This is a genomic window from Rhodanobacter sp. KK11 (assembly GCF_033345435.1).
Taxonomy (GTDB): domain Bacteria; phylum Pseudomonadota; class Gammaproteobacteria; order Xanthomonadales; family Rhodanobacteraceae; genus Rhodanobacter.
Genome location: NZ_JAWPMI010000001.1, coordinates 747,797 through 1,443,425, shown reverse-complemented (window position 1 = coordinate 1,443,425; position 695,629 = coordinate 747,797). Strand labels below are relative to the sequence as shown.

The 695,629-nt window shown below is 67.7% G+C and carries 635 protein-coding genes, 12 tRNA genes, 1 other RNA gene and 4 pseudogenes (1 of these 652 only partly in view); 247 read left to right on the top strand and 405 right to left on the bottom strand.

Going from position 1 to position 695,629, the window contains the following annotated elements; all coding sequences use genetic code 11:
• From R5H19_RS06450 to pilH, 5 genes are all read left to right on the top strand, one after another.
• The coding region (locus R5H19_RS06450) for a 2-oxo acid dehydrogenase subunit E2 (protein WP_318158118.1) at nt 1-528 on the top strand (528 nt) is incomplete at its 5' end.
• A gap of 142 nt (nt 529-670) precedes the next feature.
• Nucleotides 671-2,095 carry a dihydrolipoyl dehydrogenase gene (gene lpdA, locus R5H19_RS06445; protein WP_318158117.1) on the top strand — a complete coding sequence of 475 codons (1,425 nt, stop codon included), beginning with the start codon at nt 671-673 and terminating at the stop codon, nt 2,093-2,095.
• Between the two features lie 159 nt (nt 2,096-2,254).
• Nucleotides 2,255-2,851 (top strand): TIGR00730 family Rossman fold protein, encoded by a 597-nt coding sequence (locus R5H19_RS06440; RefSeq protein WP_318158116.1) that lies wholly within the window; start codon nt 2,255-2,257, stop codon nt 2,849-2,851.
• A gap of 17 nt (nt 2,852-2,868) precedes the next feature.
• Complete coding sequence (locus R5H19_RS06435) at nt 2,869-3,867, top strand: YhdH/YhfP family quinone oxidoreductase (RefSeq protein WP_318158115.1); 999 nt, start codon at nt 2,869-2,871, stop codon at nt 3,865-3,867.
• A gap of 69 nt (nt 3,868-3,936) precedes the next feature.
• Nucleotides 3,937-4,302 (top strand): twitching motility response regulator PilH, encoded by a 366-nt coding sequence (gene pilH / locus R5H19_RS06430; protein WP_318158114.1) that lies wholly within the window; start codon nt 3,937-3,939, stop codon nt 4,300-4,302.
• 69 nt (nt 4,303-4,371) lie between these two features.
• Here pilH and R5H19_RS06425 read toward each other — a convergent pair whose 3' ends face one another.
• Entirely contained in the window at nt 4,372-5,265 is an 894-nt protein-coding gene (locus tag R5H19_RS06425) for a DnaJ C-terminal domain-containing protein (protein WP_318158113.1), read from the bottom strand.
• Nucleotides 5,266-5,361: 96 nt separating this feature from the next.
• Nucleotides 5,362-5,820, bottom strand: a complete 459-nt coding sequence (locus R5H19_RS06420; protein ID WP_318158112.1) for an Hsp20/alpha crystallin family protein — start codon at nt 5,818-5,820, stop codon at nt 5,362-5,364.
• A gap of 143 nt (nt 5,821-5,963) precedes the next feature.
• On the opposite strand from R5H19_RS06420, the gene R5H19_RS06415 reads away from it, so the two are divergent.
• Nucleotides 5,964-6,446, top strand: a complete 483-nt coding sequence (locus R5H19_RS06415; protein WP_318158111.1) for a peroxiredoxin — start codon at nt 5,964-5,966, stop codon at nt 6,444-6,446.
• Between the two features lie 70 nt (nt 6,447-6,516).
• Here R5H19_RS06415 and gyrA read toward each other — a convergent pair whose 3' ends face one another.
• From gyrA to R5H19_RS06210, 41 genes are all read right to left on the bottom strand, one after another.
• Complete coding sequence (gene gyrA / locus R5H19_RS06410) at nt 6,517-9,132, bottom strand: DNA gyrase subunit A (protein WP_318158110.1); 2,616 nt, start codon at nt 9,130-9,132, stop codon at nt 6,517-6,519.
• Between the two features lie 268 nt (nt 9,133-9,400).
• Nucleotides 9,401-10,414, bottom strand: coding sequence for an S-methyl-5-thioribose-1-phosphate isomerase (gene mtnA / locus R5H19_RS06405; protein ID WP_318158109.1), 1,014 nt, complete (start codon nt 10,412-10,414; stop codon nt 9,401-9,403).
• A gap of 54 nt (nt 10,415-10,468) precedes the next feature.
• Nucleotides 10,469-11,536 carry a class III poly(R)-hydroxyalkanoic acid synthase subunit PhaC gene (locus tag R5H19_RS06400; RefSeq protein ID WP_318158108.1) on the bottom strand — a complete coding sequence of 356 codons (1,068 nt, stop codon included), beginning with the start codon at nt 11,534-11,536 and terminating at the stop codon, nt 10,469-10,471.
• A 13-nt stretch (nt 11,537-11,549) separates the two neighbouring features.
• Nucleotides 11,550-12,560 carry a poly(R)-hydroxyalkanoic acid synthase subunit PhaE gene (locus R5H19_RS06395; RefSeq protein ID WP_318158107.1) on the bottom strand — a complete coding sequence of 337 codons (1,011 nt, stop codon included), beginning with the start codon at nt 12,558-12,560 and terminating at the stop codon, nt 11,550-11,552.
• A 121-nt stretch (nt 12,561-12,681) separates the two neighbouring features.
• Nucleotides 12,682-14,787, bottom strand: coding sequence for a polyribonucleotide nucleotidyltransferase (pnp, locus tag R5H19_RS06390; RefSeq protein ID WP_318158106.1), 2,106 nt, complete (start codon nt 14,785-14,787; stop codon nt 12,682-12,684).
• Between the two features lie 25 nt (nt 14,788-14,812).
• The gene (gene rpsO / locus R5H19_RS06385) at nt 14,813-15,082 is read right to left on the bottom strand and encodes a 30S ribosomal protein S15 (RefSeq protein ID WP_318158105.1); all 270 of its coding nucleotides are present in this window, start codon (nt 15,080-15,082) and stop codon (nt 14,813-14,815) included.
• A 166-nt stretch (nt 15,083-15,248) separates the two neighbouring features.
• Nucleotides 15,249-16,175: a tRNA pseudouridine(55) synthase TruB gene (gene truB / locus R5H19_RS06380; protein WP_318158104.1), complete on the bottom strand. Its 927-nt coding sequence runs from the start codon at nt 16,173-16,175 to the stop codon at nt 15,249-15,251.
• 29 nt (nt 16,176-16,204) lie between these two features.
• On the bottom strand, nt 16,205-16,588 hold the full coding sequence (rbfA, locus tag R5H19_RS06375; protein WP_318158103.1) for a 30S ribosome-binding factor RbfA: 384 nt from the start codon (nt 16,586-16,588) through the stop codon (nt 16,205-16,207).
• Between the two features lie 93 nt (nt 16,589-16,681).
• Entirely contained in the window at nt 16,682-19,501 is a 2,820-nt protein-coding gene (infB, locus tag R5H19_RS06370) for a translation initiation factor IF-2 (RefSeq protein WP_318158102.1), read from the bottom strand.
• Nucleotides 19,502-19,631: 130 nt separating this feature from the next.
• Nucleotides 19,632-21,137, bottom strand: a complete 1,506-nt coding sequence (nusA, locus tag R5H19_RS06365; RefSeq protein ID WP_318158101.1) for a transcription termination factor NusA — start codon at nt 21,135-21,137, stop codon at nt 19,632-19,634.
• A 103-nt stretch (nt 21,138-21,240) separates the two neighbouring features.
• Nucleotides 21,241-21,774, bottom strand: coding sequence for a ribosome maturation factor RimP (rimP, locus tag R5H19_RS06360; RefSeq protein ID WP_318158100.1), 534 nt, complete (start codon nt 21,772-21,774; stop codon nt 21,241-21,243).
• Between the two features lie 198 nt (nt 21,775-21,972).
• Nucleotides 21,973-22,049: transfer RNA gene (locus R5H19_RS06355), tRNA-Met, on the bottom strand.
• A gap of 77 nt (nt 22,050-22,126) precedes the next feature.
• The gene (gene nuoN, locus R5H19_RS06350) at nt 22,127-23,581 is read right to left on the bottom strand and encodes an NADH-quinone oxidoreductase subunit NuoN (protein ID WP_318158099.1); all 1,455 of its coding nucleotides are present in this window, start codon (nt 23,579-23,581) and stop codon (nt 22,127-22,129) included.
• 12 nt (nt 23,582-23,593) lie between these two features.
• The gene (locus R5H19_RS06345; protein WP_318158098.1) at nt 23,594-25,102 is read right to left on the bottom strand and encodes an NADH-quinone oxidoreductase subunit M; all 1,509 of its coding nucleotides are present in this window, start codon (nt 25,100-25,102) and stop codon (nt 23,594-23,596) included.
• Between the two features lie 14 nt (nt 25,103-25,116).
• Nucleotides 25,117-27,144 (bottom strand): NADH-quinone oxidoreductase subunit L, encoded by a 2,028-nt coding sequence (gene nuoL, locus R5H19_RS06340; protein WP_318158097.1) that lies wholly within the window; start codon nt 27,142-27,144, stop codon nt 25,117-25,119.
• Between the two features lie 4 nt (nt 27,145-27,148).
• The gene (gene nuoK / locus R5H19_RS06335) at nt 27,149-27,454 is read right to left on the bottom strand and encodes an NADH-quinone oxidoreductase subunit NuoK (protein WP_318158096.1); all 306 of its coding nucleotides are present in this window, start codon (nt 27,452-27,454) and stop codon (nt 27,149-27,151) included.
• On the bottom strand, nt 27,451-28,095 hold the full coding sequence (locus tag R5H19_RS06330) for an NADH-quinone oxidoreductase subunit J (RefSeq protein ID WP_318158095.1): 645 nt from the start codon (nt 28,093-28,095) through the stop codon (nt 27,451-27,453). The genes nuoK and R5H19_RS06330 overlap by 4 nt, the downstream gene beginning before the upstream one ends.
• Nucleotides 28,096-28,104: 9 nt before the next feature.
• Nucleotides 28,105-28,596, bottom strand: coding sequence for an NADH-quinone oxidoreductase subunit NuoI (gene nuoI / locus R5H19_RS06325; protein WP_318158094.1), 492 nt, complete (start codon nt 28,594-28,596; stop codon nt 28,105-28,107).
• Between the two features lie 8 nt (nt 28,597-28,604).
• Nucleotides 28,605-29,633: an NADH-quinone oxidoreductase subunit NuoH gene (gene nuoH, locus R5H19_RS06320; protein WP_318158093.1), complete on the bottom strand. Its 1,029-nt coding sequence runs from the start codon at nt 29,631-29,633 to the stop codon at nt 28,605-28,607.
• 5 nt (nt 29,634-29,638) lie between these two features.
• Nucleotides 29,639-31,963: an NADH-quinone oxidoreductase subunit NuoG gene (nuoG, locus tag R5H19_RS06315; RefSeq protein ID WP_318158092.1), complete on the bottom strand. Its 2,325-nt coding sequence runs from the start codon at nt 31,961-31,963 to the stop codon at nt 29,639-29,641.
• Entirely contained in the window at nt 31,960-33,270 is a 1,311-nt protein-coding gene (gene nuoF / locus R5H19_RS06310) for an NADH-quinone oxidoreductase subunit NuoF (RefSeq protein WP_318158091.1), read from the bottom strand. Before nuoF ends, nuoG begins: the two co-directional genes overlap by 4 nt.
• Nucleotides 33,270-33,839, bottom strand: coding sequence for an NADH-quinone oxidoreductase subunit NuoE (gene nuoE / locus R5H19_RS06305; RefSeq protein WP_318158090.1), 570 nt, complete (start codon nt 33,837-33,839; stop codon nt 33,270-33,272). Before nuoE ends, nuoF begins: the two co-directional genes overlap by 1 nt.
• Nucleotides 33,840-33,860: 21 nt before the next feature.
• Nucleotides 33,861-35,090, bottom strand: a complete 1,230-nt coding sequence (locus R5H19_RS06300) for an NADH-quinone oxidoreductase subunit D (protein WP_318158167.1) — start codon at nt 35,088-35,090, stop codon at nt 33,861-33,863.
• A gap of 26 nt (nt 35,091-35,116) precedes the next feature.
• Nucleotides 35,117-35,851: an NADH-quinone oxidoreductase subunit C gene (locus tag R5H19_RS06295; protein WP_318158089.1), complete on the bottom strand. Its 735-nt coding sequence runs from the start codon at nt 35,849-35,851 to the stop codon at nt 35,117-35,119.
• 25 nt (nt 35,852-35,876) lie between these two features.
• The gene (locus R5H19_RS06290) at nt 35,877-36,434 is read right to left on the bottom strand and encodes an NADH-quinone oxidoreductase subunit B (protein WP_108471354.1); all 558 of its coding nucleotides are present in this window, start codon (nt 36,432-36,434) and stop codon (nt 35,877-35,879) included.
• Entirely contained in the window at nt 36,425-36,781 is a 357-nt protein-coding gene (locus R5H19_RS06285; RefSeq protein WP_318158088.1) for an NADH-quinone oxidoreductase subunit A, read from the bottom strand. The genes R5H19_RS06290 and R5H19_RS06285 overlap by 10 nt, the downstream gene beginning before the upstream one ends.
• 270 nt (nt 36,782-37,051) lie before the next feature.
• A complete protein-coding gene (locus tag R5H19_RS06280; protein WP_318158087.1) occupies nt 37,052-37,405 on the bottom strand; it encodes a PilZ domain-containing protein in 354 nt (117 codons plus the stop codon).
• Nucleotides 37,406-37,514: 109 nt separating this feature from the next.
• Nucleotides 37,515-40,322, bottom strand: a complete 2,808-nt coding sequence (locus R5H19_RS06275) for an EAL domain-containing protein (RefSeq protein ID WP_318158086.1) — start codon at nt 40,320-40,322, stop codon at nt 37,515-37,517.
• Between the two features lie 170 nt (nt 40,323-40,492).
• Nucleotides 40,493-41,461, bottom strand: coding sequence for a PIG-L family deacetylase (locus R5H19_RS06270; protein WP_318158085.1), 969 nt, complete (start codon nt 41,459-41,461; stop codon nt 40,493-40,495).
• The gene (gene holB / locus R5H19_RS06265; protein ID WP_318158166.1) at nt 41,458-42,393 is read right to left on the bottom strand and encodes a DNA polymerase III subunit delta'; all 936 of its coding nucleotides are present in this window, start codon (nt 42,391-42,393) and stop codon (nt 41,458-41,460) included. Before holB ends, R5H19_RS06270 begins: the two co-directional genes overlap by 4 nt.
• On the bottom strand, nt 42,393-43,034 hold the full coding sequence (gene tmk, locus R5H19_RS06260; RefSeq protein WP_318158084.1) for a dTMP kinase: 642 nt from the start codon (nt 43,032-43,034) through the stop codon (nt 42,393-42,395). Before tmk ends, holB begins: the two co-directional genes overlap by 1 nt.
• Nucleotides 43,031-44,068, bottom strand: a complete 1,038-nt coding sequence (gene mltG, locus R5H19_RS06255) for an endolytic transglycosylase MltG (RefSeq protein WP_318158083.1) — start codon at nt 44,066-44,068, stop codon at nt 43,031-43,033. The genes tmk and mltG overlap by 4 nt, the downstream gene beginning before the upstream one ends.
• Nucleotides 44,065-44,892, bottom strand: a complete 828-nt coding sequence (gene pabC / locus R5H19_RS06250; RefSeq protein WP_318158082.1) for an aminodeoxychorismate lyase — start codon at nt 44,890-44,892, stop codon at nt 44,065-44,067. Before pabC ends, mltG begins: the two co-directional genes overlap by 4 nt.
• The gene (locus R5H19_RS06245) at nt 44,889-46,238 is read right to left on the bottom strand and encodes an aminodeoxychorismate synthase component I (protein WP_318158081.1); all 1,350 of its coding nucleotides are present in this window, start codon (nt 46,236-46,238) and stop codon (nt 44,889-44,891) included. Before R5H19_RS06245 ends, pabC begins: the two co-directional genes overlap by 4 nt.
• A gap of 2 nt (nt 46,239-46,240) precedes the next feature.
• A complete protein-coding gene (gene fabF / locus R5H19_RS06240) occupies nt 46,241-47,479 on the bottom strand; it encodes a beta-ketoacyl-ACP synthase II (RefSeq protein ID WP_318158080.1) in 1,239 nt (412 codons plus the stop codon).
• Nucleotides 47,480-47,720: 241 nt separating this feature from the next.
• Complete coding sequence (gene acpP / locus R5H19_RS06235; RefSeq protein WP_007513179.1) at nt 47,721-47,960, bottom strand: acyl carrier protein; 240 nt, start codon at nt 47,958-47,960, stop codon at nt 47,721-47,723.
• Between the two features lie 216 nt (nt 47,961-48,176).
• Nucleotides 48,177-48,920 carry a 3-oxoacyl-ACP reductase FabG gene (fabG, locus tag R5H19_RS06230; protein WP_318158079.1) on the bottom strand — a complete coding sequence of 248 codons (744 nt, stop codon included), beginning with the start codon at nt 48,918-48,920 and terminating at the stop codon, nt 48,177-48,179.
• Nucleotides 48,921-48,983: 63 nt separating this feature from the next.
• Nucleotides 48,984-49,931, bottom strand: a complete 948-nt coding sequence (gene fabD / locus R5H19_RS06225; protein ID WP_318158078.1) for an ACP S-malonyltransferase — start codon at nt 49,929-49,931, stop codon at nt 48,984-48,986.
• A 144-nt stretch (nt 49,932-50,075) separates the two neighbouring features.
• Nucleotides 50,076-51,050 carry a beta-ketoacyl-ACP synthase III gene (locus R5H19_RS06220; protein WP_318158077.1) on the bottom strand — a complete coding sequence of 325 codons (975 nt, stop codon included), beginning with the start codon at nt 51,048-51,050 and terminating at the stop codon, nt 50,076-50,078.
• Between the two features lie 161 nt (nt 51,051-51,211).
• A complete protein-coding gene (rpmF, locus tag R5H19_RS06215) occupies nt 51,212-51,406 on the bottom strand; it encodes a 50S ribosomal protein L32 (protein ID WP_149365336.1) in 195 nt (64 codons plus the stop codon).
• Nucleotides 51,407-51,489: 83 nt separating this feature from the next.
• On the bottom strand, nt 51,490-51,966 hold the full coding sequence (locus R5H19_RS06210) for a YceD family protein (protein WP_318158165.1): 477 nt from the start codon (nt 51,964-51,966) through the stop codon (nt 51,490-51,492).
• A gap of 184 nt (nt 51,967-52,150) precedes the next feature.
• Between R5H19_RS06210 and R5H19_RS06205 the strand changes: the two genes are divergently transcribed.
• The 6 genes from R5H19_RS06205 to R5H19_RS06180 are packed head-to-tail and all read left to right on the top strand — an operon-like array spanning nt 52,151 to nt 57,748.
• Nucleotides 52,151-52,606, top strand: coding sequence for a hypothetical protein (locus R5H19_RS06205; RefSeq protein WP_318158076.1), 456 nt, complete (start codon nt 52,151-52,153; stop codon nt 52,604-52,606).
• Nucleotides 52,603-53,199 carry a Maf family nucleotide pyrophosphatase gene (locus R5H19_RS06200; protein WP_318158075.1) on the top strand — a complete coding sequence of 199 codons (597 nt, stop codon included), beginning with the start codon at nt 52,603-52,605 and terminating at the stop codon, nt 53,197-53,199. The genes R5H19_RS06205 and R5H19_RS06200 overlap by 4 nt, the downstream gene beginning before the upstream one ends.
• 39 nt (nt 53,200-53,238) lie before the next feature.
• A complete protein-coding gene (locus R5H19_RS06195; RefSeq protein WP_318158074.1) occupies nt 53,239-54,180 on the top strand; it encodes a MoxR family ATPase in 942 nt (313 codons plus the stop codon).
• Nucleotides 54,180-55,133, top strand: coding sequence for a DUF58 domain-containing protein (locus R5H19_RS06190; protein WP_318158073.1), 954 nt, complete (start codon nt 54,180-54,182; stop codon nt 55,131-55,133). The genes R5H19_RS06195 and R5H19_RS06190 overlap by 1 nt, the downstream gene beginning before the upstream one ends.
• Nucleotides 55,130-57,112, top strand: a complete 1,983-nt coding sequence (locus R5H19_RS06185) for a DUF3488 and transglutaminase-like domain-containing protein (protein WP_318158072.1) — start codon at nt 55,130-55,132, stop codon at nt 57,110-57,112. Before R5H19_RS06190 ends, R5H19_RS06185 begins: the two co-directional genes overlap by 4 nt.
• A gap of 48 nt (nt 57,113-57,160) precedes the next feature.
• Nucleotides 57,161-57,748 carry a Slp family lipoprotein gene (locus R5H19_RS06180; RefSeq protein WP_318158071.1) on the top strand — a complete coding sequence of 196 codons (588 nt, stop codon included), beginning with the start codon at nt 57,161-57,163 and terminating at the stop codon, nt 57,746-57,748.
• A 63-nt stretch (nt 57,749-57,811) separates the two neighbouring features.
• Here R5H19_RS06180 and R5H19_RS06175 read toward each other — a convergent pair whose 3' ends face one another.
• From R5H19_RS06175 to R5H19_RS06135, 9 genes are all read right to left on the bottom strand, one after another.
• Nucleotides 57,812-58,156: a histidine triad nucleotide-binding protein gene (locus R5H19_RS06175; protein ID WP_318158070.1), complete on the bottom strand. Its 345-nt coding sequence runs from the start codon at nt 58,154-58,156 to the stop codon at nt 57,812-57,814.
• 24 nt (nt 58,157-58,180) lie between these two features.
• A complete protein-coding gene (gene recR, locus R5H19_RS06170; protein ID WP_318158068.1) occupies nt 58,181-58,780 on the bottom strand; it encodes a recombination mediator RecR in 600 nt (199 codons plus the stop codon).
• A gap of 107 nt (nt 58,781-58,887) precedes the next feature.
• A complete protein-coding gene (locus R5H19_RS06165; protein ID WP_318158067.1) occupies nt 58,888-59,211 on the bottom strand; it encodes a YbaB/EbfC family nucleoid-associated protein in 324 nt (107 codons plus the stop codon).
• A complete protein-coding gene (gene dnaX / locus R5H19_RS06160; protein ID WP_318158066.1) occupies nt 59,211-60,890 on the bottom strand; it encodes a DNA polymerase III subunit gamma/tau in 1,680 nt (559 codons plus the stop codon). Before dnaX ends, R5H19_RS06165 begins: the two co-directional genes overlap by 1 nt.
• 82 nt (nt 60,891-60,972) lie before the next feature.
• Nucleotides 60,973-61,069: signal recognition particle sRNA small type (ffs, locus tag R5H19_RS06155), an RNA gene on the bottom strand.
• 88 nt (nt 61,070-61,157) lie between these two features.
• Nucleotides 61,158-61,250: transfer RNA gene (locus R5H19_RS06150), tRNA-Ser, on the bottom strand.
• Between the two features lie 81 nt (nt 61,251-61,331).
• Nucleotides 61,332-61,443, bottom strand: a tRNA-Ser gene (locus R5H19_RS06145).
• A gap of 291 nt (nt 61,444-61,734) precedes the next feature.
• Nucleotides 61,735-62,493, bottom strand: coding sequence for an MBL fold metallo-hydrolase (locus tag R5H19_RS06140; protein ID WP_318158065.1), 759 nt, complete (start codon nt 62,491-62,493; stop codon nt 61,735-61,737).
• Entirely contained in the window at nt 62,490-63,221 is a 732-nt protein-coding gene (locus tag R5H19_RS06135) for a 3-deoxy-D-manno-octulosonic acid kinase (RefSeq protein ID WP_318158064.1), read from the bottom strand. Before R5H19_RS06135 ends, R5H19_RS06140 begins: the two co-directional genes overlap by 4 nt.
• Before the next feature lie 34 nt (nt 63,222-63,255).
• Between R5H19_RS06135 and R5H19_RS06130 the strand changes: the two genes are divergently transcribed.
• Nucleotides 63,256-64,314: a glycosyltransferase family 9 protein gene (locus tag R5H19_RS06130; protein ID WP_318158063.1), complete on the top strand. Its 1,059-nt coding sequence runs from the start codon at nt 63,256-63,258 to the stop codon at nt 64,312-64,314.
• Nucleotides 64,315-64,393: 79 nt separating this feature from the next.
• On the opposite strand, the gene R5H19_RS06125 is transcribed toward R5H19_RS06130, so the two are convergent.
• The 3 genes from R5H19_RS06125 to hisS form a co-directional block, all read right to left on the bottom strand.
• Nucleotides 64,394-64,792, bottom strand: a complete 399-nt coding sequence (locus tag R5H19_RS06125; protein ID WP_318158062.1) for a DUF6165 family protein — start codon at nt 64,790-64,792, stop codon at nt 64,394-64,396.
• Between the two features lie 29 nt (nt 64,793-64,821).
• Complete coding sequence (locus tag R5H19_RS06120; RefSeq protein WP_318158061.1) at nt 64,822-66,723, bottom strand: aromatic amino acid ammonia-lyase; 1,902 nt, start codon at nt 66,721-66,723, stop codon at nt 64,822-64,824.
• 63 nt (nt 66,724-66,786) lie between these two features.
• Complete coding sequence (gene hisS / locus R5H19_RS06115) at nt 66,787-68,160, bottom strand: histidine--tRNA ligase (RefSeq protein ID WP_318158060.1); 1,374 nt, start codon at nt 68,158-68,160, stop codon at nt 66,787-66,789.
• 164 nt (nt 68,161-68,324) lie between these two features.
• Here hisS and R5H19_RS06110 point away from each other — a divergent pair.
• Nucleotides 68,325-68,401: transfer RNA gene (locus tag R5H19_RS06110), tRNA-Pro, on the top strand.
• 120 nt (nt 68,402-68,521) lie between these two features.
• Here R5H19_RS06110 and R5H19_RS06105 read toward each other — a convergent pair.
• The 8 genes from R5H19_RS06105 to R5H19_RS06070 all read right to left on the bottom strand — a co-directional run bounded on the left by R5H19_RS06105 (nt 68,522) and on the right by R5H19_RS06070 (nt 77,270).
• Nucleotides 68,522-69,331, bottom strand: a complete 810-nt coding sequence (locus tag R5H19_RS06105; protein ID WP_318158059.1) for a ferritin-like domain-containing protein — start codon at nt 69,329-69,331, stop codon at nt 68,522-68,524.
• Nucleotides 69,332-69,373: 42 nt separating this feature from the next.
• On the bottom strand, nt 69,374-70,849 hold the full coding sequence (gene purF, locus R5H19_RS06100; RefSeq protein WP_318158058.1) for an amidophosphoribosyltransferase: 1,476 nt from the start codon (nt 70,847-70,849) through the stop codon (nt 69,374-69,376).
• Nucleotides 70,850-70,877: 28 nt separating this feature from the next.
• Nucleotides 70,878-71,507 carry a CvpA family protein gene (locus tag R5H19_RS06095; RefSeq protein WP_318158057.1) on the bottom strand — a complete coding sequence of 210 codons (630 nt, stop codon included), beginning with the start codon at nt 71,505-71,507 and terminating at the stop codon, nt 70,878-70,880.
• Between the two features lie 36 nt (nt 71,508-71,543).
• Nucleotides 71,544-72,572, bottom strand: a complete 1,029-nt coding sequence (locus R5H19_RS06090) for an SPOR domain-containing protein (RefSeq protein ID WP_318158056.1) — start codon at nt 72,570-72,572, stop codon at nt 71,544-71,546.
• A 77-nt stretch (nt 72,573-72,649) separates the two neighbouring features.
• Nucleotides 72,650-73,924, bottom strand: coding sequence for a bifunctional tetrahydrofolate synthase/dihydrofolate synthase (folC, locus tag R5H19_RS06085; protein ID WP_318158055.1), 1,275 nt, complete (start codon nt 73,922-73,924; stop codon nt 72,650-72,652).
• A gap of 78 nt (nt 73,925-74,002) precedes the next feature.
• Nucleotides 74,003-74,167: a hypothetical protein gene (locus R5H19_RS06080; RefSeq protein WP_318158054.1), complete on the bottom strand. Its 165-nt coding sequence runs from the start codon at nt 74,165-74,167 to the stop codon at nt 74,003-74,005.
• A 92-nt stretch (nt 74,168-74,259) separates the two neighbouring features.
• Nucleotides 74,260-76,848 (bottom strand): heavy metal translocating P-type ATPase, encoded by a 2,589-nt coding sequence (locus R5H19_RS06075; protein WP_318158053.1) that lies wholly within the window; start codon nt 76,846-76,848, stop codon nt 74,260-74,262.
• Complete coding sequence (locus R5H19_RS06070; protein ID WP_318158052.1) at nt 76,845-77,270, bottom strand: heavy metal-responsive transcriptional regulator; 426 nt, start codon at nt 77,268-77,270, stop codon at nt 76,845-76,847. Before R5H19_RS06070 ends, R5H19_RS06075 begins: the two co-directional genes overlap by 4 nt.
• A gap of 333 nt (nt 77,271-77,603) precedes the next feature.
• On the opposite strand from R5H19_RS06070, the gene R5H19_RS06065 reads away from it, so the two are divergent.
• The 3 genes from R5H19_RS06065 to R5H19_RS06055 are packed head-to-tail and all read left to right on the top strand — an operon-like array spanning nt 77,604 to nt 82,467.
• Complete coding sequence (locus tag R5H19_RS06065; RefSeq protein WP_318158051.1) at nt 77,604-79,064, top strand: PAS domain S-box protein; 1,461 nt, start codon at nt 77,604-77,606, stop codon at nt 79,062-79,064.
• Nucleotides 79,061-79,441 (top strand): response regulator, encoded by a 381-nt coding sequence (locus tag R5H19_RS06060; protein WP_318158050.1) that lies wholly within the window; start codon nt 79,061-79,063, stop codon nt 79,439-79,441. The genes R5H19_RS06065 and R5H19_RS06060 overlap by 4 nt, the downstream gene beginning before the upstream one ends.
• Nucleotides 79,438-82,467 carry an EAL domain-containing protein gene (locus R5H19_RS06055; protein WP_318158049.1) on the top strand — a complete coding sequence of 1,010 codons (3,030 nt, stop codon included), beginning with the start codon at nt 79,438-79,440 and terminating at the stop codon, nt 82,465-82,467. The genes R5H19_RS06060 and R5H19_RS06055 overlap by 4 nt, the downstream gene beginning before the upstream one ends.
• A gap of 18 nt (nt 82,468-82,485) precedes the next feature.
• Here the strand turns inward: R5H19_RS06055 and R5H19_RS06050 are convergent, their stop codons facing one another.
• Entirely contained in the window at nt 82,486-83,958 is a 1,473-nt protein-coding gene (locus R5H19_RS06050) for a PLP-dependent aminotransferase family protein (protein ID WP_318158048.1), read from the bottom strand.
• Between the two features lie 89 nt (nt 83,959-84,047).
• Here R5H19_RS06050 and R5H19_RS06045 point away from each other — a divergent pair, with 89 nt between their 5' ends.
• Together R5H19_RS06045 and R5H19_RS06040 are read left to right on the top strand one after the other, a co-directional pair.
• On the top strand, nt 84,048-84,845 hold the full coding sequence (locus tag R5H19_RS06045) for an MBL fold metallo-hydrolase (protein ID WP_318158047.1): 798 nt from the start codon (nt 84,048-84,050) through the stop codon (nt 84,843-84,845).
• 9 nt (nt 84,846-84,854) lie between these two features.
• On the top strand, nt 84,855-85,325 hold the full coding sequence (locus R5H19_RS06040; protein ID WP_318158046.1) for a cupin domain-containing protein: 471 nt from the start codon (nt 84,855-84,857) through the stop codon (nt 85,323-85,325).
• A 7-nt stretch (nt 85,326-85,332) separates the two neighbouring features.
• Here R5H19_RS06040 and R5H19_RS06035 read toward each other — a convergent pair whose 3' ends face one another.
• The 3 genes from R5H19_RS06035 to R5H19_RS06025 are packed head-to-tail and all read right to left on the bottom strand — an operon-like array spanning nt 85,333 to nt 87,294.
• Nucleotides 85,333-85,701, bottom strand: coding sequence for a metalloregulator ArsR/SmtB family transcription factor (locus tag R5H19_RS06035; protein ID WP_318158045.1), 369 nt, complete (start codon nt 85,699-85,701; stop codon nt 85,333-85,335).
• A gap of 4 nt (nt 85,702-85,705) precedes the next feature.
• A complete protein-coding gene (arsB, locus tag R5H19_RS06030) occupies nt 85,706-86,791 on the bottom strand; it encodes an ACR3 family arsenite efflux transporter (RefSeq protein WP_318158044.1) in 1,086 nt (361 codons plus the stop codon).
• The gene (locus R5H19_RS06025) at nt 86,788-87,294 is read right to left on the bottom strand and encodes an arsenate reductase ArsC (RefSeq protein WP_318158043.1); all 507 of its coding nucleotides are present in this window, start codon (nt 87,292-87,294) and stop codon (nt 86,788-86,790) included. Before R5H19_RS06025 ends, arsB begins: the two co-directional genes overlap by 4 nt.
• 75 nt (nt 87,295-87,369) lie before the next feature.
• On the opposite strand from R5H19_RS06025, the gene arsH reads away from it, so the two are divergent.
• Nucleotides 87,370-88,173 (top strand): arsenical resistance protein ArsH, encoded by an 804-nt coding sequence (arsH, locus tag R5H19_RS06020; RefSeq protein WP_318158164.1) that lies wholly within the window; start codon nt 87,370-87,372, stop codon nt 88,171-88,173.
• A 23-nt stretch (nt 88,174-88,196) separates the two neighbouring features.
• On the opposite strand, the gene R5H19_RS06015 is transcribed toward arsH, so the two are convergent.
• Together R5H19_RS06015 and R5H19_RS06010 are read right to left on the bottom strand one after the other, a co-directional pair.
• Nucleotides 88,197-88,751 carry a YdeI/OmpD-associated family protein gene (locus R5H19_RS06015; protein ID WP_318158042.1) on the bottom strand — a complete coding sequence of 185 codons (555 nt, stop codon included), beginning with the start codon at nt 88,749-88,751 and terminating at the stop codon, nt 88,197-88,199.
• Nucleotides 88,752-88,786: 35 nt separating this feature from the next.
• Nucleotides 88,787-90,640, bottom strand: a complete 1,854-nt coding sequence (locus tag R5H19_RS06010; protein ID WP_318158163.1) for an ABC transporter ATP-binding protein — start codon at nt 90,638-90,640, stop codon at nt 88,787-88,789.
• A 102-nt stretch (nt 90,641-90,742) separates the two neighbouring features.
• On the opposite strand from R5H19_RS06010, the gene R5H19_RS06005 reads away from it, so the two are divergent.
• The 3 genes from R5H19_RS06005 to R5H19_RS05995 all read left to right on the top strand — a co-directional run bounded on the left by R5H19_RS06005 (nt 90,743) and on the right by R5H19_RS05995 (nt 94,272).
• Complete coding sequence (locus R5H19_RS06005; RefSeq protein ID WP_318158041.1) at nt 90,743-91,231, top strand: GFA family protein; 489 nt, start codon at nt 90,743-90,745, stop codon at nt 91,229-91,231.
• A 104-nt stretch (nt 91,232-91,335) separates the two neighbouring features.
• The gene (locus R5H19_RS06000; protein WP_318158040.1) at nt 91,336-93,744 is read left to right on the top strand and encodes a DUF3772 domain-containing protein; all 2,409 of its coding nucleotides are present in this window, start codon (nt 91,336-91,338) and stop codon (nt 93,742-93,744) included.
• Between the two features lie 99 nt (nt 93,745-93,843).
• Nucleotides 93,844-94,272 (top strand): VOC family protein, encoded by a 429-nt coding sequence (locus tag R5H19_RS05995; RefSeq protein ID WP_318158039.1) that lies wholly within the window; start codon nt 93,844-93,846, stop codon nt 94,270-94,272.
• Between the two features lie 87 nt (nt 94,273-94,359).
• On the opposite strand, the gene R5H19_RS05990 is transcribed toward R5H19_RS05995, so the two are convergent.
• From R5H19_RS05990 to R5H19_RS05975, 4 genes are all read right to left on the bottom strand, one after another.
• The gene (locus tag R5H19_RS05990) at nt 94,360-97,440 is read right to left on the bottom strand and encodes a TonB-dependent receptor (RefSeq protein WP_318158038.1); all 3,081 of its coding nucleotides are present in this window, start codon (nt 97,438-97,440) and stop codon (nt 94,360-94,362) included.
• A gap of 492 nt (nt 97,441-97,932) precedes the next feature.
• Entirely contained in the window at nt 97,933-98,220 is a 288-nt protein-coding gene (locus R5H19_RS05985) for a hypothetical protein (protein WP_318158037.1), read from the bottom strand.
• Nucleotides 98,221-98,388: 168 nt separating this feature from the next.
• Nucleotides 98,389-100,020, bottom strand: coding sequence for an alpha/beta hydrolase-fold protein (locus R5H19_RS05980; protein ID WP_318158036.1), 1,632 nt, complete (start codon nt 100,018-100,020; stop codon nt 98,389-98,391).
• A 61-nt stretch (nt 100,021-100,081) separates the two neighbouring features.
• Complete coding sequence (locus tag R5H19_RS05975) at nt 100,082-101,761, bottom strand: serine hydrolase (protein ID WP_318158035.1); 1,680 nt, start codon at nt 101,759-101,761, stop codon at nt 100,082-100,084.
• 149 nt (nt 101,762-101,910) lie between these two features.
• Here R5H19_RS05975 and R5H19_RS05970 point away from each other — a divergent pair, with 149 nt between their 5' ends.
• A complete protein-coding gene (locus R5H19_RS05970; protein WP_318158034.1) occupies nt 101,911-102,705 on the top strand; it encodes a phosphatase PAP2 family protein in 795 nt (264 codons plus the stop codon).
• Nucleotides 102,702-103,535, top strand: a complete 834-nt coding sequence (locus tag R5H19_RS05965) for a DUF72 domain-containing protein (protein WP_318158033.1) — start codon at nt 102,702-102,704, stop codon at nt 103,533-103,535. Before R5H19_RS05970 ends, R5H19_RS05965 begins: the two co-directional genes overlap by 4 nt.
• A 33-nt stretch (nt 103,536-103,568) precedes the next feature.
• Here R5H19_RS05965 and R5H19_RS05960 read toward each other — a convergent pair whose 3' ends face one another.
• Nucleotides 103,569-105,122 carry an oligopeptide:H+ symporter gene (locus tag R5H19_RS05960; protein WP_318158032.1) on the bottom strand — a complete coding sequence of 518 codons (1,554 nt, stop codon included), beginning with the start codon at nt 105,120-105,122 and terminating at the stop codon, nt 103,569-103,571.
• Nucleotides 105,123-105,287: 165 nt separating this feature from the next.
• On the opposite strand from R5H19_RS05960, the gene R5H19_RS05955 reads away from it, so the two are divergent.
• Genes R5H19_RS05955 through R5H19_RS05945 form a run of 3 tightly spaced genes read left to right on the top strand, consistent with a single transcriptional unit; the run spans nt 105,288 to nt 106,429 of the window.
• The gene (locus tag R5H19_RS05955; RefSeq protein WP_318158031.1) at nt 105,288-105,722 is read left to right on the top strand and encodes a ribonuclease domain-containing protein; all 435 of its coding nucleotides are present in this window, start codon (nt 105,288-105,290) and stop codon (nt 105,720-105,722) included.
• Nucleotides 105,719-106,156 (top strand): barstar family protein, encoded by a 438-nt coding sequence (locus R5H19_RS05950; RefSeq protein WP_318158030.1) that lies wholly within the window; start codon nt 105,719-105,721, stop codon nt 106,154-106,156. The genes R5H19_RS05955 and R5H19_RS05950 overlap by 4 nt, the downstream gene beginning before the upstream one ends.
• A 27-nt stretch (nt 106,157-106,183) precedes the next feature.
• Nucleotides 106,184-106,429, top strand: a complete 246-nt coding sequence (locus tag R5H19_RS05945) for an RNA-binding S4 domain-containing protein (protein ID WP_318158029.1) — start codon at nt 106,184-106,186, stop codon at nt 106,427-106,429.
• Between the two features lie 99 nt (nt 106,430-106,528).
• Here R5H19_RS05945 and R5H19_RS05940 read toward each other — a convergent pair whose 3' ends face one another.
• A complete protein-coding gene (locus tag R5H19_RS05940; protein ID WP_318158028.1) occupies nt 106,529-107,341 on the bottom strand; it encodes an arylamine N-acetyltransferase in 813 nt (270 codons plus the stop codon).
• Nucleotides 107,342-107,469: 128 nt separating this feature from the next.
• Between R5H19_RS05940 and msrA the strand changes: the two genes are divergently transcribed.
• From msrA to R5H19_RS05920, 4 genes are all read left to right on the top strand, one after another.
• Complete coding sequence (msrA, locus tag R5H19_RS05935; protein ID WP_318158027.1) at nt 107,470-108,174, top strand: peptide-methionine (S)-S-oxide reductase MsrA; 705 nt, start codon at nt 107,470-107,472, stop codon at nt 108,172-108,174.
• 101 nt (nt 108,175-108,275) lie between these two features.
• Complete coding sequence (locus R5H19_RS05930) at nt 108,276-110,123, top strand: ABC transporter ATP-binding protein (protein WP_318158026.1); 1,848 nt, start codon at nt 108,276-108,278, stop codon at nt 110,121-110,123.
• Nucleotides 110,124-110,197: 74 nt separating this feature from the next.
• On the top strand, nt 110,198-112,087 hold the full coding sequence (gene parE, locus R5H19_RS05925; RefSeq protein ID WP_318158025.1) for a DNA topoisomerase IV subunit B: 1,890 nt from the start codon (nt 110,198-110,200) through the stop codon (nt 112,085-112,087).
• A 46-nt stretch (nt 112,088-112,133) separates the two neighbouring features.
• Complete coding sequence (locus R5H19_RS05920; protein ID WP_318158024.1) at nt 112,134-112,658, top strand: 3-hydroxyanthranilate 3,4-dioxygenase; 525 nt, start codon at nt 112,134-112,136, stop codon at nt 112,656-112,658.
• Nucleotides 112,659-112,717: 59 nt separating this feature from the next.
• Here the strand turns inward: R5H19_RS05920 and R5H19_RS05915 are convergent, their stop codons facing one another.
• Nucleotides 112,718-113,269 (bottom strand): NUDIX hydrolase, encoded by a 552-nt coding sequence (locus R5H19_RS05915; protein WP_318158023.1) that lies wholly within the window; start codon nt 113,267-113,269, stop codon nt 112,718-112,720.
• A 167-nt stretch (nt 113,270-113,436) separates the two neighbouring features.
• On the opposite strand from R5H19_RS05915, the gene R5H19_RS05910 reads away from it, so the two are divergent.
• Complete coding sequence (locus tag R5H19_RS05910) at nt 113,437-114,966, top strand: amino acid permease (RefSeq protein WP_318158022.1); 1,530 nt, start codon at nt 113,437-113,439, stop codon at nt 114,964-114,966.
• Nucleotides 114,967-115,058: 92 nt separating this feature from the next.
• Nucleotides 115,059-116,540 (top strand): amino acid permease, encoded by a 1,482-nt coding sequence (locus tag R5H19_RS05905; protein ID WP_318158021.1) that lies wholly within the window; start codon nt 115,059-115,061, stop codon nt 116,538-116,540.
• Between the two features lie 383 nt (nt 116,541-116,923).
• Here the strand turns inward: R5H19_RS05905 and R5H19_RS05900 are convergent, their stop codons facing one another.
• Complete coding sequence (locus tag R5H19_RS05900) at nt 116,924-117,256, bottom strand: high-potential iron-sulfur protein (protein ID WP_318158020.1); 333 nt, start codon at nt 117,254-117,256, stop codon at nt 116,924-116,926.
• A gap of 165 nt (nt 117,257-117,421) precedes the next feature.
• On the opposite strand from R5H19_RS05900, the gene R5H19_RS05895 reads away from it, so the two are divergent.
• From R5H19_RS05895 to R5H19_RS05880, 4 genes are read left to right on the top strand one after another with little or no spacing between them, the layout of a single operon-like run.
• Nucleotides 117,422-118,072 (top strand): methylthioribulose 1-phosphate dehydratase, encoded by a 651-nt coding sequence (locus R5H19_RS05895; RefSeq protein ID WP_318158019.1) that lies wholly within the window; start codon nt 117,422-117,424, stop codon nt 118,070-118,072.
• A complete protein-coding gene (locus R5H19_RS05890; RefSeq protein ID WP_318158018.1) occupies nt 118,069-118,632 on the top strand; it encodes an acireductone dioxygenase in 564 nt (187 codons plus the stop codon). The genes R5H19_RS05895 and R5H19_RS05890 overlap by 4 nt, the downstream gene beginning before the upstream one ends.
• 56 nt (nt 118,633-118,688) lie before the next feature.
• A complete protein-coding gene (gene mtnC / locus R5H19_RS05885; RefSeq protein WP_318158017.1) occupies nt 118,689-119,375 on the top strand; it encodes an acireductone synthase in 687 nt (228 codons plus the stop codon).
• Between the two features lie 21 nt (nt 119,376-119,396).
• On the top strand, nt 119,397-120,404 hold the full coding sequence (locus R5H19_RS05880; RefSeq protein ID WP_318158016.1) for a C13 family peptidase: 1,008 nt from the start codon (nt 119,397-119,399) through the stop codon (nt 120,402-120,404).
• A 6-nt stretch (nt 120,405-120,410) separates the two neighbouring features.
• On the opposite strand, the gene hisIE is transcribed toward R5H19_RS05880, so the two are convergent.
• The 16 genes from hisIE to R5H19_RS05800 all read right to left on the bottom strand — a co-directional run bounded on the left by hisIE (nt 120,411) and on the right by R5H19_RS05800 (nt 132,626).
• Nucleotides 120,411-121,034: a bifunctional phosphoribosyl-AMP cyclohydrolase/phosphoribosyl-ATP diphosphatase HisIE gene (gene hisIE, locus R5H19_RS05875; protein WP_318158015.1), complete on the bottom strand. Its 624-nt coding sequence runs from the start codon at nt 121,032-121,034 to the stop codon at nt 120,411-120,413.
• Nucleotides 121,035-121,053: 19 nt separating this feature from the next.
• Nucleotides 121,054-121,824, bottom strand: a complete 771-nt coding sequence (hisF, locus tag R5H19_RS05870) for an imidazole glycerol phosphate synthase subunit HisF (protein WP_318158014.1) — start codon at nt 121,822-121,824, stop codon at nt 121,054-121,056.
• Nucleotides 121,818-122,546, bottom strand: a complete 729-nt coding sequence (hisA, locus tag R5H19_RS05865; RefSeq protein WP_318158013.1) for a 1-(5-phosphoribosyl)-5-[(5-phosphoribosylamino)methylideneamino]imidazole-4-carboxamide isomerase — start codon at nt 122,544-122,546, stop codon at nt 121,818-121,820. The genes hisF and hisA overlap by 7 nt, the downstream gene beginning before the upstream one ends.
• A complete protein-coding gene (gene hisH / locus R5H19_RS05860; RefSeq protein WP_318158012.1) occupies nt 122,543-123,133 on the bottom strand; it encodes an imidazole glycerol phosphate synthase subunit HisH in 591 nt (196 codons plus the stop codon). Before hisH ends, hisA begins: the two co-directional genes overlap by 4 nt.
• A gap of 127 nt (nt 123,134-123,260) precedes the next feature.
• Nucleotides 123,261-124,325 carry a bifunctional histidinol-phosphatase/imidazoleglycerol-phosphate dehydratase HisB gene (gene hisB, locus R5H19_RS05855; protein WP_318158011.1) on the bottom strand — a complete coding sequence of 355 codons (1,065 nt, stop codon included), beginning with the start codon at nt 124,323-124,325 and terminating at the stop codon, nt 123,261-123,263.
• Nucleotides 124,322-125,383 carry a histidinol-phosphate transaminase gene (gene hisC / locus R5H19_RS05850; RefSeq protein WP_318158010.1) on the bottom strand — a complete coding sequence of 354 codons (1,062 nt, stop codon included), beginning with the start codon at nt 125,381-125,383 and terminating at the stop codon, nt 124,322-124,324. Before hisC ends, hisB begins: the two co-directional genes overlap by 4 nt.
• Complete coding sequence (gene hisD / locus R5H19_RS05845) at nt 125,380-126,678, bottom strand: histidinol dehydrogenase (RefSeq protein ID WP_318158009.1); 1,299 nt, start codon at nt 126,676-126,678, stop codon at nt 125,380-125,382. The genes hisC and hisD overlap by 4 nt, the downstream gene beginning before the upstream one ends.
• 13 nt (nt 126,679-126,691) lie before the next feature.
• A complete protein-coding gene (hisG, locus tag R5H19_RS05840; RefSeq protein ID WP_318158008.1) occupies nt 126,692-127,585 on the bottom strand; it encodes an ATP phosphoribosyltransferase in 894 nt (297 codons plus the stop codon).
• Entirely contained in the window at nt 127,582-127,917 is a 336-nt protein-coding gene (locus R5H19_RS05835) for a YerC/YecD family TrpR-related protein (RefSeq protein WP_318158007.1), read from the bottom strand. Before R5H19_RS05835 ends, hisG begins: the two co-directional genes overlap by 4 nt.
• 191 nt (nt 127,918-128,108) lie before the next feature.
• Entirely contained in the window at nt 128,109-128,270 is a 162-nt protein-coding gene (locus R5H19_RS05830; RefSeq protein WP_318158006.1) for a 30S ribosomal protein THX, read from the bottom strand.
• 69 nt (nt 128,271-128,339) lie between these two features.
• Complete coding sequence (locus R5H19_RS05825; RefSeq protein WP_318158005.1) at nt 128,340-129,278, bottom strand: cation diffusion facilitator family transporter; 939 nt, start codon at nt 129,276-129,278, stop codon at nt 128,340-128,342.
• A gap of 58 nt (nt 129,279-129,336) precedes the next feature.
• Nucleotides 129,337-129,771 carry a MerC domain-containing protein gene (locus R5H19_RS05820; RefSeq protein WP_318158162.1) on the bottom strand — a complete coding sequence of 145 codons (435 nt, stop codon included), beginning with the start codon at nt 129,769-129,771 and terminating at the stop codon, nt 129,337-129,339.
• Nucleotides 129,772-129,867: 96 nt separating this feature from the next.
• The gene (locus R5H19_RS05815; protein ID WP_318158003.1) at nt 129,868-130,377 is read right to left on the bottom strand and encodes a transcriptional repressor; all 510 of its coding nucleotides are present in this window, start codon (nt 130,375-130,377) and stop codon (nt 129,868-129,870) included.
• 31 nt (nt 130,378-130,408) lie between these two features.
• Complete coding sequence (locus R5H19_RS05810; protein ID WP_318158002.1) at nt 130,409-130,681, bottom strand: hypothetical protein; 273 nt, start codon at nt 130,679-130,681, stop codon at nt 130,409-130,411.
• Nucleotides 130,682-130,716: 35 nt separating this feature from the next.
• Nucleotides 130,717-132,117, bottom strand: coding sequence for a glutamate--tRNA ligase (gltX, locus tag R5H19_RS05805; RefSeq protein ID WP_318158001.1), 1,401 nt, complete (start codon nt 132,115-132,117; stop codon nt 130,717-130,719).
• Nucleotides 132,118-132,188: 71 nt separating this feature from the next.
• On the bottom strand, nt 132,189-132,626 hold the full coding sequence (locus tag R5H19_RS05800) for a DUF4399 domain-containing protein (RefSeq protein WP_318158000.1): 438 nt from the start codon (nt 132,624-132,626) through the stop codon (nt 132,189-132,191).
• A gap of 114 nt (nt 132,627-132,740) precedes the next feature.
• Between R5H19_RS05800 and R5H19_RS05795 the strand changes: the two genes are divergently transcribed.
• Nucleotides 132,741-133,901 carry a glycosyltransferase family 1 protein gene (locus R5H19_RS05795; RefSeq protein ID WP_318157999.1) on the top strand — a complete coding sequence of 387 codons (1,161 nt, stop codon included), beginning with the start codon at nt 132,741-132,743 and terminating at the stop codon, nt 133,899-133,901.
• Complete coding sequence (locus R5H19_RS05790; RefSeq protein ID WP_318157998.1) at nt 133,870-134,427, top strand: phosphatase PAP2 family protein; 558 nt, start codon at nt 133,870-133,872, stop codon at nt 134,425-134,427. The genes R5H19_RS05795 and R5H19_RS05790 overlap by 32 nt, the downstream gene beginning before the upstream one ends.
• Nucleotides 134,428-134,680: 253 nt before the next feature.
• Here the strand turns inward: R5H19_RS05790 and accD are convergent, their stop codons facing one another.
• The 13 genes from accD to prmB form a co-directional block, all read right to left on the bottom strand.
• On the bottom strand, nt 134,681-135,550 hold the full coding sequence (gene accD, locus R5H19_RS05785; RefSeq protein ID WP_318157997.1) for an acetyl-CoA carboxylase, carboxyltransferase subunit beta: 870 nt from the start codon (nt 135,548-135,550) through the stop codon (nt 134,681-134,683).
• Nucleotides 135,551-135,601: 51 nt separating this feature from the next.
• The gene (gene trpA / locus R5H19_RS05780) at nt 135,602-136,402 is read right to left on the bottom strand and encodes a tryptophan synthase subunit alpha (protein ID WP_318157996.1); all 801 of its coding nucleotides are present in this window, start codon (nt 136,400-136,402) and stop codon (nt 135,602-135,604) included.
• Nucleotides 136,399-137,610: a tryptophan synthase subunit beta gene (gene trpB / locus R5H19_RS05775; protein ID WP_318157995.1), complete on the bottom strand. Its 1,212-nt coding sequence runs from the start codon at nt 137,608-137,610 to the stop codon at nt 136,399-136,401. The genes trpA and trpB overlap by 4 nt, the downstream gene beginning before the upstream one ends.
• Before the next feature lie 135 nt (nt 137,611-137,745).
• Nucleotides 137,746-138,756, bottom strand: coding sequence for a cupin-like domain-containing protein (locus R5H19_RS05770; protein WP_318157994.1), 1,011 nt, complete (start codon nt 138,754-138,756; stop codon nt 137,746-137,748).
• Entirely contained in the window at nt 138,753-139,376 is a 624-nt protein-coding gene (locus R5H19_RS05765; protein WP_318157993.1) for a phosphoribosylanthranilate isomerase, read from the bottom strand. Before R5H19_RS05765 ends, R5H19_RS05770 begins: the two co-directional genes overlap by 4 nt.
• On the bottom strand, nt 139,373-140,140 hold the full coding sequence (gene truA / locus R5H19_RS05760; RefSeq protein WP_318157992.1) for a tRNA pseudouridine(38-40) synthase TruA: 768 nt from the start codon (nt 140,138-140,140) through the stop codon (nt 139,373-139,375). The genes R5H19_RS05765 and truA overlap by 4 nt, the downstream gene beginning before the upstream one ends.
• 105 nt (nt 140,141-140,245) lie before the next feature.
• Nucleotides 140,246-142,579, bottom strand: a complete 2,334-nt coding sequence (locus R5H19_RS05755) for a FimV/HubP family polar landmark protein (protein ID WP_318157991.1) — start codon at nt 142,577-142,579, stop codon at nt 140,246-140,248.
• 173 nt (nt 142,580-142,752) lie between these two features.
• Nucleotides 142,753-143,007: a hypothetical protein gene (locus tag R5H19_RS05750; RefSeq protein WP_318157990.1), complete on the bottom strand. Its 255-nt coding sequence runs from the start codon at nt 143,005-143,007 to the stop codon at nt 142,753-142,755.
• Nucleotides 143,008-143,049: 42 nt separating this feature from the next.
• A complete protein-coding gene (locus tag R5H19_RS05745; protein ID WP_318157989.1) occupies nt 143,050-144,081 on the bottom strand; it encodes an aspartate-semialdehyde dehydrogenase in 1,032 nt (343 codons plus the stop codon).
• A 43-nt stretch (nt 144,082-144,124) separates the two neighbouring features.
• A complete protein-coding gene (locus tag R5H19_RS05740) occupies nt 144,125-145,117 on the bottom strand; it encodes a D-glycerate dehydrogenase (protein WP_318157988.1) in 993 nt (330 codons plus the stop codon).
• Between the two features lie 31 nt (nt 145,118-145,148).
• Complete coding sequence (aroC, locus tag R5H19_RS05735; protein WP_318157987.1) at nt 145,149-146,237, bottom strand: chorismate synthase; 1,089 nt, start codon at nt 146,235-146,237, stop codon at nt 145,149-145,151.
• Nucleotides 146,238-146,271: 34 nt separating this feature from the next.
• Nucleotides 146,272-146,817, bottom strand: a complete 546-nt coding sequence (locus tag R5H19_RS05730) for a GNAT family protein (RefSeq protein ID WP_318157986.1) — start codon at nt 146,815-146,817, stop codon at nt 146,272-146,274.
• 2 nt (nt 146,818-146,819) lie between these two features.
• On the bottom strand, nt 146,820-147,746 hold the full coding sequence (prmB, locus tag R5H19_RS05725; RefSeq protein ID WP_318157985.1) for a 50S ribosomal protein L3 N(5)-glutamine methyltransferase: 927 nt from the start codon (nt 147,744-147,746) through the stop codon (nt 146,820-146,822).
• Between the two features lie 74 nt (nt 147,747-147,820).
• Here prmB and asd point away from each other — a divergent pair, with 74 nt between their 5' ends.
• Together asd and R5H19_RS05715 are read left to right on the top strand one after the other, a co-directional pair.
• Nucleotides 147,821-148,669, top strand: coding sequence for an archaetidylserine decarboxylase (asd, locus tag R5H19_RS05720; RefSeq protein WP_318157984.1), 849 nt, complete (start codon nt 147,821-147,823; stop codon nt 148,667-148,669).
• A 113-nt stretch (nt 148,670-148,782) separates the two neighbouring features.
• On the top strand, nt 148,783-149,220 hold the full coding sequence (locus R5H19_RS05715; RefSeq protein ID WP_318157983.1) for a hypothetical protein: 438 nt from the start codon (nt 148,783-148,785) through the stop codon (nt 149,218-149,220).
• 23 nt (nt 149,221-149,243) lie between these two features.
• Here the strand turns inward: R5H19_RS05715 and R5H19_RS05710 are convergent, their stop codons facing one another.
• On the bottom strand, nt 149,244-150,722 hold the full coding sequence (locus R5H19_RS05710; protein WP_318157982.1) for a transglycosylase SLT domain-containing protein: 1,479 nt from the start codon (nt 150,720-150,722) through the stop codon (nt 149,244-149,246).
• A gap of 117 nt (nt 150,723-150,839) precedes the next feature.
• On the opposite strand from R5H19_RS05710, the gene R5H19_RS05705 reads away from it, so the two are divergent.
• The 3 genes from R5H19_RS05705 to greB are packed head-to-tail and all read left to right on the top strand — an operon-like array spanning nt 150,840 to nt 154,109.
• Nucleotides 150,840-152,351, top strand: a complete 1,512-nt coding sequence (locus R5H19_RS05705) for a helicase HerA-like domain-containing protein (protein WP_318157981.1) — start codon at nt 150,840-150,842, stop codon at nt 152,349-152,351.
• Nucleotides 152,352-152,361: 10 nt separating this feature from the next.
• The gene (locus R5H19_RS05700) at nt 152,362-153,612 is read left to right on the top strand and encodes a hypothetical protein (protein WP_318157980.1); all 1,251 of its coding nucleotides are present in this window, start codon (nt 152,362-152,364) and stop codon (nt 153,610-153,612) included.
• On the top strand, nt 153,609-154,109 hold the full coding sequence (gene greB / locus R5H19_RS05695; protein ID WP_318157979.1) for a transcription elongation factor GreB: 501 nt from the start codon (nt 153,609-153,611) through the stop codon (nt 154,107-154,109). Before R5H19_RS05700 ends, greB begins: the two co-directional genes overlap by 4 nt.
• Before the next feature lie 1,145 nt (nt 154,110-155,254).
• Here greB and phnD read toward each other — a convergent pair.
• The 3 genes from phnD to rimO all read right to left on the bottom strand — a co-directional run bounded on the left by phnD (nt 155,255) and on the right by rimO (nt 158,822).
• Nucleotides 155,255-156,268: a phosphate/phosphite/phosphonate ABC transporter substrate-binding protein gene (gene phnD / locus R5H19_RS05690; protein WP_318157978.1), complete on the bottom strand. Its 1,014-nt coding sequence runs from the start codon at nt 156,266-156,268 to the stop codon at nt 155,255-155,257.
• A 270-nt stretch (nt 156,269-156,538) separates the two neighbouring features.
• Complete coding sequence (locus tag R5H19_RS05685) at nt 156,539-157,390, bottom strand: DUF3025 domain-containing protein (RefSeq protein ID WP_318157977.1); 852 nt, start codon at nt 157,388-157,390, stop codon at nt 156,539-156,541.
• Between the two features lie 94 nt (nt 157,391-157,484).
• Entirely contained in the window at nt 157,485-158,822 is a 1,338-nt protein-coding gene (gene rimO, locus R5H19_RS05680; protein WP_318157976.1) for a 30S ribosomal protein S12 methylthiotransferase RimO, read from the bottom strand.
• Nucleotides 158,823-158,927: 105 nt separating this feature from the next.
• Between rimO and R5H19_RS05675 the strand changes: the two genes are divergently transcribed.
• Both R5H19_RS05675 and R5H19_RS05670 read left to right on the top strand, forming a co-directional pair.
• A complete protein-coding gene (locus R5H19_RS05675) occupies nt 158,928-159,596 on the top strand; it encodes a dienelactone hydrolase family protein (protein WP_318157975.1) in 669 nt (222 codons plus the stop codon).
• Entirely contained in the window at nt 159,593-160,009 is a 417-nt protein-coding gene (locus R5H19_RS05670; RefSeq protein WP_318157974.1) for an HIT family protein, read from the top strand. The genes R5H19_RS05675 and R5H19_RS05670 overlap by 4 nt, the downstream gene beginning before the upstream one ends.
• Before the next feature lie 63 nt (nt 160,010-160,072).
• Here R5H19_RS05670 and R5H19_RS05665 read toward each other — a convergent pair whose 3' ends face one another.
• The 4 genes from R5H19_RS05665 to apbC all read right to left on the bottom strand — a co-directional run bounded on the left by R5H19_RS05665 (nt 160,073) and on the right by apbC (nt 162,960).
• On the bottom strand, nt 160,073-160,567 hold the full coding sequence (locus tag R5H19_RS05665; RefSeq protein ID WP_318157973.1) for a hypothetical protein: 495 nt from the start codon (nt 160,565-160,567) through the stop codon (nt 160,073-160,075).
• A gap of 95 nt (nt 160,568-160,662) precedes the next feature.
• Entirely contained in the window at nt 160,663-161,232 is a 570-nt protein-coding gene (dcd, locus tag R5H19_RS05660) for a dCTP deaminase (RefSeq protein WP_318157972.1), read from the bottom strand.
• Nucleotides 161,233-161,323: 91 nt separating this feature from the next.
• On the bottom strand, nt 161,324-161,869 hold the full coding sequence (locus R5H19_RS05655) for an NADPH-dependent FMN reductase (protein ID WP_318157971.1): 546 nt from the start codon (nt 161,867-161,869) through the stop codon (nt 161,324-161,326).
• Complete coding sequence (apbC, locus tag R5H19_RS05650) at nt 161,866-162,960, bottom strand: iron-sulfur cluster carrier protein ApbC (protein WP_318158161.1); 1,095 nt, start codon at nt 162,958-162,960, stop codon at nt 161,866-161,868. The genes R5H19_RS05655 and apbC overlap by 4 nt, the downstream gene beginning before the upstream one ends.
• Nucleotides 162,961-163,122: 162 nt before the next feature.
• On the opposite strand from apbC, the gene R5H19_RS05645 reads away from it, so the two are divergent.
• The 4 genes from R5H19_RS05645 to nth all read left to right on the top strand — a co-directional run bounded on the left by R5H19_RS05645 (nt 163,123) and on the right by nth (nt 167,159).
• Nucleotides 163,123-163,587, top strand: a complete 465-nt coding sequence (locus tag R5H19_RS05645) for a DUF2147 domain-containing protein (protein ID WP_318157970.1) — start codon at nt 163,123-163,125, stop codon at nt 163,585-163,587.
• Between the two features lie 218 nt (nt 163,588-163,805).
• Nucleotides 163,806-165,911, top strand: coding sequence for a methionine--tRNA ligase (gene metG, locus R5H19_RS05640; RefSeq protein ID WP_318157969.1), 2,106 nt, complete (start codon nt 163,806-163,808; stop codon nt 165,909-165,911).
• Nucleotides 165,912-165,921: 10 nt separating this feature from the next.
• Nucleotides 165,922-166,527, top strand: a complete 606-nt coding sequence (locus R5H19_RS05635; RefSeq protein WP_318157968.1) for an RnfABCDGE type electron transport complex subunit B — start codon at nt 165,922-165,924, stop codon at nt 166,525-166,527.
• Nucleotides 166,524-167,159, top strand: coding sequence for an endonuclease III (gene nth, locus R5H19_RS05630; RefSeq protein ID WP_318157967.1), 636 nt, complete (start codon nt 166,524-166,526; stop codon nt 167,157-167,159). The genes R5H19_RS05635 and nth overlap by 4 nt, the downstream gene beginning before the upstream one ends.
• A 140-nt stretch (nt 167,160-167,299) precedes the next feature.
• Here the strand turns inward: nth and R5H19_RS05625 are convergent, their stop codons facing one another.
• Genes R5H19_RS05625 through R5H19_RS05615 form a run of 3 tightly spaced genes read right to left on the bottom strand, consistent with a single transcriptional unit; the run spans nt 167,300 to nt 169,235 of the window.
• Nucleotides 167,300-167,908, bottom strand: a complete 609-nt coding sequence (locus R5H19_RS05625) for a class I SAM-dependent methyltransferase (RefSeq protein ID WP_318157966.1) — start codon at nt 167,906-167,908, stop codon at nt 167,300-167,302.
• 41 nt (nt 167,909-167,949) lie between these two features.
• A complete protein-coding gene (locus R5H19_RS05620; protein ID WP_318157965.1) occupies nt 167,950-168,873 on the bottom strand; it encodes a sensor domain-containing protein in 924 nt (307 codons plus the stop codon).
• A complete protein-coding gene (locus tag R5H19_RS05615; protein WP_027489825.1) occupies nt 168,873-169,235 on the bottom strand; it encodes a PadR family transcriptional regulator in 363 nt (120 codons plus the stop codon). Before R5H19_RS05615 ends, R5H19_RS05620 begins: the two co-directional genes overlap by 1 nt.
• Before the next feature lie 147 nt (nt 169,236-169,382).
• Between R5H19_RS05615 and R5H19_RS05610 the strand changes: the two genes are divergently transcribed.
• From R5H19_RS05610 to R5H19_RS05595, 4 genes are all read left to right on the top strand, one after another.
• On the top strand, nt 169,383-170,318 hold the full coding sequence (locus R5H19_RS05610; protein WP_318157964.1) for a peptidylprolyl isomerase: 936 nt from the start codon (nt 169,383-169,385) through the stop codon (nt 170,316-170,318).
• Nucleotides 170,319-170,386: 68 nt separating this feature from the next.
• Entirely contained in the window at nt 170,387-170,980 is a 594-nt protein-coding gene (locus R5H19_RS05605; RefSeq protein ID WP_318157963.1) for a phospholipid methyltransferase, read from the top strand.
• A gap of 177 nt (nt 170,981-171,157) precedes the next feature.
• Nucleotides 171,158-173,293 (top strand): AsmA family protein, encoded by a 2,136-nt coding sequence (locus R5H19_RS05600; protein WP_318157962.1) that lies wholly within the window; start codon nt 171,158-171,160, stop codon nt 173,291-173,293.
• 177 nt (nt 173,294-173,470) lie between these two features.
• Nucleotides 173,471-174,400, top strand: a complete 930-nt coding sequence (locus tag R5H19_RS05595; RefSeq protein ID WP_318157961.1) for a DMT family transporter — start codon at nt 173,471-173,473, stop codon at nt 174,398-174,400.
• Nucleotides 174,401-174,410: 10 nt separating this feature from the next.
• Here the strand turns inward: R5H19_RS05595 and R5H19_RS05590 are convergent, their stop codons facing one another.
• The 6 genes from R5H19_RS05590 to R5H19_RS05565 all read right to left on the bottom strand — a co-directional run bounded on the left by R5H19_RS05590 (nt 174,411) and on the right by R5H19_RS05565 (nt 179,373).
• Nucleotides 174,411-174,863, bottom strand: coding sequence for a DUF411 domain-containing protein (locus tag R5H19_RS05590; RefSeq protein WP_318157960.1), 453 nt, complete (start codon nt 174,861-174,863; stop codon nt 174,411-174,413).
• Between the two features lie 76 nt (nt 174,864-174,939).
• Nucleotides 174,940-175,515 carry a c-type cytochrome gene (locus R5H19_RS05585; RefSeq protein ID WP_318157959.1) on the bottom strand — a complete coding sequence of 192 codons (576 nt, stop codon included), beginning with the start codon at nt 175,513-175,515 and terminating at the stop codon, nt 174,940-174,942.
• A gap of 9 nt (nt 175,516-175,524) precedes the next feature.
• Nucleotides 175,525-176,685, bottom strand: a complete 1,161-nt coding sequence (locus tag R5H19_RS05580) for a copper resistance protein B (RefSeq protein WP_318157958.1) — start codon at nt 176,683-176,685, stop codon at nt 175,525-175,527.
• Complete coding sequence (locus R5H19_RS05575; protein WP_318157957.1) at nt 176,682-178,442, bottom strand: copper resistance system multicopper oxidase; 1,761 nt, start codon at nt 178,440-178,442, stop codon at nt 176,682-176,684. The genes R5H19_RS05580 and R5H19_RS05575 overlap by 4 nt, the downstream gene beginning before the upstream one ends.
• Before the next feature lie 102 nt (nt 178,443-178,544).
• The gene (locus tag R5H19_RS05570; protein WP_318157956.1) at nt 178,545-178,940 is read right to left on the bottom strand and encodes a hypothetical protein; all 396 of its coding nucleotides are present in this window, start codon (nt 178,938-178,940) and stop codon (nt 178,545-178,547) included.
• Between the two features lie 94 nt (nt 178,941-179,034).
• Nucleotides 179,035-179,373: a hypothetical protein gene (locus R5H19_RS05565; protein WP_318157955.1), complete on the bottom strand. Its 339-nt coding sequence runs from the start codon at nt 179,371-179,373 to the stop codon at nt 179,035-179,037.
• A gap of 161 nt (nt 179,374-179,534) precedes the next feature.
• Between R5H19_RS05565 and rlmJ the strand changes: the two genes are divergently transcribed.
• Entirely contained in the window at nt 179,535-180,449 is a 915-nt protein-coding gene (gene rlmJ, locus R5H19_RS05560) for a 23S rRNA (adenine(2030)-N(6))-methyltransferase RlmJ (RefSeq protein ID WP_318157954.1), read from the top strand.
• 40 nt (nt 180,450-180,489) lie between these two features.
• Nucleotides 180,490-181,005, top strand: a complete 516-nt coding sequence (locus tag R5H19_RS05555; protein ID WP_318157953.1) for a Slp family lipoprotein — start codon at nt 180,490-180,492, stop codon at nt 181,003-181,005.
• Nucleotides 181,006-181,047: 42 nt separating this feature from the next.
• Here R5H19_RS05555 and R5H19_RS05550 read toward each other — a convergent pair whose 3' ends face one another.
• Nucleotides 181,048-181,443: a VOC family protein gene (locus R5H19_RS05550; RefSeq protein ID WP_318157952.1), complete on the bottom strand. Its 396-nt coding sequence runs from the start codon at nt 181,441-181,443 to the stop codon at nt 181,048-181,050.
• A gap of 68 nt (nt 181,444-181,511) precedes the next feature.
• Entirely contained in the window at nt 181,512-182,243 is a 732-nt protein-coding gene (locus tag R5H19_RS05545; RefSeq protein ID WP_318157951.1) for an AraC family transcriptional regulator, read from the bottom strand.
• An 87-nt stretch (nt 182,244-182,330) separates the two neighbouring features.
• Between R5H19_RS05545 and R5H19_RS05540 the strand changes: the two genes are divergently transcribed.
• Complete coding sequence (locus R5H19_RS05540; RefSeq protein ID WP_318157950.1) at nt 182,331-183,233, top strand: cation diffusion facilitator family transporter; 903 nt, start codon at nt 182,331-182,333, stop codon at nt 183,231-183,233.
• 50 nt (nt 183,234-183,283) lie between these two features.
• Nucleotides 183,284-183,823, top strand: coding sequence for a DUF2058 domain-containing protein (locus tag R5H19_RS05535; RefSeq protein WP_318157949.1), 540 nt, complete (start codon nt 183,284-183,286; stop codon nt 183,821-183,823).
• Between the two features lie 4 nt (nt 183,824-183,827).
• Here R5H19_RS05535 and R5H19_RS05530 read toward each other — a convergent pair whose 3' ends face one another.
• Together R5H19_RS05530 and R5H19_RS05525 are read right to left on the bottom strand one after the other, a co-directional pair.
• On the bottom strand, nt 183,828-184,220 hold the full coding sequence (locus tag R5H19_RS05530) for a VOC family protein (protein WP_318157948.1): 393 nt from the start codon (nt 184,218-184,220) through the stop codon (nt 183,828-183,830).
• The gene (locus R5H19_RS05525; RefSeq protein ID WP_318157947.1) at nt 184,217-184,615 is read right to left on the bottom strand and encodes an MmcQ/YjbR family DNA-binding protein; all 399 of its coding nucleotides are present in this window, start codon (nt 184,613-184,615) and stop codon (nt 184,217-184,219) included. Before R5H19_RS05525 ends, R5H19_RS05530 begins: the two co-directional genes overlap by 4 nt.
• Nucleotides 184,616-184,813: 198 nt before the next feature.
• On the opposite strand from R5H19_RS05525, the gene R5H19_RS05520 reads away from it, so the two are divergent.
• From R5H19_RS05520 to R5H19_RS05510, 3 genes are all read left to right on the top strand, one after another.
• Nucleotides 184,814-185,419 (top strand): GNAT family N-acetyltransferase, encoded by a 606-nt coding sequence (locus R5H19_RS05520; RefSeq protein WP_318157946.1) that lies wholly within the window; start codon nt 184,814-184,816, stop codon nt 185,417-185,419.
• Nucleotides 185,420-185,581: 162 nt separating this feature from the next.
• Nucleotides 185,582-189,124, top strand: coding sequence for a transcription-repair coupling factor (mfd, locus tag R5H19_RS05515; protein WP_318157945.1), 3,543 nt, complete (start codon nt 185,582-185,584; stop codon nt 189,122-189,124).
• Between the two features lie 340 nt (nt 189,125-189,464).
• Complete coding sequence (locus tag R5H19_RS05510; protein ID WP_318157944.1) at nt 189,465-191,207, top strand: diguanylate cyclase; 1,743 nt, start codon at nt 189,465-189,467, stop codon at nt 191,205-191,207.
• Nucleotides 191,208-191,243: 36 nt separating this feature from the next.
• On the opposite strand, the gene R5H19_RS05505 is transcribed toward R5H19_RS05510, so the two are convergent.
• The 5 genes from R5H19_RS05505 to R5H19_RS05485 all read right to left on the bottom strand — a co-directional run bounded on the left by R5H19_RS05505 (nt 191,244) and on the right by R5H19_RS05485 (nt 196,439).
• Nucleotides 191,244-193,523, bottom strand: coding sequence for a thiamine pyrophosphate-dependent enzyme (locus R5H19_RS05505; RefSeq protein WP_318157943.1), 2,280 nt, complete (start codon nt 193,521-193,523; stop codon nt 191,244-191,246).
• A gap of 78 nt (nt 193,524-193,601) precedes the next feature.
• Nucleotides 193,602-194,213: a glutathione S-transferase family protein gene (locus R5H19_RS05500; protein WP_318157942.1), complete on the bottom strand. Its 612-nt coding sequence runs from the start codon at nt 194,211-194,213 to the stop codon at nt 193,602-193,604.
• Nucleotides 194,210-194,707 carry a hypothetical protein gene (locus tag R5H19_RS05495; RefSeq protein ID WP_318157941.1) on the bottom strand — a complete coding sequence of 166 codons (498 nt, stop codon included), beginning with the start codon at nt 194,705-194,707 and terminating at the stop codon, nt 194,210-194,212. Before R5H19_RS05495 ends, R5H19_RS05500 begins: the two co-directional genes overlap by 4 nt.
• On the bottom strand, nt 194,704-195,252 hold the full coding sequence (locus tag R5H19_RS05490; protein ID WP_318157940.1) for a GNAT family N-acetyltransferase: 549 nt from the start codon (nt 195,250-195,252) through the stop codon (nt 194,704-194,706). Before R5H19_RS05490 ends, R5H19_RS05495 begins: the two co-directional genes overlap by 4 nt.
• A 17-nt stretch (nt 195,253-195,269) precedes the next feature.
• Nucleotides 195,270-196,439: an acyl-CoA dehydrogenase family protein gene (locus tag R5H19_RS05485; RefSeq protein WP_318157939.1), complete on the bottom strand. Its 1,170-nt coding sequence runs from the start codon at nt 196,437-196,439 to the stop codon at nt 195,270-195,272.
• Between the two features lie 155 nt (nt 196,440-196,594).
• Here R5H19_RS05485 and R5H19_RS05480 point away from each other — a divergent pair, with 155 nt between their 5' ends.
• Both R5H19_RS05480 and R5H19_RS05475 read left to right on the top strand, forming a co-directional pair.
• Nucleotides 196,595-197,470, top strand: coding sequence for a DMT family transporter (locus tag R5H19_RS05480; protein WP_318157938.1), 876 nt, complete (start codon nt 196,595-196,597; stop codon nt 197,468-197,470).
• A gap of 70 nt (nt 197,471-197,540) precedes the next feature.
• Nucleotides 197,541-198,635: a diguanylate cyclase gene (locus R5H19_RS05475; RefSeq protein ID WP_318157937.1), complete on the top strand. Its 1,095-nt coding sequence runs from the start codon at nt 197,541-197,543 to the stop codon at nt 198,633-198,635.
• A 299-nt stretch (nt 198,636-198,934) separates the two neighbouring features.
• Here the strand turns inward: R5H19_RS05475 and R5H19_RS05470 are convergent, their stop codons facing one another.
• The 4 genes from R5H19_RS05470 to R5H19_RS05455 all read right to left on the bottom strand — a co-directional run bounded on the left by R5H19_RS05470 (nt 198,935) and on the right by R5H19_RS05455 (nt 206,166).
• Nucleotides 198,935-199,858, bottom strand: coding sequence for a 5'-nucleotidase (locus tag R5H19_RS05470; RefSeq protein ID WP_318157936.1), 924 nt, complete (start codon nt 199,856-199,858; stop codon nt 198,935-198,937).
• 118 nt (nt 199,859-199,976) lie between these two features.
• The gene (locus tag R5H19_RS05465; protein WP_318157935.1) at nt 199,977-200,738 is read right to left on the bottom strand and encodes an NAD kinase; all 762 of its coding nucleotides are present in this window, start codon (nt 200,736-200,738) and stop codon (nt 199,977-199,979) included.
• Nucleotides 200,739-200,968: 230 nt separating this feature from the next.
• On the bottom strand, nt 200,969-205,732 hold the full coding sequence (locus tag R5H19_RS05460; RefSeq protein WP_343230724.1) for an NAD-glutamate dehydrogenase: 4,764 nt from the start codon (nt 205,730-205,732) through the stop codon (nt 200,969-200,971).
• A gap of 158 nt (nt 205,733-205,890) precedes the next feature.
• Nucleotides 205,891-206,166: a hypothetical protein gene (locus tag R5H19_RS05455; RefSeq protein WP_318157933.1), complete on the bottom strand. Its 276-nt coding sequence runs from the start codon at nt 206,164-206,166 to the stop codon at nt 205,891-205,893.
• Between the two features lie 245 nt (nt 206,167-206,411).
• On the opposite strand from R5H19_RS05455, the gene R5H19_RS05450 reads away from it, so the two are divergent.
• Entirely contained in the window at nt 206,412-207,602 is a 1,191-nt protein-coding gene (locus tag R5H19_RS05450) for an efflux RND transporter periplasmic adaptor subunit (protein ID WP_318157932.1), read from the top strand.
• A gap of 13 nt (nt 207,603-207,615) precedes the next feature.
• A complete protein-coding gene (locus R5H19_RS05445; protein WP_318157931.1) occupies nt 207,616-210,783 on the top strand; it encodes a multidrug efflux RND transporter permease subunit in 3,168 nt (1,055 codons plus the stop codon).
• A 186-nt stretch (nt 210,784-210,969) separates the two neighbouring features.
• Here the strand turns inward: R5H19_RS05445 and R5H19_RS05440 are convergent, their stop codons facing one another.
• Complete coding sequence (locus R5H19_RS05440) at nt 210,970-212,130, bottom strand: acyl-CoA dehydrogenase family protein (RefSeq protein WP_318157930.1); 1,161 nt, start codon at nt 212,128-212,130, stop codon at nt 210,970-210,972.
• A 132-nt stretch (nt 212,131-212,262) separates the two neighbouring features.
• Between R5H19_RS05440 and R5H19_RS05435 the strand changes: the two genes are divergently transcribed.
• The 3 genes from R5H19_RS05435 to metH are packed head-to-tail and all read left to right on the top strand — an operon-like array spanning nt 212,263 to nt 217,001.
• Complete coding sequence (locus R5H19_RS05435) at nt 212,263-213,192, top strand: metalloregulator ArsR/SmtB family transcription factor (protein ID WP_318157929.1); 930 nt, start codon at nt 212,263-212,265, stop codon at nt 213,190-213,192.
• Nucleotides 213,193-213,225: 33 nt separating this feature from the next.
• Nucleotides 213,226-214,305 carry a homocysteine S-methyltransferase family protein gene (locus R5H19_RS05430; RefSeq protein WP_318157928.1) on the top strand — a complete coding sequence of 360 codons (1,080 nt, stop codon included), beginning with the start codon at nt 213,226-213,228 and terminating at the stop codon, nt 214,303-214,305.
• Complete coding sequence (gene metH / locus R5H19_RS05425; protein ID WP_318157927.1) at nt 214,302-217,001, top strand: methionine synthase; 2,700 nt, start codon at nt 214,302-214,304, stop codon at nt 216,999-217,001. The genes R5H19_RS05430 and metH overlap by 4 nt, the downstream gene beginning before the upstream one ends.
• Nucleotides 217,002-217,059: 58 nt before the next feature.
• Here the strand turns inward: metH and R5H19_RS05420 are convergent, their stop codons facing one another.
• Nucleotides 217,060-217,401, bottom strand: a complete 342-nt coding sequence (locus tag R5H19_RS05420) for a lipid-A-disaccharide synthase N-terminal domain-containing protein (protein WP_318157926.1) — start codon at nt 217,399-217,401, stop codon at nt 217,060-217,062.
• 126 nt (nt 217,402-217,527) lie between these two features.
• Between R5H19_RS05420 and R5H19_RS05415 the strand changes: the two genes are divergently transcribed.
• Nucleotides 217,528-217,602: transfer RNA gene (locus R5H19_RS05415), tRNA-Val, on the top strand.
• Between the two features lie 961 nt (nt 217,603-218,563).
• Nucleotides 218,564-220,027, top strand: a complete 1,464-nt coding sequence (locus R5H19_RS05410) for a serine hydrolase (protein ID WP_318157925.1) — start codon at nt 218,564-218,566, stop codon at nt 220,025-220,027.
• A 155-nt stretch (nt 220,028-220,182) separates the two neighbouring features.
• Here the strand turns inward: R5H19_RS05410 and R5H19_RS05405 are convergent, their stop codons facing one another.
• From R5H19_RS05405 to R5H19_RS05395, 3 genes are read right to left on the bottom strand one after another with little or no spacing between them, the layout of a single operon-like run.
• A complete protein-coding gene (locus tag R5H19_RS05405; protein ID WP_318157924.1) occupies nt 220,183-221,505 on the bottom strand; it encodes a dicarboxylate/amino acid:cation symporter in 1,323 nt (440 codons plus the stop codon).
• A 60-nt stretch (nt 221,506-221,565) separates the two neighbouring features.
• Complete coding sequence (gene dgcA / locus R5H19_RS05400) at nt 221,566-222,549, bottom strand: N-acetyl-D-Glu racemase DgcA (protein WP_318157923.1); 984 nt, start codon at nt 222,547-222,549, stop codon at nt 221,566-221,568.
• A 10-nt stretch (nt 222,550-222,559) separates the two neighbouring features.
• Nucleotides 222,560-223,582, bottom strand: a complete 1,023-nt coding sequence (locus R5H19_RS05395) for a DUF1611 domain-containing protein (RefSeq protein WP_318157922.1) — start codon at nt 223,580-223,582, stop codon at nt 222,560-222,562.
• A gap of 147 nt (nt 223,583-223,729) precedes the next feature.
• Here R5H19_RS05395 and R5H19_RS05390 point away from each other — a divergent pair, with 147 nt between their 5' ends.
• Nucleotides 223,730-224,815, top strand: a complete 1,086-nt coding sequence (locus tag R5H19_RS05390; RefSeq protein WP_318157921.1) for a LuxR C-terminal-related transcriptional regulator — start codon at nt 223,730-223,732, stop codon at nt 224,813-224,815.
• A gap of 15 nt (nt 224,816-224,830) precedes the next feature.
• On the opposite strand, the gene bla is transcribed toward R5H19_RS05390, so the two are convergent.
• The 8 genes and pseudogenes from bla to R5H19_RS05350 all read right to left on the bottom strand — a co-directional run bounded on the left by bla (nt 224,831) and on the right by R5H19_RS05350 (nt 236,996).
• Nucleotides 224,831-225,835: a class A beta-lactamase gene (gene bla, locus R5H19_RS05385; protein WP_318157920.1), complete on the bottom strand. Its 1,005-nt coding sequence runs from the start codon at nt 225,833-225,835 to the stop codon at nt 224,831-224,833.
• A 94-nt stretch (nt 225,836-225,929) separates the two neighbouring features.
• Complete coding sequence (locus tag R5H19_RS05380) at nt 225,930-227,099, bottom strand: P1 family peptidase (RefSeq protein ID WP_318157919.1); 1,170 nt, start codon at nt 227,097-227,099, stop codon at nt 225,930-225,932.
• Between the two features lie 94 nt (nt 227,100-227,193).
• The gene (locus R5H19_RS05375; RefSeq protein ID WP_318157918.1) at nt 227,194-230,097 is read right to left on the bottom strand and encodes a TonB-dependent receptor; all 2,904 of its coding nucleotides are present in this window, start codon (nt 230,095-230,097) and stop codon (nt 227,194-227,196) included.
• 486 nt (nt 230,098-230,583) lie between these two features.
• Nucleotides 230,584-230,733: pseudogene (locus R5H19_RS05370) on the bottom strand (RNA polymerase subunit sigma-24); the annotation flags it as partial.
• 126 nt (nt 230,734-230,859) lie between these two features.
• Nucleotides 230,860-234,591, bottom strand: coding sequence for an EAL domain-containing protein (locus tag R5H19_RS05365; protein ID WP_318157917.1), 3,732 nt, complete (start codon nt 234,589-234,591; stop codon nt 230,860-230,862).
• 116 nt (nt 234,592-234,707) lie between these two features.
• The gene (locus R5H19_RS05360; RefSeq protein WP_318157916.1) at nt 234,708-235,985 is read right to left on the bottom strand and encodes an RNA polymerase sigma factor; all 1,278 of its coding nucleotides are present in this window, start codon (nt 235,983-235,985) and stop codon (nt 234,708-234,710) included.
• 89 nt (nt 235,986-236,074) lie between these two features.
• On the bottom strand, nt 236,075-236,527 hold the full coding sequence (locus R5H19_RS05355) for a YciI family protein (protein WP_318157915.1): 453 nt from the start codon (nt 236,525-236,527) through the stop codon (nt 236,075-236,077).
• A gap of 49 nt (nt 236,528-236,576) precedes the next feature.
• Complete coding sequence (locus R5H19_RS05350; RefSeq protein WP_318157914.1) at nt 236,577-236,996, bottom strand: YciI family protein; 420 nt, start codon at nt 236,994-236,996, stop codon at nt 236,577-236,579.
• Nucleotides 236,997-237,293: 297 nt separating this feature from the next.
• On the opposite strand from R5H19_RS05350, the gene recC reads away from it, so the two are divergent.
• From recC to recD, 3 genes are all read left to right on the top strand, one after another.
• Nucleotides 237,294-240,746, top strand: coding sequence for an exodeoxyribonuclease V subunit gamma (recC, locus tag R5H19_RS05345; protein WP_318157913.1), 3,453 nt, complete (start codon nt 237,294-237,296; stop codon nt 240,744-240,746).
• A 96-nt stretch (nt 240,747-240,842) separates the two neighbouring features.
• On the top strand, nt 240,843-244,430 hold the full coding sequence (locus R5H19_RS05340) for a UvrD-helicase domain-containing protein (RefSeq protein ID WP_318157912.1): 3,588 nt from the start codon (nt 240,843-240,845) through the stop codon (nt 244,428-244,430).
• A complete protein-coding gene (gene recD / locus R5H19_RS05335) occupies nt 244,427-246,256 on the top strand; it encodes an exodeoxyribonuclease V subunit alpha (protein ID WP_318157911.1) in 1,830 nt (609 codons plus the stop codon). The genes R5H19_RS05340 and recD overlap by 4 nt, the downstream gene beginning before the upstream one ends.
• Nucleotides 246,257-246,323: 67 nt before the next feature.
• Here the strand turns inward: recD and R5H19_RS05330 are convergent, their stop codons facing one another.
• Together R5H19_RS05330 and R5H19_RS05325 are read right to left on the bottom strand one after the other, a co-directional pair.
• Entirely contained in the window at nt 246,324-246,836 is a 513-nt protein-coding gene (locus R5H19_RS05330) for a type IV pilin protein (protein WP_318157910.1), read from the bottom strand.
• Nucleotides 246,837-246,848: 12 nt separating this feature from the next.
• Entirely contained in the window at nt 246,849-250,493 is a 3,645-nt protein-coding gene (locus tag R5H19_RS05325) for a PilC/PilY family type IV pilus protein (RefSeq protein WP_318157909.1), read from the bottom strand.
• Nucleotides 250,494-250,524: 31 nt separating this feature from the next.
• Here R5H19_RS05325 and R5H19_RS05320 point away from each other — a divergent pair, with 31 nt between their 5' ends.
• Nucleotides 250,525-250,752, top strand: coding sequence for a hypothetical protein (locus tag R5H19_RS05320; RefSeq protein ID WP_318157908.1), 228 nt, complete (start codon nt 250,525-250,527; stop codon nt 250,750-250,752).
• Here the strand turns inward: R5H19_RS05320 and R5H19_RS05315 are convergent.
• The 5 genes from R5H19_RS05315 to R5H19_RS05295 form a co-directional block, all read right to left on the bottom strand.
• On the bottom strand, nt 250,739-251,362 hold the full coding sequence (locus R5H19_RS05315; RefSeq protein ID WP_318157907.1) for a PilX N-terminal domain-containing pilus assembly protein: 624 nt from the start codon (nt 251,360-251,362) through the stop codon (nt 250,739-250,741). The genes R5H19_RS05320 and R5H19_RS05315 overlap by 14 nt on opposite strands.
• Nucleotide 251,363: 1 nt before the next feature.
• Complete coding sequence (locus R5H19_RS05310) at nt 251,364-252,401, bottom strand: prepilin-type N-terminal cleavage/methylation domain-containing protein (RefSeq protein WP_318157906.1); 1,038 nt, start codon at nt 252,399-252,401, stop codon at nt 251,364-251,366.
• Nucleotides 252,398-252,898, bottom strand: a complete 501-nt coding sequence (pilV, locus tag R5H19_RS05305) for a type IV pilus modification protein PilV (RefSeq protein WP_318157905.1) — start codon at nt 252,896-252,898, stop codon at nt 252,398-252,400. The genes R5H19_RS05310 and pilV overlap by 4 nt, the downstream gene beginning before the upstream one ends.
• 20 nt (nt 252,899-252,918) lie before the next feature.
• A complete protein-coding gene (locus R5H19_RS05300; RefSeq protein WP_318157903.1) occupies nt 252,919-253,515 on the bottom strand; it encodes a GspH/FimT family pseudopilin in 597 nt (198 codons plus the stop codon).
• 212 nt (nt 253,516-253,727) lie between these two features.
• Entirely contained in the window at nt 253,728-255,629 is a 1,902-nt protein-coding gene (locus R5H19_RS05295; RefSeq protein ID WP_318157902.1) for a diguanylate cyclase, read from the bottom strand.
• Nucleotides 255,630-255,863: 234 nt separating this feature from the next.
• Here R5H19_RS05295 and R5H19_RS05290 point away from each other — a divergent pair.
• Nucleotides 255,864-255,939: transfer RNA gene (locus R5H19_RS05290), tRNA-Thr, on the top strand.
• Nucleotides 255,940-256,054: 115 nt separating this feature from the next.
• Here R5H19_RS05290 and ispH read toward each other — a convergent pair.
• The 5 genes from ispH to murJ all read right to left on the bottom strand — a co-directional run bounded on the left by ispH (nt 256,055) and on the right by murJ (nt 263,377).
• A complete protein-coding gene (gene ispH, locus R5H19_RS05285; RefSeq protein WP_318157901.1) occupies nt 256,055-257,017 on the bottom strand; it encodes a 4-hydroxy-3-methylbut-2-enyl diphosphate reductase in 963 nt (320 codons plus the stop codon).
• A gap of 109 nt (nt 257,018-257,126) precedes the next feature.
• Entirely contained in the window at nt 257,127-257,627 is a 501-nt protein-coding gene (gene lspA, locus R5H19_RS05280; protein ID WP_318157900.1) for a signal peptidase II, read from the bottom strand.
• Between the two features lie 196 nt (nt 257,628-257,823).
• A complete protein-coding gene (ileS, locus tag R5H19_RS05275) occupies nt 257,824-260,685 on the bottom strand; it encodes an isoleucine--tRNA ligase (protein ID WP_318157899.1) in 2,862 nt (953 codons plus the stop codon).
• A 97-nt stretch (nt 260,686-260,782) separates the two neighbouring features.
• A complete protein-coding gene (locus R5H19_RS05270; protein ID WP_318157898.1) occupies nt 260,783-261,736 on the bottom strand; it encodes a bifunctional riboflavin kinase/FAD synthetase in 954 nt (317 codons plus the stop codon).
• 30 nt (nt 261,737-261,766) lie between these two features.
• Nucleotides 261,767-263,377: a murein biosynthesis integral membrane protein MurJ gene (gene murJ, locus R5H19_RS05265; protein WP_318157897.1), complete on the bottom strand. Its 1,611-nt coding sequence runs from the start codon at nt 263,375-263,377 to the stop codon at nt 261,767-261,769.
• 221 nt (nt 263,378-263,598) lie between these two features.
• Between murJ and rpsT the strand changes: the two genes are divergently transcribed.
• Nucleotides 263,599-263,862, top strand: a complete 264-nt coding sequence (gene rpsT / locus R5H19_RS05260) for a 30S ribosomal protein S20 (protein WP_008435251.1) — start codon at nt 263,599-263,601, stop codon at nt 263,860-263,862.
• A 175-nt stretch (nt 263,863-264,037) separates the two neighbouring features.
• Here the strand turns inward: rpsT and R5H19_RS05255 are convergent, their stop codons facing one another.
• From R5H19_RS05255 to R5H19_RS05245, 3 genes are read right to left on the bottom strand one after another with little or no spacing between them, the layout of a single operon-like run.
• Complete coding sequence (locus R5H19_RS05255) at nt 264,038-264,340, bottom strand: DUF6587 family protein (RefSeq protein WP_318157896.1); 303 nt, start codon at nt 264,338-264,340, stop codon at nt 264,038-264,040.
• A 10-nt stretch (nt 264,341-264,350) separates the two neighbouring features.
• Nucleotides 264,351-266,186 (bottom strand): ferrous iron transporter B, encoded by a 1,836-nt coding sequence (locus R5H19_RS05250; protein ID WP_318157895.1) that lies wholly within the window; start codon nt 266,184-266,186, stop codon nt 264,351-264,353.
• A complete protein-coding gene (locus tag R5H19_RS05245) occupies nt 266,183-266,428 on the bottom strand; it encodes a FeoA family protein (RefSeq protein WP_318157893.1) in 246 nt (81 codons plus the stop codon). The genes R5H19_RS05250 and R5H19_RS05245 overlap by 4 nt, the downstream gene beginning before the upstream one ends.
• Nucleotides 266,429-266,549: 121 nt before the next feature.
• Between R5H19_RS05245 and R5H19_RS05240 the strand changes: the two genes are divergently transcribed.
• The 7 genes from R5H19_RS05240 to R5H19_RS05210 all read left to right on the top strand — a co-directional run bounded on the left by R5H19_RS05240 (nt 266,550) and on the right by R5H19_RS05210 (nt 273,626).
• Nucleotides 266,550-267,344 carry an enoyl-CoA hydratase-related protein gene (locus R5H19_RS05240; RefSeq protein ID WP_318157892.1) on the top strand — a complete coding sequence of 265 codons (795 nt, stop codon included), beginning with the start codon at nt 266,550-266,552 and terminating at the stop codon, nt 267,342-267,344.
• A 132-nt stretch (nt 267,345-267,476) separates the two neighbouring features.
• Nucleotides 267,477-269,465 carry an acetyl/propionyl/methylcrotonyl-CoA carboxylase subunit alpha gene (locus R5H19_RS05235; RefSeq protein ID WP_318157891.1) on the top strand — a complete coding sequence of 663 codons (1,989 nt, stop codon included), beginning with the start codon at nt 267,477-267,479 and terminating at the stop codon, nt 269,463-269,465.
• A 176-nt stretch (nt 269,466-269,641) separates the two neighbouring features.
• On the top strand, nt 269,642-270,544 hold the full coding sequence (locus tag R5H19_RS05230) for a hydroxymethylglutaryl-CoA lyase (protein ID WP_318157890.1): 903 nt from the start codon (nt 269,642-269,644) through the stop codon (nt 270,542-270,544).
• 64 nt (nt 270,545-270,608) lie between these two features.
• Nucleotides 270,609-271,937, top strand: a complete 1,329-nt coding sequence (locus R5H19_RS05225; RefSeq protein ID WP_318158160.1) for an amidohydrolase family protein — start codon at nt 270,609-270,611, stop codon at nt 271,935-271,937.
• Entirely contained in the window at nt 271,934-272,422 is a 489-nt protein-coding gene (locus tag R5H19_RS05220) for a GNAT family N-acetyltransferase (RefSeq protein ID WP_318157889.1), read from the top strand. The genes R5H19_RS05225 and R5H19_RS05220 overlap by 4 nt, the downstream gene beginning before the upstream one ends.
• Before the next feature lie 9 nt (nt 272,423-272,431).
• Nucleotides 272,432-273,034: a YdeI/OmpD-associated family protein gene (locus R5H19_RS05215; RefSeq protein WP_318157888.1), complete on the top strand. Its 603-nt coding sequence runs from the start codon at nt 272,432-272,434 to the stop codon at nt 273,032-273,034.
• Nucleotides 273,035-273,044: 10 nt separating this feature from the next.
• On the top strand, nt 273,045-273,626 hold the full coding sequence (locus R5H19_RS05210; RefSeq protein ID WP_318157887.1) for a GNAT family N-acetyltransferase: 582 nt from the start codon (nt 273,045-273,047) through the stop codon (nt 273,624-273,626).
• 46 nt (nt 273,627-273,672) lie between these two features.
• On the opposite strand, the gene R5H19_RS05205 is transcribed toward R5H19_RS05210, so the two are convergent.
• On the bottom strand, nt 273,673-274,143 hold the full coding sequence (locus tag R5H19_RS05205; protein WP_318157886.1) for an RcnB family protein: 471 nt from the start codon (nt 274,141-274,143) through the stop codon (nt 273,673-273,675).
• A 208-nt stretch (nt 274,144-274,351) separates the two neighbouring features.
• On the opposite strand from R5H19_RS05205, the gene R5H19_RS05200 reads away from it, so the two are divergent.
• From R5H19_RS05200 to R5H19_RS05160, 9 genes are all read left to right on the top strand, one after another.
• The gene (locus R5H19_RS05200) at nt 274,352-275,119 is read left to right on the top strand and encodes an SDR family NAD(P)-dependent oxidoreductase (RefSeq protein WP_318157885.1); all 768 of its coding nucleotides are present in this window, start codon (nt 274,352-274,354) and stop codon (nt 275,117-275,119) included.
• A gap of 147 nt (nt 275,120-275,266) precedes the next feature.
• A complete protein-coding gene (gene yeiP, locus R5H19_RS05195) occupies nt 275,267-275,830 on the top strand; it encodes an elongation factor P-like protein YeiP (protein ID WP_318157884.1) in 564 nt (187 codons plus the stop codon).
• A 106-nt stretch (nt 275,831-275,936) separates the two neighbouring features.
• On the top strand, nt 275,937-278,027 hold the full coding sequence (locus tag R5H19_RS05190) for an FUSC family protein (protein WP_318157883.1): 2,091 nt from the start codon (nt 275,937-275,939) through the stop codon (nt 278,025-278,027).
• Nucleotides 278,028-278,146: 119 nt separating this feature from the next.
• Nucleotides 278,147-279,091 carry an AraC family transcriptional regulator gene (locus tag R5H19_RS05185; protein WP_318157882.1) on the top strand — a complete coding sequence of 315 codons (945 nt, stop codon included), beginning with the start codon at nt 278,147-278,149 and terminating at the stop codon, nt 279,089-279,091.
• 343 nt (nt 279,092-279,434) lie between these two features.
• Nucleotides 279,435-285,362, top strand: a complete 5,928-nt coding sequence (locus R5H19_RS05180; RefSeq protein WP_318157881.1) for an autotransporter-associated beta strand repeat-containing protein — start codon at nt 279,435-279,437, stop codon at nt 285,360-285,362.
• Nucleotides 285,363-285,453: 91 nt separating this feature from the next.
• Nucleotides 285,454-286,488 carry an amidohydrolase family protein gene (locus R5H19_RS05175; protein ID WP_318157880.1) on the top strand — a complete coding sequence of 345 codons (1,035 nt, stop codon included), beginning with the start codon at nt 285,454-285,456 and terminating at the stop codon, nt 286,486-286,488.
• Nucleotides 286,485-287,003, top strand: coding sequence for a hypothetical protein (locus R5H19_RS05170; RefSeq protein WP_318157879.1), 519 nt, complete (start codon nt 286,485-286,487; stop codon nt 287,001-287,003). The genes R5H19_RS05175 and R5H19_RS05170 overlap by 4 nt, the downstream gene beginning before the upstream one ends.
• Nucleotides 287,004-287,120: 117 nt before the next feature.
• Nucleotides 287,121-288,416: a kynureninase gene (gene kynU / locus R5H19_RS05165; protein WP_318157878.1), complete on the top strand. Its 1,296-nt coding sequence runs from the start codon at nt 287,121-287,123 to the stop codon at nt 288,414-288,416.
• Nucleotides 288,417-288,488: 72 nt separating this feature from the next.
• Nucleotides 288,489-289,520, top strand: a complete 1,032-nt coding sequence (locus R5H19_RS05160) for an alpha/beta hydrolase (RefSeq protein ID WP_318157877.1) — start codon at nt 288,489-288,491, stop codon at nt 289,518-289,520.
• Between the two features lie 25 nt (nt 289,521-289,545).
• On the opposite strand, the pseudogene R5H19_RS05155 reads toward R5H19_RS05160, so the two are convergent.
• The 14 genes and pseudogenes from R5H19_RS05155 to R5H19_RS05090 form a co-directional block, all read right to left on the bottom strand.
• Nucleotides 289,546-289,828: pseudogene (locus R5H19_RS05155) on the bottom strand (gamma-glutamyl-phosphate reductase); the annotation flags it as partial.
• A gap of 96 nt (nt 289,829-289,924) precedes the next feature.
• Nucleotides 289,925-290,428: a GNAT family N-acetyltransferase gene (locus tag R5H19_RS05150; RefSeq protein WP_318157876.1), complete on the bottom strand. Its 504-nt coding sequence runs from the start codon at nt 290,426-290,428 to the stop codon at nt 289,925-289,927.
• A 3-nt stretch (nt 290,429-290,431) separates the two neighbouring features.
• Nucleotides 290,432-290,695, bottom strand: a complete 264-nt coding sequence (locus tag R5H19_RS05145; protein WP_318157875.1) for a DUF1778 domain-containing protein — start codon at nt 290,693-290,695, stop codon at nt 290,432-290,434.
• Nucleotides 290,696-290,827: 132 nt separating this feature from the next.
• Nucleotides 290,828-292,090: a glutamate-5-semialdehyde dehydrogenase gene (locus R5H19_RS05140; protein ID WP_318157874.1), complete on the bottom strand. Its 1,263-nt coding sequence runs from the start codon at nt 292,088-292,090 to the stop codon at nt 290,828-290,830.
• A complete protein-coding gene (proB, locus tag R5H19_RS05135) occupies nt 292,087-293,271 on the bottom strand; it encodes a glutamate 5-kinase (protein ID WP_318158159.1) in 1,185 nt (394 codons plus the stop codon). The genes R5H19_RS05140 and proB overlap by 4 nt, the downstream gene beginning before the upstream one ends.
• Before the next feature lie 13 nt (nt 293,272-293,284).
• Nucleotides 293,285-294,580, bottom strand: a complete 1,296-nt coding sequence (gene argH, locus R5H19_RS05130) for an argininosuccinate lyase (protein ID WP_318157873.1) — start codon at nt 294,578-294,580, stop codon at nt 293,285-293,287.
• A 73-nt stretch (nt 294,581-294,653) separates the two neighbouring features.
• The gene (gene argC / locus R5H19_RS05125; RefSeq protein ID WP_318157872.1) at nt 294,654-295,613 is read right to left on the bottom strand and encodes an N-acetyl-gamma-glutamyl-phosphate reductase; all 960 of its coding nucleotides are present in this window, start codon (nt 295,611-295,613) and stop codon (nt 294,654-294,656) included.
• A gap of 103 nt (nt 295,614-295,716) precedes the next feature.
• Nucleotides 295,717-297,039, bottom strand: a complete 1,323-nt coding sequence (locus tag R5H19_RS05120; protein ID WP_318157871.1) for an acetylglutamate kinase — start codon at nt 297,037-297,039, stop codon at nt 295,717-295,719.
• Nucleotides 297,026-298,126 (bottom strand): acetylornithine deacetylase, encoded by a 1,101-nt coding sequence (locus R5H19_RS05115; RefSeq protein WP_318157870.1) that lies wholly within the window; start codon nt 298,124-298,126, stop codon nt 297,026-297,028. The genes R5H19_RS05120 and R5H19_RS05115 overlap by 14 nt, the downstream gene beginning before the upstream one ends.
• Entirely contained in the window at nt 298,123-299,316 is a 1,194-nt protein-coding gene (locus tag R5H19_RS05110) for an argininosuccinate synthase (RefSeq protein WP_318157869.1), read from the bottom strand. The genes R5H19_RS05115 and R5H19_RS05110 overlap by 4 nt, the downstream gene beginning before the upstream one ends.
• A gap of 28 nt (nt 299,317-299,344) precedes the next feature.
• On the bottom strand, nt 299,345-299,818 hold the full coding sequence (locus R5H19_RS05105; protein ID WP_318157868.1) for an OsmC family protein: 474 nt from the start codon (nt 299,816-299,818) through the stop codon (nt 299,345-299,347).
• Entirely contained in the window at nt 299,815-300,435 is a 621-nt protein-coding gene (locus tag R5H19_RS05100) for an FMN-binding negative transcriptional regulator (RefSeq protein ID WP_318157867.1), read from the bottom strand. The genes R5H19_RS05105 and R5H19_RS05100 overlap by 4 nt, the downstream gene beginning before the upstream one ends.
• A gap of 6 nt (nt 300,436-300,441) precedes the next feature.
• Nucleotides 300,442-301,449: an N-acetylornithine carbamoyltransferase gene (locus R5H19_RS05095; protein WP_318157866.1), complete on the bottom strand. Its 1,008-nt coding sequence runs from the start codon at nt 301,447-301,449 to the stop codon at nt 300,442-300,444.
• Nucleotides 301,450-301,826: 377 nt separating this feature from the next.
• A complete protein-coding gene (locus R5H19_RS05090) occupies nt 301,827-302,351 on the bottom strand; it encodes a glycine zipper 2TM domain-containing protein (protein ID WP_318157865.1) in 525 nt (174 codons plus the stop codon).
• A gap of 191 nt (nt 302,352-302,542) precedes the next feature.
• Here R5H19_RS05090 and cysS point away from each other — a divergent pair, with 191 nt between their 5' ends.
• Both cysS and R5H19_RS05080 read left to right on the top strand, forming a co-directional pair.
• Complete coding sequence (gene cysS / locus R5H19_RS05085; protein ID WP_318157864.1) at nt 302,543-303,913, top strand: cysteine--tRNA ligase; 1,371 nt, start codon at nt 302,543-302,545, stop codon at nt 303,911-303,913.
• A gap of 41 nt (nt 303,914-303,954) precedes the next feature.
• The gene (locus R5H19_RS05080) at nt 303,955-304,386 is read left to right on the top strand and encodes a SufE family protein (RefSeq protein ID WP_318157863.1); all 432 of its coding nucleotides are present in this window, start codon (nt 303,955-303,957) and stop codon (nt 304,384-304,386) included.
• Nucleotides 304,387-304,500: 114 nt separating this feature from the next.
• Here R5H19_RS05080 and dksA read toward each other — a convergent pair whose 3' ends face one another.
• Complete coding sequence (dksA, locus tag R5H19_RS05075) at nt 304,501-304,989, bottom strand: RNA polymerase-binding protein DksA (protein WP_318157862.1); 489 nt, start codon at nt 304,987-304,989, stop codon at nt 304,501-304,503.
• 835 nt (nt 304,990-305,824) lie between these two features.
• Here dksA and yidD point away from each other — a divergent pair.
• Nucleotides 305,825-306,070 (top strand): membrane protein insertion efficiency factor YidD, encoded by a 246-nt coding sequence (yidD, locus tag R5H19_RS05070; RefSeq protein WP_318158158.1) that lies wholly within the window; start codon nt 305,825-305,827, stop codon nt 306,068-306,070.
• A gap of 100 nt (nt 306,071-306,170) precedes the next feature.
• Here yidD and folE2 read toward each other — a convergent pair whose 3' ends face one another.
• The 7 genes from folE2 to efp form a co-directional block, all read right to left on the bottom strand.
• Complete coding sequence (gene folE2 / locus R5H19_RS05065) at nt 306,171-307,118, bottom strand: GTP cyclohydrolase FolE2 (RefSeq protein ID WP_318157861.1); 948 nt, start codon at nt 307,116-307,118, stop codon at nt 306,171-306,173.
• A 108-nt stretch (nt 307,119-307,226) separates the two neighbouring features.
• Nucleotides 307,227-308,081: a phytoene synthase gene (locus tag R5H19_RS05060; RefSeq protein WP_318157860.1), complete on the bottom strand. Its 855-nt coding sequence runs from the start codon at nt 308,079-308,081 to the stop codon at nt 307,227-307,229.
• A complete protein-coding gene (gene gph, locus R5H19_RS05055; RefSeq protein ID WP_318157859.1) occupies nt 308,078-308,761 on the bottom strand; it encodes a phosphoglycolate phosphatase in 684 nt (227 codons plus the stop codon). Before gph ends, R5H19_RS05060 begins: the two co-directional genes overlap by 4 nt.
• Nucleotides 308,758-309,486, bottom strand: coding sequence for a bifunctional 2-polyprenyl-6-hydroxyphenol methylase/3-demethylubiquinol 3-O-methyltransferase UbiG (gene ubiG / locus R5H19_RS05050; RefSeq protein ID WP_318157858.1), 729 nt, complete (start codon nt 309,484-309,486; stop codon nt 308,758-308,760). Before ubiG ends, gph begins: the two co-directional genes overlap by 4 nt.
• A gap of 126 nt (nt 309,487-309,612) precedes the next feature.
• Nucleotides 309,613-309,864 (bottom strand): YciI family protein, encoded by a 252-nt coding sequence (locus tag R5H19_RS05045; RefSeq protein WP_318157857.1) that lies wholly within the window; start codon nt 309,862-309,864, stop codon nt 309,613-309,615.
• 14 nt (nt 309,865-309,878) lie between these two features.
• Nucleotides 309,879-311,210 (bottom strand): TRZ/ATZ family hydrolase, encoded by a 1,332-nt coding sequence (locus R5H19_RS05040; protein WP_318157856.1) that lies wholly within the window; start codon nt 311,208-311,210, stop codon nt 309,879-309,881.
• A gap of 102 nt (nt 311,211-311,312) precedes the next feature.
• Complete coding sequence (gene efp / locus R5H19_RS05035) at nt 311,313-311,879, bottom strand: elongation factor P (RefSeq protein WP_318157855.1); 567 nt, start codon at nt 311,877-311,879, stop codon at nt 311,313-311,315.
• A gap of 117 nt (nt 311,880-311,996) precedes the next feature.
• Here efp and epmB point away from each other — a divergent pair, with 117 nt between their 5' ends.
• On the top strand, nt 311,997-313,013 hold the full coding sequence (epmB, locus tag R5H19_RS05030; RefSeq protein ID WP_318157854.1) for an EF-P beta-lysylation protein EpmB: 1,017 nt from the start codon (nt 311,997-311,999) through the stop codon (nt 313,011-313,013).
• A 134-nt stretch (nt 313,014-313,147) separates the two neighbouring features.
• The gene (locus tag R5H19_RS05025; RefSeq protein ID WP_318157853.1) at nt 313,148-315,190 is read left to right on the top strand and encodes an EAL domain-containing protein; all 2,043 of its coding nucleotides are present in this window, start codon (nt 313,148-313,150) and stop codon (nt 315,188-315,190) included.
• A gap of 96 nt (nt 315,191-315,286) precedes the next feature.
• On the opposite strand, the gene rplS is transcribed toward R5H19_RS05025, so the two are convergent.
• The 5 genes from rplS to ffh form a co-directional block, all read right to left on the bottom strand.
• A complete protein-coding gene (gene rplS / locus R5H19_RS05020) occupies nt 315,287-315,679 on the bottom strand; it encodes a 50S ribosomal protein L19 (RefSeq protein WP_318157852.1) in 393 nt (130 codons plus the stop codon).
• 44 nt (nt 315,680-315,723) lie between these two features.
• A complete protein-coding gene (gene trmD / locus R5H19_RS05015) occupies nt 315,724-316,497 on the bottom strand; it encodes a tRNA (guanosine(37)-N1)-methyltransferase TrmD (protein WP_318157851.1) in 774 nt (257 codons plus the stop codon).
• A 33-nt stretch (nt 316,498-316,530) separates the two neighbouring features.
• On the bottom strand, nt 316,531-317,046 hold the full coding sequence (rimM, locus tag R5H19_RS05010) for a ribosome maturation factor RimM (protein ID WP_318157850.1): 516 nt from the start codon (nt 317,044-317,046) through the stop codon (nt 316,531-316,533).
• Nucleotides 317,047-317,048: 2 nt separating this feature from the next.
• The gene (gene rpsP / locus R5H19_RS05005) at nt 317,049-317,303 is read right to left on the bottom strand and encodes a 30S ribosomal protein S16 (protein WP_108472511.1); all 255 of its coding nucleotides are present in this window, start codon (nt 317,301-317,303) and stop codon (nt 317,049-317,051) included.
• A 158-nt stretch (nt 317,304-317,461) separates the two neighbouring features.
• Nucleotides 317,462-318,841: a signal recognition particle protein gene (gene ffh / locus R5H19_RS05000; protein ID WP_318157849.1), complete on the bottom strand. Its 1,380-nt coding sequence runs from the start codon at nt 318,839-318,841 to the stop codon at nt 317,462-317,464.
• 96 nt (nt 318,842-318,937) lie between these two features.
• On the opposite strand from ffh, the gene ccsA reads away from it, so the two are divergent.
• Entirely contained in the window at nt 318,938-319,735 is a 798-nt protein-coding gene (gene ccsA / locus R5H19_RS04995) for a cytochrome c biogenesis protein CcsA (protein WP_318157848.1), read from the top strand.
• An 8-nt stretch (nt 319,736-319,743) separates the two neighbouring features.
• Here ccsA and radA read toward each other — a convergent pair whose 3' ends face one another.
• The 6 genes from radA to R5H19_RS04965 all read right to left on the bottom strand — a co-directional run bounded on the left by radA (nt 319,744) and on the right by R5H19_RS04965 (nt 324,624).
• Nucleotides 319,744-321,129, bottom strand: a complete 1,386-nt coding sequence (gene radA, locus R5H19_RS04990) for a DNA repair protein RadA (protein WP_318157847.1) — start codon at nt 321,127-321,129, stop codon at nt 319,744-319,746.
• Nucleotides 321,130-321,241: 112 nt separating this feature from the next.
• Nucleotides 321,242-322,636: a replicative DNA helicase gene (locus tag R5H19_RS04985; RefSeq protein WP_318157846.1), complete on the bottom strand. Its 1,395-nt coding sequence runs from the start codon at nt 322,634-322,636 to the stop codon at nt 321,242-321,244.
• A gap of 224 nt (nt 322,637-322,860) precedes the next feature.
• Nucleotides 322,861-323,310: a 50S ribosomal protein L9 gene (rplI, locus tag R5H19_RS04980; RefSeq protein ID WP_318157845.1), complete on the bottom strand. Its 450-nt coding sequence runs from the start codon at nt 323,308-323,310 to the stop codon at nt 322,861-322,863.
• Nucleotides 323,311-323,445: 135 nt separating this feature from the next.
• Nucleotides 323,446-323,676: a 30S ribosomal protein S18 gene (gene rpsR / locus R5H19_RS04975; protein ID WP_291193821.1), complete on the bottom strand. Its 231-nt coding sequence runs from the start codon at nt 323,674-323,676 to the stop codon at nt 323,446-323,448.
• Between the two features lie 14 nt (nt 323,677-323,690).
• The gene (gene rpsF, locus R5H19_RS04970; RefSeq protein WP_318157844.1) at nt 323,691-324,113 is read right to left on the bottom strand and encodes a 30S ribosomal protein S6; all 423 of its coding nucleotides are present in this window, start codon (nt 324,111-324,113) and stop codon (nt 323,691-323,693) included.
• A 184-nt stretch (nt 324,114-324,297) separates the two neighbouring features.
• Nucleotides 324,298-324,624 carry an iron-sulfur cluster assembly accessory protein gene (locus R5H19_RS04965; protein ID WP_318157843.1) on the bottom strand — a complete coding sequence of 109 codons (327 nt, stop codon included), beginning with the start codon at nt 324,622-324,624 and terminating at the stop codon, nt 324,298-324,300.
• Nucleotides 324,625-324,778: 154 nt separating this feature from the next.
• On the opposite strand from R5H19_RS04965, the gene asnS reads away from it, so the two are divergent.
• The 7 genes from asnS (at nt 324,779) to R5H19_RS04930 (ending at nt 330,832) form a co-directional block, all read left to right on the top strand.
• Entirely contained in the window at nt 324,779-326,179 is a 1,401-nt protein-coding gene (asnS, locus tag R5H19_RS04960) for an asparagine--tRNA ligase (protein WP_318157842.1), read from the top strand.
• 14 nt (nt 326,180-326,193) lie between these two features.
• Nucleotides 326,194-327,021 (top strand): MalM family protein, encoded by an 828-nt coding sequence (locus R5H19_RS04955; protein WP_318157841.1) that lies wholly within the window; start codon nt 326,194-326,196, stop codon nt 327,019-327,021.
• The gene (locus tag R5H19_RS04950; protein WP_318157840.1) at nt 327,018-327,332 is read left to right on the top strand and encodes a hypothetical protein; all 315 of its coding nucleotides are present in this window, start codon (nt 327,018-327,020) and stop codon (nt 327,330-327,332) included. Before R5H19_RS04955 ends, R5H19_RS04950 begins: the two co-directional genes overlap by 4 nt.
• Before the next feature lie 11 nt (nt 327,333-327,343).
• Nucleotides 327,344-328,135: an SDR family NAD(P)-dependent oxidoreductase gene (locus tag R5H19_RS04945; protein WP_318157839.1), complete on the top strand. Its 792-nt coding sequence runs from the start codon at nt 327,344-327,346 to the stop codon at nt 328,133-328,135.
• 87 nt (nt 328,136-328,222) lie between these two features.
• Nucleotides 328,223-329,701, top strand: coding sequence for an aldehyde dehydrogenase (locus tag R5H19_RS04940; protein WP_318157838.1), 1,479 nt, complete (start codon nt 328,223-328,225; stop codon nt 329,699-329,701).
• A 37-nt stretch (nt 329,702-329,738) separates the two neighbouring features.
• Nucleotides 329,739-330,404 carry a carbonate dehydratase gene (gene can / locus R5H19_RS04935; RefSeq protein WP_318157837.1) on the top strand — a complete coding sequence of 222 codons (666 nt, stop codon included), beginning with the start codon at nt 329,739-329,741 and terminating at the stop codon, nt 330,402-330,404.
• Nucleotides 330,401-330,832, top strand: a complete 432-nt coding sequence (locus tag R5H19_RS04930) for a Rid family hydrolase (protein WP_318157836.1) — start codon at nt 330,401-330,403, stop codon at nt 330,830-330,832. The genes can and R5H19_RS04930 overlap by 4 nt, the downstream gene beginning before the upstream one ends.
• 88 nt (nt 330,833-330,920) lie before the next feature.
• On the opposite strand, the gene R5H19_RS04925 is transcribed toward R5H19_RS04930, so the two are convergent.
• Both R5H19_RS04925 and hutG read right to left on the bottom strand, forming a co-directional pair.
• A complete protein-coding gene (locus R5H19_RS04925) occupies nt 330,921-331,181 on the bottom strand; it encodes a hypothetical protein (RefSeq protein ID WP_318157835.1) in 261 nt (86 codons plus the stop codon).
• A gap of 189 nt (nt 331,182-331,370) precedes the next feature.
• Nucleotides 331,371-332,150, bottom strand: a complete 780-nt coding sequence (hutG, locus tag R5H19_RS04920; protein ID WP_318157834.1) for an N-formylglutamate deformylase — start codon at nt 332,148-332,150, stop codon at nt 331,371-331,373.
• Between the two features lie 137 nt (nt 332,151-332,287).
• On the opposite strand from hutG, the gene R5H19_RS04915 reads away from it, so the two are divergent.
• From R5H19_RS04915 to R5H19_RS04900, 4 genes are all read left to right on the top strand, one after another.
• The gene (locus tag R5H19_RS04915) at nt 332,288-333,592 is read left to right on the top strand and encodes a hypothetical protein (protein WP_318157833.1); all 1,305 of its coding nucleotides are present in this window, start codon (nt 332,288-332,290) and stop codon (nt 333,590-333,592) included.
• A gap of 325 nt (nt 333,593-333,917) precedes the next feature.
• Entirely contained in the window at nt 333,918-334,304 is a 387-nt protein-coding gene (locus R5H19_RS04910; protein ID WP_318157832.1) for a BlaI/MecI/CopY family transcriptional regulator, read from the top strand.
• A 16-nt stretch (nt 334,305-334,320) separates the two neighbouring features.
• A complete protein-coding gene (locus R5H19_RS04905) occupies nt 334,321-335,529 on the top strand; it encodes a TonB family protein (protein WP_318157831.1) in 1,209 nt (402 codons plus the stop codon).
• Nucleotides 335,530-335,687: 158 nt separating this feature from the next.
• The gene (locus R5H19_RS04900; protein ID WP_318157830.1) at nt 335,688-336,200 is read left to right on the top strand and encodes a C40 family peptidase; all 513 of its coding nucleotides are present in this window, start codon (nt 335,688-335,690) and stop codon (nt 336,198-336,200) included.
• Between the two features lie 163 nt (nt 336,201-336,363).
• Here R5H19_RS04900 and R5H19_RS04895 read toward each other — a convergent pair whose 3' ends face one another.
• Both R5H19_RS04895 and R5H19_RS04890 read right to left on the bottom strand, forming a co-directional pair.
• Nucleotides 336,364-336,849 (bottom strand): peptidylprolyl isomerase, encoded by a 486-nt coding sequence (locus R5H19_RS04895; RefSeq protein ID WP_318157829.1) that lies wholly within the window; start codon nt 336,847-336,849, stop codon nt 336,364-336,366.
• A gap of 53 nt (nt 336,850-336,902) precedes the next feature.
• Nucleotides 336,903-338,135, bottom strand: coding sequence for an MFS transporter (locus tag R5H19_RS04890; protein WP_318157828.1), 1,233 nt, complete (start codon nt 338,133-338,135; stop codon nt 336,903-336,905).
• A gap of 130 nt (nt 338,136-338,265) precedes the next feature.
• Here R5H19_RS04890 and R5H19_RS04885 point away from each other — a divergent pair, with 130 nt between their 5' ends.
• The 4 genes from R5H19_RS04885 to R5H19_RS04870 all read left to right on the top strand — a co-directional run bounded on the left by R5H19_RS04885 (nt 338,266) and on the right by R5H19_RS04870 (nt 344,106).
• On the top strand, nt 338,266-338,922 hold the full coding sequence (locus tag R5H19_RS04885; protein WP_318157827.1) for a class I SAM-dependent methyltransferase: 657 nt from the start codon (nt 338,266-338,268) through the stop codon (nt 338,920-338,922).
• 171 nt (nt 338,923-339,093) lie between these two features.
• The gene (locus R5H19_RS04880; protein WP_318157826.1) at nt 339,094-340,419 is read left to right on the top strand and encodes a DEAD/DEAH box helicase; all 1,326 of its coding nucleotides are present in this window, start codon (nt 339,094-339,096) and stop codon (nt 340,417-340,419) included.
• 192 nt (nt 340,420-340,611) lie between these two features.
• Complete coding sequence (locus tag R5H19_RS04875) at nt 340,612-342,423, top strand: DEAD/DEAH box helicase (RefSeq protein ID WP_318157825.1); 1,812 nt, start codon at nt 340,612-340,614, stop codon at nt 342,421-342,423.
• A gap of 69 nt (nt 342,424-342,492) precedes the next feature.
• Nucleotides 342,493-344,106, top strand: a complete 1,614-nt coding sequence (locus R5H19_RS04870; protein ID WP_318157824.1) for a sulfotransferase — start codon at nt 342,493-342,495, stop codon at nt 344,104-344,106.
• 86 nt (nt 344,107-344,192) lie between these two features.
• Here the strand turns inward: R5H19_RS04870 and R5H19_RS04865 are convergent, their stop codons facing one another.
• Nucleotides 344,193-344,579: a YkgJ family cysteine cluster protein gene (locus R5H19_RS04865; RefSeq protein ID WP_318157823.1), complete on the bottom strand. Its 387-nt coding sequence runs from the start codon at nt 344,577-344,579 to the stop codon at nt 344,193-344,195.
• A gap of 166 nt (nt 344,580-344,745) precedes the next feature.
• Nucleotides 344,746-345,609, bottom strand: a complete 864-nt coding sequence (locus R5H19_RS04860; RefSeq protein ID WP_318157822.1) for a neutral zinc metallopeptidase — start codon at nt 345,607-345,609, stop codon at nt 344,746-344,748.
• 124 nt (nt 345,610-345,733) lie between these two features.
• On the opposite strand from R5H19_RS04860, the gene R5H19_RS04855 reads away from it, so the two are divergent.
• Complete coding sequence (locus tag R5H19_RS04855; RefSeq protein ID WP_318157821.1) at nt 345,734-346,126, top strand: MAPEG family protein; 393 nt, start codon at nt 345,734-345,736, stop codon at nt 346,124-346,126.
• A gap of 4 nt (nt 346,127-346,130) precedes the next feature.
• Here R5H19_RS04855 and R5H19_RS04850 read toward each other — a convergent pair whose 3' ends face one another.
• On the bottom strand, nt 346,131-346,907 hold the full coding sequence (locus tag R5H19_RS04850) for a class I SAM-dependent methyltransferase (RefSeq protein ID WP_318157820.1): 777 nt from the start codon (nt 346,905-346,907) through the stop codon (nt 346,131-346,133).
• Between the two features lie 157 nt (nt 346,908-347,064).
• Between R5H19_RS04850 and R5H19_RS04845 the strand changes: the two genes are divergently transcribed.
• Nucleotides 347,065-347,889: a CPBP family intramembrane glutamic endopeptidase gene (locus R5H19_RS04845; protein ID WP_318157819.1), complete on the top strand. Its 825-nt coding sequence runs from the start codon at nt 347,065-347,067 to the stop codon at nt 347,887-347,889.
• On the opposite strand, the gene R5H19_RS04840 is transcribed toward R5H19_RS04845, so the two are convergent.
• From R5H19_RS04840 to R5H19_RS04805, 8 genes are all read right to left on the bottom strand, one after another.
• A complete protein-coding gene (locus R5H19_RS04840; RefSeq protein ID WP_318157818.1) occupies nt 347,873-348,457 on the bottom strand; it encodes a Maf family protein in 585 nt (194 codons plus the stop codon). The two genes, R5H19_RS04845 and R5H19_RS04840, sit on opposite strands and share 17 nt — an antisense overlap.
• The gene (locus tag R5H19_RS04835; RefSeq protein ID WP_318157817.1) at nt 348,454-348,903 is read right to left on the bottom strand and encodes a GNAT family N-acetyltransferase; all 450 of its coding nucleotides are present in this window, start codon (nt 348,901-348,903) and stop codon (nt 348,454-348,456) included. The genes R5H19_RS04840 and R5H19_RS04835 overlap by 4 nt, the downstream gene beginning before the upstream one ends.
• A 21-nt stretch (nt 348,904-348,924) precedes the next feature.
• Nucleotides 348,925-349,395: a 23S rRNA (pseudouridine(1915)-N(3))-methyltransferase RlmH gene (rlmH, locus tag R5H19_RS04830; RefSeq protein ID WP_318157816.1), complete on the bottom strand. Its 471-nt coding sequence runs from the start codon at nt 349,393-349,395 to the stop codon at nt 348,925-348,927.
• Nucleotides 349,396-349,409: 14 nt separating this feature from the next.
• Nucleotides 349,410-349,796: a ribosome silencing factor gene (gene rsfS, locus R5H19_RS04825; RefSeq protein WP_318157815.1), complete on the bottom strand. Its 387-nt coding sequence runs from the start codon at nt 349,794-349,796 to the stop codon at nt 349,410-349,412.
• 107 nt (nt 349,797-349,903) lie between these two features.
• Nucleotides 349,904-350,971, bottom strand: coding sequence for a nitronate monooxygenase (locus tag R5H19_RS04820; RefSeq protein ID WP_318157814.1), 1,068 nt, complete (start codon nt 350,969-350,971; stop codon nt 349,904-349,906).
• Nucleotides 350,972-351,064: 93 nt separating this feature from the next.
• Nucleotides 351,065-351,340, bottom strand: a complete 276-nt coding sequence (locus R5H19_RS04815) for a pentapeptide MXKDX repeat protein (RefSeq protein WP_318157813.1) — start codon at nt 351,338-351,340, stop codon at nt 351,065-351,067.
• 89 nt (nt 351,341-351,429) lie between these two features.
• Complete coding sequence (locus R5H19_RS04810) at nt 351,430-352,122, bottom strand: DUF1345 domain-containing protein (RefSeq protein WP_318157812.1); 693 nt, start codon at nt 352,120-352,122, stop codon at nt 351,430-351,432.
• A 13-nt stretch (nt 352,123-352,135) separates the two neighbouring features.
• Nucleotides 352,136-352,414 (bottom strand): GNAT family N-acetyltransferase, encoded by a 279-nt coding sequence (locus R5H19_RS04805; protein ID WP_318157811.1) that lies wholly within the window; start codon nt 352,412-352,414, stop codon nt 352,136-352,138.
• 148 nt (nt 352,415-352,562) lie between these two features.
• Here R5H19_RS04805 and R5H19_RS04800 point away from each other — a divergent pair, with 148 nt between their 5' ends.
• Nucleotides 352,563-352,988, top strand: a complete 426-nt coding sequence (locus R5H19_RS04800) for an OsmC family protein (RefSeq protein ID WP_318157810.1) — start codon at nt 352,563-352,565, stop codon at nt 352,986-352,988.
• A gap of 1 nt (nt 352,989) precedes the next feature.
• On the opposite strand, the gene R5H19_RS04795 is transcribed toward R5H19_RS04800, so the two are convergent.
• Together R5H19_RS04795 and R5H19_RS04790 are read right to left on the bottom strand one after the other, a co-directional pair.
• Entirely contained in the window at nt 352,990-354,075 is a 1,086-nt protein-coding gene (locus R5H19_RS04795) for a 3-deoxy-7-phosphoheptulonate synthase (protein ID WP_318157809.1), read from the bottom strand.
• 83 nt (nt 354,076-354,158) lie between these two features.
• Entirely contained in the window at nt 354,159-354,311 is a 153-nt protein-coding gene (locus R5H19_RS04790; RefSeq protein ID WP_318157808.1) for a hypothetical protein, read from the bottom strand.
• Between R5H19_RS04790 and R5H19_RS04785 the strand changes: the two genes are divergently transcribed.
• From R5H19_RS04785 to R5H19_RS04775, 3 genes and pseudogenes are all read left to right on the top strand, one after another.
• Nucleotides 354,310-355,257: an oxygenase MpaB family protein gene (locus tag R5H19_RS04785; RefSeq protein WP_318157807.1), complete on the top strand. Its 948-nt coding sequence runs from the start codon at nt 354,310-354,312 to the stop codon at nt 355,255-355,257. The two genes, R5H19_RS04790 and R5H19_RS04785, sit on opposite strands and share 2 nt — an antisense overlap.
• Nucleotides 355,258-355,351: 94 nt before the next feature.
• Nucleotides 355,352-357,184 (top strand): 3'-5' exonuclease, encoded by a 1,833-nt coding sequence (locus R5H19_RS04780; RefSeq protein WP_318158157.1) that lies wholly within the window; start codon nt 355,352-355,354, stop codon nt 357,182-357,184.
• Between the two features lie 88 nt (nt 357,185-357,272).
• A pseudogene (locus tag R5H19_RS04775) lies at nt 357,273-357,492 on the top strand (peptide-methionine (R)-S-oxide reductase); the annotation flags it as partial.
• 87 nt (nt 357,493-357,579) lie between these two features.
• Here the strand turns inward: R5H19_RS04775 and R5H19_RS04770 are convergent.
• The 10 genes from R5H19_RS04770 to R5H19_RS04725 all read right to left on the bottom strand — a co-directional run bounded on the left by R5H19_RS04770 (nt 357,580) and on the right by R5H19_RS04725 (nt 367,896).
• Entirely contained in the window at nt 357,580-358,158 is a 579-nt protein-coding gene (locus R5H19_RS04770) for a hypothetical protein (RefSeq protein WP_318157806.1), read from the bottom strand.
• On the bottom strand, nt 358,155-359,042 hold the full coding sequence (locus tag R5H19_RS04765) for an RHS repeat-associated core domain-containing protein (RefSeq protein WP_318157805.1): 888 nt from the start codon (nt 359,040-359,042) through the stop codon (nt 358,155-358,157). Before R5H19_RS04765 ends, R5H19_RS04770 begins: the two co-directional genes overlap by 4 nt.
• Nucleotides 359,043-359,240: 198 nt before the next feature.
• Nucleotides 359,241-359,888: a nicotinate-nucleotide adenylyltransferase gene (gene nadD, locus R5H19_RS04760; protein WP_318157804.1), complete on the bottom strand. Its 648-nt coding sequence runs from the start codon at nt 359,886-359,888 to the stop codon at nt 359,241-359,243.
• Between the two features lie 47 nt (nt 359,889-359,935).
• Nucleotides 359,936-360,946 carry a DNA polymerase III subunit delta gene (gene holA, locus R5H19_RS04755; RefSeq protein ID WP_318157803.1) on the bottom strand — a complete coding sequence of 337 codons (1,011 nt, stop codon included), beginning with the start codon at nt 360,944-360,946 and terminating at the stop codon, nt 359,936-359,938.
• Nucleotides 360,946-361,494: an LPS assembly lipoprotein LptE gene (gene lptE, locus R5H19_RS04750; protein WP_318157802.1), complete on the bottom strand. Its 549-nt coding sequence runs from the start codon at nt 361,492-361,494 to the stop codon at nt 360,946-360,948. The genes holA and lptE overlap by 1 nt, the downstream gene beginning before the upstream one ends.
• A 5-nt stretch (nt 361,495-361,499) precedes the next feature.
• A complete protein-coding gene (gene leuS / locus R5H19_RS04745; RefSeq protein ID WP_318157801.1) occupies nt 361,500-364,229 on the bottom strand; it encodes a leucine--tRNA ligase in 2,730 nt (909 codons plus the stop codon).
• A gap of 98 nt (nt 364,230-364,327) precedes the next feature.
• Complete coding sequence (locus tag R5H19_RS04740; RefSeq protein WP_318157800.1) at nt 364,328-364,939, bottom strand: PqiC family protein; 612 nt, start codon at nt 364,937-364,939, stop codon at nt 364,328-364,330.
• Complete coding sequence (locus R5H19_RS04735) at nt 364,936-366,636, bottom strand: MlaD family protein (RefSeq protein ID WP_318157799.1); 1,701 nt, start codon at nt 366,634-366,636, stop codon at nt 364,936-364,938. The genes R5H19_RS04740 and R5H19_RS04735 overlap by 4 nt, the downstream gene beginning before the upstream one ends.
• Nucleotides 366,629-367,282 (bottom strand): paraquat-inducible protein A, encoded by a 654-nt coding sequence (locus tag R5H19_RS04730; RefSeq protein ID WP_318157798.1) that lies wholly within the window; start codon nt 367,280-367,282, stop codon nt 366,629-366,631. The genes R5H19_RS04735 and R5H19_RS04730 overlap by 8 nt, the downstream gene beginning before the upstream one ends.
• Nucleotides 367,279-367,896 (bottom strand): paraquat-inducible protein A, encoded by a 618-nt coding sequence (locus R5H19_RS04725; RefSeq protein WP_318157797.1) that lies wholly within the window; start codon nt 367,894-367,896, stop codon nt 367,279-367,281. The genes R5H19_RS04730 and R5H19_RS04725 overlap by 4 nt, the downstream gene beginning before the upstream one ends.
• Before the next feature lie 124 nt (nt 367,897-368,020).
• Here R5H19_RS04725 and trxA point away from each other — a divergent pair, with 124 nt between their 5' ends.
• Both trxA and R5H19_RS04715 read left to right on the top strand, forming a co-directional pair.
• On the top strand, nt 368,021-368,881 hold the full coding sequence (trxA, locus tag R5H19_RS04720; protein WP_318157796.1) for a thioredoxin: 861 nt from the start codon (nt 368,021-368,023) through the stop codon (nt 368,879-368,881).
• Between the two features lie 166 nt (nt 368,882-369,047).
• Nucleotides 369,048-369,509, top strand: a complete 462-nt coding sequence (locus R5H19_RS04715) for a DUF4442 domain-containing protein (protein ID WP_318157795.1) — start codon at nt 369,048-369,050, stop codon at nt 369,507-369,509.
• Between the two features lie 69 nt (nt 369,510-369,578).
• On the opposite strand, the gene R5H19_RS04710 is transcribed toward R5H19_RS04715, so the two are convergent.
• From R5H19_RS04710 to R5H19_RS04700, 3 genes are all read right to left on the bottom strand, one after another.
• Nucleotides 369,579-370,244, bottom strand: coding sequence for a hypothetical protein (locus R5H19_RS04710; RefSeq protein WP_318157794.1), 666 nt, complete (start codon nt 370,242-370,244; stop codon nt 369,579-369,581).
• 2 nt (nt 370,245-370,246) lie between these two features.
• On the bottom strand, nt 370,247-370,768 hold the full coding sequence (locus tag R5H19_RS04705; protein ID WP_318157793.1) for a sigma-70 family RNA polymerase sigma factor: 522 nt from the start codon (nt 370,766-370,768) through the stop codon (nt 370,247-370,249).
• Between the two features lie 448 nt (nt 370,769-371,216).
• Complete coding sequence (locus R5H19_RS04700; RefSeq protein WP_318157792.1) at nt 371,217-371,702, bottom strand: hypothetical protein; 486 nt, start codon at nt 371,700-371,702, stop codon at nt 371,217-371,219.
• A gap of 622 nt (nt 371,703-372,324) precedes the next feature.
• Here R5H19_RS04700 and R5H19_RS04695 point away from each other — a divergent pair.
• The 9 genes from R5H19_RS04695 to rapA all read left to right on the top strand — a co-directional run bounded on the left by R5H19_RS04695 (nt 372,325) and on the right by rapA (nt 393,243).
• Nucleotides 372,325-373,764 carry an IS1182 family transposase gene (locus R5H19_RS04695; protein ID WP_318157052.1) on the top strand — a complete coding sequence of 480 codons (1,440 nt, stop codon included), beginning with the start codon at nt 372,325-372,327 and terminating at the stop codon, nt 373,762-373,764.
• Between the two features lie 336 nt (nt 373,765-374,100).
• On the top strand, nt 374,101-379,329 hold the full coding sequence (locus tag R5H19_RS04690; RefSeq protein WP_318157791.1) for an ATP-binding protein: 5,229 nt from the start codon (nt 374,101-374,103) through the stop codon (nt 379,327-379,329).
• A gap of 183 nt (nt 379,330-379,512) precedes the next feature.
• Nucleotides 379,513-380,952, top strand: coding sequence for an IS1182 family transposase (locus R5H19_RS04685; RefSeq protein WP_318157052.1), 1,440 nt, complete (start codon nt 379,513-379,515; stop codon nt 380,950-380,952).
• A gap of 1,123 nt (nt 380,953-382,075) precedes the next feature.
• Nucleotides 382,076-382,738 carry a DUF502 domain-containing protein gene (locus R5H19_RS04680; RefSeq protein WP_318157790.1) on the top strand — a complete coding sequence of 221 codons (663 nt, stop codon included), beginning with the start codon at nt 382,076-382,078 and terminating at the stop codon, nt 382,736-382,738.
• A gap of 88 nt (nt 382,739-382,826) precedes the next feature.
• Nucleotides 382,827-384,638: a M14 family metallopeptidase gene (locus tag R5H19_RS04675; protein WP_318157789.1), complete on the top strand. Its 1,812-nt coding sequence runs from the start codon at nt 382,827-382,829 to the stop codon at nt 384,636-384,638.
• Between the two features lie 118 nt (nt 384,639-384,756).
• Nucleotides 384,757-386,877, top strand: coding sequence for a M13 family metallopeptidase (locus R5H19_RS04670; protein ID WP_318157788.1), 2,121 nt, complete (start codon nt 384,757-384,759; stop codon nt 386,875-386,877).
• Between the two features lie 375 nt (nt 386,878-387,252).
• The gene (locus R5H19_RS04665; RefSeq protein ID WP_318157787.1) at nt 387,253-389,592 is read left to right on the top strand and encodes a catecholate siderophore receptor Fiu; all 2,340 of its coding nucleotides are present in this window, start codon (nt 387,253-387,255) and stop codon (nt 389,590-389,592) included.
• Between the two features lie 53 nt (nt 389,593-389,645).
• Nucleotides 389,646-390,323, top strand: a complete 678-nt coding sequence (locus R5H19_RS04660) for a Fe2+-dependent dioxygenase (RefSeq protein ID WP_318157786.1) — start codon at nt 389,646-389,648, stop codon at nt 390,321-390,323.
• Between the two features lie 79 nt (nt 390,324-390,402).
• Complete coding sequence (gene rapA, locus R5H19_RS04655; protein WP_318157785.1) at nt 390,403-393,243, top strand: RNA polymerase-associated protein RapA; 2,841 nt, start codon at nt 390,403-390,405, stop codon at nt 393,241-393,243.
• A 45-nt stretch (nt 393,244-393,288) separates the two neighbouring features.
• Here rapA and fghA read toward each other — a convergent pair whose 3' ends face one another.
• The 8 genes from fghA to R5H19_RS04615 form a co-directional block, all read right to left on the bottom strand.
• Nucleotides 393,289-394,119 (bottom strand): S-formylglutathione hydrolase, encoded by an 831-nt coding sequence (fghA, locus tag R5H19_RS04650; protein ID WP_318157784.1) that lies wholly within the window; start codon nt 394,117-394,119, stop codon nt 393,289-393,291.
• Between the two features lie 8 nt (nt 394,120-394,127).
• The gene (locus R5H19_RS04645; RefSeq protein ID WP_318157783.1) at nt 394,128-395,237 is read right to left on the bottom strand and encodes an S-(hydroxymethyl)glutathione dehydrogenase/class III alcohol dehydrogenase; all 1,110 of its coding nucleotides are present in this window, start codon (nt 395,235-395,237) and stop codon (nt 394,128-394,130) included.
• Between the two features lie 62 nt (nt 395,238-395,299).
• Entirely contained in the window at nt 395,300-395,572 is a 273-nt protein-coding gene (locus R5H19_RS04640; RefSeq protein ID WP_318157782.1) for a metal/formaldehyde-sensitive transcriptional repressor, read from the bottom strand.
• 184 nt (nt 395,573-395,756) lie between these two features.
• A complete protein-coding gene (locus R5H19_RS04635; protein WP_318157781.1) occupies nt 395,757-397,112 on the bottom strand; it encodes an amino acid permease in 1,356 nt (451 codons plus the stop codon).
• Nucleotides 397,113-397,138: 26 nt separating this feature from the next.
• Complete coding sequence (locus tag R5H19_RS04630) at nt 397,139-397,756, bottom strand: rhomboid family intramembrane serine protease (RefSeq protein WP_318157780.1); 618 nt, start codon at nt 397,754-397,756, stop codon at nt 397,139-397,141.
• 138 nt (nt 397,757-397,894) lie between these two features.
• The gene (locus R5H19_RS04625; RefSeq protein WP_318157779.1) at nt 397,895-398,605 is read right to left on the bottom strand and encodes a C40 family peptidase; all 711 of its coding nucleotides are present in this window, start codon (nt 398,603-398,605) and stop codon (nt 397,895-397,897) included.
• Between the two features lie 182 nt (nt 398,606-398,787).
• The gene (locus R5H19_RS04620; RefSeq protein ID WP_318157778.1) at nt 398,788-399,525 is read right to left on the bottom strand and encodes a YggS family pyridoxal phosphate-dependent enzyme; all 738 of its coding nucleotides are present in this window, start codon (nt 399,523-399,525) and stop codon (nt 398,788-398,790) included.
• A gap of 16 nt (nt 399,526-399,541) precedes the next feature.
• Nucleotides 399,542-400,966 carry a M20 family metallopeptidase gene (locus R5H19_RS04615; protein WP_318157777.1) on the bottom strand — a complete coding sequence of 475 codons (1,425 nt, stop codon included), beginning with the start codon at nt 400,964-400,966 and terminating at the stop codon, nt 399,542-399,544.
• Nucleotides 400,967-401,173: 207 nt separating this feature from the next.
• Here R5H19_RS04615 and R5H19_RS04610 point away from each other — a divergent pair, with 207 nt between their 5' ends.
• The 3 genes from R5H19_RS04610 to R5H19_RS04600 all read left to right on the top strand — a co-directional run bounded on the left by R5H19_RS04610 (nt 401,174) and on the right by R5H19_RS04600 (nt 402,652).
• A complete protein-coding gene (locus R5H19_RS04610; protein ID WP_318157776.1) occupies nt 401,174-401,536 on the top strand; it encodes a helix-hairpin-helix domain-containing protein in 363 nt (120 codons plus the stop codon).
• A gap of 100 nt (nt 401,537-401,636) precedes the next feature.
• Entirely contained in the window at nt 401,637-402,107 is a 471-nt protein-coding gene (locus R5H19_RS04605; protein ID WP_318157775.1) for an SET domain-containing protein, read from the top strand.
• A 5-nt stretch (nt 402,108-402,112) separates the two neighbouring features.
• Nucleotides 402,113-402,652, top strand: a complete 540-nt coding sequence (locus R5H19_RS04600; RefSeq protein WP_318157774.1) for a GNAT family N-acetyltransferase — start codon at nt 402,113-402,115, stop codon at nt 402,650-402,652.
• A 39-nt stretch (nt 402,653-402,691) separates the two neighbouring features.
• On the opposite strand, the gene R5H19_RS04595 is transcribed toward R5H19_RS04600, so the two are convergent.
• The 3 genes from R5H19_RS04595 to R5H19_RS04585 form a co-directional block, all read right to left on the bottom strand.
• On the bottom strand, nt 402,692-403,612 hold the full coding sequence (locus R5H19_RS04595) for a hypothetical protein (protein ID WP_318157773.1): 921 nt from the start codon (nt 403,610-403,612) through the stop codon (nt 402,692-402,694).
• Nucleotides 403,612-405,834: a M1 family metallopeptidase gene (locus tag R5H19_RS04590; RefSeq protein ID WP_318157772.1), complete on the bottom strand. Its 2,223-nt coding sequence runs from the start codon at nt 405,832-405,834 to the stop codon at nt 403,612-403,614. Before R5H19_RS04590 ends, R5H19_RS04595 begins: the two co-directional genes overlap by 1 nt.
• Nucleotides 405,835-405,919: 85 nt before the next feature.
• Nucleotides 405,920-407,497 (bottom strand): sulfite reductase flavoprotein subunit alpha, encoded by a 1,578-nt coding sequence (locus R5H19_RS04585; protein WP_318157771.1) that lies wholly within the window; start codon nt 407,495-407,497, stop codon nt 405,920-405,922.
• 314 nt (nt 407,498-407,811) lie between these two features.
• Here R5H19_RS04585 and R5H19_RS04580 point away from each other — a divergent pair, with 314 nt between their 5' ends.
• From R5H19_RS04580 to R5H19_RS04530, 11 genes are all read left to right on the top strand, one after another.
• Nucleotides 407,812-408,501 carry a response regulator gene (locus R5H19_RS04580; RefSeq protein WP_318157770.1) on the top strand — a complete coding sequence of 230 codons (690 nt, stop codon included), beginning with the start codon at nt 407,812-407,814 and terminating at the stop codon, nt 408,499-408,501.
• The gene (locus R5H19_RS04575) at nt 408,498-409,913 is read left to right on the top strand and encodes an ATP-binding protein (RefSeq protein WP_318157769.1); all 1,416 of its coding nucleotides are present in this window, start codon (nt 408,498-408,500) and stop codon (nt 409,911-409,913) included. The genes R5H19_RS04580 and R5H19_RS04575 overlap by 4 nt, the downstream gene beginning before the upstream one ends.
• A gap of 162 nt (nt 409,914-410,075) precedes the next feature.
• Entirely contained in the window at nt 410,076-411,533 is a 1,458-nt protein-coding gene (locus R5H19_RS04570) for a TolC family protein (RefSeq protein ID WP_318157768.1), read from the top strand.
• A complete protein-coding gene (locus R5H19_RS04565; protein ID WP_318157767.1) occupies nt 411,533-412,663 on the top strand; it encodes an ABC transporter permease in 1,131 nt (376 codons plus the stop codon). Before R5H19_RS04570 ends, R5H19_RS04565 begins: the two co-directional genes overlap by 1 nt.
• A gap of 5 nt (nt 412,664-412,668) precedes the next feature.
• A complete protein-coding gene (locus R5H19_RS04560; protein ID WP_318157766.1) occupies nt 412,669-413,421 on the top strand; it encodes an ABC transporter ATP-binding protein in 753 nt (250 codons plus the stop codon).
• Nucleotides 413,418-414,389 carry a biotin/lipoyl-binding protein gene (locus R5H19_RS04555; protein ID WP_318157765.1) on the top strand — a complete coding sequence of 324 codons (972 nt, stop codon included), beginning with the start codon at nt 413,418-413,420 and terminating at the stop codon, nt 414,387-414,389. Before R5H19_RS04560 ends, R5H19_RS04555 begins: the two co-directional genes overlap by 4 nt.
• 66 nt (nt 414,390-414,455) lie before the next feature.
• Entirely contained in the window at nt 414,456-415,280 is an 825-nt protein-coding gene (locus R5H19_RS04550; protein WP_318157764.1) for an alpha/beta fold hydrolase, read from the top strand.
• On the top strand, nt 415,280-415,660 hold the full coding sequence (locus tag R5H19_RS04545; protein WP_318157763.1) for an EamA family transporter: 381 nt from the start codon (nt 415,280-415,282) through the stop codon (nt 415,658-415,660). The genes R5H19_RS04550 and R5H19_RS04545 overlap by 1 nt, the downstream gene beginning before the upstream one ends.
• Nucleotides 415,657-416,049: an EamA family transporter gene (locus R5H19_RS04540; protein ID WP_318157762.1), complete on the top strand. Its 393-nt coding sequence runs from the start codon at nt 415,657-415,659 to the stop codon at nt 416,047-416,049. The genes R5H19_RS04545 and R5H19_RS04540 overlap by 4 nt, the downstream gene beginning before the upstream one ends.
• A gap of 20 nt (nt 416,050-416,069) precedes the next feature.
• Nucleotides 416,070-417,275, top strand: a complete 1,206-nt coding sequence (locus R5H19_RS04535) for a DegT/DnrJ/EryC1/StrS family aminotransferase (protein WP_318157761.1) — start codon at nt 416,070-416,072, stop codon at nt 417,273-417,275.
• A 135-nt stretch (nt 417,276-417,410) separates the two neighbouring features.
• The gene (locus tag R5H19_RS04530) at nt 417,411-419,003 is read left to right on the top strand and encodes a glycosyltransferase family 39 protein (protein ID WP_318157760.1); all 1,593 of its coding nucleotides are present in this window, start codon (nt 417,411-417,413) and stop codon (nt 419,001-419,003) included.
• Here the strand turns inward: R5H19_RS04530 and R5H19_RS04525 are convergent.
• Both R5H19_RS04525 and R5H19_RS04520 read right to left on the bottom strand, forming a co-directional pair.
• Entirely contained in the window at nt 419,000-419,890 is an 891-nt protein-coding gene (locus R5H19_RS04525) for a hypothetical protein (protein ID WP_318157759.1), read from the bottom strand. The genes R5H19_RS04530 and R5H19_RS04525 overlap by 4 nt on opposite strands.
• Nucleotides 419,883-420,950 carry a GNAT family N-acetyltransferase gene (locus R5H19_RS04520; RefSeq protein ID WP_318157758.1) on the bottom strand — a complete coding sequence of 356 codons (1,068 nt, stop codon included), beginning with the start codon at nt 420,948-420,950 and terminating at the stop codon, nt 419,883-419,885. The genes R5H19_RS04525 and R5H19_RS04520 overlap by 8 nt, the downstream gene beginning before the upstream one ends.
• A 95-nt stretch (nt 420,951-421,045) precedes the next feature.
• Here R5H19_RS04520 and R5H19_RS04515 point away from each other — a divergent pair, with 95 nt between their 5' ends.
• Nucleotides 421,046-421,318 (top strand): phosphopantetheine-binding protein, encoded by a 273-nt coding sequence (locus R5H19_RS04515; protein WP_318157757.1) that lies wholly within the window; start codon nt 421,046-421,048, stop codon nt 421,316-421,318.
• Complete coding sequence (locus R5H19_RS04510; RefSeq protein ID WP_318157756.1) at nt 421,318-422,550, top strand: beta-ketoacyl-[acyl-carrier-protein] synthase family protein; 1,233 nt, start codon at nt 421,318-421,320, stop codon at nt 422,548-422,550. The genes R5H19_RS04515 and R5H19_RS04510 overlap by 1 nt, the downstream gene beginning before the upstream one ends.
• Before the next feature lie 339 nt (nt 422,551-422,889).
• Here the strand turns inward: R5H19_RS04510 and R5H19_RS04505 are convergent, their stop codons facing one another.
• The 13 genes from R5H19_RS04505 to R5H19_RS04445 all read right to left on the bottom strand — a co-directional run bounded on the left by R5H19_RS04505 (nt 422,890) and on the right by R5H19_RS04445 (nt 442,215).
• Nucleotides 422,890-424,929, bottom strand: a complete 2,040-nt coding sequence (locus R5H19_RS04505; RefSeq protein WP_318157755.1) for a M3 family metallopeptidase — start codon at nt 424,927-424,929, stop codon at nt 422,890-422,892.
• 117 nt (nt 424,930-425,046) lie between these two features.
• The gene (locus R5H19_RS04500; protein ID WP_318157754.1) at nt 425,047-427,779 is read right to left on the bottom strand and encodes a pitrilysin family protein; all 2,733 of its coding nucleotides are present in this window, start codon (nt 427,777-427,779) and stop codon (nt 425,047-425,049) included.
• 184 nt (nt 427,780-427,963) lie between these two features.
• Entirely contained in the window at nt 427,964-429,763 is a 1,800-nt protein-coding gene (locus R5H19_RS04495) for an ATP-binding protein (protein ID WP_318157753.1), read from the bottom strand.
• Complete coding sequence (locus R5H19_RS04490) at nt 429,717-432,350, bottom strand: TonB-dependent siderophore receptor (RefSeq protein ID WP_318157752.1); 2,634 nt, start codon at nt 432,348-432,350, stop codon at nt 429,717-429,719. Before R5H19_RS04490 ends, R5H19_RS04495 begins: the two co-directional genes overlap by 47 nt.
• A gap of 553 nt (nt 432,351-432,903) precedes the next feature.
• Nucleotides 432,904-433,872, bottom strand: coding sequence for a FecR family protein (locus tag R5H19_RS04485; RefSeq protein ID WP_318158156.1), 969 nt, complete (start codon nt 433,870-433,872; stop codon nt 432,904-432,906).
• 47 nt (nt 433,873-433,919) lie between these two features.
• Nucleotides 433,920-434,513 (bottom strand): RNA polymerase sigma factor, encoded by a 594-nt coding sequence (locus R5H19_RS04480; RefSeq protein ID WP_318157751.1) that lies wholly within the window; start codon nt 434,511-434,513, stop codon nt 433,920-433,922.
• Nucleotides 434,510-435,304, bottom strand: coding sequence for a TonB family protein (locus R5H19_RS04475; protein WP_318157750.1), 795 nt, complete (start codon nt 435,302-435,304; stop codon nt 434,510-434,512). The genes R5H19_RS04480 and R5H19_RS04475 overlap by 4 nt, the downstream gene beginning before the upstream one ends.
• Before the next feature lie 3 nt (nt 435,305-435,307).
• Nucleotides 435,308-435,730, bottom strand: coding sequence for a TonB system transport protein ExbD (exbD, locus tag R5H19_RS04470; protein ID WP_318157749.1), 423 nt, complete (start codon nt 435,728-435,730; stop codon nt 435,308-435,310).
• On the bottom strand, nt 435,720-436,496 hold the full coding sequence (gene exbB / locus R5H19_RS04465) for a tonB-system energizer ExbB (protein WP_318157748.1): 777 nt from the start codon (nt 436,494-436,496) through the stop codon (nt 435,720-435,722). The genes exbD and exbB overlap by 11 nt, the downstream gene beginning before the upstream one ends.
• 193 nt (nt 436,497-436,689) lie before the next feature.
• Nucleotides 436,690-438,483 carry an ATP-binding cassette domain-containing protein gene (locus R5H19_RS04460; RefSeq protein WP_318157747.1) on the bottom strand — a complete coding sequence of 598 codons (1,794 nt, stop codon included), beginning with the start codon at nt 438,481-438,483 and terminating at the stop codon, nt 436,690-436,692.
• 161 nt (nt 438,484-438,644) lie between these two features.
• The gene (locus R5H19_RS04455) at nt 438,645-439,277 is read right to left on the bottom strand and encodes a hypothetical protein (protein ID WP_318157746.1); all 633 of its coding nucleotides are present in this window, start codon (nt 439,275-439,277) and stop codon (nt 438,645-438,647) included.
• Between the two features lie 785 nt (nt 439,278-440,062).
• Nucleotides 440,063-441,466, bottom strand: coding sequence for an aspartate aminotransferase family protein (locus R5H19_RS04450; protein WP_318157745.1), 1,404 nt, complete (start codon nt 441,464-441,466; stop codon nt 440,063-440,065).
• A 47-nt stretch (nt 441,467-441,513) separates the two neighbouring features.
• Nucleotides 441,514-442,215 (bottom strand): MtnX-like HAD-IB family phosphatase, encoded by a 702-nt coding sequence (locus R5H19_RS04445; RefSeq protein ID WP_318158155.1) that lies wholly within the window; start codon nt 442,213-442,215, stop codon nt 441,514-441,516.
• A 158-nt stretch (nt 442,216-442,373) separates the two neighbouring features.
• On the opposite strand from R5H19_RS04445, the gene R5H19_RS04440 reads away from it, so the two are divergent.
• Entirely contained in the window at nt 442,374-443,138 is a 765-nt protein-coding gene (locus R5H19_RS04440; RefSeq protein ID WP_318157744.1) for a MipA/OmpV family protein, read from the top strand.
• Here the strand turns inward: R5H19_RS04440 and R5H19_RS04435 are convergent.
• From R5H19_RS04435 to R5H19_RS04390, 10 genes are all read right to left on the bottom strand, one after another.
• Nucleotides 443,112-443,885: a type II CAAX endopeptidase family protein gene (locus tag R5H19_RS04435; RefSeq protein WP_318157743.1), complete on the bottom strand. Its 774-nt coding sequence runs from the start codon at nt 443,883-443,885 to the stop codon at nt 443,112-443,114. The two genes, R5H19_RS04440 and R5H19_RS04435, sit on opposite strands and share 27 nt — an antisense overlap.
• A 54-nt stretch (nt 443,886-443,939) precedes the next feature.
• On the bottom strand, nt 443,940-444,254 hold the full coding sequence (locus R5H19_RS04430) for a non-heme iron oxygenase ferredoxin subunit (RefSeq protein ID WP_318157742.1): 315 nt from the start codon (nt 444,252-444,254) through the stop codon (nt 443,940-443,942).
• Nucleotides 444,251-444,799 (bottom strand): GNAT family N-acetyltransferase, encoded by a 549-nt coding sequence (locus R5H19_RS04425; protein ID WP_318157741.1) that lies wholly within the window; start codon nt 444,797-444,799, stop codon nt 444,251-444,253. Before R5H19_RS04425 ends, R5H19_RS04430 begins: the two co-directional genes overlap by 4 nt.
• A 235-nt stretch (nt 444,800-445,034) precedes the next feature.
• A complete protein-coding gene (panE, locus tag R5H19_RS04420) occupies nt 445,035-445,967 on the bottom strand; it encodes a 2-dehydropantoate 2-reductase (RefSeq protein ID WP_318157740.1) in 933 nt (310 codons plus the stop codon).
• Nucleotide 445,968: 1 nt separating this feature from the next.
• A complete protein-coding gene (locus tag R5H19_RS04415; protein WP_318157739.1) occupies nt 445,969-446,880 on the bottom strand; it encodes an acyltransferase in 912 nt (303 codons plus the stop codon).
• Between the two features lie 75 nt (nt 446,881-446,955).
• On the bottom strand, nt 446,956-448,200 hold the full coding sequence (locus R5H19_RS04410; RefSeq protein WP_318157738.1) for a cysteine desulfurase: 1,245 nt from the start codon (nt 448,198-448,200) through the stop codon (nt 446,956-446,958).
• 156 nt (nt 448,201-448,356) lie between these two features.
• On the bottom strand, nt 448,357-449,661 hold the full coding sequence (sufD, locus tag R5H19_RS04405) for a Fe-S cluster assembly protein SufD (RefSeq protein ID WP_318157737.1): 1,305 nt from the start codon (nt 449,659-449,661) through the stop codon (nt 448,357-448,359).
• Nucleotides 449,658-450,410, bottom strand: coding sequence for a Fe-S cluster assembly ATPase SufC (gene sufC, locus R5H19_RS04400; protein WP_318157736.1), 753 nt, complete (start codon nt 450,408-450,410; stop codon nt 449,658-449,660). Before sufC ends, sufD begins: the two co-directional genes overlap by 4 nt.
• 69 nt (nt 450,411-450,479) lie before the next feature.
• The gene (gene sufB / locus R5H19_RS04395) at nt 450,480-451,946 is read right to left on the bottom strand and encodes a Fe-S cluster assembly protein SufB (protein ID WP_318157735.1); all 1,467 of its coding nucleotides are present in this window, start codon (nt 451,944-451,946) and stop codon (nt 450,480-450,482) included.
• An 8-nt stretch (nt 451,947-451,954) separates the two neighbouring features.
• Nucleotides 451,955-452,440, bottom strand: coding sequence for an SUF system Fe-S cluster assembly regulator (locus R5H19_RS04390; RefSeq protein WP_318157734.1), 486 nt, complete (start codon nt 452,438-452,440; stop codon nt 451,955-451,957).
• Nucleotides 452,441-452,582: 142 nt separating this feature from the next.
• Here R5H19_RS04390 and R5H19_RS04385 point away from each other — a divergent pair, with 142 nt between their 5' ends.
• A complete protein-coding gene (locus R5H19_RS04385; RefSeq protein WP_318158154.1) occupies nt 452,583-453,593 on the top strand; it encodes a phosphotransferase in 1,011 nt (336 codons plus the stop codon).
• Entirely contained in the window at nt 453,590-454,294 is a 705-nt protein-coding gene (gene murU / locus R5H19_RS04380; protein ID WP_318157733.1) for an N-acetylmuramate alpha-1-phosphate uridylyltransferase MurU, read from the top strand. Before R5H19_RS04385 ends, murU begins: the two co-directional genes overlap by 4 nt.
• A 143-nt stretch (nt 454,295-454,437) precedes the next feature.
• Here murU and secF read toward each other — a convergent pair whose 3' ends face one another.
• The 9 genes from secF to R5H19_RS04335 form a co-directional block, all read right to left on the bottom strand.
• Nucleotides 454,438-455,400: a protein translocase subunit SecF gene (gene secF / locus R5H19_RS04375; protein WP_318157732.1), complete on the bottom strand. Its 963-nt coding sequence runs from the start codon at nt 455,398-455,400 to the stop codon at nt 454,438-454,440.
• Between the two features lie 13 nt (nt 455,401-455,413).
• Nucleotides 455,414-457,297 carry a protein translocase subunit SecD gene (secD, locus tag R5H19_RS04370; RefSeq protein WP_318157731.1) on the bottom strand — a complete coding sequence of 628 codons (1,884 nt, stop codon included), beginning with the start codon at nt 457,295-457,297 and terminating at the stop codon, nt 455,414-455,416.
• A 158-nt stretch (nt 457,298-457,455) separates the two neighbouring features.
• Complete coding sequence (gene yajC, locus R5H19_RS04365; protein ID WP_318157730.1) at nt 457,456-457,788, bottom strand: preprotein translocase subunit YajC; 333 nt, start codon at nt 457,786-457,788, stop codon at nt 457,456-457,458.
• Between the two features lie 157 nt (nt 457,789-457,945).
• Nucleotides 457,946-459,073: a tRNA guanosine(34) transglycosylase Tgt gene (gene tgt, locus R5H19_RS04360; RefSeq protein ID WP_318157729.1), complete on the bottom strand. Its 1,128-nt coding sequence runs from the start codon at nt 459,071-459,073 to the stop codon at nt 457,946-457,948.
• A gap of 60 nt (nt 459,074-459,133) precedes the next feature.
• Complete coding sequence (gene queA / locus R5H19_RS04355; RefSeq protein ID WP_318157728.1) at nt 459,134-460,198, bottom strand: tRNA preQ1(34) S-adenosylmethionine ribosyltransferase-isomerase QueA; 1,065 nt, start codon at nt 460,196-460,198, stop codon at nt 459,134-459,136.
• Between the two features lie 33 nt (nt 460,199-460,231).
• Entirely contained in the window at nt 460,232-460,834 is a 603-nt protein-coding gene (locus R5H19_RS04350) for a response regulator transcription factor (protein WP_318157727.1), read from the bottom strand.
• Between the two features lie 73 nt (nt 460,835-460,907).
• Entirely contained in the window at nt 460,908-462,137 is a 1,230-nt protein-coding gene (locus R5H19_RS04345) for a sensor histidine kinase (RefSeq protein WP_318157726.1), read from the bottom strand.
• 44 nt (nt 462,138-462,181) lie between these two features.
• Nucleotides 462,182-462,973: an ABC transporter permease gene (locus tag R5H19_RS04340; RefSeq protein ID WP_318157725.1), complete on the bottom strand. Its 792-nt coding sequence runs from the start codon at nt 462,971-462,973 to the stop codon at nt 462,182-462,184.
• A 1-nt stretch (nt 462,974) separates the two neighbouring features.
• Nucleotides 462,975-463,904 carry an ABC transporter ATP-binding protein gene (locus tag R5H19_RS04335; RefSeq protein ID WP_318157724.1) on the bottom strand — a complete coding sequence of 310 codons (930 nt, stop codon included), beginning with the start codon at nt 463,902-463,904 and terminating at the stop codon, nt 462,975-462,977.
• A 289-nt stretch (nt 463,905-464,193) separates the two neighbouring features.
• Between R5H19_RS04335 and R5H19_RS04330 the strand changes: the two genes are divergently transcribed.
• The 3 genes from R5H19_RS04330 to upp all read left to right on the top strand — a co-directional run bounded on the left by R5H19_RS04330 (nt 464,194) and on the right by upp (nt 467,005).
• Nucleotides 464,194-465,690, top strand: coding sequence for an aminotransferase class III-fold pyridoxal phosphate-dependent enzyme (locus R5H19_RS04330; protein ID WP_318157723.1), 1,497 nt, complete (start codon nt 464,194-464,196; stop codon nt 465,688-465,690).
• A gap of 154 nt (nt 465,691-465,844) precedes the next feature.
• Nucleotides 465,845-466,237, top strand: a complete 393-nt coding sequence (locus R5H19_RS04325) for a PsiF family protein (RefSeq protein ID WP_318157722.1) — start codon at nt 465,845-465,847, stop codon at nt 466,235-466,237.
• Between the two features lie 123 nt (nt 466,238-466,360).
• Entirely contained in the window at nt 466,361-467,005 is a 645-nt protein-coding gene (upp, locus tag R5H19_RS04320; RefSeq protein ID WP_318157721.1) for a uracil phosphoribosyltransferase, read from the top strand.
• A gap of 25 nt (nt 467,006-467,030) precedes the next feature.
• Here the strand turns inward: upp and pip are convergent, their stop codons facing one another.
• Nucleotides 467,031-467,990 (bottom strand): prolyl aminopeptidase, encoded by a 960-nt coding sequence (gene pip / locus R5H19_RS04315; RefSeq protein WP_318157720.1) that lies wholly within the window; start codon nt 467,988-467,990, stop codon nt 467,031-467,033.
• A gap of 62 nt (nt 467,991-468,052) precedes the next feature.
• Entirely contained in the window at nt 468,053-469,444 is a 1,392-nt protein-coding gene (locus R5H19_RS04310; RefSeq protein WP_318157719.1) for an FAD-binding oxidoreductase, read from the bottom strand.
• Between the two features lie 123 nt (nt 469,445-469,567).
• Between R5H19_RS04310 and serA the strand changes: the two genes are divergently transcribed.
• The gene (serA, locus tag R5H19_RS04305; RefSeq protein WP_318157718.1) at nt 469,568-470,800 is read left to right on the top strand and encodes a phosphoglycerate dehydrogenase; all 1,233 of its coding nucleotides are present in this window, start codon (nt 469,568-469,570) and stop codon (nt 470,798-470,800) included.
• 56 nt (nt 470,801-470,856) lie between these two features.
• On the opposite strand, the gene R5H19_RS04300 is transcribed toward serA, so the two are convergent.
• The 9 genes from R5H19_RS04300 to thrS form a co-directional block, all read right to left on the bottom strand.
• Nucleotides 470,857-470,933: transfer RNA gene (locus tag R5H19_RS04300), tRNA-Pro, on the bottom strand.
• Between the two features lie 52 nt (nt 470,934-470,985).
• Nucleotides 470,986-471,342, bottom strand: a complete 357-nt coding sequence (locus tag R5H19_RS04295) for a MerR family transcriptional regulator (RefSeq protein WP_007512073.1) — start codon at nt 471,340-471,342, stop codon at nt 470,986-470,988.
• Nucleotides 471,323-471,622 carry an integration host factor subunit alpha gene (ihfA, locus tag R5H19_RS04290; RefSeq protein WP_318157717.1) on the bottom strand — a complete coding sequence of 100 codons (300 nt, stop codon included), beginning with the start codon at nt 471,620-471,622 and terminating at the stop codon, nt 471,323-471,325. The genes R5H19_RS04295 and ihfA overlap by 20 nt, the downstream gene beginning before the upstream one ends.
• 1 nt (nt 471,623) lies before the next feature.
• Complete coding sequence (gene pheT / locus R5H19_RS04285; RefSeq protein WP_318157716.1) at nt 471,624-474,002, bottom strand: phenylalanine--tRNA ligase subunit beta; 2,379 nt, start codon at nt 474,000-474,002, stop codon at nt 471,624-471,626.
• A 22-nt stretch (nt 474,003-474,024) separates the two neighbouring features.
• Nucleotides 474,025-475,020 carry a phenylalanine--tRNA ligase subunit alpha gene (pheS, locus tag R5H19_RS04280; protein ID WP_318158153.1) on the bottom strand — a complete coding sequence of 332 codons (996 nt, stop codon included), beginning with the start codon at nt 475,018-475,020 and terminating at the stop codon, nt 474,025-474,027.
• Nucleotides 475,021-475,130: 110 nt separating this feature from the next.
• Entirely contained in the window at nt 475,131-475,490 is a 360-nt protein-coding gene (gene rplT / locus R5H19_RS04275) for a 50S ribosomal protein L20 (RefSeq protein WP_318157715.1), read from the bottom strand.
• Nucleotides 475,491-475,501: 11 nt separating this feature from the next.
• The gene (rpmI, locus tag R5H19_RS04270) at nt 475,502-475,699 is read right to left on the bottom strand and encodes a 50S ribosomal protein L35 (protein ID WP_007512063.1); all 198 of its coding nucleotides are present in this window, start codon (nt 475,697-475,699) and stop codon (nt 475,502-475,504) included.
• A 274-nt stretch (nt 475,700-475,973) separates the two neighbouring features.
• Nucleotides 475,974-476,498 carry a translation initiation factor IF-3 gene (gene infC / locus R5H19_RS04265; RefSeq protein ID WP_318158152.1) on the bottom strand — a complete coding sequence of 175 codons (525 nt, stop codon included), beginning with the start codon at nt 476,496-476,498 and terminating at the stop codon, nt 475,974-475,976.
• 44 nt (nt 476,499-476,542) lie between these two features.
• The gene (gene thrS, locus R5H19_RS04260) at nt 476,543-478,444 is read right to left on the bottom strand and encodes a threonine--tRNA ligase (RefSeq protein ID WP_318157714.1); all 1,902 of its coding nucleotides are present in this window, start codon (nt 478,442-478,444) and stop codon (nt 476,543-476,545) included.
• A 260-nt stretch (nt 478,445-478,704) separates the two neighbouring features.
• Between thrS and R5H19_RS04255 the strand changes: the two genes are divergently transcribed.
• The gene (locus R5H19_RS04255) at nt 478,705-479,712 is read left to right on the top strand and encodes an NAD-dependent epimerase (RefSeq protein WP_318157713.1); all 1,008 of its coding nucleotides are present in this window, start codon (nt 478,705-478,707) and stop codon (nt 479,710-479,712) included.
• Nucleotides 479,713-479,793: 81 nt separating this feature from the next.
• Here the strand turns inward: R5H19_RS04255 and R5H19_RS04250 are convergent, their stop codons facing one another.
• The 3 genes from R5H19_RS04250 to map all read right to left on the bottom strand — a co-directional run bounded on the left by R5H19_RS04250 (nt 479,794) and on the right by map (nt 483,838).
• Nucleotides 479,794-480,243, bottom strand: a complete 450-nt coding sequence (locus R5H19_RS04250; protein ID WP_318157712.1) for a CopD family protein — start codon at nt 480,241-480,243, stop codon at nt 479,794-479,796.
• A gap of 61 nt (nt 480,244-480,304) precedes the next feature.
• Nucleotides 480,305-482,947, bottom strand: coding sequence for a [protein-PII] uridylyltransferase (glnD, locus tag R5H19_RS04245; protein WP_318157711.1), 2,643 nt, complete (start codon nt 482,945-482,947; stop codon nt 480,305-480,307).
• 126 nt (nt 482,948-483,073) lie between these two features.
• Nucleotides 483,074-483,838, bottom strand: a complete 765-nt coding sequence (gene map, locus R5H19_RS04240; RefSeq protein ID WP_318157710.1) for a type I methionyl aminopeptidase — start codon at nt 483,836-483,838, stop codon at nt 483,074-483,076.
• 314 nt (nt 483,839-484,152) lie between these two features.
• On the opposite strand from map, the gene rpsB reads away from it, so the two are divergent.
• The 16 genes from rpsB to dnaE all read left to right on the top strand — a co-directional run bounded on the left by rpsB (nt 484,153) and on the right by dnaE (nt 502,740).
• Complete coding sequence (gene rpsB, locus R5H19_RS04235; protein ID WP_318157709.1) at nt 484,153-485,007, top strand: 30S ribosomal protein S2; 855 nt, start codon at nt 484,153-484,155, stop codon at nt 485,005-485,007.
• A gap of 93 nt (nt 485,008-485,100) precedes the next feature.
• Nucleotides 485,101-485,982 carry a translation elongation factor Ts gene (gene tsf, locus R5H19_RS04230; RefSeq protein ID WP_318157708.1) on the top strand — a complete coding sequence of 294 codons (882 nt, stop codon included), beginning with the start codon at nt 485,101-485,103 and terminating at the stop codon, nt 485,980-485,982.
• A 217-nt stretch (nt 485,983-486,199) separates the two neighbouring features.
• Nucleotides 486,200-486,922: a UMP kinase gene (gene pyrH, locus R5H19_RS04225; RefSeq protein WP_318157707.1), complete on the top strand. Its 723-nt coding sequence runs from the start codon at nt 486,200-486,202 to the stop codon at nt 486,920-486,922.
• Nucleotides 486,923-486,994: 72 nt separating this feature from the next.
• On the top strand, nt 486,995-487,552 hold the full coding sequence (gene frr, locus R5H19_RS04220; protein WP_318157706.1) for a ribosome recycling factor: 558 nt from the start codon (nt 486,995-486,997) through the stop codon (nt 487,550-487,552).
• Nucleotides 487,553-487,577: 25 nt separating this feature from the next.
• Nucleotides 487,578-488,318, top strand: a complete 741-nt coding sequence (gene uppS / locus R5H19_RS04215) for a polyprenyl diphosphate synthase (RefSeq protein WP_318157705.1) — start codon at nt 487,578-487,580, stop codon at nt 488,316-488,318.
• A gap of 9 nt (nt 488,319-488,327) precedes the next feature.
• Nucleotides 488,328-489,146: a phosphatidate cytidylyltransferase gene (locus tag R5H19_RS04210; RefSeq protein WP_318157704.1), complete on the top strand. Its 819-nt coding sequence runs from the start codon at nt 488,328-488,330 to the stop codon at nt 489,144-489,146.
• 2 nt (nt 489,147-489,148) lie between these two features.
• A complete protein-coding gene (locus R5H19_RS04205; protein ID WP_318157703.1) occupies nt 489,149-490,324 on the top strand; it encodes a 1-deoxy-D-xylulose-5-phosphate reductoisomerase in 1,176 nt (391 codons plus the stop codon).
• Between the two features lie 36 nt (nt 490,325-490,360).
• Nucleotides 490,361-491,707 carry an RIP metalloprotease RseP gene (gene rseP, locus R5H19_RS04200; RefSeq protein WP_318157702.1) on the top strand — a complete coding sequence of 449 codons (1,347 nt, stop codon included), beginning with the start codon at nt 490,361-490,363 and terminating at the stop codon, nt 491,705-491,707.
• Between the two features lie 198 nt (nt 491,708-491,905).
• Entirely contained in the window at nt 491,906-494,326 is a 2,421-nt protein-coding gene (bamA, locus tag R5H19_RS04195) for an outer membrane protein assembly factor BamA (RefSeq protein WP_318157701.1), read from the top strand.
• A gap of 132 nt (nt 494,327-494,458) precedes the next feature.
• The gene (lpxD, locus tag R5H19_RS04190; protein WP_318157700.1) at nt 494,459-495,487 is read left to right on the top strand and encodes a UDP-3-O-(3-hydroxymyristoyl)glucosamine N-acyltransferase; all 1,029 of its coding nucleotides are present in this window, start codon (nt 494,459-494,461) and stop codon (nt 495,485-495,487) included.
• Nucleotides 495,480-495,953 carry a 3-hydroxyacyl-ACP dehydratase FabZ gene (gene fabZ / locus R5H19_RS04185; protein ID WP_318157699.1) on the top strand — a complete coding sequence of 158 codons (474 nt, stop codon included), beginning with the start codon at nt 495,480-495,482 and terminating at the stop codon, nt 495,951-495,953. Before lpxD ends, fabZ begins: the two co-directional genes overlap by 8 nt.
• Nucleotides 495,950-496,723 carry an acyl-ACP--UDP-N-acetylglucosamine O-acyltransferase gene (gene lpxA / locus R5H19_RS04180; protein WP_318157698.1) on the top strand — a complete coding sequence of 258 codons (774 nt, stop codon included), beginning with the start codon at nt 495,950-495,952 and terminating at the stop codon, nt 496,721-496,723. Before fabZ ends, lpxA begins: the two co-directional genes overlap by 4 nt.
• A gap of 51 nt (nt 496,724-496,774) precedes the next feature.
• The gene (gene lpxB / locus R5H19_RS04175; protein WP_318157697.1) at nt 496,775-497,983 is read left to right on the top strand and encodes a lipid-A-disaccharide synthase; all 1,209 of its coding nucleotides are present in this window, start codon (nt 496,775-496,777) and stop codon (nt 497,981-497,983) included.
• A complete protein-coding gene (gene rnhB, locus R5H19_RS04170; RefSeq protein WP_318157696.1) occupies nt 497,976-498,635 on the top strand; it encodes a ribonuclease HII in 660 nt (219 codons plus the stop codon). The genes lpxB and rnhB overlap by 8 nt, the downstream gene beginning before the upstream one ends.
• Before the next feature lie 199 nt (nt 498,636-498,834).
• Nucleotides 498,835-499,032 (top strand): hypothetical protein, encoded by a 198-nt coding sequence (locus R5H19_RS04165; RefSeq protein ID WP_318157695.1) that lies wholly within the window; start codon nt 498,835-498,837, stop codon nt 499,030-499,032.
• A gap of 168 nt (nt 499,033-499,200) precedes the next feature.
• Nucleotides 499,201-502,740: a DNA polymerase III subunit alpha gene (gene dnaE, locus R5H19_RS04160; protein ID WP_318157694.1), complete on the top strand. Its 3,540-nt coding sequence runs from the start codon at nt 499,201-499,203 to the stop codon at nt 502,738-502,740.
• Between the two features lie 225 nt (nt 502,741-502,965).
• Here the strand turns inward: dnaE and R5H19_RS04155 are convergent, their stop codons facing one another.
• Nucleotides 502,966-503,340, bottom strand: coding sequence for a YajD family HNH nuclease (locus R5H19_RS04155; protein WP_318157693.1), 375 nt, complete (start codon nt 503,338-503,340; stop codon nt 502,966-502,968).
• A gap of 160 nt (nt 503,341-503,500) precedes the next feature.
• On the opposite strand from R5H19_RS04155, the gene R5H19_RS04150 reads away from it, so the two are divergent.
• From R5H19_RS04150 to R5H19_RS04130, 5 genes are all read left to right on the top strand, one after another.
• Nucleotides 503,501-504,457: an acetyl-CoA carboxylase carboxyltransferase subunit alpha gene (locus R5H19_RS04150; protein WP_318157692.1), complete on the top strand. Its 957-nt coding sequence runs from the start codon at nt 503,501-503,503 to the stop codon at nt 504,455-504,457.
• Between the two features lie 166 nt (nt 504,458-504,623).
• Nucleotides 504,624-505,361, top strand: a complete 738-nt coding sequence (locus tag R5H19_RS04145; RefSeq protein WP_318157691.1) for an NYN domain-containing protein — start codon at nt 504,624-504,626, stop codon at nt 505,359-505,361.
• On the top strand, nt 505,358-506,656 hold the full coding sequence (gene tilS / locus R5H19_RS04140; RefSeq protein WP_318157690.1) for a tRNA lysidine(34) synthetase TilS: 1,299 nt from the start codon (nt 505,358-505,360) through the stop codon (nt 506,654-506,656). The genes R5H19_RS04145 and tilS overlap by 4 nt, the downstream gene beginning before the upstream one ends.
• A gap of 75 nt (nt 506,657-506,731) precedes the next feature.
• Nucleotides 506,732-506,989: an exodeoxyribonuclease VII small subunit gene (locus R5H19_RS04135; protein ID WP_318157689.1), complete on the top strand. Its 258-nt coding sequence runs from the start codon at nt 506,732-506,734 to the stop codon at nt 506,987-506,989.
• Nucleotides 506,973-507,872 (top strand): farnesyl diphosphate synthase, encoded by a 900-nt coding sequence (locus R5H19_RS04130; protein ID WP_318157688.1) that lies wholly within the window; start codon nt 506,973-506,975, stop codon nt 507,870-507,872. Before R5H19_RS04135 ends, R5H19_RS04130 begins: the two co-directional genes overlap by 17 nt.
• A gap of 66 nt (nt 507,873-507,938) precedes the next feature.
• On the opposite strand, the gene R5H19_RS04125 is transcribed toward R5H19_RS04130, so the two are convergent.
• Both R5H19_RS04125 and pmbA read right to left on the bottom strand, forming a co-directional pair.
• On the bottom strand, nt 507,939-508,340 hold the full coding sequence (locus R5H19_RS04125; RefSeq protein WP_318157687.1) for a DUF4870 domain-containing protein: 402 nt from the start codon (nt 508,338-508,340) through the stop codon (nt 507,939-507,941).
• Nucleotides 508,341-508,563: 223 nt separating this feature from the next.
• Complete coding sequence (pmbA, locus tag R5H19_RS04120; protein ID WP_318157686.1) at nt 508,564-509,931, bottom strand: metalloprotease PmbA; 1,368 nt, start codon at nt 509,929-509,931, stop codon at nt 508,564-508,566.
• A 104-nt stretch (nt 509,932-510,035) separates the two neighbouring features.
• Between pmbA and R5H19_RS04115 the strand changes: the two genes are divergently transcribed.
• Both R5H19_RS04115 and yjgA read left to right on the top strand, forming a co-directional pair.
• Complete coding sequence (locus tag R5H19_RS04115; protein ID WP_318157685.1) at nt 510,036-510,287, top strand: DUF1653 domain-containing protein; 252 nt, start codon at nt 510,036-510,038, stop codon at nt 510,285-510,287.
• A 26-nt stretch (nt 510,288-510,313) separates the two neighbouring features.
• A complete protein-coding gene (yjgA, locus tag R5H19_RS04110; RefSeq protein ID WP_318157684.1) occupies nt 510,314-510,871 on the top strand; it encodes a ribosome biogenesis factor YjgA in 558 nt (185 codons plus the stop codon).
• A 103-nt stretch (nt 510,872-510,974) separates the two neighbouring features.
• Here the strand turns inward: yjgA and R5H19_RS04105 are convergent, their stop codons facing one another.
• The 4 genes from R5H19_RS04105 to R5H19_RS04090 all read right to left on the bottom strand — a co-directional run bounded on the left by R5H19_RS04105 (nt 510,975) and on the right by R5H19_RS04090 (nt 516,663).
• Nucleotides 510,975-512,363, bottom strand: a complete 1,389-nt coding sequence (locus R5H19_RS04105) for a cytochrome C (RefSeq protein WP_318157683.1) — start codon at nt 512,361-512,363, stop codon at nt 510,975-510,977.
• Between the two features lie 203 nt (nt 512,364-512,566).
• On the bottom strand, nt 512,567-514,006 hold the full coding sequence (gene tldD, locus R5H19_RS04100; protein ID WP_318157682.1) for a metalloprotease TldD: 1,440 nt from the start codon (nt 514,004-514,006) through the stop codon (nt 512,567-512,569).
• 159 nt (nt 514,007-514,165) lie between these two features.
• Nucleotides 514,166-514,399, bottom strand: coding sequence for a hypothetical protein (locus tag R5H19_RS04095; RefSeq protein WP_318157681.1), 234 nt, complete (start codon nt 514,397-514,399; stop codon nt 514,166-514,168).
• A gap of 2 nt (nt 514,400-514,401) precedes the next feature.
• Nucleotides 514,402-516,663, bottom strand: a complete 2,262-nt coding sequence (locus R5H19_RS04090; RefSeq protein WP_318157680.1) for a tetratricopeptide repeat protein — start codon at nt 516,661-516,663, stop codon at nt 514,402-514,404.
• 142 nt (nt 516,664-516,805) lie between these two features.
• Between R5H19_RS04090 and R5H19_RS04085 the strand changes: the two genes are divergently transcribed.
• Nucleotides 516,806-517,456, top strand: a complete 651-nt coding sequence (locus R5H19_RS04085) for a hypothetical protein (RefSeq protein ID WP_318157679.1) — start codon at nt 516,806-516,808, stop codon at nt 517,454-517,456.
• Nucleotides 517,457-517,571: 115 nt separating this feature from the next.
• Here the strand turns inward: R5H19_RS04085 and R5H19_RS04080 are convergent, their stop codons facing one another.
• Together R5H19_RS04080 and rng are read right to left on the bottom strand one after the other, a co-directional pair.
• Entirely contained in the window at nt 517,572-521,510 is a 3,939-nt protein-coding gene (locus R5H19_RS04080) for a YhdP family protein (RefSeq protein ID WP_318157678.1), read from the bottom strand.
• Nucleotides 521,511-521,546: 36 nt separating this feature from the next.
• The gene (gene rng, locus R5H19_RS04075) at nt 521,547-523,025 is read right to left on the bottom strand and encodes a ribonuclease G (protein WP_318157677.1); all 1,479 of its coding nucleotides are present in this window, start codon (nt 523,023-523,025) and stop codon (nt 521,547-521,549) included.
• A gap of 143 nt (nt 523,026-523,168) precedes the next feature.
• Between rng and R5H19_RS04070 the strand changes: the two genes are divergently transcribed.
• Together R5H19_RS04070 and R5H19_RS04065 are read left to right on the top strand one after the other, a co-directional pair.
• On the top strand, nt 523,169-523,873 hold the full coding sequence (locus R5H19_RS04070; protein WP_318157676.1) for an ATP-binding protein: 705 nt from the start codon (nt 523,169-523,171) through the stop codon (nt 523,871-523,873).
• Nucleotides 523,857-524,378, top strand: a complete 522-nt coding sequence (locus R5H19_RS04065) for a mismatch-specific DNA-glycosylase (protein ID WP_318157675.1) — start codon at nt 523,857-523,859, stop codon at nt 524,376-524,378. The genes R5H19_RS04070 and R5H19_RS04065 overlap by 17 nt, the downstream gene beginning before the upstream one ends.
• 38 nt (nt 524,379-524,416) lie before the next feature.
• Here the strand turns inward: R5H19_RS04065 and R5H19_RS04060 are convergent, their stop codons facing one another.
• Both R5H19_RS04060 and R5H19_RS04055 read right to left on the bottom strand, forming a co-directional pair.
• Nucleotides 524,417-525,709 carry a cytochrome c gene (locus R5H19_RS04060; RefSeq protein ID WP_318157674.1) on the bottom strand — a complete coding sequence of 431 codons (1,293 nt, stop codon included), beginning with the start codon at nt 525,707-525,709 and terminating at the stop codon, nt 524,417-524,419.
• Nucleotides 525,706-526,467: a c-type cytochrome gene (locus tag R5H19_RS04055; protein ID WP_318157673.1), complete on the bottom strand. Its 762-nt coding sequence runs from the start codon at nt 526,465-526,467 to the stop codon at nt 525,706-525,708. Before R5H19_RS04055 ends, R5H19_RS04060 begins: the two co-directional genes overlap by 4 nt.
• Nucleotides 526,468-526,566: 99 nt before the next feature.
• On the opposite strand from R5H19_RS04055, the gene R5H19_RS04050 reads away from it, so the two are divergent.
• The gene (locus R5H19_RS04050; protein ID WP_318157672.1) at nt 526,567-528,174 is read left to right on the top strand and encodes an amidase; all 1,608 of its coding nucleotides are present in this window, start codon (nt 526,567-526,569) and stop codon (nt 528,172-528,174) included.
• 59 nt (nt 528,175-528,233) lie between these two features.
• On the opposite strand, the gene R5H19_RS04045 is transcribed toward R5H19_RS04050, so the two are convergent.
• The 3 genes from R5H19_RS04045 to rplQ all read right to left on the bottom strand — a co-directional run bounded on the left by R5H19_RS04045 (nt 528,234) and on the right by rplQ (nt 530,709).
• On the bottom strand, nt 528,234-529,604 hold the full coding sequence (locus R5H19_RS04045) for a 3-deoxy-7-phosphoheptulonate synthase class II (protein WP_318157671.1): 1,371 nt from the start codon (nt 529,602-529,604) through the stop codon (nt 528,234-528,236).
• A gap of 29 nt (nt 529,605-529,633) precedes the next feature.
• Nucleotides 529,634-530,137 (bottom strand): disulfide bond formation protein B, encoded by a 504-nt coding sequence (locus R5H19_RS04040; protein ID WP_318157670.1) that lies wholly within the window; start codon nt 530,135-530,137, stop codon nt 529,634-529,636.
• A gap of 188 nt (nt 530,138-530,325) precedes the next feature.
• Nucleotides 530,326-530,709 carry a 50S ribosomal protein L17 gene (rplQ, locus tag R5H19_RS04035; RefSeq protein ID WP_108473269.1) on the bottom strand — a complete coding sequence of 128 codons (384 nt, stop codon included), beginning with the start codon at nt 530,707-530,709 and terminating at the stop codon, nt 530,326-530,328.
• Between rplQ and R5H19_RS04030 the strand changes: the two genes are divergently transcribed.
• Nucleotides 530,708-530,944 carry a hypothetical protein gene (locus R5H19_RS04030; RefSeq protein ID WP_318157669.1) on the top strand — a complete coding sequence of 79 codons (237 nt, stop codon included), beginning with the start codon at nt 530,708-530,710 and terminating at the stop codon, nt 530,942-530,944. The genes rplQ and R5H19_RS04030 overlap by 2 nt on opposite strands.
• A gap of 80 nt (nt 530,945-531,024) precedes the next feature.
• Here R5H19_RS04030 and rpoA read toward each other — a convergent pair whose 3' ends face one another.
• From rpoA to R5H19_RS03810, 44 genes are all read right to left on the bottom strand, one after another.
• Nucleotides 531,025-532,023: a DNA-directed RNA polymerase subunit alpha gene (gene rpoA / locus R5H19_RS04025; protein WP_007513388.1), complete on the bottom strand. Its 999-nt coding sequence runs from the start codon at nt 532,021-532,023 to the stop codon at nt 531,025-531,027.
• 17 nt (nt 532,024-532,040) lie between these two features.
• Nucleotides 532,041-532,667 carry a 30S ribosomal protein S4 gene (gene rpsD / locus R5H19_RS04020; protein ID WP_318157668.1) on the bottom strand — a complete coding sequence of 209 codons (627 nt, stop codon included), beginning with the start codon at nt 532,665-532,667 and terminating at the stop codon, nt 532,041-532,043.
• Nucleotides 532,668-532,744: 77 nt separating this feature from the next.
• Nucleotides 532,745-533,131: a 30S ribosomal protein S11 gene (rpsK, locus tag R5H19_RS04015; protein WP_007513384.1), complete on the bottom strand. Its 387-nt coding sequence runs from the start codon at nt 533,129-533,131 to the stop codon at nt 532,745-532,747.
• A 16-nt stretch (nt 533,132-533,147) separates the two neighbouring features.
• Nucleotides 533,148-533,504: a 30S ribosomal protein S13 gene (gene rpsM, locus R5H19_RS04010; RefSeq protein ID WP_008435464.1), complete on the bottom strand. Its 357-nt coding sequence runs from the start codon at nt 533,502-533,504 to the stop codon at nt 533,148-533,150.
• A 134-nt stretch (nt 533,505-533,638) separates the two neighbouring features.
• Complete coding sequence (gene secY / locus R5H19_RS04005; protein ID WP_318157667.1) at nt 533,639-534,961, bottom strand: preprotein translocase subunit SecY; 1,323 nt, start codon at nt 534,959-534,961, stop codon at nt 533,639-533,641.
• Nucleotides 534,962-534,965: 4 nt separating this feature from the next.
• The gene (gene rplO, locus R5H19_RS04000) at nt 534,966-535,397 is read right to left on the bottom strand and encodes a 50S ribosomal protein L15 (protein WP_318157666.1); all 432 of its coding nucleotides are present in this window, start codon (nt 535,395-535,397) and stop codon (nt 534,966-534,968) included.
• Between the two features lie 5 nt (nt 535,398-535,402).
• Entirely contained in the window at nt 535,403-535,600 is a 198-nt protein-coding gene (gene rpmD, locus R5H19_RS03995; RefSeq protein WP_114341274.1) for a 50S ribosomal protein L30, read from the bottom strand.
• A complete protein-coding gene (gene rpsE / locus R5H19_RS03990; RefSeq protein ID WP_056387080.1) occupies nt 535,593-536,102 on the bottom strand; it encodes a 30S ribosomal protein S5 in 510 nt (169 codons plus the stop codon). Before rpsE ends, rpmD begins: the two co-directional genes overlap by 8 nt.
• A gap of 106 nt (nt 536,103-536,208) precedes the next feature.
• Nucleotides 536,209-536,568, bottom strand: a complete 360-nt coding sequence (gene rplR / locus R5H19_RS03985; RefSeq protein WP_318157665.1) for a 50S ribosomal protein L18 — start codon at nt 536,566-536,568, stop codon at nt 536,209-536,211.
• A 97-nt stretch (nt 536,569-536,665) separates the two neighbouring features.
• Nucleotides 536,666-537,193: a 50S ribosomal protein L6 gene (gene rplF, locus R5H19_RS03980; RefSeq protein ID WP_318157664.1), complete on the bottom strand. Its 528-nt coding sequence runs from the start codon at nt 537,191-537,193 to the stop codon at nt 536,666-536,668.
• 11 nt (nt 537,194-537,204) lie between these two features.
• Nucleotides 537,205-537,600 carry a 30S ribosomal protein S8 gene (gene rpsH / locus R5H19_RS03975; protein ID WP_318157663.1) on the bottom strand — a complete coding sequence of 132 codons (396 nt, stop codon included), beginning with the start codon at nt 537,598-537,600 and terminating at the stop codon, nt 537,205-537,207.
• 220 nt (nt 537,601-537,820) lie between these two features.
• Entirely contained in the window at nt 537,821-538,126 is a 306-nt protein-coding gene (gene rpsN, locus R5H19_RS03970; RefSeq protein WP_318157662.1) for a 30S ribosomal protein S14, read from the bottom strand.
• 18 nt (nt 538,127-538,144) lie between these two features.
• Nucleotides 538,145-538,684: a 50S ribosomal protein L5 gene (rplE, locus tag R5H19_RS03965; RefSeq protein WP_318157661.1), complete on the bottom strand. Its 540-nt coding sequence runs from the start codon at nt 538,682-538,684 to the stop codon at nt 538,145-538,147.
• Between the two features lie 12 nt (nt 538,685-538,696).
• Nucleotides 538,697-539,011 carry a 50S ribosomal protein L24 gene (rplX, locus tag R5H19_RS03960; protein WP_318157660.1) on the bottom strand — a complete coding sequence of 105 codons (315 nt, stop codon included), beginning with the start codon at nt 539,009-539,011 and terminating at the stop codon, nt 538,697-538,699.
• A 14-nt stretch (nt 539,012-539,025) separates the two neighbouring features.
• The gene (gene rplN / locus R5H19_RS03955; protein ID WP_007513359.1) at nt 539,026-539,394 is read right to left on the bottom strand and encodes a 50S ribosomal protein L14; all 369 of its coding nucleotides are present in this window, start codon (nt 539,392-539,394) and stop codon (nt 539,026-539,028) included.
• Between the two features lie 14 nt (nt 539,395-539,408).
• Complete coding sequence (rpsQ, locus tag R5H19_RS03950) at nt 539,409-539,669, bottom strand: 30S ribosomal protein S17 (protein ID WP_318157659.1); 261 nt, start codon at nt 539,667-539,669, stop codon at nt 539,409-539,411.
• Between the two features lie 12 nt (nt 539,670-539,681).
• Nucleotides 539,682-539,867 carry a 50S ribosomal protein L29 gene (gene rpmC / locus R5H19_RS03945; RefSeq protein ID WP_318157658.1) on the bottom strand — a complete coding sequence of 62 codons (186 nt, stop codon included), beginning with the start codon at nt 539,865-539,867 and terminating at the stop codon, nt 539,682-539,684.
• Complete coding sequence (gene rplP, locus R5H19_RS03940; protein ID WP_108473258.1) at nt 539,867-540,280, bottom strand: 50S ribosomal protein L16; 414 nt, start codon at nt 540,278-540,280, stop codon at nt 539,867-539,869. The genes rpmC and rplP overlap by 1 nt, the downstream gene beginning before the upstream one ends.
• 11 nt (nt 540,281-540,291) lie before the next feature.
• Nucleotides 540,292-541,047 carry a 30S ribosomal protein S3 gene (gene rpsC, locus R5H19_RS03935; protein WP_318157657.1) on the bottom strand — a complete coding sequence of 252 codons (756 nt, stop codon included), beginning with the start codon at nt 541,045-541,047 and terminating at the stop codon, nt 540,292-540,294.
• A gap of 15 nt (nt 541,048-541,062) precedes the next feature.
• Nucleotides 541,063-541,398: a 50S ribosomal protein L22 gene (gene rplV, locus R5H19_RS03930; RefSeq protein WP_007082179.1), complete on the bottom strand. Its 336-nt coding sequence runs from the start codon at nt 541,396-541,398 to the stop codon at nt 541,063-541,065.
• Nucleotides 541,398-541,670, bottom strand: a complete 273-nt coding sequence (gene rpsS, locus R5H19_RS03925; protein ID WP_007513347.1) for a 30S ribosomal protein S19 — start codon at nt 541,668-541,670, stop codon at nt 541,398-541,400. Before rpsS ends, rplV begins: the two co-directional genes overlap by 1 nt.
• Before the next feature lie 12 nt (nt 541,671-541,682).
• Nucleotides 541,683-542,507, bottom strand: a complete 825-nt coding sequence (gene rplB, locus R5H19_RS03920; RefSeq protein ID WP_114341282.1) for a 50S ribosomal protein L2 — start codon at nt 542,505-542,507, stop codon at nt 541,683-541,685.
• 17 nt (nt 542,508-542,524) lie between these two features.
• Nucleotides 542,525-542,818: a 50S ribosomal protein L23 gene (gene rplW, locus R5H19_RS03915; protein ID WP_318157656.1), complete on the bottom strand. Its 294-nt coding sequence runs from the start codon at nt 542,816-542,818 to the stop codon at nt 542,525-542,527.
• Nucleotides 542,815-543,417, bottom strand: coding sequence for a 50S ribosomal protein L4 (rplD, locus tag R5H19_RS03910; RefSeq protein ID WP_318157655.1), 603 nt, complete (start codon nt 543,415-543,417; stop codon nt 542,815-542,817). The genes rplW and rplD overlap by 4 nt, the downstream gene beginning before the upstream one ends.
• A gap of 11 nt (nt 543,418-543,428) precedes the next feature.
• The gene (gene rplC / locus R5H19_RS03905; RefSeq protein ID WP_318158151.1) at nt 543,429-544,070 is read right to left on the bottom strand and encodes a 50S ribosomal protein L3; all 642 of its coding nucleotides are present in this window, start codon (nt 544,068-544,070) and stop codon (nt 543,429-543,431) included.
• A gap of 20 nt (nt 544,071-544,090) precedes the next feature.
• Entirely contained in the window at nt 544,091-544,402 is a 312-nt protein-coding gene (gene rpsJ, locus R5H19_RS03900; protein WP_318157654.1) for a 30S ribosomal protein S10, read from the bottom strand.
• Between the two features lie 451 nt (nt 544,403-544,853).
• On the bottom strand, nt 544,854-546,044 hold the full coding sequence (tuf, locus tag R5H19_RS03895; protein ID WP_318157645.1) for an elongation factor Tu: 1,191 nt from the start codon (nt 546,042-546,044) through the stop codon (nt 544,854-544,856).
• 122 nt (nt 546,045-546,166) lie between these two features.
• Nucleotides 546,167-548,296 carry an elongation factor G gene (fusA, locus tag R5H19_RS03890; protein ID WP_318157653.1) on the bottom strand — a complete coding sequence of 710 codons (2,130 nt, stop codon included), beginning with the start codon at nt 548,294-548,296 and terminating at the stop codon, nt 546,167-546,169.
• 181 nt (nt 548,297-548,477) lie between these two features.
• Nucleotides 548,478-548,945 (bottom strand): 30S ribosomal protein S7, encoded by a 468-nt coding sequence (rpsG, locus tag R5H19_RS03885; protein WP_007514548.1) that lies wholly within the window; start codon nt 548,943-548,945, stop codon nt 548,478-548,480.
• Between the two features lie 69 nt (nt 548,946-549,014).
• On the bottom strand, nt 549,015-549,389 hold the full coding sequence (gene rpsL / locus R5H19_RS03880; protein ID WP_007083021.1) for a 30S ribosomal protein S12: 375 nt from the start codon (nt 549,387-549,389) through the stop codon (nt 549,015-549,017).
• 177 nt (nt 549,390-549,566) lie between these two features.
• The gene (rpoC, locus tag R5H19_RS03875) at nt 549,567-553,781 is read right to left on the bottom strand and encodes a DNA-directed RNA polymerase subunit beta' (protein ID WP_318157652.1); all 4,215 of its coding nucleotides are present in this window, start codon (nt 553,779-553,781) and stop codon (nt 549,567-549,569) included.
• 130 nt (nt 553,782-553,911) lie between these two features.
• The gene (rpoB, locus tag R5H19_RS03870) at nt 553,912-558,075 is read right to left on the bottom strand and encodes a DNA-directed RNA polymerase subunit beta (RefSeq protein ID WP_318158150.1); all 4,164 of its coding nucleotides are present in this window, start codon (nt 558,073-558,075) and stop codon (nt 553,912-553,914) included.
• 236 nt (nt 558,076-558,311) lie between these two features.
• Complete coding sequence (gene rplL / locus R5H19_RS03865) at nt 558,312-558,683, bottom strand: 50S ribosomal protein L7/L12 (RefSeq protein WP_318157651.1); 372 nt, start codon at nt 558,681-558,683, stop codon at nt 558,312-558,314.
• Between the two features lie 48 nt (nt 558,684-558,731).
• Nucleotides 558,732-559,265, bottom strand: a complete 534-nt coding sequence (rplJ, locus tag R5H19_RS03860) for a 50S ribosomal protein L10 (protein ID WP_318157650.1) — start codon at nt 559,263-559,265, stop codon at nt 558,732-558,734.
• Nucleotides 559,266-559,619: 354 nt separating this feature from the next.
• Nucleotides 559,620-560,327 carry a 50S ribosomal protein L1 gene (rplA, locus tag R5H19_RS03855; protein WP_318157649.1) on the bottom strand — a complete coding sequence of 236 codons (708 nt, stop codon included), beginning with the start codon at nt 560,325-560,327 and terminating at the stop codon, nt 559,620-559,622.
• A 3-nt stretch (nt 560,328-560,330) separates the two neighbouring features.
• Nucleotides 560,331-560,759, bottom strand: coding sequence for a 50S ribosomal protein L11 (gene rplK / locus R5H19_RS03850; protein ID WP_318157648.1), 429 nt, complete (start codon nt 560,757-560,759; stop codon nt 560,331-560,333).
• Between the two features lie 289 nt (nt 560,760-561,048).
• Nucleotides 561,049-561,609, bottom strand: coding sequence for a transcription termination/antitermination protein NusG (gene nusG / locus R5H19_RS03845; protein WP_318157647.1), 561 nt, complete (start codon nt 561,607-561,609; stop codon nt 561,049-561,051).
• Nucleotides 561,610-561,616: 7 nt separating this feature from the next.
• Nucleotides 561,617-562,012, bottom strand: coding sequence for a preprotein translocase subunit SecE (gene secE, locus R5H19_RS03840; protein ID WP_318157646.1), 396 nt, complete (start codon nt 562,010-562,012; stop codon nt 561,617-561,619).
• 81 nt (nt 562,013-562,093) lie between these two features.
• A tRNA-Trp gene (locus R5H19_RS03835) sits at nt 562,094-562,169 on the bottom strand.
• Between the two features lie 190 nt (nt 562,170-562,359).
• Nucleotides 562,360-563,550, bottom strand: coding sequence for an elongation factor Tu (tuf, locus tag R5H19_RS03830; protein ID WP_318157645.1), 1,191 nt, complete (start codon nt 563,548-563,550; stop codon nt 562,360-562,362).
• Nucleotides 563,551-563,624: 74 nt separating this feature from the next.
• Nucleotides 563,625-563,700, bottom strand: a tRNA-Thr gene (locus tag R5H19_RS03825).
• 84 nt (nt 563,701-563,784) lie between these two features.
• Nucleotides 563,785-563,858, bottom strand: a tRNA-Gly gene (locus R5H19_RS03820).
• Between the two features lie 18 nt (nt 563,859-563,876).
• Nucleotides 563,877-563,962: transfer RNA gene (locus tag R5H19_RS03815), tRNA-Tyr, on the bottom strand.
• A 93-nt stretch (nt 563,963-564,055) separates the two neighbouring features.
• Nucleotides 564,056-564,544: an acyl-CoA thioesterase gene (locus tag R5H19_RS03810; protein ID WP_318157644.1), complete on the bottom strand. Its 489-nt coding sequence runs from the start codon at nt 564,542-564,544 to the stop codon at nt 564,056-564,058.
• Nucleotides 564,545-564,714: 170 nt separating this feature from the next.
• On the opposite strand from R5H19_RS03810, the gene R5H19_RS03805 reads away from it, so the two are divergent.
• Both R5H19_RS03805 and R5H19_RS03800 read left to right on the top strand, forming a co-directional pair.
• Nucleotides 564,715-567,003, top strand: a complete 2,289-nt coding sequence (locus R5H19_RS03805; protein WP_318157643.1) for a SpoIIE family protein phosphatase — start codon at nt 564,715-564,717, stop codon at nt 567,001-567,003.
• Nucleotides 567,000-567,389 (top strand): STAS domain-containing protein, encoded by a 390-nt coding sequence (locus tag R5H19_RS03800; RefSeq protein ID WP_318157642.1) that lies wholly within the window; start codon nt 567,000-567,002, stop codon nt 567,387-567,389. Before R5H19_RS03805 ends, R5H19_RS03800 begins: the two co-directional genes overlap by 4 nt.
• Before the next feature lie 15 nt (nt 567,390-567,404).
• On the opposite strand, the gene R5H19_RS03795 is transcribed toward R5H19_RS03800, so the two are convergent.
• Together R5H19_RS03795 and R5H19_RS03790 are read right to left on the bottom strand one after the other, a co-directional pair.
• Nucleotides 567,405-568,367, bottom strand: coding sequence for an isoaspartyl peptidase/L-asparaginase (locus tag R5H19_RS03795; protein ID WP_318158149.1), 963 nt, complete (start codon nt 568,365-568,367; stop codon nt 567,405-567,407).
• A 228-nt stretch (nt 568,368-568,595) separates the two neighbouring features.
• Nucleotides 568,596-569,204 (bottom strand): annotated as a pseudogene (locus tag R5H19_RS03790) (cyanophycinase); the annotation flags it as partial.
• A gap of 387 nt (nt 569,205-569,591) precedes the next feature.
• On the opposite strand from R5H19_RS03790, the gene R5H19_RS03785 reads away from it, so the two are divergent.
• The 3 genes from R5H19_RS03785 (at nt 569,592) to R5H19_RS03775 (ending at nt 574,349) form a co-directional block, all read left to right on the top strand.
• Entirely contained in the window at nt 569,592-570,119 is a 528-nt protein-coding gene (locus R5H19_RS03785; protein ID WP_318157641.1) for a sigma-70 family RNA polymerase sigma factor, read from the top strand.
• A complete protein-coding gene (locus tag R5H19_RS03780; protein ID WP_318157640.1) occupies nt 570,097-571,182 on the top strand; it encodes a FecR domain-containing protein in 1,086 nt (361 codons plus the stop codon). The genes R5H19_RS03785 and R5H19_RS03780 overlap by 23 nt, the downstream gene beginning before the upstream one ends.
• Nucleotides 571,183-571,280: 98 nt before the next feature.
• Nucleotides 571,281-574,349, top strand: a complete 3,069-nt coding sequence (locus R5H19_RS03775) for a TonB-dependent receptor (RefSeq protein WP_318157639.1) — start codon at nt 571,281-571,283, stop codon at nt 574,347-574,349.
• A 102-nt stretch (nt 574,350-574,451) separates the two neighbouring features.
• On the opposite strand, the gene ychF is transcribed toward R5H19_RS03775, so the two are convergent.
• The 8 genes from ychF to R5H19_RS03735 form a co-directional block, all read right to left on the bottom strand.
• The gene (gene ychF, locus R5H19_RS03770; RefSeq protein ID WP_318157638.1) at nt 574,452-575,540 is read right to left on the bottom strand and encodes a redox-regulated ATPase YchF; all 1,089 of its coding nucleotides are present in this window, start codon (nt 575,538-575,540) and stop codon (nt 574,452-574,454) included.
• A gap of 83 nt (nt 575,541-575,623) precedes the next feature.
• A complete protein-coding gene (gene pth / locus R5H19_RS03765) occupies nt 575,624-576,226 on the bottom strand; it encodes an aminoacyl-tRNA hydrolase (RefSeq protein ID WP_318157637.1) in 603 nt (200 codons plus the stop codon).
• Between the two features lie 54 nt (nt 576,227-576,280).
• Nucleotides 576,281-576,949, bottom strand: coding sequence for a 50S ribosomal protein L25/general stress protein Ctc (locus tag R5H19_RS03760; RefSeq protein ID WP_318157636.1), 669 nt, complete (start codon nt 576,947-576,949; stop codon nt 576,281-576,283).
• A gap of 113 nt (nt 576,950-577,062) precedes the next feature.
• Entirely contained in the window at nt 577,063-578,004 is a 942-nt protein-coding gene (locus tag R5H19_RS03755) for a ribose-phosphate diphosphokinase (protein ID WP_318158148.1), read from the bottom strand.
• A gap of 51 nt (nt 578,005-578,055) precedes the next feature.
• Nucleotides 578,056-578,132 (bottom strand) — tRNA-Gln (locus R5H19_RS03750).
• A gap of 49 nt (nt 578,133-578,181) precedes the next feature.
• Nucleotides 578,182-579,564, bottom strand: a complete 1,383-nt coding sequence (gene ispE / locus R5H19_RS03745; protein ID WP_318157635.1) for a 4-(cytidine 5'-diphospho)-2-C-methyl-D-erythritol kinase — start codon at nt 579,562-579,564, stop codon at nt 578,182-578,184.
• Nucleotides 579,565-579,613: 49 nt separating this feature from the next.
• Entirely contained in the window at nt 579,614-580,222 is a 609-nt protein-coding gene (gene lolB / locus R5H19_RS03740; RefSeq protein WP_318157634.1) for a lipoprotein insertase outer membrane protein LolB, read from the bottom strand.
• On the bottom strand, nt 580,219-581,976 hold the full coding sequence (locus R5H19_RS03735; RefSeq protein ID WP_318158147.1) for a tetratricopeptide repeat protein: 1,758 nt from the start codon (nt 581,974-581,976) through the stop codon (nt 580,219-580,221). The genes lolB and R5H19_RS03735 overlap by 4 nt, the downstream gene beginning before the upstream one ends.
• An 84-nt stretch (nt 581,977-582,060) precedes the next feature.
• Here R5H19_RS03735 and hemA point away from each other — a divergent pair, with 84 nt between their 5' ends.
• The 3 genes from hemA (at nt 582,061) to ppk2 (ending at nt 585,648) form a co-directional block, all read left to right on the top strand.
• Complete coding sequence (gene hemA, locus R5H19_RS03730; RefSeq protein WP_318157633.1) at nt 582,061-583,338, top strand: glutamyl-tRNA reductase; 1,278 nt, start codon at nt 582,061-582,063, stop codon at nt 583,336-583,338.
• An 88-nt stretch (nt 583,339-583,426) separates the two neighbouring features.
• Nucleotides 583,427-584,506, top strand: coding sequence for a peptide chain release factor 1 (prfA, locus tag R5H19_RS03725; RefSeq protein WP_318157632.1), 1,080 nt, complete (start codon nt 583,427-583,429; stop codon nt 584,504-584,506).
• A 377-nt stretch (nt 584,507-584,883) separates the two neighbouring features.
• A complete protein-coding gene (gene ppk2 / locus R5H19_RS03720) occupies nt 584,884-585,648 on the top strand; it encodes a polyphosphate kinase 2 (RefSeq protein ID WP_318157631.1) in 765 nt (254 codons plus the stop codon).
• Here the strand turns inward: ppk2 and R5H19_RS03715 are convergent.
• The 3 genes from R5H19_RS03715 to R5H19_RS03705 are packed head-to-tail and all read right to left on the bottom strand — an operon-like array spanning nt 585,645 to nt 587,670.
• Nucleotides 585,645-585,911 (bottom strand): acylphosphatase, encoded by a 267-nt coding sequence (locus tag R5H19_RS03715; protein ID WP_318157630.1) that lies wholly within the window; start codon nt 585,909-585,911, stop codon nt 585,645-585,647. The two genes, ppk2 and R5H19_RS03715, sit on opposite strands and share 4 nt — an antisense overlap.
• Nucleotides 585,911-586,396, bottom strand: a complete 486-nt coding sequence (locus tag R5H19_RS03710; RefSeq protein ID WP_318157629.1) for a TlpA disulfide reductase family protein — start codon at nt 586,394-586,396, stop codon at nt 585,911-585,913. The genes R5H19_RS03715 and R5H19_RS03710 overlap by 1 nt, the downstream gene beginning before the upstream one ends.
• On the bottom strand, nt 586,393-587,670 hold the full coding sequence (locus tag R5H19_RS03705) for a YihY family inner membrane protein (protein WP_318157628.1): 1,278 nt from the start codon (nt 587,668-587,670) through the stop codon (nt 586,393-586,395). The genes R5H19_RS03710 and R5H19_RS03705 overlap by 4 nt, the downstream gene beginning before the upstream one ends.
• 106 nt (nt 587,671-587,776) lie before the next feature.
• On the opposite strand from R5H19_RS03705, the gene wrbA reads away from it, so the two are divergent.
• Nucleotides 587,777-588,379 (top strand): NAD(P)H:quinone oxidoreductase, encoded by a 603-nt coding sequence (gene wrbA / locus R5H19_RS03700; RefSeq protein ID WP_318157627.1) that lies wholly within the window; start codon nt 587,777-587,779, stop codon nt 588,377-588,379.
• Nucleotides 588,376-588,747, top strand: coding sequence for a DUF2069 domain-containing protein (locus tag R5H19_RS03695; protein ID WP_318157626.1), 372 nt, complete (start codon nt 588,376-588,378; stop codon nt 588,745-588,747). The genes wrbA and R5H19_RS03695 overlap by 4 nt, the downstream gene beginning before the upstream one ends.
• A 41-nt stretch (nt 588,748-588,788) precedes the next feature.
• Here R5H19_RS03695 and R5H19_RS03690 read toward each other — a convergent pair whose 3' ends face one another.
• Nucleotides 588,789-589,523: a hypothetical protein gene (locus R5H19_RS03690; protein WP_318157625.1), complete on the bottom strand. Its 735-nt coding sequence runs from the start codon at nt 589,521-589,523 to the stop codon at nt 588,789-588,791.
• 970 nt (nt 589,524-590,493) lie between these two features.
• On the bottom strand, nt 590,494-591,279 hold the full coding sequence (locus R5H19_RS03685; protein ID WP_318157624.1) for a thioesterase family protein: 786 nt from the start codon (nt 591,277-591,279) through the stop codon (nt 590,494-590,496).
• A gap of 102 nt (nt 591,280-591,381) precedes the next feature.
• Here R5H19_RS03685 and R5H19_RS03680 point away from each other — a divergent pair, with 102 nt between their 5' ends.
• Together R5H19_RS03680 and R5H19_RS03675 are read left to right on the top strand one after the other, a co-directional pair.
• Nucleotides 591,382-593,025, top strand: coding sequence for an acyl-CoA dehydrogenase family protein (locus R5H19_RS03680; RefSeq protein WP_318157623.1), 1,644 nt, complete (start codon nt 591,382-591,384; stop codon nt 593,023-593,025).
• A 223-nt stretch (nt 593,026-593,248) separates the two neighbouring features.
• Nucleotides 593,249-593,740, top strand: a complete 492-nt coding sequence (locus R5H19_RS03675) for an asparaginase domain-containing protein (RefSeq protein WP_007514349.1) — start codon at nt 593,249-593,251, stop codon at nt 593,738-593,740.
• Between the two features lie 101 nt (nt 593,741-593,841).
• Here the strand turns inward: R5H19_RS03675 and R5H19_RS03670 are convergent, their stop codons facing one another.
• Together R5H19_RS03670 and sufT are read right to left on the bottom strand one after the other, a co-directional pair.
• Nucleotides 593,842-595,989 (bottom strand): pre-peptidase C-terminal domain-containing protein, encoded by a 2,148-nt coding sequence (locus tag R5H19_RS03670; protein WP_318157622.1) that lies wholly within the window; start codon nt 595,987-595,989, stop codon nt 593,842-593,844.
• A 533-nt stretch (nt 595,990-596,522) separates the two neighbouring features.
• Nucleotides 596,523-597,080, bottom strand: coding sequence for a putative Fe-S cluster assembly protein SufT (gene sufT / locus R5H19_RS03665; protein ID WP_318157621.1), 558 nt, complete (start codon nt 597,078-597,080; stop codon nt 596,523-596,525).
• 208 nt (nt 597,081-597,288) lie between these two features.
• On the opposite strand from sufT, the gene R5H19_RS03660 reads away from it, so the two are divergent.
• On the top strand, nt 597,289-597,720 hold the full coding sequence (locus R5H19_RS03660; RefSeq protein ID WP_318157620.1) for a hypothetical protein: 432 nt from the start codon (nt 597,289-597,291) through the stop codon (nt 597,718-597,720).
• Between the two features lie 32 nt (nt 597,721-597,752).
• Here the strand turns inward: R5H19_RS03660 and R5H19_RS03655 are convergent, their stop codons facing one another.
• Together R5H19_RS03655 and R5H19_RS03650 are read right to left on the bottom strand one after the other, a co-directional pair.
• Nucleotides 597,753-599,210 (bottom strand): NAD(P)(+) transhydrogenase (Re/Si-specific) subunit beta, encoded by a 1,458-nt coding sequence (locus R5H19_RS03655; RefSeq protein WP_318157619.1) that lies wholly within the window; start codon nt 599,208-599,210, stop codon nt 597,753-597,755.
• Nucleotides 599,210-599,515 carry an NAD(P) transhydrogenase subunit alpha gene (locus tag R5H19_RS03650; protein ID WP_318157618.1) on the bottom strand — a complete coding sequence of 102 codons (306 nt, stop codon included), beginning with the start codon at nt 599,513-599,515 and terminating at the stop codon, nt 599,210-599,212. The genes R5H19_RS03655 and R5H19_RS03650 overlap by 1 nt, the downstream gene beginning before the upstream one ends.
• Nucleotides 599,516-599,665: 150 nt before the next feature.
• Here R5H19_RS03650 and R5H19_RS03645 point away from each other — a divergent pair, with 150 nt between their 5' ends.
• The 3 genes from R5H19_RS03645 to R5H19_RS03635 are packed head-to-tail and all read left to right on the top strand — an operon-like array spanning nt 599,666 to nt 601,194.
• Nucleotides 599,666-600,250: an RNA polymerase sigma factor gene (locus R5H19_RS03645; RefSeq protein ID WP_318157617.1), complete on the top strand. Its 585-nt coding sequence runs from the start codon at nt 599,666-599,668 to the stop codon at nt 600,248-600,250.
• Nucleotides 600,247-600,645: a hypothetical protein gene (locus tag R5H19_RS03640; RefSeq protein WP_318157616.1), complete on the top strand. Its 399-nt coding sequence runs from the start codon at nt 600,247-600,249 to the stop codon at nt 600,643-600,645. Before R5H19_RS03645 ends, R5H19_RS03640 begins: the two co-directional genes overlap by 4 nt.
• Nucleotides 600,646-600,648: 3 nt before the next feature.
• On the top strand, nt 600,649-601,194 hold the full coding sequence (locus tag R5H19_RS03635; protein WP_318157615.1) for a DUF3106 domain-containing protein: 546 nt from the start codon (nt 600,649-600,651) through the stop codon (nt 601,192-601,194).
• Nucleotides 601,195-601,307: 113 nt separating this feature from the next.
• On the opposite strand, the gene R5H19_RS03630 is transcribed toward R5H19_RS03635, so the two are convergent.
• Complete coding sequence (locus tag R5H19_RS03630) at nt 601,308-602,408, bottom strand: NAD(P) transhydrogenase subunit alpha (RefSeq protein ID WP_318157614.1); 1,101 nt, start codon at nt 602,406-602,408, stop codon at nt 601,308-601,310.
• A gap of 133 nt (nt 602,409-602,541) precedes the next feature.
• Between R5H19_RS03630 and cdd the strand changes: the two genes are divergently transcribed.
• The 3 genes from cdd (at nt 602,542) to R5H19_RS03615 (ending at nt 604,491) form a co-directional block, all read left to right on the top strand.
• Nucleotides 602,542-602,958: a cytidine deaminase gene (cdd, locus tag R5H19_RS03625; RefSeq protein WP_318157613.1), complete on the top strand. Its 417-nt coding sequence runs from the start codon at nt 602,542-602,544 to the stop codon at nt 602,956-602,958.
• Between the two features lie 61 nt (nt 602,959-603,019).
• A complete protein-coding gene (locus R5H19_RS03620; protein ID WP_318157612.1) occupies nt 603,020-603,589 on the top strand; it encodes a nitroreductase in 570 nt (189 codons plus the stop codon).
• Nucleotides 603,577-604,491, top strand: a complete 915-nt coding sequence (locus tag R5H19_RS03615) for a 5'-3' exonuclease H3TH domain-containing protein (protein WP_318157611.1) — start codon at nt 603,577-603,579, stop codon at nt 604,489-604,491. Before R5H19_RS03620 ends, R5H19_RS03615 begins: the two co-directional genes overlap by 13 nt.
• 881 nt (nt 604,492-605,372) lie before the next feature.
• Here R5H19_RS03615 and R5H19_RS03610 read toward each other — a convergent pair.
• Nucleotides 605,373-607,502 (bottom strand): S9 family peptidase, encoded by a 2,130-nt coding sequence (locus tag R5H19_RS03610; protein ID WP_318157610.1) that lies wholly within the window; start codon nt 607,500-607,502, stop codon nt 605,373-605,375.
• A gap of 202 nt (nt 607,503-607,704) precedes the next feature.
• On the opposite strand from R5H19_RS03610, the gene R5H19_RS03605 reads away from it, so the two are divergent.
• From R5H19_RS03605 to R5H19_RS03535, 15 genes are all read left to right on the top strand, one after another.
• Nucleotides 607,705-608,145 carry a pilin gene (locus R5H19_RS03605; RefSeq protein ID WP_318157609.1) on the top strand — a complete coding sequence of 147 codons (441 nt, stop codon included), beginning with the start codon at nt 607,705-607,707 and terminating at the stop codon, nt 608,143-608,145.
• Nucleotides 608,146-608,491: 346 nt separating this feature from the next.
• Nucleotides 608,492-608,935 (top strand): pilin, encoded by a 444-nt coding sequence (locus tag R5H19_RS03600; RefSeq protein ID WP_318157608.1) that lies wholly within the window; start codon nt 608,492-608,494, stop codon nt 608,933-608,935.
• 71 nt (nt 608,936-609,006) lie between these two features.
• Complete coding sequence (locus R5H19_RS03595; RefSeq protein ID WP_318157607.1) at nt 609,007-611,022, top strand: tetratricopeptide repeat protein; 2,016 nt, start codon at nt 609,007-609,009, stop codon at nt 611,020-611,022.
• Complete coding sequence (locus tag R5H19_RS03590) at nt 611,019-613,013, top strand: hypothetical protein (protein WP_318157606.1); 1,995 nt, start codon at nt 611,019-611,021, stop codon at nt 613,011-613,013. The genes R5H19_RS03595 and R5H19_RS03590 overlap by 4 nt, the downstream gene beginning before the upstream one ends.
• 78 nt (nt 613,014-613,091) lie before the next feature.
• Nucleotides 613,092-614,201: a GDP-mannose 4,6-dehydratase gene (gene gmd / locus R5H19_RS03585; RefSeq protein WP_318157605.1), complete on the top strand. Its 1,110-nt coding sequence runs from the start codon at nt 613,092-613,094 to the stop codon at nt 614,199-614,201.
• Nucleotides 614,202-614,206: 5 nt separating this feature from the next.
• The gene (locus tag R5H19_RS03580; protein WP_318158146.1) at nt 614,207-615,136 is read left to right on the top strand and encodes a GDP-L-fucose synthase; all 930 of its coding nucleotides are present in this window, start codon (nt 614,207-614,209) and stop codon (nt 615,134-615,136) included.
• The gene (locus R5H19_RS03575) at nt 615,120-616,469 is read left to right on the top strand and encodes a flippase (RefSeq protein WP_318157604.1); all 1,350 of its coding nucleotides are present in this window, start codon (nt 615,120-615,122) and stop codon (nt 616,467-616,469) included. Before R5H19_RS03580 ends, R5H19_RS03575 begins: the two co-directional genes overlap by 17 nt.
• The gene (locus tag R5H19_RS03570) at nt 616,469-617,344 is read left to right on the top strand and encodes a methyltransferase, TIGR04325 family (RefSeq protein ID WP_318157603.1); all 876 of its coding nucleotides are present in this window, start codon (nt 616,469-616,471) and stop codon (nt 617,342-617,344) included. The genes R5H19_RS03575 and R5H19_RS03570 overlap by 1 nt, the downstream gene beginning before the upstream one ends.
• Nucleotides 617,325-618,011, top strand: a complete 687-nt coding sequence (locus R5H19_RS03565) for a class I SAM-dependent methyltransferase (protein ID WP_318157602.1) — start codon at nt 617,325-617,327, stop codon at nt 618,009-618,011. The genes R5H19_RS03570 and R5H19_RS03565 overlap by 20 nt, the downstream gene beginning before the upstream one ends.
• Nucleotides 618,008-618,781 carry a hypothetical protein gene (locus R5H19_RS03560; RefSeq protein WP_318157601.1) on the top strand — a complete coding sequence of 258 codons (774 nt, stop codon included), beginning with the start codon at nt 618,008-618,010 and terminating at the stop codon, nt 618,779-618,781. The genes R5H19_RS03565 and R5H19_RS03560 overlap by 4 nt, the downstream gene beginning before the upstream one ends.
• Nucleotides 618,778-619,215, top strand: a complete 438-nt coding sequence (locus R5H19_RS03555) for a hypothetical protein (RefSeq protein WP_318157600.1) — start codon at nt 618,778-618,780, stop codon at nt 619,213-619,215. The genes R5H19_RS03560 and R5H19_RS03555 overlap by 4 nt, the downstream gene beginning before the upstream one ends.
• On the top strand, nt 619,216-620,325 hold the full coding sequence (locus R5H19_RS03550; RefSeq protein WP_318157599.1) for a DegT/DnrJ/EryC1/StrS family aminotransferase: 1,110 nt from the start codon (nt 619,216-619,218) through the stop codon (nt 620,323-620,325). It begins immediately after the preceding gene.
• Entirely contained in the window at nt 620,322-621,083 is a 762-nt protein-coding gene (locus R5H19_RS03545) for a methyltransferase domain-containing protein (protein ID WP_318157598.1), read from the top strand. The genes R5H19_RS03550 and R5H19_RS03545 overlap by 4 nt, the downstream gene beginning before the upstream one ends.
• A gap of 146 nt (nt 621,084-621,229) precedes the next feature.
• Nucleotides 621,230-622,405 (top strand): glycosyltransferase family 1 protein, encoded by a 1,176-nt coding sequence (locus R5H19_RS03540; RefSeq protein ID WP_318157597.1) that lies wholly within the window; start codon nt 621,230-621,232, stop codon nt 622,403-622,405.
• Nucleotides 622,402-623,487, top strand: a complete 1,086-nt coding sequence (locus R5H19_RS03535; RefSeq protein ID WP_318157596.1) for a glycosyltransferase — start codon at nt 622,402-622,404, stop codon at nt 623,485-623,487. Before R5H19_RS03540 ends, R5H19_RS03535 begins: the two co-directional genes overlap by 4 nt.
• On the opposite strand, the gene R5H19_RS03530 is transcribed toward R5H19_RS03535, so the two are convergent.
• The 3 genes from R5H19_RS03530 to R5H19_RS03520 are packed head-to-tail and all read right to left on the bottom strand — an operon-like array spanning nt 623,451 to nt 626,236.
• Nucleotides 623,451-624,236, bottom strand: coding sequence for a class I SAM-dependent methyltransferase (locus tag R5H19_RS03530; protein WP_318157595.1), 786 nt, complete (start codon nt 624,234-624,236; stop codon nt 623,451-623,453). The two genes, R5H19_RS03535 and R5H19_RS03530, sit on opposite strands and share 37 nt — an antisense overlap.
• Entirely contained in the window at nt 624,229-625,389 is a 1,161-nt protein-coding gene (locus R5H19_RS03525; RefSeq protein WP_318157594.1) for a glycosyltransferase family 4 protein, read from the bottom strand. The genes R5H19_RS03530 and R5H19_RS03525 overlap by 8 nt, the downstream gene beginning before the upstream one ends.
• On the bottom strand, nt 625,382-626,236 hold the full coding sequence (locus R5H19_RS03520) for a glycosyltransferase family 2 protein (RefSeq protein WP_318157593.1): 855 nt from the start codon (nt 626,234-626,236) through the stop codon (nt 625,382-625,384). Before R5H19_RS03520 ends, R5H19_RS03525 begins: the two co-directional genes overlap by 8 nt.
• A 553-nt stretch (nt 626,237-626,789) precedes the next feature.
• On the opposite strand from R5H19_RS03520, the gene pilB reads away from it, so the two are divergent.
• The 5 genes from pilB (at nt 626,790) to R5H19_RS03495 (ending at nt 632,291) form a co-directional block, all read left to right on the top strand.
• On the top strand, nt 626,790-628,514 hold the full coding sequence (pilB, locus tag R5H19_RS03515; protein ID WP_318157592.1) for a type IV-A pilus assembly ATPase PilB: 1,725 nt from the start codon (nt 626,790-626,792) through the stop codon (nt 628,512-628,514).
• Between the two features lie 144 nt (nt 628,515-628,658).
• Nucleotides 628,659-629,930: a type II secretion system F family protein gene (locus R5H19_RS03510; RefSeq protein ID WP_318157591.1), complete on the top strand. Its 1,272-nt coding sequence runs from the start codon at nt 628,659-628,661 to the stop codon at nt 629,928-629,930.
• Nucleotides 629,931-630,091: 161 nt separating this feature from the next.
• Nucleotides 630,092-630,949, top strand: coding sequence for an A24 family peptidase (locus R5H19_RS03505; protein WP_318157590.1), 858 nt, complete (start codon nt 630,092-630,094; stop codon nt 630,947-630,949).
• Entirely contained in the window at nt 630,946-631,569 is a 624-nt protein-coding gene (coaE, locus tag R5H19_RS03500; protein ID WP_318157589.1) for a dephospho-CoA kinase, read from the top strand. The genes R5H19_RS03505 and coaE overlap by 4 nt, the downstream gene beginning before the upstream one ends.
• Before the next feature lie 194 nt (nt 631,570-631,763).
• Nucleotides 631,764-632,291: a transposase gene (locus R5H19_RS03495; RefSeq protein WP_318157588.1), complete on the top strand. Its 528-nt coding sequence runs from the start codon at nt 631,764-631,766 to the stop codon at nt 632,289-632,291.
• Nucleotides 632,292-632,351: 60 nt separating this feature from the next.
• Here the strand turns inward: R5H19_RS03495 and R5H19_RS03490 are convergent, their stop codons facing one another.
• From R5H19_RS03490 to R5H19_RS03480, 3 genes are all read right to left on the bottom strand, one after another.
• Nucleotides 632,352-633,314: a Nudix family hydrolase gene (locus R5H19_RS03490; RefSeq protein WP_318157587.1), complete on the bottom strand. Its 963-nt coding sequence runs from the start codon at nt 633,312-633,314 to the stop codon at nt 632,352-632,354.
• Nucleotides 633,314-633,802: a dihydrofolate reductase gene (locus R5H19_RS03485; RefSeq protein WP_318157586.1), complete on the bottom strand. Its 489-nt coding sequence runs from the start codon at nt 633,800-633,802 to the stop codon at nt 633,314-633,316. Before R5H19_RS03485 ends, R5H19_RS03490 begins: the two co-directional genes overlap by 1 nt.
• A 126-nt stretch (nt 633,803-633,928) precedes the next feature.
• Complete coding sequence (locus R5H19_RS03480) at nt 633,929-634,723, bottom strand: thymidylate synthase (RefSeq protein WP_318157585.1); 795 nt, start codon at nt 634,721-634,723, stop codon at nt 633,929-633,931.
• 121 nt (nt 634,724-634,844) lie between these two features.
• Between R5H19_RS03480 and R5H19_RS03475 the strand changes: the two genes are divergently transcribed.
• The gene (locus R5H19_RS03475) at nt 634,845-635,855 is read left to right on the top strand and encodes a TIGR00266 family protein (RefSeq protein WP_318157584.1); all 1,011 of its coding nucleotides are present in this window, start codon (nt 634,845-634,847) and stop codon (nt 635,853-635,855) included.
• Between the two features lie 99 nt (nt 635,856-635,954).
• On the opposite strand, the gene lgt is transcribed toward R5H19_RS03475, so the two are convergent.
• Nucleotides 635,955-636,773, bottom strand: coding sequence for a prolipoprotein diacylglyceryl transferase (gene lgt, locus R5H19_RS03470; RefSeq protein ID WP_318157582.1), 819 nt, complete (start codon nt 636,771-636,773; stop codon nt 635,955-635,957).
• Between the two features lie 233 nt (nt 636,774-637,006).
• Here lgt and R5H19_RS03465 point away from each other — a divergent pair, with 233 nt between their 5' ends.
• The gene (locus tag R5H19_RS03465) at nt 637,007-638,962 is read left to right on the top strand and encodes a S9 family peptidase (RefSeq protein ID WP_318157581.1); all 1,956 of its coding nucleotides are present in this window, start codon (nt 637,007-637,009) and stop codon (nt 638,960-638,962) included.
• Nucleotides 638,963-639,024: 62 nt separating this feature from the next.
• Here R5H19_RS03465 and R5H19_RS03460 read toward each other — a convergent pair whose 3' ends face one another.
• The 4 genes from R5H19_RS03460 to R5H19_RS03445 form a co-directional block, all read right to left on the bottom strand.
• Nucleotides 639,025-639,525, bottom strand: a complete 501-nt coding sequence (locus tag R5H19_RS03460; RefSeq protein WP_318157580.1) for a TPM domain-containing protein — start codon at nt 639,523-639,525, stop codon at nt 639,025-639,027.
• Nucleotides 639,525-640,400, bottom strand: coding sequence for a TPM domain-containing protein (locus R5H19_RS03455; protein WP_318157578.1), 876 nt, complete (start codon nt 640,398-640,400; stop codon nt 639,525-639,527). The genes R5H19_RS03460 and R5H19_RS03455 overlap by 1 nt, the downstream gene beginning before the upstream one ends.
• Nucleotides 640,400-641,017 (bottom strand): LemA family protein, encoded by a 618-nt coding sequence (locus R5H19_RS03450; RefSeq protein ID WP_318157577.1) that lies wholly within the window; start codon nt 641,015-641,017, stop codon nt 640,400-640,402. The genes R5H19_RS03455 and R5H19_RS03450 overlap by 1 nt, the downstream gene beginning before the upstream one ends.
• 84 nt (nt 641,018-641,101) lie before the next feature.
• On the bottom strand, nt 641,102-641,476 hold the full coding sequence (locus R5H19_RS03445) for a diacylglycerol kinase (protein WP_318157576.1): 375 nt from the start codon (nt 641,474-641,476) through the stop codon (nt 641,102-641,104).
• A 272-nt stretch (nt 641,477-641,748) separates the two neighbouring features.
• Between R5H19_RS03445 and R5H19_RS03440 the strand changes: the two genes are divergently transcribed.
• From R5H19_RS03440 to R5H19_RS03415, 6 genes are all read left to right on the top strand, one after another.
• Nucleotides 641,749-643,299 (top strand): oligopeptide:H+ symporter, encoded by a 1,551-nt coding sequence (locus R5H19_RS03440; protein ID WP_318157575.1) that lies wholly within the window; start codon nt 641,749-641,751, stop codon nt 643,297-643,299.
• A 65-nt stretch (nt 643,300-643,364) separates the two neighbouring features.
• Entirely contained in the window at nt 643,365-644,639 is a 1,275-nt protein-coding gene (locus R5H19_RS03435; RefSeq protein ID WP_318157574.1) for an ATP-binding protein, read from the top strand.
• A 72-nt stretch (nt 644,640-644,711) separates the two neighbouring features.
• The gene (locus tag R5H19_RS03430; protein WP_318157573.1) at nt 644,712-645,296 is read left to right on the top strand and encodes a response regulator transcription factor; all 585 of its coding nucleotides are present in this window, start codon (nt 644,712-644,714) and stop codon (nt 645,294-645,296) included.
• A 216-nt stretch (nt 645,297-645,512) separates the two neighbouring features.
• Nucleotides 645,513-647,771 carry a TonB-dependent receptor gene (locus R5H19_RS03425; protein WP_318157572.1) on the top strand — a complete coding sequence of 753 codons (2,259 nt, stop codon included), beginning with the start codon at nt 645,513-645,515 and terminating at the stop codon, nt 647,769-647,771.
• Nucleotides 647,772-647,912: 141 nt separating this feature from the next.
• Entirely contained in the window at nt 647,913-649,079 is a 1,167-nt protein-coding gene (locus R5H19_RS03420; protein WP_318157571.1) for a sialidase family protein, read from the top strand.
• Nucleotides 649,076-649,534 (top strand): hypothetical protein, encoded by a 459-nt coding sequence (locus tag R5H19_RS03415; protein WP_318157570.1) that lies wholly within the window; start codon nt 649,076-649,078, stop codon nt 649,532-649,534. Before R5H19_RS03420 ends, R5H19_RS03415 begins: the two co-directional genes overlap by 4 nt.
• Nucleotides 649,535-649,612: 78 nt before the next feature.
• On the opposite strand, the gene R5H19_RS03410 is transcribed toward R5H19_RS03415, so the two are convergent.
• From R5H19_RS03410 to R5H19_RS03400, 3 genes are all read right to left on the bottom strand, one after another.
• A complete protein-coding gene (locus R5H19_RS03410) occupies nt 649,613-650,608 on the bottom strand; it encodes an isoaspartyl peptidase/L-asparaginase (protein ID WP_318158145.1) in 996 nt (331 codons plus the stop codon).
• A gap of 98 nt (nt 650,609-650,706) precedes the next feature.
• The gene (locus R5H19_RS03405; protein WP_318157569.1) at nt 650,707-652,287 is read right to left on the bottom strand and encodes a M56 family metallopeptidase; all 1,581 of its coding nucleotides are present in this window, start codon (nt 652,285-652,287) and stop codon (nt 650,707-650,709) included.
• A complete protein-coding gene (locus tag R5H19_RS03400) occupies nt 652,274-652,645 on the bottom strand; it encodes a BlaI/MecI/CopY family transcriptional regulator (RefSeq protein ID WP_318157568.1) in 372 nt (123 codons plus the stop codon). The genes R5H19_RS03405 and R5H19_RS03400 overlap by 14 nt, the downstream gene beginning before the upstream one ends.
• A gap of 224 nt (nt 652,646-652,869) precedes the next feature.
• Between R5H19_RS03400 and R5H19_RS03395 the strand changes: the two genes are divergently transcribed.
• The gene (locus R5H19_RS03395) at nt 652,870-654,225 is read left to right on the top strand and encodes a 3-oxoacid CoA-transferase (protein ID WP_318157567.1); all 1,356 of its coding nucleotides are present in this window, start codon (nt 652,870-652,872) and stop codon (nt 654,223-654,225) included.
• Between the two features lie 3 nt (nt 654,226-654,228).
• Here the strand turns inward: R5H19_RS03395 and R5H19_RS03390 are convergent, their stop codons facing one another.
• From R5H19_RS03390 to R5H19_RS03380, 3 genes are all read right to left on the bottom strand, one after another.
• Complete coding sequence (locus R5H19_RS03390; protein WP_318157566.1) at nt 654,229-655,251, bottom strand: HAMP domain-containing sensor histidine kinase; 1,023 nt, start codon at nt 655,249-655,251, stop codon at nt 654,229-654,231.
• A gap of 37 nt (nt 655,252-655,288) precedes the next feature.
• A complete protein-coding gene (locus R5H19_RS03385; protein WP_318157564.1) occupies nt 655,289-656,020 on the bottom strand; it encodes a response regulator transcription factor in 732 nt (243 codons plus the stop codon).
• A 98-nt stretch (nt 656,021-656,118) separates the two neighbouring features.
• On the bottom strand, nt 656,119-656,730 hold the full coding sequence (locus R5H19_RS03380) for an arylesterase (protein ID WP_318157562.1): 612 nt from the start codon (nt 656,728-656,730) through the stop codon (nt 656,119-656,121).
• Here R5H19_RS03380 and R5H19_RS03375 point away from each other — a divergent pair.
• The 3 genes from R5H19_RS03375 to R5H19_RS03365 are packed head-to-tail and all read left to right on the top strand — an operon-like array spanning nt 656,729 to nt 661,087.
• Nucleotides 656,729-657,430 carry an ATP-binding cassette domain-containing protein gene (locus R5H19_RS03375; RefSeq protein WP_318157561.1) on the top strand — a complete coding sequence of 234 codons (702 nt, stop codon included), beginning with the start codon at nt 656,729-656,731 and terminating at the stop codon, nt 657,428-657,430. The two genes, R5H19_RS03380 and R5H19_RS03375, sit on opposite strands and share 2 nt — an antisense overlap.
• Entirely contained in the window at nt 657,427-659,910 is a 2,484-nt protein-coding gene (locus tag R5H19_RS03370) for an FtsX-like permease family protein (protein ID WP_318157560.1), read from the top strand. The genes R5H19_RS03375 and R5H19_RS03370 overlap by 4 nt, the downstream gene beginning before the upstream one ends.
• Before the next feature lie 55 nt (nt 659,911-659,965).
• Nucleotides 659,966-661,087, top strand: coding sequence for an SLC13 family permease (locus R5H19_RS03365; RefSeq protein WP_318157559.1), 1,122 nt, complete (start codon nt 659,966-659,968; stop codon nt 661,085-661,087).
• An 81-nt stretch (nt 661,088-661,168) separates the two neighbouring features.
• On the opposite strand, the gene R5H19_RS03360 is transcribed toward R5H19_RS03365, so the two are convergent.
• A complete protein-coding gene (locus tag R5H19_RS03360; protein ID WP_318157558.1) occupies nt 661,169-661,945 on the bottom strand; it encodes a DUF4097 family beta strand repeat-containing protein in 777 nt (258 codons plus the stop codon).
• A 140-nt stretch (nt 661,946-662,085) separates the two neighbouring features.
• Here R5H19_RS03360 and R5H19_RS03355 point away from each other — a divergent pair, with 140 nt between their 5' ends.
• Nucleotides 662,086-662,577 (top strand): hypothetical protein, encoded by a 492-nt coding sequence (locus R5H19_RS03355; RefSeq protein ID WP_318157557.1) that lies wholly within the window; start codon nt 662,086-662,088, stop codon nt 662,575-662,577.
• A gap of 3 nt (nt 662,578-662,580) precedes the next feature.
• Here the strand turns inward: R5H19_RS03355 and mazG are convergent, their stop codons facing one another.
• Genes mazG through R5H19_RS03330 form a run of 5 tightly spaced genes read right to left on the bottom strand, consistent with a single transcriptional unit; the run spans nt 662,581 to nt 666,418 of the window.
• Nucleotides 662,581-663,444: a nucleoside triphosphate pyrophosphohydrolase gene (mazG, locus tag R5H19_RS03350; protein ID WP_318157556.1), complete on the bottom strand. Its 864-nt coding sequence runs from the start codon at nt 663,442-663,444 to the stop codon at nt 662,581-662,583.
• Nucleotides 663,441-664,256: a 3'(2'),5'-bisphosphate nucleotidase CysQ gene (gene cysQ / locus R5H19_RS03345; RefSeq protein ID WP_318157555.1), complete on the bottom strand. Its 816-nt coding sequence runs from the start codon at nt 664,254-664,256 to the stop codon at nt 663,441-663,443. The genes mazG and cysQ overlap by 4 nt, the downstream gene beginning before the upstream one ends.
• 2 nt (nt 664,257-664,258) lie before the next feature.
• Nucleotides 664,259-664,816 (bottom strand): ADP compounds hydrolase NudE, encoded by a 558-nt coding sequence (nudE, locus tag R5H19_RS03340; RefSeq protein WP_318157554.1) that lies wholly within the window; start codon nt 664,814-664,816, stop codon nt 664,259-664,261.
• A gap of 23 nt (nt 664,817-664,839) precedes the next feature.
• Nucleotides 664,840-665,616: an inositol monophosphatase family protein gene (locus tag R5H19_RS03335; RefSeq protein WP_318157553.1), complete on the bottom strand. Its 777-nt coding sequence runs from the start codon at nt 665,614-665,616 to the stop codon at nt 664,840-664,842.
• Nucleotides 665,617-665,632: 16 nt separating this feature from the next.
• A complete protein-coding gene (locus R5H19_RS03330) occupies nt 665,633-666,418 on the bottom strand; it encodes a type II secretion system protein N (protein WP_318157552.1) in 786 nt (261 codons plus the stop codon).
• A 67-nt stretch (nt 666,419-666,485) separates the two neighbouring features.
• Between R5H19_RS03330 and R5H19_RS03325 the strand changes: the two genes are divergently transcribed.
• Entirely contained in the window at nt 666,486-667,850 is a 1,365-nt protein-coding gene (locus tag R5H19_RS03325; protein WP_318157551.1) for an adenosylmethionine--8-amino-7-oxononanoate transaminase, read from the top strand.
• A gap of 12 nt (nt 667,851-667,862) precedes the next feature.
• Here R5H19_RS03325 and R5H19_RS03320 read toward each other — a convergent pair whose 3' ends face one another.
• Nucleotides 667,863-668,177 carry a hypothetical protein gene (locus tag R5H19_RS03320; protein WP_318157550.1) on the bottom strand — a complete coding sequence of 105 codons (315 nt, stop codon included), beginning with the start codon at nt 668,175-668,177 and terminating at the stop codon, nt 667,863-667,865.
• A 170-nt stretch (nt 668,178-668,347) separates the two neighbouring features.
• Here R5H19_RS03320 and R5H19_RS03315 point away from each other — a divergent pair, with 170 nt between their 5' ends.
• Complete coding sequence (locus tag R5H19_RS03315; protein WP_318157549.1) at nt 668,348-669,082, top strand: 16S rRNA (uracil(1498)-N(3))-methyltransferase; 735 nt, start codon at nt 668,348-668,350, stop codon at nt 669,080-669,082.
• A gap of 23 nt (nt 669,083-669,105) precedes the next feature.
• Here R5H19_RS03315 and R5H19_RS03310 read toward each other — a convergent pair whose 3' ends face one another.
• The 7 genes from R5H19_RS03310 to R5H19_RS03280 all read right to left on the bottom strand — a co-directional run bounded on the left by R5H19_RS03310 (nt 669,106) and on the right by R5H19_RS03280 (nt 680,933).
• On the bottom strand, nt 669,106-669,624 hold the full coding sequence (locus R5H19_RS03310; RefSeq protein ID WP_318157548.1) for a chemotaxis protein CheW: 519 nt from the start codon (nt 669,622-669,624) through the stop codon (nt 669,106-669,108).
• Nucleotides 669,621-671,300, bottom strand: coding sequence for a chemotaxis protein CheB (locus R5H19_RS03305; protein ID WP_318157547.1), 1,680 nt, complete (start codon nt 671,298-671,300; stop codon nt 669,621-669,623). Before R5H19_RS03305 ends, R5H19_RS03310 begins: the two co-directional genes overlap by 4 nt.
• Complete coding sequence (locus R5H19_RS03300; RefSeq protein WP_318157546.1) at nt 671,293-677,331, bottom strand: Hpt domain-containing protein; 6,039 nt, start codon at nt 677,329-677,331, stop codon at nt 671,293-671,295. Before R5H19_RS03300 ends, R5H19_RS03305 begins: the two co-directional genes overlap by 8 nt.
• A 103-nt stretch (nt 677,332-677,434) precedes the next feature.
• Nucleotides 677,435-679,465, bottom strand: a complete 2,031-nt coding sequence (locus R5H19_RS03295) for a methyl-accepting chemotaxis protein (RefSeq protein ID WP_318157545.1) — start codon at nt 679,463-679,465, stop codon at nt 677,435-677,437.
• Between the two features lie 127 nt (nt 679,466-679,592).
• Nucleotides 679,593-680,132 (bottom strand): chemotaxis protein CheW, encoded by a 540-nt coding sequence (locus R5H19_RS03290; protein WP_318157544.1) that lies wholly within the window; start codon nt 680,130-680,132, stop codon nt 679,593-679,595.
• Nucleotides 680,129-680,500: a response regulator gene (locus tag R5H19_RS03285; protein ID WP_318157542.1), complete on the bottom strand. Its 372-nt coding sequence runs from the start codon at nt 680,498-680,500 to the stop codon at nt 680,129-680,131. The genes R5H19_RS03290 and R5H19_RS03285 overlap by 4 nt, the downstream gene beginning before the upstream one ends.
• A gap of 22 nt (nt 680,501-680,522) precedes the next feature.
• Nucleotides 680,523-680,933 carry a response regulator gene (locus tag R5H19_RS03280; protein WP_274378359.1) on the bottom strand — a complete coding sequence of 137 codons (411 nt, stop codon included), beginning with the start codon at nt 680,931-680,933 and terminating at the stop codon, nt 680,523-680,525.
• A gap of 362 nt (nt 680,934-681,295) precedes the next feature.
• On the opposite strand from R5H19_RS03280, the gene gshB reads away from it, so the two are divergent.
• From gshB to R5H19_RS03250, 6 genes are read left to right on the top strand one after another with little or no spacing between them, the layout of a single operon-like run.
• Nucleotides 681,296-682,273 carry a glutathione synthase gene (gshB, locus tag R5H19_RS03275; RefSeq protein WP_318158144.1) on the top strand — a complete coding sequence of 326 codons (978 nt, stop codon included), beginning with the start codon at nt 681,296-681,298 and terminating at the stop codon, nt 682,271-682,273.
• Complete coding sequence (locus tag R5H19_RS03270; protein ID WP_318157540.1) at nt 682,270-683,139, top strand: energy transducer TonB; 870 nt, start codon at nt 682,270-682,272, stop codon at nt 683,137-683,139. Before gshB ends, R5H19_RS03270 begins: the two co-directional genes overlap by 4 nt.
• Before the next feature lie 52 nt (nt 683,140-683,191).
• On the top strand, nt 683,192-683,761 hold the full coding sequence (locus R5H19_RS03265; protein ID WP_318157539.1) for a YqgE/AlgH family protein: 570 nt from the start codon (nt 683,192-683,194) through the stop codon (nt 683,759-683,761).
• A complete protein-coding gene (gene ruvX, locus R5H19_RS03260) occupies nt 683,758-684,210 on the top strand; it encodes a Holliday junction resolvase RuvX (protein WP_318157537.1) in 453 nt (150 codons plus the stop codon). Before R5H19_RS03265 ends, ruvX begins: the two co-directional genes overlap by 4 nt.
• Nucleotides 684,211-684,245: 35 nt before the next feature.
• Nucleotides 684,246-685,172, top strand: a complete 927-nt coding sequence (locus R5H19_RS03255) for an aspartate carbamoyltransferase catalytic subunit (protein WP_318157536.1) — start codon at nt 684,246-684,248, stop codon at nt 685,170-685,172.
• A gap of 50 nt (nt 685,173-685,222) precedes the next feature.
• Nucleotides 685,223-687,007, top strand: a complete 1,785-nt coding sequence (locus tag R5H19_RS03250) for a hypothetical protein (RefSeq protein ID WP_318157535.1) — start codon at nt 685,223-685,225, stop codon at nt 687,005-687,007.
• 76 nt (nt 687,008-687,083) lie between these two features.
• On the opposite strand, the gene R5H19_RS03245 is transcribed toward R5H19_RS03250, so the two are convergent.
• Together R5H19_RS03245 and R5H19_RS03240 are read right to left on the bottom strand one after the other, a co-directional pair.
• The gene (locus R5H19_RS03245; RefSeq protein ID WP_318157534.1) at nt 687,084-688,250 is read right to left on the bottom strand and encodes a PilT/PilU family type 4a pilus ATPase; all 1,167 of its coding nucleotides are present in this window, start codon (nt 688,248-688,250) and stop codon (nt 687,084-687,086) included.
• A gap of 157 nt (nt 688,251-688,407) precedes the next feature.
• The gene (locus R5H19_RS03240; protein WP_318157533.1) at nt 688,408-689,445 is read right to left on the bottom strand and encodes a type IV pilus twitching motility protein PilT; all 1,038 of its coding nucleotides are present in this window, start codon (nt 689,443-689,445) and stop codon (nt 688,408-688,410) included.
• 357 nt (nt 689,446-689,802) lie between these two features.
• Here R5H19_RS03240 and proC point away from each other — a divergent pair, with 357 nt between their 5' ends.
• Together proC and R5H19_RS03230 are read left to right on the top strand one after the other, a co-directional pair.
• The gene (gene proC / locus R5H19_RS03235) at nt 689,803-690,627 is read left to right on the top strand and encodes a pyrroline-5-carboxylate reductase (RefSeq protein ID WP_318157532.1); all 825 of its coding nucleotides are present in this window, start codon (nt 689,803-689,805) and stop codon (nt 690,625-690,627) included.
• A complete protein-coding gene (locus R5H19_RS03230; RefSeq protein WP_318157531.1) occupies nt 690,624-691,199 on the top strand; it encodes a YggT family protein in 576 nt (191 codons plus the stop codon). The genes proC and R5H19_RS03230 overlap by 4 nt, the downstream gene beginning before the upstream one ends.
• Before the next feature lie 230 nt (nt 691,200-691,429).
• On the opposite strand, the gene R5H19_RS03225 is transcribed toward R5H19_RS03230, so the two are convergent.
• From R5H19_RS03225 to pdxH, 3 genes are read right to left on the bottom strand one after another with little or no spacing between them, the layout of a single operon-like run.
• Nucleotides 691,430-692,257: a cobalamin-binding protein gene (locus R5H19_RS03225; RefSeq protein ID WP_318157530.1), complete on the bottom strand. Its 828-nt coding sequence runs from the start codon at nt 692,255-692,257 to the stop codon at nt 691,430-691,432.
• A gap of 3 nt (nt 692,258-692,260) precedes the next feature.
• Entirely contained in the window at nt 692,261-692,701 is a 441-nt protein-coding gene (locus tag R5H19_RS03220; RefSeq protein ID WP_318157529.1) for a secondary thiamine-phosphate synthase enzyme YjbQ, read from the bottom strand.
• Nucleotides 692,698-693,285, bottom strand: a complete 588-nt coding sequence (gene pdxH, locus R5H19_RS03215; protein ID WP_318157528.1) for a pyridoxamine 5'-phosphate oxidase — start codon at nt 693,283-693,285, stop codon at nt 692,698-692,700. Before pdxH ends, R5H19_RS03220 begins: the two co-directional genes overlap by 4 nt.
• A 233-nt stretch (nt 693,286-693,518) precedes the next feature.
• On the opposite strand from pdxH, the gene R5H19_RS03210 reads away from it, so the two are divergent.
• Nucleotides 693,519-694,349, top strand: coding sequence for a kinase (locus R5H19_RS03210; protein ID WP_318157527.1), 831 nt, complete (start codon nt 693,519-693,521; stop codon nt 694,347-694,349).
• 51 nt (nt 694,350-694,400) lie between these two features.
• Here the strand turns inward: R5H19_RS03210 and R5H19_RS03205 are convergent, their stop codons facing one another.
• The 3 genes from R5H19_RS03205 to R5H19_RS03195 all read right to left on the bottom strand — a co-directional run.
• Nucleotides 694,401-694,604, bottom strand: coding sequence for a dodecin family protein (locus R5H19_RS03205; protein WP_318157526.1), 204 nt, complete (start codon nt 694,602-694,604; stop codon nt 694,401-694,403).
• A 110-nt stretch (nt 694,605-694,714) separates the two neighbouring features.
• On the bottom strand, nt 694,715-695,041 hold the full coding sequence (locus R5H19_RS03200; RefSeq protein ID WP_318157525.1) for a YbjQ family protein: 327 nt from the start codon (nt 695,039-695,041) through the stop codon (nt 694,715-694,717).
• Nucleotides 695,042-695,065: 24 nt separating this feature from the next.
• Nucleotides 695,066-695,629 carry the 3' portion of an SDR family oxidoreductase gene (locus tag R5H19_RS03195; protein WP_318157524.1) on the bottom strand. 270 nt of this gene lie beyond the right edge of the window, so 564 of the gene's 834 nt are visible here — the last part of the coding sequence; its start codon lies beyond the right edge, outside the window; the stop codon is at nt 695,066-695,068.

The following is a 695,629-nucleotide window of genomic DNA, read 5'->3' as shown; positions in this document are numbered from 1 at the left end:
AAGCTCGGCTTCATGAGTTTCTTCGTCAAGGCCGCCGCCGAGGCGTTGAAGCGCTACCCGTTCGTCAATGCCTCGGTCGACGGCAACGACGTGATCTACCACGGCTACCAGGACATCTCGATCGCGGTGGCCACCGACAAGGGCCTGGTCACGCCGGTGCTGCGCGACGTGCAGGACATGAGCTTCGCCGACGTCGAGAAAGGCATCGCCGACTACGCCATCAAGGCGCGCGCCAACAAGCTGTCGCTGGACGACCTGCAGGGTGGCACGTTCACCATCACCAACGGCGGCACCTTCGGCTCGCTGCTGTCCACCCCGATCGTCAACCCGCCGCAGAGCGCGATCCTGGGCATGCACACGATCAAGGAGCGTCCGATCGTCGAGAACGGCCAGATCGTCGCCGCGCCGATGATGTACATCGCGCTCAGCTACGACCATCGCATCATCGACGGCAAGGACGCGGTGCTGTTCCTGGTCGACATCAAGAACCAGCTGGAGAATCCGCACAAGATGCTGCTGGGCCTGTAACCGCCTGAGCCCCTCTCCCGCAAGGAGAGGGGCTGGGGTGAGGGTTCGGTGATACCGCAACGCCTCGCTCCGTCCGCACCCTCATCCGGCGCTTCGCGCCACCTTCTCCCGGTGGGAGAGGGAAAGAGCAAAGAGGAAAACCATGAGCGACAAATTCGACGTCATCGTCATCGGCGGCGGCCCGGCCGGTTATCACGCCGCGATCCGCGCCGCGCAGCTCGGCCTGAAGACAGCCTGCATCGACGCCTGGGCCGGCAAGGACGGCAAGCAGGCGCTCGGCGGCACTTGCCTCAACGTGGGCTGCATCCCGTCGAAGGCGCTGCTCGATTCGTCCAAGCAGTTCCACAACCTTGCACACAACCTCCCGGTGCACGGAATCACGGTCGAGAACGCCAAGGTCGACCTCAAGACCTTCATCGGGCGCAAGGAAAAGATCGTCAAGCAGTTCACCGGTGGCGTGGCCCAGCTGTTCAAGGCCAACAAGATCACCAGCTTCTTCGGCACCGGCAAGCTGCTGAAGGGCAACCAGGTCGAGATCACCGGCAACGACGGCAGCAAACAGACCATCGCCGCCACCAACGTGATTCTGGCTTCCGGTTCGGTGCCGATCGAGTTGCCGTTCGCGAAGTTCGACGGCAAGAACATCATCGACAACGCCGGCGCACTGGAGCTCGACGCCGTGCCGAAGCGCCTTGGCGTGATCGGCGCCGGCGTGATCGGCCTGGAGCTGGGCAGCGTATGGCGCCGCCTCGGCGCCGAGGTCACGGTGATCGAGGCACTGCCGGAGTTTCTCGCCGCCGCCGACGCGGACATCGCCAAGGTGGCGGCAAGGGAATTCGCCAAGCAGGGCCTGGACATCAAGCTCAACGCCAAACTCGGCAAGGCCGAAGTGAAGAAGGACGGCGTACACCTGGTTTATACCGACAAGGATGGCGAACAGAAGCTCGTCGTCGACAAGCTGCTGGTCGCCGTGGGCCGCCGCGCCTATACCGCCGGGCTGCTGGCCGACGACACCGGCGTGAGACTGGACGAGCGCGGCCGCATCATCGTCGACGAGCATTGCCACACCGGCGTGGACGGCGTGTGGGCCGTGGGTGACGCGGTACGCGGCCCGATGCTTGCGCACAAGGGTTTCGAGGAAGGCATGGCGGTCGCCGAGTGGATCGCCGGCAAGGCCGGGCATGTCAGTTACGACACCATCCCGTGGGTGATCTACACCGAGCCGGAAATCGCCTGGGCCGGCAAGACCGAGAAACAGCTGAAGGACGAAGGCGTGCCTTACAAGGTCGGCAGCTTCCCGTTCGCCGCCATCGGCCGCGCCGTCGCGATGAACGAGGCCGTCGGCCAGGTGAAGATGATCGCCCATGCCGAAACCGACCGCATCCTCGGCGTGCACATGGTCGGCCCGGGCGTGTCCGAGCTGATCGCCGAGTGCGTGGTGGCGATGGAGTTCAAGGGCTCCTCCGAGGATCTGGCCCGCATCGTCCACGCCCACCCGACGCTGTCCGAGGCCGTGCACGAGGCGGCGCTGTCGGTCGACAAGCGCGCCATCCACAAGGGCAACTGATCGCCCACGCAAGGCCAACGCGGCCCGCTCGTGGCGACATGGGCGGGCCGTTTCTTCTGCCGTAGGAGCCCACTTGCGGGCGATGCTTTTGGTCGAGATCAGAGCAGAAGCATCGCCCGCGAGCGGGCTCCTGCAAAAACACGTTTCAACGGAATACGCATGCCCCAACCCACCGCCATCTGCGTCTACTGCGGCTCCAGCAGCGGCAGGCACCCCGAGTACGCCGAGCAGGCGCATGCCTTCGGTACGGAAATGGCCCGGCGCGGCATCGCGCTGGTCTACGGCGGCGGCAAGGTAGGCCTGATGGGCGTGGTGGCCGACGCGGTGCTCGCCGGCGGCGGCAAGGTGATCGGAGTGATCCCGCGCCAGTTGGTGGAACTGGAAGTAGCCCATCCGGGCCTGAGCGAACTGGTGATCGTCGAGACCATGCACCAGCGCAAGACGCGCATGTACGAGCTGTCCGACGCCTTCGTCGCCCTGCCCGGCGGCTTCGGCACGATGGACGAGATGTTCGAGATGCTGACCTGGGCGCAGCTCGGCCTGCATCGCTATCCCTGTGCTTTCCTCGACGTGCGCGGCTATTACCGCGACCTGCGCACGATGATGGAGCACATGGTCGACGAATCCTTCGTGAAGGCGGCGCAGCGCGACAGCATCTGGTTCGGCGACGACATCGCCGCATTGTTCGACTGGATGCGGGAGTACGAAGGCAGCTACACGCCCAAGTGGATTTCCTCCCGCAGCGTCGACGCCTGATTCCACAGGAGGTCGAGATGCCCCATTTCCGCGCTTTCCGCATCCACAACGACGACACCGGCTACCGCGCCGGCATCGAGACCATGGAAACCGGCGCACTGTCGCCCGGTGAAGTGCTGGTCAAAGTCGCGTATTCCTCGGTCAACTACAAGGACGCGCTGGCCGGCACGGGCAAGGGCCGGATCCTGCGCACCTACCCGCTCAACGGCGGCATCGACGTGGCCGGCCACGTGGTCGCCTCGACCGATCCCGCGCTCAGGGAAGGCGATGCGGTGCTGTGCACTGGCAGCGGCCTGTCCGAGACGCGCGACGGCGGCTACGGTGAATACGCGCGCCTCGACGCGCGCTGGACGATCCCGCTGCCGGCCGGCTTGAGCCTGCGCGAAAGCATGATCATCGGCACCGCCGGCTTCACTGCGGCACTGGCCCTGCTGCGCATGCAGGACAACCGGCAGTCGCCGGCGCTGGGGCCGATCGCGGTGACCGGCGCCAGCGGCGGCGTCGGCATGCTGGCGATCGACATCTTCAGCCGCGCCGGCTACGAGGTGCATGCGATCAGCGGCAAGGCCGACCACTTCGACTTCCTGCGCGAGCTCGGTGCCAGCGAATGCATCGACCGCCACCAGCTCGCCTTCAGCGGCAAGCCGATGGACTCCGCCCGCTTCGGTGGCGCGCTGGACAACGTCGGCGGCGGCATGCTCGGCGGCCTGCTGCCGCTCATCGCGCCGTACGGCAACGTGGCGATCTGCGGCAATGCCGGCGGCATCGCCTTCGACAGTACGGTGATGCCGTTCATCATCCGCGGCGCCAGCCTGCTCGGCATCGCCTCGGCCGGCACCGCCCGCGATCTGCGCGACGCGGTCTGGCAGCACCTCGCCAACGACTGGAAACCGCAGCACCTGGAACGCATCGTCACTCGCGAGACGAGCCTCGACGAACTGCCCGACGTGTTTGCGCGCATGCTCGCAGGCGACTCGTTCGGGCGCACCCTGGTACGCATCGAAGGCACGGTTTGACGAAGCCGCGCTTGGAAGTACCATCGCCACGGCTTAGAATCAACGAAACTCGCAGGGGATTATCACCTTATGGCACGCATCCTGATCGTCGACGACTCCCCCTCGCAATTGCTGGGCATCAAGCGGATCGTCGAGAAGCTCGGGCATGAAACCCTGTCGGCCGAAGACGGCGCCGCGGGCGTGGAAGTGGCCAAGCAGGAAATGCCCGACCTGATCCTGATGGACGTGGTGATGCCCAACCTCAACGGTTTCCAGGCCACCCGCACGATCAGCAAGAACGCCGCAACCGCGCACATTCCGATCATCCTGGTGACCACCAAGGACCAGGAAACCGACCGGGTCTGGGGCATGCGCCAAGGCGCCAAGGCCTATGTGACGAAACCGATCAAGGAAGAGGAACTGGTCAAGGCGCTGCAGGAATTCCTGCCGGGCTGATCTGCGGCGCAACGATTCCACGAAAAACGGCGCACCAGGCGCCGTTTTCGTTCACGCCGACTGCATGGCTCAACGCCGCGGGTCGAAATTCCCGAACTCCCCGTGCAACGCCTCGTAGGCGGCCCGCTGCCTGTCGTTCTCCGCCGCCGGCGTGCGGATCGACAGCTCGACCAGCTGGTCGCCCGGATTCGCGCCGGGCATGCCGCGTCCCTTCAGGCGCAGCTTGCGCCCTGACTGCGAGCCGGCCGGGATGCGCAGGTCGACCGTGCCGGCCAGCGTCGGCACCGGCACGGTGGCGCCCAGTGCCGCCTCCCACGGCGCGATCGGCAGCACATGCACCACGTTGCGGCCGTCCAGGCGGAAGCGCGCATCCTCGCGGATGCCCACTTCCAGCAGCAGGTCGCCGTTCGGCCCGCCGGCCACGCCACTCTGGCCCTGGCCGGCCAGACGGATCACCTGGCCCGGCTGGATGCCGGCCGGGATCTTCACTTCCAGCACGCGTTCGCCGCCGGCGGGGTCATGCATCGACAACCGCGTGCGGCCGCCGTCGAACGCGGTCTGCAGGTCGATCTGCACCGATGCCTGCACGTCGCGACCGCGACGTGGGCGCGGTTGGCCACGATGGCCGCCAGCCGCGCCGCGGCCGAACAGGCTCTCGAAGAAATCGCTGAAGTCACCGTCGTCGCCGCCGAAACCCTGCTGACCCTGCCAGCCCGGCGGCGGACGGAACGGCTCGCCCTGCCGATAGCCGCCGGCGCGCAACTGGTCGTAGGAGCGCCGCTTCTCGGCATCCTTGAGCACTTCGTTGGCCTCGTTGACCGCCTTGAACTTCTCCTCGGCGCCGGCTTCCTTGTTCTTGTCCGGGTGATACTTGCGCGCCAGCTTGCGATATGCAGCCTTGATTTCGGCCTCGCTCGCATCGGGCTTCACGCCCAGGATCTCGTAATAGTCTTTGAATTCCACGCAGGCACTCCGCCGATTCGATCTCTTCAACACGCGACGACCTGCCGCGGATCATCATCCGCAGCAGGTCGTCTCCGCAATACTCGCGGAATGGCTTCAGCTGCCGGTATTGATGGTGATGCGGCGCGGTGTGGTCTCCGCCTTCTTCGGAATGACGATTTCCAGCACGCCATGCTTGCCATGCGCGGTGATGCCCTCGGCATCAGCGCTGTCGGGCAGTGCAAAGCGGCGGTGGAACAGGCCGTGCGAGCGCTCCAGCCGGGTGAACTTGCCGTTCTGTTCGCGGTTCTCCACGGTGCGTTCGCCCTTGATGGTGAGGATGCCCTTCTCCATGCTCACCTCGATCTCCCCGGGGTCCACCCCCGGAACATCGGCATAGATCACGAAGCGCTTGTCCTCTTCCTTGATGTCCACGCGCGGCGCCCACTGGCTGGTCACCACGTTGGACTGGTCCGCTTCGGCCGGGCTGCCGAGCAGGCGATCGAAGGCCTCGCGGATGTCACCGATGTTGGCCATGCCGGTCGGGTTCCACGGAAAATTGCGACTCAGATTCATGTTCGTCCCTCCTCGTCGATAGGAATTGCGGCCCGATGCCGCTTGTCCGGGAAGTGGGTTTGGGTGGCTCCCGATTCAAGGCGACAAGCCTGATCCGGCGGCGCTAGCATGGCGGGAGTCGCCAACGAAAGGAGCCTCCAACCATGGCCATCCAGATCGGCCAGTCGCTGCCGGACGTCGAACTGTCGGTGGTCGGCGAGGACATTCGCCCCTGCCGGACCGGCGAGCTGTTTGCCGGCAGCCGCGTCGTGCTGTTCGCCGTCCCTGGCGCCTTCACACCGACCTGCTCGAGCCGGCATCTCCCCGGCTACGTGCAGCATTACGCCGACTTCCAAAAAGCCGGGGTGAAGGTGATGTGCCTGGCCGTCAACGACGCCTATGTGATGCAGGCCTGGGCTCTCGCCCAGCGGGTGCCCCCAGGCTTGCTGATGCTGGCCGACGGCAACGCCGGCTTCACCCGCGCCCTGGGCCTGGAACTGGACGGCAGCGCTTTCGGCATGGGCCTGCGCGCGCGCCGCTTTGCGCTGTATGCGGAGGACGGCGTGGTGCGCCTGCTGCGGGTGGAAGCCCCCGGCGAACTGCGTATCTCAAGCGCCGAGGCAATGCTGGCCGCGATCCCCCGCTGACCAGTACACGGCTCCTGCCACGAAAAACCCCGGCATGGCCGGGGCTTTTCGTGGCAGGCCGGTCGCGGACTCACTCGTCGGCGGCGGCCGATCCGGTACCAGCGGCATCGCCACCGCCGGCCGGCGCATCGGCATCGACGATCTCGGCATCCTCGCCGTTGTCCTCGTCCGCCTCCAGCCGTACCACGCTGACCAGGGTCTCGTCGGCGGGCAAGCGGATCAGGGTGACGCCCTGGGTGTTGCGGCTGAGCTGCGAGACTTCCGCCACGCGGGTGCGCACCAGGGTGCCCTGGTCGGAGATCAGCATCAGCTCGTGCGCCTCGCCGGCCTGTACCGCGGCGACCAGTGCGCCATTGCGTTCGGAACACTGGATGCCGATCACGCCCTGGGTGCCGCGGCCCTTCTTCGGGAATTCGTCAAGCCGCGTGCGCTTGCCGTAGCCGCGCGCAGTCGCGGTGAGGATGTCGCCTTCCGCCGCCACGATCAGCGAGACCACTTCAGCCCCGTCCGCCAGCTTCATGCCGCGCACGCCGGTGGCGGTGCGGCCCATCGAGCGTACGGTGTTCTCGTCGAAGCGATTGACCTTGCCGTTGGAGGCGAACAGCAGGATGTCGCTGTTGCCGTCGGTGAGCTCCACGTTGACCAGCGCGTCGCCCTCGTCGAGCTTGATCGCCTGCTTGCCCTTCTGCAGCTGGTAGGCGAACTCGGTCAACGGCGTCTTCTTGACCGTGCCGTGACGGGTCGCGAAGAACACATAACGGTCGTCGCTGTACTCGCGCACCGGCAGCACCGCCTGCACTTTCTCGTCCTCGCCCAGCGGCAGCAGGTTGATGATCGGCTTGCCGCGCGCGCCCGGGCCCGCTTCCGGAATCTGGTAGACCTTGAGCCAGTAGACGCGACCGGTACTGGTGAAGGTGAGCAAGGTGTCGTGCGTGTTGACCACCCACAGCTGCTCGACGACGTCCTCGTCCTTCAGCGCCGAAGCCGAACGGCCCTTGCCGCCGCGTCGCTGCGCACGGTACGTGCTGGCCGGCTGGCGCTTGATGTAGCCGGTGTGCGACAGCGTGACCACCATGTCTTCCGGCGCGATCAAGTCGAGTACGTCGAGGTCCTCCTGCGAATGCTGGATTTCGGTGCGACGCGCGTCGCCGAACTCGGCCTTGATCACCTGCAGCTCCTCGCGGATCACTTCCAGCAGGCGGTTCGGATTCTCCAGGATCTCGATCAGGCCGCGGATGGTCTCCAGGATCTGCCGGTATTCGTCGGAAAGCTTTTCCTGCTCCAACCCGGTGAGGCGATGCAGGCGCATCGCCAGGATTTCCAGCGCCTGCGCCTCGGACAGCTGGTAGCCGTCGGCCTTCAGGCCGTCGCGCGGGTCCATGTCTTCCGGGCGCGACGCATCGGCACCGGTCGCCGACAACAGCGCGCGCACCAGGCCCGCTTCCCAGCGCCGCGCCACCATGCGCTCGCGCGCCTCGGCCGGCGACGCCGAGGTCTTGATCAACTCGATCATCTCGTCGATGTTGGCCAGCGCCACGGTCAGGCCTTCGAGGATATGCGCGCGGGCGCGCGCCTTGCGCAGCTCGAAGATGGTGCGGCGGGTGACCACTTCGCGACGGTGGCGGATGAACGCCTCGAGGATGTCCTTGAGGTTGAGCAGCTTCGGCTGACCGTTCAGCAGGGCCACCATGTTGATGCCGAAGGTGACCTGCAGCTGGGTCTGCTGGAACAGGTTGTTCAGCACCACGTCGCCCATCGCATCCTTGCGCACCTCGATGACGATGCGCATGCCATCCTTGTCGGACTCGTCGCGCAGCTCGCTGATGCCCTCGAGCTTCTTCTCCTTGACCAGTTCGGCGATCTTCTCGATCAGCCGCGCCTTGTTCACCTGGTACGGCAGTTCGTGGACGATGATCGTCTCGCGGCCGTTCGACTCGATCTCGATCTCGGCCTTCGCTCGTACCAGGATGCGGCCGCGGCCGGTGCGGTAGGCCTCGACGATGCCGGACGAACCGTTGATGATGCCGTGGGTCGGGAAGTCCGGACCCGGGATGTAATGCATCAGCTCGTCGATCGAGAGCCCGGGTTCGTCGATCAGCGCGATCGTCGCCGCGATCACCTCATTGAGGTTGTGCGGCGGGATGTTGGTGGCCATGCCGACCGCGATGCCGGCCGAACCGTTCACCAGCAGGTTCGGCACGCGCGTGGGCAGCACCAGCGGCTCGTGCTCGCTCTCGTCGTAGTTCGGACCGAAGTCGACGGTTTCCTTGTCGATGTCGGCCAGCAGCTCGTGGCTGAGCCGCGACATGCGCACCTCGGTATAGCGCATCGCGGCGGCGCTGTCGCCGTCGACCGAGCCGAAGTTGCCCTGGCCGTCGACCAGCATGTAGCGCAGCGAAAACGGCTGCGCCAGGCGCACGATCGCATCGTAGACCGACTGGTCGCCGTGCGGATGGTATTTGCCGATGACGTCACCGACCACGCGGGCCGATTTCTTGTACGGCTTGTTCCACACGTTGCCCAGTTCGTTCATCGCGTACAGCACGCGGCGATGCACGGGTTTCAGGCCGTCGCGGACGTCCGGAAGTGCGCGGCCCACGATCACGCTCATGGCGTAGTCGAGGTAGCTCTGGCGCATCTCGTCTTCGATGTTGACGCGAATAACTTCTTTGGCGAGCTCTGCCATCAATCGGCTTCCCTGATAACGAAAAAAGGGCGCTGGCGCCGCGCCTCAAGCGCATGCGCATGCGACCCGAAATCAACCTTGAAAGTGTAGCACGAACGACATCGAAAAGACAGGATTTAGCCTTTGCCAATCAACAACTTGCAACACACTGTCAAAGGACGGGAAAAGCCTCGCGCAGGCTGCCGAAAAAATGACCCGTGTGGCGAGCGGCGACTGCCGGAGCAACCCGTCCGACGAGCGCAAACCGTGGGTTGCGAGCGAGGCGCTTTCAGCGCCCGAACATCGCCTGCATCGCCATGCCGTTCGGCCGCTCGATCACGCCACGCTCGGTAACGAGCGCATCGATCAGCTCCGCCGGCGCCACGTCGAACACCGGGTTCCATGCCTGCGCACCCTCGACCACGGTGCGGCAGCCGTTGGTGCCGAGCAACTCGGCCGGATCGCGTAGCTCGATCTCGATTTCCTCGCCGCTACCGGTGGCCATGTCCACGGTGGAGGACGGCGCCACCACCATGAACTTCACGCCGTGGTACTTCGCCGCGATGGCCAATTGGTAGGTGCCTATCTTGTTCGCAGTGTCGCCGTTGGCGGCAATCCGGTCGGCGCCCACGATCACCCATTGCACGGCGCCGGATTTCATCAGGTGCGCCGCTGCCGAATCGGCGATCAGCTGCGCCGGAATGCCGTCGCGCACCAGCTCCCACATGGTCAGCCGGGCCCCCTGCTGCCATGGCCGGGTTTCGCCGGCATATACCCGCGCGATGCGGCCCGCCGCCACGCCGGCGCGGATCACGCCCAGCGCGGTGCCGTAGCCGGCAGTGGCCAGCGAGCCGGTATTGCAATGGGTCAGCACACCCGAGCCAGGTGCGATCAATGAAGCACCCAGCTCACCCATGTGGCGATTGGCGGCCAGATCCTCGTCCTGGATCGCCTGCGCCTCGCGCAGCAGCGCGTCCGTGCCGCTGGCAATGCGTTGCTTCATCCGGTCCAGTGCCCACATCAGGTTCACCGCGGTGGGTCGCGCCGCACGCAGCATCGCCAGCACCGGTTCCAATGCGGCACCCTGCTGCGCCGCCATCGCCACGCCCCACGCGGCGGCAATGCCGATCGCCGGTGCGCCGCGCACGGCCAGGTCGCGGATCGCCTGGGTCACCTGCGCCGCATCGCGACAGTCGATCCAGCGTTCCTCGCCGGGCAACAAGCGCTGGTCGAGCAGGCGCAGGTGATCGCCCTGCCACTGCACGGCGCGGATGGAATCGTGGATTTCGGCGGTGGTGGTCATCCAGCCATTATCGCCTGTCGTGCACGCATTGCGCACGACAGGCGGGAAGGCGACTCACGCTCGCTGGCGCAACCACTGGTGGATCGCCGGCGGCACTTCGCGCTGGGCGCGGCCGGAGACATAGATGCCGATGTGGCCGCCCTTGAACGCGAGTTGGGTGTAGTCGGTGGTGCCGACGTGCTTGCCCAGCGCACGCGAGGCATCCGGCGGCACCAGGTGGTCCTGCTCGGCGAAGATGTTCAGCACCGGCTGGGTGATCATGCCGAGATCCACCGTGCGGCCACCGATCTGCAGCGTGCCCTTGACCAGTTTGTTGTCCTGGTAGAAATCCTTGATGAACTGGCGGAACGCCTCGCCGGCCTGGTCCGGTGAGTCGAAGATCCAGCGCTCCATGCGCAGGAAGTTTTCCAGCTCGGCCGGGTTGTCGAGGATGTCGACCATGCCGATGTACTTCTGCTGGTTCAGCCGCAGCGGCTTCAGCGTGAGGTAAACGTAGTTCATCAACCCGGCGGGTATGTTGCCCATGGTGTCGACGAACAGGTCCACGTCCATGCGGCGGCACCAGTGCGACAGCATGTTGTCGGGCGTGTGGAAATCCACCGGCGTGACCATGGTGATCAGATTCTTCACCTTGTCCGGGTGCAGCGCGGTGTAGCACAGCGAGAACGCGCCGCCCTGGCAGATGCCGAGCAGGTTGATCGCGTCGAGATCGTGGCGCTGGCGTACCACGTCGACACAGCGATCGAGATAACCGTTGATGTAGTCGTCCAAAGTCAGCCAGCGGTCGGCGCCGTCGGGGTAACCCCAATCGATCAGGTAGACGTCCTCGCCCTGCTCCAGCAGGTTGCGCACCATCGAGCGGTCGGCCTGCAGGTCGGTCATCCACACCGTGTTGACCAGCGCATAGACGATCAGCAACGGTGTCTTCGACGTCGTCTTGCCGTGGCCGGTAAAATGCCACACCTTCAGCTTGTCCTCGCTGTAGACCAGCTCGCGCGGGGTGTTGGCGTATTCGGGCTCGCGCATCTCGCGCAGATGGCCCATGCCGGCGGCGAGCTTGCGCTGGAAGGTGGCGATGTCGGCGAGCGCCTGGATCGGATCGATGCGGATGGGCGTTTGCATGGCAGCTCTCTCCCTACTTGCGCTGGCGCGGGCTGGCGCCGGATTTGGACGCGGCCGCCGGTTTGCGCGCCACCTTCGGCGTCTTCTCCGTCGCAACCTTCTTCGGCACGGACGCCGCCCCCGAGGCGCTGGCCAGTTGGCGCTTCAACGCCGCCACTTCACGGCGCAACGCCATGATCTCGTCGGCATGATCGGAAGACGCGCCGGCCTGGCTGGCGCGGAATTCGCGACGCAGGGCCTGCAGCCGTTCGCCGAGGCTCGATACCTCACTGCGCGTCGGCACGCCAAGCTGCTGGCAAAGCTGTTCGGTCTGCTGTTGCTGCAGCTTGCGCACGCGCATCTGCGCGTTGACCATTTCGCCGTAGGCTTCGCGGAACTCGTCGGACAAGGCGATCTCGGCATAGGCCTCTTCCGCGGCATCCACCCACAGGTCGTACAAGCCTTTCAGCGAATCGACTTGGCGGCCCGGTTCGGCCAGCTTGCCCTGCAGGCGTTGCATGCCCTGTGTGTTGGCGCGCTGGATCAGCTCCTGGTAACGGGCCGTGGCTTGCATCGACGCCATCAACGCCGTAGCCAGCGCCTGCTGCTGCATCTGCTGCTCGCGGTTCAGGCCGAACGCCGGCGTCGGCCCCTGCGTTCCGGCCAGGTCGGCGAAGCCGCCGGGCCGGGCCGCCTGCAGCCAGGACTGCCATTGCCGCGCGAAGCCCTCGGCGCCGACGCTGTCGATGCCACCGAACGCCTGCGCAAACGGCTGGCCGGCGCCGCCGAACATCTGCTGCAACTGCTGGCGCCAGTCCGTCGCCGGCTGGGCGGCACCGCCGCTGGCGGCTGCCTGCATCCAGTCGAAATACCCTTTCAGGCCGGCCAGCGTGCGTTCCAGCGCATCGTTGCCGGCCGCGGGTGCCGCCGGCGGCGCGAACGGATTGGCCGCAGGCGGCTGCTGGAACTGGCGCGTCCAGGCATCCCACGACTGCTGCGCCAGCGTCTGGTAATCCCTGATGAAATCGTTCGCCGGGTCAGCCATCGATGCGTCCTCGTGCAAGGTTCATCCATCCTAGCAAAAGCACGTTGCACAAGATCGCCGGCGCCTGAACGCACAAGGCCCGGCAAACGCCGGGCCTTGCGGGGTCGTCTGAGGGAGAACCTCAGACGCTGGCGCGCTCTTCTTCCGTCACGGCCTTCATCGACAGCCGGATGCGGCCCTGCTTGTCGACTTCCAGCACCTTGACCTTGACGATGTCGCCTTCCTTCAGCTTGTCGGAGACCTTCTCCACGCGCTCGTCGGAGATCTGCGATACGTGCACCAGGCCGTCCTTGCCCGGCATGATCGTGACGAACGCGCCGAAGTCCATCAGCTTGGCGACCTTGCCCTCGTAGATGCGGCCCGGCTCGACGTCGGAAACGATCTGCTCGATGCGTTTCTTCGCCGCCTCGCCCGCCTCGCGATTGACCGAGCCGATGACGATGGTGCCGTCGTCGCTGATGTCGATCGTGGTACCGGTCTCTTCGGTGATCGAGCGGATGGTGGCGCCGCCCTTGCCGATCACTTCGCGGATCTTGTCCGGGTGGATCTTGATGGTGATCAGGCGCGGGGCGTACTCGCTCATTTCCGCACGGGCAGTGCTGATCGCCTTGGCCATCTCGCCAAGGATGTGCAGGCGCCCGCGCTTGGCCTGCTCCAGCGCCACCCGCATGATTTCCTCGGTGATGCCGTCGATCTTGATGTCCATCTGCAACGCGGAAATGCCCTCGGCACTGCCGGCCACCTTGAAATCCATGTCGCCGAGGTGGTCCTCGTCGCCCAGGATGTCGGACAGCACGACGAAGTCGCTGCCTTCCTTGACCAGGCCCATCGCGATGCCGGCCACCGGCGCTTTCAGCGGTACGCCGGCATCCATCATGGCCAGCGAGGAGCCGCACACCGAGGCCATCGACGAGGAACCGTTGGACTCGGTGATTTCCGAGACCACGCGCACCACGTACGGGAACTCCTCGATGCTCGGCTTGACCGCCTGCACGCCGCGCTTGGCGAGGCGGCCGTGGCCGATCTCGCGACGCTTCGGCGCGCCGAAGCGGCCGGCCTCACCTACCGAGAACGGCGGGAAGTTGTAGTGGAACAGGAACGGGTCCTTCGACTCGCCGGCCGGCGCGTCGATGATCTGCGCATCGCGCGTGGTGCCCAGCGTGACGACGACCAGCGCCTGCGTCTCGCCGCGGGTGAACAGCGCCGAACCGTGGGTCCGCGGCAGCACGCCGACGCGGGCGGTGATTGCACGCACGTCGTCCAGCTGGCGGCCATCGATGCGCACCTTGGTCTTCAGCACGCTGTCGCGCAGGGTGTGGTACTCGAGCTCGCCGAATTCCTTGGCCAGCTCGCCAGACGACCAGGCATTCGCTTCGGCCTGCGCCTTCAGCGATTCCATCACGTCGGCCTTGATCGCGGCGATCGCGTCGCGGCGCTGCAGCTTGTCGCGCACCTGGAACGCTTCCGCCAGCTTGTTGCCCACGGCGCCCTTGAGCGCGGCGACCAGCGATTCGTTGCGGGCCGGCGCCTGCCAGTCCAGCGACGGACGGCTGGCCTCGGTGGCCAGCTCGGCGATCGCACGGATTGCCGCCTGCATCTGCTGGTGGCCGAACATCACCGCGCCGAGCATCACGTCCTCGGACAGCAGCTGCGCTTCGGATTCCACCATCAGCACGGCACCGGCAGTGCCGGCGACGACCAGGTCCAGCTGGGAAGTCTTCAACTCGGTGGCCGACGGGTTCAGCAGGTATTTGCCGTCGGCGTAGCCGACGCGGGCGGCACCGATCGGGCCCTTGAACGGGATACCGGCAAGGCTCAGCGCAGCGGAGGCACCGATCAGGGCCGGAATGTCGCCGTCGATCTCGGGGTTGAGCGAGACGACCTGGGCGATGACCTGCACCTCGTTCTTGAAATCGTCCGGGAACAGCGGGCGTACCGGGCGATCGATCAGGCGCGAGGTCAGCGTCTCTTTCTCGGTCGGACGGCCTTCACGCTTGAAGAAGCCGCCCGGGATGCGACCGGCGGAGTAGAACTTCTCCACGTAATCGACGGTGAGCGGGAAGAAGTCCTGGCCTTCCTTCGCCTTCGCAGCAGCCACGGCGGTGACCAGCACCACCGTACCGCCCATGCTGACCATCACCGCGCCGGACGCCTGGCGGGCAATTTCGCCCGTCTCCAGCGTGACTTCGTGATTACCGTACTGGAATGACTTGGTTACTTTTGCCACGTTGATCTTCTCCTCGACCTGTGGATTAACGGCGCAGGCCGAGGCGTTCGATCAGGGTCTGATAGCGTGCCAGATCGCGATCCTTCAGGTAGCTGAGCAGGCGCTTGCGCTGGTTGACCAGCTTCAGCAGGCCGCGACGGGAATGGTGATCCTGCTTGTGTTCCTTGAAGTGGCCGGTGAGATGGTCGATGCGGGCGGACAGCAGCGCCACCTGGACTTCGGTCGAGCCAGTGTCGTTCGGCGCACGGCCGAAATCAGCGATGATCTTGCCGGTCTGTTCTGCGGTAAGAGACATGGTTGTACGTTTCCTTGAAAGGCGATGCGAAGCTTGCGCTTGCATCATCGGGATGACGCAAGCGCAAGCTTCGCCTAGTTGGGTGAAAGCGTTGAAATAAGTTGTCTATTCTACTGATGGGAGCGGTGTTTCAACAAGAGCGCGACGGTTCATCGAAGCAAATCAGTCAGTCCGGCGGCAGGTTGAAGCCGCGCAGGATGCGCGCGCGCCCAGCGGCATCGGCTTCCAGCAACGCCAGCAGCGCGCCATCGCTGGCGTACGCCACGCAGCGCCCGGTCTCGGGCAGGCCCGGCAGGACGATCTGCTGACCACGCGAAATGGCCATCCCCTGCGCCTCGTCGAGTCGCAGCACCGGCAAGTCGGCCAACCCGGCAGAGACAGGCAGCAACCATGCCAGCAAGGCGGCGTCGCCCTGCTCCGCCGCCTGCTCCAGCTGTGCCAGGGTCACCATCCGCGGCTCACGGAACGGCTCGACCCAGATCCTCCGCAGCGCGGTCAGATGGGCGCCGCAGCCAAGGTCCTCGCCCAGATCCGCCACCAGCGAACGGACGTAGGTACCCGAGCCGCATTCCACCAGCAACTGCAACGTATCCCCGCTGCGCGCCAGCAGCTCCAGCCGGTACACCTCCACTTCACGCGGTGGCACCGCGACGGTTTCGCCGCGACGCGCCTTCACGTACAGCCGCTCGCCGCCCTGCTTCAGCGCGGAATACATCGGCGGCACCTGCAGGATGCGGCCGCGCAGCTTGGCCAGTGCCGTCTCGATCGCGGCGGCATCGAGTTGCGGTACCGGGCGTTGCCGAATGACCTCGCCTTCACTGTCGGCGGTATCCGTGGTGACGCCGAGCCGGCACTCGGCCAGGTAGGCCTTGCGCGCGCCCAGCAGGCTGCCGGCCAGCTTGGTCGCCTCGCCGAAGCACAGCGGCAGCAGACCGGTGGCCAGTGGATCGAGCGCCCCGGTATGGCCACCCTTGGCCGCGCGCAGCAGCCGGCGCACGGCCTGCAGCGCCTGATTGGAACTCAGGCCCAGCGGCTTGTCGAGCAGCACGATGCCGTGCAGGTCACGGAACTGGATGCGCGGCGGACGACTCATCGGCTCGGCAGTGCCTCCGTATGGGCCGCTCAATCCTGCTTGTCGCCGCCCGGCGGCGCCAGGTCGCGCGCCTGCTGGCGCAGCAGCGATTCGATGCGCTCACCCTTGTCGACCGAATCGTCGTACTTGAACTTCAACTCCGGCACCCGCCGCATGCGGATGCCGCTGTGCGCCAGCGCATGGCGGATTTCGTGGCTCATCTCGTTGAGCGCCTTCACCGCCGGCAGCCCCTGCTCCGGCAGCATGGTGGTCACCCACACCGTGGCCCAATCCAGGTCACGGGTGATTTCCACGTCGCACACGCTGGTCGACGGCAAGCCGTGGTCACGCACGGCCGCGTGCACCAGCAAGCCCAGCTCGCGGCGCAGTTCGGCACCAATGCGGTCGGTACGTTTGAAGTCGCGGGAGGGCATGAAAAAACCTGAGTGGTGGGTGAAGAGGGATGGGAAACGAGAGAGCGCGCTTGCGCTTCTCTCGTTTCTCGTTCCCGCACGCTCGTTTCTGTTTTAAAGCGTGCGCGCCACTTCGGTGCGCTCGAAGCACTCGATCTGGTCGCCCGGCTTGACGTCGTTGTACTGCTTCACGGCGATGCCGCATTCCATGCCGGCGCGCACCTCGTCGACCAGGTCCTTGAAGCGGCGCAGCGATTCCAGCTCGCCCTCGAAGATCACCACGTGGTCGCGCAGCACGCGGATCGGCTTGTTGCGCTTGACCGAACCCTCGGTGACCATGCAGCCGGCCACCGCGCCGAACTTGGAGCTGCGGAACACGTCGCGGACCTCCGCGGTGCCGATGATGTCCTCGCGCACTTCCATGCCGAGCAGGCCGGTGGCCGCCTGGGTCACTTGGTCGATCACATCGTAGATGATCGAGAAGTAGCGCACGTCCAGGCCGTTGGTCTCGATCACCTTGCGCGCCGAGGCGTCGGCGCGCACGTTGAAACCGATCACCAGTGCCTTCGAGGCCGCCGCCAGGGTGGCATCCGATTCGGTGATGCCGCCGACGCCGGAAGCCACCACGTTGACCCGCACTCGGTCATTGCCGATCTGGGTCAGCGACTCGCGCAAGGCTTCGACCGAACCCTGCACGTCGCCCTTGACCAGAATGTTGAGCGTCTGCTGCTCCTCGCCCTGGCCCATCTTGGCGATGATGTCCTCGAGCCGGTTGCTCTTGCTGACCATCCGCGTCTCGCGCCGCTTGAGCTGGCGCTCCTCGGCCACCTCGCGGGCAAGGCGCTCGTCCTCGACCGCGACGAAGTCGTCACCGGTTTCCGGCACGCCGGACAGACCCAGCACCTGCACCGGGATCGACGGGCCGGCCTCGGTCACCTGCTTGCCGGTTTCGTCGATCAGTGCACGCATGCGGCCGTATTCGACGCCACAGACCACGAAATCGCCCTTGCGCAGCGTGCCCTGCTGCACCAGCACGGTGGCTACCGGGCCGCGGCCGCGGTCCAGGCTGGACTCGATCACCACGCCGGAGGCGCGACCGTCGACGACCGCCTTCAACTCCATCACCTCGGCCTGCACCGAGATCGCGTCGAGCAGATCCTCGACGCCCATGCCGGTCTTGGCCGACACCGGCACGAACTGCACGTCGCCGCCCCAGTCCTCCGGCACCACTTCCTGCGCGACCAGGCCCTGCTTGACGTTGTCCGGGTTCGCGCTGTCCTTGTCCATCTTGTTGACGGCCACGATCAGCGGCACCTTGGCCGCGCGGGCATGCTTCACCGCCTCGATCGTCTGCGGCTTCACGCCGTCGTCGGCGGCCACCACCAGCACCACGATGTCGGTCGACTGCGCGCCGCGGGCGCGCATCGAGGTGAACGCGGCATGGCCGGGGGTATCCAGGAACGTGATCACGCCCTTCGACGTCTGCACGTGGTACGCGCCGATGTGCTGGGTGATGCCGCCGGCCTCGCCCGAAGCGACCTTGGTGCGGCGGATGTAGTCGAGCAACGAGGTCTTGCCGTGGTCGACGTGGCCCATGATCGTCACCACCGGCGGACGCGTGACCTTCTCGCCCTCCAGTTCGATGTTCTGGGTGTGCGCCGCCAGCGTCTCCTCGGCGTTGTTCTGGTTGTCCGCCACCGGGGTGTGGCCGAGTTCCTCGACCACCAGCACTGCGGTGTCGTGGTCGATGGTCTGGTTGATGGTCGCCATCACGCCCATCTTGAACAGCGCCTTGACCACCTCGGAGCCCTTGACCGCCATCTTCTGGGCCAGCTCGGCGACGATGTTGGTGTCGCCCACGACCACTTCGCGCACCACCGGCGCAGTGGGTCGCGAGAATCCATGTTGACCGGCCGGGGCACTGCTGCTGCCGCGCAGCAACTCGCGGCCGCCGCTGCGGCCCGGCTTGGCGCGCTTGCTGCTGGAAGAACGGCGGGCCCGATCGGCCTCGCTCAGATGCATCTGCCCGCCGGCAAAGCGCTTGCCGCTGCTCTCGCGCTCTTCCTTGCCATCGACGTTGTCGCTGCGCTCGCGCGAATGCCTGGGCTTGCCGCGGGCGGCATCGCCGGCGGTGGCCGCCGGAGCAGCCGCGCCGGCGGCCGCCGCAGCGGTCGCCGGGGTGGCGGCTGCGGCCGGCTTGCTCAGCTTCTCGCGTTTGCGCGGTTCGTGGATGCGCGGCAGGATCATGCCCAGATCGCGCTGGTCGATGCGCTGGACGGTCGACCCTGCTTCATCGCCGGCAGCCGCAGGCGCCGCTTTGGCCGCCGGTTCCGGCGCCGTTTCGTCGTGCTCCGCCACCGCGGGTTCGGCAACGCCGACCGGCTCCGCCTCACGCCGTTCCTTTTCGGCCTTCCGGTGCTGCTCGTCCAGGGCACGCTGCTGCACCTCCGCCTGACGACGCTGCTGCGCCTCCGCCTGACGACGCTGCTCGGCCTCGATCCGCTCGCGTTCTTCCTGCTCGCGCTGCTGCTGCGACTCCTGCAACTTGCGGACTGCCTCTTCGCGCTCGGGCTCGGCGTTGGCTTCCTCGGCAATCACGCTGCGCTTGACGTAGGTACGCTTGGCGCGCACTTCGACGTTGACCGTCTTGGCTGCACCCGCAGCACCGCGGCCGCCTGGCGCCGCCACCTTCAGCTCACCGACCGTGCGGCGCTTCAGGGTGATCTGACGCGGTGCGCTGTCGTCGGCCTCGGCGCTGGCTTCGCCCCTGCCGTGCGTGCGGCGCAGGAAGCCGAGCAGCTTCACCTTTTCAGTGCTGCTGATGACTTGCTCCTGGTCGGAGAATTTCATGCCCGCTTCGCCAAGCTGCGTCAGCAGCCTGTCGACCGGCATGCCCAGTACCTGGGCGAGTTGTTTGATCGTGACGTCCGACATCGTGTTCTCTGCTCCGCCGTTCCCGCGCCTATCGTCTGTGCGGCATCATCTGCGCCGCCACCTCCATCCGTGGTGAAAGGCTTCCCGGAAGCCTTTCCCGGCACCCCCTCCGGAGTGCCGCTGCCCGCGGTCAGCCACCCTTCTCCAGTCGCGCAATCATTGGCGCACGGGCGGCCATGATCAGCGCCGCGGCCCGCTCCTCGTCCATGCCCTCGATGTCGATCAGGTCGTCCACCGCCAGATCGGCCAGGTCGTCGACCGTGGTCACCGCGCGGGCGGCCAGCGCAAAGGCGGTCTCCTCGTCCATGCCTTCCAGCGCCAGCAGTTCTTCGGAAGGCTGATGTTCGTCGACGCCTTCCTCCACCGCCAGTGCCTCGGTCAGCAGGGCGTCGCGGGCGCGGGCGCGCAGTTCCTCGACGATGTCCTCGTCGAAGCCCTCCACCGCCAGCAGCTCGGCGCTGGGCACGTAGGCGATTTCCTCGATGCTGGAGAAGCCTTCCTGCACGAGGATCACGGCAATCTCCTGGTCCACTTCGAGCTTGTCCATGAACAGCTGGCGTGCAGCCTCCTGCTCAGCCTCGCTCTTGGCGGTGACCTGGTCCTGGGTCATCACGTTGAGCTGCCAGCCGGTCAGCTTGCTGGCGAGGCGCACGTTCTGGCCGCCGCGACCGATCGCCTGGGACAGCTTGTCCTCGGCCACGGCGATGTCCATCGAGTGCTTTTCCTCGTCCATGATGATGGACTGCACTTCCGCCGGCGCCATCGCGTTGATGACGTACTGCGCCTGGTTCTCGTGCCACAGGATGATGTCGACGCGCTCGCCGTTGAGGTCGTTGGAGACCGCCTGCACGCGCGAGCCGCGCATGCCGATGCAGGCGCCGATCGGATCGGTGCGACTGTCGTGGGCCAGCACGGCGATCTTGGCGCGGTCGCCCGGATCGCGCGCGCAGCCCTTGATCTCGACCAGGCCCTGGCCGACTTCCGGTACTTCCAGCTTGAACAGTTCGATCATGAATTCCGGCGCCGCACGCGACACGAAAAGCTGCGGACCGCGAGCCTCGGAGCGCACTTCGTACAGGTAGCCGCGCACGCGGTCGCCGACCCGGACCGATTCGCGCGGAATGGTCTTGTCGCGCGGGATGAACGCCTCGGCGTTGCTGCCCAGGTCGAGGTAGACGTTGCCGCGCTCGACGCGCTTGACGATGCCGGTGACCAGCTCGCCCACGCGATCGGCGAAGGCGTCGACCACCTGCTGGCGCTCGGCTTCGCGCACGCGCTGCACGATCACCTGCTTGGCGGCCTGCGCGGCGATGCGACCGAACTCGGCGTTCTCGATCTGCTGCTCGATGTACTCGCCCACCTTGGCGTCGGCGCGCTCGTCCAGCGCGTCCATCAGACGCAGCTGGTACGACGGCGATTCCATCTCACCGTCGTCGGCGATGATTTCCCAGCGGCGGAACGTCTCGTATTCGCCGGTGTTGTGGTTGATCGATACGCGAATGTCGGGCTCCTCGTCCGGATAGCGTTTCTTCGCGGCCGAGGCCAGCGCGGCCTCCATCGCCTCGAAAATCACTTCCAGCGGCACGCCCTTTTCATTGGCGACAGCATCGACGACCAGCAAAAGTTCTTTGCTCATTGCTGCAACTCCGTAGGCATCCGGTCCGGATGCCGGTGGTTGAATTGTTGTGTTCATCCAGGAACACAGAATATGGAACGCGGCCCTGGACGGCCGCACTGGATCATTTCTTGCCGGGCGCCTTGCCGCCGCGCTTGGGCTGCGGCGCATAACCCAGCGCCACCCAGTCCGGCACCACACGCGCACTGTCCACCAGCGCATGCTCGAACTCGAACGTCTTGCCTTCGGCTTCCAGCACGACGTGTCCACCCTCTGCCGAAACCAGCTTGCCACGCAGGCGACGGCGGCCTTCCAGCGGCGCCCTCAACAGCACTTTCACTTCCTGCCCGCTGGCCCGCGCAAACTGTGCGGCGGTAAACAGCGGCCGATCCAGGCCCGGCGAGGAGACCTCCAGCACGTAGTGCCCGGGGATCGGGTCCTCCACGTCGAGCAGGGCGGACAGCTCGCGACTGGCGGCCTCGCAATCCTCGATGCCGACCTCGCGACGTTCGCCTTCGCCCGCATCCTTGTCCAGCAGGTCCAGGTAGACGCGCAGCGTACTCTGCCCGTGTGACGGGGTGAACTCCACGCCGAGGCACTCCAGGCCCAGATCGGCCAGGACGCCGGTGAAACGTTGTGCCAGTGCCTGTGTGTCCATGGGTCATCTTCCCGGATCGCCTGTTCAGAACGGCAGAAACAAAAAATGGGCTCCAACGGCCCATTTCCCTATCTCGCCGATGTTCCACCTCACGCAGCTCTTCCCGGCGCTCCAGGCTGCCGGAGCAACCGGGCACGACGCATCCGTGCGCCCAACAAAAAAGCCTCACGAGGAGGCTTTCTTGCATCAAGAAAGATCTGGTAGCGGGGGCAGGATTCGAACCTGCGACCTTCGGGTTATGAGCCCGACGAGCTGCCAGACTGCTCCACCCCGCATCAGAGTCCGAAGAGTTTACCGGGGTGGCCGGTTTCTTGCAAGCCTCAAATTGCCGGCATCCGACACCCGACGCGCCTTACAGGCCGAACGCGCGCCGGCACCAGGCCAGCAGCGGGCCCCAATACATGCCCAGCACCAGCAGCGAGAGTGCGTTCAGCGACAGCACCACGCGCAACGGCCGATCCGGCTGCGCCTGCAGCGCGCCACCCTCCTGCGGCTTGTCGAAGTACATCACCTTGACCACGTACAGGTAGTAGTAAAGACCGATGATGGCGAACACGATGCCGACGATGGCCAGCCACAGCATGTTCGCGTGGATCGCCGCCTCCAGCACCAGCACCTTGGCCCAGAAACCGAACAGCGGCGGCACACCGGCCAGCGAGAACATCGCCAGCAGCATCAGGAACGCCATCCACGGCGACCTCTGGTTGAGTCCCTTGAGGTCGGCGATTTCCTCGCACTCGAAACCGGCCCGGGTCATCGCCAGCATCACGCCGAATGCGGCCACGCCCATCAACGCATAGCAGATCGCGTAGAACATTGCCGCGGCATAGCCTTCCGGGCCGGCGGCGGCAAGGCCGAGCAGCAGGTAGCCCATGTGCGAGATGGTCGAGTACGCCAGCATGCGCTTGAGATTGGTCTGCACGATCGCGACCAGGTTGCCGATGGCCAGCGAAGCCACGGCCAGTACCGCCAGCATCAGTTGCCAGTGCTGCGACAGGTCGCCCATGCCGGCATCGAGCAGGCGGTAGGCCATGCCGAACGCAGCCAGCTTCGAACCAGAGGCGATGAAAGTGGTGACCGGGGTGGGCGCACCCTGGTAGACGTCGGGGATCCACATGTGGAACGGCGCGGCGCCCAGCTTGAAGCCGATGCCAACCACCATGAAGACCAAGCCGAACAGCAACAGGGTCGGCGCCGTGGTGTAGCTCATCACGTTGTGCAATTGCGCCAGGTCCAGGGTCGGCGTGCCGCCCATGCCGGAAGCGCCGTAGACCATCGACATGCCGTACAGCAGCATGCCCGAGGCCAGCGCGCCCAGCACGAAGTACTTGATCGCCGCCTCCGGCGGCAATTTCGCGTCGCGGTTCAACGCCACCAGTGCGTACGACGACAGCGACAGCAGCTCCAGCCCGAGATACACGGTGACCAGGCTGCCCGCCGACACCAGCAGCATGATGCCGAGCACGGCGAAGATCATCAGCGTGTAGAACTCGCCGCCGAGCAGCTTGCGATCGAGCAGGTACGGGCGGGCATAGACGAACACCAGCGCGGTGGTGCCCAGCGCAAACACCTTGAGGATCTCGGCCACGTCGTCGCGCACGAACATGCTGCCGAACGCCGTCACCGCCTGCGGCGGCTGGCCGGCAACCACCAGGTAGATCGCCACCAGCAGCACCGCGACCGAGGTCCAGTGCAGCAGCGGGCGCTGCGCGGGCTTCATGAAGGCGTCCAGCAGCAACAGCAGGCACGCCGCCGCCACCAGGTAGAGCTCCGGCAGCAGGATCAGGATGTCATTCAGGGTTGGCATGTCGGGTCCCGATCAAATCTTGTGAATGGCGAGCTGCTGCACCAGCTGCGACACCGAGTTGTCCATCAGGTGGACCAGCGGCTGCGGCCAGATGCCCAGCGCCAGCACGGCGGCGGCGAAGGCGGCCAGCACGAACGTCTCGCGCCCGTTGATCTCCTTCATTTCCGCCACGTGCGGGTTGGTAATCGGACCCCACAGCACGCGCTTGACCAGCCACAGCGTGTAACCCGCGCCGATGATCAGGGTGAACGCGGCGAACAGCGCGATCCACGGGTTGGCCCTGAAACTGGCCAGCACCACCATGAACTCGCCCACGAAGCCGCTGGTACCCGGCAGGCCGCAGTTCGCCATCGCGAACAGCACGTAGAAGAAGCCGAACCATGGCATCACGTTGATCACGCCGCCGTAATCCTTGATCTGGCGCGTGTGCAGGCGGTCGTACATCACGCCGATGCAGGTGAACATCGCGCCGGAAACGAAGCCGTGCGAGATCATCTGGATCATCGCGCCCTGCATGCCGAGCATCGCCACGTCGGTGTTGCCGGCGTCGCGCACCAGCATGAAGGCAATGAAGATGCCCAGCGTGACGAAGCCCATGTGCGCCACGGACGAATACGCCACCAGCTTCTTCATGTCCTCCTGCACCAGCGCCACGTAACCGATGTAGACGATGGCGATCAGGCTGAGCACGATCACCAGCCAGGCGAAATGCGCGCCGGCATCGGGCACGATCGGCAGGATGAAGCGCAGCATGCCGTAGGTGCCGACCTTCAGCATCACCGCCGCCAGCACCACCGAGCCGCCGGTCGGCGCCTCGACGTGGGCGTCCGGCAGCCAGGTGTGCACCGGCACCATCGGCACCTTGATCGCGAACGCGATCAGGAACGCGAAGAAGACCCAGGCCTGCTCCTTGAACGTCAGCGGCAACGCCGCCAGCGTGGCCAGGTCGAACGTGTGCGCCTTCTGGTACAGGTACAGCAGCGCGATCAGCATGAAGACCGAGCCGAAGAACGTGTAGATGAAGAACTTCAGCGTGGCGTACACGCGGCGCGGGCCGCCCCAGATGCCGATCAGGATGAACATCGGGATCAGGATCGCCTCGAACAGCGCGTAGAACAGCAGTGCGTCGGTGGCGCAGAACACGCCGATCAGCAGGCCTTCGAGGATCAGCATCGCGGCCATGTACTGGTGCGGCTTGTCCTGGATGACCTCCCACGCACCGGCGACCACCAGGATGCCGACGAAGGTGGTCATCACGATCAGCGCCACCGAGATGCCGTCGACCGCCAGGCCGTAGTGGACACCCCAGGAAGCGATCCACAGGTGGCTCTCGACCAGCTGCATCGCGGCGCCGGACGGGTCGTACTGCCCCAGCAGGAACAGGCTGACCACGAAGGTGAGCACCGCCACCAGCAGCGACAGCCAGCGCGCGAGATTGGGCCGGGCCGAGCCGGCAAGCAGCACCGGGATGGCGCCGGCGACGGGTAGCCAGATCAGCAGGCTGAGCAAGTGATTGAACATGGATCCCGTTTCCCTTAGTGCCCGGCCAGCCCGGACCCGATCAGCCAGTACCCGCCAAGCAGCAGGATCAGGCCGAGAATCATCGCGAAGGCATAGTGATAGAGGTAGCCCGACTGCAGGCGGCGCATGGCGGCGGCGACGCGATGCACCAGGCTCACCGAGCCGTTGACCATCGCGTCGTCGATCACCGCCTTCTCGCTGGCCTTCCAGAAGGCGCGGCCGAGCAGCACGCTGCCGCGGGCGAACAGCGCGTAATACACGTCGTCGACCCAGTACTTGCGGTCAAGCACCGTCCACAACGGCTTCAGCGCGGACTTGATGCGGTCGGCCAGTGCCGGGTTGAACAGGTAGATGTAGGTGCAGACCACAAACGCGATCACCACCAGCAGGAACGGCAACTGGGTGAGCCCGTGCAGCGCCATCGCCGCCGCGCCGTGGAAATCCTGGCCCAGCTCGGCCAGCACGTCGTTGGCCTCGTTCACGTGGACCGCAGCGCCGAACCAGTTGCCGAATAGCGTGGGGCCGACGGTGAAGAAGCCGACCAGCAGCGACGGGATCGCCAGCAGCACCAGCGGCAGCGTCACCACCCACGGCGATTCCTTCGGCGCATGTGCCAGCACGCCTGGCTCGTGATGGCCGTGACCGTCGTGGCCATGTGAAGCGACCACGGTGAAGCGCTCCTTGCCGTGGAAGGTCAGGTACATCTGGCGGAACGTGTACAGGCCCGTCACCAACGCGCCGACCATCACGCAGAAATAGGCGTAATGCGCACCCCAACGGTGCGACAGGCCGACCGCCTCGATGATCGCGTCCTTCGAGTAGAAACCTGAGGTGAACGGCACCGCCACCAGCGCCAGCGAGCCGATCCACATGGTGATCCAGGTGACCGGCATGTACTTGCGCAGGCCACCCATGTAGCGCATGTCCTGCTCGTGGTGCATCGCGATGATCACCGAGCCGGCACCGAGGAACAGCAGCGCCTTGAAGAACGCATGGGTCATCAGGTGGAACACCGCGCCGGAGTACATCGACACGCCCAGCGCCACCGTCATGTAGCCCAACTGCGACAGCGTGGAGTACGCGATCACCCGCTTGATGTCGTTCTGCACGATGCCGATCAGGCCGGTGAACAGCGCGGTGGTCGCGCCCATCACCAGCACGAAGCTCAATGCGGTGGAGGACATCTCGAACAGCGGCGACATGCGCGCCACCATGAAGATGCCTGCGGTCACCATCGTGGCCGCGTGGATCAGCGCGGAGATCGGCGTCGGGCCTTCCATCGAGTCGGGCAGCCACACGTGCAGCGGCACCTGTGCCGACTTGCCCATGGCACCGACGAACAACAGGATGCAGATCACGGTGGCCGCGTCCCACTGCGTGTTCGCGGTGATCTGCAGGTGCTGTCCGGCCAGGCCGGACGCGCCATTGAACGCGGTGGCGTAGTCCAGCGTGCCGAGGAAGTACAGCACCGCCGCGATGCCGAGCAGGAAGCCGAAGTCGCCCACGCGGTTGACCAGGAACGCCTTCAGATTCGCGAAGATCGCCGTCGGCCGCTTGTACCAGAAGCCGATCAGCAGGTACGACACCAGGCCCACCGCCTCCCAGCCGAAGAACAGCTGCAGGAAGTTGTTGCTCATGACCAGCATGAACATGGAGAAGGTGAACAGCGAGATGTAGCTGAAGAAGCGCGTGTAGCCGTCGTCGTCGGCCATGTAGCCGATGGTGTAGACGTGCACCAGCAGCGACACGAAGCTCACCACCACCAGCATCAGCGCGGTCAGGCGGTCGACCATGAAGCCGATGCTGGCGTTGAACGGACCGATCTGGAACCAGGTGTAGATGTTCTGGTTGTACTCGGGCATGCCGCCCGCAGTGAGCTGGTACAGCACGAGGAACGACAGCGCGCACGACACGGCCACGCCGAGGATGGTGACGCTGTGCGAACCGACGCGGCCCAGGAACTTGCCCAGGAAACCGGCCAGCACACAGCCCGCCAGCGGCGCCAGCACTATCGTCAGCAGGATGGAGGTGGAGAGACCCATGTGATCAGCCCTTCATGCTGTCGATGTCGGCGATGTTGATCGTGCTGCGCGTGCGGAACAGCAGCACCAGGATCGCCAGGCCGATGGCGGCTTCCGCCGCGGCCACGGTGAGGATGAAGAACACGAACACCTGCCCCGAAACGTCGCCGAGGAAACGCGAGAACGCCACGAAATTCATGTTCACGGCGAGCAGCATCAACTCGAGCGACATCAGCAGCACGATCACGTTCTTGCGGTTGATGAACAGGCCGGCGACGGCGATGCAGAACAGCACCGCACCGAGCACGATGTAGTGCGCGAGCGAGATCATGGCTGCGGCTCCTGTGGGGCGGTCGGCTCATCGGGACGGACGGCGGCCATCTTCACGACGCGGACACGGTTGCGCGGATCGACCTTGACCTGCCGGCTGGCCGGCTCGTAGCGATTGGCACGGCGCTCGCGCAGGGTCAGCGCCACCGCCGCCACGATGCCCACGGTAAGGATCAGCGCGGCGATCTCGAACGGCAGCAGGAACGTCGTGTACAGCGCGTGTCCGAGCCACTCGATGTTGGACATGCCTGCAGCGATGGCAGGATCGGCACCCATCACCTGCGCCTGCATCGCACGCACGCCGATCAGGCCGAGCATTTCCACCAGCATCACCGCGGCCACGATCAGGCCGACCGGCAGGAACTTCACGAAGCCCTCGCGCATTTTCTCCTGGTCAATGTCGAGCATCATCACCACGAACAGGAACAGCACCATCACAGCGCCGACGTAGACCACCACCAGCGCCAGCGCCAGGAACTCGGCTTCGAGCAGCATCCACAGGCAGGCCGCGCTGAAGAAGGTGAGCACCAGCGCCAGCACCGCGTGCACGGTGTTCTTCAGCGTGATCACCGACAGCGCTGCGGCCACGGTGACGAAGCTGAAGGCGTAGAAACAGATGAGTTGAAACAGTTGGGGATTCATCGAAAGGTCTCAGCGGTACGCCGCATCCTGCGCACGGTCGGCGGCGATCTGCTGTTCGAAGCGGTCACCGATGGCCAGCAGCTGCTGCTTGTTCACCACGTTCTCGCCGCGATGTTCGAAGTGGTATTCGTGGATCGAGGTCTCGACGATCGAATCGACCGGGCAGCTCTCTTCGCAGAAGCCGCAGAAGATGCATTTGAACAGGTCGATCTCGTAGCGCGTGGTGCGGCGCTGGCCGTCGCTCTCGCGCGGCGCCGAGTCGATGGTGATCGCCAGCGCCGGGCACACCGCCTCGCACAGCTTGCAGGCGATGCAGCGCTCCTCGCCGTTGGCATAGCGGCGCAGCGCGTGCAGGCCGCGGAAGCGGTTCGACTTCGGAATGTGCTCCATCGGGTAGCGCATCGTGTACTTCGGCTTGAACAGGTAGCGCAGGGTCACGCCCATGCCCTGGACCAGCTCGATCAGCAGCAGACTCTTGAAATAGGCGGTAATGCGATTCATCGGATGCCTCAAGCCCCCGTGCCAATGCTGACCACGCCGTAGTACTTCAGCAGGCCAGCCACGAAAACCCATGCGATGGCGATGGGAATGAACACTTTCCAGCCCAGTCGCATGATCTGGTCATAGCGATAACGCGGGAAGGTGGCGCGGAACCACAGGAACAGGAACGAGAACAGGAAGGCCTTGATCAGCAGCCAGGGGAAACCGCCCTGGCCGACGAAGCCCCACGAGGCCGGGAACGGCGACAGCCAGCCACCCATGAACAGCACCGCGGCGAGGAAACTGATCAGGATCATGTTCGCGTATTCGGCCAGGAAGAACAGCGCGAACGCCGAGCCTGAATACTCCACGTGGAAGCCGGCCACGATCTCCGACTCGCCCTCGGCCATGTCGAACGGCGCACGGTTGGTCTCGGCCACACCGGAAATGAAATAGATCACGAACACCGGCAGCAGCGGCAGCCAGAACCAGTCGAGGATGCCCTTGCTGCCGGCCTGGGCGTTGACGATCTCGGTGAGGTTCAGCGAACCGGCCAGCACCAGCACGCAGACCAGGCACAGACCCATCGCCAGCTCGTAGGAGATCACCTGCGCCGCCGAGCGCATCGCGCCGAGCAGCGCATAGCGCGAGTTGGACGCCCAGCCGGCGATGATGATGCCGTACACGCCCATCGAGGTCATCGCCAGCAGGTACAGCACGCCGGCATTGGCGTTCGACAGCACCATCGTGCTGCTGAACGGCACCACCGCCCACACCGCCAGCGCGGGGATCAGTGCGATCATCGGCGCCAGGTAGTACAGGAAGCGGTTCGCCTTGGTCGGCAGGATCACTTCCTTGACCAGCAACTTGACCACGTCGGCGAAGGCCTGCAGCAGACCCCACGGGCCGATCTTGTTCGGTCCCATGCGCACGTGCATCCAGCCCAGGACCTTGCGCTCCCAGTACACGAACATCGCCACCGCCAGCACCAGCGGCAACACGATCGCCAGGATGTAGAGGACCGGCACGACGAGCTGATGGATGAGTTGATCAAGCATCTGCTTTAAGCCTTGCTCAGGGTGATGGACGCGCCATACGGCGGCAGCGTGGCGGTAAGATCCTGCGCGGCCTCGATCCACGCCGTACCGACAGGCACCGCCGCATCGATCACCAGCGGCAGCAGCGTGTCGGCGACGCGTACCTGGCCAGCGGGGGCAAGGCCGAGCCGCTGCGCCTCTTCCGCGTTCAGACGCACCGCCGGGGCGCGATTGAGCGGATGTGCGTTGAGTGCCGTGGCACGACGCAACACCGCGTCGGCACGATAGATCGGCCAGGTAGCCAATCGGGTCAGGCCGGCGGCGGCACGTGCGGCCAGGCCGCTGCGCGGCGTCACCGCGCGCTCGACGATGCCTTCGCGCAGACCGGCGAGGTCGTCGAATTCGAAGCCGGCCAGTTGCAGGGCGCCGCCCAGTGCACGCAGGACCTTCCAGCCCGGCCGAGCCTGACCCGTCGCCTTCGCGCCGGCCGCCACGCCCTGGGCCAGTCCATCGACGTTGACCAGGGTCGCGTCGATCTCCGGCAGCAACGCGATCGGCAGGATCACGTCGGCCACTTCGCGCAACGCGGCGCTGGCGTAGGCGCTGAACGCCACCACCTGGTCCGCGCCGCGCAGCGCCTTCAGCGCCGCACCGCCGTCGGCGAAATCGTGTGGCGGTTCGACGCCATACAGCAGGTAGCTCTTGCGCGGTTGCGCCAGCATCGCCTGCGCATCCAGCCCGCCGTTGCCCGGCACCAGGCCGAGTTGCGCCAGGCCCACGGCATTCGCGCCGACCGGCAGCTCGTCGCAACCGGCGCCGGTGGCTTCGGCAATGAAGCGGGCGAGCGCGCGCAGCCAGGACGCCTGCGGATGGGTCACTGCGGCCTCGCCGAGGATCACCACCGCCTTGCCCGACTTCAACGCGGCGATCGCATCACGGTCGCCCTGGTCGTGACGTGCCGCCGCGATCGCCTCGGCCAACGCCGCCGGTGCGCTCGCGCCGGCGGCCACGGCGGCCCCGGCCAGCGCCAGCAGGGCATCGACCATGGCCTGCGGCGCCACGACCGCCTCACCGGCCAGCTTGTAGTTGAAATCGAAATGCGCGGGATTGACCGCGTAGACCTTCGCGCCCTTCTTGGTCGCCTGGTGCAGGCGATGATTCAGCAGCGGCACCTCGTGACGCAGGTCGGAGCCGACCAGCAAGGCCGCCCTGACCTGCTCGACCTCCGCCACCGGCAAGCCGAACGGCTGCGCCACGGCGTTGTCGGCGAAATCGAGCTGGCGCAGGCGATGGTCGACGTGCGCGCTGCCCAGGCCACGGGCCAGCCGCATCAGCAGATCGCCCTCCTCGTTCGAGGTGGCCGGATGTACCAGGATGCCGAGCTCGCTGCCGGGCGACTTCTTCAGGGCCGCGCCGGCGTATTCCAGGGCGTCCTCCCAGGTGGTCGCCTGCCACTGGCCGTTGCGCTTCACTTCCGGCACGCCGATGCGGTCGGCGGCGTACATGCCCTGGTGGCTGTAGCGGTCACGGTCGGACAGCCAGCACTCGTTGACCGCCTCGTTGTCGCGCGGCACCGTGCGCAGCACCTCGCCGCGGCGGGTATGCAGCCACAGGTTCGAGCCCAGCGCGTCGTGGTAGGCGATCGACGGCCTGGCGACCAGCTCCCAGGCGCGCGCCTTGAACTGGAACGGCTTGTTGGTAAGCGCGCCCACCGGACAGACGTCGATGATGTTGCCGGACAGCTCGCTTTCGACGTTCTTGCCGATGTACGTGCCGATCACGTGGCGGTCGCCGCGATCCATGCTGCCGAATTCGTAGGTGCCGGCAATCTCGCTGATGAAGCGCACGCAACGCGTGCAGTGGATGCAACGCGTCATCTCGGTGGCCACCAGCGGGCCGATGTCCTCGTCGGCAACGGTGCGCTTGCGCTCGGTGAAGCGCGACACGCTGCGGCCGTAGCCCAGCGCCATGTCCTGCAGTTCGCACTCGCCGCCCTGGTCGCAGATCGGGCAGTCCAGCGGGTGGTTGATGAGCAGGAACTCCATCACGTTGCGCTGCGCGTGCAACGCCTTGTCCGAACGGGTGAGCACCTTCATGCCTTCGGCCACCGGCGTGGCGCAGGCCGGCTGCGGCTTGGGCATCGGGCGGCCGCCCATCTCCACCTCGACCAGGCACTGCCGGCAGCTCGCCGCGACCGGCAGCTTGCGGTGGTAGCAGAAACGCGGAATCGGAATGCCGGCCTTGTCGGTGGCCTCGATGATCATCGAGCCCTTGGGCACCTGGATCGGCTTGCCGTCGACCTCGATGTTGACGAGGTTCGGTGCGGTGTTCTGGGTTGGCTGCGCGCTCATGCGGCGGCTCCAAGCTTGTCGTCGACCATGGAGCGGCCGTGCTCGACGAAGTATTCGAATTCGTTCCAGTAGTGGCGCAGGAAACCCTGCACGGGCCACGCCGCGGCCTCGCCGAAGGCGCAGATGGTATGGCCCTCGATCTGGCCGGCCACCGTCTTCAGCCGATGCAGGTCGTCGGGCACGCCCTTGCCGGCGACGATGCGGGTGAGCACGCGGTGCATCCAGCCGGTGCCTTCACGGCACGGCGTGCACTGGCCGCAGGATTCCATGTGATAGAACTGGCTGATGCGCTCGCAGGCGCGCACCATGCAGGTGGTCTCGTCCATCACGATCACCGCGCCCGAACCCAGGCCCGAACCAGCCTTCTGGATCGCGTCGTAATCCATGGAGAGGCCCATCATCACCTCGCCCGGCAGCACCGGCATCGAGGAGCCGCCCGGGATCACCGCCTTGATCCTGTGCCCGTTGCGCACGCCACCGGCCATCTCCAGCAGTTCCGCGAACGGCGTGCCCAGGCGGATCTCGTAGTTGCCGGGGCGGTTGACGTGGCCGGACACCGAGAAGATCTTCGGGCCGCCGTTGTTGGGCTTGCCCAGGTTCAGGAACCAGTCGGCGCCGTTGCGCAGGATCGCCGGCACCGAGGCGTAGGTCTCGGTGTTGTTGATCGTGGTCGGCTTGCCGTACAGGCCGAAGTTGGCCGGGAACGGCGGCTTGAAACGTGGCCAGCCCTTCTTGCCTTCCAGCGACTCCATCAGCGCGGTTTCCTCGCCGCAGATGTAGGCGCCGGCGCCGAGCGCGGCGTAGATGTCCACGTCGATGCCGCTGCCGCCGATGTCCTTGCCCAGCAGGCCCGCCGCGTAGGCTTCCTTCAGCGCGGACTCGAAATGCTCGAACGGCTCGTGGTGGAACTCGCCGCGCAGGTAGTTGTAGGCCACGGTGGAACCGGTGCAGTAGCACGCGATGGCCAGGCCCTCGATCACCGAGTGCGGGTTGTAGCGCAGGATGTCGCGGTCCTTGGACGTGCCCGGCTCGGACTCGTCCGAGTTGCACAGGATGTACTTCTGCATGTCGCCCTTCGGCATGAAGGACCACTTCAGGCCGGTGGGAAAGCCCGCGCCGCCGCGACCGCGCAGACTGCTCTTCTTGATCTCGTCGATCAGCGAGGCCGGATCGGGCTTCTCGGCGAGAATCTTCCTCCACGCCTTGTAACCATCGACCTTCTCGTAGCTGTCCATCGACCACGGCGTGTCGAAATGCAGCGTGGTGTAGACGACCTGGTGTTCCTGCGGGGCGGGTCCGACGGCCATCAGTGCTTCCCCTCGGCGTCATGGGAGTGGTCCGGGCCGTCCATGCTCAGGCCGTCGAGGATCTCGTCGAGCTTCTCGATAGTCAGGCGTTCGTGATAGTGGCCGTTGACCGTCATCGCCGGCGCGTAGACGCAGGCCGCGATGCACTCCTCTTCCTTCTTCAGGTAGACGCGACCGTCCGGCGTGCTCTCGCCAAGCTTGATGCCCAGCTTCTTCTCGCAGTGCCGCACCAGGCCGTCGGCGCCGTTGAGCCAGCAGGAGATGTTGGTGCAGATCGCCACGTTGTTGCGGCCGACCGGCTTGGTCTCCAGCATCGAGTAGAAACTGGCCACCTCGTAGGCCCAGATCGCCGGCAGCTCGAGGTACTTCGCCACGGCGGCGATCAGCTCGTCGGTAAGGAAGCCCTTGTTCTGTTCCTGCGCGCCGAACAGCGCCTGGATCAGCGCCGAGCGCTTGCGGTCGGGCGGAAACTTGGCCACCCAGTGGTCGATGTGCTGGCGGGTGCGCTCGGTGAGTACGACGAGGGGATCGACGTTCCTGACCTGCTCGTAATGTCCAGTGGCTTTCATGCGTTTCTCCGTCGTGCCGGCTCAGCGGTCCACTTCGCCGAACACGAGGTCGTAGGTACCGATCATGGCCACCACGTCGGCGAGCATGTGGCCGCGCACGATGGTGTCCATGGATGACAGGTGGGCAAAACCCGGCGCACGCAGGTGCACCCGGAACGGCTTGTTGGCGCCGTCGGAAACCAGGTAGCAACCGAACTCGCCCTTCGGCGCCTCGACCGCGCAGTAGGTTTCGCCGGCCGGCACGCAGTAGCCCTCGGTGAACAGCTTGAAGTGGTGGATGAGCGCTTCCATGTCCTGCTTCATCTCGACCCGCGACGGCGGCGCCACCTTGAAGTTCTTCACCATCACCGGGCCCGGATTGGCACGCAGCCATTCCACGCACTGCCGGATGATGCGGTTCGACTGGCGCATCTCTTCCACGCGCACCAGGTAGCGGTCGTAGCAGTCGCCGTTGACGCCGACCGGAATGTCGAAATCCATCTCGGCGTACTTCGCGTACGGCTGCTTCTTGCGCAGGTCCCACTCGACGCCCGAGCCACGCAGCATCGCGCCGGTCATGCCCCAGGCCTGGGCCTGCTCGGGCGAGACCACGCCGATGCCGACGGTACGTTGCTTCCAGATGCGGTTGGTGGTGAGCAGTTCTTCGTACTCGTCCACCTTGGTCGGGAAATCGGTGGTGAATGCGTCGAGGTAGTCGAGCATCGAGCCTTCGCGCCAGCTGTTCAGACGCTTCAGGTCGTTGCCCTTGTGCCACGGCGACTCGCGGTACTTCGACATCTGCGCCGGCAGGTCGCGGTAGACGCCGCCCGGGCGGTAGTACGTGGCGTGCATGCGCGCACCCGACACCGCCTCGTAGACGTCCATCAGTTCCTCGCGCTCGCGGAACGCGTACAGGATCACCGCCATCGCGCCCAAGTCGAGCGCGTTCGAGCCGATCCACATCAGGTGGTTCAGGATGCGGGTGATCTCGTCGAACATGGTGCGGATGTACTGCGCCCGCTCCGGTGCCTCGATCCCCAGCAGGGTCTCGATCGCGCGCACGTAGGCGTGCTCGTTGCACATCATCGACACGTAGTCGAGCCGGTCCATGTAGCCGATCGACTGGTTGAACGGCTTGGACTCGGCCAGCTTCTCGGTGCCGCGATGCAGCAGGCCCACGTGCGGATCGGCGCGGACGATGGTCTCGCCATCCATTTCCAGCACCAGGCGAAGCACGCCGTGCGCGGCCGGATGCTGCGGGCCGAAATTCATCGTGTAGTTGCGGATCTCTTGCACGCTCAGTTCCTCTGCCAGTCGTCGGCGGCTTCGGCCTTGGCCTGCATCAGGTCGGCGTCGTCGCGGATGGTGCGCGGCACCAGCACGCGCGGCTCGATCGACACCGGTTCATAGATGACCCGCTTCTGCTCGGGGTCGTAACGCACCTCGACGTTGCCGATCAGCGGGAAATCCTTGCGGAACGGATGGCCGACGAAACCGTAGTCGGTGAGGATGCGGCGCAAGTCAGGGTGGCCATCGAAGATGATGCCGTACAGGTCGAATGCCTCGCGCTCGAACCAGTTCACGCCGGGCCACACCGCGGTCAGCGACGGTATCAGCGGCAGGCTGTCGTCCTCGCAGAACACGCGCAGGCGCAGGCGGCGGTTGTGTTCGATCGAGAGCAGCTGGATCACCGCAGCGAACCGGCGCGGCCGGTTCTCGCCGTTGCCGCGCGGGCGACCGGCCCAGTCGAAGCGCCCCTGCGCCTGCCCTTCCACGCCGCGCGAGAAGCCGGTGCTGGAAACGGTCTCGGTGTCCCACTCGATCTGGCCGTAGCCGAGATAGTCGATGCCGCACAGGTCGATCAGCTCGCTGAAACGGAACGCCGGCTCGTCGCGCAGCGCGGTGGCCACCGCGACCAGGTCGGCGGCGGCCAGCTCGGCAACGGTCTCGTTGCGTACCGTGGTGATGGCCAGCATGTCGCCGAATCGCGCAGCGAGCTGCCCGGCCAGCGAGGTCTTTTGGATGTCGGTCATGGACTGCGCCTTCAGAATGTGCCGTTCAAGAACGCGCGATGGTGCTGGTGCGGCGGATCTTCTTCTGCAACTGCAGGATGCCGTGGATCAGCGCCTCGGCCGTGGGCGGGCAGCCCGGCACGTAGATGTCCACCGGCACGATGCGATCGCAGCCGCGCACCACGGAGTAGGAATAGTGGTAGTAGCCGCCGCCGTTGGCGCAGCTGCCCATCGAGATCACCCACTTCGGCTCGGGCATCTGGTCGTACACCTTGCGCAGCGCCGGGGCCATCTTGTTGACCAGGGTGCCGGCCACGATCATCACGTCGGACTGGCGCGGGCTGGGACGGAAGATCACGCCGTAGCGGTCCAGGTCCAGGCGCGACATGCCGGCGTGCATCATCTCCACCGCGCAGCAGGCCAGGCCGAAGGTCATCGGCCACATCGAGCCGGTGCGCGCCCAGTTCATCAACGCGTCGATGCTGGTGGTGGCGAAACCGCGCTGCACCACCGGGTTGTCGCCGGCCGGCCGCAGGATGTCGTCGACCAGGTTCAGCGGCTCCGGGTTGTGCATCACCCGGCTGACGGAATCGATCACTCCCATTCGAGTGCTCCCTTCTTCCACACGTAGGCAAAGCCGATGACCAGCAGCAGCAGGAACAGCCCCATCTCGATCAGCGCAATCATGCCGATCTGCTGGAACACCACCGCCCACGGGAAAAGGAAGGCGATTTCCAGGTCGAAGATGATGAACAGGATGGCGAGCAGGTAGTAGCGCACGTCGAAGCGCATGCGGGCATCTTCGAACGCCTCGAAACCGCACTCGTAGGGCGAGAGCTTTTCGGCCTCGGGGCGGCGCGGGCCGGCCAGCAGGCCGATGGCCAGCAGCACCAGGCCAAGCCCGGAGGCGACGCCGATGAACAACAGGACGGGCCAGTATTCGGCAAGCACGATGCAACTTACCTCCGCGCCAAGGGGCGCATCAGTGACCGTGAGAGGGGGAGCTCGGCAACCCACGGTCCGGCGACTTCGATTCGGCAGGCCGGTGTGGCCATGGGCTGGCAGCCCCGCCCGCAGGCCATGCAGCCGCGCGCGTCCGACATTTCGCGAGGGGAATTCGCGAATCTCTCCATTGTATCAGTGCGCAGGGGTACAACAAGCCTTGACGACCGGCCGCGTGCGGACTATCGCCATGGATTCGTGACGCCGCGCGGCATCGCGTCACATGGTGTGCGTGGGGCGCTCGGAGTTCAGCGTGCCGGCCAGGATGTTCTCGATCCGGTTGCGGGCGGCCTCGGCTTCGCCCGATTCGTTGAAATGGATGCCGATGCCGGCGGTACGGTTGCCCTGCGCGCCGACCGGGCTGATCCACACCACCTTGCCGACCACCGACAGGCGCTCGGTCTCCTCGGCCAGGGTCACCAGCAGCACGACCTCGTCGCCCAGCGCGTAGGGCTGCGCCGTCGCCGCGAACAGGCCGCCATGCTTGAGGAACGGCATGTAGGCGTTGTACAGCGAGGTCGCATCCTTGATCTTCAGCGAAATGATGCCCTGACGAGCGGCCATGGGTTTCATGCTTGGCTCCTGCCGGACGTTCGAACCGCCCGGTCGATGACCCGGATCTTAGAGCCTGCGCGACGTCTTCGCCTAGCCCGCGCCGCCTGACGCGCCCCACGGCGGGGCTTCATCCACTGCCGGCCAGCAGCGACTGACGCTCGTTGACGAGACTGCCCCATGACGCCGGCGGAACCCAGCCGGCTACCCACCCCGGCACCGCCTCGGCCGGCATCGGCCGTGAGATCGAGAAACCCTGCAATTGGTGGCACCCCAGCGAAGCCAGCAGGTCGCCCTGCTCCGCCGTCTCGACGCCTTCGGCGATCACCGTCTTGGCCAGCATGCGCGCGGTGGTGATCACCCCCGCCGCGATCGCCATGTTGCGCTCGTCGTCGAGGATGTCGCGCACGAAGCTCTGGTCGAGCTTGATGTGTTCGATGTCGAGCTTCTGGATGTGGCTCAGCGAGGCGCTGCCGGTGCCGAAGTCGTCCAGGCCCACGCGGATGCCGCGCCGGCGGCACTCCTCGATGACGACCTTGGCGCGGGCGTGGTCCATCGACGGGCCGGTTTCGGTCACCTCGATGCCGAAGCCGACGTCCATCACGCCCGGGTAATTCTCCAGCACCGCGTCGATGTCGATGAAGAACGCCGGGTGCAGCAGATGGCGGGTACTGATGTTGATCGAGACCGGAATCGAGATGCCCGAGCGCATCCACGACTGGCAGCAGCGCAGCGCCTCGTCCAGCACGTAGCGGCCGATCGGCCGGGCCAGTTGGGGGTCGTCCAGCACGTGCATGAACTTCGCCGGCTCGATCAGCTCGTCGGTGTCGCCCAGACGCAGCAACGCCTCCATGCCGGCCACGCCGTGCAGGCCCGGCAGGCCATCGATGTAGACGATCGGCTGGAACAGCAGTTGCAGGTGCGAGCGCTGCAGCGCCTGCGCGATCCGCTCGCGCATCGCCTGCAGCCGCAGTTGCTCCAGTTCCATCACCGGTTCGTACAGCGAGCCGCGGTCCTTGCCTTCCTCCTTGGCCGCGTACATCGCCAGGTCGGCATGCCGCACCAGGCCTTCCGCGTCCGACTCGTCCAGCGGGAACAGGGTCCAGCCCACGCTGGCGGACAGGTACAGCTGCTCGCCCATCAGGCCGAACGGCGCCCGCAGCGCCTGCAGGATGCAGCGGCTGATCACGTCGAGCTGCTCGCGGCTATCCAGACCGGCGATCACCAGAGCGAATTCGTCGCCGCCGAAACGGGCCAGCACGTCGGCCTCGCGCAGCATGCCCAGGATCCGCGCCGAGGCCTCCGCCAGCACGCAATCGCCGCCGCCGTGGCCGACCGTGTCGTTGACGCTCTTGAAACGGTCCAGGTCGAGCACGCCGACCGCCAGCAGCGTGCCTTGCTCGGCAGCCCGCGCGCGTGCCTGTTCCAGCAGCTCGAACAGCAGCCGCCGGTTCGGCAGGCCGGTGACCACATCGTAGAAGGCCAGCCGTTCGACCCGCGCCTCGTGCATCTTCTGTCCGGTGATGTCGCGCTGATGCCAAAGCCGCCCCTGCGGCACGCCGTCGATCCGGATCGGGATGAAATCGCGCAGGAAGGTGCGCCCGTCCTTCATGGCCACCTCGTCGCCCTTGACCGGCTCGTTCCGGGCCAGGATCTGCTCGATCCTGCGCGACTCGTACCCGGGATCCTCGTAAGCCTGCTGCAAGCGCGCGTAGAACGTTTCCGCCGGCTGGCCTTCCAGTTCCGCCGGCATCTCGGGCAGGCCGAACAGCGCACAGAACGCCTCGTTGATGAAACTCACCCGCCGGTCTTCGGATATCACCACGATGCCGGCGTGCTGCTGGGACAGGATGGTGCGGAAATACTGCAGGCTGAAGCGCAGGTCCCGCTCTGCCGCCAGTCGGGATGCCTGCGCGCGCTGCATCTGGATGCCAAGGCCCAGCTCGACCGCCATTTCGGCAAAAACACGGGTTTCGACGGCACCGAACGCATCGGCCCGGTCGGCGCCAATGACGAAGCAGCCCGCGACCGCCCCGCCCACCCGCAACGGCAACGCCAGCAGCGAACGTACGCCGGGCGTCTCCGTCGGCAGGCCCACCTGGACCTCGCCAGTCGACAGCGCACGCGCCACCGCATCGCCGGCAAGCGCGGCGCCGGCAGGCATGACCAGGGAATCCGCCGCATCGTCGGCCAGACCCTCCTGTGCCCGCAGCTGCAGGACCGCGGGAGCGCCTTCCTCGAACAGGCCGACCCAGGCCGCCCGATAGCCGCCGATGCTTCGCGCCACGCGGCAGGCGTCGGCCAGCAGCGTCGACTCGTCGGCGCTGTGGGTCACCAGTTTCACCATCTCGCTGAGCAACCTCAGCGTGCGGCGTTGGCGCGCCTCGTCCTGCACCGACTGCAGCAGCCGCACGCGCTGTGCGTGCGCCTCCAGCCCCAGGCCGATGTTGGCCGCCGCCTGCTGCAGCAGCTCGACCATCCGTGCCGAGAAAAAACCGGCCTGCGCGGCACGTATCACCAGCGCCGCGCACACCTCGCCGAACTTCAGCACCGGCACGGCGACCACGGCGTGCACGCCATGCCGCGCATAGGCGGGGCGGAGCATCTCCAGGCCCGCGACATGGCGCACGTCGGCTTCCAGCTGCGGCTCGCCCCGCCAGAACGCCGGTTTGGCCACGGAGAATGGGATCTGCTCGGGGTAGATGTCGGCCATGCCGGGCGCCACCCGCGCCGGCGCGATGCGCCGCCACTGCCCGCTGTCGTGGTCCAGCTCCCCCACCATCACCAGCCGCGCCCCGATCCGCCGCTCGAGCACCTCAATCACCGCCTCGTACAGCAGCGGTGGCTCCAGCGAACACATCAGGAGCTGGCCGATCTCGGACAACGCGGCATAGAAACTCTCGCCGGACGCCGGCGTCGCCCCAACATCGACCTGCATCGAGTTCTGATCCGGTGTGTGCATTCCCGTGGCCAGACAGATGGACGGACTCGGTCGCTATTGCCCTGATTCAGACAAACAGTGGATCAGCGAGGGCAGCCGGACGCTACCGACCGAAACGCGATGACAGGCCATGCCGCAGCCATTCCCCTGGCGCGAAACTAGCCCTGTCAAACGGCCCGCGCAAGAGCCGGGCCAGGGTTGCCGGCAAGGCCGGACAATTCGCACCAGCCCCAGTGGTCGAAGATCCATGGCGAGCGCAAAGTCAGCGCCAAGTGCACGAAACATGGTTCTCCACCGGCCTCGGCCGGCACCGCCAGATGGAACCGGCCGGCCCGGTCGCGTTGCAGCGGCGCATCACGCCAGCGCCAACTGCGGGCGCCCGCCGGGCCGACCACGCTGAGCCGCAGCCATGGCTGCAGCCAGAAGGGCGGCAGCCACGGCAACGCGGTCAGCGGCGGCGGCAGCCCGGCATGGCGCTCGGGCCGGTCGGCCAGGCGCAGCATGCGCCTGCTGCTCAACGCCATCTGGCTGCGATGGGCGGCAAGCGCAGCACGCTTGCATGCCAGCTGCCTCGCCGTGCCGCGCACCTCGCCGGCAGCGTCATCTTCGCCGTGGCCATGCACCAGGTAATTCAGCAGCAACGGCGGATCGCCCCGCGCCGTCAGCGCCAGGCGCACCAGCACGTGTGCCGCGGCGTGATCGGGGTGGCAGTCGGCCAGGGCCGGGGCCACCACCAGGCTGGGATTGAACTCATCGATCGCCGCGGCCAACGCCGACACCGAAGCGTGGCCCGCCCGCAGCAGCGCGTCGGTAACACCGAGATCGGGCCAGCCCAGCGGCTGCAGCGCTTGCGCCGGCACGCCCAGGCACGCCAGCGCCTGCGCCATCTCCGCGCGGCGACGCAGCCCCCAGCGCCGCCGGTCGGCGGCGCGGATGCTCAGCCGCCGTTCCAGCCAGCGTTGCGGCCACGGGTTGTTGTCACCTTCGGTCAGCAACAGGATCCGTACCTCGCCGCCGGCCGCCCGCACCTGCTGGATCAACAGGCCGGTCGCGATGGTTTCGTCATCCGGATGCGGCGCCACCACCAGCAAGCGGGTCAGCGCGGAAAACGCCGGCAACCCGTCCGCCGTGCTCATCGCCACTGCGCCAGCAGTTCCAGCAACAGCAGGTCGGCGCGCAGCGGGCCGCGCAGGCTCTCGCGAGTCCGGTTGGCCGCGTCGTACCAGTGGCCCAGCGCCTCGACGTCCATCGCGCTGGCCAGCGGCCCGTGAGCAGCGGTCAAGCGCGCCTTGATCTCGTCGGCACTGGCCTGCGCGGCAAACCACAGCCGCTGCGCCGGCTCGCTGTCCAGCCAGCGTTTGACCACTTCGGTCGGCTGGCCACGGCCAGCCGCCAGCGCGGCCAGGTCCTTGCGCACTTCCTGCCGGCGTTCCAGTGCCCCCTCTCCGGCCCAGGCCCTGGCCAGGCCGGGATTGCCGCCAGCCGCGGCGAGCGCAGCCGCCGCATCGCGCACGCCTTCGGCCTGCAGCCAGGCCAGGGCGTCGTCGCTGGCGGGCAGCTGGAACTCGATCCGCTGGCAGCGGCTGCGGATGGTCTGCGGCAGGCGCCACGGCGCATCGGCCAGCAGGATCAGCATGGTCTGCGCGGCCGGTTCCTCCAGCGTCTTCAGCAGCGCATTGGCGGCGGCGGGATTCATCGCGTCGGCCGGGTCGATGCTGGCAACCTGCCAGCCGCCGAACTGGCTCGCCATGGCCAGCCGCGCCGACAGTTCGCGGATCTGGTCGACCACGATCTCGCTGCGCTGCACGCCGTCCTTGCGCAAGCCGAAGCCCAGCGTGACCACATCCGGGTGCGAGCCGGCGGCGAGCAGCAGGCAACTGCGGCAATGCCCGCAGGCATCGCCGTCCACCGGCTCGGCGCATAGCAGGCCTCGCACGAAGCGCTGCGCGAACGCGCGCTTGCCCAGGCCGGCGGCTCCGCACAGCAGCAGGGCGTGCGGCAACGCATCGCGCTGCCGGCGCGCCTGCAGCCGTGCCCAGTGTTGGGCATGCCAGGGCAGTTCGCGCATCATGCCGGCGTTTCTCCAAGCCATGCCGCCAGCGCCTGCGTCGCGGCCTGCAGGACGGCGGCAGGCGGCTGGCTGGCGTCGATCACCCGGAAACGCTGCGGTTCGGCCGCGGCGCGTTCGCGATAGCCGGCGCGTACCCGCTCGAAGAACGCATCCGCCTCGACTTCGATGCGGTCGGCATCGCCACGACCGGCGGCGCGGGCCCGACCGGTCGCCACCGGCAGGTCGAGCAGCAGGGTCAGGTCAGGTTTCACGCCGGCACAGGCCCAGCGCTCCAATTCCGCGATGCGCGCCGCCGGCTGGCCGCGGCCGCTGCCCTGGTAGGCGTAACTGGCGTCGGCGAAACGGTCGCACAGTACCCATTGCCCGGCGGCCAGCGCCGGCTCGATCACCTCGCGCACCAGTTGCGCGCGCGAGGCGAACATCAGCAGCAGTTCGGTCTCGGCAGCCAGCCCGCGCTGGGCCGGATCCAGCACGATGGCGCGCACTGCCTCGCCCACGACGGTGCCGCCGGGTTCGCGCGTCTGCACCAGCGCGATGCCGCGTTGCCCGATGTACTCGCGCAAGCCGGCCAGCAGAGTGCTCTTGCCGGCGCCCTCGCCGCCCTCGAGGCTGATGAACTTTCCGCGCCGGGTCGTCATCGGCAACGCTTCCGCTGGTAGCAGTCGACGTTGCGATTGTGTTCCTCCAGCGTGCGCGAGAACACGTGGCCGCCGTCGCCGCGCGCCACGAAGTACAGCGTGTCGCCGTCGGCCGGATGCAGCGCCGCCGTCAGCGCCGGCTTGCCGGGCAGCGCGATCGGCGTCGGCGGCAGGCCGGGGCGGGTATAGGTGTTGTACGGCGTGTCGGTGGTGAGGTCGCTCTTGCGGATGTTGCCGGCATAGTTCGCGCCCATGCCGTAGATCACGCTGGGGTCGGTCTGCAGCAGCATGTGGCTTTCGAGGCGCCGCACGAACACGCCGGCAATCTGTGCGCGTTCCGCCGGAATGCCGGTTTCCTTCTCCACGATCGAAGCCAGGATCAGCGCCTCGTACGGCGTGGCCAGCGGCAGGTCCGGCGCGCGCGCCGCCCACAGTTCGTCGAGCGTCTTCACCATCGCGGCGTGCGCGCGCCGGAGGATGTCCAGATCGCTGTCGCCCTTCACGTAGGCATAGGTCTCGGGCAGGAAGCGGCCTTCCGGTGCTTCGCCGCCGGCGCCGATCCTCTGCATGATCGCGGCATCGTCCAGTGCCTGGGTGGCGTGTTCGAGCTTGTCGGCACGGTTCAGCGCCTGGCGCAGCTCGGCGAAGGTCCAGCCGTCGACGATGGTGAAATTGCGCTGCAGCACCCGGCCGGCGGCCATGTTCGCCAGCAGTCGGCGCGGCGTGATGCCGGGCTCGAGCGCGTATTCGCCGGCATGCAGCTTGCCTGCCACATGCATCTGCTCGGCCAGCAGCCGCCAGTACCACGGATTGGCGGTGCTGAATCCGCGCTGGCGCAATTCGCCGACGATGCCCTTGAAACTGCTGCCGCGACCGACGTCGATGCTGTCGCCCTGCGCCGCCACGTGCAGCGGCGCGTTGCCGAAGCGGACGTAGTCGTTCCAGCCGTAGACCAGCGCGCCCGCCGTCGCCAGCAGCACGATCAGCACCAGCAGCCGTGGCCATGCGCGCCTGCGCGTCGGTTTGTCGCTCATCCGCCCTGCTCCATCGAAAAACCCAGCTCCCGCCAATGCTGCTGCATGTGTCGGCTCATCGCGCCCGGCGCATAGTCGCAGTCATCCAGCGAGCGTACCGGCACAATGCCGCGCACGCTCGAACTGAGGAACACCTCGTCGGCGCCGCGCAGCTCGGCCAGTGTCAGCTCGCCGACCCGCATCTGCGGGCAGGCCGCCAGCACTTCGGCGCGGGCCACGCCGGCCACGCCGCAGCGATCCAGCGCCGGCGTCAGCCATGTGCCCTCGACCAATGCAAACAGATTGGCCATGGTCGCCGAAATCACCCGCCCGTGGCTATCGAGCAGCACGCCTTCGGCAACCGCCGGATCGCTCCATTCGGCGCGCGCGAGCACTTGCTCCAGCCGATTCAGGTGCTTGATGCCGGCCAGCAGTGGCTGCTCCGCCAGGCGGATGTTGCACACACGCATGCGCACGCCTTGCGCATAGACCTCGCCAGCAACCGATGGCGGCACGAACGCGGCCACCACCCGCGTCGGCCGCGGCGAAGCCGGCAAACCATAGCCGCGCTCACCCAGGCCGCGGGTGATGGTGATGCGTAGCACCGATGCCGCCATGCCGCGGCTGACTTCCAGCGCCTCGCGCCACAGCTGTGCCGGGTCGGGTGCCGGTATCCGCAGGCGCGCGCAACCATCAAGCAGCCGTTGCATGTGCCGTGGCCACAACGGCGCGGTGGCGCCGACGAAGCGGATGCTCTCGAACAGGCCGTCGCCGTAGGCCAGGCCACGGTCCAGTGCCGACACCTGCGCCGCCGGCGCGCCGTCGACCAGCAGGCGCCCGGTCATCCCTCCGGCACTCCCAGCGCGCGCAGCAGGCCGCGCGCCTTGGCGCGGGTCTCGTCCAGTTCGCTGGCCGCGACCGAGTCGGCCACGATGCCGGCGCCCGCGCGCAGGCTCACTTCATTGCCGACCAGGGTCAGGGTGCGGATCAGGATGTTCAGGTCGAGCTCGCCGCTGCGATCGAGATAGCCAAGCGCACCGGTGTACGCGCCGCGCGGCGCGTGTTCCAGTGCGGCGATGATTTCCATGCAGCGCACCTTCGGGCAGCCGGTGATGGTGCCGCCCGGGAAGGTGGCGGCGATCACCTCGCCGGGCGTCGCCCCGGCACGCAGGCGCCCGCGTACATTGGAGACGATGTGGTGAACGTGGGCGTAACTCTCCACCGCCATCAGTTCATCGACCTCGACCGTACCCGGCACGCAGATGCGGCCGAGATCGTTGCGCTCCAGGTCGATCAGCATCACGTGCTCGGCGCGTTCCTTCGGGTGTGCGCCCAGCTCGCGGATGCGCGCCGCGTCATCGTCGCCGGGCAGGCGCGGGCGCGTTCCGGCGATCGGCCGGGTCTGTGCCACGCCGCCGCGCACTTCGACCAGCCGCTCCGGCGAGGAGCTCGCCACCGCCCAGCCCGGCTGCTGCAGCAAGCCGGCAAACGGCGCCGGATTGGCCCGGCGCAACGCCGCGTACAGCGCTGCCGGCGCTGGCGGCTGCGCATAACGCGCGCGCCAGGCGCGCGACAGGTTCACCTGGAAGATGTCGCCGGCATGCAGGTGCTCGTGGATGCGCGCCACGCCATCGAGGAATTGTCGTGGCGCGTCCTCTTCCCACGCGATCGGGGCGGCCAGCGACGGAAGCGGCGGCATGGCCGCGAGATCGGCTTCCAGGATATCGAGCAGATGTTCGCAGCCGGTCTCGGCGACCAGGATCGTGCAGCCGCGCACGTGGTCGACGATCGCCGCGGCCGGGCAGCGCACGGCCAGCGCCAGCGGCAGCGTCGCCGGCGGCCGCAGCCTTAGCGTCGGCTCGATTTCGCCGGCCAGTTCGTAGGCCAGCAGCAGCACCCAGCCGCCGTGGAACGGCAGCCCGTCGTCCTGCGCTGGTACGCGTTCGGTCCGCCAGGCGGCGTCCAGCGCATCGAGGAAACGCCCTTCGTGCGCGACGCCCGTGTCATCGTGCAGGCGGCCATCGGCGTGCAGGGCCAGCCGTCCGCGCGGGAAGGCGAACAGGATGTCGTAGCGCGACTGCGCGGTGCCGTGCACCACGCTTTCGAGCAGGCAGGGATAACGCTGCGCAAAGGACGCGGCCGGCGCGAGCAGATCGCGCCGACCGCCCAGGATGCGGCGATGGCAGTTCACGCTCAGGCGCGACGGAAGACCAGCGTGCCGTTGGTGCCGCCGAAGCCGAACGAGTTGGAGATCGCCACGTCGAGCTTGGCCTCGCGCGCGGTATGCGGCACGAAATCCAGGTCGCAGCCTTCGCCCGGCTCGTCCAGGTTGATCGTCGGCGGCAGCACCTGGTCGCGCAGCGCCAGGATGCTGAAGATCGCCTCGACGCCGCCGGCTGCACCCAGCAAATGCCCGGTGGTGGACTTGGTCGAGCTCATCGCCAGCTTGTAGGCGTGATCGCCGAACACCTTCTTCGCCGCCATCACTTCGCCGAGATCGCCCAGCGGGGTGGAGGTGCCGTGCGCGTTGACGTACTGCACCTCGGAGGGATTGAGCCCCGCATCGTTCAGCGCAGTCTGCATGCAGCGCGCCGCGCCTTCGCCGCCCTCGCTCGGCGCGGTCATGTGGAACGCGTCGCCGCTCATGCCGAAACCGACCAGCTCGGCGTAGATGCGCGCGCCGCGGGCCTTGGCGTGTTCGTACTCTTCCAGCATCAGCACGCCGGCGCCGTCGGACAGCACGAAGCCGTCACGGTCCTTGTCCCACGGGCGGCTGGCCCGGGTCGGCTCGTCGTTGCGGGTGGACATCGCCTTGGCCGAGCAGAAGCCGGCCATCGCGGTGCCGGTGGTGGCGAACTCGGCGCCGCCGGCGACCATCGCGTCGGCATCGCCATACTGGATCATCCGCGCGGCCAGGCCGATGTTGTGCGCACCGGTGGTGCAGGCGGTGACGCAGGCGATGTTCGGGCCCTTCAGGCCGAACATGATCGATAGCTGCCCCGAGACCATGTTGATGATCGAACTGGGCACGTAGAACGGCGAGACTCGGCGCGGGCCTTTCGCGGCCAGCTCCAGCGTGGTCGCCTCGATCGTGTACAGGCCGCCGATGCCGGCGCCCACTGCCACGCCGATGCGCGGCGCGTTCGCCTCGGTCACTTCCAGCCCGGAGTCGCGCAAGGCCTGGGTGCCCGCCGCCACGCCGTAATGGATGAACGGGTCCATCTTCTTGACGTCCTTGAGCGGCATCCACTCGGCCGGATCGAAGCCGCCGACCTGGCCGGCGATACGGGTGGAATAAGCGGAGGTATCGAAGTGGGTGACCGGGCCGATGCCGCTGACGCCCTTGACGACACGATCCCAGGCGCTGGCGATGTCGTTGCCGACCGGCGAGATGATGCCCATGCCGGTCACTACCACACGTCGCTTGCTCATGCTGATGTTCCTTACGTGATTGCGTGGATCTGCCGCTGCCGGCAGCCGTCCCGCGCGGGTCGCGGGAACGTCGCCCGGTGATGCCCGGCAGGCATCCTGCCCACCATACGGGGTCGGACGTTACAAATTGCAGAAACGAAAACTGCGCCAAGATGGCGCAGCGTTCGGTATCGCCGCAGGGGGCCGGACTGGCCTGCAGACGCGTGCCAGTCCAGATGCGTGGCGATCAATCCCGGATCAATCAATCCTTGGAGTGGGCCTTGATGTAATCGACGGCCTGCTGCACGGTGGTGATCTTCTCGGCGTCCTCGTCGGGAATCTCGGTCTCGAACTCTTCCTCGAGCGCCATCACCAGTTCCACCGTGTCCAGCGAATCTGCGCCCAGATCGTCCACGAACGAAGCGTTCGCCGTGACTTCATCTTCCTTCACGCCGAGCTGCTCGACGACGATTTTCTTGACGCGCTCTTCGATGGTGCTCATGTTGCCCATACCTCTCAAGGGAGTAATTGATTGTCTGTGCCGGCGCGAGGCCCGCGAAAGGCCGGCGCATTGTAGTGGCTAAACCGCGTGGCCGCCACGCTTGGCCGGTGCCGAGGAGGCGCTGACCCCCATGACCGGCGCGAAAGCGCGATTGTCGCCCAAAATGGAGCCGCTGGCGACAACCGCGTATGAGGGCCTGATCACAGGCCCCCGGTCCTACGGCATGTACATGCCGCCATTGACATGCAGGGTTTCCCCCGTGATGTAGGCCGCTGCCGGCGACGCCAGGAAGCCCACCGCCCTGGCAATATCGGTCGCCTCGCCAAGGCGGCCCAGCGCGATCTGGCCGAGCAGCGCCTGCTTCGACTCCTCCGGCAACGCGCGGGTCATGTCGGTGTCGATGAAACCCGGGGCCACCACGTTGACGGTGATGCCGCGACTGCCGATCTCGCGCGCCAGCGACTTGGAGAACGCGATGATGCCGGCCTTCGCCGCCGCGTAATTGGATTGGCCCGGATTGCCGGTGAGCCCGATCACCGAGGCGATCGAGATGATGCGGCCCTTCCTTGCCTTCATCATGCCGCGCAACACCGCCTTGGAGGTGCGGTAGACCGAAGTGAGGTTGGTGTCGATGATCGCCTGCCAGTCCTCGTCCTTCATGCGCAACAGCAGTTGGTCACGGGTGATCCCTGCATTGTTGACCAGGATCGAAACTGCGCCGAACTCCTTCGCGATGCCGTCGATCAACCCCTCGACCGCGGCACCATCGGTGACGTTCAGTACGCGGCCGTGGCCGCCGTGCGCGGCCAGCCGTTCGCCGATCGCGGCCGCACCGCTTTCGCTGGTGGCGGTGCCGATCACGGTGGCGCCCATCGCCGCCAGTTCGTCCGCGATCGCTGCGCCGATGCCGCGGCTGGCGCCGGTGACCAGCGCGATTTCACCTTGCAGTGGATTGCTCATGGGTTCGGGTTCCTTGGTGAATCGGGAAAGGCTTAAAGCCCGGAGCGCAAAGGCGAGGCCGGCTCAAGCCCATTCGGTGCGGGCGGCATCCAGTTCGGCGGGAGCTCCGATCGCGCGTGCCTCGATGCTCTTGTCGATGCGCTTGACCAGGCCGGCCAGCACTTTGCCCGGGCCGCACTCGGCGATGCGCGTGGCGCCGCCGGCGGCCAGCGCCTGCACGCATTCGGTCCAGCGCACCGGCAGGTACAACTGGCGCTGCAGCGCGCCGCGAATTTCGTCGACGCTGCCGTAGCTGCGCGCCTCGGCATTCTGGATCACCGGGATCGACGGCAGACTCCAGTCGACCGCGGCCATCCGTTCGCCCAGACTGTCGGCCGCCCCCCGCATCAGCGCGCAATGCGACGGCACCGACACGGCCAGCCTGATGGCCTTCTTCACGCCCAGCTCGGCGAGTTTCGCCAGCGCACGGTCGACCGCTTCGGCGTTGCCGGCGATCACCAACTGCCCCGGCGAATTGAAGTTGGCCGGCGCCACCACCTGGCCTTGCGCCACTTCCTCGCACACCTGCGCGATCTGCGCGTCGTCGCCGCCGAGAATCGCCGCCATCGCGCCGGTGCCGGCCGGCACCGCCGCCTGCATCAGGCGCCCGCGCTCGGCCACCAGCGCCGCCGCGTCATGCAGCGACAGCGCGCCGGCGCAAACCAGCGCGCTGTACTCGCCCAAGCTGTGACCGGACAACTGCGCCGGCTGCGCGCCGCCCAATTTCCGCCATACGCGCCACACGGCGACGCTGGCGGCGAGCAGCGCCGGCTGGGTGTGCTCGGTGCGGTTGAGCTGATCTTCCGGCCCCTGCGCGCTCAACTGCCACAAGTCGGCGCCGGCGCCCTGCGAGGCCTCTTCGAACGTGGCCTGCACCTCGGCATGCGCAGCCGCCAGTTCGCCCAACATGCCGACCGACTGCGAACCCTGGCCGGGGAAAACGAAAGCAAGCGAAGCGGAAGTGGAACTCATGGATGGACGGATCCCGGCGACGAAAACCACCATGGTGCCAGCATCGCCGTCCATACGCAGCTGTATTTCGGCATGTCCCGGGACACAAGGCACGATGCCGCCCGGCGGGCGGCATCGCGGGACACCATCTGCCGGATCGGCAACTCAGTAGCGCAGCAGCGCCGAGGCCCAGGTAAAGCCGCCGCCGAACGCCTCCAGCAGCAGGTTCTGGCCGCGCTGCACCTTGCCCGAGCGCACAGCGTAATCCAGTGCCAGTGGCACCGAGCCGGACGAGGTGTTGGCATGCTGGTCGACGGTGACGATCACGCGCTCCATCGACATGGAGAGCCGCTTCGCGGTCGCCTCGATGATGCGCAGGTTGGCCTGGTGCGGGATCAGCCAGTCGATCTCCGTGGCCTGCATGCCGGCGGCCTGCAGTGTTTCGTCCACCAGCGCGTCCAGCGTCTTCACCGCGACCTTGAACACCTCGCGGCCGGCCATCTTGATGCGCACGCCGTGGTTGGGCTCGTCCTTGAAGCCGGCCGACACGCCGACCGGGTTCCACAGCAGTTCCTTGTAGCCGCCATCGGCATGCAGACAGGTGGCGTGGATACCCGGCTCGTTCGAGGCCTCCAGCACCACGGCGCCGGCGCCATCGCCGAACAGCACGCAGGTCTCGCGCTCGTGCCAGTCGATCATGCGGGTCAGTGTTTCGGCACCGATCACCAGCGCCTTCTTCGCCTGCCCGCTGCGGATGAACTTGTCGGCGATGCCCAGCGCGTACATGAAGCCCGAGCAGGCGGCGTTGACGTCGAACGCCGCGCAGCCGTTCGCGCCGAGGCGGTGCTGCACCAGGCAGGCGGTGGACGGAAAGATGATGTCGGGCGTGGTGGTGCCCAGCACGATCAGGTCAAGCTCGGCCGCCCTGACGCCGGCCGCCTCCAGCGCGTGCTGCGCGGCTCGGAACGCCAGGTCGCCGGTCGTCTCGCCATCGGCCGCGATGTGCCGCTGGCGGATGCCGGTGCGAGTGCGGATCCACTCGTCGCTGGTGTCGACGATCTTTTCCAGGTCGGCGTTGGTTACCACGCGCTCCGGCAGCGCGCTGCCGGTGGCGATGATGCGGGAATAGATCTGGGCCATTCAGCTGTCCATCAACGTAAACAGGGGATTGAACGCCCTGGGCAGTGCCAGCGCAACCGTCCGGAGCGACATTCGGGGTGTCCATCAACGCAAAACGGCGCGTTGCCGCGCCGTCCCGCCTGATCGAAGTCCGGAAACCCCGCAGGGTTCCGCGGCACCGATCAATCCTCGACCGACACCGCGCCCTTGGTCTCGATCACTTTCTTGCCGCGATAGTAGCCGTCCTTGGTGACGTGGTGGCGCAGATGCACCTCGCCGCTGGTCGGGTCGGTGGACAGCTGCACGGTCTTCAACGCATCGTGCGCACGACGCATGCCGCGGGTGGACGGGGTACGGCGGCTCTTGGCAACTGCCATGGTAGTTCTCCAGCTGAAACTCGATAGATTGAAACAGGATGATCTGTTGCGTCATGGCCCGGATCGGATCACCCGGGCCGGCATTACTTCTTCTTCAGTTCGCGCAACACCGCGAACGGACTTTCGGAGTGCCCCTCGCCGGCAGAATCCGGCTCGTGGCCCGTCACTTCGTCGGGCAGGCTGCTGTCCGGATTGACCGGCACCAGCGGCAGCGCCAACAGCAATTCGTCTTCTATCACATCCGTCGGATTCAGTCGGCCATCCTCGGCCACCAGCAGCGGTTCGCAATCCGGCGGCAGTCCGGCCTCGTCGCGTTCCTGCCGGATCAGGCCGAGCCGGGTGTCCACCGCGACCGGCAGCACGAACGGCTCCAGCGTGCGTTGACAGACCAGCGCAAGCGATGCCCGGGCACGAACGTCGACGTAGCTGATGCCCAGTTCGTCACGCCCGAAATCCAGCTCGAACTGCAGCAACCCATCGGTACTCGCCAACACCTCGCACAGGCGGGGCATGGTCGCGATGGGGAGCGTCCCTTCGAACGAACGCCGCGCCGAGACCATGCGCCAAGCGTCCACGGACTCGGGCAGTGTCACGGACATAATCGCGAAATGGTAGGTTCGGAGTCGCTCGAAGTCAACCGACATGAGGTCAGCAGGCATCGCCCCCGTCCCGGCAACCGCTTATTTTGCCTGATCCAGTCCTGATGGGGCAGACTGAATCTCCCTGTTGCCCGAGCCATTGCCCTTGAACTTCTATCTGACGCTCGGCACCGCCGTGTTGCTGGCGCTGCTGATTGCCCTGGTGGCCGTGGCCCTGTTGCTGCGCCGGCGCCAGGCATTGCGCGGCAGCCGCCTGCAGACCCTGCTCGACCTGGCCGACCGGTTGGAAATCGACCTGAAGACCTGCCGCAGCGGCCTGCAGCAGGCTCACGCGGTGATGTCGCTCAATCCCGACCTTCCCGCGGCCAGCGAACAGGACGCGCAGCACGCGATCGATGCCGGCCTGCGTGCGCTGCTGCAGCAACGCCTGTGGATCCGCGACCGCTCGCCGCACGCCAGCCAGCATGAACTGGACGAGGCCGCCGCCGCCATGCGCGGCACCCGCGACCGCCTGCAACCGCTGCTGAAGGCCCTCGACCAGGCCCAGACCGACTTGAACAGCGCGATGCGCGAACACCTCCGGCGCGAATCGGATACATGATCCCGCCCCGCCAACCGCCACGCATCGTGCTGGGTTCGACCTCGCGTTACCGCGCCGAGCTGCTGCAGCGGCTGCTCCCGGACTTCGAGCAGACTGCGCCCGGCACCGATGAGACCCCGTTACCGGACGAAGAACCCGCAGCACGCGCCCTGCGCCTGGCGATCGCCAAAGCCGAAGCCGTCGCGCGAAACCGCCGGGATGCGCTGGTCATCGGCTCCGACCAGGTCGCCGAGCTTGACGGTCTGATCCTCGACAAGCCCGGCACCGTCGAACGCGCCCGCGCCCAGCTCGCCGCCAGTTCCGGCCGCGAGGTGCACTTCCACACCGCGCTGTGCCTGCTCGATGCGCGCGACGGCCGGCGGCATACCCATGTCGACCACACCCGCGTGCGCTTCCGCGCGCTGGGCGCCGCGGAGATCGCCCGTTACATCGAGCGCGAACAACCGCTGGACTGCGCCGGCAGCTTCAAGTGCGAAGGCCTCGGCATCAGCCTGTTCGAAGCGATCGAAAGCCGCGACCCCAGCGCACTGGTCGGCCTGCCGCTGATCGCGCTGGCGCGGCTGCTGCGCATGGCCGGTATCGAACTGCCCTGAGGCTAAACTGCAGGCACCATCATCGGAAGACCAAGTTGCATGTCCGCACTGACCCAGCCCCACGACGAATCCCTGCAGCAGCAACTGGATGCCGCGATGGCCCAGGTCAACCGCGTGCTGCTGGGCAAGCCGCGCCAGGTGAAGCTCGCCTTCACCTGCCTGGTCGCCGGCGGCCACCTGCTGCTGGAAGACGTGCCCGGCGTGGGCAAGACCACTCTGGCGCACGCGCTGGCGGCCACCTTCGCGCTGGAGTTCCAGCGCGTGCAGTTCACCAGCGACCTGCTGCCGTCGGACATCGTCGGGGTCAGCGTGTACGAACGCGAGACCGGCCAGTTCCGCTTCCACCCCGGCCCGATCTTCACCGGCCTGCTGCTGGCCGACGAGATCAACCGCGCCAGCCCGAAGACGCAGAGCGCACTGCTGGAAGCGATGGCCGAAGGCCAGGTCACCGTGGACGGCCAGACGCATGCGCTGGCGCAGCCGTTCTTCGTGGTCGCCACGCAGAATCCGCTGGACCTCAACGGCACCTTCCCGCTGCCCGACTCGCAACTCGACCGCTTCATGCTGCGGCTGTCGCTGGATTACCCGGATGCCGCGGCCGAACGCGCCCTGCTCACCGGCAGCGACCGCCGCGACCTGCTGGCCCAGCTGATGCCGCAGCTGGACGGCGCGGCACTGCTCGCGCTGCGCCGGCAGGCGCAGGCGATCACCGCGAGCGCCGCCCTGCTCGACTACCTGCAGGCCCTGCTCGCCGCCAGCCGCCGGCACGCCGAGATCCGCGTGGGCTTGTCGCCGCGCGCCGGCCTGGCGCTGCTCGGCGCCGCGCGTGCGTGGGCCCTGCTCAGCGGTCGCGGTCACGTGTTGCCGGAGGACATCCAGGCGCTGTTCGTGCCGCTGGCCGCACACCGCCTGCTGCCGGCGCGCGGCGCCAACGGCGACACCCTGGCCCGGCAAGTGCTGGCCGAGGTGGCGGTGGACTGATGCGCGACCTGCTGCAGCGGCTGCTGCGACGGGCCGAACAGCGGCTGCCCGCGCTCACCCGCTATCGCCGCCCCGAGAGCCTGCCGATCGAATTGCATCGGCGGCGCATCTACATCGTGCCGACCGGCTTCGGCCTCGGCTTTTCCGTCTTGCTGCTGGTGATGCTGGTCGGCGCGCTGAACTACGCCAACAACGCCGGTCTGCTGCTCACCTGCCTGCTCGGTGCGGCCAGCGCCGCAAGCATGCTGGTGGCGTTCCGCAGCCTCGACGGCCTGCGCCTGGGCCACATCCGCGCCGGTCACGCGGTCGCCGGCCAGCCGCTCGAGCTCACTCTGGCCTTCGACTCCCGGCGTCCGCGCAACGCCATCCGCGTCGATCTCGGCGACAGCACCGTGGCCTTCGCACTCGACGGCCACGCCAGTACGTTGGTGAAACTGGCCCTGCCCACCGAGCGACGCGGCTGGCAAGCGCTGCCGCGGCTGCGGATATGGAGCAGCTGGCCGCTGGGCCTGTTCCGCGCCTGGAGCTGGCTGCACCCGGAGCAGTCCGTGCTGGTGTGGCCACGCGCCGAAGCGGCCGGACCACCGCCACAGGCCCACGCCGACGACGCCCGCCAGCTGCGCCTGCATCGCGGCGACGAACTCGCCGCGCTGCGCGACTACCGCGCCGGCGACCCGCAGCGGCACATCGCCTGGAAGGCCAGCGCCCGCCATGAGAACCTGCTGGTGAAGGATTTCGAGCAGCCGCAAAGCCATCCGCAGTGGCAACTGGACTGGCGCCAGCTGGGCGGGCTGGACCACGAGGCGCGCATCGCGCGGCTGGCGCGCTGGCTGAACGAGGCGCAGGCCCGGCGCCGCCACTACAGCCTGTGGCTGCCCGGCAACGAGATTCCCAGCGGCAGCGGGCCGCTCCACTACGCGCGCTGCATGAACGCGCTGGCGCAGCTGCCATGACGCCACGCCGACCCCGACCGCCGGGCGGGCGGCCGATCGACACCCGCGCGTTCGACCTGCTCAGCCTGACCATGGCGCTGGTGCTCGGGTTGCATTCGCCGCACCTGCCGGGGTGGCTCACCGTCGCGCTGGCGCTGATCCTCGGCTGGCGATGGTGGCAGCGGCGGCATCAGGCCGGCCGGGTGCCGCGCTGGCTCAAGCTGCCGCTGCTGGCCCTGCTGACGCTGGCGGTGATCGTGCAGTACGGCAACATCTTCGGCCGCGAGCCGGGCACGGCGCTGGCGGTCGGCCTGCTGATCCTCAAGCTGCTGGAAACCGAGGTCGCGCGCGACGTGCGCGTGGGCATCAGCTTCGCCTGCTTTGCCCTGATGGCCGCGCTGCTGTTTGACCAGGGGCTGGTCGCCACCGTGGTGGTCGCGCTGGGCCTGCTGCCGGCGCTGGCCACGTTGCGTGCGCTGGAACCCGGGCAACTGCCGGCACCCAGCCTGCCGCGTGCCCTGCTGCCGGCGCTGGCGCTGACCGCGGCGGCACTGCCGCTGGCCCTGCTGGCCTTCCTGCTGGTGCCGCGGCTGAGCTCGCCGCTGTGGGGCGCACCCACGCCGGAGCAGGCGCGCACCGGCCTCGGCGACAGCATGACGCCGGGCAATTTCACCGACCTGCTGATCGACGACCATCCCGCGATGCGGGTCAGTTTCGACGGCGCGCCGCCGGCGCCGGATCAGCGCTACTTCCGCGCCTACGTGATGTGGCATTTCGACGGCCGCAGCTGGCGCCGGCTCGATCCGCGCATCGCCCCGCCGCGGCCACCGGCCCCCATCGACGTCGCCAGCTCGGTGGGGTACCGCATCAGCCTGCAGCCGACCCGGCGCCGCGTGCTGCCGATGCTGGACGTGCCGCTGCAGGCGCCGGCGCAGGCCACCCTGCAAGCCGACCGCGAAGTGATGGCCGACAAGCCGGTCAACGATCCGCTCGACTACGCTGCGCGCTCGGCGCTGCGCTACCAGTTGCAGCCTGACCTGGACGAGCGCTCGCGCCGCCTCGGCCTGCGCCTGCCGGCGGATTTCAACCCGCGCACGCACGCGCTGGCCGCGCAATGGCGGCAGCGCTACGGCAGCGACGACGCCGCCATCGTGCGGACCGCGCTGACCCTGTTCCGCGACGGCGGCTTCCGCTACACGCTGGCGCCGGCGCCGCTGGGGCGCAACTCGGTAGACGACTTCCTGTTCGACACCCGCGAAGGCTTCTGCGAACACTATGCGTCGGCCTTCACCGTGCTGATGCGCGCCGCCGGCATCCCGGCGCGGGTGGTCACCGGCTACCAGGGCGGCTACTGGAACAAGCTCGGTGACTACCTGCTGGTGCGCTATTCCGACGCGCACGCCTGGAGCGAGGTGTGGCTGGCCGGGCACGGCTGGGTACGCGTGGACCCCACCGGCGCAGTGCGCCCGGAGCGCGTTTCACTCGGTGCGGCGGCCGCCGCCGGCGACCAGTTGGCCTGGTACCGCAACGACTGGCTGCAGGGCCTGCGCAATCGCTGGGACATCGTCAACCGCTGGTGGGACCAAGGCGTTATCGGCTTCGACGCACTGCGCCAGCGCGGACTGCTGACGCCGTTCGGCATCCGCGATGCCGACACGGCGACGCTCGGTGTGCTGCTGGCGATCAGCAGCGTGCTGTTCATCGCGGCCGGGCTGGCGTGGGCCTTGCTGCGGCGGCAGCCGCGCGATCCGCTGCGCGGCGCGTTGCGCAGGCTGGAACGGAAGCTGGCCCGCCATGGCGTGGTGCGCCGCCGCGCCGAAGGTCCGCAGCACTACCTGAGCCGCGCGGCCCGTGCGCTGCCCGGCCAACGCGAGGAACTGGCAAACCTGATGAGGAGTTACCTGGAACTGCGCTATGCCCACGACGAACCGCCGACTGAACCACTTCGCGCATTCCAGCGCGCCGTGCGGGATTTCCGCATCGTCGACGTGGTCAAATAAGAGCCGACACGACGGCGCAGGCCGTCGCCCATGTATGGAGAGATCCCCATGTCCCTGTACCGCCCACTAACCCTCGTCGCCGCCCTCGCCCTGCTGGCCGGTTGCGCGACGATTCCGAAGCCGCTGGAAGGCACCTATACCGACGTCTCCACCGCCAGCGCCCAGCAAGGCGGTGCGGGTGGTACCCGCGTGCGCTGGGGCGGCGAGATCATCAAGACCGAACCGGGTCCACAGCAGACCTGCTTCTATCTGCTGTCGCGCCCGCTGGACAGCCAGGCGCGCCCGAAAGCCGGCAATACCGGCGAGAACCTGGGTCGCTTCGTCGCCTGCCGCGACGGTTTCTACGATCCGGAAGTGTTCGTCCGCGGCCGCGAACTGACCGTCACCGGCACGTTGCACGGCACGGTGTCGCAGAAGGTGGGCGAGTTCGACTACGCCTACCCGCGGATCGAGGCCGACGTGGTCTACTTGTGGCCGAAGCGCCCGGTCGTGGTCAACTACCCGCCGGGTTTCTACGACCCGTTCTGGGGTCCGGGCTTCGGCCCTTACTGGGGCGGCTACCCCTACTACGGCTACTACCCCCGCCGGGTGATCGTGGTGCGGCCGCCGCCTCCGCTGCCCGCGCCGAAGAAGTAAGCCCACATGAAAACGCCGGCCCGGAGCCGGCGTTTTCATGTGCGGGATGCGGCACCGTGGCGCTCAGCCCGGCGGCCAGTGCATGCGCCGCCCGGCCAGCAGGTGCACGTGCAGGTGGTACACCGTCTGCCCGCCGTCCTCGTTGCAGTTGATCACCGTGCGGTAGCCCCGCTCGGCAAGGCCCTCCTGCCTCGCGTACGCCGCCGCGGCCAGCAGCAACTTGCCGAGCAGCTCGGCGTCACCCGCCGTCGCGTCGTCGAGCGTGGCCAGCGGCCGCTTCGGAATGAACAGCACGTGCACCGGCGCCTGCGGGTTCAGGTCGCGGAACGCCAGCACCTCGTCATCCTCGTAGACGATGTCGGCCGGAATCTCGCGGCGGACAATCTTGCTGAAAATCGTGTCGCTCATGGTCGGTTTCCTGAAAGTGATGACTCAGTCGAGCAACTGGCGGCCGCCGAATGCATGCGCCAGCGTGCTGCGGTCGACGTATTCCAGTTCGCCGCCCAGCGGTACGCCGTGCGCCAGCCGGGTCGGCCGCACGCCGCCGGCGCGGGCCAGCTGGGCCAGGTAGTGCGCGGTGGCTTCGCCCTCGACGGTGGGATTGGTGGCGATGATCAGTTCCTCGATCTCGCCCTCGCCCAGGCGCTGGGCCAGCTGCGCCAGTCCGAGTTCCTCCGGGCCCAGCCCGTCCAGCGGCGACAGCCTGCCCATCAGCACGAAGTACTGGCCGCGGTAGCCGGTGGCCTGTTCGATCGCTGCCAGATCGGTCGGTGATTCCACCACGCACAGCACCTGGCGGTCGCGGCTGGGGCTGGCGCACAGCGTACACAGCGGCTCCTCGCTGAAGTTGCGGCAGCGCTCGCAGTGGCCGATGCGCCGCATCGCCTGCTCCATCACCGCGGCCAGCTTCAGCCCGCGCTCGCGCTCGCGCTCCAGCAGATGGAAGGCCATCCGCTGCGCGCTCTTGCCACCCACGCCGGGCAGGCAGCGCAGCGCTTCGATCAGGTCGGCGAGGAGGGGGGAACCACTCATGCTTGCCTCAATCTAACGAAGGAACCCGCTTGCGGGCGATGCTCCTTCTGGAGCTTCGGAGCAGAAGCATCGCCCGCAAGCGGGCTCCTACGACGAACCCGGATTCCTCAGAACGGCAACTTGAAGCCGGCCGGCAGGTTCATCCCGGCGGTGACGCCGCCGAGCTTGTCCTTGCTGGCCTGGGCGACCTTGTTCACCGCGTCGTTGATCGCGGCGGCGACCAGGTCCTCGGCCATCTCGGGATCGTCGGCGAAGGTCTGCCGGTCGATCTGTACCTTGCGCACCTCGTGCGCGCCGGTCATCACCACGCTGACCAGGCCGCCGCCGGCGCTGCCGGTAACCTCGAGTTTCGCGATTTCCTCCTGCGCACGCTTCATGTCTTCCTGCATGCGCTGGGCCTGCTGCATCAGCTGGCCGATCTGTCCTCTCATCACACGGCTCCGGATTCGTTGTCAAAGGGTTTGATGGATTGCGGCAGCACGCGTGCGCCGAACTCGCGCTTCAGCGACTGCACCAGCGGGTCGCCTTCGATCGCCTGCTCGGCGGCGGCCTGGGCCGCGTCGTGCGCCTGCGCCGCGCGCGCCGCCGGGGTCTGCGCAGCGGCGGCCTGGCTGGCGTTGACGAAGCGCAGGCGGACGCGCTCGCCCAGTGCCTGGCCGATGCGCTCTTCCATCTGGCTCACCATCGGCTCCACCGCCAGGCTCATGTGCGCCGGCTGCAGCGCCAGCACCAGGGTCTGCCCGTCGCGCTCGCGCAACACCGCATTCTGCGCCAGCAGGCCGAACGGCCCGCGCAGGCCGGCACGCTCGATCAGGGTTTCCCAGTCCGGCAGACCGTTGGCGTCGCGCGCCACCGGAGTGACGGCGGCAGATGGCGCAGCGATGGCAGCGGGCGCAGTTGCCGCACGCGACGGCGCGGCTTCATGGCGCGGTTCCGGTGCGGCAGCGGACCGCGCCGGTGCCGCGGGGCGCGTCGGCGCCGGGCTGGCCGCCGGACGTTCCGCATGCGCAGCCGGTGCACCATCGCCGGGGCGGAACGCCAGCATGCGCAGCAGCGCCATCTCGAAGCCGGTGCGCGCGTCCGGCGCCAACGCCAGATCGCGGCGGCCCACGGTGGCGATCTGGTAGTACAACTGCACGTCTTCCGGCGCGATCCGCCCGGCCAGCGCCGCCAGCGCGCCGTCCTCGTCGCTGTCTTCCTCCGGCCGGTAGCCGGGTATCAACTGGATCAGCTGCAGTCGGTGCAGCACGCTGGCGATGTCGTCCAGCACGCCGCCGAAGTCGGGCGAGTACGAGGCGATCTGCGTGCACTCGGCCAGCAGCCGCTCGCCGTCGCCGGCAGCCAGCGCGTCCAGCACGCCGAGCACCTGGCCGCGCGCCACACTGCCCAGCATGTTGCGCACGTCCTCGGCGTGCAGCACGCCGCCGCCGTAGGCGATCGCCTGGTCCAGCAGCGACAGGCCGTCGCGCAGCGATCCATCCGCGGCGCGGGCCAACTCGCCGATCGCGCCGTCGTCGTAGGCGATGTTCTCGGCGCCCAGGATGTGCCGCATCTGGCCGGAGATCTGTTCCGGCAGCAGCCGCTTCAGGTTGAACTTCAGGCAGCGCGACAGCACCGTCACCGGCAGCTTCTGCGGGTCGGTGGTGGCAAGCAGGAACTTCACGTGCGGCGGCGGCTCCTCCAGCGTCTTCAAGAGCGCGTTGAACGCGTTCTTCGACAGCATGTGCACCTCGTCCACCAGGTACACCTTGAAGCGGCCGCGCGACGGCGCGTACTGCGCGTTCTCGATCACCTCGCGCACGTCGTCCACACCGGTGTTGCTGGCCGCGTCGATCTCCAGCAGGTCGACGAAGCGGCCTTCGTCCACCGCCGTGCACACCGCGCACTCGCCGCAGGGGTCGGCCGACTGCCCGCGCTCGCAGTTCAGCGACTTGGCGAAGATGCGCGCGATGGTGGTCTTGCCCACGCCGCGGGTGCCGGTGAACAGGTAGGCATGGTGCATGCGCCCGGTGTCCAGCGCATTGGTGAGCGCGCGCACCACGTGTTCCTGCCCCACCAGTTCGGCGAACTTGCGCGGGCGCCACTTGCGGGCGAGTACCTGATAAGACATGCCTGACTACCTTGGGGCGAAAGGTGATTGTGCCAAGTCAGGCGGGGTAAGTCAGTAAACGACGACCCCGAAATGGCGGCGGCCCCGCCAGCCACACCCCGGCACCCGAATCATCCACTACCGTTGCTTCCTTCCGGACCTGGCGGGGTTTGCGGACTATCGTCGCGGGGGGACCGACGGGGCCACCATGGACGTCAAACGATTACGCTTGCTGCTCTTGCTGTTGCTGTTGCGCCAGCCTCACGCTGTCGCACCTTGTTCAGAAACTGGCGGAGAGGGCGGGATTCGAACCCGCGATACGGGGATAAGCCGTATACACACTTTCCAGGCGTGCTCCTTCAACCACTCGGACACCTCTCCGCAAAATCTTTGTCGCACCATCTCGCAGCGGGCGGGATTGTTCGGCTCATCCTGAGCCTCACCCCTCACTGGCGTTCGGGGCCAGCCTGGCGGCTGTCCAAATTCGTTCCGGACGAATTTGTCGAACCCGCGATACGGGGATAAGCCGTATACACACTTTCCAGGCGTGCTCCTTCAACCACTCGGACACCTCTCCGCAAAATCTTTGTCGCACCATCTCGCAGCGGGCGGGATTGTTCGGCTCATCCTGAGCCTCACCCCTCACTGGCGTTCGGGGCCAGCCTGGCGGCTGTCCAAATTCGTTCCGGACGAATTTGTCGAAACCGCGATACGGGGATAAGCCGTATACACACTTTCCAGGCGTGCTCCTTCAACCACTCGGACACCTCTCCGCACGAAACTCCCTTTGCCGGCGATCCCGTCCTTCAAAGAGTCGGTAAGGATAGCGGGAGGCCCCCATCCAGGCAAGCAAGCGGACGCCGATTCAGCCGGCGTCGGCCCTGGGTTCCGACGGGGCGGGCAAGGCGGCCCGTTCGCCGCGAACCGCGATGCGGTAGCCGAGGGAGATCAACGCGGTGCCGTCCGCCTCGCTGCCGTAGTGATACAGCAGCAACCGGGCACGCAACGCCTCCGGATACTCGCGTTCGACGTCGTCGATGCCGGTGTGCGAGGGGTTGCCGACCAGACCGCAGTCGTGGGCGATGAGTTCGCTGCCACCCGCACGGCTGGCCAGCACCTCGGGGATCGGCCGGGTGTCGCCGGTGTAGACGAAGCTGCCGTCCAGCGCCAGGCCGTACGAGGTGCCCGGCACGTGATGGCGGGTGGCGAACACGTCGAACCACAGGCCGTCCAGCCAGAAACCGCGCGTGCACGGGATCAAGCGGAACGCTTCCCAGAAATTGACGCCGCCTTCGGCCAGCGTGCCGGGGTAGTCGGCCACACGTGCCTGCAGCCACGGCAACAGCCCGGCATGGATGAAAACCCGGGTCGTGCCGCGCAGGTGTTCGTCGAACCACAACTTGAAGAACAACCGCTCCAGCCCGCCCACGTGGTCCATGTGGGTATGCGTGATGAAGATGGCCGGCGGCAGTGCGTCGTACGCCGCCAGGTAGCGGTCGAGCGTGTCGGGGCCACAGTCGATCAGCAACAACGGCACGCCGGCGCGCTCCAGCACCGCGGCCGACGAACCCAGTTCCACCGCGTGCGCGGCGCCCACGCCGAGAAAGTGCAGATGCCAGTTCATGGGTTCAGCGTACGCCCGTAGCGGTACAACAGGGGCTGCCAGACGTGCTCCTCGAATGCCGCCTCGCCGGCGTCGGCCGCGCCGAGCTTGAGCAATGAGCGACGCAGGCGCAGCAGGTTCGCCTGCTGCCAGGCACTGGCCGGAGTGCGCAGACGGCCGCGATCGAAATCGATCAGGTGCAGCGCACCCTGCGTCACCAGCACGTTGTGCGCATTCAGGTCGGCATGCCAGACGCCAGCGCGATGGAAACGCGCCACCAGCGCGCCGACCTCCTCCGCCAGTTCGCCATCCAGTCGCCCTGCCGCCAGGCATTCGGCCAGCGTCCGCGCATCGGCGATGCGGCGGGTGATCAGGTCGGCAGCGTAGAACAGGCCACGCCGGCGATAACGCGCCGCCACCACGGTCGGCCCGGGCAATTCCAGTCGGGCGATCTCGGCGAGCAGGCGGAATTCCGCGAACGGACGGGTGCGGTCGGCGCCGGTCCACAGATACCGGTCGCCCATCAGCGCAGCCATCAGGCCGCCACGGCGGTAGTGCCGCAGCACGCATTCGCCCACCGGCGTGGCCACGATCGCCACGCCGCCACGGCCACCGGCCTGGGTGCGCAACGCGTCGCGTCCTCGCCAGTAATCGGGTGCGAACCAGTCATGCCCGACTTGTGGCGACACCCCGGCGTCGAACAGAATCGCGCCTTCGGCATCGCGGTGGATTCGTTCCTGCATCATCATGCCCGGTGATTGTCCTCGATTCTAACCCAGGCCCATGGCTCCGAACCCGCCCACTGCCGCTGCCTCGATCTGCCTGCTGCGCACCTCCGCCATCGGCGACGTCACCCACGTGGTGCCGCTGGTACGCACCATGCAGCAGGCGTGGCCGCAAACCTCGCTGACCTGGATCGTCGGCAGGCTGGAACGCAAGCTGGTCGGCGACCTGCCCGACGTGGAGTTCGTCACCTTCGACAAGGCCGCCGGCTGGGCCGGTATGCGCGCGGTACACGCGGCGTTGCGCGGCCGGCGTTTCGACGCGCTGCTGCACATGCAGGTCGCCATGCGCTCGAACCTGCTGAGCCTGGGCATCAAGGCGGATCGCCGCATCGGCTACGACCGCGCCCGCGCGAAGGATCTGCACGGCCTGGTGATCAACGAACGCATCCCGGCGCGCAGCGGCGAGCACGTGCTGGACGCGATCGGCAGCTTCTGCGAACCGCTGGGACTGAAGCAGACCTCCGTGCGCTGGGACATCCCGATTCCCGACGAGGCGCACGCCTGGGCCGCCGAACAGCTGCCCGGCGACACGCCCACCCTGCTGGTCAGCCCCACCTCCAGCCATGCACTGCGCAACTGGCGACCGGAGCGCTACGCCGCCGTGATGGATCACGTCGCCGCCCGCGGCTGGCGGGTCGCGCTGGTCGGGGGTCCGTCCGCCTTCGAGCGCGCAATGGCCGACGCCGTGCTGGCGGCATGCCAGTCGCCGCCGCTCGACCTCACCGGCAAGGACACGCTGAAAAAACTGCTGGCCCTGCTCGAGCGCGCGCAGCTGCTGCTGACCCCCGACTCCGGCCCGATGCACATGGCCAACGCCGTGGGCACCCGCGTGCTCGGCCTGCATGCGGCCAGCAACCCGCACCGCTCCGGCCCGTACTCCGACCGCCGCTGGTGCGTGGACAAGTACGACGAGGCCGCGCGCCGGTTCCTGGGCAAGCCGGCCGGCGAATTGGCCTGGGGCACGAAGATCGAGAAGCTCGGGGTGATGGACCTGATCGGCGTGGACGACGTGGTCGAGCGCTACGAAGCCGCCGCACACGACATGCGGTTGTTGTAGGAGCGCGCCCTGTGCGCGATGGCTCTTCGTTACGTGACGGAAAAGCTTCGCGCACAGGGTGCGCTCCTGCACGCCGGCATCAGACCGCGCGGTAATCCTGGTACGACTTTTCCTCGACCAGCTGCGAACCGAGCTTCAGGTTGATCTCGCGCTTGAAAGCGGCGCGTTCGTCGTTGCGGAAATACACCGAACGGGCGAGCTCGATGAACTCGGCATCGAACGCCTGCGCTTTTTCTTTCAGGCGGATGCGGTCCTCGATGTCCCACAGCAGTTCGTTCACCGCCAGCAGGCGGGCACGTTCGGCAGAGATGTCGGTGTGCGAGGCGGGATGGGCGGCCCAGGTGGTGTTGAGCAGGTCCAGCTCGCTGCGCACGTTGGCCAGCTTGGCAGCGTCGGTGATGCGGCGCGACTTGATCTCCAGGATGGTGATCTTGTCGATCAGTTCGCCGTAGGACACCGGGGTCTGGATCAGGCTCATGGTCTTGGCTTCCGTCAAAAAAGGATGAGTCACGCCGCCGGGCGCAGCGCGCCCTGCTGCACCAGCGCGCAGACCGTGCGCACGTCACCGTCCATCGCGCGGTCGCGATGCATGAAGCCGATGTGCCGGCGCAGGATCGCGTGCGCGTCGCGCACGGCGGTGCCGGCGTGGAAATCGCCGGCATGCGCCAGCGCCGCGGCGAGCTGCTGCACCTCGGCGACGAACTGTTCGTGGTGCGGCTGGCCTTCGCGCGGCGCATTGGCGATCTTCGCCGCCAGCGCCTGCCAACCGCCCCGGGTCGCCAGCCGGCGCGCCGCGTTCAGCATCTCCTGGCGGTAGTCCAGCGCCTGCGCGGCGGTGTACAGCTCCAGCGCCAGCACGTGGCCGAGGTCCTCCATCATGTCCAGCACGTGGCGCGCCTCGTTGGCGCCCATCGAGACGTGGTCCTCGGCATTCGCACTGGTCGGCACCGAGTACACGCTGGCCGGATGCGCGCGCGTGGCCAGGTCGTTGACCAGTGCCGCGGCGGTGTACTGCACGATCATGAAGCCGGAGTCGGTGCCGTCCTCGTTGCCGGTGAGGAAGGCCGGCAGGCCGTCGTTGGTGGCCGGGTCGACCAGCTTGTTGAGGCGCCGCTCGGAGATCGAGGCGAGCACCGGGATGGCCGCCTTCACGTAGCTCATCGCCAGCGCCAGCGGCATGCCGTGGAAGTGGCCGGCCGAGATCACCTGCTCCTCGATGAATTCCGCGTCGGCGTTGTCCGGGAAGATCAGCGGATTGTCGGTAACCGCGTTCAGCTCGATGTCGATCACCCGGCAGGCCTGCGCCCAGGCGTCGCGCACGGCGCCGTGCACCTGCGGCATGCAGCGCAGGCTGTAGGCATCCTGCGGCTGGTGTTTCTTGCCGCCCTTGAACGGCAGGAAGCGTGCGTAGAACGCCTCACGGCCGTGGCGCTGGTTGGCCGGCACCCAGTCCCAGCCGATGTCGAAGCTGAGCGCCTGGTCGTCCGGCTCGCTCCACGCCTCGGCATTCCACGGCTTGAAGCGCGGCACCAGATGGTACGGAATGTCGAGCAGGGTGGAGTCGGCCAGCAATTCGCGTACGTGCGCGGCGGTTTCCACCTGGCCCGGATGCGGACGCAGCGCGTGGACATCCGCGCGCAGCGCGCCGCTGCGGCCGGCGAACGCGTCCAGCGTCATCGCCGCAGCGAGGTCGGCGGTATCCAGCAGCCGCTCCAGCGCGTCCAGCGCCAGCGTGGCGGTGGCCAGCATCTGCGCAGTGCCGTTGTTGAGCGCCAGGCCTTCCTTGAACGAGAGCCGGATCGGCGCGAGGCCGGCGCGCTGCAGCGCCTCGGCGCCGGGCAGACGCTCGCCCCGGTAGAACGCCTCTCCACCGCCGAGCAGCACGATCGCCAGGTGCGACAGCGGCGCCAGGTCGCCGCTGGCGCCGACCGAGCCCTTCTCCGGCACCACCGGCACCACGCCGGCGTTGAGCATCGCCGCCAATGCTTCGAGCGTGCTCACCCGGATGCCCGAGTGGCCGCGCATCAGCGTGTTGATGCGGATCAGCAACATCGCCCGCACCACGTCTTCGCCGAACGGTCTGCCCACGCAGACCGCGTGGGTGATGATCAGGTTGTGCTGCAGTTCTTCCAGCAGCGTGCCTTCCGGCGCGTGCGGATTGCCTCCGGGCAACTCGTCGCGCACGCGATGCGCGCCGAGCAGCTTGTCGGCGTTGCTGCCGAAGCCGGTGGTGACGCCGTAGGTCGGTTCGCCGCAGCTGACCTTGTCGGCGAGGAAATCGGCGGCGCGCTGCACGCGCGCGAGCCCGGCCGGAGCCAGCGAGACCCTGCTGCCGTGGCGCGCCACCGCCACCAGCTGGGCACGGGTAAGGCTGTGGCCGTCGAGGACGATGGTTTCGGTTGTGCTCACTGCTGCCTCATGGATGGTTTGCGTGGTCTGCGATGGATCGGCCCGGTGCCGGCAAACGGGTACTCAGCCCATCGCGGCGGCCTGCTCCAGCTCCACCCGCAGCGTTTTGACCAGCTCGGCGCGCGCCACTTCGAACTGGTCGCCGCGACGCAGGTCCTTCACCGTGACCACGCCCTTGGCCAACTCGTCCTCGCCCAACACCACGGCAAAGCGGATGCCGGCGCGGTCGGCATACTTGAACTGCCTGCCCAGCTTGCCGCCTTCCAGCACCACCTCGGTGGCGATGCCGGCAGCGCGCAGCTCGCCGGCCAGCGTGAGGTAGGTCGGCAGCTGCGCCTCGTCCATCTGGGTCACCAGTACGTCCACCGTGCTTCGCGCGGTATGCACCAGGCCGGCCTCGCGCAGCTGCCAGTACAGGCGGCTGAGGCCGATCGAGATGCCCACGCCGGGCAGATGCGACCTGGTGTACTGGCCGGCGAGGTTCTCGTAGCGGCCGCCCGAGCAGATCGAACCGATCTGCGGGTGCTCGTCGAGCGTGGTCTCGTAGACGGTACCGGTGTAGTAGTCGAGGCCGCGCGCGATGGACAGGTTCAGCGCGAAATGCGTCTCCGGCACGCCGAAGTCGCGGATCAGGCCCAGCACCTCCTTCAGTTCGGCGCGGCCCTGCTCCAGCGCTTCGGGGCCGGCACCCAGCGCATCGAGCCGGTCGAAGGCGTCCTGCAACGAAGTGGAGCGTACCTGCACGAAGGCGAGTATCTTCGCCGCCGCCTCGGCGCTCAGGCCGAACGCCTCGCCGGTCAGCATGTCGCGCACGTAGTCGGCGCCGCGCTTGTCCAGCTTGTCCACTTCGCGCAACACCAGCATCTGCCGCTCGCCGTCGACGATGCCGAGGCTTTCGAAGTAGCCACGCATCAGCTTGCGGTTGTTGAGCTGGATGGTGAACGGACCAATGGCCAGTTCGCGGAACACGCTGTAGATCACCGCCGGCAGTTCGGCGTCATAACGGATCGACAGGCGGTCCTTGCCGATCACGTCGATGTCGCACTGGTAGAACTCGCGGAAACGCCCGCGCTGCGCGCGTTCGCCGCGGTACACCCGCTGCATCTGGTAGCGGCGGAACGGGAAACTGAGGTCGCGCTCGTGCTCGGCCACGTAGCGCGCCAGCGGCACGGTGAGGTCGAAACGCAACGCCAGGTCCGGCTTCTCGCCCTGCTCAAGCGCGCCGGTGGACTGCACGAAATACACCTGCCGCTCGGTTTCGCCGCCGGATTTGGTGAGCAGTACGTCGGCATACTCGATCGCCGGCGTCTCCACCGGCAGGAAGCCGAAACGCTCGTAGTTGCGGCGGATCACGTCGAGCATGCGCTGGAACGCGATCTGGTCGAGCGGCAGCAGCTCGAGCACGCCGGGCGTGGTGCGGGCCGGGGTAAGCGCCATGGAATCCTCTGTCGACGGTGGATCGTCGCCGCGCGGCAGGCGCGGCAACTGCAGCCGCCAAGATTAACAGAACGCCGCCGCCCTTCCCTGCACCATGCTGTGCCGCGCGCGCACGAAACCTGTTGCCAAGTCCGCGGACGGACACTAAGATACGCGGCTTCCCACGGGGTGTAGCTCAGCCTGGTAGAGCGCTACGTTCGGGACGTAGAAGTCGCAGGTTCGAATCCTGTCACCCCGACCAAATTCGATGAAAAAGCCGGCCTTGCGCCGGCTTTTTCATGTCCGTCCACATGATGGCGAACTCGTCGGACACGGCCTGGCGGTCCCGCGGGACCGCGGTTTGTGGTTCGACGCGGACTCGTCAACCGGCCACGGCCAGCGCCGCCAGCCGGTCGAGCTCTTCCTCGACGAAGCCGGCCTGCAGCCGCGCCGGACGGTTGAACGGGCCGCGCAGGTTCACGCCCATGTAGTCGCGCACCAGGGTGAAGAACGTCTCGACCGGATCGACGCCATCGCGTTCGCAGCACCAGCGATACCAGCGGGTGCCGGCGGCGACGTGGGCCACTTCCTCGCGCAGGATCACCTCCAGGATCGCCGCGGTGTGCTCGTCGCCGAGTCCGCGCAGCCGCTCGATCATGCCGGGAGTCACGTCCAGCCCGCGCGCCTCCAGCACGCGCGGCACCAGCGCCATGCGGGCGGTGTCGTGGCCAGCGGTTTTCTCGGCCATTTCCCACAAGCCGTTGTGCGCGTCGAAATCGCCGTAGGCGTGGCCCTGCTCGGCCAGCCGGCCGGACAGCAGCGCGAAGTGGCGCGCCTCGTCGTGGGCGCAGCTGGCCCAGTCGCGGTAGTACGCATCCGGCTTGCCGCGGTAGCGGTAGACCGCGTCCCAGGCCAGGTTGATCGCGTTGAACTCGATGTGCGCCACCGCGTGCACCAGGGCGGCACGACCTTCGTCGCTGCCCAGTCCGCGCTGCGGCAGTTGACGCGCGTTGACCAGCCGCGGCTTCGCCGGACGACCGGGCGGGCCGATCGGCTCGGGCGGCGGTGCTGCCGGGTCAGCGTACAGATCACCGGCCAGGAAGGCGTGCCACGTCTCGCGAGTGAGGCGCAGCTTCTCGGCCGGTTCGGTGGCGTCCAGGCAGCGTCTGGCGGCGGCGTGCAGATCATTCATGCGGCAAGACCGGGGCGAGCTGTTGCCCCTCGCCTCTGGCTCTCACACCACCCGCCGCGCGGCCTTGGCGTCGTCCGAGCGCAGCATCTCGATCTGCGCCAGGTAGTTCTGGTCGAGGCCGGTGACGTACTCGCCGGAGAAGCACGAGGTATCGAATCGCGTCAGTTCCTCGTTGCCGTCCTGCACCGCCCAGATCAGGTCCTTCAGGTCCTGGTAGATCAGCCAGTCGGCGCCGATCGTCCGCTCGACTTCCTGCTCGGTGCGCCCGGCGGCGACCAGTTCCGAAGTCGACGGCATGTCGATGCCGTACACGTTGGGATAGCGCACCGGTGGCGCGGCAGAGGCGAAGTAGACGTTCTTCGCGCCGGCGTCGCGGGCCATCTGGATGATCTGTTTCGAGGTGGTGCCGCGCACGATCGAGTCGTCGACCAGCAGCACGTTCTTCTTGCGGAACTCCAGGTCGATCGCGTTGAGCTTGCGGCGCACCGACTTCACCCGCTCGCCCTGCCCCGGCATGATGAAGGTGCGGCCGATGTAGCGGTTCTTGACGAAGCCCTCGCGGAACGGCACGCCGAGCGCGCCGGCCAGCGCGCTGGCGGCGGTGCGCGCGGTGTCGGGGATCGGGATCACCGCGTCGATGCCGTGGTCGGGCCGCTCGCGCAGGATCTTCGCGGCCAGCTTCTCGCCCATGCGCAGGCGCGCCTTGTACACCGAGACGTCCTCGATCATCGAGTCGGGCCGCGCCAGGTAGACGTACTCGAAGATGCACGGCGTATGCGGCGCGCCCTCGGCGCAGCGACGGGTGTGCAACTGGCCGTCGTCGGTGATGATCACCGCCTCGCCCGGCGCCACGTCGCGGATGCGCTTGAAGCCGAGGATGTCCAGCGCCACCGATTCCGACGCCACCGCGTATTCGCGGCCCTCGCCGTTGACCCGCTCGCCCAGCACCAGCGGGCGGATGCCGTTGGGATCGCGGAACGCGATCAGGCCGTAGCCCAGCAGCAGCGCGAGGCAGGCGTAGCCGCCGCGCGCGCGCGCATGCACGCCGGCCACCGCCTTGAAGATGTGGTCGGGGGTCAGCTCCATGCGGTCCTGGATCTGCAGCTCGTGCGCCAGCACGTTCAGCAGCACCTCGGAATCGGAATCGGTGTTGATGTGGCGGCGGTCGTCCTGGAACATCTCGCGGCGCAGCGCGTCGGTGTTGACCAGGTTGCCGTTGTGCGCGAACGCGATGCCGTACGGCGAATTGACGTAGAACGGCTGCGCCTCGGCCGAGCCTTCCGAACCGGCAGTCGGGTAACGGCAGTGGCCGATGCCGATGCGCCCGCGCAGGCCGCTCATCGCCCCCTGGGTGAACACGTCGCGCACCAGCCCGTTGCCCTTGTGCAGGCGCAGCCGCGCGCCGTCCACGGTGGCGATGCCGGCCGCGTCCTGACCACGGTGCTGCAGCACCGTCAGGCCGTCATAAAGCGCCGATGCCACTTCGGTGGTACCGACGATGCCGATGATTCCGCACATGGTTTGTTGCCTGCTTGAGAGGGTTTGTTCAGGGAGACCGGGACGCACCGGCGGTGCCAGCCGCCGCCGGCAACGCCGGACGCAGCACGCTCGTTGCCGGTGCTGGCGCCTTGCCCGAGATGGGGTCTGGCCATGCCGCCGGCAAGCGGGACAGCTGGCCGAGCGCCGCCGGCGGATGGAAGTATTCGCGCACGCCGGGCGGCACCTGCTGGCCCAGCCAGGACGCCACGTGCTGGAAGTGCGGCAACAGCACCGACTGCCGCCACCACGGATCACGCGTGAACGCGGTGAAACCGACCAGAAACACCAGCAAGGCCACCAGCAGCACGCCGCGCGCGAAACCGAACAGCATGCCCAGCAACCGGTCGGTGCCGGATAGCCCGGTGCTCTCGATCAACTTGCCGATCACGAAGCGCAGCAGCGCGCCGAGGATCAGCACGGCGACGAAACACAGCCCGTAGCCCACGATGATCCGCGCCGACGGCAGCTCGATCACGTGCTCCAGCCGTGCGGCCGCGGCGGGGCCGAGCATCCACGCCACCCAGAACGCGGCGATCCAGATCGCCAGCGCCATCACCTCGGAGACCAGGCCGCGCCACAGCCCGACGAAGACCGACAGGGCCAGTACGCCAAGGATGAGGTAGTCGGTCCAGTTCACCGGTGTCTGCCTGTCAGTGCGCCCGCAGCGGCGTGCTCAGGGTACCGGCACGACGTTGCCGTCGATGCCCAGCTTCGCCTTGATCTGCTCGTGCAGCCGCTGCGCGTCGGCGCGCTGGGTCTGCGGGCCGGCGCGCACCCGCCACAACTGCCTGCCGCCGGACTGCACCGAATCGACGAAGCCGTCGAAACCGTTCGCGCGCAGCTTGTCGCGCAGCGCGCTCGCGTCGGCCTGGTTGCTCATCGCCGCCAGCTGCACGGCCCAGCCGCCGGCCCGCGCAGTGGCCGTGGCCATCGGCGTTGCGGCGCTTTCACGGCTGGCGTCCTGTTCGAGCCGTGCAGGCACGCCGGGGATCGACTGGGTGATCTTCAGCCGCGCCGCTTCGGCCGCGGCCCGCGTCTCGAATGGTCCGGCAATGACCAGGGTGCGCTGGCTGCCGCCCTGGCTGATGGCACGGCCGGTGACCGGGTAACCCAGTTCGCGCACACGGCGCTCCAGGTTGGCGGCACCGGCGGCGCTGGCGTAGGCGCTGAGGTTGAGCGTGTAGCTGCCGCGCCCGGCGACGGGCGCGACCGGCGCGGCCACAGGCGTCACCGCAGGAGTCGGCCGCGGCGGCGCGGCGACCGTCGGCTGCGACTTGCCTGCCGATGGCGTGGCGCTGTTCGCCGTGGCCTGCGATGGAATGGTCTGCTGCGGGATCACCGGCTGGCTCGGCGACGTGCCGGCGCCGGTGGTCACCGTGGTCGGCTGCGGCGGCTTGCCGGCTTCGGGATCGGTTTCCACGTCGCGCGGACGCCTGGAACCGATCTCCACCGTGGCCAGCCTGTCGCTCGACGTTGGCGCCACCGACTCGGTCGGCAGGCTGGCGGCCGTCGATCCGCTGGCGGCGGCATCCGGCGCCAGGCTCATGGTGCGGGTCTGCAGATCGCGGTCCGGCGCCGGCGGGATCGCCAGGCTGACGGCCTGGTCGCCACCCGGGGCCGGAGGCGTGCTGGAAAAGAACATCGGCACGAACAGAACCGCCAGCGCAATCAGGACGGCGGCTCCCAGCAGGCGTGTTTTCAAGTTTTCGCTCCAGGGCGGCAAACGCGGTGCGCAACGGCGCGATTATACCTGCCCGCGCCGGACGCCACGCGTCGCCCTCAGACGCCGCGTTCAGCGAGCACCGCACTGGCCACGAAGAACGAGCCGAACGCGAGGATGCGCTCGCCCGGTCGCGCCGCCGCACGCGCCGCCGCCAGCGCGGCGCCCACGTCGGCATGCAGGTCGCACGAAGCCTGCGGCAGAACCTGGCGCAGGGTCGCGGCCAGCGCCGCCACCGTCATGCCGCGCGGGGTGGCCCGGTCCAGCCCGGCCAGGTGCCAGTGGTCGATGCGCGTGCCGAGCGCGCCGATCACCCCGGCCACGTCCTTGTCCGCCAGCGCGCCATACACCGCATGCACCCGCGCCGGCGGCTGCGCATCCAGCCATTCGGCCAGCACGCGCGCGGCCTGCGGGTTGTGGCCCACGTCCACGATCACCGGCGGCTCGCCGCCGATCGACTGCAGCCGCGCCGGCACCCGCACCTCGTGCAGGCCGGTGCTGATCGCGGCGAAGAAGGCGCTGGGCGTGAGCATCTCCAGGCCGAGCGCATGCAGCGCGGCGATCGCCGCTGCCGCGTTCGCGTACTGCACCGGCGCCGCCAGCGCGGGAGCGGGCAGCTCCATCGCGCTGCCGTCGCGGTGGCGCCAGCGCCAGCCGTCCTGGTGGCGCTCGACGCTGAAGTCGATGCCGGCCCGCTCGACCCGCGCACCGCGCTCGACCAGCGCATCGAGCAGGCCGGCCGGCGGGTCCAGCTCACCCACGATCGCTGGCCGGCCGGCGCGGGCGATGCCGGCCTTCTCGCGGCCGATGCTGTCGCGGTCCGGGCCCAGCCACTCCATGTGGTCCAGGTCCACCGTGGTGATCACCGCCACGTCGGCATCGATGATGTTGACCGCATCCAGCCGGCCGCCCAGCCCCACTTCCAGCAGGGCCACGTCGAGGCGGGCACGGGCGAACAGGTCCAGCGCGGCCAGCGCGCCGAACTCGAAATAGGTCAGCGGAACCTCGCCGCGCGCCGCCTCGATCCGCTCGAACGAGTCGATCAGCGCGGCGCTGCCGGCGTTCACGCCGTCGATGCGCACGCGTTCGTTGTATTCCAGCAGGTGCGGCGAGGTGAACGCGCCCACGCGCAGGACGGCGGCACGCAGCATCGCCTCCAGCAAGGCCACGGTGGAGCCCTTGCCGTTGGTGCCGCCCACGGTAATCACCCGCCGGGCCGGCGCCGGCGCGCCCATCCGCCGCCACACTTCGCGTACCCGGTCGAGCCCCAGCTCGATGCTGTGGACGTTGACGCGTTCCTGATACGCCAGCCATTCGGCGAGAGTGCGGCTCATGTGGTGACTTCGTTCCGGGTGATCGGAGGGCATCCGCGCCGACGCGCGGACGGGAGGCACGAAGTCTAAGGCACGGGCTCAGCCGAACGGATGCATGCCGCTGTAATGCAGCGCCATGTACACGCCGAACAGGCCCCACAGGGTTTTCCTCAACGCCTTGCCGACCAGCAGCGCGACCAGCAGGCCGAGCAGCATCGGAAGGTATTTGTCGAGGGCGTTGCGCGTGTCGGAGCTGACGTTCATGGATGTTCTCCCGCACCACCACGGTGCGGAAACATGCTCGCCCGGCGGCGGCGACCACAGAGGCAACCGTCAACCGTCGCTGCTGACGATCGTCATGGCGATGCGCGGCGCAGCCGCAGCGCGTTGCTCACCACCGACACCGAGCTCAGGCTCATCGCCAGCGCGGCGATCATCGGCGACAGCGTGATGCCGAACCACGGATACAGCACGCCGGCCGCCAGCGGCACGCCGACCGCGTTGTAGACGAAGGCGAAGAACAGGTTCTGGTGGATGTTGCGCACGGTGGCTTGCGACAGCCGGCGCGCGCGCACGATCGCGCCCAGTTCGCCCTTGACCAGGGTCACCGAGGCGCTCTCCATCGCCACGTCGGTGCCGCTGCCCATGGCGATGCCGACGTCGGCCGCGGCCAGCGCAGGCGCATCGTTGATGCCGTCGCCGGCCATCGCCACGCGACGGCCCTCGGCACGCAGCGCATTCACCGCCGCCGCCTTGTCGGCCGGCGACACGTCGGCGTGCACTTCGTCGATGCCCAGCTCGCCCGCCACCGCCTGCGCGGTAGTGGCGTTGTCGCCGGTGAGCATCACGATGCGCAGACCGGCCGCGTGCAGTGCCGCGATCGCCGCCGGCGTGTCCGGCTTGATCCGGTCGGCCACCGCGAGCAGGGCGGCGAGCACGCCGTCGACGGCCAGGAACATCACCGTGGCGCCCTGCCCGCGCAACTGCTCGGCGCGGGCGCCAGCGGCGGCGGCGATCGCGATGCGCGACTCGGCCATCAGCTTCGCGTTGCCCAGCGCCACCTCGCTACCGTCCACCGTCGCGCTGACGCCACGGCCGGTCAGCGAACGGAACTCCGTCGCCGCCAGCATCGGCACGTCTTCGGCGTCCGCCGCCGTCACGACCGCCCGCGCCAGCGGATGTTCGCTCGGCCGTTCCAGCGCGGCGGCCAGCGCCAGCAGGCGTTCGCGCGACTGGCCGTCCACGATCACCAGCTCGCTCAGCGTCGGCTTGCCGAGAGTCAGCGTGCCGGTCTTGTCCACCACCAGGGTATCGATGTCGCGCATGCGCTCGATCGCACCGGCGTCCTTGAACAGCACCCCGTGCTGTGCGCCGCGGCCGCTGGCCACCATGATCGAGATCGGCGTGGCCAGGCCAAGCGCGCACGGACAGGCGATGATCAGCACCGACACCGCGGCGATCAGCGCATGCGTGAGGCGCGGCTCCGGCCCGGCCAGCGCCCATGCCGCGAACGCCGCCACGGCCACCACCACCACCGCCGGCACGAACCACGCCGCCACCCTGTCGGCCACGCGCTGCAGCGGCGCCTTGCTGCGCTGCGCGGCCGCCACCAGCGCCACGATCTGCGCCAGCATGGTCTCGCCGCCGACCTTCTGCGCGCGCATGGTCAGGCCACCGTCCTGGTTCACCGTGCCACCGGTCAGCGCGTCGCCCACGGCCTTGGCCACCGGCATCGGTTCGCCGGTGAGCATCGACTCGTCGACGTGGCTCGCGCCATCCAGCACCACGCCGTCCACCGGCACCTTCTCGCCAGGACGCACGCGCAGCACGTCGCCAGCACCCACCTCGTCCAGCGCCACGTCGGCTTCGCTGCCGTCGGCGGCGATCCGCCGCGCCGTCTTCGGCACCAGGCCCAGCAGCAACCTCAGTGCCGCGCCGGTGCGCCGGCGCGCGCGCAGCTCCAGGAAATCGCCCAGCATGACCAGGGTGACGATCACCGCCGCCGATTCGAAGTACACCGCGACGCGGCCGTGCACGTCGCGGAAGCCGTCCGGGAAGATGCCCGGCAGCAGGAACGCCACCGCGCTGTACAGCCACGCCACGCCGGTGCCCAGCGCGATCAGCGTGTACATGTTCGGGCGCCAGGGTTTCAGCGAGCGCCAGCCGCGCGCGAAGAACGGCGCGCCGCCCCACAGCACCACCACGCTGGCCAGCAACGCCTCGGTCCAGGCCGCCACGCCGTCCCACGGCGCGGGCAGGTGCCAGCCGAACAGGTGCGGCCCCATCGCCAGCGCGAACACCGGCAAGGTCAACGCCACCAGCCACCAGAAGCGCCGCGTCATCGACGCCAGCTCGCCGCCGTCGTCCGCGTCCAGCGTCGGCATCATCGGTTCCAGCGCCATGCCGCAGATCGGGCAATCGCCAGGGCCGACCTGCCGGATCTCGGGATGCATCGGACAGGTGTAGATCGTGCCGGGCGGCACCGCCGGCGGTGCCGGGCGATCCTCCAGCCAGGCCAGTGGACCGGCCACGAATTTCTCCCGGCAGCGCGCGGAGCAGAAGTGATACGCGTGGCCGTCATGCTCGGCGCGATGCTTCGCGGTGAGCGGATCGACGTCCATGCCGCAGACCGGGTCCTTCACCGTGCGGGCGTACGCGTGGCCGTGGTGATCGTGAAGGAGGTGGCCGTGAGGTTCGCGGGCGGCAGGCGGCGGCGCCGGTTGCGCCGCACAGCAGTCGCCCGCCCCGCCGTGGCTGCCCCCCGCGTAGGCGGACGGCGCGGCGTCGAACTTCGCCTTGCAGCCGCCGCAGCAGAAATGGAACGTCCGCCCGTCATGCGTGGATTGATGCGTCGAGGTGGCGGGATCCACCGACATGCCGCAGACCGGATCGGTCGTCACTGGCGATATCCCGTCGCCACCGTGGCAGCACGCATGGGCATTCATGCCGACACCCCGTCGTCGCTGAGCGCGCGCAGGATCGGGCACTGCTCCGGCTTGCCATGCCCCGGGCACGACGCCACCAGCTGCGCCAGCCCGTCGCGCACGCGCTGCAGCTCGGCAATACGCTGTTCGATCGCCGCCAGCCGCTGCTGCGCCCGCCGCTTCACCGCCTTCACCCCGCGCTGGCGATCCGCCGACAAGGCCAGCAGCTCGCGGATCTCCTCCAGCGTGAAGCCGAGATCCTTGGCGCGGCGGATGAAGCGCAACTGCGCCACCGCACTGTCGCCGTAACTGCGATAGCCCGACGCGCGCCGCTGCGGCTCGGGCAGCAGGCCCTCGCGCTCGTAGTAACGGATGGTGTCGATCGCCACGCCGGCGCGCTTGGCGACGGCACCGATGGTCAGGGGATGAGTTTGCGTGTTCATGGCAGATAGTCTAGACCTATGATCCAGGTCTAGAGTCAAGCCCTGCCTCCGTATCGACTCGCGCCGGTCCGGGTGGTGGCCCGCCGTCTCCGCCCGGTCTATAGTCCCTTGCGGCAGGCGGAGAGCGGCGTTGCCAGGGGTACGCGATGGCGGATACCGCCTTCAGGCACCCGGGAGCGCTCGACTCGGGTAACGACCATCCCGCACTGGGGAGCGATCCCGCATGCCATGCGGGTCCAACGGACCGGATCCGCTCCAATGGAAGACCCCGGCATCGCACTGCAGCTTCGGCGCCGGGCTGGCGTTCAGTTCGTGGCCCATGGGAGACAAGCCATGTTCGACCTTGCCGGGCAGTTGCGTGACCTGCTGGAAGCGATGCCGGACGCCATCGTCATGGTCGATGCCGACGGAAAGATCGTGTTCGCCAATTCCCAGGCCGGGAGTGTCTTCCGCTACTCCACCGCCGAGCTGATCGGGCAATCGCTGCAGATGCTGTTGCCCGAGCGCTACCGCGAGGCGCACGTGCACCACCGCGGCAAGTTCTTTGCGCAGCCGCGCGCCCGTCCGATGGGGGCCAACCTCGAACTGCGCGGCCGCCGCCGCGACGGCGAGGAATTCCCGGTCGAGATCAGCCTCAGCCCGATCGTGATGGACGGGGTCACGATGGTCATGAGCGCGGTGCGGGACATCACGGTACGCAAGCGCGCCGAGGAAAAATTCCGGGACTTGCTGGAATCGGCGCCCGACGCGATGGTGATCGTCAACCGCGAGGGCCTGATCGTGCTGGCCAACTCCCAGGCGGTGCGCCTGTTCGGCTGGAAGCGCGAGGAACTGCTCGGCCAGGCGATCGAGATGCTGGTACCGGCCCGCTTCCGCCACCGGCACCCGGAACACCGCGCCAGCTTCTTCGTGCAACCGCGGGCACGCAACATGGGCGCGGGCCTGGAGCTCTACGGCCTGCGCAAGGACGGCACCGAATTCCCGGTGGAGATCAGCCTGAGCCCGATGCAGACCGAGGACGGACCGCTGGTGTCCAGCGCCATCCGCGACGTCACCGAACGCAAGCAGGTCGAAGCTTCGCTGCAGCAGGCGAACCGGTTGAAGAGCCAGTTCCTGGCGAACATGTCGCACGAGCTGCGCACGCCGTTGAACGGCATCATCGGCTTCTCGCAGCTGCTGGTCGACGGCAAGGTCGGGCCGCTGCAGGACCGCCAGAGGGAATTCCTCGGCGACATCCTCAACAGCAGCCGCCACCTGCTGCAGTTGGTGAACGACCTGCTCGACATCGCCAAGATCGAGGCCGGCCGCATGGAGCTGCAGGTGGAGGACTTCGCGCTGCCGCCGGCCATCGACGAGGTCCGCGCGGTGCTTTCGCCGCAGGCGGACGAGAAGCACGTGGCGGTGACCGCGACCATCGCTCCCGGGCTGGGCCACGTCAGGCTCGACCGCCACAAGTTCAAGCAGATCCTGCTGAACCTGCTCTCCAACGCGGTCAAGTTCACCGACTCCGGCGGGCAGGTACGCATCGACGCCGCGAACACGCCCGACGGCCAGCTGCAGCTGCGTGTCATCGACACCGGCATCGGCATCGCGGCCGACGACCTCGCCTGCCTGTTCGTCGAGTTCCAGCGCATCGAGCGCGGCGCGGCGAGGCGCTTCCAGGGCACCGGGCTCGGGCTTGCGCTGACCCGCAAGCTGGTCGAAATCCAGCACGGCACGATCACGGTGGAAAGCGAACCGGGCCGCGGCACCGCCATCACCGTGCTGCTGCCGTTGCAGGCGGAGGCGCCGTGACGCAACGCATCCTGGTGGTCGACGACAACCCCACCAACCTCAAGTTGGCGATGTGCGTGCTCGAGCTGGAGGGCTACCTGGTGGACCACGCGGTCGACGCCGAGCAGGCACTGGTCCTGCTGCACGACATCGTTCCCGACCTGATCCTCATGGACATCTCGCTGCCCGGCATGGACGGACTGACCCTCGCACGCAGGCTCAAGACCCAGGAGCGCTTCAAAAACGTGCCCATCGTCGCACTCACGGCCTTCGCCATGAAGGGCGACGAGGAGCGCGCCCGCGAAGCCGGCTGCGACGGCTACATCGCCAAACCGATCGATACCCGCGCGTTCCCCGGGCAGGTCGCGGCCTACCTTCGCGGAGCCGGCCGCCCATGAAGATCCTGATAGTCGACGACCAGCCCATCAATCTCAAACTGCTGCGGGCCCAGCTGGAAGCCGAGGGCCACGTCGTTTTCGACGCGGCCAACGGCATCGAAGCGCTGGCGGCACTCGAGCGCGAGGCGGTCGACGGCGTGGTGTCCGACATCCTGATGCCGCGCATGGACGGCTATCGCCTGTGCCTGGAGGTGAGGAAGCTCGCACGCTTCAGCCACTTGCCGCTGGTGCTCTATACCAGCACCTACAACTCGCCCACCGACCGTGAACTGGCCCGCAGCGCCGGCGCCGATGCGTACATCTCCAAACCGGCGCCCACCGCGGTCATCATGGCGGCCCTGCACGCGGCAGCCGCCGGGCCGCGCAGCAGGGACCCGGCGCCGGCGCCGCAGGAAATCGAGTCCCCCGTGCTGCGCCAGTACAGCGAAACGCTGGTGCGCAAGCTGGAGGACAAGAGCGCCGAACTCGAGCGCGCATGCGAAGGGCTGGCGCAGACCGAGGCACGCCTGTCCGGTCTGGTCGAATCGGCGCTCGACGCCATCGTCGCCTTCGACGACAAGGGGAGGATCGTCCTCTTCAACGCCGCCGCCGAGGCGATGTTCGGGTGCTCCCGGGCGAAGGCCTTGCGCAGTCCCGTGGCCGGTTTCTTCCCCGCAAGCTTCCAGCAGGCCTGGCAGGCGGAGCTGTCGCATCAGGCGGCGCCGCGCCTGCTGCGCGCATTGCGGCGCGACGGCAGCGAATTTCCGATCGAGGCATCGATCTCGTGGCTGGATACCTCGCAAGGCCGCCTCTACACGATGTTCATTCGCGACATTACCGAGCGCGAACGCGTCGAACGCGCGTTGCACGAAAGCGAGGAGCGCTTCCGCAGCATCGTCGAGGCAAGCCAGGACTGGATCTGGGAAGTCGATCGCGAAGGGGGCCTGGTCTATACCAACAGCGCCGTGCAGCGGATGCTCGGCTACGGCGCCAGGGAACTGCTGGGCCGCAACGTGATGACGCTGATTCACCCGGCGGATCGTGCCCTGGTCATGCAACGCATCCCTTCCTTTCTCGAGCGACCGCGGCCGTGGCGCAGGCAGTCCCTGCGCTGGTGCCATCGCGACGGCAGCGTGCACACCCTGGAAAGCACCGCGAATCCCGTGCTGGACGCCTCCGGCCGGACCATCGGCTATCGCGGCGTCCATCACGACAACACCGAGCGACTGGCCCAGGAAGCGCGGATCCGCCGGCTCGCCCGCATCCATGCCGTACTCAGCGCCATCGGCAACATCGTCGTGCGGACGTCCAACCGCAACGAGCTGCTGCACGACGCCTGCCGGGTCGCCGTCGACCAGGGCGGCTTCAGGGCTGCCAGCATCGGCGAGGGCGTTGCCGACGGCACGCTGCGCGTCGTCGCCAGCTACGGTGACGCGACCACGCTGCATTTCGCGGCGCCCAGCGAGCCGATGATCGTGAAGCTGCCCGGCCCTCACTACCAGCACCCCGGTGTGCAGGCCTTCCGCGAAAAGCACAGGGTGGTCATCGGCGATTTCACCCATGCGGACGTTCCCCTCACGCTGCGCAGGGAAATGGCGCAGGCCGGCGTCATGTCGGAAGTGGCACTCCCGCTGGGGGCCGAGCCCTGGGGTGTCCTGACCCTATTCTCGGAATCGGCACGCGACTACGACGAGGAAGAAATCGGCCTGATCGAACGGCTGGCGGACGAAATCGACCGCGCCGCGGACTTCATCACCAAGAGCGAACGGCTCGAATACCTGGCCTATCACAATCCCGTCACCGGCCTGCCCAGCCGCAACGCATTCCGCAAGCAGGTACAGACGATGCAGGCCTGCGGGCCGATGATCGTCTGCGTGCTCGACATACGGCGTTTTGCCTACATCAACGATTCGCGCGGCCGCGCATTCGGCGACCAGTGTCTGCGGCACATCGGCAAGCGGCTGCGCCGCGTCTTCCCCGCCCCGGGGTTCGTGGCGCACCCGGAAGGCTGCACGTTCCTGCTCGCCTATCCGGTCACCGATACGCTCAATGCGGAAATGGAGCGGCTGCAGGCACAACTGAAAAGGTTCGAGGATCAGGTCTTCACGATCGACGACGAGGAGATCTTCATCAACCTGCAGGGCGGCGTGGCGATCGCCCCGCAACACGGCGTCGACGGCGAGATGCTCGAACGCAACGGCATGTCGGCGCTGGCCGAGGCGGAGCGCCGCGACGAGCTCCTGCACGTGTTCAGCGAAGCGCTGCAGGGACGTGCCGCACGCCGTCTGAAACTGGAACGCGACCTGCGCCGCGCCCTGGCCCAGCGCGAATTCGAACTGCTCTACCAGCCCAAGTTCAGCACCATCGGCAACCGCCTGATCGGCGCCGAGGCCTTGCTGCGATGGCACAGCCCGGTACGCGGCATGGTCCCGCCCGCCGAGTTCATACCCGTGCTGGAAGAAACCGGGCTGATCGTTCCCGTGGGCGAACACGTGATGCGCGAGGCGCTGATCCAGGCCACGGCATGGCGCGCCCGCTACCAGCCGGAGCTGCGCATCGCGGTCAACGTGTCCGCACGCGAGTTGCGCTACAGCGGCTTCCTCAGCCAGTGCCACGCGATCCTCGAATCCAGCCGCGCCAACCAGGGCATCGACGTCGAGATCACCGAAAGCCTGCTGATGGACGACATCGACCACAACATCCCGTTGCTCGAACAGCTGCGCAGGATGGGTTGCCGCATTTCCATCGACGACTTCGGCACCGGCTATTCGTCGCTCAACTACCTGGCGCGCCTGCCTGCGGACGAGATCAAGATCGACCAGTCGTTCATCGCCACGCTGACGCAGAGCCCGGAAACCATGGGCCTGATCACCAACCTCATCAACCTCGCCCACTCACTCTCGCTCCAGGTGGTTGCGGAGGGTGTGGAGAACGAAGAACAGGTCAAGCTGCTGCGCCTGCTGCGCTGCGATGTCCTGCAGGGCTATTTTCTCGGACAACCGATGCCGGCGGCGAAATTCGAGGAGTTGCTGGCGCAGCTGGCGTAGACGCCGCTCCGGTTCGAGTCACCCTCCGGTCCGTCCGGCTCGCGTCCGCTTGTCCAGTGCACGGCGGAGATCGAACAACGTGGCTGTGATCTCATCCGCATCGATCACGCCGTAACCGAACGCCACTGCCGGCGCGATGTCGCGCGTCATGGCGTAATCCGCGGTCGATTCCGCACCGGCGGCGAAGCGCAGCACGGTCGGCACGATCTGCGGCGCCAGCGCCGGGTCACGGATGCGTGCAGCGAGGTGCAGACCGGCCTCGGACGGGATCGGCTGCAACCACGGCCCGAGTTCGCGGCGCAGGCCGTCGAGCAGCGCCCCGCGGCGCCCGGCGTAGATCGACCGCATGCGGCGCACGTGGCGCGCCAGGTGGCCGTCGCGGATGAAGGCGGCCAGTGCGGACTGGGTGACGGCGTCGCAGTGGGAGTCGGCGCAATGCTTGACGGCGACCAGCCCGTCGCGCGCCCATGCCGGCGCCACCACGAAGCCCTTGCGCAGCGAGGGGAACATGCTCTTGGAAAACGTACCGACGTAGAACACCGCGGCGTCGCGATCCAGCGTCTGCAGCGCATCCAGCGGACGGCCGCCGAAACGGAATTCGCCGTCGTAGTCGTCCTCGACGACCACCGCGCGGTGACGGCGTGCAAATTCGAGCAGGGCACTGCGCCGGCGCAGCGACATGGCCACGCCGGTGGGCGACTGGTGCGAGGGCGTGACGCTGACGATGCGCACGTCGTCGGGCAGCCGATCCACGCACAGCCCCTCGTCGTCCACCGGCAGCGGCACCAGCAACGCGCCGGCAGCGGCGAACGCGGCGCGCACCGGCGGGTAGCCGGGTTCCTCCACCGCCACCTTCGTCTGCCCCGGCGTGACCAGCAGGCGGGCGATCAGGTCGAACGCCTGCTGCGCGCCGGAGGTGACGATCACGTCGTCGGCGGTGCAGGCCACCGCGCGGGCGAACGCCGCGTGCTGCGCGATCGCCTCGCGCAAGGCGGGAACGCCCTGCGACGGCGCATAAGCGAAGGGCTCGCGTGAACTCCTGCGCAGCGCTTGCGCCATCAAGCGGCGCCAGATGTCGTGCGGAAAATGGCGATGATCGGGAATGCCAAGGCGGAAATTGCGCTCGGGCAGCACCCGTGCGGGCGACGGCGCCATGAACGGCGTACGCCAAACCGACGCGAAACGCGGCTCGTCGATGCCGACGCTGGCCTGGGGCGGTTTCGACGTCCGGCGTCGGGCGAATTCGGCGACTTGCGGCTTCGCGCCCTTGCGCGGAATCAGGTAGCCCTCGGCGACCAGAAGATCGTAGACAGTGACTACCGTATTGCGCGCCACGCCCAATGCCTCGGCGACTTTCCTGGTCGCGGGCAAGAGCGAACGGGCCGGCAAGCGGCCGTCGAGAATGGCCGCGCGCAACTGCTGGTGCAGTTCGTAGGCAAGCTTGCCGCGGCTGCGCGGCAGGCTCACGGGAAACGGGAAAACTGGCCCCATCGGATATCTCTCAAATGGATCAATCAAGGAACCAGATTACTCCTAGAGTGCACCTCGAAACGAGGTTCGATTCCAAGGGAGACCAAGCCATGACGATGTCGATCTGCGGAACCTGCGGCACCCAGTACCCGGATACGCCCAGCCACTGTCCCGTATGCGAGGACGAGCGCCAGTACGTCGGCGCGAACGGCCAGACCTGGACGACCCACGAGGCGTTGAAAGCCGCACACACCCTGCGCCTGGACGACGAGGCTGGCGTGCTCGGCATCGGGCTGGCGCCGGATTTCGCGATCAACCAGCGCGCGCTGTACCTGCCCACCGACGCGGGCAACATCCTGTGGGAAGCCTTGAGCCTGGTCACCGACGAGGCGGTCGCCGCGCTGCGGGCGCGCGGCGGCGTGGACCTGATCGCGATCTCGCACCCGCATTTCTATGCGTCGATGCTGGAGTGGAGCGAAGCGCTCGGCAACGTGCCGGTCCTGCTGCACGAGGCGGACCGCGACTGGGTGCGCCGGCCGTCGCCGAACGTGCAGTTCTGGCGCGGCGAGGCATACCGCCTGTCCGACACGGTGACCCTCATCAACACTGGCGGCCATTTCCCCGGCAGCACGGTGCTGCACTGGAAGGACGGCCCGCGGCCCGGCGGCGCGCTGTTCTCCGGCGACGCGCCGCACGTGGTGAGCAACCGCCGCCACGTCTCGTTCATGCGCAGCTACCCCAACTTCACGCCGATGCCGCCCGACGCGGTGCGCGGCATGCAGATGCGCCTGGCCGGCTACGCGTTCGAGGACGTCTACGGCTTCACCTGGGGCCGCAACATCATTGGCGGCGGCCGTGCCGCGGTCGACGCCTCGTTCGAGCTCTACCTGTCCGCCATCGCCGCCTGAGTCACGCCCATGACCACGCCTTCCGCCCGGCTGCACAACTACCTGCCCGCCCGCTTCAGCACCGCAGCCGCGCGCCACTGGGTGCCCTCCTCCACCCCCGGCAAGTCGTCCAGTCCGCTGCGCTTCTTCGCCGACGATCGCGGCTTCGTCGAGCTGCTGCGGATGGAACCCGGCACGGTGATGCCGCTGCATCGCCATACCGGCGAGATCCACGCGTACAACCTCACCGGCACGCGCAAGCTGTGCACCGGCGAGCTGATCGGTCCCGGCGACTACGTCTACGAACCGCCGGGCAACGTCGACTGGTGGAAGATCGTCGGCGACGAGCCGATGCTGGCGCTGGTGATCGTGATGGGCACGGTCGAGTTCCTCGGCCCCGGCGGCGTGGTCACTGCCCGCGCCTCGGCGGGCAGCCAGCTGGCGGAATACCAGCGCCATTGCCGCGAGCATGGCCTGGTTGCGCTGGATCTGCTGGACTGATCTGCGCTCAGGCGGAGGTCGACCGGCGCCGTGCGGTGGACTTCCGCTTGCCCGGAGCGCACCTGGCAGCGGCGGTCGCGCACGTGCCAGCGGACTGGCTGCAGCAGTGATCGGTCAGGTAGCCGACCAGCTCGTCCATCGTCTCGATCACCGGCGCGTAGTAGATGAAGCGCCCGCTCTGCCGGCTGCTGACCAGGCCCGCGTGCGACAGCTCCTTCAGGTGGAAGGACAGCGTAGCGTTGGGCAGGCCCAGCTTCTCCGCGATCGCGCTGGCCGCCAGTCCTTCCGGCGCATGCTCGATCAGCAGCCGATAGACCGCCAGCCGCGACTCCTGGGCGAGCGCGGCGAGTATCGTGATGGCTTGCCTGTTCTGCATGGCGCTACTCCTGGGCGGCTTCATACCAGCGCTTGCTGCGGTTGACGATGCGCACCACCGACAGCATCACCGGCACCTCGATCAGCACGCCCACCACGGTCGCCAGCGCCGCGCCGGAATGCACGCCGAACAGGCCCACCGCGGTGGCCACCGCCAGCTCAAAGAAATTGCTGGCGCCGATCAGCGCCGAGGGGCCGGCCACGCAGTGCGGCACGCCGAAACGGCGATTGAGCCAGTACGCCAGGCCGGCGTTGAAATACACCTGGATCAGGATCGGCACCGCCAGCAGCGCGATGATCGCCGGCTGCGCAATGATCTGCCGCCCCTGGAAACCGAACAGCAGCACGAGGGTGGCCAGCAGCGCGAACAGGGATATCGGCCCCAACCGCTGCAGCAATTTCCGCAACCGCGCCTCGCCACCGCTGGCAAGCACCCGGCGCCGCAGCAGCACGCTGAGCACTACCGGCACCACGATGTACAGCAGCACCGACAGCAACAGCGTGTTCCACGGCACCGTGATCGAGGAGATGCCCAGCAGCAGCGCCACGATCGGCGCGAACGCTACCACCATGATGGCGTCGTTCAGGGCGACCTGACTCAACGTGAACGCCGGCTCGCCGTGGCACAGGTTGCTCCACACGAACACCATCGCGGTGCACGGCGCGGCGGCCAGCAGGATCAGGCCGGCGATATAGGAGTCGAGCTGTGCGGCCGGCAGCTGGCCGGCGAAGACGTGGCGAATGAAGATCCATCCCAGCAGCGCCATCGAGAACGGCTTCACCGCCCAGTTGATGAAGAGCGTGACGCCGATGCCCTTCCATTGGCGACGCACCCCGCCAAGCGCGCCGAAGTCGATCTTCAACAGCATCGGGATGATCATCAGCCAGATCAGCACGGCCACCGGCAGGTTCACCTGAGCCAGCTGCATGCCGCCCAGCGCCGCGAAACTGCCGGGCAGCAGATGGCCCAGCAGCGTGCCGGCGACGATGCACAGCAGTACCCAGAGGCTGAGCCAGCGCTCGAAGAAGCCGATGTGGGCGCCCTCCGTGGGGACCGGACAGGCGATCAGTTCCGCTGACGTCTGGTTCATGCGTCCGCTTCCTCGTCGGTGATGCTGCCGATGTGATCGAGCGCCTGCTTCAGCTCGTCGCGCCCCATCGTTTCCACCGGCAGCTTCAGCAGCGCCGCGATTCGGTACAGGATCAGCGTGTGCGCGCGCCGGAACGCCGCGACCGCGGCATCCGCCCCCTGGGCGACGGCCGGATCCGGCAGGCCCCAGTGACTTTTCACGAAATCGCCGAACAGCACCGGGCAGGTCTCGTTCGCGGCGTTGTCGCAAACCGTGATCACGATATCCAGCGGCGGCGCACCGGCTTCGGCGAAGCGGTCCCACGACTTGCTGGCAAGTCCCTCGGTGGCGATGCCCAGGGCCTTGAGCTCCCCGATCGCGTAGGGGTTGACGCGCCCGGTCGGCTGGCTGCCGGCGCTGAACGCCTCGAAGCGCCCCTTGCCCAGATGGTTGAGGGTGGCCTCGGACAGGATGCTGCGGGCCGAGTTGCCGGTGCAGATGAACAGGACGCGACACGGATGCATGGAGAGTGATCCCGGATTGACTTCCACATTTCGATAATGATGGAATTATAAAACCAAAGCAACGGAAACATGCCCGTGCCGATCCAGGATCTGCCCCATATCGCCGCCGGGATACTGGACACTCCCAGCCTGGCGAAGCTGGCCTTGCCGGCCGACGCCCATCACCATCCGCCGCGCATCCTGCTCCTGTACGGCTCGCTGCGCCCGCAGTCGTTCAGCCGCAAGCTGGCGCTGGAAGCCGAGCGCATCCTGCGCCACTTCGGCGCCGAGACACGGGTGTTCGACCCGCACGAACTGCCCCTGCTGGACAGCGTGCCGGCCAGCCATCCCAAGGTGCAGGAGCTGCGCGCGCTGTCGCTGTGGTCCGAGGGCCAGGTGTGGGTCAGTCCCGAACGGCACGGGGCGGTGACCGGCGTGTTCAAGAACCAGATCGACTGGCTTCCGCTGGAAGACGGCAGCGTGCGGCCCACGCAGGGACGCACGCTCGCGGTGATGCAGGTCTGCGGCGGCTCGCAGTCGTTCAACGTGGTCAACACCCTGCGCGTACTGGGCCGCTGGATGCGCATGCTGACCATCCCGAACCAGTCGTCGGTGGCCAAGGCCTGGCAGGAGTTCGACGACGACGGCCGGATGAAGCCGTCGCCGTTCTACGACCGCGTGGTCGACGTGATGGAGGAACTGTTCAAGTTCACCCTGCTGGTGCGCGGCCGCCGCGACTACCTGGTCGATCGCTACAGCGAGCGCAAGGGCGCCGCCGCGGCGCGTGCCATCACGGTCGCGGCCGACGTGACCGAGGGCGTGCCGGCAACGGCCGCGGCAAGGGACCCCGCGAGCACCCCCGCCGCCAAACCCGGCTGCTGCGCCGGCGCGGCGTGTTGAGGCGCGGCCGTCGCCCCACCCGCTTACGATCCGTCCGCCACTACCGGCGCCCCGAACGCCTTGCTGTAGTAGCCGGACGGGTCGAAGCAGCAAACCCGGCGCTTGCCTGACGCCAGCATGTCGCGGGCATCGGCAATCCGCTTGGCGCGCGTGGTCGCCTGTCTGGCGGACGTGATCCAGTGGATCCAGTCCACGCGGGCCAGGGTCGTGGTGCTTTCCCAGGCCGCGCGAGCCTCGGGTGCGCCGTCCAGCGCCTGGCGCCAGTCCGGCGGAAGCTCCGGCTCCGGTTCCCTGGCCACCGGCGCCAGTTCGAGTGCGACCACGTCGCCGACCGCGGCGCCGGCAGCTTCGCGCAGCGCCTTGTCCACCTTGAGCCAATGGCTCAGCCGGCCATCCGGCTCGAGCGTGGCCCGGAACGCCTGGCCGTCGAGCGTGCCCTGCACCGTCGTCCTGCCCCGCCGCGGCAGCCGGGCGCTGACTTCCGCGGGCAGGACCACGAACGCCCATGACGCATCAGGGGGCTCCGCCGGACGCAGCAGCTTCGCCTCGAATCGGGATGTGACGTTCTTCTTGACCATTGCGGATCGTCCACGGCCAGCCGAAGGGTACAAGGTCAACCGGGCAGCTGGACCGGCGCGTCCTCCGCCGCGACGAAGCCGCCAGTCTGCCGCCGCCACAGCCGCGCGTACAAACCCTCGTGCGCGATCAGCTCGGCGTGCGTGCCAGTCTCGACGATCTGCCCCTTGTCCAGCACCACCAGCCGGTCCATCCGCGCGATGGTGGACAGGCGGTGCGCGATCGCGATCACCGTCTTGCCCTGCATCAGGATGTCCAGGCTGTCCTGGATCGCCGCTTCCGCTTCGGAGTCGAGCGCCGAGGTGGCCTCGTCCAGCACCAGGATCGGCGCGTCCTTCAGCAGCACGCGGGCGATCGCAATGCGCTGGCGCTGACCGCCGCTGAGCTTCACGCCGCGCTCGCCGACCAGCGCGTCGTAGCCGCGACGGCCTTCGCCGTCGCTGAGGTTCGGAATGAATTCGTCGGCGCGCGCCTTGCGCACGGCTTCCATGATCTGCGCTTCGCTGGCATCGGGACGCCCATACAACAGGTTGTCGCGGATCGAGCGATGCAGCAGCGAGGTGTCCTGGGTGACCACGCCGATCTGCGAACGCAGGCTTTCCTGGGTGACGTGGGCGATGTCCTGGCCGTCGATCAGGATGCGGCCGGCCTCGAGGTCGTACAGCCGCAGCAGCACGTTGACCAGGGTGGACTTGCCGGCGCCGGACGGCCCGACCAGGCCGATCTTCTCGCCGGCGCGCACGGCGAGGTCGAGCCCGGCGATCACCCCGCCCTGCTTGCCGTAGTGGAAGTGGATGTGCTCGAAATGCACGCCGCCGTTGGTCACCTCCAGCGGCATCGCGCCCTCGCGGTCCTGCACCGCGCGCGGCCGCGAGATCGTGGTGATGCCGTCCTGCACCGTGCCGACGTTTTCGAAGATGCCGTTGACCACCCACATGATCCAGCCGGACATGTTGTTGATGCGGATCACCAGCCCGGTCGACAGCGCGATCGCGCCCACCGTCACCCGGCCCTCGCTCCACAGCCACAGCGCCAGCGCCGAGGTGCCCACGATCAGGAAGCCGTTGAGCGTGGTGATGCTGGCGTCCAGCGCGGTGGTGACGCGGGTCATCCGTCGCAGCTTGTCGGTCTGCTCGGCCATCGCGTCGGCGACGTAGGCTTCCTCGCGCCGCGTATGCGCGAACAGCTTCAGCGTGAGCACGTTGCTGTAGCCGTCGACGATGCGCCCCATCAGCTTCGAGCGGGCCTCCGAGGCCAGCCACGAACGCTGCTTGATGCGCGGGATGAAGAACGCCAGCAGCCCGACATAGGCGAACACCCACACGAACAGCGGCACGGCCAGCCACAGGTCTGCCTGCGCAAACAGCACGATCGCGCTGCCGGTGTAGATGGTGACGTACCAGATCGCGTCGACGATCTGCACCGCCGACTCGCGCAACGCGCCACCGGTCTGCATGATGCGGTTGGCGATGCGCCCGGCGTAGTCGTTCTGGAAGAAGCCCAGGCTCTGGCGGATCACGTAGCGATGGTTCTGCCAGCGGATGCGGTTGGTCAGGCTGGGCACGATCGCCTGGTTCACCAGCAGGTCGTGCACGCCGATCGCCAGCGGCCGCACGATCAGCGCCACGAAACCCATCCACAACAACTCGTTGCCGTGCTGCCGGAAGAAACCTGCCGCCGGCACGCCCTTGGTCATGTCGACGATGCTGCCGATGAAGCCGAACAGCGACACCTCGACGATCGCCACCACGAAACCCACCGCGATCGCCACGGCGAACACCGGCCACACCTGGCGCAGGTAGAACGCGTAGAAGCGCCACACCGACGTCGGCGGCATGCCGTCGACCGGTTCCTTGAACGCATCGATGAGGGATTCGAACCAGCGGAAGATCATGGGTATTCCGGACCTGCGGGAGCCCTCTATTGTGCTTGAAGCTCGAACGATGCGGTGTGACGATGCGGCTTCTCTGTCGTGACACACGGGATCAGCAGCATGACCACCGAAACCTTCGAAGGCGCCTGCACCTGCGGCGCGATCCGCTATCGACTGACCAGCGCGCCGATGATCGTGCACTGCTGCCACTGCAGCTGGTGCCAGCGCGAGACCGGCAGCGCGTTCGCAGTGAACGCGATGATCGAGACCGACCGGCTGCAACTGCTGCAAGGCGAGCCGATCATGGTGGACACCCCGTCGGAGAGCGGCAAGGGCCAGCGGATCGCGCGCTGCGCACAATGTCATGTGGCGCTGTGGAGCCACTACCCCGGCGGCGGCAAGGCGATCGCCTTCGTGCGCGTGGGCACGCTGGCCGAACCGTGGCGGTTGCCGCCGGACGTCCATATCTACACCTCGACCAAACAGCCGTGGGTGGCGCTGCCACCGGGCGTGCCTGCGGTGGCGGAGTTCTACGACATCGAGCAGGTGTGGCCGGCGGCCAGCCTGAAACGGCGCGCTGCGCTGCGGACGGCGCAACGCCCGGGGTGAATCGCGCCGGCGCATTTCGCCAAGTCTGAACGCCAGCCACGGAGGCCGGCGCTCATTCGCCCGACGCGATTGACCGCCCGCGGCAGCACTCCGATCATGGACGGATGCCTACCGTACTTCGCTACCTGCTGCTCCTGCTGCTGGCTGTCGGCAGCGCCGCGTCGTTCGCCCAGGAAGGCGGCCAGCCGCCGCCCCCCGCGCCGGCGGCGACACCCGCACAAACACTGGACCAGTTGGGCAGCCAACTCGACACCGTCAAGGCCGCACTGAAGGACAAGAAATCCGAGGTGCCGCTGGCCGACCTGCGCACCACCGCGCTCGGCGTGCAGGACCAGGCGCGCCAGCTGGCCGCCAGCCTCGCGCCGCAGATGACCGCCTTGCAGGCGCAACTTGCCGTGCTGGGCCCGGCACCGGCGAAGGGCGCACCGGCCGAAGCGCCGGAAGTCGCCACGCAGCGCCGCAAGCTGGACAAGGCGCAGGCCGACCTGGACGCGCAGATCAAGCAGGCGCAATTGCTCGGCCAGAATGCGACGCAGCTGGCAGCGCAGATCAGCGGCCTGCGCAACGACGAGTTCCAGGCGCGGCTGGCCTCGCGCACGGCCACGCCATTCAGCCGCACATTCTGGGCCGATCCGGTCCGCACGTTTCCCGACGATATGCTGCGGCTCAAGCGGCTCGGCGCGCGCTTCGCCGATGCCGTGGCGCAGGCATGGCAGCCGCCAAACCGGCAACCGCTGGCCTGGTGCCTGGTCGCCGCCGCGCTGCTGCTGGGCGGCGGCCGCCAGGTACTGGAACGACTGTTGCTGACGCTGGCCACGCGCCGCGTACCGGACGGCCACCTGCGGCGCAGCGCAATGGCCACCGCGGTGGCGCTGACCGCGGTGCTCACCACCGGGCTGGCGGCGCAACTGGTTTATCTGGGACTGAACTGGAACGACATCCTCGACGACGACCTCGCCGCGCTGGGCGCCAGCGCGGTCAGGCTGGTGTGCTTCGCCGCATTCGTGACCGGGCTGGGCCGCGCGCTGCTGTCGGTACGGCGACCTTCGTGGCGGCTGCCGGCGCTGGCGGACCTGGCGGCGCAGCGACTGCGCCTGTTTCCCTGGCTGCTGGCCGCCGCGGCACTGTTGTTCGGCCTGCTCGATCGCGTCAGCCGCGCGATCGGCACCAGCCTGCCGGCCACGGTGGCCACCCGCGGCCTGTTCGCCCTGGTCATCAGCGGCCTGATCGGCCTGGCCCTGCTGCGCCTGCGCCGTGCCCGCCAGCAAGCTGACGCCGACGGCGCCGGACCGGCACACCGGCCGGTGTGGGTCGGCCTGCTCGGCGCCGCCGCCGCGTTCGGCGTGGCAGTCAGCTGGCTGGGCGTGGCCAGCGGCTTCATCGCGCTGGCCTTCTTCGTCGCCGTGCAGATGCTGTGGGTCGGCGTGATCGTGGCCACGGTGTACCTGCTGATCCACCTGCTCGCCGACCTGATCGACACCTTGCTGTCGCCGCACGGACGCAGCGGCCAGCGGCTGCAGGCCACTTTCGAGATTGCGCCGCACACGCTGGAGCAGACCGCCATCCTGCTCGCCGGCGTCTGTCGCGTGGGGCTGGTGCTGCTGGCGCTGGCGACCGTGCTGACTCCGTTCGGCGCCGGCCCGAAGGACCTGCTGGCAAGCGCCGAGCAGACCCTGGGCAGCTTCAAGCTCGGTGAACTGGCGATCAACCCGGGCACCATCTTCGGCGGGGTGCTGGTGCTGGTCGCCGGGCTGTTCGTGCTGCGCATGCTCAAACGCTGGCTGGCCGAGCAACTGCTGCCGAAGTCCACGATGGAAAAAGGCATGCAGGACTCCATCGTCACTCTGCTCGGCTATGTCGGCGGCCTGCTGGTGGTGGTGCTGACGCTGGCGGCGCTGCACGTGGACCTGAAGAGCATCACCTGGATCGTCAGCGCGCTGTCGGTGGGCATCGGCTTCGGCCTGCAGGCGATCGTGCAGAACTTCATTTCCGGCCTGATCCTGCTGGTCGAGCGGCCGGTGAAGGTGGGCGACTGGGTCAGCCTGTCGAGCGACGTCGAGGGCGACATCCGCCGCATCAACGTGCGCGCCACCGAGATCCAGATGTGGGATCGCTCCACCGTGATCGTGCCGAACTCGCAGCTGATCACCCAGAACGTGCGCAACGTCACCCTGGCCAACGCGCAGGGCCGCGTGCAGATCAAGCTGCCGATGCCGCTGGACACCGACGCCGGCAAGGTGCGCGAACTGGTGCTGGGCATCCTGCGCGCGCACCACGGCACGCTGGCCGCGCCGGCGCCGTACGTCCAACTGGAAAGCGTCGCCAGCGGCGTGATGACCTTCAACTGCGTCGCCTACGTCGGCAGCCCGCGCGAGGTCGGCGGCGTGAAGAGCGAGCTGCTGTTCGAAATCCTCGAACGCCTGCGCAGCGAGCGGCTGCCGATGACCAGTCCGCAAAGCATGCTGGTGCGCACGCTGCCACCGCTCGACGAGAGCATCGACGAACAGGGGTGAGTGGGCGACATCGCAGGCGTCGGTGAGCGCCGGCCCGGGCAGCACAAAGGCCCGCGATGCGGTTAGCCTGAGTGCACCGTTCGCAATGGAGCCGGCATCATGACCTCGTCCCATCCCCACGGCAGCACCATCATCCCCTGTCTGCGCTACCGCGACGCGCACGCCGCGATCGAGTGGCTGTGCAAGGCGTTCGGCTTCGAGAAGCACGCCGTCTACGAGAACGAAGGCGGCGGCGTGGAACACGCCCAGCTCATCTTCGGCAGCGGCATGGTCATGCTCGGCGAAGTGCGCGACAACGAGTTCGGCCGGCACGTCGCCCAGCCCGACGAGATCGGCGGCCGCGAGACGCAATGCGCCTGCGTGATCGTGGCCGACTGCAAGGCGCACTACCAGCAGGCGAAAGCCGCCGGCGCGGTGATCGTCGACGACTACGCCGAGCAGGACTACGGCGGCGCCGGCTACAGCTGCCACGACCCGGAAGGCCACCTGTGGTACTTCGGCAGCTACGACCCGTGGCAGCCCGGATAGGCTGCGGCCGTCAAAAAAAAATGGCCGCCGGCAAGCGGCGGCCAAGATCTGGGGGGTGTTGCCTGACTTCTGGTTATGGCTGCCCTGTCACAGAGTGAAGTTGTAACGGGCACCCAGGCGGATGTATCGCGGATCCTGGAAAGAACGTGCGATCAGGAAGTCCGGGTGAGTGGTGCCGTTGGCAAGCTCGCCATTCTCATACACCTGCGTCACCCGCTGCTTGCCGAGGAGATTGAAGATATCGACAGACAGCGTCAGCTTGTGGTCGAGGAAGGCGGGCTTCCATGCCGCACTCAGGTCGACCGTGTAGGTCCACGGCGTGCGCCCCACTGAGCCGCGTGGCGCAGGCTGGCCGTTGCACCAGAAGTAGTTGTTGCCGTAACCGTACGGGTCGCCGCCGGCCGACAGCGGGCGCGTGCCAAGGCAGCTGATCGGATAGCCGGACGCAATCCGGGTCACCGTGGAGAGCGACCACTCGGGCGTCGGGGTCCAGGTACCAACCACGCGCAACTGGTGCCGTTGATCGCTGGCCAACGGTCCGTTGGTGTTCTCCATGATCTGCGGGAAGTCCCAGCTTTCGGTGGTCGAGACATCGGCTTGCACGATGTCGGAATCGAGCTGGCCCTCGGAATTGCCATAGCTGTGCGAGAGGGTGTATTCGACCTTGCCGTACCAGTCGTCACTGAATTGATGTTGCGCGTACAGATCCAGCATCCAGTACGAGCGCTTGGGCTTCGGCTCGCCGATGTCGGCTGCGGTCAGCGGTACGCTGAGGTACTGCCCCGGAGCCGGCGACAGCGTGAAGGTATTGGCGCGACCGGGGTTGTACAGCCAGCAGCCGGTACTGGCAGCGATGCCGGCGGCAACTTCCGCACTGAGGCCGTTCCTGTCTCCCCAGGCCTGCAGCGGCGCCGAGTCGCAGGTATCGTCGATCAGGCTGCGCAGCTTGCGGTACATCGCCTTCGCGCCGACGGTCCAGTCAGTGTTCAACTGCTTGTCGAAGCCCAGGATATATTCGTCCTGGTAGTAGGAATGCAGCTTCTGCGCAGCCACGGTCTTGCCGTCCGGCGGCACGCCGTTCTCGTTGTTGAGGTAGTACAAGCCCGAGGCAGACGTGTTGATCAGGCCGGTCGGCACGCCAGTGACCGGATCGATGCCGGTGAAGCCAAAGTACTGTGAGGGAAACCTTGAGGGGCCGGCGCCGCGGATCGCCACGCTGGTCGGCAATCCGAGGTGGTAGCGCGCCGCGTTGGCATAGACTTTCAGGGTGCTGTCGCCGTAGACGTCCCAGGTCAGGCCCAGACGCGGATCCAGCTGATGGCGCGAGCTGGCATAGGGCACGCCAACGCCGTTGTAATTGGTAAATTGCTCGTTCCGCAAACCGGCATAGGCAAGCCAGCGGTCGTTGATCTGCCAATGATCTTCAATGTATTCACCGCGCTGATTGGTGCGCGCCGAAGTACCAGTGGTAAGACCGGTCGACTCCACGTACCAGCCGTTCGGGAACTGCGACGGGTCGTACAGCGCGGGGTCCAGGCCCAGGTTGATCAGGCGCTGCTTTATCACCGATCCGTCGCCCACATCGCTGTAGATGTAGCCGGTGCCGCCGACTGGTGCATTGCCCCACGTGGCGCGCAGCACATAGTTGTCCATGCCCGCCTTCAGCACATGGTCACCCAGGTGGTACTCGACATTGAGGTTCCAGCCGTTGGTACGGTCCTTGGAGCCCGGCATCAGCACGCTCGCACTGCCGACGGTGCAGCCTTTCTGGGAGAAGCCCACGCGTGAATCGGAAATATTCGGGCAGGCGGCGCCGCCACCGCCGGTAACGATCTGCACATGGTCCGAATGGCTCTTGCCGTACATCGCCGTCACGGTGAGGTTGTCGGTGATGTAGCCGGTGTAGTTCGCGATGTAGACGTTTCCGCCAGGCGTACCGTTGGTCTGGGTGCCGTTGTAGTTCTTGGTGTACTGGTGGCCCAGGTAAGGGCCGAGGCCGGTGGCGTAGTCGTACTTGTAGATCTGTGAATCGACGGCTTCCGTATCGCCCATGCCGGTGAACTCAAGCAGGTTGCTGTCGGTAATGTTCCAGTCGATCTTGCTCAGCCAGCGCGTAGTCTTGTTGTGGATGTTGTCCTGGTTGCCGGAGAGCACCGGAACGCCACGAACCACGCTGTCGGTAGGCCCGGTGATCTGCCCGGACGAGCGGATCAAGTCGGCGGCAGCAAAGAAATAGAGCTTGTCCTTGACCAGCGGTCCGCCAATCGAGCCGGAGTACTGCATGCCGCCATTGTCCCGCGGCGCCCAGGCATTGCCCTTCTGGTACAACGTACCCTTCTTCGCGGTGTTGCTCTGTCGGTAGATGCTGCGCGGCTCCTGGGCCAGATTGCTGGGCGACCAGAACATCTGCACGTCGCCCTTCCACTCGTTCGAACCACGCTTGCTCACCACGTTGATCACGCCACCGGTGGTGCGGCCATACTCCGCGCCATAGCCGCCGATCAATACCTGCTCCTGATCGATGGCGTCATAAGGCAACTGACGCGAGCTGACGCCGGTGAGCGGATTGGTAATCGAGAAGCCGTTGACGTAATACGCGTTCTCCGATGCGGACGAGCCGCCGAACGAGAGCGCATTGCCGTAGCCGCGCGCAGCCGGTGTAGTGCCGGGCGCGAGCAGTGCGATCGAGCTGATCGAGGTGCGCGCAATCGGCAGTTTGGACAACTGCTCGGCGTCAATGACGGTGCGCGAGTCGACCGAAGATACGTCGATCGCTGGCAGCGCGTTGCCCACTACGGTCACCGCACCAAGATTCTGCGCGTTCGCCGCATTGGGTGCCGAAAACGACACCTCGGTACCCAGGCCGATCTGTGTCTGCACGTTGTCGTGCGAATCCACTACGGTGCCGTTCTCGATCAGGCTCACCTTGTAGAGACCGATCGGCAAAGCGGCGGCACGGTAACGCCCGGACGCGTCCGCAGCGAGATCCCGCTTCAGGCCCGTGCCCTTGCTCTCGATATGCACCGTCGCACCCGGTACGGCCTGCCCGAAAATAGTGCCAGTGGCGTTGTTCTGGGCGAGTGCGACGCCTGGGCCGATTCCCAGTGCGATGGCCACCGCTACGGCGATTTTACCGGCCCCGAAGGTACGGTTGCGACGATACATCATGGACTCACCCTCCATTTAGATTGCGACGGGCGCAGGCGCCCATAAAACCGGCAACCATTGCGGCTGCCGGCAGCTGTAATGACTGAACTTCCGAGCACTCCCCTACGGGCGCAGCCTTTGCGACTGCGCTCTTCGCGACGTTTCAGGGCAGCGCCTTCAAACGCCTGTGCCAGGCGAACGGACGCCTATCAATCACATCAACGCTTGTTACGCTATGACGAATATCGAGACCGCACAACGGCTCCGTATCGAGCCTCGTAGCGCCAGTGAAATAAACACCTCAAAATCATGCTAATCGCAATTAAATGCGACGAATGACACTGATCAGTAGCAGTGGCGCGGATCGCAAGCGGAGACCTCTGCCAATAAACCGAAATTAATTACGTTACATCGTTATTTTTTGCGAATTCCCACCGCTGGATATTGCCGCCAACGTAAACGGAAGATTAAATATTCGTCGGATATTTTATTAACAAGTAACCGACATTTGCCTCACGTCAAATGGCCGCACAACAAATCAGCGCAGATACCGGCAGCCACATTACGGCACCGCAGCAACGCCGCACCGGCAGCGGCGAAGGGACGTGTTCCCGCCTCCGTTGACCGGCTCGGCTTCGCCACCGTACGACCGGGTGTCTCGCCGGCCAGCGCACGATGGATCGCGATGGAGAAGAGGCGACAAAAACCGCGTGGCGCCAGCGGCTCAGCCAAACCCAGCAGCCCGGCCTGACCGGTCACGGCCTGCCGCAGCAGCGCGACCGCGCGGTCGATACGGTGCACGCGGTGATCGTGGGCAAGCCTTCATGGCGAGTCTGCGCGAGGCAGGGCGAGCGCTCTGCGCCCTGCGGCACGGATCTCGTGCGATCGGGAACAGCTGGAAGTCCCGGGTCCCGCCACTCCCGCGCAACATCCAGCGACCGAAGCACCGCTCCGGGTTGCCCCTGCCGCCTACGGCGCCGCTGCGACCCGCTTCAGTTTCGAAGCCGGCCGCGCGAGTGCGTACATCTCCCAGCTGATCTGCTTGAGCAGCCCCTGGCGATCCTTGCCCTGCACGTACAGGTCGAAGTGGGTGCGGTCGGGCGGGAAGCGGAAGTCCGACTTCGCCCCCAGGCCATCCAGCACCGCCTTGAACTTGTGCGCGGCGCCGTCGAGATAGAACGTGTCGGCGGTGCCCACGACCACATGGATCTTGCCGTCCAGGTCACCCTTCAGCCGCGGCCAGTTCGCCTGCACGAGGTGGGCGATGTCGTAGTGCTCGCGCCAGTAGGCGACCACCGCCGGATCGACCGCGCCGGTGTCGCGGTCGAACATCGGCAGCGGCCGGCCGTCCGCGCCGCGCGGCGAGAACACCCACTCGAACGAGGCCATCTGCCCACCGTACTCGCCCAGCACGCGTTCGAGCTGCGCGAACGCCTCGAAGCTGGCCTGCACCTTGCCCTTGTCGCGCACCAGCGGATAGGCGGAACCGTCCGCCCGGCGGTACACGTTCGCGTTCGGCGCGTACAGGTCCACCCCGGTGAAATCATGGAAGTCGCTGGGGTCCGGCGAGGTCGACCAGGTGCCGCCAAAGACCTGCGGATAGCGCGTCTGAAGCCACAGCGTGGCCCAGCCGCCGGAGGAATGGCCGGTGAGGAAGCGGCCTGACGATCGCGCATCCATGCGGTAGCGCGACTCCAGCTGCGGGATCAGCTCGGCGGTTAGCGCCGTGCCCCAGGGGCCGTTGTTCACCGAGTCGGCGAATTCGTGCGTGCCGGTGGGGCTGGACTGGTCCAGGAACACCCAGATCATCGGCGGCATCTGGTGCTCGGCCATCGCGCCGTAGACCATCGCGGCGCTGCCGGCGAGCGAAGCCATGCTGCCGCCGTAGCCGTGGGTGGAATACACCACTGGCCAGGTCTGCTTCGCGTTCGGGTCGTAGCCCGGCGGCAGCAGCACCCAGCCGCGCATGTGGATGGGGCGGCCCCAGAACGCACTCAGCGCCGGGCTGGTGAAGTCCAGCGGCTGTGCGGCGCGGCGCGCCTCGTCGAGGTGCTTGCGGGTGGTGTCGCTGAAGTAGCGCGTCGGCAAGTCCCACGGCTCGCGCGCGGGCAGCGCGCGGTCCAGGCTCAGGCGAGGCGGCGTCGCGGCAGGCAGGTGCACCTTCTCCACCTCGCTGACCAGGTCGCCGGCGCCGCGGCCGCCGTAGTTGTAGTCGTGGTTGACGTCGAGCACGGCCTGCACGAAGTAGTCGCCGGGCGGCAGTTGCGACCAGCCGGCCGGGTACGCCAGTGCATCAGCGTCGATGTCCACGCCCTGTCCCGGCACCAGCCGACCCACTTCGCGCGCGGCCACCGCGGCCTGGGTGGCGCCGAACGGATTGGCATCCACCTCGTCGACCTTGCCGTCCTTGGCCGCGGCGATGGCCGCCTTGGCGTCGGTGGCGAACAGCAGCAGCCGGCCCGACGCCGGCTGGGTCAACGCGCTGCCCAGTTGGACATGGAACTGGCTGTGCGCCACCGGCGCGTCGGTGCGCGCCAAGGCCACGCCGGCGAACAGTCCGCAGGCCAGCACGATCGCTACGGCACGATGCATGTCACGCATGTCGATTCCCCGGTATCACGGCGGAGGAAAGACCGGGGCCGCGATCGGCCCCGGCGTCTGTTCAAGGCTGGTCGGCATCCGGCTGGTCCGCGACCGGCACCATGCGCAGGTCCTGGAAGTCGAAGCTGAAGTCGGTCAACGGCGAGATCGGCTGCATGCGCACTTCGCGCACGCGGCCGTCCACGTCCAGGCTGAAGGTGACGAACGCGTCGGCATTGAGCGTGCGGTCGTCCCAGCGCACGGTGAACGTGTCGTGCTGCCACGGCGTCATCGTGCCGACCAGTTGCGCGGTCTTCGAGAAACGCAGGCGCAGCTTGCCGTTCTCATGGCTGACGATGACGTCGCCGTACCAGGGGTCGCGGTAGCTGCCGGCGTACTTCGCCAGCGCCAGCGAGGGCTTGCTGCGCTTGTCACGCGCCGCTTCGTGCTTGGCGAAGCTGTCGTCGGCCTTGGCCTCGGACTTCTTCACGGCCTTGTCGTACGCCGCCACCCAGTCGGTCTTGTGCTCCGGATTCAGGTACGCGTCGAGCACGCGATAGGTCACCGCGTTGAACGCGGCGCCGGATTCGGCGTTGGTCAGCACTACCACGCCCAGCTTCAGCTCCGGCACCAGGGTCAGCCGCGAGACCATGCCGGGCCAGCCGCCGGTATGCCAGACCAGTTTCTTGCCGCGATAGTCGGACAGGAACCAGCTTTCGCCGTAGCCGGAGAAGTTCGGCACCAGCGGCGCCAGCTCGGGAATCGGCGGCTTGCCGATCTTGATCGGGGTCAGCATGCTCCACATCTCGCGCTGGCTGTCCTCGGAGAACAGCCGCGCCGGCTTGCCGTCGGCGTCCTTCGTGGGCAGCTCGCCACCGGCCAGCTGCACGTTCATCCACTTCGCCAGGTCGTGCACGCTGGAGTAGATGCCGCCGGCGCCGGGGTCGTTGAGCCAGGCCATCGGCGGCACCGGCTTGAGATCCTTGAAATCGGCCTTGGCGTGGCCGGTGGCCACGTCCATGCCGGGCTTCAGATAGGTCATGTCGACCAGCGATTCGTCCATGCCGACCGGCTTGAACAGATGCTCGCGCACGTAGTCGGCGTAGCTCTGGCCGGAAGCCTGCTCGATCACCAGCGTGGCCACCGCGAACAGGATGTTGTCGTAGGCGTAGCCGGCGCGGAAGCCGTTCTTGATCGGCACATGAGCGAGCCGCTCGACCACTTCCTTCGTGCTGTACGAGGTCGGCGGCCAGTACAGCAGGTCGCCCGCGCCGAGACTGAGGCCGCTGCGATGCGCCAGCAGGTCGCGGATGCGCATCTCGTGGGTGACGTACGGGTCGGACATGCGGAACCACGGCAGGTGGTCGATCACCCGGTCGTCCATCTTCAGCTTGCCGGCGCCGGCCAACTGCTGCAGCGCGGCGGCGGTGAACGCCTTGGTGTTGGAGGCGATCGCGAACAGCGTGCGCGCGTCCACCGGCGTCGGCTTGCCCATCTCGCGCAGGCCGAAGCCCTGCTCCAGCACCACCTGGCCGTCCTTGACGATCGCCACCGCGATGCCCGGCACGTCGAAGGTCTTGCGCGCGCTGTCCACGTAGGCGCCGAAATCCTGCAGTTGGTCCGGCAGCAGCGGCCGTGCGAGGTCGCCGGTGGAGACCGGCGGCGGCGACTGCGCCGACTGCGTCTGCGCCGTGGCGGCGGTGGCGGACACGAGCAGCGCGCAGCACAGCGCCAGGCGCAGGGAGAGGGGTCGCTGGGACATTCGAAGGCTCCGCGGGTGACAGTCGCGCCACTATCGCGGCAAACCGGATGCAAGGCCAGCGCTGGAAGTCACGACCGGCCGCTCGACGCGGCGCGCGGCAGCGCCGATCATGGCGCCCTCATGCCGGCGACGGCGAAGCGGGAAACGCGATGGACCCCATGGTGGAATGGATCGCCGCCCATGCCCTGCGGCTGTGGGCACTGCTGCTGTTGCTGGCGCTGCTGGCCGGCGACCTCGCCTGGCGGCACAACGCACGCTGGCATCGCCATGCGCTCGCCCGTGGCAACGCACCGACCGCGCTGCGCTGGCAGGTGGGACTGGTGCTGCTGCTGGCGCTGGCCCTGCTGTTCCTCGCCATCGCCTCCGCGGTCGCCGGACAGCCGCCCGGCGAGCTGGCCCGCTTCGACGCCGGCCTGGCCGAGAGCCTGCGCGCGCAGCTGCCGCTGCCGGTGCTGCGCGCCATCGCGGCGGTCACCCACCTGGGCGACCTGTGGTGGGTGGCGCCCGCGGCCGCGGGGGTGGCGCTGCTCCTGCTGCTGCGCCGGCACGGGCAGCTGGCGGGCATGTGGACGTTGACCCTGCTCGGCATCATGCCGATCAACGGCAGCCTCAAGGCGCTGTTCCAGCGCGTGCGGCCGCTGCATGACCACGGCTTCGTGATCGAACCCGGCTGGAGTTTTCCCAGCGGCCACGCGTTCGGCTCCATCGTGTTCTACGGCATGCTCGCCTACGTGCTGCTGCGCCTGCTGCCGCCGCGCTTCCACCGCGCAGTGATCGCCGCCGCGGTGCTGCTGGTCGGCGTGGTCGGGATCAGCCGCATCCTGCTGCAGGTGCACTATTTCAGCGACGTGATGGCCGGCTATGCCGCCGGCGCGGCATGGCTGGTGCTGTGCATCAGCGCCGCCGAACACCTGCGCAAGCCGGCCGCGGAAGTGCAGCCATGAACGACCTGTTTGCTCCCGCCCACACCGACGGCCCGCGCATCCGCGTCGGCATCGGCGGCTGGAACTACGCGCCGTGGCGCGACAACTTCTACCCGGCCAAGCTGGTGCAGCGGCGCGAGCTGGAATACGCCAGCCGCCAGCTGCGCGCGATCGAGATCAACGGTACCTACTACGGCGCGCAGAAGCCGGCCACCTACGCGAAGTGGGCGGCCGACACGCCGCCGGGCTTCATGTTCTCGCTGAAGGCGCCGCGCTACATCACCGAAGGCAAGCGGCTGGCCGATACCGGCCACGGCATCCGCGGCTTCGTGCATGGCGGCCTGGCCGAGATGGGCGACCGGCTGGGGCCGATCCTGTGGCAGCTGCCGCCGTCGCGGCCGTTCGACGCCGACGACCTCGCCGCCTTTCTCGACGCGCTGCCGCGCGAATTGAACGGCCAGCCGCTGCGTCACGTGCTGGAGGTGCGCCACCCCAGCTTCCTCGACACACGCTACGTGGCACTGGCGCGCGCCCAGCGCGTGCCCACCGTGTTCACCGACTCGCCCGACTACCCCTCGCTGGCCGACCTCACCGGCGACTTCAGCTACGCGCGCCTGATGCGCAGCGAGGACGGCCACCCCGCCGGCTACCCACCGGCCGAACTGGACCGCTGGGCCCGCCATGCGCGCGACTGGGCCGCGGGCAAGGACGTCGCCGAGCTGCCGCACGCCTCCGCACCGCAACCGCAAGGTCCGCCGCGCGACGTGTTCGTGTTCTTCATCAGCGCCGCCAAGCACCGCAACCCGGCCGCGGCGATGGCGCTGCAGGCGCGGGTGGACTCGATGCCGTAGGGCGGGCAGTGCCCGCCCTACGGGAGCGATACGTCAGCCGGAGCGGTAGTTGTCCACCTCGCGATAGCGCCGCGCATACAGCCCGAACGCCAGCGCGGCGAGCAGCGCGAACGCGGCGAAGAAGAACATCTGGAACGCGGTGACGCTGAGGCCCGAGCGGGCGATCGAGCCGGTCACCGCCTCGTTGCGCACCGCCGCGTTGGCCAGCAGCACCCACAGGTTGCCGACGGTGGTGGTGAGGTTCCAGAAACTCATCACCGTGCCCTTCATCGAGGCCGGCGCCTGGCTGTAGGCGAACTCCAGCCCGGTGGCCGAGACCAGCACCTCGCCGAAGGTGAGCAGCGCGTACGGCAGCACCTGCCACACGATCGACAGCGGATCGCCGCCGTCGATCACCACCTGCAGGCCGCCGACCACGATCCACGCCAGGCCGCTGAAGGCGATGCCGGCGGTCATCCGGCGCAGCGCGGTGGGCTCGTAGCCGAGGCGGCGCAGCAGCGGATAGAGCACCAGGTTGTTGAACGGGATCAGCAGCATCACCAGCATCGGGTTCAGCGCCTGCATCTGCGCGGGGTGGAACCACGCGGGCATGCTCATCTCGCTGCCCTGCACCACCCAGGTCGAGGCCTTCTGGTCGAACAGCGAGAAGAACGGCGTGGTCAGCGCGAAGATCACCAGCACGCGCAGCACGTTGCGCGCGCCATCGACCGCCGCATCCGGATGCAGGCCGCGGGCGCGCTCCATCTGCAGCCAGGCGCCACCGCCAACGCCGCCGATCAGCGCCACCAGCGCGAGGCAGGCCACGATCACGAAGCCCAGTGTGTCGACGAAGGCAAAACCGCCCAGCGCCACCAGCACGCCGACGGCCGCGATCCACAGGCCAGGCCGCGACTGTCCGGACCGATGGGTCAGCAACGCAGTGCGCAGCACCCGCGAGAACGCGTTGGGGTCCGGCGGCGTCGGCGGCAGCATTACGTATTTCGTGCGGCCCAGCCAGAACACCACGGTGGCGATGAACATCAGGCCGCCGGGAATGCCAAACGCCACGGCCGCGCCGAAGTGGTGCAGGAACAACGGCATCAGCAGCGAGGCAAAGAACGAACCGAAGTTGATGATCCAGTAGAACGCGTCGAACACCACCTTCGCGAGGTGCTTGTTCGACTGGTCGAACTGGTCGCCCATGAACGACGCCACCAGCGGCTTGATGCCGCCCGCGCCCAGCGCGATCAGGCCCAGGCCGGTGAAGAAGCCGAAGCGGTTGTGCTCGAAGATCGCCAGGCAGGCGTGGCCGGCGCAATACACCAGGCTCATCCACAGCACGGTGTTGTACTTGCCGAAGAAGCGGTCGGCCAGCCAGCCGCCGAGCAACGGGAAGAAGTACACGCCGATCACGAAGGTATGGAACACGTCCTTCGCCGCCAGCGTGCGCTGTCCCTCGGGCATGTACAGCAGCAGCGTAGTGATCAGGAACGGGGTGAGGATGTTGCGCATCCCGTAGAAGGAGAAGCGCTCGCAGCCTTCGTTGCCGATGATGTAGGCAATCTGGCGCGGCATGCGCCCGGCGGCGTGATCGGGGGTGGTGCTCATCCGTACTCCTGAAAATCGGGTGGGCGGCGCGCGGCGCCGTGTCCACGGGTCCGCCGGAGTGTGCGCAATTTCCTGCAATCACGGAACCCCGCAGGCAACGCCCCTCACATGGCCTGTCGCCCTGCCCTGTTAAGCTCGCCGCGCATCCATCGCCGACCAGTCCGCATGCGCCAGTTCAAACCACTGATCCTGCTGGCATTCATCGTCCTCGCGGTGACGCTGTGGAACCGCCACACCGGCACGACGCCAGCCGGCGCCGGCCCGGCAGCAAGCGCGGACAGCAACGCATCGCCGCGCGCGCCGGAGCGTCACGCCGGCACCGACGCCTCCACCTTCCTGCCGGCGGAGGCACACGCCACGCTGGACCGGATCGCCCGCGGTGGCCCGTTCCCGCACACCCAGGACGGCGCCGTGTTCGGCAACTACGAGGGCCTGCTGCCGAAACAGCCACGCGGCTATTACCGCGAGTACACGGTGGAGACGCCGGGTGCGCGCAACCGCGGCGCGCGGCGCATCGTCACCGGCGGCATGCCGCCGGTGGTCTGGTACTACAGCGACGACCATTACCGCAGCTTCCGTCGTTTCGAGGCGGCCCGATGAACACGCACGGCTTCGACCTCGACCTGACCCGACCCGTCATGAACGGTGTGTACTTCGTCGGCGTCGACGACCTGGACCGGCTGGCCCGCACCGCCACGCGTGAAGAACTGCACGTCTGCCGCACCGACCTGGCCGGCTGCCGCGGCAAGGACGAACTGCTGCGCCGGCTCGCCGCCTCGCTGCTGCTGCCGGCCAGCTTCGGCCACAACTGGGACGCTCTGGCCGACTGCCTGCGCGACCTCAGCTGGCTGCCGGGCTGGGGCTACGTGCTGCTGTTCGAACATGCCGACGCATTGCACCATGCCGCCGCCGCGGACTACGACATCCTGCTCGGCATCCTAGACGACGCCGCCACCTTCGGCGCAGAACACGACCGCCCCTGGTTCGCGTTCCTCGCGCTACCCGACAGCGCGTTCGCCCCGCCCTTTCCGTAGCAACGCACCCCACCACTCCGGAACGCCATGCAAACCATCGACTTTGAACTGGACGGCGACTACGTCGAGCTGAACCTGCTGCTGAAGCTGGTCGGTCTGTGCGACAGCGGCGGCGCCGGCAAGCATCTGGTGGCCAGCGGCGCGGTGAGCGTCGACGGCGCCATCGAACTGCGCAAGACCTGCAAGATCCGCGCGGGCCAGGTGGTACGCATCGGTGACGCCGAAATCCGCGTGCTGGCCGACCCCCACCCTGCCGACACGCGCCTCGGGTAGGAGCCCGCTCGCGGGCGATGCTCTGCTTTTGCGAATCCCGAGTCCCGGCTCCAGGAGCATCGCCCGCGAGCGGGCTCCTGCCTTTCCCGGCGATGCGGGTCAGTCCGGCAATTGATCCAGGCGCCGGTCCAGCTCGCCGGATGGCAGGCGCAGCAGGAACTCACCTTCCAGCACGCGGCGGATGGCGGCCACGCCATCCAGCCGGTACCGCTCGGGCTCTCGGCCCAGCCGGCGCACGGTGAACTCGTGGTTGAGCAGGCTCAGGCGCCGGTCGACGGTGGTGCGCGCCACGATCAGGTTGCGCGGGAAACGCGAGGCCGCATGCGTGGAGACATAGTGGTTGGCCACCACGTAGTCGACCATCTCGCTGGGACGCAAATCGAATCGGTACAGCGTGAACCACTGCCCGCGCACGCATGACTGCATGCGCCATTCGCCGTCGCGTTCGACCAGCCGGAACGGCTCGTGGCCGGTCGCCTGCTCCACGTCGGCCTGCAGCCGCAGCGCGCCGGTCAGCACCTGGTTGCCGAAGCCGACGTCCGTCAGCCAGCTCGCACCGTCAAGCTCGACCCGCAGCAGCATGTGGGTCTGCGCGGTGACGGCATCTTCCGGGTGCTGCCACAGCACGCGCGCGATCAACCCCGACACCTCGAAGCCGACCGTGCGCAACACCGCGGCGAACAGCAGGTTCTGCTCGAAGCAGTAGCCGCCGCGGCCGTCGTGCACCAGCTTGCGTTCCAGCGCCTGCGTGTCCAGTTCGACCGGCAGGCCGAGCAGCGGGTTGAGGTTCTCGAACGGGATCGCGGCCACGTGCGCCACCGCCAGACCACGCAAGGTGGCCTCGTCGGCAGCAACACCGCCATGCCAGCCGACGCGCCGCAGATAGGCGTCCAGATCGATGGAACCGTGCATCCCCTACCCCAGAAGACCAACCGCCGGTGATGGTACCCGTCCGGCCGGCGCGGCAAGGGTAACCGATGACCCATGCCCAACGAAGAACAGGTATCGGCCACCCGATGGCCATTCCGGCGAGGCGCAACATGATCCATCGCAGCCCACTCCATGTCATCCCGCTGGCCGCCCTGCTGATGCTGGGCCTGAGCGCGTGCCAGCCGGCGTCCGCTACCAACGGCGCGCTCCCGGCGCCGACGGTCGATGCCCCGAAAACCACCGTTCACGGCGAGCAGGTCGCGGTGCTGGCCGGCGGTTGCTTCTGGGGCATCGAGGCGGTGTTCGAGCACGTCAAGGGCGTGCACCGGGTGATCGCCGGTTACTCCGGCGGCAACGCCGACACCGCGCACTACGACGAGGTCAGCGAAGGCGATACCGGGCATGCCGAATCGGTGCAGGTGCATTACGACCCGGCCGAGGTCAGCTACGGCACCCTGCTGCAGGTGTTCTTCTCGGTCGCGCTCGACCCCACCGAACGCAACCGGCAAGGCCCGGACGTGGGCAGCCAGTACCGCTCGGTGATCTTCTACGCGAACCCCGAGCAGCAGCACATCGCCGGCGCCTACATCGCGCAGCTGACCGCGGCGAAGTCCTTTCCCGCGCCGATCGTGACCCAGCTGGTGCCGCTGCAGGCGTTCTACCCGGCCGAGGCGTACCACCAGCACTACTTCCGGTTGCACCCGAACAACCCGTACATCGTCTTCAATGACGCACCGAAGGTGGCGCAGCTGCAGCAGCTGTTCCCGACGCTGTACCAGCCGGACCGGCAAGTCGTCGAGGTGCAACTGCGCTGAGCTGCCGACGTCGGCTTGCCGGCGGTGACTTGCACCGCGCGGCACGGCCCCCATCTCGGGACTTCCGCGCATCTGCGCCGCTGGCCTGACGATTCTTTCCCGTGCCGCCTCACGCCTCGCCACCATCGGCCGAATCGACCGAGCTCACCCGCAGCTTCCTCGGCGTGTTCCGCTACAGCGGGCGCGCGATCGCGCTGGTGTGGAGCACCAGCCATGCGCTGACCGTCGCGCTGGCCGCGCTCACCCTGGTCGCCGGCCTGCTGCCAGCCGGCATCGCGTACGTCGGTGCGCACATCGTCGACGCGGTGGTGGCCGCCAGCCGGCAATGGGCGGCGGCCGGCCACGCCCCCCTGCAATCGGTATTCGAATGGGTGGCACTGGAAGGCGTGCTGGTGGCGGCGCTGGCCGGCGCCCAGCGCGGGCTGTCGCTGTGCCAGTCGCTGCTGCGCGCGCAGCTGGGGCAACGCGTCAACGTGATGATCTTGGAGAAGGCGCTGACCCTGCAGTTGGCACACTTCGAGGACTCGGAGTTCTACGACAAGCTGACCCGCGCCCGCCGCGAGGCGTCGAGTCGGCCGCTGTCGCTGGTGACGCGCACGTTCGGACTGGGCCAGAACGCGATCTCGCTGCTCAGCTACGGCAGCCTGCTGCTGCAGTTCTCGCCGTGGGCGGTGGCGGTGCTGTTGCTGGCCGGGCTGCCGGCGTTCTTCGCCGAGACGAAGTTCTCCGGCGACGCGTTCCGGCTGTTCCGCTGGCGCTCGCCGGAAACGCGCATGCAGCTGTACCTGGAAACCGTGCTGGCGCGCGAGGACCACGCCAAGGAAGTGAAGCTGTTCGGCCTCGGCCCGCTGCTGCTGGGCCGCTACCGCGGCATCTTCGACAAGCTCTACCGCGACGACCGCGACCTCACCGTGCGTCGCGAGAGCTGGGGCTTCGCCCTGGGCCTGCTCGGCACGCTCACGCTGTACGGCGCCTACGCGTGGATCGCCGCCAGCACCGTGGTCGCGCGCATCACGCTGGGCCAGATGACGATGTACCTGATGCTGTTCCGCCAGGGCCAGGCGGCGGTGTCGGCGATGCTGTCGGCGATCGGCGGCATGTACGAGGACAACCTGTACCTGTCGACCCTGTACGACTACCTGGAAACCCCGGTGCCACCCGCCACCGGCGTGGCGCAGCGCGGCGCGAAGCCTGACGACGGCATCCGCTTCGAGCACGTCGTTTTCACCTACCCCGGCGCCGGCGAGCCGGCACTGCGCGACATCGACCTGCATATCCGCCCCGGCGAGTCGCTGGCCCTGGTCGGCCAGAACGGCTCGGGCAAGACCACCCTGATCAAGCTGCTGACGCGGCTGTACACGCCGGACCGCGGCCGCATCCTGCTCGACGGCACCGACCTGCGCGAATGGGACGAGGGCGTGCTGCTGCAGCGCATCGGGGTGATCTTCCAGGACTTCGCGCGCTACCAGATGCGCGTGGGCGAGAACGTCGGCGCCGGCGACGTCACCCATTTCGAGGACGAGGCGCGCTGGCGCGAGGCCGCCGACAAGGGCATGGCCAGCGACTTCATCGACACGCTGCCGGCCGGTTTCCAGACCCCGCTGGGCAAATGGTTCAACGACGGCCGCGAGCTGTCCGGCGGGCAGTGGCAGAAGATCGCGCTGGCGCGCGCCTTCATGCGCTCGCGCGCCGACATCCTGGTGCTGGACGAGCCCACCGCCGCGATGGACGCGCAGGCCGAAGCCACCATCTTCGAGCACTTCCGCGAGCTGGCCGGCAAGCGCATCGCGATCCTGATCTCGCACCGCTTCTCCACCGTGCGCATGGCCGACCAGATCATCGTGATCCAGCACGGCCGCATCATCGAACGCGGCAATCACGAGCAGCTGATGGCCGAGGACGGCCACTATGCGCATCTGTTCTCGTTGCAGGCGCAGGGCTACCGCTGATCCGCCCGGTCGGCTTGACCGTCGCCGCCCGCGCGCCCCATGCTTTGCCGTCTTTACCGGATCGAAATACACGCATGAGCAGTCGCTACAACGCCGCCGACATCGAAGTCCTCTCCGGCCTGGACCCGGTCAAGCGCCGCCCCGGCATGTATACCGACACCACCCGCCCGAATCATCTGGTGCAGGAAGTGGTGGACAACTCGGTGGACGAGGCGCTGGCCGGCTACGCCACCTCGATCGAGGTGGTCCTGCACCCCGACGGCTCGGTGTCGGTGAGCGACGACGGCCGCGGCATGCCGGTGGACATCCACCCCGAGGAAGGCGTGTCCGGCGTCGAGCTGATCATGACCCGGCTGCACGCCGGCGGCAAATTCAGCGGCAAGAACTACAGCTTCTCCGGCGGCCTGCACGGCGTCGGCGTGTCGGTGGTGAACGCGCTGTCCGAACGGGTCGAGGTCAGCATTCGCCGCGACGGCTCCGAATACGCGATGGTGTTCGCGCACGGCGACAAGATCAGCCCGCTGGAAGTGGTCGGCAGCGTGCCGAAGAAGCGCAGCGGCACCACCCTGCGCTTCTGGCCCGAAGCGAAGTATTTCGATTCGCCGAAGATCTCGCTGGGCAAGCTCAAGCATCTGCTGCGCGCCAAGGCGGTGCTGTGCGCCGGCCTCAACGTGAAACTCACCGACGAAGCCAGCGGCGAAGTCGTCGAGTGGCATTACGAGGATGGCCTGCGCGACTACCTGCGCGGCGAACTGGACGGCAACGAGCTGCTGCCGAACGACCTGTTCGTGCACCAGATGGCACGCGACGCCGAAGGCATGGAGGTCGCCCTGGCCTGGCTGCCCGAAGGCGAGCTGGTGCAGGAGAGCTACGTCAACCTGATCCCCACCATGCAGGGCGGCACCCACGTCAACGGCCTGCGCTCGGGCCTCACCACCGCAGTGCGCGAGTTCTGCGACATCCGCAACCTGCTGCCGCGCGGCGTGAAGCTGGCACCGGAAGACGTGTGGGAGCGCCTCGCCTTCGTGCTGTCGGCACGGCTGCAGGACCCGCAGTTCGCCGGCCAGACCAAGGAGCGGCTTTCCTCGCGCCATGCCGCCGGCCTGATCGAGAACGTCATCCACGACGCCTTCAGCCTGTGGCTCAACCAGAACGTGGAGACCGGCGAGCGCATCGCGCAACTGGCGATCGAACGCGCCAGCGCGCGGCTGAAGGCGGCCAAGCAGGTGGTGCGCAAGAAGATCACCCAGGGCCCTGCCCTGCCCGGCAAGCTGGCCGACTGCACCGCCACCGACCTCACCCGCACCGAACTGTTCCTGGTCGAAGGCGACTCGGCCGGCGGCAGCGCCAAGCAGGCGCGCGACAAGGAGTTCCAGGCGATCCTGCCGCTGCGCGGCAAGATCCTCAACACCTGGGAAGTGGAATCGACCTCGGTACTGGCCTCCGAGGAAGTGCACAACCTGGCGGTGGCGATCGGCTGCGATCCCGGCAAGGACGATCTGTCCGGTCTGCGCTACGGCAAGGTGATCATCCTCGCCGACGCCGATTCCGACGGCCTGCACATCGCCACCCTGCTGTCGGCGCTGTTCCTGCGCCACTTCCCGAAGCTGGTCAGCGAAGGCCACGTGTTCGTGGCGATGCCGCCGCTGTTTCGCGTCGACGTGGGCAAGCAGGTGTTCTACTGCCTCGACGAGGCGGAGAAGGAAGCGATGCTGCAGCGGATCGAGCGCGAGAAGATCAAGGGCGCGGTCAGCACCACCCGCTTCAAGGGCCTGGGCGAGATGAACCCGCCGCAGTTGCGCGAATCGACCATCCACCCCGATACCCGTCGGCTGGTGCAGCTGACCGTCGACGACGACGCGGGCACGGCCAGGTTGATGGACATGCTGCTGGCCAAGAAGCGCGCCGGCGACCGCAAGGCGTGGCTGGAGGAAAAGGGCGACCTGGCCACGCTGGAAGTGTGACGCCCGCGCTGGCGCTAAGATGCACGCATCACATGCGAGCAACGCCATGGCCCTGACCCCGCCCATCAACCTGCAGCGCTGGATCGAGGAACATCGCCACCTGCTGAAGCCGCCGGTGGGCAACAAGTGCATCGTCGACGGCGACTTCATCATCATGATCGTGGGCGGGCCGAACGCGCGCACCGACTACCACTACGACGAAGGCCCCGAGTTCTTCTACCAGCTCGAAGGCGAGATCACGCTGAAGGTGCAGGACGACGGTGTCGCCCGCGACATCCCGCTGCGTGCCGGCGAGATGTTCTACCTGCCGCCGCGCGTGCCGCACTCGCCGAACCGCGGCGCCGGTTCGATCGGACTGGTGATCGAGCGCCGCCGCCTGCCGGGCGAGAAAGACGGCCTGATGTGGTTCTGCGAGCGCTGCAACCACAAGCTGTACGAGGAGTACTTCGTGCTCGACAGCATCGAGCACGACTTCCCGCCGGTGTTCGAGCGCTTCTACCGCTCGCGCGAGGCACGCACCTGCGATGCCTGTGGCCATCTCAACCCCGCGCCTGAAAAATACGCCTCGTAGGAGCCCGCTCGCGGGCGATGCTCCTGGGAAAAGCGAAAGCATCGCCCGCGAGCGGGCTCCTACGGGTGCAGGGCGAGCCACTTGCGCGCCATGCGCTGCAGCGAAGCGTCCAGGCTTTCGTCTCCCGCCACTTCGGCAACCGGTCGCCAGGCCAGCGCACGGGATTCCTGGTTGATCGTGAAGCGTTCGTCCGCATCCGCGTGCACCACGTAGCGCACGTCGTAGTGCCAGTGCTCCGGCTCGCTGCCGCGGGCCGGGATGCGGTGCCGATCGAGATCGAAGATGCCGCCCTCGACGCGCAGACCGGCCACGCCGGTTTCCTCCTGCGCCTCGCGCAACGCCACACGCGCCAGATCGGCATCGCCGTCGGCATGGCCGCCCGGTTGCAACCAGCGGTCCAGCTTGCGGTGATGCATCAGCAGCACCCGCCCGCCGTCCGCGCTGACCAGCCAGGCCGAGCCGGTGAAGTGACCGGCAAGATTGCCGCGCTCGAATGCATCCGCGTGCGTATGCAGGAATGTTTCGAACTGCGTGACCGTCGCCGACTCACCATGCCATTGGTCACGGTAGCGCTGGAGCGCGTCGATCATGAAGATGGTTGGCTGTTGCATGGAGATCCACTGGAGTGGTTTGAAACTCGTCGCGACATGTTTCGCCGCAACATGAACGAAGCTTGTACAACACCTATGGCTAGGCTATGTTGGCCCGCCATTGCTTGCCTGTTCCGAGCCATCCGCCGCAGAGCGGAAGCGGGCAACATCACTTGAGGGGGAGCTTGATGATAAAAGGTCTGTTTGCCACTCATTCCATCGAGGCGATGCCTCATGTGGACGCCGGTGAGCCCGTTGAAGGCGGCGCGCAGGGTGAAGTCACACTGAAACGCGTGTTGACCGCAAGGCACTTGGTGATGCTCGGCATCGGTGCGGTGATCGGCGCCGGCATCTTCGCCATCACCGGCACGGCAGCCGCGCAGTTCGCCGGCCCCGCCTTGATCCTCAGCTTCCTGATCGCCGCCGTTGCCTGCGGCCTGGCTGGCATGTGCTACGCGGAATTCGCCGCGATGCTGCCGGTCTCCGGCAGTGCCTACTCCTATTCCTATGCCACCCTGGGCGAAGTGGTCGCCTGGTTCGTCGGCTGGGCGCTGGTACTCGAATACCTGTTTGCCGCATCGACCGTGGCGGTGGCCTGGTCGGGCTACTTCAGCGAAATGTTGCGCATGCTCAGTTCGATGACGGGGCTGAATTTCAACTTGCCGGCAGCGCTCTCCTCGGCACCACTCACCTTCGCCACCGGAGGCCACAAGCTGGTGCTCACCGGCGCCGTGGTCAACCTGCCTGCCGTCCTGATCGTCGGCGCGATCAGCTGGCTTTGCTATCTCGGCATCACGCAGTCGGCAGCGGTCAACGCGATCATCGTGGCCATCAAGGTAAGCGTGATCCTGCTGTTCCTGGTGGTGATGTTCAACTACATCAACACCGACCTGTGGCACCCGTTCATCCCGGCCAACGAAGGTGGCTCGACGTTCGGCTGGAGCGGCATCTACCGCGGCGCCACCCTGGTGTTCTTTGCCTACATCGGTTTCGACGCGGTCTCCACCGCCGCCGGCGAAGCCAAGAACCCGCAGCGCGACATGCCGATCGGCATCCTCGGCTCGCTGCTGATCTGCACCGTGCTGTACGTGGCGATGGCTGCGGTCATGACCGGCACGACGCCGTTCCGCATGCTCAATACGCCCGAGCCGGTCGCCACCGCGATCAACTACGTGCTCGGCACTGTCGCTGCCGGCAGCGCCTCCAGCTATCTCCTGGGCGCGCTGAAGATCCTGGTGGTGTTCGCCGCCCTCGCCGGCTTGAGTTCGGTGGTGCTGGTGATGCTGATGGGCCAGCCGCGCATCTTCTATTCGATGTCGCGCGATGGTCTGCTGCCGCCGGCACTGGGGCGCGTGCACCCGAAACACCGCACGCCCTATATCGGCACCATCCTGGTGGGCGTGATTGCCTGCACCCTTGCCGGCCTGTTCCCGGTGGACGTGCTCGGCGACCTGGTCTCGATGGGCACCTTGCTGGCCTTCGCCACCGTCTGCATCGGCGTGCTGGTGCTGCGCCGCACGCGACCGGAGCTGCCGCGCGCGTTCCGCGTGCCGCTGCCGTGGATCGTCTGCCCGCTGGGTGCCGCTGCCTGCCTGTTCCTGTTCTGGCAGGCTTTCAAGGAGCGCTGGCCGCTGATGCTCGGCTGGATCGCGATCGGTTTCCTGATCTACGCCTTCTACGGCTACCGCAACAGCAAGTTGCGCCAGAACGCCCGCTGACGAACCACCGGCGGCCGGCGCCTACAGCGCCGGCCGCCGCGTTTGCGCTTCCCGGATGGAACCGGACACCCCGCTTTCGAAGACGACCGCCCATGCTCAAGCAGTTGCTCGCCTGCAAGACCGACTTCAACGAACCTGACGATACCCATGGCCCCACCCTGCGCCGCACCCTGGGGCCTTGGGGGCTGACCGCGCTGGGCATCGGCGCGGTGATCGGCGGCGGCATCTTCGTGATCACCGGCCAGGCAGCGGCGGACCACGCCGGGCCGGCAGTGATCCTGTCCTTCATCCTGGCGGCGATCTGCAGCACGTTCACCGCGCTGTGCTACGCCGAGTTCGCCACCTTGATTCCGGTTTCCGGCAGCGCCTATTCCTACGCCTACGCCACGCTGGGCGAGCTGATGGCGTGGTTCATCGGCTGGAACCTGGTGCTTGAGTACGGCGTGTCGGCCTCCGCGGTGGCAGTGAGCTGGACCGGCTATTTCCTCAGTCTGCTCGACCACGTCGGGCATACCTTCAACATGGACCTGAGCCTGCCCGCGGCACTGACCAAGGCACCACTGGAGTTCACCGCCGACCACCAACTGGTTGCCACCGGCGCCCTGTTCAACCTGCCGGCGGTCGCCATCGTGCTGCTGCTGACCTGGATCTGCTACGTCGGCATCCGCGAATCGAGCCTGGCCAACGCAGCCATGGTGGCGCTCAAGGTCGGTCTGATCACCCTGGTGATCGTGGTCGGCTGGCGCTACGTCGATCCGTCCAACTGGACCCCGTTCGTGCCGGAGTCGCAGGGTCACTACAAGTACGGCTGGGGCGGCGTGCTGCGCGGTGCGGCGATGGTGTTTTTTGCCTACATCGGCTTCGAGGCGACCTCGGTGGCGGCGCAGGAATCGCGCAATCCGCAACGCGACCTGCCGATCGGCATCCTCGCCTCGCTGGCGATCTGCACCGTGCTGTACATCGCGATGGCCGCGGTGATGACCGGCCTGACTTCGTACACCCTGCTCGGCACCAACGAGCCGGTGGTGACCGCCCTGCACGGACACCCGCAGTTGGAGTGGCTGCGCTGGCTGGTGGAGGTCGGCGCGCTGCTCGGCCTGTCATCGGTGGTGCTGGTGATGATCATCGCGCAGCCGCGCATCTTCATGATCATGGGCCGTGACGGCATGCTGCCGAAGGTGTTCACGCGGATCCATCCACGCCACCGTACGCCACACCTGAACACGCTGATCACCGGCGCGGGCATCGCCCTGCTCGCCGCGATCTTCCCGCTGGACGTGCTGGGCGACCTGGTGTCGATGGGCACGCTGATCGCGTTCATGGCGGTATGCGCCGGCGTGTGGATCCTGCGGCACACCCGGCCGGAGTTGCCGCGCACCTTCCGCGTGCCGTTCGCACCGGTGGTCTGCACGCTCGGCATCCTCAGCTGCCTCGCCCTGCTGTCCACCATGGCCTGGTACAACTGGTCGTTGATGATCGGCTGGACCATCCTCGGGCTGGTGATCTATTTCTGCTACGGCAACCGGCACAGCCAGTTGCGGAATGCCGCGAAGAGAGCCGCCGCCTCTGAGTGATTAAATTCGTCGAAAATCGACGAAAGTCGCTCGTTTGCGCTTAAATGCCAAGAAGTCCCCTCATTCGCAAAGAATGCTCAAATTCTCTGCAAGGCTTGCGAATTCCATCGCAAGTCTTTGTTTTTTATTTATTTAACGAGAATTTTTCAAGAGAATTCCCGGCGGCAATCGCCCTTTCTGCAAACTCGGGAGTATCATCCTCAGTCCGCGGGTTGATCACTTGGCAGTGGGCCCCGGATCGCGGCTCGGCGCGTCAGGTGAGTAGCTCCTCAGCCTGGTGTGTCCGGGCCGCACTTTTGCCAGCACGACACGCCATCACGCGCAGAAACGAAAAGGCCGGCGATCAGCCGGCCCTTCGAACTCGGACATCCTGGGTGGTGTGATCAGGCTTTCTTCGGCGTGTGCGACACGCACCAGCCCTTCGCGTTCACCGACTTGCCCGGGAACAACTGGCACGGTCCGCGGCCAGTGGGGCCGCCAGTGTAGAACTGGCAATTGGTGCAGTCGTCGCCGGCCTTGTACTTCGCATTGGTGGTTTTCGTGGCGTCTTCCACATAGCCCAATGCCTTCGCAGTCGGGTCCGATTCGCTTACCGGCGGCAGATCCGCCGCCCGCGCAAAGCGCGGCAAGCCGCCCATCATCACGGCCGCCGCCGTGGTACCGGCAGCCACCTTGAGGAACCGGCGACGCGATTCGATATCTTGTTCTTTCGACATGGGCAAGCCTCCGTCGGAATCGTCCGGCGCACCCTGCGCCGGATCTTCGCCGAATGGTACGCCCACCATCCAAATCTTTCCTGACTGGCGAGAATGGCTCTCATTCCATGCGGGTCGTACACTGGCGCATGGTATAGTCCATGCTCATTTGGACGTCCAAACCGCATGAGCCAGACCCTCCCAGCCGCCATCCCCGCCAGAGCGTTCGAGCAGTGCGCCGATGCCATCGTCGACACCGCCCGCGAGCTGTCCCTGCTTGGCTGGACGCCTGCGACCAGCAGCAACTTCTCGATGCGGGTCGATGCCGATCACGCGGCCATCACCATCTCGGGCCGGCACAAGGGCAGGCTCGGCCGCGACGACATCATGCTGATCGACCTGGACGGGAGCGCCGTTGGCACCGATGCCCGCCCCAGTGCCGAGACGGCGCTGCACACCCAGGTCTACCGGCGCTGGCCGGAGGTGAACGCGGTGCTGCACACCCACTCGCGCACGCAAAGCGTGGCGTCGCGGCTGTTCGCCGGCGACGGCGTGATCCGCCTGCAAGGCTGGGAACTGCAGAAAGCGATCGGCGATTGCCGCACCCACGAAAGCGTGCTGGAGATTCCGGTGTTCCCGAACACCCAGCACATGCCCGAACTGGCCGCCCGGGTCGACGCCTGGCTGGACGCGGGCAAGCCGCTGCACGCCTACCTGATCGACGGCCACGGCATTTACACGTGGGGCCGCGACATGGCCGAGGCCCAGCGCCACCTGGAAGCGCTGGAGTTCCTGCTCGGCTGCGAACTTGACCTGAAAAAGCTGAGGGCATCATGAGCCGACTGCGCATCTTCGACGAAACCCGGCCGCAATCGCCGCTGGCGGTGCTCGAGGAACACGCCGCGATCGCCGCCGAGCTGGGCAAGGTCGGCGTCCGCTTCGAACAGTGGGATGCCAGCCAGCCGATCGCGCCGGGCGCCAGCCAGGACGAGGTGATCGCGGCCTATCGCGGCGACATCGACCGGCTGATGAGCGAAAAGGGCTACCAGGCCGTCGACGTGATCAGCCTCGCCCCCGATCACCCCGACCGCGCCGTGCTGCGCCAGAAGTTCCTCAACGAGCACACCCACAGCGAGGACGAGGTGCGCTTCTTCGTCGCCGGCGCCGGGCAGTTCACCCTGCACATCGACAGCAAGGTGTACGACGTGCTGTGCGAGGCGGGTGACCTGATCGGCGTGCCCGACGGCACCCGCCACTGGTTCGACATGAGCGAATCGCCCTACTTCGTGGCGATCCGGCTGTTCACCAACAAGGAAGGCTGGGTGGCCAACTTCACCGGCGACGACATCGCGCAGCGGTTCCCGCGGATGCAGCCGCACCAGGCTGCGCCGGGCTGACGACGGCTGCCGGCGCGCCATTCGTTTATGCTGATCAACCCACCCATGCCGCCGCCATGATCGAAATCCGCGCCATCGTCACCGACATCGAGGGCACCACCAGCTCGATCGACTTCGTTCGCGACGTGCTGTTCCCGTACGCGCGCAAGCGGTTGCCCGCCTTCGTCGAAACCCACGGCGGCAAGCCCGAAGTGCAGCACTGGCTGCACGAGGCCGCCCGCGAAGCCGGGCTGGTCGAGGCCAGCCGCCAGGACATCATCGAACTGCTGCTGCAGTGGATCGACCAGGATCGCAAGTCCACCGCGCTGAAGGCGCTGCAGGGCATGATCTGGAAGGATGGCTACGAGGCCGGCGATTATCGCGCCCACGTCTACCCGGAAGTCGCCGCCCGGTTGCGCGACTGGCGCGCCGACGGGCTGCGGCTGTACGTCTACTCCTCCGGTTCGGTGCCGGCACAGCGGCTGTTCTTCCGGCACAGCGAGGCGGGCGACCTGAGCGCACTGTTTGCCGGCTACTTCGATACCGAAACCGGCCCGAAGCGCGAAACCGGATCCTACCGGCGCATCGCCGAAGCAATCGGCGAACAACCCCGGCACTTGCTGTTCCTGTCCGACATCGTGGAAGAACTCGACGCCGCTCGGGCCGCCGGCTTCCACACCGGCTGGCTGGTGCGTGCGCCGCAGGATCTGCCCGAATCGCCGCGCCACCCGGTCTATCGCGACTTCGACGCGATCACGCCCTGAACCCGCCGCGCGAGCCTTGCCATGCGTAGCGTCCTGACCGTCCTGCTCACGTTCGCCGCCGGGGTGCTGCTGGCCTCCTGGTGGCCGGGCCGTCCGGCCATGCCGCCAATCGCCAGCCGCACTGCCGTTGCGTCCCCCGGCAGTGCGGCACTTGAAGCCGCACCGGACGATGTAGCCGCTGCCACCCCCTGGCCCAGCCAGGCTCCCACCCCGGAACAGGTGCTGTACGCGCAGCCGCGGATGATGCGCGACGCGCTGGCGGCGCTCGGCCCGCGGGTGCCGGGCAAGCCGAACCTGTACCTGCTGGCCTTCGCCGGCGATGGCGGCGAAGACGTGTTCCGCAACGAAGCCGAGTATGCGGCACAGCTGTTCGCCCAGCGCTTCGGCGCCAGTGCGCACAGCCTGGTGCTGGCAAACAACCCGGCCAGCCTGACCACCCGGCCGCTGGCCAACTGGAGCAACCTGGAAAGCGCGCTCAAGGGCCTGCACGAGGTGATGCAGCCGGAGCAGGACATCCTGCTGCTGTACTTCACCAGCCATGGCAGCGAGGACCACAGCCTGCTGGTCGACATGGATCCGCTGCCGCTGGACCAGATCGGCGCCGACGACCTGGCCGGCATCCTGGCGCTGCACCCGTTCAAGTGGAAGGTAGTGGTGATCAACGCCTGCTACTCCGGCGGCTTCGTGCCGCCGCTGCGTGGCCCCGGCACGCTGGTGCTCACCGCCGCCCGCAGCGACCGCAGCTCGTTCGGCTGCGGCAGCGACTCGGACATCACCTATTTCGGCAAGGCCTGGCTGGTCGATGCGCTGAACCACACCGACAATTTCGTCGACGCGTTCAGGCAGGCCAGCGGTGAAATCGCCGGCTGGGAGCGACGGGACCAGCTGACGCCCTCCGAACCGCAGCTCGACGTCGGCAGCGGCATCGCCGCGCAGCTGGCGCTGTGGCGCAAGGGCATCACGCCCGGCCCGAGCGTGCCGTTCAGGCCGGCGACACCTGCCGACGCCTCCGCCGTCACCACCCAATAACCCGGCTCAACCGCGCCCCGCATGCCGGTCGGCCAGCACGCCGGCGACATCGGCCAGACCCAGCCCGCGCGCGCGCAGCGCCACCATGAGGTGGAACAGCAGGTCCGCCGCTTCGCCCAGCAATTCCCCGTCATTCTGCGTCACCGCGGCCAGCGCGGTTTCCACGCCTTCCTCGCCCACTTTCTGCGCGATGCGGCGAATACCACCGTCGAACAGCCGGGTGGTATAGCTGCCTGGCGGACGCTCGGCATGGCGCTGCGCCACCAGCGCATCGAGTTCGGCGAGGAAGCCCAGCGGCGGGCGCACGGCTTCGCCGAAGCAACTGCAGGTGCCGAGGTGGCAGGTCGGCCCTTGCGGCTCGGCCTGCACCAGCAGGGTGTCGGCATCGCAATCGGCGCGGATGGATTTCAGCGCCAGCACGTGGCCCGAACTTTCGCCCTTCACCCACAGCCGCTGTTTGCTGCGGCTGAAGAAGGTCACCCGGCCGCCGGCCTGCGTCTGCGCCAGCGCCTCGGAGTTCATGTAGCCGAGCATCAGCACCTCGCCGGTGAGCCAGTGCTGCACGATGGCGGGCAGCAGGCCGCCACCCTTGGCCCAGTCGAGGCGGCTGGTATCGGAGTTGTCGCTCATCGCGGTCATTCCTCGTGGCTCACAGGCGTACCGGAACGCCGTGTTCGTGCAGATAATGTTTGAGTGCAGGGATCGCGATCGCGCCGGAATGGAACACGCTGGCCGCTAGCGCGCCGTCCACGTCGGCCATGCCGAAAGCGTCGCGGAAATGCTCCGGCGTGCCCGCACCGCCCGAAGCGACCAGGGGCACTGTACAGAGCGCGCGCACGGCCGCGAGTTGCTCCAGGTCGTAGCCCCGGCGCACGCCGTCGCTGCCCATGCAGTTCAGCACGATCTCGCCGGCGCCACGCTGCTGCGCCTCGACCATCCAGTCCAGCGTACGGCGTGGCAGCGCCTGCGTCTTCGCAGGGTCGCCGGTGTACTGGCGCACCCGCCATTCGCCGTCGGCATCGCGCAGCGAATCGATGCCGACCACCACGCATTGCACGCCGAACGCGGCGGCCAGTTCGTCGATCAGCCCGGGCCGCTCCAGCGCCGGCGAGTTCACCGAGATCTTGTCCGCGCCCGCATGCAGCACCGCGCGTGCCTCGTCGACCGCGCGGATGCCGCCGGCCACGCAGAACGGGATGTCGATCACCCGGGCCACCTTCTCGACCCAGCCACGGTCCACGCTGCGCCCCTCGGGGCTGGCAGTGATGTCGTAGAACACCAGCTCGTCGGCACCCTCGTCGCGGTAGCGCAGCGCGAGATCGACGATCTCGCCCATCACCACGTGATCGCGGAAGCGCACGCCCTTGACCACCTTGCCGCCGCGCACGTCCAGGCAGGGAATGATGCGTCGGCTCAGCATGCCAATGCCTCCTCGACGGTGAAGCGCCCTTCCAGCAGCGCGCGGCCGAGAATTACGCCGTGCGCACCGGCCTCGCGCGCGGCGCGGATGTCGTCCAGCGAGCGCACACCGCCGGATGCCTGCACGGCCAGTGACGGCACCGTGCCGGCGAGGTGGCGATAGAGATCGAGATTGAAGCCGGCCAGCATGCCGTCACGGTCGATGTCGGTGCACAACAGGTGGCGCGCGCCACGCGCGGCATACCACGGCGCCAGCTCGTCCAGCGTGCGCGCCTCGGTTTCGGTCCAGCCGGCGCTGGGCAGGGTCCAGCGGCCGTCGATGCGGCGTGTGTCGAGGGCAAGCGTCAGCCGTTCAGCGCCGTGCTTGTCCAGCCAGCCGGCCACGAGTTCGGGATCGCGGATCGCCACGCTGCCCAGCACGACCCGCTGCACGCCGGCGTCGAACAAACGTTGCAGGTCCACTTCGTCACGCACTCCACCGCCGGCCTGGACCTGCATGCCATCTGCCGCGATCGAACGGATCACCGCGAGATTGTCGAGCCGACCCGAGCGCGCACCATCCAGATCGACCAGGTGCAACCAGCGCGCGCCGGCGTCGGCGTAACGCCGCGCCAGTTCACGCGGATCGGCCGCATACGTGGTCTGCTGCGCATAGTCGCCCTGCCTCAGGCGCACGACCTGGCCACCGCGCAGGTCGATCGCGGGGATCACGTCGAAGTTCATAGTTCGAGGAAATTCTTGAGGAGCTTCGCGCCGACGGCGGCGGAGCGCTCGGGATGGAATTGCATGCCGTAGTAGTTGTCGCGCGCGATCACGGCGGAAAATGCCTCGCCGTAGTCGCTGCTGGCGAGGGTCCAGTCGCCCACCGGCACCGCATAGCTGTGCACGAAGTACGCCTGCTCATCGTCGCCCAGCCCGGCCAGCAGGGAATGCGCCTGCCTCGCGCTCAACAGGTTCCAGCCCATGTGCGGCACGCGCAAACCGGGAGCTTCGGAGAAACGGCGTACCGGCGCCGGGATCAGGCCGAGGCATTCGGTATCGCCCTCCTCCGAATGCGCACACAGCAACTGCATGCCCAGGCACACGCCGAGCACTGGCTGAGTCAAGGCACGCAGGTTCTCGACCAGACCCAGCTCGCGCAGCCGCGCCATGCCCGGCCCGGCCGCACCTACGCCAGGCAGGATCACCTTGTCGGCGGCGCGGATCGCGATGGCATCCGAGGTCAGCGCAGCGTCTACGCCGAGCCTTTGCAGGGCATAGCGCACCGACCCGATGTTGGTGCCGCCGGCATCCACCAGCACGATGCTCATCCAGACCCCTCCCGGTAAAAAAACTGCAGGAGCCCGTTCGCGGATGATGCCTCTTTCCATGGGAGGTGGCAGTGCATCGTCCGCAAGCGGGCTCCTGCAGGCTGGGGAAACAGTCGGGAAACGCGCATCACAGCGCGCCCTTGGTGCTGGGCAATTCGCTGCCCTCGCGGCGGATCGCCTGGCGCAGCGTGCGCGCCACCGCCTTGAAGCAGGCTTCGACCATGTGATGCGCGTTGTCGCCGTGCACGGACAGATGCAGATTGGCGCCCAGGCTCTCGCACAGCGAACGGAAGAAATGCGGCACCAGCTCGGTCGGCACCTCGCCCACGCGCTCGCGTGGGAAGCGGCCCTCGAACACGAAGTACGGCCGACCGGACAAGTCCAGCGCGGCGCTGGCCTGTGCCTCGTCCATCGGCAGGGTGAAGCCGTAGCGACCGATGCCGCGCTTGTCGCCGAGCGCCTGTTTCAGTGCCTGGCCCAACGCCAGCGCGCAGTCCTCGATGGTGTGGTGCTCGTCGATGTGGATGTCGCCGTCGCATTGCAGCTCCAGCGCGAAACCGCCGTGCTTGCCGATCTGTTCCAGCATGTGGTCGAAGAAGCCCAGCCCCGTCCGTGCCTTCGGCTCGGCCGCGCGATCCAGGTCCACGCTGACCGTGATGCGGGTCTCCCTGGTGTCGCGCTTCACCGTGGCGACGCGCGGCGCATCGAGCAGCCGGTGCGCCAGTGCCGCCCAACCGATGCCATGCGGGCCGACGCGGAAGCCGCGCACGCCCATGTTGGCGGCGAACTGCAGGTCGCTCTCGCGGTCGCCGACCATCGCCGAGGCGGCGCGACTCCAGCCGTCGTCGGCGAGATAATGGCGCAGCATGCCGATGCCGGGCTTGCGCGTGTCCTGGCCTTCATGCGGGAAACTGCGGTCGATCAGCACCTCGCGGAAGCAGATGCCCTGCGAGGCGAGGATGCGCAGCAACAATTCGTGCGGGCCGGTGAAATGCGGCTCCGGAAAACTGTCGGTGCCCAGCCCGTCCTGGTTGGTCACCATCACCAGCTCGTAGCCGGCGGCGACGAAACGCTGCAGGGCGGCAATCACGTCCGGCAGCAGGGCCAGCTTCTCGTAGCTGTCGATCTGCTCGTCGGCCGGCTCCTCGATCAGGCAGCCGTCGCGGTCGAGGAAGAGAATCTTGCGGCTCACGGGCTGGTTTCCTGCAGGACGGCCAATACCCGATCGTTCTCTGCCGGGGTGCCGATGGTGATGCGCAGCGCATCGCCGAGATTCGGGTAGCGACGCACGTCGCGCACCACGACGCCGGCAGCGAGCAGGCGCTGGTAAGCGGCGCCGGCATCATCGAAGCGCACGGCAAGAAAATTCGCCTGCGACGGCAGCACCTCACGCACGCCAGGCAACCGGCGCAGTTCGGCCTGCATCCGCGCGCGCTGTTCGCGCACGACGGCGACATGCTCTCGCGCATTCGCCTGACCCCAGCCGGACAACGCCAACAACGCCGCATCCACGCACGGCGAGGGCAACGGGTACGGCGCCATGATCCGGCGCAGCAGCGCGATCACCCCGGCGTTCGCCAGCAAACTGCCGATGCGCGCGCCGGCCAGCGCCCAAGCCTTGGACAAAGTGCGCAGCACGGCGAGGTTGTCGTAGCGGTCGATCAGGTCCGCCACGCTGCCCGCATCACTGAACTCCACGTAGGCTTCGTCCACCACCAGCAAGGCGCGACCACGCAACGCCTGCGCCAGCCGCTCGACCATGACGCGAGGCACCGGCTGCCCGGTGGGATTGTTCGGCGTGCAGATGAAGACCAGCTTCACCGCCGGGGTCAGCGCGGCCAGCACCGCGTCGATGTCCAGGGCGAAATCCCCCGCCAGCGGCACCTCGACGAGGCCGGCATCCTGCACCCGTGCGCACACCGCGTACATGCCGAACGTCGGCGGCTGGATCAGGATCGCGTCGCGGCCGGCGCGGCAGAAGGCGCGCACCAGCAGGTCGATCGCCTCGTCGCTGCCGCGGCCGACCAGCAGCTGCTCGCGCCGCACGCCGTACAGTCGCGCCAGCGCCTCGACCAGCGCCGCAGGCTGCGGCTCGGGGTAGCGGTTGCAACCCAGCCCGTCGTCGCCCACCGGCGCCCACGCCGACTCGTTCGCGTTGAGGAAGATTTCACCGCCGTCGGCTTCCATGCGCGCCGAGGAGTACGGCTGCATGGCGCGGATCTCCGGCCGCGCCAGGTCGAGCACGCTCATGCCAGGGCCTCCAGCCGCAAGGTCACCGCACGGCGGTGCGCCTCCAGTTGCTCGGCCGCCGCCAGCGTGGCCGTGCACGGGCCGATGCGGCGCAGGCCATCGGCGCTGACCTCCTGCACCGTGATCTGTTTCTGGAAACTCGCCACCGATACTCCGCTGTAGCTGCGCGCGTAGCCGTAGGTCGGCAGCACATGGTTGCTGCCGCTGCAATAGTCGCCCACCGATTCGGGCGTCCACTGGCCAAGGAAAACCGAGCCCGCGCTGCGGATGCCGTCGAGCAGCGCGCGCGGCGCGGCCACCTGCAGGATCAGGTGCTCGGGCGCGTAGCGATTGCTCACCTCGACCGCCTGCGCCAGCGAGTCGACCCGGATCAGGCGGCTTTGCGCCAGCGCCTGCCGCGCGACCTCGGCTCGCGGCAGGGCGGCGCACTGCCGCTCGACTTCCGCGGCTACCCGATCGAGCAGTTCGGCCGAATCGGCGAGCAGGATCACCTGCGAATCCGGCCCGTGCTCGGCCTGCGACAGCAGGTCGGCGGCCACGAAGGCCGGCGCCGCTTCGGCATCGGCGATCACCAGCACTTCCGACGGGCCGGCCGGCATGTCGATCGCCGCGCCATCCGGATCGACCGACACCTGCAGCTTCGCCTCGGTGACCCAGGCGTTGCCGGGGCCGAACAGCTTGTCGCACCTGGGTACCGACTCGCTGCCGTAGGCCATCGCGGCGATCGCCTGGGCGCCGCCGAGCTTGAACACCCGATGCACACCGGTGAGCCGCGCGGCGTACAGCACCGCCTCGTCGCAGCGGCCATTCGCGCGCGCCGGCGAGCACAGCACCACCTCACGGCAACCGGCGATGCGTGCCGGCACGCCCAGCATCAGCGCAGTCGACGGCAACGGCGCGCTGCCGGCCGGCACGTACAGGCCGACCCGCTCGATCGGCCGCAGCATTCGCTCCACCCGCACGCCGGGAGCGGTGTCCACCGCCACCGGCGGCAGCACGCCGGCGCGATGGAAGCGCTCGATCCGCGCGGCCGCCTCGGCGATGGCCGCCTTCAGCGCGGGGTCGAGCGCCGCCGCCGCGGCGGCGAACTCGGCCTCGCCGACCTCGATCGCGTCCAGCGTGCAGCGGTCGTAGCTCGCGCTGAACTCGCGCAACGCCGCGTCGCCGCGTTCGCGCACCGCGGCGACGATCCGTTCGACGCCGCGACGCAGGTCGCCCGTACGCGACTGTGCCGGGCGCACCAGCGCCTCACGGCGGGCCGCCTCATCCAGGGTGTTCCAGTCCAGGCGTTTCATGCGAACCCGTTCCTCATGCCAGCATCTTCTCCACCGGCAGCACGAACATCTCGCGCGCGCCGGCCTTCTTGATTTCTTCCAGCTGCCGCCAGCTCACCTCGCCGGCGCACAGCGCCTGCAGCATCAACTGGTCCGGCTGGCCGGCCACCGGCAGCAGGGTCGGCTGCGGGCCGCCGGGCAAAAGGCGGGTGACCGCCTCCAGCGCGTGACGCGGGGTCTGCAGCAGCAGCAGGCGCGACTCGCGCACCTGGATCACCCCGTCCAGCCGCTTCAGCAGCAGCTCCAGCAGATCGCCTCGCTCGTCCGCCGGCAATGCCTGCGGCCCGGCCAGCACCGCTTCGCTCTGCAGCAGCACGTCGGCCTCGCGCAGTTGGTTCGCCACCAGCGTGCCGCCGCTCTGCACCAGGTCGCAGATCGCATCGGCAGTGCCCAGCTTCGGCGCGATCTCGACCGAACCGGCCAGGGTCACCACGCCGGCGTCGATCCCCTGCGTCCGCAGCCACTCGCCGAGCAGACCGGGGTAGGAGGTCGCGATGCGCCGACCCTGCAGTTGCCGCGGCTCGCGATAGTCCAGCTCCTGCGGCACCGCGATCGACAGCCGACAACGGCCGAAACCGAGCGGACGCAGTTCGCTCAGCGGTTCGGCCTCGCGCCCCGCGGTGAGCCGGAATTCGTCCAGCACGTTGCGCCCGACGATACCCACGTCGCACACGCCCTGCGCGATCAGGCCGGGGATGTCGTCGTCACGCACCAGCAACAGGTCCACCGGCTCGCCTTCGCCGAAACAGAACAGCTTGTCGCGGCTTTGCCGAAAGGTAAGTCCGCAGCGGGCCAGCAGCTCCAGCGCCGGCTCGGTGAGCCGGCCGGATTTCTGCATCGCGATGCGCAATCGGTCGCGCGGCTTCATGCCTTCTTTCTCGTCGTCTGTGCCTGCCGCCGCGAGGCACGGACCGCCGCGGCCAGGTAGCCGCCGTTGCCCTGGTTGAGGTAGCGCGCCACCCGCCCGATGGTGGTGATGCTGACCGCGGTGCGCTCGCGGATCTCCCGGTACGGCATGCCGTCGAGCAGGAACGGCACCACCCGCCAGCGGTCGACCAGCACCTCCAGCTCGGCCGGCGTGCACAGGTCGCCCAGGAAGGCGCTCATTTCTTCGACGTTCTTCAGCGACAGCAATGCCTCGTACAGACTCTGCTCAGCCGACTCGGCGGGAGTTTCCGGATCATGCGATCGACGCTTCATAATGTGCTAATGCGTTAATACAGTGGTGCGCATCATACATGGCATGCGGCACTGCGGCAAACCCTTTCCGCCGGTACCGAAGCGGATCGGTGCCGGCATGCCGGCCGGAGCAGTCCGGCATGTCCGTGTCCCGAAAGCAAAAAACCCCCGCCGAGGCGGGGGTTTTTCAGGACGGATACGGCCGGAACCGATCAGGCCGACTTCTTCTTCGGCGCGGCCTTCTTGGCAGCAGCCGGCTTGGTCACGGTCGGCTTGGTGCCCACCACGGCCGGCAGCACGCCATGCGCACGGGTGTTGCCGTAGCTGCCGCGATAGGTCTTGCCGCGACGGGTCTTGCGATCGCCCTTGCCCATGAGGGAACTCCTTGATTTATTGGGTGAACGGGTATGCATCATAGCAGCGTTCGAAGCCGGACGGGACAATCAGCGCGGCCCGTGCCCAGCGCATTTCCCACCGGCATCGAGGCACTTGCCGGGGTCGACCTGCACGGTCACATGCTGGATGCCGAAACGCTCCAGCAGCATCCGCTTGATCGCCTGCAGGACTTGCGCGCCATCGGCGTGCTCATCAAGCTCGGCGTGCACGGTGGCCATGCGCGACCCCGAGGCCAGCTGCCACACGTGCAGGTGGTGAATGTCGCAGATGCCCGGCGCCGCCGTGCGCAACAAGGTTTCCACCGCACCGGTGTCGATGCCTTCGGGCACGCCTTCGAGCAGGATGTGCGCAGACCTGCGCAGCAGCCGCCACGCACTGCCCAGAATCAGCAGCGACACCAGCAGCGAGAGCGCCGGGTCGGCCCATAGCCAGCCGAACCAGCGGATCGCCAGCGCTGCCAGCACCGCCGCCAGCGAACCGAGCAGGTCGCCGAGCACATGCAGGCTGGCACCGGCCAGGTTGACGTCGTCGTGCGCATGCCCGTGCAGAGTGCGCAGTACCAGCGCATTCACCAGAAGTCCCACCACCGCCACGGCCAGCATCATGCCGGACAGGATCTCCCCGGGGTGCAGCAGCCGCGTTACGGCCTCGTAGACGATCCAGCCGACCAGCACGAACTGGCCCAGCGCATTGACGAACCCGGCCAGCACCTCCATCCGGCCATAGCCGTAGCTGCGCCGTGCATCGGCCGGCCTGGCTGCCATGCGCGCGCCGACCACCGCCAGCAGCAGGGCCAGCGCATCGACCATCATGTGTCCGGCGTCCGCCAGCAGGGCCAGCGAGCCGGACCAGGCGCCGCCGATCACTTCGACCACCATCATCACGGTGGTCAGCACGAACGCAAACAACAACTTGCGGCTGCGCCCGTCGGGTGCAGCACCATGGACGTGCGCGTGGTCGTGGTCGTGCCGGTGGGTGGTGTTCATGCGTGCATGCTAGGAATGGCCGCCGCCGTTACACAATCACCAGCGGATCCACCGCAGTTCAGTGCGCGCACTGCGGGCCGTGCACGTGCGTGCCGTCGCTGCGGCTGTCCAGCCGCAGGTTGGCGAAATGCGCACTGGCCAGCAGCAGGCCGCCGCTGGTCACCAGCACGCTGTGCACGATCGACACGGAGCCGTCGATGTAGACGATGCCAAGCAGCAGCAGGGCCAGCCCGGGCATGGCCAGCCGCAGCGGCAAGGCACGCTGATGCCGGCGATAACCGCGGATCAGGACGAACGAAGCCAGCACGCAGGCGCACAGCACGAAAGCGCGCTCGAAGCGATGGTCGGCCAGGAACCCCAGGCCCAGCAGCGGCAGCAATGCGATCACGAAAGGCAGCAGTGCGCAGTGGATCGCGCACAGGAAGGACGCCATCGCGCCGACGCGATCGGCGGCATGCCACCAGCGGGATTTGTTCGTCTGCTCGGAATCCATCGTCATGCCCGGCGCCGCCAGACATGGCGGCTCAATATCCGGCGAAAGATATGTTACTTTATAACATTGGCGGATGCCATACCCGGCCGCTGCGGCTCAATCCCTGCGGCAATGCCGGCAAGTGCCATGGACTTCCAGCGTCTGCGCCTGCGGGCGGAAGCCGAACGCCTTCGCCTGCGCCTCGATCAGCTCGGCTACCCGCTCGTCGCAGACCTCCTGGGCGCTGGAGCAGGTATCGCAGATCAGGAACGGCACCTGGTGCGCCTCGGCCGGGTGATGGCAGGAAACGAATGCGTTGATCGACTCCAGTTTGTGGATGAAGCCGTTTTCGAGCAGGAAGTCGAGTGCACGATAGACCGTCGGCGGCGCCGCGTTGCCGTGCTTCTCGCGCAGCTGGTCGAGCAGGTCGTAGGCCTTGACCGGCTTGTGCGCGGCCGCGACCAGTTCCAGCACTTCCTTGCGCAGCGGCGTCAGGCGCAAGCCGCGTTCCACGCTGGCACGCTCCACGGCACGCACGAACCCCCTCGCATCATGATGATGCGGATGGCTCGAATGCGGGTTGTGGGCAACATCGTGGCTCAAGCGTTTCACCTCGTACCGGATCATACACTGCGGTCGCGGCGCCGGCGGGCGAGGCTCAGCGCGGCAACGGCGGCGGCCGCGGCGCAGGCCGGGGCCGCGACAGGATCACGATCCAGCCGATCGGCCCCAGCAGCCACGCCCACACCATGCCTTCGAACAGGCGACCGCGCCACCAGCCGAGCAGCGCGCCCACCGCGACGAACAGCAGACTCCACCAGAACATGGCCGCCCACGGCAGCATATTCAACAGGTTGAAAAAGATCTGCCAGAACGCGCCCGGCGCATCGGGATCGACGCCGTGGGTGGCCCTGGCCAGCAGCTCGTCCATGCCGGCTTCAGCGCGTCAGCGGCATGGCCGCAGGCTCACCCCTGCGCCATGGCGATCGCGGCGTCGATGCGCCTGAGCGCCTCGGCGCGGCCGGCCAGGTAGATGGTGTGCTCGATCGACGGCGAGACCTGGGTGCCGGTCATCGCCACCCGCAGCGGCTGGGCGACCTTGCCCATGCCCAGTGCCAGCCGCGCGGCGATCTGCTCGATCACCTGGTGGATCGGCGCGGGCTGCCACTCGACCTCGGCGAGCAGGACCTTCGCCGCCTCGAGCACGGCCGGCGCGCTGTCGTTCCTGAGGTGCTTGGCGACCGCCTTGTCGTCCCACTCGGTGATCGGGCCGTACCAGATCTTCGCGCGCTCGGCCATTTCCTTCAGCGTGTGCACGCGATCGCGCAGCGCCATGATCACGTCGACCGGCGCCGGGCCATGGCTGAAGTCGATGCCGGCGCGCCGCAGGTGCCACTCGAACTCGGCAGCGATCGACTGCGGCTCGTCGGTCTTCAGGTAGTGCTGGTTGAGCCAGGCCAGCTTCTCGGTGTCGAAGCGCGAGGCGGCCTTGTTGACGTCGGCGATGTCGAACAGCGCGATCATCTCCGCGCGCGAGAAGATCTCCTGGTCGCCGTGCGACCAGCCCAGCCGCACCAGGTAGTTGAGCAGCGCGTGCGGCAGGAAGCCGTCGGCGCGGTACTCCATCACGCTGACCGAGTTGGTGCGCTTGGACAGCTTCTTGCCCTCCTTGTCGAGGATCATCGGCAGATGCGCGAACTCCGGCACCGGCGCGCCCAGCGCACGGTAGATGTTGATCTGCCGCGGCGTGTTGTTGACGTGGTCGTCGCCGCGGATCACCTCGGTGATGCCCATGTCGATGTCGTCGACCACCACCGCGAAGTTGTAGGTGGGCCAGCCGTCGGAGCGGAAGATCACCAGGTCGTCCAGCTCGCTGTTGGCGATCTCGATGCGGCCCTTCACCTTGTCCTCGAACACCACCGAGCCTTCGACGGGGTTGCGGAAGCGGATCACCCGGTTCGGGTCGTCGCGGTACGCCTCGTTGCGGTCGCGGTAATAGCCGTTGTAGCGCGGCTTTTCGCCCGCCTTCATGGCTGCCTCGCGCATCGCCTCGATCTCTTCCTTGCTCTCGTAGGCGTAGTAGGCCTTGCCGGCGGCGACCAGCTCGTCGGCGACCTGCTTGTACCGCGCCAGCCGCTGGGTCTGGTAGAACGGACCCTCGTCGGCGTCGAGGTCGAGCCAGTGCATGGCGTCGAGGATCGCCTGCACCGCCTCGTCGGTGGAGCGCTCGCGGTCGGTGTCCTCGATGCGCAGGATGAACTGGCCGCCGCGGCGACGCGCCTCCAGCCAGCAATACAGCGCGGTGCGCGCGCCGCCGATGTGCAGGAAGCCGGTGGGACTGGGGGCGAAACGGGTGCGGACGGTCATCGGGATATCGGCGGACTGAGGGCTGGAACCGCCGATTTTAACCGATCCGTCGTCCGCCCCCGCCGCCGCGGTCACTTCACATGGATGGTGATCTTCTTCGACACCACGGCCGGCTCGAACGGCACGTGGTTCTGGTCGCCCAGTTCCAGCTGCAGGGTGTGCGTGCCCGGCTTCAGCTTCAAGGTGGTTTCGGTCTGGCCGCCACCGAAGTGGAGGTGGTTGGCGTCGTTCGGGATCGGCTGACCGGCGGCGGGCAGCTCCTTCACGTCGACCAGCAAGTGGTGGTGACCGGTATGTTCCCTGACCACCCCGGCCGGCGCCACGCCCATGCCCTTGAGACCGAAGCGCACGGTGACTTCCTGCCCCACGGTGGCACCGTCGGCGGGCGCAATGATGTAGACCTCGGCACCGGCAGGAGCCGGCGTGACCGGCAGGCCGGAGGGGGCCTCGGCGGCCAGCGCGGCACCACTCAATCCGGCCAGGGCCAAGGCAAGCATGATGCGTTTCATCGAAAGGTCTCCGTGTGTTGGTAGAACGCCCGAGTGTAAGCGCAGCGTCATGCGCTGGCCACGCCAGCGCAATGCCGCGGCGCGAAGCTGCGTCCAGCCCGCCTGGACCTCGTCATGCGCATCGGCATCGTCAGCGAAACCTATCCACCGGAAATCAACGGCGTCGCGCTGACCGTGCACAGCCTTGCCGCCGGGCTCGCTGCCCGCGGTCACTGCATCGACCTGATCCGCCCGCGCCAGCCGCAGCCGCACAGCGACGAATCCGGCATCGACGTGCTCGAACTGCGCGGCGGTGCCCTGCCCCGCTATCCAGGCCTGCGCTTCGGCCTGCCGGCCGGCCGCGCGCTGCGCCGACGCTGGTCGCAGCATCGTCCCGATGCCGTCTACGTCGCCACCGAGGGGCCGCTCGGCTGGTCGGCCACGCGTATCGCCAGGGAGCTGGGCATACCGCTCAGCAGCGGCTTCCATACCCGCTTCGACAGCTATGCCAGCCACTATGGTCTGGGCCTGCTCACACCGCTGGTGCGCGGCTACCTGCGCCGCTTCCACCAACGCGCCGCCGCCACGCTGGTGCCGACCGACGCGCTTGCACGGGAGTTGCACTGCATGGGGATCACCAATGCACGCCTGCTGCGCCGCGCGGTGGACACGCAATTGTTCCACCCGAACCGGCGCGACGAAGCCCTGCGCGCCAGCTGGGGCGTGGACGCCGCCACGCCGGTGGCGCTTTACGTCGGGCGCATCGCGCCGGAGAAGAACCTCGACCTCGCGGTACAGGCCTTTCGCGCGATCCGCCAACAGGTGCCGCAGGCACGCTACGTCTGGGTCGGCGACGGCCCGGCCCGCGCCGCGCTGCAAGCCGCACATCCGGATTTCATCTTCGCCGGCGTCCAGCGCGGCGAGGCACTGGCGCGGCACTACGCCAGCGCCGACCTGTTCCCGTTCCCCAGCCTCAGCGAGACCTTCGGCAACGTGATCATCGAGGCGCTGGCCGCCGGCCTGCCGGTGGTGGCGTACGCCGAAGGCGCCGCGCGCGAGCATCTCGCCGACGGCGTCAACGGCTACTGCATCGCGTCGGGCAACGCCGCGGCCTTCATCGAGGCGGTGGCGAAACTGGCCGGTAACCCGGCGCTGATCCGGCACATGGGCCGCGCCGCCCACGCCGGCATGGCCGGGCTTTCGCCGGACGCGGTGATCCGCGATTTCGAGAACCTGCTGCGCGAAATGGCCCAGGAGAACCTGCATGAACACGCCACCGTCGCAGCCCACGTCTGAGCTTCTGCCCGGGCCGCGTTTCGCGCTGGACCGCCGCGTCTGCGTGATCGCCAACCACTGGGGCGCCCGGCGCATGGTGGGCCTGTTCTTCGGCATGATCAGCCGGCTCGGCGACGGCGTGTTCTGGTACGCACTGATGGTCGCGCTCGCCGTGCTCGGCGGCCAGCGCGGCATCGCCGCCGCCGCACACATGGCGGTCACCGGACTGGCCGCTTTGCTGCTGTACCGCCTGCTGAAGCGCTGGACGCGTCGCCCGCGGCCCTACCGCGCCTGCCCCGGCGTGATCGCGCACGTGCCACCGCTGGACGAGTTCAGCTTTCCGTCCGGTCACACGCTGCAGGCAGTGGGCTTCAGCATCGTGGCGCTGGCCTGGTACCCGGCACTGGCGCCGCTGCTGCTGGTTTTCACCGCGCTGGTCGCCGCCTCTCGGGTGATCCTCGGACTGCACTATCCCAGCGACGTGCTGGCAGCCATCGCGATCGGTGGCGTGCTCGGCAGCGCTTCATTGTGGCTGGCGAGCATGTAGCCACTGGGCAGATTCTGCGCACGCCGTCGGCTGGGCCTTTGCGCTCAGGCACATAGCTCACTTGTCCACAGGCTGTGCCGCGTACCTTCCACAACGGCTGTGGAGAACTTCGCGCCGCCGCGCAAAAGCCCGCCAAAGTGAGGCAAGTGACTGAGCGGCAAGCCGCGGAGCGTCCTTTTCCACAGGCTTGGCCACACCGTTTCCACTCCTGCGGTGGAAAACCCGCGTGCCGGAAACGACGATCGGGCCGGCATCACGCCGCGCGCGGCGCCTTCTGCAGCAGGCCGAGCAGGTCGGCCAGCTTGTCGCGCATCTCGCGGCGGTCGACGATCAGGTCGATGGCGCCATGGTCGAGCAGGAATTCCGAACGCTGGAAGCCTTCCGGCAGCGTCTCGCGCACGGTCTGCTCGATCACCCGCGGTCCGGCGAAGCCGATCAGCGCCTTCGGCTCGCCGATGTTGATGTCGCCGAGCATCGCCAGGCTGGCGGAGACGCCGCCGGTAGTCGGGTTGGTCAGCACGCTGATGTACGGCACGCCGGCGTCGCGCAGGCGCGCCAGCGCGGCGGAGGTCTTGGCCATCTGCATCAGCGAGAACAGCGCCTCCTGCATGCGTGCGCCGCCGGTGGCGGAGAAGCACACCAGCGCGCTCCGATCGGCCAGCGCGCGCTCGGCGGCACGGGCGAACTTCTCGCCGACCACCGAACCCATCGAGCCACCCATGTAGGCGAACTCGAACGCCGTCGCCATCAGCGGGCGCCCCTTGAGTCGGCCGCTCATCGCGACCATCGCGTCCTTCTCGCCGATCTTCTTCTGGGTGGCGGCGATGCGGTCACGGTATTTCTTGGAGTCGCGGAACTTCAATGGATCAGTCGGCTCCAGGCCGGCCCACAGTTCCTGCGCCGAACCGTCGTCGAGCAGTGCATCGAGCCGCACCCGCGCGCCGATGTAGTGGTGATGGCCGCACTTGGGGCAGACCATCAGGTTGCGCTCCAGCTCCGGCTTGTACAGCACCGTGCCGCAACCGCCGCACTTCTCCCACACGCCCTCGGGCACCGAGCCCTTGCCGCCGTTCGAAGCGTGCGGGCGGGTGCGCGGGTTCATGATTTTCTGCAGCCAATTCATTGCATCACCCTGACTGTTCGCGAGCGCGCCGCCATCCGGCGGTGCGTACTCTCAATGTGCATCCAGCGCGGCGCGAATCGGCGCCAGAAACGCCTGCGTGCGCCGGGCGATGTCCTTCGCGTCCGTCGCCCCGGCCAGCCGCTCCACCAGCGCGCTGCCGATCACCACCGCATCGGCGAAAGCGGCGATCGCCTGCGCACTCGCCGCATCGCGGATGCCGAAACCGACCGCCACCGGCGCCTTCGCGCGCGCCCGCACGTCGGCCACGCGCGCGGCGATGTCGCCGGTGCTCAAGTGTGCCGCACCGGTGATGCCGGCAAACGAGACATAGTACAGGAAACCTTCGGCCGCACCGCACAACTGCGCCATACGCGAGGGTTCGGTGGTCGGCGCGGCGAGCAGGATCTGCTGCAGGCCAGCCTCGCGCAGCGGCTGCAGCACCGCCGCTTCCTCCAGCGGGCAATCCACCAGCAACACGCCGTCGACGCCGGCCTGCGCGGCCTCCTGCGCGAAGCGCGCGTAGCCGTGGATCTCGACCGGGTTCAAGTAACCCATCAGCACGATCGGCGTATCGGCGTCGCGCTGGCGGAAGGCGGCCACCCAGCCCAGCACGTCGGCCAGCCCCACGCCCTTCGCGATCGCCCGCTCGCTGGCGTGCTGGATCACCGGGCCATCGGCCATCGGATCGGAGAACGGCACGCCCAGCTCGATCAGGTCGGCGCCCGACTCGACCAGCGCATGCATCATCGACACCATGTGCTCGGGCGACGGATCGCCGGCGGTGACGAACGGGATCAGGCCGGTGCGGCCGGCGGCTTTCAGCGCGGCGAAACGGCGGTCGATGCGGCTCATACCTCGACTCCTTCGCGTGCGGCGATCGTGTGCACGTCCTTGTCACCGCGGCCGGACAGGTTGCACAGCACGATGCCGTCCTGCGGATACTCGCGCGCCAGCTTGATCGCCTGCGCCACCGCGTGGCTGGATTCCAGCGCGGCGAGGATACCCTCGGTGCGCGCCAGCAGGTGGAACGCGGCCAGCGCCTCGTCGTCGGTGACGCCCACGTACTCGGCGCGGCCGGCGTCCTTGAGGAACGCGTGTTCGGGGCCGACGCCGGGATAGTCGAGGCCGGCCGAGACCGAATGCGTCTCGGTGATCTGGCCGTCGTCGTCGCACAGCACGTAGGTGCGGTTGCCGTGCAGCACGCCGGGGCGGCCCGCCGCAAGCGAGGCCGCGTGATGGCCGGTGGCGATGCCCTCGCCCGCCGCCTCGGCGCCCACGATGCGCACTCCGGCGTCGTTGAGGAAGGCGTGGAACAGGCCGATCGCGTTGGAGCCGCCGCCCACGCAGGCGGTCAGCACGTCCGGCAGGCGGCCGTATTCGGCCAGCATCTGCGCGCGTGCCTCGCGTCCCACGATGGCGTTGAAGTCGCGCACCATCATCGGATACGGATGCGGGCCGGCCACGGTGCCGATGATGTAGAAGGTGTCGGCCACGTTGGTGACCCAGTCGCGCATCGCCTCGTTCAGCGCATCCTTCAAGGTCTTCGAGCCGGAAGTGACCGGCACCACCTCGGCGCCGAGCAGCTTCATGCGGTAGACGTTGATCTTCTGCCGCTCGATGTCGGTGGCGCCCATGTAGACCACGCACTTCAGGCCCAGCCGCGCGGCTACCGTGGCGCTGGCCACGCCGTGCTGGCCGGCGCCGGTCTCGGCGATGATGCGGGTCTTGCCCATGTGCCGCGCCACCAGCGCCTGGCCCACGGTATTGTTGATCTTGTGCGCGCCGGTGTGATTCAAGTCTTCGCGCTTCAGGAGGATGCGCGCGCCGCCCACGTGCCGGGTCAGCCGCTCGGCGAAATACACCGGGCTGGGGCGACCCACGTAGTGCGTGAGGTCGCGGTCCAGTTCGGCGATGAACGCGGGATCCTGGCGCAGGCGCAGGTAGGCTTCGGTCAGTTCGGCCAGCGGCGCCATCAGGGTCTCGGCGACGTAGCTGCCGCCGTAGTTGCCGAAGCGGCCGTGCGCGTCGGGGTAAGCGTTGTAGTCCACGATCTTGCTCATGTCGTCACTCGATGCAGGGGGTAGGAGCGCACCCTGTGCGCGATGCTTTTGCCCGGCTTCCGAGAAAAGCATCGCGCACAGGGTGCGCTCCTACAGGCAAGCGGCCATCTTAGCGGCAAGCCCGGCCGAACGGGATCACAGATAACGGCGGATGGAAGCACGCGCCTCGGCCAGTTGCTCCGGCGTCAGCGGCCCGAGGATGCCGCGCCGCCCGGCGGGGATGTGCGCAACAGGGTCCCCGTCGCCGAAGACGTAATGGTCCAGCAGCGTCCTCCATGCGCCTCGCTGCGCCGGCGGCAGCGTGCGGAATGCGAGGACACAATGCATCAGGCAGCCCAACACGGTGTCCGCCGCGTAACCGGCCGGGCGCACCGGCTGCCACCAGTAGTTCACCAGCGCGTTGATCCGCTGCAGCGATTCGACGTGGTGCCACCACAGCGGCGGGATGTAGATGGCGTCGCCGGGATGCAGCTCCGCCACCTGCGCTTCGGCCAGCGCCAGCTTCAGGCGGGGGAAGCGCGGGTCGTCGGGGCGATCGAGCCGGGCGATGCTTATCGCCGCACCGGTGGGTGCGAAATCCAGCGGCCCCACGTACAGGTTGCGCACCTGCTCGGGTGCGAACAGGGTGAAGCGCCGCACGCCGCAGACCACGCAGGCGATGTTGTGGTACTCGTCGAAGTGCGCCGGCGTGGTGACCCGGTTGCCGATCCAGATGCGCGGCTGGATCGCGCGGTCGAGGAACGGCAGCGCGTGGTTCTCCAGCAGGCCGGGCAGGCAGCCGGCAACCGGCGCGCTCTGGATCGCCAGGCCCGGCGCGTCGCCCCGGCGACTGTACTGCGCCAGCCGCTGCAGGCCCTGCCCGATCGAGATGCGGTGATGGGTGTAGTTGAAACCGTCGAAAGCGGCGTTGTAGCCGATCACGCCCTGCTGCTCCGGGGACATCAGCAACGCGTCGACCTCGCTGCCGTTGTCGAGCGCGGCGAGTCCGCGGGCGAATGCGTCGTCCGATTGCCGCGCCCAACCGACCATCGGCCAGTCGCGGCACAGACCGCGGATCACCAGCGGCCTGGCACGCTCGACCAGCTCGGCGAGCACGGGCGGGCGAACGCCGGCGTGCTCCTCGATGGCCGCAGGTGCACCGCTCACGCTGCGTCCGCCGCGCGCACCGCGCGAATGAAAGCTTCCAGCCGGGCCGGGTCCTTGACTCCCGGCGCCGACTCCACGCCGCTGGCCACGTCCACCGCCCACGGCCGCGTGGCGCGCACCGCGTCACCCACGTTGCCGGCATGCAGGCCGCCAGCCACCACCACCGGCTGCGCCAGTCCGCGCGGCAGCAGCGACCAGTCGAAGGCGCGGCCGCCGCCGCCTGCCGCGCCTGCCGCGTGGCCGTCCAGCAGCAGGCCGGTGGCCCGCGGATACGCCTGCAGCTGCGCCAGCGCGGCAGCCCCCTCGCCCATCGCGATCGCCTTCAGGTAGGGGCGGCCGAATTGCGCGCACCAGTCGTCGCTTTCGTCGCCGTGGAACTGCAGCAGCGCCGGCTGCAACTCGTCGAGCACCCGGTTCACCAGCGCCGCCTCGTCGTCCATGAACAGCGCCACGCTGGCCACGAACGGCGGCAGTGCCAGCATGATCGCGCGCGCCTGCGCCAGCGTCACCTGCCGCCGGCTGCGCGCGGTGAACACCAGCCCGATGGCGTCGGCGCCGAGTTGCGCGGCGAGCAGCGCGTCGCCGACCCGGGTCATGCCGCAGCACTTGATGCGGGTCACTGGCTCACCTCGCGCGGCAGGCCCCAGTGCGACTCGTAACGCGGGCCGATGAAGGTGAGCCCCGTGGCCGGCGCCGTCGGCCCGGCCACCTGGCGGTCGCGACCGGCCAGCAATTCGCCCAGCCACGCCACCGGCTGCTCGCCGCGGCCGATCGGCAGCAGCGAGCCGACGATGTTGCGCACCATGTGGTGCAGGAACGCGTTCGCCTCGATGTCGACGGACACTTGTTCGCCCTCGCGCCGCACTTCTGCCGCCAGCACGCAGCGGCGCGGGTGCGTGGCCTGGCAGGACGAGGCGCGGAACGCGCTGAAATCGTGCTCGCCCAGCAGCGCCTGGGCGGCATCGTGCATGCGTGCGGTGTCCAGCGGCAGGCGCTCCCAAGTGACGTAGCGTGCATCCAGCGCCGCGCGTACCGGCCGGTTGAGGAGGTGGTAACGGTAGCGCCGGCTGCGCGCCGCGTAGCGTGCGTGGAAACTGTCCGGCACCGGCTGCGCCCACAGCACCGCCACGCTGGACGGCAGGTTGGAACAGGCGCCGAGCACCCAACTGCGCATGTCGCGGCGCGCCTCGCTGTCGAAGTGCACCACCTGGCAGCGGCCGTGCACGCCGGCGTCGGTGCGCCCCGCGCAGCTGACCTCGACCGCATGGTCGGCGACCTTCGACAACGCCTGCTCCAGCGCTCCCTGCACGCTGACCTCATCCTTCAGCCGCTGCCAGCCGCTGAAGTCGGTGCCGTCGTATTCGATGCCCAGGGCAATGCGCATGAAATCGTGCAATGGTTCGCCGAAAGAGGAAAGATTAGCAGCCCGCAACGGCATCGGGCCGGCAAGAGCCGGCCCGATGCGTCAGGCAAACGGCAGCCCGACGGTTCAGTGCAGGCTGTCGAGCAAGCGCTTGGCGACATCCTTCTGCATCTGGCTGCCTTCCCTGACCACTTCGCCGAGCATGGCGCGGGCGCCTTCGGCATCGCCCATGTCGATATAGGCCCGGGCCAGGTCGAGCTTGGTATCCACCGGATCGTCGCTGAGCTCGCCCAGGTCATGGCCCGGGTCGTCTGCCAGGTGCGCGCTGTCCTCCTCGTCGAAGTGCCAGCTCGACACCGGCTCGGCCGGCGCCGGCTGGCTGGCCGCCAACGGCGCGACCACGGTGGCATCGTCCGCTGCGGCAGAAGGACGGGATGCCGGCTCGGCCGCCGCCGGGGTCAGGTCGAAGTTGAAGTTGTACTCGCTGACGGGCTTGGGCCCGCTCGGCGGTAGCGGCGGCATCGAGGAGACCACCGTGGGCGCGTCGCCCCCGTCAGCATAGTCCTCGATGTCGAACTCGCTGCGCGCGGCAGCGTTCCCGGACGCAACCGGCTCGACGTGGTGGTCGAACAGCGGGTGACCAGGCACCAGGTCCTCGCCCATGTGCAGCACGTCCTGCCACTCGTCCTGCTGCGGGTCGGTGATATGCGCGTACATCGCCTCGGCCGCTGCCTCGAAGTGCTCGACGTCACGGCGCGAGTAGTACAGGGTGACCAGCTCCAGGTGCAGGCCGATGTCGTCGGGGTGCTCGGCCAACTGGTCGAGCAATTCGTCCTGGTCGACGTCGTCACCCAGGAGATCCTGGCCGGCAGCGGGCGTCGAGCCGAAACGATCGGCCAGCGACGGCGCCGCCTTCGACGCGTCGGCGCCCGGCTTGCGCCGACGGCCCCGCATGGCCAGCAGGATCAGCAGTACGATCGCGCCGCCTCCGGCTGCCCAGGCCCAGGTCTGCATGTACCACGGCTGTTCGACAGCCGGCCTGCTGGCCGCGGGCGACTTGGCGGGGTTGCTCACCGGTTTGGCCGGCGCCGGTGTCGCGATGGGCGGGGTCGCCACCGACACGCCACTGGCCGGCGCGTGGGCCACATCGGAAGCACCGCTCGACGTGACGGCCGCCGTCGAACCCGCAGCAACCGGGGCCGTCGCCACGCTGGCGGCGGTGCTGGCGGTGGCGGTTTCCAGTTTTTCTGCCGACGCCTCTGCCGGCGATGTCGCCGCGGCAGTCTTGGCGATACTGGCGGCAGCCGCGGGCGGCATGCCGGCTGCTTTGCGCGCCGCGGCCAGCTTGGCCTGCAGTTCGGCGATCTCGTTGTCCTTCAGCGACAGCAAGCGCTCGTTCTTGCTGTTGATATCCGCCAGATCCTTCAGGCGGCTTTTCAGGTCGGTGCTCTGCTGCTGCAGACTGGCCAGGCTTTCCTGCGTGCGCAGGAGGTCCTGGCGAAGGCTGGCGCTGGACTTGTCGCCAGCTCCGCTGCCGCGGCGGCCTCCCGCGTTGTTCTCCTTCGCCGGCACCAGGGCAAGCCGATCGCCGGTGTCCGGCGCACTGGCGGGCGCAGCGGAGCCGGCGGCACGGGCGGCGGCGTCGGCCACCACCGTGGGCTTGCCCGGCACACCGGCGCGCCAGTCGCTGTTCTGCCGGCGCACTTCGGCGGCCGCGGCGGCAATCGTCATGGCCTGCGCCTCGGCCGCTGTCGGCACGCGAAGCACAGCGCCGCTCTTCAGCGCGTTGATGTTGTTGCGGTAGAACGCGTCAGGGTTGGCCTGTTGCAGCGCCAGCATCACTTGCTGCACGTCCGCGCCGGCTGGCGCCACGCTGCGCGCGATGCTCGACAGCGTCTGACCGCGCTCGACCGGCCCGTATTGGCCGTTGCTGACCGCCGGGGTTGCCGGCCTCGGCCGCTGGACCGGCGCAGGCGCCGCCGGGCGCGGCTGGGCCGCTGCCGGTGCAGTGGTCGAAGCCTGGGCACGCTGCGCCGGCTGGCTCGGCACCGGCGCAGCGGCCACCGCAGCATTCGGCGGGTCGAGCAGGATGGCGTACTCGCGCACGCTCTTGCCGGCCTTGCCGTTCACTTCGATCAGCAGGTCGAGGAAGGGATCGTCCACTGGCGTGCTGCTGGTGATGCGGATGACCGGTTGGGCGCCGGCGTTCGCCACACTGAAATGCAGCGGGATGGCGGTACGTCCGCCGACGATGCCCGCGCGCGCAAAATCTTCGCTGGAGGCCAACTGGACGGTGAGTCCCTGCAGCTCTGCCGGATTCTCGGGGTGCAGCGGAATCTCGGCCAGCAGCGGCTGCCCCAACGCCGATTTGACCTGGATCTGGCCGAGGTCCACCGCCATGACCTGGCTGCTGCCCAGCGCCAGCGCGACCAGCAGCGACAACTTCAACGAACGATTCATTGCATGTTCCCCCGAACGATCCTGGCGCGACTCTTTTTATTCATGACGTTGCCGCAACGGCGGCCACAGCCCCAAACGAGGTGCCACTTTAGTTACAAGCAGGCCAATCAACAATAGCTGCCGCGAACACTTGCAGTGCATTGCTGCGGTGCGTTCTCACGCAACGGCACTTCTCAGCGCGCGCCCGAGGCCGCCCTGGCCTGCAACTCGTGCAGCTGTTTCTGCAACTCGGCGATGGTCTTGTCCTGCCGCTGCAGCCGTTCGCTGGCCCGCCTGCTGTCCGATTCCTGCCGCCCGAGATCCTGCTTCAGACGCGCCACCTCGGCCTGGCCGCTGACCAGTTGTCGCTGCGCCGCCGACAGCGATTTTGCCGACGCCGGCGCGGTCGGCAGCGACTTCGCCCGGTCGCCGGCCCAAGCCGCCGACATCAGCATGAGTCCAGCGATTACAAGGAGTTGCATCCAACGCATCTAGAGATAGTCCTCGATCAGCAATTCGGCGATCTGCACCGCGTTCAGCGCCGCGCCCTTGCGGATGTTGTCCGAGACGATCCACAGATCCAGCCCGCGCTCGTGCGAGATGTCCTCGCGAATTCGCCCCACGTACACCGCGTCGTTGCCCGCCGCTTCGCCCACCGGGGTCGGATAGCCGCCCGGCTTGCGCTCGTCCACCAGCACCACACCCGGCGCCTGACGCAGCAGTTCGCGGGCCTCGGCGGCGGTGATCTTGTCGCCAGTCTCGATGTGCACCGCCTCCGAATGGCCGTAAAACACCGGCACGCGTACCGCGGTCGGGTTCACCTGGATCGACTCGTCCTCCAGGATCTTGCGGGTCTCCCATACCAGCTTCATCTCTTCCTTGGTGTAGCCGTTCGGCTGAAAATCGTCGATCTGCGGGATCACATTGAACGCGATCTGGACCGGGAATTTCTTGCCCGGTTCCACGCTTTGGAAGTTCAGCAGCGCCGCGGTCTCCCGGCCCAGCTCCTCCATCCCGCTGCGGCCGGCACCGGATACCGACTGGTAGGTGGCCACGTTGATCCGCTCGATGCCCACCGCCCGATGGATCGGCGCCAGCGCCACCAGCATCTGCATGGTCGAGCAGTTGGGGTTGGCGATGATGCCGCGGCTGGCGTACTGCGCGATCGCATGCGGATTGACTTCGCTGATCACCAGCGGGATGTCGTCCTGGTAACGGAACTCCGAGGTGTTGTCGATCACCACCGCGCCGGCCGCCGCCGCGCGCGGCGCATGCTCGCGGCTGACCGAGCCGCCGGCGGAGAAGAACGCGATGTCGACGCCGGCGAAGTCGTAGGTATCCAGCAACCGCACGGTGATGTCCTTGCCGCCGAAGCTGATCTTACCGCCGGCCGACCGTTCGCTCGCCAGCGGCACCAGCTCGCTGACCGGGAACTCGCGCTCGGCGAGGATCGCCAGCACGGTCTCGCCGACCGCACCGGTGGCGCCGACCATGGCGACCTTGTAACTGCTCTTCTGACTCATGGAGGCTCTTTTCTTTGGCTCGGGGTTGAAGGCGGGCCAGCCGTCAGGCCAGCACGTTGGGATTGAGGATGGTGGGCGGCCGCCCGGCATGCGGGCCGTGACCGAACAGCGCCAGCACATTGTCCACCGCCAGGGCGGTCATCGCACGGCGGGTTTCGGTGCTGGCGCTGGCAATGTGCGGGCTGAGCACCACGTTGTCCAACTCGAGCAGGCCCGGGTACAGCGCCGGCTCGCCTTCGAACACGTCCAGCCCGGCCGCGGCCAGCCGCCGCTCGCGCAGGGCCGCCGTCAACGCCTTGTCGTCCACGATGCCGCCGCGGGCCACGTTCACCAGCACCGCGGTCGGCTTCATCAGCGCCAGTTCGGGCGCGCCGATGGCGTGCCGGGTCTGCGGCGTCAGCGGCAGCACCAGCACCAGGAAATCGGATTCGCGCAGCAGTTGCTGCTTGTCCACGAAGCGTGCGTTGCAGGCGCGCTCGGTCGCCTCGGGCAACCGCGAACGGTTGTGGTACAGCACCGGCATGCCGAAGCCGACCGCGCGGTGCGCGATGGCCTGACCGATCCGGCCCATGCCGAGGATGCCAAGGGTGCGGCCACGCACGTCGGTGCCCAGCCAGGCCTTGAACTCGGTGGCCTTCCAGTGCCCGGCGCGCAGCCAGCGTTCGGCCGCGGTCATCCGTCGCGCCGCGCCGAGCAGCAGCGCCCAGGCGTAGTCAGCCACGCTCTCGTTGAGCACGTCGGCGGTGTTGGAGACGGCGATGCCCGCCCCGCTCAATGCGTCGAGGTCCAGGTTGTCGTAGCCGACGCCGAGGTTGGCGACGATGCGCAGCCGCTGCGCACCGGCGATTTCCGTCGCACCGATGCGGTCCTTCAGGCCCACGATCGCGGCGTCCTGCGTCGCCAGCCTGGCTGCCAGCTCGGACGGACTGAACTTGCGTTCTTCCGGCTCCACCGTCACCTCGAAGTGCGGCTCGAGCCGGGCGATGATGCCCGGGAAGGTGGGTCGCGAGACCCAGACGCGGGGCTTGTCAGTCATCGGCATGGCTCCGGCTGCAACAGTCGAATCGTCACGGAATGCGCGGCACTACCGCGCCCACGTCGCCGCACTGGGCGCGGTGGCGCAGCGCGTGGTCGATCAGCACCAGCGCCACCATCGCCTCGGCGATCGGGGTGGCGCGGATGCCGACGCAGGGATCGTGGCGGCCCTTGGTCACCACCTCGACCGGCTCGCCGGCCAGGTTCACGCTGCGGCCGGGGATCAGGATGCTGGAAGTGGGCTTCAACGCGATCGAGGCGGTCACCGGCTGGCCGCTGCTGATGCCGCCGAGGATGCCGCCGGCGTGATTGGACGCGAAGCCGCCCATGCCCATCTCGTCGCGATGCTCGCTGCCGCGCTGCGCCACCGCGGCGAAGCCGTCGCCGATCTCCACGCCCTTGACCGCGTTGATCGACATCAGCGCACTGGCCAGGTCGCCATCCAGCTTGCCGTAGATCGGCTCGCCCCAGCCCGGCGGCACGCCGTCGGCGACCACGTTGACGCGCGCGCCGACCGAATCGCCGGACTTGCGCAGCGCGTTGATGTAGTTCTCCAGCGCCGGCACCTGGGCCGCATCGGGCCAGAAGAACGGGTTCTGCTCCACCGCATTCCAGTCGAACGCGTCCGGCACGACCTCGCCGAGCTGCGCCAGGTAGCCGCGCACGCGCACGCCGTGATGCTCGGCCAGCCATTTCTTGGCGACCACCGCCGCGGCCACGCGCATGGTGGTCTCGCGCGCGGAGGAACGCCCGCCGCCGCGCGGGTCGCGAATGCCGTACTTCTGCCAGTAGGTGTAGTCGGCGTGACCGGGCCGGAAGCTCGACGCGATGTCGCCGTAGTCCTTGCTGCGCTGGTCGGTGTTGCGGATCAGCAGCGCGATCGGCGTGCCGGTGGTCTTGCCCTCGTACACGCCTGAGAGGATCTCCACCTCGTCCGCCTCGTGCCGCTGCGAGGTGTAGCGGCTGCGGCCGGTGGCGCGACGCTCGAGGTCGTGGCGAAACTCCTCCGGCGCGATGGCCAGCCCCGGCGGGCAGCCGTCGATCACGCAGCCGATCGCCGGCCCATGGCTTTCACCAAAAGTGGTGACGGTGAACAGTTTGCCGAAGGAATTGCTGGACACGGGGTTTGGACGTCCATTGGGTAATCGGGGCAGCTTACCCGCGATGGCGTTCGGTTGCCTGCCATTCGCGCGCCAGCAGGGCGAAGATCATGTCATCAACCCACTCGCCATGCAGCCACAGGCTCTCGCGGTGATGGGCTTCCTGGCGCATGCCGAGGGAACGCAACAGAGCCATGCAAGCCACGTTGCGCGGGTCGACCGAGGCGTGGACGCGGTGCCGGTCGAGCTCGCCGAACACATGATCGAACAGCGCGCACACGGCCTCGCCGGCATAACCGTGGCCCTGCCGGGCCGGCGCGATGCTGATGCCGAACTCGACCGAATCCCCGGTTGCTTCGGGCAGGTTCACGCCGAGGTCGCCGACCAGCGTGCCGTCCTCGCGCAGGCGGATCGCGCGCTGGAACCAGCCGTATGAGGGCGGCTGCGGCTGGACATCAATGAACGCGCGGGCGGCGGCGAGGTCGGCCGGGCGCCAGCCCTGGTAGCGCGCTACCGCAGGATCGCTGCGCAGGGCGAACAGCGCGGCGGCATCGTCAGGGCGCAACGTGTCGATCCGCAGCCGCGCCGTGACCAGTTCCACGTTCAGCCCGGGCGACGCGCGGCGGCCGCCGCGCGGATCGCCGCGGCATGCTCGACGAGGTCGCGCCGCTCCAGTGCGAACACACCCATCGGGCCGACCTTGAACTCGACCCACACGAACGGAACCTCCGGCAACAGCGCGGCCAGCGCGCGCTCGCTCTCGCCCACCTCGACGATCAGCAGGCCGTCGTCGGTCAGATGGTCGGCGGCTTCATCCAGCAGGCGCAGGCACAGGTCCAGGCCATCGGCGCCGGAAGTCAGGCCGAGCTTCGGTTCGTGCGCGTACTCGCCCGGCAGCGCGGCGTATTCGTCTTCGGTGACGTACGGCGGATTGGAAACGATCAGGTCGTACTTGCGTCCGGCCACGCCGGCGAACAGGTCGGACCGGATCGCCTCGACGCGGCCCTCGACGTGCTGGAACGCGATGTTCTCGCGCGCCAGCGACAGCGCCTCGTCGCTGATGTCGACGATGTCGACCTGCCATTCGGGGTTGTACTCGGCCATCGCGATGCCGATGCAGCCCGAGCCGGTGCACAGGTCCAGCGCGCGCTCGACGTGGCGCTCGTCCAGCCACGGCGCAAAACCCGACTCGATCAGCTCGGCGATCGGCGAGCGCGGCACCAGCGCGCGGCGGTCGCTCTTGAACTTCAGTCCGGCGAACCAGGTCTCGCCGACCAGGTAGGCCACCGGCAGGCGTTCGCTGACGCGGCGCTCGATCAGCGCCAGCACGTTCGCGCGCTCCTCGGCAGTAAGCCGGCCGGCGCCGTACGCCGGCGGAATGTCCGGCGGCAGGTGCAGGCTGGCCAGCACCAGATGGGTGGCCTCGTCGATCGGGTTGTCGTGGCTGTGGCCGAAGGTGAGCCCGGCGGCCGAGAAGCGGCTGGCACCGTAGCGGATGAAGTCGATGATGGTGGCAAGCTCGGCGGTCACGGCGATCCAGGGGTGCGGCGGATTGGCCGGCCATTATAAGGCCTGAAGCGGCATCCACCCCGTATACTGGGCGGATGACTTTCAACGTACTCCTGCAATACATCTTGCCGCATCGCGCGCTGTCGCGAGTGGTCTACTGGGCCACGCGCTGGACCTTTGCGCCGTGGAAGAACTGGCTGATCGCCACCATCGTGCGCAACTACAACGTCAATATGGCCGAGGCGGTGCAGCCCGACCCGCTGGCCTACCAGCATTTCAATGCATTCTTCACGCGCAAGCTCAAAGCCGGCGCACGCCAGGCCGATGCCGATCCGGCCACCCTGCTCTCGCCGGCCGACGGCCGCATCAGCCAGGCCGGCACGATCGTCGACGGACGCATCTTCCAGGCGAAGGGACAGGAGTACACCGCCGCCGAACTGCTCGGCGGCGACGAGGCCGCCGCCGCGCCGTACCGCAACGGCCGCTTCGTCACCGTCTACCTGTCGCCGCGCGACTACCACCGCGTGCACATGCCGCTGAAAGGCACGCTGAAGGAAACCGTGCACGTGCCGGGACGCATCTTCAGCGTGGCGCCGTTCGCGGTGGAGGCCATCCCGCGGCTGTTCGCGCGCAACGAGCGGCTGGTCTGCCACTTCGAAGGCGAGCACGGCCCGTTCGTGGTGGTGATGGTGGGTGCGATCCTGGTCTCGTCGGTGGCCACGGTATGGGACGGCTTGGTGATCCCGCCGTACGCGCCGTCGATCCGGCGCAAGTCGTTTGCCGGCCAGCACGTCACGCTGGAACGCTTTGCCGAGATGGCGCGCTTCAACATGGGCTCCACCGTGATCCTGCTGCTGCCCGAGGGAACGGCCGAACTGGACGCCCTGCAGCCGCAGCAGGCCGTAAAAGTGGGCCAGCGGATCGGATGTGCTCCCGAAAGCTGACGTTGCGCGTCATTTTGTGACGCTCTAGGCGCTATTGCCGCAGCCGCTTCGCTACGCTCGAGGCCTCGCCACGCGCACCGCGCGCCGCGAAACTCCAGCGCCGAGGGGATCCCATGCAAATACTCACTCCGTTCCTCGTGATGATGCGCGCGCGCCAACTTGGCCGCCAATTCCGTGACATCGAGCGCAGCGTGCGCGCCCTGCCCAGGCGCAGCCGCGAGCGCCTGAGCACGCTCACCCTGCGCGAGATCGGGCAAGCCTCGCGCAGCGATTTTCCGCACCTGTACGGCACCGCGCCGGAGGCGCGCTACCTGCCCTGGGGCCAAGGCACCGAAGCGGGCTACGAGCGCGCCTGCTCGAACAACGCCGAAGTGGCGCTGCGTGGCATCGCGCTATGGCTGGCCGTGGCCTACCACGAAACCAAGAACTCCCCGCATGCCAGCCTGCAGCCGCAGCATCGCCAGCTGATGCAGCTGCTGCGCGAGCTGAAGGAAGTGCACGACATCGGCAACGTCACCGGCAATTGGGTGCAGGAAAGCGCGGTCGCCTGATCGCCGGCCACCGCGGCGACGGTTCAGCGACAGACCGGCAACTTCAAGCTCTGCCCGATGCTGAGGTGGTGGTGCTTCAGCCCGTTCATCTCGGCAACTTCCTGCACGCTGGAACAGCGCAGCTTGCGCACGATGCTGATCAGCGTATCGCCACGGCGCACCTTGTAGCGGCTGGTTCCCTTCGTCGCCGGCGCCTGCGCCACCGGCGCCGGCAGCACCGGCACCACGGCATGGTGCAGGTCGCCGGCGAGGATCGGCCACGGGCCATCGACGCAGCGTGACGCATAGGCCCGTTCAAGCAGCTTCGGCAACTGCAGCGACGTGCCGACCGGCTGGGTCACCTGGGGATCGAGCCTTGGATTGAGGTTGCGCAGGGTGCGGAACCAGCCGTCGCCCATGCCGCCAGCCGAACCCAGGCACACAGTCAGCTCCGACAGCGAGGCCGGCCGTTTCAGCGTGACCGTGCCGGGCGCACCGTCGATCTTCGGGAAACGCAGGTTGTAGCTGTCCGGATGCTGGAACAGCCATGCCGCGGCAAGTACCGCCGGCACGTAGTCACGAGTCTCCTGCGACAGCTGGTTGTAGATGCGCGGATCGTAGAAGCTCACCGAGGTATCGTCGCCGACCGCTCGCCGCATGCGCCCCTCACCGCCGTTGTAGGCGCCGAGGGTGAGTTCGAGGTTGTTGTTGAAGATCCGCAGCTGTTCGTTGATGTACTCGGCATTGGCCCGCGCCGATGCCGCCGGATCGAAGCGCAGGTCGAAACCGCTGTCGCTGCCCAGGCCAAAGCGCATGCCGGTGGCATACATGAACTGCAGCGGGCCCGACGCCCCCGAGCGCGAGACGGCATGTACCTTGCCGCCGGATTCCTTGGCCATGATGCCGAACAGCAGCGCCTCGGGCAGATCTGCCTTCTGGTAGGCCGGCCACATCTGGTAGCGCAGGTACTGGTAGTTGACCCAGGCATCCATCAGCTGCGGACGCCACTGGGTCAGCCACATCTCCAGCGCCGCCTTCACCGGCCCGTTCATCGCGATCAGCTGCGACAGCTTCTGTCCGTGCAACAGGGTCACGCTGCGCTGCGCCTGCGGCAGGCTGGCCGCGCCGGTGCTGCCGGTGACCAGCGCCGCCTGCGCCGGGTCGACGTCGCTGTCCAGGTCCTGGCCGCCGCCGAAATCGCCATCCTTCAGGCGCAGCAGGTGGTCGAACGCCGAGAAGAACCGCTGCGGATCGCAGCCAGGCGTCGTGCCACAGTGCGCCGCGGCTTCCTTCAGACGATCCAGCGACCGGGTCAGGGTGAGCTGCGAAGCCTGCTGATTGCCTTCGCGCGACTGCTGCAGGGCGGTCTCGTAGCCCTTGCTGGCCTGATCGAGTTCGCCGTACAGCGTATCCAGCGAAGTTGCCGGCCTGGCACCGCCAGTGCTGGCGCAGGCGGCAAGCAGGCTGATCGCGACGGCCAGCGAAGCCAGACGCAGGGTACGCACAACGGAACACGACGGCATCACGAACTTCACCCGTGGAAAACGCCCACCATAGCGGGCGCAGGGCTTCTACTCAACGCGCCGCGACAGCGACGCCGGCTTGGCTACAATCGCCCGACCAGCAACGGACGAAACGCCATGACTGAGATCCTGATCGGCCGCAACGACAGCACCAGCGTCAGCCTCGACCCGCATTACGGCAACCGCCACGGCATGATCGCCGGCGCCACCGGCACCGGCAAATCCGTTTCGCTGATGGTGCTGGCCGAAGGTTTCTCGCGACTGGGCGTGCCGTGCTTCCTGGCCGACGCCAAGGGCGACCTGGCCGGCCTTTCGATGGCCGCCGGCGAGCCGGGCGACAAGCTCAAGGCGCGCCTGGGCAAGCTCAAGCTCACCGACTGGAAACCACAGGCCAACCCGGTGGTGTTCTGGGACATCTACGGCAAGCTCGGCCACCCGGTGCGCGCCACCATCAGCGAGATGGGGCCGACCCTGCTTGGCCGCGTGCTGGAGCTCAACGACACCCAGGAAGGCGTGCTGGAAGTGGTGTTCAAGGCCGCCGACGACCAGGGCTGGCTGCTGCTCGACCTGGCTGACCTGCGTGCGCTGCTCGGCTACGCCGCCGAGAACGCCAAGGCGCTCTCGACCCAGTACGGGCTGATCAGCACCACCAGCATCGCGGCGATCCAGCGCGCCCTGCTGAAACTCGAGGGCGACGGCGCCGACCAGTTCTTCGGCGAACCGGCACTGGAGCTGGCCGACCTGATGCGCCAGGACCTGGGCGGACGCGGCATCATCAACGTGCTCGCCGCCGACCAGCTGATCCTGAAACCCCGGCTGTACTCCACCTTCCTGCTGTGGCTGCTGTCCGAACTGTTCGAGCAGCTGCCCGAAGTGGGCGACCTCGAGCAGCCGAAGATGGTGTTCTTCTTCGACGAGGCGCACCTGCTGTTCGACGATGCCTCGCCCGCGCTGCTGCAACGCGTGGAACAGGTGGTGCGGCTGATCCGCTCCAAGGGCGTCGGCGTGTATTTCTGCTCGCAGAATCCGGACGACGTGCCTGGCGTGATCCTCGGCCAGCTCGGCAACCGCATCCAGCATGCGCTGCGCGCGTTCACCCCGCGCGACCAGAAGGCGGTCAAGGCGGCGGCGGAAACCTTCGTGGCGAACCCGAAGCTCGACGTCAGCCAGGCGATCACCCAGTTGGCCGTCGGCGAGGCGCTGGCCTCCACCCTCGGCCACGGCGGCGTGCCCTCGCCGGTGGAACAGGTGCTGGTGACCGCGCCGTGCTGCCGCATCGGCGCGATCACCGACGCCGAGCGCGCCACCATCCGCCAGCGCTCGCCGGTGGGCGGCAAGTACGACAACCCGCTCAACCGCGAATCGGCCGCCGAGATGCTGGCCAGGCGCGCCAGCGACAAGGCCACCGCCGACGCCACCGCGGCGGCCGACGCTCCCGCCAAAGGCACGGCCAAGGAGGATGCCGGCACGGGCTGGAGCGGCGCCGTGCACGATGCGCTGTTCGGCACCAAGCGCCGCCAGGGCATGATCGAGACGATGGGCAAGCAGATGGTGCGTACCGCCGGCAGCCAGCTCGGCCGGCAGATCCTGCGCGGCGTACTGGGCGGCATCTTCGGCGGCAAGCGCTGAGACGCCGCTGATGCCGCGCGTCGAAATCGTTGCCGCCGACACGCCCTTCGGCGAGCGCCTCGCAGCCGGTTTCGGCTACCCGCTGCGCGGTGCCGCCCTGCCCACCTGCGTGGTGCTGGCGCTGGTCCACTACGTCGGCCTGCTGCCTTCCTGGACCGGCGCGCTGGCCAGCGCGCTGGTGTGGGCCGCCACCTGGCGCTACGCCGCCGACTGCCTGCTGCACACCGCCAACGGCTACGCCGACCCACCGGACGTCGGCAGCGACGGCAACAGCGCCAGCGGCTGGGGCCTCACCGCGATCCACCTGCTGGTGGTCGCGCTGTGCGTGGTCGCCATCGTGTTCTTCCCGCGCCTGCTGTGGCCGCTGCTGATCCTGGCCGCGCTGGTGCTGCCGGCAATCGACATGTCGCTGGCGTTCGACGGCAACCTGGCGCTGGCGATCAACCCGTTGAACTGGGCCCGCGTGATCGGCAGCTTCGGCGCCGCCTACCTGATTCCGGTGGCGATCAACCTGCTGCTCGGTGCGCTGATCGTGCTGGCCTCGGTCGCCACCGCGCTGCTGCCGCGGCTGCTGGCGTTGCCGCTGTTCGCCTTCGCCTATACCTACCTGATCGTGCTGGCGTTCCACCTGATGGGCGCGATGATCCACCAGCGCCACGAGCGCTTCGGCATCGAGCCGGAAGCCGAGAAACTCGCTGCGGCTGCCGGCCAGGACGCCGACAGCCGCCTGCTCGACGAGGCGCGCCGGCTCGCCGTCGACGACCCGCTGGCGGCGCTGCGGCAACTGGCCGCCCGCCTGCAGGAGCGCGCCGCCCCGGCAGCCGTGCACCAGTTCTATCGCGGGCTGCTGCAGCGACAGGGCCTGCGCGACGACCTGCTGGTGCATGGCCAGATCTGGATCGCCGCACTGATCGCCCAGGGCGAATCGCGCCGCGCGCTCGGCTTGCTGCAGGAATGCGCCAGCATCGACGCTGCGTTCGTGCCGGACGACCCGCGCACCTGCGGCGAGCTCGCCGACCTCGCCGCACGGCTGGGCATGAGCCGGCTTGCGATCCAGTTGTGCCGCGGCTATCTCGCGCACTGGCCGCGCGACATGCAGGCGCCGCACTACGGCCTGCTCGCCGCGCGCCAGCTCGCGGCGCACGCCGACCAGCACGGCGAAGCAGCGGCACTGCTGGACCGGCTCGCCGCCGCCTGGCCCGAGCATCCGCTGCGCAGCGAGATCGACGCGCAGCGGCGACAGCTGGCCAACCCGGCATGAGCCGCTGGCGGCCGCCCTCGCCCGGCTCCACCGCGATCGTCACCCGCGAGGGTTTCGAGCGGTTGAAGGCCGAGCTCGACCACCTGTGGCACGTATTGCGCCCGGAAGTGGTGAAAGCGCTGGCCGCCGCCGCCGCCGAGGGCGACCGCTCGGAAAACGCCGAGTACACCTACCGCAAGAAGCAGCTCGGCGAAATCGACCGCCGCGTGCGCTACCTCAGCAAGCGCATCCCTTCACTCAAGGTGGCCGAGGGCATGCCGGGCGATCGCCAGGCGGTGTTCTTCGGCGCCCGCATCGAGCTGGAGAACGTCGCCACCGGCGAGATCCACCGCTACCGCATCGTCGGCCCCGACGAAACCGACGCGAAACGCGGCTGGATCAGCATCGACTCGCCGCTGGCGCGGGCGGTGCTGAAGAAACGCGTGGACGACGAATTCAGCGCCGAACTGCCGGGCGGCACCACGCAGTTCGCCGTGCTGGCGGTGGATTACGAGTAGGCCTTTCTGCGGCAGGATCGCCTTACGTCGACTCGACGAGATTCGATACGGCAAAACAAGACCTGACCCTGAGGTTTCTCTCTGAGGTTTCTCTGGTCGAAAAGACACTGGGACGGCCCGTCGCCTGCCGCCCACGCGGGCGGCCAGAATCAACGAGCGCGATTTAATTACCTCCGTCCCCTTTGATTACGCGATCTATCGAACATGGTTGCGGGAAGGCATGACCGACGATGACCTTGCGCGCATCCGGCAACACGTGAATCAGGAGCGCGCACTGGGTGACGAGCGGTTTCAGCGTATGGTCGAAAAGACGCTGGGACGGCCCGTTGCCTGCCGCCCACGCGGGCGGCCAAAATCAACGAGCGCGATTTAATTACCTCCGTCCCCTTTGATTGACTTGGTCAAGCCGGCGGTTGCCGCTCGGCAACGGGCACTTTCTTCCGCTCGCGTCGACGCACTTGATCGGTCGAAGGCACGGGTGAGGTCGAGCGTCGCGCCTTCATGCAGCGTGGGGAACTCTACTTCTGACCGACTCGAATCGAGGAGAGCACTTCACCTTAAGTTCGGTTACTGCTTTTTTGGCCCAAAAGCCGCAGCAATAGGATCGGCGATAGAAAATTAAACACAACCATAGTCATCCAGCCAAACCATATCGAACGAGGCTGAAAGGTAAAGTCTCCCTCGCGCGGCACAAATACATAAACAAGGATAACTATTCCATGTAGAAGATAGATTCCACCATTAGTTAATACGCATGATATTCGCCTTGCTCTATCGGAGAAAATAAGACCATTTGCCAAGTAAATAGCAGATATCCACAGATAACCAAACATTATCCAATCCACAAACATGATGGCATATGCAGAATGAAGTGGCGAGTACGTATCGAAAGCCTCGGGAAACAAATAACAGCCAAGCGTAAATACCAACAATCCAAAAATTAGCTCAGACACCCGCAGGCATGCAAATGAAACCAGAATAAAACGAAAGGTCGACATAATTACCATCCAGTCTGTCTGGGCTGCCAGTGGACCGGCACTACCATCTTGACCTGCTCCCGTAGAGCCGTACCACGCAAAGCTGAGTACAGCCCGTCAACCTGACGAGGACGGACATGTGCACCAGTCGATTCCCCTCGGGGCAGATCATCGGCTTCCTGAGGCAGGCTGCAACTGCCTCACGGCACGCCGGTGGTCGGCCTCGATCTGCGCCAGCCGGGCCTGCCGCGCCTGCGGGGTGACCCACTGGCCGTGCTCGGCCTGTTGCCGCAGCAGGGTGTACTGCATGTCGACGAACGGCTCCAGCACGCGGTTGTCTTCCGGCGCGAAGCCGCCCAGGTCGGGAATGCGCGCCAGCTTCGCGCGCTCGCGCGCGCCGGCTTCGCCGCGGGCCTTGCCGTAGCCGAGCAGGAACGCGGTCAGCTTCTGCCGCAGCGAAGCGGGCATGCCGGCGCGGATCACCAGCACCCCGGAGGGAATCAGCGGCGAACGCCAGATCACCCGCAATTGCTCCGCTTCGCGCGGGAAGTTGCGGCGGAACAGGTCCATATCCGGGTTGTTGCTGCTGGCCACGTCCACCTCGCGGTTGACCACCGCGAGCAGGTTGCTCTGGTGGTCACCCACCCGCACGCTGCCGAAGAAGGTATCGGAGTTGAGACCGCGCGGCGCGAACACGTAGGCCTCGGGCGCGGTGTAGCCGGTGACCGACAGATGCTCGCTGCGCGCATAGCGCCAGCTGCTGCCCGGCGTGGACAGCAGGTCGTCGAGGTTGCGGATCGGGCTGTCGTTGCGTACCACCAGCGTGGCGACGTTGCCCTTGGCGCCATCGCTGCGCACGAACTGGGCGAATACCTGCATGTGCTGGTGCGTCACCGCCTCGACCGCGAGCTTGCCGGAGAGAAAGGCGATGTCCACCCGCTGCGCGCCGATCGCGTCGGCAAGGCCGGCGTAGCTGCCCACCGATACCGTGGTCACCGGGCGTTGCAGCCGCTTCTGCAGATCGTCCAGCAGCGGGCGCCACTGCTCCAGCGACTCGGCCGCACTGCCGATCGGCAGGATGCCGAAACGGACCGATGACGACGCCGCCCCGTCGGTCGCCTGCGCATGGCCGCGGGGCAGCAGCAACCCCAGCGCCAGCAGGCCGGCAAGCATCCAGACCATGTCACGCCCGCGGCGCTGATGGTGTCGGCGGAACCCCGCGATATCCAATGTTGCTGCTCCCTCGAATCCCGCACCCCGTGACCCGTATATAGTCGCGATCGCCGCATCCGGCAAGCAGTCCCGGCCGTTGCCCTGGCGGGTTCCATACGCTGCGGCAATGCCTTCACGTGCGGGAGCCCATTGGCGAGCGATGCCTGTCACTGCGAATCCCGCTTCTGGTTCACCGCCAGAAGCGTCGTCCGCCAGCGGGGGCCTGCGCGCGCGATAGGCTCAGAGGGTCGGCACGGGGTTGTCCGTCGCGACGCTCGCGCCCTGCCCGATCGTCATCGCGGCAGGGTAGTTTCGACCTGGCCGCAGCGGCCGGAAGCATGCCGCCTCGCGGCAGAACGTTTCCCGTTCGTTGCCCGCATGCCAGCCGGGCACGCCGGCCAGCGGCAAGGGGCGCAGTTCCAGCGGATCGCACAGCACCCGACCGTCAGCGATGGCCTGTGCGCAGGCCTGGAAAGCCTCTGCCGGCAACACCTGTGGTCCGGCAACCACCAGCGCCTTGCCCACCAGCAGTTTTTCCGGTGTCAACGCGTGCTCGAGCAGGGCATGGCCGAACAGTTCCACCCCGATGCGCCCGTCCAGCCAGGCCGCGCGCTCGCGCCAGAACAGGCCGTGCCAGTCGTGGGCATCCCACAGGGCCAGCAGCGAGGGATCACGCAGCACGACCACTGCGCCGGCTTCGTCGAAATGGGTCAGCGCGCACTGCGCGCGCGAGCGTTGCTTCGTGCCCATGCGCGCGATCTCGGCCACCTGCCGCGCGTTGAGCGCCCGCTTGAGTGCGGGGTGGCACAGCCAGACCAGCGCGTTGAACAGGTCGTGCCAGTTGCACGCGCGGGTGGCGATGACGCCGCGGTCGGCGATGCGCTGCTCGTAGTGCAGGCCGTCGGCGAGCAGTTCGCGGGTTTGCGCCGCGAAACGTTCGCGCATGCCTGCGGGGCGACAGGCGTTGAGCGCATCGACGGACGGCCAGTCGCGGGCCTCGAGAAACCCGGCATGTTCGCGCCAGGCGGCCAGCGGCAGCCGATCGAACACTCGCGGATCGACCGCGTCGCGGGAAGGCGGAGTGTATTTCATGCGCTCGTCCATGAGCGCAGCGATCCATGGATTGCCATGACGTTCATTCCACGCCTAGCCCCGACATCAGAAGCGGCCTTCCCTGGCCGCACTTTCAGACAAGCTTGAGGGCGGGATGCGCGAGGCGGGCGTGCAGGTCGTGCTCGCTGGCCGCCTCGACCAGCACGTCGACGAACTGGCCCGGCTTCAGGTGCTGGCCATCGGCAATCAGCACGTTGCCGTCGATCTCCGGCGCGTCGGCGGCGGAACGGGCCACCGCACCATCGGCGTTCGCCTCGTCCACCAGCACCTTGAGCGTGCGGCCGACCTTGCGCTGCAGCTTCGCGGCGGAAATTTCCGCCTGCACCGCCATGAACTGTTCGAGGCGGTCCTCTTTCAGCTCCTCGGAAACCGCGCCGGGCAGCTCGTTCGCCTTGGCGCCGTCCACCGGCGAGTAGGCGAAGGCGCCGACGCGATCCAGCTCGGTCTCGCGCAGGAAATCCAGCAGTTCCTCGAACTCCGCATCCGTCTCGCCGGGGAAGCCGACGATGAAGGTGCTGCGGATGGTGAGGTCGGGCACCAGGGCGCGCCAGTTGCGGATGCGCTCCAGCGTCTTGTCGATGTTGCCCGGGCGCTTCATCAGCTTCAGGATGCGCGGGCTGGCGTGCTGGAACGGGATGTCGAGGTACGGCAGGATTTTCCCTGCCGCCATCAGCGGCATCAGCTCGTCCACGTGCGGGTACGGGTAAACGTAGTGCAGCCGCGTCCACGCACCCAGCTCCGACAGGCCTCCGCACAGCTCGGTCATGCGCGTGCGGTACGCCTTGCCGCGCCATGCGCGTTCGGCGTATTTCAGGTCGACGCCATAGGCGCTGGTGTCCTGCGAGATCACCAGCAGCTCCTTGACGCCGCCCCTGACCAACTTCTCCGCCTCGATGAGCACCTCGTCGACCGGACGCGACACCAGGTTGCCGCGCATCGACGGGATGATGCAGAAGCTGCAGCGGTGGTTGCAGCCCTCGGAAATCTTCAGGTAGGCGTAGTGCTTCGGGGTGAGCTTCACTCCCGTGTCCGGCACGATGTCGATGAACTTGTTGCGCTTCGGCGGCAACGCCGCGTGCACCGCGCTCATCACGCTGGCGTAGTCCTGCGGGCCGCTGATCGACAGTACGTCGGGATACGCCTCGCGGATCAGCGCCTCGCGCTTGCCCAGGCAGCCGGTGACGATCACCTTGCCGTTCTCGTTGAGCGCAGTGCCGATCGAGTCCAGCGACTCCTGCACCGCGGCGTCGATGAAGCCGCAGGTGTTCACCACCACCGCGTCGGCCTCGCCGTAGCTGGGCACGATTTCATAACCCTCGACCTTGAGCTGGGTAAGGATGCGCTCGGAATCGACCAGCGCCTTGGGGCAGCCGAGGCTGACGAAGCCGATCTTGTGGGCGGTCTGGGACATGCGGGACGCTACCGGAAACCTGCGGAGTAACCGGGAATTATACGGCAGTGCAGCCCGGCCACCGGCACGGCTAGACTTCACGCGATCCCCCCGCCGGAGCCGCCCATGGGCCAGCACATCAACATCCCCACCACCCGCACCCAGTGCATCGGCGGCTACCTTGCCCAGCCATCAGGCAAGCCGAAGGGCGGCATCGTGGTGATCCAGGAGATCTTCGGCGTCACCGCGCACATCCGCCGCGTGGCCGACCGCTTCGCCGAACACGGCTACACCGCGATCGCGCCGGCGTTCTTCGACCACCTGGAAAGCGGCGTGGAACTGGGCTACGACCAGGTCGGCGCGAACAAGGGCAGGCAGCTGGTGAACGAGCTGGGGCTGGAGCGAGCGCTGGAGGACGTCGCCAGCGCCGCCGAGTCGATCGCCTCGGCCGGGAAGATCGGCACCGTCGGCTACTGCTGGGGCGGCACGGTGGCCCTGCTCGCCGCGTTGCGCCTGGGCCTGCCGTCGGTGAGCTACTACGGCGCGCGCAACCTGCCGTTCCTGCACGAGACGCCGCAGGCGCCGGTGATGTTCCACTTCGGCGAAAAGGACCACAGCATCACGCCGGAAATGGTGGCGAAACACCGCGAGGCGCTGCCGCAGATGGAAATCTTCACCTACCCGGCCGACCACGCCTTCAACCGCGACGGCAGCGCGCCTTACGACGAGGCCAGCGCGAAACTGGCGCTGCAGCGCACGCTGGCGTTCTTCGACCGGCAGCTGGCCGGCGCATGAGCGCAGCCGCCTTCGCGCTCGATCCGCGGCTGGCGGCGGACACTTGCCCGGTCGCTGCGTTGCCGCTGTGTGACGTTTTGCTGATGAACGACGCGCGCTACCCCTGGCTGATCCTGGTACCGCGCCGCGCCGGCCTGGTCGAGATCGCCGACCTGGATACCGGCGGGCAGGCCGCCTTGTGGCAGGAGGTGAGCCGCGCGACTGCCGCACTGCGCGCCGTCGTCCGCTGCGACAAGCTCAACCTCGGCGCGCTCGGCAACATCGTGCGCCAGCTGCATGTGCACCTGGTCGCCAGGGTCGAAGGCGATGCGGCATGGCCGGGGCCGGTCTGGGGCCACGGCCGCAGCGTGGCCTACGATGACGACCGCGCGGCCGCGCTGATCGCCGCACTGAGGCATGCGCTGGCGGGCTGAGAGCCCCGCAAATGCAAAAGCCCGCGGAGGCCATCCGCGGGCCTTGCAGCGTAACCGGCCGTGTTACTGCTGCTGCGAGGGATCGAAACTGCCGCCGGAAGCCGACTTGCCCTTCAGCTCGTCGTTCATCTGCACCGGCGCGTGGTAATCCTCGAGCCTGCGCGCCTTGGTATCCACCGGGTTGATCTTCTTCAGCGTGCCGCCGTCGTCGTAGTACACGGTGAAGCCGTAGTCGAGCTGCATGCGCGCCATGTACTCGAGGTGCTGCTTGCGCACCTTCGAATCGTCGCTGCGCTCCAGCAGCACGGTCTTCGGCAGCTTGCCCTGCTCCTTCAGGTAGGAGAAATGGCTGCCCAGATCCAGCGCCGACAGCACCGCGCCGTCCAGCAGGAACTGGCCGCTCTTGTAGGCGTTGACGACGGTGTCGAACTGGCCCTGGGCCTGGGCGGTGCTGACCTCATCCCTGGTGCTGCCGCGATGGCAACCGGCCAGCACCAGCAGGCTGCCCAGCATGGCTGCCGCGACCGCACGGGTAAGCAGGGGCGAAAAACGGATCATCGGTGTCTCCTGGAAACATGTCGGGGCACCCGGCGGAGTGTAGCGCCCGGCCGGGATCATGAGCAGCACGGGGCGCCGCCCGTTCAGGCGAGCGATCAGGTACGCGGCAGGGTCACGCCCTGCTGGCCCTGGTACTTGCCGCCGCGGTCCCGGTAGCTGGTCTCGCACTCCTCGTCGGATTCGAAGAACAGCATCTGCGCCACGCCCTCGTTGGCGTAGATTTTTGCGGGCAGCGGCGTGGTGTTGGAGAACTCCAGCGTCACATGCCCTTCCCACTCCGGCTCCAGCGGCGTCACGTTGACGATGATGCCGCAGCGTGCGTAGGTACTCTTGCCCAGGCACACCACCAGCACGTTGCGCGGGATGCGGAAGTACTCCACCGTGCGCGCCAGCGCGAAGGAATTCGGCGGGATGATGCACACGTCCGACACCACGTCGACGAAGCTGTTCGGATCGAACGCCTTCGGGTCGACGATGGTGGAGTTGATGTTGGTGAACACCTTGAACTCGCGCGCGCAGCGCACGTCGTAGCCGTAGCTGGAGGTGCCCCAGGACACTGCGCGGCCGCCGTCGGCGCCATGCTTCACCTGGCCCGGCTCGAACGGCTCGATCATGCCGTGGCCCTGGGCCATGCGGCGGATCCACTTGTCGGATTTGATGCTCACGCGGTCTCCGGTCGATTGCGGAAGGCCCGGCAGGCGGGCGCAAAGCGGCAAAAATACATGGTCGGGACGCCGGCGCGCCAGCCGACCGGCTTCACGCCACGCACAGGGCTTCGGCCAGGATATCCAGCGCCACCTGCAATTCCGCGCGGCGTTCCGCACTGGCCAGCACCTGCGCCGCCGTGCAGCCGGCTCCCGGCAACGCCACCGCCACGGGCTGCGGCGCCAGCAGCTGGGCGGACATGGTGAACAGGGTCTCGGCCAGCGCCTCCTGCGCATGGTACGAACCGCGCGCGGCGGTGTTCAGCAGCAGCACCGGCTTGCCCGGAAACTCCAGGCTGCCGACCAGCCAGTCCAGCAGGTTCTTGAACGCGCCGGGCACGCCATGGGCGTATTCGGGGCAGGCGATCAGCAGGGCATCGGCGCGGCCGATGGCCTCGCGCAAGGTCAATACCGACGCCGGCACCGTCGCGGCCTCATCGTCGGGATTGAACAGCGGCAGCGCGCCCAGCCCCTCATACAACGCCAGTTCGAGCGTCGGCGGAGCCAGTTCGCGTGCGGCCTCCAATGCCGCGCGGTTGGACGATACCCGGCGCAGGCTGCCGCACAGGCAGAGCACGCGCCGCGCCGGCGCCGTCATGCGGCCGGCACGCCCTGCACCACGATCTTGCCCAGCCCCAGCGACTTGTTGCGCGGCTGCCGCGACAGCCGGCCCGCCGCGTTGCGGGCGATCTCGCGATAGCGCATGGCGAGGTCGGAGTTGGGGATCGCCGCTACCGTGGGGTTGCCGCCGTCGGCCTGCTCGCGGATGCGGATGTCCAGCGGCAGCGAGCCGAGATAGGCCGCGCCGTACTGCGTGGCCATGCGCTCGCCGCCGCCTTCGCCGAAGATGTTTTCCTCGTGGCCACAGTTCGAGCACACGTGGGTGGCCATGTTCTCCACCACGCCGAGCACCGGCACCTCGACCTTCTCGAACATCTTCAGCGCCTTGCGCGCGTCCAGCAGGGCGATGTCCTGCGGCGTGGTGACGATCACCGCGCCGGCCACCGGCACCTTCTGCGACAGCGTGAGCTGGATGTCGCCGGTGCCCGGCGGCAGATCGACGATCAGGTAGTCGAGCTGCTCCCAGCGCGTGTCGGTGAGCAGCTGCATCATCGCCTGGGTGACCATCGGGCCGCGCCAGATCATCGGTGTGTCCTCTTCCACCAGGAAGCCGATCGACATCACCGGCATGCCGTGCGCCTGCATCGGGATGATGCTCTTGCCGTCCGGCGAGGCCGGCTTGCCGTGCACGCCGAGCATGGTCGGCTGGCTCGGGCCGTAGATGTCCGCGTCCATCACGCCGACCTTCGCGCCTTCGGCCTGCAACGCCAGCGCAAGGTTCGCCGACACCGTGGACTTGCCCACGCCGCCCTTGCCGGACGCCACCACGATGATGTTCTTCACGTTCGGCAGCGGCCCCAGCGTGCCCTGCACCTTGTGCACGTGGATGCGGCTGGTGATCGACACCGCGGCCGACTCGATCGCCGGATCGGCTTCCAGCGCCTGGCGCGCGCGTGCCGTGAGATCGTCGATCGCGCCGGCGGCCGGATAACCCAGTTGCAGGTCCACCGACACCTTCGCGCCGTCCACGCCGACCGCGCGCACGGCCTCGCCCAGCGGCGCACCGGTGTGGGTGTCGGTGAGGCCACCAAGGATCTGGCGGACCAGGGCTTCATTCGCCTGCGTCATGTCGGTGTCGGCTCGGGTCTGTGCGGGGGTGTCCATTATGCCAGCCCGCGGAAGCCGGCCCGCTGACTTGGGTCAGTGACGGGGATGGCGCAATGCAGCTTGACGCCCCTGCCGAACCTCGCCAGTCTCGCGGCCATACGCATTCGTACGGGAGGATCATCCATGAAGCATGCTTTCCGCCTCACCTTCGCCGCCGGCCTGCTGCTCGCCGCCGGCGCCGCGCTGGCCGCCAACGACACGCCGGTCGGCACCTGGAAGACCATCGACGACACGACCCACAAGCCGAAGTCGATCGTCGAGATCACCGAGCACAACGGCGAGTACCAGGCGAAGATCGTGGAGTTGCTGAACCGCACGCCGGAAGACGTGGCGCGCGACGGCGAGCATCCGGTCTGCAGCAAGTGCGAAGGCGAGCGCAAGAACCAGCCGATCGTGGGCATGACCTTCATGTGGGGGGTCAGCAAGAACGGCGACGAGTGGAGCGGCGGCAAGATCCTCGACCCGAAGAACGGCAAGGTCTACAAGGTGAAGCTCAAGCTGATGGACGGCGGACAGAAACTCGACGTGCACGGCTACATCGGCTTTGCCCTGCTCGGTCGCTCGCAGGTATGGGAACGGCAGGACTGATCCCGCTTCATCACCGCGCCTGACCCGAACGCCTCGCACCGCCCGCCGGTGCGGGGCGTTTTCATGTGGCGCACGCCGCCTGCCCGGCGGGTGATGAGGCTGGTCAGCGGCTCGACGCCGTCGAGCCGCCGCCGAAGTCCGGCGGCAACAGGCCGCGCCGCGGACGGGGCCGCCAGACGGGCATGGCATAATGCGCAGTCATCACCGGAATACGCCCCATGAGTCGTCGCCTGCTCGTCACCAACGCCCTGCCCTATGCCAACGGCCCGCTGCACATGGGCCACCTGCTGGGCTACATCCAGGCCGACATCTGGGTGCGTGCGCAACGGATGAGCGGCAACAAGGTGATTTACGTCTGCGCCGACGATGCCCACGGCACGCCGATCATGCTGGCTGCGGAAAAGGCCGGCATGACGCCGGAGGCGTTCATCGCCGGCATCCGCGAGAGCCACGAGGCGGATTTCGCCGCGTTCGGCGTGGCCTTCGACCAGTACCACACCACCCATTCGGAAGAGAACCGCGAGCTGTCGACGCTGATCTACACGCGCCTGCGCGACGGCGGCTACATCGCCAGGCGCAACATCCAGCAGTTGTTCGACCCCGAAAAGGAAATGTTCCTGCCGGACCGCTACATCAAGGGCACCTGCCCGAACTGCGGCACGCCGGATCAGTACGGCGACAACTGCGAGCACTGCGGCGCCACCTACGCGCCCACCGACCTGATCAACCCGGTCTCGGTGATGTCCGGCGCCACCCCGGTGCTGCGCGACTCGGAGCACTATTTCTTCGAGCTGGGCAAGTTCGAGGGGCTGCTGCGCGACTGGTTCGCCGGCAAGCTCACCCACGGCAAGCCGGTGGCGAACAGCGGCGTGGCGGCGAAGCTGCGCGAGTGGCTGGACGGCGGCCTGAAGGACTGGGACATCTCGCGCGACGCGCCCTACTTCGGCTTCCCGATCCCCGACGCGCCGGGCAAGTTCTTCTACGTGTGGCTGGATGCGCCGGTCGGCTACCTGGCCAGCTTCAAGGCGCTGTGCGACCGCACCCGCCTGAAGTTCGACGAGTTCCTCGCTCCCGGCAGCAGCGCCGAGATGCATCACTTCATCGGCAAGGACATCATCAACTTCCACGGCCTGTTCTGGCCGGCGATGCTGCACGGCGCCGGCTTCCGTACGCCGACCGCGCTGCACGTCAACGGCTACCTCACGGTGAACGGCGCGAAGATGTCCAAGTCGCGCGGCACCTTCATCCAGGCGCGCACCTACCTGGACGCCGGCCTGCATCCGGAATTCCTGCGCTACTACTTCGCCAGCATGCTCAGCGACGCGCCGGTCGACGTGGACCTCGACCTCAAGGCGTTCGAGGAGCGCGTCAACTCGCATCTGGTCGGCAAGTGGGTGAACATCGCCAGCCGCACCGCCGGCTTCGTGCACAAGTATTTCGGCGGCCGTCTGGCGCCGCAGTTCTGCGCGGAAGAGACCGCGCTGTGGAACACCCTGCTGGAGCACTACGACGGCGTCGCCGCGCTGTACGACGGCGGCGACTTCGCCGAGGTTACCCGCCGCTTCGTGCTGATGGCCGACCTGGTCAACGGCCACATCGCCGCCAAGGCGCCATGGAGCATGGCCAAGGACGAAAACCGCCGCGACGAACTGCACCAGGTGTGCTCGTTCGCGCTGACTTCGTTCCGCCTGCTGACCGGCATGCTCAAGCCGATCCTGCCGACCACCGCGGCCGCTGCCGAGCGCTTCCTGAACGCGCCGATCGCGGATTTCGACGATGCCCGCGCGCCGCTGCGCAATCACGCCATCCATGCCTTCGAGCCGTTGCTCGGCCGCATCGACCCCAAACGCATCGAGGCGATGGTGGAGGCCTCGAAGGATTCGCTCGGCGCATCGACCGAAGCTCCCGCCGCCCCGAAAAAGAAGAAGATCATGAACGACACCGCCAAGCCGAACGCCACCCCCGCCGCCGCGCCCGCCACGGACGCGCCAGGCGTCATCGGCATCGACGACTTCGCCAGGCTCGACCTGCGCGTCGGCAAAGTGCTCGCCTGCGATTTCGTCGACGGCTCGGACAAGCTGCTGCGCTTCGAGCTGGACGCCGGCGCGCTGGGCAAGCGGCAGATCTTCTCCGGCATCCGCGCCGCCTACGGCGAGCCGGAGAAACTGGTGGGTCGCAACGTGGTGTTCATCGCCAACCTGGCCCCGCGCAAGATGCGCTTCGGCCTGTCCGAAGGCATGATCCTCTCGGCCGGCGACGGCGGCAGCGACCTGTTCCTGCTCGACGCCGACCAGGGTGCGCAGCCCGGTGCCACCGTACGCTGACGCGCAAGCGATGACCCTGGCCGACCGCATCGACGCACTCCTGCCGCAGACGCAGTGCGAGCAGTGCGGCTACCACGGCTGCCGGCCGTATGCGGAGGCAATCGCGCGCGGCCAGGTGGAGATCAATCGCTGCCCGCCCGGCGGCGCGGCCGGCATCGCGAAGCTGGCGGCGCTACTGGATCGGCCGGTGTTGCCGCTGGACCCCACTTGCGGTGTGGAGAAGCCGCGCATGCTGGCCCGCATCGTCGAGGCCGACTGCATCGGCTGCACCAAGTGCATCCAGGCCTGCCCGGTCGACGCCATCGTGGGCGCATCGAAACTGATGCATACCGTGCTCGCCGACGACTGCACCGGCTGCGAGCTGTGCGTGCCGGCCTGCCCGGTCGACTGCATCGTGCTGGAACCGATGCCGCCCGCGCAGATCGACGCCGCACACGCCGACGCAGCGCGTGCGCATTTCCAGCGCCGCGAAGCGCGCCTGCAAAGCCAGCGCGACGAACGCGAAGCCGAGCTGGCCGCGCGCAAGGCCGCGGTGGATGCCGCCGCCGGCCCGGTCAATCCCGTACTGGCCGCGCTGGCCCGCGCCAGGGCGAAACAGCAGGAACCGAAACCGTGAAGCGGGCCGACGTGATCGAACTGTTCTCGCGCCTGCGCGAGCTCGACCCGCACCCCACCACCGAACTCGTTTACAGCACGCCGTTCGAGCTGCTGGTCGCGGTGGTGCTGTCGGCGCAGGCCACCGACGTGGGCGTCAACAAGGCCACGAAAAAACTCTATCCGGTGGCGAACACGCCGCAGGCAATCCTCGCGCTGGGCGAGGAAGGCCTGAAGAAGTACATCAGCACGATCGGCCTGTTCAACGCGAAGGCGAAGAACGTCATCGCGCTGTGCCGGCTGCTGATCGAGCAGCACGACGGCGAGGTGCCGCGCACGCGCGAAGCGCTGGAAGCGTTGCCCGGCGTAGGCCGCAAGACCGCCAACGTGATGCTCAACACCGCGTTCGGCGAGCCGACCATCGCGGTCGACACGCACATCTTCCGCGTCGCCAACCGCACCGGGCTCGCCCCCGGCAAGGACGTGCGCGCGGTGGAGGACAAGCTGGAAAAAGTGGTGCCGGCCGAGTTCAAGCACGACGCCCACCACTGGCTAATCCTGCACGGCCGCTACGTGTGCAAGGCGCGCAAGCCGGACTGCCCCCACTGCGCGATCCGCGACCTGTGCCGCTACAGGGACAAGACAGTCGGTTAGAGGAACGGGGAACGGCAGAGCATGGCTCTTGCTCCTGCTCTGTAGGGCGGGCACTGCCCGCCGGCTTTTCGAACAAAAGCGGCGGGCAGTGCCCGCCCTACGAAGCAAGAGCATCGCGAACCGGGATGCTCGGCAGCCAATCAGGCCGGCAACTGCGCCCGCTCCAGCGCCGCGATGTGCCGTTCCAGCCGCGGCCCGAGATAGCAATGCGAGCCGCACGGCAGCAGCCCCACCTTGCCGAACTCGCGCAGGTACCACGCCGGCGTGCGCGAGACGAAACCGTGGTGGTCGCCGGCCACGTCGTCACGGCTGGTGAACACTTCCAGGAACGCCACGCCCTCGAGCATCTCGCCGATGCCCTGCAGGCCGGCGCGGATCTCCGCCGGCTTCAGGTAATGCAGCACGTCGGTGCACACGATCAGGTCGAAGCGCGTGTCGAAGCGCAATTGTTCGAGCTGGCCGAAACGGGCCAGGCCGATCTGGCGGCTGCGGCCGTAGCGCGCCACCACGTACTCGCTGGCATCCAGCCCGCGATACACGATGCCCGGTCGCAGCGCGCGCAATGGCGCGCGCCAGGTCGCCTCGCCGCAACCCACGTCGAGCACGTTGCGGATCGGTCGGCCTAGGTAGTACTCGGCCTGCGCCACCACCATCGCCACCTTGCGCTTGAGCTCCGCCGGCGAAGCCACCGCGTGGCGTGGGTCGCGGTACCACTTGTCGAAATAGGCGCGGTCGTAGGTCTTGGGCATCGGCAGTCGATCCGGCAAAGACGGCATGGTAACCGGGCGACTCAGTCCGCCGCGCGCGGCACCAGCATGTGCTTGGCGACATGCCCGTGCAGCCGGCCCAGCCCGCGCGCCAGGTGCAGGGTAACGAACAGCAGCGCGATGCCGATCACGCACATCGCCAGTGCGTCACCCCAGCCGGGCACGTGCTCACCGAAGCCCCAGTCCACGACGACCCGGTGGTTCACGTACAGCCCGGGCAGCCAGTCGCTCTGGAACAGCATCGCCAGCGGCGCGCCGACGAGGGCCACCGACACGCTGAGCAAAGTCACGGCCAGCGTGAAGTACACGATGCCCAGCGGCAGCATCAGCCACATGTAGCAAAGCGTGGTCCAGGTGTGCACGTCGGTGAACATGCTGCCGATGCGCTTCATCAGGCTCATGCCCTGGGTCGGGTACACCGGCCGGCGCGGCATGCGCATGCCGAGCATCGCCTCCACGATGCGCCCTTCCACCAGCGACAGCACGCGCACGCTGCCGAAGAACAGCACGATGAACGGCAGGCCGATGATCAGCACCGACAGCCCCACCGACAGCGACAACCCGGTCACCGCCCAGGTGAAGTAGAAGATGCCGGTGGCCAGCGACAACAGCATGTAGAACAGCGCGCCGTAAGTGCGCGGATCGGCGGCAACGCCGAAGAAGCGCCCGGCCAGCGAACGACGCTTCGGCGGCGGCGGCGGACGCAGCGCGCGCTGGATCTTGATTTCCTGGTCGCGGTAGATCTCGGCCACCTCGTCCGGCGCGCCGTAGCTGCCGACGACGTGTTCCAGCATCAGCGCCTCGCCGCGGTCGGGTTGCTCGGCCAGTTCGGCGCGCAGGTGTTCCTCGGCGTCGTACAGTGCGTCCTGGATCAGGGCCGGGTCGGCGCCGCGCAGCGCGGCGCGCAGTTGTTCGAGGTATTCGGCGATGGTGCGTGGCGCGTTCATTACACCCCTCCTTGCAAGACGTTATCGACGGAATCGCGGGTGGCATTCCACGCGGCGACCCATTCGCGCAATACCTCGCGCCCCGGTTTGGTGATGCGGTAATAGCGCCGCGGCGGCCCGCTGACGGAAGGCTCCACCTCGCTGGCGAGCAGGCCGGCCGCCTCCAGGTTGCGCAGCACCGGATACAACGCGCTCTGCTTGCCGGCCAACACGCCCTCGCCCACCTCCTCCAGCCGCTTGGCGATCTGGTAGCCGTACATCGGCTGGCGTGACTGCCCCAGCACCGCCAGCAGCACCAGCGACACGGTGCCGCTGGAGAGCTCCTTCTGGAACTTCTTCAACTGGCTGGCGCTGTCGTCCACCTTGCTCACCCGCACTGCCGCATGACGTTGAGTGAACCATATTGCTAACTTGACACTAGTGCATGGGCCTGAAGTCATGCCCAGCTCAACCCGTGGCAGCACTCTGCTAAGTTGCAGCCCTTGCCATCCGTCGCCAAGGGGAATGCCATGCTTCGCCGCTACCTCGTCGCCGCCCTCGCGCTGGCCAGCAGCCTGCTGGCGCTGCCCGCCCTCGCCGCCGAGCAGACCAAGCCCACGCCGACGGCGAAGGAAATCCTGGCCAAATCCACGCCGGCCGAGTGGCGCACGCCGGACCCGCAGAACTTGTTGTTCATGCAGCTGCCGGGCGGGCGCGTAGTGATCGAGCTGGCGCCGGACTTCACCCCGCTGCACGCGGCGAACATCCGCACCCTGGTGCGCCAGCACTATTTCGACGGGCTGGCGATCATCCGCGTGCAGGACAACTTCGTCACCCAGTGGGGTGACCCGAACGACGACGACAACGGCGACAAGAGCAAGGTCCGCCCGCTGGGCCAGGCCAGCAAGACGCTGGCGCCGGAGTTCACCCGCGCGATCGACCCGAAACTGCCGTGGACGCCGCTGCCAGACGGCGACGTGTACGCGCCCGAGGTCGGTTTCAGCGAAGGCTTCCCGGTGGGGCGCGATCCCGCCAGCGGGCAGGAATGGGTGGCGCACTGCTACGGCACGGTCGGCGTGGCGCGTGACGTGGCGCCGGAAACCGGCAACGGCAGCTCGCTGTACGCGGTGATCGGCCAGGCGCGCCGGCTGGACCACAACCTCGCCGTGGCCGGCCGCGTGCTGGAAGGCATGCCGCTGCTGTCCGGGCTGCCGCGCGGCCCCGAGCCGATGGGCTTCTACACGCAACCGCAGCAGCGCATCACCATCGAATCGGTACGGCTGGCCGCCGACCTGCCGGCGAAGGACCGTCCGGCGATCCAGGTGCTGCGCACCGACAGCGCCAGCTTCGCCGCGCTGGTCGAGGCGAAACGCAACGGCCGCAACGCGTTCTATCCGAAGCCGGTCGGCAAGGTCGACCTGTGCGGCATCGACGTGCCCGTGCGCGGGACGAGGCCGGCGTCCTGACGCCGCCGAACATTTTGTTCACCCGCATCGGTTACCTTGCATCGTCGGCCAAGCGCGAAATCCGCTGCATGTCCCTGAACGACACCCTGGTCTTCCTGCGCGCCTGGCTGCGCGACCCGCGCGGCATCGGCGCGGTGACACCGTCCGGCGCGGCGCTGGCGCGGCTGATGACCAGTCACGTCAGCGCGTTGGGCGGACCGGTGATCGAACTGGGGCCCGGCACTGGCGCATTGACCCGCGCCCTGCTGGCGCGTGGCGTACCGTTGCACCGGCTGGCCCTGGTCGAAGCCGACCCGCAACTCGCCGATGCACTGGGTCGGCGCTACCCGGAGGCGATCATCCTGCGCATGGATGCCGCCCGGCTCGGCGATACCGCACCGCTGTTCGGCGACGAGCGCGCCTGTGCCGTGGTCAGCGGCCTGCCGCTGCTGTCGATGCCGCCGGTCCAGGTCGCCGCGATCATGCAAGGCGTGTTCGAACGCCAGCTGCGCAGCGGCGGCATGTTCTACCAGTTCACCTACGGCCCGCGCTGCCCGCTGCCGCCGGCCCTGCTCGCGCAGCTGAACCTGCAGGCCCGCCGGGTCGGCGGCGCGCTGTTCAACCTGCCACCGGCGACGGTGTACTGCATCAGCCGACGGGCGCAAAGCCAGGTCGCCGCCTGATTCGCCGACGCTTGCCGCAGGGCCCTGGGCAAGGTCCGCCGATCGACCACGAGTGAACGGGGTCTGAAAGCCGCCGCCCACCACGACATAACCTTTGCACCCCTGCGGCTATCACTGGACGCGATGCCTCGACGCGTGCGGATGACGCGCGGGCCCACCGCCGCAGAGGAGTGACGGATGCAACGCCGCGGGAAAGTACTCAGCTGGATCGCAGGTGGCGTATTGGCGTTGCTCGCGGCGCTGTTGATCGTGGTCGCCACGTTCGACTGGAACCGGGTGAAGCCGTTCATCGCCGACAAGGTCAGCCAGGCCATCGGGCGGCCGTTCGCAATCAACGGCGAGCTTGGCGTGGACTGGCGCCGCGACCGCAACGGCCGCGGACCCGGCTCGTGGCTACCGTGGCCCGAGTTCACCGCGCGCGACATCAGCATCGCCAATCCTGACTGGACCGCGCAACCGCAGTTCGCCCATCTCGACGCGCTGCACTTCCGACTGTCGCTGCCGGCGCTTCTGGCGCACCGCATCGAGGTGCCCACGCTGCAGCTGGTGCGCCCCACGGTCGACCTGGAGCGCGACAAGTCGGGCCGCGCCAGCTGGGAATTCGCGCTGCCGGCAAACACCGCGCCCTCGGTCTGGAAGCTGCAGCTGGGCACGATCGGCTTCGACCAGGGCGTGATCACGCTCGACGACGCCGCCAGCCGGGTGAAGCTCAAGCTGGTGGTGGAGCCGTTGCAGGCGGCGATTCCCTACGCACAGATCGTGGCGCAACAATCCAGCGAGGCGCGCGAGCAAGCCGGCAGGACAGCCGGCGCGGCGGCGACGAAGGTGATGGCCGGTGGCGACGCCACGCCGGAACGGATCGGCCAGCCGACGGCGTCGACGGCCTACCAGTTCGGCTGGACCGCAAACGGCAGCTACCAGGGCAGCCCGCTCAGGGGCAAGGGCCGTACCGGCGCCGTGCTGGCGCTGCAGGACGCGAGCTTGCCGTTTCCGCTGCAGGCCGACCTGCGCATCGGCGACAACCGCATCGCACTGGTCGGCACGCTGACCGATCCGCTGCACCTGGGTGCGCTCGACGTGCGCCTGTGGCTCTCCGGTTCCAGCATGGCCAGGCTGTATCCGATCACCGGCGTCACCCTGCCCGACACGCCACCGTACGCCACCGAGGGCCACTTGAAGGCCGAACTGCATCGCGGCGGCAGCCGTTACAGCTACCAGAACTTCCGCGGCCGCGTCGGCGGCAGCGACCTGGCCGGCAACCTGCTGTTCGTCACCGGCGGCGCGCGGCCGAAGTTGAGCGGCGAGCTGCATTCGAAGCTGCTGCAGTTCGCCGACCTCGCGCCGCTGATCGGCGCCGATTCCAGCACCCATAAGGCGCAGCGCGGCGACGCCACGCCGCAACCGGCCGACAAGCTGCTGCCGGTGGAACCGTTCCGCACCGACCGCTGGCAGGCGATGGACGCGGACGTGACCTTCGCCGGCGCGCGCATCGTACGCGGCGAGGCGCTGCCGATCGACTCGCTCAGTACCCACCTGGTGATGGACAACGGCGCGCTGCACCTCGACCCGCTGAGCTTCGGCCTCGCCGGCGGCACCGTGCGCAGCAACGTCACCCTCGACGGCAGCCGCACGCCGATGCGCGGCGTGCTGAAACTCGACGCACGCCACCTCAAGCTGAAGCAGCTGTTCCCGACCTTCGAGCCGATGCGCACCAGCTTCGGCGAGATCAACGGCCATGCCGCGCTCGATGCGCAGGGCAATTCGGTGGCCGCCCTGCTCGGCAGCGCGAACGGCGAGCTGAAGCTGCTGATGAACGACGGCGCGATCAGCAAGACTCTCCTGGAAACCGCCGGCCTCAACGTGGCCAACATCGTCATCGGCAAGCTGTTCGGCGACAAGACCGTACCGATCAACTGCGCCGCCACCGACATGGCCGCAACCGACGGCTTGTTCGACATGCGCCTGTTCGTGTTCGACACCGACGACGCGGTGGTCAACGTGACCGGTACGGTGAACTTCGCCAGCGAGAAACTCGACCTGGACGTGAAGCCGCATACCAAGGGCCTTCGCGTATTCTCGCTGCGCTCGCCACTGTACGTGCACGGCACGCTGAAGAACCCGGACGTCGGTGTGCACGCCGGCCCGCTGCTGGCGCGCGGCGCCGGCGCCGTCGCGCTGGGCACGGTCGCCGCGCCGGCCGCCCTGCTTGCCCTGATCGCGCCCAGCCACGGCGACGGCGGCGACAACACCTGCCGCAAGGTGCTGCAGCAGTTGCGCGGTGCCGACACGACGCAGACGCGCCCGCACCGGTAGGAGCCCGCTGGCGGGCGATGCTTTTGCTCTGCGCTTCCTGATCCCGGTGCTCATCAAAAAAAGCATCGCCCGCCAGCGGGCTCCTACAAGTGCGTTACGGTAATGACCAGGATATCCGTGATGGTTTGGCGAGAGCCGGCGCTAGAATGTCGCGCCACCCTCCCCTGCGAATTCCCCATGCAACCCGTCAACCAGGCCCGCCTGCAGATCCACTTCTGCGTGTTGCTGTGGGGCTTCACTGCGATCCTCGGCAAGCTGATCACGCTGCCCGCGCTGCCGCTGGTGTGGTGGCGCATGCTGCTGGTGGTGGCGGCGCTGCTGTTGATGCCGCGGGTCTGGCGCGGGCTGCGTGCGATGCCGGCGCGGCTGATCGGGGCGTACGCCGGCATCGGTGTGCTGGTATCGCTGCATTGGCTCACCTTCTACGCGGCGATCAAGCTGTCGAACGCCTCGGTCGGCGCTACCTGCATCGCGCTGGGGCCGGTGTTCCTGGCCTTCATCGAGCCGTGGATCGCCAAGCGTCGCTTCGACCCGCGCGAGCTGCTGATCGGCGTGGCAGTGGTGCCGGGCGTGGTGATGGTGGTGGGCGGCGTGCCGCACGACATGCGCGCAGGGATAGCGGTGGGCGTGCTGTCGGCGCTGTTCGTGGCGTTCTTCGGCTCGCTCAACAAGCGCCTGGTCGAACACGGCGACCCGCTCACGGTGACCTTCATCGAGCTGGGCACCGGCACCGTCTTCCTCACCCTGCTGGCGCCGTTCATCCCGCATGTCGGCCCTGCGTTCATGCTGCCGGGCATGCACGATGCGCTGTTGCTGCTGGCGCTGTCGTTCGGCTGCACCCTGCTGCCGTTCGCGCTGGCGCTGGTGGCTCTGCGCCACATGAGCGCGTTCGGCACGCAGATGGTGACCAACCTGGAGCCGGTCTACGCGATCGTGCTGGCGATCGTGCTGCTGGGCGAGCAGCACGAGCTGGACGGCTGGTTCTACGCCGGCGTGGCGGTGATCCTCGCCGCGGTGTTCATGCATCCACTGCTGCATCGTCGCCGGCGTGCGCCGAAGCAGCCGGAGCTGCTCGGCACCGCGGAAAGCCACAACGTGGTGGACTGAACGGTCGCATTCAGGCCCCCGGCCCGTGCGTCGCAAAGACCCGGGTCGAGCCGTCGCGGCCGATCAGCACCACGTCGTAGCGTTCGGGCACGCCCATCTCCATGCCGGGCGAGCCCATCGGCATGCCGGGCGCCGCCAGGCCAATCGCATCCGGCCGCTCGGCCAGCAGGCGGCGGATGTCCTCCACCGGCACGTGGCCTTCGACTACGTAGCCGTCGATCAGTGCGGTGTGGCAGGACATGGCGCGGGCCGGCACATGAAAGCGCGCCTTCACCACGGCCATCGACTGATCCTGGTGCACGGTGACGGTGTAGCCGTGCGCACGCATGTAAGTCACCCACGCGCCGCAGCAGCCGCAGGAGGGATCGCTGTACACGTCGAACGCGTTCGACGCCAGCGCCGCCGGCGCAAACAACGCGGCAAGCAGCAGGCCGAGGCTTAAACGGGAAAACCATCGTTTCATGATCATGTTCCTGGCTGGAGGGCGGATGGCTGCCGGGGCGGCACCATCGTCGTGTTCGTTGCAACCGCTGATGCCGTCAGTGCGCATGCCCGGGCTCCGCCGCATCGTGGCCGTGGCCGGCTTCGCCGGACATGTCCATGTCCTCGTCCGGCGGCGCTTTCGCCACGATGTCCTTGTACTGCGCCGGCGTCATGCCGGGCAGTTTCTGCAGGAACGCGACCATGCTCCAGATGGTGGCGTCGTCGTGGCTGGCACCCCAGGCCGGCATCGCGCTCATCTTGATGCCGTGCTTGATCACCCAGAACGCCTCGCGCGGGTCGGGCCGGAACTTCGCCAGTTGCGGCGGCTTCGGATACAGGCCCGGACGCATTTCGTTCTCGGCCATGCCCGGCGCCAGGTGGCAGCCGGTGCACATCGCCGCGTACTGGCCGGCACCCTTGAGGATCAGCGGCGGGTCGTCGAGGTTCGGCACCACGATGTCCTTCGCGTGGTGCTCGATCGAACGCTCGCGCAGCGCCTGCATCAACGCGTAGACGGGTTTCGTGTGGTGGACGTCGGCACCGATGTTGTAGACGCCGGACCAGACGAAGGCGCCGACGCCGGCGATGGCGACCACGCAGAGGATGGCGAGGGTGACGATGAGTCGTTTCATGGGCTTTCCTCAGAACCAGATGCGGACGCCGGCAACCCACTGCCGGTCGAAGACTGCCTGATGGTCAGCGCGGGCGAAGCCGGCCGTGGCGCCGAAGCGGCGCGTCCAGACTACGCCGATGTACGGCGCGAATTCACGCCGGATCTCGTAGCGCAGGCGCAAGCCCAGCTTCGCGTCCGAGACGCCGCTGCCGACGCCGCGCGCCGGGTCGGCCTTGCCGTACAGGTTGACCTCCACCTCCGGCTGCAGGATCAGCCGCTGGGTGAACAGCAGTTCGTAGTCGGCGCGCAGGCGCGCCGCGGTGCGGCCGCCGCTGCCGACATAGGCGGTTGCCTCCAGCTCGAACCAGTACGGCGCCAGGCCCTGCACGCCGAACGCGGCCCAAGACCGTTTCGGACCTTCGCCAAACTCCTGCCGCACGCCCAACTGGCTGCTCCAGAACGTGGCGATGGCGCGGTTCCAGAACACTTCGGCATCGCCATGTTCCAGCTTGCCACCACTACGCTCTCCTTCCGTGCGAAGCCACAGCTTGCCGGTGTCGTTGCCGTACCAGCCCTGGGCTTCCCAGCTCTGGCCGTTCGCCTCGCGGCCGTGGAACGCTTCCAGCCGATTCACCAGCAGCATGCCGAACGGTGCGCTGCCGTGCAGGTGCAGCGAGCGCGCGGAGCTGGCGGCGATGCCGTCGGAGTAATCGCCGCTGCGGGCATCCGCCGGCGCGTGGCCGCCCTGCATCGACCCCATCACTGTGCCGGCAGCCGCAGCCGTTCCATGCACCGTGCCATGGCTCATGCCGGATATGGCCTGGTGCTGCATGCCCGGCATGGCGTGACTGGATGTTGCCGGGCTGGCAGGCGCGGCACCGTGGTCAGCTCCGTGCATCGCGCCGTGGTCCATCCCGTGCATGTCATGCGCGCCCACGGAGGGAGGCGTCGGGGCGCGTGGCTTCTCCGCCTTCTCGACCGGCGTTGCCTGCCCCGGCGGCGGCGTGCTGCCTGCCGTGGCCGGCATCGCCATGCCGTGCATGCCGGCGTGATCCATCTCCACCGGCGCCGTGCCGGCGGGCGCGGGCGCGCTCTGCGCGACGGCCGCCAGCGGCAGCGCCAGCAGCAGCGCGACCAGCCGGGCCGGACGCAGCGGAACCTTCCGTCTGTCGCGACGACCCATCCTCATGACACCACCACCTCGCGGAACATGCCCGCCTCCATGTGGTACAGCAGGTGGCAGTGGTAGGCCCAGCGCCCCGGCGCATCGGCCGTGACCGCATAGCTGATGCGCTGCGCCGGCTGCACGTTGATGGTGTGCTTGCGCACCTGGAACCGGCCGTCGGGACTCTCCAGTTCACTCCACATGCCGTGCAGGTGGATCGGGTGGTTCATCATGGTGTCGTTGACCAGCACGATGCGCAGGCGCTCGCCGGTGTTGAAATGCACCGGCCTGGCGTCGGGATACTTGATGCCGTCGAACGACCACATGAAGCGCTCCATGTTGCCGGTCAGGTGCAGCTCGATCTCGCGGCCGGGTTCGCGCGCGTCGATCGGGCCGCCGAGGGTGTGCAGGTCGGCGTAGGTCAGCACGCGGCGGCCGTTGTCGCGCAGGCCGATGCCCGGGTCGTCCAGATTGGTCCGCGGCACGTCGACGCGCATGTCCACGCCGGGGCCGTATTCGCTGCGGGCATGACGCACGGCGGGTACGGCCGCCGTACTGGCCATGTCGCCATGATCCATGCCGGCGTGCTCCATGCCGGGCATCGCGGCGTGGCCGCCGCCGTGGTCCGCGTGCGACATCGCGCCCATCATGTCCTGCATGTCCAGCCATACGCGCCGGTCCAGCGCCGGCACCTCGGCTTCCATGCCGGCGCGCGGCGCCAGCGTGCCACGCGCGTAGCCGCTGCGGTCGATCGACTGGGCGAACACGGTGTACGCGCGCGCCTCCTGCGGCTCGACGATCACGTCGTAGGTTTCGGCCGCCGAGATGCGGAATTCGTCGACCGGCACCGGCTGCACGTCCTGGCCGTCGGCGGCGATCACCGTCATCTTCAGGCCGGGAATGCGCACGTCGAAGATGGTCGACGACGAACCGTTGATGAAGCGCAGCCGGATCTTCTCGCCGGGCTTGAAGATGCCGGTCCAGTTGCCGGCGGGTGCGGTGCCGTTCATCAGGTAGGTATAGGTGTGGCCGGAGACGTCGCTGAGGTCGGTCGGATTCATCCGCATCTCGTTCCACATCCTGCGCATGGCCAACGCCTGGCTCAGACCCTTCGTGCGCACGTCGCGGAAGAAATCCGGCACGGTGGGCTGGGCGAAGTTGTAGTAGTCGCTCTGCTTCTTGAGCCTGGCGTAGATGCGCTCGGGGTCCTCGTCGGTCCAGTCGTTGAGCATCACCACGTAGTCGCGGTCCGCGGGGTAGCGCTCGGGGCCGGCCGGTTCGATCACCAGCGGGCCGTACAGCGCGTTCTGCTCCTGGAAACCCGAGTGCGAGTGATACCAGTAGGTGCCGCTCTGGCGCAGCTGGAACCGGTACAGGAAACTCTCGCCCGGCGCGATGCCGTCGAAGCTGAGGCCGGGTACGCCGTCCATCTGGAACGGCAGGATGATGCCGTGCCAGTGGATCGAGGTGGGCACACGCAGGCGGTTGGTCACGCGCAGGTTCACCGTGGTGCCTTCGCGCATGCGCAGCAGCGGGCCGGGCACGCTGCCGTTGACGGTGGTTGCCGGGCGCAGCGCGCCGGTGAAGTTGACCGCGGTCTCGGCGATGTCCAGCGCGAAATCGGTGCCGCTCAAGACGGTGGGCTGGCCGGGGCTGGTCAGCGCCCAGACATTTGGCGGGCGCAGCAGGCCAAGACCGGCCACCGCACCGCCCAGGGCCAGGCCCTGCACGAAACGTCGCCGCGACAGATCGACCGCGGGCAACGGGGAAAATGGATTCACGTTCACTTCCTTCGAGGAGGCATCGGCGACCGATGCCGATCAAGGGCTGCGTTCACGCCCGCGGCAAGGCGGGCGCGAACGCGCTATCGCAGCGGACGGGAATCAGCCGAGCGGCGGCCGCAACGGCACGGCGTGGACGACACTGGGGGCCGCCACGAAGGAGGAAACGACGCGCAGCGGCTCCGGCGCCACCGGCGCGAGTCCGGCCATCGCCAGCACCGGCAGCACGCTGCCGCACGCCGCCGCGCACTGGGCCGATCCCATCGACCCGCGCTGGTCGGGGTGCGAGCCATCGCAACAGTCGGCCGGAGCCGGCAGGGCTTGCCCGCCGTGGTCGAACGCATGCGCGACCGTTGCCGCAGGCACCGCGCCCCCCACGTCGCCAACCATTCCGCGCGGCATGCCGTGCAGCGGCGCCAGCGCGAGGATCAGCCACGCCAACCAGGCCATCGCCCGGAGGGACGGCAAGCGTGCAGCGTGGCGCAGCGGGCGGTTCATCGGCACAGCATAGGGTCCGTGCCGGCGGGCCTCAACTCTGGACGAGGGTCCAGCGGACCTCGCCGGCACGCCTGCCGCGGCGGGTTTGCCGACGCTACTTGGTATAGCCCATGTGCAGCGTGATCTTGTCGCCGGCCTTCAGGTTCGCCACCGACGCCGGCGGGAAGTGCAGGCGCAGCGACATGCCTTCCGCGTCCGCCTCGACGATGCCGGTCTTGGTATCCACCGAGCTCACCGTGGCCGGCATCATGTGCATGCTGCCGTTCTTGTTGTGGCGCATCATCTTGTTGTGATGCATGCCGCCCATCTGGCCCATGCTGCTCGACGACGACGCCGGCGCCATGCCGCCGGTGTCCTGGGCACTGACCGTGCCGAAGGCCAGGCAAAGGCCGACAGCGGCTGTCGAAACAATGATTCTTGGCAGGAACGTCATGATGATTCTCCGCGCAGGGGACGTCCGGAGCCGATGCCCGGCCGGTTGCAACGCTGCAACGACGGGAGCCTGCGCCGGTGAATGTGCACGGAAAGTCACGCGACGCCCGGGCCGGCGCCGCCGGCCATCTATACTGGACCACCCCGCCCCCCGTGACCGCCATGAATTACCGCCACGCCTATCACGCCGGCAATTTCGCCGATGTCCTCAAGCACGTCGTGCTGCTGGCGTTGGTCGAGGCGTTGCAGGCCAAGCCCACCCCGTTCTGCTACGTCGACACGCACGCCGGCAGCGGCAGCTATCCGCTGGAAGGTTTCGAGGCGAAGAAGACCGGCGAGCACCTGGACGGCATCGCCCGCCTGCACCCGGCCGAAAAACTGCCGCCGCTGCTCAAGCGCTGGCGCGACGGCATCCTCAAGGGCGAAGGCAACGAGCAAGGCCTGAAGCACTACCCCGGCTCGCCGCTGCAGGTCGCCCGCCTCCTGCGCCCGGGTGACAGCGCCCAGCTGTGCGAACTGCATACCGAGGAAGCGGCCAAGCTGCGCGAGCTGTTCCGCGGCAACCCGCAGGTGCACGTGCACCAGCGTGACGGCTACGAGGCGCTGAAAGCGCTGCTGCCGCCGAAGGAAAAACGCGGTCTGGTGCTGATCGACCCGCCGTACGAGGCGCAGGACGCCGAGTACAAGCTGATCGAGCAGGCGCTGAAGGCGGCCTTGGCGCGCTGGCCCGGCGGCGTCTATGCAGTGTGGTACCCGATCAAGCTGCGCAGCCAGGTGCAACCGTTCCTGCGCAAGCTGCAGCACAGCGGGGTGAAGCGCGTCCTGCGCGCCGAACTGCTGGTGCACCCGGACGATACGCCGCTGCGCCTCAACGGCTCGGGCATGGTGATCCTCAACGCGCCGTGGAACCTCGACGACACCCTGCGCGAACCGCTGCGCGTGCTGGCCAGCCTGCTGGCGCAGGATCGCCCGGCCGAATGGAAGCTGGAGTGGCTGCTGGACGAGGCCGGCAGCCAGCTGAACACGCCCAGCCCCTTGCCCGCCTCGCGACTACCGCGGCCGCCGGGCCGCCGCTAAGCTCGACGTACCCAGCCAGCGTTCCTCCAGGAGCACGATCATGCGTACCCGCCCCGCCTTCCTGCTGACCCGCCTCGCCGTGCCGGCCGCCGCGCTGGCACTGGCCGCCTGCGCCCCCGCGCCGATCTACAAGACCACCGGCGCCGCGATCGCCGCCGCACCGTTCCAGGTGGCGCAGTCGCCGGAGAACTTCAGCAACCGCGAGGTGATCTGGGGCGGCCGCATCGTGCAGGTCAAGGTGTTCGCCGACCACAGCGAGATCGAGCTGCTGGCCTACCCGCTGGACTCCTCGCAGCGCCCGAAGGCCAACGACAGCGGCAACGGCCGCTTCATCGCGGTGATGCCCGGCTACGTCGAACCGCTGGACTACCCCGCCGGCGCGCTGATGACCGTCAACGGCAAGCTCAACGGCAGCCGCGCCGGCAAGGTCGGCGAGGCCGACTACGTGTTCCCGCTGGTCAGCGTGGCGCAGTCGCACGTATGGACCGCCGAGGAGATGAACAAGGGGCGCAACAACGTGCGCTTCGGCGTGGGCGTGGGCGTCGGTATCCGCTGACCGCGCTGCTCCGGGCCGACTGCCTGCCGGCCCGTTGCCGCATCACCGATTGAATTGCGCGAACGTCACGAAGTGGCCGCCCGGTTCGCGATAGCCGATCTCGGTGGCGCCATAGAACGTGTCGTGGCGCGGCGCCACGATCTCGCAGCCTTCCAGCGCTGCGGCCAACGCGTCGATGTCGTCCACCTCGACGAACAGGCAGCTGCGATCGCCGCGCCACGCCATCCCCGCCGCGTGGGGATCAGCCGCCAGCGAAGCGGTGGTCTGCAGCATCAGCTCAATGCCGTTGCCGACCAGGATCACGAACGCCGGCCCGCCTTCGCCCGGCACCTCCGCCGTCACCGTGTAACCCAGCCGGTCGCGCCAGAACGCGAGGCTCGGCGCAATCGTTTCGACAAACAGTACGGGCGTGGCCTTGCGGCAAACCGGTAACACCATGATGAAACTCCTGACCGATGGGGGTACCAGCATGCACGCATCGGCCGGCGCCGTATTGAACGAACGCGTCAGCGCCAGCGGCCGGGCGTGACGCCGCTGAAGCGACGGAACTCGCGCACGAAATGCGCCTGGTCGCTGTAACCCGCGATCACGGCGATATCGGCGCAGCGATGATTCTGCTGCGACAATAATTGCCGCGCCCGCTCGAACCGCAGGTAGCGCAGATGCTGCCGCGGGCTGACGCCGAGATGGTCCATGAAGCGCCGCTGCAGCGTGCGCAGGCCCATGCCGGTGTCGTCCGCCAGCGCCGCAGGCGACACCGGCAGCGCCGCTCGCGCCGACAACTGCTGCAACAATTGCACGAAAGGGCCGGATGGAAGTCGCGGCAGGATCGCCCGCAGACTTGCATCGGTTCGGCGGCAACGCGCGGCAAAATCGGGAGCGGCATGCCAGCCATCCAGCGGTGGCTGCCACACCGAGGCCGGCAACGCGGCATACGCGACACGGTCATCGGTCAGCAAAGACAGCGGCGCGCCCAAGAGCGAAAACAGGGCGCCGGGCGCAAAACGGATACCGAACAGGTCCTGCCGGCCGCCCATCCGCACCTCGATGGCACGAGTCATCGTGCCGACCCAGTACATCTGCGGATGCCCACCGGAAAAATCGCAGATCAGATCGGCACAACCGTCAGGAAGAATGCGCTGCATGGCAAGCCCGCCACCGACCGCGCCGTCGACACCCCAATAGGCGGCAACCAGTCCTTGCAGGTACGGCGACGGCAGGGATTCCCGATAGCTCATCCGCGCATCTTGCCATGGCGACCGCGGCGCTCGCTGCCGTTTCATCCGGTGCCTTACACTTCGCAGCCATTGTCGAAGGAAGCGCACATGTCAGGTCACGCAGCCAATCCCATCAAGGCCATCTTCCTCGCGCTGGGTGCGAACTTCGCCATCTTCGTGGCCAAGCTGTTCGCCGCGTTGGTCACCAGCTCCGGCGCAATGATGGCCGAGGCGGTGCATTCGCTGGCCGACTGCGGCAACCAGGGCCTGCTGCTGCTCGGCATCCGCCAGGCCAAGCGCCCGCCGTCCGACGAGTATCCGCTGGGCTGGGGCCGCGCGCTGTACTTCTGGTCGTTCCTGGTCGCCATCCTGCTGTTCAGCGTGGGCGGCATGTTCTCGATCTACGAGGGCATCCACAAACTCACCCATCCCGAGCCGCTGAAGTGGCCGTGGCTGGCGCTCGGCGTGCTGCTGTTCGGCATCGTGGTCGAAGGCATCTCGATGCGCGGCTGCCTGCAGGAAGTGAACAAGGCCCGCGGCGACCAGGATCTATGGACGTGGTTCCGCGAAACCCGCTCCAGCGAGCTGCTGGTGATCTTCGGCGAAGACCTGGCCGCCCTCGTCGGCCTGTGTCTGGCCGCGCTCGCGGTGGGCGCCACCATGCTCACCGGCAACCTGATGTTCGACGCCGCCGGCACCATCGCCATCGGCGTGCTGCTGATCGTGGTGGCGGTGCTGGTGGCGATCGAGGTGAAGGCGCTGCTGATCGGTCAGGGCGTGGAGCCGCGCCGCCGCGAGGAATTGCTGGCGTTCCTCAACGCGCGCGCGGAAGTCGCCGAAGTGCTGAACCTGATCACGCTGCAGATGGGTGCCGACGTGATGGTCGCGGTGAAGGCGCGCATGCAACCCACCGCCAACCTGATCGAGGCGATCAACACCGTCGAGGCGGCGATGAAGGCACAGTTCGGCGATGTACGCTGGAGCTTCTTCGAGCCGGACAACGCGGACTGAATCCCACGCTGTTGCCCTGCCACCCCGCCAACGCATTCCCGGTATTTCCCATGCGCAACCCGCTCCAGGAACAACTGCTCAAGGCCGGCCTGGTCAAGAAGAACCAGGTGGCGCAGGTCGCGCGCGAGCAGGCGAAGAAACATCAGGGCAAGGCGCCGGTGGCGCCGGGCGCCGAAGAACTGCAGGCGCGGCGACTGCAGGCGGAGAAGGCCGAGCGCGACCGCGCCATTGCCGCCGAACGCAACGCACAGGCGCGGGCGCATGAGGCGCGCGCGCAGGTGCAGCAGATCGTCGAGGCGCACAAGGTGAAGCGCGAGGGTGAGATCGCCTACCGCTTCGCCGACGGCGACAGGATCAGGGACGTGCTGGTGAGCGCGGCGTTGCGCGCGCAACTGGCCGCCGGCACGCTGGTGATCGTGCGCCACGGCGAGGGCTACGAGCTGCTGCCGCGCGCCGCCGCCGACAAGGTGTACGAGCGCGATGCGGCGATCATCGTGCTCGACCACGGCCGCGCCGAAGCCGGCAGCGGCAACGCTGCGGACGACGAGTACTACAAGCAGTTCGAAGTGCCGGACGACCTGATCTGGTGACGCGTCAGCGCTTCGGTTCGAGCAGGTCCCAGCCGTTGCCGTACAGGTCCTCGAACACCGCCACCGTGCCGTAGGCTTCGTGGCGCGGCTCCTCGCGGAAGTGCACGCCAGCCGCACGCATGCGTTGCCAGTCGCGCTGGAAGTCGTCGGTGTGCAGCAGCAGGAATACGCGGCCGCCGGTCTGGTTGCCGATGCGCGAGGCCTGCTCGCCGCCCTTGGCCTTGGCCAGCAGCAGGCGGGTTTCGCGCGAACCGGGCGGCGCCAGCAGCACCCAGCGCTTGCCCCCGCCCATGTCGGTGTCCTCGACCAGTTCGAAGCCGAGCGCGCGGGTGTACCAGGCGATCGCCTCGTCGTAGTCGGCGACCAGCAGCGCGAGCGCGCCGAGATGCTGTTTCATTTCCTTGCCTCGAGCGTCGGCAGCGGTCCCAGCGCCGCCTGCATTTTCTTCGTCAGCCTGGCGCGGACCCGTGTGTACGCATCGAGCACGAAGGCTTCCAGCTCCGTCGTGGCGAAACGCTGCGGTTCGATGATCGAGATCCAGTGCGCGCGCGCCAGGTACGGCGCCGGGATGATGCCGGGCTGGTCGGTGAGTTCGAGGAAGCGCTCGTCGGCCACCTTGCACGACAGCCGGCCGCCTTCGCTGCCGTCCGATGGCATCACCGCAAACATCTTGCCGCCGACGCTGAACACCATGTCGACGCCCCACTTGGTATCGCGGGTGACGCCAGGCCAGTGGCCACACAACGCGTCCAGTTGGGCGGCGCTGAGGCCGTGGCCTGGTTTGCGGGTCATGCCGTGCTCCGGGGAAATCCAGCTTGGCATTGTGCGGGGCGGCGCGGCGCCTGTCTGCCCACGCCGCACCCTTCCGTACCGCAACATCCGTCCGCAGGCCGCGGCATCGGCGCTGTGGTTGCGTGGCTGAGCGCCATGATGTCCGTCATTGCAAATTCATGCTGCATTGCACACAATACGCAAAAGTACGGAATCGCCATGATCCCCGCCATCGACTTCTCCGCCCCCACCCGCTACGCCCCGCTGCCGCCGCGCACCAGTGAACGCTTCGCGCGCCCGCGCGTGCAGCCCACGCCGCGTGGCGAGCAGGTGTCCACCCAGGACGGCCGCGAACTGGTGCTGCGCGCCATCGAGCCGGGCGACGTGGCCGCGATGCAGCGTTGTTTCACCCGGCTGTCGCCGGAAGACATCCGCCGCCGTTTTCTGCATGCGATGTCCGAGCTGCCGGCGCCGATGGCGCAGCGGCTGTGCCGCATCGACCCCGCGCGCGAAACTGCCTACGTGCTGATGGACGAATCCGCCAAGCCGGCCGAGATGCGCGGCGTGGGCCGGATCTACGTGGACGAGGCCACCGACAGCGCCGAGTTCTCGGTGCTGGTGGAGCGGGACTGGAGCCGCCGCGGCCTCGGCGCGCTGCTGATGCAGCGGCTGGTCGACGATTGCCGCCGCCGCGGCCTCGCCGAACTGTGGGGCTACGTGCTGCTGGAAAACCGGCCGATGCTGCAGCTGTGCAAGGAACTGGGTTTCACCCAGCGCATGCTGCCGGACGAACCGGGCACCGCGCAGATCACGCTGAAGCTGTAGCGGCGCGCTGACACGCGATGCCCTGCCCGCCGAAAGCCGGGCTTCACGGCACGCAGCACGCCCCCGCGCGTGCGTACGCGAAACGGAGCGAGCGGCGCATCGCGTTACACTTGCCCGCTTTCCCTGGCGCAGCTCGATGGCAGCGCCCCGCACACGCGCCCCATGACCAGTCCGATCAAGCACCCGCCCCTGCCCACCACTCCGAAGCAACGCCGCTACTGGGCGCCGCCGCACGGCTCCGCCCGGGCACTGCTGCTGGCCGAAGCGGCGCGCACGCATGACGGCCTGCTGGTGGTGGTGGCGCGCGACACCCAGCGCGCGCAGGCACTGGAAGCGGAACTGAAGCTCTTCGTCGGCGGCCTGCCGGTGCTGCAGTTCCCGGACTGGGAAACCCTGCCCTACGACGCGTTCAGCCCGCACCCGGAAGTCGTTTCGCAGCGCATCGCCACGCTGTACCGGCTGCCGGGCGTGCAGCGCGGCGTACTGGTGGTGCCGGTGGCCACGCTGATGCAGCGCATTGCGCCGCGCTCGCACATCACCGGCTCCGGCCTGGTGCTGGCGAAGCGGCAGAAGCTCGACCTCGGCGCCGAACAGCGCCGGCTGGAAGCCTGCGGCTACCGCCATGTGCCGCAGGTGGCCGAACCGGGCGACTTCGCCGTGCGCGGCGCGCTGCTCGACATCTTCCCGATGGGCGCGGCCGAACCGTACCGCATCGAGCTGTTCGACGACGAGGTGGAGTCGATCCGCAGCTTCGATCCGGAAACCCAGCGCTCGCAGCAGCAGGTGGACAAGGTCGAGCTGCTGCCCGCGCGTGAATTCCCGCTCACCGACGAGGCAGCGAAGGAGTTCCGCAACAACCTGCGCGAGCGCTTTCCGATCGACGTGCGTCGTTGCGCGCTGTACCAGGACATGAAGGAAGGCGTGACGCCCGGCGGCATCGAGTACTACCTTCCGCTGTTCTTCGCGCAGACCGCCACCCTCTTTGACTACCTCGCCGACGACGCACTGTTCGTGCTTGGCGAAGGTGCCGGCGAAGCGGCCGACCAGTTCTGGGCGCAGGCCGCCGAACGCTACGACCAGCGCGCACACGACATCGAGCGCCCGGTACTGCCGCCGGCCGAGCTGTATCTGCCGCCGGAGAAGCTGCGCGAACAGCTCAACAAGCGGCTGCGCGTGGAAGTGGTCGACGCCGGCCACGAGCACGCCGTCGCCAGCGGCACCCAGCCGGCGCCCGAGTTGCCGCTGAACCGCAAGGGCGAGGAACCGGGCACCTCGCTGCGGCACTTCCTGTCGAGCTACCCCGGCCGCGTGCTGATCGCCGCCGATTCGGCGGGTCGGCGCGAGGCGCTGATGGAGACGCTGGCGGCGGCGGGATTGAAGCCCGAGCTCGTCGAGAACTGGCGGGCCTTCCTCCGCCCCCTGCGACCGAAGGAAGTCCCTCTGGGGCAAGCAGGAGCACCCCACCCCCACCCTCCCCTGCAGTCAGGGGAGGGAGCCAGGGATGAAGGGCCGCGCTTCGCCATCACCATCGCCCCGCTGGAACAGGGCTTCGCGCTGACCAAGCCTGCCCTCGTCGTGCTCACCGAGCGCGAGCTGTACGGCGAGCGGGTGCGCAGCGAACGCGACCGCAAGCGCCGCCGCGGCGCCGCGCGCGATCCCGAGGCGATCATCCGCGACCTCACCGAACTCGTCCCCGGCGCGCCGATCGTGCACGTCGACCACGGCGTGGGCCGCTACCAGGGCCTGGTGTCGATGGACGTAGGCGGCATGGACGGCGAGTTCCTGGTCATCGAGTACGCCAGAGGCGACAAGCTGTACGTGCCGGTGGCCCAGCTGGGCCTGGTCAGCCGCTACTCCGGCACCGCGCCGGAATTGGCACCGCTGCACTCGCTGGGCGGTGATGCGTGGGAACGCGCGCGCCGCAAGGCCGCCGAGAAGGTGCGCGACGTGGCCGCCGAGCTGCTGGCAATCTACGCACAGCGGCAGGCGCGCGGCGGCGAGGCGCTGCCGATCGACCGCCAGCTGGTGGAGGAATTCGGCGCCAGCTTCCCGTTCGAGGAAACCCCCGACCAGGAAAGCGCGATCGAGGCGGTGCTGGCCGACCTCGCCGCGCCGCGCGCGATGGACCGCGTGATCTGCGGCGACGTGGGCTTCGGCAAGACGGAAGTCGCCCTGCGTGCCGCCTTCGCCGCCGCCACCGCCGGCAAGCAGGTCGCGGTGCTGGTGCCGACCACCCTGCTCGCCCAGCAGCATTACCGCAACTTCGCCGATCGCTTCGCCGACTGGCCGGTGAAGGTGGACGTGCTGTCGCGCTTCAAGTCCACCAAGGAAGTGAACGAGGCGCTGAAACGGCTGGCCGACGGCCAGATCGACGTGATCGTGGGCACCCACAAGCTGCTGCAGCCGGACGTCAAGTTCAAGAACCTCGGCCTCGTCGTGGTGGACGAGGAGCAACGCTTCGGCGTGCGCCAGAAAGAGCAGCTGAAGAAGCTGCGCGCTGAAGTCGACCTGCTCACCATGACCGCCACGCCGATCCCGCGCACGCTGAACATGGCGATGAGCGGCCTGCGCGACCTCTCGCTGATCGCCACTCCGCCGGCGCACCGCTCGGCCGTGCGTACCTTCGTCACCGCGTGGGACCCGGCCACCATCCGCGAGGCGCTGCAGCGCGAGCTGTCGCGCGGCGGCCAGGTGTATTTCCTGCACAACGAAGTGCAGAGCATCGAACGCACCGTGCGCGAGCTGGAGGAGCTGGCGCCGGACGCGCGCATCCGCATCGCCCACGGCCAGATGCCGGAACGCGAGCTGGAACAGGTGATGGCGGATTTCCACCGCCAGCGCTTCAACGTGCTGGTATGCACCACCATCATCGAAACCGGCATCGACATCCCTACGGCAAACACCATCATCATCGACCGTGCGGACCGTTTCGGCCTGGCCCAGCTGCACCAGTTGCGCGGCCGCGTAGGCCGCTCGCACCACCGCGCCTATGCGTACCTGGTGGTGCCCGACCGCCGCTCGATCACCGCCGATGCGCAGAAGCGCCTCGAAGCCCTCGCCTCGCTGGAAGAGCTCGGCGCCGGCTTCACCCTGGCCACCCACGACCTGGAGATCCGCGGCGCCGGCGAGCTGCTCGGCGACGAACAGTCCGGCCAGATCCAGGAGATCGGCTTCGGCCTGTACACCGAGCTGCTGGACCGCGCCGTGCGCGCGCTGAAATCCGGCAAGGTGCCGGATTTCGACCTCAGCTCCGAGCACGAGACCGAAGTCGAACTCCACCTGCCCGCGCTGATCCCCGACGACTACCTGCCCGACGTGCACACCCGCCTCACGCTGTACAAGCGCATCGCCAGCGCGCGCGGCGAGGACGAGCTGCGCGACCTTCAGGTGGAGATGATCGACCGTTTCGGCCTGCTGCCCGAACCCACCAAACAGCTGTTCGCCGTGGCCGGTCTGAAGCTGATGGCGACCCCGCTGGGCATCCGCAAGCTGGACTTCGGCGCGAACGGCGGCCGCATCGTGTTCCGCGAGAAGCCCGAGGTGGACCCGCTGACCATCATCCGGCTGATCCAGCAGCAACCGCGCGTGTACAGGCTCGATGGCCAGGACAAGCTCAAGGTGACGCTGGAGCTGCCCGGCGCCAGCGAGCGCATCCGCAGCGCGCAGGAAGTGCTGGTGACGCTGGGCGCACGCCGACCGGGCTGAGGCCCGGCGGCCGTCCGCGCCGCCGTCGGCCGGCTGACCCTCCGCGTCCGGATTGGGCCACTTCGGGCGCTTCGCGCCGCATGCCGATCGCCCCTGACGCAACAAGCGATGCATCCGCCGCGCATCGCCCGTGGCACGTCCCGTGCTTGACACCGGCGCGAGGCATGGTGCAGGTTTGGCGGCTATCGCTCGTTTCGTGGCCAATCGCGAGCCGCGAGCGTCGGACATGGCGACTGCCGGGCACGGAGCATGCCGACGGACGCGGTGGCCGGGAGGCTGCCGGCAGACACACCATCCACATGCAGGCCTGCAAGACGTTCTCACGGCGGGGGAGAGGTACATGGAGAGGCTGCACGCAACGCCGACATCGGCCCGCCCCGGGCGATCCTGGCGTAGCCTCGTGCTCGGCCTGCTCTGGCTCGGACTGGGGACAGTCCATGCCGCCACGCCGCTGAACGGCGCCTGGCGCGAGGCGCATGCCGGCGACACCCCGCAGACCGTGCTGGACGAATACCACGCCGGCCTGCTGAAAAGTTTCGACCCGTCCCTGCTGCAGCGGTTTCCGCAAGACCGCGCCGGCAGCTGGGTGGTGCTCACGGCCCAGCCGCCCTGGGACGGCGGCACCAGGATGCTGACGATCTACCCGCCCACCCTGGGCACGGTCACCGCATTCGGCGGCGAGCGACCGCAGACGCTGGCGCTCGACGACTTCGGCGCGTCGACCCACGGCCACGGCCGGCTCGCCTGGCAACTGCCCGCGGACATGGCGGGGTCGGCGCCGATCCTGCTGAAGTTCGAACCATCGCAGACGATCAGCGCGCCGGTGCGCTTCCAGCTGGAAAGCTGGAGCGAGTACGCGAAGAGGGACGCGCAGTGGCTGGTCTTCGCCAGCGCGTGCTTCGCGGCGATGCTGGCGATGGTGCTGATGGCGCTGTGCTTTGCGCTGATGCTGCGCGACGTCACCTACGCCTGGTACGCCGGCTACGTCCTCTGCTACGCGCTGATCCAGGGCATCCAGACCGGCTTCGTGTTCCACCCGCTGGAGTGGCAGTGGCTGTCGGGCATGGCCCTGCTGGCCGGCTCGGCCGCCGTGGCGTTGTCGGTCGCGTTCGCCTCGCTGTTCATGGTGCGCTTCTGCGAGTTGCAGCGTTACGCGCCGCTGCTGCGGGTGCCGATCATGGCGCTGGCGGTCGGCATGATCCAGCTGGTGCTGATGCGCTGCAGCCGGATCCCGCTGCTGGTCGACGTGGCGCAGATCCTGCTCAATCCGTTGTTGATGATCGGTGCCGTGCTGCTGCTGGTCGCCGCCAGCATCGCCGTCGCGCGCGGTTCGCGCCAGGCATGGTTCTTCCTGGCCGGCTGGACGCCGTTGCTGCTGCTCACCGCGCTGACCAGCGCCCAGGTCAGCGGCGCGCTGCCGCAGCTGGACTGGCTCAACGACGCCAGCGTGGCCGGCGGCGCGTTCGAGGCGATCGTGCTGTCGATCGGCCTGGCCGACCGCGCGCTCAGGCTGCGCCACGACCGCGACATCGTGCGCGTGCTGGCCGACCACGACGCGCTCACCAACATCCTCAACCGCCGCGCCTGGACCGAGCGGGCCAGCATTCTGCTGTCCAGCGGGCCGCCACGGCCGATCGCGCTGCTGTTCCTCGACCTGGATCATTTCAAGCTGCTGAACGACCGCCAGGGCCACAACGCCGGCGACCGTGCGCTGGTCGCCGTGGCCAAGGCGCTGGCCACCGAGCTGCGGCCCAGCGACCTGCTCGGCCGCTACGGCGGCGAGGAATTCGTCGCCCTGCTCGACGGCATCCCGGCCCAACAGGCCATGCAGGTGGCGACCCGCCTGTGCCGGCGCGTGCACCGGCTGGAGATACCGGTCAGCGAGGATTCGCTGCTGCTCAGCGTCAGCATCGGCGTCGCCGTGCGTCAGGAAGGCGACGACGTGGAGTCGCTGGTCGATCGCGCCGACCAGGCCATGTACGACGCCAAGCTCGGCGGCCGCAACCGGGCCTGCCTGCACGCCGACAGCCTGGCGCCGCGCCACGGCCCGCGCCTGCACGTGGTGGAGAAGCGCGAGCGCTGAGAGCCTGCTCGGCGGCAGGCTGCAACGCGGCCGCGATCAGCCCGCCGCCAGCTCGCGCGCCGCCGCCACTACCTCGGCCTCGCCCGGCAACACCAGCAGCGCCGCCCCGGCCAGCGGAGTGAAGGTGTCGGCGCCGACCACGCGCTTCAGCGGCGTGGCGCCGCAACCACCCTCGACGATCGCGGTGATCACGCCCTCGCCCACGCCGGCGCTCTTGCGGCCCTCGTCCAGCACCAGGATGCGTTTGGCGCTCGATGCCTGCGCGGCGATGAAAGCATCGTTGAGCGGTGCCAGCCAGCGCAGGTCGACCACGCGCACCTGCCAGCCCAGTTCCTTTTCGATCGTGCGCGCTGCGCGCAGCGCCATCGGCACGCCGTTGCCGAAGGTGAACACCACCAGGTCGTTCGCCGCCTCGTGGTAGATGCGACCCTCGCCCAGCGTCATCGCCTGGTCCGGTGCCGGATAATCGAACTGCCATTGGCCGTCGCCGGCCTCGTACAAGTCCTTGGTCATGTACAGCGCGATCGGTTCGAGGAAGGCGCAGACGCGACCGTCGACCTTCGCCAGCGCCATCAGCGTACGCAGCATCATCGCCGCGTCGTCGCCGCGACTGGGGCAACCGACCACCAGGCCGGGGATGTCGCGCAGCGCGGTGATCGAGTTGTCATTGTGGAAGTGGCCGCCGAAGCCCTTCTGGTAGCCCAGCGAGGCGATACGCATCACCAGCGGGTTGCGGTACTGGCCGTTGGAGAAGAACTGCAGCGAGGCCGCCTCGCCGCGGATCTGGTCGCAGGCGTTGTGGAAGTACGCCAGGTACTGGATCTCGGGGATCGGCAGCATGCCCATGTTGGCGTAGCCCTGGGCCAGGCCCAGGATCATCGTCTCGTCCAGCAGCGTGTTGAACACGCGGCTGCCCTTGAAGGTCTTGTTCAGCCCCTTGGTGACGGTGTACACGCCGCCCTTCTGCGCCACGTCCTCGCCGAACAGCAGCGCTTCCGGGTACTTGGCCAGCAGGTCGTGCAGGGCCTGGCCGATCTGGATCGCCAGGTGCCGCGGCGGCAGTTTCTCCGGCAGCTTCGCCTCGCCGCCGAACACCGCCAGGCGTTTGTCGGCATAGTCCGCACGCTCGGCCTCGGCCTTCACCGCGGCCGGCGTGTACGGCGCCAGCGGGGCCATCACGTCTTCCAGCGAGGTCAGCCGATGGCGCGAATCCGCCTCCTCGGCAGCGGCAAAGCAGCGCTGGCGGGTGGCCTCGTACAGGCCCAGCAGCTGTTCCTTCGTGTACAGGCCCGACGCCAGCGCGATGCCGGCCGAGCGCAGCAGCGGGTCGGAGCACTCCACCGCGAACAGTTCCTCGATCGAGCGCCACTCGATCTCGAAATCGGTGCCGGCGTGGCCCATCACGCGGGTGGTCTTCAGGTGCAGGAAGGTCGGCCGGCGCGTCGTGCGGCAATGTTCCACCGCGCGCCGCACCTGGGCGTAGCCTTCGGCGAGATCCAGGCCGTCGGCGAAGAAATAATCGAGGTTGGCGCGATGCTGGTAGTTGTTGGCGATCCAGCCGCTCGGCGTCTTCACCGAGATGCCGATACCGTTGTCCTCGCACACGAACAGCACCGGCGCGGGCAGCTTCTGGTACGCCGTCCACGCCGCGGCGTTGAACGCGGTCTGCGCAGTGGCGTGATTGCTGGAGGCGTCGCCGAACGAGCAGATCGTGATGCTGTCCTCGGGAACCGGCAGCACGTGGCCGATGCGCCGCGCCTGCTCGATCGCCACCGCGGTGCCCAGCGCCTTGGGCAGGTGCGAAGCGATCGTCGAGGTCTGCGGCAAGACCCACAACGGCTTGCTGCCCCATACCTTGTGGCGGCCGCCGGAGGCCGGGTCGTCCTTGCTGGCGGCGAAGGACAGCGCCGAATCCATCACCGGGTCCATGCCCGGGATCTTGCGGAAGCGCTCGGCCATGAAGCCGCCGGAGCGGTAATGCAGGAACGCCGGATCGGTGTGCCGCGTGAGCCGCGCCACCATCGCGTTGCCTTCGTGGCCGGAGCTTCCGATGGTGTAGAACACCTTGTTCTGCACGCGCAGAACGCGCGCCATCAGGTCGAGATGGCGCGAGATCAGTTGCGATTCCAGCAGCTCGCGGAAACCGCGCGCATCCAGCGCACTGCCCGGCAGCACCGCCTCGCTGTCGCGCGGCGTGGCGCGCACGTCGCCCTGCCACAGCTGCACGAACTCGATGAAGTTCTGGTCGACGACTTCGGCACGATTGAAGCCCTTGTGGCGGGCGCTGAGGGTAAACGGAATGGACATGGCAATCATCGGCAGTGAGGTGAATTTTTCTTGCAGGAGCCCGCTGGCGGGCGATGCCTTTGAAGAGCATCGCCCGCCAGCGGGTTCCTACGGCGGCGAGATTTGCATCGCAGTGTGCCCGGATTGTGCCCGCACGCGATCGAGCCAGGCGCAAATATTCGGGAACGTGGAAAGATCGAAACCGCCGTCAGCGGCGCAGTGGGTATACGCGTACAGCGCGATGTCGGCAATGCCGTAGCGGTCACCGACGAACCAGTCGCGTCCGGCCAGGTGCTGCTCCATCACCGCCAGCACCTGTGCGCCCTTCTGCAGCAACGCGGGCAGCTCGGCCTGGCGCGGGTGGTCGGGCGGCAGCCAGCCGCGGATGAAGCGCGCCACCGCGATGCACGGCTCGTGGCTGTACTGCTCGAAGAACAGCCACTGCAGCGTCTGTGCGCGCAGCCAGGCATCCTCAGGCCAGAACGGGGTGCCTTCGGCGAGCCAGCACAGGATCGCGTCGGACTCGGCCAGCCGGCGACCGTCCTCCAGCTCCAGCAGCGGCACCTTGCCGTTCGGGTTCTTCGCCAGATATTCCGGTGTGCGCGTGGCACCGTGCGCGCTGTCCACCTCGACCCAGCGGTAGTCGCGGCCGAGCTGGTCCAGCAGCAGCTGTAGCTTGTAGCAATTGCCGGACGCACGCATGCCGTAGATGGTGATCATCGCCACTCCCTGCTCAGGCTTTTCAGCAGCGCCGCGCGCTGCAGGTCCTTGGGACGCCCGAATCTTTCCAACACGCGGATCTGTTCCGCCACCGTGGGAATGGTGACTGCGAAACCGGCCACGTCCACGGTAACCACCTCGCCGATCCGCACCGGCGCCCAGCCGCGTTCGCCGCACAGCTCGAGGCCGCCCATCACTTCCACCGGCAAGCCGGGGAAAAGGAAGCGGGCGAAGCGTGAGCGGAAGCGCTCGGCGGAGGCCGGCACCCAGGTTTCATCCTGCCGCGCCCGCCAGTGTTCGATCAGCGCGTCCGCGTCGCGCACGCTGGTCAGCACGTCGAGATCGGCCACCGCCACGTCGGCGCCGGCCAGTCGCGCCGCGGCGCTGCCGATCAGGGTCCACGGATCGCGGCAATGACGGTGCAGGTCCGGGATCGCCGCGATGAGCGCCTCGTGCCATGCCGCCATCGAATCCACCGGAACCGTCGCCCTCATGACCGTGCGCGACGCCGGCGCCATTGCTCGCGGGTCTGGCCCCAGACATCGACGACCACGTCCTGGAACGGAGGCGGCAGCCTGCCCGGACCTTTCATCGTCGAACCCAGGCGCTTGGCCACGTTCTGCGAGGCGACGTTGCCGGGATCGATGCAATGGATGATGTCGTCCCAGCCGAGGTTGTCCAGGGCCCAGTCGATGGCGGCCATGCCGGCCTCGGTGGCATAGCCCTTGCCCCAGGCACGCGGATGGAAGGCGTAGCCGATCTCGTTGCCCGGCCAACCTTCCGGCTTCCATGGCCCGATCTGGCCCATCCACAGGCCGCTGTCTTTCTCGATCACGCCGAACATGCCGAAACCCTGCACGGACCAGGCACCCGGTTGCCACAGAAAACGCCGCCATGCCTCTGCCCGCGTCACAGGCCCGCCGATGAAGCGGGCTGCATCGGCATCGCCCTGCAGCTCCGCGAAGCCGTCGAAATCCTCCGCCCGCGGCGGACGCAAGATCAGCCGGTCGGTTTCAAGGCGCAGCGAATCGAGATCCATGCGCGGCACGCTCCATTTCAGAACGCGTTGATGCCGGTCAGCTCGCGGCCCACCACCAGCTCGTGCACGGTCTCGGTGCCCTCGTAGGTGATCACCGATTCCAGGTTCAGCGCGTGGCGGATTGCCGAGTGTTCCGTGGTGATGCCGGCGCCGCCGAGGATGTCGCGGCACTGGCGCGCGATGTCGATGGCCATGCGGCAGTTGTTCCACTTCGCCAGCGAGACCTGGGTCGGCTGCATCGCGCCGGCGTCCTTCAGGCGACCGAGCTGCAGCGACAGCAGCTGCGCGGTGGTGATGCGCCGGGCCATGTCGGCCAGCTTCAGCTGGATCGCCTGGTTCGAGGCCAGCGGACGGCCGAACAGGGTGCGCTCGGCGGTGTAGTCGAGCACTTCCTTCAGGCAGGCCTGCGCCGCGCCGATCGGGCCCCAGGTGATGCCGTAGCGTGCCTGGGTGAGGCAGCCCAGCGGACCCTTCAGGCCCTTCACGTTGGGCAGGCGCGCGCTGTCCGGTACGCGTACGTTGTCGAAGAACAGCGCGCTGGTGACCGAGGCGCGCAGGCTCATCTTCTTGTGGATTTCCTGCGCCTTGAAGCCGGCCGTGTCGGTCGGCACCACGAAGCCCTGGATGCCGTCTGCGGTCTGCGCCCACACGATCGCGATGTGCGCCAGGTTGCCGTTGGTGATCCACATCTTGGCGCCGTTGATGACCCAGTCGGCGCCGTCCTTCTTCGCGTTCGTCTTCATGTTGGCCGGATCGGAGCCGCCGTGCGGCTCGGTCAGGCCGAAGCAGCCGATCACCTTGCCGGCAGCCATCTGCGGCAGGTAGTGCTGCTTCTGCTCCTCGCTGCCGTAGGCGTAGATCGGATACATGCACAGCGAGCTCTGCACCGAGGCGAAGCTGCGCAAGCCGGAATCGCCGCGCTCCAGTTCCTGGCAGATCAGGCCATAGCTGACCCCGTTCATGCCGGCGCCGCCGTATTCGGCGGGAATGGTGGCGCCGAGCAGGCCGAGGCCGGCGATCTCCGGAATCAGCTCCTTCGGGAAACGGCCCTGGTCGAAACAGTCGCCGATGATCGGCAGCACGCGTTCGTCGACGAAGCGGCCGACGGTGTCCTGCACCATGCGCTCCTCGTCGGTGAGCAGCGAGCGAACGTCGTACAGGTCGAGCGGATTCAGACGGACAGCCATGGGAGCTCCAGAGAGGGCACGTAAAAACCGGTATTGTAGCGCGACCCATACTGTCGCACAGACCGGCGCAGCCCGACGGAGGTGTGTGGATTGCGCCCCTGCACGGCCCGCCCGCCATTCCCGCTGTCCGCTCCACGCCCGCCCCACGGAAACGCATGTTCAAAGGTGTCTTGCTCGGCTTCATGGCCTTTGCCGCCTTCGCCATCAGCGACGCGTTCGTGAAGTCGCTGCGCGGCTCGCTGCCGGCGTACGAGGCGGTGTTCTTCGGCGCGGCGCTGGGCCTGACCGCGCTGCCCTTCATCAGGCAGCCGGGCGACCGCTGGCGCGAGGTGGTGCTGGCGCGGCGCCCCGGCCTGTGGCTGGTGCGCGCCGCCGCCAGCGCGGTCGGCAGCATCGCGGCGGTGGTCGCCTTCACCGCGCTGCCGATGGCCGAGGCGTTCGCGCTGATCTTCCTGCTGCCGATCTTCGTCACCATCCTGTCGGTGCTGGTGCTGAAGGAGTACGTGGGCTGGCGCCGCTGGTCGGCGGTGGTGGCCGGTTTCGTCGGCGTGCTGGTGGTGCTGCGGCCCGGCTTCCGCGCGCTCGGCATCGGCCACCTGGCGGCGATCGTGTGCGGGCTCGCCGGCGCCGTCTCGATGATCGCTCTGCGCCTGTCCGGCCCGCACGAGAAACGCCTCGCCCTGTACGGCGCCGGCATGATCGGCTCGATGCTGTTCTCCGGAGTGCTGATGCTGGCCGAGTTCCATTGGCCCAGCCTGGCCCAGTGGGGGCTGCTCGCCGGCTACGGCCTGCTCGCCGCGCTGGCCTCGGTGCTGTTGATGCTGGCCACCCAGAAGGCACCGGCCAACCACGTCGCGCCGACCCAGTACAGCCAGATGCTGTGGGCCGTGCTGCTCGGCTACGTGCTGTTCGACGACCGGCTGGACTGGCCGATGGCGATCGGCATCGCGATCATCCTCGGCGCCGGCCTGTTCACCTTCGTGCGCGAGGAGCAGGTCACGCAATGGTGGAAGCGCATGCGCATGCTCTGAGAGGCGAACGCCTGGCCCACCCCGCCGGGGCTTGCGTTATGCTCGGGGGTCCCAAGGGAATTCGCACGACATGAACTCATCCGGCGCCGACGTCGGATCGTCCGGCCGCAGGCCAGTACGACCCAGCCAGCGCGATCTGCTGCCGCAACGCGTCTACCGCTTTCGCATGCTCGGCATGGGCCTGGCCAGCCTGCCGCTGGGCCTGGTCCTGCACGAACATCAGGCGCCGATCGGCAGCTGGATCTGGGCCGCGTTCACCTGCCTGTTGTGGCCGCAACTCGCCTACTGGCGGGCTCGCCGCAGCCGCACGCCGTTCGACATCGAGCTGCGCAACCTGATGTTCGACTCGGCCATCGCCGGCTCGTGGGTTGCGCTGATGCATTTCACGGTGCTGCCCTCGGTGCTGGTCGTCATCGTCGCCACCGCCGACAAGATCAATACCGGTGTGCGCGACCTGTGGCGACGCTCGCTGCCCGGCATGCTGCTGGCCATCCTGGCCGGCGGCCTGCTGACCGGTTTCGCCTTCCAGCCCGAAACCAGCATGCCGGTGCTGCTGGCCTGCCTGCCGATCATGCTGCTCCATACCATGGCCGTGAGCCTCGCCAGCTACCGCTTGGTGCGGCGGGTGCAACAGCAGAACCGCCAGCTCGACGAACTCAGCCGCATCGACGTGCTGACCGGCCTGGACAACCGCGGATCCTGGCAGGACCACGCCGGCGCGCTGCTGCAGCAGCGCCATGCCGCGGGCCAGCCCGCCACGCTGATGATGGTCGACGTGGACCGCTTCAAGGACATCAACGACCGGCACGGCCACACCCTGGGCGACGACGTGTTGTGCCACATCGCCGCCATCCTGCGCCATGGCCACGGCGCCGATGCGCATATCGGCCGCTTCGGCGGCGACGAGTTCGCGATCGCGCTGCCGGTCACCCTCGCCGAGGCGGCGGTGGTGGCCGAACGGATCCGTCGCAGCGTCGAGAAAATCGACCTGCCACAGGCACCCGACCTGCGCTGCTCGATCAGCATCGGCCTGGCCGAGGCCGGTGACGCCTCCACCAGCCTGCGCGAGTGGATCGAGTCCGCCGACCGCGCGCTGTACCGCGCTAAGCAGGCCTGCCGCAACCGCGCCGCCTGCGACGACGCGCCGGTCATCGTCGACGCCTGAACTCCCCTGGCCAGGGATGCCCTGATCTATTCAGCGCAGGCGGCATGATATCCAGAAGGTTCGCAGGCGGCGGCGCGTGGCGCAGGCAAGGCTGGCTGCCTTGGCAAGCCGCGCGCTGCCGCCTGCGGGCTTTCTGGATATCACCCCATCATTATGTTTTGAGCTGTGGGGCCGGTTCTGTCTGTCCGCATCTCCGCGGCGCGCCTCCTCGACAGGCGGACGCCTGCCTTCGTCCGCGCACCACGAATCTGCGAACAGACAGAACCGGTGCCGCCTGCGCTGAATAGATCAGGGCATCCCTAGCGGTTGCTGACCCCGTGCGGCACGTGCCCGGTGGCCACGTGCTTGCGCGCCGACTCCACGTTGGCCGGCGAGTCGTCGAAAAAGATGTCGGCGCCGAACGCATCGAGGAACGGCCCCTTGTCGCGGCCGCCGAGGAACAGCGCCTCGTCGATGCGCACGCCCCACTTGCGCAGGGTCAGGATCACCCGCTTGTGCGCGGGTGCGGAGCGGGCGGTGACCAGGGCGGTGCGGATCGGCGAGTTCTCCGCCGGGAATGCGGTCTGCAGGCGGTGCAGCGCGGTGAGGAAGCCGCGGAACGGACCAACCGACAAGGGCTCGGCGGCGTGCTCGCGCTCGTTGCGGTGGAAGGCTTCCAGGCCTTCCTCGCGCGACACCCGCTCGCCCTCGTCGCCGAAGATCACCGCGTCGCCGTCGAAGGCGATGCGCAGCTGCTCGCTCATGCGCGGCGGCGCGGTGCTGGGCAGGATCGTCGCCGCCGCCACGCCGGCCTTGAGCGCGCGCGCCACGTCCTCGGCGTTGGCGGAGAGGAACAGGTCGGCCTTGAACGGTGCGATGTAGTCGGAGGTGGGGGCGCCGCTGGTGAACGCGGCGCGGCTGATCTGCAGCCCATGGTGCTGGATCGCGTTGAAGATGCGCAGCCCGGTGTCGCCCGAGTTGCGCGACAGCAGGATCACCTCGACCGGCGGCACGTCGCCGGCCAGCTTGTTCAGCCCCAGCAGCTTCTGCACCAGCGGAAAGGCCACGCCGGGCTGCAGGATCTCGTTCTCGTGCTCGATCTGGAACGAGCGGTAGGCGTCCAGCCCCTCGCGCTCGAACAACGCGTGGCTGTCGCCGAGGTCGAACAGCGCGCGCGAGGAGATCGCCACCACCAGGCGGTTGTCGGTGGACGAGTCAGGAGCGTGGATGGTTGGCTGGGTCATGACATGAATCTAGCGCATTGGGCAGGAGGTGAGTGGAGGGAGGTGAGGAGTGGGAAACAGCCGGCTCCGGCTTTCCTCCCACCTCCCACTCCTCTTTTTCCACGCCTCTTCCCGCTTCTCATTCCGCGGCGAATTGCTCGTCCAGTATGCGCTGCTCCAGATTGTGCTCGGGATCGAACAGCAGCCGCACTCCCTGCCCGCCGGACTGGCGGATCGCCACCGTGCGCACATCGCGCACCTCGTGGAAATCGGCGGTGGCGCTGACCGGGCGCTTGCCCGGATCGAGCACGCGCAGGACCACCTCGGTGCGGTGCGGCAGGATCGCGCCGCGCCAGCGGCGCGGGCGGAACGGGCTGATCGGGGTGAGCGCCAGCACGTTCGCGTCCAGCGGCAGGATCGGGCCGTGCGCAGACAGGTTGTAGGCGGTGGAGCCGGCGGGCGTGGCGACCATGATGCCATCGCAAACCAGATTGGGCAGCTTCACGGTGTCGTTGAGCCGCACTTCCAGGTGCGCGGCCTGGTTGCTCTGGCGCAGCAGCGAAACTTCGTTGAACGCCAGCGCGCGATGCTCGCCGCCGGCCGCGTCGGTCACTTCCATCTGCAACGGAAACAGCGTAGCCGCATGCGCACGCGCAATCCGCTCCGGCAGGCCGTCGAGCCGGTGCTTGTTCATCAGGAAGCCAACCCGGCCCAGCTTCATGCCGTACACCGGCACTTCCAGCGCGTGGTACGCGTGCAGGGTGCGCAGCATGAAACCGTCACCGCCCAGCGCCACGATCAGCCCGGCCTGCTCCGGCGGCACGTCGCCATAACGCTTCACCAGCTTGCGCCGCGCCTGCTGGGCCACACTGACGTCACTGGCGACGAAGGCAAGACGCATCGGAAACCCCGGCTGGCGGAACAAGCGCCAAGAGTACGACAGAGCATCGGCTGTGCCCTACTCCAGGACTTTCCCGCCAGACCGGAGTTACCCCCTCCCAACCTCCCCCCACACGCAGGGGGAGGAGCAAAAACAACCTGCCATCATGCTGGAGCATGCCGTAATACCCTCCCCTGCTTGCAGGGGAGGGCAGGGGTGGGGTCACGCCGCGGGAAAGCCCCGCAGAAACCTCAAACCGGCACCTGCGCCAGCTGCGCCAGGCGACGGACGGCGACCGAGGCGATCGGGTAGTCCGCGTTCTGGGTGAGGATTTCCGCCAGCATGCCCCGGGTGTACTGCAGCGTGGCGTCGTCGCGCTGCAGCCACGCCTGTACCGGCGAAACGTCCTTGCTGCCGCCACCGAGGTTCAGTACCTGCAGCGCCAGCGCCCGGTGCTGATGGTTGAGCTCGTCCAGCAGCGAGCCGCGCGCCTGTGCGTGCCAGTGGCCTTCCACCGGCAGCGCCTCGATCTGGTCGCGCAGCCACTCCAGGTCCAGCGCCTCGCCCAGCTCGAAGAACACGCCGGCGACCTTCTCGATCGGCTGGCCGCTCTGCTGGCTCACCTCGACCATGTCCAGCGCCGCGCGCAGCTCCGGCATGCGGGCCATGCGCAACGCCAGTTCGGCCGGCAGGCCCAGGCCTTCCCACTTCTCCTGGCTGGAGGAGAAGTCGCCCTTGCCGGTTGCCGTCAGCACGTCGGGCAAGGCCTTGCGCAAGGCGGACACGCCGGCCTGGTAGCGCTCGACGTTGGCGGCGATGTCCAGCGAGCCGCCCGGGCGGTTCAGCAACCAGCGGGTCATGTGGCGCAGCAGCGACCAGATCTGCTTGACCGCATCGACCTGGGTGTCCTCGGCGACCTTGGCGTCCAGTGCCTCGATCGCCGCCCACAGCTCGCGCGCATCGAGGATTTCGCGGGCCGCCGTGTAGGCCTTGGCGATCGCTGCCGGGCCCTGCCCGGTGTCTTCCTGCATGCGCATCATGAAGGTGGCGCCCATGCGGTTGATCGTCGAGTTGGTCACCGCGGTGGCGATGATCTCGCGCTTCAGCCGGTGGCGCTGCATGTGCGCGGCGTACTTATCGTGCAGCGGCGCCGGGAAGTAGCGCACCAGCTCCTTCGACAGGTAGGGGTCTTCCGGCACGTCCGAGTCCAGCAATTGCTGGAACAGGCGCATCTTGTCGTACGACAGCAGCACCGCCAGCTCCGGCCGGGTCAGGCCCAGGCCACGGCTCTTGCGCTCGGTCAGCTCGGCTTCGGTGGGCAGGTTCTCGACCTGGCGGTCGAGCGTACCCTCGGCCTCCAGCGTGCGGATGAAGTGCGCCATCGAACCGATGCGATGCACCGACTGGTGCTCCATCAGGGTGATCGCCTGGTTCTGCCGGTAGTTGTCCCACAGCACCAGCTGGGCCACCTCGTCGGTCATGGCAGCAAGTTGCGCGTTGCGCGCGTCGAAACTCAGCTCGCCACGCTGCACGGCATCGTTCAGCAGGATCTTGATGTTCACCTCGTGGTCGGAGGTGTCCACGCCGGCGGAGTTGTCGATGAAGTCGGTATTCAGCAGCACGCCCTTCTGCGCCGCCTCGATGCGACCCTTCTGGGTCATGCCCAGGTTGCCGCCCTCGCCGATGATCTTCGCGCGGACGTCGGCGCCGTTGATGCGCAGCCCGTTGTTGGCGCGGTCGCTCACCTCGGCGTGCGTTTCGCCGGACGACTTGATGTAGGTACCGATGCCGCCGTTCCACAACAGGTCGACCGGCGCCTTGAGCACCGCGCTGAGCAGGTCGTTCGGCGCCAGGTGCTCGATGTCGGGCTTGAGCCCCAGTGCCACGCGCACTTCCGGCGACACCGGGATCGACTTGGCGCTGCGCGGATACACGCCGCCGCCAGCCGAGATCAGCGACTTGTCGTAGTCGTCCCAGCTCGAGCGCGGCACCTCGAACAGGCGCTTGCGCTCGATGAAGGAGCGCGCCGCATCCGGGTTCGGGTCGAGGAACACGTGGCGGTGGTCGAACGCCGCCACCAGCCGGATGTGCTCGGACAGCAGCATGCCGTTGCCGAACACGTCGCCGGACATGTCGCCGATGCCCACGCAGGTGAAGTCCTGCGTCTGGCAATCGCGGTTGAGCGCGCGGAAGTGGCGCTTGACCGATTCCCACGCGCCGCGCGCGGTGATGCCCATGCCCTTGTGGTCGTAACCGTGCGAGCCGCCGGAAGCGAACGCGTCGCCGAGCCAGTAGTTGTGCTCGATCGAGATCGCGTTGGCGATGTCGGAGAACTTCGCGGTGCCCTTGTCGGCGGCCACCACCAGATACGGGTCATCCTGATCGTGGCGCACCACGTCGTGCGGATGCACCACCTTGCCGTCGACCAGGTTGTCGGTGACGTCGAGCAGGCCGTTGATGAACAGGCGATAGCAGGCGATGCCCTCGGCCTGGACCGCATCACGGTCGCTGCTGGCCGGCGATTTCTTGACGAAGAAGCCACCCTTGGAGCCGACCGGCACGATCACCGTGTTCTTCACCATCTGCGCCTTGACCAGGCCCAGCACCTCGGTGCGGAAATCCTCGCGACGGTCGGACCAGCGCAGGCCGCCGCGCGCCACCGCGCCGAAGCGCAGGTGGATGCCCTCGACGCGCGGGGAGCACACCCAGATCTCGCGGTACGGCACCGGCTTGGGCAGGTCCGGCAGCAGGTGCGAGTCGATCTTGTAGCTGATGTAGTCGCGATACGCGCCGTCCCACTGCTGGAAGAAGCTGGTGCGCAAGGTGGCGCGGATCAGCTTGACGAAGCTGCGCAGGATGCGGTCCTCGTCGAGGCTGGCCACGTTCTCCAGCAGGATGCCGATGGCGTTCTCCACCGCCTGGATCTGCTCCTCGCGCGGCTTCGCCAGTACCGCGCCCAGGTCGCCGATCAGGCCCGGCTGCGCGGCCTGCACGTTGGCCGGGATCAGCGCCTGCATCTCGGCGGCCAGGGTGGCGCCGGCAGCCTTCAGCTCGTCGGCGGACAGCGCTTCGCGGCGCGGATCGAACTTGGCCAGGAACAGCTCCACCAGCAGCCCGGCGATCGCCGGATAGCGGTTGAGGGCCTCCTCCATGTACGACTGCGAGAAGGTGGTGCCGGTCTGCAGCAGGTACTTGCAGTAGCCACGCAGCATCGCCACCTGGCGCCAGCTCAGCCTGGCGCCCAGCACCAGCCGGTTGAAGCCGTCGTTCTCGGCGTTGCCGCGCCAGATCTGCTCGAACGCATCCTCGAACAGCGCGCCGACCTGCTCCACGCCGAAGGTGAGCTTGCCGACCGGCTGCACCTCGAAGTCCTGGATCGACAGCGGCGCGTCGCCGGAAACCTCGTAGACGTGCTCGGTAAGCACGCGCAAGCCGAGGTTCTCCAACTGTGGCAGCACTTCGGACAGCGCGATGTCGCCACCGGAGCGGTAGACCTTGAATCGCAGCGTCTCCGGCGCCTTCGGCGGGTGGTAGAACGACATCCGCAGCGCGTTGTCGCCGACCAGTTGCGACAGCTGATGCACGTCCTCGGCGGCCACCTGCGGGCTGACGTCCTCGACATAGCCGGCCGGCAGCGCACGTGCATAGCGGTTGGCCAGCACCACGCCCTCATGCTCGCCGCGCAGGCGCACCAGCGCATCGCGCACCTCGTCGTGCCAGTTGCGCACGATGCTTGCCACGCCTTGCTCCAATTCAGCCAGATCGTACACGGGCTGGTCGCCGATCTTCGGCCGCAGCACGATGGTCAACCGCGCCAGCGCGGCCTCGCCCATCTGCACCGAGGAGTCGCTCTGCTCGGCGTGCAGCGCCGCGCCCAGCAGCGCCTCGATGCGCTCGCGCACCGAGGTGTTGAAGCGGTCGCGCGGCACGAACACCATGCAGGTGAAGAAGCGGCCGTAGCGGTCGCGGCGCATGAACAGCCGCGTGCGCGCGCGCTGGCGCAGTTCGAGGATGCCCATCGCGGTGGCGAACAGCTCGTCCTCGGTACTCTGGAACAGCTCCTCGCGCGGCAGCGTCTCCAGGATGTGGCGCAGCGACTTGCCGGAGTACGAGTCGCGCTTGAGGCCCGAACGCGCCAGCACGGTTTCCACCTTGTGCCGCACCAGCGGCACGTCCTGCGGGCGGGCCATGTAGGCATTGGAGGAGAACAGGCCGAGGAAGCGCTGCTCGGCCACCGCGCGGCCGTCGGCGCCGAACTGCAGCACGCCGATGTAATCCATGTAGCCGGTGCGGTGCACGTGCGAACGCGCGTTGGTCTTGGTCAGGATGATCGCGTCGGTGGCGCCGGACTGCGGCAGCTCGCTGGCGGCCAGCGTGCGCAGCGAGCGCGGTGCCAACGAACGGTCGGTCTTGCGCAGGATGCCCAGGCCGGACGATTCGATCGAACGCAGCACGCGGTCGCCGTCGGCGTCGGCCACTTCGTACTCGCGGTAGCCGAGGAAGGTGAAGTTGTCGGCGGCGATCCAGCGCATGAACTCGCTGGCCTCCTGCACCGAGGCCGTATCCAGCGGCAGCTTGCGCTGCGACAGCTCGTTGGCGATCGCCAGCGCCTTGTCGCGCATCGCCGACCAGTCGCCCACCGCGGCGCGCACGTCGTCCAGCGCGGCCGCGACCTGCGCTTCCAGCTGCGCCTGCTCGGTGGCGTCAGCCACGCGGTCGATCTCGAAGTGCATCAGCGATTCGGCGCTGCCGGCGTCGCCGCCCAGGCCGAGCAGCTTGCCGGAAGCGTCGCGCGTCACCTTCAGCACCGGGTGGATCACCGCGTGGATCTGCAGTTTCGCCGAGACGATCATGCTGACCGTGTCGACCAGGAACGGCATGTCGTCGGTAACGATCTGCAGCAGGCTGCGGCCGGCATGCAGGTCCGCCGGGCTGAGCACGCGCACGCTGGCATGGCCGCCGCGGCGCTGCTGCATGAACTCCAGCAGGCTGCCGACCAGCGCCGCCCATTGCACCGGTGTGTGCAGATGCGCGTCGCCGCCCCCGATGCGTGCAAAGAAAGCCTCGCAGAAAAGCTGCGCCTCGTTCAGGCGCTGGGGCGTAAAACCGCCCTTTTTCAACTCTGCAAGTACTACTGACGGGAGGGAAGGGTCGTTCGCTGCAGGGGTCGCATTCATGGCATCTTCTGATTGGTGGAGACGATGATCGGGAAGGCAGGTAAAAAGCCTCGGAAGGATACGCTGCGCAGGAAGGCGAATCCAGCCGCGCAGCCCGCCGCGACCATTCCTGCACGCATGGTTCCGGGCCTGCCGCGACGCGTCTTTTCCGGCAAGGCGTGGATCTCGCGCCGATGTCCGCCACGCCGCGCGCGACCCCGGAGATCGGCAATATCCCGCAGCCGCACTGCATCATCGTCGTGGCCTGCGCCAATGTGCGCCCACACCCTCATGCCACTTGTCAACGACTGGATTCGCGGCACGCACAAAATGTAAACTGGCCGGTATAGTCTGGTCGACAGGCACGCCTGGCATGGCGTGCTTGCGGAATGGCAACGCGGTTTTCGGGCCGCCGCGCGCCTCCGGGCAAACCTATGACACAGGACACACGGAGCGCGATGCAGTATCCCGTTCACGGCAATGCTGCGGCGCACTCCGGCATCACCCCATCCCCGTTCGAGCAAGTTCTGGAGCTCCCATGAAGTCCTCATCACTGAGCACACCCTTGTTGTGCCTGAGCCTGCTGGTGCTGACCGCCTGCGGCAAAGGCAAGGAGCAGGGGCCGCCGCAGATGCCACCGCCGGAAGTCGGCGTGATCAAGGCACAGCCGCAGAGCTCGCCGCTGACCAAGGACCTGGTCGGCCGGCTGTCGGCCTACCGCAGCGCCGACGTGCGCGCCCGCGTGGCCGGCGTGCTGCTCAAGCGCGTCTACGACGAGGGCACCGACGTCAAGCAGGGCCAGTTGCTGTTCCAGATCGACCCGGCGCCGCTGAAGGCCGCGCTGAGTGCGGCCCAGGCCTCGCTGGCCCAGGCCCAGGCCACCTGGACCAACAACAAGGTCACCGCCGCTCGCGTGCGCGAGCTGGCGCCCAAGGGCTACGTGTCCAAGTCCGACCTGGACAACGCCCTCGCCGCCGAACGCAGCGCCGCCGCCGCGGTGCAGGCCGCACAGGCCAACGTACAGACCGCGCGCATCAATCTCGGCTACGCCAGCGTCACCGCGCCGATCGCCGGCCGCGCCGGCCAGCAGCAGGTCACCGAGGGTGCGCTGGTCGGCAACGGCGAGGCCACACTGCTCACCACGGTCGACCAGATCGATCCGCTGTACGTGAACTTCACCCTGAGCGTGGATGCGCTCGAGCAGATGCGCCAGGCGCAGAGCAGCGGCAACGTCACCCTGGCCGAGCCGGACAAGGCCAGCGTGCGGATCACCCTGCCCGACGGCAGCACCTACGGCGAACCGGGCGTACTGGACTTCTCCGACACCACGGTCAACCCGGCCACCGGTGCGGTCAACCTGCGCGCCGTGGTGCCGAACCCGCGGCACAACCTGCTGCCGGGCATGTACGTGACGCTCAAGGCGCAACTCGGCCAGCAGCACAAGGTGTTCCTGATCCCGCAGCAGGCAGTGCTGCGCGACACCGCGGGCGCCTACGTGATGACCATCGGCGCCGACAACAAGGTGATGCGCAAGGACGTCACCCTGGGTGGCATGGCCGGCGGCGACTGGGTGGTGAGCGCCGGCCTGCAGGCCGGCGACCAGGTGGTGGTGTCGGGCGTGCAGAACGCGAAGGTCGGCGCACCGGCCAAACCCACCCCGTGGCACCCGGCGCCCGTCGCCGGCGCCTCCGCGGCAGCCGCCCCCGGCAGCACCGCGCACGCCAGGTAACGGAGCGAAGACCATGCCGAGTTTCTTCATCGACCGCCCGATCTTCGCCTGGGTGGTGGCTATCCTGATCTCGCTGGGCGGCGTGCTGGCCATCCTCAACCTGGGCGTGGAGTCGTACCCGAACATCGCGCCGCCGTCGGTGACGGTGAGCGCCACCTACCCCGGCGCCAGCGCGGACACCACCGAGAAGACCGTCACCCAGGTGATCGAGCAGCAGCTCACCGGCATCGACCACCTGCTGTACTTCAGCTCATCCTCCAGCTCCAGCGGCCACGCCAGCATCACGCTGACCTTCGAGAGCGGCACCGACCCGGACATCGCCCAGGTGCAGGTGCAGAACAAGGTGGCGCTGGCCACGCCGCGCCTGCCCTCGGAGGTGATCCAGCAGGGCGTGGTGGTGGCCAAGGCCAACGCCGGCTTCCTGATGGTGGTGGCGCTGAAGTCGGACAACCCGAACATCGATCGCGACCGCCTCGGCGACATCGTCGGCTCGCAGGTACTCGACCAGATCTCGCGCGTGCCCGGCGTGGGCAGCACCCAGCAGTTCGGCTCCGAGTACGCCATGCGTATCTGGCTGAACCCGGACAAGCTGCAGGGCTACGGTCTGTCCGCCAGCCAGGTGCTGGACGCGATCAGGACGCAGAACGTGCAGTTCGCCGCCGGCTCGATCGGTGCCGACCCGGCCATGCCCGGCCAGGGCTTCACCGCCACGGTGTCCACGGAAGGGCGTTTCACCACGCCGGCGCAGTTTGCCGACATCATCCTGCGCGCGAACGCCGACGGCACCACGGTCAAGCTCGGCGACGTGGCCCGGATCAGCTTCGGCCCGGGCAGCTACGGCTTCGATACCACCGTCGATGGCAAGCCGATCGGCGCGTTCGCGATCCAGCTGCTGCCCGGCGCCAACGCGCTGAACGTGGCCACCGCAGTGCGCGGCAAGATGGACGAGATCGCGCCCAGTTTCCCGCAGGGCGTGAGCTGGTTCAGCCCGTACGACAGCACCGCGTTCGTGAAGATCTCCATCGACGAGGTGGTGCACACGCTGGTCGAGGCGATCATCCTGGTGTTCCTGGTGATGCTGCTGTTCCTGCAGAACATCCGCGCCACCATCATTCCCACCCTGGTGATCCCGGTGGCCCTGCTCGGCACCTTCCTCGGCATGCTGGTGCTCGGCTTCACCATCAACCAGCTGACCCTGTTCGGCATGGTGCTGGCCATCGGCATCGTGGTGGACGACGCGATCGTGGTGATCGAGAACGTCGAACGCATCATGACCGAGGAGGGACTGTCGCCGCGGGACGCCACGCGCAAGGCCATGGGCCAGATCACCGGCGCAGTGGTGGCGATCACCGTGGTGCTGACCGCGGTGTTCGTGCCCTCGGCGCTGCAGCCGGGCGCCTCGGGCATCATCTACAAGCAGTTCGCGCTGACCATCGCGATGTCGATGGCGTTCTCCGCGTTCCTGGCGCTCTCCTTCACGCCGGCGCTGTGCGCCAGCTTCCTGCAGCCGGAGCACCACAAGAAGAAGAACATCGTTTTCCGCACGTTCAATCGCTTCTTCGAGTGGACCACGCACACCTACACCGGCCACGTCGGCAGCGCGGTGCACCACGCGCCGCGCTGGATGATGGTGTTCGTGCTGATCGCGATGCTCGGCGGCTTCCTGTACACCCGCCTGCCCGGCAGCTTCCTGCCCGAGGAGGACCAGGGTTATGCGATGTCGGTGATCCAGCTGCCGCCGGGTGCCTCCAAGCAGCGCACCAGCGCGGTGATGCACCAGATGCTGGACATCCTGAAGAAGGATCCGGCGGTCGACACCGTGCTGCAGGTGACCGGCTTCAGCTTCATCGGCGCCGGCGAGAACGCGGGCATGGCCTTCATCAAGCTCAAGGACTGGTCCGAGCGCAAGGGCACCGCAGCCGACTTCATCCAGCGCGCGAACATGGCGCTGTTCCAGATCAAGGACGCACGCATCTTCGTGGTGAACATCCCCACGGTGCAGGGTCTGGGCCAGTTCGGCGGCTTCGACATGTACCTGCAGGACCGCAGCGGCGAGGGCCGCGACGCGCTCACCCAGGCGCGCAACACCCTGCTCGGCAAGGCCGCGCAGAACCCGACGCTGACCGGCGTACGCCCGAACGCGCTGGAGGATTCGCCGCAACTGAACCTTAGCGTGGACCGCGTGCAGGCCCAGTCGATGGGTCTGTCGGTGGGCGACATATACAATGCGATCAGCCTGATGCTGGCCCCCGTCTACGTGAACGACTTCACCTACGGCGGGCGCGTGAAGCGCGTGATCATGCAGGCCGATTCGGACTACCGCATGGGCCCGGACGCGCTGCAGCACTTCTTCACGCCCAGCGCACAGACCACGGTTGCCGGCACGCCGCAGATGATCCCGCTGTCCAACGTGGTGCGCGCCGACTGGCACATGGGCTCGCCCTCGCTGACCCGCTACAACGGCTACGCCGCGGTGGAGATCGTCGGCTCGCCTGCGCCGGGCCTTTCCTCGGGCCAGGCCATGGCCGAGATGCAGAAGATCGTCGAGAACGACCTGCCGCACGGCTTCGGCTTCGACTGGACCGGCCAGTCCTACCAGGAGATCCTCTCCGGCAACGCCGCCACGCTGCTGATGGTGCTGTCGATCATGATCGTGTTCCTGGCGCTGGCGGCGCTGTACGAGAGCTGGTCGATCCCGGTGTCGGTGCTGCTGGTGCTGCCGCTGGGCCTGCTCGGCGTGGTGGTGTTCACCATGCTGCGCGGCCTGCCCGACGACATCTTCTTCAAGATCGGCCTGATCACGGTGATCGGCCTGGCCGCGAAGAACGCGATCCTGATCGTGGAGTTCGCGGTGGCCGAGCAGAAGGCCGGGCGCACCCTGCGCGAAGCCACCGTGGACGCCGCCCGCCTGCGACTGCGGCCGATCCTGATGACCTCGCTGGCCTTCATCCTCGGCGTGTTCCCGCTGTTCGTCTCCACCGGCGCCGGCGCCAACTCCCGCCACGCCATCGGCACCGGCGTGATCGGCGGCATGCTGTTCGCCACCTTCCTCGGCGTGCTGCTGATCCCGGTGTTCTACGTGGTGGTGCGCCGCCTGCTCGGCGACAAGTTGGACGGCCACGAGCATCCGGGCATCGAGGGGCCGCACACGTTCGACTCCGACCCGCAGCGCGGACACTGAGGCAAGAGCAGACGAGCGGGTGGAAAGGAGTGGGAGAAGGCGCGAATTTCCCACCTTCTCGCCGGCATGAAGCAGAAAGCAGAAGGCCCCGGCGCAAACCGGGGCCTTTTGTTCGAGTCTTCAATGAGCACCGAGACGTGCAGGCTTTATCTCACTCCCCGGGTCTCCCCATTCACTTCCCGCTCTTCAACGCAAGCCGGTCTCCGCCCGCGCGATCACCATTCGCTGGATCTCGCTGGTGCCTTCGTAGATCTCGGTGATCTTGGCGTCACGGAAGTAGCGTTCCAGCGGCATTTCCTTCGAGTAACCCATGCCGCCGTGGATCTGCACCGCCTGGTGGGCGATCCACATCGCCGCCTCCGACGCGGTCAGCTTGGCCACCGCCGCCTCGGTACCGAAACGACCGCCGTGCTTCTCGGCCTCGCCCTTGGTCCAGGCGGCGCGCAGGGTCAGCAGGGTCGCCGCGTCCAGCTTGCACTTCATGTCGGCGATCTTCGACTGGGTCATCTGGAAGCTGCCGATCGGCTGGCCGAACGCCTTGCGGTCGCGCGACCACTGCAGGGTCGCCTCGTACGCAGCGCGGGCGATGCCCACCGCCTGCGAGGCGATGCCGATGCGGCCGGCGTCGAGCACGCCCATCGCGATGGAGAAGCCCTTGCCCTCTTCGCCGAGCAGGTTTTCCTTCGGGCAGACGTAGTCGGTGAACTCGATCTCGCAGGTGGCCGAGGCGCGGATGCCGAGCTTGGGCTCGGTCTTGCCGGCGTGAAAGCCCGGCAGTTGGGTGTCGATGATGAAGGCCGACACGCCCTTGGCGCCGATGCCCGGCGTCGAGATGGCGAACAGCACGATGTAGCGCGCCACCGGGCCGGAAGTGATCCAGCTCTTCTTGCCGTTGATCACCCAGTCGCCGTTGGCGTTCTTCGTCGCACGGGTGTGCATGGCCGAGGCGTCAGAACCGGACTGCGGCTCGGTCAGCGCGTAGGCGCCGATCGCCTCGCCGGTGGCGATGGCGCGCACGTACTTCTGCTTCTGCTCCTCGTTGCCATGCTTGAGGATGCCGTTGCAGAACAGCGAGTTGTTCACCGACATCACGGTGGCCGTGGCCGCATCGGCCGCGGCGATCTCGATCATCGCCAGCACGTAGGCGATCGGGTCCATGCCGGCGCCGCCGTAGGCCTCGGGCACCTCGATGCCCATCAGGCCGAGCTTGCCCATTTCGCGGATGTTCTCCAGCGGGAACTCGCCCTTCGCGTCCAGCTCGGCGGCCACCGGCGCAATACGCTTTTGCGCAAAGTCTCGGGCAATCGACTGGATCGACAACTGGTCTTCGGTAAATCGGAAATCCACGGACGGCTCCTTGAGGCAATCAAGCCGCCGATTTTAGCGGGAAATGGCCTGCCGGCCTCGCCGGCGCGCGCTTGACGCACGGCAAGGCGCGGCCTAGCCTGTACATCTTTGTATCGCGATACAGGGATACCGATGGATCTGGCCACCGCTTCCAGCGTACTGCGCCTGCTGGCCGACCCTACCCGCGTGCGGCTGCTGGCCCTGCTCGAAGGTGAAGAGCTCACTGTGGCCGAACTGGCCGCGGTGCTGCACCTGGCACAGCCGCGCGTGTCCACCCATCTGGCCAAACTGAAGGATGCCGGCCTGGTGCGCGACCGCCGCGCCGGCGTCTCCGCCTATTACCGTGCCAACAGCGAAGGTGACGAGGCGCAGCATGCCCTGCTGGTTTCGCTGCGCGCCAGCATCGACGACGCGCTGCTGCGCGAGGATGCCGCGCGCCTGCCCGGCGTGCTGGCCAACCGCGCCCGCGCCGAAGGCTGGGCCGACACCGTGGCCGGCGACATGGAGCGCCACTACTCGCCGGGCCGCACCTGGGAAACGCTGGCCCGATCGCTGCTGCAGTTGCTGGAAACCGGCGACGTGCTCGACATCGCCTCCGGCGACGGCATCACCGCCGAGCTGCTGGCGCCGCATGCGCACTCGATCGTCTGCGTGGATTCCAGCGAGCGCGTGGTCGAGGCCGCGGCGAAGCGGCTGAAGGCGTTTGCCAACGTGCGCGTGGTGCGTGGCGACATGCACGCGCTCGACCTGGGTACGCAACGCTTCGACCTGGTGCTGATGCTGCACGCGCTGACCTACGCCGAGCACCCGGCCAAGGCCGTGGCCGAGGCCGCGCGCGTGCTGCGCCCCGGCGGCCGCCTGCTCGCCGTCACGCTCGGCCGGCACGACCACCGCGCCGCGGTGGCGCCGTTCGACCACCGCAACCTCGGCTTCAGCCACGAGCAGCTCGACCGCTACGCGCGCACCGCGGGGCTCGACGTGCTGAGCTGCAACCGCCTCAGCCGCGAGCGCAAGGCACCGCATTTCGAAGTGATCAGCCTGCTGGCGCGCAAGAGCGCCTGAACACCGTTGCACCGCTCAACCATAGGAAGTTCGATGAGTACCCTCCCCTGGCTTCACCCCGAGCGCGTCGCCCTGCTGGAGCAGGCGCTGCGCCAGCGCATCCTGATCCTCGACGGCGCCATGGGCACCATGCTGCAAACCCACGGCCTGGACGAGCAGGGCTTCCGCGGCGAACGCTTCCGGGAAGGCCACGACGGCCACGCGCACGCACACGACCATCCCGGCTGCGACCTCAAGGGCAACAACGACCTGCTCACGCTGACCCGCCCGGAGATCATCCGAAGCGTGCACGATGCCTATCTCGAAGCCGGTGCCGACTTGATCGAGACCAACACCTTCAACTCCACCCGCATCAGCCAGGCCGACTACCAGTTGCAGCACCTGGCGCACGAGCTGAACCTCGAAGGCGCGAAGCTGGCCCGCGCCGCCTGCGACGCGATGGCCGCGAAAACACCGGAAAAACCGCGCTTCGTGATCGGCGTGCTCGGCCCGACCAGCCGCACCGCCTCGCTGTCGCCCGACGTCAACGACCCCGGCTTCCGCAACGTCAGCTTCGAGGAGCTGGCGGACAACTACACCGAAGCCGCCAGCGGCCTGATCGACGGCGGCGCCGACGTGATCATGGTCGAGACCATCTTCGACACGCTGAACGCCAAGGCCGCGCTGTTCGCGCTCTCCGAACTGTTCCAGCAGCGCGGCGCACAGGTGCCGGTGATGATCTCCGGCACCATCACCGACCGCTCCGGCCGCACCCTGTCCGGCCAGACCGCGGAGGCGTTCTACTATTCGGTACGCCACGCGCGGCCGTTGTCGGTGGGCTTCAATTGCGCGCTCGGCGCCGAGGACCTGCGACCGCACATCCAGACCCTGGCGAACCTGGCCGAGAGCTACGTCAGCACCCATCCGAACGCCGGCCTGCCGAACGCGTTCGCCGAGTACGACGAGACGCCCGAGCAGATGGCCGGTGTGATCGCAGGCTTCGCCCGCGACGGCCTGCTCAACCTGGTCGGCGGCTGCTGCGGCACCACGCCGGCGCACATCAAGGCGATCGCCGAGGCGGTGCGCGGCGTACCCCCGCGCGCCCTGCCGGGCGCCGTGCGGGATGCCGCATGAACACGCTCCACCACACCCGCCTGTCCGGCCTCGAGCCGCTGGTCATCACCCCCGACCTGCTGTTCGTCAACATCGGCGAGCGCACCAACGTCACCGGCTCGGCGAAGTTCAAGAAACTCATCAAGGAAGACCGCTACGACGAAGCGGTGGAAGTCGCCCGCCAGCAGGTGGAGAACGGCGCGCAGATCCTCGACGTGAACATGGACGAGGGCCTGCTCGATTCCGAAGCGGCGATGGTGAAGTTCCTCAACCTGATCGCCGCCGAACCGGACATCGCCAAGATCCCGGTAATGGTGGATTCTTCCAAGTGGAGCGTGATCGAGGCCGGCCTGCGCTGCCTGCAGGGCAAGGGCGTGGTCAACTCCATCTCGCTGAAGGAAGGCGAAGGCCCGTTCCTCGAACAGGCGCGAAAAATCCTGCGTTACGGCGCCGCCACCGTGGTGATGGCCTTCGACGAGAACGGCCAGGCCGACACCGTGGCACGCCGCCTGGAAATCTGCGAGCGCTCGTACAAGCTGCTCACCGAGGAAGTGGGTTTCCCGCCCGAAGACATCATCTTCGACTCCAACATCTTTCCGATCGCCACCGGCATCGAGGAGCACGCCGACAACGCGGTGAACTTCATCGAGGCGTGCAAGGAGCTGAAGCAGCGCTTTCCGCTGTCGCACCTTTCCGGCGGCGTCTCCAACGTCTCGTTCTCCTTCCGCGGAAATGACACCGTGCGCGAGGCGATCCACAGCGTGTTCCTGTACCACGCCATCCAGGCCGGCATGGACATGGGCATCGTCAACGCCGGCCAGCTGGCAATCTACGACGAGCTGGAACCCGAACTGCGCGAGCGCGTGGAAGACGTGGTGCTGAACCGCCGCGCCGATGCCACCGAGCGGCTGATGGAAATTGCCGAGAAGCACAAGAAGGGCGCGCGCGAACAGGACGCCGGCAACGCGCTGGCCTGGCGCGAGCTGCCGGTGCGCAAGCGGCTGGAACACGCGCTGGTGCACGGCATCGACCAGTTCGTGGTGGAGGACACCGAGGAAGTGCGCCAGACCGTCACGCGCACGCTGGACGTGATCGAAGGCCCGCTGATGGACGGCATGAACGTGGTCGGCGACCTGTTCGGCGCCGGCAAGATGTTCCTGCCGCAGGTGGTGAAATCCGCCCGCGTGATGAAGAAGGCGGTGGCCTACCTGCTGCCCTTCATGGAGGAGGAAAAGAAGAAGAGCGGCAACACCAGCAAGAACAACGGCAAGATCGTGATGGCCACGGTCAAGGGCGACGTGCACGACATCGGCAAGAACATCGTCGGCGTGGTGCTCGCCTGCAACAACTTCGAGGTGATCGACCTTGGCGTGATGGTGCCGGCACAGAAGATCCTCGACACCGCCATCGAGGAGAAGGCCGACATGATCGGCGTCTCCGGTCTGATCACCCCTTCGCTGGAGGAGATGGCCCACGTCGCCAGGGAAATGAAGCGGCGCGGCTTCAGCATCCCGCTGCTGATCGGCGGTGCCACCACCTCGCGCGCGCACACCGCGATCAAGATCGAGCCGCACTACGAAACCGCCTGCGTGTGGGTGAAGGACGCCTCGCGCGCGGTCGGCGTGGCGCAGTCGCTGGTCAGCAAGGAGCTGGTCGACGGCTTCCTCGCCAAGGTGCGCAGCGAATACGCCGAAGTGCGCGAGCGCCACAGGCACCGCGGCCCCGGCAAGAAACTGGTGACGCTGGAGCACGCGCGCGGCAACCGTTTCCGCTGCGATTGGGCCAGTTACGACCCGCCGCAGCCCGCCAAGCCCGGCCTCACCGTGTTCGACGACTACAGCCTCGCCGAGCTGCGCGAAACCATCGACTGGACGCCGTTCTTCCAGGCCTGGGAGCTGGCCGGCCACTACCCCGCCATCCTCACCGACGCCGTGGTCGGCACGCAGGCCAGCGAACTGTTCGCCGACGCGCAGGCCATGCTGGACAGGATCGTCGAGGAGAAGTGGCTGAAGGCCCGCGCCGTGATCGGCTTCTGGCCCGCCGCCAACCGCATCGACGACGTGGAGATCTACACCGACGACTCCCGCACGACGCCGCTGGCCACGCTGCACCACCTGCGCCAGCAGGCCGACAAGCCGGTGGAACGCCCCAATCTGTGCCTGGCCGACTTCATCGCACCGAAGGAGTTCGGCAAACCCGACTGGATCGGCGGCTTCGCCGTCACCGCGGGCCTGGGCATCGAGCCGCATCTGGAGCTCTTCCACGCCGACCACGACGACTACTCCGCGATCATCCTGAAAGCCCTGGCCGACCGCCTCGCCGAATCCTTCGCCGAACGCATGCACCAGCGCGTGCGCAAGGAGTTCTGGGGCTTCGTGCCCGACGAGAGCCTCGGCAACGATGCACTGATCGCCGAGCAGTACCGGGGCGTGCGCCCCGCCCCCGGCTACCCCGCCTGCCCCGACCACACCGAGAAGGCCACCCTGTTCAAGCTGCTGGACGTCACCGCCAACACCGGCATCGAGCTCACCGAAGGTTTCTCGATGTATCCCGCGGCGGCCGTCTCCGGCTGGTATTTCTCCCATCCGGGCAGCCAGTACTTCGTGGTCGGTCGGCTCGGCAGGGATCAGGTCACCGATTATGCCCGCCGCAAGGGCTGGACGCTGGCCGAAGCGGAACGCTGGCTCGCCTCGAACCTCGACTACGACCCAGACTGACCGCCCGCCTGCCCTTGCCCCGCGGCGAGAACAGCGGGCAGTGCCCGCCTGCGCCAACTCACACGGTGGCGTCGCCGGTGAGGCTGTTCTTGCGGTGGCGCAGGTGCACCACCAGGTTGTAGACCGAGACGAAGGCGGGGAAGAAGTTCGAGATGATGCCCACCGAGTCGTTCTTGCCGATCACGAAATACGCCAGCAGCAGCGCGCTGCCGCACACCGACAGCCACCAGAACGACAGCGGCATCACCACCCGCTTCAGCTTGCGCGTGTAGTACAGCTGCACGAACCAGCGGCTGGTGAACATCACCGAGCCGAGCAGGCCGACGGCCTTCCACGGCGTCAGCTCGAACTGCTGCAGGGCGCGGAGAATGCTGGCCAGATGAACGCTGAGGAATTCCATGGCGGTGCGCTTTTGACGTAGGGGGGAGGCAAGTCTAGCAACCCCCGTCTCTGCCCCTGCGCATCCCGATCCCACCCGAGGCATTGACCCGCCCCGCGACTGCCCCTAAAATTGCGCGCTCGCAGTGGGCGGTTAGCTCAGCGGTAGAGCACTGCCTTCACACGGCAGGTGTCACAAGTTCGATCCTTGTACCGCCCACCATCGAATCCAGAAACCGGCCTCGCGGCCGGTTTCGTCGTTTGCGCACCATCAAGTGCGCAGCGTGCGTGTAGCAACGGGCACTTCACACGGCAGGTGTCACAAGTTCGATCCTTGTACCGCCCACCATCGAATCCAGAAACCGGCCCCGCGGCCGGTTTCGTCGTTTGCACACCATCAAGTGCGCAGCGTGCGTGTAGCAACGGGCACTTCACACGGCAGGTGTCACAAGTTCGATCCTTGTACCGCCCACCATCGAATCCAGAAACCGGCCTCGCGGCCGGTTTCGTCGTTTGCGCACCATCAAGTGCGCAGCGTGCGTGTAGCAACGGGCACTTCACACGGCAGGTGTCACAAGTTCGATCCTTGTACCGCCCACCATCGAATCCAGAAACCGGCCCCGCGGCCGGTTTCGTCGTTTGCGCACCATCAAGTGCACAGCGTGCGTGTAGCAACGGGCACTTCACACGGCAGGTGTCACAAGTTCGATCCTTGCATCGCCCACCCATAGATTCAACGGCCTAGGCCACCCTTGAGGTGGCCTTTTTCGTTGCAGGGATGTTTGTACCGAAATTGATTTCGGAACGCAGGCGCAAAAACGCCGCTCCATGAAGCATGGCACCATCTGTGTTGCCCGCTTCGTCGGCGCCCGCAGCCTGACGTCGGGCGCATGCCGGAATCGCGCCGCACCGGCGCGGTTTGCATCGGTGGCAGGCCTTCCGGTTTACCCCGATTCTGCGGGCACTCTCACACAGCACTTGCCGGACCCGTTGATCCATCCATGGCGCCCTTGGGCTGACCGCGGGGAGGGATTAGGGGTTTCTACCGATGCACATGGGTGGCACCTGCGCCAGCATCGGCGTGGCTGTCGGGCGGCCCTGTCCGTCCACCATGGCCAACTGCTGCACTGTTGCGGTTCGAGGAAGAAGTCGCCAGCAATCCTCCTTTCTCAAGGACTACTACGTTGATATCGATAACCCGCCTTTTCATTACGGCCGCGTATCGCGTGACAGCGCTTTCCGTGGTTGCAACCGGCATCGCGTGTACATCGCCAAGCCCGCCGCAGACGGTTCCGCTGAAAACCACCCAAGCCCTGGCCGCAGAGATTCCCGGGCTGATGCAGCAAGCCCGGATTCCAGGACTGTCGATCGCCGTGATCCGCCGTGGAGAGATTGCGTGGGTGCACAACTTCGGCACGGTGGACACGGCAACCCGGGCGCCGGTGACCGAGCACACCCAATTCAGCGCCGCCTCCCTCAGCAAGCCCATCTTCGCCTATGCCGTGCTGCAGCTGGTCGATGAAGGCAAGCTCGATCTCGATACTCCCCTGGTCCAGTACTGGCCCGAGCGAATCACCGACGATCCGAGGCAGGCGAAGATCACGGCACGCATGGCCCTGAGCCATCGCGCAGGGTTCCCGGACTGGCGACCGGACGGCGGCCCGCTCGAGATCCATTTCACGCCAGGTGAGCGTTTCAGTTATTCCGGGGAGGGTTACGCCTACCTGCAGAAGACGATCGAGCACCTGGAGCACAAGCCATTGAGCGAGATCATGGCGCAGCGGGTATTTGCCCCGCTCGGCATGCAGCGTTCGACCTTCGTTTCCCAGCTCGGCCCCAACGTTGCCAACGGCTACGATGCCGCAGGAGTGGCGCACCCTCCTTACCTCAGCACCGGCAACGCGGCCTACAGTCTGCAGACGACAGCGTACGACTATGCGCTCTTCGTGCAGGCGATCCTCAACGGCCACGGCTTGAAACCGGCGACCTTGCGGGCGATGGAAACGGCCCAGATCGCCGTGGATCCCAGCTGCACCTATTGCACTCAGCACGCCCCGAAAGAGCTGTCAAAGACCCTCTTCTGGGGCCTGGGCTGGGGCATCGAGGCGCTGCCTTCCGGCACCTATCTCTGGCACTGGGGCGACAACGACTTCTACAAGGCCTTTGTCTCGGTCGACCTGAAGCGGCGTAACGCCGTGGTCTATTTCAGCAACAGCCAGAATGGCTTGGCGATCGCGCCCGTGCTGATCCGCGATGCCATCGGCGCCAGCCAACCGGCACTGCCCTGGCTGGGCTACGACAGCTACGACTCGCCCGGCATGCATTTCATGTTCGATGCCCTGCGTCACGGTGCGGAAGCGCTGAATCTGCACGCCGCCGAACTGGCCGCAGGGGCCATTTCCGAAATGAGCCTGGATTCGACCGGTGCGCTGCTGCTCGATCAGAAGCGCTACGACGATGCCATCGCCGTGCTGGCGAAGAACAGCGAATTGCACGCCGGATCAGCGGATGCCTGGGCCAGCCTGGGCAAAGCCTACGCGCAGGCCGGCAAGCGCGACCAGGCCTTCATGAGCTTTGAGAAGGCGCTTGCCCTGGCTCCGCACAACAAGAGCGTGCAGCTGTCGTTGGACAGACTTCGGCAGCCATAGTCCGCCGGTACGCGACAGCCGAGGCGGCGTCCATCGGCATGGCCAACATGGACGGCACCGCTTCGATGGAGAAGAGACCGGAGGCGTTGCGGGCTGGTCACGACAACATGGCCAACGCAGGGACGACTCGCCTCGCAACCGCGCAACTCCGCGGCTCAGCCTACGGCATCGCCCAGCGTTTCATTTTCCGCATCCTGTCCGCCGCCTTGCCTGGAAACCACCACCGCCATGGCCAGATCGCCGCCGACATTGAGTGAGGTGCGGCACATATCAAGCAGGGCGTTGACGCCGAGGATGATGCCGATCCCTTCCGGCTTGATGCCGACGATGCCGCAGATCATCGCCACCACCGGCAGCGAACCGGATGGAATGCTCGCGGTACCGATGCCGCCGAGAATGCACAGGACCAGCACCAGGATCTGCTCGCCCAGCGGCAGATGCATATCGTAAACCTGCGCCAGGAACAGCACGGTGACACCTTCGAACAACGCCGAGCCGTGGTGATTGGCCGACGCACCGACCGTGAGCACGAAGCGCGACACCTTGCGCGGCAGCTTCAGATGATCCTCGGCCACACGCAGCGTCACCGGCAACGCCGCCGCCGACGAAGCGGTGGCGAACGCGGTCAGCAAGGCCTCCTGGCTGCCGCGAAAGAAATCCCGCGGCCTCATGCCGCCCATGAATTTCACCCACAGCGGCAACACCACGAAAGCATGGATCACCAGCGCGAGCAACACGGTGACGACGTACCAGCCCAGGCCAACCAGCACGCCCCAACCCATCTGTGCGCACAGGATGAACATGAAGCAGGCCACGGCGTAGGGCACCAGCTTCACGAACAGGCCGATCAAGTGCATGCTGACCTCGAACACGCCTTGCAGGGCACTCTTGAGCGCCAGGGTACCCGGCGTAGGCTTCATCACCAGGCCAATGCCGAACATCAACGCAAAGAACACGATGCCGAGCTTCTTGCTGTCGTCACCCATCGCACCGACGATATTGTGGGGAACGATGTCGACGAGCATATCGACGATGTCGAGCGTCCGGCCTTTCTCGACGATGGCCTCCGCGTTGCCCGCGTTGCTGCTCAGCGCCTGCTGCACCAGTGCCGGATCCATGTGCGTGCCAGGCTGGAACAGGTTGGTCATCACCAGGCCAATCATCACCGCGATACCGGTGACGGCGGCGGTGTAGGCCAGGGTACGCCCCCCGAGCCGACCGAGGGTGGCAACGTCGCCGAGTTCGGCCACGCCAAGCACCAGTGCCGAGAAGATCAGCGGCACCACCATCATGAAAAGCAGGTTGAGGAAGATCGTGCCGAAGGGTCGCGCGGCGTAGTGGATGACCGTCTGCACCCAGTCCGCACCAGGCGCGAGGAAATGCACGATCAGGCCGAATCCCACGCCGAACGCGAAACCGAGCGCCACCTTCAGGTGCAGAGGCAGGCCAGACTTCTTCGAGGTGGGTGCTCTATACATGGCGAGGATTTCTCTCGTGTCGAAGGCGCGAAAGCTCGTCAGCGTGGCCGACAGATGCTGTCATCCCCACAGTGCCGGCTCGGGCAGGGCCATGCGCCCGTCCCGGTAAACGATGCCGTGCGGCCAGTCCTCGGCCTGCAGCCATGGGCCGTCGAGATCGCAGACGTCGCATTGCTGGGCCAGCACCATGCCCGGCGCCACCGAGACCGAACCACCGAGCATGCAACCCACCATGAGGCGGAAGCCGGCCGCACGCGCCGCACAGGCCAGCTCCAGCCCGGCCGTCAGGCCGCCGACCTTGTCCAGCTTGATGTTGATGAACTGGTAGCGACCGACCAGGCCAGGCAAGTCGCTTTGCGTGGACAGCGATTCGTCGGCACACAAGGGAATCGGACTCGCATAGCCCGCCAAGCCGGCATCGGCGCCGGCAGCCAACGGCTGCTCGAGCAGATCCACGCGCAGGGGGTGCAGTTGCTGCGTGTACTCGCGCAGCTCCTCGATCGTCCACGCCTGGTTCGCATCGACGATCAGCCGCGCGTGCGGTGCACCGCGGCGCACCGCGGCAATGGCGGCATACGGCGAACCGCGCCCGACCTTGACCTTCAGCCACGCAAACCCGGCGCGTTCACGCGCTGCCGCTTCGTAGGCATCCAGGTCGCGGATGGAAACGGTGACAGCACTTTCGACGGGCTCCCAGCGTGGTGCGGCGGCGCGCTGCCATACCGGCACACCGGTCCGTTTCGCTTCCAGATCCCACAGCGCCGCATCCACGGCATGGCGCGCGCCGCCCGCCGGCAGCACCTCAAGCAGCTCGCGACGGTCGCAGCCGGCCTCGATGGCGGAGCGCACCTGTTCGATCTGCACCAGCATCGTCTGCGGGGTTTCTCCGTGATAAGGCACGCCGCAGGCTTCGCCGCGGCCGACCGTGCCGTTCTCGTGCAACTCGACGATGACCACATGTGCCTCGCTGCGCACGCCGCGCGATATCGCGAACGGCTCTTTCAGCTTCCACGCATGCGCCCGGGCCAGCAGTTTCCGCGCCATGATCGCCGCCTCAACCCAGCAATGAAGCGACGGCGCGATCGAGCGGCGTGCGCATCGGATCGAACGCCGGCACGCCGAGTTCGCGTTCGGCCCGGGCCAGCGCTTCGTGGGCCGCCGCATCGTCCAACGCCGAGGTATTCAGGCTGACGGCCGCCACGCGTACATCGGGATTGGTCAGGCGCGCGATGTGCAAGTAGAGCTGCCGGGCTTCCTGCAGGCTCGGCAGCGAAAAGTCCGGCCAGCTGACCAGATGCGTGCGTGACGGGTCATGGCACAGGATCAGCGCATCCGGCTGCGAGCCGTGCAACAGGCCCAGGGTCACGCCGGCATACGCCGGATGGTAGATCGAGCCCTGCCCCTCGATCAGGTCCCAATGGTCGGGTGCCGCCTCCGGCGAAATGCATTCGGCGGCGCCGGCAATGAAGTCGGCAATCACCGCGTCGATCGCAATGCCCGCCCCCGCAATCATGATGCCGGTCTGGCCGGTGGCGCGGAAATCGGCGTCGATGCCCTGCGTCTGCATGGCCTTGGCCAGCGCCAGCGCGGTGTATTTCTTGCCCAGTGCGCAATCGGTACCGACCATCGCCGCGCGCTTGCCACGGCGACGCTTGCCGGTGGCGCGCGGCAAATTCGCCGGCGGCCGGCGCACGTCAATCAGCGCCACGCCGGCCTGTTCCGCCGCCTGCCGCAGCCCCGGCACCGATTCCAGCGGCGTATGCAGGCCGCTGACGATGTCCAGCCCGGCCTGCACTGCAGCCAACAGGGCTTGCGCCCAATGTGACGGAATCCGCCCGCCCACTGGCGTGACGCCGATCAGCAACGAGCGCGCGCCGGCGGCCGAGGCGCTTGACGGATCAAGCTCCGGCAAACCGAGATCGACATGGCCGCCCGGCATATGCATCTGACCGATGCAGCTTTCCGGCACCCAGTCGCGCAGGCCGAACGCGGTCTTGGCTTTCAGCGGGTTGGTTTCCTCACCGAGGAACAGCAAATAGGGTTTGCGCAGAGTGACCGTGTTGACGGACTGACTCACGAACGTTTCTCCGTTGTCGTGCTTGCGTTATTGCAGCATGCCCCGCATCGCGGCGAATCAGAAGAAACCCGGATTCGCTGTTGCCGGCATCGCGTCTGGTGCTCCCTTGCTGCCCTGTAGGGCCAATGCTAAAAAGCGATCATGACGATGATCGATACCCTCCATGTTCCCGCGACCGACGTTATGGCGAGCGACCGGGCAGCATTGGTCAAGGCGCTGGACATGGATGCGCTGTGGCGGTCCTGCTCGACCCTGATCAGCAAGGCCCTGCCTTGCCACTCCTGCAGCCTGATGTTCGACATCGACGGTTTCGAACCGCAGCGGGGCTGGCACCATCTGGCCGAGTCCCGGGACAGCGGGGCGCAACTGGTGACCAGCCTCGACGTGGCCGCGCCGTATCTTGACGCGAACCCGCAGATTCCCTGGTACACCTTCTCGCAGATCGCGTCTCAGGACGCGCAGGCCGCCGAACGCCTGAAGGCGCAAAACCCGACCGCTGGCTGGCGCGAGTTCATCCACCTCGCGTTCTGGGACGACGCGCGGCTCGAAGCCGTGCTGAGCATCCGCATTCTGGCCCGCCACACCGCGCTGTCCGAGCGCGAGCTGACATTCCTGATGGATTTGTACACGCTGCTCGACGCCAGCCTGCAACGCATCCGCACGCTGGAGCTCGATCGCGCGCGGAATCAAACGTTCGAGGCCCTGCTCTACGGTCTGCCCATCGCCACCGTGTTCGTCGACGAAAACCTGGCGCCGTCGTATATGTCGCAGGAAGCCAGGCGGATTTTCCAGCACTGGCGCGACGACCTGGAAAGCGAAGCACATCTGCCGCGCGCCATCGAAGCGCCGTTGCGTGTGCAGATGCAAGGCCTGCCCGGCGGACTCGAAAACAAGCTGAGTTGCCACGTCGAACATCCACGCGGTGCGGTGCCGCGGCTGCACCTGGAAATCAGCCCGGCGATGCATGCCTCATCCGGGCGGGTGTACTACCTGCTGATCCTCGCCCCGGAAGTCGCGACGCAGGCGGCGCTCGACGCCAGCGAGTCGCCATGGCTGAAAAAATTGTCGCCGAGCGAACGCAAGGTCGCCACCCTGGTCGCCGCCGGCATGCGCAACGATGCCATCGCACAGAAGCTGTGCCGTTCGCGCAAGACGGTGGAAAGCCAGATCAGCTCGATCTTCCGCAAGCTCGACGTCGACAACCGCACGCAACTGGCGCGGTTGCTGAGCTGATACGCGCTTGCGCCCTCAGGGAGCGGGCACGAACAGAAAGTAGTCGTGCACGGCGCGCGCCAACTGCGCGATCGTCTTGTCCTTGGCGGCCCCGTCCCGTGCGGAAACCACGAACACCGTCACCACGACCTCTCCCGCGCCGTCGGGCAACGTGATCACGCCGACGTCGTTGGCCACGTCGGCCACCGACCCGGTCTTGTGCGCCACCGGCGTGCCTTCCGTCAGCATGCCCTTGAGCCGCGACTGGCCGGTGCGGCAGGCGAGCAGGATCGACTTGAGCACGGCGGTCGTTTCCGGCTTGAGCGCCTTGCCCTCCCAGACCAGCGCCAGCAACGATGCCATGCCCGCCGGCGTGCTGGTGTCGCGGGGGTCGGCGTTGTAGATGCCCTTGTCGCGCCGGTAGTCCGCCTCGCCCCGCTTCGCGGATGCCAGCCGGGCATACTCCGCCGGCCCCAGCGGACGCCGGGCGGATGCGTCCGGGTCGCCGTAGAAGTGCGCCAGCATTTCCCAGATGTAGCGGTCCACGCGGATGCCGCGAATGCCCAGCGCGCGCATGCGCTCGTCCACCGCCTGCACGCCGCCACCCAGGCGAATCAGGATGTCGGTGGCATTGTTGTCGCTGACCGTCAGCATCATGTGCAGCAGGTCGCGCACGGTGATCGCCGAACCGGGCGTGAGATGGATATCCATCGGGCCGCCCATTTCCGGGTAGATGTCGCCCTCCTTCAACTGCACCGGCTGGTGCAGGTCCAGCCGCCCCTCGTCGACCAGCCGCAGGATGTGCACGGCCACCGGCAGCTTGACCGTGCTGGCCATCGGAAAGCCGGTGTCCGGGTTCACACTGGCGCTGCGGCCGCTGCGCAAATCCAGCGCATACACGCCCACCGAACCGTCCAGCGACGATGCCAGGCGATCCAGTTCGCGCTGCAGGCCCTCGGCCTGGGGGGGTGCCGTGCCGGTGGCGAGGGTGCCGGCAGCGGGCAGCAGCGCCAGGCACGCCGCCAGCGCTGCCGCTGCCATGAGATGGATACGGGCCGGAGGCCGCCGTGCCGACGAGATGGTTTCATGCATGGTGTTTTCTCTCCCCTGAATGCTTGCCCGGTGTCGCCCTGGTTCAGCGCGCCTTGGATCGTGCCGCCTGCAAAACCCCTGCCCGCTTCAGCGCATCCAGCACCGGCGGCAGCGGCAGCGCCGCGGCGGTGCCGCGATGGCCGTGCACGGTATGCGCGCGGAACAGCGAGTTGACGATGGCTTCCTCGGTCGCCTCGGCGGTGGCCTGGAATAGCGGCGACATCGCTTCGCCGGCCACGCTGCGCGCCGGTTGCACCGCTACGTCCGGGTTGCGCAGGTTTTCCTTCGCGGTGGAAAAAGCGATCACGTAATCGCCCGAACCATTCGACATGTCCGAACCGGTGCGCGCCAGCCCGACCAGCGCACGCCGTGCCAGCCGCTGCAGGTTGGCCGCATCCAGCGGCGCGTCGGTGGCCACCACCATCATGATGCTGCCATCGCCGGTACTCGGCGGCGGCGTCAGGCTGTGCGCGTAGGCAGCGGGATCGGGCAGATGCTTCCACACCGGCACCCCGGCGATGGTCAGCTGCCCGCCGAAGTTGCTTTGCACCAACACGCCGACCGTGTAGCCGCCGTCTTCGGCGCCGAGCCTGCGCGAACTGGTGCCGATGCCGCCCTTCCAGCCGAAGGTGACCGTGCCTGCACCCGCGCCGACGTCGCCCTCTTGCACGTCATCGTGCGAGGCCCGGGTCAAGGCTTGTTCGACCAGCGCCGGCGTCAGCGGGCGCGCGCGGATGTCGCTGAGGTAGCCGTCGTTGGTTTCGCCGATCACCGGGTTGATCGAGCGCACGTTCTCCATGCCCGGCTGGCGCAACAGCCAATCCACGGCGGCGTCGGCGACCTTCCAGGTGCTCAACGTGCCGGTCAGCAGGATCGGCGTCTCGATTTCGCCGAGTTCCTGCACCTGGGTGATGCCGGCCAGCTTGCCGAAGCCGTTGCCGACCACGATCGCGGCAGGCACGCGCTGGCGATACAGGTTGCCGGCGTGCGGCAGGATCGCCGTCACGCCGGTGTGCAGGCGGGTGCCCTCGATCATGGTGGCATGGCCGACGGCGACACCGTCGACATCCGTGATCGCATTGCGCGGTCCTGGCGCCATCGTGCCGATGACCACGCCGACGTCGCGCGCGCGCGGGCGCTGCTCGATCGCGGCGTTCGACGCCAGCGCGTTGGCAGCAGCGAAAAGCAACAGCCAGGCAGACCAGGATTTCATCGTTCACTACTCCGTTCCACGCTATGGCGACAGCGACCTGTATGACACAACGCCGTCGCTTCCGCGACGGCGTCGACGCGTGCATGACCGAGGATCAGAAATCCATGTCCAGGTTCACGTAGTACGAGCGTCCGTTGATGCCGTAAATGGTCTGGTAGAACGGATACCACGTCATGGTGGTGTCCTTGGGTCCGTATTTGTCGAACAGGTTGTCCACGTCCAGACTGAGGCGGATCTTGTCGGTGAGTTTCCTGCTCACGCTGCCGTTCCAGGCCACGTAAGGCTGCAGCCAGCCGGTGCTCTGGTAGTTTCTGCGGGCACCGTTGCGGTAGCCGTACAGACTGGCCGCCCAGCCACCCTGGTTCCAGCTCAGCGTCAGGTTGGTGCGGTCGCGGAAGGCTACCGGCTGGTCGCCGCAGCTGTAGTAGGAGTAGGAACATTTCATGTAGGACACCCACGGGTCGCCCTCCGCCAGCTTCACGTCGTAGCTGAGGGTGCGGCTGTAGCCGGCATTGAGGCTGAGGTTGCCCACCGCGTCCCAGCGCCACGCGTACTTCAGGCTCGCGTCGTAGCCCTTGGTGCGCACGCCGGCCCGGTTGATCGCTTCGAGTGAGTAGCCCGTGAGTTCACCGGCCGTGTCGCGCGTCACCAGGCTGCTGTACAGCTTGCACGCGGCGGAATGGGGATCGACGGCCGCGCCACTGGCGGTCTTGCCCAGCAAGCAGTTGGCATCGTTGCTGAGGATCGTGGTGGCGTCGAGGTATTCGGCCTTGCCCTTCAGATGGATCGACCACCAATCGACACTCAGCGACAATTTGTCGGCGATGTCCCAGACAAAGCCGATGCCATCGGATGCGGCCGTTTCCTCGTGCAGGGCACGATTGTTGCCGCCGCTGCTGTAGTACACACCCTTGTGATAATTGGCCGCGCACTGGCTGGAACCGGCGGTGGTGGTCAGGTCCAGGCCCGCGACACGGCACTGGTAATAGTCGACGGCATAGTCGTCGTAGCTGGTGATCGGATCGCCGTAGATCCACATGATGTTCGGCGCCATGAAGCTGGTGTGGTGGCTGGCGCGTACCAGCAGGCTTTCACGCGGACGCCATTCCAGTGCGGCCTGCCAGGTGAATGCGCCGCCAATCGAGGAGATGTCGTTGTACTTGTCGTAGCGGCCGGCGGTGTTCAGGGTCAGGCTGTCAAGCAACGGCACGCGCAACTCCAGGCCCGCGCCTGCGCGGTTGCGTGCGCCGCCGCCGGTGATGGCGGTGTAGTTGAAGGTGCTGTCCGCGCCGCTGTAGGTGCCGACACTGCGGCTGTCCGGGTTGAGGCGGTAGGTGGAATGTTCCGCCTCGGCCAGTGCCGCCATCTCCACATCGCCCGCCGGCAGGGTGAAAAGCGGGCCGCTGAACACGAACTGTGCCTGCGAGGTCTGCGATACGTTTCTGTTGCGGATCTTGTCGGTCATCGCGGCGTAATCGCTGGCCGTGACCAGGCCAAACAGCCGGCTGTAGTCGAGATCGTAGATCGGCGAGCCGTCACCGGTAGTACCAACTGCCGGGCCGAACAGGTAGCTGTTGACCTTGTTGGTGAGGAGCTGCCTCCAGCTGCTCTTCATCTCATCGCGCGACAGGCTGAGGCTGGCATCCCAGTCGAAGCGGTCCGCGATCGTGCCGCGCGCTCCGGCCACCGCGCTGATCAGGTTTTCGTTCCACGTGCGTATGGGCGTGCCGCCCATGTCGCTGGGTACCAGGGCGCGCCAGTACTCGAACTGGTTTACGCCGCCGCCGACGTTGTAGTAGGCGTCGCCCGCGTTGTAGAGGTATTGGCTGGTGCGGTTGGCGCTCTGCTCGCGCGAGTGCTGTACCAGGAACTGGCCATAACCCTTGATGTGGTCGGTGAACTGGTAGCTGCCGGAGACGTAGGCGGACGTCTTGTTGTATTTGTTGGACAGGATGTCGCCATCGTAGTAGTTGGCGTTGCCGCAGGTGTAGGGTGAGGTGTCGCTGCTCGATCCGTACATCGGGAAGTAGCTGGGGCCTAGGCTGCGGCAGGAATAGGCCAGCGCCGAGCCATCGGTGTCGTCGGAGCCGGCAACCAGACTGCCGCTGCTGTTCAACCACAGGTAGTCGTCGACCGAGTAGTCATACAGCGCCGAATCCAGACCATAGGTCGGGCGAGTCGAGCCGGCGTTGCCGGGGGCGTTCATGCCGGTGAGAATCACGTTCGAGCGTTGCGCCGAGCGGATCGGCTTGCGATTCAACTGCTCGAAGGCATAGGTGACGCTGCCGCGGTCCCAGCCGTGGCCGCCGCTGAACTGGATGTTGCCGGTGCCGCTGCCGCCGCGCGACGTGTCGCCGCCGCGAAGGCGCAGGTGATTCCCGTCCCAGCGATCCTTGGTAATGATATTGACCACACCGGCCACCGCATCGGAGCCGTAGATGGCCGATGCGCCGCCGCTGAGCACTTCGATGCGCTCGACCGCCGCCATCGGAATGCTGCCGATGCTGACGCCGGTCATGGCTGCGCCGGAACTCGCTGCGTACGCAGCCATGCGCTTGCCGTTGAGCAGGATCAACTGGTAGCCCACGCCCAGCCCGCGCAGGTTGAGGAATTCAGCACCGGGCTGATTGAGGTAGGCCTCATTGTTGCTCAACTGCTTGATCGGCGACTGGCCGTTGTTGCTGGTCAAGGTGCCCAAGGCCTCGGCGATGGTGCTGAAGCCCTGTTTCCTGAGATCGTCGGCCGTAATCGTCACCACCGGCGACGGGCCTTCGATCTGGGCGCGCTTGATGCGCGAACCGGTGACCTCCACCATGTCGAGGGTCTTCACCTTCTTGTCGTCGGCGTCAGCCGTCTGTTGCGCATCCTGCGTCGGCGTGGCTTGCGCGTCCGTGGTGGCTTGCGCGCTGGCTGGCATCACCGTCGCCGACATGGCCAACCCGACGATGATCGCAGCGGCGAGACAGCAACGCTGCGGTTGGGAATTGCGAATAGACATGACTGCATCTCTCCCCTGGGCAAGTGCGACGTGGCATGGCTGGCTGAAAGACGACTGCACTGACGCGTTGCGCACGCCTGCAGCCGGATAGCCCATGCTGCGGTAGACATCGTCACAAACGCATCGGGAGAAACCCCTAAGCAACCACTCCGGGCGCAATCCATGCCGCCACACGTCCACGGCCGCGCTCGCCGATAAAGCCGTGCCTCACTCTGGGGTGCAAAAAAGGCCGCACTGGATGAGCTCGAGCGCGTTGAGGATTACCCGAGTCCGGACGTGAGAACGCCAGCAACGCGTTGCCCATGTTCGCTTCGACAATGTCCGCCATCCACGCGGTCGACGGCTGCGTCCGCCGCGAGTCCGATCAAGTGCAGGGCAATTGAGCCGAGCGTGCACGGTGAATACGTGGTGGGCTACGGCGGACGCTGACTGCCGGCTGCTGCAACGGATCAGTGATCGTCGCGGCCTGCCGGCCCGGCTCGCGAATCAGCCGCTGGAATGCGCGCGTTCGAGCAGCAACGCACGCTCGCGGGCATGGGGGGGGGTCAGCGCAGCGGCACGCTCGAATTCCAGCCGCGCCTCGTGCGGGCGTTCGAGCTTGACCAGCAAGTCGCCGCGCTCCGCTGGCAGCAAGTGGCAGAGCACAGCCTTCACACGGCAGATGCCGCAAGTTCGATCCTTGCATCGCCCACCACCGAACTCGACGGACAAGGGCCCGGCGCCGCCAGGGCCCCGGTCCGTTCCGGCCATGCGTACGCAGGCTCAGGAGCGGAAGTTTTCCAGCACGTGCTCGACCAGCAACGCGAGGAAGGCTTCGCGCGCGCGCCGGTACTCGAGGTCGGACGGGCCGGCCAAGGCGGCGCGGTGCATGGCCCGGTGGCTGGCATCCAGCACGCTGTCGAGTTCCGGTCGGTGCAGGTATTCGCCGGGATCGCAACTGATCTGCGCATGCCGGGCCCAGAAGGCCGGCTCGGGCGGCAAGGCGACGAACTGCTCCTCCCAGCGCAGCTCGCCGGCGAGCGCGCCCAGCCCGGTCTGCGGCCATGCGGAGCCCTGCATCCAGCGGTGATTCCGCAGCCAGGCGGGCAAGGCGTCGGCCGGCATCGGCCGCGCCAGCACGTAGCCCTGGCCGAAATCCGCGCCAAGGATCGTCGCAGCCTCGACCAGCTCGGGCGACTCCAGCCCTTCGACGACCACTTCGAGCCGCAGGTCGTGCCCGATCCGGATCAGCTGGCGGATGAAGCGCAAGGTGCCCAGCGGGTCCTGCCGGACCTGGCTGACGATCGCCTGGTCGATCTTGATCCGGTCGAACGGCCACTGGCGCAGACGAATCAGCGAACTGTAGCCCGCGCCGAGATCGTCCTCGACCAGGCGTACGCCCAGGGCCTTGAGCGACTGCATGCCTGAGTCCTGCGGCACAGCGACATGCTCGGTGCCGATCGGCGACTCGAGTATCTCGAACAGCAGCGCCCGCGCCTCGCAGCCACTGTCGGCAATGACCGCCGCCGCCACCTCGGCATAGCGCGGATCCTCCAGCGCAGCCGCCGGCGCATTCACCGAGACGTCCAGCACATGGCCCGCCTGCAGCAGCCATTCGCGGCAGGCAGTGGCCTGGGTCAGCCCCTGGCGGAACAGTACGAGCAGGTCGTCCGCGCCCAGCGCTGGAAGAAACCTGGCCGGCGCCAGCAGTTCGCCGTCATCGTCGCGCAAGCGCGCCAGCGCCTCGATCTCGGCAACCCGGCCATCGACCAGCCTGACCAGCGGCTGGTAGTGCATCTGCAGCGCCTCGGTCGCCACCGCCGCACGCCAGCGCTCGCGCACGAAGAACGGCAGCAGTTCGGTGCCCTGGCGCGGCGGCGCCAGGCGCGCCAGGGCAAGGTCGAGCACGGTCTTGATCTGCTCGAGGAAGGCCCGCTGGTCTTCGCTGTGGAAACCGCCGGCGTACGGGCTGTACACGGTCAGCACGGCCACCGGCTGCCGCGGCGAAGGGCACAGCGGAATGGCCACGTTGGAGACCACCCCCAGGCCCAGCGCGATGTCGCGCCAGCCCGCCATCGACGGGTCGCTGCCGTAATGGGCGCAACGCTGGATCCTCGCCGTGCGCCAGGCGCGCCCGCTGGGGCCCCTTCCCTCCGCATGATCCGCATCGACGCGGATCGGCAGCGCCTTGCCGCTGACCAGCGCGTGCAGGTATTCGGCAAAGGCCGTTCCCGCCACCGCCTCGTAGGTCAGCTGGCCCGACGCGTCCGGCCGTCCCGCCGAACAGGCGACGATTTCCGTGTGCGACACCAGGATGTCGGCCACGCCCTGGATCAGTTCCAGGTAGCTCTCGGCCGCCCACGCCAGCGCATTGATCCTGGCCAGCAGGGCCACCCGGCGGCGTTGCAGTTCGCGCATGCTCTCCAGTTGCCACTGCCGCTCCATGCCCAGCCGTTGCAGCAGGACCGCCAGCGCGCGGCGGTCGGCCCGGCTGACGCCGGCCAGCGCGTTCGCCAGGATGTCGCGCAGTTGCTCGACCGCTTCCAGCAGCCAGACTTCCTCCAGTCCGCAGGCGGCATGGAACCAACCGGCCCGGGTCGCCCGGGCATGATGGCCGGCCGCGTCGAGATCCGCCCGCAACAGGGCCTGCAGGTGCTGCAGCTGGTGCTGCTCGAACGCCTTCAGGTCCGCAGGCGGGAGCAGGTCCAGCAGCCTGGCGATGCCGTCGTGCGAACGCAACCCGGCGTGGAAGCTCTTCACGATGCCGGGCAGCCGCGGCCCCCACGCTGCGCTGCAGGCGCCCAGCAGCATGGCTGCATGTTCGCCGTAAGGCGGCGCGGCAGCATCCAGCTCGTCGGCATGGTCCGTCGCGCCGTCGGGCGAAACCAGCGACCACCAGCGCGAGCGGTAGCGCTTGCGCGACTTGACCTGGTACATCGCCTGGTCGGCGCGGCGCAGCAGTTGCTCGCCGGTGGCCAGGACCTCGCCGGAATACATCGCCACGCCCAGGCTGGCGCCCACCAGCATAGCCTCGCCGTCGATCGTCATCGGCAGCCGCAGGACTTCGCCAATGCGTTCCAGCAGCCCGTCGACATCCGCTTCGGATTCGAGATCCTCGAATACCAGCACGAACTCGTCGCCGCCCAGCCTGGCTACGTAGTCGTCGGCACGGAGCATCTGGCGGAACCGGTTCGCCATCTCGACCAGCAGGCGATCGCCCATGGCGTGGCCGTGGCGGTCGTTGATCGGCTTCAGGTCGTCCAGGTCGAGCAGCCCCACCGCCGCCAGTCGTCCGCGCCGCCGGGCGCGTGCCAGCACGGTCTCGAGGTGCCGGTCCAGTGCACGTCGGTTGGGCAGCCCGGTAAGGTCGTCATGCAGGGCCAGGTAGGTCTGCCGTTCCTGCTCCTGCAACAGGGCGTGCCGCTGCGCGTGCTGGCGCAGCGCCAGGCCGGTCGCGTCGGCGATCTCGTCCAGCAGGCGGCACATCTCGTCGTCGAAGGCGTCCGGTTCGGCGGTGACCACCGCGAAGACGCCGGTCGGCACCCGCCTGGCGCCGACCGCCTCGACCGAGGAGGCGAACAACGGCCAGCAGCCGACCGCGCCGGCGTGGTCGAGCAGTTCCTTGCGAAACGCCAGATCAGTCGGCGACGCATTGCGCGAACGGCGCCGGATGACCGGCACCCCCTGCATGAAAGCCTGCGTCGGCGCAAACACGGCAGGGCCGTCATCGTGCCGCGGCGGCAGCGGCAGGCTGCGCAGGATCCCGGCAATCGGGCCGACCAGGGCCACCCGCCGCAGCACGTGGTCGGTGCCGTCGGCGGCGAACACGTCGACGGCAGCAGCACCGGCGATGTCGGCCAGCGACTGGGCCAGCGTGCGGTAGACCGACTCCGGGTCGGGCTGTTCGAGCAGGGCGCGCTGGATCGCGCGCTGCGCATCGCGGTAACGGCTCATCCGCGCACTGCGCTCCAGCAGCAGCTGGTGGTCCCAGAACCGGCCCAGCTCATCGGCCAGCCGCTGCGCCCAGTCGAGCAGCTCCCCGCTCAGGCTGGGGCCGTCGTCGCGGGAGTAGGCGGCCAGTACCAGTTGGCCGTCGTCGCGCGTCCGCGAGGCGGCCACGATGCAGGAACCGAAGCCGTGCCGCTGCGCAGCGGCGTGCCACGGCATGAACTCCGGCGCGTCGACCGAAGTCACCCTGGCCTGCTGCTGGCGCAGCACCATCCCCACCGGCCCGCGGCCACCAGACTCGGACTCGTCCGCGCTGAGGCGCAGTGCGGCCGCATAGTCCGCGGCGGGGCCCGCTGCCGCCAGGATCTCGACGGCACTGCGCCCCGGCTCGCGCCGCCCGATCCAGACCAGCGGAAGATCCATCGTCGAGGCCAGGATGCCCGCGATCGTGACCATCACCTGGCGACGGTCGCGATCGGGTGCCGCGTGCAGCAGCGCAAGGGTTTCCGCCACGCTTCGGTAGAAGCGTTCGCGAAGTTCGCTGCGTGCCTGTTCCTGGCTGTTCATCCGCCTGCGAGTTCCCCTCCGAACGAATCGTTGGTCGTCGGCATACTTCATCACGGGAGCAGGCATCAAATCCATCGTGCACCGCGGTGCGCGCACGCCTCCGGACCCGTCGCCGCTCACCCGGGCGACGCACCCTCCCCGCAAGCCTGCGCGCGCCGATGCATCAACTCGCGCTCGCGCCGGTTCATGGCCAGCGCGGCGGCCCGTTCGAACTCCTGCCGCGCCTCGTCGACACGCCCCAGCCGGACCAGCAGATCGCCCCGCACCGCGGGCAGCAGGTGGTAGCGCTGCAGGCTCGGCTCGCCGCTCAGCGCATCGACCAGTGCGAGGCCCGCCTCCGCGCCGTCCGCCATGCCCACGGCCACCGCACGGTTGAGCTCGACGATCGGCGACGGCGCCACCCGGGCCAGGGTCGCATACAACGCGGCGATGCCTGGCCAATCGGTTTCCGCGCCGCTCAGCGCGCGCGCGTGGCAGGCCGCGATCGCCGCCTGCAGCGCATACGGACCCAGCGCGCCGCCCAGCTTCCCGGCCCGCTCCAGCGCGGCCAGGCCACGGCGGATCAGCAGCCGGTCCCACAACGCCCGATCCTGTTCCAGCAGCAGGATCGGCTCGCCGTGCGCGTCCACGCGTGCGCGCGAACGCGAGGCCTGCAATTCCATCAGCGCCACCAGGCCATGCACCTCGGGCTCGCGCGGCATCAGCCCGGCCAGCACCCGGCCCAGGCGCAGGGCGTCCTCGCACAGGGACGGGCGCATCCAGTCGTCGCCGGCGGTGGCCGAGTAGCCCTCGTTGAAGATCAGGTAGATCACGCCGAGCACCGACGCAAGGCGCCCGGCGATCTCGTCGCCGCGGGGCACCTCGTACGCCACCGCGGCCTTGGCCAGGCTGCGCTTGGCGCGCACGATGCGCTGCGCGATGGTCGGCTCGGGCACCAGGAAGGCGCGTGCGATCTCCTCCGTGGTCAGGCCGCCAAGCAGACGCAGGGTCAGCGCCACCCGCGCTTCCATGGAAAGCAGCGGATGGCAGGCGGTGAAGATCAGCCGCAGCAGGTCGTCGCCGAACGGATCGTCCAGCGCCGCCTCGACGGCGGACCTTGCCGAAGCCTGCTCATGTTCCAGCTCGTGCATCAGTTGCTCGTGCTTGCGTTCGAGCAGCTTGCTGCGGCGCAGCCGGTCGATCGCGCGATGCTTCGCGGTGGTCATCAGCCAGGCGCCGGGGTTGTCCGGCACGCCGGTCTGCGGCCACTGCTCCAACGCCACCACCAGCGCATCCTGCGCCAGCTCCTCGGCCAGGCCGACATCGCGCAGCATGCGGGTGAGGCCCGCGATCAGCCGGGCCGACTCGATCCGCCAGACGGCGTCGATGGTGCGATGGGTTTCGGTCACGCTCATGGCGACCGATGACAACATCCCCACTGCGCCGGCGCAAGGCCGCAGGCCACGCCTTGCCGACTCCCCACTCCCGCTCCCGACGCCTTCCGTCAGGGCACGGCAACGGGGCGGCGGCAAAGAGCATCCCGGTCCGCGTCATCCGCCTGCCCGTCGATGCCCCGGGTCAACGCCTGCTGCACGTCCGCGGCAAGATCGGCAAACTCCTGCACCCGCTGCAGTTCGATGGTCTCGCCGGCCGCCGCCGGGCACCGCAAGGCCCAGGCGATGGCCTCGTCCAGCGACGCGACATCGATCATCCAGTAGCCGGCGGGCGCGCCCATCGTTCCGCTGCGCGGGCCGTCGACGAGCGCGGGCCTGCCGTCGGCGAAGAACACGCGCGCGCCCGTCGACGGCGGGCACAGTCCGTCCAGCGCAAGCAGCACGCCGGCCCGCCATAGCGCCTGGTTGTACTGCGCCATCGCGGCCACGCCGTCGGCATCGTGCACATTCCCCGATGCCCCGCCTTCGTCTGCAGCGGGGATCAGCCACATCATGAAACGCATGGCGGTTGCCCTCCGGCATGCCCTCGCCAGGATGGACGCGTGACCCGGCTCATGATTTCGCGGCGAGCTGCGCGCGCAACCGCTCCTCCTGCTCGCGCAGCTCGGGAGTGAACTCGGCGCCGAAATCCTCGGACTCGAACACCTGGCGGATCTCGACCTCGGCATCGTCGTCGAACGGCGCGCGCTTGAGCCATTCGACCGCCTCGGCCATCGACTTCACCTGCCACAGCCAGAAGCCGGCCACCAGTTCCTTCGTCTCCGCGAACGGCCCCTCGGTCACCGTGCGCGCGCGGCCGGAGAACTTCACCCGCACGCCCTTCGAACTGGGCTGCAGACCCTCGCCCGCCAGCATGATGCCGGCCTTCACCAGCTCCTCGTTGTAGTGACCCATCGCGGTCAGCAGTTGCTCGCCGGGCATCACGCCGGCCTCCGAATCCGCGTTCGCCTTGACTATCACCATGCATCGCATCGTCGTGTCTCCTCTTGGATGGACGAGGACCAGGTAATCCCGACCTCTGTTCGAATGACGAACGGCAGGCGAGCAAATCGACGCGTCCCCATGCTCCTCCCCCTGCGACCGAAGGAAGTCCCTTGAGGGGCAACGCAGGGGAGGGCTGTGACCGAAGGGAATCCCTTTTGGGAGGGTGGGGCCGATCTTGCTCCGATGCTCCAAGTCCGGAGCCTCCCTCGCCGAACCACCCCCCGTCGCAAACGACGAGCCACGGCTCGGTATGCTGTGGGGGTTGCATCGAGCAGGACAGGAAGGATGAGGGAAAACCCACGCGGACTGATCGTCCATCGCGGCAGCCGCACCGAGCGGCTGGCCGACGCGCTGGCGCTGCAGCTCGAAGCGCAGCGGCCGGCCAACCCGCTGGCGAAGCAGACCGTGGTGGTGGCGCACCCGGGGCTGCAGCGCTGGCTGCTCGGCCACCTGGCACAACGCAACGGCCGGCACGGCGGCCACGGCATCGCCGCCAACATCGAGATGATCCTGCCGTGGCAGTGGTTCGAGCGCACGGCGCGCCGCGTGCTGGGCGACGAGGCGCTGATCGGCGGCGCGTACCGGCACGAACTGCTGCGCTGGCGCCTGCTGGCAGCGCTGCCCACGCTGCAGGCGCCGGAAGTCGCGGCCTATCTGAACGGCGACGGCGCCGCGCGGCGCGGCTTCCAGCTCGCCGATCACCTGGCCGGGCTGTACACCCAATATCTGATCTACCGGCCGGACTGGATCCTCGACTGGGAGCAGCACCCGACGCGGCACGCCGGCGACTGGCAGGCCGTGCTGTGGCAGCGGCTGCGCGCCACCATTCCGCGGCCGCACCGCGCGCAGCGCAGCGCCGCCCTGCTCGACGCACTGCGTGCCGGCAACGACCTGGCCAACGATCCGCCGCTGCACGTGTTCGGCGTCAGCCACTTGCCGCCGGACGTGCTGGCCGCATTGCAGGCCGCCGCACTGCACGTGCCGGTGCACCTGTACTTTCCCGACCCCTGCCGCGAGCACTGGGTCTATCTGCGCCGGCAGCGCTTCCTGCTCGCCCATGCGGACGACCCGGAAGCGCTGTACTACGAAGTCGGCCATCCGCTGCTGGTGGCGCTCGGGCGCATCGCACAGGATTTCTGCCTCACCCTGGACGAGTGCGACGCCATCGAGGAGCGCGACCCGCTCGACGAGGCCGAACCGCTCGACGGCGCCACCACGCTGCTCGCCCGGCTGCAATCGAGCATCCGCTGCCTGCAGCCGGAACTGGTCGGCGCGCCGGTCCGCGAACAACGGGCCGGTGGTGCCGACCTGGGCGAGATCCTGCCGGCGTTGCGCCACGACGCCAGCCTGCGTGTGCACGCCTGCCACACCCGCCTGCGCGAGCTGGAGGTACTGAAGAACGCCTTGCTGCGCTGCCTGGCCGACGAGCCGACCCTGCAGCACCGCGACATCGTGGTGATGGCGCCGGACATCGGCGCCTACGCCCCGTACCTGGCGGCGGTGTTCGGCGAGCCGGCGCAATACCGCAGCGACCCGCTGCACATTCCCTGGCACCTGGCCGACGTCGGGCTGGCCCGGGCGCACCCGCTGATGAGCGCGTTCGCGCGAGTGCTGGACCTGGCCGAGAGCCGCTTCACGGTCAGCGAAGTGCTGGACTTCCTCGACGTGCCGGCGGTGGCACGCCGTTTCGCGATCGACCCCGGCGGCCGTGACGCACTGGAACGCTGGCTGCGCCGGGCACGCGTGGCATGGGGCCTGGATGCCGCGATGAAGGCCGAGGCCGGCGCGGCCGCGGTCGGCGCGAACTCGTGGCAGTTCGGCCTGGACCGCATGTATGCCGGGCTGATCGTGGGCCAGGATGGCGATGACGAACTGCTCGACGACATCCTGCCGCTGCAGGGCGTCGCCGGCAGCGCAGTGGAGGCGCTGGGCCAGCTCGATCGCCTGCTCGGCGAGCTGCGCCAGCTGCGCCACGCCTTCGCCGGCGCGCGCCCGCTGGCCGCATGGAGCGCCTGGCTGCTGGAACGGCTCGACGCGTTGTTCCTCGCCGACCCGCGCGACGGCGCCGAACAGAACGCGCTGGACAGCCTGCGCCGACTCGTCGCCGGTCTCGCCGGCCAGGCCGCCGAGACCGGCATCGACGCGCCGCTGCCATGGAGCGTGGTGCGCGAGGCGCTGCGCGGCGAACTCGACGCCGTGCCGGAGCGCCAGGGCTTCCTGCTCGGCGGGGTAACCTTCTGCGGGCTGGTGCCGCAGCGCTCGATCCCGTTCCGCGTGGTCTGCCTGCTCGGCATGAACGAGGGCGAGTTCCCGCGCCCCGGCCACGACGCCGGGCTCAACCGCCTGCTCAGCCAGCCGCGCCGCGGCGACCGCGACACCCGCAGCGAGGACCGCTACCTGTTCCTCGAAGCGCTGATGTCCGCACGCGACACGCTGCACATCAGCTACGTCGGCGAAGGCGTGCGCGACGGCAAGCCGCGCAACCCCGCCGCGCCGCTGGCCGAACTGCTGCAGTTCCTCGACGAGCAGCACGCGCTGGCCGCCGACGACGGGACCGAACGCCCCTGGTACGTCCGCCATCCACTGCAGCCATTCGACGCGCGCTACTACGAGCGCGACACAGCGGGCCGACCCCGCCATGACCCGCGGCTGTTCTCCTACGAGTCAGCGTTCCTCGCCGCCGCGCCAGCCGGCACCGGTACACCGCCTTTCCTCGGCCTGCCGGCGACCGCGCCGCAAGCTGTGGCCGCCGGCGAAATCACCCTCGACGCACTCGGGCGCTTCTGGCGCGACCCCGCGCGCGACGCCCTGCTGCGCGGCCAGGGCATCAGCCTGCAGGCACTGGACGACAACGGCTGGCCGGATCGCGAGCCGCTGGAAACGCCGCTGGAGAAGATCGAGCGGGTCGACCACCGCCTGCTGTTCGAGGCGCTCGCCGCCGGCCGCGACGAACTGCCCGCCGCGCCGCCGGCCTGGCTCGCCCACTCCGGCATGCTGGCCGGCGGCGCGATCGGCGAACGGACCTGGATCCAGTTGCGCGACGCACTGCACCCTCTGCTCGCGCAGGCCCGCCCCCTGTTCGCCGACGCCGGCGCGCAGGCGCAGGCCCAGGCGATCGACCTGGACCTCGGCGGCGGCCGGCGCCTGACCGGCGTGGTCGACCGCGTGTTCCGCAGCGCCGATGGCGGCTTGCTGTGGTTCGACGCCCGCCCGAGGCGCGCCGCCAACCTGAAAGACCTGCTCGGTTTCTACATCGACTGGGCCTGCCTGCAACTGGCCCGCGCCGGCGACGGCCCGCCCCTGCGGGCCACGCTGCTGGAACAGGTACGCCGCATGCGCAACGGCCGCAGCGTGCTGGTGGTCCAGGCGGGCATGCTCGACACCATCCTGGCGCAGGACAGCGACCAGCTGCGCCACGGCCTGCGCCACCTGGTCGAGGCCTGCCTGTCCGCCGGACGACGACCGCTGCTGTTCTTCCCGCGCACCGCGCAGGCCTGGGCCACCAGCGAGCCGGAAGACCGCCTCGCCAAGGCGACGGCGGCGTGGGAAGGCGACGGCTTCAACCCCGGCGAGCGCGACTACGCACCCGGCTACGCGGCCCTGCTCAGCCGCGGACTGGACCTGTTCGATCCTGTCGGCCCCGCGTACCGCGCCTTCGTCGCCGCCACCGAGCTGGTCTGCAGCGTGCTCGACCCTGACCATGCAAGCCTGTTGAAGAACCCTGCCGATGATCGCTGATTCGCACCATGCCGGCGGGCCGTGCCCGCCCTACAACGGCCGCTTCGTAGGGCGGGCACGGCCCGCCGGCCTTTCGACTCGCCATTCGGAAACGCCATGAGCGCCGCCGTCGCCACCGCCCTGCCCCCGCTCGACTGGCGCGCCATGCCGTTGCACGGGCGCGTGCTGATCGAGGCCAGCGCCGGCACCGGCAAGACCTGGAACATCGGCGTGATCTACCTGCGCCTGCTGCTCGAACGCGGGCTGCGGGTGGAGCAGATCCTGGTGACCACCTTCACCGACGCCGCCGCACAGGAACTGCGCGAGCGCCTGCGCCGGCGCCTGGTCGAGGCCGAGCGCCTGCTCGAAGCCCCGACCCGCGACGCGGCCAGCGCCGATCCGCTGGAAAGCTGGCTGGCCACGCAGTACCCCGACGCGGACAGCGCCCGCCCCGCGCTGCGCCGCATCCAGCTCGCCCGCAGCGACCTCGACCACGCGCCGGTCTCCACCATCCACGCACTGTGCCAGCGCATCCAGCGCGACTATCCGCTGGAAAGCGGCGCCGCCTTCGCCAACGACCAGCTGTTCGACGAGCAGCAGCTGATGCGCGAATGCGTGGAGGATTTCTGGCGCCGCCGCTACCTCGCCGGCAGCGTCGATCCGCGCGAAGCCGAGCTGCTGCTGAAGGACGGCCCGGAAGGCCTGCTGCGCGACCTCGGCGGGCTGGCCAACAACGCCGACGCGCGCATCGAGGCCGGCGGCCTGGCCGAACTCGAGCGCGCGCTGGCCACGCTGCGTCGCGGCGAAAGCCTTGCCGAGCTGCAACGGCTGGCCGACGACGCGACACTGTACAAGCGGGCCAACGCCGCACTGCGCAGCCGGCTGGGCGAGATCGCCCAGGCACTGCGCGACGACGACGAGGCGCAACTGGCCAAGTCGCTCAGCGACGTGTTCGAGCCGGAAAAACTGCTGGCACAGGCAACTGCCGACCGCGCCGGCGAACTCGCCGCGCACCCGCTGATCCAGGCCCTGCAGGCGCTGCGCCCGCTGCTCGGCCTGCGTGACATCCTCGTCCGCGGCGCAGTGCTGGCCGCGGCAGCGCAGGCCTGCCGCGAGGAGATGCCGCAACGGGCGCGCCGGCGTCACGTATTCACCTACGGCATGCTGATCGATGCGGTGTACCAGCGGCTCTGCGGCGAGTCGTCCGACGAGGTGCTGGCCGACCGCCTGTTCGACGCCTTCCCGGTCGCCCTGATCGACGAATTCCAGGACACCGACCAGCGCCAGTTCGCGATCTTCGAGCGCATCTACCGCGAGCGCGGCACGCTGGTGATGATCGGTGACCCCAAGCAGGCCATCTACAGCTTCCGCGGCGGCGACATCGCCGCCTACCTGCGCGCCAGCGAACAGGCCGGCCAACGTTTTTCGCTGGGCACCAACCATCGCTCCAGCCGTGCCCTGGTGGAAGCGTTGAACGCCTGGTACGGCCACACCGAAGGTGGCTTCGGCCAGCCGCAGATCCGCTACCAACAGGTCGCCCCGGCCGGCAAGGCGGACGACAAGCCGTACACCGTCGATGGCCGGCCGGTGATGCAGCCGTTGGTGTTCCACCCGTTCCGCGGCGATGCCGTGGACAACAGGAACCGCCCGCTGAAGTCCCTCGGCGAACTCGAAGCACTGGCGCTGGACGACTGCGCCAACCGCATCGCCGAACTGCTCAACGACCCGCGGCAGGCGATCGACGGCCGCGGCGTCACGCCCGGCGACGTCGCCGTGCTCTTGTCCACCAACAGCCAGATCGTGGCGCTGCGCCAGCGGCTGGTCGCGCGCGGCGTGCCCTGTGTGGGCAGCGGCCGTGGCAACATCTTCGCCGGCGAGGTCGCGCGCGAGCTGGAGCTGATCCTGTTCGCCGTGCTGCACCCGGACGACGACCAGGCCGTGCGCGGCGCGCTGGCCACCACCCTGCTCGGCGCCACGCTGGAACACTTCCACAACTGGCAGGCGCAACCCGCCGCGTTCGAGCGCGAGCTGGAACGCTTCGAGGCGTGGCGTGCACTGGTGCGCAACCGCGGCGTGCTGGCCCTGGTCGGCGAACTGCTGGCTGCGCGCGCCACCGCCCTGCTGGCGCTGCCGGAAGGCGAGCGCGTGCTCACCGACCTGCGCCATCTCGGCGAACTGCTCGCCGCGGAGGAAGGCGCGCGACAAGGGCTGGACGGCCTGTACGCCTGGCTGCAGGAGATGCGCCGCGAAGGCAGCGACGGCGACGCCGAGGCGGCCGACGAGCGCCAGTTGCGCATCGAGAGCGACGCGCGCCGCGTGCAGCTGCTGACCATCCATGCCAGCAAGGGGCTGGAGTTTCCCATCGTGTTCCTGCCGCTGGCGTGGCGCATTCGCAGCCAAAGCGGCAACTACGCGCCGAAGTTGCTGCGCTACCACGACGACGCCGGCCAGCGCTGCGTGGACCTGGGCTCGCTGCATTTCGCCGAGCATCGCGCCAGGCATTTCCGCGAGGAGCTGGAGGAACGCCTGCGCCTGTTCTACGTGGCGCTGACCCGTGCCGTGCATGCCGTGCACGTGTACTGGGTCGACCGGGGCCCGCCGCCCGCCGACGACGCGCAAGCGTGGGAATGCGCCGCGATCGACCTGCTGCTCGGGCAGACCTGGCAGAAACTGGGACTGCCCATCAGCGAAGCCTCGCTCGAAGCCATGGCCAGCACGCTCGGCGGCATGCAGCTGGCGGCACCGTTCGCCGGCACCTTCACCCGCTACCGGCCACCGGCCGAAGCCCCGGCGCCGCGCACCACGCCGGCGCCGCCGCAGCTGCGGCCGTTCCAGTGGCTGCACAGCTTCAGCAGCCTCAGCCGGAACGCCGCCGCGTCGGCACCCGGCGACAGCGGCGGCGCCGACGAGGCCGGCGCGGAAGAACCGGCAGTCGAAGCGGACGATGTCGCCGAAGACAGCCGTCTGCTCGCGCTCTACCCGCTGCGCGGCCCGCGCTTCGGCGACGCCGTGCACCAGGTGTTCGAGCTGGCGCAGCCCGGCCCGCTGTGGCCCGACCAGCGCCAGCTGCTGCACCGCCAGCTCGCCGCGCAGGCAGTCGCCGCGCCGCATCTGGCGCACGAGGAAGCGCTCGAGCGCCTCGGCCGGATGATCGACCGCGCACGCCAGGCCGACCTGGGCGGCGGCCTGCGCCTGCTCGACCTTGCGCCCGACCAGCGCATCGCCGAGTTCGAGTTCCAGTTTCCGGTACGCCAGGTGCCGCTGGCGTCGCTGCGCCGGATCTGCGCGGCCCACGGCCACGCCGACGTCATCCCCGCCAGCCTCGACGCCGATACGCTGAACGGCATGCTGACCGGCTTCGCCGACCTGATCTTCGCCCACGACGGCCGCTTCCACGTGCTCGACTACAAGACCAACTGGCTCGGCGCGCGGCTGCGCGACTACCAGGGCGAATTGCTCGAGGCCGCCATGGCCGTGCACCACTACCCGCTGCAGGCGCTGCTCTACACCGTGGCGCTGCACCGCTACCTGCGCCAGCGGATGGACGGCTATACGGCCGAACGCCAGCTCGGCGACAGCTGGTACCTGTTCGTGCGCGCGCTGGGGCTGGCGCCCGGGCTGGGCGTATGGCGCCGGTGCTGGCCGGCGGCGCTGATCGAGGCGCTCGACGACGCCTTCGCCGGCGCACGGGAGGCCGCGGCATGAACCACCCGCTGCCGCATGCCGCCGACGAGCGCGCGATCGACCAGGCCCTGGCGCAATGGGTACTGGGGCGCACCGGCTCCGCTGCGCTGGCCGCCGCCGTGCGCGCCGCCAGCCGCGCCGAAGGCCACGGCCACTCCTGCGCCGCACTGGCCGATCCGGACACCGGCGCCGGCTTCGACGCGGAAGCCCTGGCCGCGCTGCGTCGGCATGACTGGGTCGGCGACGGCACCGTGTTCACCCCGTTCGTGCTCGACGCGCTGGGCCGCTTCTTCCTGTGGCGCAACTGGCAGCACGAAGCGAAGCTCGCCGAAGCGATCGCGCAGCGCTGCGCGCAACGCACGCTGCCGATTCCGGCCGACGTGCTGGGCGACGACCTCGACGCGCTGTTCGCCGGCATGCCGCCCGGCGCCACCGACGGGCAGCGCGCCGCCGTGGCCGCCGTGCCGGGCGCGCGCTTCTTCGTGCTCACCGGCGGCCCCGGCACCGGCAAGACCACCACCGTGGTGCGCATGCTGCTGATGCTGCTGCGCCACGCACAGGCCTGCGGCCTGCCGGCGCGACCGTCGATCGCCCTCGCTGCGCCCACCGGCAAGGCCGCCCAGCGGCTGGCGCAAGCCATCGCCAAAGGCAAGGCCGAACTGCAGGCCTGCCTGCCGGGCACCGGCTTCCGCGACCTGGTGCCACACATCCCGCACGCCGACGCGCGCACGCTGCACCGCCTGCTCGGCTACCGGCCGGCGGACGACAGCTTCAGCCGCGGCCCGCACAACCCGCTGGCCGAGGACATCGTGGTGGTGGACGAGGCGTCGATGGTGGATCTGGCGATGATGCGCCAGCTGCTGCAGGCGCTGCGCCCCGAGGCGGTGCTGATCCTGCTCGGCGACCCGGGCCAGCTGGCCTCGGTCGACGCCGGCTCGGTGCTGGCCGACATCGTCGCCGGCGCACCGTGCAACCGGCTGCCGTCGGCGCTGGCCAGCCTGCTCGCACCATTGCTGCAGCAAGCGCCCGATATCGCCGGCGGCAATACCCCGCTGGCCGGCCAGGTGCTCACGCTGACCCACAGCTGGCGTGCCGGCAGCGGCCTGCAGCGCGGTGTCGAGGCATTGCGCGACACCCCCGACCCGGCCTGGCTGGACACCCTGCTGGGCGAGCGCCGCGACGGCGACCTGCACCTGCGCCACTGCCCCAACGGCCACGCCCTGCGCGCCTGCGTCGACGGCTGGATCGAGCGCCACGCCGAACTGCTGCAATCGCTGCTGGCGCCGACCATCGACGCCGCCGAAGCACTACGGCGACTGCGCCAGCTGCAGATCCTGTGTGCGCTGCGCGACGGCCCGTTCGGCGCGCAAGGCCTCAACGAATTGATGCTGCGCCGGCTCGCCGCCCGCTTCGGCGTCGACGCCGGGCGCACCTGGTACCGCGGCCGCCCCGTCATCATCACCCGCAACGACTATGCCCGCGGCCTCTTCAACGGCGACGTCGGCATCGCGCTGGAAGGCGCCGAAGGGCTGCGTGTATGGTTCGAACTCAGCGACCGCGACGGCAACGCCGGCCTGCGCAGCTACTCGCCGCGCGCCCTGCCCGCACACGACAGCGCCTGGGCGATCACCATCCACCGCAGCCAGGGTTCGGAATACCGCGACGTAGCCGTGCTGCTGCCGCCGGACGCCGACAACCGCATCCTCACCCGCGAACTGGTCTACACCGCCATCTCGCGCGCGAAGCAGCACGCCGAAATCTGGACCACCGACGACTCGCTGCGCGCCGCGCTGGCGCGGCCGATACGGCGGCAGGGCGGCCTGCGCGAGCGGTTGCAACGGCCATGACCAAGGCGGTGCCGGACCGGCACATGCCCGAAGATCGCTGCGACGGTTCGGCGCAAACGCGACGACTTCACCAGCAACCAGCTACACCGGCGGAGCCGGTGGCCCCGCGCATGCCAGCCTGGTCGAGCGAGAGCGTGCCGCACTTGGTGTCGCGGGTCAGTTGGGCGTTGATCGGCGTGGCGGTGATGCTGTACCCCACCGTTGACGCCGCTGCCAGGGCGAACTGGTAATCGGCACCGGTGCGCTGGGGGCTGGCGCAATCCAGTCCCGGCAAGGCATTGGCCGTGCCGGCGCTGTCCTTGGCATAGTTGAGGTTGGTCGTGTAGTAACGCTCCATGTAATTGGCGTGCTCCGACAGACACCCCTCCGCCGCCACCCGCTTGGTCTTGGTGATGTAGTTGGTGTAGGTCGGCAAGGCAATTGCCGCCAGGATCGCGATGATCGCCACCACGATCATCAACTCGACCATGGTGAAACCCCGGCTTCGCCGCAGGCAGGCCGGGGCGGCGCCACGTGCCGCCGGCGAGGTCGTTCCGAGCACCGGCAACATGTTCACTTCGATCGAAAAGGGCTGCTTCATCGTGGCCTTCCTTTACTGGTTGATCAGCTCTCGCCAGGACACGCGTTCCATGCTGCCGGTCGAGCTCGAGGTCTTGATGCTGCTGGTCGAGCCGTTGTCGAAGCTGGTCAGCATGGTGCTGCCGACGAAGATCGGGTTGTTCGGCAGCGAGGAGAAGCCGATGCCGGCGGCGGGCGTCCCGTTGACCGAATCGGACGAGTCGATCACGCCGTCGCCGTTGCGGTCGAAGAAGTTCACCGATGGATTGGTGCCGGTGAACGGATCGAGTGCCATGATCCAGCCGCGCCCGGACGGGTTGCAGGGGTCGGTGGCCAGTGGAATGCGCGTGGTGCCCAGCAGCAGGTTGCCCTGGAACTGGCTGGACGTGACCATGCGCTCGCCTTCGGCGCCGTTGACCGGTGACTTGAGGTCGATATACCAGCCCGACTTGCCGGTGATCGATGCATTGGCCGCGGCAGCCTGCGCCAGCGTGGTCACGGCACGGCCGTTGCCCACCTCGGCGGTGATGGAGCGCTGCACCAGGTCGGCGGTACGTGTCGAAGACGAAGTCACCGCCAGCCCGCTGGTGCCGGACTGCACGATCAGGCCGTACCAGCTCTGGATGCTCGTATTGGCAAGATCCGCCGTGGTCAGGTAGCGGCCGGTGCCGAAGAACACCCAGGTGTTGCCGGTGTTCGGATCCTTGCCGGCCAGCATGCCTGCCGTGATCGGCTGCACGTTGCCGCTGGCATCCTTGGCGACGAAGATATTCACGCCGTCGCTGTCCGGCGTGGCCGTGGCCGAAGTGCCCACGCTGGTGTTGAGGGTGAACGACCACACGTTGCCGTTCGCGTCGCCGGCGTAGGCCGTCGTGCTGACGCCATTGCCCGACGGGTCCATCCATACCGCCGGTGCCGCCAGGCCGCTGTCATCGGTGGTCTTGTGTACGTTCAAAGTACCGTCGGCGAGGTCGAACTGCAGCAGCGCCGACACGCCGGCCGCGCTGTTGTAGCCGTTGCCGATCAGCACCGACCAGGTGCCGTCGGCGGTCTGCGCGATCACCGGCTTGCCGACCATCTGGCCGATGTAGTTGCTGTTGGCGACGCCATCGCCAGCCGAACGCTCCCACAGGAACTTCACGTTGGCCGGGTCGGTGATGTCGAGCGCGTAGACCGCCTTGGCCACGCCGCGGCCGGTGGTACCCACCAGCACGGTCTTCCAGCCCGGCGTGCTGCCGATGTAGGCGTCGGCGACGGTCAGCTCGCCGTCGTTGAAGAAGCCGTGCGCCACCGTGCCGCCGTAGTCCGGGCTCGCCAGCGCGCTCACGCCCGCGGTGATCACCGCGCCAGGCATGTAGGCAAACGTCTCCGCACCGGTGCCGGCGTCGAAACCATGCAGCATGCCGTCGTTGGCGGCCACATAGACCGTTCCGGCACGGCTGGCGTTGTTGCTCGCATACTGGGCGAAGCTCGTCGAACCGGTGAACTTTTCGGTATAGAACTGGTTGGCATTCGGCGCGCCCGCAAAGACCGGCTGCGAGTTGACGATGTCGCCGATCGGGATATCGCGGTTGCGATAACTGCCGCCGTTGGTCTGTTCCTTGGCGGCGTCACCGCGCAGGTAGTTGATCAGGTTCGTCTCGTTGGTCGCCGTACCCGCCACCGAGCTCAACGCGGTGTGCTGGGCCGTCGAGAGCGAAGGCAAGGTACCGTCGGTGGCTACCTTGAAGTCCACGAACCGGCTGCCGGCCGCCGCGGTCGGGTTGTAGGTCTTGATATTCCGGCTGGCGACGGACGGCAACTTGCCCGAAGCCGTCCAGGTCGGATTGGTGGCGATGGCCCCGCTGGTGGAATCCACCGCCAGCGCCTTCAGGTCACCCTTCCACTTGGCCGTCCAGTAGTTCGCCTGGTACGCCACCGTGCCGGTCTGCAGCTGGGTGGAGTTCGCTGCCAGGCTGGCGCCGGTGCCGACGCGCTCGGCGGCACGCTTCAGCGCTTCCTTGATGCCCTGCGCAAAGCTGTCGGGGTCCTTGGCCGAGAAGAAGCCGCCATGGCCATTGACCGCGGCGTGGGCCAGGTCGGCGATGTTGTAGATCGAGTCGGCGCTCGGCTGCGGCCAGGTGAAATCGGTGATGGCCTTGCTGCTGTCGCCATTGGCCCAGGCGAACACCTGATCCATCGGTATCTGCGTACCGTCAGCGTACTCGGGCGTGAAACCGAGCCCCAGCGTGAAGGTCGTCATGTGCTGCCAGAACGCCGGGTCCTCGGCATTGGTCGGCACTTCGTTGGCCACGGTGGGACGGAGGTCCTTGCTCCAGTAATTCATGGCGACGTCTGCCAGCGTACCGCTGTAGCTGACCGGGGCCGTGGTGGTTTGGGTGTAGTTGTATCTGCACCTGCCGTCAGAACTCCTCCAACTGTAATTCGAAGCGCCTTGCGCACTGTTATACGACGCCACACACTGCGCCGACGTATAACCGGTCTGTGAAAAAGACTTTGTCGTGGTGGTGGTAACCGTGCTGCCATCTTGATAAGGCAACACGGGGGTATAGGTATAACTCTGGCTATTGGTACCGGTTATGGCTGTGCCGGCAGTGCCGTCCACGTCACCCCGATTGGTGATCGCCGAAGGAGTCGTGCCGTTCCAGAAACCGTCCGTGGTCAGGATCGTGTACGACTGGCGGCAGGCAAGCTGGGTATTTCCGGCGGCCGTGGTGTAATCCGGATCGGAGGCCATTCCCTGCCAGGGCTGCGCCGACTGGTAATACTGGCCGACCGCATCCAGCGATGCGAGAAGAGGCGTGCCGCTATTGGCATTGACGCCAACCAGCCAGCTCCAGAAGCTGCTTTTCTGCGTGCCGGCGGATCCGTCCCCGAAAGGGGCCACCTGCGCAATCACCTTGCTGTTGTAGGTGGCCGTGGGTGAAGGCAAGCCACCGCTGTTGTTGTTGTTGATGGAACCGAAACCGACCCGGAACGTGGGGTCAAGCGTGGAGAACGAGTTCATCAGGCCGCTCTTGGCCATCAGGATGCGCGTGTGATAATACGAAAACCAGTTGGCGACATTCTGCTGGGTTGCCGCACTGTCGTCGCAAACCGCCTGCTGGGCATCGGGAAGGCTGGCACAATCCCCCGTGGCGCCTACATAATGCTGGGTATTGCCGGCACCCGTCGTATAAGTAAAAAAGTACTTGTAGGACGTCGTGCTTTTCGTGCACTGGGTGCCATTCAATACATCGCCGCTGTTACAGCTATATGTGTAACTGATGGTGGGTTCTATAAAGATACTGGTATCTTTGTTATTACGGCATTTCCCCGCACCGGATTGACCACCGGTACGCAAAGTGTATCCGGAAGGGCACGACAACACTTGCGTGGCTGTTGCCGCATACGTGCTCGTCGTGATGATCGTGAACCGCGTGTAGTACGGATAAGCCCCGGTAAACCGGGTAATGTCGGTAGTGCCCGATGCCGCGAAGCCATCGGTGTAGGCGCTGGTGATGCTGGTTTGCGCAGGATAAAAGGTCCCGTCCGCCTTGGGCGGCGGCGAATAGGTCACCGCGGGGTTGTAGTAGGTACCGTTTACGCTGGCATTGCGCACGGCGTCGTTGGTGGTGCTGCTCAAATAGCCCCAGTCCGGCATGTAATCCCACGCCATCGACCCCGAGTCGTCCAGCATCAGCACCACGTTCGGCGGCAGCGAACGCTGGATGATCAGCGGCGACTGGTCGACGGTGACGGCGGCCGCGTGGGCCGGCGTGCTGGCCACTCCGATGCCGCACACCAGCAGGCTGGTGTACAGCAGATTGCCCAGGAAACCGGCGGCCTTGCTGCGCAGACGGGACGTGATGTTCATGACGGCTCTGCTCTCGAATGATGCGACATGGAAAGGCCCATGCGCCGATGCCCACGTGAAACGGTGGCTCAACCCTGCTTGACCATGGCCTGCAGCACCACCACGGCGCGGTCGCCCACCGTGGCGGGATCACCGCTGCGGGCGGTGACGCGGTAGTACACGGCGGTAGTGGAAGTGCCCTGGGCGCCGTAGTTGTGCGAATTGGCGCTCTGGCCGAAACCGGTGCTGGTATTGGGGTTGTACCAGTTGCCCATGTTCTCGACCACGTACTGCGGCTGGCTGGCGGCCACGCTGCTTTTCGCGAACTCGCCCGACGCCGTACCCGAGGTCACCGTGATGATCTTGCTGGTGTCCAGGTTCGGGTCGTCGAACGGGTTGCCCTGGCAGAACACACCGCCGGCCTGGCAATTGCGCGCGATGTCGCCGGGGTTGGCGGCGATGCGCGCCGTGGCGGCACGCATCGCCGCCTCGGCACTCTGGAAGGCGATCTGCCGGTCGAACAGGTTGGACGCCATCTTCTGCTGCATGATCGTGCCGCGCACCGCGGCCAGGCCGACCAGGGTGATCACCACCAGCAGCAACAGCGCCACCACCAGGGCCACGCCGCGCTGGCCGGGGCGCTGCAGGAGCAACAGGCGGCGCGTGCGGCTTGCGGAGCCGGACAGGTTGATGGATGCATGGACGTGACTCATTTCATTTCACCCGGTTGCGCACGGTGGTGGTGGCGGTGAAGCTGCGCTTGAGCGGCTTGACGTCGGTGCCCGCACGCTTGTCGACGCTTTCCAGCGCAAGGGTCACCCGTACTGCATCGACCAGGGCCCAGTTGGTGATGGCACTGGCCGCCAGGAAATCGGCGTTGCCCGCCTGGTGGTAGAAGATCTTCATGTCGGTGACGTCGCGCACCATCTCCTGGGCGGTCGGCGTAGGCACCCCGGCGGCATTGACCAGCCCCTTGCGATACAGCGAACGGCCGCCGACCGGGTTGTTGCCGATGTACCAGTCGGCGGCGCCCAGCTTGGTGATCTGCGAATTGGTCGCAAAAACGTAGCTGGCGCTGCTGCTGCAGACGGTGGGGAAGTTCAGGTCCGTGGTGCAGTTGCCCGGCGAGCCGCTGGCCGCATGGGTAAGGGTGCCGCCGGTGTAGCTGGTGATCTGCACCAGGGTGGCATGGTCGGGATCGCAAACGATGACCACGTCGCCGGCCGTCAGGTCGGAGCTTGCCTCGTTGATGGTGAAGGTAGCCGCCGGTTCGGTGTTGACGTTGACGCTTACGCCGGAGCCTTCGCCGCCCAGCAGGATGAGCGATTCCGTGCCGGCGACCCGCAGTCCTTCGGCCGATCCGGCAGCAACTCCCGGGTTGGTATCGCTGCCGCCGTAGCCAACCAGCGCGTTGTTCCAGTTGGCCCACCAGTCCGTGCCGCCGCCGGCCGGGCCGTTGTTGAGCACGTTGGCGACGCGGCCATTGTTGCTGCAACCGGTGAGCCCGGCATCGCGAATGTCTCGCGCCATCATTTCGAACGCGATGCGCGAGCCGTCCTGCACGTCACCCAGCGCCTGATTGGTGCGATAGGTACGCTGGTTGGCCAGGAACACGCTGACCACGCCGCCGATGACGATCAGGCCAAGCAGCATGGCGACCATCAGCTCGATCAGGGTGAAGCCGGGCGAGAGCTTGCCGAGGCGCGGTGCGCGCCGCCCGCGGATGGAGGGAAACACGGCACGGCGGCTCATAGCATGGCCCTGGTGACGACTTGCTGGACGCTGCTGCCGCCCACGCCGGCGCGACTGTCGTCGAAGGTGATGGTGACGGTGCAATCGACACTGTCGACGACCGTGGTACAGGCAATGCCGCCTGTGGTGGTAGCCACCGCACCGAGCGCCTGGCCGAGCTGGGTGCACCACTGGTTGAGCTGGGCATTGGCCAGCGAACCGGCCGCATCCGGACAGGCATCGGCCTTGATCACCGAGGCGCCGGTCCGGTTGTAGGTGCCGGCCTTGGCGACGTCGAAGTCCGCCCGCATGGCATCGAGAATCGAATAGCTGGCAATGGTGGCCATGCTGCGCGCCATCGCGCTGTTGTTGGTGGACATCGACATCGCCTGCAGGGCAGCGATGCCGAGGAAGGCGATGGAGAGCACCAGCACGGCGATCAGCACCTCGATCAGGCCGACGCCGGACTGCAGGAAACGCCGGCCTGCGCCGGACCTGTTTGCTGAATGCTGTGACATGAGAGTCTTCGGGCTGTTCATCACGAGGGGCAGTTCCCCGAGGTGGTGGTGGTCGCGAGGATCGAGCCGGCCGTCATCCTGATCACGCGATGGTTGTCGGTGCTCATCTGGCTGGTGCAGATATCCACGACGATGTCACCGTACGGCGTCGTCGTGCCTACTTTGCGTGCCAGGCCCTGTGCCGTGAAACGCAGTGCGGTCATGTCGCCGTTGAGCTGGATCGGAGCGGTGATGCCACTGGTGCCGGCCAGTACCTGGGAGGGTGCCGCGCCGCTCATCGCATAAACCGCCCCGGCTTCCGTACCGCAGGCAACGCCCAGCAGGTCGGAGGTGCCGTTGGCGCTGGCCGAATTGCTGCACATCTGGGTGTTCGCGTTGCGCTTGACCGCTTCCATCCGTGCCACGTGGATCGCGTTGACGATGTCGTTGGCGGTGGTGTTGAGCTTGTTGGAAAGCGTCAGCGACTTGAAGCTCGGCACCGCGATCATGATCAGCACCACGGCCACGGTCATGGTGATCAGCAGTTCGACCAGGGTGAAGCCGCGCTCGCGCCCCCGCACCGGACCGTGCCACGGGGGCCGGTCACCGGCACGCTCCGGCCTGCGCGCGCGGATCAACGAGACGCCTCGCTGACGCAACAAGATTTGCATGGAATTCTCCCTGGTACCCCTGCATCCACTGTACCCATTGGCCCTGCCCCGGCCAGTCCCCGGCCGACGGGCGGTAGGAATTGCCCGACGAGCGGCTGGCGGCGAGGCCGAAAAGGTGATCGGGTTCACGCGCCGGCGGTCCGCACGACGGCGATCGCGCCGCGGCGATGCCCGGTTTGCTACGGCGCCGCCTCGACCCGGTTTCTGCCGTTGTCCTTGGCGTGATACAGCGCCGCGTCGGCGCGGCGTACCAGGGAAACGGCCCCCGTCTCGGCGGGCTTCAGCTGGGCCACGCCGAGACTGATCGAAAGCTGCAGTTCGGCGCCGCCGACCACCGGCCGCGCGGCTGCCACGCAGGCGCGCAGGCGCTCGGCCACCTGCAGGCCGCCCTCCAGGTCGGTATCCGGCAGCATCACCAGGAACTCCTCGCCGCCCATCCGGCCGAGCCGGTCGTGCTGGCGCAGCGCGCCCTGGCAGATCTGCACGATCTGCTCCAGCACCCGGTCACCAGCCGGGTGGCCGTGGTTGTCGTTGACGCGCTTGAAGTGGTCGATGTCGAACATGATCACGGCCAGCTCGCGATGGCTGCGGCGAGCGTCGTCGACCGCTGCGTGCAGCATGTATTCGATATGGCGGCGATTGGAGATGCCGGTCAACGCGTCGGTAAGCGCCAGCCGGTGCAGACGCCGGCTCTGGCGCAATTGCCGCCACGCCAGCCCCAGCATCATCAACAGCAGCACGCCGGCCAGCAGGATGGCCAGCCACTGCCAGCCGCGGACGCGTTCCAGCGCGACCAGTTGCTGCTCCTTGAGCGCCTTGTCGGCAGCCAGCTTGCGGTTCTCCAGTTCGCGCCGCTCGGTATCGAACTGCCAGCTCATCAGGGTGGTCAGCTGGGTCCTGGCCATGCGCGCCAGCGCGGCGTCGGCCTGCATCTTCAACCGGAGATCGGCCAGCGCAGCCGCCGGCCTGCCCAGGGCTTCCTGGTTCCTGGAGCGTTCGTCGTACAGCTCGGCCAGGTAGCGCATGTTGCGGCCTTGCTTGACGCTCGCCTCGGCGAGATCGAACTCGCGCGCGGCCAGCTCGTGCTGGCCCAGGCCCGCGTGCGCCTTGGCCGACTGCAACGCCAGCATGCCGGCGTTGGATTTGTCCGAGACGGCCTGGAACTCCTTCGCGGCCGCCTCCACCTGCTGCAGGGCCTCGGCGTAGCGCTGCCGGGCGTTGCTGCTCTCCGCCAGGGCAAGCAGGGCGGCACCCACGCTCTGCCGTGAACCGGTTTCATGCGCCAGCGCCAGCGCCCGCTGCAGCGGCGCGACGGCGCCCGCGGGGTCGCCCCGCTCGGTCGCCAGGAACCCCAGCTGCATCTCGACCACCAGCTGTTCCTGCTTGTCCTGCCTGCGCTGCGCGGACTCCATGGATTGGCGCAGGTAGTCGCCGGCTTTGTCGTACTCGCCCAGTCGCCGGTAGATGGTGGCGATGCTGGTGAGGTTGGATTGCGCGGCCGCCGTGTTGCCCACGGTTTCATAGAGACGCTGCGCCTCCAGGAAATCGAACAGCGCCTTCGCCTGCTCGCCCAGCAGCGACTGGGCGCTGCCGCGCCAGGTCAGCGCGTCGGCGATCAGGCGCGGGTTTTCCAGGCGCCGGGCCATCCGCACGCCGGCTTCGTAGTCGGGCAGCGCATCGCGCTCCGTGGTGAGCCGGCTCTGGTAGAGGCCGCGGCAGATGCGGAAGTTGGCCTCCACTTCCAGGTCACCCGCCCCTTGCGCCTGCTCGATGCCGCGGCCGGCGTAGGCGTAGCCGCCGTTGACGTCGTTGTCGAACGCCAGGAAGCAGTACATGTATTCGTAGCGGCGCTGCCGGTAGGGATCGTCGGGCGGCAGCAACGTCTCCAGGCGCTCGAGGGTCTGCCTGACCGCGGCCTGGGTATTGAGCGGGACGTCGCCGTTGTCCAGTTGCCGGATGAGCCGGTCGAACGCTGCCGCGTCGTGCGCCGCGGACGGCGCGGCCGGCGCCGCCGACGCGCATGGCATCACCGCCAGCAGCAACGCCAGCAAGCCGGGCAAACCGCGAAATAGTCCGGACAACACGCCCCCAAGAAAGTCGATTCAGACCCTCCGTGTCCGCACGGCCCACGCCGTCACTGCGTCATCGGCCATGTTCCGGAAAACCTGAGCAGACACGATCGCACCTGCGCGGCAGCCGTCCGGCAACGAGTGGACGCGAGGCAGGGTGCATCGTCTCACGACTGTCCGATGCCGCAAATGCCGCCGCGATCGCTTGCGCCATCGCGGTGCGGCCCGTAGAATCCGCGGTTCTCCGCCGGAGTAGCTCAGTTGGTAGAGCACGTCATTCGTAATGATGGGGTCGTAGGTTCGATTCCTATCTCCGGCACCAGTTGACGCAGAACACGAAGCCCCGGAAAACCGACGTTTTCCGGGGCTTTTCGCTTGCTTCGCTCGAACGGACGCCCCACGTTGCACTTTGCGGGCTCGGGCGACGGGGAGTCGAGTCAGAGGCTGGCCGAGCCATTGCTGCCGACCACGCGCAGCTCCTTCGGCAGGGCGAAGGTGATGTTCTCCGGTTCGCCGTCCAGCTCACGCACCTCGCCGGCGCCCCACGACTGCAGGCGGGCGATCACGTCGCGCACCAGCTTCTCCGGGGCCGAGGCGCCGGCGGTGAGGCCGATGCGGCTCACGCCGTCCAGCCAGCTGCGTTCGATGTGCTCGGCGCCGTCGATCAGGAACGAGCGCACGCCCTGCTTCTCGGCCAGCTCGCGCAGGCGGTTGGAGTTGGAACTGTTGACCGAGCCGACCACCAGCATCAGGTCGACCGCGTCGGCGAGCCGGCGCACCGCATCCTGGCGGTTCTGCGTGGCGTAGCAGATGTCGTCCTTGCGCGGCCCCTCGATGCTCGGGAACCTTGCGCGCAGCGCGACGATGATCGCCTTGGTGTCGTCCACCGACAGCGTGGTCTGGGTGACGTAGGACAACAGCTGCGGAAATGCCGGCGCCAGCGTGGCGACGTCCTCCACCGACTCCACCAGCAGGATCTCGCCGGCATTGGCCGGGTTCCACTGGCCCATGGTGCCCTCGACCTCGGGGTGCCCGGCGTGGCCAACCAGCACCACGCTGCGGCCGACGCGACCCAGCCGCGCCACTTCCATGTGCACCTTGGTGACCAGCGGACAGGTGGCATCGAACACCTTGAGGTGCCGCTGCTCGGCCTCCTCGCGCACCACCTGCGATACGCCGTGGGCGCTGAAGATCACGGTGGCGCCGTCGGGCACCTCGTGCAGTTCCTCGACGAACACCGCGCCGTCGGCGCGCAGCTTGTCGACCACGTAGCGGTTGTGCACCACCTCGTGGCGCACGTAGATCGGGGCGCCGTAGGATTCCAACGCACGTTCGACGATGGCGATGGCGCGATCGACGCCGGCACAGAAACCGCGGGGATTGGCGAGCAGGATGTCCATGGAAAACTCGTGGCCTTGTCCCTCCCCCTGCCTGCAGGGGGAGACGGAGGGTATCAAAAGCACCCCTCCCCAACCCTCCCCTGCAAGCAGGGGAGGGAGCTGATGCGGATTATCGCACGCCGTCCCCGGGCTTGCCGGCGAACAGGCCGAAGGCGATCAGCATCACGGCGCCGACGGTGATGCCGCAATCGGCGAGGTTGAACACCGGGTAGCTCCACTGGCGGAAATGCACGTGGATGAAATCGGTCACCTGCGCCGCATGCAGCCGGTCGATCAGGTTGCCGACCGCACCGCCCACGATCAGCGCCAGCGGCAGCGCGGTGCGCCAGTCGCGCCGCGGCGTGCGCGCCAGCCACGCCACCAGCACCGCGCCGATGATCAGCGCCAGCAGCACGAAGAACCAGCGCTGCCAGCCGGCGCCATCCGCGAGAAAACTGAATGCCGCGCCGGTATTGAACGCCAGCGTCCAGCTCAGGAAACCCGGGATCACCGGATGCGGCACACCGGCCGGCTGCAAGGCATGCAGCGCCCACCACTTGCTGAGCTGATCGAGCACGATGACCGCAGAGGACAGCCAGAGCCAGGAAAGTGCGTTGGGTTTGGGCGACATGGACAGGAGAACTCGGTGATATGACCAATTCGGCCCCTCCCCCTGCATCGCAGGGGGAGGTTGGGAGGGGGTGCTCTTGATCTTGATAGACCAGATCAAGAGCCTACCCCACCCCAACCCTCCCCTGCCCTGCAGGGGAGGGAGACAGGCTCGCAGGAGAAAGGAGAACAGCGGATTGCGTGCCGCCGCGGGCGGGTCAGAACCAGCGGCGATCCTCGCCGGGCCCTTCGATGTTGCCGATACAGCGGCCGCACAGTTCCGGATGTTCGGCATGGCTGCCCACGTCGTCGCGACGGTGCCAGCAGCGCACGCACTTGGACGCCTCGCTGACCGTGGCCGAAACCCAGACGTCGGCGCCTTCCAGTTCGGTCAGCACCGCATTTTCCGGTTGGCCGCCCGCCAGGTCGAGACGCACGTCGGAGGTGATGAAGAAGAATCGCAGCTCGCCGGCCGCAGGAGCGTAGCGCGCCACCGTGGCCTCGTCGGCGTGGATCGCCAGCTTCGCCTCCAGCGCCGCGCCGATCAGGTCGGCCTTGCGCATGCCTTCGAGCACGCGCGAGGCGGTGTCGCGGATCGCCAGCAGGTCGGTCCACCAGCGCCGTTGCTCCGGCGAGGCCTGGGTGGCGGCGAGGCCGTCGTACCAGGTTTCGAACAGCACGCTGTCGCTGCGCTCGCCCGGCAGCGCCTGCCAGATTTCCTCGGCGGTGAAGCTGAGGATCGGCGCCAGCCAGCGCACCAGCGCCTCGGCGATGCGGTACATCGCGCTTTGCGCGCTGCGCCGGCCGCGGCTGTCGGTGGGCATGGTGTAGAGCCGATCCTTGGTGATGTCCAGGTACAGCGCGCCCAGCTCGTTGGTGCAGAAGTTCTGCACGCGCGACACCACCTCGGGATAGTCGTAGCGCTCGTACGCTGCGGTCACCGCCTGCTGCACGTCGTACGCCTGCTGCACCGCCCACTGGTCGAGCGCCAGGCTGTCTTCCACCGGCAGCAGGTGCCTGGCCGGGTCGAAGCCGTCGAGGTTGCCGAGCAGGAAGCGCGCGGTGTTGCGGATGCGCCGGTAGCTGTCGGAAACGCGCTTGAGGATCTCGTCGGAGACGGTCATCTCGTTGCGGTAGTCGGCCGAAGCCACCCACAGGCGCAGCACGTCGGCGCCCAGCGTGTCCATCACCTTCTGCGGCGCCACCACGTTGCCCAGCGACTTGGACATCTTGCGGCCGTTCGCGTCCACCGCGAAACCGTGGGTGAGCACCTCGTCGTAGGGTGCGCGGCCGTGGATCGCCGACGAAGTCAGCAAGGACGACTGGAACCAGCCGCGATGCTGGTCGGAGCCCTCCAGGTACATCACCTTGTAGTGCGACGCCGTGCCCTGCTGCAGTTCCGGGCGCTGGCCGATCACCGCGTAATGCGTCACGCCGGAGTCGAACCACACGTCCAGCACGTCGGTGACTTTCTCGTAATCGTTCGCCTCGGCGCCGAGCAGCTCGGCCGCATCCAGCGTGAACCACGCGTCGATGCCGCCCTGCTCCACTTTCTTCGCCACCTGCTCCAGCAGCGCCACGGAATCCGGGTGCGGCTCCTGCGTGGTCTTGTGCACGAACAGCGCGATCGGCACGCCCCAGGTACGCTGGCGGCTGATGCACCAGTCCGGACGGCCGGCGACCATGCCGGCGATGCGTTCCTCGCCCCAGCCTGGCACCCAGCGCACGTTCCTGATCGAGGTGAGCGCGGTTTCGCGCAGTTGCGCCTGCTCCATCGAGATGAACCACTGCGGCGTGGTGCGGTAGATCACCGGCGTCTTGTGCCGCCAGCAGTTCGGGTAGCTGTGCTCGATCTTCGCGAACGCCAGCAGCACGCCGCGCCGACGCAGCAGTTCGACGATGGCGTCATTCGCCTTCCAGATGTGCATGCCGGCCAGTTCGAGGCCGTCGGCCGCCGGCGTGTCGGCGCGATAGGCACCATGCGACCCGATGTAGTTGAGCAGACCGATGCCGTACTCGCGCGCCACCACGAAATCCTCCACGCCGTGGTCGGGCGAGGTGTGCACCGCGCCGGTGCCGTCCTCGGCGCTGACGTGCTCGCCGAGGATCACCGGCACTTCGCGCGGGTAGAACGGGTGGCGCAGTTGCAGGCCCTCCAGTGCCTTGCCGTCGGCGTGGCCGAGCACACTCGCCTGGTCGAGGCCGTAGCGCTGCGCCGCCTTCTCGACCAGCGCACTGGCCACCACCAGCAGCACGCGCCTGCCGTCGCGCAGCGGGCCCTCGATCAGCGCATATTCCAGCTCGGCGCCCAGCGACACCGCCTGGCTTTCCGGCAGCGTCCACGGCGTGGTGGTCCAGATCGGGATGGCGGCGATGGCATCGCCGGCCTGCACGCCGAACTTCGCCGCCAGCGCCTGCGCGTCGACCGCGTCATACGCCACGTCGACCGCCGGCGAGGTCTTGTCGCCATACTCGATCTCCGCCTCGGCCAGCGCCGAGGCGCAGTCGAAGCACCAGTACACCGGCTTGGCGCCGCGCACCACGTGGCCGTTGGCGACGATGCGCGCCAGCGCACGCAGCATGTCGGCCTCGAAGCGGAAATCCATCGAACGGTACGGGTGCTCCCAGTCGCCGAGCACGCCGAGCCGCTTGAAGTCAGCGCGCTGGGTGTCGACCTGCTCGGTCGCGTACTCGCGGCACTTCTGCCGGAACGCGGCGGCGTCGAGCTTGTCGCCCGGCTTGCCGTACTTCTTCTCCACCGCGATCTCGATCGGCAGGCCGTGGCAGTCCCAGCCCGGCACGTACGGCGCGCGATGGCCGGCCAGCAGCTTGGACTTGACCACGATGTCCTTGAGGATCTTGTTGACCGCGTGGCCGATGTGGATCGGGCCGTTCGCGTACGGCGGGCCGTCGTGCAGGACGAACACGCTGTCGCGATGCGCGGTCTTCTGCTGAATCTGCGCGTAGCGATCGGCCCGCGTCCACTCCGCCAGCCAGCCCGGCTCGCGCTTCGGCAGGTCGCCGCGCATCGGGAAATCCGTCTGCGGCAGGTTGATCGTGCTCTTGTAATCGTGGGTCATTGCCTGGATGCCGTCACTGAGGTGTTGCCGCCCGCCAATCGACAGGCAAAGAAAGGAAAGTTAGTCGATTTCGACCCGAGCCGGAATGCCTGCACCCTCACGCCTCGGCCAGCCGCGGGTTCATGCCCAGCAGCTCGCGTGCGCGGCGCGCATCCAGCGCCATCTGCGCCTTGAGCGCTTCCAGCCCGTCGAATTTCTGCTCGTCGCGCAGCTTGGCGACGAACTGCACGGCCATGCGCTGGCCGTACAGGTCGCCCTCGAAGTCGAACAGGTGTACTTCCAGCAGCGGCTCGGCGACCTCGTTCACGGTGGGGCGCACGCCGAGGCTGGCCACGCCGGGCCAGCTGCACTCGCCCTCGCCCAAACCCACACGCACCGCGAAGATGCCCTGCACCGGGCTGACCCGCTGCGACAGGTGGATGTTGGCGGTGGGGTAGCCGAGCGTGCGACCGAGCTGGTTGCCGTACTCCACCTTGCCGTCGATCACGAACGGGCGGCCCAGCAGCGGTTCGGCCCCGGCAAACTCGCCGGCGGCGAGCAGGGCCCGCACGCGGCTGGCCGAGACGCGCGCACCGTCGAGCTGGACCGTCGGCATGGTGCAGGCGCGGAAACCGAGCTGCGCCCCCATGCGCTCCAGCAGCGCCACGTCGCCAGCACGTCCGTGGCCGAAACGGAAATCGCCGCCGACCCAGACCTCGCGTGCGGCCAGCCGCTCGACCAGCACCTGCCGCACGAAATCCTCGGCCGACATCGCCGTCAGCGCGCGGTTGAAGCGCAGCAGCAGGGCGTGTTCCATGCCGGCGGCGGCAAAGCCGCGCAGCTTCTCGCGCACGCTGGACAGGCGCGGCAATGGCGCCGGCGAGAAGAACGCCCGCGGCAACGGCTCGAAGCTCACCACCACCGGGCTGCAGCCGAGCGCCTGCGCGCGCTCGCGCACCTGGGCCAGCAGCGCCTGATGGCCGCGATGCAGGCCGTCGAACGCGCCGACCGCGATCACGCTGCCGCGCGGCGCCAGGCACGAGCCTGCGACATCCCGGGATAGTCTCATCATCGCGTGAGTATAACGGCCAGACCGGTGGCTTCATGCAGCCCGCAGGTCGCGCAGGCGGAAGCCGCCGGCGAACAACGCGGCCACGTAGCCAGTCCCGCCGGCCAGCACCAGCACGGCCAGGCGCCACAGCCGGGTCAGCACCGGCACGCCGTGGGTCCAGTTCGGCCACAACCAGCGGCCCGCCAGCAGCACCGCCACCATCACCGCGCAGGCCACCGCCAGCCGCAGCAGGTGGCGCGACCAGCCCGGCTGGCGCCGGTAGACGCCGGCCTTCTTCAGCCAGTGCCACAACAGCCACAGGTTCACGTAGGCGGCCACCGCGCTGGCCAGGCCCAACGCCATGTGCAGACCGGGCAAGCGGGCCAGGCCGTCCAGCCATGGCAGTTGCTTCAGCTCGGACGGCGCCCACAGCTCGAACAACAGCGCCAGGAACACCACGTTCAGCAACATGTTGGTCAGCAGCGAGGCCACCGCCGCGCGTACCGGCGTACGCGTGTCCTGGCGCGCGTAGAACGCGGGCAGCAGCACCTTGACCAGCGCGAACGCCGGCAGGCCGAAACTCAGCGCGGTGATCGACAGCGTCGCCATGTACGTGTCGTGCGCGGTCCAGTGGCCATGCTGGAACAACGTGGCCACCAGCGGCCCGGCCAGCAACAGCAGCGCGAACATCGCCGGCACCGCGATCAGCAGGGTGACGCGCAGGCCCCAGTCCAGCGCTCGCGAGAAGCCGACCGTGTCGGTGGTCACGTGGTGGCGCGACAGCGACGGCAGGATCACCGTGCCCAGCGCCACGCCGAACACGCCCAGCGGCAGCTCCAGGAAGCGGTCCGCCTGCGACAGCCAGCTCTGCGAGCCGACCACCAGCAGCGAGGCGATCACCGTGTCGAACAAGAGGTTGATCTGCGCCACCGAGGAACCGAACAGGGTCGGCACCATCAGCCGCATGATCTTGCGCACCTCGGGATGGCTCCAGCCCCAGCGCGGCAGGGTCAGCAGGTCCAGCCCGCGCAGCGCGGGCAACTGGAACAGCAGCTGCAGGATGCCGGCCGCCAGGATCGCCCAGCCCATCGCCATGATCGGCGTGTGCAGCCGCTTCGACAGCCACAGCGCGCCGGCGATCATGCACAGGTTGAGAATCACCGGGGTCAGCGCCGGCAGCGCGAAGCGGTGGAAGCTGTTCAGCGCGCCGCCGCACAACGCCGTCAGCGAGACGAACAGCAGGAACGGAAAGGTCAGCCGCAGCAGCTCGACGGTGAGGCCGAACTTCTCCGGCTGCTCGACCGCACCGGGCGAGAACAGCAAGGTCACCTGCGGCGCGAACAGGATGCCCAGCGCGGTGATCAGCAGCAGCACCCCACCCAGCGTGCCCGACACCCGCGCCATCAATTCCTTCAGCTGCGCATGCGTGCCCTTCTCCTTCACCTCCGTGAACACCGGCACGAAAGCGGTGGAGAACGAGCCCTCGGCAAACAGCCGGCGCATGAAATTGGGAATGCGGAATGCCACCCAGAACGCGTCGGTGGCGCCGTTGGCGCCGAACGCGGCGTTGATCGACATGTCGCGCACCAGGCCGAGCACCCGCGAGACCATCGTCATGCTGCTGAACGAGAGCAGCCCGCGGAGCATGCTGGGGGACTTCATGGGCGGCTGTTCTACCTTCGGCGTCGATCGCATGGGGCGCACAGTTTGACAGCCTGCGGCAGCGGGATCACGGCCCGGATATGGCAAAATGCCGGCACACCCACCCCGGCGCCCCGGCCCGACCGGGGTGCCGCCGCCCAAGTGATTGACGCACCGGTGAATCGACCGCATAATTGGCGTCTTTTTCCACCCAACCCAACACTGCATCCCGGAGTTCTACCTTGGCCAACATCAAGTCCGCGAAGAAGCGCGCGCGCCAGTCCGAACAGCGCCGCCTGCGCAACATCAGCGCACGCTCCATGGTCCGCACCGCCCTGAAGAAGGTCGTCAAGGCCGTCGAGGCCAAGGACAAGGCAGCTGCCGTCGCCGCGTTCGCCGCCGCCCAGCCGGTGATGGACCGCTACGCCGCCCGCGGCCTGATCCACAAGAACAAGGCCGCCCGCCACAAGAGCCGCCTCAACGCGAAGATCCGCGAACTGGCCTAAGCCGGGGCGCGACCCGCGTTGCAAGCAAAAGCCGGCGCAAGCCGGCTTTTTTGTGCCTTGCCCCGGTAGGGCGGGCACTGCCCGCCGGCTCTTGCCGGATAAATGCGAGGCGGCGGGCACTGCCCGCCCTACTCAACTCCTGCAGAGTCGGCGCACTACGCGGTACCGCCGCAAGTCACCGCCGCGGGCGGAACTCCAGCGGCATCGGCTGGCCCGGCCGCGCGGCGGCCGGCGGTTTCGGGCCGCAGGCGCCGCAGGTGCTGCAGCCGTCGCTGCAGTCGCCGGTGGCTTCGGTCGGCTGCAGGCGGCGGCCGAAGGCTCGCGCCAGCGCGCCGCGGCCGGGCTGGTTGAAGTGGATCGACGCGGCGGCCAGCCAGCGGTTGGTCGTTTTCCGGGCCAGCTTGCGCAGCACGATCCACACGCTGGCCAGCACCGCCAGGGCGATCACCACGTACTGCAGCAGCAGGCCGGCACTCATGGGCACCTCCTCACGTCAGCGCCCTCGTCACCTGGTAGACCACGAACGAGGCGGCGTAGGCCATCACGAACATGTAGCCGAACGAGATCGCCACGTTGCGCCAGGAATCGGTCTCGCGCTTGATGATCGCCAGCGTGGACATGCACTGCGGCGCGTACGCGAACCACACCAGCAGCGACAGCGCACTGGCCAGCGGGATCTGCCCCGCCAGCGCCTGCCCCAGCCCTTCCGCCTCTCCGCCGATCAGATAGACGGTGGCCAGTGCCGCCACCGCGGTCTCGCGGGCGGCAAACGCGGGGATCAGCGCCAGGCTGATCTGCCAGTTGAAGCCGATCGGTGCGAACACGTACTGCAGGCCGCGACCGATGTAGCCGGCGAAGCTGTAGTCGATCGCCGGCAGCGTCGCGCCCTCGGGCGCGCCGGGGAAGGTGGAGAGGAACCACATCAGCACGGTCAGGCCGAGGATCACGCCGGTCAGCCGCCTCAGGAAGATCATGCCGCGCTCGTACAGCCCGATCGCCACGTCGCGCAGCTTGGGCAGGCGGTAGGACGGCAGCTCCATCATCAGCGCGTGCTCGCTCTTGTCGCGGCGGATGTGCTTCATCACCCAACCCACCAGCATCGCGCCGAGGATGCCGGCCAAGTACAGCGCGAACAGCACCACCCCCTGCAGGTTGAACACGCCGAACACGTAGCGGATCGGAATGAACGCGCCGATCAGCAGCGCATACACCGGCAGCCGCGCCGAGCAGGTCATCAGCGGCGCGATCAGGATCGTGGTGAGCCGGTCGCGCGGGTCGGTAATGCTGCGCGTGCCCATGATGCCGGGGATGGCGCAGGCGAAACTGGACAGCAACGGGATGAACGAGCGTCCGGTCAACCCCACCGACAGCATCAGGCGGTCGAGCAGAAACGCCGCGCGCGGCAGGTAGCCGGATTCCTCCAGCGTGAGGATGAAGAAGAACAGCACCAGGATCACCGGCAGGAAGCCCAGCACGGTGCCGAGACCGCCGAAGATGCCGTCGATCACCAGGCTGTGCAGCGGTCCGGCCGGCAGCAGCGCGGCGACGTGCCCGCCCAGCCAGGCGAAGCCGTCGCCGATCAGGTCGCTCATCGGCTTGCCGGCGGCGTACACCGCCTGGAACACCAGGAACATCACCACCGCCAGGATCGCCAGGCCGAGCACCGGATGCAGCGTCCAGCGGTCCAGCGCGTCGTCGAGCTCGGCGGTGGCGCGCGGCATGCGTACCGTCGCGGCCAGCAGCTCGCGCACCTGCGCGTGCAGGTCGGCGCGGCTGGCAGCGTCGTCCGGCAGCACCGGCGCTGCCGGCGGCATCTCGCCATCGACCCGCTCGATCAGCGCCTGCGCGCCGCCGCGTTTCACCGCTACGGTCTCCACCACCGGCAGGCCGAGGCGACGCGCAAGCTCCGGCACGTCGATCGCGATGCCGCGCGAGCGCGCGGCGTCCATCATGTTCAGCGCCAGCACCACCGGCCGGCCCAGCCGCTTCACTTCCAGCACGAAGCGAAGGTGCAGGCGCAGGTTGGTGGCGTCGGCCACGCACACGATCAGATCCGGCGGCGCCTCGCCCGGATAGTTGCCGGCGCAGACGTCGTGGGTGATCTGCTCGTCCGGGCTGCTGGCGTCGAAGCTGTAGGCGCCGGGCAGGTCGAGGATCTGCAGTACGCGGCCGGACGGCGCGGTAAAGCGACCCTCCTTGCGCTCCACGGTGACGCCGGCGTAGTTCGCCACCTTCTGGCGGCCGCCGGTGAGCAGGTTGAACAGCGCCGTCTTGCCGCAGTTCGGGTTGCCGACCAGGGCGATGCGCAGGGTCGAGGCGCTCATGCCGCCACCTCGCTGCGTACGCTGACCCGGGCCGCCTCGGCACGGCGCAGGGCGAAACGGGTGAAGCCGATCTGGATCAGCAGCGGATCGCCGCCCATCGGCCCCACCGCCACCACCCGCACCGGCTCGCCGTCGACGAAGCCCAGGTCGCGCAGGCGCTGCGCGATCGGGTCCGCCGCATGCGCGTCGTGCACGCGGTCGACCACGGCGGGGGCACCCTTGGGCAAATCGGACAAACGCACAGGCCGGACTCTCAAATAAGAATAGTTCGCATTGTAGACCTACCTCCGCTCCGCTGCACCCTGCCCGATTGCCGCACGCTGCTGCGCTTATCATCGCGTTATTTGCCACCGGGACGATCCGATGACCGACTCCATCCTCAGCGAACGCCGCGGCGCGGTCGCCTGGCTCACGCTGAACCGCCCGCAAGTCCACAACGCTTTCGACGACGCGCTGATCGCCGCGCTGACCGACGCTCTGGCGGCCGCCGATGCCGACCCGGCCGTGCGCGTGGTGGTGCTCTCCGGCAACGGCAGCTGCTTCTCCGCCGGTGCCGACCTCCACTGGATGCGCGGCATGGCCGCCGCCAGCGAGCAGGAAAACCGCGAAGATTCGCTGCGTCTGGCGCGGCTGATGCGCAATTTGCAGTTCCTGTCCAAGCCGACCATCGCGCGCGTCAACGGCGCGGCCTACGGCGGCGGCGTGGGCCTGGTCGCCTGCTGCGACATCGCCATCGGCGTGGAGGGCGCCAAGTTCGCCCTGTCCGAGGTGAAGCTGGGCCTGGTGCCGGCAGTGATCTCGCCGTACGTGGTCGCCGCGATCGGCCTGCGCCAGGCACGCCGGCTGTTCGTCAGCGGCGAGGTGTTCGACGCTGACGAGGCGCAGCGCATCGGCCTGCTGCACGCGGTGGTGGCCGGCGACGCGCTGGACGAGGCGATCGAGCGCCAGTTGCACTGGCTGGCCAAGGCCGGTCCCGTGGCCCAGCGCGAAGCGAAGCAGCTGGCGCTGCGCATCGGCGGCACCGACCCGGCCACGGCCGAACGCATCGACGTCGCCAACGCCGAGCTGATCGCCCGCCTGCGCGTCTCGCCGGAAGGCCAGCACGGCCTCAGCGCCTTTCTCGACAAGCGCGCGCCGGCCTGGGTGGGGCGCCTGTAGGAGCACACCCTGTGCGCGATGCTTTTCGTTACATGACGAAGAGCCATCGCGCACAGGTGCGCTCCTGCAGGCCCCGGCGATCTGCTAGTTTTAGATGATTTGCACCGACACCAACGGCTCCGGGAACCCCGCATGTTCGAACGCGTACTGATCGCCAACCGCGGCGAGATCGCCTGCCGCGTGATCCGCAGCTGCCGCCGTCTCGGCATCCGCACCATCGCGGTGTATTCGGCGGCGGACAAGGACGCCCAGCACGTGCGGCTGGCCGACGAAGCCTGGCCGATCGGCGGCCCGACGCCGGCCGAGTCCTACCTGCGCATCGACGCCATCCTCGATGTCGCGAAGAAAAGCGGCGCCCAGGCCATCCACCCCGGTTACGGCTTCCTGTCCGAAAACACCGCCTTCTCGCGCGCCTGCCAGGACGCCGAGCTCGTGTTCATCGGCCCCGATCCGGAAAGCATCGAGGCGATGGGCTCCAAGGCCGCCGCCAAGCAGCTGATGGCCAAGCACGCCGTGCCGCTGGTGCCTGGCTACAGCGGCGACAACCAGGACAACGCCTTCCTCGCCGCGCAAGCCCGCCAGGTCGGCTACCCGCTGATCATCAAGCCCTCGGCCGGCGGCGGCGGCAAAGGCATGCAGATCGTGCGCAGCGACGCGGAATTCCCCGAAGCACTGGCCACCGCCCAACGCGTGGCGCAGGCCGCGTTCGGCGACGCCAGCATGCTGCTGGAACGCTACGTGGAGCATCCGCGCCATATCGAATTCCAGGTCTTTGGCGATCGCCACGGCAACATCATCCATCTGGACGAGCGCGAATGCTCGGCGCAGCGTCGCTACCAGAAGGTGCTGGAGGAAACCCCCTCGCCGTTCCTCACCCCGGAGCGCCGCCGGGCCATGGGCGAAGCCGCGGTGGCCGCCGCGCGCGCGGTGGACTACGTGGGTGCGGGCACGGTGGAGTTCATCGTGGCGCAGGACGGCACGTTCTTCTTCATGGAGATGAACACGCGCCTGCAGGTCGAGCACCCGGTCACCGAACTGACCCACGGCGTGGACCTGGTGGAATGGCAGCTGCGCGTCGCCAACGGCGAAGCGCTGCCGCTCACGCAGGACGAGGTGGCCTCGCATGGCCATGCGATCGAAGTGCGCCTGTACGCGGAAGATCCCGACCAGAACTTCCTGCCCGGCTCCGGCAAGCTGCAGACCCTGCGCCTGCCCGCGCCGTCGCGCCACGTGCGCCTCGACGGCGGCGTGGTCGAGGGCGACACGGTGACGATCTTCTACGACCCGATGATCGCCAAGCTGATCGTGTGGGATGCGGATCGCCCGCAGGCCCTGCAGCGGTTGCGCGAAGCGCTGGCGGCCAGCGAAGTCGTCGGGCCGAAATCGAACATCGGCTTCCTCGAACGGCTGGCGCGGCACCCGGCGGTGGTCGAGGGGCGCATCGACACCGGCTACCTCGACCGCCACCTCGACGAGTTCCTGCTCGGCGACGCGGCACCGGCCGCCGGCGTGCTGTTCGCCGCCGCCACCGCGGTACTGCTGCACGACGAGTCGCACCTGGCCAGCGCCGCCGCCGACCCGCATTCGCCGTGGGCCAGCGCCGATGCCTGGCGCATCGGCCATGCCGGCAAGCGCATCGTGGCGCTGAGCTGGCGCGAGCAGCGCTTCGAGATCGAGGCGCGTGGCCACGCCGGCCATTACCAGTTGCGTCACGGCGAAACGAACTGCGAGGTGCACGGCGCGCGTCTGCAAGACGACAACCTCAGCGCCCGTTTCGACGGCGAATCGCGGCGCACGCCGCTGCGCGTCGATGCCGCCCGCGTGCTGCTGCACGACGCCAGCGGCCAGCGCTACGGCTTCACCCGCGCCGCCGCGTTCGCGTGGGAGTCCAGCGACGCCGCCGGCGGCAACCAGGTCATCGCGCCGATGCCGGGCCGCATCGTGCTGGTGAAGGCAAACGCCGGTGACGTGGTCGGACAGGGCCAGGAGCTGCTGGTGATGGAAGCGATGAAGATGGAACTGGCCTTGAAGGCGCCACGCGCCGGCACCATCGAAAGCGTGAGCGCCACGCAGGGCGAATTCGTCGACGCCGACGCCGTGCTGATCCGTTTCGCCGACTAGTTTTTTGAGGCCCCTCTTCCCTCGGAAGAGGAGTTGGGGTGAGGGTTCGGGCAGGCCGTAAAGTTCACTTCGACCCCGCACCCTCATCCGCCCCTTCGGGGCACCTTCTCACCCACAAGGGAACTCCTTTACAGTCGCCGCAGCGAGAAGGACCTCACCTCCTTCGGAGTTTCCTCATGAACGCTTCCAACCACGTCCGCATCGTCGAAGTCGGCGCCCGCGACGGCCTGCAGAACGAGAAGACGCTGTTGCCGGCCGAGGTGAAGATCGCGCTGATCGACCGGCTCTCCGCCACCGGCCTGAAGACCATCGAGGCCACCAGCTTCGTCAGCCCGAAATGGGTGCCGCAGCTGGCCGACGCCGCCGAGGTGTTCGCACGTATCCGCAAGCTGCCTGGCGTCAGCTACCCGGTGCTGGTGCCGAACCTGCAGGGCTACCAGCGTGCGCGCGAAGTCGGCGCGCGCGAGGTCGCGGTGTTCACCGCCGCCTCGGAGGCGTTCAACCACAAGAACATCAACGCCTCGATCGACGAGTCGATCGAACGCTTCATCCCGGTGATGGAGCAGGCCCGGGCCGACGGGGTGAAAGTGCGCGGCTACGTTTCCACCGTGCTCGGTTGCCCGTACCAGGGCGAGGTGCCGGTGGCCGACGTGGTGCGCGTGGCGCACCGGATGCACGAGCTGGGCTGCCACGAAATCTCGCTGGGCGACACCATCGGCGTAGGCACCCCGGCCAAGGCGCGCGCGATGCTGCATGCGGTGGCGCAGGAAGTGCCGATGGCCGCGCTGGCGGTGCACTTCCACGACACCTACGGCCAGGCGCTGGCGAACATCCTGGCCTGCCTGGAGGAAGGCGTGCGCGTGGTCGACAGCGCCGTCTCCGGCACCGGCGGCTGCCCCTATGCCAAGGGCGCCACCGGCAACGTGGCCAGCGAGGACGTGGTGTACATGCTGCACGGCATGGGCATGCACACCGGCATCGACCTCGACCTGCTGATCGCCACCGGCGCCTGGCTGGCCGCGCAACTGCACAAGGAAACCGCCAGCCGGGTCACCCGCGCGCGCACCGCCGTCGGTTGAGCCGCCCGCGGTCCTCGTTCGACTCGTTATGATCGAAACCTTGATCGGCGAGGGGACGGAAATGATGCGCGCAAGCCCGATGATCCGGCGAACGATGGCGTTCCTTGTGCTCCTGCTGTGCGCGGTGCTCGCGCCCGCGGCGGCGGCCGACACCACGCCCAAGGGCGACTGGCTGCTGCTGCCCGAACGCGTGTGGACCGGTGACGGCGACGCCGCGCACAGCGGCTGGGCGGTGCTGGTGCACGACGGCGCCATCACCGCGGTGGGCCCGGCCGCGTCGATCCAGGCACCGGCCAATGCGCATCGCGTCGAGCTGCCCGGTGCCACGCTCACCCCCGGCCTGATCGACCTGCACTCGCATCTGTTCCTGCACCCGTACAACGAGACGCTGTGGAACGACCAGGTGCTCACCGAGCCGCAGGACTACCGCACGCTGCTCGCCGCGAAGCACGCGCGCGACACCCTGCTCGCCGGCTTCACCACGCTGCGCGACCTCGGCACCGAGGGCGCCGGCTACGCCGACGTGTCGGTGCAGCGGGCGATCGACGAAGGACTGATCCCCGGCCCGCGGCTGTTCGTGGCCACCCGCGCCATCGTTGCCACCGCCAGCTACGGCCCCGGCCCGCGCGGCTTCCGCCCGGACCTCGAACTGCCCGGCGGCGCGCAGGAAGTCAGCGGCGTCGATGCCGCGATGGCCGCGGTGCGCGAACAGGCCGCGCGCGGCGCCGACTGGATCAAGCTCTACGGCGACTACCGCGTCGGCTCCGACGGCGCCACCGCGCCCACCTTCACCCCCGCCGAGCTGAAGGCACTGGTCGACACCGCGCATCAGCTCGGGCGGCCGGTCGCGGTGCACGCGGCCAGCGACGCCGGCGTGCGCATGGCCGCGGAGGCCGGCGTGGACAGCGTGGAACACGGCTACGGCGCCAGCGAAGCCAGCTTCCGCCTGATGAAGCAGCGCGGCATCGCCTACGAGCCCACGCTCACCGCCGTCGAGGCCACGTCCGAATACTTCCAGCATTACGTGCCGGGCAAGAGCGAACCCACCGAGCGCATGCGCGAGGCGGAGCGCGCGTTCCGCACCGCGCTGAGGCTCGGCGTGACGATCGGCAACGGCAGCGACGTCGGCGTGTTCGCCCACGGCGACAACTGGCGCGAACCGGCCGCGATGGTGGCGTACGGCATGACCCCGGCACAGGCGCTGCACGCGGCCACCGACGTGGCGGCGAAGATCCTGCGCCAGTCGCAGCGTTTCGGCCGCATCGCGCCGGGCCTGGCCGCCGACCTCGCCGCGTTCAGCGGCGACCCGAGCGCGCAGATCGACGCCCTGCGACGTCCGGTGTTCGTGATGAAGGATGGCACCATCTATCGCACGCCCGCGGGCACGCCATGAACGCCTCCTTCCAGATCCGCCCGATCGAACCTTCCGACAACGCGGCGATCGCCGCGATCATCCGCACCGTGATGCCCGAGTTCGGCGCCGACGGCCCCGGCTTCGCCATCCACGACGCCGAGGTGGACACGATGTACCAGGCCTACGCGCAGCCGCGCTCGAGCTACTTCGTGGTCGAGCGCGACGGCATGGTGCTCGGCGGCGGCGGCGTGGCGCCGCTGGAAGGTGCAGAGCCGGACGTGTGCGAGCTGCGCAAGATGTACTTCCTGCCCGCGGCGCGCGGCATCGGCGCGGGCAGCGTCATGATGCAGCGCTGCCTCGACGCGGCGCGCACGCATGGCTTCAGGCGTTGCTACCTGGAAACGCTGACCGGCATGGATGCGGCGCAGGCGCTGTACAAGCGCAGCGGTTTCACCCCGTTGTGCGCACCGATGGGCGGTACCGGCCACCACGGCTGCGACCGCTGGTTCATCCGCGAACTGTGAGGTACTGCCGTGGCAACGCATGATCCGCGCATCGACGCCTATATCGCGAAGTCCGCCGAGTTCGCCCGGCCGATCCTCGATCACTTGCGCGCCCGCGTGCACGCTGCCTGCCCCGAGGTGGAAGAAGGCATCAAGTGGAGCATGCCGTTCTTCAGCTACAAGGGCGCGCCGATGTGCATGATGGCCGCGTTCAAGCAGCACTGCAGCTTCGGTTTCTGGCTGTCGAAGGAAGTCACCGGTGGCAGCAGCGAGGACGGCATGGGCCAGTTCGGCAAGCTCGCCACGCTGAAGGACCTGCCATCGGACAGGCAGCTCGCCGCCCAGCTGAAGAAGGCGATGGCGCTGAACGAAGCCGGGGTGAAGAAGGCGCGCCCGAAGGCCGCCGCGAAGCCCGCACCGACGCTGCCGCACGACCTGGCCGCCCTGCTCGCCAAGCGGCAGCATGCCGCCGCGCGCAAGTCCTGGGACAGCTTCCCGCCCGGCGCGCGGCGCGAGTACGTCGAGTGGATTGGCGAAGCCAAAACAGACGCCACCCGCCAGAAGCGCCTCGCCACCACGCTGGAGTGGCTGGCCGAAGGCAAGCGGCGCAACTGGAAATACGAGAAGTGCTGAGAGTCTGTCCATGATCCGCATCGCCCGCGACGAAGACGCCACCGCCATCCACGCGATCTACGCACCGTCGGTCAGCAGCGGCGTGGCCACGTTCGAGACCGAACTGCCTGGCGTGGACGCGATGCGCGAACGCCTGCGCGTGCGTCTCCAGCACTACCCATGGCTGGTCTGGGACGAGGGCGGCAAGGTGCTGGCCTACGCCTATGCCGGGCGCTTCCGCGAGCGCGCCGCCTACGACTGGATCGCCGAGACCTCGATCTACGTGCGCGCCGACGCGCAGCGCCGCGGCATCGCGCGCCGGCTCTACGGCGTGCTGCTGGACGTGATGCGGTTGCAGGGCCTGACCCAGGCGGTCGGCGTGATCACCCTGCCGGGCACCACCAGCGTGGCGATGCACGAAGCGATGGGCTTCGCCCCCGCCGGCGTGTGGCGCCAGTGTGGCTACAAGCTGGGCCAGTGGTGGGACGTGGGCGTGTGGCAGAAGGAGCTGCAGCCGGCGGCGAACTCGCCAACGGCAGTGACGCCATTCCCGGCGCTCGCCGGAACGTTGGGGCTGCGCGCCCTGCTGGAACGGGCCGCACAGCGCCCATGAAAACGGCGCGCCCGCAGCACGGGCGCGCCGTCATTTCGTGCCGGGCTTACTGGTTGAGCAGCAGATCGACGATCACGCCAGTGGCGATCGCCACCAGCAGGAAATCGCCGTTGTCGCTGCGTACCCAGTGATAGCCGCGCGGCGGTTCGCGCAGATGGTCGCGGCGCCAGTCGTACACCACGTAGCGGGTGCTGCGATATTCCACTGGCAGATAGCCGCCGCGCCGGTACCAGCCCTCGTGGCGGCCGCGATCGTGCCAGTTCTTGTAGTGGCCGTAGGCATGGCCGCGGCCGTGGCCGCGCCCCTGATCGTCGTCATTGTCGTAGCGGACATGACGGTAGCCGTCGTCATCGCGACCGCGACCGCGGTCGCCGTCGTCCCGTTCGTAGCGGTCATTCCCGCGATCGTTGCCGTTGCCATGGCCATGCCCTCGGCCGTGGCCCTGTGCCAGCACGGAGCCGCTGGCCAGCATCAGCATCGCACCCAGCACGGCAGACAGACTCACTAGCTTCTTCATGCGTTGCTCCCCAGACTCGGTGGAATGAACCCGCCCGCCGCCCCCGGCGCTGGCCGGTTCGTGCCGGCGGTTCGAAGCCACGATGGGCACCGCTACCCCAACGCGGCGTGAATCCGCCGCCATGGCGGGTTTCGCGTTCAGCCTGCAGCCGTGCGCGCCGGTCGGCTACCATGGCGTCCTTTCGGCACTGGCTACCCGAGGATTCCCCATGCAGCTCGAACAGGTCAAGGCAATCATCACCGGCGGCGCCTCCGGTCTCGGCCACGCGGTGGCGCGGCATCTGGTGGCGAACGGCGGCCGCGTCGCGCTGTTCGACGTCAACGAGGACAAGGGTCAGGCCGCCGCGAAGGAGCTGGGCGACGCCGCGCGCTTCTTCCGCACCGACGTCACTTCCGAAGAGGGCGTGGCCACCAACGTGGCCGCCGCGCACCACGCCATGGGCGGGCTCAACGTGGTGATGAACTGCGCCGGCATCCTCGGCGCCGGCCGCGTGCTGGGCAAGGAAGGCCCGATGCCGCTGGCCAACTTCGCCAGCACCGTGATGGTGAACCTGGTCGGCAGCTTCAACGTGGCCAAGGCCGGTGCGGCGCTGATGCAGGCCAACGAAGCGGGCGAGGACGGCGAGCGCGGCGTGATCGTCAACACCGCTTCCGTTGCGGCGTACGAAGGCCAGATCGGCCAGGCCGCGTATTCCGCCTCCAAGGGCGGCGTGGTGGGCATGACCCTGCCGATGGCGCGAGAGCTCTCGCGCTTCGGCATCCGCGTGGCGACCATCGCGCCGGGCATCTTCTGGACCCCGATGGTCGACGGCATGCCCGAGGCCGTGCAGCAGTCGCTGTCCGCCTCGATCCCGTTCCCCTCGCGCCTGGGCAAGCCGGAGGAGTTCGCGCAAACCGTGGCCTTCATCCTCGCCAACCGCTACATCAACGGCGAGACGATCCGCCTCGACGGCGCGGTACGGCTGGCGGCGAAGTAAGTGCACTCATCCATGAGCGCGAAAGTCAAAAAGCGGCCGTCCATGGCCGCACTCTTCAAACAAGTGCACCCGTCCATGGGCGCGAAAGTCAAGAAGCGGCCATCCATGGCCGCACTCTTCAAATAGATCACTACTTCCCGGGCACTTATGAAAGCTTCCGACGTCAAGAAAGGCAACGTGGTCGAACACGACGGCACCGTCTACCAGGTGCGCGACATCGAGCGCAGCGCGCCCACCGCGCGCGGCGGCAACGTGACCTTCCGCTTCACCATGTATTCGATCCCCGGGGGGCGCAAGTACGACCTCAGCCTGCGCGCCGACGACGACCTGAAAGAGATGGACCTGGTGCGCCGCGCGGCGAACTTCTCCTACATGGACGGCGACGCGTTCGTGTTCATGGATGCCGAGGATTACACCCAGTACCCGCTGTCGCCGGAACTGGTCGGCGACAACGCCGGCTACATCGTCGAGGGCGTCGAGGGTTACTACGTGCAGTTGATCGACGACGCCCCGGTCGGCCTGCAGGTACCCACCAGCGTGGTGCTCACCGTGGTCGACACCGCGCCGGAAATGAAGGGCGCCAGCGCCACCAAGCGCACCAAGCCGGCCAGGCTCGACACCGGCATCGAGATCCAGGTGCCCGAGTACATCAGCAACGACGAGAAGGTGTGGGTGAACACGCTGACCGGCGAGTTCGCCGGGAGAGCCTGACGCGTTTGCGAGAGTCCAGTGGACTCTCGCGGACCCGGCGTGAGGCTTGCGGCACGCGGTTTTTGCCATACTCGTTTTTCCCACTTCACCGGCTTGCCGCGCCCTCATGTCCTCCAGCGCCTACTCGCTACGCGCCCATGCGCTCGAAAGCCTGACCGCGATCAAGCGGCCCGACGTGCCGTGGCGGGTGGTGTTGCGCAATACCGCGGCGGTGATCCTGCCGCTGGCCGTGGGCATGGCAAGTGGCCATCCGCAGATCGGCCTGGGCGTGGCGGCCGGCGCGCTGGACACGATGTTCTCCGACCAGCCCGGGCCATATCGCCAGCGCATGCGGCAACTGCTGCTCGCGTCGCTGGCCGCCGGTTCGGCCGCGCTGGTGGGTTTCCTGATCGGCGGCCAGTTGCTGCCGATCCTGCTGGCCACTGCCGCCTGCGGCTTCTTTGGCGGCCTGCTGGTAGTGTTCGGCACGGATACCGCCCGGGTCGGCATGACCAGCATGATCCTGCTGGTGATCACCGCCTCGACGCCGACCTCCCTCGACCATGCGCTCGGCGGCGCCGCGCTGATCTTCGCCGGCGGCCTGTTGCTGATGGCGTTCTCGCTGGCGGCTTGGCCGTTGCAGCGCTACTGGCCCGAGCGCATGGCGCTGGCCAACGTCTACGCCGGCCTGGCGGAACTGGCCCGGCAACCGTCGCGCGACGAGGCCGAGGTACCCGCGCTGACCGAGGCGATGACCACGCTGCAACGGACCCTGCTCGGCCGGCACCGCGCGCACGGCCGCGCAATGGAAGCATTCGGCGTGCTGCTGGAACTGGCCGAGCGGATCCGGCTGGAACTCATCGCGATGGCAGAGCTGCACGCCGACCCGACCATCCATGCGATGTTCCGCGGCGACGCCGCGCGCGTGCTGGCGGCGATCGCCGAGGCGCTGGAACGCGGCGACTCGCCCGAGCGAGCCCAACGCGTGCTGCAGACCCTGCGCGCCAGCGAGCGCGCCCTGCTCGACGGCAGCGATCGGGCCTCCGGCCTGGCGGCGCACATCCACGCGCTGGCCGGCCAGCTGGCCGCCGCGGTGCGCAACGCCGACTGGGCCGGCAGTCGCGGCGAGCTGCGCGCCAGCGCGGCGGAAACCCGGCTGCCGCCGTCGCTGCGCAGCAACTCGCCCTGGGCCACCCTGCGCGCCAACCTCACGCCGCGCTCGGTGGCGTTCCGCCATGCCGTGCGCATGGCGGTCTGCCTAACGGCCGCGCTGTGGCTCTCGCGCCTGCTGCAGCTGCCGCACGGCTACTGGCTGCCGATGACCGCGGCGATCGTGCTGCGTCCGGACTTCGCCGCCACCTTCAACTTCGGCCTGCTGCGCGTGCTCGGCACCGTGCTCGGGCTGGTGCTGACCACCGTGCTGCTGCACGTCACGCCGGACGAGCCGTGGGCGCACCTGGCGCTGATGGCGGTGCTGTGCGTGGCGTTCCGCTATCTCGCCGGCGCGCACTACGGCATCGCGGTGGCGGCGCTGACCGGCGCGGTGGTGATCCTGCTCTCGTTCGACGGCGTGAACCCCGGCCTGGCGGTCTCCGACCGCGTGCTCAACACCGCGCTCGGCTGCGGCATGGCCCTGCTCGCCTACGTGGCCTGGCCGACGTGGGAGCGCGGCCGCGCCCGCACCGCGCTGGCGGTGATGCTGGACGCCTACGCCAGCTACCTGCACGCGCTGGCGCAGCCCGGGCAGACCGCGCTGCACAACGACACGCGCAGCGCGGCGCGCACTGCGCGCACCAATGCGCAGGCCTCGATCGACCGCATGCGCACCGAGCCGGCCACGCCGCCGGAGCTGCTGGCGCTGGCACGCGCGCTGTTCGCCAACGGCAACCGCCTGGCGCGCACCGCGATGACGCTGGAAGCCACCCTCGACGATCTTGCCGTGCTGGCCGAACCGGCCGGCGTCGCGCGCTTCGTCGAACAGGCAGCCGGCAACCTGCGCGCGATCGCCGCCGCGCTGCGCGAACAGCGCCCGACCGGCCCGCTGCCCGATCTTCGCGCGCTGCAGCGACAGCTGGTCGGCGCGACGCAGGAAGGCGGCGATCCCGCGGTCGCCGAGCTGCTGGCGCGGATCAGCGATCGCCTGGCCGACAACATCGACACCCTGGCCCACGTGACCTCGCGCAGTCCGCCGACGGCCGTCCACGGCGCGCCCGGCTAGCTCAGCGCCGCTGCCCGCTGTCCGTAACGTGCGCGAATTCGTACCGTCAGCGCCCGCCATCGATCACCATCCCGCATGCGGCGCTGCCTCGCGCCCCGTCGGGCGAGGGCCCATCCATCATGGAGACCACCGTCATCCCCCCGCAGGAACAAGACCACTCCAATCCGCTGCGCTTCGATAGACCGCCGGCCGGCCCCCACCTGCGCCACCTGCGCCGGCACCTGCCACCCGCGCTGATCGAGGACGCGCGCGTGCTGGCGGCGATCCGCGCCATCGAGGCCGGCTTTCCCACCGAACCCACCCTGGCCACGCTGGCGACGCAGGCCCGGCTCAGCCCGTTCCACTTCCACCGCCTGTTCGCCGAAGTGATGGGCGAGACGGTGAACGGTTACGTGCGGCGCGTCCGCCTGGACACCGCGGCGATCCTGCTGCTGGCCTCGTCACGCACGGCGCAGGAGATCGCGGTGGCAGTGGGTTACGGCAGCCTGGCGTCGTTCAACCACGCCTTCCGCCGCCAGTTCGGCTTGCCGCCCACCCGCTACCGCGAGCTGGCGCGCCAGGCGGTGGTGAACATTACGCCGGACGACCTGGAGCGGGCGCGACACGTGCGGGTGGAAACGCGGCCGGCGCTGCCCCTGGTCGGCGCCCGCTTCCACGGCAGTTACGACCAGGCCGAGCATTGCTGGCTGCGCTTCGCCGACCTGCTGCGCGGCTTCGGCATCGAACCCGACGACCTGGCCGCCCATGCGCTGATCCGCGACAACCCGGAGATCACCCCGAACGGCCTGATCCGCTACTTCTGCATGGTCGCCGACCCCGGCCTGCCCGATCCGCTGCCGGCGCCGCTGGAGCGCTTTACCGTTCCCGCCGGCCGCTACGCCTGCCTGCGCCACGATGGCCCCTATGCCGGCATCTTTCCGACCTATTTCGCAATCAGTCCGGTGTGGCTGCAGAAGCACGGCCAGCGCTTCGACATGAGCCCGGCGCTGGAACGCTACGAATCACCGCCATGGCGCCACGCGGGCGGCGAGCAATCCGTCACGGTGATGATCAAGCTGCTCTGATGCCGGCACACGGCGACAGCAATCCCGATCAAACGCTCGCTGCAATGAGCCGCCATAATCCGCGGTGCGCTCGACGGCACGAGGCCGCGGCGCAAGCGTGACCAAGGGGGGATCTTGCGCGATGGACAAGCTTGCCGGTGATCGCCGCATGAGCGCCGGTGCGCGCCGCGGTCCGTTCGCGCTCGAATCCCACGCCCTGCCCGCCCCCGGCTGGCCGCCCTGGCCCATGGCCGCCCCGGCCAGAGCCTGCGCCCGCACGTAGCGCAGCCCGCCCGCGACTTGACTCTCCCGATGGCGCCCGCGCGCCGCCGTCGCATCACTCTTCTGTCCAAGGAATCCCATCATGAACCGTACCTATCGACTGGTCTGGAACCGTGCCCTGCGCGTGATGCAGGTAGCTTCGGAACTGGCGACGCAGCCGCGCCAGGGCGACACCGTCGCGACAGCCTCGCGCAGGCCGCGCCGCCTGCTCGCCGTGGCCTGCGCCGTGGCGCTGTCGGCCAGCCTCGCCCCGCTGCCGGCATGGGCGACCGTGGGCGGCAGCCAGGGTGGCATCGGCGGTTCGGGGGGCGGCGCCTACGGCGGCAGCGGCGGCAACGGCAACGGCACGGGTGGCGGCGGTGGCAGCGGTCTGGCGGGCGAGCATGGCAGCAACGGCAACGGCGGCAACGGCGGCCACGGCGGCTCGGCCATCAGCGCCGGCGGCAGTGGCGGCAGCGTGGGCGCCACCACCGTCGGCACCACGTCGGTCACCGGCGGCAACGGCATGGACGGCCAGACCGACCCCGGCACCACGTTCATGAGCGGCGGCGGCGGCGGCGGCGGCGATGGCGTGTACACCACGGATACGAACCTCGCCGTCGGCGCAGGCCTGATCATCACCGGCGGCAACGGCGGCAGCGCGGGCAATGGCGACCGCATCGGCGGCGGCGGTGGCGGCGGCGGCGCCGGGCTGGTGGCGCTGAGTGACGCCACCGTGCTCGACAATGCCGGCAGCATTCTCGGCGGCGACGGCGGCAACGGCGGCAGCGGCCAATGGAGCGGCGGCGGTGGCGGCGGCGGCGACGGCATCCTGGTGTCGGGTGCGAACGGCAGCCTGACCAACAGCGGTCGCATCGCCGGCGGCGCGGGCGGCGCCGCGGGCCCCGCCCCGGGCAGCCTGGTCGGTGTGCCCGGCGAAGGTGGTGCCGGTGTCGACCTGGCTGCCGCTGGCGCCGACGTCACCAACAGCGGCAGCATCACGGGTGGCGATGCGCACACCATCGCCGGCGCGGGTATCGCCAGCGACAACGGCGGCCGGATCACAAACCAGCTCGGCGGCAGCATCGTCGGCGGCGACACGCTGGACAACTACACGACTGGCGGCAGCGGCATCGTGGCCGCCACCATTGGCACGCAGACCTTCGTCATCGACAACGCCGGCACCATCCGCGGCGGCACCGGCGCCCAGGCCAGCGGCGGCTACAGCGGCAACGGCACGGGCGGCACCGGTATCCAGGCCTCGGGCAACCTGACCCTCGGCAACGGCGGGCTGATCGAAGGTGGCCAGGGCGGTTCCAACGGCGGCGGCGGGCGCGGCGGCACCGGCATCGCCATCACCGTCGCCAGCGGTGAGCAGGCCAACATCACCAACCGCAGCGGCGGCGTCATCCGCGGCGGCTACGGCGGCGTGCCCGGAAACGGCAACTACGGCGGCTACGGCATCGTTGCCAACGGCAACGTGGCTATCGTCAACCAGTCGGGCGCCTCGATTCTCGGCGACGACGGCGGCCTCAGCGACATCAGCACCTCCGGTGGCACCGCGATCGTCGCCACCGGCGGCGCCAGCATCGACAACAGCGGCACGATCGCGGGCACCGGCGGCATCGACGCCGGGACTGCCATCGCCGCGAACGCAGCCAGCATCGTCAATCGCACCGGCGGCACCATCCAGGGCGGCAACGGCCAGGATGCCAATGCCGGCGCGGCGGCCATCGTCGCCACCGGCCAGACCTCGATCGACAACGGCGGTCATCTCGTCGGCGGCGTCTCTTCCGCCGATGGCACGCAGGCCGCTGCGGTGGTGCTCTTCGGCGGCGGCAACACCCTGCTGCTGCGCGCCGGTTCCAGCATCACCGGCAGCGTGCTCAGCAACAGCGGCAGCGGCGCCGGCGGCGACAGCTTCATCCTCGGCGGCGATGCCAATGCCGCCGGCGGCAACACGTTCGATGCCGGCACCGCGTCGGGCTTCGCCAGCTACCAGAAGGCCGGCGTCAGTACCTGGACGCTGACCGGCACCGGCTCCGCCGCACAGAACTGGTCGATCGCCGCCGGCATCCTGGTCGGCGACAGCAGCAGCGTGGTCGGCAACATCGACGACGGCGCCGCGCTGGTATTCGACCAGGCCGCGGATGGCAACTTCAGCGGCATCGTCAGCGGCAGCGGCAGCCTCACCAAGAGCGGCACCGGCGTGCTGACGCTGACTGCCGACAACACCTATGCCGGTGGCACCGCAATCAACGCGGGCACCTTGTCCGTGTTTGGCGACAACAACCTCGGTGACAGCGCCGGTGCGGTGGGCATCGACAACGCCACCTTGCAGGCCAATGACTGGTTCGCTTCGGCGCGCGCCTTCATTCTCACCAACTACGCGCACATCGACACGCAGAGATACAACGTCACCCTGTCCGGCCCGATCACGGCAAACGGCTACGGCATCCTCTACAAGGATGGCACCGGCACGCTCACCCTCACCGGCCAAGCCAACTCCTATCAGGGCACGGTCATCGACGCCGGCACGCTGGCGCTGTCCGGCGGCGGCGTCGCCAATGGCAGCCTGAGCATCGCCGGAGGCGCCACTTTCGACATCTCGCAGACCACCGCCGGCGCCAGCACCGGCCCGCTCGGCGGCACAGGCACCGTGGCGCTAGGTGGGCAAACGCTCACCGTCAACCTCGGCTCGTCGAACTGGAGCTTCGACGGCGTGCTGGCCGACGGCGGCATTGGCGGCGGCACCGGCGGCAGCGTGATGATCGCGGACGATCGCGGCATCGCCACCCTCACCGGCACAAATACCTATACCGGCAGCACCACCATCGTGGCCGGCACGCTGACATTGACCGGCACGGGAAGCATCGCCGCATCCAGCGGATTGGTCGACAACGGCACATTCGACATCAGCGGCACCGGCGCCGGCGCCCGCATCGCCAGCCTGGGCGGCATCGGCGCCGTGACACTAGGCAGCCAGGTCCTGACCCTGACCCACGCCCATGACAGCTTCGCGGGCGCTATCGCCGGCAGCGGCGGCCTGGCGCTCGAGGACGGCCGACAGGTACTGAACGGTATCAATACCTACACCGGCCTCACCGTGCTACGCGGCGGCGCCCTGATCGTGGGTGACGACACCCACGCCGGAGCCGTCATCGCCGGCAACGCGCGGGTCGACAGCGGCGCCACCCTCGGCGGCCATGGCCGCGTCGGCGGCGACGTCAACCTGCAGGTCAGCAGTCACCTGGCGCCCGGGGCGTCGATCGGCACGCTGACCATCGGCGGCAATCTCGTCGCCGCATCCGGCAGCTCGCTCGACTATGAATTCGGCGCGCCCGGCGCCGACTTCCACACCTTCGGCGCCGGTGACAGCGTGACGGTGGGCGGCAACCTCGAACTGGACGGCGCGGTGCTCAACGTTGCCGATACCGGCGGCATGGAGGCAGGTCTCTACAATGTGTTCCGCTGGGGCGGCTCGCTCACCGAGACGAACGGCGGCCTGGCCTTCGGCAGCACGCCGGCCGGCAGCATCCTGCAACTGCAGACGCTCACTGCCGACAAGCAGATCAACCTGTTCGTAACCACCGGCCTCACGTTGAACATCTGGAACGCCAACGGCGAGGCCAGCGCCAGCCGCATGGGCGGCGGCAGCGGCAACTGGACGACCAGCGCGCCGCTGTGGACCGACACGCAAGCCAACCTCACCTCGACGATGCAGCCGCAGCCGGGCTTCGCCATCTTCGGCGGCACGGCGGGCACGGTCACGCTGGACGCCAGTGCGGGCGCGGTCAGCGCCACCAGCCTGCAGTTCGCCAGCGACGGCTACACGCTCACGGGCGACACGCTGACCCTGGTCGCCGACACCGGCATGCCGGTGGTCCGCGTGGGCGACGGCTCCAGTGCGGGCGCGGGCATGACCGCGACGATCGGCAACGTGCTTGCCGGCAGCGCCGGCCTGATCAAGGCCGACCTCGGCACCCTGGTGCTTGCCAGCGCGAACACCTACACCGGCGGCACCTTCGTCGACGGCGGTACGCTGTCCGTGTCCGGCGACGGCAACCTCGGTGCCGCCAGCGGCGCCATCACCCTCGACGGCGGCACGCTGCGCGTGACTGGCACCGCGTTCCAGCACACCGTGCGCACGCTCACCCTGGGCGATGCCGGCGGTGGCCTCAACATCGCCGACGCGGGCAACACCTTCACCGTCGACCAGGCGCTATCCGGCAACGGCAGTCTGACCAAGCGTGGCGCCGGCACCCTCGTGCTCACCGGCGCCAACACCTATACCGGCGGCACCAGCGTGGTAGCGGGCACGCTTGTCGGCGATGCCACCAGCCTGCGCGGCGCGATCACCGATGACGCCACGCTGTCCTTCGTGCAGGCCACCAACGGCAGTTTCGACGGCACGCTGTCCGGCCGCGGCACGCTGCTGAAATCCGGCACCGGCACGCTCACCATCAACGGCACCAACCCGTTCGCCGGCGCTACCACCGTGCAGGCCGGCACTCTGGTGGTGGGCGACGACAGCCACGCCGCAGCCACGCTGGGCGGCACGGTGACGGTGGCCGCCGACGCCACGCTGGGAGGCATCGGCACGCTCGGTGGGCTCGACCTGGCCGGCACGCTCAGCCCCGGCAACTCGGTCGGCACGCTGCACGTGAGCGGCGACGCCACCATCCAGCAAGGTGCGAACCTGCGCATCGAAGCTACGCCGGACGGCCACGCCGACCAGCTCGCCGTAGGCGGCAAGGTCGCCATCCAGGGCGGCAGTGCGCTGGTGCTGGCGCAGTCGGGCAACTGGGCGCCGCGCACCGATTACACCATCGTGACGGCGGCGGGTGGGGTGAGCGGCCAGTTCGCCTCGGCCAGTTCCAGCCTCGCCTTCCTCGACCCGGTGCTGAGCTACAGCGCCAACGCGGTGAACCTGTCCTTGCAGCGCAACGACGTCGGTTTCGCCGACGCGGGCGTCACCCCGAACCAGAAAGCCGCCGCGCACGGCGCGGAGAGCCTGGGCTGGGGAACGCCCGTGTATGACGCGCTGGTGAAGCTGGATGTGCCGCAGGCACGACGCGCCTTCGACCAGTTGAGCGGCGAGATCTACCCAAGCACGCTCGCCGCGCTGACCGAGGACGATCGCTACCTGCGCGACGCGGTCAACCGCCATCTGCTCGGCCTGGGCGAAGGCGTCGACGGCCGCACCGCCGACGGCACCGGCGCGTGGCTGAGCACCTGGGGCCACTGGGGCCGCGACGACGGCGACAGCAACGCGGCCTCGCTGCGTGCCAACGGCAGCGGGTTGCTGCTGGGCGTGGACCGCAGCGTGGGCACGGACAGCCGCTTGGGCCTGCTGCTCGGCCACGGCCAGAACTCGATGGACGTGGCCGGGCGCACCTCGTCGGCACACGTGCTCAACCACCAGTTGGGCGTGTACGGTGATACCGCGTTCGGCGCGCTGCGCCTGCGCGCCGCCGCCGTCCACGCGTGGCAGGACGTGGACACCCAGCGTACCGTGGCCTTTCCCGGTTTCGACGAACGCCTCGCCAGCCGCCGCCACCTGCGCACCGACCAGGCCTACGTGGAAGCCGGCTATCGCTTCACGACGTCGCACGGCCACCAGTGGGAGCCGTTCGTGAACCTGGCACGCACGCAACAGCACGCCGAGGCGGCGCGGGAACACGGCGGCCAGGCCGCGCTGGCGGTGGCTGCCGCCGATCCGTCGGTGAACAGCGCCGCACTGGGCCTGCGCGACACCTTCACCTCGCAGGCCGGCGTGCACGTCCAAGCCAGTCTCGCCTGGCAGCACGGCTGGGGCGATCTCGCATCGAAGGACGACATGCGCTTCGTCGCTGGCGGCGACAGTTTCGTCATCGCCGGCGTGCCGCTGAGCCACCACGCGTTGCTCGCCAACCTGGGCATCGATTTTCAGGTGGCACGCAACGTCACGGTGGACGCCAGCTACCTCGGCCAGTTCGCCTCAGGCTATCGGGACCAGGGTGCGCGGATGGGCCTGACGGTGACGTTCTGACGCCCCGCCGTCGCCGGTTCCGCCGTGTGGCGGGACCGGCGATGTGCGACTGCCGCACGACGCTCATGCCGCGAGGTTCTAAACTCGTCGGATGCTCAAGATCGACACCCACGCGCACATCCTGCCCCGCGACTGGCCGAATCTGGCGGCCAAGTACGGCGACGACCGCTTCCCGGTGATGACCCATACCGACGGGCACCACCGCATCTACAAGGACAGCCGCTTCTTCCGCGAGGTGTGGGAATCGGCGTTCGACCCGCAGACGCGCATCGACGACTACGCCCGCTTCGGCGTCGACGTGCAGGTGATCTCCACCGTGCCGGTGCTGTTTTCGTACTGGGCGCCGGGGCACCAGGCGCTGGAACTGCACCGCCATCTGAACGACCACATGGGCGGCATCTGCCGCGACTTCCCGCGCCACTACGCCGGCATCGGCACGGTGCCGCTGCAGGCGCCGCAGCTGGCCGTGCGCGAGCTGGAACGCTGCATCGACGAACTGGGCCTGCAAGGCGTGCAGATCGGCTCGCACTGCGGCGACTGGAACCTGGACGCGCCGGAACTGTTCCCGTTCTTCGAGGCGGCCGCCGACCTCGGCGCTGCGATCCTGGTGCACCCGTGGGACATGATGGGCATGGCCAGCATGCCGAAGTACTGGATGCCATGGCTGGTCGGCATGCCGGCCGAGCAGTCGCGCGCCGCCTGCTGTCTGGCCTTCGGCGGCGTGATGGAGCGGCTGCCGAAGCTGCGCGTGATGCTGGCCCACGGTGGCGGCAGCTTCCCCTACACCATCGGCCGCATCGAGCACGGCTTCCGCATGCGCCCGGACCTGGTCGCCACCGACAACCCGCGCAACCCGCGCGAGTACCTCCAGCGCTTCTACTTCGACTCCTGCGTGCACGACGACCAGGCGCTGCGCTATCTGCTGGATGTGACCGGTGTCCACCAGGTGATGCTCGGCACCGACTATCCTTTCCCGCTGGGGGAGCAGGCGCCCGGCAGCGGCATCGAGGCGCTGGGCCTGGACGAAGCCGACCGCGCACGACTGTTCCACGGCACGGCGCTGGAATGGCTGGGCCTGCCCCGCCACCGTTTCGCTCCCGACCCCATCCTGAAGGAATCCGCATGAGCCTTCTGCGCAGCCCCACCCTCGCGATCGCCTTCGCCGCCGCGCTGGCCGCCGGCGGTGCACACGCCGCCGACGTCAGCATGGCCGGCGGCGCCGTCCACTTCACCACGCCGGACAGCTGGCTCGGCATCATGGAAACCCAGGGCGACCCCGAAGCCCGCGTGTTCCAGGTGCCCGACCCCTCGCCCACCGGCAGGAACAACCTCGCCCGCGTCACCGTCACGGTGAAGCAGGTGGCCGACGTCAACGGCTTCAACCAGTACCGCAGCGAAGCCACCGCGAAAGCCATGGCGCTGCCCGGCTACAAGGCCGCCGCAGTGCCGCCCGGCCCGAACAGCAACGTCTACACCGCGCAGGAAAACGCCACCGCCTTCAGCTACACCGAGCACTACTGGTTCAAGAATGGCCACGCGATCCAGCTGCGCTGCGTGCGCCCCAGCCAGACCGAAGCCGGCGCCGACTGGAAGGCCGCCTTCGACAAGGGCTGCGACGCGATCGCCGCGCAACTCAAATAGCCAACCGCCACGCTCCCTCCCCTGCTCTGCAGGGGAGGGCTGGGGAGGGGTAGCTCTTGATCTTCACCTCCCTTGCCCCTGAACGCAGGCGGAGGATTTGCCGCCAAGAGACTCCCCATGCTCGCAAGCTTCGAAGCCACCTCCGACTGGGCCAACGCCCGCGACGCCGCCGATCCGCTGCGCGCATTCCGCGACGAGTTCCTGATCCCGCCGCACGAGGGTCGCGACGGCCAGCCGGTCGACAGCGTGTACTTCTGCGGCAACTCGCTCGGCTTGCAGCCGCGCGCCGTGCGCGAGGCGGTCAACGCGGAACTGGATTACTGGGGCGAACTGGGCGTGGAAGGCCACTTCAAGGGCCGCCTGCCGTGGATGGACTACCACGAGTTCGTGCGCGACGACCTCGCCACAGTGGTCGGTGCGCTTCCCGTCGAAGTAGTGGCGATGAACACCCTGGGCGTGAACCTGCACCTGATGATGGTGAGCTTCTACCGCCCCACGCCGGAGCGCCACGCCATCCTGATCGAGGCCGGCAGCTTCCCCACCGACCGCTACGCGGTGGAGTCGCAGATCCGCTTTCACGGCTTCAGTCCCGCGCTGTCGCTGATCGAGCTGGAGGCCGACGAACCGAACGGCACCACCTCGATGCAGGCGATCGAGCGCGCGCTGGCCGAGCACGGCGAGCAGATCGCGCTGGTGCTGCTGCCCGGCGTGCAGTACCGCACCGGCCAGGCGTTCGACCTCAAAGCGATCACCGAGCTGGGGCACCGCCACGGCTGCATGGTCGGCTTCGACCTCGCCCACGCCGTCGGCAACCTGCCGCTGCAACTGCACGACAGCGGCGCCGACTTCGCGATCTGGTGCAGCTACAAGTACCTGAACTCCGGCCCCGGCGCGATCGGCGGCGCCTTCGTGCACGAACGCCACGCGCAAGCCGCGCTGCCGCGCTTCGCCGGCTGGTGGGGCCACGACAAGACCACCCGCTTCCAGATGGGCCCGGAGTTCGTGCCCACCCCCGGCGCCGACGGCTGGCAGCTGTCCAACCCGCCGATCCTGGCGCTGGCCCCGCTGCGCGTATCACTGGAAATTTTTCGCCGCGCCGGCATGGATCGCCTGCGCGAGAAATCGCTGCAGCTCACCGGCTACCTGGAATGGCTGGTGCAGACCCAACTCGCCGACGTATTGGAAGTGGTCACCCCCACCGAACCCGCACGCCGCGGCGCCCAGCTGTCGATCCGCGTAACCGGCGGCCGCGAGCGCGGCCGTGCCTTGTTCGAATACCTGATGGCAAACGGCGTCATCGGCGACTGGCGCGAACCGGACGTGATCCGCATCTCGCCGGCACCGCTGTACAACCGGTTCGCGGATTGTCTGGCGTTTGCGGAGGCGGTGCGGGGGTGGAGTCCTGGCGGTTGATTTGGTTGTGCCGAACAAGTTCTTCGCCGGGATATCCGGCCGATGGCCCGCTCCAATCGAACAGGGGAAAACATGAACGCACGCAGCGTCGCAGTGACAAGTCTGCTCGTAAGCGCCCTGCTCGCCACTCCGTGCCTTGGCCAGGAAGGTGCCGAGTCATTGGTCACCGATACCGTCTACACGAAGCCGCAGCAGCTGGTGAACGTGGGGCACGGTCGCCGCATGAACCTCTACTGCCGCGGTTCCGGTTCACCGACGGTGATCCTGGACGCCGGCATGGGTGACTCCACGATTTCGTGGGCGCTGGTGCAGCCGGCTATCGCGGCCAAGACACGCGTCTGCTCCTACGACCGCGCCGGACTGGGCTTCAGTGACGGATCAAGCCGCCCGAGCACGGCGAGCAACACCGCCGACGATCTGCATACCCTGCTGAAGGCCGCGCGCGTTGCTCCGCCCTACGTGCTGGTTGGCCACTCGGCTGCGGGCATGTACATTCGCGTGTACGCTGACCGTTATCCCAATGAGGTGGTCGGCATGGTCTCGGTCGAAGGCTCGCACGAGGACCAGTGGGTTCGCGGATGGGCCATTGGCGCACCGGGGCAGCAGGCCAAGTGGGATAGCTTCCTGAAGGAATACGGCAGTTGCGTGGACGAGGCGAAACGTGGCCTCGTTGCAGGTACCCCGGCCTACAAGAAATGCGTCGGTGACCCCGATCCACGCTTCAGCCCTGCCATCAACGAAGCGCAGGCGCGTTACGCATCAACTGTGCGCTGGCAGGCCGCGGCCGCTTCCGAACGTCAAGCCGTGGCCTACGCAAGCGCCGACCAGACACGGGCCACGCGCAAGCATTATGGTGACATGCCGATCATCGTGCTGACCCATTCGCCCTATCCGAAGGCGAAGGATGAGACCCAAGAGGAACGGAATCAGCGCACGCTGCTATGGGAATCGCTGCACCTCGACGTTGCAGCAATGTCGTCGCGTGGCGTGAATGAGGTCGTGCCGAACTCGGGGCACTACATCCAGTACGACCACCCACAGGTCGTGATCGATGCCGTGAATCAGGCCGTAGCCATCGCCCGGGGCCAGTTCTCGAAACAGTGAGCTGGTAACTGCGGGATCGGCTCCGTACCCGGCTCTGCAAATGCCTCACTCGCTTCCCTTCGTGCACCACGAGACGCTCGATGATGAGCGACTCCGCTGCTATCGGCCTGCGGGCGCGCAGCCGCGTGATGGAGATGCCGATTTCGGCGCCCTCGCTGAGCGGAAGGAGGCATTGACAACCACCACCGCGGAGCGGAACGCTGGCACAAGCGTTGTGCGGCGGTTTCATCGGCGATGGCGATGACTTCGGTGTGGTCGGAGCTGTAGCGGCGGATGTGGGCGATGGCGTCGTCAAGGCTATCCACCACGTGCGCAGCGAACTTCAATCGAGCCATCCCGCAAGCCTGCCGCGCCGAAGAATCTGGTCGCCGATTCCGCGACGGCTTCGCCGACCTCGACAGCGTTTATGGTTTGCTTTGCCCGGCGTTGCCCAACGGCAGGTACAAGGTAAGCGCGTCGGCCGCGGTTGCGCGGAAACCGTAGCGGCGGTAGAAGGCGGCGGCGCGCTCGTGCAGCGCGTCCACCAGCAAGGCATGGATGCCCAGCTCCGCGCGCAGCCCGAGGCAGCGTTTCACCACGTCCTGCAACAGCGCTTCGCCCAGGCCATGGCCCTGCTCGCCCAGCGCCACGGCGAGACGCGCCAGGCGCGCCACGGGCACCGGGTGGCGCGGCAGGCGGCGCCTGTCCGCCGACGTCAGCTCGCCCAGGGACAGCTGCGCCGCGGCGAGCGAGTAGTAGCCGAGGATCGCCGATGGCGACGTGTTCTCGACCAGCACATGCGTGGTGGCGACGCCGGCACGGTGATGCTGGGTGGCCAGCTCATGCAGGTAGCGGTTGAGCGAGGGCTCGCCGCAATCGAAGCCTGCGCGATCGTGGATGCGGCCATCCAGCCGTTGGACGACGAGCACCGCTCAGCGCCGCGCCAGACCGCGTTCCATCGCCTTCTTGAGCCGCGCATTGGGCGCAAACGGCTTGTCCAGCGCCGCGAGGAAACGGCGCGACTCCTCCGCCGACAACGTGACGGAGAGCTCGGCGGCCATCACGTTCTCGGCCTCGCGCAGCACGGCATCGCGCACGAAGGTGGACAGCGGCACGCCGCGCAGATCAGCGGCACGGCTGATGCGAGCCTTGTCGGTGGGGTTCAGGCGAAGGTCGAGGCGGGCGGCGGCAGTCATGGCAGTCTCCTTTGTACGGAAGATTACCGTACAAAAGAGCCATACGCAAAGTGCCGAACCAGGCGCAGCCGCCAGTGCAGGCCTGCGGATGGCCGGGCCACCAGCCGCCGCCACAGGTGCGGACAAACCCGCCTAGATGCTGCTCCCTGGATGCCTCACCTGCCCTTCCCCGCGCACCACGAAGCGCTCGATGGTCAGCGCCTCGGCCCCCATCGGGCCATAGGCATGCAGCCGCGTGGTGGAAATGCCGATCTCGGCGCCGAGACCGAGTTCGCCGCCATCGCTGAAGCGCGACGAGGCGTTGACCATCACCACGGCCGAGCGGATCGCCTGCACGAAGCGTTGCGCGGCGGCCTGGTCGGCGGTGGCGATGACTTCGGTGTGGTCGGAGCCGTAGCGGCGGATGTGGGCGATGGCGGCGTCGAGGTCATCGACCACACGCACGGCGAGGATCAGGTCGAGGAATTCGGCGGCGTAGTCGTCTTCCGTGGCGGCGTGCATGTCGGGGACCAGTGCGCGGCTGCGTTCGTCGCCGCGCAGTTCGACGCCGCGTTCGCGCAAGGCGGCCACCGCGCGCGGCAGGAAGGTGTCGGCGACGTCGCGATGCACCAGCAGCGTCTCCAGCGCATTGCACACGCCGGGACGCGAGGTCTTGCCGTCAATAAGCAGATCAAGGGCCAGCGTGGGGTCGGCGGTGCGGTCCACGTACAGGTGGCAGACGCCCTTGTAGTGTTTGATCACCGGCACCCGCGCGTGCTCGGCGACGAAGCGGATCAGCCCTTCGCCGCCGCGCGGGATGGCCAGGTCGACGATGTCGACGAGTTGCAGTAGCTCGACCATCGCCTCGCGGCTGAGATCCTGCAACACCGTCACCGCCGCCTCGGGCACGCCGTGCGTGCGCAGCGCGGCATGCAATGCCGCGGCGATGGCGAGGTTGGAATGGATCGCCTCGGAGCCGCCGCGCAGGATCACCGCGTTGCCCGCCATCAGGCACAGCGCCGCGGCGTCGGCGGTGACGTTGGGGCGCGCCTCGTAGATCATCGCGATCACGCCGAGTGGGATGCGCACGCGCTCGACCGACAGCCCGTTCGGCCGTGGCTCGTGGCGGGTCGTCACGCCGACCGGATCGGGCAGTTCGGCCACCTCGCGCAGCGCGCCGGCGATACCGGCCACGCGCGCCTCGTCCAGCCGCAGGCGGTCGAGCATGGCGCCCTGCACGCCTTCCGCCGCGGCCTGGCGCATGTCCTCGGCGTTGGCGGCCAGCACCGCGGCGGATTGCGCTTCCAGCGCCGCGGCCATGTCGCGCAGCAGCGCGCGCTTCGCCTCGCTGCCCAGCGCCGCAACAGCCTGGGCGGCGTCGCGGCAAGCCAGTGCCTGTTCGCGGATCGTGTTCATGCGCTGATCTCCTGCCCGGACGCCACCGGGCGATTCATGCTGACGAGGTCGTCGCGGTGCACCACCTCGTCGCCGTAGCTGTAGCCGAGCACGCCGTCGATCTCACGGCTGTGCCGGCCGGCCAGCCGGCGCACCTCGGCGGCACCGTACTGGCTGAGTCCGCGCGCAACGGCGGCGCCGTCCGCGTCGACGATCTCCACCAGGTCGCCGCGGTGGAACTCGCCATCGGCGCCGAGCACGCCGCCCGGCAGCAGCGAGACGCGCCCGCCGCTCAAGGCCTTCACCGCACCGGCGTCGATGCGGATGCGGCCCGGTGCGGCGGGTGCGTGGCGCAGCCAGTACTTGCGCGCCTGCAACCGCGTGGAAGCCGCGGCGATCAGCGTACCGCGCAGTTGCCCGCGTTGCAGCGCCTGCACGGTGGCCGTCTCGCGCCCGCTGAACAAGGCCGTGGGGATGCCGGCCGCGGCGGCTTTCGCTGCCGCCTGCAGCTTGGTGCGCATGCCGCCGGTGCCGGCCGCGCTGCCGCTGTCGCCGGCCATCGCGACGATCTCCGGCGTGAGTGCGGCAACATGCGGGATCGGCACGGCCGCGGGATCGCGCCGCGGGTCGGCGCTGTACAGCGCATCGACGTCGGAGGCGATCAGCAGCAGGTCGGCGTCGACCAGCGCGGCGACGATGGCGGCGAGGTTGTCGTTGTCGCCGAGCTTCAATTCATCCACCGACACGGTGTCGTTCTCGTTGATCACCGGCAGCACGCCAAGCTGCAAGAGTTCGCGCAAGGTGGCACGCGCGTTGAGGTAGCGGCGGCGGTTGCGCAGGTCGTCGTGGGTCAGCAGCACCTGCGCCACCGGCCGCGTGCTCAGGGACTGCCATAGCGAGACCATCGGCGCCTGCCCCAGCGCGGCCAGCGCCTGCCGCGCGGCGAGGCCGCCACCGCTCGCATGCTGGCGCAGCAGCGCGCGTCCCGCCGCCACCGCACCGGAGGACACCAGCACCACTTCGCGGCCTTCGGCATAACTGGCGCTGATGAAGCCGGCCAGGGCTTCGGCATGACGCGGGGTGAGGCCGCCGCCGTCGGCGGCGAGCAGGTTGCTGCCCACTTTCAACACGGCGCGACCCCATGACGGTAGCGCCTGGCCGGGCAGTTCGGTACGCGCGCTCGCCGTGTCGATCACCGTCATGCTCATGCCTCTTTCAGTCGTCGAGTGCGCGCAATCGCGCGCGCAGTTCATCCAGCCGCAGGTCGTTGCCGGCACCCGGCGAGATGCGCGCGGCGAGGCTGCCTTCGGGCGTGCGCCCTTGCCCGGCGGAAGCCGCGGTTTCCGCCGCCGCGCGATACGCGTCGCGGAACGGCACACCGGCGGCTGCCCGCTCGATCGCCACGTCGGTGGCGTACATCGCCGGTTCGATCGCGGCACGCATGGCGCCTGCGTTCCATTCAAGCCGCGCCAGCAGGTCGGGCACCAGCTCCAGCGCCATCAGGCCGTGGCGCACGCCGTGGAAGATCGAGCCCTTGGAGAACTGCAGGTCGCGCTGGTAGCCGGACGGCAGCGACAGCAACTGCTCGATCTCGGTGCGCGCGGCGGCCACGCTGGCGTAGCTGGCGCGCAGCAGTTCGATCACGTCGGGGTTGCGCTTGTTCGGCATGATCGAGCTGCCGGTGGTGTACTCGGCCGGCAGCTGGACGAAGTTGAATTCGGCGGTGGTGAACAGCGACAGGTCCCAGGCCAGCCGGCGCAGGTCGAGCAGCGCGCCGCCGATCGCCTCCAGCACGGCCATCTCGAACTTGCCGCGCGAGAGCTGCGCGTAGATCGGGCTGAGCTGCATGCGCGCGAAGCCGAGCGCGGCGGTGGTGTGCGCACGGTCGAGTTTCAGGTTCACGCCGTAGCCGGCGGCGGTGCCGAGCGGATTGGCGTCGATCAGCGCCAGCGTCTGCCGCGCCCGCAGCGCGTTGTCGATGAAGCCCTCGGCGAAGCCGGCGAACCACATCGCGGTGGACGACACCACCGCACGTTGCAAATGGGTGTAACCGGGCAACGGCAGCGCCGGTTGCGCGGCGCGGTCGAGGCAGACCTCGGCGATGGCACGGCAATGCGATTCCAGCGCAGCCAGCTTGTCCTTCAGCCACAGCCGCGTGGCCACCAGAATCTGGTCGTTGCGGCTGCGCCCGGTGTGCACGCGGCGGCCGGCGTCGCCGAGGCGCTCGGTGAGGCGCGCCTCGATGGCGGAGTGGCCGTCCTCGTAGCGATCGTCCAGCACGAAGGCGCCGCGCCTGAAGTCGTTGGCCAGCGTGTCCAGCTCGCGCTTCAGCGCGGCGGCCTCGTCGGCACTGACCACGCCGATGTTGGCCAGGCCTTCCACATGCGCCTTGCTGGCGGCGATGTCGTGCAGGAAGAACTCGCGATCGAGGATCACGTCGTCGCCGGCGAGGAACTGCATGATCTTCGCGTCGATCTGGATGCCGGTTTTTTGCCAGAGAGGTTGGGTCATGACGGTGTCCTGGTTCCTTCGTGTAGCTGCCCGCTGGCGGGCGACAACAACAGCATCGCCCGCGAGCGGGCTCCTACAACGGCACGGGAATGGTGGTGTACTCGTCCACGCCGAGCGCACGGTTGATGTTCTGCATGGCCTGCGTCGCCGCGCCTTTCAACAGGTTGTCCAGGGTCGCCACCACCACCACCCGCTTGCCGTCGGCCGACACGGCGAAGCCGCCGACCTCGGCATGGTGGCGGTGCGCAATGCGACTGACCCAGGGCGCTTCGTCGGTCACGCTGACCAGTTTCTCGCTGTCGTAGGCCGCGTGGAAACGCTGCAGCACGTCCTCGCGCTTCAAGGGGCGGGCAAGGTACAGGTTGGTGGTAACGGTGAGGCCGCGGAAGTGCGGTGCCACGTGCGGCATGAACTCTACCGGGATGCCGAGCCGGAAGCTGGCCTCCTTCTCGTGCACGTGGCCGGTGAGCGCGTACGGCATCAGGTTGTCGCGCAGCTTCTCGGGATCGTTCTTGTCCGACGGCGTGGTGCCGGCGCCGGAGTAGCCGGAGACGCCGAAGCACACCGGCGGCGCGGCGAGCAGATCCTTCAGCGGCGCGATGGACAGTTCCATCGCGGTGGCGTAGCAGCCGGGGTTGCTGATGTGCCGCTCGCCGCGCCAGTCGCCACGGGTGAGTTCCGGCAGGCCGTAATACCAGGCCGGGTCGAAGCGGTAGTCGGCGGAAAGGTCGACGATCAGCGTATCCGGCGCCGCCTGCTCGATGGCCTCCACATAGGGCGCCGCCTTGCCGTTGGGCAAGGCGAGGATCACCACGTCGGCGCGCTTGGCCGCCACGGCGGCCGGATCGAGGCTCTCGTAGCGCAGCTCGCCGGCGTAGGCGTCGCTGTGCTCGCTCACGCGCTGGCCGTCCAGCTCGCGCGAGGAGACGAAGGCCAGCGCCAGCGCCGGATGCGCCGCGATCAGGCGGATCAGCTCCGCGCCGGTGTGGCCGCGCGCGCCGACGATGCCGATGGTCGAGATATGCGCGTTCATGCGATGCGGAGTAGCGCATCGCATGCGCATGTCGAGGGTGAGGCATGGATGCCGAAAGGAGAGCGCACCATGGATGGTTTCCCGCAGATAGTTGTCATTGAATTCATCCAATAAGCGTCGGCTGGCGCTGCGCGCAGTGCGCCACGCAGCGGGCGATGGTGTCGAAATTGCCGTCCAGGCCGTACCAGAACACCTTCCACCTCGGCTGCTTGAGGCAGCCGTCGGATTCGGCGTAGTAGAAGATGTTGACCGGGTTGCGGTGACGCGAACGCCAGAACAGCCGCGGATTTTCCTCGCGCATCACCTGCCATACCGCACGGCCCAGGCCTTCGCCCTGCGCGTCGTCGAGCACGGCGAACTTGTCCAGATAAGGAAGGCCCTCCTCCATGGTGAGGATCATCGCGGCGCGGTAGTTCTCGCTCACGTAGATTTGGTAGGGTCGGGTGCGCTCGAAGTAGTCCGGCACCAGCGTGCGCCCGAAGCTGGATTCGATCAGCGTGCGCATGCGTGCCTGGTCGATGCCGTCCCACGAGTCGAAGCGCAGGACTTTCTCGCCACGTCGGACGAGGGTGCCCGAGCCCTTGTGGGTGAACAGTTCCTTGGCCAGTTCGGACGGCCGCGTGATCGATACCGACGAGGTCAGCGGCAGGCCGGCCAGCAGGTCGGCGATCTGCTCGATCTTCAGGCGCATGCCGCCGTTGATCCACGGCTGCGCCATCAGCTGCTCGTACTCGGTGCTGAGGTTGATCGAGTCGATCACCTTGCCGCGGCCGTCAAGCAGGCCGCCGGTACCGGTGAGGAACACGATCTTGTACGGCTGCAGCACACGCACCAGTTCGTTGGCGGCGACGTCGGCGTTGACGTTGAGGATCTGCCCCTCGTCGGTCTCGCCCAGGCTGGCGATAACCGGGATCGAATTCGCGCGCAGGCTGGCCTCGATCGGCGCCAGGTTGATGCTCTCGACCTTGCCGACCAGGCCTAGCGTGTCGCGGTCCAGGTAGCTGGCCATGAACACGCCCGACGGCACCGCGGTGGCACGGGTGTCCATCGACTGCAGCGCTTCCACCAGCTTGAGGTTCTGCTGCATGAACACGCGGCGCACGATGCCCAGCGCCTTCGGCGAGGTCACGCGCAGGCCGCCCACGGTCTGCTTCTCGATGCCGGCAGCGGCCAGTTCCTCGTCCAGTTGCGGACCGGCGCCGTGCAACACGATCGGAGTCAGCCCCACCTGCTGCAGGAAGGTCAGCGACGAGGCCAGGTCGGCCAGCTCGTCGCGCAGCACCGCGCCGCCGACCTTGACCACGGCGAAGCGCTTGGCGTCCAGCGCGGAGAAGCGCTTGAGGTATTGCTGGATCTCCTTCGCGCTGCCCATGCTCGAAAGCAGGCGCACGATGGTCTTGCGGGTGGAGTGCTTAGCCGAGTCCATGATGGATGATCCGGTGAATCGTCGTTGCGTAGTCTTCGAGTTGTTCCAGCGCGACCCACTCGTCGGCGCTGTGCGCCTGGGCGATGTCGCCGGGGCCGTAGACGAAGGCGGTGTAGCCGGCGGCGGAGAACAGCGCCGCCTCGGTCCAGAAGTCCACCGCATTGCCGACCGGGATGCCCAGCTCGTCGGCAAGGTCGCGCGCGACCAGCCGGTTGGCCTCGGCGTTCGCCGTGTCGCCGGCGGGCAACGAGGCGCCACGGAAGGTCTCGACGAACTCCACCGGCGGCGGTTCCACCAAGGTGCGGAAACGCGTCAGCAACTGGTCCGGGTTCATCGTGGGCAATGGACGCATGCCGAAGCGCAGCTCGGCACTCGGCGCGATCATGTTCGCCTTGATGCCGCCCTCGATGCGGCCGATGTTGAAGCGCAGCCCGGTCAGCCCGCCGAAGCGCTCGTGCGACTGCGCCGCCACGAAGTCCAGCGCCGCGTTGCCCCAGCGCACGACCTGGTGCAGCGCGCTGTCGCCCGGCTTCTGCTCGCCCGAGGCGTGCCCGGCGTGGCCGGCGAAGCGCATCAGCACCGACTGGATGCCGCGATGCGCCAGCACCGCCTCGCCCTTGGTGGGCTCGGCCACGATCACTGCTTCGTAGACGTGCGGTTCGCGCAGGAAGCCGGCGATGCAGCGCGCGTCGTTCGCTTCCTCGTCGGTGGTGAACAGCAGCGCCATGTCGCCGCTGCTGGCGTTCGCCACCGCCAGCAGCGCAGCCGCCGCGCCCTTGATGTCGCAGACACCGAGGCCGATCGCGCGATCCGTGGTGAGGCGAAGTACATGCGGATCGGCCGACCACGCCGGCGAATCGGGCACGGTATCCAGGTGCACGTTGAACAGGACCTTCGGCTCGCCGCGCACCGCGTGCATGGCCACCGCGCCGGCGCCGAAGTCGGTCACCGTCACTTCGAAGCCGGGAAGCTGCGTGCGCAGGTAGTCGAAGATGCCGCCGGTGTCGATCGCCCGCGGCGGATTGCGCGTGTCGAAGCCGACCAGCGCCGCCAGGTGTTTCAACGTGGCATCGAGCAGCGCGCTCATCCGCGGTTGACCTCCGCCCACAGCGTGCTGCTCATGCCGAACAGCTTGATGAAGCCCTCGGCCTCTTCCACGCCCCAGTCAGCCGACTGCGCGTAGGTGGCGCCCTTGGCGTTGAGGATGTGCTTGGACTCCACCGCCACCGCGCCGACGCTGCCGCCGTTCGTCTCCAGCGTCACCGTGCCGTTGACGGTGGACTGGCTGGAGGCCAGGAACGCTTCCAGATCGGTCTTCAGCGGATCGTGGAAGAAGCCCTCGTAGACCAGCTCCACCCACTTGCGCGCGACCTCGGGCTTGAAGCGGTTCTGCTGCTTGCTGAGCACGGCCTCTTCCAGCGCTCGGTGCGCGGCGAGCAGCGCGGTCAGGCCCGGTGCCTCATAGATGATGCGGCCCTTGAGGCCGATCGTGGTGTCGCCGGTGTACAGGCCGCGGCCCACGCCGTAGGCCGCGAACAGGCCGTTGAGTTTCGCCAGCATCGCGTGGCCGGCGATCTTCTCGCCGTCCAGCGTCACCGCCTCGCCGCTGACGAAGCCGATCTTCACCCGCAGCGGTTTGGACGGCCATTCGGCGCGCGGCTTGCACCAGCCCACCGCGCCTTCGCCCGGCGCCTGCCACTGGTCGATCTCGCCGCCGGACATGGTCAGCCCAAGCAGGTTCTCGTTGATGGTGTAGGCCTGCTGTTTCGCGCGCACGCCGAAGCCGCGCTCCTCCAGGAATTTCTGCTCGTAGGCGCGCGTCTGCGTGTGCTCCTTCTGGATCTCGCGGATCGGCGCCACGATCTGGTAGTCACCCAGCGACTTCACCGCGAGGTCGAAGCGCACCTGGTCGTTGCCCATGCCGGTGCAGCCGTGCGCTACGGCGCGCGTGCCCAGCTCGGCGGCGCGCTTCAGCGCGGCCTCCACGATCAGGTAGCGGTCGGACACCAGCAGCGGGTACTGGTCCTGGTAGCCCTCGCCTGCCCACACGAACGGCTTGACGAAGCCCGCCCAGATCGCCGGGCCGCCGTCCACCGTGAGGTGGCTGGCCACGCCCAGTTCCTGCGCGCGGTGCTCGATGAAGGCGCGCTCCTCGGCATCGACGCCGCCGGTGTCGGCAAACACGGTATGCACGGCCCAGCCGCGCTCCTGCAGGTAGGGCACGCAGAAACTGGTGTCGAGGCCGCCGGAGAAGGCGAGGACGATGTCTTTGTTCATGGCTTGCAGACCCTGGAAATGAAAACAGTCAGACGGATTCGACGACGATGCGCGGTTCGCAGCGCACCGGGAAATTCACCGAGTTGGCGATGAAGCAGGCGTGGTGCGCGGTTTCGTGCGCCGCCTCGGCCTTGCCCGGATCGCTGGCGGCGCTGATGGTCACCACGGGACGCAGCACCACCTCGACGAAGCGGCCGCCGTCGCCGTCGGTGGCCATGGTGCCCTCGGCCGCGTCGGTGTACGCCGTCACCACCACGCCGGCGACGGTGGCCATGTGCAGGTAGGACAGCATGTGGCAGGTCGACAACGCCGTGACCAGCATGTCCTCGGGATTGTGCCGGCTGGCGTCGCCGCGGAACACCGGATCGGAAGAACCGGCGATCGCCGGCTTGCCGTCGATGCGGACCACGTGGTCGCGGCTGTAGTTGCGGTAGCCGTCCGTGCCGCTGCCGAGGTTGCCGGTCCATTCCACCTCGACGCGATAGCGATGCGGATGATTCACGATGCTTGCTCCTGTTGTGCCATCAGTGCGGCCAGTTCCGCGTCGCCATCGCCGTCGCGCTGGCGCAGGCCGGCGATCACGCCGGCTCGATTGCGTGCGGGGTGGTTCTGGTTGAGTTTGAACTTGCCCTCGATGCGCTCGACCGCGACTTCGAGGCCGACGATGGCGCGCAGGGATTTCTCGATGTGGTCGTCCGGCGCATCGGTGATCTTCCATGGCTGCGGCTGGCCCGCTTCATGGTGATCGGTCAGTGTCTCCAGCAGCCGGCGCAGCCATGCCGCGTCGTCGATCACCCGCAGCCGGCCATGCACGTGCACTACCGCGTAATTCCACGTCGGCACTTCGCGCCCGGTCTCGTGCTTGCTCGGATACCAGTTCGGACTGATGTAGCCGTCCGGACCCTGGAACACCAGCAGCACCTCGGCGCCGTCCTGCTGCGCCAGCTCGTTGCCGCGCGCGACATGGCCATGCAGCACGCCGTCGACCAGCTCGAACGGCAGGTGATTGGCCGTCAGCCCGCCGGTCGCATGGGTCACCACGGTGGCGAACGGATACGTCCGGATGAGCTCGTGCAGGGCCTCGGTCCGCGTTTCCTCGAAATGCTTCGGCATATACATGTCGACTCAGCCCTGCCCGATCAGCGACGCCATCACCGCCTTCTGCACGTGCAGGCGGTTCTCGGCCTCGTCGATGGCGAAGCAATACGGCGCGTCCATCACCGCGTCGGTGGCCTTGACGTTGCGGCGCAGCGGCAGGCAGTGGCTGAACAGGCCATGGTTGGTCAGCGCCATCTTGGCCTCGTCCACGATGAAGTGCCTGTGCGCCTCGCGGATCGGCTTCTCCTGCTCCCACCGGCCGAAGTACGGCAGCGCGCCCCAGCTCTTGGCGTAGACCACGTCGGCGCCGGAGTACGCCTCCTCGATGTCGTGACTGACCTTGAGCGAACCGCCGTTCTGCTCTGCATTCAGACGGCCAAACGCCATGTAGCGCTCGTCCAGCACGTACTCGGGGGTGGGACACAGCAAGGTCACATCCATGCCCATCCTGGTGGCGATCAGCAGCGCAGAGTTCGCCACCGCGGTGTTCAGCGGCTTGGGATGGTAGGTCCAGGTGAGCACGTACTTCTTCTTCGTGAGGTCGCCCAGGCGCTCCTTCATGGCCAGCGCATGGGCCAGCTCCTGGCAGGGATGGGTGATCGTCTCCATGTTGATCACCGGCACCGTGGCGTACTTGGCGAACGCCTTGATCACCTTGTCCTGGCGGTCCACCGACCAGTCCTGGAACTTGGGGAAGGCGCGCACGCAGATCAGGTCCACATAGCGGCTGAGCACGCGCGCCACCTCGGCCACGTGCTCCTCGGTGTCGCCGTCCATCACCGTGCCAACCTCGAACTCGATCGGCCACGCGTCCTTGCCCGGCGCCAGCACCACCGCGTGGCCGCCCAGCTGGAACGCGCCCAGTTCGAAGCTGGTGCGGGTGCGCATCGAGGGATTGAAGAACAGCAGCGCCACCGACTTGCCGGCCAGCTGGTTGCCGGTGCGCGAACGCTTGAAAGCGGCCGCATCGTCGAGCAGCGCGTCGATCTCGGCGCGGCTCCAGTCCTGGGTGGTGAGGAAGTGACGGATGGTCATGGGTGAATCGCCTTGGCGGTGAATGGTCCTTGTCGAAAGTCCGGCCGCGGATGGCCGGTTCTGCTTTTCGCGGTGAAACCAAAAACAAAAAACCCGGCACGCTGGCCGGGTCTTGTCGTCGATACGGATGAAACGCGTGCGACAGCCTACCCGGCCGAATGTCGGTCCAGCGGTCGGCGCGCACGCGACGTCATGCCAGCGGCCATGCGGGCGCTGGTCAGCACGTTGGCGGTATAGACGGCTGTGGACATGAAGGTTCCGGATGAGCGAGCGGCCATGATGGCGGCAATTTCGTTGCCATGCAACAAAAATATTCGCATGGCGGAAACGACAACGCCGCCAGCGGGTGGCGGCGTTGTCGGAGACGGGAAATCCGCTCAGTCGGCCGGGTCGACCCGCACGCGCACCCGCAGACGTTCGCCCGGGTCGTAGCTCAGGCGCGAGGTGTAGACCTCGCCGCGGTAGCGATATTCCACGTCGTAGCCGATGATCCGGCGCTGCTCGCTGATCGAGCTGACCTGGCGGCACTCGGTCTGGGTGGATTCGTACTCGCCACCGCGGCTGGCGCGGTTGCCGATGGCACCACCGGCGACGGCGCCGGCAACGGTGGCGGCCTTGCGCCCGTCGCCCTTGCCCACGGTGTTGCCCAGCACGCCGCCGATCACGGCGCCCAGCACAGTGCCGGCCGTGCTGTTGCCGCCCTCGCGGCGAACCACCGGCTGCTCGTAGCACTCCTGCCGCGGCACTTCGGTGCGGGTGACGCCCTGCACCGGGTCGGCGCGCAGCACGTCGGCCCAACCATAATGAGTGTTGTCATCGGCGTTGGCGTAACGCCCGTCCTGGGCATGCACGCCGGTGGCCATCACGGCGAGTACCAGTGCGGAAAGCCACGGCTTGATCATGGCAACCTCCCAATGTCGAATCGGCGGGCGCGCTTGCGCGCGTACTGGCAGCATTCCAGCAAATTGACACTGAATACACGCTTAGAGCCTGCCCCGACAAACCCTTGCGCGACCGGGCCGCTCACACCTTGTTAAGATGCCGCGCCGGCCGCGCTCCGATCCTGCGCCGCCCCACGCCGCGGATGCCACCGATGCCGATATCGCTCTACAACAGCCTGACCCGCCGCACCGAGCCGTTCGCCCCGCTCGATCCCGAGCGCGTGACCATGTACCTGTGCGGTCCCACCGTCTACAACTACGTACACATCGGCAATGCGCGCGGACCGGTGGTATTCGACGTGCTGGTGCGGCTGCTGCGGCGGCATTACCCGCGGGTGGTCTATGCGCGCAACATCACCGACGTCGACGACAAGATCAACGCGGCCGCGCAGCAGCAGGGCGTGCCGATCGGCACGATCACCGAGCGCTTCGCCCGGGCCTACCGCGAGGACATGGCCGAACTCGGCGTGGCGCCGCCGGACATCGAGCCGCACGCCACCACCCACATCGACGAGATCGTCGCGATGATCGAGGTGCTGATCGCCGACGGCCACGCCTACGCGGCCGAGGGGCACGTGCTGTTCGACGTCGGCACCTATCCGGCCTACGGCCAGCTGTCCGGGCGCGACACCGAGGAGCTGATCGCGGGCGCGCGGGTGGAAGTAGCCCCGTACAAGAAGAACCCCGCCGACTTCGTGCTGTGGAAACCGTCCACGCCGGAGTTGCCCGGCTGGGACAGCCCGTGGGGCCGTGGCCGCCCCGGCTGGCACATCGAGTGCTCGGCAATGAGCGCGGCGCACCTGGGCGAAACCATCGACATCCATGCCGGCGGCGTCGACCTGCTGTTTCCGCACCACGAGAACGAGGTGGCGCAGTCCACCTGCGCCCACGGCGGCAAGACCTTCGCGCGCTGGTGGATGCACAACGGCATGCTCACCTTCGACGGCCGCAAGATGTCCAAGTCGCTGGGCAACGTGCTGCTGCTGCACGAGTTGCTGAAGCTGCACCCGTCCGAAGCGCTGCGCCTGCGCCTGCTGAGCGGCCATTACCGGCAGCCGCTGGACTGGTCCGAGGCGGCCATCGCCCAGGCCGGCAGCACGCTGGACGGCTGGTATCGCGTGCTGCGCGACCTGGCCGCGGTCGAACTGCCGGCCGGCGAACTGCCAGTGCCGGAACGCGTCGAGTCGGCGCTGTGCGACGACCTCAACACGCCGCAGGCGCTGGCCGAACTGTCCGTGCTGGCCGATGCCGCGCGCCAGGCCGGCACCCCGGAAGCGAAGGCCGCACTGCTCGGCGGCGGCGCCCTGCTCGGCCTGCTGCAGCAGGAGCCCGAAGCGTGGTTCCGGCGCGGTGGGAGCGCGGTCGATGCGGCATACGTCGAGGATCTGCTGCAACAGCGCCAGGCCGCCCGCACCGCCCGCGATTTCGCGCGCGCCGATGCGATCCGCGCCGAGCTGGCGGCCATGAACATCGCCATCGAGGACAGCGCCCAGGGCACGCGCTGGAGCGTACTGAAGAACTGAGCGCCGCGCAGATGCGGCGCGCCCGCGCGATAATGTGCCCCATGAACGCCACCGCCACCACCAGCGCCGAGCAGGCGCAGCAGGAAATCGCCGAGGAATTCGCCTTCCTCGGCGACTGGACCGAACGCTACCAGTACCTGATCGACCTCGGCCGACAGCTGCCGCCATTCCCCGAAGAGCACAAGATCGAGGCGTACCGCGTGCACGGCTGCCAGTCGATGGTCTGGCTGGTGCCCAGCGGCGATGCGTCGCGCATGCATTTCGAGGCCACCAGTGACTCGGCGATCGTGTCCGGCCTGATCGCACTGGTGCTGCGCGTCTACTCCGATCGCCCGGCGATGGAGATCGTCGCCACCGAACCCGGTTTCATCGGCGCGATCGGCCTGGCCAAGCATCTCTCTCCCACGCGCTCGAACGGCCTGGCGGCGATGCTGGCGAAGCTGAAGGGTTATGCGGCGCAGGCGCTGGCCTGAGCGTTCCCGCACCGATACGCCTGAAGACAAAGCCCCGCACGAAGCGGGGCTTTGCTCGAACAGCCCGGCATGGATGCCGGGCCAGATCTTTGCGCTCACGGAGGAGCGCAGGAATCAATCCCCCATCTGCTTCTGCAAGTGCTCGCGGCGTTCCTGCGCATCCAGCGACAGCGTGGCGATCGGACGCGCATCGAGACGGTCGATGCCGATCTCCTCGTCGGTCTCTTCGCAGAAACCGTAGCTGCCTTCCTCGATCCGGCGCAACGCCTTGTCGATCTTCGAGATCAGCTTGCGGTAGCGGTCGCGGGTGCGCAGTTCCAGCGAGTTCTCGGTCTCGCGGGTGGCGCGCTCGGCTTCGTCGCCGACGTCACGCACCTCTTCGCGCAGGTTGTCCATGGTCTGGCGCGACTCTTCCACCAGCTGGTCGCGCCAGTCGCGCAGCTTGTTGCGGAAGTAGGCCAGGTGCATCGGGTTCATGTACTCCTCGCCGGGCGAGGGGTGGTAACCCTTGGGCAACGTGACGTTGCTGGTCGACGGCAGCGCATAGCGCCCATCTTCGCGGGTGATGCCGTTGTCGAGTTTCTTTGCAGCGGATTTATTCATTGAGGACGACGAATTTCTCGGACTTTTGTGGGAAGAGGCATGGCCCGCGGTCGAAGTCGCACGCGGCATCACCATGGCGGTTGCACTCGCCACCTTGCCCTTGAACAGGGTGCTGGCGGGTGCCGGGGATACGCTTTTTGCCACTGCCGCTACCGGCGTGGCGACGGGTTTTGACGCAGTTCTTGCCGCGGGCTTCGCCACCGGCTTTGCGGCAGGCTTCGCCACAGGTTTGGCCGCCGGCCTCGCGGCATGCTTCGCCGCAGGCTTGGCCTGCAGCGCTTTCCCGGCAGTCACCCTGGACAGCGGTTTCGCCGCCGTTTTCGCGGCGGTGCCGCTCTTTGGTTTGGTGCTCCTGGCGACAACCTTCTTCGCGGCAGCCTTCTTCGGGGCCGCCTTCTTCGCCACGACTTTCCTGGCTGCCGTCTTCTTCACGGCGACTTTCTTCACGGCCCCCTTTTTCGCGGCAGACTTCTTCGCGGGTGATCTGGCAACGGCTTTTCCGGCCGCCGGCTTCTTCGCTGCCTGCTTGACGGCAACTTTCTTCAGCGCAGCCTTCGCAGGCGCCTTGCCGGCGCTCTTCACGACCCGCCCCTTGCTTGCGGCCGTCTTCGACTTGGCAGCCTTGGTCCCGGCTGACGTCTTGCCTTTCTGCGCCCTGGCAGCGGTCGAACTATGCGTCGTTTTCGCCATATCCCTTCACCGTTTTTGGCCGTGGCGGCCGGGTGTTATAGCCCATGTGTCCTACACCGGCAAGCTCGCTTCTGGAATACTTGTAACACTACCCGCAGCTGGCTGCTCCGGCACCGTGAACGTTCCGACTCGATTGATACTGTGGATGCTGCGTTTGTACAAGCGCTGGCTCAGTCCCCTGCTCGGTCCACGCTGTCGCTTCCACCCCAGTTGCTCCGATTATGCACGGATTGCGGTCACACGCTTCGGCCCGTGGCGCGGCAGCCTGCTGGCCGGTTGGCGGCTGCTGCGCTGCCAGCCGATGTGCACCGGCGGCCATGACCCGGTACCCGAGCACTTCCATTTTTCCCGCTGCCGCCCGCGGGAAGATTCCTCTTCCGGATTGCACTGATCGCCAGGGAGTGCCGGGCCGGTCGACGCACGGCGATGGCGTGGCGATCGCCGGCTTTCGGCCGGCGGCAGGCGGACGGTGTCCGCCTGCGATGCGGCCGTCACGGCGTGGAGCCGTAACCCCCTTCCACACCCTTGCTGGCATAGGCCACCGCATCGTGCGGATGCAGGCTTTCCTGGTGCTCGACGCGGATGTGGAAGTCACTGAGCGCGGCGTCGGCGTCGAGTGCCTTCTGGATACGCCGGGCGGCGTCCTCGCAGAACATCAGGTTGCCGCCGTTGGCCAGCGCGAAGGCCTGTTCGTCCTCGCGCTTCACCGCCGTCTGCACCGGCGTGCCGAGCGCGTGCTCGACCCGGTCGATCAGGCCGATCAGATGAAAGCCTGCGCCGGGCGCCAGGCGGATGCGCAGGCGCGCCACGCTGCGCTGGGCGTGCGCCGTGGCGACGATGCCCTTCTCGCTGCCGAGCCAGGCCAGCACCGCGGCATGGTCGAGCGGCTTGCCGGGGTCGAAGTCGCTGGCGAACTGGTCCTGGATCAGCTGGCGCGACAGCGCGGCCGAGGCCGGGCAGGTCGAGGAATAAACCACTTCGGTGCCGAACTCGAGCAGGAACTCGTCGCCGATGAGGCTGGCCTCGATGCATACCGGATACGCGCGCCAGCCGCTGTTGGCGCTCTTCAGCGCGGGACGGCGCACCAGGTGTTCGAAGCGGATGCTGAGGCAGGCGCGGTCGGACAAGTCCTTGTGCGAATCGAGGAAGCCGCGCAGCAGTGCATGCAGCGTCTGCGCATGCAGCGCCTGCGTGCTCAGCGCCTGCTCGACCTGCAGATACAGCCGCGACATGTGGATGCCGCGCTTGTCCGGCCGACTCAGGTTGACGAAGGCGCCGACCCGGGCACTGGAACGCTGCGCCTGACCGTCGCCGGCATCGAACAGCACCGGCACCTGGATCTCGGCCATGCCGACCCAGTCCAGCGCGCCGGCGAGGTGCGGTTGCGCGTGCACGGCGACGTCGGGCAGCAGGCGGGCGGTATTTTCCTGGTTCGGCATGAGGGAGTCCTGGCATCGGCGGACAGGCCGCCGTGAAGCAGATCATTTTGGGGCAGGCAGGCTTGCACGCAATAGTGGCGCGACGGAAACGCTGCGTCCGCTGCCGTTTTACGCCACGTACCGGCGCCACGCACGCGCGGCCTGCCACGCCTGCCACAGGGTGGGCAACCCGGCGCGCGACTGGCCGGCCTGCAATACCGCCAGCGCATCGCCTGCCCGCGCCGCATGCCGCGCCAGCCTGCCGGCGTGGCGCGATTCCAGCGCGCGGAACACGCTGAGCGGCCCGGCCAGCATGGCCGACTCCGCCCAGCTGGCCAGCAAGTCGTCCAACTGCGCCTTGATCGCCTGCTGCCGCGCCGCGCCGTGACTGCGCAATTGCGCGCGGCCCAGGCCATGTCGCGCCAGTTGCGCCATCGGCAACGGCAGGCGGTCGCGCTCGACATCCTGCTCCAGCCGCAGCAGCGCGTGCAGCAGGTGATTCAGCACGGCCAGCCGCGACGCCCGCACCGGTGACGCCTCGGCACCGTACCACCAGGCGGTTTCCAGCGTGGCCAGCGCGCCATGCAGCGGCATCGCCGCCTCGACCTGCGCGGGGAAATCGGCCGCGGTGCCCTGCTCCAGCTGGGCCATCGCGGCCAGCACCGGCGCCAGCCACAGTTCGCCGGCGATGGCGTGTGCACGCTCGTCGTCGAACAGCACCTGGGTCAGCGGATGGCGGCCGCCACTGGCAGCCGCACCAGCCAGTTCCTCGGCCCACCAGTTGAGCTTGGCAGTGGCCACCTGCGGCTCGCGGATGCCGTAGGCGGCGCCGAGCAATTCCTGCTCCAGCGCGGCCAGCGCCACATGACCGGGGTAACGCCGGCCGTCGACGAAAGCCAGCGCGATGCGCTGCTGCGGTTGCACCGCCAGCCACTTGTCGATGAAACCCTGCAGTACCGCGTTCTGTTCGACCAGCTCGATCATGCCGTGATCGCCTGCAGTTGCAGCAGTTCGGCCAGCTCGGCCGGATGGTCCAGCACCTTGTCGGCACCCCACGCATGCGGGTCGCCGCCGTCGAGGTAGCCCCAGCTCACCGCCACCGTGTACAGGCCGGCGGCCGCACCAGCCTGGATGTCGCGGCGGTCGTCGCCGACGAACAGGCTCCGCGCGGGCGTCACCCCGGCGCGTTCGCAAGCCAGCAGCACCGGCGCCGGATCAGGCTTCTTCACCGCCAGCGTGTCGCCCGAGACCACGGCGCTGGCGCGCCCGCCCCAGCCTATGCGGGCGACCAGTTCATCGGTGAGGAAGCCCGCCTTGTTGGTGACGATGCCCCAGCGCAGGCCGTGCGCCTCGATCCGCGCCAACAGCTCGTCGACGCCGTCGAACGTACGTGTCTGCTGCGCCATCACATCCTGGTACAACTGCAGGTAACGCGGCACCAGCGCCTCCAGCGCCGGCTCGCCACGCGCGGCGAATGCGCAGCGCAACACCGCGCGCGCACCGCGCGACACCACCTCGCGCACCGGCGCGTACGGCGGCGGCGGCACGCCCTCCTCCGTGCACTGCGTCAGCAGCGCTGCGTACAAGTCAGGGGCGCTGTCGAGCAAGGTACCGTCCAGGTCGAACAGCACGCCCTGGGTGTCTGCGGGCAAGGACTTCTTCATGCCGGCTGGCCACCACGGGAAGTTCCCGTGGCACGTGCGCTGAGCAGGTAATTGACCGCCGTGCTCCTGCTCAACCAGGCCTTGCGGTCGAGCGGGTTGTAGCCCAGTCCGGAGACGTCTTCCAGCTCCAGCCCGGCACGGCGCAGCAGGCGCCCCAGCTCGGACGGCCTGAGGAACTGCGCGTAATGGTGGGTGCCGCGCGGCAGCAGGCGCATCACGTACTCGGCGCCCACGATCGCGGCGCCGAAGGCGGCCGGGGTGCGGTTGAGGGTGGACATGAACAGTCGTCCGCCCGGCTTGAGCATGGCGGCCAGGTCGCCGACCAGCGCCGCCGGATCGGGCACGTGCTCGATCAGCTCCATGCAGCACACCGCATCGAAGCTTGCCGGCTCGGCCGTCGCCAGCCCGGCCGAGGACTGCACGCGGTAGTCGACGTCGAGGCCGGACTCATGCAGGTGCAGCTTCGCGACCTCGATCACCTTCTCGCCCAGGTCGATGCCGGTGACCTTCGCGCCGGCGCGCGCCAGCGCCTCGCTGAGCAGGCCGCCGCCGCAGCCGACGTCGGCCACCTTCGCCCCGCGCAGGTCGACGCGGGCGGCGACGTAGGCGGCGCGCACCGGGTTGAGGTCGTGCAGCGGGCGCGACTCGCCGTCGGGATCCCACCAGCGTGCCGCCAGCTGGTCGAAGCGGGCGATCTCGTCGGGGTTGACGTTGGCGGCGGTCATGTTCGAATCCACGGTGAGCACATGAGTTTAGTGAAAAGCGCCGGCGAACGCGGAGCCCTTTGCTTGATGAGTGCAGCCAGGGATGGCCCCCTTGCGGTCCTTGCACTCACGCACGAGCGCAACCATTCAAGCCTGCCACTCATGCACCGTGATGTCCCAGCCGCCGCTGATGTGGGCCGGATCCTCGTGCACGAGCGTGGTCGCCTCGGCCAGATCGGCGGCGCGCAGCACGTAGGCGCCACCGGACTTGTCGCTGAAGCCGCCGGACAGCTCCACCCGGCCCGCCTCGCGCAAACCCTGCAGGAACGCCAGGTGCAACGGCACCACCGCGGGATCGAGATGCGGCCGGCGGATCAGCACGACCAGGTAACGATTCATCGACGGACTCCCGTTCAAGCCGAAGCGATGCGTTCGCGCCAGGCGCGCGTGCGCTCCAGGATCGCCGCAGTATCCATGCCGACCAGCTCGCGCCCGGCCAGCTTGCGCCTGCCGGCGATCCACACGTCGCTGACCTGGTGGCGGCCGGTGGCGTAGACCAGCTGCGAGATCACGTGGAACAGCGGCTGGGTTTCCAGTTCGCCCAGCCGCACGGCGGCGAAGTCGGCCTGCTTGCCGACTTCGATCGAGCCGATCTTCGCCTCCAGTCCGATCGCCTTCGCGCCATTGAGCGTGGCCGCGCGCAGCGCGAATGCCGCGTCGAACGCGGCCGCGTCGCCAGCCACGGCTTTCGCCAGCAGCGCGGCGGTGCGCATCTCGCCAAACATGTCCAGGTCATTGTTGGAGGCGCAGCCGTCGGTGCCGAGCGCCACGTTGACGCCCGCGACGCGCAGCTTTTCCGCCGGGCAGAAGCCGGAGGCGAGCTTGAGGTTGGACTCCGGGCAGTGCACCACCGACACGCCGGCAGCGGCGCAGGCGGCGATCTCGCCGTCAGTCAGCTGGGTCATGTGCACGGCGATCAGGCGGTCGTTGACCAGGCCCAGCTTCTGCAGGCGCTGGAACGGGCGCAGGCCGCTCTTGGCTTTCTCTTCCTCGACCTCGTGCGCGGTCTCGTGCGTGTGCAGGTGCACCGGGATGTCGAGCTGGTCGGACAGCAGGCGGATGCGCTCGAAGCTCTCGTCGGACACCGTGTACGGCGCATGCGGCACAAACGCCGTGGTGACCAGCAGGTCACCACGGAAACTGTCGTGCACTGCACCGGCACGTTCGAAGTATTCGTCCTGGCTCTTCGCCCACGCCGTGGGGAACTCGATCACCGGCAGGCCGACCACCGCGCGGAAGCCCAGCTTGCGGTAGGTGGCACCGATCACGTCGGGAAAGAAGTAGTTCTCGTTGGCGCAGGTGGTGCCGCCGCGCAGCATCTCGGCCACCGCCAGCTCGACGCCGTCGCGCACGAACTCGGCGCCCATCACCTTGGCCTCGGCCGGCCAGATGTGCTGCTGCAGCCACACCATCAGCGGCAGGTCGTCGGCGAGACCGCGCAGCAGGGTCATCGGGTTGTGCGTGTGGCTGTTGACCAGGCCGGGGATCAGCGCATGCTCGCCCAGTTCGACGCGCTCGCGCGGCACGTAGGCGGCTCGCGCGTCGGCGATCGGCAGCAGCGCCACGATGCGACCGTCCTGCACCGCCACCGCGTGGTTTTCCAGCACCACCGCGTGCGGCTCGACCGGCACCACCCAACGGGCTTCGATCACCAGGTCGACAGGCTGTGGGGCGGCGTGGCTCATCGCTCACTCACTCTGCAAGGAATGGATACGAGATGGGGCGGCCCGCCTCCCGGCGCCCGCCCCATGTTTCGACGATCCCGGCCGGGCCGGAATCGTACGGACTCACTTGACGCGGCTGACGTACTCGCCGGTGCGGGTGTCGACCTTGATCACCTCGTCGGTGCCCACGAACAGCGGCACGCGCACCACCGCGCCGGTCTCCAGCGTGGCCGGCTTGCCGCCGCCGCCGGAGGTGTCGCCGCGCACGCCGGGGTCGGTCTCGGTGATCTTCAGCTCGACGAAGTTCGGCGGCTGCACCGCGATGATCTCGCCGTTGAACAGCGTGACCACGCACTCTTCCTCACCCTTCAGCCATTTCGCCGCATCGCCGACGCCTACCTTGCTGGCCTGGTGCTGCTCGAACGACTCCTGGTGCATGAAGTGCCAGAACTCGCCGTCGGAGTACAGGTACTGCATGTCGGTGTCGGTGACGTCCGCCACCTCGAACGAATCGCTGGACTTCATCGTCTGCTCGGTGGTGCGCCCGGTCTTCAGGTTGCGGATGAAGATGCGGGTGAACGCCTGGCCCTTGCCGGGCTTGATGAAGTCGGCTTCGGTGATGATCCACGGATCGTTGTTGTGAAGGATCTTCATACCCTTCTTGACGTCGTTGAGACCGGCGATGGCCATGCAATGCGCTCCGAGAAATGAATTTCAATGTTCAAGGGCCCGAAACGGGCCCCCATGCCGCTGCCGGCGGCTAAAATAACTGGTTTGACGGGCCGGCCGGCCCAGACAAGGCCACACATGATAACCGCAAGCCCTGCTGCACGCATTACGCCGGACGCGCCGGCCGCCGACTGGCGCCAGCTGTGGCGCGAGGCGGTCACCGATGCCGGCGAACTGCTGGAACTGGTCGGGCTGCAGCACCTGGCCGCAGAGCTGCCGCCGGCGGATGCCGGTTTCCAGCTGCGGGTGCCGCGCGGCTTCGTGGCCCGCATGCGCCACGGCGACCCGCGCGACCCGCTGCTGCTGCAGGTGTTGCCGCAACTGGTCGAGCTGGACGAGATGCCCGGCTTCGTCACCGACGCGGTCGGCGACATGGCGGCGCGCGAGGCGCGTGGCGTGCTGCACAAGTACCACGGGCGCGCGCTGCTGATCGCCAGCGGCAGCTGCGCGATCAACTGCCGCTATTGCTTCCGCCGGCACTTCCCGTACGGCGAGGAGATGGCTGCCGCCGGCCAGTGGAAGCAGGCGCTGGAGCATCTGCGCCGCGACCCCTCGATCAGCGAGCTGATCCTGTCCGGCGGCGACCCGCTGGCGCTGGCCACCAGCAAACTGGAGGAATTGGGTCGCGGCCTGGCCGACTTGCCGCAGGTCATCCGCCTGCGCATCCACAGCCGCCTGCCGGTGGTGCTGCCGGAGCGTATCGACGACGCCTTCATCGGCTGGCTGGCCGCCCTGCCGCTGCAGAAGGTGGTGGTGCTGCACGCCAACCACGCCAACGAACTGGACGCCGGCGTGGACGCCGCCTGCACCCGCCTGCGCGCAGCCGGCGCTACCGTGCTGAACCAGTCCGTGCTGCTGCGCGGGGTCAATGACGACGCCGGCGCGCTGGCCGAGCTGTCCGAGCGGCTGTTCGCCGCCGGCGTGCTGCCGTACTACCTGCACCAGCTCGACCGCGTGCAGGGCACCGCGCATTTCGAGGTCGACGACGGCCGGGCCCTGGCGCTGGTGGAAGCGCTGCGTGCCCGCCTGCCGGGCTACCTGGTGCCCCGGCTGGTACGCGAGGTGGGCGGCGACGCCTCCAAACGGCCGCTGTGAACCGGGCAACAGTCGCCACGGCGCGATTTTCCCGCTGGCGGCTGCCGACGGAATCCGTTACAAACAGTGATCGCGGCTGAATGCACGGACCGTCCCGTACCGCCAGCAATGATCAACGGACAGCATCACGCCCCATGAAAAAAGATTTCGTCATCAAGATCCTCTTCGTCGAAAGTTCGCTGGAAGAGGCCGAGCAGATCATCAGCCTGCTGCGCAATACCGGCATTGCCGTGCGGCCGGCCCGCGCCACCAACGTGGAGCAGATGCAGGCGGCGGTGAACGAACTGGAGCCGGACGTGATCATGTTCGACCCGGCGATCACCAGCATCAGCCTGGAAGAGGCGGTCAAGGTGCTCGACGCCTATGGCCGCGACTGCTCGCTGCTGGGCCTGGTCAACGCCATCGACAACCAGATCGTGGCGGACCTGTTCGTGCACGGCGCCCGCGGCGTCGCCTCGCGCAGCCAGCCGAAACAGCTGATCGCGGTGCTGCAGCGCGAGTTCGAGTCGCTGCAGACACGTCGCCAGGTGCGCCGCCTGGAAACTGCGTTGCGCGAATCGGAGCGCCGTTGCGACGCGCTGCTCGACTCCTCCACCGACGCGATCGCCTACGTGCACGAGGGCATGCACGTGCGGGCCAACCATGCCTACCTGGAAACCTTCGGCTACGACAGCTTCGACGACCTGCTCGGGCTGCCGGTGCTGGACATGATCGATGCGACCCACGCCGACGAATTCAAGGCTCTGCTGCGCGGCCACGCGCGGCAGGAGAAGCTGCCGTCCCAGCTCACCCTGCACGCGCGTCGCGCCGACGGCAGCCAGTTCGACGCCACGGTGGAGTTCGCGCCGGCCACGTTCGAGGGCGAGCCCTGCCTGCAGATCGTGTTCCGACGGCAGCTGGTCGACCAGGCTGTGCTGGAGCAGCTGCAGCGTGACCCGGTCACCGGCCTGTTCCATCGCGCCCGCATGCTGGAATCCATCGACGACGCGGTGACTGCCGCGGCAAAGGGCAAGAAGGGCCAGTCGCTGCTGCTGATCGAGCCGGACAACTGGACCTCGCTGGTGGGTGGTATCGGCCTGGGCAAGGCGGACGAACTGCTGGCCGGCTTCGCCGACCGCATCCGCATGCTGCTCGGCGCCGACGATATCGCCGGCATGCTGGCCGAGCACACGCTGGGCGTGGTGCTCGACTCGCGCCCGGACGAGGCGATCAAGGAATGGATCGCCAAGCTGCAGCACAGCATCAGCAGCGAAATCTTCGACGCCGGCTCGCGCTCGATCACGGTCACCGCCAGCATCGGCGGCAGCCTGCTGGGCGAGAAGAACGCGAACACCGAGCTGCTGCTCAACCAGGCCAACCAGGCCCTGCGCACCGCACAAAGCCTCGGCGGCAGCCAGATGGAATTGCACGACCCGGCCGCGCGCGAAAAGGCCGACGAGGAGCGCGAGCGCTACTGGCTGGAACTGCTGCGCAAGGCGTTGACCGGGGAAGGCCTGGTGCTCTACCACCAGCAGACCATCAGCCTGCAGGACGCCGAGGGCGACTATTCGGAGATCCTGCTGCGCATGAACGGCCCGCAGGGCGAGGTATTGCCCGGCTTCTTCATGCCGATCGCCGAAAAGCACGGCCTCACCGGCGCGATCGACCGCTGGGTGCTCGACCAGGCCATCAAGGCACTGCAGGAACGCGAGGGTCAGGGCCAGCAGACCACGTTCTTCGTCAAGCTCACCGCCGCCTCGCTGCAGGACGACACGCTGCTGCCGTGGCTGGGCGATCGGCTCAAGCAGGCCGGATTGAAGCGCGGGCAGCTGGTGCTCGAGATGACCGAAAGCAAGGTGATGACCCTGCTGCGCCCGGCGCAGGAGTTCGTCAACGGCTGGAAGAAGCTGGGTGGCCGCTTCGCGCTGGAGCAGTTCGGCTCGGGCCTCAATTCGTTCCAGCTGCTAAACCACATCGACGCGGACTACCTGAAGATCGACCGCAGCTACATGGCCGACCTGCCGCAGCACCCGGAGAACCAGAAGAAGGTGAGCGAACTCTGCCAGCAGGCACGCGAACTGAAGCGCCTGACCATCGCTGAGTGGGTCGAGGACGCCACCAGCACCTCGCTGCTGTTCTCCTGCGGCGTGGATTTCGTGCAGGGCAACTTCCTGCAGCAGCCACAGCGGCTGGAATAGCGCCCTCCGGCGAAGCGCGGCACGCCGTCTCGCACAGGCAAAAAACCCGCGGATCGCTCCGCGGGTTTTTTCATGCAGCAACAGCCGCGAGGCGGATTACTCGGCCGCGGCAGCCTTCGCGCTCGCCTTGGCGGCGGCAGCGGCGGCGACGTCTTCCTTGATGCGGGCGGCCTTGCCTTCCAGGTTGCGCAGGTAATACAGCTTGGCGCCGCGCACCTTGCCCTTGCGCTTCACGGTCAGCGAGTCGATGGCCGGGCTGTGCGCCTGGAACACGCGCTCCACGCCGGTGCCGTGCGAGATCTTGCGCACGGTGAAGGCCGAATGCAGGCCGCGGCTGCGCTTGGCGATGACGAGGCCCTCGAACGCCTGCACGCGCTCGCGGTTGCCTTCCTTCACCTTGACGTTGACCACCACGGTGTCGCCTGGGCCGAAGTCCGGCAGCTGGCGGGTGATCTGCTCGGATTCGAACTGTTCAATGATCTTGTTCATGGCGCACCTGTCGGTTCACTTTTGCGATATCAATGCTGCGACCGTCATTCGACCGCATCGTCCTGCCGTGTCGCCTGCCTGGAGGCATGTTCACGACGAAATTCATCCAGCAAGGCCCGGGATGCCGCATCCAGCCCACGCTGTGACAACAAGTCCGGGCGCCGCAACCAGGTCCGCCCCAGCGATTGCTTGAGGCGCCAGCGGGCAATCGCCGCATGGTCACCGGACAGCAACACCTCCGGTACGTCACCCAGTGCGTCACGCACCGGTTTTCCATAGTGCGGACAATCCAGCAAGCCATCCGAGAATGAATCCTGCTCGGCCGACTGCGCGTCGTTCAACGCACCTTCCTGCAAGCGCCCTACCGCGTCGATGACCACCGCCGCGGCCAGCTCGCCGCCGGACAGCACATAATCGCCGATGGAAAGCTCCTCGTCGACCTCGTGCGCCAGCAGGCGCTCGTCCACGCCTTCGTAACGCCCGCAGAGCAGGCCGATGCGCGGCAGCTTCGCCAGCGCCTTAACCCTGCCCTGCGTCAGCCGCGCTCCCTGCGGACTGAGATAAACCAGATGCACCGGTTCCGGTGCCGCCGCGCGCATGGCCGCCAGGGTCGTGCGCAACGGCTCGATCATCATCACCATGCCCGGACCGCCGCCGTACGAGCTGCTGTCCACGCTGCGGTGCCGGTCGGTGGCGTAGTCGCGCGGGTTCCAGGTTTCCACCTGCAGCAGCTCGCGCTGCTGCGCGCGTCCCACCACACCGACCGCGGCACACTGGCGCACGAAGTCGGGAAACAGGCTGACGACGTCGATACGCATGATCCAAAGACCCTCTGCCGCGACCCGGCGGCCTCAGAACTCGGGATCCCAGTCCACCACCATGCGCCCTGCGGACAAATCCACCGAACGCACATACGAACCCTGGATGAAGGGAATCAGCCGCTCGCACTCGCCATCCCTCACCACCACCACGTCGTTGGCGCCAGTGGCGAACAGGTGACTGACCCGCCCCAGCTTCACATCTTCCGTGGTGACGACCTCAAGTCCTTCGAGATCGACCCAGTAATACTCGCCTTCAGCGGCAGGCGGCAGCTGTTCACGGGCGACATGGATGTCGCTGCCGACCAGCGCCGCTGCCTGCTCCCGGTCGTCCACGCCGGGCAGATGGGCCACCATGCCCTTGCCCTGCGTACGACCCTTCACACCGCTGACCTGCGTCTCCGTGCCGGACGCTGCCGTGAGCAACCACGGCTGGTAGTCGAAGATCCGCATGCGCGGCTCGGCCCAGGATTCGATCTTGAGCCAGCCCTGCACGCCGTACAGCCCGACGATGCGCCCGATCAGGACGCGCCGACCGGCTGCAACCATGCTCAGGCAGCCTGCTGCTTGCCGGCTTCCTTGACCAGGGCGGCGACCTTGTCGGTCAGCTGGGCACCCTTGCCGACCCACTCCTGCACCCGCGCGACGTTCAGCTCGAGGCGCTTGTCCTTGCCCGACGCAACCGGGTTGTAGAAGCCCACGTTCTCGATGTTGCGGCCGTCGCGCTTGTTGCGCTGGTCGGTCACGACGACGTGGTAGAACGGACGGCCCTTGGCGCCACCGCGCGAAAGACGAATCTTGACCATGGTAGAACTCCAGAATTGCCGAACCGGCGGCAGGCACACGAGAGCCGTGCGCGGTAAACGCGGCATTTTAACGGATTTTGAGGAAAAGGGAAGGCCTGACGGGAAGGAGTGAATGGCGAGAGTGGTGGCACCGGCCGACTTTCCCTCGTCCCCCGCGCTCAACGCATCGGCGGCAGCCCGCCCATGCCGCCCATACCCTTCATGGCGCCGCGCATCTGCCGCAGCAGGCCCTTGGTGCCGCCCTTGGACAGCTTGGACATCATCTTTTCCATCTGCATGTACTGCTTGAGCAGGCGGTTGACGTCGGCCGGCTGGGTACCCGAGCCGCGCGCCACCCGGGCGCGACGCGAGCCGTTCAGCAAATCCGGATGGCGGCGCTCCTTCTTCGTCATCGAGCTGATGATCGCGATCATCCGCTTCATCTCGCCGTCGTTGACCTTGGACTTCACGCTGTCCGGCAGGCTGGACACGCCGGGCAGCTTGTCCATCAGCCCGGCCAGACCGCCCATGTTGCCCATCTGCTCCAGCTGGTCCTTCATGTCGTCGAGGTCGAAGCGCTTGCCCTTCATCACCTTCTGGGCCAGCTTCTGCGCCTTGTCCTGGTCGACCTTGCGCTCGACTTCCTCGACCAGGCTCAGCACATCGCCCATGCCCAGGATGCGCTGGGCCAGGCGATCCGGGTGGAACGGCTCCAGCGCGTCGCTCTTCTCGCCGGCGCCGAGGAACTTGATCGGCTTGCCGGTGACGTAACGCACCGACAGCGCCGCGCCGCCACGGGCGTCGCCGTCGGTCTTGGTGAGGATCACGCCGGTCAGCGGCAGCGCCTCGTTGAACGCCTTGGCGGTGTTGGCGGCATCCTGGCCGGTCATCGCATCGACCACGAACAGGGTTTCGATCGGCGTGATCGCGGCGTGCAGCGCCTTGATCTCGGCCATCATCGCCTCGTCCACGTGCAGGCGGCCGGCGGTGTCGACCAGCAGCACGTCGACCACCTCGCGCCGCGCGGCGGCGATGGCATCCTTCGCGATCTGCACCGGGTCCTGACCCGCCGCGGACGGGAAGAACTTCACACCGACCTGCTCGGCCAGCGTGCGCAACTGCTCGATCGCGGCCGGACGGTAGACGTCGCAGCTGACCACCATCACCTTCTTCTTCCGGCGCTCGGTCAGCAGGCGCGCCAGCTTGGCCACCGTGGTGGTCTTGCCGGCGCCCTGCAGGCCGGCCATCAGCACCACGGCCGGCGGCTGCTGGGCCAGGTTCAGCTCGGTGTTGGCGGTGCCCATCACCACGGTCAGTTCGTCGCTGACCACCTTGATCAGCGCCTGGCCCGGCGACAGGCTCTTGATCACGTCCTGGCCGACCGCGCGCACCTTGATGCGCTGGATCAGCGCCTGCACCACCGGCAGCGCCACGTCGGCCTCCAGCAGCGCGATGCGCACCTCGCGCAAGGCTTCGCGAATGTTCTCCTCGGTCAGCCGGCCGCGACCACGCAGGCGATTGACGGTGGTGGACAGGCGTTGGCTGAGCGACTCGAACATGACGGGACCGGCAAACAGGAAAGCGCCCGATTATAGCGGACGGATCGCACCGCTCCGCATGCAGGGCGGTACAACCCTGTGCGACACTGCGCGGCCATGACCATCCACGTTCTGGCCCTGCTCGCCATCGCACTCTACCTCGCCGCCGCCACCGGGCTGGCGCGCCCGCTGCTGAGTGGCGGCCAGCCGCTGAACCGGCTGGCGCTGGCCTTGGCCGGCAGCGCCGTGCTGATCCACGCCGGCATCCTGCTGGGCATGCACCGCGGTGCGCTGGACCTGCATTTCTTCGCGGCGCTGTCGCTGGTCGCGTTCGTCGTCTCGGCGCTGACCCTGCTGGTGAACGCCTCGCGCCCGGTCGCCGCACTCGGCGTGATCGTGTTTCCGCTGACCGCCGCGCTGCTCGCCGTGGACAGCTTCCTGGCACCCCCCACCCTGCCGCAACCGATGGGCTGGCAGATCAAGCTGCACGTGACGGTCGCCCTGGTCGCGTTCGGCGTGCTGTCGATCGCCGCCGTGCTGGCGATCCTGCTGGCGATCCAGGAGCGCGCGTTGCGCCATCGCCAGTTTGGCCGCTGGCTGCGTGCGCTGCCGCCGCTGACCCTGACCGAAACCTTGCTGTTCCGCCTGATCAGCGCCGGCTTCGTGCTGCTCACGCTGACCCTGCTCACCGGCGTGCTGTTCGTCGACAACCTGTTCGGCCAGCACCTGGCGCACAAGACCGTGCTGTCGATCGGCGCCTGGCTGGTGTTCGGCGTGCTGCTGTACGGCCGCTGGCGGCACGGCTGGCGCGGCACGCGCGCGGTAAACCTGACCCTGGTCGGGATGGCCGTGCTGGTGCTGGCATTCTTCGGCAGCAAGGCGGTGCTGGAGCTGATCCTGCACCGCGGCATGTAACCGCAAGCTCAGCGGCAGGCGTCGATCGCCTCGCCCAGCCGCTCCACGCCGACCACCTCCATCTCGCCAACCTTGCCCTTCTTCGGCGCGTTCGCCTTCGGCACGATGGCGCGGCGGAAACCATGGTGGGCGGCTTCCTTCAGGCGCTCCTCGCCGTTCGGCACCGGGCGGATCTCGCCGGACAGGCCGACCTCGCCGAACGCGACCATGTGCTCCGGCAACGGCCGGTCGCGCAAGGACGACAGCACCGCCAGCAGCACCGGCAGGTCGGCCGCGGTTTCCTGCACGCGGATTCCGCCGACCACGTTGACGAACACGTCCTGGTCGTAGGCCGCCACGCCACCGTGCCGGTGCAACACGGCCAGCAGCATCGCCAGCCGGTTCTGCTCCAGCCCCAGGGTGACCCGCCGCGGGTTGCCCAGCGAGCTCTGGTCCACCAGTGCCTGCACCTCCACCAGCAGCGGCCGGGTGCCTTCGCGGGTGACCATCACCGCACTGCCCGGGGTGGGACCCGCGTGGGTGGAGAGGAAGATCGCCGAGGGATTCGGCACCTCGCGCAGGCCCTTGTCGCCCATCGCGAACACGCCCAGCTCGTTGACCGCGCCGAAGCGGTTCTTGAACGCGCGCAGCACGCGGAAGCGCGAACCGGATTCGCCCTCGAAGTACAGCACCGCGTCGACCATGTGCTCCAGCACGCGCGGGCCGGCGATGCCGCCTTCCTTGGTGACGTGGCCAACCAGGAACACGCTGGTGCCGGTCTCCTTGGCGAAGCGGGTGAGCTTGGCCGCCGATTCGCGCACCTGCGACACCGAGCCGGGCGCGGCGGTGAGCAGTTCGGTCCAGATGGTCTGGATCGAGTCGATCACCAGCACCTGCGGACGACTCGCCGCCGCCTGTTCGAGGACGCGCTCGATGCAGGTTTCGGCCAGCGCCTGCAGCGGCTCCAGCGGCAGCCCCAGGCGCTGCGCGCGCGCGGCCACCTGCGCCAGCGACTCCTCGCCGGTGACGTAGACGCTGGGCAGTTGCCCGCCCAGCGTGCCCAGCATCTGCAGCAGCAGGGTCGATTTGCCGATGCCGGGGTCGCCGCCGATCAATACCACCGAGCCCTGCACCAGGCCGCCACCGAGCACGCGATCCAGCTCGCCGATGCCGGTCAGCGTGCGCGCCTCGGTAGTCAACGCCACCGCCGTCAGCGGTGTGATGCGCGGGGCACCCGCGGCCGCGCCGGCGTAGCTGGAACGCTGCGCGCCCACCGACGGCTTCGCCGCCGAGGCCGGCGCCAGCACGATCTCGCTGAGCGTGTTCCAGGCGCCGCACTCGGCGCACGAGCCCTGCCATTTCGGGTGTTCGGCACCGCAATCGGTGCAGACATAGGCGGTCTTGGCCTTGGCCATGCGGGCTCCCGGCTGGATAGGTGGAAGAGGCGAGCTTGGCACGCAGCCATCGCAGGCGGCGAGACGCATCGACCCGAAAAACTGTCGGCCTTCGCCGCGCGATTCCCCTTCGTCAGTCGAACGATCCGACGAACGAGTCCGACGCGTGGTTGACGAACTGGGTGTAGTGGCCGAGGAAGGTCAGCTTGCAGGTGTCGGTCGGGCCGTTGCGCTGCTTGCCGATGATGATCTCGGCGACGCCCTTGTCGGGCGATTCCTTGTTGTAGTACTCGTCGCGGTAGATGAACATGATCACGTCGGCGTCCTGCTCGATGGCGCCGGACTCGCGCAGGTCGGACATCATCGGGCGCTTGTCGGCGCGCTGCTCCAGCGAGCGGTTCAACTGCGACAGGGCGATCACCGGCACGTTCAGTTCCTTGGCCAGCCCCTTCAGCGAGCGTGAGATCTCCGAGATCTCGGTGGCGCGGTTTTCCTTGTTGCCGGGCACCTGCATCAGCTGCAGGTAGTCGATCACGATCAGGCCCAGCCCGCCGTGCTCGCGGTGCAGCCTGCGCGCGCGCGAACGCAGTTCCACCGGCGACAGGCCCGGCGTGTCGTCGATGAAGATCTTCGCCTCCGACAGCAGCGCGATGGCATTGGAGACGCGCGGCCAGTCCTCCTCCTGCAGGTCGCCGTTGCGCAGGTGCTGCTGGTGGATGCGGCCGACCGAAGAGATCAGGCGGAACGCCAGCTGCGACGAAGACATTTCCATCGAGAACACCACCACCGCCTTCTTGCCGCCCAGCGCGGCGGCCTCGGCGATGTTCAGCGCGAAGGCGGTCTTGCCCATCGACGGGCGCGCCGCCACGATGATCAGGTCCGACGGCTGCAGGCCGGAGGTGAGCCGGTCCAGGTCGGTGAAGCCGGTGCTGACGCCGGTGAGCTGGCCGCGGTTCTCGTAGCGCTCGGTGAGCAGGCGGAAAGCGTCCTTCACCGCCTCGCGCATCGAGACCGAATCCTTCTTGCCGCGCGCGCCGGATTCGGCGATGTGGAATACGCGCTGCTCGGCGCTTTCCAGCACCTCGTGCACGCTCTTGCCCTCGGGCCGGTAGCCGTCCTCGGTGATCGAGGTACCGGCGTCGATCAGCTGGCGCAGCACCGACTTCTCGCGCACGATCTCGGCGTAGGCGGCGATGTTGGCCGCGCTGGGTGTGCTGTTGGCCAGTTCGATCAGGTAGCCGGCGCCGCCGACCATCTCGGCCAGGCCGTTGCTCTCGAACCAGTCGCCCAGGGTCACCGCGTCGCACGGCATGCCCTTGTTCGCCAGTTCGTTGATGGCGCGCCAGATCAGCCGGTGGTCCTTGCGGTAGAAATCGTCCTCGCCGAGCCGGTCGGCCACCTTGTCCAGCGCGTCCGGCGCCAGCATCAGGCCGCCCAGCACCGCCTGCTCGGCATCGATCGAATGCGGCGGCACGCGCAGCGCCTCGATGGCGGGAGAGGAGGATTTGCGCTCAGGCACGAAGGACATCGATTTACCTCTGGAGAATGGCCCCACGGTCGGCACGCCCTGCGCCTACATGCCGCGGACGGTCACACCGACATCATCATGCGCGGCGCCGTCTCGCCCGTCGAGACAACAAGTCTGTGGATAAGCTGTGGAGCGACGTGGATAAGAAAGTGCCCGGGGCACGGGCATCGCAAAACAAACGGGCGCCTCGCGGCGCCCGGATGCTTCCAGCCTGCGGATGAAGCTTACTTGTCGCCGACCACGATCACCTTCACCGTGGTCTGCACGTCGGCGTGCAGGCTCACCACCACGTCGTACTCGCCGACGTTGCGCAGCGGGCCTTCGCCCAGGATCACTTCGTTCTTGTGGACTTCGTGGCCGGCGGCGACCAGCGCCTCGGCGATGTCGCGCGGACCGACCGAGCCGAACAGCTTGCCTTCGGCGCTGGAGTGCGCGGCAATGGTCACCGCGACCTCGGCCAGCTTGGCCTTGCGCGACTCGGCATTGGCCAGCATGGTGTTGGCCTTCGCCTCGTACTCGGCGCGGCGCTGTTCGAACGCGGCCAGGTTGGCGGCATTGACGCGCACGGCCTTGCCCTGCGGCAGCAGGTAGTTGCGGCCGTAACCCGGCTTCACGGTGACCTTGTCACCCAGGTTGCCGAGGTTGCGGACTTTCTGCAGAAGAATGAGTTCCATGATGCTTTCCTGTTCGTTAGCACCGGTGCGGCCCGATGCAGCCAGAGGACGGTTGTCCGAAGGATGTCCGATGTCCCGCCCGGCCGTAGCCGGGCGGGACTACCCGCCGCAGCGCCAGGCTGCGGACGGTCACGCTCAGACGTCGTGGTTGTCGGTGTACGGCAGCAGCGAGAGGAAGCGCGCGCGCTTGATCGCGGTGGCCAGCTGGCGCTGGTAGCGCGCCTTGGTGCCGGTGATGCGGCTGGGCACGATCTTGCCGTTCTCGGTGATGTACTGGCGCAGCGTGTTGAGATCCTTGTAGTCGATCTCCTTCACGTTCTCGGCCGTGAAGCGGCAGAACTTGCGGCGGCGGAAAAACTTGGACATGTCTGTGCTCCTGATCAGTCGTCGCTGTCGCGATCGTTGTCGCGGTCGTGGCCGCGGCCCTCGCCGTCACCCTCGTCGTCGCGGCGACGGGTGGACTTGGCGTCGTCCTTTTCCTTCGACTTCAGGATGAAGGACGGCTCGGTATCGGCCTCGTCGCGACGGATCACCAGATGACGCAGCACGGCGTCGTTGAAACGGAAACCCGACTCCAGCTCGTTCAGCGCATGCTGGCTGACTTCGATGTTGAGCAGCACGTAATGTGCCTTGGCCAGATTGACGATCGGATAGGCCAGCTGACGACGGCCCCAGTCCTCCAGGCGGTGGATCTTGCCGCCGTCGGTCTCGATCAGGGCCTTGTAGCGCTCGAGCATGGCCGGAACCTGCTCGCTCTGGTCAGGGTGGACCATGAACACAACTTCGTAATGACGCAGGGTCATTGTGGGTTGACTCCTTGTGGATGCGGCCTTGCGGCCCTGCAGCCTCCCGCCGGTGCGGTGAGGCAAGTGTCCTGCCGGCGCCGCTTCGGGCGTGGGCAGAAGCGGAATTGTACGGCGCCTACGAATGGTCACGCAAGTCATTGAAAACCATGACCCGCATGACGACGCCAGGAGACCCCGACATTCAGCTGACGGTGAAGCTCTCGCCGCAGCCGCACTCCCCGGTGGCGTTCGGGTTGTGGAACACGAAGCTGGCGTTGAGCCCCTGCCGCTGGAAGTCGATCACCGTGCCATCGACCATGGCCAGACTCTTGTCGTCGACGATCAGCGGCAAGCCGTCGACCTCGACCAGCCGGTCGCCCTCGCCGACCGCGTCGGCCAGGTCCACCACGTAGGCGAAACCGGAACAACCGGTGCGCTTGACGCCGAAACGCACTCCGGCCGCCTGCGGCGTACCCGCCAGAAAGTGGCGCATGCGTTCATTGGCGGCGGGGGTAATGGTGATGCTCATGGCGGTGGATCGACCTCGACTGGATGGCCCGGAAAGTCGCAGCGCGGGTGACAGCTACATTATCATGCCGGTTTGGCCTTGCGGCGCCGCTGCCTGCGCCGTTCATCATCATCTTACGCGCCGGCACGCGGCGCATCAGCAGGAGTTCCAACCGATGGCCGTGGTCAGTGTGAAGCAGGCTCTCTCCGGCAAGCTCGACGCCGGCAGCGCGGTGACCGTGCGCGGCTGGGTACGTACCCGTCGCGACTCCAAGGCCGGCCTGTCCTTCGTCAACGTCACCGACGGCTCCTGCTTCGACCCGATCCAGGCGGTGGTACCGGCCACCCTGGATAACTACGACAGCGAGGTGAAACACCTCACCGCCGGCGCCGGCGTGATCGTCTCCGGCACGCTGGTCCCCTCGCAGGGCAAGGGCCAGGCGTTCGAACTGCAGGCGAACGAGGTCATCGTCACCGGTTTCGTCGACGACCCGGAAACCTACCCGATCCAGCCCAAGCAGCACACCATGGAATTCCTGCGCGAGGTCGCCCACCTGCGCCCGCGCACCAACCTGTTCGGCGCGGTCACCCGCGTGCGCCACACCATGATGACGGCGATCCACCGCCACCTCACCGAACAGGGCTTCTTCTGGATCAACACGCCGATCATCACCACCTCCGACGCCGAGGGCGCCGGCGACATGTTCCGGCTGTCCACGCTGGATCTGGCCAACCTGCCGCGCGATGACAAGGGCAAGATCGACTTCCGCAAGGATTTCTTCGGCCGCGAGGCGTTCCTCACCGTGTCCGGCCAGCTCAACGTCGAGGCGTACGCGCTGGCGATGAGCAAGGTCTACACCTTCGGCCCCACCTTCCGCGCCGAGAACTCCAACACCCCGCGCCACCTGGCCGAGTTCTGGATGGTCGAGCCGGAGATCGCGTTCGCCGACCTCGCCGCGGATGCCGACTGCGCCGAGGCGTTTCTCAAGGCGATCTTCAAGGCCGTGCTGGACGAGCGCCCCGACGACATGGCGTTCTTCGCCGAGCGCGTGCAGAGCGACGCAATCACCCGAATGGAAGCCTTCATCGCCAAGCCGTTCGAGCGCATCGACTACACCGACGCCATCACCATCCTGCAGAAGTCCGGCCAGAAGTTCGAATACCCCGTGGCCTGGGGCATCGACCTGCAGACCGAGCACGAGCGCTACCTGGCCGAGAAACATATCGGCCGTCCTGTGGTCGTCATGAACTACCCCGAGGCGATCAAGGCGTTCTACATGCGCTTGAACGATGACGAGAAGACGGTTGCGGCGATGGACGTGCTGGCGCCGGGCATCGGCGAGATCATCGGCGGCAGCCAGCGCGAGGAGCGGCTGGACTACCTCGACCGCCGCATGGTCCAGTTCGGCCTCGACCCCGCCGCCTATGGCTGGTACCGCGACCTGCGCCGTTATGGCACGGTACCGCACGCCGGCTTCGGCCTCGGCTTCGAGCGCCTGCTGGTCTACATCTGCGGCCTGTCCAACATCCGCGACGCCATTCCCTATCCCCGGGCCGCCGGAACGGCCGAATTCTGAGCAACCCACCCGCCATGTCGCTTCGATTCCCTGCCATCGCCGCCGTACTGGCCCTCGCCGCCCTGCTGGGCGGCTGCCACACTGCCAAGGCCTTGCTGCCGCCGAACCTGCGACCGCCATCGGAGAATACCGGCGATGCACTGAAACTGGCCCAGCTGCAGCTGATGCAGGCCACGCCGTGCTGCAGCAGCTTCGCCGACTTCTCCTACCGGAACATGCTGCCGTGGCAGCCGCAGAAGTTCGTGCTGGGCAGCGGCAGCATGGTCGCCAACCTCAACGGTACGCAGAGCTACTTCCTTGCCTTCCGCCTGCCCATCGACGTGAAGTTGCCGTACCAGGTCGCCATGAAGTCGGAATTGAACGGCCGCTGGCTGCACGCAAGCTACCTGTTCGCGCCTACCGTGGTGCTGTTGGACGAGGGCTTCCAGCCGATCCGCTCCGAGGACATCGGGTTGTGCGAACACATGGGCTGGGGTGAGGAAACCACCGGCGCCTTCGGCAGCCTGAAGATCGACAGCAAGCAGGCACGCTACCTGCTGGTCTACAGCTCCGCCGAGCAGCAGTCGGGCAAGACCTACTGGGAGCAGTCGCCGGCATCGTTCTCCAGCTCCAGCGCCGCCACGCTGCAGATGAATTCCACCGGCAGCTTCAGCATCCCGCACGGTCCGGACGGCGTGCTGTGGGTGGGCATGATGAACAAGACCTACGAGAAGGCGCTCAACAACGCGATCTGCAAGAAGGCCGCGAAGGGCGACGGCGTGCTGAACACCTTGCGCACCGCGCTGCCGCTGCCCTGGAGCAACAACGGCAACGGCGGCAAGACCGGCCACAGCCCGCCATGATCGCCCTCTACCTCGCCCTGCTGGCGAGCGGCGTCGGCTTGTTCGTGCTGTCGTACGTGGCGCCGTTCCGGGTCGCCGCGCTGCTGCGCGCACGCTACCCGCAGCACTGGCAGGTCATCGCTGCGGCCGCGCAAGGCCGGCTCTCCGGCTTCCGCATCTGGGCCAACATGCAGCAGGTGCTGCGCTCTCCGGCCCTGCCCGCGCTGGGCGACGCCGCGATCGACCGCTGGCGCCTGGCATGGCGCTACAGCCAATGGCTGGGCTGGCTGTGCTGGCTCGCCGCGCTGGCCATGCGGCTGTGGGTGCACTGAAGGAGCACGGCATGCAACTGGATCTGGGTGGACGTCACGCGCTGGTCTGCGGCGCTTCGCAGGGTATCGGCCGCGCCAGCGCGATGGAGCTGGCCGAACTCGGCGCCAGCGTCACCCTGCTGGCGCGCTCGGGCGACAAGCTCGAGGACGTCGCCGAAAGCCTGCCGCAGACACGTGCCGGGCAGCGGCACGATTGGTACAGCGTCGACATGCTGGACATCGCCGGCCTGCAGGCCACGGCTGCCGGGATCGTCGCCCGCGCTGCGGTGCACATCCTGATCAACAACACCGGCGGACCGCCGGGCGGCCCGGCGCACAGGGCGGAACCGGCGGCCTTCGAGACGGCATTCCGCCAGCACCTGCTGGCCGGCCAGGTGCTGCTGCATGCCGTGCTGCCCGGCATGCGAGAAAGCGGCTACGGCCGTCTCGTCAACGTGATCTCCACTTCGGTGAAGGAGCCGATCGCCGGGCTGGGCGTGTCCAACACCGTGCGCGCCGCGGTCGCCGGCTGGGCCAAGACCCTGTCCGCCGAACTGGCTGCCGACGGCATCACCGTCAACAACGTGCTGCCCGGCTACACCCGCACCCAGCGCCTCGACAGCCTGCTCGCCGCGAAGGCGGCCGCGAGCGGTCGCGACCGGGACGCCGTCGCACGCGAACTGATGGCCACGGTCCCGGCCCGCCGGTTCGGTGAAGCCAGCGAAGTCGCCGCGGTGATCGCGTTCCTGTGCACGCCCGCGGCCGCCTACGTCAACGGCGTCAGCATCGCGGTGGACGGTGGTCGCACCCGCGCGTTGAGCTGAGCGATCCGTCGTCGTCGCCCCATTGCACGCCGGCGCATACGCCGGCGTCCGGTGCAATTGCGGCACGCTGGTCCTAAGCTTGCGCGGATGCCCACTCCGCGCCTAGCCAATCTGATCGATGGTCGCCTGCAGGCGCCCCGGCTCGACACCTGGCTCGACGTGCACGAGCCGGCGACCGGCCAAGTCTTCATGCAGTGCCCCGATTCGACGGCGGCGGACGTCGCCGCGGCAGTGGATGCCGCCGGCCGGGCCGCGGCAGGATGGGCCGGCACCCCGATCGAGCAGCGCGCGCTTCTGCTGCAGCGGCTGGCTGACCTGGTCGAGGCGCGGCTGGAGGAATTCGCCGCACTGGAGTCGCGCGACAGCGGCAAGCCGCTGGCTCTTGCGCGCCGGCTCGACATCCCGCGGGCGGTCAGCAACCTGCGCTACTTCGCCGCTGCGATCATCGGCTGGGGCAGCGAGTCGCACGCGATGGAAGCGGGTTCCACCGGTAGCGCCGCGATCAACTACACCCTGCGCCAACCACTCGGCGTGGTCGGCTGCATCAGCCCGTGGAACCTGCCGCTGTACCTGTTCAGCTGGAAGATCGCGCCGGCGCTGGCAACCGGCAACACGGTGGTGGCCAAGCCGTCGGAAGTGACGCCGTGCACCGCCGCCCTGCTGGGCGAGCTGAGCATCGAGGCCGGCTTTCCACCCGGCGTGCTGAACATCGTGCACGGTCGCGGTCCCGCTGCGGGCCAGGCGATCATCGACCATCCGCAGATCAGGGCGATCTCGTTCACCGGCAGCACCGCCACCGGCGCACGGATCGCCGCCGCCGCGGCCGCGCAGTTCAAGAAGGTATCGCTGGAGATGGGCGGCAAGAACCCGGCGATCGTGTTCGCTGACGCCGACCTGTCGGACGCGAATCTGGACACCATCGTGCGCTCGGGTTTCGCCAACCAGGGCGAGGTCTGCCTGTGCGGCTCGCGACTACTGGTGCAGCGCTCGATCTACGACACCTTCCGCCAGCGTTATCTGGCACGCGTGCAGGCGCTGCGCGTGGGCGACCCGCGCGACGCCGGCAGCGACCTCGGCGCGATGGTCTCGCGCACGCACTACGACAAGGTGCTCGGCTGCATCGAGCAGGCCCGCGCCGAAGGCGGTCGCGTGCTCTGCGGCGGCGCTGCGGTCACCCTGCATGGCCGCTGCGCTGGCGGCTGGTTCATCGCGCCGACCGTGATCGAGGGCCTGCCGTCCGCGGCGCCGACCAACCAGCAGGAAATCTTCGGCCCGGTGGTCACTTTGATCCCGTTCGAGGACGAAGCCGAGGCGCTGGCGATCGCCAACGACAGCCGCTACGGGCTGGCTGCCTCGCTGTGGACGCGGGACCTCGCGCGCGCGCACCGGCTCGCCGGCCGGCTCGACTTCGGCATCGTGTGGATCAACTGCTGGCTGCTGCGCGATCTGCGCACGCCGTTCGGCGGCACCAAGCAATCCGGCGTCGGCCGCGAAGGAGGCAGCGAAGCGCTGCATTTCTTCACCGAGCCGAAGAACGTCTGCATCGCGTACGGCGCTGCACCGTAGCGCCATCCGCCTACCGCATCCCGGACCCGGAGTCTTGATGAACTCACTGAAAGACCTGCTTGCCAACAATCGCCGCTGGGCCGACCAGGTCACCGCGCAGGAACCGGACTTCTTCGAGAAGCTCGCGCGCCAGCAGGCGCCGAAGTACCTGTGGATCGGCTGCTCCGATTCGCGCGTGCCGGCCACCCAGATCGTCGACCTGCCGCCGGGCGAGATCTTCGTGCACCGCAACGTGGCCAACGTGGTGGTGCATACCGACCTCAACGCGCTCAGCACCATCCAGTTCGCGGTGGACGTGCTCAAGGTGAAGCACATCCTCGTCGTCGGCCACTACGGTTGCGGCGGCGTCGGTGCGGTGCTGAAGGAGAGCCGGCTTGGCCTGATCGACAACTGGCTCAGGCACATCACCGACATTGCCCTGAAGCATGCCGACAAGCTCGATCCGGCGCAGTCGTTCGCCATGCGCCACGCGCACCTGTGCGAACTGAACGCACTGGAGCAGGCGCTCAACGTCTGCCATACCACGGTGGTGCGCGAAGCGTGGGAACGCGGCCAGCAACTGGCCGTGCATGCCTGGATCTACGGGCTGGACGATGGCCACATCCATGACCTGGGCCTGGACGTGCGCGGCCGCAAGCAGCTGCCCGAGGCCTACGAACAGGCGGTGATCCAGCTCACGCGGCGCTGGGCCGGCACGGCATGAACAGCGAAGGCATCCGCACCGACGCCGCGCCGGTGCCCGTCGGTGCCTACCCGCACGCACGGCGCGTGGGCAACCTCTTGTTCCTGTCCGGCGTGGGGCCGCGCCAGCCCGGCACGAACGCGATTCCCGGCAACGTCCACGACGCGGACGGGCGACTGGTCGACTACGACATCGAGGCGCAGTGCCGGCAGGTGTTCGCCAACGTACGCGCGGTGCTGGAAGCCAGCGGCGCACGCTGGGAGGATCTGTTCGACGTCACCGTATTCCTCACCGACATGCAGCGCGACTTCGCCGCCTACAACCGCCTCTACGCGGAACATTTCGCCGGCGTCGACGCCTGCCGCACCACGGTGGGCATCGACGCGCTGCCCACGCCGATCGCGATCGAGCTGAAATGCATCGCCGCCTTGCCGGCGCCGTCGCGCTGAACTGCCGGGGACGGCGCGCGGACAAGTCGCGCCCATGAAAAACCCCGCCGGACTGCGCCGGCGGGGTTCCGGTCCAACTACGACACCATCAGCCCGCCGTCGATGCCGGCGCCGGCGTCGTGCCTCCGGCGGCGGCCTTGTGGCTCTTGTGATGGCGGGACTTGTGGTGCGACTTGTGGTGCATGGCCGTCTTCGGTGCAGCGTCTGCGGCGGCAGCGGGAGTCGCCGCGGGAGCTGCCTGCGCCGCGGGAGCAGCCGCCTGCGAAGCGGGAGCAGCCTGGGCCAGCGCGGAACCGGCAAGCACGACGCCCGCCACAAGCAGTGAAGCAGTCAGGAGTTTACGCATCATGATGTCGAGCCTCGGACGATGTAGGTATCGCGGACCCGGCCGGACCCCGGCCACTCGGGCGGCGCGACGAACCGACGATGCGACGGTGATGGAATACCAAGGCTGAATGGAACGCGCGTCTTCCCGCGCATCGTGCACGGCGCGATCTTGACTTTCGCCACGCCCGTGCGGACTCGCAACAACCTGCGGTCAGGCCAGGCAGGTCCGCAGCATGCGGCCGATCAGATCCTGCACCGCGGGCGCTTTCGCCTCGTCGTACGCGAAGCTCTCCTCGTCCATGTAATTGAGCTGCGCCAACTCCAGTTGCACGGCCTGCACGCCGGTCGCGGGCGTGCCGTAATGGCGCGTGATGTAGCCGCCCTTGAAGCGGCCGTTGACGGCAAAACCGAACTGCGACTGCGACTCCAGGCAGGTCTGCAGCCGGGCCTGCAGCGCCGGGGTGCAGCTCGCCCCGGCCGCCGTGCCGAGATTGAAATCCGGCAGTCGCCCCTCGAACAGCATGGGCACCCGGCTGCGGATCGAGTGCCCTTCCCACAGCACTGCCCGGCCATGCTCCGCGCACAATCGCGCAAGTTCCTGCGCAATGGCCTGATGGTAGGGCCGCCAGCAATCGTTCACCCGCTGTTGGATTTCGGCGGCGTCCGGCTCGCCGCCATCCTGATACAGGGGCTCGCCGTCGAAGCCGAGCAGTGGAACCAAGCCGGTCTCGCGTTGCCCCGGATACAGCGCATGGCCGTCGACGGGGCGATTCAGGTCGACGACATAGCGCGAGAGCTGCGGTTTCAGCACGCTGGCGCCCAACGCCCGGGCCAGCGGCTCGTACAGCCGGCCGACATGCCAGTCGGTGTCCGGCGCACGGCGTGCCGCCGGACGCATCCGCGCGGCGATGTCGTCGGGAATGAAACTGCCGTCGTGCGGCAGGCTGATCAACAGCGGCGCACTACCGCGCTGCAAGGTAAAGGTTGCCATCGACGCATTGTACCCGGGCCCGGGGCCGCAGGAGCTTGCCTGCCGGCGCGCACGCAGGCACGCTAGTCCCGAATCATCCGCGGGGATTGAAGATGCCGGCCAGAGCACTGTTCCGAATGATTCCCGTCGCACTCTGCATGGGCGCGCCATTGGCCTCGCCAGTGCTGGCGCAGGACTTCAGCCCTGCCGCCGTCGAGATGTTCCACGGCCTGCGGCAGCAACCCAACGATCTGGCCCGCTACGTCTACCTGGTCAAGACGCTGCAGGAGCTCCCCGTCGCCGACCGGCCACTCGCGATGCAGATGTTCGCTTCGGTCGAGAACGAACTGGGCCTCTACAACGAGGCGCTGCGCGACTTCCCGCTGAAGAGCCACGTGGCGGCGGACACCGCCATCCCCACGGCGGCACAATGGAAAGCCGCCGACGCCGTCGACGTCATCGTCCGGCAGGCCGCCGACCGCCGCATCGTGCTGATCAACGAGGCGCACCACGACGCCCATACCCGGCAGCTCACGCTGGCCCTGCTCCCCCGCCTGCGCGCGCTTGGCTTCGACTATTTCGCGGCGGAGGCCTTGCTCGACAAGGACGCCAGCCTGATGAAGCGCGGATACCCGATCCGGACCAGCGGCAGCGAATACCTGCGCGAACCCTCGTACGGCGAGATCGTGCGCACGGCGATCAAGCTGGGCTTCAAGGTCGTGTCCTACGACATGGATAGTCGCAGCACGCAGGAACGCGAAGCCGGGCAGGCCCGGAACCTGTACCGCAAGGTGTTTGCCAAGGATCCCGACGCCAGGCTGTTCGTCCACGCCGGCTACGCGCACATCGACAAGGCCAAGGGCCGGCTTGGCAACACCGTGCCGATGGCCATGCAACTGCAACAGCTGACCGGCATCGAACCCTTGTCGATCGACCAGACCCAGTTCCGCGAGCAGGTGCCCAGCGAGCCGGACGCCTACACGGAACTGGTCAGGAACTTTCCTTCCAAAGACCCCTTCGTCCTGCTCGACCGCACCACCGGCAAGCCGTGGAGCGCCCACCCGGAGCAATACGACATCAACGTGCTGCTGCCGCCCGCCGCCGGCCAGCGCGCCGTCGAGAGCGGCTATACCCAGCCCTCGACGATCGTGCACGACATGATCCGCAGCCAACCCATGCTGGCGCACTTCGTCAACACGCAGCGCCCGGAATGGCTCACCCTGCACGACGAGCGCTTCCCGTACACGGTCAGCACGACCCTGTGCCGGGTCACCACCCCCTGCGTCGTCGACGCGCACTACCTCGACGAAGACGAGGACGCCGTCGCCGCCGACCGCTACGCCTTCATGCAGGGCGACACCGTGAGCAAGCTGTACCTGCGGCCCGGCCGCTACCGGTTGCGCGCCTGGGACATCCGCGGCAGAACCCTGTCCGAACAAGTCATCACGGTCAACAAGCGCTAGCTGCGTGCGTCCGGACCCGCCTGATCGCTTGACGGTGCGGCGAGAAAACCAGGGCTGTCCACACGCCACGGCAACATCACCACCCTGACCATCCGGCGACCGCCGCATCTTCCCGCGCGATGCGAAGAACATCTTTTGCCTGCGCATTCCCGCGCTTGCCGGCAGCGGCACGAGCGCCGATGGACGACCATTCGACGAACGCGCCGTGCTGGTCGCCATGCCCGGCCCGGCAGCCTCCTTCCGGTCGCCCGAGCGCTTGCCTTGAAAGAATTACAGGCGTAGTCTTACACTTAAACTACACATGTAATCCAAAGGAAGCGCGCCCATGCCCGACAGACCCATTGCCATCAGCGAGGCCGAAAGCCGGGTGATGGAGTTGCTGTGGCGGCAGTCTCCCCAAACCTCCGAGGAGATCGTCGCTGCCCTGTTGCAACCCACCGGCTGGCACGAGAAAACCATCCGCACCCTGCTCAGCCGCCTGCTCGGCAAGGGCGCGGTGATCGCTGACAGGGACGGCCGACGCTACCTCTATTCGCCCACCCTGACCCGGGAGCAATGGCAATCGCAGGAAAGCCGCAGCCTGCTCGATCGCGTGTTCGGCGGGCGGCTATCGCCGCTGCTGGTGCATTTCAGCTCCCACGAGAAACTGAGCGCGAAGGACGTCGCCGAGCTGCGCAAGCTGCTCGACGCGATCGAGAAAAAAGGGCGCTGAAGTGGATACCGTGACCATGCGCTCGTTGCTGCTCGTGACCCTGGCCATGATCGTGGTGCTGCTGGCACGGCGCCCGTTGCGACGGAGCGTCGGCGCCGGCCCCGCATTCACGCTGTGGCTGCTGCCGCCGCTGGTGGCCGTGCTGCCGTGGCTGCCCGCCCTGCCGGCGCCATGGCCGATGCTGCCGGTGATCCACGTGCTGCCGGGCGACGCCGCCGTGACAGCGGTCGTCCCCATCCTCGACGCTCCCGTCGGATCGTGGCTGCGGGCGACATGGCTGGTCGGCGTGTCGCTGGGGCTGCTGCGATTGGCCACCCGCTACCTGCGCCTGCGTCGGCACTGCCGCCGCCTGCCCGCCCTCCTGACGATCGCCCTGCGACGCGAAATGGATGCGCTCGATCCGCGCCGCCTGCGCCTGCATCCGGCCGGGCCTGCCGTACTGTGGGCGCCGCGCAGCCTGGTGCTGCTGCCGCCGGACTTCATGCAGCGCTTCGATGCCGCGGAACGCCGGCTGATCCTTCGCCATGAACTGGCCCACCTTGAGCGCGGCGACGTGTTGTGGAACCTGCTCGCCGAGCTGGGCTGCACACTGCTGTGGTTCCACCCGCTGGCGTGGCTGGCGCTGCCAAGATTCCGGCTCGACCAGGAGCTGGCCTGCGACGAGCGCGTGTTGCGTGAGTCGCCGCAAGACGAAGCCGGCTACGCGCGCATCCTGATGCACAGCGTGGGCACGCCTTCCGTACCCGCGTTGATTCCCTGGCTCGCCGAGCCACAACTCAAGGAGCGACTCACCATGATCCAGCGTCATCGTCCCGGCGCCCTGCGCCGTCGCGTCGGTTGTCTTGCACTCGCCACGCTGATGGCAGGCGGCGTATTCGTGGTCCAGGCCAGCACTGGGCCGTCGTCCGATCGGCAAGCCGAATCGGATCTGACCTACAACGCAAAACTCCAGCCCCGCTACCCTGCTCCGGCGATCAAGAACAACGAGCAAGGTACGGTACTGCTGACGGTCCAGGTCCATGCCGACGGTACGGTGGGCACCATCGCCTACGACCCGAAGCACAGCACCACCACGTCTGCTGACCTGATCGCCGCCGCCAGCGATGCGGCAAGGCAATGGCACTTCAATCCACAGATGAAGGGAGGGAAGCCGATCGACGGCTACGCGCGCGTGCCGGTCAAATTCGCCCTGACGCCGCTTCCCGACGGAACCAACCAGGATTAAGTTGAGAAATTGAATCCAGAATGCAAAAAAGTGCATTGATTTGCGTATGAATTATTGAATTGATAACCTCGGCACGCCCCAGCCGAGGTTGTCTCGTGAGTCCGCAGCCCGTCGCCCGAATGCCCTCGTCGTTAGCGCTGCCGCAAATCGCGCGCTGGATGCTGCTTTTCCTTGCGATCGGCTTGCTGGCCGCGTGCGCCAGCGGTCCGCAACGGCGCCAGCCAACTTACAAGGCCTCGCAGTCGGCACTGGCCGACCTGCCGCCGCGCGCACCGTCGGCCGCCAGCGCCGGGGAGGCGAACGACGTCCTGTTCCGCGCGATCGGGCTGGTCGGCACGCCGTACCGCTGGGGCGGCAACACCCCGGCCGGCGGCTTCGACTGCAGCGGCCTGGTCGACTACATCTACCGTACTGCCGCCGGCATCAGGCTGCCGCGCACCTCGCACGAGATGGCTTCGATGGACGGCCGCAAGGTACGCAAGATGACCCAGCTGGCCAGCGGCGACCTGGTGTTCTTCGACATCGGCGGCGCGATCAGCCACGTCGGCGTGTACGTCGGCAAGGGCCGTTTCGTGCACGCGCCGAACAGTGGCGGCACGGTGCGGCTGGACGACATCGACGGGCCGTACTGGGGCGACCATTTCGCCTATGGGAAGCGGGTGCTGGATTGAGGTGTTGAGTGGACGGGGAGAAACCGGGTTTGAGGGAGGCCGGAGCTACCCCTCTCCCCCACAGGGATTCCCTGGCGGTCACAACTCTCCCCTGAAAGGGGAGAGGGCAAACGAAAAAACGGCGCCGAGGGCGCCGTTTTTGCTTTGACTTTTTATGCGCCGGTCAGTGCTCCGCACTGCCCGGCGCATGGGCGTGACCGTGGGCGATTTCTTCCTCGGTGGCGTCGCGCACTTCGCCGATGGCCACGTCGAAATGCAGCGTCTTGCCTGCCATCGGGTGGTTCAGGTCGACGTCGATCGTGCTCATGCCGACCTTGTGCACGGTCACCGCACGCTGGCCGCCCTGCTTCAACTGCAGCACGGTCGTCATGCCCGGCTTGAGGCGATTCGCCCGCGGGAAATACTTCTTGGGCACGCGCTGGATCTGGCCTTCCTGACGCTCGCCGTAACCGTCGGCCGGGGCCACGTCCACGCTCAGCGTCTCGCCGGCCTCGTGGCCTTCCAACGCCGTTTCCAGGCCCGGAATCAGCTGGCCATGGCCGAGCAGGATCCACAGCTGCTCATCGCGGTCGTGCGAGCTTTCAACCTTCTCACCATCCACCGTCAGCGTGTAGTGGATTGCGATGACCTTGTCCTTGCCAGCCTTCATTGCCTGTCTCGTCGGTGGAATCAAACGGCGGATTCTAGCAGCAGCCCGCCAAGCTAGGACACGCGGTGAGCGAAGCCCACCCCACGGGCCTCCGGCCCCAGCCACAGCAGCAACGCCAGCAGCAGCGCCACCAGCGTCATCCACAGCGCCATGGCGAACGCAAAATCGCCACCATGCCGCTGCGCCAGCCAGGTTTGCGCAGTAGCGGTGATGGCCGCCAGCAGATTGCCCATCTGGTAGGCAAAGCCCGGCAAGGTGCCGCGCACCGCCGCCGGCGACAGCTCGTTCAGATGCGTCGGCACCACGCCCCAGGCGCCTTGCACCATCGCCTGGATCAGGAACGCGCCCAGCCCCAGCAGAACCAGCGAGCCGCCGTACATCCACAGCGGAATCGCCGGAATCGCCAGCAGCGCGGCGAGCATCATCGCCCGGCGCCGGCCGATCCGCTCCGACAGCGCGCCGAAGTACAGGCCACCGACCAGCGCCCCCAGGTTCAGCAGCGCCACCAGCACGAAGGCCGCCGCCGAGCCGGTGGGCAGGTGCAGGTTGACCTCCTCGAAGGTGTGGTACATGTCCTGCGAGCCGTGGCTGAACATGTTGAACGCCGTCATCAGCAGCATCAGGTAGATCGCCAGCTTCCAGTGCCCGCGCATGGCTTCCCGCAGGCCGGGTCGCCGCGCCGCCCGCGCGCCCTCCTGCCATACCGCCGACTCCGGTACCTTGCGGCGGATGTACAGCACCAGCAGCGCCGGCAGCGCGCCGACCACGAACAGGCCGCGCCAGCCGATGTGGTCGATCAGCAGCCAGTTCGCCAGCGCAGCGAGGAAGAAGCCGCACGGGTAGCCGCTCTGCAGCAGGCCCGACACCGCGCCACGTGCCTTTGCCGGAATCGACTCCATCGCCAGCGACGCGCCGATACCCCATTCGCCGCCCATCGCGACGCCGAACAGGAAGCGCAGCACCAGCAGCGCGCTCAGCGACGAGGCGAATGCCGTGGCGAACTCGAACAGCGAGAACAGCACCACATCCAGCATCAGGATCGGCCGTCGCCCGAAGCGGTCGGCCAGCCGCCCGAACAGCAGCGCGCCCAGCGGCCGCGCCGCCAGAGTCAGGAACAGCGCGTAGGTGATTTCGGCGGTGCCCACCTGGAACTCCCTCGCCACCGTGACGATGACGAAGGTCAGCAGGAAGTAGTCGAACGCATCCAGCGTCCAGCCCAGGAAACTGGCCAGCACCGTGTGCCGCTGGGTGGCATCGAGTTCACGCAAGGGGGCAAGCAGCGACATCGGTCTCTCCTCGAACGGGACGTCGCCCGCCGGCGCCGATGGTACTCGCGCGCAAACAGCTCCCGGCGAGGGGTATCCGGAGACTTTGCGCAGGCTCTAAGCTTCCTGCATGGCCTGAACCGGGATTCGGATGGACCACCGCAGCCGCCAGCGTATCGCCCAGCTGTACGACAGCCGCCTGCAGCGCGGCTACGTCCTCGGCAAGCTCGCCGGCGACCCGGTCTACGCCGCCACCGCCGCGCTGGTGGCCGGCACGGCGCTGCCGCTGCTCGACATTGGCTGCGGCATCGGCCTGCTCGGGCTGTACCTGCACGCGCAGGGCCATGCCCGCCCCTACCTCGGCGTGGACCACGACGCGCGCAAGATCGTCGCCGGGCAACTTGCCGTGCAGCGTGCCGGACTCGCGGCATCGATCAGCCTGCGCCATGCCGACGTATCCGAGCTGCCGCCGATGCACGGCCACGTCGCGCTGCTCGACGTGCTGCACTACCTGCCCGCCGAACGCCAGCCCGCCTTGCTGCGGGAGGCCGCCCGGCACCTGGCGCCCGAGGGCTGCCTGATCATCCGCAACGTGCTGCGCGAACCGAACTGGCGCTTTCAGGCCACCCGCGTCGAAGAATTTTTCCTGCGCAGCTCCGGCTGGATCCCCGGTGGTGCGCAGCATTATCCGACTGCCGGCGAACTGCGTGCGCCGCTGGAAGACGCCGGACTCGAGGTGCGCATCGAGCCGCTGCGCGGACGCACGCCGTTCAACAGCTACCTGGTCGTGGCGCGGCCGCATCGCTGAAGCGATTCCCGGCGCGGCGTTCAACCTCACGCCATGTCAACGCGCGCGGCGGCGGCGGATCGGCTATACTCGGCCACGCATTCGTCCCCCACGGGTGCTGCGGCGCCTCGCCGCCCCTTCCCCTCAGTCTGCAACACGGTATGAACACTCCGGGTTGCTCAGGAGTGTTCCATGTCTTTCGATTCGCTGGGCCTTGCGCCCGCGTTGCTGCGTGCGCTCGCCGATTACGGCTACGCACAGCCCACCCCGATCCAGGCCGCCGCGATTCCGCCCGCGCTGGAGGGCCACGACCTGCTCGCCGCCGCCCAGACCGGCACCGGCAAGACCGCGGCGTTCGCGCTGCCGCTGCTGCAGAAGCTCTCGACCAGCGGCCAGACCATGACCCGCCGCCCGCGCGCGCTGATCCTCACCCCCACCCGCGAGCTGGCTGCGCAGATCCACGAGAACATGCGCGACTACGGCAAGCACATCCACGTCAGCGCCACCACCATCTTCGGCGGCGTCGGCATGGGCCCGCAGATCAACGCGCTGCGCCGTGGCGTGGACATCGTCATCGCCACCCCCGGCCGCTTGATGGACCACATGCAGCAACGCACGCTGGACCTGTCCGCGGTGGAAACGCTGGTGCTGGACGAAGCCGACCGCATGCTCGACATGGGCTTCCTGCCGGCACTGAAGCGCATCCTGCAGGCGCTGCCGAAGAAGCGTCAGACCCTGCTGTTCTCGGCCACCTTCGCGCCGGCGATCAAGACGCTGGCGATGGAGTTCATGCACCACCCGCGCGAGATCTCAGTCTCGGCACCGAACACCGTGACCACCCTGGTCAGCCATCAGGTGCATCCGGTAGACGCCTCGCGCAAGCGCGACCTGCTGCTGCACGTGCTGTCGCAGGACAGCCGCCGCCAGAGCCTGGTGTTCAGCCGCACCAAGCACGGCGCCGACAAGCTGGTGACCTTCCTCAATGCGTCCGGCCTGCGCAGCGCCGCGATCCACGGCAACAAGAGCCAGAACGCGCGCACCCGTGCGCTCAGCGACTTCAAGAGCGGCCGCGTCACCGTGCTGGTGGCCACCGACATCGCCGCCCGCGGCATCGACATCGAACAGCTGCCGATCGTGATCAACTTCGACCTGCCGTCGGTGGCCGAGGACTATGTGCACCGGATCGGCCGTACCGGCCGTGCCGGCATGGAAGGCCTCGCACTGTCGCTGGTCAGCCACGACGAAAGCGGCCTGCTGCACGACATCCGCAAGCTGCTGAAGCAGGACATCGCGATCACGCCGGTGACCGGTTACGAGCCGTCCGCCCCGCTGCGGCTGGATGCCGGTGCGCCGCGTCCGAAGCAGGGCGGCGGCCAGCGCCAGCAGTCGCGCGCACCGCGTCAGGGCAAGCCTGCCGGCGCGGCGCGGCCGAACGGCTACACGCCGCAGGGCCGCGGCGATCACGCCGCCGGCCACCAGCGCCGCCGCTCGAACCACCGTCCGGCCGCCAAGGCCTGAGCCGGGCCAGGTGAAGTCGAATGCGGTGGCCTGACGGCCGCCGCATTCGTTTCGCCTCCGGCAAACCCGGGCGGGACCACCCACCCGTCACATCCACGTTCAGCCGGAACCGGCACGCGCGACTACCGACGCTGGTAGAATGGCTGGCCTGCGCGCCGCATTCCCGACGCTGCCTTCCCTGAGGTTCCCCCCATGTCGTCCCCCGCTCCCGACCACGCCCCGGTGTCGTCCGGCTTCGGCGCACTCGCGCTGCATCCCGACGTTCAGCGCGTGCTGGCCGACGTCGGCTACGAAGCGCCCTCGCCGATCCAGGCCGCCACCATCCCGCCGCTGCTGGAAGGCCGCGACGTGCTGGGCCAGGCACAGACCGGCACCGGCAAGACCGCCGCATTCGCCTTGCCGATCCTCTCGCGCATCGAGCGCAAGGCCGGCAAGCCGCAGGCGCTGGTGCTGGCTCCCACGCGCGAGCTGGCGATCCAGGTGGCCGAGGCGTTCCAGACCTATGCCGCGCACCTGCCAGGCTTCCAGGTGCTGCCGATCTACGGCGGCCAGAGCTACGGCCCGCAGCTGCATTCGCTCAAGCGCGGCGTGCACGTCGTGGTCGGCACACCCGGCCGCGTGATCGACCATCTGGACAAGGGCACGCTGGACCTTTCGGAGTTGAAGTTCCTGGTGCTCGACGAAGCCGACGAGATGCTGCGCATGGGCTTCATCGACGACGTCGAGAAGGTGCTGCAGGCTACCCCGCCCGGGCGCCAGGTCGCGCTGTTCTCGGCGACCATGCCCATGCCGATCCGCAAGATCGCGCAACGCCACCTGAAGGAGCCGGTCGAGGTCACCATCAAGTCCTCGACCACCACCGCGGCGAACATCCACCAGCGCTACTGGTTCGTCAGCGGCATGCACAAGCTGGATGCGCTGACCCGCATCCTCGAGGCCGAGCCGTTCGACGCGATGATCATCTTCGCGCGCACCAAGCAGGCCACCGAAGAACTGGCCGAGAAGCTGCAGGCGCGCGGCCTGGCCGCCGCCGCGATCAACGGCGACATCGCCCAGGCGCAGCGCGAGCGGGTGATCCAGCAGCTGAAGGACGGCAAGCTCGACATCCTGGTCGCCACCGACGTGGCCGCGCGCGGGCTGGACGTGGAACGCATCAGCCACGTGCTGAACTACGACATCCCGTACGACACCGAAAGCTACGTGCACCGCATCGGCCGCACCGGCCGCGCGGGGCGCAGCGGCGAGGCGATCCTGTTCGTCAGCCCGCGCGAGCGCGGCATGCTGCACGCGATCGAGCGCGCCACCCGGCAGCCGATCGAGCAGATGCAGCTGCCGTCGGTGGAGGTGGTCAACGACGTGCGCATCGGCAAGTTCAAGCAGCGCATCAGCGACATGCTGGCGCAGGGCGAGCTGGGCGAATTCCAGCAGCTGGTCGAACAGTACGAGCGCGAACACGACGTGCCGGCGATCGAGATCGCCGCCGCGCTGGCACGTATCGCCCAGGGCGACCAGCCGCTGCTGCTGGCGCCGCCGCCGAAGCGCGAGAGGCATGAGCCGGCCGCGCGCGAGCGCATGCCGCGTGAGCACAAGTCGCGTGCGCACGAGAACGCACCGCCGCGCGAGTCCGGCCAGCGTCCGCTGCGCGCGCACGCCACCGAGCAAGGCAAGCGCACCTACCGCATCGAGGTCGGCCACGAGCACGGCGTGAAACCGGGCAACATCATCGGCGCGATCGCCAACGAGGCCGGCCTGGACAGCCAGTTCATCGGCCGCCTCAGCATCCGCGACCACTACAGCCTGATCGACCTGCCCGACGGCATGCCGAAGGAAGTGTTCGAACACCTGAAGAAGGTGTGGGTGGTGCAGCAGCAGTTGCGCATCCACGAATGGGACGGCAGCGACGCCGGCACCAGCACGCCGCCCGCGCACAAGCCGGGCGGCTTCAGGAAGCCGGGCGGCTTCAAGCCGCGGCCCGGCGGCGCCAAACCGCCACGGCGCAAGTAACCGGCGGCAGCTCGATAAGCGGCGGCCCGACCGCGTAACATCCGCGGGTCGCCGCCCTGAAGCCGCCGCATGCCCAGCCCCATCGTCGAACATCCAGCGTCCCGCGGCGCCGAGCCGCGGCTCGACGGACTGGCGCCGGCCGCCATGGCGCACCTGCAGGCGGCGGCGCACGCCATCCGCGACGGCGCCGAAGATACCGCGCGGCAGGCGTTGGACGCGGCGCTCGCGCTGGCTCCGGCGCACCCGGAGCTGCTGCGCATGCTCGGCATCCTGCACGCCCGCGCGCAACGCCACGACGAAGCTTGCGCGGCCCTGCAGCAAGCTGTGGCGCAATGGCCGGATTACGCGCTGGCGCACGCCGACCTGGGCAACGCACAGCTCGCTGCCGGCGAAACCGCTGCGGCCTTCGCCAGCTGGCAGCGGGCCTGCGCACTGGCGCCACGCGCGCCGATGCCGTGGTTCAACCTTGGCCGCAACCTGCAATTGCAAGGCGACACCGCCGCGGCGATCGAGGCGCTTGAGCAGGCCCACGCCCTGGCACCGGATTTCCTGCCTGCACTGATCCTGCTCAGCGACGCGCTGGTGCACGCCGGCCGTTTCGACGAGGCAGGCACACGCTACCGTGCCGCACTGGCGCTGCATCCGGCCTGCGGCGACGCCTGGCGCGGGCTGGCCAACATCAAGACGCGGCCCCTGCCGGACGCCGACCGCGAACGCCTGGCGACGGCGCTGCGCCAGCCGGGGCTGCATGCCACCGACCGCATCGCGATGGGTTTCGCGCTGGGCAAGGTGTGCGAGGACCAGGGCCGTTACGAACAGGCGTTCGCCGCGCTGAGCCAGGCCAACGCCGAGCTGCGCCAGCTTCATCCCTGGAACGCCGGCGCCTTCCGCGCCCACGCCGAGGCCATCGCCGCCGCCTCGGCCCGCCTGCCGCCGCCGGCGAACCCGCAGTTGGGTCGCGAGGTCATCTTCATCGTCGGCCTGCCGCGTTCCGGCTCCACCCTGTTCGAGCAGATCCTCGCCGCGCATCCGGAGGTCGAGGGCGCCAGCGAACTGCCGGAGCTGGAGCAGGTGCTTGGCGAGGAGTCCGCCCGTCGACGCCAGCCGCTGCCGCAGTGGATCGCCGCAGCGACGGCCGACGACTGGCAGCGACTGGGCCGGCGCTACCTGGCACTCACCGCACGCTGGCGCCGGCACAAGCCACGGCACACCGACAAGCTGCCGTCGAACTGGCTGCTGGCCGGCGTGCTGGGCGCGATGCTGCCCGGCGCACGCATCGTCGACGCCCGACGCGACGCGCTGGAAGCGGGCTGGTCCTGCTACAAGCAGCAGTTCTACCGGCTGCCGCACTTCGCCTGCACGCTGACCGACATTGCCGCCTATATCCGCGACTACGAGCGGATCATGGACGCGTGGCAGGCGGCCAAGCCGCAGCGCATTCGCACCCAGCGCTACGAGGCGCTGCTGGCCGACCCCGAGCGCGAGATCCGCGCGCTGCTGGCGTTCTGCAGCCTGCCGTTCGACTCCGCCTGCCTCGACTATCACCACGCAAAGCGCAGCGTGCGCACTGCCAGCGCGGCGCAGGTGCGCCAGCCGCTGCAGCGTGATACCGCCCGCGCCAGCCGCTACGGCGCCCTGCTCGATCCGCTGCGCTTCGGCCTCGGCCTGCCGACGATCGGCTGAGCGCGGCGGCCGTGCTGCGACGGCGCCGACGGGTTCTCCTGGCGACGAATGACCGCCGCTCCGAGCGGGCTCGCCGCGCCGCGGGATCAGGCGCTCTGCGGCAGCGGCGGCTCGCCGGCGTCGAACGGGTCGAGCCAGTCCTCCGGCGTCAGCACCGGCAGGCCATGGGCCAGCCGCGCCTTGTCGCACTGCGGGCTGGCCGTGCCGAACTCCCACGACGGCTGCACCTCGCGGCACACCGACGGCCGCTGCGGGTAGATGCCGCAGTGCGCCGCTTCGCCCACCGTGCCCTGCAGGGCCACGCAGCGCGGCCGCGCTGCATTGGTGCCGCGCATCGCCACGCGGTGCGGGTCCAGTTTTTCGGTCAGCTCCGGCGGCACGTTGCCACCGAGGAAGGCTTCCGTTTCCGACCAGTGGAATGCCACGCGAAAGAACGCGCAGCAGGCACCGCAACGCAGGCAGGGATGTTCCATCGAAGCGACCGGGGGCGCCCCGAGGCGCACAGGAGGCGAATTCTAGAGCAGCGAATATCCATTGCGCAGCAGGCAAGCAGGAGCTACCCCACCCTGCCCTCCCCTGCGATGCAGGGGAGGAGATCGGGAAAGCCGGCAACCGCTGTGCGGCTGCCGGCTCGATTGCTTATGGCTCGCCGGCGAAGGTGTTGCACCGGGCGACGTCGCCGCCCTCGAAGCCGGCCTTGAACCACTTCACCCGCTGCGCCGAGGTGCCGTGGGTGAAGGTGTCCGGCCGCACCCGCCCCTGCGCCTGCTGCTGCAAGGCGTCGTCGCCGATGTGGCTGGCCGCATTGAGCGCCGACTCGATGTCGCCCGGCTGCAGCCAGTCCAGCTCCTGCTGGCTGTGGTTCGCCCACACGCCGGCGTAGCAGTCCGCCTGCAGTTCCTGCCGCACCGACAGGCCGTCGGCGCCGTCCATCGGCGCGCCGCGGCGACGCGCTTCCTCGACCTTGTCGAACACGCCGGTCAGCTTCTGCACGTGATGGCCGACTTCGTGCGCGATCACGTAGGCGCGGGCGAAGTCGCCGGAGGAATGCAGCTCGTCCTGCAGTTGCTGGAAGAACGCCAGGTCCAGGTACACCTTCTGGTCGCCCGGACAGTAGAACGGCCCCACCGCCGCGCTGGCACCGCCGCAGGCGGTGTCCACGCCGCCGCTGAACAGATGCAGCTTGGGCTCGACGTAGGTCGCACCGTGCGCCTGGAAGATCTGCCCCCAGCTCTGCTCGGTCGAATGCAGGATCGCGCTGACGAAGGCCTGCTGCTCGGGGTCGACCTGTACCGGCTGCCCGCTCTGCGTCGAGGCGCCCGGCAGGGGGCCGCTCTGGTCCAGCAGTGCCAGCGGGTTCTTGAAGAAGATCCAGCCCAGCAACGCCAGCACGATCAGGCCGCCCAGGCCCATCCGTCCGCCGCCGCCGAAGCGCGGGCCACCGCCACCGCCGCCGCTGTCGATCTCCACGTTGCTGCTGCTGCCGCCTTTTCGCCAATCCACAGGACCACCTCGTCGACTGCTGCATGCGCCCCGGCGTCGCGAGGCGACGATAGCGCGTCGACCGGCATCACGCCACGGCGCGCGCAGCCGCTAAAGTGGGGCAACCCTTCGCGAGGATTCCAGCATGACCCACCTGCCTGCCCTGGTCACCCTGCTCACCGTGCTGCTGCTGTTCGGCACCATGTGGGCCGTCGGCCACGCCCGCGGCAAGTACGCCATCAAGGCGCCGGCCACCAGCGGGCACCCCGCGTTCGAACGCGCCTACCGGGTGCAGATGAACACGCTGGAGAGCACGGTGATGTTCCTGCCCACGTTGTGGCTGGCGGCGAACTACGGCTTCAGCGGCTGGGCCGGGTTGGCCGGACTGGTCTGGGTCGTCGGCCGGGTGTGGTACGCGCTGGCCTACCTGAAGGATCCCGCCAGGCGAGGCCCCGGCTATATGGTCGGCATGTCCGGCTGGGCTGCATTGCTGGTGCTGGCCGGCATCGGCGTCAGCCGGGCTTTGCTGGCCGGCTGAACATTCAGCCCAGCAAGCCGGGAGCGACTGCACTCAGCACCCACACGCGATGCGGCACCGCCATCGGCTCGGCCGCATGGCGGAACGCCAGCATGTCGGCCAGTTCGGCGTCGAAGCGCTGCACCTTCGCCGCATCCAGCGTGGCGCCGATGCCGGCACTGGCGCGAATGCGGCCGCGCCAGTCGGCGTGGGTGTACGGCACGTCCAGGTCGAACGACCAGGTGCGCAGGTCGGCGAAGCCGGCCTCGGCCACGTCCTTCAGCCACGCCGGATACAGGCCGCTGCTGCTGTGCAGCGTCCAGCCCGGGTTGTAGGCGAGGATCAGCCGCTCGGTGTCCTGCACCATGTTGCCGGCCAACGGTACCCAGTCGAAGTGCGCGATCAGCAGGCGCCCGCCCGGTCGCAGCCACTTGCGTACCAGCGCCGCCGTGCGCGGCCGGTCGAACCAGTGCCAGCACTGGCCGGCGGTGATCACGTCGAACGAGGCCGCGGCGAATTCGGCGTTCTCCACCCGCGCGCGCACCTGTTTCACCTGCACGCCGGCGACCCGGTCCAGCTCCGCGGCCTGCGCCAGCAGCGGTGCGGAATGGTCCAGCCCGGTCACCTCGCAACCGCGCACGGCCAGGCCGCGGGCGACCGTGCCGGTGCCGGTACCCAGGTCGAGTACCACGTCGCCGCGGTGCACGCTGCCGTCGTCGAACAGGCGCTCGAAGAACGCCTCCGGAAACCCGGCCCGATGGCGTGCGTAATCGCTGGCAGTCCTGCCGAAATCGGTGGCCATCGACACTCCCCTGTGATCGTGTGGGGTCGATGTTACCGGGACGGCCATGCGCTGCAAGCGGCGACGCCCTGCCGACCGGCACGGTTGCACGGCCGGGCCGCGAGACACTAGCTTGGAGGCGCGCGTCGCGCCGTCCGCCCCCGACGCAAGGTACCGCATGGAAATCCGCAGCTCCGAGATTCCCCCACGCCAGCCTCCGGGCGCATTGCCTGCGCCGAAGGCAGGCCACCTTGCGCCCGGCCTGCGCGCCGCCGCGGGCATCATCGCCACCTACTTCGCGCTGCAGTTCGCCGTCAGCACCCTGTTCGCGCTGGCGATTGCGGCGATGGCCTTCCCCGATGCCGGACCAGGCATCGAAGAAGCGATCCGAGCAATGCTGGCGCAGCCGGCGATGCAGGCGCTGCTGGCGATCTTCTCGCTCGGCGTGGCCGCGCCGCTGACCCTGTGGCTGGCACGCCGCAGCTGGCCCGTGCTGTGGTCGCTGGCGCAACCGCCGGGTTTCGGCTTCACGCCGCCGCGCCGCCCCCTGTTCTTCGCGCTGGCGCTGGCCGTCGGGCTGGCGGCGCCCTTCCTGGGCGCCGTGCTGACCCAGTGGCTGGCCCAGGACCACACGGTGACCCAAGGCATCCGGCAGATCGGCGACAACACTCCGCCGGGCCTGCGTGTCCCGCTGGTGCTGGTGGTGGTGGGCGTGGGGCCGTTGGCGGAAGAACTGCTGTTCCGCGGCGTGCTGCTCTCGGCCCTGATGAAGCGCATGCACACCGGCTGGGCGGTGGCCGGCAGTTCGCTGCTGTTCGCGCTGGTGCACCTGCCGGGGCTGGCCTACCAGTGGTACGCGCTGCCGAATCTGCTGTTGCTGGCGTTGCTGCTGGCCGGGCTGCGGCTGCGTTCGGGTTCGATCTGGCCGGCGGTGCTGGCGCATGGCGTCAACAATCTGCTGGCCACCGCCGCCTGGTTCATGGCGGTCAATCCGCCGGGCTGATCCCGCCGGCGCGCAGCAGCCGCGCGGTCTCGAACAGCGGCAGGCCCATCACGCCGGAGTAGCTGCCGTCGAGGTGCGCGACCATCGCCGCGCCGCGGCCCTGGATGGCGTATCCGCCGGCCTTGCCGAACGGCTCGCCGGTGGCGACGTAGGCGGCAATGGCCGGCTCGTCCAGCACCGCGAAGCGCACCTGCGACACGCAGACTTCGCACTGCTCGCCGCTCGTGCCGACCAGCCACACCGCCGAAATCACCGCATGCGTGCGGCCCGACAGCCGGCGCAGCATCGCCGCCGCGTCGGCGGCATCGCGCGGCTTGCCGAACACTTCGTCGTCCAGCACCACCTCGGTATCCGCGCCGAGCACCAGCGCCGCGCCCGCGCCTGCCAGCGCGGCGAGGCCGGCACGCGCCTTGTCGCGCGCCACCCGGCTCACGTAGTCGCGTGGCGATTCGCCTGACCTGCGTTGCTCGGGCACGTCGACGTCGAGCACGGCGAAATCCACGCCGAGCTGTTCCAGCAACTGGCGCCGACGCGGCGACTGCGAGGCGAGATAAAGCGTCGGGTTCACAAAGTCAGGCTGTATTCGCAGAACTGGTAATCGCGCTGCCAGCCCAGGGATTCGTACAGCGCCTGCGCCGGTGCGTTGTCCAGCGCGGTGGACAGCGACAGGCTGGCCGCACCCAGCGCGTGCGCATGCTCCGCCGCCGCCTTCAGCAGCGCGGAGGCCACGCCCTGGCGCCGCGCCGTCGCGGCCACGAACAAGTCGTTGAGCAGCCAGGTCCGCACGGTGCGCACCGAGGAGAACAGCGGATACAGCTGGGTGAAGCCGAGCCCGGCGCCATGTTCGTCCCGTGCCAGCAGGATCAGCGACTCATGATGGCGGAAACGCTCCGCCAGGAAATCCCGCGCCCGCGCCAGGTCAGCCGGCTGCCGGTAGAACTGGCGGTAGCTGTCGAACAACGGCGCCAGCGTGTCGAGGTCGAGGATTGTGGCTTGGCGGATCTGGAAGGACATGGCGGATGGCTCCGTGGGGCGTCAGGCGCGATGGTAGGGATGGCCGGCCACGATCGTGGTGGCGCGATACAGCTGCTCGGCCAGCACCAGCCGCACCAGCATGTGCGGCAGGGTCAGCGGGCCCAGCGACCAGCGCTGGTCGGCGCGCGCCAGCACCTCGGGCGCATGGCCGTCCGGGCCGCCAACCAGGAACGCCAGGTCGCGCCCGGCCATGCGCCACTTCGCCAGCTGTCCGGCCAGTTCCTCGCTGGACCAGGGCCTGCCGCGGCCATCCAGCGCGACCACGTGGCAATCGTGCGGCAATGCCGCGAGGATCGCCACGCCCTCGTCCTGGATCGCCCGCGCATCGTCGCGGCCCTTGCCGCGGTTGCCCGGCTTTAGCTCGATCAGCTCCAGCGGCAACTCGTGCGACAGCCGCTTGCGGTATTCGGCGAAGCCTTCCGCCACCCAGCCGGGCATGCGTTCACCGACCGCGATCAGGCGCGCGCGCATCCCGTGGGTTCGACTCAACCGGCTTGCGCGGCGTCGATTTCGTGCCCGTGGTCTCCCACCGTCCACAGCCGTTCCAGGCCATAGAACTCGCGGATGCGCGGCAGCATCACGTGGACGATCACGTCGCCCAGATCGACCAGCACCCACTCGCCTTCCGTCTCGCCTTCCACGCCCAGCGGCATCACGCCCGCCTTCTTGGCGAACTTGCCCACTTCGTCGGCGATGGATTTGACGTGGCGTGCCGAAGTGCCCGAGGCAATCACCAGCAGGTCGGCGATGGAGGTCTTGCCGCGAACGTCGATCTCGCGCACGTCCTTGGCCTTCAGTTCTTCGAGCGCGTCGATGACCGACTTGCGCAGGGCGGCCGTGGTGACGGCCTTGTGGGTACGGGCTGTGCTCAAGAGGATGGGCCTCGATGCGGGATCGCAGCGCGAAATGGCGCGGGCGCAGTATAACCGCCCGGCAGCAACGCCACGTCAAGGCGCCGGCCGGCCCGAAGCGCGGTCACTCAATGCGCCAGCGAGCGCCTGGCCAGCCGGTATTCGTGCATCAGCCGCGCCACCAGTTCGGCGGCCGGTTGCGGGCGCACCAGGGCGGCGGCCTGGCCGCACCATTCGGACAGCAGGTCGCCGCGCCCGGCCGCGGCGGCGGCACGCCGCAACGGCGCGGTGAGCGCGTTCAGCACCGGATACGGCAGGCCCGCGGCCGCCTGCGGCATGGCCTCGACGAAACGGTTGCGCAGGCCGCGCGCCGCGCGCCCGGAGAAGCCGCGGATGGTGGTGACCCGGTGTTCCTCGGCCCGCGGCAGGTCGCGCTTCCACGCCTCGGCCGCGGAGCACTCCGGGCAGGCGAGGAAGGCGGTGCCGAGCTGGCTGGCGGCCGCGCCGAGCACCTCGGCCGCCAGCATGCCGCGGCCATCCATGATGCCGCCGGCGGCGATCAGCGGGATGTCCACCGCGCGCGCCGCCAGCGGCAGCAGCGCGAACAGGCCGATCATCGCGTCCTCGGCCTCGTGCAGGAAGCTGCCGCGATGGCCGCCGGCCTCGGCGCCCTGCATCGACACCGCGTCGGCGCCGGCATCCGCCCAAGCGCGCGCTTCGGCCACCGTGGTGGCGGTGCCGATCACGCGGATGTCGCGCCGGCGCAGCTCGCGCATCTGCGCCGGCGCGATCACGCCGAAGGCGAAAATCGCCGCCGCCGGGCGCGCCTCGCACAGCGCGGCGAACTGCTCGGAGAAACGCGGCGCCCAGCGCGGCGGCAGACTGGTGCGCACGTCGAGGCCTTCGCGTGCCATCAGCGCATCGAGCTGCTCGCGCGCCTTCGCCACCGCCGCCATGTCGGCTTCGAACTCGTCCGGCAGCACGAACAGACCGATCGCATGCGGGCGGTCGCCAAGCGCGCGGATCTGCGCCGCCTGGTCGAGGATCGCCTGCGCTTCGAGATAGCCGGCGCCGAGCGAACCCAGCGCGCCCGCGTTCGATACGGCGGCGACCAGCGCCGGCGGGGTCGAGCCGGACATCGGAGCCTGGATCAGCGGATGTTCGATGCCGAGCCGGCTGGCGAACGACGGGGCCATGCGTGGTGTCCTGCGGCAGTGGGTAGCTGGAGTATCCGCCACTGCCGCGCAAGGCAGAAGCCGCCGACAGGTCCGCCTGTCGGCGGCGATCGCTCAGCCGCCGGATTTCATGGCGTCGCCTTTCATGACGTCACCCTTCATCGTAGCCTTCTTCATCATCGCATCATGCTTCATGGCGTCGTGCTTCATGGCGTCCTTTTTCATCGCGCCATGCTTCATGCCATCGTGCTTCATGGATGTTTTCTGCATGGCCTCGTGCGCCATCGCCGTGCCGGAGCCGGCCGCCATCGTGTCCTGCGCAAATGCGGATGCGGTAGCGAGGCCGCAGGCCATGGCGGCGGCGAGCAGAGTGGCAAGTCGTGCGTTCATCGGAAGGTCCTCGAGAGAAAGGGAAAGAGACGGCCACGCCGCCCCTCTCTTCCTTCGTCGCCTACCGACCGCCGGTTACCTGGCGCGGCTCAGCCACCCTGCCCGGCCACGATGTTCACCGTGATCGCGATGATGAACACGTTGAAGAAGAACGCGATCACGCTGTGCAGCAGCACCACGCGGCGCAGGTACTTGCTGGTGATCTGCACGTCGGAAACCTGGAAGGTCATGCCGATCACGATCGAGAAGTAGGCGAAATCCCAGTAGTCCGGTTCGGGCGTGTCGGGAAATTCCAGGCCGGCATGCTTTTCGCCGAAATCGCCGTAGTAGCCGTGGGCGTAGTGGACCGCGAACATCACGTTGAGGAACAGCCAGCTGAGCACCACGCTCAGCACGCCGACCGCGAGTTCCGGCAGGCCGCCGCCCCTGGCCGCATGCAGCTCGTTGCCCAGCGCCGCCAGTACCACTGCCGACAGCAGCACGCCGCCCCACAGCACACCCCAGCGCCCGGTATCCAGCGCCTGCGCCTGGCGGCGCATGTGGCTCGGCGTGGCCTGGTTGAACAATCGCGCGAAGACGCCCAGGAACACCACTGCGGCCAGGTCGAAACCCAGCAGCACCGCATTGGCCGGGCGCAGGCCGGCATGCAGCAGCAGCGCCATCGCCAGCAGGAAGATGAGCAGCGACAGCAGCGTCCACCGGCGGCCCTTCACGAAGCGCCATGGCCGCCAGCCGCGCCGCTGCGGCGCACCTTCGCCCGGGCGCTGCGCTGATTCGTCCATGCATGTCTCCGCGTCAGGGTTTCAGCAGGTCGTGGTACGCCGGGTGCCGCTGCACCCACGCGGCAGCATACGAGCAGGCCGGCACCACCTGCCAGCCCTCGGCACGCGCCGTCGCCAGCGCCTGCTGCACCAGGGCGGCGGCAATCCCGCGCCCGCCCACCGCGGCCGGCACTTCGGTGCGGGTGATCGTCATCACGCCGCTGGCCAGGGTGTAGTCGAGCAGGCACGACACGCCGTCCACGCGGGTTTCGAAGCGATGGGCGGCGCGGTCGTGGCGGATGGCGAACGGCATGGGGGCTCCGGATGGCAAGGCCACCGGCAAGCATACGACCCGCCCGGGGCAACCGGACGTGAAGCGATGGCGCCGCCACGTTCGCGCCAGCTGCATGCCGCGCCGGGCATCGTGGGCGCCTGCCTGTCACCACCCACGGGAGAATCCCATGAAACGATCCGCATCCGCACATTGGTCCGGCGGCATCATGGATGGCCAGGGCATCATGTCGACCGATACCGGCGTGCTGCGCGACTCGCCCTATGGCTTCAAATCGCGCTTCGAGGACGGCCCCGGCACCAATCCGGAGGAGCTGATCGCGGCGGCCCACGCCGGCTGCTACTCGATGGCGCTGTCGCTGGGGCTGGGCAAGGCCGGCTTCACCGCCGACGGCATCGACACCAAGGCGACGGTCACCCTGCTCAAGGACGGCGACGGTTTCAGCATCACCGCGGTGGAACTGACCTGCCGGGCCAAGGTGCCGCGCATCGACGCGGCCACGTTCGACAGCATCGCGCAAGCGACCAAGCTGGCCTGCCCGGTGTCCAAGCTGCTGAAGGCCACGATCACGCTGGATGCCCGGCTGGAAGGCTGACTCAGGCGGCAGCCTCCGCACGGCGCGCCGGGGCGGCGGCCCGGCGGCGCTGGCGCACCGCCTGCGCCAGCCGCTGCAGCACCTGCACCGAGCTGTCCCAGTCGAGGCAGCCGTCGGTGATGCTCTGGCCGTAGCGCAGCGGCTGGCCCGGCTGCAGTTCCTGGCGGCCGCCGAACAGGTGACTTTCCACCATCACGCCGAGGATGCGCCGCTCGCCGGCGGCGATCCGCGCGGCGAGATCCTCGGCCACCCGCGGCTGGTTCTCCGGGTTCTTGCCGCTGTTGGCGTGGCTGGCGTCGATCATCACCCGATCAATCAGACCGGCCTTGCCGATCGCCGCGCACGCGGCCTCGACACTGGCCGCATCGTAGTTCGGCGCCTTGCCGCCGCGCAGGATCACGTGGCAGTCGCCATTGCCGCTGGTGGTGGCCACCGCCGCCTGACCGTCCTTGGTCACCGCCATGAAATGGTGCGGCTGCGACGCGGCCTGCACCGCGTCCACCGCGATCTTCACGTTGCCGTCGGTGCCGTTCTTGAAGCCGACCGGGCAGGACAGCCCCGAGGCCAGCTCGCGGTGCACCTGGCTCTCGGTGGTGCGCGCGCCGATCGCGCCCCACGCCACCAGGTCGGCGATGTACTGCGGCGTGATCATGTCGAGGAATTCGCAGCCGGCCGGCACGCCCAGCGCGTTGATGTCACGCAGCAAGCCACGGGCGATGCGCAGGCCCTTGTCGATGCGGAAGCTGCCGTCGAGGTCGGGGTCGTTGATCAGCCCCTTCCAGCCCACCGTGGTGCGCGGCTTCTCGAAGTACACGCGCATCACGAGCTCCAGCGCATCGCCCAGCTCGCGGCGCAGCGGCGCCAGCCGCGTGGCGTATTCCAGCGCGGCGCGGGGGTCGTGGATCGAGCACGGCCCGATCACCACCGCGAGACGGTCGTCGCTGCCGGCGAGGATGCCGTGCAACGCCCGCCGCGAGGCATCGACGGTGGCCATCGCCGCGTCGGTGGCGGCGCAGTCGCGCATCACCTCGGCTGGCGTGCTGAGGCGGGTGATGGTGCGGATGCGCAGGTCGTCGGTGGGGTTCATGGCAGCTCTCCTGGAAGTTTTTCAGGTGGCGGCCATAAAAAAACCGCCTTGGGGGGCGGTTCGGTGTGGTTGTGTCGATCAGTTCAAAATGATCGCGCCCGCGCCGCCGCCGTTGGCTTCGGATAGCCATAAAACCAGAAATACAGGCGGGTGGCGGCGGAGGACATGACGCCATTGATAACACAATGGACGTCCAAATCAAACTCCGCGATGTGCAGACGATAGACTTCACCCATGCCTTCGCCCCTCGACCTGCTGACCCGGCCCGCCCGTGAACCGATCCGCCGCTGGGTGCTCAAGGCCTTTCCGCGCACCGACAGCGGCAGTCTCGACTATGACCATCCACACGGCGATCCGGGCCTGTTCGGGCCGCTCAGCGCGACCTGGCGCGTGCACGCGGACTTTCCCGGCATGCTGGCCGGCGGCCTTGCCGCGCTGACCCTGCAGACGCTGCACCCGCTGGCACTGGCCGGTGTGTGGGACCACTCCAACTTCCGCGGCGACCTGCTCGGCCGGCTGCGCCGCACCACCGCCTTCGTCGGTGGCACCACCTACGCACCGCGCGCGCAGGCCGAGGCGCTGATCGCGCACGTGCGGCAGATCCACGACCACATCGCCGGCCACGGCGAAGACGGACGCCCCTACAGCGCCAACGACCCCGACCTGCTGACCTGGGTGCACGTCAGCGAGGCGTACTGCTTCCTGCAGGGCTACCGCCGCTACGGCCACATCGCGCTGCCGGAAGGCGCAGCCGACCGCTACTACGACGAGGTGCGGCGGATCGCCGAGGCGCTGGGCGCGCGCGACGTGCCCGCCTGCGAGCGCGAAGTGGCCGACTACTTCCGGCGTATCCGGCCCGAGCTGGCGTACACCGAACGCTCGCGCGTGGTGCTCGGCCTGCTGGCGCAGGTGCGCCTGCCGGTGCCGGCGGCCGGACTATCGCGCGACCTGTTCCTGTTCGCCGGCCATGCCCTGCTGCCGGAGTGGGCCGTGGCGATGCTGCGCCACACACCATGGCAGCGGCGCCAGGCGCGGCTGGCGGCGCACGCGCTGTGGTCGATCGCGCCGGTGTTCCGCGCCGCCCTGCGGGACGGCATCGCCAGCCGCGCCTGCCGGCGCATGGATGTGGCGCCGGAGCAGCTGCGGTGCTGGGCGCAGCTGAGCGCCGTCCAGCGGCATTGACAGTCCCGTCCCATCGGCTAACGTCGTGCGACAGCGTCAGTCGAGGACTTCCGTGGCCACCCTCATTCCGACCCGCAACAGCTGCCTGCCGCGCATGACCGGCGGCGAGAAGCGCGTTTCCGAGCGGCTCGAACAGAAGCTCGAGGACGACTACCTGCTGTGGTACGACGTGCCGGTCGGACTGAAGCAGCGCCACCCGGATTTCGTGGTGTTCCACCCGCGCCGCGGCCTGCTGGTGCTGGAAGTGAAGGACTGGAAGGCCGACACCCTCCGCCACGCCGACAGCACCCAGTTCACCCTGGTCACCGAGCGCGGCCTGGTGAAGGAGGCCAACCCGCTGCTGCAGGCGCGCGCCTACGCGCTGGAGATCGGCGTGGTGCTGGAGCGCGACCCGGCGTTGCGCCATCCGGAAGGCTCGCGTTACGCCGGCAAGCTGATCATGCCGTGGGGCTGGGGCGTGGTGCTGGCCAACATCACCCGCAAGCAGTTCGACGAGGGCGGCTTGGGCGAAGTGCTGCCCGGGCACCTGGTGATCTGCCGCGACGAGCTGTACGAGACGGTCGACGCCGAGGCTTTCCAGCAGCGGCTGTGGGCGATGTTCCCGCAGGTGTATCCGGTGGCGCTCACCCTGCCGCAGATCGATCGCGTGCGCTGGCACCTGTTCCCCGAATTGCGGGTGGAGGCCGGCAGCGGCCAGTTCGGCCTGTTCGGCCCCACCGACGAAGCGGTGCGCCCGCTGGAGATCCCGGACCTGGTCAAGGTGATGGACGCCCAGCAGGAACAGCTCGCCCGCTCGATCGGCGGCGAGCACCGGATCATCCACGGCGTGGCCGGCTCCGGCAAGACGATGATCCTGGGCTTCCGCGCCATGCAGCTGGCGCGCGAGATGGGCAAGCCGATCCTGGTGCTCTGCTACAACAAGACGCTGGCGGCGCGGCTGGAGCAGCTGATCGGCGAGCGCGGCCTGAGTGAAAAAGTGCAGGTCTACAACTTCCACAAGTGGTGCCGCAAGATGCTGGTGGCCTACCACGAGCCGCTGCCGCCAGGCAGCGGCAAGGCCTTCATCGAGGCGCTGCCGCCGGCGGTGATCGCCGGCGTGGATCGCGGCCGCATTCCGCGCGCCCAGTACGGCGCGGTACTGGTCGACGAAGGCCACGACTTCGAGCCGGACTGGTACAAGCTGATCGTGCAGATGATCGACCCGGCCACCAACTCGCTGCTGGTGCTGTACGACGATGCGCAGAACATCTACGGCAACCCGAACCGCCGCAGGATCAGCTGGAAGAGCCTCGGCGTGCAGGCGCAGGGCCGCACCACCATCCTCAAGCTCAACTACCGCAACACGCTGGAAATCCTCTCGGTCGCGCGCACCTTCGCGCAGGACCTGCTCGCCTCGCGCAGCGACGACGCCGACGGCGACGGCGTGCCGCTGGTCGCGCCGGAAAGCGCCGGCCGCCGCGGCGCGGTGCCCGAACTGGTGCGCACCGACACCGCCCGCGCACAGATGGACGTGCTGATCGCGCGGCTGCGCGACGAGCACGCGCGCGGACGTGCGTATTCCGACATGGCGGTGATCTACCGCAACCAGTGGGAAGGCGAAAAACTGCACGAGGTGCTGCGCGACCTGGGCATCCCCAGCCGGCTCGCCGACAACACCGGCAAGCAGACCCTGTTCGCGGCCGAGGACAGCGTCAAGCTGGTCACCATGCACTCCAGCAAGGGGCTGGAGTTCCCGTTCGTGATCATCCCCGGCATCGGCGGCCTGCCCAAGGAAGGCCAGGGCGAAGCCGAGGAGGCGCGCCTGCTCTACGTCGCCATGACCCGCGCCACCGAACACCTGCTGCTGATCCACCACCTCGACTCGGTGTTCTCCAAGCGCATCCGCGATTCGATCAACGAGGTGCAGGGGCAACTCGATGATGTCTGAGTTGGGGTTCGCCCGGCTGGCCACGACATCGGCAGGCTAAATTCTCGCACTACCCCCACGCCATTGAACGGGAATCCGCCATACCCGCAACGACGCGCACATCCGCTACATCCGCGACACCAACCACGGCTTGATCCGTACCGAGAAGTCTACGCGCGCCGCGGCAGCCACCTCGGTCACGTGTTCCCCGACGGCCCGCCGCCGACCGGCGAACGCCATTGCCTGAACTCGGTGCCCCGCCGCTCACTGAAAATGGCGAGACATTACCGGACTTGCTTCAACGCGGCACCCGAAGGCCTGCCGGATAGCGCCGATGCTTCTTTGGATCTTCGTGAACTCGAGTGGATGATTCAAGAAGATCCGAACAAGATGGCGCGAAGCAAACACAAAGCGATCTAAGCTGGTGGCTTCCAGCCTAATATTTCAGGCAGAGTGAATGAGTCACAGACCATAGCCATCGCGCTTATCTCCTCAGCGTCGGCCGTGGCCTTGAGGCTATAGTTATCCGTATCATCGACGCCAATCAAGAGCGCTTTCCCATCAGCAAGGTTGCTGAAAATCACCCCGTGAAGAGCGGTTCCTGCGGATATTGCCGTCTCCGGAATTTGTGCCAATGGACCGCTTTCCTCGAGCACTTTCTCAAAGCCCTCTGGCACTTCACTGGGCTTGGCAGGCCGTGTCCATTCCGTCTTGAGAAGGAAGGCTACTTGAGAAAACGGCAGGATGGCACCGGCGCGATCAAGGCCTTCTGGGGCAGTCGCAAGTTGCTTTATGGATAGGCCGTAAACTTCGAATTTAAACTCAACATCAAAATAATCCCAAGCCAGCATTAGACATTGGCCGTCTTCTTGGGGCACATATAAACTTCCCCACATCGGATTTCTGTCGCGATCTACAAAATATGGGCCAGGCTCAATAGTGGAAAGGCACTTGAGACTTAGATCATCCGGCAAGAAGCTCTTCCATATTTTCATGATGTAGGCTTCAGCTCGTCGGGGATGGGGGTGTCATCAGGGAAATGGATGATTTCCGGTGGCTTTGTCCCGTTGGCGGGAATGTCAATTCTCGGTCCAGCCTCCCCTCCAGTCCTGACTGAAACACCATTGGGAGATGTGCTTCTTCCCTTGTTATCGGGCGTGCTTATAGCACCGCCAGTGAGACCTTTCACGGTATCGGCGAATTTGTCGGAAGGCAGGGACGTGCCTATGGCCTTACCGCCATTCTTGCCTGTGGCACGAGGCTCATCACCAATGATGCCAGTTGGAAGTGCCGGTGCCACGGGAACGTGCCCATCAGACCCTTTAGCACTACCTTGCGTTTGCTGTATGTGCGGCTGGTTGCTTGTAATTGCATTTTGAACCAGCCTGGTGAGAATGATTGCTCCAACATGGGTATGATCTACCAAGGCTTCGAGCACTGAGTGCGATTCAATCGTACAAGAGTTGGCATCGCAAGTAACACTTTTCCCATCAGGATCTATTCGATTAATGGGGTTGTTATTTGCATACGCCTGCCGATTAAAGTTAAACAAATCTCCCGGTTTTGGGGCGATGGGGTCAACGCTCAAAAAACGGCCAGCCGCAGGGTCGTAATATCGAGCCTGCATGTATACGAGACCAGTGTCTGGATCATTGACATGCCCGGTGTAACCTGGGCCGTTTGGCACAGAACCTAGTGCGACACTACCAAAAGGTGCATAGTCATAGGTTGCAGTGATGTTGCCATTCTCATCTGCTTCCGCCAGAGGCGTTCCCTGCGGATCTGTGTAGATGTACGTGACTTTTCCAGGCTGCGCGTGAGCAAGGCTCACGCATAGCAATAGCATCGCCCAAGTTCGGTGAATGAGTCCCTTTTTCATCGTACTGTCCCCTATGATCCCAACCCATACTCTCGTGACGGGAGGAATCGGGCAAGAGAAATTTTGCATAGCCCACGAGTTTTATGGCGGGCATCATCAGATCGTGCCTAGACACTCGGAGTGAATAGCATGGCCATACTGAGAGCCGCGGTACAGCCACCGCCGCCATGCAAGCAACCGATGGAGATATGTGCCCGATCAAGCCCGGTAGGGGGTGAGCAGAGCCGGATCGTCGAACAGCCCCGCCGGCAGCAGGTAGCGCGGGTCGCGCCCGGCGGCGAGCAGTTCGCGAATGCGGGTGGCGGAGATTTCCAGCGGAGTCACCGCCAGCTCGATGACCTTGCCCGCCGGAAGCGCACGCAACGCGGAAGCGTCGGCGATGCGCCGTCCGGCCACCTCGCGCTCCAGTTCGTCCGGCAGATCGGCTGAAACCCCCGGCCGGCTCAGCACGCCGATATGCGCCGCCCCGAACAGTTCGCGCCAGCGATGCCAACTGGCGAGGCCTCCAAATGCATCGGCGCCGAGCAGCAGCACCAGCGGGCGGTCGCCTTGCTCCGCGCGCAGTTCGTGCAAGGTGTCGATGGTCCAGGACGGACCGGCACGATCCAGTTCGCGGGTGTCGAGCGTGAGCCGCGACTGGTCGTGCAACGCGGCGCGCAGGATCGCCACCCGCTGCGCCGCCGTGGCGATCGGCGGCGCACGGTGCGGCGGCACGCTGGCCGGCAGCAGGCGCACCTCGGCGTCAAGCAGCTCGGCCGCTTCCCACGCCACGCTGAGGTGGCCCAGGTGCACCGGGTCGAAGGTGCCGCCGAAGAGGGCAAGTGGCTTGTTTGCGGTATGTGGCAAGAGCTACCCCTCCCCAGCCCTCCCCTGCTGCGCAGGGGAGGGAGCGATCAGGCGAGCGCGCGGGCGGCGCGCGGTTCGGCGATGGCGGCGATCAGCCGTTCGGCTTCCTGCCACGGATCGCCCTGTTCGCGGCCCTTGACCATGCGGTCGATGCGCGAGGCGCGCGCCAGACACTGCAGCCAGTGCTCGCGCGGCGCGCGGCGCAGGGCCTGGCGGAACAACGTCTCACGCGCCTGCCACAGGTGTTCGGCGCGGAACTGCGCGGCGAGGTCCGGTGCGTTGGCCAGGCGCAGTGCCAACTGCAATTGATTGACCAGCCAACCCATCAGCGCCAGCAGTTCGTCGCCTTCGGCGCGCAGCCCGGCAAGGATGCGCAAGGCACGCGCGCCGTCGCCGACGAACGCGGCGTCGGTGAGCTTGAACACGTCGTAGCGCGCGCTGTCGGCGACCAGGTCCTCCATCGCGGCGGCATCGACGCGGCCCTGCCCGTGCAGCACGGCGAGCTTGTCCACTTCCTGCGCGGCGGCAAGCAAGTTGCCCTCGACGCGCTCGGCCAGCAACGCCACCGCGTCGGGCGTGGCGGTGAGCCCACGCGAGGCGAGCCGTGCGCTGATCCACGCGCCCCACTGGTCCGGCCGCGGCGCGTTGAACACCACCATGGTGCCGCTGGCGTCGAGCTTCTTGCTCCAGGCGCCGTCGTGCTTGCTGCTCCACTCCATCGCGGTGATCAGCAGGGTGACGTCCGGCGGCGGATCGGCGCAGAACGCGCCGATCGCCTTGGCGCCGTCGATGCCGGGACGGCCGGTGGGCAGACGCAGGTCGATCAGCCGGCGGGTGGCGAACAGCGACATGCCGGCGGCCGCGCGGGCCAGGTCGTTCCAGTCGAAATGCTGGCCGACCTCGAGCACTTCACGTTCGCTGTAGCCCAGCTTGCGCGCCTGCGCGCGCAAGGCATCGGCGGCTTCGAGCACCAGCAACTGCTCGCCGGCCAGCAGGTAGACCGACTGCAGGCGATCCGCCGCCAGCGCCTTCTGCCATTGGCCGGGACTGAGCGGCATCAGTGCGTGCCGGCGGCGCCTGCCGGCGCGGCGAGCTCGTGTTGGCCGGCGGCCTGCAGGCGGAACAGGATCGCCTGCACCATGTCGTCGTTGAGGCTGCGCTGGATCTCCTCCACCTGCGACGCGTTGCCGACGGTGTTGCTGGCGTCGTAGCTGTAGTTGCGCGACATGTCGATGCGCTGCTGCGGCACCAGCACCTGGCCGGCACCATCGAGCACGTCGAACTGCACCTGGTAGCGCACCGCATATTCGGTGATGCGCACATAACCGCCGGCGCTCAGCGTCTCGGTGCTGAAAGCCGCCACCGGCACGCGCAGCTCGGCGATGCCCGGGCCACTGTCGTCCTCGACGGTGACGCCGGAGGTCTGCAGCGCACGGGCCAGGTGGCGCTCGAACTCGCCGCCGCCGTTGACGGCCAGATGCACCCGCTGCATCCCCGGCGGCAGACGTACGTTCTCGCGCAGGTGGAAACCGCAGGCGCCCAGCGCGAACGCCGTGGCCAGCAGCAGCGAGGCTTGGAACAGGCGGCGCGCCTTCATGAAGCTCATGGGTTTCATCCTGCGACGATGTTGACGATCTTGCCGGGTACCACGATGACCTTGCGCACCGTCATGCCTTCCAGGAAGTGCGCCACCTGCGGCTGGGCCAGCGCCAGCGCCTCGACGTCTTCCTTCGAGGCATGGGCGGCGGCCTCGATGGTAGCGCGCAGCTTGCCGTTGATCTGCACCGCCAGGGTCAGCGTGTCGCGCACCAGCGCGGTCGCATCGACCTGCGGCCATGGCTGGTCTTCCAGCACCGTCTCGGCGTGGCCCAGCACCTGCCACAGCGCATGACTGACGTGCGGCACCACCGGGTTGAGCAGCAGCACCATCGCCTCCAGCGCTTCGTGGCGCACGGCGCGACCCTGCTCGCTGGTGTCGTTGAACTTGCCCAGCGCGTTCAGCAGTTCCATCAGCGCGGCGATCGCGGTGTTGAACGCGTGCCGGCGGCCGAAATCGTCGCTGACCTTCTGGATCGTCTCGTGCAGCTGGCGGCGCAGGGCCTTCTGGCCCGCATCCAGCGCGGACGGATCGATGACGCCTGCGGCGTCACCCCTTCCGCCTGCGGCACCTTCCCCTGCCGGCAGGGGAAGGGAAGCGGAGTGGCCTGCGGCCACGCCACTTATACGGGGGTGATCCGGACCCGCCGCGTGCGTGGTCACCTCGCGCCACAGCCGCTTCAGGAAGCGCGCCATGCCCTCGACGCCGGCCTCGCTCCATTCCAGCGACTGCTCCGGCGGCGCGGCGAACATCGAGAACAGGCGCACGGTGTCGGCGCCGTACTTGTCCACCATGGTCTGCGGGTCGATGCCGTTGTTCTTCGACTTCGACATCTTCTCGGTACCGCCGATGTGCACGCTCTGGCCGTCGGCCTTCAGCACCGCGCCGGTCACGCGCCCCTTGTCGTCGCGACGGACCTCCACCGCGGCCGGGTTGATCCAGTCCTTCGAGCCGTCGGCGTTGTCGCGGTAGAACGTCTCGGCGGTCACCATGCCCTGGCACAGCAGGTTCTGCGCCGGCTCGTCCGAGTGCACCATGCCGGCGTCGCGCAGCAGCTTGTGATAGAAGCGGAAGTACAGCAGGTGCATGATCGCGTGCTCGATGCCGCCGATGTACTGGTCGACCGGCAGCCAGTAGTTCGCGCGCTCGTCGATCTGCGCCTGCGCGCCGGGACTGGTGTAGCGCGCGTAGTACCAGCTCGACTCCATGAAGGTGTCGAAGGTGTCGGTCTCGCGCTCGGCCGGGCCGCCGCACTGCGGGCAGGTGGTCTTGCGCCACTCGGGGTCGGCCTTGATCGGCGACTGCACGCCGCTGAACGCCACGTCCTCGGGCAGCACCACCGGCAACTGGTCTTCCGGCACCGGCACCGCGCCGCACTTGGCGCAGTAGATCACCGGGATCGGGCAGCCCCAGTAGCGCTGGCGGCTGACGCCCCAGTCGCGCAGGCGCCAGTTGACCCGGCGCTGGCCCTTGCCCGCCGCCTCGAGCACGCCGGCGATGTAGTCGAACGCGGCGCGGCAGTCCTTGCCGTCCATCGCGCCGGAATTCACCACGCGCATGTCGGCGCGGGCCTTGTCCGAATACCAGTCCTGCCACGTCGCCGCGTCGTAGTTCTCGTTGCCGGCGGCAATCACCTGCCTGATCGGCAGGCCGTACTTGTGCGCGAACGCGAAGTCGCGCTCGTCGTGGCCGGGCACCGCCATCACCGCGCCGGTGCCGTAGCCCATCAGCACGAAGTTGGCCACCCATACCGGCACCCGCTCGCCGCTGACCGGATGGATCGCGTACAGGCCGGTGGCCATGCCGCGCTTGTCCTGGGCTTCCAGTTCGGCCTCGGAGACGCCGCCGTGCTTCAGCTCGTCGAGGAACGCCGCCAGCTGCGGGTTGCCCTGCGCCGCCTTGTGCGCCAGCGGATGCTCGCCGGCGATCGAGACGAAGGTGACGCCCATCAGCGTGTCGGGGCGGGTGGTGAACACGCTCAGCGGTTCGCTCTCGCCTTCCACCGCGAAGTGGATCTCCATCCCCTCGCTGCGCCCCAGCCAGTTGCGCTGCATGGTCTTCACCGCGTCGGGCCAGCCCGGCAGCGCGTCCAGCCCGTCGAGCAATTCCTGTGCGTAGCCGGTGATCTTCAGGAACCACTGCGGGATCTCGCGCTTCTCGACCACCGCGCCGGAACGCCAGCCGCGGCCGTCCACCACCTGCTCGTTGGCCAGCACGGTGTGGTCCACCGGGTCCCAGTTCACCACCGCGTTCTTGCGGTACGCCAGGCCCTTCTTCAGCAGGCGGGTGAACATCAGCTGTTCCCAGCGGTAATACTCCGGCCGGCAGGTGGCGAATTCGCGACTCCAGTCGATCGCGTAGCCCAGCGACTGCAGCTGGCTGCGCATGTGCTCGATGTTGGCGTAGGTCCACTTCGCCGGCGCGGTGGCGTTCTTGATCGCGGCGTTCTCCGCCGGCAGGCCGAAGGCGTCCCAGCCCATCGGCTGCAGCACGTTCTTGCCCTGCATGCGCTGGTAGCGGCTGATCACGTCGCCGATGGTGTAGTTGCGCACGTGGCCCATGTGCAGCGCGCCCGACGGGTACGGCAGCATGGAAAGGCAGTAGAACTTCGGCCGCGACGCGTCCTCCTTCACTTCATAGGCGCGCTGCGCGTTCCAGTAGCGCTGCGCGGCAGCCTCCACCGCCTGCGGGCGATAGGCGGCTTCATCCTGGTCGGGGGTGGTCGGGGCTTGAGTGTCCTGCATGGTTCCGTTGCCGTGGTGCGATGAATGCGTGCCGGAACAAGCCGGCGAGTGAACTGATCAGACTAGCCCAGCGCAGGCCGGGCGCCAAGTTTGCGCCCTCAGCCGGCCGGGCAGGCAGGCGTCCGGCCGCTGCCGAGCGCGCGGGCCACGCCGGCGACCTGCGCCGCCAGCCGGCCGAGCGCGCGCTGATGGCCCTGCACCAGCGCGGGATAACCCGGCCCCACCGCCTCGCTGACCCGGCTGGTGCAAGCCAGCGCGGCGGGCCGCTCGCCGTGCAGCAGGCGCACGCTCCAGGCCGCCTCGATCAGGGCGTAGCTGCCGGGTGCGGAGTCGAACCGGCGCAGGTCCAGCTTGATCCGCAGCAGCGGCTGGCCGTTGCCGGGCAGGCCGCTGACGTCCGCGCTGCCCAGTTCGCGCGCCAGCTCGGCCGACAGCGCACTGCGCACTTCGTCGCCGAGCGGGGCGATCCAGCGCTCGCTGCCGAGCAGGGCCACGCCCTGCCCGCCTTCGCGCACCACCAGCTGCGGCTGGTCGACCTGGGCCGGCACGCCGACCGGCAGCAGTTCGAACGGCAGCGACGGCGCAGACGACGCCGCGGCCGACTCGTCGGCCGGCGCCACCAGCGTGTAGTAATGCAGCGGCGCCGAAGCGCAGGCCGCCAGCAGCAGGCCGGCCGCCACGCCCGCCAAGTGTCTTGCGCTACGCATCATGGCTTGCTCCCTTGCGCCGGCGGAACCGCCGCGGGCGCGGTGACGGGTGTCGCGTCGGCCGGCTTCGCGTCCGGGCGACGGCCGCGGATCAACGCCTCCGGATGGCCACCCAGGTAATCGGTCAGCACGCGCAGCGAACGCGCCATGCGCTGCAGCTGTTCCAGCGTGGCGCCCAGGTTCTGCTGCAGCGGCGAGTCGCCGGCCAGCGCCTCGTTCGCCGTGCCCATGGTCTGCCGCACGCCATGCAAGGTGTCCCTGACCGCCGGCAGCGTCTGGCCATTGACCTGCTTCAGCGTGCGGTCGAGCCCGGCCAGGCTGCGGTCCAGGTTCTGCCCGATGCTGTCGAACGGCACCTTGGCGAGCTTGTCCACGATCCCGGCCATCTGCTCCTGCAGCTTGTCGAAGCTGCCCGGCACGGTGGGTACGGTCAGCGGTTTCGCGGCCGGGTCGAACGCCACCTTCGGCGTCTTCGGGATGAAATCCAGCGCCACGTACAGCTGGCCGGTGAGCAGGTTGCCGGTGCGCGCCTGCGCGCGCAGGCCGTGCTCGACCAGGCGCCCCATCAACTGCGGCAGGTCGGCATTCTCGCCGTGCGCCCTGGCCAGCGCTTCCAGCTTGTCGTAGGCGGCGCCCAGGCGCTGCGGGTAGATCACCGCGCCGACCAGCACCGGGAAGCGCTGCGTCCGCTCGTCGTAGTCCAGCCGCACCGACACCACCTTGCCGATGTTGATGCCGAGGAACTCCACCGGCGCGTCCACCGCCAGCCCGCGCACCGACTGCTCGAAGCGCATGCGGATGTAATGCGGCTCGCCGTCCGGCGGCGCCATCGCGGTGGCCTGGTCGTTGAACAGCTTGTACGAAGCGTCTTCCGCCGCCGGCGTGCTGTCGTGCGGGCCAGGCGGGTCCTGGAACACCACGCCGCCGGCCAGCACGGTGGCCAGCGACTGTGTGTTGACCTTCAGCCCGTTCGCGCCGAGCGACACGTCCACGCCGCTGGCGTTCCAGAAGCGCGAGGAGCGCGTGACGAACTTGTCGTTGGGGCCATCCACGAAGATGTGCAGCGAGACGCCCTTGCCGTCCTTGTCCAGCTCGTAGGACGCCACCCGGCCGACCTGGATGCGTCGGTAGTACACCGGCGAGCCGATGTCGAGCGATCCCAGGTCGTCGCTGTGCAGGATGAAGCTGCGCCCCGGCGCGCCATGGTTCACCGCCGGCGGCAGTTCCAGTCCCTTGAACTCGTCCTCCGGTTCCGTCGAATCGCCCACGTCGGCGCCGATGAAGGCGCCCGACAGCAGGGTGTCGATGCCGGACACGCCGCCCAGGCCGATCCGCGGCCGCACCACCCAGAAGCGCGTGTCCCTGGTGGCGAAGCCCGCAGCGCTCTTCTCCAGCGCCACGCTGACCAGCACGTGGCTGCGGTCGCTGCTCAGGCGGATCTTGTTGACCCGCCCGATCACCACGTTCTTGTACTTCACCGGGGTCTTGCCGGCGTCCAGGCCTTCGGCGCTCTGGAAGCTGATGGTGATCTGCGGCCCGGCCTGCAGCCAGTTGTTGATCACCAGCGACAGGCCGACCAGCGCCGCCAGCGCCGGCACCAGCCAGATCAGCGAGGCGTTCACGCGCCGCCGCCTTACCACCGGCCGCGGCAGTTCGCCATTGCCCGGCGGAGCCGGTTCGATGGGGTTGTCGTCAGTCATCGGTATCCTTGCCATCCCAGATCAGGCGGGGGTCGAAACTCATCGAGGCCAGCATGGTCAGCACCACGGTCAGGCCGAAGAAGATCACGCCGGGCAGCGGTTCCACCAGGCTCAGCACGCTGAAACGCACCAGTGCGGTCAGCAGCGCCACCACGAACACGTCCAGCATCGACCAGTAGCCGATCAGCTCGACCAGCCGATAGAGTTTTGCACGCTGCACCCGCGCCCAGCCGCTGCCGCGCCGGCTGCTCACCAGCAAGGTGCCCAGCGCGAGGAATTTCAGCATCGGCACCACGATGCTGGCGGTGAACACGATGATCGCCAGGTCCGGCGAGCCCTTCACCCACAGCTCCACCACGCCGCTGATGATGGTGTTGTCGTCCACGTCGTTGAGGCTGGCGGTGCGCATGATCGGCAGCACGTTGGCCGGGATGTACAGGATGAATGCGGCGATCAGCAACGCCCAGGTACGCGCGTAGCTGTCCGTCTTGCGCCGGCGCAGCGTGCTGCCGCAGCGCGGGCAGGCCATGGCGTCGCCCACGCCGTCGCCGTCCAGTTGCGGGTCGCCGGGCACGGTGCGGCACACCTGCCCGCACACCGTGCAGGCGATCAGGCCCAGCTCGACGGCGCGCGGCATGGCGTTCACGCGGCCTGCTCCGGCACTTCGTCCCACAGCCGGCGCAGATCCACTCCGGCGAAGATGGTGATCAGCAGGGTCAGCGCGGCATACGCGTAGATGCCCGGGTCCGCGATCACGTCGAAATAGGTGTGCGCCTTGACGATCGCCACCAGCGCGCCCAGCACGAACACCTCGCTCATCGTCCACGGCCCGAGGTAGTGCAGCCCCACCATCAGCCGCACGAAGCCCGGTGCGCGCCGCCCGACCCGGGCGAACCACAGCAGCCAGCCCAGCAGCAGCATCTTCAGCAGCGGAAAGAAGAACAGCGTGGCGGCCACCAGCACCGACACCACCTGGGCCTGCTCGCGCCACATCGCGAGGATCACGCCCCACAGCGTGGTGCTGCTCAACTGGCCGCTCAGGCCCAGCGTCACGATCGGCCACATGTTCGCCTGCACGAACACGATCATCGCGGTCAGGATCAGCGCCAGCATCGCGTTCACGCTCATCGCGTGGTGGCGCTCCAGCTCCGCCCCGCAGCGCGCGCACGTGGCCACGTCGCCGCGCGCCAGCGGGCGCCGGTGGTAGACCGTGTCGCAGTGCTCGCAGACCAACAGCGCTTCAGGTGAGCTCATGCCCATGCAGCGGGTGCCTTGCCTCGGCGTGACGATCCGGGGATTCTCGCAAATCTATCGTGAACGCGCCGCTTGATATGCTGCGTCGCCACCCTGATCTGAACCGGCACCCGCCGAGCTGGAGTTTCCCGTGACCGATGCCGCCACCGTTTCCCACGTGTTCGACGTGGACCAGCAGACCTTCGAAGCCGACGTGCTGCAGGCTTCGCTGACCACGCCGGTGCTGGTGGATTTCTGGGCCGCCTGGTGCGGGCCGTGCAAGACGCTTGGCCCGATGCTGGAAAAACTCGCCGCCGAGTACAACGGCGCGTTTCGGCTGGGCAAGGTGGACGTGGACGCGCAGCAGGAACTGGCCGGCATGTTCGGCATCCGCAGCATCCCCACCGTGGTGCTGGTGAAGGATGGCCAGGTGCTCGACGGCTTCACCGGTGCGCTGCCCGAAGGCCAGCTGCGCGAATTCCTGTCGCGCCACGTGCAGCCGCTGGAAGCTGCCGAGCCCGCCGAGGAAGCCGTGCCGGAAACCCCGGAGCAGGCGATCAACCGGCTGCAGCAGGCGATCGCTGCCGCCCCGGATCGGCCCGAACTGAAACTCGACCTGGCACTGGCGCTGATGCATGCCGGCAACGTCGCCGCCGCCGAAGCCGAGCTGGCCGCGCTGCCGGCCAACCTCGCCACCGACGCGCGCGCCGTGCGCCTGCGCAACGAACTGGAGCTGGCCCACGCTGCACAAGCCGCGCCCGGCGTGGCCGAACTGCAACAGCGCGTGCAGGCCGATGCCGGCGACTGGGAGGCGCGCGACCAGCTCGGCGTGCAACTGCTGCGACAGGGCGATGCCGAAGCCGGCCTGGAACAGTTCCTCGTCATCCTGCAGCAGGCCCGCGACTGGAACGACGGTGCCGCGAAGAAGCGCCTGCTTGCCGCCTTCGCCACGCTCGACGACGCCGAACTGGTCGGCCGCTACCGGCGCCGGATGGCTTCGCTGCTGTTCTGAGCCGGCCTTCTGCAACGCAACGTGGCGTAGGGCGGGCACTGCCCGCCGGCGTTTGTTCTCCGGCGACGCGAAAGCGGCGGACGGTGTCCGCCCTACGGAAAAGCCCACTCCATACCGCTGCGTACGCCCGGGTATGATCGGCACTTCCCGCCCGGATTCCTCTCCCATGCGCGCCTCCACCTTCCGTCGGCTGCTCAACCTGTGGCCGCCGTACCTGTTCAGCGGCATCCGCGTGCTGTCGCTCAGCGACGACTACCGCGAGGCGAAGGTGGTGCTGCGGCTGCGCCCGTGGAACCGCAACTACGTGAAGAGCCAGTTCGGCGGCAGCCTGTTCGCCATGGTCGACCCGTTCTGGATGCTGCTGGCGATGCACCAGCTCGGCCGCGACTACTACGTGTGGGACAAGGCCGGCACGATCGACTTCGTGGCGCCGGGCTACGAAGACGTCTACGCCCACTTCAAGCTGGAAAGCAGCGTCGTCGACGAACTGCGCGCGGCGGCGGCCGGCGGCGAAAAAGTGCTGCGCTGGTTCGAGACCGAAGTGACCACCGCCTCCGGCAAGCTCATCGCGGTGGTGCGCAAGCAGCTCTACGTGCGATTGAAGCCGAAGGCGCGCGCCGCCGCGTAGGGCGGACACCGTCCGCCGGCTTTCCCGGCCCCCTGCACGACATCCACGGCGGACGCCGCAGCCGCCGCCTCACTCGCGTTCGAAGCGGGCGATCTCGTCGAGTTGCCGCGAGACGCGCGCCAGCGTGCAGCCGGACATGTCGTCGACCATGCGCCGCAGCCACGGCGAGCGGAGCGGGCGAGCGGCCAGGCGGCGCGCCAGCCACAGGCTGAAGCCGACACCCACGGCGCCCACCGCCATGTTCGCCCAGATCCAGCCCGAGGCCCCGGCGAACATGTCGGTCCCGGACCACCAGGTCAGCACCACCAGCGGCAGCAGCAGCCACAGGAACCACCACGGCAGGCCCAGCGCCAGCGTGCTGACCATGCGGAAGCGGCGCAGCTGGGCCAGCCGCCGCTGCAGCACCAGCACCGGCGCGTCGAACAGGTAGATGCGGCTGAGCAGGAACAGCTGGGTGGCGCTGGACCAGATGCCGGCGATGCCATAGGCATGCAGCAGCAGGCCGACCACCAGCAGATGCGTGACCTGCCGGTGCGCCACCCAGAACGAGGCGACGAACACCACGAAGGCCAGCCAGCAGGCGATCTCGAGCGCCTGCCCCAACAGACTCCAGCGCAACGTCGAACGCGCCTTGTCCAGCCGGCGGTCGCGGAAATCCTGACGCAGCAGCGCCTCCATGCCGTCCTGACGCAGGTCCAGGTGTGCCCACGCCTGTTTCATCTCGTCGAGTTCCATGGTCATGCTCCGGTGGCCTGCGCGGCGGTCATCTGGCCGCGCAGTTTCTGCCTGATGCGACCGAGCTTGGTCGCCACGTTGGTTTCGCTGAGGCCGAGGATCTCGGCCATCTCGGTATAGCTGCGGTCTTCCAGGTACAGCAGGATCAGCGCGCGGTTGAGTGGATCGAGCTGGCCGATGAACGCGTACAGCGCGCTCAGTCGTTCGTCCTGCTCGGGTATCGGCTCGCCGCCGCCGACGGTTTCCAGGTGATGCGCTTCCAGCGGCTCGAAGCGGTCGGCCTCCGGCCAGCGCCGCGCCTGCGAGATCGCCACGTTCAGCGCGATGCGGTACAGCCAGGTGGAAAACTTCGCCCGCCCCTCGTCGTAGCTACCGAACGAGCGCCACAGCTGCGCGCTGATCTCCTGCACCAGGTCGTCGCGATCGGCGGCGCTGCGGCTGTACAGGCCGGCCACCTTGAACACGATCCTGCGATGCTCGTGCAGCAGCGACTCGAAACGTTGCTGGTGTTGTCTGCCGGTCATGGACGCCTGCTTCCTCGCGGTTCCCCCCATGATTCGCAGGGTACGGAAAAAAATCACAGGGCAACGATGGGCGGCGGGTGCGCTTCCGAAGGTCGGCGAGGACATGGCGAACCCCGACCGGGAGGCTTCGCAGGTCCGCCGGGAGGTTCGCAACCCCGGCGAGGAGGTCGCGAAGCCCGACGGAGAGGTTCCGAACCTCGACGGGGACGTGGCCCAGGTCGGCGCGGCGGTTCGGAAGGTCGACGGGGAGGTCGCGAAGCGCGGCGGAGAGGTTCCGAAGCTCGACGGGGACGTGCCCCAGGTCGGCGCGGCGGTTCGGAAGGTCGACGGGGAGGCCGCGAAGCGCGGCGCCGGGGTGGCGAACCGCGCTGCCGCGGTGGCGCCGGTCCAGGTCGACCGGCAAGGGCCCGGCGGCACGGTCGGCGACCGCCCCGCCGGGGTTCACGACTCAGGCCGCGGCCGGTTCCGGCGCGGCACGGTTGGCACGCGGGCCGGGGAAGCGCTGGCGCAGGTCGTCGTACACGTCCTGCGCGCCGTCGCGGCCGCGGTGGGCCGCCTCGCGCACGCTCTGGTAGTAGGCCAGGTCGGCCATCCACACCTCGCTGGCCACCAGCTGCAGCGTGTCGTCCACGCTGGCGGCCAGCGTCTGCAGCTCTGCCGCGAAGCGCAGCAACTGGCTGCGCAGGGCGCGATCCTTCTGCACCTCGGCCAGATCCACGAAACCCGGCACGAACTCCGCCCGGTTCGCCATATAGGTCACGCACTTCTCGTCGAACCCCACCGACTTCGGCCCCAGCCGCGGCAAGGCCTGCCGCTCCTGCGCCGACAGCGTCACCAGAAACGGCAGCGCCGCACGCATCGCCGCCAGCGCGCCCTGCACCGAAGTCACCTGCTCATCCGACAGCACCGCCGAAATTCGATTGTCACTGGACATGGAAACACTCCCTTGTATGTCGCAAGCCGCCGGATCGGCGGCGCGGGGAGCGTAGCAATCACCGGCTGCGGGCTTGGGGCGCGGTGTGGTGTAGGGGATGGATGAGGGTTGCCGGGTAGTGTGGTGTCCTGGCTGTCGCGTCCGGCTTGCCACCATCGACAGCAGAAGCAAGAGCTTTCGTGCGCCGTTGGCGCCCGAGTTACTTTCTCTTTGCGTGGCCAAAGAGAAAGTAACCAAAGAGAAAGGCCACCCCGCTTGGCGCTTGCCGCCCATCCATGGGCGGCAAGTCCGTGAGCCGGAGCCGGGCTTTTCGAGCGGGCTCCTGCCCGCGCGAAAAGGCATCGACATCCCTGTCGATGCCCGCTGCGCGGCCTGTCGGCCCCGCCTCACCGCCGCGCAAGGGACCCCGGTAAAGCAGCGGGCCATCGTGGCCCGCACTCCTCAGAAAAGCTGGAGCAGAGCAAAAGCCTCGGCGCTCGGCCAGGAACACGGACAGACGTTCCACCACCCTTCGGAGATGAAGGTAATGTGGGAGTGGTTTTGGATGGCCGCTTTCGGCCCAGGCTGTGTGAAAACTCTCTGAGTCGATAGACTTGTCCCACCGCGCCGACGAGAGTTGCCGATGGGACGTTTTGTTGAAGGTGAAGATCGCTCGCAGAGCACCTTGCTTCCCGAGCGCCTCGACGACTACGTGACGGAAGACAACCCCGTGAGGGTGGTGGACGTCTTCGTCGACAACCTCGATCTGACCGCGCTGGGGTTTGAGCGAGCGATTGCACAGGCCACTGGTCGTCCGGGCTATCACCCGGCCACGCTGTTGAAGATCTACATCTACGGCTACCTCAATCGCGTGCAGTCGAGCCGGCGTCTGGAGCGCGAGGCGCAGCGGAACATTGAGCTGATGTGGTTGACCGGTCGACTGTCGCCGGACTTCAAGACGATCGCCGATTTCCGCAGGGACAATGGTGCGGCGATCCGCCGGGTCTGCCGCGAGTTCGTGGTGTTGTGTAGGCGGCTGGATCTGTTTTCGCAGGCGCTGGTAGCCATTGATGGCAGCAAGTTCAAGGCGGTCAACAATCGCGACCGGAACTACACCCGCGCCAAGGTGCAGCGCCGGATCGAGCAGATCGAAGAGAGCGTGGCGCGATATCTGTCGGAACTGGACAGCGCGGATCGCCAGGGTGCAGCCCCGGTCGCCGAAGCGCACACGACGCGACTTCACGAAAAGGTCGAGAAGTTGCAGTCGGAGATGCAGCGCATGCAGGCGTTAGCCAAAGAAGTCGAGGCCGCCCCTGACCAGCAGATCTCGCTGACCGACCCGGATGCACGATCCATGGCGACCAGCGGCAAGGGTACCGGCACCGTCGGCTACAACGTACAGACGGCGGTCGATGCGCAGCACCACCTGATCGTCGACCATCAGGTCACCAACATCGGTAACGATCGCAGCCAACTGGCGGCCATGGCAAAGCGTGCGCGCACCGCAATGCAGGCCGAACACATTGAGGTTGTCGCTGATCGTGGTTACTTCAGCGGGGAAGAAATCGTGGCGTGCGAGGAAGTCGGCATCACCGCCTACGTCCCTCGTCCGCAGACCTCCAACAACCAGGCCAAGGGCCTGTTCGGCAAGCGGGACTTCGTCTATCTGCCCGAGACCGACTCTTACCGTTGCCCGGCCGGACAGTCGCTGATCTGGCGTTTCAGCACGGTCGAAAAGGGATTGACGCTGCATTGCTACTGGAGCTCTGCGTGCAAGGCCTGCCCGCTCAAGACGCAGTGCACCTCTTCGCCGCAACGACGCGTCAAACGCTGGGAGCATGAAGCCGTAATCGACGCGATGCAGCAGCGTCTGGATCAGGATCCAGACAAGATGCGCATCCGACGGCAGACGGTCGAACACCCCTTCGGCACCCTGAAGGCCTGGATGGGGTCGACGCACTTCCTGATGCGTACGCTCAACCACGTCAGCACAGAGATGAGCCTGCACGTGCTCGCCTACAACCTCAAACGCGTGATGAAAATCTTGGGCATCGCACCGCTGATGCAGACGATGTGCGCCTGAAGGCGCTTTGCACCCGAAATACCTCCGCCAAGGGGCGCGATGGCGATCTTCGGTCTCGATCAGTTGCTCCGAAATTCAAGAGGCGAAGTCTTCGCGGCGGCGTCTGTAGGTGATTGCAAGCGGCCAGCAAACCGCTCGGCGCAGCCATTACGCCATCATTTGCAGCGCGCACGCGTTTTCACACAGCCTGGACCCTAAGCGGACATCTCGCTTAGTGATCTAATTACTGCGTATTCCTGGTTCGATGTGCGAATCGTCGGGAGTTGACACCGGCGTAGGCCGCGAGACACATGCGGCTTAACATCAGCCCATTGCCCTGTGTACGAATGACCTAACATGCCTAACCGCGATAAGCCCGCCCGTCACTCGCCAGCCGGTACATCCGCTAAGGCCGCCAAGACGGCTAAGACGCCACAAAAGCGCCGTCGAGCTGCGCCGGCGACTTTGAGATCCACATCAGGCGCGGGATTTCATTTCGAGGACCTGATCAGCGCGTGGTTGATGGTCCACATGATCCAAGGCGCGCCCATTCCGTTTGTCGGGGGCACAGCGTCACAAGTCCAGGCGCAGGTATCGGCGCTTGGTTGGACGATCGACGATCTGCTGGTGACGTCGGATGCCGGTCGCCTTGCCCTGTCGGCCAAGGGCAACACGCAGGTCACTGCCGCAGGCCTTCCGAGGGATTTCGTCGAACGGGCATGGGCGCAGTGGCGGGACGCCACGGGCGTAGTTGATCGCACGAAGGATCGCCTGGCGCTGGTCACCAATGCACCCATCGCCGCATTCGAAGCCCCTTGGAGGGAAATTCGAGCCGCATGCGAGAGCCCTGACCCCACCTTGGGTCTGGCGCGTATTCGTCAGAACCGGAAGCAGGTACGCGTATTCCAGAGCGTGCTCGCCGTTCAGCCGACCCCGCGCGACGAAGACGCCGTGGAGTTGATACGCCACCTGCATGTTCTGCCGCTAAACCTGGAAGCCGAGCACTCGACCGACCGCAGTGCTGCACTCGGGCAGATTCGCGTGATGTTGGCCAGCGCGGATGCCGCCGAGGCGGAGGAGGTGTGGGAGTACCTCGTCAAGGTCGCGAAGCGCGTTCGACTCTCCCTCGGGACATTGACCCTGCAGGACCTTTGGGAGGAACTGAAGCATCGCTTTCGATTCCTCAATCGACCCAACTTTTCGGCCGATTGGCACCACCTCGATCAAATCACGTCGGACAACAAGTCGAGGATCGAGACCCAGTTTTCGTCCGGCCACGTCCTTCCGCGTACAACGGCCTCTGATGGACTCTTGGCGGCGATCAAGTCCAATCGGGTCGTCGAACTCGTCGGTGAATCGGGAACGGGCAAATCCGCGCTCCTCAAGCGGGTCGCGGAATTGCACCTGACCGATTGGACGCAGGTTTGGCTGCGACCAGAGGACCTGGGCAATGTCTTGAGCGCAAACGGTCGAGCACGTAGCGGGCTGAGGCACCCGATCGAGGAGATCCTTCCAACGACGGCGGCCGAACGAGGCTTGCTGGTGCTCGACAGCGCAGAACGCATCTCGCAGGAGGACAGTTTCCTCGCTCGCAAACTAATCCAGTTCCTAAGGTCATCCGCATCGGGCAACACCGGTTGGCATGCGGTCATCGTCACCCAGCGAGTCGACCCGCGCCTGACGGGCCCGGCGTTCGAGGTGGCGGTGGGCGCGCTGTCGGAGGGTGAGGTGCAAGACGCCATACGGGGAGACAGCCGGCTTGCATGGCTCGCTTCGCGTTCGGAGGCCGTCGCAAATCTCGGTAACCTGAAGACCCTTGCCTGGGTGCTGGAATCGAGCATCTCGCTCCCGGAGAGCGGTGTACCCGTTCATTACCCGCTGATCGCCGACCAGCTTTGGTCGTACTGGACAGGCGATCGCCGCGACGTCCAGGTACTGACAATGGAGCTCGCGTGCAAGGAAGCGGAGTTCCAGCCTCGAACTCCATTGACGGAGCTTGGCGTGGAACGCGCGAGGGTGCTCGACCCCAGGACCTCTCCGCTGCCGTTGCGGATCGATAAGGCCAATCGTGTAGAGTTCGAGCACGACCTGGCAGCAGACCTCGCGCGCTTTGAATGGCTCAAGCAATTCACCGAAGAGCCTGATCGGTGGGTCGCACTCGCGACGAATCCGCTGTGGCGTAACGCATTTCGGGTATTCGGCCAATACCTCCTACGAGAAGGCGTTGGCGAGAGAGCTGCATGGGATACGGCATTGGAGTCCGCGGACGCCGCTGAGGGCGGCCGAAGCTCGGCGGGGAACCTTTTGCTTGAGGCGCTCATGCTCGACCCTGAGGCCGATCGCTTCCTGCACGAACGAACGCCCCAACTGCTGGCCGATAGGGGCGCGCTCCTGACCCGTGCATTGAGCCGCTTCCGTCACATATCGACCTCGCAAACGATCGGAAGCGAGGCGTCGATCGTGGAGATGTTGCTCGCGTCCAGGTTCCGCTCGGTCATCATCGAGCAGTGGTTTCCCGTCCTGCGTTACCTAGTGGGTCTGCGCGAGCAACTGCAGGGTATGGAATTGCCAGCCTTGGCCGAGGTCATTGAGAGCTGGCTCTCGCAGATGCCGCGCTCGTTGGGCGAGGGAACACGCGTTCCTTATCGCCGTGAACTCGCCCAGATCGCCCTGGACATGGCCCGTACGGTCCAGGCAGAGAAGGCCGCCGGCACGTGGTATATCGAGAAAACCACTGCGATCTACACGGCAGCACTCGCCGGAATTTCCGATCTTCCGGATAAAATCGGAGCCTGGGCCCTGGAGCTTGCAGGCAGGCGCGCGATCGACGTTCACGTGCAGCAACAGGTGAGCGCAATCCAACATGCGAAAGCCGCCGAACACGCGAAGCGAATTGCGGAGAACGAGACCTACCGCAGTCGATACGATGCGGCCCGGCGGATGCCGCCGACGCTAAGGTCGTTTCGCACGCCGCTGCCCGCATGGCCCTTGGGTCCGCGAGGTGAGGTCGACCCGACATTCCGTAAGGCAGTTCTGGAGAGGGGACTCTCGTACGTCGCGCTCCACGATGCATCGCTTGCCAAGGAAATTCTCCTCGCGGTTCTGATCGAGGAGTCGCCTACGCGCGACGATCAGGACGTCCGGTACGAAGCCAACCTGGGGCTGACGTCGCGCGAGTCTCCCTATCCCAGCACGTTCAACCAGAGCCCGTTGATGGTCTTTCTGGGTATCGCCCCTGACGTAGCGCTCGGGACAATGACGCAGCTCGTCAACTTCTGCACCGACCGATGGGCCGAACAGGACGGCGAGGAGGCGCCCGTGCAACTGGCCGCCCGTGGTAAGCCGCTTCGACCTTTAATTGGCGATCACCATGTTCTGCAGTGGTCGCAACAGTCGTCCCACCGCAACGGCCACCTGTTCGCGGCCCTCGACGCTCTCGAGCGATGGCTGACGATGCAGATCGATGGGGGAGTAGACGTGGCGCCAGTCGTGGCTCGTCTTTTCCGCGAGACACACTCGGTCGGCATGCTCGGCGTACTCGTCAATGTCGCAAAACACCGACCTGATCTACTGAAAGGGCCGCTCTTGCCGCTTCTCAGCTCGCCCAGGCTTTACTACTGGGACGCGTTCCGCGTGGAGCACATCGGCGACACGTTCCAGCCGCACATGTGGATCCGTTTCGGGGAGGGTATATACGAGTTCATGCGAAAGTGGGCGTTCGCCCCACATCGCTCCCGGTCTCTCCTGGATGTCGTCACCAAGCTGCTGCTCTCCGATACGGCTTTTGCCTCCCATGTTCGCGAAATGGCAGCGCAATGGGAGCAACCACGGGACGAGAAGGCTCGCTTGGAGCACGACATCCTGCTCGCGCAGCTCGACAGTCGCAACAACTTGCCGGACAGTTCCGGCGAGGGAGGGGCCCGTTTCACCATGCCGCCAGATCTAGAGGCCAGGATCGACACGTGGCATGCCGAGAATGGGCAGACGACCGAGGCGTTGGTGCTTCCCCAACGATGCATCGACCGGCTCTCCGCCATGCAGGCACTGGGCGATGAAGAAGCACGGTACCTGGCGTCCTGTCTGACCAAGTTTGATGCCGTCGAAGGTCAGAACGACGAGACCAAGGCGAATGCACGCGTTGCGGCGGCGGCCACGCTTCTGGCGCGAGGGCACGAATGGCTCGAGGCTCACGCGGAGATTCGTGGACTCTCCGAGGGACTCATCGAGCAAACGGTCAGCGCCCTCGAGGTCGATCAGGACGGTGGCCGCGCGTTTCGTATTGGCTACTCGATTTTCGACCTGCGATTACTGGCAATCGCGGTGGTCGACCAGTGGTCGACGTCGGCGGGAACGCCACGCTGGGAGCGTCTGCTTCTTCGGCTGATGACGAGCCAAGACCGTGGCGGCGCAGCCGCCGTGGTCGCGGCCGCACACGCAGCCAGGCTCTCCCTTGGAGCGGCCTGGTGGCGGCTGCTCAAGATCTGCTCGATGTGGGCGGCACTCGCGTTACTCACGCCACGCTACGGCGATCCGCCGTCGACGCCTGCACGTTGGCAGCGCTGGCGCGAGCGATTGACCAGGCTCCGGGTCTGGGGTGTCGCCTCGTCCATGCAAGACCTGCGATTGGATCGACTGGCGCTTGGTGTCCACCGAATCGATTTTTCCCGTCAGGTTCGAAATGCCGCCCGCAGTGAGGACAGGACCCGACGGTCGCCTGAGTTCGGCCGCGGCCCGGGTCTTCATACCCTCGTCCTGCAGGGGGCCTTCCGCTGGCTCCTCGAAGGAGAGGGGACGGGCAACTGGGAGCACGACGTCGCGCTGTGCACTGCGCTGTGGAAGCTCGAAGTCGACGGGGCGGGCCCGAAGCGCGACGGCGATTCTGAGCTCGATCTGCCCGGCGACCAGCTTGGCTACGAGATCGTCGCAACGCTCGCCCATAAATCGGTCGATGCACCCCCAGGGCTAGCCCAGATGGCGTGGTCTCCCATCATTGAGCTTGGACCCGACGGGGAGGCCGCAGTTCGCCATTTCCTGTCCGCCATGTTCCTACAGTTGCTGCAGACGGACGCGAAGCCAAGCTTCGAGGAAGAATGGGCGCACATCGTCGAATTTATGCTGTCGCCTCGGTGGTCGGCCAACACGCGTGTCTACCGAACGGCGCGCCTCGTCGGGCAAGCACTGGGCTTCGGCCTGGATTCGGCGCTTGCACGTCTACCGACCGGGGCAGTCGGGCGCCATGCCGATCTTTATCGGCGGTGGGCGTCAACATACCTACATTGCGACGAGGACGCTCTGTCCAGCCTCAGCGCCTTTGCGTCGACTGATGTCGGCGCACCCATCCGGCGCGATGCATTGGTATGGATCGCGGCGGCGCTGCCCGAGTCGGCTTCTCGATTCGATGAGGTGGAAGGCAGCCTCCTTGAGCTCTGCCATAAGGCGCTAAACGATCACCGGGCTGAGCTCCGCAAGGACGGCGAACTACGCGGCTCGGTAGTGAATACCTTAGATTGGTTGGCACGACGCAACAGCGCTCCCGCGCTGGTCCTGCAGCAACAGGTTCGCCTCATTAACGCCCATGCCAAATAGCGGTATCAGGTGGGCGGCGACCAGCAGATCCACAGGCGACCCAACTTGAGAGCGATAAACTGCCGGCGAGTCGCTCGCATCGAGCGCGATACATACACGTTGGCGATGTCCGCTTTTGGCCCAGGCTGTGTGAAAACTCTCTGAGTCGATAGACTTGTCCCACCGCGCCGACGAGAGTTGCCGATGGGACGTTTTGTTGAAGGTGAAGATCGCTCGCAGAGCACCTTGCTTCCCGAGCGCCTCGACGACTACGTGACGGAAGACAACCCCGTGAGGGTGGTGGACGTCTTCGTCGACAACCTCGATCTGACCGCGCTGGGGTTTGAGCGAGCGATTGCACAGGCCACTGGTCGTCCGGGCTATCACCCGGCCACGCTGTTGAAGATCTACATCTACGGCTACCTCAATCGCGTGCAGTCGAGCCGGCGTCTGGAGCGCGAGGCGCAGCGGAACATTGAGCTGATGTGGTTGACCGGTCGACTGTCGCCGGACTTCAAGACGATCGCCGATTTCCGCAGGGACAATGGTGCGGCGATCCGCCGGGTCTGCCGCGAGTTCGTGGTGTTGTGTAGGCGGCTGGATCTGTTTTCGCAGGCGCTGGTAGCCATTGATGGCAGCAAGTTCAAGGCGGTCAACAATCGCGACCGGAACTACACCCGCGCCAAGGTGCAGCGCCGGATCGAGCAGATCGAAGAGAGCGTGGCGCGATATCTGTCGGAACTGGACAGCGCGGATCGCCAGGGTGCAGCCCCGGTCGCCGAAGCGCACACGACGCGACTTCACGAAAAGGTCGAGAAGTTGCAGTCGGAGATGCAGCGCATGCAGGCGTTAGCCAAAGAAGTCGAGGCCGCCCCTGACCAGCAGATCTCGCTGACCGACCCGGATGCACGATCCATGGCGACCAGCGGCAAGGGTACCGGCACCGTCGGCTACAACGTACAGACGGCGGTCGATGCGCAGCACCACCTGATCGTCGACCATCAGGTCACCAACATCGGTAACGATCGCAGCCAACTGGCGGCCATGGCAAAGCGTGCGCGCACCGCAATGCAGGCCGAACACATTGAGGTTGTCGCTGATCGTGGTTACTTCAGCGGGGAAGAAATCGTGGCGTGCGAGGAAGTCGGCATCACCGCCTACGTCCCTCGTCCGCAGACCTCCAACAACCAGGCCAAGGGCCTGTTCGGCAAGCGGGACTTCGTCTATCTGCCCGAGACCGACTCTTACCGTTGCCCGGCCGGACAGTCGCTGATCTGGCGTTTCAGCACGGTCGAAAAGGGATTGACGCTGCATTGCTACTGGAGCTCTGCGTGCAAGGCCTGCCCGCTCAAGACGCAGTGCACCTCTTCGCCGCAACGACGCGTCAAACGCTGGGAGCATGAAGCCGTAATCGACGCGATGCAGCAGCGTCTGGATCAGGATCCAGACAAGATGCGCATCCGACGGCAGACGGTCGAACACCCCTTCGGCACCCTGAAGGCCTGGATGGGGTCGACGCACTTCCTGATGCGTACGCTCAACCACGTCAGCACAGAGATGAGCCTGCACGTGCTCGCCTACAACCTCAAACGCGTGATGAAAATCTTGGGCATCGCACCGCTGATGCAGACGATGTGCGCCTGAAGGCGCTTTGCACCCGAAATACCTCCGCCAAGGGGCGCGATGGCGATCTTCGGTCTCGATCAGTTGCTCCGAAATTCAAGAGGCGAAGTCTTCGCGGCGGCGTCTGTAGGTGATTGCAAGCGGCCAGCAAACCGCTCGGCGCAGCCATTACGCCATCATTTGCAGCGCGCACGCGTTTTCACACAGCCTGGGCCGATAGCAGTCGGTAGCCGCTACATCGCATAGCCGAGTTGCATGCTAGCGCTGGCATCGCGGTGTTGCTCTTCGCAACCGCAACGCGGTTGCGCACCGAGTGCGGGCCATGGCGAGGGCATGGATGCCCGAGTTGAGGCAACGCAGGAGCAGTTGCCCGATGGCCCGCTGCTCTACCCGGGGCCCCTGTGCGGCGGTGAGTCGGGGTCGACAGGCCGCGCAGCGGGCGAGTCCATGGATGGACTCGCCTTTTCGCGCGGGCAGGAGCCCGCTCGAAAAGCCCGACCCCGGCTCACGGACTTGCCGCCCATGGATGGGCGGCAAGCGCCAAGCGGGGTGGCCTTCTCTTTTGGTTACTTCTCTCTTGGCCACGCAAGAGAACAGTAACTCGGCTGCCGCAGGCAGACGAAAGCTCTTGCTCTGCCTGAAGGCTCCGCCGCAGACATGACGGATGAAGTGCGATGCCTGCCTTCGCAGGCATGACGGGCGTGGAGGTGCGGTGCCTGCCTTCGCAGGCATGACGGGTGTGGGAGTGCGATGCCTGCCTTCGCTGGCATGACGGGTGTGGAGTGCGATGCCTGCCTTCGCTGGCATGACGGGTGTGGGAGTGCGATGCCTGCCTTCGCGGGCATGACGGGTGTGGGAGTGCGATGCCTGCCTTCGCAGGCATGACGGGGGTGGGAGTGCGATGCCTGCCTTCGCAGGCATGACGGGGGTGGGAGTGCGATGCCTGCCTTCGCTGGCATGACGGGTGTGGGAGTGCGATGCCTGCCTTCGCGGGCATGACGGATGTGGAAGGGTGCTGCGGCGGGCGGGCCTTCGGCCAGAATGACGGCTGTGGGAGGACAACGTTGCGCTGGAACCTCGTGCCCGGGCGCAGCACAACCGCCCTCGCCTACAATGCGGAATCCCCTCGCACCAGGACCACCCCATGCCCCGCCTGCGCGTCAAACGCTACCTGCTCACCGGCCTGCTCACCTTCCTGCCGCTGTGGGTGACCTGGCTGGTGTTCAAGTTCGTGCTGGGGCTGCTGGCCGGGATCGGCGAGCCGCTGGTGGCGGGGCTGCTGCAGGGGCTGGCGCTGGTGGCGCCGCATACGGCCGAGTCGCTGAAGATGGAGTGGCTGACCTTCATCGTGGCGTTGCTGGTGACGCTGGCGGCGCTGTACCTGCTCGGCTTCATCGCCAACCGGGTGATCGGCCAGCGCTTCCTCGACGCGTTCGACGCGCTGCTGGCGCGCATCCCGCTGGTGCAGACCATCTACGGCGGCACCAAGAAGCTGATGTCGGTGCTGCAGCAGAAGCCGTCCGGCCTGCAGCGCGTGGTGCTGGTGGATTTCCCGCGCAAGGGCATGAAGGTGGTGGGCTTCGTCACCCGGGTGATGGTGGAGGAAGGCAGCGGCCGCGAGATGGCGGCGGTGTACATCCCCACCACGCCGAACCCCACCGGCGGCTACCTGGAAGTGGTGCCGGTGGAGGAACTGACCCCCACCGACTGGACCATGGACCAGGCGATGGCCTTCATCATTTCCGGCGGCGCGGTGGCGCCGGACACGCTGCCTGCCTCGCCCCGTTTGCCTGCCGAAAACCCGTAGGAGCGCGCTGGCGCGCGATGCTTTTCGGAAGCCTCGACGAAGAGCATCGCGCGCCAGCGCGCTCCTGCAACAGCGCTGAGACCTGCCCATGTACCGATTGCTGTTGTCCGCCCTGCTCGGGCTCGCCGCCCTGGCGGCAAACGCCACCGACTGGACCACGCCGGCCGAGGCCGTGCAGTTCCGCACCACGCCGAGCTACGCCGACACGCTCGATTATCTGCAGCGGCTGCAGCGGGCGGCGCCGGGGGTGATCCGCCTGGAAACCTTCGGCACCACGCCGGAGGGGCGACCGATGACGGTGGTGATCGCCAGTGGCGACGGCACGTTCGATCCGGCCGCCGCGCGCGCCGCGCACAAACCCGTGGTGCTGCTGCAGGCCGGCATCCATCCCGGCGAAATCGAGGGCAAGGACGCCGGGCTGATGCTGCTGCGCGACGTGGCCGTCGGCGGCAAGCACCCGCACCTGCTCGACCAGGTGGTGCTGGTGTACATCCCGGTGTTCAGCGTGGACGGCCACGAGAATTCCAGCCCGTACCACCGCATCAACCAGAACGGCCCGGAGCGCATGGGCTTCCGCGGCCAGTCGCAGTACCTCAACCTCAACCGCGACTACGTGAAGGCCGACGCGCCGGAGATGCGCGCGTGGCTGCGGCTGTGGCAGCGCTGGCTGCCGGATCTGCTGATCGACGTGCACACCACCAACGGCGCCGACTACCGCTACGACCTCACCTGGTACACCGAGGACCCGCACAAGCTCGACCCCGCGGTGAGCGCCTGGCAACACGATGCGATCGTCAAGCATGTGATGCCGGCGTACGAGCGGCGCGGCCACCTCGCCTCGATCTACCTGGAGTTCAAGGACGGCCGCGACCCGCGCAAGGGGATCGTGAATTTCGGCTCCGGCCCGCGCTTCTCCACCGGCTACGCGGCGCTGCAGAACCGCCCCGCGCTGCTGATCGAGACGCACATGCTGAAGCCGTACGCGAACCGCGTGCGCGCCGTGTACGACCTGGTCGAGCTGCTGCTGCAGCAGGTCGGCGCGCAGCCCGCCGCCCTGCTCGCCGCCACCGCGAAGGCGGATGCCGACACCATCGCCCGCGCCCTCGATGCGAACGCGCGCGTGGCGCTGACCTTCAAGCCCGACCCGCAGCCGACGAAGTTCGAGTTCAAGGGCTACGCGTTCACGCTGAGCCACAGCGACATTTCCAACAGCACGTGGATCCGCTACGACCCCGGCCAGCCGAAGAACTACACGATCGACAACTGGAACGGCCTGCTGCCGGACGTCTCGATCGCGCCGCCGGCCGCCTACGTGGTGCCGGCGCCGTGGACCGCGGTCATCGACCGGCTCGACGCGCACGGCATCCGCTACCGGCGTACCGACCGGCCGCTGGCGATCCGCGCCGAGGGCTACCAGCTCGACGACCCGAAGTGGGCCGAGCGGCCGTTCGAAGGGCACCTGATGCTGCGCGACTTCCGCCTGCACGCCGTGCCGCGCGAGGTGACCCTGCCGGCCGGTTCGGTGGTCGTGCCGCTGGACCAGCGCGCGGCGAACGTGGCGATCGAGCTGCTCGAACCGCAGGCGCCGGACTCGCTGCTGCGCTGGGGCTATCTCGACGCGGTGTTCGAGGCCAAGGAGTACGGCGAGCCGCGCGTGGTCGAGCAGCTGGCGCGCGACATGCTGGCGAAGGACCCGGCGCTGAAGGCCGCATTCGATCGCAAGCTGCACGACGAGCCCGCCTTCGCCGCCGACAGCCGCGCCCGGCTGATGTTCTTCTTCGAGCGCTCGCCGTGGTACGCGGCGCAAGCCGTGGGCGCCTACCCCGTGCTGCGCCTGGGCGCCGCGCAGCTGCAGCAGCTGCCGCCCCAAGCACCCGCCCGACAGGCGCCGCAACCCTGACCTTTGACACTGTGTCACCCATGACGTTTGACCTAGCGTGAGCGGCCATGCCCGCGTTCCGGGGGGGACCCGACGGCGCGGCCAGGCGACACCACTCATCACCTACAGAGGGACACCCATGACCAAGCAGTATCTGAAGCCCCTGGCGCTGGCGCTGGCCGTCAGCCTGGCGCTGACCGCCTGCGGCAAGCACGAGCCGGCCAACAACGCGCCGGCGCCGACCAGCACCGCCGCAGCCGCCAGCAGCACCGCCGCCGCCGACCTCGGCAAGAGCATCTTCGACGTCAGCGAGCTGGGCGACAGCGCGCTGGCCTGCCAGGACTTCAACAGCTTCGTCAACGCCAAGTGGGTCGCCGCCAATCCGATCCCGGCCGACCGCACCCGCTGGGGCGCGTTCGATGCGCTGGCCGAGGCCAGCCTGAACACCCAGCACGAGATCGTCGAGAAGGCCGCCAAGGGCGCCGCCACGGCGCAGGCCGGCTCGATCGAACAGAAGATCGGCCTGTTGTTCCAGTCGGGCATGAACGAGGACGCCATCGAGAAGGCCGGCTTCGACCCGATCAAGCCGAAGCTCGACGCCATCGCCGGTCTGAAGAACGGCGCCGACGTGGCCGACTACATCACCAAGGCCTACGTCGGGGGTGACGGCCAAGTGTTCGCGTTTGGTTCCAGCGCCGACTACCAGCACGCCGACATGCAGATCGCGTATGCCAACGAAGCCGGCCTGGGCCTGCCGACCAAGGACTATTACAGCGAGGCCAAGCACAAGGACATCCGCGACGCCTACGTCGCCTACATCGCCAAGGCGCTGGAGTTGACCGGCGTGGCCGAGGCCGACGCAAAGAAGCAGGCCGCCGACGTGCTGGCGTTCGAGACCCGGCTGGCCGCCGCCTCGCTGTCGCCGGTCGAGGCACGCAAGCCGGAGAACCAGTACCACTTCGTCAGCGTCCAGGACGCCGACAAGACCACCCCGCACTTCAGCTGGGACAAGTTCTTCGCCGCCCAGGGCGTGACTGTCGACAAGGGCTTCTCGCTGTCGCAGCCGAAGTTCTTCGCCGAGTTCGACAAGCTGCTGGCCAGCGCGCCGATCGCCCAGTGGCAGGCCTACCTGCGCTTCCACACCATCGACGATGCCTCGCCGTACCTGAGCAAGAACTTCCAGGACAACAAGTTCGCCTTCTACGGCAAGACCCTGTCCGGCCAGCCCGAGCAGAAGGCCCGCTGGAAGCGCGTGCTCGGCACCGTCAACAGCTCGATGGGCCAGGCGCTCGGCCAGCTGTACGTGGCCGAGGTGTTCAAGCCCGAAGCCAAGGCCCGCGCGCAGGAACTGGTCGACAACGTGCGCAATGCGCTGAAGGCGCGCATCGAGAACCTCGACTGGATGAGCGACGAGACCAAGGCCAAGGCGATCGCCAAGTGGAATACCTTCCTGCCCAAGATCGGCTACCCGGACAAGTGGCGCGACTGGTCGGGCCTGAGCATCAGCGGCGACAACTACTACGGCAACGTGATGGCCGCGGCGAAGTTCAACTACGACTACGACATCGCCAAGATCGGCAAGCCGACCGACCGCAAGGAATGGGGCATGACCCCGCAGACGGTCAACGCCTACTACAACCCGACCGACAACACGATCAACTTCCCGGCCGCGATCCTGCAGCCGCCGTTCTTCGACGCCAACGCCGATGACGGGATCAACTACGGCGGCATCGGCGCGGTGATCGGCCACGAGGCCAGCCACGGCTTCGACGACGAAGGCAGCCAGTTCGACGGTGACGGCAACAACAAGAACTGGTGGACCAAGGCCGATCGCGACAAGTTCGACGCACGCACCGACAAGCTGGTCGCGCAGTTCAACGAGTACGCGCCGATCAAGGACAAGCCCGATGCGCACGTCAACGGCAAGCTGACCCTGGGCGAGAACATCGCCGACCTGGGCGGCCTCAACGTGGCCTACGACGCGCTGCAGGCTGCACTGAAGAAGAACCCGGAGGAAGCCGGCAAGCAGATCGACGGCTATACCCAGGACCAGCGCTTCTTCCTGAACTGGGCCCGCGTATGGCGTGGCAGCGTGCGCGAACAGCAGGCGTTGCTGTACCTCAACATTGACCCGCACGCTCCGGCTTCGCTGCGCGCGATCGGCGCGCCGTCGAACATGCCGGCCTTCGCCAATGCGTTCCAGTGCAAGAGCGGCGACGCGATGGTGCGCGCGGACGACAAGCAGGTGAAGATCTGGTAAGCCCGCGACAGCGCACGCCGCAGCTCGACGCGGCGTGAACCCGAAGGCCCCGCATGCGAATGCGGGGCCTTTTTCGTGGAGCGATAACCGGCACTCCCGTCGTCACGGCAGCGCGAGCCCGGAAACAAAGTATTGCAAATCATTCTCATTAAAAATATCGTATGCCACTTCTCCGGCCGCCATCGCACAACGTGACTGGCCGGAATGCTCTGCCGCTTCCACATGCTGACCGTCGGACGACACGACGCACGCTGATTTTCATCGGTGCGCTTGCGGCCGGCCCGAAAACCTGCATCCAGCCGCCGCAAGACATGGCATGCGCCAGACCCGCCAGGCCCTGTCCGCGGACAAAGCCCGCCCACTCACGGAGTCACCATGACAGCCATCCGATCGCGCAAGCATCCCGTCGCCTCTTGCAAGCAGGCATCGACGACAAGCGCATTGACGGCGGCAACCCTGTTCACCGGCCTGGCATTGGCTTTCCCTGCGGCAGCCACGGATACCCCGCCTGCCGATTTCTCCGGCGCACAAGTGGCGCAGGCCAAGAACCTGCCCGGCGTGAAGGTGGAAGCCGTCACCGGCGACGACTACCGCGTCGACAAGCTGTCCTCGCCGAAATTCACCCAGCCGCTGCTGGACACCACGCAGACCATCAGCGTGATCACCAAGGAGCTGATCCAGCAGCAGGGCGCCACCACGCTGACCGAGGCGCTGCGCAACAGCCCGGGCGTGGGCACCTTCTACGTCGGCGAGAACGGCAACACCAGCACCGGCGACAGCATCTACATGCGCGGCTTCGACACCTCCGGCAGCATCTTCGTCGACGGCGTGCGCGATCTCGGCACGATCTCGCGCGACGTATTCAACGTCGAACAGGTCGAAGTCACCAAGGGCCCGGCCGGCACCGACTACGGCCGCACCGCGCCCACCGGCGCGGTGAACCTGGTCAGCAAGCAGCCGCAACTGGGCGACGGCCTCTCCGGCTCGCTCGGCTACGGCAGCGGCCGGCACCGGCGCGCCACCGCCGACTGGAACCGGACGCTGGGCGAACACGCCGCCTTCCGCCTCAACGTGATGGGCCAGGACAGCGGCGTACCGGGGCGCGACAAAGTCGAGAACAACCGCTGGGGCATTGCCCCGTCGCTGGCCTTCGGGCTGAAGACGCCGACCCGCGTCTACCTCGATTTCCTGCACGTGCGGCAGGACAACCTGCCCGACGGCGGCGTGCCCACCATCGGCCTGCCCGGCTACGCCAGCCCGGACCCGGCCCGGCCGTTCCTCGGCCATGCCGCCATGGTCGATCCGCACAACTTCTACGGCACCCGTGCCGACCACGACGACGTGCAGGGAGACCTGTTCACGGTCATCGTCGAACACGACTTCTCGCCCGACGCGACCCTGCACAACACCACGCGCTGGGACCGCACGCAGCAGGACTACCTGCTGACCTCGTTCCGTGGCGACAGCGCCTACCTGCTCACCCCGGACGCCACCGATCCCTCGAGCTGGACCATCGCGCGCAGCCTGCCGACGTTCAAGAAGCAGACCAACCGCATCCTCACCAACCAGACCAACCTCACCGCGAATTTCGACACCGGCGGCATCACGCACAATCTCAGCGCCGGCATCGAGCTGAGCCGCGAAAAGGCCGGCACGATCGGTCTGGGTGCGCTCAACGGCAGCGCGTGGCCGGCGGCGAACCTGTACCGCCCGGACGCCGACGTCAGCGGCCTGGTCTACGGCCGCACCGGGGCGCACAGCGCGGGCCGCACCGATACCGCGGCCGCCTACCTGTTCGATACGCTGAAGTTCAACGAGCAGTGGCAGCTCAACGCCGGCGTGCGGCTGGACCACTACAGCACCGACTTCGACAGCATGGTGGTCTGCGGCGCCCGCAACGGTCCGGCCTGCGGCAGCCTGCCCGCCGGCAGCGTGCTGCCCGGCGTCAACGCCAGCACCTCCGGCAACCTGCCCAACTACAAGCTCGGCGTGCTGTACAAGCCGGCCGCCAACGGCAGCGTCTATGCGAACTTCGCCGTGTCGCAGGAGCCGCCGGGCGGCAACACGCTCACTCTCAGCAGCGCCGCCAACAGCGCCGACAACCCGAACCTCGATCCGCAGAAGGCGCACACGATCGAACTGGGCACCAAGTGGGACCTGCTCGACGAAAAACTGCTGCTGACCGGCGCGCTGTACCGCACCACCGTCAGCAACGACCTGGTGCAGGATCCGGTCGACCAGCAGTACTACCAGGTCGGCCGCAAGCGCGTGCAGGGCATCGAGCTGAGCGCGGTCGGCAAGCTGACCGACCACTGGGCGGTCAGCGCCGGCTACACCGTCATGGACGCCAAGGTGATCCACGGCAGCGCGGTGGCCAGCGACGGTTCCGCCGACCTGGCCTACACGCCGAAGAGCGCGTTCACCGCGTGGACCACCTGGCACCTGCCGTTCGACCTCACCCTCGGCGGCGGCGCCCGCTACGCCGGCCAGATGAAGCGCGGCATCGACGGCGCGATCGGCACGCCGGCGTATACCGAGGCGTACTGGGTGTTCGACGCAATGGCCAGCTACCCGCTCAACCGGCACGTCGACCTGCAGTTGAATCTGTACAACCTGTTCGACCACGACTACGTCGCGGCGATCAACAAGAGCGGCTACCGTTACACCCCCGGCACGCCGCGTTCGGCGCTGCTCAGCGCCAACATCCGTTTCTGACCCCTGCCCCGCGACCCTGCCCGCCGCCGGGCGGGATTGACCAGGACTCTGCCATGCTGCTGCACATCCCCGACGTTCTCGACCGCGAACAGGTCGCCCAGCTGCGTGGCGCGCTCGACGCGGCCGACTGGACCGACGGCCGCGAGACCGTCGGTGCCCAGGGCGCGCAGGTGAAGCGCAACGAACAACTGCCGGACGCCTCGCCACTGCGCCGGCAACTCGGTGCGGTGGTGCTGGCGGCGCTGGCGAAGAACCCGCTCTACCACGCGGCGGTGTTGCCCATGCGCACCCTGGCGCCGCGCTTCAACCGCTACCGGGACGGCGGCCAGTACGGCTTCCACGTCGACGGCGCCGTGATGGCGCTGTCGGACGATGCGCAGTTGCGCAGCGACGTCTCCTGCACGCTGTTCCTCAGCGCGCCGGACGAATACGACGGCGGCGAGCTGATCGTCAGCGACACCTACGGCGAGCATGAGGTGAAACTGCCGGCCGGCGACCTGATCGTCTACCCGTCCAGCAGCCTGCACCGCGTCGCGCCGGTGACCCGCGGCGCACGCGTGGCCTCGTTCTTCTGGGCGCAGAGCCTGATCCGCGACGACGGACGGCGGCGCCTGCTGTTCGAGCTGGACGCCTCGATCCAGCGCCTGGTCCGGTCCGGCGCCGATGCCGCCGCCGTGCTGCAGCTGACCGGCGTCTATCACAACCTGCTGCGCCAGTGGGCCGAGACCTGAGCGCGGCCGGCCCGCGACGGTTCCCAGCACGCGCCGCGAAGCGGATAATCGTCGGCCCTTGAAGCAAGACGGTCGCCGCATGTTTGTCCCTGGTCAACGCTGGATTTCCTCCGCCGAACCCGAGCTGGGTCTCGGCACCGTGCTGCGCGTCGAAGGACGCGGTGTGCAGGTGCTGTTCGCCAAGGCCGGCGTGCTGCGCCCGTACGCGATCGACTCGGCGCCGCTGATCCGCGCCGAGTTCCGCGCCGGCCAACGCGTGGCCGGCAAGGGCGTGGCATTCCTGGTCGAGCGCGTCGAAATCAGGGACGAACTGCTGGTCTACCGCGGCGAAGGCCGCGAACTGCACGAGGGCCAGCTCGACGACGAGCAGAGCGTGAGCCAGGCCGACGACCGCCTGATCGGCGGGCGCACCGACACCGTGGCGCAGTTCGAGCTGCGCCTGGAAGGCCTCAAGCGGCGCGCCGAGGCGCGCCGTTCGCCGATGTGGGGCCTGGGCGCGGCGCGCATCGGGCTGGTGCCGCACCAGCTGCGCGTGGCCGGCATCGCCGCCGCGCGCCGCCCGCCACGCGTGCTGCTGGCCGACGAAGTGGGCCTGGGCAAGACCATCGAGGCGGGCATGATCATCGCGCGCCAGCTCGCCGCCGGGCGCGCCTCGCGCGTGCTGCTGCTGTTGCCCGACACGCTGGTGTACCAGTGGTTCGTGGAGATGCTGCGCCGCTTCAACCTCAGCTTCGCGATCTACGACGAGGAGCGCTGCGAGGCGCTGGAACAGTCCGGCGATGCCGGCAACCCGTTCGAGGACGAGCAGCTGGTGATCGCCGACTTCGGCTTCCTGGAAAGCTCGCCGAAGTATGCGAAGCAGCTGCTGGACGCGCCGTGGGACCTGCTGGTGGTGGACGAGGCGCACCACCTGGCGTGGTCGCCGGGGGTCGTCAGCCCGCGCTACGCGATGGTGGAACAGCTGGCTGCGGCGATCCCCGGCGTGATCCTGCTCACCGCCACTCCGGAGCAGCTCGGCCGCAGCGGCCACTTCGCCCGCCTGCGCCTGCTCGACCCGCAGCGCTACCGCGACCTGGAAAGCTACCTGGCCGAGGCCGACAGCTATCTCGCACTGTCGAAGATCGCCGACCGCCTGCTCGATGGCCAGCCGCTCGACGAGGCACAACGCGCCGCCCTGGCGACGGCCTTCCACGGCGACCAGGTACTCACCGCCCGGCTGGCCGATCCCGCCAAAGCGGACAACGCGCGCGAGCTGCTGGCCGCGCTGATCGACCGCCACGGCACCGGCCGCGTGATGTTCCGCAACAACCGCGCCGGCGTCGGCGGCTTTCCGCAGCGCCGGCCCGAATGGCACCTGCTGCCGATGGCCGCGGTCGACGACAGCACGCGCCAGGCGCTGCTGGCCGAGTTCCACGCCGACATCCAGCAGCCGCCGGCGCTGATCGAGGTGGACTACGCCGCCGACCCGCGCATCGACGCCCTGATCGCCCTGCTGGAGCAGCACCCGCAGGACAAGTTCCTGCTGATCTGCCGCAGCCAGGCCAAGGTGCTGGCGCTGGAGGAAGCACTGCGCACGAAGAGCGGCATCGGCGTGGCGCGTTTCCACGAGGGCCTCAGCATCGTGCAGCGCGACCGCAACGCCGCGTATTTCGCGCAGCCCGACGGCGCGCGATTGCTGCTGTGTTCGGAGATCGGCTCGGAGGGGCGCAACTTCCAGTTCGCGCACCGGCTGATCCTGTGGGACCTGCCGCTGGATCCGGACCTGCTGGAACAGCGCATCGGCCGGCTCGACCGCATCGGCCAGAAGCACGACATCGTCATTCACCTGCTGGCCGTGGCCGACAGTGCCCAGCACGTGCTGGCACGCTGGTACGACGAGGGCGTCGACGCGTTCCGCCTGAGCCCGGCCGATGGCCGCGAACTGCTGCGCCGCTACGGCGAGCCGCTGACCCGGCTGGCCGACGAACACGCCCGCGGCGACGACAACCGCGACCAGGAACTGGACGCCTTGCTGGCCGAAACCCGCGCCAGCCACGAGCAGATGGCCGAGCTGATCCGCGGCGGTCGCGACCACCTGCTGGAGCTGGCCGCCAGCCGCGACCTGCATGCAGACGAACTGCAGCAGGCGTTCGCCCGCGAGGACCACGACCCGGCTCGCGACGCGTTCGTGCAGCGACTGCTGGAAGCCTTCGGCATCCACGCCGAGGAACTCGGCGGCCAAGTGCTGCTGCTCGATCCGCAATACCTCTCCACCGACGCCCTGCCCGGCTTCGCCGAAGGCCCGCAGTCGGTGACCTTCGCGCGCGACGTGGCGCTGGCACGCGAAGAATTGCCGCTGTTGCGACTCGACCATCCACTGGTGGCCGGCGCGCTGGACCTGGCGCTATCCGGCGAACAGGGCAACGCCGCCTTCATGGTCGACGACGCGCTGCCGCCGCGCACCGCGCTGCTGCAGGCGGTGTTCCTGCTGGAGTGCGTGGCCGACCGAAAACTCGACGCCGAACGCTTCCTGCCGCCGCTGCCGATCGTGGTCACGGTGGACACCCGACTCGCCGAGCGCGCCGACTTCGCGCCCAGCGGGATCGCGTTGCGCAAGGCCGGCGACCGCAACATCGAAGTGCCACGCTACCGCAAATTCCTGGCCAAGCTGGTGCCGCCGATGCTGGAGCGCGCCGAGGAGCTGGCCGGCGCACGCGCGCGCTCGCACATCGACGAAGCCACCGGGCTGGCCACGGCGGCGCTGGATACCGAGCTGTCGCGCCTGCAGGCGCTGCGCGCAGTGAACCCCTCGATCAGTGCCGCGGAAATCGCCACCGTGGCGGCCGAACGCAACGCCCTGCTTGCCGCCCTGCCGCAGTCGCGCCTGCGCCTGGACGCGGTGCGCTTCGTGGCCAGTGCCGACTTCCTCGCGTTGCGCTGACCCCTTCCCGACCTCCCCTGCGACCGCAGGGGAGGTCGGAGTGCTTCAGCCCTTCATCGCTTTCGCATGCCAGGCGACGTGCTCGCCGATGAAGCTCGCCACGAAGTAGTAGCTGTGGTCGTAGCCCGGATGCAGGCGCAGGGTCAGCGGATGGTCCGCCGCGGCACAGGCCTCGCGCAACCGCTCCGGCTTGAGCTGCACGGCGAGGAATTCGTCGGCCTCGCCCTGGTCCACCAGCAGCGGCAGGCGCTCGGTCGCCGTCTTCAGCAACTCGGTAGCGTCATGGCGCGCCCAGTCCGCGCGATCCGGCCCGAGGTAGGCGGTGAAGGCCTTCTCGCCCCACGGCACCTGCGCCGGCGCCACGATCGGCGCGAACGCCGACACGCTGCGATAGCGTCCGGGGTGGCGCAGCGCGATCGTCAGCGCGCCGTGGCCGCCCATCGAATGCCCGCTGATGCCGCGCACGCCGTTGGCCGGGAACGCCGCCTCGACCAGCGCGGGCAACTCCTCCGCCACGTAGTCGTGCATGCGGTAATGCGCGGCCCAGGGCTGCTGCGTCGCGTTGACGTAGAAGCCCGCACCCTGGCCCAGGTCGTAGGCCGGATCGTCCGCCACGCCTTCGCCGCGCGGACTGGTGTCCGGCGCCACCAGGATCACGCCGTGTTCGGCCGCGTAGCGCTGCGCGCCGGCCTTGGTGATGAAGTTTTGCTCGGTGCAGGTAAGGCCGGACAGCCAGTACAGCACCGGCAGCCGATTCTTCTGTGCCTGCGGCGGCAGGTAGACGGCGAAGTTCATCGCGCAGCCCAGCGCGGCCGAATCGTGGCGGTACACGTCCTGCCAACCGCCGAAGCAGGTGCGGTGTTCGATGCGTTCCATCACGGGCCTCAGTAGTGGATGACCGAACGGATCGACTTGCCTTCGTGCATCAGCTCGAAAGCGTGGTTGATCCCGTCCAGCCCCATGGTGTGGGTGACGAACGGCGCCAGCGCGATCTCGCCGCGCATCGCCTGCTCGACCATGCCGGGCAGCTGGCTGCGGCCCTTCACGCCGCCGAACGCGGTGCCCATCCACTTGCGGCCGGTAACCAGCTGGAACGGCCGGGTGGAGATTTCCTGGCCCGCGCCGGCCACGCCGATGATCACGCTCTGGCCCCAGCCGCGATGCGCGCATTCCAGCGCCGCACGCATCACCTTGACGTTGCCGATGCATTCGAAGCTGTGGTCCACACCCCAGCCGGTCATCTCCACGATCACCTGCTGGATCGGCTTGTCGTAGTCCTTCGGGTTGACGCAGTCGGTGGCGCCCATCGAGCGCGCCAGCTCGAACTTGGCCGGGTTGGTGTCGATCGCGATGATGCGCCCCGCCTTCGCTTGGCGCGCACCCTGCACCACCGCCAGACCGATGCCGCCGAGACCGAACACCGCCACGCTGTCGCCCGGCTGCACCCTGGCGGTATTGTGCACCGCGCCGATGCCGGTGGTGACGCCGCAGCCCAGCAGGCAGACCTGCTCGTGGTCCGCCTGCGGGTTGATCTTCGCCAGCGACACTTCCGCGACCACGGTGTACTCGCTGAAGGTACTGCAGCCCATGTAGTGGTAGATCGGCTGGCCGTCGTAGGAGAAGCGCGTGGTGCCGTCCGGCATCACGCCCTTGCCCTGGGTGGCGCGCACCGCCGTGCACAGGTTGGTCTTGCCGCTCTTGCAGAACAGGCATTCGCCGCACTCGGCGGTGTACAGCGGGATCACGTGGTCGCCCGGCTGCACGCTGGTCACGCCCTCGCCCACTTCCACCACCACGCCCGCGCCCTCGTGGCCGAGCACGCAGGGGAACAGGCCTTCCGGATCGTCGCCGGACAGCGTGAACGCATCGGTGTGACAGACGCCGGTGTGGCTGATCTTCACCAGCACCTCGCCCTGCTTCGGCGGGGCCACGTCGATCTCGACGATCTCCAGCGGCTGGCCAGGGGCGAAGGCGACGGCGGCACGGGATTTCATGGCGGTACTCCTGCAGTGAATCGTGGTGTGGCGGATCGATGGTTCGGCCGGTGCGCAGCCGGTTATTTGAGGTAGGTACGCAGCAAGGCGACAGTCTGTTCCAGCGCGGCCGCCTCCACTGCCGCGATGCGGCGAGGCGCGAAGCTGGCGCGCAGATGGCTCTCCAGCACTTCGGCCATCAGCCCGTTCAACGCACCGCGGATCGCCGCGATCTGCTGCAGTACGGCGCCGCAGTCGGCCTCCTGCTCCAGCGCCTGCGCCAGCGCGTCCAACTGGCCGCCGATGCGGCGTACGCGCACCAGTGCCTGCTTCTTTTCCTGCGTCGAGTACGGCATGGGCCTTCGCCTTGTATACCCCCGGGGAGTATAGGCCAACCCGTCGCCGGGGTCATGTCGCCGCCGGGCGCGCAAACGACGCGATGGCAAACGGCAGGACGGCCGCCTTGCACGTTCGCCACGAAAAAGCGCACGACCCCGCCGTGCGCTCCAAGATGAACGCCGAGCCCGGGCTGCTCCCGGATCAGGTGGCAGCCTGCCGCATGCGCCGCTCGATGCCGAAGCCGTAGTAGGCCACGGTGAGCAACGCCAGCCACGCCACGCCCACGTAGATCGCCACGCGGGTGTCGGGACTCCAGCCCAGCATCACCCACACGAAGGCGAGGAAGGCCAGGCACAGCACGCTGGACAGCGGCCACGCGCGCAGACGGAAGCCGAGCGGTTGCGCCTGCCGGCGGCGGAAGCGCCAGTGCGCCACCAGCACCATGCCCCAGGTCCACACCGTGTTGAAGGCGAGGATGGACATCATCATGCCGAAGATGCGCCCCGGCACCAGGTAGTTCATCAGCACGCCGAACAGCAGGCACACCATGGTCACCAGCACGCCGTGCACCGGTACGCCGTGCCCGCTCAGCCGGCCCATCGCCGCCGGCGCCTGCCCCTTGTCGGCGAGGCTGTGCAGCATGCGGCTGCCGCTGAAGGTGGTGGAGTTGAAGCTGGACAGCGCCGCGGTGATCACCACGAAGTTGATCAGCCCCGCCGCCTGCGGGATGCCCAGTCGCGCGAAAGTACTGACGAACGGGCTGCTGTCGGCATCCAGCTGGTTCCACGGATAGATCGCCATGATCACGAACAGCGAGCCGATGTAGAAGATCAGGATGCGCCAGATCACCGAGTTCACCGCGCGCGGGATGGTGCGCTCGGGTTGCGCGGCCTCCGCCGCCGCCATGCCGATGGTCTCGATGCCGCCGAAGGAGAACACCAGCACCGGCAACGCCAGCACCATGCCGGTGAGGCCGTTGGGGAACCAACCTCCGTGCGACCACAGGTTGGACAGTCCCACCGGTGTACCGCCGTTGCCCCAGCCCAGCCAGATCATCGCGCAGCCGCCCAAGATCATCAGCACTACGGTGAGCACCTTGATCAGCGCGAACCAGAACTCCAGCTCGCCGTACACCTTCACCGCCAGCAGGTTCAGCCCGCCGATCATCGCCACGCTGGCGAACGCCCAGATCCACTGCGGCGAGTCGGGGAACCAGGTCTTCATGTAGATGCCCACCGCCGTGCTCTCGGCGATGCCCACGCCCATCATCAGGATCCAGTAGTTCCAGCCGGTGAGGTAGCCGGCCAGCGGCCCCACGTATTTGTGCGCATAGGCGCTGAAGGAGCCGGCGACGGGTTCGTGCGCGGCCATTTCGCCCAGCGCGCGCATGATGATGAAGATCATCGTGCCGCCGAACACGTAGGCGACCAGCACCGACGGACCGGCCAGCTTGATCGTGCTGGCCGAGCCGAGGAACAGCCCGGCGCCGATGCACATGCCCAGCGCCATGAAGGTGATGTGGCGCGGGGTCAGCTGGCGCTGCAGGGACGGGCTCATGGAGGTGTTTCGCGACGTAAAAGCGCTCAGCGTAGCAGACGCCGCCGCGGCTTCCATGGCAGCCGCCCACGCCAGTACTGGATCAGCACCAGCCCGCCCAGCATGCCGCCGAGATGGGCGAAGTGGGCCACGCCGGGCTCGATCCCGGTCACGCCCATGGTCAGCTCGGCGGCCGCATACAGGATCACGAACAGCCACGCCGGCATCGGGATCGGCAGGAAGATCAGCATGACCTTCTCGTGCGGGTAAAGCATGCCGAAGGCCAGCAGCAGTCCGAAGATCGCGCCGGACGCGCCCAGCGTGGGCCCGTACTGCACCGGCGGGAAAAACCACAGCACCGCCAGCTGCAGCAGCGAGGCGACGATCGCGCAGACGAAGTAGTAGACGATGAACTCGCGCGCGCCGAAGGTGCGCTCGATGGTGCCGCCGAACATGTACAGCGCGAGCATGTTGAATGCGATGTGGGTGAGTCCGCCGTGCATGAAGGCGCTGGTGACGATCTGCCATGGCGCGAACAGGCCCGAGCCGAGCGGCCACAGCGCGAAGTTCACCAACAGGATCTGTCCCGCCACCTGCTGCAGCACGAACACCGCCACGTTGGCGATCAGCAGGTTGCGGGTGACGGGCGGCAAATCAAAAGGCATCGGGCGGCTTCCGTGGGGTCAGGGCAGCATAACGGCGCATCGCGCAGCTGACCGCACGCGGCAGCGATCGTTCATCCGCTGCGGCCAGCAAAAAGCCGCCTTGCGGCGGCCTGGCGAAGAAACCGGCAACGGCTAAGGTCAGCCCTTGTCGGCCACCTGCGCCATCGCTTCCGGACGCTTGGCGCCGGCGAAGCGCTTGGCCCAGTAGCCCTCGTTGAGGCTGGAGATCTCCACCGACTTGCCGCTGGCCGGCGAGTGGATGAAGCGACCGTTGGAGATGTAGATGCCCACGTGCGAGATGCGCTGCTTGCCGTGCGTGCGGAAGAACACCAGGTCGCCCGGCTGCATGTCGGCCCGCTTGACCTTCAGGCCGGCCAGGAACTGCGACGCGGAGTTGTGCGGCAGCTGCATGCCGATCGCATGGGCGAACACGTAACGGACGAAGCCGCTGCAGTCGAAGCCGGTGGAGGGATCGCGGCCGCCGCGTACGTAGCGCGTGTCGCGCAGCTTCATCGCCATCGCCAGCAGCGACTTGCGCAGGTCGGTGATGCTCGCGCTGGCAGCCGCCGCGGCGGCGTCCGGTGCGTCCGTCGTCGCCGCATCGGCCACTGCAGGCGTCTCGGTTGCGGCGCCGGGGAGCACCGACGCGGCATCGGGAACCACGGACTGTGCCAGCGACGACGCCGGGTTGAGTGCCGGCAGCTGGCCCAGCAACGGCGAGCCGAGGCGGTCGACCAGCGTGCTGTCGACGACGGAGGAAGCGGAGACGTCCCTGGCCTGCAGCGGACCGGACACCAGCAGTACGGAGGCGAGCGCGATGGCGGCGGCGGTCAGTGGCTTGATCGGCATGCTGGGAAGAATCCCTTGTTGTTCACAGGATTAGCCGCCCGTCAGAAGCTGACGACGTGACGAAGTAGTGAACTTAACAAGAAGGAAGTGCCCAGATGTTGGATTGAGGTTAACTGAACCCTGGCGTTTCAAAAAACGGCGACGCCGCGCACGCTTCATACAAAACATTGATATTGTTGAACTTATATCCTGGCTGATGGCTCCGGCCAGTAATACGAGTCCGGATACGGCCGCTGCCCGAAGATCGCCGTACCGATCCGCAGCTCGGTGGCGCCCTCGGCCACGGCGAGCGGGAAATCGCCGCTCATGCCCATGGAAAGCCGTGGGATGTCATGGCCTTGCGCGATGGCCTGGTCGCGCAGTTCGCGCAGCCGGCGGAAGCAAGCGCGCACCTCCACCGGGTCGGTGGAGTGGATCGCCAGGGTCATCAGGCCGCGTACGCGCAAGGTGTCGTAACTGCGCAGGGCGTCCAGGAAACCAGGCAGTTGTTCAGGCGGCAGACCGTATTTGCTCGGTTCGGTGGAGGTCTTCACCTGCACCAGCACGTCGATCGCGCGGCCCTCGTGCTGCAAGCGGCGATCCAGCGCCTGGGCCAGTTCCAGCCGGTCCAGCGACTGCACCTCGCTGGCCAGCCGTGCCACCTCCTTCGCCTTGTTGGTCTGCAGGTGGCCGATCATCACCCAGTCGATGCCACAGTCCGCCAGCAGCGGCGCCTTGTCGCGGATCTCCTGCGCCTTGTTCTCGCCGAAACGGCGCATGCCGAGTGTCACCGCGGCCCGGATCAGTTCCGGGCCGAAGGTCTTGCTGACCGGCAGGATGGCTACCCCGGCCGGGTCGCGACCGGCCTCGCGGCAGGCGGCGTCGACACGGCGACGAACCTGCGCCCAGTTGTCGGCCAGCCAGTGGGTGTCCCCGGCCATGCGCCGATACCGCCGCTCAGACCTTGCCGCCGTTCTGGTGATGGCGCGCCACCACCTCGGCCACCACCATGCTGACCTTCTTGCCGGTGGGGATGTGCAGGAATTCGTTCGGGCCGTGCGCGTTGGAATGCGGGCCGAGCACGCCGGTGATCAGGAACTGCGCCTTGGGGAATTTCTCGCCCAGCATGCCCATGAACGGGATGCTGCCGCCCTCGCCCATGTAGGCGGCCGGCGCACCGAAATAGTTCTGCGAGGCGTCGGCCACCGCCTGCTCCAGCCACGGCGACAGCGCCGGCGCGTTCCAGCCCGAGCCGTCCTTTTCCAGGGTAAAAGTAACCTTGGCGCCGTACGGCGGGTCTTGCTCCAGCAACTGCTTGACGAACTCGCCGGCCCTGGCGCCGTTCAGCGTGGGCGGCACGCGCAGGCTCAGCTTCACCGCGGTGAACGGGCGCAGCACGTTGCCGGCGCTCTCCAGTGGCGGGATGCCGCCGATGCCGGTCACCGCCAGTTGCGGGCGCCAGGTGCGGTTGAGCACCAGTTCGGCCAGATCCCTGGTGACCGGCTGCATGCCCTCGACCCAGGGGAACTTGCTGTAGATATCGTCGCCCAGCACCTCGGCCGAGATCCTGGCCTGATCGATGCGCTGCTGCGGGATGTCGACGTACAGCTCCTTCGGCTTGATCGTGCCGGTTTCCGGATCCTCCAGCCGCGACAGCAGCTCGCGCAGGATGCGGAAGCTCGACGGCACCACGCCGGAAGCGTCGCCCGAGTGCACGCCCTCTTCCAGCACCTGCACGCTGAGGTTGCCGCCGGTCATGCCGCGCAGGGAGGTGGTCAGCCACAGCTGGTCGTAGTTGCCGCAGCCCGAATCCAGGCACACCACCAGCGACGGGCTGCCGATGCGCGCGGCCAGGTGGTCGACGTAGAACGGCAGGTCGTAGCTGCCCGATTCCTCGCAAGCCTCGATCATCACCACGCAACGCGCGTGCGGGATGCCCTGCTCGTGCAACGCCAGCAGCGCCGCCAGCGAGCCGAAGATCGCGTAGCCGTCGTCGGCGCCGCCGCGGCCGTACAGCTTGTCGCCCTTGAGCACCGGCGTCCACGGGCCGAGGCCGTCGGCCCAGCCGGTCATCTCCGGCTGCTTGTCCAGATGGCCGTACAGCATCACGGTGTCGTCGCCCTGGCCCGGCACCTCGATATAGATGAGCGGCGTGCGCCCTTCCAGCCGCACCACTTCCAGCGTGGCACCGGGCAGCTGGGCGAGTTTGGAGCGCGCCCAGGTCTCCATCAGCTTCACCGCGGCATCCATGTAGCCGTGCGCTGCCCAGTCCTTGTCGAACATCGGCGACTTGTTCGGGATGCGGATGTACTCGACCAGCTGCGGCACGATCTCGTCGTCCCACAGGCCGCTGACGAAGCGGGAAAGGCGGGCGGTATCCATGGCTCACTCCATCAGGCGGACAAGAGCGGCATTGTAACAGCGCGCTTCCGGTACACCGACACACGGCCGGAAGCTGCCCACGGAAGAAAGCGCCCGGCGCGTACGCCAGCCCCTTGGCGCCTCCCACTGCATGGCCCCGCGCCGCAGCGCCATAGTGCGCCGGCGGCCCCGGGAAGCCGCCACCACCATCGCCCAAGGAGAAAGGCCATGTTCAACAAATTCGTCGCTGTCGCTCTTGCCCTCGCCCTCGCCGTGCCGGGGCTGCTGCTCGCCGCCACGCCGGTCAACATCAACCAGGCCGACGCCGCCGTCATCGCCAAATCGCTGGATGGCGTCGGCCAGGCCAAGGCCGAGGCCATCGTGGCCTGGCGCGAGGCCCACGGCCCGTTCAAGAAGGCCGACGACCTCAGGCACGTCAAGGGCATCGGCAAGGCCACCATCGAGCGCAACCGGGCCGCCATCCTGCTCGCCGACGATGGCTCCGCCAGCACCGACGCCGCAGCGGACGCCCCGGCGAAGAAAGCACGCCGCAGCAAGAAGGCCGCCGTCGCCGCGGCGACCGAAGAATAGCCAGCAGCGGGCTTCACGCCGGTCGGGAACCGGGCGGCGCGGCCACGGCAGGCCGCGCCGCTTGCGCTACACTCGCGCGCTCTTCCGCCGCCGTGCCGCCATGATCCTGCCGCGCTACCACATCGCCGCTTCCGCCATCCACGGCGCCGGCAACGGCCTGTTCCTCGACGAAGCCGTGGCGGCGGGGCGCATCATCACCGCGCCGGACCGCATCGAGCAGACCTTCCGCTACGCCGACATCATGGCTTCGCCGCAGCTGCGCGCGCAGTTCCACGCCAGCGCACGCTGGTTCGAGGATCGCTACACGCTGTCGCCGGACTGGCCGGACGAGTGCTACATCAACCACAGCTTCACGCCGAACGGGCTGTGGCACCTGGGCTTCGTGTTCGCCCTGGCCGAGCTGCCCGCCGGCAGCGAGATCACCGTGGATTACCGGCACCTGCTGCCGCCCGGCGAAGCCGAGGATTTTGTCGATGCGGCCACCGGTGAGACAATCGTCGGGCTGAGCTGGCAGCAGAGTCTTGCCGACAGCACCCGTGTCCTGGCTGAACTGCTGGCCGCCCACCGCTGACCGTGATGTTCGACATTCCCACCATTGAAACGGCGCGCCTGCGCCTCACCGCGCTCACCGAGCGGCACTTCGACGACTACGCCGCGATGCTGGCCGACCCGGACAGCACGCGCTGGATCGGCGACGGCGAACCGCTGGACCGCACCAACGCCTGGCGTTCGCTGGCGATGCTGCTGGGCCACTGGCAGCTGCGCGGCTTCGGCATGTGGGCGCTGGAACTGAAGTCCACCGGCGAATTCATCGGCCGCGCCGGCCTGATGTACCCCGACGGCTGGCCGGACCTGGAAATGGGCTGGATGCTCAAGCCCGAGCACCGCCACCACGGCTATGCCACCGAGGCGGGCGAAGCGGTGCTCGACTTCGCCTGGAACCAGTTGCACGCCCCGCGCGTGATCAGCCTGGTGCGGGTCGGCAACGAGGCCTCCGACCGGGTCGCCGCGCGGCTCGGCGGCGAGCACATCGAGGACATGGACTTCTACGGCAGCCACAGCCACGTGTTCGCCTACTACCCGCCGCACCGCGAGCACCGCCGCGCCTACGGCTGAGCGGCCGCCCGCCGGCGCGCACCGGCGAGGCGACGAGGTCTACAACGCCTGCGGCAGGCCGCCGCCGCGCCGCGACGAGGCCAGCGAGCGCGCCACCTCGGCCAGTGCGTAGACCCGGGCCACGCGCACCCAGCCCAGCACCAGCACTACCAGTTGCGCCAGCAGCAGCGCCAGCACCAGGCCACCCACGCCGAGCGCCGGGGTGTGCAGGCGGCCCACGCCGAGCGCCAGCGCGACGGCGTAGCCGACCACGCTGATCAGCACGTAACTGAGCAGCGTGCTGAACGGCCGGCGCAGCAGCTGCATGAAGCCGCGACCGAAGGCGCGGGTGGCCGAACGCAGGTTGCCGTCGGCGATGAACGCGGCACGCCCCGACTCCACCATGGCCTGCGCCAGCACGAACAGCACGCCGGCAACGAACAGCGCCAGGTGCGATGCGCGGTCGGCCTGCGACTGCAGCACCGCCTTGTCGCCGACGCCGTCGGCCATGTGCAGCGCAACGCCGGCCAGCGCCGCCACCGCCGCATACGGCACGACCGACCACAGCATCAGGCGGAACATGCGGCCGTACTCGACGATGCCGCACTGGAGCAGGTGGCAGAAGCCCAGCGTACGGTTGGCGCGCCCGCCGCCGACCAGCATGCCATTGAGGAACGGCGACAACAGCAGGGTCAGCAGCAGGCTGAGGATCGCCACCCCGCCGAGCCAGCCGCTGCCGTCCCTGAGCGCCGACAGGGTGTCGCCAAACATCAGCGGACTGAACTGCGCGGCCCAGGCCGGCGCATGCACCGAATGGTCGAGCAAGCCGCTCAAGCTGCGCCACAGCGGCAGACTGACCACCGCGGTCGGCAGCAGCAGCAACAGCGTCCACAGCAACAGCAGGCGCCACTGCATGGCGGCCAGCGGCGCGCGCAGCACGGCGCCAAGATCCACCCGGCGGGAAACGTGTTTGCTCATCATCACAGCGACCCCATTAAGGCGTAGAAGACCTGCAACAGCGACGCGGCATCGGCACTCCAGCGGCGCGAGGCACTGCCGTCGGCCTTGGTCGTGCGGCTGTCGTTGAGCTTGTTCGCATCCAGCAGGATCTTCTGCTCGGGATCGAGCGTGGCCGAGACCGCCTTGGCCGGCCGGGTGAACTCGAAACGGGCCCAGCGGCGGCCGTCGTTCCAGTGCACGTCCTCGTGGCTGCCGTCGGCGAACGTCACCCGCAGCAGCTGCGGCACCGGCGCACCGTCGCGGCGCACGGTGACGGTGCTGCGCCAGGGAAACGGCCCGCTGCCCGGTTTCGCGTCCGGATGGGCCTTGTTCCAATCCTCGCGCTGTTTGTCGACCTGCTTGTCGAGCACCTCGCGATCGAGCTCGCTGCGCCGGCCGTCCTTCAGCGTGCTGCCGATCAGCGGCAGCACTTCGGCAGTGTCGATGCTGGCGATGCGATCGTCGATCTGCGCGGTGCCGTAGACGTACTGGTCGAAGATCGCATGGACCGCGACCGGGTTGCCGGAAGCTTCGGCCAGGGTGGCGCGCAGGTCGGCCACCGACGGGTGGCGGAAGCGCCAGCGCCGGTAGTACTCGTGCATGGCGCGTTCCAGCGCCGGCTTGCCCAGGCGCTCCTCCAGATCGTGCATGGCGGTGGCCGTGCGCGCGTAGACCGTGCCGTAGCTGCTGCTGGACAGGCGGTTCCAGGCATTCGCGCCCAGCGGGTCGGGCGGCTGGCGCAGGCCGGCGATCAGGCGCTCGGCGACGAACGGCGGGATCGCCGGCGCGATGCCGAGACGCTTCATCCAGCCGCCGGCCGCCACGATGTCCTGGCTGCGCTCGCGCAGCATGCGGTCGTCCCAGTACTCGTTCATGCCCTCGTCGAGCATCGGTTCCTCGAATTCGTTCGAGGCCAGGATGCCGTAGAAGTAGCCGTGGCCGAACTCGTGGATGGTGACGAAGTCGAGCATGTACTCGGTGAGCGTGCCCGGCTCGACCTTGGCATAGCCCTCGGCGGTGAAGAAGGTGGGGTACTCCATGCCGCCCGCCTCCGACGCGTTGTATGGCGGCACTACCGCCGTCACCGTCTCGTACGGGTAGGCGCCCAGCGTCTTGGAGAAGAATGCCAGCGAGTCGATCGTGGCCTTGAGCACCGGCTGGGCGCTGGCGGCGTATTCCTGCGGATAGATCACCCGCACGTCGACCTTCGGGCTGCCCGACCCCTGCCAGCTGCCGTCCAGCGTCTTGAAGCCCTTGGCGGCCACCCAGGCGAAATCGTGCACGTCGCCCTGCACGTAGTGGTAGGTGCTCTTGCCGTTCGCCGTCTGCGGCGGCCCCTGCAGCTTGCCCACCGCGCCCACGGTGTAGTCGCTGGGCACGGTGAGGCGCACGTCGTACAGGCCGAAGTCGGCGTAGAACTCGCTGTTGAAATGGAACTCGTGCACGTTCCAGCGCGGCGCGGTGGCGCCGCGTTCGCCGGCCAGCTCCAGCACGCCGATCTTGGGGAACCACTGCGCCACCAGGTTGAAGTCGCCCCACCAGCCGGTGCGCTCGACCACCCGCGGCAACTGGCTGAGAAAGTCGATGTCCAGGGTCAGCGTGCCGCCAGCCGGCACCGGCTCGGCCAGGTCGATCTGCGCCACGGTCTGGTCGGTGGCCGGGCCGTGGTCGGGCTGTACGAAGCGCCACTTCAGCGCCGCGTCGCCCTGCTTCACCTGCTTCAGCTCGATCCAGCCCCACTCGCCCTTCTTCAGCACCGCCGCGCCGCGCGAACTGCCGTGCGCCGTGAGCACCTCGCGCTCGGTGAACCAGGTACTGCCTTCGTTCTGGAACGCGTTGAGGTACAGGTGCACGTAGATGCGGTCGATCGGGCGGTCGCTGCGGTTGCGCCAGGTCATGCGCTCCTTCGCGCTCACCGCATGCTTCGCCGCATCCAGCTCGGCGTCGATGCGATAGCTCACCACGCGGTCGGACAAGGTCGGCTCGTTGCCGCTGCGCTCGCCGCCCCAGGCGTCCGCGGCGCTGGGCACGCTGACCGCGGCGGCATCGGCGGCCGCGAAGGGAATGTCGGAAAGCACCACGCTGGCCGCGCTGGCCGGCACCGGGCTCGTTGCCGCCGGAGCGGCCTGCTGCGCCATCGCCAGCCATGGCCACAACGCAACCATGACACCCAGGCTCCCCCACTTGCGCACGATTCGTCGCATCTTGCTACTCCCCTGAGCAATCCCCACAGACTGCACCCAAGCGGCAATCGCTGGCATAGGCCATAGGTCATGCCGGCTTGCCGCTTCAGTAGACGTCGCGGCGATAGCGCCCCTGCCCGCGCAACTGTTCGACCCGCGCAGTGCCCAGCACCTCGCGCAACACAGCATCCACGCCCGGCGCCAGGCCGTCGAGGCTGCCGCACACGTAGATCGCCGCACCGGCGTCGACCCAGCGCCGCAACTCGCCCGCCGCCTCGCGCAGCCGCTGTTGCACGTGGATGCGTTCGGCCTGGTCGCGCGACCAGGCGAAATCGGCGCGCTCGATCCGGCCGTCCGCCAGCCACTGCTCGATCTCGTCACGGTAGAGGAAATCGTGCGCCGCGTGCCGCTCGCCGAACAGCAGCCAGTTGCGCCGGCGACCAGCGGCCAGGCGGGCCTTCAATAGCGCCCGCAAGGCGGCCAGCCCGGTGCCGTTGCCGATCAGGATCAGCGGCCGCGCATCCCCCGGAGCGTGGAAATTGACGTTGCTGCGCACACGCAGGGCGATCTCGGCGCCAAGCGGCGCGTGCACGGTGAGCCAGCCGGAACCGAGGCCGAGGTAGCCGCCGCGACCGCGCATCTGGCGCACCAGCAGGTGGAGCGCGCCATCGGCCGGCAGCGAGGCGATCGAATACTCGCGGTGCGGCAGCAGTTGCAGCATCGCCGCCAGTGCCACCTCATCCAGCCCCGCGACCTCGCCGGCATCGGGCAGTCGGCAGCGTGCCAGCCGTTCGGCCAGAGGCAGGCGCTCTTTCCCGAACGGCACCGGCACGCTTCCGTCCAGCCCGTTGGCTGCCAGCCACGCCGCCACGTTGCCCGATGCATGGCGGGGGCCGATCTCGACCAGGTCGCCGGCCTGCCAGTCCATTCGGCCCTGCAACGGCTGCAGTTCGAGATGAAAGCAGGGTTCGCCCACGCTGCCGGGGTTGAGCAGGTGGCGCTCAGTCAGCCGCCAGCGCTGGTACTTCGGCGCCTGCCAGTCCGGCAGGTCGCCGACCCCGGTGAGTGTCGCCAGGCGGTGCTGCCAATGGCGCAGGCTGGCTTCGTCCTCGCTGTCCACTTCCACCGGATCGAACAGCGGCTGTGCACCACTGGCCTCGAGCCAACGCTGCAACCGGCGACCGAAGCCGCAGAAGTCCTCGTAGTCGCTGTCGCCCAGCGCCAGCAGGCCGTAGCGCAGGCCGACGAGTGGCGCCGATTGCCGCATCGCCAGGCGACTGAACGCCAGCGCCATGTCCGGCGGCTCGCCGTCACCGGTGGTGCTGGCCACGATCAGCACGCGGCCGCCGCGTTGCAGCGCGGCGACATCGAGCGCGTCGATGCCATCCAGCCGCGCCTGCACGCCAGCCGCCTGCAGGCTCTGCAGGGTCTGCCGTGCGATTTGCCGGGCGAAACCGGTCTGGCTGGCGTAGACCACCTGCACGCCCTGCGCACCGGGCTCGACCCACGCGGCACGGCCCTGGGTCGCGGCCGCCGCCGCGACCGGCTGGCGACCAGCCGCCGTGTCCGCCGCCGCCGACGGCCCGCGCAATCCGGGCAGCACGCGGCAACGACGCAGCCAGCCGGACAGGCCCAGCCACGGCGCCAGCAGCAGGGTTGCGCCGAACTCGCACGCGATGCGCATGATCGGCAGCATGCCGGTCGGGCGCGGCGCCGAACGGATCCGCTGCCGCGGCTGCGGCGGCCCCGGGCGCAAGATGCGAAGCTGTGGTCGGAACGGTTCGGCGGAAGGCAGCTGACCCATGGTTATCCGTGATTCGCGGCACCCACCGCCGACGGGAACTGCGGCGGACGCAAGAAGTCTGGAGAGCGCAGAATCCGGAAATCCGGGCTGCGTCGACGCCTCATTAGATAGTAAACAAGAATCAATCTCAACAATGACCAGTTGCCGCGCCCGGCAGCCGGCCATTCCCTTGCACCCCGGGAGCACGCCAGCACATGCGCATCCTATTGGCCGAAGACGACCTCTCCATCGCCGAAGGCCTCTGTGCGTCACTGCGACACGCCGGCTACGTGGTGGACCATGCCGCCCAGGGCAACCTGGCCGACTCGGCACTGCGCGACCACGACTACGACCTGCTGGTGCTGGACCTTGGCCTGCCCATGCTCGACGGCAGCGAAGTGCTGCGCCGCCTGCGCCAACGCGGCACCGGCATGCCGGTGCTGGTGGTGACGGCCCGCGACGGCCTGTCCGAGCGCATCCGCGTGCTTGACCTGGGCGCCGACGACTACCTGGTCAAGCCCTTCGCGCTGGCCGAATTCGAGGCGCGCGTGCGTGCGTTGCTGCGCCGTGCCAGCAACCAGGGCAAGCCGGAGCTGCGGCTGGGCCGGCTGCGGCTGGACCTGCCGGGCCATCGCGCCTGGATCGATCAGATCCCACTGGAGCTGACCGCGCGCGAGTTCGGCCTGCTCGAAGCGCTGGCCCTGCGGGCAGACCGCGTCACCAGCCGCGCCCAGCTGGTCGCGGCGCTGTGCGACTGGGACCAGGAGCTGACCGACAACGGCCTGGACATCGCGATCCATCGCCTGCGCCGCAAACTGCAAGGCAGCGGCACCGGCGTGCGTACGATCCGCGGGCTGGGCTACCTGCTGGAAGAAACCGACGACAGCGGGAACGGTCGGGCATGAACCTTCCGCGCACACGCACGCTGCGCCCCAGCCTGCGCCGGCGCCTGCTGCTGGCGCTGCTGGTCCCGGTGGGCGTACTGCTGCTGCTGGACGCGCTGCTGACCTACGGCGTCGCCCTGACCTATGCCAACCGGGTGCATGATCGCGACCTCAGCGACGATGCCCTGACCCTGGCGACGATGCTCGGCAACGACAAGCTCGATGGCGAACTGAGTCCGCAGGCGCGCTTCCTGCTCGAATACGACCCGGACGGCCACAGCTACTTTGCCGTGAGCAGTGCCCGGCACGGCCTGCTGGCCAGCAACGGGCAGCTGTCGCCACCCGCGCAGCTGCCGGCCATCGGCGCCCGCCCGATCCTGTACGACGCACAACTGGCCAAGCGCGCCCTGCGTGCCGCCACGGTACGCATCGCCATGCGCAGCGACCCCGGTGACAGCCTGGTCGTCACCGTCGCCGAGACCCTGCGCGACCGGCATCGCCAGGCGCGGGAAATCCTGCTGCTGGCCAGCGTGACGCAGACGCTGCTGATCGCCTGCGTGCTCTCGCTGGTCTGGTTCGGCGTCGGCCGCGGCCTGCGCGTACTCGACCCGCTGACCGCACGGCTCGCTGCGCGCACCAACGAACTGACCCCGATCGACGGCCCTGATGTGCCACTGGAGATCCGACCGCTGACGCGGACCATCGACGCGCTGTTCGGCCGCCTGCGCAGCATGCTGGCCCTGCACGACCGCTTCATCGCCGACGCCGCGCACCAGCTGCGCACGCCGCTGGCAGGGCTGAGCCTGCACGTCGAGCGCGCCATGGCCGATCCGCAACCGGAGACGATGGCCGACACCCTGGCCCACATCCGGCGGCTGGTGCAGCGCGTCGCACGCACTTCCGCGCAGTTGCTGGCGCTGACGCGCGCGCAGGCGCCCCCGCCGGAGGCCGGGGAGCGCAGCCTGCTCGACCTCGGCCAGTTCATCCCCGGAGCGGTCGCCGAGCGCGTGCACGAGGCGATCCGGGCCGGCATCGACCTGGGCTACGAAGGTAGCGGGCGGCCCCTGTTCGTGCTCGGCGATGCCGCCAGCCTGCAGGACTTGCTGGACAACCTGATCGACAACGCCGTGCGCTACGCCGGCCGCGGCAGCACCGTCACCGTCAGGCTGTCGGCACGCGCCGATGGCGGCGCCAACCTCAGCGTCGAGGACAACGGCCCCGGCGTCCCGCCCGATGCGCTGCCGCGGTTGAGCGAGCGTTTCTTCCGGGCCGCCAACCACAACGAGGAAGGCAGCGGGCTGGGCCTGGCGATCGTCCAGCGCATCGCCGAGCGGCACCACGCCGAAGTGACCTACCGCCTGGTCGAGCCACACGGCCTGTGCGTGGAAGTGCGCTTTCCCGCTTCGTCGGAAACGACCGTCGGGCCGGCATGAAGGCGCTCGACCATGATCCGTTTCGCACCCTCGCCCGACCATGCGGGCACAATGGCCATCAGGATGGGGAAAGATTCCGCCACCACAATGGCGCGCGATGACCTCCCCTCCACGCCACCCCGAGTACCCGCGTCCCATCATGTCCCAGGAAAAACGCCTGCCGTGCCACTGCGACTGAGCAAGGCAACCTCGAACCGCCGCTGGTACGCCTGCCTGCTCGCTGCGGTATGCGGCGGGCTGGCCGGCTGCGCCGCGCCATTGCCCCGGCTGGATCCGCCGCTGCCCGCGCAATGGCAGCATGCGGTCGTCGCCGCCGACCCGGCCCGGCCGACCGACCTGCACGGTTGGTGGCACGCGTTCGCCGACCCCGACCTCGACGCGCTGGTCGACCGCGCCTTGGCCAACAACCTCGACGTGGCCCAGGCGGTCGAACGACTGCGGGCCGTGCGTACCCTGCACGAGCGCGCCCACGCCCGCTACCTGCCTGCGCTGAGCGCGCGCACGCATGACGCGATCGACCCGGACGCCAGCGCCTCGTTCCTCGTGGCCGGCTTCGACGCCAGCTGGGAGCTGGGCCTGTTCGGCCGCGCCGAAGGCACCCGGCGCGAATCGCAGGGCGCACTGGACGCCGGCGTGGCCGACCTGCGCGCCGCCCGGGTCAGCCTGGTCGCCGAAGTGGTGCGCGAGTGGATCAACCTGCGCACCGCACAGCAGCAGGAACAACTGCTGCAGCGGATCAGCCAGCAGCGCCGGCAGGCTTGGGAACTGTTGCAGACGCGGCAGCGCCTGCAACTGGCGCCCGCCGCAGCGGTGGACCAGGCGCAGGCGGCCTGGGCCCAGGCCGAGGCTGCGCTGGCGGCACCGCGCCAGGCCGCCGATGCCTGCATGCAGCAGCTGGCCGTGCTGCTCGGGCAGAACCGCCCCGACCCGGCATGGCGACAGGCAGGCGCGCCCCCCGAACTGGGCGCCTGGCGACTCGACGGCACGCCGGCCGAGCTGCTGCGCACGCGGCCCGAGATCGCCCGCGCCGAAGCCGACGTGCTGCGCAGCGCCGGCGAGCTGGCGCTGACCCGCGCCGACCTGTTTCCCAGCATCGGCCTCGGCGCCTCAATGGTCTGGGCCACCGACATCAACAACAACCACCGTTTTTCCACCACGCCGAACGGCATCGCGTCGTTGGGGCCGGTGATCGACATTCCGCTGTTCGACTGGGGCATGCGGCTGGCCGCCACGCATGCCAGGGCGCATGAATTGAAGGCCAGCGTGCTGGCCTACCGGCAGGCCGTGCTGCAGGGCGTGGCCGAGGTGGAAACCGCGCTGGGCAGCCTGCAGCAACAGCGCCAGCGCGAGCAGCAGAACACCCTGGCGTGGCAGGCCTTGCAGCGCGCCGACCAGGCAGCGCAGGTGCGAGCCGGGTTGCAGCTGGGAAGCCCGCTCGATCGCATCGAAAGCCGGGTTGCCGCCGAGCAGGCCGCGCTCGAACTGGCCGACGCCCGCGCCGCGCACAGCCTCGCCTACGTGGCGTTGTTCAAGGCGCTGGGCGGCGCACCGCGGCCCGCTCCGGACGCGGAACGGGCCGCGTCGCCGGCCGCCGACGACGCAACCGGGGCGCCGCACTGATGGTGGCCCTGGCGCGCAAGACGCTGATCTACGAATGGCGGCGCTTCCTGCCGGCAATGCTGGCGGTCGGTTTCGCCGGCCTGCTGCAATTGCTGCAGATCGCGCTGGTGCTGGGCATCTTCGGCAGCACCAGCCTGTACATCACCGGCTCGTCGGCCGACGTGTGGGTCGGTTACCCCGGCACGCAGAGCGTGAGCCTCGGCCGCACGATCGATGCCGACGTGGAGTCGCGCCTGCTGATGGATCCGGCGGTACAGCAGGTCGAGCCGTACCTGTGGATCGACGGCGACTGGCGCGGACCGCGCGAGACGGGCGGCGTCTCGGTGTTCGTCTCCGGCATCGACCCGGCCGCCGACGGGCTGATGTTCTCGAAGGTCCTTTCGCCTGCGCTGCGCAGGCGGTTGGCCGAGCCGGACGCGATCGTGATCGACCGTTCCGCGCAGGAGCAGCTCGGCATCGACATCGGCCAGACCGCCACCATCAACGGCCAGCAGGTGCGCGTGGTCGGCATCGGCAGCGGCCTGCGGGCGCTCGGCGGAGTCAACGTGCTGTGCTCGCTGGATACCGCACGCCGGCTGGACAACGACCCGACCGACACCGGGCCGACCTACCTGGTGGCGAAACTGCACGACCCGGCCCAGGCCGAAGCCGTGGCGATGCGCCTGCGCGACGGCACCGCCTTCGGCCCATACACGGCGTGGAGTGCCGCCGACTTCGCCAGCCTCTCGGTGCGCTACTGGCTGTTCGACACCGGCGCCGGCGCCGGCGTGCTGTTCCTGGCCGGCATCGTGTTCCTGGTCGGCGCAGTGATCACCAGCCAGACCCTGATCGCCGCGGTCAACGGCTCGGTGCGCGAGTACGCCACCCTCAACGCGCTCGGTGTGGGCGTGGGCGCGCTGCGCAAGGTGGTGCTGGAACAGGCCTTCTGGGTCGGCGCGCTGGGCCTGCTCGGCGCCAGCGTGCTCGGCGTCGTGCTGATGCTGCTGGCGCGCAGCCAGGACGTGCCGGTGGTCCTGAATGTTCCGGCGGCGCTGGGCTGCATCGTGCTGGTGCTCGGCCTGGCCGCCGTCTCCGGTCTGGCCGCGATGCGCAGCCTGCGCCGCGCCGACCCCGCCACCTTGCTGAGGTAGCCGCGATGCGCCCCGCCTCCGCCATCGAGCCGCCGCCCCCGCCTGTCCTGCAGGCCGAGAACGTCAGCAAGGCGTTCGTCTCCGGCAACCAGCGCACCCAGGTACTGGACGGCCTCAGCCTCAGCATCGAGGCCGGCGAACTGACCCTGATTTCCGGCCCGTCCGGCTGCGGCAAGAGCACCCTGCTGGCGATCCTCAGCGGCCTGCAGAAGGTCGACAGCGGCCGCGTGCTGGCACTCGGCAGCGAGCTGGGCCAGCTCGACCTGCGCGCGCTGGAACGCTTCCGCCTGCAGCACACCGGCTTCGTGTTCCAGGGCTTCAACCTGTTCCCCGCGCTCTCCGCCTTCGAGCAGGTCGAGCTGCCGCTGAACCACATGGGCCTGTCGCGCGATGAGGCGCGCCGGCGCGCCCGTCTCTCGCTGGAGGAAGTCGGCCTGGCGCACCGCATGCGGCTGCGCCCTTCCGAGCTGTCCGGCGGCGAGAAGCAGCGCGTGGCGATCGCCCGTGCGCTGGCCAAGCAGCCCGAGCTGCTGTTCGCCGACGAACCGACCAGCGCACTGGACGCCGCCAACGGCCAGATCATCATCGACATCCTGCACCGGATCGCCCACACCCACGGCACCACCGTGCTGTGCGTCAGCCACGACCCGCGCCTGGTCGTCCACGCCGACCGCGTGCTGGCGATGGAGGACGGACGTATCCTCAGCGACCGGCGCACCCACGCCGCGCTCATCGACAGCAAGGAAAACCCCGCATGAAGCCGCCAGCCCTCCAGCCGTCATGGCGCACGCATGCCACGAGCCTGCTCCGCTGCGGCGGCCTCGCGCTGGCCATCGCGTGGCTGCTGCCGGCCTGCTCCTCATCCTCCAGCCAGGCGCCGGCCGGCAATTCAACCCGGCCTGCTGCCGCCTACGCCGCCGTCGCACGCGGCCGGATCGACATCGAGGGCGGCCTGCTGAACCTGGCGATGCCGCGCGAGGGCACGCTCGCCACGGTCGCCGTGCACGAGGGCGACCACGTCAAGCAGGGCCAGTTGCTGGCGGCGCTGGACACCGAACCGGCCAGGCTCGCGGTCGAGGCGGCGCAGGCGCAACGGGACCAGGCGCAGGCGCAGCTGAAGCTGCTCGGGATCAAGCAGGCCGCGGCGAAACAGCGCGCGCAACGACTGTCCGCCGCGGCCGCCGCCGGTGCCGGCGACGGCCAGAGCGCCGACGATGCGCGCGAGGCGGCGGCACAGATCGACGCCGATCAACAGTCCGCCGGGGCGGCACTGGCCCTGGCCAGCCAGAAGCTGGACGAGGCCCGCTACGAACTGAAGCAGCGCAGCCTGCTCGCCCCGCTCGACGCCGACGTGGTGCGGGTACTGGCCCAACCCGGCGCCAGCGTGTCGCCGGCGTCCGGCCCGCTGTTCGTCCTGCTGCCGCAAAAGCCGCGCATCGTGCGCGCCGAACTCAACGACAGCTTCGCCGCGGCAGTCCGTCCGGGCATGCCGGCCGAAGTGGTCGCCGAAAGCGGCGGCGACCATGCCCGCTGGAGCGCGCACGTGCTGCGCATCGGCCAGGTCTACGGCCCTGCCACGCTGGAGAACGATCCGCAGATCCGCGCCAACGCGCGCACGGTGGAATGTGTGCTGGCGTTCGACCAGCCGCAGGACCTGCGCATCGGCCAGCGCGTGATGGTGCGCTTCGGCCATACCGCAGCCGCGACTGCCGCACCGAAAGACTGAGGAAACCGCCGGCTGCGAACATCGTCCGCATGAAAACCGCCGCGATCCATCCCACAAGGCAACCGCGTGATCCAGCAGACTGACTTCTTCTTCGAAGGTGGACGCAGCGGCGTGCTGCTGATCCACGGCCTCACCGGCACGCCGATGGAAATGAAGCTGCTCGGCAAGGGCCTGAACCGCGCCGGCTTCACCGTGCACGGCATGCAGCTGGCTGGCCATTGCGGCAACGTCGAGGACCTGCTCGCCACCGGCTGGCGCGACTGGTACGCCAGCGTCGAGCAGGCCGCCGACGCGCTGCTCGGCAAGGTCGACCAGCTGTTCGTGGGCGGCCTGTCGATGGGCGCGCTGCTGGCGCTGAAGCTCGCCGCCGAGCGGCCGCAGCAGGTTGCCGGTGTCGGCGTGTACGGCGCCACCTTCCGCTACGACGGCTGGAGCATCCCGAAGCTGGCGCGGCTGTCGTTCATGCTGCCGCTGCTGAAGAAGCTCGGCATCGGTCGCGGGCGCAGTTTCATGGAACAGCCGCCCTACGGCATCCGCGACGAGCGCCTGCGCGCGCAGGTCAGCAGCGCCATGCTCGGCGGCGACAGCGCCGCCGCCGGCCTGCCCGGCAACCCGTGGTATTCGCTGGCCGAGATGTACCACCTGGCGGCCGACGTGCGCCGCCGGCTGCCGCAGGTGGCGGCGCCGTGCCTGGTCGCCCACGCCAGCGACGACGACGTGGCCAGCCCGCGCAACGCCGAACTGGTGATGCGCGAAGTCGGCGCGCCGGCCGAGCTGCTGCTGCTCGACGACAGCTACCACATGATCACCATCGACAAGGAACGGCGCACCCTGATCGAGCGCTCGGCGGCGTTCTTCGACGCCATCGCCGCACGGCGTGCCGCCGCCTGATGGCTCCGGCAGAAGGTTCCATCTCCACCCTCGTGGCGGGCCTGTGGCTGCTCAACATCGTGCTCGACACCGGCGGCCAACTGGCGTTCAAGGCAGCCGCCGGCGACCCCGCCGCTGGCGACGGCCTGGCGCGCTGGAAACACATGGCGGCGCGGCCGTGGCTGTGGCTCGGCATCGGCAGCTACGTGGCCGAGTTCCTGGTGTGGATCGCGTTCCTGTCGCTGGTCCCGCTGTCCGAAGGCGTGCTGCTGGGTTCGATCAACATCGTGGCGATCATGCTCGCCGGGCGTTTCCTGTTCGGCGAGAAGCTGACCCGGCTGCGGGTCGCCGGCATCGTGCTGGTCACGCTCGGCGTGGCGATCGTGGGGCTGGGCGCATGAGGCGCTTCTACCTGTTAGGCTTCCTGCTGCTGATGGGCTTCGACACGCTCGCCCAGATCAGCTTCAAGTACGCCGGCAGCCAGGCGCTGCCGGTGGAAGCCAGCCTGGCGTGGTTGCTGCGCGTGTTCGGCCAGCCGTGGGTGTACGGCGCGATCATCGGCTACGTCGGCGCGTTCTTCACCTGGATGGCGCTGCTCAAGCATGCGCCGATCGGCCCCGCCTTCGCCGCCTCGCACCTGGAAGTGGTGTCGGTGATGCTGTTGTCGATCTGGCTGTTCGACGAGCAGCTCACCCCCGCCCGCGGCCTGGGGGCCGTGGCGATCATCGCCGGCATCGTCTGCCTGGGCATTGCCGAAAGCCGCGAACACGCCCCGGAACCTGCCGCCTGAGCACCGGCTAAGCTGCGCGCATGCTGCCCCGCCGCTGCCACGAACTGCCGCCCACCGCCGGCCTGCCGCTGCGGCTGGCCGACCTGCGCCCGGGCGCGCCGACGCTGGCCGACGATGTCGCCGCGCTGCTGGGCACGCCGCCGCTGCAGCTGACCTGCTCCGGCACCGCGGCGCTGCTGCTCGCACTGGCCACGCTGCATGAGCTCGATCCGCAGCGCCGTCGCGTGGTGGTGCCGGCATACACCTGTCCGCTGGTGGCGATCGCGGTGCGTCAGGCCGGGCTCGAACTGCAGTTGTGCGATTTGCGCGCCGGCCATTACGACATGGACCCTGTCGCGCTGCGCGCGGCCTGCGACGAGCGCACGCTGGCGATCGTGCCCACTCACCTGGCCGGCCGCGTCGCCGACGTCGACGACGCGCTCGCGGTGGCGCGCCAGGTCGGCGCATACGTGATCGAGGACGCCGCGCAGGCGCTGGGCGCACGCCGCGCCGACGGCGCCAGCGTGGGACTGGCCGGCGACGCAGGCTTCTTCAGCCTCGCCGCCGGCAAGGGCCTGTCGATCTACGAGGGCGGCCTGCTCGTCGCAACCGATCCCGCGCTGCGCGAGCGGCTGGCCCGCGCCGCCGCAGGCGTGCCGCCGCGTCCCGGCTGGGAGTGGCGGCGGCGCCTCGAACTGCTCGGCTACGCCGCGCTGTACCGGCCATGGGGCCTGCGCTTGGCCTATGGCGCGGCGCTGCGTCGCGCGCTGCGCCGCGGCGACGAGATCGCCGCGGTGGGCGACGACTTCCCGCCGGCCATCCCGCTGCACCGCGTGGGCCGCTGGCGGCAGGCGGTGGGCGCGCACGCCGTGCCGCGGTTGCCCGGTTTCCAGGCGCGGCTGGCCGCGCAGGCGCAGCAGCGCCTGCCGCGCCTGCGCCGCATCCCCGGCGTGCAGGTGCTGGACGATCCGCCCGGCGCGCAGGGCAGTTGGCCGTTCTTCCTGCTGCTGCTGCCCGACCAGCGCCGCCGCGACGCCGCGTTGGCGCAGCTGTGGCAGGCCGGCTACGGGGTCAGCCGGCTGTTCATCCACGCCCTGCCCGACTACCCCTACCTCGCCGGCACGGTGCCGGCGCAGGACGTGCCGCACGCGCGCGACTTCGCCGCGCGCAGCCTCAGTATCGGCAACAGCCCATGGCTGACCGACGCGGACTTCGAGGCGATCTGCGGCGTGCTCGGCGGCAGCTGAGGCGGCGCTCCGGCGATCCGCCGGCCATTCACGCGAACGAAATCCTCCACCCGCAAGAATGGCGCCGCTTGGTCGGTCCGCCGATGCCCGCACGCAAGCGCCGGCGAGGATTCCCGCGCAGTTCCGGGGGTCGCCATGACGGCAGCACCGCACACGGGTTTCATCGGCCGGTTCCGCGAGGAACCGCGCCTGCAGGCGCTCGCGGCGCTGCTCCTGCTGCTGCCGCCGGTGTTCTTCCTGTTTCCGGTGCCGATCGACGAGACGCGTTACCTCGCCGTGGCGTGGAACATGCACCTCAGCGGCCAGTGGCTGGTGCCATGGCTGGACGGCGCGCCGTATTCGGACAAGGCGCCACTGCTGTTCTGGCTGATCAACCTGGTGTGGGCGGTGACCGGCGTACACGCTTGGGCGGCGCGCCTGCTGGAGCTGCTGCTGACGCTGGCCACCCTGCCGCTGCTCGCCTCGCTCGGCCGACGGCTGGGTGCCGGGCCCGCCGCCGTGCAGGCCTCGCTGTGGCTGTGGCTGGGCTGCGCCGCGGTTGCGGCGTACGCCGGCACGGTGATGTTCGACATGCTGCTCACGTTGTGCACCTTGGTGGCGTGGCGAGCCACCCCCGTGCTGGCCGGCCGGCGCTGGCCGCTCGCGGCAGCGGCGATGGCGCTGGCGCTGGGTGCGGGGACGTTGGTCAAGGGGCCGGTCGCGCTGCTGGTGGGCGGCATGCCGGCGCTGCTGGCGCCGTGGTGGCTGCCGCAGGCGCGGCCGCTGGCGAGCTGGTCGCGGCTGCTCGCCGCGCTGCTCGGCGCCACGCTGCTGGCGCTGGCCTGGGCGCTGCCCGCGGCCAGGGCTGGCGGCGCGCAGTACGCAGACGCGATCTTCCTGCACCAGACGCTGGGCCGCGTGGTGCAGAGCTTCGCGCACGCCCGGCCGTGGTGGTGGTACCTGCCGATCCTGCCGGCGATGCTGTTGCCATGGGCAGCCGCGATCGGGCGCGGTGGGGCCGCACCGGCGCCGGCCAGCGGGATGCTGGACCGCTTCGTGGCGGCGGCCTTCATACCCGGCTTCGTCGTGTTCAGCCTGATCAGCGGCAAGCAGCCGCACTACCTGCTGCCGTTGCTGCCGGCGCTGGTGCTCGCCGGCGGGCAGCGCCTGGGCAGCGGCCGCTGGCGCGTGGTGGGCTGGCGCGTCGGGCTGGTGCTGGCGCTGATCGGCATCGCCGTCGCGGTCGGCCTGGGCCGACTGGCGGTCGATCACGCCGGCCGCATCGAGGCGATCGCCTGCGGCGCGCTGGTCGTCGTAATGGGGCTGTGGTTCATGGGACGGCGGACGACGTCGCTGCCGGTGAGCCATGCCGCGCTCGGCATGCTGGCGGCGCTGTTGCTGTGCAAGCTTGCCTTCGTGCTGGGCGCCGGCCCCCGCTACGACGTCACCATGACGGCGCGCCGCGTGGCCGTCGCGCAGCAGGCGGGCATACCGCTGCTGTTCGCCGGCCCGCAGTACGGCCTGCTCACCTTCGCCGGACGGCTGACCGTGCCGATTCCGGCCACCACCGCCCCGGCCGCGGTGGCCGCGTGGGCGCACGCGCATCCGCAAGGCTGGGTGATCAGCAGCGAGCCGGAATTTCGCTACCCGGCCGCACCGCTGTACCGCCAGCCCTATCGTGGCGACAGCTTGCGCATCTGGCGCGCCGGCGACGTCGCCAGGACAGCGGCGGGACCGGCGCACGGCTAGGGCGCGGCGTCGACGCGCGCGGCGATCGCCTGCAGCAGCTCGAGGTTCAGCGCGTGCTGCTGCGCCTGCCAGTCGGCCAGCTGCGCAGTGTCGACTGCGGGTTGCGCGTCCAGCGCCGACAGCCTGCGCTTCCACCACGTGCGATAACGGTAGTGCGAGATCTCACCGTTGATGTCGCTGCCGAGCAGGCCGTGGCGCAGGCTGCCGATCAGCGCCCGCGCGTGGTCGAGTTGCAGGCGGCCCTGGTCCCAGTTGGTGCGGGCCACGTCGGCGGCGAACACGTCCTTGTCGATCGACAGGTAGCTCGGCGCCGCCTGCGTGCGCTGGAACTCGACGAACGCGTCGACCATCGCCGCGGGCGTGTCGAACCCGCGGAATGCGTGCGCCAGCCCGAGCCGGCGCGACCAGCGCGTATCCACGCCGATGCTCCAGTAGCTCAACTTGCCGCGTCGCAGCGGCGCCAGATAGTTCTCCCAGGCATGGCCGGCACCGATGTCGGCGGAGGTGATGCCGAGCACGTGCACGTGGCTCACCTGCGGCAGCAGCGCCACCTTGCGCACCCACGAGCCGCAGTGCACGCCGAACGGGAAACGCATGTTGTCCGGGTGGTTGTCCAGCACCACCACCTGGAACGGCGCCTCGCTGCGCACGCGTTCGATCAGCGGCCAGCTGAGGTGGTGGAAGTCGCCGCTGCCGGTGAGCACGGTGCCGTGGCGTTCGGGCAGCAGCTGGTCCAGCATGGCGCGGAAGCGCTGCATCGTGGCCAGCGAACAGCCGAAACGGATCGACTCCTGCCAATGCTCCAGCGGCAGCACCAGGCGATCCGGCAGCGGCCCCACCGAGTTGTCGATGTCCAGCACCACCGGGCGCCCTGCCAGCCTATCCATCGACCGTCTCCGCCGCCTGCCACTGGCGGTCACTTTCGAAATGGCCGCCCAGCCGGCGCAGCAGCGCGCGCAGCAGCGGATTGCGCGCGTACACCGCGTGACGGGTGAAGGTGAAGCGCGCGCCGAGGAAGGACTTCACCTGCGGGTCGGTCCAGCCGGCCACGTAGTGGCTCAGCCCACGTTCGCGCGCGTAGCCGAGGTTGTGCATCCAGCTGACGAAGTACAGGTTGTGCTCGCGCGCTTCGGGGTAGGCGAAGCCGATGTACTTGTCGATGAGTTTGCCGGCGTACTCGTAGCAGAGGTTCCAGCCGATCATCTTCCCGCCGTGGCGATAGACGAACACCACGCCGCCGCTGGTCGCGTCCTGCAGCAGCAGGCGGAAGAAATCCGCGCTCAGGCGGTCGAAGTGGAGCGTGCTCTGCGCGTACACGTTGTCGAACAGCGCGTAGAACGCGGCCAGCGTCGCCTCGTCGCGGAAGCAGGCGTCGCCGGTGCGCAGCGTCTCGGTCTCCAGGTCAGCGCGCGAGCGCAGCTTGCGCCGGATGTTCTTCCGCCGGCCGGGCGACAGCCGGGCCAGGTACTCGTCGTCCGACGCGAAGTCGATCGGTACGAAGGCCAGCGCCTGGCCCTCCAGCAGCACGAAGCCCTCGCCTGCGCAGGCGGCGGCGAAAGCGCGCGCGTGGGCATTCGCAGCGGCGTCCAGCAGCGGCGATTCCTGCGCGATGTCCTTCACGATCAGCAGCGCGCACTCGCGCCCGAACGCCGCCTTCAGCCCCTGCGCCAGCAACGCGGGCGACACGCCGGCGGGCAGCGGCGCGTACTCGGTCACGGTGGTGCCGGCGAAGCGGGTGCGCCAGCGCAGCAGCCGGCTCCAGCGGCGATACAGCGGCAGCGCGGCGACGCGGCGGCGCAGCGCGTCGTCGGCGGTGGTCAGCAGGTCGAACGGCGCCACGAACGCCGGCATGCCCTGCGGCGAATGATCCACCGCGAAGCCGAGCGGTGGCTCGATCATGAACGCCGCAAGCAGCGCGTCCGGTTCCAGTTGCGAAATGAAAGGCATGCGTAAGCGAGTTTGCCTAGACTGGGCTGGCCAATAGCTTGCCCGGCCCACCTTGCGCCGGCCTTCCATTGTCGCCCGCCACCAAGGACTCCGTCATGACCGCAGCGATCCAGCAGCAAGTGTTCGAGATCATCGCAAAACAGGCCAAGGTCGAGGTCGGCGCCGTCAAGCCCGAGTCCACGCTGAAGGATCTCGGCATCGCCTCGCTGGAGGCAATCGAGCTGATCTTCGACATCGAGGAGCACTTCGACATCCACTTCCCCGAGCAGCAGGGCGCCAACTTCGACAGCGACACCGCGCAAAGTCTGGTCGACGCGGTGCAGACGGCGCTGGACGAGAAGGCCGCCGCGGGCGAAGGAAGCAAGTGATGCCCACCGTGTCGACGCGCCGGGTGGTGATCACCGGCATGGGTGCCATCAGCCCGTTGGGGGTGGGCGCCGCGGCGCTGTGGCAGGGCCTGCGCGAGGGCCGCAGTGCGATCGGCCCGCTGCAGCATCCGGACGCCGGGCGCCTGCGCGTGAAGGTCGCCGCCCAGGTGCCGGCAAGCTTCGACCCCGCCGCGCACATCGACGAGCGCACCCTGCCCCTGCTCGACCGTACCTCGGAGTTCGCACTGCACGCAGCGCGCGAGGCGGTGGCGCAGTCCGGGGTGGATTTCGCCGGCGACGGGCTGGGCGCGCGCACCGCGGTGATCGTGGGCACCGGCGTGGGCGGCGAGACCACCCAGGACGAGCAGAGCCGGCGCCTGTATGGCGAGAACGCCCAACGCGCGCACCCGCTCACCATCGTGCGGCTGATGACCAACGCCTCGGCCAGCCAGATCAGCATCGCGTACAGCCTGCACGGCCCCACCTACGCGGTGGCCAGCGCCTGCGCCTCGGCCAACCACGCGATCATCCAAGCCGCGCAGCTGATCCGCTACGGCCTGGCCGACGCCGCCGTCACCGGCGGCACCGAAGCCTGCCTCACCTACGGCGCGCTGAAGGCGTGGGAGGCGATGCGTGTGCTGGCCGACGACACCTGCCGCCCGTTCAGCGCCAACCGCCACGGCCTGGTGCTGGGCGAAGGCGCCGGCATCTTCGTGCTGGAATCGCTGGAACACGCACAGGCGCGCGGCGCCACCATCCTCGCCGAGCTGGCCGGCACCGGCATGAGCGCCGACGCCAGCGACATCGTGATGCCCAGCGCCGAGGGCGCGGCGGCGGCGATGCGCCAGGCGCTGGACGAAGCCGAACTGAACCCCGGCGACGTGGACTACATCAATGCCCACGGCACCGGCACGCCAGCCAACGACGTCACCGAAACCCGCGCCATCCGCCTCGCCTTCGGCGCGCAAGCCGACCGCCTCGCGGTGTCCTCCACCAAGTCCATGCACGGCCACGCCCTGGGCGCCTCAGGCGCACTGGAACTGGTCGCCGCGATCGGCGCGCTGCGCGACAGCGTGGTGCCGCCCACCGCCAACCTGGACCAGGTCGATCCCGCCTGCGACCTCGACTACGTACCGAACGTGGCGCGCGAGATGCCGGTGCGGGCGGTGCTCAGCAATTCGTTTGCGTTCGGGGGATTGAACGCGGTGCTGGCGTTGAAGCGGGCGTCCTGAGCGGCGGTGCCTCAAACAAGTCATCCGGCTTGCCCGCCATTTCTGCAAAATCAGGACAAGTGCGAAGGACAGCCCATAGGGCGAGTGCAACGACTCATCCACAGTGTTGGCTCAAGTCCGGAGCACGCACCATCGGGCACCGGACAACGGCGCGCATCCTGCTCGCCGGAAGCAAAGCGGTGGCGATGTCGGCGCAGAACGTAGCGCACGGTGGCGCCTGACCGGGCCCGACACAAACCCACCGGGAATATATGACGCGGCAGGCTTCCGCACTCCTCTGCAGGCCTTCGAAGCATCCTTCGACCGCGATGCGCTCCGGGCGCTGAGTTTGCCTCACGTTCAATTCGACATTCCGTTATGCCGAAGCAAGGCATCCATCCTGGGTGCCCGCCCACGGAAAGCACGGAAATTCTCGATGGCGCGGCGGCTACCGCCGCGAGACAGGATCTCCTCGCGGAACTTTGCCCCGGTTTCGGCCTGCCTGGCGGGCGCCTCCTCGAACGCGGCGTATGCATCCGCGCTCAGCACTTCGGCCCATTTGTAGCTGTAATACCCTGCTGCATAGCCGCCCGCGAAAATGTGGCTGAATTGATACGGGAAGCGGTTCCATGCAGGCTGCAAGTTCACGGCCACTTCCTCGCGCACCTGCCAAAGAAGACGCAGAACCGCCTCGCCATCGGGATTCCTATTCGCATCCGGCCCGGCATGCAGAAGCATGTCAAATATGCCCATTTCCAGCTGCCGGACTGCGGCCATGCCGCTCTGGAAGTTCCTGGCCGCCAGCATCTTGTCGAAAAGCTCGCGCGGCAGCTTGTCACCCGTTTCCACATGCCCGCTCATCGCACAGACCCGATCCCACTCCCAGCAAAAATTCTCCATGAACTGGCTCGGCAACTCGACCGCATCCCACTCCACACCATTGATGCCGGAGACTCCGAGTTCGCCAATCCGGGTCAACAGCAGATGCAGGCCATGGCCCATCTCATGGAACAGAGTGATCACTTCGCGATGGCCGAAAGTCGCCGGTTTGCCATCGGTGCCTTTTCCGAAATTGCAGACCAGGAATGCCACCGGCGTCTGGACTTCACCACCAGTGACGCGTCGACCGCGGCATTCGTCCATCCAGGCGCCGCTGCGCTTGCCTTCACGGGCATACAGGTCCAGATAGAACTGGCCGATGGTCCGGCCCTGCGCATCGGCCAGGCGATAGAAGCGCACGTCCTCGTGCCATACCGGCGCGATGTCCGGCTCCACGTTCAGGCCATACAGCGCATGTATCAGCTCGAACAGCCCCGCCAACACCCGCTGCTCGGTGAAGTACGGCTTCACGTCCTGCGCGGACAAACGGTAGCGGGCCTGTTTCAGCTTTTCGCTGGCGAATGCCACGTCCCAGGCCTCCAGCGTCTCCAGTCCGAGATTGCGCCTGGAGAACGCTTCCAGTTCGATGCGATCCTGTTCCGCATGAGGCCTGGCGCGCACCGCCATGTCCCGAAGGAAGGCCAGGACTTCGTCCGGCGTGTCGGCCATCTTGGTTGCCAGCGAATATTCGGCATAACAGGAGAAGCCGAGCAATCCCGCCATTTCCGCGCGCAATGCCAGGATGCGCTGGATGCAGTCCCCGTTGTCCAGTGCCGCGTCGTCGCCCAGGTCGGATGCCCGCACGACATTGGCGCGGTACAGCGCATGCCGTAACTCGCGGTCCTCTGCGTACGCGAGCACGGGCAGGCAGACCGGCATGTGCAATCCCAGCTTCCAACCTGGCCTGCCTGCCTTTTCCGCCGCCATCCGGCAAGCAGACAGGACGTCCTCGGGAATTCCTGCCAGTCGCGCCTCGTCGTCGACGAACAGGCCGAAGGCATCGGTGGCGTCCAGCACGTTCTGGGAGAATTTCGCCGCAAGCCCGGCCAGCTCCTCCTTGATCGCACCGACACGCTGCCTCTGGCCGGGCGGAAGCTGTGCGCCGCCCAGGCGGAACGCTCGAAGCGCGTTCTCGATCACCATGCGGCGCGCCTCATCGTAGGCGGCGAATTCCGGCGCCTCCGCCAACGCCCGGAATTGCGCGAACAACGCCTCGTCCTGCGCAAGACCGCTCATGTAGCGTGCGATTTTCGGCAAGGCTTCGTTGTAGGCGGCACGCAGCGCTGGCGTACTCGCGACGGCCTCCAGATGCTTTACCTGGGTCCAGGCGCGATCAACCCGCTCCGTGGCATTGTCCAGGGGTACGACGAATCCTTCCCAGGTCGCGGGCGATACGCGCTCGAGGGCCTTGATCGAAACCTCCGCCTCGCACAGAAGTCGGTCGATGGCGGGAGCAACGTGTTCCGGCCGGATTTCGTCAAAACGCGGCAGGCCGGAGAAATCCAGTAATGGATTGGTCATGCGGGTTTCCATCAGTCGTGGGAGCGCGCCTGTGCGCGATGGCCGGTCAACTGCATCCGGCAAGTTCGGGCTTACCCGTGCCTGATTGGCGCCGATCAGGTATCCACATCTTTCACGTCACGTATCCGGCTTCTGCAAGGTGCGCAGTTCCCAGCCGTCGGCAGCAAGCTGCGGCTCCACCTGTTCGCGGTCACCCACCACGACCCAGAGCAATTGCTCGGGCCTGAGGAACTGCCGCAGGGCCTCATTGACTTCGTCGGCGGTCAGCGCGGCGATCCGTTCGGCCTTGGCCCGATGGTAGTCGTCGGGTAAGCCGTACAGAACCATGGCTTCGATCGAACCCAGTACGCCGTCCAGGGTTTCGCCCAGCCCGGCCATGCGGGCGATGGCCGCATGGCGACACGGCGCCAGTTCGTCTTCGGTAATCGGCCGCTCGCGCAGGGACTGGTGCAGTTCGTCGGCGATTTCCCGCATTGCCGCCGCGGTCCGGTCCGTCTGCACAGGTGCAGACACATCGAAGACGCGTTGCGCGCGGGGGGCGCCCATGATCCGCGAGCGCGCGCCGTAGGTCCAATGCTTGTCCTCGCGCAAATTCATGTTGATGCGCGAGGAAAATCCGCCGCCCAGGATTTCATTCGCCAGATCGATCGCCGGTCCGCGCGCGTGATCGTAGTCCGGCACCAGGCCGGCCGCGACGATGTGCGACTGCTCCGCGTGCGCACGCTGGCTGAAGTGGCAGACGCGCGCCCGATCCGGCGTATCCACCGTCGTCGCTACCGTCTGGGCCGGGGTGCGTCCCTCCCATCCGGCGAAGCAGCGCTCCAGCTCCGGCATCAGCATTTCCAGCGTCACGTCGCCGGCCACCACCAGCGTCGCGCCCTGCGGGCGGAACCAGCGCGCATGGAGTCCAACTACGTCGTCCAGCTTGATCCGTTCCAGCGATGCTCGCGTTCCCACGCCCGATGGTGAACGCGCACAACGGTGGCCGGCGCCGTACAGCAATTTCGGCAACAGATGCATGACCAGGGAGCCGGGCATCGCCAGTTCGTGTTCCAGGGCTCGCAACTGCAGATCGCGATGACGCAGGAAATCCTTCTCCGCAAAGCGCGGCCGTACTACCGTATCGGCAAACAGGGCCAGCGAAGGCCGCAGCATCGACGACAGCGCCGACAGCTGCATCTTCGTCCAGTCGATGCTTCCGCATGAAGTTATCGCTGCAGCGATCGACTGCGCCGCCTCGGCGAACGCATCGCCATCGCGCTCACCCGCGCCCTGGTTGGTCAGGCTTAGCGTAAGCCGGGCCAGGCCATCGCGGTCGGCGGGGTCGTCGCCCTGCCCGGTCGGCAGGTGCAGCGTCATTTTCACCAATGGGCGGTCGTGCCGACGCGCCAGGATCACCTGCAGCCCATTCGACAGCGTCGCCCGTTCCAATGCCGGCAATCGTCCGGAGCGCGCCACTCCCAGCGCCGGTGTGTTCGAGCGATCCACCGCGCCGGCCGTTGCGGCTCCGGTATCCGGCGCCGGCAACGCCTTCAAGTGCAAGGCTGGCCGCGTCAGCCAGCGCTCCATCACGCCACGTATGTCATCGGCACTCGCCTCGGCGACCGTTCGTCGGATCGCCCGATAACCGTCCGGAGTGCCCGTCAAGCGCTGGTGATCGGACAGCAGGCCCGCCACCGACGTCACCGTTCCGGTACCCCGCAAAAAACCGGCACGGTCCTGCAATTTCAGCCGCTGCAATTCCGCCTCGGTCGGACCTTGTTCGCGCAGTTCGTCCAGCACGGCGAACACCTCGGCTTCAATATGCTCGAAATCGTCCGCGCCATCGAGCGCATCGATGGAAATCGCAAACCGGCCTGCCACTTGTTCCAACGACGCACCCGCCGAAACACTGGTCACCCATCGCCGCTCGCCATACAGCAGGCGTTGGGTCAGGCGTGCTGTACGCCCACCAGTCAACAATGGCGCCACCAGCCGCAGCAGCGTGGCATCGACCTGGCCGTAGCCGGGGATGTTCCAGGCCAGGACCAGGCGCGAGAGCGGCACTCGGTCGTACAGGGTTTCGTGCCAGTGCTCGGGCAACTGCGGCACCCAGGCATGAGTCGTCATGCGATTCGGCAGCCGGCTCGCCGGGATGTGCCCGAACCAGCGCTCCGCCTTCTCGCGCGCGGTCGCCGCATCGATATCGCCGACGAGGGTCAACACGGCATTGCCCGGACCGTACCAGGTGCGGAACCAGTCCCGCACGTCTTCCAGCGTCGCATCGGCCAGATCCTGCATCGAGCCCAGCACGGTGTGCGCATAGGGATGTGCCGAGGGATACAGGGCACGCAGCATGCGCTCAAACATGCCGCCGTAGGGCGCCCCCTCGGTCTGGCGCTTCTCATTCATCACCACGCCGCGTTGCTGGTCCAGCGTTTCCTGGGTAATCGCTTCGGCAAAATGGCCCATGCGGTCGGATTCGGCGAACAATGCATAGTCCAATGCCGCGGTAGGCACCGTCTCGTAGTAATTAGTGCGGTCGTGGCTGGTGGTGCCATTGAGGTCGCTGGCGCCCGCTGCGGACATGTTGACGATATAGCTGCCCGGCAGGTTGCTGCTGCCGCCGAACATCAGATGCTCGAACAGGTGGGCGAAGCCCGTACGGCCTGGCGGTTCGTCCTTGGCGCCGACCAGATAGGTCACGTTGACCGCCACGACGGGCGCCTTGCGGTCTTCGTGCACGATGACGGTCAAGCCGTTGCCCAGGACGAAGCGTTCGAACGGCAACGGCAGTTCATCCTCGTCCGTCGAGGACCAGGCCGGCGTTGCGCCGCCATTCTCTGGCGAAAGCGAAGCGGTTGATTTCATTGCGCGGGCCTGCCGGCCCTTCTCCTTGTCGAAAACCCTCCCCGACTCGCCTGACGAGTCAGGACGAGGCGGGAAGAGCGGGTATCTCGGTTACGGAACACTGGATCAACGGGCAGCCAGGCCGCCCACTGCGATCAGATCCCGACGACAGGCGGGTGCCGCCAGGCACACTGTCGGCGCCTCGTCACCACCCGGGCGCCGGGCACGTTCCCATCTGTGCTGCGCCGCCGACGCCCGACCCGTACTTCGCCTTGCGCGGTTCGCCCACCAGCAGGTTGGCATCGCCCAGCGCCTCAGCCATGCGTGCACGCACGCTGACTACGTTGTGGACTGCCCGCTGCAGATAATCGTTCGCCGCCTGCGCCTCGCGGTTGCGCACCAGATCCGCCGCGTACAGCGACTTCGCGTCCGCTGCGATCCGGCGCAGGTCCGCCGGAGTGAAGCCTTCCGTGGCCGACGCCAGTGCGGCGTAATCGATCTTTTCGTACTCGGGCAGGTCCGAACCCATCCAGCGCTGCAGGATGCGCCCGCGGGTGGCCTCGTCCGGCGACATCGTCTCCAGCCACAGCTCGACGCGGCCTGAGCGCAGCAGCGCGTCCGGGATCTTCTTCACGTCCATCGCCGTCATCATCACGCATACGTTGCTGGCGGTTTCGCTCTCCAGGCCGTCAAGCAGGCTCAGCAGGTAGCGAGCCAAACCGGCGATGTGCTCGATCTTGAACAGCACATCGGCATCGTCGATGAACAGCACCGAAGGCGAGTTCTCCTTGGCCTCCTCGACGACTTTCTGCACTTTCTGGAAGAAGGCATTTGGCGGCTCGCTGATGAACGAGCCGTCGATGAGGAAGAACTTGCCCTTCATGCGGTGCGCCAACGCACGACCGATGCTGGTCTTGCCGGTGCCCGGAGGCCCGTACAGCAGCACGCCGCGTTTGGGCTTGAGGCCCATCTTCTGCGCCAGCACACGATTCTCCAGCGGCAGCACGATATTGGTTTCCAGCGCATCGATGATGTGTTCGGCGCCAGGCAGTTGGGAGAACGACAGCGCCTCGACTTCCTGCACGCGCGTATTGCTGCTGACGACGAACTCTTCCAAGCAATCGATCACCTTGTCGGCATCGAGGTCCGGCGTATCGGCCAGCAGCGCGAAGGTGGTGCGCAACTGATGACCATTGAGCATGCCGGCATAGCGGTACAACAGCCTGAAGTCGATGTTGGCCACCCTGTCCGCACCCAGCAGATTGCTGGCGATGGCCAGATAGTCCTCGGCACCGAAGGCCTCGATCTGCACGGTCGCGGTCATGTCGCCGTAGATGTCGGCGGCCGATTCCCAGCTCTGCGGGGGGCGCCCGACCAGCACCAGGTGCTTGCCTTGCCCAGTCACCTGCTCGTACACATGGCGCATCACGATATGGTTCAAATAAGCGCCATGCGCACCGGAACGATTGCCGACGGTGCTCAAGGCATTATGGTCGTCCATCAGCACTATGTCCGACTGCGACAGCGCGGACAGGATGACTTCACGCACGGCCTCTTCCCATGCCGAGGCATCGTGTTTGGTCGCCTGTGCGACGATCTCGTTCATGCTGATGCGCACACCGCCGCGGGCGACGAGGTGCTGCAGCAGGGTGGTCTTGCCGCTACCGGAACTGCCCATCAGGGCGACGATGGGCGAGACTTCCAGCACGCGATTCATGCGTGTCAGGGCCGCCGCTTGCACGGGCGCCAGCGGCAATGGCGTGGAAGGAGCAGTGTTGGAAGCAGTTCGAAGTTGGGCGTTCATGGCGATGTGTCGAGTTTCCGGTGCGTGAGTGGTAGGCCCTGGGGCGCGCATCGACTGCCGCAGGGCCAAGGTCCGGCTGCGCCATGCGCGGAACGCACAGCCGAGAAACAACAGGTGGGACATTTGCGCGCGACGGCGCGGATGCGGAGTTGCGTCAGAAGGTACCGCGCAAGGTGAGCATGAAGTTGCGCGGTTCGGCATACCAGTTGCCGCCGGTACTGCTCCCCGGTGTCTGGTAATAACGACGGTCGGTCAGGTTGTCGATATTCAGCGCCGCCTGCCAAACATCATTGAAGCGATAGCCCGCACGCGCGGCGAACACCGCGTTGTAGCCCTGGGTGAACTCATAGGGCAATTTCCTGCCGGGTCTACAGACCGATGTGGGTTTGCCATCGCTGTCTGTGAGATATTCCATGCAAGCAGTACCTGCGTAGTAAGCGCTGGTGCGGGTATAGACGCCAGCCCCCAGACTGAGCCGGCCAAGCCAACCCGCCTGATTGAAGCTGTAATCCGCCCACAGCTTGAACAGATGCCGGGGCGCCGCAGTCACCAGAGGCTTACCCTCTTGGCTGGTAGTAAACCCGCCACGATATTTGTTTTCATTCCAGGTGTAACTGGTGGAAACCTGCAGACGCGGCAGCAGTTCACCACTCAGTTCCAAATCCAGACCCTGGCTGAAATGCTCCCTGCTCGGATTATTTATATAGCAGCAAAAATGCATGCCATCACCGATGTCCCCATATGTCGCCGCATACTTGCCGTATCCGACTCGAAGCGGGAAGTTTTTTCTCACCAGCCGATAGGCCGACAGCGAGGCATTCAGGCGGCCATCACGCAGCGAGGATTTAACGCCGGCCTCGACATTGCTGCCGGTGGTCGGCGGGATCAGGTTCAGGGATTCATCGACCGAGCTGGTATTCGGCGAATAAATGTCCGTGTAGCCGACATAGGCCGTCACCGCATCCGAGAAATCGTAAGACAGGTTGTAGGAGGCCGGCGGCCAGGATCGATTGTACGTCTTGTTGTCTTTCTTGTTGCGAGGCTTCGGATTTCCATAATCCGTTCTAGCGCCCTCATTGGACCGGAATTCGCTATACCGCACGCCGGTACTGAAATGTAGACGCTCGAAAAAGGTCAGGCGCATGCTGGCATAAGCACCACGTTGAATGGCGTAATAACCTCCTCCCCGAACGGTGCCCTGCGTGCGATTCGTCCGCTCCGCATAACGGGGGTCATATGGGTCGAAGTTGAAGACATCGACCGCAGGGGAGGGGCTATATGGATAGTAGGACGTGGACATTCCGCCCGAGCTATTGGCGGAATTGGCACCGAACACGAACTCCTGTTTTTGCCCGAACCAGTGGGTGACGCCAGCCAGCGTCAGGTCGGCCAGGAGTTGGCGGTTGTTATTGGAGTCCTCACCCCCGAAAAACACTTCGGGGCCGGCCAGGGTCAGCGGATTGACAGCACCGCCGCCAACGCCGCCCCTCTTCCACCAACTCTTCTGTTCCATTTTGCTCAGATTGGCCTTCAAAGACCAGTTCTCGCCAAGAGCCTGATCGAGGCGAGCAAACATTTCGGTCGTGCTGGTCTTTGCGACGGACCAGGGCAGGCATAGGCAGGTATCGCGCGGCAAGCCCAGGTCCCGACCGTCCTCGTAACGGGGCAGGCCACCCCAGCGGCTCCCTTCCCGCAATTTTGAATGGCTGGCACCCAGACTCACCACCGTCCCCGGCCGCAGGTCCGCCTCCAGCACGCTGTACAAGGTGGTGCGGTCACTATCCGCGAGCTTGTAGAAAAACCCACGATCCTGCTGGGCCGCCACTGCGCGCCCGCGCAGCTTGCCGCCGAATCCCAGTGGCGCGCCGGCATCCAGCATCATGCGCCTGTTGTTCCAGCTGCCGTATTGCCCTTCCACGATCAACTGCCGATGATCGAGCGGGCGCTTTCGGATCAGATTGACGGTGCCACCCGGTTCGCCATAGCCGTTGAACAGACCGTCGGCACCGCGGAGCACTTCCACGTGATCGTACATGGCCGTATCGAGGACAGGCTGCAAAACTCTGGACGAGCTATCGCCCTTCATCCGAATGGGGGCACCGCCATCGATCTGGAACTTCTGTACCGCAAAGCCGCGCGAATAAAAATTGATATCCGACGAATTGGCACCTGTCACCATGCTGAGTCCCGGCATCTGTTCCATCACCTCATACACATCGGCCAGGTTCTGGTCCTCGATCTGCTTGCGCGTGACCACGCTGACCGACTGCGCAGTGTCCTTGAGGGATGCTGCCGCCTTGGTGCCAACTGTCATCGCGCCGCTGGTATAGCTGCCTGTCCCTTCGGTCGCGGTGATGTCGGTACTTCCGTTGACGCCATTGGTGCCGCTGGCCGCAAGTCCTGTACCGGCGCTGCCTTCGACCCTCAATGGCCCCAGCACACGCACGTCGCCGGTCTCCGGCAGCTTCTCGATCACCACTGTGCGCGGCCCGGTGTAGCGGAAGGTCAAACCGCTGCCCGCCAGCAGGGCGCGTAGTGCGTCCTCCGCGGAATAGTGCCCCTTGAGGCCCGCCGTCCGTTTGCCATTCGTCAACTTGCTGTCCACGCTGAACTGCAGACCGGACTGCCTGCCGAACCGGACGATGGCCACATTCAGTGCGCCCGCCGGTACGTCGAAGGAGGCACTGGCCACCTCCGTCCTGTTCGCCCCGACCTGTGCCACGGCCGGCGTCGCGGCAATGCACATTGCTCCCGCCACCAGCCATACGGCGCATGCCGTATTCACCATGCGCCTAGCCATTGCGCCAGGCATGCCCGCATGCCTGCAAAAAGAAAAAAGAATCATCGAATCCCCCCCCCCGATACCTGATTCCACGCAGCGGCCAGTCGACCGGTGCATAGTCCAAGGCAATCCACGCCTGCCGCTTCGATTGCCTTCGATGGACTAACGGACAGACGCGAAGGTACCGCAATGCGAATTTCTGATTAGTACCGAGCATCCGCTGATCGCCCCATCTCCTTCCGAGAGACAAATGCCGACTTGCACGACGAACGCCGCTCGCAGGATGAAGCACATGGATGTGTCGAATGAAGGCGGCCCGCAGGGCCGGATGAGGGTTCGGGCGAAGCGACGAGTCACCGGCATGCCAAGCATCTGGATGCTTCAGCCGAACTCCCTCCCCCAGCCTCTCTGCGGGCAGGGAAGGAACTTCAGGCAGCCGAGGCGCGACGCCTAACAGGTCGGCCGTTGGAAAGTGCCTCGCTGGCATGACGTCGGGAGATTCGATCGGAATTTCCCGGGGTCGCTTCCACGAGACAGCCGTGGAAGCGCGCACGCATGGCTATTTCGCCGGCCGCTTCACTGAGGCGATCCACACCACCGGGCCGATCTCGGTGACCTTCACCGGCAAAGATTGCTGCAAACCGCCATACCACTCGTCCAGGCGCGCCAGGTCGATCACTGCGCTCATCCGCACGCGGTTGGCCTGCGGGTAGCGGACCAGCAGCATGCGTGAATCGTAACGCCCGACCTCCGCCAGGATCTCGCTCAGGGGTCGATCCACGAACACCAACTGGCCGTTGCGCCAGGCCAGCTCGTCCTCGGCATCCGCCAGCTCCACCCGCTTCATCGCATCGCTCGCGTGCACCCGTACCCGCTGGTTCGGCACGATCTCCACCGGCGCCGTACCGCCACCGCTTACCCGCACCCGGCCGCGTTGCACCGTCACCACCACGTCGTCGCCATCGCGACGCACCGCGAAGGCCGTGCCCAGTACCCGCACCTGCCCGAGTCCCGCATCGATCGTGAACGGCCGCGCCGGATCCCGCCGGACGTCGAAGAACGCCTCGCCCCGCATCAGCCGCACGTGCCGGCGATGCGTATCCACCTCCACGTCCACCGCGCTGTCCGTGTTCAGCCATAGCGTGCTGCCGTCGGCCAGCGCCACCGTGCGCTGCTCGCCCGTGCCCGTCACCTGGTCGTAGCGCCAATTCCGTTGCCATTGCCAGCCCATGCCCATCGCCAGCACCAGCAGCGCAGCCGTCGCCATCTGCAACGATCGCCTCCAACGCATGCTGCGGGAGCGCGCTCGCATACGCGTTTGGTTGACCACCACCGGGTCGTACCGCGTTTCCAGTGGCGTCCCCATCTTCAGCCACAGGCGGCGCGCACTGACGATTGCCGCTTCGTGCACGCGATCCGCACGGCGCCACTGTTCGTACTCTTCCAGCATTCCGGGTTCGATTTCACCCGAGGTGAGGCGCATGACCCACTGCAGCGCCTGGTCCTCGATGCTGTTGCCGCCATCCATGTCATCCATGGGATCCCGATGCACCACCTGCCATAGTCGTTTCGTGTTCATGCCCCCTCGACCCTCCTGCGACACTCTCTGAGGGCGCGCATCATGTATTTCTCGATGGAACTCTTCGAAAGCCCGAGTTTTTCGCCGATCTCCGCATGAGTCAGGCCTTCGACACGACTGAGGTACAGAATGTCCCCGCAGATCGAGGGCAGCGCCGACAAGCCCGCATCGATCAGCTGGTATTGCTCCTGCATTTCCGCGCTCCGCGCAGGATCCGCGGTCGGGTCCACGATGTCTTTTTCGTGCCTGTCGAACAGCGTGAGCACTCCGACCAGCAATTGCATCCGGTAATTTTCGGAACGCAGATGATCGATGGCGGCATTGGTGGCCATGCGCATCAGGTAACGCCGCGCCTCGTCCTCGTTCGGCAGCTGCTCGGCAATCCGCTGGAAGCGCAGGTACAGATCCTGCGCCAGGTCCTGCGCCGCCTGCGCATCGCCCACCCGGCGCCGGATCACCCGCTCCAGGCTCGGCTGGATCTCCAGGAAAATCCGCGTTAGCTCCTGGCTCGTCAGTCGCGCCGCACGCTGCTGGCCAGCCCCTTCCTCGGTCTGGACCGGCGCCTGTACACGCGGCCGCCACCATCTCATCCTGCCACCGCCATGCGACGCCGCAGGAAGAACTCCACCGGCACCACCATCTCGACCCGCTCTCCGCCGACCTCGGCCGGCGGCGGCGGCAAGGGCGACGCCCGCAGGATCAGCGCATTCACTTCCGCGTCCAGTAGCGCGTAGCCGCGGCTACGCTCGATGTTCCAGTTCAGCACCCGACCGTTGCGGTCCATGCTGAAGCGCAGGTACACCACGTCTTCCTGTCGTCGCTGCTGCGCCGCGCCGGGATAGCGCTTGTAGTGCTCCAGGTGGGTCAGCAACCGGTTCTCCCAGGTCTGCGTCGCACTGGCCGCCTGATCGCTGGGCGCGCCTTCGATCGGCGCCTGCAGCGTATCTTCCCGCGTCGCCAGGCTCGACGGCGCGGCCGTGGTGCGCTCCGCCGCCACGGGAATTTCCGGCTGCGGCTCCTCCTTCGGTCGGGCGGCCAGCGCCTGTGGTGGCGGATGCTCCACCTCCCGCGGTGGATCGAACGGCTTGGGTGGCCTCGGCTTCGGTTTGGGCGGCTGCTTCTGTTCCACTTGCTCCGGCCCCGGCGGGATCTCGGTCACTCGCTGTTCCGGCGCCGCCGGCAACGGCGCCAGCACCACCGTCATCGCCGCCAGCGGCGGCGTCACCGGCTCGGCAGGGCCGCTGCCAAAGTCCATCAGCAGCGCGCTGGCCGCTGTCGCGTGCACCAGCAAGGCGCACGCCACGCTACCGCCCCAGCGCCACAACTCCGCACGCAGGGAACTCTGCGCAAACGGCACCATCGGGCGAGGCGCTTCGATCATGGTCTATGCTCCGCCCTGGTCCAGCGTCACCAGCACCACCTTGCGGTAACCCGCTGTGCGCATGGCATCCATCACGCCCATCAGATCCCCGTACGACACCGCCTTGTCCGCCCGCAGGAACACCTGCGCCTCGCGGTTGCCGTACAACAGGCCGTCCAGTGCACGACCCAGCGCCGAGCGGTCCACCGGCTTGTCGTCCACGTAGACTTGCAGGTCCGCCTGTACGCTCACGATCACCGGATCGTCCGGCTCCGGTTGCGCTTGCGCGCTCGATACCGGCAGCTCCAGCGGCACGCTCACCGTTGCCAGGGGCGCGGCCACCATGAAGATGATCAGCAGGACCAGCATCACGTCGATGAAGGGCGTGACGTTGATCTCGTGCAGGCCGCCTTCCACCTCGTCCTCACTCGCCAGCTTAAAGCCCATGCACGACTCCCACCTTGCGCGTGCCGCCTTCGACCTCCAACTCACGGCTCAGCAGGCACATCACCTGTGCCGCCGCATCGTTCATCCGCACCCTGTAGCCGCCCACCGCACGCACCGCGGCGTTGTATGCCAGTACTGCTGGAATTGCCGCCACCAGCCCGAACGCCGTCGTCAGCAGCGCTTCGGCAATGCCCGGCGCCACCACCGCCAGATTGGTGGTCTGCGCCTGGGCGATGCCGATGAAGCTGTTCATGATTCCCCACACGGTACCGAACAGCCCGATGAACGGAGCTGCCGCGCCGATGCTACCCAACACGCTCAAGCCGCGCGACAGTCGGCGCTGCTGGCCCGCTTCCACGCGCTGAATCAGCGCGACTGCCCGTTCCTTGACCCCCTCGGCATGACCGCCGCGCTGCGCCGGCGGATAGCGCCCGGCCTCCTGCCGCGCCAGCCGCATCATCGCCTGCGCTGCCGTATCCGGCAGCTCCCGTACCTCGCTCAGACCCGACGCCGACGCCAGCAGGACCAGCGACCGGGCCATGGCCCGGCGCTGCGTCAGCACTTCCCAGACCTTGTAGATCCAGATGCTCAGCGTCGCCACCGACGACAGCACCAGCACCGCCATCACCCCCTTCACCACCCAGTCCGCCTGGCTCACCATCGATTCCACCGTCAGGGCCGACGGCAATACCGGCGATGCATGCACATGGGCTGCCGCCGTCAGCAGCAGGAAGGCGGACACGATTGCAACGCGGTTTCTGCTCAAGACGGTCTCCCGATTTCGATTGAATGGCTGCCTGTCTTTCGACTTAACGAACGAATGCGACACCACCGCAATGGCCGTTGGCCCGGCGGGCGAACCACACCCCATGCTCGACCCGGCTATCGGGCGGCAGGCGAATGCCTGCGACCCCGGGCCTCGACCACTGGAATTCGCATCGACGATCCTGCAACAGGTTCTACATCACGCCGACCGAATACACCGCCTCGCGCCCACGCGCCGCGCCCAACGGCTGAACCTGTGTGGTCTCGATGTTCGCGGCGTCCACAATTTCCCAGCCGCCCCCGACCAGCAGCCGCAAGGCGCGATCATGGAAGCGCAGGATGGTTTCGCGGTGGCCGACACTGACAAAGGTCACCCCCGCGTCGAGCAGCGTGCCGTACAAGCGCTCCTCGGTCCGGATGTCGACCGCACTGGTGGACTCGTCGAGGAACACGAACTTCGGCCTGGAAATCAGGATGCGCGCGAACGATACACGCTGCTGTTCGCCCAGCGACAATACCTTGCTCCAGTCGCAATTCGCCTGCAGTCCGCCAGATTTGGCGATCAGTTCCGGCAGGCACACCTTCTCCAGAACTTCCTGGATCTCGGCATCATCCATGCCGTCGCGACCGTGCGGATACAACAACTGTTCGCGCAGATTGCCGAGCATCATGTACGGCTTCTGCGGCACGAACATCACGTCTTCCGGCGGCGGCATGACCATCGCGCCGGCCCCCCGCGTCCACAAGCCCGCCATCGAGCGCAGCATCGAACTTTTGCCGACCCCGGTCTGCCCGATGATGATCAGGCTTTCGCCTGGCAGGATCGACAATGAAACCCTCTGCGCGAGCTGCTGTTCGCCCCCAGGAGTCTGGAAGCTGGTATCGATCAGTTCGATGCGGTCGCCCCGACGAATTTCGATCTGCCCCTCGGTCGCCCGGGCATGCGCATGCATTTCGTCGAAACGCTCCACGATCTGCGCCAGGCGCACCACTTTCGGGGCGATTCCCGCCACCATCGGGATGTAGTTGTCCAGGGACGTCAGCGCACCCCTGAGCTGGGCCGCGGCAGTCATGGCCAGAGCGATGGTGCCGTATTCGATCCTGCCGCCAAAATAAAGCGGATAGATCAGGATCAGAGGCGCCAGCGTCCAGACTTCGCCAAAGATCTGGGTGATGAATCCCGTCTTCATCTGGTAGTAGTAGATGTCCATCTGATTGTGGATCAAGCGTCGCAAGCGGCTGGACACCTGCGCTTTTTCCATGTTTTCGCCGCGGAAAAAGGCGATGGTTTCCGCGTTGTCGCGTATCCGCAGCAAGCCGAAGCGAAAATCGGCCGCCGCAGCGACCGCATCGAAGTTCTTGCGGATCAGCGGCCAATAGACCAGGGTCTGCAGCACGACCGACACGATCGAGTACATCACCACGAAGCCCGTCATGGCGCTGCTGACCTGGGTCAGCAGCGCGGTGCTGGTGGCGACGCCAAGAATCGTCCCGATGACCTTGGTCGGGAATCCCAGTATCGAGCTGATGAATGGGTCGACATTGTTCTGGATGCGCTCGTCGGGATTGTCGATGTCTTCCTTCATCGCGATGTCGTAATAGGTCTTGTCCGCCAGGTAGCGATGCACCATCCATTCGCTCATCCAGCGAAACCACTGCATGTGCATCAGTTTTTCCAGCAAGTTCAGCACCACGTCGTAAAGCCACCTGCCCAGCCCCAGGAAGAACAGCAGCCAGAAGATTGCATGCCACTGTTCGGCATTGCGCTCCACCAACTGGTTGGCCTGCTCGGCGGTAATCTGCGCCACCCGGTAGTTGTAGTAGGCCCATGCCGGGCTGACCAGGATCCCGAAACTCAGCAGCACCCAGGATTTCCAATGTTTCGGGTCCGACCAGTACGGCTTCAGCAACCGCCAGATACGCCGCATCAGGCGGCCATCGATGCGGTAATCCTTGGGATCGATCTCGATGGTTCTTGCGTCCGTCATGCCTCTGCCGTTTTTTTCAATTGCCGCGGCATTGCGCGACGGAGTGGATCACTTCGCGCGACGACACACCCGCGCGATCGGCGAAGCACGGCCGGGCGAATGACACCGTTTGATAGAGTCGGCCTGTTTCACGGCGGATGCGCGCCGTCGTGCCGGAGCCGCTACCGGAAGGCATTGAGGGTGAGTTCGAAGCCCGGCTTGTCCTCTTGTACCCAGGCGTCGCCCTTGCGCCAGGCGAGCATGCCCGCCTGCTCGTCGCCTGTGGCGACCGCAGTCATTCCGACCAGTACGATGCCGGCCGAAGCGAAGCGCTTCAACAGCGCGGCATAGGCCTTGTCCGGCTCATCCCCCTCGACAGCCTGGGCCTGGGTGCGGCATTGGACCAGCGACGCCAGCGTCGCGGCCATGGAATCCTTGTCTGGCGTCGATGGCGCAGCGGCCGCCGCGGGATCCCGGCTCGCTTCCGCGTAGGCGATCCTGCATGCCGTTCCCATGGCTTCCAGACCCGGGGGGACAGCCTCATCATCCAGTTTTCGAAGCAATGCCATGTAGCTGCTGCGCAGGGTCTGCGCATAGCCCACTACCCGCGCCTGCCGCTGGTCTGCGCTGGCCTGGAAATAGCGATAGGGCCGCGTGGCGTCACCCAGAGGCGCATAGGGATCGCTGGAACTCGCGGCCCGCTGCTGCTCGCGTTTCTGTCCAAACTCGGGATCGGGCTCGCTGCTGCATCCCGCAAGCAGGGCAGCCAGTATGCCCAAGGCCATGGCGAACGTCCGTGCGGTCGTCGTCAACATCGCTAGAAACCCCAAATTCCCATTCCCATGACTCTTAACGGGCAGAGTCGGGGTCACCGCAATCCGCTTGACGCAGGCGCGAACCGCCACGCAAAAAAAACCTTTCCCGGCCCTGGGGAGAGGTTGAATGCCGGGAAAGGTGGACCGCCAGTTGGATTGCAGAACCGCTGGAATAACGGGTGGCTGGGCCATCCACCGCAATCACGCCCACGCAGGCGGGTGCCCTCAGACACATTGCCAGCAGCAGCCGTCCATGCGCAGCCCCTTGCGCCGGCGTGTGCATATGCTTGCCCGGGGCGACGGCAGCGAGTTCACCGGATGCACGCTCACCGACGCCGCGGTGGGGTAGCGCAGCTATTTCGCCGATCCCTGCGCGTCCAGGCAACGGGGCAGCAACGGGAGCCTCCATGGTTCGTTGCGACAGCGTCTGTCCAGAGGCTGCGATCTTGCCACCAACACCAATGACGCACTTCAGGCCATCGGGGACAAGCTCAATCGCAGACCGCGATAAACGGTCAGGCTTCCGCGCTTCTCTGCTGGTCTCCGAGGCATCCTTCAACCGTGTGGGCGCGCGAAAGAGAGGAAGCCCGGACGCCCGAAAGGCACCCGAAGCCGCTTTGATGCCTGGGAGAATACACAAGCAAAAGCCCGACGAGAAACGGGCAGTCAAGCTCATCGCGAGCATCCGCTCCCTCATCCCAAGCCTCTCCCCGAAGGGAGCGGGAGAAAGCAAAAAGGCCCGGCGGTTTCCCGCCGGGCCTTTCGTTCATAATGGGCGACCGGTATCAGCCCTTCTTGGCCTTGGTCAGCAACTGGTCCAGCAAGCTGATCGCCAGATCAATCTCCTCGTGGGTGATGTCCAGCGACGGCGCGAAGGTGATCACGTTCTTGTACCAGCCGCCCACGTCGAGCACCAAGCCGATCTTCTTGCCGTTGTGCGTGAGGTCGCCGGCCAGGCCGATGTCGACCATCTTGTCGAGCAGCGCCTTGTTCGGGGTGAAACCGTCCTCGGTGCAGATCTCGGCGCGCAGCGCCAGGCCGAGGCCGTCGACGTCGCCGATTTCCTTGTGCTTCTTCTGCAGCGCGCGCAGGCCTTCGAGGAAGTGCGCGCCCTTCACCGGCACGGTCTTCTCGTAGTCCAGCTCGTAACCCATCTTGATCACTTCCAGGCCCAGCGCGGTGCCCAGCGGGTTGGAGTTGAACGTCGAGTGGGTCGAGCCCGGTGGGAAGATGATGGGGTTGATCAGTTCCTCGCGCGCCCACAGGCCGGACAGCGGGTTGAGGCCGTTGGTGAGCGCCTTGCCGAACACGACCACGTCGGGCGTCACGCCGAAGTGCTCGATCGACCACAGCTTGCCGGTGCGCCAGAAGCCCATCTGGATCTCGTCGACCACCAGCAGGATGCCGTACTGGTCGAGCACCTTCTTCAGACCCCGGAAGAAACCCCTCGGCGGCACGACGTAGCCGCCGGTGCCCTGGATCGGCTCGACGTAGAACGCGGCGTACTCGCACTGGTTGGTTTTCGGGTCCCACACACCGTTGTATTCGGTCTCGAACAGGCGCGCGAACTGGTGCACGCAGCTGTCCGAATACTCCTCGGCGGTCATGCCCTTCGGGCGGCGGAACGGGTACGGGAACGGCAGGAACATCGCGCGCTCGCCGAAGTGGCCGAAGCGGCGGCGGTAGCGGTAGCTGGAGGTGATCGACGAGGCGCCCAGGGTGCGGCCGTGGTAGCCGCCCTCGAAGGCGAACATCAGGCTCTTGCCGTTCTTGTAGTTGCGCACCAGCTTGAGCGAATCCTCGATCGCCTGCGCGCCGCCCACATTGAAGTGCACGCGCCCGTCCAGGCCGAACTTCTTCTTCGCGTCCAGCGCCACCGTCTTGGCCAGCTCGATGCGGGTCTGGTGCAGGTACTGGCTGGCCACCTGCGGCAGCACGTCGATCTGCTTCTTCAGCACGTCATTGAGGCGCTTGTTGCCGTAGCCGAAGTTGACCGCCGAGTACCACATCTGCAGGTCGAGGAACGGCACGCCGGCGGTGTCGAACATGTAGCTGCCTTCGCCGTGGCGGAAGATCTTCGGCGGGTCCACGTAGTGCACGGTGTCGCCGAACGAGCTGTATTTCGCCTCGTCGGCGAGCAGCTGGGCGTCGTCGATCACCACGGAAGCGTTCTTGTCGAAAACATTCATCGGGAGTCCGGAGTCGGGAGAGAGGAAAGCGTGCTGGCCGGCGCCGGTCAGGCCGACGTCGCCAGCGCAGGCACGGAGAGGCGCTCGGGCAGGCTGCCGTCGAGCAGCTGCGGCAGGAATTCGAGCGCGTCCTCGAAGCCGGTGATCGGCACGTAGGGGATGCCGGCGGCGCGGCAGTGCTCGATCAGGCGGTGCTTGGCGAACACGAAGTCGACGCGGTCGGCTGCGCAGAAATCCGAGGCGCCATCACCGATCAGCAGGGTCTTCGCACCATGCTCGCGGGCCTGCGCCACGCACGCGCACTTGCAGGTGCCGCTGCGGCAGCCGTCGGCCTGGAACGGCGAGGTCAGCTGCCATTGCTGCGGCGGCGTGGCCGGCGCCAGGTGGTTCGCTGCCAGCGGCAGGTCGTCCAGGCCGTAACACTCCAGAATCTGCCGGATCGCGACATCGAGACCGTCGCTGACCACACGGATCGGCACGCCGAGTTCGCGTGCCTTCGCCACGAAGCCGGGGAAGGCATGGTCGATCCACATCTCGCGCAGATGCTCGTCCAGTTCGGCGCGGCTCATCTGCAGCAACTCGACCTGGCCGGCCATGCACTCGCGCGAACCGATCCGACCGGCGCGCCAGTCCTGTTCCAGCACTTCCCAGCCGGGGCGGCCGAAACGGTCGAGCAGCGAGTCGATCACGTCCTCGACCGAAATGGTGCCGTCGAAATCGCACAGGATGGTCCAGCTGGAAACAGGCATCGTCGGCACGCATGGCAGGATGTTGCCGAGCAGCGTAGGCAAGCTGTCTTTCGGTGCCCTTTCCCCTTTCCGAACGGATGCTGAGCGCATGCATCGCGTCGACCGCCGAGGCGCGCCGGCAACCCCTATGCTGCCGCTCCATGCAGAAATACCGCCCCTTGCCGCTGCGACCCCGCCTGCTGCTGGCTGCCTGCCTGTTATGGCCGCTTGGCTGCATCGCGGCGACCGACCCGGACGTGTTCGCCGTCGGTGCCGGCATGCAGCGCATGCCCAGCTGGCCCGGTGGCAAGAACCAGCACAGCGAACCGGTACCGTACCTCGACATCGACCTTCCCGGGCGCGGCAGTTTCTCCACGCTGGACGGACTGCAGATCGATCTGATCCGCGGCGATGCATGGCACGGCGGCATCCATGGCGATTACCAGTGGGGGCGTTCGCGCGACGACCTCGGCAGCCTGCGCGGCAAGATCGCCTCGCTGCCGCCGCGGATCAACCTGGGCGGCTTCCTGGAATGGCAGCTCACCCGGCAGATCGACGTGGGCGGCAACCTCAGCCACGACATCAACGGCGCCGGCGCCTATCTGGAACTGTACGCCGAATGGGACCCGCCGCCGACCGGCCTGCTCGAGCATGCCGTCACGTTGCGCTGGCAGGCGATGAACGCGCCGGCAATGAACCGTTTCTTCGGCGTCAGCCCGCAGGCCGCGCGTGCCTTGTCGGTGCCGGCATGGCAACCCGGCGCCGGCAGCCAGCTCGCCTCGCTGGAGTACGAGCTGTTCGTGCCCACCAGTCGGCGCACCGGCGTGGCGCTGGTGCTGGTCTACGGGCGTCTGCTCGGCGATGCCGCCGACAGTCCGCTGGTCACCCGCTACGGCTCGCGCACGCAGCTGTCGGAATCACTGGCGTTCGTCTATCGCCTGTGAGCCCGTGCGCGATTTCGGCATGGCCAGCACCAGCATCAGCATCAGCAGGTGCGCGCCGATCGAAAGCCCGGCGACCGCGTGCGCGTTCGTCGCCGACACCGGCATGACGACTGCGAGCAGACCATTGCCCAGGTTCCAGCCCCAGTGCAGCCCTACCGCGCCCCACAGGCTGCCGCTGCGCCACAGCGCCGCCGCGTAGGCCAGCCCGAAGCAGAACAGCATCAGCCATTCCAGCGGCCCGTTACCCAGTCGGTAGATGTGGTTGAGCACATAGATCACGCTGGAAGCCAGCACGAACACCGCGCCGCTGCGCCAGCGCAAACCGGCAGCGCGATACCAGAAGCCGCGAGTCAGGATGTCCTCGGCCAGCGACGCCACGAAGGTGGACAGCAACAGCAGCGGCAATGCAGCCAGCAGCGCGGCGAATGCGCCCGTCGATGCCATCGTATCGGCCGTATAGACGTCCATATGCAGGCCAAGCCTGACCGCGCCGAACTTTGCCAGCACGGCCAGCAGCAGGCCGCCCGGCAACCACCAGCGCAAACCGCTGCCGCCGGCCAGGGCATACGCCGCGTAACCGCGGTAGCCGAGCCAGCGCGACAGCGGCCATGCCGCCAGCACGCAGGAAAGCATCAAGCCGGCCTGCACCGGAAAGCTGTGCAGCCAGCGCCAGCCGACACCTTCGGCTGACTGGTACAGCAGCCAAAGCACGACGAATACGGATGCCGCCCGCCAACGGTTGTTCATGAGCCACCCCCTTTTTCACCCATCCTTGCCGGCAAGGATGGGTGGCGCAGGATATCAGCGATCGTCGCGGGTCCAGATCGCGCCGTCTTCCTCGCGCACCGGGAAGCTGGCGATCGGCTCGTACGCCGGCGGCTTGGTCACCGCGCCGGTGCGCAGGTCGAAGCGGGCGCCGTGGCGCGGGCATTCCACCTCGAAACCGAACACCTCGCCGCCGGCCAGGTCGCCACCATCATGGGTGCAGGTGTCCTCGACCGCGTACAGCGCACCGTCGATGTTGTACACGGCGATCGGTGTGTCGCCGTCCCACACCACCTTGTATTCGCCCGGCAGGAAATCGCTGCGCGTGCCGACCCGGACCCAGCCGTTCATGCGGCGACCCCGTCGAAGTCCTTGCGCAGCACCTCGAAGCGCAGGTCGTCGCGGCGCGGGATGCCGAAGCGCTCGTCGCCGTACGGGAACGGCTGGTACTCGCCGGTACGCCGGTAGCCGCGGCGGCCGTACCAGGCGATCAGCTCCTCGCGCTGCACGATCACCGTCATGCGCATGCCGCGGCAATGCCACTCCTCGCGCGCGATACGCTCAGCCTCGGCCAGCACCAGCTTGCCCAGGCCGCCACCCTGCTCGGTCGGGTCGACCGCGAACATGCCGAAATAGCCGGCCTCGCCCTGGCGCTCGACGTGGCAGCTGGCGATCAGCCGGCCATCGCATTCGGCCAACAGGATGCGGCTGCCGGGCCGCCCGATCAGCGCGCGCACGTCGGCCGCATCGGTGCGCTGGCCGTCCAGCAGGTGCGATTCAGTGGTCCAGCCGCGCAGGCCGGACTCGCCGCGGTAGGCCGATTCGACCAGGGCCACGATGGCATCGACGTCGGCGAGGGTCGCCGCGCGGAACACGGGTGGGGGTTGTGCAGTCATGCGCGGATGATAAGGCCTCGCCGGTTTTGTCCACCATGATCTGGAGCAGCCGTGCTGCCGCGCGTGCGGCCATCGCCCTGCGCGGTACGACGGCTCGGGCGGCGGCCCGGCCGTCCCGCACGGCCCCGCACGCCGCGACTGTCGAAGCGCCTGGCGGCGCGGGCACTGCCCGCCGGTCTTCATCAATACGATGACCGGGCACGGCAGGTAGTGCCCACCTGATGGAACCTGGCTGTCATGCCGCCGGCGACTGCCTGCCCGCCTCGTAGACCTTGAGATGGGCATACACGGTCGCCAGCAGCGAGCGTTCGTCGCGCGAGCGGTCGGCGCGCGCCAGCAGGTCGCCGACGATGTGGTCGGCTTCGATCGGATGGCCGTGCTGCAGGTCGCGCAGCATCGAGGCGGTCAGCGTGGAGCCGGCCTCGGTCAGCACGCTGCGGGCGCGCTGCATGGTCTGCGCGCTCGGCGCATGGCCGGACCGTTCCGCCACTGCGCGGCAATCCTCCAGCAGGTCCAGCGCCGCCGCGGCACCGCCCGGTGCGGCCACGATCTGGCCGACCGAGCCGCGCATCAGGCAGGTGATGCCGGCCAGCGTGGCCAGGAAGATCCACTTGTCCCACATGTCCTGCAGCACCGTGCGGCTCGGGCGCGCATCGAAGCCCGCGCCGGACAGTGCCTGCGTGATCGCCTGCATGCGCGCGGACGCGCTGCCGTCGCGCTCGCCGAAGGTGAGACTGTGCGAAGTGTTGAGGTGCCGCACAGTGCCATCCGCATCCAGCGTGGCGGCGATCACGCACTGCCCGCCGAGCACGCGCGCCGCGCCGAAGTGCGCATCCAGCAGGTCCAGCTGGCGCATGCCGTTGAGCAGCGGCAGGATCGCGGTGTCCGGCCCCACCGCCGGCGTGATGTCGGCCATCGCCTGCTCCAGGCCATAGGCCTTGCAGCTCAGCAGGATCAGGTCGTATGGCGTGCGCAGCACGCTCGCCAGCACAGTGGGCGGCGGGGGCAGGTCGGCGTCGCCGGTGGCGCTCCTGATCGACAGGCCGTGCCGCGCCAGCTGCGCCGCGCGCTTTTCGCGCACCAGGAATGTCACGTCGCGCCCGTGCCCAAGCAGGCGGCCGCCGAAGTAGCCGCCGGTGGCGCCCGCGCCCACGATCAGAATGCGCATGTCAATCTCCCGTCGATGCGGCATCCGCCGCCAGCATGCGGGTGAAACAGGCGTCCTTCTCGCTCCACCGCGCATTTACCCACAGTTTGACGCGGCCGCGGAACGCCGCGTCCTCGTCGTAGTCGCCCAGCAGCCCGGCGTCGATCGGCAGCTCGCGCACGTGCACGCGGATGTCGTGCACGCGGCCGGCAATGAGATCCATCATGGTGCGACGCCCCTCCGGATAGACGATGGTGACGTCGAGGACTGCGTGCAGCGCGTCGCCCATCGCGTCCAGCACGAAGGCCAGGCCACCGGCCTTCGGCCGCAGCAGATGCCGGTAGGGCGAGGACTGCGCGTCGTGCTTGGCCGGCGTGAAGCGCGTACCTTCGACGAAGTTCATCACCGACACCGGCATGTGCCTGAACTTCGCGCAGGCGCGGCGAGTGGCCTCGCGGTCGCGGCCCTGCAGCTGCGGGTGGCGCAGCAGGGTTTCCCGCGAGTAGCGCTTCATGAACGGGAAATCCAGCGCCCACCAGGCCGGCCCCAGCAGCGGGACCCAGATCAGCTGCTGCTTGAGGAAGAAGCGCAGGAACGGAATGCGCCGGTTGAACACCTTCTGCAGCACCGGGATATCCACCCAGCTCTGGTGATTGCACAGCACCAGGTAATTGCCGTCGCGGCGCAGCCCGTCCAGCCCCTCGACCCGCCAGCGGATACGGGTGAACAGGTCGAACAGGCGGTTGTTGACGCCGATCCAGCTCTCCGCGATCGCCACCAGCACGCGCGAGCAGGCCTGCCGCACGGTGCGCACCGGCACGATCACCTTGACCAGGGTGAACGCGAACAGCGGCACGACGTGCAGCAGGATGTTGCCGACGAGCAGCAGCAGGACCAGCGGGATGCGGATCGGGCCGGGGAACTTGGCGAGCATGAGGTCGGTCGTGGCGGGCGGAACGGCAAGCATAATGCCGCCGCCGGCGGCAGGGCCATGCGACCTTCCGCCACCTCACAGCAGCAGCTTGCGCACCTTGAGCAGGGCCACCACGAACGCGTCGATCTCCTCGCGCGTGTTGTAGAACGCCAGCGAGGCGCGCAGCGTGGCGGGCACGCCGAAGAACTGCATCAGCGGATGCGCGCAGTGGTGGCCGGAGCGCACCGCCACGCCCTGCAGGTCGAGCAGGGTCGCCAGGTCGCCGGCTTGTGCGCCTTCCAGCAGGAACGAGATCACCGGTTCCTTCTCGGCGGCCTCGCCGAAGATGCGGATACCCGGGATCTCGCGCAGGCGCTCGGTGGCGTAGTGCAGCAGCTGCTGCTCCCAGGCGTGGATCGCCTCGAAGCCGAGCGAGTCGTAGTAGTCGATCGCCGCCGCCAGGCCGACGAAGCCGGCGATGTTCGGCGTGCCGGCCTCGAACTTGTGCGGCGGCGCGGCGAAGGTGGTGCCGGAGAATTTGACCTCGCGGATCATCTCGCCGCCGCCGAAGAACGGCGGCATCGCTTCCAGGTGTTCCCTGCGCGCCCACAGCGCGCCGGTGCCGGTGGGCCCCAGCATCTTGTGACCGGTGAGCGCATAGAAGTCGCAGCCCAGGGCCTGCACGTCGACCGGCCGGTGCGGCACTGCCTGCGAGCCGTCCACCAGCAGCGGGATGCCACGCTTGCGGCACTCGCGCGCGATCTCGCGCACCGGGTTGACCGTGCCCAGCACGTTGGAGACGTGGGCGACGCAGGCCAGCTTCACCTTTGGCGTCAGCAGCTCGACGTACTTCTCCACGATCAGCTCGCCGCGTGCATCGATCGGCGCCGCCTTCACCGTGGCGCCGCTGCGCGCCGCCACCAGCTGCCACGGCACGATGTTGGCGTGGTGCTCCATCACCGTGGTGAGGATGCTGTCGCCCGCCTTCAGCTGCGGCAGCGCGTGGCTGTAGGCGACCAGGTTGGTCGCCTGGGTGGTGCCGGAGGTGAGAATCAGCTCGTTGCGCGACGACGCGTTGATGAAGCGGGCCAGCTTGTCGCGGGCGCCTTCGTACGCCGTGGTGGCCTCCTCGCCCAACAGATGCACGGCGCGCGACACGTTGGCGTTGTGGCGGCGGTAGTGTGCGCTCACCGCCGCGATCACCGATTCCGGCTTCTGGCTGGTGTTGGCGTTGTCCAGGTACACCAGCGGCTTGTCGTGCACTGTGCGCGCCAGCAGCGGGAAGTCCGCGCGGACGCGCTGGACGTCGAAGACGGTGGGGGTGGCGGCTTGGGCGTTCATGCAGAGGGTTCCGGTTGGGATTCCCTCCCCTGCTCGCCCCAAAGGGACTTCCTTCGGTCGCAGGGGAGGACCGGGGCGGGGTCGCTCTTGATCTTCAAGTCAAGAGCCTTACCCCCTCCCGACCTCCCCCTGCACAGCAGGGGGAGGAGAAAGGCATCACGCGGGCAATTGTGCGATCAACAGGCCCGACAGATGCTCGCGCAGCGCCGCGTTCGGCAGATCGTCCAGCACGGCGCGGCAGAACGCAGCGGTCAGCAGCGCGCGCGCCTCGGCCAGTGGGATGCCGCGCGAGCGCAGGTAGAACAGCGCACGCTCGTCGAGCTGGCCCACGGTGGCGCCGTGCGCGGCCTTCACCTCGTCGGCGTAGATCTCCAGCTCCGGCTTGGTGTCGATCTCGGCGCCCGGCGACAGCAGCAGGTTCTTGTTGTTGAGGCTGGCGTCGCTGCCGTCGGCGCCGGGCGCGACCAGGATGGCGCCGCGGAACACGCCGCGCGCACGGTCGTTGGCCACGCCGCGCCACACGGAGGTGGAAGCGGTATCCAGCGCCTGGTGGCGGATCGCCAGCTGGGTATCGACGTGCTGGCGGCCGTGCGGCATGAACGCACCGCGGGTGTGCAGCTGCGCCCCGTCGCCGACCAGCTCGGCCTGCAGGTCGTGCCGCACCAGTGCGCCGCCCAGTTCCAGCACGTGCAGTCGCGCCTGGGCGCGCGCGTGCAGGCGCAGGTTGCTGCGGCGAATCAGGTTGGCGCCGGCCGCGGCGTCTTGCAGCACGGTGCAATGGAGCTGCGCGCCTTCGTGCAGTTCGACATCGCCGACCAGGGTGGCCAGCTGGGCCTGCTCGCCGCTGCCGACGTGCTGCTCGATCAGCTCCAGCGAGGCGCCCTCGCCCAGTTCGACCACGTTGCGCGCATGCCAGGCCGGCTCGGTCTCCGCAACGGCGCCCACGAAGACCAGTTGCACCGGCACCTCGATCCTCGCGTGGGCGGCCACCCGCAACACCACGCCGTCGCCGGCACGGGCGGCATTGACCCGGGCGAATGCGTCGCCGGCGTCGCGGTAGCGCCGCGACAAGGCGAAACGCAGCGGCTCCGCTTGATCGCGCAGCGCCTGCGCCAGCGGCAGCAGCGACAACCCCCGGGGCAGCGCGTCGAGCGCCGACAGGTCGGCGCGGAACACGCCGTTGACGAAGACCAGTCGCGGCCCGTCCACGCCCGGCAGGGCAAACGCGGCGGCATCGACGTCGCGCGTTGCCGCGCCGGCGTCGCCGGCGGCGAAGCAGCGCTGGCCGAGGCCGCGCAGCGCCGTGTACTTCCACGCCTCGACCCGCGCACCGGGCAGGCCGCCGGCGGCGAACGCCGCGAGGTTCTCGCGCCGCGCCTCGTCCAGCCAGGCGACGCCGCTGACCGGCAGCGGCGCGTCCAGCAGCGAGGCGAGCAGCGGCAGGGATGCCGGCTGGTTCATGCCACGGCCCCCGCGCCAAGCCCGGCGTAGCCGTGCTCTTCCAGCTTCAGCGCCAGCGACTTGTCGCCGCTCTCGACGATGCGGCCGTTCGCCAGCACGTGCACGAAATCCGGCACCACGTAGTCGAGCAGGCGCTGGTAGTGGGTGATCATCAGGAACGCGCGGTCCGGCGAACGCAGCGTGTTGACGCCCTGCGCCACCTGCTTCAGCGCGTCGATGTCCAGGCCCGAGTCGGTCTCGTCGAGGATCGCCAGCTGCGGCTCCAGCACCGCCATCTGAAAGATCTCGTTGCGCTTCTTCTCGCCGCCGGAGAAACCCTCGTTGACCGCGCGGTGCAGCAGCTCGTCGGAGATCTGCATCACCTTGAGCTTCTCGCGCACCAGTTTCAGGAAGGCCATGGAGTCGAGCTCCTTCTCGCCGCGCTGCTTGCGCTGTGCATTCAGCGCCGCACGCAGGAAGTAGGTGTTGTTGACGCCGGGAATCTCCACCGGGTACTGGAACGCCAGGAACACGCCGGCCGCGGCGCGTGCCTCAGGCGAAAGCTGCAGCAGGTCGATGCCGTTGTAGGTCACCGAGCCGGCAGTCACCTCGTAGCCCTCGCGGCCGGACAGCACGTTGCCCAGCGTCGACTTGCCGGCGCCGTTCGGTCCCATGATCGCGTGCACCTCGCCCGCGTTCACGGTGAGGCTGAGCCCCTTGAGGATTTCCTTGCCCTCGACGCGGGCGTGCAGGTTTTCGATTTTCAGCATTTCAACATCCGGGAATCGGGAATGGGGAATCGGGAGCGGCCCGCGCTGCGGCGACTCCGGCCAGGCACGTCACCCAACCGCACCTTCCAGGCTCACCTCAAGCAATTTCTTCGCCTCCACCGCGAACTCCATCGGCAGCTCGCGGAAGACCTGCTTGCAGAAGCCGTCGACGATCATCGACACGGCGTCTTCCTCGCCGATGCCGCGGCTGCGGCAGTAGAACATCTGCTCGTCGGAGATCTTCGAGGTGGTGGCCTCGTGCTCGACGATCGCGGTGGGATTCTTCACTTCCATGTAAGGGAAGGTGTGCGCGCCACACTTCTTGCCGATCAGCAGACTGTCGCACTGGGTGTAGTTGCGCGCACGCTCGGCGCCTTTCTCCATCTTCACCAGGCCGCGATAGCTGTTCGAGCTGCGCCCGGCGCTGATGCCCTTGGAGACGATCTTCGACTTGGTGTCCTTGCCGAGGTGGATCATCTTGGTGCCGGTGTCGGCCTGCTGGAAGTGATGGGTCAGCGCCACCGAGTAGAACTCGCCCACCGAGCGGTCGCCGCGCAGCACCACGGAAGGATACTTCCAGGTGATCGCCGAGCCGGTTTCCACCTGGGTCCAGCAGATCTTCGAGTCGTCGCCGCGGCAGTCGCCGCGCTTGGTCACGAAGTTGTAGATGCCGCCGACGCCGTTCTCGTCACCGGGGTACCAGTTCTGCACGGTGGAATACTTGATCTGCGCTTTCTCCAGCGCCACCAGTTCCACCACCGCCGCATGCAGCTGGTTCTCGTCGCGCTTCGGCGCGGTGCAGCCTTCGAGGTAGGACACGTGCGCGCCTTCCTCGGCCACGATCAGGGTGCGCTCGAACTGGCCAGTGTTCTGCGCGTTGATGCGGAAGTAGGTGGACAGTTCCATCGGGCAGCGCACGCCCTTCGGGATGAACACGAAGCTGCCGTCGGAAAACACCGCCGAGTTCAGCGCGGCGAAGAAGTTGTCGCCGGTAGGCACCACGCTGCCGAGGTATTTCTGCACCAGTTCGGGATACTCGCGGATCGCCTCGCTCATCGAGCAGAACAGCACGCCGGCGTCGGCCAGCTGCTTGCGGAAGGTGGTGCCCACCGAGACCGAGTCGAACACCGCGTCCACCGCCACACCGGCCAGCGCGGCGCGCTCGTGCAGCGGCACGCCGAGTTTCTCGTAGGTTTCCAGCAGCGCGGGGTCGACCTCGTCCAGCGACTTGGGCTGCTTCTTCGGCGCGGCGTAGTAGCTGATCGCCTGGTAGTCGATCGGGTCGATGTTGAGCTTGGCCCAGTCCGGTTTCGGCATGGTCAGCCAGTGGCGATAGGCCTCGAGCCGCCACTCGGTCATCCACTCCGGCTCGCGCTTGACCGCGGACAGCGCGCGGATAGTGCCCTCGTCCAGGCCCGGCGGCAGGCCGGTCATCTCGATCTCGGTGACGAAGCCGGCGCTGTAGCTGCGGCCGAGGATCTCGGCCACTTCCGCGTTGTCGCGCAGCGTGGCGGCGGTGCTGCTCTGGTTGTTCATGATCTCGTTCATTCGGTGGTGACGCGGCGGGCTCTTACCGGCATGGGGATTTCGCTCAGCGGCACGGCGGCGACCCTGCGCGGCGGCCGTGGTGGCTGCGGCTTGAGCATGTCGGCCAGGCTGACCGCGCGCAGCGCGTTGTCCAGCACGTTGTTGACCAGCTGCCAGCTGCCGCGCACGCCGCAGCCCGCCTCGCGGCCGCACTGGCCCTCGACGCTGCACTCGGTCATGCCGATCGGCCCTTCCAGCGCCTCGACGATGTCGGCCAGCGAGATCTCGCCGGCCGGACGCGCCAGCCGGTAGCCGCCGTTGACGCCGCGGAACGACTCGACCAGTGCGGCATGGCCCAGCGTCTTCAGCAGCTTGCTCACGGTGGGCAGCTCCAGCCGCGTCTCGTCGGCGATCTGCACCGCGCTGAGCACCTCGTCGGGGTGCGCGGCGATGCAGGTCATCACCACGGTGGCGTAATCGGTCAATCGGCTGACGCGGAGCATGAGGGGCGCTCGGGCTGGCGTGCTTGAATCGGGACCAAAATGGTACTGATTTGACGCCGAACGGTCAACGTCGCTTCGCCGTCAACTCGTCACAGCGCTGGCGGATCGTTAAGCTGGAGCCATCTTGTTGCCTCTGGTTGCCATGCCCTCGACCGCCGATCGTGCCGCCGCCCGCCTCGCCTGGACCCGCCAGGCGCTGGACGATGTCGGCCTCACGCTGGAATCCGCCTCTTCCGACGCCAGTTTCCGCAGCTACTGGCGCACCACGCACGGCGGGCAAAGCTGGATCGTGATGGACTCGCCGCCGCAGCACGAAGACCCGCGGCCGTGGCTGGCGATCGGCGCGCGGTTGGCCGCCGCCGGGCTGCACGTGCCGGCGGTGCGGGCGCAGGATCTGCAGCAGGGCTTCCTGCTGATCGAGGACCTCGGCTCGCGGCTGTATCTGGCCGAGCTCAACGATGCGAACGCGGACAGGCTCTACGGCGACGCGATGAATGCGCTGCTCGCAATGCAGACCCGCGTGCCAGGCGACGACCTGCCGCCGTTCGATCACGCCGTGCTGGTGAACGGACTGGAAGTGATGCCCGAATGGTTCCTGCAGCGCCACCTCGGCCACACGCCCAGCTGCGGGGAATGGGACGTGCTGGAAGCCGCCTTCGGCGTGATCGTGCGCAACGCGCTGGCACAGCCGCGCTGTTTCGTGCACCGCGATTTCCACAGCCGCAACCTGTTGGTGGTGGCCGAAAACAATCCGGGCATTATCGACTTCCAGGGCGCGCTGCACGGCCCGGTCACCTACGATCTCGCCTCGCTGCTGCGCGACGCGTACATCGCGTGGCCGCGTGCACGCGTCGAAGACTGGGTGGAATCCTACCGGTTGCACCTGCGCCAGGCCGGCGTGATCGGCGAGGAGATCGACGCGGCACGCTTCCTGCGCTGGTTCGACCTCACCGGCCTGCATCGCCATGTGCGCGTGCTGGGCCAGTTCTACCGGCTGTGGTACCGCGACGGCAAGCCGGGCTACCTGAGGGACGTGCCGCAGGTGTATCGCTACGTGGTCGAGGTGGCGGGCAGCTATCCCGAACTGGCCGACTTCGCCGCGTTGCTCGAACGCCACGCGCAGGGCCGCGATCTCACGCAGGTGGCCGCATGAGGCACGCGCTGATCTTCGCCGCCGGCCTGGGCGAGCGCATGCGCCCGTTGACCGATCGCACGCCCAAACCCCTGCTGCCCGCCGGCGGCAAACCACTGATCGCGTGGCACCTGGAAAAGCTGGCCGCGGCCGGCGTGCACTATGTGGTGATCAACACTTCGCACCTGGCCGAGCAGTTTCCCGCCACGCTCGGCGACGGCTCGCGCTGGGGCCTGCGCATCCGCTATGCGTACGAAGGCCCCACGCCGCTGGAAACCGGCGGCGGTATGCTCAACGCGCTGCCGCTGCTGGGTACCGAGCCGTTCCTGGCGGTGAGCGGCGACGTGTGGTGCGACGTGGATTTCGCCGCCCTGCCCGCCGAACCACAGGGCCTGGCGCACTTGCTGATGGCAGACAATCCCGCGCATCACCCCGGCGGCGACTTCCGGCTGGATGCCGAAGGCCGCCTGCGCGACGACGGCGAACCCCGGCTCACCTACAGCGGCATCGGCGTGTTCCGCCGCGAACTTCTGGAGGACTGGCGCGAGGCGGTCGGCGCTGCGCCCGGCGCCGACGCAAAACCGCCGCGTTTCAAGCTGCGACCGCTGCTGCAGGCGGCGATTGCCACCGCGAAAGTGGGCGGTTCGCACCATCGCGGCGCGTGGACCGACGTCGGCACGCCAGCGCGACTGGCCGAGCTGGAATCCGCGCTGCGCGGGTAGCGTGCAAACGATCGGGACGAAAAAACGGCCCGGGTGAGACCGGGCCGTTTCGTGGAGTGGGGGGCACCCCTCTGCCCTGCGGGCATCCCCCTGCAAGCAGGGGAGAAAATATTGGAATCACCCGCCTGGCGGGTGATGCTTGCTCAGGGCCGCCGCGCCAGCTCCGGGTTTTCCTTGGTCACCGGCATCAGGTCCTTCTTGGTCACGCCCAGCCACAGCAGGATCGGGCTGGCCACGAAGATCGAGGACAAGGTACCGACCACGATGCCGATCAGCATGGTGATGGCGAAGCCGTGCACCGCGGTGCCGCCGAAGAAGTACAACGCGCCCATGGTGATGCCGGTGAACAGCGAGGTGATGATGGTGCGCGACAGCGTGTTGTTGATCGAGCGGTTGAGGATCTCCTCCGGCTCGGCCTTGCGCGCCAGCCGGAACAGCTCGCGGATGCGGTCGAACACCACCACCTTGTCGTTGATCGAGTAGCCGATTACCGCCAGCACCGAGGCCAGCACGGTCATGTCGAATTCGCGCTGCACCAGCGCCAGGATGCCCAGCGTCACCAGCGTGTCGTGCACCTCGGTGATCACCGCGGCGATCGCGAAGCGGCGCTCGAAGCGGATCCACAGGTAGAACATGATGCCGAGGATCACGAATACCGCCGCCACCGTGCCGTCGCTGCGCAGTTCCTGGCCCACCTGGGCGCTGACGAAATCGCGACTCTTCAGCTTCGCGTCCGGGCGGGCCACCTGCAGCACCTTCATCACGTCGGCGGCAATGCGGTCGAGGTTGATCTTGCCGTTGGCATCGACCGCGCCGGGGTCGTCCTTCGGCTGCAGGCGGATCGACACCTCGCGGGTGCCGCCCAGGCTCTGCACCATCGCGTTGTGGATGCCGCCCTTCTCCAGGGCCCCGCGCACGTCGGCGATCTCCACCGACTGCTGGTAGTCGACCACCATCGACACGCCGCCGGTGAAGTCCAGGCCGTAGTTGAGGCCCCGGAACATGATCAGCCCGATCGAGGCGAGCATCAGGAAAATGGCGATGGCAATGGTGTACTTGCGCATCCCCAGGAAGTGGATGTTGCTGTCGTGATTGAAGATTTCCATGAGATTTCCGCCCTTACACCGAAAGGGTCTTGAGCTTGCGGTGGCCATGGATCGCCGCGGTGAACGCGTGGGTCAACGTCACCGAGGTGAACAGCGAGGTCAGGATGCCGATCAGCAGCGTCACGCCGAAGCCCTTGATCGCGCCGGTGCCCATGGTAGTCAGCGCCAGCGCAGCGATCAGGTGGGTGACGTTGGCGTCGAGAATGGTCGACCACGCCTTCTCGTAGCCGGCGCGGATCGCGGCGTGCGGGCTGGAGCCGTTGCGCAGTTCCTCGCGCACGCGTTCGCAGATCAGCACGTTGGCGTCGATCGCCATGCCCAGGGTCAGCACGATGCCGGCCACGCCGGGCATGGTCAGGGTGACGCCGATCAGCGACATCACCGCCAGCAGGATCACCAGGTTGAAGAACAGCGCGATATCCGCCACCAGGCCGAACAGCTTGTAGTAGATCGCCGCGGCCAGCAGCACCAGGGCCAGGCCGAGCATCACCGCCTTGAAGCCCTTGTCGATATTGTCCTGGCCGAGGCTGGCGCCGATCACGCCTTCCTCAACGATGTCCATCGGCGCGGCCAACGCGCCGCCCTTGAGCAGCAGCGCCAGATCGGAGGCTTCCTTCGGGCTGCCCAGGCCGGTGGTCTGGAACTGCTTGCTGAAGGGGCTCTGGATGGTGGCGTCGTTGATCACCGTCTCGGTGACCTTGGGTACGCGCACTTCCTTGCCGTCGACCACCTTGGTCTCGTACACCTGCTCCACGTACAGCACCGCCATCGGCTTGCCGACGTTGGCGTTGGTGAAGTCGCCCATCTTCTTGGCGCCGGCCGCGTTCAGGGTGACGTCGACCTTCGGCGTGCCGCTCTGCTGGTCGATGCCCGAGGAGGCGTCCACCAGCTGGTTGCCGGTCACGATGATCTGCTTGCTTACCAGCACCGGCAGATTGCTGCCGCGCATGTAATACAGGTTGGCGTCCGGCGGGATGTTGCCGGTGCGTGCCGCTTCCACCGCGCGGGCGTCGCCGGGCTGGCCGATGCCGGGACGGTACTGCAGCGTGGCGACGGCGCCGATCAGCTTCTTCGCCTCGGTCGGGTCCTGCACGCCGGCCAGCTCGACCACGATGCGGCTGTCGCCCTGCTGCTGGATCAGCGGCTCGGACACGCCCAGCGCGTTGATGCGGTTGCGCAGCGTGCCCAGGTTCTGGGTGATCGCGCCGCGCGCCAGCTCGCGCAGCTTCTCCGGCTTGATCGCCACGTTCAGCACGAAACGGTCGCCGGTGCTGGCGCCATCGGCCACGTTGAGGTCGGTGTATTCGTTGGCGATCGCATCGGACGCGGTCTTGCGGTCGTCGGCCGAACGCAGGATCACCGCGATGCCCTGGCCGCCCGCGACGTTGCGGGTCACCGATTCATAACGGATGTTTTTCTGCCGCAGCAGGCTGCGGATGTCGTCCGCGTAGCTGTTTTCCTGCTTCTCGATCGCGTCCTTCTGGTCGACCTGCATCAGGAAGTGCACGCCACCTTGCAAGTCCAGGCCCAGCGGCATCGAGCGGGCGCCAATCGCACTCAGCCAGCCCGGCACGTTGGACTGCAGCTTGAACGCCACGGTGTAGCCGTCGCCCAGTGCCGCCTTGATCTCGTCGGCGCCGCTCTTCTGCACGTCGGAGTTGGCGAACGTGGCCAGCAACTGGTCGCCTTCCACGAACACGTCGGTGACCGCGATCTTCTTCGCCGCCAGCGCCGCGGCCACCTTCTGCTGCACCGCCTGGTTGATCGGCGGCGCGTCGCGGTTGGCCGTGACCTGCACGGCCGGTACCGGCGGGAATGCATTCGGCAGCGCGTAGATGACGCCGAACAGCATCACCAGCGCGACCAGCACGTATTTCCAGCGGGGAAAATCATTCATGATCCGGTCCTTTGCGAACGTCCGTGATCGCGAACGTCAGGAAGCGGCCATCCGTGACCGAAATTTGTTTTTACGATCGTCCGTGACCGCGAACGTCAAGAAGCGGCCATCCATGGCCGCACTATTCGAAAAAGTCCCGCCTCCGGGCGCCCCGGCTTTCAGACGGACTTCAGCGAGCCCTTGGGCAGCACCTGCTGGACCGCGCCCTTCTGCACCTTGACCTTCACGCTGGCCGCGATCTCGACGGTGATGAAGGTCTCGCCCACCTCGTCCACGCGCCCGGCGATGCCGCCGTTGGTGACCACCTCATCGCCCTTGGCCAGGCCGGCGATCAGCGCGCGGTGTTCCTTCTGCCGCTTCATCTGCGGACGGATCATCATGAAATACATCAGGCCGAACAGCACCACCATCATGATGATCATGGACATGCCGCCGCCCTGCGGCTGCGGCGCGGCGGCTTGGGCGATCACCGGGGAGATCGAAAAACTCATGGATTGGTCTCGCAAGTTATGGCGTCGTCGAGGTTTTCGACAGAACGCCTGATAAAAGATTCCCGATTATGCCATGCGCCCCCTACGCATGCACGGCGGCGGCGCGTCGGCCCGCACCCCGCCGGAAACCGCCAGCTGGCGCCCCCGAAACCCCTTCCTACGAAACCGCGGCGCCTTGGCGGCGGGCATAGAACTCCGCCACGAACGACTCCAGCGTGCGGCCGGCGATCGCCGCACGCAGGCCGGCCATCAGGCGCTGGTAGTAGCGCAGGTTGTGCATGGTGGCGAGCTGGCTGCCGAGGATCTCGTTGCAGCGGTCGAGATGGCGCAGATAGGCGCGACTGAAGCCGCTGCTGCAGCTGTAGCAGTCGCAACCCTCCTCGATCACCCCGGTGTCGGCGGCGTACTTCGCGTTGCGGATGCGCAGCGTGCCCTCGGCGGTGAACAGGAAACCGTTGCGGGCGTTGCGCGTCGGCATCACGCAGTCGAACATGTCGATGCCGCGGCGCACTGCCTCCACGATGTCCTCCGGGCGGCCCACGCCCATCAGGTAGCGCGGCCGGTCGGCCGGCAGCAGCGGTACGGTGAAGTCCAGCGCGTGGTTGCGTTCGGCCTCCGGCTCGCCCACGGCGAGGCCGCCCACCGCGTAGCCGTCGAAGCCGATATTCACCAGGACCTCGGCGGAACGGCGGCGCAGCGGCTCATACACGCTGCCTTGCACGATGCCGAACAGGCTGTTCGGGTTCTGCAGGTCGTCGAAGGCGCGGCGCGAGCGCTCGGCCCAGCGCAAGCTCAGCTCCATCGAGTCCAACGCCACTTTCTCCGTGGCTGGGTACGGCGTGCACTCGTCGAAGATCATCGCGACGTCCGAATCCAGCGTCGTCTGGATCTGCATCGACACTTCCGGCGACAGGAACACCTTCGAGCCGTCCACCGGCGAGGCGAAGGTCACGCCTTCTCCGGTGATCTTGCGCTTGTGCGCCAGCGAGAACACCTGGAAGCCGCCCGAGTCGGTGAGGATCGGCTTGTCCCAGCCGATGAAGCGGTGCAGCCCGCCGAACTGCTCGACGATCTCCAGCCCCGGCCGCAGGAACAGGTGGAACGTGTTGCCCAGAATGATCTCGGCGCCGGTCTCGGTGACGTCGCGCGGGGTCATCGCCTTGACCGAGCCGTAGGTGCCCACCGGCATGAACGCCGGCGTCTCCACCGTGCCACGGGCAAAGGTGAGGCGGCCGCGGCGGGCGGCGCCGTCGGTGGTGTGAAGGTCGAACTGAAGGGAGGTCATCCGCCGATTATCGCGGGTTTGCCCCACCACGCCCATCGCCCGCACCTCGTACGGCAACGGTTACAGGCCGTGCGGCAGGATCAGCATGGCGTCGCCGTAGGAGAAGAAGCGGTAGCGCTGCTCGACCGCATGGCGGTAGGTGTCGAGCACGAACTCGCGCCCGGCCAGCGCCGATACCAGCATCAGCAGGGTCGACTGGGGCAAGTGGAAATTGGTGATCAGGCCGTCGATGCTGCTGAAGCGGTAGCCGGGAAAGATGAAGATCTGCGTCTCGCCGGCGAACGGGTGCAACTCGCCGCCCTTGCTGGCGCTTTCCAGCGCGCGCACCACGGTGGTGCCCACCGCGATCACCCGTCCGCCGTTGGCGCGGGCGCGACGGATCTGCCCGATCAGGTGCGCGCCGACGTTGAGCCACTCGCGGTGCATGTGGTGGTCCTTGATGTCGTCCACACGCACCGGCTGGAAGGTGCCGGCACCGACATGCAGGGTGATGTAGCCGAACTCGACGCCACGCTCGCGCAGCCTGGCCAGGATCGCCTCGTCGAAGTGCAGGCCAGCGGTGGGCGCCGCCACCGCGCCGGGTTCGCGCGCGAACACGGTCTGGTAGCGCTCCATGTCGCTGGCGTCGGCGTGGCGCTCGATGTACGGCGGCAACGGCATCTCGCCCAGCTTCAGCAGCAGCTTCTCCAGCGGCTCCGGCGCCTCGAAACGCAGCCGGAAGAAACTCTCGTCGCGGCCCAGCACCAACGCATGGCTGCCATCGGCCAGCTCGATCCGCGCGCCTTCCTTCGGCTTCTTGCTGACCCCCAGTTGCACCACCGCCTCGTGCGCGCCGGTGACCCGCTCGATCAGGATCTCCACCGCGCCGCCGGTGTCCTTGCGCCCGTACAGCCGCGCCGGCAGCACGCGGGTGTCGTTGAACACCAGCAGGTCGCCCGGCCGCAGGAAGTCGGGCAGCTCGCGGAACATGCGGTCCTGCCGCGACTGCGCCGCCACATCGAGCAACAGCAGGCGGCTGGCCGAGCGCTCGGGCAGCGGGACCTGCGCGATCAGTTCGGGCGGCAGGTCGAAATCGAAATCGGACTTCTTCAAGGCGGGTGCGGCCGGCAGCGGAAAACGGGACATTATCCTGCAGCGCGCCGATTCCGGCGCAACCGCCTACAACCAGCCTTTTTGCCGCGCCAGCCGATAGGCCTCGATGCGATTGGCCACGCCGAGTTTGCCGATCGCCTCGGAAAGGTAATTGCGCACGGTGCCGTGGGAGAGATTCAACCGGGTGGCGATGTCGCCGGCGGACTGGCCCTCGCCCGCCAGACGCAATACCTGGCGTTCGCGGTCGTTCAGCGGATCGGCCTCGGACCATGCCTCCAGCGCCAGCTGCGGGTCGATCGCGCGGCCACCGCGATGCACGGTGCGCAAGGCCTCGGCGAGGTTCTCGGCGGGCGCGTCCTTCAGCAGATAGCCGGACACGCCAGCGTCCAGCGCGCGGCGCAGGAAGCCCGGTCGCGCGAAGGTGGTGACGATGACCACCTTGATCGGCAGTTCCTGGCGCTGGATGCGCTGAGCCAGCTCCAGCCCGGTGAGGCCGGGCATCTCGATGTCGGTAACCAGCACGTCGGGCCTCAGCCGTTGCAGCTCGCGCCACGCGGCCTCGCCGTCGGCCGCGGAACCGAGCACCTCGATGTCGTTCTCCAGGTTCAGCAGCGCGGAAAGTGCGCCGCGCACCATCGCCTGGTCCTCGGCCAGCAGCACGCGGATCATGCGGTGGCTCCGGTGTGTCGGCGGCGGTGGAAGTGTGGCGTCATGGTCCTTGCAGGCATGGGTATAGGGGAATTCAAGCGACCGGCCGATCCGCCGCCGCATGCACCAGCGACCCGGTGGCCGACGGGTCCAGCGCGGAACGGGACGGCTCGACCAGGCGCATGATCGGCAGCGGCACCGTCACCCGCAAGCGTGAACCCTGGCCACGTGGCGACTCGCATACCAGCGTGCCGCCGAGCGTACGCACCCGTTCGCGCATGCCGCTCAGGCCATTGCCGTCACTCTCGATGCCGCCGCGACCGTTGTCGCTGATCTGCAGGCAGACGCTGCCCCGCTCGCGCGTCATCTCGATCCGCGCCTGGCTGGCACCGGCATGTCGCGCGATATTGGTCACCGCCTCGCGCAGGATCAGCGACAGGCCGCGTTCGACATCGCCCGGCAGGTCGGTGGGCAGCTCGCCGTAATCCAGGTGCACCCGCGAGGATTCCAACAGCAGCCGCGCCGAAGCCAGCTCGGCGGCGAGGTCGGTGGCGCGGATGCCGGTGACGGCGCAGCGCACTTCGGCCAGGGCGTGGCGCGCGACCTTTTCCGCTTCCTCGACCTCGCGCCGGGCGGCCGCGACGTCGCGATCGAACAGCTTGCGCGACAACTCCAGCTTGAGCGTGATCAGCGACAGGGTATGGCCCAGCAAGTCGTGCAGGTCGCGGCCGATCCGTTCACGCTCCGCCGTGGCGGCGAGCCGACGCACCTCGTCGTGCGAAAGACTGAGGGCGGCATCCTTTTCCTTGTGGAGCTGTTCGACCATGACAATGGTGCAGATGACGAAGACCGTGACCGGCATGATCACCAGCAGCGACGGCGGATAGCCGATCCGCCAGACCAGCCCCACGTAGATGGCGTTGATCAGCAACACCTGGATCAGGTGACTGCGGAAGTGCCGCCTGTCGCAATGACACAACATCACGCAGGCGTATACGTAATAGCTCAGGCCGCTGTAATACCAGGGCATCAAGCTGAAGCACAGCACTGCCATGCCCCACGCGTAGAGATACGCCGTCCGCCGCGGGGCCAGCTGCCTCATGGCGAACAGCAGCAGGAACAGCGGGTACGAGCCCAGCGTGCACAGCAGCCAGGTCAGGGTGTAGCCATGCAGGCCGCGGTCGAACAGCGGCGTGATGAAGATCCACAGCGACCACAGCAGGTGCACGCTGTCGGCCCACGGCGACTTGCCCCGGCGCAGGTCGTCGGCCACCGCCGAGTCGGGTGCCGGCACGAACCATCGGGTGATCGAGGCGGGGATCATGGCGTGGTTTGTCGCTGGGGACCGGGTCTGCAGGGCATGCTACTTCAACCGTACCGGCGCAGGCGCCGCGCCGCCATCAAAAGGAAGGCCGCGGCAAAGCCGACCAGCACCAGCGCATGGACCGGCAGTGGCCCCTTGTTCATGCCCACTGCCGCCAGCGCCAGCATGTCCAGATGGTAGCTCGGCCACATTGGCGCGATCTGCTGCAGGAATGCGGGCAGCATCGGCAGCGGAATCCACAGGCCGGACAGGAACGACATCGGCAGGTAGATCAGGTTCAGCATGCCGGGCGCTCCCTGGCCCTTGATCAGGGTGCCGACGTACATGCCCAGCGCGCAGAACGGCAATACGCCGAGCATGCCGGTGAGCAGCAACGCGCCGGCCTGGATCAGGCTCAAACTCACGTGGCCCAGAGTCAGCGCCAGCGCCAGCAGCAGCAGGATCACCGCTCCGGCGGCGACCATTGCCATCAGCATCTTGCCCAGCAGATAGGCGCCCGGCGGCATCGGCAGCGCGCGCTTGAAGGTCAGCAAGCCGCCGTCGCGCTCCAGCGCCAGCGACACGCCGAAGCCGAACAGGCCCGGGCTCATCACGCCGAACACGCCGTAGCTGGCCAGCAGGTAGCGCGCCGCGTCGGCGCCGTTGGACTTCGCCATCAGCACGCCGAACAGCAGGTAGAACATCGCCGGGAACAGCATGATCGGCAGCATGAAGCCGGGGGCGCGCATGTAGCGCAGACATTCGCTGCGCGCCTCTTCGAGATAGGCGCCGAGCACTCGGCGGTGCGGCATGTCGATGGTGGGCGCCGATGCAGCAACGGAAATGGCGGTTTGCATGTCAGGCAGCCTCGCGCTGGTCGGTGTCCGCGGCCGCGTCGGCGTCGCGGGTGAGTTCGGTGAACGCCTCGGCCAGGCCGGCGCGCTGCACTTCCAGTTCGCGCAGTTGCGGGTCGGCGTCGAGCAGGCGGCGCACCACGGATTCGGCCGCAGCGGTGCCGATGTGCAGGCGCCCGTCTTCGCGGCGCGCCTCGCTGACCTCGGGCCAGCCGTACACCGTGTCGATCGGCAGGGAACTGAGACAGCGGACGCGTTTCAGCGCCACCCGCGCGCGCAGCTCCTCGACCGTGCCCTCGTGAATCATGCGTCCGCGCGACATCACGCAGACGCGGTCGGCCAGTGCCTCGGCCTCCTCCAGGTAGTGCGTGGTCAGCAGCACCGAGCAACCTTCGGCGAGCAGCTGGCGGATCGCCGCCCACAGCTTCTGCCGCGCCTCGATGTCCATGCCCACGGTAGGCTCGTCCAGGAACAGCAGTTCGGGCCGGCCGCACAGCGCCAGTGCGAACTGCACCCGGCGCTGTTGGCCACCGGAGAGCTTCGCGTAGGGCCGCCGGAGCAGGTCGGCGACGCCGGCCAGGTCGGCCGATTCCCGCACCGTGCGCGGGCTCGGGTAATAGCTGGCGGTCAGCCGCAGCAGTTCGCCCACTCGCAGCGTGGGCGGCAGTTCGGCGTTCTGCAGCATCACGCCAATTCGGCGGCGCGCCTCGATCCGCTGCGGATCCTGGCCGAACAACTGGACACTGCCGGCATCGGCGCGGACCAACCCCAGCAGCAGGCTGATGGCGGTGGTCTTGCCGGCGCCGTTGGGACCGAGCAACGCCAACAGCTCGCCGTGGTGCAACTGCAGGTCGGCGCCATCCAGCGCGGCGAGCCGTCCGTAGCGCTTGACGGCGCCATCAAGGCAGGCGATCGGGATGTGGGCATGCGGCATGGGGAAATCCTCCGGTGCCGCACATGCTGCGCGCGGCCGGCGACAGTCTGCAGTCGCCGGCGTCAGCCATCCGGAGTGACAGCCGTCACCCGCGGTGGCGGCACGGGGTTACGGCCATCGTCGCCGCAAGGTATCCTGTGAGGAATAAAGCCGCGCAGAAGCACTCGTCCAGCGGCAGAAACACCTGAAAACATTGGGGAAGTGTCGGCTTTGGCACTTCCCGGCACGCATTCACCAATTCCGCCACACGGCACGACATGCCACCCGGCGGAGCTACGGAGGATTCATCATGGGTGTGATCAACCAGCTGCGCGAACTGCGCGAATTCGGCGGCAAGCCGCGGACCGTCGGCCTGGACGACGCCACCATCGAGCGCATGGCGGCGAACGACCCGCTGCTGGGCCAGGCGGTAGCCGAGGCGGTGGCGCGCCACCGCGAGCTGCGCCCTGAACTGGGCGATTTCCTCAAGCTCGACGAAGCCGATCAGTTGGCCCGTGCGCAGGCTGGCTTCGTCAACTTCTACCCGGACGACGCGATCAACCCGTACCTGCCGGCCGCCGCGCGCGGCCCGTGGATCGTCACCCTGAAGGGCGCCGTGGTGCACGACAACGGCGGCTACGGCATGCTCGGCTTCGGCCACAACGACCCGGCGATCCTGGCCGCGCTGGCCCGCCCGCAGGTGATGGCGAACGTGATGTCGCCCAGCGTGTCGCAGCTGCGCTTCACCGCGGCGCTGGACAAGGAACTGGGCCGCAGCCGCGGCGGCAGCCCGTACAAGCACTACCTGTGCCTGAACTCCGGCTCGGAATCGGTTTCGCTGGCCTGCCGCATCGCCGACGTCAATGCCAAGGCGATGACTGACGCGGGCGGGCGCTACGCCGGCCGCACCATCAAGCGCCTCGCCGTGAAAGGCGCGTTCCACGGCCGCACCGAAGCGCCGGCGCTGTACTCCGACTCCAGCCGCAAGACCTATCAGCAGAACCTCGCCAGCTACCGCCACGAGGACACCTTGATCACTGTGGCGCCCTACGACGTGGCGCAGCTGGAAGCCGCGTTTGCCGACGCCGACAAGCACGGCTGGTTCATCGAGGCGATGTTCCTGGAGCCGGTGATGGGCGAAGGCGACCCCGGCCGTGCGGTAACGCCGGAGTTCTACCAGGCCGCCCGCACGCTGACCGAATCGCACGGCACCCTGCTGCTGGTCGACTCGATCCAGGCCGGCCTGCGCGCGCACGGCGTGCTGTCGTTCGTGGACTACCCGGGCTTCGAGGGCCTGCCGCCGCCGGACATGGAAACCTTCTCCAAGGCACTCAACGCCGGCCAGTACCCGCTGTCGGTACTCGCCGTCAGCGAACGCGCCGCCGGGCTGTACCGCAAGGGCATCTACGGCAACACCATGACCACCAACCCGCGCGCGTTGGACGTGGCGCTGGCCACGCTGGGCGAGCTCAGCGACGCCGTGCGCGAAAACATCCGCGAGCGCGGCAAGGAATTCGTCGACAAGCTCAACGCACTGAAGCACGAACTGGGCGGCCTGATCACCAAGGTGCAGGGCACCGGCCTGCTGTTCTCCTGCGAACTGTCTGCGGAGTACAAGTGCTACGGCGCCGGCTCCACCGAGGAGTACATGCGCGAGCACGGCGTCGGCGTGATCCACGGCGGCGCCAACTCGCTGCGCTTCACCCCACACTTCAACGTCACCAGCGCCGAGGTCGACCTGATCATCGCCCACGTGCGCAAGGCGCTGCTGGAAGGCCCGCGCAAGGCCAAGGCCGAGGCCGCCTGACCGGCGATTTGGCCCACACCGGCTGCGGCGGAGCACGACATGCCGCCGCAGCTGAATACTTCATGCACGTAAGATCTTGCCGACTCCCGTGAGGGTTGCCCCCTGCCTAGACTGACCCGGCCGGCAGCTGCCGGTCACCCAGGGAGGACTCACGATGTCACTATCTCTACGCCTGCTCGCCTTCAGCGCCACCCTCGCCTTCGCCGGCGCCGCCTTTGCCGCCAGCCCGGCCACCGCCCCTGCCACCGCACCGGCGGCCAAGCCGCATACCGCCCAGCAGCAGCGCATGATCGACTGCAACAAGCAGGCGACCGGCAAGAAAGGAGCCGAGCGCAAGACCTTCATGAGCTCCTGCCTGAAGGGCCAGAGCACCACCGCGGCCACCACGCCTGCCGCTGCCGCACCCTCGACGACACCTGCGGCCCATGAGACCCAGCAGGAGAAAATGAAGTCCTGCAATGCCGACGCCAAGGCGAAAGCGCTCAAGGGCGCGGAGCGCAAGACATTCATGAGCAGCTGCCTCAAGGGCGCCGCCGGCACTCCGTAATACCGCCGGCTCCTGTCACCCCTCCGGCCCCGCCGTCGTGCGCATGTCCATGCGTGCGCCGGCGGGGCTGCTTCGTTAAGCTCCCCGACTGTCGTGCGCCCCGCACTCGGAAGACAGTCGCCCATGAAGATCGTCGAAGTCCGCCACCCGCTGATCCGGCACAAGCTCGGCCTGATGCGCCGCGCCGGCATCAGCACCAAGGAATTCCGCGAGCTGGCCTCCGAGGTCGCCGCGCTGCTCACCTACGAGGCCACCAAGGACCTGGAAACCGTCGAGGAGCAGATCGAGGGTTGGGCCGGGCCGCTGCAGGTGCAGCGGATCAAGGGCAGGAAGATCACCATCGTGCCGATCCTGCGCGCCGGTCTGGGCATGCTGCCGGGCGTGCTCGACCTGATTCCCGCCGCCAAGGTCAGCGTGGTCGGCCTGCAGCGCGACGAGCGGACGCTGAAGCCGACGACCTACTACGAGAAGCTCACTGGCCGCATGGATGAACGCATCGCACTCATCGTCGACCCGATGCTGGCCACCGCCGGCACCCTGATCGCCACCGTCGACATGCTCAAGGCGGCCGGCTGCAAACGCATCAAGGGGCTGTTCCTGGTCGCCGCGCCGGAGGGCCTGGAGCGCATCACCGCTGCCCATCCCGACATCGAGATCTACACCGCCGCGATCGACCAGCGCCTCAACGAACACGGCTACATCCTGCCCGGCCTGGGCGACGCCGGCGACAAGATCTTCGGCACCAAACAGCTGCCGGCGAACGACTGAAGCCGTTCCGGCGGCCGCTGCTGGCTCACCGGCCGAAGCGGTCAGTCGCCTCCACCAGCTCGTGCAGGATCCCGGGCTCGAACGCGGAATGGCCGGCATCCTGCACAATGTGCAGGTCCGCCTCCGGCCAGGCACGATGCAAGTCCCACGCGCTGCGCAGTGGGCACACCACATCGTAGCGGCCCTGCACGATCACCGCCGGGATGTGGCGGATGCGCTCGACGTTGCGCAGCAACTGGTCGTCGTGCTCGAAGAAGCCGCCGTTGACGAAGTAGTGGCACTCGATGCGCGCGAACGCCAGCGCGAATTCGCCCTCGGCGCTGGATTCGATGTGCGACTTGTCCTGCCACAGGAAACTGGTGGCCCCCTCCCACACCGACCAGGCGCGCGCCGCGTCGATGCGTACCGATGCCTCGGGGCTGGTCAGGCGCCGATAGTAGGCGCTCATCAGGTCGCCACGCTCGACCTCGGGAATCGCCGCGAGGTAGGCCTCCCACGCATCCGGATACAGCGCGTCGCAGCCCTTCTGGTAAAACCACTCCAGCTCCCAGCGACGCAGCATGAAGATGCCGCGAAGCACCAGCTCGGTGACCCGGTCCGGGTGCGTCTGCGCATAGGCCAGCGCCAACGTGGAGCCCCACGAACCGCCGAACACCTGCCAGCGATCGATACCCAGATGCTGGCGCACGCGCTCGATGTCGGCGACCAGGTCCCAGGTGGTGTTCTCGCGCAACTCGGCATGCGGAGTGGACTGGCCGCAGCCACGCTGGTCGAACAATACGATGCGGTACACCGCCGGATCGAAGAAGCGCCGGCACTTCGGACTGGTACCGCCACCCGGGCCGCCGTGCAGGAACACCACCGGCTTGCCGTGCGGGTTGCCGCTCTGCTCGTAGTACAGCGTGTGCAGGGGCGAGACCGGCAGGAAGCCGCTGTCGAATGGCTCGATATCGGGATACAGCGTACGCAGCGGCGACGACGGCATGACGGCTCCCTGAAGCCAACAGACAAGCCGCCAAGCCTAGCACGGACACGGCCTGCCGGCCTTCAATCGACGGCGAACAGCTTGCCGGGGTTGAGGATGCCGTGCGGGTCGAACACCTCGCGCACGCCGCGCATCAGCGCGATCTCCGCCGCGCTGCGGGTGCTCTCCAGATAGGCCCGCTTGACCAGGCCGATGCCGTGCTCGGCCGAGATGCTGCCGCCGTGGCGCTGCAGGGTCACCGCCAGCAGCGTAGTGACGTGTTCGCACTGGGCGATGAACGCGTCCTCCGCCAGATCATCCGGGCGCAGCACGTTGATGTGCAGGTTGCCGTCGCCGATGTGGCCGAACCAGACCACCTCGACCTGCGGATACTCGCGCGTCAGCAGCGCTTGCATCTCGTGCAGGAACGCCGGTACTGCGCTGATCCGCACCGATACGTCGTTCTTGTACGGCCGCCGCGGCGCCAGGCTCTCGGTGATGCCCTCGCGCAACCGCCACAGCGCGGCGGCCTGCGCTTCGCTCTGCGCGATCACGCCGTCGCTGACCCAGCCCTGCTCCAGCGCATGCTCGAACGCGGCCAGGGCGGCCTCCTGCTGGCGCTCGTCGGCCGCGTCGAATTCGGTCACCACGTAGTAGGGATGATCGCCGTCGATGGCGCGCTGCGCGCCGTGGGCCAGCACGTGGCGCAGCGCCGCATCGGTGAAGAACTCGAAGGCCTGCAGCGCGAGCCGCGCGCGGAACAGCGCGAACACCTGCATCAGCGCGTCCATGTCCGGCAGCGCCAGCAGCATCACCTGCGACGGCGGTGGCAGATCGGTCAGCTTCAGCGTGGCCTCGACCACGATGCCCAGCGTCCCTTCCGAACCGATCAGCAACTGGCGAAAATCGTAACCGCTGGAGTTCTTGACCAGCCCGCGGTTGAGTTCGAGCAATTCGCCGTTGCCGGTGACCACCTTCAACCCGGCGATCCATTCGCGCGTGTTGCCGTAGCGGATCACCCGGATGCCACCGGCGTTGGTGGCGATGTTGCCGCCGATCGAGCAGGAGCCGCGTGCGGCGAAATCGACCGGATAGACCAGGCCGTGCTCGCGGGCGGCCTCGTGCACGTGCTGCAGGATCATGCCGGGCTGCACGGTGAGCGTGCGGTCGACCGCATCGAAGCCCACCACCCGGTTCATCCGCTCCAGGCTCAGCACCAGCTCGCCGTTGGCAGCCACCGCGCCGCCGGACAGGCCGGTGCGGCCGCCGGACGGCACGATCGCCACGCGCTGTTCGTTGGCCCAGCGCACGATGGCCTGCACCTCGTCCGCACTGGCCGGCAGCGCGATCGCCAGCGGCGCCGGGGTCCAGCGGCGGGTCCAGTCACGGCCGTAATGCTCCCGTTCGGAGGGTGCGGTGAGCAGGCGCAGCCCGGGCAACCGGCGGGACAATTCGGCGAGACGGGGATCGGACATGCTTCGGCTCCAGGATCGTCCGCACAGCCTGCCAGCCACATCCCGCCGCGTCCAGTGTTGCGGTGCCGCATCCCGACTCCGGCTCTGGCATAGTAGGCACTTTCCCCCAGCCAGGATCGACGCATGCAGACCTCCTACCCCCGCCAGGACATCAAGGTGTTGCTGCTGGAGGGCGTCAGCGCCAGTGCGGTCGAGAACTTCCGCCGCGCCGGCTACAGCCAGGTCGAGCTGCATGCGAAATCGTTGCCGGAGGATGAACTGAAGGCGCGCATCGCCGACGCGCACATCATCGGCATCCGCTCGCGCACTCACCTCACCGCCGAGGTGCTGGCGCAGGCCAAGCGACTGATCGCGGTGGGCTGCTTCTGCATCGGCACCAACCAGGTGGACCTGGACGCCGCGCGCAGGCTCGGCGTACCGGTGTTCAACGCGCCCTATTCCAACACCCGCAGCGTGGCCGAGCTGGTGATCGCCGAGGCGATCATGCTGCTGCGCGGCATTCCGCAGAAAAACGCGCTGTGCCATCGCGGCGGCTGGACCAAGTCGGCCAGCGGCAGCTACGAGACGCGCGACAAGGTGCTCGGCATCGTCGGCTACGGTCACATCGGCACCCAGGTCGGCGTGCTGGCCGAAAGCCTGGGCATGCGGGTGATCTTCCACGACATCGAGACCAAGCTGGCGCTGGGCAACGCGCGCGCCGTGTCCGGCCTGGACGAGTTGCTGGAACGTGCCGACGTGGTCACTCTGCACGTGCCGGAAACTCCAGCCACCCAACTGATGATCCGCCGCGAGCAACTGGCGAAGATGCGCGCCGGCGCGATGCTGATCAACGCCTCGCGCGGCAGCGTGGTGGACATCGACGCACTGGCCGCGGTGCTGCGCGCAGGCCACCTGGCCGGCGCCGCGGTCGACGTGTTCCCGCTCGAACCGAAAGGCAACGACGATCCCTTCGTCTCGCCGCTGATCGGCCTGGACAACGTGATCCTGACTCCGCACATCGGCGGCAGCACGCTGGAGGCGCAGGACAACATCGGCATCGAAGTGGCCAGCAAGCTGGTGCGCTACAGCGACAACGGCTCCACCCTGTCGGCGGTAAACTTCCCCGAAGTGGCGCTGCCCGAACACCCGCACAGCCGCCGCCTGCTGCACATCCATCGCAACGTGCCCGGAACGCTGTCGCGCATCAACGAACTGTTCTCGGCCGGCAACATCAACATCGACGCGCAGTTCCTGCAAACCGACGGCGAAGTAGGCTACGTGGTGATCGACGTCAGCGCCGACGAGGCCCAGGCCAATGAGCTGAAGACGAAGCTGGCGGCAATCCCCGGAACGCTGCGCAGCCGCGTGCTGTACTGAAGCCGCCAAACGAAAAAAGCGCCCTCGGGCGCTTTTTTCGTGCTCGGTCACCGAATTGGTCGGGGCGGCCGGATTCGAACCGACGACCCTCTGCCCCCCAGGCAGATGCGCTACCAGGCTGCGCTACGCCCCGACATACGGCAAGCTGGCAAGTCTAGCAGCTTGTGCGGCGCGTCCGGAAGCCTTCAGCGACGCAGCAGGGTCAGCACTTCTTCCAGCTCCATCCGCACCTGGCGCACGATCTGGTGCGAGATGCTCGCCTCCATCCGCGCCTGCGGCCCTTCCAGGCGCGCGCGCGCGCCGGTGATGGTGAAGCCCTCGTCGTACAGCAGCGAGCGGATCTGGCGGATCATCAGCACGTCGTGGCGCTGGTAGTAGCGGCGGTTGCCGCGGCGCTTGACCGGGTTGAGCGCGGGAAACTCCTGCTCCCAGTAGCGCAGCACGTGGGGCTTCACACCGCACAACTCGCTGACCTCACCGATGGTGAAGTAGCGCTTGGCCGGAATGGCAGGCAGTTCGGTGTTATTCCCTTGGTCCAGCATAGCCCTCGACTCTTACCTTGAGTTTCTGTCCCGGCCGGAACGTCACCACGCGCCGGGCGGAGATCGGAATCTCCTCGCCGGTCTTCGGATTGCGTCCGGGCCGCTGGTTCTTCAGCCGCAGGTCGAAATTGCCGAAGCCGGACAACTTCACCTGCTCGCCGCTTTCCAGTGCCCCGCGAACCACCTCGAAATAGGCGTCCACGAACTCCTTGGCCTCACGCTTGTTGAGGCCCACGTCGAGGAAAAGCCGCTCGGCCATTTCCGCCTTGGTCAGCGCCATTTCACCCTCGCAGCTTTGCCTTGCATGTCTGCTCCAACGCAGCTATCGCCTCACGTACGCAACGGTCCGCGTCGTCGTCGGTAAGCGTGCGTGAAGCGTCCTGTAAAATCAAGCCCATAGCGAGGCTTTTTCGGTCGGCTTCGACACCCTTGCCGCTGTAACGGTCGAACAGGCGCAATTCTTTCAGCCGCTCGCCCAGCGTGCGGCGGACCACCTGCTCGATCTGTGACCAGCTGACCGATTCCGGCAGCTCCACCGCGATGTCGCGGCGGACTGCGGGGAATCTTGGCACCGCCCGGACCTGCGGCAGGCGGCGCGCCAGCAGCGGCTCCAGGGCCAGTTCCAGCACATGCACGTCAGCTCCCAGATCCAGCGCCTTGGCAAGACGCGGATGCAACGCCCCCAGATAACCCACGGTCTCGCCGTCACGGGTGACCCGTGCGCCGCGCCCCGGATGCAGCCAGCCCGGCAGGCCGTCAGCACGCACCGACCAGCGCCGGGGCTCCCCGCCCCAGGCCACCAAGGCATCCAGGTCGCCCTTGAGGTCATGGTAATCCAGCACCCGCGACGGCTCGCCCCACTGCTCGGCACGGGCGCTGCCGCAAGCGGCGATGGCCAGGCTGGGGGTTTCCACCGGAGGATCGCCCGCGGCAAATACCCGCGCGACCTCGAACAGGCGCACCCGCTCCTGTTGGCGCGCGCGGTTGTGCCGCAGCGCCTCGACCAGCCCCGGCAGCAGCGACGGCCGCATCACGGCCAGGTCGGCCGAAAGCGGGTTGGCCAGCGACACCAGGCCTTCGTTGAAACCCCAGCCCGCCAGCAGGTCGGCCGCCACGAAGGACAGGTTGACGGCCTCATGGTAGCCGCGCGCGGCCAGTTGCTCGCGCAGCGCCAGCTCACTGATGCGCGCCTCCGGCTCGATGGCCAGGGTCAGCGCGCCGGCCGGCGTCGCGATGGGGATGTTGTCGTAGCCGAAGATGCGCGCGACCTCCTCGATCAGGTCCTCCTCGCGCTCGATATCGAAGCGGCTGCTCGGCGCGGTGACCCGCCAGCCGTCGGCCGTGGTCTCCACCCGCATGCCCAGCGCGGTGAAGATGCGCACCACTTCGGCATCGGCCACCTCCACGCCAAGCACGCGCCCGAGGCGCGCGCGGCGCAGCGTCACCGGCGCTGGCGACGGCAGGTCAGCGAGGTTTTCCGCCACCAGCACCGGGCCGGCCTTGCCGCCGGCGATCGCCAGCAGCAGTTCGGTGGCGCGCTCCAGCGCGCGACGCGGCAGCCCGGGGTCGACGCCGCGCTCGAAGCGATGCGAGGCATCGGTGTGCAGGCCCAGCTTGCGTGCGCGTCCCATGATCGCGGCCGGCGCGAAGTGCGCGGCCTCGAAGAAGATGTTGCGGGTAGCGTCGGTGACGCGCGAATCGAAACCGCCCATCACGCCGGCCACCGCCAGCGGCTTCGCTTCGTCGGCAATCAGCACGAAGCCCGCATCCAGTTTCGCCTCGTTGCCGTCGAGCAGCTTCAGCGTCTCGCCGGGGCGCGCCTGGCGCACCACGATGTCGCCTTCGAGCGTGTCGTTGTCGAATGCATGCAGCGGCTGGCCCAGTTCCAGCATCACGTAGTTGGTGATATCCACCACCGCGCTGATCGGGCGCAGGCCGGCGCGGCGCAGGCGCTCGGCCAGCCACAGCGGCGTGCGCGCAGCCGGGTCGATGCCTTCGACGATGCGGCCGAGATAGCGCGGCGCATCCCTGCCGGCTTCCAGCCGGATGCCGCGACGCGCCTCGCCGGTCACCGGCGCAGCTGCCTGTGCCGGCACCTTCACCATGCTGCCGAACAATGCGGCCACGTCGTGGGCCAGGCCGACCAGGCCAAGACAATCGGGGCGGTTCGGCGTGAGCTTCAGTTCGAAGCTGGCGTCGGGCAACCCCAGATAGTCAGCCAGCGGCTGGCCCACCGGCGCATCGAGCGGCAGTTCCAGCAAACCGGAAGCGTCGGCGTCGATGCCCAGCTCCCTGGCCGAGCACAGCATGCCGGACGACTCGACGCCACGCAGTTTCGCCGCCTTGATCCCGATGCCGCCGGGCAGCGTTGCACCGATCATGGCCAGCGGCACCTTGATGCCCACGCGCGCGTTCGGCGCGCCGCAGACGATCTGCAGCGGCTCGCCCTGCCCCGCATCCACCTTGCACACCTGCAGCCGATCGGCTTGCGGGTGCTTTTCGGCGGCGATGATTTCAGCCACCACCACGCCAGCCAGGCCTTGGCCCAGCGGCGTGAGTTCCTCCACTTCCAGCCCGGCCATGGTCAGCGCATGGGCCAATTGGGCGCGGTCGGCCTTGATCTCGACCAGCTCGCGCAGCCAGTTCTCGGAAAATTTCATGCTCGTGGATTCCAGGATGCGATCAGGCGAACTGCTTGAGGAAACGCAGGTCGTTCTCGAAGAACGCGCGCAGATCGGAAACGCCGTAGCGCAGCATCGCGAAGCGCTCCACGCCCAGGCCGAAGGCGAAGCCGGTGTAGCGTTCAGGATCGATGCCGCAGTTCTTCAGCACGTTCGGATGGACCATGCCGCAGCCCAGTACTTCGAGCCAGCGCGTCGAACCATCCTCAGCGTCCCAGCGAATGTCCACTTCGGCCGAAGGTTCGGTGAACGGGAAGTAGCTGGGACGAAAGCGCATCTCGAAGTCGCGCTCGAAGAACGCGCGGATGAACTCGGCCAGCGTGCCCTTGAGGTCGGCGAAGCTGGAGGTTTCGTCGACCAGCAGGCCCTCGATCTGGTGGAACATCGGCGAGTGGGTCTGATCCGAATCGCTGCGATAGACCTTGCCCGGCGCGATGATGCGGATCGGCGGCTGGCGGCCGGCCATGCTGCGGACCTGCACCGGCGAGGTATGCGTGCGCAGCAGGCGGCCGTCGCCGAAGTAGAAGGTGTCGTGCATGGCGCGCGCCGGATGGTGCGGCGGGAAATTCAGCGCCTCGAAATTGTGCCAGTCGTCCTCGATCTCCGGACCGTCGGCACGCTGGTAGCCCAGCCGCGCGAAGATCGATGCGATGCGCTCCAGCGCCCGGGTGATCGGATGGATGCCGCCGCGTTCGCCGTCGCGCCCCGGCAGGCTGATGTCCAGCTTCTCGGAGGCGAGGCGGCGATCAAGTTCGGCCTGTTCCAGCGCCAGCTTGCGCGCGGCCAGCGCGTCGGCGAGGCGCTCCTTGATCTTGTTCACTTCGGCACCGCGCACCTTGCGCGCATCCGGCGCCAGCGTACCCAGCGCCTTCAGCGCGGCGGTGACGATGCCGTTCTTGCCCAGCAGCCCGACGCGCAACGCGTCGAGCGCCTCCAGCGTGTCGGCCTTGTCGATTTCGGCCAGCGCCTGCGCGGCGCGGCTGTCCAGGTCGTCCATCGATGCGATTCCCACTTGAGGATCCCACAGAAACGAAAACGGGGAGGAGGCGTTGGCCTCCTCCCCGCTTGCTTTACATCATATCGTGCTGGCGCCACAGCGCCTGACGATCAAGCGGCCAGACTGGCCTTCGCTTTCTCGGCAATTGCACCAAACGCCTTGATGTCGTGCACGGCGATATCAGCGAGGACCTTGCGGTCGACGGTGATGCCAGCCTTGCTCAAGCCATTGATCAGGCGGCTGTAGGACAGGCCGAACATGCGCGCGGCGGCGTTGATGCGCACGATCCACAGCGCGCGGAACTGGCGCTTGCGCTGCTTGCGGCCGATATAGGCGTACTGGCCGGCCTTGATGACGGCCTGATTGGCGACGCGGAAGACCTTGCGGCGGGCGTTGTAGTAACCCTTGGCACGGCCGATGACTTTCTTGTGACGACGACGGGCGATAACGCCCCGCTTTACACGAGCCATGGTCTGTCTCCTTACAAGTAGGGCAGCATGCGAGCCACGCCCGGCGCATCACACGCCTTCAGGTGGTTCGGTGCACGGAGACCACGCTTCTGCTTGGTCGACTTCTTGGTCAGGATGTGCGACTTGAACGCATGGCCGCACTTGATCTTGCCCGACGCGGTCTTGCGAAAACGCTTCGCAGCCGCCCGGTTGGTCTTGATCTTGGGCATGGAATGCTCCTTGTGTGGGGCGGATCCGCGCAGGAACGCCCCGGTTTCTGACTGATCTGGCGGTGATCCGGCGGATCACGCTTTCCGTCCTGCCACGATCGGTGCACGACCCATCCAGGCGGGTCGAACCGGCGATTATACGGAGTTCGCCCCTCGGATACCAGTAGGAGCGCACCCTGTGCGCGAATGCCCTGATGGCGATCGGTGCCAAGAGCATTCGCACACAGGGGGCGCTCCTACCGGAAGCTACCCGGTGCGATGGGCGCCGTGATGCCTATTTTTTCTTCGGCCCGATCATCATGACCATCTGGCGGCCTTCCAGGCGCGGAAACGACTCGACCTGGCCGTTGTCGCCGACGTCCTCCTGGATCTTCCTGGCCAGGTTCTGGCCCAGGTCCTGGTGCGACATCTCGCGGCCACGAAAACGGATGGTGACCTTGACCTTGTCGCCCTCTTCCAGAAAGCGAAGCATGTTGCGCAGCTTGATCTGGTAGTCGCCCACGTCCGTGACCGGACGGAACTTCACTTCCTTGATCTCGACCTGCTTCTGCTTCTTCTTGGCGGCCTGCGCCTTCTTCTGGGCTTCGAACTTGAACTTGCCGTAATCCATGATGCGGCAGACCGGTGGGTCGCCGTTCGGCTGGATCTCGACCAGATCCATGCCCGCTTCCTCGGCCGCGCGCAGCGCCTCGTCACGGGAGAGAATGCCGAGTTGCTCGGAATCCGGACCGATCACGCGCACGCGCGGTACGCGGATTTCCAGGTTGCGACGATTGCCCTTGTTGTCGGTGGTAGCGATACCACGATCCTCCAGAAGAAGTAATGAAACAGACCGCCCGGTACTCAATGCCGGATTTCGGTCTCCAGTCGCTCGACGAAGCCGGCCAACGGCATGCTGCCCAGGTCCTCGCCGGAACGGGTACGCACGGAAACGGCACCCGTTTCCCTCTCACGATCACCGACCACGAGAAGATAAGGCACTTTCTGCAGCGTATGTTCGCGGATTTTATAGCCGACTTTCTCGTTGCGCAAATCCGATTGTACCCGGAAACCTTTGTCGACAAGGGCTTGCGTCACTTCCCGGGCGTAGCCGGCCTGTGCGTCGGTGATATTGATCACCACCGCCTGCACCGGGGCCAGCCAGGCCGGCAGCAGGCCGGCGTGGTGCTCGATCAGGATGCCGATGAAACGCTCCATCGAGCCCACGATGGCCCGGTGCAGCATCACCGGGTGGCGCTTCTGCGAGTGTTCGTCCACGTATTCGGCGCCGAGGCGCTCGGGCATCATGAAGTCGACCTGCATGGTGCCGACCTGCCAGTCGCGGCCGATCGAATCCTTCATGTGGTACTCGATCTTGGGGCCGTAGAACGCGCCCTCGCCGGGCAGCTCGGTCCACTGCACCCCGGCGGCCGCCAGCGCGCCGCGCAGCGCAGCTTCGGCACGGTCCCACACTTCGTCGTCGCCGATGCGCTTGTCCGGGCGCAGCGCCAGTGCCACGTCGATGCGCTCGAAGCCGAAGTCGGCATACACCTGCATGGCCTGCGCGTGAAACGCGGTCACTTCCGACTCGATCTGCCCAGGCGTGCAGAAGATGTGGCCGTCGTCCTGGGTGAACGCACGCACGCGCATGATGCCGTGCAGCGCGCCGGACGGCTCGTTGCGATGGCAGCCGCCGAACTCGCCATAGCGGATCGGCAGCTCGCGGTAGCTGTGCAGACCGCTGTTGAACACCTGCACGTGGCCCGGGCAGTTCATCGGCTTCAGCGCGTAGGTGTGCTTCTCCGACTCGGTGAAGAACATGTTCTCGGCGTAGTTGTCCCAGTGGCCCGACTTCTTCCACAGCGACACGTCCAGCACCTGCGGGCAGCGCACTTCCTGGTAGCCGCTCTTCCGGTACACGCCGCGCATGTACTGCTCGACCTGCTGCCAGATCGCCCAGCCGTTCGGGTGCCAGAACACCATGCCGGGGCTCTCTTCCTGCTGGTGGAACAGATCGAGTTGCTTGCCGATCTTGCGATGGTCGCGTTTCTCGGCCTCTTCCAGCTGGAACAGGTAGGCCTTGAGGTCCTTGTCGTTGAGCCAGGCGGTGCCGTAGATGCGGCTGAGCATCGCGTTGTTCGAGTCGCCGCGCCAGTAGGCACCGGCCACCTTCATCAGCTTGAACGAGTGCAGCTTGCCGGTGTTGGGCACGTGCGGGCCGCGGCACAGGTCGGTGAACTCGCCCTGCGAATACAGCGACAGCTCCTCGCTGGCCGGGATGCCCTCGATGATCTCCGCCTTGTAGTGTTCGCCCAGGCCGCGGAAGAACGCCACCGCCTCGTCGCGCGACTTCACGCTGCGCGTCACCGGCAGCTGCTCGGCCACGATCTTGTGCATCTCCGCCTCGATCTTCGGCAGGTCGTCCGGGGTAAACGGGCGCTCGTAGGCGAAGTCGTAGTAGAAGCCGTTGTCGATCACCGGGCCGATGGTAACCTGCGCACCAGGGAACAGCCGCTGCACCGCCTGCCCCATCAGGTGCGCGGTGGAGTGGCGCAGGATCTCCAGCGCCTCGGGGCTCTTCTCGGTCACGATCTGCACGCTGGCGTCGTGCTCGATAGGGAAGCCGGCATCGACCAGCTTGCCGTCGACCTTGCCGGCCAGGGTGGCCTTGGCCAGGCCGGCGCCGATCGAGGCAGCCACGTCCTGCACGGTGACCGGATGGTCGAACGGCTTCTTGCTGCCGTCGGGTAGCGTGATTTCAATCATGGAGACTTCTCTGGAAAAGCAAAAAAGGGCATGACGCCCTTTCTTTAGGTGACGAAGAAACGAAGGCGTGGTGGCGGTCAGTGATGGAAGCAGGTAGTTGCCATGTCGCACACTCGGCCGGCGCGCAGCGCGGGCCACCTCAGGTCTCGTGGATAATGCCGAAACGCTAGTTTAGCCCGGATGGCCTGTCAATCCACGCCCGGCGCGACCTTGCCGGCAAGGCCCGGCGGTAGAATGCCCCGATCTTCCGAGGACACTCCATGCGCATCCTGGTCACCGGCACCGCCGGCTTCATCGGCGCCGCCCTGGCGCAGCGCCTGTTGGCGCGTGGCGACGCGGTGCACGGCATCGACAACCACAACAGCTACTACGACCCGGCGCTGAAGGAAGCCCGCCTGGCGCGCTTCATCGACCACCCGAACTACACCCACCAGCGCGCCGACCTGGCCGACGCGGGCGCGGTGAACCACGCGTTCGCCACGTTCAGGCCGCAGCGCGTGGTGAATCTCGCCGCGCAGGCCGGCGTGCGCTATTCGCTGCAGAACCCGCAGGCCTACGTGTCGAGCAACCTGGTCGGTTTCGTCAACATCCTCGAAGGCTGTCGGCACGGCAATGTGGAGCACCTGGTCTACGCCTCGTCCAGTTCGGTCTACGGCGCCAACCGCAAGCTGCCGTTCGCGGTGGAGGACGCGGTCGACCACCCGGTCAGCCTGTACGCCGCCAGCAAGAAGGCGAACGAGCTGATGGCGCATACCTACAGCCATCTGTACGGCCTGCCCACCACCGGCCTGCGCTTCTTCACCGTGTACGGACCGTGGGGCCGGCCGGACATGTCGCCGATACTGTTCGCCGACCGGATCAGCCGCGGCGAACCGATCGACGTGTTCAACTTCGGCCACCACAGCCGCGACTTCACCTACGTCGACGACATCGTCGAAGGCGTGATCCGCACGCTCGACCATCCGGCCGAAGCGGATCCGGCCTATGACGCCATGCAGCCGAATCCCGGCAGCTCGAGCGCGCCCTACCGCGTCTACAACCTCGGCAACGACCAACCGGTGCAACTGCTGCGCTTCATCGAGCTGCTGGAGCAGCATCTCGGCCGCAGCGTGGAAAAGCGCCTGCTGCCGATGCAGCCCGGCGACGTCCCGGACACCTGGGCCGACGTGTCGGCGTTGCGCCGTGACGTCGGCTACGCGCCGCACACCTCGATCGAGGACGGGGTGGCGAAGTTCGTGGCGTGGTACCGCGAGTACTTCAACCGCTGAACGCAGGAACCCGCTCGCAGGCGAGGCCCTTGGGGCGGACTCAGGAGCATCGCCCGCGAGCGGGCTCCTACAACCATGAACTCAAAACGGCTTGGCCAGCACCAGCCAGATCACGCCCAGCAGCAGCAGCACCGGCAGCTCGTTGAGCCAACGCAGCGCGCGCGACGACGGCAGCGCGCCGCCTTTTTCGCTGCGCTTGAGTACGCGCCCGGCCCACACGAAATACACCAGCAGCACGCCCACGAGGGTCAGCTTGGCGTCGATCCAGTGCGTGCCGGCAGCCACATTCGGCAGGGTCTCCGGCCACAGCCGCCAGCCCTGCCACAGGATCAAGCCGAACAGGAACGCGATGCCGAACACGTTGTGGCCGAACTTGTACAGCCGCCGCCCCATCAGTTGCAGCCGCGCCAGCACCGCCGGCTCGCCCGCCGCCTCGGCCATGTTCACCAGGATCCGCGGCAGGTAGAACACCGTGGCCATCCAGGCGATGACGAACAGCAGGTGCAGGGACTTGATCAGCAGGTAGGTCATGGCGGAACCGTGCGGCCGCTGCGGCATGCAGCGGCCGCGATGATAACGCGCAGCCCCGCACTCAATCCCGCGCCGGGCCGATCCGTTCCAGCAGGGCCTGCAGCAGGCGCTGCTGCAGCGCCTCGTCCAGCGGCGCGTCGTGGCGGTCGGTGAGCTGGAAGAAATCCTCCACGCGTTCGCCGAAGGTGGCGATGCGTGCGTCGTGCACGCGCACGCCGGTGGCCAGCATCACCTGCGCCACCGCGGCCAGCAGGCCCGGGCGGTCGGTGCCGACCAGAGCCAGCTGGGTACGGTCGCCGGCGGCGTGGAAACTGATCTGCGGCGTCATCTGGAAATGCTTCTGGTGGCGCGACATGCCGCGCCTGCTCGGCTGCACGCCGGCCGATTGCGTCAACGCGCGCTGCAGCCGTTGCTGCAACTCCTCCGCGCGGGCCGCGCTGATCGGTTGCTGGCTGTCCGCGTCGAGCAGCAGGAAGGTATCCAGCGCCATCCCGGTGGGCGAGCTGAGGATGCGCGCCTCCACCACCGACAGGCGCAGCCGGTCCAGCACCGCGGTGACGGTGGCGAACAGGCCGTCGCGGTCCGCCGCATAGACGAACAGCTCGGTGCTGCCGCGCACCGACAGCGGATGCGCCGCCACCAGCGGCAACGCGCCCTGCGCGTGCAGGATCGAGGTGGTCTGCCAGACGATCTGCTCCGGCCGGTGGCGCAGGAAGCTGAGCTGGGGGAAATCCGCCCACACGCGCAGCACGTCGGCCTCGGCATGGCCCTCGTTCATCAGCAGCGCCAACGCGTAGTCGGCGCATTCGCGCACGCGCTCGCCGATGTCGCGCGGCAGCTCCACGTCGCTGCGCAGCGCATAGCGGGTACTGGTGTACAGGTCGGCCAGCAGGCGGTCCTTCCAGCCGTTCCACAGCCGCGGACTGGTGCCGATGATGTCGGCCACGGTCAACAGATACAGCTGGCCGAGTCGTTCGCGGTCGCCCACCACCTCGGCGAAACGATGCACCACGTCCGGGTCGGTGATGTCCTGGCGCTGCGCGGTGGTGCTCATCAGCAGGTGCCAGCGCACCAGCCAGGCCACCCGCTCGGCGTCGGCCGGCGGCAGGCCGAGCCGGCCGCCGAACGCGCGCGCATCCTCCGCGCCCAGTACGGAATGGTCGCCGCCGCGGCCCTTGGCGATGTCGTGGAACAGGCCGGACAACAGCATCACCTCCGGGTTGGGCAGGCCGGCCCAGATCTCGCAGCCGAGCGGGAACTCGCGCTTCGCCGCGGGATCGGCGAAGCGCGCCAGGTTGCGCAGCACGCGCAAGGTGTGCTCGTCGACCGTGTAGGCATGGAACAGGTCGTACTGCATGCGCCCGAACACCTTGCCGAACGCCGGCAGGATCGCCGCCAGCAGCCCGTGCCGGTTCATCCGCCACAGCGCCTCCACCGCCGGCGCACCGCGGCGCAGCAGGCGGAGGAACGCGGCCAGTGCCTCGCCGTCGTCGGCCAGCGCCTCGCCGTGTGCAGCAGTGGCCTGGTGGATGCGGCGCATGGTGTCGGCGCTGAAGCCGACCACGCCCGGCTGGTCCAGCCGGGCGATGAAGACCTCCACCAGTGCGGCCGGCCGCCGCATGAACAGCTGCGGGTCACGCGCCGCCAGGCGCTTGCCGTAGCGGATGAAGTCGCTGCCCACCGGTTCCGCCTCGCCCGGCGGCTCCAGCATCTCCTCGAAGCGCTCGGCCACCTGCACGCCCAGCCGCTCGACCTGGCTGGCCGCGCGGTAATAGCCCTGCATGAACTGCTCGACACCCAGGTTTTTTGCGTGCTCGTCCTCGAAGCCCAGCCGCGCGGCCAGCGCACGCTGGTAGTCGAACAGCAGCCGCTCCTCCGGTCGCCCCGCCTCCAGATGCAGCGCATAGCGATAGCGGCGCAAGGTGGCCTCGGACTGCTCCAGCGCAGCCTGCTCGGCCGGGTCGAGCAGGCCCTCGGCCACCATGTCGGCGAAATCGTCCGCATGCGCCAGCCGCCGCCCCATCCAGCGCAGCGAGTCGAGCGTGCGCAGGCCGCCCGGGCCATCCTTGAGGTTCGGCTCCAGGTTGTAGGCGGTATCGTCGAAGCGGGCGTGGCGGGCGTCGCGCTCGGCCAGCCGGGCGGCCAGGTACGCCGCCGGCGGCCACAGCAGCGGATCCTCGACGATCGCCTTGAGTTGCACGTCGAATGCCGCGTCGCCGGCCAGCCGCCGCGCGTCGAGCAGGCTGGTGAACACGCTGGCGTCCTGCGCAGCCAGCGCACGGCACTGCGCCAGGTTACGCACCGCATGGCCGACCTTCAGGCCAATGTCCCACAGCGTGGCGAAGAACTGCTCGAGCGCGCGCAGGCGCGCCGGTTCCGGCGCCTGCGCGAGGGCCAGCAGGTCGACATCCGAATACGGAAACAGCAGGCCGCGGCCGAAGCCGCCTACTGCGAACAGCGCCGTCCCGGTCGCGTCGCCGAGGCAGGCGGTCCACACGTGCGCCACCACGCGCGCCACCGACTCGCCACGTCGCCGCGCCAGCGCACTGGCATCGGCACCATCGCGGAACGCGGTCGACAGTGCCCGGTCGACGTCGCCCAGCAGCTGTCGCAGGGCCTGCCGTGCCTCGGCCGACACGCCCGAGCGCGGTACCGCCGGCGGCAGGCGGGGCAAAGGAGGGAGCGCTGGAGAGCCGGTTGGCATGCAGAAAGCCGAGTGAACAGGAGCGAGAAGTGGAAGAGGCAGTCTGCCACGCCTCCACGGCGTCCGGCGTCGGCGTCGCGTGCTCGACTCCCTATTTCTCGCCCCTCTTCACTCGCTCCTGCTTCTTCAAGCGTCGGGCCAGGGCGTGAGAATCTCGAAGCCGTCATCGGTGACCACGATGGTGTGCTCCCACTGCGCCGACAACGAGTGGTCCTTGGTCACCACGGTCCAGCCATCCGGCAGCTGACGGGTCTGCGGCTTGCCGGCGTTGATCATCGGCTCGACGGTGAAGGTCATGCCCTGCTTCAGTTCGATACCGGTGCCGGGCTTGCCGTAGTGCAGTACCTGCGGTTCGTCGTGATAGACCTTGCCGATGCCGTGCCCGCAGTACTCGCGCACCACCGAAAAGCCGGCTGCCTCGGCGTGCTGCTGGATGGCGTGGCCGACGTCGCCCAGCGTCGCCCCCGGGCGCACCGCCTGGATGCCGCGCATCATCGCCTCGAAGGTGGTGTCGACCAACCGTTTGGCCAGCACCGACGGGCTGCCGGCAACGTACATGCGGCTGGTGTCGCCGTGCCAGCCGTCCTTGATCACGGTGACGTCGAGGTTGACGATGTCGCCGTCCTTGAGCACCTTGCCCTCATTCGGGATGCCATGGCAGATCACATGGTTGACCGAGGTGCATAGGGTCTTGGGGAAGCCGTGGTAGCCGACGTTGGCGGGGATCGCCTTCTGCACCTTGACGATGTGCTCGTAGGCGCGTCGGTCCAGTTCCTCGGTGGTGACGCCGGGCTTGACGTACTCCTTGAGCATGGCCAGCACCTCGGCCGCCAGCTTGCCGGCGACGCGCATGCCTTCGAGGTCTTGCGGGGATTTCAGGGTGATGGCCATCGGTTCCACTCATGTGGCGGCAAAAGCCCTGAAAATCCAGCGACTTGCCGCAACGCCGGCGCACCGGCTACAATTTCGGGGTTTTGCAGGGCTGACGCCTCCCGAGCAGGAGTCGATCCATGCAAAGCGAACCGGGATTGTAACTCCCAGCGGTACAACACCCAAACCAACGCCACACACGCATCGGCACCGCCTTCGGGGTGCCGCGCCTCGCCCACCATCAAAACCGGGCAAGCCGCGGTCGAAGCCGGGGATGCGTGGAGGTCCCAACCCCAGGTTCCTCCCAAGGGAACCGACAATCGGAGCGACACCCCATGGCACAAGTCACCATGCGTCAGATGCTGGAAGCCGGCGTCCATTTCGGTCACCAGACCCGTTACTGGAACCCCAAGATGGCCCCGTACATCTTCGGCGCCCGCGGCAAGATCCACATCATCAACCTCGAGAAGACCCTGCCGCTGTTCACCGACGCGATGAACTTCCTGTCGGGCCTGGCGCAGAAGCGCGGCACCATTTTGTTCGTCGGCACCAAGCGTTCGGCCCGCGAGCCGCTGGCCGAAGAGGCCGCGCGCGCCGGCATGCCGTTCGTCACCTCGCGCTGGCTCGGCGGCATGCTGACCAACTTCCGCACCGTGAAGCAGTCGGTGTCGCGCCTGAAGGAGCTGGAAGCGGCCGAGACCGACGGTTCGTTCGACAAGCTGGTCAAGCACGAAGTGCTGGCCCGCCGCCGCGAGCGCGAGAAGCTGCAGGCCTCGCTGGGTGGCATCAAGGACATGAACCGCCTGCCCGACGCGCTGTTCGTGATCGACATCGGCCACGAGGACATCGCGGTGCAGGAAGCCAAGAAGCTCGGCATCCCGGTGATCGCGGTGGTCGACACCAACTACAACCCGGAGCTGGTCGACTACGCCATCCCGGGCAACGACGACGCCATCCGCGCCATCCAGCTGTACGCCCGCGCCGCCGCCGACTCGATCCTGGAAGGCAAGGCCGCCGCGCCGGCCGCCGCCCAGGGCGACGCCAACGACTTCGTCGAGCTGGACGAGGAAGGCAACCCGGTCGCCAAGGTCGACCGCAAGCCGGCCCCGCGCCGCGACGCCGCCCCGCGCAAGAGCGCCCCGCGCCGCGACGGTGGCCGTGGCCCGCGCGATGGCGCTTCCGCGAAGTAAGCGCGCGACGACGGCTCCGCCGTCGGATCACTAGCGACAACGCGCCGGGGCAGGTACCTGCCCCGGCGCCACCCACGCATTAGAGGATTGACGATGAGCACTATTTCCGCACAACTGGTCAAGGAGCTGCGCGAGCGTTCCGGCGCCGGCATGATGGAATGCAAAAAGGCCCTGGTCGAAAACAACGGCGACATCGAGGCGGCGATGGAATGGCTGCGCAAGTCCGGCCTGGCCAAGGCTGACAAGAAAGCCAGCCGCATCGCCGCCGAAGGCCGCATCGTGGTCGCCCAGGGCACCGGCAAGGCCGTGCTGGTCGAGATCAACTGCGAGACCGATTTCGTCGCCAAGGACGCCAGCTTCCTGAAGTTCAGCGACAACGTGGCGGAAGTCGCGCTGAAGTCCGGCGCTGCCGACATCGACGCGCTCAAGGCCGCCGCCTACCCCGGCGGCGGCACGGTCGAGGACGCGGCCAAGGCGCTGATCGCCACCATCGGCGAGAAGATCGACGTGCGTCGCATGGCCCGCACCGAGAATGACGGCGTGATCGGCAACTACATCCACGGCGGCCGCATCGGTGTACTGGCGGCGCTCAAGGGCGGGTCCGAGGACCTGGCCAAGGGCATCGCGATGCACGTGGCCGCGATGAACCCGGCCTACGTCCGCGCCGAGGACGTGCCGGCCGACTTCCTCGCCAAGGAGAAGGAAATCGCGCTGGCCGCCATGTCGGACAAGGAAAAGAACAAGCCGGCCGACATCCTGGAGAAGATCATCGCCGGCAAGATCCACAAGATCGTGGCCGAAGTCACCCTGCTCGGCCAGCCCTACGTGCTCGACACCAACGTGAGCGTGGCCGAGGCACTGAAGAAGGAAGGCGCCGATGTCGTCTCGGTGGTCCGCCTGGCCGTCGGCGAAGGCATCGAGAAGGTGGAAGAGGATTTCGCCGCCGAGGTGATGAAGCAGGCCGGCTTGAGGTAACGTGACCCGTCGTCCCTGACGGGAAAACCGGCCATCCGTGGCCGGACTTTCAGAAAGAGCAGCGCTTCGAATAAGGGCCGCGGGAAACCGCGGCCCTTTTCGTTTTCGGTCAGGGTCGGGCGGCGCCCCGTTTCCCGCTCATATCCGCTCACGCCTCGTCCCTCCCCCCGCTCTCCGCTACAATGCGCCGGTTTGCCCCATACAATCCGGAGAATCCATGAGCGACCAGCCCAAGTACCACCGCATCCTGCTCAAGCTCTCCGGTGAAGCGCTGATGGGCGATGCCGACTACGGCATCGACCCGAACGTGATCGGCCGCCTGGCCGACGAGATCATCGAGGTGCAGCGCACCGGCGTGCAGGTCGGCATCGTGATCGGCGGCGGCAACATCTTCCGCGGCGCCGGCCTGGCCGCGGCCGGCATGGACCGTGTCACCGGCGATCACATGGGCATGCTGGCCACGGTGATGAACGCGCTGGCGATGGCCGACGCGATCGAGAAGCGCGGCGGCTACGCGCGCGTGATGAGCGCGATCCAGATCCACGACGTGGCCGAGGACTACATCCGCCGCCGCGCGATCCGCCACATCGAGAAGGGGCGCATCGCGCTGTTCGCCGCCGGCACCGGCAACCCGTTCTTCACCACCGACTCGGCCGCCGCGCTGCGCGCGGTGGAGATCGAGGCCGACCTGCTGCTGAAGGCCACCAAGGTGGACGGCGTGTACAGCGCCGATCCGGCACGCCACCCCGATGCCACCCGCTACGAGCGGCTCACCTACGGCGAGGTGATCCAGCGCAACCTGCAGGTGATGGACACCGCCGCCATCGCGCTGTGCCGCGACCATGGCATGCCGCTGCGCATCTACGACATGACCGTGCCGGGCAACCTGATGCGGATCATGCGCGGCGAGTCGGTCGGCACCCTGGTCAACGGCGGCTGACCGCGCCGCAGCAAGCCCCGCCCGCCGCCGCTGCTATAATCGAACGTTGCCAGATTCACCGGGAAACGCCACATGCTCAACGACATCAAGACCGATGCCCAGACCCGCATGGGCAAGAGCATCGAATCACTCAAGCACGACCTCACCCGCATCCGTACCGGCCGCGCCAGCACCGCGCTGGTGGACGGCATCAAGGTGTCGTACTACGGCTCGGACATGCCGCTGACCCAGGTCGCCTCGGTCACGCTGTCCGACGCGCGCACGATCATCATCACGCCATGGGAAAAGAACATGGTGGCGCCGATCGAGAAGGCGCTGATGGCCTCCGACCTGGGCATCACGCCGACCACCGCCGGCACCGTGATCCGCCTGAACATGCCCGCGCTCACCGAGGAGCGCCGCAAGGAACTGGCCAAGCACGTCGGCCACGAGGGCGAGAACGCCAAGATCGCGATCCGCAACGTGCGCCGCGACGCCCTGCAGCAGGTCAAGGACCTGCTCAAGGAAAAGCTCATCACCGAGGATGAAGACCGCCGCATCGACGACGAGATCCAGAAACTCACCGACCGCGCGGTGAAGGACGTCGACGCCGTGGTCAAGGCGAAGGAAGAGGAGTTGATGGCGCTTTGACCGAGCCATCGTCCACTCCCACTTCATGACCAAGGCCAAGGCACCCCGCGTCCCGCGCCACATCGCCATCGTGATGGATGGCAACGGCCGCTGGGCCAAGGCCCGCCACCGCCCCCGCAGCTTCGGCCACAACGCCGGCCGCAGGGCCGTGCGCGAGACCATCGAGGCATGCCTGCGCGAAGGCGTGCAGGTGCTGACCCTGTTCGCGTTCTCCAGCGAGAACTGGCAGCGCCCGCAGGACGAGGTGGGCGCCCTGATGAGCCTGTTCGTGCGCGCGCTGGACAAGGAAGTGGACGAGCTGCACGGTCACGGCGTGCGGCTGCGCTTCATCGGCGAGCTGGCCGCCTTCGACGACGCCCTGCGCGAACGCATGCAGGCCGCGATGGAACGCACCGCCGGCAACGAGCGGTTGCAGGTGAACATCGCGGTGAGCTACGGCGGCCGCTGGGACATCGTGCAGGCCAGCCGCCGGGTCGCCGCGGCGGTGGCATGCGGCGAGTTGCGCGTGGACGAGATCGACGAGGCCGCGCTGGGCCAGCGCATGAGCCTGGCCGGACTGCCGCCGCTGGACCTTTTCATCCGCACCGGCGGCGAATGCCGCATCAGCAATTTCCTGCTGTGGCAGGTCGCCTATGCCGAGCTGTACTTTACCGACACCTTGTGGCCCGATTTCGACCAGGCCTGCCTGCGCCGGGCCATCGAAGACTATGCCCGCCGGGAGCGCCGCTACGGCCGCACCGGCGAGCAGGTCGCCAACGCTTCCTAGAGGATTTCCATGCTGCTTCAGCGCATTCTCACCGCCCTGGTGCTCGCGCCGCTGGCGATCCTGATCATCCTGCTGCCGTCGACCGCAGTCTTCGCAGGCATCGTCACGCTGGCGTTCCTGGCCGCGTGGTGGGAATGGGCGCAGCTGAGCGGCGTGACCAGCCGCGCGTGGCGCACCGCCGTGCTGGCCGCGGCGGCAGGCGTGTTCGCCCTGCTGTGGCGAAGTCACGCCACCGCGCTGACCCCGCTGCTGCTGGCGGTCGGCGTGGCCTGGTGGCTGCTGGCCTGCCTGTGGCTGCGCCACTTCGCGTTCGCCGCGGCGCCCACCCGCGAGAACCGCGCGCTGAAGCTGCTCGCCGGTGCGTTCGTGATCTTCCCGACCTGGGTCGCCCTGGTCGGCATCCATGCCCGTGCACCGCACGGCCACTGGTGGACCCTGCTGGCGCTGGCGATCGTGTGGGCATCCGACATCGGCGCGTATTTCAGCGGCCGCACCTTCGGCAAGCGCAAGCTCGCGCCGCAGATCAGCCCCGGCAAGACCTGGGCCGGCGCCTACGGCGCGATGGTGGCCGGCGTGCTGGTCGCCGAAGCCGGCGGCTGGCTGCTCGGCGTGCGCGGTACGGCACTGCTGGCACTGGCGCTGCTGGCTGCGGTCACCGTGGCCGTGTCCATCGTCGGCGACCTGATCGAGAGCCTGATGAAGCGACACGCCCAGGTGAAGGATTCGGGCACCATCTTCCCCGGCCATGGCGGTCTGATGGACCGGCTGGACAGCGTGTTCGCCGCGCTGCCGGTGTTCGCCGCCGGCCTGCTCCTGCTGGACATCTGAAGATGCACGACATCGCCGTTCTCGGCGCCACCGGTTCGATCGGCGGCAACACGCTCGACGTCATTGCGCGTCACCCCGACCGCTTCCGCGCCAGCGTGCTGACCGCGCACCGCCAGGTCGAGGCGCTGGCGACCCTGTGCGTGCGGCATCGGCCGCAGCTGGCGGTGATCGCCGATCCCTCGCTGGAAGCCGAGTTGTCGCGCCGGCTGGCCGCCGCCGGCGTGCGCTGCGAAGTGGCCAGCGGCCATGCCGCGCTGACGGCGGCCGCCGGAGGCGGACTGTGCGACACCGTGGTCGCCGCCATCGTCGGCGCCGCCGGGCTGGAATCCACCCTGGCCGCCGCGCGTGCCGGCAAGCGCCTGCTGCTGGCCAACAAGGAATCCATCGTGATGGCCGGCCCGCTGCTGCTGGAAGCGCTCGCCGCCGGCGGCGGCGCGCTGATCCCGGTCGACTCCGAGCACAACGCGATCTTCCAGTGCCTGCCGGGCGGCCGCCCCGACCTGCACCGGAGCGGTGTGCGGCGGCTGGTCCTGACCGCCTCCGGCGGCCCGTTCCGCGGCCGCACGCGGGCGCAACTGGCCGGGATCACGCCGGACCAGGCCTGCAAACACCCGAACTGGGTGATGGGGCGCAAGATCTCGGTCGACTCGGCCACCCTGATGAACAAGGGCCTGGAGGTGATCGAGGCACACCACCTGTTCGGCGCGTCGGCCGAAGCGATCGACGTGGTGGTGCATCCGCAGAGCCTGGTGCACTCGATGGTCGAATACGTCGACGGCTCGGTACTGGCCCAGCTCGGCAACCCGGACATGCGCACCGCGATCGCGCATGCGCTGGCGTGGCCGGAGCGGGTCGAGTCCGGCGTGCCGTCACTGGACCTCACTGCCTGCGCCCCGCTGCAGTTCGAACGGCCGGACCTCGACACCTTCCGCTGCCTGGCGCTGGCGTTCCAGGCGCTGCGCGCCGGCGGCGACGCCCCGGCCGTGCTGAACGCCGCCAACGAGGTGGCGGTGGAGGCCTTCCTGGCCGGCGCGCTGCCGTTCCTGGCGATCGCCGATGTGGTCGAGGCGGTACTGGCGGAACTGCCGGCGCAAGCCGTGGTCGATGTTGAAACCCTGCGTGAACGCGACCGCACGGCGCGGGAGGCGGCCCGCCGCGTTCTGCGCCGTGCTTGCTGATATTCTTGCTTCGATGACTTTTCGCCACGGCATTTGATGACTTCCTTCTTCGGCTCGGTGTTCTGGCTGCTGGTCACGCTCGGCGTGCTGGTGACCTTCCATGAGTTCGGCCACTACTGGGTCGCGCGCCGCTGTGGGGTCAAGGTGCTGCGCTTCTCGGTCGGTTTCGGCAATGCGGTCTGGAAGCGCCTCGGCCGCGACGGCACCGAATACCAGATCGCCGCGATCCCGCTGGGCGGCTACGTGAAGATGCTCGACGCGCGCGAGGGCGAGGTCGACCCGGCGCTGCGCGGGCAGGAATTCACCGGCAAGCCGGTGTGGCAGCGCATCGCCATCGTCGCCGCCGGACCGGGCTTCAACCTGATCTTCACCGTCGCCGCGTTCTGGCTGATGTTCATGCTGGGCCGTCCGGATGTCGCCCCGGTGGTGACCGCGGCACCACAGAGCATCGCCGCCAGCGCCGGCATCCAGCCCGGCGACCGCATCCTCGACATCGACGGTCGCGCCGTCTCCACCTGGTCCGACTCGATGGACGCGGTGGCCAATGCCCTGCTCGGGCGTGCACCGCTGCCGCTCACCGTGCGCGGCCAGGACGGGCGCACGCGCGAGCTGGTGCTGCCGCTGGACGAGCTGCCGCCGGGCCAGGACGTGGGCCAGTACCTGGGCAAGCTAGGCCTGAAGCTGGCGCCACCGCCGGCGATCGCCGCCACCGTGATGCCCGGCCAGCCGGCCGCGCTGGCCGGCATGCAGGGCGGCGACCGCATCCTCAGCGTCAACGGCCAGCCGGTGGGCGACTTTGCCGCTTTCGGCAAGCTGGTGCAGGCGGAAGCAGTCAAGTCGCCGGCACTGGCGATCGCTATCGAGCGCGACGGCCGGCCGCTGCAGCTGAGCGTCACGGCGAAGTGGGAGTCGCTCGGAGGCCAGCCGCCGAAGTGGGTGATGGGCGTCGGTGCGCCGGCAGTCGAGGCGGCCACCGTCAGCTACGGCCCGGTCAAGGCGATGGCCGCCTCGCTCGGCGCCACCTGGCGCAATACCACGCAGACCTTCAGCATGCTCGGCAAGATGCTGACCGGCGAAGCCTCGACCCGCAACCTGTCCGGCGTGATCGGCATCGCCGAGGTGGCGAACGCCTCGGCCGGCATGGGCCTGTCGTGGTTCCTGCAATTCCTCGCGCTGGTGTCGCTGAGCCTGGCGATCCTCAACCTGCTGCCGATCCCGGTCCTGGATGGCGGACACCTGCTGTATTATCTTGTGGAGTTGATCAAGGGCAGTCCTGTCAGCGAACAGACGATGGTGGTGGGCCAGTACATCGGCCTCGCCTTGCTGTTCACCCTGATGGGGCTGGCGTTCTACAACGACCTCCATCGCATGCTGTTGTCGTGATGCCGATGGCCGGCGACTGCCGCGTGCCGATGACGAGGCTGCCTGCGCCGGTTGCGGCATGGCGCGACCAGGCGTTGCCGAATGCACCCTCCCGACGGGGTGCGGACTCTCTTCCGAGGCAGGGCCTGTCCCTGCCTCATGCGTTGATCGGGGCGGCCGCGCCGGCCGCTCCATCGGAATAACCCAACGGAACCGACGATGAAGCGTATCGCCGCGCTGATCCTGCTTGCCTCCCTCTCCGCCAATGCGTTCGCGTTCGACCCGTTCGTGGTGTCGGACATCCGCATCGACGGCCTCAGCCGGATCTCGGCCGGTACCGTGTACAACTACCTGCCGATCAACAAGGGCGACCAGTTGACCAGCGACGCCGCGCAGCAGGCCATCCGCGCGCTGTACCGCACCAAGTTCTTCAGCGACGTCGAACTGGAGCGCGAAGGCAACATCCTGGTGATCAAGGTGGTCGAGCGGCCGTCGATCGCCAAGCTGACCCTGCGCGGCAACAAGGACATCAAGACCGACGACCTGAAGAAGGGCCTGAAGGAAATCGGCCTGTCCGAAGGCGAGACGTTCGACCGCCTGGCGCTGGACAACGTGCAGCAGGAACTGATCCGGCAGTACTACAACCGCGGCAAGTACAACGTCTCGGTCGATCCGCACGTGACCCGGCTGGACCGCAACCGCGTCGCCGTCGAGATCGAGATCCGCGAGGGCAAGGCGGCCAAGATCAAGGAACTGAACATCCTCGGCAACCACGCGTTCACCGACAAGCAGATCCGCGACGGCTTCGAATCGGACACCACCAACTGGATGTCGTGGTATTCGAAGGACGACCAGTACTCCCGCGAGAAGCTCTCCGGCGACCTGGAGAAGCTGCAGTCCTACTACATGGATCGCGGCTACGCCGATTTCGGCGTCGACTCCACCCAGGTGGCGATCGCGCCCGACAAGCGCGCGATGTACATCGACGCCAGCATCAAGGAAGGCGATATCTACAAGGTGAGCGACGTGAAGCTGCTCGGCGAGCTGATCCTGCCGGAGGCGACCATGCGCCAGCTGGTCTTCGTCAAGGACGGCGACACCTTCAACCGCGGCGCGATCGAAGCCAGCACCAAGGCGATCAAGGCGGTGCTGGCCAACATCGGCTACGCCTACGCCAAGGTCACTCCGATCCCCAAGCTGGACAAGGAAAAGCGCACGGTCGACCTGACCCTGTACGTCGAGCCCGGCCAGCGCGTGTACGTGCGGCGGGTGGTGTTCCAAGGCAATACGCGTACCGAAGACGACGTGCTGCGCCGCGAGATGCGCCAGCTCGAGGGCTCCTGGTACTCGCAAGCGGCGATCGACCGCTCCAAGGTCCGCCTGCAGCGCCTCGGCTATTTCAAGACGGTCGACATCGACAAGAAGATGGTGCCGGGCACCCAGGACAAGGTGGACGTCACGGTCAAGGTCGAGGAACAGTCCGCCGGCAGCATGCAGTTCGGCATCGGCTACTCGCAGTACTCCGGCATCATCCTCAACGCCTCGGTGTCGCAGAACAACCTGTTCGGCACCGGCGACAGCTTCTCGATCAGCGGCGAGCGCAGTACCTACTACACCCGCCTCGGCCTCAACTACTACAACCCGTACCTGACCGACAGCGGCATCGGCATCGGCTACAGCGCGACGTACTCGAAGACCGACTACGGCAACACCGATTTCGCCAACTACGCCACCAGCGCGAAGAGCTTCTCCACCTACCTCGGCATCCCGATCAGCGAGACCGACGGCCTGCGCGTGGGCCTGGGCGTGAGCAGCAACAAGGTCAACCTGTTCCCGGGCTTCAGCCCACAGGTGCTGCTCGATTACCAGAACGAGATCGGCAACAAGACCATCCACACCTGGACCGGCACGTTGGGCTGGAACCACGACACCCGCAACGGCTACTGGGCACCGACCCGCGGCGGCCTGATCTCGGCCTCGACCGACGTCGCCCTGCCCGGATCGACCGTGCAGTACTGGAAACTCAACACCGAGCTCAACCATTACTGGCCAATCGGCAAGGGCTTCGTGCTGTACCTGGACGGCCAGGTCGGCTACGGCAAGACCTACGGCAAGAACGGCATCAGCGACGACGCCTTCGCAACGCTGAAGGACGCCAGCCTGGCCCAGAATCCCAGCCACATCATCACCGACATGCGCCGGGACCTGCCGTTCTGGCAGAACTACTACGCCGGCGGCGTGCGCGACGTGCGCGGCTACCAGGACAACACGCTGGGGCCGCGGGTCTGCATCGACGGCAGCGCACCCGGCGCCAACGGCATGTGCAACAACGGTGCCTATTACGCACAGCCGATCGGCGGCGCGTTCAAGGTGCTCGGCACCGCGCAGGTGTTCCTGCCGCTGCCGTTCCTGAAGGACGTCAACACCGCACGCGTGTCCTGGTTCATGGACGTCGGCAACGTCTACAAGGACTACAAGAGCTTCGACGCCAAGGAGCTGCGCGCCTCCACCGGCCTGTCGCTGCAATGGCAGGCGCCGATCGGCCCGCTGATCATCAGCTTCGCCATGCCGCTCCGCTCCAAGGCTGCCGATCGCCACTACGAGGAGCGCATCCAGTTCACCTTCGGCAGCCAGTTCTGAGCTGAGCCCGGGGCCTGAGGAATAAGGGAAAGCGCGGCCAGTCCGCGCTTTCTTTTGCCGGCCGCAGTGGCTCGGCGCACTGCGCCCCATCACGCCAGCCCCTACAATGCCCGGCAGGTTCCGGAGCCACGCATGAGCGCAATCAACTACACGGTGGCCGAGCTGGCCGAACGGTTCGGTCTCGGCTTCAGCGGCGATGGCGCACGGGTCATCGATGGCGTCGGCACGCTGGTCGGTGCCGGCCCCAGCCAGCTCAGCTTCCTCTCCAACAGCAAGTACACCGCCCAACTGGCCGCCACCCGCGCCGGCGTGGTGGTGCTGCGTGAGGAGAACCGCGCCGACTGCCCCACCGCAACGCTGGTCGCGCCGGACCCCTACGTCGCCTACGCGAAGATTGCCGCGCTGTTCGAACGGCTGCCGGCCGCACCCGCGGGCATCCACCCCAGCGCCGTGGTCGCCGCCGGCGCGCGGGTCAGCGCCAGCGCCAGCATCGGCCCGGGCTGCGTGATCGCCGACGGCGCGGTGATCGGCGACGGCGCCGTGCTCGGCCCGCACTGCATCGTCGGCGAAGAGTGCATCGTCGGTGCGCAGTCGCGGCTGGTGGCGCGCGTCACCCTGGTGACGCGGGTCACCCTGGGCCGGCGCGTGCTGGTGCACCCCGGCGCGGTGATCGGCTCGGACGGCTTCGGCCTGGCCTTCGATATCGACCACTGGATCAAGCTGCCGCAGCTCGGCGGCGTGCGCATCGGCGACGACTGCGAGATCGGCGCCAACACCACGATCGACCGCGGCGCGCTGGACGACACCGTGCTGGAAGAGGACGTGCGGCTGGACAACCAGATCCAGATCGCCCACAACGTGCACGTCGGCGCGCACACCGCGATGGCCGGCTGCGCCGCGGTGGCCGGCAGCGCGAAGATCGGCCGCTATTGCATGATCGGCGGCAACGCCGGCGTGCTCGGCCATCTCGAACTGGCCGACCGGGTTACCATTACCGCCAAGAGCCTGGTCACGCACTCGATCCGCGAACCCGGCGAATATTCATCCGGCGTGCCGCTGCAGGACAACCGCCAGTGGCGGAAGAACGCGGCGCGCTTCAAGCATCTGGACGAGTACGCGCGCCGACTGTCGACGCTGGAGAAGGACAGCAACAATGAGTGAAAAAAGCGACTTCATGACACTGCCGATCGAGGTGGAGCAGATCCAGGAACTGCTGCCGCACCGCTATCCGTTCCTGCTGGTGGACCGCGTGGTCGAGATCGTGCCCGACGTCAGCGTGGCCGCGTTGAAGAACGTGACCATCAACGAGCCGTTCTTCCAGGGCCACTTCCCCAGCCACCCGGTGATGCCCGGCGTGCTGATCGTCGAGGCGATGGCGCAGGCCGCCGGCCTGCTGACCCAGTTGAGCCGACGCATGAAGGGCGACAAGGGCAGCCCGCTGTTCTACCTGGTCAAGGTGGACAACGCACGCTTCAGCGCACCGGTGGTGCCCGGCGACCAGTTGCGCCTCGAAGTCAGCCAGAAGCGCCTGGTGCGCGGCATGGGGCTGTTCGTGGCACGCAGCCTGGTCGACGGCAAGGAAGTGGCCAGTTGCGAATTGATGTGCGCCGCGAGGGCCCGGAAATGATCCATCCCACTGCGCTGATCGACCCTTCTGCCGTCATCGGCGCCAACGTCAGCATCGGCGCGTACAGCGTGATCGGGGCCGAGGTCGAGATCGGCGACGGCACGCAGATCGGTCCGCATGTGGTGATCGAAGGGCCCACGAAGATCGGCCGCGGCAACCGCATCACCCAGTTCGCCTCGCTCGGCGGCGCGCCGCAGGACAAGAAGTGGCAGGGCGAACGCACCGAGCTGGTGATCGGCGACCGCAACCTGATCCGCGAGTTCACCACCATCAACCGCGGTACCGGCGACGGCGGCGGCGTCACCCGCGTCGGCAACGACAACTGGGTGCTGGCTTATGTGCACATCGCGCACGACTGCCAGATCGGCAACAACGTGGTGTTCTCCAATTACTCCGCACTGGCCGGGCACGTCACCATCGGCGACTGGACCATCCTGTCCGGCTACTCCGGCGTGCATCAGTTCTGCAAGGTCGGCGCGCATGCGTTCATCGGCATGGGCTGCCTGGTCGGCCACGACGTGCCGCCGTTCGTGATGATGGCCAACGAGCAGCAGGGACGCCCGCGCGGCATCAACAGCGAAGGCCTCAAGCGGCGCGGCTTCGACGCCACGCGCATCGCCGCGATCAAGCGCGCCTACCGCACGCTGTACATGGCCGGCCTGTCGCTGCCCGAGGCACGCGAGAAACTGGCCGAACAGGCGCACGAGAGCGACGACGTGCGCGCGATGCTGGAGTTCCTCGACCACAGCGAACGGGCGCTCGCCCGATAAGCGTCCCGCTTGTCGGGCAACCAGGCGCGCGCTCTGGCTTATGCTTGCGGCATGACTGAACCCCCGCACCTCGAGTCCCCGCTGATCGCCATCCTCGCCGGCGAGGAATCCGGCGACCAGCTCGGCGCCGACCTGATCGTGGCGCTGCGCCAGCGCTACCCGCAGGCGCGTTTCGTCGGCATCGGCGGCGCGCGCATGCAGCGCGAGGGCTTCGACTCCTGGTACGACATCCGCGAACTGTCGCTGTTCGGTTTCAGCGAGGTGGTCCGCCACCTGCCCCGCCTGCTGCGGCTGCGCAAGGCGCTGGTCGCGCGCCTGCTGCAGGCGCGACCGGCCGTGGTGGTCGGCATCGATGCGCCCGACTTCAACCTCGGCGTGGAGCGGCGACTCAAGCAGGCCGGCGTGCTGACCGTGCACTACGTCAGCCCGTCGGTGTGGGCCTGGCGCGAGCAGCGCGCGGAGAAGATCGGCCGCAGCGCACGCCGCGTGCTGTGCCTGTTCCCGATGGAGCCGGCGATCTACGCGAAGCACGGCGTCGACGCCCGCTTCGTCGGCCACCCGCTGGCCGACCGTTTCGCATTGGTGTCCGACCGCGTCGGCGCGCGCGACGCGCTGCAACTGCCGCAGCAGGCGCCGGTGCTGGCCGTGCTGCCCGGCAGCCGGCTGTCGGAAGTCGGCCGGCTGGGCCAGGTCTTCATCGATGCGGCGAACCGCGTGGCCGCCGCCGTGCCCGGGTTGCGCGTGGTGATCCCGGCCGCCAACCCGCAGGTGCGCGCCCGGCTCGAAGCACTGCTCGCCGGCAGCCCGCGCGACGAAACCGCGCCGCTGCTGCTGGACGGCCACGCGCACGAGGCGATGCTGGCCGCCGACGTGGTGCTGCTGGCCTCCGGCACTGCCACGCTGGAGGCGATGCTGGCCAAGCGACCGATGGTCGTCGGCTATCGCGTGGCACCGCTGAGCTACCGCATCGCGCGCCTGTTGAAGATGCTGAAGACCGACGTCTATGCGCTGCCGAACATCCTGGCCCGCGCCTGCGGCCTCGGCGACGGCCTGCTGGTGCCCGAACTGATGCAGGACGACTGCACCGCCGACCAGCTTGCCGCCGCCATCCTCGCACTGTTCAGGGACAGCGAGCGGCGCGGTGCGATCGTGGCCGCGTTCGAGCAGTTGCACCAGGCCCTGCGCGGCGGCCTGGAAGGCCATGCCGGAGACCGTGCGGCGGCGGCGATCGCCGAACTGATCGACGAAAGCCATGGCTAGGGAACACGCGACAGACGCCGGCTCCGCGCCCCCATCCCGTTCCCGCGAAGAAGAGCAGGCCAACGCAAGCGGCGTACTCGTCGCCGGCGTCGACGAAGCCGGTCGCGGACCGCTGGCCGGCCCGCTGGCGGTGGCGGCGGTGATCCTCGACCCGGCCTGCCCGATCCCCGGCCTGAACGACTCGAAGAAGCTCAGCGAAGCCAAGCGCGAGGCGCTGTATCCGCTGATCGTCGAACGCGCGGTGGCGTACAGCATCGTGCTGATCGAGCCGGACGAAATCGACCGCCTGAACATCTTCCAGGCCACCATGACCGGCATGCGCCGCGCCGTGGCCGGGTTGGCGCCGCTCGCGCACGAGGTGCTGGTGGACGGCAACCAGTTGCCGCAGGGCCTGCCCTGCCCGGGCCGGGCGATCGTCGGCGGCGACGCGCTGGAGCCGGCGATCAGTGCGGCCTCGATCCTGGCCAAGGTCAGCCGCGACCACGTGATGGTCGCCCTCGACAGCATGCATCCCGGTTACGGCTTCGCCATGCACAAGGGCTATCCGACCCCGGCGCACCTGACCGCACTGCAGCGGCTCGGGCCATGCGCGCAGCACCGCCGCAGCTTCGCGCCGGTGCGCCTGCTGCTGGACCAGGCGCGCCTGTTCTGAAAGCTTGCCCGCGTACGCGCAAACCTGGTCGCGACCACGATGAGATTGCGCGCGTAGCCCATTCGTCTATGCAACTTTTCCCCGCGCGGGAGCATCATTCACCACAGGAACCGCGATCAGCAGGGACGCCGGCAGCACCGGCCTGTCGTCCCGATGAGACTCGCCGGGCGCGCACTCACCAGCCCGCAGGAGTCGTGCCATGATGCCTCCCACCAACCGCCCCATCGCGCCGCCGATGCCGACCACCGTTTTCACCCTGCCGGCGGACGACACCCCCATCGCCATCCAGGACCCCATGGCGCCGCACGCCGACTACAACCTCCGTCCGCTGGCGGTGGACAGCCTCGACCACTACGTCATCCGCCTCGATGAAGACGAGCGGTTTCGCGTGGTCTGATGGCGACCAGCCGTCCCACGGATGAAAACGCCACGCGACAGCGGCCCATGACGCTTTCGCGGCAACGCGCCCGGCGCAGGCCGGGCGCGGCAACCGATTCACACCTTGTCAAGCTTGTGAGAGAAGGTCGCCACGGTTAGCCTGCGGGAACTCACCGCGCAAACCGGCATGACCGTCCGCTATACCCACCTGCACCTGCACAGCGAATACTCGCTGGTCGACTCGACCATCCGCATCAAGGCGCTGGTCGCCGCCTGCGTGCGCGACGGCATCCCGGCGGTGGCGCTGACCGACGACAGCAACATGTTTGCGCTGGTGAAGTTCTACAAGGCCTGCAATGCCGCCGGCATCAAGCCGATCGGCGGCTGCGACCTGTGGATCGCCGCACCGGACGACCCGCGCCCGTGGCGACTCACCGTCCTGTGCCAGCACCGCGACGGCTACCTCAACCTGTCGCGGCTGGTCTCGCGCGCCTGGCAGGAAGGCCAGCACGGCGGCCGCGCGCTGGTCGACGCCGGCTGGCTCGGCGCCGACGCCACCGCGGGGCTGATCGCCCTGCTCGGCCGCGACAGCGAAGTCGGTCGCATCGCCCAGAACCAGGGCACTGCAGCGGCGCTGGCGAAGCTGCGTCCACTGGCGCGGCTGTTCCCCGAACGGCTGTACCTGGAGCTGACCCGCTGCGGCCGCGAGGGCGAGGAAAACTGGAACACCGCCGCGCTGGCGCTGGCCGCCGAACTCGACCTGCCGGTGCTGGCCAGCAACGACGTGCGCTTCCTCACGCAGGACGACTTCGGCGCGCACGAGGCGCGCGTGTGCATCCACCAGGGCCGCGTGCTGGCCGATCCCAAGCGCCCGCGCGAGTACAGCGACCAGCAATACCTGAAGACGCCGGAGGAAATGGCCGCGCTGTTCGCGGACATCCCCGAGGCGCTAGAAAACACTGTCGAACTGGCCAAACGCTGCACCCTGGAACTGAAATTCGGCACCTACTACCTGCCCGACTTCCCGGTACCCGAGGGCCACGACCTCGACAGCCACATCCGCGAGCTGTCGCGGCAGGGCCTCAAGCAGCGCCTGGCCGGCGCGCCACTGGCCGCCGGCCACACGCTCGCCGACTACCAGGCGCGGCTGGAGCGCGAGCTGGACGTCATCGTCAAGATGGGGTTCCCCGGCTACTTCCTGATCGTGGCGGACTTCATCAACTGGGGCAAACAGAACGGCATCCCGGTCGGTCCCGGCCGCGGCTCCGGCGCCGGCTCGCTGGTGGCCTGGGCGTTGAAGATCACCGACCTGGACCCGCTGCAGTTCGACCTGCTGTTCGAGCGTTTCCTCAACCCCGAACGCGTGTCGATGCCCGACTTCGACATCGACTTCTGCATGGACCGCCGCGACGAGGTGATCGACTACGTCGCGCGCAAGTACGGCCGCGACCGCGTCAGCCAGATCATCACCTACGGTTCGATGGCGGCCAAGGCCGTGCTGCGCGACTCCGGCCGCGTGCTCGGCTTCGGCTACAACCAGGTCGACCGCATCGCCAAGCTGATCCCCGCGCGGCCGCTCGACCTCACGCTGTCGTGCGCGCTGGGCCGCAGCGAGAAGGCGAAGAAGGAACCGGAGCGGGTCGTCAGGGAATTCTGCGAGCTGTACGAGCAGGACGAGGAAGCGCGCGCGCTGATCGACCTGGCGCTGAAGCTGGAAAACCTCACCCGCAACGCCGGCAAGCACGCCGGCGGCGTGGTGATCGCGCCCAGCCCGCTGACCGACTTCGCGCCGCTGTACTGCGAAGCCGGCGGCGGCGGCGTGGTGACCCAGTACGACAAGGACGACGTCGAAGCAGTCGGCCTGGTGAAGTTCGACTTCCTCGGCCTGCGCACGCTCACCATCATCGACTGGGCGGTGAAGGCGATCAATGCGCGTCGCGCGAAAACCGGCGAGGCGCCGCTGGACATCTCGGCACTGCCGCTGGACGACCCCGCGCCGTACGAACTGCTGAAGAAGGCGCAGACCGTCGCGGTGTTCCAGCTCGAATCCTCCGGCATGCAGCGCATGCTGAAGGACGCCAAGCCGGACCGCTTCGAGGACATCATCGCGCTGGTGGCGCTGTACCGCCCCGGCCCGATGGACCTGATCCCCAGCTTCATCGCGCGCAAGCACGGCCGCGAGGAAGTGGAATACCCCGACCCGCGCGTCGAGCCGATCCTGAAAGAGACCTACGGCATCATGGTCTACCAGGAACAGGTGATGCAGATGGCGCAGATCGTGGGCGGCTACACGCTCGGCGGCGCCGACCTGCTGCGCCGCGCAATGGGCAAGAAGAAAGTCGAGGAGATGGTCAAGCATCGCGCGATCTTCCGCGAGGGCGCGGCCAAGGATGGGCTCAGCGGCGAAAAGGCCGACGCCATCTTCGACCTGATGGAGAAGTTCGCCGGCTACGGCTTCAACAAGTCGCATGCCGCGGCCTACGCGCTGGTCTCCTACCAGACCGCCTGGCTGAAGGCGCACTACCCGGCCGAGTTCATGGCCGCCACGATCTCCTCGGACATGGACAACACCGACAAGGTGGTGACCTTCCTCGACGAGTCGCGCGCGATCGGCATCACCGTGCAGCCGCCGGACGTCAACGCCTCGGAATACATGTTCGTGGCGATCGAGCCGAAGGTCATCCAGTACGGTCTCGGCGCGATCAAGGGCGTCGGCCAGGGCGCCTGCGAATCCATTGTCGCCGAGCGCGCCAACGGCAGGTACACCGATCTGGCCGACTTCTGCCGCCGTGTGGATCCGACCAAGCTCAACCGCCGTGTGCTGGAGGCGCTGATCCTGTCCGGCGCGCTGGATGCGCTCGCCGCCAACCGCGCCAGCCTGATGGAGCAGTTGCCCGACGCGATCAAGGCTGCCGAACAACACCTGCGCGACAAGCAGTCGGGCCAGAACGACATGTTCGGCGCTGCCCTGGGCAGTGCCGCCCCGGTGCTGAAGATCGAACTGGCGACCGTGCCGGAATGGCCGCTGGAGCAGAAGCTGCAGGGCGAACGCGACACCCTCGGGCACTACCTCTCCGGCCACCCCACCGACCCGTGGAAGGACGAGCTGGCGCAGCTGTCCACCTGTCCGCTCGGCGAGATCACCGAGCGCTACCAGCCGCCGAAGCCGCGCCGGAACGACCACGACGACGGCAACCGTTTCCGCCGCGGCCCCGATACGCCATGGACCGTCGCCGGCATGGTCACTGCCGTGCGCAAGCGCGGCGACAGCGACGCCTTCGTGCGGCTGGAGGACGGCAGCGGCATCATCGAGGTGAGCTTCTTCGGCGAGCTGTACCAGCAGGTCGCGCCACTGCTGACCCGCGACCAGATGCTGGTGGTCGAGGGCGGCCTGCGCATCGACGAGTTCTCCGGCGGCGGCTTCCAGCTGCGCGCGCGCAGCGCGATGTCACTGGCCGACGCCTGCCGAAAACACGCGCGCCTGCTGCAGCTGAAGTTGAACGGCATCGGCCCGGATTTCGTCGGCCAGCTGCAACACGCCCTGGCCGGCTACCGTGGCGGGCGGGCCAGCGTGACCCTGCACGGCTACCGCAACCACGGTGCGCAAGCCGACTTCGAGCTGGGCGAAGCCTGGCGGGTGGATGCCATCCCCGAGCTGCTGCGCACCGTGCGCGCGCTACCCGGCGTGAAAGCCGCGCGCCTGCGCATCGTCAAGCAGCAGGACTGACTCGCCCCGCTCTTGATCTTGAACCCAAGATCAAAAGCCCCCTCCTGACCTCCCCCTGCTACGCAGGGAAGGAACCGTTCCGGTGAGTTCCCGGCCAGCAACTGGCCCGCTCTGCTCCCTCCCCTGCTCGCAGGGGAGGGTCGGGGTGGGGTTCGCTCTTGATCTTGGATTCAAGATCAAGAGCCCCCTACCAACCTCCCCCTGCGTTGCAGGGAGCGGAGGAAATCACTTCCCGCCCCGCTCCAGCATTGCCTTGAGGTCCGCGAACGGGTTGCCGGTCGCCGGCGGCGCGGCCTCCACCGCCATCACCCCGCCGCGCACGTGGTCGATGTGCCGCGCGTGCTCGTTGTCGTGGCAGTACACGCACAGCAGCTCCCAGTTGCTGCCGTCCGGCGGGTTGTCGTCATGGTTGTGGTTGCGGTGATGCACGGTCAGCTCCTGCAGGTTCGCACGAGTGAACTCACGTGCGCAGCGGCCGCACACCCACGGATACATCTTCAGCGCCCGCTCGCGATAGCCCAGCTCGCGCTGCTCGGCGGCGCGCCGGGCCTCGGCCACGATGCGGTCGAGCCTGGCGTTGTCGATGGGCTTGCTGGACATGGCGACGCTCCGGCGGCTGGTGCCTGGTGGCACGGACGATAACGCAATCGCGCGGCTGGCGGCAGGCATCTGCCGACCCGGTCACAGCCATACGGCCCCGTTCTCGCGCTTTCCTGCGGAACGGTATACTGAGCTGCTTCCGTGCCATGAACAGCAACGAATGAACCCCAACTTCCTCGATTTCGAACAACCGATCGCCGAACTGGACGCGAAGATCGAAGAGCTTCGTCACGCCAGCAGTGGCCAGGCGTTCAACATCGACGAGGAAGTCGACCGCCTGCGCGAAAAGCTCAAGCTGAAGACTGCCGAGATCTTCCGCAACCTCAACTCGTGGCAGACCACCCAGCTCTCGCGCCACCCGGCGCGGCCGTACACGCTCGACTACATCGGCGTGATCTGCGAGGAGTTCCACGAGCTGGCCGGTGACCGCATGTACGCCGAAGACGCCGCCATCGTCGGTGGCCTCGGCCGCATCAACGGCCGCGCGGTGATGATCATCGGCCACCAGAAGGGCCGCAACACCAGGGACAAGGTGCGCCGCAACTTCGGCATGCCGCGCCCCGAGGGCTACCGCAAGGCGCTGCGCCTGATGAAGATGGCCGAACGCTTCGGCCTGCCGCTGCTGACCCTGATCGACACCCCCGGGGCCTATCCCGGCGTGGGCGCCGAGGAGCGCGGCCAGAGCGAGGCGATCGCGCGCAACCTGCTGGAGATGGCCGAACTGAAAGTACCGATCGTGTGCACCGTGATCGGCGAAGGCGGTTCTGGCGGCGCGCTGGCGATCGGCGTAGGCGACCGCACCAACATGCTGCAGTACTCGACCTATTCGGTGATCTCGCCCGAAGGCTGCGCCTCGATTCTGTGGAAGAGCCCCGACAAGGTGAAGGACGCCGCCGAAGCGCTGGGCATGACCGCGCCGCGCCTGCTCGAACTGGGCCTGGTCGACAAGCTGATCCGCGAGCCGCTCGGCGGCGCCCACCGCAACCCGCGCTCGATGGCGATCCGCCTGAAGGCCGTGCTGCTGAAGCAGCTCGACGAACTCGAGGCGATGCCGCTCGCCGACCTGCTCGCCCAGCGCTACAAGCGCCTGCGCAGCTACGGCGCCTACCTGGAATAACCCACCTCACCCGCGTGGACGTGTAGGAGCCCGCTCGCGGGCGATGCTCCTGCCTTGAATGTCCGAAGAAAGAGCATCGCTCGCGAACGGGCTCCCATGGCGTCCTCATCATGATGAGGACATCGCGTTACCATCGGTGCGTCCCTTTCCGATGGATCTCCCGCCCATGGCCCACGACAAGCTCGCCGTACTGATCGACGCCGACAACGCCCGCCCGGCCATCGTCGAGGGCCTGCTGGCCGAGATCGCCAAATACGGCACCGCCCACGTCAAGCGCATCTACGGCGACTGGACCAAGCCCGACCTCAGCGGCTGGAAGGAAGTGCTGCTGAGCCATTCGATCCAGCCGATCCAGCAGTTCCGCTACACCGTCGGCAAGAACGCCACCGACTCGGCGATGATCATCGACGCGATGGACCTGCTCTACGCCGAGCGCTTCGACGGCTTCTGCATCGTCTCCAGCGACAGTGACTTCACCCGGCTCGCCTCGCGCATCCGCGAATCCGGGCGCATCGTCTACGGCTTCGGCGAGAAGAAGACGCCGGAGCCGTTCCGCACCGCCTGCGACAAATTCATCTATACCGAGGTGCTGGCTGGCACCAGCGAGACCGAAACCGAGACGGCACCGAAACAGCGCTCGGCGAAGGAGCTGCGCGGCGACACGCGTCTGATGAACCTGCTGCGCAACGCGATTGAGGCCGCCTCGGACGATGACACCGGCTGGGCGCAGCTCGCACGCGTCGGCCAGATCGTCAACAAGCAATCGCCCGATTTCGATTCACGCAACTACGGCTACGCCAAGCTCAGCGGCCTGATCAAGGGCATCGGCCTGTTCGACACCGAGGAACGCCAGATCGGCAACGGCAAGCACCTCTACGTGCGGCCCCGCACCGGCAAGAAGTGAACGATCCGCTGCCCCGGCACCTGCACGCCGCCCTGGCTTCCCTGCCGCCGGCGCCGTTGTGCGTGGCATTCAGCGGCGGCCCGGATTCCAGTGCCCTGCTGCATGCGCTGGCGCAGCTTCCCGCAGCCCGCGCACGCGGCCTGCGCGCACTGCACGTCGACCACGGCCTGCATGCGCACAGCGCGGCATGGGCCGCGCACTGCGAACGCTTCTGCACTGCACTGGAGGTGCCGTGCGAGGTGCTGCGCGTGCGGGTCGACAACGGTACCGGCACGGGCCTGGAGGCCGCTGCCCGTGACGCGCGTTACGCCGCGCTGGCCGCGCGACTGCGCGACGGCGAATACCTGCTGCTCGGCCATCATCGCGACGACCAGGTCGAGACCGTGCTGCTGAAGCTGCTGCGCGGCGCGGGACCGGACGGGCTGGGCGGCATGCGTGCGCTGCGCCCGTTCGGCCGCGGTCAACTTTGGCGGCCGCTGCTGGCGCTGTCGCGGCAGCAACTGCACGGCTACGTCGAGGCAAACCGACTGGACTGCATCGACGACCCTTCCAACGCCGACACCCGCCTCGCCCGCAACCAGCTGCGCCATGAAATCCTGCCGCGCCTGTTGCAGCGCTGGCCGCACGCGGTGGATTCGATCCTGCACAGCGCCGCGCTCAGCCGCGCCGCCGCCGACGCGCTGCGCACGCAATGGCTGGCCGCATTCGAGGCGCTGCATGACTCCAGCGGAAGCCTGGACGCCGCCGGCTGGCTGGCGCTGCCACCGGCACTGCGCGAGCCGCTGCTCGACCACTGGCTGCACGCGCGCAGCCTGCCCGCACCCACCACCGCACAGCGCCGGCAGATCGAACGCCAGTGCGGCGCGCGGGCCGGCCAGCTGTCGTGCATCCGCTGGGCCGGCGCCGAGCTGCATGTCTGGAAGGGCCGGCTGTGGGCCCTGCCGCCCGGGCGCGCCGTCGCTGCCGACTGGCAGGCGCCATGGCACGGCGAGCCGCTGACGCTGCCCGATGGCGGCGAACTGTCGCTGACCGACGCAGGCGCCCGCCTTGCCGAGCCGCTGCTGGTGCGCCTGCGCTGCGGCGGCGAGCGCATCAAGCCCGCCGGCGACGCGCATACGCGCGAACTGCGCGATCTGTTCCAGCAGGCGCGATGGCCGCCGTGGCAGCGCCACGCCTGCCCGCTGCTGTATGCCGACGACGAGCTGGTCGCGGTGGCCGACCGCTGGGCCAGCACCCGCGGCGCGGCGATTTTCCGTCAAGCCGGCGCACTGCCGCGCTGGCGCCCGGGGCGCTGATCCGGGTCGCGCCGGCACCGTTTCCCGGCCAGTGCAGATTGATTCCGGACGCCCGCTGCGTTAGCGTTGCGGGCCATGGCAAAGACTGCTCCCGCCCCCGGCAAGACCCCGCCCGCCGCCGACTTCGAACACTCCCTCGACGAGCTGGAACAACTGGTCGCGAAGATGGAAGGCGGCGAGATGAGCCTGGACGAATCGCTGGCCTCGTTCGAGCGCGGCATCGGCCTGTTCCGTCACTGCCAGCAGTCGCTGGAGCAGGCCGAACTGCGCGTGCGCCTGCTGCTCGACCCCGATGCCCCCGACAGCGCCCAACCGTTTGAACCCGACCCCTGAGCTTGGCCCTGCCCTGCAGTCGCTGATCGTGCGTGCCGAACAGGCACTGGATCGCAGCCTGCCGCCGGCCGAACAGTCCCCTGCAGAATTGCATCGTGCGATGCGCTACGCCGTGCTCGGCGGCGGCAAGCGGCTGCGCCCGCTGCTGGTCTACGCCGCCGGACATGCGCTCGGCGAAGACGGTCCGTCACTGGACGCCGCTGCCTGCGCGGTGGAGCTGATCCACGCCTACTCGCTGGTGCACGACGACCTGCCCGCGATGGACGACGATGCGCTGCGCCGCGGCCGCCCGACCTGCCACATCGTGTTCGGCGAGGCGATGGCGATCCTCGCCGGCGACGCACTGCAGGCACTGGCGTTCGAGCTGCTCGCCGACGACGCCGCCCGACGCCCCGACGCCACCATCGGCATCGCCATGCTGCGCGCGCTGGGCCGCGCCTGCGGCGCCGAAGGCATGGCCGGCGGCCAGGCACTGGACCTCGCCGCGGTCGGCCATCCGCTGACGCTGGACGAACTGGAGCACATGCACGCCTGCAAGACCGGCGCGCTGATCCGCGCCTCGGTGCAGTTGGGCGCGCTCGCCGCCGGCGCCGACGCCGCTACCCTGCACGCGCTGGACCGCTATGCCCACGCCGTCGGCCTGGCATTCCAGGTGCGCGATGACGTCCTCGACGTGGAAGGCGCATCGGCAGTGATCGGCAAGACCGCCGGCAAGGACGCCGCCGCCGCCAAACCCACCTTCCCCTCGATCATCGGCCTCGACGCCTCGCGCGCCCGGCTGGCCGAACTGACCGACACCGCGCTGGCCGCGATCGCGTCGCTGGGCGGGCGCACCGCGCTACTGAAAGAGCTGGCGCTGTACGCCGTCCATCGGCGCTACTGAAACCTCGCGTACCGCACGAAAAAGGGCGGCTCGCGCCGCCCTCGTTTCGCCTCGCCGCCTACCGGCTCAGCTGACCAGCCGCAGCGTGAACGGGTAGCGGTAGGTGGTGCCCTCGTTCGCCTTGATCGTGGCGATGATCACGAACACCAGCCAGCCGATCGCCAACACCGCCAACAGCAGGAAGCCGATCAGGATGAAGCACAGGATCCAGCCCACGATGGCGGCGATCGCCACGGTGATGTTGAAGTTCAGCGCTTCCTTGCCCTGGTCGTTGACGAACGGCATGGTGTCCTTCTTGATCAGCCAGATCACCAGCGGGCCGATGATGCTGCCTAGCGGAATGATCACGCCGACCAGTGCGGACAGGTGCGCGAACATCGCCCACTGCCGCTCTTCGGCGGAAGGGGTTCCGGCCATCGGCGGCTCGCTTGGCGGGGGCGGAATGACGGACTCGGGTGGAACGCTCATGCGCATCTCCTTCTACGTCGAAGCTCACCGGCCGCTTGCCGGTCGGGAGGATGCTAGCAAGGCTGGCGCCGCTTTGCCGCATGAATCTGCGACAAGCGCCTGGCTCCTCCCCGGCATCGCAGGGGGAAGACGGAGAGGAGCTGCCTGGCCTGGCGAAGAAGCCGTGATCAAGAGCAACCCCACCCCTGCCTTCCCCTGCGATGGAGGGGAGGGAGAGTCATGCCTACTCGCCCGCCACCGTCATGCGGTCGAGCAGGATCGAGCCGGTGAGGATGTGCGAGCGCGAGTCCACATCCGTGCCCACCGCGACGATGCCGGCGAACATGTCGCGCAGGTTCGCCGCGATGGTGATGCCTTCGACGGGATAGGCGATGCGGCCGCGCTCGACCCAGAAGCCCGCCGCCCCGCGCGAATAGTCGCCGGTGACGGTGGACACGCCCTGCCCCATCACCTCGGTGACCAGCAGGCCGCTGCCCAGGCGCTGCAGCATGCCGTCGAAATCGCTGCGCTCGCCGTCGGCTGCGCCCGGTTGCACCATCAGGTTGTGCACGCCGCCGGCGTTGCCGGTGGAGGCCAGCCCCAGCTTGCGCGCCGAGTAGCTGCCCAGCACGTAGCGCGCCAGCACGCCGCCTTCGACCAGCGCGCTGTCGACGGTGGCCACGCCCTCGGCGTCGAAGTTGCCCGAGCCCTGGCCGCGCGGCAGGTGCGGCCGCTCGTCGATGTGCAGCCACGCCGGCATGATCGACTGGCCGGCGTGGTCGAGCAGGAAGCTGGCGCGGCGGTACAGTGCGCCGCCGCTGACCGCGCCGAGGAGGTGGCCGATCAGCCCGCGCGCCAGCTCCGGCGCGAACAGCACCGGGCACTGCCGGGTGGACAGACCGCGTGCGCCCAGCCGCGCCAGCGTGCGCTCGGCGGCCTTGTCGCCAAGCGCCTTGGCAGTCATGAAATCGCCGGCGGCGCGCACGCTGTCGTACCAGTAGTCGCGCTGCATGCCATCGCCCTCGCCGGCAATCAGCGCCAGCGACAGCGAGTGCCGCGTGCCGCGCTCGCGCCCGACGAAGCCATGCGAGTTCGCGTACACCGACAAGCCCTGCCCAGCCTGCACGCTGGCGCCGTCGGAGTTGCTGATGCCGGCATGCGCGCGACCGGCCTCTTCGATCCGGATGCCCAACTCGATCGCCTGCGCGGTGTCGATGTCCCACGGATGCCACAGGTCGAGATCGGGAAACGCAGTGGCCATGCGCGTCGCGTCGGCCAGCCCCGCGGCCGGGTCGGCCTCGGTGTGGCGGGCGATCGCGCAGGCCTGCTCCAGCGTGGCCTGGATCGAATCGGGATGGAGGTCGGCGGTACTGGCCGAGCCTTTGCGCTGGCCGAAGTACACGGTGAGTCCGAAGCCGCGGTCGCGGGTGTGCTCCACCGTCTCCACCTCGCCCAGGCGCACGTTCACGCTCAGGCCAGTGTCGATGCTGGCGGCCACCTCGGACTGGCTGGCGCCGGCGGCGCGGGCGCGGCGGATCACGTCCTCGGCCAGCTCCGCCAGGCGGTCAAGCTCGTGCAGGCTGCGGTCCTGGCTGATGGCAACTTCGCTCACGTTGGGGTTTTCCTGGGAAATAGACGGGTAGAATAAGCGGTTCGCAGCCGCAGGCCCCGATCTGGGGGCGCAGCCGCGGAATGAAAGAGCTGCGGAGAACGCCCATGCAACCCACCGCCGGCATCTATCGTCACTACAAGGGTCAGCGCTACCGTGTGCTGGGCACCGCCCGCCACAGCGAGACGATGGAACCGCTGGTGGTCTATCAGGCGCTCTACGGCGACTACGGCCTGTGGGTGCGCCCCGCCGCGATGTTCAGCGAAACCATCGAGCTGGACGGCGAGCCGATCGCCCGCTTCGCGCTGGAGCAGGCCGACAGCGAACCGGCCGAGCCGGGCGGCAACGTCTCCATCTGATCCACGCCTTTTTCCGGAACCCTCCCGTGAGCCCCAGCCGCAGCCGCAACCAGCACGAACTCGACGACACCGACTACGGTCCCAGTCGCAGCCAGCAGCGGCGCGAGGCGCTGGCCGTGCTCGAACTGGCCGGCCAACTGGTGGAACTGCCGCCGACCCGGCTGGCGAAACTGGACCTGCCCGACGACGTGCGCGACGAAATCGCCAACGTGCGCCGCATCGCCTCGCACATCGCGCGCAAGCGCCAGCTCGCCTTCCTCGCCAAGCTGATGCGTCGTCACGACGACGAGGCATTCGCCGCCGTGCGTGCCGAACTCGGGGAAAACCGCGACAAGCAGCGTCAGGAAACCGCGGCCATGCACCGCATCGAGGCGCTGCGCGAGCGCCTGCTTGGCGACGACGGCGACGCCGCGCTGTCCGCCCTGCTCGTCGAACATCCGCAGGTCGATCGTCAGCACCTGCGCTCGCTGATTCGCCAGGCCCGCATCGAAAAGGACACGCCGAACAAGCCGCCGCGGGCGTACCGGGAGATCTTTCAGGTGCTGAAGGATCTGGCGCAGTCGGGTGATTCCGCCGAAGGCTGAAGATTGATTGGGCGGCGATGGCGACACCACCTCGTAGCCTGAAGGTGAGCCGCCCCGGCCGCGGGTTTGCCGTGCTTCGGGTGAACGGACGCGACGCCGTGGTTCAGATCGCCAGCCACACGTAGAAGTAGAGCGTGTTGTTGTCGCTGGCGTTGCGTCCTGCCCCGTCGATGTTGTGCACGCGGCCGCTGAAGCGGTTGAACCAGGTGTATTGCAGGCCGAGCCGCGCGTTGGCCCATGGCTGCTGCCACGAATCGGGCTGGCCGAACGGGCTGTAGTCGAGCTCGATGCTTTCGCCCCGGGTGTTCGGCGCGCCATCGTTGCCGTAAAGCGTGACGTCCCGGCTGCCGTTGTAGACGAACGATGCCAGGGTCACGCCGTAGGTGTGGCGGTACCAGTAGCTGCCCTTGAGGTTGAGCGACTGCAGGGTGTCGTGCAGGTGGTCCGACCCGCCGCCGCCCCAGGTGGCGTCCAGGCGCTGGCTCTCGTGGACGTACAGCCCGTCGACGGTGATCGCGTGATCGCCATTGATGTACATGTAGCTGGAATCCACGCCAAAGTCGCGGAAGCGGTCCGTGGGTCCAGGCAGCGCCACCGCGTCGCCGGCCGCATTGGTGCCGACCTGTCCGCGGCGCATGTTCAGCATGAAGCCGCCGACGGAGACGTTGCCGTCAGGCAGGTTCCACGTGTAGGCCAGGCGCGCATAGGGCGTGACCCCGCTGAGGCGGCCGTTGAAGTCGGCATTGACGCGGCGCAGGAATGCCGGTGACAGCGAGCGATAGCCGCCGGCCTCCAGGTACCAGGCACCGTCCAGTTGCACGTAGGCACTGGCGCCGATCACCTGGCCGCCCAGGCCGCCGAACAGCATCGGCTGGGCCGGAGCGCCGGGGGCCAGATCCGCCGACAGGTACGGGTACATCCAGGCCGGCGCGGTGTTGAACACATCGCTGACGGTGGGGTTGTTGTTGACCGTGATGCCCCAGATGCCGGTGTGGCTGCCGCGGCTGAACATGCGCGCGTAGCGCAGGTCCACGTTGTCCCAGCCAAGCAGCCCTCCGTTCTCGGAATAGGTGGCCTGGGCAAAGATGCCGATGTGCTCGCTCAGCCGCCCGGCCAGGAACACCGAGGCCTGCTGCAGTTCGGTGTTGTCGTTGGTGCCGAAGCCCTTGGCCGGAGCTTCCGCCTGGGCTTTCTGCGTATGCGTGAACGATTCCACCAGCATCGCCGACAGCGGCAATTCCTTCGCGTCGCCGACCTTCATGGTGTAACCCATCAGCTTGAACTGCCGCCCGAACGCAGTGAGCTCCGGGCCGAAGGCTCCGACGTGGCACGCCACGCAGGCGAGTTGGGTTTGCCGCGCATACGAGGGCATGGCCAGCCCCAGGGTGGGCACGACCGCCAGCCACGCCAGCACCGCCAGCAACATCCAGCGCCGCACCAGGCGCAGGGAGACGAAGCGGCCACCGGCGTGGCCCTTGCAGTGACCGTTCATGCGCATCCACTCCGTAGCCGGGAACAAGGATGCCGCCAGCCTGAGCCGATGGATGCACCGCGTGTTGACTTCAATCAAGCAACCCGATGAACGACGCGGCGCCGTTTCGCCGCGACGGGTTGCCATCACGCCGGCCAGGCGCTGGCCCGCAAATACTTTCGAACTCGCCGCCGCGCCGATGGCGAACGAACCATCCCGCGTGGCTACGACGCCGTGCCGCCCACCGTCATCGCGTCGATCTTCAGCGTCGGCTGGCCCACGCCCACCGGCACGCTCTGGCCGTCCTTGCCGCACACGCCCACGCCTTCGTCAAGTTTCATGTCGTTGCCGATCATGGAGACGCGGTTGAGCACCTCGGGGCCGCTGCCGATCAGCGTGGCGCCCTTCACCGGACGGGTGATTTCGCCGTCCTCGATCAGGTAGGCCTCGGAGGCGGAGAAGGTGAACTTGCCGTTGGTGATGTCGACCTGCCCACCGCCGAAGTTAGGCGCGTACAGGCCCTTCTTCACCGAGCGGATGATCTCCTCCGGCTCGTGATTGCCGGCGAGCATGTAGGTGTTGGTCATGCGCGGCATCGGCAGCTGGGTGAACGATTCGCGGCGGCCGTTGCCGGTGGGCGCCATGCCCATCAGGCGCGCGTTGAGCTTGTCCTGCATGTAGCCCTTGAGAATGCCGTCCTCGATCAGGGTGGTGCATGCGGTCGGCGTGCCTTCGTCGTCGATGCTGAGCGAGCCGCGGCGACCGGCCAGGGTGCCGTCGTCGACGATGGTGACGCCCTTGGCGGCGACGCGCTGGCCGAGCCGGCCGGCGAAGGCGGAACTGCCCTTGCGGTTGAAGTCGCCTTCCAGGCCGTGGCCGATCGCCTCGTGCAGCAGCACGCCGGGCCAGCCGGGGCCGAGCACCACGGTCATCTGGCCGGCGGGCGCATCGACCGAATCGAGGTTCACCAGCGCCTGGCGCACCGCCTCGTCGGCAAAGCGCAGCGCGCGGCCGTTCTCGATCAGCTCGCGGTAGCCGTAGCGGCCGCCGCCGCCGGCATAGCCCTGCTCGCGGCGGCCGTTCGCTTCGGCGATCACCTGCACGTTGATGCGCACCAGCGGGCGCACGTCGGCGGCCAGGGTGCCGTCGGAGGCGGCGATCAGCACGGTGTCGATGGTGGCGGCGAGGCTGACGATGACCTGCCTGATGCGCGGGTCGCGCGAGCGCGCGTACGCATCGACCTCGCGCAGCAGCGCGATCTTGTCGGGGTTGGGCAGGCTCTCGACCGGATCGATCGCGGGATAGAGCGCGCGCGCGCCGTTCAGCGCCAGCGGCTTGCCCGCGCCGTTGCCGCCGTGCGCGATCGCGCGCGCGGCTTTCGAGGCTTCCAGCAGCTGCGGCAGCACGATCTCGTCGGAGTAGGCGAAGCCGGTCTTCTCGCCGGAGATCGCGCGCACGCCCACGCCCTGCTCGATCGAATGGCTGCCGTCCTTGACGATGCCCTCCTCCAGCGTCCACGACTCGCTGCGCGAATGCTGGAAGTACAGGTCGGCGGCGTCGATCGATGGACCCATCAGCTGGGCGAACACGCGGTCGAGGTCGCCGGTGGCGATGCCGCCGGGGGACAGCAGCTTGCTTTCGGCAAGAGCGATCAGGGAATCCATGGAGGAACCAATGCAATGCGGTGAGCCTGTAATGGTGGCATACCGCCCGGTTTCAACGCATTGCATGGCCGCGCACACCAAGAAGGCCGGGTGACGGGGCCGGATCTTCAGGGGCCTCACGTCGGCGAACGCACGCGAGCCGCAGGTTCACCCCGGCGATCAGTTCCGTTTCGGCGGGTTCACCACAATGACCAGGCAGAGCGGGGAGTGGCGCTCGATGGCGATGCTCCTGATGTCGGCAAGGTCGAAACGATAGGTCGTCGGCTTGCCCCTGGACCCGGTAGTTTCGCGCGCGGGTTCGCTGGCTTCCCGTCGCCGCGGTGCGGCGGCCTGTTTGGCGGCGGCGCTCGTCTTGGCGGTACGCATCTGTTCGCGATTGAGTCTGGTTGCCATGGTCATCCTCCAGCTGGATGCCCCGCACTCGAAGGCGGGGCGGGTGGCTCCGTGCGCCGGGACGTGCCCGCCGACGGCGGCGGAGACCACAGGCCCAGGCGACGGAAGGTGTAGTTGCCGGAGATCTGGGTTTCGGCGACGCCGGCGGCGCGCGCGGCCTGCAGCCGCTGGCGGGCCGCACCGGGATCGCCCAGCAAGGCGAAGGTTTCCGCATTGAACAGGGCCACTTCGCCGGGCTGGCCGCCCAGCGCCTCGGCGCGCCCGACCAGTTGGCGGGCTTCGGCCGAGTCACCCAGGATCGCCCGGTAGAGGCCGAGCAAGGCAACCGCCTGGGCGTCATCAGGTTTGACTTGCAGATAGTGTTCGGCGCGGGAGGCAGCTGCCTCGAACGCCTTGCGCGTGTCGGCAGGGTCCGACGCCGGGTCCGCCCGCATGGCCTCTCCCAGGTTGCCCCAGGCCCTGAAATCGTCCGGGGTCAGCGTCGTGGCCTGGCGCCGCAGCGCCACCGCGGCGGCATAGTCGCCGTGCTGGTACCTGAGCTCGCCGAGGTTGGCCAGCGTGTCCGCCGCCGGACTGATCTCGATGGCACGTTCCAGCGCCTGCGCCGCGGCCGCGTTGTTCCCTGCCGCCATGTACATGGCACCCAGCACGCCCCACCGCTCCGCGTTCTTCGGGTCCAGCTCGACGGCGCGGCGATACGAGGCCACGGCCTGGGGAATCTTGCCATCGAGGTACTGCCGGTAGCCGATCGAGGCGTGGATGAAGGCATCGTCAGGGCGCAGTTTCAACGCCTGCTGGAACTCCGCCAGGGCAAGGTCGCCGTGCCCCTGCGCCGCGTAGACATTGGCCATGCCCACGTGCGCGTACATGGCCTGGCCCGGTGCCTGCACGCTCCTGCGATAGTGCTGCAGTGCGCGCTCGGGATCGCCGGCGACGCTGTACAGGTCGCCCAGCGCCTGGTCCACCTCCGGCGCGCCCGGGTCCATTTGCTCGGCCTGCCGGCAGGCCGCCTTGGCGTTCTCCAGCGCGGTCGGGCTGCGCTGACCCTGGAAGCGCCAGGTCTCGGCGCGGCAGATGCCGGCCTGGGCCCTGGCGAATCCGCTGTCCTGCTTCAGGGCCTGGCCGAAGTGCGCGATCGCCTGATCGGCGGCATCCGGCAGGTCGGGGTGCCGCAGCAACTGCATGCCCTGCAGGTAGGTGTCGAACGCCGCCTCGCTGCGGGTGGTCGCCAGGCGTTTCGACAGCGCGCTGTCTTCCCCCGGGATCGCACCCAGCAACGCATGCACCACCTCTTCGGCGATGTCGCGCTGGGTGTCGAAGATGTCGGAAAGTTCGCGGTCGTAGGTGTGGCTCCACAGGGTGAAGCCGGTGGCGGTGTCGGTCAGCCGCGCCGTGATGCGCAGGCGCGCACGTTCGCGACGCACGCTGGCGCTGAGGATCGAGGCCACGCCCAGCCGGTCGCCCAGCACCCTGGCGTCGGCGGCATCCCTGCTGGCGGCAGGCGACACCGAGGCGACCACCTTCAGGCCCTTCACGCCGGCCAGCGCGTCGCGCATTTCCTCGGCCAGCCCTTCGGCGAAGTAGTTGTCGCCGGGGCTACCGCCGAGGTTGACGAACGGCAGCACCGCCACCGAGGCCGCGACAGGCCGGGGCGGCGCACGGTGCTGGACGGCCAGCCACGCGGCCAGCCCCGCCAGCAACGCCATCGCACCCAGCGCCAGCCAGCGCCCCGGCCACGCATGGGCAGGCGCAGCCGGTTCCTCGACGCCCCACACCGGCGGCGCGGCCGACGGCAGCTCGGTCAGCGCCGGCACGGGTTCGGCGGCAACCGCGATCGGTGGCGGCGGGAAGGCGGCCGGCGATTCGCCGCCTGCCTCCGGCGCGGCGCCCGCGACCGCGCCCGCGACCACCCCGGCAGGATCTTCCAGTTGCCCGATGAAGCAGTAGCCCAGGGCATGCCGGGTCTGGATGTAGCGCGGATGTTGGGGATCCTCGTCCAGCGCATGGCGCAACTGGGCGATGACGCGGGTCAGCACGCCCGGCGTGACGTGGCGGTGACCCCAGACCTGGTCGAGCAGGTCATCGCGACCGATCAGCTCGCCGGGGCGCTGCAGCAGCGCCAGCAGCACCGCGAAGGCTTTCGGCTCCACCGGCTGCGGAACGCCGGCCCGCAACAGGGCATGCGCAGCCGGATCGACCACGATGTCGCCGAAGCGATAAGGCGCGGCCCCCCCGTTGCGCGCCCCCGATTCCGTCCGCTCCATCGGGAAGCCCTCAGGCGATCACACAAACCTCGGTGTTCGCTCATGCAAGCCCTGTATTTCCATCATGACTCAAAACGGCCGCGGGATGGAGTCTTTCCCCACGCCGCAAGCCGCGGCGCATCCACCCGTCCGGAGGCACCCCATGAACGCCCAGCTCGCCACCCTGAACCCGCTGCCCGCCGCCCTGCAGTCGCCCGCCTGGGCCGACCCGCGCCACCCCGGTCGTCGTCGCCACGTGGGCGACTTCCTGATCCGGACCGAGGCGCTGGTCCATTTCAACCAGTTGCTGGGCCGGCTACAGCACTTCCCGCTGGACCAGGACCAGTTGGCCACGGCTTCGCGCGAACTGGCCGGCCAGTCCGCACCGACCCGTCCGGCAAGCATCCGCCAGCGGCTGCAGCTGGCCGGCACCGTCGAACAGATGATCGACGACGCCGGCTGGGAGACGGCCGCCGACGCGGTCCTCCCGGCCCGCGTGGTGGTGGACTACGTGCACGGCCGGCACGCGCTGATCCCGGGCGGCCTGCCGCCGGTCAGGCGCCTGGACGACGCCATCCTGGTCGACGCCGCCTGGCCGCAACTGGCCGGTGAGGTGGACAGTTACCTCGACTTCTGCCGCCTGCGCGCGCTCGAGGCCGAGCTACGCGGCTGCATGGTCGGCCGGTTCCGCTTCACCCGCGCCGACTGGCTGCAAGCCCGTCGCGCCGAGGCCGGGCTGATCGCCCACTGCCGCCGGGTCGGCGGCACCAGCTACCTGCCGGCCCCGGACACGCACAGCTTCCGCGTGTACTGAACCGCGGTCATGCAGGCGCGGGCCGCAGCCGCACGACCACGCAGGCCGGGCTCATCGTGTCGTACGGGACCGGTGGGCCTGGCCGCGCCGGGCGGTCACGCGCGGGGCCTGCTCTTCACGGCGACGAGCTGGCCGCGGCCGGATGCGCTTCAGGCGACGGCGCGGCAACTGGCGGTGCCGGCTTGGCATCGGGCAGCAGCGGCGGAGCAGTTGCGCTCGTGCCGCCACGTTTCTCGACCAGGGTGATCACCGGATTGTCCCAGCCGCCGGTGATGCGGTAGCGCGCGCTGGCGGCCTGGTTGAGACCGTGGCCGAGGATGCCCTGCACGGCGAAGCCGGCCGCGGCGCCGACCGGCCCGCCGACCACCGCGCCGACCAGCGGCAGGCTGTTGCCGACATGCGGCACCACCACCATCTGCTGGTCGTAGTCGCGCGCGCGCAGGCCGGTGCGGCCGTTGACGCTGATGTTGGCGGCCGGACCGATGATCGCCAGGTTGTCGGTGACGGCGTTGCCGTTGGCCAGCCGGAAGTCGCCGCTGATCGAGTCGAACGCCAGCCCCTTGCCGAACACGTCGCCGAAGTCCAGGGTCAGCCGGCGCGGCAGTTCGGTCAGCGAAACCAGGCCGAGCAGCCGCCCCATGCCGGGCGACGCCGCCTCGGGAATGCGGCCGTCGTCGACCCGGATGCTCAGGATGCCGTCCATGGTGGCCAGCGAGAGGTCGCTGGGCGCGCCGGGCCAGCTGGCGTCGAGCTGGTCGCGCGTCTTGCCGCCGTTGACCAGGCCCTCGTAGCCGAACGCGCCCAGCATCGTGCCAAGATCCTCGGCGGCGAAGCTGATCTTCATGCGCGTATGGCTGCTGGCGGCATTGCCGTTCCAGTCGCCGCTGCCGGTGATCTGCACCCGGCTGGACAGCGCGCGCAGCTGCTCGATGTGCATGCCCTCGGCGGTGGGCCAGGTTTCCAGCCGAGCCTCGCCGAGCTTCGCGTCGCCCAGGCGCAGGTCGCCAACCCACACGTGGAACGGCGGCAGCGCGGCCGGGTTGACCCCGGTGTTGGCCGGGTCGGGCGCCGGCGATGCCGTCGATGCGTCGGCGGCCACCGCGGCACCGACGGCGGCTTTCGCCGGATGGCTGACGGCTTCGGCGGCGGAGCTCTTCGGCCAGTACAGCCGCTGCAGTCGCGCGGTGACGCCGCGCTTGTCCAGTTCCTGCATCGGGATACTGTAGTTGCCGAGCATGGCCGGGCCGTCCACGTCCACGCTCAGCAGGTCCGACTGCGGCGTGGCGTGCAGCTTGAGCGCGCCCAGCTCGCGGCCGAAGCACTCGGCCTGGTCGGTGCTGACGTCGAGGCTTTCCAGCCCCGGCCCGCCGCTGCCGCTGCCGGCCACCGCATGCTGCACCCAGCCAGTGACGTCGAGCCGGCCGGCATGGCCGCGGATGCGCAGGTCGCGTGCCGGCAGTTCCCCGAGCATCTGGCTGCCGAATGCCAGGGTGCCGGCCAACGGCCGCTGCTCGCCGTCGGCCAGGCGCAGATAGCCGCGCAACGCGTCGCCCAGGCTGAGCCGCAGCTCGCTGCCCTCGACCGGCAGGCTCATCGTCAGGTGCAACGGCAGGCTGGCGGCCGCCGGCTTGTGCAGCGGCGCAGGCAGGTCCAGCGCGATGCCACTCAGCGGCGAGTCGACGCTGAGGGTCTGCGCCAGCGCGTCGCGGCCCGGCACGCGGGCAATGACAAAGCCGACGTCGAACACGCTGCGCCCGTCGCCCAGCTTGCCGACCCAGTCCAGCGACGGGTAGTCCTGCACCAGTTCGGCCAAGCGGTAGTTGCCGTGCAATTGCGCCGACAGCACGCTGGCGGGGTCGCTGTTGGCACCGGCGATCGCCAGTTGCAGAGTCGACGGCTGGCCGCGGAAGCCGGCATCCAGCGGACCGGCCCGCAAGCCGTGCAAATCGAACTGCAGCGGGCCGTTGAGCTTGTCCAGCTTGAGCTTCCATTCCGGCGCGGCGAGGTCGGCGTCCTTCAGCCGGGCCTGGCCGTCCAGTCGCGGTTCGCCAAGGCCTTCCTTCAGCGGTAGCTCCAGGTGGAAGCCGAACGTGCCGCTGCCGCCCAGCTTCAGCTTGGCCAGGGTGTCGGCCTCGTGGCTGCCGATCGGGCTCTTGCGCACGAACTCCATCAGGCTGGCGCCGCTGCCGTTGCCTTGCACGTTGAGGTCGAGCAGCGCGTCGTGGAAATCCGGGATCAGCGCGACTGCCCGCTCCGCCTTCACGCCCAGCGCGCGCCCGCCGTCGGCTTCGACCAGCATGCCGTTGCCGATGAAGTTGGCCACTGCACTGACATCTTCGGCGCGCGGCCAGCCCTTGCCGTAGTCGAGGGTGAGGTCGCTGATCGCCGCACGCGCCTCGAAGCGCCCCTCGTTGTGCCGGAACGGCCAGTCATGCAGGTCGCCGCGCAGCAGCACGTCGGCCTGGTCGAGGCGGCCGGCGACCAGGGCGCGGTCGAGCCATGCAACGGTATCCGGTGACATCGAGTCGATCGGCCAGAACAGCTTGGCGGCGGTCACGTCGGCCTGCGCCAGCTTCGCGTACAGCTCCATGAACGGGGCACCGCCCTGCGCCGGCAGCACCAGCTCGCCGCGGGCCTGGCCGGCATAGCCGGCGCCGGTGAAATCCAGCGCGTCGGCAGCGAGGTGCCAGTCGCCGTCCTGCGGCCAGAACGCCAGCGTGCCGGCCAGATTCGACAGCGCGAACGGCTGGCGGAAGGTGTGCGGAAAGGCCAGCGTGGTGGCCTGGGCGGGCAACTCCAGCGACAGCGCCTCGGCGTCGCCGCGCAACTCGCCGCGCAGGCTGCTCAGTCCCGGCAGCTTGCCGACCGGATCGATGCCCAGGCCGCTGAACGCCAGCTCGACCGAGCGCAGCCCGCCCGCGCGGTCCCAGCGCAACGCGAGCCGGTCCAGTTCGCCGCGCGGATGGCCGCTGCCCAGCCACTGCGCCAACGCCGGCGCCAGCGCCGGCTTCAGCGCCAGCCACGGCAGCAACGGCGCCAGCTGCAGCTTGCGTGCGGCGACGCCCACGCGCACCGCGTCGGTGCCGGGCCGGTGCAGGTCCAGCACCAGCGCGCTGCCGTCGTCGCCGGCCCAGCGCAGATCGTAGCCGTCGTCCGCATGGCGCACGCCGGCCAGACCATGCAGCGACGCCACGCTGGCCTTGCCGCCGGCGGGCGCGCTCACCGCCAGCGTGTCCAGGTCGAAGCGGATCAGGCTGTGGCTCAGCTGGCCGTTGCGCCAGTCGAGCCAGGCGCTCAGCTGGCCGCGACCATGCTCGACCGTGTAGCCACCCAGGTCGATGCCGTCCAGCAGCGGCTTCAGCTCGGCACCGCCCACGTCGACCCACACCCGGCCGGCGCTGCCATCGCTGCGGAAACGGCCGATCGTGCGCAGCGCGGCACTCACCCCGTCGCGCCGCAGCACGCCGCCGAAGCGGATCTCGCTGCCCTGGTGGCTCAGCCGCAGCTGTTTCGACAGCAGCGTGTAGCGCCCGCCCAGGGTGGCGTCGGTGACCACCACGCGGAGATCTTCCAGCCACAGGTCGGCCGACAACCGGCCCGGCGACAGCGGCTGGCGCGCGTTGCCGCCGGCCATGCCGATGCCGTTGACGTGCCAGCCGTCGGCGTCACGCAGCAGATCCAGCTGCAGGTCGCGCACGTGCAGGTTGAGCAGGTGCCGCGACGGCATCAGCCAGCCGCCGAAATCGAGTTTCAGTTCGGATTCGGGCAGCTGCAGCACCGCGCCGCTCTCGCCAGTGGCCGCGCCGACGCTCACTCCATGCATCAAGAACACCGGGCCGGAAGCGGTCCAGTGCCCTTCCATCGAAGCGATACTGACCGGCCGCTGCAACCGCGCGCTGAGCTGCGCGGCCACCCAGTCCGGATGTCGCGCCAGCAGCGGCAGCAGCAGCTGGGCCAGGGCGGCAGCGACGGCGAGCAGGATCAGCGCCACCCCGGCGGTCCAACCCGACGCGCGGGCGCAGCGATGCAGCCGCCGCTGCCACAGCGCGTTCACGCGCAGCGGTCCCGCTGGTGTCCGCCGCCGGCGGATTTACAGCAACACGACATCAAACTGTTCCTGCGAATAATGCTCTTCGGCCTGGAAGCGTATGCTCTTGGAGATGAACTCTTCCAGTTCGGCCACCGCGCCGGATTCCTCTTCCAGGATGCGGTTGACCACCGACGGGTTGGCCATCACCAGCAGCTTCTGTGCGTTGAACTGGCGCACCGCACGGGTGATCTCGCGGAAAATCTCGTAGGTCACCGTCTCGGCGGTCTTGACCGTGCCGCGCCCGCCGCAGGCCGGGCACGGCTCGCACAGCTGGCGCTCCAGGCTCTCGGTGGTGCGCTTGCGGGTCATCTCCACCAGTCCCAGCGCCGACATCGGGTAGACCGTGGTCTTGGCGTGGTCGCGGGCCAGGCCCTTCTCCAGCATGCGGATCACCTGGCGGCGGTGTTCCTCGTCGTTCATGTCGATGAAGTCGATGATGATGATGCCGCCCAGGTTGCGCAGGCGCAGCTGCCGCGCCGCCGCCTGCGCCGCCTCCAGGTTGGTGCGGTAGACGGTCTCCTCCAGGTTGCGCGTGCCGAGGTAGCCGCCGGTGTTCACGTCGATCGTCGTCATCGCCTCGGTCTGGTCGACGATCAGGTAACCGCCGGACTTCAGCGGCACCTCCTTCTTCATCGCGCGCTGGATCTCGTCCTCCACCCCGTACAGGTCGAAGATCGGCCGCTCGCCGGCGTAATGTTCGATGCGGTCGTCCAGGTTCGGCATGAACTTGTGCACGAACTTGACCGCCTTCTCGTAGGTCCCGTGCGAGTCCACCCGCACCTTCTCGATGTCGTCGTTGAGCATGTCGCGCAGGCTGCGCAGCGGCAGCGAGAGCTCCTCGTACACACGCTCGCCGACCTTCGCTTTCGCGATGTTCTCCTGCACCACGCGCCACACCTTGCCGAGGTAGGTCACGTCGAACGCCAGCGACTCGGCGCTCTGCCCCTCGGCATTGGTGCGCACGATGTAGCCCAGGGGGGTGTCGCCGAGCAACGGGGTCAGCACCTCGCGCAGGCGCTGGCGCTCGGCCTCGTCCTCGATTCGCGCGGAGATGCCCAGGGTACGCGCGTACGGCAGCAGCACCAGGTAGCGCGAGGGAATCGACAGGTGCGCCGACAGCCGCGCTCCCTTGGTGCTGATCGGGTCCTTCACCACCTGCACCACGATTTCCTGGCCTTCATGCACCAGTTCGCTGATCGAGGGCAGGTGGCCGTTGCCATTGCCGTTCGACTCGGCGCCTTCGGTCGGCGCGGGGCGCACGATGTCCGAAGCGTGCAGGAACGCCGCGCGCTCCAGCCCGATCTCCACGAACACCGCCTGCATGCCCGGCATCACCCGCTGCACGCGCCCCTTGTAGATGTTGCCGACATAACCGCGCCGCGACGCCCGCTCGACGTGCACCTCCTGCAGCATGCCGTTCTCGACCACCCCGACCCGCGTCTCGCGCGGGGTCACGTTGATCAGGATTTCTTCGCTCACCGCGTACTCCCCCGGACAGGCCATCTTTATAGCGGCTGCGGCCACGGACTGTCGATGAATCGCTGCATGGATTGCGCATTCTCCGGGCCGATATCGCAGAATGGCCGGGATATCGTTCCGATCGGGCCAGTTGGAGCCGAACCATGACAACGCTCGAGGCAACGCCGACCCTGCTGGCCTGGAGCGGCGGCAAGGACTGCCTGCTGGCCCTGCAACGGCTGCTGGCCGACCCGCAATGGCAGGTGACCGCCCTGCTCACCACGGTCAACCGCAACTACCAGCGCGTGGCCATGCACGGCACGCCGCGCGCGGTGCTGCAGGCGCAGGCCGCCGCGCTGGGCCTGCCGCTGCTGGAGGTGATGCTGGACTGGCCCGGCAGCAACGAGGCCTACGAGGCGGCCCATGCGCAGGCGCTGGTCGAGGCGCGCATGCGCTGGCCGGGGATCCGCCACTGCGCGTTCGGCGACCTGTTCCTGGAGGACGTGCGCGACTACCGCGTGCGCCAGCTCGGCCGCGAGAACTGGCGTGCGGTGTTCCCGCTGTGGGGCGAGGACACCACGGCGCTGGCGCGTCGCTTCATCGGCGAAGGCCACCGCGCGGTGCTGTGCTGCGTGGATACGCAGCAACTCGACGCCGGTTTCTGCGGCCGCCCTTACGACGCCGCCCTGCTCGACGCGCTGCCGGCCGGTATCGATCCCTGCGGCGAGCGCGGCGAATTCCACACGCTGAGCTACGCCGGCCCGCTGTTCCGCCAGCCGCTCAAGCTGCGTCGCGGTGAATCGGTGCTGCGCGACGGGCGCTTCCAGTTCACCGATTTCCTGCTGGACGAGCATGCCGCGGCGGACTGAGCGGCACGTCCTGCCCGACCTGCTGCAGCCCGGACTGGCGCTGGTGTTCTGCGGCACCGCCGCAGGCAAACGCTCGGCCACCGAGCGCGCCTACTACGCCCATCCCGGCAACCTGTTCTGGCGCGCGCTGTTCGAAGCCGGCCTCACGCCGCGCCTGCTCGCACCGGCGGAGTACCCGCAGCTGCTCGGCTACGGCATTGGCCTCACCGACCTGGCCAAGCGCCACAGCGGCAACGACGACGAGCTGCCACGCGACGCCTTCGACGTACCCGCCCTGTTCGCCCGGATCGAACGCCACGCCCCACGCCTGCTTGCGTTCACCAGCAAGAATGCGGCGCGCAGCGCACTCGGTCACGCGGTTAGCTATGGGCCGCAGGACGAAACCCTCGGCAACACGCGCTTGTTCGTGCTGCCGTCGCCATCCGGCCAGGCGCGCGGACACTGGGATATCGGCTCGTGGCAGGCGCTCGGCGAGCTGTACCGCACTCTCCACGCCAACGGGTAGGGCAGACAGTGCCCGCCCTACTGCGCGCGAAGCCGGGCTCAGTCGACTGGCGTGTGACGGTAGGTGCTGACCGCTTCGGCGCGCACGATCGAGGCTTTGTTCGACCATGCGCGGCGGATGTAGGTGACCACCGCCGCCACCTCGCCGTCGCTCAGCTGCTGCGCGAACGGCGGCATCGAGTACGGTCGCTGGTTGGCCGCGGTGACCGGCGTGAAGCCGCCGAGCAATACCATGCGGGTCGCGTTGATGCCGGTCGGCTCGGTCACCGAGGAGTTGCCGTCCAGCGGCGGATAGACGCCGGCCACGCCTTCGCCGCGCTTGCCGTGGCATTCGGCACAATGCTTCGCATAGACCTTTTCGCCCTGCTCGGTCAGCGTCCGGGTGTCGAACGGCGTGGTCGGTGCCGCCGGCGCCGCCCGCGGCGGCAGCGACTGCAGGTAGCTGGCGATCGCGTGCAGGTCGGCATCGCTCATGTACTGGGTGCTGCCCGACACCACCGCGGCCATCGGCCCGAATGCCGAACCCTTCGCGGACTGGCCGGTCTTCAGCAGGTCGACGATATCCTGCGCGCTCCAACCTTCCAGGCCACCGTTCTTCTGCGTGCTCAGGTCGGGCGCGTACCAGTTCTGCACCGGGATCTGGCCGCCGGTGAGGTGCACGTCCCGTGGCGTGCCGCCAAGCGTGTCGCGCGCCGCATGGCATTCGTTGCAATGGCCCAGCCCCTGCACCAGGTAGGCGCCGCGGTTCCACTCGGCCGACTGCGCCGGATCGGGCTTGAACCCGCCTTCGCGGAAGTACAGCGTGCGCCAGGCCTTCAGGCTGTTGCGCACGCTGTAGGGGAACGCCAGCGCCGGCGCGACGGCCGGCTGGTGCACCGGTGCCAGTGATTGCAGGTAGGCGAAGATTGCCAGCGCATCCTCATGGCTCACCTTGGTATACGAGGTGTACGGGAACGCCGGATACAGCAGTTCGCCATGGCGGCCCTTGCCGCTGTGCAGCGCCTGCCAGAAGTCCTCGAAACTCCAGTCGCCCAGCCCGGTCTCGCGATCGGGCGTGATGTTGGGCGCCGGGATATCGCCGAACGGCGTGGCCAGCGAACGGCCGCCGGCGTAGCGCGCACCGCCTTGCATGGTGTGGCAGCCGGCGCAGTCGCCCACTGTGGCCAGGTACTGGCCTTTCGCGATCAACGCCGGATCGCGCAAGGTGGCGGCCGCGACCTTGCTTGCGGCCGGCGGCGTCGGCCGGCTGCAGCTGCCGCCGAACAACACCCAGCCCAGCACCAGCACCACCAACAGCACGATCAGCAGCAACAGCCAACGCAGCCACTTCATGACGGGTCTCCCGTCGCGCCCAGCACGCCGCATTGCAACGGCGGCGTCACCGACCCGGCCGGTTGCGCGTGCGTGTCGGCCGGCAACTCGCGGCTGGCCAACGCTGCCGCCACCGCGGTGATGTCCGACTCGCTGAGCCGATTCGCCACCTCGGCCATGCAGTCGGGCGCCACCGTGGCGCGGGTATGCGTGCGCCAGGAGCCCAGTTGCGCGCTGATGTAGTCATACGGCAAGCCGACCAGCCCTGGCGTGGACGGCTCCACGCCGGTCAGCTGGCTGCCGTGGCAACTGCTGCAGGCGGGAATCCTGCGCGCCGGATCGCCCTTGCCGATCAACTCTTCGCCGCGCTGCAAGGTCGCGGCGGACACCGGCGGCAATGGCGAGCGGCCGTACGGCACCTGCTGCGCAGCGAAGTATTCGGCGATCTCGCGCATGTACGCAGGCGGCAACTGGCGCACGGTGTATTCCATCGGCGCGTACTTGCGCAGGCCGTTCTGGAAATCCTGCATCTGGCGCGCCAGATACGCTGCCGGTTTGCCGGCCAGACGCGGGAAGTAACCGCTGCCGGGCGTGCCTTCGCCATGCACGCCATGGCAGCTGGTGCAGGCGGCGATGCGTTGCTGCAGGGTGTCGGGAACCGCGGGGGCGGTCGCGGGAGTATCGGCGGCATGGCTGGCGCTGCCGCAACACAGGGCGAGCGCGAACAGGATGGCGACACCGAACGGCTTGGCATGATGCAGGCTGGCGTTCGTATTCATCCGGCGATTGTACGCTGGCGAGCGCAGCACCCAAACCGGGCCGGCGCTAAGCTGGGCGTCACGGCCACGTGCCGCATGCATCGAAACCAGGGGGATATCGTGAATCGTCCAGCCGTCCATCTCGCCGCACTCGTCGCCGCCTTGCTCGCCGCCCCTGCGCTGTCCGCCGAAGCCGCGTCGCCGGATCCCGCCTACGCGTCCATCGGGCAGCTGCAGCAACGCATGGATGCCGGCACGCTGGACAGCCGCGGGCTGACCCAGTCGCTGCTCGAGCGCATCCAGCGAATCGACCGCTCCGGCCCTGCCCTGCGCGCGGTGATCGAGACGAACCCCGACGCGCTCGAGCTGGCCAGCACGCTCGACGCGCAACGCACGAAGGCGCGCGGCCCGCTCTACGGCATCCCGGTGCTGCTGAAGGACAACATCGACACCGGCGACCGCATGCTCACCACCGCCGGCTCGCTGGCGCTGGCCGACGCGCCGGCGCCGCGCGACGCCGGCCTGGTCGAGCGGCTGCGCAAGGCCGGCGCGCTGATCCTGGGCAAGACCAATCTCAGCGAGTGGGCCAACTTCCGCTCCAACCACGCCAGCAGCGGCTGGAGCGGGCGCGGCGGGCAGACGAAGAATCCCTACGTGCTCGACCGCAACCCATGCGGCTCCAGCGCCGGTTCCGGCGCAGCCGTGGCGGCCGGCCTGGCTACGGTAGCGATCGGCAGCGAGACCGACGGCTCGATCATCTGCCCCGCGGCGATGAACGGCATCGTCGGCATCAAGCCCACCCTGGGCCTGGTCAGCCGCAGCGGGATCGTGCCGATCAGCCACAGCCAGGACACCGCCGGTCCGATGGCGCGCAACGTGACCGACGCCGCCGCCCTGCTCAGCGTGATCGCCGGCAGCGACCCGCGCGACCCGGCCAGCGCCGAGGCCGATCGACATGCCACCGACTACACCCGCTTCCTCGATCCGAACGGACTGAAGGGCAAGCGTATCGGCGTGGTGCGCCAGCTCGCCGGCGCCGAGCCGAACGCCGACCGCGTGCTGGAGCAGTCGATCGCGCTGATGAAGGCACAGGGCGCGATCATCGTCGACCCGGTCACGCTGCCGCACCTGGCCGAACTCGGCAAGCCGGAAATCACCGTGCTGCTGTACGACTTCAAGCACGACATCAACGCCTACCTGGCCGGCCGCAGCGGCCTCAAGGTGAAGACGCTGGCCGACCTGATCGCGTTCAACCGGGCGCATGCCACGCAGGAAATGCCGTGGTTCGGCCAGGAACTGTTCGAGCAGGCCGAGCAGCAGGGGCCGCTCAGCGACAAGGCATACGTGGATGCGCTGGCCAAGGCGAAACGGCTATCCGGCCCGCAAGGCATCGATGCCGCGCTTAAGGCCCACCATCTGGACGCCTTGCTGGCGCCGTCGTGGGGCCCGGCCTTCATGACCGACCCGGTACTCGGCGACCACATCGTCAGCGGCGACCCCACCGTGGGCGGCGCCTCGCAGCCCGCGGCCGTGGCCGGCTATCCCTCGATCACCGTGCCGGCCGGCTGGGCGCACGGCCTGCCGGTGGGCATCGTGCTGTTCGGCGCGAAGTGGAGCGAGCCGACGCTGATCTCGATTGCCTACGGTTTCGAGCAACACGCCAAGGCGTGGCAGCCACCGCAGTTCCTGGAGACGGTGGGCGGCAAGCCGGCCACCTCCATGCGCTGAGCACCTGACGTGAAAAGGCGGCCGGCGGCCGCCTTTTTCCGAACGCGCCGCCGAGTGCGTCAACCGTGCCCGTTGACCGACTTGCGCACGATCAGCATGGCCAGCTCCAGCGATTGCTCGTAGTTCAGGCGCGGATCGACCATCGACTTGTAGGCGCGCGCAAGATCGGCCTCGGTGAGGCCGCGCGCGCCACCGACGCACTCGGTGACGTCCTCACCGGTCAGCTCCAGGTGCACGCCACCCAGCCGCGTGCCGGCGGCGGCGTGGATGTCGAAAGCCTGCTCCAGCTCGCCGCGGATGTTCTTGAAGCGGCGGGTCTTGTAGCCGTTCGAGGTGCTTTCGGTGTTGCCGTGCATCGGGTCGGCCACCCACAGCACGCGCCGGCCCTCACGCCTCACCGCCTCCAGCAGCGGCGGCAGCGCCTGCGCGATCTGTGCGTGGCCCATGCGGTGGATCAGAGTCAGCCGGCCTGGCTCGTCGTCCGGGTTCAGCGCATCGATCAGCGGCAGCAACTGGTCCGGCGTCACCGAGGGACCGACCTTCACCGCCACCGGGTTGCGGATGCCGCGGAAATATTCCACGTGCGCACCATCCAACGCGGCGGTGCGCATGCCGATCCACGGGAAGTGGGTGGACAGGTTGAACCAGCCGGGATGGCGCGGCACCTGGCGGGTCAGCGCCTGTTCGTAGTGCAGCAGCAGCGCTTCGTGCGAGGTGAAGAAATCCACCTTGGAGAAGCCGGCGATCGGGCCGGCCAGGGTTTCCATGAAGCGCAGCGAGTCGCCGATGGCGGCGACCATCTGGCGGTATTCGGCGGCCAATGGCGAATGCTCGACCCAGGCCAGGTCCCAGTATTCCGGATGGTGCAGATCGGCGAAGCCACCATCGATCAGCGCGCGCACGAAGTTCATCGTCAGCGCGGAATGCGCATGCGCCCGGATCATCCGCTGCGGATCGGGACGGCGCGCAGCGGCGGTGAACTCCGGACCGTTGACCAGGTCACCGCGGAAGCTGGGCAGGCACACGCCGTCACGGGTCTCATGATCGGCCGAGCGCGGCTTGGCGTACTGCCCGGCGAAACGACCGACGCGCAGCACCGGCTTCTTCAGCCCGTGCACCAGCACCAGGCTCATCTGCAGCAGCACCTTCAGCCGGTTGGAGATCACCGGGCTGGTGCAGTCGGCGAAGCTCTCCGCGCAGTCGCCGCCCTGCAGCAGGAAACGCCCGCCCTGCTGCGCTTCGGCCAGCGCCTGCTTCAGCGCCAGCACCTCCCACGAGGTCACCAGCGGCGGCAGCTGGGCAAGGTGGGCGCCGGCGGCAGCCAGCTCGTCCGCATCGTCGTAATGCGGCTGCTGCAACGCCACGCGTCGCTGCCACGAGTCGGGCGCCCAGTCGGCGGGTGCGCGGAAATCGGACACGGCTGGATTCATCGCACGACCCTGGGTGGCAACGGGAACGCTCACTTCGCAAGGGCCCGGCGTCGCGCTGCCACAATCGCCAGCACGGCCAACGCGACGAACCACAACAGCGTCCAGGCCGGCATCGGCAGGCCGAGGATCGGCTCGACCTTGGCACACTCACCCGAGCCGGTGAACACCAGCTTCAGCATCTTGGAGAACGGGAACGCATCCAGCATGTAGCCCAGGCCGGGGCCGCAGGAAGGCACCTGGTCGGCCGGCAGGCTCTGCAGCCAGAGGTGACGGCCGGCGGTGACGATGCCGCCCGTCGCGCCGGCCAGCACCAGCCCGGCATAGGCCCAGCGACCATTGCCACGCGGCGCGTGCAGGCCGCCCAGCAGGAAGAACACCGCCATGAACAGGAACGCGATGCGCTGGAAGATGCACAGCGGGCACGGTGTCATGCCCAGCCCATACTCGGCGTACAGCGCAAAGCCGAGCAGGCCCACGCAGATCAGGAAGCCGACGAGGAAACTGACACGGTACGACCAGCGGAATGGATTCATGATGGATTGCTGCGTTGCGGAATCCGTGACATTACCGCTTCGCCGAGACGCTGTCAGCAGGCAAACGGCATCCAGGAGATCTACCCGGGCGGGCACAATCCACATACGCGAAAACCCGGCAGGTCGCCCGGCCGGGTTTCGTGTCTGGACGCCTGAACGCCGCGCCTGATCGGCCACGGCCGACCGCCTTACTCGGCGTCGACGGCCTCGACCTGCGGGCGACCGACCAGTTCGACGTACGCCATTGGCGCGTTGTCGCCGTCGCGGAAACCGCACTTCAGGATGCGCAGGTAGCCACCGGGACGCTCCTTGTAGCGCGGGCCCAGCTCGACGAACAGCTTGCCCACCGCTTCCTTGTCGCGCAGGCGCGAGAAGGCAAGGCGGCGATTGGCCACGCCATCGGTCTTGGCCAGCGTGATCAGCGGCTCGGCCACGCGGCGAAGTTCCTTCGCCTTCGGCAGGGTGGTGCGGATCAGCTCGTGCTTGAACAGCGACGAAGCCATGTTCTTGAACATCGCCTCGCGGTGGCTGCTGGTCCGGTTGAACTTGCGTCCGGATTTCATGTGGCGCATGACGAAACTCTCTCTGGTCTGTTGTTATGAAAAGCCGGCACCTGTGTCCGGCTTCCCGCGGTTGCCCGCTGATGAAGCCCTTGTTGATACGGGCTTTTTTAAGAGCGCGGCCATGGATGGCCGCTTCTGGTGTTCGGAAAACAACGCAAGATATGCGCTCGCCGAACGTACATGGCGCAGCGATCAAGGACGATCGCAAAAAAATTGCGCCGCGGCCATGGACGGCCGCCGATAGACTTCTGAAACACTGGAACGGCTGCCTTGACGACAACCGTTCCAACTGCGGCGATCACGGATGATCGCACAGGCAACTCATCAGCCCAGCTGCATGCCGTGCGACAGCCCCGGCGGCGGCCAGTTCTCCAGCTTCATGCCGAGCGCGAGGCCACGGCCGCCCAGCACGTCCTTGATCTCGGTGAGCGACTTCTTGCCCAGGTTCGGCGTCTTCAGCAGCTCGACCTCGGTCTTCTGCACCAGGTCGCCGATGTAGTAGATGCTCTCAGCCTTCAGGCAGTTCGCCGAACGCACGGTGAGCTCCAGGTCGTCGATCGGGCGCAGCAGCAGCGGATCGAAACCGCTCTTCTCCGCCTTGTCGGTGGCGCTCTCGCGGCGCGAGAAATCGCCGAACACCGACAGCTGATCATTGATGATCTCGGCCGCCTTGCGCACCGCGTCCTCGGCACCGATGGTGCCGTTGGTCTCGATGTCCAGCACCAGCTTGTCGAGGTTGGTGCGCTGCTCGACGCGAGCGGCATCCACTTCGTAAGCCACGCGCAGCACCGGTGCGAACGATGCGTCCAGTTGCAGGCGACCAATCGGACGCGCCTCGTCGTCCGGATGCTGGCGCGCGCTGGCCGGCTGGTAGCCGACGCCGCGGCGCACCTTCAGGCGCATGTTGAGCGCGATGTCCTTGGTCAGATGGCAGATCACGTGCTCGGGGTTGATGATCTCCACCGAGTGGTCGACGACGATATCGCCGGCCGTGACCACGCCCTTGCCCTTCTTGGACAGGGTCAGGGTGACCTCGTCGCCGCTGTGCTGACGGATCGCCACGTCCTTGAGGTTCAGCAGGACTTCGATCACGTCCTCCTGCAGGCCTTCCAGGGTGGTGTACTCGTGCAGCACGCCATCGATTTCGACCTCGACGATGGCGCTGCCGGGGATCGAGGAGAGCAGCACGCGACGCAGCGCGTTGCCCAGGGTATGGCCAAAGCCACGCTCGAGCGGCTCGACCACGACCTTGGCACGGTTGGCCCCGAGCTGTTCGACGCTGAGGCCACGCGGCCGCAGTACGCTAGTTGACGAAACTGCCATGCAGAGCTCCGGTAAAATTACTTCGAGTAAAGCTCGACGATCAGGGCTTCATTGATGTCGGACGGCAGATCGCCACGATCCGGCACCGACTTGAACGTACCTTCGAACTTCTTGCTGTCGACTTCGACCCAACCCGGACGCAGGTCCATGGTGTCGAACACGGTCGCCGCTTCCTGCACACGCAGCTGGCTGCGGGCGCGCTCGGTCAGTGCGACCGCGTCACCTGGACGCACCTGGTACGAAGGGATGTTCACCTTCTTGCCGTTCACCAGGATCGCCTTGTGGGCCACCAACTGGCGGGCCTGGGCGCGGGTGACCGCAAAGCCCATGCGGTAGACAACGTTGTCCAGGCGGCTCTCGAGCAGACGCAGCAGATTCTCGCCGGTGTTGCCCTTGAGGGTGGTCGCCTTGGTGTAGTAGTTGCCGAACTGGCGCTCGAGCACGCCGTAGATGCGCTTGACCTTCTGCTTCTCGCGCAACTGCACGGCGTAGTCGGACATGCGCATGCGCTTGTTGGCGCCGTGCTGGCCGGGCTTGTTCTCAAGCTTGCACTTGGAGTCGAGCGCGCGGGCCGGGCTCTTGAGGCTCAGGTCAGCGCCTTCGCGGCGGGCGAGCTTGCAGGTAGCTCCACGATAACGTGCCATGGGTAGTCTCTTTTTTTGAATAGTCCGGCCAAGGAAGGCCGGTTCTTGATTCGCGCGATCAGGGATGATCGCAAAAATCACACTCGACGCTTCTTGGGGGGACGGCAGCCGTTATGCGGAATCGGCGTGACATCGATGATGTTGAGCACCTTGTAGCCCAACGCGTTCAGCGAACGCACCGCCGACTCGCGGCCCGGGCCCGGGCCCTTGATGCGCACTTCCACCGTCTTCACGCCGTAGTCGCCTGCGGCGCGACCGGCCTTCTCGGCGGCCACCTGCGCGGCGAACGGGGTCGACTTGCGCGAGCCGCGGAAACCGGCGCCGCCGGCGGTCGCCCACGACAGGGCATTGCCCTGGCGATCGGTGATGGTGACGATGGTGTTGTTGAAGGAGGCCTGCACGTGGGCCACGGCATCCGTGACAACGCGCTTGATCTTCTTCTTGGTCTTGACAGGCTTGGCCATGTTCGGAATCCGTTACTTACTTCTTGATGGCGCGACGCGGGCCCTTGCGGGTGCGTGCGTTGGTACGCGTGCGCTGGCCGCGCACCGGCAGGCCGCGACGATGACGCAGGCCGCGGTAGCAGCCCAGGTCCATCAGGCGCTTGATGGCCATGCCCACCTCGCGGCGCAGATCGCCTTCGACGGTGTACTTGGCGATTTCGTGGCGGAGCTTCTCCACCTCGCCTTCACTGAGGGACTTGATCTGGGTGGTGGGAACCACGCCAGCATCCACACAGACCTTCTTGGCCCGGCTGCGGCCGATACCGTAAATGCTCTGCAGACCGACCCAGACATGCTTCTGGACCGGCAAATTGACACCCGCGATGCGCGCCATGATGTACTTTCTCCGATGCGTTTCTTGCGCGGCAAACGCGCAATTCTAACCTGAATTACCCTGACTGGAAAGCCCTGCGGCACCAAGGTGCCGCCAGCTCCCGACTTCGACCGATCCCGCTCGCCCAGCAGCCACTAGTTGCGACGGAGATTGGCCTTCTTGAGCAGACTTTCGTACTGGTGACTGACCAGATGCGCCTGCACCTGCGCCGTGAAGTCCATCACCACCACCACCACGATCAGCAACGACGTGCCGCCGAAATAGAACGGTACGTGCCACGCGCTCTGCATGAACGACGGCACCAGGCAGACCAGCACCAGATACAGTGCGCCAACACCGGTCAGGCGCGTCATCACCGCATCGATGTAGTTGGCTGTGGCCTTGCCGGGGCGGATGCCGGGAATCAGCGCGCCCGAGCGCTTGAGGTTGTCGGCGGTCTCGTCGGCGTTGAACACGATCGCCGTGTAGAAGAACGCAAAACCGATCACCATCACCGAGAAGATGGTTTCGTATAGCGGATTACCCGGACTCAGCGCCTGGGTCAGGTCCTGCAGCCAGCGCGACTGCTGGCCAGTGGTGAACCAGCTCACCGCGGTCGCCGGGAACATCAGCAGGCTCGAGGCGAAGATCGGCGGAATCACGCCCGACATGTTGATCTTCAGCGGCAGGCTGGAGCTCTGGTTCATGTAGGCTTTCTGGCCGCCGGAGCGCCGCGCGTAGTTCACCGTGATGCGCCGCTGGGCGCGCTCCATGAACACCACGAACGCGGTCACGCCCAGTGCCAGGGCAAACACCATCAGCAGCTTGATCAGCGAGAGCTCGCCGTTGCTGGCCATGCCCAAGGTATGCACCACTGCACCCGGCAAGCCGGCGACGATACCAGCGAAGATCAGCAGCGAGATGCCGTTGCCGATACCGCGCTCGGTCATCTGCTCGCCCAGCCACATCAGGAACATGGTGCCGGCGGTGAGCCCTACCACGGACGAAAAGATGAAGCCGAACCCGGGCGTGTAGACCACCGGCGCTCCGCCGGCAGCCACCTGCCCCTGCAACGCCACCGCGATGCCGAACGACTGGAACGCCGCCAGCGCCACCGTGGCATAGCGCGTATACATCGTCATCTTGCGCTTGCCGGCCTCGCCTTCCTTGCGCAGGCTCTGCAGGCTCGGCACCACCGCGCCCATCATCTGGAACACGATCGACGCCGAGATGTACGGGATCACGCCCAGCGCGAACACCGAGAAGCGCTCCAGCGCGCCGCCCGAGAACATGTTGAACATGTCCATCAGGCCGTTGCCGTTGACCAGGTTGGTCATCGCCTCCGGATTGACGCCCGGAACCGGGATGAACGAACCGAGCCGGAACACCACCAGCGCACCGATCACGAAGAAGATGCGCTGGCGCAGCTCCGTCAGCTTGCCGAGCTTGCCGAGTGCATTGCCCTTGGCTGCTGCCACCTGATTACTCCACGCTGCCGCCGGCAGCCTCGATGGCTGCCTTGGCGCCGGCGGTAGCCAGCAGGCCGGACAACTTCACCGCGCGACCGATCTCGCCCTTGAGCACCACCTTGACCTTTTTCGCGCGGCTGTTGATCAGGCCAGCCTGATGCAGCGCCACGACGTCGATCACGTCGCCCTTGAGGGCGGCCAGCTGGTACAGGAACACTTCCTGGCTCTCGGCCTGCTTCTTCGAGCGGAAGCCGACCTTCGGCAACCGGCGCTGCAGCGGCATCTGGCCGCCCTCGAAGCCGTACTTGTGGGTGCCGCCCGCACGGGCGTGCTGACCCTTGTGGCCGCGACCGGCGGTCTTGCCCAGGCCCGAGCCGATGCCGCGACCGACGCGCAGGCGCGTCTTGCGGGAACCGGCGGCCGGCTTGATGTTGTTCAGACGCATGATGCTTACTCCTCGACCCGAACCAGGTAGTAGACCGTGTTGATCAGGCCACGGACCTGCGGGCTGTCCTTCAGTTCACGGACGTCGTTGGTCTTGTTCAGACCCAACGCCTTCACGCTGAGGCGATGGCGGGCCTGCACGCCGCGCAGCCCCTTGACCAGGCGCACGCGCACGGTAGCGGCGGTTTCGTTCTTCTTAGCCATTGCCCAGCACCTCTTCCAGGGTCTTGCCACGCTTGGCGGCGATCTTCTTGGGCGAGGCGACCGCCTGCAGACCCTTGATTGTGGCGCGCACCAGGTTGATCGGGTTGCGCGAGCCGACCGCCTTGGCCAGCACGTTCTTCACGCCGACCACTTCGAGCACGGCGCGCATGGCGCCGCCGGCGATCACGCCGGTACCCTCGGAAGCCGGCTGCATGTACACGCGGGCCGCACCATGGTTCGCCTTCACGGCATACCACAGGGTGCCGTTGTTCAATTCGATGTTCACCATCTGGCGGCGGGCACGCTCCATCGCCTTGGAGATGGCCACCGGCACTTCGCGCGCCTTGCCATAGCCGAAGCCAACCTTGCCCTCGCCGTCACCGACCACGGTCAGTGCGGTGAAGCTCATCTGGCGGCCACCCTTGACGGTCTTGGCCACACGGTTGACGGCAATCAGCTTTTCCAGCAGGCCGTCGGAATTTTCGCGATCGGTAGAAGACATGTTCTTTTCCATGTGCCCGACGAGCCGGGACTTCGTTTGCGGCGATGCCGCTTGGAGTTGTAGGTGACGCAATGGAAATCAGGGCATGCCCTGACCCGGGTGTTGCTCAGAACTGCAGACCGGCCTCGCGAGCCGCATCGGCCAGCGCCTTGATGCGGCCGTGGTAGCGGAAGCCGGAACGGTCGAACGCGACCGATTCGATGCCCGCGGCCTTCGCGCGCTCGGCGACGGCCTTGCCCACCGCAGCAGCGGCAGCCAGGTTCTTGGTGCCCTTCAGGCCTTCGGCCACCGACTTCTGCACGGTGGAGGCAGCCGCCACCACGTTCTTGCCGGAGGCGTCGAACACCTGCGCATAGATGTGCTGGCCGGTGCGGTGCACCGACAGGCGGGCCACGGCCAGCTTGCGGATGCGGGCGCGGGTGGACTTGGCTCGACGCAGGCGGTTTTCGTTCTTGTTCATCGTCATGTTTCCTTGAAAGCGGATCGGCTTGGGATGACTGTCATCTGCTCTTGGTGAAGAGTCCGGCCATGGATGGCCGGTCTTTCGCGCAGGGGCAGCGCACTTAAGCCTTCTTGGCTTCCTTCAGGGTGATCTTCTCGCCGGCGTAGCGCACGCCCTTGCCCTTGTACGGCTCGGGCGGACGCAAGCCGCGAATCTTGGCCGCAACCTGGCCCACCGCCTGCTTGTCCGCGCCCTTGATCAGGACCTCGGTCTGCGTCGGGGTTTCGATGCTGATGCCTTCCGGCGCATCGAACACCACCGGATGGGAAAAGCCCAGGCTCAGGTTCAGCGACTTGCCCTGCATGGCGACGCGATAGCCGACACCGACCAGCTCAAGCTTGCGCTCGTAGCCGGTGGAGACACCGGTGATCATGTTGGCCAGCAGCGCGCGGGCGGTACCGGCGAACTTGTCGTCGGCGCCTTCGACGAGGCCGATGTTCACCACGCCACTGTCCACGGCGACGGTGACGCCCGGCAGCTGGTGCACGGACAGCGTGCCCTTCGGGCCCTTCACGGAGATGCTGTCGTTGCCGACAGTCAGCTCGACACCCTTGGGCAGGGAAATGGGTTGTTTGGCAACACGTGACATCGACAGACTCCTTATGCCACTTGGCCGATGACTTCGCCGCCCAGGCCCTTGGCACGGGCCTGCGCATCGGTCAGCAGACCGGCGGAAGTCGAGATGATCGAGATACCCAGGCCACCGAGGACCTTCGGCAACTCGTCCTTGCCGCGATACACGCGCAGGCCGGAGCGGCTAACACGGGAAATGCGCTCGATGGCCGGCTGGCCCTCGAAATACTTGAGCTTGATCTCGAGCACCGGCTTGCCTTCCTCGGTGGAAGTCTTGGCGTCGAGGATGTAGCCCTCGTTCTTGAGGAGGTTGGCGATCGCCAACTTCAGTTTCGACGACGGCATACGCACGGTCGGCTTGCCCATGGCCTGGGCATTGCGGACGCGCGTGAACAGATCGGCGATGGGATCAGTCATGCTCATGAAAACATCCTTCAGAGTGCACCGATATCCGATAAAACCGGAAATCAATCAGATTGTGAGCTGACACGGACGCCAGCCTGCCTTGCGCAGACCGCCGACTATAGCAGCATTTTCAGGTTTTGGCGAACAGCGATACGGTAGTCGTATCCACCGGCCGCGTGTCGACGCGACCGGGTGAACCAGCGACGGGCCCTGCCCGCCGGCCGGTCCTGCAAACGGATTACCAGCTGGCCTTGCGCAGGCCGGGTACGTCGCCGCGCATGGTCGCTTCACGCAACTTGTTGCGGCCCAGGCCGAACTTGACGTAGACGGCGCGCGGACGACCGGTCAGCGCGCAGCGGGTGCGCTGACGCACCGGGCTGGCATCGCGCGGCAGCTTCTGCAGCTTGGACTGGGCCGCCATCTTCTCCTCGTAGGAGGCGCTGGGGCTCAGCACGATCGCCTTCAGCTCGGCACGCTTGGCGGCGAACTTCCGGGCGAGTTTGGTCCGCTTGATGTCGCGGTTGACCATCGAGGTCTTTGCCATGGATATCTCTCGCGTCTATCAGTTGCGGAACGGGAAGCTGAACGCGGCCAGCAAGGCCTTCGCTTCTTCGTCGGTCTTGGCGGTGGTGGTGATGGAGATGTCCATGCCACGCAGCGCATCAACCTGGTCGAAGTCGATCTCAGGGAAAATGATCTGTTCCTTGATGCCGAAGTTGTAGTTGCCGCGGCCATCGAAGGCCTTGCCCGAAACACCGCGGAAGTCGCGCACGCGCGGCAACGAGATGTTGATCAGGCGGTCGAGGAACTCGAACATCTGCGCGCGACGCAAGGTGACCTTGCAGCCGATCGGCCAGCCGTCGCGGATCTTGAACGAGGCCACGGAAACGCGCGCCTTGGTCGTGATCGGCTTCTGGCCGGAGATCTTGGCCATGTCGGCCACGGCGTTCTCGAGCACCTTCTTGTTGCCCGCAGCTTCGCCCACGCCCATGTTCAGCGTGATCTTGGTGATGCGGGGGACCTGCATCACGTTCTGGTAGCCGAACTGCTCGGTGAGCTTCGGCACTACCTGCTCTTTGTAGATTTTTTCAAGGCGGGTCATGGTCGTGATTCCTTACGCGTCCACCACCTCGCCAGTCGAACGGAACACGCGGACCTTGCGCCCATCTGCGAGCGTCTTGGTGCCGACGCGTTCACCCTTGTTCGTGGCGGGGTTGAACAGCTGCACATTGGAGAGATGGATCGAGGCTTCACGCTCGACGATACCGCCGGCCTGGTTGGCCTGGGGATTCGGCTTGGTGTGGCGTTTGACCAGATTCACGTTGGAGACGAACACGCGGTCGCCTGCAACACGCAGCACGTCGCCGCGCTGACCCTTGTTCTTGCCGGTGATCACCAGGACCTGATCACCCTTGCGGATACGGTTCATTGTCTTGACTCCGCTCAGAGCACTTCGGGCGCAAGCGAGACGATCTTCATGAACTTCTCGCTGCGCAGCTCGCGGGTGACCGGCCCGAAGATACGGGTGCCGATCGGCTCGAGCTTGTTGTTGAGGAGGACCGCTGCATTGCCGTCGAAACGGATCAGCGAGCCATCGGGACGACGCACGCCCTTGGCGGTACGCACCACCACGGCATTGTAAACCTCGCCCTTCTTCACCTTGCCGCGAGGGATCGCATCCTTCACGGTGACCTTGATCACGTCGCCGATCGCGGCGTAACGGCGCTTGGAGCCGCCGAGCACCTTGATGCACATCAGTTCCTTCGCGCCGCTGTTGTCCGCCGCGGAGAGCGTGCTTTGCATCTGGATCATGTCTGCACCCTCCCTTAGACGTTGGCGCGCGTGATGATTTCAACCACGCGGTGATGTTTGGTCTTGGACAACGGACGGCACTCCGCGATGCGCACGAGGTCGCCCTCGTTCGCACCCAGGTCGTCCTGCGCGTGCAGCTTGGTCGACCGGCGAATGGTCTTGCCGAGCAGCCAATGCTGTTCCTGGCGCTCGACCAGCACGGTGACCGTCTTGTCCATCTTGTTGCTGGTAACGCGGCCCTCGAGGGTGCGCGTCTGCTTCTTGTTGTCGCTCATGTCGGCCGTCCCTTACTTCTTGCCGCCGAGCACGAACTTCGTGCGGGCGATGTCACGCCGAACGCGGCGGAGCTGGTGCGGCTGAGTGAGCTGGCCGGACCCCTTCTGCATGCGCAGATTGAACTGCTCCTTGCGCAGGTCCAGCAGATGCTGCTGCAGCTCTTCGGCCGACTGGTTCTTGATATCTTTGATGGCCATCACATCACCGCCCGGGTCACGAACTGGGTCTGCACCGAGAGCTTGGCGGCGGCCAGGCGGAACGCCTCGCGCGCCGTCGGCTCGTCGACGCCCTCGATTTCATAGAGCATGCGGCCGGGCTGGATCGGGGCGACCCAGAACTCGACGCCGCCCTTGCCCGCGCCCATGCGCACTTCGATCGGCTTCTTGGTGATCGGCTTGTCCGGGAACACGCGGATCCACAGCTTGCCGCCGCGCTTGACGAAGCGGGTGATGCAACGACGGGCTGCCTCGATCTGGCGCGCCGTGAGCGCACCATGTGTGGTCGCCTTCAGGCCGTACTCGCCAAAGCTGACGAGATTGGAGCACTGGGCCAGGCCGTCGTTGCGGCCCTTGAACTGCTTGCGGTATTTGGTTCGCTTGGGTTGCAACATGGCAACTCTCCTTACTTCGCCGACCGCTCGCGACGGCCTTCGCCATCACGACGCGGTTCACGGTCACGACGGCCCTCGCCACCTTCGCGGCGCGACGGCGCGGCCGATTCGTCCTTCGACTCCTGGCCAATCTGGGCCAGGTCGAAGATCTCGCCCTTGTTGACCCACACCTTGATGCCGATGATGCCGTAGGTGGTGCTCGCCTCGGCGAAGCCGTAGTCGATGTCGGCGCGCAGTGTATGCAGTGGTACACGACCTTCGCGGGCCCATTCGGAACGGGCGATCTCGGCACCGTTCAAACGGCCGGACACGTTGATCTTGATGCCCAGCGCACCCAGGCGCATCGCGTTGCCGACCGAGCGCTTCATGGCGCGGCGGAACATGATGCGGCGCTCCAGCTGCTGCGCGATCGACTCCGCCACCAGCTGCGCGTCCAGCTCGGGCTTGCGCACTTCGCTGACGTTGATGTGCGTCGGAACGCCCATCATGTCGCTGACTTCCTTGCGCAGCTTCTCGATGTCCTCACCCTTCTTGCCGATCACCACGCCAGGGCGGGCGGTGTGGATCGTCACGCGCGCGGTCTTGGCCGGGCGCTCGATCTGGATCTTCGAGATGCCGGCGGCAGCCAGCTTCTTCTTCAGCATGTCGCGGACCTTGATGTCGGCCACGAGATACTTGGCGTAATCGCCCTTGTTGGCGAACCACTTCGCGTTCCAGTCCTTGGCAATGCCGAGGCGGATACCGGTGGGATGAACTTTATGACCCATCGTCTATATCCTCAGTCAGTTGCCGACAACCACAGTGATGTGGCTGGTACGTTTCAGGATGCGCGAACCACGGCCCTTGGCACGGGCGTACATGCGCTTCATCGCCGGACCTTCGTCGACGAAGATGCTGGACACCTTCAACTCGTCGACGTCCGCGCCGAGGTTGTTCTCGGCGTTGGCGACGGCTGACAGCAGCACCTTGCGGACAAGGTGCGCGGCCTTCTTGTTGGTGTAGGTGAGCACGTCGCTGGCCCGGCCCACGGGAAGACCGCGAACCAGATCAGCCACCAGGCGTGCCTTTTGCGCCGAGATGCGGGCGCCGCGCAGGATCGCTTTGGCTTCAGTGCTCATCACTTGCCCTTCTTGTCGCCGACATGGCCTTTGAACGTACGGGTCACCGCGAACTCGCCGAGCTTGTGCCCGACCATGTTCTCGTTGATCAGGACGGGCACGTGCTGGCGGCCGTTGTGGATGGCAATGGTCAAGCCGACCATTTCCGGCAGGATCATCGAGCGACGCGACCAGGTCTTGATCGGACGCTTGTTGTGGGCGGAAACCGCAGCTTCCACCTTCTTCGCGAGGTGAAGGTCGACGAACGGACCTTTCTTCAAAGAGCGAGGCATGTCGGCTTCCTGTTACTTGGTACGACGACGCACGATGAACTGCTGCGTGCGCTTGTTGTTGCGGGTCTTGTAACCCTTGGCCGGCGTGCCCCACGGGCTGACCGGATGACGACCGCCGGAAGTCTTGCCTTCGCCACCACCGTGCGGATGGTCGACCGGGTTCATCACCACGCCGCGAACGGTCGGGCGAATACCCACCCAGCGCTTGGCGCCGGCCTTACCGAGCTTCTTCAGGCTGTGCTCGCCGTTGCCGACCTCACCGATGGTGGCGCGACAATCGACCGAGACGCGACGCATCTCGCCGGAGCGCAGACGCAGCGTGGCATAACCGGACTCGCGCGCCACCAGCTGAACCGAGGCGCCGGCGCTGCGGGCGATCTGCGCGCCCTTGCCGGGGCGCAGTTCGATGCAATGAATGGTGCTGCCCATCGGGATGTTGCGCAACTGCAGGCAGTTGCCGGCCTTGATCGGCGCGTCGCGCCCGGACACCAGGCGATCGTCCACCTGCACGCCCTTCGGCGCGATGATGTAACGACGCTCGCCGTCGGCGTAGCACAGCAGCGCGATATGCGCGGTACGGTTCGGATCGTACTCGATGCGCTCGACGCGGGCGGCGATGCCTTCCTTGTCGCGCTTGAAGTCGATGATGCGGTAATGCTGCTTGTGACCGCCGCCACGATGACGCGTGGTGATGCGGCCGTGGTGGTTGCGACCGCCGGTCTTGGACTGCGACTCGGTCAACGCCGCGTACGGCGCGCCCTTGTACAGGCCTTCCGTGCGGACGCTCACCGCGTCACGGCGGCCCGGCGAGGTCGGCTTGTGGTTGATTAGTGCCATCTCACAGAACTCCTGGCTCAGGCCTTGGCGGACACGTCGATGGTCTGGCCATCGGCAAGACGCACATAGGCCTTGCGCTTGCCCTGGCGGCTGCCAGCGCGGAAACGGAAGGACTTGACCTTGCCCTTGGTGTTGACGAGGTTCACCTGCTCGACTTTCACGTCGAACATTTTCTCCACGGCAGCACGGACATCGGCCTTGGTCGCCGCAGGGGCGACCACGAATACGTACTGGTTGTGCTCGGCCAGACGCGCCGATTTCTCGGAAATGTGCGGCGTGCGCAGCGTGTCGAGAATGCGTTCGTTGTTCATGCCAGCCACTCCTCGACCTTCTTCACGGCGTCAACCGTCATCACCACATGGTCGGATCCGACCAGGCTGACGGGATTCAGACCCATCACGTCCAGCACGTGGATGTAGGGGATGTTCCGCGCGGCCAGGAAAACCGACTCGGAAGCGTCTTCCGACACCAGCAGCACGCGACCGGAAACCTCCAGCTCGGCCAACTTGGCCACCATCGTCTTGGTTTTCGGCGTATCGACACCGAGACTCTCGACCACCTTCAGGCGGCCCTGGCGGACCAGCTCGGAGAAGATCGAGCGAATCGCGACGCGATAGGCCTTGCGGTTGACCTTCTGCTCGTAGCTACGCGGCTTGGCGGCGAACGTGACACCACCACCGACGAAGATCGGCGCACGGTAGTCACCGTGACGGGCGCCACCGCCCTTCTGCTTCTTGAACTTCTTGGTGGTACCGGACATCTCGCCGCGCGACAGCTGCGCCTTGGTACCGGCACGACCGGCCGCCTGGTAGGCAACCACAACCTGATGGACCAGGGCCTTCTTGTACTCACCGCCGAACACTTCGTCCGACACGTTGAGCGGCTTGGCGCCAATGACATTCAATTCCATGGCGTCTCTCCTCAACCCTTGGTCGTCGGACGGATGATGACGTCGCCGCCGGTAGCACCGGGGACCGCACCCTTCACCGCGATCAGGTGGCGCTCGGCGTCGACCTTGACCACTTCCAGACCCTGCTGGGTGCGATTCACGTTGCCCATCTGACCGGCCATCTTCTTGCCCGGGAACACGCGACCCGGCGTCTGACGCTGGCCGATCGAGCCCGGCGCACGATGCGACAGCGAGTTGCCGTGCGTGGCGTCGCCCATCTTGAAGTTCCAGCGCTTGATCGTGCCCTGGAAGCCCTTGCCCTTCGACACGCCGGCGACATCGACGATCTGACCGACGGAAAACACGTCGTCGGCCTTGATCTCGGTACCCACGGTGTACTTGCCGAGGTCGTCGGCAGACACGCGGAACTCCCACAAACCACGACCTGGCTCGACCTTGGCCTTCGCGTAATGGCCCTTCAGCGGCTGCGTCAGCAGGTTCGCGCGCTTGCTGCCCGCGGAAACCTGGACGGCGCTGTAGCCATCGTTGTCATCCGTCTTCACCTGAGTCACGCGGTTCGGCGTCGCTTCAATCAGCGTCACCGGAATCGAGCGGCCATCTTCAGTGAAGAGACGGCTCATGCCGCACTTGCGGCCAACCAATCCGATACTCATCTTCGTATCCTGTCTGTCGCTCAACCGAGCTTGATCTGGACATCGACGCCAGCGGCGAGATCAAGCTTCATGAGCGCGTCCACGGTCTTGTCGTTCGGGTCGACGATGTCGAGCACGCGCTTGTGGGTACGGGTCTCGTACTGGTCGCGTGCATCCTTGTCGACGTGCGGCGACGTCAGAATGGTGTACCGCTCGACCTTGGTCGGGAGCGGAATCGGGCCGAGCACCGTGGCGCCCGTGCGCTTCGCCGTCTCGACGATCTCGCTGGCCGAGCGGTCGATCAGCCGGTGATCGTATGCCTTCAGCCGAATCCGAATCTTCTGGTTCGCCATAAACCGTGTCCTGTTGTCGAAAGAACGTCATGTGAAACGAAGCGGCTTCTCACCGCTCCGCACTACCTTTTGCCACCACTTCGGCGCCGCCCGATGCATGGCGCGGCTTCCTTGAAAAACACCAGGCGAGCGTTGGTCAGCTCGCCTGGCGCAGTCCGGATCTCGCGCAAAAAGACGTGTCGACAGGGCCACCCTGTGATCACGTCGACTTGCGAGGGCCGTTCCACGGCCAGCGAACTCGAAGCGCATCCTGCGCCTCATTTCGCGGTTGGTCGTACGGAAAAACTTCCGCCCGACAAGTGAGCTGCGAAGTATACCTGCTAATTTCCCCTTAGGGAAGCGGCAAGGCAGTGAATCCAGACACACCCTGCTCCGCCCGTCGTCACCCGTCCTTCGGACCGGACCAACGACGGAAGCCATCCCGGCAGCGGAGCTGCCGGGATGGCGGGTTTTACTTGATGACCTTGGCCACCACGCCGGCGCCGACGGTGCGGCCGCCCTCGCGGATCGCGAAGCGCAGGCCTTCGTCCATCGCGATCGGGTGGATCAGCTCCACCGTCATCTTCACGTTGTCGCCCGGCATCACCATCTCCACGCCTTCCGGCAGCGTCACCGCACCGGTCACGTCGGTGGTGCGGAAGTAGAACTGCGGACGGTAGCCCTTGAAGAACGGCGTGTGACGGCCACCCTCGTCCTTCGACAGCACGTACACCTCGGCCTCGAAGTTCGTGTGCGGCGTGATCGTGCCCGGCTTGGCCAGCACCTGGCCGCGCTCCACGTCGTCACGCTTCAGACCGCGCAGCAGCAGACCGGCGTTGTCGCCCGCCTGACCCTGGTCCAGCAGCTTGCGGAACATCTCCACGCCCGTCACCGTGGTCTTCTGCGTGTCGCGGATGCCCACCACCTCGATTTCGTCGCCCACCTTGATCACGCCGCGCTCGATACGGCCGGTCACCACCGTGCCGCGACCCGAGATCGAGAACACGTCTTCCACCGGCATCAGGAACGGCTTGTCGATCGTGCGCACCGGCTCCGGAATGTAGCTGTCCAGCGCGTCCACCAGCTGGATGATCGACGGCACGCCGATCTCGCTCTGGTCGCCTTCCAGCGCCTTCAGTGCCGAACCCTTGATGATCGGCGTGTCGTCGCCCGGGAAGTCGTACTTGGAGAGCAGTTCGCGCACCTCCATCTCGACCAGCTCCAGCAGCTCGGCGTCGTCCACCATGTCCGCCTTGTTCAGGAACACCACGATGTACGGCACGCCCACCTGGCGCGACAGCAGGATGTGCTCGCGCGTCTGCGGCATCGGGCCGTCCGCCGCCGAGCACACCAGGATCGCACCGTCCATCTGCGCCGCACCCGTGATCATGTTCTTCACGTAGTCGGCGTGACCCGGGCAGTCCACGTGCGCGTAGTGGCGCTTCGGCGACTCGTACTCCACGTGCGACGTCGAGATCGTGATGCCACGCGCCTTCTCTTCCGGCGCCATGTCGATCGCGTCGTAGGCCTTGAACTCGCCACCAAAACGCTCCGCCCCGACCTTCGTCAGCGCCGCCGTCAGCGTCGTCTTGCCGTGATCCACGTGACCAATCGTGCCGACGTTGACGTGCGGCTTGGTGCGTTCGAATTTACCCTTTGCCATGACTCAAACCTCTGAGAGAACTTATTTGACGATACGCCCACGAATGGCCGCTTCTTTTGAGATTGCGGCCATGAATGGCCGCTTCCTGATCGTTACCGTCGCGATCAGGAAGATCGCACAAGTTATGCCTTCTTTATGACCTGCTCGGCGATATTGTTCGGCGCCTCGGCGTAGTGGTCGAATTCCATCGTGAAGGTGGCGCGGCCCTGGGTCAGCGAACGAATCGTCGTCGCGTAACCGAACATCTCGCCCAGCGGCACGAACGCGTCGATGGTCTTGCCCGACGGCGTGTCTTCCTGGCCGCGCAGGATGCCGCGACGGCGGCTCATGTCGCCCATCACGTCGCCCACGTAGTCTTCCGGCGTCACCACCTCGACCTTCATGATCGGTTCGAGCAGCACCGGGGAAGCCTTGGCGAAGCCTTGCTTGAACGCCATCGAGGCGGCCAGCTTGAACGCCATTTCGGACGAGTCGACGTCGTGGTAGGAGCCGAACACCAGCTTCACCTTGACCCCCACCACCGGGAAGCCCGCCAGCGGACCGCTGGTGATGGTTTCGCGCAAACCCTTCTCGACCGAGGGAATGAACTCCTTCGGAATCACGCCACCGGTGATTTCGTTGAGGAACAGGAAATCGTCCTTGATCAGCGGGGCCAGCTTCTCGTCGGCACGATCGGCATCGCTGATCGGCGACAGCTCGATCACCACGTGACCGTACTGGCCCTTGCCGCCGGACTGCTTGGCGTGCTTGTAGTCGGACTTCACGTCGCTGCTGCGGATCGTCTCGCGGTAGGCCACCTGCGGCTTGCCGACGTTGGCCTCCACGTTGAACTCGCGCTTCATGCGGTCAACCAGGATGTCCAGGTGCAACTCGCCCATGCCCGAAATGATGGTCTGGCCCGATTCCTCGTCGGTACGCACGCGGAACGACGGATCCTCCGCGGCAAGGCGGCTCAGCGCGACACCCATCTTCTCCTGATCGGACTTGGTCTTGGGCTCCACCGCCATCGAGATCACCGGTTCCGGGAACGTCATGCGCTCCAGGGTGATGACGTGATCCTGCGCGCACAGCGTGTCGCCGGTCGTCACGTCCTTCAGGCCGACCGCGGCTGCGATGTCGCCCGCGCGGACTTCCTTCAGTTCATGACGATCGTTCGCATGCATCTGCAGGATGCGACCGACGCGCTCCTTCTTCGACTTCACCGGGTTGTAGACCGAATCGCCGGCATTCAACACGCCCGAGTAGACACGGAAGAAGGTCAGCGAGCCGACGAACGGGTCGGTCATGATCTTGAACGCGAGCGCGGAGAACGGGGCCGTGTCGCTGGCCTCGCGATGCGCTTCCTTTTCGTTCTCGTCCACGCCACCCACCGGCGGGCGATCCTTCGGCGACGGCAGCAGATGCACCACCGCGTCCAGCATGGCCTGCACGCCCTTGTTCTTGAAGGCGGTACCGCAGTAGACCGGGATGATCTCGTTGGCCAGCGTGCGCTGACGCAGGCCCGCGATGATCTCGTCCTCGGAAAGCGCGCTCCCCTCGAGGTACTTGTTCATCAGCTCTTCGCTGGCTTCGGCGGCCGACTCGACCATGAAGCTGTGCGCCTCATTCGCCTTGTCGACGAGATTGGCCGGGATGTCCTGGTACTCGAACTTCATGCCCTGGGACGCCATGTCCCAGATGATCGCCTTCATCTTGAGCAGATCGATCACGCCTTCGAAGCCGTCCTCAGCGCCGATCGGCACCACCATCGGCACCGGATGCGCACCCAGGCGCGACTTCAGCTGGTCGACCACCTTGTCGAAGTTGGCGCCGGTGCGGTCCATCTTGTTGATGAACGCAAGGCGCGGCACCTTGTACTTGTTGGCCTGGCGCCACACGGTCTCGGACTGCGGCTGCACGCCGCCGACGGCGCACAGCACGAACACCGCGCCATCGAGCACGCGCAAGCTGCGCTCCACCTCGATGGTGAAGTCCACGTGTCCCGGGGTGTCGATGATGTTGAAGCGATGCTGGTCCATCGAGCCATCCATGCCCTTCCAGAACGCCGTGGTGGCGGCGGAGGTGATGGTGATGCCGCGCTCCTGCTCCTGCTCCATCCAGTCCATCGTGGCCGAACCCTCATGGGTTTCGCCCAGCTTGTGGTTGACGCCGGTATAGAACAGGATGCGCTCCGTGGTCGTGGTTTTGCCCGCATCGATGTGGGCCATGATGCCGAAGTTGCGGTAGCGCTCGATAGGAGTGGTGCGTGCCATGGATGTATACCTTTGCCGGACAACCTGTCCTGATTAGCGCAACCATCCGGGTCGCGTTTCGTTTGAGGACCCGCCCAGTGCGGCGAGATGCCCTTGCCGCCAGCTGGGGCGGTCCGGGCCGAGCTCCGCCAGGCGTGGCGGATAGTCCTGGCTGTCAGGATGACGGCCAGGACAAAGCCGCTTACCAGCGGTAGTGCGAGAAGGCCTTGTTGGCTTCCGCCATGCGGTGCGTTTCTTCACGCTTCTTGGCGGCACCACCGCGGCTCTCCGAAGCTTCCAGCAGTTCGGCAGCCAGCTTGCGCGGCATCGAGGTCTCGCCGCGCTTGCGCGCCGCGTCGATGACCCAGCGCATGGCCAGCGCCATGCGTCGACCCGGACGCACTTCGACCGGCACCTGGTAGGTGGCGCCGCCGACACGACGGGACTTCACCTCGACCGCCGGGGCGATGTTGTTCAGTGCCTTCTCGACCAGGGCCACCGGCTCGGCGTTCTTCTCGCCGATGTGCTGCAACGCGCCGTAGACGATGCTTTCAGCGACCGACTTCTTGCCACTCTTCATCACCATGTTGATGAAGCGGGCGATCAGCTGGCTGCCGTGCTTGGGATCGGGCAGAACCAGACGGGCGGGATGTGAACCTTTACGCGACATGTTTGTTGTCCGTTATTTTGGCGGACATTCCTGCCCGCTTGAAAAGCGGCCAGCAAAGGCCGCATGACATTATTTCTTCGGGCGCTTGGCGCCGTACTTCGAGCGCGACTGGCGGCGCTTGGTGACGCCGGCGCAGTCGAGGCTGCCGCGCACCGTGTGGTAACGCACGCCAGGCAGATCCTTGACGCGGCCGCCACGGATCAGCACCACCGAGTGCTCCTGCAGGTTGTGACCCTCGCCGCCGATGTAGCTGATGACCTCGAAGCCGTTGGTCAGGCGCACCTTGGCTACCTTGCGCAGGGCCGAGTTCGGCTTTTTCGGAGTGGTCGTGTAGACGCGTGTGCAGACGCCGCGACGCTGCGGACTGCTCTGCAGGGCCGGTGACCCGCTCTTGTAGGTCTTGGGGCTGCGGTTTTTGCGCACCAACTGGTTGACTGTCGTCATGCGAAGCTGTTCCTGAAAACATAAAGGCAGCCCGAATAAGCTCGGTCTGCCAAGAAGCGGGAATTTAACATGAGCGGCCTGCCATAGGCAAGCCAACGCCCAGCCGTCCTGGACCCGAACACGAGGTGCATCCCTGCACCTCATTTCGTATGTCAGCGAGCAATACCCTGAACGGGCTTACTCGACACCGTTTTCACTACCGGCCGGAGCCTCGGCGAACGAGACTGCGGACGTGGAACCGGAAAGAGTCTCCAGTTCCGTGGCGGTCAAACCGCCCTGGCGGCGACGCGATGCGTGGTACGCCAGACCCGTGCCTGCCGGAATAAGACGGCCGACAATAACATTTTCCTTCAGCCCACGCAAGGTATCGCGCGTGCCACGCACCGCCGCTTCGGTAAGGACGCGGGTGGTTTCCTGGAACGAGGCTGCCGAGATGAACGACTCGGTGGCCAGCGACGCCTTGGTGATGCCCAGCAGCACCGACTGGTACTCGGCCGGACGCTCGCCCTTGGCGACCGCGCGCTCGTTCTCGCCGTTGATCCGCACGCGCTCGACCTGCTCGCCGCGCAGATAGTGGCTCTCGCCCGGTTCGACGATCTCGACCTTGCGCAGCATCTGGCGAATGATCGCCTCGATGTGCTTGTCATTGATCTTAACGCCCTGCAGGCGGTACACGTCCTGGATCTCCTTGACCAGGTAGGTGGCCAGCGGCTCCACGCCGAGCAGGCGCAGGATGTCGTGCGGATTCGGCTCGCCGTCGACGACGGTCTCGCCCTTCTCCACATGCTCGCCTTCGAACACGATGACCTGGCGCCACTTGGGAATCAGCTCCTCGTGCTCGTTGCCGTCGGCGTCCTTGATGATCAGGCGCTGCTTGCCCTTGGTGTCCTTGCCGAAGCTGACGATGCCGGAGCGCTCGGCCAGGATCGCCGGCTCCTTCGGCTTGCGCGCCTCGAACAGGTCGGCCACGCGCGGCAGACCGCCGGTGATGTCGCGGGTCTTGGAGGTTTCCTGCGGGATGCGCGCGATGACGTCGCCCACGCCCACTTCGGCACCGTTCTGGATCGACACGATCGCGCCGGCCGGCAGGAAGTACTGCGCAGCGATGTCGGTGCCCGGCAACTTCAGCTCGCGGCCCTTGGCGTCTTCCAGGCGCACGATCGGACGCAGGTCCTTCGCCTGCGCGCCGCGACGCTTCGGATCGGTGACCACCGCCGACTCCAGGCCGGTCAGCTCGTCGGTCTGGCTCTGCACGGTGACGCCATCGAGGAAATCGATGAAGCGCACCACGCCGGCCACCTCGGTGACGATCGGATGGGTATGCGGATCCCAGTTCGCCACGGTCTGGCCCGGCTTGACCGGCGCGCCATCCTTGACCGCGATGACGGCGCCGTACGGCACCTTGTAGCGCTCGCGCTCGCGACCACTGGAATCGATCACGCTCAGCTCGCCCGAACGCGACACCGCAACCAGATGGCCGGACTTGTGCTGCACCGACTTCAGGTTGTTGAACTTCAGCGAACCGGTGGTCTTCACCGTTACGTTGTCCACTGCCGCCGCTCGCGAAGCCGCGCCGCCGATGTGGAACGTACGCATGGTCAGCTGGGTGCCGGGCTCGCCGATCGACTGCGCGGCGACCACGCCCACGGCCTCGCCCATGTTGACCAGGTGGCCACGGGCCAGGTCGCGGCCGTAGCACAGCTTGCACACGCCATGGACGGCCTCGCAGGTGATCGGCGAGCGTACCTTGACGATCTGCACGCCGGCCTTGTCGAGCTTCTCGACCAGCGCCTCGTTGAGCAGGGTGTCGCGGGTGACGATCGGGCGGTCGTCGTCGCCGGGGGCGTAGACGTCCTCGACCACCACGCGGCCCAGCACGCGGTCGCGCAACGGCTCGACCACGTCGCCGCCTTCGACGATCGGCTGCATGGTGATGCCGTCTTCGGTGCCGCAGTCGTCCATGGTGATGACCACGTCCTGCGCCACGTCGACCAGGCGACGGGTCAGGTAACCGGAGTTGGCGGTCTTCAGCGCCGTGTCCGCCAAGCCCTTGCGGGCGCCGTGGGTGGAGTTGAAGTACTGCAGCACGTTCAGGCCTTCGCGGAAGTTGGCCTTGATCGGGGTCTCGATGATCGAGCCGTCCGGGCGCGCCATCAGGCCGCGCATGCCGGCCAGCTGGCGGATCTGCGCCACCGAGCCGCGCGCGCCGGAGTCGGCCATGATGTACAGCGAGTTCATCGACTTCTGGCTGACCGTGTTGCCCTCGGCGTCGACCACCTTCTCGGTGCCGATGCCGTCGATCATCGCCTTGGCCACCTGCTCGCTGGTGCGCGACCAGATGTCGACCACCTTGTTGTAGCGCTCGCCGGCGGTGACCAGGCCCGACTGGTACTGCTGCTGGATCTCGACGACTTCCTTTTCGGCCTCGTCGAGAATGGTCTTCTTCTCGCCCGGGATCAGCATGTCGTCAATGCCGATCGAGATGCCCGCGCGCGTGGCGAACCGGTAGCCGGTGTACATCAGCTTGTCGGCGAACACCACGGTTTCCTTCAGGCCCAGCCGGCGGTAGCTGGAGTTGATCAGGCGCGAGATGTTCTTCTTGGTCAGCTCGGTGTTGGCCAGTTCGAACGGCAGGCCTTCCGGCAGAATCTCGGCCAGCAGCGCGCGGCCCACGGTGGTCTCGACCAGCCTGGTCTCGCTGCTGCGCGTGCCGTCCTCGCCGATATGTACCTGCTTCAGGCGTACCTTGACCTTGGCATGCAGCTCTGCCGCACGGTTGTCGTAGGCACGACGAGCTTCGGCGATGCCGGAGAACACCATGCCGGTGCCCTTGGCGTTGATCAGCTCGCGGGTCATGTAGTACAGGCCCAGCACCACGTCCTGGGTCGGCACGATGATCGGCTCGCCGTTGGCGGGCGACAGGATGTTGTTGGACGACATCATCAGCGTGCGCGCTTCCAGCTGCGCCTCGATCGACAGCGGCACGTGCACGGCCATCTGGTCGCCGTCGAAGTCGGCGTTGAACGCGGTACAGACCAGCGGGTGCAGCTGGATCGCCTTGCCCTCGATCAGCTTCGGCTCGAACGCCTGGATGCCGAGACGGTGCAGCGTCGGCGCGCGGTTCAGCAGCACCGGATGCTCGCGGATCACCTCTTCGAGGATGTCCCAGACCTGGCCTTCCTCGCGCTCGACCAGCTTCTTCGCCGCCTTGATGGTGGTGGCTTCGCCACGCGCCTGCAGCTTGGCGAAGATGAACGGCTTGAACAGTTCCAACGCCATCTTCTTCGGCAGGCCGCACTGGTGCAGGCGCAGCGTCGGGCCGACCACGATCACCGAACGGCCGGAATAGTCCACGCGCTTGCCGAGCAGGTTCTGGCGGAAGCGGCCCTGCTTGCCCTTGATCATGTCGGCGAGCGACTTCAGCGCGCGCTTGTTGGTGCCGGTGATGGCCCGGCCGCGGCGGCCGTTGTCGAGCAGCGCATCGACCGACTCCTGCAGCATGCGCTTCTCGTTGCGCACGATGATGTCCGGCGCGTTGAGTTCGAGCAGCCGCTTCAGGCGGTTGTTGCGGTTGATCACGCGGCGGTACAGGTCGTTCAGGTCGGAGGTGGCGAAGCGGCCACCGTCCAGCGGCACCAGCGGACGCAGATCCGGCGGCAGCACGGGAAGGACGGTCAGCACCATCCACTCCGGCTTGTTGCCGGATTCGAGGAACGCCTCGATCAGCTTCACGCGCTTGGTCAAGCGCTTGAGCTTGGTCTCGGAATTGGTCGAGGCAATCTCTTCCTTCAGACGGATCACTTCGCCCGGCAGGTCGAGCGACTTCAGCAGGTGGAACACCGCCTCGGCGCCCATCCGTGCATCGAACTCGTCGCCGTGTTCTTCGGTCGCTTCCAGGTACTGGTCTTCGCTGAGCAGCTGGCCGCGCTCCAGCGCGGTCATGCCCGGATCGATCACCACGAAGGCCTCGAAGTACAGGATGCGCTCGATGTCGCGCAGCGTCATGTCCAGCATCAGGCCGATGCGCGAAGGCAGCGACTTGAGGAACCAGATGTGCGCGGTCGGGCTGGCCAGTTCGATGTGGCCCATGCGCTCGCGGCGCACCTTGGCCAGCGTCACTTCGGTGCCGCACTTCTCGCACACCACGCCGCGGTGCTTCATGCGCTTGTACTTGCCGCACAGGCACTCGTAGTCCTTCACCGGACCGAAGATGGCGGCGCAGAACAGGCCGTCACGCTCCGGCTTGAAGGTGCGGTAATTGATCGTTTCCGGCTTCTTCACTTCGCCGTACGACCACGAGCGGATCAGCTCCGGCGAAGCGAGCGCGATCTTGATCGCGTCGAAATCCGGCGTCGCACGCTGCTGATTGAACAGATTGAGCAGGTCTTTCATTTGAATCTCCGATCGGAGCAAATTCTTGGGCGGGCCAGGGGTCAAACGGGCTGGGCCGGGGACTCGGAACCCGGGTTTTCCGGACGGCGCCTTCGGCCAGTCCTCGACCCGGGATTCCGAACCCCGCGCCTCACTTGACCTCTTCCAGATCGATGTCGATGGCGAGCGAGCGGATTTCCTTCACCAGCACGTTGAAGGACTCCGGCATGCCTGCTGACATCTCGTGGTTGCCGTCGACGATGTTCTTGTACATCTGGTTGCGGCCCTGCACGTCGTCGGACTTCACCGTCAGCATCTCCTGCAGGGTGTAGGCCGCGCCATAGGCTTCCAGCGCCCACACTTCCATCTCGCCGAAGCGCTGGCCGCCGAACTGGGCCTTGCCGCCCAACGGCTGCTGGGTGACCAGCGAGTACGGGCCGGTGGAACGCGCGTGCATCTTGTCGTCGACCAGGTGATTGAGCTTCAGGTAGTGCATGTAGCCCACGGTGACCGGGCGGTCGAACGCCTCGCCGGTACGGCCGTCGTACAGCGTGGTCTGGCCCGATTCGGGCAGGCCCGCCAGCCTCAGCATCGCCTTGATCTCGGTCTCCTCGGCGCCGTCGAACACCGGCGTGGCCATCGGCACGCCTTCCTGCAGGTTGGTCGCCAACGCCAGGATCTCGGCATCGGTGAGCGACTTCAGGTCGACATGCTGCACGGCGCCGGCAACGTGGGTGTTGTAGATCTGGTCGAGGAACTTGCGGATCTCGGCCACCTTCTCCTGTGCCTCGAGCATCTTCTGGATCTTCTTGCCCAGGCCCTTGGCGGCCCAGCCCAGGTGCACTTCCAGGATCTGCCCGATGTTCATGCGCGACGGCACGCCCAGCGGGTTCAGCACGATGTCCACCGGCACGCCGTCAGCGGAATACGGCATGTCCTCCACCGGCACCACGTTGGACACCACGCCCTTGTTGCCGTGGCGGCCGGCCATCTTGTCGCCCGGCTGGATGCGGCGCTTCACGGCCAGGAACACCTTGACCATCTTCAGCACGCCCGGCGCGAGGTCGTCGCCCTGGGTGATCTTGCCCTGCTTCTCCTTGAAGCGCTTGTCGAATTCTTCCTTGTGGCGCTTGATCTGGTCGGCGGCGCGCTCGAGGAACTCGGTGACGTCCTCGTCCTTCACGTTGATCTTGAACCAATCGTCCTTCTTCAGGCCGTCGAGGTAGGCATCGGTGATCTCGGCGCCACGCTTCAGGCCGCCCGGGCCGCTCATCGCGGACTTGCCGACCAGCTGGGTGCGCATGCGGCTGTAGATCGCGCCTTCGAGGATGCGGAACTGGTCGTCCAGGTCCTTGCGGATCCGCTTGATCTCGGTTTCCTCGATCTGCTTGGCGCGCTTGTCCTTCTCGATGCCGTCGCGGGTGAACACCTGCACGTCGATGACGGTGCCGTCCATGCCCGGCGGCACGCGCAGCGAGCTGTCTTTCACGTCGGACGCCTTCTCGCCGAAGATCGCGCGCAGCAGCTTCTCTTCCGGCGTCAGCTGGCTCTCACCCTTCGGCGTGACCTTGCCGACCATGATGTCGCCGGCCCTCACCTCGGCGCCGATGTAGACGATGCCGGACTCGTCCAGGCGCGCCAGCGCCTGCTCGCCCACGTTCGGGATGTCGGCGGTGATTTCCTCGGCGCCCAGCTTGGTGTCGCGCGCGATGCACGACAGCTCCTCGATGTGGATCGAGGTGTAGCGGTCTTCCTGCACGACGCGCTCGGAGAGCAGGATCGAGTCCTCGAAGTTGTAGCCGTTCCACGGCATGAACGCGATCAGCATGTTCTGGCCGAGCGCCAGCTCGCCCAGGTCGGTCGACGAACCGTCGGCCAGCGTGTCGCCCTTCGCCACCACGTCGCCGACGTTCACCAGCGGACGCTGGTTGAGGTTGGTGTTCTGGTTGGAGCGGGTGTACTTGGTCAGCGTGTAGATGTCGACGCCGGCGTCGTTGTCGCCGACTTCCTCCTCGTTCACGCGCACCACGATGCGCGCCGCGTCGACCTGGTCGATCACGCCGCCGCGCCTGGCGGAGACGATGACGCCCGAATCGCGCGCCACCGCGCGCTCGATGCCGGTACCGACCAGCGGAGTCTGCGAACGCAGCGTGGGCACGGCCTGGCGCTGCATGTTCGCGCCCATCAGCGCGCGGTTCGCGTCGTCATGCTCCAGGAACGGCACCAGTGCCGCGGCGACCGACACGGTCTGCATCGGCGAGACGTCCATGTAGTCGACCTCGGAGGCCGGACGCAGCTCGGATTCACCGCGGAAACGGCAGGACACGAAGTCCTCCAGGAACGCGCCATGCTTGTCCAGCGGCGAGTTCGCCTGGGCGATCACGTGGTCGCCTTCCTCGATCGCCGACAGGTAGTCGACCTTGTCGGTGACCTTGCCGTTGGCCACTTTGCGGTACGGCGTCTCGAGGAAGCCGTAGGCATTGGTGCGGGCGTACACGGCCAGCGAGTTGATCAGGCCGATGTTCGGCCCTTCCGGCGTCTCGATGGTGCACACGCGGCCATAGTGGGTCGGGTGGACGTCGCGCACCTCGAAGCCGGCGCGTTCGCGGGTCAGGCCGCCCGGCCCGAGCGCGGAGACGCGGCGCTTGTGTGTCACTTCCGACAGCGGATTGTTCTGGTCCATGAACTGGGACAGCTGCGAGGAACCGAAGAACTCCTTCACCGCCGCCGCGACCGGCTTGGCGTTGATCAGGTCCTGCGGGGTCAGGCCATCGGCCTCGGCCAGGCTGAGGCGCTCGCGCACCGCACGCTCCACGCGCACCAGGCCGATGCGGAAGGTGTTTTCCGCCATCTCGCCGACCGAACGCACGCGGCGGTTGCCCAGGTGGTCGATGTCGTCGACGGTACCGTGGCCGTTCTTGATGTCGATCAGCACCTTCAGCACGTCGAGGATGTCGGACGACTCGCCCTGCTCCTTGACCAGCCGCTGCGCCTCGTCCTCCTTGCGCTCGCTGAAGTACTTGTAGTCGTACAGCACGCCCGGGCCGAGGATGTCCTTGCGGCCCACGCGACGGTTGAACTTCATCCGGCCGACGCTCGACAGGTCGTAGCGGTCGAAGGTGAAGAACAGATTGAAGAACAGGTTCTGCGCGGCGTCCTTGGTCGGCGGCTCGCCCGGACGCATCATGCGGTAGATCTCCACCAGCGCCTCCAGCGGCGTCTTGGTGTTGTCGATGCGCAGGGTGTGCGAGATGTAGGCGCCACGGTCGAGATCGTTGACGTACAGCGTCGGCACGACCTCGATGCCGGCCTTGCGGAAGGCCTCCAACTGCTCGGCGGTGATCTCGTCATTGGCCGAAGCCAGCAGCTCGCCGGTCTTGGCGTCGACGATGTCCTTCGCCACGATGCGGCCGACCGGGTAGTCGTCCGGCACTTCCAGCGCGGTGATGTTCTCGGCCGCCAGCTGGCGCACGTGGCGCGCAGTGATGCGCTTGCCGGCTTCCACCAGCACCTTGCCGCCAATCGCCAGGTCGAAGGAGAGCGTCTCGCCGCGCAGACGCTCGGCGACCAGCTCCAACGTGGTGCCGCCCTTCTTGCCCAGGTGGAACACGTTGTGCTCGAAGAAGATGCCCAGCATCTCCTCGTTGCTGTAGCCCAGCGCGCGCAGCAGCACCGTTACCGGCAGCTTGCGGCGGCGGTCGATGCGGGTGAACAGCGCGTCCTTCGGGTCGAACTCGAAGTCCAGCCAGGAGCCGCGGTAGGGGATCACGCGGGCGGAGAACAGCAGCTTGCCCGAGCTGTGCGTCTTGCCGCGGTCGTGGTCGAAGAACACGCCAGGCGAACGATGCAGCTGCGAGACGATCACGCGCTCGGTACCGTTGATGATGAAGGTGCCGGTGTCGGTCATGAGCGGGATCTCGCCCATGTAGACCTCCTGCTCCTTGATGTACTTGACCACCTTCTTCGAGGCCGGGCTGTCCTTGTCGTAGATGACCAGGCGCACGGTGGTACGCAGCGGCGCGCCGAAGGTCATGCCGCGGTTGCGGCACTCGCGCTCGTCGAAGGCCGGCTCGCCGAGGCGGTAGTCGACGTACTCGAGCGCGGCGTTGCCCGAATAGCTGGTGATCGGGAACACTGACTTCAACGCGGCATGCAGACCCTTGTCGCCGCGCTGTTTCGGCGCGACATGCTCCTGCAGGAACTCCCGGTAGGAATCGGTCTGGATGGTCAGCAGGTTCGGCACGCCCAGTACGGGCGGACGCTTGCCAAAATCCTTGCGGATGCGTTTCTTCTCGGTAAACGAGTAGGCCATGATCGGTAGCGCCTCGGTTCGCAGTGGCGCCGGTGGTGCACACACCGGCTGAATGAAAAATCAGATGTTCGACAAATCCGCGGATTCGGGAATCGAGAATGGGGAATCGACCGGCGAATCCCTATTCTCCATTCCCCTCCTCGCCCGACTCTTTCGCGCCTAAGCAGGCAAAGCCCGGGGGCTCGCGCCCCCAGGCTTGCTTGACGCTAGATCAAACTGATGGCGCGCAAGGGCGCCGATTACTTCAGTTCGACCGTGGCGCCGGCAGCTTCGAGGTCCTTCTTGAACTTCTCGGCATCTTCCTTCGACACGGCTTCCTTCAGGACGCCGCCCGCCTCGGTGAGGTCCTTGGCTTCCTTCAGGCCCAGGCCGGTGATCGCGCGGACGGCCTTGATCACGTCGACCTTCTTGGCGCCGGCGTTCTTCAGGATGACGTCGAACTCGGTCTGCGCCTCGGCAGCCGGGCCGGCAGCGGCCGGGCCGGCGGCAACCATCACCGGAGCGGCGGCGGTCACGCCGAACTTCTCTTCGATGGCCTTCACCAGGTCCATCACTTCCATCAGCGACTTGGCGGCGACGGCTTCAACGATCTGTTCGTTGGTCAGGGACATTTGTTTTACCTCTGGGGTGGATTCGATTTGATAAGTAGACGAAAGGACTCAGGCGGGCTCGGCTTCGGCCGGGGCCTCGGCGACGGTTTCGCCGCCACCCTGCTTGTCGGCCACGGCCTTGACCACGCGGGCGAACATCGTGGCCGGCTCGGCCAGCACGCGGGCCAGCATGGCCAGCGCCTGTTCGCGGGTCGGCAGCGAGGCCAGCACGTCGACGTGGGAGGCCGGCAGCAGCTTGCCTTCCACCGAAACGAGCTTCGCCTTCAGCTTGTCGTTGTCCTTGGCGAATTCCTTGATCAGACGCCCGGCGGCGCCGGGTTCCTCGGTCGAGAATGCGTACAGCAGCGGACCGACCAGGGCGCCCTTGACGACCTCGAACTCGGTACCGGCCACGGCGCGCGACGCCAGCGTGTTCTTGACCACTCGCAGATACACGCCGGATTCGCGGGCCTTCTTGCGCATCGCGGTCATCTGGGCGACCGTGGTGCCCGCATACTCGGCAGCGACCAGGGAGTGGGCCTTCGCGGCAACTTCTGCCAACTCGGCGACTACTTCTTGCTTCTGAGACAGATTGAGAGCCATTAGCACTCCTCCAAATGAACTCCGCCCGCGGCTCCTGCCGCCGGCGGTCCTGGGGCGGCGCCATCCATGACGCCGGGGACACTTCGGTCCCGGGTGTTGGCCTTTCCAGAAAATCGAAACCCTTCCAGAAGGGGCAGCACCATCTGCGCAGGCCGGATTTGCGAGAAACCCGATTAAGCGTTCGAGGCTGGCGGCGACGGCGATTCCCTGCCTTTGAGCGAGCTCCCTGCCCGTCGTCGTCGCGAGTCGAACGCGCCTGCGGTCTTTGACAGCGGCCCCGGCCCTCGAACGAGGAACCGGGACTGCCCTCAAAAACTGCCCGCATCGGCGAGAGGCCGGTACGGGGCTTGAGTCTTACTTGGCGGAGATGGCCAGCGAGGAGGTATCGACGGCGACGCCGACGCCCATCGTGCTGGACAACGCCACTTTCTGCAGGAACTGGCCCTTCGCCGTGGCCGGCTTGGCCTTCAGCAGGTCGGCGATCAACGCGTTCAGGTTGTCCGCGAGCTGGCTGGCTTCGAAGCTGGCCTTGCCGATGGTGGCGTGGATGATGCCCGCCTTGTCGTTGCGGAACTTCACCTGGCCGGCCTTGGCGTTCTTCACTGCAGTGGCGACGTCGGCCGTGACCGAGCCGTCCTTGGGGTTCGGCATCAGGCCGCGCGGACCGAGCAGCTGGCCCAGCTTGCCGACGACGCGCATTGCGTCCGGCGTGGCGATCACGCGACCGAAGTCGAGCTCACCGCCCTGCATGCGCTCGGCCAGGTCGTCCATGCCGACGGCGTCGGCGCCGGCGGCCTTCGCGGCCTCGGCTTTCTCGCCCGGCGGGCAGAACACGGCCACCTTGACGGTCTTGCCGGTGCCGTGCGGCAGCAACGAGGAGCCACGCACGCCCTGGTCCGACTTCTTCGCGTCGATGCCCAGACGCACGGCCACGTCCACCGATTCGGCGAACTTCGCCTTGGCGTTGTCCTTGACGATCTTCAGGGCCTCTTCCAGGGCATAGAATTTGCCCGGATGCACCGCGGCCTGCGCTGCCTTCATGCGCTTCGTGATCTTCGCCATGTCTTAACCCTCCACCGTCAGGCCCATGCTGCGGGCGCTACCGGCAATGGTGCGCACCGCGGCGTCAAGGTCGGCAGCCGTGAGATCCGGCTCCTTCTGCTTCGCAATGTCTTCCAGCTGCTTGCGGGTGACCTTGCCGACCTTGTCGGTATTGGGCTTGGACGAACCCTTGGCGACACCGGTGGCCTTCTGCAGCAGGATGGTGGCGGGTGGGGTCTTGGTGATGAAGGTGAAGCTGCGGTCGGAGTACGCCGTGATGATGGTCGGGATCGGCAGACCCGGCTCCAGCTTCTGCGTGGCGGCATTGAACGCCTTGCAGAACTCCATGATGTTCAGGCCGCGCTGGCCGAGGGCGGGGCCCACCGGCGGCGACGGGTTGGCCTGGCCGGCCTTGACCTGCAGCTTGATGTAACCGACGACTTTCTTTGCCATGGGATTTTCCTCGCGAGTCCGAACGCCTTGCGGCTCCTCGCTGTTCACCGTTCCGTGGATGGAGGGAAGATCTGCCTCGTGCAGATCCGAAACACGGGCACGCAGGGCCAAAAAGACCCCGCGCGAACCGCACAGTATAGAGATTTAACGGGCTATCAGCAAGCCCTGTGCCAGCACGGGCAGCAAAGCAGGTAGCAAGGACGGACGGATCCGGTCGACCGCCCCGCTTCACGGCGGGAAAAGGACGAAGGCGCCGGGCGAACCCGCCCCGACGCCCCTCTTGCCGGACTCAGGCCTTTTCGACCTGGCCGAATTCCAGCTCCACGGGGGTCGAGCGGCCGAAGATCAGCACCGCCACGCGCAAGCGGCTCTTCTCGTAATTGACTTCCTCGACCACGCCGTTGAAATCGTTGAACGGACCCTCGGTGACGCGCACCATCTCGCCCGGCTCGAACAGCACCTTGGGCCTGGGCTTCTCGACGCCCTCGCGCACGCGGCTGAGGATAGCATCGGCTTCGCTGTCCTTGATCGGCAGCGGGCGGTCGGCAGTACCGCCGATGAACCCCATGACCTTCGGGGTTTCCTTGATCAGGTGCCAGCACTCGTCGTCGATCCGGGGCGACTTGCCCTCGGTGTTCGTCTCGATCTGCACCAGCACGTAGCCCGGGAAGAACTTGCGGTCGCTGCGCCGCTTCTGCCCGCCGCGCATCTCGATCACTTCCTCGGTCGGCACCAGCACTTCGCCGAACTTCTCCTCCATCGCGGCGCGCCTGATGCGCTCCTCGAGGGAGCGTTTCACCTGGTTCTCGAAACCCGAATAGGCGTGCACCACGTACCAGCGCTTGCTCATGCTCACCTCAACTACCCAGCTTCAGCAGCCAGTCGAGAATGACCGACTTCAGGATCAGGTCGATAAGACCCAGCAGCAGCGACAGCACGATCACCACCAGGATGATGATGCCGGTCGTCTTGATCGTTTCGTCGCGGGTCGGCCACACCACCTTGCGCATCTCGAACTGCGACTCGGCGATGAAGTTGCGTACCCGCCGGCCCAGCGCGGTGAACGCGGCAATCGCCGCCGCCGCCACGAATGCGGCCGCCACGCCCAACAGGCGTATCGACGATGAAATGCTGCCGTCCCGGCCGAACCAGGAGTAGGCGAAAATGCCGGCAGCCAGCACCAGCCCCGCCAGTACCAGCTTGCCGATGTCGGCGGCGTTCGTGCCCTTGGGCTGTTCTGCCTTGGTATTCATGCACTAGTGACCAGGTGTCGGCAGCATGTCGCGCCTTGCGGCCGACCCTGCCATCGCTACCCGTCTCGATCCTCGGGGAAGTGGCACGCCAGGAGGGACTCGAACCCCCAACCTGCGGTTTTGGAGACCGCTGCTCTGCCAATTGAGCTACTGGCGTACATGGCTTGAACTTCAAACACGACGGCGAGCGGCCTGAATCCGCTCGCCTCGTGAAGATTATTTCAGCCATCCTCCTTGATGGCAAAGATCAGACCGGCATCCTGCCGGACTTCTCACATTTGTTTAAGCCATCCTCCTTGATGGCAAAGATCAGACCGGCATCCTGCCGGACTTCTCACAAAAGCGTATTACTTGATGACCTTGGCCACCACGCCGGCGCCGACGGTGCGGCCGCCCTCGCGGATCGCGAAGCGCAGGCCTTCGTCCATCGCGATCGGGTGGATCAGCTCCACCGTCATCTTCACGTTGTCGCCCGGCATCACCATCTCCACGCCTTCCGGCAGCGTCACCGCACCGGTCACGTCGGTGGTGCGGAAGTAGAACTGCGGACGGTAGCCCTTGAAGAACGGCGTGTGACGGCCACCTTCGTCCTTCGACAGCACGTACACCTCGGCCTCGAAGTTCGTGTGCGGCGTGATCGTGCCCGGCTTGGCCAGCACCTGGCCGCGCTCCACGTCGTCACGCTTCAGACCGCGCAGCAGCAGACCGGCGTTGTCGCCCGCCTGACCCTGGTCCAGCAGCTTGCGGAACATCTCCACGCCCGTCACCGTGGTCTTCTGCGTGTCGCGGATGCCCACCACCTCGATTTCGTCGCCCACCTTGATCACGCCGCGCTCGATACGGCCGGTCACCACCGTGCCGCGACCCGAGATCGAGAACACGTCTTCCACCGGCATCAGAAACGGCTTGTCGATCGTGCGCACCGGCTCCGGAATGTAGCTGTCCAGCGCGTCCACCAGCTGGATGATCGACGGCACGCCGATCTCGCTCTGGTCGCCTTCCAGCGCCTTCAGCGCCGAACCCTTGATGATCGGCGTGTCGTCGCCCGGGAAGTCGTACTTGGAGAGCAGTTCGCGCACCTCCATCTCGACCAGCTCCAGCAGCTCGGCGTCGTCCACCATGTCCGCCTTGTTCAGGAACACCACGATGTACGGCACGCCCACCTGGCGCGACAGCAGGATGTGCTCGCGCGTCTGCGGCATCGGGCCGTCCGCCGCCGAGCACACCAGGATCGCACCGTCCATCTGGGCCGCACCCGTGATCATGTTCTTCACGTAGTCGGCGTGACCCGGGCAGTCCACGTGCGCGTAGTGGCGCTTCGGCGACTCGTACTCCACGTGCGACGTCGAGATCGTGATGCCACGCGCCTTCTCTTCCGGCGCCATGTCGATCGCGTCGTAGGCCTTGAACTCGCCACCAAAACGCTCCGCCCCGACCTTCGTCAGCGCCGCCGTCAGCGTCGTCTTGCCGTGATCCACGTGACCAATCGTGCCGACGTTGACGTGCGGCTTGGTGCGTTCGAATTTACCCTTTGCCATGAGCGCTAAACCCCGATGGAGTCAATGAATGGAAAAAACCGCCCGTTTCAGGGCCGGCCGTGACGGCCGAACGATGGTGCTCATGACAGGAATCGAACCTGTGACCTCTTCCTTACCAAGGAAGTGCTCTACCGACTGAGCTACATGAGCGTGTATTTCTGCAATCTTCCCTGACGGCAAAGATCAGGCCGGCGTCCTGCCGGACTCTTGAAAAAAATTTCCTGACGAGATCAATGGAGCGGGAGACGGGAATCGAACCCGCACCATCAGCTTGGAAGGCTGAGGTTCTACCATTGAACTACTCCCGCCCTGCGCGGAGCTCGTCGTGGTGGAGGGAGGTGGATTCGAACCACCGAAGGCGTAAGCCAGCAGATTTACAGTCTGCCCCCGTTGGCCGCTTGGGTATCCCTCCAACAAAGAACGCGTATTGTGTGGATCGGACCCCTGACTGTCAACACCTCGCGACGGTCATTCCGCGCCAGCCGGCGACGTTCCGCGGGCGTCGTCAGTCCGGTGAGGCCGCGCGCAGATCGACCAGTTGCTCCATGCCCTTGGACAGTTCCAGCAGCTGTCTTGCCTGCGCCTGCAGCCGCCGCTCGGCATCGTCACGCGGCTCCCAGTGCGGCACCGGGGCAGGCTTGCCGTCCGGGCTGTCCAGCGCCACGAACACCATCACGCAGCTGGTCGCCAGGCGTCGCTCGTCCTTGCGCAGGTCCTGCGCCAGCACGTCGACCGCCAGGTGCATGCTGCTGGTGCCGGTATGGATCAGGCGCGCCCGCACCGTCACCAGGTCGCCGATCAGGATCGGCGCCACGAACTGGATACCGCTGACCGAAGCGGTGACGCAGTACGCCCCGCTCCAGCCCACCGCACAGGCATAACCCGCCTGGTCGATCCACTTCATCGCCATGCCGCCGTGCACCTTGCCGCCGAAATTGACATCGGTGGGCTGGGCGAGGAAGCGGAAGGTCACTTCGCGCTGTTTTCCGGGCATGGGCTGGCACCTCGCGGACGACATCCGGGGCCAGGATTATGCCCGAACGTGCGCATCTCCCCGCACCTTCACGCCACTCGTCGACTTGCGGCCCGCCTTGGCTTCGTGGCTAGATGCCGCAAGGGAAACAGGGAGATCCACCGTTGGCCTTGCGCAGCATTGCATCACGGATGGCGCTGTGGGTTCTGCTCGGCTCCACGCTGGTGCTGGCGGCCACCGGAGCCTTGTTGCTCGCCCTGACCCGTACGCAGATCCTCGAACACACCCATCGTGAAGCCGCTTCCCTGGCAGCCAACGCCGGCAGCCAGATCCAGGCCCGGATCGACCGCATCGCGGTTTCGGCGCGCATGCTTGCGGCGATCATCGACACTCGCCAGGACGATGCCGAACCGCTGCTGCGCGACACCCTGGCCGCCGACCCGGACATGGACGGCCTGGCCGCGGTATTCAGGCCATCGCCGAACCCGGTCGACGCCCTGCCGCGTTCACCCTTCGTGAACCGGCTGGACAACGGCACCCTGAGCAGCCGCGACCTCGCGCGCGACGCCAGCCCCTACTGGAACAGCAACTGGTTCCTCGGCGGACTGGGCTGCAGCAGTGGTTGCTGGCAGCGACCGTTCTTCTCGCAATCCCGGCACCGCCAACTGATCAACTACTCCGTGGCGATCAGCCGCGGCGGGCACCCGGTCGGCATCATCAACGCCGACGTCACGCTCGACTGGTTGCACCGGATACTCGGCAGCCTGGCCAAGCCCGAGGGCGCCTATGCCTTCGTGCTGGACAGCGACGGCGACTATCTGGCGCACGACAACCCCGACCTGGTCGGCAAGCGCGGCATGGCGGACCTGCTCAAGGTACTGGCCAGCGACCGGGCCGAGTCGACGCGCCTGCCGAAGGCACAGAACCCGCGCGTGAACGGACCGGTCTGGGTCTATTCCGCCCCGATTGAAGGTACCCGCTGGCGATTCGGCCTGGTGGTGCCGGAATACCGGATCTATGCCGGAGTAAGGCACATCTTCCTGCTGAGCCTAGCCCTGGCCCTGCTGGCCCTGCTGGGCGTCGCCCTGATCACGCTGCTGACCATCCGCCGCACGATGGCGCCGCTCAGGATCCTGGCCGACCGCGCCGAGCGCGTCGCACGCGGCGAACTGGATTTCGGGCTGCCGCCGGCCCGGCGCCCCGACGAGGTCGGCCGCCTCACCCAGTCGTTCGACCAGATGCGGCGCGAACTGGCTCTGCACCTGGAAGACCTCGCGCGGGTGGCACGGGAGAAGCAGCGGCTGGCCAGCGAACTGGAAATCGCCCACCAGATCCAGATCGGCCTGTTGCCGAGCGAGCACTACCTCGATGCCGTGTGCTCCAGCTTCGAGCTGCACGCGGCGCTGCGCCCGGCCCGCGCCGTGGGCGGCGACCTCTACAGTTACTTCATGCTCGACCCGCAGCGCTTCTTCGTGATGGTCGGCGACGTCTCCGACAAGGGCATCCCGGCCGCCCTGTTCATGGCGCAGACGATCACCCTGGCCAAGGCGCTGGCGCCACGCGCGCAAACGCCGCGGAACCTGCTGCAACTGCTCAACCTGGAGCTGTGCCGCGGCAACGACAGCTGCATGTTCGTCACCCTGCTGTGCGGCCTGCTCGACACCGGCAGCGGCAGTCTCGCGCTTGCCAGCGCCGGCCACGAGCCGCCGGTCCTGTGCGGCCGTGGCGCGCCGCAACTGCTGGACTTCCCCACCGGTGCGGTGCTCGGCTTGTACGAAGACTCCGACTACCCGGAACACCGTCTGCGCCTGCACCAGGGCGAGACCCTGCTGATGTACACCGACGGCATCACCGAGGCCGGCAACCGCCAGCAACAGATGTACGGCATCGAACGCACCTTGCAAAGCCTCGCCCAGGTACCGTCGACGGCTCCCACCGCCGACTATATCGAGCGGCTGCTGGAGGACGTGGACCATTTCGTGGCGGACGCCGCGCAGGCCGACGACATCACCGTGCTGGCGCTGACCTGGCACGGCGCCGCCACGCCGGGTACCGAGATGCGCATCGGCAACCAGCTGGCGGAGGTGTTCGGCGTGCTCGACCGCTGCGAAAACCTGCTGGAGGAAGCCGAAGTGCCGGCCACCTTGCGCAGCGACATGCGCCTGGTGCTGGAGGAACTGATGGTCAACACCGTCGAATACGGCTATCCCGACGGGCGCCCGGGCCAGATCCGCATCCTGCTGCAGCCCCAGCCGGATGCCGTCGTGGTCGAATTGGTCGACGACGGCATCGCCTTCGACCCGCTGCAGTCGGCCACCCCGGACCTCACCGGCGATCTCGCCGACCGCGAAGAAGTCGGCGGCCTCGGCATCCACCTCGCCCGCACCATGGCCAGCGAAATGCGCTATACACGGGATGCCGACGGCAACCACCTGCTGCTTCGCTTCACCTACCCGAACCTGGATGGATCTTCGCCATGACGCTCAGTCTGCACCATGAGTTCTCCGCGCCCGACCGCATCGTCGTGCACGTCGGCGGCCGCCTCGACGCGATGACCTTCGGCGAATTCGACCAGGCCATGCTGGCCCTGCTGCCACGACTCGGCGACAGCGGCACCGTGGTGGTCGATCTGGCCGGGCTGGAATACGTCAGCAGTGCCGGGCTGCGCAGCTTCGCCAGGATTCGCAAGAGCATGCGCATCCGCAACGGCCATACCCTGCTGCTGAACCCGCAGCCGCAGGTGCGCAAGGTGTTCGACATCGTCAAGGCCGTGCCGGTGAACGAGGTCTTCACCAGCGCACAGGAACTCGATGCCTATCTGGACCGCATGCAGCGGCAGGTCATCGAAGGCGACGACGACGCCTGAACGAGCGGTACGGCGTCAGCGCGCCGGTTCGGGCAGCGCCAGCGGGTCGCCGCTGTAGATCGCCACGTGCGGCACGCCGTCCGCGCCGATCCAGCCGCGGTACATGCCCTCGGTATTGAACGGCAGCGCCATGCTGCCGTCGGCGCCCAGGATGATCGCGCCACCGTCGCCGCCCATCTGCGGGATCTCGTCGTTGATCACCGCCTGCCCGGCCTGCTGCGCGGATTCGTCCAGCATCGCCATGCGCAGGCAGATCTCGCGCGCGGCGGAAACGCGGATGTAGAACTCGCCCCAGCCCGTGCCCGACACTGCGCAAGCGGCGTTCGCATAGGTGCCGGCGCCGACGATCGGCGAATCGCCCACGCGGCCGTAACGCTTGTCGGTCATGCCACCGGTCGAGGTGCCCGCGGCAAGGCGGCCCTCACTGTCGCGCGCCACCGCACCGACCGTACCGAAGTGCTTCAACGCCGCCAGCCGCGCGCCGAGCTTCTCGCCCGCGGCGTCTTCCTGCAGTGCCTTCTGCAGATCCTGCCAACGCTTCTCGGTGCGGAAATAGGCGGGGTCGACCAGCTTGAAGCCCTGTTCGACGGCGAACTGCTCCGCGCCGGTGCCGACCATCATCACGTGCGGCGAATGCTCCATCACGGCGCGCGCCAGCAGCACCGGATGGCGCACCCGGTGCACGCCCGCCACGGCGCCGGCGGCCAGCGTCGCGCCGTCCATGATCGATGCGTCCAGTTCGTTCCTGCCGTCATGCGTGAACACCGCGCCGCGACCGGCGTTGAACAGCGGGTCGTCTTCCAGCACGGCGATCGCGGCGGTCACCGCATCCAGCGCCGGCTTGCCCGCCTTCAACCGCGCATGGCCGTTGCGCAGCGCCAGTTCCAGCGCGGCGCGCGCCTGCGCCTCGATCTGCGGCGTCATCTGCGCACGCTCCACTCCGGCGCCGCCATGGATCACCAGCAGCGGCGGCACCATGCCATGCAGGTCCAGCTTGCCGTCGTGCGCATCGGCGATCGTCTCGAACACCGGCCGCTGCACGCTGAGGTCGCGCAGGTCGATCCGGCTTTGCGTGCCGATGCCGGTCACCCGCACGCCGCGGTAGTCCAGCGGCTTGCCCGCTTCGATCCGCGCCGGCTGGCCTTGCGGACGCAGCAGCCAGGCGAAGCCGTTGTTAAGTGTGAACACCCGGCCGATACCGTTGCCATCGACGGCCAGCACCGTCCCTTCATCCACGCCCAGGCCAACCACGTCCGGGTGACCTTCGTGCCGCAACCGGGCGACGAAGGCGATCAGCCGGCCCTGCCGTTCGCGCGCATTGAAGTGGGTGTCGGTGATCACCTGCCGCAGGTGCGGCATGTGCAGGAAACCGTCGACCAGGGTGACGCCCTTGCCCAGCGGATCGGCCAGTGCCTCATCCGACGTGATGCTGCCGCCGTCCAGCGCGCCATAGGCGTGGCCGCCGAGGATCGCCAGGCCGGCGCTGCTGCCGCCGATCGGCTTGCCCGCGGCGACGTGCCGGTCCAGCAGTGCGTTCAGCGGGGTGCCCTTCCAGAACCGCACGTAGTTGGCCTGGTCGCCGCCGGCGAGGAAGATGCCGTCGGCCTGCCGCACGATCTCCAGCACCTGCGGATCGCTGGCCGCCGCGCGGCTGTGGAACACCAGCGTCTGCACCGAGGCCACGCCGCCGACGTCGTGGTACAGCTCCTTCTGCAGGTCGTCGGCGCCGGATGCGCGCAGGATCACGAAATGGCCGTGGCCACCCTTCGCCGCCAACCAGGCGAACGCCTGGTGCGGCCACTCGCCGCCGCCCATCAGCAGCAGCGCCGGCTCGGTCGCGCCGGGCCGGGTCGCCCCGCGATCGCCGATGCGGTAGTACTCGTAGCCCTGGCGCACGGCGGCAGGATCGGGCGTCCCGGCCAGTGCGCCGGAAGCCACCACGGCAAGATACGCCGCCAGCAGACAGGAGACGGCCGTGCGTAAGAGTCCAGACAGGTTTCTGGGCGAAATCATCGGTCGGCACCCCGAACCAGGAAGGCGTGGCATGCCACGGGATTGCGGCACCTGTCGAAGCCAAGACGAATGCCGAGGCCATTTCCCCCACGCTGTATTTTCTTGCGGAATCGGCGCTATGGTCGGCGCATGGACGACTCCCTCAACGCCTGGTTTGCCCGCGAGATCCTCGCGCACGAAGGTGCGTTGATGCGCTATCTGCTGCGCAACTGGTTCCATCGCGAGGAGATCCACGACCTGCGCCAGGAAATCTACGTACGCATCTACGAGGCCGCGGCGAAGAGCCGGCCGGCGATGCCGAAGTCCTTCCTGTTCGCCACCGCGCGCCATTTGATGACCGACCGCCTGCGTCGCGGCCGCGTCGTCTCGATCGAGGCCGTGGGTGATCTGGACGCGCTGAACGTCCTGGTAGACGAGGTCTCGCCGGAACGGCGGACGGGCGCGCGACAGGAGCTGAAGCGCCTGACCGATGCGTTCGACCGCCTGCCCGACCGCTGCCGCGAAGTGGTCTGGCTGCGTCGGGTCGAGGAACTGTCGCAGAAGCAGGTGGCGGCGCGCATGGGCATCAGCGAAAAGACCGTGGAGAAGCAGGTCGCCAAGGGCGCGCGCCTGATCGCGGACTATTTCTACGGCGGCAGCCACGCGCGCCGCCCTGCCCGCGGCGACGCGGCGGGCACCGCATACGGGAACGGACATGACCAGCAGCAGGGAGATTGAGCACGCCGCCGCCGCCTGGCTCGCCAGGCGCGACGCCGGCGACTGGAGCGAGCGCGACCAGCAGCAGCTGGACGCGTGGCTGGACGCGTCCGTGGGCCACCGCGTCGCCTTCGTCCGGCTCGACGCGGCGTGGCGGCAGAGCGACCGGCTGAAGGCGCTGGGCGCGGGCGTGCCCGCCGGCGTGGTGCCGGCACGCGGCAGCTGGGCGCCCTCGCCGTTCGGCGCCCCCCACGATCACGCGGGCGAGTCGCACCATCCCCGCCCCGGGCACATCCAGGTCGACGCGTCCCGACGCATCGCCCGCCGGCATCGGGGGCAGCGCCGCTCCCTGTTTCGCCATCTCGCCACCGCCGCGATGCTGGCCTTGCTCGTGTCGCTGGCACTGGTCTGGCGCCACTACGGCGCGGTGGAGCAGGTGTCCTACCGCACGGCGATCGGCGACCTGCAGGAGGTGCCGTTGGCCGACGGCTCCATCGCCACCCTGAGCAGCGACAGCCGCCTCGTGGTCACTCTGTCGCGCGGCGAACGCCACGTCGACCTGCAGCAGGGCGAGGCGTTCTTCGCGGTGGCCAAGGACCCCTCGCGGCCGTTCGTGGTCAGCGCCGGCGGTCGCCGGGTGACCGCCGTCGGCACCCGCTTTGCCGTGCGCCGCGACGCAGCCGACCTGCGCGTGGTGGTGACCGAGGGCCTGGTGCGGCTGGAATCGGACCGCCGGCCGAACGGCCTGCGCCAGCCCGCCACTCTGCTGCCTGCCGGCAGCGTGGCGCTGGCCAGCGACACCGGCGTGGTGGTGCACGCCGGCTCGGTGCAGCGGGCCGAGGAGTACCTCAGCTGGCGCAGCGGCTTCGTCAACTTCCACGACACGCCGCTGGCGGCCGCCGCCGCCGAGTTCAACCGCTACAACACGCGCAAGATCGTGATCGGCGACGCCAGCGTCGGCACCATGCGCGTGGGCGGCAACTTCCGCTGGTCCAACGTCGACGCCTTCGTGCGGCTGCTGGCGCAGGGCTTCCCGATCCAGGCCCGCCAGCAGGGCGACAGCATCGTGCTGACCCGGCGCTGACGCCGGCGCGGGCGGCCGGACATGGGGGGATTTGTGCCGGCCGTTCGTCCCGGCGTACATGGCGCGCGTCGTGTGCGCCCACCTGGGGAGAGGTGACGATGATCCGTTCGCTACGCAGCGCGATGTTCGTGCTGGCCTGTTCCGTGTCCGCCGCGGCATCGGCGCAGTCGGCAGCAGTCCGGCAGATCGATATCCCGGCCGGTGACCTGGTCACCGCGCTGGATACCCTGGCCCGCCAGTCCGGCGCGCAATTCATCTACCAGGCCGACCAGCTCAGGGGGCTGCGCACGTCCGGCGTGCACGGCACGCTGTCGGCGGACGCCGCGCTGGGGCAACTGCTGGCCGGCAGCGGCTTCACCGTGCACCGCGACGACTCCGGCGCCGTCGTCATCGTGAAGGGTGCCGGCCAGCCGGCCCGGTCGCCGGCGCCGCCCGCCGCCCCGGCCAGCAGTCGCAGCGCAGCTGCCGCGGACCCGCAGGAGGCCACCCGGCTGGACGAGATCCAGGTGACCGGCTCGCGCATCCCGCGCGCGCAGGTCGAAGGGCCGGCACCGGTCACCGTGATCACCGCCAGCGACATCAAGGCCAGCGGCTTCGCCAGCGTGCCCGACGTGATGCGCGCGATCACCCAGAACAGCGGCGAGACGCAGAGCCAGCAATCCTCCAGTGGCGCCGATTTTTCGCCCGGCGCGGAGGAGGTCGACCTGCGCGGGCTTGGCCCCAACCATACCCTGGTGCTGGTCAACGGCCGGCGCATCGCCGACTTCCCGCTGCCGTTCAAGGGCCGCAGCAACTTCACCGACATCTCCAACATCCCGATCGGCATGATCGAGCGCATCGAAGTGCTCACCGGCAGTGCCTCGGCGGTGTACGGCTCGGACGCGATCTCCGGCGTGGTGAACTTCATCCTGAAGCAGCAGGCCGACGGCACCACCATCGATGTGCGCTACGGCGACACCACCCGCGGCGGCGGCGCCTCGACCAAGCTCAACTTCTCCACCGGCTTCTCACGCGGCGACTTCAACCTGGTGTTCGGCGCCGAACTGCTCGCCCAGCAGCCGCTGTGGGCCTACCAGCGCAAGATCCAGGATTCCACCGCCGACGCGCCCACCGCGCGCTCGCAGGTGCCGCGGCGCACCTTCCTCAACGGCGACTGGTACGACGACTACATCGATCCGGGCCAGGCCACCTGCGACGCACTGGCCTACTTGAACGGCGGCACCACGGTGTACGCCAACCGGCCGCGCTACGGCAATTTTTGCGGCAGCGCGGAGTCGATCGGCTACGGCACCATCCTCAGCCAGCGCCGCGGCATCAACACCTACACCTCGGCCAACCTGAAGATCAGCGACACGCTGTCCTGGTTCGGCGACATGCAGCTGGGCTACAGCAAGGTGAAGCTGTTCCGCGACGTCGAGCAGTGGAACTACCAGGCACCCGACGGCAACGAGGACGGCTACTTCTACAACGCGCACAGCGGCGGCATCGAGAACTGGTACCGCCAGTTCACGCCGGAGGAAATGGGCGGGCTCGGCCGCGGCATGATCGAGAACACGCAGCGGACTTTCAGCCTGACCACCGGCTTCAAGGGCACGCTCGGCGAACGCTGGGACTACGAGGCCTCGCTCAGCCACTCGCAGTACAAGGCGCTGATCAGCTGGCCGCAGACCGTGGCGTCCAAGGCCAACGACCTCTACCTCGGCCCGCAGCTCGGCATCGACGCCGACAGCGGCCTGCCGATCTTCGACGCCGACCCGGCGCGCCTGTACACGCCGCTGACCCGCGCCGAGTACGACTCGATCACCGCGCGCACCAACTACCACCCGGAATCGCGCAGCGACACGCTGGCGTTCACCCTGACCAACACCGAGCTGTTCAGCCTGCCGGCCGGGCCGGCCGGCTTCGCCGGCGTGGTCGAGGTCGGCAACCAGGCCTACGACCTCAACCCCGACCCGCTGGCCACGCAGTACTACTACTACAGCTGGAAGGACTCCGACGGCCACGGCAGCCGCAACCGCTGGGCCGCCGCCGGCGAATTGCGTCTACCGCTGCTGGACACGCTCAACCTCAGCCTGGCCAGCCGCTACGACCAGTACCGCTTTTCCGGCCACACTACCGGCAAGCTGACCTACAGCACCGGCCTGGAATGGCGCCCGCTCGACAGCCTGCTGCTGCGCGGCTCGTACGGCACCGCGTTCCGCGCGCCGGACCTGCACTACGTCTACGCCGGCATCGGCAACGACGAGACCTCCGGCAACGACTACTACCGCTGCCGCACCGAGGAGCCGGACGTCGACATCACCGATTGCGACTATTCCGGCGAAGGCCTGATCCGCACGCGCCAGGGCAACCGCGACCTGGATTCCGAGACCAGCACCTCGTGGACCACCGGCTTCGTCTGGTCGCCGACGCCGAACCTGGACCTCTCGGTCGACTACTTCAACATCCGCATGCAGAACCAGGTGCAGGACCTCAGCACCGACCGCATCCTGCAGCTGGAGGCGAACTGCCGCATCGGCGTCGACATCAACGGCAACCCGGTGGACGCGAATTCGCCCAGCTGCGTGGACGCGGTGGCGCGCGTCAACCGCAATTCCGGCACGGGCCGCCTGTACGGCATCTTCGTCAACCCCATCAACGTCGCCAACGAGCGCACCAGCGGCATCGACGCCAGCGCGCACTACAAGCTGGAAACGGCGATCGGCACATTCCGCTTCAGCGGCAACCACACCTGGACCCGCAACCACCTGTTCCAGCAGTACCCGGGCGACGCCACGCTGGACGAGCTGGCGGTCAACAGCGGCTTCGACATCCCGCGCGAGAAGACCAGCGCCAGCGTGTCGTGGGAACGCAAGGCCTGGTCAGCCACCTTGTTCGGCACCCGCCTGGGCCGGCTGCCGAACTCGTGGTCCTACGACCAGGTCGTCGACACCTCGGCCGGCGATCCCGCCTGGGTTCACGCCACTTACCGCTACAACGCCACCTTGCAGTACAAGTTCAGCGACCACGCCCAGCTGTCGCTGGCAGTGGACAACCTGTTCGACAAGATGCCCCCGCGCGACCCCACCTATACGTCGTACCCGTACTACGACATCTCGTGGTTCGATGCGGCCGGCCGCAGCTACTACCTGCAATTCACCTACAAGTTCGGCGGCAGCGCGCTGTAGACACGGCTTTTCCGTAGGGCGGGCACGGCCCGCCAGCTTTTCGACGCATCGTGCGACATCACACGCAAGAACGGCGGGCATTGCCCGCCCTACGCCCGAACGTCAGACGTTGAACAGGAAGTGCAGCACGTCGCCATCCTTGACGATGTACTCCTTGCCTTCCTTGCGCAGCCGGCCGGCCGCCGCCGCGCCGGCCTCGCCCTTGAACTGGATGAAGTCGTCGTAGCCGACCGTCTCGGCGCGGATGAAGCCGCGCTCGAAGTCGGTGTGGATCACCCCGGCGGCCTGCGGCGCAGTGGCGCCGCGCTTCACCTGCCACGCGCGCACTTCCTTCACGCCGGCGGTGAAATAGGTCTGCAGGTCGAGCAGCTTGTAGCCGGCGCGGATCACCCGGTTCAGGCCCGGCTCGTCCAGGCCCATGTCCTTCAGGAACTCGTCGCGGTCGGCCTCGTCGAGCTGCGCCAGCTCCTCCTCGATCGCCGCGCACACCGGCACCACCTCGGCGCCTTCGGCGACGGCGCGCTCGCGCACGGCATCCAGCAGCGGGTTGTTCTCGAAGCCGTCGTCGGCGACGTTGGCGATGTACATCAGCGGCTTCAGGGTGAGCAGGAACAGGTCGCGCACCAGCGCCTTCTCCTCCTCGTCCAGGCCGACGCTGCGCGCGGAGCGGCCCTCGTTGAGCGCGGCGGCCAGCTTCTGCAGCACAGGCTTCTTCGCCAGCGCTTCCTTGTCGTTCGCCTTGGCCGCGCGCTCGGCGCGGTTCAGCGCCTTGTCCACCGATTCCAGGTCGGCCAGCGCCAGCTCGGTGTCGATCGTCTCGATGTCGGCGATCGGGTCGACCTTGCCGGCGACGTGGATCACGTCGCCCTCGAAGCAGCGCACCACGTGGGCGATCGCGTCCACCTCGCGGATGTGCGCCAGGAACTTGTTGCCCAGGCCTTCGCCCTTCGAGGCGCCGGCGACCAGGCCGGCGATGTCGACGAACTCCACCGCGGTCGGCACCACCTTCTGCGGGTTGACGATCGCCGCCAGCGCGTTCAGCCGCGGGTCCGGCACCGGCACCACGCCGACGTTCGGCTCGATCGTGCAGAACGGGAAGTTCGCCGCGGCGATGCCGGCCTTGGTCAGCGCGTTGAACAGGGTGGACTTGCCGACGTTGGGCAGGCCGACGATGCCGCATTTGATGCCCATGGAAAACTCCGGGGAACAGGGAATGGGGAGCGGGGAACGTGCGGATCAGGAAAAGATGGAACGGTGCGGCTCTTGCCAGGCGCTCACGTTCCCCGTTCTCCGTTTCCCGTTCCCACCGTATGCAACTGCTGCATCGCCTTGTCGAACTGGCCGGTCGCCGCCAGCGGCAGCACGTCCAGCGCGCGGCCGATGCCATCGAGGATCGCGTCCTCGTCCGCGGCCGCGGGCCGGCCCAGCACCCACGGCGTGACCTGGTCGCGGTGGCCGGGATGGCCGATGCCCACGCGCAGGCGATGGAACTTGCCGTGGCCGAGGTGGCCCATGATGTCGCGCAGGCCATTCTGGCCGCCGTGGCCGCCGTCGAACTTCAGGCGCACGATGCCGGGCGGCAGGTCCAGGTCGTCGTGCGCGACCAGGCATTCGTCCGGCTCGATCTTGTAGTAGCGCAGCGCCGAGACCACGGCGATGCCGCTCTTGTTCATGAAAGTGGCCGGCTTGAGCAGCCAGACCGGTTCGCCGCCGAGGCGCACGCGGCAGGCCTCGCCATGCAGCTTGCCGTCGAAGGCGAAGCGTTCGCCCTGGGCACCAGCGAGGGCGTCAACTAGCCAGAACCCGGCATTGTGCCGGGTTCGGAGGTATTCGGCACCGGGATTGCCCAGCCCGACGATGAGTCGCAAACCAGCCATGCGAACAAGCAGCCGTATCGGCCCGCGCCCCAACGGAGCGCGGGCCGGCGCGGCTTACTTCTTCTCGTCCTTCTTGGCCGGCGCAGCAGCGGCCGGAGCTGCCGGCGCGGCAGCCTCGGCGGCCGGCGCTTCCTCGGCCTCTTCCTGCATCATGTTGGCCGTGACCACCGGAGTGTCGTGGCCTTCGCCGCCATGCAGCGCGACCAGCTCGACGTTCTTCGGCAGCTTCAGCTGCGACAGGTGGATGATGTCGCCCGGCTTCAGCTCGGCCAGGTCCAGCTCGATCGACTCGGGCAGGTCCTTCGGCAGGCAGGTGATCTCCACTTCGGTCAGGTTGTGCGAGATCACCACGCCGGAGGTCTTGGCCGCCGGCGACTTCTCCTTGTTGAGGAAGTGCAGCGGCACGCTGACGCGGATCGCCTCCTTCTCGTTCACGCGCATGAAGTCCATGTGCATCATCAGCTGCTTGAACGGGTGCTTCTGCCAGTCGCGCACCAGCACCTTCTGCACCTTGCCGTCGACGTTCAGGTCGAGCACCGAGGAGAAGAACCACTCGTTCTTGGCGGCGAGCAGGATGGTGTTGTGCTCGATCTGGATGCTCTCCGGCGGCTGGCTGCCGCCGTACACGACGGCCGGCACGAAGCTCGCACGACGCAGGCGGCGGCTCGCACCTTTCCCCTCGTCCTTGCGGCTTTGCGCCTTGATTTCACGGGTCTTGGACATTTCGTTGCTACCTTGGTTTTTGAGAACCGCCTCGCGGCAGTTGCATGACTTTTCCGCGACCAGAAAAGCCGGTGGTGCCGGACGGCCGAGCCGTCACGGCGAAAAGCCGTGGATCAATCCACGTACAGCGAACTCACCGACTCGCCGAAGGCGATGCGGCGAATGGTTTCGGCCAGCAGCTCGGCGACCGAGAGCTGGCGGATCTTGGCGCAGGCCTGCACTTCCGGGCGCAGCGGCAAGGTGTTGGTGACCACCAGCCGGTCGAGCTGCGAATTCTCGATGTTGCTGATCGCCGGACCCGACAGCACCGGATGCACGCAGTAGGCGACCACCTTGCGCGCGCCACGCTCCTTCAGCGCCGCGGCAGCCGCGCACAGAGTGCCGGCGGTATCGACGATGTCGTCCACCATCACGCAGGTCTTGCCGGCCACGTCGCCGATGATGTTCATCACGGTGGACACGTTCGCGCGCGGGCGGCGCTTGTCGATGATCGCCAGGTCGGCGTCGTCCAGCCGCTTGGCGATCGCGCGGGCGCGCACCACGCCGCCCACGTCGGGGCTGACCACGATCAGGTCTTCCATGCTGTAGTTGCGCCAGATGTCGGCCAGCAGCACCGGCGAGGCGTACACGTTGTCGACCGGGATGTCGAAGAAGCCCTGGATCTGGTCGGCGTGCAGGTCGACCGTCAGCACCCGGTCGACACCGGCGGCGCCGATCATGCTGGCGGCCAGCTTGGCGGTGATCGGCACCCGCGCCGAGCGCGGCCGGCGATCCTGCCGGGCATAGCCGAAGTACGGGATCACCGCGGTGACGCTGGCCGCCGAGGCGCGCTTGAGCGCATCGGTCAGCGCCAGCAGCTCGAACAGGTTGACCGCGCTGGGCGCGCCGGTCGGCTGGATCACGAACACTTCCTGGCGGCGTACGTTCTCCTCGATCTCGATCTGCACCTCGCCGTCGCTGAAGGTGCCGACCAGTGCCTTGCCCAGCGGCACGCCCAGGCGATGGGCGACGTCTTCGGCCAGCGCACGATGGGCGTTCCCGGTAAACAGCATCATCGGAGTGGACGTATCCACAGTGGTTACCTCGAAACAAAAGCCATCATGAAATGGCTGGGGCGGCAGGATTCGAACCTGCGAATGCGGGAATCAAAATCCCGTGCCTTAACCAGCTTGGCGACGCCCCAGTGGTATGTGTGTATTGCCGTGCCCGATCCCGGTTTCTGGCTGCCGACCTCACGCCGCGCCCCGATGGCGCGCCGCGGCCTCGTGCAGGGGCGACACGTCGACGCCCGTGGCCAGATGCGCCGTGAACGCCGCCGGACACTGCCGTGCCACCGCCTGTGCCCGCTCCAGCGAACGCAGCTCCAGGAACACGCCGCCGCCGCTGCCGGAAAGCCGCGCCTGACCGAAGCCGCCCAGCCAGTCCAGCGCTGCGGCCACCCGCGGGTGCCGCGCGCGTACCACCGGCGCGAAGGCGTTTTCCGTCGTTTCGCCGGAAACAAAGGACGAAATTGTCGCCCGCGGGGCATTTCGTGTCAATTCAGGCGCTTGAAACAGCGCGGCGGTCGGCACCGGCTCGTGCGGGTCAAGCACCACGTAGTGGCGCGGCGGCAGGGCCAGCGGAGTGAGCCGCTCGCCGATACCCTCGGCCCAGGCCGAGCGGCCGCGCACGAACACCGGCACGTCGGCACCGAGTCGGCAGCCCAGCTCCGCCAACGCCTCCAGGTCCAGGCCCGACCGCCACAACTGGTTCAGCGCCACCAGCACGGTCGCCGCATCGGAGCTGCCGCCGCCCAGCCCGCCGCCCATCGGAATGCGCTTGTCCACTTCGATGTCGACACCCAGCGGCGTGCCCGTGCGTTCCTGCAGCAGCCGCGCCGCGCGCACCGCCAGATCGGCGGGCTCCGGCACGCCCGGCACCTCGCGCGTGCGCCGGATGGCGCCGTCGTCGCGCACGCGCAGGCGCACCTCGTCGCCCCAGTCGAGCAGACGGAACACCGTCTGCAGCTCGTGGTAGCCGTCCGCCCGTCGTCCGACGATGCGCAGGAACAGGTTCAGCTTGGCCGGCGCCGGCCACGCCGTCCATGCGCCGGGCGCGGGCGGCGCCAGCGGCCGGCTCATGAATACGCGCAGCTCGTCGGGGAAACCGTTCTCGCGGTCGCGCTGGCGCGCGAACGCAAACGCCGGGCCGTTCTTGTCGACCACGGCAAAGCCGTGCTTCGCGTAGAACGGCGCATTCCACGGCACGTCGGCCAGCGTGCCCAGGTCCACCCGCCGGTAGCCGGCCTCGCGCGCCCACGTGCAGGCGTGTTCGAGCAGGGCCGCTCCGATGCCGCGCCGGCCGTACTCCGGCAGCACGTCGATCTCGGCGATGCCGATCGCGCCGTCGGTCAGCTCCGCGTCCAGCCAAACGAAGCCGACAGGCGCGCCGGTCCCGTTGCAAGCGACCCAGACCAGGCCGCGACCGATCGCCCGGCACAGCAACTCCGGCGGGATCGACACCGCCGCATAGCTGGACCACGCCGGATGCCCGCGGAACAGCTGCACGGCCGCGCGCTCGATCGCGCACAGGGCCTCGAGCTGGCCCGGCTCGGCTCGTTCGATCGGGAATGGCATGCCTGGGTTCCGGTGCGGCGGTGGTCGACGGGGCGCCAAGCCTAACCCATCAACGGAACTGCCAGGACTCGATCGACAGCTTCACCTTGTAGGGCGGCTTGCCGGCGAACACCTTGGTCGGCAACGGCGGCCGACGTGCGTCGTCCCACTCGCGATAGTCGACCGTCCAGCCATCCTGCAGCAGCAGCGAAGGCAGCCGGTTCTCGCCGAAGCTCAGTTCGGCCGGGCCGCTGTCCGCGCGCAGGCCGAGCACCCAGGCGCGCAGGTCGCGCAGCGGTACTTCCCAGCCGAGCGCCTTGTGCATCAGCACCTCCGCGTCGGGACCATGCAGCGGACCATGCTCCACGCCCTCCAGCAGGGCGCCGTCCGGCCCGCCGCTGAGGCGGAAGTTCATGCCGCTGATCGCCGGCCCGCGCAGCACGAATTCGTACTGCTCGCCGTCCTGGGTCCAGCTGAAGCTGCCGCTGCCGCCGTCCTTGCCGTTGGAAACGCCGAGCCGGCCCTGCAGCACCCAATGATCGGCCTGCGCCAGCGCGCGCTCGCGCGCGAGCTGTGCGTCGTACAGGCCGGCGTCGCCCTTCATGCGTACCGCCGGCGGTACGCATGCGGCGAGCAGCAACGGCAGCACCACGGCGGGAAGACGCAGCCACCGCGTCATGGATGCAGCCGCTTCAGGGTTTCCTGCAGGGCGCCGTTGTGCGGATCGAGCTTGCGCACCTCGTCGAAGATCCGCTGCGCATCGCGCCGGTGGCCCTGCTTCCACAGCACCTCGCCCAGGTGCACGCCGACGTCGGCGTCCTTGCGCGCGAGCCAGGCGCCGCGCAGGACCTGCGCGGCCTGGTCCAGGTTGCCCATGCGGTACTGCAGCCAGCCCCAGGAGTCGGCGATCGCCGGATCGTCCGGCTTGGCGGCGCGCGCGGCGCTGATCAGCCGCTCGGCCTCGGGCAGGTCGCGATTCGCATCGGCCAGGGTGTAGCCCAGCGCGTTGCTGGCATCGACGTCGCCGGGCTTGATCTTCAGCAGGCGCTCGAAATCCTGCACCGCCTGGTCGATCTGGCCGGCCTCGGCATAGGCCAGGCCGCGGCCGTACAGCAGCCCCGGATCGTCCGGCACGACCTGCAGGGCGTGGCTGAACGCCGCCTCGGCCTTCGCGTAGTTCTGCTCGCGCAGATACAGTTCGGCATCGGCCTGCCACGCCTGCCGCAGCTGCTCGGGCTGGTCGAGGTAGGCCAGCTGCAGTTGCCCCAGCAACTCGTGCGCCTCGGCGCGCTTGCCTTGCGTGTGCAGGATCATCGCGCTGCGCAGGTCGGCGTCGAACGCATGCTCGTCGGCGTCGCCCACCTGGTCGTACCAGGCCAGCGCCTCGGCTTCGCGATGCTGCATCTCGGCCAGCTGGCCGAGCAGGTAGGCGCTGCTTGCGCGGACGTCCGGCGGCGCCTTTTGCAATTCCTGGTACAGCGCCGCCAGCGCCTTGCCGTCCTGTTCGTGCGCGGCCAGCCCGGCGCGCATGGCGTAGGTATCGGCGTCCTGCGGGCCGCGCGCCAGCAACTGGCCGGCACCGGCGTAGTCGCCGGCCTGCCCGAGCAGTCCGGCATAGGCCAGCCGCAACTGGACGTTCTTCGGTTCCTTCGCCAGCGCCTTCTGCAGCAGCGCGCGGGCGCCATCGCGGTCGCCGTCCTTGAATTTCATCTGCGCCGCCCAGGCGTAGGTCTCGGCGCTCTTGAAGCGCTGCATGGCGGCGTCGGCGATCTGCACGGCATAGGCGTGCCGGCCGAGGCGGTCGCCCAGCTCGCTCATCGCCAGCCAGGCGTGTGCGTCACCCGGCAAGCGCTGCGGCGTGGCCAGCGCCTCCAGCAGCCGGCCCGCCTGGGCCTGGTCACGGGCGCCCACCAGCACGCGGCCGAACTGGCGCCAGGCGTCCTTGTCGCCGGTGCCGACCAGCAATTCCAGCTGGCGTCGCGCCTCCACGCTGTCGCCACGGTCCAGCGCCAACTCGGCCCGCGCCTGGGCCAGCGCGCCGGGCTTGGCGCCCAGCGCCTGCCAGCGCTCCAGCGCACGCCCGGCGGCGGCGGCGTCATGCACGGCGATCGCCAGCCCGGCGGCGCGCTCGGCCACCTTCGGGTCGTTGCTCAGGGCCATCGCCTTGTCGTAGTGGCTGGATGCCGCCTTCAGGTCGGTGCGGGTCAACGCCATCTCGCCGGCCAGCAGCTGCGCCACCACGTCGTGGTCGGCATCCGGCGTGGCCACCGTCAGCTGCGCCAGCGGCTGCGGCGTGGCGATGGTCTTCGGGGCGGAACGCAATGGCGCGCCGGCGCATCCAACCAGACCCAGCGCCAACGCCGCCGCTGCCGTAAAATGCCGCAGTTGCTTGAACTTGCCTGCCCCGCTGCCCACACTACCGTCCATCCACATGCCCGCCTTGGTCACCGCCTGGCGACGTCGCGCCAAGCTTAGCCTACGCCGCCGGATCCCTGCCGCCGAAATGCTCCGACCACCATGCCGCTGATCGCCCTCGGGCTCAATCACCTCACCGCGCCGGTCAGCCTGCGCGAGCAGGTGGCGTTCGATGCGGACGCCGCCGGCGAGGCCCTGCATGAACTGACCCGCGAGCCCGGCGTGGAGGAGGCGATGATCCTGTCCACCTGCAACCGCACCGAGCTGTACGTCGGCGTCGCGACGGGCGCGGAGGACATCCCGCAGGCATGGCTGAATCGTCATCACCATCTGACCCCCGGCAAGCTGGATGAGTTCCTGTACCGGCACGACGAGGACGCCGCGGTGCGCCACATGTTCCGCGTCGCCACCGGGCTGGACTCGATGGTGCTGGGCGAGCCGCAGATCCTTGGTCAGGTGAAGGACGCCTACCAGCTCGCGCGCGAGGCGCAGTCGCTGAAGGCGCCGATGGACCGCCTGCTGCAGCACACCTTCGCGGTGGCCAAGCGAGTGCGCACGGACACCCGCATCGGCGCGCATACGGTGTCGGTCGCGTTCACCGCGGTGCGCCTGGCCGAGCAGGTGTTCGCCGATCTGAAGCACGCCTGCGTGCTGCTGATCGGCGCCGGCGACACCATCGAACTGGCCGCGCGGCATCTGGCCGAGAAGCAGGTGCGCCGACTGATCGTGGCCAACCGCACGCCGGAAACCGCGCAGGAACTGGCCGGCCGCCACGGCGGCTACGCGATCGCGCTGGCCGACCTGCCGCAGCATCTGGCCGAGGCCGACATCGTGATTTCCTCCACCGCCGCGCGGCAGCCGATCGTGACCCGAACCTGCGTCGAACAGGCCATGGCGGCGCGCAAACGCCGGCCGATGTTCATGGTCGACATCGCGGTGCCGCGCGACATCGAAGCCAGCGTGGGCGAGCTGCCCGACGTCTACCTCTACGGCATCGACGACCTGCGCCAGGTGATCGACGACAACCTGCGCTCGCGCGCCGCCGCCGCGCACGAGGCCGAGGCGATCATCGACCTGCAGGTGGAACGCTACATGGCCTGGCGCCGCGCGTTGACCCTGAAGAACCCGGCCGTCGACATGCGCCAGCACGCCGAGGTCTATCGCGACGAGGTGCTGGGCAAGGCCCGCGCCATGCTGGCCCACGGCAAGTCGCCGGACGAGGCGCTGGCCTTCCTCGCCAACACGCTGACCAACAAGCTGCTGCACCACCCCAGCGCGCGCCTGCGCGAAGCCGCGCTCTCCGGCGATCTCGACCTGCTGCACGCCGCCGGACGGCTGTACGGGCTGGACGACGAACAAGCCGGGACGCGGGACCAGTAGCGAGGGCGGCTTGCTGCCGCCGCCGTGCTCTCCGCAAGATGGAGCCGCATCCGCTCCATCACCCGCCCCCTTCCATCGCCAGCAGCCCATGACTCCATCGATCCGCCGCAAGCTCGAGGCCCTGGCCGAGCGCCACGAGGAAATCGGCCTGCTGCTGTCGCAGCCCGAGGTGCTCGCCGACAACACGCGCTTCCGCGAACTGTCGCAGGAATACGCCCAGCTCGAACCGGTCGCCGCCTCGCTGCGCGAGCACGACCAGGCCGAGCGCGAGCTGGCCGAAACGCGCGCGATGCTGGACGACCCCGAGCTGCGCGAGATGGCGGTCGACGACGTGCGCCGGCTGGAACAGCGCCTGCTCGACCTCGACGGCGAACTGCAGCTGCTGCTGCTGCCGAAGGACCCGCGCGACGAGGCCAATCTCTATCTCGAAGTGCGCGCCGGCACCGGCGGCGACGAGGCGGCGATCTTCGCCGGCGACCTGCTGCGCATGTACCTGCGCTACGCCGAAAGCCGCCGCTGGCACGTCGAGATCCTCAGCGAGCACGAGGGCGAACACGGCGGCTACAAGGAGGTCGTGGCGCGCATCGAGGGCAAGGGTGCGTATTCGCGGCTGAAGTTCGAATCCGGCACGCATCGCGTGCAGCGCGTGCCGGAAACCGAGTCACAGGGACGCATCCACACCTCGGCGGCGACCGTGGCGATCCTGCCGGAACTGGACGAGATCGACGAGATCGAGATCAACCCGGCCGACCTCAAGGTCGACACCTTCCGCGCCTCCGGCGCCGGCGGCCAGCACGTCAACAAGACCGACTCGGCGATCCGCATCACCCACCTGCCCACCGGCACCGTGGTGGAGTGCCAGGAGGAGCGCAGCCAGCACAAGAACCGCGCCCGCGCGATGGGCCTGCTGAAGGCGCGCCTGCTCGACGAGGCGCAGAGCAAGCAGCATGCGGCACAGGCCGAGACGCGCCGGCTGCAGGTGGGCTCGGGCGACCGCAGCCAGCGCATCCGCACCTACAACTACCCGCAGGGGCGGATCACCGACCACCGCATCAACCTCACCCTGTACCGCCTGCCCGAGATCATGCAGGGCGACCTGGGCGAACTGATCGACACGCTGACCCGCGAACACCAGGCCGACCTGCTGCAGGCGCTCGGCGGCACCTGAACCCCGGCTCCCTCCTGCTTGCAGGGGAGGGCTGTGACCGAAGGGAATCCCTTTGGGAGGGTGGGATCGCTCTTCGTCGCGCCAAGATCAAAAGCTCACCCCCTTCCGACCTCCCCCTGCTGCGCAGGGGGAGGGGCCGAAGCCGCCGTACTCCCCGCTGCTACGAAGCCGCCGTACTCCCTCCCCTGCTACGAAGCCGCCGTACTCCCTCCCCTGCTTGCAGGGGAGGGTTGGGGTGGGGTCGCTCTTGATCTTCGCCGCATGCCGGAGCAGCGATCGGCACGCTGATCCGCCGCTGGCACTCAGCAACGCCTGAACCCCACCGTCACGCCGCGCCGGGTTAACCTGCACGACACGCGGCATCCGGCGAGGCGCTCATGGGCAAGCACTACCGCAAGGCAATCGAGGAACTGCAACTCGACCTGATCCGCCTGCAGCGCGGCCTGCGCAGCGGCGGCAAGCGGCTGCTGGTGATCTTCGAAGGCCGCGACGCTGCCGGCAAGGGCGGCGTCATCAAGGCCATCACCGAGAGCCTGGACACCCGCGGCTACCGCATCGTGGCCCTGCCCAAACCGAGCGAGGCCGAAACCAGCCAGTGGTACTTCCAGCGCTACGTCGCCCACCTGCCCAGTGCCGGCGAGTTCGTGCTGTTCGACCGCAGCTGGTACAACCGCGCGGTGGTGGAGCCGGCCATGGGCTTCTGCACCCAGGCCCAATACGAAGCCTTCCTCGACGCGGTGCCGGCGTTCGAGAAGCTGCTCGCCGACGACGGCATCATCCTCCTCAAGTACTGGCTGGCGGTGGACCAGGCCGAGCAGGAACAGCGCTTCGCCGAGCGCGCCGACGATCCGCTGAAACGCTGGAAGCTCTCGCCGGTGGACCTGGTCGCGCGACAGAAGTACGCCGAGATGGGCCGGCTGCGCGACACGATGATCGAGCGCACGCAGGCCGACCACGCACCGTGGTTCGTGGTCGATTTCAACGACCAGAAGCGCGGCCGGATCAACCTGATCCGCCACCTGCTGCAGCAGTTGCCGCTGCACGAGGAAGCCGTGCCTGCGGTGAAACTGCCGAAGCTCAAGGGCAAGCCGAAGACCGAACACGTCACCGACCAGGCGTCGTGGGTGCCCGATACGTTCTAGCCGGTGTGGAATCCGTGCAGATCCTGCTCCGGCAGGTCCTCGCGGCTGACCGCCTCGACGCTGGCCGCGGGCGGTCCCCGCCGCAGCCAGCGTTCCAGTGCATCGAGCGCGCGCGCCGTGCCGCCGGCCAGCACCTCGACGCTGCCGTCGCTCCGGTTCTTCGCATGGCCGGCAAGACCAAGCGCCAACGCCTGCTCGCGGGCATTGGCGCGATAGCACACGCCCTGCACCCGCCCGCTGACGATGAACCGCGCCGTCGGCATCACTTGGCTCCGATCAGGGCTTCCAGCGATGCCTCGGTCACCGGCCCCACGATGTGTTTGGCCACCTTGCCGTCGGGGCTGATCAGGTAGGTGGTGGGCAGGCCGCGCGGCTCGTCGAAATCCTTCGGCGGCTGGTCCAGGGTGACCTGGGCGATCGGGTATGCCACCGGGTGCTTGGCCAGGAACGCCTTGATGTCGGCCGGCTCGCTGTCCTCGTAGGCCAGCCCGATCGCGGTGACGTTCTTGTGCGCGGCGACGAAGCGCGAGATGTCCGGCATCTCCTTGATGCACGGCACGCACCAGGTCGCCCAGTAGTTGACGATCACCCACTTGCCGCGCTGCGCGGCCAGGTCGAAGGTCTTGCCGTCCAGCGTGGTGACTTTCAGCGTGGGCTGCGCGGGCACCGCCGCGTGCGCCGGGGTAGCGAACGCGAGCGCCACGGCCAGCGCGGCAACCGGAGCGGTGAAGGATGAAAACAGGGTCATGCGGGGAGTTCCTCGATGTCAGCCGCCGGGCCGGCGGCAGGGGGATAGATCTGGTCGAGCCGGGCGCCCAGCTTCGCCTGCAGCGCGGCGGCCAGTTCGGCCAGCAGCGCCAGCAGTTCCGGCGGCAGCGCAATGCCCAGCGCGGCCGCCTCTTCCTGCGGCCGCAGCGGCAGGCGGTAGTCGGTGTGCCGGTACACGCGCAGCAGGTCGGTGCTGTCCAGGCTGCGGCACAGCAGCCAGCCGCCGGTGTCGCCGCGGCGGATCAGCTCGGCCTGCTGCAGGTCGTCGATGTAGGCGGCGATCAGCGCGCTGCGCAGGTACGGCTCGCGCGCGCGCAGCTCGGCCGGGTCGATGCAGTCGCCGCTGCGCTGCGCCTCGACGAAATGGCGCAGCACCACCAGCAAGCCGAGGAACTCGGCGCCTTCGGGCAGCGTGTGCGCCGGCGCGTGGTATTCGAACGCGGACGCCGAGGCGGCGATCGACGCGGCCAGGATCACGATCACCCACGACAGGTAGATCCACAGCAGGAAGATCGGGATCGCCGCCAGCACGCCGTAGATCTGCTGGTAGGTCTGCGCCTGCTGCACGAACTGGCCGAAGCCCCAGCGCGCGATCTCGAACAGCACCGCGCCGAGCAGCGCGCCGATCGCCGCGTCGCGGCGCGACACCTTGCAGTTCGGGATCACCGAATACATCAGCCACAGCGTGAAGAACGTCACCAGGAACGGCAGCGTGCCGAGCAGGCTCTGGGTGACCCCGCTGAGCTGGTCGGCGGCGCTGTGCAGCAGCGGCGCCGCGGTCACGTACGAGGTCACCGCGATGCCGCCGACCACCAGGATCGGCCCCAGCGTCAGCGCCGCCCAGTACAGCAGCAGGCGCGAACCCCAGCTGCGCGGCTGGTGCACGCGCCAGATCCGGTTCAGCCGGTCCTCGATGCTGATCATCATCGCCAGCGCGCTGAACAGCATCACCAGGATGCTGATGCCGGTGAGCTTGCTGGCATTCGCCGCAAACCCCAGCATGGTCGCCTGCACCGCCTCGCCGGTCGACGGCACGAAATTCTCGAACACGAAATTGATCAGCGTGTCGCGCGCCGGCTGGAACACCGGGAACGCCGAGAACATCGCGAACACCGCCACGGTCAACGGCACCAGCGAGACCAGCGTGGTGTACGACAACGCACCCGCCGTCTCGAAGCACTTGTCGTCGACGAAGCGCTGCCAGATGAAGCGGCTGAAGCTCTTCGTGCGGTCGCGGTTGAAGCGCCGGATCATCGCTGTCCTCTCGCTGGTGGCCCGGGCGGACCACCAACATCGTGGGTACCGGCCGGTACACTAGCGTATTGGCTGTGAATGCCTCAAACGCGCGAGTCGACGCCACATGAATCACGAGATCCTGGTCCTGTACTACAGCCGCAGCGGCCACACCGCCCAACTGGCGCGCCTGATCGCGCGCGGCATCGAGGAAGTGCCCGGCATGCGCGCGCGCCTTCGCCAGGTGCCGCCGGTGGCGCCGGTGACCGAGGTCGCGCAACCGCCCGAGCCCGAGGACGGCGCGCCGTACGTGCAGAAGCAGGACCTGCTCGATTGCGTCGCACTCGCCATGGGCAGCCCCACCCGCTTCGGCAACATGGCCGCGCCGCTGAAACATTTCCTCGACACCACCGGCGCCGAGTGGGCCAGCGGCGCGCTGGTGGGCAAGCCGGCAGCGCTGTTCACCTCCACCAGCACCATGCACGGCGGCCAGGAATCCACCCTGCTCTCGATGGCGCTGCCGCTGCTGCATCACGGCATGCTGCTGCTCGGCGTGCCGTATACCGAGCCGGCGCTGACCGCCACGCAAAGCGGCGGCACCCCGTACGGCGCCAGCCACGTCGCCGGCGCCAAGGGCGACAACCCGATCAGCGAACACGAACGCGAACTGGCCCGCGCGCTGGGCCGGCGCCTGGCCGACGTGGCCCGCCGCCTGGCGGACACGCCATGACCGCCGCCGCGCGCACGCCCATCCTGCCCGTCTATCGCGTCGGCCTGGCCGCCTGGGCCTTGCTGGTCGTGCTGCAACTCGTCTGGCATGCCTGGCTGGTGCCGCCGCAGAGCCTGCCGGCCTGGCTGGTGCTGGCGATCACCGTGATACCCCTGTTGCTGCCGCTGCTGGCGATCCGCGACGTGCGCCGCGCCCTGCTCTGGGTCGGCATCCTCAGCCTGTTCTACTTCTGCCACGGCGTGTCCGAGGCCTGGAGTTCGGCAGGCGCGCGCTGGCTGGCGATCGCGGAGATCGTGCTGACCGTGTTGCTGATTGCGGCGCTGGGGGCTGGGGTGAAGCGCAAACCGCGCAGTGGAGATACCGTCTGACGCTTGGAAAATGAACCTGACCCCTTTTGTCCGAAGAATTGTTAAACGCCATCCGTGAACTGCTTTAAATACGCCGAGGTAGCGAGCAATGCGTCTTCAAAGGTTGGCTCCGGATGGCCGGCGTTGTTCCACTCGAGCGCAGAAGAGCCTGCAAAGCAGAGCTCAAGACTAGGATCGTTTCGGCTTTTCTCTTCTGCCTTACGATAAACGACGGCTCGACTGGCTTCTAAGTGCTGATAGAAGGCATCGCGGTTGTGCGACTTGATGTAACTCATAATCGCGTCGAGGCTGGTGGTGACGTATTCGCCGTACCCGTGCGCCTCTTCATGCGTCGCGATGTAGCCCCTGTGGGCCACCTTATTGCGAAATTCCGCTTGCTTGGTGGAGGTTTTCCATGGCATGCCAGTTGCAAAAAAATAAATGACACAGAATGCGCCAACTTGTCTTTCCGACGAGCTGCGAAGTTCCTTCCAAAATTGATCTACGTCTGTTGCCGCTCCGCCACTTGCGCGCAGAAAAACCTTGACGAACAGCTCGTAGCCACGTTCCAGTGCTGCAGTAAGAGTTACCACTGACTCCGAATAGAATCCGGCCAGAAATGCTCTTATGCCCGCCGAGTAGACGACTTCCGGTGCACTGTGGGCTTGGTGAACTAAATGCCGGTGACCGTTAGGACATACGCAGATAGCCAGCAAATCGTTGTCGAGTTCCCCAGTCATCATCACAGCGGGACTCGACGGGACAGCGCACTTGTGGCAAGGGGCGATGAGTTTCATGGCATCTAACGAGGTTATAGAAAAAGTACCTTGGTGCGGATTCGCACGATCTCAGGGAGGTACTTGAACCCTTCCCGACAGGCTGCGCGTCGATTGTAGAGCGTTCTGCGAGGTCGCTTTTCCCCCGACGCCCCCGCTTGGCGATCAACTTGTCCAAGAGGGGTTTCCTACAGCCTCAACGCTTGAGTTAAGCGGCGGCGAAGCCGTCCGCCTTGAATGACTTGCCGGGGCCCCTGCCCGTAAGAAAGCGCTCCAGCGCCATATTCGTGTGGCTGTTGAAGCCTTCCGGAATAAGTCCGCCCTCTGGAGAGTACAAAAGGCCCGCATAGGGATCGGCCTCCGCGGGAATCTGTGAATAGGTGCGTCGTTGTTTTTGCTCCCCCGAATGTATAGGGCTGCCCCGCCGAGCAGTCTCACAAGCGCGACACCGTGCGCCTTTGCAAATTCAACCGCACCATTTTGAAAATCAGACGTACTGACAAGAATGGCTTTGTTGGCACCAAGGGAGTGTTGCTTTTGGTGCAGCGCTTGAACCAACTCTCTCTTGATTGAATTTTTGTGCTTCTTGCACTCAACGAGTGTTTTGAACTGGACTCCCCCAAGTGCCTTGAAGCGAACAACAACATCTATCTCGTATTCGCCATCCGCACTACTTAGCACTTCTCGATGATTTGCCGAGAATGAGTCGAGTTCGCCCGCGACAGATTCGAGCCACATCTTCACCTGAAGCTCGTACTCTTCAGGTGTGATCTCTGAGGCTCGTCTAAACTTCGTCATGGCCTAACGCTACATAGATGTCTAAACGCAGTCTAATCCCGCACCCTACCCCGTGCCACCACGCAGACATTGCACCGACCATCAAGACGAATAGACGGCCTAATCAGCTTGCTGCAGCCTGTCCCGCTATCCAGTCCCACCGTGTTCTCCCGTGCATGATCACGGTGCGAACGCCGTACACGAAACACCCCCCTCACCCAAACACCACCATACTCTGCCGACTCAACGCCACCGCCTCGCCGCCCGGCCCCCACAGCATCACGCTCTGGTTGGTGTAGCCGTCGCGGGCGGCGATCAGTTCCGCGTCGACGCGCCAGTCGTTCATGCCCAGGTCGTCGTAGCGGTCGCGCAGCAGTTCGAGCATCCAGGTGAGCGAGCTGCCGGGGGTGGGCGCGGCGAACATCGACAGGGCGATCGGCGGGATGAAGTCGGCGTAGGCGAGTACGTGGGTTTCGTCGGGCGGACCGTCGTCGCGCAGGGAGAGCTGCAGCACGCTATCGCGCTGATGGCCGCCGCTGAATGGCAGGTCGCCGCACAGCCAGCTGGCGCGGAAGTGCTGGGTGAAGGCGGGCATGCGGCCTTCGACGTAGCGCAGCTCCTGCGGCGCCACTGCCACGACGGGCGGTTGTTCGGGCTGGAAGTCCAGCACCGAAGGGCGCGCGCTGCCGAATACACCAAGCAGCCGGCACAGCGTCTGCTCGCCGTCGCACAGGCTGGCCTCGACCTGGATGACGCTGCGGCCTGCACGCAGCAGCCGCGCGCGGATGGCCACGCTACCGGCCGGCACCGGCGCGATGAACGTCACCTGCAGGGTGCGCAGCGGCATGTCCGCCGGCACCAGCTCGCGCATGGCGCGCAGGGCCAGCGCCGCCTGCAGGCCACCGAAGGCGCTGCGCCCCTGCAGCCAGTCCTCGCTCACCGTGGCCTGCCAGCCGTCGCCATGGCGCGTGACTGTCCGCATCGCTTCGGAAAATCGCATGGGTGGCGCCTGCGCTGGGGAGTGGCTTTCGATGATGCCAGCGCCACGCGCCGAATGCCCGCATGCCTATACTCGACACCTCGACTCTGGACGGAGCGCGCCATGGCCTTCCTGCAGGATTCACCGCAACTGCCGCACCCGTATCGCGGCGACCGTGCGCTGCTGGCCTTGCTCGATCGGGCGCTGCCGGCCGAGCGCCGCGCCGCGCTGGATGCCGACCTCGACGCGCTGGGCGACTACGCGCAGATGGCGTGGCAGCGCGCATGCACCACGACGCGGCGCAAGCCGGTGCTGACGCAGTGGGATGCGTGGGGCCAGCGGGTGGACCGCATCGAGTTGACGCCGGCGTGGCAGGAAGGCGCGGCGATGACGACGCGGCATGCCGTGCTGGCCGCCGGCCACGGCGACAGCGCGCACGGGCGGCTGGAGGAATTCGCCCGCGTCTACCTGTACCACCTCGCCAGCGAGTTCTACACCTGCCCGCTGGCGATGACCGACGGTGCCGCCACCGCGCTCAAGGCCTCCGGCAACCGCGAACTGATCGAGCGCGTGCTGCCGCATTTCCTCAGCCGCGACCCGGCCACGTTCTGGCTCAGCGGCCAGTGGATGACCGAGACCGCCGGCGGCTCCGATGTCGGCCACACCGAAACCGTCGCGCGGCAGGATGCCGACGGGCAATGGCGGCTGTACGGGCGCAAGTGGTTCAGCTCGGCGGTGGTCGGCGAGGCGGCGCTGGCGCTGGCGCGGCCTGAGGGCGCGGCGGCCACAGGCACCGCGGCGTTGGCGCTGTTCTACGTGGAGACGATGGACGGCGCGCGACGCAAGCCCGAGCTGATCATCGACCGTCTGAAGGACAAACTCGGCACGCAGGAATTGCCCACCGCGGAAATCCATCTGGACGGCCTGCCCGCTTGGCCGCTGGGCGAGCTGGCCAACGGCGTGCGCCAGGTGGCGCCGATGCTCAACGTCACGCGCACCTGGAACGCGGTCTGCGCGGTCGCCAGCATGGCCCGCGCGATCGCCCTGGCGCGCGACTTCGCCGAGCGCCGGCGCGCGTTTGGCCGTCCGTTGATCGAGCAGCCGCTGCACGCGCAGACGCTGGCCGACATGCAGGCCGAGTTCGAGGGCGCGTTCGCGCTGGCGTTCGAAGTCGCACACCTGCTGGGCCGGGTCGAGCACGGCGCGGCGGCGCCGCACGAGGCCGCGTTGCTGCGCCTGCTCACGCCGCTGGCCAAGCTGTGGACCGGCAAGCTGGCGGTGCAGATGTGCTCGGAAGCGCTGGAGTGCTTCGGCGGCGCCGGCTACATCGAGGACACCGGCCTGCCGCAGCTGCTGCGCGACGCGCAGGTGTACGCGATCTGGGAAGGCACCACCAACGTGCTGTCGCTGGACAGCCTGCGCGCGCTGGCCGGCGACAGCCTGGGCGCGTTGCGCACGGCCTGCGCGAGCTGGCTGGACGGCAACGACGACATGCACGCGGCCAGCGCGATCCGGCAGACGCTGGACGCCGCCGCGCGCTGGCTCGACCAGCATGCGGCCGCACGCGACACGCTGGAAGCCGGCGCGCGCGGGCTCGCCTTCACGCTGGCGCGCTGCGCGGCGGCGGCGCTGCTGGCGCGGCAAGCCAGCTGGTCGGACCGCCATGGCGACCGGCGCCCGGCCGCCGCACTGCGCCGCTTCGTCGGCCATGGCCTCGACCGGCTGGTCACGCCGGACGCGGACGACACCGCCTTGCTGCTGGGCTGACACGCCTCGTAGGGCGGGCACTGCCCGCCGCCCTTGGCCGCGACGCATCGTTGAAGAGCCGGCGGGCAGTGCCCGCCCTACAAAGTCGGGTCGACAACTGCCTCGGACTTGCAGGGAAACAAAAGAGCATCGCCCGCCAGCGGGCTCCTACAACAATCTGCCGCGGCAAGCGTTCCACGGGCGTGCGGGCTAAAATGCCGCCATTCCCCCACGGCCCACCGATATGCAGCATCTGACCATCGTCACTACCGGCGGCACCATCGACAAGATCTACTTCGACGACAAGTCGGACTACAAGATCGGCGCGCCGCAGATCGGCGAGATCCTCGGCCAGCTCGGCGTGGCCTTCCAGTTCGACGTGATCCCGATCCTGCGCAAGGACAGCCTGCACATGGGCGCCGAGGACCGCGCGCTGGTGCGTTCGACGATCGAGGCGCAGCCGCACCGGCACGTGCTGGTCACCCACGGCACCGACACCATGGTCGAGACCGCACGCGAACTGGCCAGCATCAAGGGCAAGGTGATCGTGCTGACCGGCGCGCTGAACCCGGCGCGCTTCCAGGGCTCCGACGCGGTGTTCAACATCGGCTGCGCGGTGGCCGCGGTGCAGACCCTGCCCGACGGCGTCTACATCGCCATGAACGGCCGCGTGTGGGATCCGGCCAAGGTGCGCAAGAACCGCGACGCCAACCGTTTCGAGGAAGTCGCCGGCTGACTTCCACGCATGAAAAAGGGCCCGGTCGATGCGACCGGGCCCGCGTTGCGATGACTGCTCCTTGAGTGAAACGGCGGGCCGTCCGTGGCCCGTCAGGGGGCTTACCAGGTGGCTTTCAGCGACACGCCGGAGAACGCCGTGTAGCCGCGCACCTTGATGTAGTACGTGCCCGAGGCCGCGCTGAACGAGCAGGTCTCGGCATTGCCGGTCTTGTACGGACGGCAGTCGTAGCTGCTGGTGGTCGGGGCGGAACCCTTCTTCACGTACAGGTCGGCATCGCCGGTGCCGCCGGAGATCGCGATGGCCAGGTTGCTGCCCGACGGCACCGTCACCGTGTAGCTCAGTTCCTGGCTCTTCGCACCGGCCAGGCCGGTCACCGGCACGCCGTTCTGCAGGCCACCGCTGCCACCGCCGCCGGTGCTGTACGACGCCTTCACGGTGACGCCGGAGTACGCCGAGTAGCCGTGCACCTTGATGTAGTACTTGCCGGCCTGCGGCGCGGCCACGCTGCAGCTTTCCGCGTTGCCGGCCTTGTACGGGCGGCAGTCGTAGCTGCTGGTGGTCGGCGCGCTGCCGAACTTGGTGTACAGGTCGGCATCGCCGGTGCCGCCGGAGATCGACATCACCAGGTTGCTGGCGCCGGCCGGCACGGTGATGAAGTAGTCGTTGTCGCCACCCGTCGCACCCGACACGCCGGTGACGCCCACGTTGTTCTGCAGCTCGGTGGTGGTACCGCCACCGCCGCCACCGCCCGCGCAGCTCACGCCGACGCCGTTGAACGCCGCGATCACGTCGTTCGCGTTGTAGCCCAGGTCGGTCGCCGCCGACTCCACGCCGCAGGCGCCGGAGTTGAAGGTGGAGGTGGCCGTCCAGTACGACTTGTTGGCGAGCGCGAAGGCCTGGAACGCCTTCTTCACGTCCCAGCCGCTGGTCTTGGCCAGCAGGCAGAACGCCTTGTTGTACACGCCGCTCGAATAATGCACGTCGAGGCTGGAGGTGTAGTTCGCGGCGTTGTCGATCGAGCCGCCGTCCTGCGGCGGGTTGCACATGTAGCGCAGCGCGTCACCGATGCCGGCGCTGGTCTTGACGATATCGCGCCCGACCAGGAAATCCGCCGCACCGCGATCGTAGAACTCGGCCGCTTCGCCGGCGATGTCCGAATACGCTTCGTTCATGCCGCCGGACTGGCCGCTGTACTCCAGGCCCGAGTTCTGCTCGGTGTAGCCGTGGCTGATCTCGTGGCTGGTCACGTCCAGCGACACCAGCGGGTAGAACGTGCTGGCGCCGTCGCCGAAGTACATCGCGGTGCCGTCCCAGAACGCGTTCTCGTAGTTCGACTTGTAGTGCACCTTCATCACCAGCTGCATGTTCAGCGGTGCGGCGCCGGTGTAGGCGGTGTACATGTCGTGCACCACGCCGCCGAAGTGATGGGCGTCGTTGACCGGCGAGTAGGCGCCGTTGATCGCGTCGGTGTCGCTGTTCGGGCAGGTGAAGCTGACCACCGAACCGCCGCTGCTGGCGTGGTTGAGGTTGTAGGTCTTGACGTTGGTGTTGACCAGCGTGCAGGTGCTGCCGGACTGGGTCACGTCGAGCGCGGCGTAGTCGGTGCCGTAGACGTACTTGCCGGTCTTGGCGTTGCCGCCGGGGCCGGTGGCCGAGGCATCGGTCAGGCCGTTCCAGCTCTTGATCACCTCGCCGGTGTTGGCGTCGATGATCGCGGTCGGACGCGACGGATGCGTGCCGCCGACGAAGTAGGACACGCGATAGACCAGGCGCGCCGTGCCGTTGTCCTGCGGGTACACGAACAGATCGGTCATCCGGTTGCCGATGGTGGCGTCACCGACCAGCGTGGTGTGCGCATGCGCCTGCAGTGCGGCGATGGCGCGGTCGGCCGTCAACTTCGGCGCGACCGAAGCCAGGCCGAGCTGGGCGTCCTGCATCAGCTCGCCGGTGGCGCGCAGTGCGTTGCCGTTGGCATCCTGCACCACGGCGATGCTGCGGCCGTAGACCGGCACGCCGCGGTACATCTGCTGATGGCGCACGACCTTGTGCCCGCCGGAAATGGCGACGGCGCTGCGCGGCGCCAGCGACATGTTCTGGCCAAGGTTGAGCTGGGCGGCCAGCGAACTGGCCGGCACCGCGCCGAGGTTCTGTGCGTGCAAGGTCTTCGTGTTGGCGGCCGTGGCTGCTGACGCAGTAGCCATGCCGATCGCGGCGACCAGCAGTTTCAGACGGTAATGACTGGGCATTGAAAACTCCTAGACAATTTTTTTCGGGACAAACGGGCCCGATGCGGCCACGTGAGCCCCATGCAAGAATTGCCGTGCGAAGCACGGCCCCTTATTCGTGTGCTGTCTAGCGATCCCAAAATGCGTCCGGATCGGCTGCCTCCCCCTGGCATTCCCTTGCATGGGCAGCACGTGGACGTGTAGTTGCAAGACGGCGATCTCGCCGCCAAAGGATCATCCGTCAACCTCCCCGATGACGAATTCGCGTACGTTATTCCTTGCGTATCGGAGCGACAATCTGATTTTTTCCTACGCACGGTGACGGCTGTCACAGGACGCGGCATCTGCGCCGCCGTCGCGTGAACGCCGCGCAAGGAAGACGTGACGGCACCGTGTGCCGTCGTCCAGTGTCGTCATTTGTTGCGCCGGACGGCGCTGGCCGCGGTGCGCGGCAAGATCATGCGCCGCCGGCCATCGCGACCGGCGCGCGACGGCGGGAAACGGGGCGGCGACCGCGTACTGCGGCCGGCCGTCACGACGGCCGGCCGCAGGGTTCAGAGCATGCCGGTTTCGAGCTTCGCCGCGTCCGACATCATCGAATGCGTCCACGGCGGGTCGAACACCAGGTCCACGTCCGCTTCGGTGATCGTGGGGATCATCTCCAGCTTGGTGCGCGCATCGTCGACCAGGATGTCGCCCATGCCGCAACCCGGCGCGGTCAGGGTGAGCTTCACGTAGACCTTGCGCTCGCCGGATTCGACCTGCTCCAGGCTGAGGTCGTAGACCAGCCCCAGATCGACCACGTTCACCGGGATCTCCGGATCGAACACGGTGCGCAACTGGTCCCACGCCAGTTTTTCCACGTCCTCGTTGGTGGCGTCCGCCGGCACCTCGATCGGCGCCGGCCGCTCCTTGCCCAGCGCGTCGGCGTCGTCGCCGGCGATGCGGAACAGGTTGCCTTCCACATAGACGGTGAAGCTGCCGCCCAGCGCCTGGGTGATGTAGCCGATCTGCCCGGCCGGCAGGGTCACCACCTCGCCCTGCGGCACCATCACGGCGCTGCAATCGCGCACCAGGGTGAAAGGTTCGCTGCTCAGACTGAAACCACTCATGCCAACGCCGATCCTGTATCTGCGGGCGCGGCCATGCGTCGAGCCCGGAATGCGTATTATGCCGTCCGCCACGCGGGACCGCTTGTCCCAGATCAGGCCGGCGGCGATGCACTTCAAGGCCGGGGCCGCCGACGGCACGCTATGATGCGCGCTTTGCCCGATGGACCCCGCGCATGTTCCAGCCCGCCCCGACGCGTCGCCTCCGCCGATGAACATCCGCGCCGCATCGCTGGCGGCGTTCGCGCTGTTCAGCGCCGCCATGCTGGGTCTGGCCGCCGGCGCCACGTGGATGGTGGCGGCGTTGTACCTGCGCCACCCGCTGCCGTGGTTGGCGTTGCCGATCGGCGCGCTGCTGGCCTGGACCATCCGCGCCTGCGTGCGCCCGCCCGGCGCGCCCGCGGCGCTGCTGGCCGCGGGCGCCACCCTGCTGGCCGCGCTCTACGTCAACATGCTGGTCGCCGGCGTGCTGATCGCCGGCAACATGGGCATGGGCCTGGTCGAGGCGATGCGCACCGCCGGCCCCGGCATGCTGTGGCAGCTCTCGCGGATGGCGCTGTCGCCGGCAGACATGACCTGGATCGCGCTGGGCATGCTGCTGGCCGCATGGCTGGCCTGGCGCCGGCCACGCCGGCGCAGCTGACGGGATTTTGCAGGAGCAAAAATGCCGATCGATCAGGCGTCGATGTCCTTCAGCGCCGCCACCAGCTCGCCTACCGCCGCCTGACCGTCGCCGTACAGCATGCGGGTGTTGTCGGCGTAGAACAGCGCGTTCTCGATGCCGGCGAAGCCGGTACCCTTGCCGCGCTTGATCACGATCACCTGCTTCGCCGCGCTGACGTCGAGGATCGGCATGCCGTAGATCGGCGAGGCCGGATCGGTCTTCGCCAGCGGGTTGACCACGTCGTTGGCGCCGATCACCAGCGCCACGTCGGTGGCGGGGAATTCCGGGTTGATGTCGTCCATGTCGGCGATCAGGTCGTACGGCACGCCGGCCTCGGCCAGCAGCACGTTCATGTGGCCGGGCATGCGGCCGGCCACCGGGTGGATGGCGAACTTCACCTTCACCCCGCGCTTGATCAAGAGCTGGGCGAACTCCCACACCTTGTGCTGCGCCTGCGCCACCGCCAGGCCGTAGCCGGGCACGATCACCACGCGTTCGGCGTAGGCCATCATCACCGCCGCATCGCTGGCGTCGACCGGTTTCTGCGCGCCCCCGATCGCCTGCGCCTCGCCGCCGGCGGCGCCGAAGCTGCCGAACAGCACGTTGCCGAGCGAGCGGTTCATCGCCTTGGCCATCAGCTGGGTCAGCAAGGTGCCGGCCGCGCCGACCACCATGCCGGCGATGATCATCGCCTCGTTGCCCAGCACGAAACCCTCGAACGACACCGCCAGGCCGGTGAACGCGTTGTACAGCGAGATCACCACCGGCATGTCGGCGCCGCCGATCGGCAGCGTCATCATCAGGCCGAACGCCAGCGCCAGCGCGAAGAACGCCACGATCAGCGCCGGGCTGGCATGGCCGACGGCAAGCAGCACGCCGGTGGCCAGCGCCGCCGCCAGCAGCAGCAGGTTCACCGTGCGCTGGCCGGGGAACACGAAGCGCTTGTCCATCCAGCCCTGCAGCTTGGCGAACGCCACCAGCGAGCCGGAGAAGCTGACCGCGCCGATCAGCGCGCCGAGCACGCCCAGCGCCAGCTCGGTCGGCGACAGCGCCGGCGGCAGGCCGTTCACCGCCCACGCCTCCGGCCGCAGCGGCGAGGTGTCCGGCACCGCATGCAGCAGGCCCGCCGAACGCGCGTAGCCGATCAGTTCCACCGCGCCGATCGCCGCCGCCGCACCGCCGCCCATGCCGTTGTACAACGCCACCATCTGCGGCATCGCCGTCATCGCCACGCGGCGGCCGCTCCACCAGGCGGCGGCCACGCCGACCAGCACCGCGGCGACGATCAGCCCGCGGTTGTGCATGTCCGGCAGGAAGAACGTGGCCAGCACCGCCAGCAGCATGCCGAAGCCTGCCCAGACGATGCCGCCGCGCGCGGTGCGCGGCGAGCTCATGCGTTTCAGGCCCAGGATGAACAGCAGCGCGGCGAGGAAATAGCAGGCCTTGATCAAGGTGGGCAGCCAGCTCATCACTTGGCCTCCTTGCCGGCGCCCGGCTTGCTGGACTTGAACATCTCCAGCATGCGCTCGGTCACCACGTAGCCGCCGGCGGCGTTGCCGGCGCCCAGCAGCACGCCGATGAAGCCGATCGCGATCTCGAACGGCGTGTTCGCGTGGCCTAGCGCGATCATCGCCCCGACCAGCACAATGCCGTGCACGAAGTTGGAGCCGGACATCAGCGGCGTGTGCAGGATCACCGGCACCCGCGCGATGATTTCGTAGCCGGTGAACGCGGCCAGCATGAAGATGTACAGCGCCAGGAAACCGTCGATCATGACCCCATTCCCCTTCCAAGCCGCCCGCCCGGACGTCGAGTTCGCATCATACGGGTGCGGGTCAACCCATGCGAGCCTGCCGCGTTGAACAGCGGGAACAAACCGTTGGAGCCCGAGGATGCTGCACCCGACGCCGCGGCTGATGAATCCATGAACAGCGTGGTCGGCACGCTCGGCACCGACCTGCTGGGCGACGCCCGCGAAACGCCCGCCACGCTGGATGCGTTCCTGGCGCAGATCGAGCGTCGCGCGTTCCGCATGGCCGAGCTGCAGCTGCGCCACCGCGAGGACGCCCTGGACGCAGTGCAGGACGCCATGCTGCGGCTGGTGCGGCACTACCGCGAGCGGCCGGCCGCGGAGTGGTCGCCGCTGTTCTGGGGCATCCTGCGTCGGCGCGTGGTCGACCTGCAGCGCCGGCGCAAGGTGCGCTCGATCGTGGTGGGCTGGCTCGGCGGCGGCCGCGACGACGACGGCGACGAGCTGCCCGCGTGGGAACCGGTCGACCCCGGCCAGGACCCGCTCGGCCGACTGCACGACGTGCAGTCGTACGCGGACATGGCCGCCGCGGTCCGGCAGTTGCCGCCGCGCCAGCGCGAAGCCTTCATGCTGCGCATGCTGGAAGGGCTCGACGTGGCGGAAACCGCCCGCGCCATGGGCTGCTCCGAAGGCAGCGTGAAAACCCATCTGTCGCGCGCGATGCACCATCTGCGCGACCAACTGGAGGATTGGCGATGAACTCGCCCGACAACAGCAGGCTCGACGAACAGCTCGAACAGCGTGCCCGCGAACTCTGGCAAGAGGCCGCCCAACGCCTCGACCCGGCCACCGCCGGGCGCCTGCGCGCGGCCCGGCGGCAGGCGCTGGAGACGGCACGGGTGCCCGCCGCGCGCCGCGCCGTCCGCTGGCTGATCCCGACCGGTGCCTTTGCGGTGATCGCGCTGGCCGCGATGATGGTGTGGCGGCCGTTGCCGCCGCAGCCCGCCGCCACCGCGATGCACGCCGCCAGCGGCGTCGACGACCTGGACAGCGAGCTGCCGCCGGATGCCGACAAGGCCGATCCGAACCTCTACCAGAACCTCGACTTCTACGGCTGGCTGGCTTCCACCAGCAGCCACACGGCAGCCCGCTGAACCATGACCCGAATCCTCCGCCCGATCCTGACCCTGCTGCTGGCCGTGCTGCTCGGCGGCATCGCCACGGCGCCGCTGCACGCACAGGACGCGCCCTCGCCACCACCCCGCAGCGACGCGCCGCCGCCGCGCCCGTGGAGCAGCCTCGACCCGGCGCAGCGCGACGTACTGGCGCCGCTGCAGAACGAATGGAACGGCATGTCGCCGCGCAAGCAATCGCGCATGCTGCAGCGCGCCGAACGCTGGGTGACCCTGTCGCCGGAGAAACGCGAGGAAATCCGCCGGCACATCGCCCACTGGCAGCAAATGACCCCGGACGAACGCCGCCAGGCGCGCGAGAACCGGCGGAAGTTCAACGAACTTTCGCCGCAGCAGCGCGACCAGTTGCACGCCACCTTCGAGCGCTTCCAGCGACTGCCGCCGGATCAACGCGAAAAGCTGATCCGCGAATGGCGCGCCCTGCCCCCGGCCGAACGCCTGCACTGGGACGAGCGCCGCGGCCGCGATCGCCCGCCGGCACCGCCACCCGGCGGGCCCGGCCAACCCTGATCGACAAAATGCCCCGCCTTGCGCGGGGCGTTTTTTCAAGATCCGTAGGGCGGGCACTGCCCGCCGCTCTTGCCCGTCAAAAGCCGGCGGGCAGTGCCCGCCCTACGGCCCGTTCAGCCGGCGAAGCGTGTCTCGCCGGCGTGGGCCAGGCAGCTCTTCGCCACCAGCTCGTCGTCGAAATCCGGCTTCAGCTCGCCGTCGTGCGCCAGCAGTTCAAGGAAGTTGAATACGTTGCGCGCGTACATCTCCGACGCATGCAGCGGCGCGCCGGCGGGCAGGTTCAGCGGGCCCAGGATCGCCACGCCGCCGTGCTCGACCCGCTCGCCCGGGCGGGTCAGTTCGCAGTTGCCGCCGCTCTCGGCGGCCAGGTCGACGACCAGCGCGCCCGGCTTCATGCCCTCGACCATCGCGGCCGTCAGGATCTTCGGCGCCGGCCGCCCCGGCACGGCCGCGGTGCTGACCACCACGTCGAACGACTTCAGGTGATCGGCCAGCGCCTGCTGCTGCGCGGCGCGCTCCTCCGCCGACAGCTCGCGTGCGTAGCCACCGCTGCCCGCCGCGCTGACGCCGAGGTCGAGGAACTTCGCGCCCAGCGACTCCACCTGCTCGCGCGTCTCCGGGCGCACGTCGTAGCCCTCGGTCTGCGCACCCAGCCGGCGTGCGGTGGCGATCGCCTGCAGACCGGCCACGCCGGCGCCGATCACCAGCACCTTCGACGGCCGGATGGTGCCGGCGGCGGTGGTCAGCATCGGGAAGAATTTCGGCGAGGCCTCGGCGGCGATCAGCATGGCGCGATAGCCGGCCACCGCCGCCTGCGAGCTCAATACATCCATCGCCTGCGCGCGGGTGGTGCGCGGCAGCAGCTCCAGCGAGAACGCGGTGAGCTTGCGCGCGGTGAGCGCGGCGATGCGTTCGGCCGCGCCGTACGGACGCAACTGGCCGACCACCACGCTGCCTTCGCGCAGGCCGGCGAACACCGCGTCATGCGGCGGCAGCACGCAGGCCAGCACGTCGGCTTGCGCCAGTACGCCGGCGGCATCGGCAAACTCGGCCTCGGCATAGCTGGCGTCGGGAAAACCGGCGGCGCGCCCCGCGTCATGCTCCAGCAATACGCGCAGGCCCTTGCCGCGCAGCTTCTTCGCCATCTCGGGCGTGATCGCCACGCGCCGCTCCCCGGCGGCAGTCTCGCGCAAAGCGGCTACGGTGATCGGCATGGTGCAGTCCCCTCGGCATTGGTCCAGCCATCTTAACGGCACTCGCAGGCTTTGATCCGGGCCGGCGCAAAAGAGTAAGCTGGCCCGCCGGCACACGCGCCCATGCGCGCCGGGGTCATCGCTGGAGTTCCCGATGCCCGCCATTTCCGATGCTTTCGACGACCTGCTGGCCTTGGCGCGCAGCGCGCGCGAACAGGCCTATGCGCCATATTCGAACTTCCAGGTCGGCGCCGCCCTGCTCACCCGCGACGGTCGCCGCTTCAGCGGCTGCAACGTGGAAAACGCCTCCTACGGCCTTTGCAACTGCGCCGAACGCACCGCACTGTTCAACGCCGTCGCCGCCGGCTGCCGGCCCGGCGACTTCGCCGCCATCGCGGTGGTCGCCGACACCGACGCGCCGGTCAGCCCCTGCGGCGCCTGCCGCCAGGTGATGTCCGAACTATGCGACGACGCCATGCCGGTGCTGCTGGCCAACCTGCGTGGCGACACCCGGCAGACCAGCGTGGCCGCCCTGCTACCGGGCTCGTTCAAGCTACCGCTGTCGGCCTGACCGTTCGCACGCAACGGCTGCGCCGGCTAGCATGGGCAGTCCCCATCGAAAGAACCGCTCCATGTCCGCTGCCCTGTCCCTGCTCCAGCAACGCCATTCCGTCCCCTCGCGCCAACTCGGCGAGCCGGCGCCGGACGAGGCGACCTTGCACGAATTGCTGGAGGCGGCGATCCGCGTGCCCGACCATGGCAAGCTGGTGCCGTTCCGGCTGATCCGCCTGCAGGGCGAGGCGAAGCTGGCGTTCGGCGAACGGCTGGCGGCCATCGCCACCCGCAATCACCCGGAGATGTCCGAGGCCAAGCTGGAAAAGGAGCGCACGCGCTACACCTTCGCGCCGCTGGTGATCGCCGTGGTTGCCAGGCTGCAGCTCGACAGCAAGGTGCCGCAGATCGAGCAGAAGCTGTGCGCCGGCAACGTCGCCTACAACATCCTGCTCGGCGCCTACGCGTTGGGCTATGGCGCGCAATGGCTGACCGGCTGGGCCGCCTATGACCGCGAAGTGGCCGGCGCCCTCGGCCTGGCGGAGAACGAGCACGTGGTCGCCTTCGTCCACCTCGGCACGCCGCGGATCGAGGTACCCGACCGCGAGCGCCCGGCGCTGGACGAGCTGGTATCCACATGGACGCCGTGAGCACGCCGGCGAACGGACGTCCAGCCGTCCATTTGATCGACGGCAGCATGTACGTGTTCCGCGCCTGGCACTCGATGCCGGACGAATTCCACGACGCCGACGGTCATCCGGTCAACGCAGTGCACGGCTACACCCGTTTCCTGTGCGAGCTGCTCGAGCGCGTGCAGCCGGAACACATCGCGGTGGCGTTCGACGCCTCGCTGACCAGCTCGTTCCGCAACGCGATCTATCCGCCGTACAAGGCCAACCGCGAACTGCCGCCACCCGACCTGGAACGCCAGTTCGTGCAGTGCCGCGCAATCACCGAGGCGCTCGGCGTGCACCTGATGATCGACCACAGCTTCGAGGCCGACGACCTGATCGGCAGCACCGTGTGGAACCTGCGCGCGCAGGGCTGGCGCAGCGTGATCGTCTCCGCCGACAAGGATTTCGGCCAGCTGCTGGGCGAGCACGACGAGCAGTGGGACTACGCCCGCGGCCTGCGCTGGGGGCCGGCCGGCGTGCACGAAAAACTCGGCGTGCACCCGCACCAGGTCGCCGACTACCTGGCCCTGTGCGGCGACAGCGTGGACAACATCCCCGGCGTGCCCGGCATCGGTGCCAAGACCGCCGCCGCCCTGCTCAGCCATTTCGGCAGCCTCGACGCGCTGCTCGACCGCGTCGACGAAGTCGCCTTCCTGCGCCTGCGCGGCGCCGCCGCCTGCGCCGCGAAACTGCGAGAGCACGCCGAGCAGGCGCGGCTGTACCGTCGCCTCACCCGCATCGCGCTGGACGCCCCGGGCGCCGACTCCGCCGACACCCTGCAGCGCCGCCCACCGCCGCTCGACCAACTCGACGCGCTATGCGAGCAACTGCGCTTCGGCGCCTTCACCCGCAGCCGGCTGCGCGCCTTGGCGGACTGATCGCAAGAGCCACCCCCTCCCAGCCTCCCCCTGCCTTGCAGGGGGAGGAAGCCATGGCCAGCACCGCCATGCTTTTGCTCCCTCCCCTGCATCGCAGGGGAGGGCTGGGGTGGGGTGCTCTTGATCTTTCCCGCCAGTCCGAAGCTACCCCCTCCTGACCTCCCCCTGCCTTGCAGGGGGAGGAAGCCATGGCCAGCACCGCCAAGCTTTTGCTCCCTCCCCTGCATCGCAGGGGAGGGCTGGGGTGGGGTGCTCTTGATCTTTCCCGCCAGCCAGAAGCTACCCCCTCCCAACCTCCCCCCTGCCTTGCAGGGGGAGGAAGCCATGGCCAGCACCGCCAAGCTTTTGCTCCCTCCCCTGCATCGCAGGGGAGGCTGGGGTGGGGTGCTCTTGATCTTTCCCGCCAGTCCGAAGCTACCCCCTCCTGACCTCCCCCTGCCTTGCAGGGGGAGGAAGCCATGGCCAGCACCGCCAAGTTTTTGCTCCCTCCCCTGCATCGCAGGGGAGGGCTGGGGTGGGGTGCTCTTGATCTTTCCCGCCAGCCCGGGGCTACTCCCTCCTAACCTCCCCCTGCCTTGCAGGGGGAGGAAGCCATGGCCAGCACCGCCATGCTTTTGCTCCCTCCCCTGCTTTGCAGGGGAGGGCTGGGGAGGGGTGCTTTTGATCTTTCCCGACAGCCCGGGACTACCCCCTCCTGACCTCCCCCTGCCTTGCAGGGGGAGGAAGCCATGGCCAGCACCGCCATGCTTTTGCTCCCTCCCCTGCATCGCAGGGGAGGGCTGGGGTGGGGTGCTCTTGATCTTTCCCGCCAGCCCGGGACTACCCCCTCCTAACCTCCCCCCTGCCTGGCAGGGGGAGGAACAAAAGCGCTGACAATCGGCTCAATGCGAGGCGGCCCCCGGGGCGCCCTTCGCCGTCCACTGCTTCAGCCAGGCGTTCACCGAGTCATGCCACTGCACGCTGTTGTGCGGCTTCAGCACCCAGTGGTTCTCGTCGGGGAAGTGCAGCAGCTGGCTGGGAATGCCCCGACGCTGCAGCGCGGTGAACGCGCCCAGGCCCTGGGTGTCGGGGATGCGGAAATCCTTGGCCGAATGGATCACCAGCATCGGCACGCGCCAGTCCTTGACGTGGTTGAGCGGGTTGAACTTCTCGTAGTTCTCCGGGTGCTCGTACTGGGTGCCGCCGTTCTCATGCTCCTCGAACCACAGCTCCTCGGTGTCGTAGTACATCGCGCGGGCGTCGAACACGCCGTCGTGGTCGACCAGACACTTCCACGGCTGGTTCCACACGCCGGCGATCCAGTACACCATGTAGCCGCCGTAGCTGGCGCCGAGCGCGCAGGCGCGGTTGCCGTCGAGGAAGCTGTACTTGTCCAGCGCGGCCTTCCAGCCCAGCTTCAGGTCTTCCAGCGGCTTGCCGCCCCAGTCGCCGGAGATCGAGTCGGTGAACGCCTGGCCGTAGCCGGTGGAACCGTGGAAGTTCACCGTCACCACCGCGAAGCCCTGGCCGGCGTAGGTCTGCGGGTTCCAGCGGTAGCTCCAGCCGTTGTTCATCGCGCCCTGCGGGCCGCCGTGGATGATGAACGCCACGGGATAGGTCTTGCCCGGCTGATAGTCGACCGGCTTCACCACGTAACCCTGCACGGTTTCGTTGTTCCAACCCTTGAAGGTGAAGAACTCGGCGTCGCCCATCTTCGCGTTCTTCAGGTCCGCTGCATTGAAGTGGGTGACCTGCTTCAGGCCGCTGCCGTTGGCGGCAGCCAGGTAGACGTCGGCCGGCCGCTTGAGGTCGTCGCGGGTCAGCAGCAGCTTGCCGGCGGCCAGCGAGAAGCCGCCCACCGTGCCATCACTGACCAGCTGACTGACCTTGCCGCTGGCCGTGTCGATCGCGAACAGCGGGTGCTGGCCGTTGTCGTCGGCAGTGGCGTACAGCGTCTTGCCGTCAGCGGAAAGCGTCAGGCCGCCGGGCGAGCGGTCCCACTGCGGATCGACCTCACGCTTCGCGCCGCTGGCCAGGTCCAGCGCCATGATCGCGAAGCGGTCCGCTTCGAAACCCGGCGTCTTCATCGCCAGGTAGTACAGCGTCTTGCCGTCCGGCGAGGCCACCGGGTAGGCGTCCCACGCCTTGTTCTCGGCGGTGAGGTTCTTCGGCGCGGCCGAGCCATCCGCCGGCACGCTGTACACGTCGAAGTTGGTCGACCACGGCTCGGTAGTGCCGGCGATGCGCGCACCGAAGTACACGGTCTTGCCGTCCGGCGCGAAGCCGAACTCGCTCTCGTCGCCGAACGGCTTACTCGGCACGTCGCCGTCGATGCCGCGGCTCAGCAGTTTCGGCTCGCCGGCCAGCTGGCCCTTGCCGTCGAAGCGGGCCACGAACAGCTGGTTGCGCCGGCCGTCGGCCCAGCTATCCCAGTGCCGCACGAACAGCTTGTCGTAGAGCGTGCCGCTAGCCTTGTCCTTCGCGCGTGCGTCGAGGCGCTGCTGGGTGCACGAAAGCGTGGCGCAATCGGTGAACACCTCGTACGACAGCAGCACCTGCTTGCCGTCCGGCGACAGCTTGTAGCCGCCAACGTCCAATACCCCATGACTTACCTGCGCCGGTGCAGCATGCCGCGCCAGATCCAGGCCACCCTTGCCGCCCAGGTCCACCCGCCACAGCTGCGCCACGCCCTTGGCCGGCGCCACGAAATACAGGCTGCGCCCGTCCGCCGACCAGCGCGCCGAGCTGCCCTTGTCCACCACCTTCACCGGCTGGCCGCCCTTGCCCAAATCCAGCACGTAGATCGCGTTGACGCCCTTGTTCGCCGCGTAGTCGGTACTGCGCACGCCGAACGCCGCATGGCGCCCGTCCGGCGACAGCTGCGGGTCGCTGACCCGATCCATCATCACCAGGTCGCGCACGTTGAAGGCGTGCGCGCCCTCGGCCTTGACGAAGGCGGTATCCACGGCGGACTGCGCCATCGCAGGCGCCGCCACCAATGCGAGCAGCAGCGCGGCTATGAGAGGTTTCATGGGTGGTCCTTGGGTGTTGAAAGCGGTGACGGTAAAGCGCAGGCCCATCGAGACGCAAGCAAGCCGGAATCGGTCGAGATGGGCCGTAGACCGCCGGAGGGCTTCAACGGCCAAGTTCATCGTTGTGATGCGACGCACACTCCGTCTTCACATTTGGTACAAATCGTGAATGCCCTTGGGAGCACTCACAGGGGAGTCCACCATGTTGCGCCAGCGCATTTCCGCCGGTTTCACCTTGATCGAGCTGATGATCGTCGTGGCGATCATCGCGATCCTGGCCGCCATCGCCATCCCGGCGTATCAGGATTACCTGATCCGGACGCAAGTCACCGAGGGCATGGTGCTGGCCACCGGCGCCAAGGCCGCGGAATGGGATTTCGTTTCCAACACCGGACGGTTCCCCTCAAGGAACGAATCCGCAGGCCTCGCAAAAAGCACGTCCATCACTGGCGACTACGTTTCCAGCGTGGATCTGGCCCCCGCCGGCAAAATCACAGTTGCATTCAACGGCCCCAAGGCAAACGCCAGCATCAGGAGCAGCACGCTGGTGCTTTCCGCCGTCACCCTTGCCGGCAGCATTACCTGGAGTTGCAACGGCGGGACGGTGGCGGACAAGTACCTGCCCGCGACCTGCCGCAAGTAATTTCACCGCCGCCCGCCATTCATTAGCTGTCGCACAAAGTGACGACAAGCGTCACTAAGTGACCGACACGAGCAACGTGCCCTCATGCAGCCACGGTCACAGTTCCAAAACCTTATGCGCTATTTCACCAAGGGTTGCGGGCTTTCGTGACCGCGGGCACAATCCAAAGGCCTACGGTTGTGAGGGAATAAGCCTGCGGCAAGCGTGGCATGCAAGCTGCTTGACTTGCCGCGAGCTTCCTGGTCGTTCCGACCATGCGAATGGGGTCCGTTCCCGCCTAGGGGGATAAGGGACTGGGGCTCAGGGGGCATCACACGGTTAGCTAACCAAAGACAGAGGAACCACCATGAAGAGCATGCAGAAAGGCTTTACCCTGATCGAACTGATGATCGTGGTCGCGATCATTGCGATCCTCGCCGCGATCGCCATCCCGGCTTACCAGGACTACCTGATCCGCACGCAGGTGTCGGAGGGCGCGGTACTGACCGACGGCGCGAAGACGGCGATCTCCGAGTTCTACTCCAACAGGGGCAGCTTCCCCGGCAACAACGCCTCGGCTGGCCTCGCCGCGGCTGGATCTATCTCTGGCAAGTACGTGAAGTCGGTTGATATCTCCGGCACCGCCGGCAAAATCGTGGCTACGTTCAGCAAAGATTCGCCGCAATCGGCGAATAAGGCCATCGACACCAAGACTTTTGTGCTGTCTGCCGTCACCCATAGCGGCTCAATCGCATGGAGCTGCACCGGGTCGACGGTTGATGCCAAGTACCTGCCGTCCTCCTGCCGCTAAGCTGCAATCCGGTTCAGGCACGTTTGGAAGGGCCGCCTTGCGCGGCCCTTCTTCTTTTCACGGAAGCCCGAATGCGAACGAACTTCTCAGCGATCTATTGGATCGCGCCGCCCCTGTTCTGCCTACTGGCATGCGTGAGTTACTACCCAGGTTTGCATGGCGGTTTCCTGTTCGACGATTTTGCGAATCTGCCCGTACTCGGCGCCAGCGGCCCCATCGACAACTGGCCGGTATTTTGGCGTTACATCACCTCGGGTATCGCCGACCCAACTGGGCGCCCGTTGACGCTGCTGACCTTCCTGCTCGACGCCAACAACTGGCCGGCGGATCCGTTCCCGTTCAAGCGCACCAATCTGATCCTGCATCTGCTCAACGGGGCCCTGCTCTATACCCTACTGGCCCAGCTGGCTGGCCTGCTGGGTTACAGCGACCGACGCAGTCGAACTGCCGCCCTGTTGGGAACCGCACTCTGGCTACTGCACCCCCTGCTGGTTTCCACCACGCTGTACATCGTGCAGCGCGAGGCCATGCTGCCTGCCACGTGCGTCATGGCCGGCCTGCTGATCTGGTTGCACGGCCGTCATCAGTTGACCCAAGGCAGAACCGCGGCTGGACTCACCTGGAGCACGCTGGGCCTGGGAGGCTTCACGGTGCTGGGAGTGCTGGCAAAGGCCAACGGCGTCTTGCTGCCGATACTTGCCTTGCTGATCGAGCTGGTTGTGCTTGCCCGTCGGCACGTCATGCACCACAGCGGCGCGCGGCAAGCGTATCGGTTGGTATTGTTCGCTTTGGTCATCGCTCCCTCGGCTGCCATCCTTGGCTACCTGTTCTGGACGGGCTTCCATGGCACGCTTGCCGGCGGCCCAGTCGGATCTCGTCCGTGGAGCGTCGGCCAGCGCCTGCTTACCGAGCCGCGTGTGCTGCTGGACTACCTGCAACTGCTGTGGTTGCCACGACCGTTCTCCAGCGGACTGTTCAACGACCAGTACATAGCCTCCACCTCGTGGCTGCAACCAATCACTACCCTGCCCGCCATGTTGGCCGTGCTCGGCCTGGTCGGGCTCGCCTGGTGGCAACGTCGGCAGCGCCCCGCGCTTGCCTTGGCCCTACTGTTCTATTTCGCCGGTCAGTTGCTGGAATCCACCTCGATACCGCTGGAGCTCTATTTCGAGCACCGCAACTACCTGCCTGCCTTGCTGATGTTCTGGCCGCTCGGCCTGTGGCTGGCCGACACACGCAAGCTGCACTTGCTCAAATACGCCTTGATGCTGGTACTTCCGCTTGGCCTGGCCTGGATGACCTATGCCCGCGCTGAGCTGTGGGGCAACGTACACAGCCAGGCTTTGTTGTGGGCCAAGATCAACCCCAATTCGGCACGCGCCCAGACCAACGCCGCACAGATCGAGATGCAGGCCGGGCAACCACAAGCGGCCATCCAGCGCCTGGAAAAACTGTTGGCGCACCAGCCGGATCAGGTACAGCTTGCCTTCAACCTGATCGGCGCGCGATGCATGACCGGCGGCATTACGGCTGCCGATCTCGCAGCAGCGCAACTTGCCATGCAAGGCACGCCGAATACCGGCACCCTGTTCGCCAACTGGTTCGAGCGCACACTGCCCGTAGCGATGTCGGGCGGGTGCCCAGGGTTGACTGCACAAGGCCTGCAGAAGCTGCTCGACACCGGACTGGCGAATCCGAAACTGTCCGCGGCCGGGCCGCAACAGGATCTGACCTATCTGCGCGGCAAGATTGCGCTCGCACAGGACCAGCCAGATGCAGCCCTGGCCGATTTCATCCATGCGCTCGACCTGCAGGTACGGCCTGGCATGGCTCTCGAAGCCGCTGCGACCTTGGGGCGTGCCGGTTACCCGTCACATGGCCTGCGCCTGCTCGACCATTACGAGGCCGTCAGCGACAAGGCCATGAAGCCCGGCTTCGGCATGCCATGGCTGCATGAATGGGTGCTCAAACGCCAAAACTACTGGTCGCATGAGTTGGAGCACTTGCGGCATCAGCTCGCTCTCGACGCCGCGGCGAACCGCGGGAATACTTCCAATCATTCCCTCCAACCAGGTGTCTCAGCTTGACGGACTTTCTTCGCCGCTCACCGTGGCGTCTCCTGGCGCTGCTTGCCGCATTCACCATCACCCTGATCGTCTATTGGCCGGGGCTCTCTGGGGGATTCCTGTTCGACGACTACCCCAACATCGTCGACAACAAGGGGGTACAGCCACACGATGCCAGTCTCCCGTCACTGGTGGGCGCTGCGCTTTCCTCGCCGGCAAGCGACTTCAAACGTCCATTGGCCTCGTTGAGCTTCGCCATCAACTATCTGGCGACCGGACTCGATCCCTATTGGATGAAGCTGACCAACCTGCTGATCCATCTTCTGAACGGATGGCTGGTCTATCTGCTCTCGTTGGCACTGCTGCGATCCGATCCTGCTCGCCAGCATCCGCATGCCTCCCTGGTTGCCGTGCTGATCGCTGCCGGGTGGATGCTGTTGCCGATCAACCTCACCGCCGTGTTGTACGTGGTGCAGCGCATGGAGAGCATGGCCAACCTGTTCGTGTTGCTGGGGCTGCTCGGCTACGTGACGGGCCGCCGCCGCATGCTCGACCCGCGTCATGTTCCGCCTCCGACCAGCTTCGGGAATACGCAATGGACCGGCTTCATCCTTTGCGCAGCCAGCATCACCATACCGACCGCCATCGGCACCCTGGCCAAGGAAACCGCGGTGATGCTGCCCCTGTACGCGTTGCTGATCGAATGGACCTTGTTCCGTTTCAGCCAGTCGCAGAAAGCGGCAATTCCCCAGGAAGAACACCAGATCAGATTTTCGCGACGCCATGACCCGCGCCTGATCGGCCTGTTCCTGCTGGTGCTCGCGCTGCCCTTTGCCCTGGGCCTGGCATGGCTGCTGCCGAACGTGCTGAAACCGGCAACCTGGGCGGCACGCGACTTCACCCTCGGCACGCGCCTGCTGAGTGAAGCACGCATCGTCACCGACTACGTCGCATGGACCCTCCTGCCCACCCCAAACGCGCTGTCGTTCTACCACGACGACTTCCGTATCTCGACCGGGCTGCTGTCCCCGTGGAGCACTCTGGCCAGCCTCGTCTTCCTCGTAGCCCTGACCGCATTGATGCTCTGGTTGCGCCCGCGCAAACCACTGGCGGCCCTTGGCATCGCCCTGTTCCTGAGCTGCCAGCTGCTCACCGGCACCATCCTGCCGCTGGAACTGATCTACGAACATCGCAATTACTTCGCCAGCTTCGGCCTGCTGTTGGCGATCACACCGCTGTTCGCTGCTCCGCGCAGCCAACCATTCGCGCTGCCGCGTCATGTGCTGCTTGCCGGACTGCTGCTGAGCTGGACCGCGCTCACTGCCATGACGGCTTACGCCTGGGGCAATCCCCTGCGACTGGCCGAGGACCTGGCCTTGCGTGCGCCGCAATCACCGCGCGCCCAATACGAACTGGGCCGGACCTATATCATCTATTCGCACTACGACCCTGCCTCGCCTTTCACCAGGCTGGCCTACGCGCCACTGGAAAAATCTGCGTCGCTGCCCAATTCATCCATCCTGCCGGAGCAGGCGCTGATCTTCATGAACGCGCGCATGAAGCTGCCGCTGAAGGATGCCTGGTGGGACAGCATGATCGCCAAGCTTCAGGCACGCAGACCCGGCGTACAGGATGAAAGCTCGCTTGGCGCATTGACGCAGTGCGCGCACGAAGGCCGTTGTGACCTGCCACAGCAGCGCATGATGAATGCGTTCATGGCAGCGCTCTCACATTCCGCCCCCAGTGCTCGCCTACTTGCCACCTATGGCGACTACGCCTGGAACGTGCTTGAGGATCATGCGCTCGGCGAGCGCATGACTGAGGCAGCCGTCAACGCAAGCCCGTACGAACCGGCTTATCAGATCACCTTGATCCGCATGCTGGCGGCACAAGGTCGAACGGACGAGGCACACCAAGCCATCCAACGACTGCAGAAACTGAACGTTGGTGGCCGCCTGGATGAAGAACTCGATGCACTACGATTGCGATTGGGCAGTCCATCACATGGCTGATCCAAAGTGTTGCTACGCGTAAGGTCAGGCAGCGTTTAGACTGTTGCCTTGCGGCCACCTTGAGGCAATGGGACACCAGTGAAACGCGCACTCATTTCTGGAATTACAGGGCAGGATGGCGCCTATCTGGCCGAATTTCTCTTGGCCAAAGGCTACGAAGTGCACGGCATCAAACGCCGCGCATCGTCATTCAACACCGAGCGCATTGACCACCTCTATCAGGATCCCCACACGCCAGATCGAAGGCTAGTACTGCACTATGGCGATCTGACTGATTCGACCAACCTAATCCGCATCGTGCAGCAGGTGCGTCCCGACGAAATCTACAACCTCGGCGCGCAGAGCCACGTGCAGGTCTCCTTCGAGACCCCCGAATACACGGCCAACGCTGATGCCCTGGGTGCGCTGCGCCTACTGGAGGCCATCCGCATCCTCGGTCTGGAAGGCAGCACGCGCTTTTACCAGGCCTCGACTTCGGAACTCTACGGACTAGTGGCGGAAACGCCGCAGACCGAGCGCACGCCTTTCCATCCCCGCTCGCCCTACGGCGTGGCGAAGCTCTACGCCTACTGGATCGCGGTCAACTACCGCGAGGCCTATGGCCTGTACGCCTGCAACGGCATCCTGTTCAACCACGAGTCGCCGGTACGCGGCGAAACCTTCGTCACACGCAAGATCACCCGTGGGCTGGCTCGCATCCACCTCGGCCTACAGAATTGCCTGTACCTGGGCAACCTCGACGCCCGCCGCGACTGGGGGCACGCCCGAGACTACGTCGAAGCGCAATGGCTGATGTTGCAACAACCGCAGGCCGAAGACTACGTGATCGCCACCGGCAAGCAGCACTCCGTGCGTGAGTTCGTCGATTGCGTCGCACGTGAACTGGGCATGGCGCTCGAATGGGTCGGCAGCGGCATCGACGAAAAGGCCATCGTTGCCCATGCGTCCGATGATTCCGCGGCGAAAGCTGGGCAGTGCATCGTCGCCATCGACCCACGCTACCATCGTCCAGCCGAAGTGGATACGCTGCTGGGCGACCCGGGCAAGGCACGCGAAAAACTCGGCTGGGTGGCGCGTACCAGCTTCGATACCCTCGTGCGCGAAATGACGACATCGGATCTTTCCCACGCGCGCCGTGACGCCCTGATCGAGCGATCCGGTTTTCGGATCACGCAGCACCACGAATGAACCCGATGCACACATCATCCAGGATCTACGTAGCCGGTCACCGCGGCATGGTGGGTTCGGCCATTGTCCGCCAGCTGCAGGCTGAAGGCTTCGACAACCTCGTCCTGCGGACAAGGCAGGAGCTCGACCTGACCGACCAACGCGCTGTCGAGGATTTTTTCGCCGCCGAGCGCCCCGAATACGTATTTCTGGCGGCTGCCAAGGTTGGCGGCATCCACGCCAACGACACCTACCCCGCCGAATTCCTGCGCGACAACCTCGCAATCCAGACCAACGTGATCCACAACGCCTGGAAGCACGGCACGAAAAAGTTGCTGTTCCTGGGCTCTTCCTGCATCTACCCCCGCGACTGCCCGCAGCCGATCAAGGAGGAATACCTGCTGACCGGCCCGCTTGAACCGACCAACGAGTGGTACGCAATCGCCAAGATCGCCGGTCTCAAGATGTGTCAGGCCTACCGCAAGCAATACGGCTTCGACGCCATCTGCGCGATGCCGACCAATCTCTACGGCCCGGGCGACAACTATCATCCGGAAAATTCGCATGTGGTGCCCGGCCTGATCCGGCGCTTTCATGAAGCCAAGCTTGCCAATGCACCGGAGGTATCGATCTGGGGAACAGGCACGCCATTGCGAGAGTTCATGCACGCGGATGACCTTGCGGATGCCCTACTTTTCCTGATGAGCAACTACAGCGCCGCGGACATAGTCAACATCGGTTCCGGACTGGAAGCCAGCATTGCAGCACTGGCCCGACTGATCGCCGAAGTCGTCGGCTATCGCGGAACCTTGCAGTTCGACCCGTCGAAACCGGATGGCACACCACGCAAGCGGCTGGATACCTCGCGTCTGACGAGCATGGGCTGGCGATCCAGAATCCCGTTGCGCGAGGGCCTCGCCCGCACCTACTCCAACTGGAATGATTGTCGAAACTGAATATCAGCCCCCCAGTACGCGCTGGCGCGGATTGCGTCGCGACACGTTTTGGCAGATGGCCGAGCGCGGCACTCGCGCTGCATTGGGTTTCGTCGTCAGCGTGGCCATCGCGCGTAACTTAGGGCCCGATGGTTTCGGCCTCTATTCTTATGCCCTAGCGACCGTCGCATTGTTCGCCTTTCTTGCGCAAGCGGGCCTCGATGCGCTGTTGATCCGTGAACTCGTGCGTGCGCCGCAACGTGCGACCAGCATCCTTGCCGAAGGACTCGCGCTGCGCTTCGCCGGCGCCATGTGCGCAGGCCTCGCCTCGATAGCTGCCGCAATGCTCGCGGCGCCGGCAGGCATGCAGGCATCGACGCCTCTCGTGGCCATCCTCGCACTCGCCGGCCTCTTGCAATCTGGATGGGTCGCCGAGTCATGGCTGCAAGCGAACCACTGCTTCGCCGATGCGACGCGCGCCAAGATCATCGCATATACCATCGGCGCGGCCATGCGCCTCGGGTCACTCATGCTGCCGACGCCGCTGATCCCGCTGGCCATTGTCTCCGTGGTCGAAGCGTTCGCCGCCGTGGCGTTGCTGTGGCGTGCGTCACAGCAACGGCTCGAGCTCGGTTTCGGCGCACTCTCAATTCCAGATCGCCGGCATACGCTGGCTCTCGCTCGCCTCGCATCGCCGATGCTGCTGTCGGCCTTCGCCACCGCGATCTACAGTCGCATCGATGTGTTTATGCTGGGTCGCATGCTTGGCGGTGACGCTGTTGGTTTATATAGCGCGGGCACGATGCTCTCCGAAGGACTCTACCTCGTACCTGCCGCGGTAATGGCTGCGGTGGCGCCACGACTCGCGAGCCTCTACTTGCAAGACCGCGCCGCCTTCGATGCGGCCGTACATGGCTTCCTTCGCCTCCTTTCCGTAAGCGGCCTGCTGATGTCTACCGGCGTCACTCTGCTGGCGCCATACGCAATCTCCCTGTTGTTCGGTGCAAGCTATTCCTCCGCAGCGGGCGTGCTGCAGATTCACGTCTGGTCGACCTGGGCCGTCTTCCTCAGTTGCGCCAGCGATCCGTGGTACATCAACCATGACTTGCGGCGCTTCTACCTGATGAAGACGTCGGTTGCGGCGATCCTCAACATCTGCCTCAACTTTGCCCTGATTCCACGGTTCGGAATCAATGGCGCCGCATGGGCAACCGTCGTGTCCTACACAGTGTCAGCACTCGGTATGGGGGTACTTTGGAAAACAACGCGGCCACTGTTTCGCCTCCAGAGTCGCGCAATACTTGGCTTGCCCGGTGTCTCACGCGTTCACGCCCCTACCGATGATTCGAAATAATGAGTAAGGCACTGATCCGAGAGTGGGTACCTCCGATCGCACTGCGTGCTGCCAATCGGCTGATTGGCGCCGAAACTCGCTTCAGGGGACCCTATATCGATTGGACGTCTGCGATAGCGGCAACTTCGGGCTATGCGCACGAGGATATACTCCAGCGCGTACGCGTTGCCACGGAGCGCGCACTAGCGTCGAATCAGTCATACGAACAGGACGGCGTGGTGAACAACTCTCCGCCGCCATCGCACGCCCTCTCATCACTGCTTGCTATTGCAGGAAGTATCGGCGGCGTGGCAACAGTGGTCGATTTCGGCGGCAGTCTGGCGACTCATTATCTGCGCTGGCGACCGTGGCTGCGTGTCCTGCGTGACGTGCGCTGGCACGTGATTGAACAGCCGCATTTCGCAGAAGCCGGCAGACAACTGTTCGCCGGCCATCCCGCGGTTTCTTTCGGCAGCACTATCGATTCGGCGCGCGATCTGAGGCCCCACATCGTGTTGGCGTCGGGGTCGATCCAGTACGTGCAGGATCCGATGGCAAAGCTTCAGGAGCTCATGGGTCTGCGCCCGGCAGGAATCGTGCTCGATCGCACAATATGCGCCGATGACGGGCGGCAACGCCTTCTCACACAGCATGTGCCTTGGACAATTGTCAGAGCGAGCTACCCCATGTGGCTGTTGTCGCAAGCCAGTATCGCGGCATGTTTGGATCGACACTACACCCATCTCGTCGACTTCGTCTCCGATGACCCACCCATACGCCAAGCTCATCACCGTGCAACCTATCGCGGTTCCGCGTGGCTGCGGAAGCTCCCCTTTCCCGCCATAGAATCTTCAGTAGCTCAAACGGACTCACCCAATGCCCACCAAAGATTATGATGGTTATTCGAAGTACGGCTCGACCGAGGCCGAGACCTATGAAGCGCTCCGGATCAACGAACCGTTATGGCACTTCGAGAACGCGGCGGTAGAGCACTATTTCGCTACCCACGCGCCAGCCCGCATCCTCGATCTACCGGTCGGCACAGGCCGGTTCCTGCATTGTTTTCCGAGGGATTCAGATGTACTCGGCATCGATATTTCCGAGCATATGCTTGCTGAGGCCCAACGCAAGCGCGACGCGTTGGGGATGACGCACGTGCGTCTACAAAAAGGCGATGTCTTTGCGTTAGGGGAAGATGATGAAACTTTTGATGCAATAGTGTGCTTCCGTTTGCTACATCTGCTCCCACCGGACCGCCTTGTCGCGGCGCTTAAGGAGTTGCGACGCGTGCTCAAGGGCACACTCATCGCTCAAGCGTATGTGCATGGCACCCCGTTGCGCCGTATCACCTCACGTGCACTGCGCTTTGCCGGAAGGATAAGTGGCCTACTGCGCCCACAGCATCCCCTGCGTTCTCCGCAGCACATCGAAGCCTGGAACCACACACGCGCGCAGTTCGAGTCCGCATTTGCAGAAGCTGGCCTTCGAGTTCACTCCGATATGCTGATCGGCCACTACTATGGTCATCAAGTGCGCGTATTCTTACTGAAACCAGCGACATGAACATCTTGCATCACTTCGCCCACCGGCTGTTCTACCGCGTTCGGTCGGTACCAATACGCGACTGCGTACACTACTGCGGCTTCCGTTATGGTAGGGGCGAGTTCAACCCATATGAAGAGTATTTTCGAGGCTTGGCCTCCGGCGAACCCATGAATTGTGCTCGTGCTCGTTTGCGCGACTTTCTCCTGCACTACCGACCACAAGACCTTGCGCAAGCGCTCTCATTGGACATCGCCAATGCGCCGCCTCTGTGGCAATTCCCTTGGAATCGAGTGCATTCCGGCACGCCGAAAGGCTGGCGCCAGACGGCGGATGAAATACCTGACGTGCTGACGCATTTTTCGGACGAAGGTGTTCCAGAACAACGCATCCATGACGAGTACGGCTGGCTAGAGGGTGCCTGGCGCGCTATTTCCTCGGAAGGGTATCTGCCCGGCAAATACAGCTACGTACGCGTCTTCGAGCTCGTAGGCTCCGAACGGAGCGCGTACATTGTCGCTGACGGGAACCATCGCCTTGCAGCCCTTTCTACGCTTGGTGTTGAACGGATTGAGGTCATCCTCGCCCCACTCCGGACAGCACATCGAGCACGAAACGCGAGCTGGCCCGCTGTGCGCGACAATCGTCTCCGCCAAGATGATGCGCTACGCATCTTTGACGCCTACTTCCATGGAAACCAATGCCCGCACCGAACCAAGACCCTCGCTCCCGTATGGACAAGCGCCAATCCAGCGCGCAAGCGTGAAAAAAAACATGGAGGACAAACGTGATCGAAGAAATTCGCCACAGCAACAAAATCATCGCGATCATCATTCGTTCAGGCTATAACGAACAGGGCATCCACTTCTTCACGCCAAATGATTTTTCGCAGCAACTCGCCTACATGAGCCACCCTGCTGGCCACGTCATCGGAGCGCACTACCACAATCCAGTGCCCCGTGAAGTCATCTACACCCAAGAGGTTCTAGTCATCCGGCGTGGACGTCTGCGCGTAGATTTTTATGACGGTGCACGCAACCACTTCGAAAGTCGCGAACTTGAGGCAGGCGACGTCATCCTGCTTGCATCAGGAGGGCATGGTTTCGAAGTGCTCGAAGAATTGGAAATGCTGGAGATCAAGCAGGGCCCGTATTGTGGAGACAGGGACAAGACGCGGTTTGAAGGTAATCCAACGCGTCCCATGACTGACGCCAAGGAGAAATGAATGATCCCCGTCAACACACCACTGCTTGACGGCAACGAAAAGAAGTACCTGCTCGAGTGCATCGAATCGGGCTGGATTTCCTCCGAAGGGCCGTTCGTGCGGCAGTTCGAGGAGGCCTTTGCCGCGCGCGTCGCACGCCGCCATGGCATCGCCGTGAGCAACGGCACGGCTGCGCTCGACGCGGCCGTCGAAGCACTCGGCATCGGCCCCGGCGACGAGGTGATCCTGCCCGCATTCACCATCATTTCCTGCATTGGCCAGATCATTCGCGCCGGCGCCACGCCGGTGCTGGTGGACAGCGACCCGACGACCTGGAACATGGATGTGCGCCAGGTGGAGGCGAAGATCACGCCGCGCACCCGCGCCATCATGGCGGTGCACATCTACGGCCTGCCGGCGGACATGGATCCACTGCTGGAACTCTCTGCCAGACACGGCCTGGCGGTGATCGAGGACGCGGCCCAGATGCATGGGCAAACCTACAAGGGTCGCCCCTGCGGCAGTTTCGGCGACCTCAGCACCTTCAGCTTCTACCCGAACAAGCACGTCACTACGGGCGAAGGCGGCATGGTGCTCACCAACGACGACAAGCTGGCGGAAGACTGTCGCAGCCTGCGCAATCTATGCTTCCAGCCGCACAAGCGTTTCGTGCACGAACGGCTGGGCTGGAACCTTCGCATGACCAACCTGCAGGCTGCGCTGGGCCTGGCGCAGTTGGAACGCCTGGACGAATTCCTCGCCCGCAAGCGCCGCATGGGTGCGCACTACGACGCGGCCTTCTCGACACTACCCGCTCTCCAACGGCCTTTGGCCGAGACCGACTATGCACGCAACGCCTACTGGGTATACGGCCTCGTGCTGGGCGAGGAGCGCAACATGAAGGCCGAGGAGGCCATGCGCCAGTTGGCCGCCCGTGGGATCGGCACGCGCCCGTTCTTCTGTCCGATGCATTGGCAACCGGTGTTGCAGCGCCAGGGCCTATTCAAGGGCGAGTCCTACCCCGTGGCCGAGCGCCTCTATACCCAAGGCTTCTACATCCCTAGCGGATTGGGCTTGACCGATGCAGAACGGGACAGCGTCTGCGAAGCCGTCGCGGAGATCCTGGCATGAGTGCGTTCGCAGATCTCGCTCGCTTCTACGATGCCGTCTATGCAAACAAGGACTATGCCGCGGAAGCAGCCTACGTCGCTCGTCTGCTCGGTGCGCACGGACACGACCCGCGCAGCTTGCTGGAACTGGGCGCCGGCACCGGTCGCCTGGCCGTGGAACTGGCGCGCGGTGGCTTTCGCGTGCTCGGTATCGACGCCAGTAGCGAGATGGTGGAACGCGCCAACGGGCACCAGCGCCTGCTCGACATGGAGGAAATCTCCTTCCTCACTGCCGACGCCACCCGGTTCCGCGCGGAACAGCGATTCGATGCCGTCATCGCCTGCTTTCACGTACTCAACTACATGGCCACGCCACAAGCACTGGCCGCTACCTTCGCTACCGCGGCGGCACACCTCGAACCGGGTGGACTGTTCCTGTTCGACAGCTGGCACGGCCCCGCCGTACGCGCCCAGGGCCCCGAAACACGGGTACGCGACCTAGTGGTGGAAGGCGCGTCGGTCGTGCGCATTGCTGAGCCGCACCACGACCCCGCGCGCCAGACAGTGGACGTACGCTACCGGTTCTTCATCCAGTCGCCGCCCACGAAAGCATGGGAGCTGATCGAGGAAACCCACCATCTGCGCTACCTGTTCCGCGAGGACGTCGCCACCGCCTGTCGCGATGCCGGTTTCGAACTGGTGCGAGAGGAGGCCTGGCTGAGCGGAGCGCCGCTCGATGACCAGACGTGGGGTGCCTGCTACGTGGCTCGCCGCACCTGAGGCGCTATGTCGCGACGCCCCGTTGATCGCGGCATACTGCACCGGGCCGCGGGCAATACTTTCCGCGGTCTAGGCTTGTATACCGGAACCATGCCGATGACACCGCCAATTCCCGTCGAACACGGGCACATGCCCTGCCCGTCCGCATGAAGCGAATTGGTCTTTATCTTGGATTTCCGCCTTACGGTGGTGGCGCCTTCCAATACGCCCAGTCCGTGCTGGCGGCGACCCTGTCCCTGCGCGTGGAGGAATACGACATCGTCATCGTCCATGCCCACCCAGCATGGCTTCCTCTACTCCAGCCGCACGCCGCCAGGGCCAAGCTGCTACCTATGGCAGCGAGCGTCCTGGATCCCGTACTCCACTTCCTGCTGCGGCAGGGTGTCTCCGCAGCACTATGGCGCACCGCAGCCCGGCGCTTGCACCCCGGTACGCGCAGGCTTTTGGCGCAAGGCTGCGACCTCTGGATATGCCCCGCACAGGATGTGCTGACCTACGCCCTGCCGGCCAGAACGATGGGGGTGATCCACGACTTGATGCACCGGCACGAAAACCGTTTCCCGGAAGTATCCCACCGAGGGTTGTTCAGGCGCCGCGAGCGGCACTACCGGAACATCTGCGCGGTGGCTGCCGCCATCTTGGTGGATTCCGCCGTGGGCAAGTCGCACGTCATGGAGGCCTACGATGTCGATCCCGGACGGATACACGTGCTGCCGTACGTCGCCCCGCCCTACATGCGAAATGCAGAGTCGGCCGATTTCGACAGCCGCTACCGACTACCCGCGTCGTTCGTTTTCTATCCGGCCCAGCTCTGGGAGCACAAGAACCACGTGCGGCTGTTGCAGGCCCTGGCCGTGGCGCTTGAGTCGGTACCCGACCTGCACCTCGTGCTCGTCGGATCCGACAAGAACGCACATGCGAAGATCCTGCAGACGATCGACGCCCTGCACTTGCAGCATCGTGTGAAACTGTTGGGTTATGTTCCCGACGAAGACATGCCCGGTTTCTACCGGCGTGCGCGCGGCCTGATTATGCCGACCTTCTTCGGCCCCACCAACATCCCACCCCTCGAAGCGATGACCGTCGGGTGTCCGATGGCCGTATCGAACATCTACGCTATGCCGGAGCAGGTAGGCGACGCCGCACTACTGTTCAATCCTTCCTCAGTCGAGGAAATCGCCCGGGCCATCGTGCGCCTAGCAACCGACGAGGCACTGCGATCACGCCTGTCCGAAGCCGGTAGGAAGCGTGCGCAGCGGTGGGATCAGCGGCACTTCGAGGCCCGCTTCCACCAGATCGTACGCATTGCAATCGGTACATGAAGATTCTCTTCGTCAGTAAGCGCCACCCGCAGCAGCGTGATCTCATTGAGCGTCCTTACGGCCGCTTCCATCATCTCCCACGCCTGCTTGCGGCTCGCGGACACGACGTAAAGGTACTGCTGTGCAGTCATCGCAACCTACCTTCCATCCGCACCCTGATGGCGGGGGTGGATTGGCTCGGTGAGGACGTGCGCAGTCTGGGTCCCGGTACGCTTTACCGCCGATTGATTCAACACGCCCATGCATTCCGGCCCAACTGGGTCATCGGCATGTCCGACACCTACTACGGATGGCTAGCCCAGCGGATCGCCCACAGCACCGGCGCCCTGTCCGCGGTGGATGCATACGACAACTACGAGGCCTACATGCCTTGGAACCTGCCATTGCATGCACTGTGGCGACGCTCCATTCGCAAAGCTGATCTGGTCACGGCTGCTGGCCCACAGCTCGCACAGCGATTGCAGCTGCACCGTCGTGACGGCCGTCCGGTCGAGATCATTCCGATGGCGGCCGATCCCGAATTCAAACCACTCGACAAGCGTGCATGCCGTCTAGCTCTTGGTCTGCCAGCTGACGCCCGCTTCATCGGTTACGTAGGCAGTTGGGCGAGGAACCGTGGCACTGCCATGTTGATCGACGCATTCCGGCGTGCGCGTGCGGCACAGCCCGACATCCATCTCCTGCTCAGCGGTAGGCCGCCGCAGGAGGTGCTGTCCGAGCCGGGAGTGATGGGTACCGGCTACGTGGCCGATACGCAACTGCCTGCACTGATCAATGCACTCGACATTGCCTGTGTGATTACTGCCGACACCAGCTTTGGGCGCTACAGCTACCCCGCCAAGCTATGCGAGGCGATGGCCTGTGGCGTGCCGGTCGTCGCGACGGCTACGGAGCCAGTGCGCTGGATGCTCGGCGAGCGCAGTGAGCATCTGGCCCCGCCTGGCGATGCCGCAAGCTTTGCCGAACGCATGCTCGATCTGCTGGCCACGCCACGCGCGGAATATGGATCGCGTCCGACCTGGAGCGATCACGCACGACGCTTCGACTATCTGCTCTCGGACACCGGACGTGAAAAACGGTAGATCAGCGTCGGAATAATGCGCCGCAGCTGCAGTAGTGCCCGGTCCGGAACATGCCGCAGGAGCCTGACAGCCGGCGACTGGATACGTTCGATGTCGAACGTGGCGTGCAACGCCGCAATGCACAGATTGCAGCAATCCAACTTGGCCTCGGCAAATAATTGTTCGAGTTGCTTCATCTGAAGCGGCTCGCAATCATACGCGCGACCCTTGCCCATCGCGCGCAAATACGGCGTACGCCATGCATGCGGTAACCAGCTGAGAAAGGCCAACTTGTAGTGCGGCTCGACCAACATCCAGCGATTGGGTACGGCGAGGTAGCCTACGCCATCGGGGCGCAGCACGCGATGCAGCTCAGCTAAATGCGCACGCTGTGCTTGCTCATCGCCAACGTGCTCGATGACGTGATTGCTCAGCACAACGTCGAACGACTCATCAGCAAACGGCAGTCGCGTGTCTTGCACCTGATGGTAGCGATAGCCCTCGGTGACCAGGCGGTTGTCGTGGATGTCCACGGCATCCACCTCGCAGCGCAGTTGCGGATGCGTGCCGAAGTAATGCGCAATGCCACCCGAGCCCGTACCGACTTCCAGCATGCGTATCGGCTGCGGCCGATTGGCCAGATCCAGCAGGCGCTCGATTTTCAAGCCCTTGAAGCGGCGCGACGGCAAGTCAAGCACTGCGTGGGGCTGACGCGCCACCGGCGTGTCACCTGCGCAACCGCCGCGATTGCTCGATGGGGTATCAGACATTTGGCGCACCCAGCAGCTTGCGCAGGCGTTCGCCGAAGACCGGCCACGCCTTGCCGGCGGCGAAATCCCGACAGATAGCTGTAGCCAAACCATCGCGCGTCTGTGCAAGCTGGCGAATCACTGCCTCGCCCAAACGACCATAGTCACCGGATTCAACCAGAGTACCGGTCCGTCCTTCCCGCACGGCGTCGGACACACCGCCCACTGCAAAGGCGACAGTGGGCAAACCGTATGCCGCCGACTCCAGCGCTACCATGCCAAAGCCCTCCACATCGCCAGGCAACTCAAGCACGGGGAATACATGGAGATTGGCAGCCTGGTAGGCCGCGCCAAGGGTTGCCTCGTCACAGCGTCCGAGAAAGCGCAGGTTTTTCTCGACGCCGGCATCGCGGGCCGCGGCGAGGATGCGTTCGCGCTCCGAGCCTGTCCGCGTATGCAAGGCATCACTGGCTTCGTCGCCGATGACCACAAGCAGTGCTTCCCGATGACGGGAAACAATGGCCGGCAACGCTTTCGCCACGAACTCGGCCAGCCCCTTGCGTTGGGTCAACCGCCCCACTGAAAGCAACAGCGGCCGCTGCCCGAAACCATGGCGCTCGCGGAAGTCGTGCGCCACGTTGGCATCCAGCTCGGGCAGATCGGTCCCCGGATGCAGCACGTGCAATTTGTCGGACCGCACCCCACGGCCTTGTGCCAATCGCGCCGTGTTGGTGCTGTTCACCAGAACGAGGTCGCAACGTCGGATGAAAGGCATCCACAGCCATTGGTATGCCCGGCTGGACGCCACGATATCGAGTCCGTGCAGATAGACGGCCACCTTGCCTCCGGCACATCGCGCCGCCAGCCAGGCAATCGGTGCGGTGAGACCGCTGCCGGCAATGACCCACTCGGGTTTGCGTCGCCACGCCAAGTGAACCGCATGCCATAGCGTGACGGCCAGAAACACGGGTAGCGGCTTTACCTTGCATTGCCTCACTTCTGCCGCCGGCGATGCGTACTCGGGGCATCCGGCCGGTCCGCACAACGCCGTGCGCCATGTTGGCTGCAAGGCGGCAAGCAGATGCTGGTTGACCTTTTCCATGCCGCCGAGCAGCGGCGGAAAATTACGCGTTACCAGCAACGCCAGCGGACTTGATCGGCGGTCGTCAGGCATCGCGTCGATACATCAATCCGGTGATCTGCTCCGACACCAACCCGATCAGGAACACGATCACCGCCGCGCTCCACATCAACGTGCTGCCGTTGGTCAGGCGCCCATCATGCATGAAAGTCCAAGCATAGTTGACGCAGCCGAGCAGGAAGAACAGGCCGCTCGCCGGTACGAACAGCTTCAACGGCGAATACAGCGTGGCGATCTTGAAGATGATCAGCAGGAAGCGCACGCCGTCGCGCAGGGGCCTGATGTGGCTCTTGCCGACGCGCTGGGCGGCCTTGATCGGCAGGTAGGCGACCGGGTAGGCACTGCGGAAGAAGGCCATGGTGCTGGTGGTGGGGTAGCTGAAGCCGTTGGGCAGCAGGTACAGGAATTCGCGGAACTTGTCCGCGCGCACGGCGCGGAAGCCGGAGGTGAGGTCGAGCACCGGGTGGCCGGTCATGCGGCTGGCCAGCCAGTTGTAGAAGGTGTTGGCGAGGCCGCGGCCCACGCCGGCCTGGCTGCCCCAGTCGCGAGCGCCGACCACCATGTCGTAGCCGCGGTTCAGCTGGTCGAGCAGGCGCTTGATGTCGGCCGGGTCGTGCTGGCCGTCGCCGTCCATGAACACCAGGATGTCGCCGCCGGCGGCACGGGCGCCGCGCTTGATCGCCGCGCCGTTGCCCATCGAGTACGGCGAGGACAGGCAAGTGACGCCGTTGCTCTTGCAGATGCTGCGGGTGTCGTCGGTGGAACCGTCGTCGACCACGATGATCTCGGCCTCGGGCTGGGCAGCGCGCAGGCGCGGCAGCAGTGTGGCCAGCGCGGGCGCCTCGTTCTTGGCGGGCAGGATGATGCTCAGGCGGTTCAACAGGCGGCTCCCCCGGGTGGAGAGGGGATCATAGCGTGAAGGCCGGGCGGGGTTGCGGACGGGGGGTCGAGTTTCGAGGGCTTGGAGGGGCCTTGGGGGAAGATCAAAAGCTTTACCCCCTCCTGACCTCCCCCTGCACGCAGGGGGAGGAACCGGATTGGAGTCCCCGGGCAGGAGTGAAGAACCGGATTGGAGTCCCCGAGCAAGAGTGAAGAACCGGATTGGAGTCCCAGAGCAAGAGTGAAGAACCGGATTGGGGTCCCCGGGCAGGGGTGAAGAACCGGATTGGAGTCCCGGGGGAAGAGTGAAGAACCGGATGTGGCGCCCCACGTGACAGGAGGAGCCGGACATGGGGTCTCCGCACAGAAGCGAGGAACCTGACATGGGGCTCGCACAGGAGGGTGTGGGGTCCCTGCGCAAGGGAGGAAACCGGATGGGCGGGGTAGCTTTGTGCGTCGCATCAACCCGCAGGAGCCCGCCTGCAGGGAATGAGTGACCTGCGCGCCTGACTGCGGTAGATTCAACCACATACAGGGGCTAGGTCGAGTCGTTTATGTCATCTCAGTTGCAGCCGTCGCTCGCAGGCTTGTCCGGCATGGCTCGCCGGTTGGTGTCCGAAGGAGTGCTGCCGGAGGACGTGGTCCGCAAGGCCATGGCCGACAGCAACCAGCAGAAGGCCACGTTGGGGGCCTGGCTGCTGGATCACAACCTGGTCGACAGCGCCGAGCTGACCCGCATCGCCTCGGCCGAATTCGGCATGCCGACGATGGACGTGGCCGCGCTGAACCCGGCGACCATGCCGCTGGACCTGATCAGCGAGGCGCTGATCACCAAGCACCAGGCGCTGCCGCTGTTCCGCCGCGGCAAGCGCCTGTACGTGGGCATCGCCGACCCGATGCAGTCGCACGCGCTGGACGAGATCAAGTTCCACTCCAACTGCATGGTGGAACCGATCCTGGTGGAGCGCGGCTCGCTGCAGCGGGTGATCGAGAGCCTGCTCAACAACCTGCGCAACACCATGCCCGACATGGGCGGCGGCGACCTCGACGAGCTGGACATCGAGGGCGGCGAAGACGAGGGCGAGTCGAGCAGCGGCGTCGACGCGAACGCGAACGACGACGCGCCGGTGGTGAAGTTCGTCAACAAGATCCTGGTCGACGCGATCCGCCGCGGTGCCTCGGACATCCACTTCGAACCGTTCGAGACCCAGTACCGGGTGCGCCTGCGCATGGACGGCATCCTCAAGGCAGTGGCCAACCCGCCGATGAAGATGGCCAACCGCATCTCCTCGCGCATCAAGGTGATGGCGCAGCTGGACATCGCCGAGAAGCGCGTGCCGCAGGACGGCCGCATCAAGCTCAACCTGTCCAAGACCCGCGCGGTCGACTTCCGCGTCAGCACGCTGCCCACGCTGTTCGGCGAGAAGATCGTGCTGCGCATCCTGGATGGCTCGGCGGCCAAGATCGGCATCGAGAAGCTCGGCTACGAGCCGGAGCAGCAGAAGCTCTACGTCGACGCCATCCACAAGCCCTACGGCATGGTGCTGGTCACCGGCCCCACCGGCTCGGGCAAGACGGTGTCGCTGTACACCGGCCTGAACATGCTCAACACCCCGGAGCGCAACATTTCCACGGTGGAGGACCCGGTGGAAATCCGCGTGGAAGGCATCAACCAGGTGCAGCAGAACGTGAAGCGCGGCATGACCTTCGCCAGCGCGCTGCGTTCGTTCCTGCGCCAGGACCCGGACGTGATCATGGTCGGCGAGATCCGCGACCTGGAGACCGCCGAGATCGCGATCAAGGCGGCGCAGACCGGCCACATGGTGCTGTCCACCCTGCACACCAACGACGCGGCGCAGACCATCTCGCGCCTGATGAACATGGGCATCGCCCCGTACAACATCACCTCGTCGGTGAGCCTGATCATCGCCCAGCGCCTGGCGCGGCGCCTGCACGACTGCAAGAAGTCGATCAATCTGCCGCCGCAGGTGCTGCTGGACGCCGGCTTCAGCCAGGCCGACATCGATGCCGGGCTGACCATCTACGAGGCGGTCGGCTGCGACGGCTGCAACGACGGCTACAAGGGCCGCGTGGGCATCTACCAGGTGATGCCGATGCTGGAGGAGATCCAGAAGATCATCCTGCAGGGCGGCAACGCGCTGCAGATCGCCGCGGCGGCCAAGGCGGCCGGGGTCAACGACCTGCGCGCCTCGGCGCTGCTGAAGGTGAAGCAGGGGCTGACCAGCCTGACCGAAATCGACCGCGTCACCAAGGAATGAGCGGCGATTCCGGGAGCTGCGCCGCAGCGAACTTGCGTCCGGCGCCACGGTTTGGCGCCGCAAAAATGACATAAGCTGTACCCATACCTTGTCAGCCGCCCGCAGGGGACGGCTCCGGGACTGGACCACTGGGGGAAGATGCGCATGGCCACGGCTACCGCAACGAACATCAACAAGGCGCGCGAACTCGGTGCCCAGCGCGCCGAAGTCAGCAAGCTGACCACCTACGAGTGGGTTGCGCTGGACAAGCGCGGCAAGCGCATGAAGGGCGACATGCCGGCGAAGAACGCCTCGCTGGTCAAGGCCGAACTGCGCCGCCAGGGCATGAACCCGCAGACCGTGCGCGAACGCGCCAAGCCGCTGTTCGGCTCCACCGGCAGCACCATCAAGCCGGGCGACGTGGCCGTGTTCAGCCGCCAGATCGCCACCATGATGGCGTCCGGCGTGCCCATGATCCAGGCCTTCGACATCATCGCCGACGGCCAGAAGAACGTCCGCTTCAAGAACGTCCTCACCGACATCAAGTTGAACATCGAAGGCGGTTCGGCGCTGAACGAGGCGCTCGGCCGCTACCCGGTGCAGTTCGACGAGCTGTACTGCAACCTGGTGAAGGCCGGCGAGGCCTCCGGCGTGCTGGACACCGTGCTGGACACCGTGGCCACCTACAAGGAACGCACCGAGGCGATCAAGAAGAAGATCAAGAAGGCGCTGTTCTACCCGGCCATGGTGATGGTGGTGGTGTTCCTGGTCTGCATGATCATGCTGCTGTTCGTGGTGCCGGTGTTCGCCAAGACCTTCCAGGACGCCGGCGCGCAGCTGCCGGCGCCGACCCAGCTGCTGGTGACCTCCTCGGAATTCATGCAGAGCTACTGGTACATCGTCGTCGGCCTGATCGGCGGCAGCATCGCCGCCGTCGTCATCGCCAAGAAGCGCTCGGTGAAGTTCGCCCACTTCCTCGACCGCCTGTCGCTGAAGATGCCGGTGATGGGCAACATCGTGCGCAACTCGGCGATCGCCCGCTTCGCCCGCACGCTGGGCGTGACCTTCCGCGCCGGCGTGCCGCTGGTCGAGGCGATGGACGCGGTGGCCGGCGCCACCGGCAGCGTGGTCTACGGCGACGCCGTGAGGCAGATGCGCGACGACATCTCGGTCGGCCACCAGTTGCAACTGGCGATGAAGCAGACCGGCCTGTTCCCGAACATGGTGGTGCAGATGACCGCGATCGGCGAGGAATCCGGCGCGCTGGACAACATGCTGTTCAAGGTGGCCGAGTTCTACGAGGAAGAGGTCAGCAACGCCGTCGACACCCTGTCCACCCTGCTCGAACCGATCATCATGGTGGTGCTGGGCACCCTGGTCGGCGGCATGGTGGTGGCCCTGTACCTGCCGATCTTCAAGCTCGCCGGCACGTTCTGACGCAACCTCAAAACCAAATCAAGAGCCGGCGGGCAGTGCCCGCCCTACAATGGCTTCATGCTTCGTAGGGCGGGCACTGCCCGCCGCTTTTATTTGCTCAAGCGCACCGTTCCCTTATGCCCTGCCCCTACCGAGGGGGCCCTGAAACACAAGGCTGACGCATGCCCGAACTTCCCTTCGCCCTGTGGATCGCCCTGGCCGGCGTGCTCGGCCTGCTGGTGGGCAGCTTTCTCAACGTGGTGATCCTGCGCCTGCCCGAGCGCATGGCCGCGGCATGGCGACAGGAAGCGCGCGACGTGCTGGAGCTGCAGGCCGACACCACGCCGCTGCCGCCGGGCATCGTGCGCGAACCGTCGCACTGTCCGCACTGCAGGCATCCGCTGTCGGCGCGGGACAACATCCCGCTGTTCGGCTGGCTGTTGCTGCGCGGGCGCTGCCGCTATTGCCAGGCGAAGATCTCGCTGCAGTACCCGCTGGTGGAACTGCTCTGCGGCGTGCTGAGCGCGCTGGTCGTATGGAAGTTCGGCCCGTCGTGGGCCGCGCTGGCCGGGTTGGCGCTGACCTGGACGCTGATCGCGCTGTCCGGCATCGACTTGCGCACCCAGCTGCTGCCCGACCAGCTCACCCTGCCGCTGCTGTGGCTGGGCCTGCTGCTGTCGCTGCTGCCGATGTTCGTCACCGCGCCGGCCTCGATCCTGGCCGCGGCGATCGGCTACCTGAGCCTGTGGAGCGTGTACTGGGCGTTCAAGCTGCTCACCGGCAAGGAGGGCATGGGTCACGGCGACTTCAAGCTGCTCGCCGCGCTGGGCGCGTGGATGGGGCCGGTGGCGCTGCTGCCGATCATCCTGCTGTCGTCGCTGATCGGCGCGCTGGTCGGCGGCGCCCTGATCGCGCTGCGCAAGCATGAGCGCGAGATCCCGATGCCGTTCGGCCCGTTCATCGCCGCCGCCGGCTGGGTCTGGTTCATGGCGGGCACGGACCTGCTGCAGGGCTACATGCAGCTGACCGGCCTGCGATGAACGCGCGCTCCCGCGCACTGGTGGTCGCGCTGACCGGCGGCGTCGCCGCCGGCAAGACCGCGGTTACGCGACGCTTCGAGGCACTGGGCGTGCACGTGCACGACGCCGACGTGGCCGCCCGCGAGGTGGTCGAGCCGGGCACACCAGGGCTGGCCGCGGTGGTCGATGCGTTCGGCCCCGGGGTACTTGACGACACGGGCCGGCTGGATCGCGCGGCGATGCGTCGGCATGTATTCGCCGATCCCGCCGCACGCCGGACGCTGGAGGCGATCATCCACCCACTCGTGCGCCAGTGGCTGCACGAGCGCGCGCTGGCCGAGCGCGGTCCGTATTGCCTGCTGGCGATTCCGCTGCTGGCCGAGAACATCGAACACTACCGCTGGGTCGACCGCGTGCTGCTGGTCGACGCCCCCGAGCCGGTGCAGCTGGCGCGCCTGATCGAGCGCGACGGCATCGACGAAACCCTCGCCCGCCGCATGCTGACCCACCAGGCCAGCCGCGCCGAGCGCCTGGCGGTGGCCGACGACGTGATCGAGAACAGCGGCGACGAAACCGCCCTCGACACCGCCGTCGCCGAACTGCACCAACGCTATCTGGCACTGGCCCGCTCCGCCCCGTAGGGCGGGCACCGCCCGCCGCCCTTCTTGCACGTCTTGCCACAAAAAATCAAAGCCGGCGGGCAGTGCCTGCCCTACAACCGCAGCGTAGGGCGGACCCTGTCCGCCGTGCCTCTCGGCCACGTCATCCAGGAACCAGGCACTGGCGTGACCATGCCCGACAGACAACTCGTGATACGGCTTGCCAGCATCGGCACATGCCCAACTATCACCGCGCAAGGATTCCGGGATCGACTTATTTCTTCACCGTCGTGACGGCACAGCGACGCCCTCTGCTGACTGCCGCCGAGGCTGTGGCAGCCCTGCGCCAGAGTGTCGCCGAGGTACGACGACAACTGCCGTTCTCAATCGACGCCTGGATGTTGCTTCCGGACCACATGCACGCGATCTGGACACTGCCGGTGGACGACTTCGATTTCTCCACGCGATGGGGAAGGATCAAGGCCGGATTTACCCGGCGCTGCGGCAAGGCGCACACGTCAGCGCCAGGGCGCGACGCCGGCCTCTGGCAGCCTCGCTTCTGGGAGCACCTGATTCGCGACAAGACTGACTTCGCCGTGCACATGGACTACACGCATTACAACCCCGTCAAGCGCGGATATGTGCGGCGCGTGATCGACTGGCCGTATTCGAGTTTTCATCGTTGTGTACGGCAAGGCATCTACGCTGCCGATTGGGGCGACGACGAGCCGCGGGGCACGCCGGGCAGAACGTTCGGCGAGTGACGCACGAGGCCGGCGGGCGATGCCCGCCCTACAACACCCGCTGCGTGGGGTCGGCGCCGTTCAGGGCCAGAACTCGCGGATGCCGGCGACGCCCTGGGCGCTGTTGTCGCGGGCCTGGGCGACCTGCGCCGGGGCCATGCCGCCGAAGGCGTAGACCGGCAGGGCGGCGGCTTCGGCCAGGGAGCGGAAGCGGGGCCAGCCCAGCGGTGGGGCCTGCAGGCGATTGGGGGTGGCGGCGACCGGCGCCAGCGTGGCGAAGTCCGCAGCGAGCCGTTCGGCCTGGGCCAGGTCGGCGGCGTCATGGCAGCTGGCGCCGACCAACTGCGACAACGGCAGGGGACGCTCGGACAGGGACGCCAGCTGGCGCCGCTTGAGCTGCACGCCGATGCCCAGTGCCCGCGCACCCTCGATGTCGCCGCAGAGCAGCAGCTCGGAGCCGTGCCGGCGAGCCAGCGGCAGCAGGCCGGCGGCCAGTTCACGCACCAGTTCGCGCGGCCACAGCGGCAGCTGCAGCTGCACCAGTTGCCGGCTGTGCTCGAGCGCCTGGCCGATGCGTTCGAACCAGAGGCCGCGCTGCTCGGGCCGCACCTCGACCGGGGTGATCGCGTAGCGCGACGGCAGCCGCAAGGCCTGCACGATCGCGCGATCGGCCGGTGCCAGCATCGCCGGGTCGATCTGCTCCGGCCGCAGCCACTGCAGCGCCTGCCCTTCCAGCGACTGCGGCTCGCCTTCCCACTGCTCGACACGCCAGGCATCCAGCAACAACTCGCGCTCGGGATAATGGATGGGCACCCGGATCAGCGGCTCGCCACGCAGCGGCACGACGCCGATTTCCTCGCGCAGCTCGCGCGCCAGAGCTGCCTGCGGCGCCTCGCCGGGCTCGAGTTTGCCGCCGGGAAACTCCCACATGCCCGCCAGGTGCTTGCCGGCAGGCCGCTGGGCCAGCAGCACGCGCCCCAGCGCGTCGAGCATGACCGCGGCCATCACGTGCATGACCGGCTTGGACCCGACCGGCACGGACATCAGGCGCTGCGCAGATACTCGACCATGTCGAAGTCGTAGGCGTGCTCGGCGTCGGCCTTGTGGTGCACGCGGGAGACCTCGGTCCACTCGCTGAAGTGCACGCCGGGGAAGAACGCGTCGGCGCCGTCGATCGCGGCGGCCACCCAGGTGAGGTACATGCGGCGCGCGCGCGGCAGCGCTTCGGCGAACACCAGGCTGCCGCCGATCACGATCAGGCCGGTGTTGTCGCAGCGCGCCTGCGCCTCGTCGATCGAACGCACGGTGATCTGGCCCGGGTATGGCGCCTCGTGGCGGCGCGTCAGCACCATGTTGACCCGGTCCGGCAGCGCACGGCCGATCGACAAGGCGGTGTTGTAGCCCATCAGCACGTTCTTGCCGGTGGTCAGCTGCTTGAACCAGCGCAGGTCGTCGGGCAGGTGCCAGGGCAGCTGGCCCTTGCGGCCGATCGCGAAATTTTCGTCGAGTGCGGCAATCAGCGAAATGGCCATGGCAAATCCTTGGAAGGCTGGATGGTCGGTGGGACGGCCTGCGCCCGCGAGCGGCAACGCCGATGGCGCCCGATCTTAACAGGCGGCAACGCCGAGATGCCGCCTTCGCACGTTCCTGCGCCGCGGCTACACGGCCACGGCGGCCTTGATCGCCGGATGCGACTGGTAGCCCTCGATCGCGATGTGCTCGTAGCGGAAATCGAAGATCGAGCGCACCGCCGGATCGAGCTTCAGCCGCGGCAACGGCAGCGGTTCGCGCCCCAGCTGCAGCCGCGCCTGTTCGAGATGATTGTTGTACAGGTGGGCGTCGCCCAGCGTGTGCACGAAGTCGCCCACGCCCAGGCCGCAGACCTGCGCGATCAGGTGGGTGAGCAGCGCGTAGCTGGCGATGTTGAACGGCACGCCGAGGAAGATGTCGCCCGAACGCTGGTACAGCTGGCAGCTGAGTTTGCCGTCCGCCACGTAGAACTGGAACATCGTGTGGCAGGGCATCAGCGCCATCTTCGGCAGCTCGCCCACGTTCCACGCGCTGACGATCAGCCGCCGCGAGTCCGGGTTGCGCCGGATCTCGTCGACCACCCAGGCGATCTGGTCGACCGCGCCGCCGTCGGCGGTGGGCCACGCACGCCACTGCTGGCCGTAGACCGGGCCGAGATCGCCGTTGGCGTCGGCCCATTCGTCCCAGATGCGCACGCCGTGTTCTTTCAGGTAGGCGATGTTGGTGTCGCCGCGCAGGAACCAGATCAGCTCGTGCACGATCGACTTGATGTGCAGCTTCTTGGTGGTGACCAGCGGAAAGCCTTCGTTGAGGTCGAAGCGCATCTGCCAGCCGAACACGCTCTTCGTGCCGGTGCCGGTGCGGTCGGTCTTTTCGGTGCCGTGGTCGAGGACGTGGCGGAGCAGGTCGAGATAGGCGCGCATCGCCCAAGTATAGGCAGGAGCGCACCCTGCGCGCGATGCTTTCCGTGGCGTAACAAAGAGCATCGCGCACAGGGTGCGCTCCTACCGCTTAAACTCGGGCCTTCCCACCAGGAGACGGACCATGGCGCAGTGGTTTTTCAGCTACGGCAAGAACACCGACCGGATCGGCCCGCTCGACGACGCGGCGGCGCGGGCACAGGCGCAGCGCCAGCCGGACGGCTATTGCTGGTGCGAAGGTTTCGCCGAGTGGAAGCCGATCCGCAGCGTGGCCGAATTCGGTGGCACCCCGCTGGCGCCGCCACCGATCCCGGCGTCGATGGGCAGTGGCCGCGCCGACGAGATCGACTACCGCATCGTCGGCACCGACATGCAGTTCGTCGAGATCGAACTGGACACCGGCGAAAGCGCGATCGCCGAGGCCGGCGCGCTGATGTACAAGGAGGCCGCCGTGCAGATGGACACGGTGTTCGGTGACGGCTCCACCTCCGGCCAAGGCGGCGGCCTGATGGACAAACTGCTCTCCGCCGGCAAGCGCGTGATCACCGGCGAGAGCCTGTTCACCACGGTGTTCACCCATGCCGGCCAGGGCAAGGCCAAGGTGGCGTTCGCCGCACCCTACCCCGGCACGGTGATGGCGATGAAGCTGTCCGACCACGGCGGCCGGCTGATCTGCCAGAAGGACGCCTTCCTGGCCGGCGCGCGCGGCGTGCAGCTGGGCATCTTCTTCCAGCGCAAGATCCTCACCGGATTGTTCGGCGGCGAGGGTTTCATCATGCAGAAACTCGAGGGCGACGGCTGGGTGTTCGTGCACGCCGGCGGCACCGTGGTGCAGCGTGAGCTGAAAGCCGGCGAGCGGCTGGACGTGGATACCGGCTGCGTGGTCGCGTTCCACGACACGGTGAGCATGGATGTGCGACCCGTCGGCGGCATCAAGAGCATGCTGTTCGGCGGCGAAGGCGTGTTCCTCGCCACACTGACCGGACCGGGCACGGTGTGGCTGCAGTCGCTGCCGTTCTCGCGCCTGGCCGGGCGCATGCTGGCGGCGGCGCCGCAGGGCGGCGGCCAGCGCCGCGGCGAAGGCTCGATCCTCGGCGGCCTGGGCGACATCCTCGGCGGCGACCGCAACTTCTGACCGCCAATCAACCGCAGGAACGCCAGGTAGGGCGGGCATTGCCCGCCGGCATCTCGAGATCAAGGAGCGGCGGGCGGTGCCCGCCCTACGCAAGCCGTGTCAGGCGGCCAGCGGCAAAGTGGGCGCGCGCCGCGACATCGCGAGCAGCACCAGCCCGATCGCAATCAGCGGCAGCGACTGCATCTGCCCCATCGTCACCCACTGCGTGCCGAACAGGTAGCCGAGCTGCGGGTCGGGCACGCGCACGAATTCCACTGCGAAGCGGAAGCCGCCGTACAGCAGCGCGAACAGCCCGGACACCAGGTAGCGCGGCCGCGGTTTCAGCGAAACCAGCCACAGCACCACGAACATCACCACGCCTTCCAGCAGCATCTCGTAGAGCTGCGACGGATGCCGCGGCAGCCGGTCCGGCGCCTGCGGGAAGATCATCGCCCACGATGCGTCGCTGGGTTTGCCCCACAACTCGCCGTTGATGAAATTGCCGAGCCGGCCCAGGCCCAGCCCGATCGGCACCAGCGGCGCCACGAAGTCGATGGTGTCGAAGAAGTGCAATGCGTTGCGCCGCGACCACCACCAGCCCGCGGCCAGCACGCCGAGCAGGCCGCCGTGGAAACTCATGCCGCCGTCCCACACCTTGAACAACACCAGCGGGTCGTGCCAGATCCAGCCGATGCCGCCCTCGTAGTAGAACAGCATGTACCACACGCGCCCGCCCGCGATCACGCCGAGCATGCCGTAGAACAGCAGGTCGCCCAGCGCGTCGCGAGTGACCGGCAGGCGCCCGCGGCGGCGCCGGTACTCACCCAGCACCGCCACGAAGAAGAAGCCGAGCAGGTACATCAGGCCGTACCAGTGCACCTGGACCGGACCGAGCTGGAAGGCGACGGGATCGAAATCGACGACGTAAGGCTGGGACATGGCGACCATGCTGGCGGGCAAAGGCCAAGTGTAGCGGGACGTCGGCACGGACGGCGCTACGGCCCCTTCCGCGCGGGCTTTCGCAAGAACTAGAATCTTCCCCGGTGCCGCCCGCACTTGGGGAGTATGGACGCGGACTGCACCACCGCTTTGCCAGGGATGCCCGCATCCAGCCTGACCGCCTTGCTCCAGACGGCCGGACTTGTCGCACGGAGCTTCAGGGGAGAAAACCGATGTCGTACCGTCTTGCGCGGACCATGCTGTCCGCAGCCTGCCTGCTGTTGCCCGCCGCCGCCGCGGCCGCCGACCTGGTGCCGGTGGAGGATTTCGCGCGGCACGCGCAGCTTTCCATGCCGCAGCTTTCGCCGGACGGCAGGCATCTTGCCGTCAACATGAACTACCCCGACGGCGACTCGCATGCGCTGGCCGTCTACGACGTGGCCGACATGAGCAGACCGGTCAGCCTGCTGCGCCTGCCCAAGTACGAACTGGCCATCGGCATCACCTGGGTCGACAACACCCGGCTGGTGGTGGAAAAGGGCAGGCAACTGGGCTCGATCGACAAGCCCGTGGCGACCGGCGAGGTGATCGCCACCGATTTCGACGGCAAGCACCAGGATTACCTGTACGGCTCCGAAAGCAAGTACGGCACGCGCGCCGGCACACGCGGTACCGACCGCGGCTGGGGCTTCGTGGCCGGCCGGCCGACGCCGGCCAACGGTCACTTCTACATGACCACGTACAGCTGGGACAACCAGGACTACAGCACGCTGTACGACGTCGACGCGGGCAAGAACACCCGCCGCCTGATCGGCCAGATCAAGGCAAGCGGACTGAGCTTCATGGTCGGCGCGGACGGCAAGGCCCGCTATGCCTACGGCCGTGACGACAACTGGGACTACGTGGTCTACCAGCAGCAGGGCAGCAGTTGGGTCAAGGTGAACGTCGCCGACACCGAGGGCAGTTTCACTCCGCTTTTCTTCGCCCCCGACCGGCAGCGCATCTTCGCCAGCTACTCCGCCGACGGTGGCCCGAGCAAGCTGATCGAGCAGGACGAAAACGGTGGCAACCGCAAGGTGCTCGCCGGCGACAGCTTCAGCAGCATCGGTGCGATGGAGTTGACCCCGCAACCGTACCAGCCGTTCGCCACCGTGCTGGCGACCGGCGTGCCGCAACCCAGCTACATCGATGCCAACTCGCCGCCCGCCAAGCTGCATCGGGCGCTCAGCATGAAATTCCCCGGCAGCTACGTCCACTTCGTCAACTTCAGCGAAGACGGCGGCCAGCTGCTGTTCTCGGTCAGCAGTGACCGCAACCCGGGCAGCTACTTCCTGATCGACACGAAGAACTACAAGGTGGTCAAGCTGTTCGACGCCATGCCGTGGATCGACCCCGCGCAGATGGCCGAACGGCGCCCGCTGCGCTTCAAGGCGCGCGACGGCAAGGAAATCGAAGCGATCCTCACCATCCCGAAGGGCGCCAACCTGGCCAAGCTGCCCATGGTGCTGGTTCCGCACGGCGGTCCCATCGACGTGCAGGACGACTGGTTCTTCGACGACGATGCCCAGTTCCTGGCCAGCCGCGGCTATCTCGTCCTGCAGGTGAACTACCGCGGCTCCAGCGGCCGCGGTGCGAATTTCAAGGCCGCCGGCTACCGCCAGTGGGGTAGCGGAATCCAGCAGGATCTGATCGACGCGGTCAAATGGGCGGTCGCCGAAGACTATGCCGACCCCCAGCGCGTCTGCATCTACGGCGCCAGCTTCGGCGGCTACTCGGCACTGATGGCACCGGTTCGCGCCCCCGGCATGTTCAAGTGCGCCATCGGCTACGCCGGCATCTACGACATGGCATTGCGCTACAAGAAGGGCGACACGCAAGAGAGCAAGGCCGGCCGCAACGCCCTGCGCATCCAGATGGGCGACGATCCCGCCGAGCTGGCCGCGAACTCGCCGGTCAACCTGGCCGGCAAGATCGACGTGCCGGTGTTCCTGGTCCACGGCGAAGACGACCAGCGTGCGCCGTTCGCACACGCCAAGGCCATGCGTGCCGCACTCGACGCCGCGCACAAGCCGTACGAGTGGCTGAGCAAGCCGGGCGAAGGTCACGGCTTCTACAGCGAACAGAACAACGTCGAGCTTTACACGAAGCTGCAGGCCTTCCTCGAGAAATACATCGGCAAGGGCGTCTGACCGCCGCGCACATGCCAGAGGACACGAGGCCACCTTTCGGTGGCCTCGCCGTTTGCGGCAGCTCAAAGCAATACGGGGCGATCGGGCAGCTCGTCCGGGCTGCTGCCCGAAGCCGGGAAATGCCGCTCCAGCAGCGCGTGCGCGGCGGCAATGCCTTCGAGGCTGCCGTCGCGCCACGCTCCACGTGCATAGCATTCGCGCATGCGGGTGCAGATCGCGCCCCACTCGTCCGCCGCCACCTTCGCCGCGATGCCGCGGTCGGCGACGATCTCGATGCGGTGCTCGGCCATCAGCACATAGAGCAGCACGCCGCTGTTGTGTTCGGTGTCCCACACGCGCAGGCGGGCGAAGACCTGTCGCGCGCGTGCCGTGGCATCGAGGCCGTCCAGCACGGCCAGCGGCGCCAGCCGCGATTCGACCGCGAAACGGATCTCGCCCAGGTGCCGGCGCTCGCCGGCAGCGATCGCCGCAGTCATGTCGTCCAGCAGCGCGGCGGGAAAGCAGCGCGACAGCCGGAACCAGCCGCCGAACAGGTTTGCCCACAGTCGTCGCATGCGCGCCATCACCAGCTCCCCGACGAACCGCCGCCGCCGAAGCTGCCGCCGCCACCGCTGAAGCCGCCACCGCCGAAGCTGCCGCCACCGCCACCGCCCCAGCCACCGCTTCCGAAACCGCCCCAGCCACCGCCGCCGATCGAACGCCCGGCGCCGCCGGGCAGCAACATCAGCACGCCGCCGACCAGTGCGCCGAGGATGCCGGCGCCGATCGAGATCAGCAGCCACAGCAGGCCACCGACCAGCACGGCGCCCAACGGCGCCCGCAACCAGCGGCTGGTCCGGCCGAACATGCCGCGCAGGAACAGCGCCACGAACACGGCGATCATCAGGCCGCTCTGCAGGTCGAGGCCGCCATGCCCGTCCTCCGGGGCACCACGCACCGGAGGCGGCAGCGGTTCGCCGTTGATCAGCTGGGTCAGCGCGCCGACCGCGTCGCTGATGCCGCCGAAGTAGTCGTTGTTGCGGAACTTCGGCGCGAGGTATTCGCGGATGATGCGTGCGGTGGCGGCATCGGGAATCGCCCCCTCCAGGCCGTAGCCGACCTCGATGCGCACGCGGCGATCGTCCTTCGCGATCAGCAGCAGCAGGCCGTCGTCGACGCCCTTGCGGCCGACCTTGTTCGCTTCGGCCACCGCCAGCGAATAGCCCTCGATGTCCTGCTCGCCGGTGCTGCCGACCATCAGCACCACCAGTTGCGCGCCCTTGGCCTTTTCCAGCGCCACCAGTTGCGCGTCGAGCTGGTCGACCTGCGCCGCGCTCAACGTGCCGGTGAGATCGGTGACGTGCCGCGCCAGCTTCGGCACGGCCGCGGCGGCCGATGCCAGCGCCGGCAGCAGCAGCGCCAGCAGCAACCAGCGGCGCGGGAAGCGCCGGAGCATCATCAGTGGGTCGCGGCAGGTGCCGGCGTGGTAGTGCCGAAGTCCACCTTCGGCGCGGTGGAGATCGCGTGCTCGTTCTCCACCGTGAAGTTCGGCTTTACCTTGTAGCCGAAGATCTTCGCGGTGAGGTTGTTCGGGAAGGTGCGGATCATCGAGTTGTAGTCCTGCACCGCCTGCACGTAGCGGTTGCGCGCCACGGTGACCCGGTTCTCGGTGCCTTCCAACTGCGCCTGCAGGTTCTGGAACAGACCGTCGGCCTTCAGCTGCGGATAGTTCTCGCTGACCACCATCAGCCGCGACAGCGCATTGCCCAGCTCGCCTTGCGCGGCCTGGAACTGCTGGAGTTTTTGCGGATCGTTCAGCGAATCGGCGTTGACCTGCAGGCTGCCCACCTTGGCACGGGCTTCGGTGACCTCGGTGAACACCTTCTCCTCGTGCTGGGCGTAGCCCTTGACCGTGTTGACCAGGTTCGGCACCAGGTCGGCGCGGCGCTGGTACTGGTTGAGCACTTCGGACCACGCCGCCTTGACGGCCTCGTCCTGCTTCTGCATCGCGTTGTAGCCGCAGCCGCCGAGGCCGAAAGCCAGCAGCACCAGGACGAGGTTGCGCAGAAATTTCATGGGGGTCGCTCCGCTGCGGTGGAAGACCATTCCATCATCCCATGCCGCGGGCTGCAATCGTGTCGGCAGCGGGTGAAGATCGCTTCAGGCGAACAGGCGCGGCCCGAGGATCAGCGCCCAGCTCAGCGCCGCCAGCAGCAGCAGCAGGAACACCGCCGCCGAGCCCATGTCCTTGGCGCGCCCGGCCAGCTCGTTGAACTCCGGGCTGACCTTGTCGACCACCGCCTCGATCGCCGAATTCAGCAGCTCGGCCGACAGCACTAGCACCGGCGCCAGGATCAGCGCGAATTTCTCCAGTCCGCCATGGCCCAGCCACAGGCCGAGCGGGATCAGCACCACCGCCAGGCAGACTTCCAGCCGGAACGAAGCCTCGTGCCGCCAGCCGGCGCGCAGGCCTTTCATCGACCACAGGAACGCGTTCCAGACCTGCTTCGGGCCGCGGAAACCTTCGGCGGCCATCAGCGGCGGCGCCCGGCCGACCGCGGGCGCGACGGCGACATCAATACGATGGACATGGACGGCATCACTCCCTGCAGCAGGCCGGTTCAGGCGGCCGATGATGCCACAAGCGCCGACGGCGGACGCCCAGCCCCGGCCCCGGGCCTTGCCGCAGTGCAGCTACGCCATGCCGGCGAATGGGTTACCCTTCGCCGGTTGTGGTTCGTTCATGGGCCACATGGCACTGGCGCGTGCCCGCACGCGCCATGGTTCGAACCACGCACGGAAAACCTATGGCAACCCAGAATCCGCCCGTCTCGCAGACGCGCTCTTTCAGCACCGTCTTCCTGATCGAAATGTGGGAGCGCTTCGGCTTCTACGGCATGCAGGTGCTGATGGTCACCTACATGGTGAAGAAGCTCGGCTTCGCCGACAGCAAGGCCAACCTGATCTGGGGCGCCGCCGCGGCGCTGATCTACGCCACGCCGGCGATCGGCGGCTGGGTCGGCGACAAGCTGATCGGCACCCGTCGCACCATGCTGCTCGGTGCCGTGGTGCTGACGCTGGGCTACGCGCTGCTGTGGATTCCCACCAACAACGCGCTGTTCCTGTATTTCGCGCTCGGCGTGATCATCGTCGGCAACGGCTTCTTCAAACCGAACGCCGGCAACCTGGTGCGCAAGATCTACGAGGGCGACGACACCAAGATCGACAGCGCCTTCACCATCTACTACATGGCGGTGAACATCGGCTCGACCTTCTCGATGCTGCTGACGCCGTGGATCCGCGACCACGTGGGCGCGCTCTACGGCGACGCCTGGGGCTGGCACACCGCCTTCGGCGTGTGCGCGATCGGCCTGGTGCTCGGCCTGCTGAACTACTCGCTGATGCATCGCACGCTGGCGCACATCGGCTCGCCGGACGACAGCCGGCCGCTCGACTTCAGGCGCCTCGGCCTGGTGCTGCTGGCGGCGCTCGGCATGGTGTTCGTCTCGGCTTTCATCCTGCAGAACGAGACAGTGGCGCGCATCTGCGTGTACGCCGCCGGCGTGGTGATCCTGGGCATCTTCGTGCACCTGATCCGCAGCAGCGAGCTGCATGAGCGCGCCGGCCTGATCGCGGCGCTGGTGCTGACCGTGCAGACGATCTTCTTCTTCATCTTCTATCAGCAGATGTCGACCTCGCTGAACCTGTTCGCGCAGCGCAACGTCAACCTCTCGTTCGACCTGTTCGGCCTGCACCTGTTCAACTGGATTCCCGAGCAGTTCCAGTCGCTCAACGCGATCTGGATCGTGCTGCTGAGCCCGGTGCTGGTGCTCGCCTACAACACCATGGGCAAGGTCGGCAAGAACCCCTCGGTGGCAGCCAAGTTCGCCTGGGGCTTCGCCGCGGTGGCGATCGGCTTCTTCATCTACGGCGTGGGCGCCCGCTTCGCGGTCGACGGCAAGGTCTCGTCGTGGATCATGGTGTGGGGCTACGGCCTGTACTCGCTGGGCGAACTGCTGGTGTCGGGCCTGGGCCTGGCGATGATCGCCCGCTACGTGCCGGCGCGCATGGGCGGCTTCATGATGGGCGCCTACTACGTGGCCTCGGGCATCTCGCAGTACCTGGGCAGTGTGGTGGCGAACTTCGCCAGCATCCCCACCGACATCACCGATCCGCTGGTGTCGCTGCCGATCTATACCGCGCTGTTCAACAAGCTCGGCTTCGCCGGCGTCGCCTGCACGGCGATCGCGCTGGCGATGCTGCCGCTGATGAAGAAGCTGTCGAGCAGCCATTCCGACGCCGTCGCCGGCAACCCGTTGCCGGCCGTGCGCAGCGAGGAATTCAACACGCCGTCGTGACCTGCCGGGCCCGTCGCGCGCCGCGTGGCGGGCCCGCCGTTTTCAGCAAGCCCGGAAGATCGCCAATGCCGCACCGGTCCACCCAACGCATCGGCCCGTTCGCGCTGACGCGCACGCTGGCCTGGTTGCGGATCTGCGCCATCGCCGGCCAGAGCACCGCCGTGCTGGTGTGCGCCTGGTGGATGCACTTGGCCATCCCGCTGCTGCCGCTGCTGCTCGGCATCGGCCTGCTCGCGGTGTTCTCGGTGTTCGCCGCATGGCGGCTGACCCAGCCGTGGCCGCTGCGCGAGTGGGAGGCAGTCGGCCACATCGCTTTCGACACGCTGGTGCTGGGTTACCTGCTGTACTTCACCGGCGGCGCCAGCAACCCCTTCATCACCCTGCTGCTGGTGCCGATCGCGCTCAGCGCGGCGGCACTCTCGGGCCAGGCGGTGTTGGCGGTGGCCGCGCTGGCCGGCGTGGCCTACGTGATCCTGCTGTACTCGTACGTGCCGCTGCCGCTGCCGCTGCACACCGGTTCGCCCAGCCGCTTCACGCTGCACGTGGCCGGCATGGGGGTGAACTTCGTGATCATGGCGCTGCTGCTGAGCTTCTTCATCAGCCGGCTGGCCCGCGTGCTGCGGCTGCAGCAGCTCGAAGTGCAGCGCGTGCGCGAACGCGCACTGCGCGATGAAGGCATCCTGGCCATCGCCACCCAGGCCGCCGGTGCCGCGCACGAGCTCAACACGCCGCTGTCGACCATGCGCACCCTGCTGCCCGAACTGCGCCGCGAGCACGCCGACGACGAAACGCTGTCCGAGGACCTGGCGCTGCTGGAAGGCCAGGTCGACCGCTGCCGCACGATCCTGCGCGAGATGGTCGCGTTCGGCAAGGCGCAGCTGTCGCAGGAGCCGGAGCGGCTCACGGTGGCCATGTTCATCCACGGCTGCCTGGAGCGCTTTCAGTTGCTGCGGCCCGAAGCGGAACTGGCCGTGACGCTGGACGAAGAGGTCGCGCGCACCGTACTGCGCACCCCGCCGGGTCTGCGCCACGCACTGCTCAACCTGCTCAACAATGCCGCCGACGCCTCGGCCATCCACCAGTCGAATGCCGTGGCGCTGCAGGTCTCGCGCGACGGCGACTGGCTGCAGCTGAGCGTGAGTGACCACGGCCCCGGCTTCGACGTCAATGGCGAGCTCACCCTGCTCGGCCACTCGCAGAAGCAGACCGGGCTGGGCATCGGCCTGGCCCTGGCCGAAGCCACCGCCGAACGGCTCAACGGCGAACTGGTCGCCAGCAATGCCGAACGCGGCGCCGAAGTCCGCCTGCGCCTGCCGCTGGCGGTGATCGCCGAAAAATAGCCCGCCGGGCGTGCAAGTCCCGCCGCTTCCGGCAAGAATGAGCCACTGATCCACACTCAGGAAACACCACCGATGACCGAGTTGCCTCATGCCGCCACGGCGCGCCCGCTGCTGCTGGTCGACGACGATGCCACCTTCCTGCGCGTGCTGGCGCGTGCGCTGGACTCGCGCGGCTTCCAGGTCATTACCGCCACCAATTTCGACGAGGCCCGCGCCCTCACGCGCCGGCACCAGCCGCGCTACTGCGTGCTCGACCTCAAGCTGGGCGAGGAGAACGGCCTGCGCCTGATCCCCGAGCTGCATACCCTGGTGCCCGACCTGCGCGTGCTGCTGCTGACCGGCTACGCCTCGATCGCCACCGCGGTGGAAGCGATCAAGCGCGGCGCCCACGACTACCTGGCCAAGCCGGTCGACGCCGACGCCGTGGTGCGCGCCCTGCTCGACGGCGACAGCGACAGCGACGATGTCGACCCGCCCGACGCCCCCGAACAGCCCTTGGCGCTGCGCCGGCTGGAATGGGAGCACATCCAGCGCGTATTGACCGAATGCGACGGCAACATCTCCGAGACCGCCCGTCGTCTCGGCATGCACCGCCGCACCCTGCAACGCAAGCTGAGCAAGCACCCGGTACGCGAGCGCCCCGACCGGGACGAGTGAGCAACGCCATGTAGGAGCGCACCCTGTGCGCGATGCTTTCCGTTACGTGACGAAGAGCATCGCGCACAGGGTGCGCTCCTACACGCATCGCGAATCGGGCACCTTTCGCCATGCCTGCGCATCCCATCGCCGACCACCGCTGCGACAACGCGCCATCTGTCGCGTGCACCGCAGCGGACTATCCTTGCAACCCTAGACCCCCATCCAGAGTGTCGCTTGAACGCCCTCCCGCTCGGCCTTTGTGCATTCGCACTCGCGATCTCCGCCGGCCCGCTGCGGGCCGCCGACGAACCTGCCCCCGCCACTACCACCCTCGCCCCGGTCTCGGTGCATGCCAGCGACACCATGGTGATGGAAACGCCCAGCGTGCAGGTGCGCGTAAAACGGGAAAAGCTGCTGCAGCAGAACCTCACCGAAAGCGCCGACGCACTGAAGTACGCGCCGAACATGCAGGTGCGCAAGCGTTACATCGGCGACCCCAACGCGGTGATCAGCGGCCGCAACGCCGGCACCCTGCAGAGCGCGCGCAGCCTGGTCTACGCCGACGGGCTGCTGCTCTCCAACCTGATGACCAACGGCTGGGACGGCGCGCCGCGCTGGGGCATGGTCACGCCGGAGGAAATCGGCGCGGTCGACATCCTGTACGGCCCCTATTCCGCGCTGTACCCGGGCAACTCGCTGGGCAGCACCGTGCTGATCCACACCGTGCTGCCGCAGCAGCTGACGGCCAGCGTGAGCACCCAGTTCTTCAACCAGGACTACCGCGACGCATATGGCGCCGGCGGCCACTACAACGGCCACCAGGCCGCCGCCACGCTGGGCGACAGGCACGGCCGCTTCAGCTGGCTGCTGGAATTCAGCCGGCTCGACAACCATGGCCAGCCGATGCAGTACGCCACCGCCAAGGCCGGCGGCAATGCGGCCGCGGCAGTGCCGGTCAGCGGCGCCGTGCTGGATCAAAACCCGAACGGCTCGCCGCGGCTGGTGTACGGCGCCAACAGCATCGAGCACACGGTGCAGGACCAGGCCAAGCTGAAGGTCGGCGTGGACATCACCGATCGCGTCGCCGCGCTGTTCACCGTCGGCTGGTGGCACAACCGTGCCGAAGACCGCACCCGCAGCCTGATCCGCGACGCCGATGGACAACCGGTCGCCGGCGGCGTGATCCGCGCGGCCGGGCAGACCTGGACCTTGCCGGCCAGCGGCCTGGCGCCCTCCTCGGCCAGCGACACCCACCTGCTGTACGGCATCGAGTTGAACGGCCACCTCGACAACGGCTGGCGCTGGACCGCGGTGGCCAGCCACTACGACTTCCTGCGCTCGCAGGCTGCCACCGCCAACCTGGCCGAACCCGGCGCACCCAGCGGCGGCCCCGGCACGATCGCCGACAAGGCCGGCTCCGGCTGGGACACGCTCGACCTGCGCAGCTCCGGCCCGCTCGGTGAACAGCACATGCTCTACGCCGGCGTGCACGGCGACCGCTACGTGCTGGACAGCCGCGTGCGCAACGCCAGCGACTGGCGCGGCGATGCGGACGGCGCACAGGTCAGCGCGTTCGCCGGCCGCACGCAGACCCGCGCGCTGTACCTGCAGGACGTATGGAGCTTCGCCGATGCCTGGGCGCTGACCCTGGGCGGCCGGCTGGAGCAGTGGCGCGCCTACGGCGGCCTGCGCGCGAACGCGGTCGACACTCTGCATTACGCCGACCGCCGCCGCACCGACTTCTCGCCCAAGGCCGCGCTGACGTGGGACCTCGCCGACGGCTGGGAACTGCGCCTGGCCCACGGCAAGGCCGTGCGCTACCCGACGGTGACCGAACTGTTCCAGGGCAGCCTTTCGGCCAACGCAATCGTCAACAACAATCCCGCGCTCAAGCCCGAGACCGACGAGTCCACCGACCTCACCCTGACCCGCCATCTCGACCACGGCCACTGGCGCGTCTCGCTGTACCAGGACCGCATCGCCGACTCGCTGTATTCGCAGACCGACATCACCGTCACCCCCACCGTCACCAGCGTGCAGAACATCGACAGGATGCGCAGCCGTGGCATCGAGGGTGAGATCAACCTCACCGACCTCTGGCTGGACGGCCTCGACCTGCAGGCCAGCCTCGCCTTCAACCATGCGAAGACGCTGCAGGATCGCCAGTATCCGCTGGCCAACGGCAAGACCTTCCCGCGCATCCCGAAAATCCGCGCCAGCGTGTTCGCCGACTATCGCTTCGCGCCGCAGTGGGACGCCTCGCTGGGCATCCGCCACTCCGGCCGCCAGTATGGCACGCTGGACAACAGCGACTACGTGGACAGCTACGGCGCGGTGAGCCGCTTCACCGTAGCCGACGCGAAGCTGCGCTGGAAGTTTGCGCCGGGCTGGACCGCCGCGCTTGGCGTGGACAACCTCACCAACGAACGTTACTGGGTCTACCATCCCTACGCCGGCCGAACCTGGTTCGGCGAGCTGCGCTGGGAGCTGTGATCACGTTGTTTTTCTCCTCCCCCTGCAAAGCAGGGGGAGGCCGGGAGGGGGTCAGGCTTTTGACCTGAAGATCAAGAGCACCCCTCCCCAACCCTCCCCTGCATGCAGGGGAGGGAGCAACGCTTACTTCAAGGAGCCGTGATGCGCCACCTGTTGATCGCCCTGCTCTGCCTGATTTCGACCGCGCTGCTGGCCCACGACGGCATGCGCATGGAGATGCCCAAAGGCCCCGAGCTGGGTGCCAGCGCCGCGTTCGACAGCCATGGCCGACTGTACGTCGTGGACGCGATGGATGGCCACGTGCGGCTGCGCCATTCCGACGACGACGGCCGCACACTGAGCGCGCCGGTCGAGGTGAACGCCGTGGCCGAACGGATCTACGCCGAGGGCGAGAACCGCCCGAAGATCGCGTTCGGCCCGCACGACGAGCTCTACGTGAGCTGGTCGCAACCGCGCGCCGCGCCGTGGACCGGCTTCGTGCGCTTTGCACGCTCACCGGATCGCGGCGAACACTTCAGCGACCCGCTGACCGTGCATCACGACCGCGCCGAGATCACCCACCGCTTCGACGCGCTGGCGGTGGACGGCAAGGGCCGCCTCGTGATGGCCTGGATCGACAAGCGCGACCTGCTCGCCGCCGAGGCCCGCGGCAAGCCGTACCTGGGCGCGGCGATCTACTACAGCTGGTCGGACGACGGCGGCGCCAGCTTCGTGCCCGAACGCAAGCTCGTCGACCAGAGTTGCGAGTGCTGCCGCATCGCGCTGGCGCGCACGTCGGACGGCGAGGTCGCCGCGTTCTTCCGCGGCATCTACGGTGACAATATCCGCGACCACACTTATGCCGTGCTGCGTACGGACGGCCAAACCAGCCAAGTCGCCCGCGCCACCTTCAGCGACTGGCAGATCGCCGGCTGCCCGCACCACGGCCCCGGCCTGGCGATCGGCGGCGACGGCGTCCGTCACGCCGTGTGGTACGAAGCGAAAGGCAAACCCACGATCTGGTACGGCCAACTCGATCCCGGCCATGCGCCGAAACATCCGCTGGCGATCGCCGGTGCCGGTGCCGGCCACGCCGACGTGGCCGTGCACGGACGTGACGTGTGGGTCGTGTGGAACCAGGTGAGCGCCGATGGCTACGCGCTGATGCTGCGCCGCTCGACCGACCACGGCGCACATTTCGACGCCCCTCGCGAAATCGCCCGCAGCAGCGGCGCGGTGGGCTCGCCGCAGCTGCTGCAGAAACAGGGCCGTGCGTTCGTGGCGTGGAACACCGCTGCCGGCTTCCGCCTGGTCGAGCTGCCGCGATGAGGCGCCTGCTGCTCGCCTTCGCCCTGTGGCTGCCGGCGCTGGCCTGCGCCGGCACGCTGCAACCGCTGGCCGCTGCCGACGTCCCCGCCCTGCTGCAACCGCCGGCGCACGGCGTACGCATCGTCGCGCTGTGGTCGCTCGACTGCGCCTATTGCGAGCCGAACCTCACCGCGCTGGCTGCGCTGCAACGCGCCCACCCGCGCGAGATCGAACTGGTCACCGTGACGACCGACAACATCCAGTTGCACACGGCGATCGAGGCGCGCCTGCACGGCATGCAGATGGACGTCTATCCCGCGCGCGCCTACGCCGAAGCCTCGCCCGATCGCATCAATTTCCTGCTCGATCCGGACTGGGGCGGCGAAACCCCGCGCGTACTGGTGATCCGGGCCGACGGCAGCCGAAAAGGCATCAGCGGCGCGCTGACGCCAGCGCAGTTGCGCAAGCTCTTGTAGGGCGCGCACTGCCCGCCGCTTGTCGCGACGGATCAGGACGAAGCCGGCGGGCAATGCCCGCCCTACGGCTCCGCGCGCTCAAGGCTGCGCGACGCTGTCGGCCGGCGCCGGCAGCTCGGCGGTGCCGTCGTCCTCGTCGCCGTAGAGCGCCACGTGCGGCACGCCGTCGGCGCCGATCCAGCCGCGATACATGCCGTCGGTGTTGAACGGGATCGAGATGCGGCCTTGCGCGTCCAGCGCGATCGCGCCGCCGTTGCCGCCCATCGAGGGGATTTCCTGGTTGATCACCTCGGCCGCGGCGCGCTTCAGCGGCACGCGCATCTGGGTCACCTTCATGCAGATCTGGTGCGCGGCCACGCTGCGGATGTAGAACTCGCCCCAGCCGGTGCCGGACACCGCACAGCCGCTGTCGGCGTAGGTGCCGGCGCCGATGATCGACGAGTCGCCGATGCGGCCCCAGCGCTTGTCGGTCATGCCGCCAGTGGAGGTACCGGCGGCCAGCCGGCCCTGCGCGTCCAGCGCCACCGCGCCGACCGTGCCGAAGTGTTTGGCCGTCTCGACGTCCGCATGCGGCTGTTTCGCCGCGTCTTCCTTCAGCGCCTGCTGCAGCTGCTGCCAGCGCTCCTCGGTACGGAAGTACGACGGATCGACCAGGGTGATGCCCTGCTCCTTCGCGAAAGCCTCGGCCCCGGCGCCGGACAGCATTACGTAAGGTGTCTTCTCCATCACCGCACGGGCCAGCAGGATCGGGTTCTTCACCCGCTGCACCCCGGCCACCGCGCCGGCGCGCAACGTGTTGCCGTCCATGATCGCCGCATCCAGCTCGTTGCTGCCGTCATGGGTGAACACCGCGCCCTTGCCGGCGTTGAAGTTCGGATCGTCCTCCAGCACGGTGATCGCGGCGGCCACCGCATCCAGCGCGCTGCCGCCGGCCTTGAGCCGGGCGTAGCCGTCCTGCAGTGCCCGGCTCATCGCCGCGCGCACCGCCTGCTCCTTCGCCGGTGTCATGTCGCGCTTGATCACCCCGGCGCCGCCGTGAATCACCAGCACGGGCGAGACGGCGGCGTGGGTCATCGTGGTGATTCCCAAGGTGGCAAGGGCAAGCAACAGGCGGGGCGATTTCACGACGATACTCCGGCGGGGACGTGCCGGAGTATAGCCAGCCGCCTTCGTCACTTGGGCTCGAAGCGCACTCGCTTGCCTTCAAGTGCCAGCTTCATGCCGGCCAGATCAGCCACCCGCTGCAGCGCCGTGCCCGCCGGCATGTCGTTGAACGACAGCGTGACCGGGGCATTGCCCAGCGCGTCCGGATCGACGAGCGTCCAGCCCGCTTTTGCCGCGATCGCTTCCGCAACGGCGCGCGCCGTGCCGTTCGTGACGTGCTCGGTGATCCTGACCGGAGAAGCCGCGGCCAGCACGCGCGCCGGACAGCCGGCTTGCGGCGTGACGTCGATGGCGTAGGTCTGCTTGCCGTCCATGCCGGTACCTGAAACGTGCAACGTCCGATCAAGCGCACTGCGCAACTGGCGGTGCGCAAACGGCGAGGCACCGGTATTGCCCACGGCCAGGTCGACGCGCACTTGTTCGTCACCGGCTGGCACGATGGTCGCTTCCACCTGGACATTGCCCACGCTTGCCATCGCTGCCTTTGCCGGCCTCATGCACAGCGCGAGGGCCGCTGTCTCCGCATGACGATGATGGCCATTGTCGGTCGCCAGCTCGACCTGCATGTCCAGTTGGTACTCCGGCCCCTGGATCTTCCAGGTCGAGCGGTCTCCCTGGACTTTCCAGGTCGCGCGCCCTTCTTGCGGCGCGCTGGCGGCATAGACCGAACCGGCAACGATGAAGACGAGCAGGATACCGGCAGCCACTCCGGCGTTTTGCCGTTGACGGCTGGGCGAAGCTATTTTCAGCATGGCGATACGCTCCGTGAGTGGGTGGCGAGGGGACCACGTGCAACCCACCGGCAGTGCGAACGCGGCCGACTGGGTCTTCAACATCGCATTCGCGTAGCTGCGGCGCCGTTCGGCGTGCTCGCGCAGCACGGCGGCGTCGCAGGCCAGCTCCTGGTCGTGGCGCAGCGCGGCCAGCGCCCACCAGGCCAGCGGATGGAACCAGCACAGCGCGGCGAGGATGTGCGCGAGCAGGCACCACCAGCCGTCGCCGCGGCGCGCATGGGCAACTTCGTGGGCCAGGATCAGCGTCTGCTCGGTGGCGTCGTAGCGCTGCTCGAAATCGGCAGGCAACACGATCCGGCAGCGCCAGGCCCCCACCAGGGCCGGCCCCACGCCAGGACCGCCGGCACGCAGCACCGGCCACGGCAAGTGCCATCCACGCACCACCGAAGCACCGCGCAGGCGGACGCGGTAACGCGACTGCGCGATGGCGGCCAAGCCAAGGCTGACCACCGTACCCACCAGCCAGAACAGCACCACGCCGGCACGCCAGTCGACCGCACTCGCCGCCGCGGCGTGCGTCGGCAAGGCGGACGCCGCCGAAGTGATCGCAAACACCACGGACGGCAGTACCGTTACCGGCGTCTCCGCCGCATGCGGCAGCTGGCTGGTCAGCATCGCCAGCGGCGGCAGCAGCCACAGCTGGAACGCGCGTTCGGCACCGAACAGGCGGCGGCACGGTCGGCGCAGCGCGGCCACCAGCAGCGCGGCAGCCGTGAAGGCAAGCAGCAGCAGCCAGCCGCGCCCGAGCCAGTCGATTCCGGTCCAATCCATCCCGACCAGCTCAATGCTGTTCATCGTCGAGCTCCTGCAGCAGCCTGCGCAGTTCGGCGATGTCCTTCTTCGACAGCTTGCGCTGCTCGGAGAAATGCGCCACCAGCGGCGCCACGCGGCCGCCGAACAGGCGGTCGAGCAGGCCCTTGCTCTCCTGCTGCACATACTGTTCGCGCGTCAGCAACGGCGTGTAGAGATAGCGGCGGCCGTCGCGCTCGGCATGCACGGCTTTTTTCCTGAGCAGGCGGTTGAGCAGGGACTTCACCGTGCCCTCCTGCCAGTTCTGCGCCGGGCCGACCTCGGCCAGGATTTCCTCGGCCGTGCGCGGCGCCTCGCGCCACAGCACGTCCATCACGGCTGCTTCGGCTTCGCTGATGCTCATGGGTCACCGTTTACGCGTGTAAGTGATATTTATGTTTACATGCGTAAATGGTCACGTCAAGTAGGCGGCACCTTGCGGGAAAAGCGAACCCCTCCTCAGTCCTCCCCTGCGAGCAGGGGAGGAAGAAAAGCGGCCTTGCCCGACCTGCGACCTTGGTACAAGGCCGGCCGGCGTCATTCCGTCGTATCCTTGTCAGCTGACTCTCCCTTCAGGAAGGCGCAGCGATGGACAAGGTTTACCCGAGTGCGGCGAAAGCCCTTGACGGCCTGTTGTTCGATGGCATGACGATCGCCGCCGGCGGCTTCGGCCTGTGCGGCATCCCCGAGAACCTGATCGGTGCGCTGCTGGAGGCCGGCACCAAGGGGCTGACCATCGTGGGCAACAACGCCGGCGTGGACGACTTCGGGATGGGCCCGCTGCTGAAGACGCACCAGGTGAAGCGCGTGTACGCCTCCTACGTGGGCGAGAACAAGGAGTTCGAGCGCCAGGTGCTGGCCGGCGAACTGGAACTGCACCTGACCCCGCAGGGCACCCTGGCCGAGAAGCTGCGCGCCGGCGGCGCCGGCATCCCCGGTTTCTACACGCGCACCGCGTTCGGCACCAAGCTGGCCGAGGGCAAGGAAACCAAGGTGTTCGACGGCGTGGAGTACGTACTGGAGGAAGCGATCCGCACCGACGTCGCCATCGTCAAGGCGTGGAAGGGCGACCGCCTCGGCAACCTCGTCTTCCGCGAGACCGCGCGCAACTTCAACCCGATGATCGCCACCTGCGGCAAGGTGTGCGTGGCCGAAGTCGAGGAACTGGTCGAAGTGGGCGCGCTCGACCCGAACAACATCCACGTGCCGGGCATCTACGTCGACCGCATCATCCAGGGCGCGACGTACGAGAAGCGCATCGAGTTCCGCACCATCGCCGGCGCCAACAGCGGCAAGGAAAACCCCATGCGCACCGCGCTGGCGCAGCGCGCCGCGAAGGAACTGCGCGACGGCTTCTACGTGAACCTCGGCATCGGCATCCCGACCCTGGTGGCCAATTACATCCCGGAAGGCATGGACGTGGTGCTGCAATCGGAGAACGGCCTGCTCGGCATCGGCCCGTTCCCCACCGAGGAGCAGATCGACCCCGACCTGATCAACGCGGGCAAGCAGACCGTCACCACCCTGCCCGGCTCCAGCTTCTTCTCCAGCGCCGACTCGTTCGCGATGATCCGCGGCGGCCACATCGACCTGGCCATCCTCGGCGGCATGGAGGTCTCGGTCACCGGCGATCTCGCCAACTGGATGGTGCCGGGCAAGATGGTCAAGGGCCCGGGCGGCGCGATGGACCTGGTCAGCGGCGTGCGCCGCGTGGTGGTGCTGATGGAGCACTGCGCGAAGGACGGCTCGCCGAAGATCAAGCAGCAGTGCGAGCTGCCGATCACCGGCAAGGAATGCGTGGACCTGATCATCACCGACCTCGCCGTGTTCGAGGTGGCCAAGGGCAAGGGCCTGACCCTGATCGAACTGAACCCCGGCGTGACGCTGGACGAGGTGAAGGCGAAGACCGGCTGCGCGTTCGCGGTGGCGCTGCCTGCCGCCTGACGCCTACGACTTCGCGAAACTCCGGTCCGGCACGTCCACCGGCAGTGGATGCGGGAAGCGGATGCGGGCGATGTTTTCCTGACCCTGGCCCGCCTGCAGTTCCAGCGCCCAGGCAAAGCGGTCGCTGATCCGCTGGGCAATGGCCAGCTCGAAACCGTGCCGGTCGGCGCCCCGCACCCGCACCGGGTAGCCCTTGCCGGGCATCTGCGAGGTGATCCGGTTGTGCACGCTGATCGTGCCGGGCAGCACGCTGACCACCACGCTGCCCTGCTCGGTCTGCTGGCATGCGTTGCGGATCAGCTGCCAGCACAGCACCGAGAACGCCTGCGGCGAGCCCTGCAGCGCGAAGCGGGCCGGCTCTTCCAGCAGCAGCTCGATCGGCCGGCCGACCAGCAGTTCGCGGGCGAAGTCCAGCTCCTTGCGCAAGGCGTCGTTGACGACGAAATACTGCTCGTCGACCACGCTGTCCGTTTCGCGCGCAAGGATCAGCAGGGCATCCACCAGGACCTCCATCTCGCGGGCGGCGCGCTTGATCCGGCGCACCGAGCGCTGGCCGAAGTCGCTGAGGCCGTCTTCCTCGGCCAGCATGTCGGCCGACATCTTGATCACGGTGAGCGGACTGCGTAGCTCGTGGCTGGCGTCGCGGGTGAAGTTGCGCTCGCGCTGGTTGTAGCTGGCCAGGCGCATGGCGAAGCCGTGCAGCCCGCGTGCCAGCGAAGCCACGTCGGCATCGGCGTGCGCGGACAATTGCTCCAGACGCAGCGATTCCGGATCCAGCAGCTGGCCGTCCCAGCGGTTCACCAGCCGGGCCAGGGTCCGTACCGGCCGCCACTCGCGCCGCAAGGCGAGCCAGGCAAGCGCGGTGGTGAGCACGATCACCGAGATCACCACCGCAGTGTGCGCGACGTTGTAGATGCCCAGGATGCAGACCGCCATCACGATCAGGAACTGCAGGGCGAACACCCACGCGACGCGCCGGCGGAAGGCACCCACACGAAACGTGACCGCATTGACCCTGCTATCCATTACCTGCGTGCGCCTACCTGTATGCGCCGTGCCGATGTCAGGCCGTCTGGGGCGAAGAGGAGACTTCCGATTCGAGATCGGCGAGACGATAACCCGCCGAATGGATGGTGTGTAGCAGGGGGGTCGCGAAGGGTTTGTCGATGACCCGGCGCAGGTTGTACAGGTGCGAGCGCAGGGTGTCCGAATCGGGCAGCGTGTCGCCCCAGATCTCGCGCTCGATGTCGCGCCGGCTGACCACCCGCGGCGACTCGCGCATCAGGATCGCCAGCAACTTCAGGCCGATCGGCGACACGGTCAGTTCCTGGCCGTCGCGGGTCAGCCGCAGCGTGGCGGTATCGAGGGTCATGTCGCCGACGCTGAGCACTTCGGTGGACACCTGGCGGCGGTCGCGGCGGATCAGCGCGCGCAGCCGCGCCTCCAGCTCGCGCACCTCGAACGGCTTCACCAGGTAGTCGTCGGCGCCGGCCTCGAGCCCGACCAGCTTGTCCTCCAGCGTGTCGCGGGCGGTGAGCATCAGCACCGGCGTGGATTTCTTCGCTTCGCGGCGCAGCTTGCGGCAGACGTCCAGCCCGTCCAGGCCGGGCAGCATCAGGTCCAGCACCACCACGTCGTAGCTGTTGGACACTGCCAGGTGCAGGCCGCTGACGCCATCGGCGGCGTAGTCCACCGAGTAGCCGCGCCGCTCCAGGAACTCACCGACCATTTCGGCGATCTGGCGATTGTCCTCGACCAGCAGGATCAGGCCCGCCTGTTCATCATGTAGGGTCATCGTCCTTACCTCCGTGGCTTCACATACGTGAAGAGCTAACCGGCGCGCAAGTGACGACGGCGTGAAAACAGCCGCGGCGGTTCAGAACCGATTCGGTTTCAGCGCAGCAGCGGCCGCAACGGCTTCCATACGGTGTCCAGCACCCGCGGCTGGGCGGCGGCCACCGGATGCAGGCCGTCGTCCTGCATCAGCGCGGGGTCGAGCGCGACGCCTTCGAGCAGGAACGGCACCAGCGCGGTACGCCGGCTGCGGGCCAGTTCGGCATAGACTGCACGCAGCCCGTCACGATAGCGCGGGCCGTAGTTCACCGGCAGCTCGATGCCGACCAGCAACACGCGCACCTTCGCCTGTTGCGCCAGCCGGATCATCGCGTCGAGGTTGTCGCGCAGGGCCGGCAGCGGCAGGCCGCGCAGGCCGTCGTTGGCGCCCAGTTCCAGCACCAGCACGTCCGGCCGGTACTGCGCCAGCAGCGCGGGCAGACGGTTGCGCCCGCTCAGCGAGGTCTCGCCGCTGATGCTGGCATTGATCGCGCGCCACTTCGGTACCATCTGGTTGAGACGCGCATCCAGCAGATGCACCCAGCCGGCCTCGACCGGGATGTTGTGCGCGGCGGACAGCGAATCACCCAGGACCAGCACGGTTTTCGGCGCCGCCGCCTGGGCGCTGCCGATGCCGCACAGAAAAACCAGCAACCACAGGCATCGACGCATGAGTGATTCTTCCCGGCCTCTTCTTGAAGCCTGCGATGTTAGCAAGTCGGTCAACGGCCCCGAGGGGAGACTGGACATCCTCAGCCAGGTCAGCCTGCAGGTGCGTCCGGGCGAAAGCTTCGCCATCGTCGGCGCCTCCGGTTCCGGCAAGACCACCCTGCTCGGCCTGCTGGCCGGGCTGGACACGCCGGACGGCGGCAGCATCGCGCTGGACGGCCATGCCTTGCAGCAGCTGGACGAGGAAGCCCGCGCCGACCTGCGCCGGCGCCTGGTCGGCTTCGTGTTCCAGTCGTTCCACCTGCTACCCGCGCTCACCGCCGAGGAGAACGTGATGCTGCCGCTGGAGCTGGAAGGCAGCAGCGAGGCACGCCAGCGCGCCCGCGCCGCGCTCGAAGCGGTGGGCCTGGGCGCGCGGCGGCGGCACTATCCGGCCCAGCTGTCCGGCGGCGAGCAGCAACGCGTGGCGATCGCCCGCGCGTTCGTGCACGGCCCGCGCGTGCTGTTCGCCGACGAGCCTACCGGCAATCTCGACCAGCGCACCGGCCATCACATCTGCGACCTGCTGTTCGCGCTGAACCGCGACCACCACACCACCCTGGTGCTGGTCACCCACGACGCGACCCTGGCCGCGCGCTGCGACCGCCGGATCGAGCTGGAGGAAGGCCGCGTCGTCTCCACCGGTACGGACGCGCAGGCATGAAGATGCTGCTGCTCGCCCTGCGCAGCCTGCGCCGGGAATGGCACCTGCCGGAACTGCGCACGCTGGCCGCCTCGCTGGCGCTGGCGGTGGTGGCGCTGGGCGTGGTCGCCACGTTGGCGACGCGAATCGAGCGCGGCATGCTGGCCAGCGCCGCCGAACTGATCGGCGGCGACATCGGCGTGTCGTCGCCGCAGCCCCTGCCTGACACGTTCGCCGACAAGGCGCGCCAGGACGGTCTGCAACTCACCCGTACCGCCGGCTTTCCCAGCGTGGCGTTCGCGCATGATCAAACCCAGTTGCTCGACGTGCAGGCGGTCGACGCGCGCTATCCGCTGCGCGGCAAGCTGGAACTGCGCGATGCCGCCGGCCGCACGCGCAACGGCCATGCCCCGGCCGCGGGCGAGGTCTATCTCGACCATCGCGCCCTGGTGGCGCTGGGCTTGCGGGTCGGCCAGCCGCTGCAACTCGGCGGGCGCGACCTGACCATCTCCGCCGAGCTGTTGCGCCAGCCCGACGGCGGCGAGCTGCTGGCGCTGGCGCCGCGCGCGCTGATGAATCTGGCCGACGCCGAACAGGCCGGCCTGCTCGACACCGGCAGCCGTGCCCGCCACCGCCTGCTGCTGGCCGGCACGCCGACGGCGGTGCAGGCCTGGCGCGACTGGGCGCAGGCGACCGCGCTGCCGCAAGGCGCCCAGTTGATCACGCCGGAGCAGACCCAGGAACGCATGCGCACCTCGTTCGACCGCGCCGGTGCGTTCCTGCGCCTGACCGCCCTGCTCTCGGCGCTGCTGGCCGGCATCGCGATCGCGCTGTCCGCGCAGCGCTACGCGCGGCGCAAGACCGCCGAAGTCGCCCTGCTGCGCGCGCTGGGCACGCCGCGCCGGCGCGTGCTGGGCCTGCTGCTGGGCACGCTGGGCGCACTCGCCGTGCCGGCCACCGCGCTCGGCATCCTGCTTGCGCTGGGACTGGCGCAACTGGCCTGGCTGCTGGCCAGCCAGCTGTTCGGCAACGTGCCGACCGTGCTGCCGCTGGTGCCGTCGTTCGCCGCCGCCGCCATGGGCATTGCCGTGCTGGTCGGCTTCGCCTTGCCGCCGCTGGCGCGGCTGGCCGAAGTCGCTCCTGTTGCCGTATTTCGCCAGAGCATGCAGCGGCGGGTGCGCCGTTTCGACGCGCTGTACCTGATCCCCGCGCTGGTGGCACTGGGCCTGATCTGGAGCCAGAGCAGTTCGCTCACCCTGGCCGGCATCCTCGCCGCCAGCCTGCTCGGCGTGGCGCTGATCGCGGCGTTGCTGGCCGGCTTGCTGCTGTGGCTGGCCCGACGCATTGCACCGGGCGCACACCCGGCGTTGCGGCTGGGCCTGGCCGCATTGGCACGGCGACCTGCGCTGAGCGTGATCCAGGCCACCGCGCTCAGCCTGGGCCTGTGCGCGCTGCTGTTGCTGGCGATCGTGGCGCCGGCGCTGCTGCAGGGCTGGCGCCAGGAGCTGCCCGCGGATACGCCGAACTGGTTCGCGCTGAACCTGCAGGACGACCAGCGCGCCGGCTTCGAGCAGGCGCTGGCCAGGACCGGCGGCGACCAGCTCAACATGCTGCCGCTGGCCGTGGGCAAGCTCACCGCGATCAACGGCCGCCCGATCGACCAGCTCGCCTTTGCGGACGAGCGCGCGAAGGACTGGACCGATCGCCAGCTGCGGCTGTCCTGGTCCGCCGAACTGCCGCCCGCGAACGACGTGATCGCCGGCCGCTGGCAAGGCGCACAGCCAGCGCAGGCCGAGGTCTCGATCGACACCATGTGGCGCGACATGTTCGCGCTGAAGCTCGGCGACACGCTGCGCTTCGACGTCGGCGAAGGCAGCATCGATGCGAAGGTCAGCAGCGTGCGCAAGGTCGACTGGAGTTCGTTCCGCGTCAACTTCTTCCTGCTGCTCGACCCGGCCCACGCCAGCGAGCTGCCGCATACCTGGCTGGCCAGCTTCCATTTGCCGCGCGGGCATGCGACCGAACTGGCGCAGCTGTCGCGCGATTACAGCAACCTCAGCCTCGTCGACGTCGACTCGCTGCTCGACCGCGTGCGCGAGATCGTCGATCGCGTGGGCAACGCGGTGCGCTGGATCCTCGGCTTCAGCCTGCTCGCCGGCGCGCTGGTGCTGGCCGCTGCACTCGCCGCCAGCGCCGCCGAACGTCGCCACGAAGCCGCCCTGCTGCGCACGCTGGGCGCACGCCGCGCGCAGTTGCGCGTGGCCGCCGCCTGCGAGTTCGCCCTGCTCGGCCTGGTCGCCGGCCTCACCGCTGCGCTCGGCGCCGCCGGCGCCGGACTGTGGCTGGGCCAGGCGGTGTTCCACATCGAGAACTTCGTGCCGCCGGTGTGGCCGCTGGTCGGCGGTGCCGTCGGCGCTGGACTGGTGGTGATGCTGCTGGGCCTGGCCGGCACCCGCAAGGTCAGCCGCACGCCGCCGATGCGGTTATTGCGCGAGGGCTGAGCCGGCATCGAAGGACGGGCTGATAAAGTACGTCGACGCCCCACCGGACTTCCCGATGATTGCAAGCCGCACACGACAGCGCCTCAAGGAAGAGTGGCTGCTGTGGCTGTTCGCGGCACTGGCGATCGTGCTGGCGGTGCTCGATCCGCAACCGCTGGCGAGCTACCGGCGCTGGCTGCAGCTGCCTACGTTGGCCGGATTGATGGGCCTGCTGATCGCGATCCAGGGCATCCGCGACAGCGGCCTGGTGCAGCACGCGGCCGTGGTGGTGGTGGCACGCGCGCATTCGCTGCGCAGCCTGGGCCTGCTGCTGGTGTCCGCGACGGCGCTGCTGTCGATGGTGCTGACCAACGACGTGAGCCTGTTCCTGATCGTGCCGCTGACCCTGGCGATCGGCGCCGTCTCCAACCTGCCGGTGTTGCGCATGGTGGTGCTGGAAGCGCTGGCAGTGAACGCGGGTTCCACCCTGAGCCCGATCGGCAACCCGCAGAACCTGCTGCTGTGGCAGCACTCGCAGTTGCCGTTCCTGCGCTTCGCGGCGGCCATGCTGCCGGCGGCGGCGGTGATGTTCGCGCTGGTGGCGGCGTTCACCTGGTTGTGGCTGCCGCGCGATCGCGTGGCGTTGAGCCCGGAACGGATCGACGGCATCGTGGCCTCAAGCCGTCTCGGCGCATGGTCGATGGCTGCGCTGGTCGGCATGGTGCTGCTGATGGAATACGGCCACGCGCCGCTGGGCGCGCTGCTGTTGCTGGTGCTGTTCGCGCTGCTGGCGCGGTCGAGCCTGGCGCGGATCGACTGGCTGCTGCTGCTCACCTTCGCCGCGATTTTCCTGGGCCTGGGCCACTTCGCCGAACTGCCGCTGGTGCAGCGGATGCTGGATCGGCTCGACTTCGGCCAGCCGCTGACGCTGTACGCCAGCGGCATCGTCGCCTCGCAGCTGATCAGCAACGTGCCGGCGACGGTACTGCTGCTGGAGCGCACGCCAGACGCGATCGCGCTGGCGGTGGCGGTGAACGTGGGCGGCTTCGGCGTGGCGATCGGTTCGCTGGCAAATCTGATCGCGCTGCGCCTGGCGAAGCAGCCGCATGGCCTGCGGCTGCTGCACCTGGTGTCGATTCCGTTCCTGCTGGTGTGCGCGCCGCTGGTGTATCTGGCCTGGCTCTTGGTCAGACTGTAGGAGCGCACCCTGTGCGCGACAGCTCTTCGTCACGTCACGAAAAGCATCGCGCACAGGGTGCGCTCCTACAAAAAACCACGCTCAGTCGTCGTCGTGCGGCACGCTGACCTTGCCCTTCACGCCGGAGTGGCCGACGTCGCCGCTGCCCTTGGCGCCGAGGCTGAAATCGCCACCGACGTCGCCTACGTCAAGGCTGCCGGAACCGAGCGTATCGGCATGCACGCTGCCGCCGACGTCGCGCAACCTGACGTCGCCGGAGCCGATGCTGCCGATGCGGGCGTCACCCTTGATGCCTTCGGCCTTGAAGTCGCCGGAGCCCACCGAGCCCAGCTCCAGGCTGCCGATGTCGGTGGCGTCGACATCGCCCGAGCCCACGCTGGCGCCGAACTTGCCGGATACCTGACGCACGTGCAGGTCGCCCGAGCCCACGCTCGTCTGCAACTGCCGTACGCCGCTGATATCGGCGTCGCCGGAGCCTACGCGCACGCTGACCGGCAGGTTCGCCGGCAGTTGCACGGTGACCTCCAGACTGGTGTAGGAACTGCCGCCGAACAGGCGGAAACCGAAGCTGCCGGTGTTGCCGATGTCGATCAGCAGCTGGTCGCCCTCGCGCCGCTGGGTGACCTGCAGCTTGTCCAGCATCGCCTGTTCGGAGGCGCAGGCGCGGCCGGTGAGGGTGAGACCCCTGGCGCTGTCGCTGCCGGTCAGGTGCAGGTCGTGGCTGTGCACGTCGATCTGCACGCCACGCACGCCGGCCAGATCGAGCTGCAGGTTGCGCGGCGCCTCGTACTTGCACGGACTGGCGGCGAAGACGGCGATAGGGGCGAACAGCACGGCGACGGCGAGCAAACGGCGCATGGGATTCTCCTGGGTTGAGCGACCCGACTGGGATGCAGCCGGCGGGAAAAAGGTTGCAAGCATGACGGAAGCATGAACGCGCCGGTCAACGCGCCCGGAGCGACCGCGTTCTCCTTGTCTACCTACCGAGGAGACTCACCATGTACCGCAAAACCCTGTTCGCTTCCGCATTGGCCTTGCTGATCGCCGGGTCGGCCTCGTTCGTGATGGCCCAGAACACGCCACCCCCGTCGCCGGCTCCCCACGCCGCGGTCAGCAAGGACGTCCGCGTGATCCGCGGCGACCGCGACCACGGCATGCGCATGCACGGTTTCGACCGCGAACGCGGTGGCGTGATCGGCAGCCTGCGCGGCCTGGAGAAGTTGTACATGCAGGCCGGCCGCAGCAAGGAAATGGCCTCGGTCTACAACGACGTGCTGGCCAAGTCACAGGATCCGCGCGTGCGCGATTACGTCTACCAGCGGCTGGCCCGCCTGCAGGCGCAGCCGACCAACGTCGACCAGGCGATCGCCACGCTGCGCAAGGGGCTGGACGAAAATCTGGCCAACGAGGCGAAGATGCGCGCCGAGCGCGAGAAGATGCGCGCCGCCTGGCAGCAGCGCGCCGACAAGGCCGCGCCGGCAGCCAAATAACCCTCACCGCAGCGTCCGCGGCGGCACGATGGCCGGTGCCGTCGCGTCGCCCCGGGCTGTTTCCTGCTCGGTCTGCTTGGCCCGCTGCCACAGCTGTTCCTGTTCGCCCAGCGTCCGTTCGGCGAACACCGCGCCATCGGCGGCGGCCAGTTGCTCCATCTGCCGGAAGCGCCGCTCGAACTTCGCGTTGGCGTGCCGCAGCGCCCGCGAGAAATCGACGCCGGCATGCCGCGCCAGGTTTACCGCCACGAACAGCACGTCGCCGATCTCGTCCTCCAGCCGCGCCGGGTCGGCGCCTGCGGCGAACTCGGCGCGCACCTCGTCCAGTTCCTCGGCCAGCTTGGCCAGCACCGGTTCGGGACCGGGCCAGGTGAAGCCGGTGGCGGCGGCGCGCTGCTGCAGCTTGAGCGCGCGCTTCCATTCCGGCAGTCCGACGGAAACGCCGGCCAGCGCACTGGGGTCGGTGCCTTCGCCCTTGTCCGCGCGCTCGGCGGCCTTGATCGCCTCCCACGCCTGCATCTGCTCGTCGAGGTCGGCGTAGCGGGTGTCGCCGAACACGTGCGGATGGCGGCGCACCATCTTGGCGCCGATCGCGTGCGCCACGTCGGCGAAGTCGAACAGCCCCTGCTCGGCCGCCATCTGCGCGTGGAACACCACCTGCAGCAGCAGGTCGCCCAGCTCGTCGCGCAGGTCGTGCCAGTCGCGGCGATCGATCGCTTCGGCGACCTCGTAGGCCTCCTCGATGGTGTACGCGGCGATGGAGGCGAAGTCCTGCTTCACGTCCCACGGGCAGCCGCGCTCGGGATCGCGCAGGCGCGCCATGATCGCCAGCAGGTCATCCAGGCTGTAGCGGGCCGATTCGCTCATGGGGCCGGCAACCGTGCGGCCCAGTCGATCGTGCCGTCGCCGACGGCGACGAATTCGGGATTCAGCAGCGACTCGCCGCGGTTGTAGCGGAACGGCCGCCCGGCCAGGTCGAGCACCGCGCCGCCAGCTTCCTCCAGCACGCATTGCGCCGCAGCGGTGTCCCATTCGCTGGTGAGGCCGAGGCGCAGGTACAGGTCCGCCGCGCCGCGCGCGATCAGGCAGAACTTCAGCGACGAACCCAACGGCACTAACTGGTAGTCGCTGCCGACCAGCCGCCGCAGTACGTCGCCCTGGACGCCGCCGTGCGAACGGCTGCCGGCCACCAGCGGCGGCTGCCCCAGCGGGCGCGTGCGGATGCGCTGCCAGGGGCCCTCGGCCTGCGCCTGCAACCAGGCGCCCTGCCCCTGCGCGGCGACGTACAGCTCGCCGCTGACCGGCGCCAGCACCACGCCAAGCGCGCTGCGCCGGTCGTCGACCAGGGCGATGTTGACGGTGAACTCGCCATTGCGCTTGATGAACTCGCGGGTGCCGTCCAGCGGATCGACCAGCCAGTAGCGCGACCAGTGCCGGCGCTCGGACCAAGGCAATACCTGCGCCTCTTCCGACAACACCGGCAGCACCGGATCGAGCGCGGCCAGGCCGGCCAGGATGACCCGCTGAGCAGCGAGGTCGGCGGCGGTCAACGGCGAGGCGTCGTCCTTGGTCTGCACCGCGAAGTCGCCGTGGTAGACCTCGAGGATGGCGGTTCCGGCAGCACGCGCGATCGCGCCGACTTGCCGGGCCAGCTCGGGGGGAGCGCTTGCGGGCGCCATGCTCACGCGCGCTGGAAGCGCCCGGCGAGATACTCGCGGGCCATGAACAGCGCGGCGATCGAACGCCCTTCGGTCACGTCGTCGCGGCCGAGCAGGGTGTGCAGTTCGGACATCTTCCACGGCACCACTTCGAGCTCTTCCGGCTCGTCGCCGGCGAGCTTCTCCGGATACAGGTCCTGCGCCAGCACCACGTGGGCCATGTGCGTCATGTACGACGGCGACAGCGACAGGTTGTGCAGGATCTTCAGCTGGTGCGCGCCGTAGCCGACCTCCTCCTTCAGTTCGCGCTCGGCGCCTTGCTCGGCGGTCTCGTCCTGGTCCAGGCGCCCCTTGGGCAGGCCCAGTTCGTAGCGGCCGAGTCCGCCGGCGTACTCGCGCACCAGCAGCACGGTATCGTCGTCCAGCATCGGCACGATGATCACCGCGCCCAGGCCGCTGCCCTTCAGCCGCTCGTAGGTACGGCGCACGCCGTTGGAGAACTCCAGGTCGAGCTGCTCGACGTGCAGGAAGTGGCTGTCGCTGACATCCCGTACGGCATGGATGATGGGTAGTTTGCGCATCCGGCCATTCTAGCCTGCGCCGCTCAGCGCCGCAGGCGGCGCAGGGCCTGTGCGTGCAGCGCCGGCGTGCCGGCCAGCACGCTGGTCGTGTCCAGCGCGGGCGGCGCACCGTCGAGGTCGGTGAAGGTGCCGCCGGCCTCGCGCACGATCACCGCCAGCGCGGCGATGTCGAGGATGTTCACGTCCGACTCGATCACCAGGTCGAGGCTGCCGCGCGCGAGCAGGTGGTAGTGGCAGAAATCGCCGTAGCCGCGGATGCGGTTGGAGTCGCGGATCAGCGCGCCCAGCGCGGTCCAGCGCGCGTCGGCGGTGAGCGTCTTGACGTTGCCGGTGGAAATCGAGGCCTGCGCCATCTCGCTGATGGTGCCCACCTGCACGCGCTCGCCGTCCAGCCACGCGCCCTGTCCGGCGCTGGCCCACATCGTCTCGCCGTAGACCGGCGCGCTGGACACGCCGAGCACCAGCTCGCCGCGATCCATCAGCGCGATCTGGGTGGAAAAGAACGGCGTGCGGCGCACGAAACTCTTGGTGCCGTCGAGCGGATCGACCAGCCACAGCAGGCCGCCGCGCTCGCCGTCCAGGCCGAACTCCTCGCCGTAGATCGCGGCCTGCGGCAGCGCCGCCTGCAGCACCCGGCGAATCGCCTGCTCGGCCTCGCGGTCGGCGACCGTCACCGGCGTGGCGTCGGACTTCAGCTCCACCTCGACGCCGCGCCGCCAGTAGTGCCTGATCACCTCGGCCGCGGCCGCGGCGGCCTCGCGTGCGGCGGTCAGCGCCGTGGCGGCGATATCCGGATTCATGCTCGTCTCGCGTCCTTCAGTTCGTGGAGGGGGCTGGCACACCGGCGGCCAGTCCGCCGCGGCGCTCGATGCGCACGCTGCCGTCGGCTGCCGGCGGGCCCAGCCGGGCCAGCCAGCGGCGCAATGCCGGGTCAGTCTGTCGGGCGCGCAGCGTCGCGTCCAGTCGCCAGCCAAGGGGGCTCAGCTGCCATTCGCCATCAAGATGCAGAGCGCCGTGCCCGTCGTCGCGCAGTTGCACCCGGATCACGCCATCCTGCGCATCCGCCTGCGCCAGCAACGTGCCCAGCGCCACGTCGCCGTCATGTGTGTGCATGCGCGCCTGCGACCACTGCGCCCGGGCCACCATCCGCACCGGCCAGCCGCCCTGCAGCAGGGCATGGTCGACCGTCAGCTGCAGCTCGCCGCGCGGCTGCCCCGGCGGCGATGCGGCGTAGCGGTCCAGTGCGGCCAGCTGCACGCGCAGGCTCATGCCGCGCGCTTCGACGCGACCGTCCGGCAAGCGCCGGACGCTGCCGGACAACACAAGCTGCGGCCCTTCGAGCCGCACTTGCAGTTGCAACTGCCCGAGCAAGGCGCGTCGCGACAGCTGCCATTGCAGCTGTCCCAATACCTGCCCGTCGGCAGTGACCACCTGATCGGCCCGACCCTCCCACGCGCTGCCATGCACCTGCTGCAGTTGCAGCCCGTGCAGTCGCGGCGCGATCCACGGCAGCGCCCAGCGCGCCGGCAGGAACCACAGCAGCAGGGCTGCGGCCAGCACCAGTACGCCGAGGCCGATCAGGCTTTTTCGCAGTGATTTCAAGCGCCGATTCCCGGGATGAGCGTCGTGCGGACTTGAGCGTCCGCCGCGCAGCGCCGATCATAGCCGGATGAACAACCCCGCAAGCGGCAACGCCGCGCTCGCCGCGCGCGACCTGCGACACGTCTGGCATCCCTGCACGCAGATGCACGACCACGAGAGCGTACCGATGCTGCCGATCGTGCGCGGCGAAGGCGCCTGGCTGGTCGACGCCGACGGCCGGCGCTACCTGGACGGCATCAGTTCGTGGTGGACCAACCTGTTCGGCCACGCCAACCCGCGCCTCGCCGCCGCCCTCGCCGACCAGGCGCAGCGGCTGGAGCACGTGATCTTCGCCGGCTTCACCCACCCGCCGGCGATCGAACTGGCCGAAGCGCTGGTGCGGATCACCCCGCCCGGGCTGGACAAGGTGTTCTTCGCCGACAACGGTTCGGCGGCGATCGAGGTGGCGCTGAAGATGAGCTTCCACTACTGGCTCAACCGGGGCCACGGCGAGAAGACCCGCTTCATCGCGCTGACCGGCAGCTACCACGGCGAAACGCTGGGCGCGCTGTCGGTGAGCGACGTGGCGCTGTATCGCAAGACCTACGCGCCACTGCTGCTGACGCCGTTCCTGGCGCCGTCGCCGGACGCGTACGAGGGCGAGCCCGGCGAGTCGCCGGAACAGACGGCGAAACGCCGTCTCGGCGAGCTGCGTGCGCTGCTGGAACGTCATGCGCACGAGACCTGCGCGGTGATCGTGGAGCCGCTGGTGCAGTGCGCCGGCGGCATGCGCATGTACCACCCGAGCTACCTCGCCGGCCTGCGCGCGCTGTGCGACGAGTTCGCCGTGCACTTCATCGCCGACGAGATCGCGGTGGGCTTCGGTCGCACCGGTACGCTGTTCGCCTGCGAGCAGGCAGCGGTGTCACCCGATTTCATGTGCCTGTCGAAGGGACTCACCGCCGGCTTCATGCCGCTGTCGGTGGTGCTCACCACCGACGACGTCTATGCCGCGTTCTACGCCGAGTACCGCACCGGCAAGGCGTTTCTGCATTCGCACAGCTACACCGGCAATCCGCTGGCCTGCCGGGTGGCGCTGGAGACGCTGGCGATCTTCCGCGACGAGCCGGTGCTGGAACGCAACCGCGGGCTGGCCGCCCGGCTGGCGCGGCGGCTGGCGCCGTTGCGCGACCACCCGCACGTCGCCGACGTGCGCCAGTGCGGCATGATCGCGGCGGTCGAACTGGTCGCGGACAAGGCCATGCGCAGGCCTTACCCGGCGACCGAGCGCCGCGGCCTGCGCGTCTACCTGCACGGTCTGCAGCACGGCGCGCTGCTGCGCCCACTGGGCAACGTGGTGTATTTCATGCCGCCCTATGTCGTTACCGAACAGGACATCGACCTGCTGGTCGATACCGCGATCGCCGGCATCGAACGCGCCGTGACCGACTGAAACGCAGCCGGCTCAGTGCCCGCGGACGGTGATGCGGGGGTCGAGTTTCTGCAGTGCCCGGCCCAGCTCGGGTTCGCCGGTGCGCTGCAGGTCCTCCTGGCTGTAGCTGCGCCCGTTCACCGGCAGGCATTGTCCTTTCTTCGCCGGGATATGGCTGCCGGTCTCGCGGAGGCAGTGGCGATCATCCGGCCGGGCGGCCTGCCGCACCGGCGGCTGCGCGGACGACCCGGCTCGCGATGCCGGAGTCGATGCATCCTGCGCCGGCAACGCGGCGCTTGCGCCATAACCCGCCAGCAGCATGGCAGAAACGAAAAGCAACCTGGACATGTGACCTCCGGCCCGCGGTGGAGGATGCGGCGAGCGCGCACGGGGAGTGCACGGCATGCTGATACGACGCGTCGGCCGGGGCAAGCGGGGGCGCCCAGCCGTCTCGCCCACGTTCATCCACCGGGTGCGCCGCGCTATGCTGGGCGGCCGTCCACGCCCGGCCCGCTCCGATGCGCACGATCCGTATCCACGTCGACCAGCCGCTCGCCGTCTCCGCCGAACTGAACCTGCCGGCGCAAGCCGCCGAGCACGTTGCGCGCGTGCTGCGCATGAGCCCGGGCGATCCGCTGGTCCTGTTCAGCGGCGATGGCTACGACTACGCCGCGGTCATTCTCGCGCTGGGCAAGCGCGAGGTGACCGTGCGGATCGAGTCGCGGCAGGCCGTGCGGAACGAATCGCCGCTGGCGCTGACCCTGGCCCAGGGCGTGGCCCGTGGCGAGAAGATGGACCTGATCGTGCAGAAGGCGACCGAGCTGGGCGTGGTACGCGTCGTGCCGTTGCTGACCGAGCGCTCGGAAGTGAAGCTGGACGCCGCCCGCGCGGAAAAGCGGCTGGCGCACTGGCGCGCGGTGGCGGCCAGCGCCTGCGAACAGAGCGGCCGCGCGCGCCTGCCCGAGATCGTCCCGGCGCTGCCGCTGGCGGCGTGGCTGGGCGGCTTGGCCGACGATGGCGCGCTGCGCCTGGCTCTGCTGCCGGAAGCCGGCCGCGCAGCCCGCGAACTCGAATTCATGTCGGCCGGGGGCCTGCTGGTGGTCGGCCCGGAAGGAGGCCTGGGCGAGCGTGACGTCGACGCACTGACGGCCGCCGGTTTCGAGGGTCTGCGGCTGGGCCCGCGCATCCTGCGCACGGAAACCGCAGGCCTGGCCGCGCTGGCGGCGCTGCAGGCACTGCACGGCGACGGTTAGTCCGTCGCCGGCCCGGCGCAGCCTCAGTCTTGCGAATCGAACGAACCGGACGACTCCACGGATTCCTCCGGCCCGGCGTCATCGAGCAGGCCCAGCAGGCTGGCTTCGATCCACTCCAGGTCGGGAATCATCGCCACGTCGTCGCGCACCAGCACGTGTGCGCGCACGCCCGGCGGCAGCGGTTTGCCGTCATGGGTGGGAATGACCAGCTCGGCGTTCAGCGTGGTCAGGCGCGGGAAGCCCTGGGTCAGCACGGCGATGAACGGCAGCTTCGGATTGCCGCCAAGCGCCTTCAGCACGGCCACGCGCACGGTCAGCTCGGCGTCGCCCTCCCCGGTGCCAGCCAGTTCGGTGAACGACACCAGCGGCACGCGCCAGCCGCGCCAGGCGATCCGGCCATGCAGCCAGGCAGGCGCACCAGCCACCGGTTCGGGCGTGCTCTGAGTGATCACCTCGGCGATGTTGGCGTTGGGCAGCAACAGGCGCTGGCCGCCCACCGGCACCAGCACGCAGCGGATTTCACGCGGCAGCGGATCACTCATGGAAACACCTCGAGCAGGTGCGCCGCCAGCTCGGACGGCGTACCGGAGAAACTGACCAGCCGTTCGGCGAGGATTCCGCTGACCATGTCGGCAAAATGCTCGCCGGACGGCGACTCTACCCAGACCTGTCCACCGCGGTCGTGGATCGCCTGTGCACCGGCCACGGCATCGTTGCCGCGCCCGGCGAACACGATGGCCAGCGCGTCGCGACCGAACGCATTCGCGGCCATGGTCAGGCTGGCGTCGATCGACGGCTCGGACGGCTCCCCCGCATCGTTCGCCTGCAGCTCGATGCTGCCGTCGCGGCGCAGCCGCACCTGCCGGCCGGCCGGCACCAGCAGCACTTCGCCGGGACCGGCACGACCGCCGTCGGCAAGCCGCACCGGCAACGCGCAATTCGCGGCAAATTCCGCCACCAGCGACGCATCCGATTGCCCGCCCAGATGCTGGGCAAGCAGGAAGGTCAACCGCGTCGATGCCGGCAGCGCGGCCAGGAACGTGCAGACCGCGTCGATGCCGTCGGTCGCGGCACCCAGCAGCACGATCCTGCTCAACGCGCTGCCGAGCTCGTCGAGCAGCATCTCGTGCTCGTGCACGTAGGCCTGCGGCGCGATGGCCTCCTCCATCGAGACCAGCTCAAGACTCATGCGCGGCTCGATACTGGGGTCGACCATCTCGACGTCGGGCGCGAGGAAATCGGCGGCACTCAGCTTCTCGATCCCGAACACTTCCGCGCCAGATCCCGCGGAAACTTCCGGCGTGGCAAGCGGAGCATCATCGTCCACCAGCGCCCAGCCTTCGGGCGCGCGTACGGGCGATGCGCCGTCAGCCTGCATCGACGGCGACGCCGCGTCCGGGGTGATGACGGCCGCGGCGTCGGCCGGCGGCGACCCGTCGGCCTGGAACGCCGCTGGCGTCGCGCCCGACAGGGCCAGGGCTGGCCCGGCCGAAGCCGACGCTGCCGGAGCCGGCGCACCGAAATTGCCGTCATGCAGCGGCGGCGGCTCTTCACCGTCGACAAAACGCAAGCCCGGACCGGAGGACGCATCGTCGTCACCGGCCGGCAGTTCGTCGGAGGCCAGCAGGGCTTCCAGCTCTGCCGCGAGGCTTTCCGACTCGGCCGCCGCAGCCTGTCCGTGCTGCCCGTCGGGATCATCATGCACCGGGAAATCGGTTTCCGCAGCGGCATCCGCCTCCGCTGCCGGGGGCTCGGCCAACGGCTCCCCCGCCGTGGCCACCACCGGCTCAACCACCGCAGCAGCCTCGCCCGCCGCGGCGTCTGCTCGTGCGGTCGCCGGCGCCTCGATGCCGGGGGCATCATCCGGCCGCGGCGGGTCGATGTCGCCCTGCGCCAGCACCTTGACCGCCAGATGGCGGGCCCAGCGGGCACGATCCCAGCCGGCCAGCACGCGGCTGGCCTGGGCGTCATTGAAGACCACGCGCGGGTGGTCGCCGTCGATCACCTCGTAGAGGCGGTCGAGCGCATCGTCGGCGCCGTCGTCCAGGTTGACCACCAGCACGTCGGCGCCTACCTGCTGCAGCAATTCGCGGCTGAGGCTGGCAACCCCGCCTTCGTGCACGATCCTGGCGCCGCGCTCGCGCAGCGCCTCGCGCAACTGGCTGCCCAGCTCGGTGTCGTCGAACAGCAGGGCCACCGCAGAACCCGTATCAGTCATGAACCGGCTCCGCTGCACGCTGCCCCAGTACTTCCCCGATCTGCACCAGCAGGTCGGCTTCCTGGTACGGCTTGCCGAGGTAGCGGTCCACGCCGATGTCGAAGGCGCGCTGGCGGTGCTTGTCGCCGCTGCGCGAGGTGATCATGATGATCGGCACGTCGCGCAACCGCGGATCGGCCTTCATCTGGGTGGCCAGCTCGTAGCCGTCCATGCGCGGCATCTCGATGTCCAGCAGCATCAGGTCCGGCACGCGCTCGTGCAGTTTCTCCAGTGCGTCGACGCCGTCCTTCGCGGTACTGACTTCGTATTCGTGGCGCTCCAGCACGCGGCTGGTGACCTTGCGCATGGTGATCGAGTCGTCCACCACCATCACCAGCGGCTTGACCTGCACTTCCTCGACCACCGGCGTCTGTACCGCGCTGAGGCCCTCGGCCAGGCGCTGTTCGCGGCGGATGATGCCGTGGCGCACCAGCGGCGCCAGATCGAGAATGATCAGCACCGAGCCGTCGCCCATGATGGTCGCACCCAGCAGGCCGGGTACCGAACTGATCTGGGGGCCGACCGACTTCACCACGATCTCGCGCGAACCGAGCACCGCGTCGATGCGGATCGCCGCACGCAAATCGCCCGCGCGGGTCAGCAGCAGCGGCTGCTGCTCGTCCTCGGTCGGCAGACCTGGCGGCAAGCCCAGCAGTTCCGCCAGGTCATGGATGCCGTAGGCCTCGCTGCCGTACTGGAACGACGGCTCGTCCTGGGCCATCAATTCGGCCAGATCGTCCGGGTTGACCCGCGCCACGCCCTGCACCGAAGTCATCGGGATGGCGAACGTGGCCTCGCCGATGCGCACCAGGATCGCCTGGGTCACCGCGAGGGTGAACGGCAGGCGCAGGATGAAGGTGCTGCCCTTGCCCTCCTCGGACTCGATCGACAGCGAACCGCCGAGCTGCTTGATCTCGTTCGCCACCACGTCCATGCCGACGCCACGGCCGGCCAGCTGGGTGACCTGGCTGGCGGTGGAGAAGCCCGGCTGGGTGATCAACGAGAGCAACTGGTTGTCGGTCGGCCTGGTCTCGGCACGCAGCAGTCCGCGCTCGATGCCGCGCTTGCGGATCGCCTCGCGGTTCAAGCCGCGGCCGTCGTCGCTGACCCGGATCACGACCTCGGTGGCTTCGCGCGCGACCGTGATGTGCACCGAACCTTCGGCCGGCTTGCCGGCCTTGCGGCGCTCGGCCGGGGTCTCGATGCCGTGGGCGATGGCGTTGCGCAGCATGTGCTCGAACGGCGCCTTGATGCGATCGAGCAGGTTGCGGTCCATTTCGCCGTGAGCGCCGTCCACGTGGAGCTGGGCGTGCTTGCCCTGCTCCTGCGCGGCCTGGCGCAACGTGCGGCGCAGGTTCGGCACCATCGTGTCGAACGGCAGCATGCGCGTGCGCAGCAGGCCGTCCTGCAGTTCGATGCTCACCCGCGACTGCTGCAGCAGCAGCGTTTCGGACTGGCGGGTCAGCTCGTCCAGCATGCTCTGGATCGACACCAGGTCGGACACCGACTCGGCCAGTGCGCGCGAGTACTGCTGCAGCTGCGAGTAGCGGTCGAGCTCGAGCGGATCGAACGCCGCCATGCCCGCCTCGCGGTGCTCGCGCTGGAAGCGCGCGATGATCTGCGCCTCGGTCTCGATCTCCAGCATGCGCAGCTGGCTGCGCAGGCGCGCGACGGTCTGTTCCAGCTCGACCAGGTTGAAGCGGTAGCCGGCGACCTGCTGTTCCAGCCGCGAGCGGTAGATCGCCACCTCGCCGGCATGGTTCACCAGACTGTCGAGCAGGTCGGCGCGGACACGGATCTGTTCCTGCGAGGAACGTACTTCCTCTTCCGGTTCCGGCATCAGTTCGGGCAGGCCGGGGCCGCCCGCTGCGGAAACAACCGGCGACGGCGCGGCCGGAGCCGGCGCAGGCATCGAGGACGCCGCCGGCACCGCGTCGTCGGCCAGCGCCGTCTCGCCCGCCAATGCCAGCAGGTGATCAATCATGGCCCGCGGGTACTCGACCGCCTGGCCCTGCGCCACCTGCTGCACCAATGCGTTCAGTTGGTCGAAGCTGGCTTCCAGTGCGGCGATCAGCGGCCCGGTCTTCGAGGTGTCGCGGATCGGCTTTTCGAGCAGGGTCTCGATCGCGTGGCTGAGATCGCCCACCGGCAGCAGGCCGGCGATGCGCGCGCCACCCTTCAGCGTATGCAGGTCGCGCTGCAGTTCCGGCACGTGCGTCAGTTCGCTCGGTGCGGCATGCCATTGCGCCAGCATGTCGTCGGCGTGGTCGAGGATCTCCCGCGCTTCGTCAATGAAGACTTCCAGCAGGTCGGCATCGATCTGGCCGGAGCCGACCAGGGCGTAAGCGGGCGCCTGTTCCGTACGACCGGCGCCTTCCGCGTCGGCGTTCGCCACGGCCAGCTTCGCCGCCTCCTCGGCCGCCGACTGCTCTGCAGCAGCCTGCTCGGCAGCCAGCTTTTCGGCGGCAGCCTGCTCCGCCGCTGCCTGCTCCGCCGCTGCCTGCTCCGCCGCTGCCTGCTCCGCCGCTGCCTGTTCCGCCGCTGCCTGTTCCGCCGCTGCCCGTTCCGCTGCTGCCCGTTCCGCTGCAATCTTTTCCGCCGCCGCCCGCTCTGCCGCCTCTTCGGCGGCCCGTTGCTCCGCGGCCCGTTGCTCGGCTGCTGCCCGTTCCGTGGCCAGCTTTTCAGCTGCAGCCCGCTCCTGCTCGGCCCGCTCGGCAGCGGCCCGGTCGGGTTCGAAGGCGCCCAGTGCCGCCATGAGTTCGGCGGTCAGCTCGGCATGGCGGGCGTCGTCCGGGTGGATGTCCGCGGCTTCGCCGGTGTCGGCCGGGACGTCGTCGGACGCCGCCTCGCTCCGTGCCACCGTGGCTTCGGCCAGACCGGCGTCCAGCGAATCGGCCATGGTCGCCTGTTCGGCGTCAAGCTCGCTCGCCGCACCGCCGGCTTCCGCCTGCTCGGTCTCGCCGGCCTGCGGCTCGAACACGACGTGCGCCACCTTCGATTCGGGATAGCGATCGCGCATGCCGATGATCTGCGCGGTGAGCGCGCCGACGTCCGGCAGCTGCGGCTCGGCGGCGTCGAACTGGCTCATCACGTGATCGACCACGTCGACCGTCTGGCCGAGCAGGCGCAGGCCCTCGGACGGCAGCGACAGGTTGGCGGCGCGCAGGCGCTTGAACAGGCCCTCCAGCGGCGACAGCAACTGCGTCAGCAGCGGGATGTCCACCATCGCGATCGCACCATGCAGCGTATGCACGGCGCGCAGCAGTTCCTCGCCGATCGGCAACTCGCCGTGGCTGCGCTGGATCGCGGCACGGATGGTCTGCAGGTATTGCGCCACTTCGCTGCGCAGGATTTCCAGCAGCACCGGGTCCACCGGCGGCATCACCGGCATCGCCACGGCGTACGCTGGCTCCGCCGGCTCCGGCGCGGCGGGCGCCGCATTTGCCTCGGTCAGGCTGGCCGTGGGCACAGCCTCGGCCGCCGCGACCGGCCGCGGCACGCGCCGGCGCACGGTGCGGCGCACCGTTTCCATGGCCTGCGGCGGGTAATCCTCCACCCGTGCCTGGTTGCCGGCCGCCAGTTGCTCGGCGGCGCGCATGATCGCGCTGAGCGGCGCACCCGGCTCACCTTCGCCCTTGAGTGCGGCCAGCAGTTGCGGCAGCGCGTCGATCGCATGCCGCACCAGCGCCTGCACGTTCCCGTTCGGCTGGATGCTGCCGTCGAGCACGCGGTTGAGCATGTCCTCCACTTTCCAGGCGAATTCGCCCAGCACGCCAGCCCCGACCAGCCGGCCCGAGCCCTTCAGGGTGTGGAACGAGCGGCGGATGCCGGTCAGCGACGCCAGCTGCGCGGGGTCGGCCAACCAGGCCTGCTCCGCGCTTCGCAGATTATCGATCTCTTCCTGCATTTCCTCCAGGAAGATCTCGCGGATATCGTCGTCGATACCTTCGGCGTTGGCATTGAAGCTGGTGCTCGCCGCCAGCGCATCGCGCACCGGCACCTGCTCGACCACCTCTTCCTCGATCTCGATCCAGTCGTCGTCCGCCGCGTCGGCGCCGGGGCGATCCGGCGCGACGCTTTCGGTCTGCGCCAGGCGCAACCCGTCAAGGTCGTGGGCGGGTACGGCCGGCATCTGGCTGTCGCCGATGAAGAGGCCCGCCAGGTCGTCGCCCGGCAGCAGGCTGACCGGCTCGGACAACTCCGGATGCTCCTCGTCCGCGCCCGCGTATTCGGCAGGCATGGCCCTGTCGGGCACGGAAAGCGTGGCGGACGCCGCGCGCGCCGACGGCAGCGGCCAGTAACCGAGCAAGCTGAGGCTGTGCTCGGCCACGTCGAGAATGTGTTCCAGGCCGCCGCGATGCTCGCGTGCCGCCTCCAGGTAATACTCCAAGGCGGCCAGCGCGTCGGCCAGCTGGTCCATCTGCGCACCGCTGGGCACGCGCCGGTCCTCAAGCAGTTCGTCGCCAATGAAGCGGCCCACGCCCTGGGCCAGCTCGGCCGGACGCGGCGACGACAGCATGTGCATGGCACCGGCGACTTCGGCCATCAGCGCCGGCGTGCCGGCCAGGCGGTCGTGCTCCCAGCCGGATTCGACGAACGCGACGATCCCTTCCTTGACCTTGGCAGTGTTGGCGATCGCCTCCTGCATCAGCGTGGTGACCACGCCCAGCGCCTCGCTGCGCGGCAGGCTGGGCATGGCTTCGCCCGAGCCCGGCTCATCCTCGGAACCGAGGCTTTCAATGTGGTCGTCCAGCGACGCCTCGACGTACAGCAGCGCGCCGGCCACGTCGAGCAGGGTTTCCTCGTCGGCCGCACGCAGGCGGTTGGCGATCTCGTCGAGTACCCGTCGCTGTTCGGTGACCACCCGGCGCGGCACCGCCAGCGCCAGCATGCCGAGCGTGTCGCCCACGCGCTCGAGCACTTCGCCCTGCACGGCCAGTTGGGCGGGATCGCCGTTCTGCTGGCGCAGGAACAGGTCCAGCGCCTCCTTGACGCGCAACAGGTCGTCCTTCAGCGCGCGCGACACGGAATCGAGCAGCGCGCGATTGTGCCCGGCCATCGAGCCGCGGGCATGCTCCAGCTCACCGGCGTCGGGCAGCAGGCTGTCCAGCGCATAGGTGCTGCGCAGCAGCTCCATCTGCGGGCTGCGCTGCTTGGCCTGAGCCACGATGTAGAGCAGCTTGCAGGCCACGTCGTCCGCGTCGCCGCCGCGCAGGCTGTCTTCGCCCTGTTCGATCAGCAGGCGGATGTTGCGGTCGACCTTGCCGACCAGTTGGCGGATCTCGCCGATGAAGCCCTTGAGCTGGCCCTGTTCCAGGCCTTCCAGCACGCCGGCGGCAATCCACCACAGGCGCCGGCCGTGCACGTGATGGCAGCGCGCGGTGATCGCCAGCAGGGTCTTGCGCATGTTGACCAGTTGCTGCGCGGCGTTCTGCCCGCGGAACCAGCCGAGCAGTTGCTGCTGGAAGCGCAGGCGCAGGTCCACCAGCTCGCCGCGGTGCGCCTCGGCATACGCCTCGCTCATCGCCGCGGGAGCCTGCTCGGGCAGGAACGCGTCGAGGTTCGGGTGGAACATCGCCGATTCGGGCAGCGGCTCCAGCTCGCGGCTGGCGCGCAAGTCGTTGAGCAGCGGCAGCAGCACCACCGGCACGTCACGGTGGCCGCTGGATAGCCGCTCCAGATAGTCGGGCAGCTGCATCAAGCCGCGCATCAGCGCGGCATAGGCTTCCTCACGGTAGGTGACGTGATCCTCGAGCAGGGCGATGGCGAGCGCCTCCATCTCCGCCGTCACCATCGCCGCGCCGTACAGCTCGACCATCTGCAGGGTGCCCCGCACCTGGTGCAGGTGATCCGCGCAGGTGCGCATGTAGTCGCGCTTGGCCGGGTTGTCGACGTAGGACTCCAGCGCCTCGCGGGCGATCGACAAGGTATCGTCGAGCTCCGGCTTGACCCACTGCAGCGTGGTGAAATCGATGTGGTCTTGAAGTCTCATGCGCCTCTCTCAACGGTTGCACAACGCAAGCATCCTGCAACCTTCGAGACTGCCCCCTGTCTTGTGCTTTGCTCAATCGCGCCCAAAATCGACACGCCCGACGTCAACCCGGCAGCTTGAAGTGCGCCACCGAGCGCCGCAGGTCGCTCGCCAGTTGCGCCAGCGTACCGATCGAGTCGGCCGTCTGACTTGCGCCCCGCGAGGTCTGCGAAGTGATTTCCTGGATCGCGTTCATCGAATGTGAGATGTCGGTCGCCGCCACGGACTGCTCGCGCGCCGCGGTGGAGATGCTCTGAATCAGCGAGGACAGATCGTGCGAGACGCGCTCGATGTCGCCCAGCGCGCTGCCGGCGTCCTCCGCCTTGCGTGCGCCGGCCACCACCTCGGCGGTGGTCTGCTCCATCGAGTTCACCGCCTCGTTGGTATCGGACTGAATGGTCTGCACCAGCGCCTCGATGCGCTTGGTGGCGCTGGTGGAACGTTCGGCCAGTCGCTGCACTTCGTCCGCGACCACTGCGAAACCACGGCCTGCCTCGCCGGCCGAAGCCGCCTGGATCGCCGCGTTCAAGGCCAGGATGTTGGTCTGCTCGGCGATGTCGTTGATCAATTCCACGATCGAGCCGATCTCCTGCGAGGATTCGCCCAGCCGCTTGATGCGCTTCGACGTTTCCTGGATCTGGTCGCGAATCGAGTCCATGCCGGAGATCGTCTCGCGCACCACTTCGGCGCCGTGCGAGGCGATCTTCACCGAGCGCTCGGCCACGTCGGCCGATTCGGCGGAGTTCTTCGACACGTCGTCCATCGAACTGGCGATCTGGTTGATCGCCGAGGTCGCCGTGCTGATCTGCTGCGCCTGCTGCTCGGCCGCGTTGGCCAGATGGCGGGCGGTGGTCTGGGTTTCCTGCGCCGAGGACGAGACCTGCTCGGAGGTCTCGTTGATGGTGGTCACCAGCGATCGCAGCTCGTCGATGGCGTAGTTCACCGAGTCGGCGATCGCGCCGGTGATGTCCTCCGACACCGTGGTCTTCACGGTCAGGTCGCCTTCCGCCAGCGAACCCATCTCGTCCAGCAGGCGCATGATCGCCTCCTGGTTGCGCTGGTTCAGCTCGGTACTCTGGGCGAACCGGCGGCGCTGGTCGCGCACCAGGGTGATGACCAGCAGCAGCGCGAACGCCACTGCGCCGATCGCGCCGAGCAGGCCCCACCACACGTTCGGGAACAGGCGGCGCAGCGGCAGCTTGCCGATCTGCTCGGACAGGTCGTTCGCGCGCAGCAGCACGGTCTGCGAATCCAGCGAGGCCTGGTTGCCCGCGCGCTTCACGTCGGCGATGTTGCCGGCGGCGGCGACCAGCTTGGCCACCGGGTCGGCCAACTGGGCCCAGCTGGCGTCCATGTCGGTGAGGATCTTGCGCGCATTCGCATCGTTGATCGGCCGCACACCGCTGTCGGGGTTGCCCTCGATCAGGCCCTTCAGCACGCTGCCGTACAACTGCGCGTCGCGGGACAGGCCGTCGGCCGCCGACTGGGCACTGTCGCCGCCCTGCAGCACTTCCTGCACGCGGCGGATGATGCGGTCGGCGGACAGCATCTGGCGCGAGGTGCCCAGCATCTGCTCGGGGCTGCCGTTGCGCTGCTGCAGGATGTTGACCACCTGTTCCATGCTCGAGTTGAGCAGCGGCATCTGCTGCGAGAGAGTGCTTGCGCGCTGTCCGGAATCGAGCACCACCGCCTTGTTGGAGAGGATCTTGCCGATGTCGGCATCGAGCTGCTTCCAGGAGGCGTCCAGTGCACTCACCGCGCGGCCGGCAGGCGTGGCGTTATTGTCCGAATACGGCTGCATGCCGCTCTGGGGGTCGCCCTTGTTCAGCCGCTGCACGGCCGAGTCGATCGCGTTGCGGGTGGACTCGAGCTCCTTGAAGGAGTCGGTATTGCCGTCCGCCGACTCCAGCGCGAACTTTGCCGTCTGCTGCGACAGCACCTGGATCTGTGTGGTCAGCGCAATCGCCTGGCGATCCTCGCTGTTCTTCTGGTTGAGCAGGAAGAAATCCAGCGCCGCAAAACCGATCGCAATCAGCAGCAGGACAATGAGCGCGGTGTAACCGCGTTCCCTGCTGACGCCCCCTGTAGTGCTCATGTTCACCTCATCCGTCTAACTGATTACACTGCCGGCCCGCAGAGCGGGATCGGCCAGGGAATGCCTGCCCCAAGTTTTCCGGCCCGCGCGGGCACCGGCCCTTCGATGTCGCTGCAGCCGGCCGGCGTCAAGCCGCGGCCTGCCGGAAATCCGGTGCGCGCACCAGCCGATTCATGCTGAAAATGGCCAATTGCTGCTCGCCTACCCGGCTGTCGACGAAACGGGCCAGTCGCGGATCATCCTCGCGCCCGGCCTCGCGCCGCTGCTCCTCGTCCACCGTGCGCTGACCGAACACCTCATCGACCAGCAGCGCCACGTTGCCGCCGCCCTGGCGTACCACCAACAGACGGGTGCGATCGGTGTGCTGCGTACGCTCGCCGAACAGGAAACGGCCGAAATCGATCACCGGCACCAGGTTGCCGCGCACGTTGGCCACGCCGAGCAGCCACGGCTGGGTGCCCGGCACCGGCGTCAGCACCGGCACCGCCAGCAATTCGTTGATCTCGTCGATGCCGCTGACCAGCAGGCGCGAACCGACCCGGAAACCGATCCCGCGCCACAACCCGGGCGCCTCGAGCCTGCCCCGCGTATCCGAAGCGTGCGCCAGCGACAGTCGCTCGTAATGGGCCAGGATCTCGAACGGAGTGCGGTTGACGGACTGGTTCATTTCTCGCTCGGCAGCAATTCGTTGATGCACGCCAGCAGCTCTTTCTCGTTCACCGGCTTGGTGATGAACGCACGAGCGCCCTGGCGCAGCCCCCATACGCGGTCGGTTTCCATCGACTTGGTGGTGATCATCACGATCGGCACGTTCTGGGTCTTCGGGTCGCGCGTGAGCGTACGCGTGGCCTGGAAACCGTTCATGCCGGGCATGATCACGTCCATGATGACCAGGCCGGGCATGTCGGCGCGCACGCGCTCGATGCCCTCCTCGGCCGTGCTGACGGCGACGACCTGGTGTCCGGCCCGTTCAAGCAGCGTGGTGAACACGCGCACGTCGGTCGGCGAGTCGTCGATGATGAGAATGGTGGCCACAGGTCCCCCTCAGAATCTGCAGTCAGTGGCTGGATACCGTACTGACGTGGCGATGGATGGCACCAAGCAGTTCGTCGCGCGTGAACGGCTTGGTCAGATACTGCTCGGCACCCACGATGCGGCCGCGCGCCTTGTCGAACAGGCCGTCCTTGGAGCTGAGCATGATCACCGGCGTGGCGCGGAACTGCGGATTGTTCTTGATCAGCGCGCAGGTCTGATAGCCATCCAGCCGCGGCATCATGATGTCGACGAAGATGATCGCGGGCTTCTGGTCGGAGATCTTGGCGAGTGCCTCGAAACCGTCGACGGCGGTCAGCACCTCGCAACCCTCTTTTTTCAGCAGGGTCTCCGCCGTGCGGCGGATGGTCTTCGAGTCGTCGATCACCATGACCTTCAGACCGTCCAGCTCATTAGCGCTCATGTTCAAATTCACTCACTCCCCCTGCGGCCCGCCCCGAGCTCAGGATAGTCATCGAGACATGCAACGGCCATGCCGGATGGCGCGCATGCAAAAAATGTCGAAAAAGCCAAAAGCAACCGCTGTAAGACGGTGAATCCAGTGACTTTGCTGTTTACTGCCTGCCTGCCGAGACTGTCAAGCAATAATCATAGCAACGCGTGCCGCACGTACCGGGTGACCCATATTGGCACCATCTGGCCACCGACGACAGCGCAGGTATGCCGGTTCGGTCGCAATTCCGACAGCCTCGATGGCCATCGCTTTAGTATATCGGCCTGATGCAACAGCCCCGCGACGCCTCTGCCGCGCGGACCGACCAGCCACGGAGAACCATGATGACCCTTTCGGTCGGCGTGCTGATGGACCCCATCGGCGCGATCAAGACAGCCAAGGACACCAGCTTCGCGATGCTGCTGGAGGCGCAGCGCCGTGGCCACGCGCTGCATTACTTCGAGCAGGGCGACCTGGCGCTGCGCGACGGCGAGCCGTGGGCGCGGATCGCCCCGCTCGAGGTGCGTGACGACCTGCAGCACTGGTACACGCTGGGCCCGGCGCGGTGGCGCGACCTGCGCGAGCTCGACGTGGTGCTGATGCGCAAGGACCCGCCGGTCGACGCCCAGTTCATCTACGACACCATGGTGCTCGAAGCAGCCCAGCGCGGCGGCGTGACGGTGGTCAACGACCCGCGCTCGCTGCGCGACTGCAACGAGAAGCTGTTCTCGCTGGAATTCCCGCAATGCATCGTGCCGACCCTGATCTCGCGCGACGCGGGCGAACTGCGCCAGTTCACCGCCGAGCACGGCGAGGTGGTGCTGAAGCCGCTGGACGGCATGGGCGGACGCGGCATCTTCCGGGCCAGAGTCGGCGACGGCAACCTCAATTCGATGTTGGAGACCCTGCTCGGCGGCGGCCCACACGGCGAAGGCCGGCAGTTCACCGTCGCGCAGAAGTTCATTCCCGCGATCAGCGCCGGCGACAAGCGCATCCTGGTGATCGACGGCGAACCGGTGCCGTACGCGCTGGCGCGCATCCCGCAAGGCGACGAGTTCCGCGGCAACCTGGCCGCCGGCGGCCGCGGCGAGGGCGTGCCGCTGTCCGAACGCGACCGCTGGATCGTGAGCCAGGTGGCGCCGGAGCTGCGCCGGCGCGGCCTGCTGTTCGTGGGGCTGGACGTGATCGGCGACTACCTGACCGAGATCAACGTCACATCCCCGACCTGCGTGCGCGAACTGGACGCACAGTTCGGGCTTAACATTGCCGGCCAGCTGTTCGACGCCATCGAGCGGCACGTCACCGGAAACCGCAAAGCGTGAGCGCCACTGCCACCGTCAATTCCCCGCCCGATCCGATCGGCGCCACCCTGTTGTTCTCGCTGCTGCTGCACGGCGTGCTGCTGCTGGGCATCACCTTCCACTTCGTGAAGCCCTCGCCCAGCCGGCCCACGCTGGACGTGACCCTGGTCAACGTGGCCAACCAGCAGGCGCCGGACAAGGCGGATTTCCTGGCCCAGGCCAACAACACCGGCGGCGGCCAGGGGGATCGCGCCGCGCGGCCGTCGGCACCGTTCTCCGGCGCCATCCCGAAACCCGATCCGGGCATCGCGGCGCAACCGGTCGAGGCCGCCACGCCGCGACCGCGCGAAGCCACCCCGACCCGCATGGTCACCACCAGCGGCGCCGCCGATTTCCAGGTGACCAGCGACACCGCGCAGACCGAGATCGAGCCGCACGAACAGCTGCCGACCGACGTCGAGTTGAAACGCCAGCAGGCGATCGCCCAGCTGGCCGCCGAACTGCGCAGGAAAAAGGTGGACTATGCCAAGCGGCCGAAGGTGAAGTACCTCACCGCCAGCACCCGGGAATACGCCTATGCGGCCTACATGCGCGGCTGGTCCGACCGGGTCGAGCGGGTCGGCAACCTCAACTACCCGGAAGAGGCGCGCCGCCGCGGCCTGCATGGCGACGTGCTGCTCACCGTGGTGCTCGACCTCGACGGCAGCATCAAGAGCATCGAGGTGATCCAGAGCTCCGGCCAGAAGATCCTGGACGCCGCCGCCGAGCGCATCGTGCGCCTGGCCGCGCCGTTCCCGCCGGCGCCCAAGGGCGCCGACCGCATCGACGAGCTCAACATCACCCGCACCTGGCGCTTCCAGCCGAACAACGTGCTGCAGACACGCTGAACGCGGGCGGCAAATCCCTGCGCATGGCACGCGCTGCGCATACAATACGCACATGACCGCCGTGCAGCCCTCCACTCTCACCGGGCACTTCCTGATCGCCATGCCGAACCTGGCCGATCCGCCGTTCTCGCGTGGCGTGGCGCTGCTGTGCCAGCACGACGAGGACGGCGCGGTCGGCCTGCTGGTGAACCAGCTGTCCGAATACCGCTTCGGCGACGTGCTGGCGCAGATGAAACTGGAATGCCAGGACAGCGAGCTGGCCGACGCCCCGGTGCTGATCGGCGGCCCGGTGCAGCAGGAACGCGGCTTCGTGCTGCATCGCGAGCCCGGCGACTGGGACTCCAGCTACCGCGTCAACGACTGCTGGTCGGTCACCACCTCGCGCGACATCCTGGTGGCAATGGCCGCCGGCGAAGGTCCGCGCCAGGCGATCATGGTGCTCGGCTACGCCGGCTGGGACGCCGGTCAGCTGGAACAGGAACTGATGGCGAACGCCTGGCTCACCGCCGAAGCCTGCGACCGGGTGGTGTTCGACACACCGCTGGAGGAACGCTGGAGCGCCGCCGCCGGACTGGTCGGGGTCGACCCGCGCCAGTTGTCCGGTTATGCGGGCCACGCATGAGCTGCGTGTTCGGCTTCGACGTCGGCAGCCGGCTCACCGGCGTGGCTATCGGCAACACCCTCACCGCCAGCGCCCGCGTGCTGGCCACCCTCACCGTGCGCGACGACGGCAATCCGGACTGGCAACGCCTCGACACGCTGCGCCGGGAGTGGCAACCCGACACCCTGGTGGTCGGCCTGCCGCTGACCCTGGACGGTGCCGAGCAGCCCGCCAGCCGCCGCGCCCGCCGCTTCGCCGCGCAACTGCAGCAGCGCTACGGCCTGCCGGTCGTGCTGGTCGACGAACGACACAGCTCGCAGGAAGCCGCCCAGCGCTTCGCCGCCGCCCGCGCGGCGGGGCTCAAGCGCCGCCGCGACGCCGCCGACATCGACGCCGAAGCGGCCGCAGTCATCCTCGAGCGCTGGCTCGCCAGCGCCGCTGCGCCGCCGGACGCTCTCCCGAACCGCTGAACGGACGCCTCCTTTCCATTCCCAGACCCGCCGCCATGAGCCCTCGCCTGCGTCACCTGACCACCCTGGAAAACCTGCCGCGCGAAACCATCGAGCGTCTGCTCGACCGCGCCGAGGCCCTGCGCGACGCCTGCGCCCACGGCACCCGCAAGCTCGACGTGCTGGCCGGACGCACCGTGCTCAACCTGTTCTTCGAACCGTCCACGCGCACCCGCACCTCGTTCGAACTGGCCGCCCGCCGGCTCGGCGCCGACGTGATCAACTTCAATATCGCGCTGTCCTCCACCAGCAAGGGCGAGGAACTGTTCGACACCCTGCACACGCTCGAAGCGATGCATCTGGACGCGATCATCGTGCGCCACAAGCAGTCGGGCACGCCCGACGAACTGGTGCGCCACGCGATGAGCGGCGTGTCGGTGATCAACGCAGGCGACGGCAACCGGGCGCACCCCACGCAAGGCCTGCTGGATGTGCTGACAGTCCGCCAGCACCGCCCGGACTTCGGGAACCTCAGCGTGCTCATCTGCGGCGACATCAAGCATTCGCGGGTGGCCCGCTCGGACATCAACGCGTTCACCGCGCTGGGCGTGAAGGAAATCCGCCTGTGCGGGCCGGCCGAGCTGATGCCGCCGGCGGGCGAGGCGCCGCAGATCCGTCGCTACGGCAACTTCGACGAGGCGATCGAGGGCGTCGACGCAGTGATCATGCTGCGCCTGCAGAAAGAACGCATGGCCAGCATCGAACTGCCGGACGAGGCGGCCTATTTCGCCCACTACGGACTGGACCGCCGACGGCTGGCGCTGGCCGCCCCCGGCTGCCTGGTGATGCACCCGGGTCCGATCAACCGCGGCATCGAGATCGCCTCGGACGTGGCCGACGGCGCGCAGTCGCGCATCCTCGAACAGGTCGGCAACGGCGTGTTCGTGCGCATGGCCGTGCTCGACGAAGTGCTGGCCCGCTGAACAAGCGGGCATAATGGCCCGCGCACCATCCATCATTTCTGGGGATCAACATGCGATCGACGACGCGGTACATCGCGCTGGGTTTCGCCGGCGTCATGCTGGCGGCCTGCGGGCACAAGGACAAGGACGCCCCTCTGGCTTTCGTGCCGGCGGACACGCCGTACGTGGTGGCCAACCTCGACATCATGGACGACGCCACCCGCGGCGCCCTGCTCGCCCAGGCCGATGCGCAGCTGCCGTCCCAACTGGCCCAGCTCGACGCCAGCGCCGAGCGGCTGGCCCGGAAGGACCCCGATGGCGCCCGCCTGCTGCGTGCGCTGCGCGCCGAATTCGACGGCAAGACCATCGAGAGCTTCGCCCAGGGCGCCGGCCTGAACCTCAAGGGCTACTCCGCGTTCTACGGCCTGGGCCTGGCCCCGGTGCTGCGCTTCGAGCTGAGCGACCCGGGCGCGTTCGAGGGCTTCGTCGGCCGGCTGGAAACCGCCTACGGCAAGAAGCTCGACGTCGCCCGCGTGGACAAGCAGGACTACCGCAAGTATGCGTTCCCTGCCTCGGGCACCGAGATGGTGCTGGCCACGGTCGGCAAGCAGGCCGTGGCCGCGCTGCTGCCGGCGGATGTCTCGCCGGCGTTGCTGCGCCAGGCGCTGGGCCTGGACCGGCCGCAGAAGAGCCTGCAGGACGACGGCCGCCTCACCGCACTGGCCAAGGCCAAGGGCTACCGGAAATGGCTGGTCGGCGAACTGGACCTGACCCGCGCGCTGCCGCTGGCGATCAGCGGCAAGGACCCGCTGGTCGGTGCGATCCAGAAGGCCCACGCCGAGGCCATCGCGGCGAGGACCGGCGAGCCGGTCGCCACCCAGTTGCAGACTTCGCCCAGTTGCACCACCGATGCCGCCCGCATCGCCGCGCGGGTCCCCTCGGTGAGCTTCGGCTACACCCGGCTCGACGCGAAACACCAGGACGTGCGTTTCGACGTGGCGCTGGCCGACGACATCAGCAAAGCGTTCGCCGGGCTCAAGGTGGAGCTGCCTGGGCTGGGCAGCGCCGGCACCGCCCCGTTCGACCTGAGCCTGGCTTTGCCGGTCTCCAGTCTGCGCACGTTCTGGCTGGCCCAGGCCGAGGCTGTGGCCGCCAAGCCGTTCAGCTGTCCCTCGCTGACCGACCTCAACGACAGTTTCGCCAAGCTCGGCCCGGCCATGCAGAAGGCGGCGATCCCGCCGTTCGGTGACATGCTCGGCCTGCGCATCGTGCTGGACTCGCTGGTGCCGGGCAAGGATTCCGCCCTGCCGACGTTCAGCGGGCGCCTGGTGCTGGGCACCAGCAACCCTGACGGCCTGCTCGCGATGGGCCAGATGATGGTGCCCGCCCTGGCCCAGCTGAAGCCTGCCCATGACGGCAAACCGCTGCCGCTGCCGAAAGACATGGTCGGCATACTGGGCCAGCCGGCATGGCTGGCCATGGGCGAGAAGGCACTCGCGCTCGGCGTCGGCGCCGGCGAAGACGCCCGCCTCGGCGACACGCTGAAGGATCCGCCCGGCGACGCCGGCCGGATGGGGCGCATGCACATCAGCGGCGCCATGTACCTCAGCTGGCTGCAGTTGATGGAACAGAAGATCGACAGCCTGGCCGCCGCCACCGCGACGATCGGCAAGAGCAACGAGCCGTCGATCGACGACAACGGCGACGATGCCGCCGGAGCCGCCGCCGAGCTGGCCCGTTCCAAGGCCCAGTTCGCCGCCATGAAGTCCCAGGCCGAACGCGTCGACAGCATCGACGCCGAGATGCACGTGGACGAGCACGGCATGGTGATCAGCAGCCAGACCGCGCTGAAGTAGGCGCCTTCCCTTGTTTCACGCATGCGAAAAAGGCGCCTCGCGGCGCCTTTTTCGTTTCCGGTGCACTGCTTGACGCTCAGCGGTTCAGGAAGTTGCCGCCGAAGTTCTGCGCGTCGCCGGTTTCTTCCAGCTCGACGCCGTCCAGGCCCTGCGACAGGGTATGCGCATCGCCGCCCTGCGCCAGCTTGATGCGCAGGCGCACCTCGTTGGCGCTGTCGGCGTAACGCAAAGCGTCCTCGTAGCTGATCTCGCCGGCGTGGTACAGCTCGACCAGGCTCTGGTCGAAGGTCTTCATGCCGAGCAGGGTGGATTCCTTCATCACTTCCTTCAGCTTGTGGATCTCGCCCTGGCGGATGTAGTCCTGCACCAGCGGCGTGCCCAGCAGGATCTCCACCGCCACCCGGCGCGCCTTGCCGTCCGGGGTGGGAATCAGCATCTGCGCCACGATGCCCTTCAGGTTCAGCGACAGGTCCATCAGCAGCTGCTGGCGGCGGTCTTCCGGGAAGAAGTGCAGGATGCGGTCCATCGCCTGGTTCGCGTTGTTCGCGTGCAGCGTGCACAGCACCAGGTGGCCGGTTTCGGCGAAGGCGATCGCGTGGTCCATGCCCTCGCGGGTGCGGATCTCGCCGATCATGATCACGTCCGGTGCCTGGCGCAGGGTGTTCTTCAGCGCGTTGTCCCAGCTGTCGGTGTCGATGCCGACCTCACGTTGGGTGATGATGCAGCCCTCGTGCTTGTGCACGTACTCGATCGGGTCCTCGATGGTGATGATGTGGCCGGTCGAGTTCTGGTTGCGGTAGCCGATCATCGCCGCCAGCGAGGTCGACTTGCCCGAGCCGGTGGCGCCGACGAAAACGATGATGCCGCGCTTGGTCATCGCCAGCTGCTTGATCACCGGCGGCAGGGTCAGCTCCTCGATGGAGGGGATCTTCGACTCGATCCGGCGCAGCACCATGCCCACGCAGTTGCGCTGGTAGAAGCACGACACGCGGAAGCGGCCCACGCCCTGGGCGGAGATCGCAAACTGGCACTCGTGAGTCTTCTCGAATTCCTCGCGCTGGCCCGGCGTCATCACGTTGAGCACCATGTCACGTGCCTGCTGCACGCTGAGGGGGCTTTGCGTGATCGGCACGATGCGCCCCTGCACCTTCATCGATGGCGCCACGCCCGCCGTGATGAACAGGTCCGATGCCTTCTTGTGCACCATCAGTTTCAGGAACGAGGTGAAATCGAAGTCGCTCATGGGTTGGATCCTCCCGCAACGGGGAACGGAGAATGGAGGGCGGGGAACACGTGGTTTGGGGAAACACCGGGGCGCGAGCCGGGCATCATGCCGGAGCCATGGATGTCGATCCGCCGCGGACCGGACGATCCGCTTTCCTCATTTTCCGCGTTCCGCCTCACCTGAAGCCGTCCTTGTTCTTGGCGTAGCCCTGCGCCTGCTGACGCGTCACCAGGCCGCGCTTAACCAGATCCTGCAGGCACTGGTCCAGCGTCTGCATGCCGAACTGCTGGCCGGTCTGGATCGACGAGTACATCTGCGCCACCTTGTCCTCGCGGATCAGGTTGCGGATGGCCGGGATGCCGACCATGATCTCGTGCGCCGCGATGCGCCCGCCGCCGACCTTCTTCAGCAGCGACTGCGAGATCACCGCACGCAGGCTTTCGGACAGCATCGAGCGCACCATCGGCTTCTCGCCGGCAGGGAACACGTCGATGATGCGGTCGATGGTCTTGGCCGCCGAGCTGGTATGCACGGTGGCGAACACCAGGTGGCCGGTTTCCGCGGCGGTCAGCGCCAGGCGGATGGTTTCCAGGTCGCGCAACTCGCCGACCAGGATGTAGTCCGGGTCCTCGCGCAGCGCCGAGCGCAGCGCCTCGTTGAAGCCGTGCGTGTCGCGGTGCACCTCGCGCTGGTTCACCAGGCACTTCTGCGAGGTGTGCACGAACTCGATCGGGTCCTCGATCGTGAGCATGTGCCCGTATTCGTTCTTGTTGATGTGGTCGACCATCGCCGCCAGCGTGGTCGACTTGCCCGAGCCGGTCGGGCCGGTCACCAGGATCAGGCCCTGCGGCTGCTCGATCAGTTCCTTGAAGATGCGCGGTGCGCCGAGATCCTCCAGCGTCAGCACCTCGGACGGAATGGTACGGAACACCGCACCGGCGCCGCGATTCTGGGTGAACGCGTTGACGCGGAAGCGTGCCAGCCCGGGAATCTCGAACGAGAAGTCGGTTTCGTAAAACTCTTCGTAATCGCGCCGCTGCTTGTCCGACATGATGTCGTAGATCAGCGAGTGCACCTGCTTGTGCTCGAGCGCGGGAATGTTGATCCGGCGGACGTCGCCATCGACGCGGATCATCGGCGGCAGCCCGGCGGACAAGTGCAAGTCCGAGGCCTTGTTCTTCACCGAGAAGGCAAGCAGTTCGGCAATGTCCATGAAGTCGTTTCCCCTCAACCGATCGTCTGGATGGCATGAATTCGTGGGCCACTTCGGGGCCGGATGACATCCGCAGGCGTGGTGCGCCGCAACGCATGGCATTCAGCGCCACGACGCCACCTGGACGAACTACCCGAATCCCCTCTTGCAGCCGCGTCGATACTACTCGCGCAACCGGCTGTGCGGCCAGTCTTTCCGCCGCCGGCGCGCAAACTGTCGACCCGGTTTGCGCACCCGGTCGAAAAATCGTCACCCGGCCATCATCACGGCATCCATGGCGGCCGGCCGCCGGCAAAATCCGTCGCGATCGCGCCGGCTCCGGTAAGGTACGCGGTCAGGACGGACGAGGAACCCTGCATGACACGACTTGCCTTCATCGGCGGCGGCAACATGGCGCGCAGCCTGATCGGCGGCCTGCTGAAAACCGGCGTGGCGCCGGCCACCCTCAGCGTGGCCGAGCCGCTGGCCGAGGCGCGCCAGGCGCTCGGCCGCGAATTCGGCGTCGCCTGCTACGCCGAGAACCGACTGGCCGTGGCGGACGCCGAGGTCATCCTGTTGGCGGTCAAGCCGCAGGTGATGCCGGCGATCCACGCCGATCTGCGCGACACCCTGCAGCGCAACCGGCCGCTGCTGATCTCGATCGCCGCCGGCGTGCGGCTGGATCAGCTGGAACGCTGGTTCGGCAGCGGCCTGCCGATCGTGCGCTGCATGCCGAACACGCCGGCGCTGATCGGCGCCGGCGCCACCGGCCTGTGCGCAAACAGCCGGGTCAGCGCGGCGCAGAAGGCGCAGGCGCAGCACATCCTCGACGCCGCCGGGATCACCCGCTGGATCGACGACGAGGCACTGATGGACACCGTCACCGCGCTGTCCGGTTCCGGCCCGGCCTATTTCTTCGCCCTGGTCGAGGCACTGGAAGCCGCTGCCGTGGCGCAGGGCCTGCCGCGCGAGACCGCCCGCGCGCTCGCCGCACAGACCTGCTTTGGCGCCGGCCGCATGCTGGTCGAAGGCGGCGAGGACCCGGCGCTGCTGCGCCGGCGCGTCACCTCGCCCAACGGCACCACCCAGGCCGCGCTGGAAAGCTTCGCCGCCGACGGCCTGCCGCACATCGTCGCCCACGCCGTGGCCGCCGCCACCCGCCGCGGCGCGGAACTTGCCGCCGAACTGGACAAACTGCCGTGAGTTACCTGTTGAATGCGCTGTCCATGCTGATCGACCTGGCGTTCGACGCCGTGGTCGTGCTGCTGTTGCTGCGCGTGGCCGCCGAGGCCTGCCGCGCCGACTTCCACAACCCGCTGAGCCAGTTCGTCTACCGCACCACCAACCCGGTGCTGGCGCCGATCCGCCGCGCGCTGCCGAACTGGCGCCGGATCAACCTGGCCGCCCTGCTGCTGGCGTGGCTGGCGATGCTGCTCAAGCGCCTGCTGCTGTTCGCCCTGCTCGGCGCGATGCCGCACCCGCTCGGCCTGGTCGTGCTGGCGCTGGCCGAACTGCTCGACTTCGTGCTGCTGTTCTACCTGGTGCTGATCTTCGGCTGGTCGCTGCTGAGCATGTTCGCGGTGGACCGCCGCCACCCGCTGCTGCAGCTCGCCGGCAGCATCGTCGCCCCGCTGCTGCGCCCGCTGCGCGACCGGCTGGTCGTCGGCCAGATCGACTTTGCGCCGATGGCGGTGATGATCGCGCTGCTGCTCGCCCGCCTGCTGATCGCCGCCCCGCTGATTGACCTCGGTGCCCGACTGGCCATGGGCGCCTGAGTTTTCTCTCTCTCGTAGTGGGCGCTTGATCATTCGTGAAGCAAAAGCCTTGAAGCAAAAGCTTTCGTCCTCCTTCGGAGGGCGAGTCACTTTCTCTCGCTTGCCCGAGAGAAAGTAACTCGGACGCTGGAGGCGCACGAAAGCTCTTGCCTCTGATGCTCTTCGCTCTGAGCGTAGCAAGAGCATCGCGCACAAGGTGCGCTCCTACAACATCGAGGAAGCAAAAAAACTCAGCGCAGCGCCCACTCCGCGATGATTCGATGGATCTCGTCCAGCCCGTCGAACAGCGCGGCCGGCCCCGGCTGCAAGATGATCGGCGACTTGATCTCGTGCAGGTCGCCATGGCGTACCGCGGGAATCGCGTCCCAGCCCGGTCGCGCCGCCACTTTCTCGGCGCGAAAACGCTTGCCGCACCACGAGCCGAGGATGATGTCCGGTGCGCGCCGCACCACCTCGTCGCCATTCGGCAGGATGCGCTGCCTGGCCAGCGGCTCGCGGGCCAGTTCGGGGAAGCAGTCGTCGCCGCCGGCGATGCCGACGATCTCGGCGACCCAGCGGATGCCGGTGATGATCGGCTCGTCCCACTCCTCGAAATACACCTTCGGCCGCCGCGGCAGTTGCGCGGCGGCAGCGCGCACGTCGGCAATGTGCCGCTCGGCGCGCTGCGCGTAGGCCTCGGCTTTTTCGTGCGCGCCGACCATCGCGCCGAGGCGGCGGATGTAGGCGAGGATGCCGTCCACGCTGCGATGGTTGCTGATCCACACCTCGACGCCGGCCTTGACCAGCTCGCGCGCGATGTCGGCCTGGATGTCGGAGAAGCCGATCGCCAGGTCGGGTGCAAGTTTCAGGATCTCGCCGATCTTCGCGCTGGTGAACGCCGAGACTTTCGGCTTCTCCCTGCGCGCGCGCGGCGGACGCACGGTGAAGCCGGAGATGCCGACGATGCGCCGCTCCTCGCCAAGCGCGTACAGCACTTCGGTCGGCTCCTCGGTGAGGCAGACGATGCGCTGCGGAAAGTGGTCCGGCCGGGTGGCGCCGGGCCTGACGTGGCCGGCCACCCGCTAGCTCCCCAGCACGGTCACCGTGACCTTGCGCTGGTGCGGGTCGAGGCGGTGTTCCCACAGGTAGATGCCCTGCCAGGTACCCAGCATCAGCTTGCCGCCATGTACCGGCACGCCGAGGCTGACCCCGGTGAGGATCGAGCGGACGTGCGCCGGCATGTCGTCCGGGCCCTCCGCGTCGTGCCGGAAGATCGCGTCGCCGTCCGGCACGGCGCGGGCGAACCAGCGTTCGAGGTCGTCGCGCACGGCGGGATCCGCGTTCTCGCCGATCAGCAGCGAACAGCTGGTGTGCGCGGTGAACACCTGCGCGATGCCGGTCTGCACGTGGCTGGCCGCCACGGCGTCGCCGACCTGCACGGTGATCTCGCTGAAGCCGCGCCCGCGCGTGTGCACGGTGAAGCCGCCCTGGGCCACGTGCCCGGCGGGCAGCGGCCGGGTCATGGGTAGAGCATCCGGCTGGTCCAGGTCTGGCCGTGGCGGTCCCAGCGCATCCGCTCGTGCATGCGGAACTCGGCGCCGTACCAGAACTCGACCATGTCCGGCTCCACCACGAAACCGCCCCAGTGCGGCGGCCGGGTCACCTCGCGGCCGTCGAACTGCTGCTCGTAGCGCGCCACCCGCTGCTCGAAGCTGTCACGATCGGGCAGCGTCTGCGACTGCAGCGAGGCCCATGCGCCGATCTGGCTGCCGCGCGGGCGAGTGGCGAAGTAAGCATCCGATTCCTCCGCCTGCAGCTTGCGCGCCACACCCTCCACGCGCACCTGCACGCCCTGGCGCAGCTGTTTCCAGTGGAAGCACAACGCCACCTGCGGGTGCGCCTCGAGCTGGCCGCCCTTGTCGCTCTGGTAATTGGTGTGGAAACGGAAGCCGCGCTCGTCGGCGCCTTTCAGCAGCACGATGCGCGAGGCAACCCGGCCGGAGGCGTCCACGGTGGCCAGGTTCATCGCGGTCGGCTCGCGCTCGCCACTGGCCACGGCTTCCTCCAGCAGGCGCCGGAAGGTGTCTAGAATCTCGGGTTTGAGCATGGTGTCTGAAACTTTCCTTTTGCATCATGGCCGACACGCGCCATCATGGCGCGGGTGAACCTGACCGATAATAGTGCAATGCCCCATCCCTCCAGTACCAAGCCGGCCCGGATGGCGACGCCATCCTCCGCCATGCCCCGTGAAGGCGGCAGCGACGCGCCCGCCGGCAGCATGCTCCGCCAGCACAGTCTGCCGGTGGCGAAAATCCCCCCCGGAACCACGGTAACCCGCGGATGACGCCCCACGCCGACCTGCAGAACGAGGCCCTCGCCGGCCACCTGCTCGACCAGTACGCCGGGCGCATCGCCCGCTCGCGCCGCCCGTACATCATTGGCCTGTCCGGCCTGCAGGGCAGCGGCAAGAGCACCCTGGCGCGGGTGATGAAGGCGCAGGCCGAGGCCCGCGGCTGGCCCACCGAGGTGCTTTCGCTGGACGACTTCTACTACGCCCGCAGCGACCGCGAGGCACTGGCGCGCGACGTGCACCCGCTGTTGCGCAGCCGCGGCGTGCCGGGCACGCACGAGATCGAGTTGCTGATGTCGGTGCTGGCCGCTCTGCCGCACGCCTCGGACAAGCTGCCGGTATCGCACCCACGCTTCGACAAGGGCCGCGACACCCGCTTTCCGCCGTCGCGCTGGCCGCGCACCACGCGGCCGCCGAAGCTGGTGATCGTGGAAGGCTGGGCGCTGGGCATCCGGCCGCAGTTGCAGGCCGCGCTGGCCCGGCCGGTCAACGAACTGGAGCGCACCGAAGACCCGGACGGCAGCTGGCGGCACTGGGTCAACAAGCAGTTGCGCGGCTACCAGCCGCTTTGGCGCAAGTTCGATGCGCTGATCGTGCTGCAGGCGCCGAGCTGGGAGATCGTGCGCCGCTGGCGCGGCGAGCAGGAGCAGGAACTGCTGGCGCGGCATGCGCCGCTGGCGATGGACGCGCGTGCGATGGAACGGTTCCTGGCGCACTTCGAGCGACTCAGCCGGCACGCCCTGGCCACGTTGCCGGCGCTGGCCGACACCTGCGTGGAGTACGACGACGACCGCCACGTGACCGGGCTCAGCCACGGCTGAGCCGGGCGCCGGCGAAGCGTGCATTGCCTCGGCTCCGCCGGCGCGGGGCGCTCAGTCGACGATGAAGTTGACCTTCATGTTGACGCGCCACTCGGTGACCGTGCCGTCGTCCTTGGTCACCGCCTTGATCTCGTTGACCCAGGCGCTCTTGATGTTCTTCACCGACTCGGCGGCCTTCTTCAGGCCGTGCTGCACGGCGTCTTCCAGGCCTTTGCTGGACGAGGCATTGATTTCGATGACCTTGGCTACCGACATGGCGTCAATCTCCGCTGGAATCGTGCAAGCGGCACGCGGCGCTCCCCCGCCCCGAAACCCGAGTGTGTTCCGCAGCCGTCCGCGGGGGCAAGCCGCACCGCAAAATCACCTCACGTTGACGCTTCCACCTGCACCGCCGTGCCGTAGGCCAGCACCTCGGTGACGCCCTGGGCCACCTCGTTGGCGTCGTAGCGCATCGCCACCACGCCGTTCGCGCCCATCGCGGCGGCGTGTCGCAGCATCAACTCGAATGCCTCCCCGCGCGCCTTCTCGCACAGCTCGGTGTAGATCGTAATGTTGCCGCCGACGATGGTCTGCAGCGCCGCGCCGAGATTGCCGACCACGCTGCGCGAACGCACGGTGATGCCGCGCACGATGCGGCAGCCGGGAATCTCGTTGGTGGCGCTGACCTGGTGATGCGGAACGCTGTTGGCCATGGCGGTTCTCCTGCGGTGGATGATTCAGCCGTCGAGCAGCGCGGCGTAGCCTGCGCGTGCGTCCGGCCACTGCGGTGCCCAGCCGCTGGCACGCAGCCTCGCGTTGCTCAACCGCTTGCTGCCCACGCCCGGCGGCGCCGCGCCCTCGGCCGGCAGCGGCGCATCGACCAGGGCGGCGAGAAAGTCGTACAGCTCGTCGAGCGGCATCGGCGTGTCGTCCACGCCGAGGTACAGCGACCGCGGCGATTCCAGGCCCAGCAGGTGCACGATCGCCGTGGCGGCATCGTCGACGTGGATCCGGTTGGCCCAGTGCGGTGTCTCGCGCGGCACGCGCAGCTGCCCCGCACGCAGTCGCTCGATCAGTTGCAGCCGGCCCGGCCCGTACAGCCCGGCCAATCGCAACACGGTCGATCGCAGGGCTTGCTCGGCCAGCCACTGCTCGGCCTCCAGCAGCACCGCGCCGTTGAAGCCCGACGGGTTGACCGGTGTCGCCTCATCGACCCAGTCGCCGTCGTGCTCGCCGTACACGGCGCTGGAGGACACCAGCACCACCTGCTTCAGCCTGCCGGTATCGAGCGCATCGAGCAG

What these genes read in the sequence shown, in the direction of transcription:
- rlmJ (WP_318157954.1), top strand. Translation starts at nt 179,535, where the DNA reads ATGAATTACCGCCACGCCTATCACGCCGGCAATTTCGCCGATGTCCTC.
- R5H19_RS05955 (WP_318158031.1), top strand. Translation starts at nt 105,288, where the DNA reads ATGCGCCAGTTCAAACCACTGATCCTGCTGGCATTCATCGTCCTCGCG.
- secD (WP_318157731.1), bottom strand. Translation starts at nt 457,297, where the DNA reads ATGAATGATTTTCCCCGCTGGAAATACGTGCTGGTCGCGCTGGTGATG.
- R5H19_RS05835 (WP_318158007.1), bottom strand. Translation starts at nt 127,917, where the DNA reads ATGAAGCGTCGATCGCATGATCCGGAAACTCCCGCCGAGTCGGCTGAG.
- R5H19_RS05250 (WP_318157895.1), bottom strand. Translation starts at nt 266,186, where the DNA reads ATGAGCGCCTCGACCCTGCGCATCGCCCTGGTCGGCAACCCGAACTGC.
- R5H19_RS03560 (WP_318157601.1), top strand. Translation starts at nt 618,008, where the DNA reads ATGAACATCTTGCATCACTTCGCCCACCGGCTGTTCTACCGCGTTCGG.
- R5H19_RS04595 (WP_318157773.1), bottom strand. Translation starts at nt 403,612, where the DNA reads ATGATGAGCAAACACGTTTCCCGCCGGGTGGATCTTGGCGCCGTGCTG.
- R5H19_RS03805 (WP_318157643.1), top strand. Translation starts at nt 564,715, where the DNA reads ATGGCGCTGTGGGTTCTGCTCGGCTCCACGCTGGTGCTGGCGGCCACC.
- rplF (WP_318157664.1), bottom strand. Translation starts at nt 537,193, where the DNA reads ATGTCACGTGTTGCCAAACAACCCATTTCCCTGCCCAAGGGTGTCGAG.
- R5H19_RS04445 (WP_318158155.1), bottom strand. Translation starts at nt 442,215, where the DNA reads ATGCCTGTTTCCAGCTGGACCATCCTGTGCGATTTCGACGGCACCATT.
- R5H19_RS04425 (WP_318157741.1), bottom strand. Translation starts at nt 444,799, where the DNA reads ATGACTGCACAACCCCCACCCGTGTTCCGCGCGGCGACCCTCGCCGAC.
- R5H19_RS04255 (WP_318157713.1), top strand. Translation starts at nt 478,705, where the DNA reads ATGCGCATCCTGGTCACCGGCACCGCCGGCTTCATCGGCGCCGCCCTG.
- R5H19_RS05060 (WP_318157860.1), bottom strand. Translation starts at nt 308,081, where the DNA reads ATGATCGAGCTGGTCGAACAGAACGCGGTACTGCAGGGTTTCATCGAC.
- recC (WP_318157913.1), top strand. Translation starts at nt 237,294, where the DNA reads ATGAGGGAAAACCCACGCGGACTGATCGTCCATCGCGGCAGCCGCACC.
- cysS (WP_318157864.1), top strand. Translation starts at nt 302,543, where the DNA reads ATGCCGATATCGCTCTACAACAGCCTGACCCGCCGCACCGAGCCGTTC.
- R5H19_RS04475 (WP_318157750.1), bottom strand. Translation starts at nt 435,304, where the DNA reads ATGATCGAAGCGCCTCGCCCGATGGTGCCGTTTGCGCAGAGTTCCCTG.
- hisG (WP_318158008.1), bottom strand. Translation starts at nt 127,585, where the DNA reads ATGAAGCCGCGCGACCGATTGCGCATCGCGATGCAGAAATCCGGCCGG.
- R5H19_RS05040 (WP_318157856.1), bottom strand. Translation starts at nt 311,210, where the DNA reads ATGAGCCACGCCGCCCCACAGCCTGTCGACCTGGTGATCGAAGCCCGT.
- ruvX (WP_318157537.1), top strand. Translation starts at nt 683,758, where the DNA reads ATGAGCTGCGTGTTCGGCTTCGACGTCGGCAGCCGGCTCACCGGCGTG.
- bamA (WP_318157701.1), top strand. Translation starts at nt 491,906, where the DNA reads ATGAAGCGTATCGCCGCGCTGATCCTGCTTGCCTCCCTCTCCGCCAAT.
- R5H19_RS06075 (WP_318158053.1), bottom strand. Translation starts at nt 76,848, where the DNA reads ATGAATGCCCATGCGTGCTGCCACGGTGGCGACGGGATATCGCCAGTG.
- R5H19_RS05185 (WP_318157882.1), top strand. Translation starts at nt 278,147, where the DNA reads ATGGAGACCACCGTCATCCCCCCGCAGGAACAAGACCACTCCAATCCG.
- R5H19_RS06000 (WP_318158040.1), top strand. Translation starts at nt 91,336, where the DNA reads ATGCCTACCGTACTTCGCTACCTGCTGCTCCTGCTGCTGGCTGTCGGC.
- metH (WP_318157927.1), top strand. Translation starts at nt 214,302, where the DNA reads ATGAACACGCTCCACCACACCCGCCTGTCCGGCCTCGAGCCGCTGGTC.
- R5H19_RS03505 (WP_318157590.1), top strand. Translation starts at nt 630,092, where the DNA reads ATGCCCGAACTTCCCTTCGCCCTGTGGATCGCCCTGGCCGGCGTGCTC.
- R5H19_RS06195 (WP_318158074.1), top strand. Translation starts at nt 53,239, where the DNA reads ATGTCCGCACTGACCCAGCCCCACGACGAATCCCTGCAGCAGCAACTG.
- R5H19_RS06200 (WP_318158075.1), top strand. Translation starts at nt 52,603, where the DNA reads ATGATCCCGCCCCGCCAACCGCCACGCATCGTGCTGGGTTCGACCTCG.
- R5H19_RS04325 (WP_318157722.1), top strand. Translation starts at nt 465,845, where the DNA reads ATGTCACTATCTCTACGCCTGCTCGCCTTCAGCGCCACCCTCGCCTTC.
- dksA (WP_318157862.1), bottom strand. Translation starts at nt 304,989, where the DNA reads ATGAATAAATCCGCTGCAAAGAAACTCGACAACGGCATCACCCGCGAA.
- R5H19_RS05350 (WP_318157914.1), bottom strand. Translation starts at nt 236,996, where the DNA reads ATGCGATGCATGGTGATAGTCAAGGCGAACGCGGATTCGGAGGCCGGC.
- R5H19_RS05890 (WP_318158018.1), top strand. Translation starts at nt 118,069, where the DNA reads ATGAGCCGACTGCGCATCTTCGACGAAACCCGGCCGCAATCGCCGCTG.
- R5H19_RS05320 (WP_318157908.1), top strand. Translation starts at nt 250,525, where the DNA reads ATGATCAGCGGCGACTGGTCGACGGTGACGGCGGCCGCGTGGGCCGGC.
- R5H19_RS03450 (WP_318157577.1), bottom strand. Translation starts at nt 641,017, where the DNA reads ATGAAATTTCTGCGCAACCTCGTCCTGGTGCTGCTGGCTTTCGGCCTC.
- R5H19_RS04585 (WP_318157771.1), bottom strand. Translation starts at nt 407,497, where the DNA reads ATGCGCATCGCGTGCGAGTTCGGCGCAACCCTGCTGCTGGCGCCGTGG.
- R5H19_RS03385 (WP_318157564.1), bottom strand. Translation starts at nt 656,020, where the DNA reads ATGACCCTACATGATGAACAGGCGGGCCTGATCCTGCTGGTCGAGGAC.
- rplA (WP_318157649.1), bottom strand. Translation starts at nt 560,327, where the DNA reads ATGGCGAAGATCACGAAGCGCATGAAGGCAGCGCAGGCCGCGGTGCAT.
- rplK (WP_318157648.1), bottom strand. Translation starts at nt 560,759, where the DNA reads ATGGCAAAGAAAGTCGTCGGTTACATCAAGCTGCAGGTCAAGGCCGGC.
- R5H19_RS05965 (WP_318158033.1), top strand. Translation starts at nt 102,702, where the DNA reads ATGAACGACCTGTTTGCTCCCGCCCACACCGACGGCCCGCGCATCCGC.
- proC (WP_318157532.1), top strand. Translation starts at nt 689,803, where the DNA reads ATGACACGACTTGCCTTCATCGGCGGCGGCAACATGGCGCGCAGCCTG.
- R5H19_RS03600 (WP_318157608.1), top strand. Translation starts at nt 608,492, where the DNA reads ATGAAGAGCATGCAGAAAGGCTTTACCCTGATCGAACTGATGATCGTG.
- rplV (WP_007082179.1), bottom strand. Translation starts at nt 541,398, where the DNA reads ATGAGCACTGAAGCCAAAGCGATCCTGCGCGGCGCCCGCATCTCGGCG.
- R5H19_RS03795 (WP_318158149.1), bottom strand. Translation starts at nt 568,367, where the DNA reads ATGGTGCCGCCGCTGCTGGTGATCCATGGCGGCGCCGGAGTGGAGCGT.
- R5H19_RS05315 (WP_318157907.1), bottom strand. Translation starts at nt 251,362, where the DNA reads ATGAGTCACGTCCATGCATCCATCAACCTGTCCGGCTCCGCAAGCCGC.
- R5H19_RS03615 (WP_318157611.1), top strand. Translation starts at nt 603,577, where the DNA reads ATGGACGCCGTGAGCACGCCGGCGAACGGACGTCCAGCCGTCCATTTG.
- R5H19_RS03595 (WP_318157607.1), top strand. Translation starts at nt 609,007, where the DNA reads ATGCGAACGAACTTCTCAGCGATCTATTGGATCGCGCCGCCCCTGTTC.
- R5H19_RS04870 (WP_318157824.1), top strand. Translation starts at nt 342,493, where the DNA reads ATGCCCAGCCCCATCGTCGAACATCCAGCGTCCCGCGGCGCCGAGCCG.
- R5H19_RS04515 (WP_318157757.1), top strand. Translation starts at nt 421,046, where the DNA reads ATGACCGCAGCGATCCAGCAGCAAGTGTTCGAGATCATCGCAAAACAG.
- R5H19_RS04950 (WP_318157840.1), top strand. Translation starts at nt 327,018, where the DNA reads ATGATCGCCCTCTACCTCGCCCTGCTGGCGAGCGGCGTCGGCTTGTTC.
- R5H19_RS04930 (WP_318157836.1), top strand. Translation starts at nt 330,401, where the DNA reads ATGAACAGCGAAGGCATCCGCACCGACGCCGCGCCGGTGCCCGTCGGT.
- R5H19_RS03660 (WP_318157620.1), top strand. Translation starts at nt 597,289, where the DNA reads ATGAACATCCGCGCCGCATCGCTGGCGGCGTTCGCGCTGTTCAGCGCC.
- R5H19_RS06440 (WP_318158116.1), top strand. Translation starts at nt 2,255, where the DNA reads ATGCCCCAACCCACCGCCATCTGCGTCTACTGCGGCTCCAGCAGCGGC.
- R5H19_RS04640 (WP_318157782.1), bottom strand. Translation starts at nt 395,572, where the DNA reads ATGCCGTACTCGACGCAGGAAAAGAAGCAGGCACTGGTGCGCGTACGC.
- R5H19_RS05960 (WP_318158032.1), bottom strand. Translation starts at nt 105,122, where the DNA reads ATGAGCACCACCCCCGATCACGCCGCCGGGCGCATGCCGCGCCAGATT.
- R5H19_RS05220 (WP_318157889.1), top strand. Translation starts at nt 271,934, where the DNA reads ATGAACGCCTCCTTCCAGATCCGCCCGATCGAACCTTCCGACAACGCG.
- R5H19_RS05100 (WP_318157867.1), bottom strand. Translation starts at nt 300,435, where the DNA reads ATGTATATGCCGAAGCATTTCGAGGAAACGCGGACCGAGGCCCTGCAC.
- R5H19_RS05205 (WP_318157886.1), bottom strand. Translation starts at nt 274,143, where the DNA reads ATGAAGAAGCTAGTGAGTCTGTCTGCCGTGCTGGGTGCGATGCTGATG.
- R5H19_RS03530 (WP_318157595.1), bottom strand. Translation starts at nt 624,236, where the DNA reads ATGTCTGATACCCCATCGAGCAATCGCGGCGGTTGCGCAGGTGACACG.
- R5H19_RS06025 (WP_318158043.1), bottom strand. Translation starts at nt 87,294, where the DNA reads ATGCATCCGTGTCGCGTCCTGTTCATCTGCACCGGCAACTCGGCCCGC.
- R5H19_RS03755 (WP_318158148.1), bottom strand. Translation starts at nt 578,004, where the DNA reads ATGATGCTGTTTACCGGGAACGCCCATCGTGCGCTGGCCGAAGACGTC.
- R5H19_RS04520 (WP_318157758.1), bottom strand. Translation starts at nt 420,950, where the DNA reads ATGCCTTTCATTTCGCAACTGGAACCGGACGCGCTGCTTGCGGCGTTC.
- proB (WP_318158159.1), bottom strand. Translation starts at nt 293,271, where the DNA reads ATGACGGTGATCGACACGGCGAGCGCGCGTACCGAACTGCCCGGCCAG.
- R5H19_RS04345 (WP_318157726.1), bottom strand. Translation starts at nt 462,137, where the DNA reads ATGATCCCCGCCTCGATCACCCGATGGTTCGTGCCGGCACCCGACTCG.
- R5H19_RS05990 (WP_318158038.1), bottom strand. Translation starts at nt 97,440, where the DNA reads ATGATGTATCGTCGCAACCGTACCTTCGGGGCCGGTAAAATCGCCGTA.
- R5H19_RS05655 (WP_318157971.1), bottom strand. Translation starts at nt 161,869, where the DNA reads ATGACGGCGCCGGCGCGGCGCGTGCTCTGCCTGTGCGGCAGCCTGCGC.
- lptE (WP_318157802.1), bottom strand. Translation starts at nt 361,494, where the DNA reads ATGAGCTTCATGAAGGCGCGCCGCCTGTTCCAAGCCTCGCTGCTGCTG.
- R5H19_RS03365 (WP_318157559.1), top strand. Translation starts at nt 659,966, where the DNA reads ATGATTGCAAGCCGCACACGACAGCGCCTCAAGGAAGAGTGGCTGCTG.
- cysQ (WP_318157555.1), bottom strand. Translation starts at nt 664,256, where the DNA reads ATGGCGCCCGCAAGCGCTCCCCCCGAGCTGGCCCGGCAAGTCGGCGCG.
- R5H19_RS03325 (WP_318157551.1), top strand. Translation starts at nt 666,486, where the DNA reads ATGAACAACCCCGCAAGCGGCAACGCCGCGCTCGCCGCGCGCGACCTG.
- apbC (WP_318158161.1), bottom strand. Translation starts at nt 162,960, where the DNA reads ATGACGCAGGCGAATGAAGCCCTGGTCCGCCAGATCCTTGGTGGCCTC.
- R5H19_RS05945 (WP_318158029.1), top strand. Translation starts at nt 106,184, where the DNA reads ATGCAAACCATCGACTTTGAACTGGACGGCGACTACGTCGAGCTGAAC.
- R5H19_RS04895 (WP_318157829.1), bottom strand. Translation starts at nt 336,849, where the DNA reads ATGAAGGCTGGCAAGGACAAGGTCATCGCAATCCACTACACGCTGACG.
- rplD (WP_318157655.1), bottom strand. Translation starts at nt 543,417, where the DNA reads ATGGAATTGAATGTCATTGGCGCCAAGCCGCTCAACGTGTCGGACGAA.
- R5H19_RS03265 (WP_318157539.1), top strand. Translation starts at nt 683,192, where the DNA reads ATGACCGCCGTGCAGCCCTCCACTCTCACCGGGCACTTCCTGATCGCC.
- R5H19_RS04685 (WP_318157052.1), top strand. Translation starts at nt 379,513, where the DNA reads ATGGGACGTTTTGTTGAAGGTGAAGATCGCTCGCAGAGCACCTTGCTT.
- R5H19_RS03400 (WP_318157568.1), bottom strand. Translation starts at nt 652,645, where the DNA reads ATGAGCATCAGCGAAGCCGAAGCAGCCGTGATGGACGTGCTGTGGCGC.
- rpsC (WP_318157657.1), bottom strand. Translation starts at nt 541,047, where the DNA reads ATGGGTCATAAAGTTCATCCCACCGGTATCCGCCTCGGCATTGCCAAG.
- R5H19_RS03220 (WP_318157529.1), bottom strand. Translation starts at nt 692,701, where the DNA reads ATGACCCGGCCGCTGCCCGCCGGGCACGTGGCCCAGGGCGGCTTCACC.
- R5H19_RS06035 (WP_318158045.1), bottom strand. Translation starts at nt 85,701, where the DNA reads ATGCAGAACAGGCAAGCCATCACGATACTCGCCGCGCTCGCCCAGGAG.
- R5H19_RS04055 (WP_318157673.1), bottom strand. Translation starts at nt 526,467, where the DNA reads ATGAATACGAACGCCAGCCTGCATCATGCCAAGCCGTTCGGTGTCGCC.
- dnaX (WP_318158066.1), bottom strand. Translation starts at nt 60,890, where the DNA reads ATGTCTTATCAGGTACTCGCCCGCAAGTGGCGCCCGCGCAAGTTCGCC.
- rpoC (WP_318157652.1), bottom strand. Translation starts at nt 553,781, where the DNA reads ATGAAAGACCTGCTCAATCTGTTCAATCAGCAGCGTGCGACGCCGGAT.
- rplW (WP_318157656.1), bottom strand. Translation starts at nt 542,818, where the DNA reads ATGAACAACGAACGCATTCTCGACACGCTGCGCACGCCGCACATTTCC.
- R5H19_RS04565 (WP_318157767.1), top strand. Translation starts at nt 411,533, where the DNA reads ATGGTGGCCCTGGCGCGCAAGACGCTGATCTACGAATGGCGGCGCTTC.
- rplO (WP_318157666.1), bottom strand. Translation starts at nt 535,397, where the DNA reads ATGCGTCTGAACAACATCAAGCCGGCCGCCGGTTCCCGCAAGACGCGC.
- fusA (WP_318157653.1), bottom strand. Translation starts at nt 548,296, where the DNA reads ATGGCACGCACCACTCCTATCGAGCGCTACCGCAACTTCGGCATCATG.
- hisH (WP_318158012.1), bottom strand. Translation starts at nt 123,133, where the DNA reads ATGAGCATCGTGCTGGTGGATGCCGGCGGCACCAACATCGGGTCGGTG.
- sufD (WP_318157737.1), bottom strand. Translation starts at nt 449,661, where the DNA reads ATGAACCAGCCGGCATCCCTGCCGCTGCTCGCCTCGCTGCTGGACGCG.
- R5H19_RS05610 (WP_318157964.1), top strand. Translation starts at nt 169,383, where the DNA reads ATGCTTCGCCGCTACCTCGTCGCCGCCCTCGCGCTGGCCAGCAGCCTG.
- R5H19_RS05095 (WP_318157866.1), bottom strand. Translation starts at nt 301,449, where the DNA reads ATGACCATCCGTCACTTCCTCACCACCCAGGACTGGAGCCGCGCCGAG.
- R5H19_RS03360 (WP_318157558.1), bottom strand. Translation starts at nt 661,945, where the DNA reads ATGCGCCGTTTGCTCGCCGTCGCCGTGCTGTTCGCCCCTATCGCCGTC.
- R5H19_RS03430 (WP_318157573.1), top strand. Translation starts at nt 644,712, where the DNA reads ATGACCGAGTTGCCTCATGCCGCCACGGCGCGCCCGCTGCTGCTGGTC.
- R5H19_RS04645 (WP_318157783.1), bottom strand. Translation starts at nt 395,237, where the DNA reads ATGAAATCCCGTGCCGCCGTCGCCTTCGCCCCTGGCCAGCCGCTGGAG.
- R5H19_RS04485 (WP_318158156.1), bottom strand. Translation starts at nt 433,872, where the DNA reads ATGGATGGCGGCAACAGCATCGAGGACCAGGCGCTGCAGTGGGTCATG.
- R5H19_RS06050 (WP_318158048.1), bottom strand. Translation starts at nt 83,958, where the DNA reads ATGGGGCCAGTTTTCCCGTTTCCCGTGAGCCTGCCGCGCAGCCGCGGC.
- R5H19_RS03295 (WP_318157545.1), bottom strand. Translation starts at nt 679,465, where the DNA reads ATGAGCACTACAGGGGGCGTCAGCAGGGAACGCGGTTACACCGCGCTC.
- R5H19_RS04205 (WP_318157703.1), top strand. Translation starts at nt 489,149, where the DNA reads ATGCACGACATCGCCGTTCTCGGCGCCACCGGTTCGATCGGCGGCAAC.
- R5H19_RS03570 (WP_318157603.1), top strand. Translation starts at nt 616,469, where the DNA reads ATGAGTAAGGCACTGATCCGAGAGTGGGTACCTCCGATCGCACTGCGT.
- R5H19_RS04725 (WP_318157797.1), bottom strand. Translation starts at nt 367,896, where the DNA reads ATGGGCATGAGCTCACCTGAAGCGCTGTTGGTCTGCGAGCACTGCGAC.
- trmD (WP_318157851.1), bottom strand. Translation starts at nt 316,497, where the DNA reads ATGCGTATCGACGTCGTCAGCCTGTTTCCCGACTTCGTGCGCCAGTGT.
- wrbA (WP_318157627.1), top strand. Translation starts at nt 587,777, where the DNA reads ATGAATCACGAGATCCTGGTCCTGTACTACAGCCGCAGCGGCCACACC.
- tsf (WP_318157708.1), top strand. Translation starts at nt 485,101, where the DNA reads ATGAGCACTATTTCCGCACAACTGGTCAAGGAGCTGCGCGAGCGTTCC.
- R5H19_RS04540 (WP_318157762.1), top strand. Translation starts at nt 415,657, where the DNA reads ATGAGGCGCTTCTACCTGTTAGGCTTCCTGCTGCTGATGGGCTTCGAC.
- R5H19_RS03370 (WP_318157560.1), top strand. Translation starts at nt 657,427, where the DNA reads ATGAAGATGCTGCTGCTCGCCCTGCGCAGCCTGCGCCGGGAATGGCAC.
- R5H19_RS06065 (WP_318158051.1), top strand. Translation starts at nt 77,604, where the DNA reads ATGTTCGACCTTGCCGGGCAGTTGCGTGACCTGCTGGAAGCGATGCCG.
- R5H19_RS04310 (WP_318157719.1), bottom strand. Translation starts at nt 469,444, where the DNA reads ATGTCCGATCCCCGTCTCGCCGAATTGTCCCGCCGGTTGCCCGGGCTG.
- R5H19_RS05790 (WP_318157998.1), top strand. Translation starts at nt 133,870, where the DNA reads ATGAACACGCCACCGTCGCAGCCCACGTCTGAGCTTCTGCCCGGGCCG.
- R5H19_RS04805 (WP_318157811.1), bottom strand. Translation starts at nt 352,414, where the DNA reads ATGCCGTTCGCCATCCGCCACGACCGCGCCGCCCATCGCTTCGAAACC.
- R5H19_RS04415 (WP_318157739.1), bottom strand. Translation starts at nt 446,880, where the DNA reads ATGCTCGCCAAGTTCCCCGGCCCGATCCGCATCCCGCTGGTCCTGCTG.
- pilH (WP_318158114.1), top strand. Translation starts at nt 3,937, where the DNA reads ATGGCACGCATCCTGATCGTCGACGACTCCCCCTCGCAATTGCTGGGC.
- R5H19_RS04865 (WP_318157823.1), bottom strand. Translation starts at nt 344,579, where the DNA reads ATGGAACATCCCTGCCTGCGTTGCGGTGCCTGCTGCGCGTTCTTTCGC.
- R5H19_RS04955 (WP_318157841.1), top strand. Translation starts at nt 326,194, where the DNA reads ATGTCGCTTCGATTCCCTGCCATCGCCGCCGTACTGGCCCTCGCCGCC.
- R5H19_RS05580 (WP_318157958.1), bottom strand. Translation starts at nt 176,685, where the DNA reads ATGAGGATGGGTCGTCGCGACAGACGGAAGGTTCCGCTGCGTCCGGCC.
- greB (WP_318157979.1), top strand. Translation starts at nt 153,609, where the DNA reads ATGAGCCGCTGGCGGCCGCCCTCGCCCGGCTCCACCGCGATCGTCACC.
- R5H19_RS05670 (WP_318157974.1), top strand. Translation starts at nt 159,593, where the DNA reads ATGAGCGCAGCCGCCTTCGCGCTCGATCCGCGGCTGGCGGCGGACACT.
- rnhB (WP_318157696.1), top strand. Translation starts at nt 497,976, where the DNA reads ATGGCTAGGGAACACGCGACAGACGCCGGCTCCGCGCCCCCATCCCGT.
- pyrH (WP_318157707.1), top strand. Translation starts at nt 486,200, where the DNA reads ATGAGCGACCAGCCCAAGTACCACCGCATCCTGCTCAAGCTCTCCGGT.
- R5H19_RS04105 (WP_318157683.1), bottom strand. Translation starts at nt 512,363, where the DNA reads ATGAACGGTCACTGCAAGGGCCACGCCGGTGGCCGCTTCGTCTCCCTG.
- R5H19_RS04735 (WP_318157799.1), bottom strand. Translation starts at nt 366,636, where the DNA reads ATGACTGACGACAACCCCATCGAACCGGCTCCGCCGGGCAATGGCGAA.
- rplB (WP_114341282.1), bottom strand. Translation starts at nt 542,507, where the DNA reads ATGGCACTAATCAACCACAAGCCGACCTCGCCGGGCCGCCGTGACGCG.
- R5H19_RS04635 (WP_318157781.1), bottom strand. Translation starts at nt 397,112, where the DNA reads ATGAGCCCGTCCCTGCAGCGCCAGCTGACCCCGCGCCACATCACCTTC.
- R5H19_RS04065 (WP_318157675.1), top strand. Translation starts at nt 523,857, where the DNA reads ATGCCGCGGCGGACTGAGCGGCACGTCCTGCCCGACCTGCTGCAGCCC.
- R5H19_RS04580 (WP_318157770.1), top strand. Translation starts at nt 407,812, where the DNA reads ATGCGCATCCTATTGGCCGAAGACGACCTCTCCATCGCCGAAGGCCTC.
- R5H19_RS04385 (WP_318158154.1), top strand. Translation starts at nt 452,583, where the DNA reads ATGCCCTCGACCGCCGATCGTGCCGCCGCCCGCCTCGCCTGGACCCGC.
- R5H19_RS03355 (WP_318157557.1), top strand. Translation starts at nt 662,086, where the DNA reads ATGTACCGCAAAACCCTGTTCGCTTCCGCATTGGCCTTGCTGATCGCC.
- ychF (WP_318157638.1), bottom strand. Translation starts at nt 575,540, where the DNA reads ATGGGCATCAAATGCGGCATCGTCGGCCTGCCCAACGTCGGCAAGTCC.
- nusA (WP_318158101.1), bottom strand. Translation starts at nt 21,137, where the DNA reads ATGAGCAAAGAACTTTTGCTGGTCGTCGATGCTGTCGCCAATGAAAAG.
- R5H19_RS05430 (WP_318157928.1), top strand. Translation starts at nt 213,226, where the DNA reads ATGAGTACCCTCCCCTGGCTTCACCCCGAGCGCGTCGCCCTGCTGGAG.
- R5H19_RS06140 (WP_318158065.1), bottom strand. Translation starts at nt 62,493, where the DNA reads ATGAACTGGCATCTGCACTTTCTCGGCGTGGGCGCCGCGCACGCGGTG.
- R5H19_RS05915 (WP_318158023.1), bottom strand. Translation starts at nt 113,269, where the DNA reads ATGCAACAGCCAACCATCTTCATGATCGACGCGCTCCAGCGCTACCGT.
- radA (WP_318157847.1), bottom strand. Translation starts at nt 321,129, where the DNA reads ATGGCCAAGGCCAAGACCGCCTATGTCTGCACCGATTGCGGTGCCGAA.
- R5H19_RS04915 (WP_318157833.1), top strand. Translation starts at nt 332,288, where the DNA reads ATGGGCGCGCCATTGGCCTCGCCAGTGCTGGCGCAGGACTTCAGCCCT.
- R5H19_RS03670 (WP_318157622.1), bottom strand. Translation starts at nt 595,989, where the DNA reads ATGCCCAGTCATTACCGTCTGAAACTGCTGGTCGCCGCGATCGGCATG.
- lgt (WP_318157582.1), bottom strand. Translation starts at nt 636,773, where the DNA reads ATGTCCCAGCCTTACGTCGTCGATTTCGATCCCGTCGCCTTCCAGCTC.
- R5H19_RS05240 (WP_318157892.1), top strand. Translation starts at nt 266,550, where the DNA reads ATGACCGACTCCATCCTCAGCGAACGCCGCGGCGCGGTCGCCTGGCTC.
- nuoN (WP_318158099.1), bottom strand. Translation starts at nt 23,581, where the DNA reads ATGCCAACCCTGAATGACATCCTGATCCTGCTGCCGGAGCTCTACCTG.
- R5H19_RS03335 (WP_318157553.1), bottom strand. Translation starts at nt 665,616, where the DNA reads ATGAATCCGGATATCGCCGCCACGGCGCTGACCGCCGCACGCGAGGCC.
- rplL (WP_318157651.1), bottom strand. Translation starts at nt 558,683, where the DNA reads ATGTCCCTGACCAACGAACAGATCGTTGAAGCCGTCGCCGCCAAGTCG.
- R5H19_RS05505 (WP_318157943.1), bottom strand. Translation starts at nt 193,523, where the DNA reads ATGATTGCCATGTCCATTCCGTTTACCCTCAGCGCCCGCCACAAGGGC.
- mltG (WP_318158083.1), bottom strand. Translation starts at nt 44,068, where the DNA reads ATGAGCGACAAACCGACGCGCAGGCGCGCATGGCCACGGCTGCTGGTG.
- R5H19_RS03495 (WP_318157588.1), top strand. Translation starts at nt 631,764, where the DNA reads ATGCCCAACTATCACCGCGCAAGGATTCCGGGATCGACTTATTTCTTC.
- R5H19_RS04085 (WP_318157679.1), top strand. Translation starts at nt 516,806, where the DNA reads ATGAACGCCCAGCTCGCCACCCTGAACCCGCTGCCCGCCGCCCTGCAG.
- fabF (WP_318158080.1), bottom strand. Translation starts at nt 47,479, where the DNA reads ATGAGCAAGCGACGTGTGGTAGTGACCGGCATGGGCATCATCTCGCCG.
- R5H19_RS04965 (WP_318157843.1), bottom strand. Translation starts at nt 324,624, where the DNA reads ATGAGCATCACCATTACCCCCGCCGCCAATGAACGCATGCGCCACTTT.
- folE2 (WP_318157861.1), bottom strand. Translation starts at nt 307,118, where the DNA reads ATGCCGAACCAGGAAAATACCGCCCGCCTGCTGCCCGACGTCGCCGTG.
- R5H19_RS05530 (WP_318157948.1), bottom strand. Translation starts at nt 184,220, where the DNA reads ATGAAACAGCATCTCGGCGCGCTCGCGCTGCTGGTCGCCGACTACGAC.
- ppk2 (WP_318157631.1), top strand. Translation starts at nt 584,884, where the DNA reads ATGGGCAAGCACTACCGCAAGGCAATCGAGGAACTGCAACTCGACCTG.
- R5H19_RS05340 (WP_318157912.1), top strand. Translation starts at nt 240,843, where the DNA reads ATGAGCGCCGCCGTCGCCACCGCCCTGCCCCCGCTCGACTGGCGCGCC.
- rpmD (WP_114341274.1), bottom strand. Translation starts at nt 535,600, where the DNA reads ATGGCTAAGAAGAACGAAACCGCCGCTACCGTGCGCGTGCGCCTGGTC.
- hisA (WP_318158013.1), bottom strand. Translation starts at nt 122,546, where the DNA reads ATGAACTTCGACGTGATCCCCGCGATCGACCTGCGCGGTGGCCAGGTC.
- mfd (WP_318157945.1), top strand. Translation starts at nt 185,582, where the DNA reads ATGACCAGTCCGATCAAGCACCCGCCCCTGCCCACCACTCCGAAGCAA.
- hisF (WP_318158014.1), bottom strand. Translation starts at nt 121,824, where the DNA reads ATGCTGAGCCGACGCATCATTCCCTGCCTGGACGTGCGCGGCGGCAAG.
- R5H19_RS04845 (WP_318157819.1), top strand. Translation starts at nt 347,065, where the DNA reads ATGGAAATCCGCAGCTCCGAGATTCCCCCACGCCAGCCTCCGGGCGCA.
- metG (WP_318157969.1), top strand. Translation starts at nt 163,806, where the DNA reads ATGAGTCGTCGCCTGCTCGTCACCAACGCCCTGCCCTATGCCAACGGC.
- R5H19_RS03305 (WP_318157547.1), bottom strand. Translation starts at nt 671,300, where the DNA reads ATGACTGATACGGGTTCTGCGGTGGCCCTGCTGTTCGACGACACCGAG.
- lpxA (WP_318157698.1), top strand. Translation starts at nt 495,950, where the DNA reads ATGATCCATCCCACTGCGCTGATCGACCCTTCTGCCGTCATCGGCGCC.
- nuoF (WP_318158091.1), bottom strand. Translation starts at nt 33,270, where the DNA reads ATGGCCGTCGGACCCGCCCCGCAGGAACACCAGGTCGTCTACACCACG.
- rapA (WP_318157785.1), top strand. Translation starts at nt 390,403, where the DNA reads ATGTTTGTCCCTGGTCAACGCTGGATTTCCTCCGCCGAACCCGAGCTG.
- rpsS (WP_007513347.1), bottom strand. Translation starts at nt 541,670, where the DNA reads ATGCCTCGCTCTTTGAAGAAAGGTCCGTTCGTCGACCTTCACCTCGCG.
- R5H19_RS05810 (WP_318158002.1), bottom strand. Translation starts at nt 130,681, where the DNA reads ATGGACGAGCTGCTGGCCAGGGCCACCCACGGCGTCGATCCCGATGCG.
- R5H19_RS03695 (WP_318157626.1), top strand. Translation starts at nt 588,376, where the DNA reads ATGACCGCCGCCGCGCGCACGCCCATCCTGCCCGTCTATCGCGTCGGC.
- ihfA (WP_318157717.1), bottom strand. Translation starts at nt 471,622, where the DNA reads ATGGCGCTGACCAAGGCGGAAATGGCCGAGCGGCTTTTCCTCGACGTG.
- R5H19_RS05390 (WP_318157921.1), top strand. Translation starts at nt 223,730, where the DNA reads ATGATCGATACCCTCCATGTTCCCGCGACCGACGTTATGGCGAGCGAC.
- R5H19_RS04985 (WP_318157846.1), bottom strand. Translation starts at nt 322,636, where the DNA reads ATGTCCTTCGTGCCTGAGCGCAAATCCTCCTCTCCCGCCATCGAGGCG.
- R5H19_RS03710 (WP_318157629.1), bottom strand. Translation starts at nt 586,396, where the DNA reads ATGACCCTGTTTTCATCCTTCACCGCTCCGGTTGCCGCGCTGGCCGTG.
- can (WP_318157837.1), top strand. Translation starts at nt 329,739, where the DNA reads ATGAACTCACTGAAAGACCTGCTTGCCAACAATCGCCGCTGGGCCGAC.
- R5H19_RS04145 (WP_318157691.1), top strand. Translation starts at nt 504,624, where the DNA reads ATGGCCCACGACAAGCTCGCCGTACTGATCGACGCCGACAACGCCCGC.
- R5H19_RS06125 (WP_318158062.1), bottom strand. Translation starts at nt 64,792, where the DNA reads ATGAGCCTGATCCAGACCCCGGTGTCCTACGGCGAACTGATCGACAAG.
- rplE (WP_318157661.1), bottom strand. Translation starts at nt 538,684, where the DNA reads ATGACCCGCCTTGAAAAAATCTACAAAGAGCAGGTAGTGCCGAAGCTC.
- R5H19_RS03650 (WP_318157618.1), bottom strand. Translation starts at nt 599,515, where the DNA reads ATGATCGACGGTTTCCTGGCGCTGTACATCTTCATGCTGGCCGCGTTC.
- rpmF (WP_149365336.1), bottom strand. Translation starts at nt 51,406, where the DNA reads ATGGCAGTTGCCAAGAGCCGCCGTACCCCGTCCACCCGCGGCATGCGT.
- rpsQ (WP_318157659.1), bottom strand. Translation starts at nt 539,669, where the DNA reads ATGAGCGACAACAAGAAGCAGACGCGCACCCTCGAGGGCCGCGTTACC.
- R5H19_RS03510 (WP_318157591.1), top strand. Translation starts at nt 628,659, where the DNA reads ATGGCCACGGCTACCGCAACGAACATCAACAAGGCGCGCGAACTCGGT.
- R5H19_RS03775 (WP_318157639.1), top strand. Translation starts at nt 571,281, where the DNA reads ATGATCCGTTCGCTACGCAGCGCGATGTTCGTGCTGGCCTGTTCCGTG.
- R5H19_RS05355 (WP_318157915.1), bottom strand. Translation starts at nt 236,527, where the DNA reads ATGCGTTTCATGATGTGGCTGATCCCCGCTGCAGACGAAGGCGGGGCA.
- R5H19_RS03690 (WP_318157625.1), bottom strand. Translation starts at nt 589,523, where the DNA reads ATGAAACTCATCGCCCCTTGCCACAAGTGCGCTGTCCCGTCGAGTCCC.
- R5H19_RS05455 (WP_318157933.1), bottom strand. Translation starts at nt 206,166, where the DNA reads ATGAGGGTGTGGGCGCACATTGGCGCAGGCCACGACGATGATGCAGTG.
- R5H19_RS04495 (WP_318157753.1), bottom strand. Translation starts at nt 429,763, where the DNA reads ATGCCGAACCGCGCAACTTCATGCTCACCTTGCGCGGTACCTTCTGAC.
- R5H19_RS05665 (WP_318157973.1), bottom strand. Translation starts at nt 160,567, where the DNA reads ATGATCCGTTTTTCGCCCCTGCTTACCCGTGCGGTCGCGGCAGCCATG.
- R5H19_RS03630 (WP_318157614.1), bottom strand. Translation starts at nt 602,408, where the DNA reads ATGCCGATCACCGTAGCCGCTTTGCGCGAGACTGCCGCCGGGGAGCGG.
- rlmH (WP_318157816.1), bottom strand. Translation starts at nt 349,395, where the DNA reads ATGCGCGCGCGCCTGATCGCGGTCGGTGAACGCATGCCCGGCTGGGTG.
- R5H19_RS05175 (WP_318157880.1), top strand. Translation starts at nt 285,454, where the DNA reads ATGCTCAAGATCGACACCCACGCGCACATCCTGCCCCGCGACTGGCCG.
- R5H19_RS03545 (WP_318157598.1), top strand. Translation starts at nt 620,322, where the DNA reads ATGAGTGCGTTCGCAGATCTCGCTCGCTTCTACGATGCCGTCTATGCA.
- pip (WP_318157720.1), bottom strand. Translation starts at nt 467,990, where the DNA reads ATGCCGTCGTCGCCGCTGCGTACGCTGTATCCCGATATCGAGCCATTC.
- R5H19_RS04780 (WP_318158157.1), top strand. Translation starts at nt 355,352, where the DNA reads ATGACCGGCGGCGAGAAGCGCGTTTCCGAGCGGCTCGAACAGAAGCTC.
- glnD (WP_318157711.1), bottom strand. Translation starts at nt 482,947, where the DNA reads ATGCCAACCGGCTCTCCAGCGCTCCCTCCTTTGCCCCGCCTGCCGCCG.
- R5H19_RS04605 (WP_318157775.1), top strand. Translation starts at nt 401,637, where the DNA reads ATGATCCTGCCGCGCTACCACATCGCCGCTTCCGCCATCCACGGCGCC.
- rpsL (WP_007083021.1), bottom strand. Translation starts at nt 549,389, where the DNA reads ATGACGACAGTCAACCAGTTGGTGCGCAAAAACCGCAGCCCCAAGACC.
- R5H19_RS06070 (WP_318158052.1), bottom strand. Translation starts at nt 77,270, where the DNA reads ATGAACACGCAAACTCATCCCCTGACCATCGGTGCCGTCGCCAAGCGC.
- R5H19_RS04150 (WP_318157692.1), top strand. Translation starts at nt 503,501, where the DNA reads ATGAACCCCAACTTCCTCGATTTCGAACAACCGATCGCCGAACTGGAC.
- R5H19_RS03705 (WP_318157628.1), bottom strand. Translation starts at nt 587,670, where the DNA reads ATGATCCGGCGCTTCAACCGCGACCGCACGAAGAGCTTCAGCCGCTTC.
- R5H19_RS03435 (WP_318157574.1), top strand. Translation starts at nt 643,365, where the DNA reads ATGCCGCACCGGTCCACCCAACGCATCGGCCCGTTCGCGCTGACGCGC.
- R5H19_RS04910 (WP_318157832.1), top strand. Translation starts at nt 333,918, where the DNA reads ATGCCCGACAGACCCATTGCCATCAGCGAGGCCGAAAGCCGGGTGATG.
- lpxB (WP_318157697.1), top strand. Translation starts at nt 496,775, where the DNA reads ATGACTGAACCCCCGCACCTCGAGTCCCCGCTGATCGCCATCCTCGCC.
- rpsR (WP_291193821.1), bottom strand. Translation starts at nt 323,676, where the DNA reads ATGTCCAAGTTTTTCCGCCGCCGCAAGTTCTGCCGCTTCACGGCCGAG.
- R5H19_RS05520 (WP_318157946.1), top strand. Translation starts at nt 184,814, where the DNA reads ATGATCCCCGCCATCGACTTCTCCGCCCCCACCCGCTACGCCCCGCTG.
- R5H19_RS04820 (WP_318157814.1), bottom strand. Translation starts at nt 350,971, where the DNA reads ATGGCCCCGTCGTTCGCCAGCCGGCTCGGCATCGAACATCCGCTGATC.
- rplT (WP_318157715.1), bottom strand. Translation starts at nt 475,490, where the DNA reads ATGGCTCGTGTAAAGCGGGGCGTTATCGCCCGTCGTCGTCACAAGAAA.
- R5H19_RS04505 (WP_318157755.1), bottom strand. Translation starts at nt 424,929, where the DNA reads ATGACCAATCCATTACTGGATTTCTCCGGCCTGCCGCGTTTTGACGAA.
- R5H19_RS03395 (WP_318157567.1), top strand. Translation starts at nt 652,870, where the DNA reads ATGGACAAGGTTTACCCGAGTGCGGCGAAAGCCCTTGACGGCCTGTTG.
- R5H19_RS04250 (WP_318157712.1), bottom strand. Translation starts at nt 480,243, where the DNA reads ATGACCTACCTGCTGATCAAGTCCCTGCACCTGCTGTTCGTCATCGCC.
- R5H19_RS04695 (WP_318157052.1), top strand. Translation starts at nt 372,325, where the DNA reads ATGGGACGTTTTGTTGAAGGTGAAGATCGCTCGCAGAGCACCTTGCTT.
- nuoK (WP_318158096.1), bottom strand. Translation starts at nt 27,454, where the DNA reads ATGATCTCGCTCGCGCACTACATCGTGCTCGGTGCGGTGCTGTTCTGC.
- efp (WP_318157855.1), bottom strand. Translation starts at nt 311,879, where the DNA reads ATGGCCATCGCCGGTCTCAACGACGTCAAGAAGGGTATGAAGATCCTT.
- R5H19_RS03390 (WP_318157566.1), bottom strand. Translation starts at nt 655,251, where the DNA reads ATGGATAGCAGGGTCAATGCGGTCACGTTTCGTGTGGGTGCCTTCCGC.
- R5H19_RS04810 (WP_318157812.1), bottom strand. Translation starts at nt 352,122, where the DNA reads ATGGACGAATCAGCGCAGCGCCCGGGCGAAGGTGCGCCGCAGCGGCGC.
- rplX (WP_318157660.1), bottom strand. Translation starts at nt 539,011, where the DNA reads ATGAACCGTATCCGCAAGGGTGATCAGGTCCTGGTGATCACCGGCAAG.
- R5H19_RS05325 (WP_318157909.1), bottom strand. Translation starts at nt 250,493, where the DNA reads ATGCTGGACGACTCGGGGTCGATGGCGTGGGATTACATGCCGGACTGG.
- R5H19_RS05270 (WP_318157898.1), bottom strand. Translation starts at nt 261,736, where the DNA reads ATGATGAGACTATCCCGGGATGTCGCAGGCTCGTGCCTGGCGCCGCGC.
- R5H19_RS04530 (WP_318157760.1), top strand. Translation starts at nt 417,411, where the DNA reads ATGACGGCAGCACCGCACACGGGTTTCATCGGCCGGTTCCGCGAGGAA.
- fghA (WP_318157784.1), bottom strand. Translation starts at nt 394,119, where the DNA reads ATGGAACGCATCGAACACCGCACCTGCTTCGGCGGTTGGCAGGACGTG.
- R5H19_RS05380 (WP_318157919.1), bottom strand. Translation starts at nt 227,099, where the DNA reads ATGAAATCCTGGTCTGCCTGGCTGTTGCTTTTCGCTGCTGCCAACGCG.
- R5H19_RS04430 (WP_318157742.1), bottom strand. Translation starts at nt 444,254, where the DNA reads ATGAACGGCTGGGTCCGGGTCGGCACGCGCAGCGATTTCCTGCCGGGC.
- hisD (WP_318158009.1), bottom strand. Translation starts at nt 126,678, where the DNA reads ATGAAACGCCTGGACTGGAACACCCTGGATGAGGCGGCCCGCCGTGAG.
- R5H19_RS05485 (WP_318157939.1), bottom strand. Translation starts at nt 196,439, where the DNA reads ATGGCTGTCCGTCTGAATCCGCTCGACCTGTACGACGTTCGCTCGCTG.
- R5H19_RS04450 (WP_318157745.1), bottom strand. Translation starts at nt 441,466, where the DNA reads ATGAATGTTTTCGACAAGAACGCTTCCGTGGTGATCGACGACGCCCAG.
- pth (WP_318157637.1), bottom strand. Translation starts at nt 576,226, where the DNA reads ATGGCTGGTTTGCGACTCATCGTCGGGCTGGGCAATCCCGGTGCCGAA.
- R5H19_RS05045 (WP_318157857.1), bottom strand. Translation starts at nt 309,864, where the DNA reads ATGAATCGTTACCTGGTCGTGCTGATCCGCCGGCCGCATCTCGATCCC.
- R5H19_RS06135 (WP_318158064.1), bottom strand. Translation starts at nt 63,221, where the DNA reads ATGATGATGCAGGAACGAATCCACCGCGATGCCGAAGGCGCGATTCTG.
- coaE (WP_318157589.1), top strand. Translation starts at nt 630,946, where the DNA reads ATGAACGCGCGCTCCCGCGCACTGGTGGTCGCGCTGACCGGCGGCGTC.
- R5H19_RS03620 (WP_318157612.1), top strand. Translation starts at nt 603,020, where the DNA reads ATGTCCGCTGCCCTGTCCCTGCTCCAGCAACGCCATTCCGTCCCCTCG.
- rplC (WP_318158151.1), bottom strand. Translation starts at nt 544,070, where the DNA reads ATGAGTATCGGATTGGTTGGCCGCAAGTGCGGCATGAGCCGTCTCTTC.
- R5H19_RS04875 (WP_318157825.1), top strand. Translation starts at nt 340,612, where the DNA reads ATGTCGTCCCCCGCTCCCGACCACGCCCCGGTGTCGTCCGGCTTCGGC.
- R5H19_RS03735 (WP_318158147.1), bottom strand. Translation starts at nt 581,976, where the DNA reads ATGTGGATGGACGGTAGTGTGGGCAGCGGGGCAGGCAAGTTCAAGCAA.
- leuS (WP_318157801.1), bottom strand. Translation starts at nt 364,229, where the DNA reads ATGCAGGACACTCAAGCCCCGACCACCCCCGACCAGGATGAAGCCGCC.
- hisS (WP_318158060.1), bottom strand. Translation starts at nt 68,160, where the DNA reads ATGGCGCTTACCCCGGCCCGCACCACGCCCGGCGTGCTCGAGCTGCTG.
- R5H19_RS05360 (WP_318157916.1), bottom strand. Translation starts at nt 235,985, where the DNA reads ATGAGCGTGACCGAAACCCATCGCACCATCGACGCCGTCTGGCGGATC.
- R5H19_RS04535 (WP_318157761.1), top strand. Translation starts at nt 416,070, where the DNA reads ATGCTGCCCCGCCGCTGCCACGAACTGCCGCCCACCGCCGGCCTGCCG.
- R5H19_RS05190 (WP_318157883.1), top strand. Translation starts at nt 275,937, where the DNA reads ATGTCCTCCAGCGCCTACTCGCTACGCGCCCATGCGCTCGAAAGCCTG.
- ispE (WP_318157635.1), bottom strand. Translation starts at nt 579,564, where the DNA reads ATGCCATTCCCGATCGAACGAGCCGAGCCGGGCCAGCTCGAGGCCCTG.
- rplQ (WP_108473269.1), bottom strand. Translation starts at nt 530,709, where the DNA reads ATGCGCCACATGAAATCCGGACGCAAGTTCAACCGGACCAGCAGCCAC.
- R5H19_RS03575 (WP_318157604.1), top strand. Translation starts at nt 615,120, where the DNA reads ATGATTGTCGAAACTGAATATCAGCCCCCCAGTACGCGCTGGCGCGGA.
- panE (WP_318157740.1), bottom strand. Translation starts at nt 445,967, where the DNA reads ATGCGCATTCTGATCGTGGGCGCGGGCGCCACCGGCGGCTACTTCGGC.
- R5H19_RS04435 (WP_318157743.1), bottom strand. Translation starts at nt 443,885, where the DNA reads ATGAACAACCGTTGGCGGGCGGCATCCGTATTCGTCGTGCTTTGGCTG.
- R5H19_RS03490 (WP_318157587.1), bottom strand. Translation starts at nt 633,314, where the DNA reads ATGTCCGTGCCGGTCGGGTCCAAGCCGGTCATGCACGTGATGGCCGCG.
- argH (WP_318157873.1), bottom strand. Translation starts at nt 294,580, where the DNA reads ATGACCCAACCTCTCTGGCAAAAAACCGGCATCCAGATCGACGCGAAG.
- ileS (WP_318157899.1), bottom strand. Translation starts at nt 260,685, where the DNA reads ATGACCCACGATTACAAGAGCACGATCAACCTGCCGCAGACGGATTTC.
- R5H19_RS05540 (WP_318157950.1), top strand. Translation starts at nt 182,331, where the DNA reads ATGTCAGGTCACGCAGCCAATCCCATCAAGGCCATCTTCCTCGCGCTG.
- mazG (WP_318157556.1), bottom strand. Translation starts at nt 663,444, where the DNA reads ATGAGCGAATCGGCCCGCTACAGCCTGGATGACCTGCTGGCGATCATG.
- R5H19_RS05595 (WP_318157961.1), top strand. Translation starts at nt 173,471, where the DNA reads ATGCAACCCGTCAACCAGGCCCGCCTGCAGATCCACTTCTGCGTGTTG.
- R5H19_RS05555 (WP_318157953.1), top strand. Translation starts at nt 180,490, where the DNA reads ATGCGTACCCGCCCCGCCTTCCTGCTGACCCGCCTCGCCGTGCCGGCC.
- R5H19_RS05900 (WP_318158020.1), bottom strand. Translation starts at nt 117,256, where the DNA reads ATGTCGAAAGAACAAGATATCGAATCGCGTCGCCGGTTCCTCAAGGTG.
- R5H19_RS03440 (WP_318157575.1), top strand. Translation starts at nt 641,749, where the DNA reads ATGGCAACCCAGAATCCGCCCGTCTCGCAGACGCGCTCTTTCAGCACC.
- R5H19_RS06040 (WP_318158046.1), top strand. Translation starts at nt 84,855, where the DNA reads ATGACCACGCCTTCCGCCCGGCTGCACAACTACCTGCCCGCCCGCTTC.
- R5H19_RS03610 (WP_318157610.1), bottom strand. Translation starts at nt 607,502, where the DNA reads ATGAAACCTCTCATAGCCGCGCTGCTGCTCGCATTGGTGGCGGCGCCT.
- R5H19_RS06080 (WP_318158054.1), bottom strand. Translation starts at nt 74,167, where the DNA reads ATGAACGTCAGCTCCGACACGCGCAACGCCCTCGACAAATACCTTCCG.
- R5H19_RS06055 (WP_318158049.1), top strand. Translation starts at nt 79,438, where the DNA reads ATGAAGATCCTGATAGTCGACGACCAGCCCATCAATCTCAAACTGCTG.
- R5H19_RS04500 (WP_318157754.1), bottom strand. Translation starts at nt 427,779, where the DNA reads ATGAAATCAACCGCTTCGCTTTCGCCAGAGAATGGCGGCGCAACGCCG.
- R5H19_RS04710 (WP_318157794.1), bottom strand. Translation starts at nt 370,244, where the DNA reads ATGGAACTCGACGAGATGAAACAGGCGTGGGCACACCTGGACCTGCGT.
- R5H19_RS04815 (WP_318157813.1), bottom strand. Translation starts at nt 351,340, where the DNA reads ATGAACGCACGACTTGCCACTCTGCTCGCCGCCGCCATGGCCTGCGGC.
- hisC (WP_318158010.1), bottom strand. Translation starts at nt 125,383, where the DNA reads ATGAGCGTGCTCGACCTGGCGCGGCCGGAGATCCGCGCCATGCAGCCG.
- R5H19_RS04295 (WP_007512073.1), bottom strand. Translation starts at nt 471,342, where the DNA reads ATGCTGGACCAAGGGAATAACACCGAACTGCCTGCCATTCCGGCCAAG.
- sufT (WP_318157621.1), bottom strand. Translation starts at nt 597,080, where the DNA reads ATGAGTGGTTTCAGTCTGAGCAGCGAACCTTTCACCCTGGTGCGCGAT.
- R5H19_RS03410 (WP_318158145.1), bottom strand. Translation starts at nt 650,608, where the DNA reads ATGACCCACGCCGCCGTCTCGCCCGTGCTGGTGATTCACGGCGGCGCC.
- yeiP (WP_318157884.1), top strand. Translation starts at nt 275,267, where the DNA reads ATGAAAGCTTCCGACGTCAAGAAAGGCAACGTGGTCGAACACGACGGC.
- frr (WP_318157706.1), top strand. Translation starts at nt 486,995, where the DNA reads ATGCTCAACGACATCAAGACCGATGCCCAGACCCGCATGGGCAAGAGC.
- rplJ (WP_318157650.1), bottom strand. Translation starts at nt 559,265, where the DNA reads ATGGCTCTCAATCTGTCTCAGAAGCAAGAAGTAGTCGCCGAGTTGGCA.
- rimP (WP_318158100.1), bottom strand. Translation starts at nt 21,774, where the DNA reads ATGGACACACAGGCACTGGCACAACGTTTCACCGGCGTCCTGGCCGAT.
- rplI (WP_318157845.1), bottom strand. Translation starts at nt 323,310, where the DNA reads ATGGAACTCATTCTTCTGCAGAAAGTCCGCAACCTCGGCAACCTGGGT.
- dgcA (WP_318157923.1), bottom strand. Translation starts at nt 222,549, where the DNA reads ATGGCGCGGAAACTGCTGGCCCGGGCGCATGCGTGGAAGCTGAAAGAG.
- R5H19_RS04030 (WP_318157669.1), top strand. Translation starts at nt 530,708, where the DNA reads ATGACGAAACTCTCTCTGGTCTGTTGTTATGAAAAGCCGGCACCTGTG.
- gyrA (WP_318158110.1), bottom strand. Translation starts at nt 9,132, where the DNA reads ATGGCAGAGCTCGCCAAAGAAGTTATTCGCGTCAACATCGAAGACGAG.
- accD (WP_318157997.1), bottom strand. Translation starts at nt 135,550, where the DNA reads ATGAATTGGCTGCAGAAAATCATGAACCCGCGCACCCGCCCGCACGCT.
- R5H19_RS04615 (WP_318157777.1), bottom strand. Translation starts at nt 400,966, where the DNA reads ATGGATACCGCCCGCCTTTCCCGCTTCGTCAGCGGCCTGTGGGACGAC.
- R5H19_RS04590 (WP_318157772.1), bottom strand. Translation starts at nt 405,834, where the DNA reads ATGCGACGAATCGTGCGCAAGTGGGGGAGCCTGGGTGTCATGGTTGCG.
- asd (WP_318157984.1), top strand. Translation starts at nt 147,821, where the DNA reads ATGACTTTCAACGTACTCCTGCAATACATCTTGCCGCATCGCGCGCTG.
- R5H19_RS04740 (WP_318157800.1), bottom strand. Translation starts at nt 364,939, where the DNA reads ATGATGCGTAGCGCAAGACACTTGGCGGGCGTGGCGGCCGGCCTGCTG.
- R5H19_RS03645 (WP_318157617.1), top strand. Translation starts at nt 599,666, where the DNA reads ATGAACAGCGTGGTCGGCACGCTCGGCACCGACCTGCTGGGCGACGCC.
- rpoA (WP_007513388.1), bottom strand. Translation starts at nt 532,023, where the DNA reads ATGGCAGTTTCGTCAACTAGCGTACTGCGGCCGCGTGGCCTCAGCGTC.
- R5H19_RS03640 (WP_318157616.1), top strand. Translation starts at nt 600,247, where the DNA reads ATGAACTCGCCCGACAACAGCAGGCTCGACGAACAGCTCGAACAGCGT.
- rpsK (WP_007513384.1), bottom strand. Translation starts at nt 533,131, where the DNA reads ATGGCCAAGCCTGTCAAGACCAAGAAGAAGATCAAGCGCGTTGTCACG.
- R5H19_RS04620 (WP_318157778.1), bottom strand. Translation starts at nt 399,525, where the DNA reads ATGGCCGGGGACACCCACTGGCTGGCCGACAACTGGGCGCAGGTTCGT.
- R5H19_RS04660 (WP_318157786.1), top strand. Translation starts at nt 389,646, where the DNA reads ATGCTGCTGCACATCCCCGACGTTCTCGACCGCGAACAGGTCGCCCAG.
- fabZ (WP_318157699.1), top strand. Translation starts at nt 495,480, where the DNA reads ATGAGTGAAAAAAGCGACTTCATGACACTGCCGATCGAGGTGGAGCAG.
- R5H19_RS05450 (WP_318157932.1), top strand. Translation starts at nt 206,412, where the DNA reads ATGAAGTCCTCATCACTGAGCACACCCTTGTTGTGCCTGAGCCTGCTG.
- R5H19_RS03565 (WP_318157602.1), top strand. Translation starts at nt 617,325, where the DNA reads ATGCCCACCAAAGATTATGATGGTTATTCGAAGTACGGCTCGACCGAG.
- R5H19_RS06290 (WP_108471354.1), bottom strand. Translation starts at nt 36,434, where the DNA reads ATGGGAGTGATCGATTCCGTCAGCCGGGTGATGCACAACCCGGAGCCG.
- R5H19_RS05940 (WP_318158028.1), bottom strand. Translation starts at nt 107,341, where the DNA reads ATGCACGGTTCCATCGATCTGGACGCCTATCTGCGGCGCGTCGGCTGG.
- trpB (WP_318157995.1), bottom strand. Translation starts at nt 137,610, where the DNA reads ATGAGCAAGATCGTGGACTACAACGCTTACCCCGACGCGCACGGCCGC.
- ubiG (WP_318157858.1), bottom strand. Translation starts at nt 309,486, where the DNA reads ATGACCGCCGCCAACGTCAACCCCGACGAGATCGCCCGCTTCGACCAG.
- R5H19_RS03540 (WP_318157597.1), top strand. Translation starts at nt 621,230, where the DNA reads ATGAAGCGAATTGGTCTTTATCTTGGATTTCCGCCTTACGGTGGTGGC.
- secE (WP_318157646.1), bottom strand. Translation starts at nt 562,012, where the DNA reads ATGAATACCAAGGCAGAACAGCCCAAGGGCACGAACGCCGCCGACATC.
- pheS (WP_318158153.1), bottom strand. Translation starts at nt 475,020, where the DNA reads ATGGACGACCTGGACAGCCGCGCCGCGCAGGCGCTGGCCGAAATCGAC.
- R5H19_RS05230 (WP_318157890.1), top strand. Translation starts at nt 269,642, where the DNA reads ATGAACGCTTCCAACCACGTCCGCATCGTCGAAGTCGGCGCCCGCGAC.
- sufB (WP_318157735.1), bottom strand. Translation starts at nt 451,946, where the DNA reads ATGAACAACCAGAGCAGCACCGCCGCCACGCTGCGCGACAACGCGGAA.
- R5H19_RS05210 (WP_318157887.1), top strand. Translation starts at nt 273,045, where the DNA reads ATGATCCGCATCGCCCGCGACGAAGACGCCACCGCCATCCACGCGATC.
- R5H19_RS04455 (WP_318157746.1), bottom strand. Translation starts at nt 439,277, where the DNA reads ATGTTGACGACGACCGCACGGACGTTCGCCATGGCCTTGGGCATACTG.
- R5H19_RS06345 (WP_318158098.1), bottom strand. Translation starts at nt 25,102, where the DNA reads ATGTTCAATCACTTGCTCAGCCTGCTGATCTGGCTACCCGTCGCCGGC.
- R5H19_RS05435 (WP_318157929.1), top strand. Translation starts at nt 212,263, where the DNA reads ATGGATCTGGCCACCGCTTCCAGCGTACTGCGCCTGCTGGCCGACCCT.
- R5H19_RS03210 (WP_318157527.1), top strand. Translation starts at nt 693,519, where the DNA reads ATGACGCCCCACGCCGACCTGCAGAACGAGGCCCTCGCCGGCCACCTG.
- R5H19_RS04390 (WP_318157734.1), bottom strand. Translation starts at nt 452,440, where the DNA reads ATGCTCCGCGTCAGCCGATTGACCGATTACGCCACCGTGGTGATGACC.
- holB (WP_318158166.1), bottom strand. Translation starts at nt 42,393, where the DNA reads ATGCGCGAACTGCCCTGGCATGCCCAACACTGGGCACGGCTGCAGGCG.
- rpmC (WP_318157658.1), bottom strand. Translation starts at nt 539,867, where the DNA reads ATGGCCATCAAAGATATCAAGAACCAGTCGGCCGAAGAGCTGCAGCAG.
- R5H19_RS05225 (WP_318158160.1), top strand. Translation starts at nt 270,609, where the DNA reads ATGCGCGCAAGCCCGATGATCCGGCGAACGATGGCGTTCCTTGTGCTC.
- rplR (WP_318157665.1), bottom strand. Translation starts at nt 536,568, where the DNA reads ATGACGATGAACAAGAACGAAAACCGCCTGCGTCGAGCCAAGTCCACC.
- R5H19_RS03800 (WP_318157642.1), top strand. Translation starts at nt 567,000, where the DNA reads ATGACGCTCAGTCTGCACCATGAGTTCTCCGCGCCCGACCGCATCGTC.
- R5H19_RS05565 (WP_318157955.1), bottom strand. Translation starts at nt 179,373, where the DNA reads ATGACGTTCCTGCCAAGAATCATTGTTTCGACAGCCGCTGTCGGCCTT.
- R5H19_RS06220 (WP_318158077.1), bottom strand. Translation starts at nt 51,050, where the DNA reads ATGGCCCAGATCTATTCCCGCATCATCGCCACCGGCAGCGCGCTGCCG.
- R5H19_RS04665 (WP_318157787.1), top strand. Translation starts at nt 387,253, where the DNA reads ATGACAGCCATCCGATCGCGCAAGCATCCCGTCGCCTCTTGCAAGCAG.
- R5H19_RS06015 (WP_318158042.1), bottom strand. Translation starts at nt 88,751, where the DNA reads ATGGTCAAGAAGAACGTCACATCCCGATTCGAGGCGAAGCTGCTGCGT.
- R5H19_RS04125 (WP_318157687.1), bottom strand. Translation starts at nt 508,340, where the DNA reads ATGAGCGTTCCACCCGAGTCCGTCATTCCGCCCCCGCCAAGCGAGCCG.
- R5H19_RS05480 (WP_318157938.1), top strand. Translation starts at nt 196,595, where the DNA reads ATGTTCAAAGGTGTCTTGCTCGGCTTCATGGCCTTTGCCGCCTTCGCC.
- R5H19_RS04560 (WP_318157766.1), top strand. Translation starts at nt 412,669, where the DNA reads ATGCGCCCCGCCTCCGCCATCGAGCCGCCGCCCCCGCCTGTCCTGCAG.
- R5H19_RS04350 (WP_318157727.1), bottom strand. Translation starts at nt 460,834, where the DNA reads ATGATCCGCGTGCTGCTGGCCGAGGACCAGGCGATGGTGCGCGGCGCA.
- R5H19_RS03250 (WP_318157535.1), top strand. Translation starts at nt 685,223, where the DNA reads ATGCGATCGACGACGCGGTACATCGCGCTGGGTTTCGCCGGCGTCATG.
- R5H19_RS06180 (WP_318158071.1), top strand. Translation starts at nt 57,161, where the DNA reads ATGTCCCTGTACCGCCCACTAACCCTCGTCGCCGCCCTCGCCCTGCTG.
- R5H19_RS04070 (WP_318157676.1), top strand. Translation starts at nt 523,169, where the DNA reads ATGACAACGCTCGAGGCAACGCCGACCCTGCTGGCCTGGAGCGGCGGC.
- rplS (WP_318157852.1), bottom strand. Translation starts at nt 315,679, where the DNA reads ATGAACAAGATCATTGAACAGTTCGAATCCGAGCAGATCACCCGCCAG.
- R5H19_RS04090 (WP_318157680.1), bottom strand. Translation starts at nt 516,663, where the DNA reads ATGGAGCGGACGGAATCGGGGGCGCGCAACGGGGGGGCCGCGCCTTAT.
- R5H19_RS05550 (WP_318157952.1), bottom strand. Translation starts at nt 181,443, where the DNA reads ATGGTGTTACCGGTTTGCCGCAAGGCCACGCCCGTACTGTTTGTCGAA.
- R5H19_RS06395 (WP_318158107.1), bottom strand. Translation starts at nt 12,560, where the DNA reads ATGGCTGACCCGGCGAACGATTTCATCAGGGATTACCAGACGCTGGCG.
- R5H19_RS06210 (WP_318158165.1), bottom strand. Translation starts at nt 51,966, where the DNA reads ATGGTCTCGGCGCGGCGTTCGTTCGAAGGGACGCTCCCCATCGCGACC.
- R5H19_RS03455 (WP_318157578.1), bottom strand. Translation starts at nt 640,400, where the DNA reads ATGATGCTCCGGCGCTTCCCGCGCCGCTGGTTGCTGCTGGCGCTGCTG.
- R5H19_RS05090 (WP_318157865.1), bottom strand. Translation starts at nt 302,351, where the DNA reads ATGATCAAGCCGTGGCTTTCCGCACTGGTACTCGCCGTGATGGCCACC.
- R5H19_RS05200 (WP_318157885.1), top strand. Translation starts at nt 274,352, where the DNA reads ATGCAGCTCGAACAGGTCAAGGCAATCATCACCGGCGGCGCCTCCGGT.
- R5H19_RS05025 (WP_318157853.1), top strand. Translation starts at nt 313,148, where the DNA reads ATGAAAAAAGATTTCGTCATCAAGATCCTCTTCGTCGAAAGTTCGCTG.
- R5H19_RS06300 (WP_318158167.1), bottom strand. Translation starts at nt 35,090, where the DNA reads ATGAATTTCGGCCCGCAGCATCCGGCCGCGCACGGCGTGCTTCGCCTG.
- R5H19_RS05815 (WP_318158003.1), bottom strand. Translation starts at nt 130,377, where the DNA reads ATGATCCGGTACGAGGTGAAACGCTTGAGCCACGATGTTGCCCACAAC.
- R5H19_RS04880 (WP_318157826.1), top strand. Translation starts at nt 339,094, where the DNA reads ATGTCTTTCGATTCGCTGGGCCTTGCGCCCGCGTTGCTGCGTGCGCTC.
- R5H19_RS05170 (WP_318157879.1), top strand. Translation starts at nt 286,485, where the DNA reads ATGAGCCTTCTGCGCAGCCCCACCCTCGCGATCGCCTTCGCCGCCGCG.
- R5H19_RS04600 (WP_318157774.1), top strand. Translation starts at nt 402,113, where the DNA reads ATGTTCGACATTCCCACCATTGAAACGGCGCGCCTGCGCCTCACCGCG.
- R5H19_RS04210 (WP_318157704.1), top strand. Translation starts at nt 488,328, where the DNA reads ATGCTGCTTCAGCGCATTCTCACCGCCCTGGTGCTCGCGCCGCTGGCG.
- R5H19_RS04135 (WP_318157689.1), top strand. Translation starts at nt 506,732, where the DNA reads ATGGCAAAGACTGCTCCCGCCCCCGGCAAGACCCCGCCCGCCGCCGAC.
- R5H19_RS05975 (WP_318158035.1), bottom strand. Translation starts at nt 101,761, where the DNA reads ATGTCCCAGCGACCCCTCTCCCTGCGCCTGGCGCTGTGCTGCGCGCTG.
- murU (WP_318157733.1), top strand. Translation starts at nt 453,590, where the DNA reads ATGAGGCACGCGCTGATCTTCGCCGCCGGCCTGGGCGAGCGCATGCGC.
- R5H19_RS06330 (WP_318158095.1), bottom strand. Translation starts at nt 28,095, where the DNA reads ATGAATCCCCAACTGTTTCAACTCATCTGTTTCTACGCCTTCAGCTTC.
- R5H19_RS03635 (WP_318157615.1), top strand. Translation starts at nt 600,649, where the DNA reads ATGACCCGAATCCTCCGCCCGATCCTGACCCTGCTGCTGGCCGTGCTG.
- R5H19_RS05825 (WP_318158005.1), bottom strand. Translation starts at nt 129,278, where the DNA reads ATGAACACCACCCACCGGCACGACCACGACCACGCGCACGTCCATGGT.
- infB (WP_318158102.1), bottom strand. Translation starts at nt 19,501, where the DNA reads ATGTCGGACGTCACGATCAAACAACTCGCCCAGGTACTGGGCATGCCG.
- pheT (WP_318157716.1), bottom strand. Translation starts at nt 474,002, where the DNA reads ATGAAATTTTCCGAGAACTGGCTGCGCGAGCTGGTCGAGATCAAGGCC.
- R5H19_RS06185 (WP_318158072.1), top strand. Translation starts at nt 55,130, where the DNA reads ATGACGCCACGCCGACCCCGACCGCCGGGCGGGCGGCCGATCGACACC.
- R5H19_RS04525 (WP_318157759.1), bottom strand. Translation starts at nt 419,890, where the DNA reads ATGGATAGGCTGGCAGGGCGCCCGGTGGTGCTGGACATCGACAACTCG.
- R5H19_RS04610 (WP_318157776.1), top strand. Translation starts at nt 401,174, where the DNA reads ATGTTCAACAAATTCGTCGCTGTCGCTCTTGCCCTCGCCCTCGCCGTG.
- R5H19_RS06415 (WP_318158111.1), top strand. Translation starts at nt 5,964, where the DNA reads ATGGCCATCCAGATCGGCCAGTCGCTGCCGGACGTCGAACTGTCGGTG.
- R5H19_RS05500 (WP_318157942.1), bottom strand. Translation starts at nt 194,213, where the DNA reads ATGATCACCATCTACGGCATGCGTGCGTCCGGCAATTGCTACAAGCTA.
- R5H19_RS03245 (WP_318157534.1), bottom strand. Translation starts at nt 688,250, where the DNA reads ATGAGCGACTTCGATTTCACCTCGTTCCTGAAACTGATGGTGCACAAG.
- R5H19_RS04785 (WP_318157807.1), top strand. Translation starts at nt 354,310, where the DNA reads ATGCCTTCGCCCCTCGACCTGCTGACCCGGCCCGCCCGTGAACCGATC.
- R5H19_RS05910 (WP_318158022.1), top strand. Translation starts at nt 113,437, where the DNA reads ATGATAAAAGGTCTGTTTGCCACTCATTCCATCGAGGCGATGCCTCAT.
- R5H19_RS04040 (WP_318157670.1), bottom strand. Translation starts at nt 530,137, where the DNA reads ATGAATCCATTCCGCTGGTCGTACCGTGTCAGTTTCCTCGTCGGCTTC.
- R5H19_RS06435 (WP_318158115.1), top strand. Translation starts at nt 2,869, where the DNA reads ATGCCCCATTTCCGCGCTTTCCGCATCCACAACGACGACACCGGCTAC.
- R5H19_RS05685 (WP_318157977.1), bottom strand. Translation starts at nt 157,390, where the DNA reads ATGAAATACACTCCGCCTTCCCGCGACGCGGTCGATCCGCGAGTGTTC.
- R5H19_RS03375 (WP_318157561.1), top strand. Translation starts at nt 656,729, where the DNA reads ATGAGTGATTCTTCCCGGCCTCTTCTTGAAGCCTGCGATGTTAGCAAG.
- R5H19_RS05970 (WP_318158034.1), top strand. Translation starts at nt 101,911, where the DNA reads ATGGACCCCATGGTGGAATGGATCGCCGCCCATGCCCTGCGGCTGTGG.
- R5H19_RS05145 (WP_318157875.1), bottom strand. Translation starts at nt 290,695, where the DNA reads ATGACTGCCGCCGCCCGCCTCGACCTTCGCCTGAACCCCACCGACAAG.
- R5H19_RS03780 (WP_318157640.1), top strand. Translation starts at nt 570,097, where the DNA reads ATGACCAGCAGCAGGGAGATTGAGCACGCCGCCGCCGCCTGGCTCGCC.
- R5H19_RS05920 (WP_318158024.1), top strand. Translation starts at nt 112,134, where the DNA reads ATGGCCCTGACCCCGCCCATCAACCTGCAGCGCTGGATCGAGGAACAT.
- truA (WP_318157992.1), bottom strand. Translation starts at nt 140,140, where the DNA reads ATGCGCATTGCCCTGGGCATCGAATACGACGGCACCGACTTCAGCGGC.
- folC (WP_318158055.1), bottom strand. Translation starts at nt 73,924, where the DNA reads ATGAGCCGCACTCTCGCCGAATGGCTGGCGTATCAGGAACGCGTCAAC.
- purF (WP_318158058.1), bottom strand. Translation starts at nt 70,849, where the DNA reads ATGTGCGGAATCATCGGCATCGTCGGTACCACCGAAGTGGCATCGGCG.
- R5H19_RS05585 (WP_318157959.1), bottom strand. Translation starts at nt 175,515, where the DNA reads ATGAAACGACTCATCGTCACCCTCGCCATCCTCTGCGTGGTCGCCATC.
- epmB (WP_318157854.1), top strand. Translation starts at nt 311,997, where the DNA reads ATGATAACCGCAAGCCCTGCTGCACGCATTACGCCGGACGCGCCGGCC.
- R5H19_RS04850 (WP_318157820.1), bottom strand. Translation starts at nt 346,907, where the DNA reads ATGGCCACCGATTTCGGCAGGACTGCCAGCGATTACGCACGCCATCGG.
- R5H19_RS03200 (WP_318157525.1), bottom strand. Translation starts at nt 695,041, where the DNA reads ATGGCCAACAGCGTTCCGCATCACCAGGTCAGCGCCACCAACGAGATT.
- argC (WP_318157872.1), bottom strand. Translation starts at nt 295,613, where the DNA reads ATGAACGCGCATATCTCGACCATCGGCATCGTCGGCGCGCGCGGCCAC.
- R5H19_RS05475 (WP_318157937.1), top strand. Translation starts at nt 197,541, where the DNA reads ATGAACTCATCCGGCGCCGACGTCGGATCGTCCGGCCGCAGGCCAGTA.
- tmk (WP_318158084.1), bottom strand. Translation starts at nt 43,034, where the DNA reads ATGACGACCCGGCGCGGAAAGTTCATCAGCCTCGAGGGCGGCGAGGGC.
- R5H19_RS04905 (WP_318157831.1), top strand. Translation starts at nt 334,321, where the DNA reads ATGCGCTCGTTGCTGCTCGTGACCCTGGCCATGATCGTGGTGCTGCTG.
- lspA (WP_318157900.1), bottom strand. Translation starts at nt 257,627, where the DNA reads ATGTCGCCCAAACCCAACGCACTTTCCTGGCTCTGGCTGTCCTCTGCG.
- uppS (WP_318157705.1), top strand. Translation starts at nt 487,578, where the DNA reads ATGACCAAGGCCAAGGCACCCCGCGTCCCGCGCCACATCGCCATCGTG.
- rpsJ (WP_318157654.1), bottom strand. Translation starts at nt 544,402, where the DNA reads ATGGCGAACCAGAAGATTCGGATTCGGCTGAAGGCATACGATCACCGG.
- R5H19_RS05745 (WP_318157989.1), bottom strand. Translation starts at nt 144,081, where the DNA reads ATGAGTCAGAAGAGCAGTTACAAGGTCGCCATGGTCGGCGCCACCGGT.
- R5H19_RS05605 (WP_318157963.1), top strand. Translation starts at nt 170,387, where the DNA reads ATGTCCCTGAACGACACCCTGGTCTTCCTGCGCGCCTGGCTGCGCGAC.
- R5H19_RS05525 (WP_318157947.1), bottom strand. Translation starts at nt 184,615, where the DNA reads ATGACCCGCAAACCAGGCCACGGCCTCAGCGCCGCCCAACTGGACGCG.
- R5H19_RS03290 (WP_318157544.1), bottom strand. Translation starts at nt 680,132, where the DNA reads ATGAACCAGTCCGTCAACCGCACTCCGTTCGAGATCCTGGCCCATTAC.
- R5H19_RS04480 (WP_318157751.1), bottom strand. Translation starts at nt 434,513, where the DNA reads ATGAGATGGTGGCGGCCGCGTGTACAGGCGCCGGTCCAGACCGAGGAA.
- kynU (WP_318157878.1), top strand. Translation starts at nt 287,121, where the DNA reads ATGCTCGCAAGCTTCGAAGCCACCTCCGACTGGGCCAACGCCCGCGAC.
- R5H19_RS04700 (WP_318157792.1), bottom strand. Translation starts at nt 371,702, where the DNA reads ATGTCCAGTGACAATCGAATTTCGGCGGTGCTGTCGGATGAGCAGGTG.
- phnD (WP_318157978.1), bottom strand. Translation starts at nt 156,268, where the DNA reads ATGGTCTGGATGCTTGCCGGCCTGCTGGCGCTGGGGTTGCTGCTGCCC.
- R5H19_RS05675 (WP_318157975.1), top strand. Translation starts at nt 158,928, where the DNA reads ATGGGCCAGCACATCAACATCCCCACCACCCGCACCCAGTGCATCGGC.
- fabG (WP_318158079.1), bottom strand. Translation starts at nt 48,920, where the DNA reads ATGAGCAATCCACTGCAAGGTGAAATCGCGCTGGTCACCGGCGCCAGC.
- rpsH (WP_318157663.1), bottom strand. Translation starts at nt 537,600, where the DNA reads ATGAGCATGACTGATCCCATCGCCGATCTGTTCACGCGCGTCCGCAAT.
- R5H19_RS05140 (WP_318157874.1), bottom strand. Translation starts at nt 292,090, where the DNA reads ATGAACACGATCCGCGAACAGGCACTGGCTTGCCGCGACGCCGCCCAG.
- yajC (WP_318157730.1), bottom strand. Translation starts at nt 457,788, where the DNA reads ATGAGTTTTTCGATCTCCCCGGTGATCGCCCAAGCCGCCGCGCCGCAG.
- R5H19_RS04630 (WP_318157780.1), bottom strand. Translation starts at nt 397,756, where the DNA reads ATGCCTTTTGATTTGCCGCCCGTCACCCGCAACCTGCTGATCGCCAAC.
- pdxH (WP_318157528.1), bottom strand. Translation starts at nt 693,285, where the DNA reads ATGCTCAAACCCGAGATTCTAGACACCTTCCGGCGCCTGCTGGAGGAA.
- R5H19_RS05545 (WP_318157951.1), bottom strand. Translation starts at nt 182,243, where the DNA reads ATGAGCTATCGGGAATCCCTGCCGTCGCCGTACCTGCAAGGACTGGTT.
- thrS (WP_318157714.1), bottom strand. Translation starts at nt 478,444, where the DNA reads ATGATTGAAATCACGCTACCCGACGGCAGCAAGAAGCCGTTCGACCAT.
- R5H19_RS05160 (WP_318157877.1), top strand. Translation starts at nt 288,489, where the DNA reads ATGAACGCACGCAGCGTCGCAGTGACAAGTCTGCTCGTAAGCGCCCTG.
- R5H19_RS04715 (WP_318157795.1), top strand. Translation starts at nt 369,048, where the DNA reads ATGCGCGCCTCCACCTTCCGTCGGCTGCTCAACCTGTGGCCGCCGTAC.
- R5H19_RS05755 (WP_318157991.1), bottom strand. Translation starts at nt 142,579, where the DNA reads ATGAATCGTTCGTTGAAGTTGTCGCTGCTGGTCGCGCTGGCGCTGGGC.
- R5H19_RS05080 (WP_318157863.1), top strand. Translation starts at nt 303,955, where the DNA reads ATGAACGCCACCGCCACCACCAGCGCCGAGCAGGCGCAGCAGGAAATC.
- tldD (WP_318157682.1), bottom strand. Translation starts at nt 514,006, where the DNA reads ATGGATTCCCTGATCGCTCTTGCCGAAAGCAAGCTGCTGTCCCCCGGC.
- R5H19_RS05715 (WP_318157983.1), top strand. Translation starts at nt 148,783, where the DNA reads ATGCAAATACTCACTCCGTTCCTCGTGATGATGCGCGCGCGCCAACTT.
- R5H19_RS03675 (WP_007514349.1), top strand. Translation starts at nt 593,249, where the DNA reads ATGCAGCATCTGACCATCGTCACTACCGGCGGCACCATCGACAAGATC.
- R5H19_RS04925 (WP_318157835.1), bottom strand. Translation starts at nt 331,181, where the DNA reads ATGATGCGTAAACTCCTGACTGCTTCACTGCTTGTGGCGGGCGTCGTG.
- nuoH (WP_318158093.1), bottom strand. Translation starts at nt 29,633, where the DNA reads ATGCTTGATCAACTCATCCATCAGCTCGTCGTGCCGGTCCTCTACATC.
- R5H19_RS05700 (WP_318157980.1), top strand. Translation starts at nt 152,362, where the DNA reads ATGCCGCGCGTCGAAATCGTTGCCGCCGACACGCCCTTCGGCGAGCGC.
- R5H19_RS03535 (WP_318157596.1), top strand. Translation starts at nt 622,402, where the DNA reads ATGAAGATTCTCTTCGTCAGTAAGCGCCACCCGCAGCAGCGTGATCTC.
- rpmI (WP_007512063.1), bottom strand. Translation starts at nt 475,699, where the DNA reads ATGCCCAAGATCAAGACCAACCGGGCGGCTGCGAAGCGTTTTCGCAAG.
- R5H19_RS04095 (WP_318157681.1), bottom strand. Translation starts at nt 514,399, where the DNA reads ATGGCAACCAGACTCAATCGCGAACAGATGCGTACCGCCAAGACGAGC.
- R5H19_RS04800 (WP_318157810.1), top strand. Translation starts at nt 352,563, where the DNA reads ATGAAACGATCCGCATCCGCACATTGGTCCGGCGGCATCATGGATGGC.
- R5H19_RS04770 (WP_318157806.1), bottom strand. Translation starts at nt 358,158, where the DNA reads ATGAAAATATGGAAGAGCTTCTTGCCGGATGATCTAAGTCTCAAGTGC.
- cdd (WP_318157613.1), top strand. Translation starts at nt 602,542, where the DNA reads ATGCCCGCCATTTCCGATGCTTTCGACGACCTGCTGGCCTTGGCGCGC.
- rpsF (WP_318157844.1), bottom strand. Translation starts at nt 324,113, where the DNA reads ATGACCCTGCGTCATTACGAAGTTGTGTTCATGGTCCACCCTGACCAG.
- rplP (WP_108473258.1), bottom strand. Translation starts at nt 540,280, where the DNA reads ATGTTGCAACCCAAGCGAACCAAATACCGCAAGCAGTTCAAGGGCCGC.
- R5H19_RS05465 (WP_318157935.1), bottom strand. Translation starts at nt 200,738, where the DNA reads ATGCGTCTTGCCTTCGTCGCCAGTGACGTCAGTGTGGCCCAGCAGGCG.
- R5H19_RS05740 (WP_318157988.1), bottom strand. Translation starts at nt 145,117, where the DNA reads ATGACTGACAAGCCCCGCGTCTGGGTCTCGCGACCCACCTTCCCGGGC.
- R5H19_RS03580 (WP_318158146.1), top strand. Translation starts at nt 614,207, where the DNA reads ATGCACACATCATCCAGGATCTACGTAGCCGGTCACCGCGGCATGGTG.
- R5H19_RS05710 (WP_318157982.1), bottom strand. Translation starts at nt 150,722, where the DNA reads ATGCCGTCGTGTTCCGTTGTGCGTACCCTGCGTCTGGCTTCGCTGGCC.
- R5H19_RS05490 (WP_318157940.1), bottom strand. Translation starts at nt 195,252, where the DNA reads ATGGATCTCGATTCGCTGCGCCTTGAAACCGACCGGCTGATCTTGCGT.
- R5H19_RS05255 (WP_318157896.1), bottom strand. Translation starts at nt 264,340, where the DNA reads ATGAGTGCCGGCCTGCTGCTGCAGTACGTGGTGATCGCCCTGGCGGTG.
- R5H19_RS04115 (WP_318157685.1), top strand. Translation starts at nt 510,036, where the DNA reads ATGCAACCCACCGCCGGCATCTATCGTCACTACAAGGGTCAGCGCTAC.
- R5H19_RS05110 (WP_318157869.1), bottom strand. Translation starts at nt 299,316, where the DNA reads ATGAACAAAGACATCGTCCTCGCCTTCTCCGGCGGCCTCGACACCAGT.
- recR (WP_318158068.1), bottom strand. Translation starts at nt 58,780, where the DNA reads ATGAGTGGTTCCCCCCTCCTCGCCGACCTGATCGAAGCGCTGCGCTGC.
- rpsN (WP_318157662.1), bottom strand. Translation starts at nt 538,126, where the DNA reads ATGGCAAAGACCTCGATGGTCAACCGCGACATCAAGCGGACCAAACTC.
- holA (WP_318157803.1), bottom strand. Translation starts at nt 360,946, where the DNA reads ATGCCGCTCAGTCCCGGCCAATGGCAGAAGGCGCTGGCGGCGGATCGC.
- R5H19_RS04835 (WP_318157817.1), bottom strand. Translation starts at nt 348,903, where the DNA reads ATGTCCTTCCAGATCCGCCAAGCCACAATCCTCGACCTCGACACGCTG.
- R5H19_RS05445 (WP_318157931.1), top strand. Translation starts at nt 207,616, where the DNA reads ATGCCGAGTTTCTTCATCGACCGCCCGATCTTCGCCTGGGTGGTGGCT.
- ffh (WP_318157849.1), bottom strand. Translation starts at nt 318,841, where the DNA reads ATGTTCGAGTCGCTCAGCCAACGCCTGTCCACCACCGTCAATCGCCTG.
- rpsE (WP_056387080.1), bottom strand. Translation starts at nt 536,102, where the DNA reads ATGTCTTCTACCGATCGCGAAAATTCCGACGGCCTGCTGGAAAAGCTG.
- dnaE (WP_318157694.1), top strand. Translation starts at nt 499,201, where the DNA reads ATGACCGTCCGCTATACCCACCTGCACCTGCACAGCGAATACTCGCTG.
- queA (WP_318157728.1), bottom strand. Translation starts at nt 460,198, where the DNA reads ATGTCCCGTTTTCCGCTGCCGGCCGCACCCGCCTTGAAGAAGTCCGAT.
- ccsA (WP_318157848.1), top strand. Translation starts at nt 318,938, where the DNA reads ATGACCATCCACGTTCTGGCCCTGCTCGCCATCGCACTCTACCTCGCC.
- R5H19_RS04555 (WP_318157765.1), top strand. Translation starts at nt 413,418, where the DNA reads ATGAAGCCGCCAGCCCTCCAGCCGTCATGGCGCACGCATGCCACGAGC.
- R5H19_RS05590 (WP_318157960.1), bottom strand. Translation starts at nt 174,863, where the DNA reads ATGAAACGATGGTTTTCCCGTTTAAGCCTCGGCCTGCTGCTTGCCGCG.
- R5H19_RS05600 (WP_318157962.1), top strand. Translation starts at nt 171,158, where the DNA reads ATGCAACGCCGCGGGAAAGTACTCAGCTGGATCGCAGGTGGCGTATTG.
- lolB (WP_318157634.1), bottom strand. Translation starts at nt 580,222, where the DNA reads ATGACGCGGTGGCTGCGTCTTCCCGCCGTGGTGCTGCCGTTGCTGCTC.
- R5H19_RS06190 (WP_318158073.1), top strand. Translation starts at nt 54,180, where the DNA reads ATGCGCGACCTGCTGCAGCGGCTGCTGCGACGGGCCGAACAGCGGCTG.
- R5H19_RS05330 (WP_318157910.1), bottom strand. Translation starts at nt 246,836, where the DNA reads ATGAAGCAGCCCTTTTCGATCGAAGTGAACATGTTGCCGGTGCTCGGA.
- R5H19_RS03445 (WP_318157576.1), bottom strand. Translation starts at nt 641,476, where the DNA reads ATGGCCGCCGAAGGTTTCCGCGGCCCGAAGCAGGTCTGGAACGCGTTC.
- rseP (WP_318157702.1), top strand. Translation starts at nt 490,361, where the DNA reads ATGACTTCCTTCTTCGGCTCGGTGTTCTGGCTGCTGGTCACGCTCGGC.
- R5H19_RS03475 (WP_318157584.1), top strand. Translation starts at nt 634,845, where the DNA reads ATGGCGCAGTGGTTTTTCAGCTACGGCAAGAACACCGACCGGATCGGC.
- nuoG (WP_318158092.1), bottom strand. Translation starts at nt 31,963, where the DNA reads ATGAGCGCGCAGCCAACCCAGAACACCGCACCGAACCTCGTCAACATC.
- R5H19_RS05950 (WP_318158030.1), top strand. Translation starts at nt 105,719, where the DNA reads ATGAACACGCACGGCTTCGACCTCGACCTGACCCGACCCGTCATGAAC.
- R5H19_RS05705 (WP_318157981.1), top strand. Translation starts at nt 150,840, where the DNA reads ATGACTGAGATCCTGATCGGCCGCAACGACAGCACCAGCGTCAGCCTC.
- R5H19_RS04790 (WP_318157808.1), bottom strand. Translation starts at nt 354,311, where the DNA reads ATGGGTGAAGTCTATCGTCTGCACATCGCGGAGTTTGATTTGGACGTC.
- R5H19_RS03680 (WP_318157623.1), top strand. Translation starts at nt 591,382, where the DNA reads ATGGCCTTCCTGCAGGATTCACCGCAACTGCCGCACCCGTATCGCGGC.
- R5H19_RS04680 (WP_318157790.1), top strand. Translation starts at nt 382,076, where the DNA reads ATGCCCCGCCTGCGCGTCAAACGCTACCTGCTCACCGGCCTGCTCACC.
- R5H19_RS05495 (WP_318157941.1), bottom strand. Translation starts at nt 194,707, where the DNA reads ATGAGGGCGACGGTTCCGGTGGATTCGATGGCGGCATGGCACGAGGCG.
- R5H19_RS04165 (WP_318157695.1), top strand. Translation starts at nt 498,835, where the DNA reads ATGATGCCTCCCACCAACCGCCCCATCGCGCCGCCGATGCCGACCACC.
- gph (WP_318157859.1), bottom strand. Translation starts at nt 308,761, where the DNA reads ATGAAGAAGTCCTTGCCCGCAGACACCCAGGGCGTGCTGTTCGACCTG.
- rbfA (WP_318158103.1), bottom strand. Translation starts at nt 16,588, where the DNA reads ATGCCCTCCCGCGACTTCAAACGTACCGACCGCATTGGTGCCGAACTG.
- R5H19_RS05830 (WP_318158006.1), bottom strand. Translation starts at nt 128,270, where the DNA reads ATGGGCAAGGGCGATCGCAAGACCCGTCGCGGCAAGACCTATCGCGGC.
- R5H19_RS03205 (WP_318157526.1), bottom strand. Translation starts at nt 694,604, where the DNA reads ATGTCGGTAGCCAAGGTCATCGAAATCAATGCCTCGTCCAGCAAAGGC.
- rpsM (WP_008435464.1), bottom strand. Translation starts at nt 533,504, where the DNA reads ATGGCGCGCATCGCGGGTGTCAATTTGCCGGTCCAGAAGCATGTCTGG.
- R5H19_RS03525 (WP_318157594.1), bottom strand. Translation starts at nt 625,389, where the DNA reads ATGCCTGACGACCGCCGATCAAGTCCGCTGGCGTTGCTGGTAACGCGT.
- sufC (WP_318157736.1), bottom strand. Translation starts at nt 450,410, where the DNA reads ATGCTGAAAATCGAAAACCTGCACGCCCGCGTCGAGGGCAAGGAAATC.
- R5H19_RS05800 (WP_318158000.1), bottom strand. Translation starts at nt 132,626, where the DNA reads ATGAAACGCATCATGCTTGCCTTGGCCCTGGCCGGATTGAGTGGTGCC.
- acpP (WP_007513179.1), bottom strand. Translation starts at nt 47,960, where the DNA reads ATGAGCACCATCGAAGAGCGCGTCAAGAAAATCGTCGTCGAGCAGCTC.
- pabC (WP_318158082.1), bottom strand. Translation starts at nt 44,892, where the DNA reads ATGACCGGGCGCCTGCTGGTCGACGGCGCGCCGGCGGCGCAGGTGTCG.
- R5H19_RS05180 (WP_318157881.1), top strand. Translation starts at nt 279,435, where the DNA reads ATGAACCGTACCTATCGACTGGTCTGGAACCGTGCCCTGCGCGTGATG.
- R5H19_RS04625 (WP_318157779.1), bottom strand. Translation starts at nt 398,605, where the DNA reads ATGCCGATCAAGCCACTGACCGCCGCCGCCATCGCGCTCGCCTCCGTA.
- R5H19_RS03760 (WP_318157636.1), bottom strand. Translation starts at nt 576,949, where the DNA reads ATGTCCAAGACCCGTGAAATCAAGGCGCAAAGCCGCAAGGACGAGGGG.
- R5H19_RS06275 (WP_318158086.1), bottom strand. Translation starts at nt 40,322, where the DNA reads ATGCAGGTCGATGTTGGGGCGACGCCGGCGTCCGGCGAGAGTTTCTAT.
- R5H19_RS05750 (WP_318157990.1), bottom strand. Translation starts at nt 143,007, where the DNA reads ATGTCGGCGGCTTGGGCCGGCGACCGGGCGAAGTCGCTGCCGACCGCG.
- R5H19_RS06105 (WP_318158059.1), bottom strand. Translation starts at nt 69,331, where the DNA reads ATGAATGATCTGCACGCCGCCGCCAGACGCTGCCTGGACGCCACCGAA.
- R5H19_RS03380 (WP_318157562.1), bottom strand. Translation starts at nt 656,730, where the DNA reads ATGCGTCGATGCCTGTGGTTGCTGGTTTTTCTGTGCGGCATCGGCAGC.
- R5H19_RS05120 (WP_318157871.1), bottom strand. Translation starts at nt 297,039, where the DNA reads ATGGACTCGGCTAAGCACTCCACCCGCAAGACCATCGTGCGCCTGCTT.
- R5H19_RS04510 (WP_318157756.1), top strand. Translation starts at nt 421,318, where the DNA reads ATGCCCACCGTGTCGACGCGCCGGGTGGTGATCACCGGCATGGGTGCC.
- secF (WP_318157732.1), bottom strand. Translation starts at nt 455,400, where the DNA reads ATGGAAATCTTCAATCACGACAGCAACATCCACTTCCTGGGGATGCGC.
- R5H19_RS05365 (WP_318157917.1), bottom strand. Translation starts at nt 234,591, where the DNA reads ATGAACAGCCAGGAACAGGCACGCAGCGAACTTCGCGAACGCTTCTAC.
- R5H19_RS04045 (WP_318157671.1), bottom strand. Translation starts at nt 529,604, where the DNA reads ATGAATCCAGCCGTGTCCGATTTCCGCGCACCCGCCGACTGGGCGCCC.
- R5H19_RS03655 (WP_318157619.1), bottom strand. Translation starts at nt 599,210, where the DNA reads ATGAGCTGGCTGCCCACCTTGATCAAGGCCTGCTATTTCCTCGCCGCG.
- R5H19_RS04795 (WP_318157809.1), bottom strand. Translation starts at nt 354,075, where the DNA reads ATGAACCCCACCGACGACCTGCGCATCCGCACCATCACCCGCCTCAGC.
- rpsG (WP_007514548.1), bottom strand. Translation starts at nt 548,945, where the DNA reads ATGTCGCGTAAAGGTTCACATCCCGCCCGTCTGGTTCTGCCCGATCCC.
- R5H19_RS05880 (WP_318158016.1), top strand. Translation starts at nt 119,397, where the DNA reads ATGCGTAGCGTCCTGACCGTCCTGCTCACGTTCGCCGCCGGGGTGCTG.
- hutG (WP_318157834.1), bottom strand. Translation starts at nt 332,150, where the DNA reads ATGGCAACCTTTACCTTGCAGCGCGGTAGTGCGCCGCTGTTGATCAGC.
- rpsB (WP_318157709.1), top strand. Translation starts at nt 484,153, where the DNA reads ATGGCACAAGTCACCATGCGTCAGATGCTGGAAGCCGGCGTCCATTTC.
- upp (WP_318157721.1), top strand. Translation starts at nt 466,361, where the DNA reads ATGAAGATCGTCGAAGTCCGCCACCCGCTGATCCGGCACAAGCTCGGC.
- tuf (WP_318157645.1), bottom strand. Translation starts at nt 546,044, where the DNA reads ATGGCAAAGGGTAAATTCGAACGCACCAAGCCGCACGTCAACGTCGGC.
- R5H19_RS03465 (WP_318157581.1), top strand. Translation starts at nt 637,007, where the DNA reads ATGTCGTACCGTCTTGCGCGGACCATGCTGTCCGCAGCCTGCCTGCTG.
- R5H19_RS06175 (WP_318158070.1), bottom strand. Translation starts at nt 58,156, where the DNA reads ATGAGCGACACGATTTTCAGCAAGATTGTCCGCCGCGAGATTCCGGCC.
- R5H19_RS04545 (WP_318157763.1), top strand. Translation starts at nt 415,280, where the DNA reads ATGGCTCCGGCAGAAGGTTCCATCTCCACCCTCGTGGCGGGCCTGTGG.
- R5H19_RS06420 (WP_318158112.1), bottom strand. Translation starts at nt 5,820, where the DNA reads ATGAATCTGAGTCGCAATTTTCCGTGGAACCCGACCGGCATGGCCAAC.
- R5H19_RS05235 (WP_318157891.1), top strand. Translation starts at nt 267,477, where the DNA reads ATGTTCGAACGCGTACTGATCGCCAACCGCGGCGAGATCGCCTGCCGC.
- R5H19_RS04330 (WP_318157723.1), top strand. Translation starts at nt 464,194, where the DNA reads ATGGGTGTGATCAACCAGCTGCGCGAACTGCGCGAATTCGGCGGCAAG.
- rimO (WP_318157976.1), bottom strand. Translation starts at nt 158,822, where the DNA reads ATGTCCCAGACCGCCCACAAGATCGGCTTCGTCAGCCTCGGCTGCCCC.
- R5H19_RS05795 (WP_318157999.1), top strand. Translation starts at nt 132,741, where the DNA reads ATGCGCATCGGCATCGTCAGCGAAACCTATCCACCGGAAATCAACGGC.
- R5H19_RS04340 (WP_318157725.1), bottom strand. Translation starts at nt 462,973, where the DNA reads ATGCAAACCGCCATTTCCGTTGCTGCATCGGCGCCCACCATCGACATG.
- msrA (WP_318158027.1), top strand. Translation starts at nt 107,470, where the DNA reads ATGATCCATCGCAGCCCACTCCATGTCATCCCGCTGGCCGCCCTGCTG.
- R5H19_RS05635 (WP_318157968.1), top strand. Translation starts at nt 165,922, where the DNA reads ATGACCCTGGCCGACCGCATCGACGCACTCCTGCCGCAGACGCAGTGC.
- R5H19_RS04410 (WP_318157738.1), bottom strand. Translation starts at nt 448,200, where the DNA reads ATGAACGCCCAAGCCGCCACCCCCACCGTCTTCGACGTCCAGCGCGTC.
- nuoE (WP_318158090.1), bottom strand. Translation starts at nt 33,839, where the DNA reads ATGAAAGCCACTGGACATTACGAGCAGGTCAGGAACGTCGATCCCCTC.
- exbD (WP_318157749.1), bottom strand. Translation starts at nt 435,730, where the DNA reads ATGGGCTTTAAGCTGGCGAGTGAGGACGAGGTGGAAGGCGGCCTGCAC.
- R5H19_RS05375 (WP_318157918.1), bottom strand. Translation starts at nt 230,097, where the DNA reads ATGTCTATTCGCAATTCCCAACCGCAGCGTTGCTGTCTCGCCGCTGCG.
- R5H19_RS04670 (WP_318157788.1), top strand. Translation starts at nt 384,757, where the DNA reads ATGACCAAGCAGTATCTGAAGCCCCTGGCGCTGGCGCTGGCCGTCAGC.
- R5H19_RS05620 (WP_318157965.1), bottom strand. Translation starts at nt 168,873, where the DNA reads ATGAACGCGCCACGCACCATCGCCGAATACCTCGAACAACTGCGCGCC.
- parE (WP_318158025.1), top strand. Translation starts at nt 110,198, where the DNA reads ATGAGCAGTCGCTACAACGCCGCCGACATCGAAGTCCTCTCCGGCCTG.
- nuoI (WP_318158094.1), bottom strand. Translation starts at nt 28,596, where the DNA reads ATGAATCGCATTACCGCCTATTTCAAGAGTCTGCTGCTGATCGAGCTG.
- R5H19_RS05535 (WP_318157949.1), top strand. Translation starts at nt 183,284, where the DNA reads ATGCGCAACCCGCTCCAGGAACAACTGCTCAAGGCCGGCCTGGTCAAG.
- R5H19_RS06400 (WP_318158108.1), bottom strand. Translation starts at nt 11,536, where the DNA reads ATGCAAACGCCCATCCGCATCGATCCGATCCAGGCGCTCGCCGACATC.
- mtnA (WP_318158109.1), bottom strand. Translation starts at nt 10,414, where the DNA reads ATGACCACCACCGCCGAAATCCACGATTCCATCCGCGCCGTGCAGTGG.
- R5H19_RS04690 (WP_318157791.1), top strand. Translation starts at nt 374,101, where the DNA reads ATGCCTAACCGCGATAAGCCCGCCCGTCACTCGCCAGCCGGTACATCC.
- fabD (WP_318158078.1), bottom strand. Translation starts at nt 49,931, where the DNA reads ATGAGTTCCACTTCCGCTTCGCTTGCTTTCGTTTTCCCCGGCCAGGGT.
- murJ (WP_318157897.1), bottom strand. Translation starts at nt 263,377, where the DNA reads ATGAAGTCCCCCAGCATGCTCCGCGGGCTGCTCTCGTTCAGCAGCATG.
- R5H19_RS03715 (WP_318157630.1), bottom strand. Translation starts at nt 585,911, where the DNA reads ATGCCGACGGCGCGGTTCATCGTCAGCGGGCGGGTGCAGGGCGTGTGC.
- R5H19_RS04575 (WP_318157769.1), top strand. Translation starts at nt 408,498, where the DNA reads ATGAACCTTCCGCGCACACGCACGCTGCGCCCCAGCCTGCGCCGGCGC.
- R5H19_RS05115 (WP_318157870.1), bottom strand. Translation starts at nt 298,126, where the DNA reads ATGAGCGCGCTGCTCGATGCCACGTTGAAACACCTGGCGGCGCTGGTC.
- rimM (WP_318157850.1), bottom strand. Translation starts at nt 317,046, where the DNA reads ATGGTTGCAGCCGGTCGGCGCGTCCTGATCGGGCGCATCGTCGGGCTG.
- R5H19_RS05995 (WP_318158039.1), top strand. Translation starts at nt 93,844, where the DNA reads ATGACCTCGTCCCATCCCCACGGCAGCACCATCATCCCCTGTCTGCGC.
- R5H19_RS06045 (WP_318158047.1), top strand. Translation starts at nt 84,048, where the DNA reads ATGACGATGTCGATCTGCGGAACCTGCGGCACCCAGTACCCGGATACG.
- arsB (WP_318158044.1), bottom strand. Translation starts at nt 86,791, where the DNA reads ATGAACCAGACGTCAGCGGAACTGATCGCCTGTCCGGTCCCCACGGAG.
- R5H19_RS05645 (WP_318157970.1), top strand. Translation starts at nt 163,123, where the DNA reads ATGAAGCATGCTTTCCGCCTCACCTTCGCCGCCGGCCTGCTGCTCGCC.
- R5H19_RS04855 (WP_318157821.1), top strand. Translation starts at nt 345,734, where the DNA reads ATGACCCACCTGCCTGCCCTGGTCACCCTGCTCACCGTGCTGCTGCTG.
- mtnC (WP_318158017.1), top strand. Translation starts at nt 118,689, where the DNA reads ATGATCGAAATCCGCGCCATCGTCACCGACATCGAGGGCACCACCAGC.
- R5H19_RS06165 (WP_318158067.1), bottom strand. Translation starts at nt 59,211, where the DNA reads ATGAGAGGACAGATCGGCCAGCTGATGCAGCAGGCCCAGCGCATGCAG.
- R5H19_RS06295 (WP_318158089.1), bottom strand. Translation starts at nt 35,851, where the DNA reads ATGACCGACATCCAAAAGACCTCGCTGGCCGGGCAGCTCGCTGCGCGA.
- map (WP_318157710.1), bottom strand. Translation starts at nt 483,838, where the DNA reads ATGGCCATCACCCTGAAATCCCCGCAAGACCTCGAAGGCATGCGCGTC.
- lpxD (WP_318157700.1), top strand. Translation starts at nt 494,459, where the DNA reads ATGAGCGCAATCAACTACACGGTGGCCGAGCTGGCCGAACGGTTCGGT.
- R5H19_RS03310 (WP_318157548.1), bottom strand. Translation starts at nt 669,624, where the DNA reads ATGAGTGATCCGCTGCCGCGTGAAATCCGCTGCGTGCTGGTGCCGGTG.
- nusG (WP_318157647.1), bottom strand. Translation starts at nt 561,609, where the DNA reads ATGAGCAAGCGCTGGTACGTGGTGCACGCCTATTCGGGTTTCGAGAAC.
- hisIE (WP_318158015.1), bottom strand. Translation starts at nt 121,034, where the DNA reads ATGAGCGACAACTCCGATACCAGCCGCCTCGACTGGGCCAAGGGTGGC.
- yidD (WP_318158158.1), top strand. Translation starts at nt 305,825, where the DNA reads ATGCTGCGTTTGTACAAGCGCTGGCTCAGTCCCCTGCTCGGTCCACGC.
- R5H19_RS03420 (WP_318157571.1), top strand. Translation starts at nt 647,913, where the DNA reads ATGCGCCACCTGTTGATCGCCCTGCTCTGCCTGATTTCGACCGCGCTG.
- R5H19_RS03605 (WP_318157609.1), top strand. Translation starts at nt 607,705, where the DNA reads ATGTTGCGCCAGCGCATTTCCGCCGGTTTCACCTTGATCGAGCTGATG.
- nudE (WP_318157554.1), bottom strand. Translation starts at nt 664,816, where the DNA reads ATGCGCAAACTACCCATCATCCATGCCGTACGGGATGTCAGCGACAGC.
- R5H19_RS03255 (WP_318157536.1), top strand. Translation starts at nt 684,246, where the DNA reads ATGAGCCCTCGCCTGCGTCACCTGACCACCCTGGAAAACCTGCCGCGC.
- R5H19_RS03240 (WP_318157533.1), bottom strand. Translation starts at nt 689,445, where the DNA reads ATGGACATTGCCGAACTGCTTGCCTTCTCGGTGAAGAACAAGGCCTCG.
- rpsD (WP_318157668.1), bottom strand. Translation starts at nt 532,667, where the DNA reads ATGGCACGTTATCGTGGAGCTACCTGCAAGCTCGCCCGCCGCGAAGGC.
- R5H19_RS03405 (WP_318157569.1), bottom strand. Translation starts at nt 652,287, where the DNA reads ATGAACAGCATTGAGCTGGTCGGGATGGATTGGACCGGAATCGACTGG.
- R5H19_RS04940 (WP_318157838.1), top strand. Translation starts at nt 328,223, where the DNA reads ATGCCCACTCCGCGCCTAGCCAATCTGATCGATGGTCGCCTGCAGGCG.
- asnS (WP_318157842.1), top strand. Translation starts at nt 324,779, where the DNA reads ATGGCCGTGGTCAGTGTGAAGCAGGCTCTCTCCGGCAAGCTCGACGCC.
- R5H19_RS04765 (WP_318157805.1), bottom strand. Translation starts at nt 359,042, where the DNA reads ATGAAAAAGGGACTCATTCACCGAACTTGGGCGATGCTATTGCTATGC.
- rpsO (WP_318158105.1), bottom strand. Translation starts at nt 15,082, where the DNA reads ATGTCTCTTACCGCAGAACAGACCGGCAAGATCATCGCTGATTTCGGC.
- R5H19_RS03485 (WP_318157586.1), bottom strand. Translation starts at nt 633,802, where the DNA reads ATGGCCATTTCGCTGATTGCCGCACTCGACGAAAATTTCGCGATCGGC.
- R5H19_RS05820 (WP_318158162.1), bottom strand. Translation starts at nt 129,771, where the DNA reads ATGGATTCCGAGCAGACGAACAAATCCCGCTGGTGGCATGCCGCCGAT.
- truB (WP_318158104.1), bottom strand. Translation starts at nt 16,175, where the DNA reads ATGAGTCGTCCGCCGCGCATCCAGTTCCGTGACCTGCACGGCATCGTG.
- tuf (WP_318157645.1), bottom strand. Translation starts at nt 563,550, where the DNA reads ATGGCAAAGGGTAAATTCGAACGCACCAAGCCGCACGTCAACGTCGGC.
- R5H19_RS05420 (WP_318157926.1), bottom strand. Translation starts at nt 217,401, where the DNA reads ATGGAATTCCTCAGCGTTCATCTGGCCAGCATTCTCCGCGCCCTGCAG.
- R5H19_RS05570 (WP_318157956.1), bottom strand. Translation starts at nt 178,940, where the DNA reads ATGAACCGCCCGCTGCGCCACGCTGCACGCTTGCCGTCCCTCCGGGCG.
- R5H19_RS05510 (WP_318157944.1), top strand. Translation starts at nt 189,465, where the DNA reads ATGGAGAGGCTGCACGCAACGCCGACATCGGCCCGCCCCGGGCGATCC.
- nuoL (WP_318158097.1), bottom strand. Translation starts at nt 27,144, where the DNA reads ATGGGTCTCTCCACCTCCATCCTGCTGACGATAGTGCTGGCGCCGCTG.
- R5H19_RS03810 (WP_318157644.1), bottom strand. Translation starts at nt 564,544, where the DNA reads ATGCCCGGAAAACAGCGCGAAGTGACCTTCCGCTTCCTCGCCCAGCCC.
- serA (WP_318157718.1), top strand. Translation starts at nt 469,568, where the DNA reads ATGCAGACCTCCTACCCCCGCCAGGACATCAAGGTGTTGCTGCTGGAG.
- R5H19_RS04675 (WP_318157789.1), top strand. Translation starts at nt 382,827, where the DNA reads ATGTACCGATTGCTGTTGTCCGCCCTGCTCGGGCTCGCCGCCCTGGCG.
- ispH (WP_318157901.1), bottom strand. Translation starts at nt 257,017, where the DNA reads ATGGACATCCTGCTCGCCAATCCCCGCGGTTTCTGTGCCGGCGTCGAT.
- lpdA (WP_318158117.1), top strand. Translation starts at nt 671, where the DNA reads ATGAGCGACAAATTCGACGTCATCGTCATCGGCGGCGGCCCGGCCGGT.
- R5H19_RS04945 (WP_318157839.1), top strand. Translation starts at nt 327,344, where the DNA reads ATGCAACTGGATCTGGGTGGACGTCACGCGCTGGTCTGCGGCGCTTCG.
- rpsP (WP_108472511.1), bottom strand. Translation starts at nt 317,303, where the DNA reads ATGGTCAAGATTCGTCTTTCGCGCGGTGGCGCCAAGGGCCGTCCGTTC.
- R5H19_RS06130 (WP_318158063.1), top strand. Translation starts at nt 63,256, where the DNA reads ATGGCTCCGAACCCGCCCACTGCCGCTGCCTCGATCTGCCTGCTGCGC.
- R5H19_RS04335 (WP_318157724.1), bottom strand. Translation starts at nt 463,904, where the DNA reads ATGCCGCATGCCCACATCCCGATCGCCTGCCTTGATGGCGCCGTCAAG.
- R5H19_RS04460 (WP_318157747.1), bottom strand. Translation starts at nt 438,483, where the DNA reads ATGACGGACGCAAGAACCATCGAGATCGATCCCAAGGATTACCGCATC.
- R5H19_RS04900 (WP_318157830.1), top strand. Translation starts at nt 335,688, where the DNA reads ATGCTGCTTTTCCTTGCGATCGGCTTGCTGGCCGCGTGCGCCAGCGGT.
- R5H19_RS04155 (WP_318157693.1), bottom strand. Translation starts at nt 503,340, where the DNA reads ATGTCCAGCAAGCCCATCGACAACGCCAGGCTCGACCGCATCGTGGCC.
- R5H19_RS05405 (WP_318157924.1), bottom strand. Translation starts at nt 221,505, where the DNA reads ATGTATAGAGCACCCACCTCGAAGAAGTCTGGCCTGCCTCTGCACCTG.
- R5H19_RS03480 (WP_318157585.1), bottom strand. Translation starts at nt 634,723, where the DNA reads ATGCGCGCCTATCTCGACCTGCTCCGCCACGTCCTCGACCACGGCACC.
- R5H19_RS03415 (WP_318157570.1), top strand. Translation starts at nt 649,076, where the DNA reads ATGAGGCGCCTGCTGCTCGCCTTCGCCCTGTGGCTGCCGGCGCTGGCC.
- R5H19_RS04490 (WP_318157752.1), bottom strand. Translation starts at nt 432,350, where the DNA reads ATGGTGAATACGGCATGCGCCGTATGGCTGGTGGCGGGAGCAATGTGC.
- R5H19_RS05470 (WP_318157936.1), bottom strand. Translation starts at nt 199,858, where the DNA reads ATGACCCAGCCAACCATCCACGCTCCTGACTCGTCCACCGACAACCGC.
- trpA (WP_318157996.1), bottom strand. Translation starts at nt 136,402, where the DNA reads ATGAGCCGCATCGACCGCCGTTTCGCCGCGCTGAAAGCCGCCGGCCGC.
- R5H19_RS05980 (WP_318158036.1), bottom strand. Translation starts at nt 100,020, where the DNA reads ATGCGTGACATGCATCGTGCCGTAGCGATCGTGCTGGCCTGCGGACTG.
- R5H19_RS03785 (WP_318157641.1), top strand. Translation starts at nt 569,592, where the DNA reads ATGCGCTATCTGCTGCGCAACTGGTTCCATCGCGAGGAGATCCACGAC.
- R5H19_RS04705 (WP_318157793.1), bottom strand. Translation starts at nt 370,768, where the DNA reads ATGACCGGCAGACAACACCAGCAACGTTTCGAGTCGCTGCTGCACGAG.
- R5H19_RS05625 (WP_318157966.1), bottom strand. Translation starts at nt 167,908, where the DNA reads ATGCCCAAGACCTACGACCGCGCCTATTTCGACAAGTGGTACCGCGAC.
- recD (WP_318157911.1), top strand. Translation starts at nt 244,427, where the DNA reads ATGAACCACCCGCTGCCGCATGCCGCCGACGAGCGCGCGATCGACCAG.
- R5H19_RS04890 (WP_318157828.1), bottom strand. Translation starts at nt 338,135, where the DNA reads ATGTCGCTGCTTGCCCCCTTGCGTGAACTCGATGCCACCCAGCGGCAC.
- R5H19_RS03685 (WP_318157624.1), bottom strand. Translation starts at nt 591,279, where the DNA reads ATGCGATTTTCCGAAGCGATGCGGACAGTCACGCGCCATGGCGACGGC.
- pilV (WP_318157905.1), bottom strand. Translation starts at nt 252,898, where the DNA reads ATGTCACAGCATTCAGCAAACAGGTCCGGCGCAGGCCGGCGTTTCCTG.
- R5H19_RS03460 (WP_318157580.1), bottom strand. Translation starts at nt 639,525, where the DNA reads ATGGCGCGCATGCGACGACTGTGGGCAAACCTGTTCGGCGGCTGGTTC.
- R5H19_RS04060 (WP_318157674.1), bottom strand. Translation starts at nt 525,709, where the DNA reads ATGAAGTGGCTGCGTTGGCTGTTGCTGCTGATCGTGCTGTTGGTGGTG.
- rplN (WP_007513359.1), bottom strand. Translation starts at nt 539,394, where the DNA reads ATGATCCAGATGCAAAGCACGCTCTCCGCGGCGGACAACAGCGGCGCG.
- R5H19_RS03550 (WP_318157599.1), top strand. Translation starts at nt 619,216, where the DNA reads ATGATCCCCGTCAACACACCACTGCTTGACGGCAACGAAAAGAAGTAC.
- R5H19_RS03320 (WP_318157550.1), bottom strand. Translation starts at nt 668,177, where the DNA reads ATGTCCAGGTTGCTTTTCGTTTCTGCCATGCTGCTGGCGGGTTATGGC.
- prfA (WP_318157632.1), top strand. Translation starts at nt 583,427, where the DNA reads ATGACTCCATCGATCCGCCGCAAGCTCGAGGCCCTGGCCGAGCGCCAC.
- pilB (WP_318157592.1), top strand. Translation starts at nt 626,790, where the DNA reads ATGTCATCTCAGTTGCAGCCGTCGCTCGCAGGCTTGTCCGGCATGGCT.
- tgt (WP_318157729.1), bottom strand. Translation starts at nt 459,073, where the DNA reads ATGACCTCCCTTCAGTTCGACCTTCACACCACCGACGGCGCCGCCCGC.
- R5H19_RS05905 (WP_318158021.1), top strand. Translation starts at nt 115,059, where the DNA reads ATGCTCAAGCAGTTGCTCGCCTGCAAGACCGACTTCAACGAACCTGAC.
- R5H19_RS03315 (WP_318157549.1), top strand. Translation starts at nt 668,348, where the DNA reads ATGCGCACGATCCGTATCCACGTCGACCAGCCGCTCGCCGTCTCCGCC.
- hemA (WP_318157633.1), top strand. Translation starts at nt 582,061, where the DNA reads ATGCCGCTGATCGCCCTCGGGCTCAATCACCTCACCGCGCCGGTCAGC.
- R5H19_RS06280 (WP_318158087.1), bottom strand. Translation starts at nt 37,405, where the DNA reads ATGAAACCCATGGCCGCTCGTCAGGGCATCATTTCGCTGAAGATCAAG.
- gltX (WP_318158001.1), bottom strand. Translation starts at nt 132,117, where the DNA reads ATGACCGTCCGCACCCGTTTCGCCCCCAGTCCCACCGGCTTCCTGCAC.
- R5H19_RS05895 (WP_318158019.1), top strand. Translation starts at nt 117,422, where the DNA reads ATGAGCCAGACCCTCCCAGCCGCCATCCCCGCCAGAGCGTTCGAGCAG.
- R5H19_RS04885 (WP_318157827.1), top strand. Translation starts at nt 338,266, where the DNA reads ATGGACCACCGCAGCCGCCAGCGTATCGCCCAGCTGTACGACAGCCGC.
- R5H19_RS05310 (WP_318157906.1), bottom strand. Translation starts at nt 252,401, where the DNA reads ATGAGCCGCCGTGCCGTGTTTCCCTCCATCCGCGGGCGGCGCGCACCG.
- gshB (WP_318158144.1), top strand. Translation starts at nt 681,296, where the DNA reads ATGACCCTTTCGGTCGGCGTGCTGATGGACCCCATCGGCGCGATCAAG.
- R5H19_RS03300 (WP_318157546.1), bottom strand. Translation starts at nt 677,331, where the DNA reads ATGAGACTTCAAGACCACATCGATTTCACCACGCTGCAGTGGGTCAAG.
- R5H19_RS06270 (WP_318158085.1), bottom strand. Translation starts at nt 41,461, where the DNA reads ATGAGCACGGCGGACGGGTTGCCGGCGTTTTCCGCGCTGACCCGCTTG.
- R5H19_RS06005 (WP_318158041.1), top strand. Translation starts at nt 90,743, where the DNA reads ATGACCACCGAAACCTTCGAAGGCGCCTGCACCTGCGGCGCGATCCGC.
- bla (WP_318157920.1), bottom strand. Translation starts at nt 225,835, where the DNA reads ATGGCAGCGGCAGCGCTGGCGGCGTGCCTGGCGCTGCTGCCCGCTGCC.